Below are 922,746 nucleotides of genomic sequence, written 5' to 3' on the forward strand. Positions count from 1 at the left end.
TTCTACCACCGAGTTTTTGATTGTAGAGAATAAAGCTTTAGGCTATCGGCTAAAATACATGCTCGATCGTTTCGAATATAATTCCAGAACGCACATTATTTACTATTCTGGGCATCCCTTTTTTGAAGAGTTAAAAGCATCGGCAGCCAAAAAGAAAAAGTATATCGCCGCCAGGGAGGTGGCCTATTATGGTTCGTCGCAACATTTCTTCCGCTCGCTGTATGCCAACAAAACACAGGAAGAGGGATTTATCATTAATAAAATGGTTAAGGTGCCCAACCCTAACCGCTATCCGGAATATTTAATTAATGCCAATTTAGAAAAGATTAAGGCCGTACCTGAGAAAACGGGCATCAGGCAAAATAAAGGTAAAATAGATACTGCATTGCTTGCCTTCTGGACCAAACAAAAAGAAATGCCCCGAACCATTGATAAATTTTCGAGAGCGGAGGTACTTACCGATACCCTGGTGCACTACTTTAACCCGAATTTAAAATACCTGAGTTATACTGATGCGTTACTGATCCAGTACACCAAAGAAAAGGAATCTCTGGCTTATTCTAACACCGGATTTTGGATCTTCAGACCCCTAGATGTACCTGAAAATGAAATTTCTGTTGCCAACCTCACTGGTGAAGGTGTTCGTTTCTATGAAAATGGTGGCATTTACGATTCCCGATCGCTCCTATACGAAGGTTTCTGGGCTTACGAAAAAGTGGCCGATATGGTCCCGATGGATTATGTACCACTACCGAAGAGCAAGTAATGGAAAATGTGAGGTGGATGATAGATGAGGCGAATTGATCTAAAAAAAAATGTTGAAAAGTAGCCTTTTTTAGAAAGCCAAATTACTAAAAATATTAGTAATTTTAATCTATGATTGGCGAAGAAGAAAAACAATATTTTAAAGGACGGGGCGCTCAGGTTAATCCACATAACAAATTTTTAAAGGACGTTTATGTAAAGGAACATGATGAAGGCATAGACGATTGGGAGGAAAGCGATCGTAAAACCTCCTTTATTTTTGAAAATTCGAAAACCATTGTGAACAAAGTTGATAGCCCTGATGTAGGCATGGCTTATTCTTTAAACCCCTATCAAGGTTGCGAACATGGCTGTACCTATTGTTATGCCCGCAATTCACACCAATATTGGGGTTATAGCGCAGGGATAGAATTTGAGCGGAAAATAATTGTTAAAAAAGAAGCACCGGCGCTATTTAAAAAGTTTTTAGAAAAAAAAGGATGGGATGCCACCACCATTTCCCTTTCCGGCAATACCGACTGCTACCAACCTGCCGAAAGAAAGTTTAAACTTACCAGACAGCTGCTTGAAATTGCATTGGCCTACAAACAGCCTATTGGTATGATTACCAAAAATTCGCTTATTCTTCGCGACCGGGATATTCTGCAAGAAATGGCTAAGCTAAATCTCTGTATGGTTTATGTCTCCATCAATAGCTTAAACGAAGATTTGCGACAGGTAATGGAACCCCGCACCACAACAGCTAAACAACGCCTAAAGGTGGTAGAAGAACTGAGTAAAGACGGAATCCCTATGGGTGTAATGGTTGCCCCGCTTGTGCCCGGTTTAAGCGACCATGAAATTCCTAAAATTTTAAAAGCCGTAGCCAATGCCGGCGCCATTAAAGCCGGTTACACCGTGGTGAGGCTCAATGGAGCCATTGGACAGATATTTGAAGATTGGTTGCAGAAAAATTTTCCAGACCGTTTTGATAAGGTTTGGCACATGATTCAAAGTTGCCATGGAGGCAATGTAAATGATAGCAGATTCGGAGATAGGATGCGTGGTGATGGAAATATTTCTCAAATGATCAGGGATAATTTCAGACTGCATTGCCGCTTAAATGGTTTAAACGTAAAGGATATTATTTTAGACCACACTTTGTTCAAAATCCCGAGCAACCAGGTGAGTTTGTTTTAAAGTTTTTAAGTGCGCTGGCCCCGATTGAGAATACTACCGTGTTGACACATCTTTTTTAAGAATAGTTTAAGCACCATGCCAGGTCCTTAAAAGAAGTACAGGCTATACCGAAGAACTGGCTGTTGGTCCCGATTTGCAATCGGGAGCTGTGAGAGCTGGATTTGTAATCCACTATTATAAAACTTAGTTTTAACGTTATGAATATTGCATTAGTAACCTATCTGGATAAAGGCGCTTATGATAGCACCACAGTTGAAAGCGAGGATGATAAACTCTTACATTTCCTGAAAGAAAAGGGATTGGACATTGAAAAAGTAATCTGGAATGATCCGAATATTAACTGGGAAGATTATTCGCTTGCCATTTTAAAATCGCCATGGGATTATTTTGACCTGATTGAAGAATTTTACAGCTGGCTTAATCAACTGGAAGCAAAAAAAGTAAAATTGCTTAACCCTGTTGAGACAGTAAGGTGGAATGCAAATAAACTATATCTGCAGGAAATCGAAGCCGCAGGCTTAATGATTACACCCAGTTTTTTTATTCAAAATCAAAAAAGTGTAAGTCTTGAGGATTTCTTTGAAAAATTTAATACCGATAAGTTAATTGTAAAACCTTGTGTGAGTGGCGGGGCAAAAAACACATTCAAGGTAACTGTTGATGATGTGAAAGAGGTGAATCAAAAGTTAAATCAGCTTATTCAACATGAAGATTTTATCGTTCAGCCATTTCTACCTGAGATTCTGGAAAGCGGTGAATGGTCTTTCATTTTTTTTAATGGCGGGTATAGTCATTCCTTAATCAAACAGGCAAAACCTGGTGATTTTAGGGTACAACCTGCCCATGGCGGATCTGTTCATCCGCAAAAACCGAATGAAGAGCTGGTGGCTACTGCACAACAATATGTAACCTTATTTGCTAAAGATTGCCTTTATGCACGGGTTGACGGTACTTTTGTTAATGGCGAATTTTTACTGATGGAATTGGAGCTCATCGAACCTTTTTTATTCCTGAATACCGATCCTCAAAATTATGACAGGTATTATCAAGCGCTAAAGGAGTTGGTGTAAAAAAGAGCATTCCCATAAGAAAGTCGTCATCTCGACTGAAACGTAGTCCCGAATGTCTGGAAGAGAGATCTATTATAGATTTCTCGGCTGCGTTGCACTCCGCTCGAAATGACGAAATAATTTATTTAGCTGCAAAATCCTGAACCCAGTAATTATCTGTTTTAGCTGCTCCCATTTCTTTAAAGGCGGCATTCATGATATTTTTGCAGTGATCTTCACTTTTAATCCAGTCGTTAAAAACCTGCACTTCGGTGGTTTGGCCAACAGCAATATTTTCACCGACTGTTGTCCAGTTGTACCCTGTTGCTTTAACCCGGGCGCCTACATTATCACCATTGGCAGAGCTATGGGTTAAGCTTTTTATCGATGCGATATACTTACTGTGGCCAATAGCTGCAGCGCCTAAATTTATGTTCCAGGTGAGTGCAGCAACCGGAGGCATAACAGTTGTTCCACAATTACAACCAGCTAAACGGGTATCGTTTACTAATTTTAGCAAGGCTTCGTTATTAATATTAGTTGTTGTAGAAAGTACAGGCGGGTCATTTGTTCCGGCCGAATCATCAGCTCCTTTTTTACAGGATAATGCGCAACATAGCGCTAAACACACTAAGGGAAAGGCAATTAATTTCATTAATCAGGATAGTTTAAGGAAAGATACAAGGATTTTCTTTAAAAAAAAATAATTTATACCCTCTTTTTCACACTCCAGAAGCAAGAAATAGCAGGATAAACCTAAAACAAAAAACTCCCGATTTTCATCGGGAGTTTCCTATTTTATTTACTGGAAGAATCTTCTTCTTGTTTTGGCTCTTCTTTTTTCTTTTCACCTTTTTTATGGTTGATCGAAATCAGCTCGCTCGTTTTATCATAATCAATTTCTAAAACATCACCTTCAGCCAGTTCGCCTTTAAGAATTTCTTCTGCAATTGGATCCTCTAAATATTTCTGGATGGCCCTTTTTAACGGACGAGCACCAAAATTACTGTCAAAACCTTTCTCAGCAATGTATTCTTTAGCATTCTCGGTTAATGCAATTTCATAACCAAGGGTATGAACGCGACCGAATAAAGCTTTTAATTCGATATCGATAATTCTGAAGATTTCATCTTTACCTAAGCTATTAAATACCACTACATCATCAACACGGTTTAAGAACTCAGGAGCAAAAGCACGTTTTAATGCACTTTCTATTACACCACGACTGTGAGAATCGGCCTGGTTTGTTTTCGCTGCTGTAGAGAAACCAACGCCTTGTCCAAAATCTTTAAGTTGACGGGCACCAATATTCGAAGTCATGATGATGATTGTATTTCTAAAATCAACTTTACGACCCAAACTATCGGTTAACTGTCCTTCATCCAAAACCTGCAATAAGATATTGAATACATCAGGATGTGCTTTTTCAATCTCATCCAATAAGATTACAGCATAAGGTTTTCTTCTAACTTTTTCAGTTAATTGTCCACCTTCTTCGTAACCTACGTATCCCGGAGGCGCTCCCACTAAACGTGAAACCGCAAATTTCTCCATATACTCACTCATATCGATCTGAATCAGTGAATCATCACTATCGAACATGAAACGAGCGAGTTCTTTTGCCAGTTCTGTTTTACCTACGCCTGTTGGACCTAAGAAAATAAATGAACCAATTGGCTTTTTAGGATCTTTTAATCCAGCTCTTGTACGTTGGATAGCTTTGGTTAACTTTTTAATCGCATCATCCTGACCAATAATTTTCTCGGCCACTTTATCGTACATGTTCAACAGTTTGGCACTGTCTGTTTGTCCAACACGTTGTACCGGAATACCTGTCATCATCGAAACCACTTCGGCTACATTATCTTCTGATACTTCGTAACGTTTAGTTTTGGTTTCAGCTTCCCACTCCGCTTTAGCCTTATCTAATTCTTCAATTAAATTTTTCTCTGTATCGCGTAGTTTTGCCGCTTCTTCATATTTCTGGCTACGTACAACTTTGTTTTTCTCTAATTTGATATCTTCAATTTTAGCTTCGATATCAATAATATTCTGCGGAACGTGAATGTTGGTTAAGTGAACACGCGAACCTGCTTCATCTAAAGCATCAATAGCTTTGTCTGGTAAGAAACGATCAGAAATATAACGCGATGTTAAGGTAACGCAAGCTAAAATCGCTTCATCAGTATAAGTTACACCATGGTGTTCTTCGTACTTATCTTTAATACGGGTTAAAATCTCTACCGTTTCATCCGGCGTAGCAGGTTCTACCATCACTTTTTGGAAACGACGGTCTAAAGCACCATCTTTTTCAATGTACTGACGGTACTCATCTAAAGTTGTGGCACCAATACATTGAATTTCGCCCCTCGCCAAAGCAGGTTTGAACATATTGGATGCATCTAATGAACCTGATGCACCACCGGCACCAACAATGGTGTGGATCTCATCAATAAATAAAATTACATCAGTAGATTTTTCAAGCTCGTTCATCACGGCTTTCATACGTTCTTCGAACTGGCCACGGTATTTTGTACCGGCCACTAACGACGCCAAATCTAATGTCACTACACGCTTGCCAAAAAGCACACGCGAAACTTTACGTTGTACAATGCGTAAGGCCAAACCTTCTGCAATTGCCGACTTACCTACACCTGGCTCTCCAATTAAAATTGGATTGTTCTTTTTTCTACGTGATAAAATCTGCGATACACGTTCAATTTCTTTCTCGCGTCCTACGATTGGGTCTAAGCGACCTTCTTCTGCAGCTTTTGTTAAATCACGACCGAAATTATCCAAAACAGGGGTTTTAGATTTTATATCTGAAACCTTTTTAGGCGTACTAAAGCTTTCCTCTTCGCGATAATCATCATCACCTCCTGTGGAAGCACTATTTGAGATATCATCTCTGAAACCATTTTTATTCACTTCAACCTCCTGTTTAAAAACATCGTAAGTAACGCCATACTGTAATAAGATTTGTGAGGCGATGTTATCATCATCTCTCAAAACCGATAACAACAAATGTTCGGTGCCAATTAAATCGCTTTTAAATATTTTGGCCTCTAAGTAAGTGATTTTTAAAACTTTTTCTGCCTGTTTTGTTAATGGAATATTGCCTAAGTTTACTGTAACACTCGAAGTACCGCGAACGGCATCTTCAATTGAGCGGCGCAATTTACCGGTATCAACTCCTAACGATCGTAAAATTTTTATAGCCATGCCATCGCCTTCGCGGATGAGGCCCAATAATAAATGCTCGGTTCCAATGTAATCGTGCCCTAAGCGGAGCGCTTCCTCCCTACTAAAAGAGATTACATCTTTAACCTGTGGTGAAAATTTTGCTTCCATAATACCTTTCTTAACAGCTACGTCCCTAAACTATAAAATAACTTTATAAAAACGAACGTACTGTTTTCTTTATTTTATCAACAATTGCGCCATATGGGTGGATAAAGAGGCTTTTGAATGCCTGAGAACCCAAAATTCAATGTAAGATTATCGTTTAGATAAATATTATTTTATTTATATCTATCTACGTAATAAGTGTTATATAGGTTTTAAAGGGACATTTGCCAAAAACATCCGGTTACAGATATTTTATTGTCGGTTTATTGTAAGTATTTTTTCGCCATCAAAAACTGACAATTTGTATCTTTTTACTTAGGCAATTTACAAGTTTTGACAGAAAAATAAAAAGAACGTGACATCATTTAACAATTTCATTAGATAAAAATCAACAAACTAACTCAATTAGCCATACCTATTATAACGTTAATACGAAGTTAACTGTAATTAGGTTGTTTTTGTTTTTGAAGTCAGTAGTTTATTGTAATTCATTTATCATAAATAATAAGCTATCCTTCATTCAGAAATCAACATCAATTGCCTTAACCATTTTAACCATATAGTGCTTCGGTAAGCTGCTCTTTATGGTTTGAAGATAACTTCTGCAAAAACTGCAACGGAACATCGGTAACACCAAGTTTATCGCATTGTGAAACGACCTCATTCAAATCGAAATGGCCTGATAGCGATTGATAAAGCTCTCCTTCCGCCTGCTCAAATCCCATACTCCAATCTGTAAAACAGCGCCGCTCATATTTACCTATTTGCAGCAAAACAACTGATTCGTGACGTTCGTCATTTACGATTTTGTTAAAAAGCCTGCGGATAATGCGTTCATCTCCTTCAAGCAATTGCATAAACCTACCTTTACTCTTTGTGATTTGCAGACCTCTTACATATAATAATATCCCGGTAATATTATTCCGGTTATTAAATTCTCTACACTGATTAAGCAAGGCTCTAAGTTCTCCATTATTAAACAAGCTGCTCGCAATGCTTGTATAAATTAAATAAAAAACGGGGGTTAAAAGTTCATTTTCTAATTCCATAGGGTAATTAACGCTAAATTTTCTGTTTTTTCATAAAACGCGCTTATTATCTGATTATTCTCATAAAAAACAAACGAAACCCAACCACAACTGCTAAAATTCGATTAAAAAGCACCAACAAATCTATCATTTATCTGCATTCATGAGTAATCCAAAAGAATGATAAGCATATTTCATCCACATCAAAAAATTCATTTCTTCCTTTTTTTAATCTGCAATTAAGCCGGCAGAGGCAAACGTTTGCGTTTAATAATATCAGAAGTACCAAGCCGCATAGGCTTTATCCCACCCAAAAAAGGCTTAAATAACAATCCATCCCGCTTTACCAGGATATTTCAAGCAAACGTTTGCGCTGCATTCGCGATTTGATATTGCCTTTTATGGTTATAGTTTAGTAATAATCATTTTACAAAAAGTATATTATTAATGAACCTGAGAATAACTTTTAGCCCGCCGTAATCTGATTAATGCTCCTCAACAGAAAAACAATATAACAACAATCTAACCTAAAAAACATGAAGAGATTTCTTTTAATGATTTCCTTTATTGCGTGTATTTTGGCAGTAAAGGCACAAAACCGTACTATTTCAGGTACGGTAACTGACAGTAAAAAACTCCCGCTTCCCGGGATAACCGTAACCGTGCTGGGAACCAAAACGGCTGTACAAACAGATGCAAATGGAAAATATAACATTAGCGCTGACAATGAAAGTACCCTGGAGTTTAAAGCCCTGGGTTTTACCACCCAAACCATTAAAGTAGGCGCAAATACTTCCGTAAATGTTTCCTTAGTAGATCAAACTACAGAACTGGATGCTGTAACCGTTGTGGGTTATACAGCAAAGAAGAAATCAGAAATTTCGAGTGCCGTAACGACCGTAAGCGGCTCGAAGCTTAACGATGTAACCTCCGTAAACCTCGGTAACCTGTTACAGGGTAAAGCGCCTGGTGTGGTGGCAAGTTCTGCTTCTGGCGATCCAACAGCAGGCTCGAATGTAGTGGTACGTGGCGTAGGCAGTATTAATGCCGGTACAGGGCCATTAATTGTGGTTGACGGAAATATTGGTGGAACCTATAACCCTGCCGATGTGGATAACATTACCATATTGAGAGATGCCGCCGCTACAGGTTTATATGGATCGAGAGCGGCCAATGGCGTTATTATTGTAACCACCAAAAAAGGAAAGGCGGGGGAAACCAGATTTAGCCTAAATTCGACCATTGGTATTGCAAAAGCAACTACGGGTAACTTTAAGCTAATGGATGCCCAACAACTTTACGATTACCAGAAGTCTTTCTTTACCACCCCACCAGCTGCTTCGGTGTTAAATACCAATACCGATTGGTGGAATGAAGCGTTTAGAACAGCAATGGTAAATAACCATACCCTAACTGCATCTGGAGGGAGTGAGAAAACTCAATTTTATATTTCAGGCAACTATTTTAAGGAAGAAGGAACTTTAATCAATAACGATAAAACACAATATAGTTTAAGGGCTAACCTTACCTCACAGTTGACTAAAAAATTAAAATTAACAGCCTTGTTAAGTGGAATTGTAATCAATGATAATTATAATCCCGAAAGTGCCGTTTACCAGGCTTATTTAAATATGCCTTACGATCCGGCTTACAATACGGATGGCAGTCCAACTGACCCACGGAATATTCCTTCCTGGAAAGGTAGAGACCGCTCAAATTTTTTACAGAGTTTGCAGTATAACTACTCAAAAGCAAGAAGTTATACCACAACCGGTGATGTAAACCTCGATTATGATCTCATCAAAAACTTAACAATTTCTAGTTATAACAGGGCTACAATAGCTAACGGCAGGTCAAACAGCTATGCTGATAGAAGAAGTCAGAGTGGCGCTACAAACCTTGGAACAGTTTCTTTAGGAAATACCTTTTCTACTACCCTTTTGTCATCAAACAGGATTAAGTATAACGTAAATATTGGGAATCATAGCCTAAGCGTTTTAGGCGTTGCTGAGCTAGAAAGTTACAAATACGACGAAAGTGGCATTACTGCCAAAGGTTTGCCAGCTGGATTGGATGCCATAAACACAGCAACTGATATTACCAATAAACCTACAGGCCGGTATGATCAGTATCAGAATATAAAATACCTGGCACAGGCTGATTATAGCTTTCAGGGTAAATATTATTTAGTGGGCTCCATCGTTAATGAATACTCTTCTCGATTTGGAAAAAATAACCCTGCCGCAACTTTTTACCAAGCAGGTGCATCATGGATTTTATCTAACGAAGATTTCTTAAAAAGTAATACCACCCTTACGTTTCTAAAATTAAGGGCAAGTTTTGGTACTACCGGGAATCAACGTTTTACTACGAATGATAGCCCTGATGGTTTTTACCAATCGCTAGGCTTATATAATTTAAATGCCGGGGCATCATATAACGGCCAAACAGGCGCCTTCCCAACACAAATTGCGAATCCAGATTTGACATGGGAAAAATCGAGAGCGTACAATTTAGGTCTTGATTTTGGCCTGTTTAAACGCATCGACATTACTATTGATGCTTATGACAAACGTAACTCTGATCTACTATTTGCGGTACCACTTCCTGCAACCGTAGGTTATGGAAGCATTAGAAGAAATATTGGCGCAGTAAGAAACAGAGGTATTGAGTTAACGATCAATTCTAAAAACATCCAGCAGAAAGACTTTAACTGGGAAACCAGTTTTAACATGTCTTTTAACCGCAACAAAGTTATGGAACTAAACCAGGGCTTGTTGGTGGTAAATACCAGTACACAACCCATCGCTTTGGGCCACGATATGGATGAATGGTACATGCAAAAATGGGCTGGTGTAAATCCCGCTGATGGCAAACCCCTTTGGGAAAAATTAGATGATCCTACAGGTGTAACCAGCACTTATAATCAGGCGACCAGACAATATACAGGTAAATCATCTGCACCAAAATTTAGCGGTGGATTAACCAATACACTGGAATATAAAAACTTTACCCTTTCGGCCTTTTTAAATTTTGTATATGGCAACTGGGTATATAATGATAGCCGTTTCTATTTCGATAACGATGGCGTTTACGAAAGTTATAATCAGCAGGTATTACCTAAAGGTTCGGTAAGGTGGACAACCCCTGGCCAAACCGATGCCACCCATCCTCAGGCTAAATTTGGCGGCAATCTTCAATCGCATCAAAGCTCTACCCGCTTCTTAGAAGATGGAAGTTATTTAAGATTGAGGAATGTAACTGTAGGGTATAACTTACCCACAAACTGGTTAAAAAAGGCTTCGATAAATGCTGCCCGTTTATATGTGAGCGGCGACAACTTGTTTACGGCCACCAAATTTTCGGGCGTAGATCCTGAGGTTGACTTAACCGGAGGTATATCTTCTTTCAGATATCCAACCAGCAGAAGATTTGTTTTTGGCGTTAACCTAACATTCTAACCATTAATAAGATTACCATGAAAATATATCATAATCACATCATAAAAATCGCCATTGCAGCCAGTATTATTCTTACTACATCTGCATGTCGTAAAACCTATTTCCCATCTGATAAAGCTGAAGATAGTGGATTATTAACTACCATTGAGGGTAAACGTACGGCAACCTTGGGCAACTATGCTACCTTAAAATCATTAAACTACGAAAACAATTACCATTGGCTTGCCGAGCTCCCTTCTGATGAGGTGGCTCAAGGCCAGAACTCATCAAGCGATGTAACTAATTTATATAAGTATACGCACCTGGTAAACTCTGCTAACGCCACCGCTTATTTTCAGCAAGCCTATTATGTAGCCTCTGCAACAAACAAAATCATTAAGCTCATTCCCGATGGTTCATCGGCAGAGTTGCTACAGATTAAAGGAGAAAACCTGTTTCTCAGAGCGATGTTACATTTTAATTTAGTGCGCATGTTTGGAAGGCCTTATCAGCAAAATCCAACAACCAATCCTGGAGTTCCAATTTTGAACGAGACAGTAAGTGAAACCGATGCCGCCATAATTAAGAGAAGTACAGTTGCCCAGGTATACGATTTTGTAATCGCTGATTTATTAAAAGCTGCACAATGTATCACCGTAGAAAAAAGCAATAGCTTTGCCACAAAATTGGCTGCCTATGCACTCCTATCGAGGGTTTATCTGTACATGGATAACAATGCCAAAGCAATAGAATATGCCAATTTGGTTATTAGTTCAAACAAATATCAATTGATGCAGGATGCCGCTTATCAAACCTATTTTAGAGGAGATCCGGAAAAAAACACCGAAAATATTTTTGCCATTAAACACACCAAAACTGAAAACTACGATTATTCGGCCATTGGTTCGTTATACTATAGCGGCGATGCCAATGGTAATGCGCTGGGTCAGGGAGAAAGCGGATGGGGAGAGATATATGCCTCTGTAAAGTATTATAACTTCCTTAATAAATATCCTCAGGATAAAAGAAAAAGCTTTATTTCGCCGCTAATCGTAAATGGTGTACAACAGTTAAACACAAAATTAACACCGGCTGCGCCAATCTATTACGTAAATAAAAATAACCTGCAGGAAGGTGTGATCAATTTAACATCGCCGGTATACCTTCGTTTGGCAGAAATGTACCTGAACAGAGCAGAAGCTAATGCCAAACTGAACAACACACAATTGGCTTTAGATGATGTGAATGTAATTAGAACCCGTGCCGGAATTCCGACATATACGTTAGCTGATGTGACACCAGCACATGGTATTTTAGATATTGTATTGGAAGAAAGATGGCTAGAATTAGCTTTTGAATGTCAGCGGGCTTATGATCTGTTTAGGAATAACCGTCCGGTGGTGAGAGATTATCCTGGTACACATTCTACCATTAATGGCTCAGTTAATCAAACCATTAACCCAACTGATGCGCGGGTAATTTATTTTATTCCACAAACTGAAAGAGATAAAAATTCTAATTTATCTCAAAACCCTTAGCAAGGGCAAATCATATGATCAAAAAACAAAAGCCTTTCAATCCTGAAAGGCTTTTGTTTTAACTAATGTTTACGGTATCTACTAAGAATTAATCCGCTGGTTAAATGTAAAACTTTTGTATTTCGTTATATAACATGATTTATTTTATGAGCGAATAATGATAATTACATTAAAACGAGATTAGAATTGTTGTTTATTCGTTCATTAGGCACTGGTTTATTAGTTAGCATGATGGATAAAACCATTCCCCGTCTACCTGTACTTCTGTGGCTAAAAGTTTATTAAAGTATAATCATAAAGCACTTTGTAATGGGCTTGTTGTTCTTATCTTTGTAAGCAATTTTGGCTTTGCCATTATTGGGTTGGGTAAAATCAGTCTGTAAAAAAAACGGTTGACCTTCCTTTAATATCATAGCATTAAACTACTTTAAAAACAATACATTATAATGTCAGACGAGAAAATCATATTTTCAATGGCAGGTGTAAATAAAATTTACCCTCCACAAAAACAGGTTTTAAAAAATATTTACCTTTCTTTCTTTTACGGTGCCAAAATCGGGGTTATCGGCTTAAACGGTTCTGGTAAGTCATCACTTTTAAAAATTATTGCCGGTTTAGATAAGTCTTACCAGGGCGAGGTGGTTTTCTCACCAGGTTATTCGGTGGGTTACTTGGCTCAGGAGCCGATCTTAGATCCGGAAAAAACCGTTCGCGAAGTAGTTGAAGAAGGCGTTGCCGAAGTAACGGCTATTTTAAAAGAATACGAAGAGGTAAACGAAGCTTTCGGCTTAGAAGAAAACTACTCCGATCCTGATGCCATGGATAAACTGATGGCCAGACAAGGCGAACTTCAGGATAAAATTGATGCTTTAGGGGCCTGGGAAATCGATTCGAAATTAGAAAGAGCCATGGATGCCTTACGTTGTCCTGATCCTGACACTAAAATCGGTGTATTATCGGGTGGTGAGCGCCGTCGTGTGGCCATGTGCCGTTTATTGCTTCAACACCCTGATGTTTTACTATTGGATGAGCCTACCAACCACCTGGATGCTGAAAGTATCGATTGGTTAGAGCAGTTCTTACAAAATTACGAAGGAACTGTTATTGCCGTTACCCACGATAGGTATTTCTTAGATAACGTTGCCGGATGGATTTTAGAGTTAGACCGCGGTGAAGGTATTCCATGGAAAGGAAATTACAGCAGCTGGTTAGATCAAAAAGCGAAACGTTTATCACAAGAGGAGAAAACAGAGAGCAAACGCCAGAAAACTTTAGAGCGGGAATTGGAATGGGTACGTATGGCGCCCAAAGCACGTCATGCAAAATCTAAAGCACGTTTAGCCAACTACGATAAATTAGCTTCAGAAGACGGCAGAGAAAGAGAAGATAAATTAGAGCTTTTCATTCCTGCAGGTCCTCGTTTAGGTAATGTGGTGATTGAAGCAACAAACGTTACCAAAGCTTATGGTGACAAGGTATTATTTGATAATTTAAACTTCTCGCTACCTCCTGCAGGTATTGTGGGCATTATTGGCCCAAATGGAGCGGGTAAAACCACTTTATTCCGTTTAATTACCGGACAGGAAGAAGCTGATGCCGGTACTTTCCGTGTAGGTGAAACGGTAGAACTGGGTTATGTAGATCAGATGCACAACGATTTAGATGCCGATAAAACCGTTTACGAAAACATTACCGATGGTTTAGACAATATCCAGTTGGGAACGAAAGCCGTTAACGGACGTGCCTATGTTTCAAAGTTCAACTTTAATGGCGGCGATCAGCAGAAAAAAGTAGGCATTCTATCAGGTGGTGAGCGCAACCGCGTACACCTGGCCATTACCCTGAAAAAAGGAGCCAATGTATTGTTGCTGGATGAGCCAACCAACGATATCGACGTAAATACTTTACGTGCACTGGAAGAGGCTTTAGAAAACTTTGGTGGCTGTGCCGTTGTAATCAGTCACGACAGGTGGTTCTTAGATAGGATTTGTACACACATCCTGGCTTTCGAGGGTAACTCTGAAGTTTATTTCTTCGAAGGTAACTACTCAGATTACGAAGAAAACCGTAAAAAACGTTTGGGTGATGTTACCCCAAAACGCATCAGATATAAAAAACTTAACTAATGCAAAGTCCCGATGAAAATCGGGACTTTTTTGTTTGAGGCGCAATTTGGAAATGTATTTATCATTTCAAAGAAGTCAAGTTTTAATCGCCATTGCGCTATAAAAACTTGACTTTTTTTATAGCCATTACATAGATGGCTGAAAAGGCACAGGTCTTTGATTTTCCTTCGCTTTGCGTTTCCCTCTAAAAAAGAAGTAAAGGTTGATAAAGAGCATTATACCGAGATAAATTGCAAAGCCACCAATCTTAGAACTTAATGCTTCTATTAAGTTGCGGTAATCATTAGTGTAGATCGTAATCTTCATAATCATGAGTGCAAAACCTATATTCAACAGGTAAAAACCCGTTTCGAAAAGTTTGTTCGTTGCATTGGCAATCTCTTCTCTTCCTTTAAAAATATCTAACATATATACCTTACTGTTTTTGAACAGCGTTTTTGAAACATAAAAAGTCAAAAAAAGTGCAATTGGTAAATAAACTGCATAGCCGATTAAAATTTTGGTCGTTTCCATAATTGAAAATTTTAGATTGTTATTTTATTAATTTATGAATGGTATTGGTGAGCAAATAGATATTTAAATAGTGAAGAACAGATAGGATGCAAACAATAGTGGCTACTTTTACAGCCATCACTTCTATCAATTGCTGCAGGGAATTAATCGTCTCCCACCCCACCAATGTCATGGCACAGTACCCGATATTCACCAGGTAATAAGAAACCAGCAGTGATTTATTGATTTGCTGACAGAGATCCAAATGGTCGGGAATAAGTTCAGCCACAAAGATATTTCCGTTCCGGTAGCATATTTTGCCAACCACTACAATAATAAATACGATAACGGTAATAAAGATGCCATATCCGAGTATATTGTAATCCATAACCAGTAGTTTTTATTATTTAACTTTCAGGAAAAACTGAAAGAATAGAAGCAAAAAAAATAGCTCTAAAGCCCCTTCTTAACTGTTTTATCTTTCATGTTCCCTTTCACGATGTAAAGTTAAATAAACATTATTAAACTTTCAAATATTATTGAAAGTTTATAAACAAAAAAACGGGTGTTATAGAGCCTTCTATCTTGAACGATGATTTTATCGTATGGAACTATATTAATGACAAGGAAATTTGAAAAAGAACCGCCATTAATCATCGTCATCCGATGGCTTTTTCAGCCGACAGTCTGTCCCGACCTTTCCTATCGTATAGACACATCTCTAATTTACATTTGTTTTTAGTGTCGTTGCCTAGATCAATCAGCTTACTGATACCGAAACTTCTGTATCAGCACCTTTCCTGTTATTGAGAATTCCCTGATTCTAAAATAAATATTAAATATTGACATCAATATTTGTTTATTTTTCCGCTCTATGCCGCGGTGACATGGTACTTTGGAGCGCCAAAGTACCCAAAACGCTTTGTCAATCCAGCAATGAGCCTTTTTGCACAATCCCATTCACATCAAAAAAACAGCGGCACTTCGTTTTGTGTTCAATATTTTTTTTAAAAATTAAATCATCGTTATGAACACAAAACCACTGCGTTTCAGGTTTGTTAGTGCCAATTGACCTAGACAGCACCTGTTTTTTTGATTTTTCCGGCTCTTGGGATTGACGGCATACTTCGTTAAAATCAGTGCTTTTATTAAAGTTGGCTAGCATTATGCATAAACTATTCTTAAAAAAGATGTGCATTCAAGATAGGACCTTTCAGGGAAGCAATGACGAACTTTCTATGGAAGTTTATCAATGATAGCATGATTGAAGGGCTTATCGATCTAATGCCGATTCCTCAAAGCCTTTTTTATTGCATCATCAGTCACTTCTTCCATAATTTTATAACCTGCCAGGTTTGGATGAACGCCATCAACTGTGAGTTCGGCACGCTGCCCTCTCCTTTCGTCTACCAAAGGTGTCCAATAATCTAAAATGGTATAATTTCTTGCTTCAGCGTAGGCCACAATCTTTTCGTTTAAATTCACGATGCTATCAGCTGCTTTAACGCTTTTGTTCCATGGATATTCGTAAACAGGCAGGTATTTACAGAGTATCACTTTAATATGGTGCAACCTTGCCAGTTCGGCCATCGATTTAATGTTATTCATAATTTTATCGTTGGTAACATGGCCGGTATTACCCGCAATATCATTACTCCCGGCCAAAATAATCACCACTTTTGGTTTAAGGTTAATTACATCCTGCCGAAAACGGATAAGCAGTTGTGGCGAAATCTGTCCGCTTATTCCCCTATCCAGATAAGGTTTATCCTTAAAATACTCAGGATCTTTCTGTTTCCAGAATTCGAATATCGAACTCCCTAAAAAAACAACCCTTTTTTCTTTTCTGGTTGGTGGTGGTAAAAGTTCATTTTCTTTCTGGTACTTGCTTAGCGCAGCCCAGTCATCAGCAAAATTCTCTTTTTTAGGTTTATTACTTAACGAATCTGTCTTCAGCTGTGCAAACGAAACATTTACAAAGACCATTAAAAACAGAATCAGGATTTTACTTTTCATGGGATAATCGGTTTGAACGAAACGCTAAACTAATTAATTCCCGATTAATTAAATTCAACTCCACTTAAATTTACATTCGTTCTGTTTCTTTTGTTTCCAAACTGGCTCAGATTATAACCTAAGGTTGCCTGCACAAAGCGGCTGATAAAGCGTGTCCTGTTTTCAGATATGGAATTATTGCTAATACTGGTACTAAAGAGGGCTCCCTGGTTAAACAGATCGTTGGCCTGAATAGAAAAGAGGAGTTTATTATCCTTCAAAAAGGAGGTATTTAATCCCATGTTCACCAATAAAGGGTTACCGGAATATAGATTGTATCCAAAATTTAAACTTTTAGAGGCTGAGGCATTTACCCTAAAACGTTTATTAGGAATCCAGCTGGCACTGCCATTTAAAGCCAGCACCTGGATATTCTTAATATTCTGGTTCATTACAGAATAGGTATTTGAACTAAAGCTATACGAAACGCTGGTATTAAAAGAATATTTTTTCTCATTCAGGTTAAACCTAAAAGCGTTCGAAACGTTAATTCCACTACTCCGGTTTAATACATTTTCTGTATAAAAAACATTACGGCTATAGGCGATATTTCCATTGACAGAGAGCGATAGTTTATTGGTTAACAACCTTTTATTTAAGGAATAATTTCCACCCACATTATAAATACCATTTACATTCTCATAGGTCGTTTGCTGTTTTAAACTGTTGAGCGTATCTCTCAGAAAAACCGTATTACTCACAACGCTATTAAAAGCAAAAGTTCCTGATAAACCTGCCATAATACTCAATCCCGATTTAAGGCCAAATTGATTGTAGCTTAAATCGGCGGTATGGCTGGATGTTGCTTTCAAATCTGGATTACCGATAATCAGGTTCTGTACATCATTATTGTTTCTAACGGGTTGCAGTTTATTAAAGTCGGGCGAACTCGTGTAACCATTGTAGCCAAAACTCAAATTCCCGTTGTCTTTAATCTGATAACTTAAATTGGCAGAGGGTGAAAAATTTAACTGGTAGTTTTTTAGCTCCTGTCCCGTATTCTGGTATTTACCGATAATGATGCTGGGGGAAAAATTAAGGCCTAAATTATAACTGATCCGCTTTGCATTGGTATTAAAGCCAATACCGAAATTCTGATTAATAAAATTAGATACATAATCCTGCCCCAGCGAATCGACAACAAAATCGTTCCCCAGTGGATTAGTTACCGTTGTAGTTTGCAAATTCCGGCTCCTGCTTACCGAAAAACGGTAAGACAAATTAATAAAACTATATCCTGTACTGTCGTTTGGCTTTTTTAATGAATTGGAAAACTGGAAATTACCCCCAAAATTGGAGTTCGAAGTATTATTATCAACCAATCTGTTTAGTAACGAATCTTTAACCAGTATGTTAGTGGTTTCGTTATAGTACCTGATAATGTCGTTAATTCTACTGTTTGAATTTCCTTCGCTTGTGCCAAAATTAAATCCCATAGATAGCGACCGCTTATTATTAGCCAGCCGGCGAGACCAATTGATGCTTCCATTAACATTAGGATTGCTATTCCGTGAGCCTGAATTAGACAGAAGATCCTGTTTGATAAACCCTGTTTTATTGGAAGTTGAAAACGCATCATTGCGGGTATTGGCCAAAGCCCCACTAAGCGAAATATTGAAATAATTCTTCTTTGTGGCGCCATTTAAACCCAGGTTGATGTTATTGTTTAGCGATTTAGAATTATTGGCGCTTTCTCTCAAATCGAATATGGTTCCCTGCGGATTAAACGTTTCGAGGTAATTACTCTGAATGGATTTATTAATTCCATTACTAAAATGATAAGCACCGTTAAAGCTAAATTCCTTCGAAATTTTGTCCCTGATATTACCGTTTAAACCTCCGTTGTTCATTTTGGTAAACTCATTATTGGTAATCCCATAACGGCTTCCAAAACCAATTTGCTTCGTTTTTTTCCATATACTCCCGTTACCGCCGAGGTTATGTGCATTATTGGTAGCAGAACTCATATTTACGCCGCCAAAAACACCTTTATCCATGCCGGGTTTAGTAACCAGGTTTAACATTTTCTGTGGCGTACCTACTTTTATGCCGGTAAAATTAGCTTCGTCTCCATAATCATCAATGACCTGAAGTTTAGCAATAATATCGGCAGGTAACTGCCTGATGTAATCTTCTACGTTACTGGTAAAAAAATCTTCACCATTTACCCGCAGCTTGGTCATTTTTTTCCCCATTGCCGTAACAGCACCTTTTTCGTCGACCTCAACGCCTTGTAACTGTTTGAGCAGGTCTTCCACTTTATCATTTTCTCTGATGGTGTAGGCAGCAGCATTATATTCAATGGTATCTTTTTTGATTTTAATGGGATCTACCTTTACTTTAACCTCTACATCTTCGAGACGGATGGTTTCCATTTTGAGCATAATGGGTTCTAAAACGGCGTTTTTTTTCGAAGACTCAATTTCGTAGATCGAGGCAAATGGCTTGTAGCCCAATGCAGAAATGCTAAGATAGAACTTATTGCGGCTTACTTTCGCGAATGCAAAATTCCCTTTCCCGTCAGAATTTGAGCGGAGGGTATCTTTATCAGTAATCAATCGGATGCTTACACCTTCAATAGGCTTTTTCAAAGAATCGATTACGTTACCACTTATTTTAAACTGAGACTGAGCGAGAGCGTTAACAGAAAGCGTGATCAGTATAAAAAATAATAAAAAGCATAAATTATTGCTTTTTCTCATCCCTCGGACCTCTTTTGTAAATCACAAGACCATTTAAAAAATTACGTAGAATCTGATCGCCACAAGGTTTAAAATTTTCATGGTCTTCATTTCTGAAAATATCGCCTAGTTCTGCCTTGGTTACTTTAAATCCAACAAGGTCGCATATGGTGATAATATCTTCTGTTTTTAATGATAAGGCTACTCTTAGTTTTTTTAATATATCGTTGTTGCTCATTTTTAATGTTTGAATTAGAGATTGATTAAGTGATGATTGAGTGATTGATTTAGAGAATTAGCGCATGATTGAATTAAAGCATTAATGAATGACTGAGTTATTAAATAAACGGTTGAATAAATAAATTATTGAATGACAACAAAAATAAATCTAGAACTTTAGTTCCCATTTTATCAATGAACCAATGAACCAATGAACCAATGAACCAATGAACCAATGAACCAATGAACCAATGACCAATGAACTAATAAACCAACCTAACTGGCCACTTCTAATTTAAGTTTTTTCCCTTTAATTTTTTCGCCACTTAGTGTTTTCAATAGTTTCTCTACTTTGTTTCTTTTAACGGCTATATAACTGGTCGTATCTTTCACTTCAATCAGTCCAAGATCTTCTTTTGTTAAGGTACCTTTCTGCAAAAATAAACCTACAATATCAATTTTGTTAATTTTATCCTTCTTGCCATGTGCAAGATATAATGTTACCCAATCGCTGGCTTCTGGTAATTTATATTGCTCAGATAAAACTTCTTCTTCAATATCATCTGGTAAATATTTATAATGTTCTTCTGTCGTTAAAATGGCATAAGCCGTTCCTTTTGCGTGCATCCTTGCCGTTCTGCCATTGCGATGAATATAGGCATCTTCGGTATAAGGCAATTGATAATGTACAATATGTTCTACTTCGGGAATATCGAGACCGCGGGCTGCCAAATCTGTCGTGATTAAAATCCGATGGCTGCCATTTCTAAATTTAAGTAATGCCTTTTCACGATCGAACTGCTCCATCCCTCCGTGAAAAACATCATGTCCTAAACCATTTTCGAAAAGTAAATCACTTATCCGGTCTACCGTTTCCCTGTGGTTACAGAAAACCAGCGTGTTTTTACTCCCTATTTTACTGAGTAATCTGAAAAGGTAATCTAGCTTATCGGCTGCAGGCGCTGTTATTTTTTTGAGTTTCAGATCTGGTTTTGCTTCGATATTTTTTGAAAAATCGACTTCAACAGGCGAATTCAGCTTTACAAAGGCCGGAATTTCTTCCATTTTGGTTGCAGAAGTAAGTATACGCTGTTTTAACGAAAGTAGCGAACCAATGATGTATGACATGTCATTTTCAAAACCAAATTCCAGTGCTTTATCAAATTCATCTAAAACCAAGGTTTCGATAAAAGATTCGTCAAAGTTTTGATACTCTAAATGATAAGCGATCCTGCCAGGTGTTCCGATTAAGACTGCTGGAGGATGTGCAAGATTATTTTTTTCGATGCGTACAGCGTGGCCACCATAACAGCAGTTTACTTTAAACGAAGTACCCATTTGTTTAAAAACCTGCTCTATCTGTAGGGCAAGTTCTCTTGATGGAACCAAAACCAGGGCCTGCACTCCTTTTACGCCGGCTTTTAGGTTAGAAAGTAATGGCAATAAAAAGGCCAACGTTTTCCCTGAACCCGTTGGCGCAATCAATATTACATCTTTACCAGTCTTAGCTGCTTTTACAGAAGACTCCTGCATCTCGTTAAGTGCAGCGATGTTTAATTTTTTTAAGGCATTTTCTATCATTCGGCCATAAAGGTAATCATTTCTCTTTATGCCCGGAATACAGCCTTAGTTACGGTCTGAAAAATCTTTCCCTAAGTTTCCTAAGGGTAGAAAAGTTTAATCTTTTCTCGAGCAACATTAACATGTTACCGCGTTTAGACATTGATGATAGTACTTTTTCGTTAACAGCATCAACCGAAGATAAAATCTTGTCAGCCAGTTCATCTGCAAATTTATTCGCCCTGCTATTTTGTAATAACTGAAGCTCTTGAATTAATTCTGCTTTCATAATTAAGAATTTTTAATGAATGTACAAATATTAACGGAGCGGATAATAATTTGTTTCAATAAATAATAAGATCATCCAAACAATTATCACTAACTTGTTGATAACTAACTTTTTGTTAGCAAATAAACAATCTACGCTTAACACATATTTAATTTTTAGCGCTTATTTTTATAAAAACCTGATTGCCATTTGTACCAAAGGGGATTCCTTTGGAATTAACCTCAAAAAATACAATGTATGACGTGGAAAAAATTTAGTGGTGAAATTATTCAATCTTCGATCCTTGAAGAAGTAGAAAAAGCAATTATCAGAGAAAGCGAAAACGGTTTCAAGCTTAAAGTTTGTATTGGCACCGACTCGCAGGTAAAAGGTGCGGTAACGGATTTTGCAACCGTAATTGTGCTGTTACGAGAACATCATGGCGGTTTTATGTACATTCACCAGGAAAAAAGCACACAGCAGGTAAGCATTAAAGAAAGAATGTTGATGGAAGTGCAAAAATCTATCGAAACAGCTTATTCCATCTGCGATTTACTTGACATTTATGATGTAGCGCTCGAAGTACATGCCGATATCAACACCAGCCCATCATTTAAATCGAATAAAGCGCTTAATGATGCCATGGGTTATATTTTAAGTATGGGCTTTATTTTTAAGGCTAAACCAGAAGCATTTGCCAGTTCTACCTGTGCCGATAAAATGGTGCATTAGGTAGTTAGCCGGAAAGTCTTGGGTTAGAGGTTCGAAGCTGATTATCGTCGTTTCGAGCACCGCCGAGAAATCTATAGGTCACGTTGATGATCAATATCCCTCATAGATCCCTCCATTCCGCTGCACTTCAGTCGGGATGACGAAACTCGTTACGCTCCAACTTTGCGATCGCTGTGCCCTCATTCTGCGAACTTGCGGTTAAACCTAAACTATCTTCAACAAAACCCCAACTTCGTTGTTGTGCTTTTAAAACAAAAACTTGAAAACATATAGATTAGAATTTACCCAAAAACTACCTGTTGATCTGGATACAGCATGGGACTTTTTTTCTTCGCCCATGAACCTGGCCGAAATTACCCCACAGGATATGACCTTTGATGTTACTTCACCAAATATGGTCAATACTAAAATGTACCCTGGCCTGATCATCACCTACAAGGTTTCGCCCTTGCTTGGCATTAAATTAAACTGGGTGACGGAGATCACACACGTTAAGGACAAGGAATATTTTATCGACGAGCAGCGCTTTGGCCCTTTTGCATTCTGGCATCACCAGCATCATTTCGAAAAAGTAGATGGCGGTGTATTGATGCACGATATTTTGCATTACAGCATCGGCTGGGGACCTATTGGCTTAATGGCGAATGCCATCATCGTGAATAATAAAATCAACGAAATTTTTAAATTCCGCTCTCAGAAAGTGCAAGAATTATTTGGGAAATTTTAACGCAGGCCAGCTACCATTTTTTAGTTGAAATGGTTTCTGCCTTCTTTTTGGCTTTCTCTACCCTATTCGTGGCTAAATACTTCTTGAAGTCATCGCCAAATTTTTCGATTTTGTTATAAGCACTGTTTAAAATATCCTTCCATGCGCCTGCACCAAGTTTGCCTGGTGTACGCTCTAAAGGCACGCCAATTTTTGTAGTCGCTACAAAATTTCCATAACGATCCCTCTGGTATGGGATAAACAGCATATCGGTTAACCAGAATCTGTACTTTCCATTACGCGCCTCAAAAACGAAATGATAACTCACTTCACCACTCGGATGACCGGCAACTAAAATTGTCTTATCAATTACCATTGCTCCTTTAGCTAAAATAGAAGAATCGGTAATACTTTCCTGTGTCATCGATTTTTTATAAGCTACATTAATGAAAGATTTGGCCCTTTGCAGCAAAGTATCTTTGCTTACCAATTGCGAATCTACCACCTTATAATAGATAAATTTACCGTTATCATCTTTCGAAAACTGTTTTTGTTGTGCGGATAATTGAATTGAAAGAAGAGCAAATGTTATAAAAAGAAGGTGTTTCATTTTAAATCGGTTAATAGATAAATCTAACGCTTTAAAGATAAGAAAAAGCCGTCCCGATTTCATATCGGAACGGCCTGATAATAACATTTTTATTTCCTTAAAAAGCGTAAACAGCTGCTAAAGAGAACTGGCCACCATTTGGTGCTGCAGCGCCACCTTCTTTAAAGAAAGGTTTGTCGCTGTTATGGTCTAATCTCACCTCCGGGATAAAAGTTAAACCACCAGATTTAATGTTTGCGGTAAGTGTTACGGCTGTAAAAGCTGTAGCAGGAACTGCACCGGCTGCTTTAAATTTGAAGTATTCGCCTCTCAAACCTAAAGTTACCGCATCTAATATGGCGTACTGAGGATATAAAGCTGCGCCAGCATAACTTCCTGGTACCGAACTGTCTTTAATATCGTAATTAGCTGCATTTAAACCTAATTTAAACTTTTCAGTAACCTGATATGCAGTTGTTAAATCCACAATAGTTCCGTATCCACCAAAACCAGCTCCTGATAAAGCATTGATGTAAGCGGTCCAGCCTTCTACCGGTGCAACCATTAACTGGCCACCAATAGCTGAAACACCACGAGATGCACTGTACACATTCCAATCGTTAAATAAACCAGCCATTAAACTTACTTTATCGCTGAATTTATAAGTGGCTTTGATACCGGCATTCTGGAATGGACCATTGGTAAATAAATATGAAGTAGAGTAGTTGAAGTTTCCAACCGGAGAAATCACCTCATATCCGATAAAGGTACCCATGTAACCAGCAGTCATGCTAAATTCATCTGTAAACTCGTAGTTAACATATAAATTCTGGATATTAAATGAAGAACCAGCAGCAGCGGCATCAGGGATAGATTGCGATTGTCCTCTTGGGCCAAAAGAAAGCTCTCCAACAAATGAGGCCTTGCCAGTTTTTTTCTTCAAAGCAATATCGATCATCCCCAGCGATACTGAGTTATGATCAGTTACAAATGATGTTTTTGCATTTAGTGGGTTCTTGGCAAAATCATATTTAAAGTACGTATCTACCGATCCTGAAATTTCAAGTGGTGACGTCGTGGTTTCCTGGGCCAGGACACACGTAGTGCTGGCCATTGCGAAAATAGCGGTTAAAAGTTTCTTCATGTTTGAGCTTATTTTGAGTTTAGATATTATAAAATCCTTAAGAAATTGGTTCTGTTAACGGACTGTTTCTTTCGATATAGATCGCTCTTTCTTCTACTAACAAGGTACCTTGTGAGTATTTCTCATCGTGTTGAGAAGCATCAAGACCTAGTTCTTCTTCTTCTTCAGAAACCCTGATTGGATTGATAAGATTTACCAGTTTGAAAATAACGAATGATACCACGAAACTGAAAATGATTACGATTACAGCACCTTTTAATTGTGTAATAAAGAAAGCCGGGTTACCATAAAACAATCCATCAGCACCTGCAGCATTTACGGTTTTTGTAGCAAAAACACCAGTTAACAACATACCAACGATACCACCCACACCATGACAAGGGAAAACATCTAAAGTATCATCCAGGCTGGTTTTTTGTTTCCATGAAACCACAAGGTTAGAAATAACTGCGGCAATGGCACCAATGAATATACTTGCTGAAATACTTACAAAACCTGCACCCGGCGTAATGGCTACTAAACCAACTACCGCTCCGATACAAAAACCTAAAACTGAAGGTTTTTTACCTCTTGCCACATCAAAGAACATCCACGATAAACCTGCAGCACCTGCAGCTGTATTGGTTGTTAAAAATGCTGAAACAGCTAAGCTATTGGCACCTAATGCAGAACCTGCGTTAAAACCGAACCAACCGAACCATAATAAACCTGTACCAATTAATACATAAGGGATATTAGCTGGTGGAACTTCTTTATGCTCTAAGTGAGATTTTCTACGTTTTAAAACCAATGCACCGGCTAAAGCGGCCATACCTGCAGAAATGTGTACCACTGTACCCCCTGCAAAGTCTAATACACCCATTTTAAACAAGAAACCTTGTGGGTGCCATGTCCAGTGTGCTAACGGCGAATAAACGAATATTGCGAATAACACAATAAATAAAATGTATGAAGTAAAACGGATACGTTCTGCAACGGCACCAACTACTAAACCTGGTGTAATGATGGCGAACATTAACTGAAACACCGCAAATAAAGAAAGCGGAATGGTTAAGTCTGCTCCTCCCTGAAGGTGAGGTGCTCCAGAATTTACACCTTTAAAGAAAAGGAATGTTGAAGGGTTTCCAATAAAACCACCAATGGTATCACCGAAGGCCAAACTAAATCCAACTACTGTCCATAAAACTGTAATTACTCCTGCGGCTACAACACTTTTAATCATGGTAGACAATACATTTTTACGATGAACCATTCCACCATAAAAGAATGCAAGACCAGGAGTCATTAAAAATACTAAAGCTGCGGCGATTAATATGAATGCAATATCAGGTGCACTATACTTGCCTTCATCAAAATTAGGAAGAAGTGGAATAAATAGAGCGAAAATTGCGACAATCATCAATATCGCAAAAGGCGCGTACTGTTTAAAGGAGAATTTACTCATAGTTTTTAGTTTAATTTGTTTGTATTGTTTAAATATTTAAAATATGCTTGATTTATTTTGATAAAAATACGACATAATGTAGTTTTTACACTATTAAGTTGAAATATTTTAATAAAAACGAGTAATTTTTATAAAACATACCAAAAAATAACCTCAAAATTAAAAATAACAAAAAATCAGAGCAGTTTTAATGCGAGTTTTTGATAAAAACAAAACATACTAGAAATAGCATTTTATATGATTTTACCTAAAATTTATAAAAAATTAGCTAAAAAAATTCACTATTAACCAAAAAACCCATGAAATTTCATGGGTTTTTGTAAAAAATATTAAAAATTTTGTCTTTTTAAGAAAAATACGCAGATCCTTGAACAATACCTCTTTTTTCAATTTCTTTATCCATATAGGTTTGAATTGCCGATTTGTTAAGCCCCCAGTTAGGTGCAATTAACAAATCCCAGTCAGAAATCCCAAAAAGACGTTGAATAACAATATCCGGACGTAAAAGCGGGATTAGTTCGCAAAGTAGATCGGTATACTCCTCAAGTGAGAATAACTTAAATGGCTCTTTTTTGTATTTAGCCCCCATGATCGATCCTTCTACTACATGAAGGTGGTGGAATTTAACGAACTTAATCTGAGGAAAACGGTTAATTTCGTGAATATAACCATGCATTTGTTCTCTGGTTTCCCAGGGGAAGCCAAAAATGGTATGCACACACAGATCGAGCTTACTATCTTTTAACAATTCTACCGCAGCCACAAACTCGCCATGACTACAGCCCCTGTTAATCTGATCAAGGGTTTCATCATATATAGATTCCATCCCCATTTCCAAATCTACATCAAAGCGATCGGTATAACTTTCTAATAAAGCTACCTTTTCGGCATCGATACAATCAGGACGGGTACCCACGGCAAAACCCACAATATCTTCGGTATTAATCGATAAAGCCTCGTCGTACATCATCTTTAAATAATGTACCGGCGCATAAGTATTGGTGTTCGGCTGAAAATAAACAATATACTTATCTGCTTTATAAGAAGTTTTTGCCCTAAACATGCCCTCGGCAAGCTGATCTTTAATATTTGGATTTTTACGCGAAGGCTCAGGCGTGAAAGAATCTACATTACAATAAGTACATCCACCGTAACCTTTGCTGCCATCGCGATTGGGGCAGGTAAAACCACCATCTACAATTACTTTAAACACACGTTGCCCTTTATACTTTTCGCGCAAATGCGTACCGTAATTTTTATACCCCTTGATCCCTGAATCTACAAGTGTTCCCATTATTTGCAAAAATACGGTTTTTGTTCGAGACGCGAGGTTAGATTTGAGAGATTATACAATTAGGGTTTAGGGTTTAGGGTTTAGGGTTTAGGGTTTAGGGTTTAGGGTTTAGGTGAAACAATTCCTAATGGCTAATTTTAAAAAACATTAATTTCTTTTTAGAAAAGCAAATCCTGTGTTTCATGGCAGTGTTAGTCCCGCCACATGCTCATACCTGCCCGTTCGTTCAGGCGGGCGCCTGCAGGCCTTAGGCGCAAGGCCAGTATCCGCCATGCCGGGTTTAAATCAATGAGTTCCTTGCTCAAAACCAGGCAAATTAAACCAGATGGTAGCGGGCACGGAGTGCAACGAAGTAAAGCGGACAGCGGGGCTTTCGGAACCGATTGACACCGAACACTGATTTTCTAATGTAAAACGAGACTTTAGATATGAGATTTAATAGGTAGTTACGAAGAAAAACAAAAAAGCCAATGGCAATGCGATAATTTTTGGCGTAAAAAAACCTCGCAAGCTTTAAAACCTGCGAGGCTTCTGAGTAATTCTTCATTTCGCACCGTCATCCTGAACTTGTTTCAGGATCTATCCTATCATTATGATGTTGAATTAAATTCAGCAAGACAACCTTGCCTAATCCAGCTGTTCTTTTTTATTGATAAAAAAGTAGACCGGCACACCCAGCAAAACAATCACAAGTCCTGGCCAGGTATATTGTTGTTTATAAATTAAGAGTAAAATGCAAAATGCTGCCCCGATCAATAAGTAAATAATCGGTGTAATTGGATATAACCAGGTTTTATAGGGCCTCTCAAGCTTAGGTTGTTTTATCCTTAAATAAATCACGCCAAAAACAGTAATCATATAAAAAAGCACAATCACAAAGGAGATCATATCTAACAGGTTACCATATTGTCCGCTTAAACATAAAGCAGATGCCCAAATGCCCTGCATCCACAGCGACTTTTCAGGAACTCCATTTTTATTATTTTTAAGTGCTGCTTTAAAAAACATTCCATCTTTTGCCATGGTTTGAAAAACCCTTGCACCGGCTAACACGATTCCATTAACACAACCAAAAGTAGAAATCATCACCAGCAAGGCAATTACAATGGTACCAATTCCACTGCCAAAAATTTGCTCTGAAGCGGCAACAGCAACCCGATCGTTAAGGGCAAAAGCAATGCTATCTCTGTTTAGGGTATTGAGATAGATAAAATTAACCAATAAATAAAGAATCATAACTGCTGAGGTACCCAAAACCATAGAACGTACTACATTTTTTTTGGGGTTTTCGATTTCTCCTGAAACAAAAGTTACATTTTCCCAGGCCACGCTCGAGAATACCGAACCGACCATTGCTGCTGCAATCCCCCCCATTATTGTCATACCGGAAATGGATTCCCAGCCGGATTTCAGGAAATTCCCGCTTGCATCTGTTTTAAGATTATTAAAAGCACTCGATCCAAAACCCAAATTTTCAGCCCAAAAGCTGTTCTTTACCAGGAAGAAGCCTAAAATAATTAAACCAATTAAAGCCACAATTTTAGATCCTGTAAAAATATTCTGTAAGATTTTACCACTTTCAACACCTTTTGTGTTGATATAAGTTAAAAGCAGAATAACACCAATGGCCAAAATCTGTATCCAGGTAATTTTATAGCCGCCGCTTTGAAAAATTGGAGCTGCATCGTTTAACGCAGGGATTAGATAGGCTGTAAATTTACCAAAAGCTACAGCTACAGCTGCAATAGTTCCGGTTTGAATGACCGTAAACAAGCCCCAGCCATAAAGAAATCCCATCATTTTACCGAAAATCTCTTTCAGATAAGTATACTGCCCACCTGCTTTAGGAAACATAGAAGAAAGTTCGCCATAAGAAATTGCAGCTGCAACCGTCATTACTCCGGTTATCACCCATACCACAATCAACCAATAACCAGAACCTAAGTTCCGCATGATATCGGCACTAACAATAAAGATACCGCTTCCGATCATTGAGCCCATTACCAGCATTGTCGCATCAAAAAGGCTTAATTTTCTTTTAGAAGGCCCATCTTCTTTTTCAATTTTCATTTTTAGTTGAGTTTAGTTTGTGGCTAATTTATTTAAAAAAAAGAAATTAGGCGTGCTTACCCTGTATTATTTTAATGCTGCGAATTTTTATTTGCCCTGATCATGAAAATTTTAATCACAAGAAAAATATTTTATTATCTTGCTAGCTATAAGTACGTAGTTTGGGGAGAGACGTTTGGCGCTTAGTGTTTGAGATAAACTAAACAATTAACCGATTTATACAGTTCACCAATAAACAACATAATAACCAAATATAAAACCAATTATTAACTATGGATTTTTTACAAAACAATTTAATTTACTGTATCCCGGCCCTGGGCCTTGTCGGGATTATAGTTATGATGATTAAAAGCGCCTGGGTAAACAAGCAGGATGCAGGTGATAAAAACATGCAGGAACTTGCCGGCTATATAGCCGATGGCGCCATGGCCTTCTTAAAAGCCGAATGGAGAGTATTAAGCATTTTTGCTGTTTTTACGGCTGCGCTTCTGGCCTACTCGGGAACCATTACCGAAATTAAAGGTGTTCCGATGCATTCGAGCTGGATTATCTCTATCTCTTTTATTATAGGAGCGGTATTTTCTGCAACTGCAGGTTATATCGGAATGAAATCGGCCACTAAGGCGAATGTTAGAACCACACAGGCGGCCAGAACCAGTTTAAAACAAGCATTGAAAGTTTCGTTTACCGGCGGTACCGTAATGGGCTTAGGTGTAGCTGGCCTTGCTGTTTTAGGTTTGGGTGGCTTATTTATTGTGTTTTTAAAACATTTTAACGTTGTATCTGTAAACAGCGTTGAAATGAAAACGGCTATAGAAGTTTTAACTGGTTTTTCTTTAGGTGCAGAATCTATTGCTTTATTCGCCCGTGTTGGTGGTGGTATTTACACCAAAGCTGCCGATGTTGGTGCAGATTTAGTGGGTAAAGTTGAAGCCGGGATTCCTGAAGATGATGTACGCAACCCGGCAACTATTGCCGATAACGTGGGTGATAATGTGGGTGATGTTGCCGGTATGGGCGCCGATTTATTTGGCTCATATGTGGCAACCATATTGGCCACCATGGTTTTAGGACAGGAAATTGATGTAAAAGACAATTTTGGAGGCATGTCTCCTATCCTCTTGCCGATGGTCATCTGCGGATTGGGTATTATATTTTCGATTATCGGAACCTGGTTTGTAACCATAAAAGATGAAAAATCGAACGTACAAACCGCTTTAAATTTAGGTAACTGGTCATCAATCCTGATTACGGCAGTTGCTTCATTTTTTATTGTGAAATGGATGTTACCAGAAACCCTTAACCTACGTGGTTATGAGTTTTCGAGTATAAATGTATTCTATGCCATTATTGTGGGTTTGGTAGTGGGTACCATTATGAGTCTTGTTACCGAGTATTTTACGGCAATGGGCAAAGGACCTGTAAATTCTATTATCCAGCAATCGTCAACAGGGCATGCTACCAATATTATTGCAGGTTTAGCGGTTGGAATGAAATCGACCGTGATTCCGATTTTGGTATTGGCCGGAGGGATTATGTTATCTTATCATTTTGCAGGTTTATATGGCGTGGCAATTGCCGCAGCAGGGATGATGGCCACTACGGCGATGCAATTGGCGATTGATGCTTTCGGACCAATTGCAGATAATGCAGGCGGTATTGCCGAAATGAGTCAGTTGCCACCAGAAGTACGTGAGCGTACCGATAATTTAGACGCGGTTGGAAATACAACTGCTGCCACGGGTAAAGGATTTGCGATTGCATCTGCAGCATTAACCTCTCTGGCATTATTTGCCGCTTTTGTAGGTATTGCGGGCATTACAGCAATCGATATTTATAAAGCTCCGGTTCTTGCCGGTTTGTTTGTAGGTGGTATGATCCCTTTTATCTTTTCGGCGCTTTGTATCCAGGCAGTGGGTAAAGCGGCTATGGACATGGTACAGGAAGTTCGCCGCCAGTTTAGAGAAATTCCGGGCATTATGGAATATAAAGCCAAACCAGAGTATGAAAAATGTGTAGCCATTTCTACCAAAGCCTCTATCCGCGAAATGATGATGCCAGGCGCTATCGCCTTAATTACGCCGATTATTGTCGGTTTTACTTTCGGTCCTGAAGTTTTGGGTGGATTATTAGCCGGAGTAACGGTTACGGGTGTATTAATGGGTATCTTCCAAAGTAATGCAGGCGGCGCCTGGGATAATGCCAAAAAATCTTTTGAGCAGGGTGTAATGATTAATGGCGAAATGCACTACAAAAAATCAGAACCACATAAAGCTTCTGTAACTGGCGATACTGTTGGAGACCCTTTTAAAGATACTTCGGGCCCTTCAATGAACATTTTAATCAAATTAATGTCTATTGTTTCACTAGTTATTGCTCCATACATCGCAGTTAAGGCAATTGCAGGCGAACACAAGCTAGAAGTTCGAAAAGAAATCAGAATTGAGCAAAAAACGGATAGTTTAGGACATAATATTGCCGATACTTTAATAAACACTACCGATACCTTAAGCCGTTAGTTGTAAAATCATAGATATAATAAAAGTAAAAGGGATTTTTAACCAAAATCCCTTTTACTTTTCCGTAATTTTTAATTACGTTTGGGGCTGAATTAATCTAAACAAAAACTATAATATGGGTTTATTTACTAAAAAGCCAATGCATCTATTGCTTGAAGAAGCAGGTGATTCAGGCAAAGGCTTAAAGCGCACACTTAGTGCAGGTGCATTAGTTGCATTAGGTGTTGGGGCTATTATTGGTGCCGGACTATTTGTTCGTACGGCTGCTGCAGCCGCTCAAAATGCTGGTCCATCAGTTACAATCGGTTTTATAATAGCGGCAATAGGCTGTGCTTTGGCAGGCTTATGTTACGCTGAGCTCTCTTCTTCTATTCCAATCTCTGGTAGTGCATATACTTATACTTATGCCACCATGGGCGAGTTAATGGCCTGGGTTATTGGCTGGGATTTGGTGTTAGAATATGCTGTTGGTGCTGCTACTGTAGGTATTGCCTGGAGTGAATATTTGAATAAACTACTGGTCGAAGTATTACATACCTCACCCATACCCTACGAGTGGTGCCACTCACCTTTCCAATCGCATCCTGATGGTACCGTAAATGGAATCATGAACCTTCCTGCTTTGTTTATTGTAGGTTTGTTAAGTTTACTTTTAATTAAAGGAACATCAGAATCTGCTTTTGTAAACGGTTTAATCGTAATTACCAAAGTGGGTATCGTGATCTTAATTATTGTTTTAGGATGGGGTTTTATAAACGAATCTAATCACCATCCATATATTCCAGCTGCTACAACTTATGTAGATCATGCAGGTATTAGCCATAGCTTTGGAGGTTTCTGGGGTGTTATTGGCGCTGCCGGAACGGTGTTCTTCGCCTTTATCGGTTTTGATGCCGTAAGTACTGCCGCTCAGGAAACTAAAAACCCTAAAACTGCAATGCCAATTGGTATTTTAGGATCATTAGCCGTTTGTACGGTATTATATATCTTATTCGCACACGTTTTAACAGGAATTGCACCAGTTGAGTTTTTCAGAACCAAAGGTGGTGAAGCATCTGTAGTAGCTGCAATCAGCGAATACATGACCGGATATTCATGGTTATCTAAATTAGTAACCGTAGCTATTCTAGCAGGTTTCTCTTCTGTAATTCTGGTAATGTTATTGGGCCAAAGCCGTGTATTTTATTCAATGAGTAAAGATGGTTTATTGCCTAAAATGTTCAGTGATTTACACCCGAAATTTAAAACACCTTATAAAGCAAACTTAGTGATCCTGATTATTGTAGGTTTATTTGCTGCATTTATCCCTGGTGACGTTGTTGGTGATATGACCAGTATCGGTACGTTATTTGCATTTATGCTGGTTTGTGTGGCGGTAATTATCTTAAGAAAAACTGATCCGGATCTTCCTCGTCAGTTTAAAACACCTTGGGTACCTTTAATTCCAATTTTGGGTGTTGTTGCCTGTGGTTTAATGATCCTTGGTTTAGGCTGGACAAACTGGTTAAGGTTATTTGGCTGGTTAGCACTAGGATTTATCATTTACTTCGGATACAGTAAAAAGAATTCACATTTGAAAGACGTTAAATAAGTTATATTTTCAAAAAAATAAAAGCCCCGGCCAAAAGTCGGGGCTTTTTTATGTTAAATAATTGTTAATAAAGCTACCTTTGCAAAAAATTGATAACATGTGCCGCAATTCTGCCAAAATTAAAAGCGTTTATTTCTCCTTAACCATTGTTTTACTATTCATTTCCGCTACAGGATATGCTCAAAGAACAATTAATGATGTAATGGATTCTACCACGGTAAACCATTTGCTCATTATTTCGAAGAAATATGGATCCTTATCTTTTAGTGGCTATTTACAACCACAGTTTCAATTGGCGCAATCGAACGGCACTCAGGCAGAATATCAGGGTGGTAACTTTGGCGAGTATACCAATAATCGGTTTAGGTTAAGAAGAGGGCGTTTAAGAGCAGATTATATGATGTTAACCGATGATGGAAGTCCTTCTACCTATTTTGTGCTTCAGTTTGACGGAACAGAACAGGGCGTAGCCATTCGGGATTTCTGGGGACGTTACTATGAGAATAAATGGAAAATACTGGCAGTAACTTTAGGGCTTTCAGGACGCCCGTTTGGGAATGAATTGCAATTATCTTCTTCAGTAAGGGAAGCGCCAGAGCGTGGCCGGATGTCGCAGATTTTAATGAAAACAGAACGTGATCTGGGAGTTACCTTTACTTTAAATCCACGGTGGAAAAACGCCAGATTGAAAAATTTTGTTTTCGATTTTGGTATTTACAACGGACAGGGACTAGCCGGTAGCGGAGAATTTGATAACAGTAAAGATTTTATCTTCAGGTTAAGCCACAAAACCTATGCCTTTAAAAACTTTACTATAGCTGGTGGCATCAGTACTTTACAGGGTGGCTTAAATCACCGTTTGCCCGTAAGTTATAAAATGGATAGAATCAACGATCAATGGAAAATGGTTAAGGATTCGTCAACTTCAACGATCAATAAGGTTGCCCCACGGAGGTATTATGGTGCCGATATCCAGCTTGCTACCAAAACGAAGAGCTGGAAATCGGAGTTAAGGGCAGAAGTGGTATCAGGTTTGCAAACAGGCACTTCAACCACATCAACTACACCGGGCTCCTATCCTGTTGATAGTAAATCAATAGCGCTACCATATTATACCCGTACCTTTAATGGTGCCTATCTTACCTTTGTACAAACCTTAAATAGTACCGACAATCAGCTGATTTTAAAATACGACTGGTATGACCCGAATTCAAAGGTAAAAGGACTTGATATATCCAGCGCCCAGGGACTTTCTCCGGCCGATGTCCGTTTTGATACTTTTGGCTTTGGTTTCCTACATCACTTTAACCCACATTTTAAAGCGGTGCTTTATTACGATATCATTAAAAATGAATCGACCCAAATTCAGGGCTACACCACTGATAGAAAAGACAATGTACTCACCTTAAGAACACAATTCTATTTCTAATAAATAATTGCACAATTGAGGAATTGATACAAATTCCGCTACCTTTGCTTAAAATTGTCCCGCTATGAAATTCGATTTTATGACGTTCAACTTAAGCCAGATCCTGTCTACAACGATGGTGCTCTTTGCTATTATCGATATTTTGGGAGCCATTCCAGTTGTGATCGAGCTACGCAGAAAAGCCGGGCATATCGAATCAGAAAAAGCATCCCTTGTGGCTGCAGGTTTAATGATCCTCTTTTTGTTTGTTGGGGAGTCGCTGTTAAAAGTAATCGGACTAGATGTAGAATCTTTCGCCATTGCGGGTTCATTTGTGATCTTTTTTATTGCGATGGAAATGGTACTGGGATTAACCATTTTCAAGGAAGAAGCGCCTGAAACCGTATCTATTGTTCCATTGGCCTTTCCTTTAATTGCAGGAGCGGGTACAATGACCACTTTACTCTCCTTAAAAACAGAATACCATACCCAGAATATCTTAGTGGGCATTATACTCAATATGTTGTTTGTTTACTTTGTATTGAAAAACACCAACAGGCTGGAAAAACTTTTCGGAAAATCAGGCTTAAATATCTTACGCAAAGCCTTTGGCGTAATTTTATTGGCTATCGCGATTAAATTGTTCAGGAATAATACGGGGCTTTAAGGATGGAGGAGATGAGATGGAAAATGGAAGATGTAGCTTCGTTTTTTACATTAGCTGTAATGACGATCACGCTGTTAAATGACAATGCTTCAATCAATTTGTAACAATAATTGCGTATATTCATCTAACAATAAAGCTCAATATAATGAACAGCTTTGAAGAATATACCTTAATTATTGGAGCCATAGCCGTTTTAATCGAAGCGGTAAAATACTTCAAAAAGAATTTCAAATCCTGGTTTGAACATACGTAGCGTGGGTCGTCATCTCGACTGAAGCGCAGCGAAATGGAGAGATCTATCGGGTTAGATTTAGCTTCGCTGAGCCTTAGATTTCTCGACTGCGTTGCACTTCGCTCGAAATGACGGTATTTCGAAGAAAAATTAATCGAACTTAGTTTAAACACCCCGATCCTAAATCCTCTAATCCTGGCTAATCCTGGCTTTTCTTGATCAACCTCGCCACAAACATGGTATCAGCGTTATTTTCATAACCCTTTATTAACTCCATCTTTTCCAGCTCCAATGGCAGCTGATCAAGCATATGCTGAACAACGGCCTCATTTTCGGCTTCAAAAGCTGAGCAAGTGATATAAATCAGGGGTTTACCTGGCTTTAAATATTTTACAATGTTTTGTACAATACCTTTTTGAATGGTAGCAAACTGATTAATTTTCCTTTCCTCGAAAAACGTGAGCATTTCGGGTGTTCTTCCCCATGTTCCAGAACCCGTACAAGGGGCATCCAGAATGATTCCGTCAAAGGCATAGTGATGCAATATCTGGTCGTTATTCTGCAAAAGATCGATTTCTTTTTTATGGTATTTTTTGATCCCGGCTAAACGGAAACGTTCATCTAAGTTTAAGAGTACACTTTCTCTCAGGTCAGAGACCAAAAGCTCGATCACAGGCTCGAAACTATGCAACAGCAATGTCTTTCCTCCGGATGCCGCACAGCAATCCCACCATTTATCCCATTTGTTCGGTTTAAAATAATTGCCTGTATGTTGCGATGATAAATCCTGAACCTGATAACTGCCTTCCTTTAAAATGGTTTCGAGCTTGGTTCCATTGGGTAAGGCCAAAGCAGTTTCAGAAATGGCTTTAACCGTTATGTTTTCATCTGCTAATGTTGCCACAATAGCTGCAGATTCTTCGGCCGCTACCCTGATAAACAAATCTGGCTGTTTAAAAAACGAAGCAAAAAACGCCTCTTTATCAATATCGCCAGAAAGCGCTGCATGAAAAGGATATACCTCTTTTATATCAAAGTCAGGGTATTTGGCTTTAATCAGGTTTAATTTCTCCGCTAAAGGCAAAACAATACTTTCCACCAGATCAGGGAGATTTTTCTCTACAACAAGACTGAGCGTATCGTGGCACAGGAAATCGGCAATGCTCAAACGTTCTTCCAATGGAAGTGCCGGTAAAGTTTTACCTAACCTAAAAAAGCTATAAATATGTCGTGTAGCCCACCTCCTATCGGATGAACCCATTTGCTTATGTTGCTTAAAATAGCCGGGCAGAAAACGATGCAAGGGCAAACTTCCATCATAATTATTTAAAATCTGTTCAAAGGCTCTTAACTGATGATCTGCTCTCATGCAATAATTAAAATGGAAGAAAAAATGATAGAATTACTCAACTAGGTTTAACGCAAAGTTTTTAAACTTCAGCAACATTAAACTGGTGTTAATATAGCCTAATTTTTCATCATGGATAAATGAAAAGTTATTATGAAGGCCTTTATATTTATCTTTTACCAGGTATTCTCTATAATCCTCTCCGTAATTACTTAATAACTTACCAAAGTAGTAGCCAACATCAAATCCCTTAAATGCATATTCACCAGGTTCAAATCCGTATCTGTAGCGGTATTTTTTAATAAAGGCAATAACCGCGCTGCTTTTATAATCTATTTTATAAGAAGAGCTGATAATGGTATTTAGGTCTTGTAGTTTATCCGTCGGGTAGTTCTGTTTTACCCAGTTAGGATGACCGAATAGATTAATGCCATAACCACCCGTAGGAAGATGTTTTAGTTTATACAATTTTTCTACGGTTGGCAATACAAAAGTCCTGTCGGAGGAGGTAAGCACCACCACATATTCTTTACCTTTGATCATTCTCGTTTCAAAAGCATAAGCTGAAGCATACTCCTGTACCACAAACTTGGTATTGGCTTGAAAATAGCTCCTGATTGGTACAGCAAATTGCTCGTCTTCTGTTTTCTTAGGATTAATCAGCACCACTATCGTATTGGCAGGATTATAGTTTTTAGCGATGTATGTAGCAATCTTTTTTCCATGCAAACCAATATTATTTACAACAGAGATCAGATTTGGGTTATTAAACTCAGCCGGTTCGGAAGCAGCCAAAGGCGATACAATAACGGCATTATTTTCCTTGGCATAATTGGAGATAAATTTTAGTCCATCTGGAAAAACCGGTCCAATAATTAAATTGCTTTGTTTAAAACGTTCATTTTTATATAAGACAGAGATGTGTGCATTATCATCCTGGGTATCAAAAACGTTGAGTTTAAAATTTAAACCCTGAGTGGCAGCAGAATCCAATCCCAGTTTAAAGCCCTGATAAAAATCGATAGGCATGGCATATTTCTCAATATCGGCTTTTGTAGCTGTTTTTAAGTTCAGCTCATCCAATTTAAAGGGAACAAGCAATGATACACTGGCCTGCGAAAACTTTTTGATCGGCTTTTTCTCTGCCGGTTTCTCTTTTTCAACCGGTTTACTCGTTTCGGGTTTAGGTGTTCTAATTTTAGGCGAACAAGCACCCAAAATCAATGTAAACAAAACTGGCAACCAATAAACCTTCCTGAAATTCATACCTATCATTTTTAACAAAATATGCTAGCAAAGTTTATTCCACCTTGCTAGCATAATCATATTATTTGTATATCGACTCCTGACTAAAGACTCAGGACTCCGAACTAAACTATTCCCACTCAATAGTTGCAGGTGGTTTAGAACTGATATCATATACCACTCTATTGATTCCTTTAACTTTATTGATGATTTCGTTAGAAATTTTAGCCAATACCGGATAAGGTAAATGACACCAATCAGCAGTCATCCCATCAAGCGATTCAACCGCTCTTAAGGCAATTACATTTTCGTAAGTACGTTCATCGCCCATTACCCCAACAGATCTTACTGGTAAAAAGATCGCACCTGCCTGCCATACTTTATCGTAAAGGCCTGCTTCCTTAAGGTTATCGATATAAATTTTATCGGCATCCTGTAAGATAGCAACTTTTTCAGGGGTAACCTCTCCGATAATGCGGATACCTAAACCTGGCCCAGGGAATGGGTGACGACCTAAAATAAACGATTCTAATCCTAAAGTGGTACCCACTCTTCTTACTTCATCTTTAAACAAAGTTTTAAGTGGCTCTACTACTTTAAGTTTCATAAAATCTGGCAAACCACCCACATTGTGGTGCGATTTAATGGTTGCCGATGGACCTTTAACCGAAACGGATTCGATAATATCAGGGTAAATTGTACCTTGTGCCAACCACTTTACATCTTGAATAAGATGAGATTCTTCATCGAAAACTTCGATAAACACGCGGCCAATAATTTTACGTTTGGTTTCCGGATCTTCTACACCAGCCAGCTGACTTAAGAATTTATCCTTTGCATCAACGCCTTTAATGTTTAGTCCGAAATCTTTGTATTGCTCTAAAACACTTTCATATTCGTTTTTACGCAATAAACCATTATCAACAAAAATACAGTGAAGGTTTGTGCCAATGGCTTTATGCAAAAGCACTGCAGCAACACTACTATCAACACCGCCTGAAAGGGCCAGAACAACTTTATCGTTACCTACGGTGGCTTTAATATCAGCAATGGTGGTTTCAACAAAAGCAGCAGAAGTCCAGTCCTGGCTGCATCCGCAAATATCAACCAGGAAGTTTTCTAAAAGGATTTTTCCATCAATACTGTGCGTTACTTCAGGGTGGAACTGGATGGCGTAAGTATCAGAATCTTTAATGTGATAAGCGGCCACTTTTACGCTATCGGTACTGGCAATCAATTCAAAGTTTTCAGGAATATCGGTAATGGTATCGCCATGACTCATCCAAACTTGCGAATCGATGTTGATTCCTTTAAATAATTTATTCTCTTGGTTTACAAAATTCAAATTAGCGCGGCCATATTCGCGTGTGGAAGATGGCTGAACGGCACCACCCGAATGTTGGGCAATATATTGTGCACCATAACAAACAGCCAATAATGGATATTTTAAATGGTATTTCGATAAATCGATTTGAGGTGCATCTTCCTGACGGACAGAGTAAGGACTACCCGAAAAAATAACACCTTTTACATCAGGCGTAACCTCAGGAAGATTGTTATATGGATATATTTCACAGTAAATATTTAGTTCGCGAACCCTACGAGCGATGAGTTGTGTAAATTGCGAACCAAAATCGACGATAATGATTTTTTCTTGCATCCGCAAAGGTACCAATTAGATATGAGATTTAAAGCCGGAGATTTGAGATTTTTAGTAGTGTGCGGAGAGTTTTGAGCCGAGGGCATGGCGATAAGCGTTTAGCGCAAGGCGTTTGGAGTCGATTAACCGTATTACAGTCCGGAGTCGGTAGTCCGGAGTCCGAAGTCAATTAACCGATTAAATAATTCATTTCTATGTAATTGGTCGTTACCTATGAACTCATCACAAATGAACTATAATTACCAAACCACCTTTAAACCTGCCGATTGGTATTTATTAATGTTTTCGTCTTTGCTGATTAAGGTTATATCTTTTTGAATAGCTTGCCATATCAACATCCTGTCAAAAGGATCTTTATGCCAGGTAGCATTTAGCTTATAATGACTTGCTGCTAATTCGGGCGAAACGGGCATTAAGTCAAAACCCACATCTTTTGCCTGCCTCATCAATTCATTAGGTTCTAAACCAATGAGATTGAGTTTACCCAGTGCATATTTAAGCGATATTTCCCACAGACTAATGGCGCTAATAAAAATTTCATTTTCGTTATTTTCAATTACAGAAGTTGCCTTATCTGAAAGCCTTTTCGGATCAATTATTGTCCACAAAAACACATGTGTATCTAACAAGTAAATCATAGCCCTAGCAGCTCTTCATCTGTCATTGCAAAATCGTCATTAAAAATCACCTGAGCCTTACCTTCCAGGGGGCCCAATTTCCTTTTAGTTTTACTTTTACCCGATTCGGGAAGAAAGTAGCCAATAACCTCTTTTTTTCTACCATAAGTTACGGCAATACCAATACCCGCTTTAACATCTTCAAGCACCTCAGAAAAGTGAGCTTTAAATTCTCCAACTGACATTGTTTTCATAACTAAAAGTTTTATAATCAAATATAGACAAAACTTGTCAAGTTGTCAAGTTGAAATTGACTTATGTTTTTAGATTTAAACTTCGTTTGCTGATATGCGATTTGCAGTCACCAATGAACCAATGACGAAGGAACCAATGAACCTCTACGATTCAATCAAAACGACCTCAACACCAAACTTCCGTAAAAAATCTACCCCCTCGTCGCTAGGCAAACCTTTATAAGCCGCATACGATTTAGAATAATACACCAATTTAATTCCCGACGACAGAATCAAACGGGCACAGGCAATACAAGGCGATAAGGTGGTGTATAAGGTACAGCCTTCTATCTTCGATCCATTTTTAGAAGCATACAGGATCGCATTTTCCTCAGCATGTAAGGCCAAAGAGCAACTTCCCTTACTATCACGTGCACAGCCATGTTCTGGCCATTCCTCATCACAGTTATGCGTACCGGCTGGCGGACCATTATAACCAATAGAAATAATACGGGTATCTTTTGTGAGTACTGCACCTACATGGGCACGCACGCAATGCGAACGGGCTGCCAAATCGGTGGCAAGGTTCATAAATATCGAATCGAAACTTGGTTTGTCTGTCATTATCAAAATCAAAAAAGCCACAGAAAAATTAATCCCTGTGGCTGCAAAAATACTTTATTAAAAATTAATGTCCGCCTTCGGCAGTAATATTTTCAACGTCAATACCTTGTTTCTTAAGTTCGCCACTCACTTTCCATGCAAAGAAAATTAAATAAGCAAACCCTAAAACAGGAATGATATAAGAATTGTGAATACCAGCACTATCAGCTAATTCTCCCTGAATTGGAGGAATGATCGACCCTCCTAAGATCATCATAATTAAGAATGAAGACCCCTGAGAAGTATATTTCCCTAATCCGGTAATGGCTAATGAGAATATTGATGGCCACATGATAGAACAACATAAACCACCACTAACGAAAGCAAAGATGGCAACATGACCAGTGGTTAGTAAACCAATAATCATGGCTATAGCACCTAAGGTTCCAAAAATAGCCAATGTTTTGGCGGGCTTTTCCTGACCAATAAAAACTGCTAAAATCATTACAGCAATACACAGTGCATAAACATATAAATTACCCACATCCGTACCAGTTGCGTGGTTAACCCCTAAAATAATACCGAAAGCCACAAAAGGCACAATAACAGTTAAAACATTTTTGGTCATTTTAGTTAGATTGAAAGCACTGACCGCACCTGCCCATCTACCAATCATCATACTACCCCAGTATAAAGAGATGTAAGGTTTGATATCCGCATCGGCTAAACCTCCAAAATCTGGCAATTTAAGTAAAGCGCCCAAATTACTTTGAATAGTTACTTCTGTACCTACATACATAAAAATAGCTAACATACCCAAAACCAATTGAGGGTATTGCATTGCACCCCAACTAGCAGCATTTTCCTTTTTTACGAAGTAACCGAATAATAATGCACCTAGAATGATTACAAATGAAGAGTAAACAAAGATAGATGCGCTAATTCCTGTCAAGTTTGCTAGAGGACTCGCAGCTGCAACCATCAAGAAACCTAAAATCATTACAACCAATGGTCCTGTAGGTTTGCTACTTGCTTCAATTTTTTCTGTACTTGTCACATCAGGAAGCTTGGATACACCAAAGAATATTGCAACGCCTAAAAATAGTCCAGCTAAAATATAGTACAAATTATTGATAGAAGAAATTTCCACCACCTTGGCAACAGCATCGTTTGCCGTTCCAAACAAAACAACACTTACGATAACCGGGCCCATCAAACCTCCAAAATTATTAATACCGCCAGCCAGGTTTAAGCGATGCGCACCACTTTCCGGCTCTCCTAAAGCCACTACAAATGGGTTTGCAGCTGTTTGTTGTAACGAAAAGCCTAAAGCAATAACAAAAAATGCAAATAGGATAAATAAAAACGAACCAGAATGTACTGCAGGAATCATTAGAAGGGCACCACCTGCAGAAATAATTAAGCCGGCAATAATTCCTTTTTTATATCCTATTTTGTTTAAAATATCAACTTTTGAGGCCTGTGAAGCAAAATATAAGATTAATGATCCTATAAAATACCCGCCATAAAAGGTAAAATCTATTAATTGAGATTCGAATTGAGTTAATTTAAAATGAGTTTTACAAAAAGGAATAAAGATGCCATTTGAAGCGGCAACGAATCCCCAAAAAAAGAATACAGTTATAATTGTATATAGCGCTGTACCATAATTTTTAGTTGTGTCTTTTGTCATCGTTTGTTATTTGGTAAATTGTTTTAGTGGCTCTAAACATAAATAAAAAAAATGAAAACCCGCAAATTTTATGCAACCTGTGCAACAAAAATAAATGTTATATGTTTAGGTATAAAATTGCATATTCGCATATTATAAACAATACAATGCATGTTTGAAGCCATATTACTAGGTATAGGAGCAGGGATTATTTCGTCGTTTTTAACAGGGCCGGTATTTTTTGCAATGATCAAAACCAGCATAGAGAGGGGCTTCAAAGCTGGGTTTTCTTTAGCTGTTGGCGTAATCATTAGTGATGTGGTCCTAATTGGCCTGGTTCTTTTTGGCAGCCAGTTTTTCGATTATAAAGCAGAATTTGATAAATATGTAGGCACTATTGGGGGCCTGTTTTTGTTAGCCGTAGGTATATATTACCTGGTTTCTAAAATAACCGTGCATTACAATAGCTCGACTTTACAAAAAGTAAGCAAGCGGGGTTACGTCATAAAAGGATTTTTAATGTGTATCCTTACGCCATCTACCTTAATGTTCTGGATTATTGTAAGCGGAATAATCTCGGTTAAGCTGAACAACATGCTGAACGAAAAATTAGTCTGCTTTTTTATCGCCATGGCTACCCAATTGAGTATTGATGGTGCAAAAAGTTTCTATTCGAGTAAACTCCGTTATAAAATAAAGGAAGATGCACTTAAAAAACTAAATAAAATCGCAGGTGTAGTCATCATCTTCTTTGCCATTTGGCTCATTGTTAAAACTTACCTGAAGTTCTACGCCTAACACCCCTCTTCCTCCTGCTTAGTTGCACTCAGGTGGCTTAGGTGGTCAAAAATATAGTTTACCCAAAGCAATTTGTGTCTTAGTGGTAAAACAAACCCCCACGATTGTCACCCTGAGCAAAGACCAAAACAGTTTTTTATTTTTTGAAAAGCAGGTGCAGTACAACTATTATTGTTAGTCCTGCCAATGCTTCAAGTCCTCACCCGATTCTAATTTAGTGCCGATTCATCGGTAAAGGATCGGGCTCCGGGCTTTCCGCGAATGTTAGGTTTAGGTGGGAAAAAACAGTAGCAACTCCATCAATCTCAGAAGTATCGTCATTGTGAGAAGGCTTTTTTAACCGATAAAGCAATCTTTATGACAAGGATCACCAGCATGAAAGATTGCTTCCCCGAAAGGTCGGGACAGGCTGTCGTTCCTCCTCGCAATGACGATCTTCCTTTTGGAATCTGTCAATGGGGAGTCGAAGGGCACTTCTATAGTGTTGTCCGGGGCAAAAAATAAGCACAAAAAAATAGCCCATATAAATATGGGCTATTTTCTATTCATTCCCCTTTAGGGGATTTAGGGGCCTAATAAGCCCTTTGATTGTTTCCTTCTTTCCAATTAACAAAAGCTTTATTTACCACTTTGTTTCCACCAGGAGTTGGATAATTACCTGAGAAATACCAGTCTCCTTTGTTTTTCGGACAAGCTTCGTGCAAGTTCTCTAAACTTTGGTAAATTACTTCAACTTCAGCAACCGTACCTTTTGGAGTAATAATCTGTGCAATTTTAGCCGAAATTTCTTCAGGCGTAAATGGTTTGTAAATATCCTTAACGTGGTTTACAATTTCCTCTTTAGGTAAAAGTAACGAAGCTTTACATTTGGTATAAACATCTTCAATTACCTGCCACATGCCACGCTCCGTTAACAACTGAATAGCCGCATCGAAAGCAACAAACTGCCCCATCCTGCTCATATCAATACCATAACAATCAGGGTAACGAATCTGAGGTGCAGAAGAAACAATAATAATTTTCTTAGGGTGTAAACGGTCAACAATTTTAATGATACTTTGCTTCAACGTAGTACCGCGTACAATAGAATCATCGAGTGCAACTAAAGTATCCTGGTGATTATTGATAATACCATAAGTAGTATCATAAACGTGCGCCACCATTTCGCTACGGTCTGCATCCTGAGTAATAAATGTTCTCAGTTTTACATCCTTAACCGCAAGCTTCTCCACACGTGGTGCTAAAGACAACAGGTCTTCGAGCTGCTGATCGGTTAGCGTTTCTTTTTTATGTAAAAGTATATCTTTCTGGTGCCTGCGCACATATTGCTGAACACCATCAACCATTCCAAAGAAAGCAACTTCTGCCGTATTTGGAATAAAAGAGAATACCGTATTTTTTAAATCGTAATTAACCGCCTGAAGAATTTTATCACTCAGTAAACGACCTAACTGTTTACGCTCGCGGTAAATTTCTACATCACTTCCTTTTGAGAAATAAATGCGTTCGAATGAGCAAGATAATCTTTCGGTAGGCTCGCGGAATTGCTCCATGCTCACCTCTCCGTTTTTCTTGATAATTAAAGCATGACCTGGATCGATCTCTTTAACATCTTTGAACTGGATATTAAATGCAGTTTGTAAAGCTGGTCTTTCAGAAGCCGCTACAACAATCTCATCATCATAATAATAATACGCCGGACGGATACCTGCCGGATCGCGCATAATAAACGAATCGCCATTACCCACCATACCACAGATAGAATAACCTCCATCCCAGGTTTTGGCCGAGCGGCGAAGAATGTTCGCAATATCTAAGTTATCTGATATTTTGTGCGTAATGGCAACGTTATCATGCCCTTCCTTTTTATATTGATCGAAAAGCTCCTGGTTTTCATCATCTAAAAAGTGACCGATTTTTTCCAATACCGTTACGGTATCTGCTTTTTCTTTTGGATGCTGACCTAACTCGTACAATTGCTCCAATAACTCATCAACATTCGTCATGTTAAAGTTACCCGCAATCACCAGGTTACGTGTCATCCAGTTGTTTTGCCTTAAAAAAGGGTGGCAATTTTCGATACTGTTTTTACCATGCGTACCATAACGCAAATGGCCCATTAACACCTCGCCGATAAAGCTTACGTTGTTTTTGAGCCATTCTGTATCCTGCATTAATTCAGGAGTGTTTTCTTGGATATCAACAAATTTGTTCTGCACATATTCGAAGATATCAGCTACCGCATTAGATGCCATACTCCGGTATCGGCTAATGTACCTACTGCCCGGTTTCATATCCAGCTTAATGGTAGCAATACCTGCGCCATCCTGGCCCCGGTTATGCTGTTTTTCCATTAAAAGGTATAATTTGTTAAGGCCGTAAAGTGCTGTACCGTACTTTTGCTGGTAGTAAGAAAGTGGTTTTAACAGGCGAATAAAAGCGATTCCGCATTCGTGTTTTATCTGATCACTCATTGTGTGGGTTTGAAGCCGCAAAGTTATCCTTTTAACTTGTTACAACCTAAAGAAAAATGTTTTCTTTTATTATGATGAGTTTAATCTGACAGATACGCTAAATGTATTCCAATCTGCCTTACCTACTTAAAATCGTGTATTATTAATTAGAATCTTTCTAAATAATTTGCATAGTTAGTGTAAAATTCACAATTTCCAGTTAGCAGTTTACAATTGGCAGTTAATCATTAACCGATTTAAACGGTTAACCAATTAACCAACTTCACATTTTACTCGATTTCAATGGTTCTCCAAAGAATATCGAGGCATGTTCATCAAAAGCCAAAGGATCGCCACTGGTATAGAAATGCCTTTCGCCCTGTTTGGCTAGTTTTTGTTCGATCTCTGGATGTCTTTCTAAATAATCGATCAAACTATTGGCAACGATCTCGCCCTGCGTTAAAACGTTGATGTGATCAGGAAATACTTTTTTCAGCCTGGGCATCAACAATGGATAATGGGTACAGGCCAATAATACACAATCGATGTCTTTTGACTGGCTCAATAACTGATCACAATATTCATTGATAAAAAAATCTGCTCCTGGTTGCAGGTGTTCATTGTTTTCGATCAGCGGCACCCACATCGGGCAACTTTGCTGATAAACTTTGATCCTGGGAAAAAACTTATTGATCTCTAATAGATAGGATTGAGAATTAACTGTTCCCCTGGTTCCCATTACACCAACCTGTTTAGTGCTGGTATACGCGTCTATCACTTCTGCAGTGGGCCTTATAACGCCCAGCACCCTCCTATCTGGGTATTTAGCCGGAAGATCGATTTGCTGGATCGTTCTAAGCGCTTTTGCTGAAGCGGTGTTGCAGGCCAGGATGACCAAATGGCACCCTTTTGCAAAAAGCCATTCTACGCACTCTAAAGTATATTTATAAATGGTATCAAAAGAATGATCGCCATAGGGCGAACGGGCATTATCGCCTAAATAGATATAATTATAATCGGGTAATTTATCGGCAATAGAACGGAACACCGTTAATCCACCGTAACCTGAATCGAAAATACCTATGGGCGAAGAGTTTTGCATGGGTGCTGTTGAAAAATTGTAAAGATAGTTGGAAATATTAGAAAACTTAGTTGGAAGGTTGAAATGTTTTACTCAATAAAGTATCTGTATTTCAATTTCTAATTTGCCGTCATTTCGAGCGGAGTACAACGAAGTCGAGAACCCGAAGGCTCTGCAAAGCAAAATCTATCCCGAGGTAGATCTCTCCACTTCACTGCGTTCCGGTCGAGAAGACGATTTATCTTCCAACAAAAAAGCGGAACTAAGTTCAACTTAATTCCGCAATATCATATTTCCTGACTTGAGACTTAGGACTCAAGACTGGGGACTGACAAAAGACTATTTCTTAGGAGCAGCTGGTTTTGCAGCAGTTGCTGAAATACCTAATTTAGATTTAACTGCAGCAGTGATATCGTCACCACCTTCCCAGAATACTAAATTGTTACCACCTTGTCCGTTTGCGATATCGAAAACGTAAGCTAAACCTTTTTCTTTAGCTACAGCAGAAATTGCAGTTGCTACTTTAGTTTGAATAGGCTGAAACAATTCACCTTGTTTTGTACCTAGGTCCTGTGAAGCTTTAGTACGTGCATCAGTAATGCGTTTTTCCAAATCCTGTAATTCCTGACTCAACGCTTGTAATTCTTTACCCACTACTTCTTTGTTAGCTTCACTTAAAGATTTTTGCTTAGCATCTGCAGCAGTCATTTTACTTTGATATTCTTTGATCATTGCATCAATATCTGCCTGCTTTTGTTTACCTAAGGTTTCTAAAGTGGTTTGAGCTGTTTTAGCCTCTGGTAAATTTGCAAATACCTCCTCAGAATTAATGTGACCCAATTTTTGTTGTGCACTTGCCATATTCGCTGTAAACAATAACCCTGCTGCTACAAAGAATACGTTAATTAACTTTCTCATCGTTTTATTTTACTTTTTTATTTTTTTCTAATTGTTTTTCTTCAAAAATCAGGGGCGAATATACTAATTATTTACAGTCCCTGGTTTATAACCTAATTTTACAATTACGTCATTACTCACATCGTAACTGCTGCTTGCATAAATCATCATTGTTGCTTCACTGCTCTTGTCGAAAATGAAGTCTAAATATTTAGATTTTGCAATCTGTTTAATCGCCTCGGCTACTTTATCCTGAATAGGTTTAATCAATTTTGCCCTGCTTTGAAAAAGATCGCCATCAGGTCCAAACTTAGAACGTTGAAATTCTTTAGCCTGTTTTTCTTTTTCGATAATTTCATTTTCACGGCGCTTGCGCATATCATCGGTTAACAAAACCTGATCGGCCTGATAGGCCTTATACATTCTGTCGATTTCAGAAAAATTCTGATCCACTTGTTGCTGCCATTGTTTAGAGGCAACATCTAACTGACTTAATGCCGATTTATATTCTGGTAAATGCTTCAAAATATACTCCGTGTCTACATAAGCAAACTTCTGTGCAAAGGCACCAAAAGAAGTGCAAAGCAGGAATGCGATAAAAAGATACTTTTTCATTTGTGTGTGTGTTAATGATACAGTTAATAACCTAAGCTTTCTTTAAACTCCTATTGCAATGATTTATTGCATAATTAGTTAAATTTTTGTTCTTTATCAATTAAAATCCACCTAATTGTTGTGCGATACTAAAATGGAACTGACCTTTGTTCGCATCTGGTAATCCAGGGATAGCATCAAATCCGTATCCATAATCAATACCTAACAAACCAAATATAGGTAAGAATATTCTGGCACCCACACCCACTGATCTTCTAATATTGAAAGGGTTAAAATCACTAAACCTGTTCCAGGTGTTACCACCTTCAGCAAAGGCCAGAACGAAGGCTGTAGCTTGCTGACTTGCAATAACCGGGTAACGTGCCTCTAATACATATTTAGTGTAAATCGGGCTACCAGATTGTTGCGCCACATTTGGATCAGAACCTACCGGAATTACTGTATTATTAGAATAACCACGCATCGCAATTAACTCAGATCCTTGTAAGAAATCGAATCCCTGCATACCATCACCACCTAGTTTGAAACGCTCGAATGCTGATTGGCCAACTGCTTTATTGTATTGACCCAAGAAACCAAACTGTGCTTGCGCTTTAATTACCAGGTTACCTACCACACGCTGATACCATTGTGAATCGAATTTCCATTTATGATATTCTGTAAAACGGTATTTTTCTTTATCAGATGCAGTTGCATAATTCACCTTGTTAAATAGTGAATATGGTGGCGTTGCCTGAATAGTGAAACGTAAGAACGATCCTGATTTAGGGAAGATTGGCGAATCTCTTGAATCGCGGCTAATCTCTTGTGATAAGTTTAAGTTATAAGAAGTACCCGTGCTAAATAAATATCCTGAATAGTTATTTAAGATATATTGTTGCAGGTTAACGGCATGGCTTAACTGGAAATAGTTATCTGGCCAGTTTAATCTTCTACCTAAACTAACGGTTACACCATTTAAACGTATTTTTTGAAACTGAACATCTCCACTACTTAATCCATTAGATTGTAATGAAGTAAACGCACTTACACCAAAACTTACTGGTTTCTCGCCACCAAACCAAGGTTGCGAGAATGAGAAACTATATGATTGATAGAATTTACCATTTGTTTGCCCACGTAAGCTTAGTTTTTGTCCATCACCTTTTGGTAAAGGTTTGTAAGCTTTTAAATTAAATAAGTTACGTAACGAGAAGTTATTAAAGGTTAAACCTAATGTACCAATGATACGGCCACCACCAAAACCACCTGATAACTCAATCTGATCTGAAGGTTTCTCTTCTACGGCATATTCAATATCTACTGTACCATCTGCCGGGTTAGGGCGAGGCGTAGGAACCGTTTTAGACTCGTCGAAGTTACCCAACTGACCAATTTCGCGAATGGTACGGATTAAATCACTTTTGTTAAATTTCTGTCCTGGTTTAGTACGGATCTCACGTAAAACAACCTTATCGTTTGTGATGGTGTTACCTTTTAAAGTAATGCGGTTGTTGGTATACTGCGGACCTTCGTACATGCGTAATTCCACATCAACCGTATCGCCATAAATTTTGGTCTGTACCGGATCGATATTAAAAGTTAAATAGCCATTATCGGTATACATACTGTTAATGTCGCCACCGTTTTCGCCACCACCGTTTAATTTTTTATTTAATTTTTCTTCGCTAAAAACATCACCTTTTTCGATGGTTAATACTTTTTGCAAAATACTATCCGGATAAATGGCATTACCTGCCCAGGTAATATTACCAAAATAATACTTTTTACCTTCGTAAAGGTCCATTCTGATGTTCACCTTTTTCTTGTTGTACTGGTAAATGGTATCCTTTAATAATTCCGCATCACGATAACCTTTCTCGTGCATTTTGGCTATCATTTTTACCTTGTTCTCTTCGTATTTCTCTTTTGCGAATTTTCCAGAGCCCCAAAAGCGCCACCAGGCAAATTGTTTAGGGTTTTTAAGGTATTTTCTAAGTTTTGCCGATTTAAAATCTTTGTTTCCGGTAAAATCGATATGCTGTACTTTAACACGGTGACCTTTATCAATATTGGCTTCTAATACCACACTGTTTTCTGCATTCGGATCTTTACGTGTTTTGTAATCGATCTGGGTAAAGAAAAAGCCCTTATCCAATAAGTATTTTTTAACAATAGCTGAGGTCGTGTTGTACAGGTTATCGTTTACGATTTTACCTGTTTTATCATTTAGCTTTTCCTGAATGGCCGTTTTTTCAGATTTACGAATACCTTTTAAATCGATAGAACTTAAACGCGGGCGTTCAACTACTTCAATTTCAAAATAAACAGAATCCTGAACAAATTTTTCGATGTTAAGTTTAACATCATCAAACAAGCCCTGTGCCCACAATGTTTTAATGGCATCAGAAGTTGCCTCGCCGGGAAGAACGATTTTATCGCCTTTGGTTAATTTAGATAAAGTAATTAATACTTCTTTATCTAAATATTGGGTTCCGGTTACCGTGGTACCACCAATGATATATTCTTTTGGACTAAAATAATCGAGATCTAAGCCACCAACCTTTAAAGAGGGGGTTACCGGTGCCTGACCTTGTGGACGTACTTGAGCGAAGGCCGGAGCGGCTAAAACTAGTAGGATTAAAACTTGAAATATTCTTTTCATTAAAATTATTTGTTCAGTAATGGCCAAAAGGTAACGATATTTTATAAAGCAAAATGTCTTTATGTTGTTCCCTTATTATGGTTTCATTTATCGTATAAAAGTGGTGCTAAGTTAGTTTAAACGCTTGTTAAAAAGTGTTAAAAGAAAAATTAGTTTAATTGCTCGCTAATTTTGCCAAAACGGCGTTCGCGTTTTTGATAGTCTACAATAGCCTCGAAAAGATCTTCACGTCTGAAATCCGGCCATAAAACATCCGTAAAATAAAACTCGGTATAAGCCATTTGCCAAAGCAGATAATTGCTGATCCGGTGTTCGCCACTGGTCCTGATCATGAGTTCAGGATCGGGTATATTTACTGTTGTTAGTTTTGATGAAAACAGGTCTTCGTTAATATCATCCAACGAAATGGTATTGTCTTTTACAGCTGATGCAATTTTTTTGGCGGCCTCTAAAATCTCCCACTTGGCACTATAACTTAAGGCCAGTGTTAACGTACATTTTTCGTTATGGGCCGTTTTCTCCATGGCTTCTTTTAAATCATCAATACACTCCTGGGGTAAAGATGAAATATTGCCAATGGCATTTAGCTTAATATTGTTTTTATTAAGTGTTTCGGTTTCTTTGTTGATGGTCGAAATCAGAATCTGCATCAAAGCATCTACTTCTTCTTTGGGTCTGTTCCAGTTTTCAGTAGAAAAAGCATATAAAGTGAGGTACTCAATACCCACCTCAACACAACCTTCTACAATGTCTTTTACAGAAAGTACACCTTGTTCATGTCCGAAAACCCGCACTTTACCCTGGCCTTTTGCCCATCTTCCATTACCATCCATGATTACGGCAATGTGCTTTGGCAGGCGGCTATTGTCTATTTGTTCTTTAAATCCCATTAATTATGTCAAAATCAGCTTAAAAGGAATAGCATTTTGAGGATACAAAGGTAAAAGATATGCCAACACTAACAAATAGATAAGTGTCCCTTTTTCGAAAATCGCCTCTTTGGGTACCAGGCTGTCCGATTTGGTTGCGCGAAGGATCAGATAAATTAACCTGATTCTGGCCATTTCCAACAATCACCTGGCTAACCGGATAGCGGCCGCTCACATCATCAATATAATCTGTAGAAGGTGTTCTATAGCCCAATTCGGTAAAAACGCTCCAGGTATCTTTGTAATTATACCTAAGCCCCAAGCCGTACGGAATAGTTAAAACCGCATTTTTATATCCATTTTCCTGGCCTTCGGTGGCTAATCGGTCTAACCGGTATTTTTCATCGTCAACTTTTACGGTAGGTTTAAAAATAACCAAACCAGCCCCAACAAAAAGATATGGGGTAAACTGCCTGTTTCCTCCACCAAGATTAAAATTGAAAAAATTAAAATCGACCAGGCCGCTAAATTCGTTTAACGATGTTTTAAAACGCAGGTTTCTTTCGCGAAATTGTTCATTACTGGAGTTGGCATCATCTGCCTTGATCTGTCCGTAGGTATAATTTAAGCGAACGCCTACATATTGGTTAAAGTTACGCTTTACATAAGCGCCGCCCGAAAAACTGCTGATTTGTAAAGGATTGTTCTGATTGAGGTCGCCCATGTAACCTGCTCCCCCACCCATTAGCCCAACTTCCCATGTACCTTCCTGCGCACGAACAATTTGCCCGCTAAAGATAAATAAGAGGAGAATTAACAGAGGTTTGGCTGGCGTCATACTTAGTAGTTACGGGTATCAATGCCCCATAATAATTTATTCCTTAACGTGTTTAAGTAAGTTTCATTGTTAAGGCGGATAAGATTTACGCAAAAATCTGCCTTTTTTATGCTAATTTTTACTGATCGTTCTACAGTTACGGTTCGGCTATCGCACGAAACCAAAAATTTAGATTCCCTGGCTTCTACCTCAAAAGAGAGTTTATTGTCATCGGGCAAAATCACTGGTCGCACGTTTAGGTTATGAGGTGCAATAGGGGTAATTACAAAATTCTCAGAATCGGGATAAATAATCGGGCCACCGCAGCTTAATGAGTATGCCGTAGAACCCGTTGGGGTAGCAATAATTAATCCGTCGGCCCAATAAGAGTTGATAAATTCATCGTTCATTGACGCATGGATAATCATCATTGCCGAATTATCGCGACGGTGAATGGTAATATCGTTTAGTGCAAAATTTTCTTCGCCAAATAAACCATTATCAGATTCTAAAGTTAAAAGTGAACGCGAATCTAAGGTATATTCTTTATTGATCAGGGCTTTAAGTGCCGATGCGATTTCGTTTTTATTGATACTGGCCAGGAAACCGAGGCGACCAAAATTGATCCCGATTACCGGTATGCCCGAATTGCGGATTAATGATAAGGTATCGAGTAAGGTTCCGTCTCCGCCTAAACTCAGCAATACATCGGCAAGCTCCTTTAATTCGGTATGATTATGAAAAATAACGGTATTTGCCGGTAATTTAATTTTACCATGAAGCGATGTTTTAAATTTAGAATATAAAACCGGCTGAATATGATGTTCGGCTAAATGATTAAAAACCTCTTGTACATAGGGCAAGACCGTATCATTAAAATCTCTGCCGTAAATTGCAATCCTCATAAAGCAGGTTTATACATTTAAATAGTTCATGAAAGAATCGTAACGCTCCTGCGATCCATCATCAATCTGGGTGTTATTGTATACCTCTTTAACCAGATAATCATATCTTTCGAAAGAGGCTACCAATGAAGTAATTTCTGTTTTGTTTACTTTGAGCGTTACTTCTAAACGTGTAGAATCTTCGAAAGAATTTACATAAGAAGAGAGTACCTGTGCATTATCGGCTTCAACAATTTGTGCAATATGTGCGAGCGAATTATCGCGGTTACTAATCTCTAACACGATGATTCCGCCAGGTTCATTTACGGCATATTGTTCGGCCACAGCATTAACCATGTTATTGATCGAAATTAAACCCACATAATTTTTCTGTTGATCTAAAACAGGAACAGCTGTCAGTTTTAGCTGACTCAATAACCTGATTACATCATAAGTATGTACATTGCTCAACACGAAAACATTTAGCATGTTTACCGCGCTATCGCTTAAAAGGGTATCGTGATTATCAATACTTAGCAAATCATCTTCAGAAACCAAACCCAATAAGGTGACCTCGTTAACAACCGGCAAATGCTTTAGTTTAAAATCGTTCATACGATCTAAAGCTTTTTGCACCGTGTCAGCGGTCCTTAACGATGGGATTGCATCTGATATGATTTCTGCTGCAAACATTTATTTTAACAATATTCTATCTAAAAATTTCTCTAAAAATGCATTAAATATTTGTGGATGCTCCATCATCGGCGCATGTCCACATTTATCAACCCAGTTTAATTCCGAATTCGGCAACAACTCATGAAATTCCTCTGCCACTTCTGGTGGTGTAACCTTATCGTTTTTACCCCATATCAAAGAAACTGGTATGGTTATTTTTGATAACTCTTTAGCCATGTTGTGGCGGATGGCCGATTTTGCCATGGTTAAAATCCTGATCACCCTCGATCTGTCGTTCACGGTTTTAAAAACATCATCAACGAGTTCTTTGGTTGCCGTTGCCGGATCGTAAAAAGTAAATTCTACTTTTTCTTTAATGTAATCGTAACTCTCTCTGCGTGGGAAAGATCCTCCAAAAGCATTTTCATATAAACCAGAGCTACCGGTAAGTACCAGGGCTTTAACAAACTCCTGATGGGCAACTGTAAATACTAAACCTACATGGCCACCAAGCGAGTTGCCTACAAGCACCACCTGGTTTAAATTTTTATATTTTAAAAAGCGATGAAGATATCTCGACAATGCTTTTACGCCCAATGTTAAAATAGGCAAATCGTAAATGGGTAAAATTGGAATAATTACACGATAGCGATCTTTAAACTGTTCGATAACCAGTTCCCAATTGCTTAGTTCGCCCATTAGGCCATGTAGCAATACCAGTGTCTCGCCTGTTCCAGCTTCGATGTATTTAAATCCGTCTTCTTCTATTATCGGGTAAGTCATATATATTCTAGATGGTATTGTGCTACTAAGTTAATAGAGTAAAATTAAATTTATGCATTTATATGCCATTTTTCTGAAATAAAATCGAAAACGGTATAAAAACGTCATTTGCATTGCGTAGAGCGATAAGCGGCCTGCGATTATTAAGCTTCTGCCTTACGCCTATATGCCCTCTACCTCAATTAAGCCAGTTTTTCTTTAACAATCTCCGCAATTAATTTACCATCAGCTTTACCTGCAAGTTCTTTATTTGCCATGCCCATTACCTTCCCCATATCCTTAACCGATGTAGCACCGGATTGTTTGATTACAGCTTCGATAATTGCAGCAACTTCTGCCCTATCTAACTGTTTTGGCAAAAATTGGTTAATCACTTCAATTTCTTCTTCTTCCACCTGATACAAATCTTCGCGATTTTGTTGCTTGTAAATATCAGCAGATTCGCGGCGTTGTTTAATCAGTTTCTGAAGGATTTTAAGTTCAGTTTCTTCAGTAATTTCTTCTGAAGATCCTTTTTCTGTTTTAGCTAAAAGTAAAGCAGCTTTTATGGCTCTTAAACCTCTTAACTGTGCATTGTTTTTAGCCAACATGGCTTTTTTTATTTCCTGATCTATTGTGTTTGAAATCATTTTTTTATTGCTTAATCGGTTAATTGTTATCAGGTTAATCGGTTAACTGTTTTAATCGGTTAATGGCAGGATTGCTGAATGGTTAACTGCAAATTGCCAACCGAAAACTTTATACTCTATTTATAATCGTTGCGGTAGCCTGTGCAGTTGGCATAATCAACATATCGTTAATGTTAACATGTTTAGGCCTGCTTACTACATACCAAATGGCATCGGCAATATCATCGGCAATTAGGGGCTCCAGGTTTTCGTATACCTTTTTCGCCCGGTCTTCATCTCCTTTAAATCGCACCACCGAAAATTCGGTTTCTACCATACCCGGATTAATTTCGGTCACTTTTATGCCGTGGGGCAGTAAATCGATACGCATACCTTTGCTCAAAGCATCAACAGCATGTTTACTCGCACAATATACGTTTCCATTTGGATAAACTTCTTTTCCGGCAATAGAACCAATGTTAATAATATGACCAGATTGGTTTGGTATCATCCAGTTGGAAACAATTTTAGTTACATAAAGCAAACCTTTCACATTGGTATCAATCATGGTATCCCAATCGTTTGTATCGCCTTTATCAATTGGATCTAAACCCTGGCTCAGGCCTGCATTGTTAATCAAAACATCAACTTTTTTCCACTCGGCAGGTAAAACTTCCAGAGCAGCGGCAAGACTTTCTTTATCGCGAACATCGGCAAAAACCTGTTTAATGGTAATGGCGTATTTATCTTCTAAGTGATGGGCAATTTTAGCCAACCGATCTTCTCTGCGGGCCAATAATATGAGATTGTAACCTTGCTGGGCAAATGTTTGTGCACAAGCTTCGCCAATACCAGAAGTTGCGCCTGTAATTAATGCGATTTTAGACATTTTTATGAATTTTAAGTCTCGGTATATCCTTTAAGATAACATCTTTGATTTACCTACTCCAACAAAGGTAAGTTTTTTTGGATTGCAGGACTATTGAAAAATCAAACTGAATGTTAATTGACGTAATTTCAACTTATCTATCGGATTAGCGTAAACCGTATTATCGTGCTGAAGCAAATCGCTGGTTGAATACGACAGTTTTATTTCGGGCGACATTTTGAAATACTCGAAATAAATATCGAAACCAATACCTGTTTCGTACGACAGGTAATTTCTTTTATTTTTTAAAAACTTATTTACGGGTGTTTCTCCTTCATCGAAGGTTTTCTTTTTCGAAGCTATATCTATCGAATATTTAGCACCGCCTAACCAATAGGCCCTAAAATTGTTCATCCGGTTCGACTTTACTTTTAAACCTAAGGGAAATTCGAACATCGTGGCCTGCACTTTTCGTTCTACTACGGTTTGAAAGTTTTTCGTCTGGCCGTTCCCTACATTAATCGGCGCCATGGGTTCGTACTCGTAAGTGACTACCCTGTCACTAAAAATAAGAGAGGGCGTTGCCCTGATATCAAAGTTATCAGCAATCATTCTATTCATCACAAAACCCAGCCCAAAACCTTGAGACGGTGGACTAGAAATGGCATTTAAGGTTGACGTAACCGGAATACCCGAATTTGGATCGTAAGAAGGATCAAGCGAATTTGGCACCTCATAAAAAGGCGATCGCCAGTTTTGCTTTTTAAGGATTTTGTATTCGGCCGAGATATACTGGAAATTAAAACCAAAACTCCAATCTTCATCGTCTATTCCACCACCCCAATTTTGAGCAAAGGCGGTTGTAGAAACCATAAAAAGTGAAAGAATGAGGCTTAATTTTCTGATCATTTGGTTCCTACATATATCGAACTTATTCCAAACGTTAAAATTCTTTGTTTGGTACTTTTAAAGCCAACTTTTTCCATCAGGTTGGTAAAATCTTCTCCATCTGGAAAAGCAGCTACCGACTCTGGCAAATAGGTATAAGCCCTGTGGTCTTTAGAAAACAGTTTCCCAAAGAAAGGTGTTACCTGTTTAAAATAAAAACTATACAATTGTTTTACCGGAAAAACCTTCGGTTTCGAAAATTCCAGGATCACCATTTTTCCATTGGGTTTTAATACGCGGTACATATCCGTTAATCCTTTTTCGAGATTTTCGAAGTTACGCACACCATAGGCGCAGGTAATGGCATCAAAAGTATCATTTTCGAAGTGTAGGCCTTCAGAATCGCCTACCTGAACGGTAAAAACTTCGTTTAAACTACGTTCGTTAATTTTCTTTTTGGCTACTTCTAACATGCCTTCAGAAATATCAACACCAATTACCTTTTCGGGATGAAGCTTTTTAATGGCTTCGAAAGCAAAATCGCCAGTTCCTGTTGCTACATCAAGCAAGGTTCGCGGGTGGATGGAAACCAGTTCTTTAATCGCTTTCTTGCGCCATAATACATCAATGCCTAAAGAAAGAAAATGGTTTAAAAAATCGTAAGTGCCGGAAATGTTGTTAAACATGGTTGCAACCTGCTCTTTTTTAGTTGCATCTTCTACTTGGTATGGGGTGATATTCTGATTCATGATATGGAGCAAAGATAGAGAAAAGTCGGGAGTCTTTAGGCCGGAGTCCGAAGTCTTTGATGCAAAGTATTCACCATAGTGTCAAAAATCAGATTTAAAAAAAATTATCAAATTGTACTTCAGCCTTCCGACTTCGGACTTCGGACTCAAAACCCTACCTTTGCACTATGATTATCAAAACGGCAACATTTGTTTGCAGCAACACCCAGATTTCGGCACTACCGGTACCAACTATGCCCGAATATGCATTTATTGGCCGCTCTAACGTGGGTAAATCTTCATTAATCAATATGTTGGTTAATCAACATGGATTAGCTAAAACCTCTCAGCGTCCGGGGAAAACACAATTAATTAACCACTTTCTGATAAACGAGAAATGGTATATTGTCGATTTACCGGGTTATGGTTATGCCAAGGTTTCTAAAACCAGCAGAGAGAAATGGGAGAAATTTATCCGCGCCTATATCACCAAAAGAGAAAGTTTACAATGTGTTTTTGTTTTGATAGACAGCCGTTTGGAGCCGCAGGGAATTGATATTGAATTTTGTTATTGGTTAGGTGAAAAACAGATCCCGTTTTCGTTAATTTTTACCAAAGCTGATAAACAAGGTATGACCACCACCCAGAAAAATGTAGCCGCCTTTAAGAAAAAATTAGGTGAATTTTTCGAGGAGATCCCGGCCACCTTTATCACTTCTGCAGAAAAAGGCAACGGAAAAGATGATGTTTTAAATTTCATCTATGAGGTAAATAAAGATTTTGTTGTTCCGACAGATTATAAGAAGTTTTAACCAATTTTCAGTTCGCAGTACACAATTTTCAGTTTAACAATAAAAAAATCTGTGTAATCATCTTTTAAATAAATGAAAAAATACTTTTCACTCGTATTATTCGCCCACTCTGTTTTTGCGTTACCATTTGCCATGATTGGGTTCTTTTTGGGGGTAACCACAACAGAAAACCCATTTTCCTGGTATAAACTGATTTTGGTTCTGCTTTGTATGGTTTTTGCCAGAAACTCAGCTATGGCTTTTAACCGTTATCTCGATAGAAATATTGACGCCAAAAATCCACGTACTAAAATGCGCGATATCCCTGCAGGTAAAGTTTCGGCAAATGAGGCCTTGATTTTCGTTATTGCCAATTGTGTGCTTTTCGCCATTACCACCTATTTCATTAACCCGCTTTGTTTCTATTTATCGCCAGTTGCTTTATTTGTGGTTTTGTTTTATAGTTATACCAAGCGTTTCACGGCACTTTGTCATTTGGTATTAGGCCTGGGGTTGGCGCTCGCTCCTATTGGCGCATACATTGCCGTAACCGGACATTTTGCATTGGTTCCTGTATTATACTCTTTAACCGTATTGTTCTGGGTAAGTGGCTTCGATATTATTTACGCCCTGCAGGACGAAGCATTTGACCGTGAAGAAAAATTACATTCAATCCCATCGGCACTTGGCATTAAAAATGCTTTGAATGTTTCAGTGCTGTTGCATATACTCTCTGCCACCTGTGTTATTTTACCTGTGTTTTTTACATCCTTCAGCTGGGTTTATTACGTAGGTATTGTGTTTTTCTGTTCGATGTTGATTTATCAGCACTTACTGGTAAAACCAAATGATATCAGCAAAGTAAACAGGGCATTTCAAACCTTAAATGGTTATGCGTCGGTTGTATTTGCGATATGCTTTTTAATAGATGCGTATTTAAGACATAAATAAAAAATGAGTGAAGGCCAAATGCGTGAATGAGTAACATTCTCTCATTCTATCACTCAATAACGATAAAAACATGATTATAACTAAGAAACCCAGAACATATATCCCACAGGAACTAAGCATTACCTGGGAAAATTTAGAACCACTTTTTACCGAACTTCAAAACCGCGAAATAAACAGCACGGCTGACTTAGAACACTGGTTAAAAGACCGTTCGGAGCTTGAAGCGGCCTTAGAAGAAGATTTTGCCTGGAGATATATTAAAATGAGCTGTGATACCGCAAATGAAGAACTGGTTAAAAACTTTCAATATTTCGCGACTGAAATAGAGCCAAAAATTTCTCCCTTAGCCAACGAACTGAACAAAAAATTTGTCGAAAGTCCGTTTATGGATGATTTGGACAAAGAAAAATATTTCGTTTACAGTCGTGCGATTAAAAAAGCATTGGAGCTTTACCGCGACGAAAACATTGAGCTGTTTACCGAATTACAGGTGAAACAACAAAAATACCAAAGTACTACAGGTGCCATGAGCGTTGAGCTAAACGGCCAGGAATATACTTTGGAGCAAGCCTCGATCTTTATCAAAGATTTAAACCGAGAGGTACGCGAAAATGCCTGGAAAACCATCCAGCAACGCCGTTTAATTGATAAAGATGACTTAAACATCCTGTTTGATGAGTTAATTAAACTGCGTAATCAGGTTGCTTTAAATGCAGGTTTTGAGAACTACCGCGATTATATGTTCCAGGCATTGGGCCGTTTTGATTATACCCCACAAGACTGTTACGATTTTGCCAATGCCATCGAGAAAGAGATTGTTCCGATTTTAAAAGAGCAGGCCGAAAAACGCCGTGAAGCTTTAGGGCTGGACGTGTTAAAACCCTGGGATTTAGAAGTGAGCATTAGTGGCAAACCAGCTTTAAAACCTTTTAACAATGGTGAAGAACTGATTGATAAAAGTATTGCCTGTTTTAATGCCATTGATGAAAAATTAGGTTCAAAACTGGCCACCATGAAAGCCAATAAACTTTTTGATGTAGAAAGCAGAAAAGGTAAGGCACCGGGTGGTTACAATTATCCATTGGCCGAAACTGGGGCTCCATTTATCTTCATGAACTCAGCAAATTCGTTGCGCGATTTAACCACAATGGTTCACGAAGGAGGACATGCGATTCATACTTTTTTAACCGCAAATTTAGAGTTAAACGACTTTAAACACTGTCCATCTGAAGTAGCAGAGCTGGCATCGATGAGTATGGAATTGATCTCAATGGATAAGTGGGATGTTTATTTCGACAATGAAGAAGATTTAAACCGTGCTAAAAAAGAACAGTTGGCCGATGTTTTAAAAACATTGCCATGGGTTGCCGTAATTGATCAGTTTCAACACTGGATTTACACCAATCCTAACCATACTGCAGCTGATCGCGAGGAAACTTTTAAGCAGATTTTTAACCGTTTTGGTGCTGGTTTTGCCGATTGGACAGATTTAGAACAACAATTTGGAAATGGCTGGCAAAAACAACTGCATTTATTCGAAGTTCCTTTTTATTATATCGAATATGCAATTGCCCAGTTAGGTGCCATTGCCGTTTGGAAAAACTATAAAGAAAATCCAGAAAAAGCTTTAGAACAATATTTAGCAGCGCTTGCTTTAGGTTATACCAAACCGATGAACGAAATATATGAAACTGCCGGAATCAAATTTGATTTCAGTGCAGAATATGTGAAGGAGCTGGCCAATTTTGTGAAAACAGAACTGGAAAAACTGGGATAAGGAAAGGTAGAAGGATTGAAGGTGGAGGGTTGAAAGTTTTCCCCTCCTAGTAAAATATATCAGAGGTCGTGGTATTTTGCCACGACTTTTTTGTTCTTATCTGGTCTTAGCGTCTCGCTAAGACTCAACTGGCCTTAGTACTTTTTTTGCCGCGGAAACACTGAGGACACGGAAACTAAATAAAATGCACAGTCACCACTTACCTTACCTTTTCGGTAATCAAAACCTATGTTTTATCTGCAGTAACCCAACTGAATAGACCTGATGGAAGTGAAAATCCCTTTTGGGCACTGGATACCTTGTTTTTACCGAAAATCCCCAAAAGGATTGTAACGTACAGCAGGACAGAACCCGCCTATGAAATGCAGATACTGCTCTTCAAAAAACATACATCTCCAATTTCCACTACCTACGCTTCATCCTTTTTCCTAATCCTAAGAATAATAAACATCACCAGTACCGATAACAGGATCATGATCAGGTAACTGTAGCTGAGGTTTCGCTCATCTTTAGCCGGAATCAGATTTACAATGCCATAACTCAAAAAAGAAACAATTACGTAAGTAATTCCACCGGTTAATCCACCTGCAATGCCAGCGTTTTTCGGGAATTTGCTCAAACAAAAAGTAAAGTAGTTGTTGAAGGTAAAGCCTGCCCCTACGTGGATTAAAAAGGCGAAGAAAATTAACGACCAGAGGTTTGAAACAAAATTTAAGCTTATGATCATCAGCACAACAAAAGCAACCTGAAACAACGAGTTAATCATTAATCTTTTAAAAAAGGGCTTGTTAATGGTGGCCTTACCGATAAAGCCGCCAACCATCCAGGCAAAGCCTAAAAACAGCGAACTATAACCTGCAATAACCGGTGAGAAATTTAAATGATGCTCAATAATAAACGGACCGGTCATGTTGTAAACCATCACCATACAGTAGGCTAAACCCAGCATAACGATACCCAATGTAAAACTGGTGGTTTTAATCATTTCAACATAAATCCTTGTAATTTTTTTCAGTTGAAAATCGGTAAAGTGTTTTAAGGTTTCGCCACTGAACAACAGTTCTAACAGGGCAAAAACAAGCGCAAAACCAGCCAGAAAATAGAAATTAGATTCCCAGCCAAATACCGTTTGAAGGTAACCACCTATAAAAGGTGCAACAATTGGTCCGGTTGACCAGATGATGGAAAACAAACTCAGGTAATGTTTTAACTGATCGCCCTCGAAAAGATCGACAAAATATGCTCTTTTTGCCACCACAATTGCACCTACAGTAAGCCCATGGATGATGCGCATTAAATAAATAAGGTAAATGTTATGGGTTGTGGCAATAACGATACTTGCTGCTGCGAAAATCAATAAGGCATACAGGCAGATCTTGTACCTGCCAAAGCTATCGAGCACGCTCCCGATAAAAAGTTGCGAAACGCCATAGCTAATTAAAAAGATACTTAAGGTGAGCTGAACCTGAACACTGCTTACCTGCATTTCGCCAGCCATTGTTGGTAACGAAGGGATGTAAATATCGGTAGCAAAACCCGATAATGGAATTAAGGCAAAGGCCAGTAAAGTTGCCAAACCCTGGTGACGTTCTTTAATGTATTTTATTTGTGCGGTATCTGCAATCATATTGGTACTGTAATGGTATAAATATTCAAATCAAACATCCATTTAAGTGTTCTTATTTATCTGTTTGATTATTGACAGCAAAATTAGGGCTTTCACTTAGCGTAAAATTATGCGAATCAAACAAAGGATTATTCAAGCCAAATAATTACGAATTTTTACTTTAATCTAATAATTGACGCTTTATTCGACGGCATTTGCGCTCCAAAAAGCAGTGTATTGAAAATTATATCCTGCTTTAAACGTTTTTAACCAAACTTTTTATAAGTTTGAAGAAACAAGCAAACAAAAGATGTTCGAAAAGCTATTCAGAAAGAAATCCATTTCCAAGATATTACAAGATGCGGCAAAAGGCTATGGCGACCATGAAAACACATTACATAAAACACTAGGTGTACGCGATTTAACAGCTTTTGGAATTGCAGCGATTATTGGAGCAGGAATTTTTAGTACGATTGGTAAAGCAAGTGCTGATGGTGGCCCGGCAGTAATCTTTTTGTTTATTTTTACAGCAGTAGCCTGTAGTTTTGCGGCCTTTGCTTATGCAGAGTTTGCTTCGATGGTACCTGTTTCTGGTAGCGCTTACACCTATTCTTATGTAGCTTTCGGCGAATTGGTAGCCTGGATTATCGGTTGGTCGCTTATTATGGAATATTCAATCGGTAATATTACAGTAGCCATATCCTGGTCTGATTACTTTACCGGACTACTCTCCACCATCAAAATACCTCCCCTCGGCATCGAGGGCATCCATGTACCCGACTGGATGACAATGGATTACCTCAGTGCTTACAACGGACATAAACACGCGGAAGCCCTTTTGGCTGCTGGCAAAAACCTGGCAGACTTAGATTCGGCTACAGCCCTGGCCAATAATGCATGGCTTACGGCCCCAAAAATTGGCAGTTTTCACCTCGTTGCAGATATTCCTGCCTTAGGCATTATTATTTTAATTACCTGGTTAATTTACCGTGGCATGAAAGAAAGCCGCAATGCCAGCAACGCCATGGTAGTGGTTAAACTTGCGGTAATTCTTTTGGTATTAGCGGTAGGTATATTTTATGTAGACACCAAAAACTGGGATCCATTTGCTCCGAACGGTGTTTCCGGGGTTTTAAAAGGTGTTTCAGCAGTGTTTTTTGCCTATATCGGTTTCGATGCCATTTCTACAACAGCCGAAGAATGTAAAAATCCACAGCGCGATTTACCCCGCGGAATGATGTGGGCCATTATTATCTGTACCATCCTTTATGTGGCTATTGCACTGGTTTTAACCGGTATTGTTAAATCGGATACTTTAGCCGTTGGCGACCCGCTAGCATTCGTTTTTGATCAGATTAACTTAAAATTAATGAGTGGTATTATTGCAGTAAGTGCCGTATTTGCCATGGCCAGTGTACTTTTGGTTTTCCAAATGGGTCAACCCCGTATCTGGATGAGCATGAGCAGAGATGGCTTATTGCCAAAATCTTTTTCGAAAATCCATCCAAAATATAAAACACCCTCATTTGCAACTATTGTGGTTGGATTTGTAGTGGCTGTACCATCATTATTTATGAACCTGACCATCGTTACCGATCTGTGTTCTATCGGAACATTATTCGCTTTTGTACTGGTTTGTGCAGGGGTTTTGGTATTGCAGAACAGACCTGATGTTCAACGTGGAAAATTCAAAATACCTTATGTAAACAGTAAGTTTATTATTCCTGTTGTTTTAATTGCGACCATCATTTTTGCATTCACAAAATATGGGAAAGAAACCAAAGCCTTCTTTTTCAATTCGCCTAAAACAATCCAAACGGTAACTTTTGTTACTTCTTTAAGTGGCGATGAACTGAAAATTGTTAAAGAAGAAATTGTTAAAAATGCGGCTCCTCAAATTATTTTAGCAGAAAAAGTAGATGCAGAATCTTATTTAAGTGCATTACCGGCTGATCGTTACGAACAGTTTATTTCAGCATCAAAAGTACCTGTAGAAAAGAAATACGAAAGTGGCTGGGGTTTATTTAAACACAAAATCCCAATGTGGATTTTCCTGATCATCTGCGTAATCATTACCTACTACTGCATCACCAAAAACCTGTCGTTAATCCCTGTTCTAGGATTAATCAGCTGTTTGTACATGATGTGCGAGCTGGGCATTTCAAACTGGATCGGTTTCGGTATCTGGTTAGTGGTTGGGCTTGTGGTTTATTTTGCCTATGGTTACAGACATAGTAAATTGGCAAAAATTGAAAGTTAATATCTATCGGTCGGTGTCTCACCGACCGAAACAAATTTCATAGCAACTACTATCATTTTTTGTATCTTGTGTTTAAATTATCCCTGCAACTTAGATACTAAATAATGCATATCTTTCATAAAAGACAGGGACAAATGGATTATAACTATCCATATTTCTACACAGATACCATCTGCAATTTTGCACATTTATTAAATGATGATAACTTAAAAATGATCATCATAAATTCACTGAAATTTTTAGTTAATCAAAAACTTATTGAAGTATATGGTTATGTGATTATGCCCAACCACATCCATTTAATCTGGAATATGTTGAAATTAAACGGAAAGGAAGCTCCTGCAGCCAGCTTTACAAAATTTACAGCACACGAGTTCAGAAAGCACCTGTTAGTTAATAATCCTACAATATTGAAACAATACAGTTCTGAAAAGAATGATAGAGTTTTTCAATTCTGGAAAAGAGATCCATTGGCTATCCCTTTGAATAAGGAAAACATTTTGATACAGAAACTAGATTACATACATGATAATCCGATTAAAGAAAAATGGAATTTGTATACATATCCGGACGATTATAAATGGAGTAGCGCAAATTTTTACGAAACAGGGATTGATGAATTCGGGATTCTTACACATTTCAGAGATTAGATGTTTCGGTCGGTGAGACACCGACCGATAGCTTTCGGGTAAACCCCTGAAACAAGTCCAGAATGACGATTGAAGCCTGATGCATCAAGCTGATCTGATAGTTAGTATTCCATTTATAAAACAAAATTCCCTTTCTTTAACAGAAAGAGGAATTATTTATTTCTTCTTTATAAAAGCCAGTGCTGTAATCATCACCAGACCTAATCCAGAGGCAATCATATAATTATTGGCATGATCAAGATGGTATAGCTTAGCTACAGGCCCGGCTATAAATAAACTCATTGCCAATATTAGAATCGCGGTCCTCATTAATTAAACCGGTAATCTATTCAATTCAATATCATCTGGTGTAACGAAAATCAATGGAACTTTCTCTACATCAACATAACTGCTATCCAAACCAAAACTCCGCTCTTCTGATAAACTCAATTTTTTAAGGATAAAGTAGTAATCCATAATCTGTCTCTCGTAGAAACTGAGTTTAGTAAACTTAGATAAATGTTTTTCTAAAAGAACAAACCTGAAATCGCCTGCAATTTTATGCTTGTTTAACGAAGTATACTGACTGGTAATATCGATCTCTCCGTTTTTCACTAACTCTTCAACCACTTTACGGTACAATAAATTCACCCGTTGCTCAATCCTGAAACCTAATCTAAAATCAATTCTGATTAGTTTGCCAGGAATTAGGAATTCAACTTTATAATCTAAGGTATACGGCTCGTCCATTACGTCAACATGCACCAACCAGTATACATCAGCACGTTTTGGTTCCTTTTGTATAATAGAATAGATAATTTTCGATTCGATCTCCGTTTTAAAGTTCGCACTCGTTAAATAAACCAGTTGAGAAGAGTATTTCGGTACCGATTCGTCACCGCTGAGTTCGGTTAAAATCTCATAATAATCTTCAATTTCGACATATTTAACAAAGCGGTTTTTGATTTTACGGGCCACAAACCAACTCCACATTACGGTGAACAATAACGAACCGATTAATACTGTTACCCAACCACCGTGTAAGAATTTGGTTAAATTACTGATCAAAAATGTTCCTTCAATAATTACATAGGTAAAAAAGAATATGGCAACTAAATATTTCGGGAAACGTTTACTTCTCAAATAAAAACTCACCAGAATGGTCGTCATTAACATGGCTATGGTGATCGATAAACCATAGGCCGCATCCATTTTCTCTGCTTTTTGAAACAGCAGTACAATACCACAGCAACCAATCCACAACATCCAGTTAATCGAGGGAACATATAACTGGCCCTTAGAAACTGATGGATAAACGATTTTAATTTTAGGCCAAAGGTTTAAACGTACTGCCTCCGCAATTAAGGTAAAGGAGCCACTTATTAAAGCCTGACTGGCAATTACTGCCGCCATCGTCGCCAGTATAACCATTGGAATTTGAAACTGATCGGGAACGATCTGAAAAAATGGATTCATTTTAGCACCAGGAACATAATTCCCGCTGTTCTGCAAAATCCAGACACCTTGTCCTAAATAGTTTAGAATAAGGGTTAATTTCACAAAAATCCAGCTGGTTCTGATGTTGTTTCTACCGCAGTGACCCAAGTCAGAATATAAAGCCTCTGCCCCTGTTGTACATAAAAATACGCCACCCAGAATTAAAAACGCCAGTTTATTGGTAACCAGTAAATGAATGGCATAGTAAGGATTAAATGCCTTTAGGATAGTGAAATCTTTAATAATAAAAGATACACCTAAAACACCCAAAACCGCAAACCAAACAAACATTACCGGACCAAATAGCTTCCCAACCAGGTTGGTTCCGAACTGCTGGATAATAAATAAGATGGTTAAAATGGTTAACACAATCGGAATAACCGGCACCTCAAACTTACTGGTAAGTCCCTCAATGGCCGATGTTACGGTAATACTGGGGGTGATAATACCATCTGCAAGTAAGGCACAACCACCTACAACGGCCGGAACGACCAGCCATTTAGCCTTTTTGCGCACCAGCGAGAATAAAGAGAAAATACCACCCTCACCTTTATTATCGGCTCTTAGGGTAATAATAACATACTTAATGGTGGTTTGTAAGGTTAATGTCCAGATGATACATGATAAAACGCCCAGAACATTTGTTGGATTGATATCCTGCTTCCCCCCTAAAATAGTTGTAAAAATTGCATTTAAGGTATATAGAGGTGATGTACCAATGTCACCGAACACAATTCCTAAACTAATTAGAACACCGCCGGCGGTTAACGCGTTGACATTTTTATGATTTGACACTTCGTTGATTATTTTAGTGCGGCAAAAGTAAACTAACTATAACAATTTAACAACCAAATTATTGTGTATTTTCAACACTATGAAAATTAAATTTTATTGTTAAATTGTGTTAAATTATGGGTTTTAAACAAAATGTTTAATTTCTTTGTTTTAAATTAATACATTTGCTATACCAATTTGATGAAACTCTACACTAAGATAACGTTACTCACAAAACTTGCCTGCACATTGTGCATGGTTTTGCTGTGCAGCGTAAATTCTTGGTCGCAACAAACTGATAGCATTCGCATTAGCTTAAAAAACAGAACAAAAAAAGTAAGCCGGATTCCTGAAATTAAAGCGAATATTACGCCTTACAAACCACTTTATATGACAGTTGGTGGCTCCGGAATGTTCAATGCTTACTCTACAACGCCTAAAAATGCAACGGTTGTAACGAAAGATAAATTGTTAACCATCGTAAAAATATACCCAAATCCGGTAGAAGATCAGTTAAATATTATTTTATCGATCGGAAAAGATGGTACGCAAACCACAATTAAAATCATCGATTTATTAGGAAATGAAGTGGCAACACTTTCAAACGAGCGTTTAAATGCCGGTGAGCAAACCAAAAGCTTCGTCATCCCTAACCGAATTAACCCGGGTATTTACTTTTTAAGGGTTATTGCCGGTTCAGAAAGCCAGGTAAAACGGATCTCAGTTTTATAACACCATTTTCTTTTCTATTTTTGATTGATGTGGATTTAATTTCCCTCTATTTTATCATATTTCATATTCTTAAGAATGAAGATCATCGCCATTGGCCGAAATTATGCCGAACATGCAAAAGAACTGAATAACCCGGTTCCTACTACACCCGTAATTTTCCTGAAACCTGATACCGCTGTTTTAAAAGATAATAAACCTTTTTACCTGCCCGATTTTTCTGACGATGTTCACTACGAACTGGAAGTGGTGTTAAAAATCTGCAAGGAAGGAAAACATATTGCCGAAAAATTTGCTGCCAATTATTACGATGAAGTAGGCCTCGGAATCGATTTCACTGCACGCGATATCCAGAGCAAACACAAAGAAAAGGGATTACCCTGGGAGCTGGCCAAAGCTTTTGATAACTCTGCGCCAATCAGTATTTTTCACCCTAAAAGTGATTTCGAAGATCTTTACAACCTAAATTTCGAGTTAAAGATAAATGGTGAGCGCCGTCAGGTTGGCCATACTAAAGATTTGTTATTCTCGTTCGAGAAGATAATTAGCTTTGTTTCTCAATATATTACTTTAAAAAAAGGCGATTTAATTTTTACGGGAACACCACAGGGTGTCGGAAAAATAAATAAAGGCGACAAATTGGAAGCCTGGTTAGAAGGAAAGCAACTTTTAAATTTTGATGTAAAGTAACGAATGATTAAAAACCCGATCCAGTACAAGTTAAAATTTTCCGTTTCAATTTGCCTTTTATTTGTTTCAATCCTTGTTCAGGCACAACAGATTTTCAGTACGAATAAATACCCGATTACAGATTTCAGACAACCTTTAGACATAGCCCCTCCTGCCCTCGCAGGTTCTTTTGGAGAAATCAGGGGCAATCACTTCCATTCCGGAATTGATTTCAGGACCAATCAGCGAGAAGGTTATCCTGTTTACGCCGTTGCGGATGGATACATTTCGAGATTAAGGGTACAGAATAGTGGCTTCGGACAAGCGCTGTACATCAATCATCCTAATGGTTTTACCACAGTTTACGGCCACTTACAGCGTTTCGCCCCAAAAATTGCCACAATTGTTAAAAATCTCGAATACGAAAAGAAATCCTTTGAGATTGATGAGTTTCCTGATGCGACTTTAATTCCGGTACATAAAGGCGAAATTATTGCCTGGTCTGGTAACCGTGGTAGCTCAGGCGGTCCGCATTTACATTTTGAAATCAGAGATACCAAAACGGAAGAAACCATAAATCCACAGTTTTTCGGAATCATCATACCCGATAACATTCCGCCTGTTATTCATGGTATGTATGTGTACCGTTTAAACGGTAAAACCTTTAACGAATCGACACCTAAACAAGCCATTGGTATTAGCGGCACAAATGGTAGTTATAAAACCACAGCACCCATTAGCTTAACTGGCGAGGTGGGTTTCGGTATTGTGGTAACTGATCGGCATAATGGTTTATCCGGCACCAATGGTGTATATTCCATTCAGTTAGAAGTAGATGGCAAGAAAGTATACACTTCTGCCCTTGAACGATTTGCTTTCGAAGATAGTAAAGCCATTAATTCGCATATCGATTATCCTACCTACGTAAATACTAAAAGAAGTATCCAGAAAAGTTTTGTTGAGCCGGGTAATCCTTTGAAAATTTATAGTGGTTTAGTCAATAGTGGTAGAATTAATTTCAACGATGGTGCCACACATCAGCTCCGTTACATTATTACCGATTCGAAAGGAAATTCATCTGTTTTGCCTTTCACGGTAAATGCGGGTTTAGCACCGATAGCAAAAGCAAGTGTTCCTGCAGGCATCATTTACCCATATAATAAGGTGAATGAATTTAATACCGACGATATCAAGGTCGTTTTCCCTCAGGGAACATTGTACAGCGATTTAAACTTCACTTATAAAAAACTGCCTAAACCAGCTGGTAATGCCTGGTCGGCACTGCACCAGATCCATAATCGATATACGCCATTACACATTGGTTTCGATATTTCCATTAAGGCTGATGATCTTCCGGAGAACTTAAGAAGCAAAGCTTTGATTGTAAACTCAAATGGCTCATCGCAAGGCGGATTTTTCGAAAATGGCTTCGTTAAAGCTACACCAAAAAACTTTGGTAGCTTTTATATTGCCACCGATACCATTGCACCACGGATAGTACCCGTAAATATTGCTGAAGGAAAAAGCATGGCAGGTTTATCTAAAATATTTTTCAGGATCAGCGATAACCTGTCTGGAATAAAAAGTTTTAACGGATATATTGATGGCAAGTGGGCATTGATGGAATTCGATACCAAAACCGCAACACTGTGGCACAGTTTTGACGAAAGAACAGCTTCTGGAAAACATACACTGGAATTAGTTGTAGCAGACATGAAAGAGAATACCCGAAAATATACGGTAACATTTTTCAGATAGGGAAAGGATTGTGAATTTTACGAATTTCATGATCAAATTCCATGTTTTGAACCGAGAAATGTCATCTTTTAACATATATCCAACAGTATAATAGCTTAAACTGTTTAAATTGCACAGCGGTTAACAATAACGATTAACCGATTCAAACAGTTAACCGATTAACCAATAATTATGGCAGAGTTAAAAGAAGGTGATCAGGCACCGGCAATTACATCAAAAGATCAAAACGGCACTGAAGTTTCGTTAAGCGATTATAAAGGCAAAACAGTTGTGCTTTACTTTTATCCGAAAGACGATACACCTGGTTGTACCGCCGAAGCTTGCGATTTCAGGGATAACTATCAGGGTTTACAGGCCAAAGGCATTGTCGTTCTAGGCGTAAGTGTTGATGACGAAAAATCGCACCAGAAATTTGTAACCAAACACAATTTACCATTTACCCTCCTGGCCGATACCGATCAGAAAATTGTAAATGACTATGGCGTTTGGGCAGAAAAAAACATGTATGGCAAAAAATACATGGGCACGGTTCGCACCACTTTCATTATAGATGGTGATGGAAAAATTACGCATATCATCAAAAAGGTTGACACAAAAAATTCAACTCAACAAGTACTCGATTTAATCAATAACTAATTATGATATAGCGGGTAAAATATTACCTTTGCTATGTAACAACAACCTCTTATTTTAATGAAACATACAATTAAAGAGCTAGAAGATATTGCCTCTCAAATCAGAAGAGATATCGTAAGAATGGTTCACGGATGTCAATCTGGTCACCCAGGCGCTTCGCTTGGATGTGCAGATTTTTTTACCGCTTTATATTTTGAAGTATTGAACCACAAAACAGATTTCACGATGGAAGGCGCAGGCGAAGATTTATTCTTCCTTTCGAACGGACATATTTCTCCGGTTTGGTACAGTACATTGGCTCATGCCGGTTATTTCGATAAAAGCGAACTGGCAACTTTCCGTAAACTAGATTCCAGATTACAAGGTCACCCAACTACCCACGAACATCTACCAGGTATCCGTATTGCTTCGGGTTCACTAGGCCAGGGTTTATCAGTAGCCATTGGCGCTGCATTGGCTAAAAGGTTAAATGGCGATAAATCTTACATTTTTGCCTTATTGGGTGATGGAGAATTACAGGAAGGACAAAACTGGGAAGCAGCTATGTTTGCTCCTTTCAATAAAGTAGATCATTTAATTGCATCTGTTGATTATAACGGACAACAAATTGATGGTCCTACCAGTAAAGTTCTTGCCTTAGATGATTTACAAGCTAAATTCGAAGCTTTCGGATGGCACGTCATTAATACTGACGGTAACGATATGCAAGCCATTGTTGAAGGCTTACATTATGCTAAAACACTAACCGGAAAAGGTAAACCAATCTTAAATTTAATGAGTACGCAGATGGGTGCTGGTGTAGATTATATGATGGGTACACACAAATGGCATGGTACTGCGCCTAATGATGAACAGTTGGCTGCAGCTTTAGCACAATTACCAGAAACTTTAGGGGATTACTAGCCCCCCTTACCCCCTGAAGGGGGCGTAAATAACTTTTAATTTTAACTACAAATAAAGCCCCTTTAGGGGTTTGGGGTATGAAAACCTGCGAAGCAAGCTTGAACACCTTTAAATAAAAATATAAGCTCGTGAAAAAATATACATATACAGAAAAAAAAGATACACGTTCGGGTTTTGGCGCTGGCTTACATGAGGCTGGAAAGAAAAACGAAAATGTGGTTGCCTTATGTGCCGATTTAGTTGGATCGCTTAAAATGGATGCTTTTATTAAAGATTTTCCTGAGCGTTTTACACAGGTTGGTATTGCAGAGGCAAACATGATCGGTATTGCAGCAGGTATGACCATTGGTGGTAAAATCCCTTTTACAGGTACTTTTGCCAACTTTTCTACAGGCCGTGTTTACGATCAGATCCGTCAATCGGTAGCTTATTCTAACAAAAACGTTAAAATCTGCGCATCTCATGCTGGCTTAACCTTAGGTGAGGATGGTGCAACACACCAGATTTTAGAAGATATTGGCTTAATGAAAATGTTGCCAGGAATGGTGGTGATTAATCCTTGCGATTACAACCAAACCAAAGCCGCAACCATGGCTATTGCAGAATATGAAGGTCCGGTTTATTTACGTTTTGGCCGTCCGGTAATCCCTGTATTTACAGATCCTGATCAAAAATTCGAGATCGGTAAAGCATGGATGGTTAATGAAGGAACAGATGTAACCATTATTGCTACAGGCCATATGGTTTGGAAAGCAATCGAAGCTGGTGAGAAATTAGCTGAATTGGGTATCGATGCTGAAATTATTAATATTCACACCATTAAACCTTTGGATGACGAAGCCATCTTAAAATCAGTGAAGAAAACCGGTTGTGTAGTTACCTGCGAAGAGCATAATAAATTTGGTGGCTTAGGCGAAAGCGTAGCCCGTTTATTAACAACCGAATTGCCAACTCCACAAGAGTTTGTAGCCACTAACGATACTTTTGGCGAAAGCGGAACACCAGATCAATTGATGTCTAAATATGGCTTAGATGCTGTAAACATTGTTGAAGCTGTTCAAAAAGTAATTGGCAGAAAAAAATAGATTTGGGACATTAGATATGAGAAAATTAGATGTGAGATTTGAGACGTTGTGTCTAAGCGAATCTCACGTCTCATATCTCGCATCTCATCTAAAAAAATAATGAAACAAGTTGAAGATTCAGAAATTCTTGCCATGTTTGCGGTCGAGCGCACGCGTAATGAAGCCTTTAACCTGTTGTTGAAAAAATATCAGCAAAAAATATACTGGCACATCCGCAGGCTGGTTTTAAACCATGATGATTGTGACGATCTTTTGCAGGAGGTATTTGTTAAGGTTTGGAAAAACCTCGATAAATTTAGGAGCGATTCTCAACTTTATACCTGGATTTATCGTATCGCGACCAACGAATCCATCACTTTCTTAAACAAGCAAAAACAGCGGAACAATACACCTTTAGACGAAGTATCATCCGAGCTTGCCGATAACCTGGTTGCCTCATCTTATTTTAACGGTGATAAACTTGAGCTTAAACTGCAAAAAGCAATCCTTACCTTACCTGAAAAACAACGGATTATCTTCAACATGAAATATTTTGATGATATGAAATATGAAGAAATTTCGGAAGTTTTAGGCACCTCAGTAGGCGCTTTAAAAGCATCATTTCACATCGCGGCGAAAAAAATTGAAGCTTTTATTACAAATGATGAAATAGACTATTAAACCTTTTCACTTTAATTGTATCATATATCTGTGATGAACGAAAATATAGAAAATAACGATTGGATGAACGAAGCTCCTGCACTTGCGGCAATGGGGAAACGCAATCCATTCGCCGTTCCTGATGGATATTTCGAAAATTGTGATGAGGCTATTTTTTCTGCTGTCTTTTTAGATGGATTGAAACATAAAACCAACAACAATAATTTTGAAGTTCCGCAGCATTATTTTGAAGATTTAACGGAACGGATACAAACCAGAATTGCCCTGTCTGAAATACCTAAGGCAGAACAGGCCTTTGCTGTGCCCGAAAATTATTTCGATACCCTGCAGGGTAGAATTGCCGATAGGATTGCAGCAGCGGAGCCTAAAAAAGAAGCTAAAGTTATTCCTTTATGGAGACGCAACATTGTTAAATATGCAAGTGCTGCCTGTTTTTTACTAATGGCTTCATTTGGCGTTTATTTTTACCAGAATGGCTCAACTTCTACGGTTCAGCAGGTACAATCTGCAGAAGCAATAAATGAGCAACTATTGTACGATATTGATGAAAGTACAATTATCGATCATTTAGAAGCGCAAAATACCACATCATCTAATATAAAAACTACTTCTGCGTCAGATACAGAAATGGAAAACTACATCTTGAGTAATTTCTCGTCAAGTGATTTATCTCAGGAATTAAATAATTAATGAAAATGAAAAATTTACTTTTTGTTGCTTTAATGTTTCTATTGCCCACTACACTTTTGGCACAAAGGCCTAAGGGAGAAGAAATAGAATCACTTAAAATAGCTTTTTTCACTCAAAAATTAGACTTATCACCAGAGGAGGCTAAGATTTTCTGGCCGATTTATAACGATATGCAGGCAGAACAAAATGCCCTGCGTAAAGAACGCATGCAGAAAATGATCTCTTTCAGAAAAACGACTGAAATAGATAACCTTACGGATGCACAGGTGCAAAGTTTAATTACCAGAGAATTCGATTTTAAACAAAAGGACCTTAATCTCGATAAAAAATATTACAACAAACTTAAAGCGGTATTGCCGATAAAAGTGGTAGGCAAGTTTTACCGGGCACAGGAAGGTTTTAAACGCGAGTTACTCAATAGATTTAAAGGCGGCCAAAAGCAATAAAGAAAAAGACTTACAGCAATGTAGGTCTTTTTTGTTTTAAAGCACTCTTTCATTTCCGTACTTTTGTCCCATGCTTACCCAACGTCAGTTGTTTTTACAACACAATGCACAAACCTCTCCAGAGCCGCTTATGCTCGAATTTGTAAGGGCAAAAGGAATCTACATTTACGATGCCCAAAACAAAAAACACATCGATCTTATTGCTGGTATCGGCGTAAGTAATGTTGGCCATTGCCATCCCGCCGTAGTGAAGGCCATTCAGGAGCAGGCAGAAACCTATATGCACCTGATGGTTTATGGCGAATATGTGCAAACACCTCAGGTAAATTTCGCCAAGGCCCTAGCCGATATTTTGCCCGAAAGCTTAAGCTGCACCTATTTTTTAAATTCAGGAACTGAGGCTGTAGAAGGTGCCATGAAACTGGCCAAACGTTACACTGGCCGCAAAGGATTTATTGCCTGCAAAAATGCTTACCATGGTAGTACCCAGGGTGCTGAAAGTTTAATGGAAAGCGATTTTTATTCTTCTGGATACGGCCCTTTCCTGCCTCATGTAAGTTTTATTGAGCATAATAACCTTGCTGATCTCGAAAAAATAACCAACGAAATTGCTGCTGTTTTTATCGAACCTATACAAGGAGAAGCTGGAATAAGAGTTTCCGATTTAAGCTATATGCAAGCATTGCGGACTAAATGCACCGAAACCGGAACTTTGTTAATCTTCGACGAAATACAATCAGGCTTTGGCCGCAGCGGTAAAATGTTTGCTTTCGAGCATTACAATGTTGTACCAGATGTGCTGCTCCTGGCGAAAGGAATTGGTGGCGGAATGCCCATAGGGGCGTTTATCAGTTCGCTGGAGATCATGTCGGTATTATCGCATACACCAATTTTGGGTCACATGACAACTTTTGGGGGTCACCCGGTTTGTTGCGCTGCCGGATTGGCTACTTTACGTACCCTGGTTGATGATCACATTGTTGATGAAGTTGAAGAAAAAGGGCAATTGTTTAAACAGCTCCTTCAACATCCTGCTATTAAAGAAATCCGCGGCAAAGGCTTAATGCTGGCCGTTGAGTTTGAAAATTTCGAAATCAATAAAAAAATTATCGATGCCTGTATCTTAGACGGTGTATTGTCAGACTGGTTTTTACACTGCAGCAATTCAATGCGCATCGCTCCCCCTTTAATTATTACTAAAGAAGAAATTGCAGAAGCTTGCACAATCATTCTTAAAAATGTAAATTCAGTTTTCGGTTCACAGTGAGCAATTTTCAGTTTACAAAGAATTGAACAATAAAACACTTTAGCAAAATAAGATGAATGTACTAATCGTTGAAGATGAAAAAAGCCTGGCGCTTGAAATGGATGAATTCCTGAGTAAAGAAGGATTTATTGTAGAGCATGCCTGGAAAAAATCTTCTGCAGAAGAAAAGATATTTGTAAACAATTACGATTTCATTTTATTAGATCTGGGCTTGCCCGATGGCGATGGTTTCGATATTTTGAAACAATTAAAATCGACGAAAGACCGGGATGACGCCGTAATCATTTTAACTGCCCGTAGTGCCGTAGACGACCGGATTAAAGGCCTTGATGAAGGTGCAGACGATTATTTACCCAAACCATTTTCGCTAAATGAACTTTTAGCGCGTATGCACGCCATTACCCGTAGAAAACACAAGCTAGAAAAAAACGAAATCAACATTCATAACTTTCTGCTCAATATTCAGAACAGGACCGTTTCATTTGGTGATGAAAGATTAAACCTCACCAAAAAGGAATTTGAAATATTTAACTATTTGGTGCTGAATAAAAACCGCGTGGTATCGAGAATGAGTTTAACGGAACACGTTTGGGGAGATATTTTAGAAGTCAATTCTGATTCCAACTTTGTTGATGTTCATGTTAAAAACCTGCGAAAAAAACTTGCAGCGGTTAGCCCGATAGACTGGTTTGAAACGGTAAGAAGTATTGGCTACAGGATTAATTGCTAAAAAGTCGGGAAGTCGGAGGTCCGAAGTCGGAAGAATTAAGTTGGGAAACAGTTAACCGATTTAAACAATTAACCGATTAACCCTGGAGAACTATTGACCATCATCCATCTTACATTAAACATTTTCCATATAAAATGAAGTTACAGGTTAAGTTTTCTTTGTACAATGCAGTCACTAAAATCGCCATTATTCTGGTGTTGGGGGCTATCATTTTATTCTCGTTAGACAGACTTGCCTACAACCAGCTTGATAACCGTTTAATCAAAAAGAAGAACAAAATTATCGAGAATTTAAATGATGATGAGATCGACAGCCTTTTAAACAAAGAACAATCATTTACCGACTACAATATTTTAAAGGAAGAATTTATTGTGCTAACGGACATTCCCGATAAGCAAAAAGATTCTACCGCGAAGGTATTTACCGAAAAAAGAGAGATTGAGGGTGATATTGAAGTATACCGCATCTTAAACTATAAATTCTCCTACCATACAAACTGGTACAACCTGGAGATCGGAGAAACCATGACAGCACTCCAATCGATTAAAAATTCGATCCGCTTCTATATGCTGATTGTACTTGTTGCTGCGTTGCTCATTACCCTGGTGGCCGATTATACATTCTCTAATTTTTTACTCAAGCCATTTTATCGCATCATCGATAAAAAAATCAACCTGGTTGATGATCCTTCCCACTACAATTACCAGAATATACCCACCAGTACCAGCGATTTTAAAATCCTGGATAACAGCATCAACTCGCTAATGCGCAAAATAAATACACTTTTCGCTTTAGAAAAGCAGTTTATAGCCAACGTTTCACATGAGTTACTTACCCCCATTTCAATATTAAGTACACGCTTCGAAAATATGCTCAACACCCCAGATATTCCTGAAGAGCACGAAAACAAGATATACGCCTCTTTAAAAACACTAAACCGCTTAAAGGTGATTATCAACAGTTTGTTACTCATTTCGAAGGTTGAAAACAATCAGTACCTGAAAACAGAAGAAATTAGTCTTAAACAGGAAATCGAAGATATTTATGAAGATCTGGAAGATCGGATAGCAGATAAAAACATCAGTTATAGCGCCCATCTTTCAAAGGACTTTCATTTCACCGGAAATAAAGCATTGATCCATACCCTTTTAATCAACATCATCAATAATGCAATAAAGTATAATGTTGAAGGTGGTACCATTGCCATAACGGATAAAACGGAAGCCGAAAAATATATGCTCACCATTAGCGATAGCGGATCGGGCATGAGTGCAGCACTGGTAGAAAATGCTTTCGACCGGTTTAAGAGGGGGAATACAGAAGAAAACGGTTTTGGCTTGGGACTGGCTATTGTACAAAGTATTGCCCGGTTCCATAAAATAGACGTCGAAATTAAATCTGAAGAACAAAAAGGAACCAGCATTTCATTACTGTTTTAAAATAAAATTCAGCTGATCATGCAAACCGTATAGAGACAGGCTTGTATTGAGGCTTTCTCGTTTAAAATGATCTGCAAATAATCTTCTACATTCATTATAAAACCCAGATCGTAATGTAAACATCGGCACAGGATCATGTTTTTCTGGCAGGGGCTTTGCTTAATAATAAAAAAATCAATCCTAAAAGAACATATAATAATGAAAAACATCATCCCAATATTAGGAGCAGCCGCTTTGTTGATGGCATCCTGCCAGGGCGGCACAGCAAAAAAAACGCAGGCCAAAATAGATTCTACTATCGTAACCAATGCAGCGGCAACACCCGATTCTATTCAGTGTTACCAGTACATTAAAAACCGCGATACAGCTACCCTATCGTTAAAAACAGCCGAGAATAAGATAACAGGTACATTGGGTTATAACTTATATGAAAAAGATAAAAATGCAGGCACTATAGCGGGTGTTGTTAAAGGCGATACCATAATTGCCAGTTATACTTTTCAGTCTGAAGGCAAAACATCAGTTAGGGAAGTGGCTTTTTTGAAAAAGGGTACTCAGCTGGCAGAAGGATTTGGTGATGTACAGGAAGTAAAAGGAGAAACCAAGTTCAAAGACCAAAGCAAACTAAACTTTGATGGTTCAATGACTTTTGACAAAATTGTTTGTAAATAAATTTCGAAGAACCGTCATTCCCAACTTGATTGGGAATCTTAATGCCTAACAAAAATGTTTTAAGATTCCCGCATACGCAAGAATGACGATTTTTCTATAATTTGAGCTTTACTTAGTTACTGCTTCCTTCGCTGCTTTCGTCCATTCTTCGCTTAACTTAAGCACATAATCAGAATATTTTTGTATTTCATCCGGCTTTAGTTTGCTGGCCCAGCCAGTAGCTTGATTTGCCCAGGCGGTATATTTATCGTTAATAGCTTTAATCTCCGTTGCATTTTTACTTTTTACAGCTGCAACATATTCGTCTTTTAACTTGCTATATTCAGCAAGTCCCTTATTTACTTCTTCGCTTGAGAAAGTCGGAATTTTGGCAGGGATAGTCTCACTTCGGATTGTCGTTGTTGTCTCACTTGTTGATTTACTTGTAAAAGTTGTATCGCCATTGACAACCGTTGTGTCTTTAGTGGTTTCTGTTTTTGTAGTACTGTCGCAAGAAACTAGCGCAGAAGCCAACAGGCTTATTGAGGCGATAGATAAAAAGGTGTTTTTCATAATGGATTTGGTTTTTAGTCCTGAACAGACGAAATATGATGCCAAATCATAAAAAATCCGGTCAAATACTTAAATATTATAACCGGATATCTTAATGATATGAAATATTGTGATGCTATAAGTCTTCAAACCGCTCCCAAAAGCCGTCAACTGGCAATTTGGCGAATATATTTACGGGTTCTTTTTTTACCGGGTGTATAAACTGTAAGCGACGGGCATGCAGGCAAATACTTCCTTTTCTGCTTCCGCGTGGATAACCGTATTTATTATCGCCCATAATCGGGCACCCCATTGATGAAAGTTGAACCCTGATCTGATGCGAACGTCCGGTTAATGGATCTACCTCCAGGAGGTAATAATCGCCAACCTTGGCTTTTACTTTGTAAGAAAGCTCAGCCCGCTGGCTACCGGTAACTTCTGTATTATAATAAGAAACCACATTTTTCTGTGGGTTTTTAACCAGCCAATGCACCAAAGTAGCCGATTCTTTCTCTGGCTTATTCTTTACCACTGCCCAATAGGTTTTCTTTACTTCCCTATTTTTAAAAACAGCATTCATTCGCTCCAAAGCTTTACTCGTTTTGGCAAATAAGATGACACCACTCACTGGCCGGTCTAAACGATGCACCACCCCTAAAAACGCGCCATTGGGTTTATTATACTTCTTAGCGATATACTTTTTCACCTGCTCATCCAAAGGCTCATCTCCTGTTTCATCAACCTGCACAATATCACCTGCCCTTTTATTTATGGCGATTAAATGATTGTCTTCAAAAAGGATGTCGTTATCGGTAATTGGCATTTAACCCCTCCGCCCCTAAAAGGGGACATAATTTTAATTATATATTGATTTATTCTTTTAAATATTAACCTCATCTAATAAATGCCCCTTTAGGGGTTTGGGTTAATACTGTTCTTTCTCGTTCGGAAAATCGTTTGCTTTTACATCACGGATGTATGATTGTGCTGCGCCTAAAATTTCGTCGTATAGATTTATATACTGGCGCAAAAACCTAGGCTTAAAGCCTTTGGTTAAACCAATCATATCATTTACCACCAAAACCTGTCCGTCGCAATTTTGTCCTGCACCAATACCAATCGTTGGGATATGCAAACTTTCTGTAACTTCTTTACCTAGTGCAGCGGGAATTTTCTCCAATACGATTGCAAAGCAACCGGCAGCCTGTAAAGCTAAAACATCTGTTTTTAACTTATTGGCTTCTTCTTCTTCCTTCGCGCGAACTGTATAGGTTCCGAATTTATAAATAGACTGTGGTGTTAAGCCCAAGTGCCCCATTACCGGGATTCCTGCTGTAATGATCCGTTGAACGGATTCGATAATTTCTTCTCCGCCTTCCAGTTTAACACCGTGGGCACCCGATTCTTTCATAATCCTTATCGCCGAATTCAAAGCTTCTTTCGAATTCCCCTGATAAGAGCCGAAAGGTAAATCGACTACAACAAATGCACGTTTAACTGCCCTGATTACAGATGCAGCATGATAAATCATCTGGTCGAGGGTAATAGGCAAAGTGGTTTCATGACCAGCCATTACATTCGAAGCAGAATCGCCAACCAGTAAAACGTCTAATCCTGCATCATCCAGGATGGTTGCCATCGAATAATCGTAGGCCGTTAACATAGATATTTTTTCACCACGTTGTTTCATTTCCTGTAAAATGTGAGTGGTGATGCGTTTGATTTCTTTATGTACCGACATTGGATTTGTTTTGTGTTGCCAAAAGTATTGTTTTTTCTTTAAAAAGGCATAAGGTAAAAGGTTTAAGGTTTAGGGCCAACCAACCTTACACCTTTTACCTTCAAGCTTTACACCATTATTTAATTTTTCTCTTTACATTCCCAATCTAAAACTCTATCTTTGTACCCCGAAATGGAAGGGATATATTCATCTTTTTTTGCACCCAGCAAAAACGGCTTTAATGCCGAAAGCCATTCTTTTTTCAACTCTTTTTTAAATCAAAATCCATATTGTAATTACCATGACTAACTACACCAAGTTACCTGCGATTTTATTACTGGCCGATGGCACAGTTTTTTACGGCAAAGCGGCCGGAAAAATTGGAACCACTACTGGCGAAATTTGTTTTAATACCGGGATGACAGGTTACCAGGAAATTTTCACTGACCCAAGTTATTTTGGACAGATAATGGTTACCACCAATGCACATATTGGTAATTATGGTATCCACAAAGATGAAATCGAATCAGGTTCGATCAAAATCGCCGGTTTAGTCTGCAAAAATTACAACATCGTTTATAGCCGCAAGGAAGCAACTGAATCTATTCAGGATTATTTCCAGAATGATAACCTGGTTGCCATTTCTGATATCGATACCCGTGCATTGGTTCGTCACATTAGAGATAAAGGTGCAATGAATGCCATTATTTCTTCTGAGATTACTGATCTTGAAGAATTAAAACAAAAGCTGGCCGAAGTACCATCAATGGAAGGTTTAGAGCTTTCGTCTAAAGTAAGTACAACAGAACCATATTTTTACGGCAACCCTGAGGCAAGCTTAAAAGTTGCTGCTTTAGATTTAGGTATCAAGAAAAACATTTTGCGCAATTTCGAAAACCGCGATATCTATGTGCAGGTTTTCCCAGCTAAGACTAGCTTTGCCGAAATGGAAAAATTTAGTCCTGATGGTTACTTCATTTCAAACGGCCCTGGCGATCCATCGGTAATGCCATACGCTGTAGAAACGATTACAGCAATTTTAGCGGTTGATAAACCATTGTTTGGCATCTGTTTAGGTCACCAGTTATTGGCTGAAGCCAATGGTATTGGAACCATGAAAATGTTTAACGGTCACCGTGGATTAAACCACCCGGTTAAAAATATCATCAAAAACCACTGCGAGGTTACTTCACAAAACCATGGTTTCGGTGTAATTCCTGATGAGGTTAGAAACTCAGATAAAGTAGAGATTACCCACGTTAACTTAAACGATAAATCGATAGAAGGCATCCGTGTTAAAGGTAAAAAGGCATTCTCGGTTCAATATCACCCGGAGTCTTCTCCAGGTCCACACGATTCGCGTTACCTGTTCGACGATTTCGTTGACGTTATGAAAGGCGAGCTGGTTTGGTAGTATTAAGGTAGAAGGCTGGAAGGCGGAGGGCTTAAGGTAATAGACCGAAGTTTAAAGACCAAATACAATAAACGATCTGCGGATTTGCGGCAAAAATAAGCTGCCGATCCGCAGATTTCTTTTATAATCTATTTTCGCCCGTATAAAACATCATTTTACCGACATTTTCGACCAACTGTATTAAAATTCATTTTCTATTCATTTAAAGCTCCTTACATTCGCAACATGGAAACAAAAAAAGTCATTATCAGTGTTAAAGACCTGGTAAAAAAATATGATGATTTCGTGGCCGTTCAAGGACTTAGTTTTGAAGTTTACGAGCATGAGATTTTCGGCCTGCTTGGCCCAAATGGCGCCGGAAAAACCACTACGCTCGAAATTATCGAGACTTTGAGGGCTAAAACATCCGGCGAAATTATTGTTGATGGTTTTTCTGTTGACAAACAGCCACAGGATATTAAACAGATTATTGGTGTACAGCTACAGGCAGCTGGTTATTATCCAAATTTAAACCTGATCGAACTGATCGAACTTTTTGCCGGTTTATACGGCGCCAACATCAAACCGATGGAGATGCTGGAGAAAGTAAACCTTCAGGATAAGGCCAAAGCAAAATACAAAGCGCTTTCTGGTGGGCAAAAACAGCGCTTCTCCATTGCCACTACCCTGATTAATCAACCGAAGATTATTTTTTTAGATGAGCCGACAACAGGTTTGGATCCGCAGGCCAGAAGGAATCTTTGGGATCTGATTATCGAAATCCGCAATGCAGGCACAACAGTTGTAATTACAACACACTACATGGACGAAGCTGAGCAGCTTTGCGATCGCGTTGCTTTTGTAGAACGCGGGCAAATTATCGCTTTAGATACGCCTGACAACTTAATAGACAAACTGGTAAACAGCGGTTTTGAGCGTAAAAAAGAAGTTAAAAAAGCCAATCTGGAAGATGTTTTCATCAACCTTACCGGGCAGGAATGGAGAGAATAAGCCCCATAGCCCCAGAAAGGGGAACCTGAAATCTAGTGCATAATACATTTTTTAAAAAAATATAATCCAGCAGAACCAACATGCAAAAAGATATACACGAAAGAAACTCAAACTCCCCTTCAGGGGCTGTGGGTTACAGTAACACCACAGCAACCCTTGCCCTTGCCAAAGCGAGTTTCAGATCGATTATGCGAAGCCCTTCGGCAGTGGTATTCACCCTTGCTTTCCCTTTAATATTTATTCTGGTCTTTGGATTTTTAGGTGGTGGCGGAACACGCATTGATGTTGGTGTGACCCCAGGCGCTGATTTAAATAACCCGGTGATGGGCATGCTGGAAAAAACAGGGATGATTCGTCTGGTAAAAGATAAATCAAAAGCCGAGTTTGATAAACTACTTGAAAAGGGAAATGTTGATGCCATGATTGATGTGCATAGAAAAGTAAATTCTGCGGCTTATTCGGTTAATGTGGTATACACTTCTGCATCGAGGGATAAAGGCGGGATTTTAAAATCAGTTTTAAACAATGTTCTTTACGACAAAACTTTAAAACCTACAGTAGCAGAAATAAAAGAAAGTACCATTACAGGCCGCGAATACAAAACCATTGATTTTATCCTTCCGGGCCAGCTAGGCTTTTCACTATTGAGTACAGGCGTTTTCGGAACAGCATTCGTATTTTTAAGTCTGCGCCAAACCTTAGTCATTAAACGTTTCTTTGCGACCCCCGTAAAGCGTTCGAGCATTGTTATCGGCGAAGGTATTGCCCGAATTGGCTTTGCATTAATTGGCGCGTTGTTTATTATCTTAATTGGCCATTTCTTCTTTGGCTTTACACTTGTACATGGCGCACTTACGGTCGTCAATATGCTTATACTCGCTACGCTTGGTGTGATTGTTTTTATGGGCTTTGGTTTTATCATTTCGGGCATTGCCAAAAACGAAAGCATGGTGCCTCCAATATCAAACATTATTACCCTGCCCCAGTTTTTATTATCGGGAACCTTCTTTTCTATCGAAGCTTTTCCAAGCTGGCTACAGCCCATTAGCAGAGCATTGCCCCTCACCTATTTAAACGATGCCATGCGCAAAGTAGCTTTTGAAGGATTAGGTTTATGGGATGTTAAATTCCAGATTATGATCCTGTTACTATGGGGTATTGGTATTTATGCAGTTGCGGTAAAAGTGTTTAAATGGGAATAACTAAATAAGATTTTAAATGATAGCAAATCAGCTATCATTTTTTTTTGATAAAAATTTTTAATATCGGATAAGTAAATTTTTTAGTTTAACCGATAATTAGTAAATTTGGGTATGTGGGAATTCGATTTAAGTGATTTAGAAGAGCTACTACCTCAAATAGAAAGGCTGTACGAAAAAAAAGCCAGGCTAGAAACCTCGAGGCCCTTGCCCAATAGCGCGCTAAATCGCATCAAAGAAGACCTCACCTTAGAATGGACTTATAACTCCAATAGCATAGAAGGAAACACCTTAAGTTTGAAAGAAACCCAAATGGTTTTACAGGAAGGGATGACCGTTAAGGGCAAATCTTTAAGGGAGCATTTTGAAGCTTATAACCACGAAAAAGCCATCGATTACCTCTACAGCTTAGTCAACAAAAACTACAAGCTCAGAAGTATCGATATTTTATCACTTCATGGCTTAGTGCTCAGAAGTATTGAAGATGATTATGCAGGCCGCTTAAGAAATGGTGGTGTTCGTATTGTTGGTGCAAATTTTACACCACCCAATGCCAATAAAGTTTCTGATTTATTAGATGAATTAATTGGCTTTGTTAATAATAATCCACTAGGCTTAAATGATATTTTACTATCTGCTATTTTCCATCATAAATTAGTTTGGATACATCCTTTTTTTGATGGGAATGGCCGCACTGTAAGGCTTGCCATGAATTTACTACTCATGCGAAATGGCTTCCCTCCTGCTATTATCCTCAAAAACGATAGAAAGAAATACTACGAGGCCCTTAATCAAGCAAACAAAGGTAAATACCATAAACTTTGCCTATTGATGTTGCAGGCCTTAGAGCGTTCGTTAAATATTTATATAAATGCATTGCCAGGAAACGATTATGGAGATTATGAACCCATATCTAATATTGTTTCAGAACCCGACGTGCCATATGGGCAAGAGTATGTGAGCCTGCTGGCCCGACAGGGCAAAATAGATGCCTACAAAGAAGGGCGGGATTGGCTTACCACAAAATCTGCCGTACAAAGCTATATCAAAACGCGTAAAAGAAAACGTTAACCTTTTTTAACTTTTTAGCGGGTGATATTGATGTAATTTTAGCAAAAAATATTTAATGAAAAGTTTGATCATCTTTTGCAGTATTTTACTGATAACCCATACTTCGAAAGCGCAGTTTAAATTCCTGGCCAATAACAGTTCCAACCAATACAAAGCCAAAATTTTTGTCGATAAATGTGAAGGAAATGCTTGCAGCGGAAAAGCTACAATTATTATTTATGATAAGGTCTCAGACAGCGAAGTGAACACTTTCCATTCTGAAGATTTAGATTTCGGCTTAACTGAAACTCAAAATGCCAAACTTGGATGGCTGGAACTCGGAAAATACCAAACCCCTTTAATTTTTGGGGATTTTAATTTTGACGGCCTTGAAGATCTCGCCATTAGAAATGGTAATAATGGCGCTTATGCCAGCCCATCATATGAAGTCTATTTATCATCAAAAGAAAATAAATTCCTACTGAGTAAGGAACTTACCAAACTGGCGAGCGAAAATCTGGGCATGTTTGATATTGATAAAAAAACAAAGCAAATTGCCATCCATCAAAAAGATGGATGCTGTTTTGATAAAACCATCAACTACAAATTTGATACTAAAAACGTACCATATGAAGATTCATCAGTTATTGAAGATTCGAGCATCGCAGATAACGTGACGGTGATTACTCAAAAACTTGTAGATGGAAAAATAAAAAGAACTGTGCAAAAATTTAAAATCAAAGATTATTACAATCAGTAGCAGCGGCTGAACTGGTGATTGGATGCGAGTTATCGTCATTTCGAGTGAAGTGCAACGCAGCCGAGAAACACGATTGCTCAGCGTAGCTAAATCTATCTGGAGAGCACTTTTGATTTAGATCTCTCCACTCCGCCAGACTCCGGTCGAGATGACGAACCTGTCCTTAAAGACTTTTCTATTTAAAGTGCTGCTTTTACCAAAAAAGGCAATATTTCTTTCTGGAAACTTACAAAGTTTTTACGAACGTCAGAATCGCTAACGGAAGTAAATGCAAATGAAAACACAATGCTTTTACTTGCCTTGAGTAAAAAGGCTAATCCTTCTCTTCTTGCAGGATTATTTTTAAAATTATCCAATTGCAAATAAGCAGCCAATAACAAAGCTTCCAGCTGATCTGATAAATGTTTTAAAAATTCCTGTGAGTTAGCATTTTCACGAACAAAATCCCAACCGATAAATTCATTACATGCCGTAAATGATAATCGGCTTGTTTTCATTACCAGTGCTTTTAAGTGCTCTTCTTCTGAAGCGTAACTTACTTTATTGTGCAATATTTCATAAAGGTTTTGATCCAGGTAATCCATCAGGATACTATCTAAAACCTGCTCCTTACTTTCAAAATATTTGTAAATAGTTGCTTTAGCGATACGGGCCTTTTTTGCAATTTCGTTTACACTGGTTTTGTGATAACCGTATTTTCTAAAGAGTTCTTTGGCAGCCTTTTTTACTGTTTCTTTTATTTTTTCAGCTTCCATTTTAATTGCTTACGTGTATTAGTGTATTGCCTTGCAAAGAAACATTATATGCTTTTAAGCTTCTTTCTGCCGGTGCTTTTTGAGGGCTACCATCAAGCAGTGAAAATTTAGCACCCGAACAAGGGTCGGTTGCTGTTACTCCACTGTCATCAGGGGCCACCTTGCAGATTTTCTCCGGGTTTACGGTACTACAGCGATCGAAAGCAACATAGCCTCCAAGTGGTGTTTTTACAATCAGTAGTCCACCTACCCCGTTATTCGAAACGACCAATACGTTATTTACCGATTTCAGACTAAATTCGGTTATCGTTACATTATAATTTACAGGCACATCAGGAATGTAACCTTCATCTTTACCGCAACCTGTGGTAATGAGCAGTACAAACAATATGCCGTATAGGTATTTCATCATTAAATTAAAGCAGATTTAAATTGCTTTAAGAAACGCGCATCATTCTCAGAGAATAAGCGCAAATCTTTAATTACATATTTTAGATTGGCAATACGCTCTATTCCCATTCCAAATGCAAAACCACTGTATTTTTCTGAATCGATACCACAGTTTTCCAAAACATTTGGATCGACCATACCACAACCTAAAATTTCTACCCAACCACTGTATTTACAAAGCTGGCAGCCAGAACCTTTACAAATGGTGCAAGAAATATCCATCTCTGCAGATGGTTCGGTAAAAGGGAAATATGATGGACGGAAACGCACTTTGGTACCTTCTCCGTATAATTCCTGAACAAAATAAAATAAGGTTTGCTTTAAATCGGCAAATGAAACATTTTCATCAACATACAACCCTTCTACCTGATGGAAAAAGCAGTGTGCACGGGCAGAAATGGCTTCATTACGGTAAACACGGCCCGGCATAATTGCCCTGAATGGCGGCTGACCTTGTTCCATCATGCGCACCTGTACTGAGGAAGTATGCGTACGTAAAGCAATATCGCCTTTCTCACCACCTTTTTTTATGAAAAAAGTATCTTGCATATCTCTTGCAGGATGCTCTTCAGGGAAGTTTAGTGCGGAGAAATTATGCCAATCATCTTCAATTTCAGGACCTTCTGCTACTGTAAAACCAAGTTTTGCAAAAATCTCTACAATTTCTCTGCGTACCAGTGCTAAAGGGTGGCGCGAACCAATTTCGAAACCTTCGCCAGGTAAAGTTAAATCCTGTTGTATGCTTTCTGTTTTCGCTTCAGCATTTTCTGTAGATTCTTTTAAAGTGAGGTATTTAGATTCTGCCAGTTGTTTAAACTCGTTTAAAACTTTACCTAATGATCTTTTTTCCTCAACAGAAACCGATTTAAATTCGTCGAAAATTTCTTTGATTATACCTTTACTCCCTAAATATTTGATGCGGAATTGCTCTAACTCGTCTGCTTTTTCAGTTACGAAAGCATTAATTTTATCGGTATATTGTGTTATTTTATCCTGTAACATGGCTTCAAATATACAGCAAAATATCCAATAATTTTAGGGTTGATGAGTTCAAATAATCTGTTTACAATACCATTATAAAAGAAAATGAACCCATAAACTATAAAAGCCGCTTTAAGCGGCTTTTATAGTTATCGTAGATCAGCAGGTTTTAAATTACACCTAATTCTTTACCTACTTTGGTAAATGCTGCAATAGCCTTATCTAAATGATGTTGCTCGTGTCCGGCTGATAATTGTACACGAATCCTCGCTTTGCCCTGAGGTACAACCGGATAAAAGAACCCGATTACATAAATACCCTCTTCTAACATTTTTGCGGCGAATTGCTGTGCAATTTTTGCATCGTACAACATTACCGGAACAATTGGGTGGAAACCTGGTTTAATATCGAAACCAGCCTCCGTCATTTTCTCACGGAAATATTTTGTATTATTTTCTAATTTATCTCTTAATGAGGTGGTTTCGCTTAACATATCCAATACCGCAATAGATGCTCCTGCAATTGCCGGTGCTAAGGTATTAGAGAACAAATAAGGACGTGAGCGTTGGCGCAACATATCGATAATTTCTTTCTTACCAGAAGTAAAACCACCAGATGCACCACCTAATGCCTTACCTAATGTACCTGTAATGATATCGATACGGTCGATCACATTGAAATGCTCGTGCGTTCCGCGACCGTTTTTACCAATAAAACCAGTACAGTGCGATTCATCAATCATAATCAATGCCTCATATTTATCAGCTAAATCAGCAATTTTATCTAATGGAGCAACAGAGCCGTCCATAGAGAAAGCACCATCGGTAACAATAATTCTGTGTCTGCAATCTTTGGCTGCAATTAATTGTTTTTCCAAATCTTCCATATCGGCATTTTTATAACGGAAACGTTGTGCTTTACACAATCTCACCCCGTCGATAATTGATGCGTGATTTAATTCATCAGAAATAATCGCATCTTCTGCATTAAACAATGGCTCAAAAACGCCACCATTTGCATCAAATGCCGCAGCATATAAAATGGTATCCTCAGTACCTAAAAACTTAGAAATCTTAGCTTCCAGTTCTTTGTGCACGTCTTGTGTTCCACAGATAAAACGCACTGAAGACATTCCATAACCATGATCGTCGATTGCTTTTTTAGCCGCTTCTATCACTTTTGGATGAGAAGAAAGTCCTAAATAATTATTTGCACAAAAGTTGACTACTTCAGCACCACCGCTTACTTTAATGTCGGCACCCTGAGGTGTAATAATAATACGTTCGCGTTTAAATAATCCAGCGTTTTCGATTTCTTCAAGTTCTTTTTGAAGAACAGGTTGTAATGTTTTATACATGGCCTTTTTATATGGTTGATTTTACGTCCAAAGTTATAAAAAAAAGTCTTTTCTGACCTAAAAAGGCAATTTTATCCCTATATTTTGCAGACAAACGTTTGATCAATTCAGTAATCAATGCCAATCTGGTGTTATTTTTAAAAACCGTCTATCCAGATTATTTTTTTTCGATCTTAACAAACTTTAACACACACCTATATGTATAGTCTTAAAAGTTATTCGATATTTATAGCTTACTAATCTAACTTATGATAAGAATTTGCGCGCTCCTGTTTTTTTGTAGCCTTACCAATATTATTTTAGCACAACAGTTTACCATTACAGGTACAGTTAAAGATAATAGTGGACAACCTATTCCTTTTGCTTCGGTTTATTTAAAAAGTACAACCAGTGGAACATCGGCAAATGTTGATGGGAAATACGCTATGAAATTAAAAACCGGCCAATATACTTTAAGTTTTAGGGCCGTGGGGTATAAACAGCAAGATCATATTATTAATCTTTCAGCAGATCAGTCGCTTAATGTAACATTAACATCAGAGAGTTATACTTTAGAAAACGTAAACATCAGGGCAAATGCTGAAGATCCGGCTTACGCCATTATCCGTAAGGCCATTAAACAGAGAAAAACACATCTAAATGAGGTTAAAGCGTTTAGTTGCGATGTTTATATAAAAGGTGTACAACGTTTAAGGGGTGCTCCTAAAAAGTTCTTTGGCCAGGACATCCAAAAAGTGTTAGAGCTCGATACCAACAGAAAGGGCATCATTTATTTATCAGAATCTCAAAGCAAGTTTAATTTCAGAAATCCAAATGATGTGCATGAGGAAATGATCTCTTCAAAAGTTGCCGGGAGAAATAATTCTTTTAGTTTTAATAAGGCATCTGATCTAATTATTAATTTCTACGACAATTACCTGCTTGAAAACAAATTGAGTGCGAGGGGCTTCATCTCTCCAATTGCAGATAATGCCTTATTTTATTATAAATACAAATTACTCGGCGAAACCAAAGAAAACGGAGAGCTGATCCACAAAATCCAGGTGATTCCCCGTCGTGAAAACGACCCGGTATTCAGAGGGATTATCTATATTATCGACGACAGCTGGAGAATATACAATACCGATGTTTACCTAACCAAAAACGCAGGGATCAATTTTATTGATACCTTAAACATCAGTCAGCAATTTACCAAGGTTAAGGATGTTTATATGCCTACCGCCATTAATTTTCAGTTTGCCGGAAATGTGCTGGGATTTAAAATTGCGGGTTATTACGTGGGTATTTATAGCAACTACAATATCGATCCAAAGTTTCCTAAAAACTTCTTCAATGGTGAAATACTGAAAATAACGGAAATGGTTAATAAAAAAGATTCCGCTTACTGGACCAATAACAGACCTATTCCTTTAACGGAAGATGAAAAAATTAATTACGTTAAAAAAGACAGTATTGCAAAGTTAAAAGAGTCGAAAAAATACCTTGATTCAATAGAAAAAGACAATAATAAGTTCGGAATAGGCAAACTGTTGCTTAGAGGGGTAAGTATTAACGACCGGTACGATAAGGAATATTGGTATTTTGACCCGGTGCTTAAAGCTATATTTTACAATACGGTAGAAGGTTTTGCGGTAAAATATGGGATTACTTACAGAAAGGATTTCGAGAATAGAAGATCTTATTCCATTCGTCCTGAACTGAGATACGGTTTTGCCAACCAAAAACTTACGGGAAGTTTGACCGGGAGTTACTATTACAATCCCCTTAAAAGGGCAAGTGTAGGTGCATCATTCGGAAACGGCATTTTTGATCTGAACAACTTAGGCTCCATGACTGCATTGGGCAATACGATTAACTCGCTACTTTATGAAAAAAACTTCTCCAAATTTTATGAGAAAAGTTTTATTAACATTAATACCACCAGAGAACTGGCAACTGGCCTGCAGGGAAGCGTAAGTGTAGATTATAGCAAAAACAAAAGCTTAACCAATAATTCTACCTTTAAATTCTTCGATGCAAAAGATAGGGAGTTCACATCCAACAATCCTTTTAGTCCAGCTACTGAAACACTACTCTTTCCTACCTATAAATCATTAAGTGCCACCGCGAGTTTAACCTATACCATTGGTCAGAAATACATTACCCGTCCTGATGGTAAGTTTTATACCGAATCGCGATACCCTAGAATTACAGTTTTGTACAAAAAAGGATTTAACAATGTTTTAAACAGTGATGTTGATTATGATTTTGTAAAGGCAGAGGTATATCAGGATCGGATTGGATTAGGTTTATTAGGCTATACTTCATTTTTGGTTGGTGCAGGTAAATTCCTGAACAATAGCAAAATGTATTATCCTGATTTCAAACATTTTTCAGGTAACATCTCTACCATCTTCCCGCCTAACTTAAGAAAGTTTCAATATTTAGATTTTTACCAGTTTAGCACCAATCAACAATACTTCGAAGCGCATTTAGAACATAATTTTGCAGGCTTTTTTATGAATAAAGTTCCATTACTCCGTAAGGCCAAGTTGGAAGAATTTATTGGTGGAGGCTATCTTTCGTCGCCCGAAAAGCGGAATTATAAAGAATTTTATTTCGGCATTCAGCGTCTGGTGTTAAGGGCGAGTTATGGTTTTGCATATGATGGCGGACGTAAATTAACACAAGGATTTAGGATTTCTTACGGATTTTAATACGGCTGAAGGTGTAGGGTTTAAGGCGTAGGGTAATGCCTTCTACCGTAAGCCTTTTAGCCTTCAACCTTTTTTACTATCTTTGCCCCGCTTTAAACGCCGTTTGCAACGGTATCAATAGCGTTATGAAAAAATATCAGACACTACTTTACTATTGCTATAGTTACATAGCAGATGCAGAACAATTTGCTGCCGATCATCTTAAATTTTGTAAATCGTTAGACCTGGTTGGACGTATTATCGTTGCCGATGAAGGATTAAACGGAACGGTTTCCGGAACCGTTGAGTCTTGCGATGCTTATATGAAAGCGGTACACGCCGATGAAAGATTTGCAAAAACAGAATTTAAAATAGACCAGGTTGAAGAGCCTTCTTTCCTGAAGATGCATTGCCGTTATAAATCAGAAATTGTACATTCTGGTTTAAGGGATACCTCAATCATTAATCCGAATGAAAAAACAGGCAAACATTTAGAACCTGTAGATTTCATGAAAATGAAGGATGATGAGGATGTAATTATCCTTGATGTTCGTTCTAATTATGAGCATAATTTAGGTAAATTTAAAAATGCAGTAACGCTTGATATTGAAAATTTTCGCGATTTTCCTGAGCAGATTAATCAACTTGCCCAATACAAAGACAAGAAAATATTAACCTATTGTACCGGTGGTATTAAGTGCGAAAAGGCTTCTGCTTTGCTTTTACACCATGGTTTTAATGATGTTTATCAATTACACGGTGGCATTATTAAATACGGAAAAGAAGCTGGTGGTAAAGACTTTGAAGGCAAATGTTATGTTTTCGACAACCGCATTGCAGTTGATGTAAATGAGGTAAATCCTACTATTGTTTCGGTTTGCTATAACTGTGGTAAAACTACCCCAAAAATGATTAATTGCGCCAATCCGGAGTGTAATGAGCACATTACCCAATGCGACGAATGTGGCGATCAGCTTCAGGGTTGCTGCTCAACAGCATGCACCACTAACCCACGCAAGCGCCCGTATGATGGTACTGGTTATTATGTAAAGGTTCCGCAGCCTGTTGCTGTGAAGGCGTAAAGAAATTAAGTTACTATAAATATAATCCTCTTTTCAAGAGAATTTATCTTTCAACGGATCAAACTGACTGACAAGGGGTTATTATCAATGTGATAACCCCTTGAAATCGTGAAATTATGGTATCGTCACCCTGAATTCATTTCAGGGTCTACCTTGCAGGAAAGATGCTGAAATAAATTCAGCATGACGATCGCATTAGGCAATGAGTATTAGCCACACTTAGCTATGAACCATCAAACTATAAGCCATAAACTGTAACATGAACCACTTACCTAAGCAATTTGGCAATCAACCATGAACTAAAAAACCATTAACGCCAGGACAACGGTTAAACGCTCGCCCGTATTAAACAATTTTTCATTTACTTTGTGTAATAATGGCTTTACCCGGTTACCATTTTATGCTAAACTACTTCAGGCTGCTAATACTGCTATGCTGCTTCGCTATAAATACCTATGCATCAGAAATTAAAAGCATAGGCGTTCCCTATATAGAAAATTATCCAAAATCTGTTTATTCATCCGGTAACCAGAACTGGAGCATAGCAAAAGATAAAAATGGCGTAATGTACTTTGGCAATGCCGAAGGATTATTAACTTTCGATGGGCGTTACTGGCAGAAATACCAGATGCCGAACAGGCAGATCGTGCGATCAGTCGCTACAGACAAAGGCAGGATTTACACAGGAAGTTTTGGCGAGTTCGGCTACTGGTCCATTAAGAACAACAAACTAAGCTACAGCTCACTTACCAATTTACTACCAAAAGGCGTCAAAATCAATGATGAAGTTTGGAAAATTTATGTTGACCAGAATCGGGTAATTTTCCAATCTTTTTCGAAGATTTTTATCTACAAAAACAACAAAATCGAGGTCATAAAATCCCCGTCCTCATTTCTTTTCCTTCATAAGGTAAACAGCAGGTATATTATCGAGGTGCTCGAAAAAGGTTTATTTGAACTTATTGGTAACCAATTAATCCATATCCCAAACAGCGAAAAGCTGGGCAAAGAGGGCATATTGTCTATTCTCCCTTATAAAACCAATGGCCTGATCATCGGCACAAGTAAAAACGGGCTATTTACGTATGATGGAAAAGATTTCAGTCCCTTAAATACGAGCGCCAACAACTATCTTAAAACCTATCAGCTCAATAATGGTGTGAGTTTACTGGGCAAATATTTTGCATATGGTACCATCCTTAACGGTTTGATTATTATTGATGAAAATGGAAAAGTTGTTCAACGCATCAATAAATCCAGTGGTTTACAAAACAATACTGTTTTAAGTTTATATGCCGATAATGAGCAAAATCTTTGGGCAGGGCTGGATAACGGGATCGACCGGATAGAACTTAATTCACCCTTATATTTTTATTTCGATAAAACGGGTCAGTTTGGAACTGTGTATTCCAGTATTATCTTCAACAATAAAATTTATCTGGGTACCAATCAGGGCTTGTTTTATAGCCAATGGTCGCCAGATAACCTCCTACCCTTTAATTTTCAGTTAATCCCCAACTCACAAGGCCAGGTATGGGAACTAACCATTATCGATAATGAGTTAATATGTGGTCACAACAGCGGTACATTTAAAGTAAATGGCGATAAAATTGACTGGCTATCGAGATCTTCAGGTGGCTGGACCATTAAAAAGTTAAATTCAAATCCAAATTACCTTATTCAGGGCACCTATACAGGGCTTTCGCTATATACAGAATCTTCGGCTTCGGGATTAAAATTTGCTACTAAAATTGCAGGTTTTGATGCCCCATCAAGATATGTGGAACAAGACAACAAAGGAGACATCTGGGTGGCACATGCCTACAAAGGTTTATATAAGCTTAGCTTAAGTGCCAATTATGCGGGGGTAACCAGCACTAAATACTTCGACGAAAAAAACGGGCTTCCCGGCAATTACAACATTAATATATTCAACCTAGAGAACAAGATTGTTTTTTCTTCTGATGCCGGCTTTTATACCTACGATGAGCTAAGTGATAAATTCACCAAATACGAAGCCCTCAATAAAGAGCTTGGTTCTTTTGAGTCTTCCAATAAGATTATTAATGCAGGGGGTAAAAAATACTGGTTTATCAATCATGGCAAAACTGCTTTGGTTAATTTTAGCGAACCAGGCAAGGTAGAAATAGATTCAAATCAGTTTAGCATTTTAGATGGCCGGATGGTTCAATATTATGAGAATATAAGCCGCATCAGCAATTCTATTTACCTGATTAGTGTTGATGATGGTTTTGTGATCTATAACCCAACAGCCAGGCTCAATGCGCAAAAGCAAAAACTTCCTGCAGTCTTGATTAGGCGCGTAGAGGATATTACGGATAAGTTTTCACTCATCAGCGAAGCGGGTAATTGCGAGGAATCAACAGAGATCCAAAACAGCCGTAACAATATCCGTATTTCCTATGCACTCCCTTATTACCGGCAGGCTAAGGTTAAATATCAGTTTTACTTAGAAGGCTATTCGAGGGCATGGTCTGACTGGACTTATGCCACAGAGAAAGATTTCACCAACTTAAGTGCAGGCAATTATATTTTTAAAGTAAGGGCAAAAACAGACGACAGCTCAGTAAGTGAGGAAGCCGTTTACACATTTACCATTTTACGCCCCTGGTATTTAAACAACTGGGCCATTTTGTGCTATGCCATCTTATTTGTGGTTGTATTAATTCTGGGCAAGAAAATTTATGAAAGAAAACTCCGCAGGGATAGTCAAAAAATCAGCGACCGTTTACAGGCGGAGCAGGAAGAGATATTAAGACAGGAAACTGAAACCAACGAGAAACAGATCATCAAACTCCAAACGGAGAAATTACAGGCCGAATTAGCCTCGAAAAACAGAGAACTGGCCAATTCAGCCATGACCCTTGTTTATAAAAACGAACTACTCCAAAAACTGAGTGATGAGATCACTAAATTAAAAGATGAAAACGGGAAAAAGCTATCTGATGATCAGACACGCAAAATCCAGAAAGTGATCAATGATGGCATGAACGATGAACGTGACTGGCATTTGTTTGAAAACAGTTTTAACGAGGCGCACGAGAGTTTCTTTAAAAAGTTAAAAGCACAACATCCAGATCTTGTTCCGAACGATTTAAAACTCTGTGCCTACCTCAGGATGAACATGAGCAGTAAGGAAATGTCGTCACTGTTGAACATCAGTTTAAGGGGTGTAGAAATACGCCGGTATCGCCTGCGCAAAAAGCTCGAGGTACCTCACGACAAAAACTTAACTGAGTTTTTGATGGAGCTTTAATCTTCGCTATAATCAAATTCAGCGATCAAAATTACTTCGCTAAGCCTCGGGAACGTTTGCATAAAAAACAGTTTTTGAGTCTTTTTCTGGCTATCTTACCAAATCGGCACTACATCATTACCTCTCATGGCTGGTTTCTTAGCCCCACAAAACACTTAGTGTTAGTTATACACTTGTGCATGTGTTAATGTTATGTTAAAATCTAAAAAAACTGCGTTTTTAGCCTAAAATGGCATCTGGTTTATTTCGTTGAGATACCCCATCGCACCCTTTGATGTATTAATGTAGAGGTAAAAACACTTGCACATCAACAAAAACAACCTCACATTTAACTAACAATTAAACTAAATTAATAATAAAGCATGAAAAGAATCTTTACAAGAATTTCTGTTCTCGCTGCATTTTGTTTGCTAACAATTAACGTAGCACTAGCGCAAAACATTACTGTAAAAGGTAAGGTAATTGATGGAGGTGATAAGACACCTCTACCAGGCGTAACTATCTTAGTTAAAGGAACACAAAATGGCACGCAAACAGATGTGAACGGCAACTACTCTATAAGCGTGCCGGGTGACGCCACATTGGTATTTAACTTTGTAGGTTATACAGCACTTGAGCAAGCTGTAAACAATCAAACTACCCTGAATGTATCATTAGCTTCATCAACACAACAACTAGAGCAGGTTGTGGTTGTAGGTTATGGTACGCAACGTAAAATTGATGTCACAGGGGCTGTGGCTTCGGTAAAAGGGGAAGATATTTCAAAACAAGCTTCAGTAAATCCAGTTGGTGCACTGCAAGGTAAAGTTGCTGGTGTTTCAATTACCAATACGGGTACACCTGGTGGTTCTCCAACAATAACCATTAGGGGTACAGGAACAATTTATGGTAAAAGTGTCCCTTTATATGTGGTTGATGGTGTTTGGTACGATGATATCAACTTCTTAAATCCTGCAGACATTGCAAACATCAGTATTCTAAAAGACGCCTCTGCCCAATCTATTTATGGTATTAGAGCTGCAAACGGCGTGGTTTTGGTAACAACAAATAAAGGTAAGAAAGGCGATGCTGTAATTAATTATAATGGTACAGTTGGCTTCCAAAAAGTTACCAATCAGGTTGAAATGGCAAATGCTAGTGAATACGCTGCTGCAGTTAATGAGGCTTATGCACTTCAAGGTGCTCAGCCTTTATTTGCAAATACAAATTTAGGTGAAGGTACTAACTGGTATGATGTTGTTTTAAGAGAAGCGTTGGTTACGAACCACCAGCTTTCTATTAGTGGTGGAAGCGAGAAATCTACCTACAACTTATCATTAGGTTATTTAAACCAAGATGGTATCGTTAAAAACAACAATTATAAAAGATATACAGCAAGATTATCAAATGATTTTCAAATTTTCCAGCCATTAAAAATTGGATATAATGTTACGGCGACATCAAGCAAATCTAAAGATGCTCCTTCAACCATTTTCAGAGCATTGTACGCAGCTTCTCCAGTTGTTCCTGTATTTAATGCTGATGGAAGCTACGGAGATCCAAATGCCTTTAACTTAGGTAATGGTAGTAACATGAACCCACAGGCAACGCTGGATTTTTTCAATCAACAAACTACAAAATATAAAGTTACTGGTAATGTGTATGCAGAATTGAAATTTTTAAAAGATTTTACTTTCAAAACAAGTTTCGGTGGTGATTTTGGCCAGGAGGAAGTTCGAGGTTATATTCCTGTTTATAAAGCCAGTAATACTCAACAAAATACCAACAGTAGATTAGATATTGATCGCATCGAAAATAGAAACTGGATTATAGAAAACACTTTAACATATGATAAAAAATGGACAGACCATAGCTTAACAGTTCTTGTTGGACAAACAGCTCAGCGTAATAAAATGTATACCATTAATGCTGATGCATTAAATGTTCCTTACACATCAGAAGGCGACTTATATTTAGCCTTGGGAAACGCAGCAAGTCGAAATATTACAGATAGTGGAGAGTTGTCAACATTTGCATCTTATTTTGCTAGAGTAAATTATAGTTACAAAAACAGATATCTATTAAATGCTTCGATCAGGAGAGATGGAGCATCACAATTTTTCGGATCAGATAACTTATGGGGTAATTTCCCTTCAATCGGAGCTGGATGGGTAATTTCGAATGAAGAATTTATGAAAGATCAAAAGATCTTTAGTAACTTAAAACTTCGGGGTAGCTGGGGTAAAGTTGGAAACGCAGGTGTTCCTTTCAACCCATCAACTCAAACAGTTGATCAATCTGCTGGCTTAGTTGCAATCTTCGGAGGTCTTCCATACACAGGTGCAAGTATACGTTCAATCGTTCCTCCTTTCTTATTATGGGAAAGAAGTGCAGGAACAGATGTTGGTTTAGAGATGGGATTCTTAAACAACAGATTAACGGTTGAAGCCGATTATTACAGCAGAAAAACTGAACAAGCCATTTTCGATATTCCAGTATTTGGAAACTTAGGTACAGCAAACAGCACTTTAATTGCTAACCAGGCAGATATTCAGAATCGTGGTTTTGAGTTTTCTGCTACCTGGGCAGATAAAACCGAAGGAGGATTTTCTTACTCTGTTAGTGGAAACGTGGGGATTAATAATAATAAAGTATTAAATGTAACTTCAGGATCAAACCCTATCTACAGAGGTGGTGCTGGTATTACGAGTGGATACCTTTCTACCAGAACGGTGAATAACCGCCCAATAGGTGAGTTCTTCGGATACCAAGTAGAAGGTGTTTTCCAAACAGATGCTGAAGCTGCTGCATGGCCAGGTTTTAAAAGAGGTGATTTTAAATATGCAGACATTAATGGTGATGGAATTATCGACTTGAGAGATAGAGTTGTTCTTGGTAACCCGAATCCTAAATTTACCTACGGTGTTAACACCAACTTTGCTTACAAAAACTTCGACTTAACTTTAGACATTCAGGGTGTGGCAGATGTTGATGTATTTAATGCCAACTTAAGTAACCGTTTTGGTAATGAAAATTACACTAAAGATTTCATTAGTAACCGCTGGACGAGTGCCGGAACTTCAAACACTTATGCATCTGCAAGTTTGGCTAGTGGCTTAAATAATGCACCTAATTCATTCTATGTAGAGAAAGGTGATTATATCAGATTGAGAAACATTCAACTTGGATATACACTTCCACAAGTAATTAGCAACAAAATGAAAATGCAGCGTTTAAGGTTATTCGTAAATGCACAAAATGCTGTTAATATTTTTGGATACAAAGGTTTCAGCCCTGAGGTTGGCGGAGCTCCAACGAATGCAGGAATTGATACAAACGTTTATCCTTTATTCGCTACTTATAACTTCGGAGTTAACGTAACTTTCTAATCGACATCAAAATGAAAAAATATATAAACTTACCGTCTTGCATTTATGCCACCATTTTTGGCACAATGTTATTTACATCATCATGTAAAAAAGACTTCTTAAACGTTCCACCTCAAGGCCAGCAACCTTCTGTTACTTTTTGGAAAACACAAGATGATGCATTGAAGGGTGTGAATGCTATTTACGCTCAGCTTAGAAGTTGGGATAATGTTGCATTTAATGCAATTGCCATTGAAAGTACAGGATCTGACGAGGCTGATAAAGGTAGCACACCAACTGATGCTACATTCTTTAACTTGTTCGATCAATTTACTGTAACTTCTACTCAAGGTAGCTTACAAGGATTTTGGACTGGGCAGTATCAAAACATCAATCTTTGTAATCAAGTACTGGATAACGTACCTAATATTGGTATGGATGCATCACTAAAAGCAAGAATTTTAGCTGAGGCTAAATTTATTCGTGCATACTCTTATTTTAGATTGGTTAGGGCTTACGGCAATGTTCCATTAAGACTTACAGTACCTAAAGACAACTCGGAGTACAATATTCCACAAAGTGATAAAGCCGTAGTGTACGCTCAAATCGAGAAAGACTTAACAGACGCAGCGGCAGTATTACCTCAGTCCTATGCATCAACTGATTTGGGAAGAGCGACTAAAGGTGCCGCTTTAGGTATGAAAGCTAAAGTTGCGATGTATCAGAAGAAGTGGGCAGATGTATTGGCGCTCACGAATCAGGTTATGACTTTAGGTTATGATTTATTTCCTGATTTTGAAAAAGGATTTAGAGTAGCTAATGAAAACAGTGTTGAATCAATTTTCGAGGTTCAGGCTGAATTATTACCAAGCAACTCTGCTGCATCAAACTCTCAGTATAGCCAAGTTCAGGGTGTTGCAGGAGTAATGGGCTGGGGATTTAATACGCCTTCAGCAGAGTTAGAGGCTGCCTTTGAAACTGGTGACCCGCGAAAAGATGCAACAATATTATTCAGAGGAGAAACTACACCTCAGGGTGATCTTGTTCCTACAACCGTTCCTAATGCACGTTACAATCAAAAATCATATGTTCCTTTTAATACAAGGGTTTCAGGTTTCAATGAAGGTGCGCAACAAAACATTAGGGTATTAAGATTTTCTGACATCTTACTAATGAACGCAGAAGCAGCAAATGAACTAGGTAATAATGCCCAAGCCCTAACTTCTTTAAATAGAGTTAGAAAAAGAGCACGGGGTGCAAGTGTCACAATCTTACCTGATGTTACTACGACAGACCAAACAGCTTTAAGAAATGCAATCTGGAAAGAAAGACAGGTTGAGCTTGCTATGGAAAACGATCGTTATTTCGACGTAATCAGACAAGGTAGAGCACTTGCCATTTTTGGCCCAAAAGGATGGAAAGCCAATAAAAATGAAGTTTGGCCTGTTCCTCAAACTGAAATTGATTTAAGTGGGGGGTTACTTAAACAAAATCCCGGTTACTAAAATTATCATAAAGTAAAGGTTGCTAGTTAAATCTGGCAGCCTTTATTTCTTTATCCAAGCCCATGTTTAAAATAGACCTAAAGAAAATTACTCATTTACTTATAGCCGTAAGCTGTTCTTCTTTGTTTATTACAGCTTGTACGAAAAGTAAAAATACCAACTATAATCCTGACCTATCAATCAGGAAAAATCTTTCCGATATAGAACTATTAGATCTGGTTCAAAAACAAACCTTCCAGTATTTTTGGGATGGAGCCGAACCCACTTCAGGAGCGGGCAGAGAGCGTTTCCATGTGGATAATGTATATCCTGAAAATGACAAAAACACAGTGGCTACCGGAGCAACGGGCTTTGGACTAATGGCTATTTTAAGCGGGATTGACAGGGGTTATGTGACCAAAAAAGATGGATTAGACCGTTTAAATAAAATACTGGATTTTTTAACCAAAGCCGATCGCTTTCATGGGGCATGGCCGCATTGGATAAATGGCGAAACCGCTAAAGTACGTCCGTTTGGGCGAAAAGATAATGGAGGTGATCTTGTCGAAACTTCTTTCGTTGCACAGGCTTTAATCTGCATCAACGAATATTATAAAAATGGAACCGAACCCGAAAAAGCATTGGCAAAAAAAGCCGATGAGCTTTGGAAAGGTATCGATTTCAACTGGTACCGCAACGGACAAAATGTGTTGTATTGGCACTGGTCGCCAGAGTACAATTGGGAAATGAACTTTCCTGTTAAAGGCTATAACGAATGTTTAATCATGTACGTTATGGCCGCCTCATCTCCTACGCATGGCATCCCTGCCGAAGTTTATCATGAGGGTTGGGCAAGAGGAGGTGCAATTAAAGCTAATTTCGATCTCTATGGCCATCATATCCCATTAGATTATCAAGGTGCAAAAAATTCTGTAGGTCCTTTATTTTGGGCACATTATTCCTATTTAGGCTTAAACCCAAAAGGCTTAAAAGACCGCTATGCCGATTATTGGGAAAACAATGTCAATCAAACATTGGCCATTCACGATTACTGTGTAGCCAATCCAAAGAAATTTAAAGGTTATGGCGAAAATAACTGGGGCTTAACTGCCAGTTATTCGGTAAAAGGTTATGCCGCGCACAGCCTTCAGGAAGATTTCGGGGTAATCTCTCCCACTGCTGCCATATCATCTATCCCATACACCCCAAAAGAATCGATGAAGGTCATCAGACACCTTTACGAAAACCTGGGCGATAAAGTGTGGGGCAAATACGGTTTTTATGATGCCTTTTCAGCGCAGGACAATTGGTATCCAAAAAGATATTTGGGGATCGATCAGGGGCCGATGGTGGTGATGATCGAAAATTACAGATCAGGGCTGCTGTGGAAATTATTTATGGGAAATAAAGATGTTCAGAGCGGGTTAAACAAATTAGGTTTCGACCATCCAGCTTTAAAAAAATAAAATGAGAAAGTTAATTACATTAATATTTTTGGTCTGCACGATTTCCGCTTTTGCACAGAAACAAAAAACCTACTGCAATCCAATTAATGTTGATTATGGATACACACCCTTCGAATCTTTTACCGAATGGGGCAAACACCGGGCAACGGCCGATCCGGTGATTGTAAATTATAAGGGCGATTTCTACCTTTTCAGTACCAACCAGTGGGGTTATTGGCATAGTGCCGATATGCTGAACTGGAAATTCCACGAAAGAAAATTTCTTCGTCCATGGAACAAAACAAAAGATGAACTCTGTGCACCAGGAGTAGGCATTGTTGGCGATACCATGGTGGTTTTCGGCAGCACCTATACTAAAAACTTCACCTTATGGGGAAGTACCGACCCTAAAGGGAACAAATGGTTTCCATTGGTAGATTCGTTAGAAATTGGCGGCTGGGATCCATCCTTTTTTACCGATGATGATGGCAAATTTTACATGTACAATGGGAGCAGCAATAACTACCCCATGTACGGTGTAGAATTAGACCGCAAAACTTTTCAGCCTAAAGGTACGCGCACGCCTATGTACCTGCTTCAGAGCTGGCGTTATGGCTGGCAGCGTTTTGGCGAATATATGGACGATACTTTTCTCGATCCTTTTGCCGAAGGCGCATGGATGACCAAACATAATGGCAAATATTACTTTCAATACGGCGCACCGGGAACCGAATTTAGCGGTTATGCTGATGGTGTGGTGGTTGGAAGCAAGCCTTTATTTTACGATAGCCCATCTGTACCACAATCTGATCCTTTAAGTTATAAAGGCGGTGGATTTTCTCGCGGTGCAGGTCATGGTGCTACCTTTCAGGATAACAGCAAAAACTACTGGCACATTTCTACCAGCATTATTTGTGTAAAAAATACCTGGGAGCGCAGAATGGGTATCTGGCCAACAGGTTTTGATAAAGATGATGTGATGTGGACGAATACTGCCTTTGGCGATTATCCACTCTATTTACCTGCCGAAAGGAAAGAAGGTGGACCGGCGGGTCCGGGCTGGATGCTCATCAACTATAAAAAGCCGGTAACTGTTTCTTCTACATTAGGCAGCTTTAATGCCAATAATGCCGTTGATGAAAGCATTAAAACCTACTGGAGCGCCAAAACCGCAAATAACGGAGAATGGATCCAGACTGATCTGGGCAGCCTGGCTACCGTTAATGCCGTCCAGATTAATTATGCCGATCAGGATGCCGAATTTATTGGTAAACAAACGGGCATTTATCATCAATACAAAATCCTGTCTTCAACCGACGGAAAAAAATGGACTACCCTTGTTGATAAAAGCCAGAACAAAACCGATGTACCACATGATTATATCGAGCTCCAAAAGCCAGTTAAAACCAGGTTCATCAAAATGGTCAACATCCACATGCCTACAGGTAAATTCGCCATTAGCGGATTACGTGTTTTCGGAAACGGAAATGGTGAAAAACCAACAAAAGTTAATAACCTGATTGTACTGCGGACAGAAAAAGATAAACGCAGTGCCTACATCAAATGGCAACCCGTTGATCGTTCATTTGCCTATAATCTTTACTATGGTACAGCACCAGATAAATTGTACAACTGCATCATGATCCACGATTTTAACGAATATTGGTTCAAAGCAATGGACAGCCAAAAAGCGTACTATTTTGCTATTGAAGCAATAAATGAAAATGGCGTATCGGCAAAAACCGAAGTGAAGAAAGTTGATTAATAAAATAGCGCACGCTCGTTTGTAACGAATGTGAAAATAAACAATCGCTTAAAGCGATTAACATCTAACCCGATGAAATCGTAAAGTGATTAGGCACTCGCTGGAAACGAGCGCCAGCATTTAATAAAAGAATAAAATACACACATAATGAAGAGAGCGAATATCCTGGTTGTTTTTTTAACCCTGCTTGTACTGAACGGATCAGCACAAACCAAAAAACCTGTTTCGACAGAAGAGGCAAAGATGAATACTTTCATCAGCAACCTCATGGCGAAAATGACTGTTGATGAAAAAATTGGTCAGCTGAACCTGCCTAGTTCTGGCGATATCACGACCGGACAAGCCAACAGCAGCGACATTTCTAAAAAAATCAGAGAGGGACAGGTAGGTGGATTATTTAACATCAAAGGTGTAGATAAGATAAAGGCAGTTCAAAAAATTGCAGTAGAAAACAGCCGCATGAAAATTCCTTTACTTTTTGGAATGGATGTGATCCACGGTTACAATACGGTTTTCCCAATTCCATTGGGCATGAGCTGTGTATGGGACATGAATACCGTACAAAAATCGGCCAGGGTTGCCGCAATAGAAGCCAGTGCAAGTGGTATCAACTGGACCTTCTCTCCTATGGTTGATATTTCGAGAGATCCACGCTGGGGCCGCATTTCAGAAGGAAGTGGCGAAGATGCTTATTTAGGTTCGCAAATTGCTGCCGCCATGGTAAAAGGTTATCAAGGAAAACTCCAGGCCACTAACGAAATTTTAGCCTGCGTAAAACACTATGCGCTTTACGGTGCAGCCGAGGCCGGTAGAGATTACAATACCACCGACATGAGCAAAGTGCGCATGTACAACGAATATTTTCCACCTTACAAAGCCGCTGTTGATGCTGGTGCAGCCAGCATTATGGCCTCTTTCAATGAGGTTGATGGCATCCCTGCAACTGGTAGCAAATGGTTAATGACCGATGTTTTACGCAATCAATGGGGTTTTAAAGGCTTTGTGGTAACCGATTATACCGGTATTCCTGAAATGATTGCACACGGCATGGGCGATTTACAAACGGTTTCTGCCCTGGCTCTAAATGCAGGCATTGATATGGATATGGTAGGCGAAGGCTTTCTGGGTACGCTAAAAAAATCATTAGCAGAGAAAAAAGTTGGCATCACACAGATAGACAGGGCTTGCCGCTTGGTGCTTCAGGCCAAATATAAACTGGGTTTATTTGCTGATCCTTATAAATTCTGCAACACAGAAAGAGCAGAAAAAGAGGTTTTTAGTCCAGCCAATCGTCAGGTTGCACGCGAAATTGCAGCAGAAAGTTTTGTGTTATTAAAAAACAAAAATAATGTACTTCCGTTAAAAAAATCAGGTACAATCGGTTTAATTGGCCCATTGGCAGATAACACGGCCAACATGTATGGTACCTGGAGTGTTGCTGCGCTTTTTGATCAATCGGTAACAGTACTTCAAGGTTTAAAAAATGTGATTGGAGATAAGGCGAAGATTTTAACCGCACGCGGGGCTAATTTTTTAGCAGATTCTACCATGGAACACCGTTATGTAAACATCCACAACCCTACCTACAAACGCGACCCACGCACAGAAGCTGAAATGATTAAAGAAGCTTTAGAAGTGGCCAAAAAATCGGATGTGATTGTAGCTACCATTGGTGAGGGTTCTGAGTTTACAGGCGAAAGTAGCAGTGTTACCGACATCCAGATTCCCGAAACACAGAAAAACCTGTTAAAAGCTTTGGCTAAAACAGGCAAGCCAGTGGTATTGGTATTGTTTACGGGCCGTCCCTTAGCCTTGAACTGGGAACAGGAAAATATCCCGGCTATTTTAAATGTATGGTTCCCCGGTAGTGAAGCAGGAAATGCAATTGCTGATGTACTTTTTGGTGATGTAAATCCTTCTGGCAAATTGAGTACCACTTTCCCTCAAAACGTGGGTCAGGTACCATTATACTATGCACATAAAAACACCGGTCGACCTTTGGCTGAAGGCAAATGGTTCGAAAAATTCCGTTCCAACTATTTAGATGTAAGCAATGATCCTCTATATCCATTCGGTTTTGGTTTAAGCTATACCTCATTTACTTACAGTGATGTTAAACTGAGCGCAAATACATTAAGCAAAGGAAAATCGATCACCGCATCGGTTACGTTAAGTAATACTGGGAAATATGAGGGTAAAGAGGTTGTTCAATTATACATTCAGGATCTTGTTGGAAGCATTACCCGCCCGGTTAAAGAGCTAAAAGGTTTCCAGAAAATTAATTTAAAAGCCGGAGAAAGTAAAACCATCACTTTCAATATTTCCGAAAACGATCTTAAATTTTACAATGCTGATTTAAAATTCGTTGCAGAACCCGGCGATTTTAAAGTATTTATAGGAACAAATTCACGCGATGTAAAAGAAACATCTTTTACGCTGAAATAAAGACAATTAGGTTTGGTTATAAACCCTGTGCTATTGTAAAATAGCCAGGGTTTTCTATTTTTGTTAAATGAAACCATCATAATTTATCAAACAACACACGGTAATAACAAATGATGATCGCTTCATTACCATTAAAACAATCTTAAACAGATGAAAAAGATTATTCTAACTATCTGCATTCTTTTTTCTGTACTCTTTTTAAACGCTCAAGACTTAAAAAAATACGACAAGGGAAGCTACATCAAAGGAAAGGATTCTATTTACTACAGAATTCTGTTTCCCGAGAATTTTAATCCCGACCAAAAATATCCAATCATCTTCTTCCTCCATGGAAGTGGCGAAAGAGGGAATGATAATGCCAGTCAACTCGTACACGGTGGAAAATTGTTTTTAAAAAATGATCTACGCAAAAATTTCCCTGCTATTGTGGTTTTCCCACAATGCCCATCAAACGATTTTTGGGCAAATGCCAACTTTGAGAGAGATGCCAAAGGCAAAAGAAGAATCAGTTTTGTAGAGGGTGGCAAACCCACCAAAATTATGCATGCGCTGCAGGGAATGGTTAAAAACTTCCTTAATAAACCCTATGTTAATAAAAAACAGGTATATGTAGGCGGTTTATCAATGGGCGCAATGGGTACCTACGAATTGTTAAGAAGAGAACGCCGTAAATTTGCCGCAGCCATTGCCATTTGTGGTGGAGACAATACCAACAACATTAAAAAATACCAGAAAATACCCTTATGGATTTTTCATGGTGCAAAAGATGATGTTGTTGATCCGGCTTTTTCTATTGCCATTGCCGAACGTTTGAAAACGGTTGGCGATGAGGTGAAGTTTACCCTGTATCCAAACGCCAACCACAATAGCTGGGACAGCGCCTTTGCCGAACCGGAGTTGTTAAGCTGGTTGTTTTCGCACAAGAAATAGTAGATTAATTAAACCTCGCAGGTTTCCTTTCGATCGTCACCCTGAATTTATTTCAGGGTCTTTCTTAGATAGATGCTGAAACAAGTTCAGCATGACGATAATTGCACAAAAAAAGGGCTTAAAGAAAAATCTTTAAGCCCTTGTAAATTATTCAATTGATGTTACTCCGCCATATTATGGTAAACGGCCTGCACATCATCATCTTCCTCCAGCTTATCGATCAATTTCATAACATCAGCAGCTTGCTCTTCTGTAACCTCGTGATGAGATAAAGCAATACGCTCTAATTTTGAACTTTTTAACTCGATACCTTTCTCCTCTAATGCTTTTTGCAAAGAGCCAAAGTTTTCGAATGCGCCCTGCGCAACAGCAATATCATTGCCTTCTTCATCGGCCTCTACATAAAGTTCCTCTAAACCAGCATCAATTAATTCGAATTCTAATTCTTCCAGGTCTAAACCTTCTGCAGGTACGAAACGGAAAATAGATTTGCGGTTAAAAATAAAATCCAGTGATCCGGTTTTACCCAAAGAGCCATCAGTTTTATTAAAATAACTACGAACATTGGCAACCGTACGATTGGTATTGTCAGTAGCAGTTTCAATTAAAACGGCTACACCGTGTGGCGCATAACCTTCGTATACAATTTCTTCATAGTTGGCCATCGATTTATCAGATGCACGCTTAATTGCAGCTTCTACCCGATCTTTTGGCATGTTAACGGCTTTCGCATTTTGCATAGCCGTACGTAAACGGGAGTTGGTTTCCGGATGAGGTCCTGATTCCTTAACCGCCATTACGATATCTTTACCAATACGCGTAAACTGAACCGCCATTTTGGCCCAACGCTTAAATTTTCTCTCTTTTCTAAATTCGAATGCTCTTCCCATTTTGTAGTATTGAGATATAAGATTTGAGATATGAGACCTTATGCCTTCAACCTTCCAACCCTCTACCTTTATATTATTTTTTTAAATTTTTTAACATATCTGCTGTCAGTTTCGATAAATCGAATTCTGGTTTCCATCCCCAATCTTTTGCTGCATAGTTATCGTCGATAGAACGCGGCCAGCTATTTGCAATTTGCTGACGAGGATCGTTAGCGCCGTAAGTTAATGTAAATTCCGGAATATGTTTTCTGATTTCGGCAGCCAAAACCTCAGGTGTAAAACTTACTCCACCAAAATTATAGCTGCTGCGCACCGAAATCTGATCTGCCGGTGCATCCATCAGCTCAATTGTACCGCGGATGGCATCATCCATATACATCATTGGTAATTCTGTATCTGCACTTAAGAAACTCTGATAACTCCCTTTTTTCAATGCATCGTGGAAAATGTGGATCGCATAATCTGTAGTTCCACCACCTGGGGCAGCTTTCCAGCTGATTAATCCCGGATAACGGATACTACGAACATCCAATCCGTATTTTTGGTTATAATATTCGCACCAGCGCTCTCCTGCCAGTTTACTGATTCCGTAAACAGTATTCGGATCCATTACACAATATTGTGAGGTATTATCTTTTGGCGAATTCGGACCAAATACCGCAATAGAACTTGGCCAGTATACTTTTGCAGTTTTATATTCTAAAGCTAAATCTAAAACATTCAATAAGCCATTCATATTTAAATCCCAGGCTAGCTTTGGATTTTGCTCTCCTGTGGCCGATAATAAAGCCGCTAAAAGGTAAACCTGTGTTGGTCTGTATTTATGAAAAATACCATTGATCATTTCTTTATCAAGTACATTCACAAATTCAAACGGTGCAGAGTTTTTGATATCATAATCCGGCCTGCGTATATCGCATGCAACTACATGATCATCACCATATATTTTACGTAACATGGTTACCAACTCGGTACCAATTTGCCCGTTAGAGCCTAAAACAACAATTTTTTCTTGCATAATTTTTTTGAGATTGAGCAAAGGTAAAAAAATGAGATAAAAGGCAATAAAATATTTATACTTAGTGTATAACTTCAGTTATGAACATCCGGATAATCATAACTCATATCTATCATCCCAAACTTTCATCCTGCCATTTCTCCTGATATAAGTCCATAATTTCAGCGCCATCAAATGAGCTGAATTACACCATTACCGGTGTATAACCAAAAGCTATAATTACTTCAAAAAAAATCGGGTTTCGACTAATTTTTTCCCTAAAAAACGGGCGTTTTTAAATTTATTAGTAAATAATATGCTTACCTGTACTAAATGTACTTTTTACACCAAGTAAAATGACGACAAAAACCCGCTTTAAACAACAATAGAGCTATAAAAAACTACTTATTTAGAATAATTATTCGGAGTAACAATCACGTTGCGTATCAATAATTTAACTGTAAAAAATTAATCTTTCCGTTATATTTTTTCTAATATTACTAATTCAACACATAAGTAACCAATATATAAAATCATAAAGACGATGCACAGAAGAGAAGCACTCAAAAACGTTGCATTTTTGCTGGGAGGAGCAATCTCGGCAAGTACAATGGGCGTTTTATTTGAAAGTTTTACGCTCCCGGAAAACGAAAAGAACTTTGTCCTCTATTCATTGGAAGACGAAAAGATTTTTGCTGAATTTGCTGATATTATTGTCCCGACGACCAAATCATCTGCTGGTGCCAAAGCTGCAGGCTTAGGAAAATTTATTCCAATGATGATGAAAGATTGTTATCCTGCGGCAATGCAAACCTCATTTGCACAAGGTTTTAAAGATCTTCAGGCTAAATCAAAGAAAGATTTCGGAAAAAATTATATCACTTTAACACCAGCTGAGCGTAAAAAACTAATGATCGATTTAAGGGCCATTGCGCTTGCCCAAAAAGAGAGCAAATCAGAAGAGAATAAAGATTTAGCTTACTTTTTTATTACCGCAAGAGATTTAACCTTACTCGGTTATTATTCTTCAGAAATTGGTTGCACCAAAGCACGCGAATATGTGCTTATTCCAGGCCGGTATGATGGCAATGCACCATTAAAACCAGGTCAAAAATCCTGGGCAACCTAATTTCTAACTCCAACAACAAAACATCATGAATTTAAATACAAATTTAAAAGCAGAAAACACTTACGATGCTATTGTAATAGGATCGGGGATTAGTGGCGGCTGGGCTGCAAAAGAGCTTACTGAAAAGGGCTTACGCGTGTTAATGCTCGAAAGAGGAATGAACATCGAGCACATCACCGGTTACGAAACGGCCATGAAAAATCCTTGGGATTTTAAACATGCAGGTAAACTTACCGAAGAGCAAAAACGTACCCACCCTGTGCAAAAAAGAGATTATCCTTACCAGGAAGCAAACGAAAAATGGTGGGTAAACGATTTAGAATGTCCATATACTGAAGATAAACGTTTCGACTGGTACCGTGGTTTCCACGTGGGTGGAAAATCGTTAATGTGGGGTCGCCAAAGTTACCGTTTAAGTGATCATAACTTTGAAGATAACGCAAGAGACGGACATGGAAGCGACTGGCCGGTTCGATATGCAGAACTTTCGCCATGGTACGATTATGCTGAACGTTTTGCAGGGATCAGTGGTTCGAAAGAAAACTGGCCTACCTGCCCTGACGGACAGTTTTTACCTCCAATGGATTTAAACATTGTTGAAAAATCGGTAAAAGCACGTATCGAAGAACATTATAAAAGAGAACGGATTATGATGATTGGCCGTGTAGCCAATCTTACTGTGCCACATAAAGGACGTGGCAATTGCCAGTACAGAAATTTATGTAGCCGTGGTTGTCCGTTTGGTGCATATTTCAGTACTCAATCTTCTACCCTGCCTGCGGCTATGGCAACTAAACGTTTAACGTTAAGGCCGTACTCTATCGTAAATCATATTATTTATGATAAAGACACTAAAAAAGCTAAAGGTGTAATGGTTATTGATGCTGAAACCAACAAAACGATGGAATTTTATGCTAAAATCGTTTTTGTAAATGGTTCTACATTAGGTTCAACATTCGTTTTGTTAAACTCTACATCAGAAGCACATCCAAACGGGTTGGGCAATGGAAGTGGACAGTTAGGACACAATTTAATGGATCACCATTTCCGTTGCGGAGCATCTGGAGAAGCTGAAGGTTTTGACGATAAATACACTTACGGACGCCGTGCAAACGGAATTTATATCCCGAGGTATCAGAATATCGGAAACGACAAACGCGATTACCTGCGTGGTTTTGGATATCAGGGTGGTGCAAGCAGGGCAAACTGGCAAGGTGATGTGGCTGAATTATCTTTCGGTGCCGATTTAAAACAAAAAATGACTACCCCAGGCAAATGGTCTATGGGCTTGGGCGGTTTCGGAGAGATGTTACCTTATTACGAAAACAAGGTATACATCGATAAAACCAAAAAAGATAAATGGGGACAACCCGTATTGGCTATCGATTGCGAGTACAAAGAAAACGAGAAAAAAATGCGTGTGGATATGATGAATGATGCTGCCGAAATGTTAGAAAAGGCCGGTATGAAAAACATCAAAACATTCGATAATGGCTGTTATCCAGGTATGGCGATCCACGAAATGGGTACCGCAAGGATGGGTAACGATCCTAAAACTTCTGTATTGAATAAATGGAACCAGATGCATGAAGTAAATAACGTTTTTGTAACCGACGGATCGTGTATGCCATCAATCGCTTGCCAAAACCCATCGTTAACATTTATGGCTTTAACTGCCCGTGCCTGCGATTACGCTGTAAAAGAATTAAAGAAAAAGAATATCTAGAAAGGTTTAAGGTAAAAGGTTTAAGGTATAGGGTTTAATCTCCCTATGCCCTAAGCCTTTAGCCCTATACCCCATACCTCAAAAATGAAAAGAAAATTAAGAATGGGCATGATAGGCGGTGGAAAAGACGCTTTTATCGGTGCCGTACACCGTTTGGCTGCCAATATGGACGGCCTTATTGAATTATCTGCCGGAGCTTTAAGTGTAAATCCTGAAATTGGCTACGAATCTGGAAAACTCCTTTTTCTTCCGGATAACAGAATTTATACCAATTACGAAGAAATGCTGACGAAGGAAAGTGAATTGCCAGCAGATGAAAGAATCGATTTTGTAACCATCGTTACGCCAAATTTTGCTCACTTTGCCCCTGCAATGATGGCTTTGGATAAAGGTTTTAACGTAGTCATCGAAAAACCGATGACCTTAACTTTAGAAGAAGCAAAACAGCTGCAAGCTAAAGTAGAAGAAACTGGCTTAACATTATGTTTAACCCACACCTACTCGGGTTATCCAATGGTTAAACAAGCCAAACAAATGGTGAGTGAAGGTGCTTTGGGTGCGATCAGAAAAATCATGGTCGAATATCCTCAAGGCTGGTTAAGTACCCTATCTGAGCGTGAAGGAAATGCACAGGCAGCCTGGCGTACCGATCCATCTAAAACCGGAAAAAGTGGTAGCATGGGCGATATCGGTACACACGCCGCTCATTTGGCAGAATATATCACTGGTTTAAAAATCACTAAAATCTGTGCAGATTTAAATATTGTTGTTCCAGGTAGAGCGATTGACGATGATGGAAACGTATTGTTAAAATTCGATAATGGTGCTAACGGTGTTCTGGTAGCATCGCAAATTGCTGCCGGAGAAGAAAATGCTTTGAAAATTAAAGTTTATGGCGAAAAAGGTGGTATGGAATGGCACCAGATGGAACCAAACACCTTAATTGTGAAATGGTTAAATGCCCCTGCTCAAATCTACAGAACAGGCAATGGTTACATGGGCAGTTTCGCTCAGCACAATACCCGTACACCAGGTGGCCACCCGGAAGGTTACTTGGAAGCATTTGCAAATATTTATAGAAATTTCGCATTAACAGTAGATGCAAAGTTGAATAACGAACAACCTACGGCTGCAATGTTAGACTTTCCAGGTACTGAAGATGGTATTAGAGGTATGGCATTTATCGAAAATGTAGTGGCCTCCAGCCAATCAGACCAAAAGTGGTTAGATTATAAATTATAACAATCAAGCATGACAACGATAAAAGGACCAGCAGTATTTTTAGCACAGTTTATAAGCGACGAAGCCCCATTTAACTCCCTTGACAGCATTTGTGAATGGGCAGCAGGTTTAGGTTTTAAAGGCATTCAGATGCCAACCTTAGATGCAAGATTTATTGATCTGCAAAAGGCTGCTGAAAGCAAAACCTATGCTGATGAACTGAAAGGGAAAATCGCTTCTTATGGCTTAGAAATTACTGAACTTTCTACACACTTACAAGGTCAGCTGGTTGCGGTGCACCCTGCTTACGATGATCTGTTTGATGCCTTTGCACCAAAAGAAGTACACAAAAACCCAAAAGCAAGAACAGAGTGGGCTGTGCAACAAATGAAATATGCGGCTAAAGCCTCTCAAAACTTAGGTTTAAATGCCCATGCCACATTTAGTGGTTCATTATTGTGGCAATATTTCCACCCCTGGCCACAACGCCCGGCGGGATTGGTTGAAGAAGGTTTTGCAGAATTGGCAAAACGCTGGACGCCCATCTTAAACGAATTCGACCAATGTGGCGTTGATATTTGCTACGAGATACATCCTGGCGAAGATTTATTTGATGGCGAAACTTACGAAATGTTCCTCGCTGCAGTAAATAATCATCCTAGGGCATGCTTATTGTATGACCCATCTCACTTTGTGTTGCAACAATTGGATTACATTCAGTACATCGATTTTTACCACGAACGCATAAAAGCCTTCCATGTTAAAGATGCAGAATTTAACCCTACAGGCAAACAAGGCACTTTTGGTGGATACCAGAGTTGGGCAAACCGTGCTGGTCGTTACCGCTCACCAGGTGATGGTCAGGTTGATTTTAAAACCATTTTTAGTAAATTGGCGCAATATGATTTTAAAGGTTGGGCCGTTATGGAATGGGAATGCTGTATTAAAAACCAACAAGATGGTGCCCGCGAAGGCGCAGCATTTATCAAAAACAATATCATTAATGTAACCGATAAAGCATTTGACGATTTTGCAGCATCGGGTAGTGATAGCGCTTTCAATAAAAGAATATTAGGATTATAAGAATAACAAAACACACATGAAAAAAACATTTTTAATTTTAGGCGCCGTAGTCATTTTTATGGCGTCGTTTTCAAAGGCTGATTTATCGAGAGAGAAAACTGTAGTTGCAACAGCAACAATGACAAAGCATGCTGCTTTTCAATCCAATCCGGGAGAAAAACTGATCAATAAATCAGACTGTCTGGGTTGCCATAACAAGACCAACAAAATTATTGGTCCGGCTTACGTAGAAATTGCAAAAAAATATCCGGCTACCGAGAAAAACATCAACATGTTAGCCGATAAGATTATTAAAGGTGGAACAGGCGTTTGGGGCAACATGCCAATGACTGCTCATGCTACACTTAAAAAAGACGATGCAAAATTAATGGTAAAGTACATTTTATCCCTAAAAAAATAATTTTAACCAAATTAGCAAATCGATTTACTACAGATGAAAACAGAGCAAGAAAATAAAAACACGAGTAACCGCCGTGATTTTATTAAGACCACAGCTATTGCCGCTGCTGCGTTTATGATCGTGCCCCGCCATGTTTTAGGTGGACCCGGTTATTTAGCACCAAGCGATCGTTTATTGGTTGCCGGCATTGGTGTTGGCGGAAAAGGCCAAAGCGATTTAAATATGTTTTACAAAAGCGGAAAAGCAGACATTGCTTTTTTATGCGATGTAGACGATCGCCGTGCAGCAAATAGTGTTAAAGCTTTCCCTAAAGCAAAATACTATAAAGACTGGCGCGAAATGTTAGATAAGGAACATAAAAATTTCGATGCTGTGTCTGTTTCTACTCCTGATCATAACCATGCCATCCAGGCTTTAGCAGCGATGCAATTGGGTAAACACGTTTATGTGCAAAAACCTTTAACACATGATATTTATGAGGCGCGTATTCTAACCGCAGCCGCAAAAAAATATAAAGTGGTAACCCAAATGGGAAATCAAGGTGCATCAAATGATGGCCCGCGCCAAATGAAAGAGTGGTACGAAGCTGGTTTAATTGGCGATGTACACACCGTTTACGCGTGGACTGATAGACCCGTTTGGCCACAAGGCATTCCCCGCCCAACAAAAAAAGCCGAAATTCCTGCAGAATTAGATTGGAACCTATGGTTAGGTACTGCGCCTGAAAAAGATTTCATAGATAAATTGGTGCCTTTTAACTGGCGTGGCTGGTGGGATTATGGTACTGGTGCCCTGGGCGACATGGGCTGTCACTTGATCGAAGCGCCTTTCAGCGTATTAAACTTAAAATATGCAAAAGAGGTTGAGGCGAGTGTTGGCTCTGTTTATGTAGATGAATTTAAACGCGGTTATTTCCCTGAAAGCTGCCCGCCATCAAGCCATGTGACCTTAAAATTCCCGAAAACGAATAAAACCAAAGGTGATGTCACGCTACACTGGATGGACGGTGGTATCCAGCCCGAACGCCCTGAAGAATTAGAAGCAAACGAAACTTTTGGCGATGGTGGTAATGGTACCTTGTTTATCGGAACTAAAGGTAAAATGATGTCTGAAACTTATAGTGCAAACCCAAAATTATTGCCATTAAGTAAAAACAAAGACATTAAAGTGGCGCCAAAATACACGCGTGTACCAGATGGCGCAAATGGCCACTATAAACAATGGGTTGAAGCCGCAATTGCGGGTTATGGCAAACAGGAAGTAAGTTCGCCTTTCGAAATTGCAGGTCCCTTAACAGAAGCTTTACTGATGGCGAATCTGGCAATCAGAAGTTTCGATATCCAAAAAACGGTAAATGGTAAGACTACTTATCCAGGCCGGTATACTAAAATGCTTTGGGATAACGACAATATGAAAGTTACCAATTTTGACGAAGCAAACCAGTTTGTAAAACGCGAATACCGTAAAGGCTGGAACAATTTAACTCTTTAATTATCCTAACCTGATCGGTTTTAAATCCCATCAGGTTTTATTTAAAAAAAATGAAAAAAATCTTTCTTTCTGCTTGCATCTTGTTAGCGGTAACACAAATATCAAAAGCTCAAAAGGGCTTTAAGCCACTTTTTGATGGTAAAACAACAACAGGCTGGCATACTTACAACAAAACTACTGTTGGCAGCGCCTGGCAGGTTCAGGATGGTGCCCTGCATTTAGATTTAGCAACCAAAGGTAAAGATGGCGGCGGTGATTTGGTTACCGACAAAGAATATGGCGATTTCCATTTAAAATATGAGTGGAAAGTAGCTCCAAAAGCAAACAGCGGTTTAATTTTTTATGTTCATGAAGAACCTAAATACCACGCTACCTATTCTACAGGTTTAGAAATGCAGGTTATTGATAACGATGGCCACCCGGATGGAAAGATTACAAAACACCGCGCAGGCGATTTATACGACCTGGTAAAAAGTTCATCAGAGCCCGTTAAAGCTGTTGGCGAATGGAACAAAGCTGAAATCATTAGCAAAAAAGGCAAATTAACATTAATTTTAAACGGTGTTGAAATAGTAAAAACCACCCTTTGGGACGATAACTGGAAAAAAATTGTTGCAGGCAGCAAGTTTGCAACATGGGAAAACTGGGGAACTTTTAAAACCGGTAAAATTGCCTTACAGGATCACGGAGATGAAGTTTGGTACAAAAACATCTCTATTAAAGAACTATAAATCAGGTTGAAGGCGTAAGGTAGAAGGCTGAAGGTTTCTTTTCTTTAGCTTTAACCATATATTTGAGTTTGCGGGCGGGGAAGCATAAAGTTTACCCGCTTTCGCATTAACCTTACACCCTATACCTTTAACCTTAAAACCTTATATAAACCAAATGAATAACACTACTCGCTTTAAACTCTCTGCCATGATGTTCCTGGAATTTTTTATCTGGGGCGCCTGGTTTGTAACCATGGGAACTTACCTTGGTAAAAATCTATTAGCAAACGATGTACAAATTGGTTCAGCTTATAGTACACAATCATTAGGTGCTATAATTGCACCATTTATCATCGGATTAATCGCAGATAAATTTTTCTCTGCACAAAAAGTATTAGGTGTACTACACTTAGTTGGAGGTGCACTTTTATGGGTTGCAGGAACATCTTTAAATTTTGATAGTTTTTTCCCATTTATCCTAGGGTATATGATTGCTTACATGCCAACGTTGGCGTTAGTAAACTCAATCTCCTTTAAACAAATGAAAGATCCTGGAAAAGAATTTCCTTCAATCAGGGTATTCGGGACTATTGGATGGATTATTGCCGGATTGGTAATTGGGTGGTTAAACTGGGAACAGAGCGGCAATTTGGTGTTTACATTCAAAATGGCATCCGTTGCTTCAATCATTCTAGGATTGTTAAGTTTCTTTTTACCGAACACTCCCCCAGTTAAAAAAGGTGAAAAAACAACTTTTGGAGAAATCATTGGTTTAGATGCAATTGGCCTGTTAAAAAACAAATCATATCTTTTATTCTTCTTAGCATCTGTTGCTATCTGTATTCCACTGGCTTTCTACTACAATTTCACCAATCCGTTTCTTAATGAAGTTGGAATGAAAGGTGCAGCAGGAGTTCAATCATTAGGTCAGGTTTCGGAAACCCTATTTATGTTATTAATGCCTTTATTCTTTGCTCGTCTTGGCGTAAAAAAGATGCTGGCGATTGGTATGATTGCGTGGGTAGTTCGTTACCTTTTCTTTGCATTTGGAAATGCAGATTCAAACTATTGGATGCTGATCGGTGGAATTGTTCTTCATGGCATTTGCTATGACTTTTTCTTTGTTACCGGACAAATTTATACTGACAGATTAGCCGGAGAAAAATTCAAAAGTGCTGCTCAAGGTTTTATTACCTTGGCAACTTACGGTGTCGGTATGTTAATTGGTTCGATCATATCAGGTATGGTAGTTAATAAATATGTTGTAGAAGGTGGCCATATTTGGCAAAGCATATGGATTATTCCAGCAGGTATAGCAGGATTAGTTGCGCTGTTATTCTTATTATTCTTCAGCGATAAAAATAAACCTGTTACTGAAGCTAACACGATATAATTATGTCTTCAAAACTGGATAGAAGAAATGCTTTAAAGAACATCATCGCAGGAACCGCTGCGATTGGTGTTTCTTCAGGATTTTCAGCATTAGCAATGGATAAATCAGAATCAGATCAGCCATTAAGGCTAAAAGGAAATATTAATCATGCCGTTTGCCGCTGGTGTTTTAGCGGTTTAGATGTAGAAACACTTTGTGTTGAAGCTAAAAAAATCGGTATTACAGGCATAGATTTAGTTGGACCAAAAGATTGGCCGACTTTAAAAAAACATGGATTAGTATCGACCATGTGTAATGGTGCAGAGATTAATTTAGTGGATGGTTTTAACGACGAAAAATTCCACGAAAAGTTAATTCAAAACTATACGGCAATGATTCCGCTTGTTGCCGAAGCCGGATACAAAAACCTAATTTGTTTTAGCGGAAACCGTCGTGGTAAAGATGATGAAACCGGTTGGAACAATTGTGTAAAAGGATTGAAACAGTTAATCCCTTTGGCCGAAAAGCACAATGTTGTATTGGTAATGGAATTGTTAAACAGCAAAGTTAATCATAAAGATTACCAATGTGATAGAACTTCATGGGGCGCCGAGCTTTGCAAACGTTTAGGATCTGAAAACTTCAAATTGTTATACGATATCTATCATATGCAGATTGATGAAGGAGATGTAATCAGAAACATCAGAGATCACCATCAGTATATCGCCCACTACCACACCGCCGGTGTTCCGGGTAGAAATGAGATAGATGATACGCAGGAACTATATTATCCTGCAATCATGAAAGCCATTGCCGAAACTGGCTTTAAAGGTTTCGTTGCACAAGAATTTATACCTAAAAATGCTGACAAATTAGCCTCTTTAAAAAAGGCAGTTTCTATTTGCGACATCTAAAAAAATACACCTATGTTATCAAGAAGAAATTTTATTTTAAATACGAGTATGGCTGCAGCTGCAGCACTTTTGGTTCCATCCTTCGCTTGTGTAGCCAACGATAAAAAATTAGTGGGTTTGCAATTATACTCTTTAAGGGATGAGCTTCCGAAAGATGTAAAAGGAACATTGGCTAAAGTAGCTAAAGCTGGCTTTAAGGAGGTTGAAACTTATGGTTTTTCTATAAAAGATCAGTTTTGGGGCTTAACACCAGCCGAATTTAAAAAATTGCTTGATGACAACGGATTAACTGCGCCAAGCGGTCACTATGGCTTAGGCAGTTATTTAACCGATGGAAACACGGAGGAATTAAAGGCGGCAATTGCAGCAGCTAAAGTGCTGGGAAGTGAATATGTAACCATTCCATGGTTAGATGAAAGCATCAGAAAAAGTGCTGAGGACTACAAAAAAATTGCAGTTAAAATCAACGAAGCCGGAAAACTGGCGAAAGAAGCGGGTATCAGGTTAGCTTACCACAACCACAATTTCGAATTCGAGAAACAAGGTGATACCACTGGTTACGAAATCCTGTTAAAAGGAACCGATAAAAACCTTGTTGATTTTGAACTTGATTTATATTGGGTTGTACGCTCAGGTAACGATCCGATCAAATTATTTAAAGAAAATCCAGGCCGTTTTACCATGTGGCATGTTAAAGATATGGATAAAGCAGATCCGGCATTAAATGCAGAAGTAGGAACAGGTTCTATTAACTTCAAACCTATTTTTGCGGATGCAAAACTTTCGGGCATGAAACACTTCTTTGTAGAGCACGAAACCAATTACAAGCCAAACCCGATGGAATCTGTTGCAGCAAGCTGCGCATATATTAAAAAAGAAATTATTTAAATTTAAGAGATGAATTCAAGAAGAACATTCTTAAAACAGGCAGGATTAGCTGCCGGAGCGGCATTGTTAATTCCGTCGTTTGCTTTTGATAAAGTAAATAAAAATATTGGTCTACAATTGTACTCTTTACGTAATGAACTGCCAAAAGATGTAAAAGGCATCATCGAAAAAGTAGCACAAGCCGGCTATAAGGAAGTAGAAACTTATGGTTTTGCTAATGGAAAATTCTGGGGCTTAACGCCAAAAGAATTTAAAGCTTTATTAAATGCGAACGGTTTAAAAGCACCAAGCGGTCATTATGGAATGGATGAATTTTCAAGAACCGGAAAAACCGACAAGTTAAAAGCCGATATCGAATCTTCAGCAGCCATTGGTGGTAAATTCTTTACCATTGCTGGTGCACATGTAGATAAGAGCAAAGGTGTAGATGGTTTTAAGAAAACGGCTGATGATTTTAATAAGGTTGCTGAAATTGCAAAAGCATCAGGTTTAAAATTCGCTTACCACAACCACGATTTCGAATTTAAAAAATTAGGTGATACCACTGGTTACGATGTTTACTTAAGCGAAACTGATAAAAACCTGGTAAATTTCGAAATGGATTTATACTGGGTAGTACGCTCAGGTAACGATCCTTTAGCCTTGTTTAAAAAATACCCGGGCCGTTTCCCAATGTGGCATGTGAAAGATATGGACAAAGCCAAACCAGAATGGAATACTGAAGTTGGCAAAGGTGCTATTGATTTTAAAAGCATTTTTGCCCAGGCAAAATTATCTGGTATGCAACACTTTTTTGTAGAACACGAAACCAATTATCAACCTGATCCGGTTGGTTCGATCAAAACAAGCTGCGATTATATTAAAGCTAATTTGATTTAATTTACTAACCCTCGCAGTTTTTTAAACGGCATGGTCCTCATTAAGGCTATTACACCGAATTGAATCTGCGAGGGTTATAAAAAAAGAATTTCTAATGGCAAACTGATTTGGGCGTTACCCTTTCCCCTGAAATACGGAAAAGGGTCGGGCTTTTCAGGGCTAGGCTTTGCTCCGGTACCAATAAAAAATTGGCACTAAACCCTTACAATCCCTAACGCGGATTTACCGAATTAAAATTTCCTCTATTATTAGAAAGACTGCCCTCAGTTATTTAAACCTGATAGAACGGCAATACTTTTTAATTGCAACGATTATAAATTTTGACCGTTATTGTTTAAAAAGATTATAGTGATAGCAGGGCCTTCGCAACCGATAGGCACAGGAACCTGCTTTCCAAAACAAAGAACGACAATTTTTAATGTGGTTTTTTACTGCCCAAAACTTTATACTCCAAGCCTTATTTTCTATTGAAAAAGTAAGATTTTAAATATTAAAAGCAAATTTAATTGGTAACAATGGGGATATAAGCTTAATTTTTAGCATATTTGGACTTATATCAAATGTTTAATAATATATAATTAAAATTTAAAATGAAAGTAGCAGTAGTAGGTGCCACCGGATTGGTAGGCACTGTCATGTTAAAAGTATTGGAGGAAAGAAATTTCCCTTTAACAGAGTTGATTCCCGTAGCATCAGAAAAGAGTGTTGGTAAGGAAATTACTTTTAAGGGTAAGAAGTTCCCAATTGTTAGCATGGATACTGCAATCAGCATGAAACCAGATATCGCTTTGTTTTCTGCAGGTGGAAATACTTCATTAGAGCATGCTCCACGGTTTAAAGAAGCGGGAACCACGGTTATTGATAATTCTTCTGCCTGGAGAATGGATCCTGCAATTAAATTAATTGTACCGGAAGTTAATGCTCACGAGCTTTCTATCGATAACAAAATCATTGCTAACCCAAACTGTTCTACCATTCAAATGGTTGTGGTTTTAAAACCTTTGCACGATAAATACAAAATTAAACGTGTGGTGGTTTCTACTTACCAATCGGTTACCGGTACAGGTGTTAAAGCAGTTGAACAATTAATGAATGAGCGTAAAGGCGTTGATGGTCCTAAAGCTTATCCGTACGAAATTGATTTAAATGTTCTTCCTCATATTGATGTTTTCATGGAAAACGGATATACCAAAGAAGAAATGAAAATGGTGAAGGAAACCAACAAAATCATGAGCGACGATAGCATTAAAGTTACCGCGACTACGGTTCGTATCCCGGTAATGGGCGGTCACTCAGAATCGGTAAACATCGAGTTTGAAAATGATTTCGATTTAGCTGAAGTGCGTAGTATTTTAGAAAAATCACCTGGCATAATCGTTGTTGATGATGTTGCCAACCTAAAATATCCAATGCCAAAAGATGCGCATGAAAAAGATGAAGTTTTTGTAGGCCGTATCCGCAGAGATGAGTCGGCACCAAAAGCATTAAACCTTTGGATTGTTGCCGATAACTTACGCAAGGGTGCTGCAACCAATGCCGTTCAGATTGCCGAATACCTGATTCAAAAAGAATTGGTTTAATCAATAAATTTAAATAAAAGCCTCGATTTATCGGGGCTTTTTTATGCGCGCTCCAATCATGAAACATATCCCCATTGCTTTAATTTACGCCAGGTTATTAATTGGTTTCGGGATTATTTTACTTAGCCTTTTCCATGCCAATCACTATTCTTTTCTTGCGATTACATTATTATCGATCGGTTTATTAACCGATGTTTTCGACGGAATAATTGCCAGAAAGCTCAATATCTCTTCCGAAAAGTTACGCCGTTTAGATTCCGGCATAGACCAGGTATTTTTCATTTCGGTTGCAGTAGCGACTTATCTTCAATGCCCCGATTTCTTTAAGGCCAACCTGGTAAAACTGATTGTACTCGGTGCTTTTGAGGCCTCAACTTATGCTTTAAGCTACATCAAATTTAAAAAGGAAATTGCCACCCATTCTATCGGCGCCAAAATTTGGACCTTAATTTTATTTGCTACCCTGGTCGAAATTATGGTGCATTGCGAATCAGTGTTGTTATTTGAGCTTTGCCTTTGGATTGGTCTGGCCACCAGATTAGAAATACTTGCCATTGTTTTCACCCTGAAAAAATGGACAAATGATGTGCCTACTATTTATCACGCTGTAAAACTCAGACAGGGAAAAGAAATTAAACGCAATAAATTGTTTAATGGATAACTCAGCTAAACATATAAAACAGCGATCGTAATCACTAAATTATATATAAAAAAGAGATTGTAATCACTAAATTATATATAAAAAGGAGATTAGCTTTAAATTTGATTATATTTGTTATCGAAAATGATATCATGAAATGATCATTAGAAGTTTGCAAACCCATATTGAATCTAAGTTTTTTAAACAAAAGGCAATTATAGTTACAGGCGCAAGGCAGGTAGGTAAAACCACTATGCTAAAACAGCTGGTCGATAAAACAGGATTACCTTTTGTTTTCCTAAACTGCGACGAAGCTAACGTCCGCGCAACCCTAACAGATATCAGCATCGAACGGCTAAAATCAATTGTTGGATCGAATAAATTTATTTTTATCGACGAAGCACAACGTGTTACAAATATTGGTTTAACATTAAAATTAATAGTCGATAATTTTACCCATGTACAACTTTTGGTTACAGGTTCTTCATCTTTAGATCTGGCCGTTGGCATCAAAGAGTCATTAACCGGAAGAAAATTTGAATATCACCTCTTTCCATTTTCAGTAGCAGAGCTTGTTGAAGATACAAACCTGCTTGCAGAAGAACAGGCATTAGAAAAAAGATTGATTTATGGCTCTTATCCTGATGCCATCAATTATCCAGGGGAAGAAAAAGAGTTATTGCTGAACTTAACCAATAGTTATCTTTTTAAAGATATTTTATCGCTTACAGGCATTAGAAAACCTTTGCAACTCGAAAAATTGGTACAAGCCTTAGCGTTGCAGATTGGTAATGAGGTATCGTACACAGAGCTTGGCCAAATGATTGAAGCAGATAAACTAACCGTTGAGCGTTACATCGATCTATTAGAACAGTGTTTTGTTGTATTCAGGTTAGGTGCATACAGCAGTAACCTCCGGAACGAAATAAAGAAGAGCAAAAAAATATACTTCTACGATACGGGGATTCGCAATGCAGTAATTGAAAATTTCAGTATGCTCGGATTGCGACAGGATGCTGGTCAGCTTTTCGAAAACTATATCGTTTCAGAATATATAAAGGCCAGTAACAATAAAAGAAAGCATGCGAAATATTATTTTTGGCGTAGTTTTCAACAGCAGGAAATTGATTTAATAGAAGAAATTGATGGAAAAATTAATGCGATAGAAATCAAATGGAACGAAAATAAAAAAGTCAGGTTTCCATCAACCTTTTTAGATGCATACAACACCAATGAAACACACGTTATAAATAAATCTAATTATACCAGCTTTCTGATATAATCTTTGCCAATAAAAAATGAAATTTATCAAATTATTAATCCTATTCGTTTTCTCAGCAATTGCTACAATTGCTCAAAATAGAATTCAGAACCTCGAAAAAGCTTTCAATAGTTTATTAAATGATGAACAGGCCAAACATGCCATTGTCTCACTTTGTGTTTTAGATGCCAATAGCGGAAAAACATTATTTGCTAAAAATGAGCAAATTGGACTGGCTACCGCTTCTACCCTAAAAACCATTACTGCGGCCACTGCTTTCAGTATTTTAGGAAAGGATTTTCAATTTCAAACCACGCTGGCCTATACCGGAACAATTACTACAGATGGCATATTAAAAGGAAATCTGATCATTATTGGCAATGGCGACCCAACATTGGGATCATGGCGTTATCAAAACAAAGAAAATGCGGTTTTAACGCAATGGGTTGCTGCCATAAAATCGGCAGGGATTAAAAAAATTGAAGGTGCAGTAATTGGTGACGATCGCATTTTCGGTACCCAAACTACACCCGAAGGTTGGGTTTGGCAAGATATTGGCAATTATTATGGTGCCGGAACTTCTGGTTTAGCCTGGCGCGAAAATCAATTCGACATCCATTTAAAACCTGGAAGTAACACATCGGATGAAGTAAAAATTGTAAAAACAGTTCCCGCTACTCCTTATGTGCAGCTGGTAAATGAATTAAAAACGGGTAGCTCGGGATCTGGTGACCGCGCTTATGCTTTCTTGCCTCCTTATAGTAATACGGCTTATATCCGCGGCAGCTGGGGCATGGGCATTGCAAAATCGGGAATATCAGTTGCCCTACCCGACCCTGCTTTTGATTGCGCATACCGTTTGCAGGATACCCTGCAAAGATTGGGCATTTCAACAAACCAGCCAGCCACTACAGCCCGGTTAATGCTGTTAAACAATCAGGTAATTCCTTCAGTTACACAAAAGATAAACACCATAAGCTCTCCAAATTTAAGCGAAATCACTTATTGGTTTTTAAAGAAAAGCATTAACCTGTATGGCGAAACACTTTTAAAAACCATTGCAATAAAATCGGGCAAGGCAGCTACAACAAGTAAAGGTGCTGAAACCGAGATCAATTTCTGGGCGGATAAGGGCATCGATAAAACGGCCCTCAACATCATTGATGGCAGCGGACTCTCTCCAGGCGATAGAATAACAACTTCGGCAATGGCCAGTGTACTTTTCCAAATCCAAAAGGAAAACTGGTTTCCTGATTTCTATAAAGCTTTGCCAGAATACAATGGCATGAAAATTAAAAGCGGAACCATAAATGATGTTTCGGCATTTGCCGGTTACCATACCGATGCTGCAGGGAATAAATACGTTGTAGTGATCAACATCAATAATTATAGCGGAAGTGGAATTAATAAGAAGTTATTCAACGTATTAGACGCGCTAAAGTAGTATCAGCACAAAACTTGAGTATTTAAATTATTCCGTCAATTGCTTTCAGCAGCCTGCTTTTTCCTGATCCATTACTGCCTTTTATCCAGAAAATACCTTCAGGAATTTTAATATTATCTATCTTTAAAACAAGATGATTGAAATAAGATTTTTCAAACTGATTGAAGTATAACATAAAATCATTTTATTTCTGACTTTATTTTTAATCAAAAGTTACAGGCCTTATTTATCCCGATAAAATTAGATACGATGCAATTAGTTTTACGCCCTTACCAAGCCAGTGATCTTGAAAGTTTGGTTAAATACGCCAATAATTTTAATATTTCGAAAAACTTAACCAATAAATTCCCTTTCCCTTATGAAAAAAAAGATGGCGAAGCTTTTATTCAACTGGCCTTAAGTCACAAACCATTGCAAATCAAAGCCATTGTAGTCAATAATGAAGTAATTGGGTCGATAGGCGTACATCAACTGACTGATATCTATAGTAAAAGTGCAGAAATCGGCTACTGGATTGCTGAAGATTTTTGGGGCAAGGGCATCGTTCCACTTGCTGTTAAAGAAATGTTGAGGTATGGTTTCGAAACATTTGATATTGAAAGGATTTTTGCACGTACTTCTCATGTAAACTTAGCATCGCAACAGGTTTTAAAAAAAGCAGGTTTTATTTTCGAGGCGGAGTTGAAAGGAACCATTTTTAAAAACGGGGAATATTTTGATGAATTAATTTTTGGATTCAGGAAACATCAGCTCAGCTCAGAACAACATTAAAACATTTTGTTAAAGCCGAAGCTTATTGCGTAAATTAGTACAAACCAAAAACAACAAAGCAATGAAATTATTCAACAAAATTACAGCACTGTTTATCATGCTATTAGGTGTGGTAGATTTAGCAAACGCACAGGATTTAAAAATACCGCAACCCAGTAGCGGGCAAACCATTATCCAGGATTTTGGATTAGGCAAAATCACTTTAACCTACTCCCGTCCGAATGTAAAGGGCCGAAAAATATTTGGTGGCATGGAACCCATGGGCGTGGTTTGGCGTACAGGAGCAAACGCCGCTACACGTATTAAATTTACCGATGATGTTAAAATTGAAGGGAAAGACTTGCCAGCCGGCGAATATGCTTTATTCAGCATACCTGATAAAAATGAATGGACCGTTATTTTTAACAAAACCGCTAATCAATGGGGTGCCTACGAGTATAAAGAAAGTGGTGATGCACTACGTGTAAAAGTAAAAACAATAGCTTTAAAGGATAAAGTGGAAACTCTTACCATGCAATTTTCGGCTGTTAGCGAAACTTCTGCAACGTTAAATATGATGTGGGAGAACAATGCCTTTGCCATTAATATTACGACTTCTATTGATGAAAAAGTGATGGCCAATATTGCTGAAGCGATGAAAGGCGAAAAAAAGCCATACTATAATGCAGCAATGTACTATTACCAAAATGGAAAAGATTTAAAAACTGCATTAGAATGGATGAGTGAAGTAGAAAAATCGGATATGAAAGCCCCATGGTTTAAATACTGGAAAGGCCGCATTCAACTAAAAATGGGTGATAAAGCCGGTGCAGAAGCTAGCGCTAAAGCGGGCCTAGCTTTAGCAACTGAAGCAAAAGTAGATGAATATATACGCTTAAATTCTCAATTATTGGCTGAAGCTAAAAAATAAAGAATCGTCATTTCGACCGTAGCGGAGAAATCTATCTGCATGATATTGTACATAGATCTCTCTCCCGAAAATTCGGGACTGTGCTTCAGTCGAGATGACGACTTTCATCCGGCATTACAGATAGCCAATATTAACTTAAAATTAACCGTTGGTTAACTTGAACAACTATCATAACATTAACCCTCAAAAGGCTTTATTTATTTAAAAAATATACTAACTTTGATGTTGCGCTTAGTAATTGTACTTTGTACACTAAGCAGATTAAAAAATCAACAAAAAATTAAATAAAAATGAGCATAATCGTTAATGTCCATGCCAGACAAATTCTCGATTCGAGAGGCAATCCAACAGTAGAAGTAGAAGTTGTAACAGAAGCAGGCGCTTTTGGCCGTGCTGCTGTACCAAGCGGTGCATCTACTGGACAATATGAGGCTGTTGAATTACGTGATGGTGATAAATCTACATATTTAGGTAAAGGTGTTTTAAAAGCTGTAGAAAATGTAAATACTAAAATTGCGGATGCATTAAGAGGTATTGATGTTTTTGAGCAAAATACAATTGATAAAATCATGTTGGACCTAGATGGTACCGAAAACAAAGGTAACTTAGGTGCTAACGCAATTTTAGGCGTTTCTTTAGCGGTTGCTAAAGCTGCTGCTGATGAAATCGGCCAGCCATTATACCGTTACATTGGTGGTGTTAATGCAAACACTTTACCAATCCCGATGATGAATATCATTAACGGTGGTTCTCACTCTGATGCCCCTATCGCATTTCAGGAATTTATGATTATGCCAGTTGGTGCTCCTTCTTTCTCTGAGGCTTTACGTTGGGGAACTGAAGTTTTCCATAGCTTGAAAAAAATTCTTCACGATAGAGGTTTATCTACTGCAGTAGGTGATGAAGGTGGTTTTGCACCAACTTTCGATGGTACTGAAGATGCTATTGAAACAGTATTAAAAGCAATTGAAACCGCTGGTTACAAACCAGGCTCTCAAATCTGTTTAGCTTTAGACTGTGCTTCATCTGAGTTTTACAAAGATGGTAAATATGATTATACCAAATTTGAAGGCGCAACTGGCGTAATTCGTTCAAGCGAAGAGCAGGCACAATATTTAGCAGATCTTTCTGCAAAATATCCAATTATCTCTATTGAAGATGGTATGGATGAAAACGACTGGACTGGCTGGAAAAGCTTAACAGATAAAATTGGTGACCATGTTCAATTGGTTGGTGATGATTTATTTGTAACTAACGTTACGCGTTTACAACGTGGTATCGACGAAGATACCGCTAACTCAATCTTAGTAAAAGTTAACCAGATTGGTTCTTTAACTGAAACCATCAATGCAGTAACTTTAGCGCAAAACAGTGGTTATACTTCGGTAATGAGTCACCGTTCTGGCGAAACAGAAGATGTTACGATTGCTGATTTAGCTGTTGCATTAAACTGCGGACAGATTAAAACCGGTTCTGCATCACGTTCAGACAGGATTGCAAAATACAATCAATTATTACGTATTGAAGAAGAATTGGGTGAAAACGCTCGTTTCATCGGTTCAAAATTCAAATACGCTAAAAAATAACCCCTAAATCCCCTAAAGGGGACTAAGAATAATGCCAAAAGCCCCTTTAGGGGTTTGGGGTGTTAACAAGTTGAAAAACTTATTTGTAAAACATCCGGAGATTTTAAATCTTCGGATGTTTTTATTTACATTTACGTCATTGCGAGGCACGAAGCAATCTTACTACCTTGAGCTTGACTGATAAAAACTTATTGCTTTGAGATTGCTTCGTACCTCGCAATGACGATTTTTTGAGAAATATATGAAACGTTTAATAGATCTTTTCCGCAACAAATATTTCCTTGCTACTGTCGCTTTTGCGATGTGGATGCTATTTTTCGATAAAAACGATATGATGTCGCAGTACGAATACCGCAGCCAGGCGAATAAACTGCAGGAAGAGAAGGAATATTTCGAGAAAGAGACTGCCCAGGTTAAAAAAGATTTAAACGAGCTGAATACCAACCTCAATACCGCTGAAAAATTTGCCCGCGAAAAATACTTCATGAAAAAAGACAATGAAGATGTTTTCGTGATTATCCAGGAAGAGAAGAAGGATTAGCGTATGGCGCTGGGCGTTTAGCGTTTAAGTTATCTTCCTTTAGTCTCGTCCTCCTGAACTTGTTTCAGGATCTAAAGCAAAAGAATTTTGATTGGCTGTTTGCAGTCAGCAATTTAACCATTCAACAATTTATCAGTTAACCGATTAACCCATTCAAACAGTTAACCAATCGAATGCTCCACATCCTCTACATTATTGCTATAACAGCTGAAGCCATGACCGCAGCACTTTCTGCCGGCCGACGTGACATGGATTGGGTTGGTGTTTGTATTATCGCCTGGGTTACAGCATTGGGTGGCGGAACAGTTAGAAATGTATTGTTTGGCCATTACCCGATGAGCTGGGTAGAACATCCGGAATATTTGGTGATTACTGCAGTAGCGGCCTTACTCGCTGCATTTATTGCCTCCATTATGACCAAACTCAAAAAACTCTTTCTTTACCTTGATGCTTTAGGCTTGGTGGTTTTCACCATTATTGGCTGTCAGGTTGCGCAGCAAATTCACCTGCCTTATTTAATTGTACTTTTTAGCGGAATGATTACCGGTTGTGCAGGCGGCGTACTTCGTGATGTACTTTGTAATGAGGTTCCCTTTCTTTTCAGAAAAGAGATTTATGCCAGTGCAGCAATCGTTACCGGTGCGGTCTATATCGGCATAGAACATTTTCACGGAAGCGAAATGCTGGCTACCATTACAGCTGCTATTATTGGATTAACATTAAGGTTACTTTCTATCCGCTTCGAATGGCATATGCCGAAGTTTGTTTATAGGGATGAATGGCACTAAGGATGGAAAATGGATGAGGGATAATGGATAATGGAATGGACCAAAACATCATCCATCTTACCTCCCAACATTTTACATCAGCTAAAGTTCTAGCTATCGAAAATGAATAAGGGATGATGAACGATGGAAATAGACCAAACATCATCCATCTTACATCCTTACATTTTACATCACCTAAAGTTCTAGCTATCGGAAATGAATGACGGATGATGAACGATGGAAATAGACCAAAACATCACCCATCTTACCTCCCAACATTTTACATCAACTAAAGTTCCAGCTATCGAAAATGAATAAGGGATGATGAACGATGGAAATAGACCAAACATCATCCATCTTACATCCTTACATTTTACATCAGCTAAAGTTCTCCGTTTCGCTTTCTTAAGAACCACTCTACTCCCAGCAAAATCAAAATTAAACCGAACAGCCATTTCATGCTGATCAGTTCGTCATATTTACGGTCTTCGTAACTGATGGTTTTAATATTTTCGTTTTTAGCAATTTCATCAGCTATTTTGAGCAAATTTTCGGGCATAAACAGCTTACCATTGCTTTGTTTCGACATCGTATTTAAAAGCTGATGATTGGCTGTGGTTTGCTGAAATTCTGCAATCAGCGCATTTACATAGAAACTACCCGTAGCCGTGAATTTCTTTCCGCCCAGTTCGGTATTGGCTAAATAAGAATAATTACCTGCAGGCATGGTTCCGGCATCTAACTGATAACCATTTTCAGTTTTGGAGAAAATATAATTAAATACTTTACCCGCTTCATTTTTAACCTGAAGGTTAACTTCCGGTTCATTGACAGGCTGATAGCTATCGTTATAAAGCGTGCCGTTAAACTGAATGGTTTCATTTTCATCATAAGCTGATTTCGAGGTAAATACCTTAAACCTCCGTTTATCATCTTTAACAGATAGGTATTGAACGGTTTTCGAAATCAGGTCGTTTAAAACTGATTGATTACTTTCATTCTCAGCCTCCGAGAGTTTCCATCGCCAAAGCCCCTCTCCCATTAAATAGCCCGTCTTTAAACCATTTTCATTTGCAAAGAATAACAATGGCTGCTGTGTGCTGACTTTGCCGATACGCTGATTAAAAACAGGTGTGGCGCCTGCATTTACAGTTAACCTTCCAAACGGACTGAGCAGCGGATCGAAAGATGAAAACTGTTTTTTATCTTCTTCTGTGAGATTGAAACTGGTAAAACCATTGGCAAAATCGGCATATACTTCCTGGATCGAACCATTGGCAGAACCTAAGTTGACCTGGTTTTGCATTTGATTGAAAGCGTTTACATTACTTTGCGCACCTAAAATGTACCAGATCGGTTTTTTTAAACCGGTTAACTTCTTTAAAAACGCAGCTGAAATATTCTGCGCATCGGGTAACTGATACAATACGATTAAATCGAATTTAGATGGATCTGTTGCACTTAAATCATCGGCAAGGGCAAGTTTAGCTTCGTAATGTTTATTCAGCGAAACAGCCTCCTTTAAAACCCCTAAATCGGGATGTGGTGCAGCTGCTGCGAGCAATACTTTCTGTCTGCCATCAATCACTTCTACATAAAAAGTCTGGACATTATTTCTGGTTGTAATTTCATTTGCTAAAGCGCCCAGTTGAACGGTATATTTCTGAACACCGATTTTACCTGCGTGAATCTTAACCGGAACCGTTTTAACAAAGGAGCTTCCATTAATGGTTATATTCTGTTGCTCAATCTTTGCGCCGTTTTGGCTAACCGTTAGAGAAGTGCTTTCACTATTGCTTTGAAAAGCCTGAACCTGGACTTCGATCGTAAAATCGTCATCCAGATAAACAATATTGTTGTAATTTACATTCGAAATCAATACATCACGCTTTGGAATACTATCACCCAGGGCAATCGTATAAACCGGTGCATTGATCTGGTTTACGCTATACAGCGGATTTCCGCCATGATTAAAAATACCGTCGGTTGCTAAAATAATGGCACCAACATTTCGGTTGGTATATTCATCTCTAATTTTCTGAAAAAAAGCGGAGGCATCGGTTAATTTCCCCTGGTTTTTAAAATCGAAACCATCTGCCACCTGATCGCCAAAGTGAAATGTTTTCACCTCGTATTTGTCTGATAGTTTATCCTGTAAGGTTTTAAGGTGTTGTTCGTATAATTTTTGGTCGAAACCAGCTGCTTTAACCTGACCTACAGAGAGCGAATTATCCTGTCCGATAATAATAACAGGTTTATCTAAACTATAATTTAATGTTCTGATGAGGGGGGCAAATATTAGCCACGCAATGGTGGTTACCACAATAATCCTTAAGGTAGTTAAGCCATATTGCAGTTTTTTATCTAAATTTTTGTTGCCACGATAAAGCAACCAGGCATACAGCACACCTAACGCCAGGCAACCCAGAAAAAACAAAATAGAAGTACCCGAGAAAAAACCAGTCATAATTCATAAAGATGGTAATTTTGGGGAAATTTTCAAGGTTATTTGTCAATTGGTTCAATGGTTCATTAGCCATTAGCTCATTAGTAATGGCTTATCGAATGAATCAAGTGGCCTATCTGCTTCTAACACTATACGCCAAACGCTTTCCGCTATGCCATTCTATGTGTTGATAATTAAATATTAGTACTAAAAAAGATAATTCATTAGCTTTAGCCAAACCAAAATTTATGAAATTTATCTGTCTAACATTTCTGCTATCTCTAAGCCTTATGGTGAATGCCCAAAACAATTTTAAAGCCACACAAATTAAATTTGAAAGAGTAGAAAAGGCCTACAACGAAAAGTGGGAAACACTGAAAAAATTTGTTAGGGCTGGTGGATACGGTGATCAATTTTCCATGGTTATCAATGCTTACAAAACAGAAGGCAAACTTGAGGTATGGTTAAAGAATAATTCGGCTAAAACCTATTCATTGTTTAGGACTTACGATTTTTGTGCCCATTCTGGCACCATTGGCCCGAAAGTAATTGAAGGCGATGGACAAACGCCAGAAGGTTTCTACTACGTTAATGTTTTTAATCCGATGAGCAATTTCCATCTATCACTGGGTGTTAACTATCCAAATACAGTAGATTATGCAAGAACCGGAAAAGATAGAAAACCTGGAAGTGATATTTACATTCACGGCAATTGTGTAACCGTGGGTTGCATTCCCCTAACAGACGAAAAAATTAAAGAGGTTTATATTTTGGGTGTTGAAGCCAGAAATGCAGGTCAGGAGAAGATTCCGGTTAATATCTATCCCTTCAAAATGACTGATGGAAATATGAAGAAGTATATTGCTCAATTCCCTGCGCAGGCCAGCTTTTGGAAATCGCTGCAACCAGGTTATTTAGCTTTCGAGAAGAATAAAATGCCTGCTAATATTACTGAAGTTAAAGGCCGATATTTTATAAAGTAACAAAAGAAGTCAAGTTTTTCATAGCAAACTGGCCATCAAAACTTGACTTCTTAATATTTCTATGGCTTTGGAAAGAAAACCCTCCACCTTAAGCCTTCTAACCCTCTACCTTCCTTAAAGCATTCCGCCGCAAACCGATAAAGTTTGGCCAGTTACATAAGCACTCATATCTGAAGCTAAGAACACGCAAACATTGGCAATATCTTCCGTTTCTCCGGCACGTTTTAAAGGAATATCTTTTTCCCATCCTTCAACAACTTTCGGATCAAGGATATCTGTCATTTCGGTACGGATAAAGCCTGGTGCTACGACGTTGGCACGGATATTTCTCGAACCTAGTTCTTTAGCGATCGATTTGGTAAAACCGATGATGCCAGCTTTAGAAGCAGCATAATTTGCTTGTCCACCGTTACCTGTAGTACCCACAATAGAACCCATATTGATAAAAACACCTTTACGGGCTTTCATCATTACTTTAGAGGCGGCCTTGGTTACGTTGAAAATCGATTTTAAGTTAATGTTGATCACATCATCCCAGTTTTCTTCGCTCATACGCATCAATAAACCATCTTTCGTAATTCCAGCATTATTTACCACGATATCAATCGTACCAAACTCCGCTACAATATCGTTGATTAATTGCTCAGCTTCAGCAAATTTAGAAGCATCAGAACGATAACCTTTAACTTTTGTTCCGAAGCTTTGTAATTCCTGTTCTAAAGCTTCACCTTTTTCTACTGATGATAAATAGGTAAAAGCTACATTAGCGCCCTGCTCGGCAAATTTTTCAGCTATTTTACGGCCAATCCCTTTCGATGCGCCTGTAACTAATGCTGTTTTTCCTTCTAATAATTTCATAACCCCTAAATCCCCTAAAGGGGACTTTTATATAATTTATAAAAACTTAATTGTGGTAAAGTTAACAACTCTACCGAGATATTGTTAAATTGTTTCATTGCTAGATTGTTTAACAACTGGAAACTATCAACTGTTAATTGCAAACTAAACCGCAGGTTCCTGCTGACTCAAACAGTGAAAGCTTCCCAATCCCCAGATAATATCTACTGAATTGATACCGATCACTTTCCGGTCAGGGAAACAACCTTGAATAATAGCTAAAGCTTTCTGGTCGTTTACATCATCAAAAACCGGAACAATTACCGCTGCATTCGCAATGTAAAAGTTTGCATAAGAGGCAGGCAAACGGGTATCTTCATGAATAACCGGCGATGGCATAGGCAACTCTACAATATTCAATGCCCTGCCATCTTTTAGTTTCATCGCCTTTAAAGCCGCTAAGTTTTCTTGTAACAGCAGGTAATTTTCATCCAGCGGATTACTTTCAACAACTGTTAAAACCGTATCTTCATTTACAAAACGGGTAATATCATCAATGTGGCCATCGGTATCGTCGCCAACAATTCCATCGCCCAGCCATAACACTTGTTCTTGTCCGTAATACTCAAGCAAATATTGCTCAATTTGCGCTTTGGTTAAATGCGGATTACGGTTTTCGTTCAATAAACAAGCCGTGGTGGTTAAAACCGTCCCAGCGCCATTAAATTCTACCGAACCACCTTCCATCACAATATCTGGCGTAAATAAAGGCAGTTTAAAATGATTAGCAATTTTTGTCGGAACCACATCATCCAGGTCAAATGGCGGATATTTACCACCCCAGGCATTATATCCCCAATCGACAACAGCTTTTTCATTTCCTTTTAACAAAAATGCAGGTCCATGGTCGCGGCACCAGGCATCGTTGGTTTCATTGAAATAGAATTCTATCTGGCTTAAATCGGCGTCTACTTTCGTTAATTCAGAAACCGCAAAAGCTTTCATTTCTTCATCCTTAACATTGATGCGTACCTTTTCACCTTCAGCAACAGCTTTAATAAACTGGCAATATGGTTCGTATATCGTTTCGATTTTATCTGGCCAGGAAGCTTCTTTATGCGGCCAGCTCAACCAGGTTGCCTCATGTTTAGCCCATTCGGCAGGAAAAGCATAACCTTGCTGCTTTGGAGAATAATCGAACTGATTAATATTTAAATCTTTTCTTGGAGGAAAATTTGACATAATTTTTAAGTCCGAAAGTCGGGTGTCCGAAGTCGGATGATTTAGTGTTTTATTGTTTAGTCCGAAAGTCGGGTGTCCGAAGTCGGATGATTTAATGTTTTAGCTATAGACCGAATATCATCGGATCTCGGTCTTCCGACCCCTTACTAAATTAATTTAACGATTTGATTAATGCAGAAATCATGATCAAAATTTCTTCACAGGATTGATAGTGTTTCTGAAATATTTCTTCATTAATATAACCTCTTCTTATTGCAAGATGTAGGCAATTCACAACCTCAATATCTGACCTTAAGGCATAACCTAAAAATTTCTTGAACTCAGGATTACTTTGGCCTGTACTTCCTTCAGCAATATTCATTGATATTGAATCGGCTGCACGTTTCGCTTGCGATGTTAAAACATAAATCTCTTCTTTTGGAAAAGTTTTTGTCATTTTATCAATCTCATCAGCTAAATCTAAAGCTTTTTGCCAAACCTTGAGTTTTTCAAATTTGAATGCCATAATAAAGTCCGAAAGTCAGATCTCCGAAGTTATAATTTATTAGAATAGACTATACAAATTACAATTTCTTATAATACAATCCAAAACAATGATCTACTTTCCCAGAGTTGTTAATGAATTTCAAACTAGCCATCACGCCTGGTATGCTCTTTGACTTCCGTCTTCGGTCTCCCGACCTCCGACTTTTCTAATCCCCGTCAATATATCTTTTGGTAATCGGCTGATAAGAATCGATCCTTCTATCTCTTAAAAAAGGCCAGTGTTTACGGAAGAAATCAGATTCTGATAAATCTAATTCAACCACTTCTGTCTCCTCTAAATCGTGTGAAGCTAAATAAAGTAGTTTGCCTTGCCCGTTTGTAGCGAAACTTCCGCCCCAGAATTTCATGGCACCATCTTGTTCAAAACCCACACGATTTACACTGACTACGGGAACACCGTTTGCAACCGCATGCGAACGTTGGATGGTTTGCCATGCATTGTATTGATCCTGATTGGTTTCTTCATCCTGATCGGTAGCCCAGCCAATTGCAGTTGGATAGAACATAATATCGGCACCCATCAGAGCCGTAATGCGCGAAGCTTCAGGATACCATTGATCCCAGCAGATCAGGATACCGATTTTGGCAAATTTAGTTTCGAAAACCTTGTAACCTAAATCGCCTGGTGTGAAGTAAAATTTTTCGTAAAAAGCAGGATCATCAGGAATATGCATTTTGCGATATTTACCTAAATATGAACCATCAGCATCTAAAACGGCTGTAGTATTGTGGTATAATCCTTCCGCACGTTTCTCAAACAAAGAAGCAATAATGACCACGCCTAATTCTTTGGCTACCACTTGCAAAGCATCGGTAGATGGACCCGGAATAGCTTCTGCCAGATCAAAATTATCGTAATCTTCAACATCGCAGAAATACAGCGAAGTAAAAAGCTCTTGCAAACACACAATCTGCGCACCTTTTGCTGCCGCTTCCCTTACTTTCGCAATCGCTTTATCTAAATTTTCCTGCTTAACTTTAGTACAACTCATTTGCACTAAGCCAACTTTTACTTTCTTCATATTTTTGAAATGAGAGAATGAGAGAATGATAAAATGATTGAATGCTTAATGTAAGGCCATTCACTCACTCAAAATTCAGTCATTCAAAATTAGGCTGCAAAGTTACTAAAAAGGTTGAAGGTATAAAGGTTGAAGATGTAAGGTTTGTATAAAAATATGAGAAAAGAGTTGGTTGTATTTTGAATAGTTATTGGTTGGGCTATTATTAATAGATTAAGCAAAAAGTTCGTCATTGCGAGGAGGAACGACGAAGCAATCTTAATGCGGATGCCAGTAGCGATTGTTGTAAGGTTGCTTCCCCGAAAGGTCGGGACAGGCTGTCGGCTGAAAAAGCCTTCTCGCAATGACGATATTACGGTGTTTATTTAGTAATAAAACAAAAAGCCCCAACTTACGCTGAGGCTTTCCTTTTTAATTTAAAGACCAATTATGGATTAATGTTATCCTTTTTAGGTTTTGGTTTTGTCTCTACAATTTCTGCAACGGCTACCACTTCTTTACGTGTCTGAGGATCCATTAATTCCATCAGTTTTAAGCCCAGCAAGCCATCCATTGCCGAACCGCCATGGTTACCACCACTGCCACCAATTAACACATCAGGGATCAGTTTCACATTACCTTTTGATAACTCTTCGGTAATTTTGTAACGGGTAAAGTTTTCGCCGCCCAAAGCTTTCACCGCAAGTTCATATGCTTCTGCGGTTGACTTACCTACCGCTAAAATTTTACCCGCCTCGGCGCTACCGGTTAACGAAATCTGTTCGGCCTCTGCTGAAGCCCTTAATTTAATCGCTTCCGAATCGGCCTGCGCCCTTGCTTTGGTTGCTTCAGCCTCGGCATGGGCCCTCATTTTTGTGGCCTCAGCTTCTGCGCCCACAGCCAGTTTTACACCGGCAGCATCACCTTCTGATTTTTTCACGGTTGCACTTGCCGTACGTTCGGCAATCTCTACACTTTGTTGCGCTTTCACAATATCTTTCTGCATATCGGCAATGGCCGTTTCTTTCTCCATCCCCTGACGCGTTTCCTGCGCCTGTTTCTGGGTTTCGTAAGTAACCTTTTGTTCTTCCGCAATTTTACGGTCGGTTAAAGTTTTCATTAACGATTCTGGCGGAACAATGTCACCGATCAGCGTATCAACCGCATTTACGTTATATTCGTCAAGCACTTTGCGGATATGCTCTTTAGCTGACTCCTGACGCTCTTTACGGGTACTCAAGAAAGCAATCACATCACTTCCCTGCGCCGAGTTACGGAAATAGTTACCAATGGTGGGTTCTAAAACCTGCGAAACCAGGTTAACCATGTTACCAAAACGTGCAATTACCTTAGGCGCTTCTGTAGTGGGCACGTGGATAATCTGCGCCACATCTAAATTGAAGGGGAAACCATCTCTTGAACGTACGGTAATGGTTGACAGGTTTTTATCCAAATTGTGTGCTTCGCTACGTGCTGACGCCCAGTTTAACACTAAATTGGTTGTTGGTACCAGTTCTACTTTCATGATGTATTTGTTAATCGGGTATTTTCCGGGGCCAAGTGGTTCCAGCCAAACACCTTTAGAACCTTTACCCACGATATTACCGTGTTTAAAATCGGCACCGGTTAAATCATTTCCATCGGTACCAATAAACGAGATCACCACGCCTACATAACCGATTGCGATTTCGGTCATCGGAATTTCCTCCAGCTGAATAGCCCATGGGTTAAGGTTGTAAGATCCTGCTAAAATGACCTGGGGCTGTAAACCACGGTTACCACCTTGTTTAATAAAGGCATCGAAATCCTGAAAATTGTTGTGTCCATCAACCAGTTTACCGGCAATCTGGTTGGCCTCAATCGGCAATCCATCCAACGTGGTTACAATACCCACCATACTTTCCTGTATCCTGACCATATCGGTAACGGAAACCTGGAACAACATGGTATTGATACGATAAGAACCCGAAGTAATGTAAGAAGTCTGCCGGCCTCGCTGCCCGCCATTTTCGAGAAACTTCACTGCATCCTGGAAATTATCAGATTCTACTTTTTGCCCAAGGATATTCCCTGTCGGGATTTCCGAGCCGTCTTTGGCCATGATGAGTCCGATTTTACCTTCTGGAATAACGGTAAACTGTTCCATGGTTACACTATACTGCCAAAACCACATTCCGAAATACAATCCCGGGGCGAGCGTTTTTCCTTGAAAACCAGCCTCACCTTTGATGGCAATGATGCGCCCGTCGGGCAATTCGCGATCAGCACCAAAGAGCACGAATTTTTTGGTAATTAAGCCGATCCTGTCTTCGGGAACAATAACCATCCCGAATAAGAAACGTAAAATATATTTGTATAAAACTAAGCACAACAGTGCCACTAAAACCCACCAATAGTTAGAAATGAGCGATTCCATAATTTATATTATTTTTCTGTTTTTTTTAGCTTAATAAACCATTTATTAAGCATGATATGGACAGCAAACCGTATGCTTTGTTACTATTTTTAACACTTATTTTTAAACTATTTTTTATTGATTTTAAGGCCTCAAAGATGACTCAGGATTGATTTTAACCAAAATCCCAACTGCAGATGACATTTTTGCCAATAACCGAACTGAACGCTTATAAACACTAAAAACTAACCTTTTAGGTTCTCCTGAATACCTGGGGAAATTTTAAATGTATAAACTACAATTAAAAGGAAAAAGTCGTCCTTTTTTAGACCTATACAATTGACCGAATTGGAGTACAGTAATTGATCTGTTTTGGGTTTTACGCCAGAGAAAAATACCTTGATATAAATTTGCCCAGAAGAGCAGAACCCAGGTAACCTAAACCCGATTGCACGAATGCGCCCGATTTAAGCGTTTATCCTTGTTTTTTTATGGCGTGCTTGCCTGTTTCACAGGTTTGATCGGGGCAGAAGGGAAAGTGGGACTGGAACTAACCTAAGCACACAGAAACCTGCTTTTCAAATGATTTACGAACAGAGACACGAAAATCACAAGGTTTTATACACCAATCTCTTCACGGTATTCCTGTTGTAATTCGAATAAACATTTGGCACAAAGACAGCCATCGTACAATTCGGAGATGTATTGTACTTCATTTATACTCAGCTGTACCACACTACACTGGCATTTGGTATAAGAATTTGCCTTGCACTCAATAGCACCATTACACCGCTCGCAGGGAATGATTTCGTGTTTGGCGCTATGAATAGTTGAAGACATCTTTAAAGTTCAATTGTTTATGGGTTCATTTAGTCATTAACTAATGAAACCAATACAAAAGTATAAACAAAAAATAAGGTTTTGAGCGTTTGCCCAAAACCTTAAATAATACGAACGTAAAAATGTTAAAATGCAGATTCTATTTTAGCATTGATGTGGGTATTGCTGAGGTTATATTCTTCATTAATACCTGCAGCTAAGGGGGTGCTACTTTCTGCAACATGCTCATCTTGCCTTATTATTGGCCCATTTTTAGCCAATTCGCTGCCTACTACTTTAGATTTGAAGAACGGCCAGGCCAGTTGGGCATACCACTCATCACCTTCGTAATGTGAAATGCCATAAGCTTTAGGATACTTTCTGCTGATGAATGCGGTATCGAAAATGATATCCCACAGGAAAAACATGTTACCAAAATTACCTTTATAATAACCTATCCCATCATCTGTTGATGCCGCATGGTGCGCATGATGTGTGGCGGGGGTTGATATTACCCGCTCGAACACCCAGGCAATAGGATGTAATACTTTGTACTTATAAAAAGGTTTATCCCAGGGAATGCTCGAGTGTGCAAAGGTTACAATAGCTCCTTTTATACCTTTTACCACCACTGCCGGAATACCTAAGCCTAAATAAACCAGCGCAGTAGTTAAATAGGTTTGAGAAAAAAACAAACTATAAATTACATTTTGTCTGCTGGCCATAGCCATGCCCATGTATGGCGTCGAGTGGTGTGTACGATGGAAACGCCATAACCATGGAATTTCATGGTGTAAGCGGTGGTACCAATATTGCGTCAAATCATCGGCAACTGCGATAATTCCGCAGCCCCACCAAAATGGAACCCACTCAAATTCATTTTTTAAATTTGGTAATACCGCAGGCAAAAACTTTAATCCATAATAAGCTACTACTGGTCTAATGACTAATTTGGGCAAAATGAAACAGGCAATATCTGTATAGCGCTCGCCTTTTGGCCATTTGCCTTTGTAAAGCCCAAAAGAGAATTCGAGAACCCCGATTACAAAAACTAAAAACGGAAATCCGATTCCATTGAGGTTTTCTATTATTTTTTTGATAAAATCAATCGCTTCCATTTTCGCTATTTGTTTTTAAGGTTGAAGGTTTATTAACCGTAGCTTTTTTGTGCTCCCATGGTCTCTCTCCGGTAATGTAAAAAGTGGTGAACATAAGCGCTATGGGTAAAAAAAAGATAAACAGACTTAAGCCAGCGTTTCGCCATATTTTCTGTCTGGATTCTAATGACATTTTCATTTTTTATAATTTGTTTTTAAAGGTGATGAAGCCGTTATGATTTATTCCATGACCTGGTTTTGAAAATCATGACGGTTTCATCATCAAGGTTATTTTACAGGTGAAATAATGGTATTACTGGCGTTTGATTTAGATTTAGGGAGCAATTTTGGAGCAGCCCACAAGCTGCCAAAAATGATAGCAAATGGCACTAAGGTAACCACAATCCCTAAAAGGATTTTCTTGCCAAGAATTTTTACATCTGAAATAGTCATCTTAATTTTTTAAAGTGATCATTAATTATGAGGTCATTTATACTTATTTCTTTATGGTTTCGCTGCTGGTTGTTGTATTTGTAGCCTGCGTTTTTTTATGAATACGCTGATTGGTTACATCATCCCAGGTGATGTAAGGATACAAATTGTATTTTTGGGCCTGCACCTCAAACAGCGCTTTCAATTCTGCTAACTTTTTCGGGTCTTTTTTAGCCAGGTCAATTCGTTCATTAAAATCTTCGTTTAGATTGTACAGTTCCCACTCACCTTCTCCGTATTTCCTCGTAGCTGCGCCGCTCGCTTTTTCCGGACCGAAAATTCCATCGCGGTTAAAACTCAAAGCGGCCTTCCACCCATCTTTATAAATGGATCTTGCGCCGAAAATGTAGTAGTGCTGTACGGTGTGGCGTGAGGCAGCTTTGGCATTATCAAAACTGTAGGCCAATGAAGTACCTTGAAGCGTATCCTGCTTAATGCCGCGAATAAATTCTGGATTTTTAATACCAACATATTCCAGGGTAGTGGGAAGGATATCAATCACATGCCCGTATTGGGTACGTAATGTTCCTTTATCTTTAATCCCCTTAGGATAATAAACAATTAACGGATTACGCGTGCCGCCCTCGCTATTGGCGTCTTGTTTCCAGGCTTTAAAAGGTGTGTTTAATGCCTGTGCCCAGCCTAATGGATAATTGCCCACGGTATTTTCTGGCGTACCTACCTTAGCTAAATTGGCATAGTTATAATCAACAGATTCTTCTTCTGTTAATGGTTTTGGCGCTTTTGTACCTGCCGCCACATAACCTTTATCGATCACGCCATTTTGCGTACCTTCTTTACTTGCACCGTTATCGCCAATAATTACAAAAACTAAAGTATTTTCCAATTGCTGCGACGTTTTAAGGTAATCAATCAATCTTCCAACTTCGTAATCAGTGTAAGTTAAATAGGCTGCGTAAACTTCCATAAAACGGGCATACACCTTACGTTGCTTATCGGATAACTTATCCCAGGCCAAAATATTTGGGTTACGTTCTGGCAAAACGGTATTTTGTGGAATAATGCCCGATTTCTTTTCTTGTGCAAAAATTTCCTGCCGGAAATTATCCCATCCCTTATCGAATTTACCCTTGTATAAATCCCTAAACTCATCAGGCACCTGGTGTGGTGAATGTGTTGCACCCGGCGCATAGTATAAGAAAAATGGCTTACCAGACTTTACGGCTTGCTGGCGTTTCAAATAAGAAATGGCCTTGTCGGTAATCTGAGCAGTTAAATGGCGACCATCTGGCGTAACATGGGCGTTATCTTCAACTAAGTCTGGTTTGTATTGATCTGTAGCGGAGCCTAAAAACCCGAAGAAATGGTCAAACCCTTTCCCCAGTGGCCAACGATCGAATGGCCCTACATCTGTTGCATCCTCATCTGGTGTTAAACCATATTTTCCTACGGCAAAGGTATTGTATCCATTTTCTCTTAATATTTCGGCGGCTGTTCCTTTATCGGAAGGGATTCTTCCATCCCAACCCGGAAAACCGGCAGACATACGGGTATGTGCAAAACCGCCCATATGCACCGCATGAGAATTTCTTCCGGTTAATAAAGCAGATCTGGTAGGTGCGCAAATTGCGGTAGTATGAAAATTGGTGTAACGTAAGCCATCTTTGGCCAAAGCGTCAAAAGTTGGGGTATTGATTAAGCCTCCAAAAGTAGTGGTCGCACCAAATCCAACATCGTCAATTAAAATCCAAAGTACATTTGGCGCATTTGCCGGGGCCTTTATTGGGTCTGTCCAGTATTCTTTTGATTCTCCAAGCGTGCGACCGATTACTCCTTTAAAAGGTTCTTGTTGTTGCGTAATATTTTGTGCAGCAACCTGATTAGCTATAAAGCTAGCGGTGATTGCTGTTAAGATTAAAAATTTCTTCATGTTTTTTGAGTTAAGTTTTTAGCTATTATTTTGATGAAGCGATAGCGCCAGCAGGCTTGTTTTGACTAACCGCAGCAGAAATTTCTTGGGTTGAAGCCTGACCTACCTTTTGCCAAACCAGTTTTCCATCTTTGTAAAGCAGTAGCGTAGGCAAGCTTTTGATATTTTTTTCTTTAACTAATTTTGCCTGCTCATAAGATTCGATTTTAATGATTTTAGCGCCAAAACTTTTTTGGTTTTCCAGCGAATCCAAAACAGGAACCAGTTTTTTGCAAGAACCACAATATTTAGAACCAAAATCTATCAGCACTACCTTTGCAGATTGCGTTAGCTTGTTATAGGCCGCTGTTGTGATTGCTGCTTGTTTAGTATGATCTTCAATGGGATAACCCGAGCCTATCCATTTGCTAAAACCGCCATCAAGCACCCAAACATCTCTGAATCCCTTTTCATTTAATACTTTAGCTAAAGAATTGCTTCTTCCACTACCGATGGAATAAATAACAATAGGCTTTTGACCAGTTAATTGTTTTAAGTCTTTTTGGTAATCTGCACCTGCGGGATTGATGTTTACAGCGCCTTTGATGTGGCTTTGCTGAAATTCTTCTGCCGATCTGGCATCAATTACCAGAGCCTGTGCTTTATTGATCTTTTCTGCAATTTGGGCGAAAGATGGCGTAGTTTGCGCTTTTGCAACACCTATATACAGGATTATTGCCATTAAGTTTACGATTGTTTTTTTCATGGGTTTTAAGTTTTAATTTTTAGTAAATCCTTTGGTGACCAAACTATCCAGTCCACCAATATTATAAACCTTAGCATAACCCAGGTTCAGCAGCGAATCGGTCGCTAAGCCACTTCTATGGCCAGACCTGCAGTACAAATAAATTGGTTTTGTTTTATCGAGCTGGGCAATGTTTTTTAAAAAGTCAGGACTTTTTACATCGATGTTTTGGGCATGTTTTAAATGGGCTTTTTGGAATTCTTCAGTACTTCTAACATCTACCAGATAGGCACTGCCATTTGAAATCTCCTTTAAAATTTGTGGCGTAACCGGTTTGGTTGATGAAACAGCAGTTTTAGCCAGTTTCGGGTGATTTTTTACTGCTTTTTGCGCGAAAGTTGCTGTACTTAACAAAAGCAGTGTAAACAAAATCTGAATCTTTTTCATATCTATTTTTCTAGGAATTAAACTGTTAAAATCTTTAGCTTATTTAATTACCAACCTGGGTTTTGCTTTAACAATGGATTGTTCTCTATTTCTGCCTGTGGAATTGGATACAACCGGTTTTTTTCAGTGGCTATTGTTTTGCCAACTTTGTGCAGGCTTGATACGAAAATTGAATTACCAGCGGCATCTTTCTCTCTGATCAAATCGAACCAACGTTCATATTCATAAACTAACTCTAAGCGCCGATCCAGATACAAGGCATCTCTAAATGCGTTTTTGTCTGGTGTGTTAATTAAACTAAGTGCACCCAGCCCTGCTCTTCCTCTTACCCGGTTTAACGAACTGAAAGCTTTTGCGCTTGGCCCGTTCAGTTCATTCTCTGCCTCTGCATGAATTAATAATAGATCTGCATAGCGCAAAATATTTACATTAGCTGCTGCCTCTGCGGTTAAAGTAGTAGAATTGGGATCCCAAAATTTATTAAAGAATGGCGTCAGTTCTGCAGTAGGTACAGGGTCGGTAGTTTTGTAAACATAGGTTTTACCATCAATACCTAAGGAGTATAAATTGCCGTTTGTTGGGCTTTGGAAGGCTTTTACAAAAGTTGCATCTCTTCTTTTATCAGCGGGTGTGTATAACTTGTAGATACTGAAATATTTATCGGTACCTACGGTATAATACCTCACCATGTGTGCGTAATTGCCGCTTAAACCTGGTACGTTACTTAAAATTGCCCTCGAAGTTTCGTTATTGCCCTGCCCTTGAGAATTAGATTTAAATTGCACAGAAAATATATGTTCTTTACCGTTTTTTGTAGCTGGCAAGAAAGCATCTGCATAGTTATCAAACAAACCATAACCGTAATTTCCTGTTCCCCCATCCGCAGGCGAAAGCACTTCCTCAGCCAGGCGAACAGCATCAGCATATTTTGCCGTGATATTTAAAGGTTGCGATGCTTCTGTTAAATACACTTTAGCCAGCAAAGCTTTTGCAGCACCCTTTGTTGCTCTGCCCACATTTGGCGATACATAGGTTGCCGGCAAATCGATGGCGGCTTCGATTAAATCTTTTTCAATTTGACCATAAACTTGTTGGGGCGTAGATTTTGCAATTGCATAATCAGAAGCTTTGATAAATTCTTGTTGCGCAGTAATTAAAGGCACGCCGCCAAATAACCTGACCAGGTTGAAATAATATAATGCCCTTAAAAATTTAGCTTCTGCAATTAGTCTGCTTTTTAAAGTTGCATCGAATGTAATGGTTGGTATTCTGTCTATTGCAATATTTGCCCTTCGAATAGTGGCATAATGTTGTTGCCAGATTTCATATACCCTTAAATTGCCAGAAGAATGAGATAAAACCGATAACGAACGTACATCAGCATTGGTAGCACCCGGCCCTGGATCTTCATCATCATCGGCCATGTTCATTCCCGTATTAAATAGCGTGTTATAGGGTGTTTGCAATATGCCCGAAGCACCGGCAACACCCTGATTTAGTGAGAAATAAACGGCATTAACTGCATTTATCGCATCTGCCTGTGTTTTGTAATATTCGTTTTCCTGCAGCAATCCATCTGGATTTTCTGTCAGAAACTTCTTGCACGATACCGTTGAAAGTATCGCCAATGATAATGCTGTATATTTTAAAATTTTCATTTTTTTAATTCTTATAAACTTAGGGATAGACCAAACTGCACAGATTTACTATTCGGATATACACCGTTATCAACCCCGGCAGCTAATAAACTTTGTCCGTTTACACTTGCCTCAGGATCAAAACCAGTATATTTTGTCCAGGTAACCAAGTTGGCACCAGAAACATAAATCCTGATATTTTGGGTTTTAATTTTAGCAGCAATGTGCTTTGGCAACGTATAACCTAACGATACGTTTTTCAAACGCAAGTAACTTGAGCTCTCGATAAAACGATCAGAAATAGTGATAGCCGGATCTTGAAATGCTGCTTTTACATCGGTATTTGTATTGCCTGGTGTCCATCTATTAAGTAATTCCGTAGATCCGTTTACATAACCAGTAGCCAATTCCAGATTTGCTCTATTTTGGTTGTATAACTTTCCGCCTACATTAGCCTGTAGAAAAACATTTACATCGAAACCTTTATAGCTGAACGTATTGGTTAATCCGGCCAGAAAACCCGGCTGATTAGCAATAACGATACGATCATCGCCCTGGGTAATTTTCCCATCGCCGTTTAAGTCTTTATATTTTTGGCCTCCGGCCGATTTGTTTGCCTGCGGCGTAAGGGGCACATCGCCAGCTTGAATAACGCCATCGGTTTGATACACGATAAACGAGCCTAAGGGATAACCTACTTTAGCAATAGATGGCGCATTGTTGTTTGGGATATATTGGTTTACACCATCACCCAGGCTCAGTACTTTATTTCTGTTGACTGAGAAAAGTGCAGTGGTGCTCCATTTAAATTCATTGATAAAATTTCTTGTTGTTAACGAAAGCTCAATCCCCTTATTAGCTACTTCGCCAATATTTTGATAAACCACAGATGCCTGTGCATTATATGGATCAGACAAACCAGAAGTTCCGGGAACTGATCTGCTCAACAATAAATCGGTTGTTTTTTTGTAATAGTAATCGGCAGTTATCGCGATACGGTTATCAAATAAACCTAAATCGAAGCCTGCATCTACCTGCAAGGTTTTTTCCCATCCTAAGTTTGGATTACCCACGTTATTAGGAGCGAAACCAGCTACCGTTGTATTCGAGAAGTTATATCTGTAATAGCCAATTTGTCCTAACGATGAGTATGGAGGGATATTTTGGTTACCTGTATAACCCGCACTCAAGCGCACTTTCAGTTGGCTAATCTTTTTCCATTCTTTGGCAAAAGATTCGCTGGTTACGTTCCAGCCAAAAGCTGCCGATGGAAAATAACCCCATTTATTACCTTCACCAAAACGCGATGAACCATCTGCACGTAAAGTTAAGGTTGCTAAATAACGGCCATCAAATACATAATTTACACGACCTAAATAGGAGGCTAATGCCCATTGGATAGCAGTTGAAGATGCCGGGCGTTGCGTTACGCCAGTACCTATATTATTGTAGGTATAATCATCTGTTGCAAAGCCTGCGCCTTCTGCTACCGCACCTTTAGTATTGGATTTTTGAGCGGTAAAACCCACCACCGCATTTATTTTATGCTTCTCGGCAAATGTCTTATCGTAGCTTAGGGTATTTTCATTTAACCAGGATGATGTGAACAAACTACCTACAGTAGCAACGCCACTTAATGCCTGCCCCTCGCCAGTGGTAATTGGTAAATAACGATTTTGCTTATTGTCCGTTACATCAGCACCAAATAAAATTTTTGCTTTTAAGCCTTCCGCGATGGTATATTCAGCAGAAACGTTACCTAAAAAGCGATTGGTTTTTGTTTGATTAATTTGATTATACAAAGAGTTGATTGGATTTTGTAAAGCCGACTCAAAGGGGCTGATGACTACAAATGTGCCATCGTTTTTATAAATAGGTAAAGATGGTGGCGTAAGCAATAGGTTACCTACAATATTAGCTGGTGCCACATTTGCCGTGGTGCTACTTCCAATTACACTGGCAAAAATCCTCAGTCTTTTATTATACTCATGGTCTATGTTTAATCTACCCGCATACCTGGTAAAATTGGTATTCTGCAATACACCTTCCTGGTTAAAATAGTTACCAGACAATGCAAAACGCGTACGTTCAGAGCCCGAAAGGATTGAAATGTTATGGTTTTGTACAGGTGCATCTCTAAATGCAGCTGCCTGCCAATCGGTACCCACACCAGTAGTATCTAAACCATAACCACTTACCGACGGAATGACCAGATTTTTACCTGAGTTTTTAGCTGCATCTTTACGTAGTGCCCACCATTGCGCACCGTTTAACAAAGGCAACGTTCGGATTACGCTTTGACTGCCGTAATAACCATCGTAATTAATTGATGGGTTGCTGGGTTTACCCGTTTTCGTCGTAATAATAACTACACCATTGGCTCCCCTGGAGCCATAAATGGCCGTAGCTGAGGCATCCTTCAATACATCGATAGATTCGATATCTTCAGCACTCAAAAAAGACATTGGGTTTATTTTTGCGCCGTTGGTTACGCCTGCGTCTGCAGCAGTATTGTCGTTATTTATTGGAAAACCATCAATTACATAAAGCGGATCGCTTCCAGCAGTAATAGAGTTACTACCCCTGATTTGTACGCTAACACCCCCACCAGGTTGTCCGGAAGTTTGCGTTACCTGAATACCAGAAACCGTACCTTGCAACAGGCGCTCAGGCGAACTTACTGGTAAACTTTTCAGTTCATCTAATTTTACAGAAGCAATGGCTCCGGTTAAGTCCTTACGCTTTTGTGTACCGTAGCCCACCACAACAATTTCGTTCAGCTGTCCATTTTCCTCTTTTAATAAGATATTTACAGGACTTCCATCCACTATTAATTCTTGTTTTTGATAGCCTATATAGCTAACGACTAAAGTATATGGGAATTTTTGCCCGGTAATGAAACTAAATATTCCTTGTGCATTTGTTTGTGCAACGTGAGTTGTACCTTTAATTTGAACAGAGACACCAATTAAGGGGTCTTTAGTTTTCTCATCTAATACAGTACCTACTAATTTAGATTGTACTAATGGGATTGTCTGTTGCGCTTTAACGGTTACAGAAAGCCCCAGGTTTAATGCAATACCAGTTGCCAATAACATTAAAGTATAGCAAATTTGACTTCGGTAATTAGTTGTTAATGCGTTTCGTCTTTTATCGCAAAGGCTTGATGTCTCCCTTCGCTTTCGGTTATTATTCATGATTAGTTTTTATGGGGATTTAAGGGATTTCAATAACGAAACCCTTGTTTTTAAAAATTTTTGTTTGGAATTTATTACGCAATACGCGGCCACCACAGGCTTTAAATAGCATGAGTTAGCTTAACGAAACCGGCTGAAAGCTATCGGATTATTTGCATAAAATAATCTCAGCCCGGACTGGCGTACCTGATTTTATTGGAATAGAATGAACAGCCTAGTTAGGCATTCGACAATAGCCCCAACAACTTAGGGTACCTCTATTTTTAGAAAAGATTTTTTGCACCTGCAAAGTTAAAGCAAGGTGACATGATGAGGGTAAGGAAAATTTTTCCATATATTTGACTGTTTTTGTTAATGGTACAATTAATTAAAACAAAGAATTCTTAATCAGTAATGTGATTGGCGTTACGTACTGATTTCATTCTAATTAGCGGGGGTTAACTCCCCTGCTTTTTACACTTCAATTTTCTTTTTAAATCTTGTGCAAAGATAATAGTTATTTCCCTATAAGCAAGTAATTCTATAGATTTAGTAGTCTTTATTTTTTCATGCCATTATTTAATCCATTAAAAGTCTTTTTTTGCACTAAAAATATGATTGGTTGCTAAGTCTATTGCGATGGAGCCGACTAACAAGTACAAAAGTATGGTGGGACCAGTAGTTATTTTTTATTTCATCAAAAAGGTTTTGAGCGTTTGCCCAAACCTCTACATTATAATTGCTTTTAAGTACCTAAGCTACATTTAGCTTTCTTAAACTAGCTTAAGTTTTTCTTGCCAGGTACTGTTCATCTTTGTATAGCACAATTTATCCTAGCAAAGATTATGAAAATAGTAGTTATCGGCGGTACCGGCCTTATTGGTAACCAAATCGTAAATCAATTACAAAACAGCGGACATGAGGTGATCGCTGCCTCGCCCAATAAAGGAGTGAACACACTTACTGGCGAAGGTTTAAAAGAAGTATTGCAAGGGGCACAAGTAGTGATAGATGTATCTAACTCGCCATCTTTTGAAGATACTGCCGTAATGAACTTTTTCAAAACTTCCAATGAAAATCTGTTGCCTATGGCAAAGGCAGCTGGGGTACAGCATCATATTGCCTTATCTGTAGTGGGCACCCAAAAACTCCAGGCCAGCGGTTATTTTCGTGCCAAACAAGTGCAGGAAGACTTGATCAAAGCATCAGGCATCCCCTATACCCTTGTTCATGCTACCCAGTTTTTTGAATTTGCAGGAGGCATTGTTCAAATGAGCATCACTGATGGAAAAGTAATCCTACCTGCAGCCAACATTCAACCTATTGCCAGTAAAGATGTAGCTGCTTTTATGGCCAAAATAGCTTTGGAAAAGCCCGCTAACCAAATTCTTGAAATTGGCGGACCTGAAAAATATGATATGGCCATCTGGATAAGGCAATACTTGCAGGCCACTCACCAAAATGATGAGGTAACATCTGATGTTGAGGCGCCATATTCGGGGGCATTGTTAACTGCCGACACGTTAGTGCCCGAAGCGGCTGTTTTTCTTGGTGAAACCCATTACACTGATTGGATTGCGATTACTAAAAATCAGCGATAAAAAAAAGCCCGATACCATGTACCGGGCTTTTGTATTGGAGGGTGTTTTAGATGATCTCCTTTAAGATTCTATCTTGAGGAGACCTAAACAACCTTAGTATGATGATTGCTCGGGACTAGCCTGAGCAGCTGATACAGCCTTCTTCCATTGAACAAACTGGTCCGTCAACGATTTCTTCAGCAACCTGGTCTTGTGTCATTTCAGCTGGGATAACCGCTTCAATGGCTTTACCACCCTGGTTCTCTACCGTAAATTTAACGGCTTGAGAAGCTGCCTGAGTACGCAAGTAATACATACCGGTTTTTAAACCTTTCTCCCATGCGTAGAAGTGCATTGAAGTTAATTTTGAAGTATTTGGTGCGTTTACGAACAAGTTTAATGATTGCGATTGGCAGATATAGGCACCACGATCGGCCGCCATATCGATGATGTTACGCATCTTGATCTCCCAAACGGTTTTATACAATTCTTTAATGTAATCTGGAATTGAATCTATCGCCTGGATTGAACCGTTAGCCAATATGATCTGGTTTTTCATATCGTTATTCCATAAACCTAAGGCCACTAAATCTTTCAATAAGTGTTTGTTTACCACTACAAACTCTCCACTTAATACACGGCGGGTGTAAATGTTAGAAGTATATGGTTCGAAACATTCGTTGTTACCTAAAATCTGAGAAGTAGATGCAGTTGGCATTGGTGCAACCAATAAAGAGTTATACACCCCATCTTTAACTACTTTTTTGCGCAATGCATTCCAGTCCCAACGACCGCTATCTGGTGTAACATTCCATAAATCGAACTGGAATTTACCTTTTGATAGTGGAGAACCTTTAAATGTTTGGTAAGGACCATGTTTCACCGCTAAATCGTGTGAAGCCGTCATCGAAGCAAAATAAATTGTTTCGAAAATATCTTTATTTAAACGTTTAGCCTCATCACTTTCGAAAGGTAAACGCAATAAGATAAAGGCATCAGCCAAACCCTGCACACCTAAACCAACCGGACGGTGACGCATGTTTGAGTTTTCAGCTTCTGGTACCGGGTAATAGTTATGATCGATGATTTTGTTCAGGTTTAAAGTAGCCTGATAAGTTACATCGTATAATTTTTGGTGATCGAAAGCTCCGTTGATTACGAAACGAGGCAATGCCAATGAAGCTAAGTTACAAACTGCAACCTCATCTTTAGAAGTGTACTCAATAATTTCGGTACACAGGTTAGAACTTTTAATGGTACCTAAGTTCTGTTGGTTAGATTTGCTGTTCGCTGCATCTTTAAACAACATATATGGTGTACCGGTTTCGATTTGCGAATCTAAAATAGCAAACCAAAGCTCCTGTGCTTTAATGGTTTTACGGCCACGGCCTTCAGCTTCGTATTTAGTATATAAATCTTCGAATTCCTTGCCGAAACAATCTGCTAAACCTGGCGCTTCGTGCGGGCAGAATAATGTCCAATCGCCATTATCTTTAACACGTTGCATAAACAAATCGTTAATCCAAAGGGCATAGAACAAATCACGTGCACGCATTTCTTCTTTACCGTGGTTTTTACGTAAGTCTAAGAATTCGAAAACATCGGCATGCCACGGCTCTAAATAAATAGCAAAGGCGCCTTTACGTTTACCTCCACCCTGATCTACGTAACGGGCAGTATCGTTAAATACACGTAACATTGGGATAATACCGTTACTTGTACCGTTTGTACCACCAATGTACGAGCCAGTTGCACGGATATTGTGGATACTTAAACCAATACCACCAGCACTTTGTGAAATTTTAGCGGTTTGTTTTAATGTATCGTAAATACCTTCGATGCTATCATCCTGCATGGTTAACAGGAAGCATGATGACATTTGAGGTTTTGGTGTAGCGGCATTAAATAAAGTTGGCGTAGCATGTGTAAACCAACGCTCACTCATCAAGTTATAGGTTTTGATGGCACTTTCGATATCTTCTTTATGGATACCAACAGAAACACGCATAAATAAATGTTGCGGGCGTTCTACAATCTGTCCGTTAACTTTTAAAAGGTAAGATTTTTCTAAAGTTTTAAAACCGAAATAATCGAAACCGAAATCGCGGTCGTAAATGATAGAACTATCTAAAATGTCCTTGTTTTTTTCTATAATCTCATAAACATCATCAGCGATAAGAGGTGCCTCTTTCTGCGCTTTCGGGTCGAAATATTCGTACAACATTTTCATCGTACCCGAGAATGATTTAGTGGTGTTTTTATGCAAGTTCGAAACCGCAATACGCGATGCCAGCAAAGCATAATCAGGATGTTTGGTTGTTAACGATGCAGCTGTTTCTGCAGCAAGGTTATCCAACTCAGATGTAGTTACACCATCGTATAAACCTTCGATCACCTTTTTGGCTACATCGATTGGATCTACCAGATCTGAATTTAAACTATAGCACAACTTTTGAATACGAGCTGTGATTTTGTCAAATTGCACCGCTTCTTTGCGGCCATCTCTTTTTAGTACGAACATATTTTATGAGATTTAAGTTTTTTATTAAGTCGTGATTATCAAGCGTCAAGACTTAATCATCACTTTTGTATTTTTTATTATTTATTTAATCAGTATCAAGATTTAAGCGGCGGGTATTAAGATAATACCTTTCGCCCGCTACCTTAAAAGTCCTCGTCTAAAGAGAACGCCTGTTTGTTATTATCAGCAGAGGTTAACACACCACTTTTCTGATAATCGCCAACACGTTTTTCGAAGAAATTGGTTTTACCCTGCAATGAAATCATTTCCATAAAATCGAATGGATTGGTTGCATTATAGATTTTTTTGTAACCCAGCTCCTGTAACCATCTATCGGCCACAAACTCAATATATTGGCTCATTAATTTGGCATTCATACCAATTAGCGCTACTGGTAAGGCATCGGTAATAAATTCTTTTTCAATTTCTACCGCATCACTAATGATTCCGTGAACTGCTTCTTCGCTTAATTTATTGCTCAGCATGCTGTACAATAAACAGGCAAATTCGCAGTGCGAGCCTTCGTCTCTCGAGATCAACTCGTTACTGAAAGTTAAGCCTGGCATTAAGCCACGTTTTTTCAACCAGAAAATAGAGCAGAAACTTCCGCTGAAGAAAATACCTTCAACCGCAGCAAATGCCACTAAACGTTCGGCAAAAGTTCCGTTTTCAATCCAGCGTAAAGCCCATTCTGCTTTTCTTTTTACTGCAGGAACAGTATCAATCGCGTGGAACAAACGGTCTTTTTCTTCAGGATCTTTAATATAAGTATCGATTAACAGGGCGTAGGTTTCGGCATGGATGTTTTCCATCATAATCTGGAAACCATAAAAACAACGTGCTTCTGGCAATTGAACCTCACTCATGAAGTTTACTGCAAGATTTTCGTTCACGATACCATCACTAGCAGAAAAGAAAGCAAGGATGTGAGAAATGAAATGTCTTTCGCCATCATTTAAATTGTCCCAGTGTTTCTGATCGTCAGAAAGATCAATCTCTTCTGCAGTCCAAAAACTAGCTTCGGTCTTTTTATACATTTCCCAGATTGCCGGATACTTAATCGGCAAAAGCACAAATCTATCTTTGTTTTCTTGTAGTAATAATTCCTGTTCCATACGCTGATATTTTTAATTCTATTTTTTTAACAGAGCCGACAAAGGCACGCATCCATCAATTTTATATGATGATTGTAATGTCTTTTATCAAAACGCTGTTGTGAAAGTGCTAACCCTATTGCCTGGCAAACAACTGAGTTTTTAGTTAGGAAAATTTAAAATTGCAATCAGAGTGATATACGTATAAATTACTAAAAACTAAGCTTTTATATTTGTTTTCAAGCGCAAGAAGTTAAAGAACTTTGTTATAACAAATATATATACGGTGGCCCTTTTTTGTGAACCAAAGTTGTTAACACCCTACCCAATTGCTGGGGAAAAACGATCAGCCAAATATCATTTTCAAGCGAAAAAAAAGCTAATCGTTTCTTTTCAAGGGTTTAGCAAACCAAAATGAGTGTTAATAACTTAAATTTGAGGGGTATAATAAGCCCAGAATAGAGCTAAAAAGAGTATTACTCAACCGTGTAACTCAGGCTTACTTTAGCAATGCCTTTACGATAGATACCAATCTGTTTTGCAGCACGTTCAGACAAATCTATCGCTAATCTTTTAGAGAATGGACCACGGTCATTTACCTTTACAACGACCGATTTTCCGTTATCTGGATTGGTTACGGTAACGAGGGTGCCGAATGGCAGGGTACGGTGGGCGGCCGTTAATTTTTTTGCCCTGTATTTAGCGCCGCTGGTGGTTCGGCGGCCTTCGAATTTTCTGTGATAATAAGTGGCGAGAACTGTTTTTTTGATACTATCTGGTTCGTTTGATGAATCAGAATCTTGTGCTTTACCGAGTAAAAACAGGAAACAAAAACTTAATAACAGCAGATACTTCATAGGCTAAATTTTCTTTATCGAGCCTGCAAATATAAGCATTTAGTTTATAATCAACAATTTGTGGAAAAACAGCCCGATTTTGTGCATTAAAAAAGGCGTACAGCTTGTCGCCATACGCCTCTACCTAACCCTTCTACATCCACCTTATTTTTTATCCGGCACGAAATTCATGGAGATTGAATTTACACAATGACGGGTGTCTTTATTGGTAAATCCTTCGCCCAAAAATACGTGCCCTAAATGCGCACCACAGTTGGCGCAAACAATTTCTGTACGCGAACCATCGGCATCAGGAATACGCTTTACAGCGCCTTTAATTTCATCGTCGAAAGCAGGCCAGCCACAATGTGCATCGAACTTACTTTCCGAACGGTATAAGGCCGCATTACAACGTTTACAGGTATAAGTTCCTTTATCTGTTGTATGTTCATATTTACCTGTACCAGGATATTCTGTACCTTTATTTACAATTACTCTTTCTTCTTCGGGTGTTAATGGATTCCAGTTCATTTTCTTCTTTGGTATGATTTGTTCTGTTTCCTTCGATTGTTTTACGGCTTTCTTATCTTGCTTTTGCGCACAAGCTGAAACACCTGTTATTAAAACAACAGCAGAAAGCAAAAATAGTTTATTTAACATCGTTTTCATACCTCAATATACGTTATAGATGTGGTTTTGGTTTACTGGTTTAGTGCTTTGTATGAGTGTTTACAAAGGGATGATAATTTAGCTGGGAGTTGCGAGTTTTCAGTTAGGAGTTGACAGTTTTAGGTGCAGAACCTCACCCTGACAAAGTTTGGGCGATATGTTCATTTTCTGCATGTCCCTCTCCAGGAGGAGAGGGAGGTTAACAAACCTTAGCGCAATCGAGGTTAAAACCTATTACAATTTAAAACCTATTCTTTTCAGTGCTTCTATGTTTCCGTGGCAACTAATTTTTCTCCTATGTTTCTGCAGCGCCATGTAAAAACAAAAAGCGTCCCGAACTTAATCGAAACGCTTTTCTATAATGAGATTTTTAAATCTTATTTGGCTAATTCTTCTGCCATTGCAGCACCGATTTCAGCAGGACTTTCTACTACACGGATACCACACTCACGCATGATTTTCATTTTTGCAGCTGCAGTATCGTCAGCACCACCAACAATAGCACCAGCATGGCCCATTCTACGTCCCGGAGGCGCAGTTTGACCAGCGATGAAACCTACAACAGGTTTAGTACCGTTTTCTTTAATCCAACGGGCAGCTTCAGCTTCCATTCCACCACCAATTTCACCAATCATGATGATACCGTGAGTTTCAGGGTCGTTCATTAATAATTTAACTGCTTCTACAGTTGGTGTTCCGATAATCGGGTCACCACCGATACCGATAGCCGTTGTAATACCTAAACCCGCTTTAACCACCTGGTCTACTGCTTCGTAAGTTAAAGTTCCTGATTTAGAAACCACACCTACGTGACCTTTTTTGAAGATAAAACCTGGCATGATACCAATTTTAGCTTCATCAGCAGTGATTACACCCGGACAGTTAGGGCCGATAAGGGTAACATCGCGATCAGCAATATATTCTTTAACCTGAATCATATCCTTAGTCGGGATACCTTCAGTAATACAAACAATAACTTTAATACCACCTTCGGCAGCTTCCATAATTGCATCAGCAGCAAAAGCTGGTGGCACAAAAATGATAGATACATTTGCACCCGTTTTATCAACGGCATCTTTAACAGTATTAAAAACAGGCTTTTCTAAATGCAATTGCCCACCTTTGCCAGGCGTTACACCACCAACTACGTTTGTACCATAGGCCAGCATCTGCTCAGCGTGGTAAGTTCCTTCGTTTCCGGTAAAACCCTGAACGATAACCTTAGAATCTTTATTTACTAAAACGCTCATGTATCAATATTTTTTTTGTGCAAAGCTAATATTATTGAACTGGAATTCAAATCTAAAACCACATTATTTAGTCTGTTTTTTCAGTAAAATGTAAGGAAATGGTTTATGGCTGCTGTAGCCCGCTATATAGATTGTAATAGCAAAATGAATAGGAAACATTTAGACTAAAGGCCAAAGCGGAAAGACTAAAGCTACAGGCGTGCCTTAGGCGCTATAACAGCAGCAAACCTTTCGGTTATAAACCTGACCTAAGAACGGCAAACCATACGTTTTCAAATCAAAAACATTAATACTTAGGATTAGGAAATGAGCAGTTCAGCACTTTTGGAGAGCGGGTTTAGTAACAAAGTGCTGGTGCTTGTGGCAACATCCATGCAAAACGCCTAAATTTACTTTTCGAGCTGAAAGACTAAAGATAAAGACTACTTATAAAACCATATGATCAAAAAATTAATCCCTATCGCCGCTGTTTTCGCTGCTGCTTTCATTTCTATGAATGCACGTGCGCAGAATAGTGATACAACCAAATATATCCTACAAAACGATGTTGAAGTAGCCAAAGAAGAACCAGGAACACACAATGGCGGTGGTAAAACCATCGGTTTTAATTTTTTTAGTGAGGCCAAAAGCCTGAAAACCGTATTTAAAAAACGTACTTTAAAATCGGGTTCTGCTATAGGTTATCATTTGCAAAAAGAAGATGAAATTTATTATGTGCTCAGTGGAAACGGAACCATGCAGATGAACGGGAAAACGTTTGCAGTTAAACCTGGTGATGCCATTTTAACCCGTCCGGGCAGTTCGCACGGTATTGCCCCAAATGTAGGTAACGACCTGACTATTTTGATTGTTTACGAAAAGAAATGATGATATTCGGGAAATAAGGGGTTTTGACTCTGCAGACCGAAAAGAATAGCGCACACATCACCAGAAATGGAATTAGAAAAGCATTACACCAATAGAACGGGCTGGCTAAGGGCAGCGGTACTTGGTGCCAACGATGGCATAATTTCTACAACCAGTCTGGTTATTGGTATTGCCGCAGCCAGCGATACGAGAAGCCCAATTGTACTGGCGGCACTGGCCGGTCTGGTTGCGGGTGCGTTATCGATGGCTGCTGGTGAATATGTTTCGGTAAGTTCGCAGTCGGATATTGAAAAGGCTGATCTGGCACGCGAGAAAATAGAACTCGAAACCATGCCCGAATTGGAGCTGAAAGAGCTCGCCAAGATATATGTTGCACAGGGACTGGATGAAGATCTGGCCATGCAGGTAGCCATAAAACTGACGGAAAAGGATGCCTTGGCCACACATGCAAGAGATGAACTGGGCATTAACGAAATTACCCAACCCAAGCCACTTCAAGCCGCTTTTGCCTCGGGCGCATCTTTCATTAGCGGTGGCATCCTACCCTTTCTTGTTGCTTTTCTTGCTCCTATCAAATCGATGGTGTTTTATCAATATGGTTTCGCCATTGTGTTTTTGGCTTTATCAGGCGCAATTGCAGCAAAGGCAGGAGGCTCTGGTATGATTAAAGGAGTATTACGGATCTGTTTCTGGGGAACTGTTGCCATGGCAGTAACCGCTTTGGTTGGATACCTCTTTGACACTAAGATCAGTTAACAGTGCTCAGCTGGTATTTTACAGTTTTGAGCAAACAGTTCTATACTTGCAGCTCACCCTCTTCTTAAAAAGCTTGACGGTTTTGGCGGTTAATTACTACAACGCTCTAGAACCCATCTAAAGGATTGTAAATCCTTAGCTCTTGAATCGGGATTGCAAATCCCGACTAACGCATACAAACAAAAAGCCGTTCTGATGTAAAATCGGAACGGCTTTTTAATGATTTATATTTCCGACTAAAGACCTTTTGCTTCAGTCTTAGGACTATCTGCTTTAGGTTTTGGTTCCGTTTTCCAGGCTTTTACCCACTCGGCCTGGGCAGCTTCATCATGGAAGGTCCATGCAACGAAACGGCTGATTTTTTGTCCCTGGCTCATTTGAACGGTGGTTACCTCAAAAGCATTTGCTTTCACCAAAGCGCTATAAATACTTTTTAAATTGGCACTTTTTGATACCAATGAAGTAAACCATAACACCTGATTTTTGATCTGCTCGCTCTGGATAATCATCTGCTCTACGAAAGCACGCTCACCACCCGGACACCAAAGCTCGGCTTTATTACCCCCAAAGTTTAATACGTGTTTTACTTCTTTTTCGTTACCACCCAGGTTACGCCATTTCTGACGGGTACCCTGCTCGGCTTCTTTTAACGAAGCATGAAACGGCGGATTACAAACCACTGCATCGAATCTTTCTTTACCGCCTACAACACCTCTGAAAATGCCCATTTTTGAAGATTGCTGACGGATTTCTACCGCCCCTTGTAAGGGTTTGTTGGCTTCAATAATACGTTTTGCCGAATCAACTGAAAGTGGATCGATCTCAGAACCTACGAAACTCCAGCCATATTCCTGGTGACCGATAATGGGGTAAATACAGTTGGCCCCTACACCAATATCCAATACATTAATATTGGCTCCTTTAGGGTTTTTACCTTTATTGCTCGACCCCAAAAGATCAGCAACATAGTGGATATAATCGGCCCGGCCGGGAATTGGCGGACAAAGAAAATCGGCAGGGATATCCCATTGCGAAATGTTATAAAAATACTTCAACAACGCTCTGTTAAGTGCTTTAACGGCACTTTGATCTGCAAAATCGATAGAATCGTCATTATGTTCGTTTTTAAAAACGAAACGTTTTAATTCTTTTGAGGTTGCTGTAAGTTGTTTGAAATTGTAACGCGAACGGTGTTTGTTGCGTGGGTGTAACTCGCTTTTTTCTTTGCGGTTATTTTGTTCTTCTTGAGCCAATGTGCTATGGATTAATTAAACAAGCTGTGTGCATGTTTCTGCTGCAAAGGTACATAAAAAAGGTTGAAGGTGTGAAGGCGAAGGGTAGAAGGCTTTTGCTTGTGCTATAAAAACAAAGATTTACTATAACATAAATACAAGAAATTTTCCGTGATTTCTGTGCTTCCGTGGCTAAATTATCTGCACCCAGAACTGAAAACTCCAAACTGAAAACTCCAAACTACACTTCCTCTGCTTTTTCTATCATTGCGGGTTGAATAGCTTTTAAATACTTCTGCTCATCAAACTGTTTTTCGCTTTTAGCAATTACGATGGTAGCCACACCGTTTCCAATTACGTTGGTTATCGCTCTGGCTTCGCTCATAAAACGATCTACACCGATTAATATCGAAATATGTTCAATCGGCATAATTTTTAAGGCCGTTAAGGTTGATACCAAAACAATAAAACCACTACCAGTTACCCCTGCAGCACCTTTTGAAGTTATCATCAACACACCTAAGACGGTGATCTGCTGTCCAAGCGTTAAATCCACATGAAAAACCTGACAGAGAAATATAACGGCCATGGCCAGATAAATTGCTGTTCCATCCAGGTTGAATGAATAACCCGTAGGAATAACCAAACCAACAACCGATTTATCGCAACCGATGGCTTCCATTTTCTGCATCATACTCGGCAAGGCAGATTCTGATGAGGAGGTACCCAATACAATTAAAATTTCCTGACGGATATACTTCAGGTAAGCCCAGAGGCTAAAGTTATAGTAACGGCAAATTCCGTTTAAAATCACGAAAATAAACAGGAAGCAGGTTAAATAAACCGAACCCATGAGTTTGGCCATGCCCACTATACTTTCCAGACCATGAGTACCAATGCTGAAAGCCATTCCGCCGAAAGCACCAATTGGTGCTAAACGCATAATCAGCTTCATAATTTTAAATAACACCTTCGATATTTTATCAAAGGCATTCAAAACTGTGGTACCTTCGCCACCCAGTTTATTCAGTCCATAACCAAAAAGAATGGCAAACAATAAAATCTGTAAAATATTGCCTTCGGCAAATGAGGCTATAATATTATGCGGAATAATATGCAGGAAGAATTCGGCCCAATTCATGTCTTTTGCCTGTTCAGCATAACCTGCAATTTTGGTAGCATCGCCAGCCTTAGCAATCATTCCGGCACCGGGCTTTAAAACATTGGCTACCAATAAACCAATTGCAATGGCTACTGTGCTCACAATTTCGAAATATAACAGTGCCTTGCCGCCTACCCTGCCCACCTTTTTCATATCGCCCATATGCGCAATACCTAAAACAATGGTAAAGAAAATAATTGGTGCAATTAACATGCTAATCAGGTTAATAAAACCCTGACTGATTAATTTAGCGGTGGGTGCAAAACCAGGAAAGTAAGCACCAACGTAGATTCCAATGATGATGGCCAATAAAACCTGAAAGGTTAAATTGGAAAATACTTTCTTTATAAATTCTGTAACTGTCATTTACCTGGTGTGAGTAAGGAAAGATATGCGTATTTTTCTATTTAGTGGCACAATAGCTTAAAACCTAACTTAAAAAGCGATTTCGTTATTTATAAATGCTGACTTCAATTTTTCCGTCAGCTGTTATGGTACCTCTGTACATTCCCTCGGTATTAAAGGGCAGTGCTACGTTACCTTTTTTATCTAAAGCAATTAAGCCACCATCGCCCCCCATTTTTCCTACTTTATCTAAGGCTATTTTCGAAGCTTCGGCAACGGATAAACCCTTGTATTCCATTAAATCGGAAATGGTTTTGGCCACCACATTGCGGATGTAAAATTCGCCCCAACCGGTACAGGAAATACCTGCGGTTTCGTTATTGCAATAGGTACCGGCACCAATAATAGGCGCATCGCCTACCCGGCCATATTTTTTGTTGGTCATACCACCGGTTGAGGTTCCTGCAGCTAAGTTACCCGCTTGATCTAAGGCCACACAACCCACCGTACCAAATTTATAATCGTGATTTTTGCTTCCCAGTAATTCCGATTTCTTGTTTCCATGATCGAGTACTGCTTTTGTCGAATCTTCTTTAATGGCTTTTTGCAAACCATCCCAGCGCTCTTTAGTCCAGAAGTATTTTGGATCTACGATTTCCAGTCCTACTTCTTTAGCAAACTGCTCAGCACCCGCACCCACCATCATCACGTGTTCTGATTTTTCCATCACAGCCCTTGCTGCCGAAATTGGATTTTTAATGGTGGTTACTCCGGCAACCGATCCTGCCATTAAAGTTTTACCATCCATTATTGCCGCATCGAGTTCGTTTCTGCCATCATGCGTAAAAACGGCACCTTTTCCTGCATTAAAGTGAGGATCGTTTTCCATCACATGAATCGTGGCTTCTACGGCATCCATGCTGCTTTTTCCTGCTTTAATTTCGGCATAACCTGCCTGCAAAGCTTGTGTTAAAACAGCAATATAAGCGGCCTCCTTTTCGGCAGTCATATTCTTTTTGAGAATGGTGCCGGCACCGCCGTGAATAACCATTACATATTTTTTCTGCTGAGCAGAAACTTGCAGGGTTAAAGCCGAAAACAAGAATAAGGCAAGTAATTTTAACGGTTTCATCTTCCTATAGGATTTAAGAAGCTGTTAAATTAAGAAAATCCTCGGGAATAAAGCGTCTAAACTTTAGCTATATCTTTTGACGAGAATTGCAGATCGTAAAGCTTTTTATAGTAACCATTTAATTTTTAAGCTACTGGTAAAGCCAATTATATTCCTCCCATAAGTACAAACTTTATGAATGGCAAATTGTAAGGTTTTCAATGTTTATTCTATTTTTGCTTCACTAATCCAAATCAAGCCCTCAAAATGAAGTCTTACCCGATCCTGCTGAAATTATTATTACTCCTACTACCATTTTTATCAGTTGCACAAAGTGAAAAAACAGAGTTAGATATTTATCCCCATTGGGAAAAAGATGAGGTCCATAAAATTTCACTTAAAAGTACCACAACCGATATTGCTAACAAAATATCTATTCAATACATATCTAATTTTGATGCAAATTTCAGGGTAGTAGAAAAGAACGAAGATGAACTTTTAATTGAATGGACTTTTACAAATGCTAAACTGGCCAGCAAGGATAAGATTATAGAAAATGTTCTACTTGCCAGTCTGGTAAACAAGAAAATCAGCATAAAATTTTCGGGCTATGGGAAATTTATTTCTCTTGTTAATGAGGATGAATTAAGAACTGTTGCAGATAAAACTATCGATAAATTGATGGCTACAACCTCCGATCCAAACTACAAAATATTGCTTAATAGTGCTAAACGCCTGATTTCTACTCCACAAGGCATTGGATCAGCAATTTTAAAGCCCATAAAGTTTTACCACTATTGTTTCGATCACAGCTTTAAGCTTAATGAAGAAGTTGTAAATAATGTTCTTGTTCCTAATGCTTTAGGCGGAGCACCTTTTAATGCAATAGAAAGAGTTAAATGTACTGATATTGATCAGCAGAAATCCATCTGCAGAATTGAAAGCAGCAAAATCGCAGATGGTGTGGCTTTAACTAAAGCGGTAAAAGATTTTTTTATAAAAGGCAATAAAAACGATGCAAAAACAATAGAAAAGCAATTTAAAAATATTGATTATGAAGTTTCAGAATCTACGGCACATGAAATAAATTTCAAGACAGGAACTATTTTAAAAGCATCTTTTAAAAGAAAAGTAAACCTAGGTGTGTACAATAGGACATCGCTAAATGAAATACAGTCTATTGATTAGCATATAAATCAATAATTTGGAATAAATTAAACTTTAGCTATTCCTTTGGACGAGAATTGCAGATCGTAAAGCTTTTTATAGTAGCCATTTAGTTTTAACAACTGCTGATGTGTTCCTTTTTCTTTGATCTCTCCTTTATCGAGCACAATAATCTGATCGGCCTTTTGAATGGTGGATAAACGGTGAGCAATTACGATGGAGGTTCGGCCTTCCATTAAATTATCAATGGCTTTCTGGATCAGTAATTCGGTTTCGGTATCAACTGATGAGGTAGCTTCATCTAAAACCAAAATAGCCGGATTGTGCACCAGCGCACGGATAAACGAAATTAATTGTGCCTGTCCTGCCGAGAGCGTAGCGCCTCTTTCCATCACATTGTACTGATAAGCACCAGGTAAACGTTCGATAAAATCGTGTGCACCAACTTTTTTGGCCGCATTAACTACTTCTGCTATCGTAATTTCAGGATTATTAAGGGTAATATTGTTTAAAATGGTGTCTGAAAATAAGAAAACATCCTGCAGCACGGTAGCAATGTGACTTCTCAGGTAATCGAGGTCAAAATCTTCAATGCGGATACCATCAACCGTAATATCCCCTTTTTTCACTTCATAAAAGCGGTTCAGGATATTGATGGTAGAAGATTTACCTGCCCCGGTTGCTCCAACCAAAGCAACGGTTTCGCCAGCTTTTACTTCAAAGCTGAGGTCTTTCAGCACATAATTTTCATCATTGTAGGCAAACCATACCTTTTCGAATTTAATATTTCCTTCTAATTTTGCAGGCCTTTGTGTTCCCTCATTTGGTGTGGTCTCATCAGTATCTAAAACTTTAAAAACACGTTCGGCACCAACCATACCCATCTGCAGGGTATTAAACTTATCTGCCAGCTGGCGGATTGGCGTGAACACCATACCCAGGTACATGATAAACTGGGTGATGGTTCCGGGTGTTACATCCAGGGGTTTGGAAAGAATGCTTTTCGCGCCATACCATACCAATAAGCCCAGCGACATGGCCGAGATTAACTCTACTACCGGAAAAAAGATAGAATAATACCAGTTAGAACGGATATTGGCATCGCGATAACGTTTATTAATCGCGTAGAACTTTCTGTACTCCTGTTTCTCTCTTGCAAAGTATTGAACGATAGAAACACCTGTAATGTGTTCCTGTAAAAAGGTATTCAGGTTAGAAACCTCATTCCGAATTTCCTGAAAGGCCACTTTAATCGCCTGCTGAAATTTCCGGGTAGCCATAATCAACAAAGGAATGGGTAAAAGCACCACCAAACTCAATTGCCAATCGGTGTATAACATTACGCACACAATTACTACCACCTGCAAACTATCGCCAATCATGGAGATTAAACCTTCCGAAAAGATATCAGCAATGGTTTCCAGGTCTGAAACTGTTCTGGTTATTAATTGTCCGATGGGTGTTTTATCGAAAAATTTAAGGCGGAGTTTGGTAATGTGGTTAAAAACATTGATCCGCAGGTCGCGGATAACCGATTGCCCCAGGGTATTGGTTAAAAGCGTATGGTTATACTGGATCAGTGTCTGTAAAATCAACATAAAGACCATCAGCATGGTCATGTTGACCAGCCCGGAGTAATTCCCTGCTAAAATATAATGATCGAGTGTATACTTAATTAAAAACGGACGTACGGGAGAAATGGCCGCGAGCAGAATGGTTAAAATAACCGACCATACAAAAACAGCACGGTAAGGCTTTACGTATTGAAAAATACGTTTCAGTAATCCGGTGTTGTATACGTCGCCTGTAACTGCCATTTTTAAGGTTTAGGGTGTAAGGTTTAGGGTATAAGGCCTACACTGTTTTAAAATTTTAAATTATACTATCTTTTTGTTGTAATTCACTTTTTTTATGGCGGTTGCTGCACCTTCCACCTTAAACCCTTCTACCTTCTACCTTATATAAGGTTTAGGGTATAAGGCCTTACACTGTTTTAAAATTTTAAATTATACTATCTTTTTGTTGTAATTCACTTTTTTTATGGCGGTTGCTGCACCTTCCACCTTAAACCCTTCTACCTTCTACCTTATATAAGGTTTAGGGTATAAGGCCTTACACTGTTTTAAAATTTTAAATTATACTATCTTTTTGTTGTAATTCACTTTTTTTATGGCGGTTGCTGCACCTTCCACCTTAAACCCTTCTACCTTCTACCTTATATAAGGTTTAGGGTTTAAGGTCCTACGTATCTTACACAAATTTCAATAAAGGAAAAGTTTATCTTGTAAAGCGGTCGCCAAACCTTTTACCTCACACCTTTAACCTTCTACCTTATATAAGGGTATTCTATCTTCACTAAGTACAAACCGCAGGCTGGCACCGATTGTCCGGCGTTACTGCGGTTTTTACTTTCTATTATTGCTTTAAAATCCGTTAAATTTATTTCCTTTTTACCAATCTGCACCAGGGTACCCATAATAGCCCTTACCATGTTCCGTAAAAAGCGATCGGCCTGAATGGTAAAAACCAGTCCATCTTCCTGTTCTTCGAAAACGGCTTTGGTTACTTTGCAATTATTGGTAAAGGTTTGCGTATTTGACTTACTGAAGCACGAAAAATCGGTATAATTTAACAACAATGCTGCAGCGCTATTCATCGCTTCTCTATCCAGTTGATCTTTAACCAACCAAGATCGGTTAAGTTTAAAAGGATTTTTTTCGAAGTGAAGATAATATTTATAAGCACGGGCAGTTGCATCAAAGCGGGCATGGGCATCATCATGCACGGGTATTATTTTTTTTGCAGCAATTTGATAGGGCAACATGGCATTGATGCCCGTTACTGCGTTTAAAACTTTTGCCTCTTCTACACCTTCCACATCAAAATGCGCATAAAAATCAGTGGCATGTACGCCGGCATCCGTTCTGCCGCAGCCCAATGTTTCGATAGCTTGCCTAAAAAAAACAGACATAGCCTTATCTAACAATTCCTGAACGGTAATTGCATTAGGTTGTGTTTGCCAGCCATGGTATAAGCTGCCATCATAAGCCAGTTGGATGAAATACCTTTTTTTACTCAAAGCGATGCAAAAATACTTTTTTCCTTTTATTTAGAAGGAAAGCACTTCACATTTATTCGTAATAGCCCTCACTAAGGTTTAGCGGTATTTTTTTCGTCAAACTGCCATTTATTATTGTAAAAACCAGCCAGCTTAATGCCTTTACTTCCTTCTTTAGGTAACTCAGACGAAAATATCATAAAATCAGGGAAACCGCTGCCGCCGGCAAAATACTGGTTGGCATAAGCAGCTTTCATGCCGGTTACTCCGGTGCTGGCCACTACGCCGATTAATAATTTGTTATCCTGTTGTGGCCAAATGTAATATGCTGCTAAATCATCTCCTTTCCAGCTGCCTTGTCCTGTGGTTATTTGCGAATTGCTTACCTGTATCGGGCAATCTTTCAGTAAGGTTTTCCAGGCTGTATTATTTTCGGAATTTCCGTACAAAATAATATTACGCCCCTGGTATTTTGATGCCGAAAATTCTTTATCCATGATGATATCAATTGCGCCGTTACCACGGTAATACCAACTTTCAGCATCGTATTTGGCTTTATTTAAATTAGCCTGATTGGCTTCAGCACTGCCTTTTGTGCCCACTACAAAAACCATTTTATGATTAAATGCTTCTTTAAAAGTGCCATACCGCAACGGGTTTTTATCTCTTTTATCAATTTTGGTAATAATTTGCCATGCCTCGTTATTTTTCTCTAAAAACAGGGTATCATTAACACTTTGTGTGGTATAATTAATTACGGTTAAGCTATCTAAAGTAATTTTCACAGGTGTTTTTGCACCAAAATCGGTTAAAGCCAATTTTAAAAGGGCAACATTTTCAGTTTTACCCACAATGCTTGATAACTTCCTGTCTCGCGTTAACATGATGCGGCTATATTGTAAAGGCTGCGTTTGCTGATAAATAGTGGCCCAGCGATAAGTAGCCGAAATCCCAGGACTTGATGTTGTAAAATCAATGCGGTTTACCGCCGAATCGGTAGCAATAGTATGCCACTTAAAAAAATTAAAAATAGGTGGCCAATCTACACTTTGATCGCCAAACCAGTGTTCACCTCCGGGATATTCGTAATAACTAAAATCGGCATGGAAGCCTGAAAGCAATTTCTTCATTTGTCTGGCGTAACTAACAGGAACGACCTTATCGGCATCGCCATGCAAAATATAAACACCTAATGGGGTATAATTGGTTGCCAGTTTCGGAACATCGCTTTGATTACCCGCTCTTAACAGCATTCTTTCCACTATATTTTTACTGCTATCCGGAATTTTACCATCGGCAGAACCATAATCTTTTAGCGAAGCATAACCTGCAGCAGGTGCAATAGCCGCCCATTTATCGGGATAAGTGGCTCCTAAAAACCAGGTGCCGTGCCCACCCATAGAATGACCCGTGAGGTAAATCTGTTTATCACTTGGTTTAAACTGATCTTTAGCCAATGCCAACACTTCTAAAGCGTCCTGGCGACCCCAGTCTTCCCAATTAAAACCACGTGGCCTGCGGTTAGTGGCCGCCACTACTGTTCCCCAATCTTTAGATTTATAAGCTTTTGCCTGACCAATGGCTTCTACACCAGCGCCATGTACCGACAGAAATAATGCTGAATTTGGTTTCCAGCCGTTAAGTTGCGGGGTAACCGCGAAATACTGCAAGCTGCCATCAATTTTGCTGATAAAAGTCTGTTTATGGGTTGATGAATTGGCCAAAGCTTCAATTACAATCGTTTTCTGATCAACACTTGTTTTGTTCTGCAACAGTTGTATTTCGAGGTTATAATTACCTGGTGTGCTTATGGCGCTTGCATCTAATTCAAAAATTACTTTCCGCATGCTCAGTTTTGCAACGCGCGAAATGGCTATTTCCTGCTGTTTGCCATTTAAAACGGTTTTGATATGCAAATCGTTAAAATCTTTTAAAGAAGAATTACTTACCGTTAATGCCCCCTTCAGCACACCATTTGCCTGATTGAGCACAATGCTGGGCAAGGTCACATCATCTGTGTGGAGGAGTAATTTTTTAGCGTTGACAATAATCATGGGCAAGATACTGGCACCTCTTACAAAAAGTTCGTTTACCCCTTTTTTTAATTGAACCGGAATATTCATGTAACCTGATGCATAAGGGTCGCCCATGTGCGGTGTACCATTGAAAAACAAACTATTACCACCAATTACATTTAAAATGGCGGTTTGTTCTGTAGGAGAGGTATAAGTTATGTAGATATAATCAGAACCTCTATCTATACTGCCCGGATTGAGGAAAGGATTATTTGTTGTTTGAAAAGATCTCCTCGAAAATGCACTAAAACGCCCGTTAGCATCTGCTTTAATAGCTTTCCACAATACTTTTTGTCCATCTTTACCTGCTGAAAATGCTACGTTTTCGGTTGGCTTTTCTAATTTTCCATTAGCCATTTGCCAGGCCAGCAAATCGGTATAAGTGGCTTCACGGCCATAGCGGGTTCCGCTGGCTACCGTTAATGCATTTTCAAATTTAAGGGTATCTTGTGCAAAGGTGTTTGCTGCAGCAAGTAAGAACACTAGAAAAAGTAAGTTTTTTAGCATAAATCGTTTTATTAGTCTGGTTGATCAAAGTTAATCGATTTAAAAGACTGCCATCGTAGAACTGTTAGATGTAATACCTTTTTTACTCAAGGCGATATATAAATACTGATTATGGAGCCAAATGCTGAATCGCGCGTTGAGCGTTTGGCGTTCTGCGGAAAATATTGATCAAAATAGCAATTCATACTCCTTATTCATTCCTGCTCCTATCCGGAAACTTTAATCTTTCTTTCTTTTCTCAAAAAAGGCTAGATTTGTTCTCATACATTTTTCATTCATGATACAAAGAATACAATCGATCTGGCTTTTTTTAGCAGCATTAACCTTGGTTTTAATGTTGTTTTTACCCATTGCAACTAAAAATAGTGCCGGAACAACATCAGCGGTATACACTACCGGTTTATATCAAACTTTAACCATTAAAGCGGGTGTAAGTCTTAAAACCCAATCTTTTTTACCTCTAATCATTACCAATATCGCTGTTGCATTTATTTGTTTAATGAACATCTTTAATTACAAAAGAAGAAGTTTTCAGAAACGCATTGCGATTATATCAATTGTATTAATTGGTGGTTTTGCCTTTTGGTGCAGCGTTTATGCCAAAAAACTGCCAGGTGGTATTGAAGGTGCCAGTTTCGGTGTTGGCGCTTATTTGCCTGCATTAGCTATTTTATTTATTGTACTGGCTATTTTCGGCATTAATAAAGACGAAAGGTTAATCCGTTCGGCTGAAAGGTTAAGATAACTTGCTTATGGCTTACAGAAATACATTTGCTGTTCTTATTATTTGTCTCTGTTTTTCGTGCAAAAAAGGCGGAAGCAAAGCAGAGATAAATTTCCCCTTAATGCTGCAAACCGAAAATCTGGTCAAAAAATCGGATACACGTTTATTTACAGCAAACGGCGAAATAAAAGACCAGAATATCATTAAGCAATTTATTAAAAACGAAAGTAGCTTTATTATACCAGATCATTACGTTGCAGATGGAAGCAGTCTGTTTTTTTCAGCTAGCGATGCGGCAACAATTGACGGAAATGTAAATTATACGGTAGTAAAAGAAGGCGATTTAATACTGTTCTACTCGCCAAAAACCGTGTTAACCAATAATCTGCTCGTAGACCAGATTTTTAAATACCGCGCACCAATAAGTCCTATTCCAACTCAGAATGGATACAACTACATTACACAGGAAGTAAGGGTTGCCCGGGGAAATTATGATCAATTTTCATTTTCAAGAACGGTATTTTTGCTAAAACGCGGAACCATCTCAAAACAATCGGGAATTGCATTTAACGATATTGCCGATGACGTTGTGACCAAACTGAGTGCTCAGGATACGCTCGCGTATTTAGAAACCGCACTCATTATGGCTCGTTAAAGACCATCTAATAAAACCGTTTGATGATCCTGATGCGGTAAACTCAAATTTTTACCTCCAGCCCTGCCAACTAAACCCGGTTGGAGTGAAAATCCTTTTGAAACCTGAAAGGTTTAAAAAGATTGAAACGGAAAACGGGACTGATGCAACCTAAGCCCCACTGCAGCCGCTTTCCAAATAAAAAGCAACTGTCTCTATTACAATCACGACCTCAACTTAAACCAGCCCCATCCCACCTTTTCCATCATCCATCTTACATCCACTGTTACTTCCTTATTTTCAAATATTTAGCTTAAAAAACTATTTACTTGATTATCTGTGAAATACGGAATATTAACCGTACCTTTGCGGCTCAATTAAAAATAAAAAGACGAATGACAAACCCATTTCAATTATTGGGGATAAGTGATGACGTCGTTAATGCCGTAAAGGATCTTGGATTTGAAACTCCAACACCTATTCAGGAGCAAAGTATTCCTGTACTGTTAGAAGGCACTAATGATTTTGTTGGTTTGGCCCAAACAGGAACAGGAAAAACAGCCGCATTTGGTTTGCCGCTGTTAGAACTAATCGATTTTAAAGTTAATAAACCACAGGCATTGATTTTATGCCCTACCCGTGAGTTATGCTTGCAAATCGCTAACGACCTTAAAAACTTTTCTAAAAACGTTGCTAATGCCCACGTTGTTGCCGTTTACGGTGGCGCGAACATTATGCAACAACTACGCGAAATACGCCAAGGCGTTCAGATCGTAGTGGCCACGCCCGGCCGTATGTTGGATATCATAGGCCGTAAAGCCATTGACTTCACTAACGTTAAATATGTTGTGCTTGATGAAGCTGACGAAATGTTGAACATGGGTTTCCAGGACGACATTAACGACATTTTATCAACTACTCCTGATGACAAAAAAACCTGGTTATTCTCGGCTACCATGCCTGCAGAAGTTCGCCGTATAGCTAAAAACTACATGGATAACCCTGTTGAATTAACCATGGGCACAAAAAATACAGGTAACGTAAACATCGAACACGAATATTACATTGTTCGTGCACGTGATAAATATGCTGCCTTAAAACGTATTGTAGATTTTAACCCTGAAATTTTTGCCGTAGTATTTTGTAAAACCAAATTGGATACGCAGGATGTTGCCGAGCACTTAATTAAAGATGGTTACAATGCTGATGCTTTACACGGCGATTTATCGCAACAACAACGTGATAAAGTAATGCAACGTTTCCGTGAGCGTAACATGCAGTTGTTAATTGCTACTGATGTTGCGGCACGTGGTATCGATGTAAATAATGTAACACACGTAGTAAACTATTCTTTACCTGACGAAATTGAAAGTTATACCCACCGTTCTGGCCGTACTGGTCGTGCTGGTAAAACAGGTATTTCAATCTGTATCATCAACTCTAAAGAATTAGGTAAAATCCGCCAGTTAGAGCGCATTATTGGTAAACAATTTACCAAAGCTGAGCTACCTACAGGATTTGACGTTTGTGAAAAACAATTATTCTCTTTAGTACACAAAGTACATAACGTAGAAGTTAACAACGAACAGATTGATCAGTACATCCCTCGTATTATGGATGAATTTGCTGATTTAAGCAAAGAAGATGTAATTAAACGTTTTGCATCTTTAGAGTTTAACCGTTTCTTAGATTACTATTCTAAAGCGCCTGATTTAAACGCTGCAGTTGGCGATGATCGTGGTGCGGACAGAGGCGAAAGAGGTGGACGTGGACGTGGTAGCGAAGGTTACACCCGTTTGTTCATCAACTTAGGTTCTGTAGATGAGTTTACCCGTGGCGATATGTTATCATTTATCTGTAACAACGGTAAAATTGGTGGCAAAAGCGTTGGTAAAATCGATCTAAAAGGTGTTTTCTCTTTCTTTGAAGTAGAAGACGATGTAGCTGACAAAGTTTTTGAAGGCTTTAAATCTGTTGAGTTTAACGGACGTCAGGTACGTATCGAGAAAAGCGGAGACGGTGGTCGTGGTGAAGGTGCTGGCGAAAGACGCGGTGGCGGTGAAAGACGTAGCGGTGGTTTCGGCGGAGAACGCAGAAGCGGCGGTGGCGGTGGTTACCGTGGCGGAGGCGACAGAAGAAGTTCTGGCGGTGGTAGCGGAAGACGCGAAGGCGGAAACAGCGGTGGCGGTTTCAGAGATTTCTCTGGACGTAGCCGTGACGACAAAGGTGGTAACACCGGAGGCCCACGCAGAGAAGGCGGAAACCGTGAAGGCGGTGAACGCAGAAAAAAATGGTAAATCACTAAACCAAATATTTTACAGCCGTCCCGATTTTTCGGGGCGGCTTTTTTTTGTTTAAAGAATTTGTTGATTTATGGCATCGTCATTTCGAACGAAGTGCAACGTAGTTGAGAACCACGAAGTGCTCAGCGAAGCTAAATCTATAATAGATCTCTCTCCCGAACATTCGGGACTACGCTACAGTCGAGATGACGATCGTTCTATAAAAACTCATGATATAAAACCGCAGCTTTTCTACTTAAATCAGCCTGCAAAATATTATATTTATCGTTTATCTGTACAACAAAACAATATGCGTTTTTTAAAGTTTTTCTTCCTTTTATTACCACTATTTGTAGTTAATAATCTTTCTGCCCAGCAAAGCAGTTCAAGCCAAAAAATGCAATGGTTTGCCGATGCCAAACTGGGTATTTTCATCCATTGGGGTATTTATTCAGTTAATGGCATTTCCGAATCGTGGTCGTTTTTTAACAATTACATTAACCACGATGCTTACATGAAACAGCTTAATGGTTTTACGGCAGCAAAATATAAACCTGAAGAATGGGTAAACCTGATTAAAGAAAGCGGTGCCAAATACGCGGTAATTACTACCAAACACCATGATGGCGTGGCCCTTTGGGACAGTAAAGCTCCTTTAGCCACCACAACCTTAAAAAATAGTGCTGCAAAAAAAGATTTAATCACGCCGTTTGTAACTGAACTCAAAAAGTCTGGTTTGAAAACAGGTTTATATTTTTCATTACCTGATTGGAGTTATCCGGATTACGATGGTTTTACCCGCGACAGAAAACGTTACGATTATAAACAGGATGCACCACGTTTTACAAAGTTTCAGCATTATTTCCAGGGCCAGTTAAACGATCTGTCGGCCAAATACAATCCCGATTTATTATGGTTTGATGGCGATTGGGAGCATAGCGGCGAAGAATGGCAGGCCAAAAACATATTGACAAATTTACGCAAGGTAAACCAGAACATCATTATCAACTCCCGCCTCAACGGCCATGGCGATTACGATACACCAGAACAAGGTGTCCCGGTGGTAAAACCGAGTTCACCAGAGTGGGAACTTTGTTATACCATGAACGATTCATGGGGTTATCAACCTTACGACAATCACTATAAATCATCAAATATGATTATCCGCACCCTTGTTGATTGTATCAGCATGGGCGGCAACTTATTGCTTGATATTGGACCAAAAGCTGATGGAACTATTGCACCAGAGCAGGTTAAAATTTTAAAAGATTTAGGCCGCTGGACAAAAAAACATGGCGAAGCCATTTACGGAACACAAACCGGCATCACTAAAAAACATTTCAATGGAAAAACCGCACTTTCGAAAGATAAGAAAACCCTTTTCCTTTACCTCGATTATAAAACGAATGAAGGCATTGTGCTAACAGGTCTAAAATCAAAAGTAAAAAACATGCAATTAGTTGGCGGCGGTCAGGTAAAATTCGCCAACATTAGCGCTTCAGATTATGTTTTCAATATCCCTTCAACTGATTTTGATCAGGATGTAACCGTAGTAAAAGTAAATTTTGATGAGCCTGTTGCGCTTATTGAAACCGAAAATGAAGCCATTTCATTAAAATATTTATTTACAGCAAATAATAAACAGCATGCTGCTGCTTACAAGCTGAAACAGTTAGCGGCCACGTTGGATAAGGGTATCAATATTTTTAACGAAACCAATTTAGCGGCAGATGGGATGGATTTCAACGCGAATATTAAACCTCTTGACCAAACCGTGAACAATTGGGTAATCAAAAATGCGGAGGCCTTATACAAAACAACAGAAGGAATTCCGGCAGGACATTACCAGGGTAACACCGCACTTTCTGCCGATAAACAAACCCTTTATTTATTTGTAGAAGGTACACCAACCGGCCCAATTGCGATTAAAGGCTTAAAAAACAACATCAGCAGGATCAGGATTGTAGGTGAAGGCACTATGCTTCCGCACGAAATTTATAACAAACTGTACTGGAGCAAAATACCGGGGATTGTTTACATTCCGGTGCCTAAAGATAAACTAGATCCCGAATTAACAGTAATTGCGGTGCTTTTAGATAGCCCGATTGATTTGTACCGTGAAAAAGTTGGCGCGATTGAAAGCAATCTTTAATATTTTCTATCCTAAAGATCCCTCGACTCCGCTCAGGATGACGGCTATATGGAAATTCCGTGATTCTGTGCTTCCGTAGCAAAAAATTATTTAACAATTGTAAAATAGTGGCGCGACTTTACGATTATCCTTAAATTGCATTACTTTCGCACATCATGCAGGCAAAATATATCTCATATCAGGAAACCGGATCATTTTCAAAACTGGTTTTAGATTATATTAACGACGAAGAACAGCTTAAAGCTTTTTATAGTTATCGTCCTGATATGGAGGGCCTGGCCAAAGCAATTGAGCATCGAAATTTTTCAGGGAACAGAGAAACTTTAGTTAAGGTTTTACAAGATCAGTACCAGCATTTACAGCCCAACAAATCAGTTACCAAAAATATAGAACTTTTAGGCTCGGCAAATACCTTTACGGTTACAACCGGCCACCAGCTGAACCTTTTTACCGGGCCACTTTATTTTATTTACAAAATTGTAACCACCATTAATTTAGCCATCGAGTTAAAAATGGCCCATCCTGATCAAAACTTTGTCCCGGTTTATTGGATGGCAACAGAGGATCACGATTTTGATGAAATTAACCATGTAAGTGTTGATGAAAAGAACATCAGCTGGATACAACAAACCAACGGTGCCACCGGAAGATTAAGTACCCAAACCGTTGCCGCAGCAGTAACCGCATATAAGGGTTATCTTGGTATCTCTAAAAACGGGAAACGGATTGCCAAGTTAGTGGAACAGGCCTATTTGCAACACGATAATTTAGCCGATGCCACCCGGTTTTTGGTGAACAACCTGTTCGAGAAATATGGTTTGGTGATTGTAAATGCAGATGATGCCCAATTAAAAAAACAATTCACGCATATTATTACCGAAGATATTATTCAGCACAACAGTTCGAAAAATATTGAAAAGAGCTCGAAAAATCTGGAAGATTTAGGTTATAAAACGCAGGTGAATGGTCGTGATATTAACTTCTTTTACCTGATTGATAATCTCCGCGAACGCTTGATTTTTGAAAATGGCAAATATCTGGTGAATCATACCGATATCAGTTTTACCGAAGAAACACTAAAAGCAGAAATCGAGGCACATCCTGAGCGGTTTAGCCCAAACGTGGTGATGCGCCCCATGTACCAAGAAGTTATTTTACCCAACCTGGCTTATATTGGTGGTGGCGCAGAAGTAGCTTACTGGATGCAGTTAAAGGCAAATTTCGACTTTTACCAAGTTGATTTTCCGGTTTTACTCTTGCGTAATTCGGCTTTATTGATTGATAAACGCAGTGCCCAGAATTTATATCATTTAGGTTTCTCTCTGGAAGATATTTTCTTACCTGTTGAAGAACTAAAAAATATTTGGGTAAAGCGTAATACCACGGCATTGTTGAGTTTAGCCGATGAAACCAGAGCCATTAACAGCATTTTCGATCAGATTAAACTAAATGCCTATAAAATCGATAAAACGCTTTCTGTTTCTACTGATACGGCAAAACAACGAACCAATCATTTATTGGCGAACCTGGAAAAGAAACTATTCCGGGCCGAGAAAAGAAAACATGAAACTGCATTACTGCAGATAGACAATGTAAAGAAAAGGCTTTTCCCGAATGGAACACTGCAGGAAAGAATCTTGAATATTGCGCCCATGTATGTGAATTACGGCGAAGATTTTCTTTCTTCGTGTATAGAAAACTTCGAACCACTAGGTGGCGATTTTACTGTATTATTACCATAATATTAGTCCTAAGTCCCGAGTCGGAAGTCGATAGTCGACAATCCGAAGCTAAAACTCTTGATACCTGCTACTAAATACTATCAACTTGTTACCCAAACTTGATACTTAAAATGAACTTCATCACTTTTACCGAAACCAATCTCAGGGCTTTTACTTTTAACGTTTTTAAAAAAATGGGCTGCTCTGATGAACACGCCAATTTAGCAACCGATGTATTGATCCGCTCAGATTTACGTGGCATCGACTCTCATGGTGTTGCACGTTTAAGTGGCTATGTACGCCTTTGGGAAAAGAAAAGAATCAATGCCACACCTGATATTAAAATCGTACACGAAACGCCTACCACAGCCACAGTAGATGGTGATGCAGGTTTAGGGTTGGTTGTAGCGCCTTTCGCGATGAAAGTTGCCATCGAAAAAGCAGAAAAGTACGGTAGCGGATGGGTATCGGTTAAAAACTCCAATCACTTTGGAATTGCCGGTTACCATGCTTTAATGGCTGTAGAAAAAGATATGATCGGCATTAGTATGACCAATGCAAGCCCCCTGGTGGCGCCTACTTATGCCAACGAACGTTTACTGGGCACAAATCCGATGTGTTACGCTTTTCCGGCCGGAAAATATCCGCCTGTAATTGTAGATATGGCTACTGCCGCAGCAGCAAATGGCAAATTGGAAATTGCCCAACGTGCCAATAAAAGTATTCCTGATGGCTGGGTTCAGGATAAAAATGGTGAAAATTCTACCGATCCAAACGAATTAAAAAATGGCGGTTCACTTTTACCTTTGGGTAGCGATAAAGACCATGGCAGTCATAAGGGTTATGGACTGAGTGCTACGGTTGATATTTTATCAGCAGTACTGTCTGGCGCCAACTATGGTCCCTGGGTGCCTCCTTTTGTAGCTTTTTTAGAACCATCGGCAAATCCGGTTGGTGAAGGATTAGGCCATTTTTTAGGCGCCATGCGTGTTGATGGCTTCAGACCGGCTGCAGACTTTAAAGATCATCTGGACAATTGGGTAGAACGCTTTAAAAGTGCAAAAACGATAGATCCTGACAAAAAGGTAATCATCCCCGGCGAACCGGAGCATGAATTTGAGCAGGAAAGAAAAATTAGTGGCATTCCATTAATCGATGTGGTAGTAAAGGACCTGAATGAGCTTGCGGTGAAATTGGGTATTGAAGAATTAAAATAGCTTCATGTAACCGCAAAGTACGCTGAGAAGAAAGCAGTAAGTTCGCAAAATTATCATAGCGGCTGGATATGAAGGAGCCGAAGCAATCTTACCACAGTAAAAATAATTTTGCGCTTTAGATTGCTTCCCCGAAAGGTCGGGACAGGCTGTCGTTCCTCCTCGCAATGACGGAATAAAATAAAAAGCCGCAGATTTAACCAAGATCTGCGGCAACTATTACTTGATATGGTTTATACCCAACCATAGGGGGTGTTTTTTTAAGGCTTAACTGTCAAGTTATCTTTTAAATAAAGTGCCTTGCTTGATGATCCGATCATGATTCGATATTCACCTGGTGCTACTCCCCAAACATTATTCATATCGAGTGTTTGAAGTACCTCTTTATCCAGTTTGAATGAAATGACCTTTGCTTCGCCTGCTTTTAAATGTATCCGCTGGAAAGCTCTCAGTGCAAGAACCGGCTGTGCCAATTTGCTTAACAGTGGTCTCATGTACAACTGCACCACTTCTTCACCATCGTAACTGCCTGTATTTTTAAGTTCGAAACTAACTATAGCGGTTTCATTTTTAGCGATACTTTTGCGGTTAAACTTTAAATTGCTGTAAGAAAAGTTGGTATAACTTAACCCATATCCAAATGGAAAAAGTGGCTCGCCGCTTAAGTTATTATAATCATCGCCTCTTCCGGTAGGTTTGTGGTTGTAAACCAGGGGTAACTGCGATTCATCAATCGGGTAGGTTATTGGCAGTTTTCCTGATGGATTTATTTTTCCGAGTAATACGTCTGCAACGGCAGCCCCACCAGCTTCGCCCGGGTACCACACATTTAACACCGCGCTTACTTGATTTAGCCAGGGTTGCATATTGATGGCGCTTCCACCGGTTAATACCACTACAATTGGTTTCCCTGTTTTTGCAAGTTCTTCCAATAACAGTTCCTGGTTACCAGGCAGGTTTAACATCGCGCGATCTAGAAACTCGCCTTCTTTTATGCCTGCAACAAATACGATTACATCGTTATTTTTTGCGGCCTTTACTGCGTCGGTTATTTCGTTTGATTTCCTGATATCATAATCCCAGATCAGTTTGATTTTACCATTTCCTTTAGGTTCAAAAAACTCGACCTTAATTGCATACTCTTTATTTTTCTCGAAATGAAACGGAACTGTCTTTGTACTGAAAGACTTTTTGTCCCAGTTATCGATAATCAATTGGTTATCCAGGTATAATCGGTAACCGTCGTTACCTTCCAATCCGATATTAACCTCAGCATTTTGTGGTACTTTAATTTTACCGCTCCATCTTACAGAATAATCATCCAGCTGGAGTTGTTCATCAGGCGGATATAATGTCCAGCTGAAATTAACAGCCTTGTCATTTACTTCTTTAATGGGTTTCCCTGTGAATTGAAGCCCTTTGTAGTAACTTCCGGTTAATCCTGCTTTTTGATTAACAGATAAGAACTGGCTATCTATTGGAATATAAGATTGCAGCTCGCGGCTACTCCCTTTTAAATAAGTAATCTCCATATTTCCGGATGTTGCACTTTTAAGTCCATCCAAAATATTTACTTTATTATTTCCTGTTCCGCTGTAGCCACCTAACCTGGCTTCAATTGCATCTTCACCTAATAATAGAATGCGTTTGGTATTTTTTAGCGGAAGGGTGTTGTTATCATTTTTTAGGAGCACGAAAGATTTTAAGGCCGCTTCTTTGGCCAGATGATGGTTACTTTGATCGCTTAACATCTTTTCGGCAATACTTTCATCTACATACGGATGTTCGAACAGCCCGAGTTCGAATTTCGCTTTCAAAACCCTGGCAAGCGCATCATCTATTCTCGATTTAGGAATGCTGCCATCCAAAAATGCAGGTAGAAAAAGTTTGTAATGGTTATAATCTACCTGAAAAATTACATCAAGGCCCGCATTAATCGATTGCGCCGTTGCATCTTTATAATCTTTAGCGGTAAAATGTAATACATTCGCCCCGCCAACGGCACCCGCATCAGAAATGACAAAACCTTTAAAACCCCATTCAGTTTTTAATTTAGTGGTCAGTAACCACTTATTTGAAGTAGCCGGAGTACCAAAAACACTGTTATAGGAAGTCATTAACGAACGGATACCCACATTTTTAACCCCATCTTTAAAAGCTGGAAAGTGAATTTCTTCTAAAAAATGTTTATCCATTTCAATCGGATAACTATCGCGACCACCATCGCCAACATTGGCAATAAAATGTTTTGGGGTAACAATAATATTCTGCTTTTCTATGGCATTCATAAATGCATGCCCCAGAACGGTTGTTAGATAAGGATCTTCACCATAGGTTTCTTCTACCCTGCCCCATCTTACATCTGTAGCCATATTGATTACAGGCGCCAGAAGATCTCTCAAACCTCGAGCCCTTGCCTCATGGGCAATAGCCGTCCCGATTTTGGCCACTAAAGCCGTATCGAAACTTGCGGCCAAACCAATTGACTGCGGAAAAGCGGTAGCGCCTTGCCTAACCAAGCCGTGTAAAGCTTCATCAAATGGAATGATGGGGATGCCCAGGCGGGTTTCCTCCACAAAATATTTTTGAATTTTATTGACCTTTTTAGCCAGAGAAAGTCCATCTTCTGAGGTATTGTAGGTTAACATTTGCTGTGCATTACCACTTCCTTGCGCAGCTGCACTTACCTGCAGACCAAAAATCCCATGTTTAAACTGGTCTTTGTTCTTTTCGGTTACATCACCGGGAATCATAAATAACTGCCAGAATTTCTCTTCCGGAGTCATTCTCGAAATGAGGTCTTTTACCCTCAAATCGACACTTAATTTTGAATTTTTATAGGGTAAAGATTGTCCTTTTTTAACTTGCGCAAAAAGGCTGCTGCAAAAAAACAATGCAGGCAATAAGTATAGGTATCTTCTCAGTTTCGGCATTACTAATTAATTGGTTTCGGGCGTAAAAGAAAAAGTCAAGGCTATTTTCTCGTCAGTTTTTGGAAGATTGAAATGTACCTTGCCCTCTTTTAGTGTCCATTTTACCTTTTGACTGGTACTTAAAATGGTAATTGGACTTCCTTTTTTAGGCATACTTCCCTGCCAGGAAATTTCATTACCCGGTGTATTGCCAAGTAAACTAATGCCGTAAATGGTTTTACCATCTTTACTTTGCGTAAACCAGTTTTGCCCATCATGATAATTTTTGGTGATCCGTGTTCCGTATATGGCAGCACCATTTTTACTGGTCCATTTACCTATTTCATCCAGTTTTGTAATGACATCTTCAGGTAATGTTCCATCTGCCTTAGGGCCAATGCCTAAAAGTAAACTTCCACCTTTGGCAACTATTTCTACCAGTTTATGAACCACTTCGCCAGCTGATTTATATCGGTCGTTGGGTACGAAACCCCATGCACCGCCTAAAGTCATACAGCTTTCCCAAGGATAATCCAATTGGTTCTCAGGGATTTTCTGCTCCGGGGTTTGGTAGTTTTCAAACTGGCCGTGTACGGTACGATCTACCACAATTAAACCAGGCTGTACTTTTCTGGCATCAGCGGCAATTTTAGGCATATCAATGTCCTGACTCCAATCGGGAATAGGTGCTCCCCATGAAAGTACTTCTTTATTTACGCTATTGCGCGGACGTACCCATCCTCCATCGAGCCATAAAATATCAATGCTTCCGTAATTATTCATTAATTCACCAATCTGGTTCTGGGTATAGCTTTTAAACTTATTCCAGCGCCATTGGTTCTTTCTGATATCGTAATTGTTATTTCTATCGGCAGTGGCATATTTGTCCCACCAATAATATTGAGAATGCCAGTCGGGTTTAGAAAAATAAGCTCCAATCATAAAGTTTTCTTTGCGGAAAGCATCGAACACATATTTGGCTACGTCTTTTCTTGCATTGGTTGCAAAAGGACCTTTGGCTATGCTATAATCAGATTCTTTGGTATCGAACATGGCAAAACCATCGTGATGTTTGGTGGTAAACACCAGGTACTTCATTCCGGCACTTTTACCTGCCTTAGCCCATTGTTCGGGGTTGAACTTCGTAGGGTTAAATTTTTCGCTTAAACCCCAATACCATTTTTTATAATCTTCGTATTTAATGGTACTGTCTCTGCCAATCCAATCTTCAGAGCAAATGGACCAGGACTCGATAATCCCTGGAACGGCATAAATTCCCCAGTGGATAATCATTCCAAACTTTTTATCCTGCCAGGTATCGAGCTTCTTTTTAACTGCATCATCTTTTGGCCATTCGTAAATCTCCGATTGGGGCATAATGTCGTTCTGTTGAGCAGAAGCATTAAATGCAAATAGAATAAAACAGAAAAGGAAGCAAATTTTTATTTTCATAATTAAGTTGTAAAAATCCCGGCCAAAAATTGGCCGGGACATTGTGTTTAATCAAATCGTTGTGCAACTAAGGCATCCAATAAACTTTCTTTTGGATCTGAACTTCAGGTCCTACGTTGCCACCAATAGCAGCAAGGTTTGCCGCATTATTGGTTTTTTCATCATCAGGATATGGCAACCTGTTATAGGTAGTGGGTGTATAAGTGGCGTCCTTGGGTGTTAAGCCAGTACGGCGCACTGTACACCAGGTCTCCACAGCGTTAAACATGCTTGCTAACCACGATTGGGTAATTATTTTTTTATAATTTCCAGCTACATCACCTGCGGTAAATTTCACTGCAGGATTATTGGTAAATACATCAATTTGTGCCTGTGTAATTGGACCAGGTTTGGCGGATGTTGGCCAAATAGCTGTTGTATTACTGTTTACAGTAGTATACCAAAAATTTACTGAAGCTCTCATGCCTAAGTTATACTCTGTTTCTGCCAAAGCCTGATTTGCAGCCACACCTATCCCTTGATTGTAAATTTCTGCCTTTAAGAAATGTACATCAGCTTCAGAAATAATTACGTATGGAAAACTCTGATAATCACGAACCAGATAATAATTGAAAGAAGCGAACTTATTGTCAGGATCGCTACCTGGCGCCATTGGCGCATTAGCTGATGTATTTGGATACGGGGTACCGCCATCTGCAATAGTTCCGTTTTGAGGCTGAGGTACCCATTTACCTGCGTTGTTAGGCATAAACCAAACTTTATAACGCGGATCGAAGAAACCTGAACCATCATCTGCATTAGTTGATGACATCTTAGCAAATACATTAGAACTCATCCTGATATTAGAAACTGAAAGCTCACGAAATGCATACCAATACCGATCACCATAATCTGGACTATTTGGTACGATAACCAATGGAAAACTACCAAAATTGCTCTTGTATAGAGCCGTTAAATCCTGGTCATTCGGTAATGGATAAACTGATGGGTTACCCAGAATTTCAACAATTGTTTCTTTAGCTTTGGTTTGTAAATTGGTTTTACTTAAACGAACTGCATAGCGCAACCGAAGTGCATTGCCGAATTTTTTCCAGGCGACAAAATCATTCGCCAAAAAAGACTCGTAAGTACCAATAGAGCTCTGATTTGGACCTCCTATACCCGAGGTTGCAGCCTTTAAATCATCTAAAACGCTACTGTAAACAGACTCCTCTTTATCATATTTTGGCTGATAATTAGCTGCACCTTCTGTAGCAATACCCGCTTGACTATATGGTATATCTCCGTAACGATCTAACATTGATAACGTTTTTTGGGCCATTAGAATGTTGGCCATATATTTAACGTCGTTATATACACCCGGATTTGCTGAAGAACTGATCAGCTTTAACAGTTGTTTATAATCTGCCAAATCAGAATAATAATTACTCCAAAAAGAAGTGATATAATTTATATATGGCAGGTTTCGGTTTTGAACACCCTGTTGGTTTGTAATTGGCATAAACAAACCGGCATATATGGTATAATCTTCTTCTGTTGCACGTTTAGCCAGGTTATTAAAAAAGCCTGCAGGCGTTGCTGTAGCAACAGTTGCATCTTTATATGGCTTATTTAATTCTTCGAAACCCTTTTTACACGATACCATACCAGCCATTAGCGATATGCCAAGTACCGTGTGGATTATTTTATGTTGAATTTTCATGTCTTAATGTTTTAAATTATTAAAATGAAGAACGTATCGTGAAACCAAACGATCTTGTTTTTGGTAGAGAATCGTATTCAATTCCTTGCATATTACCTATACTGTTTACTCCTTCTGGGTTTAGCCCTTTAGGTATGGTGGTAAAAATATAGAAGAGATCTCTTCCGACTAATGAAAGCGACAGGTTTTGAATGAATTTGGTTTTTTGAATGAATTTTGCAGGAACCTGATAAGTTAGGGCAACCTCTCTTAATTTCATCCACGAGTTTTTAAATACCGATGCAGAACGCGGTGTTCCGATGTGATTCCAGGCAGAAAAAGTACCTTGATAATACCATTGGTAGTTCACAACATCGTTATTTGGAGTAGCACTTGTAACGTTGCCTTGGGCATCGCGGGTTACGAAAACGCCGCCAAAATTAACTCCGGTATTTGCCGTAGTTCCGTCAGGATAAACCAAAGGCAAACCTCCGCCATTACGTTCTTTTAAGGTTTCCTCTAAGTTTCCACTTCCCATACCCGCAGCATAAGAACCAAAAAAAGTATCGCCTCCAATTTTTGCATCAGCCAATACGTATAGTGAAAATGCTTTATACTTAAAGGTGTTGGTAATACCTCCTGTTAAAAATGGCTGAGAATTTCCAATAGGCACTTCACCAGCCGTTTTTACCCATTGCGTACCTGCGTAATAGGTTTTTCCGTTAACAGTATATTGCATTGGCTGTCCATCTGTTCCTTCGGCGCGCATTACTACTTTTTGGCCATTGTAATAGGTAAAATCTCTACCATAAAGCGTTCCATAGTAATCGCCAACTGTAACGCGCTGAGAAATACCATTACCACCAAAAAAGTTACCCAATGTTAAAGTATTTACGCCATCTTGTAAAGCCAAGACTTTGGTTCTGGCATGCGCACCGCTAACCGATACATCCCAGCTAAAATCTTTTGTTTTGATTGGAGAGCCACTAACGATGAACTCAAAACCTGTGTTACCTAATGAGCCTGTATTAATTTTAACAGTATTAAAACCAGACGATAAAGCCAATGGGTTATCCAAAATCTGGTTAAAGGTTTTCATCGAATATGCAGTTAAATCTACGTTCAACCTGTTTTTAAAGAAGCCTAATGATATACCACCTTCGTATGATCTGCTTCTTTGTGGTTGCACACCTTCGAATTTTAATGTTCCTGGTAAACTCTGAGCTTGTTGGCCATTATTTGTAGATACATCCAAAACGTTAAAAATGGTGTAAGGATCGGTATCTGAACCTGTTTCTGCATAAGAAAGTTTCAGTTTACCAAAGCTTAACCATGGCAAACTGTTCTGCATACCTTTAATGCCATCAGTAAACACATAACTTAAATTAGCTGCAGGGTAAAAATAGGAGTTTGAGCCATTTGCCAATGTACTCGACCAGTCATTACGTGCTGTAGCTTCTAAAAACAGATAATTTTTATAGGAAAGGTTTAGGAAACTGAATGCTGAGTTGATCTGTTTGGCATATTTGGTTTCTTGTGGTTGAGGAACCGGGTTTGCACCATTATTTAAAGCAAACACAAACGGTTTCACAAAATTACCAGCTGTAGAATTACTTGAAGTATAATCATTTCTGTAATACCTTTCCACACCTGCTGTTAAACTAGCATTAATCTCTTTGCCAAAAAGATTGTCTTTGTGCAAACGTGCAAAAGCTTGTAAATTGGTTGATAAATTTTTTGCCTGTGCCAATTTATAAGCGCCATTAGCTTGTCCCAATATATCCGTAGGTTGGTTTTTTACCGTAGTTACATCATTTGAATTATCTACACCACCTTGCGCAGTAATATTTAAGAAATCGGTTAAATCGGCCATTAACTTCATTCCACCTGTTAATCCGTTTCTGTTAAATACTGTATTGTTATTGTTTGCATTCCAATATTGATTACCTAAATAACCACCGCTGAAAGGGTAAGCTGGTGAACCTGCCGGAAAATTACTTTGGGTAAGTACATCTTTACGCGTATTGTTAGGACCATAGGTATTATCAAAATCCACGTAAGGATTATAATCTCTTGGCATAGAGTAGATTACTCCTCCAAGATAACCAGAACCAACAGAAGGCGCATTTAAGCGGGTGAAATTAACATAGCTTGCTGTAACCTCTGCAGTTAATTTTTTTGAAACTTTTAATGTAGAACCCAGATTAAAAGTGTTTGACTGCATATTACTGTTTAGTATGTTGGCTTTAGTGTCATTTCTGGTGTAAGAAAGTCGACCCGTAGCATTTTCACTTCCTCCGGAAATAGCCACATTATGACTCACTACAGAGCCATCAGGGAAGAAGGCCTTCCAGTTATCTGGCTGGGCAGAATAAGGTCTTAATACACCATCGTAATTTAAGATTGGCTGATTATCAAATCTTGGCCCCCACGACTGGCTTCCAGGATAACTGAAATAGGCGTCGGTTAATTTACCATTAGGATAAGGAACAGTACCAAAAGAATTGCTTAAATAGGTTCCTGTTGGGTTATATCCATTTCCAATCTGATAACGTTGTCCTGCACCATTAGTAGGAAACATTTTACTATTGTCGGCAGTAAGCATTGAAGCTACACCGCCTTGTCCGTATTCATTTTGAAAATTTTGTATTTCGTACGGATTGGTGTGTCGGTAAGAGTAATTATAATCAATACCAAGCCCTGGCCTGTTACTACCTTTTTTACGGGTAATTAAAATAACACCATTACCACCTCTTGCACCATACAATGCTGCAGCAGCCGGGCCTTTTAATACGGTAATATTTTCTATATCATCCTGATTGATGAAGTTCATGCCTGTACCCCAATCATTATTGGAGGAAACATCAGCACCCGTACTCCCGGCAACAGATGAAGTATTGTTACCATTCACATTGGCAGGATCATTATTAAGCGCAACACCGTCAACAATAATCAATGCCCTATTATCGCCCGTTAACGAGGTATTTCCACGGACAACAATTCTTGATGAGCCGCCTTCTACACCTCCACCCGATTGTGAGATTTGTAAACCAGCTACTTTACCCATCAAACCCTGCGCTATAGTTGGCGCCTGGCCAATGATTAAGTCTTTACCTGCAACCTCTTGCGTAGAGTAGCCTAAAGCTCTTTTTTCTCTCTTAATGCCAAAAGCTGTGGTTACCTGAACTTCATCCAAACTATTGGATGATGATTCTAACCTAACATTTACTGTTGAAGATGCGCCAACAGTAATTTCTTTTGAAACATAACCGACAGATCTAAAAACAAGGACATTTCCTTCTGCCGCAGAAATAGAGAATTTACCCCCAGCGTCTGTCTGGGTAGCTTTGGTTGTGCCTTTAATAGAGACACTTACACCTGGTATTGGTCCAGATGCTTCCACTACCGTACCGGTAATGGTTTTTTGCGCAAAAGCGGTTATTGTCAAAAAGGTTAACAAAAACACACTTAAGCACTTTAAGTACATTTTTTTCATAATTCGTTTAGGTTAGTATTTGTTAAAGTTGGTTCAAAATTTGGTTTAGTGGTTCTTTTTTACTCCCTCATAGTATTGGTTATTAGTTAAAAATTATTTTAATTATTTGCTTGGTTTTCTTTATTCAAACAGGCTATTTTCGACCATCAAACTGGCTGCAGCCAATAATTCAGCTTCATCGCTTAGGCTAGAACATTTAATTTCCGTTTGTTCAGCTACCCGCGGTATACAAAATTCGTTAATGGCCTGTTGTATCGGCGGCAGAAGCATTTTCCCTGCTTTTGCACCACGTCCACTTAATACAATACGCTCAGGATTCATAATATGGATTAAAGTGGCTAATCCTTTACCAATCTGAAATGCGGCATCAGCTAATATAGAAATGGCCACAGGATCCTGTTTTACAACTGCGTTTAAGAAATGATCGACATGGCTTTTACTTTTATCATTAAAAAGCGTTTTTAAACTTGTTTCTTCTCCGTTTTTTACGGCTTCTTCTGCTTTCTGAACCATCACCAAAAGCGATGTTTCCACTTCAAGGCAACCCCGTTTACCACAAGAGCATAAGGTATTTGAATTAGATAAAGGAATATGACTAAACTCACCCGCGTAGCCGCTACTACCCCGGTATAATTTGCCATTAATAATCATCCCTAAACCTGTACCCCAGCCAATATTCACAACGAGTACATCTTTTAAGTTTCTTGCTTCACCAAAGTTTAATTCAGCTAAGGCGATCAAACTCGAGTCGTTATCTATGTAAACTGGTAATCTTAGTTTTTTAGCGAGATAGTCTTGCAGACTTATATCGTTTTCAACCTGCATAAACGAATAGTTCATTCCTTTTTCTGCATTCACAAAACCCGGCATGCCAATACCAATCCCCAATAAATTTTCTTTATCGATTGTTGATTTTTTAATGCAATGATCAATGAATTCAATTAAAGTATCGGCACTTTTACTTTGGGTCATATCTAAATCGATCACCTGCGTTGGCAAAACCTGGTGATTGGACAAATCATATATGGTTAACTGACTCGTTAACTGATCCATGGCTACGGCTATTATATACCGCTTATAATCGGGGTTTAATAAAAAATTTAAAGGGCGGCGGCCTCCGGTAGATGGTGCCAATCCTTGCTCTATAATTAAGCCATCCTCTATTAATGCATTTACAGTCGATGTAATTAAAGGCAAACTCTTTTTAGTGCGTTTACTTAAATCGGTTAGAGAGGATTTCTTTTTATAATAAAGCAGTTTAATGATGTCGGCCCTTAATCGTTGTGCTTTCTTAATAGTTGCTGACATTTTTAATTTGGTTTATATAAATTTATAAAAAAAATAAAAGAAAAGCAATCTTTTTAAAAAAATTAAAAAGAAAGTTATTTTATGGCAAATTAACTAAACCATGATGCTGGTTTGTTATTTAAATGCAGGAAGACTTAGCGTATCAGATAATTTTAACTTTTCTGAAAAGCTGAGGTTAATTATGGTTCACTAACAGACAAGTGTTCATCATCATCTTTATATGGCAAATACAGGATGATCAAAGTCATCATTTCATCAATACTTTTCATTTCTCCTCCACCATAAATATTTCTGGGCGGGTTAAATAAATTTTTTGGATTATTTTTCGAATTGTCATATGTCCCTTCAATAACCAAATACGAATCTTTAGGTATGATTACGGGTTTCTGATATTTATAAAGTTCCTGCCAGTTAAAATCCCATTTTTGAATAGATATGAGTTTTATAGTATCTTTTTGCGGGCTTATTGCATAAGCTTTAAAATCTTTACCAAGCAAATGCATATGAGGCCAAACACCCAAAATCGATTGTTTTTCCGGATTGGTGATTTTTAACCTGAAAGAACGAATGCTATCTGCGGGAATCATAAAGTATGGGGTTATTTCCTCTTCTGCTATCCCACCAGAACCCAAGTTCACTACATCAATAACTCTTTCAACAGGTTGTTTTGTAAAAAAGAAGTTAATAGAAGAAAAATCTACTTCATCTTTACCTGTAGGTGCGTAATGCATCGTTAAAAGAATTACACCTCTTTTAGGCATTAACCAGCCAATATTCTTCGGATAAGATTCGTACTTTGTTCCCGGAATCCATCCGCCATAATAAATCATGTTACTTTTATAGACATTGTAGGCTGAAAAGCTATCTTCATTAGTTTCACCAACTGTTGTGTTGATAAACTCAGGAGATTTATCTAAGGGAATATTATCCGGCACATCATAAATAGCAAAATTAGCATGGTGAATTACTTTTCTGTTTTTAGAAACAAATTCGATGGCTTCAACATTTTGTGTCCTGGCAAATTGAAAAGGGATTTTAAAAACAATAAACCTTTCCTTATTATCTCCTTTAATAGCAAAAGGCTTGGTCATATTTAAAACGGCATCAGGCTTACGATGGTAGCTAGTACCTGAATGGTATTTTGTTAGAATAGCAGTTGCCAATTTATTAGGTGTACCAGCAGGCATTTTATCATCAATCCAATCAATGATGATTTTTTTCTCAGCATCTGTTAGTTTTCTATTTCCCTGGAAAGGGATTTCAGCATAATGATCATCTGCTTTCCATGGCGGCATATAGCCCGATTTTATGACTTTCTTAATAAACGATGCTCTCTTGGAAACATCTTCATAAGAAATCAAAGGAAATGGCCCTGCTTCTCCAGCCCGATGGCAGGAGGTACATTTATTATAGATAATTGGCGCTACATCTTCATAGAAAGTTTTTTTTTGAGCATAAACAAAATTTAAGTTTATCAAAAACAAGATTGGTAAAATTATTTTCCTCATTTATCTAAAGATCATTAATATAACAGCCAATTGGCTTTGTGGCACTAATTGTAATTTTTTTATTCATCTCAAGCTCTTCTATTGCATCAGCAAGGAAATGTTTTGATACCATTTGCCTTTGTTGACCCAATTCAATTATTTTATCATCCACCAGTCCGGAATAAGCGATATTCCCCTTGGCGCTTAACAAAACAACCTGGGGAGTTACCGTGCCATTCAATAACTGAGTTAAGTGTTTCTTGTCATCCAGAATAGTTGTAAATAACACTTTATAATCTTTAATAAAAGCTTTAATATCTTTTAGTGTATAAGATTTCCCTGGAAATACGCCTATAAACTCACAATTTTTATAGGTATTTTTTAGTCGGTTCAGCTCAGGTATATAATTTCTACTTAAGGGACACTCTGGTGAAAGAAAGATGAATACTGTATTTTTATAATTTTTTATCGCTTGTTTTGTGCTTACAGAAGTCGGGTTAATAATCTTCACCTGCGGCCATAATCCTGTTTCCTGAACATGAAAGCGCTGAGCCGACACTTCATTCAAAAAGATTATATAAAATAGAATTGATATGATAAATACAATGCGATTTCTCATTTTTAAAGCTAATTAAAATGGCCGGATATACCGGCCATTTTCACTTAATAAAGATAATAATAACTTATGGCATATCCCACCAAACTCGTCCTTTAACATCAGTTGGTTGTCCAAAATAAGACTCTTTAGCCATTTCTGCGATTGCACTTTGCTTATTTGCAAAATTAGCATCACCGGCCAAAGGGAAGTTGATTACAAACCTTCTAGGTATTGGTTGCACCTGACCTGAGAATGTAAAATCTTCTACCACTAAAGCCGTTTGCGCATTAGGCATGCCCGTTCTTTTAAGCAGTGCCCAACATTCGTTATAGTTTTTATAGAAGTTAAGGTACTGCTGAATTAAAATTTGTTCTAATCCTTTTGCCGGATTATAAACGATTTCTGGTTTAGCTTTGTAGGCTGTAGCCGCATTAGGATCCAGAGCAGCATAATCGGCTAAAGCTGCCGCTTTAGCTATTCTATCATAAGTGGTGATAGATGCATCAATTCCTTTATAATACCATTCAGAAGCGCTCTCGCTTGTTATATTTCTTGCGGCTAATTCAGCACGTAGAAAACAGATATCAGCATAGGTTAGTATTAAAAATGTTGCCGACCCTGTACCTGAGCTGAGTGCTGGCGTGAACATACGATATTGAATTGCAGATATCGTATCTAAATTACCGCTCTTGATTACAACAGGGCTAAAGAATTTTTGCTTAGCTGGGATTGTATTTGCATCCGGGCTTGTAAACTGACCATAATAGCGTCTTGAATCGAAAACCGAGTTTGCCGGTATTTTCCCTTCAGTTTTAGCTGCATCAAAGTTTTCTTGTGTCCATGAATTTTTTTGGTAAAACAATGGTAATCTTGGATCGTTGTTTCTCCACATAAAATCCACTGTTCCATTTGCTCCATAAGCACCCGAGGCACTAACATCCCAGTTACCTGCACCAATAAAATTACTTCCAGCTTTTAATGACCAATCGTCATCTGGTGAAGCCATTAAATCAGCTGCGCTGTTTGTTAATATATCAGTTGCTATTGCTTTAAGTTTTGCCGGATCTTTTTTAGATAAACGCATGGCAATTAATAAACGTAAGCTAGTTGCTGCCTTAATCCATTTAGGTATCGAACCTTGATAGTACAAATCATTATTACCCAAGCTAACCTGAGGTACCGCAGGCTGAGCTTTCAAAACTGCTACTGCATCTTTCAGCGTCTTTTCAAAATTATTGTACAGATTCTGTTGGGTATCGTAAACGGGTGTAAAAGTGCCATTATATCTGGCCTGAAAAGCTTCAGTATATGGGATACTTCCGTTGCCATCAGTTACAAACCAAGCCTCGTAAACCTTTAGTATTTCTGCAATGGTTTTCATTTGCACATACCTTGGTTTTTGATCATCAGCAAGCTTATCAATAGTTTTTTGAACATCAACCAGCAGGTTTCCAGAACTGTTGTAAAACCTTCCATACCGTTGGTTTATATTCCCTATTCCATCTGTAATTGTACTTGTATTACCTGTTAAGCCAACCATTTGTCTTGTCCACCTTGATACACCTCTATAGTTTTCATAGAAAGCTTCAAAGCTATCATCGTGCCAATTGGTTACCGCTTTGGTAAAAAGTGGTTCTGGTGCTATTGCAATAACCGCATCAGGATTAGTATTATATTCAGCAAATTTTTCTTTGCTGCAAGAATATATTAAAAGTGTTGAGCTTATAAACGCCGACACTATAACAACATTATATTTTGAATATTTCATAATATCAATTTTATAAAAAACAGTGATTAAAAACTACCATTAATACCTAAACCAAATGTTCTAACATAAGGGGTACCGCCACCTAAAAATGCTCCACCAGCTCCAGTACTTGTAAAGTCATTAACATTTAGGTTATCTGGTGCATTGTTGTATAGAAAACCAATATTTCTGGCACTAGCATAAACCTTAACCCCATTCATTTTTATTTTAGATACAAACGCTTTTGGCAGATCGTATGATAAAGTGATATCTCTTACGGCAACCCATGATGATTTGAAAGCACCACGTTCTCTGATACCATTACCCCATCCATTTGAGTTATTATAGTATCTCCAGGTTATGGTCGGAATTCTTAATCCCTTATCAATGGCTTGCTGATGACTCATGCCACCTACATTAACACCGTTTATTATTGTTCCATCGGCAAATACACCATCTAAAACTACGCCAATTTCCTGGTTTCCGGCCTCAGTATAAGCTGTACCGCCATTTTCAACAGTACGGCCAAACAATGTGTTTTTTAGATTACCAGTTTGACTACCGTAAAAATAAGTATCAGAAAATACATAACCACCAAATTTAGCATCAATCAATGCACTCAACGACAATGATTTGTAAGTAAATACATTTCTAATACTACCATAAAATTTAGGAAGGGTAGAACCAATAGTACTTTCAGATTCTAAGCCATTTGCATAGTTAGATGCTCTGGTATAAAAAGCACCTCCTGTACCTGCCGGAGAAATTACGCGTTTACCATTATTTGGATTGTCAATTGGATTTCCATTCGCATCTCTTGCCTGATATTTTGCATAACCATAGGCTGCTACCAATGTAGAATACTCTCCTCCTACTTTTGCTATGGTTCTAATACCATCACCACCTTCCAATTGTACTGTTGTTACACCTGGAGCCAATGATATTATTTTATTCCTATTTCTGGTGTAATTAAAGAATGCATCCCAAGAAAATGATTGTGTCTTAATAGGTGTCCCTGACAAAATAAATTCGATACCTTGATCCTGTACATCCCCACTATTAATCAATCTATTTTGCACACCTGATTCGGATGGAACCGAAAGATTAATAATTTGATTTTTAGTATTTTTTCTATAGGCTGTAAAATCTAAACCTAACCTATTTTTAAACATCTTAAGCTCTATACCTATTTCTTTACTAAAGGCTCTTAAAGGTTTAAGATCTGGATTGCCTAATGTCTGGCTATCGAAACCATACTGCTCGATATTTGCTGTATTACTATTCACCGCTTGATAGTTGCTACCTTTTAAGTAATAACCTGTATTTGACCGGTAAACAACAGTACCTCCACCGGTTACAACGTAAGAAGCACGTAATTTTCCATACGAGAAAACACTCGGCATTTTTAAAGCATCAGTAAAAATCCAGGCTAAATCGGCACCCGGATAAAAATAATTATAGTTACCGGTTCCATTTGAATATACCAATGTAGAGTTCCATTCTTTACGCGCGTATAAATTTAGTGTTAACCAATTTTTATACCCTATACTACCTTGTGCATATGATGCAAACACCTGACTGATATTCGGTGTTCCTTCACCCACAGTTGGCGTATTTATTGAATTTGAAAGTCTATATTGAGCAGGAACTTTTAAACCTCCGGATGTACCATAATTTGCACCTTTACTCTGGGAACGTACTACTTCAGAGCCTAATTGCAAAAACAAATCGAAATCGTTTACTTTATGATTTAAATTTAAACCTGCTCTATATCTACTATCAATAACATTCCGGATTCCAGAACCGTAGTACCCACCTTTAAAACCTGGGTCTTGTCCAAGTTCTCTATCTTCTTTGTTTGTATTGTACCAGTTTAGTGATGCACTAGTTTCAAGCTGTAACCATTTGGTAAAATTAGTTTTTGCATTTATGGTTCCCCTAAAGTTATTTTCATTCTGAATTTGACTAAATTTATTTAAACGGAAAAACAATTGATTCGTAGTAAAAGGATCTACAGTACTTCTTCCTCCATTAACAGGATCAATATAATTATCTTTCCAATAATCTAAATCAAAATTGGTAGGATAACCCCATGTTAATCCATAAATAAGACTATTATCTCCAGAAATTCTTTGTGGATTAAATCCTCTAACATTAGAATATGATGCAGTTGCATCAATCACTACTGCATCGCCTAAGCGTTGCGTACCTCTAAAATTAAAAGTATGACGATTTAATTTATTATACGGGCTTATTCCTTTTGTAAAATTATTTGCATAAGAAAAACGAAAAGTAGTTTTTTCATTTCCTCCCTGCATGGAAATATTACTATTCACATAACGTCCTGTTTCGTACAAACTTAACGGGTTGTTTAAAATGCTATTGCTAATTTGTCTTCCATCAATGTCTAAAATCGTCGATCCATCTAATTTAGGGCCAAAACTAAAACCATAAGAAGCTGAATTTATCTGGTTCATCCCATTCGCCCCTTTAATAAAATCTCTTGGAGTAAATCCTGATCCATATTCCTGCTGCATATCAGGTAGTGCATATGCATTATCGAATGTTTCATCATGGCTAAATGAAATACCCAATCCCTTTTGAGCAAAACCCTTTTTGGTTGTGATCAAAAGCACACCATTTATTGCTCTACTTCCATATAATGCAGTTACTGATCCGCCTTTTAAAACCGAAATACTTTCAATATCATCAGAATTAATACTCTTTAACACATTTCCAAAATCCTGATCACCTGCTCTAGCTGGACTCATTGCATCATCTGATAATATAACACCATCAACAACTATTAAAGGTGTATTTTCTGAGCCATATAAACTCGATGCCCCCCTTATTTGAAATTTTGGACTTGATTGTGGTCCCCCAGTACCTGGCTGCACCATCATCCCTGGTACCAATCCTTGTAACGCGGCGATGGGATTTATTGTATTGGCAGCACGTATCTGGTCTCCTTTGATATTATTCATGGCATACCCCAAATTTCTTGTATTCCTTTCTTCACCTAAACCAGTTACAACTACTTCACCCAATGCTTTCGCATCATCCAATAATGTAACATTGATTGTATTGTTATCTCCTACCGATACTTCCTTATTCAGGTAGCCTAAATATTTAAAAACAATGGTTGAATTTGATGGTACTGACAGTGTGTACTTTCCTTCTGTTGAGGTAGAAGTTCCTTTGGTCGTTCCCTTTAGGAAAACACTTACGCCCGCTAATGGCAGACCCTGGTTGTCCGTTACAGTACCAGAAACGGTTTTTTGCGCAAAAGCAGAAATTGTTGCCATACATAACAACAAAATACTTAAGCTAGTTAAGTAAATTTTTTTCATAATCTGTTTGGTAATGGTTAGTTAAATTGATTAGTTACTTTACTCAGTATTACTTCATTAATCTATGCTGCTACGCTCTAAATAGCAAAAAAATTAACTATAGGGCTACTGAAAACCCTGGTTTTTGTCAGAAGAAGTGAATATGAATATACGGTTAGATTTTTACATGTTTTTTACTAACTGCTGACATAACAAACTTATGAAAAAAAAACATAAACAATGAAAACTTTTTAATTTTTTTAAAAAGGTGATTTTGACACAAAAAAAGCCTGCATCATGCAAGCTTTTTTCTAAAAAATTATCGTATAAATTAGTGGATCCCCATAAACAACCTGCTCCACCTTATTTTATGTAGGAAGGATGCCGTACTATCCCAGCTCATCCAAACAAATAAAGCTTTACCTACGATATGGTCTTCAGGCACAAAACCCCAATAGCGCGAATCGGCCGAATTGTGGCGGTTATCACCCATCATCCAGTAATAGTCCATTTTAAAAGTATAAGTGGTAGCTACCTTGTCATTAATATACCAAACACCGGCTTTTTGCTCTACTTTGTTTCCTTCGTAGGTTCTAATGGCCCTGTAATACAGTGGCATGGTATTGCTATCGATTTTAACAGTCCATCCTTTTGAAGGGATTTTAATCGGTCCGAAGTTATCCCTGTTCCAAACCCTGTTTGGATCGTTAGGGAAAACACCACCTGGAACAGCTCCGGCAGGATCAGGACTTAAGGTTACTGATTTTACAAAATCGAAAGTTTTAAGTTTCTCTGCAATTTCGGGTGAGGCATCTAAAATATAAGTATTGGCAGCCACCGCTGGCGCACCTCCTAAATTTAAATTAAACTCATCAAGCGCTGCGTAATTAAAGTCCATGGTTTTAAACTCGATGCGGTATGGCATCATCCCGGTGTTTTTTAAAGGCTCATTTTTGCCATTTACATTGGCAATACCGTTGCTCATCGAAATGACATCGCCCGGAATACCAATACATCTTTTAATAAAGTTTTCACGTTTATCAACCGGACGGTCTATGATCGTAAATGTGCTTCTCACCTGCTGCCTGCCCATGCTCCGTTCTAAAGCATAGTAACTTTCTGCCTGGTTTTCTACAGCAACGGTATCGCCTTCGGGAAAGTTAAATACCACGACATCGTTTCTTTTAATTTTAGATAAACCTGGTAAACGGTGATATTTCCATTGTACGCCATCCCAGTAAGCTTTGGTTGAAGTGGTTAGCGGCATGGTATGATGCGCAAAAGGAAAAGCTACAGGTGTCATCGGAATACGTGCACCATAATTAACCTTACTTACAAAAAGGAAATCGCCAATCAGCAAAGATCTTTCCATCGAACCAGATGGTATGGTGTAAGCCTCGATAAAAAATACGCGGATGATGGTTGCGGCTACTACTGCAAAAACAATTGCATCGACCCACTCGCGGGTTTTAGTTTTTTTCTTCTTTGGGGCATCTTTTTTTCGCTGCCAGAATTTATAATTCATATATCTTATTTTTGGTTTGCGATTTATTAATCGGTTACCTGTTATCTTTCGTTGATTCCACAGATTTATTTTTGACTGGGTAAATCTGTTAACTGTTTAAATTGATTATCTAAAAATTGCCAATTGTTAACTGAAAACTATCTTCTATTCAAAAATATCAGTAATACTGAAAAATCCCTTTTTATCTTTTAACCACTCTGCTGCTACTACAGCACCTAAAGCAAATCCCGCTCTGTTGTGGGCCGTATGTTTAATTTCTATTTCATCAACCTCGCTACTGTAAATTACAGTATGTGTGCCTGGAATATTTTCTATCCTATGCGATTCTATCAGCAATTGTTCTGCTTTCGGAAACAATTCAACATCAGTTCCTACCACTTCATTTAACCACTCCTGTTTTCTGTCCAGGTTATCTACAATCCCTTCTGCAAGGGTAATGGCTGTACCGCTTGGTGCATCCAGTTTTTGTGTATGGTGAATTTCCTCTACCTGAACCTCGTAGGCAGGATAGTTATTCATCAGCTTGGCCAGCGTTTGATTCAGCTTAAAGAATAAATTTACGCCAATACTAAAGTTAGACCCATAAAGTAAAGTATTGTTACTGTTGTTGCAATCGTCTTTTACTTCCTGAAGTTTGCCGTACCAACCAGTTGTACCCACTACTATCGGCACATTGGCATCAAAACAGGCATCAATATTTTTTAAAACCGAATCAGGTGTACTAAAATCGATGGCTACATCAGCTGATTTTAAATTTTGTCTGGTTAAATCTTCCTGATTATCGATCGTTATTTTTAAAACAATTTCGTGGCCACGTTCTACAGCAAATTTTTCGATAATCTGCCCCATTTTACCGTATCCTAAAAGCGCAAGTTTCATCTGTTTATAGTTTAGTTTTAATTGTGATGAAGCGATCAGATTTTTCGAATGCAGTTGTTTTAATGGTGTTCAAGCAGGCTTGAGCCATTTAATCATCCCATTGTGGTTTGAAAAATCATGATGGTTTTATCTGTTTATATTTATTTCAGTTTTTATTCTTGTTTTTTTGTGCTTAACCTGAACTGGCAAAACCTCATAATTTCAAATATAGTATCCTATATGGCGTATCATGATGTTTTTGGTAATTAAAATGTTAGTGATAGTTTTAACGCTGGTGTTGCATTGAAACCATACATCGAATTGGTATTAATCATCGATGGCATTACCTTAAAAGAAAGGTTATCATCAATATTGAAGAAATGCAAACGGGCTGCAACATAAGCATCTACGATATTGGCGAAATAAACTAAACCGTAAGAAAACAATACAATCTGTTTATTTCTTCTATAGGTATCTTTACGCTGGGTGATGCCTGAAGTAGAATAACGGCTACCAAAAGGGCCGTTAGGATCAGGTTGATCACTATGCGAATCGCGATACTGTAATTCGGTTAGGGCTAAATTATATTGTTTGCTACTTTCGATGTACGACATGGTCAGCACGGTTATTCCACCGTAAATACCTGCAATTTTAGCACTTGTATACAATTTCTGCCATATCTGACTTTTACCCGCCCTTGGACCATAGCCGTCGCTAAGCAATTGCATATTGTACAATTGGCCCCAGCCCGGTATAATCATCGATCTGAAAACCGCCTTTCTACCGGCAACCTTACCCGGATTAACATACTTGGCTTTCATTGAGTCCTTTCGGGTCATTGGTTTTTTAGCCGCAGTATCTAACGATTTAGATAATTTAATTTTCGAAGTATCAGCAGGTTTTAATACCGTATCCTTAACCTGCGCTGAGGCTAAGTTTACAAGAAAAAATGTAAATGCAGTAACCAGTATTAAAAGCTTAGTCTTTTGCATTACCAGTCTAATAACTCTAAAATTCGGTTTAAGTCGTCATCACTCATAAAAGGAATTTCTATTGCCCCTTTACCATTCTGACTTACTTTTAACTTTACACGGGTGGCAAATTTAGAAGCCAGATCGTCCTGTAATTTTTGATATTGAAAAGAAACGGCTTTTTCTTTCGATTTTTCGCCGGCTTTTAAAGGCACATGTTGTAAATTACGTACAAGCTCTTCTACCTTACGTACCGATAATCCTTTTTCTAAAATTTCCTGGTGGATAAACAGTTGCTTGTCAACACCATCCACATTAATTAAGGCCCTTGCGTGCCCCATACTAATTTTCTGATCGCGGATGGAAGCCTGAATAGCCGGCGGAAGTTTTAATAAACGCAGGTAATTGGTAACTGTTGTACGGTTTTTACCTACACGTTCGCCTAATTGTTCTTGTTTTAAACCTACCTCATCAATCATCCTTTGGAAACTCAATGCGACTTCAATCGCATTTAAATTTTCACGCTGAATATTTTCGATCAGGGCCATTTCCAGCATCTGCTGATCGTTGGCACTGCGGATGTAAGCAGGAATCTGTGTTAAGCCAGCAAGCTTGGAAGCCCTGAACCTACGCTCACCAGAAATAAGCTGGTATTTGTTTGCGGCCAGTTTTCTAACCGTAATGGGTTGTATTAAACCTTGTACCTTAATCGAGTCGGCAAGCTCGTTTAAAGCTACCTGGTCAAATTCGGTACGGGGTTGGTATGGATTGGTTTCAACTTCAGTTAAACTTACGTGACTGATATTGCCAATCTGCTCGGTTTCGCTAACAGCATTTACCTGCTGTTTCGGCGGATGAGCAGATTCGCTATCATCTAAAAGCGCACTTAACCCTCTTCCTAAACCTGTTTTTCGCTGAAAAGATGTCATCTATAATTTATAAAGTTGCTGTTCCTATGTTTTCTTCTTCCTTTAAAAGGCCGTTTTTCTTTACAATTTCGCGTGCAAGGTTCAGGTAATTAATGGCGCCTTTGCAATTCGCATCGTGCATAATTACCGAAACGCCATAACTAGGCGCTTCACTTAAACGTGTATTACGCTGAATAATGGTATCGAAAACCAGTTCGTGGAAATGCGTTTTCACCTCTTCTACCACCTGGTTTGATAAACGTAAACGCACATCGTACATGGTCAATAAAATACCTTCGATTTCCAGATCAGGGTTTAGACGGTTCTGAACAATTTTGATGGTATTTAATAACTTACCCAAACCTTCCAATGCAAAATACTCACACTGAACCGGGATAATCACCGAATCGGCTGCTGTTAAAGCATTGATGGTAATTAAACCTAGGGATGGAGAACAATCGATAATAATAAAATCATACTGATCTTTGATTTTCTCCAACACCGCTTTCATTTTGTACTCGCGGTTATTCAGGTTAATCATCTCGATTTCCGCACCAACCAGATCGATGTGGGCAGGCAATAAATCTAAATTTGGTGTATCCGTTTTTTGGATGGCCTGTAAAGGATCGATATCATTAATGATACACTCATAAATACTATCTTTAATATTCCGGGGATCGAAACCGATACCTGAAGTCGAATTTGCCTGAGGATCAGCATCAACCAGTAAAGTTTTGTATTCTAGTACGGCCAAACTCGCAGCCAGGTTTATAGATGAAGTTGTTTTACCAACACCACCTTTTTGATTTGCTAATGCAATAATTTTGCTCATCTATGTATCCGAAATTTACTTAACGTTTATTTGGGCTGTGTTATTTATGCGTTTTAATTGGCAAAAAGTTCTATTTTTGCGTTGTTTACGGCCTTTTTCACAATCAGCTAAGATACAAACTATATGGCAATTTTAGCAAGAAGCGTGTTTGGGTTTTACACATCTTATTAACAATTATCCATGATCACAATTATAGCCGCTACCAACAGGCCCAATAGCAATACGCTAAAAGTTGCCAAATATTACCATAAGCAACTAAAAGAAAAAGGCGCTGATGCCAATTTGTTCAGCCTGGAGCACCTGCCTATAGATGTTTTGAATACGGATATGTACGGCAAACGATCGGAAGCTTTTCAGGAAATCCAGAACATGATTAATAACACCGAAAAGTTTTTGTTTATCATGCCAGAGTACAACGGAAGTTACCCTGGCGTACTAAAAGTGTTAATAGATGCCTGCAATTTTCCTGATAGTTTTTATGATAAAAAGGCCGCTTTAGTTGGTATTTCTTCCGGTAAATATGGCAATATCCGCGGGGTAGATCATTTTACAGGTGTTTGCCATTATATTCACCTGCATATCCTACCCTTACGTTTGCACATCCCGAATATTAAAACCGAATTAGACGCCGAGGGCAATTTAAGCCAACCCGATACCATTAAGTTCACCACCGAGCAGATCGAGAAGTTTATTAAATTCTAATCTTCATTCATTTTTCTGCAGCCTGCAATGCCAAATCTTAGTACAGAATTTGCCACCTAAACCCGATGGCAGCGGCACGAAGTAAAGCGTACAGCGGGAATGCTTCAACCTAAATGTTACTAAATCTGCTTTCCAAAAAAAATAAAGGGTTCATTTTTAATAAAGTTTTGTTTGTTAGGAAAAGCAGCACCTGTATTTCATATGAGCGTCACTCCTGCTTTCTGTTACAAGTCCTCGCTGCGCTGTGGGCTTTTCACGTCAATCAGGTTTAGGAAACAAAAAACAGTGCTTTAAACTTTCAGGAACAATAGTCTATTATAATGAAAAGATTTCTTTCACAATATTGCAACCCTAAATCTTAGTACAGACCGTGCCACCTAAACCCGTATTCTATGGTTTATGCAAATAAAAAGTTTTTTTTCTGAGAAGCATTACTTTAGATTTATGCAGCAGGCTCCAGGAGGTATGGCGTACCTCTTTTAACAGCAGCAAAAGCTCTGCTCAGTAGCTTATTTTTTATCACATTCAGTACACACATAGCGTTTTTTCCCTCAGCTTTTTTTCGATCATAGTATCGTTTGAATTCGTTATCTTTTTTTATCGTGTTTAGCGCACACATGGTCAGTAACGCCTTTAGTTTTTTATTGGCGAGGTTGCTTACCCGGTTTCTCCCTCGTATACTCGTCCCCGAGCTATGTGGAAATGGGACTATTCCACAATAGCTCGCAAACTTTCTGTAGTCTGAAAATGCAGCGAAGGCTTCAGTATGGATCAGGATAAACATAGCCGTCTGCTTTCCGATCCCATGCACGCTCTGCACAAGGCTGAACTGTTCGTTTAGTTCCTGGTCCTCTGTTATTAAGGCTGCCAACTCGATATCTACCTTTTTTATCCGTTCGGCGTAAAGGGCAAGCATTTCCTGGCTATCGGCTATGCAATAGCCAGCGTTCTCCCTATCAAATCCTTTAAGCTCTGAGCAAGTGCATTTAAAAGAGGTCTGGTGTCTTACCAACTGTTCGCGGTGTGCCAGCAGGTGTTTGAGTTTTGAGCTTGTTGCCGAAGGAAGGAGGTAAGGACGGGCTTTGTGCTGATTTGAAAAAGCATAGCTTGCGATTGCCTGTGCGTCAGCCTTATCAGATTTCCCCCGTTTAAGTCCAATGGAACGCTTAATGTGCAGCCCGTTTTCAACCCATATAGATAAATCATTTGCATGCATAAAGTTGGTTATGGGGCAGATATAAATACCTGTATGCTCGCAACAGAAAAGAACCTTCTTAGGCGCGATACCATGTATGGAAAGCCATTCCAGCATTAGGCCAAAGCCATCATAGCTGTTCTTAAAAACATGGTGAAGGGGCTTGTCGAAACAGGCCTGTGTAACAACAGCAACATCGATGGTTGATTTGGAAATATCTATTCCAACAAATAGTTCATAATTCATAACTTTACGGTTAAGTGAAATGGAAATCCTAAAGTTGAATAAAACTGAATCCCTTAATAGTCCGCTAGACTAAAATTCTATATGGTTCTTGTTCAACTAAAAAGCAGAGGTCTGTTACAGGTTCTAGATCGTAAGTCTGGATCGCAGCATAGTTCACCTCTGCTTTTAAGGTTTCCTTTGTCAAATTTAATTCTTTGATAATCTTTCTCAAACCTAAGGGATGGCAGCGGTGTTTCATGTGAGTGTCACTCCTGCTTTCTGTTACAAGTCCTCGCTGTGCTACGGGCTTTTCACGTCAATCAGGTTTAGGAACGTAAAACAGTGCATTATATCCTCCGATACAATACTTCAAAATGGTAAAAACCCTTCCAAAATGAAAAGGTTTTTTGCGGCATTTTTTTTCTGATAAATAGAAAAACACTTCTATCACGCTAAAAAACAACAAGTTAATGAAGCTGCTAAACCCATTGGCATCACAATTGACCCTACGCCATTTATATTAATCAGCTGTTGTATCATTTGATAAAGAAACAAATCCAATTAAACCATATTTTTACTACAAAACCGTATAGATAAATTTAGGAATACGCAAACCAAATAACTTTGCTTTCTTTTGCGAAAAACTTTCTACCCTTTGCGGTTAAACTAAAAAAAGCCATGAAACCATCAATGATTTACAAAACTTCACAATAAATAAGTAAATCATGATAGCTTCATCACCATTAAAAAAAATAAAAACAGATGAAAATCAAGACCAAACTCCGCCTCGGATTCGGGTTTCTCTTTATAATCGTTTTATCCTTCGGATTAATTGCGCTCTTTTACTTGAATGAGCTTTCCGACAAATCGAAGGTGATCCTTAAAGACAACTACAAATCGCTGAAATATGTTGCCGCCATGCGCAATGTAATCGATCAGCATCCTTTTCCATTAAACAGCACGCAACAGGCAATATTTACTGAAAACCTAAAAAATGAGGGTTTAAACATTACCGAACCCGGTGAAAAAGCGGCTTTCCAGAAATTAGAAATCGCTTTTAATGTGCTTAACGATTCGAAATCATCAGCCATTAAAGCAAACAGCATCAAAGATTTACGCGTAGCGCTCCAAAATATCGAGCAGGTAAATATGAAAGCCATTTACGACAAAAATGAGCTGGCCAACGAAGCTTCCTCAAGAGCCAACCTGTACATTATGATTGCGGCGACCTTGAGCTTTATTATACTCTTTACTTTTATTGTCAATTTCCCTGGTTTTGTGGCCAATCCATTGGCCGAATTTAGTGCTGCCATTAAACAGATCAGTCGTAAAAATTACAAACAACGTTTGCATTTCGAAAATGATGATGAGTTTACCGAACTGGCAGACTCCTTTAACGGAATGGTGGTTAAGTTAAACGAATGGGAAAACAGTAACTTATCTAAAATTAAATCAGAAAAATCGCGCATCGAGGCCATTATTGCTCAAATGCAGGATGCCATTATTGGCCTAAATGAAAAAGGTGAGGTGTTATTCTTAAATCACCTGGCTGCCAAGTTAATGAGTCTGGATGAAGATAAGGTTATTGGTCAGAATGTGGCCGAACTGATGCAAAAAAACGAGCTGCTTAAACGGATCATTAAACCCGAAACGAATGACAATACCTTAAAAATTTATGCCGATGATAAAGAATCTTATTTCCTGCTGGAAAACCGCGAAATTATCATCCCAAATTATGAAGAACAGGACGAAAATACATTAATTGCCTCATCTAAATCTGCCGGGAGTGTTTACACTTTAAAAAACATTACCCAGTTTAAAGAACTCGATGAAGCCAAAACAAATTTTATCGCTACGGTTTCACACGAGTTAAAAACACCGTTATCGTCTATCAAAATGAGTTTGAAATTGCTTAACGATGAGCGTGTAGGTGGGATGAATGACGAGCAGCACGAACTACTCAACCACATCCAAGAAGATAGTGACCGACTGCTCAAAATCACCAGCGAACTTCTAGATCTTTCGCAAGTAGAAACGGGTAATTTAAAACTTACTTTTGCCATCACCAAACCAGAAGAAATTGTTCAATATGCCATCGATGCGGTTAAGTTTCAGGCCGAGCAAAAATCAATTGAACTGGTACTCAACTGCGATCAGAATTTACCGAACGTGAATGCCGATATCCAGAAAACAGCCTGGGTAATGGTTAACTTTTTATCCAATGCCTTGCGTTATAGTTCCGAAAAATCGAAGGTAATCATCGATATTTTCCAAAAGGATAAATTTATAGAATTCTCGGTACGCGATTTTGGGAAAGGTATTGACGAAAAATACCAGAAACGACTATTCGACAGGTATTTTCAGGTGCCTACGGATGGTCAGAATAAATCAGGCTCCGGATTGGGACTGGCCATTTCTAAAGATTTTATTGAAGCCGAAAACGGAAAAATATGGGTGGTAAGCGCCATTGGCGAAGGCAGTAAATTTTGTTTTAGTTTGCCTGTTGTGGAGTAGATTCCGCGTTTTTAACCGCAAAGGACGCAAAGTTTAAGGCAGAGCATACAGGGAAAAGATGGATGATGGAAAATGGAAGATGGAAAACACACCGCCAACCGCTCAATGCCACGCGCTTACACAATATAAGGTTCCATTTCCTTATCAATGCTTTTACGTAGTTCCATTAATTTAACGGCATAACCATGCATGGCAATTTCTTTTTCGGTTTTGGGTTTAAAAGCTGGGATTGCCTTTGGTTGTCCATCATCGTCAACGGCTACAAAAACAATAATACAATGTGTATTCTTAACAAAATCGGTCTGCCCTACTGGTTTAGAAAAAGCATCAACAGCAATGTGCATACTGGTTTTGCCTGTATAAATAATACGTGCTTCCATTTTAACCAGGTGACCGATATGAACAGGGTGAAAAAACCTGATTCCACCAACATAAACCGTTACACAATAAGTCTGGCTCCATTGTAAAGCACAGGCAAAAGCAGCCTGATCAATCCATTTCATCATCATACCTCCATGTACCTTACCGCCATAATTAACGTCAGAAGGTTCGCTTAAAAATTGAAGTTCGATATGGTTTTTGGTTCTGGGCATGGTAATATTTTGTTAAAAATTGCTTGGTTTTAATGTCTTTGCTAAGATATTATAAAATAAGTTATTTTCCCGCAATCAGCTGTTATGATCTGTCAAGGTGACTCGACACAATTAACTGCCAATTACAAAAATAATCCCGCAGATTTAAGATGATTAACGCAAATTGATTATTTTTCTGCCGCTGTCAATGAGATCTGCGGGAAAGAACTCTCTTAGCTTTCGTCATTCTGAGTTCATCTCAGGATCTAACCAGCATGATAGATACTGAAATAAATTTTTAATCCGTGTTTATCTGTGTACATCCGTGGCTAAAACAATAAAAAAAGTCGTAGCGAGACGCTACGACTTGAAACAGTGTCAGTTGATAACAAATGACACCACTTACTTAATTTATTTCGCCATAATACTAATCGCATATCCTCCACCAGGTGCACAATACTGCGATAATTTCGTTTTATTGCTTACCTCCATTTTACGAATGGTATAGGCTTTAGGATTGGTTTCATAATGAGCATCTTTAGCATCGGCATAAATGGTTGCCGTGTATTTTTTACCTGGATCTAAAAAGCTAAAATCGATTTTAGAGGTTCGGGCTACCTCATCATTGGTGCGGCCAACAAACCAATTGTTTTTACCTTTCGCCTTACGCGCAAAAGTAATATAATCACCAGGTTCTGCTTCTAAAACTTTGGTATCGTCCCAATCTACTGCCACATCTTTAATAAACTGAAAAGCATCCATGTACTTATTATACGTTTCAGGCAAATCGGCAGCCATCTGCAATGGACTATACATGGTAACATAAAGCGCCAGCTGGCGGGCCAGTGTACTGTGTACAAATGAAATATTTTCAGGATTATAAACACTTACTTTGGTTTCGAAAATACCAGGGGTATAATCCATCGGTCCGCCAATTAAACGTGTAAAGGGCAAAATTGTAGTATGATCGGCATTGTTGCCACCAAAAGCTTCGTATTCTGTTCCTCTGGCCGATTCGTTTCCAATTAAGTTAGGGTAAGTACGTGCCAGGCCTGTCGGGCGAACCGCTTCGTGTGCATTCACCATAATTTTATACTCAGCAGCCTTTTGGATGGCATACAGGTAATGATTGTTTAGCCATTGCCCATAGTGATGCTCTCCTCTTGGGATCATGTTGCCTACATAACCACTTTTAACGGCATCATATCCATTGGCTTTCATAAATTTATAAGCCGTATCCAAATGGCGTTCGTAGTTCCTTACCGATGAAGAAGTTTCGTGGTGCATTATCATTTTAATGCCTTTGCTCGCCGCGTAACGGTGCAGTTCTTTTACATCGAAATCGGGATAGGGCGTTACAAAATCAAAAACATCATCCTTTGTTTTACCGAACCAATCTTCCCAGCCTTCGTTCCAGCCTTCAACCAACACCGCATCCAATCCGTTTTTAGCAGCAAAATCGATGTACTCTTTTACATGTGCGGTATTTGCAGCGTGTTTTCCATTAGGTTTAGTTTTTGCATAATCGGTTACACCTAATTGAACACTGGTTAAATCATTATAGGCCCAGGTACTTTTGCCAGTAATCATTTCCCACCAAACACCCACGTACTTGGTTGGTTTTATCCACGATACATCTTTAAATTTTGTTGCTTCGTTTAAGTTATAGGTTAATTTTGAGGTCAAAATATCACCTGCTTTATCGCTCACGATAATGGTTCTCCAGGGCGATAAACAAGGCGCCTGCATATAACCTTTATCGCCAATGGCATCAGGCGTTAACCACGATTCTAAAACCATATTTTTGTCATCAAGATTTAACGACATTAAAGAATAATTGATCAGTGCTGCCTCATGGATATTGATGTATAAACCATCTTTACTCTTCATCATCAAAGGCGTTTGTAAACCGGTTGGCGAAAAAGTGGTCTGCGATGCATTTGGTGTTACCGCGGCCTTCATTTTACCACGCACTTCTGATAAGTTTGACGTTACTGTACTGTATTCCTGTGTATCATAATCGCCCGGAAGCCAAAATGCTTTATGATCGCCAGCCAGGGCAAACTGCGTTTTCTCTTCTTTAATAACAAAGTAAGCTAAATTCTTTTGCTCAGGGAATTCATATCTAAAACCCAAACCATCGTTAAACAGGCGTAAACGCACAATAATATAACGATTAGTTTCTTTTTGTGTTAAAGTTACCGCCAGTTCGTTATAATGATTTACAATTTCTTTTACCTCTCCCCAAACTGGTTTCCAGGTTTCGTTAAATGCACTGGTTTTAGTATCAGTAATAGTGAAACCATCCAGTAACGATTTACCATCTTTAAGTTCAAGCCCCAGTTTGCTGGTTTTTATCACGTCTTTTCCTTTGTACTTTAAGCTATAGGTAGGTACTCCCCCTTCAGCCAAGGCAAAGCTGACCACCAGATTACCATCCGGCGACTTCAAATCCTCACCGGGAACGTTCCCGAAAGCATTCCCAAAAAAAAGCACAGTGCATATTAAAGTAAGGATTGCAAAGCGGTTAAAGAATTGGTTTAGTTTTTTATTCATATCATCATTTATTTATTATTACTACTTATATCACATTTGAACCTGCAGGTTCTGGTTTACTTAACACCGAAAAGATATTTATTGTCCATACCTCTCAGGTTTCGAAACCTGAGAGGCTTAAACAGCCTATAAATTACTCTAAAAGCAAAGTATCGTCATCTTCATCGGTTAAGCTCAGCTGCACACTATCGCTACCGGCAATGCCTTCTATCGAACCGCGGATATGGGTTGCATTTAACAATACTTTCTCCAGCTGTTTTTCACGTGCTTTCCATAAACGTTCCATGGCGTCACGCTCGCGTTGTATAGATAATTTCATGCTCATAAAACCTTCTCTAATGGCTTTCCATTGTTCTGAAAACTCTGCTCCCATTAAATAATCGTAAAGCATGTGCATTTTTTCGCCACGGTTTTCCTGCGATTTTACAGCGCCAGCGAGGCGCAAAATCCCCTCACGTAACACATAAGCCACGGCGTTTACTTCTTCGAAAGAACAAATCCAAACCCCGTCGCGCTGCCCGAAACAATCCATGCCTTTAGGGTAACATTGACTCACGATTACCGCTACATCAATGCCCATGCTGCGCATATCTTTCTTCAGTTTTTCGATCCAGTCGCCACCAAAATCTTTGGTACGCTTGCTTTCGTAAATTATTTTACCGCATTCCTGTCCGAATTGGTTGCGCACCACCTGCACGCAATCTGCGCCACGCACACCTTTACCAACTTCTTCAATTAAATCGAAAGGATAATTAGTGCGCAGCAATTCCTCCAAAATCAGTTCCTGTACTTCGCCCTGCAATTGCATACTGCCCTGCTCTGCCTTGCGTTTCATTTCTTCGGCCAGTTTTTTCTGATCGTCGAGCTGTTTTTCCAGTTCCTTTAAACGCAACTGGTGTTCGGTATCTTTAATACTATTTTTTTCTGCCTCTTGCTTACGAATCTGTTCTACCAACTCATTACGCTGCTCTTGCATTTTACGCTGAAAGGCAAGTTCCATTTCTTCTTCTTTTACTTTAAGGCTTTCCTCGCGGCGTAAAAACTCCAGTTCCTTTTCACGGGCTAGCTTCAGTTTTTCGGCATTATCTTTTGCATTACCTTCCAGCATTTGCAGTTTGGTTTCAAAATCTGCCGAAATACTTTTACGCAGATTTTCCTCCAAATCATCCTTAAGCCTGGTTTTCTCTTCAGCAAGTTTAGCATCAAAAGCTTTCAACTGCTGCTGTTTTTCTGATTCAAAAACCTGCAGCTTGCGTTGATATTCTTCATCTTTTTGCCTTGCATAAGCCGCCGCTTTCTCACGTAGCTCTTTCTTATAATCTTCGGCCATTGCTTCTTCCATCGGAAAAACATGGGCACAGTTAGGGCATTTTATCTCGGTAGGCATAAATTATTTTTTTACCACAGCGAACGCTTGGGTTTCGACAAAGATATTAAAGCTTTTTATGATTATATAAAGGAGTTTTGCACCGTCCACTTAAAGTACCTTAGATCTGATTTCGTGACCAGCGGCTAAAATTTTGCTCACCGGGCATTTCGCTGCGATTTCTTCCAATCTGATTTTCTGTTCTTCGGTAAGTACCCCTGTACAGGTAATTTCTTCAAAAAATATGGTTTCACCATTTTCGGTATCAATGTTTACTTCCACCTCAATTTTATCGATGGGCCATTCTTTTCTATCGGCATACATTCTTAAAGTAATGGCTACGCACGAAGCCAAAGAAGCCATTAATAATCCTTTTGGTGCAAATCCTTTATGTGTTCCACCCAATTCTAAAGGTTCGTCTACTATAATGTCATGAGAACCATTACTCACCGAACATGCATAGTGTTCCCTGTTTATTGTTGCTTTTACCATTTATGAGATATTTAAAATATTAAACTTACCAAATATTATGCTTTATTGCGATTTGGTTTAGATTTTACGAAACATTATATGATGGCATTTGTTCTTTTTAAAAATGCTACGTTATGAAATACAGAAAGTTAATCGGAAAATACTTAAAGCACGAATCAGATAACAGTGCAAAAATAGCACTTGCCTTAGTGGCTGGTTTAGCAGCAGGCGCAGTAATTAGTATTTTATTTGCCCCTGACAGTGGTGCAGGTACCCGTGGAAAAATTGCCGGCGGAGCCAGAAATCTTCGTTACGGATTTCAGGACAAGTACAATCTTTTAAAAGAGAAAGTTTTTGGTGTAGAAGCCATTGAAGATGATATTGTTGAGCATGAAGTGCCACATTTTAAACATACTGTTGCTAAGAAACGCAAATCGGATGTGAAAGAAATTTTAGAAAATGCGCACGAAAACGGTCAGGTACAGGAAGGTCAGGGATAAAAATATAAAGACATGAACTGGTTATTGGCATGCATTAATTAATACATGCCAAAACCTTTTACCGTTTAAACAATTTCTTAGTTTTACAGGATAATATCAGTATATGATTTTTATCCTCTCGAAGATTTTATCTTTTCTCATTAAACCAATAGTATGGGTTTTTGTGCTTTTGATTTTGGCAATAGCATCAAAACAGCCTAAACAAAGGAAAAGGTATCTAGTCTGTGCACTGATTGTTTTCTGCTTTTTTTCCAATTCATTTATTGTCGGGAGAATACTCAACAGTTACGAAGCTGGCTATCCGAAGGCTGAGCAATATGATGTCGGAATAGTACTGGGCGGTTTCTCAGGTTTAAATAAACGAAATAATGAAATTGCTTTTAACTGGGCAGGCGATCGGTTGTTTCAAGCCATTGCGCTGTATAAGAAAGGACAGATTAAGCAGATATTGCTTAGTGGTGGAAGTGCAAATTTAATAAACCGACAAGTAAAGGAAGCTGATTTAGCCGTTAAATACCTAAAACTGATTGGCCTTCCTGATTCTGCAATCCTGATTGAAAACCAGAGTAGAAATACGGTCGAAAATGCCAGATATAGTCTGGCACTCATCAGGAAAAAGAATCCTAAAGCTAAAATTCTGGTGATTACCAGTGCCTGGCACATCCCAAGGGCAAAACTGATTTTCGATAAACAAACTCAGTCCAAGATTGAATATTACCCAACCAATTTTTCCGGAAATCCAGATTTTGAATTAAGTGATTTCATTATCCCAAATGCCAGTGCATTAGGCGCATGGGAAATGTTATTTAAAGAATGGATTGGATTGGCTGTAGACAGGATAAGGGGTTAACTATTGAATTAATCTAATTGTTCATTAGCCATTGGTTCATTGGTTGAATTTCGCACCAAAAACAACTGACTAATGAACTGATGAACTTCTTATCCCTCAATTGCTTTCCAAAGCATATCTTTCAGCTCCAGAATATTTTTCTCAGCTACTGACGAAATAAATATAGATGGAATATTCGGCAGATCCTGTTTCATTTCTTCCATTAGTTCTTCATCTAACATATCCGATTTGGTAATGGCTAAAACATGAGGTTTCTGCATTAATTCAGGATTGTAAGATTCTAATTCACTTTTAAGAATTTCGTATTCTTCTTTGATCGAACGGCTTGTATCAGCCGGAACCATAAATAACAATACCGAATTACGTTCAATATGGCGTAAAAAACGATAACCTAAACCTTTACCCTTTGATGCACCTTCAATAATTCCTGGAATATCGGCCATTACAAAAGATTTTCCGCCTCTATAACTTACAATGCCCAGATTAGGCACAATAGTGGTAAAAGGATAATCAGCAATTTCTGGCTTAGCCGCCGAAACGACCGAGAGTAAAGTAGATTTACCGGCATTTGGGAAACCAACCAAACCAACATCAGCTAAAACTTTTAATTCTAAAATGTTCCAAACCTCTTGTCCCTGCTCACCTGGCTGTGCAAAACGGGGTGTCTGCTGAACGGAGTTTTTAAAATGTGCGTTACCCAAACCACCACGACCACCGGCTGTTAGAATTTTGGTTTCGCCATCTTTGGTAATTTCGAAGAGGATTTCTCCGGTTTCTGCATCTTTGGCAATGGTACCAAGTGGCACCTCCAGAATTTCATCCTTACCTTGTTTACCGAATTTATGGGAACTACCACCTGCTCCACCATCTTCAGCAATAATGTGCTTACGGTATTTAAGGTGTAATAATGTCCAGATATGGATACTGCCTTTAACGATAATATGGCCACCACGACCACCATCACCGCCATCGGGTCCACCCATTGACGTTAAAATATCACGATGCAAATGTGCCGAACCTGCCCCGCCCTTACCAGAACGGCAACAAATTTTTACATAATCTACGAAATTCGAACCCTGTGACATATTTTAATGTTGAAATGTTAATACCGGAACGTTGAAACAACAATTCCCTTAAAATTAAAGAGTTATAACGTTTTAACATTATAACTCCTTTTTATGTTTTTAATAATGGATCAGAGATTAATTAAAGCCTTTTCCTTTATACTTACTATATGAACTTTATACTTTATACTGATCAATTACCGCGCAAAGATCATTATATACGGTTTCTATTTCACCAATTCCGTTTACTTTATTCAACTTTCCCTGCTCTTCATAATAAGGTAATACATGGATGGTTTTATCAAAGTATTCTGAAATCCGTTTTTTCAATTTTTCAGCGTCATCATCCGGACGGCCGCTGGTTTTATGACGCTCAGCAATACGTTTAGTTAACTCGTCCTGATCAACATCTAAAGCAATCACACCAGCAATCTTACTGCCTTTACGCTCTAAAAATAAATCAAGCTCAATTGCTTGCGGAACGGTACGCGGAAATCCATCAAACACAAATCCTTTAGCATCAGGATTTTTATCTACCTCTTCTTCAAGCATGGCAATTGTAATGGCATCAGGAACCAATTCTCCATCAGCTAACAATTGACTCACTTTTTTTCCTAATTCTGTTTCTCCTTTAACGTGTGCTCTAAAAAGATCGCCTGTTGAAACGTGTACCAACTGATATTTTGTAATCAGTTTTTCAGATTGGGTGCCTTTACCCGCCCCTGGAGGGCCAAAGAGAACTAAATTAAGCATTCAAGTTGTTTAGGTTGTCTTCAAAAATTAAAAAAGCCTTATTCCTATGGCTCTGTTAAAAGTAATTTTCAAATCACTGATTAATAGGATTAGACATTGTTTACTTTCAAGGCTGCAAATATATAATTATTAATTTAGATGCCATTTAAAATTGAGAATTTATTTAAAAAAGGGCTATTTTAATGACATTTATTTTATTCTACAAAGAATCTTGTGCCATTTTTACATTTAACAGAATTTTCTCCAAATACCAGGCAAGCAGACCAAACAATCCTTTTACATTTTTATTAAATTTTATAAAAAATTTTAGTATTTGTGATATTTTATGCGGTCAGATGAAAAACCAGCAAACAAAAAAAGAGGATCTCAAAAAATGAAATCCTCTTTTTTCTGTGCACTTGTAGGGATTCGAACCCCAAACCTTCTCATCCGTAGTGAGATGCTCTATCCAATTGAGCTACAAATGCGTTTCCGTATCGTTAACGGACTGCAAAGGTATAATTTGATATTTTAATTTCCAATTAAATTTTAAAAAAAATCTTAAATTATTAATTATAAATATTGCTTTACACAATTAAAAAATCATTAATCACCTTAAAATCAAGCAACTCAAACAGATCTATAAACACTATTTTTCTTTTATTGTAAAATTCAAATTCACCTGCGTAATCTTCCTTGACGATATTTTTCTATCGGTAAGGCTATATACCTGTTTAAGAGATAAGCAAAAAAAATGGTGATTACCGCTACGCACCAGCCGGTTTTCAATATTGGAATATTGCTATTAATACACAATATGTATATTACCATATGTGAAATATAAATTGGGTAAGACAATTCACCAATTATTCTATCAAAAGATATTTTTTTAAAAAAGTTAAAAAAAAACGGAATGCAAAACGCCACACCTGAAAAATATAAGATCTCTTTAGTGGTAAATGGAAATTTTTTGAGTACCAGGAAATAAAAGTTTGAGGGAAAATAAAAATAAAAACAAGTAAAAGAAATCATTCCAAACAAAAGAACAAGAACAACGTATTTAGGAATCGAATACTTTTGAATTTTTAAATATAGCTGATATGATAAATAGCCTATTAGAAAAAAAATAATTTCTGTAGGAAAAAACCTATAGGACCATGGATCATTTTCTAAATGCAAAAAATTATAGATAAAAAGCCTTAGAAATAGTGACAAAAATATTAAAATAACTACAACGCCTACACCACGTCTTAATATGAATGGGGCTACCAAATAGAACGTAAGTTCCAGGCCCAGAGACCATGCTTGAGGAACAAATAGAAAAGTATGGAGTTGTGGGGTAGTTTCCCAAAACTTCGGTGTAAAGTAAAAACTACCATTACCGGGGCTTATCCCCATAAACATCATAATGTCCTGCCCAAAAATGACGAGATGTGTAAAAATAAGATAAGCAAAAGAAATAAAATTAGTCTTGACGGATAGATAGCTTTCGAAAACCGGAAATACCCTCCAATTGGTCGTAAAACCCAAAATAATATAGGCGAAAATAGTTACTAATAAAATCACCCAATAAACAGGGTAAAGCCGGATAAATCTATTCGAAATAAAAAGCCAAAAGGAATTGTTTACACCAGTATACTTTTCATTCAGTATCATTGACATATAAAAACCTGAAATGATAAAAAAGGACTGCACAGCTACTGGCCCGCCAACAAACTGAAATCCAAAAATAGAACCACAATGAGTAGCGACAACTGAAAGTGCTAACAAAAATCGAATTAACCCCATATTTAGATCTAAAAATAAAACTCAATATGCATCTTAATATTAGCAACAGCAACATTCCTAAATAAAAAAGCTCTAGCAAATCTAGAGCTTATATTTATTGGTTAATATCAAGTGCTATTTTTGATGAATGAATTTATATCATTCAGCGCTAAGTTATTTAGCTACAACTTCATTAATTGCTTTAAAATCAGGCAAATCATGGGCATCTTCTAAAACTTCTGCATAAGCTATTTTTCCTTCTTCATCGATTACAAAAGCTGCTCTTTTAGAAACTCCTTTCAATCCGAACACAAATTCATCATAAAATGCACCGTAAGCTGCTGATACTTCTTTGTTAAAATCAGACAGTAAAGGGAACTGGTAACTTTGCACTTCTTTAAACTTAGCCAAAGAGAACGGAGAATCAACTGAAATGCCGATTACCTGTGCATTTATTCCTTCATAATAACTGAAATTATCACGCATGGTGCATAATTGCTCGGTACACGTTCCGGTAAAAGCCATCGGGAAAAAATGAATAATTACTTTTTTTCCTTTGAAACCAGAAAGCGAAATTTCCGTCAAGTCAGAAGTGTATAATTTAAAATCAGGGGCGGTATCGCCAACTTGTAATGCCATTATGTCTTTTTTTATGGGTTAAATATATTGTTAAATTGTTTGATTGCTTTGACTCTTGACTCAAGACTTTAGACTTTAGACTCAAAACTAACCTTTCATCTGTTGGTCTAAAATTACCAATCCCTCTTCAAAACTATGCGGACGGTAATCTAAATCTCTAATCGTCTTATCCAAAACAAAACCTGTTCTAATGGGTCGTTTAGCCGCTTGGTTTAAACTTGCAGAACTGATTTCATTAATAAAAGATTGATCAAGGCCCCAATAATCGGCAACTTTTCGCACTAAATCTGCAATACTCATGTAATCTTTACCCGACACATGGTAAATTCCACTTACGTTTTTTTCTACAGCTAACAAGCAGGCTTCTGCTAAATCCTCAGCCAAAGTGGGCATACGCCATTGGTCGTTTACTACATTAATAGGCGATGCTTTTTCTAAAGCCCCTTTGGCCCAGAGTACAATATTGCTTCGGCTCATATCGCTGGTGATCCCATATACCAATATAGTTCTTAAGATTGCCCAATTTGCTTTTGAGTTTTTCAACAGCTCCTCTGCCAGTACTTTCGATTCGCCATAGTAACTTACCGGATTAACAGCATCTTCTTCTTTATAAGGCCCATCAGCACCATCAAAAACAAAATCAGTACTTAAATGAATCAACTGAATATTTTTTTCTTCACATATTGATATTAATGTTTGAACGGCGTCTACATTTAATTGGTGACAAAGTCCTTTATTAGCCTCGCAGGTATCAACATTGGTCATCGCAGCAGTGTGCACAATGGCGTCAGGGCTGTATCTTTCAATAACTTCACTAACCTGAGTAGCATTTAAAATATCCATTTCTGCATATTCATAGCCGTCCTTTACCGGATAGCGGTTTTCGCCTTTTGAAGTGGCTACCAGCTTCGCCCTGTTTTCGGCAAGTACTTTTTCAGTTAATTTCTGCCCTAAAAGACCGTTGCTGCCTGTTGTTAAAATGGTTTTCATATGCCTTATTTATGGCTCTAAATTATCTATAAAAACCATGTTGAAAAAATTTATAATATATATTTAAAATTAAGTAAGAATAACTTAACTTTGCCAACCGAATTGGAGCCCCTGTAAACAGCTTTAATTCATTGACTGTAATAAATTTACTCACAACAGATATGCCTAACTTAGGAAAAATAGCACAAATTATCGGCCCAGTGGTTGACGTTAGCTTTGCTAATGATGCCCATCTACCTAAAATTTTTGATGCGTTAGAGATAACGAAAGAAAATGGACAAAAAATTGTTTTAGAAGTTCAACAGCACTTAGGTGAAGACCGCGTACGTGCGATCTCAATGGACTCTACAGACGGTTTAGTTCGTGGAATGGACGTAGTTGATACTGGTGCTGCGATTAAAATGCCAGTTGGCGACCAAATTAAAGGTCGTTTATTTAATGTAGTTGGTGAAGCGATTGACGGTATCAACACAGTTGATAAAACAGACGGTCGCCCTATCCATGCAACTCCTCCTAAGTTTGAAGATTTATCTACTGAAACTGAGGTGCTTTTTACAGGTATCAAAGTAATCGATTTATTAGAGCCTTATGCAAAAGGTGGTAAAATCGGTTTATTCGGTGGTGCTGGAGTAGGTAAAACAGTATTAATTATGGAGTTGGTTAACAACATCGCTAAAGCTTATGCTGGTTTATCAGTATTCGCAGGTGTTGGTGAGCGTACTCGTGAGGGTAACGATTTACTTCGTGAGTTTATCGAGTCAGGTGTAATTAACTATGGTGACGAATTCTTACACTCAATGGAAAAAGGTGGATGGGATTTGAAAGCTGTTGATACTGAAAAATTAAAAGAATCTAAAGCAACATTGGTTTTCGGTCAAATGAACGAGCCTCCTGGTGCACGTGCACGTGTGGCATTATCAGGATTAACGGTTGCAGAATATTTCCGTGATGGTGATGGCGAAGGCGCTGGAAAAGACATCCTTTTCTTCGTTGATAACATCTTCCGTTTTACACAGGCAGGTTCTGAGGTATCGGCTCTATTAGGTCGTATGCCATCAGCCGTGGGTTACCAACCAACATTGGCAACTGAGATGGGTTTAATGCAAGAGCGTATTACTTCAACAAAACGTGGATCAATTACATCAGTACAAGCGGTATATGTACCAGCGGATGATTTAACTGACCCGGCTCCGGCAACAACTTTTGCCCACTTAGATGCAACTACCGTACTTTCACGTAAAATTGCCGAGTTAGGTATTTATCCTGCGGTAGATCCATTAGATTCTACTTCACGTATCCTTTCTCCTGCTGTATTAGGTGATGAGCACTATAACACTGCACAACGTGTTAAAGAAACTTTACAACGTTACAAAGAATTACAGGATATCATCGCGATCTTAGGTATGGACGAATTATCTGAAGAAGATAAATTAGTAGTATCAAGAGCACGTCGTGTTCAGCGTTTCTTATCTCAACCTTTCCACGTTGCGGAGCAATTTACCGGCTTAAAAGGCGTATTGGTTGACATTAAAGATACCATTAAAGGATTTAACATGATCATGGATGGTGAAGTTGATGAGTACCCAGAAGCTGCATTTAACTTGGTTGGTAGCATTGAAGATGCGATCGAAAAAGGTAAAAAATTATTAGCAGAAGCGAACTAAGAAACGCGTTAAGCATTAAGGGCTAAGCGTTTTAACGCGCTGCGCTCTACGCTCCACGCCAAACGAAAAAAAGAATGAATTTAGAAATATTAACTCCAGATAAAAAAGTTTTCGAAGGTGAAGTAACAGCAGTTACGGTTCCTGGTACTTTAGGTTCTTTCCAGATTTTAAAAGACCACGCCCCTATCATCTCTACTTTAGAAGATGGAGAAGTTATTATAAAAGCAAACAAAGCTGATGAGCAACGCTTTTTTATTAAAGGCGGTGTAGTTGAAGCGATCCACAACAAAATTGTGGTTTTAGCCGAAGGTATCGCTTAAGCAAAATAATTAAACATTTAGAAAGCCTCCCGATTTAAAAATCTGGGAGGCTTTTTGTTTATCTGCCTACTTAACAAACCCACAAACAGCAGCAGTAAACTCCTTATTCTTTTCATAATAAAGCATATGCGAACCATCTATCTGTACTACTGCCTGGTTCGGAAACCTGTAATTTTTATAATAATCCGGGCCAACCGCATGGTCGTCCTTACCCGTTATAATTAAGGTAGCGGTTTTAATCTCGCTGGTCAGTAAAGCATAATTTTTAAAATACTCGGGATATTTCTGAATTCTTGTATGATCCATTAATGGCATAAAAAGTGTCATTCCAAAATCTGATGTCCGCTTATATGAACTTTCAATGCTATCCATTTTAACAATGGTATTTACATCGTTGGCAATATATTTATATCCGAGATGTGCTGCACTCAATTTCTTTCTGACCAAAGCCGCTTGATCCATTAATTTTTTAAAATCAGTTTCACGAATAGTGGTATCTTTTTTCAATAATTTATAACCAAAAGCTATTTGCTCCTGCAGCTGCCACGGATTCATAAAATGGGCTATTGTATTCGCCATGATCATACCAGATAAATGTTCAGGATATTTAAGCGCGTAATTAATGGCCAGGATACCACCAAAAGAATGACTAAGCAGGTACACTTTTTCTACTCCCAATTTTAACCGCAGTTCTTCAACATCCTGAACAAGCCGGTCTAAACTATAATTCTTTGCATTTTGCGAGTGACCAGATCCTCTTTGATCGAGATAAACCATCGTTAAACATTTTTCGAGCTTGGCGCCACCCATTTTTTCAAAGGAAAGAAAATCCTGACCAGGGCCTCCATGCAAATAGATACAAACCGGCCCCTTGCCCGATACCTTAACAGATAACTTCACCGTATCAGAAGTTAAAATGGTTTGATTACCCCCCTTAAGATTGGGTGTCGAATCGGTCGAAGAACAACTAACGAATAATCCGATTAAAAGAACCGAAAAGATATAAATTATTTTCATCGCGATAGTTTATGCGATTAAATTACGTAACTATTTTCAATAAGTAGTAAATGGGTATAACGGTAACTGCGTGCCCATATAAAAGCTTGAATTTTTCCTTACATTTCTACGCCCAAATATTGTCTGAATTTTCAATTTTCAGCGCACTTTTGGTCATTTTAGGCAGAAAAATAGAAAATTTATAATGCAAGCATAACAAACAGACCGTATACCGTTTTGATATTTAGTCTAAGGCTATCGGCATTAAATAACTAATACAACCCTGATTAAGAATAATATTTCGATTATGACTAAATTACAAGAATAATATACTGATTTAACTTTTTTCTGATTTCTCTTGCATATTAATGAACCAAAAACTAAATTGGTTTTTATAAACAATAAGATAATAATGACCACTCAGCATAACATCTTTTCTACATATACTACTGCAAAAGCAGCTGGCAATGTAGTGCTGTTACCTGTCATTTTACTTAACCTCCTACTCCTAAACATTTTATGGGGTAACAAGCGGACGCAGTTTAAATAGATTTTAAAAAACTAAATATACCTAAAGCGTCCCGATACAAACGGGACGCTTTTTTTAAATAACAAAACACAGTATTATGAAATACTATAATTCTAATACGATTATTTACCTTGATGGACAGTTTGAAAAGGCTGTAAATAGCAGTACTGACCTTTACGGACAGTCGCTACACTACGGTTATGCTGCTTTCGAGGGTATTAGAGCCTATAAAACGCACAACGGCAACCGTATTTTCAAAGCTGCCGCACATTTCGACCGCTTAGAGCGTTCTTGCCAGCTGGCAAACATTCCTTTCCCATGGGATAAACAAGAATTAATTGCTGCAACCTATAAATTACTTCAGTTGAATAAACTGAAAGATGCTTATATCCGCCCTTTGGTATTTTGCCACCCGAACATGAAATTAAACGAACCGAGTGGAGTTTCGATCTTAATCTGTGCCTGGGAATGGGATGCATATTCAGGCAACAAATTATTAAAATTAACCGTTTCCGATTACGAAAGACCAAACCCAAAATCAATTCCAATGGAAGCGAAATTGAGTGGAAACTATGTTAATTCTATTTTAGCTACTACAGCCGCAAATATTAAAGGTTACGATGAAGCTTTGCTTTTAGATATGCATGGCTTTGTTGCTGAAGCATCCGGAGCCAATATCTTCCTCGAAAAAGACGGAAAATTATTTACACCATCTTTAGGAAACATTTTACCAGGTATTACCCGTGCAACAGTAAAAGAGCTTTGCACTGTTTTGGATATAGAGTGTATTGAAAAGAAACTAACCATAGAAGATCTTAAAAATGCCGACAGCGCTTTCTTATGCGGAACAGCAACAGAGATAGCTGGCATTGCCTCAATTGATGATATTGTTTATCGTCCAATATGGAGAGAATCTATCGGTTATACCATACAACGTGCCTATAAAAACCTGGTATTGGAAAAGGTAAATTATGAAGTGATTATTTAAAATTGGTTGACAGATTATAGTTAAATGGTTGATAGCCAATTCGGCCATAAACCATGAGTCAAAAAACCATCAACCAAAAATAAAAAGATCCAAAAAGCAGATGACTGAAGAAATTAATCAACACTTCCCGAAGGCCTACCAGCAAATTAATGGTGCAACAAAAGCATCAGGATTTGACATGGCATCTGATGTGTTGACCTGCTCTTTACTCAGAACACTTGCAGCCACTAAACCTTCAGGTAAATTTCTGGAGCTTGGAACCGGAACAGGTTTATCTACTTCGTGGATTTTAGATGGTTTAGATCAAGATAGTACACTTACCTCGATTGATAACGATGCTAAATTTTTAGCCATTGCCAAAACATTTCTTGGCAGTGACGATCGTTTAACATTGGTTGATACCGATGGTGCGGAGTGGATCGAAAAGAATAAAGACAAAAAGTTCGATTATATTTTTGCTGATACCTGGCATGGAAAATATTTGCTTTTAGATGAGGCGATATCCATGCTTAACACCGGTGGACTTTATATCATTGATGATATGCTGCCTCAATCCAATTGGCCTGATGGTCATCAGGATAAGGCAATTAAATTGATTAAAGATTTAGAATCCCGTGATGACCTGCAATTAACCAAGCAGGTTTGGGCAACAGGAATTGTAATCGGCGTAAAAAAATAAATAAGATTAAAATAGTTCTTTGCTTTTTTTAAATAGTTAGTATGTTTGTGATTCATCAAAGACATGAATATAAACACAAACATTATTAGCAACCTAATTATTGTCATTTCTCAAAAGAGAGGTGGAAATCGTTGCGTATAATATAAAAAATATACCAAATCGAAACCGCCTCCCAAAAAGAGGCGGTTTTTTTTTGCCTCGAAAAGAAATAATTGAAATACAACAGCATACATACACTTTTAAACAATGAGCGAATTAAACAAGTACAGTAAAACATTTACACAAGACCCAACACAACCGGCAGCGCAAGCTATGCTTTACGGAATCGGATTAACTGATGCTGATATGGCTAAAGCACAGGTCGGTATTGCAAGTATGGGTTACGATGGTAACACCTGCAATATGCACCTTAACGATCTTGCAAAAGATGTAAAAAAAGGGGTCTGGAAGAATGATTTAGTGGGCTTGGTTTTTAACACCATTGGAGTGAGTGATGGAATGAGCAACGGTACAGATGGTATGCGTTACTCGCTGGTAAGCCGCGATGTAATCGCCGATAGTATCGAAACCATTTGCGGTGGCCAATATTATGATGGCATTATCTCTATCCCTGGCTGTGATAAAAATATGCCTGGTGCCATTATGGCGATGGCACGCTTAGATCGTCCTTCAATTATGGTTTATGGTGGTACAATTGCTCCCGGACATTACAAAGGAGAAGAATTGAACATCGTTTCAGCTTTCGAGGCTTTGGGGCAGAAAATATGTGGCAACCTTTCTGAGGAAGATTATCAGGGCATCATAAAACATACTTGCCCTGGTGCAGGTGCTTGTGGAGGCATGTATACGGCAAACACCATGGCATCAGCAATTGAGGCTTTAGGTATGAGTTTGCCTTATTCGTCTTCAAATCCAGCAATCAGCGAGGAGAAAAAACAAGAATGTTTAGATGCGGGTAAATACATTAAAATTTTATTAGAGAAAGATATCAAACCATCTGATATCATGACGAGAAAAGCATTCGAAAATGCCATTCGTTCTATTATCATTTTAGGTGGCAGTACCAATGCAGTACTACATTTTATTGCAATGGGTAAAGCCATCGGCATCGAAATCACCCAGGATGATTTCCAGCGCATGAGCGATGTAACACCAGTACTTGCCGACTTTAAACCTAGCGGAAAATACTTAATGCAGGATTTGCATCAATATGGTGGTATCCCGGCAGTATTGAAATATTTATTAAACGAGGGTTTGTTGCATGGCGATTGCCTGACCGTAACCGGAAAAACTGTAGCTGAGAATTTGGCTGATGTAAAATCGATTATGGATTATGATCAAAAAATCATTCAGAAGCTAAGTGAGCCAATTAAGGCAACAGGTCACTTGCAGATTCTTTATGGAAACCTGGCAGAAAAAGGCTCAGTAGCAAAAATCAGTGGAAAAGAAGGTGAAAAATTCGAAGGTCCTGCACGTGTATTTGATGGTGAGCACGATTTAATCGCGGGAATTTCAAGCGGACGTGTTCAGCCTGGTGATGTAATTGTAATTAAAAATTCTGGTCCGGTAGGTGCACCAGGTATGCCGGAAATGTTAAAACCAACCTCAGCCATTATTGGTGCAGGTTTAGGTAAATCGGTGGCTTTAATTACTGATGGACGTTTCTCAGGTGGTACGCACGGTTTTGTGGTTGGACACATCACCCCTGAATCTTACAAAGGTGGTTTAATTGGCCTAGTAGAAGATGAAGACCGGATTTTGATTGATGCGGTAAACAACATCATCAACCTGCAAGTAAGTGATGAAGTGATTGCCGAGCGTAGAAAAAACTATGTGCAACCAGCATTAAAAGTAACAAAAGGTGTTTTATATAAATATGCTAAAACAGTTTCAGACGCAGCGAGTGGCTGTGTAACTGACGAATATTAAAATCAAAAAATCATCCCCCAGATTAATTGATTACTAAGAAAATAGATTATGCAAATAATTAAAAGTATTCAGAATAGGATTTATGAAATCCGGGGAGAAAGGGTAATGCTCGATTTTGATCTGGCATCACTTTATGAAGTGGAGACAAGAGTATTAAATCAGGCTGTAAAACGTAATATCAAACGTTTTCCGGAAGATTTCATGTTTCAGTTGACTTCTGCAGAATTTGAAAATATAAAATTTCAAATAGAAGCGATTAACCAGGGTGCATCATCACAAATTGTGATAAAGGATCACCCCAACTTGAAATCACAAATTGTGATTTCAAGTTGGGGTGGCACCAGAAAGTTACCTTATGCCTTTACCGAGCAAGGGGTAGCCATGTTAAGCGGTGTTGTAAATAGCGACAAAGCCATTAACATGAACATTGCCATTATGAGGGCTTTTGTTGATGTTCGTAAAATTTTGCTGAAACAAAGCAACCTTAACGAACAATTAACAGAAATTAAAGAACGGATTGGTGAACATGATGTTCAGCTAAACGAACTTTATGAGGCAATGGAAAACTTAATTGATGAAAAAATTGCACAAATAAAGTGGAAAGACAGACAAAGAATTGGGTTTAAAATTAAAGAATAGTAGAACCGCAAAAACATAACTATGGAAACTGCACAAGATACAATACAACAAAACGAGGCGAAAGCAGAAACCTCAAAAACCTTATTCAAAGGAACAGGCTCGCAGGTTTTGTTGAATGGATTAATTGAAGAAGGTGTAACCACCATTTTCGGTTATCCGGGAGGAGCAATCATGCCTATTTATGATGCTCTTTATGATTATGCCGATAAATTAGAACACATACTGGTTCGCCATGAGCAAGGTGGTATCCATGCTGCTCAGGGTTTTGCACGTGCAAGCGGCGAAGTGGGTGTTGTTTTCGCCACCAGCGGACCAGGTGCAACCAACCTGGTTACAGGTTTAGCAGATGCACAGATAGACAGTACGCCATTAGTTTGTATCACCGGACAGGTTTTCGCCCACTTATTGGGAACAGATGCCTTTCAGGAAACCGATGTGATTAACATTACCACTCCGGTTACCAAATGGAACTATCAGGTTACTGATGCTAAAGAAATCCAGGAGGTATTGGCTAAAGCTTTTTACATCGCTAAAAGCGGCAGACCAGGCCCGGTTTTAATCGACATAACCAAAAACGCACAATTACAGCTGGAGGAATTTCCTGAGTATGTAAAATGCAACCACATTCGCAGTTATCGCCCGAAACCAAAAGTTAGGATTGAATATATCGAGCAGGCAGCCGAATTAATCAACTCAGCTAAAAAACCATTCGTATTATTCGGTCAAGGGGTTATTTTAGGTAGTGCTGAAGAAGAATTTAAAGCTTTTATTAATAAAACCGGAATTCCTGCCGCATGGACCATTATGGGCGAAGGTGCTATTCCAACTTCGCATCCATTAAATGTAGGTATGTTGGGTATGCATGGTAATTACGGACCAAATGTGTTAACCAACGAAGCCGATGTAATTATTGCCATCGGTATGCGTTTTGATGACCGTGTAACCGGCCGTTTAGATAAATATGCCAAACAAGCTAGAGTAGTGCATTTGGATATCGATCCTGCGGAGATTGATAAAAATGTTAAAGCCGAAGTTGGTGTTTGGGGCGATTGTAAAGAAACCTTACCCCTGTTAACCAATTTAGTTAACGAAAATAAACACGAAGATTGGTTGGCTAAGTTCAGACAGTACAATCAGGAGGAAATTGATCAGGTCATTACTCCAGAACTTTACCCAACAGGTGATGAAATGACCATGGGCGAAGTATTGCGCAACATTAACGAAATTTGTGGTGGCGATGCCGTAATTGTTACTGACGTTGGTCAGCACCAGATGGTAGCCTGCCGTTATGCTAAATTTAACAATACCCGTAGCAACATCACATCAGGTGGTTTAGGCACAATGGGCTTTGGTTTACCAGCTGCAATTGGTGCTAAATATGGTGCACCTGACAAAACCGTTATCGCCATTATCGGTGATGGTGGTTTCCAGATGACGCCTCAGGAATTGGGTACCATTATGCAATTTGGTGCGGCAGTAAAAATCCTGATTTTGAACAACCGCTTTTTAGGTATGGTTCGCCAATGGCAACAGTTATTTCATGATAAACGCTATTCTTTTGTTAATATCACCAGTCCTGATTTTGTCGCTTTAGCAAAATCGTATTACATCGAAGCCAGCAAAGTTGATGAACGTGCAAACTTAAGACAGGCATTAGAAACCATGATCAACCATGAAGGTTCTTACTTATTAGAAGTAATGGTTGGTAGAGAAAACAACGTTTTCCCAATGGTTCCACAAGGAATGAGTGTAAGTGAAATCAGGCTGAAATAAGGTAGAAGGTTCAAAGGCCTAAGGTTTAAGGTAAAAAAGAAATTATCATGAGTACTGAAAATACAATAGAACATAAAATAGATAAAGCCGATTTAGACGGAAAGCAGGAATACACCATTACGGTTTATGCCGAAAACCGCATCGGTTTATTAAACAGGATTGCAATCATTTTCTCCAAAAGGAAAATCAACATCGAAAGCTTAAATACTTCTCCATCAGAAATTGATGGGATACACCGTTTCAATATCGTCATCCACGAAGGTTACGAAGTGGTGAGAAAGCTAGCCCGCCAGATTGAAAAACAGATTGAGGTATTGAAAGTTTATTTCAACACCAACGAAGAAATTATCTGGCAGGAACTGGCACTTTACAAAGTTTCTACTGATGAAATTGCAGAAAAAGTAACGGTAGAGCGTTTATTAAGACAGTACGGTGCCAGTGCGGTAGTGATCCGTAAAGATTATACTGTTTTTGCGGTAACGGGGCACAGGGAAGAAACGGATGCTTTGGTAAAAGCTTTGGAACCTTACGAACTGATTGAATTTGTGAGATCTGCCAGAGTAGCCATTATTAAAGACAGCGCAGGATTCCACGAAAAACTGAAAGAATTTGAAGCTTTCGAACCAGGTGAAGAATTGGTAGAAAACGAGTTTTTAGAAAAAGGACAGAAGATTTTCACTATGTAAGGTAGAAGGTTGAGGGTGTAAGGTTGAAGGCAAAGCAAAACGTTTAAGGATCTTTGCAAAAAATCTTTGCATGCTTTGCGGTTAAAAATCAAAGAATATGAAATGCAATAAAGCCATACCGATTTTAAGAATGTTCGATTACGATAAAGCAGTTGAATTTTACGTAAACTGGTTGGGCTTTAAAATAGACTGGGAACATACTTTTGAAGAAAACACTCCGGTTTATATGCAGATTTCGTTAAATGGTATTGAATTACATTTGAGCGAGCATCATGGAGACAGTTCTCCTGGTGCACATGTTTATGTTGACTGTGTAGGTTTAAAGGAATTCCATAAAGAAATAACAGCAAAGAATTACAAATACAACAGACCAGGTTTAGAAAAAACTTTTTACGGAACCTGGGCCGTAACCGTAAACGACCCGTTCTTTAACAAGATTACCTTTAACGAAGAATTAACCGAAGCTGAAAAACAAAACGATAATTAGATAGATACAGCATATAATATGATGAACCAGGTATTTGATTTTATAATCAACTCGCGCAAGGCATTTATTCAGCTAATAGATGGTTTAACAATCGAAGAATTGAATAAAATTCCTGATGGTTATAACAACAACATCATCTGGAATTTCGGGCACATTGTAGTGAGTACACAAACGCTTTGCTACGTGCGCACGGGTGTACTACAAGATGCTGCTTCGGTAAAATTTAACGAGTATTATAAAAAGGATACCAAGCCATCTTATACGGTAACTGAAGAAGAAGTAGCAGAATTGAAAGCCATCGCATTAGCGAGCATTGAAAAAATAAAAGAAGATTATGCAAATGGAAAATTTTCGAACATCACTCCTTTCACAACCGCTACCTATGGTGTACAAATGAATAGCATAGAAGAAATTCTGATCACAACTATTGGCCATGATAACGTACATTATGGTTACGCATGGGCGTTAAAGAAAGTATTGTAAGGGATGGAAGATGTGAGATGGAAAATGGATAAAAAAATCTGTGTAATCAAACCATCTGTGCAATCAACCCGAATGAAAAAACAAAATATAATTGATAATTAAATAGAAATTAACCAATAAAAAACAATGGCAAATTATTTTAACACATTACCTCTTAGAGAAAAATTAAACCAATTAGGTGTTTGCGACTTCATGGACAGTTCCGAATTTTTAGACGGCGTTAACGCACTAAAAGGCAAAAAACTGGTAATTGTAGGTTGTGGCGCTCAAGGCTTAAACCAAGGTTTAAATTTAAGAGATAGTGGTTTAGATGTAAGCTACACTTTACGTAAGGAAGCAATTGAAGGCAAACGCGATTCTTGGAAAAATGCAACTGAAAACAATTTTACAGTTGGCACTTACGAAGAACTGATTCCGAATGCAGATGTAGTAATTAACCTTACTCCTGATAAACAACACACTGCTGTTGTAAATGCAATTATGCCTTTAATGAAAGAAGGTGCTACTTTATTATATTCTCACGGTTTCAATATCGTAGAAGAAGGTATGCAGATCCGTAAAGATTTAACCGTGATTATGGTTGCGCCTAAATGCCCGGGTAGCGAGGTTAGAGCAGAATATGTTCGTGGTTTTGGTGTTCCTACCTTAATTGCAGTTCACCCTGAAAACGATCCTCAAGGTAAAGGATTGGCACAGGCAAAAGCATATTGCGCTGGTACAGGTGGTCACAGAGCTGGTGTGTTAAAATCATCTTTCGTAGCTGAAGTGAAATCTGATTTAATGGGCGAGCAAACCATCCTGTGTGGTTTGTTACAAACAGGTTCAATCCTATCATTCGATAAAATGGTAGAAAAAGGAATCGACGCCGGTTATGCTTCTAAATTGGTACAATATGGCGTTGAAGTAATTACAGAAGCCTTAAAACAAGGTGGTATTACTGCGATGATGGACAGATTAAGCAACGTGGCTAAAATCAAAGCTTTCGAAATTTCAGAAGAATTGAAAGACATTATGCGTCCGTTATTCCAAAAACACCAGGATGACATTATGAGTGGCGAATTTAGCCGTACCATGATGGAAGACTGGGCAAATGGCGATAAAAATTTATTAAAATGGAGAGCTGAAACTGGCGAAACCGCTTTCGAAAAAACACCAGCAGGTGATGTTAAAATCGGTGAGCAAGAATATTTTGATAACTACACTTTAATGGTTGCTTTCGTTCGTGCCGGTGTTGAATTGGCTTTCGAAACCATGGTACAGGCAGGTATTAAACCAGAGTCGGCTTACTACGAATCGTTACACGAAACACCACTTATTGCCAACACCATTGCACGTAAAAAATTATTCGAAATGAACCGCGTAATTTCTGATACTGCTGAATATGGTTGCTATTTATTCGATCAGGCTTGTAAACCACTTTTAGGTGATTTCATGAAAAAAGTAGATACTGATTTAGTGGGTAAAAATTTCAACGAAGGTAAAGATGGCGCAGTGGACAACAGAAAATTAATTGATATCAACGAGGCGATCCGTTCACACGAAGTAGAACAAATCGGAGCTACTTTGCGTAAAGCAATGACCGCGATGAAAGCGATTAAAACAGCATAACCTCACCCCTAAATCCCCTCTCCTAAAAGAGAGGGGACTTTGGACAGGTCTTATAAAAATAATAATTACAAACTTAAATTCCCCCTTTAGGGGGCTAGGGGGTTAAAATGTCAAAAACATTAGTAGAAAAAATTTGGGATGCTCACGTTGTAAAAAGTGAAGAAGGATTTCCTGATATTTTATACATTGATACACACTTAATACACGAGGTAACCTCTCCGCAGGCATTTGATGGCTTACGCAAAAGAGGCTTACCTGTTTTTCGTCCGAAGCAGACTGTAGCAACTGCCGATCATAATGTACCTACATTAAATCAATTGTTGCCGATTAAAGAGGAGCTTTCGCGCTATCAGGTTGATATGTTAACGAAAAACTGCGCAGAATTTGGAGTAGAGCTTTATGGTTTAGGACATCCTTTTCAAGGCATTGTGCATGTTATCGGTCCTGAATTGGGCATTACTTTACCTGGTAAAACAATGGTTTGCGGCGATAGCCATACCTCCACACATGGTGCTTTTGGTGCCATTGCATTTGGTATCGGTACTTCGCAGGTGGAGCAGGTTTTCGCAACGCAATGTTTATTGCAGTCGAAACCTAAAACCATGAAAATCGAGGTAAACGGCGAACTTGGAAAAGGTGTTGGGGCAAAAGATATTATCCTATACATTATTGCCAAAATTTCTGCCGCTGGCGGTACAGGTTATTTTATCGAATATGCAGGTTCGGCAATCGAGGCTTTAAGTATGGAAGCCCGTATGACGATCTGTAACATGAGTATCGAAATGGGTGCACGTGGTGGATTAATTGCACCAGACCAAACCACTTTCGATTACATTAAAGGAAGAGAATTTGCGCCTGCAGGCGAAGAGTGGGATAAAGCTTTAGCTTATTGGAAAACATTATACAGCGATGCTGATGCGAAATTCGATAGCGTTTTAACCTTCGATGCTGCAGATATTGCTCCAATGATTACCTATGGTACCAACCCTGGAATGGGAATGGGCATTCAGGAACATATTCCGGCAACTGGTGCACAACCAGAAAAAGAAAAACTTTCGTACCAGAAAGCATTGGATTATATGGGCTTTGATGACGATTCATCTTTGATCGGAAAACCGGTTGATTATGTGTTTATTGGAAGCTGTACCAACTCTCGCATTGAAGATTTACGAGAAGTTGCCGATTTTGTTAAAGATAAACGCAAAGCAGATAATGTGACCGTTTGGATTGTTCCGGGATCGAAACAGGTAGAACAACAGGCTAAAAACGAAGGTTTGGATAAAATTTTCGAGGCCGCTGGTTTCCAGTTACGCGAGCCGGGTTGCAGTGCCTGTTTAGGAATGAATGAAGATAAAATTCCTGCAGGTAAATATTGTGTATCTACATCGAACAGAAACTTTGAAGGCAGACAAGGACAAAATGCACGTACCTTATTGGCCAGTCCACTTACCGCAGCCGCAGCAGCCGTAACAGGAAAAATTACAGACGTAAGGGATTTGTTGGATAAAGTAGAAGGTTAACCCCTAAATCCCCTAAAGGGGACTTTAGCAAGATGAATAATAATATTACCAGCACTCAATTTAAAGCCCCCTTAAGGGGGTTGGGGGTTCTAGAAGTTGCCATATTAAATGTAAAAGCTGGATTATCAGCTGATTTTGAGCAAGCTTTTAACGAAGCGCAAAAAATCATTTCTTCGATGGAAGGTTACATTTCGCATCAGCTTCAAAAATGTATAGAGGTAGAAAATAAATATATCCTGCTGGTAAACTGGAAAACACTGGAGGCACATACCGAAGGTTTCCGAGGATCAGCAGAATACCAGGATTGGAAAAAGTTATTACATCACTTTTATGATCCTTTTCCAACAGTTGAACACTTTACACGAGTAGAAGACTGAGGGTTATTATAAATATTAAATCAATGAAATCGCCCCTCAATCGGTGAAATCATTTAAATCTGTGTAATCATCATTAAAAAATGAAAAAATTCACAAAATTAACATCGGCAGTAGTGCCTTTAAACATAGAGAACATCGATACCGACCAGATTATCCCTGCGCGGTTTCTAAAAGCGACTACCCGCGAAGGTTTTGGCGAAAATTTGTTCCGCGATTGGCGTTATGAGAACGATAACCAGCCTAAAGCTGATTTCGTGATGAATAATCCTACCTACAGCGGTCAGGTTTTAGTAGCCGGAAAAAACTTTGGTTGTGGCAGTAGTCGCGAGCATGCTGCATGGGCTATTCAAGATGCTGGTTTTGATGCCGTAATCAGCAGTTTCTTTGCAGACATCTTTAAAGGAAATGCTTTGAACAATGGCTTATTACCCATCCAGGTAAGTGATGAGTTCCTGGCGCAGATTTTCAAGGCGGTTGACAACAATCCAAAATCGGCCTTAGAGGTTGATTTAGAAAATCAAACCGTTACGATAGTGGAAACTGGTGCTCAGGAATCATTTGAGATCAATCCTTACAAAAAATCGTGTTTGATCAATGGTTATGATGATATCGATTTCATCTTAAACCAAAAACAATTAATTGAAGAATTTGAAGAAGGTAGAAGGTAAAAGCCTGAAGGCCTGAAAAAGGTATAAGACTAAAGCATAAAGACCAAAGTAAAAAAATCAGCGTATCATCCCGAAAGGAGAAAAATAATGTTTAAACCATTCCTTCACATACAGGATTTAAACTTAAGTTACAGCAATAAAGCGGTGCTAAAGGATTTGTATTGGGAAATGAATGTTGGCGAAAGTTATGTAATAGGTGGTAAAAGCGGAACCGGAAAAACATCGTTAGCAAAAGCAATTGCAGGCTTGATTCAAACTCAGGGAAACATAGAAATTGATTTCGATGAACTGAGCAAACTTCCAAAAGAAGTGCTTTATGTAGAAAGCTGGTATCAGTTTAAAAATTTAGAGGGCGTTGCCAATTTTTATTACCAACAACGTTACACCAGTCAGCAGGCCAAAGAAACGTTAACCGTTCATGCCGAATTGGTTTCTTATGGTAAAGAAAAAGGCTTGCACTTCGATCAGGTTGAACCCATTTTAGAAGCATTAGGATTTGCAACATTCGCCAGTTCACAATTAATCGAATTATCCAGTGGTGAACATAAAAAACTGCAACTGGTTAAAGCCTTATGGTTAAAACCACAATTGCTTGTTATAGACCAACCGTACACTGGTCTTGATGCTGCTTCGCGTAAAAACCTGAACATTTTATTGGATCAGGTTTCAGAAGAAGGTGTTCAATTGATCCTGATCTGTAATGAGACCGAATTACCAACCAGCATCAATTCTTTTGCTGAGATAAGAGATGGACAGCTTATTAAGGTGGAGACTCTGGAAAGTGTGGCAAACACCGAAATCCACTTGAGGAAAATTCCGGCTTTCCTAAAAGAATCGCCTGTTTACAGTTCTCAGGATATCGTAAAAATGGTTAATGTGAACATTAGCTATGGCGAGAAACAGGTTTTAAAAAATATCAACTGGGAAATTAAGGCTGGAGAAAAATGGCTTTTACAAGGCCATAACGGTTCAGGGAAGTCTACTTTACTGAGCCTGGTAAATGGCGACCACCCCCAATCTTATGCCAACGAACTTTATTTATTTGGCAACAGACGTGGAAGTGGCGAAAGTATATGGGATATTAAGCAGCATATCGGATTGATATCGCCCGAGTTTCACTGGTATTTCGATGCCACTGCTACCGTTTGGCAAAGTATTGCCTCGGGCTTTTACGATACGGTTGGCTTATTTCAGGTATTACCCTACACTAAAAGCACACAGGTTGATGAACTTGTTGCATATTTTGGATTAACCGAAAACAAAAATGAATTATTAACCGCACTTCCACTCGGTAAACAACGATTGGTATTGTTAGCGCGGACGATTATAAAAAATCCTGAACTATTAATTCTGGACGAACCTTGCCAGGGTTTAGACCAGCAGCAAACACGACATTTTAACCAGTTGGTTGATGAATTGTGCAGCAATGGGATGACCTTAATTTATGTTGGCCATTTTGAATCGCAGCTGCCAGCCTGCATAGAAAAAAGAATATTGTTAGAAAAAGGCGAAGTAAAAGTCGTCGAAACTATACTAGAAAACGTTTAGTACAATGAAGAAGAACATTTTAGTAATACCTGGAGATGGTATTGGACCCGAAGTGACCACTTGGGGAAAAGCAGCGTTAGAAAAAATTGCCGAGATTTTTGGCCATGAATTTGCGTTTGAAGAGGCCTTAATGGGCCATGCGGCTATTGAAGTTACTGGTGAACCTTTACCAGACGAAACTTTAGAAAAAGCAAGACAAAGTGATGCAATCCTCTTTGGGGCAATAGGCCACGCCAAATATGATAACGACCCTAGTTTAAAAGTTAGACCAGAACAAGGTTTGCTTAAAATCCGTAAAGAACTGGGTTTATTTGCCAATCTCCGCCCGATATTACTATTTGATGAACTTCTTCAGGCATCGAGCATCAAACCGGAAATTTTGAGAGGAACCGATATTTTGTTCTTCCGCGAATTAACCGGTGACGTATACTTTGGCGAAAAAACACGTTCTGAAGATCGCAATACGGCTTCAGATCTGATGATTTACCACCGTTACGAAGTAGAACGCATTGCACATAAAGCTTACCAGGCGGCACAACAACGTAACAAAAGATTATGTTCAGTAGATAAAGCAAATGTTTTAGAAAGTTCCCGCCTATGGCGCGAAACTGTTCAGGAAATTGCAAAACAATATCCTGATGTAGAAACCGAGCACATGTTTATCGACAATGCAGCCATGCAATTGATCAAAAACCCTAAAAAATTCGACGTGGTTTTAACGGCCAATTTATTTGGCGATATTTTGACAGATGAGGCTTCGCAAATTGCAGGTTCAATGGGTATGCTGGCTTCTGCATCTGTTGGCGAAAGCACAGGTTTCTTCGAGCCTATCCATGGCTCTGCACACGATATTGCTGGTAAAGATTTAGCCAATCCATTGGCTTCTATCCTATCGGCAGCATTAATGTTAGAAATTGGATTCGGACTAAAAGAAGAAGCCAAATTATTGGTTGATACCATCGACCAGGTATTGAAAGAAGGCTTTAGAACACATGATATTGCCGACCAAAGTACCAACCGATTTAAAGTTTTAGGCACAGCCGAAATGGGCAAATTGGTCCTTAAATTCTTATCTCAAAAATTAATCACTTCCTAAACTTAAGATTATGATTCACGACCCGAACAAAGTTTATATTTTCGACACGACATTGCGTGACGGTGAGCAGGTTCCAGGCTGCCAGTTAGATACAAACCAAAAAGTAGAAATCGCTAAATCACTTGAGCTTTTAGGTGTTGATGTGATTGAGGCTGGTTTCCCGGTATCTAGTCCTGGGGATTTTAACAGTGTAATTGAATTATCAAAAGCGGTAACCAACCCCATAATCTGTGCATTAACCCGTGCAAATAAAAACGATATTGATGTTGCTGCTGATGCTTTACGTTATGCAAAAAGACCGCGTATTCACACTGGGATTGGTTCATCTGATTTCCACATTAAACATAAATTTAACAGTACCCGCGAAGAAATTTTAGAACGTGCGGTTGAAGCCGTAAGGTATTCGAAAAAATTTGTGGAAGATGTTGAGTTTTATGCAGAAGATGCCGGTCGTGCTGATATTGAATTTTTAGCCAAAATGGTTGAAGCAGTTATTGCTGCCGGTGCAACTGTGGTTAATATTCCCGATACGAACGGTTATTGCTTGCCAGACCAATATGGTTCGAAAATCCTTTTCTTAAAAGAAAACGTAAAAAATATCGACAAAGCCATTATCTCTGTGCACTGCCACAACGATTTAGGCCTGGCTACAGCAAATTCTATCGCAGGTTTGCAAAATGGTGCACGCCAGGTAGAATGTACCATTAACGGTATCGGAGAGCGTGCAGGCAATACATCAATGGAAGAAGTCGTCATGATTTTGAAAACGCACAAGATTTTAGGTTTAAATACCCAGATTGATGCGACCCGTTTCTATGAAATGAGCCACATGGTGCGTAACCAGATGAATATGCCGGTGCAACCGAACAAAGCAATTGTGGGTGGCAATGCATTTTCACATAGTTCAGGTATCCACCAGGATGGTTTCTTGAAAAACCGCGAGAACTACGAAATTATTAAACCAGAAGATGTTGGTTTCCCTGATGCAACTATTGTGTTAACTGCAAGAAGCGGACGCCATGCTTTAAAACACCATTTAGACCGTTTAGGCCATAAATTGGAAAAAGATCATTTAGATATTGTTTATAAACAATTTTTGGTTTTGGCTGATAGCAAACAAGGTATAAACGACCAGGATTTAAACCAATTGGTTGCTTTGCATTTGGCTTAAAAAGCCAAAAGGTTAAAGACTAAAGCTAAAAGCGATTGGCGAATTGCCTTAAAAACTTTGAGGGGTGTCCCCCTTTGGAGGGGGCAGGGGGAGGATTTAAGTTTGAAACACAAGCTTGCTCCCTAAACCTGATTGGAATGGGCATGAAGCGCAGCGGAATAAAATGTAAAGCAGGACTTCAATAACCAATAGAACACCGAAGCCTGCTTTACAAAAAATATATAAGTGAAATTAAGTCTTGACTAAAATCTCACTTCTTGATACTAAATTATGAATACAACAACACCGAATACATTAGATTTTCAATCTGCATCGCAACGGTTAAAAGGCGTGGTAAAACGTACGCCTTTAGAGTTTAACGCCGGACTTTCTGCGCATTACAATGCCAATATTTACTTAAAAAGAGAAGACCTGCAGATTGTACGCTCATACAAATTACGTGGTGCCTACAATAAAATTAGCTCTTTGCCACAAGATGCATTAATTAACGGTGTAGTTTGTGCAAGTGCAGGTAACCACGCGCAAGGTGTAGCTTATTCATGCAAAAAACTTGGTATTAAGGGCGTTATTTTTATGCCAGAAATTACACCGAAACAAAAGGTTAAACAAACTTACATGTTTGGTGGCGACAATGTTGAAGTTGTTTTAGTGGGCGATACTTTTGACGATTGTTTAAAAGAAGCTTTGGCCTATAGTGCTGAAAAATCGGCTACTTTTATTCCACCTTTTGATGATGAAAAAGTAATTGAAGGACAGGCAACGGTTGGTGTAGAAATTTATGAAGATCTGCCTGATTTGGATATGATTGTAATGCCGGTTGGCGGAGGTGGTTTAGCATCAGGCGTAAGCGCTTATATGAAAACCGTTAAACCTGAAGTGAAACTGGTTGGTGTTGAGCCGCTGGGTGCACCATCAATGGTTACGGCAATGGAATATGGCGGCCCTTTTACCTTAGAAGAGATAGATCGTTTTGTGGATGGTGCCGCTGTAAAAAGAATTGGCCACATCACCTATGAATATTGTAAGGAGCTGCTGGATCAGATGCATTTAATTCCTGAAGGAAAGATTTGTACAACCATATTAAAGTTGTACAATGAAGATGCCATTGTAGTTGAACCTGCCGGAGCACTCTCTGTGGCTGCATTAGATCAGCTTAAAGACCAGATTACAGGTAAAACGGTGGTTTGTATTGTAAGCGGTGGAAATAACGACATTGAGCGCATGCAGGAGATTAAAGAGAAATCGTTACTTTTCGAAGGCTTGAAACATTATTTCATTGTACGTTTCCCGCAAAGACCAGGTGCTTTAAAATTATTTGTAAACGAGGTTTTAGGTCCACAGGATGATATTACCCGTTTCGAGTTTATTAAAAAAACGAACAAAGAAAATGGCCCCGCATTGGTTGGTATCGAACTTTCTAATAAAAACGATTATGCCAGTTTATTACAGCGCATGAAAGATTTTAAATTTGAAATTATCGAATTAAACCAGGACCAGACTTTGTTTGAATATTTGGTTTAAGGATTTTAACCACAGCGAACAAAGAGTTTTTTCGCAGCGTATACAAAGTAGGAGTCGTCATTCCCAACTTGATTGGGAATCGTAATGCAATAAGCTTTAAGATTCCCACTTTAGTAGGAATGATGATCAATTATTCTAATTTGTCATCCTGAGCCTGTCGAAGGACAATCCAGGTGTTTCGACAAGCTCAACATGACATAACTTATAAAAAATGAATTTCAAAGACTTAAGCAACAAAGCATTAATTTCTGACAATGATATCGATTGGGAAGATTTAGGCGGAGGCGTTAAACGCAAAATTATGGCTTATGATGATCAGCTGATGTTGGTTAAAGTAGACTTTGAAAAAGATGCCATTGGGACCATTCACAATCACCCTCATTTGCAAATGAGTTATGTAGCTAAAGGAAGTTTTGAGGTGAGCATGGGCGATGGTAAAAAAATCTTAAACGAAGGCGACGTTTTCTTTGCGCCATCAAATGTATTCCATGGCGTGGTTTGTTTAACAGCTGGATTACTAATCGATATTTTTAATCCACATAGGGAAGATTTTATAAAATAAGACGGAGGTCGGGAAGTTTGGGTATATATTAATAAATGCCGTCATTTCGAACGGAGTGCAACGCAGTCGAGAACCACGTAGTGCTCAGCTAAGCTAAACCTGTCTCGAGACATTTTTGATTTAGATCTCACCAGTTCACTGCGCTTCAGTCGAGATGACGTGATCTAGTGTGTCGATCGCTAGGAACCTTCCGCCTTAAACCTTTTACCTTCCACCTCATTCAAAGGTAAACCGCACATTCTTATAGCCCAATCCTTCAATAATCGGTTTAAGTACTGTTGTAGCATTGGTTTTGGTTTGCGTTAAAATGGTTGATTTTTTAACTTCAGCAGTAATTTGCCTTTCAGCTGCTTTATACGCTTCGTCTACTAAATCAGCTTCACGAAAGAAAGCCATCTTGGTATCGTAAACGCGGGAGTTTTTATGATCTATTTTTACATAACATATTTCAGGCTGTGGTAAATTTACTACAGCAGTGTCCGCCTCAATATCAATATCTTCGCGGGTAATTTTCGTTAAATCGATACAGCCTACGGCTTCGGCTTTAACAATCAGCAACACACTGGCTTCGGGCAAAAAATCTGTTTTATTTTTGTGTTCTAAAACATCGCTAATCTGGTACCTCACCAGCTCTAATTTGCCAATAGCTTCAATTTTATCGACCAAAAGCTGGTGTTTACTTTCTACAGAGGTATTGATACTAAACTTTTTAGAGATAAATAAATACCCTGCAACGACTAAAATTAACCAGGGTAAGAGGCGAAAGAAGAGCTTCATCATAAGAAAAATAGGGTGCTAATATTTGTGTATTTAATCTGTTGCACAATAATTAATCCATAAATCTCCGATTTATTTTTTTTGGCAGCAGATTTGTAATAGCCATATCACACACACAAATAAAAACTAATCACAATGAAAAAACTTACCATCTTAATGCTTTGCATAGCCACACTAGGTCTGGCTTCTTGCAAAAAAGACACTATTGTTCAACCGAGCAACGCAATTTTAACTGTAGTTAGAGATATTTCTGCTAATGCCTGGGTATTAAGTAGTGATGGAAAAACATTTTCCGCGAATATTGCCGTTCCAGAAATAGACCAGTTCCATATTGATAATGAAGGAACTTTAGTTTACATTTCTTACAATAGCGGCGCAAGTTACATCGCCCTACCATTTGTTTATAATGTAGATGCTTATAGCTATGAGGTATACAAAGGTGGCGTATCTATTGATGTACAAAGTTCAGATTACCAGGCCACAACTCCAATAAAACCAACGTCAACAGTAAGGGTTAAGATAGTCCTTGTTGGAAACGATTTATAGTTAATATTTTAAAACGCTAAAAAACGACTAATGTTCAATTGAACGTAGTCGTTTTTTTTGTGCGCTCCTCTGTTCAGTTGTATTGCACGGATGCTGACCCCATTTCTTTCTAAAAGCAGTTCGTCATAAAAACCTTTGTAGTACACATCTTTTACTTCAAACCGCCTGCTGCTCCAGCTATTGCTTATTTCGGCCCATTCAGGGTAAAATACCACCGAATTTCTTTCTGTTTTTAAACCAATTTTTTCAGCATCAGCTTGAGATAAAACCACAGCATTGCCCAAAATCTGGGCCGTATAAATATGTTTTGGATGCTGATAAATTTCGGAAGGTTTTCCTGTTTGCAACAGTTCTCCGTTTTTCAGGATCAGTAACTGGTCGGCCAGAAACAAACCATCAGCCGGATCGTGAGAAACCAAAATTACGGTAACACCGGTTTCTGAGGCTACTCGTTTAATATCTGCCCTGAGCTGGTTTTTAAGGAGGGCATCAACCTGGCTGAAAGGCTCATCTAAAAGTAAAACCTGTGTATCGGCCACCATAGCTTTTGCTATGGCCACACGCTGCTGCTCTCCCCCGCTCAGTTCAATAATTTTTTTATTTTGAAGTGGTAAAATCCGAAGGTGTTCCATAATCTGGAGCGTTTTCTCGGCTTTGGTTTTAAGGTCGGTATTCGATAACTGTGAGGCAATATTATCGTAAACCTTGGCATAAATATTTAATGAAAAATCCTGTGTAACCATTTTCATCTGCTTATGGCCCGGGATAAGTTGTTCATCAGGTCCCTTAACCCTTTTATCTTCGAAAAAGATTTCACCTTCATCGGTTTTCAACAGCCCGTAAATGGATTTCAGTAAGGTCGATTTTCCGCTTCCGCTCTCGCCAATAATGGCCACTACATCACCTTGTTTAATCTCGAAACTTACATTTTTAATTCCGCCGGCTTGTTCTGCCTGATATTGCTTGGTTAAATTTTTAACACTGATTATGGTATTGCTCACGTGGTAAAGATAAGAAAAAGGTAGAGGGTTTTGAGGAGGAGGGTTTAAGCGTAAACAAAATTACACGTGTGTTATATTTTATTTTTGCACGTATACAGACATCTATGTATCTTTACATCAATATATCTTGACATCAGTAATTATAGAGCCATGAACACTAAACTAACCTTAACCATAGATAAGTCTGTAATTAAACAAGCTAAAGCTTATGCAGAACAGCAAGGCAGAAGCCTGTCTGCGGTGGTAGAAAATTATTTAAAAGCTGTAACCAAAAGGGAAGAAGTCGCGAGCAAAGATGATGAGCTCCCGCCAATAGTGAAATCGTTAAAAGGTGCATTTAAAATGTCTCCAGATTTTAACTATAAAGAAGAATTAAATAAAATCAGAGAAGAGCGATATCAAAAATACCTGAATAATGAAAATCAGTAATGTATTAATAGATTCAGATATTATTCTTGACTATTTTCTTGATAGAAAACCTTTTTCTGACGATTCATCAAAAGTTTTAGCATTGTGTGAGATTGGAAAACTAAAAGGTTTTGTAACTGGGATCGCTATTGCTAACATCTATTATTTATTAAGAAAAGAACATAGCCCTAAATCGATATTACAAGGCATAAAGGATTTATTAAACTTTTTGGATGTAATAATTGTGAACAAAGAGGTTATCTTACAATCCATCGATTCCGAATTTTCTGATTTTGAAGATGCCCTCCAGAATTTTTCTGCTGAAAACCATGGATCAATTAATGTTATAGTTACGCGAAATACTAAAGACTACAAAAAAAGTAAACTAAGTGTGCTAACCCCTACGATGTTTCTAAAAACATTATAAAACAAAAAATCCTGTCTCGCCTAACCGAAACAGGATCTGTTTTATTTGTGCATTAATTTTCTCTGCCCATTGGGAGAATTTATTAGTCCCCTGTAGGGGATTTAGGGGTTAATTCAAGCCAAAGGTAACCCCGAAACTCATGTTCTTTAAACCAGCTTGCTGTGCGGTAGTAAACATATCGTTAAAGTAATATTTGGTAAATAAACCTATACCACCATAACCAAACCTAATGGTTCCGCCGTAACGAACCGATTGAAAGTGATAGCTATCATATTGTTTTTCTTTACCACGTTCCTCACTTATCTGTTTAATTTTTCCGTTTAACAAAAAGCTCACCTCCGGGCCTAAAACCAGGTAAAATCTTTTGCTGTTTTTGTTTTCGCTAGTACGGAATTCGAAGTTTAAGGGAATATGCACATAGCTACTCGAGAATCGGTTTTTTGAAAAATGTACAGGCGCCTGATCGGTGTATACAAATTCGTTAGAATTTTTAGCAATGGTAATATCTTTTCTTAAGCGAATTAATGTCCAGTCGAATCCACCTGCTACATAAATTTTAAAGTTAGAGTTGAAACGGTAGCCCAATTGTAACACATCGAAAGAGAATGTACTGGTTTTACCACCTTTATAATCCAAGAAATCGTTGTTTGGAGATAAGTTAAAGCTGCCATTGTCGATTAATCTGGAGAAGCCCAAATCAACCCTTGTAAAAGTAATTCCACCTACGAAACGTCCTTTTTTAACTGAATCTGCAGCTTTGGTTTTAATGATGATGCCATGTCCTTCACTATAATCCATTTTCTTTTTGGTACTATCCTGTTGAGCAAAAGCACCTGGAGCCATAACACCGGCAAGCCCGCTTACCAAAAGTGTTGTATAAATTAGACGTTTCATATCTGTGTGTTTGTTATGTTAATTGTTGTAAAACTTAAATGTTTAATGTTAGACACTGTTAACTGATCATTAAAAACTCTTTATTTCTTATTGCGTTTACCTATTTTAAATGGGCCAATATTTATCGATGCCAAAGAAGAATCATCATCATCAGTACGGAACTGGATCAGTTTGTCTTTTCTTTTATCCATTTTGTTAACAATCAGGTTTACCACGTCGCCAACATTACGAATGCCTTTATTGGTTTGCTCGTTATCGTTAACAGGCTCATCTGTTTTAACAGTTGTAGGATTAGCAACAATTAAGGTTTCCTCTTTTGGCTGCAAAATCGCCTCCTCAATTTTTGTTTTAATATCTTTTTTAGGTTCCTCAACTTTGGCTACTGCGGTTTCCTGTTTTTGCATATCAGGTGCAGTAATTATCGTTTGCTTTTCCTTTTCTATAACCGGTTTCACTTCTTGTTTCACTTTGGTTTTGGCAATGGCGCTCGCTGCCTTAGGTTGAACTGGTAAAACTGGTGCGATATTTTCAACTGGATCAACAATCTTTGCAGCATCTTTAACCATCGGTTCTTGCACTGTTGGCTTAGTTTTTTCAATGGTGTTACCTGCCAATTGCTTACCTCCCTTAGTGGTATCCTGTTGTTGATAAACCAAAATTCCAAGTGTAGCAATTAATAACACTGCTGCTGCCGATAACCAATAAACAGGTATGATCCTTTTTTTCTTAGGCGCTATTTCGCTTTCGATATTGCTCCATAAATCCCTCGAAGGTGTTACTTCAGCGTCAGCAAAAGCATCCTTAAATAACTGATCAAAATCCTTATCCCGTATAGGTTGCATAACCAAATCCCTCCATTTTTATAATTTCTTCTTTTAATATTGCTCTTGCCCTCGACAATTGCGATTTACTCGCGCCTTCTGAGATGCCAAGCGTTTCTCCAATTTCTTTGTGCGAATAACCTTCTATTACATACATGTTAAAAACCATGCGGTAACCATCTGCCAGTTTTTGTATCACCTTCATTAAATCCTGCATCCCTAAGGTGCCAAAATCAAATCCGGTTGATGGTTGCTCGTAAGCTTCATCTATTTCTACTACGTTTAAGCTGCGTAAATTTTTACGGTAACTCTCAATCGCAGTATTCACCATTACTCTCCTAATCCAGCCTTCAAAAGAACCATCACCTCTATACTCTTTTATTTTTTGAAAGATCTTGATGTAGCCCATCTGCAGCACATCTTCTGCCTCCATCCTGTCTTTGGCGTAGCGCATACAAACGGCCAACATTTTCGATGCCGTTTGCTTGTAAAGCAGCTCCTGCATCTTCCGGTCGCCAGCCTTGCAGCCTTCCATCAAATCGTTTATCGTATAGCTTCGCGTCAATTTCATTGTGTGTTTGTATATAGAAGATGGCAGATTACAAACAATGGTTGCATGAGGAGAGAAAAAAAAGTTAAATAAAGTTAAAATAAGAATCACATCTATTGATTATCAAATAGATATGATTAAAATATTTTTCAAGAAAGATATAGATTTTTGTTTTGGAAAGCAATGGCAGGTGCATTTTTGAAACGTTAGTCCTGCTATTCGTTACAATCTTTTTTATACTGCTGTCATGCTGAGGCACGAAGCATCTGTTTCATCAGTTGCGGATGCTTCGTACCTCAGCATGACACCATATTGAAGCTTGCTGCAGAAAAAAGGATTTTCACTGCTATCAGGTTTAGGAATTTGAGTTAGTGTTTAAAATTTATTATGAGTTTAATCACCCTCAACCTTTCTACCATCTACCTTCCCTCCTTTTTCACCTTAAACAATTTAAAATCCTGTTTGTAGGTTAAGAAAAATGAGTGATTAAACTGAAGTTGTTTATCGGTATGGTCTAAATCGATATGTGGTTCAAAACGCACATCAAGGTATAAATGCGGAATTAATTCTTTTTGGTAAGCATAACGCAACGAAACAATGTTTCTGGCGCTCTGCTTCAAACCTGGACTATATAGATTATCAGATACCGATTCGTATAATGGCATCCCTTTAATCGAAATAAAATTATTACCCTTCCAGTAAGAAGCTACCAGGCTTCCCCATTTACTTTCTACACCGGCATTTAACCATAAGCCAAAACCACCCTGGTAGGCTCTTCTTTTATCCGGCGAAAAATCTTTGTAAACCGCTATGTAGTTATCCGTATATACCTGTTTAATATTGCTGTTGATATCTTTATGCAATTTTATACCTGTTGCGCCATTAAACATGGTCGTAATCGGGATTTCTTTAAGTACATCAATCTGCCCACCCTGGTGGAAAGCTAAAAACTGCGCTGGAATACTCAATTTCCAGTCATCATTTTTAATTAAAAAGCTTTCAGTTGATAAACCTCCGATAATTTCTTCTTTTGCCGGATCGCCTTTATAAATCATTTTCTGCCAGGCTATCCAGGCATCTAAAGTAAATTTCTCACGTTCTACCAATAACTGTGTTCCGTATTCAATCGGTGTGGTTATGGTTCTTTCGAAATCGTACAGCGGCTCAATATATTTGTGTTGAATGTTGCCTTCTAAACTTCCAAAAATTAAGGTGAGGTTTCTTTTATGGTATTTTACGCTAAATAAAGGTTTCGCATCTGAGACCCCGTTCCTTCCAAAGTCCTTTCTGATAAATGCACCCGCGGTGATGGCCAGATTTGGATGCGCATAATAAACAATTTGTGGCTGCAACTGCGTACCGTACAAAGTATAACCATCATGAAAATCGTTGGTATACTCGTAATTACGAACGTAGTTTAAATTGTAAAAGTTGAAGTGAACCTCGTTGGTTAAGCTGCTATCGGGGCGGATTCTATTTTCAAAAGCCAATTGATTAAACTGAGCCGAAGCGAAATAAGTACTAAAAAGAAAAGATATGAAGAGTAAGGTCTTTTTCAGACCTGTAGATGTAAACATGCGCTTTGATTTTATCGCCCAAATTTAGAATAGTTTTTGGTTTATTTAACCGCAAAGAACGCGAAGTTTACGCAAAGGAAACAAAGTTAATAGGGGTTGATCGCTAAGGCACAAAGAGCACAAAGCTTTTTTAACACCATTAATTAAAAATAATATTCTTGGTGGCTTAGTGACTTTGTGGTACAAAGATTATTCTCCACGTTTCTTACGATAGTTCTTGTACAGTTTAACTGCAATCATAATGGCCATCGCTACCCCCATGATGCCAATTAAACCATAAATCCAGTTAATGGCACTTTTAAGAATCACCACAAATACAATAGCGATCATAAAGATGGTCGCCAGTTCACGCCACAACCTCAATTGAAAACTGCTTAGCTTATATTGATTGTTTTTAAGCTGTTTAACGATGTTTTGACAGATGAAATGATAGATGAGTAAGCCAACAACAAAAGCAAGCTTCACCCACATCCAATCGGCCTGCAGCAAGCCCTGATTTAAAGTTAACATAGATGCGCCTGCCAAAACAGAAATAATCATGGCCGGAGTGGCAATAATTTTCCATAAAGTTGCCTCCATTTTAACAAACTGCTTTTGAAGGATACTTTTTTCGGGTTCGGGTTTATCGTTCGCTTCTGTGTGGTAAATAAAAAGGCTCAGGATATAAAACAATCCAGCCATCCAGCTAATTACAAATACAATATGTACTGCTTTGAAATATTGGTAATATGGCAGTAAGGCTTCTATCATTTAATCTTATTCAAAATATAATTGTCCAACCAATTTGGAACATTAAGAACTTCCAGATTCAAAATTCCATCTTTAATGTTTCCAACAAAGTCATGTTTTATTCCTGAATTGTCCCAAAGATAAGTTTCATCTGCCTTTTTAAGCATATCGATTAATAAGTCCATTGTCAAAAAGTAACGCTTCTCAATCTTTTCTGCCTCAACTAAATGGCCGCCTTTCAAAATCCTATCCTTTACACGCTCTAAATTCATCTTTGGCGTTTCAGTACCTATAAAATAAAGATAGACCTTATAATTATTACGATGAGCAAAATCAATAAGCTCTAATTTTGAAGGATGTGAAAATACGGTTTCGAAGCTGAATGATTTTTTACTTCTGATTAATGAATATCGAATAAAATCTGCTATAATCGCAAAATGGTAAGAATTGTAAACCGTTGCAAATGTTATATTTTTAACAACAACATTTTCTCTAACAATTAAATTCCAACTGTCTTTACTGAAACCTGCTTTTGTAAAAAGTCCACTTTGAAAACAAAACGACTCAAAATCCTCGTTCGTAGCATCTATTTCAAAATCAGATAAGTTGAGAAAATTTTTCTTCTTAAACTCTTCTTCCAATAAATCTGCATTAACAAAAATTCTGGTAGAAAAATAGCTCGATTTTATAGAATCAAATAAAGTAGTTTTACCCGAGCCATTAGGACCGGCAAAAATTCTCAATTTAGGCTGTTGGGGCATTAAAAAAGTTTAATTCTCTTTGCAGAAACCCTTCTTCTATTAAATTTACCTTCTGCTACCTTAACTGTATCACCGTTATTGAATGTTCTATAAACACCATCCGCTTTAACTTCGGTTCTACCTAAATTTAAGGCATCAACAACCCTAAGAACATCTTCCATCTTCTTATTAACTGCTCTAATTAATTGTTTAATCGGCAGCTTATCCTCATCACTTAAAGATTTAACAGTCATATTATTGGAGTTACATAGCTAATATACAAAAATCAAATGATTCGTTTAATACCTAAACTCTTTTACCACCTCAATTGCATACTTCACATTATCGAAAGGAATATCTGGCATAATACCGTGACCTAAATTGAAGATAAAACCTTCCGTACCGCGCAGGCGTTCGAATAATTTATGAATCTGTGCTTTAATTACCGCTTTATCTGCGTATAAAATATGTGGGTCTAAATTTCCCTGAACGGCAATACCAGCTGGCAAAGCATTTTTAATGTTCAATAAATCAGCGTTCCAGTCAACTGAAATCACATCTGGTTTAGCTTCTGCCATAATCGGTGCAAAAACCGAACTTCCTTTACAGAAAGAAATCACCGGGATATCTTTTCTGTTCAAGTTAGCAATGATTTCCTGGATGTACCGGTGAGAAAACTCCTGGTAATCATTCCATGATAAAGCAAGCGCCCAACTGTCGAAAATCTGAACAGCGTTAACACCAGCAGCAATCTGAAGATTCAGGTAATCAGCCGTTACTTTGGCAATTTTAGCCAAAAGTTTATGGGCCAGCTCTGGTTGATTGTGAATAAAGAGTTTGGTTAATTTAAAATCTTTAGAAGAACCACCTTCAATTAAATAACTCATTACCGTAAATGGTGCACCTGCAAAACCGATTAATGGAATTCTGCTATCTAATCGTTGTTGAATTACTTTAATCGCATCAGCAACATATTGCAATTCGTCTAAACAATCAACATTTAAGTTTTCGATGTCATTAGCCGTACGTACAGGATTGGCAAACTTAGGTCCTACACCTTGGGTAAAACTCAAATCGCCACCCATGGCCTCGCCGGTTACCAAAATGTCACAGAATAAAATCGCAGCATCAATATCCAACAAATCAACAGGTAACATGGTCACATCTGCTGCAATTTCAGGGGTTTTACACATCTCTAAAAAAGAGTATTTGTTTTTAATTTCCCAATATTGTGGCATAAAACGACCTGCCTGACGCATCATCCATACTGGTGGGCGTTCGGTTTGTTTTGAAAATGCTGCGTCTAAAAATAAGTTATTCTTCATGATTTGTATTTGGTATCTCACTAATCGTCACCCTGAATTCAGTTCAGGGTCTTAATAATAAAAAAATGCTGAGCTAAATTTATTGCGTAGCTTTCGGCTTCGCTACAGGTCAGCATGACGAGTGGCCTAAAAATTTTAATTTTGCAAAGGTATAAATAAAAAAAAAACGAAGTACCTTTTTATCAAAAACTGGTGCTTCGTTTGTTCAAAATGACAATATTAATATTATAATTTGCTTATTTCTTTTTCAATTTTAACGATAATGTCTTTCGAGCGTTGCGTTTCAGCAAGTTCTTTGGCCAATTTGGTATATGCTTCAGCCCGCTCCTTATCTTCCTTTTGCAAGGCAATAGTGGCCAAATAGATTAACACATAAGATTTCTCGTTTTTTCCACCAAAGGGAAATCTACTCGCAAGCTGAAAATGATATTCTGCTTTATCAGAATCATGCTCCCTCAAAGCCATTTTACCTTGCATATATTCGTAATAACCTCTTCGGCTTTTGGCCAGGCGTTCTGGCTTAACCACCTCAGCCAATAAGGCTTTGGTTTTGCCGAATTCGTTATTCTTAAAATGCTTCGATGCCATCAAAACCGAACTGTGCTTAAAATGGCTCCAAACAACAAAGGCAAATAACAGCCCTGAAACAGCGGCCAGCTGGTATTGATGATAAAAAACACAAACCAACCCAGCAAGCACAAAAACGGCCATTAAAGCATATCTACCCTTATTATTGTACATTAATGACTATCAGTAAATTTATAGCCTACACCACGGATTGAGTGGAAATAAACTGGGTTTTTCTGGTCTGGTTCGAAATACTTACGGAACGTTAAAATAAAGTTATCAATCGTTCTGGTTGATGGATAAACATCATAATTCCAAACGGTTTCTAAAATTTGCTCTCTTGAAACCGCATCGTTTTTACGCTCGATTAACAGTTTCAATAACATCGTTTCCTTTTTGGTTAACGGTGTGATGGTACCATCATCATGTTTCAATTCGAAAGAGTTAAAATAGATTGTTTTATCACCGATTTTATAAGAATTCAATTCTTTTAAATCATCAGATTTTAAACTGCGTTTTACCAAAATACCTACACGAAGAATTAATTCCTCTAAGTTAAAAGGTTTAACCAAATAATCGTCAGCACCTTTTTTCAAACCTAAAACACGGTCTTCTGAAGTGTTTTTAGCTGTTAAAAACATAATTGGAACTTCTGCATTCTCTAAACGGATTGTTTCGCAAACCTGGAAACCATCCATTTCAGGCAACATTACATCTAAAATAATTAGATTGAAGCGTTCTTCTTTAAAAATTTTAAGAGCGGTTTTGCCATCTTTAACGGCGTGAACTTTATAACCCTCAAGTTCGAGGTTTAATTTGATAGCATCTAACAAGTGATCCTCGTCTTCTACCAATAGAATTCTTAATTTTTGTGACATAATTGAGATTAACTAAATGTTACTTCAAAAATACTTCCTTGAGGCAGATTGTCTTTTACTGTAATATCTGCATCATGGTATTGTAAAACCTCTTTCACAATAAACAAGCCTAAACCTGTTCCTTTCGCTTTTCTGACATTCTCGTTACCAACGCGGTAAAACTTATCAAATATCAACATTTTTTCGGCATCTGAAATACCCGGCCCCTGATCCATCACACTTAATTGAATATGCCCATCAACCTTGTTTAAATGCACATTTATCTCATCACATGGGTTAGAATACTTCACCGCATTCTCAATTAAATTGGTTACTACTGACGATAAGGCAAATTTGTCACCTACCACCTGCAAATTTGGCTGAATTTTGGCATTAATAATCTGTTCGCATCCACAAGAATGAACCTGTAACCTATCTGTAATTTTATACACCAATTCGGAGAAGTTAAATTCCTCTTTAGGAAAAGTATAGGACCGGTTTTCGATCTTGGTGGCCAGCAACATATTTTCCACCAGATCATCCAAGCGTTCAATATCTTTTAACGAATTGTTCAGCAATGAAGTTTGGCGCGCTTTATCCAAATCCCGTTTAACAATGGTTTGGATTGAGAGTTTTATTGCCGCCAAAGGCGATTTCAGCTCATGCGTAATCGACATCAGGAAGTTCTGCTGCTGTTCCCTTAATTTATCTTCACGTTTTAACGATTGGTGAAGAAAATAACCGCCAATACAGAGCAAAAATAAAAATACCGAACCTTCGCCCATAATCATGGTCATGCGGCTTGGCTGCAAACGCACCACCAATGTTCCCCAAGAAATGAGCTGAATCAGTGCATAAAGCAATAATGCGTAAAATATGATAATGGATTTCTTCATTCCCTTCGGTTGATTACACAGATTTTTGGATGACACAGATTATTTTCTCGTCCGTCATTGCGAGGAGGAATGACGATCTTTCAAATAAACTTATTTCTTAAACACCAGATCTAACGCTTCAAAAATAGCACGTTTCGCTTTCTCTAATTCGATCTTAGTGTGTGCTGAAGATACGAAACCAACTTCATATCCCGATGGCCCTAAATAAATTCCTCGATTTAATAACTCACGGTGCATAATTTTGAATTTCTCCATGCTGCCTGCATCAATATCATCAGCCGACTGGATTTTATCCTTATCCGTAAAAGCAAACCAGAAGATAGAACCAATGGTAAATACTTTAAATTTATAGTTACGTGCGGTTGCAAAACGCTGAATACTGGCCACAAATTCTTGCGCTTTGGTATTCAAATCTTTGTAAAAGCTTGATTTATTCAGTTCTGTTAAAGTGGCAATGCCCGCTGCCATAGCCACCGGATTTCCGGATAGGGTTCCGGCCTGATAAACCCCACCATCAGGAGAGATATGTGCCATAATTTCAGCACGTGCACCGTACATCCCAACAGGTAAGCCGCCACCTATAATTTTGCCATAAGTAACAATATCAGGTGTAACACCGTAATGGGCAGCTGCACCTTCAAAACCTACCCTGAAACCGGTAATCACTTCATCAAAAATCAGAAGGGAACCATTATCCGTACAGATTTTACGCAAGAAATGAATATATTCTTCATCCTGGATAATTAAACCATTATTTGCCGGAATACCTTCAATAATTACCGCAGCAATCTGATCTTTAAACTGGGCAAAAGCTTGCTCGATAGCCGTTTTATCATTTAAAGGAACAACAATAGTTTCCTCAGCAAAAGATTTTGGCACACCTGCAGAAGAAGTTTCGCCAAAAGTAACCAAACCTGAACCTGCTTTAACCAAAAGCGAATCGCTATGACCGTGGTAACAACCTTCGAATTTTAAAATTTTATCACGACTGGTAAAACCTCTTGCCAAACGTATCGCTGACATTACCGCTTCGGTACCAGAACTCGTAAAACGGATTTTCTCAACAAAACGGTTGTTTTTGATAATCAGCTCAGCCAATTCATTTTCTAAAGCTGTCGGTGCGCCGAAGCTCATTCCGTTCTGCATTACCTCGGTAACTTTCTCGCGGATTTTAGGATTGTTATGTCCCAAAATTAATGGTCCCCAGCTGCCACAGAAATCGATAAACTGATTGCCATCAGCATCCCATATATAACAGCCGTCACCTTTTTCGATAAAAAGAGGTGTACCGTAAACCGATTTAAAAGCTCTTACCGGTGAGTTTACCCCACCAGGGAAATACGTTTTTGATTTCTCGTATAACTCGGCAGATTTTACCCTCGAAATATCAGGTTTACTTCCTGTATTTACCGGAATATCGGCTTCGTTGCCTGAAAACATTTTTTTTAATGAATCTAACATCTTTTGTTAAGGTATGAGGCAAAAGGTTTAAGGTTTAAGACACAAAGCCTAAGCTTATAAAACACTAAATACCTATTTATTGTGTATGAAATGGAAATATCGGATTAGCAAGGAAAACCCTAAGCCTTAAACCCTCTACCTTCCACCTCTATAGCCAATTGTTATTTAAAATATCTTTAATGTGATATGTAGTTATAATACTTGCGCCAGCACGGGCAAAGGCATGCATGGTTTCCATCACTACTTTTTGTTCGTCTATCCAGCCACGTTCGGCAGCTGCTTTTACCATTGAGTATTCGCCCGAAACGTTGTAAACTGCAATTGGTAAATTGGTATCTTGTTTTAACCGTTGGATAATGTCCAAATAGGCTAAACCTGGTTTCACCATTAATACATCAGCACCTTCCTGTTCATCTAAAGCGGCTTCTCGCAGCGCCTCCAACGGGTTTCTGAAATCCATCTGATAAGCCTTTCTGTCGCCTTTACTTGGCGCACAGTCTGCAGCCTCCCTAAAAGGACCATAATAGGCAGAAGCAAATTTTGTAGCGTGGCTCATAATGGCTGCATTTACAAAACCGTTTTCATCTAAAAGATTACGCATCGCCTCAATCCTTCCGTCCATCATGTCCGACGGCGCAAACATATCCGCCCCAGCTTCGGCATGCGTTAAAGCCATTTTTGCAATTACTTCAACCGTTTTATCGTTTTGAACATAATCGTTCTCTAAAATACCGCAATGACCATGGGTGGTATAAGAACAAACGCAAACATCGGTAATGACATATAAATCATCTCCAAATTGTTTTTTGAGCTCACGAACCGCCGTTGGTACTAAAGAATGATCGTGATAAGCAGACTTTGCATCTTCCGATTTTTCATCACCAACACCAAAAAGCATAATTTTGTTAAGGCCTTTTTTCATTCCAGCCTCAACATCTTTTACCAGCGTATCAACCGAATAATGGTTTACCCCTGGCATGGCATCGATAGCGTGGGTTACATTATTGCCTGGCACCACAAAATAAGGGTACACAAACATATCTTTCGATAACCGTGTTTCGGCTACCATCTCTCTCACTAAAGGATTTTTCCTTAATCTGCGCGGACGATTTAACATTTTTTCAAGTATTTAGTATCAAGAGCTGAAGCATCGACATTTTAGTATCGAGTATCAAGACTTGAATATCCTATATTTTTTTCTTTCGGATTGATCAGATTAGATAATTACACAAATTTTGGATTTCATAAATGGTTTTCCGCTGATTTGTGCCTTTTACCTTACACCCTAAACCTTCTTCCTTCCTATCTCATCTCTATCCCAAAAACTGCTTCAGCCAATCCAATTTCATCAGGCGAATAAGGCAATGCATACTTCACGCCCATTTCATCAAATTTCTTACCGGTAGAATTTCCGATGGCGATTACCTGCTGGCCGGGTTCCAATAAATTATCAGCGAAATAAGCATCAACATTTGATGGGCTGGTAAAAATCAATACATCGGCATAACTTTGATCAATATCATCTTCTATTACCGTTTCGTAAATTGGCAGATCGATTATTTTAGCATCAGCCGGTAATGATTTTTGAATCGATTGTAAAGAATCCTGTGCTCTTGGAAACAATATTTGCTGACCGCCAACCAATTGCGCAAAATCTTCTGCAACTTCGGTAATATCGCCACTCTCGCCAACAAAATCGGCAAAATGACCAAACTTACGCAAAGCATCTTCCGAACCTCTTCCCACTACACCAAATTTCGTTTTCTTAGGCAATACTGGTTTTAAGTTGAAAAAATATTCTACACTATTGCGGCTACTGAAGAAAACCCAATCCACATGTCTTAAGATAAACTGATCTAAAACAGTTACGATCGGGAACGTACGGATTAACGAACGTCCTTCTATTTCAATATTATTATTTTCTAATGCCCTACGGAAATAACTGTGTTCGCCAATCTCGCGCGAGATGAAAACCTTTGCGGGTTTCTTTCTTTCTACATTAAATTTGGCTACAATTTTTTCTGCCAAACCTTCGGTACTTTCTGCACGTAAAAACAAACGCTCAGGAAAATGATCAGCAGTTTCGGCCTTTGAAGTCCAAATTTCGAATTTTCCGTTTTCCTTTTTACAATAACAACCTAAAGGCATGTGGCAACCACCTTCGAAAAGGTTTAAAACCTTACGTTCTACAGTTACAGTCTCTGCCGTTTCCGGATCATGCAGTTTTTGTAGTGCATCAAAAAGTTCGGTATCGTTTTCCCTGATCTGAATAGCCAAGGCTCCCTGTGCAGGTGCCGGTATAAACTCAGTGGTTTCCAATTCTTCCACATGTAAATCGCTCACATCAAGATTTAAGCGCTTCACACCAGCCTTAGCAATTAAGATGGCATCGTAATCTTCATCACGAAGTTTTTGGATACGGGTAGGCACATTTCCACGTAGGTCTTCAACCTCTAAATCGGGACGTAAGCCCAATAACTGCGCTTTACGTCGATTAGATGAAGTACCAACCATTGCTCCTTTTTTTAACGAAAGCTTTTGCGAAACATCTACACAATCTTTTAAAATCAAAAGATATTCACTTGCTTCTTCACGTGGTGGTAAGGCAGCAATAATCAATCCTTCGGGATGTGCAGTGGGTAAATCTTTAAGGCAATGTACAGCCAGGTCAATTGTTCCACCCAAAAGCTCTTCTTCCAGTTCTTTGGTAAAAAAGCCTTTGCCTTCCAGTTTATCTAATCTTAAATTCAGGATTTTATCGCCCTGCGTTTTAATGATTTTTATTTCTGCTTCTATTCCAATTGCAGCCAATTCATCTTTTATATGATTTGCTTGCCATAAAGCCAGGTCGCTACCGCGTGTTCCGATGGTTAATTTCTTCACTATAAAGGTTAAATGAGTTGCAAATTTAATTTAATTAGTGGTTTATACCATGAATTGTTTAAAAATGAGACAGTGAGGTTACAGAATAAGGAATTTAAAGGATTTCTATGACATTACGCAATCGGTTTGTCATTCTAATCGCTAAGCGACACACGTTCCCCATAAATAAAATTTAAATGTTATTTATGTTAGATGGCTGTTGAACCATATCAAGAATGTAAGATGATTGCAAGAAAGATGCTGAAAAAAGTTCAGCATGACGACAAGGGAATTGGTTTCAGGATTTAGCTAAAAGACAAAAGATGTTTGGACTTAGCGTTCTTTGCAGTAAACCTTAAGATTGATTGACCAGAATTTCTTTGGCCATCACCATCGGAACGCTGATGTATTTTTTCTCCATGTAGTTCATCACACGTTCTAAAACTTCGCGCGAGGCCTCATCCATCTGACTAATTTCATCGGCAAACACACCGTTTATGGCTGTATTCTTGATTTCTTTAATCTTTCTTGGCACTTCCTGCATCGCCAGTTCGATACGACGTTGTTTTAAAACAGAGAAAAATTCGGTAATGTTGTTGCTGATAATTTCTTCGGCATGTACCAGTTCGTTATAACGCTCCTGGATATTTTTGCGAGCCACCTCTTTCAACGATTCTACCTCAATATAATGTACCGGGTTGTTATGGATCACGGCTGGCGTAACATCATTCGGGATCGCCAAATCTACAATTACCTTTTTACCTTGATCGCCATTTAACAGTTTAGCGTATAACGCTTCGGTAATAATCGCCTCGGTAGAACCAGTACAGGTAATGATTACATCAAATCCCTCGTTAAAATCTTCAAGTGCGGCTAAAGGATAAGCCTTACCACCCAGCTCGCCTGCCAATGCTTCGGCCTTAGAAAATGTACGGTTGAAAATCGAGAAATTAGAGTATTTATGTTTGTTGAGGTATTTTGCAATATTTTGGTTGGTTTCGCCAGCACCAATAATCAAGATACGTGAGTTGCCACACATATTTAACTCTTTTAACTTACGGTACGCCAATGAAACAACAGAAACCGGATTTTTTGAAATATTGGTGTGTGTGTAAACTTCTTTTGCGGTTTTAACCACGCGGTCCATAATCATACGCATGTAATCGCCTGTAAACCCTGCATCACGACAGTTTTCGTAAGCTTTACGGATCTGAGCAAGAATTTCCTTTTCACCTACCACCAAACTCTCTAAAGAGCATGATGTCCTCAGTAAATGGTTAAAAGCCTCCTCATTTTCGTAAACAGAAACATTATCAAGAAAACGCTCCATAAATTCAGGAGGAAGTCCCATGTCTAAAACAGTCAGGAATCTGGTTACAAATTCCTTGTCGGTTTTCTCTTTGGTAAGGAAAACAAACTCTACACGGTTACATGTTCCAATATAAAAAATTTCGCTAACGGGAAGTTCTGCTTGAACATTCTTCAACCTGCTATCTAAACTCTGATCACAAATAACTAATTTCCCTAAAGATTTCAGGTCGATGTGGTGATGCGTAAAAGCTATTACTTTTAAATATTCCAAGTGCTTCCGTTATTAACTATTATCGGGATACAAAAGTAACATGGTGAAGGCATGTGACTGTCATTAACCTGTAATTTACATCAATTTAGAACGGTTTTAAATAAAGGACTTAAAGATTAATCAAAGCACATTGATTTACATGAACAAACCAATCCGTATCATTTTTCTTTGGATTTATGCCCTCTTCTACGTCCTGGCTGGATGTAACCACTTTTTATCCACTGCAGTATATTACGTAATTATGCCAAAATGGTTGCCTGCTCCTGGCTTTTTAATTTACTTTTCGGGGATATTGGAAATTGTTTTTGGGCTTTTATTGTTGATTAAGAAGACCAGAAAGCTAGCAGCACTGTTAATTATACTGATGTTGATTGCCTTTTTACCCGCGCATATCTACATGATCCGGATGGCACCATTCATATTGGGTAAAATACTGGTCACACCGCTTATTGCATGGGTAAGATTGCCTTTGCAGTTCCTGTTTATCGGATGGGCGTGGTATTATTACGCTAAAGAATAATTTATAAAGTATTCTTTTTTTGAAGCGCAATGTCAGTGAGAATAGGAAAGGCTTTGTCCTGCTGTACATTCCAATCCTTTTGGATAAACCTGGCGAAAAAACAATTTACCTATCCAAAAGGGATTTCCATTTCCATCAGGGCTATTATACTCACAGTTGTGGTCAATATGCTTCTGTTTTAAACACAAAAAATACACAACAAAATAAGATTTCGTAGGTTTATAATCTATACCAATTCCTTAAATTATGATTACGCAAAGCAATTTTAGCCTGAGTGGTGCTGACGGAAAATTAATTATCGGCGATATTACTTTCGATGAGAAAAACCCTAATACCCCCATTGTACTTTTTGTACATGGCTTTAAAGGCTTTAAAGATTGGGGGGCACACAATTTAGTGGCCCGGTATTTTGCCAGCAACGGTTATCGCTATGTTAAGTTCAATTTATCGCATAGTGGAGTTCCGGTTGATGATCCGAAAGATGTAACTGATATGGATGCTTTTGCCAGCAATACCGTATCGAAAGAACTATTTGACCTCAATGCGATGCTCGATTTTATCGAAAAAGCCTACGGTAAAGATACCAAAGTGAACCTGATAGGCCATAGTCGTGGTGGTGGATTATCAATCATCGAGGCTGCGAACGATTTAAGAATTAACAAACTGATTACCTGGAGTGCCATTGGCGATTTTAGCAGTCTGTGGAAAAAAGAGCAGGAAGCTGAGTGGAAAAAGAATGGCAAAATATTCGTAACCAATGCCCGTACCAAAGAGCAGATGCCGTTAAATGTTACCTTACTGCAAGATTTTAAAGAAAATGCAGCAGCATTGAATATTTTAGATGCAGCAAAACGCGTAAACATTCCCTGGTTAATTGTTCATGGCGATGATGATGTGAATGTGCCTTTTGAAACTGCACAAACTTTGGCAGAGGCCAACCCAAATAGCAGATTGGTTAAAATTGAAGGTGCCAATCACGTTTATGGTGCTACGCAGCCCTACACCAACGAAACTTTGCCACCACTTTTGTTTAAGGTTTGCGAAAAGGTAATCACTTTTATAAACGAAGAATAAATTAATTATCTTGGGCTATTATAAATTATGGCTCAAGATAAAATTAACCTCTCAGGCTTTAATCAAGCCATATTTAAGCAGATCTTAATTGGACTAACGTTATCTTTCTGTTTTATTATTTCTTTTGATAGTAATTTTTCACCTGTCAAATTAAAAGCCGAGTTTATTAATGATTCTGAAGGGCATCGCTCAAAAAACGGAAGAGCACATATTTTTACCGCACAAACCTCTAATAAAAAATACAAAATCCCAGCCCAGCTTTTTAATATCATAAATGAAAATGATTCACTGTTAATCTATAGGTCAAAAATAACCGGCATTATCTTATATTATGGTTTGCGGAAACCTGATGTAATTATTGTTTGTAAAGCTCGGTTTTTTAAGGATGATTTTTTTGGACTAATCACCAGTACTTTAGGCATTTTGCTTGCAATAATTCTTTATTTCAATAATAAATTAGCACAAAACGTTACACTTCAGGGAATTTTAGTCTTTTTGATTATCATTTCTTTGGTTTTCCTAAGAAACTACTTAGGTGGAAATTATTTATGGGAGTTCTAATTTTTTCAATGTTAATCATCCCCTCTTCTCACAAAATTACGCATATCACTTCCGCTTGGGCTTTGGAAGATTTCGAGATCAAAATAAGGCACCGCAGCCAGCAGGTGATCAAAGATATCGGCAGCAACTTCTTCAAAACGTTTTAAGCCTTTTTCTTTTGAGAATACATAAATCTCAATGGGAAGACCATTTTCTGTAGCCTGTAACTGACGCACCATGAAGGTTAAATCGGTATTAATATGCGGATTGCTCTCCAGGTATTTTTCTGCATACACCCTGAAAGTCCCGATATTGGTCATGTGGCGGCCGTTAACCAGGTTATTGGGATCTACCGTATTTTCCGCATTGTATCGTTCGATAAATTGCTGTGTTTCTTTCAGGTAATCTTTCAGAAAATCGATACTTTGCAGTCTACCAATCAATTCTTCATCGCAGAATTTAATGCTCGAAATTTTAATATTGATGTGCCGTTTAATCCTCCTCCCCTCACTTTCTTCCATCGCCCGCCAGTTTTTGAACGATTCACTTACAATGGCGTAACTCGGTACAATAGTTACTGTTTTATCCCAGTTTCTTACTTTAATGGTAGTTAAATTAATTTCGGTTACCTCGCCATCGGCACCATATTTCTCTACAGTAATCCAATCGCCTACCCTCACCAGATCGATGGCACTCATCTGTACTGAGGCCACAAAACCTAAAATCGGATCTCTGAAAATCAAAATAAAAACAGCAGTAACGGCTCCAAATCCGCCGAAAACATATAACGGCGATTCGCCCAGGATAATCGACAGGATGAGCACAAAACCAACAATGTAAAACACAATTTTGGCGACCTGTTTGTAACTCCGAACAGGTTTATCGGCATATTTCTTTGATGATTCCATAATGGAAACCAAAGCATTCAGAAATGCATTTACGGCAAACATCACCGCTAACACCATGTAGATTTTAGCAAATATTAAAGCATAAAACAGCCAGTTTTTAAAATCGATAAAAAGATAGGGAACAACATTATAAATGATGTAGGCACCAAATATTAAAGCAAAAGCTCTGAAAACCCTAAATTCGAACAAAGCTTTTTGCCAGTCTGACTTTGTTTTGGCACTTTTTACCACACCGATAAAAACCTGTCGGGTTAAAAATATGGTGATAAACAGAAATAAAACAACCCCAATAAGCCCTATAAAAAAATAAGAATAAATGAGTTCGCCACCGGCAAGGCCTTTGCCAGCGAGCCAGTTTCTAAGTTCGATAAAAAGGGATTGAAACTCCGGGATATTCATTAAGGCAATTTAGGATTTATTGGTCAGAAATTAAACGGCATAGCATTGATTGCTTTTCGAGTGTCATGTTGAGCTTATCTTAAGGTTCTTCGACAAGCTCAGAATGAGATTTAGTATCATTATACGAAACTCCTCGGTCTGTATCCTCACAGATCAAGGAATAAGTGTTTCAATCAAGATACAGATTCTTCGCTGCGCTCAGAATGACAATATTGTGGTTTGTGGGAACACAAACCACGGAGCGCATTTTAAACCTTTTCTACCCAATTGCCATCATCTTTGATAATGTCGATCAGTTCGTCTAAGGCATAGGCAGTCGTTACATTTTTCTTTACCACTTCTTTACCACGGTATAAAGTAATTTTATCAGGGCCAGTACCCACGTAACCGTAATCGGCATCAGCCATTTCGCCCGGACCATTGACTATACAGCCCATGATACCGATTTTTATTCCTTTTAAATGGTCGGTGCGGGAGCGGATTAACTGTGTGGTTTCCTGCAAATCGAAAAGTGTTCTACCACAACTTGGGCAAGAGATGTATTCCGTTTTACTAATGCGTGTGCGTGTAGCCTGCAAAATCCCAAAACTGGTTGAATTAATCAGCGAAAGGTTTTGACCTTGTGCATCAATCCACACCCCATCTCCAAAGCCATCGGTAAATAAAGCGCCGATATCAGTTGCAGCATAAAGCATTAAATGATCGGCATCTACATCCTGGTAAGTTCTTTTTACTATAACCGGGATCTGGATGTTTTTCTTCTGTAAAGCAACAAAAAATGATCTTTGCTCGGCCATGCCGTGTGCTGCTGATGTTTCGAGAATTAATACAACATTGCTTAACTGGTTAATTGTTAAATTGGTTAATTGCTTGGCATCAACTTGAACAAAGTTTAAAAATTCGTCTTTAACTTCTGCCTCTTTAAAAGCTTCAAAAGAAAATAAAGGGTGACAGTTATTTTTATCTTTAAGATGTAACCAGGTTTGGTAATTATAAACTTGCTTTAAATTTCCGGGGAAAGAGAACGATGGCAAATTATCACCTAAAAAGGCTAAATCGCAAGCCTGATCGGCTAAATTATATTTATCTAAACCTGCACTGTAGTTATAGCCAACAGCACTTAAAAAGTAAGGGTCTTTTAAATTTTCTTTCGAAACATCGATCATCACTACCGGATGATGATGGCCGCCAATGTGCTGAACAGGGCTAGTAATACGGCGGTTGTATTCGTAAGGATTGTAAGTTAAGCGTGGGGCGTGGAGCGTAGAGCGTAGATCATTCGACTCCGGACTTCCGACTTCATTCTTCGGACTCCTTAAAGCATAACGGTCTGCCAAAGCCTTAGCTACTGGTGCTTCAAATTCAGGATCTTCGGTTAACGAAACACGAATGGTATCGCCCAAGCCATCTTCTAATAGGGTTCCAATACCAACGGCTGATTTAATACGGCCATCTTCTCCATCACCGGCTTCAGTAACGCCTAAATGCAAAGGATAATTCATCCCCTCTTTAGCCATGGTTTCTACCAGCAAACGATAGGCCTGAACCATCACCTGGGTATTGCTGGCTTTCATCGAGATCACCAGGTTATAATAATTCTGGTCTTCGCACATGCGGATAAACTCCATTGCCGACTCAACCATTCCGCGGGGCGTATCGCCGTAATGGCTCATAATCCTGTCGGAAAGCGATCCGTGGTTGGTGCCGATGCGCATGGCCGTACCATACTCTTTACAAATTTTTACTAAAGGAATAAACTTTTTGTAAATCCGGCTTAACTCTGCATTATAGGCATCCTGCGTATATTCTATATTCTCGAATTTCTTTTTATCTGCATAATTGCCTGGGTTAACCCTTACCTTTTCTACTATACGCGCGGCCATTTCGGCTGCATTAGGCGTAAAATGGATATCGGCAATTAACGGCACATTATAACCTCGGAAGCGTAGTTCTTTTTTAATATTGGCCAGATTTTCAGCTTCTTTAATGCTTGGCGCAGTGATACGAACATATTCGCAGCCTGATTCTACCATGCGGATTGTCTGCTCTACGGTACCCAAAGTATCCATGGTATCGGTAGTTGTCATGGATTGGATCCGGATTGGATTATGCCCACCTAAGGCGATATCACCAATGTTCACTTCACGGGTTAAATACCTCGAATAAGCGGTTAAACTGTTGCAATATCCGCCAGCCAGATCATGTTTTGCCAATATATTTTCCATCTGTTTGCAAAGATAAGGATTGTTGGAATGTTTTAATGTTGGAATGTTGTAATTAAATCGACCTGATCTTATAACAAAAATTCAAAGCTTTTTTTTGGAAATGAAAGAGCCATATTGCCTGGCAATTGCAGTCCTGCTCCCGCTTTGATCGGGTTATTTTTTAACGGTGGGTAGGTTTGGCACCATTGCACCGGCCCAGGTTTAATAAACGGGATGACAGCGGCATCCTCCGATTTTTCATCGGAGATATAGCGTACAGCCCGGCTAACGAAAATAGTGGTATTGACTTTGCTTTTCTAACTTATATCAACCTGTCTTTGATCACCAAAGTATTAGCTGCAATATCGTGCCAGCACTGGTTTTTCTTATTCAAAAAGCTATACAGATAACCAAAAAAAACAGGAATTACAGATAATATTTTAGAAAAATTCCTGACCAGAGAAATACCAAATGAAACCCGGCTACCTTCTAAATCGGTTACTTTAATATTGAGGAGTTTTTTACCAATGGTGGCCTGACCGGCTGATGCTTCGGCAATACTGCCATAAATAAGTTTAATGATAAATATGGATGGGAACGGAATGAGAAAAGCCATAATCCGCTGATCTTTGCCTTCGATAAAAATATAGCTCGTTAAAATAATGATGCTATATATTCCAAAAATAATAAAGTGATCTATCACCGATGCCAGCAGCCTTTGATCGAAAGCGGCAAAATATTGAGGCGCAGTTTTTTGATAGCTAAAACCCAAAAGCTCACGCAATTCGGGAATTGCATGAGCTTCTTTATAATCGTCCATTCCGGGTTTACGTATAAAAGTATTCGCACTGATGTTTAAATCTTTCAGGTCGGTTAAATTATACGGGCCTTGTGGCTTTCCATTAATTACTACAATATATTGATCAGGATTCATTAGATTGGATCAGGATTATGAGATTCTAGGACGGTAAGATCAGCATTTTATAAAGATTCCGTTAATGAAGCCTTACGCCTTCTACCTTCTAACCTTCAACCTTTCTAGTATCTGCTTACTTCAAAGTTACTCAATCCACCATCTAAATTAATAAAGATTTTTTTGGTCGAGGCTTTATAATTTGAGGTTTCATAAACACCATCGCTCAATTTCTCGAAACCTTCGAAATCTTTAGCTGATAAACCGGTTTTGGTTTTAATCCGGCAACCTGAGTTGACAGGCACCTTAATTTTTACATCGGCCACACCAGATTTCACAATTACATCGGTTATGGGCAATAAATCTCCGAATTTAATATCCAAAGCTGCTGCTCCACCATCAAAACGGAAGGTGCGTACTTTGTAACTGGCAAAATCGAAGTTTGCTTCACCAGCGCCCAGTTTCATTAAAATATCCCAGTTGGCCTCTTTATTTAATTTAAAGTTAACATCGTTATCACCATCGCCAAAGTTCCATTTGTTCTTTTTATCATCCATCTGGAAAGTAAGCACGGTAGCGCTATCCGTAAGCAATTTCTTTAAAGAGAAGTTACCATGTTTTTTCTTTACATCGGCATTGATCAACTCAGTGGTTTCGCCATCCAGATTAAATGAGATGCCTCCTCCAGAAATATTTAATACCGTTTTTTTCGCATTATCTGCAGCTACAAAGGGCTCGGATAAACTTAAATGATTATACGAAGTGTCGTTATCATTATCGTCATCATCGTTGTCGCCATTATTGTGTTCGATATTAATGTCGACATCTTTTTTAAAATGACGTCCCCACCAATTGCCACGCTCCGGAACCTGCTGTCCTTTATAAAAAAGAAACGACAAGGCCACCACTAAAACACCAATAGAAATGATACTTCCTGTTTGCGAATTGTTTTTATTGAACAGGATATTTAAGCCTGCAATAATTAAGAATACCGGCCAAAAGCTCCAAACATTGCGCCAATAAAAATTGATTACGCCAAAGTTTTCGAGTAGAAGTACACCGCCAATAAAAAGCAGGATAATACCCCAAATTAATCTATCTAATTTCATTTTATTTATACTTGAGGGTTAGCGGATGTTGAATTATCATCTTTGTTAACTGGTGTTGCTGGCTCATTTTCTACAACAGTTTCGGTAAAATCGGCAGTTTTTTTCTGCTCAGCTTCCTGTTGGTTCTGAAAGGCCGCCCAATCGTTTTTTCTTTTTGATTTAGCAATAATACTTACACCCAGTGCAATAAAGATCAATGGCCACATGTACCTGAATAAATTGCGGATACTAAACCAATCGGGTATAAAATCCATTTCGCGCATCAGGAAGAAACAGCCTATTACTAACAATACTAATCCGCCTATCGTGCGGCCAGTATCACTAGATTTATTGAATTTGTCAAAATTGGGCTGGGTTTCGAAAGGTGTTTTCTGCCCGCCATCAACAGGTTGCGTCCAATTTTGATTTCCTGCATTTGCAGGCCCGGCAAAAGGATCGGCCGTTCCAAATGGTTGTGCATTTGGATTTTTATTACCGAAGTAATCGTTAAATTTCGAGAATCTTGCAGCCGGATCGTTATTAACCGGAACAATAATCCACATAATTATATAGGCTATTAAGCCGCCGCCAGCCATAAATATAGCCGATAATGCAAACAATAATCTAATTATGGTAACCTCCACCTGCATGTAATCTGCAAGTCCCGAAGCTACACCGGCAATCATCTTATCGTGTTCGTTTCTAAAAAGCTTCTTTTCCATAACGTTGTTCATTTTGTGTTTAAAAATCAAGCGGAGTAATCAAAACCTCATCTACATTTACCCCTTTACTTAAGTTTAAAATGGTAAACAAAGTTTCTGCAATATCTTCAGGCTGTACAAATTTTTCATCCGGAATTGTTGTTCCTTCCCACGATGAAGTTTTGGTAGAGCCTGGCAAAAAAGCAGTGACTTTAACATTGTGAGGTGCTAACTCTTGCCGCAATACATGATTAAGACTTAACATCGCTGCTTTTGTTACACTATAACTGCCTCCATTTTTTACAGGTGCTTTACTGGCCACCGAACAGATGTTGAATATATGGCCCCGCTTCGCTGAGCGCATTTTTCTGCCAAAAAATTTACTGATGTAATAACCGGCATTCGTATTTAAATGTTGTTGCTTTTCGAATGTTTCGTCATCCTCATCAAGCAGGCTGCCAGGTAAAAAGATCCCCACATTGTTTACTAAAACATCTACCTGATCTAAATTTATAGCTGTAGAATTTAAAAAAGCATACACTTCTTCTTTAACTGAACAATCGGCTGCCTGAGTAAAAACAGCATTCCCATAAGGGGTTAGTTCTTGTTTTAGCTTTTCAAGTTCGTTTAAACCCCTTGCTACCAAAACTAAATCGTATCCATTTTGGGCAAATTTAATCGCAATAGCTCTACCAATTCCTTTAGTTGCTCCGGTTATTACAGCTTTCATTATTTATGGTTTAATTTTTGTTAACAAAAAACCATATTTATATTCAAAACCACGAATATTTTTGCAATTAGCAAAGAGCGACAAATTTTTATCGTTTCTTTGTAGTAGTATAGAACGATCATTTAAATTAAGCAAATACATACGGAATGAATTTTACCAATTTCGGCAGATACATCCTGCTACTCAAGTCTGTATTCAGAAAGCCGGAAAAACTGAAAATATACCTGAAAGAAATCGCCAAACAAATGGATTATGTTGGTGTAGGCTCTTTAGGTTTAATTGCGATTATCTCTACTTTTATCGGTGCGGTAATGACTTTACAAATTGCTTTCCAGCTGGTTAGCGATTTTATTCCAAAAACAATTATTGGTTCTGTAAACCGCGACTCCAGTATATTGGAGTTAAGCCCAACCATTAGTGCAATTGTACTGGCAGGAAAAATCGGATCGGCCATTTCATCAGAAATTGGTTCAATGCGTGTTACGGAGCAGATTGATGCCTTAGAAATTATGGGTATAAATGCCCCTGGATACCTCATCCTCCCTAAAATTATTTCAGGCATAACCATGGTACCCATGTTGGTTATCATTTCTATGTTCTTAAGTATTACCGGTGGATATATTGGCGGTTCTATTTCTGGTGCTGTTACCCCGGCTGAATATATTCAAGGTATAACCACTGATTTTAACCCTTATACCATTACCGTGGCTTTGGTGAAGGCATTTGTATTTGGTTTCATTATTACCTCAGTTCCGGCTTACGAAGGTTTTTATGTTCGTGGTGGTGCTTTAGAAGTTTCGCAGGCCAGTACCAGAGCAGTTGTAATTAGCTGTATCTCTATTCTTGTTTGCGATTATTTAGTTACTCAACTTTTATTGTAATGATCGAAATTAAAGATATTTATAAATCGTTCTCCGGAAATGATGTATTACAAGGCATTTCCGGAAAGTTTGAAGAAGGTGTAACCAATTTAATTATCGGTGGTTCCGGATCAGGAAAAACAACTCTACTGAAATGTATGGTGGGTTTGCATCAGCCAGATTCGGGCTCGGTGTTATACGATGGCCGTGATTTTACACCCATGACCTACGAACAGCGTATTGAAGTGCGTAAAGAAATTGGCATGTTATTTCAAGGTTCTGCCTTGTTCGATAGTATGACAGTTGAAGAAAACATCATGTTTCCTCTAAATATGTTTACTGATCAAAGCAGAAAAGAAAAGCTTGAAAGAGTTGATTTTTGTTTAGAGCGCGTAAATCTTGCAGGTAAAAACAAATTGTTCCCGGCAGAATTATCGGGTGGAATGAAAAAACGTGTAGGTATTGCGCGTGCCATTTCGATGAACCCGAAGTATTTGTTCTGTGATGAGCCAAACTCGGGTTTAGATCCAAAAACTTCAATCGTAATTGATGAGTTGATCCAGGAAATTACAGAAGAATATAAAACCACAACTATCGTGGTAACGCATGATATGAACTCGGTAATGGGTATTGGCGATTATATTTTGTTCCTGCATGAAGGAAAGAAATTCTGGGAAGGCAGCAACAAGGAAATTGCACATACTGACATTAAAGAATTAAACGATTTCGTATTCGCCAGCCGCTTCATGAAAGCTGCAAAAGATAAATTTTAAGAAAATTCTTATATTTGTACATGACTACGGCCACAAAAAATATCATTCACAAATTGGAAACCTTACCAGAAAGCATGGTAAACGAGGTAGAAGATTTTATTGATTTTTTAAAAGCTAAACATTCGAAGAGTTTTCCAAAGTCAAAAAGCGAACAAAAAAACATTGTTGAAGAACCAAAAAGCTTATACGGCGCTGCAAAAGGCCTTTTTATTATCCCTAAAGATTTTAACGAGCCATTAGATGACTTAAAAGAGTATATGTAATGCGGCTTCTGCTAGATACTCATATTTTTATCTCCTTAATTAATGAAGATAATGGTCTTGAAGTATCAGTAATAAACAGCATTGAAGATACTAAGAATGATAAGTTCATAAGCATTGCCAGTTTATGGGAAATCATTATTAAACTTAATATAGGAAAGCTAATTGTTACCAGAGACTTGGATGAAATGTATGCAGTAATAGATCAATTTAACCTGTCTGTTTTAAACATACAAAAACACCACTTCGACAAATATTTAGCCTTACCGCTAATTCACAGGGACCCTTTTGACAGATTGATTATTTCACAAGCATTAGCAGATAAGCTAATCCTAATAACTGACGATCAATACATCAAAAATTATCCTAATTTAAAGCTATTTTAAATACATGATACAATTACTTGCCCCAACCCACTGGAAAGATTATGAACTGATAGATTGCGGGGATTTTGAAAAATTAGAACGTTTTGGAAATGTAACCCTTATCCGTCCTGAACCTCAGGCCGTATGGAAAAAAACATACTCCGAACAGGATTGGAAAAAAGCGGCCAATATTACTTTCAGGGGGCGTTCGGCTACTTCTGGTGAATGGGTTAAAAAAAATCAATCAATTCCAGATCGCTGGCATGTAGAATATAAAAACAACGAAGTGGGTATTAAACTCCGCTTAGGCTTAACCTCTTTCAAACATGTAGGCGTATTCCCTGAGCAGGCTGTAAACTGGGACTTTATTTCTGCTTCGATTAAAAAATTTAAAACGCCACAGCCTAAAGTTTTAAATCTATTTGCTTATACTGGTGCGGCATCACTAATTGCCAATGCGGCAGGTGCCGAAACTACTCACGTAGATTCGATTAAACAGGTGGTTACCTGGGCAAATGAAAACCAGGAACTTTCGGGATTGAAAGATACCCGGTGGATGGTAGAAGATGCTTTAAAATTTGTTAAAAAAGAGCTTAAAAGAGGCAAAAAATACAACGGAATCATATTAGACCCACCTGCTTACGGCCACGGGCCTAATGGCGAAAAGTGGAAACTCGAAGATCATATCCAGGAAATGATGCAGGATGTAGTACAACTGCTAGATGAAAAAGAACATTTCTTAATCTTAAATACTTACTCTTTAGGTTTTTCTTCGGTAATTGTAGAAAATTTAATCCGCACATCATTCCCATCTGTTAAAAACCTCGAAACAGGAGAACTGTTTCTACAGGCCACATCGGGCATTAAATTGCCTCTGGGTGTTTTTGGCAAATTCTGCAATGTGTAAATGTTGATTACTTTATTTTAAACTACCAGATTTCCACCCTACTTTCATCAAAACAGATTCGGAAAACTGTTTAAACTTTAATTACTTATAATATCTATGAAATTCCCTCAATTAGCAGGCACACTAATACTTGGTTTTGCCGCAATCAGCTTATTTGCCAACTGTAATTCAGACGGCAAGAGCAGTGGCGGTATCGGTAAAATCTTTTCATCTGATTCAACCAAAAAGAAAACAGACTCAACGGTTAACGTAATGAAACCGGTTGATCCAAAGCTTTACGATTCGCTGGTAAAGAAACTGGCAAACGGAGATACTACCGGAAGATGGCCGGTAAAAAAACAACCTTATCCTTTAGCCGGAGCGATTTTACCTTTTAAACGCATTGTTGTTTATTACGGAAACCTGCATTCGAAAAAAATGGGTGCACTTGGCGAATATGCACCTAAAGAAATGTGGCAGCGTTTAAATGCAGAGGTTAAACATTGGGAAAAAGCTGATCCTTCTACGCCGGTACAACCAGGCCTGCACTATATTGCTGCAGTAGCCAGCGGAACACCAGGTAAAGATGGAAAATACATTAACAGAATGGGTAATAAACAGATTGATTCTGTTTTAAAAATTGCCAAAATGCAACCTAACACCATTGTATTCCTGGATCTTCAGGTCGCTTTAAGTACGATTAAAGCAGAGCTGCCTCATATTGCAAAATACCTGGAACTGCCATATGTTCATTTAGGTATTGATCCTGAATTTTCAATGAAAGACGGATCATTACCAGGTAAAAAAATTGGCACCTACGATGCTGCCGATGTTAATTATGTAACCGGTTATTTAGCAGATATTGTTAAAAAATACAATTTGCCTCCAAAAGTTTTTGTATTGCACCGTTTTACAAAGAAGATGGTAACCAATTCGCCTAATATTAAATTACGTCCTGAGGTGCAGGTGGTAATGCATATGGATGGATGGGGCGAACCGGAATTAAAAAAAGGTACTTATCGCCACTTTATACAGAGCGAACCGGTACAGTTTACCGGCTTCAAGCTATTTTATAAAAATGATTTAAAGAAAGAGCCCAAGCGTTTGATGACTCCTGAAGAGCTATTAAAGCTTACACCAAAACCGATATATATTCAATATCAATAAATTTGAAAGCCTGTAATAACCATTACAGGCTTTTTATTTGCCTTCTGCATAGATACATTTCTTAATGTATTATCCTAAATGTTATCCAAACAGCTTCTACTTAAAACTTACAGGAATAATCGGTAAGCAACCAATCTTTAATATCAAAAAAATGTCTTTTTTTGATTGATTAAAAATTGGATTAGATTTTATATACGTAGGATATGCAAACAGCAACATTTGGCGGAGGCTGCTTTTGGTGCACCGAAGCCGTTTTTCAAACGTTAAATGGGGTAAGCCAGGTTACATCGGGCTACATGGGGGGAGATTTAAAGCATCCTACCTATATGGAAATTTGTAATGGCGATACCGGTCATGCAGAAGTGATTCAAATCGCATTTGATGAAAATGTCATTTCGTTCAATGAGCTTCTATTGGTATTCTTTAAAACCCATAACCCAACAACCTTAAACAGGCAGGGTAATGATGTTGGTACACAATATCGCTCCGTGGTGTTTTACGAAAATGAAGATCAGAAAAAGCAGACGGAAGAAATGATAGCAGATTTAACCCGCCAGCATATTTTCGACAAGCCTATTGCGACAGAAGTTTCGCCCGCAGTTGAATTTTATGAAGCTGAAGACTATCATCAGAACTATTTCAACCACAATCAGGGGAAACCTTATTGCGCATTTGTGATACAACCAAAACTGAATAAGTTCGCTACTGATTTTAAAGATAAAATTAAGCCGGAGCTTTTGGAATAGTTAAATTTCGAAGGTAAGTAAGGCATGCTGACTTGCAGTATGGATATCTCTCCAAACCCTATTAATTTCTGATTCTTTTTTTGCAGCGTCTAAACCACAGTACGGAAATAAAGTAGCTGCCGACTTCCAGCAGGCATGGGCCAATTTACGACTAATTGAACTCACCTCAATTAACTTGTCTTCAGCAATTTCGCCAGCATCTATTAACTGATCCCAGGATTCATCAAAGATATGGTAGAATTTTGTACGAAGATTTAACACTTCTTCTTTGCAACGGTTAAGCTCACCGTTAAAAAACAAAATTTGTGCCTCGCTATATCTCCCTAATCCAGAACGCGAATAAAAAGATTGTTCTACCAGTTTAATAAAATGATTGGTCATGCCTAAACTATTTACCGTTAACGTAGTTTCTGCCAGCTGTAAAAAGGGATAATCAAAGCCGGCATCTTTCACCTCGATGTGCTGGTTAATTTTAAAGGTCCTGTTTTCATCAACATTTAAATCGCAAACTTCAAAAGCATGACTTCCTGTGGCTATTAAACCGAAGTACGACCAACCCGGCAAAATATTTACTTCCTCTTTTTTAAGGATGAATGATGTAATTTCAGGTTCTCCATTTTCATCCAAAATATCATCACCAATTTCATTTTTAAGCGTGCAGTTGGCGGTAAATATGGTTGCATGCAATGCACCGCTGGCATAATTCCATTTTCCGTTAAGCAGATAACCTGCTTGTGTTTTAATGGCTACCCCACCCACAGCACCACTCCCGGCAAAACAAACTTCACGGTCGGCAAAAATCTCTTCAGCCAGTTCAGGATTTAAGAAGCCGGCAAACCAACCTGCACCTGCACAAAGTGTGATGGTCCAGCCTAAACTGCCATCGGCTTCAGCCAATTCTTCTTCCAATCTTAAAATTTCGGGCAGTTTTTTGTTTGGCCCTCCGTAAATTTCTGGCACAAAAAGTTTAAACCAATTTTCCTGATATGCCAGCTCCAGAATTTCGGGATGAAGTTTACCCATTTCTTCTGAACGTGCAGCATAAGTTTTTACTTTTTCCTGCCAGGTGGTGCTTAATGTTTCTTGCATGTTTTTTTTGTGCTTTGGGTAAGAAGATAATTAAGCCAGTTTGAGTTTGCTTTTGTTAATGATCTTCTTCCAGTCTAAAAATCCAAATATGGCTACGGTAAACAAAAACGTAGTTAAACAGGCCATAAGTGGAAGCTTTTTATGAAACAGCAACGGAATGGCCACAATATTAGAAATGTTCAGGAATATCCAGTTTTCGATTTTACGCTTGGCTAACAGCCACATGCCCGCCCAGGCTGTAGAAGATACAAAGGCATCAAAAACAGGCACATCTGAATCGGTATAATGCCTCAATACAAGATAAAGCACCCCGAAACCAATAACAGAAATTAAAACAGCAATGGTTAATTCGTTATTGCTCGACCACGAAACCTGGTTTTCTCCCTCCTGTTTTCTTTTTTTCCAGATTATCCAGCCGTATACGCTCATCACCAGATAATAAATACTGAGTAAGGTTTCTGCGTACAGCTTTACATTTAAGAGTAGAAACATCGATAACAGGATCGAAATTATTCCTGTTGGATAAAGCCAGATACTATTTTTCTTCGCCAATAAAACCTCAGATACCCCAAAACCCACAGCCAGCCATTCAATTAATGAGGTGTGTAAAATCTGCTCCTGAAAAAGCTTAAACCAATCTTGAAAATTCATTTACAATAATTTGCTTTGCAGCCGGTAAAATAATTAGATACCGTTTTCGGGGCGAAACAGTTTTGTAAATTTTAACCTCTTCCTACGGCGGCATTACCCGCATCAGGTTCATTAGAAGGTGTAAGGTTTGAGGCTTAGGGCCTAAGGTTAAACCCTATACCTTAAACCTTTTGGCTTAAACCTCTAAATGGGTATAATCTCAGCAAATTGATGGCAACAGACATTGCAACATCAAAAAGCACCCCTTTGAGCAAGGCAAATATAAGAAATAATAATCAGTGACCACCTATCTGTTCTTTTTCATCCGGATGATTAAATATTACGGGCTACATTTAAAAAATAACATTATCTAACCATAATTAATTAATTTCGAAGCAGCAAGTTTCAAAAAAAATCTTCTTTTTTGTTTTTACAACACAAAAGAAACACCAATAAACTATTTAAATCTTAAAACCATGATAAACCTTAATTTTAAAAAAGGTAAATTATTTAAACTTCCTATTTTATTATTTCCACTGGCTTTTTCTGCTTTTGCACAAGAAAAAAACGAAACTGCTAAAACCCTTCCTGTATTTAAAGATGGCGAGGCACAAATAGTAACCTTATTTGATACGCCCGACAAGTGGATCCGTACCGATTTATGGGTACAAACAACATTTGATACCGATGGAGATGGAAAACCTGACCGTATGCATGTTGATGTAACACGACCTTACCAGACCGAAACGGAGGGATTAAAACTCCCTGTTATTTACGAATCAAGCCCTTATTATGCCGGAACGGCCGGAAATGAGAAGGGGGTGTTTTGGGATGTAAAACACGAAATTGGCGAAAAATCATCTGTAACTCGTGTACACCCTGAGGTAATACGTACAGGTAAAAGACCAATTATCTCAAACTCTTTAATTAGGGAATGGGTAAAAAGGGGTTTTATTGTAGTACACTCTTCATCACCCGGCACCGGACTATCGCAAGGATCGCCAACAGTAGGTGGAATAAACGAATCGCTGGCTCCAAAAGCCGTTATCGAATGGCTGGGTGGAAAGGATAATGGTTATACCACTGCAGATGGGAACGAAAAAGTTAAAGCTTACTGGAGTACCGGAAATGTTGGAATGACAGGAACTTCGTATAACGGAACCATACCGCTAGCCGCAGCAACTACCGGAGTTAATGGGTTAAAAGCAATCATTCCCATTGCACCAAACACCTCCTATTACCATTACTACCGCTCAAATGGCCTAGTAAGAAGTCCGGGTGGATATTTAGGAGAAGATGTTGATGTGTTATACGATTACATACACAGTGGTGCAGAAGATAAAAGAGCCTATGGAAATAAAACGATAAGAGATGGCGAGATGGCCCAGGGAATGGATCGCATAACTGGCGATTATAATAAATTTTGGGCAGGTAGAGATTATTTAAATGCCATGAAACCGATGAAAGCAGCCTTACTGATGTCGCACGGTTTTAACGACTGGAATGTAATGCCTGAACATAGCTATCGGATTTATAAAGCAGCCGAGGCCAAAGGTTTACCTGTGCAGATTTTTTATCACCAGCAAGGACACGGTGGTCCGCCGCCCATGAAAATGATGAACAGGTGGTTTACCCGTTATTTGTTTGGAATCGAAAATGGTGTAGAGAAAGATCCCAAAGCCTGGATCGTGAGGGAAAACCAACCCAATTCGAACCCAACACCATATGTCGATTACCCAAACCCAGATGCCAGTAATGTAAAACTTTTCCTGGGATCCGGTGGAAATGGTAATGGAAGCCTATATACTGCTAAACCACAGAAACAAGCCGCTGAAACTTTAACAGATGATGTTTCTTTTTCAGGTAGCGACCTCGCAAAAGCCGAAAACTCAGAACACCGCTTGCTTTATGTAAGTCCTACATTAAAAGAAGCTGTTCACCTATCGGGCTTAACACAATTTACAGTTAAGCTGGCCAGCAATAAACTGGCCGCCAATTTCTCGGTTTGGTTGGTTGCTCTACCCTGGACGGAAGGAAACGGCGTAAAATTAATGGATAATGTAATTACACGTGGCTGGGCCGATCCTCAAAACAATAAGTCGCTAAGTGAAAGTGCGCCTTTAACACCCGGCAAATTTTACGAACTCAAATTTAACCTTCAGCCAGATGATCAGATTATACCTGCAGGTAAAAAAATTGCCCTGATGATTTTTTCGAGTGATAAAGAATTTACGCTTTGGCCAAAAGCCGGAACACAGCTAACCATTGATTTAAATGCAACCACACTTACTTTACCTATAGTGGGTGGAATTAGTGCATTTGAAAAAGCGATAAAATAGTATCGCTTCATTAAAATAAGTTAGCCAATATAGCACCATAAATCACATGATTTCGGATGCTATATTGGCTTTTTATTATCTCCTGATGGCCATCAAACGATGTTAAGCTTAAAAAAATCACCGCGAAGCAGTTCCTTTGGAACATACGGCCGGGATAACGATCTTGGTAAGATTTAAAATAATCCCAGCTGCCCTTTATCGTCAATATCGATATCATCCGGATTGGTGATCTCGAAATCGATCTTTTTAACAGGTTTTTCTTCTGCCTCGGGTTTATCTTCAGTTTTAACTTCTTCTTTTTTAACAGGCGCAGGTTCTGGCTTAGGTTTTTCCACCACTGGCTTTTCTACCGCAGCAGGTTTTTCTTTTACTTCTGGTTGATCGGCTTTAACTGCAGGCACTTCTGCACGTTCGAATTTTGGCTTTGGCTGCACCACAACAGGTTCATCCTTAATTATTGCTTCAGGCTGCTCGTTATCCGTTACCGTTTCTTCATTGCTCACTTCTTCATCAGCCGCTGGTTCCTCATCCTCACTTTCTTCAATCGTTGTTTCTTCTGGTTCTTCAATGGCTACCTCAGGCTCTTCTAACACCACTTTTTGTACATCATGAGGGGATAGCCGATTGCCATTTGCTTTTAAGCCTTTAACATCAATCAGTTCTGCCAGGGTTAAATCCAAAGTTTCAGGAATTTGGGTTTTGCCTTTTAAAACATCAACGATAATTTTCGCTGCCGGATTAGAGGTAAGGAACAATAACCTCGATTTCTGCTCCTCGCTGATGAAAATAGTTTTTCGGCCAACAGATTGCAGTTCAAATGCAAAACGTTTGATAAAATAGTTCTGCGCCTTGCCTTCGAAATGAACAGCAGCAAAAATCCGCTCCGGGTCAAATTTCTGAATCAAAATCAGTCCATCATCAAAGTGATTGCTGAGTTCGAAAGAACTTAATTCATAGTAACCATCTTTATGAACCTGTAAAATACGATCATCGCCATCAAATTCACCCAGGTATTTTCCACGGCCATCCACATTTAGGCGTTTTAATAAATCATCGTACCAGATTTTCAGACCTGATAAGGTAGAAACCCCTTTACTCTTCAGAATGATTTTTTTGACCGGATATTTCGAAATGATATTTCCCTGCGATCCACGCCCTTTAATGGCCACTTCTGCAAAATCCTGATCGAACTGAAGCTTGCGCAGTTTAGAATGCGGTTTCAGGGCAACGTTCACCACCTCAGCCTCACCATTTGGGTTAGCGGTAAAGTATAAAACCTTCGAACCTTTCGATCCCTTGGTTAAATCGTATTCCTTATCGCGTGTTACCCCAACTACGGCAAACCTTTTAATATATGATGTACCACTTGCACCATCTTTATAAATCATGTTGTAAATGGTACGCTCATCGTTTTTCTTAAATACCTGGGCGTGAATAATGCCTTTGCCCACAAAGGTTTTATCAGCTACCTTGGTGATGATGCATTTACCATCTTCACGGAAGACAATTATTTCATCGATATCCGAACAATCGGCCACAAATTCATCCTTACGTAAACCCGATCCGATAAATCCATCCTCCCGGTTCATGTATAGCTTCACGTTGGCCAGTGCCACCTTCGAAGCCTCTACCCGATCAAACAAACGGATTTCGGTTTTACGTTCTCTTCCCTTTCCGTATTTATCTTTCAGTTTCTGATACCAGGCAATGGCGTAATCGGTAAGGTGTTTTAAATGATTTTTAACCGCCTTAATCTCATCTTCCAGATTTTTCATCTGCTCATCGGCCTTTTTCACATCAAAACGGGTGATGCTACTCATGGGTTTATCAATCAGCTTCTTAAAATCCTCAGGCAAAATTTCGCGGTAAAGTGAAGGTTTAAACGGATCGAATAAAATGTGTAATACCTCAACTACGGTTTCAAAATTGGTTGAGTTTTCATATTCAGGATTTTTATACATCCCCTCCTGAATAAATATCTTAAGTAATGAACTAAAGAAAATTTTCTCCTGCAACTCGTGCAGACGAATCTCCAGCTCTCTTTTTAATAAATTTTTAGTGTGTTTTGTATTTTCAATCAGGATATCGTTTACACTCAAAAAGAGTGGCTTATCACCTTGAATAATACAGGTATTTGGCGAAATCGACACCTCACAGGCCGTAAAAGCATAAAGTGCATCAATGGTTACATCAGGTGAAATACCCGGTGCCAGGTGCACTACAATTTCTACATTGGCTGCCGTGTTATCCTCAATTTTTTTAATCTTGATTTTGCCTTTATCATTGGCCGATAAGATACTATCGATAACCGAACCGGTGGTGGTACTGAATGGCACTTCGCTAATCACCAATGTCTTTTTATCTTTCTCGGTTATTTTTGCACGCACGCGGATTTTACCTCCACGCTGTCCTTCATTATAATTAGAGAAATCGGCCATACCACCCGTAAAGAAATCGGGCAATATATTGGGGCGCACGCCTCTCAGCGCATCTATCGAAGCATCAAGCAATTCGATAAAATTGTGCGGCATTACCTTAGTCGCCAAACCCACCGCAATACCTTCAGCACCCTGCGCCAATAACAAAGGGAATTTTACCGGTAAAGTTATCGGTTCGTTGTTACGCCCGTCGTAACTGAGTTGCCATTCGGTAGTATCGGGGTTAAACACCACATCGTTGGCAAATTTCGATAAACGTGCTTCAATATAACGTGGTGCCGCAGCACTATCACCAGTAACCGGATCACCCCAGTTACCCTGCATATCAATCAATAAATCTTTCTGACCAATCTGCACCATGGCATCACCAATAGAAGCATCACCATGCGGGTGATATTTCATGGTGTTACCGATTACGTTGGCCGCCTTATTAAAACGCCCATCATCCATCTCCTTAAGCGAGTGCATAATGCGTCGTTGAACAGGCTTTAGTCCATCGTTAATGTGCGGGACGGCCCTATCGAGAATTACATAAGACGCATAATCGAGAAACCAGTTTTCGTATAAACCGTTGATTGGGGTTATGGTATGTTTGTGCTCTTCGTTTACGTTTTGATCTAATTCTTCACTCATTTATTTACAAAAATTGGCAGCCGTAAATATAATAAAAATGATTTCATAGAATGAAGAGAGGTTATTCACATTTCAAGATCGAAAATTTGTTAAAAAACAAGGGCAAGCTGCGTTTTCCTTAGCGCTTGCAGTCATTCCCGCGCAGGCGGAAACCACGCAGTGCTCAGCGAAGCTAATCTTAATGTTTGGATATTATAAAATGATTGCTCATCCTATCGACTGGTGTCTCACCTGCCGAAATCTAAACTTGTTTGTGTTGATTTGGAAAGCAAGGTTCTCCAGGTTTTGTGAATGTTTCCTCCGGCTTTCCGATGCGATCTTTTTTAGCCCCCCTGCTCTGCCCAGCACAGCAAAAAAGGATCTCCCCTTCAATCCGGTTTAGCAAAATCGTTTTGTGCTGCTATTGGGGGCTGCAGGATGTATAGAATGCCCCCAACTCCTCTTAAATATAAGGAGGAGCTGGATTGCGTGATAAATTTTAATGTTGGCGGCATTCCCGCGCAGGCCTATTGTGTGAATACATTTTTAGGGTTAGATTTTATAGGGCGTTGTGCTAAGCTAACCTTAATAGCCCATAGCTTTAACCGAAGAACGCCGTCAATCCCAAGTGGCAGGAGAATCAAAAAACAGGTGCACAAATAATATAGTCAGCATTACCAAACCTGAAACGCAGTGGTTTTGTGTTCAACAATCATGATTCCAAGGTTAAAAGGTATTGAACACAAAACGAAGTGCCGCTGTTTTTTTGATGAGCCTGGGGCAGTGAGAAGCCACCTTGCTGGATTGACAAAGCGCTTTGGGTACTTTGGCGCTCCAAAGTAGCATGCCCCTGCGGCATAGAGCAGAAAAAACTTTATATTATCTGTGTCACAACGGTAGGAAGCTGATCGGTAGTGTGATCTGCAAAATAACGCTTTAATTATAGATTTCTCGACTGCGTTGCACTCCGCTCGAAATGACGATTCGCATGAGGGTACTCATCTCCCGAAAAAATATTGCACTACTCCTCCCCCAATAACACACCCGAAACATTCCATGCGCTTGAGCTCGAACCTTCAGGCTTACCCATCGGAATGGTTACTTTTATGGTGTGTGGCCCGGCTTTTAAATCACCCAAACTGATCCATTCAGGATTCGTAACGGTTCCCGGGCACCAGTTCGAACGGCTTAAATCTGATGAAGAAAGACCAGTTTCGAAATTACCAGAGGCAGGGTTCGATAACCGGTACGAACCACAATCTTGTCGCCATGGCGTAAAAGCGAATGCTTCCTTTTCATCCAGCCAGATGGTATTTTTTCTAGGCACAAATTCGTCGCCATTTCCCCAGCCACCATGACCGGTTGTAATGTAACGCAATTTGGCATCTTTTAAGTCTTTTGCTAAGGTAAAGGAAACTTCTAAACCTTTATCGCTGCTAAACATGGTTGCATACTCCTGACCAGCCATTTCCATTACATTGGTTGAATTAAACAAAGGCAAAATCACTTCCTTGGCTTCTTTTTGTCTTCCACCATTATGCAGTGTAATATTTAAAGAAACTTTATGGCCGCCTTTATCATAATTACCAACAAAAACCGCTACCCAAACTTCCTTGCCATTTACCAGCGGAAACAATTCTGAGACATCCTGTCTGTAGTAAACTTTCTCCGCCCAGTTTTTATCTTTCAATTTTAAAGTATTGTACTTGCCCACACCAAAAGGAGTAAAAAAGCGCATCAATTCTATAACCGGGTTGTAATTTGCGGTGGCCACAACGCCCTGATATTTCTTTCCATTGCCATTATCGTAAACAGGCAGGTCTTTAACAGAATTTTTAAGCGCATCCATTAAACTGATCTGTTTATCTGTCGGGATGATAAAGACCGAGCCTGTTCTATCGTAAGCATCACCGTTTGATTGTTCAGTTAAATCGACAAAAACATTAGGTTTGGACTGCAGCTCAGGAAATTTAACTTTCCTCGCAATCACTGTTCCTCCCGCAAAACGGAATACAGAATCGTTAGATTGTGGTTTATCAATAAAATTAATGGTTTCGTTATTAAAAATACTTAGCGTGGTAAACCTGCTTTTCCAGAGTAAATCTTTATAGGTTAATCCATCAGTAAGCTTAGCACTTATTTGTTGCAAATCGATTGGTTTCGGATTTTTAACTGCTTCAATTTTTGTAGCCGTTACATAGCTGCTTCCATTACGCACCTGCTCTAAAACCAACCCTAGATTCTGGCCCAAACTGGTTGGCGCAGCTTTTATCCCCGCATCGGTGGTGTACCATAAGTCTATTCTATTGGAATTGACAACCGTTGTGGCCTTTTTACAGGTATAACCTAAAATCACTTTGGTTTCGTTGCTCAATTCAAAGGTTTGCTTGCCAATTGCTGTACTATCGGCGGTTGCAATCTGTTTATCCGTACTTAAATCGGCCACCTGAAACAAAATTTGAGCAGGTTTGGTTACAATGCTCTGTTCGTAAGGGTATTTTGCTTTATGATCAAGAATAGCGGCATTGCTGATTAAATTCTGATTTGCCGAAGCCAGTATCACTGTAGCATTCCGGTCTTCTTTCGGTTTGCCATCCGAAGATCGGAAATAAACTATTTTATAAACTACGTTACTTTTAAGTAAGGCCTGGGCGTTTGCACCAAAAGAAATAAAAAGGAAAAATGTAAGGATGTAGAGATGTTTCATTGTGGTTAAAAAACCAAATATAGAAAATAAGTCGGAGGTCCGGAGGTCAGAAGAAAGAAGTATGTCAATCCGGACTGAAGCAAAGTTCCGAATATTTAGGAGACAGATCTATCTGGAAATCTGATTTCAATTACTGGTTTGCTTTGTAACATTTGAACGACTTTTTTCTAAAAGGGTCGTCACCCTGAATTAATTTCAGGGTCTTTCATGCTAAAAAGATGCTGATCCCGAAGCTTCGGGACAGCATGACAAATTGCGTTACTCCGCTCAAAATAATAGCCTGTTCTACATTCGTGGTCTGTGATTCCCCACAATACTCTTAAGTTTATTTACTTCAGTGCAATACTCATATCTATAACAACTGAAAATTGTAAATACCAAATCGATTCTGCGTTGATCACCTTAAATCAGCGGGAATAAATGCAAAAAGTTGTCCCGCAGATCATACAGATTTCCGCAGATTTTAAAAATCTATTACACAGTTTATTCAACAGATGCTGGTACGCTCAAAACTCTCAGCCGCACGCATTAAATTCGAACTGCTGACTGAAAAGACTAACTATAAACTGATAACTGAAAACTGCCAACTGAACTAACTATCTTTCCAATCTATCCTCTACAAAAGCAAAAGGCAGTAAACTCTTTACACTGGGCACTTTTAGTATTTCTCCGTTTAAGCAATAAAAAATCACTTCAATCGGTGCATTTTGTTTACGTTCAAACTCTGCCATCACCTGCAAACAACCACCACAAGAGGTAACGGGTTTCAAAATCTCAAAGTTATCCGTCTGGGCGGTTATGGCCATACTTTCAATCACCGCATTTGGATAGGTAGCGCCAATGGTAAAAAGGGCAACACGCTCTGCACAAAGTCCTGAGGGATAGGCTAAATTTTCCTGATTGCTTCCCAGTACCGTTTCGCCAGAGGCCAGGCGGATTGCCGTACCCACCCTAAATTTAGAATAAGGAGAATATGAAGTATTTAAAGCCTGTTCGGCAAGTGCACAAAGCGTTCTATCAGCCAATGTTAATTCTGCAATACTTTCGTATTGTTCAAAAGATATATTTAGATTTATTGAATTCATTTGTAACTAATTATGAAACCGCCAATGTTAAATTTTTATAGCGGGCGAACAATTTAAGTTATTTTTTGTATTATTTAGTAAAAAGTGCCTTAAAATTAATTTTAGTGGCATGCTTTTGGCATTTATCAAACACCAAACACGCTTAGCTTTGAATAGATACGTACGTAAAAGTCTCAAAATTTTATTGTGGGTAATTGCTTCCATCATCATCCTGGTTGTTGGTTTAGCACTATCTTTAAATATTCCTGCCGTTCAGAATTTCGTTAAGGGTAAAGCCATAAACTATCTTAAAAACAAAACCAAAACAGAAGTCAGTTTGGAAAGCATTAAAATTGCCTTGCCAAAAGACGTAGTTTTAAATAAATTTTATATCGAAGACCGCAAAGGCGATACCTTGTTATATGCCGAAAAACTGGCCGTTGACATCAGCCTGTTTAAACTGTTAAAAAATACGGTCGAGGTCAATAACATCGAACTCAAAAATGTACGTGCAAATGTGAAACGTATCAGTCCTGATACCACCTTTAATTTTTCTTTCCTGGTTGATGCTTTTGCAAGCGACCAAAAAAAACCAGAAGAGAAAGTAAAAAAAGACACCACCTCTACCCTTAAATTCTCTGTTGATAAAGTTTCTTTCGAAGATATAGGCATCAACTATCGCGATGATGTGGCTGGTAACGACGTGAAATTATACCTTGGTGCATTTAAAACTAAAATCAAAGATTTCGATTTAGCCAATCAGCATTATGTAATTAAAGAGTTAAGCCTGGTGAATACCTCGTTACGTTATTTACAGCAAAAACCATTAGTCCATCTGGTACAACACATCACTAACAGTGTTGATAGCAGTGAGAAGGAACAGGGCAAATTACCATTAATTGAAGTGCAGAACTTCATTTTCAGTAAGGTAAAGGTAAATTACGACGACCAGCTATCCACAACCAAAGCTGTTGCCGATGTAAACGATCTGGGTTTGGTGAACCTGAAAGTAGATTTAACCAACAGTAAATATGCTGTTGATGATGCCCATTTAAACAAATCGAATATTCTCTTTGCTTTTAAACCTGTGCCGAGTAACGATTTAAAGAAAGTTAAGGATACCGTAGTGCCCGAAAAATCGCCTCTGGGTTTGATTATTAAAAATATCAGTCTGGCCGATAACAATGTTCAGTTCGATAATCTTGGGGCAAAACCTGCTGCCAAAGGCATGGACTTTAACCACCTCAAAATTACCCAGCTTAATTTAGGTGCTGGTGATGTAGCGTATAGTGCTGCAGGTATAAAAGCGAATGTTAAAAACGGATCGTTAAAAGAGAAAAGTGGTTTTGTATTGGATCAGTTGAGGGGTGATGCAGTGTATAACGATAAACAGATTAAACTGAGTAATTTCATTTTAAAGACGCCAAATACTTCAATCGAAAATGCGACGGAATTAAATTTTACCTCAATGGAGGATTTAACCAAACATCCCGAACGTGTGAAATTAAATCTGTCTTTTAAAAACACCAGCATTGGGTTAAAAGATGCCGGTTTTTTCAGCGATGCCATTCCAGCCAATTACCGTAATGAAAAAATAAAACTGAATGCCGATGTTAATGGCTACCTGAATAACCTGAACATTCCAAAATTGCAGATCAGCGGATTGAAAAATACCCAGATTGATATCAGTGGAAAAGCAAAAGGTTTGCCCGACATCAAAAAAACCTATCTCGATTTAAACATTAAAAAACTTCATGTTACCAAAGGGGATATTTTGGTGGCTGTACCTAAAAAATCTTTGCCTCCAACCATCGAATTGCCAAATGTAATTGATGCCAAAGGTAATTTTAAAGGTTCGATGACCGATTTTAATACCAATTTGAATATCCAGACTGATATGGGTGGCGCTATTTTGCTGGCCGGGATGAAAGGGCCTAAAGGTAAAGAAAGTTATAAGGCCGATATCAGTTTAAACAACTTTAATGTAGGCAGGCTTTTAAAAATGCAGCCTAAATTGGGCAGGGTTTCGGTTAAAGCAAATGTTGCAGGTACAGGGCTCGATCCTAAAAAGATTAATGCAAAATTTAACGCTAAGGTGATTAGTGCTTATTACAACAAATATACCTATCGTAATTTAAACCTTGCCGGCAATTACAGCAACCAGAACATCAGCATTAAAAGCAGCATGCCCGATAGCAATGCCAACTTTAATTTAGATGCGAAAGTGAATCTGGCAGGAAAATATCCAGCCGTAAAAGCCGATTTAAATTTGAAGCAGGTAAACTTGCAGGCTTTAAACTTTAGTCCAACGGTATTAAGTGCAGCAGGTCTGGTTAAAGTAGACCTGGCCACCGCCGATGCCGATTATTTGAACGGTTCAGTTGATATCACCAGCCTGCAACTGGTAAAAGACAAACAAAAGATTAATGTGGATACGATTTCGATTCGTGCAAAATCAACCGCTACCGAAAATGAACTGACCTTAAAATCTGAAATATTATCGGCAAAAATTGATGGCAAGTACCAACTGACCAAAGTAGGCGATGCCATCATCAACGAAATTAACAAATACTACGCTTTCGGTACGGTTGCTAAAGTTCCCGACCAAAGGCTAAGGTTTTTTGTACAGGTATACGATTCTAAATTACTAAAGGAATTTGTACCAGAATTAACGGTATTCAAACAATCGCAGTTTTACGGATTAATTGATACACAAAAAGACAGCTTGCAGATTAAGGGTAATTTCCCTCAGGTGGTATATGGTGATTTTAAAGTAGATACCACAGTTTTAAACATCAATAACGATAATAATAAATTAGCTTATAGCTTAACGGTTAAAAGTCTTCAAAGTCCATCTATTGCACTTTTCAATACAGAAGTAAGTGGCGATGCAGCCAACAACAACTTAGGGGTTAATATCTTCCTTCGCGATAGGCAACTTAAAAACAAATATGTAATTGGTGGTACTTTCCAATCGATTAACAAGGATTTTAAATTCACTTTAGATCCACAAAAACTATTGCTCGATTATCAGAAGTGGGTGGTTTCGCAGGATAATTACATTCAGTTTGGCGCATCAGGCATATTGGTTAATCAGTTCCAGATCAGCAACAGTGGTCAGTCGCTTTCCATCAACAGCAATCCTACTGAACCAAATGCACCGTTAGCCGTAGCGTTTAAAGACTTCCAGCTGGAAACCTTAACCAAATTTGCAGAAACTGATACCACTCTGGTTGGTGGTCGTTTAAACGGAACGGCAAATGTTAAAGACCTGGCCGGCACACCAAAATTTGAGGCGAACTTAACCATTGATCAATTGCGTTATCAAAAAGATCAATTGGGTACCTTACGCCTCGCCGTAAACAACAATACCGAAAATGCTTTCGAGGTAAATGTTGCCTTAACTGGCGTGCATGAGTTGAGGGTTAACGGCTTTTATTATACCGCACCAGAAAGTGCTTTAGATCTTACCGTAAATATCGATAAGATTGAAATGAAAAACATCGAAAGTTTATCTGCAGGCCAGCTTAAAAATGGCACAGGCACCTTAACCGGAGCGCTTACTGTTAAAGGTGCGTTAACAGCGCCAAAAATACTTGGCGATTTAACTTTCAATAATGCGGGCATCAAAGTGGCTTATGTAAACTCGTATTTCCGTATGCCAAATGAGAAAATATCATTTACAAATGAGGGCATCAGCTTTAACAACTTTACACTGATCGATTCCTTAAATCAAAAAGCAACCATAAACGGAAAGGTTTATACCACCGATTTTAAAAACTACCGCTTCGGTTTAGATATCAGAATGAACAATTTCAGGGCGATTAATTCTACCGCAGCCGATAATGATATGATTTATGGAACGGTATTTTTAACCAGCAACATCAAAGTACGCGGAGATTTAAACCAGCCGGATGTAAACATGAATATCAATGTGAACAAGGGTACTAAATTTTTCTTCGCTTTGCCTTCGAGTGATCCGGCGATTATTGATCAGGAAGGTATCGTGCAGTTTATTGATGCCGATGCACCTCCCTTTAACGGACAAAAAGCTTTAAAAGTTGACAGCATCAGTAAATCGCCAATTAAAGGCTTAAATCTTGTGGCCGATGTAAAAGTAGATCCTGAAGCAGAACTGAATGTGGTTGTAGATCCGTCTACTGGCGATAATTTAAAAGTGAGGGGCAACGCCGACTTAAATGTAACCATGGATCCTAGTGGTAAAATCAGCATGACCGGTCGCTACGAAATAGTTGACGGTTCATACAATTTAACGCTGGCTGTAGTAAAAAAAGAATTTAAACTGGTTAAAGGAAGTACCATTATCTGGACCGGTGAACCTACTTCAGCAACTGCCAATATTACGGCATTATACGAAGTTAACGCAGCGCCTATCGATCTGTTAAATCAACCGGATCTTTACGAGGCCAGAACAAAACTACCTTTCCAGGTTTATTTGATGATAAAAGGCGAATTATTAAAGCCGACCATTTCATTTAAACTCGACTTACCAGAAAACGAACGTGGTGCTTTAAATGGTCAGGTTTATACCAAATTGATTAATGTAAACCGCGATGAAAGTGAGTTGAACAAACAGGTTCTTTCTTTACTTGCCTTAAACAGGTTTATTGCAAATAATCCTTTCCAAAGTCTGGCCGGTGGTGGCGGTGGGGTTTCTACGCTTGCCCGTTCGAGTGTAAGTAAACTGTTAACCGAGCAATTGAATAATTTAACCTCCGATTTAATTCAAGGTGTTGATCTTAATTTTGGCGTAAATTCATCTGAAGATTATTCAACTGGGTCAATGCAGCAAAAAACCGATCTGGAGGTTGGCTTATCTAAAAAACTGCTAAACGACAGGTTAACCGTTAGCGTAGGAAGTTCATTTGCTTTAGAAGGACCACAGGCGCCAGGAGAAAAATCGACCAATATTGCCGGAAATGTGAACGTAGAATATGCGCTATCTGCCGATGGACGATACCGGTTAAGGGCTTACCGCCGTAACCAGAATGATATGATTGTACAAGGGCAAATTGTTGAAACAGGCCTGGGCTTTACGCTGGTGGTAGATTACAATAAATTCAGAGAAATTTTTCAGAAGAAAAGAATAAGAAGAATAAGAAACATTGAACAGAAAGCACAAGATGAGAAAACTAATTAGACCTCTTTTATTTTTATTGGCCTGTTTAGTTTGGGCGGCTTGCAGCAGTACCAAATCCTTAAAACCAGGACAAATTTTGTATACCGGTGCTGAGGTAAAAATCAATCCTGATTCATCAGGAAAAATTGATAATGAAAAACAGATTAAAACCGATCTGGAGGCTAAAACAAGACCACGTCCCAATAAGTCGATTTTGGGTATAAAATTTAAACTGGGCATTTACAATCTCGCAGGCGAGCCCAAAAAGCCTAAAGGTTTTAGAAACTGGCTGCGCCGTCAAGGGGAAGCGCCTGTATTATTGAATGATGTAAAGCTGAAATACAATAATGATGTATTATCCAGTTACCTTATTAGTGAAGGCTATTTACAGGCAAATGTTACCGGCGATACCGTGGTGAAAGAAAAAAAGGGTAAAGCCATTTATACTGCAGTTACCGGACAACGGTATAAAATTAACAAGATTAATTTCCCGCCCGATTCTGGGGTGCTTACCAAAATCATCAATGCCAACAAAAACAAAACTTTGCTAAAAGTTGGCGATTATTACGATATCGATACCTACAAAAATGAACGGATCAGGATTGATAACGACCTGAAAGAAAATGGCTACTTTTATTTCAGTCCCGATTATTTAATTATGCAGGTGGATAGCACCATTGGCAAAAACCTCGTTAACGTTTCGGTTAAGGTTAAAGATATTGCGCCTGATGCAGCATTAAAACCATACACCATCAAAAACATTAACATATACCCTAATTATTCGTTAAGGAGAGATACGACACTCAGAAAATTAAAGCCCTTACAGTATAACGATTTCAATATCTACGATGACCGGAATACGTTTAAACCAAAACTTTTCGACCGTTTGGTATTCTTTCAAAAAGGCGAACCTTATAACCGTAAAGATCATAACCAATCGTTAAACCGCATGGTAAATGTAGGCGCCTTTCAGGATGTAAGGGCTGAATTTTTACCGGTTGATAGTTTCAGAAATAATCAGCTCGACCTGAATATTTATTTAACGCCCTTAAAGAAAAACTCACTGACCTTTTCGGTGGTCGGAACGAGTAAATCGAACAATTTCGTGGGTTCGGAAGTGAAAGTAACCCAAACCACCAGAAACCTGTTTAGAAATGCCGAACAATTAGACTTGAGTGTTAGTGGTGGTTTCGAAACACAAACCAAAGGAACTTCTTTAGGCAAAAACTCCTTGTCGTTAACGGCTGAAGGAAAATTAACCTTCCCCAGGTTTATTGTACCTTTTTACAAACCGAATAGCACCAATGCTTTCATCCCGAAAACCATTGCTTCGCTGTCTTACCAGATGCTAAACCGTGGTTCTGAATATACTTTGCATGCAGTTAAAGGACAGTATGGTTACAACTTTAAAGAAAACCTGTACAAAGAGCATAATTTTAATCCGATCTCGATTAGTTATGTTTCTACTTCTTTCCCATCTGATACAACTGAAAAGAGAATATATGAACAAAACCCATTGTTGAGAACGACTTTAGAAAGCCAGTTTATTATTGGCAGTAACTATAATTTCACCTATACCAACCAAATGGAAGATAGTCGTAGAAATAATACCTATTTCTTTGGTGGGTTAGAAACGAGTGGTAATGTTTGGGGCCTGTTTACCCCAAAGGATGAAAATGGCCAGCGGTCTATCTTTAACAAAGCATTAACGCAGTTTATTAGGGTTGAAGCCGATTTAAGAGATTATTATAAAATTACCAGAAACTTAATCTGGGCAAACCGGTTAAACTTAGGTTATGGGTATGCCTATGGAAACTCAACTTCACTCCCGTTTGTAAAACAGTTTTTTGCCGGGGGTAGTAATGATATCAGGGCTTTTCCGGCCAGAACCTTAGGCCCGGGAACTTACAAAGTTCGAGATGATGCTCTTTTTGCCGATCAGGGTGGTGATATTAAGTTAATGCTCAACTCAGAACTGAGGTTTAAGATCGTGAGTGTACTCTATGGTGCCTTATTTGTAGATGCCGGAAATATCTGGCTAAGAAAAGAAGATCTTGGAGAACCTGGCAAACCTGAGACGGCAAGACTTGGATCTGGCTTTAAATTAAAAAACGCTTTTAACGAATTGGCGGTGGGTACTGGCGCAGGTTTACGGGTAGATGTCAGCATTTTTGTAGTCCGTTTAGATGTGGCCTTCCCGGTGCGTAAACCTTACTTACCAGAAGGACAAAGATGGGTGTTTGATGATATTGCCTTCGGTAATAAGGATTGGCGTAAGCAGAATTTAATTTTTAACATTGGGATAGGATATCCGTTTTAATTTTTCGATGAGAGTACTTCATAAGATCAAATATTTCTTCATTGCGTTATATCATCTTTTCGTTGCTGCCGGAAAAGGTTTTGTAGAAGATAGGGTAACTAAATTAAGTGCTTCGCTTGCTTATTACACTATTTTTTCACTTACACCGCTTATCATTATCATGTTATCCGCCGCTACCCTATTTTTTGGCGACAAAAGAAATGAGGAAACAAGAGTTCAGTTTTATGGACAGGTGACCGAAATGGTTGGCAAAGAGGCAGCTACACAAATTCAGGGTTTTGTAGAACATGCCAATAAATCAGGCCAGTCTACCCTTGGTTTAATTATTGGGATAGGCACATTGATTATTGGTTCAACTGCTATTTTTATTGAGATACAAGATAGCATCAACATGATTTGGAAAGTAAAGGCTGTGCCCAAAAAAGGCTGGATAAAAATGCTTTCTAACAGGTTATTGTCTTTCTCTTTAATTGTTTCAATGGGCTTTCTATTGCTGGTATCGCTGGTGGTTAACACCGTTGTAGTAGGTCTGGGTTCTAAATTGGGCAACCTACTCTCACAAAGCAAAATAGATGAAGTAATCCCCGTTGCAAACGATACCATGGCCATTCTGATTTACATTTTAAACAATGTAATTACGCTTGCTGCCGTTACCGCTGTATTTGCGGTTATATTTAAAGTATTACCCGATGTAATTATCCGTTGGAAATCGGCAATAATTGGTGCCTTATTTACAGCTGTTCTTTTCAGTTTAGGTAAATACCTAATCGGGATTTATATCGAAAAGGGGAACCCGGGCTCGGCCTTTGGAGCAGCCAGTTCGATCATCGTTATTTTATTGTGGATTTATTATACCTCGATTATACTCTACTTCGGCGCTGAATTTACACAGGCTTATGCCGAAAAATACGATAATGGCATCGCTCCAAGTAAATATGCGGTGTTTACCAAAATCACCATTGTTGAAAAAAAGGTAGATGTATTACCTCCGCAACACCCTGAAGATACAGTGAATGTACCAAAAGAATAATTAACCGTTAGTATGATCATGACAAGTTTTGGCAGATCGTCATTCCCAACTTGATTGGGAATCCTAATGCAATAAGCTTTAAGATTCCCGCCTGCGCGGGAATGACGACCAATCCTTTACAATCTGTCATTGGTAATTAAACTTGACTTCTTTTTTTATGCTACTTCGTCAGTAATCACTTTAGGTTCCTCCGTTACTTCATCCTTCTCTACCCTCAGGTTACGGATAATGTGCTGCTGCCTGTCGGGCGTATTTTTGCCCATATAATATTCAAGCAAACTTTTTATCGTTTGGTCTTTCAAAATAACCGGGTCTAACCTGATATCTTTTCCGATAAACAAGCCAAATTCATCAGGCGAAATTTCACCTAAACCTTTAAACCGGGTAATTTCTGGTTTATTGCCTAGTTTTTCGATCGCATTTTTGCGTTCTTCATCGCTATAGCAATAAATGGTTTCTTTTTTATTCCTAACCCTGAAAAGCGGTGTCTGTAAAATATAAACATGACCTGCTTTAACCAGATCGGGGAAAAACTGAAGAAAGAAAGTCATCATCAACAAACGGATGTGCATGCCATCCACATCGGCATCAGTTGCAATTACAATATTGTTATAATGTAAACCTTCTAAACCATCCTCGATATTTAAAGCGTGCTGGAGCAGGTTAAATTCTTCGTTTTCGTAAACTACTTTTTTTGTTAATTCATAACAGTTTAAGGGTTTACCCTTTAAACTAAATACCGCCTGGCAATCCACATCACGCGATTTTGTGATGGAACCCGATGCCGAATCTCCCTCGGTAATAAACAAAGTGGTTTCGTAACGTTTCTCGTGTGTGGTATTAAAATGCACCTTACAATCGCGCAGTTTTTTATTGTGTAACGAGGCCTTTTTTGCCCTGTCGTTTGCCAGTTTCTTAATACCTGCAATGTCTTTACGCTCCCGTTCCGATTGCATAATTCTTTTCAGCAGCGCATCGGCCACATCCGGATTTTTATGCAGGTAATCATCAAGCTCTTTTTTAACAAAATCGTTAATAAAAGTTGCTACCGATGGGCCTTCCGGTCCCATGTTTTGCGAACCCAGTTTTGTTTTGGTCTGCGATTCGAAAACCGGCTCCTGTACACGTACAGAAATTGCCGCGATAATTGATGAACGCACATCAGCCGCATCAAACTCTTTTTTGAAAAACTCCCTAACGGTTTTCACTACCGCCGCCCTAAAAGCTGCCTGGTGTGTTCCACCCTGTGTGGTGTGCTGTCCGTTTACAAAAGAATGGTAATCTTCGCCATATTGCTGCCCGTGGGTCATTGCAATTTCGATATCTGGCCCAATCATATGGATAATCGGGTAACGGATTTCCTCTGGCTTATTAAATTTAGAAAGCAGATCGTAAAGACCTCGCTCCGAAAAATATTTCTGGTTATTGAAATTTACCGTTAAACCGGTGTTTAAGAACACATAATTCCAAACCATACTTTCTACAAAATCAGGAATATAGTGGTAGTTCCTGAAAATGGTTTCATCCGGATAAAAAGTAATGGCTGTACCATTACGCTGAGTAGTATCGATAACAGGTTGCTCGGTTACAATTTCCCCTTTAGAAAACTCAACTTTCTTCGTTTTTCCATCACGATACGATTGTACGGTAAAGCTGGTAGAAAGCGCATTAACGGCCTTTGTACCCACCCCATTTAAACCTACCGATTTTTGAAAGGCATTACTATCGTATTTACCACCTGTATTAATTTTGCTTACACAATCTATCACTTTACCTAATGGAATACCACGGCCATAATCGCGTACATTTACTTTTTGCTCTGAAAGCGTAATCTCGATGGTTTTTCCAGTGCCCATCACAAACTCATCGATAGAGTTATCTACAATTTCTTTTAGCAAAACGTAAATACCGTCGTCCTGAGCAGAACCATCGCCAAGTTTACCAATGTACATCCCCGGACGAAGCCTGATGTGCTCTTTCCAATCTAATGAACGAATACTGTCGTCGTTATAAATTACTTCTGCCATACTGTGTTTATCTGTTCATCACTTGAAAACCCTGCATTTTTTTGACTTGCAAAGCGACAAAACCGAGCGATTTCGGTGCATGTCTTAAATCAACATGACAAATTTGTAGAAATAAATCCGATCTCAAAAACCCGAAAAGCTTAGAATAGCTAATTTCAAATCTCCTGTTCAGAAATATCATACAATAATAGATTTATTCCATGAGGCTAGCAAAAGAAAGTTTCCACAAAAATATGGAGGAGGTATAATGTAAGATGGATGATGGCGAGTCATGAATTCATTGGTTCATTTGGTTACCTGATTAATTCCTGTTGAGAACTGCTAATTGTCAATCGCCAACTGCTAATTGTTATTCATTTTCATCTTCCATGCTCCATCATCCCTTTTCCATCTCCCATCTTCCATTTTACTTCTCCCATCCCTCAAACATTCTCTCATTCAATCATTCAATTTTCCCTATCTTCATCCCATATTCAAAATCCTGTTTAATGCAACAAAAGAAGCAACTTTCACTATTCGATTTATCCATGATTGTGGTGAGTCTGGTTATTGGAATGGGTGTATTCCGTACGCCTGTAAACGTAGCGGCGAAAGCACAAATTCCGGAGTTATTTTACCTGGCCTGGTTTATTGGGGGCTTTGTGGCTTTTTGTGGTGCTTTAACCTATGCCGAAATTGGTTCGCGTTTTCCTGTAACTGGTGGATATTATAAAATATTTTCGGCGGCTTATCACCCTTCCATCGCTTTCGCTATTAATTGTATCGTTATTATTTCGAGTGCTGCATCCGTAGCGGCAATTTCAATTATTGGGGCAGAATACCTGAGTAAAATTATCTTACCTGTTGATAAACAAACTGAAACCTATCGTGTTGCTATAGCCATCACCACAATTTTGGCTTTCTATTTTATTAACCTGCTCGGCCTAAAAGCGAGTTCCAAGACACAAAACGTATTAACGGTAATTAAAATCGGAATGATTTTAACCTTAATCTGTGCTATATTTTTCGGCGGACAAACACAAACCGTTACGCCTGTTTTTAAAACAGTAAGTGGGGCAATGCCAACCTGGTCCGATTACGGGAAAGCATTAGGCTTGTGTTTAATTGCGGTTTCTTTCTCCTACGCGGGTTATGCACAAACCATCAACTTTGGGGGCGAGGTTAAGGAAGCAAAAAAAGTAATTCCCCGTTCGATTATTATTGGTTTAACCATAATAGTGATCCTTTATCTGGCCATCAATTATGTGTATGTAAAGGTTATTGGTTTCGAAGAATTAAAAACAGCAGAAAGTATAGCGGCGATACTGGCCTCGAAAATATTTGGCCCTGCCGGCTTTAATGCCCTTTCTGTCATTATCTTTTTCTCGGTAATGGGTTATGTAAACGTAAACCTGTTAAGTAACCCGAGGGCGATGTTTGCTATGGGCGAAGAAGGTGCGCTTCCCAAAATATTCAGCAGGATGAATAAAAAAACCGAGGTAATAACCATCAGCCTTAGCATTTTTACTTTAATCGCGGTGGTGATTATATTTTATGCCAAAACTTTCGATAAGATTTTAAATTATACCATTTTCTTAGAAAGCATCAGCATGGCCAGTTCTGCCGCAACAATTTTCATCCTCAGAAAAAGAACGGCACATCTTGATAAAAAAACCATCTACACTGTTCCTTTATATCCTATATTGCCTATTATTTTTATAGCTGCTTATACTTTCGTGGCCTTTAGCATTTATGCCGATGATCCGAATGCAGCGCTGAACGGATTATATATTTTTGCAGGCTTTCTGGCGATTTATTTTGTAAGCAGGTGGTTTAATAAAAAATAGTACCAGCGGACCGTCATTCCCAACTTGATTGGGAATCCTAATGCATAAGCTTTAAGATTCCCGCCTGCGCGGGAATGACGCCAGCGCTTTGGATTTGCCAAAGGCAGACCTAAGTAAAATAAACCTGATTGGAATGAACATCCCGATTTTTCATCGGGATAAAATGGAAAGCAGGACTGATCTAACCGATTGACACAGAAACCTGCTTTACAAAAAGCATAAAAAAATTTTAAATAATTAATGAACAAAACACTCTCCTTAAAACAAGAAATTGCTTACGCTGCCGGTATGATTGGTTGGAGCACGATGACAAACATTATCATCGTCATGCTTCCTTATTTCTATCTTCCGCCAAGTAATGCAGGTTTACCGCCCTTGGTTCCACAACTTGTTTTATTGGGTGCATTTAATATCCTTTCCATTATTGCCGCCTCTGGCAGATTGGTTGATGCCATTTACGATCCCTTCATTGCTTCTAAAAGCGATGCCAGCACCAACAAAAATGGTCGCAGGATGCCTTTTATGAAATGGGCTATTATTCCCGCCATGCTTTTCTGCGGACTTGTTTTTTATCCCATCCAAAAAGCAGAGAGCCTGCACAATGCCTGGTGGCTTACCATTACCCTTTGCTTATTTTTTGTATCGGTTACCACTTATATCATTCCATATAACGCTTTACTGGCCGAAGTAACCAATACGCCAAGGCAAAAAGTTAAACTGTCCAGCTATCAGCAGGTTGGTTTTGTAATTGGCATTATTTTATCGGCCTGCACCAACAACTTTGCCGACCTGGTTGAAGATAATTTCCATGTGGCCAACCGCAGCGAAGCTATTCAGATTGCCATATGGGGTTTATGTATTTTATCGGGCCTGGTGATGTTATTACCGGTTTTTTTCATCAACGAAAAAGAGTTTTCGGTGGCTAAACCTACCCATGTACCTTTATGGCCTGCCATTAGGAGTACTTTTAAAAACAGTAATTTTAAATATTACCTCATATCTGATTTTGCTTTTTATACTGCCTTAAGCATCATCTCGAGTGGTTTATTGTTTTTCTGCACGGTTTTACTAGGGCTTCCAGAATCGGAAGGTGGAAAATTTATGGGTGCCATGGTTTTGGCTTCCCTGCTGTTTTATCCCCTGGTTAATTTTGGCTCGGCTAAAATTGGCAAAAAACCTTTTGTGCTGCTTGCCTTCGCTGTACTTTGTTTGATCTTTGTTACCATTTTCTTTTTAGGGAAATTACCTTTTGGGCCACATACGCAGATTTATATTCTGGTATTATCAGCCTCGTTTCCCTTAGCTGCCCTCGGTATTTTACCCACGGCTATTTTGGCTGATATTGCCCAAAGAGATACTTTAGAAACAGGTGAAAACCACGAGGGCATGTTCTTCGCCGTGAAATACCTTTTTGTAAAACTCGGCCAAACCTTAGGTATTGCCATTTTCGCCATGCTTACCATTTATGGCAAAGACCCAGGTAACGATTTTGGACTACGCCTGAATGGAATTGTAGGCTTCGGACTTTGTTTAATTGCGCTGTTGTTTTTTAGCCGGTTTAAAGAGGAGAAGTAGTTTGGAGCTTGGTGTTTTGCGTTGAGCATTGCACCTAAACATCCCTCCAACATCTTCCATCTTACCTCACTCATCTTACATTTCGCCTATCTCACATATTTTACCTATCTTTGCCGCCGAAGCAGGAATAAGGGCTTGCCATTCTGAATGGCATATTCTCTCCGCAAGTTAGTCCTTCAACAAATGATTGTTCTAGCTTCTTCGATAAATATTACACAGAAACATACATGTTATTCAAAGAATTAAACCTCATTGAGCCGATTCTAAAGGCCCTTGAGACCGAAGGTTATACACAACCTACACCGATACAGGAGCAATCCATCCCAACAATATTAAAAGGCAAAGATTTATTAGGCTGTGCACAAACCGGAACCGGAAAAACAGCAGCTTTTGCCATCCCGATGTTGCAGTTACTGCACGAGAAACACATTAATACCAAAGCTACAAAAAACATAAAGGCATTAATTTTAACGCCAACACGTGAGCTTGCCATTCAGATTGAAGAAAGCTTTAAAGCTTATGGCCGTCATTTAAATTTACGCCATTTGGTAATTTTCGGTGGGGTAAATCAACACTCGCAGGTAGAAGCTTTAAGAAAAGGCGTTGATATTTTAGTCGCCACCCCAGGTCGTTTATTAGACTTAATGAACCAGGGTTTTATTAGCTTAAATACCATCGAACTTTTCGTATTGGATGAAGCCGACCGTATGCTGGATATGGGCTTTATTCACGATGTGAAAAGAGTAGTAGCTAAATTACCGGCTAAACGTCAGACTTTATTTTTCTCGGCAACCATGCCTGATGAAATCCAGAAGCTGGCAAATACCATTTTATCGAGTCCGACAAAGGTAGAAGTTACCCCTATTTCGTCGACGGCAGAAACGATTGTTCAGTCGGTTTATTTTGTTGATAAGCCAGATAAGAAAAAATTATTGATCCATCTGTTAGAAGATAAAAATATTCAAACGGCACTGGTTTTTACCCGTACCAAACATGGCGCAGACCGCATTGTTAAGGATTTAGCGCATGCCGGAATTAAAGCAGCCGCTATCCACGGTAACAAATCGCAAAATGCCAGACAAAGGGCATTAACTGATTTTAAAGACAGGAAAATCCGTGTTTTGGTTGCTACCGATATTGCAGCACGTGGTATTGATATCGATCAGCTATCGCACGTTTTCAATTTCGAATTACCGAACATTCCTGAATCATATGTACACAGAATTGGCCGTACCGGCCGTGCTGGTGCAAACGGTATTGCAATTTCTTTCTGTGATGCGGAAGAAAACGAATACTTACTGGATATTCAGAAACTGATTAAAATTACCTTACCTATTGTTGACGATCATCCTTACCCGTTAAGCTGGGAAAGTATGCTGGCCAAAAATCAGGTTAAACGCAAACCACAAGCACAGTCAAAAGGCGGAGGTGGCAAAAAAGGTGGTGATGGCAATATGAGCGGCAAACCACGTAACGCCAGCAACAACAGAAGATTTGGTGGGAACAGGAAAAGAGGCGAAAGATAATCGCGGTCGTCATTCTGAACTTGTTTCAGAATCTTACTTACAAAATAGATGCTGAAATAAATTCAGCATGACGTATCTTATAAGTGATAACAAAAAACCCGATTTGCAAAACGCAAATCGGGTTTTTCTGTTTTAAGGGAAGAGAAAGGAAAACCCTAAACCTTAGGCCTTATACCTTTCACCTTTAAACTACGACATTAATAATCTTTCCTTTAACGAAAATGATCTTTTTGGGTGCTTTTCCGTCTAAAAATTTCTGGAAATGCTCATCAGCCAATAAAATGCTTTCCACTTCTGGCTGGGCCAGGGTTAAACTCAAGTTCAGGTTCATTTTCATTTTACCGTTGATTGAAACCGGATAGGCAAACTCATCTTCTACCAGATATTCAGGCTTAAATGTAGGGAAGGCTGTATAGGATAAAGTTCCAGCTTCGTTACCTAATAATACCCAAAGTTCTTCGCAGATGTGTGGAGCATAAGGTGAAAGGATAATCACCATATCTTCCAAAATCTGACGGTTTTTGCATTTCAGATCAGTTAACTCATTTACTGCAATCATGAAACTCGATACAGAAGTATTGAACGAGAAACGCTCGATATCATCCTGTACTTTTTTGATGATTTTATGCAACGATTTCAATTCAGCTTTTGTAGGCACAGTATCGTTTACATGGAAAGTCCAGTCTTCGTTGTGGAACAACCGCCAGAATTTACGCAGGAACTTAAATACACCTTCAATACCATTCGTATTCCAGGGTTTACTCTGCTCTAACGGACCTAAAAACATTTCATACATCCTTAAAGTATCAGCTCCGTAACGCTCAATCAAATCATCTGGATTAACCACATTGAATTTTGATTTCGACATTTTCTCTACTTCAACACCACAAATGTATTTTCCGCCCTCGAGAATAAATTCTGCAGTAGCGTATTCTTCTCTCCAGGCTTTAAACTTAGCGATGTCTAAAGTATCATTTTCAACAATGTTCACATCAACGTGTAATGCTGAAGTTTTGTATTCTTTTCTTAATCCAGCTGAAACATAGGTATTAGTTGGTTTTCCGTTCTCATCGTTGATACGGTAAACGAAATTACTTCTACCCTGGATCATGCCCTGGTTAATCAGTTTTTTGAAAGGTTCTTCTTCTTTGGTATAACCCAAATCTTTCAAAAACTTATTCCAGAAGCGGCTGTACAACAGGTGACCTGTAGCATGCTCAGAACCACCGATGTATAAATCAACATCTTTCCAATATTCTACAGCTTCTTTTGAAGCAAAATCGTTGTTATTATTGGCATCCATATAACGATACCAGTACCAGCTGCTTCCTGCCCAACCTGGCATGGTGCTCAATTCATAGTGACCACCATCTTTAGGAACCCAATCTTCGGCCCTGGCCAAAGGCGGTTCGCCTGTTTCGGTTGGCAAATATTTATCAATTTCAGGAAGTAATAAAGGCAATTCTTCTTCATTAACCAGATAAGGCAATCCATCTTTAAAATAAACCGGAATCGGCTCACCCCAATAACGCTGGCGACCAAAAATCGCATCACGCTGACGAAAGTTTACTTTAGCTTTTCCTACTTTCTCTTCTTCCAACCAGTTATTCAAAAACGAAACGGCTTCCTTATATTCCATTCCGTTAATAAAACCCGAATTAATATATTTTCCTTCTTTTGTCGGGTCTGCCTGAACATCTATATCCTTTTGTCCGTCTAAAATCTGGATAATCGGCAAATTAAAGTGTGTAGCAAATAACCAATCGCGTTGATCGCCACTCGGAACACCCATTACCGCACCAGTTCCGTAACCTGCCAACACATAATCAGCAATCCACAACTGCACGCGTTCGCCGCTAACCGGATTAATCACATAGGTTCCCGTAAAAGCACCAGATACTGTTTTGGTATCGGCCATACGGTCTAATTCCGATTTCTTTTTAGTTAAAGCAATGTAATTTGCAATATCCTGTTTTTGTTCAGGAGTAGTCAGTTCTGCAACCCACTCATGCTCCGGCGCCAAAACCAGGTAAGAAACACCAAAAATAGTATCAACACGAGTGGTAAAAACTTCAATCTGTTTATCGTTTCCTTCTACCTGAAATTTAACTGATGCACCAACACTTTTACCGATCCAGTTGCGCTGCATTTCTTTAATCGGTTCTGGCCAGTCGATGGTATCTAAACCTTGTAAAAGCCGGTCAGAATAAGCCGTGATTCTCATGCTCCACTGCATCATTTTCTTTTGCTCCACAGGAAAACCGCCGCGCTCAGAGAAACCGTCTTTCACTTCATCATTAGCTAAAACCGTTCCTAATGCCGGGCACCAGTTTACGGTACTCTCGCGAAGATAAGTTAAACGGTATTTTAACAATTCAATCTGTTTCTCTTCATCAGTAAAGGTTGCCCAATCGCTCGGCATAAATTCTTTAGTATCTTCATCACAAACAGCTTTAACATCAGCCGTACCAGAAGCATTGAATTTTTCGATCAAAGTGGTAATATCTTCTGCCCTGTCGTTTTCGATGTTGTACCATGAATTAAACAACTGCATAAAAATCCACTGCGTCCATTTGTAATAGGAGGGCTCGCTGGTGCGCACTTCTCTACTCCAGTCGAAAGAAAAACCAATTTGGTCTAACTGCCTGCGGTAGGTTGCAATATTAGCTTCGGTAGTTATAGCAGGGTGCTGTCCGGTTTGTATGGCATATTGCTCTGCAGGTAATCCGAACGAATCGTATCCCATGGGGTGCAATACGTTGAAACCTTTAAGGCGTTTATATCTCGAAAAAATATCTGAGGCAATGTAACCCAGTGGGTGACCAACGTGCAGGCCTGCTCCTGATGGATAAGGAAACATATCTAACACATAATATTTTGGTTTTTCAGAATTGCTTTCGGCTTTAAACGTTTGATGATCTGCCCAAAATTTCTGCCACTTTTGTTCTATTTCTTTGAATTGGTAATCCATTGCCAGTTTTAAATTTTTAAAGGTGCGAAAATACGGAAATTAAGGGGCTTAAAAAAGCAGATTCGGGATAATATTTTGCCAACAGAAATGCAGAATCAGAAGAAGTTAGGGGTAAAACCTCAGCTTCTTTTGTGTAGTTAGATATCATCTGATGCTTTATGCCAAATAAACGTTTTGCTAAATATTTATCATAATAAACAATTTTAGCTCTATTACCTAACGAGATCGTCACCCTGAATTCATTTCAGGGTCTATCTTGTGGGAAAGATGCTGAAATGAATCAGCATGACGAACCTAAGATTCAAGATAAAAAAAATGCGCCATTGATGTAAAAAACCAATGGCGCAGCAAATAATCGGGGGATTAAGATCTTATCTGGTTAAATAATATACTTTAGTAACGTTTGTTTTATCAATTTTAGCAGTAAACTCTAATTTGTTTGGGGTAATGCTGTTGACTTTACAATAATTCATTCCATCATTTAGGTCCATTGTAAATTGATCAGAGTAAATAATCAGATATGTACCAATTGTTCTGTTACCAGACAAACTCAACTCTACCTGATCGTCATCATTTGATTTATAGTCTATATAATCGCTTGTAGTGCCATATTTCACATCCCCATTTACTTTTTTAGGATCTTTTAGGGTGTCTTCTGCTGTATAACCTGTAGTTACAATTCTATTTAAAGTCCATCTGCCCATCATTTGAGCTTTTAAAGAAGTATCATCTTTCTTGCAAGAAACCATTGTAGAGGCGATAAGTAAGAATAGGCTCAGAATAGTAATTTGTCTTTTCATAGTTAAATTTAGTTTTAAGATATCCATAATTAACGCCGTTTCAACAAATTTCGTACCGCATTTCGAAAAAAATCAAATTTTGTTTAAGAACTTAATCCTCAAACTAAAAGCTAATCGTGTACGTTAGTATTCATTTAGCAATCATTAATTGGTGTTTATCAGGTATAATTTATATTTTCGCAGAAACAAAAATGAAATACATGGAAGAATTCGAAGTAAGTGATGCATCTAAGAAAACCAAAACCGTTTATATCTCTACTATAATCAGTATTGCCTTGGTTTTACTAATGCTGGGGCTACTTGGTTTGGTACTTGTACATGCCAAAAACCTCTCTAACTACGTTAAAGAAAACATCGTTTTAAACATTATTGTTGATGAAGGTGCTAAAGAAGCTGATGTTTTAGCCTTCCAGAAAGAATTAAATGCAAATCCTGCAGTAAAACAAACTCAATATGTAAATAAAGAGCTTGCTGCAAGAAATTTAACGCAGGATTTAGGGGAAGATTTTGTTAACTTTTTAGGATACAATCCACTAACTTCTACCTTCGATGTGTATTTAAAAGCAGAATATGCGAACAATAGAAGCATCGATGCCTTAAAAGCCAGTATTTCTAAAAACCCTGTAGTGAAAGAGGTGGTTTACCAAAGTTCTTTAATTGACATGGTAAATAAAAATATCAGCACCATTGGTTTAATTATTTTAGCCTTTGCAGCGCTACTACTGATCATTTCTATTGCCCTGATTAACAACACCATACGATTAGCAATTTACTCGCAACGCTTTTTAATTAAAAGTATGCAGCTGGTTGGTGCAACGAAAAACTTTATTCGACGTCCTTTCTTATTGTATGCTGCTTTGCATGGCTTAATTGCTGCATTTATTGCTATCATTATTTTATTGGCAACTTTAATTTATGCACGTAAAGAAGTGCCGGAAATTATTATTTTAAATAACTACCAGGAATTCGGCTTCGTATTTATAGGCCTTTTAATAGTGGGTATTTTTATAACAGGTATTAGTACATGGTTTGCAGTAAGCAGGTATTTACGTTTAAAATCTTATCATCTTTATAGATAATGGCAGAAAAAAAAACAGGTCCGGTTGTAAAGGACGTTAAAAGCGAATTGGTTTTTACCAAAAAAAACTACCAGTTATTATTGATCAGCATTGCAATTGTTGCGGTTGGCTTTATCCTGATGATGGGCACCACTGGTGATATTTATGACTTCAGAAGAACTTTACTGGCACCGATAGTAGTGTTAGCAGGTTTTGCTTTTGGCATTTATGCGATTTTAAAGAAATAATTGTTTGTATTAGCTAAGGTGTTTTTTTAACTTTATAATATGACCACAACAAATTTGCATATCGAAATAAATTCGCTTCCCCTAAACCTTAGACAGGAAGTGGCAGATTTTGTTGAATTCTTAAAAGCAAAGCACAAAAATAAGCCGAAGTTAAAAGCGCGCGAATTCGGATACGCAAAAGGCAAAATCAAATTGGCTGACGATTTTGATGAGCCTTTAGAAATGTTTTCTGATTATATTTAATGGCCTACTTATTAGATACGCATACCTTTTTGTGGTTTGTGGCTGGAGATGATCAACTTCCGGTTTCAGTAAAGGAAAAGCTATCTGATATAAACGAGTCTTGTTTCTTAAGCATTGCTTCTCTTTGGGAAATTGCCATCAAAAAACAAATTGGAAAACTCGATTTAAAAATTGGCTTTGATGAATTGTTTCGTTTTGCAGAAAGAAATCAGATCGAGATCATCTCTATTAATGAAACTCATCTTACAACATTATTAAGCCTCGAATTTCATTAATAATGATCCTTTTGACCGCATTATTGTATCACAGGCAATTTCAGAAGATTTAATCCTGATCTCGAGAGACAAAAAATTAAAAAACTACAAAGTAAAATTACAATGGGACTAGCCCATTAATCAAAACATATGAACTCTTTTGAAGCCATTGTCCTTGCTATTGTTGAAGGATTAACTGAATTTTTGCCTGTATCGAGCACCGGACACATGATTATTGCCTCATCGTTTATGGGCATTGCATCAGAACCATTTGTAAAACTATTTACCATTGCCATCCAATTGGGTGCAATACTATCAGTGCTTGTACTCTATTTCAAGAGATTCTTCAAATCAATAAACTTCTACATTAAATTAATAGTGGCATTTATTCCAGCGGCAATATTTGGTTTACTATTAAGTAAAAAAATAGATGAATTATTGGAAAGTCCGATGGCTGTTGGCATCTCACTCTTAGTTGGTGGCATTATCTTATTATTTGTTGATAAATGGTTTAACAAACCCACTATCAATGAAGAAGAGGAAGTAACCTATTTAACAGCATTGAAAATCGGTTTCTTCCAGTGTATTGCCATGATACCGGGCGTATCGCGTTCAGGCGCAACTATTGTTGGTGGCATGAGCCAGAAATTAAGCAGAAAAGTTGCCGCAGAATTTTCATTCTTCCTCGCAGTACCTACTATGTTTGCTGCAACAGCAAAAAAACTATATGATTTTTACAAAGAAGGACACACCATTACCCATGAGCAGACTAACCTTTTAATTATTGGTAATGTGGTTGCTTTTATAGTGGCACTTTTGGCGATAAAAAGCTTTATCGGGTACTTAAACAAAAATGGGTTTAAAGTTTTTGGATGGTATAGAATTGCTGCCGGCTTAATTATTATTATCTTGTTACTGAGTGGCCACAACTTACAAATTATATAATCTGCAGGCATATTAACCACATATTTGCACAGATGAAGTTGTATCATAAAACAATTTCCTCGAAGATGATGCCATGCTGAGCCTGTCGAAACACTTTGAGAGGTATTTAAATAAGTCCTTTGACAAGCTCAGTATGACAAACCCGTAATGATGACAGAATCTTATGCTTTTATCTGTGGTTAAAAAAACTTAAGCAAACGACATTGAATCTGTATCTTTGCGCAAAAAAGATTTGTGAGTACCGAAAATTCAAAATTTAAAGACTTCAATTTTGCTGAAGGCGAATTGCTCTTAATTAACAAACCATACAAATGGACATCATTTGATGTGGTGGGCAAAATCCGTAATTCTTTAAAGCCGTTAAAGCTAAAGGTTGGTCATGCCGGCACTTTAGATCCTCTTGCAACAGGACTTTTAATTATCTGTACCGGCAAATTAACCAAGCAGATAGACACTTTTCAAGCGGAAGAGAAAGAATATACTGGAACCATGATTCTGGGTGCTACTACTCCATCATTCGATATGGAAACGGAAGTGGACCAAACGTTCGACATCAGCAATATTAGTGAAGACGAAATTTATGCCGCCTGCAAACCTTTTATTGGCGATATAGAACAATATCCACCTGCACACTCTGCAGTAAAAGTAAATGGCGAACGTTTATACGTAAAAGCAAGATTGGGTGAGGAAGTTGAACTGCGTAAACGTTTTGTGAGTGTTCTGGAATTTGAAATTACACGGATCGAGCTACCCGAAATTGATTTTAGAATCGTTTGTAGCAAAGGCACCTATATCCGCTCTTTGATATCTGATTTTGGCAAAACTTTAAACAGAGGAGCCTACCTTTCTAAACTTACCCGTACCCGAAGCGGAAACTTTTTGCTTAAAGATGCGTTTGAGGTATTAGAACTTGTTAATTATATTCGTAGCAAGAAAGAAGAAGCTAAAACTGAAGCAGAGGCATGAACCGCATCAAAAACAGGAACATCAGATTTATAAAAGAGATTCTTTTAATTATTGCAGGTGTAACCTCGGCATGTTTTGGCCTAAAAAGCTTTTTAATGCCCAGTCATTTTATTGATGGTGGTGTTACCGGTATTTCCCTTTTGTTAAGCACCTTAACAGGCTGGAATTTATCTTACCTTATTGCCATCATTAACATTCCATTCGTTATTTTAGGTTACAGACAAATTGGTAAAGGTTTCGCGCTTAAAACGGCCATCGCTATTGGGGCGCTCTCTCTGGCTTTAATTTTCCTGCCTTTTCAGCCCATTACGCACGACAAATTGCTTATTGCATTTTTTGGTGGTTTATTTTTGGGTGGAGGAATTGGATTGGCCATGCGCGGCGGCTGTGTAATCGATGGAACAGAGGTTTTAGCCCTTTATATTAGTAAAAACAGCATTTTAACTGTTGGAAATATTATCCTCATTCTAAATATCATTATTTTCTTTTTCGCTGCTTATTTCTTAAACATCGAAACGGCTTTATATGCTATTTTAACCTATCTATCAGCATCAAGCACTATCGATTTCATTGTAAACGGCATAGAACAATACACCGGTGTTACCATTATTTCAGAACACCAGGAAGCCATAAAGGGATTCATCATTAACGAAATGAAACGCGGCGTTACCATTTATAAAGGTGAAGGTGGTTACGGAGAACAAAAAGATATCGATATTATTTTCACCGTTGTTACCAAACTAGAAATGAGCAAATTGCAAACCGCTATCAGACAGATCGATTCGGATGCCTTTGTCATACAACAACAAATTGCCGATTTAAAAGGCGGGGTAGTAAAACGCCATGCCTTACATTAATTTCCATCCCATTGAAGATATATCATAACCTTTCGGATTTTAAAAAATTAGATAATGCCATTGTAACCATTGGCACTTTTGATGGTGTACATTTCGGGCACCAAAAAATTATTAAACAACTGGTAGAAAAAGCAAAATCCGATAAAGGAGAAAGCGTAATATTAACTTTTTTCCCACACCCGAGAATGATCATCGATCCTGAAAACCAGGATTTAAAAATGATTAATACTATTAATGAAAAAGCCAAAATTTTAAAAGGTTTAGGTGTAGATCATTTGATTATTACCCCGTTTACCAGAGATTTCTCTAATCAGCTGCCTGAAGATTATATAAAAAACACGTTGGTGAACAATATCGGCACCAAACACATTATTATTGGTTATGACCATCGTTTTGGGAAAGACCGTTCGGGCAATCTAAACGATTTGAAAGCCGCTGGTTTACATTATGGCTTTAGTGTGGAGGAAATTATGGAACAGGATATTCACGACGTTGCGGTAAGCTCGACCAAAATCCGTCAGGCACTTTTAGCAGGAGACGTTAGTTTAGCGAACGATTACCTCGGGTATCCTTTTTCTATTTTCGGAAGGGTAATTAAAGGTGATAAAATTGGCAGAACCATTGGTTTCCCAACAGCCAACATTTTTGTAGAAGAAACGTACAAACTGATTCCGGGCGATGGCATTTATGCAGTAACTGTAGAAATGGAGTCCGAAGTCCGAAGTCCGGAGTCCGAAGATATAGCCCCTAAACCCTCAACCTTAAACCTTAAACCTTACAAAGGTATGGCCTATATCGGGCAGCGTCCAACCATTAACGGAATGACCAGAAATATCGAGGTTAATATTTTCGATTTTAACCAGGAAATTTATGGGCAGGATATCAAGATGAATTTCTTAAAATTCCTGCGTCATGATGTAAAATTTACCGGATTAGAAGCTTTAACCGTTCAACTACAAAAAGACAAGGAGGCAACACTAGCTTATTTTAATGAGTAATATGTTAACTCCCATTACAGAATGTAAATAAACGAGGTCGTCACCCTGAATTTATTTCAGGGTCTAATAGATGCTGAAATAAATTCAGCATGACGAGACTATTGAATAATAGTACAATTTAGAAATTAAGGTTAAAACAGCAAGATCAGATCAATTTAAATCCAATTTTCCTTTCAAAAAAGCCTCATTTTCGTTATATTAGCGGCAATGAGGCTTTTTTACGTCATCTTCTTTTTGTGTATCTCCATAAATTTTGCGGCCTTCGCATCGCAGGATAAAAGAAATGATGTCCCGTTTAAAAACACCAAAATAAGTTTCATTACAGGCAAAAAAATCATCAAACTCCATTCCGATTTCAATCAAGATAACGAAAGCCTGCAAAAAGACTTCATCAACAGTTCTATTGTAAAAATATCTTCGGTTGTTTGTATTCTCCTGTCTTTTTTGCTACTCCTTTTTTTCAAGAACAAAACAATCAATGCCAAAGTTGTCATCAAAAGATTAAAGTATAATTATTGGTGTTTGTTTAAGATGCTCTATCCAAAACATGTTTTTTGGTAAGTAATTTCATTTTTCAACCCCTTCAATGTGGGTTTTTCAATAAAATGCCAGGTGTTAAATGATATCTGGGAATAAATTATTTAAACATCATTACCATTTTTTATAGATGCATTTACCCGATTTAATCGCCGATTTAGGATTAATCCTTGCCGCTGCAGGAATAACCACACTCATATTTAAAAAAATTAAACAGCCCCTGGTTTTGGGTTACATATTGGCTGGGCTGCTCGTTGGCTCACATCTAGATTTTTTTCCATCTGTTACCGATACCAAGAGTATTAACATTTGGGGCGAAATTGGTGTGATTTTCCTTCTATTTAGCCTTGGTTTAGAATTCAGTTTCAAAAAACTGGTTAAAGTTGGTGGTTCGGCTTCCATCACCGCCATCGTAAAAGTTTTATTTATTATTCTGGCTGGTTATCTTGTTGGTAAAGGTATGGGCTGGAAAGATATGGACAGTCTGTTTTTAGGTGGAATCTTATCCATATCATCAACCATGATTACGATTAAAGCCTTCGAAGAACTGGGCTTAAAGCATAAAAAGTTTGCAGGACTGGTTTTTGGGGTTTTAATTGTTGAAGACCTGGTTGCCATCTTGTTACTGGTATTGTTTTCTACTTTAGCGGTAAGTCAGCAATCGGCGGGCACAGAAATGCTCTATTCCATCTTAAAACTGGCGTTCTTCCTGGTACTTTGGTTCCTGGGTGGAATATTTTTGATTCCTTCATTTCTTAAAGCAACCAAGAAATTAATGAATGATGAAACCATGCTGGTGGTATCGTTAGGTTTATGTTTGGTAATGGTATTATTGGCCGATAAGGTGGGCTTCTCTCCTGCTTTAGGTGCATTTATTATGGGATCTATTTTAGCCGAAACCACGCAGGCCGAAAGAATAGAGCATTTAACCAAATCGGTTAAAGATTTATTTGCTGCTGTTTTCTTTGTTTCAGTTGGTATGCTGATTGATCCGGCCATGCTGGTTAAATACGCAGTGCCTATTATCGTGGCTACGTTAGTGATTATTTTAGGGAAAATTATATTTACCATTTTAGGCGCGTTATTATCCGGCCAGCCGCTAAAAACTTCAGTACAATCGGGTATGAGTTTGGCGCAAATTGGTGAGTTTTCATTCATCATTGCCTCATTAGGCTTAACCCTTAAAGTAACCAGCGATTTTCTTTACCCCATCGCAGTTGCAGCAGCGGCGATTACCACATTTACCACGCCATATCTGATTAAACTATCTGAACCTTTTTACCAGTATCTGAACCGTGCTTTACCCAAAAAATGGCTTGATGGTATAGAAAGATATAGCTCCAGTACCGAAGGAATTACCACTTTGAGCGATTGGAAGGTTTTGTTAAGGTCATATATTTTTAATACCATTATCCATTCGGTAATTATCATCGCGATCATCTTTTTGGCCTACAGGTACGTCCAGCCATTTATTGTGAGCAGTATTGCCAATAGTTTAACTTCTATTATCATCAGCGTAGTGGTTTCTTTTATTTTAATGTCGCCGTTTTTATGGGCATTATCTTTACGAAGAATCCAGCGGACTGCCTATTCCCATCTTTGGCTGAACAAAAAATATACGCGCGGCCCGTTAATTGCAATTGAATTTTTCAGAATTGCCTTAGGAATTTTCTTTGTAGGTTTTTTAATGTATGAGTTTTTTGATACCTGGGTTGCCGCTGTGATTGCATTGGGCCTAATCATCATCGGTATGTTCATCTTCTCACGGAAACTGCAGTCATTTTATGATAAACTGGAAAGGCGTTTCATGTTGAATTTAAATGCACGTGAAAGCCAGAAACCGAATATTTTACCCTGGGATACCCACTTAACAGAACTCACGGTTTCTCCTGAATCGGAAGTGGTTGGAAAAACGCTTACCGAATTAATGATCAGGGAAAAATATGGGGTAAACATTGCTTTAATAGAGCGTGGAAGAAATAACATTCCAACACCGGGCCGGGATGAACGGCTTTATCCAAACGATAAACTGTTATTGATTGGTGCTGATGATCAATTGGCTGCGGTTAAAGCATTGTTAGAAGTTGATGCACCGGAAACAGCCGAAGAAAATAATTTCCCAAATAAAGAAATGACCCTGCAAAAGGTTGTTGTTCATGCCGAATCGGCTGTTTATGGGCTTAGTATCAGAAACGCAGGTATCCGCGAAAAGGCTCAGGCTTTAATTGTTGGTATAGAAAGGGGTACCGACCGGATATTGAATCCTTCATCAGACTTTATATTCGATAACGGCGATGTCATTTGGATTGTTGGGAACAATAAGAAGATTAAAGAGGTTATATAGATAGTCCGGAGTCTTTAGTCTGGAGTCTTTAGTCAATTTAGACTTCGGACTAAGGACTTTTGACTAAGGACTAAAAAACCTATCTTCGTGTATAACCTAACCTATGAAAGTTGACAGAGAAAAGAGTGAATTTCTTGATGATATGATTGAGCAATGGCAAAGTGACGGCTTAATTAATGATGAAACAGGTGATAAACTTCGCAAAAGTTATGAGGCTAAAAATTTTGATTGGCTCCGTTTAGCCCAATATGCATTTTGGGTAGCTTTGGCCTGTGGCTTTATTGCACTTGGATCATTACTGATTGATAATTCGATTTTAGACTATCTCAAACGCGTTTACAATACACCAAACATTGTAATTGCCCTGGTTTCTGGTGGATTGGCAGCATGGCTTTATATTCTGGGTTTCAGACGGAAGAAGAAACTGGCGCATTTAAAGTTTAGCAATGAAGCCATTGTGTTTTCTGCAATTTTACTCACCGCTAATGCCGTTGCTTATTTTGGAAAGGCAATGGATAACGGTTCAGGCAATTTCTCTATTCTAATTCTCATATCAGTTTTTATTTACGGTGCGCTAGGTTATATCTTCAATTCGCGTTTAATCTGGATTTTTGCTTTGATATCCTTAGGGGCCTGGTTTGGTACGGAAACGGGGTATTTAAGCCGGTGGAATTATTATTTCCTTGGCATGAATTATCCTTTGCGTTTTGTGGCATTTGGTGCCGCATTAACTGCAGCATCGTTTATCATGAAAGCTTTTCCGAAAACACAAAACTTTTTCCAAGTTACTTATATCGCCGGGATGGTTTATTTGTTTGTGTCGCTCTGGGCTTTATCAGTATTCGGCAACTTTGCCAGTTTAGAAGAATGGTACAAAGTGAGGCAGCTAAGCTTGTTTTATTGGGCTTTAATTTCAGGGGCGATTTGTGTGGCGAGTACTTTATTTGGTTTAAAATACCGTGATGATATCGCCCGAGAATTCGGGATTACTTTTCTCTTTATTAACCTGTATACCCGTTATTTTGAGTATTTCTGGGACAGCTGGCATAAAGCCTTGTTTTTTTCTGTATTAGCTGCGTCTTTTTGGTTAATTGGCAGAAAAGCAGAAAAGATATGGAATGTAGAGTTTTTGAAGTAAAATCCAGGAATTAATTAAATTACAGTAGTCATCATCTCGACCGTAGTAGAAAAATCTATAATTAATATTTCAATCTTAAAACATATCAATTTCCGAGGCAATGTTTCAGAAATTGATAAGGAATTAAAATCAAATGAAAATATATCAGCAGGCTTTAGCACTTAGAGAACGGAGAAGAGGTTTTCATATCATTACCGATGAAGTTGAAGATGCCCTGCCTCAAATAAATGAGATTAATATCGGCATCTGTCAGGTTTTCATACAGCATACTTCAGCTTCGCTTACGATCAATGAAAATGCCGATCCTACAGTAAGGGCAGATTTTGAAATGTTCTTTAATAAAACCGTAAAGGAAAACGATCCTGATTACGAGCACGACTATGAAGGATCGGACGATATGCCTGCCCATTTAAAATCGGCACTTTTAGGCAGTTCTGTAACTATTCCGATTAGAAATGGCAGACTGGCGCTGGGAACCTGGCAGGGCATTTATCTTTGCGAACACCGCAACCGTGGCGGGCAAAGAAGATTAGTTATTACAGCCTGGGGAGAATAATTAAGCCTTCTTAACCTCTTTTTTAATTTCGGGATGGTTATCCTGAATAGATTTACCCTCTGTTTCTATCTCAATTTCTTTTGTGGTAACCGCATAATGAGAAGGATAAATTTCAGATCCAAAAGCAACGGCATAGGCCTTGGTAAATTCGGCGCCAAAATATAAAATGATAGAAGAGTAATAAGTCCATAAAAGCACAACGACTAATGAGCCTGTTGCGCCATATGTTCCACCAACATTGCTTTGCCCAATGTATATTGAAATGGCAAATTTGCCGATCATAAATAATACAGCGGTAACTATCGCACCGGCAATTACATCACGCCATTTTATAATTGCATCGGGTAAAACCTTAAATATTACGCCAAATATTAATGAAATAACGGCTAAGGTTACAACTTGATTAAGGATATAAAACACGATAACAGATATTTCGGCAAACCTGGCCTGCAAACGGTTACTAAAGGCATCGAGTACAGAGGTAACGGCCAATGATACCAGCAGTACAAAACCTAAACTGATAATTACAGAAAATGACAGGAAGCGGTTTTGCAACAGTTTCACCCATCCTCTTTTCGGTTTAGGTTTTAGCCCCCAAATGGTATTGATAGAATCCTGGATATCGCCAAAAACGGTAGTAGCTCCAATTAACAGCGTTATGATCCCCACAATTAAAGCTATGGTACTTTTTCCATCCAAATAGGCATTTTTGATAAGTTGCTGAAGTGAGATGGCTGATTCTCTGCCTAAAAATCCTTCAAGCTGGGCATAAACCTGACCTTCGGCTATTTCCCGCCCTAAAAATATGCCACATAAAGAAATAATAACCACCAGCAGTGGGGCCATAGAAAACACGGTATAATAAGCCAATGAGCCACTAAGCTTGGTTACTTTATGATTGTTAAATCCTGTAAACGAAGCTTTTAAAATGCCCCAGATTCCCTTTAAAGTGACTTTACTCTTTGCCATAAATAAATGATTTAAGATGAGATGCTTTAAACTTAAACCGCTTATTTTTTGAATTGTTTGTTAATTAATGAACGATTGCCCGGTGTAAAGAAATTAAACGCACAAAAAAAAGCCCCGATTTCTGGTCGGAGCTTTGTGCTTTAAATGATGTGATTTTATCTTATTTGGCCTTAATCCATGTTGCAATATCGTTAACTAAAGTTTCGGATACGCTTACGGCAGCCTGATATTGGGCCATTGTTCCTTTTTCGGTTTGAGAACTTAACAGGTGGTTTAAATCCGGGTAAAATTTCAGAACCACATTTTTCTTTTTACTCAAAGCAGTATTCCATAAATCGAAGTCAACCTTACTTACCTGAAAATCATTACCACCCTGCAATACATATATTTTAGGTTTCGAAAGGCTTTTTGCTACAGCAACCTGATTATAGGTATTTAAATCTGTCCAATATTTTGCAGGCAGACCTAAAATTAAAGAATCAGGTTTTATCGTTGTTCCCAACTGTGAAATTCTACTTTTATCAATTTCTACATAAGCATCTGCAAGTTGTTTTTTAAAGGCAGCCGTTGTATCGTTAGCCTGACCGAACATATACTTATTTTGATCTACAATAATATCTGTTAGTTTTCTTGCAGGTGCTGCCGCTAAAATAATCCCTGCTAAATCTGGCGTCAGTGTTGCCATTTTTGGTGCTAACATCCCGCCTAAACTGTGGCCGAATACATAAACAGCTTTAGGATTAGCACCAACAACTGTTTTGGCAAGCGCAATAGCTGCAGTTGCATCATCCAATACCTCTTCTTTTACTGTAAAAGCCTTGTTAAATTCGTTCGGGTAAATTAAAGTTCGTTTTACATAACGGATAGAAGCAATTCCTTTAGAAGCAAAACCGCCAGCTAAATCTTTAAAGGGTTTATTGGCACTAACTGTTTCATCCATATCGGCAGGACCAGAGCCGTGCACAAAAACCACTACCGGGAAATTTTTAGCATTTTTGGGGGTGGTGATAATGGCTGCCAGCTGTTTTCCTGCCGGGCCAATGTATACCGAAGTTTCTTTGTATAAACTGGTATCCACATAAGTAGGTTTTAAATAAGCGGCCGCCTTTCGTGAAGGTGCGAGGAAAATTCCAACTATTTTCTGTTGTTTATTAAAACCTAAAATAAAATTCTGATCGCCGTTGGCAAATTTACCTTCTACGGTTACTGCGAAAAATTCGCCCTGTGCTTTACTCTGAATAGCGTCTAATGATTCTGCCTTCCCATATTTTGTCCCAATATCTCCCCAAAGTTTTTTTAAATTCTCTTCTGTTAATTTAGTTTTTAAAGTATCGTCAAAGAAAGCATGTGCATCTTTAAATTTGTCCTCCTGTAATAACTTAAAAAAATCGTTTGCACCGTTGAACAGCTGGATCACATTTTGAGAAAATGCTGAGGTCGTAAATAATAAAGCGATTATGAATAAAAGGCTCTTTTTCATTCGTGTGTTTTTGTTTTAATGGTAATGAGCGATCATGATTTATCCTTGTGGGGATCTGAAAACCATGAAGGTTTCATGTATTGTGTTTGGTTGTTTACAATACCCAAAGTTAACAATATTTGGTTCTGAAAAGCCTTTAACTAAACTAGCCGTTTAGTTTTAACTAATTTTAACATTTGATGTCAGTTTCTTCCATAAAATGTAGGGAATAAACATAATGACCAGCGCAACCAGTGGAGGGATTAAAAGGGATATACCATCGCCAACAAATGCCCGGGAGGCAAAAGCACCAATAAAATTAATGGCAAAACCAGCGTATGCCCATTCTTTAATGGCTGCGAATTTATTTTGTAAGATGGATGCTGCTCCCAGCAGTTTTGCAATCCCCACAATGATGAGCAGATACATCGGATAACCGAGGTGTTTAAGCACTTCTTTACCTGCTTCCTGTTGGGTAATTCCTCCAATGCCATCCATTATCATCATTAATGCAAAAATAATGGTGGCAATCCAATACCATGTTTTTAGCTTCTTCATATTTATCTGTTTTTATCGTAATTAATTAACCAGTTATTCCCAAAACGATCTGTTAAATCGCCAAAAAGCGCGCCCCAAAATGTTTCCTGCAGCGGATGCGAGGCCTTCCCTCCCGCTGAAAGTTTATGGTAAAAAGAGTGGGCCTCTTCTTCCGAATTGCAATTCAGCATCATCGAAATCGAATTTCCTTTAATTAATCCACGTTCTTCTACCATATCTGTTGCCATAATTACCAAATCATCTTTGGCCAAAACAGCATGTATAATACTCAGCCTCATATTATTGGGCATTTTATCAACAATAGCCGATTCTCCAATGGTTTCGAGGGTCAGTTCTCCCCCCAAACAATTCTGATAAAAAGTCATTGCTTCCCGGCAGTTGCCATTAAAAGTGAGATATGAATTTATACTTGCCAATTGATTTTATTTTTTGATGCCCACCATTAAGCGCACATCGGTTTCATTAATATACATTTCGAGGCAATAGCCCTGTGGATCGATGTTGGGTTGATCAAGCAATTTTTCGAAAGTTTTTCCTATCTGGCTAACGTCTTTCATAAAATCGACAATCAGCTCACTGATAAAGGTTCCCTTCTTTATTATAAAAGTTTCGACACCAAATTTCTCTGCTTCGCCAGTTGTTATTTCTTCAACGGCTGCTTTATAAATAACCTCCCGTTTTTCGTTAGGCCTGCTGATCCCAAAGTACCTGCGTTGCTTATCGGGCGGAAACAAGGCATGTAGTTTTTGGTGCGCAGCTAAAACCCCGCTGGGGAAAGATTCGGCCGTAATGCACATCACCTTAATATCTTCATTTAAAATATATTCTTCCATAACATGATCGGCATTGCCACTTTAAAAATTTAACGGTGAGCGATTAACAACACAAACATACGGGCAGAAATTAAGAAGCTAAATATGTAGAAACGACAATTGCGGGGGTTGTTTACGACAAATAGCCTCGTTATATTTGAATTATGAAACATGTATCTATCTTAATTCCAGAGACTGCCGTGATTGAAGCCATTGCAGATCCCCGCTATCTATTTACCGCTGTTAACGAATTTTTACAGGCATCAGGAAAGCTTCCGCTTTTTAAAGTTGAGCTGATAGGCATGACGAAAGAGGTTAGGTTAAATAACAGCCTTTTCTCTGTACACGCCGATAAACTGCTGCATGAGGTTGATCATACCGACCTTATTTTTGTACCAGCCATTAGCGGCAATATAGGTTATGCGATGGAAGCAAATCAGGATTTATTACCATGGATTATAAAACATCATGCCAGGGGTGCAGAAGTAGCTTCGCTTTGTATGGGTGCATTTTTACTGGCTGCAACGGGATTATTAGATGGACGGAAATGTTCTACGCATTGGTTGTTTGCCAATCAGTTTAGAGAAATGTTCCCTGAAGTAGAGCTGGTTGATGGCAGCATTATTACCGATGCCCAGGGTTTATACTCCAGCGGTGGTGCAAACTCTTACTGGAACTTACTTTTATACCTGGTGGAGAAACATACCGATAGAGATACCGCCATTTTAGCGGCAAAATACTTCGCCATTGATATCGATCGCGAGAGCCAACTGGCTTTTATGATGTTTCAGGGACAAAAAGGACATGAAGATGCGAAGATTAAAAAAGCGCAGGAATTTATTGACGGCAATTATCAAGACCGGATTACAGTAGATCAACTGGCCGATATGCTGGCATTGGGAAGAAGAAGTTTCGAGCGGAGATTTAAAAGTGCGACCAAAAATACCGTGATCGAGTATATTCAGAGGGTTAAAATTGAAGCGGCCAAACGAAGTTTCGAATCGAGCAGAAAAAATATAACTGAGGTGATGTTTGATGTAGGTTATACCGATACAAAATCGTTTAGGGATGTTTTCAAAAAAATTACCGGTTTAACCCCCATTGAGTACCGGAACAAATACCACAAAGCTATACCTGTTTTACAGGTTTAATAGCACTTGTAGAAAAAAAATAAAAAAAATTAAGCTGCACACAATATATTCTATTTACAGCGTTTATGTATGTGAGAGCGTTAATTTAGATGACGGGGATACTGCCTTAGGGTGGAATCCCCGTTTCTTTTTTAGCAGTGGTCAAAGTGTATGGAGCAGAGCCCATATCGATCAAGCTCCAGGCTTCGTCCCCTCTGCCAATATTTATCCTCTGGAGTCGTCACCCTGTCCCGATTGTAACATCGGGATCAAGGTCAATCATATCTGAAAGATGCTGAAATAAATTCAGCATGACGATCACAAGGAAGTAAAGGAACTAAATAATCGAACTCAAATGATTAAGCAATTGCACTTCAATTATTTCAAATAAAAAAAGGGGCATTGTTAAAAAATGTCCCTTTTTAAGATATATGATGGAGTTAAGAATTTTAGCTTTCTTTATCAGTAAAATCAGCTGGTTTCTTTTCAAAATACTGATCGAAGTTTTGCACTTTTTTAGGTTTTAGAATTACGTACAGTCCTAATCCGATTAATACTAAAGCAGTGCTGATTCGTGAAAGGTCGAAATCAAAGATGGTTATCGCTTTAAGGGTAAATAAACCACCTATTATCGTTAAGGCTAACCAGCTACTACCCTGGAAGTTTTTACGGTAACCCATCCACAAACCAATACCTAACATAATGGTATGCCATTTCAATATCCAATGTGGAACATCTATTCCAGAGTTTCTTAACAAGAACACTGAACCGATTACGATGATTAAAACACCTAAACCAAATTGTTTATCTGCGTGATTTTTTTTGATTAAATTTTCCATGACCGTTTGTTTTTATGATTCAAATGTATCACGAATACCAACGCTGGAGAATGGCTTTTCCCTTAGTTGGGATGTTTTATCGGTAAGTGAAATAAAACTGTCGGTAAAAAATTTATAGGAATATAAGAGCATATGAAATTGTCGGTGAAATTGTTGATTAGTCAACAGTCCGGAGTCGGGAGTCCGAAGTCCGAAGTCGATTAATCAATTAACCATAACAATGAACCGCAAAGATTGCTTCGCAAGATGCAAATCCCAGCCCTTCAGTTCGCAATGACGTATAGGGATTATGAGCTAATCACAAATAAACCAATGACTAATGAACCAATTATCATTCAAAAAGATTAATCAACAGTCGGGAGTCCGGAGTCCGAAGTCGATTAATCAATTACCCATAACAATGAACCGTAGAGATTGCTTCACACGACGCAATCCCAGCCCTTCAGTTCGCAATGAATATAGGGATATGAGCTAATAACAAATAAACCAATGACTCATGAACCAGTGAACCAATTATCATTCAAAAATGATAATATCTGTCCCCTCGCTCATGATTACTTTTGAAGTGATGTTAATGAACAAGCCGTGAGCTAATAATCCGTTAATCTGATTGAGATCAGCAGCTAGTTTTGCAGGATCATCAATAAGACCGAAATCAGCATCAATAATCAGGTTTCCATTGTCGGTAATAAATGTTTTGCCTTCTACTAACCTTAATATCCCCTTTCCTCCGAGCGCATTAATCTGATCGGACACATATTGATAAGCCAAAGGTATCACTTCGACAGGAACCGTAAAAGCACCCAATTTTTTAACTTTCTTAGAAGCATCAGTAATGATGATGGCATTTTTACTAACAGAAGCTATAATTTTTTCCCTGAATAATGCCCCACCTCCGCCTTTAATCAGATCGAGCGACTCCGTGAATTCGTCGGCTCCATCAATGCTGATGTCAATTTTACTTAAACGCCCAAGATCAAGAATTTCGATACCCAAAGATTTTGCGAGTTCTTCTGTTCGGATGGAACTGGCAGCTGCCTTTATCTTCAGTCCGTCTTTTACAAGTTTGCCCAATTCCTTAATGGCAAAGGCTGTGGTAGATCCGGTCCCCAGTCCTACTACATCACCATCTTTAACAAATTTTACTGCAGCCAGGGCAGCCGCCAGTTTCTCTGCATCTTGTTGGGTTTTATTTGTAGTAGCCATAAGGTAAAAATAGGTTTTAATGATAAACATCCCAAAAACGAAAAAAAAATTTACAGCTGATGCAATAAATCGTTTTTACAGCGTTTATGTATATGAGAGCGTTAATTTAGATGATGGGGATTCTGCAATAGTGGAATCCCCATTTCTTTTTCCCATACATTATATCATCCTGAGCGGAGTCGAAGGATCTTTTCATTAATAGACCCTGAAATAAATTAAGGGTGACGGGCTAACTTGAAGATTTCTCCATTTCGCTATGCTTCAGTCGAAATGACGAAGACCCGCAACAGCTGAACTACCCTACACAAATCAAAGCGAAAAAAATTTACAGCCAAGACAATAAATCGTTTTTACAGCGTTTATGTATATGAGAGCGTTAATTTAGATGATGGGGATTCTGCAATAGTGTAATCCCCATTTCTTTTTTCCCATACATTATGTCATCCTGAGCGGAGTCGAAGGATCTTTTCATTAATAGACCCTGAAATAAATTCAGGGTGACGGGCTAACTTGTAGATTTCTCCATTTCGCTACGCTTCAGTCGAAATGACGAAGCCCCGCAACAGCTGAACTACCCTACACAAATCAAAGTGAAAAAATTTCAATCACAATACAATAAATCGTTTTTATAGCGTTTATGTATATGAGAGCGTTAATTTAGATGATGGGGATTCTGCAATAGTGGAATCCCCATTTCTTTTTTCCCATACATTATGTCATCCTGAGCGGAGTCGAAGGATCTTTTCATTTAATAGACCCTGAAATAAATTCAGGGTGACGGGCTAACTTGAAGATTTCTCCATTTCGCTACGCTTCAGTCGAAATGACGAAGCCCGCAACAGCTGAACTACCCTTACACAAATCAAAGCGAAAAAATTTCAATCACAATACAATAAATCGTTTTTATAGCGTTTATGTATATGAGAGCGTTAATTTAGATGATGGGGATTCTGCAATAGTGGAATCCCCATTCTTTTTTTTTGTAAAACAAAAAACGGCTGGTATTTCTACCAACCGTTCCATAACAATTAAACTATCTTTATTTATTCAAGGAATTTATCCAGCCTGCAATTTTTAAAGCTTCTGCTTTCGTAACCTGCGGCATTGGAGGCATTTCTGTTGAGTAACCCGGCCAGTTTTGAGGCTGTGGGTTGTGGATCAACTGAAATATTTTCTCCGCTGAATATTTACGCTTTGCAATTTCTACGAATGGCGGGCCAATTTGTCTTTTAGTTTGATTATGGCAAGCCAGGCAGGTATTTTTAGTTAACAAACCTTCAACTTCTTTAAAGGTAGGTGCCTTAGCTGTAGCAGCAGGCTTAGCCGGAGTAGTTGTTCCTTTTGCTTCAGGCGTTTTGCCAGTTGCTTTTGGGGCAGCAGTTTTCTTAGCAGGAACATTTACCGGTGCCGCTGAGTTTTTGGTACTCACTTCGCTGGCAGAAAGTTTATTTCCGTCAGGAATCTGGTTTAGGGTGTAATAAGCTACCGGATGCACTAAAGAATAAAAACCATCCTGCGATCTTAAACCATCTAATGTTAAGGTATGGATGTAATATTGACGAAGGTTTTGTACAATAATCCTGGCTTTTAAACCATCTGCCGAAACTTTAACCCCGGAGATTTTTAATTTCTCCGTATTTACAGGAGGTGAACCATACACCGGGTGATATTTGTAAATGAAGCTCTCTGCATCATACGAAGCTAAATCCTCAGCCGATTTACGGTCTACAGGCATGGTAAATTCCACTTCAAAACCATCAGGCATTGCCCTAACGGCTTTCATTTCGAAAGGGGTTTTATTGTTATACACCAATCTTTCTAAACCTTCGTTGGCATCACCTGCCGATCCCCAACCACGGTTGGTTTCTCCAACAAATAATGAACCATCAGTACCCCATTCTAACCTCAATACGCCAGAACGGAAACCTTTACGGAAAAGGAAGGCTGCACCTTGTTCTTCACCTTTAACCGTTTCCATAAAAATCCTCGAAATGATACTCATTCCCTGATCGCCAACTAAAATCTGACCAGCAAAAGGCCCAAATGTGTTTGCAGGAATTTTAACAGGTTCTGCAGAAGAGATTCCTAAAATACCATAAGGTAACCAAACCGATGGCAAACGTAATTCAGGGAATACTTTCTTCATGTCGAATAAAGTTTTAAACGTTTCGTTTACCCTATTCTCTGGTTTGATGTATCTTCCTTGTTCGTTTTTCGTTCTACGCTCATCTATTTGTGAGTAAAAGAAATCTGATTGCAGTTTAACCGGAGAGTTTGGCAAGTTGGTCCATCTTAAACTGGCAGGATGGCCCATAAAATCGCCTTTGTTTACTTTCCATAAACCACCTGAACCTACCCAGTCGCCCTGGTTTTCGGTATAATAGAACTGGCCATCAATACTGCCAATCCCTGCCGGCGAACGGAAACCCGCAGCATAAGGACTCATTTTACCATCTTCGGTAATATTCATAGCCCAGCCACGCATTGGTACACGGCTTTCGGCACGCCACCATTCCTCATCACCAAAGGCCACATTTGCGGTAACCATAAATGTACCATCGGGCATTAACTTCGGACCGAAACTATATTCGTGGTAATGTCCGCTTAACGGCCATGCATAAATGGTTTCGTATACATCGGCTTTGCCATCCTGATCTTTATCAACCAGTTTGGTCAACTCACCACGTTGCGCTACGTAGATCGCACCATTTTTATAGGCAATGCCTAAAATTTCGTGCAGGCCATAGGCAAACCTGCGCCAGTACGGCTTGGCACTGGTTGGATTTTCAACAATATATACTTCTCCCCTACGGGTAGAAATGCCCAAATCGCCATTTGGCAAGGTAATTAAACCACCAACTTCTAAAATAGGGCCTTCGGGTACGCGTACTTTATTTATTTTGAAAAAATCTTCTTCTTTCGGTGTTTCTTGTGCAAAAACTGTAGTAAAGCTAAAACTTAATGCCAGTATTGCTAATTTTTTAAATGTATTTCTCATTGTCATTCCAATTAAAACAAAATGGTATAATTTAACTTAGTTCCAATAGCTACGATAACTTCTTTCTTGCCATCAACTTCTCTGATTACGGGTTTAGCAGATCCTTCAGCAAGCTGGATATAGTAAGATTTATCATCAATCAGGTATAAACCTTTGGCCACTTCTTCGATATTGGAAGCGGTTGCCAAAAGGAAATATAAATCTTTTGATGGTTTATCAACAGCAATTTCTCTGGTTAAACCCTGTCCATTTTCCATCACCTTAACGGCATCGGTAACATTTGTTCCATTAATGATATACTTAAACTCCGGACGGTCTTGTTTATCCATTACATAACCTTTGGTTTTGAAACCTGTACCGGCGGTATCGGCAATCCATTTAGCCTGATCGTCGGCTAATTTTGCAACGGCCAGAACAGGTTTTTTAGTGAAACGGGTAACACTGCCCAAAGCACGCGAAGTTCCGTTTCCGCGGCCATCCCACATCGGCGTTGCATCGATAAAATCACCGTGCCATCCCTGTAACAGGGTACCATTATCTAAATCGTAACTATAGGCAACTTTTTCTGGTCCGCCTACCGAAATAGCGTGTACCGAACGTACCCTTGGTGCCACATCAACAAAACTTCTGATCATGTTGTTGCTTGCTGCTTCAATATAAATTGGATCAGCGCCACCGTTTTGATTTGGTTTTGGAATTTCTGATAGTTCGTTGATTTGGATATTTCTGAACGCTACCGAACCATGATCGCCTTGTAAACGTAAAGGTCCTTTTGCTTTTTCAGCGCCAGCAGCTCCTCTGGTTGCACCAAATAATTCAACATTTTCATGGATCAGCACACCGTTTAGTTCTGCACTGATGATTTTAGCATTTTGTGTTTTCTTTCCTGATGCATCAAATTTTGGTGCCTGGAAGATAATTTTAATGTGCTGCCATAAACCCGGCGCTTTACTTGCATTTTGACGGGGAGCAACACCACCAAATCCTTTTTCGGCTTCTGGTTTGCTATCGTCCCAACGTTGGTAAATACCACCATTGTTTGATGAACTTGGATTTTTAAGGCCCCAGGCATCGTCAATCTGGATTTCATAATTACCTTGAAGATAAATGCCTGAATTTGTTCCTTTTGCTGTTAAATAATCTAATTCTACTGCTACATCGCCATATTCATTTACGGTGTATAAATCGGAACCCGCTTTTTTCGCGGTAGATTGATTAATCAATATCCCTTCGCCTTTGGTTGTTTTTAAAACATTTTCGGCATTTAGGTCGGCCACCACATTTTGGGCCAATGACCATGAATTTGAAGGGTTTTTAAAGGCTGAAAGATCTTTGAGATCAATACGCTGGCCAAATGCCAACAGGGTTCCGCAAAGCCAGAAAATGGCTGTAAAACCCGTCTTTGAGATGTTCATATACTTGGTTTGTTAGTTTTAGCCTAAAGCTAGATATTTCATTTAAAATCCATCGGATAAATTACTTTACCCGATGGATAATTATTTTTCTATTTTTCTGTTGATAATGAATAAGGGAAATCAGCTGGATTTGAACCTCTGGTTTTATTCGGTGTTGCTGTCATGTTGAAATTTAACACCGCACCTTTTTGCAAACCACTGTGGCTGATCCAATTTTTAGAATAGGCTTTACCATTCATCTGTAATGATTGGACATAACGATTGTTATCGCTATTGGCCGCCGCATTAACCACAACAGTCTTACCATTTTCTAAAGTAATTGTTACCTTTTTGAACAGAGGCGCACCTAAAACATACTGATCAACCGCTGGTGTTACCGGGTAGAAACCCATTGCCGAGAAAACATACCAGGCAGAAGTTTGTCCGTTATCTTCATCACCGCAATATCCATCAGGAGTAGCTTTGTACATTCTGTTCATGGTTTCTCTCACCCAATATTGGGTTTTATAAGGCGCACCACCGTAGTTGTACAGGTAAATCATGTGTTGGATCGGTTGATTGCCATGTGCATACTGGCCCATGTTTGCAATCTGCATTTCGCGGATTTCGTGAATTACACCACCGTAAGCGCTCTCATCAAATACCGGAGGCATAGCGAAAACTGAATCCAGTTTGGTTACAAATTTACTATGGCCTCCCATTAATCTGGCTAAACCGTCAACATCCTGAAAAACCGACCAGGTATAGTGCCAGCTGTTACCTTCGGTAAATGCACCACCCCATTTAAACGGACTGAAAGGGCTTTGGAAAGTTCCATCCTGGTTTTTGCCACGCATTAAACCCGAAGCCGGATCGAAAAGATTCTTATAGTTCATGGCTCTTTTCTTATAGATATCGATCTCTGATGCTGGTTTACCTAAAGCTCTTCCTAATTGATAAATGGTAAAATCATCATAAGAATACTCTAAAGTTTTAGCTGCATTTTCGTTCTTTTTCACATCGAAAGGTACATAACCCAATTCATTGTAATATTTAACACCATCGCGGCCAACAGCTTCCATCGGACCTTCGTTGTTTGCACCATGTTTTACAGCCTGCCATAAGGTTTCAATGTCGTAACCCCGCATACCTTTAATATAAGCATCAGAAACTACCGAAGCAGAGTTGTTACCCACCATAATGTTTGCATAACCCGGGCTGCTCCACTCTGGCAACCAGCCACCTTCTTTATAATCGTTGATTAAGCCCTGTTGCATTTCCTTGTTAATTGAAGGATAAACCAGGTTTAAGAAAGGATATAATGCCCTGAATGTATCCCAGAAACCAGTACCAGCGAACATATAACCTGGTAAAACCTGTCCGTTGTAAGGACTCCAGTGTACGATCTGGTTTTGTGCATCAATTTCATATAATTTATTTGGGAAGAACAACGTGCGGTACATTGCAGAATAGAATGTACGGGTTTGATCAATCGTGCCCCCTTCAACTGCAATTTTACTTAATGTTTTGTTCCAGGTTGCTCTACCTTTTGCTTTTGTGGCATCGAAACCATCATTAGCCAGTTCTCTTTTTAGGTTTAAATCAGCCTGCTCAAAACTGATAAACGAAGAGGCAACTTTTGCAATTACCTGCTCGCCTTTTTGTGTAGCGAAACCAATAACAGCGCCAGCATGATCTACCGTTAATTCTAAATCTTTATCGTTAAGTTTTTTATCATCCCAGGTTTTGGCCAATTTGAAATCTTTGTTGAAATAGATGACAAAGTAATTTTTGAAGTTTTTAGGCAGCGGACCACGGGCATATTTAGTGGTATAACCAATAATTTTTCTTTCGGCCGGAATAATTTTAATGTACGAGCCTTTATTCTGCGCATCTACGACCACATAAGCACTATCCGTTTTAGGGAAAGTAAACCTGAACTGGGCAGCACGTTCTGTTGGCGTAATTTCGGTTGTTACATCAGCGTCTGCTAAGTACACACTGTAATAATATGGCTTAGAAACCTCTGCTTTATGGCTGAACCAGCTGGCACGCTCATCATCTGTGAATTTTAATTTACCCGTAACTGGCATAAGCGCAAAAGCGCCGTAATCGTTCATCCAGGGCGAAGGCTGATGTGTTTGTTTAAAGCCACGGATTTTGTCGGCATCGTAAACATAAGCCCATCCATCGCCATTTTTACCAGTTTGTGGCGTCCACATGTTCATTCCCCAGGGCAAACCAATTGCCGGGTAGGTGTTTCCGTTAGATAGTGATGGTTTGGATGCTGTTCCCATTAACGGGTTTATCCAATCTACCGGATCTGTAATTTTGCCTATTGTTTGCGCGAAGCTGGTTGACGCCGCAACACTCAATAAAGCGATAAATAATCTTTTCATTTGTTGTGTTTGTGTTTTTTATATGCTTGTATTTATTTTAAACTCCTGAATTTTTAACATAATCTGCCCAAAGTGCATCTAAATCTTTACCCGTTAATTTTGTCCAGATATCTTTGGTGTAGGTATGGTCTCTTAAAGAAGCATCAACGGTTTTAATAATACCTGGTTTTACACTTTTCTCCATCCAGGCAAAAAAACCTGCAGTGATGCGATAACTGTTTTTATAGCTATGATCGGGCTTTAATGCTGGTAACGACCATTTAGCGCCGGCATTATCGACACCGAATTTATAGCGGGCATAATCAGCAATCCCTTCTGTTAACCAGCCCGGGCCAACGCTTCGGCCATAGTCTTGCACAATGTGCATTACCTCGTGGGTTACGACATCAATATCTTCAGGATGTTTCACCATCCAGATCGAACTGAAGGTTACTTTACCATCAGCAGTTGCCGCTACCCCTTTGTAAGCCGTATCTACAAAAAATTTCACTTCTTTTATGGTGGCTGGATTATACTCTTTTGCTAGTTTTGGGTAAACTTCGAAAAATGTTTTGATTAACCGCTTTTTCAACTGAGGATCTAATTCCTTAAAATTGCTCTCGAACGATAAGGTATAACCACTCTTCTTTGTTATGTCTTGTGCTTTTAAAGCTGAAAAAGCCGTAACCAGCATTACGAAAATCGAAAAAGTAAATATTTTTTTCATCTGTTTATATTGGTATTGGTGAATGGATTTTACTTTGGTTAGCATGTTTAGTTCTGCAAAATAAATATAATATGTAAAACGATTTAGTAAATGTTCAAAAATTTTACTTTAGTGATTATTATTTTTACAAAACAGCGTGTCATCATTTCGGGGGAAGTGCACCAGGGTTGAAAAATTTTGCTGGATGGATCGCTCCATTTCACTGCGTTTTAGTCGAGATGACGACCGTTCTGTGTAAATAAATTTCTTATTTTTTGCTGCTATAAGTAAGGCTTACCTTTTGCGGTTCTTTACTGTAATCTTCCCAAAGCTGGTCGACAGTTTTTCCGGTCAGGGCTGCCCAGGATTGTTCATTATATTGATGCGCTCTTAACTGCTGATCTAAAGTAGCAATTAAGCCTGGTTTAACATTTTGCTCTAACCAGGCAAAAAACCTGGCGGTAATGCGGTAACTGTTTTTATAATTCTGCTTTGCATTATACTCCGGCAAACTCCATTTAGAACCTACATTATCAACACCATATTTATAGCGTACATAATCGGCAATACCTTCGGTGAGCCAAACCGGGCCTGCACTATAGCCATAACCCTGTACAATATGCATGGTTTCGTGTGTTACCACATCAATATCGGTTGGATGTGCTTTCATGTAACCGGCACTGAACAAAATTCTGTTTCCACTTGCCTCTGCCACTGCTTTATAGGCGGTATCTACTACAAATAACACATCATGTGTCGATTTATCGTTAAATGTTTTAACTAAGGTTGGATAGATTTCGAAATAAGTAGCGATCAACTTTTTTCTTAACGCCGGATCTAAGTCCGGATCTTTGCTGATAAATGTTAATTCATAACCTTTGTGTTTTTCTTTACTGTAAGAAACCCAGTTTTTTGAGAGTGCGGAAAACAGTTCCTTTTGGATTTTCTTTTGTGATTTATTTTTAACCCACTGGCTGTTTACTTTAATTTCTCCAGCTTTGGCTTTTATTGTTGGCGTTTCTGCTGTTACCAGATCTAACACTACGCTTCTTTTGGTACGGTATCCATCTGCCTGGGCAAATTTTGGATAGACCTGAAAAAAAGCCGCCTTAAGTTTGGCATCTACTATCGCATTGGTAGCACTGTCTTTATCGTTAATGGTAATTTTGTATTCTCTTTCTCTATTCTGAGCAAAAGTATTTGCACCTATAAAAGATATAAACGCGAGAAATAATAACTTCTTAATCATGATTTTTTTGTGTGGGTTTTGAAAAGCAGAAATGATCTTGCTGTTGGCAAAATCATTTCTGTGGGTTTATTATATTGTAATTTAATAGGTAATAGCTGGAAAATCGATTTTAGCTTTGGCCAGCATTGGCGCCCAGTCTGCTCCTTTTTCGTCTTTCGATCCAAAAGCTGTTAATGCAAGCGGTGCCAAATCTGCTTTCGCTGCCCCGCTCCAAAAGTGAATAAATTCTCCAAAATTCATTTTTCTGGTATATTGCTGATAGCTTTTACCTTGTACAGTGATTTGTTGTTTAGGAAATTGTTGAGACAACAAGGTAAAGAAACCATTTAAAACCTTTGCTTTACCGTAGTTTTCATAAATTGGAAGAAACCAATTCTTGAACCACTGTGTGCCTGCCTTAGGATAACTGTCGGTAACGGTCATCATTTTATTGTACCAACGTTGTGCATCAGCGGTTCTGTTTAAGCCTAAATACACATCGTATTGATAAATCTCCATCCACTTACTATCATGCCAGATATCGAAAGCCGGCGATTCTTTTACCCCTTTTGATGCGCCTTCTACAATATGGCCGATTTCGTGCGTAGATAAATCAATGTCATTATCAATGCCAGTGGTCCAGGCATCAAGGCTACTGGCGCCGCAATCGGTTACGTTTCTATAATCGTGCCCTGCATCCAGATAAGTACCCGGGTGCCCCCCGCTATATTTACCTGCATGATAAATTACAAATAAGCGGCTATCATCTCCGAATTTACCATAAGTTTTTTTGGTATAGTTCCAGGCTTCGGCCATATATGTTTTTGGCCAGGCAACAGTGGGTTTAACATCGCCGTCGTAATAAACCACTACGCTGGTATCGTAATAAACACGGTTTAGCAACTGAACATGTTCAAACCAATGCTCCTTCCATGTTTTAGGTGGTGCATCTGGCGGATCTACGCTTTCTACGAACGGTGGCGCTGGCTTTACGGTTTCTAATGGTGCATTTTTACTGTTGCAGGCTAATACAGCAAACAGCAAAATTGCCGATAACGATAACATGTTTTTCATAGCGGTAGTATTAATGGGTTAAAAAAGCACCAGGTGAAACACCCGGTGCTATATGGATTTTACCAGCCTGTATTCTGAACGACTAATGGTACTTTTTGAACCTCACCGTTTGGTATAGGCCATAAATAATGTTTCTTATCAAATACACGAGATTCAGTAGTTACCACATTGTAAAAGCCATCGGCAGCATTCTTTTGAATATTTAAACCTAAAATTACTTTATCTGTAGTTTCAGCAATTTTCCACCTTCTTGTATCAAAATAACGATGAGATTCAAAAGCAAGCTCAACCCTTCTCTCTCTTCTGATCGCATCACGCATATCAGCGGGGATAGGCAATGCATTAGCTCCAGCTCCATATTGAGGAACACCTGCACGCTCACGGATTTTATTTAAATAGATTAAAATATCTGGATTACCTGGATCAGATTCATTTAATGCTTCTACATAATCTAAATAGATCTCTGCAAGGCGGATAAAAATATTTGTTCTACCACCAGTACTCCAACCACTTAAAGAAAGATTTTTTCTTTGTGTATAGCCTGTTCCTGAGTAATCGGTATTACTGATGCTTCCTTTACCTGCATTTCCGTTAAATTCGAAACTGGTTATCAAGCTAGAATTTGGGTTAATCCATTTTCTATTGGTATAGGTTATCCCCACATAAAAACGTGGCTCTCTCCCCACATACATGTTGCTAACCTGTCTTGTAACATTGTCGTCAGGCGCCTGAAAGCTGGTAAATCCACCTGTTTCACTATAACCCGAAAGCGGATCATCAGTTGATCTTCCATTAGCCATGAAATACGCTCTTACCAGTTGCTGAGAAACTGACAGGAACGACCCTCCTTTATCACCACCAGTTCCATTGTTATGGTTAGGTGCCATGTTATATTGTAAATTGGTGATATCGGCGTTACCTTTAGCAAAGATCACCTCCGAATTCCAATCGGTTAACATTACATCTCTACAAGAAAGGAATGCAGTAAGAAAAGGAGTGGTACCTGTTTTAACATACAGCGTGAAACTAGGAAAGGTTGTAATGAAAGATTTAGCCGCATCAGCTGCTCTTTTCCATTTTGCAGCACTAGCCGTTTGACTAATTAATTGTTTACCATCTTTATTCTTAAGATTTGCATAGTCTGTATTTCCGTTAAATAAGGGGCTGGCTGCTGTTAATAAAACCTGTACTTTATAGGCTTGTGCAACTGCTTTGTTAACATGACCATAATCATCGTTCGATACCGGAATAGCAGGCAAATTTGCAGTTACAGCATCAAGCTCACTTACAATATAATCTACACACTCATCGAATGAATTACGAGGCTTACTTATCGTTTCAATCGGTGCATCTGCAGCTATCGGCTCATTACCCAATAAAATTACCGGACCGTATTGACGCAGCAAATAATAATAATAAATGGCTCTGATTGCTCTAGCTTCATTGTAATACCTGGAAATAAAATCAACCCCATTTAAATTACAGTCTGTACATTTGCTAACGTTCGCCATAAAATTACTCGATGCCTGTATACCTCTGTAATATAACTGCCACATCGTATTTACCTGTCCTGTTGTTGCATCCCAGTTACCACTATTAAGGTTATTTGAAAAACTACTTGGCAAGGTGTAATCTGCTTCATCCGAAGCGCCTGTCCATGGACCCGCTGTATAACCATTTGCAGGAAAACGTTGCTGCATTTCATCTGGTAAGGTAGAGTAAACGTTTGCAAGTAACTGATCTACGGTAGCTTTGGTGGCAAACGATTCGTCAAATGTTAACCTGTCGTTAGGTACCTGATCCAGGAATTTTTTGCAACCTGCATTACTTAAAACCAGCAAGGTTGCTATTGTGAATATATATATCTTCTTCATGATGATTAAAAATTAGCTGTAAAACCTAAGGTATAAGTGGTCGTTAGCGGATATTTGGTTCCATTACTAGAGGCTAATTCCGGATCCCACAGTTTAAACTTGCTGATCGTAAACACATTGTAACCTGTTGCATAAATTCTTAAACGATTGATACCAATTTTTTTGATTCCATTTTTTATTGTGTAACCCAAATCAAGATTTTTCAATCTTAAATAACTGATATCACGTTTCCACCAGGTACTCGTTTGAAAATTGTTGTTATTTACACCATAGGATAATCTTGGATAAAAGGCATCCTGACGTGGATTATCAACCGTCCAGCGGTCTGTAGCAATAGCATGTAAATTGCCTAAGCCACCTGATGCCGTAAATGGCTGAATGGCATCACCACTTAAAATGATATCAGCATTATCCTGACCCTGGAAAAAAGCGCCTAAATCGAAACCTTTATACCTCAAAGAGAATCCAAATCCATACATTGTTGATGGAACGTCGCCTCTGCCAATAATAGTTCGGTCAAATGCGTCGATAATACCATCACCATTTAAATCTTTGTATTTAATATCTCCAGGGAGCAAAGTTCCAAACTGTTTAGGACTTGCATTAATTTCGGCTTGACTTGTAAATAAACCTTCAGCAATATATCCTGTACGTGCCAAAATATTACTTCCCCTTAGTTCTTGCCAAGGATATTTGGTTGGGGCCTGATCATTTTCTACAATCTGATCTTTGTTAAAGGTATAATTCCCTCTAAAGGTAATGTCAAAATCATCACTGAATTTTGCATTGTATTCAATTGTTCCATCAATACCTTTGTTTCTGGTTTCACCTAGATTTCCTGAAGGGTTTGATACTAAACCAATATAGTTTGGCACCAAGCCTCTACCTAAGAAAATACCTGTTCTGTGTTCTTTAAATAAATCGACAATAACAGATAAGTTGTTATTTAAGGTTTTTACCTCAAAGCCCAAATCCTGTTTACGACTTTCAGCCCAGGTAATATCAACACCGTATGCAGTTACATTTAAACCTCCTGGTGAAATGTTTCTTGTTTGTCCGAAAGTATAGCCATTAGCAGAACCTACCTTAGTTAGGTAATAAAAACGATCGCCTTCATTGGTAACATATCCATTTGAGCTACCTCCACTTCCAACAATACCATCAGAATAACGGAATTTAACCATCTGGAAAGTATTTTTTAGGCCTTCAAAAAATTTCTCGTTCGATAAGATCCATCCCACACCAAAAGCCGGGAAAAAACCATAGCGTTTATTTGGTGCAAAATTTTCTGATCCATTATAACCCACGTTTGCTTCTGCAAAATAACGGTCGTTATAGGCGTAAGTTACACGAGATGCAATACCCTGACTTCTGTAAGGAATAGCCAATGTAAAATTATCGGCAAAAGCATTTAAATTATCGTTTTGATTATAAAGGACTAAACCAGACACCGCATGTTTGCCAAATGTACGGCTATAATTAAATGCAAGTTCTGCGTACATTTTCTTGTCACCACCATTGGCTCTGGTATAACCCAAAAAGTTTTGGCCATTAAATGTTAATCCGTATTTGTACGATCCATCAGCGTTGTATGGATCGTTTGGATTGATATAATATGTACTTTCACGCTTATTACGATTAATATTATTCGTATTATTTACATCAAAAGAGAACATACCTGTTACCGATAATCCAGGTGTAATCGCTTTTAGATCCTGCGTTAAACGCAAATTCGAGAACAACTGATTCGTGAAAGTAGTTCTGTAACCTCTTCTGGTAATATCGGCGTAGGGATTGCGCTGATCAGATTGAGCGCTAATGCCTGGGATGGAACCATTTGGATAAGAAACAGGAAAAGAAGTAGGGTTTAACTGGAAAGCCTGATTGAAAACGCCTTGAGCATTATCAACACCAGGATAATTCCCAGAGCTTAAAATCCCCTTAATACCCAAATCCATTTTGGTAGTACCGGTAATGTCCCAGTTTAAATTTGCGCTTACATTATATCTTGCAAAACTTTGGGTTGCATCATAGGTTTGGTTTTTATCTGTTTTAAATAAGCCATTTTCATCATAGTAGCCTAATGATACGTAGTAACGCGCATTGTTAACACCTCCTGATAAATTGGCTGTTGCAGTACGATTTTGACCCCAGTTTTTAAAAATGGCATCCAACCAATCAACATTAGGATAAAGTACAGGGTTTTCTCCCGAAGCCGTTCTATTGATCGTTGTTTGGCTATATTGAGGTGTAAATGTTCCGGCGCTACCACCTCTTACAAACTCTGTAAGCTTAGCCTCGTTTGCTAAGTTCATATAATCAACACCATCAATCAATTTAGGGCTCTTTGTAAATTGACTAATTCCCTGGAAATAATCAACATTAATTCGTGGTGGCCCAACTTTACCTTGTTTGGTCGTCACTAAAATTACACCGTTTGCACCCCTAATACCATAAACGGCAGTAGCGGCCGCGTCTTTTAAAATCGTAAAAGATTCGATATCATATGAGCTTAACCCATCAATTGGTCTGTTTGGAACGCCATCCACTACAATTAGCGGACTTCTATCTCCACCAATATTGGAAATACCACGGATCCAGATATCAGCATTCGTAGATCCGGGCTCACCGTTTCTATTTACGGCCACAACTCCCGGAAGTCGGCCTGCTAACATAGAACTGATGTTGGCTACGGGTTGTCGTAAGTCAGATGCCTTAACTGATGACTGTGCGCCAACTAAACTTTCTTTCTTTTGCGTACCGAAAGCAACAATTGCTACCTCCTGTAAGTCATTTCCTGTTGGTTTTAAGTTAACAATAATGCTTGTCTGGGTGCCAACAGGTATTTCTAATAGTTCGTAACCAACATAAGAGAAAATTAATACGGAGTTCTGATCAGGAACGGTAATGCTAAAAGCACCATTTACATCAGCTGAAGCCGATATTGATGTGCCTTTAACTTTTACACCAGCACCTGGAAGTGCGGCACCTGTTTCATCTTTAACTATACCTCTGATTACAATGTCTTTCTGCACGCCAGAAACGACACTACTATTTTCTGAATATTCGTTTGAATGGAGGGTAATTGCTGAAGCAGATGCATCATAGCAGCTGCCCACCATCAATAATGCTGTGGTCATTTTAAGCGCACAGCCTTTCAATAAAAGCTTTCGCTTAATTAAATTGGTAAATTTTTTGTTCATCGTTTGAGTTTTTGTTTGGTTTGTTATCCGCTGGGAACGGAATGGTATTTTTGAATAGGTGTAAATTTTTAGTTCATATTGATCTCTTTGGGTTTATGATTAGTGAATAGTTATTTTTTTATCAAACTAAAACGTTTTAGTAATTTGTTTCAAAAAAAAGCCTCAATCATTAGATTAAAACTTTTCCTGATATATTAAAAAATGGGATGTGGCTAAAGTTAGTTTATTAATTAGCTAAAACGTTTTATTAAACAATTATAAGAATATTATTGCAAACGAAAAATTTATTTCGATTTTTTTGAAGAAATAAACCAAAATAAAGCTAATTACACTAAAAACAAATGAGATACACACAAAAAAGGAGACATAAAATAGTGTCGCCTTGTGTTAAGGAGCAAAAAACTGCAGAATTAATTGATTAAATTACAGTTCTGCAGTTTTTTCTTAAATAATCCATTCCAAACAATGAGATTAGGGCTGTTAAAGCCTAATTTTAGGTCAAACTTAAATCACAACAGCTAGCCGCACCAATTAATGCAGCATGTTCTTTCAGTTCTGAGATTTTAATTTCTGTTTCAACCCCATTACCTTTAAGTGTTGCAATTAATTCAGGTGCAAAAGCACTAAACGATTGCGCAATATTACCGCCAACTATCACCGTATCAATTTTATGCTGCTTAATAACCGGGATTAAAAACTGCGCCAGGTTATAACCGAATTCCATAAAAACCATGGTTGCATGATGATCGGTATCTACAATTTCTACCAGCTCTTTAACGCCTGCAACTACTTTTCCGCTAAGTTGGTTAAAACGTTTTACGAACCAGCGCGTAGACAAGTAATCTTCAGCAATTCCGTCTAAAAATTCGGAGTTCCAGAGGTCAGCATCAAAGGCTTTATAATTGAGGCAAAGCGATGAACCAAGCCCGGTACCAAGCGTGAGGCCCAACACACTGGCATTTCCTTTGGCAGCGCCGGCAAAAACCTCACCTTGTAAAAAACCTGCGGCATCATTTATAAAGTGAATATTTTCTGCCGGGATATCCAATCTTTCAGACAATTCTTCTTTTACATTGATCTGGTAAAGTGATTTAAACTTTTCCTGATCTTTAATTAATGAAATACCTTCGCTATAATTAAAAGGACCTGGCATGGCAATCCCAACGTTCCGGGCACCATTTTTAATATTTTTAAAAGCCTTATTGATGATATCGCACCATGCCGATAAAATCACTTCCTTACTCTCCTGCGAATTCACAGGGCTACGTTTGATAGAATCTTTCACCAAAGTTCTTGTTTCTAAATCCACCAATGCGGCCGTAATATGCGAGCCACCAATATCTACACCTAATGCAACAGGCTTTTCCATTCTATATATATTTCTGTTATCTATTCTTTATTAATCTGAATTAATTCGCCAAAAGTAGCAATTCAATCTTTATTTACTGATTGAAAATGGCTTATCTTCTTCTAATAACCCTCTATTTAACGAAGGTTTAACATTCATCTCTAATTTTAACACCCCACCTCTTAATAAATCGCTATGGTTTATAAAATTTTTGGTATAATTTTTACCATTTAAGCTTGCCGATTTGATATAAACATTGGCAACATTATTGGCAGGCGCCTCTATGACGAATTTTTTGCCATTTTCTAAATTAATGGTCGTTTTTTTAAACATGGGGCTTCCTAAAACGTACTCCCCTGTTCCTGGTGTTACGCTATAAAACCCTAATGCACTTAACACATACCACGAAGAGGTTTGTCCCTGGTCTTCATCTCCCGGATAACCATTTTCTGTCGCATCGTACAGTTTATGCATCACCTCCCGGGCATAAAACTGTGCTTTCCAGGGTTGGTTGGCATAATTATATAAATAAACCATATGTTGTATGGGTTGATTTCCATGTGCATATTGCCCCATGTTGGCCATTACCATTTCGGTCATTTCGTGAATCATGCCACCATACGAACCTACATTTACTTTATTGGGTTCACTAAAAACAGAATCGAGTTTGGCGATGAAATTGTTGTTCCCTCCCATCAAATTAATTAAACCCCTGGTATCTTGAAAAACCGACCATTGCCAGTGCCATGCATTTCCTTCGGTAAAGGGGCCACCCCACTCGGTTGGGTCGAAATTTGGCGACCATTTTCCTGCGGCGTTCCTCCCTCTCATAAAACGTGTAGAAGCATCGTAAACATTTTTATAATTGAACATCGGTTTCTCAAAAACCTCCATATAATGTTTATCGCCGATCATTTTAGCCAAATAGTAAGCGCAAAAATCATCATAAGCATATTCTAATGTTTTAGCAGTAGCTTCCCTGTATTTTGGATAGGGAACATAACCCAATTGATTGTACTCGGTTACGCCATCCCTACCATTTGCCGGCCCCCAGGGTCCTTTGTTCATCGCCTCATGATAATAAGCGTCCAGCGCCTTTTTCGGATCGAATGTTCTGATTCCTTTTGCCCAGGCATCAGTTAGCAACGAAATGGCATGGTTACCAATCATGCTTCCTGCTTCGCTCGGGAAAGACCAGGACGGCAACCAGCCACATTGCTCATAAGCATCGAGCATGGCTTGCATATAACGACCGTGCATTTCTGGCTGCACCAGTGTGTTTAGTGGAAATTGCGCCCGGAAAGTATCCCAGAAACCTGTATCAGTAAACATATACCCATCATGAACTTTACCATCATACGGACTAAAATAATATGGTTTTCCGGCTTCATTTATTTCATAAAACTTTCTGGAGAACAGGCTTGCCCTAAAAAAGCAAGAATAAAAAGTTTCTATATCTGCTTTCGATCCGCCTTCTACTTCTATCTTACCAAGCGATTTATTCCATACCGCAGCAGCATTGGCTTTAGTATCTTCTAAAGTCTGATCATTGCCGAGTTCTCTTTTTAAATTCAGTTCGGCCTGTTGTAAACTGATATAAGATGAAGCGGTTTTCACCTGCACTTTTGCACCAGATTCGAACTGTACAAATGCACCTTTACCCAATCCTTCAGCTGAAATGGAATCTTTTGTAATGGTATTACCTTTGTTCTCCCAGGTGCCGTAAGATTTAATCGGTTGATCGAACCGGATTACGAAATAACTTTTCCAACCTCTTTTAAAACCTTCGCCATTGTTTACCCAGCCAGTGATTTTATTTTCTTTAGGATAGATCTGTACCCCACTTAACCTATTATACCCGTCTAAAATTAAAAAGCTCCTTTTGCCTTTTGGATAACTGAACCTGAGGTGCGCGCCACGTTCTGATGGTGAAATCTCGGTGGTGATATCATTTTCGAATGTTACTTTATAATAGTTTGGTTTAGCAATCTCATCCTGATGGCTAAATTTAGCCTCGCGTTTATCTTCATTTACAATCAGTTCGTCAACCATCGGCATTAAAGAAAATACCGCATAATCTCTCGTCCACGAACTGCATTGGTGCGCTTGCTGAAAGCCCCTGATTTTGTCTTTAAAGTATTGATATTTCCAGCCATCACCGTTTCTACCCGTTTGGGGTGTCCAGGTGTGCATGCCAAATGGCAGCGCAGTTGTTGGGTAAGTATTCCCTCGGGTGAGTTCGTGTTTGGAATTTGTGCCCTGAAGGGTGTTAACGTAGTGAACCCAATCTTTCTGCTGCGCCCGTAAGTTTTGGGTAACCAGGCAGCATAAAACGGATGCGATTAATTTAAGTTTCATTTGTTTGTGTTTATTCTTTCCAGCTGATATAACCAAAACCAGACTGTATATTATAAAAAACCGGCATTTGTTGGCGCAGTTACAGGCCTGCAAATGCTGATTTATATGATTATTTAATATTCCATTTATCGGCTAACATTTTGATGAAATAACCGCCAACAACACTTCTCGCCTGAAAGCCAGTCATTTTCCCATTGGTGGTTTCATGCCAGTCGCTCAGTGGCACTTTACTTTCTGTTTCAGTAGCAAAACGATAAATCGGAGTTATAAATTTTTGAAAATCTGCATCATTATCGGCCAAAGTAGCGGTCCACATAATCCAGTCAGACTTGGTATAGGTTCTGCGGCTATCCAATGGTAATCCGAAATCTTTTTGTTTGGTTAAATAAAAATTAATCTCCTTTTTATAAAGCGCTTTCGGAAACAGATCGAGTTTTAAAAGTTTATCCCAAACCAAATTATATTTCTGGCTCCAGGTATTTTTATTGTTAAAAGTTAGGGCATAATGATCGCCATCATCAGCAAGTTTCATCCAGTTTTGGACCATTTGTAAAGCAGCTGTGCGGTATTTTGTAGCCACATCGGCCTTGCCTAACGATTGCGCCATTTGCGCATATGCACCTAAAGCTACGATAGCTTTGACCGATAAATTCGAATTTCTGGCTAAATGTCCGGCAAAATCGTCGGTACACAATTGATTGGCCGGATCGAAACCTTCTCTTAGCAGGTAGTTTGCCCATACCGACATTACTTCCCAATGTTTCGCGGCATATTTTGCATTTCCTTCTGCCCTGGCAATGGCCGCGGTTAAGATGATCATATTGCCAGCCTCTTCTACAGGCATGTCTTCGCCATAGGTTTGGCCGTTTGCTAAAGGATAAGTACCTAAATCGTGTGCAGCGAAAGGTTTCTTCCATTTTCCACTTTCTGAATAGTAGAAAATACCATTTAACATGCCTTTTAACAATTCGGGATTGTAAACTAAAAATTGTGGTGCTGAAGGATAAGTTACATCCACTGTATTGATTGAGCCATTGCTAAAATTTTCTTTCGATAAGAACAGGATATCACCATTTGGGGCATACACGATTTTGTGCGCCGCGATAGCTTGTCTATAAGCCAGTTTACACATATCAGCATATTCTTTTCCTCCAGCATTTTCTGCGTCGGCATATAGTTTGGCATCAAAAGTGGCACAGCTGGTTTTTAACGAAGGATATTGGGCATTGGCCTCTGCCAGTTGATCTTCAAACTGCTGACTACCCGAAAGCCTCCAAACGGGTTGCAGCTTTTCGCCAAAATATTCAACCGATTTTAGGTCATCATAACCCAACATCATATATTTATCTACCGGGGTTGAAGAAACCGAACCAAAAGGAATGATACTGCTTAGGTTTAGGTTTTTCGAATTTAAAACCTGTGTTGGTGTTGGATATTTGGAACCAACAAAACTTTTTAAGCTTTCGTTCTGCGTAGCTATAAACTGAGTCGCATTAAACCTGGCAGGAACGGCCACGTATAAATAACCCCAATCGATACGCAGATCATCTCCCCTTTTCTTTAACACCGACTGCTCTACTGTCCCTGTTTTTAAGATAGAGAGGTTGTTTTTCGTACTCTTCCAGGCCGATACACTTTGGTTTGGTGTATTTACTGCCAGGCTTGATGATGCCCCAAAGAAAAGATCTACACTGTGCGCCCTGGTATCAGTAGATTTTACGGTATAATTGATATAACTGATTGGCCTTGCGGTTAATTTAATATCGTTGAGTAATAGCGGAGAGGTGAAACTTACCTGAAGTTCTACACTGCCACAGCTAAAAGTATATTTGGTCGTAGTAGTCTCGATGGACACATTGGTTTGGGTTGCGGGCGGAATTTTAACAAGATCTATATCTTCTTCTACAATCCCGGCATCTAAATGCCTGCCACCAGCAGTATTTTTGCAATGGATGGCCAATACATTTTTCCCTGTTTTTAAGATACCATCTTCAATGGGTAAGTATATATAATCAGAAACCCATCCATTTTTTTTGTAAATGACTTTACCATTTAAATAAACAATTACATTGTCATCGTGATTGAGTTTAAGGTATTTTTTTGTGGCCGATACATGGGTGATATCGAAGGTTCTTCTGAAATACAGGTCATCGCTATTCCATTTAGTTTTGGCAGAATGATCATCGCCAAAAGGGGCATCGGCTTTTTTCCAAGCGTTATCGTTGTAACTATTATTTTCCCAACCTGCTTCAGGTTTATCGAAATTGTAACTGGCCTGATATTTTAAAACATCAGCAGCTGGGAGTATTTCTGTAAAGGTTTTGCTTTCTTCGCCTAAAAACCGGTAAAACTTCCCGTCTACTTTAATAACACCCAGTAACGATTGCTCTTTGCCTGTCCAATGTTTAGTTACCGATTGGTTAAGCCCATCGCCAAAAGACCAAATACTGAAATAAGCATCATGTGTAATTAATGGATAAGCGGGTGCTTTATCTTGAGCTTTTACAATTAAATTAAAAAAAAGACAAAGTGCTGCTAAGGAAAGTTTTCTCATAAATTAATATTTGGTTTCATTGTAGTTGATAAAACGTTTTACCAATTTATCTGCCAAATACCTTATGCCAGGGCTGAATAAGCTGCGAAAGATAATGCTGGTTTAAATTGGATTTTTGTTTGTAAAAGGCTGAACAAAGTAAAACGTTTTACTAGTATCAATATTAGTAAAAAAATATACATTTTTCATCTCCCCAAATCGTAACATATAGGTTACAAAGAGTTGATTTAAAAATGGATAAAAAACAACTACTTTCAATAAATAAAAAAAGATCAAGAACTCCTTTAATTAAAAATTGGGGATATAAATTAGAACTATCATCAGTTTAATTCATATAATTATAGTTGTATTATTGAGCAAAAAAGCCGTATCACAATTATTATGATACGGCTTTTTATGTTTACCTAATTAATTATAACCGGGATTTTGTGCTAAGTTTTCATTAAGTGTTCGTTGAACTTGTGGAATTGGAAACAAGTTCCTAAATGTTGCAGAAGGTGCATGATCCCACCAGCTTCCGGTAGTAAACTTACCAAAACGAATTAAATCATCTCGGCGGAAACCTTCAAAAACAAATTCTCTACCTCTCTCGTTCAATAACTCATCAAGTGTTAAAGTTGCAGTTGTGTATTCATTTGCAGGCCAGGTTGCAGACGTAAATGCACGTTTTTTGCAATCGTTAACCAACTGAACTGCTTGAGCATTTGCTGTACCACTATTTTTACGCATTAATGCTTCGGCTTTTGCAAAATAAACCCAAGTTAAGCGATATAGATTCCAGTCTGTACAATTATAGTTAAGATCAATTGCAACAGGCAAGCCACCTACTGTACCAGCAACGTTGTTTCCTAATTTATATTTATTAAAACGAACACCACTGTTTTCTTCTCCTTCACTCATGTTAGAAACTGTAGAGCCTACTTTGGCACGACGAATTTCATCAACAAAATTAATTTGTTGACCATCGTACTCATTACCACCAGAAGCAAGTGCTTGCTGCCCATTGTCAAATCTAACTTGAGGGCCTTGTAATAACCAAGTTGTTTTTCTCAAATCATCAGTATTATACTTTGTGTAGTTACCTGGAACCATTACCACTCCATTATTTCCATTTCTAGAACCACCATAGATTCTGTCTTGTTGGAAATGGAAGAATTCACCTGTCCATGATGGCTGTGAATTAGCTATTCTAAATTCATAAGCAATAGCAAAAATCACTTCTTTAGACAAATCATTTGTGCTTTTAAATTGGTCGGTAATATTTGCATCAAGTGCCATATTTCCATTTTGTCCACCAGCTTCATTGTTAATTAATTTATCAGCAGCAGCTATACAATCATCCCAACGAGCAGTTCCTGTCCAAATTTCAGCATTTAGGTAAAGTTCAACTAACATAGCATAACCACCAGCTTTAGTCATTCGGCCAATCATATTTCTTGATAAGTTTGGTGCCTTATCAATATTATCTTTGATTTCTTTTTCGATAAAAGCAAAAACTTCAGCACGCGGTCTAGTCTCTGGTTTTGCAGGAGTACCCACTTTGGTTACTATCGGAATGTTTCCAAAAAGATCCATCAATTTTAGATAGTGATATGCTCTTAAAAGCTTTAATTCAGCAATATAACCGTCTTTTTCTATTTGGGTTATGCCCATTTGCTCTAAGTTACGCTTTTCTAAGTTTTCGATTGGATCGTTACAGTATCCAATACCTCCGTACATTAAAGACCAAGCGTTATTCAATGGCCCGTCATCACTTAACCAGGTATGGTAGTGTAACCGTTTCCATTTACCACCATCTTCTCCATGTCTTCCTTTTGTTGGCCATGCCAACTGATCGCCAGAAAGTTCTGATGGTCTCCACCATCCATCTTGACCTGATGGTGTTGCCCAAGCATTTGCATGAGTATATGGTCTTAATACCGCAGATAAAACTTCGTTTTTGTTATTGTAATAATTATCAGTGATTAGCTGACTATATATCTTCTCGTCTAAGTTAGTACATGCATTAAATAATACAGGTGAAACTAAGAGTACAGACAGAATAATTTTTTTATATGTTTTCATTTTTCTTATTATTAAAATCCAAAATTAACACCGAACACAAAACTTCTGGTTGTTGGATAAGGACTTCTGGTATCAATACCTAAACTGCGTCCATTAATTTCTTGCCCCAAGCCCGTGTCTTGAATCAAATCAGGATCGTTACCTGTATAACCCGTTAATAATGCCAGGTTTTGACCAACGGCATATAAGCGTAAGCTTCTGATTGCCTTATCTTTAAATTTGAATGTATAACCTAAAGTTACCTCATCAACTTTTAAGAAGCTTCCGTTTTCCAGATAATAATCAGAATACATATACGTATCGTTGATTTCCGCATATTTAGTAAAGGCACTGTTTAATAAGTTACCCTGTGTTCCGAATTTGTTTCCATAAGATAAAGCAACAGTATTTAATACATCAAAGTCTAATTTACTTCTTAAGAAAATTCTCAAATCAAATTGCTTGTAGGTAAAAGTATTTCCTAGTGACAAGTAATATTTAGGAATTGCATTTCCAATAACCTGCAAATCGGTTTGATCACGGAAAGGAGACGTATTAATTTGTGCATTTGGCACCGCTTGACCAGCACGATTAGTAAATAACCATTTACCATCTGGTGTGAAGCTGTTAAAACGTTTACCCCAGAATTCGCCAATGTTACGACCTTCGTATGTACGGAACGCGTTACCGAGATCGCCTGCGCCACCGATACCTCCAAATTGTTCCATATCTCTTCTGAATTCGTCATTTGAAAAAGTTACCAGCTTGTTATCAATTGTGCTTCCTGCAAAATCAACATTCCATGAAAAATCTTTATTCTTTATTGCGGCATAACTCAACGTTAATTCAATACCTTTTGCAGAAATTGTACCTACGTTAGTGTAAATAGTACTTGCAACATAAGGAGGTTGTGGAGAAGTATAAGTATAAAGTAAATCTTCAATATCACGTTTGAAAACATCTACCGAGCCACTCAATTTGTTGTTGAACATGGCAAAGTCCAAACCTAAGTTATATTCCTTTTTACGTTCCCATCTTAAATTTGGATTTGGATTACGTGATGGGCCATAAGTTTGTAGCCACTGGCCTCCAGGAAAAGGATAGAGATTACCTGTACTTAAGGTTACTAAAGATGCATAGTTTGCAAAGCCAGAGTTACCAGTTTCGCCGTATCCTGCTCTAATTTTTAAGAAATTAAGCCATTTGGCATTTTCCATAAATTTCTCGCGGGTAATTTCCCATGATGCAGAAACTGCTGGGAAACTTGCCCACTTATTGTTCGCTCCAAATTTTGATGATCCTTCTCTTCTTAATACAGCCTCGAAGTTAACTTTACCATCGAAAGTATAGTGCACACGACCAAATAAAGCTATTAAAGTGTTATCGTTTTTATTACTGGCAATACCGATTCTATTGACTGCAACCGGCACACTTCCCAAGTTGTTTTCCTCGAAAATATCGTTTGTATAGCCGCGGTTGTTTGCGCTGAAAGATTCGTTTACTTCATAACGGTAAGAATAACCAATCATACCAGTTAAACGATGTTTATCTTTAATCGTTTTACTGTACTCAATTGTTGGCTCAAAGTTAAAGTTTTCGTTTAATTCAGTCCCTTTATAAGCATAACCACCACCTGGTGCATCACCATTTTCTACAGAATTTTGACTTCCAAGTAAACGATATTGATTATCAACAAACTGATTTCTCTGATAAGCAACAAATGCTGATGCTTTCAGATCTTTCATAATGTCTATGTCTATTTTACCATCAACAGAATAAGTTTGCTGATTTCTTTTACTTGTCTCTTGTGCTAAACGAGCAATCTCATTGGTAATATTTCTGGTAAATAAATAAGAACCATTAGGATTATAATACGATTCAGTAGGATTTTTGGTTAAAACAGCTTCCCAGCCACCCCCACCTAATAAATTGGCCCTATTGATGTTCGAAGCAACATTAAACATGGCAGTAACTTTATCTTTAAAGCCCTTTTGTGTTAAGCTCATTCTAAATTGATATTGTTCTCTGCTGTTTTCTCTTGCAAAACCATCTAACTTATTATATGTAAATGATCCACGATAGTTTGATTTATCGCTACCACCAGAAACCGATAAATTCTGATAGTTCGTTAAATTATCTTTATTAATAAGATCGTCGAAATAATTAAAGTCGCCGCCATAATCTTTAGCTGTATATTGTCCAGCTGCAATTTTTTCTCTGAATTGAGTTGCATTCATGAAATCAGGACGCTCGTACAATGTTTCGTGTTTTGCGTAACCATTGTAACTGAATTGAGCAGCTCCTTTACGGCCTTTTTTAGTGGTAACCAAAATAACACCCGCATTGGCCCTGGTACCGTAAATTGCTGCCGCAGAACCGTCTTTTAATACAGTGAAAGATTCGATATCATCTTGTTGTAATAAATCTAAATTACCACCTGGAATTCCATCAATTACAATAAGCGGGCTCGCTGTACCTGAAATTGAAGTAACACCACGAAGCTGAATAGCTACGCCGGTGTTGGGGTTAGAGCTACTTCTGGTAATTTGTAAACCAGCTACTTTACCTTGTAATAAATCCAGCGCGTTTCTAGCACCACTTTGCCTGAATTGGCTGGTGTCTACTTTAGTGATAGCAGATGTTAACTCTCTTTGACTACGGCTGCCATAACCTACTACTACCACATCATCCAATTTAGTATCAGCAGATACCACTAATTTAATGTTTAATGTGTTTTGATTTGTTATGGTAATGTTTTGCGTTAAATAGCCTACATAGCTGATCCTGATCACATCACCTGTACTGGCTTCGATAGTAAACTTGCCGGCAACATCTGTTACAGCGCCTTTGCCCGAAGTTATATTCTTAATACCAACACCCGGTACTGGCTGGCCATTTTCATCGACAACGGTTCCTGCCACATTTTTTTGCGTCTGGACGTACCCGGTAAATGAATTTGCATACAAGCCTCCCCCTGTACCTTCCCACTCCGGATTCATTGAAAATGCCGGGCTATTTAGCAACACAATTGCAGCAGACAGCCCCGTAATTTTAAGTAAATTAATTTTCATTAACGGTTTTGTTAAATTATAAATGATTAGTTATTTGTTTTCCTGGTAATATTTTATCTGTGATGGAAATGACCAGACTGGATTACTTGCCTGACATTTTCGAGTGCTTTATTGATTTAAAATTTTGATTGGCAATAGCAGAAACGAACTTCAAGCATCAAGTCTATCTCTGCAGTCTCATGGAGCTGTTAAATTTCAGAAGGGGATGCTGTAATTCTCATAAAAACGACTTGGTTATGCTAAAACGTTTTAGCAAATCAATTATAGGTATTTTAAATTATAATAAAACGTTTTAGTAAGTAAAAAAAATATTACAATTGAACGAAGGTCAATTTTTTTTAGTCTCTAATGACTAAGCGGGCGGGGATAATGACCTCTTCTGCAGGCAGTTTACCTTTTGAAGAAAGCCGGCTTAAAATGAGTTTGATGATGGTTTCGGCTATTTCCTCCAGGGGTTGCTGGATAGCCGAAATACGTGGGGTATGCAGTTCGAATGCTTCATGATCATCATATGCAATCACTCCGAAATCATCCCCTACTTTTTTATTGATTTGTTTAAGCGCCTTTAAGCCGCTAATGGCCAGATAATTGGTCGCAAAAAGCACGGCATCTATTTGTTTTTGCTGAAGTAACTCTTGAATCTGCGCAATGGTTTCGCTTTCTTCCTGATTAAAATGGATCTTTAAAACCAGCTTGTCGTCATATTTGATTCCATTATCTTCCAAGGCTTTTTTATAACCATCGTATCGCTCTATAATTTGTTGCACATTGATATCAGTGGTAACCAGGGCGATGTTCTTTTTACCCTGATCGATAAAACTCTGGATGGATTGATATGAGGCATTAAAATGATCTGCTCCAACATAACTGGTATTAATATCCTGCAAATTCCTGTCGAAGAGTATTACCGGATTTCCATCGTCCAGCAGCATTTGTATATCTTCTTCTATTCCCTTAATTGGAGAGATGATATAGGCATCAACTTTTCGCGATTTGAACATGTTGATCAGCTCTTTCGCTTTATCGATACTGTTTTCTGTACTGGAATAAATAATTTTATAGCCTTTTTTATAGGCTTTATCTTCGATTAACCTGGCAATCCTGGAAAAGAATGAATTGGAAATATCTTCGATAATTAAACCGATGATATTGGAGTTACCGGTTCTTAAACTTCTGGCAATCTGATTAGGCTTATAACCGCTTTCTTCGATAATTTTCTCCACCTTCTCTATTACTGCTTCGCTTATCGATTTCTCTTTTGCTTTACCGTTAATAATGAACGAAACTGTGGTAATGGATACATTTGCTTTTACGGCTATATCTTTGATAGAAAGCGATTTCATTTGGTTGGATTCTTTTAAGTTAATCGATTCAAAGCTAAATAAAAATTGCAGCTTTTAAATTTTTGTCCGTTATAAAGACGCAATTTAACATTTTTTATGTTAATCGTTTTAGAAACGCTTGTTAAAGGATGTCACAATGTAAACAGGAAAGCTTAAAACAACAAAAGACGCCGATAAGGCACCTTTTTGTATCAAAATTAATATCCTGCATGTAACAGTAAGTTCATCATTAAACCACTTTACCCTATCGAATTATTTAGTGTAAATACGTCGTAATTAACCTGGCCGTTTTTGCCGAAGCACCTGGTTTCCCCATCAGTAAAAGCAGCTCGTCGTAATGTTTTAACATCTCGTTCCGGCCAGCCCCTTCCAGGATCATTTTAAGTTCTCCGTTTACTTTTTGGGTGTTACAATCTTCCTGGATAAGTTCGGTTACAATTTTCTTGTTTACAATCAGGTTAACGAGCGAAATGAATTTAATTTTTACTAACATTCTGGCAATGGCAATTGAAATGGTCCCGCCCTTATAAACCACCACCTGTGGAACTTTAAACAAAGCGGTTTCTAAGGTAGCCGTTCCGGAAGCGACAATTGCAGCATGGGCATGGTGCAACAAATTATAGGTATTGTTAAAAAGCAGGTGAACTTTTTTGTCTCCTGTAAACTGATGATAGTAACTTTCGGTAAAGGTTGGTGCAGCAGCAATGGCAAATACAAAATCGGGATAACTTTCCGTAATGCTTAACATCACCGGCAGTAAACGCTCAATTTCCTGTTTCCGACTACCGGGTAATAAGGCAATAATTTTTCCATCTCCCAACTGATGGTTTTCACGAAAATCTGGATCTGGTGTAAACTGCGCGATTTCGTCTAATAGCGGGTTACCAACATAATCCACCTTCATGCCCCACTCTTGGTAGAAATCCACTTCAAAAGGCAATATACAGAACATATGATCGACCACCTTTTTGATTTTCAGCACCCGCTTCTGGTTCCAGGCCCAAACTTTAGGCGAAATATAATAACATACTTTTATACCGTTGGCTTTTGCAAACTCCGCAATTTTTAAATTAAAACCCGGAAAATCAATCAGGATCAGCACATTAGGCTTCCATTTTAAAATATCATCCTTACAGGCCTTAAGATTTCTGAAAATGGTTCGTAAATTTAAGATCACCTCGGTAAAACCCATAAAAGCCATATCGGCATAGTGTTTAACAAGCATTCCACCTTCGGCTTCCATTTTATCGCCCCCGAAATACCTGAACACAGCTTCGCCATCCTCCGCTTTTAAGGCTTTCATTAAGTTGGCGCCATGTAAATCGCCTGAGGCTTCTCCGGCTACGAGGTAGTATTTCATGTTGTGGATGATGTATGAGGTAAAATGGAAGATGGACAATGGCAGATGCAGGTAAAATCCCCGTCATCCTTATTACATGTTCCATTTTCCATCTTTAAAAAACTTTATAAGCAAAAAATACAAAAGCGCACAAAAACGTTGCAGCCAATATACCTCTGCCGATATTTTCTTTATTGTATTTAAAAAAGTATTGCATGGTATAAGCATTTATAGCAATACCACCAATGTATAACAGATCTGCTTTAGCAAGCGAAGCCACATGGTGAATGATATACCAGGCCATAGAACAAAATATTGCCGGCACAAGTAAACCAATGCCCAAACCCATCCATACCGAATTATTTAATCTTTTTAACTGATCAATCATAAGGGTATTGCTTAACCTAAATTAATGCCATCGGGCGCTGAAATTTTAGCACCAGCAGGCTTCGAATCCTTGTTCCCTATAAAATCCCAGCTGTTTAAGGTTTGTATAGCGTGATGCGCGGTTAAGTCAAACTGAACCGGAACGATCGAAACATAATGGTGTTCCAAAGCCCAAACATCGGTATCTTCTCCTTTATCGAAATTTTCGAAAACACCCGTTAACCAATAGTAAGGACGTTTGTAAGGATCTGTCCTTTCATCAAATTCTTCCATCCACTTGGCATTAGCCTGGCGGCAAACCTTAACGCCTTTCAGCTGATCGCCCTTCGGGAAATTAACATTTAAAAGGGTTCCCTCAGGTAAACCATTGGCTAAAACCTGCTCACAAATGTTTTTAATGTATTTTTTGGTATGACTAAAATCGGCATCGGCTGCAAAATCGTCTAAAGAGAAACCAATAGATGGAATTTTTTCTATGGCGCCTTCTACTGCGGCCGACATGGTACCTGAATAGAGTACATTAATCGAGTTATTTAGTCCGTGATTAATACCCGACACGCACAAATCAGGTTTTTTACCTTTAAAAATTTTATTTACAGCAATTTTAACGCAATCAACCGGGGTTCCGCTGCATTTATACATTTCTACACCTGCATAAAGATCAACCTTATCAAAACGGATTGGTTTACCTATGGTAATGGCATGTCCCATTCCGCTTTGCGGGCTATCTGGTGCAACCACCACCACATTGCCCAGCTCCTGCATTACCTCCATTAAATTTTTAATGCCTGTAGCTGTAATGCCATCATCATTTACAACTAAAATATTTGGTTTTGTGCCCTGCTTTGTCATGCCGGTAAAAATACAGATTATAAATTCAAGGCACAATAAAGCATGGTTTATATGCAAAAATCATTTATTCCTAGATTTTTAGTTTTGAAATCAAAATTATTTCATTCCCTGCAAGAAAGCATATATATTTGAATAAATAACTTATTAAAAATGAAGGCTGTATTTGAGATCACACTTAAACCAACAGGTACGCATTCATGATCATAAACCAAAACCAATTCAATGAAATTCAAACTATTTACTTTGGCTTGTTTTCTAATTACGGGTTCTTTAGCGAAGGCGCAAACAACCTACCAATGGAAAACAGGAACATCTGGTGGCTTTGCCTACAAGTATGTAACCAACGATCCGACCAAAACACGTTTTTATACTTTAAAAAACGGTTTGACAGTAATTTTATCTCAAAATAACAAAGAGCCTAATATTACCTACAAAATGGCGGTAAGAGCGGGCAGTAATACCGATCCGCGTACCAATACCGGTTTGGCACATTACTTAGAGCACCTTCTGTTTAAAGGAACGGATAAATTCGGAACGCTGAATTATGCCAAAGAAAAACCACTTTTAGATAAGATTGAAGCCCTTTACGAAACCTACAACAAAACTACCGATCCGGCTAAACGTAAAGAGATTTATAAGGAAATTGATAAAACTTCGGGCGAAGCTTCTAGTTATTCTATCGCAAATGAGTACGATAAAATGATGAAATCGATCGGAAGTAATTCTACCAACGCCCACACTTCGGTAGAAGAAACGGTTTATGAAGAAGACCTGCCATCAAATGCCATTGATAAATTTTTGGCTGTACAGGCAGAACGTTTCCGTGCCCCTGTTTTCCGCATCTTCCATACCGAGTTAGAAGCGGTTTATGAAGAGAAAAACATTGGTATGGACAACGATGGCCGTAAAATGTACGAGAAAATGTTGTATGCTTTGTTTCCAACACATAACTACGGACAACAAACCACCATTGGTACGATCGAGCATTTAAAAAATCCGTCGTTAATCGAAATCAGAAAATATTACAACAAATATTATGTGCCTAATAATATGGCCTTAATTATGAGTGGCGATATTAATTATGATGATTTAATAAAAAAAATCGACAAAGATTTTGCCTACATGGTTCCAAAACCATTTTCACTTTACAATCCGGCACCAGAAAAACCATTAACACAGGTTCAAACGGTTGACATTTACGGTCCAAGTGCTGAAAACTTATATGTTGCTTACAGGGGTTTCGCCCAAAATACCCACCAAAGTTTATTACTAGATTTAATCGGTAGCATTTTGGCAAACGGTAAAGCGGGTTTAATGGATATCAACATCAATAAACAACAAAAAATGTTGAGGGCCAGTGCTGGTTATAACTCGATGAAAGATTACGGAATTTTCATTTTATCAGGCTCACCTAAAGCCGGACAAAGTTTAGAAGATGCCCAAAAATTATTATTGGAGCAGGTAGAATTGCTTAAAAAAGGTGAGTTCGACGAAAGCCTGATTAAAGCAACAGTTTCTAACATTAAACTGGCCGAACTTCAAAGCTTCGACAATAATGATGTTCGTGCAGATTTCGCCATGAACGCCTTTATCCAAAATCGCGGTACCGAATGGGATAAAACCCTGGCCTCAACCGATGCAATGGCCAAAGTAACCAAAAAGGAAATTGTAGACTTTGCCAACAAGTTTTTCATCAATAATTATGTTTCTATCTTAAAACATAAAGGCGAAGACAAGAGCATTATTAAAGTAGAAAAACCAGCCATTACCGCGGTAAAAACTAATGTTAATGAGGTTTCTCCATTCACCAAAAATATTATAGCTGCTCCGGTAAAACCTATAGCACCTAAATTTTTAGATTATACCAAAGACCTTAATTTTGGTAAAGCAGGTATTGCTGATGTAATTGCCGTTCAAAACACCGAAAACGGAATTTTCCGTATGAGTTACCGTTTTGATATGGGTTCTTACAACTATAAGTTATTGCCTTATGCTGCTCAATATTTAGCTTTCTTAAGTACCGATAAATATTCGGCTGAGGATATTAGTAAAGCATTTTACAACATTGCCTGTAGCTATAGCATAAATGTTGGCACCGATGTAACTACCGTTTCAATTAGCGGTTTACAAGAAAATTTTGATAAAGCAGTAGCCCTGGTAGAAGATGTACTGGCTCACTGCAAACCAAACGAAAAAGCCTTGGAAGATTTAAAAGGTCGTTTGTTAAAATCGAGAGATAACGCAAAACTGAATAAATCGTCAATTCTTGGCGGCTTAATGAGTTATGCACAATATGGCGCAGATAATCCTTTCAATTATGGATTAACTAACGATGAGATCAAAAATATGAAATCTGCAGATTTGATCTACATCTTACACAACCTGACCAATTACAAACACACCATTACTTACTATGGGCCTAAAACTTTAACAGCCTTCTCTGCTGATATTGTAAAAGCACATCCATTGGCAAAAGAATTTAATGATGCTGCGCCAATTAAGAAGTTTGTGTACACCAAAACCGATTCGAACAAAGTTTACTTTGCCGATTACGATATGGTACAGGCCGAAATCCGTTGGGTACGTAATGCCGGCCTTTACGATCCAGCCAATGCTGCAAAAATTGCCTTATTTAACAACTATTTTGGAGGCGGTATGGGTTCTGTGGTATTCCAAACCATTCGCGAATCTAAAGCACTGGCTTATTCTACTTTCGCGGTATATTCTTCTCCTAACACTAAAGAGAAAGAGAATACCATTATCGCTTATGTAGGTACGCAAGCCGACAAAATGAACGAAGCAGTTGCAGGTATGAATGAGTTATTAACCACTTTACCTGAGTCGGATAAGTCATTTGCACTATCTAAAACAAATTCATTAAACGGTATGGAAACCAGCCGTATTACCAAAGATGGAATTATCTATACCTATTTGGCAGATAAAAAATTAGGTTTTGATCACGACTCGAGAGTTGATGAATATGCGAATTTAAAACCATTAACTTTTAATGATGTAAAATCATTCCACCAGACTAATCTTTCGGGCAAACCTTACAGTTACTGTATTGTGGCTTCCGAAAAGAAAATCAACATGGCTGATTTAGCAAAATTCGGTCCGGTAACTAAATTAAGTCTGGAGCAGATTTTTGGATATTAAAAAGGTAGAGGGTAGGAAGGCGGAAGGTTTAAGGTAGAACCTGATGCTTCAATATCAAAATGACCAGCGATTCCCGGAAACGGGGATCGCTTTTTTGTTTAGTTCGATAGTTCATTAGTCATTGGTTTACTAGTTCATTGGTTGCATGATGCAAAAAAATCCCTGTTAATCCGTGCCTCGGTGGCTAAAAAGTTCATTAGTCATTGGTTCACTAGTTCATTGGTTGCATGATGAAAAAAAACAAATTGTATTTCGTGTCTTGGTGGTCAAAAGCAGTAACATCTTCCGTGTTAATCTGTGCTTCCGTGGCTAAAAAGTTCATTAGTCATTGGTTCACTAGTTCATTGGTTGCATGATGCAAAAACAAATTGTGTCTTCGTGTCTTGGTGGTCAAAAGCAGTAACATCTTTCGTGTTAATCCGTGCCTCCGTGGCTAAAAAGCTCATTAGTCATTGGTTCACTAGTTCATTGGTTACATGATGCAAAAAAAACAAATTGTGTCTTCGTGTCTTGGTGGTCAAAAGCAGTAACATCTTCCGTGTTAATCCGTGCTTCCGTGGCTAAAAAGTTCATTCGTTATTGGTTCACTGGTTCATTGGTTGTGTGATCCAGAAAAACAAGTTGTGTATTCGTGCCTTAGCGGTAAAAAACCAGTGCATCCAAAATATCCTTCACCGAAAATTTAGCCCCGCAAACAAACTCATCAGCGGCACCATAATAAATCGTTAATTCATCTCCGTTAACGATATGCCCGTTTGTAAATACCACCTCACCAAAGAAACCATGTAATTCATAATTGGCAGTTGGCACCATAATCGGTTCTTCGGTTCTGGCCAGTACTTCAGATGGATCGTCGAGCGCCATTAAAAATGCACCTAAACAATACTGATGTTTTTCGTTAGCACCATGATATATTTCGAGCCACCCTGCTGTGGTTTTTATGGGTGCGGCACCTGCGCCCACGCGGGCATTATCCCACAGGTTAGCTCTGGTTTTGATAATACATTTGTGTTTGCCCCAATACACGCCATCGGGAGATTCGGCCAGCCAGATATAATTACCACCCAAAGCTACACTGCTGGGGCGGTGTAAAGCATAAAATTTACCGTTAATGCGTTCTTCAAATATGGCGCAGTCTTTATTATGTGGTGGGATAATCATGCCGTGATTTTGGAAAGTTTTCCAATCTTTCGTGCTACGCATCCCCACACCTACTCCATGCTCCGAAACAGCGGTAAAAGTTAAATAATAAGTATCGCCAATTAAGGATACACGGCAATCCTCAATTCCAAATGTTTCATCCTCCCCCTCTCCCTGCAGTAAAGGGTAACCCGCTGGCTGATAAAAATGAATACCATCATCGCTGCAAACCAATCTTAAATGAGAAAGCGTGGTTAAGTAATCAGCACCTTTGTAATTAATTACCCTTGGATCCCTGGCATTGAGTTCCGGATCATTTTCTTCAATAGCTATAATTTCTATACCACCTGCTTTCAATACCGGAAAAGAGATTATACCCTCCTTTTGTTTTGGTCTTTCGGCAACACGGATCAGCAGCCATATTTTCCCTTCAAATGTAAAAACGCCGGGATTGAGCAGACATACAATCTCCAGACCTTCCCTGCTGGGTACGAGATCTTTTGGAGATAATATTGGATTTTGAGGAAACCGCTGGGCTATATCGGCCATAAAAATGTTTTTAAAGCAAACAGGCGACCAAAATTTGACCGCCTGTTCCGCTATTGAATTGATATTATAAGGAGTTTATCCATTTCACAAGTTCATCTCTTCCTTTTCCTGTCTTTTGTTGCAGTTTCCCCAACAATTCATCGTCCTGACCTTCTTCGTGTTTTAAATCATCGTCAGTTAAATCAGCATAAGCTTGTTTAACCTTTCCTTTTATTTCATTCCACTTTCCTTTTAATTCTAACTTATCCATGCTCGTATTTTTTTTGATTTAAACAATGTAATTTCTAAATCTAATAACAGTTTTCGCCACTATTTGTTTTGATTTAAGCATATTAAACCAAACAATGGGCTGATTTTGTCCTGACACACATGGTTTTTTACATATTTTTAGTTACATTAAGAGTATCATTTCTATGAATGAATAAACATTATTAACTAAACTAACAATTTGATGAAAAAACTACTCTTATGTATGATTTTATCTCTCGGTGTAATTTCATTTGCTTTCGCACAAGGCAAGGTAATTAGCGGGAAAGTAACGTCGGCCTCAGGACCCATTCCTGGGGTTAGCGTATTTGTAAAAGGCTCACCATCAACCGGTACGCAGAGCGATGCCACGGGAGCTTTTAAATTAACAGTTTCGGAAGATGCCAAAACAATCGTTTTTAGCTTCATCGGTTTTAAGACCAAAGAAGTACCCATTAGCGGACAAACGGTCAATGTAAATCTGGAAGAGGAAAATAATACCTTATCTGATGTGGTTGTGGTGGGTTATGGTACTCAGAATAAACGGGATGTAACAGGTTCTGTAGCTTCTGTTAAATCGAAAGACCTGGAGAACCTGCCCGTAACAAGCTTCGAGCAGGCCCTTCAGGGAAAGGCAGCTGGTGTACAGATTGCCGCACAAAATGGAAAACTGGGGCAAGGCATAACGGTTAGAGTAAGGGGGGCTGCATCGGTAACGGCTGGAAGTGAACCACTCTATATTGTTGATGGAATCCCGATTACTTCAGGTGATTTTTCCAGCACCACGGCGCCAACCAGTGCCTTGGCAGATTTAAACACCAATGATATTGAATCTATTGAAGTATTAAAAGATGCCTCTGCTTCTGCAATTTATGGTGCAAGAGCTTCAAACGGAGTTGTTTTGATTACCACGAAACAAGGTAAGGTGGGCAAAACGCTTATCCAGTTTAATGCACTGGGCGGCATCAGTACACCTTCCAATCACAGAGAATTTCTAACTGCTGAACAATATGTTAAAATAGAACGCAGAGCAGGCCAGGGTGCAGCAAATCAGGATTTCCTTAACGGAGATTATGCAACATTACAAGAAGCACTTGACGATTACAGTGCAAGTGTTGAAGCACGTTTAAACCGTTATTCGGCAGGCAATAACGATTATCAGACTTACAAGGTCAATACCAATTGGGAAGCTGCATCTTTTCAAGACAATCCGGTTACCCAGCAATACGATCTGAATTTAACAGGCGGAAATGAAAAGACAAAATTTTATATCGGTGGCCAGGCGCTAGATCAAAACGGAATTGTGATTGGGAACAGCTACAAACGTTATAGCGGCAGATTAAACCTGACCAATAAAGTAACTGACTTTTTAGAAGTTGGCGTTAACCTTAATTTCTCAAATAGCATTAATAACAGGTTATCAAATGATAATGCTTTTTCAAGTCCGTTACAATCTGTTGCACTCTCACCGATCACACCGTTTATCGATCCCCGATCGGGTTTAATTAGCGGAACCTTACCAGGAGCAGCTTCAAATTATCCGGTCTATTATAATCCATTTATCAGTGTCGACAATGCTTTTTACAAAGCAACCGTATACAGAACCATTGGTAAAGCTTTTGCGAACATCAACATTGCCAAAGGACTAAAGTTTAGTACTGATTTCTCTATCGATAACTTAAATCAAAACGAAGAAAGTTATTATGGATCATTAACCTTTAGAAACACTGGTACCTCAAATGGATATGGGCAAAATATTTCAACTTTTGTAATTAATGCCAATACCAATAACTTTTTCAGTTATAATGCATCAATCGGAAAAAGTGCTTTTGATTTTGTTTTGGGTACGAGTTATCAAAAATCAACCACCAAATACAGCACCATTGAAGGGCAGGATTTCCCAAGCGATTCTTACATTAAATTGGGATCTGCTGCAACCAAGGTGATCGCAACCAGCAACGAAGGTGCATTTAGCTTTTTATCGTATTTCTTTAGGGCTAATTACAAATATAACGAACGTTATTTACTTGGCTTTAGCGTAAGGGCTGATGGTTCATCCCGTTTTGGAACTAATAATAGGTACGGATATTTCCCTGCAGGTTCATTGGCCTGGATTGCTTCTGAAGAAGATTTCTTAAAACAAAGCGAAACCATCAGTTTATTAAAATTTAGAGTGAGTTATGGTTTAACAGGTAATGCCGAAATCGGCAATTATTCTGCCCGTGGTTTATTTAGCGGAACAGGCGCATACGGAGGTTTACCCGGACAAATACCTTCGCGGATTGCCAATCCCGATTTAACCTGGGAAAAAACCAAACAACTTGATATTGGCTTCGACTTTGGGATCTTAAAGAATAGAATTACAGGCGTTTTTGATTTCTATCAAAAAAACACAACCGATTTATTGTTGGATGTACCTATTCCGCAAACAACGGGTTTCTCTACCAAAACTCAAAATTTAGGCTCCTTAAAAAATACAGGTTTTGAATTGGGCATTAACACCGAAAATTTTGTAGGTGCCTTCAAATGGTCAACTGCCATAACAGGCGCCATTAACAACAACAAGATTACCAATTTAGGTGGGCAGATTTTAAACAGTAATGAAATAAATGCGGCCATTTCAGGTCAACCAATCGGAGTATTTTACATACCGGAATACGCAGGTGTAAATTCTGCAAATGGAGATGCGCTTTATTACCTCAACACTACTGATGCTTCGGGCAATGTAAACAGATCAACCACTACAGATATTAATCAAGCACAAAGAATATTTGCAGGCAACCCCAACCCTAAATATACATTCGGCTTAAACAATACTTTTTCGTACAAGAATTTTGATTTAGGTATATTTTTCCAGGGTGTAAAAGGCAATAAAATTTTCAATGCAGGTGGCCAGTACATGAGTGCAAATGCATCAAACGGTTATGATAACCAAACGGCTGATCAAATGAATTATTGGGATAAACCAGGTGATGTAACACTTGTTCCCGAGCCTCGCTTATTTGCAGGTAACGGCATTGGAAACTCCACCAGATACCTTTCTGATGGTTCATACGTCCGCTTAAAAACATTAACCCTTGGTTATACCTTCCCGGCTTCGGTATTAACAAAAATTAAATTGAGCAAATTAAGATTATATGCTACAGCACAAAATTTAGCGACAATTACAGGTTACAAAGGGTGGGATCCAGAGGTAAATGCCGATTATCAATCGACAAATATTAATCAGGGTGTAGACTTTTATTCTGCACCACAACCACGTGTAATTTCATTTGGTATTAACATTGGCCTATAATTAAAAAAGAATCAAAATGAAAAAGACATATATAAATAATATCATATTTACTTGCATGCTTTTGATGGCGATATCATCGTGCAAAAAACCGCTTGATATAAATCCTGTTGATACCATTGAGCAAAAAAATGCTTTACTCACTTCAAAAGATGTTGAAGGTGCCTTAGTTGGTGCGTACTCAGATCTTGGCAGCCGTAATTTCTTTGGTGGCCGTCCGTTTTTAATAACGGATTTTTTAGCAAATACTGATGCCATTGAATGGTTTGGCACCTACGAGGAATTAACTCAAGCCATTAATAAATCACTTTTAAAAACCAATACCTTTGTCGATAATGTTTGGGCTGCAGGTTACACATCAATTAATGATGCCAATAATGTTATAGCAGCCATTGATAAAGTAGAAGCGGCCAAAAAAAGCAGGGTTGAAGGTGAAGCGAAATTTATTAGAGGAGCCGCATATTTTGAACTGGTAAGGTTATTTGGAAAAGCCTATAATGATGGTTCGCCAGCTACAAACCTGGGGGTTCCGATAGTATTAACACCAACTAACCTCATCAGCGAAGCAAATTATGTAAGCAGGGCTACTGTAGCGGCTGTTTATAATCAGGCTATAGTTGATTTAACCGATGCAGAAGCTAAATTGCCTGCAACCAACAGTTTCTTTGCGACTAAATCTTCAGCAGCTGCAATGTTAGCCAGGTTATATTTACAAATGGGCAATTATAGTGCTGCCGCCGCTGCTGCAAATCGGGTAATTACTTCAGGAAATTACCAGTTAACAGGAACTTACCTGGATGCTTTCCCTAAAATGCCTGAAAGCGGAAAACCGGCAAAACCAGGCGACAATACTACTGAAGATGTTTTTGCCATGCAGGTAACAACTTTAACCGGATTTAACGGTTTTAATGAGTTTTATGGTTCATCAACATTTGGTGGCCGTGGAGATGCCGTAATTTCACAAGATTGGATTGATGCAACTTATACCGCAGGCGATGATAGGGCTAATGCTTTTTACGATGATGATGATATTTTCACGTCGAAATTCGGAAATCAATTTGGAAATATACCTGTAATCAGACTCGCGGAAATGTATTTAATCAGGGCAGAATGTAATGTCCGCTTAGCTCCGGCTGCTCCTATTGGAGGCGTTACACCGCTACAAGATTTAGCCACCGTTAGAAGCAGGGCTGGCTTAACAACCCTAACCGCAACCCTGGCAAATATCCTTAATGAAAGAAAGCTGGAGTTTGCTTTTGAAGGCTTTGCATTACATGATGCAAAAAGAACACAAACCAATATTGGTAGCTTACCCTGGAACTCTAACAAATTAGTTTTCCCAATTCCACAAAGGGAAATTGATGCAAATACAAAACTGGTTCAAAACCCAGGTTACTAGAAATAGCAGATAACAAAAATGGCCCCGAAAAACCGGGGCCATTTGTTTATTTAAAATTATTGTTAAAGCTTTTTCGCAGCAGCTATAATTTCTTCAACCACTCCCGGATCAAGCAGTGTAGAGGTATCGCCTAAATTACTGGTATCCCCTTCAGCAATCTTGCGTAGAATTCTACGCATAATTTTGCCTGAACGTGTTTTTGGCAAACCAGAAACAAACAATATTTTATCAGGTTTTGCTATCGCACCAATTACACGGGTAACCGTTTGTAAAATATCTTTTTTAGATAATTCGGCTTCTCCGTGCATTTCCGGATAAATTACAAAAGCATAAATACCCTGACCTTTTACATCGTGCGGATAACCTACCACCGCACTTTCTACCACACCAGCGTGCATATTAATCGCATTTTCTACTTCAGCGGTACCAATTCTATGCCCTGAAACATTTAATACGTCATCCACACGACCGGTAATACGGTAATAACCATCCTCATCGCGCAAACAACCATCACCGGTAAAATATAAATTATCGTAAGTAGAGAAATAAGTTTGTTTGCAACGCTCATGATCGCCATAAGTGGTACGCAACATACCTGGCCAAGGGAATTTGATACAAAGATTTCCCATTACGCCGTTTCCTTCAATTTCATTACCATTTTCATCAACCAAAATTGGCTGGATACCCGGCAATGGCAGGGTAGCAAAACTAGGTTTGGTTGGGGTTACCGTAGCAATAGGTGAAATCATGATCCCCCCGGTTTCGGTTTGCCACCAGGTATCGACAATAGGCGCTTTACCGTGGCCGATTTTTTCGTCGAACCAATGCCAGGCCTCTTCGTTAATTGGTTCTCCTACAGAACCTAAAACACGGATTGAACTTAAATCTTTACCGTTAAGCGGATCATCACCATAACTCATTAAAGAGCGAATAGCGGTAGGCGCTGTATATAAGGTATTTACTTTATGTTTTTCTACAATATCCCAAAAGCGAGAAGGCGTTGGGTAGGTTGGGATTCCTTCGAACAATACAGATGTTGCCCCTTGCGAAAGCGGCCCATAAACAATATACGAGTGGCCTGTAATCCAGCCAATATCGGCTGTACAAAAATAAACTTCTCCAGGCTGGTAATTAAACACATTCGAAAAGGTATAACCTGCATAAACCATATAACCGCCGCAGGTATGCACCACACCTTTAGGTTTACCGGTAGAGCCAGAAGTATAGAGAATGAACAGCATATCCTCTGCATCCATTTCTTCGGCTTCACAAATATCGTTTACGTGTTTAACCTCATCTTCCCACCACACATCTCTGCCTTTCAGCATCGAAACAGGGGTACGGATATGGGTTAATACGATACATTTTTCTACCGTTGGGCAACCAATTAATGCATCATCAATTACATCTTTTAAAGGAATCTGTTTATTACCGCGATAAGAACCGTCGGCAGTAATCACCACTTTACATTTCGAATCATTAATCCGGTCAGCAATAGATTTAGCCGAAAATCCGCCAAAAATAACCGAATGTACTGCACCAATTCTGGCGCAGGCCAATACAGCAATAGCCAGTTCGGGCACCATTGGCATATAAATACAAATACGATCGCCTTTTTTAGCACCGTTACGTTTTAAAACATTGGCAAAACGACAAACGCGTTCGTGCAACATTTTATAAGTATAAGTCACACTTTCTTCTTCAGGATTATTAGGTTCCCAAACAATAGCAGGTTTATCTCCATTGGTAGCTAAGTGGCGGTCTAAACAGTTTTCGGTGATGTTAAGTTTTGCCCCTTCAAACCATTTGATATTTGGTTCGTTAAAATTCCACGATAATACCTTAAACCAGGGTTTACGCCATTGAAAGTTTTGCGCTACTTCGCCCCAAAACTGCTCTGGGTTTTCTACGCTTTTCTTATAATCTTCTTCGTACTGCTTAAAAGATGTAATTTGCATTGCTCGTTCTTATATTTTGGATTAGTGGGGGCTAATTTAAATAAATAATCATAAGGAGAAATAGCTTAATCGTATCAAAATGAATATCAAACGTTTGATCAGAAATATTTATTTTTAATATAGCTTAATATAAGAAGAAATTCATATTCGGCATTAATAAACATTACATAACCTTTACCGCGGGTAAATAATAATTATAAAAAATAATTAGCTAGGCTATTGCCGTTTACAATTATTATTCAGATATTTGCACACTCTTAAAAAAATTAAGCGGACGATATTAACAACTATATTTACAAGTCATGTCAAGAGTTTGTGATTTAACAGGAAAAAAAGCAATGGTAGGTAACAACGTTTCTCACTCAAACGTTAAAACCAAACGCAAATTTTACCCAAACCTACAACTTCAGAAATTTTATATTCCTGAAGAAAACCGTTGGATTACGTTGAAAGTTTCTACTTCAGCGATTAAAACCATCAATAAAGTGGGCATTAGCGAAGCAATTAACCGTTTCGTAAAAAAAGGATTTTTGTAAAAAACATTAACTGTTGAGATTAACAGTTTTCAATTTATATTAAAATGGCAAAAAAAGGTAACAGAGTTCAGGTTATTTTAGAATGTACTGAACATAAAGAAAGTGGCATGCCAGGTATGTCTAGATATATTTCTACCAAAAACCGTAAAAACACTACTGAAAGATTAGAATTAAAAAAATTCAATCCAGTATTGAGAAAAGTAACCGTACATAAAGAGATTAAATAAGATTGATGGTGTAAAGGTAGAAGGTTAGGGTATACATCCCCCCCATTCTATCCATCTATCATTCAATCATTAAATTTTATAAGAACATGGCAAAGAAAGTAGTTGCAACCCTTAAAACAGGTACAGGTAAAGAATATTCGAAAGTAATTACAATGGTAAAATCACCAAAAACCGGTGCTTACTCATTCAAAGAACTTATCGTACATAACGACCACGTAAAAGATGCTATTGCATCTAAATAAGGTTAATATTTTTTAATATTAAAAGATATTAAAGGCCGTTCCGTTTTAACCGGAAGGGCTTTTTTTGTTATATAAAAATTTAGATATGGGTTTATTCGATTTTTTCAAAAAGAAAGAAACTGCACCTGAAGCTCAGGAAGCACTGGATAAAGGTTTAGAGAAAACCAAAGACGGTTTCTTTAATAAAATTACCAAAGCTGTAGCAGGAAAATCTTCTGTTGATGATGAAGTGCTCGATAATCTCGAAGAAGTTTTGGTCACTTCTGATGTTGGCGTAAGTACGACATTAAAAATTATCAAACGTATTGAAGAACGTGTTGCCAAAGATAAATACTTAAACACTTCTGAGCTTAACTTTATTCTCCGCGACGAGATCCAGTTGCTGTTATCTGAAAACAATAGTAACGATTTCCGCCAGTTTGAGTATGGCGACCATAAACCTTATGTAATTATGGTGGTTGGCGTAAATGGTGTTGGTAAAACAACCACTATTGGAAAACTGGCACATAAACTTAAAGAATCGGGACTTAAAGTTGTACTAGGCGCTGCCGATACTTTTAGAGCTGCAGCTGTTGATCAGATTAAGCTTTGGGGTGAACGCGTTGGCGTGAGGGTTGTAGCACAAGCCATGGGTTCTGATCCTGCTTCAGTTGCTTTTGATACCTTACAGTCTGCTGTTGCTAATGGTGAAGATGTAGTGATTATCGATACAGCCGGACGTTTACACAACAAAATCGGCTTAATGAACGAGTTGGGTAAAATTAAACAGGTGATGCAAAAGGTTGTACCAGGCGCACCGCACGAAATTTTATTGGTATTGGATGCCTCAACCGGACAAAACGCCTTTGAACAGTGCAAACAGTTTACCGAAGCGACAGATGTGAATGCACTGGCCATTACCAAATTAGATGGTACAGCTAAAGGTGGTGTCGTAATCGGCATATCAGATCAATTCAGGATTCCTGTTAAATATATTGGTGTAGGAGAAAAAATTGGCGACTTACAGCTTTTCGATAAGAAAGAGTTTGTGAATAGTTTGTTTAAATAGGCGTAATTATTTTAATGCCATCGTCATGCTGAATTTATTTCAGCATCTATTTAGAAAGAAGACCCTGAAATAAATTCAGGGTGACGGCTATATTAACACAGTAAAGATCAAGTGTAAAAGATGAATACCAAAATAGTAAGAAGTAAAAGCGCAATTAAGCAACCTAAAATTAATGTAATTACATTGGGTTGTTCAAAGAACATATACGATTCGGAAGTATTGATGGGGCAGTTGCGTGGCAACAATTTAAATGTTGTGCACGAATCAGACAAGATGGGTAAAGATGATATCGTTGTAATTAATACCTGCGGTTTTATCGATAATGCCAAACAAGAATCAATTGACACTATTCTTCAGTTCAGCGAACTGAAAGAAGCCGGTAAAATTGGCAAAGTAGTCGTTACAGGTTGTTTATCTGAACGCTACAAACCCGAACTGGAATCAGAAATCACAAACGTTGATGCCTTTTTCGGCACCAACGATCTGCAAAATATATTACATGAGTTAGGCGCCAATTACAAACATGAGCTCATCGGCGAGCGTTTGCTAACCACCCCTTCTCATTTTGCCTATTTCAAAATTGCTGAAGGCTGTAACCGTCCTTGCTCTTTCTGTGCCATTCCCTTAATGCGTGGTAAACACTTGAGTAAACCAATGGAAGAATTGGTTAACGAAGCAAAAATATTGGCCAAAAACGGCACAAAAGAACTGATTTTAATTGCTCAGGATCTTACTTATTACGGCTTAGACCTTTATGGTGTACGTAAGTTAGATGAGTTGATGCGTCGTTTATCGGATGTTCCCGGAATCGAATGGATCCGTTTGCAATACGCCTACCCTTCTGGTTTCCCGATGGAAATTTTGGATGCCATGAACGAACGCGACAATATCTGCAAATACCTGGACATGCCCTTACAGCACATTACAGATAATATGCTAAAATCGATGCGCCGTGGTACGACCAAACAAAAAACCATCGATTTAGTCAATCAGATTAGGGATAAGGTACCAAACATTGCCATGCGTACCACTTTAATTTGTGGCTACCCTGGCGAAACCGAACGCGATTTTGAAGAAATGAAGGAATGGGTTGCCGAAACAAAATTCGACCGCCTAGGTTGCTTTACCTACTCGCACGAGGAAAAAACACACGCACATACTTTAGTGGATGATATCCCTGACGAAGTAAAACAACAACGTGTAGATGATATTATGGAAATTCAGCAGGGTATTTCCTTCGATATTAACCAGGAAAAAGTAGGCAAAACCTTTAAAGTACTGGTAGATAAAAAAGAAGGTGATTTCTTTGTTGGAAGAACCGAATTTGATTCGCCCGAGGTTGATAACGAAGTTTTAATCGATGCCGCAACCGGTTATGCAGCTAACGGAAGTTTTGTAAATGTAAAAATAGACCGGGCTGAAGATTTCGATTTGTACGGAACCATAGTTTAGAAAAATATATAAAATTCTGCATAAAAAAATCCGATGAGTTATTCATCGGATTTTTTTTATGTTGTTATTTTTTAGGTTCAGGTCTGTTTTTAATCTGACTAGCTTTTAACCAGATTTTAGCACCTTTCGAGTTCACATAATATTTTTCATTTTTTGCATTGATATAAACATCAGATCCATCTGGTGCCATTTTGCCTTTCCAGGTTTTATCAGCAACTTTCGAACTGCCTTTTACCGCTACTTCTGCAGTTTTATTACCTACAGATTTAGCACCTTTGCTAATTGCTTTTCCGGTATGATCTAATGCTTTACCTACTTCAGTTTTTTTCTTTTCTTGAGCATTTACGTTTAAAGCTACACCTCCAAACAAGGCCAGCGTTAATAAACCCATTACTAATTTCTTTTTCATGACAGCTATATTTTTATTTAAATGATAACAGGTAATCTGCTGGTTTTGTTTTATAGCTACATCATATTAAAGAAATCTTATTCCTAAAAAGCGAGAGCAGGATTGAGATAAGAAAATATTTTTTGAAGCGCAAGGTCAGTAACAGCTATTAAGGTTTGTTCCCGTGCTCCGCTGTATCCTTTCGCTGCGCTTCCGGGATGCCGCTGCGCCCGGGGCTAGTTACCAGGGTACTGTAAAAAACGAGGGCAAAATTTCCTTTCGAAGAATATTTGTGCTTTTAATGCACAGGCCTTTGTTTAATAAACCTTGTTGAAGTGATTATCCTTTTTGTTGCACAACCCCAAAAAACCTCCACTAACCAACACAAAAAGATAAAAGCGGAAAGAAGGACTGCCCGAACCGAAAAGCAATGAACCTGCTTTTCAATAAAAAATAAAGATTGCTTTATAAGACACGGCAAATGTGAATATACCTACTGCCTTTAGTGTGAATTTCCCGCTGATCACACAGATTAACGCAAATTAAAATTACAAATCAGCACTTTTCTGCGAAATTTTCGGGAGATTATATGCGCCTTAAATGCTGAACATCACCTTAGTTTAATTTCTCGGCCAGCAATTTCATTTCGATATGCGGCGAATGGTTTTCGTAGATAATGCTATGTACCGCCTTACAAATTGGCATATCTACATGGTATGCCTGGTTTTTAATATGCATGCATTTCACCGCATAATAACCCTCGGCAATCATATTCATTTCCAGCTGAGCAGATTTAACGGTATAGCCCTTCCCTATCATATTACCAAAGGTACGGTTACGGCTAAATTGCGAATAAGCGGTTACCAGTAAATCGCCCAGATAGGCTGATTCTTTAATATCGCGGTCGATGGGGTGAACCGCATCTACAAAACGTTTAATTTCACGGATCGCATTACTGATCAATACCGCCTGAAAGTTATCGCCATAACCTATGCCGTGGCAAATGCCGCTGGCAACAGCATATATATTTTTTAAAACTGCTGCATATTCTGTCCCAAAGATATCATCCGACACGTTTGTTTTAATATAACGGGTATTTAAAAATGAAGCAAATGTAGCGGCTTTTTCTACATCGGTACAGGCGATGGTTAAGTATGATAATTTTTCCAACGCCACCTCTTCGGCATGGCACGGACCACTTACCACCAGAATATCATGATAAGGAATACCATAATTTTTATGCAGAAATTCGCCTATAATCAGGTTATCTTCAGGAACAATTCCTTTAATGGCAGAAACAATCTTCTTCCCCTTTAAATCTTCTGCGGTGATGGTAGATAAAGTTTCTTTGAGAAATGCTGCCGGAACATTTAAAATTACAAATTCAGCTGAATTGATAATGGCATTGATATCAGAGGATATATTGTTCTCTTGCGTAAGTTTAATTTCAACAGAACTAATATAATTTGGATTGTGCTTAAATTTTTTAATATGCGCTATAGCAGCTTCATTACGCATCCACCAAAAAATTTCCTTTTCGGCTAAATTATCTGCAAGCATTTTTACAATGGCAGTCGCCCAGCTCCCGCCCCCTATCATTGCTATTTTAGGTACCATATTTTAAAGAGGTATAAGGCTTAAGGTAAAAGGCATAAGGTTATTATGGCCTACGTACTAAAGCTTAAGGTAAAAGGTGTAATATTTAGACTCGAGTAACATATCTCATACCTAAAATCTTACGTCTCAAGCCCGCAAGTTACTATTTCTTATAGATATTTACACTAAAAAGTGTGAGGCGGATAGGCAATACCCTACACCTCACACCTTTAACCTTATACCTCAAGAGGCTACTTCTTAGCGTCTTTGTTAAACAACTGGTCTTTAGATGTTTTTTCTACAATCATTCCGTCCTTTAATTTGTTTTGGATCGCAGAGTAAGGACCTGTTACAATTTCTTCGCCAGTTTTAACACCAGATTTTACGATAATGAACTGATCGTTTTGGATACCTGTGGTTACCTCTGTTTTTTTAACTTTTTTGGTTTTAGCATCGTAAGCATAAATATACTGCTTCACCTTTTTATCGGTTAATTTAGATTTTTGCTTATCAGTGTTTGCCTGGTTACCCTGGTTTTGGCTGGCATCGGCAGATTTTGCATTATCAGTAAATACCGCCTGGATTGGAATGGCCAAACCAGTTAAAGATTCGCTTTCGATATCAACAGTAGCCGACATTCCCGGACGGAAAATCGATTGTTGTTTGCCAGCTAATTCTTCAGTAATTCTAATTTTTACCGAGAAATTGGTTACCTGATCTACTGAGGTAGATACGGCGGTACCCACTGCTGTTGATGAACTTGCAATTTCAGTTACCTCGCCTCTAAATTTTTTATCAGAAAAAGCATCAACCTCTATCGAAGCTTTATCGCCAACTTTAACACGGGTAATATCATTTTCGTTAACATCAACGTTAACTTCCATTGATGATAGGTTAGAAATACGCATAATTTCTGTACCTGCCATTTGCGAAGTTCCTAAAATACGATCGCCCAATTCGATTGATAGTTTCGACACTACACCATCAACTGGTGCGTAAATAGTCGTTTTAGCCAGGTTTGCCCCTGCTTCTTTAACGTTTGCGCCGGTTTGTTCTAAAGTAAATTTAGCGCCTATTACGCTTTCTTTCGCGCTGGCTAAATTTGCTTTAGCTGTTAAATATGCGGCTTTAGCTGCGTCGAATTCGGATGCCGAGATCACTTTTTTATTAAACAGTTCAACATTACGTTTATAAGTAGCATCTGCGTTTACAAAGTTAGCCTGGTTTTGTACCAGTTGTTGTTGAGCGGAAGCCACACTTGCTTTTTGAGCATTGAAACTAGCTACCGTTCTTTCATATCCTGATTGTAAAACATCCGGACGCACTTTACAAAGCAATTGACCGGCTTTAACAATATCGCCCTCTTTTACTTTTAACTCTACTACCTCTCCCGATACCTCAGAACTTAATTTAACTTCTGTTTCCGGCTGTATTTTACCACTTGCGGTTACGGTTTCAACCACAGTTTTATCTGACGCTTTTTCTGTAGTTACTTTTTCGGTCTTATCACCACCAATAACTCCGGCTAGTTTTAATATCACTAGAAGGGCTACGATAGCAACTACGGTAATAATAATATGCTTCAGTTTCATAATTTATTGTATTTCGTTTGTTTGTATTAAAGTTTGTAATGTTTTAAACTTGAAAGCTTTTAATACTTTTCGCTTTAGTTTTTAGTTTTAAAAAACAATCTGTTTGCCCAGGTAATAATCAATTACTTTTGCCCTGAATAAAAGATCATATTTAGCCTGTATAAAATCTATCTCCGCTTTATTTCTATTGGTTTGAGCGGTGCTATAATCTAAAGAATTTACTAAACCAACATTATAACGCTGCTCAATTACATAAAAGGCATCTTTTTGCGCCTGAAATGCATTCTGAGTTGATGAATAACGACTTTCTGCGGCCTTTAGATCATACACAGCCTGAGAGATTACCTTGCTTAAATTATTCTTGGTAAGTTGTTCCTGTACCTGAGTATTCTGATAGTTAATTTTTGCTTTTCTAACATTTGTTCTCGCCTGGAAACCATTAAAAATAGGAATAGAAAGATTTAATCCAACATATTGGTTAAAGTTATCTTCTATCTGCGAGCCGAAAGCTTGTTTCCCTAAAACAGTTACAAAGTCTGGTGCAACAACAGATTCGTTAGTGGTTAAGGTTCTTCCAATTTCAGAAAATCCGTTTGGGGTAATTGAAACAACCTTACTTCTGCCACTTGAAAAATTAGATCCTAAACCAGCTCCGATTGAAAGTCTTGGGTAATAAGACGATTTTGCAACACTAATTCCTCTTAAGGCAGCTTCTGTTCTTAACGATGCTAATTTAACATCCGGGAAACTGGTTACCGCACTGGTGAAAATGGTATTGATATCATAACTGTTCTGTAAAGAATAGTTTTCTGCAATAACCGGTGCCTTTACCTCAAATCTGTTTTCTGGTTGCATTTCCATCAATTGATTTAAAGTTAAGTAAGATACCGATAATGTATTTTGAGCATTTGTAGTATTCAACTCTGCAGTTGCCACCTGTGATTTTGCCTGCGAAATATCGGCTAAGGTTTTATTACCGGCATCTAACAAAGCTTGTTCCCTTTTTAAGGTCTGTTTAGCCACATCTAACTGTTGTTGCGAAGCCGCCAGTAAGTCTTTATTATACAGGATCTGCATATATGAGGTTACCACTTGCAAAATTAAATCGTTTTTGATTTTCTCTACATTGGTTTGATCGGCAGCAAGCAAAAGTTTGTTCTGTTTGATCTGGTTTATTTTCTGAAAGCCCTGAAAAAGATCGGCACTTGCACTTAAGCTACCATTGGCTGACGAGAATTGCTGTGAAATAAACTGATTGGTTGATGGATCGATGCTACGACCGAAGTTTTTATTATAACTTGCTGATCCGTTAAGCGTTGGTAAAAGCGCATTTTTAGATTGACTTAGCGTTTCATTGCTTAAAGCTGCACTAAATGCAGCCTGTTTGATCTGTAAATTATTTCTAAGGGTATTATCTACTGCCTGTTGGATGGTTAAAACTTGCTGTGCATTAGCCTTATTGGCAAAACTGAGCGCGATAACAAAAGTAAAACCGGTAACTAACTTCTTCTTGGTAAACATCTTCATAATTTGTTTCAAATCTATATAAACAACTTTAATAATTTCAATCTGTACAGGCATTTAGTAACTTTACCGCTAAAATGTACCTGATCAAATCACCGCTTCTGCTAAAATGGTATTATCCATCACTATTATGGAATAAATCCCGCACCGAAAAAGTTATTTATTTGACCTTTGACGATGGACCTATACCCAATGTTACAGATTTTGTATTAAAAACTTTAAAAGTCTTTAATGCTAAAGCTACATTTTTTTGCATCGGCGATAATATTGTAAAACACCCCGAAGTTTTTGAACGTGTAAAAAACGACGGACATGCCATTGGCAACCATACTTTCAATCATTTAAAAGGCTGGAAAACCGATAATGAAACCTACCTTCAAAATACGCTAAAATGCCAGGAACTCACGCAAACCAATCTTTTCCGCCCACCTTATGGCAGAATCAGGAAAAGCCAGATTAAAAGTCTGAAGTCCGTAGTCCGTAGCCCGAAGACCGTATTCCAAAATCAAAAATCTGACTTAGGACTAAGGACCATCGACTCAGGACTGAACATCGTAATGTGGGATGTACTCAGCGGCGATTTCGACACTAAGCTTTCGCCCGAAAAATGTTATCAAAACGTGATTAAACATACCGAAAATGGTTCTATAATTGTATTTCACGATAGTTTAAAAGCATTCGATCGTTTATCTTACGCCCTTCCCAAAGTATTGGCTTATTTTACTGAAAAAGGTTTTACATTTTCAACGTTGTAGTCCTTAGCCAATCCTATGCCAAGGCTCTTATCAACAAGTAAAAACCTGACAATCAAAATATTAAGATAAATAAAAATAGACAACTGTTCAAAACCGCACAAATTTGTCCGATAACGAACGGTTATGGAAAAGCCTGTTATTATCCATCATCAGTTAAAAGCGTAACATGTTCCAAAAACTGTCAGCAAGATATTATCTTTTTATTCTTACTTTACTATTGTTATCATGCAATGGAAACGTTGAACAAGGTTTTGAAAAAATCCCGCCCGGACTGAATGTAACCGAAGATCTTATTAGGGCGATACGACCGGATAAAGATTATCAATATTGGGCGTGTATTCGGCAGGGATATTTCCATAATCCAAATACCAATACGGAAATCATCACCGGAAAGGGCGACATTTCTTACCTGATGAACAATAAATTTGACGACCCTAAATTAGGCTTCTTATACAAAATGTGGCAAGGCTATTTTTATATTGCTTATGTAGATCATAATCACTTAAAATTGGTTACCGAAGAAGCACAATTGATCAAATTTATAGGCAAGATTGATAGCATAGAAGAAGCTTTGCTCATTGCAGATATCCATAATTTATCGGTCGATTATACAAGAGCTATTGGCAGTTCGTATAAAAAAGTTAAAAATGGTTATGAATTCTATCTGGTAAAATTCCATAAGTGCACCGTGAGAACAGAACCCTTTAAGGTTAGCATTGATACTTTAGGTAATTACAAAGCTAAAAGCCTGGGTTTTTTCTATGATGTTGATGACTATACCTGTTATGATTAAAAGTACAAATAAGCTTAAATTGAAAATAAGCTTTTCCGCTCGCAAGACCTTGAAATAATTAGCGCCTACACACATTTATCAGCATAAATCCAGCCGATATTTTTTTCATCATTTATACTTTTTTATGACCTTCAATTCACATCTTTTTTCGTAGTTTAGAACAATTCCAAATTACGCAATCGCCTGCCTAAATTGCATTTAAGGGTTGTTTTTTGCTATTTTTGTTTTAACCAAAAAATTGAGCCTTATGGGTTCAATAAACGCAAATTAATATACAAAACAGTATTCTTTTTTGTAAAAAGCGGGTGTTTGTAGCACAATCTTATAGCAAAAAGAATAAAATATCTAAGATGAGTATTTATAACGATTATATCCAGGAGATTGAAGACAGAAAAGCTCAAGGTCTTCACCCTAAACCTATTGATGGAGCAGAATTATTGAGTGAAATTATTACTCAAATCAAAAATGTAAACAACATAAACAGAGAAGAAGCTGTTAACTTTTTCATATACAACACTTTGCCGGGCACCACTGCCGCAGCTGCTGTTAAAGCACAGTTCTTAAAAGAAATTATTCTGGCTGAAGTTATTGTTGCAGAAATCACACCTGATTTTGCTTTCGAATTGTTATCCCACATGAAGGGCGGTCCATCTATCAAAGTTTTGTTAGACATCGCTTTGGCAGATAATGGCGATAAGGCTAAAAAAGCAGCAGATGTTCTCAAAACACAAGTTTACTTGTACGATGCAGATACAGATCGTTTAAAAGATGCTTATAACAACGGTAATGAAATTGCTAAAGAAATATTGGAGAGTTATGCTAAGGCCGAATTCTTCACCAAACTTCCTGAAGTAGCAGAAGAAATCAAAGTGGTAACTTTTATCGCTGGTATTGGCGATATTTCTACAGATTTATTGTCGCCAGGTAACCAGGCACACTCCCGTTCTGACCGTGAATTACATGGTAAATGTATGATTACGCCAGAGGCTCAGGAAGAAATTAAAGCATTGCAGGCTCAACACCCTGATAAAAGCGTAATGTTGGTAGCTGAAAAAGGCACCATGGGTGTAGGTTCTTCTCGTATGTCGGGCGTTAACAATGTGGCACTTTGGACGGGCAAACGATCTAGTCCATATGTTCCGTTTGTAAATATCGCTCCAATTGTAGGTGGTACCAATGGCATTTCGCCAATTTTCTTAACCACAGTTGATGTTACTGGTGGTATAGGTATCGATCTTCAAAACTGGGTAAAGAAAACGGATGAAAACGGGAATGTTATTCGTAACGAAAAAGACGAGCCCATTTTAGAGCAAAGATTTTCTGTAGAAACGGGAACAGTGCTCACCATCAATACAAAAACTAAAAAATTATACAATGGCGAACAAGAGCTGATCGATATTTCAAAAGCCCTAACGCCGCAAAAAATGGAATTTATGAAAGCGGGTGGTTCTTACGCCATCATTTTTGGTAAAAAAATCCAAACTTTTGCAGCAAAAACTTTAGGTATCGAAGCTTCTTCAGTATTCGCTCCAGCTAAAGAGGTATCTTATGAAGGTCAGGGCTTAACGGCGGTAGAAAAAATCTTCAACAGAAATGCTGTAGGTTTAACACAAGGCAAAGTTTTACACGCCGGTTCTGACGTTCGTGTTGAAGTGAACATTGTTGGCTCTCAAGATACAACAGGTTTAATGACCGCTCAGGAATTAGAGGCAATGGCTGCTACAGTTATTTCTCCAATTGTTGATGGTGCCTATCAATCAGGCTGCCATACCGCATCTGTGTGGGATAAAAAAGCACAGGCAAATATCCCTAAACTGATGAAGTTTATGAATGACTTCGGCGTGATTACTGCCCGCGACCCTAAAGGCGAATATCATTCCATGACCGATGTTATTCACAAAGTATTGAACGACATTACGATTGATGAATGGGCAATCATCATCGGTGGCGACTCGCATACACGTATGTCTAAAGGGGTAGCTTTTGGTGCAGATTCGGGTACAGTGGCACTAGCACTGGCAACTGGCGAGGCCTCTATGCCAATTCCGGAGTCAGTAAAAGTAACCTTCAAAGGGCTGATGAAAGAACACATGGATTTCCGTGATGTGGTACACGCGACACAATTGCAAATGTTACAGCAGTTTGATGGTGAAAACGTATTCCAGGGTCGCATTATCGAGGTGCATATCGGTACTTTATTAGCCGATCAGGCCTTTACCTTTACCGACTGGACAGCAGAGATGAAAGCAAAAGCATCTATCTGTATTTCTCAGGACGATACTTTAATCCAATCGTTAGAAATTGCTAAAAATCGTATTCAAATCATGATAGACAAAGGTATGGATAACCATAACCAGGTTCTACAAGGTTTAATCAATAAAGCAAACAAACGTATTGAGGAAATTAAAACCGGTATTAAACCAGCTTTAATGCCAGATGATAATGCCAAATATTATGCTGAAGTTGTAATCGATTTGGATCTAATTGAAGAACCAATGATTGCCGACCCGGATGTAAATAACGCAGATGTTTCTAAACGTTATACCCATGACACCATCAGAGACTTAACTTTTTATGGTGGCGATAAAAAAGTAGATCTTGGCTTTGTAGGTTCTTGTATGGTGCATAAAGACGATTTAAAAATCGTTTCACAGATGTTGAAAAACGTAGAAACTCAAACCGGTAAAGTAGAGTTTAAAGCGCCGTTGGTAGTTGCAGCCCCTACTTACAATATCATCGATGAGTTGAAAGCAGAAGGCGACTGGGAATATTTACAGAAATACTCTGGGTTTGAATTCAGCGATGCCTTACCAAAAAGCGCAGCACGTACAGAATATGAGAATATCATGTACTTAGAACGTCCGGGTTGTAACCTTTGCATGGGTAACCAGGAGAAAGCGGCAAAAGGCGACACCGTAATGGCTACATCTACACGTTTATTCCAGGGTCGTGTGGTAGAAGATAAAGATGGTAAAAAAGGAGAGTCTTTACTGGCATCTACACCAGTAGTCGTTCTTTCTGCTATTTTAGGACGTATTCCAAGTATTGAAGAATATAAAGTAGCGGTAGAAGGTATTAACTTAACCAAGTTTACCCCTATTTCTACAAAACAATAAGAAACAAATAAACATATTTTATTGTTAATAAAGCATGAAGGCTATCCGATAATCAGATAGCCTTTTTATTTACACTAACAATTGGATAGAATGGTTTTAAATAACATAATTTGACAAATCTTAAAAATAAGTCTATTAAAAATTGTTTAATTTAGTTAGTGTTGTTATTGACAATAATTTTAAAAAAATAAAGTATGGCTTTTGATATAGACATGATTAAAAAGGTTTATGCAAACTTTGGCAGCCGCGTTGAGGCTGCGCGTAAAGTAGTTGGCAGACCTTTAACATTATCTGAAAAAATATTGTATGCGCACCTTTGGGATGGAGATCCTAAAACGGCATTTAAACGTGGTTCTGACTACGTAGATTTTGCACCAGATCGTGTTGCGATGCAGGATGCAACTGCGCAAATGGCATTATTGCAATTTATGCAGGCTGGCCGTCCACAAGTGGCTGTGCCTTCTACGGTTCATTGCGATCACTTAATTACGGCTAAAGAAGGTGCTGCTATAGATTTACCTCATGCCAAAACCGAAAGTGCTGAAGTTTTTGATTTCTTATCTTCTGTTTCGAATAAATACGGTATCGGTTTCTGGAAACCAGGAGCAGGTATTATTCACCAGGTCGTTTTAGAGAATTATGCTTTCCCGGGTGGAATGATGATCGGAACTGACTCGCATACTGTAAATGCAGGTGGTTTGGGTATGGTTGCCATTGGTGTTGGTGGTGCTGACGCCTGTGATGTAATGGCCGGTTTACCCTGGGAGCTTAAATTCCCTAAATTAATCGGTGTAAAATTAACAGGAAAATTAAACGGCTGGACCGCTGCCAAAGATGTTATTCTTAAAGTTGCGGGTATCCTTACCGTAAAAGGTGGTACCGGTGCAATTGTAGAATATTTTGGCGATGGCGCAACTTCAATGAGCTGTACCGGTAAAGGCACCATTTGTAACATGGGTGCCGAAATTGGTGCCACCACTTCTACTTTCGGATATGATGAAAGCATGGAACGTTATTTACGTGCTACCGGCAGAAATGAAGTTGCTGATGAAGCCAACAAAATTGCCGCATATTTAACAGGTGATGCAGAAGTTTATGCTGACCCTGAAAACTATTTCGATCAGGTCATTGAGATCGATTTAGATACTTTAGAGCCTTATTTAAATGGTCCTTTTACGCCGGATTTAGCTACTCCGGTTTCACAAATGAAAGTGGAGGCAGAGAAAAACGGCTGGCCTTTAAAGGTAGAATGGGGCTTAATTGGTTCTTGTACCAACTCTTCTTACGAGGATTTATCAAGAGCGGCTTCTATCGCAAACCAGGCCATTGCAAAAGGATTAGTAACTAAAGCTGACTTTGGCATTAATCCAGGTTCTGAGCAAGTACGTTATACTGCAGATCGCGATGGTTTCTTAAAAACTTTCGAAGATTTAAATGCAACCATCTTCACAAACGCCTGCGGACCATGTATTGGTATGTGGGACCGTACAGGTGCAGAAAAAGCAGAAAAAAATACCATTGTACACTCATTTAACAGAAACTTTGCTAAACGTGCGGATGGTAACCCTAATACTTTCGCTTTCGTGGCTTCACCAGAAATGGTTGCCGCAATTGCCATTTCAGGTAATTTAGGCTTTAATCCATTAACTGATACATTAACCAACGATAAAGGCGAACAGGTTAAATTAGATCCACCTACTGGTTTTGAATTGCCAACAAAAGGTTTCGCGGTAGAAGATGCAGGTTATCAGGCACCGGCAGCAGATGGTTCGTCCGTTCAGGTTTTGGTTTCTCCAACGTCACACCGTTTACAATTATTAGATCCATTTACGCCTTGGGAAGGTACTGACCTACAAGGTTTGAAACTTTTAATCAAAGCTAAAGGTAAATGTACAACAGATCATATCTCGATGGCTGGTCCATGGTTAAAATTCCGTGGTCACTTAGATAACATTTCTAACAACATGCTTATTGGTGCAGTAAATTACTTCAACGATAAAACCGATAACGTTAAAAATGAATTAACTGGCGAGTATGGCCCGGTTCCAGCAACCCAACGCGATTACAAAGCGGCAGGTTTGGGTTCTATCGTTGTTGGTGACGAAAACTATGGTGAAGGTTCATCTCGTGAACATGCTGCTATGGAACCTCGCCATTTAGGTGTTCGTGCTGTATTGGTAAAATCTTTTGCCCGTATCCACGAAACCAACCTGAAGAAACAAGGCATGTTAGGTTTAACTTTTGCTGATAAAGATGATTATGATAAAATTTTAGAAGATGATACCATCGATATCTTAGGCTTAACAGAATTTACGCCAGACCAGCCATTAACCTTAGTGTTACACCATGCAGATGGTACACAAGAGTCGTTCCCGGTTAACCATAGTTATAACGCACAACAAATTGATTGGTTTAAAGCGGGTGGTGCACTCAATATTATTCGGGCTGAGGCTGCTGCGAAAGCTGCGCTTTAATGGTCTTGAAAGTACATAGTCTTTAGTCCTAAGTCTAAAGCCAAAATATCAATCCCGTTCTGTTAAATCAGAACGGGATTTTTTTATTTGGAAACTACCATATTAGTTCTATTTTTGCCAGTAAAATAAACTAATCAAATTAATGAAAAAGCTCTTTCTTTGTGCCATTACGGCCATGACTTTCTTTTGTGCAAAAGCACAGGATGCCCAAAACACAATCAAAATCAACCCTTTAAGTGCATTACTAAAAACAGGTTCTGTATTTTATGAACGTAAATTGAACGATGGCGTTTCTTTACAACTGGGTGTAGCCTATACCGGTTTAAAACTGGATGATGTTAAATTTACTGGTGTTGCCATTACGCCAGAAGTTCGCTTCTACTTGAAACAAAAAGCAATTAGCGGCTTATATGCAGCCCCTTTTCTGAGATACCAGGATTATACGGTTACCGATGGTACTGATAAAGGAAATTACAATTCATTTGGTGGCGGTGCATTAATCGGACGCCAATGGGTATATGGAAGCGGTTTTGTATTGGATATTTTCTTTGGTCCAAGTTATAACAATGGAAATTATAAAGCTACACAAGGCAACAATGAACCTGATATTAAAGGTGGTATTGAAGGTTTCGGACTTCGTACTGGTATTGCTTTAGGTTTCGGCTTTTAATTAGATATTCTTTTAAAAAAATAATCCCGTACTGTTAAGTCAGGACGGGATTATTTTATCATACCCATAATTACTTAACATGAAAAAACTTTTATTATCATTTGCCATCCTGGCGATATTTAATTTAACAGCGTGCAAAAAAACGGAGTCTGAAAATAATTCTATTGTCGGTAAATGGCAAGTTGAATCATATGTAATCACTAATTTCGAAAATACAGGAAAAGATCAGGACGATACCAAAGGCGAAAGCCCGAGGCCAACTTTAGACTTTAAAGAAGACGGTAGTTTACATGCTATTTTTTATTTCAAAGATGTGCAAGGAAACAACCAGAATACAATAGAAGATGTGCAGGTAAAATATACTGTTGCTGGTGACAAATTAAACCTCAGTGGGAATTTAGCCTTTAACCACAATAGTTTTAACTTTTCTATCTCAAACAATATCTTGATTTTGAAGAGAACCGATAAATCAAGCATTGGAAGTAAGAACGGGGAGACATATACCGAAAATACAACGATTACTGCTCGTAAATTATAAGGTTACAATATTTTTTGTGAGATAGCACACCAATCCCGTACTGTTAAGTCAGGACGGGATTTTTTATTTTAGAAGGGACAAAGTCTGGATAGAGAGGTTTATCCCTTTCAGTACATGAACTCTATAGCCCCGGGCACAGCGGCATCCCTGAAGCACAGCGAAAGGATATAGTGGAGCACGGGAACAGACTTTAATAGCTGCTACTGGTCTTGCGCTTCAAACGAAAATCTTTATTTTTTGTTGAAAATCGGCTTCATTGCCTGTCCGTTTGGGTAGTCCTTCTTTCCGCTTTTATCTTTTTGTGCTGCTAAGTGGATTGTTTTTGGTTGTGCAACAAAAAGTATAAGCGCTTCAATAAGGTTTATTAAACAAAGGCCTGTGCATTAAAAGCACAAATACACTATTGAAGAAAATTTTGCCTAATTTTTGCAGTCATCGGGTAACTAGCCCCCGGGCATAGCGGCATCCCTGAAGCGCAGCGAAAGGATATAGCGGAGCACGGGAACAGACTTTGATAGCTGCTACTGGCCTTGCGCTTCAAATGATGTTGTAAATAATTGCATTATGCTTTTGGAATTATTCAAACTCATAACCACAATCATAACAGTGGTGGCATTTATTGGCCTTAATCGGCGTCGTTAAAGTTAAAAAAGCAAGTACAGTTGCCCAAATGCTATATTTTTTATCGGTAGCCATCCCATAACCCACATTGGTTGAACCACATTTCTCACAAACCGTTTTATTATCTCCTGGTTCATCTTCATCAATAATGTCCTCCGATGAATCAAAGCCCAAACTATGGTCTTCGGCCAATAAAGCATTAATGGCCGCCACATCTCTTTCAAAAACAATAAGTTTTACACCACCAATAGCCTGATTGTAAAGTGGATTTAACGTGGCAACATTTTCATCGGCAAGGAAACAAGCAAATCCGCTGTCTTCCAATTTAGCCTTAATAATATTGGCCTCCATTGGATTATAATAGGTGCTGTAAACTACTGTTCTATCGTTCATAAATCAAACTTAAGAATTTGTTTAATAATGAAGAAGGAAACAGCGAAATATCAACTAACTTTTTAGGAAGTTCTGCCACCAATATCCGGAATCTTTAATGCTGCGTTCCTGAGTTTTAAAATCATTATAGATCAGTCCAAACCTTGCTGTAAAGCCCTCTGCCCATTCAAAATTATCCATTAATGTCCAGGCCATGTAACCGGTTACATTTATGCCTTCTTTTTTAAGTTTTAGCAGTGCTTTTAAATAAAGTTTAAAATATTCAATGCGTTCAGGGTCTTCTACCTTGCCATTGATTAATTTATCGTGATAAGCGGCGCCGTTCTCGGTGATCAGGATATTTTTGATATTTGGATAGGCAGCAAACTGTTTAACGATATTATAAAAACTATCTGCATTTACCTCCCACCCCATTGCAGTATGGGGCTTTTTTCTACTTTTGGCTTTAACCTCCCAGGCCTGAATAACCGGAATAAAGGCATTATACTTAACCACCAGCGGGAAATAATTTTGAAGACCAATAAAGTCAAAATCGAATTTCATGCGTTCGTGAAGTCGCCAGGTACCATATTCGATCTGAAATTTCTCTAACGCATCCCAATTGGCAGTTGGAAAACCCATGCCCTGCGTAGGTTCTACAAAAAGCCGGTTCATTAAACAATCAACCCGCCTGGCAACAAGCACATCACTATCACTTTGGGTACTGGGAATTATTTCTGAGCAAGAAAAAGTAGTTCCGATATTGGCTTTGCTAATTTCAGCACGTAAAATTTTACCGCCATCGGCCTGGGCGAGTGCCGTATGTAACACTGCTGAAAAGAAATTGCCTAAGCCCGTTTTTCCCGGCGCATGAACCCCAAGCATGTATCCCAAAGAGGTATAACCGAAAGGCTCATTCAATACAATCCAGTTTTTTACCTTATCGCCATATTCTATAGCACAAATACTCACAAAAGCATTAAAAGCCGCGTTAATGCTAAAACTTGTCCAGCCGCCCTCATCTTCTAAAGCCTGCGGTAAATCCCAGTGATAAAGGGTTACGTAGGGAGTAATCCCCTGGGTTAAACATTCATCAATAAGATTGTGATAAAAACGGATACCTTCCTGGTTAATCTCTCCCCTGCCTGCAGGCAAAATCCGCGACCAGGCAATGGAAAATCTAAAAACTTTAAAGCCCAGCAGTTTAACTAAAGCGAGGTCTTCGGCATAGCGGTGATAAAAATCGCAGGCGGGATCTAATTTATGGTTCTTCTTTATTTTTCCATTTTTCGCCGTAAATGTATCCCAAATGGATGGGCCTTTACCATACTGGGTAGCAGTGCCTTCTATCTGGGCTGCTGCGGTAGCCACACCCCATAAAAAATTTTGACCAAAATCACTTGCGTTAATCATTCGTTATCAATTAATTGCCATAAGTTGCGAGTTTAATATTAACAAATCATTAACAATCGAAATGATTCGAAATGAAAACATTTTTTAATATTTTTACCTAATGCGCTACTTCTCATTAATTTCTTTTCTATTGGTAATATTAAACCTCGCTGCCTTTGGAAAATTTACGCCCCCCATTAATGATGAACTGATAAATGCCATAAATATTACCAATACCAGTGCATATTGCAGCGGTGATGCCGAATTTAACAATTTAGAAGCTAGCCCGAGCAATTATAATAAAGCTTTAAACTGGCAGACTGTTGGAAAGGATGTTTGGTTTAAGTTTACCGCATCTAAATTTGATGTAAATATTTCTGTTAGCGGAAAAATTAACGCCAATAGCACAAACACTTTAATTAATCCATTGGTTGCCTTATATTCATTTGACGCCGCAACTGGTTTTATAAGCGAGCTACCTGGCACGCAAGCCACATCAAACAATGTTATTTCTTTATACAAAGGGGCTTTAACGGTAGGCCAGGTTTACTATGTTAGGATAAGCGCAGCAAATGATGCTACCGGTACTTTTAAACTTTGTATCGATAATTATTTCCCGCCCGTAAAACCAGGGCAAGATTGCGGGACATTTTCCGTGTTATGTACAAAAGAAACCTTTACCCAGTTAAATGTTACAGGCTCAGGAGCTAACAACCACGAATCGGCAGGTACCTGCCTGGGTACCGAATCGAACTCTGCCTGGTATATGTTTAAAGCCTCTGCACCCGGCGACTTTACTTTTGTGATCACACCTACAGTAACCACAAACGACATTGACTGGATTTTTTACGATTTAGGTGTAAACGGCGACTGTAGTAAAATAGATGCAGCAAATGCTATCCGATGTGCCTCGGGAAGTGGCGTTACCTGTAGTCCCACTTATTATAAAACCGGCTTAAGTATGACGGAAACTGATTTGACAGAAGCGCCAAATTGTCCCGCTGGTCAAAATGGTTTTGTGAAATATGTAGAGCTGCAACAAGACCATGTTTATGCCTTACTAATCGATAATTTTTCTGGCGGAAATAATGGCTTTACATTAGAATTTGGAGGTACTGCCGATTTTGCTGGCCCTACAGCGGAGATTGATGTTCAGAAACTAAATCCCTGTACCGATAGCCAGGCGTATATTTTCGAAAGCAAAGCATCAAATTTCGCCTCATTAAAATGGTCGTTTGGAGAAGGCGCAAGTTTGGCATCAGCTACCACCGCCGGGCCATTTACCGTAACATACAGCACCCCTGGAGAGAAAGTTGTGGTTTTAGAAGCCAAAGGCACTAACGGATGTAACGTAGTGACCACGCAAACTTTTATTGTTGCAAATACGCCCGAAAAACCTCCTATAACGGCTTCGAATGTTAATTTATGCCAGGGAGATGTATTAAAATTATCAACTCCTTTTATAAATTTAGCCACTTACCACTGGTCGGGGCCAAATTTTAGTTCAACACAACAAAATCCTGAAATCCCGGTAAGCGGACCAGAAATAGTTGGAACATACAAACTTTATGTTCAGGTTGGAGATTGTGTGAGTGAAGTAAATTCGATCGATATTTTATCGGTCGATTTAAAACCTGAAGCGATGTTTTCGATTGAGGTTAATAACAGATGCGAAACAAACCAATCTTATTCGTTGATTAATACTTCTAAAAATTATACAAAGCTCACCTGGGATTTTGGCACCGGCGTAAAAAGTCAGGTTGACACCGGTAACGATAGCAAAGTATTAACCTTTACTGATCCGGGGCCTAAAACCATCACCTTAACGGTTGAAACCGACAATGGCTGCATTTCTACTTTTAAAAAAGATATTCTGGTGGAATTGAAGCCCGAAAAACCAGAAATCAGTATCAATCAGGCTTTGTTTTGTTTAAAAGATGTGATAAAATTATCTGTGCCGGCACAAGAAGGTATTTCTTATGCCTGGAGCGGACCAAACCATTATACCGCCAGCACAAATGCTATTGAAATTCCGGTAACAGATCTTAATCTGGCAGGTACGTATCAGGTTGTATTAACATCGGGCACCTGTAATTCCGAAGCTGCAACCATCGTTATTCCGGCCATTGCCAGGGTTCCGGTTGCTCAGTTTTATACTGAACCCACATTTAACACCAAGTTTTCTGCTCCTGTACCTATAACATTTACCAATACTTCGCTTTATGGTGATTTTTATGAATGGAATTTTGGCGATGGTTTTACCACTGCAGAACAAAACCCTACCCATATTTATCAAACCGATGGATTATTCAGGATCACTTTAACTGCATTCTCTAAAAACGGCTGTGCAAATGCTATTACCCAGGGCGACCTGATCATCAAAAAAAATGCCTCTACATTTGTTCCAAATGCATTTTCGCCAAATGGCGATGGAATTAATGATGAACTGGTTATTGGTGTAACCAACCTCAAGAAATATAGCATTCAGATTTACAACCGCCTGGGCAGTCAGGTTTTCTTTACCAATAATATATTCGAAAACTGGAACGGTACTTTTAAAGGCAACCAGCTCCCTGTTGGCGTATATTATTATATCATATTGGGCACCAACATATCGAATAATACGGTTAAATATTCTGGTTCAATAACGCTCCTCAGGTAATTTAACAATGTATTCAGGTTAGCAGTTAAGGTGCTTTAAATACGGTAGTATCCTGGGCAATTTTAGGCACCGTGTAATTTCCGGTATCTAAACTTACTTTAGGCAATAGTTTTTTTATACTGGCTAAATCGGCTTTACCGATACCGGTTTGATATACATACAGAAATTTTAAATTTTTAAGTTTCTGTAACTGATTAAGCCCTTTTACCGTAATTTTTGTCCCAACCAAACTCAACGATTGTAACTGATCTAAGTCTTTAAGCGATGCTAAACCCGCATCTGTTACCTGCGTATTGTTTAAGTTTAACCTGGTTAAGTTTTTGCAATCCTTTATTGCCGTTAAGGTTTGATCATTTACCTTGTTGTTTTCCAGCTTAAGCCAAAGGAGTTGTTTTTCGATCGATTTTATCAAGTCTAAAACATCTTTCCCCATCGATTGCGCATTAATAAAATTGGCTGAAAGATAGTTGGTATTCTGGGCAACGGGAAATACCGTAATCCCTGCATCAGTAAATTTTTTCAATACTTTATTGTCGACAGCTGAAACCTCTTGAGCTGGAATATCACTGACTTTGATTTGCTCAGCACCACTTTCGCCTTTTTGCAGGCTGGCTAAAATTGTTTTTATATTTTCTGGCTGGGGGAGATCTTTAAATTTCTTTTTGAAATCAGCACCATTATCAATCCACCATTTTACCAAGGCAATCTCGTTGGTGGTAAGTTGGGGTTTTTCTTTTGGCGCCATATGGTCTTCATCATTCAATGGCAATAAAATCCGTTTCATCAGCTCACTATCGTCAGCTTTACCCTTTACAATGGTATGCCCATCTTCTCCACCCTTTAAAATATATTCCTCCTGGTCTAACCTCAGCTTACCTTTCTGCTTTTCGCTGCCATGGCAGCTATAACATCTATTTTGAAAGAGCGGTTGAATCGCATTTTGGTAAATGAAGGCTTCCTGAACATTGGGAATTGGCGGAATAGCTGCACCCCCTTTAGTACTGCCCGATTTTAACGGGGCAGTTAAATAATCAGAACCATGGGTTAAAGAACCACCCAAATGTCCAGTAATCGAAATGAGGACGATAAGAACCGCAGCAATTGTGCCCAATATGGCATTCGATTTAACTTTCTGATAGATGATCCACAAGATAAAAGACAAAACAGCAACACTAATGCCCATCCATTGGTGATTGCTCACCAGCTTACCATCATAATCCCCTCCATTGGCCAATAAATAACCTGTAATGCAAGATACTACAGCACTTAACGCACCCAGAAGCAGCATAATAGGAATGGCTGGTTTTAGGTTCATAAATTTTGCAGTAAATGATAAGAGCATACAAATACAGCCAAGTAACAAAATCCCGATAGGAAGGTGGACAAAAACCGGGTGAAAGCGCCCAAAAAATTCTAGCATCTTATTGATATCTCTTTCTTAATAAATTCATCATGTAAACATTTATTGCCCATTGATCGGCAACGGGTTGGCGTGTATAAGGCAAGGTAGGCATATAATCAGCCGGGCCAAACTCAGTAAGAATGGTCATACGTTCGCCGTTTTTCTTTTTCCGTGCGATAATTTTGTCCCACCAGGCCAGGTGTGCTTCTACCACTTTTGCCCATTCTGGTGCCCTTGGATCGTTTACCTGTGGCCCTTCCGGGTGCCCAACACGCGAGTGGATATGTTCTGCCTTTTCTAAAATGAAATCGATGGTTTGTTTCTGATCAGACAATAAACTTTCGTGCACATTGCACCAATGCGAAATATCTAAAGTAAATCTCAGTTCCGGATTTTTCTCCGCAAAGTTTTTGGCAACATGTGCTGCAAACATCATACGGCTACGATGCGTTTCGTGATAAATTGGTATACCCGACGATTTGCTTTTCGCTGTTGCGTAATCGATAATCTTTTTGTTTTCTTCGTAAGTGAAATAATCTTTTCCCGAATGGCAATTGATGTAAACTGGTTTTTGATAAGTATTGGCACAAATGGCATCTACATTTTGTTTAAAAGTGGCTAAATGCTCCGTTATATTCGCCTGATATCCGGCACATAAAAATCCTACTTCTAATTTATATTTCTTTAACGCATCAAAAAGTTCTTTTATCGCTTTTTCTTCGCCTGGCCACCATACTTCAATGCCTTCATAGCCTTCTTTTTTTGCTGCTGCGCAAAATTCATCTCTTGTACCGCCAAAACCCCAATCGGTTTGCATAAATAATAATTCGTAGCCGGCTTTTGCTTTTATATTTTTAAGTTCATTAGCACTCATGTTTTGGATAGGGGCTAAAATTGAAGCTGCCGTTACAACAGCTGTATTTTGTAAGAATTTTCTTCTGGTTTGGCTCATTCGTTTACTTGTTATTAGTTCATTGGTTCACTTGTCATTAGTTCATTGGTCATTAGTTTATTGGTAACTCATTGGGTTAATCGACTGTGGACTCCGGACTTCCGACTCCTGACTTCCGACTCCCGACTCCCGACTTAAGCCACAATCTCTGATATTACCTTACCTGCCACATCGGTTAACCTAAACGGCCGACCCTGGAAAGGATAGGTAAATTGTTCATGATCGAATCCCAACTGGTTTAAAATGGTCGCCTGAATATCGAAGGCATCTACTTTTCCACTTACCGCACTGTAACCAATTTCATCTGTTTCTCCGTGTGTAAATCCTTTTTTCACACCTCCGCCGGCCATCCATATAGTAAATGCTTCTGTATGGTGATCTCTACCTTTAAATGGGTTTTGTATACCATTTCGGTTTTCCATCATTGGGGTACGGCCAAATTCTCCTCCCCAAACGACCAGGGTTTCTTCTAATAAACCACGTTGTTTTAAATCGAGCAATAAAGCGGTAATTGGCCTGTCAATGGTTCTGCATTTATTCTTTAGTCCGATATTAAGTGAGTTGTTTGGGCTATCTCCATGTGCATCCCAGCCCCAGTCGAATAACTGGATGTAACGTACGCCTTTTTCTACCAGTTTACGGGCAAGCAGTACATTATTGGCAAAACAGGCTTTACCGGGCTGTGTGCCATACATTTCGTGAATGTAAGCAGGTTCATCATTGATATTCATCACCTCTGGTGCCGAAATCTGCATGCGGTAAGCCATTTCATATTGTGCGATCCTCGATAAAATTTCGGGATCGTTATACTCCTGATATTGTTGTTCGTTGGCTTTATTAATGGCTTCGATAGAGGCTTTTCTCAAATCGCGGTTCATTCCATCCGGATCTTTAATAAACAGTACCGGATCTCCTTCACTCCGGCATTGTACACCCTGATAAACGGATGGTAAAAAACCACTTCCCCAAACACTTTTTCCGGCATCGGGGAAACTACCTCCACTGGTCAATACTACATATCCGGGTAAATTCTGGTTTTCTGATCCTAAACCATAGGTTACCCAACTTCCCATACTCGGCCTGCCCAATCGCGGTGAACCGGTATGCACCAGCAACTGCGCCGGAGCATGATTAAACTGATCCGTTTTTACCGCTTTCAAAAAGCTTACTTCATCTACCATGGTAGAAAAGTGTGGTAAATTATCACTAACCAAAGCACCCGATTGGCCATATTTGGCAAAAATAGCCTGTGGCCCTAACATTTTAGGCACCCCGGTTATAAAAGCAAATTTTTTCCCGGCGAGTAATGAAGGAGGACAATCCTGGCCATCCATTTTCATCAATTCTGGTTTAAAATCAAATAATTCCAATTGAGATGGAGCGCCTGCCATGTGCAAATAAATTACACTTCGTGCCTTACCTACAAGTGGTGGCGATTTTGGCAATAACGGATGCGCAGGATCGTAAGCAATTTTGGTTTGCGGACTTGAAAAAAGATTACCACAGCTACCCAGTAATGAACCCATTGCCAAAGCACCCAAACCCATTGCACTTTCTTTTAAAAAATGACGTCGCGAGTGCAGGCGTGCATTTGCTTCATGCGCTTCTTTAATTAACCTATGTGCGTTTAATTCGTCTCTTGTCATAACCGGTCAAATCAATTTTTGGTAACCACTTCATCCAGATTAAGCATGGCATTGGCCACGAGTACCATTGCCGCATCTTCTGGCTTATATTTCTTTTGCTTATCGCCCATAAATGCCGATACACTTGCCGAATTTTTTCTAAACTCGCCAAAGGCTTTGGCATACAGGTCTTCAAATACTTTCAATCTGTTTTGAGGGATCGTTTTGTATAAGATCAATTCATAACCCTTTGCAATTTTCGATTTGCTGGTGCTTCCACCCACTTTTTCCATGCGCACGGCCAGTTTTCTAGCTAAATCGATATACACACTGTCATTTAAGGTTACCAGGGCTTGTAAAGGTGTATTGGTGCGAATACGGCGCGGACTACAAACCACCCGCGATGCACCATCGAAAGCAATAGCAGATGGATATGGTGCTGTTCTTTTCCAATAGGTATAAATTCCCCTGCGGTATTGTTCTTCTCCGCCACTTAACACCCATTTGGCACCACTATAAGGCGAGAACCAGATGCCTTCAGGCTGCCAGGGCATTACCGGTGGTCCGTACATTTTATTACTTAATACTCCACAAACCGCAAGACTTTGATCTCTTATTTGCTCGGCACTTAACCTGATGCGGGAGCCCCTGGCGTAAAACTTATTAAACAGATCTTTTTCTTTCAGTTCTTCTGTTACCTTACTGTCTTGCCTGTAAGTGGCCATCATCACCAGTTCCTTCAACATTTTTTTAACACTCCAGTTATATTTGTACATAAACTGATAAGCCATAAAATCTAAAAGTTCCTGGTGGGTTGGCGCCATTCCCTGGGTACCCATATCTTCTAAAGTTTCTACCAAACCTGCACCATACAACTGCTCCCACAATCTGTTTACCATGGTTCTGGATACGAGCGGATTTCTTTTATCGGTAAGCCACATGGCTAAACCCATCCTGTTATCTGGTGCATTTTTAGGCATGGCAAATGCCAGAGAATTAGGCACACCAACTTTAACTTCTTTGCCTTTCGAAGTCCACGCACCACGCTCAAACACATAATTTTTACGTTGCATGCTCAGTGGATTTTCAACCATGATTGGTGTAGTGGGCACATTTGCATTCATTAAACCAGTAAACCTTTTTTTGTTGACCAAATAATCAGGTTTACCTTTTCCTGGAAACTGTCTGGTAAAATAAAACCAATCGAAGTACAACATAAATTCGTCAGGATTTTTTACCGAAGGATTGTTATACTTTAAATACACATCTTGTACCCCACTTTGTTTTGCAAAATCAACTTCTACATTTTCATAGCCCTTGGTTTGGCCCACTTTCCACGATTTTACAACAGGACCATTTGGCGAACCTAAATGCAGGCTCATTGTACCATCTGGTTTGCTACAATTGTAGCGTAAGATTAACTGATCAACATTATTAAGATCGACTGATTTTAGTCTTGCCGAAGAGCTATTTTTAAAAAATAATGCAATGTTATTATTACCGATTACCGAATTAACCAGTTGATCGGCCGTAGTAGAATTTATTGCTGGCTGACCGGTTTTTAAGAATAAATCAACTTCGGCAGCTCTTTCCTTACCTGCAACAGTTTTAACCCAGCTGGTTAAATGATTCAGCTCATTTTTAAGGCTATCATTAAAATCTTTAAGCAAAGGGTACTCTGCTGAAACGTCTTCATCTCTTGTATTGTTAAAATACGACATGAATTTATAGTACTCATCATGTTTAAAGGGATCGTACGGGTGGCTATGGCATTGTACGCAAGAAAAAGTGGTACTCATTAAGCCTTCCCAGGTGGCATTTACACGATCTAATACCGCCGCTGTTCTAAACTCTTCATTATTGGTTCCGCCTTCATCATTGGTTGGAGTATTTCTACTAAATGCAGTAGCAATATATTGGGCATCTGTTGGATTTGGGAATAAATCACCGGCGATCTGATCAGTAATAAAACGATCGTAGGGCATATCACGGTTAAAGGCTTTAATCACCCAGTCGCGATAGCTCCAGATATTTCGGTTAGGATCGCTCTCATAACCTTTGGTATCGGCATAACGCGCTATATCCAGCCACATCGATGCCCATCGCTCGCCAAATTTAGGCGAAGCCAGTAAACTATCAACCAGCACCTTGTAGGCTGCCTGCTCATCTTTGCTATTCAAATAAAATTTGGCCAGTTTGTCTGAAGGATAAGTACCAATCAAATCTAAACTTACTCTCCTCAATAAGGTGGCCTTATCAGCAGTTTTAGATGGTTCCAGTTTATTTTCTTCTAGTTTCGCAAAAATAAATTTATCCAGATCGTTGCGGATCCAACTGTTATCTACATCTGGTAATTCAGTAGGTTTTACACTAACATAAGCCCAATGGTTACCCCATTTTGCACCTTGCTTTATCCAGCCACTCAGGATATCGATCTCCTCATTATTTAGCGCCGGGTGCTTATATGGCATCCTTTCTTCAGGATCGTTAGATTTTAACCGTTTAATAAATTCGCTATCCTCCGGATGACCTGGAATGATTGCCGGTTTGCCGCTTTTGGTTTTAGCCAAAGCTTCTTCACGAAACAATACACTAAAACCGCCCTGCTGCTTAACGCCGCCATGGCAAGAAATACATTTTTTATTTAAAATGGGCTTAACCTGCGAGTTAAAATCGATCTCTTCCTCAGAAGAAAAGAGTGAAAAAGCAATTAAACCTATAGCGACTAAGGTAAAGCCGGATGCAAATAATATTTTCCTTTTTAATAACATTTGGTCAGTATTCAATTCAGAGGTAATTCCGGCAGTTCTTAGTGTTAAAGATCCAGCAGAACCCTGAAAATGAAATTATTTATTTTGTGCTTAATATTTTTAGGCGTGATCTAATCAAATGTCCTTATAAAAGCTATAAACAAAAATGTATTAAGTTGCGAAAAAGATGGACTATATTACTTTTAAAATATGTAATTTAGTGAAAAACACAAGTGATGACCGAAAAGTCCAATGCAAAAAAAGATGGGTTCGAATATGAAAGAACCATTATCATTCCACGAAATGTAATTAGCAAGCAATGCATTGGAAATGAAATCATAAGCAATTTATACCTCACCAATATTGGCCTTTACCCTAAAGCCCTAAACCATTATCGAAAAAGGGCAAACGGATCAGAACAGCATATTTTAATTTACTGTTCCGACGGAAAAGGTAGTGTAACATTAGAAAATACTACTTATCATATTGAGGCTGGCAACTACATTATTATCCCAAAAAAAACAGCTCATGTTTATCAGGCTGATTTAATTTTACCATGGACAATTTACTGGTTCCATTTTTCGGGTACCGGTGCTGATGCTTTGGTAGCACAATTACAAAATTATAAGGGATATGCCGGATTTAGTGAAGAACGAAACACCATTTTTAATACGATATATAGCCGCCTTGAGCGGGGTTTTAGCCGAGAGAATATTGTTTATGCCAATTTGTGCTTCCACCAGTACATTGCCGAGGTGGTTTATACCGACAAACATCTTGTGAATGATAAAATTATGGAACCCGATAAGGTTGAAGAGCTTATAGATTTTATGCGAAATAACATCGAAAAAATACTTACATTAAAAGAAATGGCGCTGGCTGTTTACCTATCGCCATCATATTTATCGGCTATATTTAAAAAGAAAACAGGTACTTCTCCTATCGATTACTTTAACCAGCTTAAAATTCAGAAAACCACACAGTATCTACTCTTTACCAACCTCCGAATTAACGAAATTGCACTAAAAATAGGCATCAGCGATCCTTATTATTTTAGCCGCCTGTTTTCGAGCATCATGGGTATTTCGCCAAAACAGTATAGGGATAACAGGTTTAACTGAGACATTTTTGGATAATAATCAGATGTTCATCTTATAAGATTTAATACTTCAAACCATTCTTGATGAAATATGATGATCAATATCAAAATTTGCCCAAACAATTTCCCGATCCACCATAGTGAAACGTTGATAGTGATTATATATTGATGCCACCTTAAAATCCGGCTCCATAACCAGCCACCAAGTTTTATTATCTGGCTTTAAATCTACACTGATTAAATAGTACATCTCTTTTATCTCATCCAATGATTTTTCAAAGTTGGTATTCTTAAATCTTTTGAAGATTAAATATTGCAAACTGGCAATTATAGCGTCATAATCAGAAGCTAGTTTTTTAACGAGCTCTACTTTATCGTCTATTTGCTGATCCTGGCTTTCTGTACCGATTGATAGTTCAATATTATGATCAGGATGAAGATTTGGCACTACCCCAAACCATTTTTTATCTTTTCTGTTGTAGATTAATCGACCAAAAGGTTCAACAATAATGCTTTTTGAATCATTATATACACTCTCCTCTTCTTTCCGAAGCGGGAAAACCCTCATACAAATAAACATAATCAAAAAAGATGGCCCGTAGGTAACCAAAAACTCATCAACACCAAGAGGCATTAACTTTCCAAATGCCCATAAATAAAGCATAAACAATGCTATTGAGGTCATAAGCGCATTGCCTGCAATCCTCTTTTTATTATAAACTGATTGGGCATTGCCATTAATTTTACGCATATTAAATAAAAGTGCGCAAAAAGTTAAAGCAATAAATATAGCGGCGTCTTTTAGATCCAAATAAACATTAACGCTATAATTTGAAGTAATAATTGGCAACATCTTGAGGTATGCCATCATGATTGCAAAGGTGACCGGAAGACAAAGTAACAGTGTAGTTAATGTTACTTTTAAGGAGTAAATAATGGCCTGTTTCATTGAGATATCGAAATTTAGATAGTTATGGCATTTTTTCAAAAAAATTGAAATCAAAAATTTAATCAATTAAGTAGCAGAGCAAAATATCCAATAATGTTAATATTAATCCAACGTTAAACCAATTTCCTTTAATAAAATTGCCGCATTAAAGGTTTTACAAGGCCCTTGCTTCAATAGATAATCAAACTTCATTTCGCCTTCGGTAATCTGGATATCGAAGTGAAAATTACGGACGGTTTCTGGGTAATCCACAATCAGATCGGCTAATTGTAAATCGTGGGTAGCAAAAAGTGCAGGTGTTTTTTCGGCAATCAACTTCTGTACAAAAACCTTCGAGCCTAAATATTTATCACGACTGTTTGTACCGCGCAGCATTTCGTCAATCAATACAAAAGTATCTTTGTCTTTCACCACATGATCCAAGATCATTTTCAGGCGGTTTAGCTCTGCTTTAAAAGTAGAGGTACTTTCGTTCAGCGAATCTTTAATCCGCATATAGGTATTGATCGAAAAAACAGATAATTGCATTTCTTTGGCACAAACCGGCGCACCAGCATAAGCCAATACCATATTAATGCCTAAAGTCCGTAGAAAAGTACTTTTACCCGCCATGTTAGAACCTGTTACAATATCTACTGTTGGTTTTGCTTCCAAATGAAAATCGTTATTCACCCTTATTTGCGCTGGAATAAGCGGATGCCCAATATGTGTGGTGGCTAATGCAAACTGATCGCTAAGTACTGGGAAAACCCAATCAGGCTGATTATAGGCCGTTGTAGCCAGCGAAATCAGCTCTTCAAAATCGCCTAAGTGGTCAAGGGCCGAAACCACATCCCTTGATGAAGATGTATACCAAATATCTAAACTGATGCAGCATTTTAAATCCCAGAGCAAAAGCGCATTTAATACACCACCGACCAGGAGATTCAGCCTGGCATCAAAATTCTGGATAATTTTAGACAATGCTTTAATTTCTTTGCTAACCGGGATTTTTGAGTCCAGTAAACTTAAGGTATAAACGCTTTTCCAGCTTTGATTCTCTGTCCATAAAATAGCACTGGCATAACCATTTAACAAACCCGAACTTCCACCGAAACAATAAAAAACTTTATTAATCTTCGCACCTAACCATACGTTCCATCCCGTGTGTATGACAAATAGAAGTGCCAGCACTTTCCAAAAAACACCGCTGACAAAAACAGCGGCCAATATCAATGTAATAGAAATATAAGGCACGAGTTTAACATAAAACCTCATCAACCTGCTCTTTACAAATTCCAATTGTGCACCCAACTGGTGTTTAAGCTGCATTTTAATCTGCTCTATTTTATTGGGATCGTAGCCATGCAGGTTAGCCCTGAAACTATAGGTCTCTGCTATCTTTTCCCTTATTTCATTTACAGCTCCCTGGCGGAGTAATATCCGGTCTCTGGTCGATTTTTCTGCGAAATTTTTAGCCAGTAAGTTATTCCCGTTTTTGGTACTACAACGGTTAATCAGGGCAAACAATGATGCGTTACCAAAAATATCAAGATCAGCAGTATAAGGATGCAGTTCAGATTCGAAAACCTGACCATGGTCGTATCCGTTAGCCGCACCATTTAAAACATTCCATTCATTCTGATAAACCCATAAGAGTTGCTTTTTATAATCGATTTCGCGGTCGAGCTGACTTTGTCTGCGGACAATAAAAACGAAGGCAATTACAGGCAGCAGCAAACAAATCTGAATTAATGTCCGCAGGCTGTCGTCTGCCGAGCGCAGCAGCAAAACGAAAAATAAAATTTCAGCGAGGAATACACCTATGCGCATTAAAGAAAGCTGATCGATCCGTTTCCTGGTTTGATCTATATCTGCTGTAACCTGTTTAATTTTCTGATCGTAATCGGCTATTATTTCTGCTTGTTGTTTTAACATGGTATCGCTTCGGTGTATCTATTTTCGAAGGTATAAGATCGATAGATTGTATTTTTTGTTACAATTTTCTCTAAGTTTGAATCTCGAAATTCTAAAGATAGGCAAAATATTAAATGAAGATTACATTGATCGCCATTGGCAAAACAGAAGATAAATACCTGATTGAAGGAATTGATAAATACATCAACCGCTTAAAACATTATATTAACTTTAGTTTTGTGGCTTTGCCAGATGTAAAAAATGTTAAAAACCTAAGTGAAGCGCAGCAAAAGGCCAAGGAGGCCGAACTGTTGCACAAACAAATTAATAATGGCGATGTTGTTATTTTGCTGGATGAAAAAGGGAAAAAATATTCATCAGTAGAATTTTCGAACTACTTAAATAAACAGATGATTGGTAGTGTGCAGCATTTAATTTTTATTATTGGCGGCCCGTATGGATTTGATGAAAGCATTTACAAAAGAGCAAACGGTTTAATTTCCTTATCCGACATGACCTTTTCGCACCAAATGATCAGGTTGTTTTTTGTAGAGCAGCTATACCGTGGATTTAGCATTTTAAAAGGCGAACCATATCACCACGCTTAACATTATATTTTGGCATTAAAAACTCTATACCATTAAATCCCATCTTATTATTCATGAAAAGAATTTTATTAATACTCTCGATCTTATTCATTACAAATTTTAAAACCTTCCCTCAAAAGGCAAAGGATTATTATGAAAAAGGGCTAAACGCCTTCCAAAAGAAATTAGATAACCAGGCTGTGCTTTACCTTGATTCATCTATAAATCTTAAAAATGATGAATATGTCACCTATCAACTTAGAGGCTTTATCAAATCTTATCAGGGTAAATTTGTTGATGCTATTTCAGATTTTGATAAAGCCATAAGGCTCAATCCGAATGATGCCGATAACTTTGGTTATAGAGCTTCTGCAAAAGGTTCAAATACAGATATTAAAGGTGCTGTGCAAGATTTAACCCAAGCCATTAAAATTGCGCCAAGAAAAGGTGAATATTATAGAGATAGAGCGAAGTTTTATGCAAAATTACAAGATACCGTTTCGGCACAGCTGGACCTCAATAAAGCAATAACAATCGATCCTGAAGATGCTTATAATTTTACTGAAAGAGCTGTTATTAAAGATTCTGCTCATGATCTGCCTGGCGCCTTACAAGATTTAAACCAGGCAATTCTCATCGACCCTAATCAATCTACGTTCTATAGGCAGAGGGCAGAATTGCACCTCAAACTTCGCGATACAATATCGGCATTATCAGATTTTGATCATGATATCAGACTTGTAAAAAAAGATAATCCTATGTTTTATTGGGATCATTACGATAGAGCTAAAACAAGATTTTTAACTGGCAACTACACAGGTTGCGTTGAAGATTGCAAGGTAATCATTACAGATTTTAACATCCAACCTGATACATCTTTGATAAAACTCGCATATGAATATAGCGCACAGGCCAATCTTAAGAACGGCAATTATTTGGCGACTATTTCAGATTGTAATGATCTTTTGAAACTTTACCCAAAAGATTATACGGTGTACCTGGCAAAAGGAGAAGCACATTTTAGGCTTAACGAATTTAACGATTGTCTGAAAGCAGTAAACGAAGCTATTGCAATCCATCCTACAGCTGAGGCTTATTTTTATAGATCGCTAGCGAATGCCAAACTGAACCACCTAAAGGAAGTTGAAAATGATTTAACGAAAGCTATTAATTTAAATTCCAATTATTTTTTAGCGTACAGGAATCGGGCACTGGTTAGAGGGGTACTCGCAAATTATAAAGGAACCATTGCTGATGCAAATATTGTTCTCAAAAACGATCCAACAGACGTTAAGGTACTCACTACAAAAGGAATGGCACTATATTTTCTTAATAATAAAAAAGAAGGTTGCCCAATCGTAAAAAGAGCGGCGAGTCTGGGTGATCAGAATGCAAAACAATTTGCAAAAGAAAAATGTAAATAAAAAACCTTATGGAATAATTATGCTATAATCATCATTAAATAAAAGAAATTATGCTATTAGATAAATATAAAAGGGAATACAGATATAAAAGCAATCAGAATGGCAACAATAAATACCTATGGATCAGCATTATTGCCTCTTTGGTTATTGTAGCTTTGCTTTACTATTTCTTCGATTAAACCCACAAAAAAACACCAGACAAATTGCCTGGTGTTCCCTATCATTTCGGTAAATAAAGCTTAAACGCCTTTTTTACTGGTCATACTTGCTTTTTTAGCTGGAGCTGAAGTTTTAGTAGTTGCTTTAGCACTAGCTGATGCTTTAGATCCTGTGGCTTTTTGCTTTTTATCTGAAGCTGCTTTTTCTTCTGACAACTTAACCTCTGCTGATGTACCCGGAGTTTCAGGAGTTTCTTCCGTAAACAAAGGCAGATCTTTTAATAAGTTATACCAGGTGATAATTTTCTTCATATCAGAAGCATACACTTTCTCCTGATCGTGACCTGGAGCTACTTCAAGGAAATAAGCACGTAAGTCGCCTTTCAAATCTGGAGTAGATCCTTTTGCAGAAATTTTAGCAAAAATATCGGCCAATTTAATTTCTTCATCTTCACCATACACGGTAATATCTTCTAAAGAAGCTAATTTTGTGTTGGTGATGTTCGCTACAATTTTAGTTTTTTGAGCATCTAAGCCTTCTAAAATGTAACCTACTTTATTTTGTCCAACCAGTTTAAACAAACCTGGTCTGCCAGATACGGCAACAATTCCTCTTAAATTCATATTATGTGTGTTTAGCGGTTAGTGTTTGGTGTTTAGCGTTATAACACGCTCGCCCCCAAACGCATCGCGTTTTTTAATGTTTTAAAAACCTCAATATTCAGCAATTGGTATCAGCGCTCTAAACGCTTATCGCCAAACGCATGGCGCACTAATCTTCTAAAACTTCAATGTTTAAAATTTTATCACCCTGACGGATATCGTCTACAAGGTCTACATTCTCCACAACTTTACCAAAACAAGTATGGTTACGGTCTAAATGAGCAGTATTGGTTCTGCTGTGACAGATAAAAAACTGTGAACCACCAGTATTGCGGCCAGCATGAGCCATAGATAAAACACCACGGTCGTGATACTGATTTTCGCCATCTAATTCGCAATCAATTTTATAACCTGGGCCACCAGTACCTGCCAAATGCGCTTTAGCCGGATCTTTTGAATTCGGACATCCGCCCTGAACCATAAAGTTAGGAATTACACGGTGAAAAGTTACACCATCATAAAAGCCTTCTTTAGCTAATTTTTTAAAGTTTGCAACGGCTTTCGGCGCATCATTTTCGTAGAACTCTACGGTCATATCGCCTTTTTCTGTTTTTATTATTGCTTTACTCATATCAATATCGGTACTAATTTTAAATTTTGTTCAGCTAAAAAAAATTCATATTTTTTTAGTAAAGGGCAAAAATAACAAAATTGTATAAATAGAACATCTTTAAATTATAAATCTACCTAATATTAAGAGTAATTATAGGTAAATGAACAGTAATTCGTACTTGGCGGCCTGTAGCCCCGCCATTCGCTGTAGCCCTCGTAAAAAACTCGGGGCTGCCGCTGCTGTCGGGTTTAGGTACAATTTGGTGCAAGCCGTAAAATCGAAAAAAATTAAGCACTTTATATTTTAGTTAACACGCTAAATAAGTTATTTTAGTGTTTTAAGCATACCGATTTGATAAAGAAATATTATATCCTGCTCATTTGCCTGCTTTGCTCTTTGGGCTTAAGGGCCTCATCATTGTTAATTTACATGGATGAAGACCAAAAAAACCACCTCAAAGCATACGGAATTGCCTATTGGACAATCAGCAAACAGCTGGAGGTAGATTGGCTTTTAAATTACCGCGGCGGCAGCTTTTTAATTAAGTACAATAAAACCGTAGAAGATGAACTTAAAATCCGCGGCGTATCATACGAAGTAATGGCCGATGGAAAAGTAACCAATCTTTTAAACGAAATCAGCGATCCATCGGTAAACATGGAGATGGTTAAACTGGAGAAAACACCAAAAATTGCGGTATACTCACCAAAAAGCAAATTGCCCTGGGATGATGCCGTTACACTCGTTTTAACCTATGCTGAAATTCCGTATGATGTAATTTATGATGATGATATTTTACAGGATAAATTAAGCAAATACGATTGGTTACACCTGCACCATGAAGATTTTACCGGGCAATACGGACGTTTCTGGGCCAACTTCAGGTATGCAACCTGGTACCAGGAAGATGTTAAAAACCAGGAAACCTTAGCAAAACGCATGGGTTATAAAAAGGTTTCGGAGATGAAATTAGCCGTTGCCAAACACATTAAAGAATACTGTGCGGGTGGAGGTTTCTTATTTGCCATGTGCTCTGGTACGGATAGTTTCGACATTGCGCTTGCCGCCGATGGCGTAGATATTTGTGCGCAAATGTTTGATGGCGATGGCGCAGATCCAAATGCACAAAGTAAACTGGATTTCAATAAAACACTCGCCTTCCAGAATTTCAAGTTAGATAACAACCCGATGAATTATGAATTTTCGGATATCGATGCGACTCAAACCCGTACACTGAACCAAACCAACGATTATTTTACTTTATTCGATTTTTCGGCCAAATGGGATCTTGTTCCAACCATGCTTACCCAGGATCATGATAAGGTGATTAAAGGTTTTATGGGGCAAACCACAGCCTTCAGAAAGAGTTTAGTGAAAACAAGTGTAACTGTTTTGGGCGAAAATAAAGGCGCTGCAGAAGTAAGGTATTTACATGGAGAAATTGGCAAAGGTCAGTTTACATTTTATGGCGGGCACGATCCGGAAGATTATCAGCACGCCGTAGGCGATCCGCCAACAGATTTAAATCTGCATCCAAATTCGCCAGGCTATCGCTTAATCTTAAATAATGTGCTTTTTCCAGCGGCAAAAAAGAAACCTCAAAAAACATAATTTGCCAGAATTTAGCTTTTGGCATTACCGATTTCAGGTTAAAAAAAATGTTAATTTTTCACTATATTCCTGTTATGTATACAGTAAATTGTGCTTGATATGATTTCTGATTCCTATCATCGCTTCACTTAAATGCTGCAAAAAGCATACTGAAAACCAATACATTAGCTACTCAATTGTAACACACTTGATACTTTGGCACAGCTTTTGGAATTGAGACTTGTAATTAACAACAGGTTAAAGCCTGAAATTTTTAAACAAGATTCTTCTAAAAGAAAAATATTATGAAAAAGTTACTATTAAGTGCATCAGTTATTTTATTAGCCACGGGTGCTTTCGCTCAATCTACTACAGGTACTACTTCAAGGTTCGGTATCAAAGCTGGAGTTAACTTAGCTAAAATCCATTCGAGTGGCGACAATGAAGCATTGTACAACGATAATGCGAAAAATAATTTAGGTTACAATGTTACTGCATTTGGAGACTTCGGAATAGCCAACAACTTTTTTATCCAACCAGGAATTTCATTACAGAACAAAGGTGTTAAATTTGAAGGCACCAATTCAGCAACAGTTGGCGCAGTAACAACTACTACAACAACTTCGTTGAAAACAAATGTAATGGCTATAGAGGTACCAATTAATGCGGTATTTAATATCCCTACTGGTGAAAGTGGTGCAGTACAGATTAGTGCTGGTCCGTATGTTGGATTTAACATTTCTGGTAAAAACAAAGGAAATACTACAACTACAACAGTAAATAACAACACCAACTCAAGCGTTACTTCTACCAACAGCAATGATAAAGATTTAAGTTTTGGTAGTGCAACCGATAAGGATGCAAGTGGTACAGATTTCGGTGCAAACTTTGGTTTAGCTTACCGTACATCTTCAGGTTTCTTAGTAGGTGCTAATTATGGTTTAGGTTTAAGTGATTTAACTCCAAAAGATTCGAGAGCTAATTCAAATAAATATACTAACCGTGTATTAGGATTTACAGTAGGTTATTCATTCTAAGAAAAGCCTTAAAAACAAAAGCCTCTCGGTTTAAAAATCGGGAGGCTTTTTTATGCTTGATTATTTAGTCGTAAAAGTTCCAGCTAACCCCAAATTTTAATAGTGCATCTTGCATGGGGTATCTGTTCACAGTGTAATAACCTGGCTGGAATAAGCCTTGATTTACAAAATCGTATTTAACAAAAATATTAGCCCTTTTTAAGTTTGCTTTAAAAAAGACATCAATTACTGGTTTTGAAGCTAAATTGGTTGGATTGCTTTCATCGATATAAAACTGCGCCGTTGCAGGTGAATATAAATAGTTTGCATATTCAGCGTTATACCGCACATCAAATCCCACATTAGCTTTTAATACTTTGAAAAAAGTATTATCAAAATAAATGCTGTTATAAGTATAAAGTTCTGGCGTTCTTAATACTGAATTTTTATCTGTTTTTTGATAAGCAACATAATTTTCCATAACAAACTTACCAAATCTCGATTTCTTTGATACATCCAGCCTGATTAAGCTAATATCAGCAGTAGCTTGTTTTGGCAAAATGGCATTTGTTCCATTGCTATGGTCGGCAGCAAAATAAACGTAATTACTGGTTAAGAAATATTTGGCCCCTGCAGTAAAACCATACTTATCATTGATATAGTTAAATGATAAATTGGCAATTTTAGTGTTTTTAAAATCACTGTTTGTCCACTGGTAATGATTACCATGATAGTAATTAAAAATAGCCGCTGGTGTTTGGTTTTGTGCATAGGCACCCAATTCGATTCTACCTATGTTTTTACCTAAAAGAATTTTACTTTTTGCCTCGTATAAATAATCACCTGCGTTCTCACCTTGCAAAATTTGCTGTACATCTAAATTAAAATCGATATTGTTAGAGAACCGGTAACCTGCTGCCCCTAAAATGGTAATGTTTTGATAAGCAAATCTGCTGCGCTCGTAATTGGTTGCATCTTGTTTTATGCCCAGATATTCATGCTTGTAATAATCGTGCCTAACCCCAGCATCAACCTTTAGTTCGTTTTTAATAACCGAACTGTTTTTAGGCCTTAAGAAGAAACTATAAATAAACTCATTTTTAATATGTTTTACATGGGTTGAGTCATTCGTAAATAGGGTACTCGCAATTCCAGGAGGCAGTACGTTATTAACATCCGCTCCATTTTTGTAAAAATCGAAACTGTCGTTATTGTACTCAAACGTGTACGAAACCTTGTTCGTTGGTAAAACAGCATTGTTCACATTTGCAGAGGTATCTATCCGGCCTACATAATAGGTTTGCTTTAAGAAAACCGTATTTTTCCGGTACATATTTCTTGAGTCTGATAAATTTACGGGCTCCGCTTCTCTCGCAATTTTAGAATAATCTTTATCAAATAAACCTGTAGCTACCGTTGAACCATTCTCGTAGGCACGCATGGTATTAAAGATTGCCGATGCCCACATATTATAACGTTTGCTTGGCGACTGGTACCATGAAAATACGGCAACATTCAAATTATCGCCACGCTGCCGGGCGTAAAAGCCTTTAGAATCGCCACGGTTAAAATTAACACCTACGTTCCAGTTTTTTTTAATATTTTGTGTATGTATGGCCCTGAAAAGTTGTTCTTTTTGTCCGGCACTAACAAAATATAAGCTGGTAAAGGGAGTTCTGGCCTGGTAGTAAATAATATCTTCAGGCGTTAAAGCATAATAGTCAAGCGAATGAAATCCGGCATCAAAGCCAATCCTTTTACTAGGCTCATACAATAATGGCCTCGCGGCCAAACCCATGTTACCATTGCTTATGGTGGGGTGCAGGGGTTGTAAAAGCGGACTATAATTCTGAATATTGGTGGTGGAGGTATCTAAAGGCAGCAGTACAATACTATCTTTAGTCAACGATAACTTGGTAAACCTGATATATTTTGCGGTAAAAACAACAGAATCCTTTCCCGAATCTAATTTCTTTCGAACAGAATCAAGTTCCTTATTGGTACCAACACTTGTTTTTAAATCTTGCGCAAAGACTTTGTTAATGCCCAACAGCAGGAAGAGAAAAAAACAGATTTTAACGACTTTATACATCTTATAGTTCAGAAATTAAGCGGGTTAAAATCTCAGTCATTTTAGGCTCAGCTTTGGCTGCTGCTGCTAAAATTTCATCTAAATTAAAAGGCTGCAGATCTTCAGGAAAACCTTCATCCGTTAATACGGAGATAGCGAAAACAGGCAAACCAGCGTGGTTGGCCACAATCACCTCAGGTACAGTACTCATGCCAACGGCATCGGCGCCAATTAAACGCAGGTATTTATACTCGGCTTTGGTTTCTAAATTCGGACCAGAAACCGCAACATATACCCCTTTATGACAGTTAATATCAACATTTTTAGCTATTTCAAGTGCTTTGGCAATGATATCCCGCTTATAAGGCTGACTCATATCCGGAAAACGCGGACCTAATTCGCTTTCGATTAAACCCCTCAATGGGTTATCTGGCTGCAGATTAATATGATCAGCGATAATCATTAAATCACCTTTTTTAAACTCAGGATTTAGCGAGCCCGCAGCGTTAGATACAATTAAGTTTTCGATACCCAAACCTTTCATTACCCTAACCGGGAATGTGATCTGTTGCATGCTGTAACCTTCGTAATAATGTAAGCGCCCTTGCATGGCAATAATTTTCTTCCCGTTTAATGTTCCAAAAATTAGTTTCCCGCTATGAAATTCTAAAGTAGAAATTGGAAAATTCGGAATATTAGAATACATCAATTGATGCTCAACTTCGATTTCTTTTACCAAGCCACCCAAGCCAGTACCTAAAATAATACCTATTTCTGGCTTAAAGTTCTCTGTTTTACGTTTTATATATTCAACGGTTTCTTCTATTGCTCTTAACATAGTTTAAAATGAGTTCGTCAAAGGTAATCTTATCTTCTTCAAATAATTCAACCTCAATGGGTAAATAATATACAGGTAAATCTACCAGTAAATCTTCAAATCCGGTAGCTCTTAAACGCTTGCTATCCTTTTCTGTTGTGATAATGATTTTATCTTTTTTAGTACTGGCCATAAAAACCGATTTAAGCTTCTTAATATCATCATTTTTAAAAGCATAATGATCAGGAAATTCTTCGTGTTTTATGGTTTCAGCATATTTTTCAAGCTCTTCTATTAACGGGGCTGGATTTGCAATTCCGCTGAGCAGGAAAATTTCGAAATCTTTAATCGATTCGAGTGTGCGGCTTTCATTATGGTATAAATGGATAAGATCGCCGTACTTTAAATAGGAATGTAATACAGGTTGATTTGCATTTGGCTGCAGCTCGTTTACCGAGGCCTGCTGCGCTACATGTAACAATGGAACCGGCGATTTTGTGACCAGCAATACATCGGCCCTTTTGCGTGAGGAGAAAACATCCCTTAAATTTCCGGCAGGTAACAAAAACTGTAAAGTACCCAGCTTTCTAAACTCGAAAAGCAAAATATTAAAACCCGCCCTTACCGCGCGGTGTTGAAAGGCATCGTCAAGGATAATCAGATCATGGTTGTCTTTCAATTGCTTAATCCCATTCACACGGTCTTCGCAAACAGCAACGGTAACAGCTGCAAATTTTTGATGATACTGTAAAGGCTCATCCCCAATTGTTTCAGCAGTTGCAGTGCTATCGGCAACAATAAAACCTTTCGTTTTCCGTCCGTAGCCCCTGCTTAATATGGCTATTTTATAATCGGCCAGCAACCTCACCAAATATTCTGTGGTTGGTGTTTTACCCGATCCGCCAACGGATAAATTGCCTACACAAATTACCGGTAAACCGAACTTTACAGATCGCATCAATCCCCAATCATAAAGTTTTTTACGGAGGACAATAGCCATTCCATAAATGAGTGAAAAAGGAAGCAGCAAAAGGCGTAGATAGTTAAGTAGCATATCGTGGTTTCAAAAATACTGATTATTTAAAAAAGAATGGCATGGCTTAGGTCAATGCCCGATAAAGCAACCGTTGAGCGAATGAAATGGTTTGCAGGAAGAGGATTTAGTCCGAAGTCGGTAGTCTGGAGTCCAAAGTCAATTAACCTGTTTGAAGTTTCGAATCACTTATTCGACTATATTTTATCTTTTTTTATTATCATTGTTATCTACCAAAACATATTTTAATGTCTCCGAACAAAAGATTAGTAGTGGGCCAGGGCCAGATTAGTGGGTATATTTCTATTTTTTTAGCTGTGCTGGCGCTTTTAGGTATCCTGTGTTTTCATTATCCTGAAAAGCTTACCACACCCGAATTCCGCGAAATTTACACGAAAAACAGCATGGAAGCACTAATGCTTGGCGGTGTTATTGCAGCATTCTTTTTTTCTTTATTGAGTTTAATCCTCAGTAAAAAACTCAAATGGGCCTGGCCAGGCTTTGTACTTGGTGCTTTGGCCGTAATATTGGGCGCTTTGAGTGTTGAAGGGAGAGATGTAGCCAAATCGAGCTGGCATTTTGGCTTAGACTGGATGATTTTAGATCTGCTTTTAATGGTCGCTATTTTTGTTCCTTTAGAATTATTCTTCCCCAAAAACAATGAGCAGACTAAATTCCACGAAGAGTGGCGCACCGATTTAACTTATTTTGTAATCAGCCATCTGTTTATTCAGTTTTTCGGTATTGTAACCCAAAAACCTGCCGTATTATTTTTTGGCTGGATCGGTTTAGATAAATTGCACACCTGGGTACAGGGACTCCCTTTTATAGTAGCTTTGTTTCTGGCTTTTTTTAGTACCGATTTGTTTCAATATTGGGCACATCGTTTTTTTCATACCCGGGTAGCCCTTTGGCGTTTCCATTCCATACACCACTCTACACAAAATATGGATTGGCTGGCAGGAAGCCGCACACATTTTATCGATATCTTTTTCACCCGCGCAATGACTTTCATTCCGCTTTATGTTTTAGGCTTTTCATCAACCGTGTTCAATGTGTACATTATATTTATTGCCATCCATGCAGTACTCATCCATGCCAACACCAGGATTAATTTTGGCCCTTTAAAATACATTTTTACGACACCACAATATCACCACTGGCATCATTGCGAAGATCCTAAATACTATGGACATAATTTCGCTTCCATATTTCCTTTTATTGATATGATGTTTGGTACTTATTATTTACCAGGCAAAGAATGGCCCGCCGGAACGGGCGTACATGAAGCTTCGTATCCGAAAGGTTTTGTTAAACAATCCATTTATCCCTTTACCAAAAGTCCTTTTGATACCGATTTGAATATGGAAGAAAGAAGCGACAGATAGATGTCAACGCCCGCTTCTAATAATGAAATGGTACAGCTATTTATGTAACCTTTTGACGGCAGCTAGCCAATTAATATAGCCTGAAGATTGTTTAGCAAAGCAGTGTTGGTAAACATTGTTAATGTTCGTCGGGCTTTACGCTAGATTCCCGATGAAGAATCGGGAGATGCCGCTGCAATCCCGTTTATTCAAAACAGACACTGCTGCTATTAAAGTTTTTTGAAGCTCCCGGAAAAGACAATCAATTGTTACAAACGATAAAATCGTAAAGCATTTCTGCACTCATTTGGAAACGGGCACTAACGAAATTGAGAGGCATTTAAACAGGCCCTTCAACAGGCTCAGGATGACAATTTATAACTATATAGCCTCCATTGTACACCCAACCCGGTGCCCTCTGTGCTCTTTTTTCGATTATCTCTGTGGTTAAAAATTCGGAGATGGAACAAACAAATGGTTAAAACGTTATATTAGTATTCCATCTCATCTTATGCGGTCCGAAACAGAAATTTTAATTATTGGTGGTGGATTGGCAGGTTTAACGGCCGCACTTCACCTGAATAAGTTGGGTTTAAATGTTACGCTGATCGAAAAAGATACCTATCCCCACCATAAAGTTTGCGGCGAATACATTTCGAATGAGGTGCTCCCCTATTTTGAATGGCTCGGCCTGGATATTGAAAATCTTGCGCCCACATCAATCAGCGATCTGCTTTTCACCTCCCTTTCGGGCAAAAGTATACAAACTAAATTGCCGCTGGGTGGTTTTGGTTTAAGCAGGTATACCATGGATCATTACCTGTATACCGAACTGATCAGGAGGAAGGTAAATGTAATTCATGATCGCGTGGTAGAAATAAACTTTGCCCAAAATAAATTTACAATAGTAACGGCAAACCATTCTTTTGTTGCCGCTTATGTTATTGGTGCTTATGGAAAAAGATCGGCTATTGATATTAAGCTAAACCGGAGTTTCATTAATAAACGATCGCCTTATCTGGCAGTTAAAGCACATTATAAGGCTGATTTTCCGAACAACCTGGTTAGTCTGCATAATTTTCAAGGTGGTTATTGTGGGGTTTCAAAGGTTGAAAATGACCGGTTAAACATCTGTTATCTGGCGAACTATGAGCGTTTTAAAAAACACAAAAACCTGCAGGCCTTCCAGGAAAATGTGCTTTATAAAAACAGGTATTTGAAGGCTGTTTTCGAAAATGCCAGCAGTTTATTTGATGTTCCCTTAACCATCAGTCAGATTTCTTTTGAGGGCAAAGAACCTGTATATAACCATATGTTAATGATTGGCGATACTGCCGGATTAATTCATCCACTTTGTGGAAACGGTATGGCCATGGCCATTCACAGTGCCAAAATTGTTTCAGAACTTTTGCATCAAAGAATCGGCGGACAAATCAATTCACGTGTGGCACTGGAGGAAAATTATACTCTACACTGGAACAGGGAATTTAAAAGCCGCTTAAAAACGGGAAGAATATTATCTGCTTTGCTCAGGAACCATAATTTCGAAAGTCTGGCGATGAATGCCTTGACTAAAATGCCCTTTTTACTCCATAAAATAATTAAACAGACTCATGGTAAACCCATCAAGATTTCATCATAAATGCCAGTAGATACCACATATAGAAGCACAGCACCCGAGATTATGGATGATTTCGCCATGGAAGGTGAGGTATTACGCGATGCACTCGACAAAATAGCCAGTATTAATCAGCTCCTTGGGGGTAATAAAGTTACACTCGATGGGGTGAAAACCTTAATCAACGGCAAACCATTAGATCAAGTTATACGTATTACTGATATCGGCTGTGGAAATGGAGATATGTTACGCACCTTGGCCGATTATGCTAATAAACAAGGTTTACATTTTATTTTAAAAGGGATAGATGCCAATAAATTCACCATCAGTCATGCGCAAAGTTTATCTGAAAACTACCCGAATATCACCTATGCCTGTAGCGATATATTTGATGATTTAAGTAAAACAGAACCTTGCGACATTATGCTGTGTACCTTAACCTTACATCATTTTAAAGATGAAGAAATTATTGATCTGCTAGAAAATTTTAAAAGATCGGCAGCCATAGGCATTGTGATCAACGATCTGCAACGGAGTGCAGTAGCCTATTACCTGTTTAAAGCTTTGTGTTATGTTTTCCGTTTAAATGATATGTCGCGGGAGGACGGTTTAATATCCATTCTACGCGGGTTTAAAAGTGCAGATTTGCTCAAATACAGCAAACAATTAAACTTAAAATCGAGTTCAATAAAATGGAAATGGGCTTTCCGCTACCAATGGATAATTAAAACGATATGAGCGTAACCGTAAAAGCAGTAAGTAAAGCCTTGCCCGAATTTTCGCGGTCAACCACCGAGATTCTACCATTTCTGGATATTTGGTTAAAAGACCAGGATGATCGCTTGATCAGGAAGGTAAAAAAGATTTTTGAAAGCGCCGCGGTAGATAAAAGATACTCGATCATGTCGCCTGAAGAAGTTTTTAGTGATTTAAGTTTTGAGGAACGAAACAACATTTATGTAAGGGAAGGAATAAAACTAGGTGCTAAATGTTTGGAAACCGCACTCCAGAAAGCCAATTGGCAGGCACAGGATTTAGACTACATCATTACGGTAAGCTGCACCGGCATTATGATCCCTTCTTTAGATGCTTATCTGATTAATCTCCTCAAACTGCGTCAGGATATTGTTCGCTTACCCGTAACCGAAATGGGTTGTGCTGCCGGGGTATCGGGCATGATTTACGCTAAGAATTTTCTGCAAGCCAATCCGGGCAAACGCGCCGCGGTTGTTGCAGTAGAATCGCCAACGGCAACTTTTCAATTAAACGATTTTTCGATGGCCAACATTGTAAGTGCCGCGATATTTGGCGATGGTGCCGCTTGTGTACTGTTAAGTTCGAATGAAGAAGATAGCGGGCCAGAAATTTTAGCCGAAGAAATGTACCATTTTTACGATGCTGAAGAGATGATGGGATTTAAGCTCACCAATACCGGATTGCAAATGGTACTGGATGTGGCTGTTCCGGAAACCATTGCCAGTCATTTTCCGGATATCATTCACCCTTTTCTGACCAAACACGGCTTTGGAATTAACGATATCGACCATTTGATCTTCCATCCGGGCGGAAAAAAGATTATCCAGATTGTTGAAGAGCTATTTAGTCAGTTAAACAAAAATATAGATGAAACAAAAGAAGTTTTAAGGCTTTACGGAAACATGAGCAGCGCAACAGTTCTCTATGTTTTAGAACGGATGATGGAGAAAAAGCCAATGCCTGGAGAAAAAGGACTGATGTTAAGCTTCGGCCCGGGTTTTTCAGCACAGCGCATACTTTTACAATGGTAACCATTCATTCAATCATGCTATTATTCAAGAACTCCATCCTTCAGCCATGACTACACAAGAAATAATAGATCAACTGCCTTACGGTAAATCTTTTCTTTTCGTTGATGAATTGTTGCACATTGATGAAAATGGAGCGAAGGGCACTTATACTTATGCCAAAGATTTACCCTTTTACGAAAGTCATTTTAAAAACCATCCCCTAACCCCTGCAGTCATACTTACCGAAACCATGGCACAAATCGGATTGGTTTGTTTAGGTATTTACCTGTTAAAAGATATTGATCAAAATGTATCGATCGCCATGACGTCAAACGCTATTGATTTTTTAAAACCAGTTTACCCTGGTGAACAGGTTACCGTAACGAGTGAGAAAGTATATTTCAGGTTTAATAAACTGAGTTGTAAGGTAAAAATGGAAAATGCAGTTGGCGAAACGGTTTGCAAAGGAAATATTTCCGGGATGTTAATTTCGAAAGAAAATGGGTAACAGAGTTGTAATTACAGGTTTAGGCATATGCGCACCCAATGCCACAACCATTAATGAGTTTTCGGAGGCCATAAAAAAAGGGCTTTCCGGAATCCGCCATCAACCCGATTTGGAAGCCTTAAACTTCTCTTGCCAGATTGCAGGCAAACCAGCACTTAGCGAAGCGCGGATCAGCCAATATTTTACACCACTTGAATTACGAAACCTAAATAGTACAGGAATTATTTATGGTGTTATTGCTGGCCTGGATGCCTGGAAGGATGCGGGTTTAACAATTGAGAATAATGACGAACCCTACTGGGATAGCGGAACCATTTTCGGTGCGGGCACTTCTGGTATCGATAAATTTAGATGGGCCATTAATAAAATAGATGCACTTGAAATCAAAAAGCTGGGAAGTTCGGTCGTGATACAAACCATGGCCAGCGGCGTAAGTGCTTTTATCAGCGGAAAATTAGGCTTGGGGAATCAGGTAAGCACCAATTCATCGGCCTGCGCCACAGGAGCTGAAAGTATATTGCTGGCTTACGAAAGAATTAAAACAGGTCAGGCCACAAAAATGTTAGCGGGGAGTACCAGCGACAGTGGCCCTTACATTTGGGGTGGTTTTGATGCCATGAAAGTTTGCACCTTTAAACATAACCACGAACCCGAAAAAGGCAGCCGCCCAATGAGTGCAAGCGCAAGTGGTTTTGTACCTGGCAGTGGCGCCGGCGCCCTGGTATTAGAATCGCTCGAAAACGCAATGGCAAGGAAAGCCAAAATTTATGGCGAGGTGCTTGGCGGTCATATCAACTCAGGTGGTCAGCGGGGTTTAGGCACCATGACTGCCCCAAACCCTACCGCTGTACAGCGGTGTATCCAGGCAGCATTAAAAAATGCGGGTATTGAAGCCCGTGAAATAGATGTAATTAATGGTCACCTTACCGCAACAACGAAAGATGCACTCGAAATAGAAAACTGGAAAGCAGCATTACAATTATCGTCTGACGATTTCCCGTATATCAATTCATTAAAAGGTATGATTGGCCATTGCATTGCAGCATCAGGGAGCATAGAATGTGTGGCTTCGATACTTGAACTTTCGGAAGGATTTATTTTCCCGAATATTAACTGCGAAGACTTAAACCCCGAGATCAGCACTTTAATAAATGCGAAATGCATTCCACAAACTTTAATTCAAAAACCAATTAATATCTTAGCTAAAGCCAGTTTTGGTTTTGGCGATATTAATGCCTGTATTATTTTTAAAAAATACCCTCATGAATAAAGAAGAGATTATCGCAGCCTTAAAAACAATTGTCGAACCTTACAGCGAAGAGGTAACAGCCCTGGCACATATTGACGAAAACACTGATTTTATAACCGATTTAAAAATAAATTCGGCCAACCTGGTTGATATTGTTTTAGATATTGAAGAGAAGTTCAACATCGAAATAGACAACGATTCGATGGCGAAAATGCTCAACGTAAAAGCCACGACCGAAATTATAGCTCAAAAGCTGGAAGCACATGCTGGGTAACGATATCGTTGACCTGGATCTGGCAAAAATCCAAAGTAACTGGAGGCGTAAAAACTACCTGAATAAGATTTTCACAACCGACGAACAGCTACTCATTTCATCAGCAAAAAATTCGGATGAAATGGTATGGCTGTTATGGAGTATGAAAGAATCGGCCTATAAAATCCATAACCGTACAACAGGCATCCGAAATTTTGCGCCTAAAAGTTTAAAGTGTTCAATTTATACCAGCATCAGGCAGGTAGAAGGTCTGGTAAACATTGATGAGCATACATATTTCACTAAAAGCGATTTACATCTGAGCTACCTTCATACGATAGCCTCAGCAGTTTATAATGAATTAGCTGAAATCAATATAAATATTTACCAATCTCCGGAAAACCTTTTTGATTATAAAAGCACTAAACCAGGCTGCGTAAGCCACCATGGACGGTATCTAGCGTTAATATATTGAAGAAAAGCAGTTAACTATAACCTGATGACAGGCGACATAGAGCATAAAGTATTATATGCAACAAATCCTTTAATGAATTATTAAAGGATTTGCTCTGTTTAAACTGAATAATAAGATTTAAAAAAATCGTATGTCACTCTTTATTTTTTAAAGAAAGTAGCCCAAACGATAAGTGCTTTGCCAACCCAATGACCAACTTCATAGCCTAGATCTTCAGGGGTTATCTCTTTAGCACTACCACCATTCGTGATGAGTAGTTCATTTTTAGTTAATTCTTGTATCATAATAAATTTTAGTTAAAAATAGCATCGTATACACCTTTAAAAAAACCTTTGTAAAATGCGCCGTCTCCTTTTGCACGATCATATACCAGTCCATAACCACCAGCATCATATCCCATTCCACCGTTTTCTTCAAGCATTTCGATAGCATTCATTTCCTGAACACTAAGGTTTTCTAAATTTAAATTTTTCATGATTTAATTCTTTTTAATGATGTACCTACTCTTTAAAGGCTTTTCGGTAACCGCCTATTGTTGCAACACTACTAAATTACTTTTGCCCACTCTACAAAAAAAGGAGTGGGTAATTTTGCTGATAAAAAAATCCAGCATTTACATTCATTAACTCCTGAGGCTTTAAAACCGTAAAATCAGCCCTAATATTTACTTCAAATGCCTGGGTATAATAATATGTTTGTAACTGTCTCGAGTATTCTATCGGAGCACCCATTAGTTTCAACTCATCTAATACCACGTATAATCGCGAGGTTGAAATTGATAATCTTCTGGCTAAATTTTCTGGTGCACCTGTACGGCTTTCTTTTATCAGTTTGTGGATAATTTTAATGCGATCGATGTATTCTAATAATTTCATAATAAAACTGATGTGGCTTTAGTGTATTAAATTCAAGAGCTGGCAACTTTTCTTGCCAACTTGCTAGTAAAGTTCAACTCTTAGAGAAATGAAGGCATCATCAAACTTGTTAAATCCTCATCACCAAATTGTTGTTTCCATAAATTGGCGTAGTGGCCATTTGCAATCATCATTTCAGCATGGCTTCCTTCTTCTACAACCTTTCCTTTATCCAACACAATAATCTGATCAGCTTTTCTAATCGTAGGTAAGCGGTGCGCAATGATGATGATTGTTTTCTTTTGCATCCTTAACAGATCTATTGTCCGCTGTACATACTGCTCCGAAGCTGAATCTAAAGAGGAAGTCGCTTCATCCAGAATTAAAATCTCAGGATTACGGTACAATGCCCTTGCTATTGCAATCCTTTGTTTCTGTCCGCCCGATAAAGAAGCTCCGTTTTCGCCTAAATAAGTCTGGAAACCTTCTGGCAAAGCTTCAATAAAATCGATAATCCCTAACTGTGTACAAATACTAATAATCTGTTGCATGTTGGGTTCATAATCGCCAATGGCAATATTCTCGATTACATTTCCTGCAAAAAGATCAATTTTCTGGGGTACAACGCTGAGTAAATTTCTTAAAGAAGCATTGTTCAAATACTTAAGTGCATGATTACCAATAAAAATATTGCCCGATTGTATGGGATAAATATTTTGAAGTAACGACATTAGGGTAGATTTACCAGATCCACTCTCCCCTACAATCGCAGTAAAACTCCCGGCCTTAATCTTGAGGTTTAAATCTTCAAACACATTAACGCGACTGCCATACCTAAAGGCTACATGTTCGAAACGGATATCGCCCATTAATTCTTTGGTCAGGAAAACACTCGATGAATTTTGTTCAATTTCCAGATCCATAATTTCAAACAAACGATCGGAAGCGATCATGGCATCCTGGATAGATTTATTTGCACCAATTAACGAGGTAGCCGGACCCGTAAAATAACCAATAAGGGTATAGAAAGAAAATAATTCACCTGGCGTGATTTCTCCGTCCAAAACATAACCTGCACCCACCCAAAGCAATATGATCGTGAGCATACGGGCAATAACCTCGGTTGCTGTTCCGGAGAAAACAGAGTTTAAGCCTGATTTATAAATTGTTCTTAGCAGGCCAATAAAGTGCGTTTCAGTTTTTTCGTTGGTAAACCTTTCAAGGCCAAATCTTTTAATGGTGGCCACATTATTTAAGCCCTCAACCAGCTGCGATTCTAACTCGGCCGACTCCTCCATCAGCTTCCGCTGCATTTTCTTGTTTAGTTTATTGCTGATGAAATAAATCAGCAGATACAATGGAATAACCGCCAGCATCAATAAGGCCAGTTTCCAATAGTAACTGAACATTAAAATAAAAGAGAATACCACAATAAAGCCATTTACCACCAGATTAATAGAAACATCGTTTATGAAAGCCCTTATTTTAACGGCATCATTTACCCTCGAAATAATTTCGCCTACCCGCATGGTATCAAAAAATTGCTGAGGTAGCTTTAAGAGGTGTTTATAGTATCCCAATATCAAACCGGCATCTATCTGTTGCCCGGTGCGGATAGTAAAAATAGTTTTAGCGGTACCGATAAACAATTGCAGCGCTAAAATGGCTACCATCATTAAGCTCATTAAATTAAGCAGGTTCCGGTTACCCTCTACCAAAACGTGGTCGGTTATTTTCTGAACAAAAACCGAGGTAGATAGTCCCAGTATGGTATAAATTAAAGCACCAAAAAGCGCCTGTATGACAATACTTTTATGCGGTTTAATCAGGTTCCAAAAGCGGCTTCCAGTATCAACCTTTTCATTGCCCTGTTTAAAACCTTCATCAGGTAATAACAACACCAATACGCCCGTCCATTCGCCTGTAAATTCTTCAATAGTTTTGCGGTGCATTTTCCCATCGCCCGGGTCCATTACTTCAATGTATTTATCCGTTACTTTATAAATAACTACATAATGTTGCAATTGCTTCTTCACTATCACATGGGCAATGGCCGGTAATGGAATTTTAGAAAGACTGTCTAAATTGCCCTTTACACCTTTTGCTTCAAAACCCAGTTTATTTGCCGCTTCTATCAAACCCAAAACATTGGTTCCTTTTTGGTCGGTGCTGGCCAGTTGACGGATGCGCGCAACAGGCATTTTCAGTTTATAAAATGCAGATATAGATGCTAAACAAGCAGCACCACAATCGGTAATATCGCGTTGTTTTATTCGTGTAGACATGGGTTTTAGATGTGAGATTTGAGACTGGCGAACTGAGATGTGGGTTTGAGAAATTTGAAATTTTCTGCTTTGGTTTTTTAGCTTTTGGTTCCATTTGGATTTAACCAATCATCAACCTTGTCATATAGTAATTGATACAGGTTTCGTTTTGCAATAGTAAAGTGTGCATTAAAAGTCATCCCCTTTTTTACCTGTCCTTTGTAACCGTTTTTTAGCTTTAAATAATCCTTGTCCAGCTTACACTTCACTTTAAAATAAGGGCTTTGGTTAATCAGTATGATATCATCTGAAATGTCGGTTACTACACCATCCAGTAACCCCCATTGGTTATAGTTGAAAGCATCGATCTGAAACCGCACAATTTGACCAGCTTTAATTAAACCGATATCAGCAGGCTTGATGTAACTGATGGCCAGCAAAGCGCTATCAGGCGATATCTCGCCAATTTTCTGATTGGCCGTAATAAAAGAACCCAATTGTAAACCTGATAGATTTTGTACCGTTCCGGAAACCCCTGCGTTTAAATGGTATAATTTCTCCTGTTCGGTGAACTGGATTTTCTGACCAGCGAGATCTTTTAATTCTTTTCTATACTGATTTGATTCCGTTTGCCACTGTGTTTTGTATTTTTTAGCCACCAGATTGAAATCGGAAAGCGCCTGATCGTAATTGAACTTATATTGCTCATACTCTGCTTCAGTAACTACTTTCTTGCTATAAAGAATCTCATACCTTTTATAAATCTTGTAAGCCTGCTCGCGGGCATTTAAAGCATTTTGAATTTGCTCTGCATATTGCTGCCAGCTTGCGGCATACAGGCCGGTTTGCAATGCAGGTTGCCCGGCATTGCTTAAATCGACCAGTTTTAAGAGGAGGAGCGCATCATTTAATAAATCTTTTAATTCACTTGAGCGATTATTCAAAATCACGTTTTGCGTTTCAGGTAGAGTAGGGTCTATATTTAAAAGAAGTTGTCCTTTTTTTATTTTTTTATTATCTGTTAAATTAATCAGCGTAATTTTCCCACCTACTGGTGCCAATAACTCTGTTCTTTCGATATTACTCTGCAAAGAACCATTCCCCTTAACGCTTACTGTGGTGTAAATAAATGGTAAGGTAGCAAAAGCAGCAAGAATGGACAATATTGTGGCAGAATAAATAATTTGCGTACGTACCCTGGTATGGTGTAAAAAAATGATGGAATTATCTTCGAAATTGGCGTCTTCTGTTAAAGGCATAATCATCAACTGGCTTGGTTAAGGCCAAGTTTGTGATTATTAATTTATGCTGAAAAAAAGATACACGAAAAGGGAGATTGTAGGGATGAAAAGGTTGAATATTAAACAGAATGTAGTTCTTTCAAACATTAAACGATTCTAGAATGGTAAGGCAACTAAACAATAAACAGATAGCCGAATAGATTGTAAAGCGAGTGAAAAAGAATGGTTAAAAGTAGATAAAAGATAGTTTTTTCTTTCGCTTTCAGGAAAAAAAAATTCAAGAATGACCCTCCTATAAAAGTCATAGCGATATATATATAACTATAAAAATGCATCGATGAGAAGATTATTACAGGAATAATTAGTAGGACGTAAAAGTTTTTAACGTTAAATAATGTTAAAATTTTATTGGGTAAATACTGAAAAATAAAAGTTTCAATTATTGGCGCTAAAATCATAATGAATATGAATTTTGCACTACCAGATAAGTTTTCTAATCCGTTCTTTTGATTAGAATTTAACGGAAATAATTTATCTAAATAGTTAAAGATAATTCCGTTGATAATAGAGAAAATATAACAAATTAGAAAAAGCAAATAAATATTCCCGCTTACTTTTTTAAAATACAATTTCATTCTTTTTTTTGCATCAAAGTTTAAGAAAAAAGTTTAATTTCCATTTTTTAAATTATAACAGGTAATTTTTGCTCCATAAAAAATGAGGGCATCGATATCTCGTATGCCCCCTTTTAAACTACAATTTATCCTGCACTATGCATATGTGAACTTTTACCTTGTTCGTTTGCATAGATAAGAAATTCGTGAGTGTAGAATGCCACCCAATACCATGCAGATTCTCCTCCATCGATATTTAACAACTCTTCTAAACTCAACTCATCTACCCTTAATTCTTGTAAATTCTTCATAATATTATATTAAAAAATTAGACGGAATAGATCTGGTGCGTATTGAATAAATACATATATTCCAAGACCTATAATTACGTTAATGAAAAAATTCAATATTTTTTCTTTTTTTATATTAAATATTTTAATGACGAGCTTTCCCAGTTCCACCATCATGCCATCCTTCTCTAATATCTCCCCAATTATTTATTGCTGATATAGCTATAGCTATGCCCAAAGCTGCCCATGGAAATCCTTCTCCACCGGTGTTAATCATTTCCTTAGCATCCATTTCCTGAACGCCAAAATTTTCTAATTTTAAATTTTTCATAATTAGTTTTTCACTTAAGTTTTCTTACTCATTTAAGGCTTTTCAGATTCCGCCTATGTTGGCCTAACATGAAACAAGTATTGGATATTAAATTTCAACCAAAAAAAAGATACACTAAAAGGCTTTTTATAAGTACAAAAAGGGATAATACGATCAAACACTACCAAAAATTACAACATTGAATGAAACTGGCGCTAATCCAAATCTCTGTCTACATAGAAAATAAGACAAATATGTATTTTAAAATAGTTCACCATTTAAATATAAATATCGACTATAATTGTAATTGAAAACGATGGAAAAAAATTATCTTCTACTTATTATGCTTATGTCCATTCTATAATTTATAAGCGCAGAAGTGAAACTGTAGTGATGATTTCAATGCTTAACAGAAAGAATTTTAAAAATTATGTTGGCTCTTTACGTCTCATCCATAAAATGGCAGACCATGTTACCGATTGGATTGATTATGTAAAGATGTATAAAACTAAAAAGATTTACTAGTTAAATTACACAATATATTGGTTTGGTACAGTTAAACAGCCGTTTGGTGTATATTTTTTGGCTGTTACATCCAGAAATAACACTTTTAAACACATTTATTTAACTATCCATTATTTTAATTATGAAAAACAAAAAATTAGAAAAAAAGACTTTATTTGTTTTTAAGAGAAACGACTTTACCCATTTGACGAAAGAGCAAATGAAGAAAATTATCGGAGGTAATAGTCCAACTACTAACCTATCAGGAGAGCCTGATTGTGAAAATAAAACAATACATAATCAAACCTTAAGTGGTTAGTATTTATGCATCAAATCAGTTTAAAATTAAAACATTTGCAAACACTATCCCATTATTGATGAAATATATATTTCTCTTTTTTTTCTTATTTATCTTTTCATTTGCCTTAAAAGCTCAAAATTGTAACTGTAATGATAATTTTCTATTCCTGGTAGAAAAAATCAAAAAAAACTACATTGGTTATCCTGATAAAGTAAATCCTTCAAACCAGTTTCAATTTAAAAAATTTACGGATAGTTTACAGCACGTTGCCTCTACTTCCAATTCTTACAAGTGTTTAAGCTTAATGAGAGAATGGCTCAGTTTTTTCAAAGACAAGCACATTGATGTCGGGATGGATTTTAGCAAACTTTCTCCTGATTCAGTGAAGATGTTTTTTGCTAATGAAGAGAAAACAACCTGGACAGAAAAACGTTTTAAATCTTATCTACAGGAAAATAAGAAAACGCTAGATAGTATAGAAGGAATTTGGAATTATGGGATGTATGAAATTGGAATTGTTAAAGATCACACCAAAAAAAATATTGAATTTATTGGTTTTGTGATAAAAGCCGATAGTGTACGATGGATGCCACAACAAATAAAATTTAAAATCGGGAAGACTGACAATCAGTATAAAACTATTTACTATAGCGGCGGTGATCATTCGGTTAATTACCCCGCTTTAATTAAACAGAATGACGTACTAGATTTTGGTTTTTTGGGAAAATGGATAAGAGGTGAAAGAAAAGCGAAAACGATACCTCCTCCTGTATACACCGAACCTAACTTAATGTCTAGTTTTAAAAAATTAGATAATCAAACATCCCTTCTTTTACTTCCTTCTTTCAATTCGAAGTATAAAACAAGAATAGATGGTTTAATTGAAAAAAATAAGGATAATTTAGCTAATACTAAGCATCTTATTATTGATGTCCGTGATAATTCAGGAGGTACAACCGGTTGTTTTGAAAAAATAATTCCTTATTTATATACGAACCCCATACATATTGATGGTGGTATTGTATTAGCCACAGATGACAATATTCGTGATTGTTACGAAAAAGATTATCCATATGCATCAGCAGCTTCAAGAAAAGAATTAAAAAAGAACGCGAAAAAATTGAGAGCTAATTTAAATGAATTTTACCCACTCTATAAATCCAGTACCCTGAAGCTATCGAAAGTATTAAAAAACCCTGAACGTATTTCTATCCTAATTAACGGGAATACGGCAAGTAGTGGCGAATTTTTTATTTTAAGAGCTGAACAAAGTAAAAAAGTAACTTTATACGGACAAAATACTGCTGGAAGTGTTGATTACGGAGAAATGGTAATTACTCATCCTCCTTGCAAATTTTTCACTCTTGTTTATCCAGTAGCAAAATCGCTACACGCCATAAAACGGCCATTAGATAATATAGGAATCGCTCCAAATGTAATTATCCCTGATCAAGAGGTTGATTGGGTAAACTATGTAAAAAACTACAAAAGTAACTAATGATAAAACATAAATATAGACTAGTTACCTACCACATAATATTTTGGGTGATTTATGTGCTACTAAATAATATTTTGACTTACGCTCAAAATCCTAAAAGCTATATTTTTAATATTGGGGACATTTTTCTATTTCAAATTCCGAATATCTGTACCGTATATTTATGCATTTTAGCATGTAGAAAATATACCAACCCATTAAAACCATTTTCCTTATTCTTAGGAATTACGATTGCTTTCGCTTGCTCTTACCTCCTTTGGTATGCTACAACTTATCATATTAGGCCTTATGTTAATGCAAATGGATCAACTCCAGCCCCATTCAATTTTATAAATTATGGGGCAGCCGTACTTTTGGTTTTTATTCGGTATTCAATTATAGGTATTGGCTACCATTTTGCCTCTGAAGGAATTAAACGTGAACGAAAACTACGCCTTATCGAAAAAGAAAAACATGAGGCAGAATATGCTTTTCTCCGTGCACAGATTAATCCTCACTTTTTAAATAACACCCTTAATTTCTTTTTTGCAAAATCCTTACCCTTATCAGAAGAACTGGCCAATGGCATCATGACGCTTAGTGAAATCATGCGCTATTCGTTAGAAATAGATAAAGACGACCGGATGACCTTAATAGACGAGGAAATTGATCACATTAAAAACGTAATTAAAATTAATCAGCTTCGTTTCAACAACAAGTTGCAGATCGATTTTAAAGTGAATGGAAATACCGATCATGTAAGACTGATTCCGTTAATTCTAATTACCATTGTAGAGAATATTTTAAAACATGGTAACTGTACAGAAAATATGCATCCAGTTAAAATATTGCTAAGTATTAATGAAATCGACCATAATATCCATCTCAGCACCTGGAACAAAAAGAAAAACGGGCCTAAAGAACTCTCGAGTGGAATAGGTATGGAAAACATAAAAAAACGCCTTACCAATCATTACAACAAAGGCTTTGCCTTAAATATTAACGAAACCGAATTTGATTATAGTCTTGAATTAACTTTACCATACAATAAGATTACCGATCATCAGGAAAAACCAAGTTCATTTGATAATTTGGGCTTTTTAGAACATTTCAAGTTACCGCCGATTAAACCTCAACCATATACCTCATGATTAACTGCATTATTGTTGATGACGAAGACCATGCCATTGAAGTAATACAACATTACCTGAAATCTGTTGCAGCAATACAGATTACTGCAACATTTACCAATCCGATTGATGCATTGAGCTTTTTAAGCAGCAACCCGGTAGAACTCATTTTTTTGGATATCCATATGCCGGAGATCTCGGGAATTGATTTCATCCAAACAATGAACAACAAAGATGTGCAGGTGATCCTGACTACCGCCTATAAGGAGTTTGCTACCGCTGGTTTTGACCTCGATGTGGTTGATTATTTAGTTAAACCTATCCCGCTGCCTCGTTTTTTACAAGCCATAAATAAAGCACAAAAGATAATCAACAGCAAAAAAGCCAACATACCGGTTAACCAGCAGGATGATGATTATTTTATGGTTAAAACGGAAGCTAAAGGTAAAATGCTTAAAATTAATATTGCCGAAATCGATTTTGTTGAAGGCATGAAAAACTATATCGCTTTTCACCATAACGGGATTAGAACGCTTGCACTCTTAACCATGAAGGATGTAGAGGAAAGATTGCCCAAAGCGCAATTTATCCGGGTGCAGAAATCGTTCATCGTAGCACTGAACAAAATCACTTCAATAGATGGAAACAGGATCATTTTAAAAGGTATTTCAGCAGAGATATTAATTGGTGAAACCTATCGAAAAGATTTTCTGGACATGATGAAACAAAAACTGCTGCTGTAAATGAGTATGCTGTTTAAGCCAGCAAACCCGTTAACTCATATTTAGGTTAGGCGAATTTTAACCGAAATCCCCCTTTAATTAACCCGGCTAATCATTCAGTTGCACAGTCAAACGTTTGCCCTATTTTCTTTACAGAATAATAGAATTGGCTATTCCAAAAAGCGTTATCTTTGCCCAAATCATAAAAAATAAAATATGCTTAAAGGATTTTTTAACGTACCTACCCCGGTTAACGAGCCCATTAATAGCTATGCGCCAGGCACAAAAGAACGGTCGCTTTTAAAAGAGGCTATTGCTGATGCGCGTTCTAAACAATTGGATATTCCGATGTTTATTGGCGGACAAGAGGTACATACTAAAAATAAAAAGAAAGTAGTCGCTCCACACGATCATCAACATGTATTGGCTACCTTTAGTTATGGCGATAAAAGCCATGTAAAACAAGCCATAGATGCTGCTTTGGCCGCCAAGGCTGATTGGGAAGCTTTAGCCTGGGAACATAGAGCTGCCATTTTTATGAAAGCTGCTGATTTGATTGCCACAAAATACCGCTACCAAATTAATGCAGCAACCATGCTTGGGCAAAGTAAAAATGCCTATCAGGCTGAAATTGATGCCGCTTGCGAGCTGGTTGATTTCTTGCGTTTTAATGTAAGTTATATGCAGGATATTTATGGCCAACAACCACCGGTATCGCCTAATGGCATGTGGAACAGAACAGAACAACGTCCTTTAGAGGGTTTTATATTTGCTTTAACACCTTTCAACTTTACCGCAATTGCTGGTAATTTACCTGCTTGTGTAGCCATGATGGGTAATGTAGTGGTGTGGAAACCTGCAGATACCCAGGTTTATGCAGCCAATGTAATTATGCAGATCTTCCGCGAAGCGGGTTTACCAGACGGTGTAATTAACCTTATCTTTGCCGATGGCCCTGAAGTTGGCGATGTAGTTTTCAATCATGCTGATTTTGCCGGTATTCACTTTACAGGCTCAACGAAAGTTTTTCAGGAAATTTGGAAAACCATCGGAACAAACATCCATAAATACAAATCATATCCACGCATAGTTGGTGAAACTGGTGGTAAAGATTTTATCCTGGTTCACCCTAGTGCAGACGTGGCTGCTTCAGCTACTGCAATTGTTAGGGGCGCGTTCGAATATCAGGGACAAAAATGTTCTGCAGCTAGCCGCACCTATATCCCGAAAAGTCTGTGGCCTGAGATTAAAAAATTAATGATCAGGGATTTAGCTTCATTTAAAATGGGCGGAACCGAAGATTTCAGCAACTTTATTAATGCGGTAATTGACGAGCGTTCTTTCGACAAATTGGCTAAATATATCGATCAGGCTAAAAAAGATAAAGGCGTAGAAGTAATCGCCGGTGGCAACTACGATAAGAGCAAAGGTTATTTTATCGAACCTACTATCCTGGTAGTAGACGATCCGAAATATACCACCATGTGTGAGGAGCTTTTTGGTCCGGTGTTATCTGTATACGTATACGAAGATCAAGAGTTTGACCAGGTTTTAGAAATAATTGACACCACTTCACCTTATGCATTAACGGGGGCTATTTTATCACAAGACAGATATGCGATTGAAAAAGCCAGTTACGCTTTGCGCAACTCAGCCGGTAATTTTTACATTAACGATAAATGTACAGGTGCTGTAGTTGGACAACAACCATTTGGCGGGGCAAGAGGATCAGGCACGAATGATAAAGCCGGAGCAATGATCAATTTATTGCGTTGGGTTTCTCCACGTACCATTAAAGAAACTTTTAATCCACCAACTGATTACCGTTATCCGTTCTTAGCAGAAGATTAATATTTACATACAAGGCCAGGCATTATTGTTTGGCCTTTTTTATACGCATAATCCTCGTGTGTAACGGGGATTGAAGAGAGCAGCGATTGTATCGCTTAAATTTATCTAACACTATCCTTTTTCTAACCATGAACCACAAATTTTTATTATCCCTGCTTGTCGTAATGGCCAGCTTCAACTTTTACGCTGCCGCACAGAAGAAACCTAACGTAATTATCATCTACGCCGACGATTTGGGTTATGGCGACCTCAGCTGTTATGGCGCAACAAAAATAAACACCCCAAATATAGATGCACTGGCAAAGCAAGGACTACGGTTTACCAATGGTCATGCTACCGCATCTACCTGTACACCTTCGCGCTATTCCTTAATGACGGGAAGATATGCATGGCGTAAAAAAGGAACAGGTGTTTTGCCGGGCGATGCCGCACTAATTATTCCGACAGACAATACCGCTCTTCCTTCAATTTTTCAGCAAGCCGGCTATAAAACAGGACTTGTTGGTAAATGGCACCTGGGTTTGGGCAACGCAGTAGAGAAGGATTGGAATAAAGAAGTAAAACCCGGACCAAAAGAAGTAGGTTTTGATTATTCGTTTATTTTCCCGGCTACAGCCGACAGGGTGCCAACTGTTTTTATGGAAAATCAATTGGTGGTGGGTTTAGATCCAAAAGATCCGATTGCAGTTGATTATAAAAATCCAATTGGTACAGATCCAACAGGAAAAGACCATCCTGAACTGTTAAAAATGCCTGCTGAAGCTAATCACGGGCACAACCAGACCATTGTAAACGGCATTGGCCGCATTGGTTATATGCAGGGGGGCAAGCTTGCCCGCTGGACGGATGAGGAACTTCCGTTTACCTTTTTAACCAAAGCGAAAAATTTTATCGAAGATCATAAACAAGAGCCATTTTTCCTGTACTATGCCTTAACCGAACCGCATGTACCACGTCTGGCTGCCACCATGTTTAAAGGTAAAAGCGAGCTGGGCAATCGCGGCGATGTAATTTTACAACTCGATTGGGCAGTTGGCGAAATCACCAAACAACTGAAATACCTTGGTCTTGATAAAAATACGATGATCATATTTAGCAGCGATAACGGTCCTGTAATTATGGATGGTTACGAAGACCAGGGTTTCGAAAAATTAAACGGCCATACACCTGCAGGTAGTTTACGCGGAGGAAAATACAGCATTTTAGAAGGTGGTACACGCGAACCTTTTATTATTTCGTGGCCAGCGAAAATTAAACCTGGTGTTTCCGGAGCCTTGGTTTCACAAATTGATTTCTTGGCCTCATTTGCCGGTTTTTTCAACTTGGAAAGCAAAAATGCAATTGATAGTAAAAATGTATGGGACGCCTTTATCGGGAAAGACCAAAAAGGTCGTGACTTCTTTATTGAACAGAGTAATCAACTGGCAATTGTTAAGGATAACTGGAAATACATCAGGCCATCAAAAGGAGAAGCTTTTTATAAGCTTACCCATACCGATAGCGGAAACCTGCCTACGGTGCAACTGTACAACCTGACAGATGATTTGGGTGAAAAAAACAATCTTGCCCTAAAATATCCTGAAAAGGTAAAAGAACTGGAAGCCTTATTAAGTACAGAAGAAGCTAAAACCAAATAAAGCAGGTGGATTGGTTGGATCTCAATCTTCCAGTTTAAAGATGTAAAACCAATCTTCTTTTCTGCTGTTTTATATAAGCAGTTTAAAAGAAGATCATGGAAAATACAAAAGATAATAACAAAAACCTGGGTAATAAAAAAGCAGATAACACTGCTGATAAAAGCAATATGCCCGATCAATTGGTGCCCCGCCACCGGAGTAACGATAAAGAAAAGAAAAACACAGTAGAAACAGATGCAGGCAACCTTGGCCGAAATTTTGGCAGAGGCGATTTTGGATCTGAAGAAGCCAGAACGGATGCCGAAAAAGGCAATCAGGGCGAAGCGGGAAACATGCCCAATACCACAAAAAAATAAAAGCCCCCGATTAAAATCGTGGGGCTTTTCCTAACAACTAAAAAATAACACCTGTTGTGGTGTTTTTATCCTACTTTAAATGCAGGGGCAACATCATCAAGACCAGTACAAGTTACTTTAAGGTCTTTAATGATTCCTGTTTTTAAACTATAAACCCAGGCATGCACAGCTAGCTCCTGACCATTGGCCCAGGCGCTTTGTACAATTGAGGTATTGGTTACATTTGCAGCACCCTCAATGGCGTTTAATTCAACTAAGCGGTCAAAACGTTGATCAGGATCATTGATTGCCGCCATTTCACTTTCGTGAGTACGGTATACATCGCGGATGTTTCTCAACCAGTTATCAATAATTCCTACCTGTTTATTGCCTAATGCAGCTTTCACGCCGCCACAGCCATAATGGCCACAAACAATAACGTGTTTAACTTTTAATACATTAATTGAATAATCCAGTACTGAAAGTAAATTCATATCGGTGTGCACCACCACATTCGCAATGTTTCTATGCACAAAAATATCGCCTGGTTTTGTATTGGTTATCTGGTTGGCAGGCACACGGCTATCAGAACAGCCAATCCACAATACCGGTGGACTTTGACCTTCAGAAAGTTTATCAAAAAAGGTAGGATCGCTGTCGATTGTATCTTTAACCCAATCCTTATTCCCTTGTAACAGACTATCGTATGTTATATCTTTCGTATCTATTGTTTTTGCGCACATATTTATGACTTGTTTATATCTTCTTCTACTTTTATATTTAATTTTGGTACTGTATAATGTTTTTGGATGTTCTCCAGCATTACAATAATACCTTTTGTATAGGCATTATGTTTGTAATTATAAATGGTTTCCAATACATCAGGATCTATATACCTTGCATTTGATCCATCAATAATTACGTTTGTTTCTTTAGGAATATTCGTTAAAACTACTTGTATCGCTGCTTTATTTAAGAAAGAAACTTCCTCTGCCAGTTTAATCCTGATGTGTTTTTTGTCGCCTTCGTTGGTAATTCTGTAAAAGAAGGGGTTACGCATATTGGTACGCAATAAATAGAAAATCGAAACCAACATACCAACGGCTACACCTTTTAACAGATCGGTAAATAAAACCGCTAATACCGTAACCACAAAAGGAATAAACTGATCCCAGCCTTTGTGGTACATGTGTTTGAATAAACTAATCCGCGTTAACTTATATCCGGTTACCAAAAGAATTGCGGCTAAACACGATAATGGAATCATGTTAATTAATCCCGGGATAAATAACAACGATAATAGTAACCAACCACCATGAAAAATAGCCGACATTTTGGTTCTGGCACCAGCATTTACATTGGCCGAACTCCGCACAATTACCGATGTCATTGGTAAACCACCCACCATACCGCTGGCAATATTACCTAAACCCTGAGCCATTAGCTCTCGGTTTGTTGGCGATACACGTTTAATCGGATCTATTTTATCAATGGCCTCAATACTGAGTAAAGTTTCTAAACTCGCTACAACAGCAATGGTTAAAGCTATTATATATACATTCTTATTGGCCAGCTGCGAAAAATCAGGCATCGTAAATAGACCCAAAAATTCGCCGAAACCATTTACTACCGGGATTTTCACCATCTGGTCGGGACGTAAAGGGTGATCGGTACCCGCAAACAGTATAGTTCCGAGCACACCTAAAGTTACCACCAATAATGGTGCAGGTACAACTGCTAATTTTGGAAACTTAGGCCAAACGATCAGAATAGCTATGGATAATAAACTGATAACCACCGCAGCCAAACTAAAATGGCTTATTGCTGCTGTAATCGCAGAAAAAGTATTTTCGTGATCTTGTTGAAAGAACCCTTCATCGCCACTAAAATCGGTATCAACACCTAAAGCATGTGGCAACTGTTTTAAAATCAAAATCAGTCCGATTGCTGCAAGCATCCCCTCAATTACACTCGATGGGAAGTAATTACCAATAGTTCCGGCTTTAACCAGACCTAAAATCAACTGGAATACCCCCGCTAATACCACGGCCAGTAAAAAGGTCTGGTAACTACCCAATGAGGTGATGGCACCTAATACAATAACGGTTAAACCCGCTGCAGGGCCACTCACGCTTAATTGTGAGCCACTAAAAGAGGCAACCACTACCCCTCCAATAATACCTGTGATTAAACCAGCAAATAATGGCGCACCTGAGGCTAGTGCAATACCTAAACATAATGGCAATGCCACTAAAAACACTACAATACTTGCAGGTAAATCTTTCTTTAAATTCTTTTTAAGAATATATTTCTTCACGTCCGAGCCTGAAAAGGCCGGGTTAAACTTTTGCATAACGATATAATTATCTGGTAAATTTTAACGAATAAATCGCGGGGGAAATCCTGAGGCCTGTTCAGAATGGCATAACCATACGGTGTAAAAAATTTTAAACACAGCAGATATGCTCAATTCAATTGAGCAGGCACAATAATTACCCCAAATAATAAAATACTAGATAAAGTTAGGCGGCGGTGTTGGAACAGTAGGATGATATGGATCTACATATCTTTTAAAATGTTCTATAAAACTGCTCTTCAAAAAGAAATGGCTTGAAGAGAACTCGTAAGAAAAGATCGGGTGATTAAGCTCGATGAGTTTGAAATCGGTAAACTTTGCGGTGTCTTTGGCGGTATCTTTTCCGCCTTCATGCTCTAACTCGATTTGCATGATTACGGCGTTCATGATTTCCTTGTCAATACTCGTACAAAATACCGGCGCACCAGATATACCCATCTTCGCCATGAAGATGAACATGAATGAGGCAACGATTAAATACTTGTATTTCCTTAAAAACATCTAAAATTCTAATGTTGTTTTAATACTTATCGTTACAAAAATAAACGGATTATTGGTTTTTCAATGCTTTAAGCTGTAAAAAAAATGTAATATAACAGATAGGCGATTGCATTCCGCATGAAAAACTCAACGTTTAAAGGTTTTGGAAAGACTTGATTCCGGTTATAAAAAGCCGTGGTTTCCTGCAACAGCCTCAGTTAAATAAACCTGATTGCCGGGAAGAGCTTCCGATCCTTTACCGATAAATCGGCACTAAATTAGCATCGGAACTCGTACCAAAAAGCAGGACTACAATGGCCAAAAGCACAGAACCAACCGTTTCCTAATTATATTATTTTTTTCTTTTTTTGGAAATGAAAGGGCAGCCTTGCATAGCGACTGTAGTCCCGCCATCCGCTTTATCCCGATGAAACCTGTGAAACAAGCAAGCACACGATCAAAGACAAAACAGACAGTGCTTTAATCGGGATGTTCGCTCCTGTCGGGTTTAGTTAACAAAAGCCTGTTGCTAGGGTTTCCTGCACCACCTCAGTTAAATAAACCTGATTGCCGGGAACAGCTTCCGATCCTTTACCGATAAATCGGCACTAAATTAGCATCGGAACTCGTACCAAAAAGCAGGACTACAATGGCCAAAAGCACAGAACCAACCGTTTCCTAATCATCTTAAAAACTTTTATTTTAGGAAAATTGCCATCAGTATTTTCACTGCTGCTATGGTCACGCCATTTGCTTTACTTAACATCCTGTTTAGTTCTGAGAGAAATAACATTCCCCTGACCTTGCATTACCGTTAGTAATTTTTAAATTTAAAATCTCATAGCTTCAGCAATGGATAAAAAAATAGCATTACTTAAAGATAAAATCAACCAGGCAAACCTTGGTGGCGGACAGGCCCGGATCGACAGTCAGCATAAAAAAGGTAAACTCACTGCCCGCGAACGCATTCATTTTTTAATGGATGAAGGAAGCTTTGAGGAAATTGGCATGATGGTTACCCACCGCAGTACCGATTTTGGTATGGAACGCGAAAAATATCTGGGCGATGGTGTAGTAACGGGCTATGGAACAGTTAGTGGCAGGTTAACTTATGTGTTTTCTCAGGATTTCACTGTATTCGGTGGCTCGCTCTCTGAAACCCATGCAGAGAAAATTTGCAAGCTGATGGATATGGCAATGAAAAATGGTGCGCCGTTAATCGGTTTAAATGATAGTGGTGGTGCCCGCATTCAGGAAGGTGTGGTTTCATTGGGTGGTTATGCCGATATTTTTTATAAAAATGTACAGGCTTCGGGCGTAATTCCGCAGCTATCGGCCATAATGGGACCCTGTGCAGGTGGAGCCGTTTATTCGCCAGCCATTACCGATTTTATTTTAATGGTAGAAAACACTTCTTATATGTTCGTGACTGGCCCAAACGTAGTTAAAACGGTAACACACGAAGAAGTAACTTCAGAAGAGTTAGGAGGTGCCAGTACACATGCTACAAAGTCGGGCGTTACCCATTTTGCCTGTGCCAATGAAATCGAAGCGATTAACCACTTAAAAAAGCTTCTGAGTTATATGCCACAAAACTGTGAGGAAATAGCTGATCATTTACCTTACGAAACCGCTGATGAAAGCCGGCCGGAACTCAATACTTTTATGCCTGAAAATGCTTCACAGCCTTATGATATACGTGAAGTAATTTCTGCTGTGGCTGATACAGATAGTTTTTTAGAAGTACACGCGGCTTATGCTGAAAATATTGTGGTAGGTTTTGCACGCCTGGCGGGAAGAAGTATTGGTATTGTAGCCAACCAACCAGCCTATTTAGCAGGCGTTTTAGATAGTAATTCTTCTACCAAAGCTGCCCGTTTTGTCCGTTTTTGCGATTGTTTTAACATTCCATTACTCGTATTTGAAGATGTTCCGGGATTTTTACCTGGTACAGATCAGGAATGGAATGGCATTATCACCAATGGTGCAAAATTATTGTACGCTTTTAGCGAAGCCACCGTACCACGCATTACCGTAATTACCAGAAAAGCTTATGGTGGTGCTTACGATGTGATGAACAGCAAACATATTGGCGCAGATATGAATTACGCCTGGCCAAGTGCAGAAATTGCTGTAATGGGCGCTAAAGGAGCAGCCGAAATCATTTTTAAAAGAGAAATTACTTCAGCAGAAAAGCCTGAAGAAAAATGGCTGGAAAAAGAAAAATTATATTCAGATATCTTCGCGAATCCTTACCGTGCGGCCGAGCGTGGTTTTGTTGATGAAGTGATTGAACCGGCCCAAACCCGTATAAAGTTGATAAAAGCTTTTAAGATGTTGGAAAATAAGGTGGTGAATAATCCAAGAAAAAAACATGGAAATATACCTTTGTAAAGATGAAAGATGGATGAGGTAAGATGGATAATGGACTAATTTCCCATCACCCGTTTTACATGATACATATTACATTCACTATTTACATTTTACATTTCGTTACATGTTAAAACGCGCCGATATCCTCCTCATGGCTTTTTGCACAGGCCTGATTGTTGCAAATATTTACTACTGCCAACCTTTGGTAATCTTAATTGCGAAAGATTTTAATCTTACTGAAACCGATGCGGGAAGGATAACCTACCTCACACAAATCGGTTACGCTTTAGGTCTTTTCCTTTTGGTGCCATTGGGTGATATGTTTGAGCGTAAAAAACAGATCCTCGTAATTACCGGTCTCGCTATTCTGGCATTATTAGTCGCTGCGCTTTCGCATACTTTTTTTATACTAGAAGTTGCCTCTGTTTTAATAGGAGGCTGCTCTATCGTACCTCAACTCATTTTGCCCTTAGCGGCTAATTTAAGTAGCGATGAAAACCGTGGGGCCAATATTGGCATGATTATGAGTGGTTTGCTGGTTGGAATTCTAGCCTCCCGGGCCGTAAGCGGAAGTATTGGTTTTTGGTTAGGCTGGAGGGCCGTTTATTATATCGCCGCCGGAATTTGTAGCTTGCTTATTCTGTTAATGGCCAAACGTTTTCCACAAAGCTACCCCGCTTTTAAAGGAACCTACAAAGAGCTTATGCGCTCGATGTTTAGTTATATCAAAACCCAGCCGGCTTTAAGGGAGACATCGATTATCAACTTCCTGGCTTTCGCCATTATCAGCGCATTCTGGACGACTATGGTATTGTTTCTGGCTAACCCTCCTTTTAATTTCCAGACTTTACAGATTGGCTTATTTGGAATTGCAGGAGCTGCAGGCGCATTGGCTGCTCCATTGGTTGGTAAATTAAGCGATGGCAACAATCCACGTAAAAATTTAATGATTGGTTTTATATTACAAATTGTGAGTATCGCCTTGTTTTATTTTACAGGAAGCCATTTGTACCTGTTTGTAATCGGCATTGTGCTTATCGACATCGGTCAGCAAGCCATACACGTAACCAACCAGACCCGGATTTATACCCTAATACCAGAGGCCAGAAACAGACTTAACACCATTTTTATGTCGGTTAGTTTTATTGGTGCCAGCTGCGGCTCTGCCTTGGGTTTATGGCTTTGGGACCAAGGCGGATGGGCATTGTTCTGTTACGGAATGACGGGCATAATCGTCCTGAATATTTTAATTTATCAGTTTTACGGAAGAAAAAACAAATAACCAATCAATAAATTTCATGAAATCTAAAAACGCAATCAAAACACTTTCGGCCTTACTTGTTTGTCTGGCCATTTTCAGTAAAGCAAAGGCTCAGGACAGTACAAAAGTTGAACAACCCACAGAAGTAAAATCGTTAAATAAAATCAGGTTGACCTTATTAGGACTCAGTTACGAAAGAGAGCAAAAAGTGGGTAAAACAACTTCAGTTTATTTTGGTGCGGGAGCCGAAGGAGCTTTTATTTATAAAACCGAGATTACTATTGATAACAATTATAATTTTAGTGCGAACACAGAAACAGATTTCAAAGTTTATCCTGCGCTTAATGCCGGATTTAGGCATTATTATAATTTTAACAGCAGGATTAAAAAGGGTAAAAAAACCATAAATAACAGTGCAGGTTATGTAGGACTTGATGTATTAGCCATCATCCCGACGCAAAGCGACAATGTATATGGTTACCAGATTAATATTATGCCACAATGGGGATTTCAAACCAGTGTTGGCCGAAAAGTTAACTTCGAGTTGGCTTTAGGTCCTCTTGCTGCAGTTAACAAAGTCGATATCTATTATGGAGTCGGTGGAAAAATTGGCTTTAGCTTTTTATTATAATTATGGTTCAAATTGAGCAAATATTCCCTTCTTTAACCTGGCGGATCAGGCACGAGGCCATGTATCCTGAATTACCTTTTGATAGTGTAAAGCTTCCGGATGATTTTGACGGCATCCATTTTGGACTATACCTCGATCATAAATTAGCGGGAGTAGTTTCTCTATTTCATAATGGGGATGTTTATCAGTTCCGTAAACTTGCCATTCTGCCCGATACTCAAAAAGCAGGTTATGGCTCACAACTCATGGCCTATATACTCGATTTTTGTAAAATTCAAAAAGCGACAAAACTATGGTGCAATGCACGTGTAAATGCTAAGGAATTTTATTTTAAATTTGGCTTCCACGAAACCGATAAAACCTTTTTTAAAGATGGTTACGATTTTGTGGTAATGGAAAAAGAATTATAAATTACTCATCGTCATGCTGTCCCCAAGCTTCGGGATCAGCATCTTATTAGTAAGATCCTGAATCAAGTTCAGGATGACGAATAATTATAGAATAATCATATGGCTAAGAAAAAAGACGACGAAAAGAAAAAACATGTTGCTGTAGTTACTAAAAAATCGCTGCAGTTTCTTGAAGAATACATCAATAACCCTGCCCCTACCGGTTACGAATGGGAAGGGCAAAAACTTTGGTTAAACTATTTAAAACCATATATCGACGAACATTTCATCGATAACTACGGTACCGCTGTGGGTGTTATTAACCCTAAAGCTGCTTTTAAAGTAGTTATTGAAGCGCATGCAGATGAAATTTCGTGGTATGTAAATTACATCACTGCAGATGGTTTAATCTATGTGATCCGCAATGGTGGTTCAGATCACCAGATTGCCCCTTCAAAACGCGTAAACATCCATACCGAAAAAGGATTGGTTAAAGCGGTATTCGGCTGGCCGGCCATTCACACCCGCCATGGCGAAAAAGAACAGGCACCAGAATTAAAAAACATCTTTTTAGACTGTGGCTGCACCACAAAAGAAGAAGTAGAAAAATTAGGCATTCACGTAGGCTGTGTAATTACTTACGAAGATGAGTTTATGGTTTTAAACGACCGCTATTATGTTGGCCGTGCTTTAGATAACCGTGTTGGTGGCTTTATGATTGCCGAAGTGGCACGTTTATTAAAAGAGAACAAGAAAAAACTTCCTTTCGGCTTATACATCGTAAATTCAGTACAGGAAGAAATCGGTTTACGCGGCGCTGAGATGATTGCCCAGCGTATTAAACCAGACGTGGCCATTATTACCGACGTAACGCACGATACGACTACGCCAATGATTAACAAGAATATTCAGGGCGATTTATCAGCCGGTAAAGGTCCTGTAGTTTCATATGCGCCAGCTGTTCAAACCAATTTAAATAAATTATTAATTAAAACCGCCGAGAAAAACCATATTCCATTCCAACGTCAGGCCTCTTCGCGTTCTACCGGAACCGATACCGATGCATTTGCCTATTCGAATGGTGGGGTACCGTCAGCATTAATTTCGCTGCCGCTACGCTATATGCACACTACAGTAGAAATGGTACACAAAGAGGATGTTGACAATGTAATCAGCCTGATTTATGAAAGCTTGTTGAACATAAGCAACGGACAGGATTTCAGGGAGTTTAAATAATGGAAAAGGTAAACCACCAAAAAATCATCATCAGCACCTTGCTAAAGGTTTTGCTGATGGTCGTTATTATTTTTATTCTTAACTCCTGGCCAAGCATTAAACAGAGTTTTAGCGGTCATGTACCACCATTTAATTATTGGCTTGATCATAGTTTTAAAATAAGTAATATCATCCTCATCTTAGGATTTGGTGGTTATTTCTATTACAAAGATTTAACAGATCAAAAAGAGGCCATTGAAAAGGCAAAAAAAGTAAACGAGAAGTGGGATAATATCGAGGTTTGAGAATTGATCTCCTGATCGACAAACGAAATAGATTAATTCAGAATTAAATTCCAAAAAGTCAAGTTTTTTCAAACTTGACTTTTTTTTGTCCTAATCCAGCAGTCACTGTAGCACAGGTTACCTCTTGCCCAACATTCGCTTAACTCCCTGAGCACTACGTTTATTTTTATTAATACTCAAAATATCTTTACATTGTTTGTGTAATTTACCCTAATAGTTTATCCTTTATTTATGAGTATGAATAAAAAAAATATTGATCTATCCATTATCTGCGATGATCATTGGGATGTGGTATTCGACCACCTTGGCCTTGGTTTTTGGGAGCTGAGCATAGCAACAGGCATACTCCGTTCCACCCGGTCGTTTAAAAAAAACTTAGGCTGCCCGCCAGATAAGGTTTTAAGTTATGACAAAGTTTTAAGTTTAATCTTACCTGAAGATCTTGATCACGTTCAGGATGAGATTGAACTTACGGTTTCGAGAGAAAAAAACAGTTACCACTCGGTATATAGAATTTGCCGGCCTGATGGGGAGATTAGATGGATTAAAGCTGATGGAATACTATCCCAGCAGGATGGTGAAAGCTTAAAATTAATAGGAACAATTTTAGATGTAACCGATTTAAAAAATAAACCCCTGTAATTTTACGCCTCATTTAGTTCAATCCACACCGGACCGTGATCGCTTGTTTTTTCCCAGCCCCTCACTTGTTTATCTACTCCGGCAGCTTTTAAGCGATCACTAACCTGAGGACTTAGTAAAAAATGGTCAATTCTTAATCCCGCATCTCTACCATATGCATTCCTGAAATAATCCCAAAAAGTGTATATCGTTTCAGTAGGGTATAATTTTCTGATTGCATCTGTCCAGCCTTGCGCCATTAAATTTTGAAATGCCAGCCGGGTTTCAGGCCGAAATAAAGCATCGTCAACCCAGCGTTCCGGTTTATATGCATCCAGCTCTGTAGGTATTACATTATAGTCACCGCATAAAATTACCGGCAACTTATATTCCAATAGTTTTGCTGCATGCGCTGTAAAACGCTCAAACCATCGTAACTTATATTCGAATTTAGGTCCTGGTGCCGGGTTTCCGTTCGGAAGGTAAAGACAACCAATGATCACATTATTTACCATTGCTTCAATGTACCGGCTATGCAAATCTTCAGGGTCACCATCCAGGTTTCGTTTCAGCTCTTTTATTTCCAGATTTCGGGCTAATATAGCAACGCCATTCCAGCTTTTCTGGCCATGCCAAATCGCATTATAACCAGCATCCTTAATAGCCTGCTCCGGAAATTTTTCCTGCGGGGCTTTTAATTCCTGTAAACACACTACATCGGGTTGGGTTTCTTCCAGCCAACGTAACAGAACAGGTAAACGCCCGTTTATTCCATTTACATTATAAGTTGCTATTTTCATCTGTATAAATATGCTTTATGGTGATGAAACCCTACCTGCAATGGCAGTTATCATGAATAATCCGAAATAGGATGTTTGAAAATCATGATGGTTTCATTTTATAAATCTCCGCAATAAAACTCAAAAATGAAACTAAGTATTTCACATCGTAAAGCTAAATTGGCTTAGCATGAATATAAGGCATCATATTTAACTATTTACCCTATTTTTTTAAAACTAATAATAAACTAAAATGTTTAATTTTGGAGATTCATTCATGTTTGAGCGCATGTTTGAGTTTAGATATAGGGATGAGCTATTTAGCTTATCCCTTTTTTTATCTTCAAACATTACCAGTTTCTATTAGCCATTGGCTTTGCAGCCAGGTCGGAGAAATGATATTATGAAGCCAAACCAGATTTATAATTTTTAAGCATCTTTTTTAGAAGACCTCTTGCTACATGTATTTTGGTTTTTACAGTGCCCAGGGGGATATCGAGCTCAGCAGCAATTTCATGATATTTATAACCTTCAAAATAACGACAAAAACAAAAACGGCAATCCTCTGGCAAGGCATTTAACGATTTCTGGATATCCTCCATCATAAACTTTGCGGCACCCCCGTTAGACGAAGCGCTTGGAGCCAGTTGAACGGAAGTTAAATCGTCTTCCTGCTGGATCATTTCGTTTTTGCGTTTTACTTTATAATAATGATTAAGAAAGGTATTTTTTAGGATCGTAAAAAGCCAGGCCCGCACATTACTTCCCATTTCAAACTTAGCCGAAAACCTGAAGGCCTTCATAAAGGTGTCTTGAACTAAATCAGCCGCATCGTCTTCATCATGCGTATATGCTAGTGCACGATCGAAAAGTGGTTGTCTGTATTGGTATATGTCACAATTGAAATTTAATGAATCCATGATCGTTTTAAGGCTGATTGTAGATATTCAACAAACAGGACCATCCAATGTTATTTGTAGAAATACCCGATTTTTTACGGTTTATTTAAAACAGCCAAAAAAGCACCCTAAAACGATCAAAAATACTAGGCTACATAACCATTTCGCATGGCAAAACGAACTAAAGAAGCCGAGTTTTTGGTGCCTGTTTTACTAATTAAAGCTTCTCTCTGGCTCTCTACGGTTCTCCTGCTTAAGTATAATTTATCGGCTATTTCCTGATTCGTTAAGCCATCAGCAATAAGTTTTAACACATTAATTTCGCGTTCAGAAAAGTTAATTTCGGTATTCATTTTTTGCGAAAGCATATTTAACTGGGTATTAAAACGCTCTAAAATGGAGATGCATAAATTAGAAGAAAGGTACCTTTTCCCCTTCATTACATGCTGCAGGCAAAACAGTAATTCATCTTCTTCAATATCCTTTGACAGGTAAGCAAAAGCTCCTGAAATAAAGGCATTTGACGCATACTTTTCATCGTCTAAAATAGACAGAACAACTACTTTTGTGGTATACCCTCGCTCCTTTATGGTGCTGGCCAAAGCTATTCCATCAAGCCTTGGCATTACAATATCTGATAATATGATATCAGCATTTATTCCTTTTTCCAGGAGTTCCAAAACCGCTAAACCGTCTGATACTTCTGCAACAACCTTGATGCCTTCGTGTTTTTCTATAAGTGCTTTAAGTGAGGTCCGGATAATATGGTGATCATCCGCAAGAATAATGTTAATCATAATTCAAATATAACTTACGCCATTTTAAAATTAAAAACGGCTACTTAGGTAGCTCGATATAGAAGGTGGTTCCAACACCGGTTTTGCTCTCAAACCAGATTTTTCCCTGATGTAAGTCAACAATTGCCTTAATAATGCCCATACCAAATCCACCAGATTCTTCACCTTTAAGTCCTGGCCTTAAGGTTTCGGGTAAGTGGTCAAAAAGTCCGGCCTGCAGTTCTTCCGGAATTCCAATTCCATCATCAGCTACGGTAATTAAAACGGTACTTTCATATTCTTCGGCATGTAACGAAATATTTCCATAATCGGCAGTAAATTTTATTGAGTTGGAGATGAGGTTATTGATCACCTGCAAAAACTTCATGCTATCAAGGCGCAGATAAATCTGTTCAGCAGAACTGGTAAGCTTAATGTTCTTCATTTTACCCAGTTTCGATCGTTTATAAAAACGGACTACATCTCTAAGTTCCCAAACCAAATCATTTCGTTCCTTACCAATTTCTATGACAGATGACTTTAAAAACTCCCGGTTAATCATGCTCCGTACCAAAAGCAGGTTACGTTCACACATATCCTGAATAAAAGATAACGCATCTATCATCTGTTCATCGCCTGTTTGTTCAATACCGGCTAACATGGATGAAGCTGTTAATTTCATCATACCCAGTGGTTCTTTTAAATCATGCGCCAATACTTCTAAGGTGATATTTTTTCGGGCATTTATTTGTTCGATATGGATTTTATTATGGCGCATTACAGTGGTATCTTCTACTGTACCGACTAAGCGCTTTATCTCTCCATCTGCAATTGCAAACACAATTACCCGTAAATATTTTTCTCTGTCGGGAAACAACAAACGGAATTCATATTTTTTCTCTTTACCATCTTCAAGGCATTCCTGGTAGCAGGATATTACATGCGCTATATCTTCGGGGTGTATGCGGTTAAGCAGTACAGTTGGATTGGCTATAATTTCATCAATGCTGAGTTCCCAAATTTTACTTATCGATTTATTGAGGTATGAAAAATTTTGTGCCGTATCATCGAAAATAAAATATCCGTCAGCAGAACGATCCCCCAGATTACAAAAAAGTTCGTTATTTAATTCGGTCATGATTTAGTGCTTGATAACTTGTACACAAGGATAATTAAGAAGCTCCTGAGCAGTCAAATCACAAACACCATACACCGTAAAATGTTTTATATAAAAAAATAACGTAAACCTACTTTACATATAGTGGTATTTTGTCCTGTTATGTAAATATCATATACCATTCTGTAGAGATATTAACATTTTCCACACGATGTGCAAAATTATTATGCGAATAAAAACCAACTATTGCCTAAATTGTTAAGCATAAAGGAAAGATAAAAAAGTCCTGTGAGCGGGAGATCCGCGGAGGGCAGGCACACCATAAAGAAGATACCATTCTTCTTCGCAATAGCCATCGCACAGGTGGCTATTTTTGTTAGGGATCAGGCTATTTTAAAACCACCTTTTTACCGGTTTGAGCCGACTTCTTCGCAGCCGCTAAAATTTTCACCACAATTAAATTATTCTGTAGCGACGATAAATCATTTGCCGAATTAATTTCTCCATTTAAAACGGCAGACAGATAACTTAAATGATTTGAATAAATTGGTTTTAAAGGCTTTGCCTGGTAAATTTTATAATCACCCATCCCTTTATTCTTTAGTCTCAAAGTTTTATCGTTAATGGCCTGGATGTATCCGGTTGCGCCAAACACTTCCATATCTTTTATGCTAAAGGGCCAGTTCCACGACGCTTCGATAATTCCTGTAGCCGATGGGTATTCCAATAAAATTGTTGCATCGTCATCAACATTTGGATAAACATCTTTTTTAATCTGGTGGGTAATTGCAGTAACCGAAATTGGCGCTTTTCCATCCATTAGCCAAGTCATTAAATTAGCACCGTAACAGCCAAAATCTACCAATGCGCCTGCCCCGTTTTGATTGGGATCGGTTAACCAGCTTAAAAATGCTGCACTCACGCCAATTTCCTTCGGCCCCTGATGGCCATCGTGCACAATTATTTTGCGTAAGGCACCAATGGTATTGGTTTCCTTTACATCCTGATAAAGTTCCTGATTGCTCGGATACCAGGTAGTTTCGTAATTGGTAAGCACATGCACTTTATATGTTGTAGCCAATGCAGCCATTCTTTCTGCCTGCTTAACGGTTATGGCCAGCGGTTTTTCTACCATTACCGATATGCCAAGAGGAGCTGCTGCTTCTACTACTGCCAAATGTTCGCTTATGGCATTGTAAGCTAAAACCACATCAGGTTTCTTTTTCTTTAATAAATCTGTAAGATTATGATAAAACAGGCTATCAGGAATTTTATAACGGCTTTTGAACCGGTTAACCAACTCAGGATTACTTTCGGCAATACCAATAATGTTAACTTCAGCCTTCTGGTAGCTGTTCATGATGAGATAAACGTGATCGTGACTGAGCCCTGCTATGGCCACATTTAATTTTTGCTGTGCTTTAACAGCGAAAGAAATAAGTAAAAAGCAAATAAGAAAGCCATTGGCTCTAAAAAAACACCTGATCAGATAAGTAGTTATCATATGCTTATTTTCTAAAATTTGATGATTACCAAATTAGAAATTTAAAAAGCGCTTGATACTAATACCCAAAAATATTACAATGTTGAAGACAGGAAAATGGGATGACGAAATTTAAGGCCTAAATAAAAATAAAAAATCTAACGGGATGATTTAGTGTATTCTTATTGTGTAAAAAGTTGTTTATTGATATAAAAATGTTTCAGATCTTTTATTTCTAAGCGAAAATTCCTTATTAATCGGATCAAGCTCTTGTGGCTCCTCTGTAATTAACAGGTCGTTGTATTTTTCAAGCAGATGAATGTATTTGTTCATCCAGAAATATACTGAATTATTATCCGAACCAATTTGTTTACCAGGGTCTGCCGTTTGATTGGTGGATTCGGGGTTGTACTTGGGGAAAGCTTCTGGAAATGCCGAAGAAAGATCCTGACCTAATAATTTGCCTACCTGCCAAATTACTTCATGCCCAATTCTGTCTTGACCAAACCAGTTGTAAATTGTTCTGCGGCTCACATTAAGCTTTCTGGACAGCTCGCTGATGCCCATGCGATCTCTGCGCACTAAGCGCTCAAGAATTTCACCTTGTTTTAATTGTGTTGTCATTGAGATAATTAATTTTTAAAAAATGAAAAAATAATTAAATCAGTTATCGGGGACGATTGACAATTCAAATGTAAGAATAAGTGTAAAAGGTTGTATAAAAGGTGTTAATTTTTTGACATATATCAAACTACTATAGCAAATAATTGTAAAACCCCTCAAAAAACGCCGTTTTTTAAACCTATTTTTTTCAAGAGATGACGTATTACTTCAAATACAATCACCTCAAAAATTGAAATTATTTGGTTAAAGCCTTATATTCATCTTAAAAAAAGATATGGCACAGAATAAAACCACCGAAAACGATTTAAGCGTTCCAGATTTTTTAAATACCGTTCCCGACGAAAATAAGAGAGCTGATTGTTTTAAACTATCGGATATTATCAACCAGGTTACTGGTTTTAAAGCTAAAATGTGGGGCAATGCCATTGTTGGTTTTGGCAGTTATCATTATAAATATGAAAGTGGCCGCGAAGGTGATGCGCCATTAGCCGGCTTTTCGCCAAGGAAAGAGGCTATCGTTTTATATCTGTCTTCTCAATTTAAAGACCGGGAACAATTGCTTTCCAAATTCGGTAAACATAAAACATCTAAAGCCTGTATTTACCTAAAAAAAATGAGTGATATCGATATTGCTGTTTTAAAAGAAATGATTACCAATTCTGTAGCGCATACAAAAAGTTTCTATCCTTAAATATGGAAGGTGTAAAATGTATGATGGAAAGTAACCGTGCTTTCTGTTGTCACAGGCGAGCACAGATTTAACCCCTTAATGGTTGAAATAGGATTATCATTTAGAAATTTATAAGGGTCATTTATTCTTCAGCGATCGGATCAGCATGACAGAAGCACTATCCGCTTATAGATGTAAATAAGAAGTTACGCGATAATAAGTTAAATTTTACAATATTTGATTATTCCTTATATCGAACAAAAAACCGGAAATGATTAAAAAACTACACCTCTATTTATTGATAGCGAGCGCTTCTATTTCGCTTAATTCAGCTGCACAAGATGCCGTAAGCTACCAAACCCCACCAAAAGAAATTGCCGATTTATTACTTGCCAAACCAACACCCGGCGTAAGTATAGATGGCAAGGCAGAATGGATCTTGTTTAGCGAGCGCAATTCTTATCCTTCGGTAGAAGAGCTGGCCATGCCCGAATACAGAATTGCAGGCTTGAGGTTGAACCCCAATAATTACTCGCCAAGCAGGCAAACCTACATCAACAATTTTAGTTTAAAAAACATCAAATCCAACCAAACGTTTCAGGTTACAGGATTACCAACGCCTTTATATGCCAGCAACATCAGCTGGAATCCATCAGAAAATAAAATTGCCTTTACCCACACTACTCAAAAAGGGGTAGATCTTTACATTATTGATCTGGCTACAAAAAAAGCGGTAAAAACCAATAAAGCTTTTTTAAACGTAGTTTTAGGTAGTGGCCTTACCTGGTTAAATGATAACACCATTATCTACCGCACGGTAACTAAACCCGCCAGTGCCGCCCCAGCAAAACCATTAATGCCTAAAGGGCCAACTATTCAGCAAAATTTAGGCAAAGCTGCGCCCAGCGCCACTTTTCAGGATTTAATTAAATCACCTTTTGATGAGCAATTGTTTGAGTTTTTCGCAACCTCGCAATTGGTGAAAAATACAGCAGGCGTAGAAACGCCCATTGGTAAACCCGCTATTTATGGCTCAACAAGTTTATCGCCCGATAAAAACTACATGATGATCGAAACCATACGTAAACCTTTTTCTTACCTGGTTACGGCATATGGTTTTCCATCCACAGTAAGTATTACCGATTTAACCGGAAAAACCATTAAAGTGATAGCGGAACTGCCTTCATCTGAAGGTACCCCATCTGGCTATGATAATACACAAAATGTACCTCACGGTTTCGATTGGAGAGATGATGAAGCTGCAACATTGGTTTGGAGCAAGCCATTGGATAGTGGTTTAATTAAAAAGGATGTTCCCTTTCATGATGCAGTTTATGCGTTAAGTGCACCTTTTACCGGAACAGAAAAAGAATTATTTAAAACACAAACCCGTTACCGCGGTGTACAATGGGGCGATGCCAACCTTGCCCTGATTATGGAAGGCTTACGCAGCAAACAAACCAGTAAAGTGAGCCGCTATAACCCCACAACCGGTGCAGTAGAAGAATTATACAGCCGCAACCAGACAGATGCCTATGGCAATCCAGGTTCTCCGGTTACTACTAAAAACAAATATGGCCGGCAGGTCATTAAAACGGTTGACAATGGCACCAAACTGTTAATGAACAATACGGTAGGTTCATCAGAAAAAGGAGATTTACCTTTCTTAGCTAAATTCGACTTAACCACCAAAAAGAATGAAATAATCTGGCGCAGTGCCGAAGGAACCTTCGAATATGTAAGCGATGTAATTAATCCTGATAAACTGGTTTTGCTGACCCGCAAAGAGAGTCAGAAATTGGTACCGAACTACTTTATTAAAAACCTGATGCTCCGCATCGCCGATCAGCCAATTACCAATTTCACTAATCCATACCCATCATTAGAAGGCATTACCAAACAGAAAATTTCTTACAAACGTGCCGATGGTGTAGATTTAACAGGCGACCTGTATTTACCTAAAGGTTATAATAAAGATAAGGATGGGCCACTACCTTCATTAATTTGGGCTTATCCACGTGAGTTTAACTCCGCAGCAGATGCCGCACAGATCCGTGGATCAAAAGATAAATTTACAACCATTAGCTGGGCCTCACCTATATTCTGGGTAACCCGTGGTTATGCTGTGCTGGATAATGCTGAAATGCCAATTGTTGCCATAGATGGCAAAAAACCTAACGATACCTTTGTAGATCAATTACAGTTAAATGCTGAGGCTGCCATTAATAAACTGGCAGAGTTAGGTGTTGGCGATAAAAAACGTATGGCTGTTGGAGGACATAGTTATGGTGCATTTATGACCGCAAACTTATTGGCCCATACCAACCTTTTTGCTGCAGGTATTGCCCGTAGCGGAGCTTATAACCGTACCCTTACGCCATTTGGTTTTCAGAATGAAGAACGTACCTACTGGCAGGTACCACAGTTGTATTACGAAATGAGTCCGTTTAGTTATGCCGATAAAATTAAAACCCCGATATTGTTAATCCATGGCGATTCTGACGATAACCCAGGTACCTTCCCTATTAATAGCGAACGTTTGTTTAATGCCATTAAAGGTGCTGGTGGTACTACCCGTTTTGTATTTTTACCTTATGAAGCACACAGCTACCGTGGCAAAGAAAACCTGTTGCATATGCTTTGGGAGCAAGACCAATGGTTAGAAAAATACGTTAAAAACAAAAAATAATCTCTCTCTACCTTTATCGATTAAAGTGCCTCCATTTGGGGCACTTTTTTTATTTAATTATGTTTCCTTTTCGTGTGTCAGATATTCTATCTGAAACTGTAAACCAATTGTTAGTTGAATGACTTAGTATCTACCGCTTTTGAAAAGCAAACCTACTTTACACTGACCAATCCTCATTGAAATCTACCATTATAAAGCCTACATTTATGCAATAAAACTGAACATTACCTTTACTTATTTGTTAAGCCATTATGGACTACATAGACTATTATAAAATCCTCGATTTAAAGAAAGATGCAACAACTGAGGATATTAAAAAAGCTTATAGAAAATTAGCCCGAAAACATCACCCCGATCTTAATCCAAACAATGAAGAAGCCAATAAAAAATTTCAGCAAATTAATGAGGCTAACGAGGTTTTGAGTGATCCTGAGAAGCGGAAAAAATATGACAAGTATGGTAAAGATTGGCAGCATGCCGATCAGTTAGATGCCCAGCAACAGCAGCAAAGGCAGTACCAATCGCAAGGCGGAGGTTATGGAGGCAATAGCTATTCAGGAGGTTTTGGCGGCGATGATTTTTCTGATTTCTTTTCTTCCATGTTTGGTGGTGGAGGCAGAAGCAGCAGAAATTCTCCTTTTAAAGGTCAGGATTACAATGCCGATCTTCAGCTAAACCTGCTCGATGCTTATACTACTCACAAACAAACTTTAACTGTAAATGGGAAACAAGTGCGTATTACCATCCCGGCAGGTGTAGAGAACGGACAGAAAATTAAACTACCAGGTTACGGTGCACCAGGTGTAAACAATGGCCCTCCCGGAGATTTGTACATCAAATTTAATATTACAGATAACCCTAAGTTTAAACGAAAGGGAAACGACATCTATATCCAGGAAGAAATAGATGTATATACCGCTGTTTTAGGAGGCGAAAAAATTGTAGAAACCTTAAATGGCAAGGTTAAACTTAAGGTGCCCGAAGGTACACAACCCGATGCCACTTTACGTTTAAAAGGAAAAGGGTTTCCGCTTTATAAAAAGGAAAATCAGTTTGGCGATTTATATATCAAGTGGCTGGTAAAATTACCGACCAACCTCAATGCAGAACAAAAAGAACTATTCGAAAAACTTTCCAAATTCTAACCATTATGGAAACCAATCTAATACCTGTAGAAGAAATATGTGCCTACCACCATGTAGAGATTAACTTTATCCAGTCGCTGGAAGATTTTGGCCTCATCCACACGACGGTTAAAAAACAGTCGATCTTTTTACCTGTTGATGAATTGACCAAACTGGAGCGATATCTTCGTTTAGCACAAGATTTGGAGATTAATTTAGAAGGCATCCATGCGGTTTCCCATCTGCTTAATCAGGTACAGCAAATGCAGGAAGAAATAACGGCATTACAGAACGAACTTAATTATTATAAGCAATTTAACCAACATAACTAAACAACCGTTTGTGCATAATTTTGCATCAAAACTGGAAACAAAAAAACAACCTTTTTAAGATTTGTTTCTTAAATTGGCAATCTAATCTTAAAATATGAGCGATATTTCTTCAAAATTCATCGAAAAAATAAAATCATCCTATGCCCCTACAGGCTCATACATTTATTTAGGCGCCGGAATTTTAGACGGTCAGGTTTACAGCGAAGCTGAAGTTAATTTGTCGCTAAAAATGATGAACAGACACGGCTTAATTGCCGGAGCGACCGGAACAGGTAAAACGCGAACCCTGCAATTATTGGCAGAACAACTGTCAGATGCCAGCGTTCCTGTTTTCATGCTGGATGTGAAAGGTGATTTATCAGGTTTAAATCAACCTGGTTCGGTGAATCCAAAAATAGAAGAAAGAGCACAACAACTCAACAAACCTTTTTCACCATCCGGCTTTCCCATCGAAATTTATTCGCTTTCGGGCAAAATGGGGTCTCAGATGCGGGCAACGGTATTAGAATTTGGCCCAACGCTTTTATCCAAAATATTAGATTTAAACGATACGCAGGCGGGTGTTATGGCTGTAATTTTCAAATATGCCGACGATAACAAAATGCCGATTATTGATTTAAATGATTTAAAGAAGCTGGTTTCTTATTTATCAGAAGGTGCAGGTGCCGCCGAAATAAAAAGTAGTTATGGCACCATCTCAACCGCCACTTCTGGTACCATATTAAGAAAAATTGTCGCCATAGAGCAACAAGGACTAGCAGGTATGTTCGGTGAAAAATCTTTTGATATTGAAGATCTTTTCGAGCGTGTTGATGGCAAAGGAACCATAAGTTTGTTAAATATTGCCGACGTTCAAAATCAGCCCGTATTATACTCTACATTTTTGTTAAGCTTATTGGCTGAGTTATTTAACACCATGCCCGAAGTTGGCGATTTAGATAAGCCAAAACTGATCTTCTTTTTTGATGAAGCGCATTTATTGTTCAAAAATTCTTCGAAAGCATTTTTAGAGCAGATTGAAACCATCATCAGGTTAATCCGTTCAAAAGGAATTGGTGTTTTCTTCTGTACGCAAGCTCCCACAGATGTTCCGGAAAGTGTTTTAGGACAATTGGGTAACCGTGTACAACATGCATTAAGGGCATTTACGCCTAATGATGTAGATGCTTTGAAAAAAACAGTTAATACCTACCCAAAATCAGATTTTTACGAGATCGATAAAATATTAACCTCACTGGGAACAGGTCAGGCATTGGTTACTGTCTTGAACGAAAAAGGTATTCCAACGGAAGTATCTGCTACCATGCTTACCCCACCAAGGGCCGTAATGGGACCACTTACAGCTGCAGATTTCGATCAGCTTGTTCATGCCAGCTCGAAGTATACTAAATACAAAGACCCTATCGATCCTGAAAGTGCTTATGATATTCTAACTAAACGCATTAATGAGCAAACTGCAGCAGCAGAACAGGAAAAACAGGAAGCCGAAGCTCAAAAACAGGCCGAACAAGAAAGCAAACCTAAACCAGGTGAAAAGAGTCTTGTTGAACAGGTAATGGGGGCAACAATAACCCGTCAAATAGGTAAAGAAATTGTCAGGGGCATTTTTGGTATGCTTACAGGAAAGAAAACACGTTCAAAAACCGGTGGCGGACTTTTTGGATTTTAAATAAATTAACTATGAAATATCTATTTTTAGTGCTCTCGCTTATTTCGTTAAAATCCTACAGTCAATATGCACTTACGCCATTTGCAGAAGTTCAGGGCACCCAATTAAGAGAAATAAAATACGAAGATGTAACAGGATCTCCTTATTTATTTGATTACTGGGTTAATGGAAAAGTAACCACCAAATCTGGTAAACATTATGAAAACATGCCCTTAAAGTATAATGTAATGGATGATAAGCTGATTTTCAAACAAGACAAGGATTTAAAAAAGTTATTTGAATATCTAACTAAAATATAAAATAAAACACCTGGTTATTTATAATTAAAATTTAAATAGCTATTACTATTTTCGCATTATGAATACAATATGATTAAAGTAACAATCTTAATCATATAAAATTCTCAAAATAAAATAACAATAGATGAAACCCACCCTATTAATATTGGCTGCAGGTATGGCAAGCCGTTATGGAAGTATGAAACAAATTGATGGTTTTGGTCCGAATGGCGAAACCATTATCGATTATTCAATATATGATGCAATTAATGCCGGCTTTGGCAAAGTTGTATTTATTATTAAAGAAGAGTTTGTAAAAGAGTTCAAAGCTATTTTCGAACCTAAACTTGAGGGAAGAATTGAAACTGCGTATGTTTTTCAAAATTTCGACTTAAAACAGTTTGGTATTGAAGAAGAAATATACAGAGAAAAACCATGGGGTACCGCACATGCAATCCTTTCGGGCAGAAACGAAATTAAAGAACCATTCTGCGTCATTAACGCTGATGATTACTACGGTTTTGATGCCTTTAAAAAAATGGTCGATTTCTTAACTACAGAGGTAACAGACAGCAATTATGCTATTATCGGTTACGAAGTTGGCAAAACCTTATCAGAATTTGGTGCGGTTTCGCGTGGCGTTTGCAAAGTTGATGCATCAGGTAATCTGGAAGAGATTGTAGAACGTACAAAAGTTTATCCTAAAGACGGTAGTATTTTTTATGAAGAAGATGGTGAAGAGTTTCCTTTAGCTTACGAAACTCCGGTTTCGATGAATTTCTGGGGATTTACGCCAGCGGTTTTTAAAATTACCGAAGATTTGTTCAGAACATTTGCTGAGGCAAATAAAGATAAACCAAAAGCAGAATTCTTTATCCCGTTAATAGGTGAAAACCTGGTAAAAAGTAATACAGCAAGCTTTAAAGTTGTACCAACCTCAAACAAATGGTTTGGTGTAACCTATAAAGAAGATAAACCGTATGTTCAGGATTGTATTGACCAATTGGTTAAAAACGGAACATATCCAGAAAAACTATGGAACTAAATTTAGATACCGAAGTTTTAAAAGCCTACGGATACACTAAAGAAAATACAAAAATTACACAAATAGGTACGGGCTTAATTAACCGTACTTATTTGCTTTCGCCCCTGGCAGAAGAAAAAAAATATATTCTTCAAAACATCAACACCTCAGTTTTCAAATCGCCGCAAGCTATTGCAAATAATCTTCGCGCCATTGCCGACTACCTTAACTTTGCTTATCCTGAGTATCTTTTTATAAAACCAGTTTCTACCGCTAATGGCGAAGAAATGGCACATATTCATCATGAATATTGGCGGATGCTTCCTTTTGTAACCGGTACCGTTTCATTAGATGTACTGGCTGCCCCAAAACAGGCATATGAAGCAGCTAAACAATTTGGAAAACTCAGCAGGCTGTTAGATAACTTTGACGCGAAAACCCTTCAGCCTACTATTCCGGGTTTCCATGATTTAGGCTTAAGGTACGAACAGTTTGCACTGACGCTAAACCAGGCAGCAGGAGCATTAAAAGATGAGGCAAAATCAGAAATTGAAGACGCTTTAACACATCGGTATATTCTGGATTATTATACTTCTTATTCGCACAGAAAAGATTTCCCAGACCGGGTAATGCACCACGATACCAAGATCAGTAATGTGCTGTTAGATGATGAAACCAATGAAGGGATTTGTGTAATTGATCTGGATACGATTATGCCTGGAAAATTTATTTCCGATCTGGGCGATATGATGCGTACCTACCTATGTGCCTTCTCAGAGAATGAAACCGATATGGATAAGGTAAAGATACGTTTACCCTATTTCGAAGCGATGATAAGAGGTTATTTATCGGAAATGAAAAGCATTTTAACTGAAACCGAAAAAGAGCTTATCCTATTTTCGGGCAAGTATATTATTTATATGCAGGCTTTACGCTTTTTAACCGATTTTTTAAGTGGCAATAATTATTATCCTACAAGCTATCCTGCACAAAATTTAGACCGGGCAAAAAATCAGTTTAAACTATTACACGAATTATCGGTAAACGAAAAAGAATTACAGGATATTATTGAAGAAAATTTGGTTTAGTTCTTTCGTCACCCTGATATTCAGAACATCAAATGAGCAGCATGAAAATAAATAATTTTAAAGTTTGGCTTTTTATTTCCGCATCTCTTCTTTTTCTCACTTTCACCATTATAACATTTATTGCATACGGAGCTGTTGAAGAGGGTACGGATGGGAATAACCCTATAACACGCGCAATAGCCAGGCTATATTATATTTTCCGTTTTCCTACACACACTTTGTTTTTTAGTATTATGAATAGTCCTCTATTCTTTTTGGGGCTGGTATATAACTGTCTATTTTATGGTTTTCTAACAGAAAGGATCGTCTTTCTATTTAATCAAAAAAAATCAAATTGATGCACTTTAACAATATAAGACAATTGAAAGCTAATGTAAGTTAGGCCAGTTGCTAATTAAAAATCTGGATAAAAAGCACTAGACCCTTCTCCATAAACCCGACAGCAGCGAAAATACTTTTTTAAAATAGTTGCGCTAATACGAGGCAAAGTAACCAATAGAAAAGATGCTTCGTTTCTCAGCATGACAGTAGTGGTTTAAAAAGATTGAAGCGAATGGCGGGGCTGCCGTCACCAATGTGCACCAAACCCTTCATTTCCAAATCCTTTCTTTAACCATATAAGGTATTTAAGAGACATATAAGCTAAGCGCCCACCGCTATTAAAGCACAGACGTGCCTTACTAAACCCGACAGCAGCAATTCCGGTCCTTCATCGGATTAGCGAATGGCGGGACTGTTGTTTGCGAAGAGTACTAAACCGTTCGTTTTCAATAAAAACAAAAGATATATTTAAAACCTGCGAGGTTTGAATAGCGCACAAAAAAAAGCGCTCCTGTATTTAATCAGGAACGCTTTTTATATTTAAATCTTCGGACTTTACGTACCTCAGACTTTCCGACTATAAGACTATTTCTTATCGTCTTCTTTTACTTCTTCAAAATCAACGTCAGTCACGTTATCGCCACCTTGAGGCTGACCATCAGCTTGTGGTTGTTCGCCACCTTGAGGCTGACCGCCATCTTTGTACATTTCCTCTGATGCTGCGTTCCATGCATTTTGCAATTCAGCTTGTGCTGCATCGATATCTGCAAAGTTACGAGAACCGTGTGCTGCTTTCAATTTCTCTAAACCAGCTTCGATTGGCGCTTTTTTATCAGCAGATAATTTATCACCAAACTCTTTTAATTGTTTCTCAGTTGAGAAAATTAAAGCATCAGCACCGTTGATTTTATCAGCTTCTTCTTTCTGCTTAGCATCATCTGCTGCATTAGCTTCAGCTTCTTCTTTCATTTTTTTGATCTCAGCATCAGTTAAACCTGAAGATGCTTCGATACGGATTTTTTGCTCTTTACCAGTAGCTTTATCTTTAGCACTTACGTGTAAGATACCGTTAGCATCAATATCAAACGATACTTCTACCTGAGGCACACCACGAGGTGCTGGTGGAATACCATCTAAAATGAAACGGCCAATTGTACGGTTCTGACCAGCCATTGGGCGTTCACCTTGTAAAATATGGATTTCTACTGAAGGCTGGTTATCAGCTGCAGTTGAGAAAGTCTCTGATTTTTTAGTTGGAATTGTAGTGTTAGACTCGATTAATTTAGTCATTACACCACCCATAGTTTCGATACCTAATGATAAAGGTGTAACGTCTAATAACAATACATCTTTCACATCACCAGTTAACACACCACCTTGAATAGCAGCACCGATAGCTACAACCTCATCAGGGTTAACACCTTTACTTGGCTCTTTACCGAAGAAAGCTTTAACTGCTTCCTGGATAGCAGGAATACGGGTTGAACCACCTACCAGGATAATTTCGTCGATATCACTTGTGCTTAAACCAGCATTTTTCAAAGCAGATTTACAAGGATCGATCGTGCGTTTAATCAAACTATCAGCCAATTGCTCAAATTTAGCACGAGATAATGTACGTACTAAGTGTTTAGGGCCGCTGGCATCAGCAGTAATGTATGGTAAGTTAATTTCAGTTGAAGTTGTGCTCGATAACTCAATTTTAGCTTTCTCAGCAGCTTCTTTTAAACGTTGTAAAGCCATTGGGTCTTTAGCTAAATCCATGCTGTTTTCAGCTTTGAATTCGCTTGTTAACCAATCAATAATAATGTGGTCAAAGTCATCACCACCTAAGTGTGTATCACCATCAGTAGATTTTACTTCAAAAACACCGTCACCTAATTCTAAAACAGAAACGTCATGTGTACCACCACCACAGTCAAACACCACAATTTTCATGTCTTTGTGTGCTTTATCTAAACCATAAGCTAAAGCAGCTGCAGTTGGCTCGTTAATGATACGTTTTACAGTTAAACCTGCAATTTCGCCAGCTTCTTTAGTTGCCTGACGTTGTGCATCGTTAAAATAAGCAGGTACCGTAATTACCGCTTCAGTTACTTCCTGACCCAGGAAATCTTCAGCAGTTTTTTTCATTTTCTGCAAAATCATTGCAGAAATTTCCTGTGGAGTATATTTTCTGTCATCGATTTCAACACGTGGCGTGTTATTATCACCTTTAATCACTTTATAAGGTACACGTCCAGCTTCTTTCGCACTTTCGTCGTAGCTGTTACCCATAAAGCGTTTAATCGAATATATCGTTTTTGTTGGGTTGGTTATAGCCTGACGTTTAGCAGGCTCGCCAACCTTACGCTCACCGTTTTCTGCAAAAGCAACAATAGACGGTGTAGTACGTTTACCCTCACTGTTTGCGATAACTACAGGCTCGTTGCCCTCCATTACGCTTACGCAAGAGTTTGTTGTTCCTAAGTCTATTCCAATAATTTTTCCCATTGTATTTTTAATTTCTCTTTTTAAAGTATTATAATTTCTACTGCTATTAAACAATGCTTGTGCCAATTGGTTTTTGGCAGATAATATGCGCAAAAGACTGATAAAATGTAAAAAAAGAGGCTATGGTTTACTGACAGCATGACAGAATTGATGGAAGATGTGGTAGGAAAGATGGATAATGGAAGTAGAAAGGGTTAAGCTTAAAGACTAAAGCAAAGTATAAATTGTCTGTTTTTTGAAAATGTGCGTAAGTAATCCTTCGGGGGGCAGCAGCCCCGCTATCCGCTTTACTTCGTTGCACTCGTGTTCGCTATTATCGGGTTTATTCTACAGCGGCAGTGCAAACCAACAACTGGCAAGCTAAAACACAATTACAAAATAATCCTCAAAGTTTCATATCTTTAATATACAGAACCTAATCTTTGCAATCATTTAAATCTGTGTAATCCCTTATAAAATGCAATTAGCAGCTCAAATCGCAGTCGGCTTCGTCGCCTTGATTCACCTTTACATTCTTTGGTTAGAAATGTTCGCATGGACCACCAAAGCACCGAAAGTATTCAAAACTATACCTAAGGACTTATTTGTACCAACAAAAACATTGGCCGCAAACCAGGGATTATACAATGGTTTTTTAGCTGCAGGTTTAATCTGGTCCTTATGTATAAGCGATCATCACTGGAGGTTTTATGTGGCCATATTCTTTTTAACCTGTATAATTATTGCCGGCATTTATGGTGCCGCAACTGCCAGTAAAAAAATTCTTTATGTACAATCAATACCGGCTTTAATCGCATTGATTTTATTACACCTATAAGCTCGGTACTATCGGTTGGTGCCACACCGACCGAAACGCGATTCATTTGTTTTTTCATTAATTCTTACCTTTTTGGTTATGGAAATTAGCTTATCTCTACATCATTCCTTAAACCATTAAACAAATGAAGAAATATTTTATCGCAATAGCGCTCATGGGTATCATCTATACCGCGAAATCTCAAAATGTTAAACCTCTAGAAAGTTTTGAAAAAACAATTGAGAATAATAGCTTAATGCTGGATCAACCAGTAGGTTTTGTAAAAACAGAACCAATTAAAAATACAGGTATGATGTATGAATATGCGGTTATCGATACTACAAAACATATTGAGATCAGATATGCTGTTCGCTCCTTGATAGAACGGGTAAAAGAATACAAAAAGTGGCAAGAGACGAAAAAAGAAGGAGAAATTAGAACAGACCCCAATAGGATGGTTCGCGCCTCAATTATGGCAATAGGGATGAACATCGCTAATGAATTCACTAAACCACCAGCTATACAACAATTCCCTCTTGAGTCGGTAAAAAAAGATTTCAATGCCGACGCCGGATTTTTTACCACTATTACGCCAACAAAAAATTTCGGCAAAAACTACAAGTTTTGCATGATGGTTGCCATACACAAACAAGATATTGCAGACGCTTATACTTTTATATTAAGTGATGATATGGAAAACATTAAAAAATATATAACACCAGTTATTTTTAACGCTTTAAGGTTTAAAAAATAACAAGCATGCTGTAGCTCATACTAAAAAACATGTTATTTCTTTTTGTTGGTGTCACACCAACAAAAATAGTGTTCTTCTTGTCATTAATTCTATATGCAAAAATTATCTACGCTCCTCATCTTATTTACACTGTTAAGCTTTAAACCTATTGCAAATAATAAAATAAGTGAGGATAAAATTGATGAAGCCCTAGCTTTCTGCAAGAAAAATAATATGGATACCTCAATCACCATCATGGTTGATATGAGTATCCACTCAGGCAAAAACAGAATTTTTGTTTACGATTTTAAGAAAAAACAAATCGCCATCGAAGGGCTTTGTGCCCATGGTGTTGGCGGTGGTAGTACGCCAAACAAACCTGTTTTCAGCAACAAAGAAGGGAGTTATTGCACCTCTTTAGGCAAATACAAAGTTAAAGGACGCTCATATAGCAATTGGGGGATCAATATCCACTATAAAATGTATGGATTAGAAAAAACGAACAGTAATGCTTTTAAACGGATTGTGGTTTTACATTCTTATACCCCTATTCCAAACGAAGAAATTTATCCGCAAACTTTATTCGGACAAAGTGCCGGCTGCCCTGTTTTATCAGACGGTACCATGAGAAAAATTGATGCGCTGCTCAAAACCAAAAAAAAACCGGTACTGCTTTGGATTTATGAATAAATGTTAAATTAATAAAAGCGGTCGTCGCCATGAACTTGCTTCAGGACCTGGTTAATAAGGAGAATCGATACAAACGGTCGGTGTCTCACCCAACGAAAATGCCCCATCTGTTTTATAGTACATAATAGATGCTGAAATAAATTCAGCATGACGACAGTATTAGAAATTTACAACTCCAACAATCTTTCTAAGTGATGGTAACCAATTCCAAAATATTCCTTACTTGCTTTAATTTTTTGTAAAATTTCTGCTTTCCGCTCTACGCCAAGCCCTTTGCCTTTCACGCCAACAACCAGAACATTCTTAGGCGTATGCGCATCTGAAATAAATTCGAACACTTTGGTTTTATACCCGAAGTACTCTAAAATCAGCGCCCGGATTCCATCGGTAACCATTTCTGCCTGGCGTTCTAAAAAGATGCCATATTTAGTTAAAAATGAAACATCGTTCTTTACTTTATTTTGCTCAATTTCCCTGCGGATCTGCTTATGGCAGCATGGCGCAACCACAATCAGTTCGGCATTGGCTTTAATTCCCTTAAAAATGGCGTCGTCGGTAGCGGTATCACAGGCATGCAAGGCAATTAACAAGTTTACATCTTCAGCCTTGTAATCCTCAATCGTTCCCTGAAGAAAATTCAATTGAGCGAATGAAGATTTTTCGGCAACCTGATTACACAAATCAACCATATCCTGGCGATACTCCACGCCTACCACTTCAGTTTCCAATTTTAAAACCGAGTGCAGGTAATCGTACAAGGCAAAAGTTAAATAACCTTTACCTGAGCCCATATCGGCTACCTTTTTAATGCTACCTTCAGGCAATTCTTTAATTAAAGAACTTAAAATTTCAATGTAATGGTTAATCTGGCGGAATTTATCCTGCGCATTTTTGAATACCTTACCTTCTACATCGGTGATTTTCAGCTCCGTTAAATAAGACTTTGCTTCGGGTTTAATTAACCTTACTTTCTCTTTGTCGTGACTGGCAGAGGGGGCTGCTGCACTTGATGCTTTGCTTTCTCTAAAAACAACCTTACCATTGTTCAGTTCTTCCAAAATCAGGTCTTTTTCAGTGCTAAACAAGGTGGCAATCTTAAATCCATTAGCCAGATAACCGGAAATTAGGTCAACAGCATCATCAATCGCATAGTTTTTAACCACATCGCGTGTTTTGTAACGATAGGTAAAAGCTAGTTTAGTTTCGCGTTTAATGATCACTTTACGAATCAGCAATTGTTTTAATGCTTCCTCCTCTCCTTTGTAATTTCCCAAAGAAATTTTGACAAAAGTTTCGGCATCCAGGCTTTCTTTTAAAGCAGTAGTAAATTGGTTGTTGTATTCTGACACTGACATTGATTTGAACTGCAAAGATAATCAAGTTTATCCGGAGCTGAACATTCAGGAAATAATGTAACAATAGAGCGACTATACAGCGAATGATGGAAGATGTAAAAGGGAAAATGAAATGAATTTCTGCTAGAAAACCTTTATCAGAGCTCTAAATAAATGAATGACGTAATACGATTTAGAAATACGCATGGGCTATATTATCTATATTGATTCCAAAGTAGCTGAACACTTTTTTTTCAAAAAATTAAGTTTTAGATTAGAGTATATAAAAACATCTAACCACAATTCATGAGTGACTTTCAGATAAAAAAATCGCCTACCGTTTATGATGCCATTATTGTTGGCTCAGGTGCAGGTGGCGGAATGGCCGCATACGTTCTGGCACATGCAGGTCAAAAGGTTCTATTGCTAGAGGCTGGTCAAAATTTCGATCCACGACTAGATTCACATCAATTAAAATGGCCCTGGGAATCTCCCCGTCGTGGCGCCAGTACAACACGTCCATTTGGAGATTTTGATGCTTCTTATGGAGGATGGGAATTAGAAGGCGAACCTTATACCCAGAAAAATAAAAGCGAATTCGAATGGTTCCGTTCGCGTATGCTCGGTGGCCGTACCAATCACTGGGGAAGGATTTCTTTGCGAATGGGGCCTGAAGATTTTAAACCTAAAGATGGCTTAACTGATGCCTGGCCTATTACCTACGCTGATGTAAAACCCTTCTACGATAAAGTCGACCGCATGATTGGTATTTATGGAACTGCAGAAGGTTTGGAAAATGAGCCAGACGGCATTTTTATGAAACCGCCAAAACCACGATTAAACGAACTTTTTATAAAAAAAGGTGCAGAAAAGGCAGGGGTAAAAGTAATTACCGGCCGTGGATCGGTACTTACCGAAGCCTTGCCCAATAACAACGACCGTGCACCTTGTTTCTATTGCGGCCAATGCGGTAGAAGCTGTAAAGTTTATGGCGATTTTTCATCGTCATCATGTTTGGTCAACCCTGCTGTAAAAACAGGAAACCTGACTGTAATTACCGATGCCATGGTGCGCGAAGTTATTACCGATAAAGATGGTTCTGCAAAAGGCGTTTCATACGTAAACCGAAAAGACCTGCAAGAATACCAGGTAAATGGCAAACTGGTTATTTTAGGAGCCAGCGCCTGCGAATCAGCGCGTATTTTATTGAATTCAAAATCAACATCTCACCCGAATGGTTTGGCCAATAGCAGTGGTGTAGTTGGAAAATACCTGCATGACTCTACCGGAGCAAGTGTTTCGGGTTTTCTTCCACAATTAATGGATAGAAAACGTTATAATGAAGATGGCTTGGGCAGTGTGCATATCTATTCGCCATGGTGGTTAGATAACCGTAAACTAAACTTTCCACGTGGTTACCACATCGAATATTGGGGTGGTATGGGCATGCCTGCATATGGCTTTGGCGGCGGCGTAGCGCAGATGAACGGAATGGTACCTGGCAGGGATGGCAAAATGAAAGAAGCCGGAGGTTATGGAAAATCGTTGAAGGATGATTACCGTCGTTTCTATGGAACTGGTGTTGGAATGGCTGGCCGTGGTACGGCAATCGCCAGAGAAGATAACTATTGTGAAATTGACCCCAATACGGTAGATAAATACGGTATCCCGGTTTTAAGATTTAACTATAAATGGGCTAAAGATGAAATTCTGCAGGCTAAACATATGCAGGAAACCTTCCTTTCCATCATGAAAGAAATGGGTGCGGTGGTTACTTCTGAAATTCAGGGCGCAGATACCAATTACGGTTTACTCAACCCCGGAAAAATTATCCACGAAGTTGGAACCATTCGCATGGGCGACGACCCTAAAAAATCAGCGTTAAACAAATACTGCCAGGCACACGACTGTAAAAACCTGTTTGTAGTAGATGCTGGTCCATTTGTTCAACAAGGTGATAAAAATGCCACCTGGACAATTTTGGCACTTTCTATGCGTACCGCCGAATATATTTTAGCTCAAAAGAAAAAACAAAACATTTAAAGAATTACCATATGAACAGACGTGATTCGCTAAAAGCATTAGGTTTAACAGCCATAAGTACAACTGTGCTGCTTGATGCCTGTAAGCAGCCCGAAACCAAAACCGAAGTTGCCGCACCAGAAGAAAGCGCAAAAGAAGCTGGAAGAGAGCAATGGGAATTAGACCGGGATAAGAAATTAAAGGCCGAGACATTTTTTACTAAACATGAAATGGCCACCATTACCGTTCTGGCTGATATTATTATTCCTAAAGATGATGTATCAGGCAGCGCATCTGATGCTAAAGTGCCAGAGTTTATCGAATTTATTGTAAAAGATATCCCTGAACATCAAGTACCCATGCGTGGTGGCCTAAAATGGCTGGATGTATATAGCTTTAATAAATTCCAAAAATCATTTGTGGAAGCATCAGCAGACCAACAGATTTCGATTGTGGATGAAATTGCTTATCCTAAAAAAGCCAGACCCGAAATGCAGGCAGGTGTAACTTTTTTCAATAGAATGAGAGATTTAACTGCATCAGGTTTTTACACTACAGAAATTGGCGTAAAAGATATTGGTTATGTCGGTAATGCACCAAACCAATGGGCCGGTGTTCCTGAAGATGTGCTGAAACAGTACGGAATGGAGAACGTGAAGGTATAGCTTCTCAAAAAAAATCGTCATCTCGACTGGAGCATAGCGAAATGGAGAGATCTATAATAGATTTCTCGACTGCGCTGCACTCCGCTCGAAATGACGATATAATATTATTTGCATTATCGGTACGTCGTTTCTGTTACAAAGTTCCCGAAACAAGTTCAGGGTGACGACGATATTTTATTCTACTATCAATATCAAACCTTTTCCTTTTTCAATAGGAATAGATTTTCCATCGGGATAACTTCCAGCTGTTTGGAATTTATCAATTGCAGGAGCGGCTATTTTTACTTTACCGGCATCTAAACCTAACTTGGCCCAATCGATGGTTAAATTAACCTTTACATCACCCTCTGCCCAGCTGGCTAATGCAATCATGGTTTTACCCTTTTGTTTGTAAACAGTTGCCAATACTTTAGCGTTATCGGTTTTAACCGGAGAATTTTCACTCCAGTAACCGATCATCTCAGATCCTTTTATGCCAAAGTTATCCCAGGCCTTCCATAAAGGTTTTGGATCACTTTTGTCAGACCAGCCTAAACGACTTGTCATACCGTAAATCATACCGCGCCAAGGGTTTCCATCATCTTGCAGCATCTCTCCCATTAATCCAAAAGGAATTCCACTTACTTCTGTTAAAAAGAAATCGGGATTGTTTTTTTGGTAATCGAAATACTCACCAAACCATAAACGGTTCAGGTAAGGAAAATGTTCCAAATATAGGATGGCACTATTGTTAAAGCCGTCGCTTTTGTTGTATTGATTGGCCGAGTGTAAGTCGATAATACCAGGGTGGTTATCCTGTGTCAATACACGTTTAATACGTTTCATCGTTACCCGATCGAAAGCCACATCATCTAAGTATACCCCATCAATCCCGACATTGTTGACCAACCAGTTCATACCTTCTACATAATAGTTGTGCCAACGGTTCATACCGCTGTTAATTACGGCAGCATCTTTAATTTCAGGCACAAACCAGGCAGCAATATAATTAGAATCTAAATGTTCCTGTAACCAGCTAAAGCCACCGCCCTTACCCGGAGAGTACACCTCAGTACCTAAACTTCTTAAAGCGGGCCACTCATATGCATGGTTAGATAACTCGCGAACCGTATTGTAAATTTTAACTTTTAAACCTTTCGAATGTGCATTACCAATATAATCTTTCATCTTTTTCCATTCGATAAACGGGTAGTTGATCCAGGGATTGATCGGTGTGGCATGGTGGATGTTCACTACGGTTGCACCTTTAGCTTTAATCGTATCTAAATCGCCATATTTATGATAGAAGCGGTTATCCCATTGAAAATCGGTGTTTAGCAAGTGGAAGGGCGTGATTAATAAATTGAAATTATAATAAAGCACATCGCCTTTTTTCATGTTTCTTGCACCGGTAAAGTTATCAGCAAGCATCGAACTGCCTTTAACATTGATCTGGATTCCCCCTTTATCTCCATTACCCCACGATTTAGGCAATAATAAAGGCTTCTGAAGATAGAAATTGGTATTAAGCGGGCGAACATAGTTCTCATCTCTTAAATTATAGTAGAGCCCGGCATTTACATTCCCAATCCAAACGGCATCCTGGTTTTTATTGGCCACATCCCATTTCCATTTTACGGTATCTGGTCTAACACCACCCTTTTCACCTAAGCCCATCAAATATTTTGTTGAATTTTTATCAAATGGGATATGAAAATCAACATTGCTAAACTCCACATCTTTTAAAGCGGTAACCTTAACTACGTAATGTACGTAACCATCAAACTCCAAAGCACCTTCCAAATCCATTTTCAGGTTTTCTGAAGTATTCGTGGCCGTCCACTTTACCGTTCCAGCTTCCTTACTGGTGATCCGGAAATTACTAGGAACCAATTTCTCTTGTGTTTTTGGTGTATTAAAAAAATGAAAGTGAATAGGCTCGGCCAGGATATTATTTGGTTTTTCGCTATAAGCCGTCATTTCGGCATTAAAGAAGGTTTGAATCTGCTTAGGGAAACCATCTGTATTAATTTCGAACTTTCTTCCTAATAGCGAGATCACATTGCCATCAACCGTTAGTGGCGTATAAGGAGCAACAACTGTATTCGATTGTGCTAAAGTAGAATTTAACCAGGTTAAGCGGGTCTGTTTATCTGGAGTGCCTACACCGGCATCGGCTAAAACTTCATTACTTACCGTGATTTTGGCATCGATTACTTTAGATTTCCCATTGGCTTTCACTGTAAACTTTCCAGCATAAATACCAGCAGCGGTATTTTTAGGGACGTTCACCGTAATCCACATGGGCTGAATCTTACCAGAAGCTACATTTACGGTTTCAACTAAAGGTTTGTTATCGTAACTGGTTCCATTGGTATTCAAACAATTAATGTATTTTGAAGAAATCACTTTTCCTGTTGCGGTTTTTAAATCGCCGAAGCTAACCACTACATTTTTCAGTTCTCTCAATGCGAATACACCCAGTTGAAAAGCATAGTTTTCGCCTTTAGCAGCTGACCCTGTAAAAGTATTTGTAGCGCCTTTTTGTACCCAACGATAAGGTAAGTCATTTTGCATCTTAATCGGATACATCCTGTCCTCCGGAAAAACAATAAAAGCTTCTGCTGCATATTTAGCTTTAATGGCTGCTGTTTCTTTACCTGTGGCAATAACCTCCATCGGATAAAAAGCGTTAAAAGCATCGATAGATTGAATCTCTAAAACAGATGTATTTACTTTTACTAGTTTAGCCTGGTTTAACCAGCTTTGATCTACTTGTTTAGGTTTTAAATAAACGCCTTTAGGATAATTGTCCCTGCCTTCATTTTTATATGCAAGATAATAGATATAATATTTTCCAGCTCCTGCTGCTTCAAAATAAATATCAGCACTTTCCCTGGTCAGTTTATCTGTACCTGCAACTGAAACAGTTTTACCATTTGCATCTTTTATGATGATTCCTTTTAGCTCCGGATGTTCATCCCTTCTGCGCCAATCGATTTTTGCATGGGCAATTTTGCCTGTACCGGCAAACTGTACAACAACCCTATGGTTACCTAACGAATCGGGATTCCAGGCATTATTACCATTGGTGTATTTTAGTGTTTGAGCATTAAGAGATAACTGTCCGAAAAGACAGAGTAAGAGAAAAAGCCTAAATTTCATTTCAAATTTGTTTTTGGCTAATTTATAGATACCTGACTGAAATAAAGCTATGTAATGAAAAAATGAGACAAACGTTTGCTCATTTCGTTCATGAGTTCATTAGTCAATGGTTTATTAGCAGGTAGCCGGTTGCCTAGTGGAATTTATGCCATGGATCATGCGGTGTCTGATGTTACGATATAACGGCACAAAAACAAAAAAGTCCTGCTCTTTCGAACAGGACTTTCTTATGCTTAAGGTGAATAAAATTATTCTCCTTTAGGTTCTTCTGTAGCAGGCGCTTCTTCAGCAGGAGCAACTTCTTCGGCAACTTCAGCTTTCGCTTCAGCAGCTTTAGGTGCAGCAGTAGCTTTACTTCTACCACGACGAGTTGTTTTCTTCTCTTCTTTAACCTCTGCATCTTTACCGTAAACTGTATTGTAGTCTACCAATTCAATTAAAGCCATTTCAGCGTTATCACCTAAACGGTTGTTTAATTTAATGATACGAGTGTAACCACCTGGACGGTTTGCAACTTTCTCAGCAACTTCGCGGAATAAAATAGTTACTACTTCTTTATCTTGTAAGTAAGCAAATACTGTACGACGTGAGTGAGTAGTATCATTTTTTGATTTAGTGATAATTGGCTCAACATAAGTACGTAAAGCTTTAGCTTTAGCTAAAGTTGTTGTAATTCTTTTGTGCAAAATAAGTGATGAAGCCATGTTAGCTAACATCGCCTTTCTGTGGCTTGCGGTTCTACCTAAGTGGTTTACTTTTTTACCGTGTCTCATTGTTTTTTAATTGAGTGTATACCGTCTCGTTGCAATTAAGCTGAGGGAATTATACACTGTGAAAAATTATTTATTTTTCTAAGTCCCCTTTAGGGGATTTAGGGGCTACTCTTCGTCTAATTTAAATTTAGACAGGTTCATACCAAATGATAAACCTTTTGATTTTACTAATTCCTGGATCTCTGTTAAAGATTTTTTACCGAAGTTTCTGAATTTTAACATATCAGCCACATCGTAAGAAACTAAATCAGCTAAAGTACGGATATCAGCAGCTTTTAAGCAGTTTAATGCCCTAACTGAAAGATCCATATCCACTAATTCAGTTTTAAGGATTTTACGCATATGTAAAATTTCCTCATCAACTTCTTTAGTTTCTTCTTTAGCTTGAGATTCTAATACCAAATTCTCATCAGAGAATAACATAAAGTGTTGGATAAGGATCTTAGCCGCTTCTTTTAATGCTTCTTCAGGATGAATTGAACCGTCAGTAGAGATATCTAAAACCAATTTTTCATAATCCGTTTTTTGCTCAACACGAAAGTTTTCGATCGTGTATTTTACATTTTTCATTGGAGTATAAATCGAATCGATTGCGATTACACCTACAACAGCATCAGCAACTTTATTTTCTTCAGCAGGTACATAACCACGTCCTTTATTGATGGTTAATTCCACTTCCAAAGTAACAGATTTATCCATGTTGCAAATTACATGCTCAGGGTTTAAAACTGTAAAGTTGTTAGAGAATTTAGTGATATCACCAGCTTTAAACTGATCTTGACCATTAACGATGATGAAAACTTTTTCAGAATCACCTGAATCACCTGTTTTCTTAAAACGCACTTGTTTTAAGTTTAAGATAATATCAGTTAAATCTTCTACAACACCTTTCATGGTAGAAAATTCGTGAGAAACGCCTGAAAAACGAATAGTAGTAATAGCATAACCTTCTAATGAAGAAAGTAAGATTCTTCTTAAGGCATTACCAATTGTTACACCGAAACCGGGCTCTAAAGGACGAAATTCAAATGTGCCATCGAAATCAGTTGATTTCTGCATGATCACTTTGTCTGGTTTCTGAAATGCTAAAATTGCCATTTATAATTTTTTAAATTCGTTATTGAATATATAGTAACATGAAAAAAGTTAATTACCCTTTTGAGGTAATTAACCAGATCATTTATTACTTTGAGTACAACTCGATGATTAAGTTTTCCTTAATGTTTTCAGGAATCTCATCACGTTGAGGGTAGGTTAAGAATTTACCAGTTAATTCACTAGCGTTCCATTCTAACCAGGCAAACTTATTAATTGTTCTACCTGCAACTGAGTTACTAATTGATTCTAAAGATTTAGATTTTTCACGAACAGCAACCACATCACCAGCTTTTAACTGATAAGAAGGGATATTTACAACTTCACCATTCACGGTTACGTGTTTATGGCTAACTAACTGGCGTGCACCAGAACGGGTTGTTGAAATACCTAAACGGTAAACTGTGTTATCTAAACGTGCTTCTAATAACTGAAGTAAGTTATCACCGGTAATACCAGCACGAGAAGATGCTTTTTTAAACAAGTTACTGAATTGTTTTTCTAATACACCATAAGTATATTTTACTTTTTGTTTCTCCATTAACTGGATCGCATATTCAGATTGTTTTCCTCTTCTTTTTGATGAGCCATGTTGCCCAGGAGGATAATTTTTTCTGTCTAACACCTTATCAGGACCGAAGATTGGTTCTCTGAATTTACGGGCGATTTTTGATTTTGGGCCTGTATATCTTGCCATTTTTTTTCTGTTTTAAAGTATCATCCAACCTGAAGCTGGAGATTCTTAGCTTTAAAATTAATTAAACTCTTCTCTTTTTAGGAGGACGACATCCGTTGTGAGGAAGTGGAGTAATATCTTTAATAGATGTTACTTCGATACCTGCTACTTGCAAAGTTCTGATTGCAGACTCACGACCTGAACCCGGACCTTTTACAAATACTTCAACTTTACGTAAACCTAAATCAAACGCAACTTTACCACAATCTGAAGCTGCTTGACCAGCTGCATAAGGTGTGTTCTTTTTAGAACCTTTAAAGCCCATTTTACCAGCAGATGACCATGAAATAGTCTGTCCGTTGTTGTTTGTTAAGGTAACGATAATGTTGTTGAAGGTAGCATTGATATGCGCCTGACCAACAGGCTCAATTACAACGATACGTTTTTTTGTTACTTTTTTACTCTTAGCCATTTTATCTTTTAGATTTTAGATATGAGACTTGAGATATGAGACTTTCTCTACCCCGATACTCAGTATCCTACTATTTATCTTTTATTCCAGATCTGAGTAGATTTTAAAGATATGGTTCGCACATCTAAAATCTCACACCTCATACCTATCTATTACTTAGTAGCTTTTTTCTTGTTAGCAACTGTTTTTCTCTTACCCTTACGAGTACGTGAGTTGTTTTTAGTACGCTGACCACGAGAAGGTAAACCTTTTCTGTGACGTAAACCACGGTAACAACCAATATCCATTAAACGTTTGATGTTTAACTGAACCTCTGAGCGTAAAGCACCTTCCACTTTAATCTCATCGTTAATCATTGTACGGATTGCTGATAACTCATCATCAGACCAGTCTTGTACTTTTTTGTTTAAATCGATACCTGCCGTAGTTAAAATACGTTGAGCAGTTGTTCTACCAATTCCGTAGATATAGGTTAAACCGATCTCACCTCTTTTGTTTCTTGGTAAATCAATACCTGAAATCCTTGCCATATTTATTTATGTTTTAAGTAATTCCGAACGGCGGGCCACCGTTGTGCGGTTAATTACAATATTTTTTAATTACCCTTGACGTTGTTTGTATTTAGGATTTTTCTTGTTGATTACGTAAAGTTTACCTTTACGGCGAATAATCTTACAATCAGCGCTACGTTTTTTAATTGATGATCTAACTTTCATTTTATTTGTATCTATAAGTAATGCGTCCTTTTGTTAAATCATAAGGAGACATTTCCAATTTAACTTTATCCCCAGGAAGAATCTTGATGTAGTGCATCCTCATCTTTCCTGAAATGTGCGCAATAATCTCATGCCCGTTCTCGAGTTCAACTCTGAACATCGCATTGGATAATGCTTCTCTTATTACTCCGTCTTGTTCAATTGAGGCTTGTTTAGCCATATTTTATTGATTGTTACTTAATTAGCTGCTTCTAAACAGGGTTGCAAAATTAAATAAAAAATTTTAATTATTTATTTTTTTTGTTGTAAAACTTCTTCTATTATAGAAAACGTTGATAAAACATCTGCTTTGCCCTTTTTTACAGCTACTGTGTGTTCAAAATGTGCCGATGGTTTATTGTCTTTACTGGTTACCGTCCATCCATCGTTATGGAATTTAACACCGGCTACGCCTGCATTGATCATGGGTTCTATCGCAATGACCATTCCTTCTTCAAGTTTTGGCCCTGCACCACGTTTCCCATAATTCGGAACTTCTGGTTTCTCGTGAAGTTTTACACCAACACCATGTCCTACAAGCTCTCTTACTACCCCAAATCCATTAGCTTCTGCATATTGTTGAACTGCGAAACCGATATCACCGATACGCATACCCACAACCGCTTTTTCTATACCCAGTTCCAGGCAACGTTTGGTAACCTCAACCAATTTCTGTTTTTCGGCATCAATTTCCCCGATGGAGAAAGTATAGGCCGAATCGCCAAAATAATTGTTTTTAATTACGCCACAATCAACTGAAATCAAGTCGCCTTCCTTGATGATGTATTCGCTTGGAAAACCATGAACAACCTGCTCATTTGGCGAAATACATAAAGAATTTGGGAAACCATTATAGTTTAAAAATGCCGGAATCGCTCCGTGGTCACTTATAAACTCATAGGCTAGTTTATCTAACTGGATAGTAGTCATGCCTGCTTTTATCACCTTAGCCACTTCGGCCAAAGTTTTAGAAACAAGCATGGAACTTTCTCTTATTAACTCGATCTCCTCAAGAGATTTGTAATAAATTTTAGACATCCGTTACACTACAACGCTGCGTTGCTACTTGCAGCAGGAACACCTGTTCTGCCAGTAACTCTACCCGTTTTCATCAAACCATCATAATGGCGCATCAATAAATAACTTTCGATCTGCTGTAAAGTATCCAATACAACACCAACCAAAATCAATAAAGAAGTACCACCGAAGAAGTGCGCAAACTCTTGTTTAATGCCGAACTTAACCGCTAACGAAGGTAAAATAGCAATGATCGCTAAAAATACCGCACCTGGGAAAGTGATTTTAGAAATTACATCATCAATAAAAGTTGATGTTGCAAAACCCGGTTTAACACCTGGGATAAAACCACCATTTTTCTTCATATCGTCACTCATTTGAGTTGGATTAACTGTAATTGCAGTATAGAAGAAAGTAAATGCGATAATTAAAAATGCGAACGTTAAGCTATAAGCCAACGAAGTTGTGTTACTGAACTGGATTAACCAAGAACCTTGTAATGAAGGAACAAACTGCATTAAAGCACCTGGGATGAACATTAACGCCTGAGCAAAAATGATTGGCATTACACCAGCAGCATTTACCTTTAACGGAATGTACTGACGAACACCACCAAACTGGCGGTTACCAACAATTTTCTTTGCGTATTGTACAGGTACTTTACGTACACCTTGAACAATTAAAATGGTAAACATTACCACTGCAAATAATGCAACGATCTCTAAAACCAATGCCACGGGACCTCCACCTTCACTAGATGAACCTACGCGTGCACTAAATTCCTGAGAAATTGCAACTGGTAAACGGGCAATAATACCAACCATAATGATTAGTGATGTACCGTTACCAATACCTTTATCAGTAATTTTTTCGCCTAACCACATTACAAATAATGTACCTGCTGTTAATACAAACGTAGACAACACTAAGAATAAAGTATTTGGCAATAAAATAGCTTCTGCAGGAACTTGCGTTTTAACGTAACCAACAGATTGAACGATTGTGATCGCTACCGTTAGGTAACGGGTAATCTGGTTCATTTTCTTTCTACCACTTTCGCCTTCTTTCTGCATTTTTTGGAAAGAAGGAACAGCAATACCCAATAGTTGCACCACAATCGATGCAGAGATATAAGGCATTACCCCCAATGCTAAAATAGACACACGAGAGAAAGAACCTCCGGCAAACATATCTAGTAAGCCTAAGATTCCTGATTTTTCGTTATTGCCTAAAGCAGTTGGATCTACACCTGGTAAAACCACGTGAGATACGAAACGGTATACCAAAAGAATTAAGAGCGTAAACAATATACGCTCTTTTAATTCCTGAATTTTCCAGATATTACTTAAAGTAGTAAATAGCTTCTTCATTTAATAATTACAATTTTACAATAGAACCACCTGCAGCTTCAATAGCTTTTTGTGCGGTTGCAGAGAACGCATGTGCTGTAATTTCTAGCTTTGCTTTAACTTCACCACGACCTAAAATTTTAACTAAGTCGTTTTTAGAAGCTAAACCATGTGCTTGTAAAGCAGCGAAATCGATAGTTGTTAAGCTGTGTTTTTCAGCTAATGCTTGTAAAACATCTAAGTTTACACCAACATATTCTGTACGGTTGATTGGTTTGAAACCAACTTTAGGCACACGACGTTGTAAAGGCATTTGACCACCTTCGAAACCGATTTTGGTTTTGTGACCTGAACGAGAACCCGCACCTTTGTGACCACGAGTTGAAGTACCGCCACGACCAGAACCTGTACCACGACCAATTCTTTTGCTGTTTTTTGTAGAACCTACTGCAGGTTTTAAATTACTTAAATTCATTTTTTTGAATTTGTGTTGCCCTTCGCTTTCACTAAACAGGTACAACGATTAAACATATATAAAGGTAGTACAGGTTTTAGCCCATACTACCTTTAAAACTTTTACTAGATTGCTTCGATTGCTACCAGGTGGTTCACTTTGCGAACCATACCGATAATTTGCGGTGTAGCTTCAACCTCAACACTTTGGTTCATTTTAGATAAACCCAAAGCCTGAACGGTTCTTTTTTGGCGCTCGCTTCTGTCGATAACGCTTTTTACTTGTGTTATTTTGATCTTAGCCATGATATTATCCGTTAAATACTTTGTTTAAATCTATACCACGGGTTTGGGCTACTGTATAAGCATCACGCATTTTAGTTAATGCATCAACAGTTGCTTTTACCACGTTGTGTGGGTTAGATGATCCTTTAGATTTTGCCAATACGTTATGCACGCCAGCACTCTCTAATACAGCACGCATCGCACCACCAGCAATTACTCCGGTACCTACTGCAGCTGGTTTGATTAAAACGAAACCACCTGAGAATTTACCGATTTGCTCGTGAGGAACAGTACCGTTTAAAATTGGAACTTTTACCAAGTTCTTTTTAGCATCATCCACACCTTTAGCGATTGCTTCAGTTACCTCTTTCGCTTTACCTAAACCGAAACCAACAACACCGTTTTCATCACCTACAACAACAATTGCTGAGAAGCTGAAAGTACGGCCACCTTTGGTTACTTTGGCAACACGTTGTATACTAACCAAACGATCCTTTAATTCGATATCGGTGGTTTTTACTCTTTTTATATTAATAGTTGACATCTTACTTTTTCTTCAGATTAAAATACTAAACCAGCTTCGCGGGCACCCTCTGCCAACGATTTTACACGACCGTGGTATAAATAGCCATTTCTATCGAAAACAACTTCTTTAACACCTGCAGCGATTGCTTTTTCGGCAACTAATTTGCCTACTGCAACCGACTGATCGCTTTTGTTTCCAGTACCAGTAAAATCTTTCGATAATGATGATGCTGATGCTATTGTTTTACCGGTTACATCGTTAATTACCTGCGCATAAATCCCTTTATTGCTTCTATATACAGATAACCTTGGACGTTCTTCCGAACCGGTAAGTCTTTTTCTGATCCCTTTTTTAATACGATCTCTTCTTGATAATTTTTTACCTGCCATGATTACTATTTTTTAGATGCTGATTTACCTGCTTTTCTTCTTAACACTTCACCTACAAACTTGATACCTTTACCTTTATATGGCTCTGGTGCACGTAACGAACGGATTTTCGCTGCTACCTGACCGATCAATTGTTTGTCAATACTTTCTAAAATGATTTTAGGCGTCTGACCTTTTTCTGAAGATGTAGTTACTTTAATCTCTTCTGGTAACTGGAATACATAGTGGTGAGAATAACCTAAAACCAGATCTAGTGTGTTACCTTGGTTTGTAGCACGGTAACCAACACCTACTAATTCTTGAGTTAATTTATAACCTTCTGTAACACCAACAACCATGTTGTTAAGCAATGAGCGATATAAACCGTGTAATGCTTTGTGTTTCTTTTGTTCTGAAGGACGTTGAACTGTTAAAATTCCGTCTTCCTGACTTACAGTGATATCTGAATCTACTGCTTGTGTTAATTCACCTTTAGGACCTTTTACAGTTACTACGTTATCTTTTGATACGGTAATTGTAACACCTGCAGGGATTGTAATTGGGGCTTTTCCTATTCTTGACATTGTGCTGTTCTCCTAATATTAATAAACGTGACACAATACCTCACCACCAATGTTTAATTTGGCTGCTTCTTTATCGGTCATTACACCTTTAGAAGTAGATAAGATTGCGATACCTAAACCGTTTAATACTCTTGGCATATTTTCAACACCAGCATAGTTTCTCAAACCTGGTTTACTTACTCGCACTAATGTACGAATAGCAGGAACTTTAGTAATTGGATTGTATTTCAAAGCAATTTTAATGGTGCCTTGAACTGTAGTATCTTCAAACTTGTAGTTCGCGATGTAACCTTTGTCAAAAAGAACTTTAGTAATTTCTTTTTTAAGGTTTGATGCAGGAATTTCTACAACACGGTGGTTGGCCTTAATGGCATTCCTTACTCTTGTTAAATAATCTGCTATTGGATCTGTATTCATTTTTTATTATTTGTGGTAGTGGTTTCCTGTCACCACCCGGCGATGGGACCTGCTACCGGTTAAAATTCTTTTTTAGTATAGAAATAAGTATCAAGTAATAAGATACAAGTATCAAGTCCCATATGGTCCTGATACTTGCTACTCTATACTTGATACTCAGTACTAGTACTTTATATTACCAAGATGCTTTTTTAACACCTGGTATTTTACCGTCTAGTGCCATCTGGCGGAACGTTACCCTTGAAATACCAAAGGTACGCATATATCCACGAGGGCGACCAGTTAATTTACAACGGTTGTGTAAACGTACCGGAGATGAGTTTTTAGGTAATTTATCTAAACCCTCGAAATCTCCTGCAGCTTTTAATACTGCACGTTTTTCAGCGTATCTAGCTACCAATTTTTGGCGCTTAACTTCGCGTGCTTTTACACCTTCTTTTGCCATTATTCTGCTGTTTTTTGATTTTTAAATGGTAATCCGAATTGTTTCAATAACTCAAGCGCTTCAACGTCAGATTTTGCCGAAGTTACGAAAGTTATATCCATACCTAAAATTTTATTGATTTTATCGATATTAATCTCAGGGAAGATGATTTGCTCAGTAACACCTAATGTATAGTTACCTTTTCCATCAAATCCTTTATCATTGATACCTTTGAAATCGCGGATACGAGGCAAAGCTACAGAGATCAAACGATCTAAGAACTCGTACATGTTGTTATCGCGTAAAGTAACACGTACACCTACCGGCATACCTTTACGTAATTTAAAGTTAGAGATATCTTTCTTTGAATTAGCCGGAACCGCTTGCTGACCAGTAATGGTAGTCAACTCAACGATCGTGGTATCCATAATCTTTTTATCTGTAACAGAAAAACGACCAACACCCTGATTGATACAGATTTTTTCCAATTTAGGAACCTGCATTACAGTTTTGTACTGAAATTTTTCTTTTAGTGCATTTACAACTTCTTCTTTGTATTTGCTTTTTAATCTAGGTGTAGCCATTATTTAATCTCCTCTCCTGAAATTTTAGCAACTCTAACTAATTTACCATCTGCGTTAAGTTTACGACCTACGCGGGTAGCTTTACCAGATTTTGGATCAACCAACATCAAGTTAGAAATGTGAAGAGCAGCTTCTTTTTTAATAATACCACCGTTTGGATTAGCAGCATTTGGTTTAGTATGTTTAGATACTAAGTTAATGCCTTCCACAATGGCTCTGTTTTTATCTATAAGTACTGAAAGTACTTTTCCTTGTTGACCTTTTGAATCGCCAGCAATGACTTTAACTAAATCTCCTGTGCGGATTTTAAGTTTTGATGGTGTATTTACTTTGTTTCCCATTTTATAATACCTCCGGTGCTAATGATACAATTTTCATGAATTGTTTTTCACGTAGTTCTCTCGCAACCGGGCCAAAGATACGTGTACCTCTTGGCTCATCCTGTGCGTTCAATAATACAGCAGCATTATCGTCAAAACGGATATAAGAACCATCTTTACGACGGATTTCTTTTTTAGTTCTTACAACAACTGCTTTAGAAACTGTACCTTTTTTAATGTTACCTGAAGGTAACGCGCTTTTTACGGTAACAACTACTTTATCACCAATTGAAGCATAACGTTTGCCGGTTCCACCTAGCACGCGAATTACTAATACTTCTTTTGCGCCGCTGTTATCAGCAACGTTTAATCTCGATTCCTGTTGTACCATCTTATTTAGCTCTTTCTAAAATTTGTACCAATCTCCAGTTCTTGTTTTTACTCAAAGGACGAGTTTCCATAATTAATACTGTATCACCGATACCGCATTCGTTTTTCTCGTCGTGAGCCATAAATTTGGTAGTTTTCTTTACGAACTTACCATAAATCGGGTGTTTTACTTTACGTTCCACGCTCACTACAACAGATTTATCCATCTTGTTGCTTACCACTAACCCGGTTCTTGTTTTTCTTAATTGTCTTTCCATGTCGACTCTCAAATTATTTAGTTTCAGTAGCTGACTCAGTGTTTTTCACTTTAGTCAACTCAGTGTTTAAACGGGCTATGTCTTTCCTTACTTTTGCAATGCGTGAAGGATTTTCGATAGCTGAAATAGTGTGAGCGAACTTCAATTTTGATAAGTTCTCTTTTTCTTCCGCAATCTTAGCTACTAATTCTTCTTTTGAAAGCCCTGTGATTTCTGAATTTTTCATTTTTCTTTTTCTTTTACGTTGAGTGTAGCGGTTATAATAAACAAGTATTTACAACATTCACCTCAACACTTTACTATGCTTCTACGTAATCTCTACGTACTACGAATTTGGTTTGGATCGGTAATTTCTGAGCTGCTAAACGCAATGCTTCTTTAGCAACTTCTAAAGGCACACCTTCAGCTTCGAAAATTACACGTCCTGGTCTTACAACTGCTACCCAATATTCAGGAGCACCTTTACCTTTACCCATACGTACCTCAGCAGGTTTCTTAGTTACTGGTTTGTCCGGGAATATCCTGATCCATACTTGACCTTCACGTTTCATGAAACGTGTTACGGCAATACGGGCAGCCTCTATCTGGCGACTTGTGATCCAAGTAGCTTCTAAAGATTTGATACCGAAAGATCCGAATGCTAATTCAGCTCCACGAGAAGCTAAACCCTTCATTCTGCCTTTTTGCATCTTCCTGAACTTCGTTCTTTTTGGCTGTAACATTTTATTTTGTTCTAATCGTTAAACGATGTTAATAAATCAATTATTTACGAGGACCTCTGTTAGCGCCTGCGCCACCACCTCTGTTTGCACCACCCTGGCCTGGACCACGACCACCGCCTTGGTTTCCACCACGTCTGTCGTTACCACCGCCACGGTTATCTCTTCCACCACCACGGTTGTCTCTTCCACCGAAAGCTGGTTTATCTGACTGGCCTTTTGGACCGTTGTTTGCTGCACCAATGTTTGGAGACAAATCACGTTTTCCATAAACCTCACCTTTACAGATCCACACTTTAACACCTATTTTACCATAAGTAGTTAAGGCTTCAGCTAAAGCGTAGTCGATATCAGCACGGAAGGTATGCAAAGGCACTCTTCCTTCTTTGTACTGCTCAGTACGTGCCATCTCAGCACCACCTAAACGACCAGAAGTCATGATTTTGATACCTTCAGCACCCATACGCATGGTTGATGCGATAGAAGATTTCATTGCTCTACGGAATGAGATCCTTGCTTCTAATTGTTTTGCAACACCTTCTGCAACTAATTGTGCATCAAGTTCCGGGCGTTTAATTTCGAAGATGTTAATTTGAATTTCCTTTTTAGTTAATTTCTTTAACTCTTCTTTAATTTTATCAACCTCAGCACCTGCTTTACCGATTACGATACCTGGACGAGCTGTGTGGATAGTTACCGTGATACGTTTTAACGTACGCTCGATTACTACTTTTGCAACACCGCCTTTAGCGATACGGGCAGAAAGGTATTTTCTTATTTTCTCATCTTCAACTAATTTATCGGAGTAGTTGTTGCCACCGAACCAGTTAGAATCCCATCCTTTGATGATACCTAACCTGTTACCTATTGGATTTGCTTTTTGTCCCATTTCCTAAAATTAGTTTTGAGTTGTTTCTGTACTTTTACTATCTACAATCAGCGTTACGTGGTTAGAACGTTTACGAATTCTATATCCACGGCCTTGAGGAGCTGGACGTAAGCGTTTTAACTGACGGCCACCATCAACCATAACTGTTTTTACAAAAAGTTGGTTTTCTTCAGGGCGAGCACCTTCATTTTTAGATTCCCAGTTTTTGATAGCAGATAATAATAATTTCTCAACTCTTATTGCTGCTTCTTTATTGGTAAACTTTAAAATGCTTAATGCTTTTTCTACACGTTCACCTCTGATAAGATCTACAACCAAACGCATCTTACGCGGTGAGGTTGGACAATTGTTTAATTTTGCTATTGCTTCCATTGTCTAATTATTTTTTCTTTTCAGCGTGTCCTCTGAATGTTCTGGTTGGAGCAAATTCTCCCAACTTGTGACCAACCATGTTTTCTGTTACGTACACAGGGATAAATTTATTTCCGTTGTGTACAGCAAATGTATGATTCACGAAATCTGGTGATATCATTGATCTGCGAGACCAAGTTTTGATTACAGACTTTTTGCCTGAATCATTCATAGAGTTTACTTTTTTCTCTACGTTATGGTCAATATAAGGTCCTTTTTTTATCGAACGAGCCATTATTTCTTCCTTCTCTCTATGATGTAACGATTAGAATATTTTTTAAGTTCTCTGGTTTTGTAGCCTTTAGCTAAAATACCATTTCTTGAACGTGGGTGACCACCTGATGATCTACCTTCACCACCACCCATTGGGTGATCTACCGGGTTCATCGCTACCGGTCTAGTTCTCGGACGACGGCCCAACCAACGTTTACGACCAGCTTTACCTAATACTTCGTTTGCGTGATCTGAGTTAGATACTGCACCGATAGTAGCCAGACAAGTAGTCAGGATTAAACGGGTTTCGCCTGAAGGCATTTTCAAAGTAGCATATTTACCATCGCGGGCAGCTAATTGTGCGTAAGCACCTGCACTACGAGCTAATTGTGCTCCTTTTCCAGGGTGAATCTCCACGTTGTGGATGATAGAACCTAATGGAATGTTCGATAATTTTAAAGTGTTACCTACTTCTGGTGCTGCTTTGTCGCCGGATAATAATACCGAACCAACTTGCAATCCTTCAGGAGCGATGATATAACGCTTCTCGCCATCTGCATAATGTAATAATGCGATGCGGGCAGTACGGTTTGGATCGTATTCAACAGTAGCTACTGTTGCAGGAATATCGAATTTATCGCGTTTGAAGTCGATTAAACGATATGATTTTTTGTGACCACCGCCCATGTAGCGCATAGTCATTTTTCCTGTGTTGTTACGTCCACCAGACTTTTTTGATGATACAACCAATGATTTTTCGGGCTTGGTTGCTGTAATCTCCGTAAAACTAGCACCAACTCTGAAGCGGGTACCTGGAGTAACTGGTTTAAATTTTCTTAAGCCCATAGTTATAATGAATTATTAAATTAAAGGGTTGCGTAATAATCTATTGTTTCGCCGTCTTTTAACGTTACGATTGCTTTTTTGTATTTCGGGCTACGGCCAGATACAAAACCTGCTTTAGTGTAACGAGATTTAGCTTTTCCATCAACAACCATAGTGTTCACTGCAACGATGGTTACACCGTACAATTTCTCAATGGCTTGTTTAATCTGGATTTTGTTAGCCTTGTGGTTAACGCTAAACGTGAAACGGTTAGATTTCTCAGTTAAAGCTGAAGCTTTTTCGGTTAATATTGGTTTTTTTAAAATGTCCATATTATTTGGCAAATGCCTCCTCCAAAGTTTTAACAGAATCAGCAGTTAACACAAGTACACCAGCGTTTAATACATCATAAGTATTCAAATCTGCTGCAGCAATCACTTTAGTTTTCTGAACGTTTCTGCTTGATAAATAGATATTATTATTTTGTGCAGGTAAAACCAATAAAGTTTTTTGAGTACCTACGTTTAACGCAGCCAATAAACTTGTATAGTTTTTAGTTTTAATTGTATCGAAGTTGAAATCTTCTAAAACTACCACGTTGTTATCTTTTGCTTTATATGCTAAAGCAGATTTACGTGCTAATGATTTTAATTTCTTGTTCAATTTAAAACTGTAATCACGTGGCTGAGGACCGAAAACACGACCACCACCGTTAAATAACGGAGATTTAATGCTACCAGCACGGGCACCACCTGTACCTTTTTGTTTGTATAGTTTGCGAGTTGAACCAGCAATCTCATTACGTTGTTTAGATTTGTGAGTACCTTGACGTTGGTTAGCCAAATACTGTTTTACATCTAAATAAATCGCGTGGTCGTTAGGCTCGATACCAAATACCGATTCAGGAAGTTGCACCTTGGCACCTGTTTCTTTACCTGAAATGTTTAATACTTTAACTTCCATCTGATTACTTGTCTAAGATTACGTAAGAACCTTTAGCTCCTGGAATGGAACCACTAACTACTAATAAGTTTTGCTCAGCATAAACTTTCAAAACCTGTAAGTTCTGAACTTTTACCCTGTCTCCACCTGTTCTTCCTGCCATGCGCATTCCTTTGAATACACGTGAAGGGAATGATGATGCTCCCAATGAACCTGGGGCACGTAAACGGTTATGCTGACCGTGAGTCTGCATACCAACACCGGCAAATCCGTGGCGTTTTACAACACCTTGAAAACCTTTACCTTTTGAGGTACCTACAACATCAACAAAATCGCCTTCTGCGAATGCGTCAACGGTTACTACATCACCTAAATTAAGTGAAGTTGTAAACGAATCGAATTCTACCAGCTTGCGTTTCGGAGTTGTGTTTGCTTTCGCGAAATGGCCTTTTAACGGTTGAGTTGTGTTTTTCTCTTTTTTCTCATCGTAACCCAATTGGATTGATGAATACCCGTCTTTTTCTTCGGTCTTTACTTGTGTAACTACACAAGGCCCAGCCTCGATTACCGTACAAGGAATGTTTCTTCCTTCGGCATCAAAGATACTGGTCATTCCTACTTTTTTTCCAATAATTCCTGACATTTTATCTTTTCTTTTTAACACCCATCGAAGCAGTAGGGCTTCGTTCAAGGTGGTTGTACATCCCCCGAAAGGGACGGCAAAGATAGACAAGAATTATTAATTTTCAAATAGTTAGCCAAATATTTTTTCAAATAAATTGCTGATATGATGGGATTTAACTAAAAAAGAGATGTTAATGTGCCAAACCACCATTTAAACTGATGGTTATGATGGTTAAAATGATAAATCCAATCAGTACATATAGGTAATCGCGCTCAATTAAAAAGCTAAAAATAGCGAAAACAATGCGGGCAACTGGCGTAAAAATTAACATCAGGATCCCAAACTGCACAATGGCATCGCCCTGAAATGTAGATAGCCCCTTAAATATGGCCACTATAGAAGAAAACTTGCTGAGCTCGGGTTTAAAAACTTTATAGTCGGTAATGGCTCCATTATGATGGATCAGGAAAATGGCACCACCTATTAATACGATGCTCATCGAAATAATTACCCCTGCACGCAAAAGCGTACCCAAAATTACCTGGATATCTTTATCGTTTAGGTTTTCTTTTCCTGCTTTACTCATTATAATCCGCTTATTCCTTTATATATCATCTGCAGTGCCAAAAAAGCAACCACCACCGCAAATACAATTTTAAGTCTACCGGTTTTAGCCTTTAACAAAACTTTCGAGCCAACGGTTGCGCCGGTTAAAACGCCAATACACACCGGCATGGCAATGCCCGGATCAATCTGGCCACGGTGCAAATAAACCACTGCACTGGCCGCCGCCGTAACACCCATCATAAAATTACTGGTCGTGGTTGATACCTTAAAGGGCAAACGCATAATATTATCCATTGCGATTACTTTTAGTGCTCCACTTCCAATACCCAGCAAACCCGATAATGTTCCGGCAAAAAGCATCATTAAAAACCCGCCCGGAACATGTTTTACTGCATAAGCATGATCTACACCTTTATCAGGATAAGATCCGTTAAGTTTAAAAAAATTGGCCCATTTATCGGAATTATCTAAAGTAGTATGATCTACTTTTTTCTTTAAGGTCATGATGGCCGAAAAAATCAGGATACAGCCAAATAGAATGGCGATATAGTTGGCATTAAGGTAAACGGCTACAATTGCCCCACAAACGGCTCCTATTGTCGTAGCGATCTCTAAAAACATACCGATACGAATATTGGTAATCCCTTCTTTTACGTAAGCAGCCGCAGACCCCGAAGAAGTAGCGATAACAGAAACAATGGATGCACCAATGGCATAATGAATATCGACCCCCAAAGCCAGCGTGAGTAAGGGTATAATAATTACCCCACCACCCAAGCCTGTTAGCGAGCCCAATAAGCCGGCTAAAAAAGCACCTAATAAAACGATAATGGTAAACAGCAATACCGACATGCGGACAAATATAATGCACTGTTTTTGGCTAAACGAAGGATTGAGGGAATAAAATAAAGTCTATATGTTATATGGATGATGTAAGATGGGTGATGGAAAATGGCAACAGATGAGAAAAATTTATTTATAGAAGGAGATTTACTTGTGTGGCGTAAACGCACTACCCGTATTTGGTGAGCAGTAATTTTATACGATATTCTATAATGATATTTTTCAAAGGCCCTCCAACTGCCATCATTATTGATTTTATATTTATCTAGAGCGTATTTTTCGGGATGCTCACTAAGTGCTATAGTCTAATCAATAAGTTCATCGCGAACCAATATTGCGTGCTTTAAAGAATCTAATGCGATATAATGATAAATTTTTTCCAGTTCTAGCCTTGCTCCTTTACTCCAAACAACTACCATTTACTAGCCTCAGTTTTTAATTGAGCTGCAGAAATAAAATCACCTTGTTCTATTTCAGAATCCCCATCTTCAAGCTCTGCATTATACTGTTCCAATGTTTGAGGTTTCTCAAGTATTCCTTCAGATTTATCTATATTATAATTTAGACCCAATGCATCCAAAACAGCCTTAACAGCTTTCTCTGATTTCTTATTGTCTATATTTACAGTTAGCGTGATCATAATTATAAAGTTAAAAAATAATATGCAGAATTGTTAAACCGTTCTACCTTTAAAATTGCATTGTTGTCAAATTTGATAGGCCATTTAACTAAAACTTGTAATGAAGCTTACTTTCCTTGTTCAAATCCACATGCCGGAAACTTTCCAGCAATTCGAAAGCAATTTGCCTAACCGTTTCGGGTATTGGGTTAATGGTGGATTGGTTACCCCCGGCATCTTTTATCGTCCAGCCCGAAGTGTTTAACACAATACTACCGGTAGCCGCTGATTTAATTAACTTGCCTCTTGTATACGCAATCCCGTCCGAATCAATGATCACCTTTTTATTATTCCACCAGTTTTCCTGGGATACTTTTTTTAATTCGGAACGATCTAATTTAGCAGCATAACCCCACCCTTTCCCTGTTTGATGGGTCAGTTTCAATAAACCGATAAAATTGGTCAGGCTTTTAGGATTATAGATTTCAGCACTACAATACATTTCATAGTGATTCACTTTGAGTTGCCCCAGCAATGCTTTTGCGTGATCGGAATTATGAAAAATTAAAGCGATTTTCTCCGCAATTGAAGAAATAACAGCATCGGTTCCGCTATCATACTCACTACAAAACACTTCTATATCCTTTAATTGTTGTTGCAACAGCGAAACCAGTTCAGCTTTGTTGAGATTGGTTTTCATCCCTAACCGTTACTTGCCTAAGCGCTTAATCATTTCCGCACTTAAATCCCTACCATCATTTAAGCGGTTGGCAAAAAATGATTTGGCAGCTTCGAAATGTTCTTTGTAACCTTTTAAATCGCCATAACCGATAATCGATGCCCATTCGTGCACCGCGGTGTGGAATTCCAAATCGTCGCCACGGATAGATTTATCATATAAAGCCGTATTGATTGATTCTTCCAACATCGCTTCGTTTTTGAAAAGGTATTCGGCAATGCCCAACCTTAGTTTAAAGGGCGGGGTTTGGCAGATCAGGTTATCGTAAGGGTTTACGCCCATTTTATACCAGGCATATACCATGCTTAACAAACTTAAATGCGAATTGGGTTTCTGTTTATGGCTCGCATCCGATAAGCTGAATTCTTTCATGATGTTATCGTCCAGCAGTAAAAGTGCCCGGCTCTCGTGAAAAACGAAATCGCGTGCAGCGTAAATCTTTTCCCTAAACTCAGTTTCATTTTCACAGATCATCAGCTTAAACAATTCAGATTCTGCCTGCGCATAATATTTTACCTGTTTCTGTGCATAAGGATTTAAAATGGCCAAACCAGCGTAAATGTGCGATTTGTAGCTAAAAATTCTCAGTGTAGTTAAAATTTTCACATTATCGATCCCTCCTGCATAAGCCGGATTATCCCAGGGGAAAAACCCTGCATTTTTCCAGGCGGAACCCATGCTTTCGAAACCCATGTGTGTTACCGCCTGCGTATCGGCCACAATGCGGTCGTGCTCCCTATAATCGTCCATTTCAATAATGTTCGATTTTAAAGATTTATAGATTTCCAGCGCTTTGGCATACACCGCATCGGTAGCACGGTGGCGCACCACTACCAGCGTTTGCCCTTCCGGACTAAATGCAGGACCATGTAAAGAATGACAGGTTACAATCTGGGTATCTTCTGGAAGGTGTTTTTCGAAAGCTGCAATTTCGGGATGTTTAACCGAGGTTTGTCCGGCAACTATGGCGCCATATTTAGTAGAGCGGGCAAAAGTAGCCACTACCTCATCAATTTTTTCGGCCTCCACACAATAGATAATAAAGTCTGATTTACGCGCTACCTCATGTCCATCGATTAAAACTTCAATTCCTTTAGGTTCCAGCTCATTTTTTAAATCTGTAAAACGCAAGGGCATATCTGCCCCACATACCTTATAACCAGCGTTTATAAACGATAGCGCATACAATTTGCCCATATCGCCTAAACCAATAATTCCTATTTGCATGAAACAAATGTAACCTATCGCAAATAAATTTATAATAAAACTTAGATAAAATTGTTATTTAGAATGTTAAACCAGAACAATTTTATCGATTTGCCAAAACCTTAAACAAATTTTATTAACCGGAAAATAGATAAAAATGTAGTTTTACATTCTAACACCTATATTTAAACTATGCAGAAAATTAAACACACCCTATTGTTTTTAGGCGCTATGCTATTTATAAACGTTGCGTTTGGGCAAACTTTACCTGACACCACGAAAAATACCGATCCATCATTAAATGGCCAGTATCAGTTCATGTTAAAGAAATCTAAAAGCTTCAACGGCGCAAGGCTGATCAATCCGTCACGCTTATCATCGCTTTGGAAAAGTGTTAGTGATACGCTCAGAAAAGAACGCAAGCAGCTGCAAGAGGCACGTCAGGAAATTAAAGCACAGGCCGATAACATTTCGAGCTTAAAAGGCGAAGTAAATGGAAAAGAAAGTTCGCTGGCCAATGCCAATGCAGCCGTTAACGAAATTAAATTTTTAGGCATATCTTTTAATAAAGGTACTTACAATACCATTGTTTGGGCCATTATTATTGTCCTTGGAGTAGGTTTGGCCTTTGTCATTTTTCAATCCGGCAAATTAAGGCACGAAGCGAAATACAGAACGGAGCTTTATCAGGAAGTGGCCGATGAGTTTCAGGCACACAAGGTAAAAGCAAAAGATAAAGAAATGAAACTTGCACGTGAGCTGCAGGATGAACGTAATAAATGGGACGACGGAAGGGGAAGATAACTTAATCCTTCGACAGGCCACCATTGACAGACTTCAATAGAAAAATCGTCATCTCGACCGAAGGAACGCGGAGCGGAGAGATCTTTAAACTATTGATTTATGTAATCAATTAAAACTCAGGATGACCATACTTTTTCATAAGTAAAGCAGGGCTTGTGGTACTTCGGTTCCGCTAGCCCCGCCATTCGCTTTACCTCACTACGTTCAGTGTTCGCTACTGTCGGGTTTATTTGAATGTAGGCTTGTGCTTGATAGAAAATACCACACGCCTAAAACACGAAACGTTCCTACGGAACGAAAAAAAAATAAACATTTTTTTTCTACCTACGAGTCGTCCCTACGGGACGAATAATCCTTATACGAAACAAAAGGCTGGATGGTAGTTAAACACTAAACATACCTGTTTTCTTCTTAGCTTGATGACAGTGCATGGTGAGATCGAAGGAAAGGGCAAATTATCATCACTAATCGTCCCATCATAACGAATAATCTCTATACGCAATAAAAAGCCTGGATGGTGGCTAAACACTAAACATACTTGTTTTCTTAGCTTGGTGACAGTTCACTGTGAGACAGAAGGCAAGGGCAAATTATCATCACTAATCGTCCGATCGTGACGATTAATATCTATACGTAATATCTATACGCAACAAAAAGCCTGGATGGTAGTTAAACACTAAACATACCTGTTTTCTTCTCAGCTTGATGACAAATACACAATGAGACCGGATGCAAGGGCAAATTATCATCACAAATCGTTCAGTCATGACGAATAATCTTTATCCGCAACAAAAAGCCTGGATGGTAGCTAAACACTAAACATACCCGTTTTCATCTTAGCATGATGACAGTAGACGATGAGACCGAAAGCAAGGACAAATTATCATCACAAATCGTCCTATTGGGACGAATAATCCTTATACGAAACAAAAGGCTGAATGGTAGCTAAAGACTAAACATACCTGCTTTCTTCTTAGCTTGATGATAGTATACGATGAGACAGAATGCATGGGCAAATTATCATCGCAAATCGTCCTATTGGGACGAATAATCCTTATACGAAACAAAAGGCTGGATGGTAGCTAAACATACGTGTTTTCTTCTTAGCTTGATGACAGTGCACGGTGAGACCGAAGGCAAGGGCAACCTTATCATCACAAATCGTCCTGATGGGACGAATAATCCTTATACAAAACAAAAGGTTGGATGGTAGCTAAACACTAAAAGTACCTGTTTTCTTCTTAGCTTGATGACAGTACACGATGAGACAGAATGCATGGGCAACCTTATCATCACAAATCGTCCCGTCGGGACGCCTGCCTGGTAGCCAATTGATATCATGGGCATTTTTCGTTCCGTAGGAACGTTTGGTGATAGACCCATTAATAGACCACACCATTTGGCCACCTAAATCCGATTGAAGCGGTTCCGATCCTTCATCGGAATTAGCGGACAGCGGGACTGCTTTTCGCCAAAGCTAATGGAACTGCTTTCCAAAAAGATAACGGTTAAAAAAACAATTAAATTATTGGATAAATCTGTGTGTACACTTAACAATAGATTTCTCCATTCCGTTACACTTCAGTCGAAATGACGATAACATATTTAATTCTTAATGCTATATTTCAAGCCAACTTCAAATTCGCCGTTGCTATAACTCTGCATTTTTGAGGTATTGGTAGTGTACTGAAACAAAACCGAAAACTGATTTTTATAATTTGCGCCAAAACCTGCAGTAAAGCTGTTGGTACTATGATATATGCCGTTCAGCATGAGTTTGTTTTCTAAAAATTGGAGGTTTACACCTGCATCGAAAATACCATCATAATTCTGCACCCCTCTGTACACCAATTTTGGTTCGATACTGTTTATGACCTTATCGGTATTAAATTTATAACCTGCGGCAATAAAATAAATCGATCGGTCTACCACGTTGCGCAGTACATCTCTTTTAAAAAACCGTTTAAGATTAGGCAAAGCACCCTGAAGCGTCAATCTATCGGTGCGGTAAGCTACCCCAAAATCGCCATCCAGATATAACCTGCGATCATTAAAACTATTGAGTACATCATCGTCTAAATCGCCTTTGGCTTTACCAAGGTCAACCCATTCGTTCATGATACCAGCCGATAAACCAAAATCCAGGAAGCTGGCCTCGCCGTTTAAAGGTAAATGGTAAGAATAGGTTACGGTTGCCCTCGTCCGGTTAATGGCTCCGGCACCTTCATTGTAAAAAAGCACCCCCAAACCTACTTTATTACCGGCCAAACCATAATCGCCAGTTAAATATTGAATTTTTGGCGCACCATCTACTCCTGTCCACTGCGTTTTAAATGCGGCATTTAAATTTAATCCGGTTTCTAAACCCGCCATTGCCGGATTGGCCAGAAACTGGTTCTGATAGTAGATGCTCCCCATTGGGTTAAGCTGTGCAAGTGCCGGCATCGCAAACAAAAACAACAGCCCCGCTATATAACATTTCATTTCTCTCACGCTGTTATTTTTTATATAAGATTGATATAAAACCTTTAATAGAGCCATCAGCCCCCAAATCGAGCATATAATAATAGGTATCCTCCGTAAGTGGCTTCCCATTAAAGTAGCCATCCCAGTTGTTCTGGTAGCTTTGGGTAGCATAAATCAGCCTTCCTCCCCTATCAAAAATGGATAATTTGTTGTTCGGATATTTTTCTAAGCCCTTAATTACAAAAAAATCGTTTTTCCCATCTCCGTTTGGGCTAAGAATATTATTTACAATAGCTACTTCGGCAGTAGTTTGTATAATGAGAAAGGGCTGTAAAAAACCCTGGGTTAAGGTTGTGTTGGTGACCTGAAAAGTTTGTACCAGGGCCATTTCACCGATACTAAAATCGTATAATTGATTATTAATCTTACCGCTGCCACTGGCCGAATTAACCACATAGGGCAAACTTTGCGCATTTACCTTTCTCCCGAAAAACATCAACAGCAGGAGAACAAACAAATAGGATATTTTTCTCATCGTGTTTAGTTTAAAGAAATCCAGGCTGCGCCGTCACTTTGAATGGTGAAGGTTTTTGCTCCGGTAATGGTGGTGATATTAGAATCATCATTCAACAAAACAGGACTATTTAACGTAACATCACCAGATGATAAAGCCTTCACAATGACATAAATCCTTCCTTTACAGCTCGATGCGGTTGGAAGATTAACATTTACCGCCGTACCTGCATTTTTTATCCGGACCGCATAATGACTCGCATCGAGTGTTAATGCGCCTGTGGCCGTATAGGTTAAAATACTTGCTGCAACAGAACCATTAATGTTTAAAGTACTGGCATTGGCCGGGGCATAAGCCGTAGAAGTAGCAGCCGCAGTTCCGTTAAGGGTTAATGTACCGCCATTCGCTGCAAAATCGCCGGTTATTAATGGGTATGAAGTACTGGAGTTAGCTACAACCAGGGTATTACTTACGTTTGTACTGTTAGCTGCAGCATTGCTTCCAATAAAAACATTCCCGGCACCATTGTTTTTCGAACCAGCTGCATAACCCACTGCGGTATTATTGTCGCCATTACTGGCTTCGAGCGCCAGGCTTCCTATAGCCGTGTTTGAAATGCCTGTTCCATTAGCCATTAGTGTATGAGTACCCACAGCTGTATTGTTTGATCCTACCGTATTAATGGCCAGGGCCTGCGAACCAAAACCACTGTTGTTGATCGCACTAAAACTGCGCTGTAAAACCTGGTAACCAAAAGCACTGTTTTCGTAACCTGAAATGTTTACAGATAATGCTTCGCGCCCGAATGCACTGTTGTAAAAGCCCGATACATTGGCGGTAAGTGTTTTATAACCGTAAGAAATATTGTTTTCGGATGAGTTGCCTAAACGGCCAGATTTTAAACCGTTAACCAAAAAGTTAATGGCTACATCATCTGTATTGCCTAAAAAATTATTGACTTGATCGGTATTACCCGTATTCCCTTTTAATGCCCATGCATTAGCATTTGCAAATAATGTCCTGCTGATTAATTCGGGTTTACCTGTTGTTGCGTTGGTGATGTACACTTTGTTGGCATCGCTCAGGCCATCGGTAGTTAGTTTAGCTAGGGTAACCGAAGCATCCGCCAGCTTTGGGCTGGTTACCGATCCATCGGCTAGTTGAAGCGTATTGACGGCCAAATCGTCGATATTAATATTTTTAACTTCTTTATTCCCGATTTTTATAGAGGTTACAGCAGCATCAGCCAGTTTTGGCGTGCTTACCGAAGCATCTGCAAGCTGCAGTGTGTTAACAGCTGCATCGTTTATATTGATATTTTTAACTTCTTTGTTTCCAATTTTTACCGAGGTTACGGCAGCATCGGCTAATTTTGGCGTTGTTACTGATCCATCTGCCAGTTTAAGGGTATTAACCGCTCCGGCATTGATATCAATGACCACATCTTTCAATAAAGCCGTAGCGCCATTAGCGCTAATGCTTAAATCGGTTGAGCTTAATGCCTTAGCACCTGATAATTGACTCACATCCAATGTTACGGGTTTCCAGGCTGCCCCATCAAATAGCAACACCTGATTATTAACTGGTGAAGCGGCATTTAATGTTTTTCCCTGAAGATTAGCTAATGTAGGGTTTGGGTAATTGCCTGTTAAGTCGCCTCCGGCTACGCCTGTAGATGGACCAACCGGGCCGATGTCCCCCTTATCTCCCTTATCGCCTTTTATTCCGGGTATCCCCTGCAAACCTTGTAATCCCGTAGCTCCAGTTGCCCCTGTATCTCCTTTTGCTCCCTGCGAGCCTGTTGCACCTACTGCCCCCTGTGCTCCCGCCGCTCCAGTTAAACCAATTGGCCCCTGAACACCAGCGGCGCCAGCAATACCGGCAGGCCCCTGTGGACCAGCAATACCTTGTGCACCGGCAGGGCCAGCTACACCCGGATCTCCTTTGGGTCCGACAGGCCCGTTGGCAGCATAAAGTGCATACGGAACACTTAGCAATTGTGCGGTTCCGGCCAGGCTAAAATTTGTACCATTATCCGGATCGATTTCAACCTTAACAAACTTTAATCCGCTTGCCCAGGTTACCCCAGCTATTGTACCATTAACCGAACTTGCACCCGAAGCGCCAATTACTAAGGTATATAAACCTAAAGCATTGGTCGTTATATTTCTTACTTCCGAATATTGAACGGTCCCTGTTGAAGAGGCATCCAAAATACTAATCCGCAAGGCTATATTTTTATTGGCCAATGGAGTACCGTTGGCATTTCTTGCCGCTCCCTGATAGTTAAATTGTTGTGGTGCCTGCGCTTTAACAGCCAAGGTCAAGCCCATGCTTAACAAAGCAATTAGTAAAAGTTTTTTCATGAATCGGGATGAGATCTAAAGTATCAGGCCTAAAAAATAAGGAGCCCAACGATCAAATCTAACAATTAGTACAAGTTACTGCATTCGCTTTACACGAAAGGCGAATTACAAATACTAAAACGATTTTAAACAACTACAAATCAACAACTTAAATAAAATTTAATTTTATAATTTTACACAAACACCGAATTTAAGGCTTGCTTAAGCCTCGAAATCAGAAGAAAAACAGCGCCTGACTGCGATTAATCGTAGGTAAAAAGCAAAATCAGATTTCTTAGGTTTCTGAAGGAAAGGATATCCCTTTAATATTGCGGTATAAATCAACTGCATACAAATCTGTCATACCCGAAACAAAATCCAGTACACTCTGTATGATCGAATAAATATCGGTCAAATCAGTATGGTATTGTTTGGGTATAAGTTTAACCAGTTTTTTGTAATAGTGTGTATTGTTATGAATAAGTGCTGGGACAAACTCTTCCAATAAACCAGCCATAATTTTATAACCGGCAACCTCTTTTTGTATCACTGATGAGAAATTGTAGATCCGCTCGACTGAAATTTTTTCAACAGCTTTCCAGGCCGAGATATAGGGTTCGGGCAGTAAATCGGTTAAACTATGGTTCAGCTCTCCCTTTAATAATTTTTCTTGCTCTCTAAAAAATATGGCCGCGCATTGGTTTGTTAAAGTATTAATCGCTTTGGCCCGCAACAAACCAATTTTAGCATCATCGTCTTCATAGTCGTGCTTTAACCGGTCTTCTATGGTGGTAGAATTGGCAAATGGTAACAGATAACTTTTTACTTCTTCGTAGGAAAGGATCTTTAAGCGGTGTGCATCTTCCAAATCAATGATGCTGTAACAGATATCATCGGCAGCTTCGACCAGATAAACCAAAGGATGGCGTTTATAAATGAGGTATTCGCCTTCTTCTTTCTCCAGCTGAAGTTCGGCTGCGATCTTTTTAAAAGTTTCTTCTTCAGACTGAAAGAAACCGTATTTTTTGCGATGCAACAATCCTTTTTGTTTACCAGCAATGGAGGCGCAGGGATATTTTGCAATCGAAGCTAAGGTTGAATAGGTTAAGGCATAAGCATCATTCCCTTTTCCTTTTAAAGGGTGGGTAAGAATCCGGATGGCATTGGCATTACCTTCAAAATTAATTAAATCATGCCACTGCGATTTGTTCATTTCTTTCTGATAAACCTTTCCGTCACCATCGGTAAAATATCTTGAAATGGCGGCTTCACCAGAATGCCCAAAGGCTGGGTTTCCCAAATCGTGCGCCAGTGCAGCGGCAGCTACAATATTACCCACTTCATTAATTAATGGAACATCTTTAATCAGTTGGGGCTGGTGTTCTTCCACGCTTTTTAAAAATATATTGGCCATGGAGCGGGCTACACTGGCCACCTCTAAACTATGCGTTAAACGGTTATGTACAAAAACACTTCCCGGTAATGGAAAAACCTGGGTTTTATTCTGCAACCTTCTGAAAGGAGACGAAAAAATCAACCGGTCGTAATCGCGCTGAAAATCTGAACGTGCCCGATCTGTGCTGGCACCGTATTGCTCTTGTCCGTATCTCTTATTCGAAAGTAAATATTTCCACTCCATTATCGCGTTGGCATTTAAAATTTGGCGCAAGTTAAACAAAACGCGAAAATGGTTAAGCATAAAAACATAGGTAAATTTTACCATTAAAATTGTGCTTCAAACTATTTCTAAGCTCATCTGTTTAATGTAAATAGACAATACTATGAAAACGAACATATATAACAAGGAAGAGCATATTGAAGGTTATGTAGGATCAGGCGATGAGCAATCAGAAAAGTCTGATGTACAAAAGGCTTATGAAGCTGCTAATGATACCGATGTCGTAACCAGTTATGGTAAAGAACCTAGCGAATTGATTAAGGGAAATCCTTTAGCAAAAGATGGCCTGGATAATTCAGGTACACAAGGTAAAGATTCCCTTAGTGACGATGCCTACAACAGTTCAGATAAGAACCCAAGCATCCAGAGTGCCGCAAGCCATACCGGAAGTTCATCTGACGATTTCAAAACGAATAACGGCATTAACGAAGCTGATGAAAATCATGCCTTAAATACAGGAATATAAACAAATAATTATGGGACTATTAAAATATGCCATTTTAGGCGCAGCAGCCGTATATGGTTTTAAATATGCTACAAAAAAGCGGGCAACTGACGGAAAATCGTTAATTGATGACTTTAAGGAAAAAGCTCCAGGGTATGTGGATAAGGTTAAAAATTATTCTGAACAAATAAGGCAGGACTATCGCCAGACAAGCGATTTATACTGACAATTAATCGGGTACAGAAAGACATCCGTAATTGACATATATCAATATGTTAATGCCCTACGGTTTGTAAATTGACAATAAGTTCTTGAAATTTGCAGGGCTGTAGGATTCGCGACAAAGATTAATAAAATCAGAGACTAAACTATTTAAGGGCATTTGCTACTTGATTAACGCATTTCAGTTGTGGAATCCTAATTAATTTCCATCTACCGGAAAATGCATAGATCTTATAAAGGGATTATTCTACATGAATAGTCTCTTTATAAATAGATCATAAATCTTTCCCACTCAAACCTTTTTCATTATTCTTGTTTCTATTCCCAATGTCTTCACCCTGGCTTAAATTCGAATTATTTAAATTTTCATTTACGGCATGTTTAGGATCATTTTCTGTTTTCAATAAGTGCGACTCTTCAGGTTGATCTTTGCGTTTAAAATCGGCGCGTTTATGTCCATAAGTAGCCTCTCCATTATCCCATTCAATATCTTCCTCATTCCGGTTAATCTCCGAATTAGGGTCTATATTTTTATTCTCATTCATTTCCATAGCCATCATTTTTTGTAGATACTATAACAACAATTTGTACGATAAAAAAGTTTACTTCAAGTATTAATAACCTGAGTTAGATTGGATAATGTCCTTTTATTTAACCCTGTATGAACATTTTGTATGAACAGGCGTCACCTTACAATCCATTCTCAGCTACTTTACACCTTTACTCTGCTCTAGCTGCGTTCCACTATCTAAATCGTCTTTAGACGATCCATTTTCATCGCGGTGTTTTGGTGGATTTTCCATTCTACTTTCTTCCAGTTCAGAAAAATCACCATCTTTTTGATTGCCCACTTCGCCATGTGAAGAGGGTTTTTCTTTCCGTTCTTCTTTAGGATCAGCAAAATCCTGACCTTCAACCGGTAATCCTTCGTGCTTTTTATCTTCCTTAGTCATATCAGTACAACCAGCCAGGCCTGCTTTTGTTTTGGAATTTAGGTGCATAAAAAAAAGGCCCCGATTTGCATCGAGACCTTTTCTGTTCTTTTAAAATCAATTAAACTTTGATTTCAACTTCCACACCACTAGGTAATTCAAGTTTCATTAAAGCATCAACTGTTTTAGAGTTAGAGCTATAAATATCCAATAAACGTTTGTAAGCGCACAATTGGAACTGCTCTCTAGCTTTTTTGTTTACGTGTGGAGAACGTAAAACAGTAAAGATTTTTTTCTCTGTAGGAAGTGGAATTGGTCCACTTACAACTGCACCCGTAGGTTTAACAGTTTTTACGATTTTCTCAGCAGATTTATCTACCAAGTTGTAATCGTAAGATTTTAATTTAATTCTGATTCTTTGGCTCATCTTATTTTTAATTATGGTTTCCTGTTAGAGCTATTAACAACAGAAACCGGATTTATTTTTAAAAAGGTGGAGGGTTTAGGGTGTAAGGCTTAGGGTTTAAAACCTTTAACCTTACGCCTTTTACCTCATTCCTTATTTAGTCTTCAGATTTTACTCTTCCTTTAGATTTAGCAACTACTTCATCCTGTACGTTTTTAGGCGCAGCTTCATAGTGGTCAAATTCCATTGTAGAAGTTGCACGACCTGAAGTGATTGTACGTAACTGCGTTACATAACCAAACATTTCAGAAAGTGGCACAGTAGCTTTAATTACCTGAGATCCGTTACGGGTATCCATACCTAATAATTGACCACGACGACGGTTCATGTCACCGATTACATCACCCATGTTTTCTTCAGGGGTTAAGATTTCGATTTTCATGATTGGCTCCATCAAAGTAGGTTTACATTTCGGTAAAGCCTCACGATATGCCATACGGGCAGCAAGCTCGAATGATAAAGCATCTGAATCGACTGCGTGGAATGAACCATCAATCAAACGTACTTTCATATCAGGAAGCGGATAACCAGCTAATACACCGTTAGCCATTGCAGCAGCAAATCCTTTTTCTACTGAAGGGATAAACTCACGTGGAATAGAACCACCTGTAATTTCGTTTACGAACTGTAAACCACCTTTTTCGAAATCAGCATCAATTGGTGAAATAACCACCTGGATATCGGCAAATTTACCACGACCACCAGATTGTTTTTTATAAGTTTCACGGTGTTGAGTACTACCAAAAATTGCTTCTTTGTAAGCTACTTGTGGCGCACCCTGGTTAACCTCAACTTTAAATTCGCGTTTTAAACGGTCAATTAAAATATCTAAGTGTAACTCACCCATACCAGAGATAACGGTTTGGCCAGTTTCCTGATCAGTTTGCACTCTGAATGTAGGATCTTCTTCAGCTAATTTAGCCAAGCCCATACCTAATTTATCAACGTCAGCTTGAGTTTTAGGCTCAATAGCTAAACCGATAACCGGCTCAGGGAAGTTCATAGACTCAAGAACGATTGGGTTTTTCTCTTCACAAAGGGTATCACCAGTTTTGATATCTTTAAATCCTACTACTGCAGCAATATCACCAGCAGCCACATTAGGCACAGGGTTTTGCTTGTTAGCGTGCATTTGGAAGATACGGGAAATACGCTCTTTACTTTCTGAACGGGTGTTGTACACGTAAGAACCAGCTTCTAAGTTACCCGAGTAAACACGGATAAAACATAAACGGCCTACGAATGGGTCAGTTGCAATTTTAAATGCTAAAGCTGCAAATGGCTCATTGATACTTGGTTTTAATAAAACTTCAGCACCTGTATCTGGATTAGTACCAGTTACACCTTCTGAATCAAGAGGTGAAGGCAATAATTCCATCACATAATCCAACATGGTTTGAACACCTTTGTTTTTGAAAGATGAACCACAAACCATAGGAACGATTTTAGCATCTAAAACAGCTGCACGTAAAGCATCTAAAATTTCGCGCTCAGTGATTGAGTTTGGATCTTCAAAGAATTTCTCCATTAAAGACTCATCATAATCAGCAACTGATTCTAGTAATTTCTCTCTCCACTCCGCAACCTCATCTAACATATCTTCAGGGATTGGCACTTCAGTAAAGGTCATACCTTTATCATGCTCATTCCAAACGATACCACGGTTGTTGATCAAATCAACCACACCTTTAAAGTTATCTTCAGAACCGATAGGTAATTGTAATGGAACTGCATTACTACCTAACATATCTTTAACTTGTTTAACAACTTTTAAGAAGTCAGCTCCAGAACGGTCCATTTTGTTAACGAAACCGATACGGGCAACATTGTAGTTGTTAGCCAAACGCCAGTTGGTTTCTGATTGAGGCTCAACACCATCAACTGCAGAAAACAAGAACACTAAACCATCTAATACACGTAACGAACGGTTTACCTCTACGGTAAAATCCACGTGTCCTGGTGTATCGATAATGTTCATGTGGTAAGCCTGACCTCTGTATTTCCACTCAACCGTAGTTGCAGCAGAAGTGATCGTGATACCACGCTCTTGCTCTTGTGCCATCCAGTCCATTGTTGCAGCACCTTCGTGCACTTCACCAATTTTATGACTTACACCAGCATAATAAAGAATACGCTCAGTTGTTGTAGTTTTACCCGCATCAATGTGAGCCGCGATTCCAATATTTCTTGTAAATTTTAAATCTCTTGCCATTATGTTTTTAGTATTGATTTCACCGATTTAAAAGATTTCACCGATCATTTTACATAATCGGTGAAATCAATTTTATCTGTGTAATCCTATAATATCTGTGTAATCTTACTAATCTGTTAATCCTAAATTAGAATCTGAAGTGAGAGAACGCTTTGTTAGCCTCAGCCATTTTGTGCGTATCTTCTTTCTTCTTAACAGCAGCACCTTCACCTTTAGCAGCAGCTACGATTTCACCAGCTAATTTCTCTTTCATGGTTTTTTCGCCACGTTTACGAGCATATAAAATTAACCATTTCATACCTAAAGCTGTTTTACGCTCTGGTCTAACCTCAGTTGGAACCTGGAAGTTAGCACCACCAACACGACGAGATTTAACCTCTACAGCTGGCATAATGTTAGTTAAAGCACGTTTAAAGATCTCTAAACCGTTTTCGCCTGCTTTTTTCTCAGCAATTTCAACAGCATCGTAAAAAATTGAATAAGCGATAGATTTTTTTCCATCGTACATCATATTGTTTACAAAACGAGTTACCTGAACATCATTAAATTTTGGATCAGGAAGAATAATTCTCTTTTTTGGTTTTGACTTTCTCATTTCTTATTTCCTCCCGATTATTTCTTTTTACCTTTTGTTGGTGCCGCAACTACCTGTCCTGGTTTAGGACGTTTAGTACCATATTTAGAACGACGTTGGTTACGACCAGCTACACCTGATGTATCTAATGCACCACGGATGATGTGGTAACGTACACCTGGTAAATCTTTAACACGACCACCACGGATCAATACGATTGAGTGCTCCTGTAAGTTGTGACCTTCTCCAGGAATGTAAGCATTCACCTCTTTACCGTTCGTTAAACGAACACGGGCTACTTTACGCATTGCTGAGTTTGGTTTTTTAGGGGTAGTGGTGTACACACGTGTACATACACCTCTTCGCTGTGGACAGCTGTCCAACGCTGGAGACTTACTCTTGAACTCCAGTGCTACTCTACCTTTTCTAACTAATTGTTGAATGGTTGGCATTGTGCTTTTTTATGTTTTTTATTTAAAAAATTTACCGCTCCCCCGGCATCCTTGCAGATAGCCCATAAAACGGACTGCAAAAGTAGAACAATTCTTTTTAAAAATCAAGGGGTTAGCGTAAAAAGTTTTGAGTTTGCAATTATCAGTTTTCAGTTGAAGATTAAGGCGTTGCAGTTCCGTTTTCAGTTTTGAGTTTTCAGTCAACGGTTCTCGCTCTAAATCCCCTGGCGTGATCGTCATGCTGAACTTGTTTCAGCATCTGATTGAGCTGTTCAAATAATTTTTGGAAAGCAGTTTCAGTCATCCTTAGGCTGGCTTCGGCCCTGCTAATGTTACAAGCTCGCGAAAAACTCGCTTTCCACGTATATCAGGTTTAGTTAGCAAGGTAAACCGAGCGTGTTAACGGACTGATTTTCCGAAGCTAATTTCCATATACTCAAAACCACACCTGCCTTAATTCATAAAAGATTGTAGTAAATACTTTATCTTTAATAAAAATCTAAATTATATGTTCTTAAGTATTGTTGGAATTATTATCATTTTTATCGGCTTTGCCGTATCAAGCCAAAATAACCTTATTGGTCGTTATAGCAGTATCACTAAAATTATTGGTGTAGTGTTCGTGATCATTGGCTTATCATTTTCTATGTTTAAAGTTATCGATGCAGGCGAGGTTGGGGTTAAAACCGTTTTCGGAAAGGTTGATAACGAAGTTTTATATAGCGGCTTAAACGTAATTAATCCCATTGCCGTAATTACCCCTTTTGATGTTAAAACCCAAAACTACACCATGTCTGGCGTGCATGATGAGGGCAATAAGCAAACTGATGATGCTTTACGTGTTTTATCGGCAGATGGCCTGGAGGTGATCATCGATCTCTCCGTACTCTTCAGGGTAAAGGGAAGTGCTGCTCCAAATATCTTAAGGGAAATAGGCACCGATTATCTGGAAAAGATTGTTCGCCCGGTTTCCCGTACCGCCATACGCGATAACGCCGTTGCTTATGATGCCGTTGCATTGTACTCGAGTAAACGGGATGAATTTCAATCTAAAATATTTAACACCATAGAAAAGAGTTTTGCGAAAAGAGGTTTAGAGCTAGAACAACTTCTGGTGCGTAACATTACCTTGCCAGCATCAGTAAAAGCCAGTATCGAATCTAAGATAAATGCCGAACAGGATGCACAAAAGATGACGTTTGTGCTTCAAAAGGAACGCCAGGAAGCAGAACGGAAAAGAGTAGAAGCACAAGGTATTGCTGATTATCAGCGCATCCTTTCTACCGGATTAAGCGATCGCCAGCTCCAGTACGAATCGATTCTGGCTCAAAAAGAAATTGCGAAATCGGCCAATACCAAAGTGATTATTATGGGTAATGGCAAAACCGCACCGATTATTTTAGGTGGCAATTAATTCATGAAAATTCAAAAAAAAATCGACTATAGACTAAAAGTCCATAGGTTTAATGATGAATGAAATTAGTTGTTAAAAAAAGCCACAGATTCGCAGATTGTAGTTAATCTGTGTCAAAAAAATAAAATTTGCAGAAAAGAAAGTCTTGCACTAAGAGTGCATAGTTTCAACTAATGGATAAGACCAATGAAAACAAAAATCATCACCATCATATTTTGTAGCATCGCATATCTGTGTAATGCGCAAACATCATCAGCTACCAAAAGAAAGGCCAATGTAGATTTTGATGCTTACGAGAAACTCATCCCCGAGGTTAAAGCCCATCGCAAAAGTAAGCTCATTGATTTACCAACGTTTTTAAAAATGGCGCAAGAGAAAGGCACTGTTATTTTAGATACCCGTTCTGACAGTCTATTTAAACGGAAACATGTTAAAGGCGCCATTCATTTAAATTTTGCTGATTTCACGCAACAAAATCTGTTAAGGATTATCCCCAATGCGGATACCAAAATATTAATTTATTGCAATAATAATTTTATTGATGACCAGGTAAATTTCGCCAGTAAAGTAGTTATGCCTGTTTTAATAAAGAAAAAAATAGCCCCTATTTCGTTGGCCTTAAATATCCCTACTTACATTAACCTATATGGCTATGGATATAGAAATGTATATGAACTTTCTGAATTAGTAAGTACACAGGATAAACGAATAACCTTTGAAGGAACCATCGTTAAAGCTGTTATTAATTACAATCCTTAAAGTTATCCTTAAGTACTTTTAACCGCGCTACTGCTGCCTCTAGTTCTTTAGGTGCTTTACCATACTCGTAGGTAATTTTGTATTGTTTACCATCGGCATTGATGGCAATCCATTCTGCTCCTCCGTCTGCGCAATCAGGGCAGCCAATTACTTCTGGCAAAGCTGAAATCTTCTCCAGATTTAATTCGTTTTTAATGGCATTTACATCAGCCTCAGAAATTGTTTTGCTGCAAGTTTTGGTATCAGCTGTCTGCCCGTTTTTCGATTTAGAAAAAGTAAGTTTCAAATCGCTGATAAGTAAATTATTGGAACAATAGCCCACACACATCCCAAACGACGATCCATAACCAATGCTGTTTAAGTTTTTAATTTCGCCTTTTTTACATGCCGAAAAAGACAGGGTTATTAAAATTGCAAAAATGAGTGGTAAAGTTTTATTCATATGGTTAAGGTTTTAAATAAGGGCTTAATTGCTCCGAAGTTACAAATATCCCCCTATATGCAGGCACAGATGCTTCCATTGTCCATAACAATATACCTTTTCTATCCGTGAGTACAACAATGTGTCTTTTTGAGCTGCAGCACAATATATTGTCCTTATTAATCATGTAAGCGCTTCCCATGCGATCGTTATAGATTTGTGGGGGCAGCTGAATATGCATATCTAAACTTGCGCTTTGCGTCTGCTCGTTTAATTTAAAAGCATAAGCTCCTGATCGGTGTTTTTCTATTCCATTATCAAAAAACATTAAATTACCTTCAGCATTAATATGCACTGCATGGGCCTGGGAGAAATCTGTATGAGCTGGCATTTTAATGTTACCACCTTTGCCAAATTTCCAGATTACTTTGCCTGTTTTGGCATCAACTTTCCAAATTTGCCCATTATTGTAAAAGGAAATGATGTAGTTCCCGTCTTTATCATAGTTTAAGCTATTGGCATGCATCCAGTCTTTTTTGGTTTTAAGTAAAGACTTGTCACTAAAAGGATCAAGGCTATCAAACACACTCCATTTCCAGATCTGTTTACCTTTTTTATCCATCACTAAGATACCATCACCATTTATTGTATCCTGTTTGCTACCGCCGATATGGCTTAAATCGGTTATTTTCTGATCAACAAAAAGTGTAACCAACTCTCCCTTTTGATTTTTTAAAATCTCGTGGTGGATGGTCTGCTTAAAATCGCCCTGGCCTTTTTTTAAGTTTAAAACCGTATCTCCATCTAAGTTAATTTCCAATATCTGGCTACCGTAGCTTGTTGGTTCATCATTGCCGCCCAAAATAGAAAGCAAGGTTTTATCTTTTGTAAAATTAATTACTTTGAAACCTACATTATCAATCATATGGTACCACCGCAGCCTCCCTTTATAATCGACCAGATAGGCCATCCCAGGCGAATATCGTTTGTTAACCAGGATTAATCCGTTCTTAAGTTCTTTGGGAATTAGTTTATCATCGGCACTTTTTGCTTTAAACTGGTCTTTAAGCCATTCAGGCAAATCGTTAGAAACGAAAGTGTAAGTCTTACTTGTTTTTTTTGCCCCGTTTTTTACGGTAATAATCTGATAAGCATAACTTGTTTTGGGAATAATATTGCATAGCACAAATTTGTGACTGCTTTTATCTTTAGATAGCGCAGTACTTTCCTTTTGTGCGTTTGCAATTTTATCTGGCCAATATTCTACATAGGCATCTACGGCAGTATTGGCCGTTACATCAATCTGTATTTTTAATACATTGTTATTATGTAGTCCTACCTTTATTTCTTCGATGCCATCGCTCGTGTAACATCCATAAAAAGCAAATATTAACAGTAAAGCAACAAGTTTTAAAAAGTATCTCATAAATTGAAAATATTAAAATGCAGGAGCGTTTGTAAATAAAAAAGAATATGCAGTAAAAACTACATATTCTTTTTCATTAATAATAATTTCTGTCTTAATTTCTTCGGCCAGCATTATTCAAATTAGGGTTAATGCTAACCTGACTCGTAGGATAAGGGAAAAATTGATCTCTTGGCATTTGTATAGACGGGCTTTTACCTATTCTAGCCAGATAGGCATTAACGACTTGCTCGTATTTGCCCATTCTTACTAAATCAGCCCTGCGTTTACCTTCATAAAATAGTTCCCAGCCTCTTTCCTGTAAAATTGCATCTCTAAATGTGCTTTGATTCAAGTTAGCTAAAACCAGTTCAGTTGCATGAGAACGGCGTTTAACTTTATTCACCAACTCTATACTTTCAGTTGAAGGGCCTCCATTAATTTCATTTAATGCTTCTGCTCTACTCAACAAAATGTCTGCATAACGAAGGATATTAACACTGTGACCATCGTAATATGTGTTGGCTCCGTTCGGATCAGCATATTTTGATGTAGCAACATTAGGCATATATAACACTCCAGCCGGAGCAATAGCGCCTAAAGTAGGGGCTTGTTTGTGAATCAAATTATCGGTACCCGTATATTCTGCAAAAAACATTTTTTTCCTATCGTCGGCATTATTGAAACTATTATAGAAATCCCATGTAACGGCATAATATTGCCACCTTTCGGTAAGCACTGGGTGCTCTAATGGCCCAAAGTGATTTAATAGCTCTGTTCCGTTTACATTTGCATCGCTTAATACAGAAAAAATATTTTCTACGCACCAGGTATTGCTTTCCGCGAATAATCCAGCGTAGGTTGGGTATAAATCATACACTTTTAAATCAATCACCTGCTGGCAATAATCTGCTGCTTTTTGCCATTGATGATCGCGTAAATATAATTTTGCCAACATTCCAAGAGCCGCTCCTTTGGTTGCCCTTCCCACATCATTATTTGGATAAATAGGATTATTTACATAGTTCAATGGTAAATTGGCAGCTGCATATTCTAACTCGCCGATTAAATACTTGTTCATGTCGGCTAAGGAAGTTAGCTGTGGTTTGGCGCTATAATCTTTAGCAGCCATTTCTTTTTCAGTTATTAATACAGAAGGACCCCATATATCTGTTATATCCATGTAAGCAATAGCCCTTAAAAACCTAATTTCCGCTAAAAATTTACTTTTTTCAGCATCCGTAATGCTTTTCATAGGTGTAATATTTGAAATTGCCACATTTGCATTTGCAATTAACTTATAAATCTGCCTCCAATCTTCTAAAATTAACCCATTTGATGAGTTCCATTGGATGTTTGAAAGTTGACCTGGATCACCCCCATAATCGCAATGACCAAGATCTGTGGTTAAATCTGTTAAGGCAAAATGACGAACCGTCCAATAGTCATAATTATCGCCAACTGAAGGTCCTTTTAATCTCGCATAAACCGCATTTACACCAGCAATGGCATCCGATTTCGTGACGAAAGCATTTTTTTCAGTTAGAATACTGTACACTTTTGGCTCTAAACTCTTTTTACAAGAAAATTGTATAACAAGTGCAATTGTCAGTAAAAGAATGATATTATATTTTTTCATGATGTTAAATTTAAGGTGTTCCTGTACAAAATACATTAATTAAAAGAGGCTTTAATTCCAAATGTTACTGTTTTAAAGGCAGGGAAAGCATTAAAATCCAATCCACCACCAGTGTTCGAGCCAGAATGCGTATTTACTTCAGGGTCTGTTCCAGTATATTTTGTAATGGTAAACAAGTTTTGAGCCTGCACATATACATTTAATCCGCTGATTAACTTAGTTTTTGAAAATAAAGATGCCGGTATTGAATATCCCAGCGAGACAGATTTCAATCTTACATATGCGGCATTTTCTACAAACCGGGAGTTTACATAACCGCCATACTGACTTAGAAAGTAACCTTCTCTGGGAATATCGGTATTTTCATTTTTACCTGCTACAAATCTATTTAACGCATCAGCACCGGTTGTTGATTCTAATACCAAACGATTCATATTATATAAGTAATACCCAAATGCGCCCTGAAAAAAAACATTAAGGTTAAAACCTTTAAAGCTGAAATCATTTGCCAAACCTGTACTAAAACGAGGAGTGGTATTTCCTAGATATTGTTGGTCATCAGGAGTAATTGCACCATCGCCATTAATATCAGCATATTTCGGGTCTCCAGGTTTTGCTGCTGGTTGTGGTGCATAAACTTCGCCCGATTTAATTACACCTGCATATACATATCCTCGTAATTCACCCAATTCTCTGCCCGGCAATACCCGGGTAAACTCTCTTCCGGAAACCGTACCACTTGGATTGGCTGTATTTACCGGGATATTATCGATTTGATCGCCTAAAGAAAGTACTTTCTGTCTGTTGTAAGAAATATTGAATGTAGAGTTCCAGTTAAATGCCGGGCTGGCAATGTTTGTTGTATTTACAGCTAACTCAATACCTTGATTTCGTAACGAACCGGCATTTGCCAATTGAATCGTTTGGCCATAATAGTTTCCAACAGGTACATTCAAAAGCAGGTCGGTTGTTTTTTTATTATAATAATCAATCGAAACATTCAATCGGCCATTAAAAAAGCCCATATCTACACCAGCATTCAGTTGTGCAGTGCTTTCCCATTTCAAATCAGGATTGGCTAAATTTTTAGCTTCAATTCCTGAGACTAAGCCGCCATCGGCATCTATTGCGGTATTATAACTACCAAATTGAGCTAAGTAGGCATAATCTAGAATCCTGTCATTACCAGTTACACCATAACTAACCCTTGCTTTTAAATTAGAAAAAGTATTAAGATTTTTAATGAAATCCTCATCAGTAAACTTATAGGCTAAAGACCCTGAAGGAAAATAACCCCGGCGGTTATTCTCTCCAAATTTAGAGGAAGCATCGCCCCTGAAAGTAAATGCAGCTAACAACTTATCTTTAAAAGCATAGTTTAACCTTGCAAAGTAAGAATTAAAACTGGTTTGGGTTTTATTACTACCATATCCATTTGGCAATGCACCAGCAGTTAGGTTATAATACAGAAATTGATCCGTTGAAAAACCTTTTGAACCCACGTTTACCGACTGTGCAACATCTTTTTGGGCAGAAACCCCGCCTAATAACGTAAAATCATGATCATTAAATTTATATTTATAGGTTAAATAGTTCTCGATTAACCATCTAAAAGTTGATGAGCTCGTAATACTAGCTAAACCCTTATTGGCAACGCCAGCAGGTATGGTTTGTGGAGTATAAGTTCCTAAATCAGTCTGCGAAAACTCACCTCCTGCACCTAAATGATAAGTTAGATTTTTTATTACCTCATAATCAAGTCCAACATTAGCGTTAGCCAATTTATTGTCTCTATTATTAGTTGGCTCCAATAAGTTCGCTATTGCATTACTCTTACCGAGATAATTGTAATATGAACCATCTGCATTATAAACCGGTAAATTAGGTAATGAAGTTATAATACCAAAAAGTGGTGGTGTAATCCCGTCGCCATACGATTGTTGCTTTGACTTGGAACTGGCACCATAAAAATTGGCATTCAACCTTACCCTTTCGTTTAGTTTTTTATCAGCCCCGATTCTCGCCGTGTATCGGGTAAATCCAGTGCTTTTTAATACACCAACCTGATCAATATAATTACCAGATACATAGAGCTTTGAATTTGCATCTCCACTGCTAATACTTACATTCATATTATCAACTATCGAATTTTGGGTAGCCTCGCTTAACCAATTGGTGTTTGTAGGTATAAAGCTGGCAGGGAAAAGTGGCGATTTGCCATTTTCAGCATAAGTTGCATTCTGTATATCTGTATATTGCTGACCTGTTAGAAGCTCCGGTTTGTAGGTCAAAAATTGACGACCAGTTGAGTAATCGGCATCAATACTTACTTTACCCATCTTTCCTTTTTTGGTCGTGATTAATACCACACCGTTCCCCCCTCTGGCACCATAAATGGCTGCCGAAGAGGCATCTTTTAAGATTTGAATATCTTCAATGTCATTTGGATTAATGGTACTTCCGTTTTCAGAAATAAAACCATCGACTACATATAGTGGGCTGTTGCTGGATTGAATGGAATTCCCACCTCTGATGGTAATTTGAATCCCGGCACCTGGAGCAAAACTGGTTTGCTGCACCTGTACACCCGCAGCCTTACCTTGTATGGCCTGGCCAATGTTACTTGTACTTCCGCCAAGGTTCATTTCGCTTGCCTTAACTGTACTTATGGAGGCAGAAATGTCGCCTCTTCGTTGTGTACCATAGCCCACAACCACAACTTCATTCAGTTTATTTAGGTCTTCTTCTAAGTTTACATTTACCACATTTGAAGCACCTACGGTAACCCGCTGGGTTTTATAACCTACAAGTGTAAAGTTTAAAACCTTTAAATTACCTTTCAAGGTGATGGTAAACTTACCGTTAGCATCAACCGATGTTCCGTTTTTCACATCAGTTTCTGTTACTGATGTTCCAACAGCCGGCAGTCCTTTTTCATCTTTCACCGTCCCGGTTACAACCGTCTGCGCACTGGCTGCAATAGGGATTAAAATAAATAAAGAACAATAAAAAAATTTAAAAAGAGCATTAAAAAATGAGCGGTTTAGTATAGGAACAGTTGTCCTACAATCCCCATTTGTTGGTTTGTAAATTGTAATCATAGCGGTTTTGGTTATAGCTGATTGTTGCTAAAAGGATAAAATGACTTTTAATTCTTAGTAGTATAATATTAGGAATTAAAAGGTGCATTTATATATAAAAACACTGCGCAATCGATTGACTAAACCTCTTAAATGCGATAAACTGGATAAATTAGAATTAAACCGATATAAATTAAGCCAATACTGCTTAATAATTAGGTAATTAAGCCTGGGTTTTGATTTTAGAAATGATCTCCAGAAATAGCTTATCCCTACTCTGAACAGGGCTTTCTGTATTGGTTTTGATAATGAGATGGGCGTTTAAGGCAGGCTCGAACCTGGCACTCACGCCTGTAAAATTTGAGATCAGGTTTCGGTCTGCGTCTTTGTATAAACCTTTTACATCTCTTTCTTTGCATACAGCCAGCGGGCAATCTAAAAAGACTTCAAAATACTGTTCTCCAATAATCTGAGCAGCCAATGCCCGATGTTCTTCAAGAGGGGTGATAAATGAACATATGGTAATCACATTGTTCATCATCATCAGTCTGGCTATTTCTGCAGCCCTTCTGATATTTTCTGCCCGATCGGCTTCGCTAAAGCCCAAATCTTTATTGATACCTTCCCGAAGTACATCTCCGTCTAATGTTATCGCGAAAAACCCTTCTTCTTCGAGCTTTTCCTTTAATAAAGTCGAAATGGTGGTTTTTCCGGAACCCGACAATCCAAATAGCCAAACCACTATTCCCTTTTGATCTGGAATAACAAAACCATTTTTAGCTGTAGTTTGAAGCGACATAATTTATTGTTATGATCATTAATCTACCTTACACAAAAAGCCTTCGTTTAGCAACGATTCTTTATTGTATAACATTTCGCGACCAGTTAATGTACGGATATTACAGCCGCTAAATAAAATAATGGCATGACCGGCAGCGGTATCCCATTCCATGGTTGGTCCGGTGCGTAAATAAATCTGAGCCTTACCTTCTGCTAACAAACAGAATTTAAGCGAACTCCCTACCGAAATAAAATTTACTATCGGATATTTGCTAAGAATGGCTTTTTCTTCACCATCCGCATGCGATCTGCTTACTGCTGCTGTCCATTCGTCGTTCTTCTTAATGGCTTTAATTTGAATAGGATCTTCTCCAGGGATTTGTTTCCAGCTTCCAGAATGCTCATCACCAAAATATAACAGGTTTTGTACCGGAATGTAAATGACGCCCAGCACCGGCACCCCATTACGGATTAAAGCAATATTTACCGTAAATTCACCATTTCGCTTGATAAACTCTTTGGTTCCATCCAGCGGGTCGACGCACCAGTATAGCGCCCAGTTTTTCCGCTCTTCATAAGGAATATTTTTCCCTTCTTCAGATATAATTGGAATGGCCGGGTATAACTGTTTTAAATCGCGACAAATAATATCATTTGCTATTTTATCTGCCTTAGTTAAAGGAGAAGAATCGCTTTTGGTTGATACCTCAAAATCATCCCCATCATAAACGGTTAAAATTGCTTTCCCCGCCTCAACAGCTGTTTGCAGTATGGCATTTATATCAATGGTATCTATCATTTCATTCTATACTTTTGTGGCTAAATGCCTGGCCTTTATTTCTTTTAATATCTCCAGCTGAGGGCCCCGGTTGTCGAGGTCAGATTGACGGGCACTTAACAGGATATTTTTCTTGAGCAAATCGTTTTCAAGGTTATATTCTTCTATATCCTGGGCAGAAATTAATTTATCCTTATTCTCCGGGCGATCTAAAGCATAACCCAAATCAGTTAAGGTCTGGTGGTTAATACATTCGAAGATATCAATTTCTGCTGCGCTCAATTCTTTACGGAATTTACCGCTATTGTCTTTAATGATTGGCTTGGCCAGATTTTCCCACATTTCGCCTGCATTGGCCGTAGCCAGCGATTCTTTTGAGTTATGAAAATCGAGCATGGTTTCAGCATAATCAATGGCCAGAAACCTGCATAAACTTTGAATAAGCTTTGCCGGATCTGCAATTAATTCCTCATAATTTAAAGAGAAAAAACGATCACTACCGATTCTTTTCGACAGTTCGATACAGGCACTTTGATCTTTATACCACTGTTTAGCTAAATGATAAATATGCTTTTCGCCAACAATTGCTTTTTTAAAAGAGAGCGCAACATCTCTCCCGTCACGGTATAAATAAATATATTTCAGATTGGGCGAATGCGCTTCCAAATCAGCAGCATAATGCACATTAGCCATACTCTTGCAGCACCAGTATTTAGCTTTTTTTGCTATTGCTGCAGTTTCGTATACCAATCGGTTAATTTCGAAAAGGCTGTAGCTTTTTGAGTTTTCATAAATCCAGGCCTCATCCAGCTCAACGCCATCCCATGGTACAGGGTTAGCCCTTAAATAATTTACAACATCGCTAATTAAGGTTTTATATTTTGCTTCTGTTAAAAAACCATACAAACCCAACAATGGCACAAAAGTGACCAAAATATGAGGTGGGTGCGGAGAGGCAATCTGATTAGATTGATCTAATATTACCCTTAGCAGATTGGAACCAGATCTTTGCGTTCCGATAATCTGAATACCGTCTGGTTTAAAAAAACTTTCCATTATAAAAAATTGATACTGTTCCCAAAAAAATAGCACCGAGGATTAAATATACCGGGCTGAGTTTATACTTATAGCTTAATATTAAAGAAACAACACATATAGCACCTACCAAAAGTGTTCTTGGTTGCAATAATAATATTTTTAAGGCTGATGATATAATTAACCCGACAACGACCACCTTAATTCCTGATATCATGCTTTTGATAAGGGGATGATCTTTTGTTTTATTGAAGATTTTAGAAACAACAATCATTAAAATAGCCGATGGTATAAACATACTGCAGGTAGCAACCAAAGCGCCTAAAAAACCAGCTAACTTAAAACCAATAAAGGTTGAACTCACTAGAATCGGCCCGGGTGTAACCTGACTAAAAGCAATCGCATCTATCAATTCTTTCGCACTCAACCATTGCATATCTTTGACCAGTAGCGACTGCATAATGGGGATAACGAGGTACCCACCACCAAATAAGGAAATACTAATGCCCGAAAAAACGGTTCCGATCTTAAAAAAGATGTTCTGATAAGACTTAAATGCTCCCGTAATAAATAAAATCTGATTGATGAATAAAATGGCAACCGCAATAAACGAAAATGAATTTAACCTAAGTTTAAACTTCTGCTTAAAACTAGTTACCACTTCAGCATAATTATTTTTTTTCTGGTCAAACATCAGCCCGGCAATGGCTCCTATGGCAATAAGAATGATTGTTATCAGGTAGTTCCCTTTAATCAGATCGAGTGTGATGGCGATCAAAAAAACAAAGATTTTGCCATAATGAAGCGAAATTTCTTTTTTAAACAACTGTAATCCTGTCGATAAAATGATCATACTTACAATTGCGCCTACATATTGCATCATTAAGCTCCAGGATATATTGAGCCCGTTTGAAAAATAAACATAAGCCAGGCAAAGCATTAAAATACTTGCCGGCAGTAAAACGGCGAACATACTCACCGCAGCACCTAATTTACCCTTTAAAGCATAACCTATATTGGCAACAACATTTACCGCCATGGGGCCAGGCATAAAAGAAGCTACAGTTACACTATTTAATACATCCTCATTATCAATGGTTTTATCCTGCTCAACCATAATGCGCTGAATCAGCGAAACCAAAGCCATATGTCCACCAAAGCTTACACAGCCAATTTTAAGGAAGGTGAAGAAAAGATATTTTATTGACACCTTTTCTTTGGCTATATCGCTTGGTACTGATAACTCCATTTGTTACGCTTAAAGATCAATTTGAATAATAAAAACAATATAACACTAATTTTCGCTGCTTATCAAGAAATATTGCCTGTTGTTTGCGGTTTAAAAAAGACCTGGTTTAAAAACCTAATTTATGCCATTTAACAGGCATAAACATGGCAAACACTACGCAAACGTTTGTTTAAATCCATCAATCATCTAATTTCATATACGCTAGCCAACGGAGATATAATCTATATATACATCCAGATTATTAATTTGATTAATTAAAAAATTAGTCCATTAATTGGAAAGTGTTTACTTAGACAAAACCTTAACAACGTTTCTGTTAAAATTTTTGGTAATCAGGAAAAGAAAATTCCTTAACATTTACTGCTAAGAAACAAATGCCAAGGACTTGATTAAAATTTTAAACATTTTTTTAATTAACCGTACTGCGGGGATTGCTTCTCTCGTTGTTCGCTCCTACTTTGGTTAATTTGTAATTTAGGGATAGGTAAAAATAACGGGTAATGTTATTGTACCGCACATCTTCAATCCGGCTGCTGTTTACAATCCTATCGATATTGGTATTTTGATTCAAAATATCAAATCCTTTTAAACTTAAAGTTACCCTGCGTTTCATTAAATATTTATTTATCCCGGCATTAAGCAAGAAATAATTGTTATTAAATCCATCCGCACGGCCCGCTGAGCCGATATGATCCAAATCAGCTTCCACCCTTAAATCTTTAATGAATTCGTAACTCAGATTTAAAGAATTGTTTAGCGTAAAATATTTATTGTCAATCGCCGATTCATCTGTATTATTTACTTTGGTATAAGCTACATAAGCATAAATCCCTGCGTTAAATTTATCATCAATATCGTAGCTCCAATTGATGTTTGGCCCAATTTCGAACCTGTTGGTGATGTTTTTATTGCTGCTGATAAAATTTGTTCTATGCTCGGTAAAAAAGTTCATCCCATAATTCATCCTCAAACCTTTAAGTTTTGAGGGCATTCCAAAAAATGTTCCGGCACGCAGGTAATAGTTGCCGTTTACATTAATGGGTTTAACGGTCTGGATCCCGTTATTATAGGTAATATCATTTCCGGTATCATCAAAAGACAAGTTATATAAGAAATAACCATTCCAATACCGGTTATTATCCGGGCTAAACGTATTGAAATTTACCGATAACCGGTGGTTTTTTCTAGCCTCGAGATCTGGATTTCCGATTCGTTGATATAACGGGTTGGTATTGTTCTGCACAGGCTGTAAATCGGTTACCGACGGCAGGTTAACGCTCGCCCTATAGTTTATAGCGATGGTTTGATTGGCCTTATTCTTAAAATTGACCGTTAACCGGGGTAATAAATTGTAGTATGATTTTTCAATATTGCCGATGTTAGCCCCCACATTATTAAATACTTGTGCATTTAATAAACTTTGCTGTCCATTCAGTCCGAAATTATAGGTCCAATCTTTTCCAGTGTAGATAAAACCCAATCCGGCTGTTTGCAAACTGTTACGGTTATCGAAAGTATTGGTTAACGATGGAACAACGGTCTCGTAACGGTCGGTAGTTGGGTTATAATCAAAAGTGATCTGCTGCGCATCAACCAAGCTCCGTGTAAAACCATAAGCAATATTGGCGCTCCATTTTTGATTTAATGGGCGGGCATAATTTCCATTGATGGTGTATGTTGTCGAGGCATTTTCCTGATTGGCCTGTTGGTTGATTTTGGTAACAGTATTACTCCCGTTTGCATATTGGTTGAGCAATGATTGATTTAGCCAGTCAGAATTATAGGTATTTTGCGTACCATTTAAACGGAGCGAAACCGAACCTTTCTTATTTGGTAATCTTCTGAGCACAGTAAACTCTCCAAATAAAGAAGGCGTAAAATTATGCTGATTGTAATACTGGTTTCCATCATTGGCCTTTCCTGTGGCATCAAAATTAGCATTGAAAGTGCGGTTATTAATATTGGTGGTATTGTTCAGGATCACATTCGGGCGCAGTACAATATCGGTTAACGAATCGGGATGATATTCTGCCTTGAAGTTAAAACGATGTGCCTGATTATTGCTGTTTCGATCGGTATTGTCTAAAGTGCGCAAAATATCACCTGAGCTTAAATCCTGGATATTGGATAGTTTATTACCTAAACCAGAAGAGAAATAGGTAAAATAACTTCCACTAATGGCCAGTTTATTGTTTTTGCCCCAGGAGTTACTGTAGTTTACCCCTCCACTATGTGTAGTATAAAGTCCTATGGCACTATTATCAAAAACACCGCTCCCACCTATCGTTGTTTTGCCATTATTGCTATTGATAGAGAAACTTCCTCCGGCAGGCGGGGCAAAAATATTCCCGATGTTTCCGCCACTGAAGCTGCTCAGGTCATCATAGCCAAAACTGGCATCGTTGGTATTATTGCTCATGCCCAAAACTGCAAATTGCAGGTTTTTATTAAAGTGGTTAGCACTTAAATAACTTCCGTATTTATCGGTTGTTCCGCCCGCGAGGTTGGCATTTCCGAACCAACCTTTTTTCTTGTCTTCTTTAATCGTTAGGTTTAAAACCTTCTCCCTCTGCCCGTCATCAATTCCGGTGGCTTTAGCTTCCTGTGTTTTACTATCAATTAACTGCACTTTTGCAATGGCATCAGCGGGCAGGTTTTTGGTTGCCGTTTTTGGATCAGTGCCAAAAAAGTCTTTACCATCAACCGTTAACCGGGTCACTTTCTGCCCCTGCACCAAAATACTTCCATCCTTATCAACCGTAACACCAGGTAGTTTTTTCAAAAGATCTTCTACTGCTGCATTAGGCCTGGTTTTATAAGCATCGGCATTAAATTCTACGGTATCTTTTTTAACCATTGCGGTAGCATAACGGCCACTCACGGCAACATCTTTAAGTGCAATGGCATCTTCTTCTATTTTTAATGTCCCCAGGTTAATGGCCTTTCCGTTTACATTTATATTTTTAGTGATGGAATGATAACCCATTGCGGAAATCCTGATTTTATAATTGCCGATGGCCACAACATTAAAAGAAAATTCTCCGGCTTTATTGGTTACTACACCTACTTTTTTGGTCGAATCAGACTTACCTGACAAAACGATACCCACATATTCAATTGGCTGGTTTGTTTTACCATCGATAATTTTTCCATTAATACTACCGCTCTGTTGTGCGAAGACTTTCGTAGATAATATGAACAGCAACATCAATAAGTAAGTTTTCATAGCTGAAATTTTGATTTTTAGTTTGGTTTTTATTCAACCTTTTCTTCAAAGGATTCAGCTATAAGACACAAAAAGAACCAAAGTGTGACAGAAAAAGATATTTTTTTTTAATAAGCCTAGTCGAAGACCGACTTATGAAATCTCAAAGGCAAGTGCAGGGGCAAACTTCGGAAGTCTGAGTACTTTGATGATCAACAAAAAAGTCTTTCAGTTTTACCTGAAAGACTTTCTATTTTTAAGCTTTAGCAACTTTTTTGTGCTTTTTATGATGTTTTTTATGACCTTTTTTAGTCTGAGATTTTTCTGTACCTGTTTTTGCCGGAACAGTGGTTTGAGCGCTTACGGTATTAATGGTAAAAGCGGCTACTAATGCGATTACTAAAACTTTAATTGCTTTCATTTTCAAATTGATTAATGATGAATAAACCTGGTTATTTTGTTTATTAAATCTCAAAAATCAAGATGAAGATTTTATGAATTTAAGGCAAGTCGAAAGCGTAAGTATACTTTAACTTTTTTCCGCTCAGCACATACTCAGAAACGACCTTTCCGTCAACCCATATCTTATATTCACCTTTAGATTTTGTCTTAGCAATGGCAAAAGTTGTAAACTGAACGTGGGTTCCTGATTTTAAGGTAACGCTTTTTTCCCAGGCGCCATTTACTTCTTTTAGCTCAGTTTCTTTTCCACTTTCATTGGAGTAAGTTACATCTGCTTTTAAACCATCGCCAAAGCTGGCCTGATAAACAACCTCGTAACTTTCTTTTTTAGGAACATTTAATTTGCCTTTCGACATGGAATAGAATGTCGTCATGGTCTGAATCGAACAACTGCCCAGCATAAGCATGAACAAAAAACAAAAGGAAATATTTTTCATTTGATAGGGTTTAGATCGAGATGACGACTGCGCTTAGATAAAGGTTGCAAGGAGGCTGGAAATTATTGAATAAGCGAATTAGAGAATGGTTAAATCCTGGAATTGATTGCTAGGATATTCACTCATTCAAAACTCACTCATTCTCATTTATGAAAGGTATCCAGGTATAATTCCTCTACTTTTTTACGTGCCCAGGGCATTCTTCTTAAAAACTTCAAGCTCGATTTTATCGTCTGGTTATTATTAAAGCAATCGATCCTGATGAGTGATCCCAGTTTTTCCCAACCATAGTGCACCTGCAGATCGGTTACAATTTTCTCTAAGGTAATACCGTGTAAAGGGTTATTTTTTTGCTGTTCGGCCATGCCGCAAAGTTAAGGCAAAATTATCGGGGTTTATATTGTGCCATCCAAACATTTGCGCCACCACAAACAGGATCGTTTATTTTATGGACAAGCACTTCAAAATGATTAGATTTAAGCAATGACAGATATTCATCAATACCTAAAGAAGCATGAAATAAGTTTTCACCATTGTTCAGTCCCCAAACCTCTCCTCTACCGGTTCCTGAGGTAAACAACAAAACGCCGTTTGGTTTAAGATGGCGACTAAAAATACCGAACATACCAGGCTGATCGGCTGCCGGGAGGTGAAAAAAACTATGCCAGGCAATGATCGCATCGAATTTTTCATCCAGGTCTAGTTTACGCATATCTTTCAGCATAAACGGCGTACCGGGAAAATTTAGTCTGGCCATTTCGAGCATCTGCTCACTGGCATCAACCCCCAGCACTTTTACATTTTGACTGATCAGATATTCGAGTATGGGTTTTCCACTACCGCAGCCCAAATCTAAAACACTTGCATTTGGAGGCAGTTGCTTAAGTAAATCGTCCAGATAGGTTTTCTCCCCTAAAAAAGAATAGCGGTTTTCGGCGAACCACTTTCCGATTTTATTGTAAACTTTATATACGTTTTTGCGTTCTCCTTTTTCCATATTAGAGTCTTTTAATTAGCCGATAGCTGTGGCATCAATTTCAATCAGCATGCCGTTTAAAGCTAATCGCTGTACAGGAATGAGTGTATTCACCGGAAATTTCAGATCCGGCCATATTTTCGTAGATTCTTCTATTAAGATATGGTGTTTCTCCTCATCATAATCTACCACCAGGGTCGTGAGCTTAGCTATACTGGCCATGGTTAAACCTTTGCTTTTTAAAGCCAAAGCTATATTTTCGAATACAATACTTACCTGTGTCCGAAAATCGGCACTGAGTACACCATCCATCCTGCTACCACCCTGGCCGGCAACAAATACCAGCAGGCTTTCGGCCGGAACAGAGGCTAAATGAGAATAACCATGCGGACGGGGATCGTATATACCTTCGGGATTAGTGATTTCTAAATTTGGTTTTTCCATCTGCTGTAAATTTAACAGGTGCTAAATTATTCGATAAGAAATAGTAAACCGTCGGTTGTTTGCAATAAAAAACCTCCTGATCTTTTAAAATCAGGAGGCTATAATTATGGTGCCCAGGCTAAACTAATTACCTGTAGCGGTCCAGGTATTATTATCTGTATTCGAATCTGGTAATACTTTATTTGGATCTAAAGTAACTGATTCGATCTCTTCGCTAGTTGGATAACGTACCAACCAGGTTGCGTTTTTCATCCAAACATCAACCGGAACTTTTACGATCTCTGTTTTACCGCTTTTGGTTTTAACCTGCAGGATGATTGGCATTGGCATTTTTTCCAGGTTTACTACTTTAATCGCGTAACCCACCAATTTATCATCTTGCTTAACAGCTTCAACACCAGCAATACCCTGGTCCATTTTCCAGTTGTTTAACCACCAGCTTCTCCAAAACCAGGCTAAATCTTCACCCGCACCATTCTCCATCGAACGGAAGAAATCGAAAGGTGTTGGATGTTTAAATGCCCAGTTTTTAATGTATTGACGGAAAGCATAATCAAAACGGTCTTCACCTAAAATCTGATTTCTCAAGATGTCTAAGCCCCATCCTGGTTTATAGTATAAATTCACACCAATATTACGCTCTGCCATACCATCGGGCATTAACATCATGTTTTCATAAACCGGGTTTCCAATATTCGTTTTACCAACTTTATTCATATCGGTTGGCGCTGCAGCATACTCGCCTTTATTAAAACTACTTTTAGAAATACCATTGATAAAGGTATTAAAGCCCTCATCCATCCAGCCATATTTACGTTCATTAGAACCTACAATCATAGGAAACCAGGTATGGCCAAATTCGTGATCGATTACGCCCCATGCACTTCCTTTTTTAGCTTTCCAGCCACAAAATACAATGCCAGGATATTCCATACCACCAACATTGGTAGCCACGTTAACAGCCATGGGATATGGATATTCGAACCATTTTGTAGAATAATGCTCAATGGTTGATTTTACATATTCTACTCCACGGCCATAGGCATCTTCACCATTGCTTTCTACTGGTTGTGCAGAAACGGCTAAAGCTTTTTTACCACTTGGCAAATTAATTTTTGCGGCATCTAACACAAAAGATTTAGATGAGGCCCAGGCCGCATCGCGTGCATTTAGGATTTTAAATTTCCATGTTAGCTTGTCTTTAGCCGGACGTGACTGAGGGTTGGTAACCTCTGCTTCGGTCCGGATATGAACAGTAGCATCGCTGGTTTTAGCTGCATTCCATCTTTGTAACTGCTCTGGTGTAAAGACTTCGGCCGGATTTAATAATTCACCTGAACCCATTACGATGTGGCTTGCCGGTGCAGTGATGGCAAAGTTAATATCGCCATACTCGCAATAAAACTCACCACCGCCCCAGTATGGCAAAGTATTCCATCCTATCACATCATCATACACACACATGCGTGGAAACCACTGTGCCACGGCAAAAATTTCACCGTTTTTTGTAGTTAAATGTCCGGTTCTGTCTGATCCTTCTTTTGGTAAAACAAAAGAATAATCCATTTTAACTGTTACAATATCGCCATTAGCGGCCAGTGGCTGGTCTAAACGGATCTGCATACGTGTATCTTCTACCAGAGAAGTAAATTTTACTGCTGCAGCTTTTTGCGAAACACTGATGTTCTGGATTTTATAACCACCATCAAATTTTTCGCCCTGGGCACCATAACGGCTTTTCGACGGCGTAATGGCATAACCCCGTGAAGTTTCTTTAAAGGTATTCTGATCTAATTGCAGCCATAAATACGGCAATTTATCGGGACTGTTATTTTTGTAAGTAATGGTAACGGTACCAGTAACCGTATTTTTGGTTTCGTCGAGACTAGCTGTAATGTTATAATCAACGCGGTTTTGCCAATATTTTGGTCCTGGTGCACCAATGGCAGAACGGAATTCATTCCCGTTTTGCGTATAAAATAGTGGTCCAAAGGCTTCAGCAGGGTTATAATTGTTAGCTGGTGCCGGTGTTGTAGCTTGTTGAGCCGATGCAGAAAAGGCAAAAGCGCAACCAACCAAACAAAAAGTGATTAGTTTAGTCAATTTCATGATAATAATAAGGTTGTAATCAGGCGGTAAAGATAAAAAATAACCACATATGGATTTATATGTGGTTAGAATGTTACCAATAATGGTTATAATACAGTTAAAAATGCTTTTTTAAAATTTAATTCGATCAATACATATTCTTATTTATCAATATAATTGACTTTCCTAACGCGAGCCGTCATGCTGGCCTGTAACGAAGTGGAAAGCTTCGAAGTAAACCGAGCTTTAAGCGAGCTCACCGAAGGTAATTTATTTTACAGTAGAAATAGTATTTGTAATTATCTAGTAGCTACTATGTGGTCGGCATCTTTCCTGTAATAGACCTTGATCCAGAAGTTTCGGGACAGGGTGACGAGTCTTTGTTAATTCGCTTTCAATTTGGGTAAATCCTGCAGTTTTCTTTCCTGTGGCGTTAGTTTTTTCCAGGCTACAAAGGCGCGTGAAATATAATAAGCATAACGGTATGGCCTTTCTGCCTTTACTGCCTCTACCGAAGGGCGATATATAATCATGAAGTTTTTAAGTTCTTCACCCTCTAGTTTGGTCATATCTGTAATGGCCTTTGCGGTAAAGTTCTCATCAATTTCTTCGAGATACATTTCCTTTTCCTCTAAATCGGCCTCTTTTCGCTGTTGTCTTCTGTATTTACCATAGCCAAGGTTTAAGTTTAAGCCGCCAACCTTATCGGTCATGCGTTTACGGTTTAGATTTCCGCCCGTACTCAATAGCGTATATTTTTCGGCCAGTGGATCCTTCGCATCTGTAACCTGACTATTCATTCTTACAGCTGTAATATCGACATCTTTTAAACTATTCGTTTTAACCGGAAGATAAATTGTTCTATTTAATAAATTGGTTAGATACAAAGTATCGGTATGATAACCAATGGCTGAGAATTCAATCAGATCACCAATATTGGCGCCTATAGTGTACTTGCCTTCTTTGTTTGTACTGGTTGTTTTTTTACTGTTCAGATTTCTGATGGTAACACCAGGCAGAGAAAGCGTTTTTTTCGAATAATCGAAAACTGTACCTGTAGTTACCGTTTGTGCAAAAACGCCAATAGGTAAGGCAAGCAATAGAAAAATGATCAGTTTGTACATACTCAAAAGTAACTTAGTTCGACATTTAAAAGCTGCATTTAACAAACTTTAACATTAGAACAATCGAATCAGGCGAGTGTTTTTAAATAATTGTCATCATCAAACCCAATTAATATGGCTTTGCTGTTTTGCTCGATAATCGGGCGTTTTATGGCACTGGTATTTTCTTTTAAGTAAGCAATTGCCGAATCCTGGTTATCAATTTTAGCCTGCTCCTCTTTAGTTAGTTTTTTCCAGGTTAAACCTTTTCGGTTTAATACGGTTTCCCAACCGAAGGTATTACACCATTCATTTAGCTTTTCTGTGGTAATGCCTTTTTTCTTGAAATCGTGAAATTCAAAATCAACCTGATGTGCTTTTAACCAATCGAGCGATTTTTTAACTGTATTGCAATTTGGAATTCCGTAAACGGTCATATAAATTATTGAATTTTGAATGAGTGTTGAACGCAAGAAGCAAAGTTAATAAACTGTTTAGCTTTATACTTAATATTTTGAAGATCGTTGTTTTTATTGTGGAGCGTATCAAAAAGGCGATTTCAACTGAGATGCTGTCTTGTTGAGCCTGCCGAAACACCTTATAGCGTATTTAAATGAAATGAAACCTTCAACAGGCTCAGGATGACAAATCTATATTTATGATACAACCTCTAATAGTAATCATTAACTCCAGTGATGAGAACACCTGTACACATTATCCAAGCGTTGTCAACATTTTAGCGAGGGGGCTATGAAAGTTGACAACTCTAAAATCCCACAATTCTAAAAATCTTATTCGTTCGTCACATTTTTAAGCTCATCCATCACATTTTAATTACCGATGTAAATTCTCTTCGTAAAATTGTGGCATAAACAAAACACTATGGTAATTCTTTCAGGTAACCCATCCGCAACAAAAACCAAAAACATCAACCAGCTTGAGTTTTGGATCTCCACAACGCTATATATCCTGGCATTGATCAGTATTTGTTCCTCTACCGTTTACAGCAGGGGTAATTCTTATCGTTTTGAAGAAAGCCAAATTGTTTATAGTGTAATATCAAATTTCTTTGTACCCGAAGTATTTAAGATCAGCATATTATATGTCAGCTTTTTATTGTTCAATTTTTGCTTCATGCCTCAGCTGGCAAACAGAAAAAATATCGCACTCAATCTTATTCTTACCATTTTAGTTACATCGTTTTCTGTTGTAGCATGGATGGTTTTTAATACTTATTCTCAAGCTTACCGATTGTTAGAATATGATAACATGGATAACGCTTATGGTATCTTTTTTGGAGAGGCCTTTACCTATATCTTTTTTCTCTATCTGCTTTTTAATGCCTACGCATATTTTAATGAGCGGGGTTTAGAATTACTCAAAAGAATTCCCTTTTTAAAGCATTATAATAACAACATCATTCCAGAAATTTTTATTTCAACTAGAGTCTGGTTGATTTCGCTCATGGTATTTGCCGCAATACTTTCATTAAAGATCGATCACGAAATATTAATTATCTGGCTCATTGTACCACCCGTAAATATTTTCTTTGCCTTTTGTGCTATTTATTACATCATTCCAAATCTCAGAAAGAATTTTAAAGGTTTTGGCCGGTATTTTTGGGGAAATGTAGGTTTAACCATTATCATTTCACTGCTGCTGATGATGATACTCATTCCTTTTATGCGCAACGGCGAAGCTGTACCCATTGCCTTAATTTTAAATGCCATATGTTTAATGTGCATTACCACGCCGTCTGCCTGGTACATTTACAAGCATAAATTTGAAAAACTCAGCGAAATCCAGATGCTTAAAACGGAGTTGGGTAAATCGGATGCGAACCTCAATTTCTTAAAATCGCAAATCAACCCGCACTTCCTGTTCAATGCTTTAAATACATTATTTGGAACAGCTTTGCAGGAAAATGCAGAAAGAACAGGCGAAGGCATCCAAAAACTGGGCGATATGATGCGTTTTATGCTCCACGAAAATACACAGGACAAAATTTCGTTAACCCGCGAGGTAGAATACCTGAATAATTATATCGATTTACAAAAGCTCCGCACCTCCCGCTCTGCAGAAATCAGGATTGATACCCATATCGAAGAACAGCTAAATAACCTGCAGATTACGCCGATGTTGCTGATTCCATTTATCGAAAATGCATTTAAACACGGTATCAGCTTGCAACAACCTTCGTACATCAAGATTACCTTGCAAACCAAAGAAAAAACCTTATATTTTGATGTAAGCAATAGCATTTACATTAAGGCAGATAACGACCCTGAGAAATTAAAAAGTGGTATCGGACTTGAAAATGTTAAACAACGCTTATCATTGCTGTATTACGGAAAACACGAATTAATTATCCGCGAAAGTGCTAACGAGTTTTTTGTTCATTTAACTTTGCAGTTGGATTAAGGCGATAAGTTCCCCAAGAGAACAATTGATAAACGAATATTGGCCTAACCAGAAATTTGTTTGTAAAAATCCCTATTATTGATCTTGAGATGTCGTCATTCGAGCGCAGTGCAACGAAGCGGAGAAATCTATATTAGCAGATCTCTCCATTTCATTTCACTTCAGTCGAGATGACGATTGCATGTTACTTTGGAAATGCTTCCTTTGTTAGCATCACAAAAAGAAAAAAACGTAAAGAAAAGAACAAACTCAAAATGATTGCCATTGCTATAGATGATGAACCGATTGCATTAGAGATTATAAAGTCGCATGCCTCAAAAGTTCCATTTGTAACCTTACAGCAAACTTTTACGGATGCTTTTGCGGCCATCAGTTACCTCCAGCATAACAAGGTTGACCTCATTTTTCTGGATATCAAAATGCCAGATATCAGCGGTATCGATTTTTTAAAAAGTTTGAGCAAACCGCCCATGGTTATTTTTACCACTGCTTATACGGAACATGCAGTACAAAGTTTTGAACTCGATGCTGTCGACTACCTGTTAAAACCCTTTTCTCTTTCGCGTTTCTTAAAAGCCTGCAATAAAGCACAAGAGTTGTTTAACCTGCGCAACCAGAAGCAGGAAACAAAAACGGAATACATTTTTATAAAAGATGGCTACGAACAAATTAAGGTGGAGTTAGGTGAAATTCTTTACGTGGAGGCCTCTGGCAACTATACCCAGATACAACTCAAAGACAAACTTTTAAGCTCGAGGATTACCATTAACGATTTGGCTGAACTGTTGCCAAAAGCAGATTTCATCCGCTGTCACCGGGCATTTATTGTCGCTAAAAATAAAATATCCAAATTCGACCGCAGCCAAATTTGGATCGGAGAAAAAATTATTCCTATTGGTGCAACGTATATCAATATTAAACTTACTTAATTCGATTTAAAAAGTTACATCATAAAGGCGATTCAGCTCAGATGATGTCATGATGAGCCTGCCGAAACACCTTAAAGATTTGGGCAGGTTCTTCGACAAGCTCAGGGTGACAAATCTATTTTATGATATAACCACTTGCACTTTGTTCATTTAGACCCTGAAATAAATTACCTTCGGTGAGCTCGCTTAAAGCTCGGGCCACTGCGTAGCTTTCCACTGCGCTACAGGTCAGGGTGATGGCAATATACTAGGGTTTTACATTTACCCTTATTCCTGCGGAGTGGGTGGTAAACTCTGGCGCATACATACTTTGCAAGCTGGTAATTCCATTCGAAAAATTCCCGGCATGTGTAACCCGCAACGGATACTCGAATACATAGGTTCCTTTTGGCATATAACTGATGAAGAAATTAGTGGAAGCATCTTTTGTACTTTCATAATAACCCAATCCATCCTGATATTTGTAGCGTGAGATGACATTTACAGGTTCAAAACCCGATGACCGCATATCTTTCAAATGAAGATATTCCATATTTCGATCACAATAAATCTCTATGCGCACCTTTAATAAATCGCCCGGCGCTAAAATATTTGTTGCTGTTAATGGCGTTAAAACATCTCCTTTAGTGCTGGTTTTTTGAATAAACAACTGCTTTTTGATCTTAATACCAGTACTGGCCGTGGTTATTTTATCCAATTGCTCAAAATACTGCCAGTAAAGTGCTCCCCAGGCAATTGTTTGGTTGTTATTTTTAACCTGTACTTTACCCATCTCTGGTTTTACGTCAGTACCTGCAATGCTTACCTTTTGATAACCTGTTCCGGCTTCTTTTGTGGCGTTTGGCTCCTGTAAATCGGCTAGTTTTTGATTTCCGATCATAATTTCAGGCGCATTACTTTCACTTAACAGATCGGTACCTTTCATTAACAATGCATAACAGGCGGCGGCAGTAGCTTTGGTTGTTTGCCAATCATTGGTTTGTTTGTTTTTCAGCAGCCAGATTTTCATTTCTTCTACCGCTTTGGTATCATTAGCCACTTCGTCAAATGCCTCAATCAATAAGGCTTGTGTTTCAACCGGACTTTGGTACCACCACCAGCCGGCTCTATTCGTAGCCCAGTACATACCCATTTCATCATTCTGCTGGGCAGTTTGATTTAACAATGTAATGATCTTCTTTGCTTCCCCATGATTACCATTTCTATTTAAAACCAGGGCAGCCTGAGCCAACTGATAGGTATCAAGGGTTTTCCAGGTGGCAGCTAATTTTTTAAGGTAAAAATCTTTGGCTTTGGTAAAATCGGCAGTTGTATTCTTTTGATTGGTATAACTTCTGGCAAAAAGGTAGTGGAGCGGCAAGTATCCAAAACGTTTGCCTTCAACTTCATCCTTATAGTCTTTTACCAATCGCCCGTCAGAATAAATAATGGCTTTATTTAACATGGCATTAAAATTTGGATAAGCTTTTTCGTCGATCAGTTTTAGTTTTTTTAGCTGCCCCATCCCCAAAACGATGTGTTGGGTAATGTATCGATCTTCCTGCATACCATTAAACCATGGAAAAGCCCCGTTATTAAATTGCATTTTCTCCAGCTTTTCGAAATTGTCCTTCAATTCGTAAGTCATTCTGTTTAAATCGAAAAGCACAGCCAAACGTTTTTTACGTTCGTTTTCGTTATCCGCTTGGCGTACCCATGGTGTTTCTTCTAACAAAATTGATTTAAACGCTTGATTTTTTTCCAGGTTAGATAAAAGTGCCTCGCCGTTATTGGTATTTTGCCATTGCTCAAAAACAGTTTTAATTTTTGGTGATGAATTAATGATACCCGTTGCAAAACTATTGGCGTAAAACCGGCTAAACGTTTGTTCAGCACACTCATAAGGGTATTCCATTAAATAGGGTAAGGCCTGTACGGCATACCAAATTGGATTTGAAGTAAACTCGAAAGTTAAACTTTGGTTCCGTAAGGTTTTTGATGCTCCTGATTTCTCCAGTTTCTCAAAATCGAAAGTTTTACTCGTGTTACCACGCACATTTATAGGCATACTTTCTGTAACCAGCATGGCATTTGCCAAAACCGGAATGGTATTTTCCTCCCCATCGCTAAATTTGCCGCTTTGGGCTAAAACTTTATAAGTAATGGCACTAAGGCCTGATGGGATAATTAATGTCCATTTTAAAACGGTATTGCCTGCATCATCAACTTCGAAAGTTTTTTCTGTTTTTTCGTTTGCTCCAAAAATCCGGATGGGTTTTGCCGTTAAGGCATCAGTAAGTTCTAAACTGGCATTGCCAATGAGTTTTTTGCCTGCCAGATTATTCAGTTTGGCACTTAATAGAATAGTATCTCCTTCCCTAAAAAAACGTGGGGCATTGATGGCAATGGCTAACTGTTTTTGCGTAACCAATTCATTGGTGATGTAGGCGGTTTTTAAATCTTTGGTGTGTGCAAAGCCCATCATCTTATATCGGGTTAAACTTTGCGGTATGGTAAATTCAATTTTAATTTCGCCTTTGGCATTGGTTAACAATTGTGGATAGAAAAACGCCAGTTCATTAAAATTGGTACGGGCTGTGATGTTACTGGTTTTTATTTTTCCGCCAACCAACACTTCGCTTAAATTATTACCCTGGTTAGTCGTTCCTGAAACATTAATGTTGCTTATTCCTCTAATCATGACACTACCTCTTGCACCTGGTACACCAGTATTGTTTTGGATATTTAAACCTGCTACTTTACCCTCTAAAGGCGCACTAGCAAGTTGAGTAACAGATCCCGCCAACATTTTCTTTTGCTGTACGGCAGAACCTACAACAACCACTTCATTCAAAGCATTTCCATCTTCTTTCAGGGTTACATCAATCCGCTTTTTATCGCCTATTTTTATAGAATGGCCCTTAAAACCTAAATAAGCAAAACTCAATGTCTCTCCTGCTTTAGCATCAATAGTATAAATCCCCAAAACATTGGTAGTGCTTACCTTTTTGCCAGATTTTACCTGTACACCCGGCAATATTTCACCATAACTGTCGAATACCACACCATAGGTTAATTTGCCATTGGCCAACTCCGCTAATTTCTCAACAGCCTCAGGAGACAGACCTCTTTTTTTGGGTCTTTTCAAATTGTTTATGTAATTGTGGTAACTATAGTTGTAGCCGCCATAATAATTGTAACCGAATAAATTAAGGTTCTCATAAGCCCGTGTAACCACTGCATAATTCCGGTTAGGTCTTAAAAACCATAAATAACTTTGATTTGTGATATCGTTGGCATTATAATTCCAGTTGTAATAATAGTAGTTAAAACCTGTTTGTAAATGCGTATTCCAATCCATTCTTTTCAGATCATCTAAACTTGCATCGTAAAGCGTAGCCACCATTTCGGCCATCTGCTTTTCACCATTTTTATTACTGATCTGCAGTTTCCAGCTTTCTTTTTCGCCAGGTTGCAGTTTATCTCTAAAAGTTAAAAACTTAATATTCAATTCTTTTTCAGGGTCAATAATTTTAACCTGCTGCATCGAATTGTAAACCATACCCTGATGTATCATGGTAAACTGTACCGCGAAACCATCTTCGTAATTTGTCTTTGGCTTAATTTTAACGATGTTTTGTTTAGGAGATAAATCGACCCACACCTTTTCGGCAATGCTGTCCCGGTAATAAACTTCATAATAAGCTTTACTGTTATTGGCCAAACCAGCCAGGCGAAAAACAGCACTTTCAGTTGGTTTAATTACATTTAATTCAGGCGAAATCCATTCGACATTCGATTGTATTACAGCAGGCTGGTCGTTATAAACCACTAAATACTTGTCGACTTTAATGGTATCCTTCTGCTCATTTACAGCCAGCAGGCTTATTTTATAGTAACCTGGTTTTAGGTTCTTTTGACTAAAGGTTAAGTTCCCACGACCATCAATAATCGATAGGTTTTGTTTCAGTTCTACCGATTTTACCGGCCACTTAGCCACTTCGAGTTCGTTGTTATAATCTTCATCAGGAAAATTTTTGATAAACTCATCTTTATTCATGGTATAACCCTCCGCATAAAAAGGGCTTTTATTCATCAACCTGGATGGCGACTGCAATAAACTCCATTTTGCCTGGATGTTGGCTTTTATAGGTTCGTTATTTAAATTGCTTACCCAAAACGCGATGCTATCTGTTTTATTGCTGGTATAAATAACCTGTTCGGTACTGATATTAAGGTTAATATCTTTTTGTCCGACATTAATGCTGGTACTTTTTGTTCGGGTTTCGCCGTTCAAATCCGTTACCTCAATTTCAATATCGTAGCTATAATTTTGTTTGGTATCAGTCGCTTTTGCAAAAAAGGTGATATCAAACTTACCACCTGCTTTGGTACTTGTTTTACCAATGGCAATTTGCTTCCTATCGAAACTACCTGAACCATAAACAGCAATACGCTGTGCATAGTTTAACCGATAATCGTAGATTGCCTTGCGGAAAACCTTATAATTTATTTTCGCATTGTTTATTGAATATCCCGAAAAAGCACTGGCCCTACCTTCTACTTTAATACTATCGTTTAACTTGTATTTTTGAATAGGTTTATCAAAAACAACCTCAAAAGTCGGGCGTTTATATTCCTCAACCTGTACATAAATACTTCCATAATCAGTTTCGATCTGCATATTGCCGTTAAGCTTTCCCATTGGGATACTAAACGAGCCCTGGAAAGTCCCGTAATCGTTACTGGTAACCTTAGCTGTTGCTATTTCTTTTCCATTCGTATCATTTAAAATAACCTCCAGTTCCTTATTTACCTCAATTTTATTTTTGCCCTTTTCAAATTTCATATAGAGGCCTTTGTAATAAATGGTTTGGCCAGGGCGATATATCGGCCTGTCGGTAAAAAGAATCACGCGCTCTTTATCCTCATCATCCTGATAGCCATTGTAATTATTGATGTTGAGTTTCAATTCATCTTTTCCGTGGGTAACCACTACGGAAGACACATTCCTGTCCGTTTCGTTTGTACTCGCATAACCTTTGTCGTTCGTCGTAATTAAATCACCCTCAATAAATTTCCGTGTATTGTAATCGTATCTCCGTTGTTGAATTTTAACATTTTTTAGAGGGGCTCCATCGCTAAGCTGATTCACAAAATATTCTTGTTTTTCAATATTTCGCCTGTTAATCACCGCTATTCCCGTAACCTTAAAGTTAACGTTGCTATAAACGCTATCTTTTTGTTTCCGGTTAATGGTTTGGGCAATTAAGGTATAAGCACCAAATGGCAAACCCTCTATTTTATCAATTAAAGTATGGCCTTGGTAGTCGCCTGTTTTTGGCGTAATTACAGTCCATTGTTTGATTATTTTATTTTTATTGAAAAAAGTCAAAAAATCTGCCTTGTTTTTAAATTGCTCGTACTCAAATTGAGACTCAGGGGTTTTAAATAACCTAAACTGTATGGTATCTGCATTTTTATACGATAGGTGCAGCTGGATTGGTTTATCAGGCAAAACATATCCTTTGGTTTTAGTTGATAATTCACTGCTCTCTATTTGCTGTATTAAATTTCTGGCGTTTTGTGCACCGATACTTTTTGGGTAAGCCTTAACGGCTTTTTCAGCTAAGGCTATCGCTTTAATCAGGTGCTGTTTATTGGTATCAATTGGTAAACCTGCATTTTTCCGCATATTGGCCTGTTCATATAAAATGTCAGCATAAACTTCCGTTTGAATGCTTTGTTCTGCTAACGCGCTTAATGCATTGTAATACAATTCCTGGTTATCGCCTCCGAAATTTTGCTGTACAAACTTTAAACGTTTTAAATCAACATCGGCCAATGCCGATAAATTATTGTTGCCCTGATGAAATGTGATCAGGTTTCTAAACAACAACAGATTCTGCAGTTTAAACGAAGTGCTGTCTGAGGGCAATTCAGCGGTAAGAAAATGCTGTCTATCGCCAAACCAAGTTATATTGTCCGCATCAAACAGTTCATCATCATGTTGAGTGATGTTAATTTGTGAGTTGCTAAAAACTTCGATGGCCCGGTGTGCCAATAGATCGTATAAGGTAGGCCTGAAAACCCGGTTGTTTTGATCACCTGCTAAAACAGCGTCCAAAACATCAACTTTAGTTTGTTGCAAAAGTTGAACTTCCTTTAACGATAAGAGATAGTATTTTACGGTTTCATCGCTCAGTTTTTTAATATTCCAGGTTTTAATATCATCACCAATATCGCCCTGCACCGATGTACGCTGGCTAATTTGCCACCTGTTTTGCTGCAAATAATTCCAATAGGTTTCGGCTAAAAGAGATTGTAAAATACTTTTTTCGGGCTGTTTGGCCGTGCTAATGTCTTCACGAAGATTAATCAGGATTTTATCAAAGGCATTCTCTACCAAATAACCCTGAAACATCATCCTATAAATAACCGATTTAATCAGCAATGGGGTATTACGCTCCTGGCGTGCCTGTTGATTTATTTTTTCAATCAAAGCCAGCGCATCCTTGGGTTTGCCCTGGTTGGCGATAGAATCAATCCGATAAAAATCTGCCTGGGTATACTGGTGCTGTGCTGCCGCCTCGAATGAAAACCAAATGATAAAAAGCAATAAAGCGGAAAAGCGTAAAGATGGGTTCATAAAATAACGTTGAGTTTTAATAGAGATGGGGCAAATACTAAAATTCCATAAAAGATTAATATTTTAAGTGATTATTTACGAATCTAATTATTAATACATTAAATGTTACAAGCCGCAAACATTAACGTTTTTAACATTCGCAGCATAACATTATCTTTGCCCCATGTCAACACAATTAAAAAATCTATCTGATTTCTCTCATACCACCGTTCCGAGTGGAGCAAAGTATAAATTCGGGATTATTGTAGCCGAGTGGAATGCCGAAATTACCGGCGCTTTATACAATGGTGCATTAAAAACGCTTTTAGCCAATGGGGTTAAGGAGGAAAATATAATTTCTTTACCCGTGCCAGGAAGTTTCGAATTAACAGGTGGTGCAGAAATTTTATTGAGCAAAAGAAATGATATCGATGCGGTAATCTGTTTAGGTTGCGTAATTCAGGGCGACACCAAACATTTCGATTTTATTTGCGATGCAGTAGCTCAAGGGGTAACCAATGTTGGCATTAAATACAGTAAACCGGTTATTTTCGGGGTTTTAACCACCAATAACCTGGAGCAGGCGCAAGATCGTGCTGGCGGCAAACATGGCAACAAAGGCGATGAAGCAGCCATTACGGCCATTAAAATGGCTGATTTTTCAGCTCAAATTTAAACTTGCGTTTTAATAATTATTTGTAACTTAGAAGTTTAAAAATTATCAGATCCGATGAAACCATCATGACTAACATGATCGCTTCATCACCATTGAAATAACAAATATATACGGATGAAAAAAGTAGCCATCTTACTATTGGCGGTGTTTTGCACCATTACCATATTAGAATCTTGTTCTTCTAAACTTTGTCCTGCTTATGGATCTTACCCGGAAGGAAAACGCAGAAGGAATTAATCTACCTTATTTGTAATCTCATATTCAGGTCATTTGCAGAACTTTATTTAACTGCAATTGTTGTCCTGTAAACAATACTTATAATAGCATGACTTGGGTTAACTTAACTTCAATGGAACAGCTTGATGAAATCAAAAATGCAAGCGGTTTTAGTCTTATTTTTAAACACAGCACACGTTGCTCCATTAGTTTAATGGCTAAAAAGAATTTCGAATTTGACTGGGACATTATTCCGGCAGATACAAAACTTTACTTTTTAGATTTAATTAGCTACCGTGATATTTCGAACCAGATTGCCGAAGTTTTTCAGGTAGCACATCAATCGCCACAGATTTTATTGATTAAAGATGGCGATTGTGTATTGGAAGCCTCACATAGTGATATTTCCGCTGATGAAGTTGCAGAAGTGATTGCTGCTTAATTAAATACAATAAGAGAAATCATCCTGATCTGATAGCAATCGGATTTATTTCAGGGTTTAAAGCGCTTAAAAACATTTTTAGGCGCTTTTTTTTATTTTAAGGGCTCAAGTTTAAAAATAATTTTATTTCTTTTTGAAAAGCAATGTCCAGTTTGCTATCGGCTACTGTAGTCCTGCTGTGCACTATAGTCCCGGTTGAAAAAACCGGGAGCTGCCGTTCCCATCAGGTTTATTAAGGTAAAGCCTGTGAAGAGAAAAACACCAAACGTTCCTACGGAACGAAAAAAAACATTTTACCACCTTGTTACCCATGAAACGTTCCTAACGGAACGGGATTATTATTAACTTTCGATCTCTTGGCTCAGCGCAAGGATGGCAGGTTTATGAAAACAATGCCTTCGAACAAAGCATCAAACATTCCGGTGGAACGAGAAAACTCGTTTCCACATCTTATCCATCAGCCGTCCATAATGCAACGGGAAGTGATTATTATTGACTTTCGATCTCTTGGCTCAGCGCAAGGATGCAGGTTTATGAAAACAATGCCTTCGAACAAAGCATCAAACATTCCGGTGGAACGAGAAAACTCGTTTTCACACCTTATCCATCAGCCGTCCCTTCGGGACGAATGGTAGGTAGCAAATAACATTTGTTATTTGTGTTCGTTCCGTAGGAACGTTTGGTGATGTAAATGATTAATACCCGATCCCATTACGGTCTGTAAGAACACATACCATGGAAATGCCAAAACAAAAAAGGTCCCGATTTATGTCGGGACCTTGTATATTCTTATTGTGGTTGCAATTAAGCAACTACAACATTTTCTATTTTTAACACTTTTGAGGTTCTGTTTCTGGTTTCTTTGCAAAGATCTGCATCCTGCGCAAGCGATTTTCCATAAGTAGGAATCATCTCCTTAATTTTGGCCTGCCATTCTTCAGTAGCCAAATCATCAGCAAAACAACGGTTTAATAAATCGAGCATAATAGAAACGGCTGTTGAAGCTCCGGGAGATGCACCCAGCAAAGCTGCAATAGAACCATCGGCGGCACTTACCACCTCTGTTCCAAATTCTAAAATACCACCTTGTTTTTCGTCTTTTTTAATTACCTGCACACGCTGACCTGCATATTCCAGTTCCCAATCTTTAAGCTCGGCAGTTGGTAAATATTCTTTCAATGCTTCCAATCTGTCTTCCGGCGACTGCCTAACCTGCTCAATCAGATACTTTGTTAAATCAAGGTTATGCAATCCTGCCGACAGCATCGGGCGGATATTATTAAATTTTATCGATTTTGGTAAATCTAAGAATGAACCATTTTTAAGGAATTTGGTAGAGAAACCAGCATAAGGGCCAAACAATAGCGCCTGCTTACCATTAATCATTCTGGTATCCAGGTGTGGAACCGACATTGGTGGGGCACCAACAGCCGCTTTTCCATACACCTTAGCATGGTGTTTTTTAATAATTTCTTCGTTGGTACATTTTAACCATTGTCCGCTTACAGGGAAACCGCCAAAACCTTTTCCTTCAGGAATGTCTGATTTTTCCAGTAGTGGCAAAGAACCACCACCTGCACCGATAAATACAAACTTAGCTACACGTTTGCGTTTGTCTCCGCTTTCTAAATCCTTAACTTTTACAATCCAGTTGCCGTCTTTATTCTTTTTAAGGTCGCGGATTTCGTGGTTGAAATACAGATTAACGTTACTTTGTTCCTTTAAGTTGTTAAACATGTCGCGGGTTAACGTACCAAAGTTAACATCGGTACCTAAATCCATTTTAGTAGCCGCAACTTTTTCGCTTTTTTTACGGCCATCCATAATCAAAGGTGCCCAGTTTTTGACCAACTCGGTATCTTCGGTATATTGCATATCGCTAAACAAATCGCATTGGGTTAATGCGTCGTAGCGTTTTTTAAGATATTCTACATTCTTTTTTCCCCAAACAAAACTCATGTGAGGAATATTGCGAATAAAATTACAAGGATCTGAAACCAATCCCTTGTTCACTAAATATGACCAGAACTGCTTAGAAACCTCAAAATGTTCTGCAATCTGAACCGCTTTTTTTATTTCAACTGTACCATCCTTCTTTTCGGGTGTATAGTTTAATTCGCAAAAAGCAGAGTGTCCCGTTCCGGCATTATTCCAGGCATCAGAGCTTTCTGCCGCCGCAATATCTAAACGTTCGTAAATTTCTATGCTTAAATTGGGTTCTAATTGTTTTAACAAAACACCCAGGGTTGCACTCATGATGCCAGCCCCTATTAAAATTACATCAGCGTCAGTTTTACCAACTGTCTTTTTCTTTTTTGTCATCTTAGCTTAAAGGAGTTACAAATTTAGGATGATTTTAAACATCCCACGAATTTTAAGGCATTAATTCTGAAAAAATTGCCAAAAAATTAGAAATACTTTCTGTTTTTTGACAACTTCTAATCAAATTTTAATCCAAAAAACTGTCCGGCCAGGAACAAACATCAAAAGACATGAACGCACTATTAAAAGCTCATTATTAATTTGCTAATCACGCTACCTAATTTTTTAAAATATTTGTCATTTTAGATTCAAATGGCTTAAAAAAATTAAATTTTAATAAACAGCCCTGCCTTTTCACAGGTTAAATGCAGAAGATGTTTACAGTTCTTGTTTTTTTTCTCTCCTAAAATGTTTTTTTATACCTCTATTTGTTTAAAAAATTACCTCATGAAGAATTTAGTTTTATTTTGCACTGTACTTTTTTTAGCTGCCTGCTCTGGTGATAAAACAGATCAGGTGCTGCTCGATCTTGACAAGAAGAAATTGACAGCAAACATTAACTATGATAAAATCATCTTTTATAAGTTCGCTAAAATAGCTGTCCGTTCAACTGCAGTTCAAGATACAACTCAACCCGAATATCAAAAATTCAGTAAACAGGCACAAAGTGTTGTTCGTACCTTAAATAAGGTGAACGGAAATGGCGACGAAAATATTTCAGTAATAGACGCCTTAAGGCTGTATAAAGAATACCGCTCGGTTAAACAATTTGTGAAAGAAACCGACGAAGATGTTTTCCCGCTTTTAACAGCTGGATTTATTGCAATGAAGACTGGCGTTAAAACACCGGATCCTTTTTTTAAAGACCTAAAAAAGGTTTACTATCAAAACATTGAACATGCCATTTTAAGTATGGCAGTTTTAACCACCAGAGATTTAGGGCAGCCTTTTGCATTATATGAATGCGCTAAAACTCAGCCAGAGTTGCTGGATGATTGCGAAGTTAAAACCTTGCTCGAATTTGTCCGTGGCTTTCTGTTTTTTGGCAATAATCTTTTTTACCTGTCAGAAGATGGTCTCTCGCGAAATATTAAATGGCTTGATAAAAATGAGAAAATTCCACTCCCCTACACGAAAGCCTTTTTTGGCTGGAGCCGCTTAAATGATGAACAAACCCATGTTGCCTTTCATGGCATGAACTACCTTTTCAGAGGTTTTGACCGGATGAGAATGGAGCGCAAAATTGATGAGGAGCGATCGCTTGAAGATTTTGAGGCTTTTTTAAACGACATGAATAAACTCGGCGTCCAAAATGAACTGGTTTGGGGGATAACCGCTTACCTGAATTTAAAAAAAGAAAGACCAGAGCAGTCGCTTCCGGCATTAGAAAAGCTAAGCAAAAGCCCATTATTTTCTAACAGTGAACGTGAAGCCCTGCAGCAAACCATTGTCTATGTAAAAGATCGTAAATCAGATAAGGCACTAACAGGAGTATACGACAAAGCATTTATAGGCAAAATTGCCACCAAATATATGATCGCACTGCTATCGAAGGTTGATTGGGAAAAACTGATGAAGCAACAGGGAGTTCCTTATACTAAAGAAGTATTTGCCGGCATCGGCAAATTTAAAGCGCTTTCCAATTCGGTGAGTGAGTACACACAACCTTCAACCATCGAAAAGGGTAAAAAAGAGATTGGCAAGAAAGGCAGCGAGCTGCTCGAAAAAGCTAAAGGGTTTTTGAACTAAAAGGTAGTTTTTCATTTAGATTGGAGCGCAGTCCTGAACTTAGGGCGAGAGCTTTTTAACTTTCTTTGGAAAGTTAAAGATTTTACTTCGCAGTGTCTTCGGGTTCTCGCCTACGCCATTACTAACAGATTCCAATAAAGCGGTCGTCCTTCCCGCGCATGCGGGAAGGACGACCGCTTTATTGTATTAAGATTCCCAATCGAGTTGGGAATGACGATATCCAGAGAGGTATCACCTACTTAAAATTACCTATGCATTTATTGACCTTTAGGCAATAAATTAGATCTCAGTAGTGACTTAAAATATTAACCAATTTACCAAATGGATCTCGGGTATAGAATCGCCTGACGCCCCATGGCTCATCAGCCGGACCGTATTCGACAGGAAACCCGGCGGCCTTAACCTTCTTCAAGATATCATCAACATTTTCAACTTCAATGGATAGATCTGGTGTTGGGGTACCTGATCCACCTTCAGCGGCAAAACTGATCTGTACATCCATTTTTTGGCCAGCAGCGCCATAGGTTGCAATCCAGCCGTGATCCATCATTAAATCCAGCCCCAATACATCCTTGTAAAAACTTGCTGCTTCTGCAATTTTTTGAGTATCGATATTAAGCACTATTCTTTTTACCATAAACAGAAGTTTAAATTCCTAAGATAACAAAAAGCCCTGCAATGTTTATTGCAGGGCTAGTCAACCACGCTTATCAGTTTTTAAGCTTCGCTTTAAATATCTTTTCCAGTTTCTCTATTTTTGGCTGGATCACCAACCTGCAATACGGTTCACTTCCATTTTTATTGAAATAATTCTGGTGATAATTTTCGGCGACATAAAAAGGTTTGGCCGCTTCTATAGCGGTTACCACTTTCTTGCCATAGGCATTGGTTTTATTCAATTCTGCCTTGTATTTTTCGGCCAAAGCTTTTTGTTCTGCTGAATGGTAAAAAACTACCGAGCGATATTGTGTACCACTATCTGCCCCCTGGCGGTTTAATGTAGTTGGGTCATGGCTTTTCCAAAAAACTTCTAACAAGTCATCATAAGAAATCACCAGTGGATTGTAGGTTATTTCTAAAACTTCTGCATGACCGGTAGCACCGGTGCATACTTCTTCGTAAGTTGGATTGGTTAATGTACCGCCTTCGTAACCCGATTTTACCGACACGACACCTTTTAACCGCTGAAATATAGCTTCGGTGCACCAAAAGCAGCCCATACCGAAAGTAGCCTTTTCCGTCTTTTTCCCTTGTGCATTAGCCTGGTTAAGGGCCAGTACTGCTAACAGAACTAAAATTATTTTTCTCATTTTGTGTTTATTTATTTTTACCTGTAATGAGGCTATCATGATTTTTTTGCTCTATTACTTGCAAAATGCAAATCATGATGGTTTCATGTGTGTTTTTATTTTATTAGTCGCAAATACCCCATTTACCTTACAGCTTGTTTATGTTATTTCCATTTAATTATACGAAATTAAATAAACTGTAGTTTGCATTTAAATTATAATGGATTTAGTGTGACAATCGAATATCACCTGGATTTTGCAATTTTGTTAATAACTTAAAAACCTGTATATTAATTCATTAAATACTTAAGATCCAGCCGAAATGCAGTTATTAACAATTCTTTTTAAATTCGTATAACATTAAATATAAAATTATGTCTACACCGTATATTCCTTGTTTAGATTTAGGCTCTTACATCAATGGTTCAGCAGAAGACCGCAAAAAGTTTTCGGATGAATTGGGCCGTGCATTTAACGATTCGGGTTTTGTTACCATCACCAACCATGGTTTAAGTCAGGAATTAATTGATAAACTTTACGAAAACATTAAAGCGGCCTTTTCGTTACCTGTTGAAACCAAAAGGAAATACGAGAAACCAGAATTGGCAGGCCAGCGCGGTTATACCAGTGCCGGTAAAGAAACCGCTAAAGGCGCTAAAACTCCAGATTTAAAAGAATTCTGGCAAATCGGACAGGAAGTAACTGATGGCGATCCGGTTAAAAATGAATACCCTGATAACGAAATTTTGGAGGAATTACCTGAATTTAACCAGGTAACCGGCGACATTTATAAAAAACTGGAAGAAAACGGAACACATTTATTACGTGCCATTGCAACCTATTTAGAATTACCCATCAATTATTTCGACAAACATGTTCATAACGGAAATTCGATTTTGAGAGGCATCCACTACTTCCCGATCGAAAATCCTGAAACCATTCCTGATGATGCAGTTCGTGCAGGCGCACATGAAGACATTAACCTAATCACCTTGTTAATCGGTGCCAGTGCAGATGGTTTAGAAGTATTAACCCGCAGTAATGAGTGGTTACCAATTAAAGCACACCATACCGATATTGTAGTGAATGTGGGCGATATGTTACAGCGTTTAACCAACAATAAATTAAAATCGACGACACACAGGGTGGTAAACCCTCCTCGTGAACTAATGAAAACTTCACGCTTTTCGGTTCCATTTTTCTTACATCCACGTAGCGATATGGACTTAACCAGTTTACCATCAACCATTGATGCTGAACATCCTAAAGCTTATAGCGATATGACCGCAGGAGAATATTTAGATGAAAGATTAAGAGAAATTGGATTGAAAAAGTAGTTGGGCTTGGGAGTTCTCAGTTTGGAGTTCTGGCAAATCACAAATAGAAAATTTAAAGGCATCGGTTAAAAAACCGGTGCTTTTTTGTTATTTAGATTTATACGTAACAAATCTTTATTCCCTACCAATATTGATTAAGGTTCATAATCGTCAGGTAACAAAGTTGAAATCCCATAAATAGATGAAAAAAAACCAGTGAGCCTAAGCCCTTTTGAAATCCCGTTAACTTTAGGGTTAATGATTACTTCTTTACGTTTTAATTCAACAATCGATTTATTAACTTCATATATATTTTTATCCCTATGGTCCTGAAATTTGTTAGGATACAGGTTATTTTTCACAGAACGATATATGTCAGCATCTATCGGTTTTGTGAAAGTTACTGACAGTAGTGTATCTTTTGTTTTAAATATGGTATTTCCGCTGCTATTTACCGTTTTAAAATCATCGGAATTAAGCAAATTAATTGATAGCGTTTCAAAGTTATCAGGCTCATTGAAAATTTTTTTATAATAGGCAGAAGAATCGCCAAGCGCTGTGCTGTTTTTATTAACAATAAATTCGCTTTTCCTTGCATAATCTAATTGCGCTATAATTTTCAATACCCTTGCTTTCTCAGTATTCTTGCTTCGAGTAATACTACGCACTTCAAAACCTTCCGTACTGATGGTGTTACTATAAACCGATCTAAGAAAATGAATCATAGAGCCATAGTAAGATGCATTTCTTAATTTCGTCTTCTTATCTGACAATTCTTTATCGTTTAATTCCCTAAAAAAAGATTTTCCGACAAGGCTCCTTCCTAAGGATGAAAGTTCAAAATTTTGCAAATCATATTCGACAATATATCCTAAGGCTTTATTTAAAATAACGATCGGTCTCTTAGCAACGGCCTTCATCCCACGAGTTTCCTTGATATACCTCAACTCAATATCTTCTTTATTCTGTATGACACATTGATCTGAATATGGTGTTACCCCTAAAAAACCGTCTTTAAATTTCTGCCAGTTTTTTGGATTTCTTGAATCCAGAACAATATAATCAGCACCTATTTTAACTTCATCAAGCTCTTGTGTTTTCTGTTTTAACTTAAAATCGAGTTTTAATGGCAATTGAGATGAAGAAAATGAATAAGATATTGTTTCATATCCAACAAATGTAATCACAAGTTCCTGCGTGCCTAAAGGGATATTATCAAACGAAAAAAAACCTTCCTCATTTGACATACGACCAATTGTGGTATTGTTAATATAGATATTTGCTCCCGCAACTGCCTTACCGCTATCATTATCAATTATTTTTCCAGAAAGCATATTTTGCGCCAACAAAACTTGGGGTAGAAAAATTAATAAAAATAAAATAGTCTTTTTAGGCAAAATCATATGTAATATTATTTGTGTAATCTTACACATTTTTCGCTTAATTTACCCCAAATAATTTGGCTTTCTGGTCATATGCTTTCAGAAATCTCTAACAGAACCTAACGAAAGTTTAGGGGTTAAAATGGGTTGAGAAGAGCTAATTTGCTTTTTTTATTTATCATAATATGTATACAACACGATTAGATATCTTCGCCAAAATTGAGGGAATTGGCTCTGCCTCAGGGTTATTCGCAAGTGGAAATTTGCTTTACATTATAGGCGATAACAGTGCTTATTTAAATGCATACAACATTAAAACCAAACAGCTTCGCAAGATCCAGGTATTATTTAACACAGGACTAAAGCAGCTGGAAAACATTCCTAAATCATTAAAACCCGATTTCGAAATCCTTTGTCAGCACGATGATAAATTATACCTTTTAGGTTCTGGTTCAACTCCAAAAAGAAACCTGATGATCGAATTCGACCTGAAAACTCAAAAAGTTATTCAGAAAGACCTGACCGAAACCTACACCAGACTTAAAGCTATTGCTGAAATAGATGATCAGAATTTGAACCTCGAAGGGGCAATTTTTACGGGTAAGGAGTGGCTGCTTTTTAACCGTGGCAACGGGATCAATGCAAAGAATGGCATATTTAAAATCCCTGGAGCAGATTTAACCGACACCAACCAAATTAAATTTAACAGTTTTAAACTCCCCAATATTGATCATGTGGAATCATCTTTTACGGATGCAACACGGGTTAAAAATGAAATATTTTTCATTGCTACTGCTGAAGACACCAAATCGACTTATGCCGATGGCGAAATTCTGGGCAGTTTTGTTGGCAGTATTAACCTGCCAACCTTAAAGTTAAACTTTAGCAATAAAATCTCTGATCAACATAAATTCGAAGGCATTACTTTATTAAGCCAGGACGAGCATAACACCACTTTTCTCTTATGTGAAGACCGTGATACGGAGGAGCTTAAAACAGTAATTTATAAGTTGGTAATCAATTTTTAGGTGAAAGAGTTGTCAACTTTCTGGCAGATTGGCTATTAAAGTTAACACCTCTTTCATTTGTTTATAAACATAGAAAAAACACCTGACTACCATGAAACGTACAGCTCTCAGCATTTTTCTAATTCTCATCTCTTTACTTTTTGCTTGTCATACTGATCAACCAGTTGCACAAAAAAACACAGTAAACGATGTTACACAACTAAATCCTATAAAAGTTGCTAAAATAATTACGCCACAAACTTCCGCTGAAATTATTAAAGCAGTTAAAACCCAGAATGGACCGATCTGCATAGGGGGAGGCCAATTTAGTCAAGGTGGGCAAACGGCCACAGAAAATGCTTTGCAAATTGATATGAGAAAGTTAAATCGAATATTAAGTTTCTCAAAAGAAAGAAAGGAAATTACAGTTCAGGCAGGAATAAGATGGCGTGAAATAATTCAGTTTATAGATCACTATGATTTATCGGTTAAAATTATGCAGACTTACGCAAATTTCACGGTTGGCGGTTCGCTCAGTGTTAATGTTCATGGCCGTTATGTTGGACAGGGACCAGTAATTTTATCAGTTAAAAGTTTTAAGATTGTTTTAGCTGACGGAAGTTTCATCACCGCAAGTCCAACGGTTAATAGCAAGGTTTTTTATGCAGCTATAGGTGGCTACGGCGGAATTGGCGTAATCACCGAAGTAACCTTATTACTAACAGAGAATTATAAAATTCAGCGAAAAGACACTTTGATGGATATCGCTGCTTACAAGCAGTTTTTCTTTTCTACCATTAGAAATAAGCCTCAATTTGTATTTCATAATGCAGATATATATCCCAATAATTACACCAAAGTTAGGGCGGTTACTTATACCAAAACCGAAAAGAAATTAACTGTAACCGAGCGCTTAAAACCAAACGACAAAAACTTTGGGCTGAAAAGATTTGCAATGAAAGTTGTAGCCAGTTCTGATTTTGGAAAGTGGCTAAGACAACACCTGATAGACCCCATACATTATACAGGTAAAGTTGTTGAGTGGAGAAATTATGAAGCTACCTACGATGTAAAGGATCTAGAACCCAATTCAAGAAAAAAAGCAACCTATGTTTTACAAGAATATTTTACACCAATAAATCATTTTGAGTCCTTTTATCCAAAGATGGTCAAAGTGCTAAAAGATAATGATGTAAATGTAATCAATATTTCAGTAAGGCATGCGAATAAGGATTCTGGATCGTACCTCGCCTGGGCTAAGGAAGAAGTTTTTGCATTCGTAATTTATTATAAGCAGGAAGTATCTGATGCAGAAAAAGTAAAAGTAACCAAATGGACAAGAGCTTTGATTGATGCATCTTTATCTGAAAAGGGCACCTACTATCTTCCCTACCAAATACAGGCTACTCAATCACAGTTTTCAAAAGGCTATCCGAATGCAGAAGCATTTTTTAAACTAAAGAAAAAATACGACCCAGACTATAAATTTAGAAATAAACTTTTTGATGCTTATTATAGACCTAAAGATTAACGATTTAAAAAGGGCGGGCCATTTGAATCAGCTAAATTGTTATGACCTCTCAATTAAACCCTGAAATCTATCTTTATGCCCTCCATTTCTTAATGGTCAATTTTTAAAATCAATTGCTTTATTGTTTGACCACCTAAGTCACCTGAGAACATTAAAGTTGACAAACCCTATTAATTTTTCAGCAAACTCCGTACAGAAACCTGTGGTGTTTCACCCGCAGGTACTATAAAAATGGCGTCATTTTCTATCGCTTGCCCTTCATCGAAATAATAACCTGCGGTAACCGGCATTATCGCGCTGATCATTTTTCCGTCTTTATCTTTGGTATAATAGGTAACGTTTATTAAATGGCTTTTCATACCAACCTGAACCTTTTTAGAAGTTAACCTTGCTCCTGTTGCGTTAATGCAATCCAGCTCAATAATTTTTGAATTGCCGATGGCTGATAAATCCAGCGAACTGGCCAAACGGATGTTAAAAGATTTGCCTGTATTGTTTTTCACAGAAGCCAAAACTTTATAGCGGTCGAAATCCTGATCTTTTATGGTTAACTTTTCCTTATTTACAACGGTATAGGTTACCGCAATTCCATTTAAATTTACAGTTTCTCCGTCTTTAATCTGCTGTGCATTTACGGTTGTTTTAAGTCCCAAAAAAAGCAGCAAAAAAGCTATAGTTTTGATACATTTTATCATCAGTATTCTGTTTTAGGTTTAGGTACTGAAATTACAAATAATAATTAAATCTGCTCCATCCTTACTATAACATTCTATTTCTTCGACTCGTCAATAGCTTTGTTTACTACATCCTCAATCCTGCCTCTAATTTTTAAGTTCGATAACTTATCGGTAACGGTGGGATTAACACGGTTTGATAAAAACACATATACCAAACCTCTTGATGGATCGACCCAAACGCAGGTTCCGGTATAACCTGTATGACCATAAGTTTGAGGAGAAGCCAGCTCTGAAGGATAATGTTTGGTCGTATCCGGATCCCAGCGATCGAAACCTAAACCCCTGCGGCTTACATTCGATTGTTTCGACGTAAACATATCTACCGTTGAATTTTTGAAATATGTTACACCACCATAAGTACCGCGGTTTAAAAGCATCTGATAAATAATAGCCAGATCGTTAGCACTGGCAAATAAACCGGCATGACCAGATACACCACCGGCCAAAGCTGCGCCCTGATCATGAACATAACCCACTAGCAAAGTTTTTCTGAAATACTTATCATCTTCTGTCGGTATGATCTGCTCCGGTTTAAAACGGTTACGTGGTAAAAAACCTGCGGTTTGCATACCCAATGGCTTATAAAAGTTTTCGTAGGTATATTGGTTTAAAGGTTCTTCGCTAATGTGTTCAACAATATCTTTCATCACATACATGCTGATATCGCTGTACACATATTTACCACGGGTTTTAATCGGCGAATTGAGCATCTTTGGCCACATAAAGTCTTTGAAAAAGCCTTTTTTGATATAATAGTTATCGGCCACTTTGGTTGGATAAGCCGCAGATGAATCCCTGCTGTAATCGCCTGTTTTTACATAATCATGAAAAGGAATGTAAGGGATAAAACCTGCCTGGTGCAACATCACTTCACGCACCTGAATATTGTTCATGGGTGTAGTACGCGCTTTCGGGATATAAGCGCCAATATTGGTATCCAGTTTCAGCTTTCCTTCTTCAAACAAACGCATTACCGCAGGGGTAGTTGCGGTTACCTTGGTTACCGAAGCCAGATCGAAAATATCGGTTACCTGATCAGGCACATGGGTATCGTAGGTATGGGTACCGTAAGCTTTATTAAAGATGACTTTACCATCTTTGGCAACCAAGACCACCAGTCCGGGTGTTGCTTTTTGCGCTATCGCTTCGGCAGCAATAGCATCAATCTCTTTTAAGTTATTCGAATTTAAACCCGCATCTTCAGGCACGGTGTATTTTAAGCGGGTGGCGGTTGTTGTAAAACCCAAGCCCATGGTATAACGCGCCGAGTAAGCTGTAGTTAATTTATTTGAAGCGGCAATTCCACCAAAAATATACTGCGGAACAATGGCTGCAGCATCCATATTGTTTTGACCTGTCCATACAATTGGCGATTTTAATAAATCGAATGATTTTAAACCAGGTCCGTTACCAAAAAAAGAAATGATTACCTGTTTATTTTTGCTGATACTGTTGATGAAATTGATGTATTTCGCTTTGCTTACATTTTGATCATCAATGGTAATTAGAATGGTATTAAAATATTTAAGATCATCTTCTAAATCGTTCAGGTTCACACTATCTTTATAAGAATCGGCAGAAAATGAAGTGATTTTACCATATTTATTGGCCAAACTATCGAACACGGTACTATAAGCAAAGCTCAGACTAACCGAAGCAATATTCTTTTTCTCCAATGATTTTAAAGGAATAATGCCCTCCTGATTGTTTAACAACACGGTTGTATTGGCTATGGCATTAGCAATAGCCAGTTTTTTCTCATTCGCTGTATGCTCCTGTGCGCAAGCCATTAAACATAAAATATTGCAGCAAAATGCTACAGCCAGGATACACAATCTATTTCGCTTCATATACTTTTTCTCCGTTCAGGTAGGTTTTTAAAACTTTGGTTTTTAATATGTTTTGTGGTGTTGATTTCAAAATATCGTGGTCGAGTATTACAAAATCGGCTAATTTGCCTTTCTCCAAACTGCCCTTTTCATGTTCTTCAAAATTGGCTTTTGCTGCCCAGATGGTCATTCCACGTAAAGCTTCTTCGGGTGTTAAGGCATTTTCCATCTGGAAGCCTCCTTTAGGGAAACCTTTTGCATCTTCTCTCACTGTTGCTGCATAAAACGTTAATAATGGATTAATGTTTTCGACCGGAAAATCGGTACCTAAAGGAATCCAACCATTTTGTTTTAATAATTGTTTGTACGCATAAGCACTTTTTAATCTTTCAGTACCTAAACGCTGTCCGGCCCAGTACATATCAGAAGTGGCATGCGTAGGCTGTACCGAAGGCACAATACTCGCCTTTCCAAAAAGATCAAAATCGTTCGCATTCACAACCTGGGCATGTTCAATCCGCCAGCGCTGATCGTTTTTGCCTTTTAAAATTTTATTGTAAATATTCAGGATTACCCGATTCGCCGAATCGCCAATGGCATGGGTGCACATCTGGAAATGATTGGCAGCAATTTTTGTGGCTACTTCTTCGAAATGTTTTTGATTGCTCAGCAAAAAACCCGTTTTATTGGGCATATCGCTATATGGATGCAACAGGCAAGCCCCGCGCGAACCTAAAGCACCGTCGGCATAAACTTTAAATGCCCGAACATTCAATCGGTCGGTTTTAATCGGCCCGCGGCTAAACAGGTATTTATAATTATCGGGTTCATCCGAAAGCATTACATAGAGCCGCATTTTGAGTTTATTCTCTTTCTGCAGTTTTTCGATAAAGTCGACCGCCAGATAACTTAAGCCGCAATCGTCAATGGTGGTTAAACCAGCAGCAAAGCAGTTTTTCTGCGCATCTATAAATATTTTTTCGGCTAGTTTAGCGTCTGGTGAAGGAATTTTACGTTCTACTAAAGCTACGGCATTATCAATTAAAACACCGGTGAGCTTTCCATTTTGGGTAAACATATCGCCACCTTCCAATTTCTGCTCGCCTTTAATACCGGCATCATCCAAGGCTTTTTGGTTGGCAATGGCCGCATGCCCATCGATACGGTTTAAGAATACCGGGCGATCTGGAAAAAGTGCCGTTAGTTTTTCATTTGTCGGGAAGGCTTTATTGTCCCAATCGTTTTGGTCCCAGCCATTACCGATTAACCAGCCATCGGGGTGCGTTTTAGCAAAATCAGTTAAGCGGGCAAGCACTTCATCCCAGGATTTTGTTTCCCTTAAATCGGCTGTTTGCAAACTTTGTCCATAGCCATAAAAATGGGCATGTGCATCTATAAAACCGGGATAAATAGCCTTACCGTCTGCATTAATTTCTTCTTTGCCCGCAAATCTGGCCCTGATATCCTCACTTTTACCCAACGCCAAAATTTTGCCCTCTTTTATAGCGAAAGCTTCAACCGTATCAAATGTATTGTTAACGGTATACACTTTTGCGTGATAGACAATTACATCAACTTTTTCCTTTTGGTTACAGGAGCTGAGCAGCAGAACAAAAAAAAGGCTGTATAAAATGGATTTCATATCGATAAAGATAGAAAATTGAAAGCATTTGGATTTGTAAATTCGGTTTTACAGAGGGTAGAATTTTTTGGCTCGGAAACACAGAATGCATGGATTTTATTTTCTTGGTTTCTTGCCACAGAAGCACCGAAAGTACAGCTTTCGTTCTCTTATTTTTTTTGCCACGGAAACACGGAAAGCATGGATTTTTAATTTACGCCTTGGCCTGTGCTTCACAGACAACCTCAATAACAACATTTTTGCGTAATAGATCCTGAAACAAGTTCAGGAGGACGACTCTTCGTAACCTGGATGATTGATTACTGCGTTTGTAATGACTGGCTCAAGTGAAATAAACCCGATGGAAGCGGTTCCGATCCTTCATCGGAATTAGCGGACAGCGGGACTACCCGAACCGACTGGCACCGGAACCTGCTTTTCAAAAAAAGAAAATAAGAAACTGAAGTATAAGCAATTAATTCGTTCTCAAACAGATTCTTTACGGCACTCCGCATGACAACTCAAGAAAAACAAGCCTGCCAGGCAATTAATTCTATTTAGCTACAGTCATTTACATGTTGAGTTTTAAACAAATCGGGTTCTTTAAGCTTATTTTGCATAATTTAGCGAATTCACTTTGCCATAATACATGACTGATATTATTCACTTATTGCCTGATGCTGTTGCCAATCAAATTGCTGCCGGAGAAGTTGTTCAACGACCTGCCTCAGCGGTAAAGGAATTGCTCGAAAATTCGATAGATGCCGGCGCAGATAAAATTCAACTGGTAGTAAAAGATGCCGGTAAGGCACTGATTCAGATTATAGATAACGGCTGTGGAATGAGCGTTACCGATGCCAGAATGTGTTTCGAACGCCACGCCACCTCGAAAGTAAAAAAAGCAGAAGATTTATTTGCCATCCGCACTATGGGTTTCCGTGGTGAGGCCATGGCTTCTATTGCGGCCATTTCGCAGGTAGAAATGAAAACCCGCAGGCATGAAGACGAAATTGGTACCTGCATTTCAATAGAAGGTGCACAGGTAACCAATCAGGAACCCGTAGCTACTTCCCCGGGAACACAGATTTCGATTAAAAACCTATTTTTTAATACGCCAGCCAGAAGAAACTTTCTTAAAAGTAATCCGGTTGAAATGCGCCATATTCTGGATGAATTTCAACGGGTAGCCCTGGCACATCCGGGGGTGTTTTTTAGTCTGCACCATGATGGAACCGAGATTTTTAACCTGCCAAAAGGCAATTTAAAACAGCGCATTGTCCACCTTTTTGGCAATAATTATAACGAACGTTTGGTTCCTGTTGAAGAGGAAACGACCATTATTAACCTAAAAGGATATATTGGCAAGCCTGCTTTTGCAAAGAAAACCAGGGGCGAACAGTTCTTTTTTGTGAATAACCGCTTCATTAAAGATCCTTATTTGAACCATGCGGTAAGCTCTGCTTTTGAAGAGTTACTGCCTGATGATAGTTATCCACTCTATGTACTGTTTATTGAGATCGATCCGTCGAAAATCGATGTAAACGTACATCCTACTAAAACAGAGATTAAATATCTGGACGAAAAGTCGATTTATGCCATCATGAAATCGGCCGTAAAACGTTCCATTGGCCGGTATAACATTGCACCAACCTTAGATTTTGATCAGGAAACTGGCTTTAGCAATATGATTACCCATAAAGCGGTTGAAGATATTGTACCACCGAGCATTAATTTTAATCCAGATTTTAATCCTTTTGCCAGCGATAGCAGTTCTACATCTGGTTATGCTACTTCACCGAGAAATTATGAAGCCAAACCAAGTGCTAAAAACTGGGGCTCGCTTTACGAAATAACAGAACAGCCTATTGTAGAGCAAACCTCTATTTATGCGGATGAAACTGTTTTAGAAACCAAGCAAAAGCAGTACATGCAATTGCACAACCGTTATATTGTTTCGCAGATTAAGTCGGGATTAATGGTAATTGACCAGCAAATGGCACATGAGCGGATCCTTTACGAACGTTTTCTCGTACATCTGGATGACCGCAAAGGTGCATCGCAGCAGAGTTTATTTCCTCAAACCATTACACTTAATGCCAACGATTTTGAACTGGCTAAAAGTTTACTGGATGATATAAAAAGTTTAGGCTTTGATGTACGGGAATTTGGGAAAAATACGTTGGTAGTAGAAGGTGTTCCTGTTGACCTGGGCAGCAGTAACATTAACGAAACACAGTTATTTGAACAATTGATTGAGGGCTTTAAAAACTCACAACAAGAATTAAAACTAAGCAAACGCGACAGCCTTGCCAGGAGTTTAGCAAAAAACAGTGCCATTAAAGCAGGAACGAGCCTTGGCCAGGAAGAAATGAATACCTTGATTGATGAACTTTTTGCCTGTAAAACGCCTAACTTTAGCGTGAGTGGTAAACCGATTATCCAAACCATTACTTTGGCAGAACTGGATAAAAAGTTTGAGAAAGGTTAGAAAGGTCGGAGGTCCGGAGTCGGAGGTCGGAAGACTAAGAGAAAAAGTCGGAGGTCAGGGGTCCGAAGACCGAAGATTGATTGGCATAGCAGAAGTTGAAGCCAACTAAACAGTTAACCAGCTTAAACAATTAACCAGGTTAAGCGTTTGGAGTTGGGCGTTTGGAGTATTAAGCTGGAATTCAGGAGAAGTCTGGTGATTAACGGTCATACAAAACTTAGATGCCCTTAGGTTTCTGAGGTGGTAAAAAAATTTGGAGTTAGGCGTTTAGCGTCGATTAACCCTTTTAAAAAATAACCGATTTTTAAAATTAAATGAATAACATATATATTCCACCAGTAGTAAAAAACCTACTGATTATTAACATCTTATTTTTCGTGGCTAGCTACCTGCTAACAACGCTCCACCTTGATGATCGGTTAGCAGTATATTATTTTGATTCTCCGAAGTTTGAGTTATGGCAGCCGATTAGCTATATGTTTATGCACGGTGGCATAGCACACATCTTTTTTAACATGTTTGCATTGTATTCCTTTGGAAGTTTGTTAGAATCGAGATGGGGAGGCAAAAAATTTATTATCTTTTATTTTATTACCGGATTAGGAGCACTTGCATTACAATGGGCCGTACAAGCTTACGAAGTACACCAGATTATCGGTAGTGCCACTAATAACGGAAAGATAAATCTTACCGCATTATTTCAGGGAGAGTTTAATACACAACAACTTTCAATGGCACAGGCGGTTACGTTACGCAGCATTTATTTCGGCGGCATGGTTGGTGCCTCTGGTGCTATTTTTGGTTTACTGGTGGCCTTTGGCATGCTTTATCCAAATGCCGAGCTGCTAATTATGTTTATTCCGGTTCCGGTAAAAGCAAAATATATTATACCAATTTATATTTTAGTAGAGTTATCTTTGGGTGTTGCCCAGTTTGAGGGCGATTCTATTGCCCATTATGCCCACCTTGGGGGCGCTTTAATTGGCTTTATACTGGTTAAAATATGGAAAGACAAAAACGATACATTTTATACACTCTATGAATAATACTTTCAAAGATTTAAAATACAAGGTTTTTCAATCGGGCAACCCATTGTTCTTTTACATTGGGATTAATGTAATGTTGTTTTTAATTATCGCTGTTTTTGGTGTATTTAGCAAGCTAAGTGGCCAAGGTAACACAGTTGATTTATTTGTAAGCGATTATTTAGGTTTACCTGCCAGTATTTCAAAATTACCTGAGCGATTTTATACCATATTTACCTATATGTTTATTCATGACGGGATTCTTCATATCCTGTTCAATATGCTTGGTTTATTCTGGTTCGGTAACATCTTCATGAATTTCTTAAAAAGCCGTCAGTTTCATTTTGTTTACCTGGCGGGTGGTTTATTTGGAGGTTTATTTGCTGTTGCCGCATTAAATATATTTCCGCTTTATGCCAGCGGATTAGCAGGCGTAACCATTGTAGGGGCATCTGCCGCAGTAATGGCCATTATTTTTGCCGCAGCAACGCTGGTACCGAATTACACCATCATGTTGCTTTTCTTTGGTGAGGTTAAAATTAAGTGGATTGCCATTGTCTATTTCATCCTCGATTTTATTGCCATCGGATCAGTAAATGCAGGTGGAAGTTTAGCCCATATTGGTGGTGCACTTTTAGGATTCACCTTTATTAAAAGTTTGCAAAGCGGAAGAGACTGGAGCAAAATTTTTGAGCGCAAACCAAAACTAAAAGTAGTTCGGAATGAGAAACCGGTTAAAAAACCTGAATTTAAAGGCGGTGTTTCTCAGCAGGAAATAGATGCCATTTTAGATAAAATATCAACCTCAGGATACGATAAATTAACAGCGGTAGAAAAAGAAAAACTATTTAAGGCAAGTAAAGATTAATGGCCACAAAAAAGAAGAAATATAGTTTTATGGATAAACTCCTTTTGCCCATTGCTGTTGCATTGGCAATTGCGATGCTTTTGGGGGTTCTCGCCGGTAATATGGATCCAAGAGCGCACACCATTATTGCTTTTTTCGGACTGGCCTACCCTTTTGTTTTATTCGCTAATATTATCTTTCTGGTTTGGTGGCTTTTAAGCAAAAAATGGGTTTTCGCAATCGCCACCATTTTGATTATTGCGCTTGGTGCTAAAACGTTAAAGGCCACCTTTGCCATTGGAGGTGATGAAGGTGGCGCGGAAAAGGCAGAAAACAGCATCAGAATGATGACTTATAACGTGCATAGTTTTAAATTATATGGCCAGGACAATACCGAATCGGTAAAAGAAAAAATGCTTCAGGTGGTAAAAGATCAAAATCCAGATATTATCTGTTTTCAGGAATTTTTTACCCGTTATAAAGGCGCATTTGACACGGTTGACAGCTTAAAAGCACTTTTGAATACAAAATACTACTACTTCGTACCAACCAATAAAAATGATTACGAAGCCACTGGCTTAGCCATATTCTCTAAATTCCCGATTAAAGATTCTGGTAAAATCCCTTTTGTTGAAGGTTTGGCTGGTAACATGAGTATTTATACCGATTTAAACATTAAAGGAAAAACCCTGAGGGTTTATAATGTACATTTTCAGTCGATATCTTTCGAAAAACAGGATTACGAATACCTGGACAAAGTGAAGGAAATGAATACCGAACTCCAGCCATCTAAACGGATTTTAAGAATGCTGAAAAGTGCTTTTTTAAAACGTAGCGGTCAGGTAGATATTATGAAGAAGGAGATGGCCACCTGTAAAACGCCTTACCTCATTGCAGGCGATTTTAACGATACGCCAGCATCTTACGTGGTTACTCAAATTACTGCCGGATTAAACAACAGCTTTATTAAAAAGGGAAACGGGTTTGGCAAAACCTATAATGGCAAATTCCCTAATTTTCAGATCGATTATATTGCCACCTCTAAAGAACTGGAGGTATTAAATTACAAAATTACCCAGGCCAAATTATCCGACCACTTCCCGGTACGCAGCGATTTGAGGTTTGTACCTTAATTTCTATTAAATATTCCCGTTGACTGAAGTCAACGGCTAAGAAAAATCCCTCTTAGCCAACCGAGACCAGGCAAAAAATTTTCTTACCATACATCAACATTAGACTTACCGCTTATCTGCATATTTGCCCTATAAAATTTAAAAAAAACATTCAAAAATATGAGCTTAATAGATGCCCTAAACTGGCGTTATGCCGTTAAGAAAATGAACGGTCAACCTGTTGAACAAGAAAAGGTTGATAAAATTATTGCTGCAGCACATTTGGCACCAACATCATCAGGTTTACAGCCGTTTAAAGTTATCGTGGTAACCAACCAGGAGTTGAAAGAGAAAATTGCGCCGATTGCTTTTAACCAGTCGCAGGTGATCGATTCTTCTCACCTATTGATTTTTGCCGCTAACGAAAACTACACAGAAGAAGGTATTGATGCCGTTTTCAGCAGAATGAATGCGGAGCGTGGCTTACCAGAAAGCGGAACTGATGCATACAAAGCGCAGTTAAAAGGTATGATCTTATCCAGAACTGCAGAAGAAAACTTTAACCACGCAGCCCGTCAGGCTTATATCGGTTTCGGTATTGCTATTGCAGAAGCCGCTTTGTTAAAAGTTGATGCTACTCCAATGGAGGGCTTTAATGGTCCGGCTTTAGATGAACTTTTAGGTTTAGATAAAAAAGGATTAAAAAGTGTTACCCTATTGCCTTTAGGGAACAGAGACGAAGCCGGCGACTGGCTGGTAAACCTTAAAAAGGTACGTTCACCTAAAGAAGAATTCTTAATCGAATTTAAATAACAGGCAAACAACATCATAATTTGAAACCAGCCGCTAAAATAGCGGCCGGTTTTGTTTTAGAACATATTTTGATGACGGCTTCCAATGTATCGTCCTGCTGAACTTATTTCAGCATCCTTATCGGTTGTTTCAAGATCCTGAAACGAGTTCAGGACGACGGTATGCAGAGTATTAAAGAGACCCGCATTTGTAATGTGGCTATCAACTATTTTCGTGGCGATAAAATCGCCCTTCTCCTCCCATCCTCGTTACAAGCGAGGACGATGATAGCGAGAACCACATCTGTAATGTGGCTATCAACCATTTCGTGGTAGTAAAATCGCTCTTCCTCCTCATCTTCGTTACAAACGAGAACAATGAACATTGGAATTTTTGTAAAAAAATGTTAAACATCATCACATTTTATGTGCTCTATTTATAATTGGATATATTTACGGGCTTAGCATTTAATATCCAATCCATGAAGATTTTTAGATTATCGTTTATAATACTTTCACTTTTATCAGCACTAAGTTTTTCTTCTTCGGCCCAAACCGATACCATCAGCATAAACAGCATCATTACCAAAACGAATAAGGTATTGAGCGATTATCCTGCTGAAAAGATTTATCTTCATTTTGACAAACCATATTACGCGGTAGCCGATACCGTTTGGTTTAAAGCCTACGTTACCGAAAACCAGAATTTCTTATCTGCAATTAGTAAAATCATTTATGTGGATGTGATTAACCAGAAAGATTCGCTTATCCAAACCTTAAAATTACCCATTACAGGTGGTTTTGCCTATGGCAGTTTCCCTTTAGATCAGATCAACTATAAACAAGGAAATTACCACATCAGGGCGTATACCTTATGGATGCTTAACACTGAAGATCCGGCTTATTTTAACAAGACTTTTTATGTGGGAGAAGCAATAGACAAGGAAGTAAAAACCCATATCACTTATAAAAACACCTCTACCGATAAGTTAGAAAAAATTGATGCACGCGTACAATTTAAAGATGCCAACAATAAACCTTATGCCAATAAAAATGTAAGCTGGCAAGTGGTAACGAGTTATACGGTTATTGCCAAAGGAAGGGGCACCACAGATGCCAGCGGTTATTTAACAATAGCCATGAGCAATGCACAAAAGGCAGAATATCAATTACAAAAAGGCGAACTGATTACCAGCATTAATACCACCGATAAAGATGTGGCCAACAGTAGCTTTCAGCTTAAAAACGCGATTGTAAGCAAAGATTTTCAATTTTTTCCCGAAGGGGGAAGTTTAATTGCCGGCCTAAGCAACAAAGTAGCCTTTAAAGCCATTAAAAGTGATGGTTTAGGCATTAACTCAAAAGGCACGGTAACTGATAATGATGGCAAAACTGTAGCTACTTTTACTGCGCAGCATTTAGGAATGGGCAGTTTCAGCTTATTGGCGGAAGCCGGAAAAACCTACAAAGCGGCAGTTACCTATGCCGACGGTACCACTCAAAATTATAATTTGCCTGCAGTTGCTGCAAATGGCGTTGCGGTAAATATAGATAACAGCAGTGCAGATAATATAGCCATAAAAATTGCAGCAAATGATGCTTTCTTTGAGCAAAATCAAGGTAAAAAGCTTTATTTAATTGCGCAGAGTAAAGGTGTTATCTGCTATGGGGCACAAACCGCATTATCAAATAAAGAATACAATACCACCGTACTTAAATCTAAATTCCCAAATGGAATTGCCCAATTTACCCTGTTTAATGAATTTGGTAAACCACTAAGTGAGCGATTGGTGTTTGTTCAGCATAAAAACACAATGGCAGTAGCCTTAACCAGTGCTGCCACCACCTACGGAATTAAGAAAAAGGTTAAAATAAATGTGGCGGCTAAAAAAGATGGCGCCCCGGTAGAAGGTAGCTTCTCGGTAGCTGTTGTAGATGAGTCGAAGGTTCCATCAAACGAAGATGCTACCAGTACCATATTAACAGGACTATTATTAAGCAGCGATGTTAAAGGTTATATCGAAAAAGCAAATTATTACTTTAATGCACCCGATGCGAAGAAAAATGCAGATTTAGATGTATTGTTGCTTACCCAGGGCTATCGCAGTTTTAAATACACTGATATTATTGCCAATAAATTACCTAAAATAGATTTCTTACCCGAACAAGGCATCGAAATTTCGGGTATTTTAAGACAGAATAACGGCATTCCGGTTAGAAAAGGAGCATTGTTATTATCCATTCCCGACAAACGTTTTAATTTAGAAGCGACCACAGATCCTGTAGGGAATTTTAAATTCCAAAACCTGATGTTTAATGACTCATCTAAAGTTACCATTACGGCTAAGTATAATGTAAACTATAAAAACATGACCTTAAGCTTAAATGGTGCGCCAGTGCCTACACTAACCAGAAACTTTAGTGCAGCTGAGGAGGTTTTAAATATTGATAGTGCGCTAACCAGTTATTTAGATAACAGCAAAAGACAATACGCTTATTTACATACTTTGAAAGACGTAAATATTAAAGCGGCAGTAATTCCGAAAGTCAGCCATAAAGATTACCCGGCCTTAAGCGGACTGAGCCAAATGGCCGACCATGAAGTGAGCGGCGATAGACTAAAAGGTTGTGGCTTACTGATTAACTGTTTACAGGGCATGTTACCGGGTGTAACCTTTGTAGATAATAATTTTTATGTGACGAGAGATTATAACCAGGGTAAAAAGATCCCCATGGGAATTTTTATTAACGGAATGAATGTTGACGTAAACCAGATTAATACTTTAGATGCTAACCAGCTCGAATCTGTTGAAGTGTTCTTAAGAGATGATTTAGGCCTGGTTAACCGTGCAAATAATGTAAACGGGGTAATTGTATTCAATCAAAAGAAAGCGCCTAAAGGCACTAAAATATCTAAAGCACAGCTGATGGATATGTTACCAAAATACTATGAGCTAACCTTTTCACCACAGGGTTACAACAAAGAAAAACAATTCTATTCTCCAAAATATGATGTGCCTGCCAGCACGAACCGCAACGATTTAAGAACCACCATTTATTGGAATCCAAAAGTTGTTACTGATGCAACCGGTAATGCTTCGTTCGAATATTATAACGCAGATGGTAAAGGCCAGTATAAAGTAATTATTGAAGGTATAGATGCCAACGGAAACTTAGGAAGATCGGTATTTAAGTATCTGGTTAAGTAGAGGGGTAATGGGAAATGTAAGATGGATGATGGAGTAAAACATGATGCCAATGGCTGAAATGGAAAATGTAAGATGGATAATGGAGTAAAAAGATGATGCTTATGGCTTAATAATGGAAAATGTAAGATGGATGATGGAATTTTAGCTATCGATTAGCCCCTCATCCACCTTACATTCTTACCTCTTACATTTTACATCATCCATCTTACATTTTTACATCTTACATCCTAAACCACCTCAAATGGAAGCTTCTCGCCATTCAATCCTGCTATTATATTCTTAACAATAATCTGGGCCATGGCTGCTCTGGTTTCTTCGGTAGCTGAGCCAATGTGTGGTAAAACAGCAACATTTTCCATTGACAGCAAAGGATTATTTTTATCCATCGGTTCGGGGTTCGTTACATCCAAACCTGCTCCCCATATTATTTTCTTTTCCAAAGCTTTGATCAAATCCTTTTCGTTATGGATAGCACCTCTGGCCGTATTAATGAAAATTGAATTGGCTTTCATCTGCTTAAAAACATCAAGTGTAAATTTATCCTTGGTTTCGGGTGTTAGTGCGGTATGGACAGAGAGTACATCACTTTGCGCCAAAAGCGTTTCGAAGGATACATACTTTGCACCGATTTCTTTTTCAGCTTCTTCATTACGCGATCTGTTGTGATAAATTACGGGCATTTGATAAGCACCGATGCATTTTTTGGCCATCTCCAGTCCAATTTTACCCAGGCCAAAAATCCCAAGGGTTTTGCCGTTCACCTCAATCCCAAGTTCGGGTGTGGGCTCATAGTTTTTCCACTCGCCTTTAATGATTTTTTTGTGTGCGAAAAAGGCCTTCCGCGATACCGCAAGCATTAATAAAAAAGCAGTATCGGCAGTTGCCTTGCTCAAAACCCCAGGGGTATTCCCAATCGGGATATTCAATTTTTTGGCTGCAGCTACATCTACCTGATCGTATCCTACAGAGTGTAGCGCAATCACCTTTAAATGGCTACAGGCTTTTAAAAATGCAGCATTAATTTTATTCGGACCCACGCTGATTAAGGCATCCTGATCCTGACAGGCCGCTATCAGTTCTTCTGCTGTAATCTGCCGGTTTTCTTTCCATTGGGTGATGGTTATATTGTTTTCTTCCAGTTCTTTTATTCCAACTGAAGCGATGTTGCCACTTATAAATACTTTCATGTTTTATTTAACACTAAAAATTATCAGGTGTTTTTAATCATTTAAACTACCACCAAATCACTTTATTTAACGGTGGCCGTAATTACCTGATAAGTATTTGCACTAAAGTAGCCCAAAGCCTGATTGGAGATGTTTGAAGTTGGATTGGCCGGAGTGGTTCCCTGGTTTGGCCCACGGTTGGATTGCTGACTCAAAGCATACCAATAATCGAAAATATTCGAATCGATACACTCCATTTCTATTTTAATCTTATCGTTCGAATTCAACTCATCACTGTCGTGATCGTTGGTAGGTGGTTTAAAAAATAACTGGATCCTTAAGTCGTTTCCATTTGTTAAACGATCGTTATTTACATAAAAACGCTCTGATAAAATATCATTAACATACAGGTTGAAATGATAAAAATTGGTTTCGTTGGCCGGATCTTTAAAGAATACGGCAGCGGTTTTACGCTCTCTCCCAAAGAAAAAGTTTTTAATCACGCCTATCGAATCCATTTTAACCACATTGGGCATTTTCGAACTGGCCGTGTAAGTTTGCCCTTCGGCAGTAACATTTAAATTATAGGTAACACCAGGTACGCCCTTCATCTTGTTGATATAAGTACCAGGGGTGCCAGCTTCTTTAAATACAAAAGTATTTCCCTTATTATCGGTAACCGTAACTGAAGCACCCGAAACTTTCGGAAAAATATTGGTTTCGGTGTAACCGATGGTTTTGCTGATCTTAATCTGTTGATCGATCAGCGAATCGTTAATTCTACCTTCAATTACCAGCTGAGGATCGGCATTTTCCGTATCAATTTCAATAATTTTCTTACAACCTGTTAAACAGAAAGCAAACAGCGAAAAGTATATAATCAGTTTTTTCATCCTTTTAAAATTTAAAGTTCCAGGTAATTGATGGAATAAGACCGAATAGCGAAGTTTGCTGGGCAGCAGTTTTACCCGGATGATCCGGGTCGGTAATAAACTCAATGGCGTAAGGATTTTTGCGGGCAAGTAGATTGTAGATACCAAAATTCCAGCTCGACTGGTATTTCTTCCTCACCTTTCCTTCAAGGGTTGCACTCACATCTAAGCGCATGTTGTAAGGCATACGACCCGCATTTCTTTGCGTATAATAGTAGGCCATTTGTCCACCAACACTATATTTTCCTGCCGGATAGGTTACGGCATTACCTGTGCTGTAAATAAAGCTTGAAGAGAAAGTCCACCGTTTGGTCATGTTGTAAATACCAACCACTGAGATATCATGTGTACGATCCTGCCTTGCCGGAAAATATTTACCATCATTAAGTTCTGTAAACTTACGCTCCGTGCGCGATAAGGTATAACCCACCCAACCATTCAGCTTGCCAAATTTTTTCTTAAAAAACAACTCCATTCCATAAGCCCTGCCTATTCCATATAAAAGTTCTGATTCTACATTGGAGTTGGCCAATAATTCGGCTGCATTTTTATAATCGATCTGGTTCTGAAGCCACTTATAATAAATCTCACCTGAGAGTTCATAATTATTATCCTGGATATTTTTAAAATAACCCAAAGCCACCTGATCGGCTATTTCGGGCTTGATATTATTGCTGCTCAACACATACTGATCGGTTGGCGAACTAGAGGTGGCATTGGTTAAAATATGTACATTTTGTGTATTGCGGTTGTAAGAAGCCTTAATCGAATTTTCTTCATTAAACAGATAACTTACCGAAAAACGTGGCTCGAGGTTAAAGTAATTTTTATGGAATTTACCCTTAGCTACATTTTCAGTCGATATGATATTTCCATCAGCATCATAGGTGCTAAAATTACCAGGCCCCATTAAAGAAAAAGCCGCCAAACGCACGCCATATAAAAAGTTTAAATGTTCGTTTACCGCCCACTCATCAGAAATATAAGCAGCCGATTCGATCCCGTAACGCCTTTCCTGTGTCAGCGAATTCACCTGCGATGCTTCATCGCTGTCGATATCGATCGGAGAGATGCGGTGCTGAGTGGCGTTTACCCCAAAACGAAGGGTATGTTTATTGCTGAAATACTGAAAATCTTCTTTAAAGTTAAAATCGCGTACCAATGAGGTGGCCTTAAAATTGGTGGCATCATTTAGCAAGCGAACGGTATAATTATAGTTATTGTAAATTAACGAGGTATTGGAAAACAAACGGTCGTTAAAAATATGGTTTAAACGGATGGTGGTGGTTACATTCCCCCAGTTGTTCTCAAACAGGTCTTTAACACCAATATTATCTTTACCGAAATAGCCGGAAATGTAAATGGTATTTTTATCATTGATTTTATAATTCGCCTTGGCATTAATATCGTAAAAATTTAAAGTACTGCCGTTAACGGATGAATCTGGCGAAGCCCTTAAAAACAGATCGATATAAGTCCTGCGGAAACTCACCATAAAGGAGCCCCTGTCCTTTACAATCGGCCCTTCTGCTTTTAAACGCGAAGCAATTAAACCAATACCGCCCTGAAATTTAAACTCTTTATTATTCCCATCATCCATTTTAACATCTAAAACCGACGATAAACGACCTCCATATTGTGCAGGCATACCACCTTTATATAAGCTTACATCTTTTATGGCATCGGCATTAAAAGTAGAGAAAAAGCCAAGTAAGTGTGATGAGTTATACACGACAGCCTCATCCAGAATAATTAAATTCTGATCGGCAGCTCCACCGCGAACATAAAAACCTGTATTCCCTTCACCGCCAGATTTTACGCCGGGCAACAGCTGGATGGTTTTTAAGATATCCTTTTCGCCAAGCAACACCGGGATAGAATTAAGCGATTTCATATCAATCCTTTCCAGGCCCATCTGCGCACTTTTAACGTTGTCGTTTTTACGGTTGTTGGCACTTACCGTCACTTCGTCTAAATCGTTTGCACTCTTTAATTCCTCATTTAACTTGGTATCTTTTGTTAAATTGATGGTTTTAACAACGGATGTGTAACCCGTATAACTTATCGCCACGGTATAGGTACCTTCGGTTTGTGTTAATGCAAAATAACCATAATTATTGGTTAGGGTTGCAGCTGTAGAAGCGCCGGAAATCCTTACCGTTGCACCAATCAAGGTTTCGCCTGTGCCTGCATCGCGAATGGTGCCGCTAAGGGTAATTTTTTTTTGAGCAAAAATAGTTGTGGAGAGAAAAAGAAGGGAGAATAAAGCTAAGTAGTATTTTATGAGCATATCGGCTACTATCTAATTTTTAAGGTGGAAACCAAATGTACGAAATCCCAGCCCTATTAATGGGTAACGGTGAATTTCTTAATACAAGTTTGGTTTTTACTTATTAATAACGGGATAAATGGCAATATGGTGTGAGCGTAACCGGTATGGACTTAAATGATCTTTACCCGCCTGCTGAAAGCTGATCAATTTTGAAGATTCTTTAGGCATATGACAGTCGATACAATTGCTACTGAGCGCTCCTTTTGCTAAAGTGATTTTGCTGTGATTGGTGCTTTTGTGGCAATTAATACAACGCTGCGAGTAAAGGCTTAAATTCCCTTTAATATTTTCGTGTGAATTGTGGCACGATTGGCAAGTCATGTTTTCGCTTTTCCGATAACAATTACTTCCCTGTAACATGGCGCTTTGATTACCGTGAACATCAATATTACCTCCACCAAAACCTGTAAAATCCTGCGAATAATAGGCATCCAGATCGTCGCCGGGCTGGAAACCGAATACAGATCGCTGTGCCACCAAAGTATTGCCCGAATGACAAACGGCGCAAACATCCATTTTCTGTTTACGCGTAAGTGTTTTAAACAGGGTGATAAATTTCGCAGTCTTTTCTTCAGGATTTTCCATATGGAACACCACGTGCTGTTTGCCCGGCCCGTGACAGCGCTCGCAATCTATCCCATAAATGATAGAACCTTTCTCCATTTCCTCATCTTTTGAAAAAGTAGATGTTTGAGTGAGCTTAATATCTACATAGGAAGCATGACACTCCAGGCAGCGGCTGGTTATTGCCCGGTCATAATAAAAACTTTCTTTCGGAAAACCAGGACTGATGGCCCAATTCTGAATGGCAGTAAAGTACGACAAAGGCAATTCATACAATTTCTTTCCCTGCCAATAAGCATAAGTAAAAGCCTTTTCGCCCGAGCCGAATTCGATATCGAATTTTTGGGAACGAACTGCTTGGCCATCCTGATAAGCCACCTGAAAAATACCACTATCTCTTTTTTCGATCACCACTTTTTGGTGTGCGCTGAACAAAAAACTGTTCGAATCGGGTGCAAAAACCTTTAACAATTGTGCATCTACCACAGGTTTAGAGGTAAGTCCGTGCGCACTATGCGCATAAGACTGTGATAAATCTTTATGGCATTTCACACAGGTCGCCGCTCCGGTATAGGCCTCACCTCTTACATCTACGGGTAATTGATCAGCCACATTCATACATCTCGACAGCACGATGATTGCAACGGCAATTGCCCCTAAAATAAACAGGATACGTTTTGCGCCTTTCAAGATGATGTTTTGTTTTTATTTTACAAATTGAATATAACCAAAATTATAACCGCCTGCAGCGGTTAAAATCTTAATTTTTTGTTTGCCTGCTTTTAAAGCTACCTTTTTAACTTCAAAAGTGCTAAACTTTTTAGGGTCTCCGGTATTAGGGATCACAACATTCTGAGCAACTTGTTTACCATCAACAATAATGTTAATCCTGCCTGCGGCATTATCGGCTGCAGCATTTATTTTTAACGTGTACGTTCCTTTTTGCGACACATTTACGGTGTACTGTAACCACTCTCCTTTTTCGATATGGTTTACATAATACTTTTCGTACTGTGTAGAATCTTTTGCAATATCTACACCATCATTCCGGTAAATCCGGCCGCGGTTACCTGCACTTCGTTTTCCGGTTGAGGTATGGTAATCGGCTGTATCTGTATCAAAGTAAGCTTTGCCATTTTTACCTAAATCGTAATCTACAGCATACACTATACTTTTATTTTTGATTAAACTGGTCTTGAAAGGTTTGGTTCCATTGCTAAAGGGCTGGCGGATCATGGCATCGATCACATCGTGGTGGATGATGGTGTTTTCTAATCTCGAATAAATAGCCAGCTCCATTAAACCGCTGTACACATTGCTATCTTTAGGCTTATTTCCACCGTTATTCAGGTACTTCACCAGTGCATCATAATTAGGATTGGATTTAATTTCCATCGGATTATTGCCGCCGATTTTTTTCAATGGCCACCAGGACCAGCCGATATTATTTTTTTCTAATAGATGGATGGCATCCGTAAACCAAACATTCGAATTTTCGCCCGTTTCGCCCAGCCAAACCGGAACGTTCTGTTCATCTCTGGCTTTAATAATATGGGCTATTGAAGCCTGATCATTATAATTCCAGTATTTGTGGTAGCTCAGTACCATGTTTTTGTCCCAAAGCGGGAAAATGCCGTTGTAATTATTCCCCCAGCCATTTCCTTCGATAATAATGATGTGTTTTTGATCAACTTCACGGATGGCTTTGGTAATCTCGACCATTAACTTACGCAAAGGCGCATTCACTTTTTCTTTCGTTCCGTTTTTATCTTCTTCAGGATTGGTGAAACCATAATTAGGCTCATTCAAAATGTCGTATGCACCAATGTAAGGTTCATCTTTATATCGTTCGGCCAGTTTTTTCCAAAGTGCTATGGTTTTTTCCTGGTTAGCCTCACTATCCCATAAATACGGTTTGGAGGGATCACGGTCGGCGATGTTTAGATCGTTCCCTTGTCCGCCGGGTGCAGCGTGTAAATCTAAAATGAGGTACATGTTATTGGCCTTACACCACGACAACAAACTATCGGTTAAAGCAAAGCCTTTTTCCAGCCAGGTATTTTTACCGGCAACAGGTTCTTTATCTACCGGCAAGGTATACAGATTGTAATGCATAGGGAGGCGGATGGAATTAAAGCCCCAGCGTTTCATGGAGTCCACATCGATTTTGCGCATGTGATTGGCCAGCCAGGCATCGTAAAACTCCTGGGTTTGTTTTGGGCCCATCAATTCTTCTATGCGCTCGCGAATCCGATACTGTTGTGCCTCTTTATTGATTTTGAGCATATAACCCTCTTGCAACATCCAGCCACCTAAACCAAAACCACGGAGTAAAACATTCTCCCCTTTTTGGTTCACTATTCTTTTACCATCGGCTTTTAAAAAACCCTGACTAAACCCTGTAAACGAAACGGTACTGAGCAGAAAAATATATAATATCGATTTTGTGAAAGACATAAAAATAAGATTAGGTTTTAGAGAATTACCAGATATAAGTGGCTACAGATCCTTTATCGAGTGTTGCAACGAGCATTTTGCCATTAAAACCAATGTTAAAGGTATTGGCGTTTTTTCCACTATTGGCTACAATTAAAACATGTTTACCATCTGGGGTTTTAAAGGCAACATTGGGCAGATCGGTCAAATCATTTGTAGCTACCCGAACAGCACCCGGTCGTACAAATTTAGAAGCATGCGCAATGGAATAATAAGCCAGGTTCCTGCTATAGGTATCTTGATCAATCGTTACTGCACCCTGGCACATCGAACAACCGCCCCTGTCGGTATAAGGTTTATTTTCAGGATCGGCAGCTAAATTCCATTCAAGCACATTTTTGCTCCAGTTACGGGTAGCCCCGATAATTAAGCGCCTAACGGGATTCACAATTTTAATATCTGTAGCATCTGGCTGTTCAACGACCATTTGCTCCGAGAAGTAAATATTCTTATCAGGATGGGCATTGTGCACATCACTTAAAGCTTCGATCTTTCCCCCATACAAATGAAAGGCAGATCCATCGATATATTTTTTGGCTTCAGGATCATCTAAAATGCTAATCGGGTAATCGGGCCGGTCGGCATTATGGTCGTAAACAATAATTTTGGTTTTGATATTGGCTTTGGCAAATGCAGGGCCTAAGAATTTTTTTACAAAAAGTGCCTGATCTGGTGCAACCATCAGCAAGCTAGGGTTATTGCCCGGATGCAAAGGTTCATTTTGAACGGTAACCGCATCAACAGGGATTCCTTCTTTTTGCATTTCCTTTACATACCGCACAAAATATCTGGCGTAAGCATTGTAGTATTCGGGTTTTAACATCCCGCCACGGGCATCGTAAGTGGTTTTCATCCATAAGGGGGGAGACCATGGCGAACCCATAATTTTTAACTTTGGGTTTATAGCCAGGATTTCCTTCATTACCGGAATCACATCCACTTTATCGGGGCCCAGGTCAAATTTAGCCTGCGTTAAATCGGTTTGACCTTCTGGAAGGTCGTTGTAAGAAAATACTTTTTCATTTAAATCGGAAGCGCCAATGCTTAGCCTGATGTAACTTACCCCAATGTTGTTTCCATCGGTAGCAAATAATTCTTTGAGTAAGGCAGCCCTGGCTTGTGCCGACATTTTAATGATATGTTGTGCACTTCCACCGGTTAAGGCATAACCAAAACCATCGATAGTTTGATAGGTTTCTTTATCGTTTACGGTAATGCTTGGCCAATTGTTTTTTGTAGCCGTAAAACTTAAAGCGGCTGCCTGCCTGGCGAATAAAACAGACCGATCTGCTTTGGTCAGCCAAACTTCAGGCTGGTTTTGGGCAATAACAGCAAAGGAAGGAAAGGTAAAAACAGCAACAATAAAAAGGCGAAAAGCTTTGGTAGAAAGCATAGATAAATGATGATCAGATTAAAAAAAACAGGAAGAAAGATTTCGCTTTCTCCCTGTTAACAATTAAACATTAAGCGTGCATAGATGAGATTTTATTTGGTACCACCCCATTCTTTATTCTGCTCGATTTTGGTGTTATTCAGTTCGCCTTGCGGAATAGGAAAAACTTCGTGACGTCCAGCAATGAAACCTTTCGAAGCCAATGTTGCAGCAGCTTTGCCCCAACGTACAAGATCAGGAAAACGCTGGCCTTCGCCTGCTAGTTCCAATCTTCTTTCTTTTTCAATGTTGGCCTGTGTTACGGCAACGGGATTTAATCCTACCCTTGCACGAACGGCATTAAGCAAAGCATAAGCCCTTGAGCCTGCGCCTACTGCCGCACCGGCATTCATCAAAGCTTCAGCCTCCATTAAATAAGTATCGGCCAAACGGATTTCGTATTCATCTATTCCGAAATTTAACTCTGGTGTATTTGCGGCTGCCTGGGTAGTTAAGCCCATGTACTTAGCAAAGAAATACCCTGTGTTATTGTACCCGGCAGTGTACTTGGCAATACCATTAGTTTGCAAACTATCTAAGTTGGCTACCGTGGCCGCATTTCTCGGATCGAAATGGATGAAATCAAAAAAGGCTTTTGTAAATACAAGGAAACTATAGCCGCTAAAATAATCAGGAGCAGTAGAAACCGTTTTGCTATATCCACGTGGACCCGTTGTGATGGATAATAAATTACCTTCGCTATTACCGGCTGCAGACCAGTTACCGTTAGATTTATTGCTGTGCACAAACTCTATGATGGCTTCTGAATTGAATTTATTGCTTGGTTTCCACAAATCACCAAAATTAGGAATAAGCTTGTAGCCATAAACCGAAGGTGAAACACCAGGTGCAGTGCCGTTTACCACAGCAAACTGATCTGCAGCTGCCTGCCATTTTTTCTGGTACAATAAAACCTTGCCCAGTAAGGCCTGTGCAGCACCTTTAGTTAAGCGACCACCTTCTGTAGCAGCCGGAACTGTATTTGGCAATCCTGGTATAGCATCAGCTAGATCTTTTTCTACATAAGCATACACTGCAGCTGGTGCAGCCTGAACAACATTGTATAAATCTTTTGGATCAACAGTGCCTTCTATAATTGGCACATTTTTAAAGAAGGTAACCAGATCGAAATAAAATGCTGCACGCATGGTTTTGGCTTCGGCAATATACCTCGCTTTTAAGGTCGCATCCATCGGGATATCTACAATTTTTTGCAGCAGAACATTCACTCTATAAATTCCGCTATATCCTCTGCTCCAAAGGTAACCCTGAGGACCTGTGCTGGCATTAAGTGTATAGGTTTGCATCACCTGCAAATCATTAATATCACTTGGGCCGCCCCCACCTGCAAGCTGATCATCGCCTGCAACACTCATGACAGCCGATTTATCGTACAAGCCACCCGATTGGTAAGCAAACCTATCGTATATGGCCACCAAACCCGTAAAGGCATCGGCTTGTGTTTTATAATAATTATCTAAAGTTATACGGTCTTGCGGATTTACTTCCAAATCCTTTTTGCACGAACCCAACGATACAGAAAGTACAACTGCTGTAAAGTATAAAAAATTCTTTTTCATCATGATTTAAATTATATTAAAATCCAACATTTAAGCCAAACAAAAATGCCCTTGCCTGTGGATAAGCACCACGATCGATACCGTATTGTGCACCACCACCAGAATCGGCAGTTACGCCCAATTCAGGATCGTAACCCGTGTATTTGGTTATCGTAAATAAGTTTTCTGCAAGCACATAAACCCGAAGTTTTTTCATGCCCCATTTGCTAATGATGTTTTTAGGCAATGAGTAACCCAGTTGCATGGTTCTTAACCTGAAGAAATTACCACTTTCCAGGTACAGGTTAGTAAATTTAGAGTAGTTACCATTTGGATCGCCATCAACAATACGTGGAAGGGATGCTCCGGTATTACTTGGGGTCCATGCATCTAAATATTTGCTTTGGTAATTTGCTGTAGCAATATCTAACCTTCTTAAGCCCTGAAAAATTTGATTGCCGCCCGAACCACTGCCGAAAGCAGTAAAATCGAAGTTTTTGTAACCTAGATTAATCGTGATACCATAACTTACAGTGGGGTTTGGATTACCTAAATAGGTACGGTCATCAGGATTGATGATGTTATCGTTAGTTAAGTTGGCAAATTTTAAATCACCAGGTTTTGCATTGGGTTGTAATTTGGTTACACCATCAGCTCCAAAATAACTGTCTACTTCGGCCTGACTTTGGAAAATACCCAAAGACTGGTAGCCATAATATTGCTGGTAAGGCAGATTTAAACCTGTTCTGGTAATGTTTCCAAAATTCTGGAAGGTTGCGCTATTATCTTCTAAGAAAAGGTTGCCGGGAAGTAACTGCGTAACTTTGTTTTTGTAAAACGAAATGTTTCCGTTTACACCAAAATCTAACTGACCGATTTTATTTCTATAGCCCAACTCAATCTCTAAACCCCTGTTTTGGATATCTGCCACGTTTTGCGCAAAACTTCCGTAACCAGCATACCCCGGTATTGGTGGGTTTTGTAAAATACCCGTGGTTTTCTTATCATAAATATCAACAGTTAAGGTTAAGTTCTTGAATAGTGTTGCATCGATACCAATATCTGCCTGACGGGTTTCTTCCCACTTCAGATCAGGATTGGCCGGAGCACCTGGGCTATACCCTACATAAACGGTTTCATTTGTAGAACCAAATACGTAATTACGATCTCCTCCTGCCCCTACAATTGGGATATAAGGAAAATCGCCAATACCATCATTTCCGGTAATACCGTAACTTCCACGAATTTTCAGGAAGGTAAGCACATCATTTTTAGGGAAAAAGTTTTCTAAAGTAGGTACCCATCCTATCGAACCTGAAGGGAAGTAACCAAATTTATTATTACCTCCAAACCTTGATGATCCATCACGTCTGATCAAGGCAGAAAACAGATATTTCTCACCATAGTTATACTGGATCCTTGAAAAAAGTGAGTTGATTCTGTGATCGGTACCATCGCCACCGCTACTGTTTGTTCTATCGGCAGGCAAGGCATTGTACCTGAAAGATGCTTCATCGAAAGTTTTTGCAGGTACATTGTTGTACACTACAGTCGCCCTGCGCTGGTTGCCATCTTTATACTCCCCATGACCCAATAGGAAGGTGAAATTATGTTTATCTATCACCTTATTGTACGAGATCGTATTCTCCAGGTTCCAGTTAATTACATAGGTATTCTCTCTTGATAACGAAGATTGGTTAATAGGTGTTGAAGTATTGTAATAGGCTATCGGGGTAAATGAGTTACTTCCATAAAAAGCCATTTTTGTACCCAACGATGAACGAATGTGCAGACCTTTTATAGGTTCGAGATCGGCAAAAACATTACCTACAATGTTATGGTCATAGCCATAGTTCCCTAATCGGTTCTGGATCATTGCCAGCGGGTTCTTCATTTCCTGTAGTACATAAGGTGAGATCCCAAAAAGCTGCCCATCACCATTTCTGGTTGCTGCAGCATTTTGTACCGGATTGCCTGTAGCCGAAGGGAAAAAAGCCGATTGTGAAGCCGGATCTGTAATAATTGAAGGCGTAATCGGATCTAAATTAATTGCCGAACTTAATACGCCACCAAACTCACGGTTAGTCTCACCAATACCACTGTTAACCCCATGGCTATAACCTAAATTTTCGCCAAATGTTACACCTTTAATGGGCTTAAATGAGGTATTGATACGCACATTTGCCCTGTTAAATTTAGAAATAGGTGTTGCTACAATCCCCTTAATATCGGTATAACCAAAAGAGGTAAAATAAGTTGCTTTCTCACTTCCTCCAGATACGCTAAACTCATGGCTTTGCTTTGGAGCACTATTGTTAAAAATCAAATCCTGCCAATCTGTACCCGCACCTAATGCTGCAGGATTGGCAAATGCCGGGGCTTTACCTGCACTAACAAGTGCCTGGTTACGCAAAGTTGCATATTGTGTAGCATCCAACAAGTCTAATCTTTTAGCTGGCGCCTGTGTGCCGTAGTAACCGCTGTAGTTAATGTTCAGCGTACCTGCTTTACCTTTTTTGGTGGTTACCAAAATAACACCCGCAGCAGCACGTGTTCCGTAAATGGCGGCAGAAGCACCATCTTTAAGCACCTCGATTGATTCGATATCATCCTGGTTTAAATAGCCAATACCACCTGCATCAATCACCACACCATCAATTACCCAAAGCGGATCGTTTTTGCTATTACCAAAAGAAGTAAAACCTCTTAAACGTACGGTTGAGCTTGAACCTGGCTGGCCAGAAGTTGCCGCAATGGTTAAACCTGAGGTTCTGCCCTGTAATGATTGCTCGATACGAACCACAGGTTGATTTTCTAAATCTGAAGCCTTAACACTTGAGATTGCCCCCGTTACCACACTTTTCTTTTGGGTACCATAACCCACCACCACTACTTCTGTTAAATCTTTCGAATCGGCTGTAAGCGATACATTAATACGGCCGCCTGCCGGAATAGTTACCGTTTGTGGCGCCATACCAATTAAACTGATGGTTAATTTGCCTCCTACAGGTGCCTGAATGCTAAAAACACCATTGGCATCAGTAGATGCCGCCCTGGTAGTTCCATCGAGCTTAACTGTTACACCCGGTAAAGGGCTACCATTTTGTTCTGTTACTTTTCCTGTAACCGGAATATCTTGTGCCAGTAAGGCCAGCGGAAATGCCATGATACAGTAAATGAAGAATACGAATGTAAATCTTCCTCTCATAGAAATTAGTTTTAAGTTAATATTTGGTTAGTTAATGACCGGGGCTCTTGGTAGCCCGTTTCATAAATCAAATCTATAGCGGTGCAGTGCAATAGAACAATTTGGCGCTACTACACAAACCATACAGAAGCCCTCAATTCACCTAAAAAACAGATTTTTAGGCCTACATAAGCCCTACAAGGAAAACACAAGTAAACTGAATATCAGACACTTAATTGGTTTTAACAAAAAATGTTTTTTATTGTAACAAAAACATTGGTTTAAGGTGTTTTTTGACGGGCAATATCAATCAGAAACTCATATAAATTAGTTTCAGGCTTAAGCTGAAGCTTCTTTCTTAAGCGATATCGGCCTACTTCGATGGCTTTTATGGTTACATTCATTAGCTGCGCCATTTCTTTTGATGAAAGATTCATGGAAAGGTAGGCACAAAACTTTAAATCGTTCTGACTTAAATCCGGATAGAGGTCTTTGAGTTTATTAAAAAATTCGGTGTTTACATGATTGAAGTGAACGCTTAAATGGTCCAGTTCCTGGTCCTTCTTTTCTACATCCCTGATCAGCCTGATCAGGTGCCTGAAACTTGGCGAGCTCTCATTTATATCGTGGTTTTTAATAACAGCCGATATCACTTCTTTAATTTTCGCCAATACCTTGCCCCGCTGTACCAGGTGCATGGTCATACTGGAAAGTTCTTTATTCTTGTAGTTTACATCAGCTTCTAACTTTTCGTTCTGCAACCTAACAATTTCCTTTTCATTCCGGTCCAGCTCCAGCTGATGCAGGTAACTCATCCGCTCCTGCTCTTTAATGTGTTTCCGCTTTTGCCACCTGATAATCAACCTGATCAACAACACGATCAAAATCAGGTAAAAAATCCTCATCCATATGGTATTGTACCAGGCCGGCAGCACAACAAAAGTATAAGCCACCACTTCCGACTCATTGCCTATATCTGTTCTTCCTTTAATATTGAAAGTATATTTCCCGGCAGGTAAATTGGTATAATCCTTTTCACTTTTTGTAGTCCATGCCGACCACTCCTTATCGAAACCAACCAGCTGATAACTGAATTTAATATTTTTATCATGCTCGAACAGTGTAGAGGAATATTCGAAATGCATGGAATTTAAGTTATTGGTGTATTCTGGTATTTCGTGCTGGTCCTGTCTAGGCGAAATTACTCCCTTAGTTACAAAATAGCCGCCAAAAACCAAACTATCTTTTTTACCAAGCAGTTTAATCTGCCCCAGCACTACAATGGGTTTAGTTATATTTTCGATGTACTTTTCATAATTGATATGATAGGCACCTTTATTGGCACCAATAAATATATTTTTACTATCTAAGGGGTAAATCGATTCGAAGCCACCCACTATTTTCCCATCTAATTCGGGCAGATAAAAAATACTAAAAGGATTCGAGCCTGATGGCCGGTTAAAATCAATAACACCCACTTTCTTATTGCTTACAAACCAGATATTTCCGTCGTTATCCTCCTTCATATACTGCACCGAAATCCCTTTTATGGCGTTGGCCAATAATTTTAGGCGTACAAATTTTTTCTTTGCAGTATCATATTCATAAACGCCGTTTATCGTGGCAATAACCACCCTGTTTTTAATGTGATATACATAATTGTACAATTTAGAGGGTAGTCCATCACGGTCGGTATACATGGTGGTGCGCAGTACACGTTTATGATCGGGCTGCAATTCTATTTTATACACTCCATGGTAAGGATGCGATGCCCAGATATGATCAGGGTTGTTATTATCGGCTACAATAAACCGCAGCGGTTCGTTTATCCCATCTATTCTTCCGCCATTGCTAAATAGCCCATCCTTATAACTTAGTCGTTGTAAACCCCAATAGGTCCCCGCAATAACCTCGCTGCTTGGATAAACCCGGTCTAAAGTTTGGTACAACCAGGTACCGGGTAAATTGTAAAGCGGCTTAGCTACATTATGCTGCACCAAAAGTGTGCCCTCCTCGTGTGCCAGCAACAATTGGTTATTAATCTCATCAAGCCCCCAAACCTGCCCTTTGGTATTTTTTACCTCTTCAAAATTCGCGGTGGCATAACTTAAGTCTTTGGCAGCAGGATTAACATTTGTTCGATATAAACCGTTCGATGTACCGATGTAAACCGATTGCTCAAATTTTCTGAAAGCATAACTCGTAATCTGTTTATTTCGGTCAGGAAAAATACTTTTAATGGCACTATTGATGGCCACATAAGCAATCCCGTCATCTAAAGCCAGCCACATGTTCTTATCCCTATCCTGCAGAATTCCCCTTACATTATTGTTCTGCAAACCTTCCCTGTAATTGTATTTCTGAATCAGTTCTCCACTTTTGTTCATAATGTATACTCCACCAGAGGTAGTACCCACTGCATACAGGTTTTGATTGATCCGATCGGCAAAATAAATCCGGTCGTTAAAAAACACATGATCGAGACTGGTTTTTAGCGGTTTAAGCTGGTGGTTAATCAACAGAAAAAAACCACCTTTTAAAGTAGAAACCATTAAAGTATCGCCATTATAAGGTAAAATAGCCGTAACAGACGATTTTTTGAAAACCGGATCAGCACAAAAAGGTTTCCACATTTCCTGCTCATAAACCATTAATACCGATTCTTCCGATTGGGCAAACACCTTATTATTGGCTATACCCATAAAAAGCCAGGCATTACTGGGTTTATAGTTCTTAACCACACCGTCCTTATAGTGCAGAATGGCATTGTTCGATCTGAAAAAAACTTCGTCATGAATAATCGAAATGTCCCATATATCGGCCAGCTTGCGCAGGTTTTCGGGCAGCAGGCCTAAAAGCGAAGTATATTTTAAAATCCCCTTCTCATTGGGGTAGTAAAAACCAAATTCATCCTGACCGCCAACATAAATCCGGTTTTTAGAATCGATCCCGATGGAGCGTACAGAAGTATAATTAGGTAAGCGAAACAGGTTCCAGTAGCGGCCGTTAAAAGTAAGCAGCCCCTCATTATTCCCAAAATAAAGCACCCCGTTTTTATCCTGCTTTACATCCCAGTTCTGCATCCCCGCATTATACTGCTCGTTATTGTAATTTACAATCTGCGGAATCCCCAAAAGGTCCTGAGCATGTACATGGTAACCGAAAAAAAATAAGATAACAACTAGAAATTTATTCATCTGGCTAAAGGAGGACGATTTGAACGCAATAATAAATATATAATTTTAATTCCGATTAACCTTACATACAACTATGCGCTGTTGTTAAACCAGGTCGCCCATTTTTAGAGAGTAGAATAAAAATCTAATCCTTAGGTGTCCTCAGGTGACTAAGGTGGTAAAACAATGATGCTTATTTTTTGAAGCGCAATACCCGTGGTGCTTCGGTGTGTTCCGGTCCCGCTTTCACTACAAGTCCTCACTCGTACCTCGCTCCGGGCTTACCGTTCAATCGGGGCTAGTTTATTGGAGGCAGTAGAATAAAAATCTAATCCTTAGGTGTACTCAGGTGACTAAGGTGGTAAATAATGATGCTTATTTTTTGAAGCGCAATACCCGTGGTGCTTCGGTGTGTTCCGGTCCCGCTTTCACTACAAGTCCTCACTCGTACCTCGCTCCGGACTTACCGTTCAATCGGGGCTAGTTTTTTGGGGGCAGTGTAATAAAAATATAATTCTTAGGTGCCCTCAGGTGACTAAGGTGGTCAGAAAAAATACAACGCTTTTCGAAGAAGTGGCGCTTTTTTTTACCCCATAATAAATTTAATTCACATAAGCTTATGTGCTCTTATATAACTGATATGTTAAATAATCCTTTGGTTCCTTAAGTGCTGAGAAGAAAAATAATTACTTCAGTAGATGCCGTTCAACTGCTTTTCGCCAGATCGCATAACCCGCCGCATTCATATGCAGCATATCATCCACAAAAAGTTCTGGTCTAAGCTGTCCGTCTTTGGTGAGCATCAGCGGATATATATTAACAAATTTAGTGTTGGCCTCTCCCGCTAAAAATTTCTCGATCAATGCATTCGATGCTACTGCCTTTGCTTTAAATTTATCCCTGCTCGGGCTTGGTTTAATAGAAATATAAACAATAGGCACCGTGGGTAATTTGGCCCTAATGGCCTGGTACAAACGGATGGTACGGTTCAAAACGGTATCTGGTGTAACCGTTTCATTTGGTAAATCGTTCTCTCCCACATACAATACAATCTGTTTTGGCTGGTAAGGAAAAACAACATCATTTAAATAATAAGTAATGTCGTTAATTACAGCACCGCCTATTCCACGGTTCAATGCGTTGTATTTAGCAAAAATCTGTGTACAGTCGTCCCATTTCCGAATAGAGGAACTTCCTACAAACAACACCGGATGAACCGGCGGTTTATACATCTGATCGTACTTTTTAATGGTTTGCACATCATCCCAAAAATTGGGCTTCTTTTGGGCGAAGGCCGTTACAGTTAAAAAAGCAATCAAAAAGAGGCTTAAAAATGATTTTTTCATACGCATCAGGAGCTGAGGCTCACAATATACCAATATCCTGTTTTTTACAATCGATTCAATCAAATTTATTACGCCCGATTAACCAAAACCTTGCTTCAAAGAGGCAGTGTGCCGATCAAGAAATTTGAGGAATATTCTTGTGGAATAGTGCCTGATTCGCCTGCATTGAGTAATGCAGGCAAACAGGTCTTGCTATCATCAACTAACCAAACATATAATGATAAACAAATATAGCTCTTTATTTAGAACTATTCTAAATAATTAAAATTTATTAACTAAAAGAATAGTAACACATTAATAATCAATTAATTTAATTTCGAAGAATTGCTACACAACAAAACCTAATCAGTTTAAATGGCAAACGATGAGCTTCATCAGGCTGCGTTTCTTTAGGAGTATTAACGAATAATCTGTGATCATTAGTACAATATCATCTTTTCTTTAACCATTTAAGGCATATAAGTTTCATATAAGCTCAAACAGCTAATGTATCGCTTGAAAATTGATCAACTTGATTTTCTGCGCCGATCATCTTAATCTGCGGGAGCAAATAAGAATAGGGGTTTCCCGCTGATATCGCAAATCACAATGCGTTCATCATCCTGAGGGTTAACTTATTGTATAAAAGTCAATATAAATGACATTTTTTTTGCTAATCGTAGGCTGCGGGAGATCGTCATTCCCAACTCGATTGGGAACCACGGAGTGCTCATGAATGCCTCTGAAAAAAGGAAAGCATATGAATAATCGTAATGCCTTGGTAGGTTTTGTAGGTTGCATTAAGATTCCGCCTACGCGGGAATGACGATCATTCTATTGGTGCCTGTCAAAGATAGCGGAGTAGATGAAATTTATCCCCGGAAACCAGCACTAAACCTCCTGAAATCGAATGATAACATCGCAATATGCGCCAGTTTCTGCCTGGTAGAATGGTCATCATGATTGACATCCATCACATCCACAGGTGCTATCGCATCATTTGTTAATACCGCTTCATTACTGAGGTTACTCACAATCTGCTTAACCAGCAACGGATCGGCCTGTTCGGGTTTATGGTTTAGCGAAAGGTATATAGAAGTAATAATCGCATTGATCTGGTAAATGGTCGACTGTACGCCATACAAACCGTTAAAATCGATATGTTTCCGCATCGGCTCCTGGCTGGCCGACTCAATCGCCTCGCTTAAGGCCGATAAGCTCAGGTTGGCATTTTTCCTGGCCATGCGCGAAATGTTCTCGCCCAGGTTTTCCTTCCTTTCAATCGCTACCTGCAGATAATGTAAACTATCATTGGTTGCTTTGCTTATTTTCGCTTTCAACTGGCGGCTATCCCATATCGGAAAAAGATAGGTGGCAAAAATGGCAATTACACAGCCCAGCACGGTGAACATAATCCGGTCGTGTACAATATGATCGAAATGCCCCTGGTAACTGCCTAAAGTTAAAATTACTGCAGGGGTGATAAATAACACGCTTACGGTATAATTTAAACGGTTAAAAGCATAAAAGCCCAGTAGAAAAATAACCGAAAAAGAAAGCAGCACCGCCTGACTCTTCACAAAATAGATGATGATCAATCCGATGACCACCCCGCCAAGGCTTCCTTTTAAGCGCTGTAAATTCCGTTTCCAGGTAATCGAAAACTTCGGCCGGGCCACAATCACCAGGGTGAGGAAAAGCCAGTAACTGTATTTACTCGGCTCCAACTGCCAGATCAGCAAAAAACCAAACAGGAAACAGATGGCCAGCCGCAGCGAGAACCTGAAAATGGGCGATTTTAAGGTCAGGTGCTCTTTAATCGAAAAACGATCGCCGGTAATAAATAAGGGATATGAAATCGATCCTCTCAATTCTTGTAAGTGTTTCTCGGGCGTGCGCTCATTGCCCCTGATCATTTCGATAATGCGCACAATATCATTCATGTTCGAAACCACCTTCAGCACAATTTTACGCTGGCTTTCGTTTAAACGTTCCATCTCCTGTAATAACATGACGCGCTTCTGGTAATATTCAATATTGGTTGCCACCTCACCTTTATACGCCTTGGCCGACCGCACGTGCCTGCCCAGTTGCTCGAGTTCTTTGGCCAGCAATTCAATTAAGCTGGCAATCAGTTTCAGGCTCGGGCCCGTTGCCAAAGTTTTGCGTACCAAAGCATAATCGTAATGTACGGCATTCAACTGTTCATATAAATCAATCAGTAACCTCGCCCTTTCCAGCAACAGCTGTCCTTTGGGGTTATCAGGGTTCATGGCGTATTTATCGGTAAGCAACAGGTTGCGGATCAGCTCGTGTTTCTGGTTTACCTCAATGTGCAGTTTTATGGCTTCTTTTTGCTGCAGATCGAGTGGAACATCCACATCGTAATTCCTGGCCTTGGCATTTAAAAACACCGCACTGCTCATCAGGCACTCGAAAATGGCATGGTGAAGCGAACGGTAAGGGCGGATTAAAATCTGGATCAAACTGATCACATAATACCAAACGCCGCCAAGCAAAATATAACTGCTAAAATACAGCGGTCGCGCCGGGTGAAGGCCCATTACAAATGTACACACAATCAGCGCCATGGTACCAATCAGCGAGAGTTTCTGCCCGTATACCGCAAACATCGAAAAGCTGAAAGCCGCGATAACCACTACAATTGCAGTAAGGTAAACATGATCTAAAACCGATGATACCACGAGCGTAGTGCCAAAAAAGACGATGATGCTCCAGAGGGCTGTTTTCAGTTTGTTCAGGCGGTTATCGGGCAAATCGGTCAGACTGATTAACAAAGCCCCAACCCCTATTCCCTTCGCCGCCTCCGGATTGCCCAGGTAAAAGAATAAAATAATGGGCAATACCACAGTAATGGTGGTGCGCAGGGCATCAGAAAAGTACTCGCCTAAAAAGAAATACGAAATGGTAGAGCCGATGCTGTTTTTGCCCATGTATAGGTTAATGAATGCTGATCAAACGATAAAAGCTGCAAAGATAATAGATTTATAATGCATGCATAGCAAATACCACACAAAACCAGATACCGATCTGTTCTTTGGGTTTAGAAGCGTAATTGCGTGTTCGTATTACTCCGTAGTGACGCGGCGCTGAATACTACGGAGAGAAGTTTTGAAAACGGACCAAAAAGATTGCTTCACGCCACCACAACAGCTCTACCCTTTCGTTCGCAATGACGTATCTTTTTCAACTAATCCCCCCGCTGTCACTTCTCCACGTCCTTTGCACGCTCTTCTTCCCGACCTTTGCGGTTAAAAAAATCGACGTATGCTAGATTTGATTCACCCAGACTTCCGACCTCGGTCACCCGACTTCCGACTAATCAAATTCCCTCTTTTAACAATTAACAAAACAATTGCCCTTTAAAAAGAATTATATAAGCACACCTATAACAATTTGATATGAAAACGAAAATAATAATCTTAGTGGCCGCCTTTGGCCTGGCCTTATCAGCCTGTAGCGGTAAAAAAGCTGATCAGGAAAATGCAGATAGCCTATACAAATACACGGACACCGGCAAGGTGATTGACAGTACCCATACCGATTCTACAGCAGATTCGACCACCAACGCCCCAGCTGATGTAAAAAATTAAAGAAAATAAACAAACAAACGCGCTCATGCCGAAAGGTATGGGCGTTTTTTTATGCCCAAACGTAATGTTTTGTGAATTGATTCTCTAGCCATTTAATGCTTTAATAAATGGTGACCCCTCAGGGGTTCGAACCCTGGACCCACAGATTAAGAGTCTGTTGCTCTACCAACTGAGCTAAGAAGTCTGATTGAATAAATATAGGATAAAAAAGGGGAGAGTTAGTAATATTCGCCATCAGATTAATATGATTTAAGAACTATAGCAATGCAGCCCTTTTTTTATTATACTTGAAGTATAAATTAACGCTCAATGGACGCATACATTATAACCAAATTATTAACGAAAGCTTTAATGACTGCTCTCATAGATAGCACACTATTATTCTTCATGATTAAAGGGTTTGTAAATCCAATATTTAGGTGGATATATATCTTTATACCGGTGTTAGTGCTTTTGGCGTTATTTACATTTTTAATCTATCCTTTGGATATATTTCAGCATCCAGTTTTCCCGCTGTTTCAAGCCTTTTGCTTTCTTGGCGGTATATCTGGAGCAGCTAGATATTACTGGCAGCGATGGAACAGAAAGAAACAACCGCAATCCTAAGCCAAGCCTTTATTATTTCCCAATCTTATTCCTACTATGCTTCTAATATTCGGGACTTCTGAGGTCCTTCTTAACTTCTACGAAGCCGACCAAAAACATTAAATATGTTAAATAAAAAATTAGCGTTTAAACAGTTAAGGAATGGCAAGGAAATAAGATTGTCTTGGAAGTCGCTGGATGAAATTATATATACTATTTTCTTAAAATTGCATGATGGCATATACTCTTTCCATTACTACTATTTTGACGGAAATGATGTATTCGATGAGGAAAGCTATAAAGATGAGCATAAGCATAATTACAGTGACTTCAATAACCTATACGAAACGCTAGTGACTATATTTCCTGAGGTTGATCAGTAATTAGATTAACTATATTCCTAGCTAACCCTTTTCTCTTTCTTGCCTATCTCGCGCAAGTCTTTGCGCCTTAGCCTAAACAAGACCTGAATGTACTTTTAATAAATTAACATACTTGCGCCAGTTATCTAAATACAAATATCAATAGTTGCCTATATTTGCTTATAAACGAAGCATTCGGATTAACTATGGTTGAGAACCCTTGGAATAAAATCCCGCTAGAAGACTATGAACTTCAAATGCAACACGATATTGTTAGGCAAGCATAGTTACTCAATAATTTAACACGGAAATATCTTGTAGTGCTTAGAAGTAAAAACATTTCAAATTTCACTCCTTTCCAAGGGGTATCAATAAATGGGCAGTAATTAATGAGGCGATTCTTCAGTATATTAATTTTAATTGTCTTGACTTCGTGTCAAGGGAACAACTCAAACTTTGTTTTTGATCCTTCAGTTCCATACCCCCTCTTAAACCCAGGTGATTTTTGGGTGGACAAGTTTGATCAAAGAGGATTGCAGAATGCAATTATTTATCGAGATAAAATATACTGCAATACAATTGACATTGGAGGCGACAATTTTCTTTATTGCTTAAATCCAAAGAATGGACTCGTTGAATGGCGTGGACATATTGACGCTTTTGCAAGCCAATCAGCATCATTTAAAAATGATACAGTGATTTACTGTTCGTATCTAGGCAATATTTCTACTTTTGATAAAGAAGGAAAAGTTATTTGGAAAGCTAAGTTCAATCATCCTTATTCGGGTCATTGGCTTGATACAATCAATTCAAAAGTATTGGTGAAGACTGTTTATTGGAAGAGGGTTTCTGAATACGATATTAAGTCGGGAAAACTAATTTCAGATAATGAAAACGACTCTTTAAAAAAACTTATTGAGAAGAATATGAAAGATAAAAGACTTTTTGAAAAACATACATATCGGTTTAAAAGAAATGGCAAAACATACACCATTAAATCCAGACCATCAAGTTCTGATGAAGTCATAATCAAAATAGAATGTAATTAATTAAAGCATAGATCGAATCCCGTTGTTTTGCGACTGTCGATTCTCACCCCATCTAGCGCAAGTCTTAGCGCCCTAGCCTATGCAAAGGCCTGACTTGTGCTTTCATAAAATACAGAATAACTTCACTCCGTTTCGCACGCCTTCCGTGTGTGCAGTTTAACCACTAAAATTAAATGACAGGCTTAATCATGTTTTCTCACACGCGGCACGCGTGCGCCAGCGGTGACTTGTGCTTTAAAAATTTAAAGCTTTAATAAAAACCGTTTTTAATAGATGCTGAAACAAGTTCAGCATGACGATCGCGTTAGGCAAGAAACAAAAAAGCGTATGCCTCGCCATCCTCCCCTTCCGTTCGCCATGAAGAATTGGCTCATTTTTATAAGCACAGACTTCCGACCCCGGTCCTCCGACTCCGGACTAACTTATCAAACAGATTACTTCGTCTAATTCTTGCATTTTCGGGCTACAGTCTATTGTTAAATAGCCCTGATGGAAGTGTAACGGACAGCAGGACCGAAGCCATCCGAAGAACTACAGACCCTGCGCTCCAAAACCTTCTCCAACTCCAAACCTTAACATCCCCATTATGGAAGATTATAGGCTTCAAACAGATTGCCTGCCTGCAACAGACAGGCTTCACGCTCCCTCGCCATCCTCCCCTTCCGTTCGCAATGACGAATGGGTTCATTTTTAAAATCAAAGCTTATATTTAGGCATTACAAACAATAAATGACAGACGAACAAGCCATAGAACTGATTGAAAAAGAGTTTCAGGATAAAACATTTGGAGCAACCGAACAATATCTTGAAATCCATTCGCCAATCTACATCAACAATAAATTACAGATCACGCGGATCGACCGCGATTGCGACAAACTCATTATAACCTATCTGCCTGTGCTGAATGAACGGTTTTACTTTGCGATATACATCGATAGTGATTCAGGCGAAATGATCAATATCGGTACGGAGCCTGATCACCATGTCTATTTTATTGCCACATCTGAAAATCTGTCGGCAACTGAGCTCAAATCCATGTGCATCCTATCAGTATACGAAAGCTGGAATAAGGGAGATTTAAAGAAAAACGGAAAGGTAACGCATCAATTTAGTGCTTTAAAAATAATGCCCAACAGCGAGCCAGATGAATTTGAAGATAAACTCGATAAGTTATTAACCTATCTGGAAACAGACAAGAAAGGCATTAGTGAACTTGTAGAAAAGGCTGAAGGCTACATTCAGGTTGCCATGGATATTCATAATGGAAATGGAATGATTGGCGGCCCACATATCAGCAGGGAAAACATAACCAGAATGCAGGACCTTGGGCTCGCAATAAACTTCGACCTCTATGTTGGTGGCAATAGTTTCAGGTAGAAAAATTAATTGGCTTAGCGCCTTAGCCAGTGCAAAGGCCCGACTTGTGCCTTGAAAACTTAATGCTTTAATAAAAACCGTTTTTAATAGATGCTGAAACAAGTTCAGCATGACGATCGCGTTAGGAAAAGAAGCAAAAAAGCGTATACCTCGCCATCCTACCCTTCCGTTCGCCATGACGAATGACTTCACTTTTAGAAACCCAAACTTCCGACCCCAGTCCTCCGACTCCGGACTAACTTATCAAACATCTAGCGCAAGTCTTAGCGCCCTGGCCCATGCAAAGGCCCGACTTGTGCCTTGAAAACTTAAAGCTTTAATAAAAACCGTTTTTAATAGATGCTCAAACAAGTTCAGCATGACGATCGCGTTAGGCAAAGAAACAAAAAAGCGTATACCTCGCCATCCTGCCCTTCCGTTCGTCATGACGAATGGCTTCACTTTTAGAAACCCAAACTTCGGACCTCCGTCTCCTGACTTCTGACTAACCCGAAAATATACCCAGTAAATGGTATTGCTTCCAAGTGGGTTGATTGGGAAATTTGCCTGCAACAAACAAACAATCAGGGCATGAAATTAAACAAACTCCTCCCAATGGCATCAGGGCTTATGCTATTGGTAATGGCATCAAGTGTATTCGCGCAGGTAAAGAAATCGCCAAGTAAAGCAGCTGTTCCCGTTAAAACCAAATACGGCGCGTTGGCTGTAGACCGATCAAATGGTTTTTATTATGGTTTTTCATTCGATCAGCCAAACCTGGCCGAAGCCGAAAAAAGAGCAGTTGCCGAATGCAATAAACGCGGTGGCGCCTGCAGTATTGTACTCACCTATTCGGGTACAGGTTGTGCCGCCTACCGCACCATAAACGGCAATGTGGGTACGGCATTTGGCTGGGGTATTGCGAAAACGAAAGAAGAAGCTGATGCAATAGCGACCAAAGAATGTTTAAAAAGAAGCGGCGGCATACAACCGACCAACTTTGTCTGGAGTTGTAATGCAGCACAAGCGGCGCAGTTAAAAGAAATATATAATGCTTCGCCAGAAATTACCGGTCCGGTAAAAATTGGCAACCAGGTATGGACAAGCACCAATTTAAACGTGAGTACCTATAGAAACGGCGAGCAGATTTATTATGCGGCCAATCAAAAAGAATGGGAAAAAGTAAGCAGGGAAAAGATTCCGGCTTATTGTTACCTTAATTTCGATAGCAGTAATGAAAAGAAATACGGAAAGCTGTACAACTTTTATGCGGTTACCGATCGCCGTGGATTGGCGCCGGCCGGCTGGCATGTGCCCAGCAGTAATGAATTTTTAACCCTTATTTCGGCTTTAGGTGGAGAAAAGGTAGCTGGTAAAAAAATGCGTGGTACGACCGGCTGGGACATCAAAGATTCGTACAAATTTGCACATGGCAATGGCGATAACTCATCAGGTCTTAATTTACTGACCAATGGCAGTGCAGGCGGCGATGAATATGGCGGTGGCCAGTCTTTCAAGTATGGAATATGGTTAAGCTACTGGTGGTCGAGCAGTACCAAATCGAGTGGCGACAGCTTTGCCTACTACCTCGATTTTAACAAATACAGCGAACCGCGCGTAACCGATTATAGTAAAACCACAGGCGCTGCAGTAAGGTTAGTGAAAGATTAATTGCCCGTATCGCAATAATGCTCATATTTCGAAACCTAAGGTTACAAATCGCTTAATCAACCGGAAAAGTTCAATATTTCCGGTTGATTTTGTTTAAGGGGATAACAAACCAAATACATTTAAGCATATCAGGAATTGAAGAAAATATAAGCTGACCGGCTTCCGTTCGCAATGATGAATCGCTTCGTTTTTAGAATCCCAGACTCCGGACTTCCGACTTCCGACTCCGGACTTTAAACTAACCCTTCCCCAGCTCCCCTACATACCGATAAGTGTTCACCTGCACACCTGTAGGTGTAACCTTCGAGCTTACAAAAGCCAGTACGCGCGGATCGGCAGTAGCTGAAAAGAAGCGTTTGCCTGTGCCCAGCAATACCGGGTATACTATTAGTACAAGCTCGTCTACCAGCCCCTGCTCCAATAACACCGCAACTACCGTTGAACTTCCATACAAAACAAGATCAGGTCCATCTGTTGCTTTGAGTTCGCGAATACGCGTAATAATATCACTGCCTAAATCCTCAACTGGCCCCCATTCAAGGCTTTCTGGTCTATGGGTGGCTACATATTTTTTGCCTTTATTTAAACTATTCGCCATCGGATTATCACCGGCCTTCGGCCAAAACTGCGTCCAGCTATCGTAGGTACGGCGGCCCAGCAGCAGATCGATGTGAGTGCCCTGTGCCTCCAGTACGGCTGCCATACCTTCTGCACTGCGATAAGGTGTTGTCCATCCGCCATGTGCGAAATCCTCGCTGTTTTCGTGCTGCATTACGCCATCAAGCGAGATATGTTCCATTATTTTGATCTTTCTCATGTTATTTTCTATTTATTTGATGATGATAAAGTTACAATGTAAGAGCCACACACATGCGGGGCAATCGTGACAATAAGAAGGCGTTTTCATGACCATTTGTATTTGATATAATAGTTGACGTAAAGTTTCCACATCTAATCACATTTCCATTTTACCGCTTATATTATCATTTGAGGGTTTTAACTTATACGGCCTTATATTTCTTATATGGTTAAGTGCTTAGTTGTTTAACTGAAAAGCCAACCGGAAATAGTGAAGGATTAGGAAACGAAGGGTTCCGTGTTCTTCGGATAGCGCAGCCCCGCCATTCGCTACAATCTTTTTTGTTGCTATTATCGTGAGCTTGTCGAAGAAGCAACAAAAAGGATTTTCGCTACTGTCGGGTTTAGTGAGGAGGACCTGTAACTTTTGCCAAGGTTGAATAACGATTGTTTTAAATATGTTCCATACATTTCTGATATGGTTAACTATGTTTAACCGGTCAACTGAAATCTGCCAAAAACCCTTATCTTGTATAAATTTGATCCCGTACACTAGACTGGCTTATCGATATCGTTGAAAGCATATATAACAAAGTTCAAGAATGCCAGACTTAGCAGTAATTAGTCAGAAATCATTTAGTTAATGCAAAAAGAAGAACAAACCGAAGCAAGTGAACGCTATTTATTGGGTACGGAATATTTTACAGACAGTGCTATAGCGATTTGGCAAACTGAATGCATAAAAAGATGTAAGAATAAACCCAAGGATGACGTTTATCACAAATATGTGAATTGGGTGAAAAGAGAAAATGAAATTGCTGTGTTTACATTATACGCATATGCCGACTTCAAAATCCCTAAAAAATTCGATATTATTTTCCAAATAGACGAACCAGAAAATTATGTTAAAGAAGAATATGAATTGACACAAATTGTTTATGAGGCATGGTATCCTATGGAGGGTGCAGAACATGGACATAAACATCTTTGCATTTTTAAATTCAAGAACAGAATACCGGCAATTTTGGAGCTCTTGCATAAACAAGATGAAAAATTTTCTACAATTACAGATGAACAAAAGCAACTTGGCTTCTGCAGCTCAGCTGATTTTGAAGAAATAAAACAAAGAGAAAAGAAAAACAATGAATCAAATTACTAAAGCAAAAAATCTCTACGAATTTATTGATTTAACAAAGGTCCGCACAGCGATGTATATTGGAGATGAATCGTTATCTGCATTATATTTTTGTATTGGTGGCTATTACTGGGCCTGCGGCATAAATGGAACTGATGAAAAATTGCAGCCTGATTTTAGTTTATTTCACGATTTTGTTGCTAATTATTATTTGTATCGTGATTCTACAGCGGGTTGGAAAAATATTATTTTGGCTGAAAATTTTGGTGATGAGAAACGAGCGCTGAAAGAATTTTATAAGTTGTTTGACATGTTTAGAACAATGCCAAAGATTATCAATGCAAAGAAAATTTTATTTAAAATACTTGACCAACTAATCAATGGAACAATTCTAACGAAAATATCAAATGAGCAATTATCAATCAGTTTAAAAGATTTAGCACATAGGCTTGAGGAGTCTAAATTTTATTCAAATTATAAGGAAATTCTTAGTGACTTAGAAGAGCTCGCTAAGTCAGATAAAACTTTTGATTTCTTTTTGAATGATATTAAAAACACCTAGCTTAATGAAAACGGCATTATTAAGCAAATGAACAAAGTTATTGAAGCTTTAAAAGAACCAAACATGGAAATCCGATTACTGGTACTGCGAACTAGAGATACAAAACTTCTGGCTGATTTTTACAGTTTACTTGGAATTCAATTTGAATATCACAAACATGGTAACTCTCCATATCATTATTCGGCTACAATTGGGTTAACTGTTCTAGAAATTTATCCATTGGTAAAAAACCAAATCGAAGCAGACAAAAACTTGAGGTTAGGCTTTGGTATAGAGAACTTTGAACAGGTGATGGATAAATTAAATATATTACAAGTTGATTTTGCACAAGAACCAACCCAAACAGAATTTGGTTTTATGGCCATTATAATTGATCCCGATGGCAGAAAAATTGAATTGTATAAAAACAGCTAATTGGTTTTGTTTAAAAGAAAGGTTTAACTTAATATATAACATATTTTTAATTTGTCTGAGACAAAGTTTAAAAACATAAAATTCAATCTTAATGACCTCTCCTACACAAATATTAAATTGGTTAGCCATTGGCTTCGAACAACCGAATGGTAGTTTGACTGAGCATTTTTACTACGATAAACAAGATGCCGAATTTTTCTCAATCCTATTTACAGACTATTTTATACTTGATGAAGAGCTAAATTTAGCCAATAATGTAACTACCAATTACTCAAAACAACAAGAAGATTATATAGTTAACAGAATAAAAAAAATTGAAGAAAATGACCATACTATAGTTTCAATTCCAAGGGTTACAGTAGAAGACAGGAAAAATTTTATGCAACAATTTGTTGATACCTTATCTGACCAAAAATTAATTGAGGTTCTAAATCAAAGAATTAAAAATCATGATTACAATAATAAGTTCGACTTTTACTTTGGCAAGGAAGCAGATGAACTAACAAAAGTGAAATGGGAAGAGACAAAAAATATGTTTTTACTGCAACAGGTAGAAACTTTCTTAAATCTTAACAACATAAATCTTGATAAAACATCCTTGTGGCTTCCAGATGTTGATGGTTCTGTTTCAATAGATCTGACAAATGAAAACATCAAAAATTTTAAAGAGATAAAGTCAAAAAAGTCATGGTGGAAACTTTGGTAGTCGTGTGAACACTAAGTACATCCTGAATTTATAAACATGAAAATAACTATCGATAGCCTATCCATTCAAGAATTGAAGCTATACAACTATACAGATTCTTTAAAAGGAACTATGGATCAGATGGAAAAGCAACTTCAAGCGCGTGGCATCTTCGATCAATATCGAGAGATCCACAAAAGCTATCTTGATTTATTTTTCAATACAGAAAACGAGGAAACAAAACTTGAAATCCTGAAACGCCTTGTGTTTTTGAACTGGTACGGCATAATTGAACCGAGTTGTTTCACCGGTATTCAAGATCTCGACAGTTCAATCATTTTCGAGTCGTATTCAATTTTAAATGAATATCTCATCGACAATAAAATCGACAAAGAATTTAAATGGATGTTATCCTATTATTCGAGTTGGGATTTCGCCATACTTCCTTTTTCAGAAAACAATTTGAGTGCATTAACAAAATTTGTCAAAGAAGTAGATACGACCATTTTGGCTTGTCCAAAAAAACAATTGCCTAAAGGAACAATGGATAACAGAGGGCAAATGGGTCTGTATTGGATCAGCTGTTCGGTTGAAAAAGAGGAATAAATACGAGGTTAGAAGTAAAACTATTGACTGGTAAGAAATAATATGATGACCGACCTCCAAATAAAAGATTTTATAGCGGTATATGATATACAGCAAAAGTTCATCAAATCTTTCAGATCATTAATGGAGCAAAATACTTGTGCAGATTTAGACATTAGCCATAAGAATATTTCAATAGAGACCATAAACCTCGATTTCGAACTGCTTGATGGGGATTCGATTGCCTTCAAAAGCCAAATGGATCAAGGTGGCAATAAAATAGGCTATTACAGATTGGTTTTCGGCTTGAATGGGGAATTAATAGATGATTTTTTAGTGATTTACTGATATAATTAAACACGCAGATTGCACGGACTTACGCATATTAAATTAACATTCAAGCTTCCTACGCGATGAAACACCCAAAAATTGTTTTTGCCTTTTTTATCCTTTGGCTATTACTTATTTTTATCTGGTATAAAACTGGTAGAAGCCGAAAAACTGAAAATGACAAGCTATTAAAGAACAACATTGAATTTACAGGCATCCTAAAATCTGTAAAGGTGTCACGAAATCATTGTTTTGCAATAATCTTAATTGACAATGTAAAAAGTAATGTTGCATCTTTTAATCCTGACTTAAAAGACCGGTATTTCCCATATGCCATAAAGAATGGCCGGGCAGAAATTTATACTTCAATATGTGAAGGAAAAATTAAAGAAATTGGGAGCGATGTAAAATTAAACTCCAATCAAAGAAAATTAATCCTTGAGATAAGCCATAAACCTTATGAATTTGAAATTTGGATTACCTCAGAAAGACCAGATATCCAATTCATTAAGAAAAACACAATGCTTTGAATAGATTGTACATAAAGCACTTTTAGTTTTTAGCTTCAATAAAAAATAAATATGGATATTCGATTACTGGTACTACGAACTGGAGATACAAAACTTCTAGCCGATTTTTACAATTTACTTGGAATTCAATTTGAATATCACAAACATGGTAATTCACCGTATCATTATTCGGCTACAATTGGGGTAACTGTTCTTGAAATCTATCCATTAACTAAAAACCAAGATAAACCAGACAAAAACTTAAGGTTAGGCTTTGGTATTGAAAACTTTGATCAGGTGATAAAGGTATTAAATACAGCAGGGATTACTTTTACGCAGAAACCAAATGAAACAGATTTTGGTCTTATGACAATAATCATTGATCCCGATGGACGGAAAATAGAATTGTATAAAAACAGTTAATCGCTCCCTTCTCTTCGTTTACTTTGCGGTTAAAAAGCCACGGAAACACAGAAAACACGGAAGCATTAACATTAGCCTGCTGAGCAAGCATGGTTCCTCCTGCACGGGAATGAGGATCGCCTTTAAATTCTGTGCTAATCACCTTAAATCTGCGGGAGAAAGAGATGGTTAGGGTTGCCCGCTGATCACATTGATTTTTCTTTATAAATTGTCAGTCTGAGCGTAGTCGAAGACCATCCAACTTTGCATCCTCTGCGCTTTCTCTCTGTGATCTTTGCAGTTAAAAAGCCACGGAAACACAGAAAACACGGAAGCATTAAGATTAGCCTCGCTGAACAAGCGTGGTTCCCGTCTGCGTGAGTGAGGATCACTTTAAGCGCTGCGCTAATCACCTTAAATCTGCGGGAGAAAGAGATGGTTAGGGTTGCCCGCTGATCACACGGATTTACGCAGACAAAAAATTTCTTTACGCGCCACACATCCAAAGGCTTCGGTTCGCAACACGTATAAAACCATTGCTTTGTGTCTTTGCCTTCGTGGTCGCCTCTTTAATTTAATGCCGCACTCTGCGCTTTCTCTCTGTGATCTTTGCAGTTAAAAAGCCACGGAAACACAGAAAACACGGAAGCATTAAGATTAGCCTCACTGAACAAGCGTGGTTCCCGCCTGCATGTGAATGAGGATCACTTTAAACTCTGCGCTAATCACCTTAAATCTGCGGGAGAAAAAGGCGGTAAGGTTGCCCGCTGATCACACTGATTTACGCAGACAATCCCTCCTTATGCCTAATGCACCTTCTTTTTGCGGTTAAACACATTACTCCGTTAATTGCTGTTTAATGCCTTCAGTAAGTTTTTTCACTTTCATATAACCTGCCAAAGAATTGTTCCGTTTATCGAAGTCGATTACTAACCAGCCCTTTTTGGCTTTAAGGTTAAACTTATCGCTGCCATTTAAATTCACGAACAGATCGATATTCTGATCTAACGGAAGTTCATTATTCAAGGCACTATCCAGGTATTTTTCCAGCTTACCGGTTTTATGCTCGGCATACTTTGCTTCAAATTTAAAATCGGTATTGTTATCCATTGTGCTTAGCGATAAATGTCCACCACTGTTACGACATCCATAACCTAAGCCGGTCAATAAAATTGCGATACTATAGATTATATTTTTCATGTTTTGTTGGTTAATTGGTTAACTGTTTAAATTGGTTAATCGGGGATTTAACACATACCCCGAAGGGGACTGGGTTTTTCGCCCAGACTTCGGTCTCCCGACTCCGGACCTCCGACTCCAGACTGAGGACTCTAGACTTAGGACTAAAAACCTAACCTCCCGCCCTTCCTTTAATATCATCTGCCGCCGTTTTCCGGTCCTGGTTTGATTTTAAATTCTGGTTACCAAAACTATAACTGATATTGAATGATACCCTTCTGCTGATGTAATTATTCTGCACCCTTAAATTCACATTCTGGTAATCGAGTGTTCCTTTCCAGTAGTTGGTTTGGAAGATATCATCAACATTTAGCTTCAGCTTTAAAGCTTTGTTTAAGAAACTTTTCTGCATCCCTATATTTAAAGCATACTGATAAATAGTGGTTCGTTCTAAGCCCCTAACTTTAGGTGAGTTTAACCAGAAATTGGTTTCTAATGCCCAGTTATTTCCTAAAATAATCGAATTAACAGTATTGAAGTTGTAAAACACTTTACTTAAAGCAAATGGGGCGCCTTCTAAATTATCATCGTTAAATTTATTATAGGAAACCCTAAAATTGTTCTGCAAATTCCACCATTTGGCAATGGTTACTGGAACAGATAACCCGGCCGAATAGTATTGCCCGCTGCCAATATTGCCTTGCCCTACGGTAACTATCCTGGTGCTATCGTTTTGTGCGGTTTTACTATCTAAAATTAAATCTTTTGTTTTAGCATAACTCAATGAAAAAAACAATCCGCTTTTGTAATTGTAACTCACCTCAAAATTATTGGTAAACTGGGGTTTTAAGTATGGGTTTCCCTGTGCTATGGTATAAGGATCCATATAAAAATTAAATGGGTTTAACTGCTGGTAATTTGGCCGATCTATCCTTCGGCCATAAGTGTAACGCAGATTACTGCTTTCAGAAATTTTCTGGTTCACAAAAACCGTTGGGAATAACGATAAATAATGTTGTTTTACCGATGTATTATTGGTTACCGATGTTCCGGTTGATTGTGTAAACTCTGCCCGTAAGCCAGCCTGAACCTGCCACTTACCCAAATCTTTCGATAAATTTGCATAGGCCGCATTTACGTTTTCTTTGTAAATAAAATTATTGCTCTGCCCTACAACATTTTGCCATTCGTTATTAACCAGCGCTGAGGAAAGAAAATCGTTATTGGTTTTAACATAAGCACTCTTCAGCCCTGTTTCAAGCTTTGTAGTTTTTGATATTGGCCAGGTAAAATCTGTTTTTGCTGCATAAATATCAATAGCGGTTTTACTATTATTTCTAATCACTGTATTTTTAAAAACAGCACCCTTATCATCGTAAAAATTGGTGTTAAAATTTTCCAGTCCTGAGTAATCAAAGCCAGAGTAATCGGCATCAAAGTTTAAACTTGCACCCTCCTTTTTAAATTCATGCCTGATATTAAAGTTTGCGCTATAGTTTTTGTTTGGGGTATTTGCATCAGAATATTGGATCAGCGAATTATTGCCGGCAACTCCATCCTTAATTTCGTTTATAAAGGTTTGGGAGAAATTATCCAATTTACGTGTACTGGTACTGCCATCAAACATCACACCTATTGTTGTTTTTTCAGTTGCATAATAATCTGCACCTAATTTTGCAGCCAACCGCGATCCAGTATATATTTTCTGGAAATTCTGGTTAAACATACTCTGTAAGCCATTCGCATAGGTGCTCCGCTCTAAAAATAAATTCGAAAAATTATTATTTTTTGACGCATTTGCATTGGTAAAAAAATTCCACTTTTCTACCCTGTGATTTAAATTGAAGTTAAGTTCCGATCCGTAAATATTGGTGGGTAAATTAGCCCTTATTGCATTGCGATAGGTTGACGAGACATTTCCATTAGTACCAAATGCTTTGTTCTTTTTTAATTTGATGTTGATGATACCTGCATTGCCGGCAGCATCGTATTTAGCCGATGGGTTAGTAATAATTTCGATGGTAGCAATCTGACTGCTGCTTAAGCCATTTAAATAAACCGTTAAATCAGCACTCGATAAAAAGTTGTTCTTCCCATCAATCATCACCATAACACCCGATTTATTGTTCAGTAAAATCTGGTCATTTTGGCGGTCGATCTGCACGCCGGGTGCCTTCTCCAAAATTTCGAGCGCCGTGCCACCGGTTGCAATAATGCTGTTTTCTACATTCAATACCATTTTATCAATCTGATGTTCAATAAAAGGTTTCTTGCCCTGCACACTCACTTCTTTTAATTGTTTGCTTAAATTTTCGATCGTGATGGCAGGTAATTTCAAATCTTCGTTAAGCGAAAAATGGCTGGTCTTTTTACTTTTAAAACCGACGATAGAAACCGATAACACATATTCACCGCTTTTTAGCTGATCAATTGCAAACTCGCCTTCAATATTGGTCGATACGCTTTTAACCACGGTGGTATCAGGATAATTTAGCACCCGAACAACCGCAAACGATACCGGAACAGTCTTTTCATCAACAATTTTCCCCGTAAGTTTATTTAATTTTTGGGCAAAAGAAGTCCCACATGCAATAAAGCATGCCAGCAGCGTAAATAATGTTTTCATGTTTTTCTTTTAGGCGTTATGTTTTTAGTGTTGAGATAAATCCGTCATTGCGAGGCACGAAGCAATCCTACAACTATGGGTTTGTAATTATTGAATAGCTAAAAGTGAGCTATTGCATTAAGATTGCTTCGTGCCTCGCAATGACGAACCAGCCTAGGCCCCCTCGAAATGACGCAACAATTATTCAGGCGTTATACCCAACTCTTCTTTAACTTCTTTAATTCGGTTTGATACGGAATCCTGGTAAAGGGTATCATTAGGTTTATCTTGACGCAAATGGTCTAAATCACGTAGCTCCTGCTCTAACTTTTCCTTTTTTAACGCCTCTTCTTTTAATTTCGCCACGCATTTCAAACCATCATCAGTCATAATCCATATGCTGGAATCGTTGTGATCATTTTCGCTGTCGTTACATTCCCAAGTCCAGTAATTATTAACATAGCGGTAAGCATCCTGCTTTAAAATTAATTTTGTACCCACCGGAATTTCAAGATTTAACCTTACTTCCTGGTTTCTCCAAATGGTTCCCTTTCTCAATTGAAACCGCGGACTAAAAATCAGTTCAGCATCTTTCACAACATAATTGTAGCTAATGTTCTGCGCATTTTGCAAGGCACTTTGAAAAGTTTTACCCTGCGATTCGTACTTCTGTGTTAAACGGGTAACACCAGTTTCACTCTTGTTAATATCAATGCGGATATGGTTCGGTGAAACAAAAGGTCCGTCTTCAAAATCATCAACTACAATCTGATGGCGATTATTCGCATCAATATGGTAAGCCACGCTATCTTCTTTGCTGAAATATTTACTTTTATCGATATTGATGGTATATACCGGATAAGCTTTCAGGTCGGTTGTTTGCGTTAACTCCGCATGTTGCTTAAATTCTGATGATATTTTAGCCGCCTGATAACCTGTAATGGCTACACCCGCCAGCCAGATAATTAACAGCGCAAAAGAAAGTGTTTTGTTAATGGCCTGTTTGTTAAAAGCTACCCTGATCGAGAATAACACCAGGGCTAAAACCGGTACAAAGCAAACAATAAATGCACCAAATAAAATTGCCCCCCTATTGCCTTCATTAATAATAGAGAAGGGAAAATATTCATAAATACTGGCATCCCAAAATCCCTGAAAAGCGGCCGTACCTATAATTAAAGTAATTAAAAAGAGTACACCAAACACAACGATGAAACCCGCAATGATCTTAAAAATCACTTTTCCGGTACCCGAAATAAACCGGCCAAGCCACTCGAAAAACTCTCCGATAAAATTCCCTAAACGGGCAAATATAGGCTGGGCATGTTTATTTACTTCACCTAAACGCTCCTTAACGGCTTGTAATTCTTCATCCAGGTTTTTCTGAAATCCCTGAAGATTCGCAGGTTCACCTTTCATTTCCATTCTTTCGATACGCGATTTAGCCTTTGGCATAATGATCCAAAGGATGGCATACACCAATAGTCCAAATCCACCTGCTATGCTGATCAGCAATGTTGCCAGTCTAATCCACTTAGGATCGGCGTTTACATAATGCGCAATACCTGCACAAACCCCTGCTACCACGCGGTCGTCCATATCGCGGTACAATTTTTTCTCTACATACTGGTGCTGGTAACCGCTGTTCATTACAGGTTCCTCTTCACCTTCTTCTACGGTATCAAAATCCTGCACCTTACCCATTTGCGCAATCACCGAATTTACGTTGGTCGAATCTACCACTTGTTTTTTCTGCTCTTCTAATTGCTCGGTTAACAGTTCCGCAATCCGGTTTTCAATATCCGTTACAATTTCAAGGTCATCTGCATGGTTGGCAAAATATTGTTTTACTTCGTTCAGGTAGGCCTTTAAGAGTTCGTAAGCACTTTCTTCAATATGAATAATCGTGTTCCCTATATTGATGATGATGGTCTTTTCCATTTCCTTTTTAATATTTATGAATTGGCTCCTTTTTGTGAAATACCTACAGCATAAGCCAGCTCCTGCCAGGTTTGATCTAATTGTGATAAAATACCCCGGCCATCTTCGGTTAAGGTATAATATTTACGCGGTGGGCCTGAGGTAGATTCTACCCAGTTGTAGCTTAACAAACCGTTGTTTTTAAGCCTGGTTAATAATGGATATAATGTACCCTCAACCACCAATAGCTTTGCCGTCCTTAATTCGGCAATAATATCCGAAGCATATATTTCGCCCCGGGAGATGATTGATAAAACACAGTACTCCAGAATTCCCTTCCGCATTTGTGTTTGCGTATTTTCTGCTATCATATAACAAAGATATATGTTTTATATACTACCATGCAATACATAGTACTAAAATAAATCAAATTAAATTCACAAATAACTGATTATCAGCATAATAATTTTAAATTAAATTTTGTGTTTCGGAAATAATTCTGTAAAAGTTGAAAATTTTTAATACTTTTTAGAAAAGCAAGGTCCTGTAATCCTTCGGTTTTTGTAGTCCTGCTATCACCTATAGTCCCGATTTAGATAGGCTTTTAAATATAAAATATTCGATAAAATCGGGAGCTATTTGGTTCTATCAGGTTTAAGGTGGATAGGGCTATTGTTACGATTAATGATTTTTGAGATAATGCCAGAACAGCCCCCTGTAAATAAACCCGACAGAGCGGGTAGGCCGCAGCCCGATTTTTCATCGGGAGAGGACTACAAGCGATGGCGGGACTACAGCTCCCATGAAAAGCGGCACGCAAATTTTCCAAAAGAAGAAATTCATTCTAACTGCTTTAGCGTTCCAAAGTCTGCCCGTATACCTACCCTTTTAAACCTCGTAGGCCACACACGAATAATATATATAAATACTATAGAATTAATATATTTTAATAATTTTGCAGCGTCTTAACTTATTTTCATGAAAAAATCTATTGCCAGCATAGTTGCTGAGGCAAACGAGAGTGGCGAAGGAAGCCTAAAAAGAACCTTAGGCCCCATTAACCTTATTTTAATTGGCGTAGGTTTAACGCTTGGTGCAGGTTTATTTTCGATTACAGGTTTGGCCGCGGCCAACCACTCTGGGCCAGCAGTTACACTATCTTTTGTTATTGCAGCATTGGGCTGTGGTTTTGCAGCTTTATGTTATGCTGAATTTGCATCCATGATTCCGGTTGCGGGTAGTGCCTATACCTATTCTTATGCCACCATGGGCGAGCTTTTCGCCTGGATTATAGGCTGGGATCTGGTGTTGGAATATTCTGTGGGTTGTGCTACCGTAGCCATCAGCTGGTCGCAGTATTTAACCAAATTTTTGGCCAGCCTGCATATTTATCTCCCTCCGCAGTTAACCTTATCTCCTTTCGAAACCGCTAAACTGGCCGATGGTTCTACCGTTAATGGCATCATTAACATCCCCGCAGCATTGGTGGTGGTATTAATGACAGCCATATTAATCCGCGGTACCAAAGGCTCGGCCATTGTAAACGGGATAATTGTGTTTCTTAAAGTTGGCGTGGTATTGGTTTTCATCGCATTGGGCTGGCAATATATCGATCCGGCCAACTACCATCCCTACATCCCCGAAAATACCGGGACCTTTGGTCAGTTTGGCTGGAGCGGCGTTTTACGTGGCGCTGGTTTAGTCTTTTTCGTATTTATAGGTTTCGATGCTGTTGCCGCTTCGGCGCAGGAAACGAAGAACCCTGCCCGCGATTTACCTATCGGTATCATTGGATCGTTGCTGGTTTGCACGGTTTTATTCGGTTTATTTGGGCACGTGATGACTGGCCTGGCCAATTATAAAGAATTTGCCAACAGCGGTGCCCCTGTAGCCATTGCCATCGAAAAAACACCTTATGCATGGTTAAGTCAGGCGATTATTCTGGCCATTTTGATCGGTTATACTTCGGTAATCTTGATCGATTTAATGGCGCAATCGCGGATGTTCTATTCCATTAGTAAGGATGGCTTATTGCCAAAAATGTTTTCTGATGTTCATGCAAAATTTAAAACACCTTACAAATCGAACATTATCCTTTGTGTATTTATTGGACTTTTTGCAGCATTTGTCCCCATGAATGTAGTAGGCGAAATGACTAGCATTGGTACCTTACTGGCATTTTTAATGGTTTGTGTGGGCATCCTGATCTTAAGAAAAACAAATCCTGAAGCTAAACGCCCATTTAAAGTTCCATTTGTACCCTTAATTCCCATTTTAGGCATTTTAACCTGTATTGCCATGATGGTATTTTTACCCTGGGAAACCTGGCTGAGGCTGGCGGTTTGGTTAATTATTGGCTTAGCCATTTACTTCTGGTACGGCAAAAAGAATAGCAAACTAAAAGCCCAGGAAGAGCAGACAAAACTATAGGTAATAAACTCATTACTATACATCTGGCACGATTAAGCTGTTTCATTTTCTATACAGCTTAATCGGCTATTTATTCGCCTTATGGGATTGATAAACGTATAAATATCAGTTGAATAACAAAAAAATATAAGTTATTAACAATTCCACATTTTTCTTAATTTTTGGCTTGGGATTTGTCTTAAGGAAATTAACCCTATTAAACTCATCCCTATGCTTATTAAATTAGACACATCCGTTTTCAGGCTTTCGAGGCATAAAGCAGAAACCGTAAAAAAAAGCGTTACACCACTCACAAGAGCGCAATGGATTACTGCCGATAGAATTGTGATCGCAGCGATATTTATTGCCACCATTGTTGGTGCAATTTTATTTTAATTTCCGATGATTGATCAAAAATCTTCAGAAATCATTTCCTTATTCATCACCACTGCGGCCATTGTTCCTGCAGCTGTAATGATAGATAGCGACCTAAACAGGGTTGCACAATCTCCTGCGGCATAAACGCCTTTGGCCGTGCTTTGCTGTTGCTCATCGACTTTTATTGTTTTTAAATCTGTGAGTTCAAATCCGAGCTGCTCGTTGAAATTGAAATGTTGTTCCACATCGGGTTTTATGTATATCGCTTTCAAAGTCAATTTCTCACCGTTTTTAAAAACAACCTCTTCAAGATAGCCATTATTGTGCAGCAGTTCAACAACTTCATCTTCTATGATGGTCATTGATTTAGCTTTTAATTTTTCAGTCTGCTCGGCGCTTAGCTGCGATTTACCGTTAGTTAATATCGTTAAATCTTTATTCCAATGGTTCAGGGTTTTGGCCATCTCAAATGCATGTTCGCCATTCATTAACAGCCCTATTTTTTCACCCTTCACCTCGTAGCCGTGGCAATAAGGGCAATGTATAGCAGAAATGGCCCAACACTCGGACAAACCTTTAATGTTAGGTAGTACATCTTTTAAACCTGTAGCCAATAATATTTTCCGTGCCGTAAAATTTTCACCCTTCGCTATCTCAACGCTAAAACCTCCATCTATTTTCCTGGCCGAAATAACTTTCCCTTCTAAAAATCTGAATGTTGGGTATTTCAGCACTTCTGTCTTCGCAGCTTTAGCAATATCAGCAGGTTTATCACCATCGTGCGTTAAAAAATTATGCGAATGCGGGGTTTGCCTGTTACACGATTTGCCCGCATCGATGACCAAAACATTTCTCGTGGCCCTGCCCAAAGTTAAAGCAGCAGATAAGCCTGCATAGCTTCCGCCAATAATGATTACATCAAAATCCATATCTAAATCTTTTATTACAAAGATCCAAAACGAATACACAAATGCAACATTATTGCATTAAATTAATGTCATTTTATTTTCTGAAGATGGTTGCCTTGATAAAACCGCCATAATAGAGTCGTTCTTCCACAATCAGATAACTGGCTTTGAAAAAATATGGATTCATATTGATAAGCTCATCCGCTTCTACAATACCTAACAATCTAAAAAAGCTGTACATGGATTTGAGCAGCAGCCATTTCCACCAGTTTCCATTGATTTTGTTGAATGAAAAATCGACCAGAAACCATAATCCCTCTTTCTTTAAATAGTCATGTAACTGCCTGAATACTTTTACAGCCCGTTGCTCCGCAAAATTATCAAATAAAAAAGGTGTTAAAATTACATCAAATAAGACATCAGTTTTAAAATCCTCGATACCAAGGTTTACGAATGTGACCTGATTGTCTTTATAGTTTCGTTTTTGAGAAAGCGCAATCATTTTGGCAGATATTTCTACGTAAACAATCTTTAACCCGTTGGTGTAAACCTTCGCCAGTTCCTCCAAAATCCACCCGGTACCACCGCCTACAATTAATACATGGCTATTCTCCTGAATATATTGAAGTTGATTGATCTGCGAATTCACCTGCGATTTAAAAAACACCAAACGACTTAAAGTATCGTAATGGTTTGCTAATTTATCGTAGTTGTTGTTCATTGGTTAACTGTTTAATTGTTGAAATTGGTTAATTGACATAACACCGATTAACCCCTTAACCGATTTAAACCATTAACCCCTATCGTACAAACTGCATTCCGATTATTCCGCATATCGCTTTAAACAAAATGAGTCCATCAATTACCATCAAATAATAAAGAATATTTTTTCTTCTGTGCATGGAATAGGCCACGTAAATCGTGAGGATAAAAGGCAGCACATTAAATAAAACCTGCGGCAATCCGAAACCTTTGTAACGCGCAAATATGCCCAAAGAAATTAAGCCAATAATCAGCAATGGAATCAGGATACTGAAAATTGTTCTGCGCAGACCGTAACGCACTACAAATGTTCTTAAATGTTTATTGGCATCGGTTGGGTAATCTTTAATGTCAAAAATGATTGCATTTACCGTGCAAAACATCCAATTTTTAATAAATAACCAGGTCCAAAGTACAGAATCATGGTAACCAACCCCTGTTTCAATTTTAAGCATAATTAACGGCAATACATTGGCACAGCAGGCCCACACAAAACCGATTACAAAAGCTTTTAACCAGCCAGTATTACGCAGGTTAAATTGGAGAAAAGATCTGGGCAACAAACCATAGTATAATCCTCCTGCGGTGATGATGATCAATATGGCCACCCAATAACTAAATGGCAAAGCCAGGATATGCTGAAAGTTTTGGTAGAGCAGGTTGATGGCCAGCAGCATGCAAATAATAAAAAGCACAGCCTGACTCCAGTTGATAAACCGCTTATGCTTGAAATACCACTGATTGCGGGGATTGGTTGTAGATGGTTTGGTAGAAACCTTATTGTAAGCGTAGGTATAATAGATAGTTGGTGCCAGAAAAAGCAACAGGTAGTAATTTAATGAATTAAGCGGCAGCCTTAATTGGAAGGTTGCTTCGAGCGTGAGCGCAACAGCCAGAATGCCCACGAAGTAGTTTCCATAAAAAATGAACCTGATAATTTTACCGAACATTTGCCACTGTTTATCGGCAGGCAATTTCGGATATATAATTGAATAAGGTAAATAATTATAAAGATTAATAAAGCACAAAGCAGTATACATCAACCTACTTTGTGCTTAAGGTATTTATTGGAAGCTATGGAAGCGTGGTTAAGTTAACCGTTGGCGCTGTACCTGTAGCTGTTCTGGTAAATGACTGGTTCGGCGTAACGTAATTGGCAAAAAACCCACCATTTCGCAAATAAAATTTACCGCCCGATACACCACCTGCAAAATCCATCCTTTGTTGATTGGTACCTGTGGCATCAACTGTAAAATTGGCTGTAGTAATCTCTGTCCAGGTACCAGCAGTATTGCGGATCCATTGGTTATTGTAATCGGCTCTTCTGCCCAGATAACCGTTTTTATCATTAAAGTTTTCTAAGAAAGAATATAATCCTGTTAAATAGCTATTGGTATTTGGTTTTTTCCATGAAGCCATGAACGACCAGGTACCTAGTTCTGGTGCATAAAACCACGAAGAATAAATGGTATTTCCCAATCCATCTGGCTTGGCCTGTGTTAAAAACTTATAGGTATTTCCAGCAACCCAATTATAAATCAGGTAAGACTGCCCGCCTTCACCCTCTCCTGTAAAATTAGTCGCCACAACATTAGTGCCTTTTCTGGTCCAGGTTGTGGTTCCACCAGTAGGGTTCCATACCGAAAAAAGCATCCTGCGTTCTGTTGCCGAGTTAACCTGCATTCCGAAATAGCCACCACTAAAACCATTGGCCATGTAATAACTTCCAATTTTATCTTCTCCGGTTGGAACAGTAATTTCACTATAAAACCACTCTGTATTGGCCGGCGTTGAAAAACCCAGGTGAACTGAAGGGCCTCTTCTAGACCAATAATAATTAGCAGGATCGTTCGCATAATACACATTCGATGCCACGGCTGCTCCACTGATCACAAGATCTGAAACATCAGCAAAATACGAACCTGTTTTACTTACGCCCTGAAACTGAACAGTTACATAACCGGGAGTAGTAATGTTTACTGTACCAACGGTATAAGTGGTATTTGCTGTACCTGTTGCCGTTACATTAAACGGCGTTCCATTTATGGTAATTTTTAAAACACTTGTACCACTCGGTACTGATGCTTTTACGGCTACCGTTAATGCACCTGTATTTCCGATCCTGAAATAAGAGCTAAAAATACTGTTGGCATTCGTCCAGTTTGCCAGTTTTGTTGAAGTTACCGTTTCTACTCCTCCAGATGCCAATGTGGTTACATAAGCATTTCCCCCCATCGAAACCGTTAATGATGTACCGCCTAGCGACTGGGTACCTACAAGACCAAGCTTTTCATTTTGATTTAAAGATGCATCATCTGCACCCGCTAAATTTTCCTGCTTTTTGCAAGAACTGGTAAATAATACAAACCCTAATATTGCCAGGCTTGAAATTGATTTGATAGACTTTTTCATTGATTTGGTTGAGATTTATGGTTAGTAATGATGTATCAAACAGGGACTTATAGCAGCGGCTTGCTTTCTCTAATTTAATGTAGCAATTGAGCATTTCAACCATAATCTTCGACAAAACATTACGCAAACGTTTGTGTTTAAAGCACTTACATTCCCCGTAAAATCAACTAAATAACTGAAGTAAAGAAGTATTAATACTACAAGTAGCGCATAACCTGAATCGGGTTATTCTGCAGGGTTGTTAGCCTGATTTAAACGGTTCAATAAGTCGAATTAAAACATGAATTACGTTCCGCTTGAACTTATAATCAATCGTTTGTGTGGAGAAAAATATACTTGGGAAGAATTGATTTTCTGCTATCTTGAAATCAATAAAAAACACCAGCAATAATGATATCGGTTGCAACAGTACTTGCAATCAGCCAACTAGAAAAAAAATAATATGGAAGAACAAAAAGACAACTTAACTTCAGCTGCTGATACCACACCAAAGGTGACAGGTATTGGCGGCATTTTCTTTTTTTCCGATAATCCGCAGGAAACGAAAGATTGGTATGCTAAAAATTTAGGATTTGAAATGAGTGCCTGGGGTACCACGAGTTTTGAGTCCAGAAGTCTCAATAATCCTGAGGAGATCGAATCACTTCAATGGAGCCCTTTCAAAAAAGGAGATGAATATTTTTCGCCGTCTAAAAAGGATTTCATGATTAACTATCGCGTACAGCATATTGAAGGCCTTGTTGAGAAACTTAAAGAAAACGGCGTAACCATACTTGATGAGATTACCACTTACGATTATGGGAAATTTATCCATATTATGGATGGAGAAGGCAATAAGATTGAGTTATGGGAGCCTAGCTAAATCTCTAGTTGACATCATTCTCGCTTATGCGGTAACCATGTAATGCTCAATGAAGCTAATCTTAAAACAAAAAAAGTCCTTCAGTAAAACTGAAGGACTTAAGTGGGAAATGAGGGGTTCGAACCCCCGACCCCCTCGGTGTAAACGAGGTGCTCTGAACCAGCTGAGCTAATTTCCCTTTAGGGTATTTCAAATTTTTATAAAAAAGCCTTCCAGTTGTACTGAAAGGCTTGGTGGGAAATGAGGGGTTCGAACCCCCGACCCCCTCGGTGTAAACGAGGTGCTCTGAACCAGCTGAGCTAATTTCCCTTTTTATATTTTCAAACTTAATGCCCCATCCTCCGTTTGGGAATGCAAATATAGCGCTATAAAACTGTTCTGCAAATCTTTTTTTCTTTTTTTTCAACTTAACAAAGTTTCGAGGATTTTATGCGATTGTACCACCCCGAACGACGCTGTATGTAAGGTATAGAAAACCAATATCTTATCTAACAAAAAACGCCGCTGTGCATTGCTCATTTTTATTTCAGAAATTTTTTCGAGCGGTGTATGAAAAAGGGAAATAAATCCAAGGGCATCTTCCAACTGGAGGTAATTGGAGTGAATAGGTAACCTGGAAGTAAATTCACCTTCCTGTAAATCGAAATAAATCTGGTCGTTTCTTCTTTTCTCGTTGGGCGAAAAACCTAAAAAACGGGTGAGTTTTAACAAAAATGACAAGTGGAAATTGGGATTAATCTCTTCAATTTCATCAAACCAGGCAATCGAATTAAAAATATAATCGAATAAACTCTCATCGGCCGATTGTTGCCTGATGCTTTTATACAATACCTCATTTAAAAAAATAACGATACTTGTTTTAATCATATCGTAAGGAATGCTTTTAAAAACCGGTGTTTGCCGAACTTCCGATACCCTTTGAATATTGGTATTTGTTTTATGATAAACCACCATATCCAGCAAATGGAGCGATTGCAGCATGTTCATTTTAATCTTTGCTTTTGGTTTTTTAACACCATTAATGAGGTAAGACTGCATGCCAAATTTATCGGTAAGCACCTGCACCACCACACTACTTTCGCTGTAGTTTGTCGTCTTTAAAACAATGCCTCTAACTTTGTGCAACATGCGATTAAAACAATTTTTTCAAAAGTATGTTATTTGTGCAAATTTAATTGTGCAAAAAGTAATCACGTTTTACAAATAAGATTAGTTTTGCCGTTATATTATTATTAAAAACTAAGCTACACATGTGGGTTAAGCTATCGAGATTTATTCTTCAGAACCGTATCGCAATCATCGTATTTTTCGTATTAGGAACAATTTTTATGGCTTATCAGGCCAAAAATGTAAAACTCTCCTACACCGGGAGCAAAATCCTGCCTGTTACCGATAGCGCATTCGTAAAATATAATGCTTTTAAAAAGACCTTCGGCGAAGACGGAAGTGTGATGGTGGTAGGTATACAATCGCCTGATATTTTTAAAAAAGAAGTGTACAACCAATGGGTTCAGCTTTCTAACGATATCCAGAAATTAAAAGGTATTAAGCAGGTTTTATCATCAGGAAGGATTTTTCAACTGGAAAAGGATACGGTGAACCAAAAATTTGTTTTAAAGCCGCTACCTGGTGGTTTGATTAAAACCGATGCCGAGATGGATTCGATCAAGAATACCATTTATAGCAATCCTTTTTTCGAAGGACTGGTTTACAACCGTCAGAATGCAACTTTAATGGCCATCACTTTCGACACGAAAATATTAAACACTGCCGAACGTAATCCTATCTTAAAAGAAATTGAGGCTAAGGCAAAAGCTTTTCAAACAGCAACAAAAATTCAGGTGCATATTTCAGGCCTGCCTTATATTCGCACCGCGGTAAGTAAACTGGTCAGTAACGAATTTGTACTGTTTTTAGGTTTATCGATCCTGGTTTCTGCACTAATTTTATTGTTTTTCTTCAAGAAATTCTACGCGGTGTTCTTCCCTATTTTAGTAGTGGTGATGGGTGTAATCTGGAGTATCGGCACATTGGTGTTATTTGGTTTTGAACTGACCATTTTAACAGGGCTAATTCCACCGCTTATTGTAATTATTGGTATCCCTAACAGTATTTTATTGTTGAATAAATACCAAAATGAACTTAGAAAAGACGGCGATAAACAGCGTGCCTTAAGCGTAACCATAGAAAGAATTGCCATTACCACGCTAATTGCGAATATTACTGCAGCTATCGGATTTGGCGTGTTGTACTTTACCGGAAGTGAACTTTTGATGCAATTTGGCAGCGTGGCCTCCATTAATGTAATGGTTACCTGGTTAATGTGTTTATGTTTAATCCCGATTATCTTTAGCTACTTACCAGCACCAAAACTTAAAGCACAAACACATGTTGAGGAAGGATTTTTACACAAGTTACTGGTTAAAACCGATACGCTTGTTCAACACAAAAGTGGCTTGATTTATATCGGAACAATTATTATCTCCATCATTGCCTTTATTGGGGTAATGAAAATTAATGTGAATGGCTACGTGGTTGATGACCTGCCTAAAAATTCAGAGATTTTAACAGATTTAAAATTCTTTGAGAAAAATTTTGAAGGCATTTTACCGCTGGAAGTTAGTGTTGATACCAAGAAAAAGAATGGTGTTTTCAATTTAACCAACCTGAAAAGAATGGAGAAACTGGAAAAAATGATTTCTTCCTATCCTGAATTTTCGCGTTCTATTTCGGTAAATATGGGTCTGAAATATGCTACACAGGCCTTCTACAATAATGACTCTACCTTTTTCCGTTTACCGGATAATTTAGAAAAGAATTTTATTCTGGCATACATTGCCAACGGCGGCAAGGGAAATGCAAGTCTGTTAACCAACTTCATCAGCAAGGGAAACCAGAGTACAAGGATCAGTTTTCAAATGGCTGACGTTGGCTCCAAACGTTTGGATGCAATTATGCTCGAGTTAAAACCGCGTATCGATAGTATTTTGCCTCCATCTAAGTTTGATGTAGAACTGACCGGATCGAGCATTATTTTTTCTAAAGGAACCGATTATATGTTAAGGCATTTGGTTGAAAGTATTGCACTTGCCATCGTATTGATTTCTCTTTTAAGGCTTGCCCAATTTAAGAGTTTGGGTATTATGTTTATTTCGCTGTTGCCCAACATTGTTCCTTTAATTATTACCGCGGGGATTATGGGTTATTTTGGAATTTCCCTAAAACCTTCTACCATATTAATTTTCACCATTGCCTTTGGTTTAGCTTCCGATCAGACCATTTATTTCTTAACGCGTTATCAGCAGGAATTAAACCTGACCAATTTCAGCGTACCGAAAGTGATTACCGATACCATTACCGAAACAGGTGTGAGCATGACCCACATTGCTTTAATTTTATTCTTTGGCTTCGGAATTTTTACGGCTTCTACTTTCGGAGGAACGGTAGTACTAGGCTTACTCCTATCCATCACCTTATTGGTCGCCTTAATTTTCAATTTAACTTTATTGCCAGCACTGGTATTGTGGTTAGATAAAAAGAAAGTAAGGAAACTGGTATCTGATGAAGAATCAGCCAGGAATGCAGGTGAGTTTGACCATTAAGCAGTTAGGGGTTGGCAGTATAGATTAAATCCTATAAGATTTTAAAAGCCTTATAGGATTCTTATATTTATAAAAAAATTGCCATGAAATATTTCGACAAATTTCATCCCGACAATTTTTACCATATCTATAATCACGCTGTAGGAGATGAGAATCTTTTTAGAAAGCATGATAATTTTATCTTTTTCTTAAGTAGATATGATAAATACATATCTCCTATCGCTAAAACATTTAGCTACTGTTTAATGCCTAATCATTTTCATGTATTAATACAGGTGAGGGATGAAAAGGCAATCAGACTGCTGTCAAAAAATGATGATGGTGAATTTGATTTCCATAAATTTATTATGCAACAACTCAGCAATTTTTTAAATAGTTATGCCAAAGCATTCAACAAACAACATAATAGAAAAGGCGCTTTATTTTTAGACTTCACGCGAAGAAAAGAAATCAAGGATGAATTTTATTTCTCTAGGTTAATTAAGTACATACACCAAAACCCAGTGCATCATGGCTTTTGCAAATCAGCATCGGAATGGGATTATTCTTCTTACAACACAATAATTTCGATCAATAAAAATTCAAAACTTGAGCGAAATGCTGTTTTTGATTGGTTCGGCGGAATTGAAGAGTTTATAGCCTTTCATCAAAAAGAGGGGTTCATAGATTTAGACCTATAAGGTTTTAAAAACCTTATAGGTCTTTTCAAGGCTATTTTTATAAAATGACCAACCCTACATTCCACCCCAACCAACCGGTATATCTCGAATTGTTAAAAGAGAAATCTTGATGTTTTTCCTGCAATAAACCAAATCCACCGATCCTGGTGTTTTGTTTAGTGTAATAAATATTAACCGATGGACCGCCTTGTATGGCCAGCCATTTATTTAACCAGATGTTTATCGGCAGCTCAAATTTATTCAGCAGGTTGAGGTAATCCCAACTGCCTTGATATACATACTGAGAACTTATTTCAGGATTTAGGGAAACACTTCCAAACAATCTGATTTCCTTGCCAAAACCCAAGCCGCCGGTATATGCTTTTTCAGAAGATTTTTTGTTCATACCAAAGATCAGCATATTGTATAAACGATTACTTCCACCTTTATATGCCACATTATAAGTTGTACTTTCATTGGTGCTGAAACTAAATTTATGATAACCTTTTAATGCAACATTGATGAGTCCGATTGAATAGCCGTCATTTTCATTCGAAACATTTAGTATCCCAAGTTGAATGCCTTTTAAGTTTTTGGCATAATTAATCGCTCCAACCTGAAATCCGCTCGCAGTTTGTGAAGTAAAATTGGCGAGTACAGCAAGATTTAATCCACTGGTTTCATGGTTGATATTGGCAATACCGCCAATCTGTATCCCACTGGTTCTACCGTTCACAATGTTCCCGCCAACTCCTATTTGCACACCTTTTGTCTCTTTGTCAACCAGGTTAAAAGCACCAACCTGTATACCTTTTAAAGTATCGCCTATTACATTAATACCAGCAGAAAACTGTGCGCCATTAAAATTGTTTTTAATCGAGTTGCCAATGCCACCAACTTGAACCCCTCTAAAGTTTTTGCCAATACGATTAAATCCAGTTGCAACTTGTAGCGCTTCGGCACCGCCCTTTACATCGTTAAATAAACCTGCAATCTGAACACCCTTAACGTTTCCACCAACTAAATTAAATGCTCCTCCAAACTGAAAATACCGTACATTACTTTTATTAATATTAAAAATAAAACCAATTTCACCTCCATCTACTCCTGCGCTATAAGCCCCTATAACATTAAGCGAAAATTTGTTCACCACCTGCCCACTCAACGAACCATGAGAGTTTAAACCCGGAATAATTGAAAATTGAAAGGGAGCCTTTGAAATAAAACCACCGATATTAATCGACTGGATTTTTTGTTGCGCCGTAACCAGTGTATTCCCCAGCCAGGTTTTTTCTACATCATCTAAATTTCCGCTGATAAATCTTTCTGCTGGATTCTCCTTTCTATTGGTAATGTTCACCTCTGCCAGGAAATGGGTAACTGTAGATTTATAGTTCTCCTTGCTTACGGTTAATGATATGGGTTGCGTGATATTTTTTAACCGCATGGAAAAATAACCATTTCCATCCGATATTTCGGAAACCAACAGGTTTCGTTCATAAATACTGGCGTCTTGAATAGGTTTATTGGTCCGTTTGTCTACTATCTGGCCTGTAATGGTATAAAGCTCGGGGCTACCCACTGATTCATTCACCAATAAAAGCAATTCGAGCGGTGCATACCTGATAATTACAAAATTACCCGATTGACGATATTCGAACCTATGGTTTAATATTTTATCCAGTGTTTCGGCAATATTCAGGTTATTTTCGTGGATACTAATCAAGCTGTCAACCGGCAATATATTGCTGTTATAAGAAAACCTAAAACCGCCTTTCTTTTCTATCATCGCCAATACAGAACTTAATTTTTGTTGATCGATATTGAGACTGATGTTTCTGGATAAATTCGACTGGGCACGTACTAATGAACAGAAAATAAAGAGAAAAAGAACAGTAATTTTGAGCGTACGCATTGGTTCTTATTTAAGTTTGATCACATCCTGCCCATACTCTACCCTTATTTTAAAAGTTTCAGCGATTACATTCAGGATTTCTTTAAGCGATTCGTTTTTAAAGGTTGTGCTGATTGGGAGTGCCTTTAATGCGGGATTTACGATAACAATATTGGATTTAAATTTTTCATTAAGCACTTCGACTAGATCGCGAAGCGGTGTTCCATCGCAAACCAGTTCGTTTGTATAATAGTAATTGTACAACTTGCCCTGATTTTCTCCCTTTGATAAATGGCCTTGATTTTGACTCACTTCTACTTTTTCGCCGGCAGTTAAACGCACACTATCATTTCGGTTGTTTACCTTAACGATCCCACTTTCTACAATTACCACAACGGCTGCCCCATCACTTTTCACATTAAATGCCGTGCCTACAACTGTGACCAGCACATCATTAACACTAATAATAAATGGTTTCGACTTATTGGCGCTGACTTTAAAAAAGGCTTCACCCTTTAGTTTAACATTACGGGTTTTATTAAAAAATCCCCCTACAAAAGAAAGTTCAGATTGTTTATTCAGGATTGCTGTAGAACCATCAGGAAGTGTTTGTGTTAAAGTGCTTTCGCCGCTATTTACATTTATTTTATGGCCAATTAAATTATTGTAAAAGAATAAACCCGCACTCAAAACAATTGCGACAATGGCTACCCAACGTAAAACGAATTTATAGCTGAACGTTTTTTTCTCACGCTGTAAACGGATATTCAACCTTTCTAAAGCCTGGTGTTCATCAATTTCGGGATCAATCTGCAGTTTACTTTTCTCCAGTATTGTCCTGAAATCTTCTAATTGTTTAAGGTGATCAGGATTTGATGCCGCCCATGCTTCAACCTGCTCACTTTCGGGCACAGTAGCCTCTCCAAGCAAGTATTTTGCCAGCAAATCATCGTTAATATGTGTATAGTTTTTATCCATAAGCTTATTTCAATAAAATAAAAATGAGGATCAGGAAATCGACCACCCTAAGGCGTAAAATTTTTAGCGCCTTTCCCATCTGGTTTTCTACCGTTTTGATCGAAATATTTAGTGCATCGGCAATTTCCTGATATTTCATCTGGTCGAACCTGCTCAACTGAAACACATTTCTGCATTTTTCGGGCAGCTCGTTTATTGCCGAATGGATATTCTTTTCCAGTTCTGTTGCCATGATCTCTGTATTTAAATTCCCTGTATCGTTTTTCACTGCATCGGCATAATGAATGTTAAAATTCGATCTCACTTTTTGATGTTTCAGGTAATTCAGACTTTCGTTGTGTACTGAACGATAGAGAAATGATTTCAAAAACCCATCTGTTTTAAGTTGCTCTCTTTTTGTCCAGATGCGTACAAACACATTCTGAACAATTTCTTCGGCATCATCTTTTTCTTTAATTATGGTAAAAGCATAGGCATGCAAACTCTTGAAATGTTTTAAAAACACTTCGTCGAAAGCCTGCTTATTGCCGCTTTTAATTAATCCGATCAGATGGGTATCGTTACTTTCCATAAAGCTAAATCTGCAAAGTTTTAAAAACCTCACAGATTCGGTTTAAAATCTAAGTTGTTAAAATCGATTTCAATTTACGCCTAATTATAATTTCTTTTAAAAAGCCTGGCATAATTTTATCCAACATCATTAAAAAGCGGTTGGCAAAACCTGGTATGATTTCTTTCTTCCCTTTCAACATCCCATCTATTGCTGTTTTGGCAACATAATCGGCCTCTAAAATAGTGGCTTTTGCAAAACCTTTCAGCTCATTGTTCATCACCAATAATTCTGGTTTAGTGTTTATGCCGCCCGGACTAAGTAAACTGATATGCACATTTGTACCGCTCAATTCGAGTTGCAAACAACGGGTAAAATAACCGATAAAAGATTTGGTTGCGCCGTACACCTGCTTTTTCGGAACAATAAAATGCCCTCCTAAACTGCCCACATTTAAAATATAGCTGGCCCTACTTTTATCAATATGATTTAAAAATAACCGTGTAAGTAACACCGTATTGGTAATGTTAAGGTCGATCTGTGTTCTATAAAAATCGACATTTTTATCTTCAAACCAACTCCAGTTCCCTAAACCCGCATTATTGATCAAAACATTAACCTCGATTTTATGCGCTTTTAGCTTCTCAAATATTTCGCTGGCGGAAGTACTTTTGGTTAAATCTATTTCAATACAGCATACCTTGCTGTTAAAGTTTACTCGAAGGTAATTCGCTAAATGTTCCAATCCACTATTCGGCAGCGAAACCAACACCAAACCTAGCCCGCGTTTGGCCGATTCGATGGCAAAAGATTTACCCAAACCTTCACTTGCACCCGTAATCAATACTGTTAAATGTTTCATTTTATATCCGTTTATAGCGGTTATCTTTTTATTTTATATATCGTCCTCGTTTGTAACGAGGACGTACGTGAATGTCGATTGCATCGACTTTCGAGCCTTAGCACTATATTACAAATGTGAACCTCAATCGTCCTCGTTGCAAACGAGGACGATGGTTTAATTAATTACTTTGAAAATGGTTCACAGTTTTCCATAGTCCTACAGCAAAAGGTGTTATCCTATAATTCAGTTCGGCAATGGCTTTATTGCTCGAATATTGCTGGTTGCATTTCAACCTATCGGCAAACTCAGGCAGGAAAAACGGGCTAAGATTAAAAAGCCGCGATTTTAAAGATTCCAGCACACTGTAAGCTTTAATGATATTCACCGGAATTTTATACAGACTTCTTTTTTTGCCCGTGATTTGTCTTAAGGTACTGAAGAACCCGTTAAATGACACGTCAACGCCACCCAAAATATACCGTTCACCATTCCTGCCATGCTGCATGGCTGCAATATGCCCATCTACTACGTCATCTACAAAAGCATAGTTGGCAATTGCTTTTCCATCGCCTGGAATAAAATGCCAGGTACCCTTTAGATAACCAGTGACCATTTTACTCACCGTATTGCTATCGGTAATCGGCCCATCGCCATATACCCTTGATGGGTTTACAATCACCACTTCCAGCCCTTTTTTTACAAATTCCTTAACTTCTAATTCAGCCAGGTATTTTGTGCGTTCGTAACTGATCGGAAAGCCAACAGCCCTTGGGTCGTTCTCCGAAACCGGCAAATTTAATGTCGGTCCCCATACGCCGCAGGTTGAAGTATGCACAACCTTTTCTACACCCAGTTTTAATGCGCAATTGAGTACATTTCTAGTCCCGGTTACATTAACATCATAAAAATCCTGTTCGTTCCTGCACCACATTTTGGCCATCGCAGCAGTATGGTAAACCTGGTAACAATCTTTCATGGCATTTTCTAAACTTTCAGGATCTAACACATCACCTCTAACAAACTGAATATTGCGGTGCCGGATAAGAAAGGGATGATTCACATCTCTACAGAGGGCCACTACATCGTAACCCATCTCTGCCAATGCAAAACTTAATTTCCGGCCGATAAAGCCTGATGCCCCTGTAACCAAAACCCTCAGGTATTTATTTGCTACTGTTTCCATGTTAAACCCTTTCCATCCTAATGGTGTACAATGAATGATTTACCACAACCAGTTTACATATTCCATTTTCGAAGTGGTAATCATTATAATTTCCATCGGGAAGATTAATCCTGTACTGATGTGCCCCACTTTTTTGAATGGGGATAAAACATTGAAAATTATCAGAATATATTTCGGGAATATTTACGGGCTCTTTGATGTATAAAAGCATCATATTATAACTGATTGGCTGGTTTATCGTGCTGATTTTATCACCTGTTCTGAGCTGATAAACATTATTGATCCAGCTTGTTTTCTTAGCCTCTTTGGCATTACCATTTACTACTCTGTTTACATTTGAAGTGAGCAACTTTCCATTTTTAAAATGCGCTACATCTTCCGTTTCTACATCGATTTTAAAAACGAAACGGGTTTGTACTTTCGAAGTTATTTTTAGATAAACATTATCACCCTCATCTTTTTGCTGTAAATACAGCTGACCAATTACTTCACCATTGCGCTTGATATTAAATTTGCTTTGCTGTGCAAACGCCGATGAAAACGAACAGATGAGAAAAAGTAGCGAAGCAACGCTTTTCGGATTGATCGGACTTTTGGATGAGAAGGTTTTGTAGGTTTTTGGAGCAAGATATTTCTTGCAGAGCCAAATAATTAATGCAGGAATCATAGTATCTCTATTTGTTAATTTAGAGCTAATACAACTCATAAGAGATTTACCCCTACGTGGATTTTTATTTTTTTATTGCCTTGGGTTTAAACCCAAGGCAATAAGGGTGAGGTTTTATTCAGTTGCAGGTTTTTTCTCCTCCTCATCTACCGGAACCTCAACCGTTGGGTCGGTAATGATTTCGGCATTGCCATCGTTATCTTTTTTGGCAAATAAAATTGGATATAACAGCCACAACGCACCAATAATGATGAGTACGCCCGCCAACATTTGAAAATAGATACTTCCTTTTACTTCGTAAGCATCTAAAATTTTATAGGCGACAAAAGAAAGTACGCCAGCGATGAGTACGAAAACGGCCTTCTGCAATTTTAAGAGCTTGATCATGGGTTCTTTCTTTTTAGTGTTACAATATGGATTAAAACAAAAATAAGCCCAATTAGTTCGAGCAAGCCACAGAAATAAAAAGCATAAAGTACAAAATCCCGGTCTGACGGATTTATTACCGCAACAATTGGCAAGGCAATTACGGCAACAATCATCAGTGTAAGCCCGATATTAAATAATTTCACGTTAAAAGTATTTACATCAAAACTACCAAAATTCAGTCAATTCTGTTAACTTTGCAACCTTAATTTTTTGAGGTACTTGATTGATGTATAGCGAATTTAAACAATTGGAACTTGCCAAAATAGGGCAAGAAATACTGGATTTTTGGAAAAAGGAAAATATCTTTGAAAAAAGTATTTCTTCCCGCCCTAAATCTAATCCGTTTACTTTTTACGAAGGACCACCGTCTGCCAATGGCATGCCGGGAATCCACCACGTAATGGCGCGTGCAATTAAGGATATTTTTTGCCGCTATAAAACTTTAAAGGGCTACCAGGTTAAACGTAAAGGTGGTTGGGATACGCATGGTCTTCCGATTGAGCTTGCTGTTGAGAAAAAACTGGGTATTACCAAAGAAGATATCGGCAAGAAAATCAGTGTTGATGAATATAATGCGGCCTGCCGTACTGAAGTGATGCGCTATACGGATGTTTGGAACGACCTTACCGAGAAAATGGGTTATTGGGTTGATCTGGAAAATCCTTACATCACTTACGAAAACGAATACATCGAAACGCTGTGGTGGATCTTAAAACAACTTTACGACAAAGGATTTTTATATAAAGGTTATACGGTTCAACCCTATTCTCCTGCTGCAGGAACAGGTTTAAGCTCGCACGAGTTAAACCAGCCGGGCACCTATAAAGATGTAAGCGATACCACGATTGTTGCGCAGTTTAAAGCCATTAATGAAACTTTACCTGATGCCTTAAAAATATTTGGTACAGTTCACTTTTTAGCCTGGACAACTACCCCCTGGACTTTGCCAAGTAATACGGCATTAACCGTAGGACCAAAAATAGATTACGTATTGGTTAAAACTTTTAATCAATATACTTTTGAGCCGATCCAGGTTATTTTAGCCAAAGCACTTGTAGGCAAACAGTTTGCAGGCAAATACTTTTTAGCGGAAAGTGACGAAGATTTAAACAATTTTAAAGCGGAAGACAAGAAAATCCCTTATACCATTTTAGGGGAGTTTGTTGGTGCAGACCTGGTTGGCATTAAGTATGAACAATTATTACCTTATGCGCTTCCTTACCAAAATCCGGAAAATGCCTTTAGGGTAATATCGGGAGACTTTGTAACTACCGAAGATGGTACAGGTATCGTACACACTGCGCCAACATTTGGTGCCGATGATGCAAGAGTCGCCAAATTGGCTACACCAGAAGTACCACCAATGCTGGTTTTGGATGATAAAGGGAATGCAGTTCCTTTGGTTGATTTACAGGGGAAATTTATCGCTTCTTTAGGTGGTAATTATGGTGGCAAATACGTTAAAAACGAATATTATAAAGATGGCGAAGCACCAGATAAATCTGTTGATGTTGAATTGGCCATCCAGTTAAAAGAAGAGAACAAGGCCTTTAAGGTTGAAAAATACGTACACACCTATCCACATTGCTGGAGAACAGACAAACCGGTTTTATATTATCCGTTAGACAGCTGGTTTATCAAAACTACTGCGGTTAAAAATAAAATGGTGGAATTGAATAAAACCATCAACTGGAAACCTGAATCGACAGGAATAGGCCGTTTTGGCAACTGGTTAGAGAACCTGGTGGATTGGAATTTATCGCGTTCACGTTATTGGGGAACTCCATTACCGATCTGGCGTACTGCCGATGGAACGGAAGAAAAATGTATCGGCTCTATCGCTGACCTGAATGCAGAGATTGCAAAATCGATCGAAGCGGGGTTTATGCCTGCAGGTTTCGAATTGAAAGATATGCATCGCCCTTATGTTGATGACGTGATTTTAACTTCATCAAAAGGTGAAAAAATGACCCGCGAAACCGATCTGATTGATGTTTGGTTCGATAGCGGTGCCATGCCTTATGCACAATGGCACTTCCCTTTTGAGAATAAAGAGGAGTTTGAAAATGCTTATGCTGCCGATTTTATTGCAGAGGGTGTTGATCAGACCCGTGGCTGGTTCTTTACCCTGCACGCTATTGCCGTAATGCTTAGCGAGGCCAGTGATGAAATTAAAGCCGTAAATGCTAAAGTGGGCAACCCTGGTGTAGCTTTTAAAAACGTCGTTTCGAACGGATTGGTATTGGATAAAAACGGCAACAAAATGTCTAAACGTTTAGGCAATGCAGTTGATCCTTTCAGCACCATCGAAACTTACAGTGCCGACGCTACCCGTTGGTACATGATCAGCAATGCATCGCCATGGGATAACCTTAAATTTAGTTTAGAGGGCTTAGATGAGGTGCGCCGTAAATTCTTCGGAACACTTTACAACACTTATGCTTTCTTTGCCCTATATGCAAATATCGATAAATTTGAGATCGACAAAAATAATTTAAGCAAAGTTGAAGACAGAACGGAATTAGACCGCTGGATTTTATCGTTGTTGCAGAATTTAATCAGCGAAGTTGATGAAAGCTACAATACTTATGAGCCAACTAAAGCTACACGTGCCATCCAAACCTTTGTTGATGAGCATTTGAGTAACTGGTACATCAGGTTAAGTCGTCGCCGTTTCTGGAAAGGCGAAATGACTGATGATAAACGTGCCGCTTACGAAACACTTTATACCTGTTTAGAAACCTTGGCGCAGTTGATGAGTCCGGTTGCACCATTCTTTGCCGATTGGTTGTACAGAAACTTAACCGTAACGGATGCTTATGCAGAAGAATCGGTTCACTTAACCTTGTGGAAAGAAGCTGATCAAAGTTTAATCGACAATGCACTAAACGAAAGAATGGTTTATGCCCAGGATATCTCTTCAATGGTTTTATCGTTGCGTAAAAAATCGAGCATTAATGTACGTCAGCCTTTAGAAAAAATCTTAATCCCTTCTTTAAATCGCGATTTCGAACAAAAAATCTCAAAGGTTGCCGATTATATCCTTTCTGAAACGAATGTAAAACATATCGAATTCATTACCGATACACATGGCATCGTAAAGAAAAAACTGAAGCCTAACTTTAAATCGTTGGGTAAAAAAGTGGGCAAGGATATGAGTATTGTGAAAGAAGCTTTAGAGAACATGAATCAGGATGATATCCAGCGTTTAGAACTTGATGGTTACATTAACGTTTTCGGCAGCAACAACATTCAGCATGCGATCGATTTAAATGATGATGTAGAAGTTTTTGCTGAAGATATTCCGGGATGGCAGGTAACCAACCTGGGTAACTTAACCGTGGCTTTGGATGTTACCATCTCTGAAGAGTTAAAGCAAGAAGGGATTTCGCGCGAACTGGTTAACCGCATCCAAAATTTACGAAAAGAATTAAACTTTGAGGTAACCGATAGGATTAAAGTTTCGTTACAAAATGATAACTTGGTGGCCAGCGCAGTTGCTAAAAACAAGGATTACATTTGCGCGGAAATATTAGCCGACGAATTTGAATTAACAGATACTGTAAATAATGCAAACAAAATCGTTATCGACGATGTTGAGTTAAGCATTTCAGTAACTAAAATATAAATCCATATATTAGAAAATTAGAAAACGAACATGGAAAACAGCAACAAAACACGCTACTCAGACAGTGAATTACAAGAATTTAAAGAATTAATTCAAGATAAATTACGCATGGCTAAAGAGGAACTTAACTCTTTAACCACTTCTTTGAGTAATCCAAACGCAAACGGAACAGAAGATACTTCAGGTGCTTACAAAACATTAGAAGACGGTTCTGCAACAATGGAAAAAGAGCAGATCAATCAATTGGCTGCCCGTCAGAAAAAATTTATTGATAACCTGGAGAATGCATTGGTGCGTATCGAGAACAAAACTTATGGTATTTGCCGCGAAACCGGAAAATTAATCCAAAAAGAACGTTTACGTGCGGTACCGCATGCAACATTAAGCATGGAAGCTAAATTAAAGCAGAGTTAATGAAAGGCTATACCAAACCTCTAATTGTTATCTTTTTAGTTTTACTGGCCGACCAGGCACTTAAAATCTGGGTCAAAACCCATATGCAGATTGGCGATGAAATTCTGTTTTTTGGAAAATCTGGCCTGCATTTCACAGAAAACCCTGGAATGGCATTTGGAATGGAATTTGGCGGTGAGTTTGGTAAGCTGGCATTGTCCTTATTTAGAATTATCGCCGTCGGTGGAATTGGTTATGGCTTACATTATCTGATCAAGAAAAAGTACCACAGGGGATTAATACTAAACGTATCGCTGATTTTTGTTGGCGCATTGGGAAATATTATCGATTGTGTATTTTATGGTGCAATCTTCGATAAAGGGATGACTTATAATGCCTCATTTAATGATTATACCCGATATGATGGTCTTGCCAAATTCTCCTCAAAAGGTTATGCTTCCTTTCTTCATGGAAATGTAGTAGATATGTTCTATTTTCCATTGGCGCAGGGGCATTTCCCTAGCTGGATTCCGATTTGGGGAGGCGAGGAATTTATTTTCTTCAGACCTGTTTTTAACCTCGCAGATGCAGCCATTTCAATCGGAGTGATCCTGATCCTCATCTTTCAGAAAAACTACTTTAAAGAAGATGTAAAAGATGAAGTGAGCATTAACAGTGAGATTGTAGAAGATTAATGAGTAACTCGTCCTGCTGAACCTGATTCAGCATCTTAAAACATTGAAATAATGTCTAGTCCTTGAAAAAGTTGACTATTTATTTTACTAAATTATAAAAATAAAAGAACCATTAAAATCTATTTTGATGGTTCTTTTTTCTTCCACCGTTTTACAAATATCTTAGGTTTTGAGTGCGCTTGCCTCGGCGTTAACATATTTACTGAAGAGTGTAATCTCATCTGGTTATATAATTCAATCGCCTGGTGCACTTGTTTATATAATTGGGCTTTCCCCTTAAAGACTGCATCCAATCCAAATTCGTCCTTTAAAATCCCATTGACTCTTTCTGCGACTGCATTTTCATATGGATCACCATTTTCAGTCATACTGATTGTGATGTTGTTATGCGATAAAAGCCTGATATAATCATAGCTGCAATACTGTAGTCCCCTGTCAGAATGGTGGATGAGCTGATGCTCATACTCCCTCTTGCTTATGGCCATCTCCAATGCCTTTTTCGTAGACACAGCCTTCATATCGCCACAGACTTCATACCCCATTATTAGCTTCGAGCCTGCGTCGGTAACCAGATGCAGATATTCATTTCCTGCAACCGTTTGTAGGTATGTTATATCTGAAACCCATAGCTGTTCAGGCATGGTTAGTTCCAGGTCCTTAGTTAGGTTGGGGTATTTCCTCATCCAGTGCTTCGAATCAGTTGTTCTGGTATACTTGCGTTTCCGTTGGACCAGCAGATGCTGTGATCTTAATATCCCAAAAAGTTTGTCGCGTCCAACCCACATGTTCTTGCGGGACATGCTTTCCCGTAACATCACATGCAGCTTACGGACCCCGGTCCGCGGTAGCTTATGTCGAATGTTCAGGACCATCTCTTTGATCTCCTGCTCTGCAACAGTCTTTTTTGAGCTATTGGATCTTGCCTTATAGAAAGCCTGTTTCGTGTAGCCAAACAGCTTGCACAACTTAGTAATAGTGTTCTTACTGGATAAAAGTGCTATTTCTTGAACTGCTTGGCGCCAGACTTTTTTCGGATCTCGATGTTCAGTTCCCGCTCCGCGATCTCAACAAATTTCTTGTACATGGAAAGCTGATGTTCTGCTTCCCTTAACTTCTTTTCCAATGCCTTGTTCTCTTGCTTTAACTCGAACTCAAGCTCTTTGAGTCGCTGTTGATCGTTGTCCTTCATAGGCCTGCCAATGCTTTTATATCTTGGATAGGCTAATTTACTATATTTTCGTAACCAATTCTGAATACACTGATTTCCGCGGATATCGTATTTACGTTGCAACTGGTCTTTATTCAAATGACCGTTCTCGTACTCCTCTACCACTAATCGCTTGAAACTTTCACTGTAACTCCGGGGTGAACGTTGCAATTTTTTTAAATTATTATTGACCATTTTGTTAAGATTTGGTCAACCTTTTTTAGGACTCCACATAAATACTAAAAGCCCATTTCTTAACTGAGATGGGCTTTTTTTAGGAAGAATCGTCATTAAATCCTATTGGTTGGTGTCGCACCGACCAATAAGACAATACGTTAGATCCTTTTGGAAAGCAAGTACAGAAGTAGCTATTTAAGTTCAGTCCCGCTATCCTTGCTGCCAATGCAGCCTGTGCTTTAACTCCCTTTCAGCAGATAATTAAGGCCGTACTAAAATGCATTGGCATTCATACTATCGGGTTTATTAACTTTGGATACTGCACGAAACAAAGGTTAAAATTACAACCAAAAACAAATGATCAACTTCCTTGATATATCTTATTTGCAATCAGGTAACGAAAGGCAACAGAAGGCCTATCAGGTTTTAACTGATAAGCAGGTTTTAGAAAAACTTTCGCCCTATCATCCTATAGTAGTTGGTACCATTCCAATCAATATCGATATCGAAAACAGCGATCTGGATGTTATTTGCCAGGTTTCCAATAAAGATGAATTTATTGTTCATGTAAATACGCTGTTTGGCAATGAAAAAGATTTTTCCATTTCCGAAAGCACTAATTTTGAAGCCGTTAAAGCAAATTTTATCATCGATGGATTAGAGATAGAGTTATTCGGGCAAAACACGCCTACAAAGCAGCAAAATGCCTACTGCCACATGCTTATCGAACACAAATTACTCTTAGAAAAAGGCGAAGAATTTAGGCAGGAAATTATTGCTTTAAAAAAACAAGGTTATAAAACCGAACCAGCTTTTGCAAAATTACTGGAGATTGAGGGAGATGCTTATGAGGCATTACTGAAACTGGATTCTTAGCGAGATGTTAGGTCTAGCCGTGAGAAAATCAGTCGTCATCTCGACCGGAGCAACGCGGAGTGGAGAGATCTTTGGGCCAGGTTAAAAGACCGCTCCACTGCGGTTGAGATGACGATTTATCTTAACCTATTACCCAGCTCCTTTGTTTTTTTAAAACTGATCGTTCAGCAAGACAACCATCACTACGGTTTTCCAATTTTTTAAAATATATTTGGAATACAAAAACCAAATATATCATGAAACTCTACTCCGCCTTTTTACTGCTCCTGATCATGAGCAACTCCGCATTTGCACAAAAAAGCCTTTTTAACGGAAAAAATCTAAGTGGCTGGCATGTAGATGTACCTGCAATGGACAAAAAGCCTGATACCGTTAATCCGTTTATTGTACGCAATGGGATGCTGGTAAGTTTAGGCACACCAGGCGGACATTTAATAACCGATAAAATTTATAAAAATTATCAATTAACCGTACAATACCGTTTTGCCGGAAAACCAGGTAATTGTGGCGTTTTAGTCCATGCTTCAACGCCAAGGGCGCTATATGGTATGTTTCCAAAATCGCTGGAAGTACAGATGCAACATACAGATGCCGGCGATTTCTGGTGTATTGAAGAAGATATTACCGTACCCGATATGGTTACCAGGCGCGGACCTCAGGAAAACTGGGGCGTAAACGGCGATAAACTCCGCCGGATTAAAAATTTAACCGATGGCAGCGAAAAACCGCTTGGCGAATGGAATACCATGGTTATTCAATGTTTAAATAACGAAGTTAAAGTGTGGGTAAACGACACTTTGGTAAACTATGGCACAAACTGCACGGTTAACAGCGGCCAGATTGCATTACAGGCAGAAGGTAGCGAAGTAGAATTTAAACAATTGGATTTAAAACCAATTAAAGCGCTGTCTAAATAAAAAGAAACTGTTAGTCGGGATTTGCAATCCCGACTATCGGGCTAAGGATTTTTAATCCTTGGGAAATGGATTTCTTAACATAACAGTAAAACAGGTTGTAAATCTAAAGAACGGTTGATCCAGGTTACAAATCCTGAACCACAAATGAACTCAATCTTTAAACAACAGACAGATCAAATAACCGACAAAATAGGCTAGTAAATCATAATAACTAAAAGAAGTTCCTAAAACAATACGCATCAACTTATTATGCTCCAGGCCCAGCCAGGTAACATAATTTGCCTTTTGCAAAAACTCAATTGCGAAAGAAAAAATTAAGACGCCTAATGCCAACAACTTGTTATTGGTTTTCAGAAAAACCCTAAAAAAGGCATAAATCAAAACCACAACCAATACGTCGCCGCCAAAAGGGCGTATAATGGCATCATCAAGGTATTTGCCAATTAAGATTTCCGTAATAAAAATCGCCATGAAAATCAGGAGAAACTTTAAGCTAAACGTTAATTTCATTTTTGAGTATAAAAAAAGAAGTCAAGTTTTTTATAGCACACCGGCCATTAAAACTTGACTTCTTTATCTTGACTTTCTATAAAGATCTAAGTCCCCTTTAGGGGATTTAGGGGTTAAATGCCTAATAACAATCTAGCCGGATCTTCTAACAATTGTTTCACACGTACCAGGAAACCAACCGACTCACGTCCATCGATAATTCTGTGATCGTAAGATAAAGCAACATACATCATCGGACGGATTACCACCTCACCTTTTTCAGCTACCGGGCGCTCAACAATATTGTGCATGCCTAAAATAGCCGATTGTGGCGCATTAATAATTGGAGTCGACATCATTGAACCAAATACACCACCATTAGTGATGGTAAAGGTTCCACCAGTCATTTCTTCGATGGTTAATTTGCTATCACGTGCTTTTAAAGCCAGTTCTAACACCGATTTTTCAATCTGCGCTAAAGTCATGCTTTCTGCATTACGGATTACCGGAACCACCAAACCTTTTGGAGCTGAAACCGCAATCGAAATATCAGCGAAATCGTTGTAAACCAACTCTTCACCTTCAATACGGCCATTAACCGCAGGGAAGTCTTTTAAAGCTTCGGTAACTGCTTTAGTGAAAAAGCTCATGAAACCTAAACCAACACCAAATTTTTCTTTAAACTGATCTTTATATTTTCCGCGTAAATCCATAATTGGTTTCATGTTAACCTCGTTAAAAGTGGTTAACATTGCGGTTTCATTTTTCACAGCAACTAAACGTTTTGCAACGGTTCTACGCAGTGGAGACATTTTCTCACGACGCTCGCCGCGGCTACCTGCAGGGGCAGCAGCTACAACAGGAGCACTTGCTTTAGGCGCTTCAGGTTTTTTACCAGCTTCTGCTTTAACCGCATCATCTTTGGTAATACGACCATCAACACCAGTACCTTTTACAGCGCTGGCTTCGATTCCTTTTTCTGCCAGAATTTTACCAGCCGCAGGAGAAGGAGTTCCTGTAGCGTAAGAGTCTTTAGTCGCAAGTCCTGAGTCTTGAGTCTTAGGTGCTTCAGCTACCGCAGCCGGAGCTTGTGCATCAGACTTCGGACTTTCGGCTTCGGGCTTCGGACTAGCAGCTGCACCACCATCTTCAATTTTACAAACTACTGCACCAATGGCTAGGGTATCGCCTTCGGCTGCTATGGTTTTTAAAGTTCCAGCTTGTTCTGCCGTTAATTCGAATGTAGCTTTATCCGATTCTAATTCGGCAATAACTTCATCCATTTCAACAACATCGCCATCGTTTTTTATCCATCTTGATAAAACAACTTCGGTTATCGATTCACCAACAGGTGGAACTTTTATCTCTAAACTCATAATGTAATATATATCTTATTATCTTCTAATGATCAAATTTCAATAATCAATTATCAAACGCTATGCTTCAAACGCTTAGCGCAATGCACCTAATCGATCTGCACTAATTTTTTGGTTGCTTTTTTGGCGATATCCTTTACATCTTCCGTTACCGAAATCTCTAAAGCTTTTGCTAAAATATAAGCCTGCTGGTTGGAATGTTGTTTTGCAAAACCTGTTGCAGTACTGCTACTCTCTCTTCTCGAAATTACATCAATACCTTTCAATGCTGTTTTGTATAACCTGCGGAATAAATATGGCCATGCGCCCATGTTTTCTGGCTCTTCTTGTACCCAGAAAATTTCTTTAGCATTTTTATATTTCTTCTGGATGGCTTCCATCTGATCAACCGGAGTTGGATACAATTGCTCCACACGAACCAGGGCTACGTGTTTCAATTTATCAGCCTGTTGTTTCTCCAATAATTCGTAGTAAATTTTACCGCTACAGAAAACAATACGCGTTACATCTGCAACTTTAACATTTACATCGTCAATTACTTCTTTAAAACCACCTTCGGTAAATTCTTCTAATTTAGAAACACAAGCCGGGTGGCGCAATAAACTTTTTGGTGTAAATACAACCAATGGTTTACGGAAATCGCGTTTAAACTGACGGCGTAATACGTGGAAAAAGTTAGCCGGAGTGGTACAGTTGGTTACCTGCATGTTATAATCGGCACAAAGCTCCATAAAACGCTCAATACGTGCTGATGAGTGTTCTGGTCCCTGACCTTCGTAACCGTGAGGCAATAACATCACCAAACCGTTTTCGCGTTGCCATTTGGTTTCAGCACTTGCGATATATTGATCGACAACAATTTGCGCGCCGTTAAAGAAATCGCCAAACTGTGCTTCCCAGATGGTTAATGCATTTGGATTTGCCATGGCATAACCATATTCAAAACCTAAAACACCATACTCTGATAAGTGCGAATTGTAAATATCAAAAGCAGCCTGTTGATCTGAAATGTTTGCCAACGGTACATATTCTTCCTCACTATCCTCCAGGGTTAATACCGCATGACGGTGAGAGAATGTTCCTCTTTCTACATCCTGACCGCTTAAACGAACACGTTTACCTTCTGACAACAAAGTACCATAAGCCAGCTGCTCGCCCATTGCCCAGTCGAAAACATTGGTTTCGTTAACCATTTTGCCGCGTTCAGCAAATAGTTTTTCGATTTTTTTGAAGAACTTTTTATTTGATGGTAAAGCCGTAATGCGTTTACCAATTTCCAGTAAAGTCGATTTTTTAACTGCAGTAACCGGAGAAGATTCGAAATCTTTAGGTGTAGCCATACGCAAATCTGCCCATGCACCACCAAATTTAACTTCGGCATTACCCGCCACAAATTCTTTAGCTTCGTTTAAACGCTCCTGCAAAATACCACGGAAATCCTTTTCCATTTCTTTTGCCAAACCCGCTTCCAGCTTACCTTCTTTGGTTAACTGATCGATATAAATTTCCCTTGGATTAGGGTGTTTTTCGATTGTTTTGTATAATAATGGCTGCGTGAATTTAGGCTCATCAGACTCATTGTGACCGAAACGACGGTAGCAAAGAATATCAATAAAAACATCGTTTTTATATTTCTGACGGTATTCCATGGCCAGGTTAATGGCATAAACCAAAGCCTCAGGATCATCACCATTGACGTGGAAAACCGGAGATAAGGTTACTTTAGCAATATCGGTACAATAGGTACTGGTACGGGCATCTTTATAATTAGTCGTAAAACCAATCTGGTTATTAATCACCAAATGGATCGTTCCACCGGTTTTATAACCTTCAAGACCTGCCATCTGAATTACTTCGTAAACGATACCTTGTCCGGCAACTGATGCATCACCATGAATCAAAATCGGTGCTAAACGACTGTTATCGCCACCGTATTTGAAATCGATTTTCGAGCGGCTCATGCCTTCTACCACACCATCAACCGTTTCTAAGTGTGATGGGTTAGGACATAAACTTAAGTGAACACTTTTGCCCGAAACGGTAGTTACATCTGTTGAATAACCTAAGTGGTATTTTACATCACCACCAAATGGGGTATCCGGATTGTAGCTTTTACCTTCGAACTCAGCAAAAATATCTTTATATGTTTTTTGCATGATATTGGCCAGCACGTTCAAACGACCGCGGTGTGCCATACCAATTACAAATTCTTCGATACCCAGTTCAGCACCTTTTTCGATTACTGAATCTAAAGCCGGGATTAAAGCTTCTGCACCTTCTAATGAAAAACGTTTCTGGCCCAAGAATTTTGTGCCTAAGAAATTTTCGAAACTTACCGCTTCGTTTAATTTCCGGAGAATACGTTTTTTCTCATCGATGGAGAAATTAGGGGTATTACGTGCACTTTCCATTTTTTGCTGAATCCAGTTCAGCACTTCAGGTGTACGTAAAAATTTATATTCTGCACCGATTGAGTGTGCGTAGGTTTGTTTTAAAAAGGCTACAATATCTTTCAATTTTGCTGCACCGATACCAATCTCCACACCAGAGTTGAAAACGGTTTCTAAATCGGCATCCGACAATCCAAAATTTGCAAGATCTAATGTTGGCAAATGTTTACGTCTTTCGCGAACCGGATTGGTGTGCGTAAACAAGTGACCGCGGCTACGATAGCCATCAATCAGGTTTAAAACATTAACCTCTTTTAGAAATTGTTCAGGAGTTTCTGCGGTTACCGTAGGGGCTTCCGATCCTCTTCCAAAATCGAAACCTTCGAAAAATTTTTGCCAGCCAAATTCAACAGACTCAGGATCTTGTTGATATGATTGATATAAAGATTCTATATATTCGGCGTTTGCGCCATTAAGATAAGATAATTTATCCATTATTAACTGTTTACTATAAGCATTACAAAATTAGAATTTTACCTTATATAAATGGCAAAAATCTCGATTAAAATAAATGAGCAGATTTTAAATTGAAGAATGAGAGAATGGCACAACTTAACAGACAAAAAATGGGCAAACTTCGTTAAAATTTAATTACTTAAAACGGCGTCATCCAATCCTTCCAAACCAGCTCACTCAACACTCCATCATTCTACCATTCGATCCTTACAATTATGATGCCCAGGTTAGGGAATAATTGCCTTTCGGATCGAGGTTTTTGATATTTTTATCCAGGTCGAAAACACTTTTTGATTTCTGATCATTTCCTACACCAGCTACATTTGCCCAGTTCCCCCAATTACTTGCAGGGTTGTAATCAATCAGTTTTTCTTCAAAATATGCTGCACCAAAAATCCAGCTTACTTCCAAATTATTAATCAGGTATAAAGCGGCAGTTTGTCTGGCGATATTCGAGATGAAACCGGTTTGATTTAACTCCGTCATCACCGCATCTACAACAGCAAAACCTGTCTGCGCATTTTTCCATTTATTAAAATTATCTTGCTCATTCACTATGTCAATCAGTCCCTGGCTGCCAAATCCATCCGGACTAAAAAATGTATTGCCGTATTTCTTAAACATGAAACGGAAATAATCTCTCCAAAGCAATCCCAATAAAATGTGATTAAACATGGCTTTGGTATTGGGCACACCTTCCATCTTTTTGATTTCCCAGTATACTTTTCGTGGTGACAAACTGCCCATGGCCAACCAGGCCGATAATTTTGAAGCCAGAATTAAATTCTTGGTTGTTGCAGCCTGTTGCATGGCTACAATCACTTTTTGGAGATGGGCCAAACCTTCGGCTTCGCCACCCACAAATTCAAAATCAGCACGCTGGTCTTTTTGCTGTGGCAAAAGATCAAGATCTGCTAACGATGGTAATATACCCCAATCAATCACCTCGGCAACGTTAATGCGGTCGGGCGCCAGGAAACAGGGCTTGATTATCGAATCGCGCTCAATTTTCTTTTTAAACTGGTTAAAAGCATCAGGAATATCCTTAATGGGAAAAGGTAAATCTTCCTTATTATATAGGGTATGACCGATAAAATGTTTAAGGTTGATGCGTAATTTCCAAAGCGCATTTTCTACCAAAGTTGAAACATGCGTTTCTTCCCTTGCCACTTCACGGTGATGGTAAACTTCGGTAATTTCATATTCCTGGGCAAGCTGAGGAATAATATCTTCGGGATTGCCTTCGGCGATAAGCAAATTACCACCAATTTGTTTTAAAGAATTGCGTAAACCTAAAACACTTTCTAAAATAAACTGTGCTCTAATATTACCTGTTTTTAACGTACCGTATTTGGTTTCGCCAAAAGAACGGCGATCGAGAATGTAAACAGGCAAAATCGAATCAGATTTAGCAATCGCCTCGACCAGCATTTCGTTATCATGCAAGCGAAGATCATTTCTAAACCAGACTAAAATTTTTTTGGACATCTTTTATCGAAAAGGGTGTAAGAACGCGTTTACAAATTTATCTTATTTTTCCTCTTCATCAAACCCCTAAATAATTCTTTACAAATAGGTAACAAAAGAATTAGAACGGAATTAATATCGTTTTAAATGATACCATAAAAACCCTTTTGTATCTTTAGTGTTTTAAAAAGATGGCAAAGAAGATTCTGATTACCGGGGCTACAGGACTTGTGGGTACTGAGCTGAAAAAACATTTGCTAAGTAAAGGTTACGAGGTGAATACACTTTCGCGAAAGAAAGACAACAATCCGAATAATTTTGTGTGGGATGTTTACAAAGGAACTATTGATGCGGATTGTTTGAATGGTGTAGATGCCATTATCCATTTAGCCGGAGAACCCGTTGCCGATAAAAAATGGACCGATGAGCGCAAAAAACAGATCATTGATAGCCGCGTAAAATCGACAGAATTACTCTTTAAAACCATTAAATCTAAACCTGATCATCAGCTAAAATCTTTCATTTCTGCTTCGGCAGTTGGTTTTTATGGTGATTGTGGCGATGAAATTTTAACTGAAGAAAGTCCAAATGGTTACGGGTTTTTAGCTGAGTGCTGTAAACTTTGGGAAGATGCCGTAGACCAGGGCAAAAAACTCAGCCTCCGGATTGTAAAACTCCGCACCGGGATTGTTTTAAGTAATCATGGCGGGGCTTTACCACAGTTAGATAAACCGGTAAAGTTATTTACCGGAGCTGCTTTAGGTACAGGCAAACAATGGACGCCCTGGCTGCACATTGATGATATGGTAGAAATGTACATCGAGGCACTGGAGAATCTTAAAATGGAGAATTGTTATAATGCCTGTGCCCCTTTTCCGGTAACCAATAAAGCCTTAACCAAAGCTATTGCCAAACGGCTGCACCGCCCTTTTTGGCCAATCAAAGTTCCGAAAAAGGCATTGGAATTGTTATTGGGCGAGCGCGTTGAAGCTGTTTTAATGAGCAACAATACCTCCGCACAAAAAATTCTGGATGCAGGATTCAAATTCAAATTCACGCATCTGGGCCATGCCTTAAAAGATTTGTACAAGTAGGTAAATATCGTCATCTTGAATTTATTTCAGGATCTTTCCAGGATAGATGCTGAAACAAGTTCTGCATGACGTAATTAATTAATTTCTAATTCCCATCAATGACTTCAATCTCAATCCTTTGGTTTCGCCGCGATTTACGTTTAACAGACAATGCTGCTTTGTATCATGCCCTTAAAAGCGACTATCCTGTTCTTCCGCTTTTCATTTTTGACCAGCATATCTTAGATAAACTTCCAAAAGACGATGCCCGTGTAACCTTTATTCACCAAACCATTGAGGATCTAAAAGAAGCGCTTCGGCTGCATGGATCAGATTTATTGGTGAAATATGGAAAGCCCGAAAAAATATGGCCTGAAATTTTAAAGGAATACGATGTTAAGGGCGTATACACTAATCATGATTACGAGCCTTATGCCCGCGAACGTGATGATAACATGTCCGAATTTTTAACCAGCGAAAAAATAGCCTTCAAGACATATAAGGACCAGGTTATCTTTGAAAAAAACGAAATCCTAAAAGCTGACCACACCCCTTATACCGTTTTTACACCTTTCTACAAACAATGGCATGCAAAGCTGAACGATTTTTATGTGAAAGCCTACCCCACTAAAAAATACTTCAAAAACTTATTGCAAAGCAAACACTTGCCTTGTCCAGGTTTAAACGAAATGGGCTTTGAAAAGAGTAAGCTGGATTTTCCGAAAATCAGTTATAAAAGCAAACTCGATGATTATGCAAAAGAACGCGATTTCCCTGCTCTTGATGGCACCACACATATCGGCCTACATTTACGTTTCGGAACCTTAAGCATTCGTAAAGCAGTTAAAGATGCTTTGGAAGCAAAATCGAATGTCTGGCTTTCTGAATTGGCCTGGCGAGAATTTTATATGACCATACTTTGGCATTTTCCCTACTCGGCTTTCGATTCGTTTAAAAAACAGTATGATAAAATTAAATGGCGCAATAATGAAGATGAGTTTAAGGCCTGGTGCGAGGGCAATACTGGTTATCCTATTGTAGATGCCGGCATGAGGCAGCTTAACCAAACCGGCTGGATGCACAACCGCGTACGCATGATTGTGGGTAGTTTTTTAACCAAGCATTTACTCATCGATTGGCGCTGGGGAGAAACCTATTTTGCCGAAAAATTACTGGATTACGAAATGGCAAGCAATGTGGGCGGCTGGCAATGGGCCGCAGGATCGGGAAATGATGCGGCGCCTTACTTCAGGGTATTTAATCCAGAACTTCAAACTAAAAAATTCGACCCAAAATTCGAATACATTAAAAAGTGGGTGCCAGAATTTGGGACAAAAAAATATGCCCAACCAATAGTTGAGCATACATTTGCAAGGGAAAGAGTTTTAAAAGTTTTTAAAGAAGCATTAAGTTAAATTTATTAATTAGGTACGTTAAATGAAGGGGCGTTAGGTACTCCGCCAGAATAAAAACGACCAGTACCGTAAATCCCCATCGCAACACCTTCCTGCGTTCCTATATCAATAATAATTGTGCCTGTTGCATTACCAACGCTATAATTTGGCAAATTAAAGTTGTATGATGTTGGAGTTGTGCTTACGAAACTCTTAAAGGTATAAGTATAATTTAAATTGCTGAAATAATAATCCGTCTCATTTGTTCTCCATCCACCAAAGGTTTTTTTTAACTCTTGTCGAGAAGTAAAATAATAATGAACTATTGATGGCGTTTCTGAGGGTGTCCAAGAGCCGTCAGTTCTTGGAGTATTTTCTTTCCATAAGTCCACAAATAATCTTCTTTTACCATCTTCATTATAATACAATTCAGACTTTATGGCAGCGGTTGTAGTGGGTCCGTAAGTATTTTCTGTAGTTGCAACAGAAACGCTTTTCAAAATATCAGATACAAATACCCCCGCTTTAGCGTCTGTAGTTTTAATATTATTAACTTGTTCTTCACTCTTATGATTTCCTTTATAAGAAACCATTCTCTGATCTTTTGTATAAACCGTCGTAAAATCACCAATTTTTACTTCCCCATACCCATTAGTAAATAAAGCAGAAAGCGGTGTTCCAAATTTATATATTAGCGAACTATCGGACCTAACAGTTACAAGATCGACATATTTATCCTTAAAATCATCAAATGATTTGCTGCTGTTTACAGCCTCATATTGCTTTTCTATTTCTAGAAAGATATCTTTATAAGACTTAAAATATCGTAGTTCTTTTGGTTTCGAATTAAGATTTTCTGGTTTTACCAGAATACTGAGTAATGAATCAAAAGCTTTTTGATCTCTGAATTTTAGATATCCGTTTTCTATTACAACGGCATTTGATAGGTTTTTTTCTTCTGGATTTCCAACATTGAATTCCTTTTTACACGAAGTAATTGAGATAACACCTAATACAAGTAGTATTAAGCAGCGTAAATTAGTTTTATTTTTCATATAGTATAAGTATGTTTTCCCTTACAAAACCAAACATACAACTAAAAATTAAGTTTTAAAAAATAATTATAATTTATTCTAATTTCTGGCAAATTTTTTAGTACAAAAAAAATGCTTAACTATTAGTTAAGCATTTTTTGAATATTTTCATATTGTCTAATTCGTAACGCTTACAATTTCAATATCAAAATCTAATATTGAATTGGGTAGGACTGCGCCACGGCCACCTGTTCCATAAGCGAGATCCGAAGGAATAAAAAGCCTAACCTTTGTTCCTGCTTTAAACTTAGTAAGTAATCCCCATCCCGCTATTACACCATCCAATGTTGTTGAAAAAGTTCCGTCTGTTGAAGAATCAAAACTAGTACCATCCAAAAATCTACCAGTATATTTAATTATAAGTGTACTTTCATTAGTGATTACCTCAGTTCCTGTTCCTTCAGTTCCGACAATATAATAAACCCTACTTTGATCTTTAGTTGCTGATAAATTTTTTGCAGTTAAATAACTTTGGATCTTTGCATCATCAAATAACCACTGTTTGCGGTATGGATAAGTTTTGATTATAAAATCAAGATTTTCATTCGATGGGATTGGTCCCGCACCATTTCTACCAAATCCTAAATATGATGGCAACAAAATCCTAGCTGTACCTCCTGGTTTTAATCCTAACACAGCTGTTCTTAATGCGGGAATATTATAGGTAACAGTTGTTGATAATGATGATTGGAAAAAGCCATTTAAGTATCCAACATATGTACCCAGATTACTGTTCGATGGAGACTGAAGATAAGTTGTTCCATTCGTCATAGATTTAACTGTAACATCGTACAATACTGAATCTTTATTTAAGAAAAATGTACCATCAGTAGGGTTTGTAACCTGATAGTAAAATCCAGTTTTATCGGGATCAGGCTTCATTTCTGTTAAATTATTCTTTGATATATATGATTTTATAGCCGCATCATCTACAGTTTGCGCTGACTCATATTCTTTTTTACATGAGCTGAAGATTGTAGTAGCCAGTAAAAGTGCGAATAGGCTAAGTTTAGTAAATTTGTTCATTTATTATTGTACGTCAGTAAGTGTTATAGTAAAATCGAGTATTGAGTTTGACGGAACCAAAGATGATGGAGATTGTGTTCCATAAGCGTAATAAGAAGGTATAATCAATCTGATTTTACCACCTTTTTGTATTTTTTGAATTCCAAATTGCCATCCTACAATAACATTTCCGAGTAGAAACGAGGCTGGGGTTCCCTTGGTACCATCGAAAACAGTTCCGTTTAACAACTTACCTTCATATTCAGAGGTAATTCTTGTAGATGCTGTGTATACTACACTTCCCGTTCCAGGCTCTATTACCTGATAAAATATACCACTGGCATCTTTTGTCGCCTGGATATTATTTGTCTTAACAAAAGCGCTTATTGCAGCAGTGTCTGCCTTAAACTGTGGCGTAGGATCGTAATCGTCTAACGGCACATTTTTTTTACAGGCCGCTAAGCATCCTGCAAGGCATATCATGAGTATAAAATATTTAAACTTAACCATCATTCGCAAAAATAAGCTTTTAATACGGATGCTACAATTTTTAACCTATTTTAACAATTTAAAGACGCTTAAAGATAAAAGCAGAAAGACTAAAGAAGCATCGAAAAGTCTTGCTCTTTCAGCTTTAGTCTTTACAGTTATTGTGCATTTGAAAGCTGAATGGTAAAATCCAACACAGAGTTGCCAGGAATAGGGCCTACCGCTCCACTTCCATAACCCAAAGCCGGCGGGACAATTAATCTTATTTCTCCACCCTTTTGAATTTTGGGGATACCAATTCTCCAACCCGATATAAGTTCGGCAAGGTTAAAGGTCTGCTCCTTAGCCCCACCGTTATCAAATACATTTCCGTTTAATAACCTTCCTTCGTATTTAATGGTTATTTTGGTGTTATTTGGATAAGTAAACGAACCTGAACCCGGTTTAATCACTTGATAATATAAACCAGAGTCGTCTCTAACGGCATTAATATTATTTTTTTTAATAAAATCTGTAATCTGTTTTTCAGCATCCTCATCTTTTTTACAAGATGAAACCACAGCCACACATAAAAGAAGTATCGTAAGAAATCTAAATTTAAACATGCGCGAAAATAGGATTTTAATGGCACAAGCCTAAAAACTAAGCTAATTTTTCAAAGGTGATGAAGCAATCTTAATGCAGTCGCTATACCCCATAGTTGTAAGATTGCTTCCCCGAAAGGTCAGGACAGGCTGTCGTTCCTCCTCGCAATGACGAACTTTCTTTTGGAAGCCATAAATGTTAGGAACGAGCATTTGTTAAAATTCAGACTAAGGTGTTTCGAAAGGCTCAACATGACAAAATAAGATGAAAAATAACTCATACGATAATACACTATGTATCACAAACCAAAAAAGGTTTAGCGCCTGAGTTAATGCACCCAAACCCTAAACCTTAAGCCTTACACCTTAAACCTTAAACCTACCTTAAAAAATATATTTATTCGCCTCAATAAGCTGTTGTGCAACTCTTTGGCGGGCATCTTTAACGTTAAATGGCTCTACTTTTGTAAAGCGGCGTAAACCAACCAGCATCATCCGTTGCTCATCACCCTCGGCAAAAGCCCAAAGTGCTTCTTTACCTGCTTTGGCTATTCCATCAACCGCTTCTACCAGATAAATTCTTAACAGATCTAATTGGCCGGCAATGGCTTCTTCACCACGCGTACTTGCTAATTTTTCTGTTCTCAACAATGCCGATTCGAGCACATAAACATAACTTGCCATATCGGCAATATTCATTAAAATTTCCTGCTCTTTACTTAAAGTCATCATCAATTTTTGAACGGCAGCACCAGCCACCATTAAAGTTGCCTTCTTCAAATTCGATAATACCTTTTTCTCTGCAGCAAACAGGGTGGTATCTTCTTCACCAAAATCAGGAATGCTCATCAGTTCGGCTGCAACTGCTGTAGCTGGCGTCATTAAATCCAGTTCACCTTTCATGGCGCGTTTCAGCATCATATCAACCGTTAACAAACGGTTAATTTCGTTTGTACCTTCAAAAATCCGGTTAATCCGTGCATCACGGTACGCCCTGTCCATTGGTGCATCGGCACTAAAGCCCATACCACCATAAATCTGCACCCCTTCATCTACGGTATAATCTAATGCCTCTGAGCCCCATACTTTTAAAATGGCACACTCTACTGCAAATTGCTCAACAGATTTCAGTCTTGCTTTACCAGATTCCATTCCACCGGCAACCAGCTGATCGTAAGTATCATCGATATTCTGTCCCGCACGATAATTCGCAGCATCAACAGCATATAACTTTGAAGCAATTTCTGCAATTTTAAAACGGATAGCCCCGTATTTAGAAATCGGGCGGCCAAACTGGATCCTTTCATTCGAATAATTAATTGCTGTATTTAATGTTGCTTTTGAAGCCCCAATAGCTGCCGCTGATAATTTGATACGGCCGATATTTAAAATGTTAACCGCGATTTTGAAACCGTTTTCTCTATCGCTCAACATATTCTCAACCGGCACAGGGCAATCGTTAAAGAAAACCTGGCGGGTTGAAGAACCTTTAATACCCATTTTATGCTCTTCGGGATTCATGGTGATGCCACCAAAATCTTTCTCCACAATAAATGCAGTTAAGTTTTTATCATCGTCAATTTTAGCGAAAACAATAAAAATATCGGCAAAACCACCATTGGTAATCCACATTTTCTGTCCGGTGATGATATAGTGTTTACCATCTTCGCTTAACGTGGCTTTAGTTTTACCAGAGTTTGCATCCGAACCTGAGTTTGGTTCGGTTAAGCAATAAGCAGCCTTCCATTCGCCCGAGCCTAGCTTAGGAATATATTTTGCTTTTTGTGCTTCATTACCATAATACAAAATCGGTAGTGTACCAATTCCGGTATGTGCAGAAAGTGCAACAGCAAAAGAGTGCCCCGCACCTACCACATCTGCAACCAGCATGGAAGTATTAAAGTTTTTGCCGAAACCGCCGTATTCTTCTGGTACCGAAACACCTAAAATACCCAGTTCACCAGCTTTGGTTAAAAGCGTTGGCATAAGCTCAGGATCTTCCTGTTTGTCAATTTTATCTAAATTGGGATAAACCTCAGCAGCCAAAAAATCGCGACAGGTTTGCGCAATCATCTGCTGCTCTTCATCAAATTCTTCAGGGATAAATACTTCCTGATAAGTGGTATCCTTAATTAAGAATTCACCACCTTTAATTGTCTTTTTTTCAGTTGTTTCCATTTTAATAGTATCTAGTAGCGAGTTTCAAGTATCGAGACTAAGCTCACACCGTAAATCGCCATTGTTTCTTGTTTGTATTAAGTAGCGGATATCAAGTATCAAGAGAGCTCAGACCAGAATCGCTATTTTTTTTCATTGGATAATCGATCCTGACACCCATATCTTAGTTCTAACCATCTAACTTTTGATTAATCTTCTTTCAAGCGCATAAATCATTTTTTGTACTTCAGTAGTTTTCTCAATCAGTCTTGCGGCGAGGGTGTTATCCAACAATCCAAGTTGATTCGAAATAATTAACTGTGTTTCCAATTCAAAAGCTGAACCTTGACTAATAGTTAAAAAATACTTGAACTGGGCACTACTTCCTCTCCCAGAGCCCTCAGCAATATTTGAGGGAATTGAAACTGAACATCTTTTCATTTGCGAAATCAGCCCGAACTTTTCATCACTAGGCAAAAACGATGTAGCTTTGTATACTTCAACCGCTAGTTCAATAGATTTCTGCCAAACCTTTAATTCTTTAAAATTGTGCATATGCTTTAGTATTAAATTATGAATACAAATATGTTTGGGATGATTTTACTGGTTTATGTCCTGCTATCAATCTCGATACTTGATACTCATATCTTGATACTATATCCTACAGCAACTCAAATATCCCCGCAGCACCTTGCCCGGTTCCTACGCACATGGTTACCATTCCGTATTTTTTGTTCTGCCTTTTTAACTCGTTCATTATTTGCACGGTAAGTTTTGCACCGGTACAGCCTAGCGGATGTCCTAATGCAATTGCACCGCCGTTAACGTTAATCACATCGGGATTTAAATCTAATGTTCTGATTACAGCCAAAGATTGGGAGGCAAAAGCTTCGTTCAGTTCAATTAAATCGATATCTTCTTTTTTCAAACCTGCTTGTTTCAGTGCTTTTGGAATTGCTTCAATTGGCCCGATACCCATAATACGTGGCGGAACACCAGCAATGCCATAACTCACTAATCTGGCAATCGGCTCGGCATTCAATTCTTTCATTTTCTTTTCAGATACCACCAAAACAAAAGCAGCACCATCTGATGTTTGCGAAGAATTACCTGCAGTTACACTTCCAACAGCATCGAAAACCGGTTTCAGTTTCGCCAGCTTATCTAAAGTCGTATCTGCACGTGGACCTTCATCGGTATCAACCACGTAAGAACGTGTTTTCTTTTTCAGGTTGGCGTCCAGGTAATTTTCGTTTACGGTGATTGGCAGAATACCATCTTTTAAATGACCGTTTTTAATCGCGTGAATAGCTTTTTCATGAGATTTTAAAGAAAAGGCATCCTGATCTTCACGGCTAACATTATATTCTTTAGCTACCGCTTCGGCCGTTAAACCCATACCCCAATACCAGTCTGGATTATTTTTTGCAACTTCTGCATTCGGCACTAGTTTCCATCCACCAAAAGGCATTCCACTCATTACCTCTACACCACCGGCGATGATACAATCGGCCATGCCTGCTTTAATTTTGGCAACTGCTGTGGCAATGGTATCTAAACCCGATGCACAATAACGGTTTACGGTAACCCCCGGAACTTTATCGGTATCCAAACCCATAAGCGAAATCATACGGCCAATATTTAAGCCTTGCTCTGCTTCTGGTGTAGCGTTACCTACAATTACATCATCAATCTGTTCGTTATCTAAATTCGGAACCGATGCCACCAAAGCCCTGATTACTTCTGCGGCTAAATCATCAGCTCTTGTAAAACGGAATACGCCACGGGGTGCTTTACCCACTGCTGTACGATATCCGGCTATAATATATGCTTCCATTGTTTAAGATTTGAGATCTGAGATTTGAGATTTGAGACCTGCCCAAATTCAAACTCAAACCGATTATTGTTTTTTTAGATATGAGATTTGAGACGCTAGATGTGAGACCAATTACTTTCTCAAATCTAATGTCTCACATCTCCAGTGTCAACTTAATTCCTCAACGGTTTTCCCTTTGTAATAATTGATTGAATCCGTTCTAACGATTTACGCTCACCAGCAAGTGATAAAAATGCTTCTCTTTCCAGATCCAATAAATATTGTTCGGTTACTTCTGTCGGAGCGGATAAATCGCCGCCACACATTACATAACCTAATTTTTCGGAGATTTTTTTATCATGTTCGGAAATGAAATGCCCCGCATACATGCTATTCGCACCTGCATAAACAATTCCTAAACCTTGTTTGCCCAGTACCTTAATATCGTTTCGTTGCACGGGTTTGGTATAGCCCGCATCAGCCAGTTCTATTGCTTTCGCTTTGGCATCGGCCAATAAACGGTTCCGGTTCATCGAGATCGAGAATTTATCCTTTTGCAGATAACCCAGTTCGTAAGCCTCATAACCCGAAGTCGAAACTTTTGCCATTCCAATCGTTAAGAAACGGTCTTTCAATGCATTCTGAACAATCTGATCATCTTTATATTCATCCGATGCACGCAAAGCAAATTCTTTAGTTCCGCCGCCACCAGGGATTACGCCAACACCAAACTCAACCAAACCCATATACGTTTCAGCAGAAAGCTGAACGTGATCGGCATGTAAACTAAACTCGCAGCCACCGCCCAGGGTTAAATTATGCGGGGCAACCACAACCGGAATAGAAGAATAACGGATGCGCATCGAAGTATTCTGGAACATCCTAATCGCCATGTTCAATTCATCCCACTCCTGCTCTACCGCCATCATAAAAATCATACCCACATTTGCACCGGCAGAGAAGTTTGCACCATCATTACCGATAACTAAACCGCGGTAATCTTTCTCGGCCATATCAATCGCTTTGTTGATTCCCGAAATGACATCACCGCCGATGGTATTCATTTTGGTGTGGAATTCTACATTCAAAATGCCATCACCCAGATCGATAATCGAAACACCTGAATTTTTCCACAGCGTTTTATTTTCGCGAAGGTTATCTAAAATGATAAACTCATCTGTTCCTGGTAAAGCTTTATAACTTTTAGAAGGGATATCGTAATATTTTTTAACGCCGTTTTCTACTTTATAAAATGAAGTATTTCCGGCATCGAGCATTTCATGCACCCAGGCCGCAGCTTTATTGCCATATTGCTCCATCCCCTCAATGGCTTCTTTTACGCCAACGGCATCCCAAAGTTCGAAGGGACCAAGTTCCCAACCAAAACCTGCACGCATGGCATCGTCAATACGGTACAATTCGTCAGAAATTTCAGGAATTCTATCCGATACATATTCGAATAAACCAAAAGAAGAATGGCGGAATAATTCGCCGGCTTTATCTTTTCCTTTCGCAAAAATCTTCATGCGCTCACGCAGATTTTCAATCGGTTTGGTCATTTCTAAGGTAGCCGATTTTACTTTTTGCTGAGGCTTATATTCCAGGGTTTTTAAATCCAGTGCAAGGATTTCGGTTTTACCATCGGCAGATTTCGTTTTTTTATAGAAACCTTGCTGGGTTTTATCACCAAGCCATTTGTTCTCTTCCATTTTTTGCACATATGCAGGAAGTTTAAACAAATCATGCGCTTTATCATCCGGACAGTTATCGTAAAGCCCTTTCGCCACTTTGATCATGGTATCTAAACCAACCACATCCGAAGTACGGAAAGTAGCCGATTTTGGTCGGCCCAATGCCGGCCCCGTAAATTTATCAACCTCTTCTACCGTTAAATCTAATTTTTCGACCAAATGCAAAAGCGCCATAATCGAATAAACACCTACCCGGTTAGCAATAAAAGCCGGAGTATCTTTACATAAAACGGTTGTTTTTCCTAAAAATTTATCACCATAATGCATCAGGAAATCAACAATTTCTGGTTGTGTATGTGGCGTTGGAATAATCTCCAATAATTTTAAATAACGCGGTGGATTAAAAAAGTGTGTTCCACAGAAATGCGCTTTAAAATCTTCGCTTCTTCCCTCAGCCATTAAATGGATCGGAATACCGGAAGTGTTCGAGGTAATTAATGTACCTGGCTTGCGGAACTGTTCTACCTGCTCGAAAACTTTTTTCTTGATATCAAGATTTTCGACTACAACCTCAATTACCCAATCGTAACCGGCAATTTTCGACATGTCATCAGCGAAATTCCCAGTTTTGATCTTATTTAATGCTTTTTTGGTATAAACTGGCGATGGATTTGTTTTTACAGCCGTTTGCAAGGCTGTATTTACAATCCGGTTTTTTACAGCCGGGTTATCCAGTGTTAAGCCTTTTGCCTGCTCTTCGGGACTTAGCTCTTTAGGGGCGATATCCAACAACAAAACCTCTACCCCAATATTGGCGAAGTGGCATGCAATACGGGACCCCATAATACCCGAACCTAAAACTGCAACTTTATTAATGCTTCGTTTCATTATCTATTTGCTTTTCATTAGTTTGATAGCACCATTTTATGTAGCAACCTACCAAACAGATTTGATTATTATATTCGTTAATCAACAGTATAGGCTACTGTGATATCATTTAGTTTGATCAACAGATTAATAAAAGTCTCCTTCTCCTTTTTAGAGAAATGCTCATCGAGATATTCATTAAATTTTCGAACAACACCTTTGGCCAGTTGTTTTTTCTCTTTACCAAAATCGGTCAGAAAAACCTTTACCGAACGTTTATCGCCTGCAGATGTTTCACGATAAATGAGATTGGCCTCTTCCATATTGTTTAACATGCGGGATAAACTAGTTGCTTTAACCCCAAGCAAGCCAGCTAAATTTGAAACGGCTGTGCCCTCTACGTCGTCTATATTAATAAGCATGTAGCCAATAGCCTGGGTAATCCCAAAGCTGGATGCCATTTGATTGTACTTATTAAACATATTTTGCCAGGCAAACTTAACGTGGTAATCTATGGTTTGTTGTTGTTTCATTTTGTTAATTTATTATGCTTGCATAACAAAGCTAGCGAATGTATTTTGTTAATGCAAGTAGAAAATTGAAAATAATTGTCAAAATTTTCCTATTATAGATGCACACAAAATGAAAATGTCTATGATGTTGAAAGCAAAGAGCATCCTCCTCTTCAGCCTGTTTATTTTATGGGCTGTAGTTGGTAAAAGTCAGGTCTCTTATTTCGGTGAAAACCTGTTAAACAGTGAAAAATTAGCTGCCTTTAAAAAAACAACAACCTTGTTTACTTTACAGTATGCTGATTATGCGGAGCTGGAAAAATTTGATCAGGCCATTAAAAAAAACTGGACCATTACCCCTTACAAAATTATTAAACCCGAAGAGCTTGCCCGTTATGATACACTTTCCAACTATTCGTTCTTCTATTTTGATGGATATGCCGATAAGCTGGATAGTACCACAAATGTAAACGTCGTTTATGCATTAAAGCTGGTTAGCCCATCTAAAAAACCTAAATCAAAGGAAGAAAGTGTACTTGCAACAGTTACACTTTTTGCTGATCGGGCGACCAATCTTCAAATAGAAATCCAGGACCGCTATACCGGTTCAAAAAGAACCATCAGAAATAGCCTGATATCAACCCTTTACAACAAGTCGAATTTCCTCAACTGGTCGCCAGGATTTTTAACCGGTTATTTAAAACAGATTAATGATGGATTGCTCGCAAACGAGAATTGTAATTTGGATTTTCAGTTTTACAATAAAGTACGTTTACCAGCATTAGCCAAAGAAACGCTTTACCTCCCTGAATATATTAAGCAGGTATTTTCATCCAAATTGACCCTTTTGCCAACATCAGGGATAATAGCAGAACCTTATAATTACAAACTCAAATTTGTAACCTACAAGGAGTTAGATAATTTAATATTGGGCAATGAATTCAACGTTAAGTATTTAATTTACACGCAACGTTCTAACGATAAAATCATCAGTGTTTACGATAGCAAAGATGATAAAATCATTTATCAGCGCTTCTATCCTCAATCGCCTAATTTTGAAATGAATGATTTAAGTGAGATTAAAAAAGTAATTACGTCGATAAAATAAAATCTTTAAAACAAAAAAGTCCCGATTTGCATCGGGACTTTTTTAATGTTAGTTAAAAACAGACTAGTAAAGTGTAAACTCTACACGACGGTTTTGTTGACGACCAGCTGCTGTTTTATTGGTAGCAATTGGTTGGCCCATGCCATAACCTGTAGCCTCAATACGTGATGCATTTGCACCTTGAGAAACTAAATAAGCTTTTACCGATTCTGCTCTATCTTTTGATAAACGCAAGTTTAATTCTTTTGAACCAGTATTATCTGTATGACCAGCTAATTTTAAACTGAAGTTTTTCTGAATCAACAATGCTGCAACTCTGTTTAGTGAAGCATAAGATTTAGAACGAATAGTGGCTTTACCTAAATCGAACTCTAAGTTTTTAATCGCTTCATTAACAACTTTACGATCTTCTTCGGTTACGATTACTTTTTCTACTACTTTTTCAGGAGTTTTTAACGGGCAACCAGCACCATCAACCACAGTACCTGCTGGAGTATCAGGACATTTATCTAATTTATCGGCAACACCATCACCATCTGTATCTTTTAAGATGTCGCTCATTTCTGAACGTAGTTTTGCATTTTCAGCTTTTTGAGCATTTAAATCAGATTTTAAACCTTCAGCAGTTTGTTTTGCTTTTAAAGCTTCATCATAAGTTAAAGCTACCGGATTGTGGAAAGCCAATTGTTTTCCGCTACCTAAAGCAAACTCTAAACCAGCATAAGCGTAGTTATATTTATCGTTTCCGTTTCTGTAATAACCATCAAGGTTATCACCATCAACAAAGTTGATTGTCCAGCCTAAATCTAAATTCACAGCATCAGAAATTTTAAATTTAGCACCTAAACCTACCGGAATAATTAATTCGTTGATGTTATCGCCACCATTAAGTGTCGAAGTTCCAGCTGCCGTAGTAATAGTGGGCTTGTAAGCCGCAATACCCGCACCAGCAGAAGCATAAAGCTGCAAAGTATTCTCTTTTTTAAACATATCGATATTAAACATGTTTACCACAGCATTTAAACTTCCTGAATAAGATAATTCCGTATCGAAAGCTTTTACCGGTGAGTTGTTTACCAAACCACTTTCATAAGGTTCAGTATTATCGCCTTTTAATTTACCACGAACTCCATCTAAACGAAGAGAGAAATAAGGTGTAAATTGTTTTTTAATGTATAGGCCATAACCTAAACTTGATTTGTTATTACTGAAATCATTTTTCCCACCCAATGGCGATAATGGCGTAAGTACACCAGCGTTTACACCGATAGACCATGTTCTAAATGTTGTTGTCGAAGTTGCAGGGCTTTCCTGAGCTGAAGCAGCTGATCCGATGAGTAAACCAGCAAGTGCAACCGGTAGTGATTTAAATAGTTGTAATTTCATAAATTTTCTATTAACGTTGAATAAGCGTTTGCACTTGTATTACAATAGCCATACCAAAAATACAGGCATGTAAAAATACTTATCAACTTTTTAACACTTATCACCTGTGCCATAGACCTGGAAGAACTAAAAAGTGCGTTATAACATAAGAGCTTCAGGCACTTTTAATTTCCTTAAAGCTTAGACGTCATCTAAAATCAAAATGTTCGCTTTCGAGCTTTAATGTCCTGTTTTCGTGTCGATAATTCCCAAATGGCTGTTAAGGGCAATATCCACTTGTTAAACTATTTAATATCGCCGGCAAATTTCCATTGGGTACTGAAATTTTCGGGTAATTGCTGATTGGTTAATAAGGCCCTTACCATTTCGACCGGCATATTATTTTCATGCAATATGCGATTATGAAACTGGATATTGGTCATTTTCCCACTTTGTACCAGTTCCTTATGTAATGCCCTAAACTGTAATCCACCTAACATATACCCAATCTGGTATAACGGTCCGTATCCCCCGGTAAATGATCTACGTACCTCGGCTTCTGCATTGGCACGCTCAAAACCTACCCGATCTACCAAAAAGTCGATACACTGCTTAGGTGTCCATTTACCCAAATGGTAGTTCATCGAAAAAATAATACGTGCACAGCGGTGCATGCGCCAAAAAAGCATTCCAATTTTATCTTCCGGAGACTTCGCGAAATTCTGGTCCCACAGCAACATCTCCCAGTACAACGACCATCCTTCCGTCCAGAAAGGCGTACCAAATACCTTACGATAAGGTTTGTAGCGGCTTTGCATAAAATATTGAAGATTGTGTCCCGGAATAAGTTCATGAAAAACTACGGCTCTTGAAAAGTGCCGGCTGTTGCCCCGCAGGGTCATCATTTTGGCATCTTCACTCATATCTTCGGTCGGATAGGCAATTAATACCGATTCTCCACCGAGAAAAAACGGCGCAAACAATTGTTCCTGCGGACTTAACATGCGCATGCGCCAGCCTTCTTTGGCCAGGGTCGGAATAGTGATGAGTTTATTTTTCTCTACAAAGTTTATGGCTTCATTAGCCAGTTCATAAACCAGTTCGGGTTGTTTTCCCAGTTCAGGATAATCGGTTTTCACTTTTTCCAGTGCTTTCTTCCAATCATTACCAAAGCCCATTTGCTGCGAAGCTTTGAGCATTTCGGCGTCACACCAGGCAAATTCCCTCATCGCAATGGCCTCAATCTGCTCAGGCGTATAGGCAATCATCTCATCTTTTAGGCTACTCAACAATGCTGTTCTCCCTATCGGATTGCCAATAATGCCACTTCCATCATCTTTGGCATCTGATGGTTTGGCTATTTTACCCAATACAGCGGCATAATCCTTTAATACCTCTACTACTTTGGGATAAACTGCTTTGGTGGCTTTGGTAAACTGCGGATCGTAACCATCGTAAAATTTATAGGCTTCGGTAAATACGGTTAGGTATTGATTAATGGTTTGCTGTGCCCAGGATGCCTGAACTGGTGTAACGGCCAGGTCTTTGTTTTCTACAGCTTTTGAAGTTTTCCCGATATCTTCTTTCAGTTGTTCGAATTGCGCTTGTGTGGTTTTACCATCTTGTTGCTGGCCAATCCTTCGTTTTGCCTCAAAATCCAATATTGCTTTGGCAAAAGGCAAAGTAAAAATATTGCTTTTAAACTCGACATAGTGCTGTTGCAAATTTGCCGAGTCTGATCGGATATCGCGTTTAAGTAAAATATAATCTACCCTTTCATTTACACTTAGTTTGTTAAAGGGCAATGCTTTTAGTTGTTTTTGCCAGGCTGTATAAAAGCGCTGCATCCGCGTAAAGTACTCCTCAGATTGTTTGAGCGTATATTTACGGTTAAGCATGGTCTCGTCTGACTGGTATTGATTAATCAGCGGACTGACCAGACTGGCTTCATTGGTTTGAGCTTGTAATTGTAGGGAAACTGTTAAAAACAAAAACAGAGCGAATAGTTTAGGCATGGCGATTGGTGCAATTTTGATTAGCTGACGCAATATAAGTAAAACGAGATTATTCGCTGTAAGGTGAGCGTGTAACTTATTCGTTTGTTGTGTCCCCACCAACAGGCTTTCACAGTCTGCTGGCGAAAGTGCCAATGCGCGTTATCATTACCTATTCATTATTTTTTTGAAGCGCAGTGTCTGTGCTAAAATTCAGGTCAGTCCAGCTTTTCGCTGTATCTTTTTTGCCTTTGGCAGGCAAAAAAGGATGTCGCTTCAATCTGGGCTAGTTTACTTAAGCCTTTAGCAGAAAGCGGGACTAACCATCAAATGAAATATGGTCTTTGCTTTTCAAGAAGCCGCGATATCGTTATAAGCCAAATCGGGAACTGCTACAATGTTCGGCAATTTGTTAACTGGATGCCCACAACTGAAATTTATAAAATAGTTAGGCGCAATGCCTTTAATCCGCTTAGTCCCTGTAAATCTTCCAGATCAAGATCTTCCGTTTCGGGCTTCAATACCCCGGTTTCCTGCAGGTATTTTACAAAAGGCAGGTAATCTTCAATATCTCTCTTGTTGAAATAAATCAATGCCAGCTTATCGGGCTGGGTAAGGCGTTCCTGCGAATTGCGAATGAGTATCTTGTCAATCCTTTTTTTGATCATCTGATACCTGATGTTGTAAGCACCTTCTACATCAAACTTCCGCTCGTCGATCCTAAAACTAATGTCTATAGGATGATTATGAATAAAGATGAGTTGCGTGGTGGTCAGTTTAACGGGCATATCGGGCTGGAGCAGTTGCACCATTCTGGCAATCTCAGCCATTGATGATAGTTGCCATAACCTTAGGTTTTTAAGGTGGAAATGATTAAAAATCCTATCGGGCGCAATTGACTGCCCGATATAAATGTCGTATTCAACCCCATCTGTCCTGAACTTTTCGAAATAGCAGGGATAAGAATCTTGCAATTTTTCGCGTTCGGTTTCAAAATAATTGTTAATGGCCGTATTGATCAGCTGCATGGATGTTTCCAAAGCATGGCGGTGTTTGTATACCTCACCATGAGGCGCAGAAATGCGATCAAGATATTTACCGATTACCTTTTGGGTATCTGGGTGCGACTGGGAAATGAGCTTAAGGTAATCGCTGGTTTCTTCTTTAAGGAAAATGTTGAGGCTGTTCTCATCGGTTGTATTCAGCTCATCGCCCTGCAAAATATCACTCCACTTATTGCAGTTAAAAATGATTTCGACCAGCAAAGCATCGCTGTAAGTTTTGCTCAGCTGATCGAGCGTTTCACGAAACAGACTGAGGTGCAGGCTCAGATCGGCTTTACTGGCTGCATTGCGTTCGGTCGTAGAATTTCTAATATCTATTGCACCATAAAAAGGGTAAACGTCTGCAAAACTAATATCCTCATTATGCTGGGGCAAGTTCTTTTTCTTATTGTAGAGGTGATGCCAGGCCGCTTCATTAAACTTCCACTGCACAGCTGGCTGGATAGAGGTATATTTTTCTTTGATGATGTTTTCAATCTCGAGGTTAAACTCGTCTATATAAACCTGTAAGAGTTGGGCAATAGGTGCTAAAACGGGGTCCAATAAGGTAATTTTCTTTTCATCGAAAGTTTCTCCCACCCAGGTATGCATACCCAATACCCCTACCAGAATCTGGTTGTGAAATACGGGGATGAGCGCCATCGATTTTACATTCAGTTCTCTAAACCTGTCTAACCAGGGAAACATCTCTTTGCTTTCTGCCCAAATATCGGGTGAGTAAAAAGAATTCGGATTTGCAGCATAACCTTCGGCAATCTGTCGAAAAGCTTCAGGACTTAAAGTTTCCTCACCCCATACCGAAAACAACAAACCACTCCCTCCTTTTACCCACCCATAAACCATTTTGTTGTTTACTCTAACGAAAGGGAAAAGATCGAATTGAATATTGGCATTTTGCACCAGTACTTTAAGCGATTGTATCACTTCTCCGTAAGCAACGCTTTCGCTGCCGGGCACACGACTCAACCTTACACTTTTAATATTTTCTACAGCCTGTTTGGCCGTAACATCTGAAATGGTAAGCACAGAAATGCCTCTAAGCTCAAAAAGGTCTAAAGGCAAAACTTGTTGCAATTTATCCAATCCAGCTTCTTCACTCAAATATTGTTGCAGTTCACGGTAGCTGAGATCGGGCAAAGGTTGTTTGGCCTTAACTTCAATAAAACTGGCATTCAGGCCAATATGAAAATAACCTGGCAAACCGGTATCAGCGTTGATAGCCGAATGGTATTTTTCCTTTATCGGCGAATGGAATGCGTAGAGCTCGCCAAAGATGAAGGAATAGATGTAATGCAGCCGATCATGTTGATGCTGTTCGAGTGTTTTTGATCCCGCAAAACTGTTTTGGTCTTTCTTCTGGTGTTCGAGCAATTCGTACATCAGCTCTGTTCCATAAAAAGTAATGGGCTGCATGGGTGCACAAAGCCCCCAGGCTTGATGGTCTTCTGTTAAAAGTGCCGGTGAAAGACAGGCATACATGTGTTCCAGTAACAGTTCATGTTGATCAATATCTTCAAGAGCGATCACCTGATCATCAACCCCCTGTTTTTTAAATTCTTTCAGGGCATTGCTATAAAGGACGGACTTTACCGTCTGCTCTTCCTCAATTTTCCGTTTCAGGTATTTGATAAAAGGGCCAAAAGAGATCGACGAATCTACCTCAGGCAAATCGGCATAGTTTTGAACAATGTTAAATATGCGCTTCCTCATCTCTTTAAACTTTAAATCAGCAACTATTTGACTTGCAAAAAATTGACCAATGCTAAGATAAAAAATAGATGTGAGAAATTGCTACCAGCCGATGGCCTTATCATCTCCCCTCGGGTCGGCACCACCCTGATAATTGCCCCATTTGGTTTTTAAGATGGCATCAACCCTGCCAATCGGACCTCTAGGGACAATTTTATAGCCTTTTGCTTTTAATTTTTCTACTGACAAACTATCGATAGCATCTTTTTCTACATACACCTCATCTGGTAACCATTGGTGATGAAACTTTTTAGCCGCTACAGCCGACTGCATAGACATATCAAAATCGATGACATTTATAATGGTTTGAAACACAGATGTGATGATGGTTGAACCGCCTGGTGTACCTACCACCATAAATAATTTCCCGTCTTTCTCTACAACACTCGGTGTCATAGAGCTTAACATGCGTTTATTTGGGGCAATTGCATTGGCTTCGCCACCAACTAAGCCATACATATTAGGCGCTCCGGGTTTAACAGAAAAGTCGTCCATTTCGTTATTTAATAGAAATCCAGCGCCTTTTACCGCCACTAACGAACCGTAAGAGCCATTTAAGGTCGTGGTGATCGAAACGGCATTTCCATCTCGGTCTACAATAGAGAAATGTGTCGTTTCTTCGTGCTCTGCACCTTTAATCTCCCCAGCCAAAACAGCACTGCTTGGCGTTGCTGCTGCCCAGCTAAAGTTTGCCATGCGGTTTTTATTATATTCGGCACTTAACATTTGCTGCTGTGGAACCGCATAAAAATCTGGGTCGCCTAAATGTGTTGCCCGGTCGGCATATACCCTTCTTTCGGCTTCTACAATAACCTGAACTGTGGAATCTGCATTATGACCCCACTTTTTTAGGGGAAAATTTTCTACACTTTGTAGCAATTGAATCAGCGCAATACCCCCACTCGAAGTTGGCGGCATGGTAATAATTTTGTAACCTCTGTAATTACCCGTTATTGGTTTGCGCCAGGTTGCGTGATAGTTTTTTAAATCTTCTTTGGTAATAAGTCCTTTGCCACGCTTCATTTCGGCCACAACCGAATCGGCCACAGCACCTTCATAAAAACCGGCCCTGCCTTTTTCCTGGATGAGTTTTAGGGTATTGGCCAGTTCTTTTTGAACCAAAAGGTCATTTTCCTGCCAGGTACTTTCTAAATTTACGAAGGCCGTTCCATCCGGATTAAAATCCATAAACTTTCTATGCAAACCATTCAATTCACCAGCTTGTCGCTTGGTAATTTTGAAACCATTTTGAGCCAAATTTATCGCTGGTTCTAATACCTGCGCCCAGGAAAGCTTTCCATATTTTTTGTGTGCCTCTACCATTCCATCTACTGATCCTGGTACGCCTGCCGCTAAATGGCCGTAAAGGCTTTTATCCACAATCGGATTCCCCGATGAATCGAGGTACATATCTCTGCTGGCTGCCGCAGCTGCCTTTTCTCTAAAATCTAAGGCATTTATTTCTCCGTTTGCCCCGCGGTATACCATAAAACCACCCCCACCAATATTTCCCGCGTTTGGATAAACCACGGCAAGTGCAAACTGAACTGCAACGGCCGCATCAACGGCATTCCCACCTTTTTTTAAAATAGCTATACCCACCTGCGATGCTTCCGGATGGGCAGAAACCACCATTCCATTTTTATATTCGCCACTGTTATTTTTACCCAGCTGACCAGTTACGCAACCAGTTAATAACACCACCACACTGAGGTATATTAACGATTTTTTAATATTATTGAGGGGCCTTATAGTTTTCTGCATCTTTATATATTTTTTTCGATTACCGCATTATTTTTTCCCGGTAATTACTTTTCTTTTAAGCTTAATTTTCAGATAGAAAATACTTGTTTCTAAGGATTATAAATATTTACTAATCTGCGCATATAATTTTTCTTTATCACTTGGCCTTAAAGCATCGGCAACAACTAATTTACCGTTTTTAATGATTAAATAACGCGGTATTCCATAACTCCCGTCCTTTCCTAATTTATCACTCAAATCTTTTCTCAAGGCTTGATTAGTCCGAACATGATTGCCAGAAAGTTTAAAATATTTTATCATCTCTTTCCATTGCTGCGCTGCATCATCTTTATCTATGGAGATAAAAAGCATCTCAACCTGTTTTGCTTTGAGAAATTGCTCCAGGTCTTTACTATATTCAAATTCTTGTTTACATGGCCCACACCAGGTTGCCCAAATATCAACAAATACCGTTTTGTCTTTAAATTGGCCAATTAAACTATCCAGGGTGTTAAATTTATCGTAGTTGGCCAACATTTTTTGCCCGGGTTCAAAATCGTTTTTTACCTTATTATGGTAGGTTATAATTTCATTGACCGTTGGTTGCAAATATGGCGCAAAATTACTTTTAGGATAACTGGCTTTAAATGAATCGAACAAATCGACCAATACTTTCTGATACCTGGTCTGTAACATTTCCTCATATAGAAAAGTAGCCAGCAAAAATTCTTTCATTTTGCCTGTATAATTATCTTCGAAGGTTTTATATATACTCTTAAGCCAAATATCCTCATCTCTTTTAGGCAATTGCGTTCCGTTTTTTAGCGGGAGATAATAATTGAGGTAAGTACTTACGTAATATTTGGCATGGTAATAAAAATCCGGGTAAAAAGCATCCCTAAGATTGTTCATGGAATACTTTTTATAGGCATCTGCCCACATTTTATCCAAATCGTTATTTATCTTTTGCTTTGCACTAAAAACGACCATGGGGATGGCGGCTTGCAAAATGATCTGTTCGGTTGAAAAGTATCTTTTTATTTCGTTATAAAAGTTTGCCGAAATCTTGTGTTTCGAGAACAGTTCTGTATAAGGTTTTAGTGCTTCATTCTGATCATTTTCGAGCAATTGATACAAACCGGCTGCAGTGCTATCCTTTTTATAATAATTTCTAGCCCTGTATTGATAAAACTCCACATTCCTTTTATTAAAAAGCAACATTCCTTCCTTATTTTTATCGCTCTGCACCAAAAGCCCCTTATCAAAAACTAAATGTGTAGTACCTGGCTCTATCAATACGGTATTATTGTTAATTCTTAACCAGGCCAGTTTATTAATCTTTAAAGCATAGTTTACCGTGCTATCATCGCCAAATTTAAGCTCTTTTTTGGCTGGATAAAACCATGTATCATCTACAGGGATTTGGATAATTACCGTATTATTTTTAGCACGTAAATTTTTGATACTAAGTTTCGCTTCTTGTGCAAAAGAATTTATTGCCGCAGTAAACAATAAAATGAAGAGGGTTATTTTTTTCATAGTGTTTTAAGCTGAAACACAAATATTGAAGATATTTTAGAAACTGTTTAAAAATGAATTATTTTTTTACTCATTGAAAAAGGCGGGTGAAGACACCCGCCTCTGATTAATATTAATTAGTATGCCACCAATAAAGATGTAGTGCATTTAAAATCAGGAAATTTAATCCGCTTCTTATTGCTTATAACCTTCTGCATCTTTATATATTTTTTCGATTACCGCATTATTTTTCTCGGTAATTACTTTTCGCTTCAAACTTAATTTCGGTGTAAGTTCGCCACCATCAATACTCCACTCTTTAGGCAACAAGGCAAATCTTTTTACCTGCTCCCATTTACCAAAACCTCCATTTGCTGCTTCGATAACCTCATTATATTTAGTGAGTACCTGTTCGTTTTTAATCATCTCTTCGTTCGAAGTAAAAGTAATGCCTTTTCTTCCTGCCCATGTTTTTAGGGTTTCGAAATTCGGAACGATCAAGGCAGATGGAAATTTTCTATTTTCACCCAAAACCATAATCTGTTCGATAAAAATCGATTCCTTATATTTGTTTTCCAGCATTTGCGGGGCAACGTATTTACCACCAGCTGTTTTAAACATCTCTTTTTTACGGTCGGTAATTTTTAAAAAGCGACCATCAACCAGTTCTCCTATATCCCCGGTATGGAACCATCCCTCTTTATCTACTGCCTCATCGGTTAAATCAGGTCGGTTGTAATAACCTTTCATTACCTGGTGTCCGCGGGTTAATACTTCGCCATCTGCTGCTATTTTAACTTCCACACCTTTAATTACTTCACCAACGGTACCGAACATGGTTCCACCGAAATGATTAACGGTAATTACCGGCGAGGTTTCAGTTAATCCATACCCCTCAAAAACAGGCATACCCGCTGCCCAAAAGATCCTGGCCAAACGCGGATTTAAGGCCGCTCCACCCGATACAATCACGACGATTTCACCGCCTAAAGCTTCCTGCCACTTTTTGAAAACCAGTTTACGGGCAATCCCCAGTTGAAAGTTATACCACGCACCCGCATCAATTGTGTATTTTTCGGCCAAAGCTACCGACCAGAAGAAAATCCCTTTTTTAATGCCTGTTAATGCTTTCCCTTTTTCCATGATCTTATCGTACACTTTTTCAAGAAGTCTTGGAACGGTAGAAAATACATTGGGTTTTACATGCTGAATATCGGCTACAATGGTTTCCATACTTTCGGCATAATAAATTCCGGTATAATTAAACAGGTATAAATAAATGATCATCCGCTCGAAAATATGCGAAAGTGGCAAAAAGCTTAACCCTTTTTTTACACCTTCGGGTATCACCACAGCCGAGTTAACAAAATTTGCAACCAGGTTATGATGCGTTAACATTACACCTTTTGGTGTACCCGTTGTGCCCGATGTGTAAATCAGGGTTAATACATCTTCGGGTGCAACTTTAGCGCGGTATTCTTCCAAATCAATATCTGTGCTTGCTTTGCCCAGTTCAATCAGCGTATTCCAGTTTTCGGCTTCTTTAATTTCATTAAAACTATAAATTTTGATAGCTGGGTTTATGGCATCGGCACAAGGCTTAATTTTTTTATACAAATCTTCATCGGCTACAAAAATAATGGCGATTTCTGCGTCTTTTAAGATAAACTGAATGTCGTGCTCGGCCAAAGTTGGGTATAAGGGAATTTGATAGGCACCAATCTGGTTGGCTGCAAAATCGGCAATGTTCCACTCCGGTCGGTTATGCGACATCACAGCAACCCTGCCCCCTTTGCCAATACCTTGTTTAATTAATCCGCGACTTAGGTTATCTACAGCAGTACAAAAATCGGCTGTACTATAATTTATCCATTTTCCATTAATTTTTCCGCTGATGAATTCTTGCTTAGGATTTTCGAGGCTATATTTCAAAAGATCAAAAACCCGTTTAATTTCTGCCGCCATATGAATTGTATATTATTTGGTTAAGTTAAAAAATCAAACATAAAGATTAACATCTATATGCCTTTTTAATAAAAATAATACCTCGTAGTTGATAAAACGCTGTATTTACTTTTTCTAAAAAATATTTAAATAAACTTAGTGATTACAAAATTACTATGCAAGCATTGTTTTTTATCCTGATGGATTTTTACCCAAAAAACAGAAACGGCATTAAAGTTGTTAGGCTGATAATTATTTACAAAACATTTAAATTATGAAAAAGTTATTTACAATTTTAGGATGCATTGCATTGTTTGCCCTTACTACAACAAACGTTAAAGCCCAAAACTATAAAACCGGACTTGGTTTAGGTATCGACTTTGGAGATGGCGCTACATTGGTTGGCCCCTCAGTTAGGCATCATTTCAGTCCTAAAGCTGCACTTCAAGGTGAAGTTTTATTTGGTGGAAACTCGACTATTATCCAGGGTTTTCTTCAATACAATTCATCTATCCCAGGTGCTAAAGGTTTAGACTGGTATTTAGGTGGTGGTCCGTCTATTCAATTGTATGACGGAGGTTCTAGTTTTTATCTGGTTCCGATGGTTGGTTTAGATTATAAATTCTCTGGCGCACCATTGGCATTAGCTTTAGACTGGAGACCAAGACTTTACATAGGCGATAACGATAGCGATTTTAACGCTGGAAGATTCGGCTTAGGTTTTAGATATACCTTCTAGGCAAAGCGCATGGCGCTGAGCGAGAAGCGTAAATTAAAACCCATAAAAAATCCCGTAAGAAATTAATCTTACGGGATTTTTTATGGGTTTTTAAGTTAACTGCAAATTGAAAACTTTTAACTGCAAACTGACTAAATTCCTGTCCATTTTTTTAACACTGCTTTTTGCGCTGGTGTTGCATTTTCATTTACAGTTGCTTTTAAGCGTACACTTGGATTTTCTTTTAAGCTTAAAGAAATTTCCTTTTCAAGTCCATCGCGGATTACTTTAACCGTTAACAGATCGCCTGTTTTTTTATCCGTAATGATGGGTAAAATATCTAAGGAAAATTTTGGCTCCTTTAATTTCACATTTTTCAACACATCGCTCAATGAGGAGCCACCAATCTCGATAATAATATCGTTTACATTTAAGCCACTTATCCATGCTGCCGTGTTTCTGGTAACCGAGGTTACTTCTAAACCTTTAGTAGCCAATTGAACAGCTGCACCAGTAACTGGTTTACCAGGCGTTGCATTTTCTGTAGAGACATCAACCCCTGCATAACCCAGGTATTTTACATATTCTACATCATCTACCCCGTTAACATATTTTGCCCAAAAACTGGTAAAACTTATTCCGGAGATTTTTTCAACCATGGCTTTAAATTCTGCATCTGTATAACCACGTTTTAAAGTTTTGCATTGCAAATACATGGCTTTCATTACATCATCCAAACTTTTGGCACCTTTAGTGGCATTAATGATTTCGAGATCCATTAAAATACCGATCACTTCTCCTTTATTGTAGTAAGAGATGGAATTGTTTTTTGAGTTTTCATTCGGACGGTAACCGATAATCCACGCATCATAACTGGATGAAGCAGCCGACTGGTATTTAGCGCCAGGTGTATTTAACACCGTACCTATACCACTTGCCAAATCTTTCAAAAATTCATTTACATCAGTAAAACCAGCTCTGTGTAAGTATTTATTTTCGTAATACGAGGTAAATCCTTCAGCTACCCAAAGGTTGGTCGTGTAATTTTCGTTATCATAATCAAAAGGGCCTAACGCTACCGGACGTAGACGCTTAACATTCCAAAGGTGATGGTACTCGTGGGCAACCAGACCTAAAAAGCCTTTATAACCTTCGGCCGTATTGTAAGCATTTCTGGTCGCGCCTAAAGTGGTAGAGTTTAAGTGCTCTAAACCGCCACCACCTTTTAAGAAATTATGAACAATGAAAAGGTAGTATTTATTAGGGTTTTCGCCATAAACTGCAGTTTCTTTTTCTACAATTTTAGCCATATCTACTTTTAGTTTCTCTTTATCGTAATTACCACCGCCGTACATGGCTACTTCGTGGCGAACGCCAGCAGCTGTAAATTCGAAAATATCCTGATTACCCACTTCAATAGGGCTATCGTAAAGAATATCAAAATCAGTAGCTTTATAGGTAAACTGCTCACCCGCAACAGGAGTTAAACCAGTAGAAACTTTACTCCAGGTATTAAAAGGAACAATTTTTACCGTACTTGGCGATTTGATCATACCATCAGGATGCATAAAAATCCCTGTTGGAGATAAGAAAGCGTGAGATTCGTCGATAAAAGGGGTACGCACAGAAATTTCAAATGCATAAACACGGTAACTGATCTGGATATTGGCAGCCTTCGCTGAAAAAATTCTCCAGGTGTTTTTTCTTACTTTTTCGACTTTTACAGCTTTACCCCCTGCAGAAGCCTTAAATTCTTCTACACTTTTTTCAAACTCGCGAACCAAATAAGAACCTGGTGTCCAAACGGGCATTTTTACATCTACATAATCTTTTGCCAAGCCAGAAATATTCATCTGAACTTCAGCATAGTGTGCCTGTGGCTCTTTAAAAGAAACCTCAAAGCCTATTTTTACCCGCGCCTTCGCTGCCATAATACACGTTAGTAGTAAAACTAAACTTAAAATTGATTTTTTGTTAAACATATTGATATTGACTGTGTTTTGTTGCAAATTTAGATTTATTGATGGGGTTTTGGAACAAAATAGCTAAATGTGGTGTAAAATAGTTGTTTCGGTCGTCCAGCGTTTGGCGATTAGCAGTTTGCGGGAAGTAAAGCGCGCTTTAGGCACTGGAGCCCTATCAAACATCAATTTGTTGATTATTGTAGCGATAATAATTGGTTTAGACTTGTTATTTTGCATCCAGACTTTAGACTTCCGACTCCAGACTTCGGGCTAAAATCGGTAACATCCTTAATACAACAAATTTAGGACTAAACTATTTGAATATTTTTACGCTCTAATTCTAAACATTAATTTCATTTTAATGTTGGAATACGCACAACACAAATAAAAAACATGAAGAAAAGGTATATCATCTATGCTGTTTTAGCTATAGGCTTAGCTTATTTAGTCTATTACAGAATTAATGCAAATAAAAAACTCGAAGGGAAAGGCGGCGCATCTGCAGGGGCAGGAAAAGGCAAAGAAGGCGGTAAAGGAGGCTCTTCTGCACCATTGGTAGTTGATGGAATTGTGGTAAAACCGGTATCGTTTGATAATGATTTAGAGGTAACCGGTGCTATTGATGCAAACGAATCGGTTGTATTAAAAAGTGAAGTTTCGGGCCTCGTAACCGGAATTTACTTTCAGGAAGGTACAACAGTATCGAAAGGAAGTGTACTGGTAAAAGTAAACGACAGAGATATACAGGCACAATTACAGGATGCCCTAACCAAGCAAAAACTTTCGGGAACTAATGAAAACCGTGCAAAACAGCTTTTGGCGAAAGGGGCAATTAGCCAGGAAGAATACGATACCGCTTTAGCAGATTTAAAATCGCTACAGGCACAAGCACAATTAATCAGGGCACAACTGGCAAAAACCACTATCCGTGCACCTTTTACAGGTAGAGTGGGTTTGCGTAGCATTTCTGCTGGAACCTATTTAACACCCGCAACGGTAATTGCCAACCTGGTCAGCACCAATCCGGTTAAAGTTACTTTTTCCGTTCCGGAGAAATATGCAGGGCAGATTAAAATGAATTCAGAAATCATATTCACTACTGATGGTTCATCTAAAGAAAATAAAGGAAAAGTTTATGCCATAGAACCCGGGATTAATGCCGCAACCCGAACATTACAAATTCGGGCTTTAGCGCCTAATGCAGATAATGCCCTACTACCAGGCTCTTTTGCCAAAATTAAACTGGCTTTAAATACGGTACAAAACGCCATACTAATTCCTAATGAAGCTGTAATACCCGTGTTGAAAGGTAAAATTGTTTACATACAGAAAGACGGAAAAGCACAGGAAGTTAAAGTGGAGGCGGGTACACGCACCGATGAAAACATTGTAATTACTTCGGGATTAAAAGCCGGCGACACGGTGTTAACCACCGGATCGATGGCCTTAAAAAAAGATGCTCCAGTAAAAGTTCATTTGGTTAAACAATAATTATGAGTATCTCCACCACGAGTATAAAACGGCCGGTTCTGGCTATTGTGATGAACTTACTGATTGTCTTATTCGGGATAATCGGTTATACCTTTTTGGGTGTTCGCGAGTATCCATCTATTGATCCAACCGTCGTTTCAGTAAGAACCTCTTATCCGGGGGCCAACTCCGATATTATTGAATCGCAGATTACCGAACCTTTAGAAAAATCGATCAACTCTATTGATGGGATCAGGAATATTTCTTCATCAAGTAATCAGGGAACAAGTAACATCACCATCGAGTTTAACCTCGATAAAAATATCGAAGAGGCCGCAAACGATGTGCGTGATAAAGTATCGCAGGCCGCCAGAACTTTACCTAAAGATATCGACGGTTTACCCGTTGTTAGTAAGGCTGATGCCAACTCTGATCCGATTTTATCGATGACCATCCAGAGTGACAAACGCAATACACTGGAATTAAGCGATTTCGCCGAAAATGTAATTGCCGACCGTATCCAAACCATTCCGGGCGTAAGTAGCGTCCAAATCCAGGGGCAAAGAAAATATGCCATGCGCATCTGGATGGATCCGAATAAACTGAGCGCTTACGGTTTAACTTCGCAGGATATTGTTACTGCCTTAGACAATGAAAACGTAGAGCTTCCATCAGGAAAAATTACCGGAGCGACTACTGAACTCACCGTTAAAACCTTAGGAAAACTAACCAACGAAAGTCAGTTTAACAACTTAATCTTAAAAGCCGACAGCAATCAGGTAGTTAAATTAAAAGATGTAGGTTATGCCGTTTTAGGGCCAGAAAATGAAGAAACCGTTCTACGCGAATCGGGCCGGCCGATGGTGGCCATTGCCATTATCCCTCAGCCGGGCGCCAATTATCTCGATATCAGTAAAGAGTTTTACAATCGTTTCGATAAGTTAAAAGCCGATATCCCAAAAGACATTAAACTGAAGGTTGCATTAGATAATACACTTTTCATCAAACGTTCGGTAACCGAAGTGGCAGAAACCATTGGTTTATCGCTGGTACTGGTAATTTTGATTATTTACCTTTTCTTTAGGGATTGGGCAATCGCTTTCAGACCATTAATCGATATCCCGGTATCGCTGGTTTTCACTTTCTTTATTATGTATGCCTTTGGCTTCTCCATTAACGTGTTGAGCTTACTGGCTATTGTACTGGCTACGGGATTGGTGGTAGATGATGGTATTGTGGTTACCGAAAATATCTTTAAAAAGGTTGAAGAAGGTATGTCGCCATTCGAGGCAGCCATTAAAGGGTCAAATGAAATCTTTTTTGCTGTAATTTCGATTTCCATTACTCTTGCAGCCGTATTCTTACCGGTAATTTTCTTACAGGGATTTGTTGGCCGCTTATTTAGGGAATTCGGTGTGGTAATCGGTGCAGCGGTACTGGTTTCCGCCTTTGTATCACTAACCTTAACGCCGATGTTAAATGCCTACCTGATGAAAAAAGGTGGACATAAACCATCCAGATTTTACAACTGGACAGAGCCCTATTTTGTGAAGTTAAATGATGCCTACGAATCGAACCTGAATAAGTTTTTGGATAAAAGGTGGCTTTCCGTTCCGATTATTTTGGTGTGTATGGGTTTAATTTTCTTATTCTGGAAGATTTTACCAAAAGAAACCGCTCCTTATGATGATCGAAGTGCGATAAACATTAATGCAACTACGCCTGAAGGTGCATCATTTACCTATACCGATCAGTTTATTATGAAACTGAACCAACTGGTTCTTGATTCTGTGCCCGAAAAAAATGTAAACATTACCATTACCTCACCAGGTTTTGGTGGATCAGGCTCGGTAAACTCGGGTTTTGTAAGAATGGGCCTGGTAGATCCTGAAGATCGTAAACGTTCGCAAAAAGACATTGCGGATATGCTTACCCGCGTCACAAAGAAATATACAGAAGGTAAAACCATTGTGAATCAACAGCCCACTATTTCCGTTGGCCGTCGAGGTGGTTTGCCCATCAGTTATATCATCCAGGCACAAAATTTCGAAAAACTAAGAGAGAAAATCCCTTTGTTTATGGATGCGGTATCGAAAGATCCAACATTCACCGTTTCGGATGTCAACCTGAAATTTAATAAACCTGAAATCAACTTAACCATCGACAGAGATAAGGCAAAAAACTTAGGTGTTTCTATATCTGCTATTGCCCAAACCTTAAATTTAGGTTTAAGCGGTCAAAGGTTTTCGTATTTCTTCATGAATGGAAAACAATACCAGGTAATTGGTCAGTTCGATCGCGGCGACCGGAAAGACCCACTAGATTTGAGTTCGGTTTATGTGCGTAATGATAAGGGCGAATTGGTTCAGCTCGATAACGTAGTTACGGCGAAAGAAGAAAGTAGTCCGCCACAGCTCTACAGGAACAACCGTTTTATCGCGGCAACTGTTTCGGCAGGTTTAGCACCTGGTAAAAGCATTGGTGAAGGTATAGATGCCATGGATGCCATTTCTAAAAAAGTGTTGGATGAAACTTTCTCTACTGATTTAAGTGGAGAATCGCGTGATTTTAAAGAAAGTTCTTCAAATACCTTCTTTGCGTTCGGCCTGGCCCTTCTGTTGGTTTATTTAATTCTTTCGGCGCAGTTTGAGAGTTTTAAAGACCCGATCATTATCATTTTAACTGTACCGATGGCCGTTGCAGGTGCGTTTTTATCGCTTTGGTTATGCGGTCAAAGCTGGAATATCTTCAGCCAGATTGGTACCATCATGCTTATTGGTCTGGTAACTAAAAATGGTATTTTAATTGTTGAATTTGCCAACCAGCTAAAAGAAAAAGGCATTCCAATCCCCGAAGCCATACGCGAAGCGGCTGTTTCGCGCTTGCGCCCGATTTTAATGACCAGTTTGGCCATTGCCATTGGCGCACTACCCATTGCACTGGCTTTAGGTGCCGCGGCAAAAAGCAGAATGAGTATGGGAACCGTAATTGTTGGTGGTACGTTATTCTCATTGGTTTTAACCTTATTTGTAATACCAGCCATTTACTCTTACTGGGCTAAACCATACAAACCGAATAAAGAATTAAAAGAAGCCCATCGTTTTGAACAAGAAGCTTTACATACAGAAGAATAAGATGAGCAAGAAATTAAAAATATTTATCCTACTGTTAAGCTTATCCCTTTCGGGTTTTGCACAAGAACAGCTGAGCTTGCAGGAAGCCATTACCATTGCTTTACAGAACAATTACGACATCAAAATCAGTAAAAACCAGATCGATATAGCAAAGAACAATGCCAATATCGGCAATGCGGGTATGTTACCTAACTTAACCGGAAGTTATACCAATGGCGGAAGTATCCAGAACACCAGGCAAACGCCTGCCACTGGCCCTGACCGGGTAATTACAGGCGCAAAAAGTACCAATAACAGTTATGGTGCCGATTTAAACTGGACTATTTTTGATGGTTTTAGCATGTTCGCCAATTACGATCGCTTAAAAGAATTGCAAAAGCAGGGCGAGTTAAACGCCCGCTTAACCATTTTAACTACTGTTGCAGATGTAATTACGGCCTATTATGATATTGTAAGGCAGCAACAATTGGTGATAGCAGCAGATAGTGCGATGGATGTTTCGGTATTACGTACCAGTATTGCCAAAACAAAATTACAGCTTGGCCGTGGTTCAAAACTGGATGTATTAACCGCACAGGTTGATTATAATACCGATACCTCAAATTACCTGCAAACCAAAAATGCCCTACAGGTAGCTAAAGTCCGTTTAAATCAATTAATGGTTAGAGATATTGGCACCTCCTTTTCTGTTGCAAATAATATTGATGTAGATAAAGGCATTTTATTTAGCAAAATGGCCGAGATGGCCGAACAACAGAATCCGAATGTGCAGAATGCTTTTATTAATCAGCGTATTGCCTCGTTAAATCTAAAATCTATCCGTGGCGCACGTTATCCATCCGTTAGCCTAAACTCTGGTTATAGCCGGGCAAACAGTACCAGCCCTACTGGCTTTAACCAAAAATTTGCTGCAAATGGATTTACCTATGGCGTTACTGCGAGTATAAATTTATTTAATGGTTTTTTACAGCGCCAGCAAGAACGTAATGCGAAGATTGAGATCGATAATTCGGCCTTAACCTTAAACAAAACCAAACTCGATGTAAATTCGCAGTTGCTTACCGCATATGAAAATTATAGCACTTATCTCGATTTGATTAAGTTAGAACAACGAAATGTAGATATTGCAAAAGAAAACTTAGATATTACCCTGGCAAAATACCGTTTAGGCAGTATTGCGCCTTTAGAATTAAGAGAAGCACAGCGTAATGCTATTGATGCCAAAAACCGTTTCATTGAAATGCAATATCAAGCTAAAATAGCCGAAACTACACTGAAAGAAATCAGTGGAAATATAAATTTATCTAATTAATCTTTATATTTAAACCCATGATATTTTATATTTAGTCCCATGATACTTGTTGCAGATAGTGGCTCATCAAAAACCGATTGGATGGGCTATCATAATGGCGAGACCATTAAGTTTAGCACTCCTGGAATAAACCCTTATTTCTTAAGTGAGCAAGAAATTACCAAGCTGATTTCTAAAAATGAATCCTTATTACAATATGCTGATGAGGTAAAAGAAATCTACTTCTTTGGAGCCGGTTGTTCTTCACCCGACAAACATGAAGTAGTCTCAAATGGCTTGTCGGCCGTTTTTGGTAATGCCTTTATTTCAGTAGACCACGATCTTTTGGGTTCGGTATATGCGACCTGCGGAAATGCTGAAGGTTTAAACTGTATTTTAGGTACCGGATCGAATATCTGTTATTTCGATGGAAAGAAAATCCACGATGGCCACCACGGCTTAGGTTATGTGCTTGGCGATGAAGGTTCTGGTACTTTCTTTGGGAAAAAAGTACTTTTAAGCTATTTATACAATAAAATGCCCTCCAACTTAGCGGCAGAATTTAAAAAATCTTTCCCTTCAGAAAAGGAACAGATTATTACCAATGTATATCAAAAACCTTTCCCTAACATCTATTTAGCAGGTTTTAGCCGCTTTATGGCCAGCCATAAAGACCATCCCTTTATTCAGGATATTTTAAGAACCGGCTTTCAGGAGTTTGTAGATACGAACGTTAAAGATTATCCTAAACATAAAAATGTTCCCTGCCATTTTGTAGGTTCAATCGCCTATTATTATCAGGAAACATTAATTTCGGTGTTATTAGAAAATGGCATTGAACCTGGGAAAATACTACAGAAACCCATTGAAGAGCTGTTTAATTTTATTTTAAATAAAGAAGGAATAGTACAACAGGCAAGTTAAAATCGAAGTCTTATTTTTAGCTATTATAAATTTATTGTTAAAATATTCTTAAGATTGTAAACATAACAACATAAACTTTTGTTATATTTTTAACGGCATATAAATGCTAACACATATGAAGAGAATACTGGTAGTAGACGATGATATTGAGGTTTTAGAAACCATACAATTAATACTGGAAATCGGGGGATTTAAAGTTTCGGCACTAAATGATGGCGAAGAAATTTTTAACAGAATTGAAAAATTTAGTCCCGATTTAATCTTACTGGATATTTCTCTAGGGCATATCGATGGGCGTGTGTTGTGCGAGCAGCTAAAATCCATTGAAAGCACCTCTAAAATTCCAATTTTACTGATTTCAGGTTTATACGATCCAAAAGATTTTACAACCTTAAACTACGGTCAGGACGATTTCTTATCAAAACCATTCCAAATGGATGTACTGCTTAAAAAGATCTCTAAAATTCTTTCACTGGAAGAAGATAAACCAAGTTTTCTGTTAAATTAAGTTAGTGCAGCCTTAAAATATTTAGCCAAGAGGATCTTAAGTTTCTCTTGGCTTTTTTATTTTTATAAAAAAAACACTTTCCTATAAATTTAATGACATGATACCAAGCAATGAATGGTTAACAACCTGGAACGAGAAACGCTCTTTATTAGCCTGTCCTAACAATTTGAATGATTATTTTGAAGAAACAGCAGTTGCTGGCAAAAAAATAGATCACCTTGAACTGGGAAGCGTTTCTATTCCAACAGGAGAAATTCTGGTGCGTGATCCACTGGTTTATATCCAGAAAGATGCTGAACCATATTTAATTAAAGTACCAAAAGGCGAATTCCCGGTAACGGCAGCCGTAGTGGTTCCCGATGATGAAGATTGTGCCAGATATGCTGCCGTTAAAGTGCAGTTTACAGCTTATGATGCGATACGCTTTGAAGAGGCATTAATCGGAACAGAAGACCTTGTTAATTTTAATGAAGGAGAATTTTTTGGTTTTAATGTAGATGCAGGCTTAGCTTGTGTGCTGGATAAAGAAACATTAAAACATTTCTGTGCCTTTCAAGACAAGTTTAACAGAGAGAATCCTGGTAAAAATCTGTACGATGATTACTTCGCGGCACTTTTTGCAGGTAATTATGCCGAAAACCCTATTCATCAGCGTGAAGGTGGCGATTGGATCAACTGGAAAATCCCAGGGACGGATTACCATATTCCATTTTTTCAAAGTGGTTTTGGCGATGGCACCTACCCCGTTTATTATGGTTTTGATATTGAAGGTAATATTTGCGCACTGATTATTCAGTTTATTGATATTGAACTGGCTTACGGTGAAGAGGCGTAAATTTCAATTTATAATAATGAGGCTTTGCTTTGCAAATCATGATTAAACTGTAATAATAAAAGCAACTGGTGGTCTCTGAGACACAGACCATGGAACCAGCAATGATGGATTTATGGATGCTGTCATTTTGGCAAATAAATTCTTTTGGAACAAGCCTTGTTATGCAGGATGTAGATTAAACAATTTATTTACATATGAGCATACAGGAAAAAGGAAATATCTCGATACACACTGAGAATATTTTCCCGATAATTAAGAAGTTTTTATACTCTGATAACGAAATTTTTCTTCGTGAGTTGGTTTCTAACGCAGTAGATGCGGTTCAGAAAATTAAAAGACTAGGTTCATTAGGTCAGTTTAATGGCGAAGTTGGTCAGCCATTGGTGCAAGTTGCAGTTGATAAGGATGCAAAAACCATTACCATTAGCGATAACGGTTTGGGAATGACTGCCGAAGAGATTAAAAAATACATTAACCAGGTTGCATTTTCTGGCGCAAGTGAGTTTGTAGAGAAATTTAAGGATGCTAAAGATGCCAATGAAATCATCGGTAAATTCGGTTTAGGTTTCTACTCGGCCTTTATGGTTGCAGATTTAGTTGAGATTCAAACTTTATCATACCAGGATGGCGCAGAACCTGCACGTTGGGTTTGCGATGGCAGTACAGAATTTGAAATTACTGAAGGAACTAAAACCACTCGCGGTACCGATATTATCCTGCATGTAAACAAAGATTCGGAAGAATTTTTAGCAGAAAGTAAACTGCAGGAAATCCTGGATAAATACGCTAAATTTTTACCTGTGCCTATTAAGTTTGGCACTAAAACAGAATCGGTTGAAGATGGCGTAGATGAGGAAGGTAAAGCCAAGTATAACGACGTTGAAGTTGATAACATAATCAACACCACCAACCCGATCTGGACAAAAGCTCCTGCAGATTTGTCAGACGAGGATTATTTAAACTTTTACCGCGAATTATATCCATTTAGTGAAGAACCATTATTCTGGATCCACTTAAATGTTGATTACCCTTTTAATTTAACCGGCGTATTGTATTTCCCTAAGTTGAAAAACGATTTCGAAATGCAGCGCAACAAAATCAAATTATATTCACGTCAGGTATTTATTACCGATGAGGTTAAAGATATTGTTCCTGAGTTTTTGATGTTATTACACGGTGTAATCGATTCTCCTGATATTCCGTTAAATGTATCACGCAGTTTCTTACAGGCCGACAGCAACGTTAAAAAGATCAATAACTACATTACTAAAAAGGTTGCTGATAAATTAGGTGAGTTATTTGCCAAAGACCGTAAAGCTTATGAAGATAAATGGAAAGACATCGGTCTTTTTGTAAAATACGGTATGATCAGTGAAGAGAAGTTTTACGATAAAGCTAAAGATTTTGCTTTAGTTGGAAACACTAAAAATGAGCTTTTCACACTTCCTGAGTATAAAGAGAAGGTAAGCGCCTTACAAACGGATAAAAATGGCACTGTGGTTTATTTATACACCAACGATGCGGCTAAACAAGATGCTTTTATCCAATCGGCGAACAAAAAAGATTACGATGTTTTATTATTAGACTCACCAATCGACAATCACTTTATCAATCAATTGGAGCAAAAATTAGAGAAAACATCAATTAAACGTGTTGACTCCAGCGTTGCGGATAAATTAATTGAGAAAGACGAACAAAATGAGCATGTTTTAACTGAAGATCAGGTAAAAGAAGTAACCACTATTTTTGAAAAAGCCATTACCAAACCAGGTATGCATGTAGAAATTGTGGCTTTACATCCTGAAGAATTACCAGTTACCATTACCATGGATGAATTTATGCGCCGGATGAAAGATATGGCTGCTATGGGTGGCGGAATGGGCTTTTACGGCCAAATGCCCGACAATTACAAAGTTGCCATTAACGGAAACCATAAATTGGTCAGTAAAATTTTAAAGGCTGAGGGAGAAGAGCAAAGCAACCTGGCTAAACAAGCGGTAGATTTAGCGCTTTTAGCACAAGGTATGTTAACTGGTGCAGAATTAACTGCTTTTGTAAGCAGAAGTGTAGAATTAATTTAATCAGGAAAACCTGTTAAAGTTTAAAGGGAGAAACCGAATCGGTTTCTCCCTTTTTCTTTGGTGAATGGGCATAAAAAAAGTCCTGATCAGATCAAGACTTTTAGGCAAGAATTTTCGGGAACTCTTAGATTAAAATTAATATTGTTTAGCTTGCAACGTTCGCTTTTTGATCTACATTGAAGTAATCTTTATGATCTTCGATCATTTTAGCAATGGTAGCGGCTTTAGTATCGGTTATTTTAAATTCGAATAATGGCTCTTGATTTTTCTTAGATCTCACCATTTTTTCTGTGTAAAAGCGGTACACTAAACCATTGGTTAATAAACCATATTTAGCTTTTGTTTTACGGAAATATTTAGATAGGCGTGAATCGTGAATATCTAAATTATCGTTGTGGTGTTTACATTCAACCAGAATGGTTGGTTCGCCATCTTTCATAATGGTGTAATCCACTTTTTTACTTTTTTTAACCCCGAAGTCTAGAACAGCTTCAGATTGAACCTCTGAGGGATCAAATCCTAAGATTTGGATAAAAGGCATAACTAACGCGTTCCTTGTTAAATCCTCAGATTGAACTTGTGGAAGCATTTTCTTAATTCTTACGGCAAACTGCCCGATTTCGTCTTTCAATTCCATGTTGTTATCTATTATAGGTAGTTAGTTTTTTAAATTGTATTGATTAAATACCGAATTTGCAGTGATAATAATTTGATCTAAACTTTGTTTATCAAAAAAGTTTCTGTTCAACATATCAACCATATAAGTTAATTTATTGATATCAGTTGCCCGCATGGTAAACTGAAAACTTTTCATACCATCTTTTATGGCTTGCTGAACGTAATTACGTACAACTAAAAAAGATTTTCTGAATGCGTATTCGCCATCTAACTTGCCTTTAACAGGCTTCTGTCCGTCAAGATTGCTATACTCATTTTGCATTCTCTGGTACATGTCTGCGTTGATTCCTTGATTTTTTAGAATCCCCTTGTAGTAGATTTTATTAAGTAAATACTCGTATTCGTTGTGTTTCATGTGGAGGCTTGGTAGATGTAGGGGGAATATTTCTTTGCTTTTCGGTAATTTTATCTTTTTTAGTTTTTAATAATCTTTAACCCAGTATTGTATGGCCTGTTTTTAATTTTATTATCTACAGGCTACACAAGATTGGGCAGGCAGATGTTTTTCACAACTAGTAGTTTTCACTGCTAACTGTTTTTGTTTTTGGCAAACAGTATAAAGATTATAAAAAGAAGGGATTCGGATAATTTTTTTACATCAACTACCCAGAATATTACACGAAACCCAGGTTTTTTTTAGACGAAACCCTGGATAAGTTTTTTAGTGCTATTGTTAATTCAATTCATTTTTATTTAACTTGCATTCAAATCAAATAAAACAAACATATTTATACTCATGAATCTAAAATGCGTTGTTATAGACGACGAGCAACATGCAATTGAAGTATTAACTGACCACATTGCGGAAATGCCTGGTTTAACAGTTTTTAAAACCTTTACCAGCCCTGTCCAGGCACTTACAGAGATAAGTATCGAGGACGAAATTGATTTATTGTTTATGGATATTGATATGCCAGGGATCAATGGATTGGAGCTGGCTAAAAATATCAGAGAAAAAGCAAAATATTTGATTTTTACTACTGCGCATCCTGATTATGCCTTGCAAGCATTTGATGTACAATCAGATCAGTACTTATTAAAACCTATTTCCTTTGCAAAATTTGCATTAGGTATTGACAGGATTTTAAAAAAGGAAGCAAATAATACCAAAGTGAGCACGAAAGAAGCTGATCAGGTAGCGGCACTTTATATTAAAGGCGACCATAAATATGCTTTTTCTAACATCGCTATTGATGAAATACTTTACATCAAAGCGCTACAGAATTATATACAGATTATTACTAAATCTGAAACCCACACTACCTACCTTACCCTGAAGGAAATTGAAAAGGCCTTAGAAAACCACGCATTTATCCGTGTTAATAAATCGAACATTGTTGCTAAAGCGGCAATTAAAAAAGTAGATGGAAATATAATCCGTTTGGTAAATAACGAGATGATCCAAATTGGCGAAGGTTATAAAGAAGCTTTCTTCGCCTATGTACAGAGCAGTTTGTTAAAATCTAATCGAAATCAATAAACTACTAAAGGTCTACGATCCAGCTAGTCATTACTACTGTGTGGCTTTGGTCACCTGTAGGTGTAGTTGAATAATTATTTTGAGCTTTGATGTTTTTATAAACGAAAACAGTTTTTTTAGCTAGTTTAGTTGTGTTTTGAGCTTTCATGATATTTATATTTTAATGTGATTATTTATTGTTGTTATTAATTTCTGTAAAGATGCGGCGCAAAATTAACCTCAACTACTTTTTTACACAAAACCCCAATTTTAGGAGATAAAAACCCTATTTCAATAGATTTAAAGCGAAAAAATGACTTTTTCAATCCTCAAAACATTATATAAAAAATACAAACTCCACCTACTTATCTGGAGTATTTACATCATATATGAAGTATTTATTTTAGGTTATGCATCTAAACAGTTCAAACCACCAGGCATTTATCTTCTTATATATTTAACTAATATTTCTACTTTTTATCTTCATACATTTTTGCTCAAGAAAGTATTAAGTAAAAAAAATACCACACTCAGAATTGTAAACATTCTATTACTGATTGCTGCTATGTTAGTAACCTACATCGCAGCAAGTTATGTACTCCTTTTATTATTTCAAAAAATCGGGGTCATAGAATTCAACATGGCGAATTTTGTCCCTCGTGATTTCATACTTTCCTGCATGTATAGATCCTTATACTTTATCGGCTTTGCAACGGGTTATGTTTATCTAATCAAATCATTTCAAGATCAGAAGAAAGTAGAAGCCTTAGAACGACAAAACCTGGTTACCCAGATAGAGAAACAGGCTTTAGAGAATGATCTGGTTCAATCGCAAAACAATTATCTCCGCAGTCAGATCAACCCACACTTTCTTTTTAATACTTTAAACTTTATTTATAACGACGCCCGCAAAAAGGCACCCATGGCGGCAGATGCAATTATGAATCTGGCCGAAATGATGCGTTATGCACTAAAACGTCCTGAAGCATCAGAGATGGTTCCACTAAGTGAAGAAATTGAGCAAATTGAACACCTGATCAATCTCCATAAACTCCGAACGGCAAACACCATTAACCTGGAACTTGAAGTAACGGGCGATATGTTCGGATTAAGGTTTCCACCACTGATCTTATTAACTTTGGTAGAAAACATCTTTAAGCACGGAAATGTTTCGCACTCTACTCAACCTGCCCTGATTAAAATTGCTTACGAAAAAGATAGTCTAAATATCAGCACCATCAACATGATTAATGATAATAAAGGCAAACAGACCGAAAGCCATCATGTTGGAATTGACAATATTGGCAAGCGACTGAGTAATTTTTATGGCAATGATTATATCTTCAGGTATTACAAAGATCCCCTTAACCGTTATATTACCGAAATAGAGGTAACTGTAGTCAACCCGCTGGCCAGGTTAAACCGTTAAACTTTCATTGCATTTTGACGCTGAATATCTTTTAGCAGAAAATAGTACATGACCATTTCATGTGTTCGCTGGTCTTTGCTGAAAAGTCTGTTGACGTGCATATGCATTAAATCGGTTAATAGCTTTAGTGCATTTTCGGGCGCACATTGTTTAAGAATGCTGATAAACGAATCTGAAAATATGCCAAAGCCCTGCTCCTGCTCTGCTGTTAATGCTGTCCATTCTGTTTTACGAAACTCCTGATAGTGGTTGTTTAACTGCTTAAAATCAGCGGCATCTAACCGGTGTTCCTCATTAAAGTTATCAGACATTAACTTCACTATTTTATGGATAGCCAGCTTATCCAGAATGTTGGATTCGATAATCTTTGAGACCAAAAGGCTACACCCTTTATATTTGTTAAAATCATCAGCCTGGGTTGCTACAAGTGATAATACAAATTCGCTGTCCAGCTCAAAATGCTGCTCAACATCTTCAATCATATTATGACCATAACGCTCTAACTCACGCTTATAGGTTTTAATCTGCACATCGGATACCAGTCCTGAATTTATGAACAATTCCAGATCATCCATAAATTTTGAGGTTAACAGCTGCCCATCCATAGGATCGTTTAGCTGAACCCTAAACCTGATGTGGTTTCCATTTTCATTGTAGCGGATAAAAAACCATGATTTGATCTGACCTGTATGATGGCTGAGGAAGGGTGCAATTACTTCTGTCAAAATCTGATCACTGCGCTGCTGGTGGCAATAAATTTCGAAATACAGCCATTCTTTGCCTGGCAGGAAAAATCGCGTTACCCCTGCGTTTGCAGCAGTTTTAGTTAAACCACGATAAACCTGTTCGCCATGCCCTATACTTAAAACAAACTGAGCAAAATAGGGTTTGGCTGCTTCATCAACCACGATACTGTTTTGAGGCAGCAATGTTTCTTCAATGTAAGTACCGCCATGTTTTTGCACATATTGCAGAAAAGCATTTAAATCATCGTCGTTTTGCAAAGCAAAGCATAGAGTTTGATCGGATATACCTGCTTTGAAATATTCACTAACACCTAAACTGCTCAGGTATGCTCTACAATCGGTAATGGATAGCCACTTTTGATCTGGTCCTAAGAGGGCTTCTTTTTTAATTTTCCATTTATTACTGCTTAAAACTATATTTTGATATTGTAACCTTGGATAATAATCCAGATCAGGGAAAACAGTATCAAGTGAAAAGGAAAGATTTGTTTGTAAACCCTGATGTTGCAAATCGCACAGTAACCTAAATACAGAAAGATCTGAACGGGTATAGTTATAGGCTGAAGCCATTCTCGGCACCAACCGTTTATTGAAATGTTTAGATCGAAGAATAATCTCTGTGCCCCGAACTGAAATCTGTATATCATTTAAGGCAAGTGGCGATGCTGAGGTATCGAAATTTAAGATTGATAATTGATGTCCATAAATCAGTTTGCGCCGGTTTACATTATCTACATTGGCTTCTACAATGTAGGCCACATCAAAAAATAACACCTCGGGGTTTGCCTGTTGTTCTGCAGCTGCAATATTTTGGGCGTACTGTGCTACCTCATCGGCAGCCATTGTAAACCTTCCGCTTAAGGCATTCGATGTTGCTCCCCCAATCTGTTCGATAAAAATCAAATCGTCGTGAACAGCCATTACCATGCTGAATGAATTGGGTAGCGATACTAATTTATCATTGGGCTTTAAGGCCAGTTTGTTCAGATAAACAGTTTTATCTTTTTCGAAGTTTTGCGCGGTCAGGTATGTTCTTAATGCCGTTTTAATATTTTCGCTTTCCGCTTTTTTCGGCGGCTTATTATTGAAACGCGTGATAAACTCGCTGTTTTCACCGGCCTGTTCCAGCTCATCATAACCTACCCCCATTTCGGGATCTAGTGCCAATAAAAGCGGTACTTCCTGATCTTCGAATTTCTTTTTAAACCTGAGCTGAAACTGACTCAGCGCATCACGATCTTTAGCAGGCATTATACCATGGAGCATATTGATCAGACCTGGAATAGCCTGAAACAACCGTTCATTAATGCCACCCGACAAAACATTACGCTGCGCGATAAGATATTTTGGCAACTCGGCTGTAGCAGTGAGGCCTAAACGTTCAAAATAATCATCACCTATAATATTAGGATCGTAGTTGGTAAAAACAAGCTGTAAATCGTGCATATCCTGCAGCAAAGCGAATAGGTTTTCGGTTTCAGCCTCATTTAAATTTATGTGTTTTACCAGATCGTTAAGCCTAACCGGTGTTAAGCAGGCCGCTAATATTTGTATTACAAAGTCATCCTGATCTAACTCGGCCAGTTCGAAAACACCATCTGTACAGGCGATATAACGAATACTGTTGGGCGTTAAATAATAACTAGTATTACTAAACAGGAGACAGTTTTTTTGCAGCAGTTCTGCAAATGGCAATTGAATATTATTCTTATATGGCCAATCAACCAGTTCGCGGAGCTTTTGGGTTTCTTCTATTACTATTCTGCTTTCAGATGGCTTAATGGCATCGTTTAATAAACTAAAACCTGCAAAAGTGCCGTAAGGGGTTGACCGGAATTTCGCACGGTTAAAATATTTCCAGATGGTAAAATAAACCTTAGGTGGAAGATCTTTAAGTTCGTTTGCTTTTACTTCTTTTATGGTTTCGTAAAAAGCTGCCGAAGATACGGATATGGCCAGTTTTAATTCCTCCCAACAATCTACCAGTTCGGATTGATATGAAAATTTAGGTGTTCTAAAAATTACAGTTGGTTGGATATTAAGCTTCATTGAATTTAAATGTCAGGGGAAAATTACAAAGATTAATTTAGATTATCAGTTTTCAGTGGGCAGTTTTCCGTTCACAAATTAGTTTCCGGTTCTGCGTTTATCACCTAAAATCAGCGGGATTACAAATCCGGAACTGCAATGATTAATTTAGATTATCAGTTTTCAGTTGGCAGTTTTCAGTTCACAAATCAGTTTCCGGTTCTGCGTTTATCATCTAAAATCAGCGGGAATACAAATCCGGACCAGCAATGATTAATTTAGATTATCAGTTTTCAGTTGGCAGTTTTCAGTTTACAAATCAGCGGGAATACAAATCCGGACCAGCAATGATTAATTTAGATTATCAGTTTTCAGTTGGCAGTTTTCAGTTTACAAATCAGCGGGAATACAAATCCGGACCAGCTTAATTAAAACAAAAAAGCCATCTTCTTTTTAGGAAGATGGCTCACCGGGATGTGATTATATTTTATTTTTTGGTTACTTTAAATTCAGTTCTTCTGTTTTTTGCTCTTCCTTCCGGATTATCTTTTTTCTTGCGTTTCACTACGATTTCGTTAGGCGCAATCGGCATCGATTCTCCATAACCTTTTGAGGTCATTCTGGCCGCAGCAATTCCTTTACTTTCTAAATAATCAGTACAAGATTTTGCTCTTCTGTTCGATAGATCTAAATTATACTCATCTGTTCCGATGTTATCGGTATGAGAACCTAATTCAATTTCCATTTCAGGGTTATCTTCCATAATCGGGATCAGGAAGTCTAATACTTTTTTAGAAGGCTCGGTCAGTTCGGCACTGTTAAATTCGTAATAAACATTATCCAAAGCCATCGGAATACCCAATTTGAAAGGGCTTAAGCAGTAATCTTTATAAATCAAGGTATCTGCTTTTGCTAGTTCTTCGTAAGGATAGTTTTTAGTTACTGCGAAATAATTATCTTTTGCAAAAAGCAATTTAATTGGTCTTTTTGAATCTACTTTAAACCTGTAAATACCATCGCTACCAGTCGTTATTTTCTGTGGTCCTTCGGCATTGGTTAAAGTGACATCGGCACCTGCTAAAGGCAATTTAGTTTTACAATCGGTTAAAAGGCCTGCGATTGAAAGGAATTCTTTTTTCACTTCAAACAATTCTAAACAGCAGGATGATTCGCGATCGGAACTGATATAACCTTTTGTTCCTTTATCATCAGTTGCGGTAAAGTAAAGATCATCTTTTGATGAGTTGAATGGATAACCCAGGTTTTTAGGATTAGACCAGTTTACCAGATCGCCTTCTGATTCAAAGAAATCAAGACCACCGAAACCAACCCGTCCATCGGTACTAAACAATAACTTTTTGGTTAGGGGGTTATAGTATGGTGCACGTTCGTCATCTTCGGTATTAATGGTTGGGCCAAAATTTACCGCCTGACCTAATGAACCGTCTTCGCGCACGGCACAATACCAAAGATCGAATTTACCATAACCACCACTTCTATCTGATGAGAAAAGAAGGAACTTACCATCGCTGGTTACAAAAGGTTGTGATGAATTAAAATCTTTACTGTTTACCTGTAAACCAACCGGTAGCGGATCTGACCACTTATCGCCCGTTTTTTTAGCGCTATAAATTGCATATTTTTCCTTTTCTCTCCAGGTGGTAAAATACACGGTATTTCCGTCTGGTGTAAAGCTGGCCGCTGCAATCTCTACATTTTTAGGAAAATTAATATCGATCTTTTTTACAGCCACATCAGCAGCAGTTAATTCGCCTTTAGCTGAATAAAGGTTGTTAATAAAAGGATTGGTTTTAGTGGATACCTGAACTTCTCCGGCATCAGTTTTAACCATGTCTTTTTTACTTCCTACGGCAACAGGGCGCGATGAGGTGAAATAAAATTCGTTATTAATTTTAACAGGCGCATAATTAGATCCTAAACCATTTACGTTAGCTGGCATTTTTTTGACTTGAACCATACGTGGAAAACGCATTTCTTCGATCGCAAATTTGCAGGATTCGATTTCTTTTTGGGCATCTTTTACCAAAACATCACCAGGATTTTTTTGGATAAACTGCTGAAAGGCATCAATAGCCAGGTTAAATTTTTTGTTTGCCCTTAAGCTTTCGGCATAATAAAACAAGGCTTTTCTAAAACGTGTATTGGTAAAGGTTATCGCTACCCCATAATATTTTTCGGCCTCGTTAAATTCTCTGTACAGCCTGCTAGATTCGGCCAGGTTAAAGATCGATCCTTCATAATCTTCTATCACTTTATCATCAGTTGCCGATTTTCTTTCCTTACCATATGGCAAAATAACCTGGCTGCTATCGCCGGTAATTTTTAAGGCTTTTTTATAAAAAGTAGATGCAGCATAATAATCCTTATTTTCAAAATAAGTATCTGCAACCTTTTTATAATTTACCACATACTGAGCGTTTGCAAAACTGCCAAATGCCACTAACAAAAAGAGTAATATTTTTTTCATTTGGATTTCTATTATAAACGTGGACAAAAGAAGTTTGGACCAATAATTCCGTTACGGCCAATAAGTGATATGGAAAGCTCTAAACCACCGTTACTGTTTGATGCCCGGTTGAAAGTAGAGGTATTAACATCATAACTTAATCCGAACACCATGTTTTTTAACTGAAGGCCTACAAAGGCAATTGCAGCATCTTTATTACGGTAGTTGCCACCAAACAAAATGTTTGCTGATGGATTAACGTTAAGTTGTGCATAAGCCCCTAACGAAACTTCGTTTGTATTACCCTGATACATAAACAATGCGTTGGGTACGATATCCAATAACTCCGAAGCCTTGATCCGCGCGCCACCATGTGCAGTAAAACGAACAGGGATACGTGAGTTTGAACCAGAGAAACGATCGGTTGGGCGTGTTAAATGTGCTGCACTTGCGCCTAAGAAAACGTTAACACTTTTATTCGGGTTACCATCAAAGAACATGATCCCTGCATTAACATCCGGAACCAATGAAGACTGTGATGAAAGTGTTTCACCACTCATCATTCCACCATCATAACCCGAAATCGGATTAAACTGGTTGCCGAACCTGGCTTGAGAGAAATCGAAGCTACGGTTAATAATCCCCGCCTGTAATCCAAAACTAATCATCTGTAAACCTTCGGCCCCAAACCTCAAACGGTACGAACCGGATACCAATGCCGACAGGTAGTTAAAATCTAACTCCCCTGCCCTTTGGTTTAAAATGGTTGCACCAAATGCAAAGTTCTTTTTTGGTGCCATGTCGAAGGAGGCACCACCTGTTAAGAAAGAACTGTTAAGTGCACTCCATTGTTGTTTAAAGTTTACCGTTGCACGGTAATCGCCGTCTATCACCCCGGTTAAGGCCGGGTTAAGGTATAACGGATTTGCATAATATTGTGAAAAATGCGGATCAGTTTGTGCAAAGGATTTAGCTGTACACAGCAGCAATCCTAGCACTGCAACATATATTTTTAAAGCCGATAGTATTTTCATGGTCTTTGATTTTATCTGTTTATTATTAATCCTCTTCTTATCTAATCAGCGTTACTGTACCTTTTCTCAATGATGTTGTTCCATTGGTGAAGGTGATATCAACCATATACACATACACACCAATTGGTTGATTTACACCTTTAAAAGTTCCATCCCATCCATTTGCTACATTGTCTGACTGGAATATCAATTGACCCCATTGTGTGTAAATACTCATTTTGGCGCTTGATATGGTATTACCGTAGATTAAGAAGGTATCGTTCTTACCGTCGTTATTCGGCGTAAATGCATTTGGTATGTAAACCTGATCTCCAAAAGGATTAGCAGCTTTACCAGTTACCGGAGTTGAATTTGCGCTGGTTTGGCACTCAAGCTGACCTCTGGCCCTTACAATAATGGTTACACTTTGATCTGGTTTCAAGCCTGTAGCTAAATAGGTTGTTCCGGTTGATCCACTTGTTGGATTGATCCAGGTTAAACCATTATCCAGCGAAACTTCGTATGCCGTAGCACCTGCAACCGCAGCCCATGCAAAGGTTACACTATTTGGTGTTGTGCTTTGTACCACTACTACTGGTTTTTCTAATACCGGCAATACATTCACCGTAACACCCGTTCTTGTTGGACTTGCACAACCACCCACTGCTACTGCTTCTACGTAATAGATTGTGGTAGCCGTTAAGTTTGGTGTAGTAAAGGTTATACCTTCTGCTAATACGGGTCCGCCAGAGCTTGCTGCATACCATCTGTAAACTAATCCTGTTACCGGATTATTAACCGTTAATATGGTTGAACTACCTGCGCAAAGTGTTCCGTTTGCTGCTGTTACCGATGCTGGTGCAACTGGTACTGGTAGCGCAATTACATTTACTGGCGTTCTAGATGATGAAATACAAGTTCCGTTTGCACCTTCAACATAATAAGTGATGTTTGCGTTAACTGCAGGTGTTGTAAAGTTTACGCCTGTGCCTGCTAACGTTCCGCCTATTGCTGCGGTGTACCAATTGTAGGTTACCCCAGTTTGAGGGTTGGTAACCGTTAATACAGCCGGACTTCCTGTACAAACACTAACAGATGTTGCGGCAACTGTTGGTACCGTAGGTTTCGCATTTACAGTTACCGTTACTTTAACACGCCCACCGTTGTTGTTACAACCTCCCGTACCGATTGCTAAAATGTAGTAATCTGTGGTGGCACTTAAAGCGGTAGTATTAAATGTTGTACCGGTGAATAATAAATTACCGGCAACTGCTGCATTGTACCATTCGTAGGTCACTCCTGCTTGTGCATTCGTTACGGTTAGTGTTGCTCCATCGCCTGCACAAACACCACCATTCGGACCAGATACTACTGGATTGTTAGGTAATGCATTTACGGTAATGGCTACAGCCCTTGCTGTTGCAGCGGTATTTTCACATTTGTTATCACCTTTAACGGTTACATAGTATGTGGCGTTTGCCGTTAATACCGGAGTAGTAAACACTGGACCAGTAAATACCACTGTATTTAAGGTCGCATCGCTATACCAGGTAAATATTGGATTAGTCACCGTTGTGCTGCTTGCTGCTAATGTTGCTGCTGTGCTTGCACAAACTGAAGTTGATCCGTTTACGGTAATATCTGTTGCCACCGCATTTGGATTAACAGTAACAGTTACTGTTTTCGCGTTCGCCGCAGTGTTTTCACATTTATTGCTTCCTTTAACCGTTACATAATAAGTTTTAGTAGCTGTTAATACAGGAGTGGTAAATATTGGTCCGGTAAAGGCCACACTGGTTAACGAAGCATCGTTGTACCAGGTAAATACCGGATTGGTTACAGTTGTTGAACTTGCATTGATTACCGCTGTTCCTGAACCACATATTCTAGCTGGGGTTGATAAGGTAATATCCGCAGCTGTTGCGCCTTGATTAACATTAACCGTTACCACTTTAGCCGTGATACCTGAGTTTTCACACTTGTTATCACCTTTAACTGTAACATAATATTTAGTTGTTGCAGTTAATACAGGGGTAACGAATGATGTTCCTACGTAAGCTACCGAAGTTAAGGCCGCATCGTTGTACCAGGTAAATGTTGGATTGGTTACGGTAGTTGTACTGGCTACTAACGTCGTTCCAGATCCTGAGCAGATTGTGGCATCAGTTGCTGTTATATCTGCAGCAGTAGCAACCGGATTAACGGTTATTGTAATTACCCTGGCTGTACCCGGTGCATTTTCACATTTATTATCGCCTTTAACCGTTACATAATAAGTGGTGGTGCTGTTTAAAGCAGGTGTAGTATAGGTTGCGCCAATGAAACTTACATTGGTTAAAGCGGCATCACTATACCAGGTAAATACCGGATTAGTTACTGTTGGTGATGTTGCACTTAATACGGCCGATGATCCTGCGCAAGCAGATGTGCTTCCGTTTAGAATAATATCGGTAGTTGTTGCCAATGGATTAACCGTCACGGTTACTGCTTTAGCATCAGCTGCAGTGTTTTCACATTTATTGGCACCTTTAACGCTTACATAATAAGTAGTGGTGGCCGTTAATCCGGTTACGGTAAACGTTGGACCCGTAAATACTACACTGGTTAATGAAGCATCGCTATACCATGTAAATACTGGCTGGGTTACTGTTGTACTCGAAGCCATTAACATTACAGTAGAACCTGAACAGATTTTAGCATTGCTTACTGCAATATCTGCAGCTGTTGCAAATTCTTTAACGGTTACGGTAACTACCTTAGCATTTGCCGCTAAATTCTCACATTTATTATCACCTCTTACGGTTACATAGTAAGTAGTGGTGGCACTAAGTGCAGGTGTAGTAAAGCTGGCACCTACATGAGCTACAGTGGTTAATGCTGCATTGCTATACCAGGTAAATACCGGATTAATTACTGTTGTTGTTGAAGCAGACAGTGCGGCTGTTGATCCTTTACAGATCGTTGTTATACCATTGATGGCAATATCTGAATCAGTAGCTGCCGGATTAACAGTGATGGTAATCGATTTTGCAGTAGCTGCTGTATTCTCACATTTATTATCGCCTTTAACCGTTACATAATAAGTGGTGGTTGCATTAAGTGCAGGTGTAATAAAGTTAGCACCTGTAAACGCTACCGTAGTTAAAGCCGCATCACTGTACCAGGTAAATACCGGGTTGGTTACTGTGGTGCTGGTTGCATTTAAAGTAACAGAAGAGCCACCGCAAATGGTGCTTGTTCCTGCTAAGTTAATATCAGTAGGGCCGGCAACTGGGTTAACCGTTACGGTTACCTCTTTTGCATTACCTGCTGTATTTGCACATTTATTTGTGCCGCTAACGGTAACATAATATTTAGTTGTTACGGTAATGGCTGGTGTATTAAATACGGCACCTACAAAAGCTACCTGTGTTAAGGCGGCATCGCTGTACCAGGTAAACACGGGACTGGTCACTGTTGTACTACTTGCAGTAAGTACTGCTGTTCCAGAAGCACATAATGATGTTGTTCCGGTTACTGTTACATCGGCAGCAACTGCTGATGGATTAACTGTAATGGAAACCTTGGTACGTGTTGAGTTTGAACAACCCGCTCCACTTACGGCTTCCACATAGTAATCATGTGGTCCTACTGCAAGCGATGCAGGTGTAGTAAAGCTACTGTTGTTGGTTACCAACATGTTGCCGCCTGTAGCAGCATCGTACCAGTTATAAGTAATACCTGCCACTGCCTGTACACTTAAGGTAGCAGATGAGCCGATACAAGTTGTGGCTGGGTTGGTAGTAGACGGAATCGGTGCTACTGCCGGAGGTAAGATAGTTACCACTACTTTGGTTCCTAAAGTCTCGCAACCATTAGCTGTTGCCGTTACCGAATAGGTATAAGTACCTGCAGTTAAAGCTGGATCTGTTGTGAAAGTTGTTCCGTCTTTTCCTGCCTGATAAGTTGAGCCTAAGTACCATTTGTATACCACTCCTGCTTGTGGGTTCTGCACGCTCAATGTTGCAGATGAACCTTGACAAGCACTTGCTGTAGCAGCGCTAACGGTTGGTGTGGTGATTACACGCTGTGCATAATCTAAATTAACAGATGTTAATGCGCCCAATAAGCCCGAGCTTAACCTCAATTCTGCTCCATCAAATTTACTGGTTGGAACGAAGGTTAATATAGCAGATGTACCGCCTGATAATAATTTTAAACTGATTAATGGGTTAGATATTGAAACCGCATCGTTATTGCTGGTTGTACCCTGGAAAGTAGTTACCGTTAAGTTGTTTAACACCCCTACTGAAAGCAATGCACCCGGAGTGGTAATTTTCACTCTTAAAGTATCGCCTACATTTGATAATCCGGTAAAGCCAACCTGGTGATAAACAGATGCACCAAGTAATCCCACTGGGATAACTAAACTAGATCCGGTATTGATATCGTTATCAACCGCAAAAGTTGGATTGAAAACACCGGCCAGTAAAGCTACGCCCGTTACACCGCTTGCAACTGTTGTGGTAGCCGCTCCACAAGGTGTGGTTACCGGTGTACCATTAGGAATTACGGTAACCGTTACCGTTGCCCTGCTTGTTGCAGTACATCCACCCGGAACTGTAGCTTCTACATAATACGTTGTAGTTGCGGTTAATTGTGGTGTTACATAAGTTTCACCAGTATATACCGGAACTAGTCCGTTTGCAGTAGTGTACCAGTTAATGGTTGCACCTGCTGTGCTCGAAGTTGCTTTTAATACGGCAACAGAACCTTCACTGATGGTAATTGATGGCGGCGTAATTACCGGAACATCTATAGTACCCAATATAATTTTAGCCTCAGTTCTTGTTGACGAGCTACCGCAGCCATTTACCGCTGCCACGAAATAACTTCTGTTGGCTGCAATTAATGGTGTTGTAAAGTTATCACCTGTAAACAATACGGTTGTAGATACTGCTGTATCGTACCAGTTATAGGTTGTGCCTACAATTGGATTTTTAACCTGGAAAGTAACCGATGTATTCGGACAAGTATTAACAGATGCTGATAATAGATCTGGTGTTACCGGTGCCGGGTTGGTGGTTACATTAACTACTGTTTTATAACTTACGCAACCTGTTGCAGAAACTGCGGCAACATAGAATTTCGTATCGCCTGTTAATACTGGTGTGGTAAATATGATACCATCTTTACCAGTTAAGTAAGTGCCTGTGGCATCGTACCACCTGTAAGTTAAACTTGCTGATGGGTTGCTTACCTCAAGCTGAGCGGTTTGGCCCACACAAGCCGTAACATTTGCTGATGCTACAGTTGGTGCCACTAAAATACGTTGTGCGTAATTTAAGTTGATTGATGTTAAAGCACCTAATAAACCAGAGTTTAACCTTACTTCTACCCCATCGAAAACATTCGTTGGTACAAAAGTGATCAAAGCCTGGGTATTGCCGCTTAGCAATTGAATATTGATTAAGTTATCATTTAACAATCTCGAATCACCATTGCTGTTGGTTCCAACATAAGTGGTAATAGAGGCGTTTCCTAATAACGAAAGTGATAATAGTTTTCCTGGTGATGATACCAGAACACGTACGGTATCACCAACTTTAGATAACGAACCGAAACCAACTCTTTGATAAACAGATGCACCAAGTGCTCCAACTGGCATAACCAGTGAAGATGCAGTTTGTGTATCGTTATCAATCGCTAATGTTGGATTAAACACGCCTGATAATAAAGCTACACCTGTAACGCCACCAACTTGTGTGGTTGCCGCCTCGCATGGTACCGGATTTGGAGATCCGTTTCCATCAACGGTGATGGTTACCTGAACGCGACTTGCAGAAGTACAACCATTGGTAGAAACAGATTCTACATAATAGGTTGTAGTAGCCAATAATGGAGGAGTAACATAAGTAGCGCCTACATAAACTGGTGTAGTTGAAGTATTAGAAGTATACCAATTGAAAGTATTGGTTGGATCTGCCGAGCTGGCTGTTAAAATTGCAGTTTGCCCTGCGCTCACTGTTGATGAACTTGCAGTTACTACAGGTAAAACCGGACGAGGATTTACGGATACAGCCGCCGCAGCACGTGCAGCACTTGTACAGTTTCCTTGAGCGGCTTCAACATAATAGGTCGTAGCTGCCGTTAATGCTGGTGTTGGGAACACTGCACCTGTGAAAACCAGGTTTCCACCTACTGCAGCATCGTACCATTTATAAGTTACCGCAGCATCTGGATTAGCAACCGATAAAGTTGCTGATGATCCTTCACAAACATTAGCAATTGTAGCCAATACTGGTGTTGGTAATGCTGGTGTAACCGTTACCGTTACCGGAACTCTTGTTACGTTCGGACAACCACCTTTGCTTACTTGGATATAATAAGTGGTAGTAGCAGTTAAAGCTGGTGTAGTGAATGTTTCGCCAGTGGCCAATTGTGTACCACCGGTTGCAGCATCGTACCAGGCTAATGTTGTACCACCGTTTGCTGTTGCAGTTAAAGTTGCAGTGCTTCCGGCACAGATGGTTTGAGCACCTGCAGTTACCGTTGGATTAGGATAAATTACCGTTGCACCATAAACATCTAAACTGGTTAAAGCTGTAACTAATGCGCCGAAGCTCACCTGTACCCTATCATAAGCACCGCCTGCTAATATGGTTGCAGCGAAACGGTTACCTGATAACAGCTGGAGATTTAATAATCCGCCGTTTAATTGTACTGTTTTTACAACGGTAGTACCATTTAATACGGTAACCGTTACGTTGTTTAATAAACCAACATCAGCTAAACCGGTTGGTAATGCTAAGTCTAAACGAAGACTATCTGTAGCTGTTCCAGCGTTAGGGAAAATTAATTGTTGGTAACCTGAGCCACCTACACCTACAGAAAGAGATATTCTGGTAAAGTTAGCAGGATCAGCATCAGTAGAATTTCCTGCGCCGGTTATACCGCACAATAAACAAATTCCGTTTATACCTGAGTTTTGTGAATTAGCAGCGTTACATGCAGTACCACCACCGTTATTTAATACGGTAACGGTTACTGGTACGCGGCTTGCACTTTTACAACCACTGGCATTGGTCGTTTCTACATAATAAGTAGTCGTAGCCGATAATGTTGGTGTAGTAAATGAAGTTCCTGCGCCTACCTGTGTTCCACCTGTAGCAGCATCGTACCATTGAATGGTATTTCCGGCATCAGCCGTTGCCAATAAAGTAGTCGACTGTCCGGCGTTAATTACCTGGCTGTTGGTGGTTACTGTTGCCGCAGTTGCTGGTGGGTTAACCGAAACATTAACTGCAGTTCTTGAACTTACAGCTGTTCCTGATACCGCCTCTACATAAAATACTGTTGGAGCAGTTACTGCAGGTGTTACAAAAACACCTGTATTATTGGTCACCAAAGGTGTACTTCCGGTAGAAGCATACCAGTTATAGGTAACACCAGCTTGCAAATTGCTAACGCTTAAGGTAGCAGGGCTTCCGGCACACACTGTAGCTGCTGCAACCACTGGTGCATCGACCGTTACGGTTAAGCTATAGGCTGTTGTTGCTTTGTTTCCGTTGGCATCTGTTGCGGTTAAAGAGATGATAAACGTTCCACCTAAAGTTGGTGTTCCTGTAATTTCTCTTGTTGCCGTATTAAAACTTAATCCCGGAGGAAGGTTTGTTGCTAAATAAGTATATGGTGCTGTTCCACCGGTTACCGCTGGCAAAGTTTGCGTTGGATATGGTGTACCTACAATACCATTTGGTAAAGTTGCACCAGGTAATGATAATACCCCAATTACTTTAAGTGCATAAGTATTACTTGCGGTTCTGCCTTCACTATCGGTAGCCGTTACGCCAATTGAATAATTTCCGGCTTGTGTAGGTGTACCCGAAACTTCTCTTGTTGCAGGGTTAAAAGTTAATCCCGCTGGAAGATTAGTTGCTACATAAGTATATGGACCAACACCACCAGTTGCCGAAGGCAGGGTTTGTGTAGCATATACTGTTCCTTCAGTTCCATCAGGCAAAGTTGCTGCTGGTAAGACTAAAGGATTAACAACCGTAATGCTATAATTATTGCTTGCTGTTTTTCCGTCAGCATCGGTCACCGTTACCGGTACAGTGAATGTACCTGCTTGTGTTGGCGTTCCTGAAATTGCTCTTGTAGCCGGATCAAAAGTTAATCCCGGAGGAAGACCAGTTGCCGCATAAGTATAAGGTGTTGTTCCACCCGTTGCAGATGGAATAGTTTGTGTAGGGTAAACAGTTCCTGTGGTTCCATTGGCTAAAGTTGCCGCAGGTAACACCAAAGGATCGGTTACTTTAAGCGTATAGTTAGATGTAATGGTATTGCCATTGGCATCTGTTACGGTTACCGGAATCGTAAATGTTCCGATTTGAGTTGGCGTACCTGTAATTTCTCTTGTTGCCGGATTAAAGGTTAATCCTGGAGGAACACCAGTAGCCGAATAAGTATAAGGACCTGTTCCGCCTGTTGCAGCTGGAATTCCATTTGTAGTATATGGCGTACCGGTTACGCCGTTAGGCAATGCTCCCGGAGCCAACGCTAATGCTGGTGTTACCGTTAAGGTAAAAGTAGCAGTTGTGCTACAGCCTTTGGTATCGGTGGCCACAACATCGAATGTTGGGTTACCCGTTGCAGTTGGTGTTCCACTTACCAAACCACTTGGCGATAAGGTTAAACCAGCTGGTAAAGTACTGCCGGCAGCTAAGGTATAAGTATAACCTGGTGTACCGCCGGTAGCAACCGGAAGTTGTTTGCTGTAAGGAGATGCAATGGTTGCATTGGTTAAAGTAGTACCTGCGAATACAATTGCCGGATTAACCGTAATTGTTACCGGAACCCTTGTTGTATTTGAACAGGTTCCTTTAGTTACCTGAACATAATAAGTAGTAGTGGTGGTTAAAGCAGGAGTAGTGAAGTTGGCTCCTGTTCCCACTTGCGTTCCACCTGTTGGTGCGTCGAACCAGGTTAAGGTTGTACCACCATTTGCAGTTGCACTTAAGGTTGCTGTACTGCCCGAACAAATAGATTGTGCACCAGCAATAAATGTTGGATTAGGATAAACTACGGTTGCACCATAAATATCTAAGCTGGTTAAAGCCGAAACTAATGCGCCGAAGCTTACCTGAACCCTATCATACGCACCACCTGCCAAAACAGTTGCTGCAAAACGATTGCCCGATAAAAGTTGAAGGTTTAATAATCCTCCGTTTAATTGTACTGTTCTTACTACGGTAGCACCGTTTAATACAGTTACGGTTACATTGTTTAAAAGACCCACATCAGCTAAACCGGTTGGTAAAGCTAAATCTAAACGGATGCTATCAGTAGCCACACCTGTAGATGGGAAAATTAATTGCTGGTAACCTGTAGCGGCAACACCTACAGCAAGAGAAATCCTGGTGAAGTTGTTGGCATCAGCATCAGTTGAATTACCTGCGCCATTTACCGCACATAACAGACAGATCCCATTAATACCTGTATTCTGACCATTAGCGGCATTACAAGCTGTAGCACCACCGCCGTTAATTACGGTTACTGTTACCGGAACGCGGCTTGCGCTTTTACAGCCATTGCTGCTTGTGGTTTCTATATAATAAATTTTAGTTGCAGTTAAAGCTGGGGTAGTGAACGAAGTTCCTGTTCCAACCTGTGTTCCTGCTGATGGTGCATCAAACCAGGCGATGGTATTTCCAGCGTCGGCAGTTGCCGTTAACGTTGTAGTTTGTCCGGAGTTGATCACCTGGTTATTCGTCGTAACCGTCGCTAAAGTTGCAGGCGGATTAACGGAAACACTAACCGATGTTCTTGAACTGATTGCTGTTCCGGAAACGGCCTCAGCATAAAACACGGTTGCCGAATTTACAACAGGTGTTACAAAAGTACCGTTGTTACCAGTTACCAATGGGGTGCTTCCGGTAGATGCATACCAGTTATAAGTTACACCTGGTTGCAGGTTACTAACCGTTAAAGTTGCAGTACTACCTAAACATACCGTAGCAGAAGCTACAACCGGAGCATTTACTGTTACGGTTATGGCATAAGTGGTTGTTGCTTTATTGTTATTTGCATCAGTTGCTGTTAAAGAAATATTATAGTTACCTCCTTGTGTTGGCGTTCCGGTAATTTCTCTTGTAGCTGGGTTGAACGATAATCCCGGAGGAAGGTTCGTAGCTACATAAGTATATGGCGAAGTACCACCTGTTACCGCAGGTAAAGTTTGTGGTAAGTATGAAGTACCTACAATTCCGTTAGGTAAAGTTTTAGTCGGCAAGGTTAACGTTCCAATTACTTTAACTGGATAGGTGTTGCTTGCTGTTTTACCTTGACTGTCAGTAACGGTAACATTTATTGCATAATTACCGGCCTGGGTTGGCGTACCTGTAACTTCTCTTGTTGCCGGATTAAACGTTAAGCCTGCAGGAAGATCAGTAGCGATATAAGTATAAGGGCCAACACCACCTGTTGCAGCTGGAAGAACCTGTGTAGCATAAGCCACATTTTCTGTTCCATCTGGTAAAGTTGCCGATGGTAATACCAATGGACTGTTTATCGTAATGCTGTAATTTGTAGTCGCCGTTTTTCCGTCAGCATCTGTTACCGTAACGGGTACGGTATAAGCTCCCGGTGTTGTTGGTGTACCGGTAATGGCTTTAGTTGACGGGTTAAAAGTTAATCCCGGAGGAAGGCCTGTTGCCGAATAAGTATAAGGTGTTGATCCACCAGTTGCACTCGGAATAATCTGCGTAGGATAAACTGTTCCTGTTGTACCGTCAGCTAAAGTGGCCGCAGGTAGTAACAATGGATCAGTAATTTTGATCGTATAGTTCGAAATAATGGTGTTTCCATTCGCATCAACAACGGTAACCGGAATCGAATATGTTCCAGGTTGCGTTGGTGTTCCGGTAATTTCTCTGGTTGCCGGATTAAATGTTAAGCCCGGAGGCACACCTGTTGCACTATAAGTATATGGTCCTGTTCCGCCAGTAGCTGCCGGAAGAGTTTGTGTTGGATAAACCGTTCCGGTCACACCATCAGGCAAGGTACCTGGTGCAAATACCAACGAAGCTGTTACTGTTAAACTGTAAGTTGCAGTTGCTTTACAGCCTTTACTATCTGTTGCAACCACATCGAAAGTTGAATTACCCGCTACAGTTGGTGTTCCTGTAATTGCACCAGTTGGCGACAGGGTTAAGCCAGCTGGCAAGGCACTGCCCGCAGCCAAAGCATAAGTATAACCTGCTGTTCCACCTGTAGCTGCTGTTAATTGTTTAGAATAAGCAAAGCCCGGTGTCGCATTGGTTAATGTTGCCCCATTAAAAATAATTTGTGGGTTTACTGTAATTACGACAGGAATCCTTGTCGATTCTGCTGTACAGCCTATTCTTCTGGCGGCAACATAATAAGTTTTAGAAGCAGTTAATGCAGGTGTTGTGAAAGTACCATTAAAAGCAACTGTTTGTAAAGCTGTTCCACCTTCAATGGCATCATACCATCTCAATTCATTGGTATTTGGCGTAGTGGCGTTTAAATCTACTGTACTGTTGTAACATGCAGCAATGGCCGTGCTCGCCGGCGTTGGTCTGCCTGCAGAGCGAATTACACCATAAACATTAAGGGTTTGCGTCAGGTTTAAGGTAACTACTGAGCCCAGTGTTACTTTCACCCTGTCGTATACCACATTTGCACCTGGAGAAAACGGTATCGACACCGGTTGACCACTATTTAATAAACCCAGTAAATCCAGATTTAAGGTAGTCGGAACTGATCCGGTATATACCTGGGTACCGCCGTTATATGCTGTAATTGAAATATTTTGCAAAAGCCCTGCTGTTAATAAAGCAGGAGTAGAACTAAACCGAAGGTTAATATCGTCGCCAGGATTTGATGGCGTTGCAAAATAAAAATTTTGGCTAATGGATGAGCCCACGCCAAGTATACCTAAACTAAGTTGAGAAAAATTATTTGGGTCGGTATCAATGGCCCTTTCGCTATTGGTTACCCCTGAGCTGCCCAATTGCAAGGCATCGAGTGTAATACCGGTACCTTCATAACCTGTAGTAAATGCCTGCGCACAAGGATCATTTCCTGAAGTATAAAATGAGTAATAAACCTTTGTATTATTAGCTACTGAAAGCAAAAGTGCATTGGTTACATCTTTTATAAACACCCTATCATAAGCCTGTGTAGGAGTTACTGCAATATAAAAGAAACCATTTGCATCTTTTACCAGTCGTAAATTATCTGAAGAAAATCCGTCTACACTATTCCCTGCCGGGGGTACTGCCGAAGCACCGTTTCTGGCTCCTACCTGGAATGAATGGTTTCCAAGAACTACGGTTCCACCCACATTGGCCAGTAAGGTACCTAAACTACCACCTAATAACCTGTTCAGGATGTCGCCATCAAAATCTATTCTGATATAAGATGTAACTCCTGCAGCTACCAAAGCCGGATATTTTAATTCCAGTTCGCCACTATACGACCCTATACCAACAGCAATTCCGCCATACGAATTTACCGTAGCGAAGTTATTGTTGTTTAATGTTGCATTTGTTGCATTATCTACATGATCTGATTTGGTAACCGTATTTGCAAAAATTTTAGTTTGCGAATACGATTTCGAGGAAAAGAGCGTTAATAGAATGATGATTGCAACACAAGTATTGCGAATTATCCCTGTTCGGGACGAGAAAGTATAAGTTTTCATCATGTCAGGCGTTATTTTAGGAGACTTACTATGTGCTAATGCTGCTGTTTGGTAAATGATTTTCAGGCATTATATAATTATGACAAATCTAAATCTAGAATAGCATCCTATCCTATCCATTGCTATTCATTTTTATGCAATCCATTTCATTCATTTTATTCATACAGGACTTTCTTCATGAATAGATTTCCTCAATTGTGAAATTATGATGACATTAGCGGTAGTCATCCCATCTGTTAATTAATGAATGCTAACGATCTCCTTATCGAACTCAGGAAGTTTGTCCTTATAAAATCTGGTTTGAGAAATATCGACCCAGCTCATTGTAAGATTATTTCTGAGTATGTATTTCAAGAAACCAAAAATTATGTAAGTGAAACAACGATCAAGCGATTCTTTGGCTTCGCAAACACCTTACATAAATTCTCTTTATTTACTTTAAATAGCTTATCACAATATATTGGCTATAACGATTGGGATTCGTTTTGTAAAGACAAGGAAAATCAAACCACCTCTGTTCAAAGTATCTGGCAGGATTTAAAGCTAAAAGCACATGCCATTACAGAGATCTCGTTAATTGCGAATAAAAATAATTCAGGCGTTCCGTTTAATGCTACCGCCAACAGAAGTTTTTTTTATCCTGATTTTGATTACTTCTTAAAAAACAACTACCAGTTTACCACAGTAAGTGCTCAGCCGGGTCAGGGGAAATCGATATTGCTTGCACACATGGTAGAATATTTTTTCTTATCAGAAAATGCCCTCTACAAAAACGATATCGTATTATTGGTTAACTCTACCAGTATTAATACCATTATCCAAAATGGAAATACTTTAAAAGACTGGTTTTTAAAAGAGTTTAAATTCGGGAGCCTGACGGAGTTAATCAGTTTTTTCAAAAAAAATCCCGAGAAGAGAGAAGGCCGTTTCATTATTATTGTTGATGGTATTGATGAACATTTAGCCAGAAGCAATTATTTTAAAACGTTTATCGACTTTTTATATAGTATAGAAGAAAACAACTTTGTTAAACTCATATTTGGCCTGCGAACAAATAGCTGGATTAATCTTCAACCCGCTATTTACGGTTCTGCATCTTTAACTAAAGCCTGGTATACGGGCTTATTTTATGATGAGGATACCTTAAGCAATGTACCATCGCTAAATGTTGATGAGGTACTCTATACCCTAAGCCATATAGAAAATAAAATTATCAATCGGGCAGATGTAAGCGCTCCCCTATTAGCACAGTTTAAAACGCCATTCTGGTTACAGGTTTATTTCAAGCTCAAAGATGAGAACCACCATCTGGAGTTGAATAACCCTTTGTTATGTTATGAATTAATTAATTATTTTCTAGAAAAACGCGTATTTCTTGCAAAAAAAAGCACTGAAAAAATATTTCTCCTCAAAAAAATAAGCGATTGCATTTCAGAAGGAAATAAAAAATTAAGGGTTGCTAAAGAAAAAATCCTGAGTTATATCAATTGTTACCCTGATGCATATGAAGAACTTTTACATGCCGGGATTATCATTGAAGAAAAAAGATTAAGTACAACCATTCCGACAGAAATTGTCCGTTTTTTAAACGACGATATTTATACCTATTTCCTTTTTATACAGATCACCGATAAATTTGAATATAAACCTTGTAAATCATTTTTCGAGCATATCTTAAACAGTTTCCCTGGTCAAACCTCCCGAAGAGATCATATACTGAACTGGGCCATCAGATTCTGTATCAACCGGAACGAAATTGCCGCTTTAAAAAGCATTTTCAGACTGCCATTTACCAACAGCGAAAAAAACAGTGCTTTCGATTTTATCTGTTATGTATCTAAATACGAACTCGGTAAACCCAATTCTAACTTCAATAAGTTAAGCATTGGCATCGATTTTATCGACATTATGGCTACCGGGCGAACCATGAGTAACCTGTATAAGGAAACCATCAAAACCATTTCGGAGAATGTACTGAATGAAGATGTTCAGATTATGCTGCATGTAATAGAATGTAACGTTAACCTTATCGATGTAGATAAAGTGGCTCTAGCCAATACCATGCAGTTGTTAAAGCGAAATTATAAAAGGTTAAACGAACTTTTCCCGATTAACCCTTATGATTTAATTCTTTATTTCTACAATAATCTTGTTAACAAACCCAATGAGAGCAAAACGCTCGAAGATAAAATCATAAAACTTTGCCAGGAGATAGATCAGAGTAAACCGCTTAAAAATGAAGAAATTACCTCTGCCGAAATACTTTCTTACCGGCTGGTATTGATTACCTTATTCTCTCAAAAAAGTTATGCAGAATGCCACCGTTTTATTATGGCCATACTGAGTAAGTATCCCAATATATTTTATGTAAGACATTCGGTTTTCTCCCCTTTTTTATTGCTTCATTTGGGTCAAACCTATATCAAGCTCAACTATTTTAAAAAGGCGCAGCGCATTATACAGTTCGTTGATAAAATCATCAGCAGCGATTATACCTATTATACCAATTTTATATCGGCCAGCTTTAGTGTTTTTAAAGCCAATTTTTACAGCGCCACACATAATTACGAGCAAGCACTTATTGAAACGAATATTGGCCTGGAGATTACCAGGAAGAATGATTTTAAGATGTTCGAGATTGCCCTGTTATTAAGCAAAATCGATACCCTAAAACATACGGAAGAATCGGAAGAAGTATCGAACGTAATTAAAGAACTGCTAAACTTTTTAACGGTACATAAACTCTCCATGCCCGATTATTCTAACTTGAGCAGTCATGAATTCGAACATACCTTTAAGATTTTAAAATCTTACCGCCGGCACCAAAACCTATAGAAAAAAGCCCGGCGAATGGCAAGACTTTCATTTTCGGGGTTGCCGGGTGCAAAAACCTTTGTTCCTAAACCCGATAAAGCGTCATAGCCCGGAGCGTAGCGAGGACTATAAGCGATAGCGGGGCTGTAGTTGCCAAGAACCACAAGCCATCCATTTCCTAATCATAAAAAACATGATGATACTAATGGGCGCTCCTTCATTTCGGTCGGTGACACCAACCGATAGGATTATTCGTTAAGGTTTATTTGGAGCGCAAAGCCTGTACACTACAAAAAGTTTCTTCCCGTTTTCCGCTTTTACGCTTCGCTTCCTCGTACCTCGTCGCTGCAGGGTAACGCTGCAACCGCCCGCCTGCTTCGGGCAGGGGGCTGGGGAGCAAAACCAGTTTTTCATTTTTGGGGTTGCCGGGTGCAAAAAACCTTGTTCCTAAACCCGATAAAGCGAACATCCCGATTGTTCATCGGGATAAAGCGATAGCGGGGCTGTAGTTGCCAAGAAATACAAGCCGCCCATTCCCTAATCATAAAAAACATGATGATGCTTATGGGCGCTCCTTGATTTCGGTCGGTGAGACACCAACCGATAGAATTATTCGTTAAGATTTATTTAACGCAGGGCCTGTACAAACAACAGACCCTCCCTTAAGTATTGTGATTTTATTTAATCAAATTATAAAGCTCATCCAGCTTAGGCGAAAGCACAATCTCTATCCTTCTGTTTTTGCTTCTTCCATCGGCATTGGCGTTGGTACCCAGCGGCTGAAATTCGCCTTTACCTGTAGCCGTCATCCTCACGCTTTCTACCTTTCCGTTCTCCGTTAAATAACGTACCACAGAGGTAGCCCTCAACACGCTTAAATCCCAGTTATCTTTAATCTGCCCCAGGTTGTTTATTTTCTGATTATCGGTATGGCCTTCTACCGCAATGTTGATTTCAGGTTGTTGTTTTAATACATTGGCCAATTGGGTAAGGGCCTGCTTTCCTTTTTCATCAATAATAATACTTCCCGAAGGGAACAACAGTTTATCGGTTAGCGAAACATAAACTTTACCATTTTTAATCTCTACGGTTAAACCACTTTTGGTGAAACCCAATAAAGCCTGTTGAAGTTTTTCTTTCAGGGCATTGGTTGCCTCATCGCGTTTACGCAAAACTTCTTCAACTTCTTTTAACCGTTTTTCGCGGGCAGCTAAATCGCCAGATAGTTTGGTGATTTCTGATGAGGAATTATTTTTTAGCTTTTTATAGCTCGCATCCATTGCATTGTAGTTGTTCTGCAAATCGCGAAGTTCTTCAGCCATTAAAGTTGTATCCTTTTTAAGCTTGCTTACTTCTTTTTCTAAGTTTCCGATCTTAACTAAGCCCTCGTTAAAAGCAGTATACAATGAATCTTTAGTACCCAATAAAGCTTTATACTTTTTAGGCGATAAAATAACACACGAGCTTATGGAAGAGATAAACAAGAGAAGCGCAAATGCAAGAAAGGTATTTTTCATTATTTTATTTGGGGGTTAACTGGTTAATCGGTTAACTGTTTAATCGTGGTGGTTAACCAACTTATACGATTTATACAATTAACCATCTATTGCATTCCGTAAAAATGCAACTAAAGGTTGTACTATTTTAAAAGAACTTATCAACTTATTAACGAGGTTTGGTTGTAAAAATTCTGCATCATCGATTTTTGTGGTGGCCTCGAAGCTTTTCAACTTTAAAAATTCGATGTTTGGATCTGCGGGATCATAACCTTTAGGTGCATTTTTAAGGGCATTATCAACACCCAGTTTAAAGTTTTTCTTAAAGGCTGCGTTATTTATAATTTCTTTAAAATCGCCAATATTATAATCGATCTCTTGCCTGATCAATTTTAAATGCGGCGCATCAGGCATCCAGTATCCACCGGCTATAAAACTTTTCCCAGGTTGAATGTGCAGGTAATAACCTGGGTCATTACCTCCTTTTTTGGTAGAGAACCATACGCCGAAGTTATTTTTATATGGGTCTTTGTTTTTGCTGAAGCGGACATCACGATAAATGCGTAAAAGGCACTTCTTTGGGTCCATCTCTGCAGGAAGCATGGGGTCTGCTTTGGCCAGCTCTGGAATAATACTCGCTACAAGTTCGAGTACATCAGCCTTTGCATTTTCATAAACTTCTTTATTATCGGCAAACCATTCGCGGTTGTTATTTTCCGCTACATCTTTTATAAAACTAAGGGTCTCTTTTTTTAACATACAGCATTGGGTTAACTGGTTAATCGGTTAATTGTTTAATCGCTAAATGTCACAATTAACCAGTCTAAACGATTTAAACGATTAACCAATAATTACTTATCGTAATACGGTTTGTATTTTATATTTGGCGATAAAACATGGAGCAGTATCATTCTAGAATAGCGATAGTTAAACGGATACAGGGTAAAACAACCTGCAAAAATAACAATCAGATAAGGCCAGAAGGTTTCATCGGTAAGCGGGCCAAAAATTAGATAGGTGATCAAACTGGCAAAAAGCATCTCTATTACGTTCATGGCATAACTTACATACATGGCGGCATAGAAATAACCGGGTTCAATTTCTATACGTTGTGCACAATGCCCGCAGATTTCTTTGGTATGCTGAATGTTCCAGCCATACATACTGCCGGTAAAAATATCTCCCCTGCGGCAATGCGGACACTTACAATGTACAATGGCGTAAAGCTTTGAGGTTGTTTGATCAGACATGCTTTTAATTTAAATTAAAAGGTTCCTTTTTCATATTAAGGTGCACATTCTTTTTTCGGTATTTTTTATACCACACTACACCAACAATAACAGCCATTAAATAGGGAAGAGATAAAAGATACAATACACCTGTGTTTAAACCTGCGGTTTGTGTATTCCCGTTTTTAACACCTTGTTCGGCATTAATGGTACACATAGAGCATTGGGCATTAACATTGGGACTTACCGCAAATGTACATACCAGTACAAACAGGATAAAAATTACTTTCTTCTTCATTCGGTACAAATATAAGCATAAACGCTTGGAGGGGTTTAAAAATTATGTCATAAAAAAACCCTTGCTTTTTAGGGCAAGGGTTACGGGAGAGATAGATTAAAATTAGATTTTAATTATTTATAGCGTTCCGTACATAAAAGAACTTAAATCTGCTGTACGGTATAAGCCTCCCAACAAAGGACTATTTACATTGGTACTGCTTACCCAATCAATTTTAAACGGACCGGTTAAAAAATAATTTTGAATATCAATTAACTGGGTTGTCCTTGCAACCCAGTTACTATCGTAAATGGGATTACTTAGTGTAATAACTCCATCATTCATTGTATAATTGTATGTCGCTACTGCTGTAAGTGTAGTAGTACCATTGTTATTTTGGGTTGTCACCGTTGCAGTATTATTACTAGTCAATGCAAAACGAACGGCTACAAGAGTCCGAGATGGAGTAAGAGTTGTTGCAAATTTAGTTACACTTGCCTGATATATTGCGTTGAATCCTGACGTTACTCCTAATGGCAAACTTGTACCAATGTTAATACTCCTATAAGCAAAAGCAGATGGGAAACCAAATTGCAATGATAGTGGTACAATTGGAACGTTAGAGTTTTGTACATTAATCCTGGTCGTACCAACCATAATATAATAAGTCTTGCTTGCCGAATCGTAAAACAGTTCATTAAAATAAACACTTCCGTAATTTAAATAAGCACTTAGTGAGAGTTTATTGATGCCATATGCAAAAGTTACGCTTTTGGATTGGACAACTCCTTTGCTATCTAAATAGGTTAGCTTTAAAGTTTTTGAAGTTGGATCAATAGATAAAGCTCCTTTTGTTCCATCCGCAAATTGCAAATACGGGTTTTTATTCGCTGCAATATATGCTGTATTGGCGTCGGTCATGGTTTTTAAACCGCCGGCCAATATACTTTGGCTTTCTGCAGCAGATAAAGTTACTATCGACATCTTATTTCCGTAAAACGTTCCCTCAAATTTAAGGGTATCGCCTGCAACGCCTGCGAAAGCAAATTCAAAGTCAGATTTTAAACCACTCGCATTTGCGCCACCACTGATACTTGCATCAGGATCGGCTATTAAATGGATGTAGTTATACGTATCAAAAATTAAAGTTGGTCTTTGCAAAGCTTTTAACCGGTAAGTGCTAGTTTGTGGTGCTGTAGACGACGCGTTGTTCACATCGCCCATCATATCAACCTTTCCGTCAGCCAAAAACTTAAAGTAAAAAGAAAAACCTTTTCCTCCCGAAGGGTAAATGGTGGCTTTCCATCCATTTGGTGCAGCTATTAATTTAGCTTGGTTAGCAGCCAGCTCAGCTGTTAATCTAGTATCAGGATCGTCCAAAATAGGATCTGAATCCTTTTTACAACTCGCCATTAACAAGACAACAAGTGCTATATATAAAATTTTATTTTTCATGTTTTATAAAATTAATTTCCTAAAACGCCATAAGTGAATGATGCAGCATTGGTAGTTTTTCTAAAGCCACCATATTCTATCCTCATATCTGGAGTATAAAAATAATTTAACAATAAAGGACTTTGAACAAAATAGCCCGTTAGCGGGGCAACAGCTGTAGCAATTACATTTGCATTTGCATCTCTGGTGGTAGCCGTAAAGGTAACCTGGTTTCCAGTCGCAGCGTAAGTATGGGTAAATAAGCCAGTATAAGCTGTTCCAATCGCTGTTCCTGCAGTAGCATGAAAATTAACCTTCATCTGCATCTCTGTTGCACTGGTAAATGTGATGGTCATATTATCCAGTTCATATTTTGCAGTGGTATTTAAAGCTAAAAGTGCAGTTTTAGCATTATTATAAGCTGTAGTAAACTCATCCGATAAACCTGTAGTGGTTGCGGGATTAATATTCACGGAGCTAAATGCTTTACCAAAACCTAAATAGCCTGATAAACTTATCGGCGATAAATCATTGAAAGATTTTTGAACCCGTGTTTGTAATCCATAAAAATCTATTCCCCAGGTTTGCTTAAAGTATGCTACAACCAGTGCTTCTTTTGCCCTGATGGAGGCTACAGCAGTAGCAGAAGTATTGGCTTTTAGCAATGCTTCGTAACCCGACTTCCCTTCGGTTAACATAATGGAAACCATTTCTGCATAATCTTCGCCTGGTGCAGCCTGTGCATACTGACTAATGAAGCCATTAGCTGCAAAACCTGTACTATTGTTCCAATCGGCAGTATAACCAGCCGGCGTAATCAGCGGAAATTCTTTTTGATAAGTAATCGTCTGGTTTAAAATGTGGGTAAATTCATGGTGAATGGTTTTTAAAACTCTTTTCGCTACTGAGCGTTCAGATTTATCGAAGTTGTTAACGTTAAACAAAGTTACCTTAACTCCACCTTCAGCTTCGCCCAGCGTAACAGTACCGCCAGAGTTATATTGAAGACTTCCAACTAAAACATATTGTTTAGGAGAGTATTTCTTTATAAAATCTGAACCAGCCTCAGCAGTGTAAGGATCAATCCATGAACCTTTTACCACTTCCATTAATGGTTGTACCTTATCGTATTTTACAGGGGTAAGGGTTTTACTATTGTCGTACTCTGTACCATCCCATCTGTATTTTACATACAGATTGTAGGGTTGGGTAAAGTTGGTGAATAGCCATTTATCAAGGGTAGTTTCTTCCCATTTATCGCCACCCAGCCCAACAATTTCGCGGTTAAGGTTTTCGTCTTCTTTTTTACAACCAGAACCCGCAACTAAGAGCGCCAGCATTAAAATATATAATTTTTTCATGTTGATAAATTTTAGGTTATCTAGGATTTTGTTGCATTCCTGCTAAGGTTACTTCACTTGGCAACTGCCAAACTTTTCTCAAATCATCAGCAGCTAACTCTACGGTATTTCCATCTGGATCAAGATGGCTAACAGGTAACTTATACCTTAAAATATCCATCCAACGCATTCCTTCTTCTACAAACTCTGCCCTTTTCAAATCCAATAAAGCGAAAATATAGGCCTGTTTGGCATCAGAGGTTCTTGAAGTGTAAAAGCTCTTAATTTTTGCATCGGTAAAATTGTGGGTAGATGCTACATAACCAGCAACTCTTTGACTAATTAATGTATTCATATCCACCAAAGCATCACTAAGCCTGTCTCTCATAATATAGGCTTCCGCTCTATTTAACAATACCTCTTCTGATGTTAATAATGTTTGCATTACATACCCAACCCCTGTACTTGCGTTTATACTGGTACGTACAAAATGTTCATAATGTTTAGGAATAAAGTAAAAGGTTGAAGAGCTTGAATATCGTTGATATGCCGTTAAACTTATACCTAGTGGAGCAATAATGGTATTCAGTCTATTCTGACTTAAAGAATAGACCGTAGTTTTATAATTCCTGGCACACCAAGATGCGGTTTCTGCTAACAATAAATTACCAGGATTTGCCGCACTCGACATGTTTTGAGCAATTTCAGTTGAACCACCTGTCGGTGCTGAATAAGCAAACCACGGTCTTACATTTGTAGCAAAGTTGTTGGAAGGAAAAGCTAAATTAGCATAGGTAATTACCTTCTCATAATCTTTCTTAAATAAATAAAAACGTGTGGCAAAAGCATATGATGCTTTACGTGTAAAGTGATAAGCCGGTACTCTGTAAAGCTCATCTTTTATTAATGGAATACCTTCAAGCAAATCTTTTTCTATCTGATCGTAAACATAAGCCACTGTTTTGCGGTCGTAGTTTCTCAGTACCACTGTTTCCGGTGTGGTAACATATGGGATACCTAAATCAGAAGCTGCTGTTGCACTATCGTAACATTTCGAAAAGAAAGTAACCAACATAAAGTGCGCATAGGCTCTAGCCACTAGTGCTTCTCCTCTTTGATGTGTATAATTCTGTGGATCCGGTGCTTTATCAATGGCATCTAATGCCTGGTTTGCAGCAGCAATCGCTTCGTAACAGTTATTCCAATAGTTATTTGGCGTATCCTGACCAGTACCCTGCACATCTTTCCAATAATAAGCATCTCTGTTTTCAGGTTTATCAAGTCCTGTTAAACTTACAAAAGATGGGTTATCAGACATGGCTTCTGCTACCATCACATAACTTCCGCCAGGATAAGCAGTAACTAATAATTCTGAAACTTTCTCAGGCGTGTTTAATTTGGTACGCTGATCTGGCGATACCTCTAAATATTTCTTACAGCCAGAACCAAATGCTGCAAGCGTGATGAACGAATAAATTATATATTTCTTCATTTTAATTCTTATTAAATACCAACTTTTAGGGATAAAGTAATTTGTCTAGGTATTGGTAATGCTACACCACCAGATCCAAAGAACTCAGGATCCTGCCCTTTCAGTTTTTTATCGGCATAGATTAACCAAATGTTATTTCCTTGCAGTTTTAACGATAACGAGTTTAAACCGATCGATTTCGCATATTTTGTAGACAGATTGTATGCTAACGAAACTTGTTTCAATCGTACAAAAGAACCATCAGCAACGCGATCTGAAGAATAGTTGTATGCCGTATAAGGATAAGTTCCGGTTAAAGACTTTCTTAATAAATAATCGGCAATTGATGGTACATTGGTAATGGTCTCATCACCAGGTAAAGTCCATCTATCTAAAAATTCTCTTGGCATTGCATCACTATCATCGTAGTTAGTTGCAAAAACATTTGTTAACCTGATTTTATTTCCAGCTTGATAAGAAACAAATACGTTTAGGGCGAAATTTTTATAATTGAAAGTATTGTTTAAACCACCAGTGTAAAGCGGATCAACGGAACCTTCGTATTTAAGGTAATCTGTGGTTGTACTTTGTACGTATACGTTACTGCTGGCTACACCACTTTCGTTTGTAAATACCGGTACGCCCAGGTTATTTAGTTTTTGAAAGTCGATAGAATATAATCCTCTTACCGCACCACCCTCTTTAGGGCCACCTTCCGGGATAATTAAATCGTAAATACGTGGTTTACTTTTTAAATTGGTAATGGTGTTTTTATTGTATCCAAATGTAAAGGTGGTATTCCATTTAAAATCAGTCGTTTTAACAGGCATACCGCTCAGGTTTACTTCAAATCCATGTGAATTCATATCAGCATAATTGGCCGATTTTGTAAACTCACCACCAATACCAGAAGTTCTAAAGTTGCCGATCAGGTCGAAACCTTTTCTATTGTAATAATCTAATGATACATTTAAGCGGCTTTGGAACAAACCTAAGTCTACCCCAATGTTAGCCTCATATTGTTTTTCCCAGGTAAGTTCCGAATTCTCTAATCCATTTAAAGTAATTCGTGGCTCTACTTCAGATAACCTTGGTCTTAATGTGGTGCTATTGGCTAAAACTACAGATGAGTTAGTGGCACTACCCATACTTGCTGTTAAACCGTAACCACCTCTTAACTTTAAGTAACTGATTTGCGAAATATTTTTAATAAATTCTTCCTGATCTACATTCCAGGCTGCACTTAAAGTCCAGGTTGGAAGCCATCTTGCCACAGCACTTTCGCCCAAACGGTTACTTCCGTCGTACCTGAATGTTCCGTTAAATACATATTTAGAATCGTAAGAATAACTACCGTTTAAGAAAAAGGCCGCATATCTATCAAAAAATCTATCCATGCCATAGTAATTGTAATTACCTTCCAATAGCATTTTAATAATTCTGTAATCGATAAATGGCTCACCTCCTTTGTCGTATTGATAACCATAACCATTATTGAAACTGTTTTGACGGTTTGCAAATTTGATCTCCTGTCCGATAAAAGCGCCGAGTGCATGTTTACCAAAGTCCTGTTTCCAATCAATTTGATTTCTTACATTGAAATTTAACAGATAATCGTCGTTTCTATTGTAAAATCCACCTTGAGGGAGTACACTTTCCTTATCGATAATTTCCGGACGGTCCGGATCATCGTATAAGAAAATATTAGCATTGGCAATAGTAGAATTTGGTGCATAACGATAGGCAGTTGCCATATTCGAATATTCTGTAATTTTATGCTCGCGGGTTGTTTTTACATAACGCATTGCACCTACAGATCTGAATTCAAAGTTTTTAATAAACTTATAGTTAAACTCCCCCTGCATTTTCATATCCAACATATCTAAATCGATGTAGTTGTTTTGCGTTTCGTTAAGGATATTAAATGGCGCATAATTTCTGGTAAAATATTCCAGATTACCATTGTCATCATATGCCCTTATTGTACGGCTAGTATTTAATGCATAGCTAAAAGGGTTAATATCAAAATCGCGTGTATAGGTTCCTTCTACCACATTACTGGTTCTGCCCAATGTACCCGGAGCCCTTTGTTGCCTGTATGCTCCTGTAGCCAATAAGCCAATATTGATTTTAGGAGAAAGGGTATAATTTCCGCGAAGGTTCATGGTATATCGCTTCACATTATCTGCAATAGACCATCCGTTATCGTTATAATAACCAACTGAGAAATAGTGCTGTGATTTTTCAGATCCCGAAGAAATACTGATTGAATGTTCCTGCACAAAAGAATTTTTGAAAAGCACATCAAACCAATCGGTATTAGCGGTTGCGTATTTTTGCAAAAATGCCGCTCTTCCTTCTGGTGTATTCACAACACCAAATTGACCGGTGCTGCTATTATACTTATTAATTTCCTGGTACATTTTTGCAAATACACCTCCATTCATTCCATTTACAATATTTGGCGATAATCCACCTTTACGATAAACCTCTGCATATAACGACATCTGATCTGCAGAATTCATGATATTATAGGAATCGTAATTTGGTTTTAAGAAAGAAGAAAAGTTACCGCTATAATTAATAGTTGTATTTCCGATCTTTCCTTTTTTGGTTGTAATTACGACTACCCCGTTCATGGCTCTTGCACCATAAAGTGCAGTTGCCGAAGCATCCTTTAAAATGTTAAAGCTTTCTATGTCATCGGCATTTATTCCTGCTACCGATGATCCGATTAGCGTTAAAGCATCTCCGCTGGATAACTGATCATTAGAAATGTTAACGATATCTTCTAATACAATTCCATCAACTACCCAAAGTGGTTTATTCTCTCCCGAAATAGACGTAGCACCACGAACGCGGATTTTTGGTGCAGTACCAAAAGTACCCGAAACATTCTGTACCGAAACCCCTGCAACACGGCCTTCTAACATCCGGCTAACATCTACAACACCATCTTGTTTTACATCACTACCTTTAACGGTTGTTGCGGATCCTGTAAATAATTTTTTCTGTATATTTTGATATCCTGTTGATACTACATCAACTGTTTTTAGATCATTAACATTTTCTTTGAGACTTACGTTAATTCTCGTGCGGTTGTTAACCTCCAATTCAATCGTGTTGTAACCTACATAACTAAAAACAAGTGTACCGGCATCACTTACCCTAATTGTATATTCACCATTAGCGTTGGTTGTGGTAGAATTAGTGGTTCCTTTTTCACGGATACTGGCACCCGGGATTCCACTTCCATTATCATCCGATACTTTCCCTTTTACCTCAATAACAGCAAAATAGTTAACAATTTTATCGAAAATACTCTTTTCTTTAGGTTTAATTAAGATGGTTTTATCTTCAATAGTATAGGTTAAATCCCGTCCTGAAATAATTTTAGCCATTACTTCTTCAATGGTAGCATTATTAAAGTTCGCATTTAAAGTAGTTGTACTTTTAATGGTATTGGTTGATAACAATACATCATAACCAGATTGCTGTCTGATTTCCCTAAACATTTTCTCTAATGTTACATTCTTTTCCTTTAATGTAACCAGCTGGCCAAATGAAGCTGCACTTACCTGCATTAACGAGGCAAGCAATATGACCGTAACTAACTTCATAATTAATAGCAATTTAGGTATGTAGCGTTGATGCGTACATAAAATTCTAATATAAATTTTGTACATTTAATAGTCTGTTTTGTGCGAAGCGCAATAAAGTTTAGACGCCAAAAAGCGTTTCGCGGTTATCCAAGAAATAATTGATTTTTAATCGATTCCGGCTTACGGAATAGCTAAACAGATAATAAAGGGGGGTGTTGCAAGCACTCCTTTTTTATTTATTCAACATTTGAATCGTCAGGAGTTTTGTCGAAGTTTATTCATCATTTGTTAGGTTAAGGGTTGATTAATTAGTTTATTTTTAGAGATAAAGGTTAGTTACTCCTTCATCTTTTCTCGTTTATTCTTTATAGACAATTACTTTATTGCCTTTAATATCGAAACGCACTTCTCCGGTCTGCTCAAATTTTCTTAATACTTTCGAAATTTTCTCAAAGCGACTTACTGTTCCGTAGTACATCACCTCTTTTGCAGCAGGATCGGCATATTCTATTTCTACATTATACCAGCGCGCAACTTTGCGTAAAATGCTTTCCTGCCTCTCGTTATTAAACATGAAATAGCCATTTTTCCAGGCTATTGCTTCATCAACATCTACTTCTTTCACATCCATGCCAGAAACGGATACCAAAGATTGCTCTCCAGGTTTAAGCACTTCGCTCTCATTAGTCGTCTTGTGCGAAACACGTACGCTTCCTTCCAATAAGGTGGTTTTAGTTAGCCTTTCATCTCTATAGCTGTTAATATTGAAGTGTGTACCCAATACTTCAACAGCTTGTTTATCAGTTTCCACAATAAAAGGATGTGCAGCGTTTTTAGCTACTTCAAAATAAGCTTCACCATCCAGTTTCACTCTACGCTGTTTCGCTGTTCCGATATTTAACGAATATTGAATAGAAGATGCTGCATTTAGCCAAACCGTAGAACCATCAGGTAACTGGATTTGCCATTCGCCACCATTTGGGGTCGAAATGGTGTTCAATCTGGTATCGTTTACATTTTCTGATCCTGCTACATTATACACCAACCGGCCATCAGCAGTTTTAGTGATCGAGAAACCAGCCTCTTTGGCAATATCACCTTTCATCGCGTCTGAAAGTGAAATTTTCTTACCATCAGCCAGGGTGAGAATAGCTTTATTTTTTCCCGGTGCTACATCAGTAGCAAAAATATGTTCCTTCTTTTTCTGTAGAGAAATGTAAGCGGTTAACGAAAACACAATAAAAACAACTGCTGCTGCAGCCCATTTTAAGCTATTCATTAAAATCCGTTTAGGCGAACGGCCTGGTTTGTCTACCGCCAGAATTTTATTTAAAACCGGATTCCATTTTTCTTCAACAACATCAACTGCATGTTCTTCTTCTGCGATAATCATTTTCACGATTTCGTCAGAAAGCAATGAGGTGCTGTTTTCTGCTAAAACTAAAAGTTCTTCCCTTTCGGACTCGCTTAAGGTCTTAGCTGTAAACTGTTGTAAGAGATAATGTATACGTTCTTCCATAAAGATTCTGATACTAAGAAGCAGCAAAAGAAGATTAGGACTATCGGGATATTAATTTTTTTCTATTTTATTTTCAAAAAGAAAAAAACAATCGGGAAAATGAACACAATGCCATGCTGATCGAGTTGTATCCGTATCGATTTTAAGGCAGTTACAAGGGCGTTTTTTACCGTATTGGGCGAGATATTGAGTATTTCTGCGATTTCAGGTATGGTTTTACCATCGCGCCTACTCAATTGGTATATATTTTTGCGTTGATCGGGTAATTTTTCGACGGCAATAGCAATAATTTTAGTTACCTCGTTTAAATTAATTGTTTCAACTGTACTATTATGGCTATTTTGTTGCTTGGCAGTAAAGGCATCAACAACCCTATCCTCTTTTAATTTTTTTCGCAGGTAGCTTAAACATTCGTTAGAAACATATTTATACAGATAGGCCTTTACATTATCTACTTCTGCTAATTTATCGCGATTTAGCCAAACCCTTAAAAATGAATCCTGGATAATCTCTTCTGCCGCATCATCAGATTTGGTAAACTTTGTGGCAAAAATCTGGAGTACAGGAAGGTATTTGAAGAAAAGAACAGAAAAAGCCTGCTCATCTCCTCCGACGATTTTTTCTATAAGCTTACGTTCATCTTCTATCCTTCCTGGAGCCATAAATTAGTCGATCTGCCTGCTCACTTACAAATTTATAAGTGTTCTGTTGTGTGATGTAATATACATAAAAGTGAAAAAAAATTTGGGTTAAAACAAATATCATGTACCGCTTTAAATCACATTAACTAAAAAAGCCTTACTTGTTAGGTAAGGCTTCAGTCTTTTTTTAAAAGCGAAAAACGCTAATATTGATAATATGGTGAAATCATCAGGTAAACCACTACACCTGTTATGGCTACATAAAGCCATAGTGGATAAGTAATCCTGGCGATTTTTCTATGACGATCGAAACGCTCCGCTAAGGCCCTTACATAAGTAACCAATACCAAAGGAATAATGGCTATCGACAATAGGATATGCGTTAACAAGATAAAGAAGTATACATACTTAATAGCGCCCTCGCCTCCAAATTTGGTCGATGGCGTAGTCATATGATAGGCGATATACATGACCAAAAATAATAGCGAACAGCCAATAGCGGTTTTCATCAGGTTTTGGTGTAATTGTATTTTACCATTTTTTATCGCCCATACTGCAACAACCAGCAGTACAGCTGTTATCCCGTTAATGGTAGCGTAAATTGGTGGTAAGAAAGGTAAAGCTGGCGCATCAATTCCCAGATCCTTTAACTTCACTACGAATAAAAAGGCTACAGCTACGGGTATAAAAATGGAAAGAATAATGATCCACTTGCTATATTTTTTCTCGATCGGACTATTTTCCATGAGTTTTTAAATCTCTTTTATATTATTATTTTTTGTATCGACTTCAGACTAACTACCTGCCGTCTTTAACGTTCCTTAAATACTCAGCGATAAGTACTTTAATTTCATCTTCTAACCTGGCATTTGCGCCCGCATCGTCGGCCTCATAAATACCGCGTATACGGTGCAGGTTATCGATAAGTACAATTTTATTACTAAAAATAAAATTGGTTTTCTCTTTCGTTTCATCCGCAATTACGTCGAGTAATAAACCCTTTCTAATGAGTGGATAGGTTTGAATGGTATCGCCAACCAGAAAATCCCATTTTCCAGCCTTCGCTTTAAACTGCTCAGCAAAATCTTTTATCCTGGTTCCATCCAGCGGATCGACAGACAAGCTTAAAAATTTAACCAAAGGTTTCTGCGCATAACCATCAGCTAATTCTTTAATGTACTTACTCGTTCCCTGATTGTTTGCGCTGGTATAAAACATATTCAACACCACAATCTTATTCTCTAGCGACTTCCAGGTAACCGTATCATTATGCTGGTTTACGAGTTTAAAATCAGGAACAAGATGGTAAATGGTATCTGGTATTTTTTTCCCTTTTACACTGTGAAAGGTTGATGCAACAACCTTCTCACCAAAAATGGGTAAGCTCTTATACCTGTTCTTGGCAAACTGTGGCAATAAGTAAAAAAACAAAAATCCCGGTATAGCTAAAATGCTTACCAGGATTATTACCTTTTTTATAGGACTTCTTTTCATTAATGGTTCATCATGTGGATGTTTAAAAACCCACCTTCTATTAGCATTAAAACAATAAAGTAAATAATGAAAATGAATGAAACCGTTAATGATAGTTGTAAGCCAAGCTTTTCATATTTTAAGTGCATAAAATAAGCTACAATATAAAATGCTTTTAACAGCGTTAATGCAATATAAATGTAATTACCAATGTGCTGGGTCATATATCCTTTGGGAATAAAAACCAACGCGATAATAAACTCGATAACTGTAATTAATAAAAGGATACCAAAAACTTTCCAGATTTTACCTTTTGATAAACCTGCATGTTCTTCGTGGCCGTGGCCTTCTGTACTATGTGCGTGCTCTGACATAAAAATATTTTTATAATATGATAAATTAAACCAAATAGAAGAATGTAAATACGAACACCCAAACTAAATCAACAAAGTGCCAGTATAAACCCACTTTCTCCACCATTAAATAATGTCCTCTCTTCTCGAAAGTTCCATTAATCGTCATGATTAAGATGATGATGTTAATGATTACCCCACTAAATACGTGGAAACCGTGGAAACCGGTAATGGTAAAAAATAAGTTTGCAAACTGTTGTGAAGCCACAAGTGATACATCTTCTGGTTTAAGGAAGAAGTGTTTTAATTCTTCTGCAGAAGGAATATGTCCCCACCAGAAACCATCGTGGTGTAAGTGAGTCCACTCAATTGCCTGACAGCCTAAGAACATGAAACCACCAATGATGGTTGCAATCATCCAGCCGATAACTTCTTTTTTAGAACGTCTGTGACCTGCCTCTACAGCTAAAACCATGGTTACCGAACTCATGATCAGGATAAAGGTCATGATACCTACGAAAACTAATGGAGCGCCATGTTCTGCAATACCTGGGATAGATTGGAAAACCTTATCTGGAGCTGGCCATGTTAATTTAGAAAAACGCTGAGCGCCGTAGTAGATCAATAAAGATGAAAAGGTAAAAGCATCTGACAAAAGGAAAAACCACATCATGATTTTACCATATTCTACCGACCACGGAGAACGACCACCATTCCATGGTCCGGTTTTAACTTGATCTAATTGTGATACTGCATTCATTTGGAAATAGTATAATAGTTTGTTAACAAATTTAACGGTTCAAAAGTAAAAAAACATACAGATATATCCATAATATATCTATAAAATGCCAAAAAATAGAAGCAATTTCCATTCTGTACTGGACTTTGGCAATAGGAAGGCTTTTATAACTTCCTGCTAAAGCATTAATAATAAGGCCAACACCTGCAATAATGTGTAATAAGTGCATGCCCGATACCACATATATAAATGATATGGCGGCATTATTTCCTACCAGGGTTGCTCCGGTTCTAACCATGCTTCCCCATGCATTAAACTGCATTACACCAAAAGCGATGGCTAATATTACCGTAATCCACAGCATATTGCGCTGTAAGCTAAAGTTTAGTTTCTTTAAAGCTTTTGAGGCAAGCACCAAAGTGATACTGCTGGCAATAATTACCAAACTTGAGTAAATAAAAGCATCAGGTAAAACTAAACCATGCCCCTTACCCTTCGAAGCAGCAAATACCAGGTAATAACTGGTAAAACCACCAAACATAATCGTTGATGATACGACAAATAACCAAACAATAAATTTCCTTGGTTTAGGGTCAAACGTATCCTGCATCTTTTCCATTGTTAGCACCATAAATTATTTTGCTATAAAATTTAATAATAAGCCCAGCTGTACTGCCGGGATGTAAAAAAACGAACAGAACATTACTTTCTTGGCATCAGCCAATTCCCTGTTCATTAAAAGTTTAAAAGCTAACCAGCTAAATATGAGCCCGGCAATTAAAGATAAACCTGCAATGTAATAACCGCCAAACCCATAAATGGTTGGCAACAAACTTACCGGAATTAAAACCAGTGTGCTTAAAAAGGTCAGCAATGCTGAAGTTTTGTCTCTTTTCTTGGTTGGTAATAACCTAAAACCAGCTTTCTTATAATCATCGTCCAAAACCCAGGCAATTGCCCAGAAATGTGGAAACTGCCATACAAACTGAATTAAAAACAAAATGCCAGCAATGTAATAATCAATTTCATGAAACATTTCGGCTTTTAAACTACCAAATGCGGCTAAATACCCAATAAGCGGAGGTAAAGCGCCTGGAATGGCACCCACGAAAACAGCAATTGGCGATTTTCTTTTCAACGGTGTATAAGCAAAAGCATATAACAGGATTGAAAATACAGAAAGCAGGCCTGTTTCCAGGTTTAATTTACCGAGTAACCAGGTCCCTAAAAAGGCCATGAAAACCCCTAAAATCAATCCTTGTCCGGTAGTCATTCTACCCGCAGGCATAGGGCGGTCTTTAGTTCTCGACATTAATTTATCGAGGTCCTTCTCAATAATTTCGTTAAAGCAGTTTGCAGCAGCGGTAACTAAAAAACCACCAGCAATCAGTATCAACCAGTTGCCCCAATCAATACTAGGGATATGGCCTCTACCCACCTGCATTTTCTGTCCGATCAAAAAAGAGATCGATGCCGAAAACACCACCGTAAACGATAGCCTGAATTTGATAAGCTTAGAAAAATCTGAAAGATATTGCTTCAATTTTCTTAAATATTATTGTTTATATGTACTTGTTCGGTAAACCAATAAGTACAGGTAAAACTGTAAACTAAATAACAGCGTAGAGAATAAAATATGCAATGCCTGCGCTGCCGGTGGGAAAGCTATATATGCTAATGCAAAACCACTTAATAACTGTACGAGAAGCGTGATTAACATAAACCTTGCCGTTAACAGCGGGGCAGCCTTACCACTAAAACGGTCGATCACCATTTTATACACTACAGCATTGGCAATTACCACCAGAATAGCTAAATCGCGGTGATAGGAAAATACTTCACCTACCTTCGAAATCCAGGTATTTTTGCTTCCATAAGAGAGCGATTTTGCAATCACATCTACGGCCTCTCTAACCTCGGTTCCTAAAACAATCTGAACGATACTAATGACCAGGGTAAAGAACAAAAATCCTTTTAACCAGGCTATGCGGTACATAATTACAGAAGGCGCTTTATTCAATTGCTTCGCGTAATTGTAGGTATAAATAGATATCGCCAAAATAACCAATGCCAGTAACATGTGCACGGTTACCACCCATTGTGTCAGATTGGTAGAAACCACTATCGAACCTAACCAGCCCTGGTATCCAACCACAAAAAGATTCAGGATACTGAGTACAATAATACGTTTAGCAGTTTTGCGGTAGGTAAAAGAATAAACCACTGTTAAAAACAGGAATATCCCTGCAGCTACCCCTGCCAATCTGTTTAAGTATTCTGTCCAAGTTTTAGTTGGGTTAAACTCCTCTGGTATCGTTATACTCTTATCATGCCTGATACTATCAGCTAAGGCTACTTTGCCCATGCTTTCCAGATATTTGGCAAATTTCTCATTCTTCTTTAACCTACCTGCTACATACTTTTCTTTATAGTTGGCAGGTAGTTGCGATACATCAGTTGGCGGAATATAACGATCGAAACATTTTGGCCAATCCGGACAGCCCATGCCCGATCCGGTACTGCGTACAATACCTCCGGCAAGTATAACCAATAGCGTAACTATAATGGTTATAAGATTAATGCTAATGAAACGTTGTTCTGATCTGCTGACCATATATCTATTAAGATGAAAAGGGTATCCGGATAAGCAGAAACTTAATCAGATACCCCTTTTAAAATTTTATTTGAAGCTTAAACTAGCCCTTGTTTTCTGCAACAGGGTTAGCTAATTCCCAATCTTGCTGTATTTTTTCTGCTTCTGCATTTCCTTCAAAATCGTGAGGCAAGTTAGAGCTCATGGTTTGAGAGAAAGGAACAGTTTGAGGAATAAAATCTGCATCATGTCCTGGTTTACTATAATCATATGGCCATCTGTAAACCGTAGGAATTTCTCCTGGCCAGTTACCATGTAAGTGTTCTACCGGAGCAGTCCACTCTAATGTATTAGATTCCCAAGGGTTTTGAGGAGATACTTTTCCTTTAAAGATAGAGTAGAAGAAGTTAAACAAAAACGCTACCTGAGCCAGTGCTGCCATAATAGCTGCCCATGTTACAAATACGTTAACAGTTAACCATTTCTTCATAAATTCAAACTCGGTAAATGCATAGTAACGACGAGGTACACCATCTAAACCTAAGAAGTGAAGTGGGAAGAATACCAGGTAAGCTGCAATGAAAGTTAACCAGAAGTGTAAATATCCTAATTTGGCATTCATCATTTTACCGAACATTTTAGGGAACCAGTGATACACACCTGCAAGCATACCAAAGATTGCTGCAGATCCCATTACCAGGTGGAAGTGGGCAACAACAAAATAAGTATCGTGTAAGTTAATATCTAATGAAGCATTTCCTAAGAAGATACCGGTTAAACCACCAGAGATAAAAAACGAAACTAAACCAATAGCAAATAACATTGCCGGTGTAAAACGGATGTTACCACGCCATAATGTAGCTAAGTAGTTGAATGTTTTTACTGCCGATGGTACTGCAATGATCAACGTGGTAATCATAAACACACCACCCAATAATGGGTTCATACCGGTTACAAACATATGGTGACCCCATACGATGAATGACAATACAGTAATACCAATTAACGAGTAAACCATTGCATGGTAACCAAAGATTGGTTTACGTGAGTTTACCGAGATTACTTCAGATGAAATACCTAAAGCCGGCATAATTACGATATATACCTCAGGGTGACCTAAGAACCAGAATAAGTGTTGCCATAAAATTGGAGAACCACCTTCATTTGGTAAAATATCGGTACCCATTACGATATCAGACAGGTAGAAACTTGTTCCGAAACTACGGTCGAATACCATTAACACTACCCCGGCTACAAGAACAGGGAATGATAAGATACCTAAAATAGCGGTTAAGAAGAAAGCCCAGATGGTTAATGGCATTTTCCAAAGGTCCATACCTTTAGTACGCATGTTTAAGATTGTACTTACATAGTTAATACCACCCATTAAAGATGATGCCACGAAAAGTACCATACTGATTAACCATAAAGTCATACCTAAACCAGAACCCGGCATTGCTTTAGCAACAACCGATAATGGCGGATAAACTGTCCAACCACCAGATGCAGGACCTGTTTGAATAAAGAATGATGACATCATGATCACACAGGCCATAAAGAAGAACCAGTATGAAAGCATGTTTAAAAATGGCGAAGCCATATCTCTTGCTCCAAGTTGAAGCGGAATAAGTAAGTTACTAAATGTACCACTCAATCCGGCAGTTAGTACAAAGAATACCATGATGGTACCGTGAATGGTTACCAAAGCCAGATAAAAGTCGGACTTAATACGACCACCTTCAGCCCATTTACCTAAAAATGTTTCTAAGAAAGGGAAGTTTTGATCTGGCCATGCCAATTGAATACGGAATAAAATGGATAAGCCCATTGCTATTACCGCCATAATAATACCGGTAATTAAAAACTGCTTAGCAATCATTTTATGATCCATACTAAAGATGTACTTTGAAATCAAAGTCTCTTTATGATGCCCATGATCAGCGTGATCGTGATTGTGTTCGTCGTGTAATGCTATTGTTGACATAATTCGTTCGCTCCTGCTTAATATTATTTATTTAAAGCCATTTGGTTAGTTTTCACAGCTGCTGAATCTTTAGCTGCTGAATCTGCTACTGATTTAACAGGTGCAGGTGCCACTGGCAAATTAAATTGTTTTCTTAAATCGTCGTTTAAGTATGTTTTCTGTTCTGCAATCCAGGTTTTGTATTCAGCCTCAGAAACTACACGTACCACTTTTTGCATGTTGTAGTGACCTGATCCACAAATTTTAGCACATAGGAAAAGGTACTTAAAGTTAGGATCGTTGGTTTCTTGCTGCATTTCTGCAGTTGTTTTTGTAGGCGTAAACTCAAATATCGTTCTCATACCCGGTACGGTATTTAACTGTACTCTGAAGTGTGGCATATAAAAACTGTGAATTACGTCTTTACTGGTTAAAATCAGTTTAACTGGTTTGCCCACAGGAAGCACCATCTCATCAGCCATTTCATCATCGCGGGAGTTGATATCTTTAAAATCGATACCCAACGCGTTAGTAGCAGTAGTTAGCTTATAATTTTTGTTACCTACTATTCCATCAGCTCCAGGATAACGGATAGACCATTTAAACTGCTCAGAAGTAACTTCGATCTGTAATGGTTTGTTATTTGGATCTTCAACTTTGAAGAAAATAGATCTCCAGGTTAAGAAACCCATTAATACCAAAACGGTTAATACTAAAGCCGGAACGATTGTCCAGATTTTTTCGATGGTATTATTGTGTGGGTAGTAGTAAGCTTTTCTTTTAGCTGAGTATTTATAGATGTAAGAAAATCCGAATAATAAGATGTGTGTAACTACAAATACAATAGTGGTAATGATTAATGTTAAATTAAACATTTCATCAATTTTCTTTCCGTGCTCAGATGCCGCATCAGGAAGTAACATTGCCCCATGTACTGTATATTCCCAATATACACCATATAAACCGATCACTAAAAACAGCGCAAATAAACTTGCGTGTACCCTGTTCCAGTTAATACCAACAGGTTTACCTTGTGCTTCGCGGCTTAATTCATATACTTTTATGGCTTTACCAATAATTGCAATGAATAAGCATACGGCAAGGAAAACCAGAATATAAAATATTACCGATTTATAAACCTCGCCCATATCAACCTTCGGTGCCGCGGCAGCACCTGCTGCTGCATCTTGCGCAAATACGCTAGTGTTTGCAAAAACAGTAATCAATACTGCTAAAGCTGCGGTCGTTTTATTCGTTATAAACTTTCTTAAACTCATTTTCTTAAAAGTAGTACGCTGTACTGCTAATTATAATAATAATTAAATATTTGCTTTATCTTATCACCACTACAATTGATGATGCAAACTTTCTTGTAATAATGGGTGATTCTTTGCAATTAAAGGTTTCTTGCTTAATGATGTTAAAACCGTAAAGGTAAACAATCCTACGAAACCAATTGCAGTACCAATTTCAATGATACCGAAACCATTATGTCCTTCTTCTACCGCTCCTGGCATAATCATTTGGTAGTAATCTACCCAGTGACCTAAAAGTACCACGATAGAAACGAATAATAATTTCGCATCTGTTCTTTTGTTATCTCTATCCATTAATAATAATACTGGCGCTAAGAAGTTCATGGCCAGGTTTAAGAAAAACCAGAACTTGTAATACTCAAAGCGTTTGTAGAAATATACAGTCTCTTCAGGCATGTTTGCATAGTAGATCAATAAGAACTGAGCAAACCATACATAAGTCCAGAAGATAGAGAAACCGAAAATAAACTGACCTAAATTATGCAAGTGACTATTGTTAACCCATTGCATATAACCCGCTCTTCTTAATAAGATAAGAATAATGGCGATAGTAGCTAAACTGCTTACCCACATAGCGGCGAAGTTATACCAGCCGAACATGGTTGAGAACCAGTGTGCTTCTAATGACATTACCGTATCGAAAGCAAAAATCGGTGTTGTAAAACCGTAAATTACCAGAAAGATACAAGCATTTTTAAAGCTTTTTCTGTAAGAATTTAAACCACCTGCTAAATCTTCATTATAAGAAAACTTAACAAACATGATCGAAAATATACTATAGATACCTAAGAACACCACCTGGCGACCTAAGAAAAAAGGTACATTTAAGAATACCGATTTACCAGCAATGATAGAATCATAATTAGCACTGTTTGGATCCGTTAATCCATCTGCATGCCAGTGGTGGTATAAGTTGTGTGTGTACAAACCTGCCGAAATTACGACAACCAGTATTACAGCTGCAATAGGCAATGTTTTTGCCATAGCCTGCGGTACACGTAAAATTGATGCAGACCAACCTGCCTGAGCTACATATTGAACAGCCAGGAAAAATGTACCCGACATACAAACGCATGCAAAGTAATATGCCATAAGCAACAGGTTAGCAAAAGTACGCTCGTGCATTACTTTATCGCCGGCTAAGAAACCGAACAATACAGCTGCAATACCGATAACGATACCAACGATGCTTAATGTTTTTACTTTACCTGTAAACTCAAACTGTTCACTAAAATTAATATTGTGAGTTCCCATTTATATTTGCTTTACTATTGTCCTTTTTGTAATTGTTGAACATACATCACCACTTTCCAACGATCTGTTGGTGAGATTTGCGAAGCATGCGAGCCCATGTTATTTACACCGTAAGTAATGGTGTGGTAAATTTTACCTGCGGTAAGATCAACCATATTACCACCTCTAGATGATGCGCCTGTTTGATAAGCAGGTACACCACTAAATTTCTCAATTTTAACTAAGTGTCCTTGTCCATCGCCTTTTTCACCATGGCAAGGGCTACAGAAAACGGTAAATAAATGTTTACCCTGAGCTAAATTAACAGTATCTACTGGTAAAGGGTTAACCATGCTCACACCTGCTGCTTCGTATCCTTCTTTTGTATTAGGATACTCATCATATTCAGTAAAACCTACTGGTTTAGTATGTGCAGGTGGCAACTGGGCTGTTTTACCATCTTTAAAATTTTTGTTTGGCTGATCCGGATTGTAAGCAATCGGATCATACATGTTTCTGGCATATTCTAAGCCAGTACTGCGTTTATCTTTACAAGCAGAAAAGGTAGCTGCAAAAGCGATAGCTAAAAACGCCGTGTAAACAAATTTATTCTTATTCATAGCTAATGTACTTTCTTTCATTATACTTTATTTCTAAAGCACCTGCATCTTTTAATAATCCATCAATTACAGTATGTTCCACATTGTCTTTTGCATCAACTGCAATAACAAAACGATCATCAGTAGCACGTAAATCCATCACTCTTGGTGCTCTTCCTGGGAATAAGTGAGTAGATGCATAATAAGTTAACACCATACCGAAAGCACAGAATAATACTGTAAGCTCGAACATTATCGGAATAAAATCCGGCAATGCGAATGATGGTTTACCACCTATGTTTACTCTCCAATCGATTACTGCGCAGAAATAAATCAAAGCGAACGCACAGCAAGTACCGGTAATACCAAAGCAAAATGCTGCGATATCGATTCTAGATCTTTTAATTCCTAATTTGGCTTCTATTCCGTGTATAGGCATCGGTGTATATACATCATGAATGCTGATGTTATTTTCCTGAAGCTTTTCGATGCCGTGCATCATTTCGTCAGGATCGCCAAAGCTGCCTAAAATATATTTGATATCACTCATTGTTATATTTTTGCGTAATCTTCTTGTTTAACACTATCAAATTTCTCTAAAGACTCTACGTATTCTGCAACGTATTCTTTATTCTCATGCCCTTCTTTAATCTGTTTCATTTTAGCTTGCTCACTTGCAGTTTTTAATAATAATTTAACCTCTGCTATAGCGATTGATGGCAATACTCTTAAGAATAATAAGAATAAAGTAAAGAACAAACCGATTGAACCTACGAATACACTGATATCAACCCATGTTGGATAAAACATTGCCCAACTTGACGGAATATAATCACGGTGTAATGAAGTAACGATAATTACGAAACGCTCGAACCACATACCCACGTTTACTACGATTGATAAAATCCAGGTCGCTTTAATGCTTAAACGGATCTTTTTGAACCATAACAACTGCGGAGAGATTACGTTACAGGTCATCATCATCCAGTACGACCACCAGTAAGGACCAGTAGACCTGTTGATAAATGCATACTGCTCGTATTCCGAACCTGAATACCATGCGATGAAGAACTCAGTTAAATAAGCCACACCTACGATTGATCCGGTTAAGATGATGATTTTATTCATCGACTCGATGTGGAACATGGTGATGTAGTTTTCTAAGCCCAATACTTTACGTGCAACCAATAATAAGGTTAATACCATCGCAAATCCTGAGAAGATCGCCCCTGCCACGAAGTATGGAGGGAAGATGGTGGTGTGCCATCCCGGAATTACCGATGTTGCAAAGTCCATTGATACAATGGTGTGTACCGAAAGTACAAGTGGTGTAGAGATACCTGCTAAGATTAAAGACACCGCTTCGAAACGTTGCCAGGTTTTAACACTTCCACTCCATCCAAAAGAGAAGATAGAATAGATTTTTCTACGTGTACCCACTGCACGGTCGCGGATGGTAGCGATATCTGGTAATAAACCTGTGTACCAGAATAATAATGATACAGAGAAGTAAGTCGAGATCGCAAACATATCCCACACCAATGGTGAGTTAAAGTTTACCCAAAGTGATCCGAACTGATTCGGTAAAGGTAAAACCCAATAAGCTAACCAAGGACGGCCCATGTGCGATACAACGTAAGTTGCGGCACAGATTACGGCGAAAATGGTCATCGCCTCTGCCGAACGGTTGATGGAGTTACGCCAGTTCTGACGGAAGAGTAATAGTACTGCTGAAATTAGTGTTCCAGCGTGACCGATACCTACCCACCATACGAAACCGGTGATATCCCAAGCCCAACCAACTGTTTTATTTAAACCCCATGCACCGATACCATTCCAGAAAGTGTAGCTTACTGCTACTACCCAAAGTAAAGCACCTAATGAGGCAACGATGAAACCAATCCACCAAGCCTTGTTCGGCTTGTTCTCTACCGGGCTTAAAATATCATCCGTAATTTTTGCATACGTGATGTTATCTCCGGTAATTAATGGTTCTCTAAGTATTGATTCGTTATGTCCTGACATAATTTGTATTTTCTTTATACTAAAGCTTACGCTTGTACTGTTGTATCTGTATTTCTAATTTTTGTCATGTAGCCGATACCCGGTTTCACATTGATCTCTTCCAATACGTAGTAAATACGCTCAGAACGTAATGCTTTTGAAACCTCTGAATTTGGATCGTTTGCATCACCAAATACAATCGCATTTGCTGAACAAGCTTCCTGACAAGCCATTTTAATATCGCCATCTTTTAATGGACGTTTCTCCAGTTTAGCTTGTAATTTGCCACCTTGTATACGTTGAATACACATAGAGCATTTTTCCATTACCCCTCTCGAACGTGTAGTTACATCAGGGTTTAAAACTAATTGGGTAAACTCGTTATTTAAATAGTTATCGAAACGTGAATCGTTCCAGTAGTTAAACCAGTTGAAACGACGTACTTTGTACGGACAGTTATTTGCACAGTAACGTGTACCTACGCAACGGTTATAAGCCATGTGGTTTAAACCATCACTTGAGTGTACCGTTGCCAATACCGGACAAACGGTTTCGCAAGGTGCGTGATCACAGTGCTGACATAACATTGGCTGGTGAACCACAGAAACGTGATCTAAGTCTTCTAACTTAGCAATTTCTTTTTCTCTGGTTACGTCACCGTCTTTAGTTTCGTAGCTGTAATAACGATCGATACGGATCCAGTGCATTTCACGACGACGGCGAACCTCATCACGGCCTACAACAGGAATGTTATTTTCAACGTTACAAGCAACAATACAAGAACCACAACCTGTACAGGCATTCAAATCGATTGCCATAACCCAGTTGTTACCTGGTTTTTCGTATTGATCCCAAAGATCGTAATCTTTATGCTCGCCTTTTTCGTTGCCCGCACCAGGATTTTTTAAGTACTCTTTAAAAGTAGCTTCTTTAATCACTGCACGACCTTCGAAAGAGTGGTGAGTTTGTGTTTGAGCTAACTCATAGTAACCGCCTGTTGGGGTAATGGTTACTGTAGTGGCATATTGGAAGGTTCCATTTATAAAAGAAACAAAAGGGAAAGCATTTTTACCCACATCGTTACCGGCTTTACCCACTTTGGTACGGCCATAACCTAATGCAATAGATGCAGTTTGTTGTGCTTGTCCTGGCTGAATCAATACCGGAAGGTCTACTGAATATCCGTTGCTGGCTTTCACCGTTACCACATCAAATTCTTTAACCTTTAATTTCTCAGCAAATTTTGGTGCAAGGGCAACATAGTTATCCCAGGTTACTTTAGAAACCGGATCAGGTAATTCCTGTAAGAATGCATTGTTTGCATTTTTACCATCACGCATCGGGATGTTTTCGTAAACCTGTAACTGAATATCTTTATCTAAAGCTTTGCTGCTGCTAACAATTGAAGTAGCAACTTGCGCTAAAGATTGTGTGAATGAATAAGCTCCGGCAGTTTTTGCTGTTGCCGTAACCACTCCTTTTTCTAAAACTTCTTCCCATTTCAAACCAACAGCTGGTAACATTTTAGCTTCCCAGTTGCTGCGTACAAACTGATAGTAATCTTTAACCGGAGCATCAGCCCAGGTTAATAAACTCTCTTCAGCCTGGCGGCTATTGAAAACCGGGTTGATGGTTGGCTGAACGATAGAATAATATCCTTCGTAAGCATTTGCATCACCCCACGATTCTAAATAGTTATGGTTAATTGCAATGGCATCACAAGCAGTTGCAGTTTCATCAGCACGATCAGAGAATGAAATTTTAGCCGGAACCTTAGCCAATGCATCAGTAAACGCTTTTGCATTTGCTGCATCGTAAACCGGGTTACTGTTTAAGAATAAAACAGCACCAACTTCGCCACGGCTCATTTCAGCAACTAAGCCATTAAATTCGGCATCGTTACCTGCATATAAATAACAAGGGTTATCTAAATCGATCGTAGTGCCATAACTTCCGATAGCGGCGTTAATGGCATTTACTAAAATCTGCGTAGAAACATCGTTCGAACCACAAACTACAAGGCCTTTACCTTTAGCTTGTACCAATTCTTTCGCTACCAGTTTAATTACTTTATCGGCAGTGGTGTTATTACCTAATGTTCCACCAGGTAAAGCGCTACCGGTAATGGCATTGTATAAAGCAATTAAAGCAGGTCCTTCTTCCGATAATTTAACCGGAACACGGGTATCTGCATTGGTACCTGTTAAGCTCATTCCACTTTCGAACTGAATGTGGCGGCTCATTTTTTTATTTTCTAACGATTTGTAGTTACGGTTAGCGGTATATTGAGCGGTAAACTCTTCTCCGCTAATCCAGGTACCTAAGAAATCGGCACTGAAACTTACAATTAAATCGGCTTTATCAAAGTTGTATTTTGGTAAAACGGCTTTACCAAAACTGTTTTGGTTGGCCTGGATAATACCAGTATAAGAAACCGCATCGTACTGAACCAATTTAGCAGCAGGATATTTTGCAATAAACTGTGCAATAACCGCATTAGTTGATGGGCTGTTTACTGTTGATGATACAATACGGATTTTCTTTCCACCTGCCTGTGCTTTTGCCAACTCGCCTTTTACAAAGCTGTCGATTTTTGCCCAGGTGGTTTCTTCCACTTTTCCGTCTTTTACTAAAGCTGGTGCTTTTAGTTTAGATACATCATATAAATCTAAAACCGAAGCTTGGGCTCTCGCATCTGTACCACAGTTAAATTGACCCGCATTTGGATTTGGTTCAATTTTAATCGGGCGTCCCTCTCTTGTTTTAACTAAAATACTCTGGCCATTAAAGCTCGAAGTATAATAGTTAGGAATACCCGGAGTAACCTCTTCAGGTTTTACCAGGTAAGGAATAGATTTATGAACAGGGGCAGTTTGACAGGCTGCCAAAGTTACTGCACCTAAACCAAAACCTAACGCCTTTAAAAAGTCGCGGCGTGGGGTAACGGTACTTAACCCTGCTTCATTTAAAACATCTTCTATTGGAAGTGGCTCGGCGAATTCGTTTTTGTTATTCTTAACAAAATCGGGTGTATTGTTATACTCCTCTAAGCCTTTCCAGTATTTTTTGTTGCTTTCCATTTAAGCTATATTACTGTTTATTCGAACGTTCTTACTAAACTCTATCTATTAATAGTGGCATTTACCACACTCTAAACCACCCAATAACGCTGGTGTAATTTTCTCGCCTTTTTTAATCTTTTCGTGCGCTTCGATAACCTTAGCGTAGAAAGCATTATTTTTCTGACCAGAAATATCTGTTTCCTTATGGCAGTTAATACACCATTTCATGGTTAATGGAGAATATTGATAAATTTCTTCCATGGTATTAACCGGACCGTGACAAGCGAAACATACAGGTTCTGTTGGTTGTAATCCTTTTGCTTTACGGATTGCATCTTCTGCAACAACTACGTGTTGAGAGTGATTGAAGTAAGCAAAATCAGGAAGGTTGTGTACACGTACCCACTCCATTGGTTTAGCTTTACTTTCATCGTATTTCTGTGTTTCAGGATCGTAACCTAAAGCATTATAGATTTTTTTGATCTCAGGAGAAATCTCACCATCATATTTATCTCTTGCCTGAACCGCTTTGTGGCAGTTCATACAAACGTTTAATGATGGGATAGTTGCATTTTTAGATTTAAATGCACCGTTGTGGCAATACTGACAATCGATCTGATTGATACCCGCGTGCAACTCGTGAGAGAATTTAATTGGCTGTACTGGCTGGTAACCGGTATGAACACCCGTATTCCACATGCCCATCCAACCGAACGAACCTAAACAGATGATTAAACACAAGATAAAGAACATCACAAATTTCTTGTTTTTGAACATCTTGCGCACACCAACCTTTAATGGCACATCTTCCTCAATCTCGATACCTTGTTTTTGTAAAATCAGGCGCTCTAACAATTTAGAAGCACGACCTAAGATTACTAAAATCACAATTGCCAATACTACGATAGCAACGATACCTGCAATTGATAAACCTGAAGTAGATTCGTCTTTTACTGCAACACCACCTGCTGGAGTAGCTGCTTTTGGCTCACCTTCTTTAATGTATTGTAAGATGTCTTTGATTTTAGTCTCATCCAATTCAGGAAAAGAAGTCATCGCCACCTTATTGTTCTCATTAAAAACTTTAACAGCAGCAGCATCGCCAGAAGCGATTAATGCAGCACTGTTAGGGATCCATTTCAAAAGCCATGCTTCATCATGACGATCGCTTACACCAGTTAAGGCCGGACCAACCAATTTAGCATCTAACGCATGGCACGAAGAACATTTTGCTTTGAAAAGCGCTCTTCCCTCTTTAGCATCCTGCGCACTTACGGTAGAAACCGCTATTACGGAAATTGCTGAAAATACGAATAACGACTTCCAAACGCTTTTTAAAATCATCGAGATATCTCTCATAATGAACACTTTATACTTATTTAATTTACTTTTTGTTGTGAAATTGATGCTGAACTAGGGGTAGCCCCACCAAAACTTGAACAAAAGTATAACTTATTAATAAATCCCATGACATAATAGTGACTGGAAATACAATTTATAATCATTCTAAACAAATGTCGTTTCAGGCCATTCAGGCAATAAAAATGCCCATTTTCGATATGTTATCTCGAATGGGCATACTAGAAACCAATTTGGTTTATTTATTTTTTCTGATTATTGTTTTAATATCCAGGCAAACATTAATGGTGCTACAATTGTTGCATCACTTTCTACAATAAACTTAGGGGTGTGAATATCTAATTTACCCCAGGTAATCTTTTCGTTCGGTACAGCACCAGAATATGAGCCATAAGAAGTAGTCGAATCCGAGATCTGGCAGAAATAACTCCAGAAAGGAATATTTTCCATTTCCATATCCTGATAAAGCATTGGCACTACACAAATAGGAAAATCGCCGGCTATACCACCACCAATCTGGAAGAAACCAATTCCTTTGCCACCACTGTTTGCAATATACCAGTCGGCTAACCAGCCCATATATTCAATACCGCTTTTCATTGTAGTTGCTTTCAATTCACCTTTCATCACATATGAGGCAAAAATGTTACCCATAGTAGAATCTTCCCATCCCGGTACTACAATTGGCAAATTCTTTTCTGCCGCAGCAAGCATCCACGAGTTTTTAGGGTCTATTTCATAATATTGCTCTAAATCGCCACTTAAAAGCATTTTGTACATGAACTCATGCGGAAAATATCTTTCACCGGCCGTATCTGCATCTTTCCATATTTTATGAATGTGTTTCTGTAAACGACGGAAAGCCTCTTCTTCCGGGATACAGGTATCGGTAACACGGTTGTAATGGTTCTCTAAAAGATCCCACTCGTCCTGCGGACTTAAATCGCGGTAGTTTGGTACACGTTTATAATGTGAATGTGCTACCAGGTTCATAATATCTTCTTCAAGGTTCGCACCCGTACAAGAAATAATCGCCACTTTATCCTGGCGAATCATCTCTGCAAGTGAAATTCCCAATTCTGCAGTACTCATTGCACCAGCAAGTGTGATCATCATTTTACCACCTTCGTCTAAATGCGTTTCGTATCCTTTAGCCGCATCCATCATTGCCGCAGCATTAAAATGGAGGTAATTACGCTCCATAAACTGAGATATTGGTCCTCTTGTATTGCTCATTTCGTTTTGTATTGTTTGCCGCAAAAATAGGTATTTAGGCCGAAAGGTTAAAACGTAAAAGCGTTTAGCGCTTGGAGCATCGCGTTTGGCGCATGGCGATTAGGGCATGGCGCCAATTAACTTACATAAAATTATCTGATCATTCCCTCCCGGTTCGTCATCCTAAACTTGTTTCAGGATCTTTAATGGAAATAGTTTGCAATTAACAGTTATCAATAAACAATTAACTGATTCCCTCCCCGATTCGTCATCCTGAACTTGTTTCAGGATCTTTAATGGAAATAGTTGGCAATTAATGGTTATCAATAAACAATTAACCAATTCTCCCCTCGTGGTTCGTCATCCTGAACTTGTTTCAGGATCTCTATGAAAATTAAGCTAGTATCCTTTATTTGAAAAGCAATTGCAGCAATCCTTTTAACGTCAGTCCGGCTTTTCGGTAAAAGTCCTCGGCTCGTACCTCGCCTGTGGGCTTTCCCCTTCAATCCGGTTTAGGTGTCAACGGGCAGCAGAAATAGTACAGTTTGCAATTAACAGTTATCAATAAACAGTTAACCGATTCCCCTCATGGTTCGTCATCCTGAACTTGTTTCAGGATCTTTTATTGAAATAGTTGGCAATTAACAGTTATCAATAAACAATTATCCGATTCCCCCTCGTGGTTCGTCATCCTGAACTTGTTTCAGGATCTTTAATGGAAATAGTTGGCAATTAACAGTTATCAATAAACAATTAACTGATTGCCCCGCGATTCGTTATCCTGAACTTGTTTCAAGATCTTTCATGGAAATAGTTGGCAATTGACAGTTATTAATTAACAGTTAACCAATTCCTCTCGTGCTTCGTCATCCTGAACTTGTTTCAGGATCTTTTATGGAAATAGTTGGCAATTAACAATTAACCAATTCACACCGCGATTCGTCATCCTGAACTTGTTTCAGGATCTTTCATGGAAATAGTTGGCAATTGACAGTTATTAATTAACAGTTAACCAATTCCCCTCGTGCTTCGTCATCCTGAACTTGTTTCAGGATCTTTCGTGGAAATTAAGCTAATCTCATTTACCTATTATTAAGGCTGGTATTCAAATGGCAACCTATCCCCTATTCTTTTGCCGCCCCAAAAATCACGCACGTAAAAACTTTTATAATCTACATAACTACCTTTGCTATCAACCAGTGTATGCTTAAGGTAAGGGCGTAAAAGTGATCCAGCATTATAATCCAAACGCGTAGCAATTTTATGATTATACAACACATACACCGATCTGGGGAGTTCAAGTTTTATAAAATTACTATCTACTACACTCGTAAACATACTGGGATTTGTAGGTTGAGTACTTATTTTCATCGGTCCCGTTTCATTTATAGCGGCATAGGTAAAAAACCATTTTGCTCTGCATTGTTTGCAAACACAGTTCTTAAATAATGCATAAAAGAACCAAAGTAAGCAACTTTCCGGTTCTCCATCCACTCGCTTCGCTCCTCCTGATTACCTGTTAGTTCTTCAAAAACACAATCACCATCAAAACTGGTCAAACGGCTAGCCCTGGTAAAAGTAAAGTCCTTTAGCAGATATTTTATCCGATAACCAAGCATATGATTTGTAATGATTAAAAAATCGCTGGATGTGGCATTTAAATAATCAGTTTTAGATTTAAACTTTAAAACATCTGTATTCTCTATTTCACAACTGGCTGCATTTGGCGACGTTCCTAAAAAGGCATCTCTAAATATCCTTAAATATTCTTCTCTTTTCTTGTCAAATTTTATGGTTACACTATTTAATTCTACAACTGCATCTGCTAATTTTATATCCAGCACCAACGATTTGCCATTAATGCTCATATTTCTTTTCTCAGAAACATAACCAATCATTTTTACGACTAATTCGTAATTACCACTCGCCAATCCACCAATAAAATACGCTCCTTTCTCATCCGTTAAGGTAATACTTTTCGAATCGGCTATAAACACAGTAGCAGCCTCAATGGGTTTTCCATCCTTAGCTTTAATTACCCCACTAATGGCAAAATTATTCTGAGCCATAGTCACAAAATTGCCAAAACAGAATACCAATACTAGGAGCGCGAATTTATACATCGTTATTTAGAGCGTTTTACTTTTGTTTTCAATTTATAAAATTAATTTAATCAGACAATTGTTAAACCATAATTTAAAATTCCTTTTCTTTGCGCCATGAAAAGAATCTACATTTTCTTTTTCCTTTTAACAATTACGCTGCCTGGTATGGCGCAGATGAAATTGATTAAAAAGATGCTCTCGAACGAAAAAGATACCACCCGCAAAGCCAGCTTTTTACCTTTACCCGCCTTCGGCTATAGTCAGGAAACCGGTTTTGAATTTGGGCTTGGCGCGATTTACTCCTTTTATGTCGATAGAAAAGATACTTTGAACAGGAGTTCGAATTTCGCTTTGAACACGACCTATTCTACAAAAAAAACTGCCAATTTTATGCTTAAGGGCGATTCCTGGACCAAAGGGAATAAATACCATTTTATCGGCGATGTCCGTTTTAAAAATCAGCCTTTCAATTTTTACGGCATTGGCAATAAGGCACAAAAAGCAGATGAAGATAAATTAGACCAACGGGTTTTTAAAACGCTGTTCGATGCCGAGATGAACACTTTACCCAAAGCATATACAGGAGTATCATTGGGTTTCGAGAATTACCGCTTTATAGATAAGGAAATTGGTGGCATTTATACAACGAATCCACAAATTTTAGATAAAGATGGAGGCTCAGTAGCGTGGATAGGTGCATCGCAGAGTTACGACACACGTAACAGCAACAATTACCCAACAAAGGGTTTTTTTGGCAGGGCAACCTACCAGTATGCACCCGATTTTTTTGGTGGCGATAGTTTTACCGGCTCACAGATGAAGCTAGATCTTCGCGGTTTCTTCAGTCTGGCGCCAAAAGTAGTTTTAGGGGTACAGGGTATTTTTTACACCATACAAAGTAAAGCTACGACATTTTACCTTTTACAACAGTTAGGCAACGACCAAATGATGCGCGGTTATTACAGCGGTCGCTACCGTGATGAAAACCTGATGGCCACACAAGCCGAAATCCGTTACCGTTTTATGAACCGTTTTGGTATTGTAGCTTTTGCGGGTACCGGTAAGGTATTTGCAAACGGCCAGTTTAATGCCGATGGATTAAAACCAAACTTTGGCCTTGGAGGGCGCTACTTTTTCGATCCGGCAAAAGGTTTAAGTGTGCGGGTAGATTACGGCATTGGCGAAAAACTGCCAAACGAAAAACGCCAATCGGGATTTTATATCAGTTTAGCAGAAGCGTTTTAAAGGATGTAAGATGTATAATGGAAAAGGGATAACGGAATATATACTCTGCTTTTTGCCATTTTGGGCGCAGTGAAGGACCTACAATTCCAAATGCTCCAATTACTTTTCCTAAAAGACAGATCTTCAGTTCTTTTTATCTTGAATATCAAACTTTACATGTAGACTATCAAATCTTTTGACGCCAGCACGAGACTTGGTTAATAGTGAGCCATTTATAGCTTTTGCATCACCGTTTTGCTTATTAAAAATAATTTTATCCGCTTCTAACATTAAATCATCATTATAAACTCTAGCCCTTCCATACAGATTTATTAGTTTTTGATCTTTAGATGTTTTAACTGAATCTATAGCGCCATATTTTATAGTCCCTAGTAAACTCCCTTTTGCCGGACCATCCTCAATGTAAGTAATTAGATATTTTGCATTTCCGCTAGAAGAAAAATCTTTTGATTTTGATTTATTAAGGTCCAGAACAATTTGTGCAGAAATGAATCCATCCCCCATTTTATCATCTAATCTTGCCTTTTTTGCAGTTATTAAACCTTTTTCTTTATCCCAAATTAATTCTTCCGCGATCAACTTACTATTCCCGATTATTAAGTCAGCAAATGAGAAATAAGATATATTTCCTTTAACATCTCCACGAAGCGTCCTGAAAGAAATAATTTTTGGCACTAACGCAGCATAATCATTCGATTTCAAAACAGCAATCTTTTGCTTCCCATCCTGATGATAAAAACGGTCATAGAGCGCCTCATTTTTAATTATATATTTTTTAGGCTCAGAATACAAAATGATCAGCTTATCAGTCGTATAGGTATTCTTTGAAACCAACTTTTCGCCAATAAATTTCACCAGTACCTTATCGCCCCTTTTAAAATTGTCATCTTTTATATTTTGAGCGGTAAGATTTAAATTGATAGTAAAAAGGCCATCATTTAAAACAATTTTTTCAAGTTTATTATTCGCACCTTTTTTTATCGACTTAATTTTAGAGGTGGCAAAACGGGCCTTATTGGCTTCATACAGAAAAGCATATTTTTCAGGTTTATACTCGTAAATCAAATTGCCCTTTAAATCCTTTATGGTTTGTGGCACGTAAGTAATGTCGACATCTTTAAATCGGTTGGGCTCTCCAATTGGTGCAGGCGGCAATATACTTGCGCTAATTAGTACAACTATTTTGTCGCCTATTTTAAGTTTATTGTTAACATTGTTATATTCTATTGAATAAGTACCAGTTGCCGTTTTTAAGCCAAATGTTTTATGGTTCCTTTTCTTACCAAATTCAATCACCACGCCTTCTATCGGTTTTCCAAGTAAAGAATCGGTTTGCAATGTTTTAATCTCGGTTTGTACCGTAGGGGCAACATCAACATATGCTACTGTAAAACTATACACCAGTCCCAATAATATCGGCAATGCCAATACATACACTAACTTTTTCATGTTCGTTGATTTTTGGTTAAACAACATTTTAATACGGTCCTTAATCGGGCTTTTAACAAAATTGTGGATCAATGGCATCTCGCTCTTGGTTATGGCCAGTTTTAGTAAAAGATTGGCATATGCCCTACTGCCATAACCTGTTGAGGTGACTTCATCTGCCTCATATTCATGTACCTGCTCTAAAGCTTTATCGTATAGGTAAACCACAGGGTTAAACCATAAAACAGCTTTAAAAACCATGAGCACTAGCTTATCTATAGAATGGTATTGCCTGGCATGAACCTGCTCGTGTTTCAGCAAAACTGATAGATCAGCAGCACTTAAATCCTCATCATTTATAAAAACATAGTTAAAAAAGGAGCAGTTGGTAAAACCTTGTGTTTTGCTTATTAGCTTTAATCCGTCGTAATTTTGGGTGTAACTACCGGTGTGTTTAAGCAAACCAAACAGCCGCCATAGGCAAACCAACAATAAAAGTGCAGCCGTAGCACCGTAAACAGTATACATCAGCAGCATCCAGTCGACTTGAGTTCTTACCTCTGGCTGGTACTTCAGCATAATGGGCTGAATAAGCTGCACTGGTGCCTCATCAGCAGGTTTTATTTCAGGTATATTAACCGGGGCCTCAGTTTCTACCGTTGTTATTTCGCGTTTAATTTCAAAATGTAAAGCCGGAATAATAAAACTCAGCAACAGCGTAGCCAGCAAATAAAAGCGATTGATCTTAAAGAAAGTGAGTTTTCTTAAAACCACCAGGTAAAATCCGAAGAACAGTACCGTACAGGCGGTAACTTTAAGCAGATAGGTTAACCATTCCATAGCTATCATTAATTAACAACCACGTTTCGAAAAGGCAACAAAGCCATCTAAAATCAGATTGCTGATTTTTCGGATATTTTTCTCCTTATTAATGTAATCAAGGGTCTTACTGTTGGATATATTGCCAAGCTCGATTAAAACTGCAGGCACTTTAGATTCACGGAGTAATAAAAGGTTTGCATTTTTTAACGAATCTCTTACTTCCATTCCTTTAAGCTGCTTTAAATTGCTTAAAATTCCGGCACCCAGGTCTTCCGCTGTTTTAATATTGCTGTTCAGTTTAGAAACATAAACCTCAATACCACCGAAAGGCACTGCTTCATTTGCAACTGCTGCATTATGATGGATGGAAATAAATGCCATAGCCTCTTGTTTAGGCAAACGATCGCGAAGTGAGATAAATTCATCAGAAGTTCTCGTCAATACAACTTTAATCCCTCTTTTTTCTGCTTCTTCTTTAATGATTTTTACTGCCCTTAGATTCAGGTCTTTTTCCTTTTGACCATCCAGGGCGCTTACAGCTCCATCTTTCCCACCATGGCCGGCATCAATAACCAATATAGGTTCTACTTCATTAAAAGCAGGGTTTGGATTAACCTTAATCGTGCTGTTTAAGTAATTCATGGCATAAACATTTGGCTTTATCGGTGCATCTGCCGAGGCCTGTTTCCCATCCAATGTTTTCTCAACAATAATTTCTTTGCGGTTTATAAATGCCATGCAGCAAATCATTAAAACCGGAATAATGCCTAAATAAACAAGCTTTTGCAGCTTTGCGTTTGGTTCTTTGTACAACATCATGATTCTATTTTTTAGTGGAAGTTTACTAAAACTATTAATGGCTAATTTTTTAGCTGGCATAGCCAGATTTAAAAGTAAAGAAGCATAAACCTTCTTATCTGCAACTTTAGAAGTTTCACGGTCGGCCAGAAATTCGTGGTTATGATCAATGGCATTCCGCCAAAAATAAATAATGGGGTTAAACCAGAGGACTGCAGTTACGAGGTTAACTAAAAGTTTATCGAAAGCATGCCACTGTTTTACGTGGATCGATTCGTGTTTAATCACCAGGTTCTTCTCTTCCAACTGTAACGAGTCGTCGACAATAATCTGGTTAAAAAAAGAGCAGTTTTTTATGGTTGATTTACCATCGACCAAGATTACAGCTCCATTTCTATCTATCGCATGTTTGCGCAATTGAATCTGGATGCGTACCATCATCAAAAGCATTCTAAAAACAAGGGCGGCCAGAATTAAACAATAACCATACATCACTAGCTGGTTCCAGTTTATGTTAGTGTTAGTAGCATTGCCTTCATCTGCAAAATCCTGCTCTACAAAACCATCATTACTATACGCTATTTTTGAGGGAATCTCCTGACTGGCTACTGTTACTTCGTGGCGATTTTCGATGGTCACTGCCGGGATGCTAAAACTCAATACCAGCATCATTAATAAATAAGCACGGTTCAGGTTAAAAAACGTGAGTTTAGCCAGCAAGAACTGATAGGCCGCAAAGAAGATTACGGTACAGGCCGAAACCTTTAATAAGTAAATTAAAATCATGACTTCGAATCCTGGTTAATGATTTTTTTAATTTCTTCTATATCTTTTTCACTTAGTTTTTCTTCTTTTACCATAAAAGATAAAAGACTGGTTGGAGAATTATCAAAATAACCTGAAAATAATTTTGAAAAGGTAGTTTTGGCATATTCATCTTTGGTAATCGACGGAAAGTATTCGTAGGTTTTTCCATAAGCCTTATAATTAACATAACCTTTCTTTTCTAAAAGCCTCACAATTGATGAGATGGTATTATAAGGTGGTTTAGGTTCTTCTTCCAGCTCATCAATAATATCTTTCACAAATGCTTTTTGCAGTTTCCATAAAATCTGCATAATACGCTCTTCTGCTTTAGTTAATTCTTCCATACCCAAATCTATAACTTACTTTTCAGTTTTACAACTAAAAAACAAGTTGTATTACTGAAAAATCAGTTTAAAAAATTAATTAACTGATTTACAGATAAATAAAATACAAATTTCTTTTAATTAGCAAACGAAAAGATTGTAGTGATTGGCAACTGTAGCCCCGCCATTCGCTATAGCCCTCATAAAAAAATCGGGGCTACCGCTGCTGTCCCTTAGGTTTGAGAAAGATTATCAAAGAATTAAATTTGATAAAGGAAACCTTAAAAGCAGAGGTGAACTATGCTGCGATCCAGACTTACGATCTAGAACCTGTAACAGACCTCTGCTTTTTAGTTGAACAAGAACCATATAGAATTTTAGTCTAGCGGACTATTAAGGGATTCAGTTTTATTCAACTTTAGGATTTCCATTTCACTTAACCGTAAAGTTATGAATTATGAACTATTTGTTGGAATAGATATTTCCAAATCAACCATCGATGTTGCTGTTGTTACACAGGCCTGTTTCGACAAACCCCTTCACCATGTTTTTAAGAACAGCTATGATGGCTTTGGCCTAATGCTGGAATGGCTTTCCATACATGGTATCGCGCCCAAGAAGGTTCTTTTCTGTTGCGAGCATACAGGTATTTATATCTGCCCCATAACCAACTTTATGCATGCAAATGATTTATCTATATGGGTTGAAAACGGGCTGCACATTAAGCGTTCCATTGGACTTAAACGGGGGAAATCTGATAAGGCTGACGCACTGGCAATCGCAAGCTATGCTTTTTCAAATCAGCACAAAGCCCGTCCTTACCTCCTTCCTTCGGCAACAAGCTCAAAACTCAAACACCTGCTGGCACACCGCGAACAGTTGGTAAGACACCAGACCTCTTTTAAATGCACTTGCTCAGAGCTTAAAGGATTTGATAGGGAGAACGCTGGCTATTGCATAGCCGATAGCCAGGAAATGCTTGCCCTTTACGCCGAACGGATAAAAAAGGTAGATATCGAGTTGGCAGCCTTAATAACAGAGGACCAGGAACTAAACGAACAGTTCAGCCTTGTGCAGAGCGTGCATGGGATCGGAAAGCAGACGGCTATGTTTATCCTGATCCATACTGAAGCCTTCGCTGCATTTTCAGACTACAGAAAGTTTGCGAGCTATTGTGGAATAGTCCCATTTCCACATAGCTCGGGGACGAGTATACGAGGGAGAAACCGGGTAAGCAACCTCGCCAATAAAAAACTAAAGGCGTTACTGACCATGTGTGCGCTAAACACGATAAAAAAAGATAACGAATTCAAACGATACTATGATCGAAAAAAAGCTGAAGGAAAAAACGCTATGTGTGTACTGAATGTGATAAAAAATAAGCTACTGAGCAGAGCTTTTGCTGCTGTTAAAAGAGGTACGCCATACCTCCTGGAGCCTGCTGCATAAATCTAAAGTAATGCTTCTCAGAAAAAAAACTTTTTATTTGTATAAACCATAGAATACAGGTTTATTGAACAACGGTCTCTCACCATGGTGCAAAACACCAAACGTTCCTAACGGAACGAAAAAAAAACATAATTTTTTTTCTACCCAAGAGCCGTCCCGATGGGACGTATATTCGCAGACCGTCCCATCGGGACGATTCCTGGGTAGCCAATTGTACGATTGGCGTTTCGTTCCCTAGGAACGTTTGGTGATTAATCTAATATTTTTTACCGGATGGGATTTAAAATTCTAACTCCAAAGGTCAGGATTCTGACATGGGGTCAAAAGGCATCCATCCTTGCTACCCCAAACCCGGCAGCAGCGGGAGCGGGACTGATGCCCGCCACAAAAACGGAACTGCTCATTTCCTAAAAACTGTTGTAATTGTTGAGCATAAATCTTTCCACGCCCCACTATGGCTAAAATATTGAATTTTAAAGATCCTTCACTACGCTCAGGATGACAAAAAATAGCGGTATGATAGATTTCTTCTAGTTAGTCGGAATTTGAAATCCTTATTTGCTTAAGCCTGCCAATGCATTAATGGTTAAGGCTACAATAACCGTATTGAAGATAAAGGCGATTAAACTGTGCAGCAGTGATAGTCTTCTAATCTTTCGATCAGAAATTTCAACATCCGAAACCTGGAAAGTCATGCCCAGCACGAAAGAGAAATAAGCAAAATCGATAAAATCGGGTTCGTCATCACCAGGAAATTCCAGTCCGGCTCCTTTTTTATCAGTAGATTTCTTCTTATCGCCATAATAAAGGTGCGCATAACGCATGCTAAAGGTAGTGTGCACCAAAAACCACGACAAAAACATGCCTGCAATAGCCACGACCAGATCGAGCGGCTCGATATCTTTATTAATTAACAGCAGAATTACAGCGAGTAAACCTGCAAAGGTAGATACCACCACAATGGCAAAAATTTCGCCACGGGTTTCGTCCTGCATTTTGGCCTTCAGGTGTGTTTCAGCAGCAGAGGTATGAAAAAACATGTACCAATGGAGGGTAATCAGCATCAAACAAAACGCATCCCAACCCAACATGATGTGCGTAAGCACACTCATTTCAATAAAAAGCGAAACCAAATAAAAAGCAATACCCGAAAATAAGCTAATCAACAAAATAAACATGGCTGATCGTTTCTGGATACCTGCTAACTTGGGTTCTACATTCATTTTTTAAAATTTAAGCTTAAAGTGTTCCTTGGCCTGCCCTTTTTTAAAGTAAACCAAACCGATCCAGAACAAATCGACGGTTACGGTAACGTCAGGATGGTTTTTAATTTCTGCCCAGGCTTCTTTCATGCCATCGCTCCAATAAATATCGTCAAAAATCAGGAGCGAATCTTCATTAATTTTAGGCAAACACCATTTAAAGTAATTCAGGGTAGCATCTTTGCGGTGGTTACCATCAATGTAAACGAAATCTAAACTGGGCTGTTTGGCAATAATATCAGGCAGGATTAAATCAAAATTACCCACATGAAGTTCGATATTCTCTAAATTAAGTTCCTGGAAATTTTTCTTCGCCACTTCTGCCGTTTGCGGACAACCCTCTATCGTAATTACTTCGGTTTGCGGATCTGTCTTAGCCAGATAGGCCGTGGTAATACCCAAACAGGTACCCAATTCGATTGCACTTTTTGGATGTGTATTTTTTGCCAGGCGATAAATAAGCTTGGCCAGCCTCGGACTTTTTAACGCATTCTTGGCAATCTGACTTACTTTCTTTGTGCGGTTTTTATTGAGGTGAGAACCCGCTCCAAGGTCTGTAACCGTGATTATCGAATCGTCATTAAAAAGTTTTTTTCGCTGTTCTTCTATGTTTTTGTATTCAGATTTGTCTGTAAAATCGTAAATTACCTCATCAGCGAGCTTGTACACGAATGGTGAGTGCGTTCCATGTCGGCTTTTTGCTGTTAAACGGTGTTTAAGGTAATCTGTAATAAATTGAAATAGCATAATATTGCAAAAGTAATTAAACACTGCAAACGTAGGTATGTTTTATGGAAAATAACGCAGAGATAAGTGCTTTAGTAAAACTGTTGGATGATCCTGACGAGGAAGTGTTCCATCATGTAGAGAAGAAACTGCTTGAATATGGCGGTGAGGTAGTACATTTTTTAGAAAATGCCTGGGAACAGTCTTTTGATGGCCTGTTGCAGGAGCGGATTGAAAATATTGTTCATCAGATCCAGTTTAAAACGGTTAAAGAAGATTTAAACTTATGGTATTTAAGTGGTGCTTTTGATTTATTGCAAGGTGCATTAATTATTAACCGGTACCAATACCCAGATTTAGATGAGCAAAAGGTAATTAACCAGCTGGAAGAAATTAAAAGAGATATCTGGCTGGGGCTTCAATACGAAATGAGTTCGGTTGAAAAAGTAAAACTGATCAATCACGTTTTGTATCAACAATATGGTTTTGGGGGTAATACCAAAAATCACCACGATCCCCAAAATTCTTATTTAAACCAGGTGCTGGAAAGTAAAAAAGGCAACCAGATTTCGCTGGCCATCATCTATTCTACCCTGGCACAGAAATTAGATTTGCCTGTTTATGGGATCAATTTGCCGCAACACTTTATTTTGGGTTATATAGACGATAGCAAACAGGAAGGAAGCGAATATGGTGTGCTTTTTTACATCAATGCCTTTAACCGCGGTAACATCTTCGGCAAACATGATGTTGATCAGTTTCTGCGCCAGCTTAATTTAGAAGCCCTGCCCGAATATTACAGGCCATGTAGCAATACCGATATTATCCGCCGTGTAATCAGAAACCTGATTTCGGCATACGAAAACGCTGGTGCAACAGAAAAAGTTGCCGAACTAAACGAATTACAAAATATTATTGCCGAAAAATAACCCTTTAATTTTAGCCCGTGCAGAAAAGAAACGCCAATTACCACACCATCACATTCAGAATGACTGCCTTGGTGATGTTGACACTACTGTTTAGTTTCCATGTAAAAGCGCAAAAAACAGTAAAACCTAATGTAATTGCATACTACACCGGGCAAAATACAGTAATAGATAGTTTCCCCATTGAAAAACTAAGTCACTTAATTTACAGTTTTGGACACTTAAAAGGCGATAGTTTAAACATTCGATCGGCAAAAGATTCTGCGCTGATTTCGAAGATGATCAGTTTAAAAAAGCGTAATCCCGATTTAAAGGTGATGATTGCCATGGGCGGCTGGAGTGCTTGTAAAAACTGCTCTGAAGTATTTAGCAGGGCCGATGGGCGAAAAACATTTGCTAAAACCACCAAAGAAATACTCGACTTTTTTCATGCTGATGGGATAGACATTGATTGGGAATACCCCGCTGTAGTGGGCTTCCCCGGGCATCGTTACACGGTAGAGGATAAACATAACTTCACCTTACTGATTAAAGAATTGCGCAAAAAACTAGGCAAAAAGGCCGAAATTAGTTTTGCTGCAGGCGGCACAAAAAACTGCATCGATTCTTGTTTCGAATGGGATAAAGTCATGCCACTGGTAAACCGGGTTAATGTAATGAGTTACGATCTGGTAAGCGGATATGCCACCCAAAGCGGCCATCATACCCCATTGTACGCTACCGCCCAACAAGCTTTATCAGGCGATTATGCGGTAAAAGCGCTGATCGATTTAGGTGTACCCGCACAAAAAATTGCATTAGGAGCAGCATTTTACGCCCGTATTTTCGAAAATACTACCGATGCAAACCAGGGTTTATACCAGCCGACCAAATTTTTAAGAGGTGTTTCTTTTAAAAACTTTACGAAACAATTTTCTGCTGAAAATGGCTATACCTACTATTGGGATGAGACAGCCAAAGCACCTTATTACTATAACCAACAAACAAGGTATCTCGCCACTTTTGATGATCCTAAATCAATTTCATTAAAAACCAAATATGTTATCGACCAAAAATTAAATGGCATCATGTTTTGGGAGTTGACTGATGATGCTTATAGCAATGGACTACTGGATGTGATTGACAAAACGATAAAAGAATTATAAGGGACTACCGAAGGTAGCCACCCAGTAATTTTGTGCCATACCAGCTCCAGCTTCTTTACTTTTAGCATCCATCATGGCTTTACAATGGCTTACACTATTTTTCCATGCGGTAATTACCAGATCGACCTCGTTATACCCTTTTGCTAAATTTTCTGCCTTAAAATCGCCTTTATAACCAGCATTTAATGCCCGCTCGGCGGGAGTACCGCCATCTGGGGATAAGTGATCAAAATAGTTTTGCTGAGCCATATCTTTGGCATGAAGTATTGCCGCATTTTGCAATTGTTTATTCAAAGATAACTCAGGTACTGGAGGCATGTATTCCGTACCACAATTACATCCGCTTTGTCTGAGTAGGTTAATCTTGCCAATCAATAAATCAACATTGCTTTCCGGCAAGGTTATTTCTTCCTTTTTGCACTGCACCAATAAAATGCAGAGCAAGACACCAGTCAGCACAATTAGGTATTTTTTCATATTCTATTTTATATGGCAAATGGAGGCAGCCATAAGGCTACCTCCAAATTAAAAGTTTGATTTTCCAGATTAGAAGGCTCTTTCTCTGCCCAGGTAAATATTTTTACCAGTGTAAAAAGTATTACCAGACGGGCCTGGAGAGCCACTATCACCTTCCATTTGCATGTTAATGATGAGCCACATGGGTTTGTTCACCGAGTTGCTCATGGTGTGCTTAGCTACCCAAACGTTATCGATATAATAATGGCAGTCTACATCTGTTGCGCTTACTTTATTGTACCAGCACTTGTAATTATGGTACGAGCCAGCATTAGAAACTGCTGTGAGTTTATTCTCCCAGCCACCATCATAAGTATTCTGCCAATTGGTGTTACTGCCTTTAAACTCCATAATATCGCTTTCAGGTGGCCATGAGTTTACTCCTGTAATCCAGAAAGCAGGCCAGGTACCTTTGCCTGTTGGTACAGCGAAATCGCCAGAAATGGTATAACTGGGAAACTGATCGTTAATTAGCACCTGCTGTTTGGCATGGCAGGCACCAGAGTTATACCATATCGCCACATTAGTAAAACCGTTAGCCGTACTGTTTCCCGGAGATGAAGCTAAGCGCGTAGCTTTAATCGTTAACACACCTCCACTTAACGAAATTTGATTATGGTTAGAAGCGCTGCCCACCATACGTGCAGATCCATTATGATCGGTGCCCCAGGGATAATTATAATTCCATTGCGCCTCAAAATTAGTGTAATTGGCAAAAGAGTTCCCGTCAATCAATGTTTCCCATGCTTTAACCTGGCCTTTTTCTGTTTTAATTTCTTCTTTATCTTTTTTACAAGATAAAATTGATACAAACATGCATACAAATAGCATGCATAATTTCATTTTTTCATTTCTCATTTTTTTTGATTTAGGTAAATATTTGGTTAGATAAAAGGCATATCTAAACTTACAACCGACATGCCTGTAAACAAAGGTAGACGACGTATCACTAGAAAATGAGGGTCTAAATGGTAAAAATGAAGTGGTAAAATGGGCGTTTTACTTGCCTTTTCTAATTTGGCAGGTTATTCTGATTTACAATCATTGTAGGTATCTGACTTTATTGACGAAAAAGTTATCAAAAACAAAAGCCTGATCATGGCTCATGATCAGGCTCTTATGCATTTCTTTACGTTACTTGCAGATGTATTAAGGTATATCGTTTATTTACAGTTGTATACCAGATTATAGGAAGTTGATACTTCGTCAAATATGGCACCAGAGCTTGATTTCTGGGTATTTTTTACGATGATAGATGTTGCATTTCCTTTGGCATCGAACTTATAACTGTAATCTGAAATTACTGCATTGGCATCTCCGGAAGATTGGGTTGTAGATTTGATCACTACATTCTTGGAATGTTTCCCAAAGTAATTTCCAGGCATGTAGTCTATAACCAGCGAAATAGGATCAGATGTTTCGTAAGTATTTACAGCAAGTTGATTTGAATATTCATAAATAGTGGTTTCCACTACCCCATCAAAATAAATAACCTTTACCTGTGTTAAGTTACCATTGGTGTATGTAAGTTCGGCAGTAGAGTTAAGTTGGGTATCGAGATAACTTTTTACCACACTTAAATAGCCATCTGCATTGTAGGCATAGGTCCGGGTAACTGGAGTCTTTGAACCATTTATACTAAAAAAATCTGAATTATAGCTGGAAACCGCCCTTCCATCAGCTATAGTAAGTTCTGTAATTTCGCCATCAGGCAATACACCTGTAATTTTTGTAGCAGAATAAGTATAAACCCTAGATTCACCATCACTTGTAGCCTTAGTGAGTTTACCTGAAGCATCGTAAGTATAGCTAATTGAATATTGACCAAACATACCTAAATCGGTATTTACTGTCGTTAACTGGCAACCATTGCTGTTCGGATCCAGGCGTGCATTCCAATTAATTTCTTTCTTACAACCTGCAATTGCAATAATCGCCACCAGGGCCACCATTGCATATTTAATTGTTTTTTGCATTAAAATTTCTGGTTAAGAGGTTAAAATATCGGCAAAGATATTAAAATTTCTCTTTTTTCATCCAGGTAGCCAACAAGTTAAACCAATCTACATCAGAAGTTTTGTTGATCAAACCGAAACCATGACCGCCTTTTTCGTACAGGTAAATATCGGTTGCTACCTGATGCTGCTTTAGCGCCTCATTCATCAACACACTGTTTTGGTAAGGCACGGTCTTATCATCTTTAGCATGTACAAAAAAGACAGGAGGCGTTTTTTTGTTAACATTTTTATTGGCAGAGAAATAATGTTTTAAACTATCAGCAGGATTTGGTCCCAATAAATTCTTCATGGTACCGGTATGCACCGATTCTTCAAAACTAATTACAGGGTAAATTAATGCAGCAAAATTAGGCTTTAGCGTTATCTTTTCCGGATTGGCAATTTTAAGATCATTATAATGTGCAACAAGGGTAGAGGCAAAATGACCACCAGCCGAAAAGCCCATAATCCCGATTTTGTTGGTTTTAATTCCATATTTTTTGGCATTCTTCCTGATCAGATATATGGCTTGCTGTGCATCCTGTAAAGGCCCACAGGTTTTATCAACCATAATCTGATCGCTTGGTAACCGATATTTCAATACAAAAGCGGTAACGCCAATGGCATTAAATCTTTTGGCCACATCGGTTCCTTCGTGGCTAAACGCCAAAGCACCATAACCTCCACCCGGGCAAATGATTATTGCAGTTCCGTTGGCGATATTTTTAGGTGCTTCAAAAACCGTAAATGTTGGTACCGATACTTTAGTAATACTCAAAGTACCATTTGCGCGAACCTCGGTGTTTTCTATATAATCTGCAGGAGTAGTTTTGGCACCAGGAATTGCACCTGAATACAACGGCACAATTTCCTGGGCATTCGCTGTAATGAAATAAAGAACCATTATTGGTATTAAAAAAAGTTTGTTCATAACTATAAGTGACTCGGATTAATACATTTTAAAGATTTAACTTTAGCAAAATCTTTATCATTATCCCCTATAAGAGTAAGGTTATTTAATAAGCAAGTTGCCGCTATTAATGCATCAGGTAGTTTTAAGTTGTACGTTTTTCTAACGCTTATCGTTTCAGCAATAATTCCATCTCCCAAACCTAAAATAATTGAATTTGATACGAATTTTTGATATATGATAATATCATCTGGATTAGTTGGCTTCCATACCTGGAGTTCTATTTCTGAAATAAACGACAACACAGATTCCGCATCCACAATCTGATCCATGTATTTCAAACCTTTCAGAGAAAAAGTTCCATTTAGATATTTTATAGCTGCCGATGTATCAATTAAATATCTCTCTGCCATTCTCCACGCAAATCATTTAATTGTGCATCTATGGCTTCTGCATTCATCTGACTTTTAATTTGATTACGAAGTTCAGAAGTTTTAACGGTTTTTTTAATCACTCTAATAAGATGCAATTCTTCCAATTCCTTTAAAAGCTTATAAGCTTTTTGGTTGGTTAGTTCTATGATCAATGTATCCATAAAGATTAAGATTGGTAAGGCCGTGTTTCAATCAAATATACAAAATTTAGAATTAACTGAGCTGAAGGTTTAGTTTAAAACTCCATAAGATAAGCCTTCAGGAAATCGTTTATATCGCCATTTAAAACGGCATCAGGGTTTGAGGTTTGATAATTGGTACGGTGATCTTTTACACGCCTGTCATCGAGCACATAACTCCTGATTTGTGAGCCCCATTCTATTTTCTTTTTCGATCCCTCCACCGCAGCAATTGCTTCATTACGTTTCCGTTCTTCAATTTCATATAACTGAGATTTTAATAAACGGATCGCATTCTCTTTATTCTGCAACTGCGATCGCGATTCCTGGTTTTTAATAATAATGCCTGAAGGTTTGTGGTATAAACGCACAGCTGTTTCAACTTTGTTTACATTTTGTCCGCCTGCTCCACCAGCCCTGAATGTTTCAAATTCTATATCAGCAGGATTAATATCAATCTGTATGGTATCGTCAACCAGGGGATAAACATACACAGAGGCAAAAGACGTATGCCTGCGGGCATTCGAATCGAATGGAGAAATCCGTACCAAACGGTGTACACCATTTTCGCCTTTAAGATAACCGTAAGAGAAATCGCCATCAAATTGAAGCGTTACCGATTTTATACCGGCAACCTCCCCTTCCTGACTATCCTGCTCGGTAATTTTATAACCGTTTTTTTCTCCCCACATCATATACATCCGCATCAACATATAAGCCCAATCGCAGCTTTCTGTTCCACCGGCCCCGGCAGTAATTTGTAAAACGGCAGAAAGCTGGTCTTCTTTGCTACGGAGCATATTTTTAAGTTCCAGCTCTTCTACGGCAGTTTTACTAATGTCGAACTGGTCTTGTAATTCCTTTTCAGAAGCATCGCCCGATTGAAAAAATTCGAACATCACAACTGCATCTTCAACCGCATTATTGGTTTGGTTAAAGCCATCCGTCCATTTTTTCTTTGAACTAATTTCGGCAAGAATTTTTTCTGCTTTTTTAGGGTCGTCCCAGAAATCGGGCGCCATTGTTAATTTTTCTTCTTCGCGTATGGCGTAAAGTAGCTCATCAACGTCAAAGATACCTCCTCAGCGACGTTACTCTGTCCCTTAAATCTTGAATATTTTCTTTGGTCATGGTAGCAAATATAGTAAATATGAGATACTATTAAGGAGACGCTAACCAAAACCTTAACGATCATCCCTTATTAATGGTGGAGAAAACAGCCATAATACTTTTACCATTGAGAAATTAAAGACATTAAGAGGGTCTGACCAAAACCTTAATTATCTTAACTTCTTAATGGTTTATAATTTAGATCCTTTTACCATTGAGAAATTAAGGACATTAAGAGGATCTGACCAAAACCTTAATTATCTTCACTTCTTAATGGTTTACAATAATTTAGATCCTTTTACCATTGAGAAATTAAGGACATTAAGAGGATCTGACCAAAACCTTAATTATCTTCACTTCTTAATGGTTTACAATAATTTAGATCCTTTTACCATTGAGAAATTAAGGACATTAAGAGGATCTGACTAAAACCTTAATTATCTTCACTTCTTAATGGTTTACAATAATTTAGATCCTTTTACTATTGAGAAATTAAGGACATTAATAAGGATCTAACCAAAACCTTAATTATCTTCACTTCTTAATGGTCTACAATAATTTAGATCCTTTTACCATTGAGAAATTAAGGATATTAAGAGGGTCGGACCAAAACCTTAATTATCTTCACTTCTTAATGGTCTACAATAATTTAGATCCTTTTACCATTGAGAAATTAAGGATATCGAAAAAGCATTTGACTAAATTAAATGACTTATATTTTAACCACGGGTAACCGTAAATTAACACTTCCAGTAACTTGGCTGTTAAAACTTGTTAAAATCAAAAAATGAACAATCAACTAACTATTTAATTGATTAATTTTCGGGAATATTTATCAGATCGACCGGAATTCAAATACACGCCATTATATAAAGTGGCGAAGTTCAAATCAGTCTGTTAGTACCAAACAAATATTAACATCTTAACCAACACAAATGAAAATGCTCTTTTTTATTTTAGGGTATTTATTTTTCTGTACGGCAACATTTGCGCAAACAGGTAAAATAGATAGCTCTGAAATGGCCACACTGCGTATCGACCCTCAAACTGCGCGTGGCGCAGCTGTTTCTCAGGTTTTTAGCGAAGTAGAATTTATCCCCCTCGAAACGACTAAAGAAAGTCTTTTTGGCAATATACATAAATTGAAGATTATTGACAGCCATTATGTAATTTTTGATTACGACACCAAAACTATTCTTATTTTTACAAAAGATGGTAAGTTCAGGTCAAAAATTAACGCAAGTAAAATAGAGCAAGAAAAAAACGACAAAGACAAGGCACAATTTTATGGCTTTACCACCAGGAAGGAAAACAATACTGAATTTATAATTCTCTCTTCCCAATCCAATGCCTTTTATTTTGATCTAAATGGCAAGCAGATCAAAAAAATACCCCTCAAAGAGCATAATAAACAGGGCAACAATCGCGACTTTAAACTGGCTAACCAAGCGCTGGTGAGGCCCGATTTCATCCTAAAAGCCGGTAAGGATAGTACCTTTTATGAATTGGGTATAATTAATAATAAGGATTCGGTTGGTTATTTCCCTTATAACAAAAAAAGGTATCAAACAGATGAATTTATTAGCGCGGGTTCACACTTTTATCAATATGGATCGGAAAATGAAATGTTTTTTTTAAATTACTATTCAAATGACATCTTCAAGGTAAGTCCTACTAAACTTTCGCTTGCCTATCATATTATATTTCCTGCAACAAATTCTTTACCTAACGATTTTTTAACTAACCCTGTTTATACTAAAAAGCGCATAGAGTACTTTAGAAACAATCCTAAGATTTTTTACGGTTTAAGCAATACTTATTTAGTAGGCAATAATCTTTACCTCCAAATGAATAATTTTGGCTGGGATCCAAGCATTAAAAGCGCAATTATTTACAACCTGAAAACCGGTGAGCTGACCTCTGTGCAGGATTTGGAGCCTGATTCACTTTCGTCTTTTTTACCCGTTACTGATGCCAGCAGTGATTTTTATGATTTTAAAAGTCGTGGCTTTCATATGTACGAAAACGGTTATTTCTACACCAATTACTCTTCTTTAGCCATGTTTACTTTTAAAGAGCAAAGCGAAGGAAAAACAACAAAATACCCGCCAAATCTGGAAGCTTATTTTAAAACGCAGAATAAAAAGAGCAACCCCATCATTATTAAACTTAAACCTAAACAAAATTAATTTCCCCATCTAAATGCGCCATACCTTACGCTACCTCATCTTATTTTTAATCTTATTCAGTTCTTACAATGCTAAAGCCCAACAAGCTAACCCCACACAAATTGGGGCAGTAAAGGGTGTGATCAGAGATACTACACACAACTACAATTTAAAATCGGCAACAGTATCGTTGTTTAAAGGTGATAGCACCTTAATCAGCTATCAGCTGAGCAATAACTACGGTGAGTTTAGCTTCAAAAACTTACCACTCAATGCTAAAATGTATGTAGAAATAAGCCATATCGGCTACCAGCTGCTCCGTAAAAACTTCACCATTATTGACGGGAAAGCCGCACTGGATTTAAAAACATTAATTATCGCGATAAAAGACAACAATTTACAGGATGTAGAGATTAGGGTAGCCCCCATTACCATGAATGGTGATACTTTAGAATTTAATGCCGCAGCTTTTAAATTGGATAGTAATGCGGTTGTAGAAGACCTTTTGCGCAAAATACCCAATGTAACCCTTTGGGGTGATGGGCAGATTACCGTTAACGGTCGTAAAGTAGAGAGCTTATTGGTAAACGGAAAACAGTTTTTTGGTGGTGACATTAAAATGGCTACCCAAAACATTGCAAAAAATGCATTAGAAAAGGTACAGGTATATCGACAACGGAAAGAGGACAACCCGCTTGACAGTACTTTAACGGTTAATTTAAAGCTTAAAAAAGGCAAAGACATTGGTTATTTTGGCAAAATTGGTGCGGGTTATGGCACTACTAAGAAGTACGAAACTGATGCAAGTTTTAATGTGTTTTCTCCCAAAATGCAACTCGGTATTATTGGTGCAAGCAACAACATTAATAAAACCGCCAGTAGCATCAGATCGCTAACCGCTAACAGTACTTTTAAGGGCCTAACGACCAATGTAGAGTATCAGCCCGATTTCAGACAATCAGGTATCAATCAACCGAATATTGGCGGCGTAACTTTTACTTATAATTTCATTGAAAAGCCCGCTTACGATAAAAGAAGTACCATAAATGCCAACTATTTTGTACAGAATAGAAATAATGAAAATAGATATGATGCGCAAACAACCACATCTATAAATGCTACCGATAAAATATTCGACACCAACACCACCACGGGGAATAGCACCTCAACCAATCAAAACTTTACTTCCAGTCTCGATTTTGTTAAAAAAAACCACCGTTTAAATATTAACCAATCGATGTCTTTAAACAATGGCAACTCGAGTAACGACACGCAAAGAAGTGCTTTTAATGGCCAAAATGTGTTAACAAGCACCAATAATACAAAAGGTCAAAATGATTTTAATAACAAGGGCTTTAATCTTGGTATAAGGTACGGTATGTCTCCCAATTATATCACCAGAAGAGAACATACTTTTGGTGGGCTTAACGCAAATTATCAGTTATCAGTAAATGACAATGATAGCCAAAGATCGAATTTAACTTCCTTCAGGTCCTTTGTAAATGCGTCCACTAACAGAGATTATGACAGGCGGTATGATACACAGCGGAAATCTTTTAACCAGACCTTATCATTAGAACTGCCGAATTTAAAATCATTGTTGTTCGGCTATAAAAATCTTGCAGGCTTCGATTTATCCTTAAACAATAATTTAGCACTTAATAACAGTACCGATCATAACCTGGTAGAAGATTTAACGGCTGGTACCTATGCTACAAATACCTATTTAAGCAATAACACCAAAACCAGTACCGCTGACGAAACCCCTGGCTTAACTTTAAGTAAATCTTTCCACAAGAGTTTATCAAACAGATTCAGCAAAAGTTTAAATATTGGGATTTCTGCGAAACAGCGGTTTATTTTTCAGGATAACAGATCGGATAAGGCGCAGCAAAATATTAACCGAACTTACAACAGATTTGTGCCAGAGGTAAATATCAATTATAGCAATTATCAGTATGGCGAATCTTATAATTCAATATCATTAACCTATAAAACAGATATCACCATACCCAATTTACAACAACTGGCCCCTTTAACCGATAGTACCAATTTGTACAATTTGCAGCGGGGGAATATTAAACTGCGGGAAGCCACCAACAGATCCATTAACTTTAGCTTAGACCGGTCGGATCAGAAAAGCAAAAACACCTTAAATTATAACTTTAGTATTTCGGCGGGTATGATTGATGATGCTATAGTAGATAGTATTTTTATCGACAGCCAAAATAAGCGTACAGCTTATTTAACCAATGCCAATGGAAATAAGTATTTAAATGTTGATGGTTATTTAAGAAAAGCTTTAAAACTAAAAACTTCTGAACTGCAGCTAGGCTTAAATGGAGGTATAGATATTGCCAAAAACCCAGGTTATTTAAATGATGTATTCAGTTTTTCGAATACTTTAAATACAGAAGCAAAATTAAGTTTAAACTATACCTACAAGGATAAATTTGCTACTGAAGTAGCACAGGGTTTTAATACTTATCGATCGGAGCAGGAAGCTTTTAACACCAAATACAGTGGATTAAATATAACGACTTCGTTAAGCAGCATTTACAATGTGACCAAAAAATTTACCTTAAGCAGTAACATCAGCTTTAACTCCAGCAAATCGAACAGTGCTGCCAGTATTAATTTTGCCATCTGGAATGCCAGTGCGGTTTATCGCTTTCTGAAAGGGAATAATGCGGAGTTTAAATTCTCAGCAATGGACTTACTTCATCAAAACACCAACATCATTAATTACGGTGGCGCCAACAGTTTTACCCTGGGCACTCAAAATGTATTACAACAATACTTTATGACGACCTTTTCGTATTACCCTAGGCAGTTTGGCAAAAAGCCAGTAAAGAAATAAGATGATTTAACCATCATCTTATTTCTTCATCGACATATAATCTAAAGTAAGGTTTGAAAGCAGTTTAACACCCAATACGAAGCCGCTTTCATCAAGATAAAAATCGGGGGTATGGTGCGATGGGGCCTTTAAGGGGTCTTTACCTTTTGGCATTCCGCCTAAAAACACAAATAAGCCTGGTATCTTTTCCTGAAAGAAAGAGAAGTCTTCTGCGCCTGTAACGGGTGGTTTTAATTTCACATGATCCTTACCTGCTGTATTTTGCATACTTGGTAGCATTTTTTCGGTTAGGGCAATATGATTAAAAGTAACCGGATAATGGTTGCTGTAGGGGATTTTAACCTCGGCGGTAGCCCCACCTGCTTCGGCCGTTTTGGTTACGATGGTTTTAATCCTTTCGATAAACATGGCCTCATCTTCTTTGCTAAAGTTACGTACCGTGCCCAGCATCTCTACCTTTTCGGGAATAATATTCGACCGAACACCACCATTAATGGCTCCTATGGTAACCACGCCTGGATTTTCGGTCACATTTAAATTCCGGCTCACAATAGTTTGCAAACTGTTAATAATCTGAGCCGAAACCACCACCGGATCGATACTGTTCCATGGATAAGCCCCATGTGCCTGGCGGCCGGTAACGGTAATCTTCATATCGTTTACAGCAGCCATTGTTCCACCCGGGCGGTAAGTTACATCGCCAACTTCAGTTTGAGAGTTAATATGCAAACCGAAAATCACATCGACCTTAGGGTTTTCGAGCACACCCTCCTTAATCATTAAAGCTGCACCACCTTCATCTCCGGCAGGTACACCTTCTTCGGCAGGTTGAAAAATGAATTTCACTGTCCCTTGAATATCTTTTTGCATAGAAGCCAGCACTTCTGCTACGCCCATTAAAATAGCCACATGGCTATCATGTCCACAGGCATGCATTACACCTACTTCTTGTCCGTTATATTGTGTTTTTACCTTTGAGGCAAATGGAACATCTACCCGCTCGGTAACCGGCAAGCCGTCCATATCGGCACGCAAGGCCACTACTGGGCCGGGTTTGCCGCCTTTTAGCACACCCACCACGCCTGTTTTGGCTACACCTGTTTTTACCTGTATACCTAAAGATTCCAGGTGTTTTGCAATAATGCCGGCTGTTCGTACTTCAGTATTTCCCAATTCAGGATGTTCGTGAAAATCGCGCCTCCAGGCAATTACTTTTTGTTCGATGGCATCCGCTTTTTTCGAAACCAATGGTCTTAAATCTGATTTTTGGGCAAAAGAATTTAATGCCAGTAACGAAAAACCGATCAGGAATATTTTCTTCATATATGAACTATTTAGTTTAGGTGCCCTAAGCTAAACAATTTTGGGGAGAGATGGAATTGTGCCTTGTGTTAGGTGTAAATTTATAGTTGTCAACTTTAATGGCTGGTTTGCTATTAAAGTTGACAACTCTTTTTAAGAAAGATTTGTGTTTTTTAATTGTAGAATGAGCAAGAGAAATTTTTACCCAAACATCCCCTTCAGTTTATCCATAATACCGCCACCACCGGTTTGGCCGGGTTGCTGTGCCTGCCCGCCACCATTAAACATCCCGATTACATCACTAACATCAAATTTACCATCATCACCTCCCAAACTTCCCAACACATCTTTAATGTTAAAAGCGCTATCGTTCGGATCATTTGTTTTTTGGGTAAACTTGGCTATTAGGCCCGGAATAATACTTGCCGCCAAAGACTTTGCGGTATCGGCATTAATGCCCAGACCACTTAATTTATCTATAAAACTCCCCGAAGCCTGCGCGGCAACCTGAGTACCTTCTGCCTTGTTACCATTAAATATATCCGTTAATGCGCCAATATTACCTGATGATACCTGGTCTTTCAGTGTATCGAAAATCGAACCCGACGCAGCCTGAATTACGGCTTCATTGTGTTCGTTCGGAATAGCAGTATTGTTTACAACACTCTCCTGTACGTTTTCACGCACCATTTCATTTAAATTTTCTAACATAACGTAGAATTAAAGGTTAAAATAATTGATGAACTAACAGGGACGGTGTATTAAAGTTAAGTGGTTTAATCGACATTAAAAATTCTTATTGATTTAGAACATTAAAAAGACCATTTTAAATTTTTGCTTTATTACTTTTACAAAAAAACAAAGATTATGTTACCTAAAGTAAATTTCACAGAAACAGAGGCCTACAAGTATTTAGCCGATCATTTTATAGATATTAATCAAAAAAGCATTAAAGATCTTTTTGCTGAAGATGCAGATCGTTTCAATAAGTTTTCTGTTTTTTTTGAGGATATTCTGCTGGATTACAGCAAAAACCGCATCAGCGATGAAACATTGGCATTATTGATTCAATTGGCACGCGAGTGTAAATTGGACGATGCGATAAAATCGATGTATAACGGCGATAAGATTAATGAAACCGAAGACCGCTCGGTGCTTCATATTGCCCTCCGTAATTTAAGCAATACCCCAGTTTTAGTTGATGGCAAAGATGTGATGCCTGAAGTAAATGCAGTACTGACTAAAATGGAGAAATTTAGCAATAGCATCATCAGCGGCGAATGGAAAGGTTATACTGGTAAAGCCATTACTGATGTGGTTAATATCGGTATCGGTGGATCAGACTTAGGCCCCGTAATGGTTACCGAAGCTTTAAAGCATTATAAAAACCACTTAAACATTCACTTCGTTTCGAACATTGATGGCACACACATTGCCGAAACCTTAGCCGATTTAAATGCCGAGACCACATTATTCTTAGTCGCATCAAAAACTTTTACAACACAGGAAACCATGACGAATGCACACTCTGCCCGTACATGGTTTTTAGATAAAGGTGGAAAAGAAAATGATATTGCTAAACACTTTGCAGCTTTATCTACCAATGCCAAAGATGTTTCGGCTTTTGGTATCGATACCGAAAATATGTTTGAGTTTTGGGATTGGGTTGGCGGTCGTTACTCATTATGGAGCGCTATCGGCTTATCCATCTCCTTAAGTATAGGTTTTGATAATTTTAAACAATTGCTGGCTGGTGCACACGCAACCGACGAGCATTTTAAAACTGCTGAATTTGAAAGCAATTTACCGGTAATTTTAGGTTTATTAGGGGTTTGGTACATTAATTTCTACAATGCAGAAACACAGGTTATTTTACCATACGACCAGTATATGCACCGTTTTGCGGCTTATTTCCAACAGGGAGATATGGAAAGCAACGGTAAACATGTTGATAGAAACGGGAATGAGGTTGATTATGAAACCGGACCGATTATCTGGGGCGAACCTGGAACAAATGGCCAACATGCCTTTTACCAGTTAATTCACCAGGGTACCAGAATTATCCCTGCCGATTTTATTGCTCCGGCACAGAGTTTAAATCCACTGGGCGATCATCACCCGATCTTACTATCGAATTTCTTTGCTCAAACTGAAGCTTTAATGAACGGCAAAACCGAAGAAGAAGTAACCGCCGAGTTAAAGAAAGAAGGTAAATCAGCTGCAGAGATTGAAAAAATTGCGCCGTTTAAAGTATTTGAAGGCAATCGCCCAACAAACTCTATATTATTGAAAAAAGTAACGCCATATACCTTAGGTAGCTTAGTAGCCATTTACGAGCATAAAATATTTGTTCAGGGAATTATCTGGAACATCTTTAGTTTCGATCAGTGGGGCGTAGAGCTTGGCAAGCAACTGGCCAAAAAGATTCTTCCTGAGCTGGCCGGCAGCGAAAAAGTTTCGAGCCACGATAGTTCTACCAACGGCTTAATTAACCAATACAAGGTCTGGAGATAAAATATATTAAAAAAAGCGAGTGTAAATACTCGCTTTTTTTGTTTAAATCCATAATTTAGGCCCATCCTTGTTATTCTTCACGCTAGTGAAAAATCCAAATTAACTTATTTAATGAAATAGTTGCTCGCTTTCGCTTTTGATTATTTCTAATCATTAAAAACAAATTATCTATGAAAAAAAGAATTCTTTTTGCTTTGGCCATTTCCGGTCTGTGCTTAAGTGCTTCTGCCCAAAAAGTACAGTTTACGGAATTCGACCTGGACAATGGTCTCCATGTCATCCTACACCAAGACAAAACCGCTCCCGTTGTTGCCGTTTCAGTAATGTACCATGTTGGCTCTAAAGATGAAGAAACCCAACGTACAGGCTTTGCTCACTTTTTCGAACATTTATTATTTGAAGGTTCGAATAATATCAAAAAAGGTGAATTTATGAAATTAGTGAGTAGTAATGGCGGACAGAACAATGCCAATACTTCTCAGGACCGTACTTTTTATTACGAACTTTTTCCATCAAACCAACTGGAACTCGGTTTATGGTTAGAAAGTGAAAGAATGTTGCACCCGGTAATTAACGAAGGCGGGGTAAAAACACAAAACGAAGTAGTAAAAGAAGAAAAACGTCTACGCATAGACAATTCACCATATGGAAAATTTACAGAGAAAATTTTCGGCCATTTGTTTGCTGGTCACCCTTACCGCTGGCAACCAATTGGCTCAATGGAGCATTTAGATGCTGCAAAACTGAGTGAGTTTATTGCCTTCTTTAAAAAGTATTATGTGCCAAACAATGCGGTTTTAACCATTGCCGGCGATTTAGATATAGAGAAGACTAAAGCTTTAGTAAAATCATACTTCGCCGAAGTACCTAAAGGTGCACCAATTGTACGTCAGGAATTCAAGTTACCAGAAATTACCAAAGAGATTATCGATACCGCTTACGATGCTAATATCCAGATCCCAGCCATCTTCGCGGCTTATCGTGTACCAGGCATGAAGAGCAGAGAGAGCAAGGTATTAGGTATGATCAGCTCTGTTTTATCAGAAGGCGGAAGCTCGAGATTAAGCACTAAAATGGTCGATCAAAAGAAAACAGCCTTACAGGTTGCTGCTTTTAACTATTCGCTTGAAGATTACGGTGCTTACATCACCCTGGCATTACCCAATAAAAATACACCGCTTAACGATTTATTAAAAGATATCGATGAAGAAGTTTTACGCCTTCAAACCGATTTAATTAGCGAAAGCGACTATAAAAAACTGCAGAATAAATTCGAAAACAACTATGTAAGTGCAAACAGTAAAATGTTAGGCGTTGCCGAAAATCTTGCAGATGGTTATACTTTCCATGATAAGGATACAAACGATATCAACAAGGAACTTGAGGTCATCAGATCCATTACCCGCGAGGAGATCAGAGACGTTGCTAAAAAGTACCTGAACAAAAACCAAAGAGTTGTATTGTATTACTTACCTAAGAAATAAGCTGACCGCTTTTTCATTTTAATTATTAAAAACATGAAGAAATTATTCATTATAGCTGCAGTTTCCTTATTGGCTCAAGGTATTTCAGCACAAACTATAGATCGAAGTCACAAACCAAAACCAGGTCCGGCGCCTGTTATTACTGTTGGCGATCCTGTTATTTATAAATTAGCAAATGGTATCACTGTTTTGGTGGTAGAAAACCATAAACTGCCAAAAGTATCAGCCAGTTACAGTATCGATGCAGGTCCTATTACTGAAGGCGCAAAAGCCGGCGTGGTTGGTTTAATGGGCAATATGCTGAATGAAGGAACCACCACCAAAACAAAAGCACAGTTTGATGAGGCAGTAGATCAGCTGGGTGCCGATGTAAGTGCTGGTGCTTATGGCGGTAGTGTTTCGGCTTTAACCCGTTATTTCCCTCAGGCATTTGCTTTAATGGCAGAGAGCATCCGTAAACCTGCTTTTCCTGCAGAATCTTTCGAAAAACTAAAATCGCAAACCATCACTGGATTAAAATCGAATGAGAAAAGTGCAAAAGCCATTTCAGCACGTGTTGTAAATGCATTGGCTTATGGCAAAAACCATCCTTACGGAGAGTTTGAAACCGAAGCTTCAATCACAGGCATTACTTTAGATGATGTAAAAGCAGCTTATAAGAAATACATTACCCCATCAAGAGGTTACTTAACCTTTGTAGGCGATATTAAACTGGAAGCAGCAAAAGCTTTAGCAGAGAAGGCCTTTGGCGATTGGAAAGGAACGGCATTAACTTTACCAGTACTGACTAAAGTTGCTAATCCTGCCAAAACCGAAGTTGATATCATTAATGTGAGCAACGCCGTTCAATCGGAAATTACGGTTGTAAACTTAATCGACTTGCCAATGAGCAGCCCTGATTATTTCCCGATTTTATTGGCCAACCAGATTTTAGGTGGTGGTAGTGAATCGAGATTATTTGACAACCTTCGTGAGAAGCATGGCTTTACTTATGGTGCGTATTCGAGCACAGGTTCAGGTCGTTTCCAGTCTAAATTTTCGGCCAATGCTGCGGTTAGAAATGAGAAAGTCGACAGTGCAGTGGTAGAATTTTTAAGAGAAATTAACACCATTCGTACCACAAAGGTAACTGCTGACGAATTACAGAATGCGAAAAATCTTTTCAACGGATCGTTTGCACTGGGTTTAGAAAATCCGGCCCGTACTGCAGGTTTTGCGAGCAATATCTTGATTAATAACTTACCGAAGGATTTTTACCGTACTTATTTACAAAAGATTAATGCGGTAACTACCGATGATATTTTAAGGGTAACTAAAAAATACTTTAACCACGACAATACACGTATTGTTATTGTAGGCAAAACCGATGCATTTGCAGCAGGCTTAACTAAAGCAGGTTTTAAAACACAGGTTTATGATAACTATGCAAATTCGGTTAAAGCAACCGAAACTGCTGCTGTACCAACAGCTGCACCTGCAGAAATTATCAAAAACTACATTAAAGCCATTGGTGGCGAAGAAGCCATTAAAAAAATCACGTCATTACAGCAAAATGGTGAAATGGAAATGCAAGGTCAAAAACTTACAGTTACCATCAAAAATATGGCCCCTAACTTGAGCAGCATGGAAATTTCTATGGGAGGCCAAACGGCGATGAAACAAGTTTACAATGGTAAAACTGGTTATGCAATGCAAATGGGTCAAAAAGCCGAATTAACTGGCGATGACCTGGCTGAAAAGAAAGATGATAGAGGTTATGGTGGTCAGCTGTATTATGCCACTGATGGAACTAAAATTGAATCTGCAGGTACTGCCAAAGTGGGTACTGCTGATGCATTTAAATTAAATATTACCTCTCCTTCAGGCAAAAAGAAAACTGAATATTACGACACCAAATCGGGCCTGCTTTTAAAAGATGAGAGCACCACTACCAAAGGTGGAGCTGAAATTAGCCAGGCAACGGAATATTCAAACTACAAGAAAGTTGGTGATGTATTATTTCCGTTTACTTTAACCCAATCGGTGGCAACCCCACAAGGTTCACAGGAGTTTTCAGTTGTAATTAAAGATATTAAAGTTAATCCGCCATTAAAGGCTGAAGATTTTAACTAGTTTTTAGATATAATTTATCTTAAAAGCCGTCCCGATGTAAAATTGGGACGGCTTTTTTTTGTGTTTTTTTTATTGCAGGCAACCAATTCATAAAAGTGTACGTAACGATTAAGATTTCAATAGAAATTACTTAAAAACCTTTGATTGCTGTAAAAACAGTTATGGTTTTTAAATAAACAAAACATAAATCTTTAAAAAATCGGATATGGCTGCAAAAAAACAAGTTATCGCAATTCTATTTGCTGTATTTCTGATCATGTTATGCATATCGGTAAAAGCAAAAGCTAATTCAGACGTGAAGGCAAAAATTTCAATTGCGCCACATACCAATCGAACATGATATAGAATGAATCTACCACCAATTTTAATCTTAACTAAATACCTATGAAAAAACAAAATTCTATCTTTTTACTGGCCACCATTACCGCCTTGCTTTTTGCCTGCTCAAAAAAACAGGCAGAGGAATTAAAGCCCGAAACACCAACACCCAATGGTCCAACACCTGTAACCACGGCGAATGTAACCTACACTAATTTTAGCGGGGCACTGTTTCAAACCAAATGCAATAGTTGCCATGGGCCAAATGGGGCCATGAAAAGTGTATGGGCATTAAATGGATTAGCCTCCATAAAAAATGATGCCCGCGTAGCTAATGCGGTTTTGGTTACTAAAACGATGCCCAAAGGCGGCTCTTTAACCACGAACGAGAGAGCATTACTACAAGCCTGGGTTGATAAAGGTATGCCAGAATAATAAATAAAGATTAACGCTAAAATCAAGATGGTTTCATTAAAAATTTAAACAAATACAGCCATGCAAAAACTACTTTTCACCTTAATAACCTTGTTATTATGTACCGGTATAAAAGCGCAGATATGGACAAGTAAAAATGTAACTTCTTCATTTTTCTCTTCAACACCTCTTGAAGATATCGATGCATTGAGCAAAACAGGTGCTTCGGCCATTAATATCAAAACCAACGAGATCATTTTCAAGATCAACAATACTTCTTTTCAATTTAAAAAGAAGTTGATGCAGGAACATTTTAACGAAAACTATATCGAAAGCGATAAATACCCCACTTCAGATTTTAAAGGAAAAATTATAGAACAAATTGATTTTTCAAAACCGGGCACTTATCCAATCACCATCAAAGGGAACCTGCAAATTCATGGCGTTACCAAAGAATATCAGGTTAAAGGTTCGCTGGTGATTACAGCTGATGAGGTGAGGGCAACTTCAGCATTTAATGTGAAACTTGCTGATCACGCCATCAAAATCCCAACAATTGTTTTCAATAAAATTGCAGAAACAGTGCTGGTAAAAATGACCGCAACTTATCAACCTAAAAAATAAAACCTTATGAAATATCATCTGAAATCTCTTACATGCCTATTTATTTTTGGCTTGCCAACTTTGGCTTTCGCCCAGGATTCGCTTGAAAATGCACTGAAGATGCCCATTGAAAAGAAAAATGTAAGCGCAACTTTTAAGGCCACTAAACTCATTAACATCCAAACCAATGAAACCATTTTTAAAAACGAATTGGATTTTAGGGTAGACCACCGGTTTGGGGATATAGCTGGCCATGGGGGTGGAATTAAAAACTTTTTTGGTCTGGACCAATCAACGGATATCCGCATCGGTTTTGAATATGGAATCAGCGATAAACTTTCTGTAGGCTTAGCCAGGGCAAAAGGCGCTGGAATAGTAACTCAGTTATACGAAGGAAATTTAAAATATCGCCTGCTGGAACAAACATCTGATGAAAAAGTACCCGTATCGGTCACATTATTTGGCAGTACCACCATTGCGGCGGTAAAAGCCTCAACCGATCCAACTGCCGTGAATGCCTACAGCGAATTTCAAGACCGTTTAACCTATGTAGTACAAGCCATAATTGCCCGTAAATTCAATTCGAACTTCTCGATGCTGATCATGCCCTCCTACATCCATCGTAATTTTACTGTTTTTGGCGATCAGAACGATATGCTTGCCTTATCGGTTGGTGGCCGTATCAAAATCACCAAACGCATGGCTTTTGTTGCCGATTATACCATTCCGTTCAGGGATAAAGATAAAAAGACTTATCTGGAAAGCACATTGGGCACACAATATTACAAAACGCTTGGCGCCGGACTAGAGTTCGAAACTGGCGGACATATTTTCCACCTTAATTTTACCAACGCCACTGCTATACAGGAATCGCAATTTATTACCGATACCAATACTTCCTGGCTTAAAGGACAATACCGTTGGGGTTTTAGTATTGCCCGAAGGTTTTCCTTCGATAAGAAGAAAGCAAAGTAGATCAAATTCAACCAAATATAAATTAACTAAACAATTATGGAACGTAACGAATTTATCAAATCATTGGGACTGGGTGTTGCCATGGTTTGTACCGGAGCTTGCTTTTCGGCTTGCGGTAAAAAAAGTGATTCACCAGAACCAGACAAACCTAATGGCGGGGGTGTTCCTTCAGGTACTACCGCAAGTGTAGATCTGAGTACGCAGTTACTTACTGTTGGCGCATCTATCACTGTAAACAGCATATTGTTTATCCGTACTGCAACAGGAAATGCAAGTACCTCATTTGTGGCTACACAAGCCGTTTGTCCACACCAGGGTGGCGCTTTAAGTTTTATCCAGGCCAGCAATTACATTCAATGTGGCCTGCATAGTTCGAGGTATACCACTTCGGGAAGCATTTTAGCCCAACCGAATGATGGTGGCACCACGAGTGCACTAAAAGTTTATCCGATTACGGTTTCAGGAAATACACTGACTGCCACAGCGTAAATTTTTGTTTTTGAGGGTAAAGCAGTATCGCAGTTGGTACTGCTTTTTTTATGATTAAACGGTTACGTTCTGTCCTTTTACATCAAAGGCATCGCGTAAGCCTATGGCCAGCACATTAAAAGCATAAACCGTAAACATAATGGCTAAACCGGGCAAAACAGCCAGGTAAGCGGCATCCATAATGATATAACCATAATGCTCCTTGATCATACTCCCCCAACTGGGCATCGGTGGCTGGGCACCAAAACCTAAAAAGCTCAGGCCGGTTTCTAATAATATAGCTGAAGCGAAATTAGAGGAGGCTACCACTAAAATCGGGCCTGCAATGTTCGGTAAGATATGTTTGATAATGGTTCTGCTCGTGCTGAAGCCCAAGGCCCTTGCTGCCTCCACAAATTCTACCTCTTTTAATGCCATTACCTGCCCGCGTACCAATCTGGCTACATCTACCCAGGTGGATAAGCCCACCGCAATAAAAATCTGCCAGAAACCTTTACCCAAAGCAAATGATATCGCAATAACCAGCAATAATGATGGCAGCGACCAAACAACATTCATAAACCAGCTAATCGCAGCATCTACACGGCCACCGAAATAACCTGCAATAGCACCTAAACTCACGCCAATAAAAAGGGAGATCAGCACAGCCATTAAACCCACCGATAGTGAAACACGGATACCTAAAATTAACCGGCTCAATAAATCACGTCCGTAAATATCTGTTCCTAAAATATAAGTTTGTTTGTAGATGTTATTTTTTTCGAAAAGCGCTTGAGGTGTACCCATTTTCGACGGCAATACACAAGAGGGGCACAAGTCCTTGAGTTCGTACCTGGTTTCTTTGGCTTTTTCATCGTCGCCGATATATTCCTGTACAAAAACGGCTTGATCTTTTATCTGATATGAAGTAATCGGGATGCTTTTAAAAGTTGGTGTCTGCCCGTTTAACATTCTTTCGAAAAAGTTAAGCTTTTCTACTTTCGGGTTTCTGCTGAAAATTAAAAAAGTGAATGTACTGCCGGGTTTCTTTTTGTTTAACTGAAGCGTCTGAACATTGGCATTTGGAGAATCATCAGGCATAATGAGGTAGCCCAGAATGCCCATCACCATTAAAAGTAAAATAAAAACCAATCCGCCGAAAGCAAATTTATTCCGTTTAAACTTTAACCATACTTTTTTTGATGGGCTATTATCCATTATCTAACCATTCTGCCTTTCCAATTGTATTTGCCGCTGTTTCCTGCAATGCCGATGTAAACCATATAAATTACATGCAGCACATTTAAAACCGGTATTAAAATGAGTAAACTACGTCTTTTTGCAAAGCCGGTTACATCCCATAAAAATAATGTTTCTAAAACCATTTTAACCAATAATTGATAAAATGTGATCGCTAAAAAGCCCGGAACAAAAAGCCCGGTAATAAAATTTGCGAGAATAGAAAGATTAAAAATCCAAATCAGTACGCCCAATACGATAATGGCTTTGTTTTTATAACGGGTGCTTTTCGAGGCCCACCGCTTGCGCTGCTGTATAAACGAACCTAAGGTTTCTTTGGCATGGGTATATACAATGGCTTCCCTGTTTTTGAGGAAACCGATCTGATCTGGATATTTGGCTGCAATTTTATGCAATAGCAGCTCATCATCGCCCGATGCCAGATCATCTATTCCCTGGAAGCCACCAACCTCATAAAAAGTTGCTTTTTCGTAGGCCAAATTTGCACCATTACAGGTAGAGGGTTCCTTATTGCCAATGGTAGAGGCCCCTAAACCAATCAGATATAGAAATTCTAAAGATTGCAATCGCTCAAAGAAACTTTTCTCCTGAAAGTAAGCTACAGGAGAAGAAATCATTTTATAATTTTTCTGCTCGTACAGGTTTACAATGGTCGCCAGCCAATCGGCTCCCATCCTGCAATCGGCATCTGTAGTAATAATCAGATCGCCAGAGCAGGTACCTACTGCAGTTTGAATGGCCTTCTTTTTATATGAATTTAAGGCCCTGTCTTCATTTAGCCTGATCAGTTTCACATTCCTGTCTGCATAACTCAATACAATTTCGCCGGTACGATCGGTAGAGTGATCATCAATAATAATAATCTCTGTTAAAACTTTAGGATATTGCTGTGCAATCAGGTCATCAATGGTTTTGGTGATGTTCGCTTCCTCATCCCTTGCAGCAACGATAATAGAAACTTTAGTTTGCGGATCTGATTTTTGAGGCGTAAAATAGATCAGGTTATGCCATCCTCTAATAAAATTAAACACCAGAAAACCATAAATTAAGGTTAAAGCTGCGGATATAAGACTAATTAGATTTAAGATTTCCAAAAAAATTGAGTTTAAAAACGAAATAAGTGCCTAAGATAGCAGGAATTATAATATTTATGAGCCATATACTTGCAGTACATGCAATAACAGCTACATGTTGATCGGTTACATGTTTAAATAATTCAACCGCCGTAACACTTCTGATGCCTACATCAAAAAGATCTAAAGATGGTAATGCCGATTGAACCAAAAAGAGCAAACAGGTCATCATTATAATATCGGCATAATGCAAACCCGGGATCAACCAGATAAACAAAATGAAATATTGCGAACTAAATACCAGGTAGCGGGCACAACAGTATGTAATGATTTTAAACAGTTCTCTTTTTCGGTAGCGGCCCAAAATGCTGTAAAATTTCTTGTATTTCCTGGTGAATTTAATGGAGAGCAAAATCGCGTTTAACCAGCGGATATTAAAGTAAAAGACCAGGAAAAACAGACAGAAAAATACAGCCAGAAATACCACTGCAATAAACAGCACACGATCGATCGGGATAAACCGGTAAACAAAAAAACAGGCTGCAATAGCGCCAAAAACATTGGTTAGTACCAATTGACCGATACTGCCAACACTCATGGCTACAATGCCCACAATCCTTCTTTTAGGCGATAGGAAAAATACCCTCCCGCCATATTCCCCTAGCCTGTTGGGTGTAAAAATGGCCAGTGTTAATCCGCAAAATACCGATTCGATGGCACGGTAAAAGCTAATGGGCTCAATGTGGCTCATGAGGTATTTCCATTTTCCGGCCTCTAAAAACCAGTTTACAAACATCAATAACACCACGATACCGATTACCGTAATAATTTCTGTTTGCGGAATATCTTTTAACAGTGTACTGAAATCGTGAAGATTTTTATTCGCCACCAGCTTATGGTAAATAAACCAAAAAGCAAATATGACGATTGCAGCTTTGATGAGAAATGATAATATTTTTTTGTTCTTGCCTGTCAAGATTATCTTTTTAGTTTGCAAATATGCTTAATATTGCTGTAATGTTGAACGAAAAAAAGGAACGGGTTATTATGGGCATTGATCCAGGCACGGCGGTGATGGGTTATGGCGTAATTTTAGAGAAGGGAAATAAAACAGAACTGATCAGTTTAGGGGTGGTAAAGATGACCCATTTAGATGATCCATTCCTTAAGCTTCAACGGATATTCGAAAAAACAGTGGTTTTAATCGATCAGTATAAGCCTGATGTTCTGGCCATCGAAGCCCCGTTTTACGGTAAAAATATTCAGGTATTATTAAAACTTGGCCGTGCGCAAGGCATTGCTATTGCAGCCGCCCTGTCGAGAAATATCTCAGTTACCGAATATTCACCACGAAAGATCAAACAATCGATTACTGGTAGCGGCAATGCCACGAAAGAGCAGGTGGCGGCCATGTTGCAGCGCTTGTTGAATTTCAAGGAAACACCAGAGTTTTTAGATGCAACCGATGGTTTAGCCGTAGCGGTTTGCCATTCCTTTCAGAAAATTACCACAGGTGGTAAATCTAAAAACTATTCGGGTTGGGAATCCTTTGTAAGCGATAACAAAACCAAGGTTAAAGGTTTAGCGGTTAAGGTGAAGAAATAGTTCCAAAAGTTCCCGTCACCCTTACCTGAGTTAACGAAAGTTACGAAGTAAATTTATTTCGGGGTCTATTGTTAAATGTATATTTTAAAATGGCCCGTGCGAACACGGGCCATGGAGCGATAATGAAATAACTGTTTATTGCCTGGCCTGATCGATCATGTTTTGGTGGCCTCTTCCATCGCTAATTTATTTTTACGGATAAAATATTTTATAGTAAAGAAGATTGCAATACCCACCAGTATTAACATCCATAAATTAGAAATAGCAATTATAATCTCTTTAAATATGGTCCAGCCGTTTACAATACCTAACCAAAGCCTGTTTATAAATGCCGGACGGTAATCGTACAGATTGTCATTGGCAACAATCATCGTTTTAACCGTATTGTCCTGATAAAAATTAAGGGTAATGGTACTGAATTTTACGCGGCTATCGATTTGCATATTCTCGATTTTCTTATCCACATAATCATCTTTAATGTAAAGAGAAGATTCTACATTGGCACTTTTCTTCGTGGCTACTTTATTAATTTTTTCAATCGCATCAATCCTGTTCTGTGCCTTTAGTTTATTGGCGAGATAAGCGATACTCTGGTCATCCATTTTCATCGATTGGTTATCGACAAAGACAGCCATTTTTGCAATGGTATTGGTAAATTCGTCTAGTTTATCGGATGGAACCTTAGCCACCAGGTATCCCTGCGTACGATAGGAGGTAATTTCTTTTAGCGAGTCGGTAGATTGTTTAACCTTATCGGTTTCCTGGATAGAGCTTTCGATAGAAAACTCAGCCACCGTTCCGCCTTCTGCTTTGATGGTTTTACTCAGCTGTTCTTTGGTCTTCTGCACATCCTTAACCCGAAACCGCATATCAGCAGTTTTGACAATTTTCTCTACAGCGGTACTATCTGAGCTTTCTCGGTTGAGCTCTCCATTGCTTACAACATCGGCGCCGGCGTAGTCTTTTTTTTCAGCGTTACAGCCAAACAGAGCCAAAATTATGGCTATAGCAATAATATTCCTTTTCATGATTGTGTGTTTTTAAATAAATAATCATTTAAATATTTGCTTCAAATGGCCATAAGAAGTACAGCGTTTTGGTTAGCTTTTAACGCTGTGTTTTCCCTTAATACCAGAATTATATTTAGGTAACCCAATGTTGGGTTTGAAGTAGCGGGAAAGGAGTTTAAGGGGCAATTATGATAATCCTCACCGTTTTTTTGAAAAGCAGGTTACTGTGTGCATCGGTTCCGAAAGCCCTGCCATCCTCTTTACCTCTCTGCGTTCGGTGCCCGCTCCTGCCAGGTTTAAGTTACCCGGGCAGCCCTTTCTATCCTAAATCCCGATAGGAGCGAACACGTAGTGCAACGAAGTAAAGCGTATAGCGGGACTGTTTTAACCAAACTGCTTCTGAATTTGCTTTTCAAAAAAAAGACACACTAATTTTAATTTGAATGATAAAACAAAAAAGCCGGTCATGAATGAACATGACCGGCTTTATATTTTGATAGTAGAACGCTTATGCATCTAATATTTTGAATACACCTTTAATGGCAATAATTGCACCGATGAACAAAACAATCCAGGATGCTAAAGATACTTGCCACGAATCGTAAGCGAAACGTGCGTAAGTACCCACCATGCAAACCAGTACACCAAAAATCATTAATTTATAAATTCCTGGCTGGTTAGCCGTTTTCATACTTTCTGTATTGTGCTTTAATTCGTTGTTCTCCATAATGTTTATTTTTATGATGCTGCAAAAGTAATACTTATTGCTGAATAATTATAAAACTTAGTAACTTTTTAATCGTTCTAATCTTTGTTTCGCTTTATCCTGATCATTCAGTTTTTCTCCCTGATACAAAGGCTTTTCCCAATCGCCGTACATTGGGTTTGGTAATACGATATACTTTGTTCCAAACAGGTTCTGATTTGCGTTTACCTGGGCAAAGGTATTTTTATTTTCGCGATAAAAAATATTGCTGAAATCGCTTAAATTATCGCCACATAACAGGAGAATATCATGTGTTTCTTTAATTTTCTGACGGCGTGGTTCTTTATTTGAAGTTCCTTTCGAGACGATTAAATGTGCATCATCTGCATAGGGAAAGCCAAAGTGCTGTAGGTTTTTCAGTGTTGCATTATAATCCTTTTCATCGCGGTTACTCACATAAAAAGTTTCGATATGCTTTGATGCGGCAAACTTTAAAAAAGCCAAAGCACCCGGAACGGTATCGGCCTGCGCCAGATTGGTCCATTCGGTCCAGTCTTCGGGTGCATAACTTAGTCCTTTTTTAATTTCATGCCCCTGAAAAGCAGAATTGTCCAAAACGGTTTCGTCAATATCAACAATCACACAATTTGGTTTTTTACTGGTATCGGCCCATAATGCTTCTTTTAGCGATAAACGGGAAAAGTTATAAGCCTGAAAGCATAACGCCCTATACTCGCCCGACGTTTGCTGCCAAAGCACCGCATTGGTATAATCGCGGGCAGGGTTTTGGGCCATTACAAAAAATGGGGCAAGCAATAAGGCAATTAGGATATATTTTCTCATCATGTAAAATAAAGGACAAAGATAAGATTTAACCATTCAAAAAGCTTCCCCGATCGGTTTTTGATAAGATTAGCGTTTCTGCTTCCGGATAAGCTTGTGTAAAAGTTGTAGGAATTTTATTTTTACCTCTTTCGTTCCATTTAAACTCAACAGCTAATAATTTATCTTTCGTTTTTTCAATATAATCGATTTCCTGCTGCTGTGTAGTGCGCCAAAAAAAGCAATCTGCTTCCATTTGATGCTGATGTAAAAACTTCATCCGCTCTGCAATCATATAATTCTCAAACAATGCACCTACATCATTTCTGTTTGCGATTGAATTAAAATTACGCGTAATGGCATTCACAATGCCGGTATCATAAAAATAGATTTTCTTATTCTTTTTGATTTCATTACGCACATTGCCTGCAAAGGCTGGTAAAGTAAAAATCACAAAAGATTTTTCAAGTAAATTGATGTATTTGTCTACCGTTTTCTGATCAGCTTTTACCAATTGAGCCAACTCGGAAAAATTTACTTCGCTCCCGATCTGCAAAGCCAAAGCTTTTACTATTTTCTCGAACAGTAAAGGCTTTTTCACTTCTTCCAGGGCAAATAAGTCTTTATATAAATAACTGTCGGCAAGCAACTTTAAATGTTCTTCAGCATTTTGAGGATCATTAATGATTTCGGGATAAGAACCGTAAATTAAACGTTGTTCTAGGGATCTTTCTTCCGTAAGAAAATCGGTATTGTTTATCAATTCCGCATACGAAAAAGGCAATAACATCATTTCGTATTTTCTGCCCGTTAAAGGCTCGTTAATCTTTCCTGACAACTCAAAAGCCGACGAGCCTGTAGCAATTACCTGAACGTTTTTGAAACGATCTACAATAATTTTAATTAATAAGCCAACATCATTTATGCGTTGGGCTTCATCTATAAAAAGCATTTCATAATTACCAAGCAGCTGCGCAATTTGTGTGGCATTGGGCCTGGCTAAAGCTTCCCTCACATCTGCATCATCTCCGTTCAGGTACAATGTCCTTTTATCTACTTTGGCTAACAACTGCTCTACGAAAGTAGTTTTACCGGTTTGCCTTGGGCCAAATATAATAAACGCCTTGCCCTTAAAGAGCCTTGCAGAGGCATAATCCAATTGTTTCCTAATGATCATAGCAAATCTTTACCATACAAAAGTATAATAATTTTGGATTACAATCCGCAAAAACCATAATAATTTTGGATTACAATCCGCAAAAACCATAATAATTTTGGATTTACTTTAACATGGGTCATAAAAAAGCCCATTTCAATTCAGAAATGGGCTTTGGTAATTTTGACTGTTGACTAAAGGCTTCCGACTCTAGACTTGATCTTATCCGTTTAATGCTGCTGCACCACTTACAATCTCAGTTAACTCAGTTGTAATTGCTGCCTGACGTGCCTGGTTGTATGAAAGTTTTAAAGCTTTCAATAATTCTCCGGCATTTTCAGTTGCTTTATCCATTGATGTCATACGGGCACCGTGCTCAGAAGCATGAGAATCTAATACGGCTTTGTATAACTGAATTTTAATTGATTTAGGAATTAACTGCTCTACAATTTCTTCTTGAGAAGGCTCTAAGATATAGTCAACATTTGTTGTTTTCTTATCTGTTTTTAGATCAGCTGGGGCTTCTTCTGCTTTAGGTAAAGGCAACAACTGCTCCGTAGTAATAAATTGTACTGCTGCGTTTCTAAAACGGTTATAAACTACTTCTACTTTATCAAACTCACCTTTAATAAAACCAGCCATAATCGCATCCGAAATTTTAGTTACGTTTTCGAAAGTTAACGCCGAGTATACCTCGTTATTATTGCCAATAACATTGTATTTACGTTTTTCGTAAAAGTCTTGAGTTTTCTTACCGATAGAAATAATGCTCACATTACCGTTTTTCAACTGTTCGCTATATTTTTCAGCAATTAAATTGTTGGCCGCTTTAATTACGTTCATGTTAAAAGCACCAGCCAAACCACGGTTTGATGATACCGTAACAATTAAAACCTTATTGGGCTCACGCTCTTGGATAAAAGGTGATGAAGACCCTTCTAAACTTGCAGATAGATTACCTAAAATCTCTTTCAGTTTAGTTGCATAAGGACGTAAAGCGATAATTGCATTAGTAGCACGTTTCAACTTTGCTGCCGAAACCATTTTCATAGCCTTGGTAATCTGCTGTGTTGATTGTACCGATGCAATCCGGTTTCTTACTTCTTTTAAATTAGCCATTCTTTATTTGTGCGAAGAGCGTAGGGCGTAGCGCGCTTGGGTTACAAACGCTTTACGCCCTGCGCTTAGCTTTTTAATATTTACTTGAAATCTCTTTTGCTACTGTATCTAGAACACCAGTAATGCTATCATCAAATTTACCAGCTTTTAATGCAGCTAAAGTTTCTGGATGACGTAATTCCAATTGAGTTAAGAATTCAGTTTCAAATTCTTTAACCTTGTTAACCGGAACACTACGCATTAAGTTTTTAGTACCTGCGTAAACAATTGCAACTTGTTTCTCTACTGTAAATGGAGAGAACTGTGCTTGTTTCAACATTTCTACGTTACGTGCACCTTTATCTAATACCGATTTTGTTGCCGCATCTAAATCAGAACCGAATTTAGAGAAAGCCTCTAACTCGCGGTATTGAGCCTGATCTAACTTTAAAGTACCTGCTACTTTTTTCATCGATTTGATCTGCGCATTACCACCTACACGTGATACCGAGATACCTACGTTAATTGCCGGACGGATACCTGAGTTGAATAAGTTCGACTCTAAGAAGATCTGGCCATCAGTAATCGAAATTACGTTGGTTGGGATATAAGCTGATACGTCACCTGCCTGAGTTTCGATAATTGGTAAAGCTGTTAATGAACCACCACCTTTAACGATATGCTTAATCGATTCTGGTAAATCGTTCATTGCTTTTGCGATATCATCGTTAGCATTGATTTTTGCAGCTCTTTCTAACAAACGACTGTGTAAGTAGAAAACGTCACCTGGATAAGCTTCACGGCCCGGTGGACGACGAAGTAATAAAGATACCTCACGGTAAGCTACAGCTTGTTTAGATAAATCATCATAAACAATTAAAGCTGGTCTACCTGTATCACGGAAAAACTCACCAATTGCAGCACCTGCAAACGGAGCATAAAACTGCATAGGCGCAGGATCTGCAGCCGAAGCAGCAACAACAACTGTATATGGTAAAGCGCCGTTTTCTTCTAATGTACGTACAATATTAGCTACAGTAGAGTTTTTCTGACCGATAGCAACATAAATACAGAACACAGGCTGGCCTGCTTCATAAAATTCTTTTTGGTTGATAATGGTATCGATACAAACGGCAGTTTTACCAATCTGACGATCGCCAATAACCAACTCACGCTGACCACGACCGATTGGAATCATGGCATCGATTGCTTTAATACCAGTTTGTAAAGGCTCATTTACCGGCTGACGATAAATTACACCTGGTGCTTTACGCTCTAAAGGCATTTCGTAAGTTTCACCTAAGATTGGACCTTTACCATCTAAAGGCTCACCTAAAGTGTTCACTACGCGGCCAAGCATACCTTCACCAACTTTAATAGAGGCAATTTTTTTGGTACGTTTAATCGTATCACCTTCTTTGATCTCGTCTGAAGCACCCAAAAGTACCACACCAACGTTATCTTCTTCAAGGTTTAATACAATACCTTGTAGGCCGTTTGCAAATTCAACTAATTCTCCCGATTGAACTTTAGTTAAACCGTAAACACGGGCAATACCGTCGCCCACTTGCAACACGGTACCAACTTCTTCCAGTTCGGTTTCTGATTTGAAGCCCGCCAATTGCTGTCTGATAATTGCCGATACTTCGTCTGGTCTTACCTCTACCATAATTTTACTTTATATCTTTTTGTAAATGTTTAGTGCTTAGCGCATGGCGCTTGGCATTTATTCGCCATCCGCTTATCGCAATTCTTTTATTTGGCGTTTGGCGCACGGCGTTTTCCGCTATACGTTTATCGCCACGCGCTTACTGCGCAAATTCTTTTTTTAGTTTACTTAAACCGCTGGCAATACTTGCATCAAATTGCTTATCACCAACTTTCAATATAAAACCACCAATTAATTTTTCGTTAATTTTTTCGTTAACAATAACCTGGTTGGCGTTTAATTCTCTTTTTACAATCGCAACAATCTGCTCTTTAGCTGCAGGGCTTAATGCACTTGCAGTAGTTACATCAGCAGTAACAATACCTTTAATTAAGTTATATTGTTGAACGAACTGTTTTGCAGTGGCAAATAAAATTGCCGAACGGCCTTTATTAACTACGATCTTGAAAAATGAGATGGTTAGTTTACTTACTTTATCAGCAAAAATACCATTCAAAATACCTGTTTTTTTATCTAAAGGTACAATCGGGTTTTTTAATATTGCTTCTAGTTCAGGAGTTTCATCAACCACTTTTTCAAACAAAACCATATCATTATAAGATGCTTCCAGCGCATTGTTTTCAACGGCTAGGTCTATTAATGATTTGGCGTATCTGCTTGCAACTTTAATTTCTGACATATTCTTAGGTGTGAGATGTGAGATGTGAGATGGAAGATGTGAGAACGAATCTCCTATCTAATATCTAGTATCTCAAATCTATTTTCTCAAACTAGTTTAATTCAACGTCTTTTAACAAGTTAGCTACTAAAGTTTCTTGTTTAGCTTTATCATCTAACTGCGTACGTAAAACACGTTCTGCAATTTCTAATGATAATGAAGAAACCTGGTCTTTAACTTCAGCTAAAGCTGCTTTCTTTTGGTTCTCGATTTCGATTTTAGCTTTCTCGATCAATTTAGCACCTTCAACCTGAGCTTGTTTTTTAGCTTCGTTTAAGATACCATCTTTTAAGGTTTTAGCTTCCTTCAAAATTTCGTCACGTTCTGCACGAGCTTGTTGCATCAAATCTTGATTCTGACTGGTTAAACGAGCCATTTCTTGTTTGGCCAATTCAGCTTTGTTAAGTGCCTCATCAATGCTTTGCTCACGTTCGTGAATTGCACCTAAAATAGGTTTCCATGCAAATTTTCTAAGTAAGATCAATAAGCAAATGAATGCTAACGACGTCCAAAAAACCAATCCTATGCTTGGGGTTACTAATTCCATTTTATCTAATTTTTAAAAACAATCTTTTTAATAGGGCTGGGTAAATAACCAATCGTTAAATACCCAACCTAATTTCTTCAGTGATTATTAACCGTTTAAGCCTAATAATGCAACTACCACACCGAATAAAGCAGCACCCTCAATAAGGGCAGCAGCGATAATCATTGCAGTCTGAATTTTTGATGCAGCTTCTGGTTGACGAGCAATACCTTCCATTGCTTTACCACCTACTTGACCGATACCGATACCTGCACCGATTACTGCTAAACCGGCACCAATTGCCGCGATTGAACCTACCATAACTAATTTAATTTATATTAATTTGTAAAAAATAGTTTTCTATTAATGATGCTCTTCTACTGCCATACCAATAAATAAGGCAGTTAATAATGTAAAAATAAAGGCCTGTAAAAACGCCACCAGTAATTCTAACACATCCATAAACAATACGAATGCAACAGAAACCGGAGCAATAGCCAATGTTTCGAAAATAAAAATTAAGGATATTAAACTTAATACGATAATGTGACCAGCCGTAATGTTTGCGAACAAACGAACCATTAAAGCGAATGGTTTAGAAATGATACCAATTAACTCTACCGGAATCATAATCGGATACAACCAAAAGGGAACATCTGGTTTAAAGATGTGTTTCCAGTAATATTTGTTACCATTAATATTAACGATGATTAAAGTTCCCAATGCCATTACAAAAGTCAGGGCAATGTTACCGGTAACGTTAGCGCCACCCGGGAAAATTGGAATCAAACCAAATAAGTTGTTGAATAAAATAAAGAAAAACGTCGTCAATAAATAAGGCATAAACTTAGCGTATTTATGACCGATGTTTGGTTTAGCAATATCGTCTCTCACGAAAATGATAATTGGCTCCATAAAAGATTGTAAACCTTTAGGTGCTTTACCTACACGTTTACGATAAGAAGCTGCCACCGAAATAAATATTACCAGTATGACAAAAATCGCAACGAACATTGCAGCAACGTTTTTAGTAATTGAGAAATCTAAAACAGATTTACTCGCTTCCTCATCGATTTTTCCATCAGCACCAACCACTTTAATGTGGTCTTCTTCTAAACGATAGTTATTGTATTTACCGTTATAATCATGTTCACCATGATGAAAGTGACCAGAAGAGAAAAACTCTAAACCGTTAGCTGTATATAAAATTACCGGAAGAGGCAATGAAGTATGTCCCCAAAGGTGCCACATATGTGAATCAGCAATGTGCTCCATGATCACTTTAGTTGGCTCGAATTTTTCTTTACCATGGTTAGCAGCGCCATGCTCACCAGAAACTGCTTCGGCAGATCCGGCTACAACGCTATCAACAGGAACAACAGCGCTATCAACCTGAGCGAAAGTATCAATTTTGATAGATAAAAACGCGATTAAAAGCGTAAAAACAATAGTTAGCCTTTTAACTTTAGACACAAAAACTCGGTTACAATCCATTTATTGGCAGTTTTTTACTTTAAATTTTGGTGGCGCAAGTTACGTAACAAACAGTAAATTTCAAAGGCCGTAAACAATAAATATAAAGAAAAAAAATTAAGCATAAATATTAGCCCAATTCCCTTCGCTTTTATACTGTAAATCAATACAAAAGCCATACAAAAAATCATCTTCACTGCAATTGATCCCATAATAGCCATCACACCTACTTCAGGATCACGTTTTATACCGATATCAACAAGCATATAAGCCACGTAAGTTATGCCGGCCAAAAAGCCAAACATCACCCAAAAGTTATTCACGAACAATTGTTGATTAGGAAATACGACAGGTAAAACGGCAATTACACCTATTAATAGGCCAACGAAAATGAAATAGATACTGGTAAATTTGGCTAGAGTCAATGTATAATTTCTTAGCAGATAAAAACTCCGGCAAAGATAAGCTTTTTAGTATCATTAAGTAGTGCAAAGCAGAATTATTATGAGGTTGATTAATTGGTTAACTGTTGAATTGGTTAACTGGTTAACTGAAGCAAGGGCTGAACCGTAAACTGCCAACTGAAAATTGCCAACTGTAAACTGCCAACTGTTAACTGCCAACTGCCAATTGAAAACTGCCAACTGAAAACTTACGGTTTAGTCGCCTGCCTGATGGCCTGATATAATGCAATCCCCACCCCTGCCAAAGCAAAAGCAGCAGTAATTAAATTAGTTTTGCTGTTTCTGTGCTCATCGATCTTGTAACCTATAAAAGTAAGAAGGCTAATGGTGGCAATCATTTGGAAGCCAATAGCAGAATATTTGGCGGCTGCATTTACCTTTTTCTTTGTATCTTCTTCTTTCGGATTTTCCATTTTTTAATGCAATAATTAAATTAACTTTGAATAATTAAAATTTGTTGCCAAATAAAATATTTTTCTACATATATTGTTTATTGTATATCCACCTAAGAGATTTATCATACTTGAAAAATTACGCTAACAAAAACTTAAATCCCTTCCTCATCCTTATAAGTGTCCTCCTTATTTATGGCTGTGTCGCAAATAAAGATACAGCAGTAGATCGCAGGTTTCAAAACTTAACGGCAAGGTATAACTATATCTATAACTCCAACGTTTTACTAACCGAGTATAATGAGAGCCTGTTACAAAGTTATGCAGATAATTACGAAAAAACCCTGCCTGTTTACCTTGATCCCGAGCCTCAGGTAAATCTGGTACTTACACCAGGTGTAGCCAATAAACAGCTCGATGATGTTATTACCAAAGGACAAACTGTTATAAACGATAAAAGTTTTAGTAATTATATTGATGATGCCTACATGCTTTTAGGCAAGGCGAATTACTTAAAAGGCAACTATTTTATTGCGTCAGAATACTTTGATTATACGGCTAAAACCTATAACAACGATTTAAAAACATTTATTATGGCTATGAACTGGAAAGTACGTAGCCAAATGCAATTAAACAATATGGTGCTGGCCGATAAAATTCTCGACACCATGTTGCGTGCTTCTGATGAGCTAAAAAAAGATCTGGCAGAACCTTTGGCTACTGCCGCACAGATGCGCATTTACCAGAAACGCAATAAGGAAGCAATCCTGTTTTTAGAGTCGGCAATTGCACTTCCAGCCGAAAAACAGCTCCGTATACGCTGGCGCTTTATCCTTGCGCAGTTGCAGGAAAAAGAAAAAAATCTTCAGGATGCTTATGCCAACTTCACCAAAGTTGAAAAAAGCAACGCCCCTTTTGAAATGTATTTTCATGCCAATTTAAACCGGATTAAATTAAAAGCATTATTAAGCGGCGTAAACCTGAACAAAGAGGAACAGCTTTTAGCATTACTTAAAGACGATAAAAACTTCGATTATACCGACCAGATTTACTACCAGGTTGGCGAACTTTTTTCGGCAGAAGGAAACTTTGTAAAAGCGGAAGAAAATTACCAAAAATCGGTTGCAAAAAGTACCAGAAACCAAAATCAAAAAGCCTTGTCGTACTTAAGAATTGCTGATTTAAACTTTAAAGAATTTAACAACTACATTAAAGCAAAGTTGTATTACGATAGTACGGTAATGATTTTGCCTAAAAACTTTCCTGATTACGACAACATTGTTAAAAAAGCCGATAATCTGAAATATTTGACCGACAGGTATACCATTATTGCAAAGGAAGATACCGCCCAGGCCATAGCTAAACTTCCTGCTGGAGAGCGTGAAGCAAAGGTTAAAGCTTATTTAACACCAAAAGTTGAGGTGAGCAATACCGGAGGAGTAATCAGTAACCAGTATTTAAACGACCCCGATTTTCCTAATCAATCGTTAAACGCCTCGAACAAAATTGGCGGAAATACTTTTTATTTTAATAATAATGCAGCGATTAGCAATGGCTTTGGCGATTTTAAGAAACGTTGGGGCAACAGGCAACTGGAAGATAACTGGAGACAAAGCACCCGGTCTTCTGCTCAGGAAACCAATCAGGTTTTGGCAGGCGGAAATGTAGCCACCGGAGTAAAACCCGCAAATGGAGAAACCAATCAGGCTGCACAGGACCAAACTTCATTAGAAAAACAGTTTTTAGATGGCCTTCCTACTACTCCGGCATTATTGGCCACATCTGATCAGAAAATTATCGATGCTTATTTCGAAATCGCCAGCTTTTATCAGCAGGAACTGAACGATAAACCAGAAGCAAACAAAATATACCTGGAACTGATTAAAAGATATCCGGATAACAATCATTTAGTTGCCATTTATTACAGTTTGTACCTTAATTATAAAGGTACAGATGAGATAAAATCAGATCAGTACAAGCAGTTGGTGCTTACGAAATTCCCTGAATCTAACTTTGCCAAAAACATTTTAGATCCATCCTATTCGGCCAAACAAACTGAAATGGAGAACATTGCCATCAACAATTATAATGTGACTTTTGATGCCTATGCGAAAAAAGATTATGCAAGTGTGGTAAAACAGGCTAACGATAACATCACTGCTTTTCCAAACAATGATCTTGCACCGCAGTACGCTTATTTAAAAGCAATTGCCATTGGCCGTACAGCAAAAGTTGATCCCCTGCTTACCGAATTTAACCAGATTACCACGCTTTATCCAAACGATAAAATTATAACGCCTTTGGTGCGCGATCATTTAAAATATATTGAAGCGAACCTGGAGGAATTTAAACAAAGGCCACTTGCCCTGGTTGATTTCGATGCCAACGCACCACGTTTTGTAAGCCAGGCTACCCCAATTGCCGTTCCAACAAAACCTTTGGTAACCGATAATGCAACCGTAAAAACGGCAGAGCCTGCTCCTGTAGCCAAACCTGTTGATGTTAAACCTGCTGATCTTGCCAAACCGGCCAGCATTTTTAGTGCAGCTAAATCAGAAGAATACTATTATGTAATCGACGTAGCGGATGCCACTTTAACCTTAAGTTCATCGCGTTTTGGAATAGGACAATTTAACCGTGGCAATTATCCTGATAATGATTTGGAACATAAATTGGTAGAGTTAGATAATGATCAGCTGATTTACATTACAAGTTTTATCGATTTGGAAGATGCTAAACTTTACGAATCGAGTATTACAGGCCAATTAAAGAACATTATGAAAGTTCCGGCTAACTTATATAAAGGTTTTATCATCAGTAAAGAAAACTTCGAAAAACTAACAGATCGCTCACATATTAATGCGTATCTGGAGTTTTTAAAAGACAATTACAAATAAGGAGCATGATTTGAGCCGGTGGTGAAAAACCTGTTCTATAAAAAATTAATAAATTTGCATCCAAAATCTTCTATTCTGGAGATTAATGGAAAATAACAATACAAAATGAATAAGTCCCTTTCTGCACAAGAAACAAAAAGATATAGTTTAATCATCTGGAAAATATTAATCGGGGGAATTGCCCTGTTTGCGATTTTCATTTCGATGATCGGTTTGGGGCTTTTTGGTGCATTACCTTCCTTCAGAGATATCGAACACCCTAAAAGTAATCAGGCTTCAGAAATTATTGCTGAGGATGGTCGTCCCTTAGGTACTTATTTTGTTCAGAACAGATCGAATGTGACTTATAAGGAAATTTCTGAAAATGTAATTAATGGATTAATCGCAACAGAAGATACCCGTTTTAAAGAACACTCGGGCATCGATTTTAAACGTACTTTTACCATCATCGGTTACAATTTAATTGGCAAAAAACAAGGTGCGAGTACCATTACACAGCAATTGGCTAAAAACCTTTTCCCAAGAGAATCGAACCTGAATTTTTTCTCCCTGGTATTAACCAAGTTTAAAGAGTGGATAGTTGCCGTTAAATTAGAACGGAACTATACCAAAGAAGAAATTATTACCATGTATTTAAATACAGTCGATTTTGGTAACCAGGCTTATGGCATTAAATCGGCCGCAAGGGTTTATTTCAATACCACGCCCGATAAATTAACCTTAACACAGGCAGCAACTTTAGTGGGCATGCAAAAAGGGATTACCATGTATTCGCCAACACGTCATCCTGAGCGCTCGAGAGACCGTAGAAATACCGTAATGGCGATGATGGTTAAATCTGAGCTCTTAACCCAACAGGAATTCGATGAGCAAAAAGAGAAACCTTTAAACCTGCATTTTAATGCCGCAACCGTTAACGATGGTATTGCACCTTACTTCCGTTCTGTATTGAAGAATGATATCAAAACCATTTTTCAGGAGCAGTCGATTACCAAACCTGATGGCACACCTTACGATTTAGATCGCGATGGTTTGAAAATTTATACCACATTGAATTATGATATGCAGGTATACGCCGAAGAAGCGCAAAAAGAATATATGAAGATTCTACAGGCGCAGTTTATCGCCAGCTGGAAAGGCAGAAACCCTTTTAAAGATAAAGCTTTACAGATTGAACAGGGTATTAAACGCTCTGATCGTTACAAATCGTTAAAACTGGAAGGTAAATCGGACGATGAAATTAAAGACGATTTTAACACCAAAACAGAAATGACCATTTTTACCTGGAAAGGTAATATTGATACGGTAATGAAACCGATCGACTCTGTGCGTTATTATAAAATGTTGTTGCGCAATGCGATGATGACGATGGATCCAACCAATGGCCATGTAAAAGCATGGGTTGGCGGGATTAACTATGAGCATTTTAAATACGATCAGGTTAAAATGGGCACCAGACAAGTGGGCTCAACTGCAAAACCATTTACTTACGCCGTAGCTATTGAAAATGGATATTCGCCATGTTACACCGTACCCAACGTGCCAGTAACGATTGATGGCTATGGAGAACCATGGACGCCAAGAAACTCAGGCAAACCTTTACCTGGTAATATCACTTTACAGAAGGCATTGGCCTACTCACAAAACTTTGTTACCGCTTATTTAATGAAACAGGTTGGTCCGGTTGCGGTATCTACCTTAGCGACCAAAATGGGAATTCCTAACGTTCCGGCGTTTCCATCCATTTGTTTGGGAACATTCGATTCGTCGATTTATAATATGGTTGGCGCATATGGTGCTTTTGCAAACAAGGGAACCTATACCAAACCCATTTATTTATTAAGAATTGAAGATAAAAACGGGGTGGTATTGTTTTCTCAAAAGGAGATACCAAAGCCGATTATGAGCGAGGAAGTTGCCTATATAATGACCAGAATGCTTAAAGGTGTAGTCACCAACGGAACCGGTTCGAGATTAAATTATAAATACCATGTAAATGCACCAGTAGGTGCCAAAACAGGAACGACGCAGAATAACTCTGACGGCTGGTTTATGGCCATTACCCCTCAATTGGTAACTGGCATCTGGACGGGCTGCGAAGATAGGGCATTCCACTTTATCAGTACCAATCAGGGTGAAGGTGCCAATACCGCGCTACCAATTTTTGCAGGTTTTATCAAAAGAGTATACGCCAATCCTGCTTTAAAAATTAGTCATGCTGATTTTGAGGCACCAAAATCAGGTGTTTCCATCACCTACGATTGCAATCAATACCAGCAACAGGAAGAAGGCGCAACCGAATTGGATGAGAAGTTGGGATTCTAGGTACTATAGTCATTCCAAAAGTTTTCAGGTAAACTATTCGAGATAAATATTAAATTTGTAATAGAAAATTGAAATATATGAGAGTTACACTAGAAATATCAAATTTTGATGAGATGGAAAAACTCCTTTCTTTATTTCAGACTATGAAATTAGAAAATATTAAAATAATTTCTTCACAGCAGGATAGTAAGCCCAATATATTAAAAGGGGATAAAGCACTTAATCCTAAAGAACTTTTTGGTATATGGAAGGACTCACCAAGAAATTTAGAAGATATAAGGGATAAAGCATGGGATCGTAAAAAATAATTATGATTTTGTGTGACACTAATATTTTAATACATGCTTTCAATGGTAATACCTCAACCATCGAAATATTGGAAGAAATAGGTTTCAAAAACATTCTGCTCTCATCAATTACGACCATGGAACTTTTGCAGGGCATGGGAAATAAAGTAGAGCTAGCGCAGATGAAGAAAAAGATCAAGTATTACGATATTATCCATTTTGACAACTATATATCTCAGAAATCCGTAGAACTTATCGAAAACTTCAAACTAAGTCATCATCTTCAAATACCAGATGCAATCATTGGGGCAACAGCTATTGTAAATAAAATTGAATTGTTTACTTATAACAAAAAAGATTTCGATTTTATGCCTAACATTATTCTTTATTAAAAATTACCTAATTTTTGCTCCTTTAATTTCCCATGAGCAGTTTCGACCATAAAACAGCATTAACCGCAATTCCGCATAAACCCGGTGTTTACCAATATTGGGATGCTGATGGAAAGCTGATGTATATTGGAAAGGCTAAAGACCTGCGCAACCGTGTGGGCTCTTATTTTAATAGTGACAGAAACCAGTTTAATGGCAAAACAAGGGTACTGGTATCCAAAATACGTAAAATTACTTTCACTATTGTTGATACGGAGATTGATGCCTGGTTACTTGAAAACAGCTTAATTAAAAAACATCAGCCAAAATTTAACATCAACCTAAAGGATGATAAAACTTATCCATGGATTATTGTTAAAAACGAGAATTATCCCCGAATCTACTGGACAAGGAAAGTGATTAAAGATGGCTCTACCTATTTTGGCCCTTATGGCTCGATAGGTATGATGCATACTATTTTGGATCTGATTAAGGAAACGTATCCGTTACGTACCTGCACTTTGCCCTTAACAGAGAAAAATATCGCTGAAGGAAAATTTAAAGTTTGTTTGGAGTATCAAATCGGCAATTGTAAGGGCCCTTGTCAAAACTACCAGACCGAAACCGACTACGATAAAAACATAGGGGAGATCAAAGAAATCCTGAATGGCAAAATCGGAAATGTTATCCGTGACGTTAAAGGAATCATCAAATCAGCTTCAGAAAACCTGAACTTCGAACTGGCGCATCAGTATGCAAGGAGATTAGAAGTACTGGAGAAATACCAGAGCAAATCAACCGTGGTAAATAGCGCCATCACCAATGTAGATGTAGTCAGTATTGCATCAGATGAACGTTATGCTTTTGTGAACTACCTGAAGGTGATGAACGGAACGATTATTCAGACGCAGACCATCGAGGTTAAAAAACAGCTCGACGAAAGTGATGATGAGATTTTAACCCTGGCCATGTTAGAGTTCAGAACGAAATTCAAAAGTACCTCTAAAGAAATTATTGTTCCTTTTGAGCCTTCGTTAGAAGATGAAAGTTTAAAATTTACCGTTCCTAAACTGGGCGAAAAGAAAAAACTCTTAGAACTTTCGCAGAAGAATGTATTGTTTTTCAAAAAAGAGAAACTCAATCAATACGAAAAGTTAAACCCCGATTTACGCACCGATCGTATTTTAACGACCATGCAGAAAGATCTGCGCTTAACGCAGCTTCCAAAACATATAGAATGCTTTGATAACTCCAACTTTCAGGGAAAATATCCGGTTTCGGCGATCGTTGTTTTTAAAGATGCAAAACCATCAAAGAAAGACTACCGCCATTTTAATGTGAAAACGGTAGAGGGTCCTAACGATTTCGCGACTATGGAAGAAGCTGTTTTCCGTCGCTACAGGAGAATGTTAGATGAAAACCAGACTTTGCCTCAGCTCATCATCATTGATGGCGGTAAAGGGCAGCTTTCGTCGGCCGTGAAGAGTTTAAAGTTATTGGGTATAGAAAACAAAGTTACCGTAATTGGTATTGCCAAACGTTTGGAAGAACTGTTCTATCCTGGCGATTCCTATCCATTGTATCTTGATAAAAAATCAGAAACCTTAAAAGTGATCCAACAGCTCCGTGATGAGGCCCACCGCTTTGGGATTACCTTCCACCGCAAGAAACGGGATCAGGGGACACTTAAAACAGAACTCGAACAGATTGAAGGTATCGGTAAAACTACTGCGGATAAATTGCTCACCCATTTTAAATCGGTTAAAAAAATCAAAGAAGCTACCGAGAAAGAGCTGGCCGAAATACTGAACAAAAAGCAGGTCATCACCCTTCAGGCTTATTTTAATCAGGAATAACGCTTTTAATCCTCATTCTTTTTGAAAAGCAATCTCAATTTCTATCATATAGTCGAAACGATATAAACAAAAAAAGCTCCGACTTTCATCGGAGCTTTTTCGTAATATTTAGTATTCCCAAAGGCCTTGTTCGTAATCAAGAACAGATTTTTTAATCCTTTCTGATTCGTACAACCTTTCTCGGGGATCGGTAATAATATCTCTGATCTTATTGTCGCCAGGATTTGACTCTTTTACAATGTAGCTGCTGAATAAGCGGCGGATAAAGAAATCATCGAAACTCAATGAAGAAGCATCGTTATTGGTATTGATCAAACGTTTCTTCGTTAAAATCTCCCTCGCCTCCGGATAGTACACCCAAAATACCGGTTGCCATTGTTTAGAAACCTCATTGTATTTTAATGGTGCTATACCTACAATACGCGGTTCGAAAACAGAACGTTTGGTATCAAAAATCCAGTCTTCTTTAATTCTGAATTTTAAGAATAACTCCGGGTTAAAATCATTAACTACCGTAGTAACCGTTCCGGTTTTATTGTTCGAAACCTCTGCTGTTCCTAAAGCCGATTTGGCTGCAGAATCTGCCGACATTGGATTAAGAAACGCATCATCTTCGTTCAACGCACTGTCAATTGGCGAGTATGCTGTTAGTTCATCTTTCTTAATTGCGGCAATTAATACATCAATCAGGCGAGATTTAGGCGATTTTAAGGCCGAGTTAACCGTATCACGTAAATCGATTTCTCTCCAGATCCGTTTTGCATAAAAAACATCCTCTTCTCTCACATCTGCCAAAGGAACCATTTCAGTACTGTCAATGTCCTTACGGGCATAAAAACCATCTTTAGGTGGTACCTTAAGTTTCTTTTTAGCTGTTTTAACTGGAGCTTTCACCGTGTCTGCCACAGGAGGTGCGGCAACTACTGGTGCAGCTTTCTTCGGTGCTAACCTGGTAGGCTTTTTTTGTGCAAAAGCAAACGTGGTTAACAACACTAAAATAGCAATACTTAAAATCCTTTTCATCTTCTTTTTATTTTACGCTAAACGCTAATGAAGGCAAAATTTTCTGACGGCCATCTGGGCCTATCGAAACAATATCTTCAAAAAACACTCTTGTACCTGGTGTAATCGAGTTTATTGCACCTTTAACCGCACCTGCGAAACTTCCACCGCTACCTGGAATGGTAACAGCATCAGAACGCGGTTTGATAATTGTTAACTTATAACGTTGTATCTTAAACTTCACATCGAAAGGAAAATCGTCAAGATCTGCCTCAATTTCAGTTTCACTTTTTAATTGTACTGAAGCTACATCGCCTCCAGCGCGGCCACCAACTTTAGCTACCGGAGTAGGAATCCCTTTAACCCTGAATTTTTGTGAGCCTAAGCTAACGGTTTTACCGGCATTGTTTGCTGATACATTGATAGAAACATCTTGTCCAACCAGGCTTCCCGGAACTTTAACATTGTAGTTCCCGTTGCTACCAGACATTGAACCGCCAGAAATGGAAGCACGAATACTTTCTAATGGAAAACCTGCTGCCGATACCGTAAATGGATTCGGAATACCGGCATAAATTACATTCAGTTTTGTTGAAGAAACCGATGCAGATGGTTTCGCTACCTGATAAGTTTGTGGTTGGGTTTTGTATTCCTTTACCTGACCATCGGTTTGGCGAACACGAACCGTACCTACCCAGGTAAACTGACCAACACTGCTGGTACCACCGCTATAAGTTCCCTTACCATCTTTAACCGATAATTTACTTCCGTTAACGGTAATATCAGGAGTAGATCTCGAATCACTAGCGGTTAAAAATACTTCAGCAGTATAAGGTTGTCCTTGAATTACATAAGAAGTAGGTGCTACTGCAACTGCCGCAAACTGATCCAAATTAACCTGTGCTTTATCCATATTTCCGAATAATTTTTTAACCACCTCTGCTTCAGCATTTTTAGTATCAGTTTGCAGTTTGGTTAAAATAGTCATTGCAGCAGTTAAAGGCGTTCCCTCACCAAAATAAGTTTCCTGCCAGTTTCCTTTTCTTTTTCTTGCCGGATCTTTAGCTTCAAGAGAGAATGATACGTTTGCCCTATCAGCCGGATCTAATAAAGAGATTAATTTTTCGCGCGTGGCGTTAATTCTCTTTTTCAACTCATCCGCTTTCTTTTGATTGATCATGATATTCTGTGCAATATCCTGATTTGATCTATTTACCAAATCCTCGGTTTCCGGATCTATTCCATCACCTGCCTGGGTAAATTCTTTTTTAATGCTTTCAATATAATTATTTAAGTCATCAGCTGCCTTCTGCGCCTGTTTTGCCTTATCGTAAATTGGCTGGGCACGGGCTGGCTCTTCTTTCAACTTCGAATTTTCGAAGGCAGAAAATAACTGATTAATACTTGTATTTACATTGTTTTTAGAGGTATCCAAACTATCGTTGATATTTTTGAATGCATCTAAAATGGTATCTGATACGTTTAAGGCGAGCATAGCCAACAATACCAAATACATGATATTGATCATCCGCTGCCTTGTTGTTTCTTTTCCGCCTGCCATGTTTGATGTAGCTTTTCCTTTAAAAATTAAAAACTAAACAAATTATACACGTGGGCCGTTCATAGCCGATAACATATTGCCATAAATTGCATTAAGCGATGATAGGTTTTTAGCCAACTTATTCACCTCTTCTTTAAACTGTTTCGAATCTTCCATCGATTCGTTAAAGTTTTGCATGGTTAATGATAAGTTTGAATAGAACTTATTCATCGATTTTAGATGCGCGCTTGAATCTTGCAATTCTAATTCATATACTGCATTTAAAGCTGATAAATTCTTAGCTAAATTGTTCACCTGATCATGGTAAGCCTGAGAATCTACACTGCTCTCGCCCATTGCTTTCAAATTAGCTGTAGCTTTATCAAAAGATGCACTTAAGTTATCAAAACCAGCTGAAGCTGTTTTAATTTTGCCAGTAAATTCGTTGGTTGCGGTAGATGCATCTGCAACATTAGAAATCGTTGCCACTTTATCACCAAAAGTACGTAAACCAGATCCTAAGCTTTCAATCAATTCAGGACCGATTTTAGCATCTGATAACATTTTATCTAAAGCTGCTGTATTCGATGCAGTTGCTGCCACTGGTCTGGCTGATGCAGTTGGTAACTCGCCTTTAAAATCTGCTTTTAATTCAGGGTAAACTCTTTCCCAAGCTGGTTCTGGCTCTGGCGGGAAAAATCCTGTTAAAAAGAATAAAAATGCTTCTACACCAAGACCAAGACCGATCATGTAGTTACCCAAAATTCCACCAATGTGTAGAATTTTAAATAACGCTCCGATAATTACAATACTTGCTCCCCATGAAATCGCTACGTGTAACCAGCCTGGTTGTTTCTTTGCTGCCATAAAATTTTGATGTTTTTCTTTAGTTTTTAGTTTGTTTGGTTTAATGTCTTAAGTCGGTACCAGGGTAAGATGAAACGCATCTGAAACCAATATATGATCTTTGTGTATCCTGATATTCGTATGTTGCTACAGCGTTTTGTAGAAAATAACCGGTGTCTTTCCACGAACCGCCTTTTACAACTTTACGTTTTTTGTATTTACTGTCGGTTGCGCCGGCATCATAAGTAAAATTCGGGTTCAAATCGTGTAATAACGGGCTTGCACCTTTATTGTAAGCGGTTAATGTCCATTCAGAAACATTACCTGCCATGTTGTACAAACCATAATCATTAGGGAAATACGACCTAACACCTACCGTATAAATACCACCATCGCTCGAATAATCGCCACGGCCTGGTTTAAAGTTAGCTTGTAAGCATCCCTTTGTATTTCTGATATAAGGACCGCCCCAAGGGTATTTGGTTTTGGTATTACCACCTCTTGCTGCATATTCAAATTCAGTTTCAGCTGGTAATCTGTAATCTGATCTAGATCCTACAGGTAATTTTCTTGCTGTAGCAACGCCATCATATAACCTGGTTCTCCAGTGAGAGAATGCTTTTGCCTGTTCCCAGCTTACACCAACCACAGGATAATCATCATATGAAGGGTGGTTGTAATAACCCCGCACCATCGGATCGTTTTGTGAATAAGAATAATCTGTTTTCCAAACCATTGTATCTGGATAAATGGCAACGGTATAACGATCGATATAATCCTGGCGTTTGCTGTTTGGATCTTTATGTCCGATAGCGGCTTTCTCCATATTTAATTCGGCATAAGAATATTCGAATTTACGAACATCTAATTCCTTTTTTCCCGGAAGCGCATCTAAACCTGAATAATACATCCCATCTAACTGGCTCACCTGAGCAGCGGCTGCGCCTCTACCTTTATTACGCCAAATGTTGGCTCCGTTTGGCCCAACTTTTTTCCAGTCGATGTATTTCTCCCCACCAACAGCAGCTGCGGCATTTCCTCTCGGGGTAATCATAAATTGTTGAGGGTTACCCATCATCGCAATCGCAATCGAATCGCGTACCCAATTGGTAAACTGGCGATATTCTGCATTGGAAATCTCCGTTTGGTCCATAAAGAACGCACTAATGGTTACCATTTTACTTGGCCCATTCTGAGAGAAAGTGATATCTTCATCCGAACCTCCCAGAGGCGTATGCCCTGGTGGCACGTAAACCATTCCTAGTGGGATTCTATCGTTTTTGAATTTTCGGTTATAAGCACCAACCAGCTCGCCTTGGCCGCCATGACCACAGCTTGCTAGCATTACAGTTATACCTACAATAGCTAGAAGGTAGATTTTCTTCATATTTTTTATAGTGTGCACAGCACGATTAGGAGCAATTTTATCAAAAATCACTGAAATTATCAACAAAAGCAAATATTTTACGTTAAATCATCACTCAAAGGCAATTAAAGTTAGATTAACTTTTTTCCAACAACCTTATATTTTGTGCAATAAAATGCGTAACTCTCTTATTAACAGTAAAGTTACGCATTTATTGTATTGACTTAAAATAAATTATTAATCGTATTATTTATTAGATATTTTGATGTAATTTTCAATAGCCATCGTCATAGATGGAACGCCCGGGGTTGGCGCAGCAATATCCACGATCAGATCCATATCGGTACAAGCCTTACTTGTGTTGGTTCCAAAAGCGGCAATCCGGGTATTATTCTGTTTAAAATCGGGGAAATTTTTAAACAAGGACTGAATACTTGAGGGACTAAAAAACGCAATAACATCGTAGAACACTTCGGCTAAATCAGATAAATCGCTCACCACTGTTTTAAACAAAACAGCAGGGGTAAAATTATACCCGCTTTTTTCCAAAAACTTCATCGTGTCTTCGGTAGCCATATCAGAGCAAGGGTATAAAAACTTCTCGTTGGCATGCTTTTTTAGTACCTCTGCTAAATCTGCTGCAGTTTGTTTACCAAAAAAGATTTTGCGCTTACGATATTGAATGTACTTCTGTAGATACAAAGCAATGGTCTCAGAAAGACAGAAATATTTCAATTCTGCCGGCACTTCATAACGCATTTCTTCACAGATTCTGAAAAAATGATCGGCTGCATTACGGCTGGTAAAAATTACCGCTGTAAAATCGGCCAGGTTAATTTTATCCTTTCTAAAGTCTCTTGCGGGTACACCTTCAACGTGAATAAAGGACCTAAAATCAACTTTTAAGTTGTGTTTTTTGGCCAAATCGTAGTAAGGAGATTTTTCTGTTTCAGGTTTTGGTAAAGTAACCAAAATACTTTTTACTTTGCGGATTCTAGAGTCGTTCTTTTCTTGCATTTTCCTTTTTCCTGCTACAGTCCTATCGTTTTAATTAGTATTAGGATAGGACATATTTCGAGGGCGCAAAAGTACAAAAATAAATGCATTCTAGAAAACTTATTATTAGAAAGTATCGTTATACCTGCCCGTAATAGTTGAAAAGCAAAAATAATGCCTAACAGCAAGAATGCCAACACGATATAAACCGCACCGTATTTAAGTGGTGATAGGGCAAAAGCAACAACTAAAGGGATAAACAGCAGCGATGCATTGAAGTAGCTGAGGTACAAAATGGAGATGTATTCGCCCACTGGCTTCTGCACATTAAACAGGTAACCCAAAAAGCGTAAAAGAACCAGTTTAAGGGCATAAAAAACAATGATAGTAATCGATATACTAAAGAAAAACTTAAATCCGTCTTTAGCCTGATACATGTCATTCCACTGGGCAACCAGAAAAAAGAACATCCCAAAAACGAAACCAAACTGCACAAACAGCAACAAAAACGGCCACGAACTAAACAGGTTATCTTCTTTATTGATATTGTTTAGAATCCGGTTACTAAAAAACGATTGCACAATGGCCGATAATTGTTTAGAAAAAGCATTTTTTAGAATCGCAAAAATAATGAGCATACCAAAAATAAATCCAAGCAAACCAACATTACCTTTTGGAATTTTTGTACCCAATTGATAAGGATTTGCCTTTTTCTTTAAGTGCTGGTATTTCTTCTGCCAGGCCAGTAAATCGAGTTTAGGGAAAAGATATTCCTTTTCGATGGTATCGAGCAGTGCCCCTTTATTGATTAAACTATCTGGCAGCACCCAGGTATGACGAACAAGCGAATCCGTTGAAAATTTCTGCCTGGCCAGTGTTGCCGAATCGGGACGATACCTTCTATACTGGTACTGATTTACCGTTACGCTATCTGTTTGAACAGGAATTTCTTGTGCTGCTACAAAATGGGTAGAACATAAAAACGCGAACAAAATGAAAATGAATTTCGGCATGCTGTAAATCAAAACTTAAGGATGCAAAAGTAGCTGAATAATCATTGTTTACCTAAAGAAAATAAGTTGATTAATTAATAACTTTAGCAATAATGGAAAAACAGTACGATATTTAATTTTAATAATGTCCAATTCAAAGAAGAAAACGCCAATAATCGGAATAACAACTGCAACTTCAGAAAAGTTAGATAAAAGACGATGGAACAAAACCTTTAGAAGAATCTCAAAAATCCTGATTATTAAACAGAAAGGGCTACCGCATAAAATTTCAGCTGTTACAAATGTTTGGAATGGAGATAAAGATGGAAAAAGATATATAAAAACTTACAGCAGCAAAGAAATGCGGAAGTAATTTCAATCAAGCATTACCATAAGTAAAGCTATTACTTGACAAAAACAACAATAAAGTAAAGCTATATCTTTACTTTTTAACATGAGTTCGATTAATAAATATGGCTTAAAATTTAAGTATCTAAACGCATAACCGTCCTTAGGAAATAAAATTTATAGATTATTTACCTGATCAATTTTCGCCACGATACTATTAAATGAATCAGTGTAGCTTTTCAAATCGGGGCTTATCCATTCCAGAATATCATGAATATCGTCTAAAACCTTGCGTGCCAAACTAAATTCTACAGTATTCCCCGAAAAACATATTGGCTCATTATGATAAATACGGTTTCTTAAAGTTCTTATTCGCAAAAGCTTTGCAGCAAGCGCAGAACGATTAATATTCTGAGGTTTATGTATAAAAGCATTGAGTGGGGCACCGCCGACAAGTATATAATGGTGATTATCAAAAAAAGCTGTCCAAAAACCGAATGTTTGTTCAGCAATTAATCGACTTGCTGTAACCACATTTCTTTTTCTTCTAATTTCAACCTCCCCCTTATCTACCTGGCCTTTTAGATAATATCTTGACGGGGCTAGAGAAAGGTGGCTCATAAAGCCGCTTTTTTGATTAATTATCCAATCATTATCCGCAAAATGTGCTGCAATTGTATTATAAACGGCATTTCTAAGAAAGGTTTCAAACAGATTCATTATGGGATAAAAAGCTTGGCAAACACGAAGATTTATCCTGTATAATTTTTGTGCCTTAACTTTCGAATTACCTGTAGCTCGAAGAAAACGATTTAATCTAGGTTGTGAAAGGTAGGATTCTAATTGAGCGTAATTCATTAAAAAATTTTGGTTTAATTATAAATATTTTTAACTTTGTCATGTTATGCTTAGTCAAGCCTCCTTTTCTTCGGAAAAGCGTAACTAAGTGAAGTTTTAAAGCCTCGGTCGCATCCGGGGCTTTCTTGTTTACAAATATACCTCAATTTTTTAGCGTATTTTGACAGGGGTTATATACATGCTTAGAAATTCATAATTGCACTTACCTTTGCCTGCGGTATTAAGATAAATATCTAGACAGGCATGTGTTTACCATTTTTAAGTTCTTTATATCTTACGCTTACTATTTGTTATTCTTGTTACTTGAAAAATGAACGATTAGCTTTATCAGTAACAAAAGTAGGTTAATTAAAATTTGCACAAAATAAGCTAGCCAAAAAACAGAAACACAACTAATTAAAAAAACAAAAACTTAACTACATCATTCTATGGTGCTTTATACCCTTATTATAAGAAATCATTAAATGTCCGGTATCTACATCCATATCCCCTTCTGTAAAAAGGCCTGTCACTATTGCGATTTTCATTTTAGCACTTCTCTAAAATATGCTGACGAAATGGTTGATGCGATCTGCAAGGAGATTAAAATGAAAAAAGATCGGATTAGCGGACAAATTGGAAGTATTTATCTGGGCGGAGGAACACCTTCTATCCTGTCTCAGGAAGCACTGCAAAAGATTTTCGATACGATTAATCATACCTTTTCAGTCGATTCAAATGCCGAAATTACGATCGAAACCAATCCGGATGATTTAACCGCGCAAAAATTAAAAGAACTGAAACAATTACCCGTTAACCGCTTTAGCGTGGGTATTCAATCTTTCTACGATGAAGATCTGACCTGGATGAACAGGGCGCACCAGGCAAAGGAAGCTGAAGGTTGTATCAGAAGAAGTCAGGATGCCGGTTTTGAAAACCTAAGCCTTGATTTAATTTATGGTTATCCTTTGCTTACAGACCAAAAATGGCTGAACAATATCCAGAAAGCAATTGAGCTGGAGGTGCCACATATTTCGGCGTACGCGCTAACGGTAGAACCCCGTACAGCTTTAGCCCACGCCATCAAAAACAAAAAACAGACACCAGTAAGCGATAACCAAAGTGCTGCTCAGTTTGTAATTTTGATGGATAAACTGGTCGATGCCGGATTTGAACACTATGAAATTTCGAATTTTGCCAAACCAGATCATTATGCCGTGCATAACACCAATTACTGGAAGGGAATAGATTACATTGGTGTCGGCCCATCGGCACACGGCTTTAACGGCCAAAACCGTTATATGAATCCTGCCAATAATGCCTTGTACATGGAAACCTTAGGCCACAACAAGCTCCCTGAAATTGTTGAAGAATTGAGTTTAAACGATAGATTTAACGAATACATCATGACTTCGTTAAGAACTATGTGGGGAACTGATTTACAAAAAATAAATACCGATTTCGGGAAAGACTTTTTAGCAGAAACAAAACATAACCTTAAAAATTTTGAGGATAAAGATTGGCTGGTGATTGACGGAGATAAAATTTGTTTAAGTCAGAACGGAAAATTATTTGCCGATCATATTGCTTCAGAATTGTTTATTGTAGGAGACGAATGAGTGAATTGAAAATGATTGAATTAGAGCATGAAGGATTTAAAAACAACATTCACTGATTCAAAACCCAATCATTCAGTATTTAATTAAAAAATTATGTCAAAAATTGTATGGATTACAGGCGCATCATCAGGTATTGGCGAGGCCCTGGTATATGAATATTTTAAAGGGGGTAACAAACTGATTATCTCAGGGAGAAATCGCGATGAGTTGTTCCGTGTAAAAGGAAACTGCCAAAACTCTTTTAATGTACATGTTCTCCCATTCGATTTGAGCGAAACGGCTACACTCGAAAACAAAGCGGCCGATGCCATCCGCATTTTTGGAAAAATAGATTTACTGATCAACAGCGGTGGCGTAAGTCAGCGGAGTTTATCACTCGAAACCAACCTGCAAACCGAACAGCAAATTATGGACACCAATTTCTGGGGAACGGTTGTTTTGAGCAAAGCGGTTTTGCCCTCGATGATAAGCAATGGTGGCGGACAACTGGTTATCATCAGTAGCCTTGTTGGGAAATTCGGCACGAAATTCCGCTCTACCTATGCGGCGTCAAAACATGCATTACATGGTTATTTCGATTCGCTCCGATCGGAAGTTTACGACAAAAACATCGATATCACGATTATCTGTCCGGGCTTTATCAAAACAAACGTTACCTACAATGCACTTACCGGAGATGGCAACCCACTTAATATGATGGGCGATGCACATGAAAATGCCATGACACCTGCTGAATGTGCCAAACAAATCGTGCTGGCTGTTAGCAACAAAAAAGAAGAGGTTTATATTGGTGGAAAAGAAACCAGAGCCGTGTTATTAAAACGCTTTTTTCCGAAGATTTTTTCTAAAAAGGTAAGAACAGCGAAGGTGAATTAGACTGGCGTTTTGCGGTGAGCGTTAAGCGTGACCAGCGATTTCCTGATGGCTTGTGGATCTGTCAAATCGTGAGTCTTGGCAAGAGCCCCCTGTTAAATAAACCCGTATTCTATGGTTTATGCAAATAAAAAGTTTTTTTTCTGAGAAGCATTACTTTAGATTTATGCAGCAGGCTCCAGGAGGTATGGCGTACCTCTTTTAACAGCAGCAAAAGCTCTGCTCAGTAGCTTATTTTTTATCACATTCAGTACACACATAGCGTTTTTTCCCTCAGCTTTTTTTCGATCATAGTATCGTTTGAATTCGTTATCTTTTTTTATCGTGTTTAGCGCACACATGGTCAGTAACGCCTTTAGTTTTTTATTGGCGAGGTTGCTTACCCGGTTTCTCCCTCGTATACTCGTCCCCGAGCTATGTGGAAATGGGACTATTCCACAATAGCTCGCAAACTTTCTGTAGTCTGAAAATGCAGCGAAGGCTTCAGTATGGATCAGGATAAACATAGCCGTCTGCTTTCCGATCCCATGCACGCTCTGCACAAGGCTGAACTGTTCGTTTAGTTCCTGGTCCTCTGTTATTAAGGCTGCCAACTCGATATCTACCTTTTTTATCCGTTCGGCGTAAAGGGCAAGCATTTCCTGGCTATCGGCTATGCAATAGCCAGCGTTCTCCCTATCAAATCCTTTAAGCTCTGAGCAAGTGCATTTAAAAGAGGTCTGGTGTCTTACCAACTGTTCGCGGTGTGCCAGCAGGTGTTTGAGTTTTGAGCTTGTTGCCGAAGGAAGGAGGTAAGGACGGGCTTTGTGCTGATTTGAAAAAGCATAGCTTGCGATTGCCTGTGCGTCAGCCTTATCAGATTTCCCCCGTTTAAGTCCAATGGAACGCTTAATGTGCAGCCCGTTTTCAACCCATATAGATAAATCATTTGCATGCATAAAGTTGGTTATGGGGCAGATATAAATACCTGTATGCTCGCAACAGAAAAGAACCTTCTTAGGCGCGATACCATGTATGGAAAGCCATTCCAGCATTAGGCCAAAGCCATCATAGCTGTTCTTAAAAACATGGTGAAGGGGCTTGTCGAAACAGGCCTGTGTAACAACAGCAACATCGATGGTTGATTTGGAAATATCTATTCCAACAAATAGTTCATAATTCATAACTTTACGGTTAAGTGAAATGGAAATCCTAAAGTTGAATAAAACTGAATCCCTTAATAGTCCGCTAGACTAAAATTCTATATGGTTCTTGTTCAACTAAAAAGCAGAGGTCTGTTACAGGTTCTAGATCGTAAGTCTGGATCGCAGCATAGTTCACCTCTGCTTTTAAGGTTTCCTTTGTCAAATTTAATTCTTTGATAATCTTTCTCAAACCTAAGGGATGGCAGCGGTTTCGATTCTTCATCGAAGGTAGCAAAAAGCGGGAATGTAATTTCCGAAGAACCACTGCAGCACCTTTTCAAAATCAAAAAACAAAAATTAATCATTTAATAATCAATCCATTAAACAATAAATTTTATTTCTAAAAACCAAGTATCTGTAAGCCGTCGTAAATGGAATCAAATAACAGAAACTTAAAAATTAGAAATAATGAAAAATTTAATCTTAACCGTATTTGCTGTAATTACCATGGCATTTACCACACAAGTTTACGCTCAAAAAAATCCAATGGTTGGCGGTGCAGCCATGTACCCGACTAAAGACATTGTAGATAATGCCGTAAACTCAAAAGACCATACCACACTGGTAGCAGCAGTAAAAGCAGCAGGTTTAGTTGAAACTTTAAAAAGTGCTGGTCCGTTTACTGTTTTTGCACCAACAAACGCTGCATTTGATAAACTTCCTGCCGGAACGGTAGACAATCTGGTTAAACCAGAAAACAAAGCAACCTTAACTACGATTTTAACTTACCATGTTGTTGCCGGCAAAATGGACAGCAAAGCCATTGCAAAAGCAATTAAAGCTGGTGGTGGCAAAGCTGAACTTACAACCGTACAAGGCGGCAAACTTTGGGCCTGGATGGAAGGTAAAAAATTAGTTTTAAAAGATGAAAAAGGTGGAATGAGTACCGTAACCATTGCAGATGTTTATCAAAAAAATGGTGTGATCCACGTAGTGGATACCGTTTTAATGCCGAAGTAAAATTGATATATCCTTTTAATCAGTATAAAACGCCCTGGCTTTGGTCTGGGCGTTTTTGCTTTTATAAAAAATCATCTTTTAAAATCCGTCGTTATTTTTTCATCGTACATATATACACAACACTGGAAGATATCCTTATTAAAAACATACGTCACGTCCCGTGTGATTATAAAACTAACGTCCTTTCTTAAACGTAGGGGCGTTTTTTATTTATCACCAATATACTTTCTGACTTTTTTTGATGAATTGTCAGTTTTTTTTCAAGTTTTTCCATTTGTAATGTTTAGTGTTTTTTAACTATTTAATTTTGCTGTATTAATAGTTTTTTAACATGAAATTCAATTTATCTCCGATAGATGTAGTTGAAGACATATCTAAATCAGATTTCGAGCTGAACTACCTTAAACCACGTAAACCTTTGGTTATAAAAAATATGGCCAAAAAGTGGCCGGCATACCAAAAATGGACGATGGAATACATGAAAGAGGTGGTGGGCGATAAAACTGTTCCACTTTACGACAGTGCTAAAGCCGACCCTTCTAAACCTATAAATGCATCTGCTGCCGAAATGAAATTTGGCGATTATATAGACCTGATTAAAGAAACACCGACCGATCTGCGCATCTTTTTGTTCGATCCCATAAAGTTTGCGCCAAAACTACTCGAAGATTATATCGCTCCAAAAGATTTGATGGGTGGTTTTTTAGATAGCTATCCCAATATGTTCTTTGGCGGTAAAGGTTCGGTAACCTTTTTGCACTATGATATCGATTTAGCGCACATTTTTCACACACACTTTAATGGACGAAAACATGTCATCTTATTCGATTACAAATGGAAAGAACGTTTATATCAGATTCCATATGCCACTTATGCCCTGGAGGATTATGATGTAGAAAATCCCGATTTTGATAAATTCCCCGCATTAAAAGGTGTTCAGGGCGTTGAAGCGTTTTTAGAACATGGCGATACCTTATTTATGCCAACCGGTTACTGGCACTGGATGAAATACCTGGACGGATCTTTTTCAATTAGTTTAAGGGCATGGGATAAAAGCTGGGCCGTAAAAGCAAAAAGCTTGTATAACTTAACTTTACAGCGTAAATTTGACGACTTTATGAAAGCAAACTACCGCGAAAAGTACATGCAATGGAAAGAGGAACTTGCCATTAAAAGAGCGAGCAGGGCACTGGAAAAGAATTTGCCAAAATAAGCGAAAGAATAAAGACAACGATTAAATAGGATGATGAGGTTTGGACGCCAAACCCTTAACTCCCAACACAAAACTCAAACATGCATCCTAACATTATAAAAATCCAGGAAAAAATAGAGCCACTTAGGCAGGAAATTATTAACCATAAAGTTTATTCGGCCATTAGTGAAATAGAAGATCTCCGGATTTTTATGGAACACCACATTTTTGCCGTGTGGGATTTTATGTCGCTACTTAAAGCTTTACAAATTAATTTAACCTGCACTACCCTACCTTGGTTCCCGGTGGGCGATCCGGTTACCCGTCAACTGATTAATGAAATAGTTGCAGGTGAAGAATCGGATGTGGATGCCAACGGGGCGATTAAGAGCCATTTTGAACTCTACCTGGATGCCATGGAGCAATGTGGTGCCAATACAAAACCCATCAATATCTTTTTACAGGAACTAAAAAACGGAAAAAGCTTTAATGAGGCTTTCGAAATTGCTGAGGTACCTGCTACAGCAAAAGATTTTGTTAATGCGACATTCGATACCATTAACAGCGGAAAAACACATTTACAGGCAGCAAGTTTTACTTTTGGCCGCGAGGATTTAATTCCAAACATGTTTTTCAGTATGGTAAACGACCTGAACAGTACCCAGGCTGATAAAGTTTCGATCTTTAAATACTATTTAGAGCGCCATATCGAAGTAGATGGCGATCACCATAGCCATTTGGCACTCTCGATGACAGAGAAGCTTTGTGAAAAAGATGAAGCCTTTTGGGCAGAGGCAGAAGAGACCACAAAACAAGCCTTACAGAAAAGGATCGACCTGTGGGACGCTGCCTATGCTGAAATTGTTCAAAATAAAGTTGAGGCGTAATTATTAAATTGTTAAGTATTTACTAATTTTAGATTACGTGATTTTAGTCACATTTACCTGTTAACATCAATTTTGTAAAATAAAATTTACACATTTGTTGTTCGGCACAAATAACCGATTTTAAGCGCATGAGTTTCATTTTAAAACCTGTTGATATCGTTGAGAGCATCACTCCCGAAGATTTTAAGAAAAATTATCTGAAAACTAAACGTCCGTTAGTAATCAGGGGCCTAACTAAAGACTGGCCTGCCAGAGAAAAATGGACGACTGAATATTTAAAAGAAATTGGCGGTGAGCTTGAAGTTCCGCTTTACGACAACTCTAAAGCCGATCCATCAAAACCGATTAATGCGGCTACAGCACACATGAAGTTCGGCGATTACCTTGACCTGATTAAACGTGAGCCAACGGAACTGCGTATATTCTTTTTTAACCTGTTTAAAAAAGTACCTAGTTTAATTAATGATGTAAAAATCCCTAAAGATTTAATGGGTGGTTTTATCGAAAGTATGCCTGCTATGTTTTTTGGTGGTTCTAACTCGGTAACCTTTTTACATTACGACATCGATTTACCACATATTTTCCATACGCATTTTGGCGGCAGAAAACACATTGTTCTTTTCGATAATAAATGGAAAGACAGGTTGTATTGCTTACCAAATGCAACTTATGCATTAGAAGATTACGATGTGGCCAATCCTGATTTCGAAAAATTCCCGGCACTGAATGGTGTAGAAGGTTACGAGGTTTTCTTAGAACATGGTGATACTTTATTTATGCCTACCGGAATGTGGCACTGGATGAAATATCTGGATGGTTCGTTCTCGTTAAGTTTAAGGGCCTGGGATCAATCGATTACCCGAAAAGTGGCGAGCGTTTGGAGTTTATTTACCCATGGCGCCATCGACAGTTTAATCAAAATGACTTTCAAAGAAAAATATGCCCACTGGAGAGAGAAAAAAGCAGTTAAAATTGCTGAAAGAGCTTTAGCCAAAGGCAGACCATAAAAAAGTATTGAAAAAGTAAAATACAGCGGGGCATCGGTTACGATAGCCCCGTTTTTGTTATTATTGCTTTCTGAATGCTTAAGATTAGCATAATTTAAAAAGACCAGATACCAAAATGGATACGAACATACTTAGCGAAAAAGAAAAAATGCTGGCTGGCAAAGCTTATCAGGCTGGCGGCGAAGAACTATCAAAAGAAAGATTAAAAGCACGTGAAATTGTGTTTGAATTTAATAACCTGGCACCGAAATTTATCAAACAACGGAAAGAATTATTAAAAAGGTTATTCGGAAAAACAGAAAGGATGTTTTATGTAGAACCGCCATTTAGATGCGATTATGGCTACAACATCGAAATCGGCGATAACTTTTACGCAAATTTTAACCTGGTGATTCTGGATTGCGCTAAGGTACGCATCGGCAATAGTGTTTTTATTGCGCCAAACGTAGCCATTTATACTGCAGGGCATCCGATACATGCACATTTACGCGATCAGGAATATGAATGGGCGCAGGAAGTTAGCATTGGCAACAGCGTTTGGATTGGTGGAAACGTGGTGATTAATCCGGGTGTTACCATTGGCTCAAACGTAGTCATCGGATCAGGCAGTGTGGTTACCAGAGATATTCCGGATAATGTTTTCGCTGCAGGAAACCCGTGTCGGGTAATCCGCCAGTTAACAGATGCGGATAAGGATTATTATTACAAAGATTTTAAGTTGGGGGAATAAATAATCGTCCCGATTTCCAATCGGGATGTATGAGAAGGGCGATTTTATTGCCATTAAATTTATTCTAGAGGCTGTATTATAAATCTAGTTTCATTAGAATTGTCACGTTGAGCCTGTCGAAACGCCTTATACAGGTTTGGCAGATCCTTCGACAAGCTCAGGATGACAATTCTATAAGCTTATTGTACTATGATTCCCAATCAAGCTAGGAATGAGAACCCGTTTATATTAGCTGCTATGATCAGCAACTACTTTCCACTCGCCTTTAATTTTTTTAATCAGAAGTGTAAAATATCCTTTAAGCTCGTCTTTTTCGCGTTTAACATTCCAGCTGCCTAATACAAAAGCCAAATCAGGTTTTAAAAATTCGACCTTTTTAATGCCAAACACCAAAAATCCCATGGCCGATTTATCCGGATAGCCTTTTTTATAATTATCCAGCGTTTTTTGCCAGCCATAAGTTGGTCCGTTTTTACCTACAAAAAGTAAACTGTCTGATTTTTCATAACCTTGCATAAAGGCTTCAACATCGCCCTTGTTCCAATCTGTACGTTGCTTTTCGAGTAAATTAAGTATGGCCTGTTTATCTTTCGCATTTTGCGCAAAAGCACTAAAAGAAGCTAAAAACAATGCAATTACAAGTATTCTTTTCATGTTATCTGAGTTGAGGTAAAAATTAAAGATATGAAACAAATTATTTTGTTCCATGCGTAAAAATTCTTTATTTACACATCTATAAATCTTCTATGCAAAATAAAGTAATCACAATTGGCGAAATACTCTGGGATGTTTTCCCAGAGGGTAAAAAAGCTGGCGGCTCGAGCATGAATGTTGCCCTTAATTTACATAAACAAAGTATAGAGAGCAGTTTTATTAGTGCGGTTGGCGATGATGAAAATGGCAAGGAATTATTTAATTTTTTAGCCAGCAATCATTTTGCAACTGATTTGATTCAGGTAAATAGCGAATTGCCGACCAGTACGGTTGTGGTACAGCTTGACGAAAACCATCAGGCTACTTATACCATTAAACAACCCGTGGCATGGGATGATATCAAAATTACCGACGAAAATATTGCTGCTGTTAAACAGGCAGATGCTTTAGTATATTGCAGCTTAACTTGTAGATCGGAACAATCTAAAAAAGCCATTCTGAAACTTTTAGAAAATGCCAAAACTAAAATATTCGACATCAACCTCCGCGCTCCGTTTTATACCAGGGAATTAATTGCTGAGCTTCTGACTAAGGCAGATATCTTAAAAATAAATGAAGATGAAATTTTATGGGTGAAAGAATCTTTTGGCTTGAGCGGTAATACAGACGAACAACTTTTAAAGCAGCTTTCCAGTCAGTTTAATATTGAAATCATCTGCCTTACACTTGGTGATAAAGGTGCCTGTGTTTTAAAAGACGGCAAACTGTTTAAACATGCAGGTTACAAAGTACAGGTAGCCGATACAGTGGGTGCAGGCGATGCCTTTTTAGCTACGTTTATTGCTTGCTATTTGCAAGGATACCCAATGGAAACTACATTAGATAATGCCTGCAAAGTTGGCGCCTTTGTAGCCTCGCAAGCTGGCGCTAATCCTGAGTACAATAAAAAGATTTATCATATGGCGTTGGGTTAGCTTTAGTTTTTAGCCACGGAAACACGACTTTTACCTTTCTGCTTGTCTCTAAAAATGACACCGCGCTTAAATTAATGCAAAGCGAAACTTTTATCTTCGATAAATCGTTAATACAAGCACATGAGAGGTTTTCGTTTTTCTGATTATAAGCCGGGCGATGCGCCAAAGGGTGGGTTTGATGAGTTGCTGAAATTATTTAGCGAACTGCTGAATTATACAGCCGGAGATGCCGCAGAGGCTTTAAGCTGGTTGAACGAACTCGACAAGCAATATAAACTCACCAATAACGATTATGGTATTGGCAATTTTATCGACGACCTGAAAGACAAGGGTTATCTGACAGAAGACAATCAATCTGGCGAGTTTAAAATTACGGCTAAAACCGAGCAGACAATCCGCAAGTCGGCACTGGATGAAATTTTCGGGAAACTCAAAAAATCAGGCCGGGGAAATCACAACAGTAATCAATCAGGCGTTGGTGAAGAGAAAAATGCCGATAGACGCGAATATAGTTTTGGGGATAGTTTAGATCAGATTGATATGACGGCTTCTATCCACAATGCACAGATTAACCATGGCATTGGCGATTTCACTTTAACCGACCGTGATCTGGAAGTAGAGGAAAAGGATTTTAAAACTTTAACTTCTACCGTATTGATGATTGATATTTCGCACTCCATGATTTTATATGGCGAAGACAGGATTACGCCTGCCAAAAAAGTAGCCATGGCTTTGGCCGAGCTGATTAAAACGAAATACCCTAAAGATACTTTAGACATTGTGGTTTTCGGAAATGATGCCTGGCCAATTAGCGTGAAAGACCTGCCTTATTTACAGGTTGGCCCTTACCATACCAATACCTATGCAGGCTTAGAACTGGCTGCAGATTTACTCCGCCGCAGGAAAACGCATAATAAACAGATTTTCATGATTACCGACGGAAAACCAACCTGCTTAAAAGAAAATGGCAAATATTATAAAAACAGTATGGGTTTGGATAGGAAGGTAATTAATAAAACCTTAAACATGGCAGCTCAATGTAAGCGCCTGAAGATCCCGATTACGACATTTATGATTGCCAAAGACCCTTATCTGCAACAGTTTGTGCGCCAGTTTACCGAAATTAACGGCGGCAGGGCTTTTTATAGCTCCTTAAATGGTTTGGGCGAATACATTTTTGAAGATTACATTAAAAACAGACGTAAGACAGTTAAATAAGGTAGAGGGCAAAAAGGTGGAAGGTTTAAGGCAAAACCCAATGCCGTAAATACCTACCTAACGAGTCTAAGAAAACATTTTAAACAGGCGAAGATTTAATGGTTGAATGCTGTGCGCTGCAACCCTAAACCCTAAACCTTAAAACCGATTTTAAAAAGATGCAAAACACCACATTAGGCGAATTAAAAACAACAGGATATAAATCGAGATCTGTAAAAGAAGAGCTTAGGGAAAATCTGATTAAAGTGCTCCGCGATAAAAAAACCGAATTTGAAGGCATTATAGGCTATGATGAAACGGTGATTCCTGAATTGCAAACCGCCATTTTATCGCGCCATAATATTTTACTTTTAGGTTTACGTGGGCAGGCAAAAACACGTATTGCCCGTTTAATGGTAAACCTATTAGACGAATATGTACCATATGTTGCCGGAAGTGAGATTTTTGATGATCCATTGAACCCAATTTCATGGTATGCGAAAAACGAAATTGCCATAAAAGGCGATGATACCGAAATTGCCTGGTTGCACCGCAGCGAAAGATATACCGAGAAACTGGCCACACCGGATGTTACTGTTGCCGATTTAATTGGCGATGTTGACCCGATTAAAGCTGCTACATTAAAATTAACTTATAATGATGAACGTGTAATCCACTTTGGTTTAATTCCGCGTGCACACCGCAGCATTTTCGTGATTAATGAACTGCCCGATTTACAGGCGCGTATCCAGGTGGCCTTATTTAACATGCTACAGGAAAAAGATATCCAGATCCGTGGTTTCAAATTGCGTTTACCATTGGATATCCAGTTTGTGTTTACCGCAAACCCTGAAGATTATACCAACCGTGGAAGTATCGTTACCCCTTTGAAAGATAGGATTGAAAGTCAGATTTTAACCCACTACCCTAAAACCATCGAAATTTCTCGTAAAATCACTTTTCAGGAGGCAAAACTAACCGCCGATCAAAAAGCCAATATTGAAGCTGATGGTCTGGTGAAAGACCTGATTGAACAGATTGCTTTCGAGGCGCGTAAAAGCGAATATATCGATCAAAAATCGGGTGTATCGGCAAGATTAACCATTTCGGCTTATGAAAATCTAATCAGCACAGCAGAAAGAAGAATGCTGATTGCTGGTGAGAAAAATACTTTTATCCGCTTATCTGACCTGGCAGGAATTATCCCGGCAATAACCGGTAAAATTGAACTGGTTTACGAAGGTGAACTGGAGGGCCCAGCACATGTTGCCACCACCTTAATTGGCAAAGCAGTTAAAACTTTATTTGCACGTTACTTCCCTGATCCTGAAAAAGCGAAAAAAAGCAAAACGGCCAACCCTTATACCGAAGTAACTGAATGGTTTACCGAAGGTAATAATGTTGATGTTACCGATACTTTAACCAATGCACAGTATAAAAAAGCGTTGATGCTGGTGCCTGGTTTATATGATCTGGTCAAGAAATTTCATCCTAAATTAAGCGAAAACCAGACTTTATTGTTAATGGAATTCGTGTTGCATGGTTTAGCCGAGTACTCACAATTGAGCAAAAACTTTTTAAATGGCGGCTTCGGTTTCGCTGATATGTTTGGCAGTTTATTTAACGCCGAATTTGATGAAGAAGAGGACGAAGACGATTTCAGATAATATTGAATTTCTCTAATTTGATTAGCTTTGACAAATTCTTTCTCTAGGAAGAATCTGTCGAAGCTTTTTATTTACAAACCCTAAACATAATGGGAAGATTACCTTTTATCATTGCCGCCTGCATTTTTATTATTGCATTTGATATTTATTGCTATAAAGCCATTATTGCTGTTTTTAAAAAATGGAAACCGACTACTAAAAAAATATTTGGTATTGTTTACTGGACTTATAGCGCATTATTGATTATTGGTGTTTTCTGTGGCATTTACCTCAACCTTTTCCTTACGTTAAGGGCCATTATTTTGGTGGCTTTCTTTTTAACAGTGGCCTGTAAACTGGCGATGTTGCCTTTTCTGGTACTGGATGATTTACGCAGGTTATTCATTAAAATTTTTAGAAGGAACAGAAAAAGTGAAGTTTCAACTGCACAAAGTGCAGCAACTGTGGCAGAACCCATCTCACGTTCTGAATTTTTAGTTAAAGCCGGATTGGTGGCCGCGGCAGTGCCCTTAACTTCGCTAAGCTGGGGCATTATTTCCGGCGCATACGATTATCAGGTACGACGGGTAAATTTAATCCTCCCTAACTTACCGAAGGCTTTTGACGGGATCACCATGGGACAGATTTCCGACATCCACTCCGGAAGTTTTTACAATAAAACAGCCGTAAAAGGCGGTGTAGAAATGCTGTTGGGCGAGAAACCAGATTTCGTCTTTTTTACCGGCGATTTGGTGAACAACCTGACCAATGAAGTAAGAGATTATCAGGATATATTTTCGAAAGTAAAAGCACCCCTCGGTGTATATTCATCATTAGGCAACCACGACTACGGTGATTATTATTTTGGCAAAGAATCTTCTCCTGCCAAGGTAAAAAACCTGAAAGATATGGTTGACGTACATAAAGTAATGGGTTACGACCTGCTCATGAACGAAAACCGCAGGTTAAAAGTAGACGGAGAAGAAATCGGGATTTTAGGGATCGAAAACTGGGGAATGGGCCGTTTCCCAAAATATGGGAAAATGGAGCAGGCGGTTCAAAATACGGATGATTTACCCATTAAACTATTACTGAGTCACGATCCTTCACACTGGCGCGGAGAGGTTTTGAAAAAATACCCGCAAATAGATGCCATGTTCAGCGGACATACCCACGGCATGCAGTTTGGTGTTCGTTTAAAGGAAGTTCAATGGAGCCCGGTGCAATACATTTACAAAGAATGGGCAGGTTTATACCAGGAGCAAAAGCAACAGCTTTACGTTAATGTAGGCTACGGCTTTTTAGGTTATCCGGGTAGGGTTGGCATTTTACCGGAGATCACGATATTTACCTTAAAGCGGGCATAGATATTAAAATTCGTCATTTCGATTGATTGCAAAGAAATGGAGAAATCTATAAAAGATAAATAAGTGAATCATTCATTAGATTCCTCCACTGTGGTCGAAATGACGACTATTATACAAGTATATAACCGTCAGATGGTAACATCTGACGTCATAATATAATTATCCCGCGTTAAAGCGATACCCTACACCCCTTACTGTCTGTAACAACTGCGGATTATCGGGATTCAATTCTATCTTCTTGCGTAAGCGCACAATATGCATATCGAGCGTACGGGTATTTACATCAGAGTTGTAACCCCACACCACCAGCATTAATTCATCACGGTTGATTACCTTACCAGGATTACGCAGGAAATAAAGCAGGATACGGTTTTCCAATATCGTTAACTCAATTTTCTTTCCATCCCTGAACAACGTGTGGATGTTTGGATGATGTTCCATATTACCAAAACGGTGAATTTCAGCGGTATCTTTATTCACGATAAATTTCACTTTGCTCTCCAACATCGCCACTAAAACATCCATGTTAAATGGTTTGGTGATATAATCAGATGCACCAAAGTTATAAGCGTCGATTTTATCTACATCCTGTGCTTTGGCAGTCATCATAATAATAAGGTTTTCGAAACCCTGCTTGCGCACATTCTCGCAAACTTCGGCGCCCTGTTTGCCCGGCATCATCCAATCTAATAAAACAATATCAGGCTGATCGGCCAAAATCATTCTTTCACCAGCTTCGCCATCATTTGCTTCAAGCACAGTATAACCTTCAGCCTTTAAACGGTGGGCCACAAGAAAGCGAAGATTTTCATCATCTTCTACGATTAATATTTTTACTTCTTTAGACATTTGTATGTGTTTTATACGGTTGTAATGTTGAAACGTTATAATGTTTGAAGATTAAGTCCAACTTTTAACTTTCCAATTTTAACTATTATAAGGCAGTACAATTTTAAATTCGGTACCACTTCCTACTTTACTTTTTACCGAGATTTCTCCCTCCATAAAGTTAACCAGTTCTTTGCAGAATGCCAAACCCAGGCCTACACTGCCCATCTGGTTATATTCATTCTGAATCCTGAAAAACTTCTTAAATATATTGTTTAATTCTGATGCTGCGATACCGATCCCTTTATCGGCAAAGCGGAAAACCAGTACCCCTTTAATCAGCTTTGCGCTAATGTGTAATTTTTTCTGTTCTGGTTTCGAATATTTATAGGCATTCTCTGCCAGATTATCGAATAAACTCCCCAATAACACCGGATCGGTAATAAAGGTTTTAAAGCCCACCACCTCATAGGTCATCTTAAAATCGGGATGCTTCAATGTATGCGATTCGATGGTGCTCTCTATAAAGTCAACAATATTAACCTCTTCCTGGTTCAGCTTAATTGCCTTATTTTCGATCTGCGTAAAGGCCAGTAATTTGTTCATTAAACCATTCAGTTTATCGGCTTCTTCATCCAGTATCTTGCCATAAAGCTGCTGTTCCCTTTGGCTCAGTGCAGTAGCACTTTTAATATTGTTCCCTGCAATCTTGATCACACTGACGGGCGTTTTAAACTCGTGCGTAAGGTTATTCACAAAATCGTACTGCAACTTAAACATTTTACTATTGATGTTCAGGTTACGGTAAATTAAAAAAGCAACCAATAAAAGCACCCCATATACCAGCAAGAGCACCAGGGCAATTGGCATGAAGTAAATAAAAATTTCTTTCTTGATGTAAGATTTTGATGAAATGAGGTACAGCTTAAAATCAGAAAATGCACCAGGCAAGGCTATTTCAGTAGTAATATTTTCATCAGAAGTATCAATCGGATCGTAAGTTAAAGGTTCAATCCTGATGGTTTGGTACAACAAAGGTCTTGTATTAACGATCTTTATTTTATGCGCATCCAATTTAAAAACCATTACATCCTGTGGATAAACGGGAGCCGGGTTAAGCTTGCGCCTGATCATATCCTTATAAATCCTTAAATCCTCGCGACGGGGAATATTAAGGTAGGTGATTTTATTTTCGTTCGAGTTAACGATAGAAAAATTGGTAAACAGCTCTTCTTGTGTAGGTACCGATGCAGTATCAAGATCCTCAACAAAAGTGGCCAGTTTAATGGCAATTGCATTAAAATCGCTCCCTACATTAAAAGACCTGGTATCATCTTCTGAATACAATTTTACCGAATCGGGCTTTACGCCCTTACCAAACTGGAAAATAGATTTCGGCCCAATGCCCAGGTGGTTGGCATTGATCCCATCTTTTACAGGAACATTTTTCACCTCCGTATCGTAAAAAGTAACCTTCGAGATAAAAGGGTATTTTAACATCACGGTATCTACAAACTTCGCTGCTGTAGAAGAATCTAAAAAGCCACTGTAATAAGAAACTTCGGGCATTTTATTCTGAAAGAAATCGTTGTAAGGTTTAATACTTTGCTCGAGCACATTGACTTTTTCAGATACAAAATCGTTCTCAATCGATTTTTTGCTATAGTTAAACGCTAAAAAAAGCGATAGGATAAAAAGAATGGAAATGAGTACAATGAAGGTTACACCGAGGGAGAAATTTTTACGATAACCACTTTTTTTATCTAAGGCCATACCCTATTTCTTACCTAGATTTTCCTGTAAAAATTCTTCCAAAGCTTTATACAAAGCCGTTCTACTCTGCTGGCGGACAATCGGGTTTGGTCCCTCTTCCTTTTCGATATAGGTAACCTGAACATTTCGTTTTTTCAGTTCTTTAATAAACTGAACGCCTTCTGCTACATTAACACGCGGATCTTTAGGATTTTGTGCGATAAAAACAGGAGATTTAAAGCGATCGGCATGAAAAACAGGCGATGCAAACCGCATATAATCGGTATCGGTTACCGGATTGCCAACAATTTCATAATACATCTGCAGATTCGCTTTTAAAAACGGCGGAATGGTTTTCAGGTAACTAAACAAATTGATTACACCTGAATTTGATCCACCACATTTATAAAGATCGGGATTTTTATACAAACAATTTAATGCGATATAACCACCAAAACCATTGCCATAAATGGCGATTTTTTTAGGGTTGGCAATTTTTTTGGCAATTAACCATTTTACGCCATCATTAACATCTTCCTGGATTTTATCGCTCCACTGCTTGAAACCAGCCGCATAAAAAGATTTTCCATAACCGGTAGATCCACGATAGTTTACCTGCAAAACAGCATAACCGCGGTTAGCCAGGAACTGAACTTCTGCATTATAACCCCAGCTGTTTCTTCCTGCAGGGCCATTATGTGGCAAAACCACAACAGGTAAATTAACAGCCTTTTTATTTTTGGGTAAGGTTAAATAGCCGTTAATGGTTAAATGATCAGAACTTTTAAAACAGATGGGTTTCATGGCACTCATATCGCCCTGTTTAATAGATGGGCTAATATCAGTTAGTTTTTTAAGTTTATTCTCGCTAACCGTATATAGATAATAAGAGCCTGGATTTTTATCGGTAAATGTTCTTACTACAAAAACCTTGTCCATTTTATCTTTATCCATAATCTTCCATTCGGTGCCTGGCAAAAGCCGGTCTATTTTCGAATAGGTAATTTTGGTACTATCGTCAAGGTAATATTTTTCCTTTTTCCAGGTTTCGCAGGTTACAAAAAGCATTTTCTTTTGTGGTCGCGAGTATTTGGCATCAACTACGTTTAAGGTATCGTTTGCAAAAAGCACCTGTTTTTCTTTACCACTTTTTAAATCGAGTGCCACAAGTGCATTCTTATCCCTATTTACATTAGAAATAACATAGAGTATATTCGGTTGGTCTTCTGAAAAAGCAATTGGCTGTAAAGTGGTTTCGAAATTATTGGTAATTACCGGAGCAAAGGCTTGATTTTCGTTTTCGCGGTACATTAAGGTTTCATTCACCCCGTCGCTCGCTACTGCAATTTTCAATACCCCTCTGTTATCCGTCATCCATTCGGTAATGTTACCAGGGTTTTTGGCCGCAATATCCATCTTACCATTCCGAACATTTAAGCGATAAACATCGAAAACCGTCGAATCGCGTTTGTTGGATGCAACAATAATATATTTATCATCAATTAACTGATCTTCTATTACCCTCAGCCTATTTTTCTCGTTGGCACTCAGCTGAACCTGCTTACTTCCATCTTTATTGATGACGAAAATATCCGATTTACGCTCTTTAGATTCGTCTTCAGTATAATAAATCAACTCATTATTGCTGGTCCAGAAATGAAAACTGATATTCTTTCCATTCAAATGGGTTAACTGAACACTATTTCCAGTGGCCAGATCTTCCACAAAAAGATCAAGTTTTTTATCATGGAGTTTTAAATAAGAAAGACTTTTCCCGTCCGGAGAAATGCGATAATAGGCTTTATCCTGCGTTTTAAAAAAATCGTCCACAGGAATAGTATCATTGTCCGTGCCTTTACAAGCCCAAATCAATGCAACCATTAACAATAGAAAAATCTTTTTTAGCATAAATAAATCCTTTACGGGATGACAAAAATAAGTATCACAACAACTTAACCGCGATTTACACCAACAATGTTACTTATGCAATCAATAATAAGTCGTGGTTCAATTTAGTATTTATAAAATACCTACAAAATAAAATACAGGTAACATTTAAAATACGTTTAATATCAATTGGCGGTTTAGCTAAAGATGTATTAAAATGTTACATTTAAAACTTATAATTTAGGGTTTATGAACCGCTTGTTTTTCATCATATTCTTATTGCTATCGCTTGGGGCCAATGCACAGATTTTTCGTCCCAACCAACAGATTGCCCCTGATGAAAGTAGTCTGGCTATACAATACTACCAGGATGGAGATTATGAAAAGGCAGTTGTGCTACTGGAAAAACTCTATGCCATTCCCAATAACGAAGCCTATTTCGATATTTACTTTAATACATTGTTAAAACTGAAGCGTTATGATGTGGCAGAAAAAGTGGTTAAACGGGAAATCAAAAAAAATCCGCAGAACGATATTTATCCCATAGCATTAGGCAAACTTTATCAGGAGAAAGGCGATACGCAAAATTCAAATAAAATTTTCAGCGATGTGATCAGCAAACTTCCCAAAGATGAGTTTAAGATCAGAAATTTAGCCAATAGCTTTTACCGTTTTGAAAATTATGAGTTTGCGGTTCAAACCTTTAAACAGGGCCGAAAACTGTTGGGCAACGATCAGCTATTTGCCTTTGAGTTATTAAACATCTACCGTTTTAAAAAGGATAAACCCATGCTCATGCAGGAGTATCTTGATGCGCTTGGAACAATGCCGCAGCTTTTACCGCAGGCTGAAGCGGTACTGGCTTCTATTTTTGAAGATAAAAACGATTACCAAACCTTTCAGGCGGCCATTTTAAGAAAAGTGCAGAAAGAGCCCGACGCCGAAATTTATATCCAGTTACTTACCTGGAACTATATTCAGCAACAGGAATTTGACATGGCCCTGCGCCAGCTTATTGCCTACGATAAACGAACCAAAGCTGATGGCGGCACTTTATTTAATGCCATTTATACCTTTGTGGATAATGGTGCCTACGAAACCGCAATTAAAGCCTACGATTACTTGCTAACCAAAGGAAAGGATAACCAGTATTATCTTCCTTCGAAAATAGAAATGCTGAATACGAAGTATAACCTGCGTACCAACGGGAAATATACGGTAGCTGATCTTGATTTGTTAGCGAAAGATTATCAGGCCTTATTGGGCGAAAATGGCAAAAATAGGAACACCCTGTTCGCGATAAAAAAACTGGCAAATTTGCAGGCTTATTATTTAAATCAACCCGGCAATGCAGAAAAAGAACTGGAAGAAGCGATAAAAATGCCTGGCATTAGCGATCAGGACTTAGGCCAGCTAAAACTCGATTTAGGCGACATTTATATTTTAACCAACCAGCCCTGGGAAGCTTTTTTGGTATACGAACAGGTGAGCAAACAGTTTGAAGGACAACCTGTGGGAAATGAAGCACGTTTCAGGAGTGCTAAACTTTCCTTTTATCAGGGTAATTTTGACTACAGCAATGGCCAATGCCTGGTTTTAAAGGCTGCAACCTCACAACTCATTGCAAACGATGCCCTGAACCTGAGTTTACTGATTAACGATAATATTCAAACCCCTGCAGATAGTAATGCGCTAAAAATGTATGCTGATGCCGAGATGCTTTTATTCAGGAACCTGCCCGAACGCGCCGTTAAAAAAATGGATAGTATTGCGATAGCCTTTCCACAAAATAGTTTGACAGATGCGATAATGATGAGCAAAGCAAAAATTTTCATCAAAGCCAACGATTTCCAAAAAGCCGCCGATATACTGAAAAAAGTAACTGAGGACTTTAAAGATGGTATCTGGACAGACGATGCCCTTTTTACCTTAGGTGATCTTTATGAAAAGAAATTGAACGATATCGCGCAGGCCAAAATTTATTTCCAGAAGTTAATTACCGATTACCCGGGCAGCATGTTCAGTGCCGAAGCCAGAAAAAGGTTTAGGAACTTACGCGGAGATGGTGTTTGATTGGTTCAATGGTTCATTAGTCATTAGTTCATTCGTAATTGTTAATCGGTTAATTGTTTTAATCGGTTAACTGTTTAAACTGGTTAATTGTTACTCACCTAATCTTTCCATTCGTCGTTATGAAACCGATGAGCAGGATGACAAAAGTGGTCGTCATCTCGACTGGAACGCAGTGGAATGGAGAGATCTATCTTGAGATGATAAAATAAACTGCAGTATTGGTTAATCGTATTGCGCTAATTGTTTTATTGTTATGATTGCTACCGGCGAAACGTCAGCCAGCAAGCGATTTACTCCCCTCAATTATTCATTAATAAATGACTCATAAAAATCATTAAAACCTTAATTTTCTTAACTTCTTAATGGTCAATAAAAGATTAATTAACGCCGAACACTAAACCAGATTAAATATACTTCATAAACTGGTACCCAGCAGAAAGTATTAACGCTAAAATACCTATAATCAAAATCCTTTCGCCATGTGCCCGGTCTGCCGGAGCGTAATTAAATACACATTCTCCGTTAGGCAATGTTCTTTTATGCGTTCGTAAATAAGCTCCGATGATGATGGCTATTAATCCTCCAACAACAGCCAAAATATAGCCCGCTACAATCAGCACCTTCGGACTTTCTTCAGGCTCAGCTAACGCTTCTAACCTTTTTTCTTTTAGTGTTTGGATCTGACTAACATCGGCTTCTGCTAGGCCTGGCTCTTTAGATTTTTTTGCTGGCTCTAATCCATCTAAATCCACATATTGTATAGGCATATATTAAAGCCAGGCTCATCAAACTCGAAATGCTGGAAAAGTAAAAAGCCCGGCACAATCGCCAGGCTAAGATTATTTTAAAAGCACAAGTCATCTGGCCCACTAAGACTTGCGCTAGTGAGGTTTTTTATTGGTACGAGTTAAAAACTCGCACCAGCACCATTTGTCTAATTGCAATCCGCTCGGACTAGCAGGGAGGAGGATAAGCCACTATTCGATATTCTCTTTCAGCAATGCTCATTATTTTTTTTACCGAAGTCCTCTCAGAGTTATGATAAAATCCAATGCTACCAGTATGATGAAAATAAAAGAAAAAATCTTCTTCAGTATTAAAAAATAGCGGACTATATGGAGCCTGATGAGTTAAGATACAGGTTAGAACTAATGGTAAGAATTTGTTCCAATCATTACATGTACATATACCAGAATAGTCTTTCTCAATAAAGGAACTTTGCAGCATTTTTAAATAAGCTTTCGATTCATTAGACTTACCTGTTAATTCGTAATTGTAGTCATCATTTTCTATATCCCAAGTATCTAAGCAAAAGTCCCACCAAGAATAGTTATATATTTTAATATTATTGTCTACACTTTGAAATAAAGAACGGAACATCTGCAATAAATCTTCTAAAAGATTATTGTTTTTATTTAGATATATCTCATATCTACTTCCCTTGCTATCTGGGAAAAAATCAAGATTGACCCACTCAAATGGAAAATCTTGATTATTAGTTGAGTTTAGTATTGTCATTTTTATTGAACCGATTTTAATTTGCTCCACGGAATAAATTTCCCAGTCTCTCCCTTGTATTTATCTTGTATAAAATTTCCAAATCCATCAGCATCTTTATACCATTCCAGTCCTTTTGGTGTTTCTGTAAAAACTTCAAATTTACTTCCTCCATGCCCTGTTTTGTCAACAGACCACCAAAGTCCATCAAATTTACTTTTGTACATGCGTCCCCAAGTTGTACTATTTTTAATCTTCGACGACCCTTCTTTCTACTTCTACACCGCGTTCTTTTAATATTTTTTTTGCCAGTAAAAAATCCAGGCTGCCCCATTCATCCTGTTTTTCAATAATTTCTTTCAGTTCTTCGTCACTGAAATCAAAAATATAGTATCCCGGATCGATATCTGCTAAACCTTTCTCCGCCAGTTGAAGCAGCAGAGTGTCGGCCCGTTCAAAATCTGCAGGCTTCAACTTTATTCTAAAATCTTTATTGATTTCATTATTGGCAAACGAGACATCAAAATTTTCAGAAACATCTTCCAACCCGCACTCAATCCTATTTTCTCTAAATGTTTCGGCCAGTGCCAAAGCTGCTGCTTTATCATTAAATCGCTGGAAGGTTAAAAAATCAGGCATATAGCAGATTAATTAGTTCATTTGTCATTGGTTCATTGGTAACTGCAAATTGCTAACTGAGAACTGTATTCTTGGTTAATCGGTTAATGGTATACCCTTCGGCTACGCTCAGGGGGTTAATTGTACCCAACCGCCAAACGCTTGTCGCCTAACGCTCAACGCTAAGCATCCAGTGCAATAATAGTCAGCGTTAATAATAAAATGAAACAGATACCGGCTAAGATCAGAATTCTTGCTCCATGCTGCCGGTCGGTTAACGAATAAGAGAACACTTTTTCACCTGTAATCAGTGTTTTCCGCTTTTTCATTAAATCCCAACCAATAACCAGCCCTAGAATGCCGCCGAAAATTGCAGTTAGGTAACCTGTATAAATGTAATTGCGTGTCGAGTTGTCTATTTTTTGAGAGCTGTTAGTTCGTATCATGCTTAAAAACAATGGGAATTGGCAAATTTAAACGATTCACATCACTTTAAAGAATAAAATCCATCTTCATCAATTTTTTAGCATTTATATATTATCTACCTTTGTGCCATGTTTTTATATAATGTTACGCTCATCTTAGATGATGCAGCAGCTGAAGAATGGTTACAGTGGATGCAGGAAATCCATATCCCACAGGTTATGGCTACGGGAATGTTTGTTTCTAACCGTTTATTAAAGGTGGTAGATTCGCCGAATGAAGGCGTAACCTACTGTGCACAATATGTTGCTGAAACATTAGAGAACTATAATAAATACCAGGAAGTATTTGCACCTGCTTTACAGGCTGAGCTAAACGAAAGATACAAAAACCGCTTTGTGGCGTACAGAACTTTGATGGAGTTTGTACCCCCAACCCCCTAGAGGGGGCTTACAGCCTTAGAAATATAAAGTCCCCTTTAGGGGATTTAGGGGTTAAGCTTCTCGTTATTTTTATGTCTGTCTGCATCGCGGATGCTCTTTTTCTCCAGATTTTTCTCTAAAGCATCGGTAAGATTTATGCCCGTTTGATTAGCCAGACAGATTAAAACAAACATTACATCAGCCATTTCATCGGCGAGGTTTACCTCTTCATCGCTTTTTTTAAACGACTGTTCACCGTATTTACGGGCCATGATACGGGCAACTTCTCCAACTTCTTCCATCAGAATGGCGGTATTGGTCAGTTCGTTAAAATAACGGATGCCTGTAGTTTTAATCCAACGGTCTACGGTTTCCTGTGCTTCGTTAATGGTCATGTTTTTCTTCTTCTATTTCTGAATTGATTCTACTGTTAATATCGATATGGGCATCTTCGAGTAAAAAGACACTTGCGCCTTTTTCTCTGGCATATGGCGTAGTTACTTCACCAATTTTGGTAATCTTCCCAAAAAACGGCTGTTCTTTTTTACGCTGAGGATCTTCTTCACCTAGCTCTCTAATTAAAATTAAATGTTTAATCGGTTTATCCATTTTAAACCAGTACAAATAATCGGCGTTGTAAGCTACAGCGTTGATATTTTTAAACTTCGAGTAGTAATTGATGGCCCCAGCCTCTCCGTAATTATCAGCCCGAACCAGCAAAGCAGATTTATCTTTAACCTTTGCATAGGCTAGATCAGTTAAGGCAGCCATTTCTTTCCAGCCCTGCATATCGGCAAAATCCTGCGGCAAATCGTGCTGTAAACCGTCTTCCCAACGCAACATACCTATTTTACCAAACTTATCGTGTTTGGCTATAATCTGCTCCGGACTTAAAACCGGATAGGCAAACTTCATGGTAATGCTAAATAGTGCAATGGGCAAAACAATCATCAATACTTTCAGATATTTTTTCCAACCCTTATGAAGAACAAGGCTAAAATATGCACATCCTGCTGCAATAATAACAGGGTACAAACCAGCAGCATAATATCCTTTTGCCCTAAACCAGGTAAACAAACCTAGGGAAATTATAAAGCCAAAAATTACCCAACGGAAAGCTGCAAAAGGTTTATAAAACAGCAATGCGATAATCCCAGCCAAAACAATAAAAATAACATTAAAGTAGTAGAGCAACTGATCTTTCAGGAAATCGATCCGGTTAATTTTATCCAACTGTGTTGCGGCCAATTCTTTCATATGGCCAACTACCGGAAAATGATGCGTGTATTGCCAGATGAGGTTAGGCAGCATGATGAACAAGGCCAGCAAGGCCGCAAAATAAAGATGTTTATTCCTGAAAACCGCTCGTTGCTTCGAGATCAGCAAAGCTGGAATTAAACCCGCAGCCAAAAACACAATACTGTATTTGTTTAAAAACCCCAGCCCTAGTGCAATGGCTAGGAAATAAAGAAATCTATTTTCTTTCGTATCAAAAAACCTGATCAGGATGAAATAAACAGCTGTCCAGCTTAAAATATCGAATGCATTCGGTTGAAAAAGTAAGTCTAAGCGCCCAATAGCACAACAGATTAAGGCAATGGCCGACAAGGCTTTAGCGTATAAATTGCCTTTTAAGGCTTCCACAATTTTCCAGGTAAATACCAGGGTTGCCCCGCCGATGCTGGCTGATACCAAACGGACTACCGCCTCGCTACTACCCAATAATTTAATAATCAGCGCAAATATGGAAGTTACCGGTGGTACAGACTGAAAGCCCCAGGCCAAATGATTGGCCTGATCTAAGTGCAAAAACTCATCACGGTGTAAGCTATAAGCCGCATTGACCAATAAGAAAGGTAAAATCAGTTTTAAAATAACGAAAAAAACAAGAATCCCTAAATCTACCAGAGCAGACTTCGACTTTTTATGATTCATCTTATTTTCCATACCTGGGCGAATTTGGCCTATTCTTTATTCTTCGTATCAATCAATATCGTAACCGGACCGTCGTTTAATAAAGCGATTTTCATATCGGCCCCAAAAATCCCTGTTTTTACTTTTTTGTCTAACAATCCGGATAATTTCTCGATCATTTTCTCGTACAGCGGAATGGCGATGTCTGGTCGTGCAGCCCTCGTAAAACCCGGACGGTTCCCTTTCTTTGTTGAGGCGAATAATGTAAACTGACTGATCAACAGGATGTCGCCACCAACATCAGCGAGTGCTTTATTCATCAATCCGTTTTCATCTCCAAAAACACGCATACCGATAATTTTCTGCGCCAGCCAATCCAAATCCTCTAAAGTATCGGCATCTTCTATACCCAACAACACTAAAAATCCGGTTTCAATTGCTCCTGTTACCACTTCATCAACCGTGCAACTTGCCTGTGTAACTCTTTGTAAAACTGCTCGCATTTTATACTACTTTTGCTCAATAAAATTGATATGCGCAAGATAAGTATTTTAGTGGTTTCTGTATTTCTCTTCTTTGGTTGCAGGCAAAAATCAATTGTTCATCCAACTTTTTATTATTGGAAAACTGATTATAAAAACAAAAAAGCAGAAACCGGTTATCTCGATCAATTTAAGTCGAAATCTTTATACGTACGGATTATGGATGTAGATTTTAATCCTGATCTGCAACTCCCAGTGCCTGTTTCGCCGATTAAATTTTCAGATCCTTTACCTAAACAGGTTCATATTATTCCTGTTGTATTTATCGTAAACCAGGTTTTTGACAAGATTGACACCATGCAAACAGCGGTGATGGCCAATCGCATTGCTAAATTTGTGGAGGCTAAGGTAAAACAGTCTGGACAACAAAACTACCAAGAGCTTCAGATAGATTGCGATTGGACCAAAGGCACCAGAAACAGGTATTTTAAATTTTTAGCGCAATTAATGGATAACCCACTTTTAAAGGGCAAAACCATTTCGGTAACCTTGCGATTGCACCAAATCAAAAATATGGTGTCGAGCGGGGTTCCCCCGGTAGAGAAAGGCATGTTAATGTGTTACAACATGGGTAACCTGCGTAAATACGGCGAACAGAATTCGATATTGGATCAGCACGAAATGGATGTTTACCTTAAGGATTATCTGGAGCAATATCCCTTAGCACTTGATGTTGCCTTACCCATTTTCGAATGGGCAGTGGTATTCAGGAACGAACAATACGGAGGTATTTCAAAGCGGATTGGCAAAGTCCAGATCGAGGATAAAAAACTTTTTAAGCAGAGGGGAAATTCCATTCTCTACGACTTGCTGGCTGATTATCCCGCAGCTGGATTAAAACAGGGCGATGTGGTAAGATGGGAACAGATTTCTCCTGAAGATTTACTACATACCTCTAAATTTTTATCACGATATTTAGCCCCCAGAGACCGGAATCTTGTTTTCTACCATTTAGACACCGACCTATTAAAACATTTTACCCATGAAGACCTTCAAAAAGTTATCGCTAATTTTTAGTGTATTCCTGATTACTTTTTTCGGCGAAATTGCCGTAAATCTTGCCTGTGGCGGTGAGATAGATCCCTACGATTATTACATTTCTTATTTCCACAACAATATTGAAGGAGATGAATATTCTCCCTTCGCCTATAACCAGATGGTGTACCTGAACAGTGAAACGGATATAGAAAGCGAGCCTGATATCAACAGCCGTGAATGGGCAAAATACCTCAACGTAAAAAAGGAGGATGTGCTAAAAGTAATGTACAAAACCGACAGTGCCACTGATGTAAAACTGGTGAATTTTGATGGAAATCTTTCTCAATTACCGGATAGCTTACAACAGAACAGTTTTATCCAGGCCTTAAGCAAACGCAAAGAACCTTTAAAGTATTATCAATTCGCCAAAAGCTGCGAACCGCTGGCCAATGTAGATTTTAGTCTTTGGGACCCAAAACCACGCGATACCACAACGATGGGCTCAAAAGCCAAAGAAGCTTTGAAATTAACAGAAGCTGAAAAAGACGATTTCCTGAAACTACGTTATGCTTACCAATCGCAACGTATGTTCCATTTTGCCGGTTATCACAGCGAAAGTAAATCAACTTACGAGAAATATATTAAAACAAGCAAGCTCAACAGTTCGGTTAAGGGCTGGGCATTGGCATTGTATGCCGGATCGACGCGCAGGTTGGGCAATCCTGAAGAATCGGCCTTTTTATTCTCGAAGGTTTTTGCGAGTAATCCCGAACGACGAGTCCAGGCCTATAAAAATTATTATTATACCAGTTCGCCCGTTAATGGGGCATTGAAATATGCCAAAACCAATAACGAGAAAGCCAATATTTGGGCAATAAATGGATTTGGTGATGCTGATTCGGGTATAGAAAGCCTGAATAAAGTTTATCAGTACGAACCGAAAAGCCAGCTTAACGGCACGCTGCTGGTGCGCGAAGTAAACAAATTAGAGCAAGATCTTATCGAGGCAAACGATATTGCCAAAATTGGCTATAATTATTATTTTTCTGATAATGGCAATCCGAAATATAAAGACAGTTTAAAAAATATTAACCTAAAACACCTGAATGAAATCAGGAATTTTGCTGTAAAACTGGCCACGGAGAAGAAATATCCTCAGCCTGAACTGGGTACCTTAACCGCCGCTTATTTATCATGGATGGAGAATAAAGATTTCTTAGCCTCAAATTACCTGGCCATATTAAAACCAGATAAATTACCGGAAAGATTACGCGATCAATATCGAATCACCGATTTATTGATCAAGGCCAAAAACATCAAAAAAGGAAATCCTTTTAATGAGAACGATTTATTGCCGACCTTAAAATGGCTTGATGAAAAACGTTTTGCAGAAAACAGTGAGCAACCAAAAGGGCCATATTATTATGATACTGATCGCGCCAGCAAACGCTTTAGCAGAACGACCAGAAACTTTTATCAGCAGTTATTGGCTCCAGCTTATTTGAGTATGGGCGATACCGCAAAAGCAGCATTAGCCATGGTTAAAGGCGACCTGGAATACAAAACCTTAAAAGAGAATTCGCTTTTCCAGAATATGAGTTATCAAAGCATTGCTTTTTGGCAGAAAAATTTGAGCCCGAAAAGTATGCAGGGGCTGGCCGTTTACAAAACAAAAGCAGCTGGTAATGATGTTACTGCTTTATTGGCCTCAGCCTTAAACCAACTTAAAAATGATGACTTTTATGAATTGTACGGTACTACTTATTTACGTACACATCAATACGATAAGGCTGTTCAAATGTTTGCAAAGGTTTCTCCAAACTATAAATATTTTAATCCAGAAAACTGGTATGGAGATGAATCTAATGCAAAACTTTATGCTAATCCTTTCATCGAAACGATAAACGATTATCCGAAAAAGTATGTAACGGCGAAAGCATCCATTACCAAAAAAGCTTTTGCGGCCGAAATGCTCCGCTTACAGAAATTAAGCATTAGCGATAAAAAGAACGCTGCGCTTTATTATTACAAAATGGCGAATGCTGTTTATCAAACTGGTTATTATGGCAACAGCTGGTTTTTAATCAGCTACGACTGGTCATCATATGACAACAGCAACCCGGCAAAATATGTATATGATGGCGATTATAAAAAAGCGCAAACAGCAAAAGCCTGGTATTTAAAAGCCAGGGCATTAAGTACCAATGCCGATTTTAAGGCAAAATGTACTTTTATGTTGGCTAAATGTTTGCAAAAGCAGATTATCATGAATGCCAATCCGCTATCATTTTATTATTACGATAAAAAAGATGTGAAATGGAGAAATTTTATCAAGGCAAATTATAACAACCCTTATCTTAAAGAATTAAGGTTTAGTTATGCAAAAACGCCTTTTTATGCTGTCGCAGCTGGCGAATGCAGTTATCTGGGAGATTTTATCAGGCCAAAAACGCAATAGTCACGTTTGACCATTAAGAAGTTAAGTTAGTTAATAAAAATGCAGTCGTCATCTCGACCGAAGCAACGCGGAGTGGAGAGATCTTTAGCTATAGATTTAGCTTCGCTGAGCACTACGTGGTTCTCGACTTCGTTGCACTCCGCTCGAAATGACGAATTTATATTGATGAGACAATTACTTATTTTATCCTAACTTGCCTGACTATTTTACCTAAACCCTAAACCCTAAACCCTAAACCCTAAACCCTAAACCCTAAACCCTAAACCCTAAACCCTAAACCTTAAAACTACCACCTAATCAGCGCACTGGCCCAGGTAAAGCCTGAACCGAATGCCGCGAGGCAAACCAGATCGCCATCTTTAATTTTGCCAGCTTCCCAGGCTTCACATAAAGCTATCGGAACAGAAGCAGCCGTGGTATTGCCATATTTTTGAATATTATTAAAAACCTGATCATCATTTAGGCCTAACAACTGTTGCACATACTGACTGATACGCAAATTGGCCTGATGTGGCACCAACATATCAATATCTTTCTCCGTTAGGTTATTTGCCGCAAGGGCCTCTTTAATTACTTCAGGAAATTTCACCACTGCTTTTTTGAAAACCGACGGACCATCCATATATGGCAAAGCTGCGCCACTGTCTAAAATTTCCTGCGTCATAAATAACCCACCTAATTCTTGCTCAGGATAGGCAGGTTTATCTTTCAACCATTTATTGGCATGAGCGCCTGGATAATACATGGCCAGGATTTCGGCATCGGCACCATCGCTGTGTAAATGTGTACTTAAAATTCCTTTCCCCGGCTCGTCTGTAGGTTGCAGTACCACAGCACCAGCACCATCACCAAAAATAACCGATACATTACGGCTTCGTGTTTCAAAATCCATGGCAAACGAATGTTTCTCGCTCCCCACTACCAGCACATTTTTATACATGCCTGTTTTTACAAACTGATCGGCCACCGAAAGTGCATATACAAAACCAGAACATTGATTTCTGATGTCCAAAGCACCGATCTCGCCCATGCCCATTTCTCGCTGCAGCAGCACACCACATCCCGGAAAATAATAATCGGGGCTCAAGGTAGCAAAAACAATAAAATCGACATCTTTAGCGGTAATCCCGGCTCTTTCTATAGCAATTTTGGCCGCCTCGATGCCCATGGTGGTAGTGGTTTCCTCATTGCGATCGGCAAAACGACGTTCTTTAATACCCGTACGTTCCTGAATCCAGGCGTCGTTGGTATCCATAAAACGGCTTAGATCATCGTTGGTATATACATTTTTCGGAACGTAGTAACCTATTCCGGCTATTTTAGACTGGTGCATACTCGTATATTATTTGGTTAACAAATGTATTAAAAGGGACGGAAGAATATGTAAAATGTACGATGTAAGATGTTGTATGGACTTATGTTACTGCACCTCATCCATTTTACCTATTCCATCTTACATTAAAACTATTACATCTTCCATAAAAATAGTTATTTTTGCACCATGTCTACAGAAACCAAAGAAGAGACCTTTACGCTCGAAGAAATTTTAACTTCCCTAAAAACCGTACATCGCCTTATTTTGTGGAATGATGATATCAATACTTTCGATCATGTGATTTATTGTATGATGAAATACCTGGATTATAACGAATCGCAGGCCGAAAAAATTGCATGGAAAGTGCATAATGATGGAAAATGCCCGGTTTTGGAAGGCTCATTTACCGAAATGGAAGTTTACCGTAAAATTTTACAGCAAGAAGGATTAACGGTTTCTGTTGATTAAGGCTATTTTCCGGCGAATCGTCATGCTGAACTTGGTTCAGCATCTTTCCTGCAAAATAGACCCTGAAATAAATTACCTGCGGTGAGCTCGCCAAGGCTCGGTTCAGGGTGACGAGCTACAAAAAACGCAGCCAGGTATTACCCTTCCAAGCCCTTCAAAAGTTCATTTAATCCAGCCTGTGTAGTCTGCGTTTTATCTTTAGCGTACCAGCCATGAAGTTTTTCGGCTAAAATTGGCATATCAGTACTTTCTTTTTTCCACTCTTTTAAAAGCTCCTGCAAAATTTGTGGTCTTGGACCCCAGGTTCCTAAAACTTGGTCTGTTGATTCATTTAACACAATTAAAACCGGAATAGCTCTTCCTCCATTGGTTAAATGCGCATCAATTAATGGCAGATTTTTATCTCTAAGCACAAATTTCAGGTCAATTTTACCTAATGAGGCCGTCGCGATTTTATTAAATACCGGAACAATCTGAGCAGCATCGCCACACCACCCTTCAGTAATCACCAAAAATTTATAATTCCCCTTAAGGTGATCAATGGTTGAAATCAACTCATCAGTTAAGCTGATCGTTTTATCCACACGACTCATCCTTTGCACATTCATTTTAGTATAGTGCAAATCGTAAGTTACATCACCAGTAGCCTTTCCCTCTAACAGAAGTTGGTCAATCAATGCGCGGTAGGTTAAATAGTCTATGCCTTGTTCCTCAAAAATTTCGCGATAATTTATCATAAGATTTCCTAAAATTACAGCGCAAAGGAAAGGAGAAATTCAATGAAAATAATCACGGATTTGCAAGAAAACGCAGGCGATTAATTGCACAGATTTTGGGATTACACAGCTGTTTCAGCTGGCAAGAAAAAGAATTCTATGATCGTATAAATGCTGATTTTTGTAGTGTCCCATTTTTGATTAAACCCGATAGGAGCGAAAAACACGAAGGTGAGGAACGAACCAAGGCTTTGAAGCGGATAGCGGGACCGCTGCAACCGAAATGAACAGAAACCTGCTTTTCGTATTTATAACATTCGCGTTTAAAAAAGATCTCGAAATAAATTACCTTCGGTGAGCCCGCTTAAAGCTCGGTTTACTGCGTGGCTTTTCGCAGCGCTACAGGTCAGGGTGACGATTGCATCACTAAGCTTCCATCAACTTAGTTACATGTTGTGTTAAGGCTACAAAATCTGCAACGGTTAACTGCTCTGCACGTTTCTCAAAATAAATATGATCGTCCATTTTATCTTTAGGCATTACCGCAGAAACCGCATTACGCAAAGTTTTTCTCCGCTGGTTAAAACCAGCCTTAACCACCCGCCAGAATAATTTTTCATCGCAGTCTAAAGTCTCCACTTCATTTCTGGTCAAGCGGATCACTGCCGAGTGCACTTTTGGCGGTGGATTAAATGTACCCGGTTTAACCGTAAACAGATACTCAATCTTATAATAAGCCTGAAGAAACACACTTAAAATCCCGTACTCTTTGTTACCCGCAGGCGCCGCACAACGTTGGGCAACTTCTTTCTGGAACATGCCAACCATTTCTACAACCTTGTTGCGGTTATCTAAAATCTTAAATAAAATCTGAGAAGAGATGTTGTATGGAAAATTGCCGATAATGGCAAACTGACCTGGGAAAATAGCATCGAAATCGAGTTTCAGAAAATCGCCATTAATCAACCGGTCGCCAAGCTGAGGGTATTTTTCATTCAAAAAATGGAAAGATTCGGTATCGATATCAATCAGATAAGTTTCTAAGTCTGTACGTTGCAACAAAAAATCAGATAAGATCCCCATTCCAGGCCCTACCTCTAAAACCTGTTTATATTTATCGGTATTCACCAAAGCCTCCACAATGCGGTTGGCAATGCCTTTATCGGTTAAAAAATGTTGACCTAAATGTTTTTTCGCTTTTACTAAACTCATACCCCAAACCCCTGAAGGGGCTTTAAAAATTAAAATTCTTTGCAAAGATAGGCTTATTATTTCTTTGCAAATCACTTTGCGTACTTTGCGGTTTCATTTTTTTTAAAGGGTTTAAACGAAAATCAGTAATTTGCGCTAAAATTTTCCAGTAATTATGAGCAATAAACTTAAAATTGGCATCAGTATAGGCGACGTGAACGGTATAGGTTTAGAGGTAATCATTAAAACATTATCCAATCCTGCCATTTTAAATTATTGTACTCCAATTGTTTATGGCCACACCAAGGTTTCATCTTTTCATAGAAAGGCAAATAACCTGGGCGATTTTAGTTTTAATGTTGTTAGCCATGCCAACCAGGCACAGCCAAAAAAGGCAAACATGATTAATTGCTGGGAAGAAGATGTAAAAATCGAATTGGGTCAGGTTACGGCAACCGGCGGAAAATATGCCCTCTTATCATTAGAGCGTGCCACAGCCGATCTGGTAAATGGCGATATTGATGCGCTGGTTACGGCCCCGATCAATAAACATAACATTCAGTCAGAAACTTTTGCTTTTCCCGGCCATACCGAATACCTGCAGGAAAAAAGCGGCAGTAAAGATGTGCTGATGTTTTTGATCAGCGAAAATTTACGCGTGGGTGTGGTAACTGGTCACATCCCGGTGAAAGATGTTCCGACCTCAATCACAAAAGAAAAAATTATCAGCAAATTAAAGCTGATTAACGAAAGTTTAAAAAAAGACTTCTGGATCGAAAAACCAAAAATTGCGGTTCTGGGCTTAAATCCTCATGCCAGCGATAATGGCTTGTTAGGCACCGAAGAAGCAGAAATTATTACACCAGCTATTCAGGAAGCTTACGATAAAGGTATCGTTTGTTTTGGTCCATACCCGGCTGATGGCTTTTTTGGCAATGGCAGCTACAAACAGTTTGATGCAGTTTTGGCCATGTACCACGATCAGGGTTTAATTCCTTTTAAAACACTGGCTTTCCATAATGGTGTAAACTATACCGCTGGTTTAAATTTCGTTCGTACTTCTCCCGATCACGGAACAGGTTACGATATTGCAGGTAAAGATTTAGCGGATTCGACTTCATTTACCGAAGCTTTATTCTCAGCTATCCACATTGTAAAAAACCGTAGAGAACAAGAAGAAATGTTGGGCAATCAATTACGCACAGGCGGTAAAGTGGTTGAAACACAGTTTGACATTAAGGATGATGCTTCTTAAGGTAGAAGGCTGAGGGTAGAAAGGTGGAAGGTTTGCAAATCGCGCACCTGTCTTCCGAATTCGGACACCCGACACCTGACTTATTGAAAACTTAGGTGTATTAAGGTGTCTTAGGTGGTCAATTTTTTTTGCAAAGCAAGGCCTGTTTTTCATCGGTTCCGAAAGCCCTGCTATGCGTTACAATCTTTTTTGTAATTGCCAGGCTGTGCTGTTAAATTACTGCAACAAAAAAGGATTTCCACTTCTATCAGGTTTATTTTAGTTAAAATTGTGCATCAAATTTAAAATGAGCGGCACTAAAAAACCTAGTTACATTCTCCCCACAATTGTTATTGCGCAGTTTCTATGTACTTCTTTGTGGTTTGCAGGCAATGCGGTATTACCCGATATTGTTAAAAACTTCCCTACCGAAACCAATCTGCTGGCCAATCTGACCAGCATGGTGCAGTTTGGCTTCATCAGTGGAACATTAGTTTTCGCTTTTTTTGCCATTTCCGATATTTTTTCACCTTCAAAAGTGTTCTTTATCTGCGGCATAGCAGCTGCGTTATTTAACCTGGGCATCTGTGTGGAATTACCCAATGTTCACTTATTATTGCTTTTTCGCTTTTTAACTGGTTTTATGTTGGCTGGAATCTACCCCGTTGGTATGAAAATAGCATCCGACTACTTTAAAGATGGACTGGGAAAATCCTTAGGTTTTTTAGTTGGTGCATTGGTACTTGGCACTGCATTTCCGCATTTGTTAAAAACATTTACAGCAAATTTTGCCTGGCAATATGTAATCTTTGCTACATCTGCTTTATCTGCAACTGGCGCTTTGGCGATCTTGTTGTTTGTACCCAATGGTCCGTTTAGAACTGTCGGGCAAAAATTTAATTTCCATTCTTGTTTTAATGGCTTCAAAAATCCGCATTTTCGATCTGCTGCTTTCGGTTATTTCGGGCACATGTGGGAACTTTATACCTTTTGGGCATTTTTACCCGGCATGTTGCTGCTTTTCAATACTACACATCCTCATGTTACGCTAAATATCCCACTGTTTTCCTTCTTAATTATCGCATCAGGAGGCCTATCCTGCATGATTGGCGGTTTGCTCTCCCAAAAATTTGGGGCAAAACGGATTGCCACCATTGCCTTAAGCCTATCTGGCCTATGCTGCTTGCTCTCTCCTGTTTTTCTATTCAGCGGTTCGGTTTATCCTTTTATGATATTTTTATTTTGCTGGGGTCTGTCTGGCACGGCAGATTCGCCATTGTTCTCTTCTTTAATTGCCAAACATGCACCCGAAAACCTTCGGGGAACTTCGTTAACCCTGGTAAATTGTATCGGTTTTGCCATCACAATTGTCAGTATCCAGGCGATTAATCTGTTAGCTAAAGAAATAAATTCCCATTATCTTTATATGGTTTTGGCTATTGGTCCAGTTTTGGGTATTGTGGCACTATTAAAAAAGCATAATGATGTAAAATGAAGAAATTCCAACTCATAATTGCTTTGTTATGCCTAATCAATATACAGGCATTTGCTTGTACATGCTATGAAATCACAACAAAGCAGGCTATTAACGGTGCGCAGATTGTAATGAAGGGGAAAGTTATTTCAAAAATTTTAACACATAACCTTTCTGATATAAGCACAATAAAAACCAGCGATACCACAAATATTCATTATGTAATGGCTCATAGGATTTTAATGGCAGTGGTGAAAATCAAAATAAACAAGCTTTACAAAGGAAAAATTTCCTCAGACACTATCACAATGATCACTCCGAAAATGAGCGCAAGTTGTGACTTTAACTTTCAAATCGGCGACGAATATATTGTATATGCAACCAACCACGACACGACATTTATGTCAAGCAAATTTGAGCGAAAATCAAAAGACATCAATACCTATTGGACGGATCAGTGTAGCAGAACCATGCTGTCTAACCAATCAGAAGAAGATCAGATAAAAAAGATATTAAAAGGAAAAAAATCAAAATGAATTCACAATCACCTATCATAAAACCAGCAGAATTAACCTGGTTAAACCAAGACGATGAAATCGTAATTATCGATGCAAGTGCCGGGTCAAAAGCCAGATACGACGAACAACACCTGGCCGGCGCCCTCTTTGCCGATGTAAATAACGATTTAGCTAACATCGTAGATTTTGCGGTGGGCGGAAGACATCCTTTACCTACTTTCGGGCAATTTTCAGCTGTTTTACAGCGGCTCGGCATTACCAAAAACAGCCATGTGATTGTTTACGATGATAAAAACGGTGGTAACGCAGCTGCAAGGCTCTGGTGGATGCTTAAAGCTATCGGCCATAAAAAGGTACAGGTAATTGACGGAGGCTTTCAGGCAGCCGTTAAAGCGGGCTTCCCAACAACTGATAAAATAGAAATCCCAAAATCTGTTGAGCAATATGAAATCACAGCCTGGAACCTGCCACTATCAGATATCAACGAAGTTGAAAAAGTAGCCAAAACCGACGATCACATCGTGATTGATGTGCGCGATGCCAACCGTTTTGCAGGCCTTACTGAACCGATCGATTTAATTGCAGGCCATATCCCAGGTGCGGCAAATATTCCCTATACCGAAAATTTAGATGCTTCAGGTGCTTTCCTCGCTCCCGAAATATTGAAAGAAAAATATGCTGAAGCCCTGGCACATGTTAAACCCGAAAATGTAATTGTACACTGCGGCTCGGGCATTACCGCCTGCCACACGCTATTAGCAATGGATTATGCAGGCTTACCAATTCCTAAACTTTATGTTGGCTCGTGGAGCGAATGGAGCAGGAATAACAAAGAAATGATTTTGGCAGATTAGCCTTCTTACAGACCTTACAGGTTTCTGAAACCTGTAAGGTCTTACAGTATTTCAATTAACATTCTGAAAACCTGTTCGATTAACATCAACAATTTTTAAAAAACATTTTTAATCTAATTATTTTATCCCTACATTTGCAGGCTAAAATTTTACAGTACTTTGAACCCACTAAAACAATTTTCATTACCGTTTACCGGATTAAAATTGGGAACTCATCAGTTTGATTATGAGCTTGATGACCGCTTTTTTAATGCATTTGAGTATTCGTTAATTAAAAGCGGAAATTTAAAAGTAGACCTGGAACTTGAGAAACAAGAGACCATGTTGCTTCTAAAATTCAAAGTTATTGGTACCGTAAATTTAGATTGCGATAAATGTTTATCTGAGTTTTCGTTACCGGTAAATCTTTATGAAAGGCAGATTGTAAAGTTTGCTGAAGATGAACTGGAGAGTGACGACGAAGAAATTATTTCGCTAAGCCGTAAAGATACCGAGATTGATATATCTGGTCCTTTATACGAGATGATTAACGTAGCGGTACCTTATATCAAAAACTGCGAGCAGGCAGATAAAGATTGTGATCAGGAAATGATTGATCGTTTAAATCAATTATCGATCGAGAAGCAGGCTGAAGAAAATGAACAAACAAGCGACCCACGTTGGGAAGCCCTTAATAAGTTAAAAAAATAATTAGATTATACACCAATGGCACATCCAAAACGGAAAATCTCGAAACAGAGAAAAAATAAAAGAAGAACACACTATAAAGCTGTTACTCCTTCTTTAGCAACATGCTCGGCAACAGGTGCTATTCACGTACCTCACCGTGCTTACAACGTTGATGGTAACTTATACTACAACGGCAAACTGGTTATCGAAAATACTCAGATAGGGTAATTTTCTTAAAAAATTGTTTGTGTTTTCAGCGGCTTTAGTCATACCTTAGTCAACTGAAAAATTCAGGATTACACCTGACTTAACACAAACAGATTTTTTCTATGAAAATAGGCCTCGACATAATGGGCGGAGACTATGCTCCCAAAGCAATTGTTTTGGGAGCAATAGCTGCTCATCAATCGCTTAACGCTGGAGAGCATTTAGTTCTTATTGGCGATACCGAACAGATTAAACCCATTCTTGCAGAAGAAGGTTTTAATCCAGATCATTTTGAATACGTTCATACTGATGAAGTAATTGGTATGGGCGAACATCCCACCAAAGCAATCGTTCAGAAACCAAATTCGAGCATAGCAGTTGGTTTTAACCTTTTAAAAGAAGGTAAAATCGATTCTTTCGCAAGTGCTGGTAACTCTGGAGCCATGTTGGTTGGCGCAGTTTTTAGCGTTAAAACCATCCCGGGCATTATCCGCCCTTGTTTATGTACCATTCTTCCGAAAATTAAAGGCGGCACGGGCTTACTGTTAGATGTAGGTGCAAATGCCGACTGCAAACCCGATATTTTATTACAATTTGGCGTTTTAGGCAGTTTATATGCAGAAAATCTTTTGCAGATAAACGATCCGAAAGTAGCCCTGATGAATATTGGCGAAGAAGATGAGAAAGGAAACATGTTAAGCATGGCTACTTTTCCGTTAATGAAAGACACCAACCTCTTCAACTTTGTTGGTAATGTGGAAGGAAGAGATTTATTTAACGATAAAGCCGATGTAATTGTATGTGATGGTTTTACCGGAAATGTAATGCTAAAATTAGCAGAATCGTTTTATGTACTGACCATTAAAAAGGGACTTAAAGATGAATTCTTCGATCGTTTTAATTATGAACAATACGGTGGAAGTCCGGTTTTAGGTGTTAACGCTCCCGTTGTTATCGGACATGGAATTTCTAGTCCGTTAGCTGTTAAAAATATGGTTCTGCAATCCAGGGAAATGATCACCACAGGATTAGTAGAAAAAATTAGAATGGCATTTAAATAATTTATTAAAATTCTTAAAATGAGTAAAATTCACGCTGCTATTACAGCAGTAAATGGTTACGTTCCCGACTATGTGCTTACAAACGCAGAGTTAGAAACCATTGTTGACACTTCGGATGAATGGATTACCAGCAGAACGGGAATTAAAGAACGTAGAATTTTAAAGGGAGAAGGTTTAGGTACTTCCGATATGGCTGTTCACGCTGTAAACGGTTTACTTAAAAAGAGAGGAATTGATGCAAAAGAAATTGAACTGATTATCTTTTGCACCACTACTCCTGATTTTACTTTCCCTGCAACAGCAAACGTTTTAGCTGATAAAATCGGTGCTACCAATGCCTGGGGTTACGATTTACAGGCCGCTTGTTCTGGCTTTATTTTCGGGCTTTCTACAGGTGCATCGTTCATCGAATCGGGAAGACATAAGAAAGTTTTAGTGGTTGGTGGCGATAAAATGTCGTCAATCATCAACTACGAAGACCGTACAACCTGTATCATTTTTGGTGATGGTTGTGGTTGTGCTTTATTAGAGCCAAATGAAGAGGGTTTTGGTATTCAGGATTCTATCCTGAGAACAGATGGTGCAGGAAGAGATTTCTTAGGCATGAAAGCAGGTGGTTCGGTTATGCCGGCAACACACGAAACTGTTGATGCCAGATTACATTTTGCACACCAGGAAGGCCCAACAGTATTTAAATTTGCGGTAACCAATATGGCCGATGTTGCTGCCGAAATTATGGAACGCAACAGCTTAACTGCTGATGATGTGGCATGGTTAGTACCTCACCAGGCGAACAAACGCATTATCGATGCTACTGCCAACCGCATGGGCGTTACTACCGATAAAGTAATGATCAACATCGAACGTTACGGAAATACAACCAACGGCACAATTCCTTTATGTTTATGGGAATGGGAAAGCAGACTGAAAAAAGGCGATAACATCGTTTTGGCTGCATTCGGTGGTGGTTTTACCTGGGGTTCGGTATACCTTAAATGGGCTTACGACACTAACTAGTCAGAAGTCCTTAGTCCGGAGTCCGATTAATGGCCTTCAGCAATAAAAAAATAAAACAAAAAAAGTATAACTTAGTTAATTCAATAAACACTATTTTTTACATAACTAGCCTAAAAAATGGATATCAAACAAATACAGGAACTGATTAAATTTGTTTCTCGTTCTGGAGTAAATGAAGTTGCTATTGAGCAGGAAAACTTCAAAATCACGATCAAAACAAACCAAGCACCAACAGTTGTGCATGCTACCGTACCACAGGCTCCGCTTGTACAGGCTGCTGCCCCTGTTGCTACAGCTCCTACTGCTCCGGTTGCAGCTACACCTGCTGTACCAGCTGCAGAAGACACTTCAAAATACTTAACCATCAAATCTCCGATGATCGGTACTTTCTACCGTTCGGCTAGCCCAGACAAACCAATGTTTGTTAATGTTGGCGACGAAATTAGCACAGGTAAAGTAGTTTGTATTATCGAGGCAATGAAACTTTTTAACGAAATCGAAAGTGAAATTTCTGGTCGTATCGTTAAAATCTTGGTTGATAATGCTTCACCAGTAGAATACGATCAACCGTTATTTTTAGTAGAACCTATTTAAAGATTGACGTCACCCTGAATTTATTTCAGGGTCTTCTTTTTAAATGGATGCTGAAATAAATTCAGCATGACGATTATTTTAAAACAGAGACGAAACGTAAAAAATTATGTTTAAAAAAATACTAATTGCCAACAGGGGTGAAATCGCTTTGCGTATTATCCGTACCTGTAAGGAAATGGGCATCAAAACGGTTGCTGTTTACTCTACCGCAGATCGCGAAAGTTTACACGTACGTTTTGCTGATGAGGCTGTTTGTATTGGCCCCCCTCCTAGTAAAGATTCTTATTTAAATATTCCAAATATTATCTCGGCTGCAGAATTAACTAACGCCGATGCCATACACCCAGGTTATGGTTTCTTATCAGAAAATGCTAAATTTTCTAACATTTGCCGCGAGTACAACATCAAATTTATTGGTGCAACACCAGAGCAGATCAATGGCATGGGCGATAAAGCCTCTGCAAAAGAAACCATGAAAATTGCCGGTGTACCAACCATTCCAGGATCAGAAGGTTTGCTTACCAGCGTTAAAGAAGGTATTGCAATTGCAAATGAAATGGGCTATCCGGTGATCCTAAAAGCAACTGCCGGTGGTGGTGGCCGTGGGATGCGTGTGGTTTGGAAAGACGAAGATTTCGAAAATGCATGGGATAGTGCCCGTCAGGAATCTGGTGCCGCCTTTGGTAACGATGGTTTATATTTAGAGAAATACATTGAAGATCCACGCCACATCGAAATCCAGATTATCGGAGATCAGTTTGGTAAAGCCTGTCACTTATCAGAACGCGATTGTTCAATCCAACGCCGTCACCAGAAATTGGTAGAAGAATCTCCTTCTCCTTTCATGACCGATGAACTTCGCGTAAGAATGGGCGAAGCCGCTATTAAAGGTGCAATGGCCGTAAATTACGAAGGTGCTGGTACAATCGAGTTTTTGGTTGATAAACACCGTAACTTCTACTTCATGGAAATGAATACCCGTATTCAGGTAGAGCACCCGGTTACTGAAGAAGTGATTAACTTCGATTTAATTAAAGAACAGATTAAAGTTGCTGCCGGAATTCCGATTTCGGGTAAAAACTACTTCCCTGATATGCACGCGATTGAGTGCCGTATCAACGCCGAAGATCCAGCAAACAACTTCCGTCCTTCACCAGGTAAAATCACCAATTTCCACTCTCCGGGTGGCCATGGTGTTCGTGTTGATACACACGTTTATGCTGGCTATTCAATTCCTTCTAACTACGATTCGATGATTGCTAAATTAATCTGCGTTGCACAAACGCGCGAAGAGGCAATCTGTACAATGGAGCGTGCTTTAGGCGAATTTGTAATTGAAGGGGTGAAAACAACCATTCCTTTCCACCTGCAGTTGATGAAAGATCCAAACTTCAGAGCAGGAAATTTCACTACGAAATTCATGGAAACGTTCGAATTTTCAGAATAATAAAAGTATTTCTATACTTAATCATACAAGGAGGCTATTCAAATCATTTGGATAGCCTTTTTTATTGCTTTAGATTTCAACTATTGCCGGATAAACGCCTGATAATTAATATTTAACGCCAATGCTGTAGCGTTTAATTAATTCGCTACGTTTAATAACAAAACACTCCAAATATGAAAAAAAATCTAATTAACGCGTTACTCCTCCTACTTGTTTTCGCTGTATTTACAGGATGCAAAAAAGACGAGTATGAAATGATACAGATCGCAAAAATGATTTCTGTTCAGCAAATGAGGGCATTGCCTGTAGGGATGACCAAAGCTATTCCTGCCAAAAGAACCGGAAAAATATACATTTACAACGATTATCTTTTCATTAATGAGCCCAACGAAGGTATTCATATCTACAACAATGCTAATCCGAGTGCTCCTGTAAATATGGGCTTTCTAAAAATTCCAGGAAATGTAGATTTAGCAATCCGTAACAATATCCTTTATGCCGACAATTTTATTGATTTGCTCGCTTTTGATCTCTCCAACATGGGCAATATCAAACAAGTTAAGCGAGTAACTGATGTTTTCAATCAATTGGGTACCACCGGCGCTCAAAAGTATATTTACATCTATAAAGACACGTTGGTAAAGAAAGAGACAAGTAAAGTATATTATAATGACGTGGTCGCTAACAGCAGTAGCTCTTCCGGTCAAGGGGGATCGATGGCCAGGTTTACCTTGATGGATGATTATTTATATACTGTTGGTATCAATAATTTAAGTTTATTTGACGTTAAAACAGCATCAAATCCAACTTTTCTGAAGGTAATTAATTTAGGTTGGGGTGTCGAAACCATTTTTCCTTACGAAAATAAATTATTTATAGGCACCAATAGAGGTATGCATATTTTTAGTGCTACCGATCCGGCCAATCCTGTTCAACTCTCTACCTATAGCCATGTTTTTGCCTGCGATCCCGTGGTTGTTCAAGGAAAATATGCTTACGTTACTTTACGTACAGGCAATACGTGCAGGCAGGCCAGCAATCAATTGGAAGTGGTAGATATAGAAGATCCCACCAAGCCTAAACAGATTGCGGTTTACCCTATGCAAAATCCTCATGGCCTAAGCACCAGTGGTAATTATTTATTTCTATGCGAAGGTAACTATGGAATAAAGAGCTTTAATATTACCGATAAAACCAAAATTGGCGACAACATGTTGCAGCATTTAAGTACTATTAAAAGTTTTGATGTGATTGCTGGTCCTAAATCCTTAATCGTTACAGGAGAAGATGGCGTATATCAATTTAATTATAACGATGCGGCAAAATTAAGGCAACTCAGCTTAATTAAAGACCAACTTTAAAACTACTGCCATAGCTGGGTTCAATTTTTGCAGTCATTTCTCATAATAATATAAACTATTTCTATATTTAACACGTAAATACCATTCTATTCAAATAGAATGGTATTTTTGTTTTCAACATGAGCGACACTAAAAAAACTTCACTTACAAAAGCTATCGGGCAAAAGAGCACCACCTTAGAGGCAGAAATGTCTTTTTTCGATCACCTGGATGTTCTCCGTAAACATTTAATCAGAGCCGTAATTGCCATTGCCGTTTTTACGGGTATCGCTTTTTACTTCAATGAAGAAATTCTGGATAAAATAATCTTCGGACCTAAAAAACCAGATTTCTGGACCTACCGCATGATGTGTAAACTGGTGGAGCATTTTCCATCATTGGGTAAGGATATGTGTATCACCAAAATTAATGGTGAAATTATTAATACCGAGATGGCTGGACAATTTAACCTCCAGCTTAATGTTTGTGTAATGTGCGGTATTGTGGTTGGTTTTCCTTATTTATTATGGGAAATCTGGCGTTTTATTAAACCAGCCTTACACGAAAATGAACGCAAATCGGCCAGTGGTTTTGTATTCTTCGCATCGGTACTTTTCATTGTTGGTATCTTTTTCGGATACTTTGTGGTATGCCCATTGTCAGTTAACTTTTTAACGGGTTATACGGTAAGTGCCGAAATCAAAAATACATTCACAGTAGATTCCTATCTATCATCTGTTGCCACTTTAACTTTAGGTACAGGGATTATCTTCGAACTTCCGGTTATTATTTTCGTTTTGTCGAAACTTGGGTTGATGACACCAAAGCTGATGAGATCAAGCAGAAGATATGCCGCGGTAATTATTCTGATTATTGCTGCTATCGTTACGCCAACACCTGATATTATGACGATGCTGATTGTAGCTACGCCATTGTTCTTACTTTATGAGCTGAGTATTTTTGTTTCGGCCTATATAGAAAAAAAGAAGAAAAAGGCTGATGCTGCTTTCTATGCTAACTAACAAAAACATTACGAATAGATTTTATAATTCTCTATAAATTTGACAATGTCTGATACAAAAATTAAAATTGCTATTGGAGCGGATCACGCCGGGTTTGAATACAAAGAAATATTAAAAGATTTTTTACAGGATTACGAAGTAAAAGATTTTGGTACATACTCAGAGAATTCTGTTGATTATCCGGATTTTGCCCATCCGGTGGCCTCTGCAGTAGAAAACGGAGAATTTACTTACGGAATTTTACTTTGTGGATCAGCCAACGGTGTAGCCATTACGGCTAACAAACATCAGCAGATCAGGGCAGGTTTATGCTGGGAAAATGAAGTTGCTTCATTAGTGCGTAAGCACAATAACGCAAACATTTTATGTATCCCGGCAAGATTTGTTTCAGCAGAACAAGCCAAAGAGATTACCACAACTTTTTTAAGCACTGAATTTGAGGGCGGCCGTCACCAGAACAGGGTTGAAAAAATTTCGTGTTAACCAGAAACTTAACTAACTATTATCATAATGAACAAAAAATTTTTAACCCTTGGCCTGGTATCGCTTGTTACCGCAAGTTGCTTTAGCCAGGTAAAGCCCCTTATACCGAATAAGGATGCTATAAAATTCAGTAAGGCCATTAGTCCTGAAAATGCATACAAACATCTTTCAGTACTGGCTTCAGATGAATACGAAGGCCGTGAAACGGGAACAAAAGGCGCCTGGATGGCTGCTGATTATATCCGCGATTATTTCAAATCTTTGGGTTTAAAAGCACCAGTAAATGGCAGTTATTTCCAAAAAATTGATTTGGTTAACGTTACATTGAAAGAAAGTCAGGTAACAGTAAATGGTCAGCCTAAAGAATACCAGAAAGATTATTTAGTATCACCCAGCTTAATCAGCGATCAAGGTTTTACTTTCTCGGCCAACGAACTTGTATTTATTGGTTATGGTTTAAAAAAAGACAACTATAACGATTTTTCAGGCACCGATATTAAAGGGAAAGTGGTTATCATGTTCAATGGTGGAGACCCAACCATAAAACCGGGTACAAGAATTGATAGAGCAGCTTACCGTGCAACACTTGAGGCAAGGGCAAAATATTTTGCAGAAAACAATGTTAAAGCCATTATTCTGATCGATCCGGCAGTGGATAGAATAACCGAAAACACGAAACAAACCCTTAAAAATGGTAAGGTAATGGTGAAAACCAATGCCGCTATCGAAGCGCAAAAGCAAAACGACATTCCACGAATCTCGATATCGGTTGCTTTAGCCAACGAATTGTTAAAGGCATCGAATACTACCGTTGCAGACCTACAAAAGAAAATAGTAGATAGCCAGGCTCCTGCCTCACAGGTATTGAATGTACCTTTCTCTGCTAGTGCAGCCAAAACAGAAACACCAGTTAGATGTGAAAACGTACTGGGTTATTTAGAAGGTTCTGATCCGGTACTTAAAAAAGAAGTATTGATCTTAACCGGCCATTACGACCACATTGGACTAGAAACAGATCCGAATGCTAAAGATAAAGTAAACAACGGAGCGGATGATGATGGATCAGGAACTACCGGCGTTTTATTAATGGCAAAAGCATTTACAGATGCTAAAAAAGCTGGAAAAGGTTCTAAACGCAGCATCCTTTTCATGACGGTTGTTGGTGAAGAAAAAGGTCTTTGGGGCTCTGAATGGTATTCGGAGCATCCGGTTTTCCCTGTCGAAAATACTATTGCTGATTTAAATACCGATATGATTGGCCGTACAGGTGAAGAATATTTAGGCAAAGCAGATTCAGCAAACTACATTTATTCGGTAGGTTCGAAAATGTTGAGCAGCGATTTAGCCAACATCAGCGAGCAGGTTAACGCAACCTATACCAAAATGAAACTGGATTATAAATACGATGATCCAAAAGATCCTGAGCAAATTTATTACCGTTCAGATCATTACAACTTCGCGAAATTAGGCATTCCGATCATCTTCTATTACGATGGAATGTTGCAACAAGATTACCACAAACCTGGTGATGAAGTAAGTAAAATCAACTTCCCGCTTCTGGCGAAAAGAGCAAAATTAACTTACTTTACCGCATGGGAATTAGCCAACAGAGCTAAACGTCCCGCAGTAGATATGGATGGAAAAGGTAATCCAAAGAAATAATAATTCTAAATTTAAGTCCCGATCTAACATCGGGACTTTTTTATGCTTAATGATGTAGCTTTCTATTTCAAGATTAAAATGTTATTTTTGATAAAACCGAGTTATGGATCAGTTGCATATTTTAGAAAAAATTAAAATGATCCCTGTTGCCTATCAGCAAGAGGTAGAAGACTTCATTGATTTTATTTTACAAAAGAAAGTAAAGAAAAAAGATGAAGAAAAAACCAAAAGGAAACTTGGCCTACTGAAAGGAAAAATGAAAATGAGTGATGATTTCAATGCACCATTGGATGATTTCAAAGATTATATGTAGTGAAAAAGTATTTGCTTGATACCCATGTTTTGCTTTGGATGTTGGATGACAATATTGCATTATCTAAAACGGCAAGGAAAATCTTAGAAGATTCAACTACCCAAATCTATTTAAGCATAGTTAGTTTATGGGAAATCACAATAAAACAGTCTCTGGGCAAGCTACAATTAGAATATTCATTAGACGAACTTATCAATTCTTGCTACGCAAGTAATATTACCATTCTTCCTATAGATTACGGAACATTAAAGATACTTAAGGCTTTGCCGTTCCTACATCGCGATCCATTTGACAGGATTATTATCGCGACGAGTATGGAATTAGGTTTAGACCTTATTTCCAGTGATGAAATAGCTAAAAAATATACCACCAGAATTATCTGGGAATAGTCTATTCAAAAAATAACAATTTTCGTTGTATTACTTTTCTAAAATAAAATCGACATGGTTTCCTATCTTTGATGTGATAACGAAATGGTTAAAAACTAAAATCAGTTAATATTCGTTACCCTATTACAAAATAACTATTGATGAATATTGCCGAGGAATTTTTAGAGAAATCTGACGAGAAAGCTTTCGATCTACCGCATCGTAAAACCATAAATTATAATATTGGTAAATATAATGCAGCTGTTGAACGCGGTTTATCAAAATTCGAAAATTTAGAGGCATCTAAAAAAAAGGCACACGTAATTAAATGGCGTGTAATGGAAAACCTCGATAAATTCCTGCCAGAGTTCGAATCAAATTTCCAACGGCGTGGCGGTAAGGTAATCTGGGCAAATGATGCCGAAGAAGCTCAGCAGGAAATCCTCAATATCATCAAAAGAAACAACGGTAAAACGGTTATCAAATCAAAATCGATGACTACCGAGGAAATCCACTTAAACGATTTTCTGGAAAAGAACAACATCGAATCTTTAGAAAGTGATCTGGGCGAGTACATTGTTCAATTGCTTGGTCAGGCGCCATATCATATTGTTACCCCGGCCATGCACCTGAGTGCAACAGATATCGCCCAATTGTTTCACGATAAATTTGGCACACCTATCGATGCTACGCCTCCGCAGCTGGTACAAAAAGCAAGAGAATTACTCCGCGATAAATACCTGAATGCCGATATCGGTATTAGCGGCGGGAATTTTTTAATTGCTGATACGGGAAGTATTGCCTTAACCGAAAATGAAGGCAATGCACGTTTAAGCACCACATTTCCTAAAATCCATATTGCGATAGTAGGCATCGAAAAGGTAATTCCTTCTATTGCCGACCTGGATCTGTTCTGGCCTTTACTGGCATCGCACGGCACCGGGCAAAACTTAACGGTTTACAACACCATTTTAAGTGGTCCTCGCCAGCCCAATGAAACCGATGGGCCGGAAGAAATGTATGTGATTTTACTGGATAATGGGCGTACCAATTTATTAGCCCAAAAAGACCAGCGCCAAGGCTTATACTGTATTCGTTGTGGTGCATGTTTAAATGCTTGTCCGGTTTATAAAAATATTGGTGGCCATACTTATAATACAACCTATAGTGGGCCAATCGGTTCGGTTATCACCCCGCATTTAAAGGGTATGGAGGAGTTTAAACATTTAAGCTATGCATCCAGCCTTTGTGGCAAATGCTCGGAAGTATGCCCGGTAAAAATCGATATTCATAAAATGCTCTTACTTAACCGTAGAGATGCTGCTGCAGGGCACGAAAATGGCAAAAAGGAGGAAATTGGCTGGAGCATGTTCAGCAGAATGATGCAAAAACGCAAATGGATGGATTTCTTTGGTGGGAAGTTTAAAAACTTTATGCTCAAAAGGTTCTTCAAGAAGAGCTGGGGTAAATACCGGGAGATGCCTAAAGTTGCCGATAAATCTTTTGCTAAACAATGGGAAGAAATGAAAAAAAGTAAGGAATCTTAAGTTAAGGCTCATTAGTCAAAATAACCAGATATGCAATTTAAAAGAGGTGATAAAGACGACAAGTTCTTACTGAACTTATACAGAAGATTACTTTACCCTCGGATGGTTGAAGATAAAATGCTCAAGCTTTTGCGTCAGGGCAGAATTGGTAAATGGTTTTCGGGCATTGGCCAGGAAGCCATTGCAGTGGGCAGCACTTTAGCCATGCAAAGTGATGAGTACATTTTACCCATGCACCGCAATTTGGGTGTTTTCACTTCACGTGATATTCCTTTAAAAAAATTAATGGCTCAATGGCAAGGCAAAATTACCGGTTTTAGCAAAGGCCGCGACCGCTCCTTTCATTTCGGTACGCAAGAATATAAAATCATCGGGATGATATCCCACCTGGGTCCGCAGATGGCCTTAGCCGATGGCATCGCGCTGGCGGATGTTTTACGCAACCAGCCCCACGCTACTTTGGTTTATACCGGAGAAGGCGCAACCAGCGAAGGCGATTTTCATGAGGCGGTAAATGTTGCCGCAGTTTGGAATCTTCCCGTTATTTTTCTAATTGAGAATAACGGATACGGCCTTTCCACTCCAAAATCAGAGCAGTTCAGATGCAAAAACCTGGTGGATAAAGCCATTGGTTATGGCGTAGAGGGCATACAGATCGACGGGAATAATATTTTAGAAGTTTACGATACCATCAACCAACTGGCTATGGAAATCAGAAAAGATCCAAGGCCGGTTTTGGTAGAATGCCTTACTTTTCGAATGCGTGGACATGAAGAAGCATCAGGTACTAAATATGTTCCGCAAGAATTATTTGATGAATGGGAAAAGAAGGATCCGTTGAATAATTATGAAGCGTATTTAATTGAGCAGGGTGTTTTAACACCGGATACCGTTATCGACATCAAAATCCAAGTAAAAAGAGATATAGAGCTGGAAATTGAAGAAGCTTTTAACGAGGATGAGCCGATAGCTAATGCTGATCAGGAAGAGACCGATATGTATTTCCCATACAGGCAGCAGGTTATTCAGCCCGATGAATCTTCAACTGAAAAAAGATACCTGGATGCGATAACAGATGGACTGGACCTGGCCATGCAAAAGTATCCTAATCTGGTTTTAATGGGACAAGACATTGCTGATTATGGTGGGGCTTTTAAAATTACAGATGGTTTTACAGCCAAATATGGCAGAGGCAGAGTGCGCAATACCCCAATTTGCGAATCGGCCATTGTCGGTGCAGGTTTAGGCCTGTCTATAAATGGTTATAAAGCAGTTGTAGAAATGCAATTCGCCGATTTTGTAACTGTAGGCTTTAATCAGATTGTGAATAACCTGGCCAAAACACATTACCGCTGGGGCGAAAAAGCTGATGTGGTGGTGCGTATGCCTACAGGTGCCGGAACAGGTGCTGGTCCATTCCACTCACAAAGCAATGAAGCCTGGTTTACCAAAACACCAGGGTTGAAAATCGTTTATCCAGCTTTCCCCGAAGATGCGAAAGGTTTACTGCTTGCTGCAATCGAAGATCCAAATCCAGTGCTCTACTTTGAGCATAAATACCTTTACAGAAGTTTAAGCGCTCCTGTTCCTGATGGTTATTATACGACAGAAATTGGTAAAGCCGTTAGGCTTGCTGAAGGAGATAAATTCACGATTATTACTTACGGACTGGGCGTACACTGGGCTTTAGATTATATGGAGCAATATCCGGAAAGTGGTGCTACATTAATTGACCTACGTACATTACAGCCCTGGGATAAGGAAACTGTAAGCGCAGCAGTTAAAGCAACCGGAAGGGTTTTAATTTTGCATGAGGATACCTTAACAAATGGTTTTGGGGCCGAGCTATCTGCCTGGATTGGCGAACACTGTTTCGCTTATCTGGATGCTCCTGTAATGCGCTGTGCGAGCTTAGATACCGCCATTCCAATGAGTAAAATATTAGAAGAAGATTTTCTAGCTAAAGCAAGACTAGCCGAAACGATTGATAAATTATTGAAATATTGAGAAGGTTAATTGTATAAACTGTTCAAATCGGTTAATTGCTAAGGTAAATCTACAGTTAACCAATTTATACAATTAACCAGTTAAACATAAAGAATATATGGGCAATTTCAAAGTCGAAGGGAATATCATCAACATCACCAAGCGGAATATTTTCTTTGGCGAAGTAGCCGTTGAAGATGGAAAAATAAAATCAATCACCAAAATTTCTGAACAGAAAGAAGGAGCGCATTTTATCTCCCCAGGCTTTATCGATAGCCATGTGCATATCGAAAGCAGCATGTTAATTCCAAGTGAATTTGCGCGGTTGGCGGTTGTTCATGGAATAGTATCAACCATTAGCGATCCGCACGAAATTGCCAATGTTTGTGGGATGGAAGGTGTGGAATTTATGATTGAAAATGGCAATACCGTTCCTTTTAAATTTAATTTTGGGGCGCCAAGCTGCGTTCCGGCTACGGTTTTCGAAACGGCTGGCGCTGAATTAAATCACGATGATGTAAAGGCACTTTTAGAACGTCCGGAAATAAAATACCTCAGCGAAATGATGAATTTCCCAGGTGTGCTTTATAAAGATGAAGAAGTTTTAAAAAAGATTGCCGCTGCGCACCAGTTGGGAAAACCTGTTGACGGACATGCCCCAGGCTTACGCGGTGATGCGGTTCAACAATACATTAATGCCGGAATTTCTACCGATCACGAATGTTTTACTGCAGAAGAGGCACTGGATAAATTGCAACGTGGCATGAAAATCCTGATCCGCGAAGGAAGCGCCGCCAAAAATTTCGAAGCACTGATCGATCTGCTGAACGACTGGCCAGAAATGATGATGTTCTGCAGCGATGATAAACATCCTGATAGTTTAGTTGAAAATCATATTAATCAGCTTTGCGCAAGGGCAGTAGAAAAAGGAATCGACATATTCCATATCCTTAAAGCAGCCTGCATTAACCCTATCCTACACTATAAATTGGATGTTGGTTCACTCCAGATCAATGATGATGCTGATTTTATTGTACTTGAAGATTTAAAAAACTTCAAGGTAAAACAAACCTATATCAATGGGTTATTGCTTGCCGAAAATGGAAAAACAATAGGTAATTGGGTAAAACATGTCGAGGATCGCGAGTCGGTAAACCACTTCGACTGCAGTTTGAAAAAGGTAGAAGATTTTACATATCCATTTACCGGACAAAAAGAAATCCCTGTTATTGAAGCATTAGACGGGCAATTGATTACCAACAGGTTATCGGCCAAACCAAAAGTTTTAAATCAAAATATCATTAGTGATCTGGAAAACGATGTCTTGAAAATGGTAGTGGTAAACCGTTATCACGATGCACCTATTGCAATATCCTTTGTAAAAAACTTTGGCTTAAAACAGGGTGCCATTGCATCAAGTGTTGCCCATGATAGTCATAACATTATTGCCCTTGGTGCCGATGATAAAAGTATCTGCGAAGCCGTAAATCTGGTAATTGCAGCAACTGGTGGTGTAGTGGCATTGGGCAATGGGAAAAAAGAAGTTCTGGCCTTACCGGTAGCAGGCTTGATGAGCAATCATAATGGCTACGAGGTTGCAAAAAGTTATACCTCCATAGATCAGTTTGCAAAGGACCTGGGTTCTACCCTACTTGCACCTTTCATGACGCTTTCTTTTATGGCTTTATTGGTGATCCCTCACTTAAAATTGAGTGATAAGGGCTTATTTGATGGGGATGAGTTTAAGTTTGTTTAAATTATTTTACCCCCTCAATCCGATCAATAAAGACGTTAATCAATTTAAAATCTTTGTTAAGTTCAATTATCTGAGGCCAAAGGTTAGTAAGAACATCATGAAACCGGTTCATTTTCATGTTTCCTAACTTAATATGAATAACTTTTGGGGGAGGATTGTGTAGCAAAATACGTGAGGAAAAATCACTGTCTTTAGTAATGATGGTTAAGTTTTCTAATTGAGCATATTTCCAGATTTCGGTATCCGACCATTCATCGCCAAGCTCATATTGATGGACATATTCTTCAGAATTCCACAAAGAAAAGAATCTTGGCAAATTTACATCAATAAGAAAAACTTTTTGCATTAAGCTACAGCTTGCTTAATTATAAAACTATGGTTCATTAATTCAGTTGCATATAGCATACAAGCAGTAATATCCTCAGCTTCCAAAGATGGGTATTGCTTCAAGATTTCCTCCGAAGTCTCACCTGCTGCTAAAAATTCCATTATCGTTTGCACAGTAATTCTTTTACCTCTTATAATTGGCTTACCACTACAAATATTTGCATCAATGTATATACGGTCAAAAATCTTTTCCATAACTTAAAGTTAATCAATTAGTTTAATATCAGCTAATCTTATTCCACCACAAGAACCTCGGCTAAAGGGTTAAACAAATACAATCGTTTATCATCCAAACAAATACAACGATACCGTTTCCTGATTCTTTCGCCTTTGGTAAAGCGCCGGCCATCTTTGATTTTAAAAGTGGTATTAATGGGCAATTGTTCTAAATGTAAAGTCTCGGTTTTATTGCTATCGTATTTTTTTAAAGCACGCGATAAATGCAGATCGGAACAACTTGAAGCCGCCGGGTTAGACATATAGTTATCAATCGCTCTATGGATATCATCAGGAAAGATATTCATGTCAAAAAAAGGAACCATCATGCGCTGGAAATTCTTCTTCCACTCTGAGCCATGTGGTTTTACTTTATTCTTGAAATCGTTCCAGGTGAGTAAATGGGCAAACTCATGTACGGTAGTAACCAGAAAAGCGTAATGGTTGAGGTTAAAATTCACCGAAATGCGATGGCCTTTACCTTGATAAGGATGACGGTAATCGCCTAGTTTTGTAGAACGGGTTTTGGCAATTTTAAATTCACACTGAAAATAATCTATCCACTTTGCAATTAGCGGTGCCGCTGGCTCGGGCATGTACTGCGCTAAAACTTTAACCTTTTCCACGAATGCTAAGATAAATAATTTTAAGGTTTAACCACAAAAGAGACAAAGTTTTACACAAGAAAACAGAATCTTCTTGTAGCTTAAAACCACAGAGTGGGCTAAGTTTGCCCCAGAGAAAACGGAGATGTTTTAGTACCCATTAACAATAAAGTTTATAAGCTCAATAGATAAATAATCTATTTTGGGAAAAATGTGCTGTAATTCTTAAACATACAGTCGTCACCCTGAACCGAGCCTTAGCGAGCTCACCGAAGGTAATTCATTTCAGGGTCTATCTGGCAGAAAAGATGCTGAAACAAGTTCAGCATGACGATCAGATTTATAGAACAATCATTCTTTATAAACGCGCGCTAGCAAATCTGGTCCGAGACCAGTATAAATATCTATAGCAAGCCCGATCATATTCTAGTTAATAAATCCTCTTCCATGATCCTTTGTGTTCTCCGTGCCTCACGCTGTTCTCTCTGTGGTTAAAACTCGTCCTATTCTTCTGATGGAAACAACGATGCCAGCACCAGTTTAATCTCTCCGAAAGAATAATCTTTCCCCAAAAACTCCCTTATTGTAGCCATTGATTTTGTTTTCTGGCTCTCCACCGCATCACTGATATTTCTGATCTTATTTGCCTTTACCAGTTTGGTTACATCCAATTGTTGGGTTGAAACATAATAAGCCAGGTGGCCCTCAATAGTACCGGCAGAAAAACCACGTTCTTTTGCAATTTCATCAATGGTTTTGCCCTGCTCGTAAAGCTCAAAGCTGACCAGCTTGGTGTCGGTTTTTGGCTCTTTTTTCTTTTTCTCAGCTGCTGACTTTACTTTAAGTGTTTCGCCTTTTAACTGGATTGCCTTTTGGAGCTGATTATTTCTTTCAACTGTATTTAACAATGCATCGGTATCGGCTTTGCTAAACTCTTTCCCTGCAATGAGTGCCTGCAACAAGGCTTTGCTTTTATGCATTTTTTTCAATTGCTCATATACCAGAATTTCGAGTTCTAACAGTTCGGTAACATAAGTTTTAATTTGCTTTTCTTCCTTTATCACTTCAATTTGAGCCAAAAAACGATCTGAAATCTCCTTAACCAGCGGATTAAAATATTTTAAAGCAGCCTCTACCCTTTTCGATACATTAAATAAAGTATGTTCGGTTTGCTGTGCGAAGAGATTTTTCAGCTGATTCACAAATGTATCCGCTGTTGCCGTTATTTTTTGAAAGTCGGTATAAATAGTATCGGTCCAATCTTCATGTTTCTGCTTGGCCGATTTTTCACTTTTATCAAACGTCTGACGGTGCTCTTTTAAATAGTAGCGGATCAGATTCAGATCAAATGCAGCAAGCAGGTAACTGCGGATAAAAGTATAACTTTCTATACTGATCTGTTCGTTCAGTACTTCTGATGGCTGCTTCGTTTTAGAAAAATAATGCACATTCTGATCTTGTTGTAAACCACTATCGCGCAGGTGAGAAGTTAAAACCAAACCTTTTAATGAGCGTAAGCGCGATAAGGCCACATAAGCCTGACCTGGCGCAAAAGCATCACCAACATCTATAATGGCTTTATCAAAGGTTAAACCCTGGCTTTTATGTACGGTTATCGCCCAGGCTAGTTTAATAGGATATTGAATAAATGAACCAGCTACATTTTCCTTAATCTCGTTGCTTGCTTCATCCAGCTTATATTTTACGTTTTCCCAGGTATAACGGGAAATCTCTATGACTGTCCTATCCTCAGGGAGTTCAATTTCAATGATATCTTTCTCGATATGATGTACCACGCCGATTTTGCCATTGTAGTACCTTTTCTCGGCTGTCATATCATTTTTAATGAACATCACTTGTGCACCAACCTTTAGCTCTAAACTTTTATCATTCGGGTAAGCGTATTCATTAAATTCGCCCTGAATTTTTGCTTCAAAAAAGTAAGATTTACTTTTCAGCTGGGCTAGTCTTTCGCGGTTAATGCTATCTGCCTTATTGTTGTGCGTGGTTAATGTGATGTAGTTTTCATCGGCCGCAGGTTTAAAATCTTGCTTAAAATGCTGTCTCAGTAAAGCGGTATCTTCAGTCGTAATTTTATTGTTCCGAAGGTTGTTCAGCAGATCGATAAATACCGAATCATCCTGACGGTAAATTTTATCCAGTTCGATATAAACTGGTGGATTGTCCTGCAGGGCCAGGGCATCGAAAAAATAAATGCTCTTATAAAATTTGGCCATGATGCGCCACTCATCGTTTTTGACTACAGGCGGTAACTGGTGCAAATCGCCGATAAACAACAACTGTACCCCGCCGAACGGAAGATTTCTGTTCCGGCGTACATAACGTAAAGCAAAATCGATGGCATCGAGCATATCGGCCCGCAACATACTCACCTCGTCGATGACCAGCAACTCCAGTTCCTGCAACATGCGGCGTTTATTGCCCTGCATGTTTAAATGTTTTACTAAAGTTTTTGGCGTATTGAAGTTGAAATTGATATTTTCATTGATCAAGCCTCCGGCAGCATCTGGGAAGAAAGAACCGAATGGAAGTTGGAAAAGCGAATGGATCGTTACCCCCGATGCATTGATTGCAGCGATACCGGTTGGTGCCACAATTAAGGCTTTTTTATGTGTAAGTTTAATCAGTTTCCGTAAGAAAGTTGTTTTACCTGTACCTGCTTTTCCAGTCAAAAAAACGTGTTTCGAGGTATAATTAACAAATTTAGCCGCAATTTCTGCAGGCATAGAAGTTTCTTCTAAAGTGGGCATCGGCAGTAAAATTTTAGTTTACAATAAACGGAGGGATGAATAAAGCTAAACATTTTAGCACAAAACTAAACAATGATTGATGAGAAAATTAAATTTTCGGAGGATAATTTTTGATTTAAGCATTTGTTTAATCAACACAGTCTTAGTTAGCCAGAATAAAAAATCTTAATAGAATTACTGCAAAAGCAACCTAAACCTGACAGAAACGACAGCTCCCGTCCCGATTTTACATCGGGATTCGTCGGGACTATAGTGTATGGCAGGACTGTAATAACAAAAAAACCACTGTCCCTGCTTTTCTAAATCTATTCAACCACACTATAAAACAATACAACAACCTAACAATTAATGATAAAGCTTTTTCTTATCTTTGCGGCCTGATGAAGCAACAATATTCAAATCTTATCGCTGTTAAATTCCTTTAACAAGGTTTCATCAATCTTTACACCCAAAATTTTATTATGCTTAACCCTGAAATAGAAAAACGTAAAACCTTTGCCATTATTAGTCACCCCGATGCGGGCAAAACCACACTGACAGAAAAGTTTCTGCTTTTTGGTGGCGCCATTAATACTGCCGGGGCGGTAAAAAGGAACAAAGCGAACCAAAGTAATACCTCCGATTTTATGGAGATCGAAAAGCAGCGTGGTATCTCGGTGGCCACTTCGGTAATGGGTTTCGAATACAGTGGTAAACGTATTAATATTCTGGATACACCTGGTCACAAGGATTTTGCTGAAGATACCTACAGAACGTTATCAGCAGTGGATAGTGTGATTTTAGTGGTCGACTGTGTGAAAGGTGTGGAGGAACAGACGGAAAAACTGATGTCGGTTTGCCGTATGCGTAATACTCCGGTAATCATTTTCATCAACAAAATGGACCGCGAGGGTAAAGAGGCTTACGATTTACTAGATGAAATTGAAGAAAAACTAAACATCAGCCTTTGCCCGCTTTCCTGGCCTATTGGCCAGGGACACACTTTTAAAGGTGTTTACAGCATTTACAACAAACATTTAAATTTATTCAATTCGGATAAAACCAAAGTAACTGATTCGGTTGTGGCGGCAAGTGATTTAAATGATCCATCTTTATTAAATTACCTGAAAGAAAACGAAATCAATACCTTAAAAGATGATGTTGAATTGGTTGACGGCATTTATGGTAAGATAGATAAGGATTTATATACCGATGGTCTGGTTGCTCCTGTGTTTTTTGGTAGTGCGATCAATAATTTTGGGATAAAAGAGCTTTTAGATACGTTTATTGATATCGCTCCAAGTCCCAGACACAGGGAAGCTGAAGAACGTGATGTATTGGTGGAAGAGAAAAATTTCAGCGGATTTGTGTTTAAAATCCACGCGAACTTAGATCCGAAACACCGCGACAGAATTGCCTTTTTAAGAATCTGTTCAGGTAAATTTGAACGCAATAAATTCTATTACCATACCCGTCAGGATAAGAAATTAAAGTTCTCTAACCCGATGGATTTTATGGCGAACGAAAAAAGTATTGTGGAAGAGGCCTGGCCGGGCGACGTAGTGGGCTTATACGATAGCGGTAACTTTAAAATCGGTGATACTTTAACCGAAGGCGAAAAACTGCAGTTTAAGGGAATTCCTAGTTTCTCTCCTTCAATTTTTAAAGAGGTGGAAAACATGGACCCCATGCGTACTAAACAGCTGGAAAAAGGTATTGAACAATTAACCGATGAAGGTGTGGCACAGTTATTCGTGATGCAACCCGGAAACAGAAAAGTGATTGGTGCCGTTGGTGAACTTCAGTTCGAGGTAATTAATTTCAGGTTAGAGCATGAGTATGGTGCAAAATGTCGTTTCCGTACGCTGAGTTATACCCGATCGAGCTGGGTAACTTCTACCGACAGAAAGAAACTGGATGAATTTGTAAAACGTAAACAACAGCACATCGGCTTCGATAAAGAAGCTAATCCGGTTTATCTGGCAGATAGTGAATACATGATTAATTTAACGAAACAGGATTATCCTGATATTGAGTTCCATAAAACCAGTGAGTTTAAGAGTTAAATTGAATAAGAGAATGATTGAATGAGAGATTCAATCATTCCCTTATTCAATCCTTATTTCCTCCCGCTCATATCCCAAACTTTAAGCTTATTTAATACCGCTTTACCACCGTTGGAAAAAGCAGCTAAACCCGTGGCTTTTTCATCGGGAAAAATCATCGTGCTAATTACCTTTTCGCCAGCATTTCCGAAAACTTCTAACGAAGATTTATCAAACAGCACCTGAAGTTTAATTTTACCATTTACCGAATTTACGGCTGCAGTTTGAATGATGTTCTTATCATTTTTAATCCCTTTCTCTGAACGTGTGCAATCAACATAAAGTTGTTTTTTAATAGCATCATAGCCAACTTCTACTTCCTTAACAACATTTCCTTTCTCATCTTTTAGCTGAGCAAGTTTAAAACCTATTTTTTCAGCATCGCTGACAGAAAATTCGGCATCAATCCAATAGGAATTTTGGCTGGTGCCTAAGTCGATATGCTGATCGATAATAAGGTTTTGCCTGGTGATTACTTTACCACCTGAATGTTTTTTCATGTTATCACCAATTAAGCTAGCAGGCTGCTGAAACAAGCGAATTCCTTCGGGTGTAGTTTTTAAGGCTAAATCTCTCGGGATAGACATCTGTCCTTTCCATGGGAATGTTTCTTTACCGCCGGGCTGTAACCAGCCCAATAAAATTCTTTGGCGTTTTGGTGCATCGTTCCAGGGAATGGCCGCATAAAAAGAATCACCCTCATCCACCAACAAGGTTAATTTTCCATCATTATCGTTTTTAAAGGTCTTGCCATCAAAATCGCCGACAAAATATTGCATTGTTGGTCCTTTTGGCCCGAACAATGAAATGGCCAACACCCATTTAGTATTGTCTTTATTTCCATCAACAGCCAGAGGAATAATAAAAGGACATTCCCAGCCACTCCCCTGATTACCTTGTTTCCCAAAATCGCTCAGCATGGTCCAGTCTTTTAAGTTTTTTGAGCCATAAAACCTTGCCTGATGCTCATCTACCATCGCAACAGTCATGATCCATTGCTGAGTGCTTTCATGCCACCAGACATTAGGATCCCTGAAATCTTTTTTGTTTAAATCGATGATGGGATTTTTCGCATAATTGGTAAAGCTTAATCCGCCATCGTTGCTATAGGCCATGTACTGCGATTCGTTGCGCTGCTTCGGAAGATCTGCGGTATAAAAAGCGACAACCGGCGCTTTTCCCTTTCCCAATCCGCTTACATTGCGCTTATCCAGCACAGCCGAACCCGAAAAAATCATGGTAGTCGTATCTTTTGTTATTTTTTCGGGAATAGCAACCGGAAGATGTTTCCAGTTCACCAGATCTTTACTGGTGGCATGGCCCCAGCTCATGTGCCCCCATTTATTTTCGAATGGGTTGTACTGATAATAAAGATGAAATTCACCATTCAGATAAATTAACCCGTTTGGGTCATTTAACCAATTTGATGGTGCTGTAAAATGATAAGTCGGCCTCCATTGAGGCGTAGGCTGTTGAGCGAAAGTACTTATCGAACAGCACATTAAAAAAGCGAGAATATATTTGGTCTTGAACATAATTGAATTCAAATTACAAATAAGAATTCAATTACTAAAACGTTTAACTAGTTTCCTGAGCGCTTTACAAAATTTTCTTCATCAACGCTATTGTATTGCTGATGCGTTTGTGCTAAACGCCTTTTAATTTTTGAGATTAGCAATCGTGGCGAAAGTACTTTAACACACTCTCCAAAGCCTAAAATTTCGCGTTCCAGTTCATAATTCAACACCACATCGATCCTGAAAGTGGTAGTTTTCTCATTTTTGCTCAATACCACTTGTGATTGATGCATAGGTTTCGTTAGCACATAAGGCGCATGATCGTTGGTAAACTCGAGGATTACTTTTTGCGCACGATCGCGTTCGTTTTTCGTTACACCAATCAGATCTTCATAATACCGATCGAAATCTACCCCTTGGTAGGCAACAAACGTTTCGTTGGGCAATTCCTGAAATTCTATAATCCGATCTAATGCCAGGTTTAATATTCCTGGCCGTTTTTTAGCCTTGCAGATTAAAAACCACCTGTTGCGATATTCTTTTAACAGATAGGGATAATAAATCCCTTGCTGCGATTGTTGCGCTTTGAAAGATTTATATTCAATCAATAGCGATTGTTTGTTCAAAACAGCCTGGTACAATGGTGGGATACACTCTAAACCTTTAACCAGCTTATTGCTTTCCAATTGGATATTATTGCCACTCTGTTTGGTCGATTTGTAAAGGTTATTTTCTAAGCGGGCAATCATATCGCTCATTTCGTCGAAATAATTAAAGGCATTAAACTGCTTGAGTACGCCAACAATTTCCTTCATTTTATCTACATCGGCATTATTAATCGGGGCTTTTGTAATACTGAAAGCTGGGTCTTCGTAAGCATAAAAGCGTTTATCTTTTACCACAATTGGCGCATTGTAGCCCAATTTGTCGCTCCGCATCAGTTGGATGTCTGCCTGAATGGTCCGCTTGCTTACACCCGTGGTAATTCCTTCCAGTTCGTACAGCGTTGCCGATACCTTTTCGATAATATCCTCTAATGTCCATTTACGGAAACGATTCTTCAAACAATCGTCGATGGTTTTGTACCGGATGAGCGCTAATTTATTTACGGCCATTTTTAATCAATTTGAGTTTCAGGGTAAATTCTGATCATTAAAGCTGAACTAAATATAAGAAAGTGTTTATCATCTACGCAATACAATTGCGCAATTGGAGAATAAAAACGAGTATTTAAACGGAAAACAAAATTTAATAAACTAACAATCAACACATTAATGATATTACATGAAAATAATTTATACTGCGCAAATTGGTCGCGTAGTGGTAGTGGCATCTTTGTAATGTCGCCAGTCGATAATGTTCTTTGATAAATATTAATAATAGCAATCTGATTTGTAAAAGGCAGTTCTCTGTTTTAAAATAATACGCGCTCTCCGTTAGCTTGTGCCAATTTACTGGCCTAGCCAGAAGCCCCTGTTCCCGATTGGTGGAACAGGGTAATGTAAGTGCAAATCAGACCAAATAAAGAAATTCTGATGAATAATCGGAATGGCAATACTAAATAAAACTGATCCAATGTTGTGGGTTTCGGAATAGCCCCAAAGTATTCGGGCAATATGCGTAGAATATGCTGATCAGGATTATGATAGACTGTCTAAACACGTTGTGTGTCGTGGGTTCGAATCCCACTTCCGAGCAATCGGAATAATTCAGGGGTAGAATAACAACAAATCATGCAGGTTCGAATCCTGCTTCCAACCATCACTTGGAATAGCAAAATGGTAATGCAATGGATTAGGGTTCCATCTTAAAAGAAGGGCAACTTTTCAAACCGCCCACCAAAACCAGCGTTGCGCAACCGCATTTGGCTTCAGGATTTTTCGAAATCCAACAAGCAAATCTGTGTTTTGTTCAGCAAGGATCAGTGCAGCAAGAAAAGATTTAAAAATCAAATGAGTTAAAACGAAAAGGCAAAATGCTTCATGAGCTTAGGCCTGAGTAGAAAAACAAAGTTTCATTTTTAAACAAACTTGACAAACTTTTACTTCCGCAGAAAACAGGTAAATGTTCTTCCGCAACGCTTTTAAAAGAATAAAATAAATTAACAATACTCATTTAAGTCCTTCCATTAGGGGAGGATTTAGGTGGGCTAACTCCAGAAAACATGAAAAGAGTAACCATTAACACCAATTATGTTGGATTGGTGTTTAAAAAAGGAAAATTAAAAAACGTTTTAACCGCAGGAACTTATTGGTTAGGTTTCGGTGAAAACATTACTTTGTACGACATGGCCAAAGAGTATTATTACTCGGTAGCTGAATTAGATATCTTGTTGGAAAACATAGATTTTGTGAATTTGATTCACTTGGTAAGTGTGGCCGATAATGAATTGGCTTTGGTTTATCAAAACAAAAACTTCAAGAATGTTTTAACCGCTGGCAGACATGCCATCTGGAAAGGTTTATCGACTTATGATTTTATTAAAGTAAATATCAGCAATATCAAAATCGATGAAACCATTGACAAAAATTTGTTGGAGAAAGCACCATTAGTGAATTACATCAGGGCTTACAAAGTAGAGTCATTCGAAAAAGCCTTGTTATTTATCGATGGTAAATTTGAAAACGTATTGGAAGCTGGAAACTACGTTTACTGGAAAAACAGTACCACCGTTCAGGTTTTAAAAACCGATATGAGGCAATTGAATATGGAGATTATCGGACAAGAAATCTTAACTAAAGATAAAGCACAATTGAGGGTAAACTTCAGTATTCAATATAAAGTTGATGACATCATCAAAGCCTTATTGGAGAACAAGGAATTTGAAAAACAATTATACATCACCATGCAATTGGCATTAAGAGAATCTATTGGCTTAATGACTTTTGACGAATTGATGGAAAGCAAGGAAAAAATTGCTGAAATGGTAATGGCCATCACTTTAGATAAGGTTGAAAATTTGGGTGTAAAATTAACCAACTGTGGTGTTAAAGACATCGTTTTACCAGGTGACGTTAAGGAAATTATGAACCAGGTTTTAGTTGCCGAAAAAAGAGCGCAAGCCAATATCATTACCCGAAGAGAAGAAACGGCCTCGACCAGAAGTTTGTTGAATACCGCCAAATTAATGGAAGATAACAGCATGTTGTATAAGTTGAAAGAGATGGAATACGTAGAGAAAATCGCTGAGAAAATCAACAACATCAGCTTATCGGGCAGTGGACAAATTGTAGATCAATTGAAGCAGATCTTCGTAAAATAAATTAAATTTAGAAACCCCTCGGTTAGGTGAGTATTACCTACCGGGGATTAATGAAGAATAAAATGAAAACCACAATAATAAACAGACTTACAGAAATAGAAAGATCAAATGATATCAAAATATTATTTGCATGTGAATCAGGTAGCAGGGGGTGGGAATTTCCCTCACCGGATAGTGATTTCGATGTCCGCTTTATTTATGTGCGCCCGCTCAATTTTTATCTTTCTGTTCAGGATAAGGATGATCAATTGGGTTTTCCTATTAATTATGAGCTGGATATTTACGGATGGGACATCAGGAAGGTGCTTAAATTGATACGGAAATCTAATACTACTCCTTTCGAATGGTTACAATCGCCAATCATTTATAGTGAACTGGGTAATTTTAGAAATGATTTATGGACACTCTGTCAATCATACTTTTACAGAAAAACAAATATCAATCATTATTTAGGAATAGCACACAGCGCACTAGAAACGGTGGTAAATGAAGACGAAATTAAAATAAAGAAGCTTTTTTATGTACTTCGTCCTTTACTTTCGGCTAAATGGTGCTTGGAGAAAAACACGATAGCGCCGATGACCATCGGGCCGCTTTTAACATTAATGCCCGAGCATCTTCAAACATTGGTAAGGGATTTAATCATATTAAAATCGACCTCAGCAGAAGGTTTTATCATCAAGATAGCTCCTGAGTTGAGCAGATACATTGATGCTGAATTTAAAAACTGTACTGAAGGAGCCAAAGATTTACCAAAAGAAAGTTTTAATGCAGAAATGCTTGATACATTTTTTAGAGATACAATAACCCGTTATGACGATTAAAGATTTAAAGGATAAAAATTTACTGTTGTTTGAATGTTTAAGCGGGAGTAAGGCTTATGGGTTAGATACTCCACAATCTGATACTGATATTAAAGGAATATATTATATGCCAAAAGAAATGTTTTTTGGTTTGAAGTATATCCCACAGATAAGCAATGAAAGTAATGATGAAGTTTACTATGAAATTGGCCGTTTTATTGAATTATTGATTAAGAACAATCCAAATATTGTAGAAATCCTGGCAACACCAGAAGAATGTATATTATATAAGCATCCCATAATGGATAAACTAAATATTGACATGATTTTATCAAAGCTGTGCAAAGATACCTTTGGCGGATATGCTTTAACACAGATTAGAAAAGCAAAAGGTTTGAACAAGAAGATTTTAAATCCAATGCCGAAGACCAGAAAAACAGTATTGGATTTTTGTTTCATCACAGAAAATTATTCATCTGTAAAAGCGAAAAGCTGGCTTGCAAAAAATGCTATTTCGAAAGCTGATTGTGGATTGTCGAAAATTCCAAATGCTAAAGATCTGTATGCCTTGTTTTATGATGCGGAGAAGAAATTGAATTATAAGGGGATTGCAAATAAGGAAGCGGCAAATGAAGTATCAGTCTCATCAATACCTATAGGAGAACAAGAAATCGCCTATTTGTTTTTCAACAAGGATAGCTATTCATCTTATTGCAAAGAGTACAATGAATATTGGGATTGGGTAGAAAAACGAAATGAAAATAGGTACAGCTTAAATAAAAGCCATGGCAAAGATTACGATGCCAAAAATATGATGCATACCATTAGACTTTTGCAGGTAGCGCTTGAGATTGTACGCGATGGAGAACTAAATGTAAAAAGACAAAATCGGGATGAGTTACTTTTAATAAAAAGAGGGGAACTTGATTATGACGAAGTATTAAAAATGGCAGAAAAACTAATGCTACAAACAGAACAAGAAACAACAAAAAGTAAGCTTCAGGAAAAACCAGATGCTCAACTAATCGAATCGATACTTGTTGAGATCAGAGCAGAACTTTATGCCGATTAAAAGATTAAACAATGAACAACAACATAACAGGAAAAAACCTTATAGCATTAGGTTATTCCGAAGGAAAAATAGTAGGTCTGGCTTTAGCTATCCTGAATGAAAATTTCAGGGATATTGAAGAAAAAGAATTACTGGCCTTATTTAAAAAAGTAAAAGATTATCCGGAAAGTTTTTTGGATGATGAAGTATTAAGTGTACTGGCAGCGGCTGTGATTGAGGAAGCCAATCCAAAATCAGACGAGACCATTGCACTGATCAACAACGCAAAAGAATATTCGATTTTCGGTGCTGATTATATCGAAGAAGGGGCCAGGAATCAAATGAATATTGCGATGAAACTGCCTGTTTCGGTAGCTGGTGCATTAATGCCCGATGCCCACCAAGGATATGGTTTGCCAATTGGTGGTGTTTTAGCAACCAGAAATGCAATTATTCCTTATGGTGTAGGTGTAGATATTGGCTGCCGAATGGCGTTGAGCATTTTCGATATTCCAGAGAAACATTATTTCGGGAAAGATGCCATGTACAAACGAGAGTTAATTGCTTTTACCAAATTTGGTGCAGGTCAGAATTTTAATGGCCGTGAAAAAGCCGACCACGATGTTTTAGAAAATGAGGCTTTCAACTCCACAGCTTTTCTCAAAAATTTACATGGAAAGGCCTGGGCACAATTGGGATCTTCGGGTGGTGGAAATCACTTTGTAGAATGGGGGATTATTGATTTTGCAGAACGCGATGAAATTTTAAATATCGATAAAGGGCGTTATGTAGCATTACTTACGCACTCAGGTTCCCGTGGATTGGGTGCAACCATTGCTGGTCATTATACCAAACTGGCAAAAGATATCTGTAAACTCCCGAAAGAGGCTACAAATCTGGCTTATTTGGATTTAAATTCTGCAGAAGGGCAAGAATATTGGATTGCCATGAACTTAGCCGGCGATTATGCTTCGGCCTGTCATGAGGTGATCCATAAAAGATTAACCAAAGCCATTGGCGCTAAAGTTTTAGCTAAAGTAGAAAACCATCATAATTTTGCCTGGAAAGAAATGCTTGATGGCGAGGAAGTGATTGTTCATCGCAAAGGGGCTACGCCAGCAGGTAAAGGGGTGATGGGGATTATCCCCGGAAGTATGACAGCACCCGGATTTTTAGTGCGCGGTAAAGGTGAAATGAGTGCTATCAATTCGGCTTCACATGGTGCAGGGCGATTAATGAGCAGAACAAAAGCCATTCAATCGATTACCAAATCGGATATGAAAGCCATTTTAAAAGATCACAACGTTACTTTAATTGGCGCAGGTTTAGATGAAGCACCAATGGCCTATAAAGACATTAACAAAGTAATGGCAGCACAAACCGAACTGGTTGATGTAGTTGCCAAATTTGAGCCTAAAATGGTGAGAATGGCTGATGATGGAAGTCGTGAAGATTAGTTTGGAGTTTTAGTCCAAAGTCCTTAGTCTGGAGTCTATAGTAAAATCGTCACCCTGAACCGAGCCTTAGCGAGCTCACCGAAGGTAATTTATTTCAGGGTCTATCTTGCAAGAAAGATGCTGATTCCCAAGCTTCGGGACAGTATGACGGTCGGGGTTAAGAGACAAATCAATGTACTTCTCAGGATAACTCAAAAAACCCTCTTCAAAATTAATTGAAGAGGGTTTCTATATATTTTATTAAAACCGACTTGCTCAGCTCCAGGTTAAATAAACCTGATTGAAGTGGAAACAAAAAGCTTTTTCAGCTTTTGTTGGAACAAAAAGCAGGGCTGCAGTAACCAGTTAGTACAACAATTGCGTTCCAAAAAAACGCTTATATTGTCCTATACCTACAGATAATTATTTCAACTTACTCAAAGCCGTTTTAATCCTTGGTAACATGTCTTTAATATCCTGCAGGGTACAAGCACCAACAGATGCCCTGAACCATGGCATGCTGTCTTCATTTCCGAAAGCAGAAAATGGCACTAATGCTGCTCCGGCTTCTTTGATCAGATAGAAGTTTACATCTGCACTGTCTTTTAAAATTTGACCATCTTCAGTTGTTTTTCCGATGTAATCGATTTTTATGGTTAAATAAATGGCACCCATTGGCTCCACGGCATCAACATTAAAGCCTTCATTTTTCAGTTCATTAAAACCATTGTAAAGGGCATTTAAACTATCCTGTATCTGGCCTTTAAAACTGGTCAAAAAAGTATCTACCTGTGTTTTATCATTAAAATAGTTAGACATCGCCACTTGCTCAGCTTTCGGTGCCCAGGCACCCATATGACCAACCAATGCTTTCATTCTATTAATAATATCTTCCGGACCAAAACCCCATCCTACACGTACACCAGTTGCAGCCAAACATTTCGAGCTACCATCAACAAAAACGGTAAACGGTCTCATCGCCGGACGTAAAGAAACCGGATTTACATGCTCTTTTCCGAAAGTTAAAAGCGAATAAATCTGATCGTACATCATGTACAGTGGTTTTTCATCAGCACCACGTGAAGCATTTTCTTCTAAAACGGCATCACAGATTTCAGCTAACGAATCCGCATCGAACATGGTTCCGGTTGGGTTTAATGGCGAGCACAAAGCCAATAAAGTTGCGCCTTTTAAATGCGGTTTTAATTGCGCAGCTGTTGGCATAAAGTTATGTGCAGCATCGGTTTCTACCGCAATTGTTTTTGCTGAAGTTAAATGTGAGTAGTGGTTATTGTTCCAGGATGGTGCAGGGAAAACCACGGTATCTCCCGGATCGATCAAAGCCAGGTAAGTAGCATAAATTAATGGACGGGAGCCACCAGAAACTAAAATACTATTCGTGTTGTATTCCAGTCCAAATCTATCTTTTAATAATTCAGAAACGGTTTCTCTCAAAGGCAGAACACCATCAGCAGGAGGGTAATTGGTTTGATTAGCATTGTACGCCTCCACAATTCCGGCTTTTAGTTCAGTTGGGATTGGGTAAATGTTTGCATCAAAATCGCCTATGGTTAAGTTAGCAATTGAAGCGCCTTTGCGTTTCATTTCATTAACCTCGTTACCAATTTTTATAATTTCTGAGCCAATTAATGAACTGGCTAATACTGAAACTTTCATACTTATATATTGAATGCTAATGTTAGCAGATTTATAATGCTTTAATTATTTTTTGAAGTTCTTTCTTATCAATACTACTTTCTTCTGATTTATCGTAGAGGGTTAACATATTGATAATTGTACCATCGGGGGTAGTTGAAACTAAATAAGTTACTATCCTAAATCCTCCACTTTTACCTTTTCCCTTGCTTTTTACAGCAAGTCTAATTTTGTATAAACCTGCACCTAGATCAGTACCTTGCTGCGGATTTTCAAGAAGTTTTTCTTCGAGTTCGTAGAGATCTTCTACTAAAGAAAGATATTTCTTTTTATAGACTTTGGCTTTTTTTATAAAAACGTTTGAATAAATAACCTCATTAGCCATTAAATATCTCTTAAACTTAAAGGCTTCCGTTTTCCTTGCTGCATTTCCTTAATTTCTTTTAAAGCCTGAGCAATTTCAGAAGTTATCTGGCTTGTTGGTTCTGTTTTAACTTTAGCACCAATTTTGCTAAGGAATTCTTTTACAAAACCTGCGTCTTTATCCTTAATTTCTATTGTTAAAGTTGTCATAATTACAAATTTAGCAAAATTTATTTAACCAAATCTTCAATTGCTTTATTCACTTTTCCGAAACCAAATTGCGACAAAACAGCTTGCATTGCTGCAGAAATCTGCTCATTACACAGGTTGCCAATGCTTCCTTCATGTGTATGGTGTATTTGGCCAGAAGGTGCAAAACTGCCATTTTCTATCTGCTCGCCAACAATTTTATAAGCCTCTCTAAATGGGACACCTTGTAAAGCCAGATCGTTTACTACTTCAACGCTAAACAGGTAATCATATTTTTTATCTTTCAAAATATCATCCTTTATCGTGATATTCTGGAACATGAAAGTAGCGATCTCCAGACATTCGTTTAATGAAGTGATTGCCGGGAAAAGGTTTTCTTTTAGCAACTGTAAATCGCGGTGATAACCTGATGGCAAATTGGTAATCATCATGGCTATTTCATTCGGCAAAGCCTGAATTTTATTGCAGCGCGAGCGGATCAGCTCAAAAACATCAGGATTTTTTTTGTGCGGCATAATACTCGACCCTGTAGTCAGTTCTGCCGGAAAACTGATGAATCCGAAATTCTGATTGATGAACAAACAAACATCCATGGCCATTTTAGCTAAAGTTGCTGCAACCGCGCTCATGGCCTGTGCTAAAATCCTTTCGGTTTTGCCACGTCCCATTTGCGCGTAAACCACATTATAGTTTAAAGTTTCAAACCCAAGCAAATGGGTTGTTAAAGTTCTGTTTAAAGGGAATGAAGAACCATAACCAGCAGCGGAACCCAGTGGGTTTTTATTGCAGATTTTCCATGCAGCCAGCATCAGCTCCATATCATCTGCCAGACTTTCGGCATAAGCACCAAACCACAAGCCAAAAGATGATGGCATGGCAATCTGTAAATGTGTATAACCTGGAACTAATTTATCTTTGTGTGTATTGCTCAGTTCAATTAACTGGTTAAATAAGGTTGAAGTTTGGCCAACCATATCTTCAATGCAGGCCCTAAAGAAAAGTTTTAAGTCAACCAAAACCTGATCGTTACGCGAACGGCCACTGTGGATTTTTTTACCTGCTTCGCCAATGCGTTGAGTAAGCAACCACTCTACCTGCGAGTGCACATCTTCTACACTGTCTTCGATGGTGAAATTTCCAGCTTCAATTTCTGCATAAATATTTTTCAACTCGTGCTGAACGGTTTTTAGTTCTTCGGCGGTTAGCAAATTAATGGTTTCTAACATTTGAGTATGCGCCAAAGAGCCCAATACGTCAAACTTTGCCATTTGCAGATCCAGTTCACGGTCTTTTCCAACCGTAAAACTTTCTACAAACTGATTTACATCTATATTTTTTTGCCAGATTTTCATTGGGCGTTTATTATTATCCAGGGTTAAGATTTATTTAAGTTCCAAACAAGAAAACTCATTCTGCTTAATAAAATCAGTTATTAGATCTATTTTATTTATTAATGCTTGTGCAATTCCTATTGTTGTGTTATTACCAAACCGCAACCAGATTATTTTTGGCGGATGACTGTATAGATTTGAAAATTCATAAAAATCTGCATCGAAAGTAACAATAACATAATTGTTTCGACCTGCATACTCCCAGATTTCTTTATCTGATTTATTTTCCAGATTTAAACGCCGGATTTGGTCACAGTCTGGAAAATCATGCGCTAAAAGCTTTATAATTCTATGAGAAATATTTTGATCGAACAGCAACTTCACTAGGCCACTCTAATATTGTGTTCTCTATCAGCCGAATATGCCAGGCACGCAAATATTTCTTCTTCGCTAATTTCAGGAAAATCTTCAAGAATACCCTTAATCGTCATGCCATTGGCCAGCCAGCCCAACACATCATAAACTGCAATTCTTGTTCCTTTTATACAAGGCTTGCCGAAACGTTTATTTGCATCGATCTCTATGAAATTAGGATATGTTTTCATCACGTAAAGATAAACAATATTATAAGAATTTTGATTTAGCTTAGCCAATAACTACAGGTCGCAACATATTAACATATCCTTCAACACCCTCAGCTACTTCTCTAACATATAAAAATTCATCGGCCATATGCGAGCGGCCGGAAAAACCCGGACCACATTTTACTGATGGAATATCTAACAGCGCCTGATCAGAAGTAGTAGGCGAACCATAAGTCGTTTTGCCAAGTGCTACTCCGGCCTGAACAACCGGGTGATTTTTATCAATCGACGATGGTTTTAAACGGATCGAACGCGGGGTAACATCACAATCAACATTTGCCCTGATAATCTCTAATACTTCTTCATTGGTATAGGCATCGGTTACGCGTACATCAACCGTAAAGGTACAATTTGCCGGTACAACATTATGCTGCGAACCTGCATTGATAATAGTCACCGTCATTTTCAACGGACCGAAAACCTCCGATACTTTCGGGAACTGGTAATTTCTAAACCATTCAATATCTTTCAAGGCCTTATAAATGGCATTTTCTCCCTCTTCACGGGCAGCGTGCCCGGCTTTACCATGCGATACACAATCCAAAACTAACAAACCCCGTTCTGCAATGGCTAAATTCATTTCTGTAGGTTCGCCAACAATACCAAATTCAAGTTCACCTAAATCTGGCAAAACCAATTCCAAGCCATTGTTTCCGGAAATTTCTTCTTCTGCAGTGGCCGCCAAACAAATGTTATATTTTAAACCTTCCTGTTCGTAGTAGTATAAAAATGTGCCAATTAATGAGACTAAACAACCGCCGGCATCATTACTTCCCAAACCAAACAGTTTATCACCTTCAATTGCTGCATCATAAGGATCGCGGGTATAACCAGAATTTGGCTTAACGGTATCGTGATGTGAGTTTAAAAGCAATGTTGGTTTAGTGGCATCGAAGTGTTTGTTGTAAGCCCAAACGTTGTTCATTTTGCGTTGAGTCTTAATCCCTCTCTCCTCCAAAAACTGGGCGATTAAATTCGCAGTCCGATCTTCTTCTTTACTAAAAGACTGGATGCGGATCAACTGTCGCAATAAATCCAGACTTTCTTTTTGTATATTTTCTAATGACATATTATCAAGTAATTAGTATTAAGTATCAAGACTAAACCCGTCTTTAAACTTTCTACCTTTTATTTTGGCTTTCAGTTTTATGTTTGCAATTAAGACCTTATGCCCTAAACCCCTACACCTCTAACCCTCTTTAGTATACAAATTTCCCGCTTTTAAGGCCGAAAGTTTAATACCTTTTATCAACGAAGAGCTATAACCGTTGTGTTCCATTTCATTTAAACCTGCGATGGTACAACCTTTGGGCGAAGTTACCTTATCTATTTCTGATTCTGGGTGTGTTCCATGTAATAAAAGCAAATCGGCCGCTCCTTTAGCCGTTTGAACAGCCATTTTTAAAGCTTCATCCGCATGAAAACCAATTTCTACCCCACCTTGACTTGCAGCCCTAATTCCCCTTAAAAAGAAGGCAATACCACAGGCGCAAAGTGCCGTTGCCGAAGTCATTAAATCTTCGTTTATTTTAACTACCGAACCTACCGTTTCAAACATGCGGGTTACGTCTTCCAAATTTTGTGGCGAAGCGTTGTCGCTTGCAATGCAAGTCATCGATTGCCCTATTGCAATAGCCGTATTCGGCATTGCCCTGATAATTTGAACATTGCTATCCAGTTTTTCCCTAACCGCTGCGCAGCTTACACCTGAGATTACCGAAATAACCAAATGTTTGGCAGGATTTATGGCCGATTGGATTTCCTCTAAAACCACATTTAATTGCTGAGGCAAAACAGCTAAAATGATCACATCTGCATCAGCTGCTGCATCGGCATTATTCGCTGTAACCTTGTAGCGCTCTTGTGCAAACTTATATAAATTGGCTGTGTTGCGTCTGGTTAAGATAATGTTTTTGGTTGTGGTGTAATTGGCTTTAACCAATCCTTTTGCTAAAGATAAACCGATATTTCCGCTACCGATTATGGCTATTTTCTTCATGTGGTTCGTTTTATTTTATTTCAGTGGTTTAAACTGATTTATATTTCCTTTTGAAAAGCAATTCCAGCATTGCTATTAATGTTCAGTCCTGCTATTCGTTACAAGTCCCGCCTAAAACCCTCCGCCTTCAACCTTTATACCTTCAATCCTTACTTCAGCATTTTTGTACCAAAAGTTCCCTCAGCAAGCTCAGCCAGTTCATCGGCTTTACCGATATACACTGCCGAAACTCCTTTTTTAATCGCTTCGAAAGCATTATGCAATTTAGGAATCATTCCACCTTGCACCGTTCCATCTGCTTTTAGCCCTTCAAATTCATCAGCTTTGATTTCTCTCACTACTGAACCATCATCATTTACATTTTTAAGCACCCCTTTTTTCTCGAAGCAATATACCAAACGTGTTTCGTATAAAGCCGACATGGCTACCGCAACCGAAGAGGCGATGGTATCGGCATTCGTATTTAAAAGTTGTGTATCACCATCATGTGTAATCGCACATAAAACCGGAACTAAGCCAGCTTTCAACAGACTTTCTAAAGTTGTTGAAGACACAGCGTTTTCGTCCAGATCACCAACAAAACCATAATCGATTACAGCTCCTGCCATTGGTCCGCTTTCAGCTCCGTAAGTTTTGGTAATAACCGGTCTCTTTTTTGCTCTAATTACATTACCATCAGCTCCACTTAAACCGATCGCATTACTCCCTTTGGCCTGTAGCTGGGCAACCATATTTTTATTGATCAGTCCGGCATAAACCATCGTTACAATACGCAAGGTTTCGATATCGGTAATTCTTCTACCATCAATCATTTTGGCTTCAATGCCTAGCGATTCGCCCAGCTCCGTTGCAATTTTACCCCCGCCGTGCACCAGGATTTTATCTCCTGGCAGTGCTGTAAAATCCAATAAAAACTGGTGTAGATTTTCTGAATTATCGATTACGTTTCCGCCGATTTTTATGATAGTGAGTTGTTTATTCTTCATTTCTATAAAAAATTTCTGAAAGCTGATGTAGTTTTTCTACTAGTAGCTTTTTGTCAATGAGTTTCGTTTCATAATCTGCAATTAAAGCTGGTGATAAATTCCGGGCCAAAGCATATTCTACAACTTCAATGTCTTTACCTTTGCACAATAAAACGCCAATACTCGGATTTTCATGTGGTCGTTTTACATCCCTATCTAAAGCTTCAAGATAGAAATTTAGTTTCCCTAAAAATTCAGGTTGAAATTCTTCAATCTTCAACTCGAACAAAACCATGCATTGCAAATCACGATGGTAAAACAGCAAATCTGTATAATAATCTTTATTTCCAACCTGTAACCTATACTCACTACCCATATAAGTAAAAGCCTTACCCATTTCCAATATGAAATTTTGGAGATTTTTAATTAATGCTTGTTGTAGATCGTCTTCCGAATGAATTTCTGGTAAAGCTAAAAACTCAAAGATATAAGGATCTTTAAAAATTCCTTGGGGAAGTTGTTTGATGATTGTCGAATTAAACTTATTACCAAGCATAATTCGTTCAAAAGTAGCAGAATTTAATTGCCTCTCGAGTTCACGTGAAGATAATTTTTCATTTATACTCTGATAGAGGTAAAATAATTTCTCCTCACTTGTTTTTGTTTTAGCTAAAATCAACAAATGGTTGGTCCAGCTAATTTGTGTCAGCAGTGCTGACACAAATTTATCCAAGTCGATATCAGCACCTTGAAATTGTGTCGGCAGTGATGACACAATTTCTTTATCACTGTAAACTTCATAAAACTGTTTCATTCTATAAAGTCCGCGGCGGTTAAATCCTTTCAATAATGGCTGTTTCTCCGCAATATAATCTGCTAAATCATTTACAGTCCCCTCACCCCATTTGCCATTCGCAACCTTTTCAGAAACAATTTGACCAACATTAAAATATAACATTACCAGCTCTGCATTTGCTTTACTGTAAACCCGGTTCCGGGCTTCAGTAATGATCAAAATAATCTGTTCGAAATCTGTTGTTATATTTTTCATCGGCGCTCCCACACAGCTAATGTTATTTCAATTCTTCCAGCATCGCTTTAATTACTGCCTGTGCAGCCCATAAACGATTCCCTGCTTCGTGGATAACCAGTGAGTTTGGTCCGTCCAAAATTTCCGATGATAATTCCAGATCACGACGAACAGGCAGGCAGTGCATCACTTTAGCATCGTTTGTGAATTTTAATTTCTCATTATTCATCATCCAGCCGTCAGGATAAGTCAATACTTTTCCGTACTCTTTATAACTACTCCAGTTCTTCACATACACATAATCGGCACCAGCCAAAGCTTCCTCTAAATTATACTGAATATTGGCATCAGGTGTAAAATCTTCCGAAAGTTCGTAACCTTCCGGCTGCGCGATTGTAAAATCGATCATCCCTTCCGCCTGAGCTTTGCACATCCACTCTGCAAAAGAATTTGGTACTGCCTGAGGCAATGCTTTAACATGAGGCGCCCATGCTAAAACTACTTTAGGTTTGCGACCATCAGGTTTCTTTGTCCAGGTTTCGTGAATGGTAATAATATCGGCAAAGCTTTGTAAAGGGTGGCGTGTTGCACTCTCCAAACTCACTACAGGTACCGCGCAATATTTCACAAATTTATTGAAGAAATCTTCGCTATAATCTTCCTCACGGTTATTCAGTTTCGGAAAAGAACGCAAGCCTAAAATGTCGCAGTATTGGCCCATCACCGCAGCAGCTTCGCGAATATGTTCAACGGTTGAACCATTCATTACCACGCCATCCTGTGTTTCTAAAGCCCATCCTTCTTTATCCAGGTTCATCACCATTACATTCATACCTAAGTTTAAGGCCGCTTTTTGCGTACTTAACCGGGTACGTAAACTCGGATTCATAAAAACCAAACCTAAGGTTTTGTTCTTACCCAAATCCTGGTGGGCATAAGGGTTTGCCTTTAACGCAAGCGCATCATTTACAAACTGTTTGATGCTTGGAACATCGTGTACGGAAGTGAAAAGTTTCATATTAAGGTATAAGGTTTAAGGTGTAGGGTTTAAGGTTTTTCCCCTCCACCTGCTCTTAAAAATTTCAAAAAAGAAATTAGCATTGCCCTAACTTCATTAATTGCTTGGTTAACTTTTAAATATTCTTCTTCGCTTATGTATTTTAATTCTGAAGCACATAAACAACAATAATCAATTTCATTGGTTGAGCCCAACGCTGTATCTAAAAAATGAGCAAAATCTTTATCGGTAAATCTTCCACATCCTTCAACAATATTTAAAGGTATAGATAGTGCTGCTCTAGTTAATTGAGACGTTAATTCAAACCTTTCTTCTTTTGGAAACCTAATTGCAATATCTTTCTTGATGAACATATTTAATTCATGAGCTTTTTTCCAAACGTCAAGTTTTTTATAGTCTCTCATCACCTTAAGCCTTTTGCCCTACACCTTTTACCGCTTTTTCAAAAGCGGCTAAAAACTCATCAGCATGTGCTTTCGTTAAATTTAAGGCTGGCAACAAACGGATTACATTCGGTTTTGCCTCGCCGGTAAAAATATGGTGTGTAAATAATAATTCTTTTTTAACATGCGCCAGTTCTGCAGGTAGCTCGATACCGATCATTAACCCACGGCCACGCACTTCTACCACCTGCTCAAATTTCTTCAATTCAGCAATTAAATAATTTCCAACTTCTTCCGCATTTTTGATGAGGTTATCTTTTTCCATCACTTCCAAAACGGCTAAAGCCGCAGCGCAAGCTAAATGGTTACCGCCGAAAGTGGTACCCAACTCTCCATGCCAAGGTTTAAATTTGGACGCAATAGAGATTCCCGCTACCGGAAATCCATTACCCATTCCTTTCGCCATGGTATAAACATCGGCCTCAACACCTGAGTAATCGTGCGAGTAAAATGAACCTGTACGTCCGTAACCGCATTGTACACTATCAGCAATGTAAACGGCATTATATTCATCACAAAGTGAACGGATTTTCTGCAAGAAACTTTTCGAGGCTTCTTTAATCCCGCCAACACCTTGAATACCTTCAATAATAACAGCCGAAATTTCATTACCCTGTGCTTTAAAGGTTTCTTCTAAAGCAATTTCATTATTGAAAGGTAAAAAGATTACATTTTCGGTCTGGTTAACTGGTGCTACAATTTTAGGATTATCGGTTACGGCAACCGCTAAAGAGGTACGTCCGTGGAAAGCACCCGTAAAAGCAATTACTTTCTTTCTTCCGTTATAAAATGAAGCCAGTTTTAAAGCATTTTCATTGGCCTCGGCTCCCGAGTTGCACAAGAACAATTGGAAATCCTTTTTACCGGAAACTTCACCAAGTTTCTCTGCCAGTTGAACCTGTAAAGGAATTTTCACCGAGTTAGAGTAAAAACCAACTTTATTTAACTGATCAGTTAAGCGATTTACGTAATGTGGGTTAGTATGTCCGATTGAAATTACCGCATGACCGCCGTATAAATCTAAATATTGTTGATCATTAGCATCCCAAACATTACTGCCTGCTGCTTTGGTTATTTCTATATCGTTAAGTGGGTAAACGTCGAATAGTTGCATTTTTTTTGAGGTATAAGGTTTGAGGTGTAGGGTTTAAGGCTTTTTCCCTCCACTTCTCAAAAATTTTAAAAATGAAATTAGCATTGCCCTAACTTCGTTAATTGATTGGTTTACTTTTAAATAATCATCTTCGCTTATATACTTTAATTCAGAAGCACATAAACAGCAATAATCTATCTCGTTAGCAGAGCCTAAAGCATTATCAAGGAAGTGTGCAAAATCTTTATCTGTAAATTTCCCACATCCTTCAACTATGTTCAAGGGGATAGATAAAGAAGCCCTGGTAAGTTGTGAGGTTAATTCAAATCGCTCTTCTTTTGGAAATTGAGTTGCAATATTCTGTTTGATAAACATATTTAGCTCATGTGCCTTTTTCCAAACGTCAAGTTTTTTATAATCTCTCATGCTTTACCTTACGCCTTAAACCTTACACCCTCCACCATAATTAAAAATAGGCGGCTTTTAATTTAAGTCCTGCTGTTTCATCCAGACCGAACATTAAGTTCATATTCTGAACTGCTTGTCCGCTGGCACCTTTTAACAGGTTATCAATAATACTGATGATAAATAATTTACCACCATGTTTTTCTAGGTGTACCAATGCCTTATTGGTGTTCACAACCTGTTTTAGATCGATGTTTTTCCTGCTTACATGCGTAAAAGGATGCGCACTATAATAGGCTTCGTAAATATTTTGTGCTTCTTCTAAACTCAAATCACTTTCCAGGTACATTGCCGCTAAAATACCTCTGGTAAATGCTCCACGCTGTGGGATAAAATTTAAAGCTTCAGAAATGGATGGTTGCAACTGCAATAAACTCTCGCTAATCTCATTCAAATGCTGGTGCTCAAATGCCTTGTAGATGGAAAGATTATTGTTTCTCCAGCTGAAATGCGAAGTGGTTGATAAACTCTGTCCCGCACCTGTTGATCCCGTAGTTGCATTAATATGAACCTCATTTTGAATCAATCCTTTAGCAGCCAATGGTAATAAACCCAATTGAATACAAGTCGCAAAACAGCCAGGGTTAGCAATATTTTTAGCTGCTTTAATTTTATCGCGATTCAGCTCAGGTAATCCGTAAACAAAGTCTTTGGTCGAAAAGCTAGCATTTGCATGCAACCTGAAATCCTGAGAAAGATCGATGATTTTAATGTTATCTTTAATTGGATTTGCAGTCAAAAACTTTTTGGCATCACCATGGCCAACGCATAAAAACAATACATCGATATCTTGCGGGATATCACTTACGAATTTTAAATCCGTATCGCCGATTAAATCAGTATGTACATCGGAAATTAAGTTTCCGGCGTTACTTGTGCTATTTACGAAAGCAATTTCAACATTGGGGTGGTTAACCAAAATACGTAGCATTTCGCCACCTGTGTAACCCGCACCACCAATTATTCCTGCTTTAATTTTCATATTTAAAAAGGTTTAGGGTTTGAAACTCGAGGTTTAAGGTTTGGGCGCTTTAATTTACGCCTTTAACCTTATACCTCAAATCTCCGAGGTTATGCCTCGTTATTTACTTTATGCCAGATCATTACCTGGTTACCAAATATTTTTGAGAAACCTTTAACATCTTCTCCGCTCCAGGCATTGTTCATTTCGCCATAGCTACCAAATTTATTGCTCATTAAATCATGGTTAGATTCAATTCCGATAATCTGGAAACGATATGGCAACAACTCTACAAACACCTTACCGCTCACAAATTTTTGTGTATCGGCTAAAAAGGCCTCGATATTCCGCATAATCGGATCATGGAACTGACCTTCATGCAACCAGTTGCCATAAAAAGATGATAGTTGCTCTTTCCAGCTTAACTGCCACTTGGTTAAGGTGTGTTTTTCTAAAGTGTGGTGTGCTTTAATAATGAGAATGGGACCAGCCGCCTCAAAACCCACACGGCCTTTAATACCAATAATGGTATCACCTACGTGGATATCTCTACCGATACCAAAAGGCTGAGCAATGGCCTGTAATTTTTGAATGGCCCTAACAGGTGCCAATTTTTCGCCATCAATGGCAACCAGTTCACCTTTTTCGAAGGTTAATTCTACCTTACGCGATTCTGTTTCTGAAACCTGGGTTGGCCAGGCGCTTTCCGGCAAGGTTTCGTGTGAGGTTAAAGTTTCCTTTCCTCCTACCGAAGTTCCCCATAAACCTTTATTGATCGAATATCTTGCTTTTTCGGCACTATATTCTACACCATGTTGTGCTAAATATTCTATTTCCGCTTCGCGGGATAATTTTAAATCTCTAATTGGCGTAATGATTTCAACCTCAGGAATAAGAATATTAAAGATCATATCAAAACGTACCTGATCGTTACCTGCACCAGTACTTCCATGAGCCACGTAATCTGCACCGATTTTTTTAACATAATTGGCAATAGCAGTTGCCTGACTAACGCGTTCTGCACTTACTGATAATGGATAAGTGGCATTTTTTAATACATTACCAAATACCAGGTATTTAATACAACCTTCATAGTAACTTTCAGTTTCATCTACAACAGCATGCGATTTTACGCCTAAAGCATATGCTCTTTTCTCAATTTCCTGTAATTCTTCATCAGAAAAACCGCCAGTATTTACGATTACTGAATGAACTTCTAATCCACGATCTTGTGCCAGGTAAATACAACAAAATGAGGTATCTAAGCCTCCGCTAAATGCTAAAACAACTTTTTTCATGCTATTTAAATAAAAAGGTAAATAAAAATAAAAGGGCTTTTAAGCCATTTTTTGGCTTAGGTTTAACAACTAAGCGCTGTTTAATGCGCATAAAGCGCTCGTATAATTTGGGTTTCTTTTGCAGTTCTTCGGCAAATTGCTTGGCTACTTCGTGCTTTTTCTCAGCCGGATCGTAAAGCATAGCTGTACACATACAGTTTTTGCGTTCCTTCATTTTTAAGATTTCGAAGTTTACGCAGCTCTGGCAGCCTTTCCAAAATTCTTCATCCTGGGTAAGTTCGCTGTAGGTTACAGGTTCATAGCCTAAATCAGAATTGATTTTCATGACGGCCAAGCCAGTGGTTAGACCAAATATTTTCGCTTTTGGGTACAACTTTCTCGACAAACCGAAAATTTCATTTTTAATGGCCTTTGCTAATCCCGCTTTGCGGTATTTAGGGCTTACCACCAAACCACTATTGGCCACAAACTGTCCGTGGCTCCAGGTTTCTATATAGCAAAATCCCGCCCAGGAACCATCCTTGTGGAAAGCAATAACCGATTTGCCCTCCTGCATTTTATTAGAAATATATTCCGGCGAACGCTTAGCAATGCCTGTTCCACGAGCTTTTGCCGATTCAGCCATCTCTGTTACTATTTCTTCGGCAAATACACGATGTTCAGGAAGTGCAACCTGCACTATAAATTCGTTAATATCCATTCGTTTTCTAACGAAAAATTATAAGTATTCTTGTTAATTGGGTTTTTAGAGAGGATCAATTCCTCGTTACGTTTAGTGTGGGTACTAAATACGTGGAGTGAAATTTTGCCGGCTTGTGGGATAATAAAATACGGGCTGAAAATGATTAATAAACAAACCTTTCCCAGACACATTTTGTGCTGAGGAAACAGAAAGCTTATATAAAATTTGTTTAATCATTTCTTGCGTATTAAAACGGCTTTAACTCTATTGAGGTGCAAAGGTTTAAATAAAAATCGAGTTACACAATAATATCGTCATTTTTTTATGTTAAGCTTTCCATTTTATTGAATTAATCTGACTTAAACGAGGATTTGGGCAGCTAATGGCTTTTAAAAATTTTCGGGTAATGTATCGTTCGGCTATTGGTACAGTTACCAATTTTAACATTGTTAAAAAAACGCGACAAACTTTAACATCTGCTTAACATCATTTAACATCCTGCAATACGGTTTAACCCCAATATTTGTACGTCTGTAGCGAATGCGATCTGGCTATCGTTTTATGGATACTTCTTAAATATTAAATCAAAATTTTAACTGTATGAAGAATTTTACGCCATTTCATTTCAAATCGATCACTTTATTTGTTCTAATCGCTTTTACAGCATTAACTTCCTGTAAAAAAACCGAAACTGCCGATCCTACCATATCTTATTTAAGGGTAATCAATGCATCACCTTCTTTGGCAACCTACAATGCTTACTTTAACGGGAGCATAGTTAATTCGGCAGCTTTACCATTCGGTGGCTCCGCTGCCTATCTTTCTTATCCCGCAGGCAGCTACAGTCTAAAATTTACTACTGCCAGCAGTACAGAGAGTTTGTTAACCAAAACCCTTACCTTAAGTCCGGGCACTTATTATTCTTCTTATTTAATTAACAAACCTGCTGCATTAGATACTTATACCATTGGGGATGATCTTTCTATTCCATCAACGGATAAAGCTTATATCCGTTTTATCAACTTATCACCTGATGCACCGGCTTTAGACCTGGCAAAAACCAGCGCTACCACCATGCTGGCTACTAATAAAGCCTATAAAAGTGCAAGTGGTTTTATTGCTGTAGATGCAGGAACTTATACATTGGATGCAAAAGAAACTTCATCGGGAACTGTTAAAGCTACTTCTGCCAGCACTACTTTTACAGCGGGTTATCATTATGACATTATTTGTGGCGGTTTGGTAACACCAGCAAATGAAACTGAACGTCCTTTAAGTTTGCAGGCCATATTGATTAAATAATCGCATAAAAATATTGATCCATAAAAAAGGGCAACTTTCGATATGAAAATTGCCCTTTTTATATTTACAATTCAGGAAGAGACCATTAATGACATAGCCCTCTTCTTGAATTATTTTTTGACCACATCAGTAAATTTCACCTGGATGACATAAGTTCCCTCTAATTTTAACTGCCACGACCATCTTGGATTTACAGAAAAACCTGGTGATGCCGGAAAGCCATCTATTGACTTTACAAAGGTGCTCGGTATCCTGTAATACATTAAGAAACCCCAATCGGTAGTTGGTGTAACATATTTTGTTAAAGGAAACGGTGCTACCTCAAAATCGCAGATCATGGCGGTATCAGTTTGAATAACCGGGTTGAATTTAGCATAGTTTTCAAAAATTGGCCTATCTCCCCTTGCTATAATTTCTCCTGCTTTAGGATTAAAAACTTTACCATTTTTATCAACCATCTTTAAAATGGCCCTTGCTCCCTGGTTAGATATTTTGGTACAGGTAATGATTGGATTTTTCATCGGCGTGGCTACACCCGTAACATCATTAAAACCGTTAGAAACATTATCTGTGATCACGAATAAATCTTCTCCAATTGGATCTACAACATTTATGGTGGCCATTTTAGGAAAAAGTTTTGTGCCTGTACGATTGGTCATTTCAACATCAAACACATATCTGCCCAACGGTAAATTAGCCGATGCCCTGTTAAAAGTTAGCTGCCCGCTATTTTCGTTAAAATACATTGGTAATTTTTTCACCAATTCTCTTTTCTTGTTCAGCAGCTCAACAGTTACGTCAGTTTCGGCATTAAAACTTGTACCTTCCTTGAACACCAGGATCTCGTATTCTTTAGAAAACTCAGCCGGCGCCGGAGAGCCATCTTCTTTTCTCAGGTTTAACATTTTAAAGGTATAAGGTGGTGTTGAACCATCTGCGTTAATCCTGTCAGACTGGAAAAGTATCAAGCCTCTTTTAGCAAAAATATCGTTGTCTTTATAGCGAATGGAGTCACTTTGGAAACCATTCTCAATTTTTGAACAGGCATAAATACTCAACAAGAATAGTATGCCCAAAATATATTTAATTTTCATAATTTAAATAATTTATGATTTAATTCCCTAGTGGCTGCCCATTAAAGAACAACCTATGATTTCCACTTAAAACATGAACAATCCCTGTTTTTGTGATAATGCCAGAAGTCTGGACGTCTACCGCTTTGTCTTTTTGATCTTCAGGTATTGCATCCTGATTAGGTTCTTTATCATCACGTGTACCAATTACCTTGGTATAGGTAACATAATCTACGTAATTTACATACTGCCCATATTCAAAAGAACGTCTGAATTTGATTAAATACTGAACATTGGGAATTACACCGAGTGCGCTGTTGTATAGTTTGCCTCCCAGCGTAATCTGATCTCTATCAATTTTTCCGGCAAAAAGATAGGTCTTCAACGAATCACTAAGCTCCTGAGCAGGAATATCCTTTATTCCGAAATTAATATTTTCATTTCCGGTTTCAATAGCCTTTTGGTTTTTCTTTGCCTTTACATAATCGGCAACACTATAATTAGTGGTGGCAAAGAAAGTTACATTTCCATTTACAGCATCTTTTAAACCAGCTTTATCGATTACTTTAACCAAAGAATCAAAATTCCGGTTAGATTTTAAGTAATCGTAGGTAGTCATATCCACGTAGGCGTTGCTGGGCCCTCCATCGCGCTTATAGTCGTCTTTTTTACATGCCGAGAAAGCGACTACGACTATAGCTATATATATTAGAATATTATTTTTCATGATTTTTAATCTAAAGATTAATTTATTTACACTTTACCCAACCAATAGGTGGTTTGTTTTAAATATGGATTATTCCTAAACAGAGCAGGATCTACCGGCCAATAAAAGCCCTCTTTTCTAAATCTTTCTACCGGAAGCCAGTCTACAAGGAATCCATACCTTCTGGTTCTCAATAAATCATAAAACAGGTGTCCTTCTAAAAACATTTCTCTTCCACGCTCTATAATGTATTCATCCATCACCTCATCTACCGTTAAGCCAGGATCTACCAAAACAGGATTAGGGTCGTTTCTTGTTCTAAACGTGTTAATAATAGTTGTTGCGGTAGCCGCATCTCCTTTATACAGTGCAATTTCGGCTTTTAACAACCTCATATCAGCTAAACGGAATATGATGATGTTATTGCTTAAATAAGGATTTAATTTTTGTCCTGGGTTTCGATAGGTTACATTACTGTATTTTAAAGACGCTGGTTTTTCTGGTATGGTTAAATCAAATCCTTTTTTATACCTGATATCGGTAGTCGTGTAAAAATGATCATCTAAATACCTCGGCACTACAAAATACCTTGGGTTGTTGCCATTTCCAACAATATAAGATTCGTTTAAGAAAAATCCACCCACCGAACTATTTGAGCCTTCAAGGGTATTCTCACTGATGTTGATCTCAAAAATACCTTCTGAAGAACGGCCTATAAAGGTGTTTTTATAATTTGCAGTATCTGTTAATGTATAACCTCCACGACTAATTAAGGTGTTAATGGTGGTATCGGCACTATTCACGTCAACCATATTTGGTGCATCTGAGGCTACATTGGACATAGTAGCGCGCCACAAAAATAAATGAGCTAAAAGCGCATAACCAGACCCTTTATTGGCTGTCACTTTTGCATCGCCACTGTTGGCATAATTCCAGCTTAACAAATTAATGGCTTTATGGCAATCGCTCTCAATCAGTTTCATCACTTCTGCTTTCGATGTTCTAGGCAATTGAGGTGCATTAATCGGATCTTCATAGGCTTCGGTAACAACAGGTACATCGCCCCAAACCCTAACCATCATAAAATAACTCAATGCTCTTAGAAAGTAGGCCTGTCCCATAATATTATTTCTAAATTCGGCAGGATCATCTTCAGAAGACAATTGAGAATTGCTCATGCCAGCTGCTTTTTGCAAAATGAGATTAGACATGGCAATGCTTTTATAATATAAGGTATAATTTGCCAGGCTATTTAAGTTGTACTGAAAGGTAAAATCGCCATTCTGTATACCTTCCAGGCCATCTCCTGTATATTGGATGGTAAAGTAATTTTTGGCGATTGCATCTCCATACATGAAATACCGGTTACTTTTATTGGTAATAGCGCTACGGAACATCGCATAATTACCAGCCATGGCACTCCTTACATCTTTGGCTGTTTTCCAAAATGTTTGCTCATATGGCGCATCTTTGGGTTCTTCGTAAAGTAATTTTTTACAGGCACTGGTGGTAACTATAATGATTACAGTACTTAATATGCTGAGTTTTGTAATTATATTTTTCATTATTGATGATATTAAAATTGAACTTGAACACCTAAAGTATATTTTTTCGGAATCGGATATCCGTTTCCATTATACTCGCCATACCCATTTACAGCCTCTGCATCTGGTAGTTTTTTAGATTGCTGGAACATCCATACATTATCTACTACGGCAAATATTTTAAATTGACCTAAGCCCAGTTTCTTTAATGTGCTTGCATTAAGATCGTAGCCAAGGTTTATACTTTTTATTCTTAAATAACCACCTTTTTCTAAGAAGAAAGTTTGTGCTCCTGTATAATAATATCTGTAAGTACCTAAATCGTACTTGGCATATTCTGCATTATCGCCTGCACTTCTCCAGATATTCAACCGATCCAGATCTGGCGTAGAAAAATTAGCAAAATTAGCTACAGCATTTCCATCCTGAGAGTTTGCAAAACGATCGGAATCGAATAAATTGAGTACATCTCTTTTAAAGGTAAAGGTGGTAAAAATACCAAGTGTGAAATTTTTATAACTCAGGTTATTGGTAAAACCACCTGTAAAACGAGGATTTGGATCTCCAATTGGCATCTTATCCGGGTTAATACCATCATTAAAAATATCAACGAAATAATCGCCATCTAAATCCGCCAGGTAAAAATCCCCCTCGTTAAAGGTTCCGTTGCTATTCCTATATCGCTCGCCGGTGAAAGGGTTCTGCGGAATATCTGAAGTTCTCGAAAACACACCCCTGGTTTGATAAAGATAGAATGCATTAATAGGGCTACCCACCGATAAAATATGTGTTTTATCAAACCTGTCGCCACTCAAAATGATATCTCTACCGCCGTTTGGCAAACTCATGATCTGGTTCTTGTTGTAGGAGATATTAAATGAGGTATACCATTTAATCTTTTTGTTGATTGGGTTTGCGGTAAAAGTAAGTTCCATACCTGCATTACGTACCGAAAAGGCATTGGTATAAGCAACATCGTAACCTGAAGTAACTGGTAGGTCTACGTTAAATAGTTTCTCCTTAACCTCTTTATTATACACATCAAATGAGAATGCATATTTTCCATTTTGTATTTCGACATCGGTACCAATGTTCCATTGGGTAGATTTCTCCCAGCTTAGGTCTTTTTGGGCTACACCGTTAACAAAGTTTGGTGTTATTGCAGTAACGCCGTTGTAAGAAGTGGCGCCACCATCGCCAGCAATAAAACCATTGCCTTCAAAAACACCATTATTAACAACATACTTATTATACTGTACGTAAGCATTTCTTAAATCTTCATTACCTGTTGCACCATAACTACCCCTGATTTTTACCAGTGTAAATGGGTTATTGGTGATGTTTTTCATGAAATTTTCTTCAGACAAGATCCAGCCTAAAGATAGCGATGGAAACACGCCCCATTTGTTATTCTCACCAAAACCTGATGAACCATCGGTTCTTATGGTTGCAGATAATAAATATTTCTCCGCATAATCGTAATTAAAACGTCCGTAATAGGCAATTAAACCATGGGCTCTATATTGCGATAATGCTCTGATATTGGCTTGTTGAAATCCGGTGACCACCTCAATATTATCAGAAGCACCACCAAATCCGGCAGCCTGTGTATTTTGATACTGACTGTACTCTATATCCTGTCCAACAACAGCCGTGAATGAGTGTTTTTGTATCGAACCATTATAATTTAAATAATTAGAGGTTCTCAAACCCATTGCACTTGAAGAGAAGCTGGTAGAGGCGTTACCGAAACCATTGTTTAATAAACTGCTCACACTCGCATCCCTACGTGCATTATCTGCGGTGTAAGATGACTGAGAGTTTAGTGTAAAGTGTTTATTAAACTCATAAGATAAATTTAGGTTTACCCCAAACTGGTTACTGATATTTTTATCCAGGTTTTCGCTATTGGGATTTACAAAAAAGTCGAGTTTCTCTGGCGACAAATTAAGCAGAGAAGAAGGTAAATTACCCGAGCCTATTTTGGTAGGTTTCGAAGGATCGTCAGGATCCTCATTTCCCCTGGCCCGATCAGCCCTTGAATAATAAAACTGTGGATTGATCATCAATTTTTTGTTCAATGCCCTTGATGACAAGTTAAGTCTGCTGCTATAACGTTTAAATCCGGTCCCTTTGATAATACCCTGTTCGTTATAATAGCCTCCGCTAAAACGATAGGTCATCCCATTTTCTCCGCCACCGGTTAAACTTAAATTGTTGTCATTAATCTTACCTACCTGATAAAACAGATCCTGCCAATCGGTATTTCCGTTAAAAGCCGGGTTTAAACTATCCGTAAGTATATAAGGTAGCTGTCTTCTTTGGTCGTAGGTAAGCTGCCTTTGCAAAACTTCCATCTTTTGTCTGCGTTCTGTAGCACCGATGGTTGCCTCTCTTAAATCCGGCCTTTGCACAAAACCTACATAAGAACTCAGGCTAACTTTAGTTTCGCCGCCTGTTCCTTTTTTTGTGGTGATTAAGATTACACCATTAGCTGCCCTGGAGCCATAAATAGCTGCAGCAGATGCATCTTTCAGTACATCTATCGATTCAATATCATTCGGATTGATACCCGCTAAATAGTTAGTACCGGTTCCTGTTCCAGGCGGCACAAAATCATCTGACGACTGCGGTATTCCATCAACCACATATAAAGGTGATCGTATCGTATTATACTGATCGTAGCTGGTGCTCGCTGTAGAGTTACCCCTCACCGATACAGATGGAGATACGCCGGGCTGACCCGTAAAATTTTGAACATTTACCCCCGAAAGCCTACCCTGTAACAACTGATCGAAACTTGATGCAGGTAAATTGGCCAGTTCTTTTCCCGAAATACTGGAAATCGAAGCAGTTGTTTTCTTCCTTGTAATTTTCTGATAGCCAATAAGTACCACCTCATCCAGCATCTTATTGTCATCAGCCAGCGTGAAGTTTAAAGTACTGTTTCCATTAAGCGGTTTTTCTACCGGCAGGAAACCTACTATTCTGGCGACAATAACGGCCTTCTCGTTTTGTATGGTCAGTACATATTTACCTTCGGCATTTGTTGATGTACCATTTTTTGTCCCTTTTTCTAAAATAGATACCCCGGGGATGGGGCTTTGATTCTGATCTAAAACGGTTCCTTTGATTGTTTTCTGCGCAAAAGCGAGCCAGGGAATGAGCAAATAAAAAAAAGTTGCCGCTAAAAATTTCACATAGCAATGTCTTGTAGAAGTTTTTTCCATTGATGGTTGGGATAGGATGATTAGTTAGGTTTGATTATAAACTAAAAGTATCAATATTTTTACTCAAATTTTAATTTTTTTTTAATCAAAATGAACCATATTTTAACCTAAAAATTGGTCGATATACCATATTTTGTTTCATAAAAAATGACATTTGTAATTAATAATCTACCGCTAACTGCTCAAAACGCCTCATTTCACTAAATAAGCTCATATTCTCACCCATCACCAAATTAAAATTGGAGAAATTCTACCAAAAGTTTAGTTGTAAAAAATTGCGCTTAAATACGGATAAAATATCGACTAAAACGTTAAAGTAATTCGTTTCTTTTTGCCCAAAAAGAGAAATATAACACCGAAATACAGGCCTCAAATTCATCTATTTAGAATAATTCAAAATAATTTGGATAATACGTTTTTCTACCGTTATTTTGCAGCTGTTTAGAATTAATCCAAATAAATATTATCATGCTTAAAATCAGACTTTTCAGTATAACGTTTCTTTTAACTTTTACCAGTCTACTCTCCTTTGCTCAGCAGTTTGCGACCATAAGTGGTACCGTTACCACTTCCGACGGTAAACCAGCAGCTTATATTTCAGTAGGTTTAAAAGGAAAAGGTCTGGGAAATGTAACTAACGAAAAGGGTATTTTCGAAATCCAGCGGGTTAAACCAGGATCATATATATTAAGGGTATCGGCTGTTGGTATCCAAAACATAGAAAAACCAGTGACGATTACCGCTGGTGAGCACAAAACCGTTGATTTTGTAATCAACCAAAATTCAAACCAGCTTAATGAAGTAAATATTAACCAGGGCGTAAATAAGTATATCGCTAAGAAAAGTGAATTTGTTTCGAAAATGCCACTTAATAACTTAGAAAACCCGCAGGTATATACCACAATTACGAAAGAAACAATGGCCGATCAGCTTGTGTTTTCGGTTGATGATGCAGCCCGTAATGCCACTGGTGTTCAAAAAATGTGGGAATCAACTTCGCGGGGTGGCGATGGTGGTGCTTATTACGCATCAAGAGGTTTTATTGTACAGGCGAAACTGAGAAACGGAATTGCTGGTAACGTAACCGGCCGTAACGATGCTGCTAACTTAGAAAATGTAGAGTTTATTAAAGGTCCATCTGCTACTTTATTTGGTAGTACATTAACCTCATATGGTGGTTTAATTAACCGTATTACCAAAAAACCTTTTGAAGGAACCGGAGGCGCGGTAAGTTTTTCGACAGGCAGCTACGATTTTAACAGGGTTAGTACCGATTTCAATTTTCCTGTTGATAAAGATAACCACATTTATGCCCGATTAAATACTTCTTATAATTACAAAGGTTCTTTTCAGGAGAATGTGTTTGACAAAGGTTTCTTCATTGCGCCGAGCTTATCATATAAAGTAAACGATAAATTAGACTTTGTTTTCGACGCCGAAATTGCGAATGGTACAAGCACCCTAAAACCTTTTGTTTTCTTCTATTTCCCGGTTGCACAACTGGGTTTTGACAGGGCAGACCAAGCTGGAATAGCTTACGACAAATCCTTTACGGGCGACGCGATGAAGCAGAAATACAATAGTTCTAACTTCTTCTCACAGGCTAATTATAAGTTTAACGATAATTGGTCTTCGCACACCAGTTTTTCAAGCAATTATAGTTTCTCTAATGGGCGTGGCACATATTTGTTCCTGGTACCAAACAGCTATTTTAACCCTGCTGCCGCACCAGGCGCCGAAGTTTTATCCAGAGCAGATCAATCAACTGATAATAGTAAGGTTTTTACCTACGAGGTTCAACAAAATTTCAATGGCACTTTCAACTTAGGTTCGGTAAAAAACAGAATGGTTTTAGGTCTGGATTATTTAAGCCAAAACTCCGATCAGCTATTTTATTCGATCGATACTTTTGATATAACCAATAAAAACGGAACCGGTGCAAATTACAATGATTTTACGGAACATAATCTGGCTGCATTTTATGCGGCACTTCCTAATGTTCCTAAATATCCGTATAACTTTAAAACCAATACCTACAGTGCTTATGTTTCTGATGTAATTAACTTAACAGACAGGTTAATTGCCCTGGCCGCTTTAAGAGTAGACCGGTTTGATAACAAAGGTAACTCTGACCGTGCAGGTTCATCTCCAAAAGGTGCTTACAAGCAAACTGTTTTTTCTCCAAAATTCGGTTTGGTATTTCAGCCGATTAAAGATCAGTTATCATTATTTGCCAATTACCAGAATGGTTTTAACAATGTTAATGGTATCGATTATAAAGGTGATACTTTTAAAGCCGAGCAGGCAAACCAAATTGAAGGTGGTGTTAAAACGAACATCTTTAATGGAAAATTAACAGGCGCTGTATCTTACTACTATATTAAAGTTAAAGATATTGTTAGGGGTTATAACCAAGATGCCAGTAATCCTAATGCACAAATTCAGGATGGTAATAAAATTAGCAAAGGTATAGAAGCTGAAGTTATTGCAAACCCTGTTGACGGTTTAAATATTATTGCAGGTTTCGCTTATAACGATAACCATTTAGAAAATGCATCGCCAGATGTAGAGGGCAGAAGAGATGCTTATTCAGCGGCACCCTACTCAGCAAACTTATGGATCAGTTATAAATTCAATGCCGGCTCGCTTAAGGGTTTTGGATTAGGCGCAGGCGGTAATTATGCAAGCGACAACAAAATTGTAAATAGTGTAAGCCAGGGGGTATTTATATTACCTGCTTATAAGGTTTTCAATGCCTCGGTATTTTACGACCATTCAAGATTCAGGATCGGAGCCAAAGTAGACAACTTCACCAACCAAAAATACTGGACAGGTTACAGCACCATGAATCCTCAAGACCTAAGAACTGTTACCGGCAGCGTTACCTACAAATTCTAATTAAAAACAACAATAAATATTAAAAAATGAATAAAATTAAACCCATTAGCTTAACGTTCTTATGCTCTCTCTTTAGCTTATTCTCATTTGCGCAACAATTTGGAACAATAAAGGGAAAGATTAGCACTTCTAATGGAAAACCAGCGGCCTTTATTTCAATTGGATTAAAGGGCAAGGGTCAAGGCACTACATCAGATGATAATGGCTTATACACCATAAACCGTGTTAAAGCCGGAACTTATACAATTAAAGCTTCTGCAGTTGGTATCGACGCCTCAGAAAAAAGCATTACGATTGTTGCAGGTGAGACTAAAATTATCGATTTCGTATTTAAAGAAAATGACCAGGCGCTGGAGGAAATTACAATAGCGGGGATTAATCAAAAATACAAAGTAAGCTTACCTTCTGCTACACTCAGGTTAAACGAACCATTGTTAGAGGCACCACAAAACATTCAAATCGTAAGTAGTGGAATCCTTAAAGACCAGCAGATCATTAGCATGAGCGATGGCTTGATTAGAAATGTAAGTGGTGCAGTTCGTCTTGAACACTGGGGAGATATGTACACCAATATTTTAATGCGCGGATCGCAAATTCAGGCCATGCGTAATGGTTTCAATGTGGTTTCATCTTACTGGGGGCCATTAACCGAAGACATGAGCTTTGTTGACCATATTGAGTTTGTTAAAGGTCCTGCCGGATTTATGCTGGGCAATGGCGATCCAAGCGGCATGTATAACGTGGTGACTAAAAAACCTACCGGTTTAAACCAGGGCGAGGTTTCGTTTACTGCCGGAAGCTTCGATTTATACCGTACAACAATTGATCTTGACCACAAACTAACTGCTGATGGTAAATTCTTATTCAGGTTAAACGCAGCTGCACAAAATAAGGGATCGTTCAGACCATTCGAACAAAATGACCGCTACAGTTTTGCACCCGTATTAAGTTATCAAATAACACCAAGCACCAAGCTAACAGCAGAGTATACCTTGCAAAATGCAAAAATGACTGAGGTAGGTTCTTATTATATTTTTAATACTGCCGGGTATGCCAGCTTACCAAGGGAGTTTACTTTAACACAACCTGGCGTACAGCCTACCCGAATCAACGACCATAGTGTAACATTGAACTTAACACAACAACTAGGTCAGAATTGGAAATTAACTGCACAGGCAGCTTATTATAAATATTTACAAAATGGCACAAGCTCATGGCCATCAGCAGTATATCCAAATGGTACCATTATTCGTAATGTTGGGATATGGGATGCTGAAAGCAGCATGAAATTAGCTCAGTTATTTGTGAACGGAACGGTTAAAACAGGTGGCATTGTACACCGCATTTTAGCTGGTTTTGATGGTGGCAAGAAAAATTATATGGCCGATTGGGGTCAGTCTCACGATTTAGATCTCGCCAGTTCTCCATTTAATTTATACAATCCGAATTATGGCTTCCCGTCAAACGGTTATCCAAACTTTGACCGTGTTACTCCATTAGAACAAAGGGCTGTTGCAGCAGGAGGTTTAATGGATCAAAAATACTTAAGCGGTTACGTTCAGGATGAATTAGGCTTTTTCGATAATATTGTTCGTTTAACCCTTGCAGGTCGTTACACTTATGTAAGTCAATCGGCCTGGGGTGGTTCACCTGATAAAGCCAAACATGTAACCCCAAGGGTTGGCTTAAGCGTATCGGTTGATAAAAACACTTCTGTTTATGCAGTTTATGATGAAGCTTTTACCCCACAGACCGGCTTTTTCCGGGATGGTGGCACCGCAAAACCCATTACCGGTAACAACAAAGAATTGGGTATCAAAAAAGACTGGTTTGACGGCCGTTGGAACACCACCCTATCCGTTTATAGAATTACCAAACAGAATGAGATTACCGGAGATCCACTTAACAAGGCCGGAGAAACTTTCAGTATTGTAATTGGCGAAAAAAGAGCACAAGGTATAGAGTTTGATATCCGTGGTGAATTGGCCAAAGGATTAAACTTAATTGCAAACTATGCCTATACTGATGCGAAGGTAACAAAGGTAGCAGATGGAGTTGAAGGCGTTTTTGTAGGTCAGGTTGTACCAGGTTTTTCAAAACATACCACGAATGCATGGTTAACCTATTCATTACAGAATGGCCTGCTCAAAGGTGCAGGGATTTCTGGAGGTTTTACATACCTGGCCGGCAGAGCAGTAGGAACATACAGCGGAGAAAACGCTAACGAAAATCTTCCTGATTATTTTAAACTGGATGGAGGCTTATTCTGGTCGCATAAAAAAATAAAAATAACCGCCAATGTATTTAACATTTTAGACAAGTATTTGTATAGTGGTGCGTATTACACCAATTACTGGAATGCTCCAACCTACGATCTACCAGTCTACTCATGGCAAGCCGAAGCACCAAGAAACTACAGAGTAAGTGTAGCCTATAAATTTTAATTAAATCAATCAGGAGCAATTGAATCAGATCAATTTCTCCTGGTTTTAAAACCCAACCCAGAAAACATGAAAACTAAAATCTCATTATTATTTTTCTTTCTAGCCTTTAGCATTTCGAGTGCATTTGCACATGCTTTATGGATAGAAACAGCCTCAACAGGTAAAAAAGGACAAGCACAGGAAGTGAAAGTTTTCTTCGGAGAATACGAGAGCAACGAACCTGACTCAGCCGCAAAATGGTTTAGCAATTTAAAACAATTCAGCCTGGTGTTAACCGCTCCAAACGGAACAACTAAGGTGTTAACCACAGCTCCGGATGTACGTTTTTTTAAAGCAAGTTTCACTCCTGATCAGGATGGCACCTATAAACTTTCTGTAGTTCATGAAGTTGCTGACATTTATGAAAAAGCTAAAATTGAATATTATGCCTTTGCAGATGTGGCAGTAGGAAATGCTAAAGTAAACACGGCTTTCCCTGCAACTGCAGCATTAACCATCAGACCGGATAAACATGCTTTAAAAGTGGGTGAAACTTCAGTTCATCAGGTAATTTACAACAAAGCTCCTTTTGCAAAACAAAAGTTAACGGTTGTAAATGCTGAAAGAAAAGCACAACCTACTGAAACCGATGCAGAAGGAAAATTCACTTTCAAACCAGAACAAAAAGGAAATTATTTTCTGGAAGCCTTTACAGAAGATAAAACGCCCGGAAAATTAAATGGAAAAGATTACGATAAAGTTTGGCATTTAGTCACTTATACTACTGCAGTTAAGTAGTCGTAAATTTTTATAAAAATTTAAAGCCAATTAGTCTTAAAAAAGGCTAATTGGTTCTTTTATTCATACCACTTTGCTAATGGCACTAACAAAAACATCAACCAAATCAAAAAACAAGAAATCGCGACTAAGACGGATCAGCGACTGGCTGCACCTGTGGCTGGGCATTGCATCAGGATTAATTGTATTGATGTTAGGCGTTACAGGATGCATGTACGTTTTTCAAAAAGAAATTACTGAACTGATTCACCGCAAAGCCTATTTTGTTGATGTTCCTTCAAATCCTAAAACCTTACCATTAAGTTTACTACAAACCAATGCCGAAAAAGCATTAGGGAATAAAAAGAAAATCAGCTTTATTTCTACATACAAAACACCGGAAAGGGCATGGGAATTTGGCACTTATAAGGCCGGCGACCCTAAAGCCTTCTGGTATTTCGATTCAGTTGATTATTACGATCTCGTATTGGTAAACCCATATACAGGAAAAGTAACCCTGGTTGCCGACCATAAATATGAGTTTTTTGCCGTCGTTAAAATGATCCACTGGAGTTTACTGATCAATCATCCCATTGGTCAGCAGATCATCGGTTGGTCGACTTTCATTTTTGTTTTCCTGCTCATTTCAGGCATGGTCATGTGGTGGCCGAAAAACCTCAAAAAATCGAACTTCGATAAGAGTTTTAAAGTAAAATGGAAGGCCAAATTTAAACGCATTAACTACGACATGCACAATGTACTGGGTTTTTATGTTATGCTGATCTGTTTAATGCTGGCGTTAACAGGTTTGGTTTGGGCATTCCAATGGTTTCAGGGGGCAGTTTATGTGGTGGCATCAGGAAGCACTACGCCACCCAAAGTGGTAGAAGTAAAATCAGATTCAACAAAAAGCATTAAAGCCGTTCCATTCGATATTGTTTTTGATCAGGCCAAAAAGATCTTTAAAAATGAAGACCGCATTGGGATGTCGCCGGCAGCACCTGGTACAGCAACCATTTATGCCACAGGTTATCGTGGTGAAGAAACCTATTGGAATTATGATGTGATCCAGTTCGATCAATACTCGGGCAAGTTATTGCATAGAACAAACCAATCAGAAAAAAATGGTGGTGAAACGGTAATTGGCATGAACTACGATATCCATGTTGGGGCCATTTTAGGATTAACCGGAAAAATAATGGCCTTTTTTGCCAGTTTAATCGCAGCAAGTTTACCCATAACCGGATTTATTATCTGGTGGGGAAAAGGAAAAAAGAAAAAAAATACCGCAGTGGCGGAAAACTAAATACACCCTAATTAATCATAAAAATGAAATTTTTAAACCTAATTTTAGTATTAAGCGGTTTAATCACCCTTAATGCTCATGCACAAACAAAAGCAGACACTCCCGAAGAAAAACTAGAAAAGGATAGAAAAGCAATAAAATCTTTAGCTGGCTTTTATGAAGTGAACTTCAACTATGGTGAAGTTACTGCTCCAGATCCAAACTACAAATTCAGTAAACCTTACGAAAGCCATGGCAACGAATGGGCAGAAATTATTGTAGATGAACCTAAAAGAATTGTGATTCAACACATGCTGGCCATTAACGACACCACGGTTATTAAACACTGGCGCCAGGACTGGACGTATGAAGATACCAACATCATGCTTTATACCGAAGGTAATGCGTGGAAAAAGGGCAATTTAACTCCGGCTGATGTGAAAGGAAAATGGACGCAAAAAGTTTATCAGGTTGATGATAGTCCACGTTACCAGGGCTACGGAACCTGGAGCCATGTTGGCGGTCACGATTCATGGTCGAGCGAAACCGACTCTCCACTACCAAGAAGAGAATCTACTGTGCGTAAAGATTACAATGTATTAAACCGTGGCAGCAGAATCACCATCACTAAAAATGGCTGGATGTTTGAGCAGGATAATAAAAAAATTGTGCGTTCGGCCAGTGGCGATAAACTTTTAGCTGTTGAAAAAGGTTATGAGGAATTTACGAAAATAGATCCTAAAACTTTTGCATATGCACAAAAATGGTGGGCCAGCCAGCAAACTTATTGGGCAGATGTACGCGGTGTTTGGGCTGATATTATTGGCTCGCAAAATACATTTAAAGTACAAACCATGGCGAACGGCAAATTGCTTTACGAAACCCTTTTTAACCTGGGCGATCAATCTATTAAAGAAAAATGGTCAGCAAACCAGAACAAAGAAAAAATTAAAACTGCTTTACAGCCTTATCTGGTAAAGTAAAATAATTGTTTTTATAACGAATGGTTGATGGTTAATAGCAATGGTCTGTTAACTATCAACCATTTTTTACTTAAACCTTACAAGCGATAAGCAAGAGCCATTTTAACCTTTTACTTATTAGTTACATAATGATATGGGCGTTCCCCAATCCCGTGAAATACGGGAAAGGGTCGGGCTTTTCAGGGCTGCGCTGCGTTCCGGTACCGGTGAAAACCGGCACAGAACCCTTACAATCCCTAACGCAGATTTACAATAATAAAATACCCTTACGGCTTTGACTAGCTTCATCTTTAAACTTAAGAACTACAGGCCCAAGTTAAATAAACCTGATAAAGCGGAAAGCCCGGAACGAGGCACGAGTGAGGACTTGAAGCGATAGCAGGACTTTCGTAAACGAAGCACACCGAACCTTTATTTACAAAAAATTGACTATCTAAATTGTAGGTGTATCAAGGTTATACCGTTTAAAAACCGTAAGGTTGTTGTCCAATTTAATTTATTAAATTTCGGGATGAAAAAATTTGGCTTCATCATCTTCCTTTTTTTAGCAATCAATACTTTCGCACAAGATTCTACTTATACCAGAAATATCATTAACACCCTGACATCAAAAGAATTTTGGGGCAGGGGTTATACCCGAGATGGGATGAAAAAATCTGCGACATACCTTGCAGAAACTTATCAGAAAATCGGTCTATTACCGATGGGAGCAAATTATAAACAGGTTTTTAATTTCCCTGTAAATACTTTTCCAGGAAAAATGATGGTGGCCATTAACGGCCAAAAACTCATTCCCGGTAAAGATTTCATTGTGAATAACGAAAGTCCTGGTATTAAACAAAAAGCAATTTTAAACAAGATAGATAGCCTCCATTATCAGGCTTCGTCATCATTAAATATTTTGTTAAAAGATAAATTAACCTGGTCTGTAGCAACAGAAGTTGGCGATTTAACAACGATTCAGATCAATAAAAAGCGTTTAACAGCAATACCGAAAACAATTAGCGTCGACATCGAAAATAAATTCATTCCCGATTTTCAGGCTGCCAATGTTTGCGGTTTAGTTAAGGGCACTAAATTTCCTGATTCTCTTTTAATCATTACTGCACATTACGATCATTTGGGCGGAATGGGTGCCGACACTTATTTCCCTGGTGCAAATGATAATGCTGCCGGCGTAGCCACTTTATTGAGCCTCGCCAAATATTATGCCGCACATCCCCAGGCCTATTCTATTGGTTTTATCTGTTTTGCCGCCGAAGAAGCCGGATTATTGGGATCGAGATATCTCGTAGAAAACCCTTTGGTTCCTTTAAGCAAAATAAAATTTCTGATCAACCTGGATTTAGTTGGCACCGGCGAGGCTGGAATGACGGTAGTTAACGCATCTGTTTATCCTAAAGCATTTGCCATGCTCAACGCCATCAACAATGAAAATCAATATATCTCCAAAATAAACCAGAGGGGTAAAGCCGCCAACAGCGATCATTATTTCTTTACCGAAAAAGGTGTCCCTGCATTCTTCATTTACACACAGGGCGGTCCCACTGCCTATCACGATGTGTTCGATAAGCCAGAAACGTTACCACTTACCGAATATCAGGATCTGTTTAAATTAATTGTTGCGTTCAATCAAAAAATGATGGAGTAGCCTCTTTTCGATTCAAACCTTTAATGTCGAACACCCAACGATTGGATTCCTTTTTCACCGGTTGGGATAATATTACAGGCCTTTGGGATAATTAAATATAGCAATCAAGCCTGTATAATCATCTTTGAATCAACAAAAACGATTCATTATGAAAACCATCCCAAAACTTAGTCTTGCATTTTTATTGTTAATCGCAACTGCAGTTAAATCGAATGCCCAGAACCTCATTGAGATTGTTATAGTAGGCTCTTCGCACGACAACTCCAAATCGGCACAAAACTTTCAGGCGATCATTGATAAACTTAAAAACTTTAAACCTGATATGGTTTTTGGCGAATACCTGCCCCAGAGCGATTATGCCAAACTGGAAGAAAGCAACTGGGCTAAAAAATCGTTTAGAAAAGGACATGATTATTTAGAAAAATTAAATCCGGCATCACCGAAAAATATTGATGTACAAATTAAAAAACACCAAAAAGCACTCGCCTCATTCCCTTATTACCATAAAACCAGAATGAATTTAGCTGTTCACTATGCTAAAAACTGGGACAGGGGAAATGCCGATTACCAGATTTTTGTACTCGAGAATTATATGAAAGAAAGCTTTGGCAAAGAAGAACAGGCTGAATACACCAAAATGTTCGGCAGCATAGATTCACTAAAAAAAGTTGGTTTTTATAGAACCGGGAGTGAATATACTAAAATCTATTTCCCACTTATTTATCAGTTGAAGCAAGATCAGATCTACAATATGGACTGTCAGACTTACGATAAATCGTGGAGCGAAGCCTGGGCCAGGACTGATTCGTTATACAAAATCCTGATCAATACAGCCAAGGCCGATACCACTTCACCAGAGGCCCTTACCGTTAAAGCACTGGAAAAATACTGGAGCTATAGTGATGAAGAATCAAAGGTTTTTAACGCCGATCCATATGCTGGCATGAATACCGTAAGATACGGTGTACTGGATGAATCTATTAATTTTTATGGTGGCCGTCACTTTTATGGTTATGCGGGTTTCCCTACCGAGACGGTTAAAGAGATGATTGTGCAATGGACTTTAAGAAACGAAGGGATGTGTAAAAATATTATCGATCAGGCAAAGGCAAAAAAAGCCAAAAGGATTGTGGTCGGTGTTGGCGCATCACACCGCAAGTGGATGGAAGAAATTTTAGCCAAAAACCCAGCTGTTAAAATTATCAACTATAACGATTTACATTAATATATTATACGCTCCTATTATTAAGCCTCATTGCATTAGCTTGAGGCTTTTTTATTTTAGTCCATGTAATTTTTTCGTTTTGTATTTGCAAAAATATGGTAAGCGGGCTATTTTTACCTAAAAGATTAGTTGTTTTCGGTTGAAATGCAACGTTTAGTTAGCCCGTACGTCTATTAATGAAATTAAGCCAGACATTTAGTCTGTCACATTTTTTATATCGTTCATCACATTTATCTATACCGTAAAAACATAGCGCCTAATTTTAGTTTGCTTATTTAAACCTGTACATGAAGAAACTCCTGCTTTCAATCGGCCTTATCCTAACTATTTTTAATTTATTTGCACAAAAAAACGGAAGCATTACCGGAATTTTAGCCGATAGTGCCAATCGCAAAATCACCTTAAATTACGCCACAGTTTCAGTGTATAAAGTTGGCGATAGTGTATTAAACACTTATAAATTATCGGATGATAAAGGTATTTTCAAAATCAACGGACTAATCATAGGCGTAAAATACCGTTTAGTGGTAACCGCATGGCAATATGGAACATACCGGAAAGAAGTAGAACTAACTGCAGCCAACCCCGCCTTAAATCTGGGCACCCTTTATCTTTCTGTTAAGGCGAATGACTTAAATGAAGTGGTAATTTCGGGAGAAAGACCACCTGTAATTGTACGTAAAGATACCATTGAGTTTAATGCCGAGTCTTTTAAAACACTGCCATCGGCGGTGGTAGAAGATCTGCTAAAAAAGCTACCTGGGGTTGCAATCGCTGCCGATGGGTCTATACAGGTTAATGGCAAAGCAGTGAGTAAAATTTTAGTAGACGGAAAGGAGTTTTTTGGTGGCGACCAGCAGATTGCAACGAAAAACCTGCCCGCAAACATCATCGATAAGGTGCAGGTGGTTGATGATAAGCAGGCTAAAAGACGCGATCCGGATTTAACCGCAGCAGAAATTCCGCAGATTATCAATTTAAAACTAAAAAAAGCCATTAAAAAGGGTGCTTTCGGTAAATTATATGCTGGTGGAGGGTTAAAAGAGCTGTATCAGGCCGGTGGATTAATGAACTTTTTTAGGGATACCACACAGGTGAGTATATTGGCATATGGCAACAACATTAACCAGCCAGGCTTTAACCCTAACGATGTACAGCGGATAGGTGGTTTTAACCGCAGTGGCATCAATTCCATGATGATGAATTCTACCGGTTATTTCGAGTTTAATGGCATTAATTTCGGCGGCAGTTATAATGGTGTCCAAACTTCTTCGGGTGGTGGTTTTAACTTTAACACCCTAACCAAAAAGGGGATCAAAATTAACACACAATATTTCTTTGGCCGATCGGACAATCTTTTAGAAAAACTCACCAATACCAACCAGACATTAGGTACCGACAGGTTGATTACCAATGCCAGCGAAAACACCAATGCACTGATATTGAAACATAATATAGGCGGAAAATTAGACTGGCAAATCGATTCTTTAACACAGCTCACTATCGAGCCGGCAATTGTACTAAGTGCTAACAATTCGGTAAGCAAGGTCTCTTCGCGTAATAACAATGCGAACAACCAACTCATTAACACGCTCCAAAATTTAAATGACCTGAATACTTCGAGCAACAAATATCAGCTTAGAGCCGATTTTAGCAAGGACTTTAAAAAGGCAGGAAGATCTTTAAACCTGGGCACCGATATTTCGGCAACACCAAATCCAATTCTTAATTACAACAGAAGCATTAGTGTTTTTTACCTCACACCTTCCACCTCAGAAATAGATCAGTTGAGGAACAATACCATTGATAATTTCAGGTCTTACCTATATGGCAATTATACCGAACCGATTAGTAAAAAATTTTATTTTAAAGCCGATATAAGTGGAAACATCATTAATAACGAAAATGCACTCAGCACTTTTTATCGCAATCCGGCCAACCAGCTGTACGATATTGCAATCCCCAATTTATCGCAAACCGTTAAACAAGCCGGTTTCAAAACCAATACCAATATTAGCCTCGGATACAAGGTAACTAAAGACCTCTTCCTTCAGCCAGGATTGGTACATAACTATATTTCGTTAAACAACCGCTTTACCAATAGCGCAGATATCGATCAGCGTTATAATTTTATGTGGCCGACATTCCAGTTGAAGTACAAAATATTCCGTTTTAACTATTCAGCCCGCTTTGCAGAGCCGAATGTAAGTTATCTTCAGCCCGTGGCAGATAATACCAATGCATTTTACATCAGAAACGGCAATCCGAACTTATTGCCCGCCCGTACGCAGAATTTAAGCATGAATATGTACAAATACGATCCTAAAAGTCTCATCAATTATAATTTATACGGCTACGGTAGTTTCACAAAAAATGGTGTGGTTAACACGATTACCATAAATAATGGCGTCCAAACAATCAATCCGGTTAACAAGAGCGGTATATACAATTTTAGTGGCGGGGCCAATATTTCGAAAGATTTCAAAAAAGATAAAACCAGTTTAAAAGTAGGTTTAGGTTTCTGGGCCAATTTTGATCATACTCCGGTGATAGTGAATAATATCCAAAGTGATGCGAATGTATTTTACGTAGGGCCAAATGGAAGTGTGAGGTTAAACCTGAATGATAAGGTAGAAATTAACCAATCGTATTCCGTTAACCTGAACAGGAGTAGATACGACGACAGTTTTTACACCAATATCAGTTACAATACCCATCAAAGCACTTCCGAACTAATTATCCGTTATCCCAAAAAACTGGTTTTCGAAACCAGCTATTCTCTAACCATCAACGATCAAAACATTGCCGGATATAACAATAACATCAAATTCTGGAATGCTGCCCTTACTTACCTGTTCATGAAAAACGACAGGGCGCAATTAAAATTCTCGGTGAATGATATTTTACAGAGCAATGTACGAAGGAATATCCAGATTACAGGCAATAGCATTATCGACACACAGAGTAATAACCTGGGTAGATATGGCATGCTTACGCTTACTTATAATATCCAAAACTTTGGACAAAAAGTTGGTGGCCGGCAAACGTTTTTTAGTTTTTAAAGCGCCCGTTCCTGATGCAGGGGGCTGTGTCCACACAGCGCTCCGCAAAAATTACTCGTTTCAAACTTTTCATAATGGCCGGATAAGTGCGAGCCGAAGCAATCTTTTTGTCAATTCATCAAATAGATTGCTTCACTCCTTCGCAAATCCCTTTCTTCAGTTCGCAATGACGATTTTATCACGACAAAAACATCTCGGCAAGCAACTCATACGATTTTATACGGTCTTCAAAATGCTCAGTAATGGTAACGGCCATCAGTTCATCAACATCATAATCGGCAGCCAGTTTGGTCAGTCGTTCTTTAATTACCTCCGGGGTACCATAAATCATTCTTGGTTTATTGGCCTTAATGCGTTCCTGCTCTGCAGCATTATAATTGATATCTTTAATGTCGTTCCAGCCGACCGAAGTTAAACCTCCTCCTTTTTCCAGCTGGAGAAAACGATAAGCCATTAAGGCCTCCTGCTGTTTAACTTTTTCTTCATCTGCTGAGCAGAAAATAAAAAGGGCCACATTTTCTACTGGTTTTGCCAGGTCAACGGAAGGTTTAAAATGTTCCCGGTAGTATTGAACAGCCTGCGGCCCTCCATGTGGGTTAATAAAATGGGCAAAAGAAAAGCCCATTCCAAAGTGTGCCGAAAATAAAGCACTTTGTCCGCTACTGCTCAAAAGCCACTGTTGCGGAATGGTTTCAGCAATCGGAATAGCCTTTATTTTTGCCTGAATTCCGCCATCTGAAGTATCGTGTAAGTAATGCTGCAGCTCTCGCAGTTGTTCTACAAAATCCTGCTCGCTCCAATTGTTTGAGGGGTTAAGCAACGAAGCGGTAATGCGGTCGGTACCCGGAGCACGCCCCATACCCAGATCGATACGGTTAGGGTGCATCACCTCCAGCAAACGAAAACTTTCTGCAACCTTTAACGCGCTATGGTTAGGCAGCATAATACCACCCGAACCTATTCTTAACGTTTTGGTATGATTGGCCAAATGCGCAATTAGGATCTCGGGCGTTGAACCTGCTAAACTGGTGGTATTGTGATGTTCTGAAACCCAGAAACGGTGGTACCCTAACCTTTCGGTTTCTTGTGCAAGTATAGTGGTTTCTTCAATGGCACGACGGGCAGTAACACCCTTGCGAACCGGTGACTGATCTAACACACTTAGTTTTATTTTTGTATTGCTCATATTCGTATCTAACAAATTTATGAGCCTGCTCATTTAAAACAGGAGTACGAAAAGCTTTATGACTTTTAAATTACCCCCTAGCCCCCTCGAGGGGGAACTTAGAGCGAAAACACAAAAACACCTTTTTTATTTTTAAAACAAGTAAAGCCCCTTTAGGGGTTTGGGGTTAGTTTGACTAAATACTGATCTTCGCCATCATCAAAAATCAATTCAGCATCCCATCCCGTTTCTTTCGCAATCTGCTTAATGGTTTCTTCATCGATGTAAATCCAGTTAAACCAATTGCCTTTCTCGCCTTTATATTCGTACTGATAAGATACCTCTCCATAATATTGGTTTTGTGGTTTTGGCATATCTTCATATAAATAAGCAATATCAGAAGAATCGAAAATTACCTGTCCGTTAGGGTTAATGAGGTCTTTTAATTTGATGAGAAAATCCTTAAAACCAGGTAAAGTTCCGGTTAAACCAATACCATTCATGAGCATGATAATGGTATCGAATTTCTCCTGATAGGTAAAAATATCCTGCACGAATGCTTTTTTTACACCGCGGTCTTTCATAATATTCACCGCTGCTTCCGAAATATCAATAGCCGTTACATCAATATTAAAAGCCTGTAAAAGTAAAGCATGACTGCCCACACCGGCGCCAATATCCAATACCTTGCCGCTGCACATGTGTAAGGCCTGAAGTTCTAAAACGGGCATATCTTCATCATCACGGAAGAAGAATTCTAAAGGCATTTCTTCTGGCTCCCCATACGAATTGTGCAACCAAAGGGTATCAGCCTCGCCTGTTCTGTAAATATCTGTTAACGCTTTACCAAAAACATCCATGCGGGCAAAGATAGGGAAATTGAATATGATGTAAGATGGAAGATGGATGAAGTGAGATGGAAAATGGAAATTTATAATTACGCTGTTAGTTGGGATTTAAGTTAGTCGGGATTTGTAATCCCGTCTTAGGAGCCAGGGACTTCCAATCCTCAAAAGACAAGTGAAAACCAGACTATAAATTTGAAGAATGAAAGTAAAATGGAAAATGGATGAGGTGAGATGGAAAATGGAAGAGGTATGAAAAGGAGCCGATGAAACAAACTCTTCTTAACTACCTTTGAGGATGTAAAAAGAAAAATCGTCATCTCGACTGAAGCACAGCGGAATGGAGAGATCTATATTTTAGATTTCTCCATTCCGCTCGAAATGACGGCGCCCTACAAATCCGGACCAACTTAATCATTATTCGATCTCAAATACCTGATGGTAGTCGGGGATAGCCACATGTTTAAAACCTGCATCTTTCAATTTGCTGGCGAAATTTTGCTGCACTTCGTATTCGCCATGTACCAAAAAGAGTTGTTTAACTTTAGCGGGATCCTGACCTGATAAAAAATGTAATAAATCTTCATAATCGCCATGTGCACTCATCGATTTTATCGATCGTACTTCGGCTTTAACTTCATATTCATCGCGGAAAATCTCCACAACTTTTTGTCCGGCAATTAACCTACCACCAAGCGATTTAGGTTCGCAATATCCCACCATCAAAATGGTATTTTTCTGATTACCAATATTATTCCTGATGTGGTGTTTTACACGGCCAGCCTCTGCCATACCTGATGCAGAAATAATCACACATGGTCTGGGATCGGCGTTTAAAGCTTTCGATTCTTCTACACTTTCGATAAAACGCAGGCCTTTAAAACCAAATATATCATGATCTACTTTTAAAGTTTCCTTAACGCCATTATTGTATACTTCAGGGTGGTTTTTAAGAATTTCAGTTGCTTTTGATGATAAAGGACTATCTACATAGTACGGAACATCAGGCAATTTACCTTTTAACTCCAGCCCATTTAAAGCGTAAAGCAGCTCCTGCGTACGGCCAACGGCAAAAGCCGGGATAATCACTTTCCCCTTTTTCACTTTGCAGGTATTGTTAATGATTTCTAAAAGCATGTTTTCGATCGGATCAAGATCTTTATGCAGCGAATCGCCGTAGGTAGATTCCATTAAGATATAATCGGCCTGATCAAACTGTTGCGGGCTCTTTAAAAGCAAGTCGCCATAACGGCCCACATCTCCTGAAAAGGTAATTCGTATCGGTTTTCCGTCTTCTGTAATGGTAAGGTGAACCGCAGCACTGCCTAAAATATGGCCGGCATCAGTAAACTTTAAGCGAATGCCTGCCTCAATCTCGAAATCCTCTTCATACTCCACAATCTTCATCTGACTAACCGTTTTAGTCACGTCTTCATCGGTGTAAAGTGGCTCTTCCATTTCCTCGCCTTCGCGCAGATGGCGGTTAGAAAATTCGGCATCCTGCATCTGTATTTTGGCAGAATCCATCATTAAAATACGGGCCAGATCCATAGTTGCCGAGGTACAGAAAATCTTACCTTCAAAACCTTCTGCAACCAGTTTGGGCAATAAACCACAATGATCTATATGTGCGTGTGATAAAACCAGGTAGGTAACCTTTTTGGCATCAAAGCCGAAAAAATCGTTTAATTTATCGGTAATACGGCCCATCCCCTGGAATAAGCCACAATCTAATAAAATCTGGGTGCCGTTTTTTAAGGTAATAAGGTGCTTACTCCCCGTAACAGTACGGGCGGCACCATGAAAAGCAATGTTCATCTAAATGGTGGTTAGAAAATATATATAGAATAAAAATGCCGGATATTTCCGGCACTTCCAATTCTTTATGCATTTATTTCTGCTATTTTATCTTTCACCTTATCAGCTACACCAGTTGCTTTATCTGCTAAACCTGCAAGTTTATCTTTCGAACTATCTAAAATATCCGCTAACCAGTCTGATACTTTACCCTTTAAATCGCTGGTAGAATCAGAAGATAATGCCAATGCGATTGTTGCACCAAGTGCTGCTCCAGCTAATACGCCTACTATAATTTTTGTTTCCTTTGTCATAACTTTATTATTTAATAATTAAACATTAATTGGCACTTGTTGTTTTGGTTTTATTCTAACATAAATCATTCCATTTACATGAAGCATATTTTTTTTATCGATCTGGACAATACCATCTATTTTACCAAACCTAACGAAGAGCAGTTGATGAGTGGTTTATACCAGCTTTTAGACCAGGAAGATTTAGGAGTTTCTGATGAGGTATATCAAACATCGAAAAAAGATATGTTAAGGACCCCTTTCCAGAAAGTAGCCAAAAAATATGGCTTTAAACAATTAGCCGTTGATCGTGCGGTTGATTATTTAAAAAACCGCGAAGTAACCAGCCCCTTAAAACCGAGCAATGATTACCATTACATTAAAAGCCTTAAAGGACGTAAATTTATTGTAACGGCGGGTTTTCCGAAACAGCAAACCTCAAAGGTGAAGATGTTGGGTATCGCTGATGATTTTGAGGAAATACATGTTGTGGATGTTTCGACCACCAACAAAAAGGAAGCTTTCAAACTGCTGATTGATAAATACAATCTTAAAACAGATGATATCTTAATTATAGGTGATGATGCCGAATCGGAAATTAAATTCGGACTGGAACTGGGGATTGAAACATTTTTACTCGATCCCGAAAACCTGCATCCAGGTGCCAAAAGCACTTTTAGGGGAATTGATTTAAGTAATTTGCATAAGGCAGCAGGGCAGTAAGGTGCCGTCATTGTGAAGCCAGTTTTTCATTGGCTGAAGCAATCTTTATTGCAACACCCCCATTGCATGAAGATGGCCTGTCTGTTGTTCCCGAAGCAGTACTGCATTTACATTTTCAGATAAATATTATAAAGTTAATAGGAGAGCAGTTTTCTACAATTATTTAAGTATCTCCCCGCTTTCCGTTTTACTTATCCCGATGAAGATCGGGATTGCGTGCTCACTCCAATCGGGTCTAGATAGCTCGTGGGGTGGTGTTATTTTTGGCTGGGTGCTCAGCTGCATAAGCCTTTGTTTTTAAACCCCTACCAGCAGCAAGCAGTAATTTCTTTAACTAACCCACTTGCTCCTAATTCAAAATTAAATACTTTTGAATTTTATTTCGTCCCAGATCAATATGGATTACCTAAGTTATAAGCTCAAATTAATTTATTCCCGTTATCTTATCATTACATTAGGCTCAATTGTTGGTTTTTCAATAGTAAATATATGCCTCTTTCAAACACAGCTTATACCCATTGAAGACTTTTTTTATGAGTTTTTAATACCCATGCTCCTTCCTATACTTCCAGTAATTTTTTGGTTGAGGCCACGACTAAAGCTTTTAAGGCTGGAAAGAAAAAATGGAAAAGATTTATTTGAATTTTACCTGATCATTGCATGGTTTGCCATTATATGCCCTTCTATTTTTGCACAGAAATATATCACCAGCGCAGTTGGCCAACTCACCGAATTAAAAACAATTAGCAGCATCGACCAAAGTTACCTCACCAAATTTTATAAGGTTCAAAATCTGTATCTTGATAAGACACATAGTGCTGTACAGGTTGAAGCCAAAGCCACTGGCAAACACAACGAAAATTTAAAATTTACAGTTTATACGGCCATTCCAATTTACAATGAACCAACACCGCCGCTAATGAGATCTCCATCAAAAGCAAGATCGCTTCAATATGGAGTAAAATCTTCAGGTAAGATGGAGCTAGATGATTTACGGCCAAAAGCCTGGCTTGGCTGGCAAATGACAAAACAAATAAACAACAGACTAACGAAAGAAACAAAAGATAATATGTTTAGGACGTTCCTTAAAGATTCACATCTGAGTTTCCTGCACGACAAAATTTATAATTTTGATTATCTGCAGAAAATAGGCAACAGTAAGGATTATAAAAATTTCAAAAAAGGTATTGCCCATGCTGATCCCGGTTCACCAATAAATCCTGTTTTGTTAATACCTAAATATACTCCATTTGAAAAAAGGGGTAGCCATCAATTATTTCTGACACTTTTATCATTTTTTATAGGTTCAACAATATGGTTAATCATGTTAATCCCTCCGAAATTTAAAAAAGAAAAACTGCAAATGCCAGTGGGATCTATTTAAAATAAAACAAAAAAAGTCCCGATTTTCATCGGGACTTATCAATCTATCCTCTACCACCTCTTGATGGTCTTCCTCCTTCAGAGCCGCTTCTTTCACCACCCCTTTGTTGTTGTTGTTGCGGTGGTGCTTCTGTTCTTCTTTGTTCTTGTCTTTGTTGCATTTGCTGCTGCTGTTGCTGTGCTCTTTGTTGTTGAGCCTGCGCATCACGCTGTGCACGTTCTTGTTGCTGCGCCTGGGCACGTTGTTGCTGTGCCTGAGCATCGCGTTGCGCTCTTTCTTGTTGCTGAGCCTGAGCTTGCTGCGCACGTTGTTGTTGCATTTGCTCATTTCTTTGCTGTTGCATCTGCGCATCTCGCTGAGTCCTTTCCTGTTGCTGGGCCTGGGCTTGCTGTGCACGTTGCTGTTGCAACTGCTCATTACGTTGTTGCTGTACCTGGGCATCACGTTGCGTACGTTGTTGCTGAAATTGCTCATTACGCTGTGCTCTTTGCTGCTCCATTTGGGCCGCGCGTTGTTGTTGGTCTATCTGACCACGTTGCTGTGTTTGAACATCGCGCTGTGTACGTTGCTGATCCTGGCTCATACGGTCTTGTTGCGTACGTTGTTGCCTCATCTGCTCTAAACGCTGCTGATCCTGACCGCGGTTTACGTTTTCTTGTCCGTTTCTTCCGTCTACACCATTGGCATTTCCACGGCTGGCACGACCATTAGCATCTCTATTGTAAACTTCACCTCTGTTATTAGGCTGATTGTTATTGTCTCTGCTTATGGTACCATTGTTCCGGTCAGGTTGTGCGGTACGGTTATCTCCTCTTGATCCAAAACGGTTATCATTATTATTGTTACTACCACCTCTTTGATCGCGATTGCTATAACCTTCATTTCTACCACCCCTGCTAATACCAGCATTACCTTGCTCAAATTTTCTTGGTGCTGCACTACGGTTGTCGGCATTACGCTCTGGTCTAGGTCTGTAAATAGATACTTCCCTGCTATTAATCCTGCTTGCACCTGGTCTTGAACCTTGTGAATACCTATAAACGGTTACATCCCTGTTGGTTGCACGTCTGATATCTTCAACCCTTGGGCCACCATAATAGGTTCTTCTGTTATACACATAGGTATTATTGATAATGGTGGTGTTTCGGATATATACATTGTTGCGACCATAATCATATCTTGGAAATACATTGATATAGATATTGCGTTGCGGGATAAAGTTCCAGCAGAAATCTGGCACAGCATAACGACGGCCAAAGCTCAGATTAATATTAATGCTTGGTGCCATTGGTGCCCATCCGTAGTATCCATCGCCGCTTCTCCAATCTACCCAGGCTGGTCCCCAATTGGTATCTGGTAACCAGATCCATTGCCTGTAACTGTTAATCACCCAACGGCCATAGTGGAAAGGTGCCCAGCCCCAATCGTAATTAGAAACCCAGGTATTACCATATTCGGTCATGGCCCAGCGTCCGTTGGTATAATATGGACGAAATTCGCTTTGATCTACATCCGGGCGCCAAACATAGCCATATTGAGGATCTTGTATCCAGGTGCCATAAGGCGAAAGTTCATCGTAAAAAGTCTGTAAAGAAACATTGCCAGTGCTATAACCATCGTCCTGGTAATCGTTTTGATAGTCTTGTGCCCTGACAAGGGTTGTGGTTCCGGCAAGGAGCGCAAATAGCCCCAGCACAAGTGCCGTAGATTTCAGTGTTTTCATTTGTGTGTTTTATTTTAATAACCTAATGTGTGTGTATCAATTAGAGAACCAAAAATATAGAAGGTTTAATATGCATGCATAGTTTCTGCGTTTTCCTTCAAATATTGCCCTACAAGGCATATTTAACTAATATTTAACGTTTTAAGCCGAGTTTAATTGTGCAGAAAATAAGTCAGTTAGAAATAAAATTTGCTACACCTTTGCTTACAAAAGAGATTATATTGCCGGTACCGCAAATTTTAGAACTTAAATTCTATTTATTGTAAGTATTTTTGTAGCATGCAAAAAGGCACTTTATACCTTATTCCCGTACCATTGGCTGAAGAGGTAGCACACAAAACTTTTACCCCTTATTTGGTTGATACCATTAACCAGATTGATACCTACATTGTAGAAAATAGTAAAACAGCCCGCCGGTTTTTAAAAGAGGCTGGTTTAAAAACACCTCAAAAAGATTTAATCGTGCACGATTATGGCAAACATAACCGGACAGATTTAGGTCAGTTTTTTGTTGAGCTTGCCGCCGGAAAAGATGTAGGTTTAATGAGCGAAGCGGGTTGTCCGGGCATTGCCGATCCCGGGGCTGATATTGTCGCCGAAGCACATAAACGCGGCATTAAAGTGGTACCATTAGTAGGGCCAAGCTCGATTTTACTGGCCTTAATGGCCTCAGGTTTTAACGGACAGAGTTTCGCATTTTGGGGCTATTTACCAATTGATAAAGAACAGCGGACCAAACGCATTAAAGATTTAGATTTATCGGCGAGCCGTTACAAACAAACCCAGATCTTCATCGAAACCCCTTTCCGCAACAACCAGCTTTTTGAAGAAGTGCTGAAAAGCTGCAAACCCAATACGCAGGTTTGTGTAGCCAGTAACCTCACGGCAGAAGATGAGTTTATTAAAACCCAAAGTGTTTACAATTGGCGCAAAGAGGAAATAGATCTTCATAAACAACCTACTATATTTTTGTTGTACTAAGATAAAATCGTCATCTCGACTGAAGCGTAGTCCCGAATTATCGGGAGAGAGATCTTTTTATATAGATTTCCCGACTCCGTTGCACTTTGCTCGAAATGACGAACAATTTCAAAAAATCAAAACATATCCGATAACATATTGGTTGTTATTATAGCGCGCTGCAATTTATTTACTAAATCTTAGCATGATGAAAAACACGATCACACCAAAAAACAATCCAACCGTTCAGGGCAGTTCAATAGCCGATCGGGCGAACCACGATGTTAAAACGGATAAAAAAATCCAGGGAATAACCAATGGCGGTGGCCAGCGGTCAGATCAAACTTCTAACAAGGATAATCAACGGAAGTACGATAATAAAAAATAATCGAAGGTCGTTTAATATGACCAAAAGAAAAGGCTTGTCGGAAAATCTTTATTGAATGAGATTTCCTGACAAGCCTTTTTTAATAAATGGCATTTTATTTCGCCATTACATTATAGAAGTTATAATCCGTCATGGGTGCACCTGTTATGCCTAAATTATGGCAAATCGTAATGATCTGGCCACGGTGGTAAGTACTGTGGTTGAAAACATGTAACACATATTCGAAATTCTGAAAGTCGGAAGTGAACCAGGGGCTTTGGATTTCCGTTTTCTGATTAAATCTATCTTCACTAATTGCGGTAATATAAACGGCTAAATTTTCTGACTGTTTCAACAGCGCATCAAAAATATCATTCAAACTTCCATATTCGCGAAATTCGAATTCGGTTTTAGTGAGGATTGAATACCAATACTCCTGCGCCTGTAAAATATGGGCGAGCGTTAACTTTACACTTTTAAAACTCGATAATACTTCCTGCTCCAATAATTGTTCCGGATGATTTTTTAACCAGTTTACCAAGGTTAAATTTGCCCAGAAATTATAGTTTGCATAATTTTTCATTAAATACACAAGGGAAGTTTCTTCCATTGTTTCTGCGAATAATTGTTCCTGTACCATGTCTTTTTTGCTTTAGTTACACAAAGAAAACACAGGCCACTGACAACCCTATGGCAGTGTAAAAATCAGCATGAAAATATTTTTAAAATAAACATTTCCCCATCCATTTTCCATCATCCATCTCCCATCTTACATCATCCATCTTTGCCTCCTACCTGATCACCCTATCAGGAGAATAGGCGATAAAATACTCCGATCCGGTTTGGATACTGACATTCCGATCGGGCACATTAACTTTAGGTTGCTCTTTAAGCTGCAATAATACGCTCGCTGCAAAATCATGTATCTTTTTTGGATCTACCCGGTAAGAAACCGTCGGAAAGAAATCATGTTCTATTTCGGCCTTTCCCTGCTCACTTACCTGGCTAAACTTCCAAGATTCTTTGGCCCGAAAACCATTTTCGTTGTTGGCATTGTTTAAATGGTATAAAAACACCTTCGCCTGTAAGGCTATACTCTCATTTTGCATACTATAAAATTTGGGCCTTCCGGCCATAATTTGGTAAGGTAAGAAGAATTAACTGGTAGTCTGTTTTTTTTCGACCTGCAAGCGGTGCCGCCCGCACGTTATTTTCGGTTTACCAATCAATCCCATTAAAAAAAATCCATAAAAACAGACTGTTTGTGTAAATTTTTAAATACAAATATAGCTTTACAACATTACATCATATGCTAATTAAGTTTTCGTGTAAAATAATAAAATGGGCGGATATTAATGTAACACCTTCTGTTACATTTGTTTATCAGCTCCGAAAGGACTTAACTAACTTAAACTTCATGAAAAATAATCTAAAAAAGATTGCCATCGTTGCCATGGTGGCATTGGTAATTGCCGCCTGTAAAAAAAATCAGGAATCGACCACTGCGCCACAAGAAACGGTAAAAAATGCTGACAAAGTTTTACAGTACATTAAAGACCTTGGTTTCCCTGCATCAAGTATTGTTGATAATGGCAATGAATTTATCGTAGAAGAGGATATTTCATTTCCGAAAAACATGGAAATCCCGGCTAATGGTGCTGGCGCAATAACAGAGCAATACTACACCGGAAGCATTGTAAACAGCACTAAAAAACTGAATATTAGAATTTTTGTAGATCCATCTATGACTTCTATGAGCAGCGAGATCAATAGTGCAATTGCGCAATGGAATGGTGTATCAGGTTCAACCTTAAGGTTTAGTATCGTAACTACAGCGCCATACGATATCTTAATCAAAGACGAAGCCTTAACAGCGCCTCCGGGATATGTTACCTGTGGTATGGCACAATTCCCTTCGGGCGGAAGTGCTGGTGCGCTGGTTAGAATTAACAAAGCAGGCATTGCAGGTAATTCCTTTGCACAACGTGCAAGAACAATATGCCATGAGTTTGGACACTGTATTTCTTTCAGACATACGAACTGGTCAGCTCAGGGCGAATCTACGGCTACAAACGTTCCTGGTGTTACCGGAACAGATGCTTTATCACTGATGAATGGTGGCCAATGTGGATCGGGCGCAACAGTATTATCACAAAAAGATAAAGATGCCACTGCTGCATTGTATTAAAATTTGCTAAAAACAACTAAACAAACCTAAACTGGTCTATAAGGAGCTGATAAAATGATTAAGCCCGGGCACTCATTGTAGTACCTGGGCTTATTCTTTTGACAAGGCAATAATGTCTTTCCCTTCTAAAATCCGTCGCTCGTCATTATGGCTTAAAGTATTAATCATGGCATTGCCCAGCTCGGCCATGGTGCAAAATCCACCAGGATAAATGGCCCTTCCAACAGGAAATAACCAATTGATATAAGTATAAAATTTGTGTGCGTATTTTTGTCCTGGCAATGGTTTAATAAAACCCGGGCGAAAATTAAATACCTGTTTGAAAGGTAATTTCATTAAATCGTTCTCCGTTTTACCCTTTACCTGCGCCCATTTCAACCGGCCATTCGCATTAGTTCCCCCTCCTGAAACATAACAAAAAGTCATTCCATCGTTCAGCTTGCTTAAGGTTTCGGCAACATGCATGGTTAGGGTATAAGTCATTTTGTAATAAGTATCGCTATCAACACCTACTGAGGTAATGCCTAAACAAAAGAAACAGGCATTATAACCCGAAAGCTGATTTTCAATTGGCGAAAAATCGAAAAAATCAGCATGGATAATTTCTTTTAGCTTAGGATGCGTATACCCACAAGGCTTGCGGTTGATGACTAAAACACCATCAATTTCCGGACTGTTTAAACATTGCATCAATACGCCCTCGCCAACCATTCCTGTAGCACCGGTGATGATTATGTTATTCTGACCTCTGGTTTTTCCCATGATTATTGTTTACGAACTAAAACGATCCAAAAGAAGCTTTGTTTAGCACAATATACAAAAAGAGCAACCGGTTAAAGTTGCTCTTAAAAAATTATCTTGCTGAGGGGCCTCTCATCTGGTAATCTTTAGGTGGTTCTGCTCCTAAAAGATGTTGTACAAAGTAATCCCAGCGTCGTCGGGTCATATATGGCGAGTAATCGCCATAACCGTGTGCACTATTTGGAAAAATAACCAGATCAAAAGATTTGTTTGCTTTTTCTAATGCCTCAACTACGAGTAATGTATTGTAAGGTGGTACATTATCATCCATCATACCATGTACCAGCATCAGTTTTCCTTTCAGGTTTTTAGCGTAGTTCTGGTTGGCCTGTGCTTCGTAATCTGAATTTTCTACCAAACCATTGTAACGCTCGCCCCAATCGTCCTCATAATTTCTGTTATCGTGATTTCCTGATTCTGAAATTCCCACTTTAAAGAAATCCGGATAACGGAACATGGCCGCAGCGGTGGCAAAACCACCACCCGAGTGCCCCCAGATCCCTACTTTTGTCGTATCAATAGGGTATTTAGCAGAAAGCTGTCTGATGGCTGCAATCTGATCAGGCAGGGTATTCTCGGCCATATTGCCATAACTCATGTCATGGAAACTTTTAGAGCGGTCGGGATTACTGGTTCCTTCTATTACCACTACAATAAAGCCCAGTTCGGCCAAAGCCTGATTATCGCCACGCGAAGCCGCAAAAGACCAGCTGCCTACACTACCACCCTGCGGACCTGGGTAAATATAATCGATCACCGGGTATTTCTGCCCTGCATCCATTTTGGTTGGTGTAAAAACCAGTCCGTAAATATCGGTTTTGCCATCTTTGGCTTTAACTGTAACCGGAACAGGGGCTTTCCAGCCGGTAGCGCTTAACCTCGATACATCTGTTTTCTCTAAAGTATTGATCAGTTTCCCATCGATACTTCTTAAAACAGTAACCGCTGGTACATCTGGTTGCGAATAAGTATCTACAAAATATGCAAACGAAGGAGAAAATACCACCTGGTGGTTGCCTTCTTCAGGGGTTAACGATGCCAGGTTTTTCCCGTCGAAACCGATTTTGTATAAATGGCTGAAATAAGGATTGCCTTTTTCGCGGCCATTGGCCATGAAATAAAGTGTGCGTGTTTTTTCGTCAACTTTAATTAAACGGGTCACTACGAAATCGCCTTTGGTAATCTGGTTTTTCAATTTTCCGCTGGTCGCATCGTACAAGTACAAGTGGCCCCAGTTATCTCTTTCCGAATACCAGATAATTTCTTTTGATGCCGGAAGGTAGCGCCAGTTGATGGCTCCCTGACCAGATTCGTATTGTGTTTTTACCGTTTCTTCAAAAACTTCGCGAACCGCGCCTGTTGTAGTATTGGCAATGCGGAATTTTTCATTTTTATGATCGCGGGAAGTAGAGAGGAAGGCCACTTCAGTACCATCGGCTTTCCAGTCGATATCATCAAAAGTACCGCTGCTCGAAATATCATCGCTTAAGGTTGCACGATGTTGATCTGCCGGGATGTTTAGCGAAACCATCTTCGCATTTTCTACATCAATAACTACTCTTCTAATCGTTGCAATCTGTTTATCACCAGGCAGAGGGTATTTCCATGCTTTTAATTCTGGCGCGCCTACATTAGTGGTTACCAGATACATGTCTTTCGAATTTCGCTGATCCTGCTGAAAAGTGGCTATCTTTTTCGAATCAGGCGACCAGCGCAAAATCGGTGCATCGCTATGTTTCCATCCCGCATTGTCGGTAGCATAACCATAATCTTTAATGCCATCAGTGGTTAACTGTGTTAATTTTCCTGTGGCTACATCCTTAACAAACAGGTTGTAATCTTGAATTAAAACGGCTTTTTTCCCATCAGGAGACAAAACTTCATTGCGGCCAGCGCCCCGGCGTGATGGCGTTGCACTGCTTTTATAGTCGGTAGTTAACGTTTTGGTTTTCTTTACCGGATCTACCAAAAAAGTTTGTTCGGCACCATTGGTTTTAGTGGTGTACCAGAATTTATCGCCATCCAGCCAGTTTGGTTGCACACTGGCATGGTCGATGTACTTTGCGGTGTTGTAGCTCATAAAACTTTCCGCTCTTTCGTAATCTTTAACGGTTAAAGCTTTCTGCTGAGCATTTGCTGTAATGGCTAAAGCACAAGCCGTTACGGTAAGCCAATATTTATTTATCATGTTAGTTAATCTTGCGATAAAAATAAGACTGTTTTAGGAAATGATTGGTATTAATCTTGATATAATTTCCCCAAGCATCATAATCTTTCTTTTTTTTGGAAAAGCAGGTTCCTGTGTGCATTGGCCCCGAAAGTCCTGCTCATTCGCGCTACTGCGTGCCGCTGCGATCAAGGTTTATTTAACCTGGTTAGGTGGTTCTTGGGGAACATCAATCCCGCACAGCTATATAAACTGAATAGAAAGCTTTTTCAGATAATAGAACTAGTGATTTTACCTGGCCAAACTTTGCTCCAATTACAGGATCTCAACAAATCCATCCGTTCCGTTTAACCTAATGCGCTGCCCGTCTTTGATCAGTTTGGTCGCATTTTCTACACCCACAACTGCGGGCAGGCCATATTCTCTTGCAATCACAGCGCCATGCGTCATTAATCCGCCAACTTCGGTAATCAGGCCTTTTATGGAGACGAACAAGGGTGTCCAGCTGGGGTCGGTAAATGGGGTAACGAGAATATCTCCATCTTCCAGATCGGCATCTTCCATGTTTAGGATGATGCGTGCCCGTCCTTCAATCACTCCTGAAGAAACCGCCAAACCTACAATGGCTTCGGCCGGAAGATTTTCGCGTTTGTATTTACCCCTTATAACTTCTCCATCGGATGTAATTACCCTTGGTGGAATTAGTTTTTCGTACTGTTTAAAGGTTTCTTTTCTTTGGTGTACAAGCTGAATATCTAATGTATTGGTGCTTACCACTTCACGCAATTCCTGAAAGGTGAGGTCATAAATATCTGCGCTCTCGCTGATCACTTTGGCTTTTAAAAGCTTTTCGGCTTCTTTCAGTAAGGCCTGTTTATAAATAAAGAAGCGGTTAACGATTCCGTATTTTGGATATTCGCGGTAACCTGCAAAATTCCGTAGCAGGTTGATCATCTGTTTGGTTTCCTTTACTTTTTGTTCGCCTTCTGGCAGAGATGCCAATTTATCCAATAATTCATTTTCCTTTTTTAAAGCTTCCCTTTGCCCCTGCTCAAATTTTCGCTTGCCGGCATTGGGTTCAAAATTTTTAATATTGCTAAGCAGCAGGGGAATGAGTATGGATGGTTTTTCGCTCCAGCGTGTATTGGTAATATCAATTTCTCCGGCACAGCGCATGCCGTATTTTTCGAGATATGCGTTAATTGCGGCGCGGGTTTCTTTACCTCCATCAAACTGCATCAGGCCATCTAAAAAATGATCCTCCTTTGCCTCCTGTAAATAGTTAACTACCTCTGGATAAGGGCGAATCACATCTGCCACATCCAATAGTGCCAAACCCATTTCTGAGGTGATGTTATTGGGTGCCGACTGAGACAGTGCATCTGCCGGATTTTTTTCACCTAACCATTCGTCCATCTTTTCGTTGATCCAGGCTGCAGCATTCATTGCGGCGATGATCACACCCATGTGCTGCGAATCAAATATCATCTTCTTCGATTGCCCGATATCTTCCAGAATAAAATCAAATAGATCAGGTCCTGATTTCGTTTGGATAGCTTGCTTTAGTGCTGCTACTGATGCCTCATCTTTTTTAATCAGATCAGCAACAATAGCCGGGTCGTTTCCTACTTGTGCTAAAATCGCCGAAGCCGACATGCCTTTAGTACTTTTGGCCAGCAGGGTTACCTTTCCATCATCTGGTAGCAATCTGATAAAATCACCTCGCCCGGTAATGGTGATTAATGCATCTTTGATGAGCGGATCGTGTTGCCCCATTGCATCTAATAAATTCTCCCTTCCAGATGGCGTAATCAAACTATCGGTAACATCAACAAACAATCTTCCACCCGCGCTAAACATCGGCCTGGCCGCTCTTAATTGCCATAGCGATAATCCCAGTGGTTTCATCGGGTCCGTCATCATTTGCTGATGGCCAACAGATATATACACATGATTTTCAGCGTCATTTGTTTCCGGAATGGGATATAAAGTAGTAATTGGCCGGCTCTGTACCATGTAAAATACATCATCAGCCAAACACCATTCTATATCCTGGGGCTGGCCGAAATGTGCTTCGATTTTTCGGCCCATTTGCTCAAGTTGTAAAATCTGTTCGTCAGTGAGCACTTGCCTGTTTTGCGCTTCTGCAGAAAGTTCCTGAGTTATTGTACCTCCATCCTTTAAGGCATAAATAGCCAGTTTCTTGGTCGATATCTTTTTATCTGTAATCCTGCCATTGCACACCTGATAATTATCGGCATTCACCAGGCCTGAAACCATGGCTTCACCCAGGCCAAAACTGGCATCGATGGATAAGATTTTCCGATTTCCGGAAACCGGATTGGCCGTAAATAAGATTCCTGCAGCCTGCGGAAAAACCATTTGCTGCACCACCACGGCTAACTGCACTTTATGGTGATCAAAGTCATGCTGGATGCGATAAATTATAGCCCTGTTCGTAAATAAGGATGCCCAGCACTTGCTGATGTGTTTTAGGACAGCTGTTTTTCCAATAATGTTCAGGTAGGTATCCTGCTGACCTGCAAAAGATGCGGTTGGAAGGTCTTCGGCGGTAGCACTCGATCGGACAGCAAAGGCTGTATGTTGATCAAAACGGGCAAGATAATTTTCAATCTCTTCGCTTATGTCATCAGGAATGGATATGTTTTCGATAATTGCACGGATTTTTGCACTGGTTTTGCTAACCGCAGACCGATCTTCCGTTTTAAGCTGACTCAATTCATCCATTAAGCCATTTAGTTCCTTATTGTTCGACGTTATTTTTTTGTACGCTTCGGTGTTGATGCAAAAACCATCGGGCACATGGATACCCTCAATTTTAGATAGCTCGCCAAGATTGGCACCCTTACCTCCAACGCTCAAAAGGTCAGCCTTGTCGATTTCCCGAAAACCAGTTACGTATGTGCTCATATCATTTCCTTTTTTTGGTAGAAATTGTCTCTTCACCCTACAAAAAACAATTTAAACTTTGTTTATCAACGCTTTAACAGCAATTTTCACAGAGACGAAAAGTCAAAAGTATAAGGTATAAAAGACGAAAACAACGTTTTTTGACTATATTTTTCCAGGCGCAATAATGGGTGAAGTATTGGCGTTATCCTTACAACAAAGGGGTAATAATTTATATAGATTTCCTTCTGCTCCGGGGTTTTCCCTGTCAGGAAAGCCAATAAACCGGTGCTCATATGTATACAAACACGAGAGCTGAAAAGATGGATTGTGGAAGCTTATCCAGTGGAACATACGCCTTTGCCCCACCTCATGGCAGAAAATAAAAAAAGCCTGCTATCCATACGACTTGCAGGCTTTTGAAAGCATTTTGGCAGATTTATTTATATCCACTAAAATATTTAAAACTGTATTTTAATCGAAATAAGGGCTGTATTTGAGCATCAGTAACTGGCTTTTCTGAAAACTATTGCCAACAGGTGAACTGTTAAAAGCCTTGTGCTCATTTACCCATTGGTCTTCAAATTTGTATGTTTTCTGTTTAAAGGCCTTTTCATCGAATTTAGTTCCTTCTTTAACGCTGAGTAAAACATCATTCAAAAACATTTCCCATCTTTTTTTGTAGAAATCGCCGGTTAAGCCTGCCCAGCTGCGGTTGCCATAATCGTTTAACGAACGCTGTTTGCCGCCCCAAACCGTGATCAGCATTTTAGCATCTTTTTCATAATAATCCTTTTCCCGGGCATTTTTACCTAATTTTCTGGCATCAGCTATCCATTTTCCCAAAAGCATACTCGGTTGTGTAGCCAACAGTTCATCCAGGTCGTCAATCAGGCTTAACATCTCCGCTTTCTTTTTGGTCATTCCTACAATATCCTTTCTCTCGTAAGCAGCCGCGAAATCGTCTCTCAACGTAATGAAATGATTACCCAAAACCTGTCTGCCGATGTTAACCAGATCATAACTAAAGGATTGGTGAGCCGGATTTTGAATCGCAAGCATTTTCTGCCATATTCCAAAAAGTGTTTTGTTGTTATAGTTAAACTTTGGATTCGGAGTCCAATGTGCGGTACCCTTTAAAGTGGGTTTTGCATTTACTAAAATCCCCTGCCCCAGTTGCGAAGGCCTGTTATACACTTCTTTTATCAGCTCATTCCATGCCGCCTGATTGTTGGTATCTACACTGCCCAATCTTCTGTTGGCCCAATTGTTCGTCCAGCTGTTTACATCTGTTTTGCCGGTGCTCCATGCTTTTTCAAAAACATAATCATACATCACCGGATTAACATCAAAACCTTCGAGCGTTGAGCCTACTCCGGTTAAATTCGCACCCCCGTTTTTAAATGCATTTTCCATTCTGTCTTCAACGGTTTGCAAATTTCCCACCAGCATGCTGTTGCCACCAAAGTTGCCCAGGTAACACCAGATATAAGGCTGGTTAAAATACGACTCAGTGAGTTTCCATACTTCGGTACTTTCGGCATAGTAATCTAAGAGTGTCATTTTATCTTGCGGTACGGCCCTAACAAAGGCTTTGATGCGTTCGTTGTTCCATTCTTTGCGCATATAGTAAAATACCCAGGTCATTTGCAGCCACTCGGCCGACGGGTCTACTGATTTCATGGAGCTATAAATCACATCCGCAGCACTGGCCAGGTATTTAGGCTCCCAGCTCGGTGGGGTTACCTCGTTAAAAGGGTCAGCACCGTAAATATGGTCCGTTCCAAATGCCGCAGTCTGCTCTGCTAAAAAGGCGGTCTGTATCTGTTTAAATAATGGATCGAACGGATCGATGAAGTGGCTGTAATATTCTTCGCTAAAACCTCCCCAGGTACCCAAATCAGTAATTTTTGCATTCGGAAACTTAGTTTTAATGGCCTGTGGAACGTGTCCGGCAAAAGCAGGTAAAATGGGTTTCATGTTTAACTCGCGTTCGCGCTTAACGATTTTCTTTTGTAAGGCGAGCTGGTCATCCAGCCATGATTTTGGCAATGGGCCATCCCAGTGGTCGATGTTCGACATCCTGTGCCAGGGCAAAAATGCTGGTCCGGTAAAATAACTGCGGATCTGCTCATCACTTAAACCCATTTTCGACCACACTTTGTACCAGATGGCTTCCTGCCCGGTAATGGAAAGCGGCATGTTGATGCCGTTAAGGGCCATCCAGTCAATTAAATGCTCCCAATCTTTCCATCCCCACCAGGGCATCGTATAACCGAAAGTGCAATAGTTTAAAAAGAAACGGTTTTTAACCCTTGCCTCCTGGTTAATTTTACTTGTTAACACGGGCATTAATTTGGGAAGATCGATCTGATCATCCTTGTACCAGGAAACGGAGGTGTTGCAATAATATTTAAGGTAGTGGTTTAGGCCATAAGCCATCGAGTTGTAACTATTCCCTTTTACAATCAGCTTACCTTCTTTACTTTCCAGTTCAAAATAGTCTTTTCCTGAAGCGGTTTGGCTTTGCTCAAATATGATGTTTTTAGCATAAGGTTTAACAATCCTTTTTGCCAGATCTTCTATAGGTGTTGCTGCTTTTGAAAATAATGAGGGGAGAAAGAAAACAAGAAATAAGTAGGAAAAGGTTTTGATGGACTTGGTCATTTGTGTTATTGTTATTAAAATTATATTATTAAAAAAGGGGCCGCCATGAAAAAGCATACCCCTTTATACTTTCTGTTAATTATTGGAGCGTAGGGTCGAAAGTGCCTCCCCAATCTTTGTTTTGCTGTAATTTATTAGCATTTGCAATGATGTTTTGTGCTATAGGTGCAAAATAATATTTGTCAGGAACAATATTGAGTTTGTTACCGGTTTGTGGTACACTTAACGGAACATATTTGAAGTTCTCTTCTAACAATTGGTTAGCCTGGCCGAGCGACCTCGCTTTTGCCAGTGCCATTTCTGTACCATTGGCTTCTATGGCAATGGCTTCTAAGCCCGTTTTGCCTTTGTTATCTAACAAACTAAACATACGCCATCTTCTCAAATCGTTAAACCTAAAACCTTCAAAACAAAGCTCAATATTCCTTTCGTCCATAATGGCTTTACGCATTTGCTCACGGGAGGTGGCAACTATACCGTAGTTTCCGTCTGCACCGGGTTCAATACCCGCACGGGTTCTAATTTGTTTCAATATATCCAATGCATCTGCTAAATGATTCGTTTCGTTCGCAGCTTCTGCATAGTTTAACATGACTTCTGCATAACGCATCAATACATAATCTACGCCGGATTGTAATACAGTAGCTTGCGTTAAGGTTAAATCGCAACCTTTTAACACAAAGAATCCTGCATTTACATTATTATTGGTAGAGCGGTCTGGAGAATTTGGATTAATCCCGTTATTATCCAAAGCATTGGCAATGCCCAATGCAGTATATTGCCGATAGCCGGCAGCCGTACCTGCAACAGGATAGGTTTTTGCATTCCAAACGATAGATTTTTCAAACCTTGGGTCTCTATTCTTCCAATACGATTTTAGCATATCAGCATCAGATACAAAATAGGCACTGGTTGGGTCATTATAAAGTTTTCCATCTTTCATGGGGAAGGCCTTTACAAATTCGTAAGTTGGGGTTACAGCAGTGTTGCCTCTAGCTAAAGATAAGGGGCGAAGTCCGTTGTCCCAGCTTGCCGTTTTATCCGGAAACTGATTAATTACAGAAAAAACTACTTCGGTATTACGCTCAGCAAGTGCTATCGTCGAATAGTCACTTACCAGTTTGTAACCCTGTGTTTTTAAATCATCATAAGCTTTTTTATTTACGGTATAAGCATCGGCCCAATAGGCATTATCCCATGGATTGCCTGGGTTAAATTGTGGTGAAGCCTTATAAAGTGACATTCTTGCTTTAAAAGCCAGGGCGAAGTTACCATCAATTCTGCCCCAGCTGGCAGAACTCGGCAAATTACGTTTTGGCAGCAAGGCAATAGCCTGATCTAAATCGGCATTCATGAAATCAAAACACTCTTTGGTTGAGTTTCTAGGCACATTAAGTTCATCCTTATCTTTATCCTGTGGGATTTTGATATAAGGGACACCACCATAAGTACGGACCATTCCAAAATAAAAGTAGGCCCTGAGAAAATAGGCTTCTCCTAAAATTCTATTTTTGGTGGCATCGGGTAAAGTTCCTTTAGGTATATCCAAAATAGCTTGATTAACCAACCTAACCGGAGCGTAATTCCAGTTACCCAAACCGCCATTGGTGATGGTTACAGCATCTTGCGGAAAAGCAATACCCGATAGCTGATCGCTGTTGCGATCGGCACTTGCATTCCAGTTGCCGAAGGCAGTAGGATAAATATTGGTTAAATAAGCATCAGCTAATAATTGATCGTTCCAAATTTGATTGGGATCATATGCCGTTAAATTGTCAACATCTAATGCTTTTTTACATGCCGAAAACAGCGTTACGGCGATGAGGAATATGAATATTTTTTTCATAAAAATTTGTTTTTTATCGGCCATGAAGCTAGCATGAGCATCATCACTGCGCTTTTTAAGCAGTATGCCCATGCCGGTTTCATTTTTTTATAACAACCGGTTTAAAATTTAACATTTAAGCCCAAAGTGAAGGTTTTCATAATAGGGAAAGAATCGTAGTTGTTCTGCTCAGGGTCCTGAAATTCTTTCATAGCCGAGAAGGTTAACAGATTGGTTCCGTTGAAGAAAATCTGCGTACCAGCTAAGCCAGCTTTATTCATCCATTTTTGTGGTAAATCGTAAGCGACATTAATGTTTCTTAAGCGTAAGTAAGCACCATTAACCATCCAAAAGCTAGAGGCGCCTGTACCAGATTCCTGCCAGTTCTGACCGACCGGCCTAGGGTATTTAGCGTTAGGGTTTTCAGCAGTCCAAACGTCGCCAGCCCATATTGGATAATAGGTACGGAAGTTACCACCATGCTGGCGCATACCACCACCCTCCTGGTTACTGATCATCCTGTCATAAGCACCTACACCCTGCAGCAATGCATCAATAGTAATGCCTTTCCAGTTGACCCTAAAACCAAAACCAAAGTTTATTCTTGGTATTGCATTGTTACTCAATACCTGAAGGTCATTGTCGTCAATTTTATTATTTGCCCCGGGTTTAAATGCATCGCCGCGTACATCTTCATAAAGAATAGCACCTAAATATGGTTTTCTGCCATATTGCAAAAATCCTTTAGCATTTAAGGCATCTAACTGTTCCTGTGTACGGATCAAATCAATTGCTTTTAAACCAATAATTCTATTGGCGGGCTGGCCGATGGCGGAGCGCCATTCGTTAACACCACCTGGTAAATAATCAGCACTTTGATCCAATACATCCCAACGGTCTTTGGCATAACCCAAATTACCGAACAATGAATAATTTATCTGGCCAATTTTATCTTGCCACTCCAGGTTAAAATCTAGTCCTCTGAAGCTTCTGGCGGCATAATTTTCTGGCGCTATCGTTGCTCCATAAGATGCCGGCACGATAATATCCCGTGGTCCGAGGATATCTTTCATGTTATTCAAAAAGGCATCAACAGAACCGGTTAGTTTATTTTTTAACAATCCAAAATCCAAACCGATGTTGTAGTTATAAATGGTTGCCCAGGTTTGGTTAGGGGTAGGTGTGCTACCTGGTGCAACACCACGGAAAAGCGTATTGCCAAAAATATATGAGTTCCCGTTTCCGTAGGTTTGTTCAAATCCGAAAGCGCCAATAGTATTATTACTCGTATTTACCAGATTCCCTGTTGTACCATATGAGGCACGCAGTTTTAAATCACTCAACCATTTAGCGTTATCCTTAATAAAGCCTTCTTGTGATATTCTCCATCCTGCAGAAACTGACGGGAAGAAACCCCATCTTTTGGTCTCAGCAACTAAGGGTGTTCCATCATATCTGAATGAAAAATCAACAAGGTATTTTTCGTCAAAATTATAACCCAATTTACCAACCCATGCAATATTCGAAATCCATGAATTAAATGCATTTCCTCCGTTAACACCAATGGCTTCTGTAGCATTACCCGTTCTGTTACCCGCTGATGCAGAGTAGGCAAACATCTGATCTATACTGGCTGTAGGCGCAAAACCCGTAGTGGTGATATAGGTCGTTTTAAACTCCGACTGTTCGAATATCGCTTGTGCCGTTACTTTATGTTTATCAAAAGTTCTATCGTAGTTTAAGAAACCATTAACCTGGTACCTCCAGGCATTATTCATCTCATAACCTAAGCTTGGCTGGGCTTGCCCGAAAGTGTAGGTATTTGTTTTTGCAGGATCTGGTGCTGCAGGAATGAACCGGTTACCCGATGGATCTTTAGGAGAATAAACATAATTTTTCTGATAAGTGATAAACGTTTTACGCATGTAATCCACCGCTTCATAATTTCCTGCGATTTTAGCAGAAAGACCTTTGGTAATGGCGTCTAACTTAACGTTAAAGGTTAAAATAGGATTAAATTGCCTGTTTTTTGTATCAACATACCGATCGCCATTAACCTGATCGATTACGCTCCAGGCTTGAAAACTGCCCAATGGGGTTTGTACCGGAAAAGCTGTAACCTGATTAGCCGGAGTGCCATCAGCCTCAGTATAAAAAGGATATAATTTAGTCCAGTTGAAGGTTACACGATAAAAATCGCCCACGTTAAAATCATCAGCAGAATCGCCCTGCCAAAAAAAACGGTGGTTATTTTGCTGAGATGCCGATAAATTTAAATTCATAGAAATGGCATTGCTCAATTGTGCCGTAATGTCCGATCGCAGGTTGAATTTACCAAAATCTACATTTTTGTAAGTACCCTGCTCATCGGTATAACCTGCCATGGCATAATAGGTAATTCTTTCGCTACCGCCATTCACACTAAGGAGGTACTTTTGTGAATTTGGATTGCGCCAAACCCAATCGTTTACATTGTAAACCTTATCATTAAAATAATCGAATTCTCTCTGGTTATTGGGTTGCACATAGGGCGTGGTTCTGGCACCTTGCTCCCATTCAAATCTCGTTACCCTGTTTTGATAGGTGAGCTCATCGGCGGCGGTGGTAATATCGCCCAAGGGCGTTTTAGTCGTGGTGGCTAAGGTATTTGATGCCTGAAAGTTAAACTGTGCTTTTTGTACCTTACCGGTTTTGGTTGTCACAACGATTACCCCATTACCTGCCTGTGCACCGTAAACAGATGCCGAAGCTGCATCTTTTAAAACGCTCATTTGGTCAACTTCATTTGGATCCAGTGCATCGAAAGAGGCTTTGTTTTTAATCACACCATTAATCACATACAAAGGTTCTCTAAAACTTCCCCTTACACGTATGGTTGAGGTAGCACCAGCAAGCCCAGAGCTATTGGTAACAGTAATACCAGGTGCCCTGCCCGCTAAGGCATTAGATAAGTTAGAAACCGGAATAGAACCAATTTTGTCCATTTTAATAGAGGAGACAGAACCCGTAATATTGCCTTTCTTCTGCGTTCCATAACCCACCACCACAACCTCTTCAAGGTTAGATTGAGGTATCATTTTGATCGTCATACCTGATGACGCTTTTACTTCAAGCGGCTTGTATCCTACATAAGAAACAATAATAACGGCACCATCTTCAATGTTTTTGAGCTGAAATACGCCATTGGCATCAGCCTGGGTAACAATTTTTGTTCCTTTAACGCTTACTGTTGCTGCAGGAATGGGCTGTCCATTTTCATCAACTATTTTTCCACTAACATCAAGATACCTGCTCCCTGGAAATGAGTATCCGGTTGACAAATGAGTATTTCCGACGTTTGCATCACTATCCGAAACTTCGAATAGTACGTTTTTTGCATTGGATTGAAATGCAAGCATTGCGAAAGCAAGTGCCAAAATCAACTTTCGATTTTGAGATCGCTTTTTAATCGATAACCACTCCACACCATTGCGTGGAGCATTCTGTTGTTTAATTAAAGACATAATTTTGTTGGTTGTATTGGTTGCTTTGTTTTTAAACGATTTCAGGGATGATGATTTAAAATTTTGTAGTTGTTTTAGTGCTAATAATGAATACAAATTCCCACTTGTATTTAATTCGATTATGTTATGTTTGCGACGTGATCGCAAGGGTTTAGTAAAACTATTGGAAATATAATTTTGTAGTTAATGATTAAGGCTACAAAGTTTTTGAATTGTTTTGTATGTTTAACTATTTGATTTATAGCTGATTATTTTTTATGAAATCGAATTCTGGAAATAAGGAAACTCACGCTTTTTTCGAATTGCTGGATTATTGCGTGGCCGAGATCATAAAAAAAATGGGGGACCTGCCTGTTGCCGAATGGCGTTCGACAGATTATACGGCCCTGAGTAGCCATTTAGGAAAACAGACCAAGGTTTATTTAAGCGAAAATACACTCAGGCGGATACTGGGCAAATTGAAAACCTCAGAACGCTACTATCCACAGAAGGCAACAAGGGATGCTTTGGCACAATTTATAGGTTACCGCGACTGGCAGGAGCTTGAGCTGGTTTATAAAACCACGAAAAAAAATAGCCAGGCGACAGCGGAGAATCTGGCAGACCAGAAAATGCTACCTGTAAGCGCCGTCAAAAGAGCACGCAAATCTTACCGCTTTGTAGCAATTCTAAGTATCCTGTTGGTTTTGGGTTGTGCAGCTGCGATAATTTTGTTTAAACATGGGGAGCAGATGCATGTAAAACTGGTGTGTACCAATCCCTTCGGAGCAGTCCCTCACTCAGCAACGTTCAGGCTGGAAGCAATGAAAGGTTATAGTCAGGACGAGAAATTTCAGCTTGATTTTTTAGAAGAAGCGATGCGGTCGGAAATTAGCGGAAAGAAAGAAGTAACCAAGTTTTTTAAAAATCCGGGCGTGGTTTATGCCACCTTGCTTCACAATGGCAAGGCCATCGATACCGTTAGCGTCTTTATGCAGACCAAAGGATGGGTGGCCAATTCGGGGAATGATACATCACGCGCTTTTCCGGTAATCGGGCTTAAAACACTCCATCCGGCAAATATTTATGTCTCTCCCCAACAACTCGATTCGGCAGGTCTCGATACTGCAAAACCTTTTATGGTTGGCTTCAGTTATGTTAAGCCTTCTCACATCAGTGGCGATAATTTTTCTTTTAACTGTAAGATTTTCTCCGAAAAAGACAGGCCAGGCACACAATGCGTAGGAACCGCTATCCTCATCCTGGGCTCGAAAGATAAACATGTGATCAATCTGTTCAGGCCAAGTTGTTCGGCCTTTTGCGATTATAAATTTTCAGAACTGCGTGTGCTGGGTTCAGATAAAAACCTCAGTAATCTGGCCTTTAATCCCGAACATGGTGGGGATGTAACCATCAGGGTAGCAAATAAAGTGGTTTCTATTTACCTTGATGGAAAAAAAGTGCTCACTACGCAATATAAACAATCCATAGGCGAAGTAATGGGGATTAAATTTGTATTTAATGGAATAGGCAAGGTGGTTTCGCCCCAACTGCAGGATTTAAAAACTAAAGAAATTTTTTAAGGCATTAGCGGTTGATCAACGGCCACATCTCTGGGCAATAGCAGATGATTAAGTCTTACCGGTAAACAGAAAGACCACATATAGTCCGCATTCAAAAAATGCGGACTATATGCAAAACAGGATATTAATTAGTTTTCTTTCCGGATGAAAATTGCGCCGTTAGTGTCATTACTGGTATCGCCCCTTACATAGGCTTTAATGGTAAATGCGGCACCGGTTTCATACTCATTGATTTCGAATTTATAACTGTTTTCTTTTTGTTCTGTAGTGTTCTGTTGCACGCCTCCATTAAGCTTGGTGCCATTTTTATAAATTTCGATGGATTGTATTTCAAGCTTGCTCCTGCCTCCGGTAGCTTGAAAACTTAATACATATTTTCCATTTGAATTAATTTTACCTGTGGCATTGATTTCCATTAGCGCAAAATCTTTTGCCTTAATATTTGATGGATTCCATTCTGATAATAAGGTGCCATATTTTTTGTAACGTTCATACTTTTCCGGAAAATAAAGCGGAAGGGAATATTGCTGACGGTTGAGCACAGTGATGGCTAAGAAATTATTAAGTCTACCTACTTTAACCGGCTGCGTGTAAACAGGAGAGTAAGCATTCGGGAAAGAGCCATCTGTGGTATAGCGTATTTCCGCATGGTCGACAATATTTTTTAAGGTGATGGTTTCGGTACTGTCTGTCTTAGTTTTACTCATCAGCTTCGGTTGAGGCAAGCGAAAACCATAACCCGCATTTTGATAACGGCTGTAATGTGAAGCCATCCGGTTTTCAAAATCTGTCCAGCTTTGCCGGGCGAAGGGAGTCCAGCAAACCTCTGCCAGCGCGCTCAGTCTTGGCAGGGCCAGGTAATCAAAATATTTTTCTGAACGGTTTTCATTTAGCGGAGCAAATTCTGGCAACTTGTTTCCGTGGATAAACTGATCTGCCCACAATGTTCCTGAAGCACCGAGGATTTGCCCCTTATATTTTTCGTCTAAACCTTTCACCATCGGGTTTAGGGAATACACCCGTTCTAAAGAAACTGGTCCTACCCAGGTTGCAGTTTGCACTTCGCCCGGAATGTTTGCTTCGGACATATCAAAATAACAATAAGAAGTAAGGGATTGAACGATACTGTGGCCGGCCTCAACTGCTTTGAGTATTTTTTTCGGATCGTTCCAGATCATCCCTACCATCGGCTCTTTTAGGCCTTCTTCTATGGCTTCATCCCAGCCTACAATGGTTTTACCATATTTTTTCAGTATCGTTTGTACACGGTTATTAAAATAGGTTTGCAGCTCGGCCTCTGATTTTAGTCCCAATTCTTTCTTCTTCCGCTGGCAATCTGCACATTCTTTCCATCTACTGTAATTGGCTTCATCTCCGCCAATATGAAGATATTTGGATGGAAAAAGTGAAACGGTTTCTTTAAAAACATCCTCTAAAAAACTAAAGGTACTTTCTTTGCCCACGCAATAGATTTCTTTACTGATTGAATGCTGGGTAGGCATTACGAATTGCTGCCCTGTACAACCCAGGTAAGGATAAGCAACAATTGCGGCGAGGGTATGTGCAGGTAGCTCTATTTCGGGCACCACCTCTACATTTCGCTTTGCCGCATAGGCTACTATTTCTTTGATATCTTCCTGGGTATAATAACCTCCGGTTGTTTCTGCACCAACACCACGCCAGCCACCAATTGAGGTTAATTTCGGGTATTTTTTAATTTCTAATCTCCATCCGGCATCATCAATAAGGTGAAAGTGTAAAACGTTCATTTTATACATGGCCATCATATCAATAAATTTCAACACATATTCCTTACTGAAAAAATAGCGCGAAACATCGAGCATCATGCCACGCCACGGGTATTCCGGGCTATCGTTAATCACCGCGCCCTTGATATTCCAAACTATATTTTTTTGACGCTCTTTATTATATATTTCGGCGGGCAACAGCTGTAGCAAACTTTGAATGCCATAGAATACGCCTGCGCTGTTAGCGCCAGTAATTTTAATTTGTTTGTTATCGACCAATAAATGATAGGCTTCCTTATTGGTGTCTCCTTTAGCAGTAGCTAATATAATTCCGTTAAGTGGTACAGTTTTAAATTCCTGTAACGCAAAATCATAACCCGTAGCCGGGCTTAAAGCCGATGCCAGGAGCAGTGCCTGGTCCTTGAGTCCTTTTTGATAATAAATTTTTGTCTGGGCATTCAGCTTAAAAACTTTTCCGTTTGCTTTGAAATCCCTGGGTTGGGGTATAATACTGGTTTGCGCCAATACTTGGCTCCGGAATGCCAACATCAGCATCAGTACCGTAAAAATATTTTTCATGATTGGTTATATCAGGTTTTGATACAGCAATTTGTAGAAATATCATTGGTTTTTAAAGTTTATTACTGCACAAACGTTTGTTTAAAAGCAAAGCGCTTTATAATGAATTAGATGAGTCATTTGGATTTAATACTGGCGCGAATGCCCCTTTATTTGTCATAACGGTACAGCACCTAAAGTAATTTTTACACCTAAATTTAAACATCAAAAAAACTGAATGATGTTATTAGAAGGTAAAATCGCGATTATTTATGGCGCTGGCGGATCTCTTGGCGCTGCGGTAGCCAGTGCGCTCGCCTCTGCCGGTGCTCAGGTATTTCTTACAGGCCATCATATACACAGTGTGGAAAAAACAGCAAATAAGATTGCATCTGCCGGAGGGAAGGTTTCATTCCATGAGGTAAATGCGAGGAATGAGAAATCTGTAAATGACCATGTACAAACAGTGATGCAGGCCGTTGGATCGGTTGATATCTCTTTCAATGCAATCGGCTGGCAGGATACACAAGACATGCCTTTAGTTGATATGGCGCTTGATGATTTTCTCCGTCCGATAAATATTGCCATGGAAAGCCAATTCATCACTGCAACCGCTGCAGGAAGGGTGATGAAACAAAATAAATCCGGGGTGATCCTTTCGCTCACCGCTACACCCGGAGGTATCGGTTATGCCAACGTGGGCGGATTTGGTCCTGCCTGTAATGCGGTAGAGGCATTCTCCCGAAACCTGGCTTCAGAACTGGGTCCATATGGAATTCGTGTGATAAACATCCGTTCGGCCGGATCTCCGGACTCAAGGGTTTTTAAGGAAGCAATAGATGCCGGTGGCGATGAAGTGAAAGCATTCGTTAAGAAAATGGAAAGCGACACCATGTTAAAACAGTTACCGCTCATGGAAGATATAGCCAATACAGCCGTATTTCTTGCGTCGGCTATGGCTGGTAAAATAACAGGGGTTACCATCGATGTAACAGCAGGTACCACAAGCGCACTGAATTATAAAGTAACAAACATCGCATTTCTGAAAAAAGATGCCAGTAAACCATAGGTGCAACTGCAGTTTTCCTTTCAGGTTAAATACCCACCGGCGAAAACAAATAAAGCCTGAAATCTCTCAATTTCAGGCTTTACTCAATCCCGGGTATTTTATGAATTTATAAACTGCGACAAGAGATCGTGTTCACTTATTCATGTATCGGTATAACTGTTAAAAATTTACCAAACTCGCAGCATCGTATCGTGCTGGAATGGGTACATTTAAAAACTTAAGGACGGTTGGGGCAACGCCATAAATAAACGGCGGATTTCCACTTACATAATTGCCAGCGCTCGCACTTGACCATGATGGTGCACTTGTGCCACTTCCGATTAAATTAACATTACCTCCAATAATACCTGTATAAACCGAGCCTGATCCATCATTTCCTTTTGCATAATATTTTAAACTCGCATAATCAGGATGGTTGGTTGAAGTAAGGTTACTATTCTGATACTGTTTAGCAATTGTGGCGGGGCTTAATGCGGTATTGAAAATCCGCAGGTGTGTGATGTTTCCGTTAAAGAGGTTTGGCCCATAAAGTCCCCTGCCGTCCTGACCGATATTAAGGTTTAAAGCAGGATCCTGTATCGACCCTGTAACTGCAGAAATATCTCCGTTTAGCTTCATCAATCCAGCTTCATATACCATTGCCCTGTTGGTTGTACGGTTAATTACCAGGGTAATGTAATGCCAGTTCTGGTCAGTAAGGTCTATACCAGGATCAAAATCTTTACGGGTAGTGCCATTGCTGATATTAAACCTTAATTTCCCCATCTGATCGTGCATTTCGAAACCAACATTAATACCGGATACCCAATTTTTATTGCTGATTACAGGTGGGTAGTTTGTACTTAATGTATTGTTTTTTCGTACGCGGTATTCGATAGTGAAATTGCCGGTTGCAAAATCTACATTAGATAAGGCGGGCAGTTTTCCATAAGCCCCATTACCAAAACCCACAACATTTTCGCTATGCGAACCACTTACACCAGGGAGCGTATTTACCACCGCAGGCGTTATCGCGCTGTTGTTTAATATGATAAATGGATTTCTTTCTAAATAACTTGCTCCACCATGCCCGGTTCCGGTACCACCATGATCGGTTACCATGACAATAAGCCAATCCTCGCTGCTATAGGTTGCCCTGTTTTTTAATGCAGTAAGAATATTTCCGACATGAACATCTGCCGCTGCAATTGCATTGGTATAGTTAACATTGCTGGTCGAAAAGCCGCTTCCGTGGCCATTGTGGTCAATGTTGTCAAAGTGGCAAAAAAGTACATCAGGATTGTTGTTCGAGAGTTCATTAATTACGGCCGTGGCCACTTTACTATCTCTTAATACATAATCACTATCGCCGTAGGCTGTGCGAAAAGCAACATCGTTAGCATTCACGATATAGGTTGTAATCGGGCTCCATGCTACAATTGCACCTGTTCTTAGGTTGGGTAGTGCTGTTTTTATTTCCCTGAAGAACGATGGGTTATTGGCGATATCGTTTCCTGTAAAAGAGTTGTCAGTTGCTTTGTGTTTTGAAATGGAGGTGCCGGTTAATATCCCGCTCCATCCGCCTGCACTCCAGGTTGGTGGTTCTGCCTGGGCATTTGTACTTACCCACGATGAATCCATAAGTGCTTTTATATGCGGGGCATTTTGTTGGGTAAGTGCAGTCCACAATGTGCCGTCTAAGCCAATAATAAGGACTTTTTTGGTTTTTACTACTGCTTCTGTTTTTCCGGCACCAAGAGTTTTAAAACTTTCGAGCTTGCTACAACCAAACAGGATGGAGGAAATTAAACAAGCGGCAACTAGTTTCATCTTTGCGCTTTGGTTCGACTTTAGGAAGCTGCCTGTTTGCGGCGCCCAAAGTAGAAGTCGTAAGGTGTTGTTTTTCATGGTTTGTTTTTTAGGACGTTTAAATTGGTTAGATTTATTATTGTTTTTCGGGATTGATTTCCGGTTATTACATGAAAACCATTTCTATAAGAATAAGATTTTCGGGTGTTTAGCTTTGGTATGCCATTGTTAAGTCTGTTTTTCGATATCAATATTTTAGCAGACAATTTACTGCAATCAAAGCAAATTATTGTAAACAATGTTTATTAATACTATACAAACATAAAAATATTTATCAATAATGAACCATTAGGTTTAAGAAAGATGGATGGATAATAAGCGTGTTTACCGGAAACGAAAAAAGGCCTGCTATCATGCGATTTGCAGGCCTTTTTAGATATTAGAAATCCTTTTGCGGAGAGAGCGGGATTCGAACCCGCGGTACCTTGCAGTACACACGCTTTCCAAGCGTGCTCGATCGACCACTCTGACACCTCTCCGGGTGGATTGCAAAAGTATATTTTTTATTGGTAAAAAAAATGCTCCCGGTTAAAATCGGGAGCATTTTTAAATATGATATTAGAAATTAATCTATAACCGTAATTTTTAACATGTTGGTTTTACCTTTTGCTTCCATTGGGATAGCAGCCGTATTGATCACGATATCACCTTGTTTAACCAATTTTTTGCTTTTTAAGAATTCGTTCACCTCTATAATAGTGTTATCGGTACTTTCCCACTTATCGTAGTAAAAACCTCTTACGCCCCAAAGTAAACTTACCGCGTTTAATAAGGCCCTGTTGCTGGTAAAAATAAAGGTTAAAGCTTCCGGACGGTGACTTGAAATTTCAAAAGCAGTATAACCACTTAAAGTCATCGATACAATACCTACCGCGTTGGTTTGTTTCGCTAAGAAACAAGCAGAATCGCAAATGGCATCGCTTAAAAAAGATGGCGATTTTGGTTTTAAAAACTTATCAGGATTGAAAGGATAGTTGTTTTGCTCAATGTTCTGGATAATTTTTTGCATCGTTTCGATCACGATCAATGGAAATTCTCCAACTGAAGTTTCGCCACTTAACATCACTGCATCAGCACCATCTAAAACAGAGTTGGCCACGTCATTTACCTCTGCACGTGTTGGGCGAGGTGTAGTGATCATGCTCTCTAACATTTGGGTAGCCACAATTACAGGTTTAGAAGCTGCTCTACATTTAGCAACAATCATTTTTTGTAACAATGGAACTTCTTCCATCGGACATTCAACACCTAAATCACCACGGGCAACCATAATACCATCCGTTGCCGCAATAATTTCGTCGATATTGGCAATGGCTTCCGGTTTTTCGATTTTTGCAATTACACGGGCAGTTTTACCACGTTCTGCAATAATTTTTTTAAGTTCGATAATATCTTCTGCTTTACGCACGAAAGATAAACCGATCCATTCTACATCATTTTCTAAAACAAATTCTAAGTTTTCGCGGTCTTCTGGTGTTAAAGAAGGGATAGAAACTTTAGTATTTGGAAGGTTTACACCTTTTCTGGAAGTTAAAATACCACCGTGAACTACCTCACAAACTACTTCATCTTTTAAATTGGTAGAAATCACTTTCATTTGAAGCTTTCCATCATCCAAAAGGATAATTTCGCCCGCCTGAACATCCTGAGGGAAGTTTTGGTAAGTGATGTAAATACGTTCCTCGTTACCAATACATTCGGTTGTTGTAATTACGGTAGTTTTACCATTAATCAGGTTAATGCCACCTTCTTTTACTAAACCAATGCGGATTTTAGGGCCTTGTAAATCGGCAAGGATACCTACATTATAATCGTATTTTTTATTTAAATCGCGGATGGTATCCAAAACCGCCTGATGATCTGCTTGTGATCCGTGTGAAAAGTTTAAGCGGCAAACATCTAAACCTGCGTTAAACATACTATATAATACATCTGGTTTTGCTGATGCAGGCCCAAGCGTGGCAACAATTTTAGTTCTCGAATGAAAAGGTTTCATTTAATTAATTGATTTTAGCAATGCAGTTTAAGAAAGCATAATTATTTATCTAAAATAATCAAACTGCATTAAATTTTATATATTTTGTTCTTTTGTTCTTTGTTTGTAACCGTCAAATATAGTGTATTTAATACACCAAGTATATAATTTTTATATTACCAAATTCTCACGGCTCTTTAACTTGGCTGGATCAATCTTTGCAGCCACCTGTATATCAGGCAGTTTATTCAAACCATTGATTAAATAATCCAAATCTTCCTTATCAATAAATTCTTTAATAATAATAAAGAAATCTACTTTGTTCATCTCCGGAATTAGAAAACCATCGCTACTTTTGTTGCAAATTAAGTAGTATTCTACCTCACCTTGCTCTACAAAAAAGTAATATTTAGAGAAAGACCAGGCTGGTTCGTCAATATTAAAAAATATTTCATGGTCTTCTATTTTTTCAAATTGTGTATTTAATCGGGTATTAATTTTGTGGCAAAGCACATAGTCTTTTAGGGGTGCTGTGATCGCAATTAGTATAAAATCAAGGTCTAAGGTAAGTTTTAGGTAAGTCTTATTCAAAGCGAAATAAATTATTTACAGAACGAAATTAAAAAACTAATTCTATATTCGCTGTGTTATTGAGATACCAAAATTACGTATCGAAATAAAAACATTTGAAAATTGTAAGAATTTATTTTTCTTTGCACAGAATTATTTAACCATTAAATTATAAAATTATGTCTGATATTGCTTCAAGAGTTAAGGCTATTATCGTAGAAAAACTAGGTGTTGACGAAAGCGAAGTTACGCCAGAGGCTTCATTCACCAACGATTTAGGTGCAGATTCTTTAGATACCGTAGAGTTGATTATGGAATTTGAAAAAGAATTCAATGTAGCTATTCCTGATGATCAGGCTGAAACCATCGGTACAGTTGGTCAAGCGATTGCTTATTTGGAAAAAAACGTTAAATAGAATTACGCTTTTTCAGTATAAATGGAATTAAAAAGAGTAGTAGTAACAGGGTTGGGTGCGCTCACTCCTATAGGCAATAATGTTCCCGATTTTTGGGAAGGATTGACTAACGGGGTGAGTGGCGCTGCTCCTATTAAGGGTTTTGATACTGAAAAGTTCAAGACCAAATTCGCATGCGAGGTTAAAAATTTTAATCCGGAAGACTTTCTGGAGAAAAAAGAAGCCCGCAAGCTAGATCCGTTTGTACAATATGCTCTTGTGGCAACAGATGAGGCTGTGAAGGATGGTGGTTTTGATTTTGAAAAATTAGATACCAACCGGATCGGTGTAATCTGGGGTGCAGGCATAGGTGGATTGAAAACTTTCCTGGATGAAATTTCGAATTTCGCCAAGGGAGATGGTACGCCAAGATACAATCCATTTTTTATCCCTAAAATGATTATTGATATTGCTCCTGGGCATATCTCGATCAAATACGGCTTACGTGGGCCAAATTTTGCAACTGTTTCGGCATGTGCCTCTTCAACCAATGCCATGATTGATGCATTTAACTATATCCGTTTGGGTATGGCTGATGTAATTATCAGTGGCGGTTCTGAAGCCATCATTAACGAAGCAGGTATGGGTGGTTTTAATGCCATGCATGCATTATCAACGCGTAACGAAGATCCGGCAACGGCGTCACGCCCTTTTGATAAAGACCGTGATGGTTTCGTAGCTGGTGAAGGTGCTGGGACGATTATTTTAGAAGAACTTGAACATGCAAAAGCAAGAGGTGCAAAAATTTATGCAGAGCTTGTTGGCGGTGGAATGAGTGCCGATGCTAATCACATCACAGCACCACATCCTGAAGGTTTGGGCGCTAGAATGGTAATGACCAATGCACTAAAAGATGCTGGTTTAACAACTGCTGATATAGATTATATCAATGTACACGGTACTTCTACCCCACTGGGTGATATTAGTGAAACCAAAGCCATTGGTACATTATTTGGTGAAGATGCTTATCGTTTAAACATCAGCTCAACCAAATCGATGACTGGCCACCTTTTGGGTGCAGCCGGAGCTATTGAGGCTATTGCAGCCATTCTTTCTGTTAAAAATGATATTGTTCCTCCAACGATCAATCACTTTACAGACGATCCTGCATTTGACCCTAAATTGAATTTTACTTTTAACAAAGCACAAAAACGTACCGTTAGAGCTGCTTTAAGTAATACATTCGGTTTTGGCGGCCATAACGCTTCCGTTATTTTTAAGAAATACGAAGATTAATTTAAAACAGCCCTGCTATATAATTTTGTATGCTAATTAAAAATAGATAACTTAGTTAAATATGCTAATTAGCCGTTAATTGTGTTATTTATTTAATGCCGATATTAAAATTATATAAACTTTATCTCTCTCCTGAAAAGGAGTTTGTTAAAAAGCTGAAAAACATTTTAGGCTTTGTTCCAGGCAATGTTACGCTCTATAAAATGGCGTTCAGACATCGTTCTGTAGCGAAAGTTTTAAAAAATGGAAGCAGGAGCAGCAATGAACGCTTAGAATTTTTAGGCGATGCTGTTTTAGGTTCGGTGATAGCAGAGCTGCTTTTTAAACATTACCCCTACAAAGAAGAAGGTTTTTTAACCGAAATGCGCTCGAAAATTGTGAACCGGGCTAATTTAAACCAGTTGGCAAAGAAAATTGGTTTTGATAAGCTCATTCAGTTTGACCAGCGTTCGGTTAGCATACAAACCAAACACAATTCGATGCTCGGCGATGCTTTTGAGGCTATTGTAGGCGCCATTTATATGGATAAGGGGTACAATTTTACCAAAGAGTTTTTATTGCGCAGAATTGTAAAACCACATATCGATATTCATACCCTGGAACTTACTGAAACCAATTTCAAAAGTAAATTGATTGAGTGGTGCCAGCGCCACGGCAAAGATGTTATGTTCGAACTGGCCGAAAACAGTGAAGGTGAAAGTGCCAAGTTATTTACCATTAGCGCAATTGTTGAAGGTGAAAAATATGGTACCGGCAGAGATTACAACAAGAAAAACGCAGAAAAATTAGCAGCAGAAAAAGCTTGCGAAGCGTTGAGTATATAGAAGATTGGTTAACTGTATAATTGGTTAATTGTACAGGTGGGTTAAAACTACTAACGCTAAATGCTCAACTCGGGGCTAAACCCTTCAGACCTCCGACTTCGGACTTATTTTATACCCCCAAAACCCATCACTTCAAACTGACTCCGGACTCAAACCTATTTCCCCTTTCCCAGTGTATCCGTAAATTTCTTTGAAGATTCTTTAATGTATTTAATGTAATCGTAGCTGTTCCAGTATTGCGCTTTATCAAATTCAGGGCGACAGTTTAACATGTATTTTTCTAAGGTATCGCCTCTTAATTCGGTATTGTTTTTAATGATGCTTTGGTTGAAGTAGACATCGATTTGCGATTGTTTAATTTCATTATCAGCATACCGGCCAAACCGCCTTGCATTTTTAGGATCTTTGCCAAATAGGTTATACAACGCATTTAACGGACTGAATACCGCTGATAGAAATGAAGTTTTACCTCCATTGTATACGCCCTTGTTTTTAAACTCTCTTTTAATATCGTCGAGGTCTTGTTGTTTCGTATTTCCCCTAATGGTTACATCGGCTAATGTAGTACTTCCGCGAACAAGATAAACAACCAGATCCTTCTCACTGGTAACCACTATGCGCTGATCGACCAGGTCTCTTTTAATGACCAGAAGTGTATCGCCAAGTCTGGCTTTTAACTGAAACATACCAATATCATTACTCCCCACCCCTATACCGGTACGCAGGTTGGTAATTTGTGATAATGCAATCCTAACGTTTGAGCCTTTCTCGATGACCACGCCTTTAATAATAAAATCCTGTGCTTTAGCGACAAAGCCAATTGCGGTGAGAACGAAGAGTATGAAGGTAAATTTAAAGTTTTTCATTTATGTTTTAATTTGTGTGTTT

773 protein-coding genes, 5 tRNA genes, 3 pseudogenes and 1 riboswitch (2 of these 782 running past the window's edge) are annotated in these 922,746 nt (G+C 38.6%); of the genes and pseudogenes, 327 read left to right on the top strand and 454 right to left on the bottom strand.

The genetic code is table 11. From position 1 onward, the window contains the following. From CA265_14870 to CA265_14880, 3 genes are all read left to right on the top strand, one after another. Window positions 1–766, top strand: partial view of a hypothetical protein gene (locus tag CA265_14870; protein ARS40866.1) — the 3' portion only. Its footprint begins 473 nt before the window's first position; only the last 766 of its 1,239 coding nucleotides appear in the window; its start codon lies beyond the left edge, outside the window; it ends in the stop codon at window positions 764–766. A gap of 110 nt (window positions 767–876) precedes the next feature. Continuing rightward, a complete protein-coding gene (locus CA265_14875; protein ID ARS40867.1) occupies window positions 877–1,944 on the top strand; it encodes a radical SAM protein in 1,068 nt (355 codons plus the stop codon). A gap of 197 nt (window positions 1,945–2,141) precedes the next feature. Beyond that, window positions 2,142–3,014: a hypothetical protein gene (locus tag CA265_14880; GenBank protein ARS40868.1), complete on the top strand. Its 873-nt coding sequence runs from the start codon at window positions 2,142–2,144 to the stop codon at window positions 3,012–3,014. A gap of 121 nt (window positions 3,015–3,135) precedes the next feature. On the opposite strand, the gene CA265_14885 is transcribed toward CA265_14880, so the two are convergent. The 3 genes from CA265_14885 to CA265_14895 all read right to left on the bottom strand — a co-directional run bounded on the left by CA265_14885 (window position 3,136) and on the right by CA265_14895 (window position 7,390). Continuing rightward, window positions 3,136–3,513 carry a hypothetical protein gene (locus CA265_14885; GenBank protein ARS43005.1) on the bottom strand — a complete coding sequence of 126 codons (378 nt, stop codon included), beginning with the start codon at window positions 3,511–3,513 and terminating at the stop codon, window positions 3,136–3,138. A gap of 278 nt (window positions 3,514–3,791) precedes the next feature. Beyond that, a complete protein-coding gene (locus CA265_14890) occupies window positions 3,792–6,344 on the bottom strand; it encodes a Clp protease ClpC (protein ARS40869.1) in 2,553 nt (850 codons plus the stop codon). A 548-nt stretch (window positions 6,345–6,892) separates the two neighbouring features. Beyond that, window positions 6,893–7,390, bottom strand: a complete 498-nt coding sequence (locus CA265_14895; protein ID ARS40870.1) for a hypothetical protein — start codon at window positions 7,388–7,390, stop codon at window positions 6,893–6,895. Window positions 7,391–7,905: 515 nt separating this feature from the next. On the opposite strand from CA265_14895, the gene CA265_14900 reads away from it, so the two are divergent. The 3 genes from CA265_14900 to CA265_14910 all read left to right on the top strand — a co-directional run bounded on the left by CA265_14900 (window position 7,906) and on the right by CA265_14910 (window position 14,473). Next, the gene (locus tag CA265_14900; protein ID ARS40871.1) at window positions 7,906–10,830 is read left to right on the top strand and encodes a hypothetical protein; all 2,925 of its coding nucleotides are present in this window, start codon (window positions 7,906–7,908) and stop codon (window positions 10,828–10,830) included. Window positions 10,831–10,847: 17 nt separating this feature from the next. Then, window positions 10,848–12,347 carry a hypothetical protein gene (locus CA265_14905; GenBank protein ARS40872.1) on the top strand — a complete coding sequence of 500 codons (1,500 nt, stop codon included), beginning with the start codon at window positions 10,848–10,850 and terminating at the stop codon, window positions 12,345–12,347. Between the two features lie 446 nt (window positions 12,348–12,793). Then, a complete protein-coding gene (locus CA265_14910) occupies window positions 12,794–14,473 on the top strand; it encodes an energy-dependent translational throttle protein EttA (protein ARS40873.1) in 1,680 nt (559 codons plus the stop codon). A 126-nt stretch (window positions 14,474–14,599) separates the two neighbouring features. Here the strand turns inward: CA265_14910 and CA265_14915 are convergent, their stop codons facing one another. The 8 genes from CA265_14915 to CA265_14950 all read right to left on the bottom strand — a co-directional run bounded on the left by CA265_14915 (window position 14,600) and on the right by CA265_14950 (window position 21,769). Further along, window positions 14,600–14,986: a hypothetical protein gene (locus CA265_14915; GenBank protein ID ARS40874.1), complete on the bottom strand. Its 387-nt coding sequence runs from the start codon at window positions 14,984–14,986 to the stop codon at window positions 14,600–14,602. Between the two features lie 19 nt (window positions 14,987–15,005). Beyond that, on the bottom strand, window positions 15,006–15,353 hold the full coding sequence (locus tag CA265_14920; protein ID ARS40875.1) for a hypothetical protein: 348 nt from the start codon (window positions 15,351–15,353) through the stop codon (window positions 15,006–15,008). A gap of 537 nt (window positions 15,354–15,890) precedes the next feature. Next, on the bottom strand, window positions 15,891–16,130 hold the full coding sequence (locus CA265_14925) for a hypothetical protein (GenBank protein ARS40876.1): 240 nt from the start codon (window positions 16,128–16,130) through the stop codon (window positions 15,891–15,893). Between the two features lie 116 nt (window positions 16,131–16,246). Further along, entirely contained in the window at window positions 16,247–16,981 is a 735-nt protein-coding gene (locus tag CA265_14930; GenBank protein ARS40877.1) for an acylhydrolase, read from the bottom strand. A 44-nt stretch (window positions 16,982–17,025) separates the two neighbouring features. Further along, window positions 17,026–19,722, bottom strand: a complete 2,697-nt coding sequence (locus tag CA265_14935) for a hypothetical protein (protein ARS40878.1) — start codon at window positions 19,720–19,722, stop codon at window positions 17,026–17,028. Next, on the bottom strand, window positions 19,706–19,939 hold the full coding sequence (locus CA265_14940; protein ARS40879.1) for a hypothetical protein: 234 nt from the start codon (window positions 19,937–19,939) through the stop codon (window positions 19,706–19,708). Before CA265_14940 ends, CA265_14935 begins: the two co-directional genes overlap by 17 nt. 257 nt (window positions 19,940–20,196) lie before the next feature. Then, window positions 20,197–21,501 carry a helicase gene (locus CA265_14945; GenBank protein ARS40880.1) on the bottom strand — a complete coding sequence of 435 codons (1,305 nt, stop codon included), beginning with the start codon at window positions 21,499–21,501 and terminating at the stop codon, window positions 20,197–20,199. Between the two features lie 49 nt (window positions 21,502–21,550). Next, entirely contained in the window at window positions 21,551–21,769 is a 219-nt protein-coding gene (locus CA265_14950; protein ID ARS40881.1) for a hypothetical protein, read from the bottom strand. Window positions 21,770–22,006: 237 nt separating this feature from the next. Between CA265_14950 and CA265_14955 the strand changes: the two genes are divergently transcribed. Together CA265_14955 and CA265_14960 are read left to right on the top strand one after the other, a co-directional pair. After that, a complete protein-coding gene (locus tag CA265_14955; GenBank protein ID ARS40882.1) occupies window positions 22,007–22,480 on the top strand; it encodes a hypothetical protein in 474 nt (157 codons plus the stop codon). Between the two features lie 304 nt (window positions 22,481–22,784). Next, complete coding sequence (locus CA265_14960) at window positions 22,785–23,207, top strand: hypothetical protein (protein ARS43006.1); 423 nt, start codon at window positions 22,785–22,787, stop codon at window positions 23,205–23,207. 10 nt (window positions 23,208–23,217) lie between these two features. On the opposite strand, the gene CA265_14965 is transcribed toward CA265_14960, so the two are convergent. The 4 genes from CA265_14965 to CA265_14980 form a co-directional block, all read right to left on the bottom strand. Continuing rightward, window positions 23,218–23,883 (bottom strand): hypothetical protein, encoded by a 666-nt coding sequence (locus CA265_14965; protein ID ARS40883.1) that lies wholly within the window; start codon window positions 23,881–23,883, stop codon window positions 23,218–23,220. 10 nt (window positions 23,884–23,893) lie between these two features. After that, window positions 23,894–24,919 (bottom strand): hypothetical protein, encoded by a 1,026-nt coding sequence (locus CA265_14970; GenBank protein ARS40884.1) that lies wholly within the window; start codon window positions 24,917–24,919, stop codon window positions 23,894–23,896. A 37-nt stretch (window positions 24,920–24,956) separates the two neighbouring features. Next, window positions 24,957–26,363 carry an ammonia channel protein gene (locus CA265_14975; protein ID ARS40885.1) on the bottom strand — a complete coding sequence of 469 codons (1,407 nt, stop codon included), beginning with the start codon at window positions 26,361–26,363 and terminating at the stop codon, window positions 24,957–24,959. Between the two features lie 346 nt (window positions 26,364–26,709). Beyond that, window positions 26,710–27,657, bottom strand: a complete 948-nt coding sequence (locus tag CA265_14980) for a TIGR01212 family radical SAM protein (protein ARS40886.1) — start codon at window positions 27,655–27,657, stop codon at window positions 26,710–26,712. Between the two features lie 204 nt (window positions 27,658–27,861). On the opposite strand from CA265_14980, the gene CA265_14985 reads away from it, so the two are divergent. Further along, window positions 27,862–28,044, top strand: a complete 183-nt coding sequence (locus tag CA265_14985; protein ID ARS40887.1) for a hypothetical protein — start codon at window positions 27,862–27,864, stop codon at window positions 28,042–28,044. 240 nt (window positions 28,045–28,284) lie between these two features. Here CA265_14985 and CA265_14990 read toward each other — a convergent pair whose 3' ends face one another. Further along, window positions 28,285–29,727 carry an amino acid transporter gene (locus CA265_14990; GenBank protein ID ARS40888.1) on the bottom strand — a complete coding sequence of 481 codons (1,443 nt, stop codon included), beginning with the start codon at window positions 29,725–29,727 and terminating at the stop codon, window positions 28,285–28,287. A gap of 272 nt (window positions 29,728–29,999) precedes the next feature. On the opposite strand from CA265_14990, the gene CA265_14995 reads away from it, so the two are divergent. From CA265_14995 to CA265_15010, 4 genes are all read left to right on the top strand, one after another. After that, window positions 30,000–32,246: a sodium-translocating pyrophosphatase gene (locus tag CA265_14995; GenBank protein ID ARS40889.1), complete on the top strand. Its 2,247-nt coding sequence runs from the start codon at window positions 30,000–30,002 to the stop codon at window positions 32,244–32,246. 115 nt (window positions 32,247–32,361) lie between these two features. After that, window positions 32,362–33,837, top strand: coding sequence for an amino acid permease (locus CA265_15000; protein ID ARS40890.1), 1,476 nt, complete (start codon window positions 32,362–32,364; stop codon window positions 33,835–33,837). Between the two features lie 97 nt (window positions 33,838–33,934). Beyond that, window positions 33,935–35,266 (top strand): porin, encoded by a 1,332-nt coding sequence (locus CA265_15005; GenBank protein ID ARS40891.1) that lies wholly within the window; start codon window positions 33,935–33,937, stop codon window positions 35,264–35,266. Between the two features lie 79 nt (window positions 35,267–35,345). Then, a complete protein-coding gene (locus tag CA265_15010; GenBank protein ARS43007.1) occupies window positions 35,346–35,912 on the top strand; it encodes a hypothetical protein in 567 nt (188 codons plus the stop codon). Window positions 35,913–36,343: 431 nt separating this feature from the next. Here CA265_15010 and CA265_15015 read toward each other — a convergent pair whose 3' ends face one another. From CA265_15015 to CA265_15045, 7 genes are all read right to left on the bottom strand, one after another. Continuing rightward, a complete protein-coding gene (locus tag CA265_15015; GenBank protein ARS40892.1) occupies window positions 36,344–37,513 on the bottom strand; it encodes an RNA methyltransferase in 1,170 nt (389 codons plus the stop codon). 33 nt (window positions 37,514–37,546) lie between these two features. Then, entirely contained in the window at window positions 37,547–38,758 is a 1,212-nt protein-coding gene (locus CA265_15020; GenBank protein ARS40893.1) for a hypothetical protein, read from the bottom strand. Window positions 38,759–38,867: 109 nt separating this feature from the next. Next, window positions 38,868–40,397: a GMP synthase (glutamine-hydrolyzing) gene (locus tag CA265_15025; protein ID ARS40894.1), complete on the bottom strand. Its 1,530-nt coding sequence runs from the start codon at window positions 40,395–40,397 to the stop codon at window positions 38,868–38,870. 239 nt (window positions 40,398–40,636) lie between these two features. Then, window positions 40,637–41,035 (bottom strand): PIN domain nuclease, encoded by a 399-nt coding sequence (locus CA265_15030; GenBank protein ID ARS40895.1) that lies wholly within the window; start codon window positions 41,033–41,035, stop codon window positions 40,637–40,639. Next, window positions 41,032–41,259 carry a prevent-host-death protein gene (locus CA265_15035; protein ARS43008.1) on the bottom strand — a complete coding sequence of 76 codons (228 nt, stop codon included), beginning with the start codon at window positions 41,257–41,259 and terminating at the stop codon, window positions 41,032–41,034. The genes CA265_15030 and CA265_15035 overlap by 4 nt, the downstream gene beginning before the upstream one ends. A gap of 153 nt (window positions 41,260–41,412) precedes the next feature. Then, window positions 41,413–41,871, bottom strand: coding sequence for a cytidine deaminase (locus tag CA265_15040; GenBank protein ID ARS40896.1), 459 nt, complete (start codon window positions 41,869–41,871; stop codon window positions 41,413–41,415). A 64-nt stretch (window positions 41,872–41,935) separates the two neighbouring features. After that, the gene (locus CA265_15045; GenBank protein ID ARS40897.1) at window positions 41,936–43,543 is read right to left on the bottom strand and encodes an MFS transporter; all 1,608 of its coding nucleotides are present in this window, start codon (window positions 43,541–43,543) and stop codon (window positions 41,936–41,938) included. Between the two features lie 150 nt (window positions 43,544–43,693). Between CA265_15045 and CA265_15050 the strand changes: the two genes are divergently transcribed. Next, a complete protein-coding gene (locus CA265_15050; GenBank protein ARS40898.1) occupies window positions 43,694–44,320 on the top strand; it encodes a lysine transporter LysE in 627 nt (208 codons plus the stop codon). A gap of 572 nt (window positions 44,321–44,892) precedes the next feature. Here CA265_15050 and CA265_15055 read toward each other — a convergent pair. The 14 genes from CA265_15055 to CA265_15120 form a co-directional block, all read right to left on the bottom strand. Beyond that, window positions 44,893–46,794, bottom strand: a complete 1,902-nt coding sequence (locus CA265_15055; GenBank protein ARS40899.1) for an amidophosphoribosyltransferase — start codon at window positions 46,792–46,794, stop codon at window positions 44,893–44,895. Window positions 46,795–47,056: 262 nt separating this feature from the next. Beyond that, complete coding sequence (locus CA265_15060) at window positions 47,057–47,875, bottom strand: glutamate racemase (GenBank protein ARS40900.1); 819 nt, start codon at window positions 47,873–47,875, stop codon at window positions 47,057–47,059. Window positions 47,876–48,193: 318 nt separating this feature from the next. Further along, complete coding sequence (locus CA265_15065; GenBank protein ID ARS40901.1) at window positions 48,194–48,772, bottom strand: hypothetical protein; 579 nt, start codon at window positions 48,770–48,772, stop codon at window positions 48,194–48,196. Between the two features lie 63 nt (window positions 48,773–48,835). Then, the gene (locus CA265_15070; GenBank protein ID ARS40902.1) at window positions 48,836–49,366 is read right to left on the bottom strand and encodes a hypothetical protein; all 531 of its coding nucleotides are present in this window, start codon (window positions 49,364–49,366) and stop codon (window positions 48,836–48,838) included. Window positions 49,367–49,466: 100 nt separating this feature from the next. Then, entirely contained in the window at window positions 49,467–52,010 is a 2,544-nt protein-coding gene (locus CA265_15075; GenBank protein ARS40903.1) for an outer membrane protein assembly factor BamA, read from the bottom strand. Window positions 52,011–52,159: 149 nt separating this feature from the next. Beyond that, window positions 52,160–52,900, bottom strand: a complete 741-nt coding sequence (locus tag CA265_15080; GenBank protein ARS40904.1) for an isoprenyl transferase — start codon at window positions 52,898–52,900, stop codon at window positions 52,160–52,162. Window positions 52,901–52,919: 19 nt separating this feature from the next. Next, window positions 52,920–53,717, bottom strand: coding sequence for a hypothetical protein (locus CA265_15085; protein ID ARS40905.1), 798 nt, complete (start codon window positions 53,715–53,717; stop codon window positions 52,920–52,922). A gap of 2 nt (window positions 53,718–53,719) precedes the next feature. Next, window positions 53,720–54,601, bottom strand: coding sequence for an NAD kinase (locus tag CA265_15090; GenBank protein ARS40906.1), 882 nt, complete (start codon window positions 54,599–54,601; stop codon window positions 53,720–53,722). A 9-nt stretch (window positions 54,602–54,610) separates the two neighbouring features. Then, the gene (locus CA265_15095) at window positions 54,611–55,273 is read right to left on the bottom strand and encodes a CBS domain-containing protein (protein ARS40907.1); all 663 of its coding nucleotides are present in this window, start codon (window positions 55,271–55,273) and stop codon (window positions 54,611–54,613) included. Further along, complete coding sequence (locus CA265_15100) at window positions 55,274–56,038, bottom strand: alpha/beta hydrolase (protein ARS40908.1); 765 nt, start codon at window positions 56,036–56,038, stop codon at window positions 55,274–55,276. A gap of 182 nt (window positions 56,039–56,220) precedes the next feature. Beyond that, window positions 56,221–56,667 (bottom strand): glutamyl-tRNA amidotransferase, encoded by a 447-nt coding sequence (locus CA265_15105; protein ID ARS40909.1) that lies wholly within the window; start codon window positions 56,665–56,667, stop codon window positions 56,221–56,223. 109 nt (window positions 56,668–56,776) lie between these two features. Continuing rightward, on the bottom strand, window positions 56,777–57,535 hold the full coding sequence (locus CA265_15110) for an NAD(P)-dependent oxidoreductase (protein ID ARS40910.1): 759 nt from the start codon (window positions 57,533–57,535) through the stop codon (window positions 56,777–56,779). 90 nt (window positions 57,536–57,625) lie between these two features. Beyond that, entirely contained in the window at window positions 57,626–58,423 is a 798-nt protein-coding gene (locus CA265_15115) for a porin (GenBank protein ARS40911.1), read from the bottom strand. After that, on the bottom strand, window positions 58,420–59,154 hold the full coding sequence (locus tag CA265_15120) for a bifunctional demethylmenaquinone methyltransferase/2-methoxy-6-polyprenyl-1,4-benzoquinol methylase (protein ID ARS43009.1): 735 nt from the start codon (window positions 59,152–59,154) through the stop codon (window positions 58,420–58,422). Before CA265_15120 ends, CA265_15115 begins: the two co-directional genes overlap by 4 nt. Before the next feature lie 164 nt (window positions 59,155–59,318). Here CA265_15120 and CA265_15125 point away from each other — a divergent pair, with 164 nt between their 5' ends. The 3 genes from CA265_15125 to CA265_15135 all read left to right on the top strand — a co-directional run bounded on the left by CA265_15125 (window position 59,319) and on the right by CA265_15135 (window position 62,649). Next, the gene (locus CA265_15125) at window positions 59,319–59,942 is read left to right on the top strand and encodes a YihA family ribosome biogenesis GTP-binding protein (GenBank protein ID ARS40912.1); all 624 of its coding nucleotides are present in this window, start codon (window positions 59,319–59,321) and stop codon (window positions 59,940–59,942) included. A gap of 72 nt (window positions 59,943–60,014) precedes the next feature. After that, the gene (locus CA265_15130; protein ARS40913.1) at window positions 60,015–60,872 is read left to right on the top strand and encodes a 4-hydroxybenzoate octaprenyltransferase; all 858 of its coding nucleotides are present in this window, start codon (window positions 60,015–60,017) and stop codon (window positions 60,870–60,872) included. Between the two features lie 70 nt (window positions 60,873–60,942). Beyond that, a complete protein-coding gene (locus tag CA265_15135; protein ID ARS40914.1) occupies window positions 60,943–62,649 on the top strand; it encodes an oligoendopeptidase F in 1,707 nt (568 codons plus the stop codon). 409 nt (window positions 62,650–63,058) lie between these two features. Here CA265_15135 and CA265_15140 read toward each other — a convergent pair whose 3' ends face one another. Continuing rightward, window positions 63,059–64,276: an MFS transporter gene (locus CA265_15140; GenBank protein ID ARS40915.1), complete on the bottom strand. Its 1,218-nt coding sequence runs from the start codon at window positions 64,274–64,276 to the stop codon at window positions 63,059–63,061. 289 nt (window positions 64,277–64,565) lie between these two features. Between CA265_15140 and CA265_15145 the strand changes: the two genes are divergently transcribed. Beyond that, window positions 64,566–66,515 carry an amino acid permease gene (locus tag CA265_15145; protein ARS40916.1) on the top strand — a complete coding sequence of 650 codons (1,950 nt, stop codon included), beginning with the start codon at window positions 64,566–64,568 and terminating at the stop codon, window positions 66,513–66,515. A gap of 134 nt (window positions 66,516–66,649) precedes the next feature. Further along, window positions 66,650–67,165, top strand: a complete 516-nt coding sequence (locus CA265_15150; GenBank protein ARS43010.1) for a hypothetical protein — start codon at window positions 66,650–66,652, stop codon at window positions 67,163–67,165. Between the two features lie 312 nt (window positions 67,166–67,477). Here CA265_15150 and CA265_15155 read toward each other — a convergent pair whose 3' ends face one another. Beyond that, window positions 67,478–69,436, bottom strand: a complete 1,959-nt coding sequence (locus tag CA265_15155) for a potassium transporter Kup (protein ARS40917.1) — start codon at window positions 69,434–69,436, stop codon at window positions 67,478–67,480. 234 nt (window positions 69,437–69,670) lie between these two features. On the opposite strand from CA265_15155, the gene CA265_15160 reads away from it, so the two are divergent. The 13 genes from CA265_15160 (at window position 69,671) to CA265_15220 (ending at window position 81,099) form a co-directional block, all read left to right on the top strand. Continuing rightward, window positions 69,671–70,147 (top strand): hypothetical protein, encoded by a 477-nt coding sequence (locus tag CA265_15160; protein ID ARS40918.1) that lies wholly within the window; start codon window positions 69,671–69,673, stop codon window positions 70,145–70,147. Window positions 70,148–70,222: 75 nt separating this feature from the next. Beyond that, window positions 70,223–70,834: a 2-hydroxyhepta-2,4-diene-1,7-dioate isomerase gene (locus CA265_15165; GenBank protein ARS40919.1), complete on the top strand. Its 612-nt coding sequence runs from the start codon at window positions 70,223–70,225 to the stop codon at window positions 70,832–70,834. A gap of 3 nt (window positions 70,835–70,837) precedes the next feature. Further along, entirely contained in the window at window positions 70,838–72,571 is a 1,734-nt protein-coding gene (locus CA265_15170) for a peptidase M23 (GenBank protein ID ARS40920.1), read from the top strand. Between the two features lie 171 nt (window positions 72,572–72,742). Continuing rightward, window positions 72,743–73,207, top strand: a complete 465-nt coding sequence (locus tag CA265_15175) for a thioredoxin-dependent thiol peroxidase (GenBank protein ARS40921.1) — start codon at window positions 72,743–72,745, stop codon at window positions 73,205–73,207. A gap of 57 nt (window positions 73,208–73,264) precedes the next feature. Beyond that, entirely contained in the window at window positions 73,265–74,110 is an 846-nt protein-coding gene (locus CA265_15180) for a transketolase (protein ARS40922.1), read from the top strand. 128 nt (window positions 74,111–74,238) lie between these two features. Beyond that, window positions 74,239–75,195: a transketolase gene (locus CA265_15185; protein ARS40923.1), complete on the top strand. Its 957-nt coding sequence runs from the start codon at window positions 74,239–74,241 to the stop codon at window positions 75,193–75,195. A gap of 99 nt (window positions 75,196–75,294) precedes the next feature. Beyond that, entirely contained in the window at window positions 75,295–75,855 is a 561-nt protein-coding gene (locus CA265_15190) for an RNA polymerase subunit sigma (protein ARS40924.1), read from the top strand. A gap of 33 nt (window positions 75,856–75,888) precedes the next feature. Beyond that, complete coding sequence (locus CA265_15195; GenBank protein ID ARS40925.1) at window positions 75,889–76,545, top strand: hypothetical protein; 657 nt, start codon at window positions 75,889–75,891, stop codon at window positions 76,543–76,545. Between the two features lie 5 nt (window positions 76,546–76,550). Beyond that, entirely contained in the window at window positions 76,551–76,991 is a 441-nt protein-coding gene (locus tag CA265_15200) for a hypothetical protein (protein ARS43011.1), read from the top strand. Window positions 76,992–77,121: 130 nt separating this feature from the next. Continuing rightward, window positions 77,122–78,258: an aspartate aminotransferase family protein gene (locus CA265_15205; GenBank protein ID ARS43012.1), complete on the top strand. Its 1,137-nt coding sequence runs from the start codon at window positions 77,122–77,124 to the stop codon at window positions 78,256–78,258. Window positions 78,259–78,310: 52 nt separating this feature from the next. Further along, window positions 78,311–78,988 carry a DNA-binding response regulator gene (locus CA265_15210; protein ID ARS40926.1) on the top strand — a complete coding sequence of 226 codons (678 nt, stop codon included), beginning with the start codon at window positions 78,311–78,313 and terminating at the stop codon, window positions 78,986–78,988. Between the two features lie 134 nt (window positions 78,989–79,122). Beyond that, window positions 79,123–80,427 carry a two-component sensor histidine kinase gene (locus CA265_15215; protein ID ARS40927.1) on the top strand — a complete coding sequence of 435 codons (1,305 nt, stop codon included), beginning with the start codon at window positions 79,123–79,125 and terminating at the stop codon, window positions 80,425–80,427. 234 nt (window positions 80,428–80,661) lie between these two features. Beyond that, window positions 80,662–81,099, top strand: coding sequence for a hypothetical protein (locus CA265_15220; protein ARS43013.1), 438 nt, complete (start codon window positions 80,662–80,664; stop codon window positions 81,097–81,099). Window positions 81,100–81,207: 108 nt separating this feature from the next. Here the strand turns inward: CA265_15220 and CA265_15225 are convergent, their stop codons facing one another. The 3 genes from CA265_15225 to CA265_15235 all read right to left on the bottom strand — a co-directional run bounded on the left by CA265_15225 (window position 81,208) and on the right by CA265_15235 (window position 83,371). Further along, window positions 81,208–81,651, bottom strand: a complete 444-nt coding sequence (locus tag CA265_15225) for a hypothetical protein (protein ARS40928.1) — start codon at window positions 81,649–81,651, stop codon at window positions 81,208–81,210. A 115-nt stretch (window positions 81,652–81,766) separates the two neighbouring features. Next, window positions 81,767–82,453, bottom strand: a complete 687-nt coding sequence (locus CA265_15230) for an RNA pseudouridine synthase (GenBank protein ARS40929.1) — start codon at window positions 82,451–82,453, stop codon at window positions 81,767–81,769. Between the two features lie 102 nt (window positions 82,454–82,555). Continuing rightward, window positions 82,556–83,371: a 3-methyl-2-oxobutanoate hydroxymethyltransferase gene (locus CA265_15235; protein ARS40930.1), complete on the bottom strand. Its 816-nt coding sequence runs from the start codon at window positions 83,369–83,371 to the stop codon at window positions 82,556–82,558. 280 nt (window positions 83,372–83,651) lie between these two features. Here CA265_15235 and CA265_15240 point away from each other — a divergent pair, with 280 nt between their 5' ends. The 5 genes from CA265_15240 to CA265_15260 all read left to right on the top strand — a co-directional run bounded on the left by CA265_15240 (window position 83,652) and on the right by CA265_15260 (window position 88,763). Beyond that, window positions 83,652–84,764, top strand: coding sequence for a carbamoyl phosphate synthase small subunit (locus tag CA265_15240; protein ID ARS40931.1), 1,113 nt, complete (start codon window positions 83,652–83,654; stop codon window positions 84,762–84,764). Window positions 84,765–84,989: 225 nt separating this feature from the next. Then, complete coding sequence (locus CA265_15245) at window positions 84,990–85,754, top strand: ABC transporter ATP-binding protein (GenBank protein ID ARS40932.1); 765 nt, start codon at window positions 84,990–84,992, stop codon at window positions 85,752–85,754. Between the two features lie 92 nt (window positions 85,755–85,846). Continuing rightward, window positions 85,847–86,956, top strand: coding sequence for an ABC transporter permease (locus CA265_15250; protein ID ARS43014.1), 1,110 nt, complete (start codon window positions 85,847–85,849; stop codon window positions 86,954–86,956). A 111-nt stretch (window positions 86,957–87,067) separates the two neighbouring features. Next, window positions 87,068–88,024: a restriction endonuclease subunit S gene (locus tag CA265_15255; GenBank protein ARS40933.1), complete on the top strand. Its 957-nt coding sequence runs from the start codon at window positions 87,068–87,070 to the stop codon at window positions 88,022–88,024. A gap of 55 nt (window positions 88,025–88,079) precedes the next feature. Next, entirely contained in the window at window positions 88,080–88,763 is a 684-nt protein-coding gene (locus tag CA265_15260; GenBank protein ARS40934.1) for a hypothetical protein, read from the top strand. A gap of 179 nt (window positions 88,764–88,942) precedes the next feature. Here the strand turns inward: CA265_15260 and CA265_15265 are convergent, their stop codons facing one another. From CA265_15265 to CA265_15280, 4 genes are all read right to left on the bottom strand, one after another. Further along, the gene (locus CA265_15265) at window positions 88,943–89,518 is read right to left on the bottom strand and encodes a TetR family transcriptional regulator (GenBank protein ARS40935.1); all 576 of its coding nucleotides are present in this window, start codon (window positions 89,516–89,518) and stop codon (window positions 88,943–88,945) included. Window position 89,519: 1 nt separating this feature from the next. Next, window positions 89,520–89,930, bottom strand: coding sequence for a hypothetical protein (locus CA265_15270; GenBank protein ARS40936.1), 411 nt, complete (start codon window positions 89,928–89,930; stop codon window positions 89,520–89,522). Further along, entirely contained in the window at window positions 89,930–90,970 is a 1,041-nt protein-coding gene (locus tag CA265_15275; GenBank protein ID ARS40937.1) for a phenylalanine--tRNA ligase subunit alpha, read from the bottom strand. The genes CA265_15270 and CA265_15275 overlap by 1 nt, the downstream gene beginning before the upstream one ends. 148 nt (window positions 90,971–91,118) lie before the next feature. Then, the gene (locus CA265_15280; protein ID ARS40938.1) at window positions 91,119–92,306 is read right to left on the bottom strand and encodes a glycine C-acetyltransferase; all 1,188 of its coding nucleotides are present in this window, start codon (window positions 92,304–92,306) and stop codon (window positions 91,119–91,121) included. A gap of 248 nt (window positions 92,307–92,554) precedes the next feature. Here CA265_15280 and CA265_15285 point away from each other — a divergent pair, with 248 nt between their 5' ends. The 9 genes from CA265_15285 (at window position 92,555) to CA265_15325 (ending at window position 110,756) form a co-directional block, all read left to right on the top strand. After that, a complete protein-coding gene (locus CA265_15285) occupies window positions 92,555–95,002 on the top strand; it encodes a hypothetical protein (GenBank protein ID ARS40939.1) in 2,448 nt (815 codons plus the stop codon). Between the two features lie 125 nt (window positions 95,003–95,127). Next, entirely contained in the window at window positions 95,128–96,063 is a 936-nt protein-coding gene (locus tag CA265_15290) for a hypothetical protein (GenBank protein ARS40940.1), read from the top strand. Between the two features lie 376 nt (window positions 96,064–96,439). Beyond that, window positions 96,440–99,340 (top strand): transcriptional regulator, encoded by a 2,901-nt coding sequence (locus CA265_15295; GenBank protein ARS40941.1) that lies wholly within the window; start codon window positions 96,440–96,442, stop codon window positions 99,338–99,340. 362 nt (window positions 99,341–99,702) lie between these two features. After that, window positions 99,703–102,708 (top strand): SusC/RagA family TonB-linked outer membrane protein, encoded by a 3,006-nt coding sequence (locus CA265_15300; GenBank protein ARS40942.1) that lies wholly within the window; start codon window positions 99,703–99,705, stop codon window positions 102,706–102,708. A 65-nt stretch (window positions 102,709–102,773) separates the two neighbouring features. After that, entirely contained in the window at window positions 102,774–104,192 is a 1,419-nt protein-coding gene (locus tag CA265_15305) for a RagB/SusD family nutrient uptake outer membrane protein (protein ARS40943.1), read from the top strand. A 62-nt stretch (window positions 104,193–104,254) separates the two neighbouring features. Further along, window positions 104,255–105,637 carry a beta-glucosidase gene (locus CA265_15310; protein ARS40944.1) on the top strand — a complete coding sequence of 461 codons (1,383 nt, stop codon included), beginning with the start codon at window positions 104,255–104,257 and terminating at the stop codon, window positions 105,635–105,637. Window position 105,638: 1 nt separating this feature from the next. Then, window positions 105,639–107,381: a xylosidase gene (locus tag CA265_15315; protein ARS40945.1), complete on the top strand. Its 1,743-nt coding sequence runs from the start codon at window positions 105,639–105,641 to the stop codon at window positions 107,379–107,381. A gap of 147 nt (window positions 107,382–107,528) precedes the next feature. After that, window positions 107,529–109,826 (top strand): beta-glucosidase, encoded by a 2,298-nt coding sequence (locus tag CA265_15320; protein ARS40946.1) that lies wholly within the window; start codon window positions 107,529–107,531, stop codon window positions 109,824–109,826. 150 nt (window positions 109,827–109,976) lie between these two features. Then, window positions 109,977–110,756 carry a phospholipase gene (locus tag CA265_15325; protein ID ARS40947.1) on the top strand — a complete coding sequence of 260 codons (780 nt, stop codon included), beginning with the start codon at window positions 109,977–109,979 and terminating at the stop codon, window positions 110,754–110,756. 161 nt (window positions 110,757–110,917) lie between these two features. Here CA265_15325 and CA265_15330 read toward each other — a convergent pair whose 3' ends face one another. Together CA265_15330 and CA265_15335 are read right to left on the bottom strand one after the other, a co-directional pair. Continuing rightward, entirely contained in the window at window positions 110,918–111,646 is a 729-nt protein-coding gene (locus CA265_15330) for a YebC/PmpR family DNA-binding transcriptional regulator (protein ID ARS40948.1), read from the bottom strand. A gap of 73 nt (window positions 111,647–111,719) precedes the next feature. Further along, complete coding sequence (locus CA265_15335; GenBank protein ARS40949.1) at window positions 111,720–112,664, bottom strand: NAD-dependent epimerase; 945 nt, start codon at window positions 112,662–112,664, stop codon at window positions 111,720–111,722. A 523-nt stretch (window positions 112,665–113,187) separates the two neighbouring features. Between CA265_15335 and CA265_15340 the strand changes: the two genes are divergently transcribed. The 20 genes from CA265_15340 (at window position 113,188) to CA265_15435 (ending at window position 133,977) form a co-directional block, all read left to right on the top strand. Next, window positions 113,188–113,772, top strand: a complete 585-nt coding sequence (locus tag CA265_15340; protein ID ARS40950.1) for a twin-arginine translocation pathway signal protein — start codon at window positions 113,188–113,190, stop codon at window positions 113,770–113,772. A gap of 22 nt (window positions 113,773–113,794) precedes the next feature. After that, complete coding sequence (locus tag CA265_15345; protein ARS40951.1) at window positions 113,795–115,498, top strand: GMC family oxidoreductase; 1,704 nt, start codon at window positions 113,795–113,797, stop codon at window positions 115,496–115,498. Between the two features lie 84 nt (window positions 115,499–115,582). Continuing rightward, window positions 115,583–116,740, top strand: a complete 1,158-nt coding sequence (locus tag CA265_15350; GenBank protein ARS40952.1) for an oxidoreductase — start codon at window positions 115,583–115,585, stop codon at window positions 116,738–116,740. Window positions 116,741–116,749: 9 nt separating this feature from the next. Then, window positions 116,750–117,802 (top strand): AP endonuclease, encoded by a 1,053-nt coding sequence (locus tag CA265_15355; GenBank protein ID ARS40953.1) that lies wholly within the window; start codon window positions 116,750–116,752, stop codon window positions 117,800–117,802. Between the two features lie 16 nt (window positions 117,803–117,818). Beyond that, on the top strand, window positions 117,819–118,202 hold the full coding sequence (locus tag CA265_15360) for a cytochrome C552 (GenBank protein ID ARS40954.1): 384 nt from the start codon (window positions 117,819–117,821) through the stop codon (window positions 118,200–118,202). Between the two features lie 33 nt (window positions 118,203–118,235). Further along, entirely contained in the window at window positions 118,236–119,693 is a 1,458-nt protein-coding gene (locus CA265_15365; GenBank protein ID ARS40955.1) for an oxidoreductase, read from the top strand. A 50-nt stretch (window positions 119,694–119,743) separates the two neighbouring features. Continuing rightward, window positions 119,744–120,424 carry a glycosyl hydrolase gene (locus CA265_15370; protein ARS40956.1) on the top strand — a complete coding sequence of 227 codons (681 nt, stop codon included), beginning with the start codon at window positions 119,744–119,746 and terminating at the stop codon, window positions 120,422–120,424. 154 nt (window positions 120,425–120,578) lie between these two features. Further along, window positions 120,579–121,796 (top strand): MFS transporter, encoded by a 1,218-nt coding sequence (locus CA265_15375; protein ARS40957.1) that lies wholly within the window; start codon window positions 120,579–120,581, stop codon window positions 121,794–121,796. A gap of 2 nt (window positions 121,797–121,798) precedes the next feature. Beyond that, window positions 121,799–122,689 (top strand): hydroxypyruvate isomerase, encoded by an 891-nt coding sequence (locus tag CA265_15380; protein ARS40958.1) that lies wholly within the window; start codon window positions 121,799–121,801, stop codon window positions 122,687–122,689. 12 nt (window positions 122,690–122,701) lie between these two features. After that, on the top strand, window positions 122,702–123,577 hold the full coding sequence (locus tag CA265_15385; GenBank protein ARS40959.1) for a xylose isomerase: 876 nt from the start codon (window positions 122,702–122,704) through the stop codon (window positions 123,575–123,577). Between the two features lie 9 nt (window positions 123,578–123,586). After that, window positions 123,587–124,456 (top strand): xylose isomerase, encoded by an 870-nt coding sequence (locus tag CA265_15390; GenBank protein ARS40960.1) that lies wholly within the window; start codon window positions 123,587–123,589, stop codon window positions 124,454–124,456. A gap of 590 nt (window positions 124,457–125,046) precedes the next feature. Then, window positions 125,047–126,036: an aspartate-semialdehyde dehydrogenase gene (locus tag CA265_15395; GenBank protein ID ARS40961.1), complete on the top strand. Its 990-nt coding sequence runs from the start codon at window positions 125,047–125,049 to the stop codon at window positions 126,034–126,036. Window positions 126,037–126,094: 58 nt separating this feature from the next. After that, on the top strand, window positions 126,095–126,697 hold the full coding sequence (locus CA265_15400) for a CDP-alcohol phosphatidyltransferase (protein ARS40962.1): 603 nt from the start codon (window positions 126,095–126,097) through the stop codon (window positions 126,695–126,697). Window positions 126,698–126,833: 136 nt separating this feature from the next. Beyond that, on the top strand, window positions 126,834–127,958 hold the full coding sequence (locus CA265_15405; GenBank protein ARS40963.1) for an ATPase: 1,125 nt from the start codon (window positions 126,834–126,836) through the stop codon (window positions 127,956–127,958). A gap of 16 nt (window positions 127,959–127,974) precedes the next feature. After that, window positions 127,975–129,381, top strand: coding sequence for a D-alanyl-D-alanine carboxypeptidase/D-alanyl-D-alanine-endopeptidase (locus CA265_15410; GenBank protein ARS40964.1), 1,407 nt, complete (start codon window positions 127,975–127,977; stop codon window positions 129,379–129,381). 249 nt (window positions 129,382–129,630) lie between these two features. Continuing rightward, complete coding sequence (locus tag CA265_15415) at window positions 129,631–130,152, top strand: GNAT family N-acetyltransferase (protein ID ARS40965.1); 522 nt, start codon at window positions 129,631–129,633, stop codon at window positions 130,150–130,152. Between the two features lie 61 nt (window positions 130,153–130,213). Further along, a complete protein-coding gene (locus tag CA265_15420) occupies window positions 130,214–131,062 on the top strand; it encodes a hypothetical protein (protein ID ARS43015.1) in 849 nt (282 codons plus the stop codon). Window positions 131,063–131,352: 290 nt separating this feature from the next. Then, window positions 131,353–132,648, top strand: a complete 1,296-nt coding sequence (locus CA265_15425; GenBank protein ID ARS40966.1) for a phosphopyruvate hydratase — start codon at window positions 131,353–131,355, stop codon at window positions 132,646–132,648. Window positions 132,649–132,889: 241 nt separating this feature from the next. Next, complete coding sequence (locus tag CA265_15430; protein ID ARS40967.1) at window positions 132,890–133,189, top strand: septum formation initiator; 300 nt, start codon at window positions 132,890–132,892, stop codon at window positions 133,187–133,189. Between the two features lie 173 nt (window positions 133,190–133,362). Continuing rightward, window positions 133,363–133,977 (top strand): hypothetical protein, encoded by a 615-nt coding sequence (locus CA265_15435; protein ARS40968.1) that lies wholly within the window; start codon window positions 133,363–133,365, stop codon window positions 133,975–133,977. Window positions 133,978–134,338: 361 nt separating this feature from the next. On the opposite strand, the gene CA265_15440 is transcribed toward CA265_15435, so the two are convergent. Then, window positions 134,339–136,423, bottom strand: coding sequence for a hypothetical protein (locus CA265_15440; GenBank protein ARS40969.1), 2,085 nt, complete (start codon window positions 136,421–136,423; stop codon window positions 134,339–134,341). A gap of 227 nt (window positions 136,424–136,650) precedes the next feature. Here CA265_15440 and CA265_15445 point away from each other — a divergent pair, with 227 nt between their 5' ends. Further along, window positions 136,651–137,385 carry a hypothetical protein gene (locus tag CA265_15445; protein ID ARS40970.1) on the top strand — a complete coding sequence of 245 codons (735 nt, stop codon included), beginning with the start codon at window positions 136,651–136,653 and terminating at the stop codon, window positions 137,383–137,385. A gap of 114 nt (window positions 137,386–137,499) precedes the next feature. On the opposite strand, the gene CA265_15450 is transcribed toward CA265_15445, so the two are convergent. From CA265_15450 to CA265_15510, 13 genes are all read right to left on the bottom strand, one after another. Beyond that, window positions 137,500–138,243 carry a 3-oxoacyl-[acyl-carrier-protein] reductase gene (locus CA265_15450; GenBank protein ID ARS40971.1) on the bottom strand — a complete coding sequence of 248 codons (744 nt, stop codon included), beginning with the start codon at window positions 138,241–138,243 and terminating at the stop codon, window positions 137,500–137,502. Window positions 138,244–138,387: 144 nt separating this feature from the next. Next, a complete protein-coding gene (locus CA265_15455) occupies window positions 138,388–139,464 on the bottom strand; it encodes an agmatine deiminase (GenBank protein ID ARS40972.1) in 1,077 nt (358 codons plus the stop codon). A gap of 151 nt (window positions 139,465–139,615) precedes the next feature. Then, window positions 139,616–139,969, bottom strand: coding sequence for a four helix bundle protein (locus CA265_15460; protein ID ARS40973.1), 354 nt, complete (start codon window positions 139,967–139,969; stop codon window positions 139,616–139,618). 187 nt (window positions 139,970–140,156) lie between these two features. Further along, a complete protein-coding gene (locus CA265_15465) occupies window positions 140,157–141,032 on the bottom strand; it encodes an acyltransferase (GenBank protein ARS40974.1) in 876 nt (291 codons plus the stop codon). 427 nt (window positions 141,033–141,459) lie between these two features. After that, window positions 141,460–143,427: a band 7 protein gene (locus CA265_15470; GenBank protein ID ARS40975.1), complete on the bottom strand. Its 1,968-nt coding sequence runs from the start codon at window positions 143,425–143,427 to the stop codon at window positions 141,460–141,462. Between the two features lie 597 nt (window positions 143,428–144,024). Further along, window positions 144,025–144,246 carry a hypothetical protein gene (locus CA265_15475; GenBank protein ARS40976.1) on the bottom strand — a complete coding sequence of 74 codons (222 nt, stop codon included), beginning with the start codon at window positions 144,244–144,246 and terminating at the stop codon, window positions 144,025–144,027. A gap of 125 nt (window positions 144,247–144,371) precedes the next feature. Further along, on the bottom strand, window positions 144,372–145,343 hold the full coding sequence (locus CA265_15480; protein ID ARS40977.1) for a sterol desaturase: 972 nt from the start codon (window positions 145,341–145,343) through the stop codon (window positions 144,372–144,374). Continuing rightward, complete coding sequence (locus tag CA265_15485) at window positions 145,330–145,521, bottom strand: hypothetical protein (protein ARS40978.1); 192 nt, start codon at window positions 145,519–145,521, stop codon at window positions 145,330–145,332. Before CA265_15485 ends, CA265_15480 begins: the two co-directional genes overlap by 14 nt. 297 nt (window positions 145,522–145,818) lie before the next feature. Continuing rightward, window positions 145,819–147,705 (bottom strand): sulfatase, encoded by a 1,887-nt coding sequence (locus tag CA265_15490; protein ID ARS40979.1) that lies wholly within the window; start codon window positions 147,703–147,705, stop codon window positions 145,819–145,821. Window positions 147,706–147,730: 25 nt separating this feature from the next. Continuing rightward, entirely contained in the window at window positions 147,731–148,450 is a 720-nt protein-coding gene (locus CA265_15495) for a hypothetical protein (protein ID ARS40980.1), read from the bottom strand. A 12-nt stretch (window positions 148,451–148,462) separates the two neighbouring features. Next, window positions 148,463–148,876, bottom strand: a complete 414-nt coding sequence (locus CA265_15500) for a hypothetical protein (GenBank protein ID ARS40981.1) — start codon at window positions 148,874–148,876, stop codon at window positions 148,463–148,465. A gap of 47 nt (window positions 148,877–148,923) precedes the next feature. Next, a complete protein-coding gene (locus tag CA265_15505; protein ARS40982.1) occupies window positions 148,924–150,534 on the bottom strand; it encodes a RagB/SusD family nutrient uptake outer membrane protein in 1,611 nt (536 codons plus the stop codon). Window positions 150,535–150,545: 11 nt separating this feature from the next. Continuing rightward, the gene (locus CA265_15510; protein ARS40983.1) at window positions 150,546–153,611 is read right to left on the bottom strand and encodes a SusC/RagA family protein; all 3,066 of its coding nucleotides are present in this window, start codon (window positions 153,609–153,611) and stop codon (window positions 150,546–150,548) included. Between the two features lie 923 nt (window positions 153,612–154,534). Here CA265_15510 and CA265_15515 point away from each other — a divergent pair. Then, window positions 154,535–155,290 carry an NmrA family transcriptional regulator gene (locus CA265_15515; protein ARS40984.1) on the top strand — a complete coding sequence of 252 codons (756 nt, stop codon included), beginning with the start codon at window positions 154,535–154,537 and terminating at the stop codon, window positions 155,288–155,290. Between the two features lie 115 nt (window positions 155,291–155,405). Here the strand turns inward: CA265_15515 and CA265_15520 are convergent, their stop codons facing one another. From CA265_15520 to CA265_15540, 5 genes are all read right to left on the bottom strand, one after another. Continuing rightward, window positions 155,406–157,790, bottom strand: a complete 2,385-nt coding sequence (locus CA265_15520; protein ARS40985.1) for a ribonucleoside-diphosphate reductase subunit alpha — start codon at window positions 157,788–157,790, stop codon at window positions 155,406–155,408. Window positions 157,791–157,933: 143 nt separating this feature from the next. Then, a complete protein-coding gene (locus tag CA265_15525; GenBank protein ID ARS40986.1) occupies window positions 157,934–158,905 on the bottom strand; it encodes a ribonucleoside-diphosphate reductase in 972 nt (323 codons plus the stop codon). A 455-nt stretch (window positions 158,906–159,360) separates the two neighbouring features. Continuing rightward, a complete protein-coding gene (locus tag CA265_15530) occupies window positions 159,361–159,741 on the bottom strand; it encodes a septal ring lytic transglycosylase RlpA family lipoprotein (protein ID ARS40987.1) in 381 nt (126 codons plus the stop codon). Between the two features lie 144 nt (window positions 159,742–159,885). After that, a complete protein-coding gene (locus tag CA265_15535; GenBank protein ARS40988.1) occupies window positions 159,886–160,389 on the bottom strand; it encodes a methionine sulfoxide reductase B in 504 nt (167 codons plus the stop codon). Window positions 160,390–160,766: 377 nt separating this feature from the next. Continuing rightward, window positions 160,767–161,639, bottom strand: a complete 873-nt coding sequence (locus tag CA265_15540; protein ARS40989.1) for a succinate--CoA ligase subunit alpha — start codon at window positions 161,637–161,639, stop codon at window positions 160,767–160,769. Window positions 161,640–162,077: 438 nt separating this feature from the next. Here CA265_15540 and CA265_15545 point away from each other — a divergent pair, with 438 nt between their 5' ends. Together CA265_15545 and CA265_15550 are read left to right on the top strand one after the other, a co-directional pair. Continuing rightward, window positions 162,078–162,506 (top strand): cupin, encoded by a 429-nt coding sequence (locus CA265_15545; protein ID ARS40990.1) that lies wholly within the window; start codon window positions 162,078–162,080, stop codon window positions 162,504–162,506. Window positions 162,507–162,572: 66 nt separating this feature from the next. Further along, window positions 162,573–163,262, top strand: a complete 690-nt coding sequence (locus tag CA265_15550) for a hypothetical protein (protein ARS40991.1) — start codon at window positions 162,573–162,575, stop codon at window positions 163,260–163,262. 236 nt (window positions 163,263–163,498) lie between these two features. On the opposite strand, the gene CA265_15555 is transcribed toward CA265_15550, so the two are convergent. The 3 genes from CA265_15555 to CA265_15565 form a co-directional block, all read right to left on the bottom strand. Then, window positions 163,499–164,515, bottom strand: a complete 1,017-nt coding sequence (locus CA265_15555; protein ID ARS40992.1) for a 23S rRNA (adenine(1618)-N(6))-methyltransferase — start codon at window positions 164,513–164,515, stop codon at window positions 163,499–163,501. 220 nt (window positions 164,516–164,735) lie between these two features. Then, window positions 164,736–166,022, bottom strand: a complete 1,287-nt coding sequence (locus CA265_15560) for a glutamate/aspartate:proton symporter GltP (GenBank protein ARS40993.1) — start codon at window positions 166,020–166,022, stop codon at window positions 164,736–164,738. Window positions 166,023–166,107: 85 nt separating this feature from the next. Further along, a complete protein-coding gene (locus tag CA265_15565; protein ARS40994.1) occupies window positions 166,108–167,133 on the bottom strand; it encodes a beta-aspartyl-peptidase in 1,026 nt (341 codons plus the stop codon). A 246-nt stretch (window positions 167,134–167,379) separates the two neighbouring features. On the opposite strand from CA265_15565, the gene CA265_15570 reads away from it, so the two are divergent. Further along, complete coding sequence (locus CA265_15570; protein ID ARS40995.1) at window positions 167,380–168,300, top strand: hypothetical protein; 921 nt, start codon at window positions 167,380–167,382, stop codon at window positions 168,298–168,300. A gap of 26 nt (window positions 168,301–168,326) precedes the next feature. Here the strand turns inward: CA265_15570 and CA265_15575 are convergent, their stop codons facing one another. The 3 genes from CA265_15575 to CA265_15585 form a co-directional block, all read right to left on the bottom strand. After that, on the bottom strand, window positions 168,327–170,096 hold the full coding sequence (locus tag CA265_15575; protein ARS40996.1) for an antibiotic ABC transporter ATP-binding protein: 1,770 nt from the start codon (window positions 170,094–170,096) through the stop codon (window positions 168,327–168,329). A gap of 509 nt (window positions 170,097–170,605) precedes the next feature. Next, the gene (locus CA265_15580) at window positions 170,606–171,358 is read right to left on the bottom strand and encodes a tRNA pseudouridine(38-40) synthase TruA (protein ARS40997.1); all 753 of its coding nucleotides are present in this window, start codon (window positions 171,356–171,358) and stop codon (window positions 170,606–170,608) included. Window positions 171,359–171,429: 71 nt separating this feature from the next. Continuing rightward, window positions 171,430–173,919: an alpha/beta hydrolase gene (locus tag CA265_15585; GenBank protein ID ARS40998.1), complete on the bottom strand. Its 2,490-nt coding sequence runs from the start codon at window positions 173,917–173,919 to the stop codon at window positions 171,430–171,432. A gap of 277 nt (window positions 173,920–174,196) precedes the next feature. Between CA265_15585 and CA265_15590 the strand changes: the two genes are divergently transcribed. The 6 genes from CA265_15590 to CA265_15615 all read left to right on the top strand — a co-directional run bounded on the left by CA265_15590 (window position 174,197) and on the right by CA265_15615 (window position 182,649). After that, entirely contained in the window at window positions 174,197–174,664 is a 468-nt protein-coding gene (locus tag CA265_15590; protein ARS40999.1) for a hypothetical protein, read from the top strand. 7 nt (window positions 174,665–174,671) lie between these two features. Next, on the top strand, window positions 174,672–175,298 hold the full coding sequence (locus CA265_15595) for a hypothetical protein (protein ID ARS41000.1): 627 nt from the start codon (window positions 174,672–174,674) through the stop codon (window positions 175,296–175,298). 374 nt (window positions 175,299–175,672) lie between these two features. After that, the gene (locus tag CA265_15600) at window positions 175,673–177,574 is read left to right on the top strand and encodes an ATP-dependent RNA helicase (protein ID ARS41001.1); all 1,902 of its coding nucleotides are present in this window, start codon (window positions 175,673–175,675) and stop codon (window positions 177,572–177,574) included. Between the two features lie 295 nt (window positions 177,575–177,869). Further along, window positions 177,870–179,711 carry an alpha-L-fucosidase gene (locus CA265_15605; protein ID ARS41002.1) on the top strand — a complete coding sequence of 614 codons (1,842 nt, stop codon included), beginning with the start codon at window positions 177,870–177,872 and terminating at the stop codon, window positions 179,709–179,711. Between the two features lie 155 nt (window positions 179,712–179,866). Continuing rightward, window positions 179,867–181,453: a bacillithiol biosynthesis cysteine-adding enzyme BshC gene (locus tag CA265_15610; GenBank protein ARS41003.1), complete on the top strand. Its 1,587-nt coding sequence runs from the start codon at window positions 179,867–179,869 to the stop codon at window positions 181,451–181,453. Window positions 181,454–181,563: 110 nt separating this feature from the next. Then, on the top strand, window positions 181,564–182,649 hold the full coding sequence (locus CA265_15615; GenBank protein ARS41004.1) for a malate dehydrogenase: 1,086 nt from the start codon (window positions 181,564–181,566) through the stop codon (window positions 182,647–182,649). Window positions 182,650–182,906: 257 nt separating this feature from the next. Here the strand turns inward: CA265_15615 and CA265_15620 are convergent, their stop codons facing one another. The 14 genes and pseudogenes from CA265_15620 to CA265_15685 all read right to left on the bottom strand — a co-directional run bounded on the left by CA265_15620 (window position 182,907) and on the right by CA265_15685 (window position 205,750). After that, window positions 182,907–185,579: a beta-1,3-glucosyltransferase gene (locus tag CA265_15620; protein ARS41005.1), complete on the bottom strand. Its 2,673-nt coding sequence runs from the start codon at window positions 185,577–185,579 to the stop codon at window positions 182,907–182,909. 6 nt (window positions 185,580–185,585) lie between these two features. After that, window positions 185,586–187,010 carry an alpha-L-fucosidase gene (locus CA265_15625; GenBank protein ID ARS43016.1) on the bottom strand — a complete coding sequence of 475 codons (1,425 nt, stop codon included), beginning with the start codon at window positions 187,008–187,010 and terminating at the stop codon, window positions 185,586–185,588. Window positions 187,011–187,077: 67 nt separating this feature from the next. Next, window positions 187,078–188,712, bottom strand: coding sequence for a hypothetical protein (locus tag CA265_15630; protein ID ARS41006.1), 1,635 nt, complete (start codon window positions 188,710–188,712; stop codon window positions 187,078–187,080). A gap of 19 nt (window positions 188,713–188,731) precedes the next feature. Next, window positions 188,732–192,187 (bottom strand): hypothetical protein, encoded by a 3,456-nt coding sequence (locus tag CA265_15635; GenBank protein ARS41007.1) that lies wholly within the window; start codon window positions 192,185–192,187, stop codon window positions 188,732–188,734. Between the two features lie 120 nt (window positions 192,188–192,307). Next, window positions 192,308–193,495: a sugar kinase gene (locus tag CA265_15640; GenBank protein ARS41008.1), complete on the bottom strand. Its 1,188-nt coding sequence runs from the start codon at window positions 193,493–193,495 to the stop codon at window positions 192,308–192,310. A gap of 179 nt (window positions 193,496–193,674) precedes the next feature. After that, window positions 193,675–195,018, bottom strand: a pseudogene (locus CA265_15645) (calcium-binding protein). After that, window positions 195,008–195,601 (bottom strand): hypothetical protein, encoded by a 594-nt coding sequence (locus tag CA265_15650; protein ARS41009.1) that lies wholly within the window; start codon window positions 195,599–195,601, stop codon window positions 195,008–195,010. The pseudogene CA265_15645 and the gene CA265_15650 overlap by 11 nt, the downstream one beginning before the upstream one ends. A 64-nt stretch (window positions 195,602–195,665) precedes the next feature. Then, the gene (locus CA265_15655) at window positions 195,666–197,348 is read right to left on the bottom strand and encodes a hypothetical protein (GenBank protein ARS41010.1); all 1,683 of its coding nucleotides are present in this window, start codon (window positions 197,346–197,348) and stop codon (window positions 195,666–195,668) included. Between the two features lie 26 nt (window positions 197,349–197,374). Beyond that, on the bottom strand, window positions 197,375–200,677 hold the full coding sequence (locus CA265_15660; GenBank protein ID ARS41011.1) for a hypothetical protein: 3,303 nt from the start codon (window positions 200,675–200,677) through the stop codon (window positions 197,375–197,377). Between the two features lie 310 nt (window positions 200,678–200,987). Next, window positions 200,988–202,181 (bottom strand): S26 family signal peptidase, encoded by a 1,194-nt coding sequence (locus tag CA265_15665; protein ARS41012.1) that lies wholly within the window; start codon window positions 202,179–202,181, stop codon window positions 200,988–200,990. Between the two features lie 144 nt (window positions 202,182–202,325). Beyond that, the gene (locus CA265_15670; GenBank protein ARS41013.1) at window positions 202,326–203,060 is read right to left on the bottom strand and encodes a 4-hydroxy-tetrahydrodipicolinate reductase; all 735 of its coding nucleotides are present in this window, start codon (window positions 203,058–203,060) and stop codon (window positions 202,326–202,328) included. 245 nt (window positions 203,061–203,305) lie between these two features. Then, window positions 203,306–204,031, bottom strand: coding sequence for a hypothetical protein (locus tag CA265_15675; protein ARS41014.1), 726 nt, complete (start codon window positions 204,029–204,031; stop codon window positions 203,306–203,308). After that, a complete protein-coding gene (locus CA265_15680) occupies window positions 204,031–204,939 on the bottom strand; it encodes a chromosome partitioning protein ParB (GenBank protein ARS41015.1) in 909 nt (302 codons plus the stop codon). The genes CA265_15675 and CA265_15680 overlap by 1 nt, the downstream gene beginning before the upstream one ends. A 7-nt stretch (window positions 204,940–204,946) precedes the next feature. Continuing rightward, the gene (locus CA265_15685; protein ID ARS41016.1) at window positions 204,947–205,750 is read right to left on the bottom strand and encodes a chromosome partitioning protein ParA; all 804 of its coding nucleotides are present in this window, start codon (window positions 205,748–205,750) and stop codon (window positions 204,947–204,949) included. A gap of 180 nt (window positions 205,751–205,930) precedes the next feature. On the opposite strand from CA265_15685, the gene CA265_15690 reads away from it, so the two are divergent. Further along, window positions 205,931–206,452, top strand: a complete 522-nt coding sequence (locus CA265_15690; GenBank protein ID ARS41017.1) for an NADPH-dependent FMN reductase — start codon at window positions 205,931–205,933, stop codon at window positions 206,450–206,452. 442 nt (window positions 206,453–206,894) lie between these two features. On the opposite strand, the gene CA265_15695 is transcribed toward CA265_15690, so the two are convergent. Then, entirely contained in the window at window positions 206,895–207,893 is a 999-nt protein-coding gene (locus CA265_15695; protein ID ARS41018.1) for a hypothetical protein, read from the bottom strand. 741 nt (window positions 207,894–208,634) lie between these two features. Here CA265_15695 and CA265_15700 point away from each other — a divergent pair. Next, on the top strand, window positions 208,635–210,386 hold the full coding sequence (locus CA265_15700) for a PAS domain-containing sensor histidine kinase (protein ARS41019.1): 1,752 nt from the start codon (window positions 208,635–208,637) through the stop codon (window positions 210,384–210,386). Between the two features lie 116 nt (window positions 210,387–210,502). Here the strand turns inward: CA265_15700 and CA265_15705 are convergent, their stop codons facing one another. The 4 genes from CA265_15705 to CA265_15720 form a co-directional block, all read right to left on the bottom strand. Continuing rightward, window positions 210,503–210,979, bottom strand: coding sequence for an acyl-CoA thioesterase (locus CA265_15705; protein ID ARS41020.1), 477 nt, complete (start codon window positions 210,977–210,979; stop codon window positions 210,503–210,505). Window positions 210,980–211,369: 390 nt separating this feature from the next. Continuing rightward, the gene (locus tag CA265_15710; GenBank protein ARS41021.1) at window positions 211,370–213,514 is read right to left on the bottom strand and encodes an alpha-glucosidase; all 2,145 of its coding nucleotides are present in this window, start codon (window positions 213,512–213,514) and stop codon (window positions 211,370–211,372) included. A gap of 133 nt (window positions 213,515–213,647) precedes the next feature. Beyond that, the gene (locus tag CA265_15715) at window positions 213,648–214,901 is read right to left on the bottom strand and encodes a hypothetical protein (GenBank protein ARS41022.1); all 1,254 of its coding nucleotides are present in this window, start codon (window positions 214,899–214,901) and stop codon (window positions 213,648–213,650) included. Window positions 214,902–214,991: 90 nt separating this feature from the next. After that, window positions 214,992–215,372 carry a hypothetical protein gene (locus CA265_15720; protein ID ARS41023.1) on the bottom strand — a complete coding sequence of 127 codons (381 nt, stop codon included), beginning with the start codon at window positions 215,370–215,372 and terminating at the stop codon, window positions 214,992–214,994. Between the two features lie 113 nt (window positions 215,373–215,485). On the opposite strand from CA265_15720, the gene CA265_15725 reads away from it, so the two are divergent. Both CA265_15725 and CA265_15730 read left to right on the top strand, forming a co-directional pair. Then, window positions 215,486–215,851 carry a hypothetical protein gene (locus CA265_15725; GenBank protein ID ARS41024.1) on the top strand — a complete coding sequence of 122 codons (366 nt, stop codon included), beginning with the start codon at window positions 215,486–215,488 and terminating at the stop codon, window positions 215,849–215,851. Window positions 215,852–215,954: 103 nt separating this feature from the next. Continuing rightward, on the top strand, window positions 215,955–216,701 hold the full coding sequence (locus CA265_15730) for a hypothetical protein (GenBank protein ID ARS41025.1): 747 nt from the start codon (window positions 215,955–215,957) through the stop codon (window positions 216,699–216,701). Between the two features lie 89 nt (window positions 216,702–216,790). On the opposite strand, the gene CA265_15735 is transcribed toward CA265_15730, so the two are convergent. Together CA265_15735 and CA265_15740 are read right to left on the bottom strand one after the other, a co-directional pair. Continuing rightward, window positions 216,791–217,786 carry a GTPase Obg gene (locus CA265_15735; GenBank protein ID ARS41026.1) on the bottom strand — a complete coding sequence of 332 codons (996 nt, stop codon included), beginning with the start codon at window positions 217,784–217,786 and terminating at the stop codon, window positions 216,791–216,793. Window positions 217,787–217,942: 156 nt separating this feature from the next. Further along, entirely contained in the window at window positions 217,943–218,518 is a 576-nt protein-coding gene (locus CA265_15740) for an adenylate kinase (protein ARS41027.1), read from the bottom strand. 182 nt (window positions 218,519–218,700) lie between these two features. Here CA265_15740 and CA265_15745 point away from each other — a divergent pair, with 182 nt between their 5' ends. After that, complete coding sequence (locus CA265_15745; protein ARS41028.1) at window positions 218,701–218,895, top strand: hypothetical protein; 195 nt, start codon at window positions 218,701–218,703, stop codon at window positions 218,893–218,895. 16 nt (window positions 218,896–218,911) lie between these two features. Here CA265_15745 and CA265_15750 read toward each other — a convergent pair. The 4 genes from CA265_15750 to CA265_15765 all read right to left on the bottom strand — a co-directional run bounded on the left by CA265_15750 (window position 218,912) and on the right by CA265_15765 (window position 221,893). After that, window positions 218,912–218,985: transfer RNA gene (locus tag CA265_15750), tRNA-Arg, on the bottom strand. Between the two features lie 190 nt (window positions 218,986–219,175). Further along, window positions 219,176–220,285, bottom strand: a complete 1,110-nt coding sequence (locus CA265_15755) for a hypothetical protein (protein ID ARS41029.1) — start codon at window positions 220,283–220,285, stop codon at window positions 219,176–219,178. Between the two features lie 153 nt (window positions 220,286–220,438). Then, a complete protein-coding gene (locus CA265_15760) occupies window positions 220,439–220,903 on the bottom strand; it encodes a peroxiredoxin (GenBank protein ARS41030.1) in 465 nt (154 codons plus the stop codon). 87 nt (window positions 220,904–220,990) lie between these two features. Continuing rightward, on the bottom strand, window positions 220,991–221,893 hold the full coding sequence (locus CA265_15765) for an NAD(P)-dependent oxidoreductase (GenBank protein ID ARS41031.1): 903 nt from the start codon (window positions 221,891–221,893) through the stop codon (window positions 220,991–220,993). 161 nt (window positions 221,894–222,054) lie between these two features. Here CA265_15765 and CA265_15770 point away from each other — a divergent pair, with 161 nt between their 5' ends. Together CA265_15770 and CA265_15775 are read left to right on the top strand one after the other, a co-directional pair. After that, the gene (locus CA265_15770; GenBank protein ID ARS41032.1) at window positions 222,055–223,557 is read left to right on the top strand and encodes a F0F1 ATP synthase subunit beta; all 1,503 of its coding nucleotides are present in this window, start codon (window positions 222,055–222,057) and stop codon (window positions 223,555–223,557) included. Window positions 223,558–223,631: 74 nt separating this feature from the next. Next, window positions 223,632–223,877, top strand: a complete 246-nt coding sequence (locus tag CA265_15775; protein ARS41033.1) for an ATP synthase F1 subunit epsilon — start codon at window positions 223,632–223,634, stop codon at window positions 223,875–223,877. 66 nt (window positions 223,878–223,943) lie between these two features. On the opposite strand, the gene CA265_15780 is transcribed toward CA265_15775, so the two are convergent. Continuing rightward, the gene (locus CA265_15780; GenBank protein ID ARS41034.1) at window positions 223,944–224,894 is read right to left on the bottom strand and encodes a hypothetical protein; all 951 of its coding nucleotides are present in this window, start codon (window positions 224,892–224,894) and stop codon (window positions 223,944–223,946) included. Window positions 224,895–225,499: 605 nt separating this feature from the next. Here CA265_15780 and CA265_15785 point away from each other — a divergent pair. The 17 genes from CA265_15785 (at window position 225,500) to CA265_15865 (ending at window position 243,137) form a co-directional block, all read left to right on the top strand. Then, complete coding sequence (locus CA265_15785; protein ID ARS41035.1) at window positions 225,500–226,390, top strand: branched-chain-amino-acid transaminase; 891 nt, start codon at window positions 225,500–225,502, stop codon at window positions 226,388–226,390. A gap of 100 nt (window positions 226,391–226,490) precedes the next feature. Beyond that, window positions 226,491–227,069 carry an SAM-dependent methyltransferase gene (locus CA265_15790; GenBank protein ID ARS43017.1) on the top strand — a complete coding sequence of 193 codons (579 nt, stop codon included), beginning with the start codon at window positions 226,491–226,493 and terminating at the stop codon, window positions 227,067–227,069. Window positions 227,070–227,315: 246 nt separating this feature from the next. Further along, the gene (locus tag CA265_15795) at window positions 227,316–228,998 is read left to right on the top strand and encodes a dihydroxy-acid dehydratase (GenBank protein ID ARS41036.1); all 1,683 of its coding nucleotides are present in this window, start codon (window positions 227,316–227,318) and stop codon (window positions 228,996–228,998) included. Between the two features lie 48 nt (window positions 228,999–229,046). Beyond that, window positions 229,047–229,637, top strand: coding sequence for a DNA-binding protein (locus tag CA265_15800; GenBank protein ARS41037.1), 591 nt, complete (start codon window positions 229,047–229,049; stop codon window positions 229,635–229,637). A 21-nt stretch (window positions 229,638–229,658) separates the two neighbouring features. Beyond that, window positions 229,659–231,410 (top strand): acetolactate synthase, large subunit, biosynthetic type, encoded by a 1,752-nt coding sequence (locus CA265_15805; protein ARS41038.1) that lies wholly within the window; start codon window positions 229,659–229,661, stop codon window positions 231,408–231,410. A gap of 47 nt (window positions 231,411–231,457) precedes the next feature. Beyond that, a complete protein-coding gene (locus CA265_15810) occupies window positions 231,458–232,096 on the top strand; it encodes an acetolactate synthase small subunit (GenBank protein ID ARS41039.1) in 639 nt (212 codons plus the stop codon). 97 nt (window positions 232,097–232,193) lie between these two features. Next, on the top strand, window positions 232,194–232,583 hold the full coding sequence (locus CA265_15815; GenBank protein ID ARS41040.1) for a glyoxalase/bleomycin resistance/extradiol dioxygenase family protein: 390 nt from the start codon (window positions 232,194–232,196) through the stop codon (window positions 232,581–232,583). Between the two features lie 18 nt (window positions 232,584–232,601). Continuing rightward, window positions 232,602–233,066 carry a hypothetical protein gene (locus tag CA265_15820; GenBank protein ARS41041.1) on the top strand — a complete coding sequence of 155 codons (465 nt, stop codon included), beginning with the start codon at window positions 232,602–232,604 and terminating at the stop codon, window positions 233,064–233,066. A gap of 126 nt (window positions 233,067–233,192) precedes the next feature. Beyond that, a complete protein-coding gene (locus CA265_15825; protein ARS41042.1) occupies window positions 233,193–234,674 on the top strand; it encodes a ketol-acid reductoisomerase in 1,482 nt (493 codons plus the stop codon). Between the two features lie 107 nt (window positions 234,675–234,781). Beyond that, complete coding sequence (locus tag CA265_15830) at window positions 234,782–236,194, top strand: 3-isopropylmalate dehydratase large subunit (GenBank protein ARS41043.1); 1,413 nt, start codon at window positions 234,782–234,784, stop codon at window positions 236,192–236,194. Between the two features lie 32 nt (window positions 236,195–236,226). Continuing rightward, window positions 236,227–236,571 (top strand): antibiotic biosynthesis monooxygenase, encoded by a 345-nt coding sequence (locus CA265_15835; protein ID ARS41044.1) that lies wholly within the window; start codon window positions 236,227–236,229, stop codon window positions 236,569–236,571. Window positions 236,572–236,651: 80 nt separating this feature from the next. Further along, entirely contained in the window at window positions 236,652–237,239 is a 588-nt protein-coding gene (locus tag CA265_15840) for a 3-isopropylmalate dehydratase small subunit (GenBank protein ID ARS41045.1), read from the top strand. Window positions 237,240–237,323: 84 nt separating this feature from the next. Further along, a complete protein-coding gene (locus CA265_15845) occupies window positions 237,324–238,787 on the top strand; it encodes a molybdenum ABC transporter ATP-binding protein (GenBank protein ID ARS41046.1) in 1,464 nt (487 codons plus the stop codon). 4 nt (window positions 238,788–238,791) lie between these two features. Beyond that, window positions 238,792–239,883: a 3-isopropylmalate dehydrogenase gene (locus tag CA265_15850; GenBank protein ID ARS41047.1), complete on the top strand. Its 1,092-nt coding sequence runs from the start codon at window positions 238,792–238,794 to the stop codon at window positions 239,881–239,883. A 10-nt stretch (window positions 239,884–239,893) separates the two neighbouring features. Next, window positions 239,894–241,054, top strand: a complete 1,161-nt coding sequence (locus CA265_15855; GenBank protein ARS41048.1) for a 2-isopropylmalate synthase — start codon at window positions 239,894–239,896, stop codon at window positions 241,052–241,054. A gap of 270 nt (window positions 241,055–241,324) precedes the next feature. Next, window positions 241,325–242,575 carry a threonine dehydratase gene (locus CA265_15860; protein ARS41049.1) on the top strand — a complete coding sequence of 417 codons (1,251 nt, stop codon included), beginning with the start codon at window positions 241,325–241,327 and terminating at the stop codon, window positions 242,573–242,575. A gap of 211 nt (window positions 242,576–242,786) precedes the next feature. After that, a complete protein-coding gene (locus tag CA265_15865) occupies window positions 242,787–243,137 on the top strand; it encodes a cupin (GenBank protein ARS41050.1) in 351 nt (116 codons plus the stop codon). A 216-nt stretch (window positions 243,138–243,353) separates the two neighbouring features. Here CA265_15865 and CA265_15870 read toward each other — a convergent pair whose 3' ends face one another. Continuing rightward, a complete protein-coding gene (locus CA265_15870) occupies window positions 243,354–243,914 on the bottom strand; it encodes a hypothetical protein (protein ARS41051.1) in 561 nt (186 codons plus the stop codon). Between the two features lie 135 nt (window positions 243,915–244,049). Between CA265_15870 and CA265_15875 the strand changes: the two genes are divergently transcribed. Next, window positions 244,050–244,460, top strand: coding sequence for a hypothetical protein (locus CA265_15875; GenBank protein ARS41052.1), 411 nt, complete (start codon window positions 244,050–244,052; stop codon window positions 244,458–244,460). An 8-nt stretch (window positions 244,461–244,468) separates the two neighbouring features. Here the strand turns inward: CA265_15875 and CA265_15880 are convergent, their stop codons facing one another. Beyond that, the gene (locus CA265_15880; GenBank protein ID ARS41053.1) at window positions 244,469–245,461 is read right to left on the bottom strand and encodes a sugar ABC transporter ATP-binding protein; all 993 of its coding nucleotides are present in this window, start codon (window positions 245,459–245,461) and stop codon (window positions 244,469–244,471) included. Between the two features lie 150 nt (window positions 245,462–245,611). Here CA265_15880 and CA265_15885 point away from each other — a divergent pair, with 150 nt between their 5' ends. Both CA265_15885 and CA265_15890 read left to right on the top strand, forming a co-directional pair. Further along, complete coding sequence (locus CA265_15885; protein ARS41054.1) at window positions 245,612–245,890, top strand: hypothetical protein; 279 nt, start codon at window positions 245,612–245,614, stop codon at window positions 245,888–245,890. Continuing rightward, complete coding sequence (locus CA265_15890) at window positions 245,883–246,296, top strand: DNA-binding protein (protein ARS43018.1); 414 nt, start codon at window positions 245,883–245,885, stop codon at window positions 246,294–246,296. The genes CA265_15885 and CA265_15890 overlap by 8 nt, the downstream gene beginning before the upstream one ends. A 108-nt stretch (window positions 246,297–246,404) precedes the next feature. On the opposite strand, the gene CA265_15895 is transcribed toward CA265_15890, so the two are convergent. The 15 genes from CA265_15895 to CA265_15965 form a co-directional block, all read right to left on the bottom strand. Continuing rightward, a complete protein-coding gene (locus CA265_15895; GenBank protein ARS41055.1) occupies window positions 246,405–247,190 on the bottom strand; it encodes a hypothetical protein in 786 nt (261 codons plus the stop codon). Between the two features lie 80 nt (window positions 247,191–247,270). Continuing rightward, window positions 247,271–248,032 carry a hypothetical protein gene (locus CA265_15900; GenBank protein ID ARS41056.1) on the bottom strand — a complete coding sequence of 254 codons (762 nt, stop codon included), beginning with the start codon at window positions 248,030–248,032 and terminating at the stop codon, window positions 247,271–247,273. Then, the gene (locus tag CA265_15905; GenBank protein ID ARS41057.1) at window positions 248,013–248,582 is read right to left on the bottom strand and encodes an RNA polymerase subunit sigma-70; all 570 of its coding nucleotides are present in this window, start codon (window positions 248,580–248,582) and stop codon (window positions 248,013–248,015) included. Before CA265_15905 ends, CA265_15900 begins: the two co-directional genes overlap by 20 nt. Window positions 248,583–248,980: 398 nt before the next feature. Further along, window positions 248,981–250,138: a hypothetical protein gene (locus CA265_15910; protein ARS41058.1), complete on the bottom strand. Its 1,158-nt coding sequence runs from the start codon at window positions 250,136–250,138 to the stop codon at window positions 248,981–248,983. Window positions 250,139–250,327: 189 nt separating this feature from the next. Further along, window positions 250,328–250,888, bottom strand: coding sequence for a protoporphyrinogen IX oxidase (locus CA265_15915; protein ARS41059.1), 561 nt, complete (start codon window positions 250,886–250,888; stop codon window positions 250,328–250,330). Next, window positions 250,885–251,628 (bottom strand): hypothetical protein, encoded by a 744-nt coding sequence (locus tag CA265_15920; protein ID ARS41060.1) that lies wholly within the window; start codon window positions 251,626–251,628, stop codon window positions 250,885–250,887. Before CA265_15920 ends, CA265_15915 begins: the two co-directional genes overlap by 4 nt. Further along, window positions 251,628–251,861 (bottom strand): hypothetical protein, encoded by a 234-nt coding sequence (locus CA265_15925; protein ARS41061.1) that lies wholly within the window; start codon window positions 251,859–251,861, stop codon window positions 251,628–251,630. The genes CA265_15920 and CA265_15925 overlap by 1 nt, the downstream gene beginning before the upstream one ends. Window positions 251,862–251,906: 45 nt before the next feature. After that, window positions 251,907–252,932, bottom strand: a complete 1,026-nt coding sequence (locus CA265_15930) for a uroporphyrinogen decarboxylase (GenBank protein ID ARS41062.1) — start codon at window positions 252,930–252,932, stop codon at window positions 251,907–251,909. Window positions 252,933–253,157: 225 nt separating this feature from the next. Further along, window positions 253,158–253,673: a hypothetical protein gene (locus CA265_15935; GenBank protein ID ARS41063.1), complete on the bottom strand. Its 516-nt coding sequence runs from the start codon at window positions 253,671–253,673 to the stop codon at window positions 253,158–253,160. After that, window positions 253,673–254,377 (bottom strand): DNA-binding response regulator, encoded by a 705-nt coding sequence (locus CA265_15940; protein ARS41064.1) that lies wholly within the window; start codon window positions 254,375–254,377, stop codon window positions 253,673–253,675. The genes CA265_15935 and CA265_15940 overlap by 1 nt, the downstream gene beginning before the upstream one ends. 8 nt (window positions 254,378–254,385) lie before the next feature. Further along, entirely contained in the window at window positions 254,386–255,252 is an 867-nt protein-coding gene (locus CA265_15945) for a two-component sensor histidine kinase (protein ID ARS41065.1), read from the bottom strand. A 90-nt stretch (window positions 255,253–255,342) separates the two neighbouring features. Then, window positions 255,343–256,713: a glutamate-1-semialdehyde-2,1-aminomutase gene (locus tag CA265_15950; GenBank protein ARS41066.1), complete on the bottom strand. Its 1,371-nt coding sequence runs from the start codon at window positions 256,711–256,713 to the stop codon at window positions 255,343–255,345. A gap of 148 nt (window positions 256,714–256,861) precedes the next feature. Then, a complete protein-coding gene (locus CA265_15955; GenBank protein ARS41067.1) occupies window positions 256,862–257,830 on the bottom strand; it encodes a delta-aminolevulinic acid dehydratase in 969 nt (322 codons plus the stop codon). 185 nt (window positions 257,831–258,015) lie between these two features. After that, complete coding sequence (locus CA265_15960) at window positions 258,016–259,599, bottom strand: hydroxymethylbilane synthase (protein ARS41068.1); 1,584 nt, start codon at window positions 259,597–259,599, stop codon at window positions 258,016–258,018. A gap of 331 nt (window positions 259,600–259,930) precedes the next feature. Next, the gene (locus tag CA265_15965; protein ARS41069.1) at window positions 259,931–261,157 is read right to left on the bottom strand and encodes a glutamyl-tRNA reductase; all 1,227 of its coding nucleotides are present in this window, start codon (window positions 261,155–261,157) and stop codon (window positions 259,931–259,933) included. Between the two features lie 139 nt (window positions 261,158–261,296). Here CA265_15965 and CA265_15970 point away from each other — a divergent pair, with 139 nt between their 5' ends. From CA265_15970 to CA265_15980, 3 genes are all read left to right on the top strand, one after another. After that, complete coding sequence (locus tag CA265_15970) at window positions 261,297–261,677, top strand: DoxX family protein (GenBank protein ARS41070.1); 381 nt, start codon at window positions 261,297–261,299, stop codon at window positions 261,675–261,677. A gap of 246 nt (window positions 261,678–261,923) precedes the next feature. Then, window positions 261,924–262,751, top strand: a complete 828-nt coding sequence (locus tag CA265_15975) for an alpha/beta hydrolase (protein ID ARS41071.1) — start codon at window positions 261,924–261,926, stop codon at window positions 262,749–262,751. Between the two features lie 27 nt (window positions 262,752–262,778). Continuing rightward, window positions 262,779–263,312, top strand: coding sequence for a hypothetical protein (locus CA265_15980; GenBank protein ARS41072.1), 534 nt, complete (start codon window positions 262,779–262,781; stop codon window positions 263,310–263,312). Between the two features lie 11 nt (window positions 263,313–263,323). Here the strand turns inward: CA265_15980 and CA265_15985 are convergent, their stop codons facing one another. The 6 genes from CA265_15985 to CA265_16010 all read right to left on the bottom strand — a co-directional run bounded on the left by CA265_15985 (window position 263,324) and on the right by CA265_16010 (window position 270,234). Next, window positions 263,324–264,598, bottom strand: coding sequence for a mechanosensitive ion channel protein MscS (locus CA265_15985; protein ID ARS41073.1), 1,275 nt, complete (start codon window positions 264,596–264,598; stop codon window positions 263,324–263,326). A 248-nt stretch (window positions 264,599–264,846) separates the two neighbouring features. Next, window positions 264,847–266,823 (bottom strand): 4-hydroxy-3-methylbut-2-en-1-yl diphosphate synthase, encoded by a 1,977-nt coding sequence (locus CA265_15990; protein ARS41074.1) that lies wholly within the window; start codon window positions 266,821–266,823, stop codon window positions 264,847–264,849. A 301-nt stretch (window positions 266,824–267,124) separates the two neighbouring features. Further along, window positions 267,125–267,736: a hypothetical protein gene (locus tag CA265_15995; protein ID ARS41075.1), complete on the bottom strand. Its 612-nt coding sequence runs from the start codon at window positions 267,734–267,736 to the stop codon at window positions 267,125–267,127. A 104-nt stretch (window positions 267,737–267,840) separates the two neighbouring features. Continuing rightward, entirely contained in the window at window positions 267,841–268,824 is a 984-nt protein-coding gene (locus CA265_16000) for a hypothetical protein (protein ID ARS41076.1), read from the bottom strand. 5 nt (window positions 268,825–268,829) lie between these two features. Next, window positions 268,830–269,555 (bottom strand): hypothetical protein, encoded by a 726-nt coding sequence (locus CA265_16005; GenBank protein ID ARS41077.1) that lies wholly within the window; start codon window positions 269,553–269,555, stop codon window positions 268,830–268,832. Then, window positions 269,545–270,234, bottom strand: coding sequence for a short-chain dehydrogenase (locus CA265_16010; GenBank protein ARS41078.1), 690 nt, complete (start codon window positions 270,232–270,234; stop codon window positions 269,545–269,547). Before CA265_16010 ends, CA265_16005 begins: the two co-directional genes overlap by 11 nt. A gap of 146 nt (window positions 270,235–270,380) precedes the next feature. Here CA265_16010 and CA265_16015 point away from each other — a divergent pair, with 146 nt between their 5' ends. From CA265_16015 to CA265_16045, 7 genes are all read left to right on the top strand, one after another. Next, a complete protein-coding gene (locus CA265_16015; protein ID ARS41079.1) occupies window positions 270,381–271,115 on the top strand; it encodes an ABC transporter permease in 735 nt (244 codons plus the stop codon). After that, window positions 271,115–271,867: an ABC transporter ATP-binding protein gene (locus CA265_16020; protein ARS41080.1), complete on the top strand. Its 753-nt coding sequence runs from the start codon at window positions 271,115–271,117 to the stop codon at window positions 271,865–271,867. The genes CA265_16015 and CA265_16020 overlap by 1 nt, the downstream gene beginning before the upstream one ends. 20 nt (window positions 271,868–271,887) lie before the next feature. Then, window positions 271,888–272,130: a hypothetical protein gene (locus tag CA265_16025; protein ARS41081.1), complete on the top strand. Its 243-nt coding sequence runs from the start codon at window positions 271,888–271,890 to the stop codon at window positions 272,128–272,130. Beyond that, on the top strand, window positions 272,130–272,513 hold the full coding sequence (locus CA265_16030) for a hypothetical protein (GenBank protein ID ARS41082.1): 384 nt from the start codon (window positions 272,130–272,132) through the stop codon (window positions 272,511–272,513). Before CA265_16025 ends, CA265_16030 begins: the two co-directional genes overlap by 1 nt. A gap of 4 nt (window positions 272,514–272,517) precedes the next feature. Beyond that, window positions 272,518–273,399 carry an oxidoreductase gene (locus tag CA265_16035; protein ID ARS41083.1) on the top strand — a complete coding sequence of 294 codons (882 nt, stop codon included), beginning with the start codon at window positions 272,518–272,520 and terminating at the stop codon, window positions 273,397–273,399. A 96-nt stretch (window positions 273,400–273,495) separates the two neighbouring features. After that, window positions 273,496–274,545, top strand: a complete 1,050-nt coding sequence (locus CA265_16040; protein ID ARS41084.1) for a hypothetical protein — start codon at window positions 273,496–273,498, stop codon at window positions 274,543–274,545. A 203-nt stretch (window positions 274,546–274,748) separates the two neighbouring features. Then, window positions 274,749–275,291: a peptide-methionine (S)-S-oxide reductase gene (locus CA265_16045; GenBank protein ARS41085.1), complete on the top strand. Its 543-nt coding sequence runs from the start codon at window positions 274,749–274,751 to the stop codon at window positions 275,289–275,291. Here CA265_16045 and CA265_16050 read toward each other — a convergent pair whose 3' ends face one another. Together CA265_16050 and CA265_16055 are read right to left on the bottom strand one after the other, a co-directional pair. Further along, a complete protein-coding gene (locus CA265_16050) occupies window positions 275,292–276,380 on the bottom strand; it encodes an acyl-CoA dehydrogenase (GenBank protein ID ARS41086.1) in 1,089 nt (362 codons plus the stop codon). A 30-nt stretch (window positions 276,381–276,410) separates the two neighbouring features. Next, on the bottom strand, window positions 276,411–277,031 hold the full coding sequence (locus CA265_16055) for a hypothetical protein (protein ARS41087.1): 621 nt from the start codon (window positions 277,029–277,031) through the stop codon (window positions 276,411–276,413). Window positions 277,032–277,092: 61 nt separating this feature from the next. Then, a riboswitch (TPP riboswitch) is annotated at window positions 277,093–277,185 on the bottom strand. A 301-nt stretch (window positions 277,186–277,486) separates the two neighbouring features. On the opposite strand from CA265_16055, the gene CA265_16060 reads away from it, so the two are divergent. Beyond that, complete coding sequence (locus CA265_16060) at window positions 277,487–279,349, top strand: Xaa-Pro dipeptidyl-peptidase (GenBank protein ID ARS41088.1); 1,863 nt, start codon at window positions 277,487–277,489, stop codon at window positions 279,347–279,349. Between the two features lie 173 nt (window positions 279,350–279,522). Here the strand turns inward: CA265_16060 and CA265_16065 are convergent, their stop codons facing one another. From CA265_16065 to CA265_16075, 3 genes are all read right to left on the bottom strand, one after another. Beyond that, the gene (locus CA265_16065) at window positions 279,523–282,420 is read right to left on the bottom strand and encodes a DNA topoisomerase IV (protein ARS41089.1); all 2,898 of its coding nucleotides are present in this window, start codon (window positions 282,418–282,420) and stop codon (window positions 279,523–279,525) included. Window positions 282,421–283,420: 1,000 nt separating this feature from the next. Next, window positions 283,421–285,106, bottom strand: coding sequence for a peptide-N-glycosidase (locus CA265_16070; GenBank protein ID ARS41090.1), 1,686 nt, complete (start codon window positions 285,104–285,106; stop codon window positions 283,421–283,423). Between the two features lie 596 nt (window positions 285,107–285,702). Next, complete coding sequence (locus CA265_16075) at window positions 285,703–286,191, bottom strand: cytidine deaminase (protein ID ARS41091.1); 489 nt, start codon at window positions 286,189–286,191, stop codon at window positions 285,703–285,705. A 148-nt stretch (window positions 286,192–286,339) separates the two neighbouring features. Between CA265_16075 and CA265_16080 the strand changes: the two genes are divergently transcribed. Genes CA265_16080 through CA265_16090 form a run of 3 tightly spaced genes read left to right on the top strand, consistent with a single transcriptional unit; the run spans window position 286,340 to window position 294,660 of the window. Beyond that, window positions 286,340–291,331 carry a DUF490 domain-containing protein gene (locus CA265_16080; protein ID ARS43019.1) on the top strand — a complete coding sequence of 1,664 codons (4,992 nt, stop codon included), beginning with the start codon at window positions 286,340–286,342 and terminating at the stop codon, window positions 291,329–291,331. Continuing rightward, a complete protein-coding gene (locus CA265_16085; protein ID ARS41092.1) occupies window positions 291,315–293,630 on the top strand; it encodes a hypothetical protein in 2,316 nt (771 codons plus the stop codon). The genes CA265_16080 and CA265_16085 overlap by 17 nt, the downstream gene beginning before the upstream one ends. 7 nt (window positions 293,631–293,637) lie before the next feature. Next, window positions 293,638–294,660: a ribonuclease BN gene (locus CA265_16090; protein ID ARS41093.1), complete on the top strand. Its 1,023-nt coding sequence runs from the start codon at window positions 293,638–293,640 to the stop codon at window positions 294,658–294,660. Window positions 294,661–294,815: 155 nt separating this feature from the next. On the opposite strand, the gene CA265_16095 is transcribed toward CA265_16090, so the two are convergent. After that, window positions 294,816–296,687: a DNA topoisomerase IV gene (locus CA265_16095; GenBank protein ARS41094.1), complete on the bottom strand. Its 1,872-nt coding sequence runs from the start codon at window positions 296,685–296,687 to the stop codon at window positions 294,816–294,818. Between the two features lie 488 nt (window positions 296,688–297,175). Here CA265_16095 and CA265_16100 point away from each other — a divergent pair, with 488 nt between their 5' ends. Continuing rightward, entirely contained in the window at window positions 297,176–298,513 is a 1,338-nt protein-coding gene (locus tag CA265_16100; GenBank protein ARS41095.1) for a serine/threonine protein kinase, read from the top strand. Here the strand turns inward: CA265_16100 and CA265_16105 are convergent. Continuing rightward, window positions 298,480–298,761 carry a hypothetical protein gene (locus CA265_16105; protein ID ARS41096.1) on the bottom strand — a complete coding sequence of 94 codons (282 nt, stop codon included), beginning with the start codon at window positions 298,759–298,761 and terminating at the stop codon, window positions 298,480–298,482. The two genes, CA265_16100 and CA265_16105, sit on opposite strands and share 34 nt — an antisense overlap. Here CA265_16105 and CA265_16110 point away from each other — a divergent pair. Both CA265_16110 and CA265_16115 read left to right on the top strand, forming a co-directional pair. Beyond that, window positions 298,754–300,088 carry an MFS transporter gene (locus CA265_16110; protein ARS41097.1) on the top strand — a complete coding sequence of 445 codons (1,335 nt, stop codon included), beginning with the start codon at window positions 298,754–298,756 and terminating at the stop codon, window positions 300,086–300,088. The two genes, CA265_16105 and CA265_16110, sit on opposite strands and share 8 nt — an antisense overlap. 227 nt (window positions 300,089–300,315) lie before the next feature. Then, entirely contained in the window at window positions 300,316–301,614 is a 1,299-nt protein-coding gene (locus CA265_16115; protein ARS41098.1) for a DEAD/DEAH box helicase, read from the top strand. Between the two features lie 184 nt (window positions 301,615–301,798). Here the strand turns inward: CA265_16115 and CA265_16120 are convergent, their stop codons facing one another. Together CA265_16120 and CA265_16125 are read right to left on the bottom strand one after the other, a co-directional pair. Beyond that, window positions 301,799–304,585, bottom strand: a complete 2,787-nt coding sequence (locus CA265_16120) for a leucine--tRNA ligase (GenBank protein ARS41099.1) — start codon at window positions 304,583–304,585, stop codon at window positions 301,799–301,801. Between the two features lie 371 nt (window positions 304,586–304,956). Beyond that, window positions 304,957–305,412 carry a hypothetical protein gene (locus CA265_16125; protein ID ARS41100.1) on the bottom strand — a complete coding sequence of 152 codons (456 nt, stop codon included), beginning with the start codon at window positions 305,410–305,412 and terminating at the stop codon, window positions 304,957–304,959. A gap of 173 nt (window positions 305,413–305,585) precedes the next feature. On the opposite strand from CA265_16125, the gene CA265_16130 reads away from it, so the two are divergent. From CA265_16130 to CA265_16180, 11 genes and pseudogenes are all read left to right on the top strand, one after another. Further along, complete coding sequence (locus tag CA265_16130) at window positions 305,586–306,464, top strand: cell division protein FtsX (protein ARS43020.1); 879 nt, start codon at window positions 305,586–305,588, stop codon at window positions 306,462–306,464. After that, window positions 306,464–306,691, top strand: coding sequence for a hypothetical protein (locus tag CA265_16135; protein ARS41101.1), 228 nt, complete (start codon window positions 306,464–306,466; stop codon window positions 306,689–306,691). Before CA265_16130 ends, CA265_16135 begins: the two co-directional genes overlap by 1 nt. 39 nt (window positions 306,692–306,730) lie before the next feature. After that, window positions 306,731–306,934 carry a hypothetical protein gene (locus CA265_16140; protein ARS41102.1) on the top strand — a complete coding sequence of 68 codons (204 nt, stop codon included), beginning with the start codon at window positions 306,731–306,733 and terminating at the stop codon, window positions 306,932–306,934. Beyond that, window positions 306,934–307,122 (top strand): annotated as a pseudogene (locus tag CA265_16145) (PIN domain nuclease). Before CA265_16140 ends, CA265_16145 begins: the two are co-directional and overlap by 1 nt. A gap of 216 nt (window positions 307,123–307,338) precedes the next feature. Next, on the top strand, window positions 307,339–308,133 hold the full coding sequence (locus CA265_16150; protein ARS41103.1) for a UDP-diphosphatase: 795 nt from the start codon (window positions 307,339–307,341) through the stop codon (window positions 308,131–308,133). 234 nt (window positions 308,134–308,367) lie between these two features. Beyond that, window positions 308,368–309,099 (top strand): tRNA pseudouridine(55) synthase TruB, encoded by a 732-nt coding sequence (locus tag CA265_16155; GenBank protein ID ARS41104.1) that lies wholly within the window; start codon window positions 308,368–308,370, stop codon window positions 309,097–309,099. Continuing rightward, a complete protein-coding gene (locus CA265_16160; GenBank protein ARS41105.1) occupies window positions 309,096–309,956 on the top strand; it encodes a hypothetical protein in 861 nt (286 codons plus the stop codon). The genes CA265_16155 and CA265_16160 overlap by 4 nt, the downstream gene beginning before the upstream one ends. An 11-nt stretch (window positions 309,957–309,967) precedes the next feature. Then, the gene (locus CA265_16165; GenBank protein ARS41106.1) at window positions 309,968–310,954 is read left to right on the top strand and encodes a riboflavin biosynthesis protein RibF; all 987 of its coding nucleotides are present in this window, start codon (window positions 309,968–309,970) and stop codon (window positions 310,952–310,954) included. A 667-nt stretch (window positions 310,955–311,621) separates the two neighbouring features. Further along, window positions 311,622–313,835, top strand: coding sequence for a sodium:proton antiporter (locus tag CA265_16170; GenBank protein ARS41107.1), 2,214 nt, complete (start codon window positions 311,622–311,624; stop codon window positions 313,833–313,835). 103 nt (window positions 313,836–313,938) lie between these two features. Further along, window positions 313,939–314,973 (top strand): DUF2157 domain-containing protein, encoded by a 1,035-nt coding sequence (locus CA265_16175; protein ARS41108.1) that lies wholly within the window; start codon window positions 313,939–313,941, stop codon window positions 314,971–314,973. A 133-nt stretch (window positions 314,974–315,106) separates the two neighbouring features. Continuing rightward, window positions 315,107–315,529: a secondary thiamine-phosphate synthase gene (locus CA265_16180; GenBank protein ID ARS41109.1), complete on the top strand. Its 423-nt coding sequence runs from the start codon at window positions 315,107–315,109 to the stop codon at window positions 315,527–315,529. Here CA265_16180 and CA265_16185 read toward each other — a convergent pair whose 3' ends face one another. From CA265_16185 to CA265_16205, 5 genes are all read right to left on the bottom strand, one after another. Then, window positions 315,530–316,498, bottom strand: a complete 969-nt coding sequence (locus tag CA265_16185; GenBank protein ARS41110.1) for a ribonuclease BN — start codon at window positions 316,496–316,498, stop codon at window positions 315,530–315,532. Window positions 316,499–316,658: 160 nt separating this feature from the next. Continuing rightward, window positions 316,659–317,978, bottom strand: a complete 1,320-nt coding sequence (locus CA265_16190) for a dienelactone hydrolase (GenBank protein ID ARS41111.1) — start codon at window positions 317,976–317,978, stop codon at window positions 316,659–316,661. Window positions 317,979–318,137: 159 nt separating this feature from the next. Then, window positions 318,138–318,515 (bottom strand): hypothetical protein, encoded by a 378-nt coding sequence (locus CA265_16195; GenBank protein ID ARS41112.1) that lies wholly within the window; start codon window positions 318,513–318,515, stop codon window positions 318,138–318,140. A 2-nt stretch (window positions 318,516–318,517) separates the two neighbouring features. After that, a complete protein-coding gene (locus tag CA265_16200; GenBank protein ARS41113.1) occupies window positions 318,518–318,931 on the bottom strand; it encodes a VOC family protein in 414 nt (137 codons plus the stop codon). Between the two features lie 6 nt (window positions 318,932–318,937). Continuing rightward, on the bottom strand, window positions 318,938–319,348 hold the full coding sequence (locus CA265_16205; protein ARS41114.1) for a transcriptional regulator: 411 nt from the start codon (window positions 319,346–319,348) through the stop codon (window positions 318,938–318,940). 143 nt (window positions 319,349–319,491) lie between these two features. Here CA265_16205 and CA265_16210 point away from each other — a divergent pair, with 143 nt between their 5' ends. Beyond that, window positions 319,492–320,478, top strand: a complete 987-nt coding sequence (locus CA265_16210) for an AraC family transcriptional regulator (protein ARS41115.1) — start codon at window positions 319,492–319,494, stop codon at window positions 320,476–320,478. A gap of 428 nt (window positions 320,479–320,906) precedes the next feature. Here CA265_16210 and CA265_16215 read toward each other — a convergent pair whose 3' ends face one another. Together CA265_16215 and CA265_16220 are read right to left on the bottom strand one after the other, a co-directional pair. Further along, window positions 320,907–321,296 carry a hypothetical protein gene (locus tag CA265_16215; GenBank protein ARS41116.1) on the bottom strand — a complete coding sequence of 130 codons (390 nt, stop codon included), beginning with the start codon at window positions 321,294–321,296 and terminating at the stop codon, window positions 320,907–320,909. 516 nt (window positions 321,297–321,812) lie between these two features. Then, complete coding sequence (locus CA265_16220) at window positions 321,813–322,502, bottom strand: ribose 5-phosphate isomerase A (protein ARS43021.1); 690 nt, start codon at window positions 322,500–322,502, stop codon at window positions 321,813–321,815. A gap of 823 nt (window positions 322,503–323,325) precedes the next feature. Here CA265_16220 and CA265_16225 point away from each other — a divergent pair. Further along, a complete protein-coding gene (locus CA265_16225) occupies window positions 323,326–323,580 on the top strand; it encodes a hypothetical protein (protein ID ARS41117.1) in 255 nt (84 codons plus the stop codon). On the opposite strand, the gene CA265_16230 is transcribed toward CA265_16225, so the two are convergent. From CA265_16230 to CA265_16310, 17 genes are all read right to left on the bottom strand, one after another. After that, window positions 323,542–325,500: a hypothetical protein gene (locus tag CA265_16230; GenBank protein ID ARS41118.1), complete on the bottom strand. Its 1,959-nt coding sequence runs from the start codon at window positions 325,498–325,500 to the stop codon at window positions 323,542–323,544. The two genes, CA265_16225 and CA265_16230, sit on opposite strands and share 39 nt — an antisense overlap. 11 nt (window positions 325,501–325,511) lie before the next feature. Next, the gene (locus tag CA265_16235; GenBank protein ARS41119.1) at window positions 325,512–326,915 is read right to left on the bottom strand and encodes a hypothetical protein; all 1,404 of its coding nucleotides are present in this window, start codon (window positions 326,913–326,915) and stop codon (window positions 325,512–325,514) included. A gap of 89 nt (window positions 326,916–327,004) precedes the next feature. Further along, window positions 327,005–329,293 (bottom strand): alpha-mannosidase, encoded by a 2,289-nt coding sequence (locus CA265_16240; protein ID ARS41120.1) that lies wholly within the window; start codon window positions 329,291–329,293, stop codon window positions 327,005–327,007. Between the two features lie 37 nt (window positions 329,294–329,330). Next, window positions 329,331–329,999, bottom strand: a complete 669-nt coding sequence (locus tag CA265_16245) for a secretory protein (GenBank protein ARS43022.1) — start codon at window positions 329,997–329,999, stop codon at window positions 329,331–329,333. 247 nt (window positions 330,000–330,246) lie between these two features. Next, the gene (locus CA265_16250; GenBank protein ID ARS41121.1) at window positions 330,247–331,227 is read right to left on the bottom strand and encodes a secretory protein; all 981 of its coding nucleotides are present in this window, start codon (window positions 331,225–331,227) and stop codon (window positions 330,247–330,249) included. A gap of 81 nt (window positions 331,228–331,308) precedes the next feature. Continuing rightward, window positions 331,309–332,280 carry a hypothetical protein gene (locus CA265_16255; GenBank protein ID ARS41122.1) on the bottom strand — a complete coding sequence of 324 codons (972 nt, stop codon included), beginning with the start codon at window positions 332,278–332,280 and terminating at the stop codon, window positions 331,309–331,311. Window positions 332,281–332,339: 59 nt separating this feature from the next. Beyond that, a complete protein-coding gene (locus CA265_16260; protein ARS41123.1) occupies window positions 332,340–334,154 on the bottom strand; it encodes a RagB/SusD family nutrient uptake outer membrane protein in 1,815 nt (604 codons plus the stop codon). A gap of 5 nt (window positions 334,155–334,159) precedes the next feature. Next, window positions 334,160–337,357 carry a SusC/RagA family TonB-linked outer membrane protein gene (locus CA265_16265; protein ARS41124.1) on the bottom strand — a complete coding sequence of 1,066 codons (3,198 nt, stop codon included), beginning with the start codon at window positions 337,355–337,357 and terminating at the stop codon, window positions 334,160–334,162. A 493-nt stretch (window positions 337,358–337,850) separates the two neighbouring features. Next, window positions 337,851–338,726, bottom strand: a complete 876-nt coding sequence (locus CA265_16270; GenBank protein ARS41125.1) for a hypothetical protein — start codon at window positions 338,724–338,726, stop codon at window positions 337,851–337,853. Window positions 338,727–338,795: 69 nt separating this feature from the next. After that, complete coding sequence (locus tag CA265_16275; GenBank protein ARS41126.1) at window positions 338,796–341,063, bottom strand: alpha-mannosidase; 2,268 nt, start codon at window positions 341,061–341,063, stop codon at window positions 338,796–338,798. Window positions 341,064–341,172: 109 nt separating this feature from the next. Then, on the bottom strand, window positions 341,173–343,617 hold the full coding sequence (locus CA265_16280) for a glutaminase (GenBank protein ARS41127.1): 2,445 nt from the start codon (window positions 343,615–343,617) through the stop codon (window positions 341,173–341,175). A 408-nt stretch (window positions 343,618–344,025) separates the two neighbouring features. Then, entirely contained in the window at window positions 344,026–345,681 is a 1,656-nt protein-coding gene (locus tag CA265_16285; protein ID ARS41128.1) for a RagB/SusD family nutrient uptake outer membrane protein, read from the bottom strand. Window positions 345,682–345,692: 11 nt separating this feature from the next. Next, on the bottom strand, window positions 345,693–348,731 hold the full coding sequence (locus CA265_16290) for a SusC/RagA family TonB-linked outer membrane protein (protein ARS41129.1): 3,039 nt from the start codon (window positions 348,729–348,731) through the stop codon (window positions 345,693–345,695). Window positions 348,732–349,069: 338 nt separating this feature from the next. Beyond that, complete coding sequence (locus tag CA265_16295) at window positions 349,070–350,074, bottom strand: LacI family transcriptional regulator (GenBank protein ARS41130.1); 1,005 nt, start codon at window positions 350,072–350,074, stop codon at window positions 349,070–349,072. A gap of 256 nt (window positions 350,075–350,330) precedes the next feature. After that, window positions 350,331–351,434, bottom strand: a complete 1,104-nt coding sequence (locus CA265_16300) for a lipid-A-disaccharide synthase (protein ID ARS41131.1) — start codon at window positions 351,432–351,434, stop codon at window positions 350,331–350,333. A 94-nt stretch (window positions 351,435–351,528) separates the two neighbouring features. Beyond that, the gene (locus CA265_16305) at window positions 351,529–351,801 is read right to left on the bottom strand and encodes a stationary phase survival protein SurE (GenBank protein ARS41132.1); all 273 of its coding nucleotides are present in this window, start codon (window positions 351,799–351,801) and stop codon (window positions 351,529–351,531) included. Between the two features lie 11 nt (window positions 351,802–351,812). Beyond that, complete coding sequence (locus CA265_16310; protein ID ARS41133.1) at window positions 351,813–352,652, bottom strand: 5'/3'-nucleotidase SurE; 840 nt, start codon at window positions 352,650–352,652, stop codon at window positions 351,813–351,815. A gap of 222 nt (window positions 352,653–352,874) precedes the next feature. Between CA265_16310 and CA265_16315 the strand changes: the two genes are divergently transcribed. Further along, a complete protein-coding gene (locus CA265_16315) occupies window positions 352,875–355,808 on the top strand; it encodes a peptidase M16 (protein ARS41134.1) in 2,934 nt (977 codons plus the stop codon). 636 nt (window positions 355,809–356,444) lie between these two features. On the opposite strand, the gene CA265_16320 is transcribed toward CA265_16315, so the two are convergent. Beyond that, on the bottom strand, window positions 356,445–357,497 hold the full coding sequence (locus tag CA265_16320) for a glycosidase (GenBank protein ARS41135.1): 1,053 nt from the start codon (window positions 357,495–357,497) through the stop codon (window positions 356,445–356,447). 64 nt (window positions 357,498–357,561) lie between these two features. Further along, complete coding sequence (locus CA265_16325) at window positions 357,562–357,747, bottom strand: general stress protein CsbD (protein ARS41136.1); 186 nt, start codon at window positions 357,745–357,747, stop codon at window positions 357,562–357,564. Between the two features lie 201 nt (window positions 357,748–357,948). Here CA265_16325 and CA265_16330 point away from each other — a divergent pair, with 201 nt between their 5' ends. Together CA265_16330 and CA265_16335 are read left to right on the top strand one after the other, a co-directional pair. Next, on the top strand, window positions 357,949–361,038 hold the full coding sequence (locus CA265_16330; protein ID ARS41137.1) for a SusC/RagA family TonB-linked outer membrane protein: 3,090 nt from the start codon (window positions 357,949–357,951) through the stop codon (window positions 361,036–361,038). A 16-nt stretch (window positions 361,039–361,054) separates the two neighbouring features. Then, window positions 361,055–362,434: a hypothetical protein gene (locus CA265_16335; GenBank protein ID ARS41138.1), complete on the top strand. Its 1,380-nt coding sequence runs from the start codon at window positions 361,055–361,057 to the stop codon at window positions 362,432–362,434. A gap of 62 nt (window positions 362,435–362,496) precedes the next feature. Here the strand turns inward: CA265_16335 and CA265_16340 are convergent, their stop codons facing one another. After that, complete coding sequence (locus CA265_16340) at window positions 362,497–364,392, bottom strand: acetate--CoA ligase (protein ID ARS41139.1); 1,896 nt, start codon at window positions 364,390–364,392, stop codon at window positions 362,497–362,499. A gap of 302 nt (window positions 364,393–364,694) precedes the next feature. Between CA265_16340 and CA265_16345 the strand changes: the two genes are divergently transcribed. The 5 genes from CA265_16345 (at window position 364,695) to CA265_16365 (ending at window position 367,897) form a co-directional block, all read left to right on the top strand. Then, entirely contained in the window at window positions 364,695–364,928 is a 234-nt protein-coding gene (locus CA265_16345; GenBank protein ID ARS41140.1) for a 50S ribosomal protein L28, read from the top strand. Window positions 364,929–364,972: 44 nt separating this feature from the next. Next, window positions 364,973–365,155: a 50S ribosomal protein L33 gene (locus tag CA265_16350; protein ID ARS41141.1), complete on the top strand. Its 183-nt coding sequence runs from the start codon at window positions 364,973–364,975 to the stop codon at window positions 365,153–365,155. Window positions 365,156–365,241: 86 nt separating this feature from the next. Then, complete coding sequence (locus CA265_16355) at window positions 365,242–365,397, top strand: DUF4295 domain-containing protein (GenBank protein ID ARS41142.1); 156 nt, start codon at window positions 365,242–365,244, stop codon at window positions 365,395–365,397. A gap of 85 nt (window positions 365,398–365,482) precedes the next feature. Then, on the top strand, window positions 365,483–366,445 hold the full coding sequence (locus CA265_16360; protein ID ARS41143.1) for a signal recognition particle-docking protein FtsY: 963 nt from the start codon (window positions 365,483–365,485) through the stop codon (window positions 366,443–366,445). Between the two features lie 120 nt (window positions 366,446–366,565). Next, window positions 366,566–367,897, top strand: a complete 1,332-nt coding sequence (locus CA265_16365) for a 30S ribosomal protein S12 methylthiotransferase RimO (protein ID ARS41144.1) — start codon at window positions 366,566–366,568, stop codon at window positions 367,895–367,897. A 64-nt stretch (window positions 367,898–367,961) separates the two neighbouring features. On the opposite strand, the gene CA265_16370 is transcribed toward CA265_16365, so the two are convergent. From CA265_16370 to CA265_16385, 4 genes are all read right to left on the bottom strand, one after another. Continuing rightward, a complete protein-coding gene (locus CA265_16370; GenBank protein ID ARS41145.1) occupies window positions 367,962–368,306 on the bottom strand; it encodes a hypothetical protein in 345 nt (114 codons plus the stop codon). Between the two features lie 594 nt (window positions 368,307–368,900). Continuing rightward, window positions 368,901–369,884 (bottom strand): glycerol-3-phosphate dehydrogenase, encoded by a 984-nt coding sequence (locus CA265_16375; protein ARS43023.1) that lies wholly within the window; start codon window positions 369,882–369,884, stop codon window positions 368,901–368,903. A 248-nt stretch (window positions 369,885–370,132) separates the two neighbouring features. Next, the gene (locus CA265_16380; protein ARS41146.1) at window positions 370,133–371,473 is read right to left on the bottom strand and encodes an efflux transporter periplasmic adaptor subunit; all 1,341 of its coding nucleotides are present in this window, start codon (window positions 371,471–371,473) and stop codon (window positions 370,133–370,135) included. 87 nt (window positions 371,474–371,560) lie between these two features. Beyond that, entirely contained in the window at window positions 371,561–373,000 is a 1,440-nt protein-coding gene (locus CA265_16385; GenBank protein ARS43024.1) for a transporter, read from the bottom strand. A 74-nt stretch (window positions 373,001–373,074) separates the two neighbouring features. On the opposite strand from CA265_16385, the gene CA265_16390 reads away from it, so the two are divergent. The 6 genes from CA265_16390 to CA265_16415 all read left to right on the top strand — a co-directional run bounded on the left by CA265_16390 (window position 373,075) and on the right by CA265_16415 (window position 381,343). Beyond that, window positions 373,075–373,752: a polysaccharide deacetylase family protein gene (locus CA265_16390; GenBank protein ID ARS41147.1), complete on the top strand. Its 678-nt coding sequence runs from the start codon at window positions 373,075–373,077 to the stop codon at window positions 373,750–373,752. 217 nt (window positions 373,753–373,969) lie between these two features. Further along, window positions 373,970–374,545 carry a hypothetical protein gene (locus CA265_16395; protein ID ARS41148.1) on the top strand — a complete coding sequence of 192 codons (576 nt, stop codon included), beginning with the start codon at window positions 373,970–373,972 and terminating at the stop codon, window positions 374,543–374,545. A gap of 350 nt (window positions 374,546–374,895) precedes the next feature. Beyond that, window positions 374,896–377,661, top strand: a complete 2,766-nt coding sequence (locus CA265_16400; GenBank protein ID ARS41149.1) for a bifunctional aconitate hydratase 2/2-methylisocitrate dehydratase — start codon at window positions 374,896–374,898, stop codon at window positions 377,659–377,661. Between the two features lie 194 nt (window positions 377,662–377,855). Next, entirely contained in the window at window positions 377,856–380,135 is a 2,280-nt protein-coding gene (locus tag CA265_16405; protein ID ARS41150.1) for an aconitate hydratase, read from the top strand. Window positions 380,136–380,277: 142 nt separating this feature from the next. Then, window positions 380,278–380,805, top strand: a complete 528-nt coding sequence (locus CA265_16410; protein ID ARS41151.1) for a hypothetical protein — start codon at window positions 380,278–380,280, stop codon at window positions 380,803–380,805. A gap of 79 nt (window positions 380,806–380,884) precedes the next feature. Beyond that, window positions 380,885–381,343: a hypothetical protein gene (locus tag CA265_16415; GenBank protein ARS41152.1), complete on the top strand. Its 459-nt coding sequence runs from the start codon at window positions 380,885–380,887 to the stop codon at window positions 381,341–381,343. A 576-nt stretch (window positions 381,344–381,919) separates the two neighbouring features. Here CA265_16415 and CA265_16420 read toward each other — a convergent pair. Both CA265_16420 and CA265_16425 read right to left on the bottom strand, forming a co-directional pair. After that, window positions 381,920–382,357: a hypothetical protein gene (locus tag CA265_16420; protein ARS41153.1), complete on the bottom strand. Its 438-nt coding sequence runs from the start codon at window positions 382,355–382,357 to the stop codon at window positions 381,920–381,922. 54 nt (window positions 382,358–382,411) lie between these two features. Continuing rightward, a complete protein-coding gene (locus tag CA265_16425; GenBank protein ARS41154.1) occupies window positions 382,412–383,749 on the bottom strand; it encodes a beta-glucosidase in 1,338 nt (445 codons plus the stop codon). A gap of 100 nt (window positions 383,750–383,849) precedes the next feature. On the opposite strand from CA265_16425, the gene CA265_16430 reads away from it, so the two are divergent. Beyond that, a complete protein-coding gene (locus CA265_16430) occupies window positions 383,850–386,390 on the top strand; it encodes a hypothetical protein (protein ID ARS41155.1) in 2,541 nt (846 codons plus the stop codon). Between the two features lie 25 nt (window positions 386,391–386,415). Here the strand turns inward: CA265_16430 and CA265_16435 are convergent, their stop codons facing one another. The 4 genes from CA265_16435 to CA265_16450 form a co-directional block, all read right to left on the bottom strand. Next, window positions 386,416–387,810, bottom strand: a complete 1,395-nt coding sequence (locus tag CA265_16435; protein ID ARS41156.1) for a hypothetical protein — start codon at window positions 387,808–387,810, stop codon at window positions 386,416–386,418. A gap of 1 nt (window position 387,811) precedes the next feature. Continuing rightward, window positions 387,812–388,666: a xylose isomerase gene (locus CA265_16440; protein ID ARS43025.1), complete on the bottom strand. Its 855-nt coding sequence runs from the start codon at window positions 388,664–388,666 to the stop codon at window positions 387,812–387,814. A gap of 212 nt (window positions 388,667–388,878) precedes the next feature. Then, complete coding sequence (locus tag CA265_16445) at window positions 388,879–390,390, bottom strand: sulfatase (protein ARS41157.1); 1,512 nt, start codon at window positions 390,388–390,390, stop codon at window positions 388,879–388,881. 11 nt (window positions 390,391–390,401) lie between these two features. After that, window positions 390,402–393,140, bottom strand: coding sequence for a hypothetical protein (locus CA265_16450; GenBank protein ARS41158.1), 2,739 nt, complete (start codon window positions 393,138–393,140; stop codon window positions 390,402–390,404). Between the two features lie 215 nt (window positions 393,141–393,355). Here CA265_16450 and CA265_16455 point away from each other — a divergent pair, with 215 nt between their 5' ends. Beyond that, a complete protein-coding gene (locus CA265_16455) occupies window positions 393,356–394,240 on the top strand; it encodes an AraC family transcriptional regulator (protein ID ARS41159.1) in 885 nt (294 codons plus the stop codon). 48 nt (window positions 394,241–394,288) lie between these two features. Here the strand turns inward: CA265_16455 and CA265_16460 are convergent, their stop codons facing one another. Both CA265_16460 and CA265_16465 read right to left on the bottom strand, forming a co-directional pair. Beyond that, entirely contained in the window at window positions 394,289–395,089 is an 801-nt protein-coding gene (locus CA265_16460) for a hypothetical protein (GenBank protein ID ARS41160.1), read from the bottom strand. 180 nt (window positions 395,090–395,269) lie between these two features. Further along, window positions 395,270–397,084 carry a DNA mismatch repair protein MutS gene (locus CA265_16465; GenBank protein ID ARS41161.1) on the bottom strand — a complete coding sequence of 605 codons (1,815 nt, stop codon included), beginning with the start codon at window positions 397,082–397,084 and terminating at the stop codon, window positions 395,270–395,272. Between the two features lie 113 nt (window positions 397,085–397,197). Between CA265_16465 and CA265_16470 the strand changes: the two genes are divergently transcribed. Together CA265_16470 and CA265_16475 are read left to right on the top strand one after the other, a co-directional pair. Then, window positions 397,198–397,671, top strand: coding sequence for a 23S rRNA (pseudouridine(1915)-N(3))-methyltransferase RlmH (locus CA265_16470; GenBank protein ID ARS41162.1), 474 nt, complete (start codon window positions 397,198–397,200; stop codon window positions 397,669–397,671). A gap of 53 nt (window positions 397,672–397,724) precedes the next feature. Then, the gene (locus CA265_16475; GenBank protein ARS41163.1) at window positions 397,725–399,074 is read left to right on the top strand and encodes a hypothetical protein; all 1,350 of its coding nucleotides are present in this window, start codon (window positions 397,725–397,727) and stop codon (window positions 399,072–399,074) included. Between the two features lie 239 nt (window positions 399,075–399,313). Here the strand turns inward: CA265_16475 and CA265_16480 are convergent, their stop codons facing one another. Both CA265_16480 and CA265_16485 read right to left on the bottom strand, forming a co-directional pair. Then, entirely contained in the window at window positions 399,314–399,856 is a 543-nt protein-coding gene (locus CA265_16480; GenBank protein ARS41164.1) for a hypothetical protein, read from the bottom strand. A gap of 148 nt (window positions 399,857–400,004) precedes the next feature. After that, complete coding sequence (locus CA265_16485) at window positions 400,005–400,466, bottom strand: peptidyl-prolyl cis-trans isomerase (GenBank protein ID ARS41165.1); 462 nt, start codon at window positions 400,464–400,466, stop codon at window positions 400,005–400,007. Between the two features lie 411 nt (window positions 400,467–400,877). On the opposite strand from CA265_16485, the gene CA265_16490 reads away from it, so the two are divergent. Both CA265_16490 and CA265_16495 read left to right on the top strand, forming a co-directional pair. Beyond that, window positions 400,878–402,059: an asparagine synthetase B gene (locus CA265_16490; protein ID ARS41166.1), complete on the top strand. Its 1,182-nt coding sequence runs from the start codon at window positions 400,878–400,880 to the stop codon at window positions 402,057–402,059. A 284-nt stretch (window positions 402,060–402,343) separates the two neighbouring features. Continuing rightward, on the top strand, window positions 402,344–403,075 hold the full coding sequence (locus tag CA265_16495) for a hypothetical protein (GenBank protein ARS41167.1): 732 nt from the start codon (window positions 402,344–402,346) through the stop codon (window positions 403,073–403,075). A 64-nt stretch (window positions 403,076–403,139) separates the two neighbouring features. On the opposite strand, the gene CA265_16500 is transcribed toward CA265_16495, so the two are convergent. The 3 genes from CA265_16500 to CA265_16510 are packed head-to-tail and all read right to left on the bottom strand — an operon-like array spanning window position 403,140 to window position 406,996. Next, window positions 403,140–405,110 (bottom strand): hypothetical protein, encoded by a 1,971-nt coding sequence (locus tag CA265_16500; protein ID ARS43026.1) that lies wholly within the window; start codon window positions 405,108–405,110, stop codon window positions 403,140–403,142. 37 nt (window positions 405,111–405,147) lie between these two features. Beyond that, on the bottom strand, window positions 405,148–405,963 hold the full coding sequence (locus tag CA265_16505; protein ID ARS41168.1) for a purine-nucleoside phosphorylase: 816 nt from the start codon (window positions 405,961–405,963) through the stop codon (window positions 405,148–405,150). Next, window positions 405,935–406,996, bottom strand: coding sequence for a tetraacyldisaccharide 4'-kinase (locus tag CA265_16510; GenBank protein ID ARS41169.1), 1,062 nt, complete (start codon window positions 406,994–406,996; stop codon window positions 405,935–405,937). Before CA265_16510 ends, CA265_16505 begins: the two co-directional genes overlap by 29 nt. Window positions 406,997–407,032: 36 nt before the next feature. Here CA265_16510 and CA265_16515 point away from each other — a divergent pair, with 36 nt between their 5' ends. The 9 genes from CA265_16515 to CA265_16555 all read left to right on the top strand — a co-directional run bounded on the left by CA265_16515 (window position 407,033) and on the right by CA265_16555 (window position 414,211). Beyond that, on the top strand, window positions 407,033–407,224 hold the full coding sequence (locus CA265_16515; GenBank protein ID ARS41170.1) for a hypothetical protein: 192 nt from the start codon (window positions 407,033–407,035) through the stop codon (window positions 407,222–407,224). Beyond that, window positions 407,224–408,363, top strand: a complete 1,140-nt coding sequence (locus tag CA265_16520) for a sterol desaturase (protein ARS41171.1) — start codon at window positions 407,224–407,226, stop codon at window positions 408,361–408,363. Before CA265_16515 ends, CA265_16520 begins: the two co-directional genes overlap by 1 nt. Before the next feature lie 490 nt (window positions 408,364–408,853). Then, the gene (locus CA265_16525) at window positions 408,854–409,984 is read left to right on the top strand and encodes an FAD-dependent oxidoreductase (GenBank protein ID ARS41172.1); all 1,131 of its coding nucleotides are present in this window, start codon (window positions 408,854–408,856) and stop codon (window positions 409,982–409,984) included. Continuing rightward, the gene (locus tag CA265_16530; GenBank protein ARS41173.1) at window positions 409,985–410,698 is read left to right on the top strand and encodes a methyltransferase; all 714 of its coding nucleotides are present in this window, start codon (window positions 409,985–409,987) and stop codon (window positions 410,696–410,698) included. It abuts the gene before it with no gap. Further along, the gene (locus tag CA265_16535) at window positions 410,695–411,747 is read left to right on the top strand and encodes a type III polyketide synthase (protein ID ARS41174.1); all 1,053 of its coding nucleotides are present in this window, start codon (window positions 410,695–410,697) and stop codon (window positions 411,745–411,747) included. Before CA265_16530 ends, CA265_16535 begins: the two co-directional genes overlap by 4 nt. 46 nt (window positions 411,748–411,793) lie before the next feature. Beyond that, complete coding sequence (locus CA265_16540) at window positions 411,794–412,234, top strand: hydroxymyristoyl-ACP dehydratase (protein ID ARS41175.1); 441 nt, start codon at window positions 411,794–411,796, stop codon at window positions 412,232–412,234. Continuing rightward, window positions 412,227–413,504 carry a beta-ketoacyl-ACP synthase gene (locus CA265_16545; GenBank protein ARS41176.1) on the top strand — a complete coding sequence of 426 codons (1,278 nt, stop codon included), beginning with the start codon at window positions 412,227–412,229 and terminating at the stop codon, window positions 413,502–413,504. The genes CA265_16540 and CA265_16545 overlap by 8 nt, the downstream gene beginning before the upstream one ends. After that, window positions 413,497–413,757: an acyl carrier protein gene (locus CA265_16550; protein ID ARS43027.1), complete on the top strand. Its 261-nt coding sequence runs from the start codon at window positions 413,497–413,499 to the stop codon at window positions 413,755–413,757. Before CA265_16545 ends, CA265_16550 begins: the two co-directional genes overlap by 8 nt. Further along, window positions 413,747–414,211: a hypothetical protein gene (locus tag CA265_16555; protein ID ARS41177.1), complete on the top strand. Its 465-nt coding sequence runs from the start codon at window positions 413,747–413,749 to the stop codon at window positions 414,209–414,211. The genes CA265_16550 and CA265_16555 overlap by 11 nt, the downstream gene beginning before the upstream one ends. Before the next feature lie 292 nt (window positions 414,212–414,503). On the opposite strand, the gene CA265_16560 is transcribed toward CA265_16555, so the two are convergent. From CA265_16560 to CA265_16585, 6 genes are all read right to left on the bottom strand, one after another. Then, entirely contained in the window at window positions 414,504–414,686 is a 183-nt protein-coding gene (locus tag CA265_16560) for a hypothetical protein (protein ID ARS41178.1), read from the bottom strand. A gap of 91 nt (window positions 414,687–414,777) precedes the next feature. After that, complete coding sequence (locus CA265_16565) at window positions 414,778–415,086, bottom strand: hypothetical protein (protein ARS41179.1); 309 nt, start codon at window positions 415,084–415,086, stop codon at window positions 414,778–414,780. Window positions 415,087–415,166: 80 nt separating this feature from the next. Next, a complete protein-coding gene (locus CA265_16570) occupies window positions 415,167–417,350 on the bottom strand; it encodes a peptidase C39 (protein ARS41180.1) in 2,184 nt (727 codons plus the stop codon). A 77-nt stretch (window positions 417,351–417,427) separates the two neighbouring features. Further along, window positions 417,428–418,594: a secretion protein HlyD gene (locus CA265_16575; protein ID ARS41181.1), complete on the bottom strand. Its 1,167-nt coding sequence runs from the start codon at window positions 418,592–418,594 to the stop codon at window positions 417,428–417,430. Window positions 418,595–418,743: 149 nt separating this feature from the next. Continuing rightward, the gene (locus CA265_16580; protein ARS41182.1) at window positions 418,744–419,205 is read right to left on the bottom strand and encodes a hypothetical protein; all 462 of its coding nucleotides are present in this window, start codon (window positions 419,203–419,205) and stop codon (window positions 418,744–418,746) included. Window positions 419,206–419,619: 414 nt separating this feature from the next. Then, window positions 419,620–419,805: a hypothetical protein gene (locus CA265_16585; GenBank protein ARS41183.1), complete on the bottom strand. Its 186-nt coding sequence runs from the start codon at window positions 419,803–419,805 to the stop codon at window positions 419,620–419,622. 860 nt (window positions 419,806–420,665) lie between these two features. Here CA265_16585 and CA265_16590 point away from each other — a divergent pair. The 6 genes from CA265_16590 to CA265_16615 all read left to right on the top strand — a co-directional run bounded on the left by CA265_16590 (window position 420,666) and on the right by CA265_16615 (window position 427,762). Next, window positions 420,666–422,087, top strand: a complete 1,422-nt coding sequence (locus CA265_16590) for a hypothetical protein (protein ARS41184.1) — start codon at window positions 420,666–420,668, stop codon at window positions 422,085–422,087. After that, the gene (locus tag CA265_16595) at window positions 422,087–423,217 is read left to right on the top strand and encodes a hypothetical protein (protein ARS41185.1); all 1,131 of its coding nucleotides are present in this window, start codon (window positions 422,087–422,089) and stop codon (window positions 423,215–423,217) included. Before CA265_16590 ends, CA265_16595 begins: the two co-directional genes overlap by 1 nt. Next, window positions 423,214–423,939, top strand: coding sequence for a hypothetical protein (locus CA265_16600; GenBank protein ARS41186.1), 726 nt, complete (start codon window positions 423,214–423,216; stop codon window positions 423,937–423,939). Before CA265_16595 ends, CA265_16600 begins: the two co-directional genes overlap by 4 nt. Window positions 423,940–424,134: 195 nt before the next feature. Further along, window positions 424,135–425,769, top strand: a complete 1,635-nt coding sequence (locus CA265_16605) for a 1-pyrroline-5-carboxylate dehydrogenase (GenBank protein ARS41187.1) — start codon at window positions 424,135–424,137, stop codon at window positions 425,767–425,769. A 128-nt stretch (window positions 425,770–425,897) separates the two neighbouring features. Further along, on the top strand, window positions 425,898–427,406 hold the full coding sequence (locus CA265_16610) for an arylsulfatase (GenBank protein ARS41188.1): 1,509 nt from the start codon (window positions 425,898–425,900) through the stop codon (window positions 427,404–427,406). Between the two features lie 95 nt (window positions 427,407–427,501). Continuing rightward, complete coding sequence (locus CA265_16615; protein ARS41189.1) at window positions 427,502–427,762, top strand: hypothetical protein; 261 nt, start codon at window positions 427,502–427,504, stop codon at window positions 427,760–427,762. Window positions 427,763–427,827: 65 nt separating this feature from the next. Here CA265_16615 and CA265_16620 read toward each other — a convergent pair whose 3' ends face one another. The 3 genes from CA265_16620 to CA265_16630 form a co-directional block, all read right to left on the bottom strand. Beyond that, window positions 427,828–428,484 carry a carbonate dehydratase gene (locus CA265_16620; protein ID ARS41190.1) on the bottom strand — a complete coding sequence of 219 codons (657 nt, stop codon included), beginning with the start codon at window positions 428,482–428,484 and terminating at the stop codon, window positions 427,828–427,830. 2 nt (window positions 428,485–428,486) lie between these two features. Continuing rightward, entirely contained in the window at window positions 428,487–430,094 is a 1,608-nt protein-coding gene (locus CA265_16625; protein ARS41191.1) for a hypothetical protein, read from the bottom strand. Window positions 430,095–430,253: 159 nt separating this feature from the next. Then, window positions 430,254–430,598 carry a hypothetical protein gene (locus CA265_16630; protein ID ARS41192.1) on the bottom strand — a complete coding sequence of 115 codons (345 nt, stop codon included), beginning with the start codon at window positions 430,596–430,598 and terminating at the stop codon, window positions 430,254–430,256. An 831-nt stretch (window positions 430,599–431,429) separates the two neighbouring features. On the opposite strand from CA265_16630, the gene CA265_16635 reads away from it, so the two are divergent. From CA265_16635 to CA265_16665, 7 genes are all read left to right on the top strand, one after another. Continuing rightward, window positions 431,430–432,971, top strand: coding sequence for a methylmalonyl-CoA carboxyltransferase (locus CA265_16635; protein ID ARS41193.1), 1,542 nt, complete (start codon window positions 431,430–431,432; stop codon window positions 432,969–432,971). 130 nt (window positions 432,972–433,101) lie between these two features. Further along, window positions 433,102–434,232: an MFS transporter gene (locus tag CA265_16640; protein ID ARS43028.1), complete on the top strand. Its 1,131-nt coding sequence runs from the start codon at window positions 433,102–433,104 to the stop codon at window positions 434,230–434,232. Between the two features lie 16 nt (window positions 434,233–434,248). Next, window positions 434,249–434,842 (top strand): hypothetical protein, encoded by a 594-nt coding sequence (locus CA265_16645; GenBank protein ARS41194.1) that lies wholly within the window; start codon window positions 434,249–434,251, stop codon window positions 434,840–434,842. Beyond that, window positions 434,839–435,252, top strand: coding sequence for a GNAT family N-acetyltransferase (locus CA265_16650; protein ARS41195.1), 414 nt, complete (start codon window positions 434,839–434,841; stop codon window positions 435,250–435,252). Before CA265_16645 ends, CA265_16650 begins: the two co-directional genes overlap by 4 nt. Before the next feature lie 99 nt (window positions 435,253–435,351). Beyond that, a complete protein-coding gene (locus CA265_16655; protein ARS41196.1) occupies window positions 435,352–436,467 on the top strand; it encodes a peptidase M42 in 1,116 nt (371 codons plus the stop codon). Further along, window positions 436,467–436,751 carry a hypothetical protein gene (locus CA265_16660; GenBank protein ARS41197.1) on the top strand — a complete coding sequence of 95 codons (285 nt, stop codon included), beginning with the start codon at window positions 436,467–436,469 and terminating at the stop codon, window positions 436,749–436,751. The genes CA265_16655 and CA265_16660 overlap by 1 nt, the downstream gene beginning before the upstream one ends. A gap of 231 nt (window positions 436,752–436,982) precedes the next feature. Beyond that, window positions 436,983–437,393 (top strand): hypothetical protein, encoded by a 411-nt coding sequence (locus tag CA265_16665; GenBank protein ARS41198.1) that lies wholly within the window; start codon window positions 436,983–436,985, stop codon window positions 437,391–437,393. 2 nt (window positions 437,394–437,395) lie between these two features. Here CA265_16665 and CA265_16670 read toward each other — a convergent pair whose 3' ends face one another. From CA265_16670 to CA265_16695, 6 genes are all read right to left on the bottom strand, one after another. Continuing rightward, window positions 437,396–438,172 carry an exodeoxyribonuclease III gene (locus CA265_16670; protein ID ARS41199.1) on the bottom strand — a complete coding sequence of 259 codons (777 nt, stop codon included), beginning with the start codon at window positions 438,170–438,172 and terminating at the stop codon, window positions 437,396–437,398. Window positions 438,173–438,552: 380 nt separating this feature from the next. Then, window positions 438,553–439,071, bottom strand: a complete 519-nt coding sequence (locus tag CA265_16675; protein ARS41200.1) for a hypothetical protein — start codon at window positions 439,069–439,071, stop codon at window positions 438,553–438,555. Window positions 439,072–439,196: 125 nt separating this feature from the next. Beyond that, window positions 439,197–439,847: a hypothetical protein gene (locus CA265_16680; protein ID ARS41201.1), complete on the bottom strand. Its 651-nt coding sequence runs from the start codon at window positions 439,845–439,847 to the stop codon at window positions 439,197–439,199. A 40-nt stretch (window positions 439,848–439,887) separates the two neighbouring features. After that, a complete protein-coding gene (locus tag CA265_16685) occupies window positions 439,888–440,964 on the bottom strand; it encodes an ATPase (protein ARS41202.1) in 1,077 nt (358 codons plus the stop codon). A 367-nt stretch (window positions 440,965–441,331) separates the two neighbouring features. Further along, entirely contained in the window at window positions 441,332–442,447 is a 1,116-nt protein-coding gene (locus CA265_16690; protein ID ARS41203.1) for an oxidoreductase, read from the bottom strand. A gap of 180 nt (window positions 442,448–442,627) precedes the next feature. Further along, window positions 442,628–443,050 (bottom strand): hypothetical protein, encoded by a 423-nt coding sequence (locus CA265_16695; protein ID ARS41204.1) that lies wholly within the window; start codon window positions 443,048–443,050, stop codon window positions 442,628–442,630. Between the two features lie 274 nt (window positions 443,051–443,324). On the opposite strand from CA265_16695, the gene CA265_16700 reads away from it, so the two are divergent. The 9 genes from CA265_16700 (at window position 443,325) to CA265_16740 (ending at window position 452,262) form a co-directional block, all read left to right on the top strand. Beyond that, window positions 443,325–443,741: a hypothetical protein gene (locus CA265_16700; GenBank protein ARS41205.1), complete on the top strand. Its 417-nt coding sequence runs from the start codon at window positions 443,325–443,327 to the stop codon at window positions 443,739–443,741. 250 nt (window positions 443,742–443,991) lie between these two features. Continuing rightward, entirely contained in the window at window positions 443,992–446,409 is a 2,418-nt protein-coding gene (locus tag CA265_16705; GenBank protein ID ARS41206.1) for a peptidase S9, read from the top strand. 251 nt (window positions 446,410–446,660) lie between these two features. Continuing rightward, window positions 446,661–447,554, top strand: a complete 894-nt coding sequence (locus CA265_16710) for a molecular chaperone DnaJ (GenBank protein ID ARS41207.1) — start codon at window positions 446,661–446,663, stop codon at window positions 447,552–447,554. Window positions 447,555–447,559: 5 nt separating this feature from the next. Beyond that, complete coding sequence (locus CA265_16715) at window positions 447,560–447,865, top strand: hypothetical protein (GenBank protein ARS41208.1); 306 nt, start codon at window positions 447,560–447,562, stop codon at window positions 447,863–447,865. Window positions 447,866–447,959: 94 nt separating this feature from the next. Next, a complete protein-coding gene (locus CA265_16720) occupies window positions 447,960–449,534 on the top strand; it encodes an ATPase (protein ID ARS41209.1) in 1,575 nt (524 codons plus the stop codon). Between the two features lie 11 nt (window positions 449,535–449,545). Next, complete coding sequence (locus tag CA265_16725; GenBank protein ARS41210.1) at window positions 449,546–449,833, top strand: hypothetical protein; 288 nt, start codon at window positions 449,546–449,548, stop codon at window positions 449,831–449,833. Window positions 449,834–449,957: 124 nt separating this feature from the next. Beyond that, a complete protein-coding gene (locus CA265_16730) occupies window positions 449,958–450,857 on the top strand; it encodes a nucleotidyltransferase (GenBank protein ARS41211.1) in 900 nt (299 codons plus the stop codon). Continuing rightward, window positions 450,848–451,924 carry a hypothetical protein gene (locus CA265_16735; GenBank protein ARS41212.1) on the top strand — a complete coding sequence of 359 codons (1,077 nt, stop codon included), beginning with the start codon at window positions 450,848–450,850 and terminating at the stop codon, window positions 451,922–451,924. Before CA265_16730 ends, CA265_16735 begins: the two co-directional genes overlap by 10 nt. Window positions 451,925–451,965: 41 nt before the next feature. Next, window positions 451,966–452,262 carry a hypothetical protein gene (locus CA265_16740; GenBank protein ID ARS41213.1) on the top strand — a complete coding sequence of 99 codons (297 nt, stop codon included), beginning with the start codon at window positions 451,966–451,968 and terminating at the stop codon, window positions 452,260–452,262. Between the two features lie 568 nt (window positions 452,263–452,830). Here the strand turns inward: CA265_16740 and CA265_16745 are convergent. Further along, window positions 452,831–454,738, bottom strand: a complete 1,908-nt coding sequence (locus CA265_16745; GenBank protein ARS43029.1) for a molecular chaperone DnaK — start codon at window positions 454,736–454,738, stop codon at window positions 452,831–452,833. Window positions 454,739–455,195: 457 nt separating this feature from the next. On the opposite strand from CA265_16745, the gene CA265_16750 reads away from it, so the two are divergent. From CA265_16750 to CA265_16760, 3 genes are all read left to right on the top strand, one after another. After that, entirely contained in the window at window positions 455,196–455,555 is a 360-nt protein-coding gene (locus CA265_16750) for a hypothetical protein (GenBank protein ID ARS41214.1), read from the top strand. 124 nt (window positions 455,556–455,679) lie between these two features. Next, a complete protein-coding gene (locus tag CA265_16755; GenBank protein ID ARS41215.1) occupies window positions 455,680–456,288 on the top strand; it encodes a hypothetical protein in 609 nt (202 codons plus the stop codon). 93 nt (window positions 456,289–456,381) lie between these two features. After that, window positions 456,382–456,957 carry a hypothetical protein gene (locus CA265_16760; protein ID ARS41216.1) on the top strand — a complete coding sequence of 192 codons (576 nt, stop codon included), beginning with the start codon at window positions 456,382–456,384 and terminating at the stop codon, window positions 456,955–456,957. A gap of 167 nt (window positions 456,958–457,124) precedes the next feature. On the opposite strand, the gene CA265_16765 is transcribed toward CA265_16760, so the two are convergent. After that, window positions 457,125–458,312 carry an SAM-dependent methyltransferase gene (locus tag CA265_16765; protein ARS41217.1) on the bottom strand — a complete coding sequence of 396 codons (1,188 nt, stop codon included), beginning with the start codon at window positions 458,310–458,312 and terminating at the stop codon, window positions 457,125–457,127. 285 nt (window positions 458,313–458,597) lie between these two features. Between CA265_16765 and CA265_16770 the strand changes: the two genes are divergently transcribed. Further along, window positions 458,598–460,334, top strand: coding sequence for a GMC family oxidoreductase (locus CA265_16770; protein ID ARS41218.1), 1,737 nt, complete (start codon window positions 458,598–458,600; stop codon window positions 460,332–460,334). Window positions 460,335–460,345: 11 nt separating this feature from the next. Next, window positions 460,346–460,978 carry a transcriptional initiation protein Tat gene (locus CA265_16775; GenBank protein ID ARS41219.1) on the top strand — a complete coding sequence of 211 codons (633 nt, stop codon included), beginning with the start codon at window positions 460,346–460,348 and terminating at the stop codon, window positions 460,976–460,978. Between the two features lie 174 nt (window positions 460,979–461,152). Here CA265_16775 and CA265_16780 read toward each other — a convergent pair whose 3' ends face one another. The 36 genes and pseudogenes from CA265_16780 to CA265_16955 form a co-directional block, all read right to left on the bottom strand. Continuing rightward, window positions 461,153–464,122 (bottom strand): hypothetical protein, encoded by a 2,970-nt coding sequence (locus tag CA265_16780; protein ARS41220.1) that lies wholly within the window; start codon window positions 464,120–464,122, stop codon window positions 461,153–461,155. A 248-nt stretch (window positions 464,123–464,370) separates the two neighbouring features. After that, a complete protein-coding gene (locus tag CA265_16785; GenBank protein ARS41221.1) occupies window positions 464,371–464,895 on the bottom strand; it encodes a 50S ribosomal protein L17 in 525 nt (174 codons plus the stop codon). Between the two features lie 105 nt (window positions 464,896–465,000). Continuing rightward, on the bottom strand, window positions 465,001–465,993 hold the full coding sequence (locus CA265_16790; protein ID ARS41222.1) for a DNA-directed RNA polymerase subunit alpha: 993 nt from the start codon (window positions 465,991–465,993) through the stop codon (window positions 465,001–465,003). An 85-nt stretch (window positions 465,994–466,078) separates the two neighbouring features. Further along, window positions 466,079–466,687, bottom strand: coding sequence for a 30S ribosomal protein S4 (locus CA265_16795; protein ARS41223.1), 609 nt, complete (start codon window positions 466,685–466,687; stop codon window positions 466,079–466,081). A gap of 61 nt (window positions 466,688–466,748) precedes the next feature. Then, window positions 466,749–467,138 carry a 30S ribosomal protein S11 gene (locus CA265_16800; GenBank protein ID ARS41224.1) on the bottom strand — a complete coding sequence of 130 codons (390 nt, stop codon included), beginning with the start codon at window positions 467,136–467,138 and terminating at the stop codon, window positions 466,749–466,751. Between the two features lie 152 nt (window positions 467,139–467,290). Continuing rightward, window positions 467,291–467,668 carry a 30S ribosomal protein S13 gene (locus CA265_16805; GenBank protein ARS41225.1) on the bottom strand — a complete coding sequence of 126 codons (378 nt, stop codon included), beginning with the start codon at window positions 467,666–467,668 and terminating at the stop codon, window positions 467,291–467,293. A gap of 69 nt (window positions 467,669–467,737) precedes the next feature. Then, a complete protein-coding gene (locus CA265_16810) occupies window positions 467,738–467,854 on the bottom strand; it encodes a 50S ribosomal protein L36 (protein ID ARS41226.1) in 117 nt (38 codons plus the stop codon). Window position 467,855: 1 nt separating this feature from the next. Beyond that, the gene (locus CA265_16815; GenBank protein ID ARS41227.1) at window positions 467,856–468,074 is read right to left on the bottom strand and encodes a translation initiation factor IF-1; all 219 of its coding nucleotides are present in this window, start codon (window positions 468,072–468,074) and stop codon (window positions 467,856–467,858) included. Window positions 468,075–468,145: 71 nt separating this feature from the next. Further along, on the bottom strand, window positions 468,146–468,931 hold the full coding sequence (locus CA265_16820) for a type I methionyl aminopeptidase (GenBank protein ARS41228.1): 786 nt from the start codon (window positions 468,929–468,931) through the stop codon (window positions 468,146–468,148). Window positions 468,932–468,939: 8 nt separating this feature from the next. After that, a complete protein-coding gene (locus CA265_16825) occupies window positions 468,940–470,280 on the bottom strand; it encodes a preprotein translocase subunit SecY (GenBank protein ID ARS41229.1) in 1,341 nt (446 codons plus the stop codon). Window positions 470,281–470,287: 7 nt separating this feature from the next. Continuing rightward, complete coding sequence (locus tag CA265_16830; GenBank protein ID ARS43030.1) at window positions 470,288–470,734, bottom strand: 50S ribosomal protein L15; 447 nt, start codon at window positions 470,732–470,734, stop codon at window positions 470,288–470,290. A gap of 104 nt (window positions 470,735–470,838) precedes the next feature. After that, window positions 470,839–471,018, bottom strand: coding sequence for a 50S ribosomal protein L30 (locus CA265_16835; GenBank protein ID ARS41230.1), 180 nt, complete (start codon window positions 471,016–471,018; stop codon window positions 470,839–470,841). A 4-nt stretch (window positions 471,019–471,022) separates the two neighbouring features. Beyond that, a complete protein-coding gene (locus CA265_16840; GenBank protein ID ARS41231.1) occupies window positions 471,023–471,541 on the bottom strand; it encodes a 30S ribosomal protein S5 in 519 nt (172 codons plus the stop codon). Between the two features lie 17 nt (window positions 471,542–471,558). Continuing rightward, on the bottom strand, window positions 471,559–471,912 hold the full coding sequence (locus CA265_16845) for a 50S ribosomal protein L18 (GenBank protein ARS41232.1): 354 nt from the start codon (window positions 471,910–471,912) through the stop codon (window positions 471,559–471,561). Window positions 471,913–471,917: 5 nt separating this feature from the next. Next, window positions 471,918–472,475, bottom strand: a complete 558-nt coding sequence (locus tag CA265_16850) for a 50S ribosomal protein L6 (protein ARS41233.1) — start codon at window positions 472,473–472,475, stop codon at window positions 471,918–471,920. 18 nt (window positions 472,476–472,493) lie between these two features. Then, entirely contained in the window at window positions 472,494–472,892 is a 399-nt protein-coding gene (locus CA265_16855; protein ARS41234.1) for a 30S ribosomal protein S8, read from the bottom strand. 175 nt (window positions 472,893–473,067) lie between these two features. Then, on the bottom strand, window positions 473,068–473,337 hold the full coding sequence (locus CA265_16860) for a 30S ribosomal protein S14 (protein ARS41235.1): 270 nt from the start codon (window positions 473,335–473,337) through the stop codon (window positions 473,068–473,070). Continuing rightward, on the bottom strand, window positions 473,337–473,900 hold the full coding sequence (locus CA265_16865) for a 50S ribosomal protein L5 (protein ID ARS41236.1): 564 nt from the start codon (window positions 473,898–473,900) through the stop codon (window positions 473,337–473,339). The genes CA265_16860 and CA265_16865 overlap by 1 nt, the downstream gene beginning before the upstream one ends. Beyond that, complete coding sequence (locus CA265_16870) at window positions 473,900–474,241, bottom strand: 50S ribosomal protein L24 (protein ARS41237.1); 342 nt, start codon at window positions 474,239–474,241, stop codon at window positions 473,900–473,902. The genes CA265_16865 and CA265_16870 overlap by 1 nt, the downstream gene beginning before the upstream one ends. A gap of 1 nt (window position 474,242) precedes the next feature. After that, window positions 474,243–474,611 carry a 50S ribosomal protein L14 gene (locus CA265_16875; GenBank protein ARS41238.1) on the bottom strand — a complete coding sequence of 123 codons (369 nt, stop codon included), beginning with the start codon at window positions 474,609–474,611 and terminating at the stop codon, window positions 474,243–474,245. A gap of 1 nt (window position 474,612) precedes the next feature. Beyond that, window positions 474,613–474,867 carry a 30S ribosomal protein S17 gene (locus CA265_16880; GenBank protein ID ARS41239.1) on the bottom strand — a complete coding sequence of 85 codons (255 nt, stop codon included), beginning with the start codon at window positions 474,865–474,867 and terminating at the stop codon, window positions 474,613–474,615. Window positions 474,868–474,880: 13 nt separating this feature from the next. Further along, a complete protein-coding gene (locus CA265_16885; GenBank protein ID ARS41240.1) occupies window positions 474,881–475,093 on the bottom strand; it encodes a 50S ribosomal protein L29 in 213 nt (70 codons plus the stop codon). A gap of 73 nt (window positions 475,094–475,166) precedes the next feature. After that, complete coding sequence (locus CA265_16890) at window positions 475,167–475,589, bottom strand: 50S ribosomal protein L16 (protein ID ARS41241.1); 423 nt, start codon at window positions 475,587–475,589, stop codon at window positions 475,167–475,169. Window positions 475,590–475,629: 40 nt separating this feature from the next. After that, window positions 475,630–476,475: a 30S ribosomal protein S3 gene (locus CA265_16895; GenBank protein ARS41242.1), complete on the bottom strand. Its 846-nt coding sequence runs from the start codon at window positions 476,473–476,475 to the stop codon at window positions 475,630–475,632. Window positions 476,476–476,484: 9 nt separating this feature from the next. Next, a complete protein-coding gene (locus tag CA265_16900; protein ID ARS41243.1) occupies window positions 476,485–476,847 on the bottom strand; it encodes a 50S ribosomal protein L22 in 363 nt (120 codons plus the stop codon). 7 nt (window positions 476,848–476,854) lie between these two features. Further along, on the bottom strand, window positions 476,855–477,121 hold the full coding sequence (locus CA265_16905) for a 30S ribosomal protein S19 (GenBank protein ID ARS41244.1): 267 nt from the start codon (window positions 477,119–477,121) through the stop codon (window positions 476,855–476,857). Beyond that, on the bottom strand, window positions 477,121–477,945 hold the full coding sequence (locus tag CA265_16910) for a 50S ribosomal protein L2 (protein ID ARS41245.1): 825 nt from the start codon (window positions 477,943–477,945) through the stop codon (window positions 477,121–477,123). Before CA265_16910 ends, CA265_16905 begins: the two co-directional genes overlap by 1 nt. A 20-nt stretch (window positions 477,946–477,965) precedes the next feature. Then, the gene (locus CA265_16915) at window positions 477,966–478,256 is read right to left on the bottom strand and encodes a 50S ribosomal protein L23 (protein ID ARS41246.1); all 291 of its coding nucleotides are present in this window, start codon (window positions 478,254–478,256) and stop codon (window positions 477,966–477,968) included. A 1-nt stretch (window position 478,257) separates the two neighbouring features. Next, complete coding sequence (locus tag CA265_16920; GenBank protein ID ARS41247.1) at window positions 478,258–478,887, bottom strand: 50S ribosomal protein L4; 630 nt, start codon at window positions 478,885–478,887, stop codon at window positions 478,258–478,260. 4 nt (window positions 478,888–478,891) lie between these two features. Further along, the gene (locus tag CA265_16925) at window positions 478,892–479,509 is read right to left on the bottom strand and encodes a 50S ribosomal protein L3 (protein ARS43031.1); all 618 of its coding nucleotides are present in this window, start codon (window positions 479,507–479,509) and stop codon (window positions 478,892–478,894) included. Between the two features lie 172 nt (window positions 479,510–479,681). Continuing rightward, complete coding sequence (locus CA265_16930; GenBank protein ARS41248.1) at window positions 479,682–480,077, bottom strand: hypothetical protein; 396 nt, start codon at window positions 480,075–480,077, stop codon at window positions 479,682–479,684. Further along, on the bottom strand, window positions 480,077–480,910 hold the full coding sequence (locus tag CA265_16935) for a permease (GenBank protein ARS41249.1): 834 nt from the start codon (window positions 480,908–480,910) through the stop codon (window positions 480,077–480,079). The genes CA265_16930 and CA265_16935 overlap by 1 nt, the downstream gene beginning before the upstream one ends. A 131-nt stretch (window positions 480,911–481,041) precedes the next feature. Continuing rightward, window positions 481,042–481,320 (bottom strand): annotated as a pseudogene (locus tag CA265_16940) (plasmid stabilization system protein). Continuing rightward, complete coding sequence (locus CA265_16945; GenBank protein ID ARS41250.1) at window positions 481,314–481,541, bottom strand: hypothetical protein; 228 nt, start codon at window positions 481,539–481,541, stop codon at window positions 481,314–481,316. The pseudogene CA265_16940 and the gene CA265_16945 overlap by 7 nt, the downstream one beginning before the upstream one ends. An 88-nt stretch (window positions 481,542–481,629) precedes the next feature. Beyond that, the gene (locus CA265_16950) at window positions 481,630–482,220 is read right to left on the bottom strand and encodes a hypothetical protein (protein ID ARS41251.1); all 591 of its coding nucleotides are present in this window, start codon (window positions 482,218–482,220) and stop codon (window positions 481,630–481,632) included. Window positions 482,221–482,229: 9 nt separating this feature from the next. Continuing rightward, window positions 482,230–483,486 carry a prephenate dehydrogenase gene (locus CA265_16955; protein ARS41252.1) on the bottom strand — a complete coding sequence of 419 codons (1,257 nt, stop codon included), beginning with the start codon at window positions 483,484–483,486 and terminating at the stop codon, window positions 482,230–482,232. A gap of 171 nt (window positions 483,487–483,657) precedes the next feature. On the opposite strand from CA265_16955, the gene CA265_16960 reads away from it, so the two are divergent. After that, on the top strand, window positions 483,658–484,269 hold the full coding sequence (locus CA265_16960) for a hypothetical protein (GenBank protein ID ARS41253.1): 612 nt from the start codon (window positions 483,658–483,660) through the stop codon (window positions 484,267–484,269). Between the two features lie 1,605 nt (window positions 484,270–485,874). Here the strand turns inward: CA265_16960 and CA265_16965 are convergent. The 4 genes from CA265_16965 to CA265_16980 form a co-directional block, all read right to left on the bottom strand. Then, window positions 485,875–486,753 (bottom strand): hypothetical protein, encoded by an 879-nt coding sequence (locus tag CA265_16965; protein ID ARS43032.1) that lies wholly within the window; start codon window positions 486,751–486,753, stop codon window positions 485,875–485,877. A gap of 13 nt (window positions 486,754–486,766) precedes the next feature. Continuing rightward, complete coding sequence (locus CA265_16970; GenBank protein ARS41254.1) at window positions 486,767–487,270, bottom strand: hypothetical protein; 504 nt, start codon at window positions 487,268–487,270, stop codon at window positions 486,767–486,769. Window positions 487,271–487,275: 5 nt separating this feature from the next. After that, window positions 487,276–489,615, bottom strand: coding sequence for a hypothetical protein (locus tag CA265_16975; GenBank protein ID ARS41255.1), 2,340 nt, complete (start codon window positions 489,613–489,615; stop codon window positions 487,276–487,278). Between the two features lie 274 nt (window positions 489,616–489,889). Next, on the bottom strand, window positions 489,890–491,236 hold the full coding sequence (locus tag CA265_16980; protein ARS43033.1) for a deoxyguanosinetriphosphate triphosphohydrolase: 1,347 nt from the start codon (window positions 491,234–491,236) through the stop codon (window positions 489,890–489,892). A 139-nt stretch (window positions 491,237–491,375) separates the two neighbouring features. On the opposite strand from CA265_16980, the gene CA265_16985 reads away from it, so the two are divergent. Both CA265_16985 and CA265_16990 read left to right on the top strand, forming a co-directional pair. Next, window positions 491,376–491,738, top strand: a complete 363-nt coding sequence (locus tag CA265_16985; GenBank protein ID ARS41256.1) for a hypothetical protein — start codon at window positions 491,376–491,378, stop codon at window positions 491,736–491,738. A 10-nt stretch (window positions 491,739–491,748) separates the two neighbouring features. Continuing rightward, window positions 491,749–491,943, top strand: coding sequence for a hypothetical protein (locus CA265_16990; GenBank protein ID ARS41257.1), 195 nt, complete (start codon window positions 491,749–491,751; stop codon window positions 491,941–491,943). 271 nt (window positions 491,944–492,214) lie between these two features. Here CA265_16990 and CA265_16995 read toward each other — a convergent pair whose 3' ends face one another. The 7 genes from CA265_16995 to CA265_17025 all read right to left on the bottom strand — a co-directional run bounded on the left by CA265_16995 (window position 492,215) and on the right by CA265_17025 (window position 496,815). Beyond that, complete coding sequence (locus tag CA265_16995) at window positions 492,215–492,499, bottom strand: hypothetical protein (protein ARS41258.1); 285 nt, start codon at window positions 492,497–492,499, stop codon at window positions 492,215–492,217. A 147-nt stretch (window positions 492,500–492,646) separates the two neighbouring features. Continuing rightward, window positions 492,647–492,940, bottom strand: a complete 294-nt coding sequence (locus CA265_17000; protein ARS41259.1) for a hypothetical protein — start codon at window positions 492,938–492,940, stop codon at window positions 492,647–492,649. Between the two features lie 52 nt (window positions 492,941–492,992). Then, window positions 492,993–493,298: a 30S ribosomal protein S10 gene (locus CA265_17005; protein ARS41260.1), complete on the bottom strand. Its 306-nt coding sequence runs from the start codon at window positions 493,296–493,298 to the stop codon at window positions 492,993–492,995. 136 nt (window positions 493,299–493,434) lie between these two features. Next, a complete protein-coding gene (locus CA265_17010; GenBank protein ARS41261.1) occupies window positions 493,435–495,549 on the bottom strand; it encodes an elongation factor G in 2,115 nt (704 codons plus the stop codon). A gap of 127 nt (window positions 495,550–495,676) precedes the next feature. Further along, window positions 495,677–496,144 carry a 30S ribosomal protein S7 gene (locus CA265_17015; GenBank protein ID ARS41262.1) on the bottom strand — a complete coding sequence of 156 codons (468 nt, stop codon included), beginning with the start codon at window positions 496,142–496,144 and terminating at the stop codon, window positions 495,677–495,679. A gap of 17 nt (window positions 496,145–496,161) precedes the next feature. After that, on the bottom strand, window positions 496,162–496,575 hold the full coding sequence (locus CA265_17020; protein ID ARS41263.1) for a 30S ribosomal protein S12: 414 nt from the start codon (window positions 496,573–496,575) through the stop codon (window positions 496,162–496,164). Between the two features lie 18 nt (window positions 496,576–496,593). Then, entirely contained in the window at window positions 496,594–496,815 is a 222-nt protein-coding gene (locus tag CA265_17025; protein ARS41264.1) for a hypothetical protein, read from the bottom strand. A gap of 268 nt (window positions 496,816–497,083) precedes the next feature. Here CA265_17025 and CA265_17030 point away from each other — a divergent pair, with 268 nt between their 5' ends. Both CA265_17030 and CA265_17035 read left to right on the top strand, forming a co-directional pair. Beyond that, window positions 497,084–497,989, top strand: a complete 906-nt coding sequence (locus tag CA265_17030; GenBank protein ARS41265.1) for a band 7 protein — start codon at window positions 497,084–497,086, stop codon at window positions 497,987–497,989. Window positions 497,990–498,175: 186 nt separating this feature from the next. Continuing rightward, the gene (locus CA265_17035; GenBank protein ARS41266.1) at window positions 498,176–498,748 is read left to right on the top strand and encodes a hypothetical protein; all 573 of its coding nucleotides are present in this window, start codon (window positions 498,176–498,178) and stop codon (window positions 498,746–498,748) included. Here CA265_17035 and CA265_17040 read toward each other — a convergent pair. The 16 genes from CA265_17040 to CA265_17115 form a co-directional block, all read right to left on the bottom strand. After that, a complete protein-coding gene (locus CA265_17040; GenBank protein ARS41267.1) occupies window positions 498,732–499,190 on the bottom strand; it encodes a hypothetical protein in 459 nt (152 codons plus the stop codon). The genes CA265_17035 and CA265_17040 overlap by 17 nt on opposite strands. 4 nt (window positions 499,191–499,194) lie before the next feature. Beyond that, window positions 499,195–500,595: a hypothetical protein gene (locus tag CA265_17045; GenBank protein ARS41268.1), complete on the bottom strand. Its 1,401-nt coding sequence runs from the start codon at window positions 500,593–500,595 to the stop codon at window positions 499,195–499,197. A 94-nt stretch (window positions 500,596–500,689) separates the two neighbouring features. Beyond that, window positions 500,690–502,213 (bottom strand): RagB/SusD family nutrient uptake outer membrane protein, encoded by a 1,524-nt coding sequence (locus tag CA265_17050; GenBank protein ARS43034.1) that lies wholly within the window; start codon window positions 502,211–502,213, stop codon window positions 500,690–500,692. 35 nt (window positions 502,214–502,248) lie between these two features. Continuing rightward, window positions 502,249–505,314, bottom strand: coding sequence for a SusC/RagA family TonB-linked outer membrane protein (locus CA265_17055; GenBank protein ARS41269.1), 3,066 nt, complete (start codon window positions 505,312–505,314; stop codon window positions 502,249–502,251). Between the two features lie 202 nt (window positions 505,315–505,516). Continuing rightward, the gene (locus CA265_17060; protein ID ARS41270.1) at window positions 505,517–506,092 is read right to left on the bottom strand and encodes an adenylyl-sulfate kinase; all 576 of its coding nucleotides are present in this window, start codon (window positions 506,090–506,092) and stop codon (window positions 505,517–505,519) included. An 18-nt stretch (window positions 506,093–506,110) separates the two neighbouring features. Then, window positions 506,111–506,872: a 3'(2'),5'-bisphosphate nucleotidase gene (locus tag CA265_17065; protein ARS41271.1), complete on the bottom strand. Its 762-nt coding sequence runs from the start codon at window positions 506,870–506,872 to the stop codon at window positions 506,111–506,113. A 6-nt stretch (window positions 506,873–506,878) separates the two neighbouring features. Then, on the bottom strand, window positions 506,879–507,907 hold the full coding sequence (locus CA265_17070) for a hypothetical protein (protein ID ARS41272.1): 1,029 nt from the start codon (window positions 507,905–507,907) through the stop codon (window positions 506,879–506,881). After that, complete coding sequence (locus CA265_17075; GenBank protein ARS41273.1) at window positions 507,891–509,135, bottom strand: hypothetical protein; 1,245 nt, start codon at window positions 509,133–509,135, stop codon at window positions 507,891–507,893. Before CA265_17075 ends, CA265_17070 begins: the two co-directional genes overlap by 17 nt. Window positions 509,136–509,544: 409 nt before the next feature. Beyond that, on the bottom strand, window positions 509,545–512,361 hold the full coding sequence (locus tag CA265_17080) for a hypothetical protein (protein ARS41274.1): 2,817 nt from the start codon (window positions 512,359–512,361) through the stop codon (window positions 509,545–509,547). A gap of 479 nt (window positions 512,362–512,840) precedes the next feature. Further along, the gene (locus CA265_17085; GenBank protein ID ARS41275.1) at window positions 512,841–513,158 is read right to left on the bottom strand and encodes a hypothetical protein; all 318 of its coding nucleotides are present in this window, start codon (window positions 513,156–513,158) and stop codon (window positions 512,841–512,843) included. A gap of 224 nt (window positions 513,159–513,382) precedes the next feature. Then, window positions 513,383–513,604: a transporter gene (locus CA265_17090; GenBank protein ID ARS41276.1), complete on the bottom strand. Its 222-nt coding sequence runs from the start codon at window positions 513,602–513,604 to the stop codon at window positions 513,383–513,385. Window positions 513,605–513,624: 20 nt separating this feature from the next. Beyond that, window positions 513,625–514,236: an SAM-dependent methyltransferase gene (locus CA265_17095; protein ARS41277.1), complete on the bottom strand. Its 612-nt coding sequence runs from the start codon at window positions 514,234–514,236 to the stop codon at window positions 513,625–513,627. 15 nt (window positions 514,237–514,251) lie between these two features. Then, window positions 514,252–514,659 (bottom strand): hypothetical protein, encoded by a 408-nt coding sequence (locus tag CA265_17100; GenBank protein ID ARS41278.1) that lies wholly within the window; start codon window positions 514,657–514,659, stop codon window positions 514,252–514,254. Between the two features lie 123 nt (window positions 514,660–514,782). Next, entirely contained in the window at window positions 514,783–516,768 is a 1,986-nt protein-coding gene (locus CA265_17105; protein ARS41279.1) for a peptidase M1, read from the bottom strand. Between the two features lie 362 nt (window positions 516,769–517,130). Next, complete coding sequence (locus CA265_17110; GenBank protein ARS41280.1) at window positions 517,131–517,871, bottom strand: hypothetical protein; 741 nt, start codon at window positions 517,869–517,871, stop codon at window positions 517,131–517,133. A gap of 68 nt (window positions 517,872–517,939) precedes the next feature. Beyond that, a complete protein-coding gene (locus CA265_17115) occupies window positions 517,940–518,287 on the bottom strand; it encodes an arsenate reductase (protein ID ARS41281.1) in 348 nt (115 codons plus the stop codon). 445 nt (window positions 518,288–518,732) lie between these two features. Between CA265_17115 and CA265_17120 the strand changes: the two genes are divergently transcribed. Further along, on the top strand, window positions 518,733–520,271 hold the full coding sequence (locus tag CA265_17120; protein ARS41282.1) for a hypothetical protein: 1,539 nt from the start codon (window positions 518,733–518,735) through the stop codon (window positions 520,269–520,271). Between the two features lie 254 nt (window positions 520,272–520,525). Then, window positions 520,526–521,200, top strand: coding sequence for a DNA-binding response regulator (locus CA265_17125; GenBank protein ID ARS43035.1), 675 nt, complete (start codon window positions 520,526–520,528; stop codon window positions 521,198–521,200). A 247-nt stretch (window positions 521,201–521,447) separates the two neighbouring features. On the opposite strand, the gene CA265_17130 is transcribed toward CA265_17125, so the two are convergent. Then, a complete protein-coding gene (locus CA265_17130; GenBank protein ARS41283.1) occupies window positions 521,448–527,828 on the bottom strand; it encodes a hypothetical protein in 6,381 nt (2,126 codons plus the stop codon). Between the two features lie 163 nt (window positions 527,829–527,991). Between CA265_17130 and CA265_17135 the strand changes: the two genes are divergently transcribed. Both CA265_17135 and CA265_17140 read left to right on the top strand, forming a co-directional pair. Further along, entirely contained in the window at window positions 527,992–528,483 is a 492-nt protein-coding gene (locus tag CA265_17135; protein ID ARS41284.1) for a 6,7-dimethyl-8-ribityllumazine synthase, read from the top strand. Between the two features lie 325 nt (window positions 528,484–528,808). Continuing rightward, a complete protein-coding gene (locus tag CA265_17140) occupies window positions 528,809–529,141 on the top strand; it encodes a thioredoxin family protein (GenBank protein ARS41285.1) in 333 nt (110 codons plus the stop codon). Between the two features lie 804 nt (window positions 529,142–529,945). Here the strand turns inward: CA265_17140 and CA265_17145 are convergent. Continuing rightward, window positions 529,946–531,463 (bottom strand): malate:quinone oxidoreductase, encoded by a 1,518-nt coding sequence (locus CA265_17145; GenBank protein ARS41286.1) that lies wholly within the window; start codon window positions 531,461–531,463, stop codon window positions 529,946–529,948. Between the two features lie 348 nt (window positions 531,464–531,811). Here CA265_17145 and CA265_17150 point away from each other — a divergent pair, with 348 nt between their 5' ends. After that, window positions 531,812–533,152, top strand: a complete 1,341-nt coding sequence (locus tag CA265_17150; GenBank protein ARS41287.1) for a hypothetical protein — start codon at window positions 531,812–531,814, stop codon at window positions 533,150–533,152. 286 nt (window positions 533,153–533,438) lie between these two features. Here the strand turns inward: CA265_17150 and CA265_17155 are convergent, their stop codons facing one another. Beyond that, on the bottom strand, window positions 533,439–533,789 hold the full coding sequence (locus CA265_17155) for a glyoxalase (protein ARS41288.1): 351 nt from the start codon (window positions 533,787–533,789) through the stop codon (window positions 533,439–533,441). Between the two features lie 73 nt (window positions 533,790–533,862). Further along, window positions 533,863–534,501 (bottom strand): peptide-methionine (S)-S-oxide reductase, encoded by a 639-nt coding sequence (locus CA265_17160; GenBank protein ID ARS41289.1) that lies wholly within the window; start codon window positions 534,499–534,501, stop codon window positions 533,863–533,865. A gap of 314 nt (window positions 534,502–534,815) precedes the next feature. On the opposite strand from CA265_17160, the gene CA265_17165 reads away from it, so the two are divergent. Continuing rightward, a complete protein-coding gene (locus tag CA265_17165; protein ARS41290.1) occupies window positions 534,816–535,778 on the top strand; it encodes a flavonol synthase in 963 nt (320 codons plus the stop codon). 134 nt (window positions 535,779–535,912) lie between these two features. On the opposite strand, the gene CA265_17170 is transcribed toward CA265_17165, so the two are convergent. Further along, on the bottom strand, window positions 535,913–537,190 hold the full coding sequence (locus CA265_17170) for a hypothetical protein (protein ARS41291.1): 1,278 nt from the start codon (window positions 537,188–537,190) through the stop codon (window positions 535,913–535,915). A 134-nt stretch (window positions 537,191–537,324) separates the two neighbouring features. On the opposite strand from CA265_17170, the gene CA265_17175 reads away from it, so the two are divergent. Continuing rightward, entirely contained in the window at window positions 537,325–538,167 is an 843-nt protein-coding gene (locus CA265_17175) for a hypothetical protein (GenBank protein ARS41292.1), read from the top strand. A gap of 91 nt (window positions 538,168–538,258) precedes the next feature. Continuing rightward, window positions 538,259–539,677: an FAD-binding protein gene (locus tag CA265_17180; protein ID ARS41293.1), complete on the top strand. Its 1,419-nt coding sequence runs from the start codon at window positions 538,259–538,261 to the stop codon at window positions 539,675–539,677. Window positions 539,678–539,847: 170 nt separating this feature from the next. Here CA265_17180 and CA265_17185 read toward each other — a convergent pair whose 3' ends face one another. The 3 genes from CA265_17185 to CA265_17195 form a co-directional block, all read right to left on the bottom strand. Next, a complete protein-coding gene (locus CA265_17185; GenBank protein ID ARS41294.1) occupies window positions 539,848–540,372 on the bottom strand; it encodes a hypothetical protein in 525 nt (174 codons plus the stop codon). A 74-nt stretch (window positions 540,373–540,446) separates the two neighbouring features. Beyond that, window positions 540,447–542,264 carry a beta-N-acetylglucosaminidase gene (locus tag CA265_17190; GenBank protein ARS41295.1) on the bottom strand — a complete coding sequence of 606 codons (1,818 nt, stop codon included), beginning with the start codon at window positions 542,262–542,264 and terminating at the stop codon, window positions 540,447–540,449. Further along, window positions 542,251–543,885, bottom strand: coding sequence for an amidohydrolase (locus CA265_17195; GenBank protein ARS41296.1), 1,635 nt, complete (start codon window positions 543,883–543,885; stop codon window positions 542,251–542,253). Before CA265_17195 ends, CA265_17190 begins: the two co-directional genes overlap by 14 nt. Window positions 543,886–544,513: 628 nt before the next feature. Between CA265_17195 and CA265_17200 the strand changes: the two genes are divergently transcribed. The 6 genes from CA265_17200 (at window position 544,514) to CA265_17225 (ending at window position 553,336) form a co-directional block, all read left to right on the top strand. Then, the gene (locus tag CA265_17200) at window positions 544,514–546,352 is read left to right on the top strand and encodes a DNA mismatch repair protein MutL (protein ARS41297.1); all 1,839 of its coding nucleotides are present in this window, start codon (window positions 544,514–544,516) and stop codon (window positions 546,350–546,352) included. 314 nt (window positions 546,353–546,666) lie between these two features. Next, window positions 546,667–547,398: a rhomboid family intramembrane serine protease gene (locus CA265_17205; protein ARS41298.1), complete on the top strand. Its 732-nt coding sequence runs from the start codon at window positions 546,667–546,669 to the stop codon at window positions 547,396–547,398. After that, window positions 547,391–548,245 (top strand): rhomboid family intramembrane serine protease, encoded by an 855-nt coding sequence (locus CA265_17210; protein ID ARS41299.1) that lies wholly within the window; start codon window positions 547,391–547,393, stop codon window positions 548,243–548,245. Before CA265_17205 ends, CA265_17210 begins: the two co-directional genes overlap by 8 nt. Beyond that, complete coding sequence (locus tag CA265_17215) at window positions 548,245–549,357, top strand: endonuclease (GenBank protein ARS41300.1); 1,113 nt, start codon at window positions 548,245–548,247, stop codon at window positions 549,355–549,357. The genes CA265_17210 and CA265_17215 overlap by 1 nt, the downstream gene beginning before the upstream one ends. A 159-nt stretch (window positions 549,358–549,516) precedes the next feature. Beyond that, the gene (locus CA265_17220; protein ID ARS41301.1) at window positions 549,517–550,149 is read left to right on the top strand and encodes an NAD(P)H-dependent oxidoreductase; all 633 of its coding nucleotides are present in this window, start codon (window positions 549,517–549,519) and stop codon (window positions 550,147–550,149) included. 541 nt (window positions 550,150–550,690) lie between these two features. Next, window positions 550,691–553,336, top strand: coding sequence for a hypothetical protein (locus tag CA265_17225; GenBank protein ID ARS43036.1), 2,646 nt, complete (start codon window positions 550,691–550,693; stop codon window positions 553,334–553,336). Between the two features lie 227 nt (window positions 553,337–553,563). Here CA265_17225 and CA265_17230 read toward each other — a convergent pair whose 3' ends face one another. From CA265_17230 to CA265_17280, 11 genes are all read right to left on the bottom strand, one after another. Next, window positions 553,564–554,523, bottom strand: a complete 960-nt coding sequence (locus CA265_17230) for a D-glycerate dehydrogenase (GenBank protein ARS41302.1) — start codon at window positions 554,521–554,523, stop codon at window positions 553,564–553,566. 62 nt (window positions 554,524–554,585) lie between these two features. Beyond that, window positions 554,586–555,395, bottom strand: a complete 810-nt coding sequence (locus CA265_17235; GenBank protein ID ARS41303.1) for a hypothetical protein — start codon at window positions 555,393–555,395, stop codon at window positions 554,586–554,588. Between the two features lie 4 nt (window positions 555,396–555,399). After that, on the bottom strand, window positions 555,400–557,724 hold the full coding sequence (locus CA265_17240; protein ID ARS41304.1) for a collagen-binding protein: 2,325 nt from the start codon (window positions 557,722–557,724) through the stop codon (window positions 555,400–555,402). 96 nt (window positions 557,725–557,820) lie between these two features. After that, complete coding sequence (locus CA265_17245; protein ID ARS41305.1) at window positions 557,821–559,020, bottom strand: hypothetical protein; 1,200 nt, start codon at window positions 559,018–559,020, stop codon at window positions 557,821–557,823. Between the two features lie 15 nt (window positions 559,021–559,035). Then, window positions 559,036–560,787 (bottom strand): glycosyl hydrolase family 5, encoded by a 1,752-nt coding sequence (locus tag CA265_17250; GenBank protein ARS41306.1) that lies wholly within the window; start codon window positions 560,785–560,787, stop codon window positions 559,036–559,038. A gap of 25 nt (window positions 560,788–560,812) precedes the next feature. Further along, window positions 560,813–562,219, bottom strand: a complete 1,407-nt coding sequence (locus tag CA265_17255; GenBank protein ID ARS41307.1) for a glucosylceramidase — start codon at window positions 562,217–562,219, stop codon at window positions 560,813–560,815. Window positions 562,220–562,311: 92 nt separating this feature from the next. Further along, window positions 562,312–563,841 carry a RagB/SusD family nutrient uptake outer membrane protein gene (locus tag CA265_17260; GenBank protein ARS41308.1) on the bottom strand — a complete coding sequence of 510 codons (1,530 nt, stop codon included), beginning with the start codon at window positions 563,839–563,841 and terminating at the stop codon, window positions 562,312–562,314. 13 nt (window positions 563,842–563,854) lie between these two features. Further along, a complete protein-coding gene (locus CA265_17265; GenBank protein ID ARS41309.1) occupies window positions 563,855–567,025 on the bottom strand; it encodes a SusC/RagA family TonB-linked outer membrane protein in 3,171 nt (1,056 codons plus the stop codon). A 260-nt stretch (window positions 567,026–567,285) separates the two neighbouring features. Then, window positions 567,286–570,201, bottom strand: a complete 2,916-nt coding sequence (locus CA265_17270) for a transcriptional regulator (protein ID ARS41310.1) — start codon at window positions 570,199–570,201, stop codon at window positions 567,286–567,288. Window positions 570,202–570,866: 665 nt separating this feature from the next. Further along, complete coding sequence (locus CA265_17275) at window positions 570,867–571,526, bottom strand: GDSL family lipase (GenBank protein ARS43037.1); 660 nt, start codon at window positions 571,524–571,526, stop codon at window positions 570,867–570,869. Between the two features lie 851 nt (window positions 571,527–572,377). After that, window positions 572,378–574,459 (bottom strand): hypothetical protein, encoded by a 2,082-nt coding sequence (locus CA265_17280; protein ARS41311.1) that lies wholly within the window; start codon window positions 574,457–574,459, stop codon window positions 572,378–572,380. Window positions 574,460–574,927: 468 nt separating this feature from the next. Between CA265_17280 and CA265_17285 the strand changes: the two genes are divergently transcribed. Continuing rightward, on the top strand, window positions 574,928–575,119 hold the full coding sequence (locus CA265_17285; GenBank protein ID ARS41312.1) for a hypothetical protein: 192 nt from the start codon (window positions 574,928–574,930) through the stop codon (window positions 575,117–575,119). Window positions 575,120–575,227: 108 nt separating this feature from the next. On the opposite strand, the gene CA265_17290 is transcribed toward CA265_17285, so the two are convergent. After that, window positions 575,228–575,303, bottom strand: a tRNA-Lys gene (locus CA265_17290). 125 nt (window positions 575,304–575,428) lie between these two features. Here CA265_17290 and CA265_17295 point away from each other — a divergent pair. From CA265_17295 to CA265_17310, 4 genes are all read left to right on the top strand, one after another. After that, window positions 575,429–575,725, top strand: a complete 297-nt coding sequence (locus CA265_17295; protein ID ARS41313.1) for a hypothetical protein — start codon at window positions 575,429–575,431, stop codon at window positions 575,723–575,725. Window positions 575,726–575,829: 104 nt separating this feature from the next. After that, window positions 575,830–576,087, top strand: a complete 258-nt coding sequence (locus CA265_17300) for a hypothetical protein (GenBank protein ARS41314.1) — start codon at window positions 575,830–575,832, stop codon at window positions 576,085–576,087. 404 nt (window positions 576,088–576,491) lie between these two features. Continuing rightward, window positions 576,492–577,115, top strand: a complete 624-nt coding sequence (locus CA265_17305) for a hypothetical protein (GenBank protein ID ARS41315.1) — start codon at window positions 576,492–576,494, stop codon at window positions 577,113–577,115. Window positions 577,116–577,844: 729 nt separating this feature from the next. Continuing rightward, window positions 577,845–578,492 (top strand): hypothetical protein, encoded by a 648-nt coding sequence (locus CA265_17310; protein ID ARS41316.1) that lies wholly within the window; start codon window positions 577,845–577,847, stop codon window positions 578,490–578,492. Between the two features lie 243 nt (window positions 578,493–578,735). On the opposite strand, the gene CA265_17315 is transcribed toward CA265_17310, so the two are convergent. Further along, complete coding sequence (locus tag CA265_17315; GenBank protein ID ARS41317.1) at window positions 578,736–579,044, bottom strand: hypothetical protein; 309 nt, start codon at window positions 579,042–579,044, stop codon at window positions 578,736–578,738. A gap of 18 nt (window positions 579,045–579,062) precedes the next feature. Between CA265_17315 and CA265_17320 the strand changes: the two genes are divergently transcribed. Then, window positions 579,063–580,142 carry a hypothetical protein gene (locus tag CA265_17320; protein ID ARS41318.1) on the top strand — a complete coding sequence of 360 codons (1,080 nt, stop codon included), beginning with the start codon at window positions 579,063–579,065 and terminating at the stop codon, window positions 580,140–580,142. Window positions 580,143–580,380: 238 nt separating this feature from the next. Here the strand turns inward: CA265_17320 and CA265_17325 are convergent, their stop codons facing one another. Further along, window positions 580,381–580,959 (bottom strand): deaminase, encoded by a 579-nt coding sequence (locus CA265_17325; GenBank protein ARS41319.1) that lies wholly within the window; start codon window positions 580,957–580,959, stop codon window positions 580,381–580,383. 219 nt (window positions 580,960–581,178) lie between these two features. Next, window positions 581,179–581,493 carry a hypothetical protein gene (locus CA265_17330; GenBank protein ARS41320.1) on the bottom strand — a complete coding sequence of 105 codons (315 nt, stop codon included), beginning with the start codon at window positions 581,491–581,493 and terminating at the stop codon, window positions 581,179–581,181. Between the two features lie 90 nt (window positions 581,494–581,583). On the opposite strand from CA265_17330, the gene CA265_17335 reads away from it, so the two are divergent. The 8 genes from CA265_17335 (at window position 581,584) to CA265_17370 (ending at window position 585,583) form a co-directional block, all read left to right on the top strand. Then, a complete protein-coding gene (locus tag CA265_17335) occupies window positions 581,584–582,099 on the top strand; it encodes a hypothetical protein (protein ARS41321.1) in 516 nt (171 codons plus the stop codon). After that, window positions 582,083–582,637, top strand: coding sequence for a hypothetical protein (locus CA265_17340; GenBank protein ID ARS41322.1), 555 nt, complete (start codon window positions 582,083–582,085; stop codon window positions 582,635–582,637). The genes CA265_17335 and CA265_17340 overlap by 17 nt, the downstream gene beginning before the upstream one ends. Before the next feature lie 63 nt (window positions 582,638–582,700). Then, the gene (locus tag CA265_17345) at window positions 582,701–583,051 is read left to right on the top strand and encodes a glyoxalase/bleomycin resistance/extradiol dioxygenase family protein (protein ID ARS43038.1); all 351 of its coding nucleotides are present in this window, start codon (window positions 582,701–582,703) and stop codon (window positions 583,049–583,051) included. Window positions 583,052–583,142: 91 nt separating this feature from the next. Then, window positions 583,143–583,757, top strand: a complete 615-nt coding sequence (locus CA265_17350; protein ARS41323.1) for a hypothetical protein — start codon at window positions 583,143–583,145, stop codon at window positions 583,755–583,757. A 36-nt stretch (window positions 583,758–583,793) separates the two neighbouring features. Beyond that, window positions 583,794–584,342, top strand: coding sequence for a hypothetical protein (locus CA265_17355; GenBank protein ARS41324.1), 549 nt, complete (start codon window positions 583,794–583,796; stop codon window positions 584,340–584,342). Window positions 584,343–584,387: 45 nt separating this feature from the next. Further along, window positions 584,388–584,669 carry a hypothetical protein gene (locus CA265_17360; GenBank protein ID ARS41325.1) on the top strand — a complete coding sequence of 94 codons (282 nt, stop codon included), beginning with the start codon at window positions 584,388–584,390 and terminating at the stop codon, window positions 584,667–584,669. Window positions 584,670–584,734: 65 nt separating this feature from the next. Continuing rightward, window positions 584,735–585,181 (top strand): hypothetical protein, encoded by a 447-nt coding sequence (locus tag CA265_17365; protein ID ARS41326.1) that lies wholly within the window; start codon window positions 584,735–584,737, stop codon window positions 585,179–585,181. A 51-nt stretch (window positions 585,182–585,232) separates the two neighbouring features. Further along, window positions 585,233–585,583, top strand: coding sequence for a glyoxalase/bleomycin resistance/extradiol dioxygenase family protein (locus tag CA265_17370; protein ID ARS41327.1), 351 nt, complete (start codon window positions 585,233–585,235; stop codon window positions 585,581–585,583). A gap of 816 nt (window positions 585,584–586,399) precedes the next feature. Here CA265_17370 and CA265_17375 read toward each other — a convergent pair. From CA265_17375 to CA265_17390, 4 genes are all read right to left on the bottom strand, one after another. Next, complete coding sequence (locus CA265_17375) at window positions 586,400–586,762, bottom strand: hypothetical protein (GenBank protein ARS41328.1); 363 nt, start codon at window positions 586,760–586,762, stop codon at window positions 586,400–586,402. Between the two features lie 151 nt (window positions 586,763–586,913). Beyond that, complete coding sequence (locus CA265_17380) at window positions 586,914–589,367, bottom strand: hypothetical protein (protein ID ARS41329.1); 2,454 nt, start codon at window positions 589,365–589,367, stop codon at window positions 586,914–586,916. A 180-nt stretch (window positions 589,368–589,547) separates the two neighbouring features. Then, window positions 589,548–591,287, bottom strand: a complete 1,740-nt coding sequence (locus tag CA265_17385) for a hypothetical protein (GenBank protein ID ARS41330.1) — start codon at window positions 591,285–591,287, stop codon at window positions 589,548–589,550. A gap of 14 nt (window positions 591,288–591,301) precedes the next feature. Next, a complete protein-coding gene (locus CA265_17390) occupies window positions 591,302–591,637 on the bottom strand; it encodes a PadR family transcriptional regulator (GenBank protein ARS41331.1) in 336 nt (111 codons plus the stop codon). A gap of 607 nt (window positions 591,638–592,244) precedes the next feature. Between CA265_17390 and CA265_17395 the strand changes: the two genes are divergently transcribed. Then, window positions 592,245–593,696 carry an amino acid transporter gene (locus CA265_17395; GenBank protein ARS41332.1) on the top strand — a complete coding sequence of 484 codons (1,452 nt, stop codon included), beginning with the start codon at window positions 592,245–592,247 and terminating at the stop codon, window positions 593,694–593,696. Window positions 593,697–594,085: 389 nt separating this feature from the next. Here CA265_17395 and CA265_17400 read toward each other — a convergent pair whose 3' ends face one another. The 4 genes from CA265_17400 to CA265_17415 all read right to left on the bottom strand — a co-directional run bounded on the left by CA265_17400 (window position 594,086) and on the right by CA265_17415 (window position 598,135). Beyond that, complete coding sequence (locus tag CA265_17400) at window positions 594,086–594,982, bottom strand: pyridine nucleotide-disulfide oxidoreductase (protein ARS41333.1); 897 nt, start codon at window positions 594,980–594,982, stop codon at window positions 594,086–594,088. Window positions 594,983–595,055: 73 nt separating this feature from the next. Next, complete coding sequence (locus CA265_17405; GenBank protein ARS41334.1) at window positions 595,056–595,682, bottom strand: hypothetical protein; 627 nt, start codon at window positions 595,680–595,682, stop codon at window positions 595,056–595,058. Window positions 595,683–595,761: 79 nt separating this feature from the next. After that, complete coding sequence (locus CA265_17410; protein ARS43039.1) at window positions 595,762–596,673, bottom strand: hypothetical protein; 912 nt, start codon at window positions 596,671–596,673, stop codon at window positions 595,762–595,764. A gap of 124 nt (window positions 596,674–596,797) precedes the next feature. Continuing rightward, entirely contained in the window at window positions 596,798–598,135 is a 1,338-nt protein-coding gene (locus CA265_17415; GenBank protein ID ARS41335.1) for a hypothetical protein, read from the bottom strand. Between the two features lie 442 nt (window positions 598,136–598,577). Between CA265_17415 and CA265_17420 the strand changes: the two genes are divergently transcribed. After that, window positions 598,578–598,997: a glyoxalase gene (locus CA265_17420; protein ARS41336.1), complete on the top strand. Its 420-nt coding sequence runs from the start codon at window positions 598,578–598,580 to the stop codon at window positions 598,995–598,997. Window positions 598,998–599,100: 103 nt separating this feature from the next. On the opposite strand, the gene CA265_17425 is transcribed toward CA265_17420, so the two are convergent. The 3 genes from CA265_17425 to CA265_17435 all read right to left on the bottom strand — a co-directional run bounded on the left by CA265_17425 (window position 599,101) and on the right by CA265_17435 (window position 600,125). After that, window positions 599,101–599,175: transfer RNA gene (locus tag CA265_17425), tRNA-Val, on the bottom strand. A gap of 53 nt (window positions 599,176–599,228) precedes the next feature. After that, window positions 599,229–599,306, bottom strand: a tRNA-Val gene (locus CA265_17430). 93 nt (window positions 599,307–599,399) lie between these two features. Next, window positions 599,400–600,125, bottom strand: coding sequence for a DNA repair protein RecO (locus CA265_17435; protein ID ARS41337.1), 726 nt, complete (start codon window positions 600,123–600,125; stop codon window positions 599,400–599,402). A gap of 323 nt (window positions 600,126–600,448) precedes the next feature. Here CA265_17435 and CA265_17440 point away from each other — a divergent pair, with 323 nt between their 5' ends. Both CA265_17440 and CA265_17445 read left to right on the top strand, forming a co-directional pair. Continuing rightward, window positions 600,449–602,599 (top strand): Fis family transcriptional regulator, encoded by a 2,151-nt coding sequence (locus CA265_17440; protein ID ARS43040.1) that lies wholly within the window; start codon window positions 600,449–600,451, stop codon window positions 602,597–602,599. Between the two features lie 83 nt (window positions 602,600–602,682). Continuing rightward, complete coding sequence (locus CA265_17445; protein ARS41338.1) at window positions 602,683–603,279, top strand: hypothetical protein; 597 nt, start codon at window positions 602,683–602,685, stop codon at window positions 603,277–603,279. Between the two features lie 37 nt (window positions 603,280–603,316). On the opposite strand, the gene CA265_17450 is transcribed toward CA265_17445, so the two are convergent. From CA265_17450 to CA265_17480, 7 genes are all read right to left on the bottom strand, one after another. Beyond that, window positions 603,317–605,173, bottom strand: a complete 1,857-nt coding sequence (locus CA265_17450; protein ARS41339.1) for a hypothetical protein — start codon at window positions 605,171–605,173, stop codon at window positions 603,317–603,319. Window positions 605,174–605,179: 6 nt separating this feature from the next. Continuing rightward, window positions 605,180–606,130 (bottom strand): hypothetical protein, encoded by a 951-nt coding sequence (locus CA265_17455; protein ID ARS41340.1) that lies wholly within the window; start codon window positions 606,128–606,130, stop codon window positions 605,180–605,182. Window positions 606,131–606,134: 4 nt separating this feature from the next. Further along, on the bottom strand, window positions 606,135–606,701 hold the full coding sequence (locus CA265_17460; protein ID ARS41341.1) for an RNA polymerase sigma-70 factor: 567 nt from the start codon (window positions 606,699–606,701) through the stop codon (window positions 606,135–606,137). 49 nt (window positions 606,702–606,750) lie between these two features. Beyond that, window positions 606,751–607,542, bottom strand: coding sequence for a hypothetical protein (locus tag CA265_17465; GenBank protein ID ARS41342.1), 792 nt, complete (start codon window positions 607,540–607,542; stop codon window positions 606,751–606,753). Between the two features lie 160 nt (window positions 607,543–607,702). Beyond that, window positions 607,703–608,707 carry a hypothetical protein gene (locus tag CA265_17470; GenBank protein ARS41343.1) on the bottom strand — a complete coding sequence of 335 codons (1,005 nt, stop codon included), beginning with the start codon at window positions 608,705–608,707 and terminating at the stop codon, window positions 607,703–607,705. 1 nt (window position 608,708) lies between these two features. After that, window positions 608,709–609,374, bottom strand: coding sequence for a hypothetical protein (locus tag CA265_17475; GenBank protein ID ARS41344.1), 666 nt, complete (start codon window positions 609,372–609,374; stop codon window positions 608,709–608,711). Window positions 609,375–609,488: 114 nt separating this feature from the next. Next, complete coding sequence (locus CA265_17480; protein ID ARS41345.1) at window positions 609,489–609,761, bottom strand: hypothetical protein; 273 nt, start codon at window positions 609,759–609,761, stop codon at window positions 609,489–609,491. 268 nt (window positions 609,762–610,029) lie between these two features. Between CA265_17480 and CA265_17485 the strand changes: the two genes are divergently transcribed. Genes CA265_17485 through CA265_17495 form a run of 3 tightly spaced genes read left to right on the top strand, consistent with a single transcriptional unit; the run spans window position 610,030 to window position 614,519 of the window. After that, window positions 610,030–613,431, top strand: coding sequence for an isoleucine--tRNA ligase (locus CA265_17485; GenBank protein ARS41346.1), 3,402 nt, complete (start codon window positions 610,030–610,032; stop codon window positions 613,429–613,431). Window positions 613,432–613,461: 30 nt separating this feature from the next. Next, window positions 613,462–613,845 (top strand): molecular chaperone DnaK, encoded by a 384-nt coding sequence (locus CA265_17490; GenBank protein ARS41347.1) that lies wholly within the window; start codon window positions 613,462–613,464, stop codon window positions 613,843–613,845. After that, complete coding sequence (locus tag CA265_17495) at window positions 613,845–614,519, top strand: lipoprotein signal peptidase (protein ID ARS41348.1); 675 nt, start codon at window positions 613,845–613,847, stop codon at window positions 614,517–614,519. Before CA265_17490 ends, CA265_17495 begins: the two co-directional genes overlap by 1 nt. Window positions 614,520–614,638: 119 nt before the next feature. On the opposite strand, the gene CA265_17500 is transcribed toward CA265_17495, so the two are convergent. Both CA265_17500 and CA265_17505 read right to left on the bottom strand, forming a co-directional pair. After that, window positions 614,639–615,484, bottom strand: a complete 846-nt coding sequence (locus CA265_17500; protein ID ARS41349.1) for a hypothetical protein — start codon at window positions 615,482–615,484, stop codon at window positions 614,639–614,641. Window positions 615,485–615,516: 32 nt separating this feature from the next. Beyond that, entirely contained in the window at window positions 615,517–615,921 is a 405-nt protein-coding gene (locus CA265_17505; protein ID ARS41350.1) for a hypothetical protein, read from the bottom strand. Between the two features lie 339 nt (window positions 615,922–616,260). On the opposite strand from CA265_17505, the gene CA265_17510 reads away from it, so the two are divergent. After that, the gene (locus tag CA265_17510; GenBank protein ARS41351.1) at window positions 616,261–616,779 is read left to right on the top strand and encodes a diadenosine tetraphosphate hydrolase; all 519 of its coding nucleotides are present in this window, start codon (window positions 616,261–616,263) and stop codon (window positions 616,777–616,779) included. 233 nt (window positions 616,780–617,012) lie between these two features. After that, window positions 617,013–617,696 carry a hypothetical protein gene (locus tag CA265_17515; protein ID ARS41352.1) on the top strand — a complete coding sequence of 228 codons (684 nt, stop codon included), beginning with the start codon at window positions 617,013–617,015 and terminating at the stop codon, window positions 617,694–617,696. A gap of 150 nt (window positions 617,697–617,846) precedes the next feature. Here the strand turns inward: CA265_17515 and CA265_17520 are convergent, their stop codons facing one another. From CA265_17520 to CA265_17535, 4 genes are all read right to left on the bottom strand, one after another. Next, a complete protein-coding gene (locus tag CA265_17520) occupies window positions 617,847–618,206 on the bottom strand; it encodes a hypothetical protein (protein ARS41353.1) in 360 nt (119 codons plus the stop codon). A 113-nt stretch (window positions 618,207–618,319) separates the two neighbouring features. Continuing rightward, window positions 618,320–619,561 carry a dihydrolipoamide succinyltransferase gene (locus CA265_17525; GenBank protein ARS41354.1) on the bottom strand — a complete coding sequence of 414 codons (1,242 nt, stop codon included), beginning with the start codon at window positions 619,559–619,561 and terminating at the stop codon, window positions 618,320–618,322. Window positions 619,562–619,650: 89 nt separating this feature from the next. Further along, window positions 619,651–622,446: a 2-oxoglutarate dehydrogenase E1 component gene (locus CA265_17530; GenBank protein ID ARS41355.1), complete on the bottom strand. Its 2,796-nt coding sequence runs from the start codon at window positions 622,444–622,446 to the stop codon at window positions 619,651–619,653. 234 nt (window positions 622,447–622,680) lie between these two features. Beyond that, a complete protein-coding gene (locus CA265_17535) occupies window positions 622,681–623,955 on the bottom strand; it encodes a deoxyribodipyrimidine photolyase (GenBank protein ARS41356.1) in 1,275 nt (424 codons plus the stop codon). A gap of 170 nt (window positions 623,956–624,125) precedes the next feature. On the opposite strand from CA265_17535, the gene CA265_17540 reads away from it, so the two are divergent. After that, window positions 624,126–625,028, top strand: a complete 903-nt coding sequence (locus tag CA265_17540) for a TIGR01777 family protein (protein ID ARS41357.1) — start codon at window positions 624,126–624,128, stop codon at window positions 625,026–625,028. Window positions 625,029–625,126: 98 nt separating this feature from the next. Continuing rightward, window positions 625,127–626,422, top strand: coding sequence for a deoxyribodipyrimidine photolyase (locus CA265_17545; protein ARS41358.1), 1,296 nt, complete (start codon window positions 625,127–625,129; stop codon window positions 626,420–626,422). A gap of 5 nt (window positions 626,423–626,427) precedes the next feature. Here CA265_17545 and CA265_17550 read toward each other — a convergent pair whose 3' ends face one another. The 3 genes from CA265_17550 to CA265_17560 form a co-directional block, all read right to left on the bottom strand. Beyond that, complete coding sequence (locus tag CA265_17550) at window positions 626,428–627,456, bottom strand: hypothetical protein (protein ID ARS41359.1); 1,029 nt, start codon at window positions 627,454–627,456, stop codon at window positions 626,428–626,430. A 156-nt stretch (window positions 627,457–627,612) separates the two neighbouring features. Continuing rightward, window positions 627,613–628,521: a hypothetical protein gene (locus CA265_17555; protein ARS41360.1), complete on the bottom strand. Its 909-nt coding sequence runs from the start codon at window positions 628,519–628,521 to the stop codon at window positions 627,613–627,615. Between the two features lie 3 nt (window positions 628,522–628,524). Further along, window positions 628,525–629,010, bottom strand: a complete 486-nt coding sequence (locus CA265_17560) for a peptidylprolyl isomerase (GenBank protein ARS41361.1) — start codon at window positions 629,008–629,010, stop codon at window positions 628,525–628,527. Between CA265_17560 and CA265_17565 the strand changes: the two genes are divergently transcribed. Continuing rightward, on the top strand, window positions 628,982–629,176 hold the full coding sequence (locus CA265_17565; protein ID ARS41362.1) for a hypothetical protein: 195 nt from the start codon (window positions 628,982–628,984) through the stop codon (window positions 629,174–629,176). The two genes, CA265_17560 and CA265_17565, sit on opposite strands and share 29 nt — an antisense overlap. Here CA265_17565 and CA265_17570 read toward each other — a convergent pair. From CA265_17570 to CA265_17595, 6 genes are all read right to left on the bottom strand, one after another. Beyond that, window positions 629,148–629,594: a peptidylprolyl isomerase gene (locus CA265_17570; protein ARS41363.1), complete on the bottom strand. Its 447-nt coding sequence runs from the start codon at window positions 629,592–629,594 to the stop codon at window positions 629,148–629,150. The genes CA265_17565 and CA265_17570 overlap by 29 nt on opposite strands. 363 nt (window positions 629,595–629,957) lie before the next feature. Then, a complete protein-coding gene (locus tag CA265_17575; GenBank protein ARS41364.1) occupies window positions 629,958–631,751 on the bottom strand; it encodes an acyl-CoA dehydrogenase in 1,794 nt (597 codons plus the stop codon). 177 nt (window positions 631,752–631,928) lie between these two features. Then, window positions 631,929–632,285: a four helix bundle protein gene (locus CA265_17580; protein ARS41365.1), complete on the bottom strand. Its 357-nt coding sequence runs from the start codon at window positions 632,283–632,285 to the stop codon at window positions 631,929–631,931. A 106-nt stretch (window positions 632,286–632,391) separates the two neighbouring features. Continuing rightward, window positions 632,392–633,567, bottom strand: a complete 1,176-nt coding sequence (locus CA265_17585; GenBank protein ID ARS41366.1) for an acetyl-CoA acetyltransferase — start codon at window positions 633,565–633,567, stop codon at window positions 632,392–632,394. A gap of 152 nt (window positions 633,568–633,719) precedes the next feature. After that, window positions 633,720–636,125, bottom strand: coding sequence for a 3-hydroxyacyl-CoA dehydrogenase (locus tag CA265_17590; GenBank protein ID ARS41367.1), 2,406 nt, complete (start codon window positions 636,123–636,125; stop codon window positions 633,720–633,722). A gap of 77 nt (window positions 636,126–636,202) precedes the next feature. Then, entirely contained in the window at window positions 636,203–636,637 is a 435-nt protein-coding gene (locus CA265_17595; protein ID ARS41368.1) for a MarR family transcriptional regulator, read from the bottom strand. A gap of 121 nt (window positions 636,638–636,758) precedes the next feature. Here CA265_17595 and CA265_17600 point away from each other — a divergent pair, with 121 nt between their 5' ends. Beyond that, window positions 636,759–637,724: a hypothetical protein gene (locus CA265_17600; GenBank protein ARS41369.1), complete on the top strand. Its 966-nt coding sequence runs from the start codon at window positions 636,759–636,761 to the stop codon at window positions 637,722–637,724. Window positions 637,725–637,787: 63 nt separating this feature from the next. Here the strand turns inward: CA265_17600 and CA265_17605 are convergent, their stop codons facing one another. The 6 genes from CA265_17605 to CA265_17630 all read right to left on the bottom strand — a co-directional run bounded on the left by CA265_17605 (window position 637,788) and on the right by CA265_17630 (window position 649,122). Beyond that, window positions 637,788–639,110 (bottom strand): hypothetical protein, encoded by a 1,323-nt coding sequence (locus CA265_17605; protein ARS41370.1) that lies wholly within the window; start codon window positions 639,108–639,110, stop codon window positions 637,788–637,790. Window positions 639,111–639,394: 284 nt separating this feature from the next. Beyond that, window positions 639,395–641,104, bottom strand: a complete 1,710-nt coding sequence (locus CA265_17610) for a hypothetical protein (GenBank protein ID ARS43041.1) — start codon at window positions 641,102–641,104, stop codon at window positions 639,395–639,397. A gap of 416 nt (window positions 641,105–641,520) precedes the next feature. Beyond that, complete coding sequence (locus tag CA265_17615) at window positions 641,521–643,857, bottom strand: GAF domain-containing protein (GenBank protein ARS41371.1); 2,337 nt, start codon at window positions 643,855–643,857, stop codon at window positions 641,521–641,523. A gap of 81 nt (window positions 643,858–643,938) precedes the next feature. Next, window positions 643,939–645,630: a gamma-glutamyltransferase gene (locus CA265_17620; protein ARS43042.1), complete on the bottom strand. Its 1,692-nt coding sequence runs from the start codon at window positions 645,628–645,630 to the stop codon at window positions 643,939–643,941. A gap of 126 nt (window positions 645,631–645,756) precedes the next feature. Continuing rightward, on the bottom strand, window positions 645,757–647,178 hold the full coding sequence (locus CA265_17625) for a hypothetical protein (protein ARS41372.1): 1,422 nt from the start codon (window positions 647,176–647,178) through the stop codon (window positions 645,757–645,759). 174 nt (window positions 647,179–647,352) lie between these two features. Further along, window positions 647,353–649,122: a long-chain fatty acid--CoA ligase gene (locus CA265_17630; protein ARS41373.1), complete on the bottom strand. Its 1,770-nt coding sequence runs from the start codon at window positions 649,120–649,122 to the stop codon at window positions 647,353–647,355. Window positions 649,123–649,375: 253 nt separating this feature from the next. On the opposite strand from CA265_17630, the gene CA265_17635 reads away from it, so the two are divergent. Next, entirely contained in the window at window positions 649,376–649,840 is a 465-nt protein-coding gene (locus CA265_17635; protein ARS41374.1) for a hypothetical protein, read from the top strand. Window positions 649,841–649,971: 131 nt separating this feature from the next. Here the strand turns inward: CA265_17635 and CA265_17640 are convergent, their stop codons facing one another. Then, window positions 649,972–651,801, bottom strand: coding sequence for a peptidase M61 (locus CA265_17640; protein ARS41375.1), 1,830 nt, complete (start codon window positions 651,799–651,801; stop codon window positions 649,972–649,974). A gap of 375 nt (window positions 651,802–652,176) precedes the next feature. Between CA265_17640 and CA265_17645 the strand changes: the two genes are divergently transcribed. The 7 genes from CA265_17645 to CA265_17675 all read left to right on the top strand — a co-directional run bounded on the left by CA265_17645 (window position 652,177) and on the right by CA265_17675 (window position 662,026). Beyond that, complete coding sequence (locus tag CA265_17645; protein ARS41376.1) at window positions 652,177–653,274, top strand: efflux transporter periplasmic adaptor subunit; 1,098 nt, start codon at window positions 652,177–652,179, stop codon at window positions 653,272–653,274. 2 nt (window positions 653,275–653,276) lie between these two features. Next, window positions 653,277–656,387, top strand: a complete 3,111-nt coding sequence (locus CA265_17650) for an acriflavin resistance protein (GenBank protein ID ARS41377.1) — start codon at window positions 653,277–653,279, stop codon at window positions 656,385–656,387. 1 nt (window position 656,388) lies between these two features. Further along, window positions 656,389–657,699, top strand: a complete 1,311-nt coding sequence (locus tag CA265_17655) for a transporter (protein ARS41378.1) — start codon at window positions 656,389–656,391, stop codon at window positions 657,697–657,699. A gap of 81 nt (window positions 657,700–657,780) precedes the next feature. Continuing rightward, on the top strand, window positions 657,781–658,602 hold the full coding sequence (locus tag CA265_17660; protein ARS43043.1) for an N-acetylglucosamine kinase: 822 nt from the start codon (window positions 657,781–657,783) through the stop codon (window positions 658,600–658,602). A gap of 103 nt (window positions 658,603–658,705) precedes the next feature. Continuing rightward, complete coding sequence (locus tag CA265_17665) at window positions 658,706–659,110, top strand: hypothetical protein (GenBank protein ID ARS41379.1); 405 nt, start codon at window positions 658,706–658,708, stop codon at window positions 659,108–659,110. A gap of 97 nt (window positions 659,111–659,207) precedes the next feature. Then, window positions 659,208–659,945, top strand: coding sequence for a hypothetical protein (locus tag CA265_17670; GenBank protein ID ARS41380.1), 738 nt, complete (start codon window positions 659,208–659,210; stop codon window positions 659,943–659,945). 200 nt (window positions 659,946–660,145) lie between these two features. Further along, window positions 660,146–662,026, top strand: a complete 1,881-nt coding sequence (locus CA265_17675; GenBank protein ARS43044.1) for a molecular chaperone HtpG — start codon at window positions 660,146–660,148, stop codon at window positions 662,024–662,026. Between the two features lie 145 nt (window positions 662,027–662,171). Here the strand turns inward: CA265_17675 and CA265_17680 are convergent, their stop codons facing one another. Further along, entirely contained in the window at window positions 662,172–662,663 is a 492-nt protein-coding gene (locus tag CA265_17680) for a hypothetical protein (protein ID ARS41381.1), read from the bottom strand. 21 nt (window positions 662,664–662,684) lie between these two features. Next, window positions 662,685–663,059, bottom strand: a complete 375-nt coding sequence (locus CA265_17685; protein ARS41382.1) for a hypothetical protein — start codon at window positions 663,057–663,059, stop codon at window positions 662,685–662,687. A gap of 381 nt (window positions 663,060–663,440) precedes the next feature. Here CA265_17685 and CA265_17690 point away from each other — a divergent pair, with 381 nt between their 5' ends. Next, window positions 663,441–664,184, top strand: a complete 744-nt coding sequence (locus CA265_17690; protein ID ARS41383.1) for a DNA-binding response regulator — start codon at window positions 663,441–663,443, stop codon at window positions 664,182–664,184. 292 nt (window positions 664,185–664,476) lie between these two features. After that, entirely contained in the window at window positions 664,477–665,592 is a 1,116-nt protein-coding gene (locus CA265_17695; protein ARS41384.1) for a hypothetical protein, read from the top strand. On the opposite strand, the gene CA265_17700 is transcribed toward CA265_17695, so the two are convergent. From CA265_17700 to CA265_17715, 4 genes are all read right to left on the bottom strand, one after another. Further along, window positions 665,589–668,387, bottom strand: a complete 2,799-nt coding sequence (locus CA265_17700) for a hypothetical protein (GenBank protein ARS41385.1) — start codon at window positions 668,385–668,387, stop codon at window positions 665,589–665,591. The two genes, CA265_17695 and CA265_17700, sit on opposite strands and share 4 nt — an antisense overlap. 466 nt (window positions 668,388–668,853) lie before the next feature. Beyond that, window positions 668,854–670,854: a hypothetical protein gene (locus CA265_17705; protein ID ARS41386.1), complete on the bottom strand. Its 2,001-nt coding sequence runs from the start codon at window positions 670,852–670,854 to the stop codon at window positions 668,854–668,856. Window positions 670,855–670,865: 11 nt separating this feature from the next. Further along, window positions 670,866–671,867 carry a hypothetical protein gene (locus CA265_17710; GenBank protein ARS41387.1) on the bottom strand — a complete coding sequence of 334 codons (1,002 nt, stop codon included), beginning with the start codon at window positions 671,865–671,867 and terminating at the stop codon, window positions 670,866–670,868. Between the two features lie 37 nt (window positions 671,868–671,904). After that, window positions 671,905–684,558: a hypothetical protein gene (locus tag CA265_17715; protein ARS41388.1), complete on the bottom strand. Its 12,654-nt coding sequence runs from the start codon at window positions 684,556–684,558 to the stop codon at window positions 671,905–671,907. Between the two features lie 240 nt (window positions 684,559–684,798). On the opposite strand from CA265_17715, the gene CA265_17720 reads away from it, so the two are divergent. Then, window positions 684,799–687,390 carry a hypothetical protein gene (locus tag CA265_17720; protein ARS41389.1) on the top strand — a complete coding sequence of 864 codons (2,592 nt, stop codon included), beginning with the start codon at window positions 684,799–684,801 and terminating at the stop codon, window positions 687,388–687,390. Window positions 687,391–687,631: 241 nt separating this feature from the next. On the opposite strand, the gene CA265_17725 is transcribed toward CA265_17720, so the two are convergent. The 29 genes from CA265_17725 to CA265_17865 all read right to left on the bottom strand — a co-directional run bounded on the left by CA265_17725 (window position 687,632) and on the right by CA265_17865 (window position 720,410). Then, window positions 687,632–687,838 (bottom strand): hypothetical protein, encoded by a 207-nt coding sequence (locus tag CA265_17725; protein ARS41390.1) that lies wholly within the window; start codon window positions 687,836–687,838, stop codon window positions 687,632–687,634. 208 nt (window positions 687,839–688,046) lie between these two features. Next, the gene (locus CA265_17730) at window positions 688,047–688,886 is read right to left on the bottom strand and encodes a hypothetical protein (GenBank protein ID ARS41391.1); all 840 of its coding nucleotides are present in this window, start codon (window positions 688,884–688,886) and stop codon (window positions 688,047–688,049) included. A gap of 78 nt (window positions 688,887–688,964) precedes the next feature. Next, window positions 688,965–689,624 carry a TIGR02453 family protein gene (locus CA265_17735; protein ID ARS41392.1) on the bottom strand — a complete coding sequence of 220 codons (660 nt, stop codon included), beginning with the start codon at window positions 689,622–689,624 and terminating at the stop codon, window positions 688,965–688,967. 92 nt (window positions 689,625–689,716) lie between these two features. Next, window positions 689,717–690,115: a DUF983 domain-containing protein gene (locus tag CA265_17740; GenBank protein ARS41393.1), complete on the bottom strand. Its 399-nt coding sequence runs from the start codon at window positions 690,113–690,115 to the stop codon at window positions 689,717–689,719. 4 nt (window positions 690,116–690,119) lie between these two features. Beyond that, window positions 690,120–690,392 (bottom strand): hypothetical protein, encoded by a 273-nt coding sequence (locus CA265_17745; protein ARS41394.1) that lies wholly within the window; start codon window positions 690,390–690,392, stop codon window positions 690,120–690,122. A 117-nt stretch (window positions 690,393–690,509) separates the two neighbouring features. Then, window positions 690,510–691,826 (bottom strand): hypothetical protein, encoded by a 1,317-nt coding sequence (locus CA265_17750; GenBank protein ID ARS41395.1) that lies wholly within the window; start codon window positions 691,824–691,826, stop codon window positions 690,510–690,512. Window positions 691,827–691,837: 11 nt separating this feature from the next. Next, entirely contained in the window at window positions 691,838–693,166 is a 1,329-nt protein-coding gene (locus CA265_17755; protein ARS41396.1) for a hypothetical protein, read from the bottom strand. A 16-nt stretch (window positions 693,167–693,182) separates the two neighbouring features. Beyond that, window positions 693,183–694,637, bottom strand: a complete 1,455-nt coding sequence (locus tag CA265_17760) for a hypothetical protein (protein ARS41397.1) — start codon at window positions 694,635–694,637, stop codon at window positions 693,183–693,185. A gap of 11 nt (window positions 694,638–694,648) precedes the next feature. Next, complete coding sequence (locus CA265_17765) at window positions 694,649–698,302, bottom strand: SusC/RagA family protein (GenBank protein ID ARS41398.1); 3,654 nt, start codon at window positions 698,300–698,302, stop codon at window positions 694,649–694,651. 274 nt (window positions 698,303–698,576) lie between these two features. Beyond that, window positions 698,577–699,737: a hypothetical protein gene (locus CA265_17770; protein ID ARS41399.1), complete on the bottom strand. Its 1,161-nt coding sequence runs from the start codon at window positions 699,735–699,737 to the stop codon at window positions 698,577–698,579. Window positions 699,738–699,799: 62 nt separating this feature from the next. After that, the gene (locus tag CA265_17775; protein ID ARS41400.1) at window positions 699,800–700,399 is read right to left on the bottom strand and encodes a hypothetical protein; all 600 of its coding nucleotides are present in this window, start codon (window positions 700,397–700,399) and stop codon (window positions 699,800–699,802) included. A gap of 182 nt (window positions 700,400–700,581) precedes the next feature. Then, window positions 700,582–701,124, bottom strand: coding sequence for a hypothetical protein (locus CA265_17780; protein ID ARS41401.1), 543 nt, complete (start codon window positions 701,122–701,124; stop codon window positions 700,582–700,584). A gap of 52 nt (window positions 701,125–701,176) precedes the next feature. Then, on the bottom strand, window positions 701,177–701,872 hold the full coding sequence (locus CA265_17785; GenBank protein ID ARS41402.1) for a hypothetical protein: 696 nt from the start codon (window positions 701,870–701,872) through the stop codon (window positions 701,177–701,179). Further along, a complete protein-coding gene (locus CA265_17790; protein ID ARS41403.1) occupies window positions 701,872–702,225 on the bottom strand; it encodes a caa(3)-type oxidase in 354 nt (117 codons plus the stop codon). Before CA265_17790 ends, CA265_17785 begins: the two co-directional genes overlap by 1 nt. 25 nt (window positions 702,226–702,250) lie before the next feature. After that, window positions 702,251–702,964 carry a cytochrome oxidase subunit III gene (locus tag CA265_17795; protein ARS41404.1) on the bottom strand — a complete coding sequence of 238 codons (714 nt, stop codon included), beginning with the start codon at window positions 702,962–702,964 and terminating at the stop codon, window positions 702,251–702,253. 31 nt (window positions 702,965–702,995) lie between these two features. Then, window positions 702,996–703,562, bottom strand: a complete 567-nt coding sequence (locus tag CA265_17800; protein ARS41405.1) for a heme-copper oxidase subunit III — start codon at window positions 703,560–703,562, stop codon at window positions 702,996–702,998. Window positions 703,563–703,577: 15 nt separating this feature from the next. Then, window positions 703,578–704,486 carry a protoheme IX farnesyltransferase gene (locus CA265_17805; protein ARS41406.1) on the bottom strand — a complete coding sequence of 303 codons (909 nt, stop codon included), beginning with the start codon at window positions 704,484–704,486 and terminating at the stop codon, window positions 703,578–703,580. Between the two features lie 12 nt (window positions 704,487–704,498). Beyond that, on the bottom strand, window positions 704,499–705,557 hold the full coding sequence (locus CA265_17810) for a heme A synthase (GenBank protein ARS41407.1): 1,059 nt from the start codon (window positions 705,555–705,557) through the stop codon (window positions 704,499–704,501). Between the two features lie 82 nt (window positions 705,558–705,639). Continuing rightward, the gene (locus CA265_17815; GenBank protein ID ARS41408.1) at window positions 705,640–707,427 is read right to left on the bottom strand and encodes a cytochrome c oxidase subunit I; all 1,788 of its coding nucleotides are present in this window, start codon (window positions 707,425–707,427) and stop codon (window positions 705,640–705,642) included. A gap of 116 nt (window positions 707,428–707,543) precedes the next feature. After that, window positions 707,544–708,776, bottom strand: coding sequence for a hypothetical protein (locus CA265_17820; protein ID ARS41409.1), 1,233 nt, complete (start codon window positions 708,774–708,776; stop codon window positions 707,544–707,546). A gap of 69 nt (window positions 708,777–708,845) precedes the next feature. Then, window positions 708,846–710,069 (bottom strand): quinol:cytochrome C oxidoreductase, encoded by a 1,224-nt coding sequence (locus tag CA265_17825; protein ARS41410.1) that lies wholly within the window; start codon window positions 710,067–710,069, stop codon window positions 708,846–708,848. Window positions 710,070–710,083: 14 nt separating this feature from the next. Next, a complete protein-coding gene (locus CA265_17830; GenBank protein ID ARS41411.1) occupies window positions 710,084–710,689 on the bottom strand; it encodes a cytochrome C in 606 nt (201 codons plus the stop codon). Continuing rightward, window positions 710,661–711,197 (bottom strand): quinol:cytochrome C oxidoreductase, encoded by a 537-nt coding sequence (locus tag CA265_17835; GenBank protein ID ARS41412.1) that lies wholly within the window; start codon window positions 711,195–711,197, stop codon window positions 710,661–710,663. Before CA265_17835 ends, CA265_17830 begins: the two co-directional genes overlap by 29 nt. A 2-nt stretch (window positions 711,198–711,199) precedes the next feature. Further along, window positions 711,200–712,672, bottom strand: coding sequence for a hydrogenase (locus CA265_17840; protein ID ARS41413.1), 1,473 nt, complete (start codon window positions 712,670–712,672; stop codon window positions 711,200–711,202). 26 nt (window positions 712,673–712,698) lie between these two features. Further along, window positions 712,699–715,731 (bottom strand): molybdopterin oxidoreductase, encoded by a 3,033-nt coding sequence (locus tag CA265_17845; protein ID ARS41414.1) that lies wholly within the window; start codon window positions 715,729–715,731, stop codon window positions 712,699–712,701. A 48-nt stretch (window positions 715,732–715,779) separates the two neighbouring features. After that, window positions 715,780–717,072, bottom strand: coding sequence for a cytochrome C (locus tag CA265_17850; GenBank protein ARS41415.1), 1,293 nt, complete (start codon window positions 717,070–717,072; stop codon window positions 715,780–715,782). 255 nt (window positions 717,073–717,327) lie between these two features. Further along, window positions 717,328–718,308, bottom strand: coding sequence for a deoxyhypusine synthase (locus tag CA265_17855; protein ARS41416.1), 981 nt, complete (start codon window positions 718,306–718,308; stop codon window positions 717,328–717,330). A 1,071-nt stretch (window positions 718,309–719,379) separates the two neighbouring features. Continuing rightward, window positions 719,380–719,658 (bottom strand): hypothetical protein, encoded by a 279-nt coding sequence (locus CA265_17860; protein ID ARS41417.1) that lies wholly within the window; start codon window positions 719,656–719,658, stop codon window positions 719,380–719,382. Window positions 719,659–719,672: 14 nt separating this feature from the next. Next, complete coding sequence (locus tag CA265_17865; protein ARS41418.1) at window positions 719,673–720,410, bottom strand: hypothetical protein; 738 nt, start codon at window positions 720,408–720,410, stop codon at window positions 719,673–719,675. 96 nt (window positions 720,411–720,506) lie between these two features. Here CA265_17865 and CA265_17870 point away from each other — a divergent pair, with 96 nt between their 5' ends. Further along, window positions 720,507–721,637, top strand: a complete 1,131-nt coding sequence (locus tag CA265_17870; protein ARS41419.1) for a polymerase — start codon at window positions 720,507–720,509, stop codon at window positions 721,635–721,637. A gap of 123 nt (window positions 721,638–721,760) precedes the next feature. Here the strand turns inward: CA265_17870 and CA265_17875 are convergent, their stop codons facing one another. From CA265_17875 to CA265_17885, 3 genes are read right to left on the bottom strand one after another with little or no spacing between them, the layout of a single operon-like run. Continuing rightward, window positions 721,761–723,914: a hypothetical protein gene (locus tag CA265_17875; GenBank protein ARS41420.1), complete on the bottom strand. Its 2,154-nt coding sequence runs from the start codon at window positions 723,912–723,914 to the stop codon at window positions 721,761–721,763. A 3-nt stretch (window positions 723,915–723,917) separates the two neighbouring features. After that, window positions 723,918–725,471, bottom strand: coding sequence for a hypothetical protein (locus CA265_17880; GenBank protein ARS41421.1), 1,554 nt, complete (start codon window positions 725,469–725,471; stop codon window positions 723,918–723,920). Continuing rightward, window positions 725,468–725,836 (bottom strand): CopY family transcriptional repressor, encoded by a 369-nt coding sequence (locus tag CA265_17885; GenBank protein ARS41422.1) that lies wholly within the window; start codon window positions 725,834–725,836, stop codon window positions 725,468–725,470. Before CA265_17885 ends, CA265_17880 begins: the two co-directional genes overlap by 4 nt. A 429-nt stretch (window positions 725,837–726,265) precedes the next feature. Here CA265_17885 and CA265_17890 point away from each other — a divergent pair, with 429 nt between their 5' ends. Then, the gene (locus CA265_17890; protein ARS41423.1) at window positions 726,266–727,264 is read left to right on the top strand and encodes a hypothetical protein; all 999 of its coding nucleotides are present in this window, start codon (window positions 726,266–726,268) and stop codon (window positions 727,262–727,264) included. Between the two features lie 554 nt (window positions 727,265–727,818). Here the strand turns inward: CA265_17890 and CA265_17895 are convergent. Together CA265_17895 and CA265_17900 are read right to left on the bottom strand one after the other, a co-directional pair. After that, window positions 727,819–728,487, bottom strand: a complete 669-nt coding sequence (locus CA265_17895) for a hypothetical protein (protein ARS41424.1) — start codon at window positions 728,485–728,487, stop codon at window positions 727,819–727,821. A gap of 3 nt (window positions 728,488–728,490) precedes the next feature. Beyond that, the gene (locus CA265_17900) at window positions 728,491–729,273 is read right to left on the bottom strand and encodes an SAM-dependent methyltransferase (protein ARS41425.1); all 783 of its coding nucleotides are present in this window, start codon (window positions 729,271–729,273) and stop codon (window positions 728,491–728,493) included. Window positions 729,274–729,317: 44 nt separating this feature from the next. Here CA265_17900 and CA265_17905 point away from each other — a divergent pair, with 44 nt between their 5' ends. Together CA265_17905 and CA265_17910 are read left to right on the top strand one after the other, a co-directional pair. Beyond that, the gene (locus CA265_17905; GenBank protein ARS41426.1) at window positions 729,318–730,181 is read left to right on the top strand and encodes a hypothetical protein; all 864 of its coding nucleotides are present in this window, start codon (window positions 729,318–729,320) and stop codon (window positions 730,179–730,181) included. A 59-nt stretch (window positions 730,182–730,240) separates the two neighbouring features. Then, window positions 730,241–731,323 (top strand): glycoside hydrolase, encoded by a 1,083-nt coding sequence (locus CA265_17910; GenBank protein ARS41427.1) that lies wholly within the window; start codon window positions 730,241–730,243, stop codon window positions 731,321–731,323. Here the strand turns inward: CA265_17910 and CA265_17915 are convergent. From CA265_17915 to CA265_17945, 7 genes are all read right to left on the bottom strand, one after another. Continuing rightward, window positions 731,318–731,800: a hypothetical protein gene (locus CA265_17915; protein ID ARS41428.1), complete on the bottom strand. Its 483-nt coding sequence runs from the start codon at window positions 731,798–731,800 to the stop codon at window positions 731,318–731,320. The two genes, CA265_17910 and CA265_17915, sit on opposite strands and share 6 nt — an antisense overlap. Window positions 731,801–731,869: 69 nt before the next feature. Beyond that, window positions 731,870–732,697 carry a glycoside hydrolase gene (locus CA265_17920; protein ID ARS41429.1) on the bottom strand — a complete coding sequence of 276 codons (828 nt, stop codon included), beginning with the start codon at window positions 732,695–732,697 and terminating at the stop codon, window positions 731,870–731,872. A gap of 305 nt (window positions 732,698–733,002) precedes the next feature. After that, window positions 733,003–733,815: a hypothetical protein gene (locus CA265_17925; GenBank protein ARS41430.1), complete on the bottom strand. Its 813-nt coding sequence runs from the start codon at window positions 733,813–733,815 to the stop codon at window positions 733,003–733,005. A gap of 40 nt (window positions 733,816–733,855) precedes the next feature. Further along, window positions 733,856–734,767, bottom strand: a complete 912-nt coding sequence (locus tag CA265_17930; protein ARS41431.1) for an alpha/beta hydrolase — start codon at window positions 734,765–734,767, stop codon at window positions 733,856–733,858. Window positions 734,768–734,769: 2 nt separating this feature from the next. Further along, window positions 734,770–735,159, bottom strand: a complete 390-nt coding sequence (locus CA265_17935; GenBank protein ID ARS41432.1) for a hypothetical protein — start codon at window positions 735,157–735,159, stop codon at window positions 734,770–734,772. After that, the gene (locus tag CA265_17940; GenBank protein ARS41433.1) at window positions 735,141–735,341 is read right to left on the bottom strand and encodes a hypothetical protein; all 201 of its coding nucleotides are present in this window, start codon (window positions 735,339–735,341) and stop codon (window positions 735,141–735,143) included. The genes CA265_17935 and CA265_17940 overlap by 19 nt, the downstream gene beginning before the upstream one ends. A gap of 74 nt (window positions 735,342–735,415) precedes the next feature. Further along, complete coding sequence (locus tag CA265_17945) at window positions 735,416–736,435, bottom strand: peptide chain release factor 2 (GenBank protein ID ARS41434.1); 1,020 nt, start codon at window positions 736,433–736,435, stop codon at window positions 735,416–735,418. Window positions 736,436–736,655: 220 nt separating this feature from the next. Between CA265_17945 and CA265_17950 the strand changes: the two genes are divergently transcribed. The 3 genes from CA265_17950 to CA265_17960 all read left to right on the top strand — a co-directional run bounded on the left by CA265_17950 (window position 736,656) and on the right by CA265_17960 (window position 741,497). Then, window positions 736,656–736,898, top strand: coding sequence for a hypothetical protein (locus CA265_17950; protein ARS41435.1), 243 nt, complete (start codon window positions 736,656–736,658; stop codon window positions 736,896–736,898). Between the two features lie 506 nt (window positions 736,899–737,404). Next, the gene (locus tag CA265_17955; GenBank protein ARS41436.1) at window positions 737,405–738,658 is read left to right on the top strand and encodes a hypothetical protein; all 1,254 of its coding nucleotides are present in this window, start codon (window positions 737,405–737,407) and stop codon (window positions 738,656–738,658) included. A 13-nt stretch (window positions 738,659–738,671) separates the two neighbouring features. Next, window positions 738,672–741,497 carry a hypothetical protein gene (locus tag CA265_17960; protein ARS41437.1) on the top strand — a complete coding sequence of 942 codons (2,826 nt, stop codon included), beginning with the start codon at window positions 738,672–738,674 and terminating at the stop codon, window positions 741,495–741,497. An 18-nt stretch (window positions 741,498–741,515) separates the two neighbouring features. Here CA265_17960 and CA265_17965 read toward each other — a convergent pair whose 3' ends face one another. Next, on the bottom strand, window positions 741,516–742,820 hold the full coding sequence (locus CA265_17965; GenBank protein ID ARS41438.1) for an N-acyl-L-amino acid amidohydrolase: 1,305 nt from the start codon (window positions 742,818–742,820) through the stop codon (window positions 741,516–741,518). 180 nt (window positions 742,821–743,000) lie between these two features. Next, window positions 743,001–743,510 carry a hypothetical protein gene (locus tag CA265_17970; GenBank protein ID ARS41439.1) on the bottom strand — a complete coding sequence of 170 codons (510 nt, stop codon included), beginning with the start codon at window positions 743,508–743,510 and terminating at the stop codon, window positions 743,001–743,003. Window positions 743,511–743,666: 156 nt separating this feature from the next. Between CA265_17970 and CA265_17975 the strand changes: the two genes are divergently transcribed. The 7 genes from CA265_17975 (at window position 743,667) to CA265_18005 (ending at window position 751,708) form a co-directional block, all read left to right on the top strand. Next, window positions 743,667–745,313 carry a glucose-6-phosphate isomerase gene (locus CA265_17975; protein ARS41440.1) on the top strand — a complete coding sequence of 549 codons (1,647 nt, stop codon included), beginning with the start codon at window positions 743,667–743,669 and terminating at the stop codon, window positions 745,311–745,313. A gap of 170 nt (window positions 745,314–745,483) precedes the next feature. Further along, window positions 745,484–746,797 (top strand): peptidase M16, encoded by a 1,314-nt coding sequence (locus tag CA265_17980; protein ARS41441.1) that lies wholly within the window; start codon window positions 745,484–745,486, stop codon window positions 746,795–746,797. A gap of 33 nt (window positions 746,798–746,830) precedes the next feature. Next, window positions 746,831–748,909 carry a hypothetical protein gene (locus CA265_17985; GenBank protein ID ARS41442.1) on the top strand — a complete coding sequence of 693 codons (2,079 nt, stop codon included), beginning with the start codon at window positions 746,831–746,833 and terminating at the stop codon, window positions 748,907–748,909. 384 nt (window positions 748,910–749,293) lie between these two features. After that, window positions 749,294–749,662: a hypothetical protein gene (locus tag CA265_17990; protein ID ARS41443.1), complete on the top strand. Its 369-nt coding sequence runs from the start codon at window positions 749,294–749,296 to the stop codon at window positions 749,660–749,662. A gap of 60 nt (window positions 749,663–749,722) precedes the next feature. Then, window positions 749,723–750,265 (top strand): hypothetical protein, encoded by a 543-nt coding sequence (locus CA265_17995; GenBank protein ID ARS41444.1) that lies wholly within the window; start codon window positions 749,723–749,725, stop codon window positions 750,263–750,265. An 18-nt stretch (window positions 750,266–750,283) separates the two neighbouring features. Continuing rightward, entirely contained in the window at window positions 750,284–751,219 is a 936-nt protein-coding gene (locus CA265_18000) for a hypothetical protein (GenBank protein ARS43045.1), read from the top strand. Between the two features lie 36 nt (window positions 751,220–751,255). Then, on the top strand, window positions 751,256–751,708 hold the full coding sequence (locus tag CA265_18005) for a Rieske (protein ARS41445.1): 453 nt from the start codon (window positions 751,256–751,258) through the stop codon (window positions 751,706–751,708). Between the two features lie 54 nt (window positions 751,709–751,762). On the opposite strand, the gene CA265_18010 is transcribed toward CA265_18005, so the two are convergent. The 3 genes from CA265_18010 to CA265_18020 are packed head-to-tail and all read right to left on the bottom strand — an operon-like array spanning window position 751,763 to window position 754,996. After that, window positions 751,763–752,905, bottom strand: coding sequence for a peptide transporter (locus CA265_18010; GenBank protein ID ARS41446.1), 1,143 nt, complete (start codon window positions 752,903–752,905; stop codon window positions 751,763–751,765). Further along, window positions 752,905–754,041 carry a glycosyl transferase gene (locus CA265_18015; GenBank protein ARS41447.1) on the bottom strand — a complete coding sequence of 379 codons (1,137 nt, stop codon included), beginning with the start codon at window positions 754,039–754,041 and terminating at the stop codon, window positions 752,905–752,907. Before CA265_18015 ends, CA265_18010 begins: the two co-directional genes overlap by 1 nt. Then, window positions 754,019–754,996 carry a hypothetical protein gene (locus CA265_18020; protein ID ARS41448.1) on the bottom strand — a complete coding sequence of 326 codons (978 nt, stop codon included), beginning with the start codon at window positions 754,994–754,996 and terminating at the stop codon, window positions 754,019–754,021. Before CA265_18020 ends, CA265_18015 begins: the two co-directional genes overlap by 23 nt. A gap of 41 nt (window positions 754,997–755,037) precedes the next feature. Here CA265_18020 and CA265_18025 point away from each other — a divergent pair, with 41 nt between their 5' ends. Then, window positions 755,038–755,625: a crossover junction endodeoxyribonuclease RuvC gene (locus CA265_18025; GenBank protein ID ARS43046.1), complete on the top strand. Its 588-nt coding sequence runs from the start codon at window positions 755,038–755,040 to the stop codon at window positions 755,623–755,625. Between the two features lie 155 nt (window positions 755,626–755,780). Here the strand turns inward: CA265_18025 and CA265_18030 are convergent, their stop codons facing one another. The 12 genes from CA265_18030 to CA265_18085 form a co-directional block, all read right to left on the bottom strand. Then, a complete protein-coding gene (locus tag CA265_18030; protein ID ARS41449.1) occupies window positions 755,781–756,653 on the bottom strand; it encodes a hypothetical protein in 873 nt (290 codons plus the stop codon). Window positions 756,654–757,143: 490 nt separating this feature from the next. Beyond that, window positions 757,144–757,362 (bottom strand): hypothetical protein, encoded by a 219-nt coding sequence (locus CA265_18035; GenBank protein ID ARS41450.1) that lies wholly within the window; start codon window positions 757,360–757,362, stop codon window positions 757,144–757,146. 57 nt (window positions 757,363–757,419) lie between these two features. Next, complete coding sequence (locus CA265_18040; protein ARS43047.1) at window positions 757,420–758,184, bottom strand: 5'-nucleotidase, lipoprotein e(P4) family; 765 nt, start codon at window positions 758,182–758,184, stop codon at window positions 757,420–757,422. 28 nt (window positions 758,185–758,212) lie between these two features. After that, window positions 758,213–759,340, bottom strand: a complete 1,128-nt coding sequence (locus CA265_18045) for an ATPase (protein ID ARS41451.1) — start codon at window positions 759,338–759,340, stop codon at window positions 758,213–758,215. Window positions 759,341–759,541: 201 nt separating this feature from the next. Beyond that, on the bottom strand, window positions 759,542–760,438 hold the full coding sequence (locus tag CA265_18050) for an ATP synthase F1 subunit gamma (GenBank protein ARS41452.1): 897 nt from the start codon (window positions 760,436–760,438) through the stop codon (window positions 759,542–759,544). Between the two features lie 73 nt (window positions 760,439–760,511). Further along, window positions 760,512–762,086 (bottom strand): F0F1 ATP synthase subunit alpha, encoded by a 1,575-nt coding sequence (locus CA265_18055; GenBank protein ARS41453.1) that lies wholly within the window; start codon window positions 762,084–762,086, stop codon window positions 760,512–760,514. A gap of 139 nt (window positions 762,087–762,225) precedes the next feature. Beyond that, window positions 762,226–762,765 (bottom strand): ATP synthase F1 subunit delta, encoded by a 540-nt coding sequence (locus CA265_18060; GenBank protein ARS41454.1) that lies wholly within the window; start codon window positions 762,763–762,765, stop codon window positions 762,226–762,228. 91 nt (window positions 762,766–762,856) lie between these two features. After that, entirely contained in the window at window positions 762,857–763,351 is a 495-nt protein-coding gene (locus tag CA265_18065) for an ATP synthase F0 subunit B (protein ARS41455.1), read from the bottom strand. A gap of 87 nt (window positions 763,352–763,438) precedes the next feature. Continuing rightward, window positions 763,439–763,651, bottom strand: a complete 213-nt coding sequence (locus tag CA265_18070) for an ATP synthase F0 subunit C (GenBank protein ID ARS41456.1) — start codon at window positions 763,649–763,651, stop codon at window positions 763,439–763,441. Window positions 763,652–763,693: 42 nt separating this feature from the next. Then, window positions 763,694–764,824, bottom strand: coding sequence for an ATP synthase F0 subunit A (locus CA265_18075; protein ID ARS41457.1), 1,131 nt, complete (start codon window positions 764,822–764,824; stop codon window positions 763,694–763,696). A 14-nt stretch (window positions 764,825–764,838) separates the two neighbouring features. Continuing rightward, the gene (locus tag CA265_18080) at window positions 764,839–765,195 is read right to left on the bottom strand and encodes a hypothetical protein (protein ID ARS43048.1); all 357 of its coding nucleotides are present in this window, start codon (window positions 765,193–765,195) and stop codon (window positions 764,839–764,841) included. Between the two features lie 260 nt (window positions 765,196–765,455). After that, the gene (locus CA265_18085; GenBank protein ID ARS41458.1) at window positions 765,456–765,680 is read right to left on the bottom strand and encodes a hypothetical protein; all 225 of its coding nucleotides are present in this window, start codon (window positions 765,678–765,680) and stop codon (window positions 765,456–765,458) included. 110 nt (window positions 765,681–765,790) lie between these two features. On the opposite strand from CA265_18085, the gene CA265_18090 reads away from it, so the two are divergent. The 5 genes from CA265_18090 (at window position 765,791) to CA265_18110 (ending at window position 773,395) form a co-directional block, all read left to right on the top strand. Continuing rightward, window positions 765,791–768,556, top strand: a complete 2,766-nt coding sequence (locus tag CA265_18090; protein ARS41459.1) for a gliding motility protein — start codon at window positions 765,791–765,793, stop codon at window positions 768,554–768,556. A 105-nt stretch (window positions 768,557–768,661) separates the two neighbouring features. Then, window positions 768,662–770,881: a peptidase gene (locus tag CA265_18095; protein ARS41460.1), complete on the top strand. Its 2,220-nt coding sequence runs from the start codon at window positions 768,662–768,664 to the stop codon at window positions 770,879–770,881. 77 nt (window positions 770,882–770,958) lie between these two features. Continuing rightward, window positions 770,959–771,189, top strand: coding sequence for a hypothetical protein (locus CA265_18100; GenBank protein ID ARS41461.1), 231 nt, complete (start codon window positions 770,959–770,961; stop codon window positions 771,187–771,189). A gap of 2 nt (window positions 771,190–771,191) precedes the next feature. Beyond that, on the top strand, window positions 771,192–771,560 hold the full coding sequence (locus CA265_18105; protein ARS41462.1) for a hypothetical protein: 369 nt from the start codon (window positions 771,192–771,194) through the stop codon (window positions 771,558–771,560). Between the two features lie 32 nt (window positions 771,561–771,592). Beyond that, on the top strand, window positions 771,593–773,395 hold the full coding sequence (locus tag CA265_18110; GenBank protein ID ARS41463.1) for an excinuclease ABC subunit C: 1,803 nt from the start codon (window positions 771,593–771,595) through the stop codon (window positions 773,393–773,395). 108 nt (window positions 773,396–773,503) lie between these two features. Here the strand turns inward: CA265_18110 and CA265_18115 are convergent, their stop codons facing one another. The 6 genes from CA265_18115 to CA265_18140 form a co-directional block, all read right to left on the bottom strand. After that, window positions 773,504–774,418 (bottom strand): gliding motility protein GldN, encoded by a 915-nt coding sequence (locus CA265_18115; protein ID ARS41464.1) that lies wholly within the window; start codon window positions 774,416–774,418, stop codon window positions 773,504–773,506. Window positions 774,419–774,425: 7 nt separating this feature from the next. Then, window positions 774,426–775,958, bottom strand: coding sequence for a gliding motility protein GldM (locus tag CA265_18120; GenBank protein ARS41465.1), 1,533 nt, complete (start codon window positions 775,956–775,958; stop codon window positions 774,426–774,428). Window positions 775,959–776,000: 42 nt separating this feature from the next. Then, on the bottom strand, window positions 776,001–776,804 hold the full coding sequence (locus CA265_18125; protein ID ARS41466.1) for a gliding motility protein GldL: 804 nt from the start codon (window positions 776,802–776,804) through the stop codon (window positions 776,001–776,003). 40 nt (window positions 776,805–776,844) lie between these two features. After that, window positions 776,845–778,170, bottom strand: coding sequence for a gliding motility-associated lipoprotein (locus CA265_18130; protein ARS43049.1), 1,326 nt, complete (start codon window positions 778,168–778,170; stop codon window positions 776,845–776,847). Window positions 778,171–778,395: 225 nt separating this feature from the next. Further along, entirely contained in the window at window positions 778,396–779,166 is a 771-nt protein-coding gene (locus CA265_18135) for a uroporphyrinogen-III synthase (protein ID ARS41467.1), read from the bottom strand. 14 nt (window positions 779,167–779,180) lie between these two features. Beyond that, on the bottom strand, window positions 779,181–780,158 hold the full coding sequence (locus CA265_18140; GenBank protein ARS41468.1) for a DUF4271 domain-containing protein: 978 nt from the start codon (window positions 780,156–780,158) through the stop codon (window positions 779,181–779,183). Window positions 780,159–780,282: 124 nt separating this feature from the next. On the opposite strand from CA265_18140, the gene CA265_18145 reads away from it, so the two are divergent. After that, the gene (locus CA265_18145; protein ARS41469.1) at window positions 780,283–780,510 is read left to right on the top strand and encodes a hypothetical protein; all 228 of its coding nucleotides are present in this window, start codon (window positions 780,283–780,285) and stop codon (window positions 780,508–780,510) included. Window positions 780,511–780,662: 152 nt separating this feature from the next. Here the strand turns inward: CA265_18145 and CA265_18150 are convergent, their stop codons facing one another. Beyond that, window positions 780,663–781,343: a hypothetical protein gene (locus tag CA265_18150; protein ID ARS41470.1), complete on the bottom strand. Its 681-nt coding sequence runs from the start codon at window positions 781,341–781,343 to the stop codon at window positions 780,663–780,665. A gap of 464 nt (window positions 781,344–781,807) precedes the next feature. Here CA265_18150 and CA265_18155 point away from each other — a divergent pair, with 464 nt between their 5' ends. Next, the gene (locus tag CA265_18155) at window positions 781,808–782,941 is read left to right on the top strand and encodes a coproporphyrinogen III oxidase (protein ID ARS41471.1); all 1,134 of its coding nucleotides are present in this window, start codon (window positions 781,808–781,810) and stop codon (window positions 782,939–782,941) included. A 93-nt stretch (window positions 782,942–783,034) separates the two neighbouring features. Next, window positions 783,035–783,817 (top strand): short chain dehydrogenase, encoded by a 783-nt coding sequence (locus tag CA265_18160; protein ARS41472.1) that lies wholly within the window; start codon window positions 783,035–783,037, stop codon window positions 783,815–783,817. A gap of 161 nt (window positions 783,818–783,978) precedes the next feature. Here CA265_18160 and CA265_18165 read toward each other — a convergent pair whose 3' ends face one another. Next, a complete protein-coding gene (locus CA265_18165) occupies window positions 783,979–784,977 on the bottom strand; it encodes a hypothetical protein (GenBank protein ARS41473.1) in 999 nt (332 codons plus the stop codon). A gap of 92 nt (window positions 784,978–785,069) precedes the next feature. Beyond that, window positions 785,070–785,303 (bottom strand): hypothetical protein, encoded by a 234-nt coding sequence (locus tag CA265_18170; protein ID ARS41474.1) that lies wholly within the window; start codon window positions 785,301–785,303, stop codon window positions 785,070–785,072. Window positions 785,304–785,406: 103 nt separating this feature from the next. On the opposite strand from CA265_18170, the gene CA265_18175 reads away from it, so the two are divergent. The 5 genes from CA265_18175 to CA265_18195 all read left to right on the top strand — a co-directional run bounded on the left by CA265_18175 (window position 785,407) and on the right by CA265_18195 (window position 789,774). Next, entirely contained in the window at window positions 785,407–785,958 is a 552-nt protein-coding gene (locus CA265_18175; protein ID ARS41475.1) for a fasciclin, read from the top strand. A gap of 331 nt (window positions 785,959–786,289) precedes the next feature. Then, window positions 786,290–787,171, top strand: coding sequence for a cupin (locus CA265_18180; protein ID ARS41476.1), 882 nt, complete (start codon window positions 786,290–786,292; stop codon window positions 787,169–787,171). Between the two features lie 80 nt (window positions 787,172–787,251). Further along, window positions 787,252–788,037: a heme oxygenase gene (locus CA265_18185; GenBank protein ARS41477.1), complete on the top strand. Its 786-nt coding sequence runs from the start codon at window positions 787,252–787,254 to the stop codon at window positions 788,035–788,037. A gap of 128 nt (window positions 788,038–788,165) precedes the next feature. Continuing rightward, a complete protein-coding gene (locus CA265_18190; GenBank protein ARS41478.1) occupies window positions 788,166–789,044 on the top strand; it encodes a cupin in 879 nt (292 codons plus the stop codon). Window positions 789,045–789,171: 127 nt separating this feature from the next. After that, entirely contained in the window at window positions 789,172–789,774 is a 603-nt protein-coding gene (locus CA265_18195) for a maltose O-acetyltransferase (protein ARS43050.1), read from the top strand. A 228-nt stretch (window positions 789,775–790,002) separates the two neighbouring features. Here CA265_18195 and CA265_18200 read toward each other — a convergent pair whose 3' ends face one another. After that, window positions 790,003–790,428 carry a DUF4440 domain-containing protein gene (locus CA265_18200; GenBank protein ID ARS43051.1) on the bottom strand — a complete coding sequence of 142 codons (426 nt, stop codon included), beginning with the start codon at window positions 790,426–790,428 and terminating at the stop codon, window positions 790,003–790,005. A gap of 92 nt (window positions 790,429–790,520) precedes the next feature. On the opposite strand from CA265_18200, the gene CA265_18205 reads away from it, so the two are divergent. The 4 genes from CA265_18205 to CA265_18220 all read left to right on the top strand — a co-directional run bounded on the left by CA265_18205 (window position 790,521) and on the right by CA265_18220 (window position 795,612). Next, window positions 790,521–791,402, top strand: a complete 882-nt coding sequence (locus CA265_18205; protein ID ARS41479.1) for a hypothetical protein — start codon at window positions 790,521–790,523, stop codon at window positions 791,400–791,402. A 120-nt stretch (window positions 791,403–791,522) separates the two neighbouring features. Next, the gene (locus tag CA265_18210; GenBank protein ID ARS41480.1) at window positions 791,523–792,620 is read left to right on the top strand and encodes a VWA domain-containing protein; all 1,098 of its coding nucleotides are present in this window, start codon (window positions 791,523–791,525) and stop codon (window positions 792,618–792,620) included. A gap of 158 nt (window positions 792,621–792,778) precedes the next feature. Beyond that, on the top strand, window positions 792,779–794,266 hold the full coding sequence (locus tag CA265_18215) for a magnesium chelatase (GenBank protein ARS41481.1): 1,488 nt from the start codon (window positions 792,779–792,781) through the stop codon (window positions 794,264–794,266). A gap of 89 nt (window positions 794,267–794,355) precedes the next feature. After that, window positions 794,356–795,612 (top strand): metallophosphatase, encoded by a 1,257-nt coding sequence (locus CA265_18220; GenBank protein ID ARS41482.1) that lies wholly within the window; start codon window positions 794,356–794,358, stop codon window positions 795,610–795,612. Window positions 795,613–795,771: 159 nt separating this feature from the next. Here CA265_18220 and CA265_18225 read toward each other — a convergent pair whose 3' ends face one another. From CA265_18225 to CA265_18235, 3 genes are all read right to left on the bottom strand, one after another. Next, window positions 795,772–796,461, bottom strand: a complete 690-nt coding sequence (locus CA265_18225; GenBank protein ARS41483.1) for a DNA-binding response regulator — start codon at window positions 796,459–796,461, stop codon at window positions 795,772–795,774. Window positions 796,462–796,539: 78 nt separating this feature from the next. Continuing rightward, a complete protein-coding gene (locus CA265_18230) occupies window positions 796,540–798,213 on the bottom strand; it encodes a two-component sensor histidine kinase (protein ARS41484.1) in 1,674 nt (557 codons plus the stop codon). A gap of 3 nt (window positions 798,214–798,216) precedes the next feature. Then, the gene (locus CA265_18235; GenBank protein ID ARS41485.1) at window positions 798,217–800,100 is read right to left on the bottom strand and encodes a peptidase; all 1,884 of its coding nucleotides are present in this window, start codon (window positions 800,098–800,100) and stop codon (window positions 798,217–798,219) included. Window positions 800,101–800,328: 228 nt separating this feature from the next. On the opposite strand from CA265_18235, the gene CA265_18240 reads away from it, so the two are divergent. Beyond that, window positions 800,329–802,152: a hypothetical protein gene (locus CA265_18240; GenBank protein ID ARS41486.1), complete on the top strand. Its 1,824-nt coding sequence runs from the start codon at window positions 800,329–800,331 to the stop codon at window positions 802,150–802,152. Between the two features lie 404 nt (window positions 802,153–802,556). On the opposite strand, the gene CA265_18245 is transcribed toward CA265_18240, so the two are convergent. From CA265_18245 to CA265_18265, 5 genes are all read right to left on the bottom strand, one after another. Continuing rightward, window positions 802,557–802,919 carry a hypothetical protein gene (locus CA265_18245; protein ID ARS41487.1) on the bottom strand — a complete coding sequence of 121 codons (363 nt, stop codon included), beginning with the start codon at window positions 802,917–802,919 and terminating at the stop codon, window positions 802,557–802,559. Window positions 802,920–803,106: 187 nt separating this feature from the next. After that, window positions 803,107–803,670, bottom strand: coding sequence for a hypothetical protein (locus CA265_18250; protein ID ARS41488.1), 564 nt, complete (start codon window positions 803,668–803,670; stop codon window positions 803,107–803,109). 2 nt (window positions 803,671–803,672) lie between these two features. Continuing rightward, complete coding sequence (locus CA265_18255; protein ARS41489.1) at window positions 803,673–803,876, bottom strand: hypothetical protein; 204 nt, start codon at window positions 803,874–803,876, stop codon at window positions 803,673–803,675. Between the two features lie 22 nt (window positions 803,877–803,898). Next, a complete protein-coding gene (locus CA265_18260; GenBank protein ARS41490.1) occupies window positions 803,899–804,288 on the bottom strand; it encodes a hypothetical protein in 390 nt (129 codons plus the stop codon). A gap of 161 nt (window positions 804,289–804,449) precedes the next feature. Beyond that, on the bottom strand, window positions 804,450–804,713 hold the full coding sequence (locus tag CA265_18265; GenBank protein ARS41491.1) for a hypothetical protein: 264 nt from the start codon (window positions 804,711–804,713) through the stop codon (window positions 804,450–804,452). 108 nt (window positions 804,714–804,821) lie between these two features. Here CA265_18265 and CA265_18270 point away from each other — a divergent pair, with 108 nt between their 5' ends. Further along, a complete protein-coding gene (locus CA265_18270) occupies window positions 804,822–805,133 on the top strand; it encodes a hypothetical protein (protein ARS41492.1) in 312 nt (103 codons plus the stop codon). A gap of 44 nt (window positions 805,134–805,177) precedes the next feature. Here the strand turns inward: CA265_18270 and CA265_18275 are convergent, their stop codons facing one another. From CA265_18275 to CA265_18285, 3 genes are read right to left on the bottom strand one after another with little or no spacing between them, the layout of a single operon-like run. Next, window positions 805,178–805,507 (bottom strand): pyrophosphatase, encoded by a 330-nt coding sequence (locus CA265_18275; GenBank protein ID ARS41493.1) that lies wholly within the window; start codon window positions 805,505–805,507, stop codon window positions 805,178–805,180. Then, complete coding sequence (locus CA265_18280) at window positions 805,497–807,059, bottom strand: hypothetical protein (GenBank protein ARS41494.1); 1,563 nt, start codon at window positions 807,057–807,059, stop codon at window positions 805,497–805,499. Before CA265_18280 ends, CA265_18275 begins: the two co-directional genes overlap by 11 nt. Before the next feature lie 17 nt (window positions 807,060–807,076). After that, window positions 807,077–807,529, bottom strand: coding sequence for a D-tyrosyl-tRNA(Tyr) deacylase (locus CA265_18285; GenBank protein ID ARS41495.1), 453 nt, complete (start codon window positions 807,527–807,529; stop codon window positions 807,077–807,079). A 12-nt stretch (window positions 807,530–807,541) separates the two neighbouring features. Between CA265_18285 and CA265_18290 the strand changes: the two genes are divergently transcribed. Both CA265_18290 and CA265_18295 read left to right on the top strand, forming a co-directional pair. Further along, complete coding sequence (locus tag CA265_18290; GenBank protein ID ARS41496.1) at window positions 807,542–808,585, top strand: hypothetical protein; 1,044 nt, start codon at window positions 807,542–807,544, stop codon at window positions 808,583–808,585. Further along, window positions 808,551–811,004 carry a hypothetical protein gene (locus tag CA265_18295; protein ARS41497.1) on the top strand — a complete coding sequence of 818 codons (2,454 nt, stop codon included), beginning with the start codon at window positions 808,551–808,553 and terminating at the stop codon, window positions 811,002–811,004. The genes CA265_18290 and CA265_18295 overlap by 35 nt, the downstream gene beginning before the upstream one ends. A gap of 286 nt (window positions 811,005–811,290) precedes the next feature. On the opposite strand, the gene CA265_18300 is transcribed toward CA265_18295, so the two are convergent. Further along, window positions 811,291–812,337, bottom strand: a complete 1,047-nt coding sequence (locus CA265_18300) for a 3-oxoacyl-ACP synthase (protein ID ARS41498.1) — start codon at window positions 812,335–812,337, stop codon at window positions 811,291–811,293. Between the two features lie 168 nt (window positions 812,338–812,505). Between CA265_18300 and CA265_18305 the strand changes: the two genes are divergently transcribed. Next, window positions 812,506–812,787: a Clp protease ClpS gene (locus CA265_18305; GenBank protein ARS41499.1), complete on the top strand. Its 282-nt coding sequence runs from the start codon at window positions 812,506–812,508 to the stop codon at window positions 812,785–812,787. A gap of 137 nt (window positions 812,788–812,924) precedes the next feature. On the opposite strand, the gene CA265_18310 is transcribed toward CA265_18305, so the two are convergent. Both CA265_18310 and CA265_18315 read right to left on the bottom strand, forming a co-directional pair. Then, window positions 812,925–813,524, bottom strand: coding sequence for a thioredoxin family protein (locus CA265_18310; protein ID ARS41500.1), 600 nt, complete (start codon window positions 813,522–813,524; stop codon window positions 812,925–812,927). Between the two features lie 405 nt (window positions 813,525–813,929). Continuing rightward, on the bottom strand, window positions 813,930–814,715 hold the full coding sequence (locus CA265_18315) for a 16S rRNA (adenine(1518)-N(6)/adenine(1519)-N(6))-dimethyltransferase (protein ID ARS43052.1): 786 nt from the start codon (window positions 814,713–814,715) through the stop codon (window positions 813,930–813,932). 154 nt (window positions 814,716–814,869) lie between these two features. On the opposite strand from CA265_18315, the gene CA265_18320 reads away from it, so the two are divergent. The 19 genes from CA265_18320 (at window position 814,870) to CA265_18410 (ending at window position 834,246) form a co-directional block, all read left to right on the top strand. Continuing rightward, the gene (locus tag CA265_18320) at window positions 814,870–815,949 is read left to right on the top strand and encodes a 4-hydroxythreonine-4-phosphate dehydrogenase PdxA (protein ARS41501.1); all 1,080 of its coding nucleotides are present in this window, start codon (window positions 814,870–814,872) and stop codon (window positions 815,947–815,949) included. 286 nt (window positions 815,950–816,235) lie between these two features. After that, a complete protein-coding gene (locus CA265_18325; GenBank protein ID ARS41502.1) occupies window positions 816,236–817,423 on the top strand; it encodes an MFS transporter in 1,188 nt (395 codons plus the stop codon). Then, window positions 817,420–817,938: a hypothetical protein gene (locus tag CA265_18330; GenBank protein ID ARS41503.1), complete on the top strand. Its 519-nt coding sequence runs from the start codon at window positions 817,420–817,422 to the stop codon at window positions 817,936–817,938. The genes CA265_18325 and CA265_18330 overlap by 4 nt, the downstream gene beginning before the upstream one ends. Continuing rightward, complete coding sequence (locus tag CA265_18335; GenBank protein ID ARS41504.1) at window positions 817,935–818,774, top strand: sulfurtransferase; 840 nt, start codon at window positions 817,935–817,937, stop codon at window positions 818,772–818,774. The genes CA265_18330 and CA265_18335 overlap by 4 nt, the downstream gene beginning before the upstream one ends. A gap of 159 nt (window positions 818,775–818,933) precedes the next feature. Continuing rightward, on the top strand, window positions 818,934–819,464 hold the full coding sequence (locus tag CA265_18340) for a hypothetical protein (GenBank protein ARS41505.1): 531 nt from the start codon (window positions 818,934–818,936) through the stop codon (window positions 819,462–819,464). Between the two features lie 15 nt (window positions 819,465–819,479). After that, the gene (locus CA265_18345) at window positions 819,480–819,671 is read left to right on the top strand and encodes a 50S ribosomal protein L32 (GenBank protein ARS41506.1); all 192 of its coding nucleotides are present in this window, start codon (window positions 819,480–819,482) and stop codon (window positions 819,669–819,671) included. A gap of 101 nt (window positions 819,672–819,772) precedes the next feature. After that, window positions 819,773–820,711 carry a phosphate acyltransferase PlsX gene (locus CA265_18350; GenBank protein ID ARS41507.1) on the top strand — a complete coding sequence of 313 codons (939 nt, stop codon included), beginning with the start codon at window positions 819,773–819,775 and terminating at the stop codon, window positions 820,709–820,711. A gap of 18 nt (window positions 820,712–820,729) precedes the next feature. Continuing rightward, window positions 820,730–821,728, top strand: a complete 999-nt coding sequence (locus tag CA265_18355) for a 3-oxoacyl-ACP synthase (protein ID ARS41508.1) — start codon at window positions 820,730–820,732, stop codon at window positions 821,726–821,728. Window positions 821,729–821,845: 117 nt separating this feature from the next. Then, window positions 821,846–822,322 (top strand): acetyl-CoA carboxylase, biotin carboxyl carrier protein, encoded by a 477-nt coding sequence (locus CA265_18360; GenBank protein ID ARS41509.1) that lies wholly within the window; start codon window positions 821,846–821,848, stop codon window positions 822,320–822,322. Between the two features lie 106 nt (window positions 822,323–822,428). Next, entirely contained in the window at window positions 822,429–823,769 is a 1,341-nt protein-coding gene (locus tag CA265_18365; protein ID ARS41510.1) for an acetyl-CoA carboxylase biotin carboxylase subunit, read from the top strand. Window positions 823,770–823,942: 173 nt separating this feature from the next. Beyond that, window positions 823,943–825,130 (top strand): hypothetical protein, encoded by a 1,188-nt coding sequence (locus CA265_18370; GenBank protein ID ARS41511.1) that lies wholly within the window; start codon window positions 823,943–823,945, stop codon window positions 825,128–825,130. A 119-nt stretch (window positions 825,131–825,249) separates the two neighbouring features. Then, window positions 825,250–826,131, top strand: a complete 882-nt coding sequence (locus tag CA265_18375; GenBank protein ID ARS41512.1) for a twin-arginine translocase subunit TatC — start codon at window positions 825,250–825,252, stop codon at window positions 826,129–826,131. A 45-nt stretch (window positions 826,132–826,176) separates the two neighbouring features. Beyond that, window positions 826,177–826,614, top strand: coding sequence for a ribose 5-phosphate isomerase B (locus CA265_18380; protein ID ARS41513.1), 438 nt, complete (start codon window positions 826,177–826,179; stop codon window positions 826,612–826,614). A 27-nt stretch (window positions 826,615–826,641) separates the two neighbouring features. Then, window positions 826,642–828,276, top strand: coding sequence for a peptidase (locus CA265_18385; GenBank protein ID ARS41514.1), 1,635 nt, complete (start codon window positions 826,642–826,644; stop codon window positions 828,274–828,276). A gap of 103 nt (window positions 828,277–828,379) precedes the next feature. Continuing rightward, window positions 828,380–828,589 (top strand): hypothetical protein, encoded by a 210-nt coding sequence (locus CA265_18390; protein ID ARS41515.1) that lies wholly within the window; start codon window positions 828,380–828,382, stop codon window positions 828,587–828,589. 38 nt (window positions 828,590–828,627) lie between these two features. Further along, complete coding sequence (locus CA265_18395; GenBank protein ARS41516.1) at window positions 828,628–828,978, top strand: hypothetical protein; 351 nt, start codon at window positions 828,628–828,630, stop codon at window positions 828,976–828,978. A gap of 140 nt (window positions 828,979–829,118) precedes the next feature. Further along, entirely contained in the window at window positions 829,119–830,504 is a 1,386-nt protein-coding gene (locus tag CA265_18400; protein ARS41517.1) for an iron-sulfur cluster-binding protein, read from the top strand. 30 nt (window positions 830,505–830,534) lie between these two features. Beyond that, window positions 830,535–832,511, top strand: coding sequence for a dehydrogenase (locus CA265_18405; GenBank protein ID ARS41518.1), 1,977 nt, complete (start codon window positions 830,535–830,537; stop codon window positions 832,509–832,511). A gap of 97 nt (window positions 832,512–832,608) precedes the next feature. Then, the gene (locus tag CA265_18410; protein ID ARS41519.1) at window positions 832,609–834,246 is read left to right on the top strand and encodes an adenine deaminase; all 1,638 of its coding nucleotides are present in this window, start codon (window positions 832,609–832,611) and stop codon (window positions 834,244–834,246) included. 1 nt (window position 834,247) lies between these two features. Here CA265_18410 and CA265_18415 read toward each other — a convergent pair whose 3' ends face one another. The 4 genes from CA265_18415 to CA265_18430 form a co-directional block, all read right to left on the bottom strand. Beyond that, complete coding sequence (locus tag CA265_18415; GenBank protein ID ARS41520.1) at window positions 834,248–834,592, bottom strand: hypothetical protein; 345 nt, start codon at window positions 834,590–834,592, stop codon at window positions 834,248–834,250. Then, window positions 834,592–834,828, bottom strand: a complete 237-nt coding sequence (locus CA265_18420; GenBank protein ARS41521.1) for a hypothetical protein — start codon at window positions 834,826–834,828, stop codon at window positions 834,592–834,594. The genes CA265_18415 and CA265_18420 overlap by 1 nt, the downstream gene beginning before the upstream one ends. Window positions 834,829–834,866: 38 nt before the next feature. Then, window positions 834,867–835,445 carry a sprT domain-containing protein gene (locus CA265_18425; protein ID ARS43053.1) on the bottom strand — a complete coding sequence of 193 codons (579 nt, stop codon included), beginning with the start codon at window positions 835,443–835,445 and terminating at the stop codon, window positions 834,867–834,869. A 512-nt stretch (window positions 835,446–835,957) separates the two neighbouring features. Next, the gene (locus tag CA265_18430) at window positions 835,958–838,225 is read right to left on the bottom strand and encodes a helicase (GenBank protein ARS41522.1); all 2,268 of its coding nucleotides are present in this window, start codon (window positions 838,223–838,225) and stop codon (window positions 835,958–835,960) included. 461 nt (window positions 838,226–838,686) lie between these two features. Between CA265_18430 and CA265_18435 the strand changes: the two genes are divergently transcribed. Next, window positions 838,687–840,270 (top strand): peptide chain release factor 3, encoded by a 1,584-nt coding sequence (locus CA265_18435; GenBank protein ARS41523.1) that lies wholly within the window; start codon window positions 838,687–838,689, stop codon window positions 840,268–840,270. A 53-nt stretch (window positions 840,271–840,323) separates the two neighbouring features. On the opposite strand, the gene CA265_18440 is transcribed toward CA265_18435, so the two are convergent. Together CA265_18440 and CA265_18445 are read right to left on the bottom strand one after the other, a co-directional pair. Then, the gene (locus tag CA265_18440) at window positions 840,324–841,844 is read right to left on the bottom strand and encodes a glycoside hydrolase (GenBank protein ARS41524.1); all 1,521 of its coding nucleotides are present in this window, start codon (window positions 841,842–841,844) and stop codon (window positions 840,324–840,326) included. Window positions 841,845–841,891: 47 nt separating this feature from the next. Continuing rightward, window positions 841,892–842,941, bottom strand: a complete 1,050-nt coding sequence (locus tag CA265_18445; protein ARS41525.1) for a WYL domain-containing protein — start codon at window positions 842,939–842,941, stop codon at window positions 841,892–841,894. A 1,049-nt stretch (window positions 842,942–843,990) separates the two neighbouring features. Here CA265_18445 and CA265_18450 point away from each other — a divergent pair. The 4 genes from CA265_18450 (at window position 843,991) to CA265_18465 (ending at window position 848,399) form a co-directional block, all read left to right on the top strand. Next, window positions 843,991–845,088, top strand: coding sequence for a peptidase (locus tag CA265_18450; protein ARS41526.1), 1,098 nt, complete (start codon window positions 843,991–843,993; stop codon window positions 845,086–845,088). Window positions 845,089–845,150: 62 nt separating this feature from the next. Beyond that, complete coding sequence (locus CA265_18455; GenBank protein ARS41527.1) at window positions 845,151–845,912, top strand: nucleotidyltransferase; 762 nt, start codon at window positions 845,151–845,153, stop codon at window positions 845,910–845,912. Beyond that, complete coding sequence (locus CA265_18460) at window positions 845,902–846,963, top strand: nucleotidyltransferase (GenBank protein ID ARS41528.1); 1,062 nt, start codon at window positions 845,902–845,904, stop codon at window positions 846,961–846,963. Before CA265_18455 ends, CA265_18460 begins: the two co-directional genes overlap by 11 nt. Before the next feature lie 11 nt (window positions 846,964–846,974). Next, complete coding sequence (locus CA265_18465) at window positions 846,975–848,399, top strand: RNA-splicing ligase RtcB (GenBank protein ARS41529.1); 1,425 nt, start codon at window positions 846,975–846,977, stop codon at window positions 848,397–848,399. A gap of 402 nt (window positions 848,400–848,801) precedes the next feature. On the opposite strand, the gene CA265_18470 is transcribed toward CA265_18465, so the two are convergent. The 18 genes from CA265_18470 to CA265_18555 all read right to left on the bottom strand — a co-directional run bounded on the left by CA265_18470 (window position 848,802) and on the right by CA265_18555 (window position 862,727). Continuing rightward, entirely contained in the window at window positions 848,802–850,055 is a 1,254-nt protein-coding gene (locus CA265_18470; GenBank protein ID ARS41530.1) for an aminotransferase, read from the bottom strand. 31 nt (window positions 850,056–850,086) lie between these two features. Next, the gene (locus CA265_18475; GenBank protein ARS41531.1) at window positions 850,087–850,419 is read right to left on the bottom strand and encodes a hypothetical protein; all 333 of its coding nucleotides are present in this window, start codon (window positions 850,417–850,419) and stop codon (window positions 850,087–850,089) included. After that, window positions 850,419–850,607 carry a hypothetical protein gene (locus tag CA265_18480; GenBank protein ARS41532.1) on the bottom strand — a complete coding sequence of 63 codons (189 nt, stop codon included), beginning with the start codon at window positions 850,605–850,607 and terminating at the stop codon, window positions 850,419–850,421. Before CA265_18480 ends, CA265_18475 begins: the two co-directional genes overlap by 1 nt. A 20-nt stretch (window positions 850,608–850,627) precedes the next feature. Beyond that, the gene (locus CA265_18485) at window positions 850,628–851,959 is read right to left on the bottom strand and encodes an argininosuccinate lyase (GenBank protein ID ARS41533.1); all 1,332 of its coding nucleotides are present in this window, start codon (window positions 851,957–851,959) and stop codon (window positions 850,628–850,630) included. Window positions 851,960–851,989: 30 nt separating this feature from the next. Beyond that, complete coding sequence (locus CA265_18490; protein ARS41534.1) at window positions 851,990–852,322, bottom strand: hypothetical protein; 333 nt, start codon at window positions 852,320–852,322, stop codon at window positions 851,990–851,992. After that, window positions 852,322–852,543 carry a hypothetical protein gene (locus CA265_18495; GenBank protein ID ARS41535.1) on the bottom strand — a complete coding sequence of 74 codons (222 nt, stop codon included), beginning with the start codon at window positions 852,541–852,543 and terminating at the stop codon, window positions 852,322–852,324. Before CA265_18495 ends, CA265_18490 begins: the two co-directional genes overlap by 1 nt. Window positions 852,544–852,583: 40 nt before the next feature. Then, on the bottom strand, window positions 852,584–853,651 hold the full coding sequence (locus tag CA265_18500; GenBank protein ID ARS41536.1) for an acetylornithine deacetylase: 1,068 nt from the start codon (window positions 853,649–853,651) through the stop codon (window positions 852,584–852,586). A 120-nt stretch (window positions 853,652–853,771) separates the two neighbouring features. After that, the gene (locus CA265_18505; protein ARS41537.1) at window positions 853,772–854,581 is read right to left on the bottom strand and encodes a pyrroline-5-carboxylate reductase; all 810 of its coding nucleotides are present in this window, start codon (window positions 854,579–854,581) and stop codon (window positions 853,772–853,774) included. Between the two features lie 149 nt (window positions 854,582–854,730). After that, window positions 854,731–855,567, bottom strand: coding sequence for an acetylglutamate kinase (locus CA265_18510; protein ID ARS41538.1), 837 nt, complete (start codon window positions 855,565–855,567; stop codon window positions 854,731–854,733). Further along, window positions 855,557–856,597 carry a hypothetical protein gene (locus CA265_18515; GenBank protein ARS41539.1) on the bottom strand — a complete coding sequence of 347 codons (1,041 nt, stop codon included), beginning with the start codon at window positions 856,595–856,597 and terminating at the stop codon, window positions 855,557–855,559. Before CA265_18515 ends, CA265_18510 begins: the two co-directional genes overlap by 11 nt. Window positions 856,598–856,619: 22 nt before the next feature. After that, entirely contained in the window at window positions 856,620–857,594 is a 975-nt protein-coding gene (locus CA265_18520) for an acetylornithine carbamoyltransferase (GenBank protein ARS41540.1), read from the bottom strand. A 29-nt stretch (window positions 857,595–857,623) separates the two neighbouring features. Beyond that, on the bottom strand, window positions 857,624–857,998 hold the full coding sequence (locus CA265_18525) for a four helix bundle protein (protein ARS41541.1): 375 nt from the start codon (window positions 857,996–857,998) through the stop codon (window positions 857,624–857,626). 4 nt (window positions 857,999–858,002) lie between these two features. After that, entirely contained in the window at window positions 858,003–859,151 is a 1,149-nt protein-coding gene (locus CA265_18530; GenBank protein ARS41542.1) for an aspartate aminotransferase family protein, read from the bottom strand. 33 nt (window positions 859,152–859,184) lie between these two features. After that, window positions 859,185–859,556 (bottom strand): four helix bundle protein, encoded by a 372-nt coding sequence (locus CA265_18535; protein ID ARS41543.1) that lies wholly within the window; start codon window positions 859,554–859,556, stop codon window positions 859,185–859,187. A gap of 40 nt (window positions 859,557–859,596) precedes the next feature. After that, window positions 859,597–860,577 carry an N-acetyl-gamma-glutamyl-phosphate reductase gene (locus CA265_18540; protein ARS41544.1) on the bottom strand — a complete coding sequence of 327 codons (981 nt, stop codon included), beginning with the start codon at window positions 860,575–860,577 and terminating at the stop codon, window positions 859,597–859,599. Window positions 860,578–860,666: 89 nt separating this feature from the next. Further along, entirely contained in the window at window positions 860,667–861,854 is a 1,188-nt protein-coding gene (locus tag CA265_18545) for an argininosuccinate synthase (protein ID ARS41545.1), read from the bottom strand. Window position 861,855: 1 nt separating this feature from the next. Then, window positions 861,856–862,554 (bottom strand): N-acetyltransferase, encoded by a 699-nt coding sequence (locus tag CA265_18550; protein ARS41546.1) that lies wholly within the window; start codon window positions 862,552–862,554, stop codon window positions 861,856–861,858. Continuing rightward, a complete protein-coding gene (locus tag CA265_18555) occupies window positions 862,533–862,727 on the bottom strand; it encodes a hypothetical protein (protein ID ARS41547.1) in 195 nt (64 codons plus the stop codon). Before CA265_18555 ends, CA265_18550 begins: the two co-directional genes overlap by 22 nt. Before the next feature lie 409 nt (window positions 862,728–863,136). On the opposite strand from CA265_18555, the gene CA265_18560 reads away from it, so the two are divergent. Next, window positions 863,137–863,838, top strand: a complete 702-nt coding sequence (locus CA265_18560; protein ID ARS41548.1) for a hypothetical protein — start codon at window positions 863,137–863,139, stop codon at window positions 863,836–863,838. Between the two features lie 110 nt (window positions 863,839–863,948). Here the strand turns inward: CA265_18560 and CA265_18565 are convergent, their stop codons facing one another. From CA265_18565 to CA265_18580, 4 genes are all read right to left on the bottom strand, one after another. Continuing rightward, complete coding sequence (locus CA265_18565) at window positions 863,949–864,932, bottom strand: hypothetical protein (GenBank protein ARS41549.1); 984 nt, start codon at window positions 864,930–864,932, stop codon at window positions 863,949–863,951. 19 nt (window positions 864,933–864,951) lie between these two features. After that, the gene (locus CA265_18570; protein ID ARS41550.1) at window positions 864,952–865,530 is read right to left on the bottom strand and encodes a hypothetical protein; all 579 of its coding nucleotides are present in this window, start codon (window positions 865,528–865,530) and stop codon (window positions 864,952–864,954) included. A 134-nt stretch (window positions 865,531–865,664) separates the two neighbouring features. After that, window positions 865,665–867,182 (bottom strand): hypothetical protein, encoded by a 1,518-nt coding sequence (locus tag CA265_18575; protein ID ARS41551.1) that lies wholly within the window; start codon window positions 867,180–867,182, stop codon window positions 865,665–865,667. Between the two features lie 11 nt (window positions 867,183–867,193). Beyond that, a complete protein-coding gene (locus CA265_18580) occupies window positions 867,194–870,391 on the bottom strand; it encodes a hypothetical protein (protein ARS41552.1) in 3,198 nt (1,065 codons plus the stop codon). A 468-nt stretch (window positions 870,392–870,859) separates the two neighbouring features. Here CA265_18580 and CA265_18585 point away from each other — a divergent pair, with 468 nt between their 5' ends. The 8 genes from CA265_18585 to CA265_18620 all read left to right on the top strand — a co-directional run bounded on the left by CA265_18585 (window position 870,860) and on the right by CA265_18620 (window position 884,695). Continuing rightward, the gene (locus tag CA265_18585; protein ID ARS41553.1) at window positions 870,860–873,289 is read left to right on the top strand and encodes a TonB-dependent siderophore receptor; all 2,430 of its coding nucleotides are present in this window, start codon (window positions 870,860–870,862) and stop codon (window positions 873,287–873,289) included. Between the two features lie 26 nt (window positions 873,290–873,315). Further along, complete coding sequence (locus CA265_18590; protein ID ARS41554.1) at window positions 873,316–875,733, top strand: TonB-dependent siderophore receptor; 2,418 nt, start codon at window positions 873,316–873,318, stop codon at window positions 875,731–875,733. A gap of 66 nt (window positions 875,734–875,799) precedes the next feature. After that, entirely contained in the window at window positions 875,800–876,510 is a 711-nt protein-coding gene (locus CA265_18595) for a hypothetical protein (protein ID ARS41555.1), read from the top strand. A 79-nt stretch (window positions 876,511–876,589) separates the two neighbouring features. Beyond that, window positions 876,590–877,795, top strand: coding sequence for a hypothetical protein (locus tag CA265_18600; protein ID ARS41556.1), 1,206 nt, complete (start codon window positions 876,590–876,592; stop codon window positions 877,793–877,795). 23 nt (window positions 877,796–877,818) lie between these two features. After that, window positions 877,819–878,757, top strand: coding sequence for a hypothetical protein (locus CA265_18605; GenBank protein ARS41557.1), 939 nt, complete (start codon window positions 877,819–877,821; stop codon window positions 878,755–878,757). A gap of 511 nt (window positions 878,758–879,268) precedes the next feature. Beyond that, a complete protein-coding gene (locus CA265_18610; protein ID ARS41558.1) occupies window positions 879,269–880,408 on the top strand; it encodes an aminopeptidase in 1,140 nt (379 codons plus the stop codon). Window positions 880,409–880,556: 148 nt separating this feature from the next. Further along, the gene (locus CA265_18615) at window positions 880,557–881,633 is read left to right on the top strand and encodes a hypothetical protein (GenBank protein ARS41559.1); all 1,077 of its coding nucleotides are present in this window, start codon (window positions 880,557–880,559) and stop codon (window positions 881,631–881,633) included. A gap of 287 nt (window positions 881,634–881,920) precedes the next feature. After that, window positions 881,921–884,695 (top strand): hypothetical protein, encoded by a 2,775-nt coding sequence (locus tag CA265_18620; GenBank protein ARS41560.1) that lies wholly within the window; start codon window positions 881,921–881,923, stop codon window positions 884,693–884,695. Between the two features lie 178 nt (window positions 884,696–884,873). Here the strand turns inward: CA265_18620 and CA265_18625 are convergent, their stop codons facing one another. The 4 genes from CA265_18625 to CA265_18640 form a co-directional block, all read right to left on the bottom strand. Continuing rightward, on the bottom strand, window positions 884,874–885,881 hold the full coding sequence (locus CA265_18625; protein ARS41561.1) for an LLM class flavin-dependent oxidoreductase: 1,008 nt from the start codon (window positions 885,879–885,881) through the stop codon (window positions 884,874–884,876). Window positions 885,882–886,033: 152 nt separating this feature from the next. Beyond that, window positions 886,034–886,720, bottom strand: coding sequence for an SAM-dependent methyltransferase (locus CA265_18630; GenBank protein ID ARS41562.1), 687 nt, complete (start codon window positions 886,718–886,720; stop codon window positions 886,034–886,036). Window positions 886,721–887,122: 402 nt separating this feature from the next. Continuing rightward, window positions 887,123–888,523 carry an MBL fold metallo-hydrolase gene (locus CA265_18635; GenBank protein ARS41563.1) on the bottom strand — a complete coding sequence of 467 codons (1,401 nt, stop codon included), beginning with the start codon at window positions 888,521–888,523 and terminating at the stop codon, window positions 887,123–887,125. A gap of 65 nt (window positions 888,524–888,588) precedes the next feature. Next, window positions 888,589–888,816 (bottom strand): hypothetical protein, encoded by a 228-nt coding sequence (locus CA265_18640; GenBank protein ARS41564.1) that lies wholly within the window; start codon window positions 888,814–888,816, stop codon window positions 888,589–888,591. A gap of 78 nt (window positions 888,817–888,894) precedes the next feature. On the opposite strand from CA265_18640, the gene CA265_18645 reads away from it, so the two are divergent. Both CA265_18645 and CA265_18650 read left to right on the top strand, forming a co-directional pair. Then, the gene (locus CA265_18645) at window positions 888,895–889,518 is read left to right on the top strand and encodes a hypothetical protein (protein ARS41565.1); all 624 of its coding nucleotides are present in this window, start codon (window positions 888,895–888,897) and stop codon (window positions 889,516–889,518) included. A gap of 397 nt (window positions 889,519–889,915) precedes the next feature. Further along, window positions 889,916–890,902, top strand: coding sequence for a hypothetical protein (locus tag CA265_18650; GenBank protein ARS41566.1), 987 nt, complete (start codon window positions 889,916–889,918; stop codon window positions 890,900–890,902). Window positions 890,903–890,945: 43 nt separating this feature from the next. Here CA265_18650 and CA265_18655 read toward each other — a convergent pair whose 3' ends face one another. Next, a complete protein-coding gene (locus CA265_18655; GenBank protein ARS41567.1) occupies window positions 890,946–892,625 on the bottom strand; it encodes a hypothetical protein in 1,680 nt (559 codons plus the stop codon). A gap of 279 nt (window positions 892,626–892,904) precedes the next feature. On the opposite strand from CA265_18655, the gene CA265_18660 reads away from it, so the two are divergent. Together CA265_18660 and CA265_18665 are read left to right on the top strand one after the other, a co-directional pair. Next, on the top strand, window positions 892,905–893,606 hold the full coding sequence (locus CA265_18660; protein ARS41568.1) for an SAM-dependent methyltransferase: 702 nt from the start codon (window positions 892,905–892,907) through the stop codon (window positions 893,604–893,606). Window positions 893,607–893,793: 187 nt separating this feature from the next. Further along, window positions 893,794–893,973, top strand: coding sequence for a hypothetical protein (locus CA265_18665; protein ID ARS41569.1), 180 nt, complete (start codon window positions 893,794–893,796; stop codon window positions 893,971–893,973). A 94-nt stretch (window positions 893,974–894,067) separates the two neighbouring features. Here the strand turns inward: CA265_18665 and CA265_18670 are convergent, their stop codons facing one another. Together CA265_18670 and CA265_18675 are read right to left on the bottom strand one after the other, a co-directional pair. Continuing rightward, entirely contained in the window at window positions 894,068–894,592 is a 525-nt protein-coding gene (locus CA265_18670; protein ID ARS41570.1) for a damage-inducible protein DinB, read from the bottom strand. A gap of 151 nt (window positions 894,593–894,743) precedes the next feature. Beyond that, window positions 894,744–895,088 (bottom strand): hypothetical protein, encoded by a 345-nt coding sequence (locus CA265_18675; GenBank protein ID ARS41571.1) that lies wholly within the window; start codon window positions 895,086–895,088, stop codon window positions 894,744–894,746. Window positions 895,089–895,261: 173 nt separating this feature from the next. Here CA265_18675 and CA265_18680 point away from each other — a divergent pair, with 173 nt between their 5' ends. After that, window positions 895,262–896,140, top strand: a complete 879-nt coding sequence (locus CA265_18680) for a hypothetical protein (GenBank protein ID ARS41572.1) — start codon at window positions 895,262–895,264, stop codon at window positions 896,138–896,140. Window positions 896,141–896,230: 90 nt separating this feature from the next. Here CA265_18680 and CA265_18685 read toward each other — a convergent pair whose 3' ends face one another. The 6 genes from CA265_18685 to CA265_18710 all read right to left on the bottom strand — a co-directional run bounded on the left by CA265_18685 (window position 896,231) and on the right by CA265_18710 (window position 910,109). Further along, window positions 896,231–896,902 (bottom strand): epimerase, encoded by a 672-nt coding sequence (locus CA265_18685; GenBank protein ID ARS41573.1) that lies wholly within the window; start codon window positions 896,900–896,902, stop codon window positions 896,231–896,233. Between the two features lie 91 nt (window positions 896,903–896,993). After that, a complete protein-coding gene (locus CA265_18690) occupies window positions 896,994–899,129 on the bottom strand; it encodes a S9 family peptidase (protein ID ARS41574.1) in 2,136 nt (711 codons plus the stop codon). A gap of 294 nt (window positions 899,130–899,423) precedes the next feature. After that, window positions 899,424–902,039 (bottom strand): phosphoenolpyruvate synthase, encoded by a 2,616-nt coding sequence (locus CA265_18695; protein ID ARS41575.1) that lies wholly within the window; start codon window positions 902,037–902,039, stop codon window positions 899,424–899,426. Window positions 902,040–902,492: 453 nt separating this feature from the next. Further along, window positions 902,493–904,685 carry an alpha-N-acetylglucosaminidase gene (locus CA265_18700; protein ID ARS41576.1) on the bottom strand — a complete coding sequence of 731 codons (2,193 nt, stop codon included), beginning with the start codon at window positions 904,683–904,685 and terminating at the stop codon, window positions 902,493–902,495. 79 nt (window positions 904,686–904,764) lie between these two features. Continuing rightward, entirely contained in the window at window positions 904,765–906,531 is a 1,767-nt protein-coding gene (locus CA265_18705; protein ID ARS43054.1) for a RagB/SusD family nutrient uptake outer membrane protein, read from the bottom strand. Window positions 906,532–906,632: 101 nt separating this feature from the next. Further along, the gene (locus CA265_18710) at window positions 906,633–910,109 is read right to left on the bottom strand and encodes a SusC/RagA family TonB-linked outer membrane protein (GenBank protein ID ARS41577.1); all 3,477 of its coding nucleotides are present in this window, start codon (window positions 910,107–910,109) and stop codon (window positions 906,633–906,635) included. Window positions 910,110–910,270: 161 nt separating this feature from the next. Between CA265_18710 and CA265_18715 the strand changes: the two genes are divergently transcribed. Beyond that, entirely contained in the window at window positions 910,271–911,575 is a 1,305-nt protein-coding gene (locus tag CA265_18715; GenBank protein ARS41578.1) for a hypothetical protein, read from the top strand. Window positions 911,576–911,703: 128 nt separating this feature from the next. On the opposite strand, the gene CA265_18720 is transcribed toward CA265_18715, so the two are convergent. After that, entirely contained in the window at window positions 911,704–913,902 is a 2,199-nt protein-coding gene (locus tag CA265_18720) for a hypothetical protein (GenBank protein ARS41579.1), read from the bottom strand. Between the two features lie 220 nt (window positions 913,903–914,122). Between CA265_18720 and CA265_18725 the strand changes: the two genes are divergently transcribed. Further along, the gene (locus CA265_18725) at window positions 914,123–914,950 is read left to right on the top strand and encodes a short-chain dehydrogenase (GenBank protein ID ARS41580.1); all 828 of its coding nucleotides are present in this window, start codon (window positions 914,123–914,125) and stop codon (window positions 914,948–914,950) included. A 159-nt stretch (window positions 914,951–915,109) separates the two neighbouring features. On the opposite strand, the gene CA265_18730 is transcribed toward CA265_18725, so the two are convergent. The 4 genes from CA265_18730 to CA265_18745 all read right to left on the bottom strand — a co-directional run bounded on the left by CA265_18730 (window position 915,110) and on the right by CA265_18745 (window position 919,364). Next, entirely contained in the window at window positions 915,110–916,837 is a 1,728-nt protein-coding gene (locus tag CA265_18730; protein ID ARS41581.1) for a hypothetical protein, read from the bottom strand. 352 nt (window positions 916,838–917,189) lie between these two features. Beyond that, window positions 917,190–917,277: transfer RNA gene (locus CA265_18735), tRNA-Ser, on the bottom strand. Window positions 917,278–917,363: 86 nt separating this feature from the next. Beyond that, the gene (locus CA265_18740) at window positions 917,364–918,794 is read right to left on the bottom strand and encodes a pyruvate kinase (GenBank protein ARS41582.1); all 1,431 of its coding nucleotides are present in this window, start codon (window positions 918,792–918,794) and stop codon (window positions 917,364–917,366) included. Window positions 918,795–918,944: 150 nt separating this feature from the next. After that, window positions 918,945–919,364 carry a hypothetical protein gene (locus CA265_18745; protein ARS41583.1) on the bottom strand — a complete coding sequence of 140 codons (420 nt, stop codon included), beginning with the start codon at window positions 919,362–919,364 and terminating at the stop codon, window positions 918,945–918,947. A gap of 158 nt (window positions 919,365–919,522) precedes the next feature. Between CA265_18745 and CA265_18750 the strand changes: the two genes are divergently transcribed. From CA265_18750 to CA265_18760, 3 genes are all read left to right on the top strand, one after another. After that, on the top strand, window positions 919,523–919,759 hold the full coding sequence (locus CA265_18750) for an acyl carrier protein (protein ID ARS41584.1): 237 nt from the start codon (window positions 919,523–919,525) through the stop codon (window positions 919,757–919,759). A 21-nt stretch (window positions 919,760–919,780) separates the two neighbouring features. After that, window positions 919,781–921,034: a beta-ketoacyl-[acyl-carrier-protein] synthase II gene (locus CA265_18755; GenBank protein ARS41585.1), complete on the top strand. Its 1,254-nt coding sequence runs from the start codon at window positions 919,781–919,783 to the stop codon at window positions 921,032–921,034. Between the two features lie 95 nt (window positions 921,035–921,129). Then, window positions 921,130–921,858: a ribonuclease III gene (locus CA265_18760; GenBank protein ID ARS41586.1), complete on the top strand. Its 729-nt coding sequence runs from the start codon at window positions 921,130–921,132 to the stop codon at window positions 921,856–921,858. 155 nt (window positions 921,859–922,013) lie between these two features. Here CA265_18760 and CA265_18765 read toward each other — a convergent pair whose 3' ends face one another. Continuing rightward, window positions 922,014–922,724 (bottom strand): hypothetical protein, encoded by a 711-nt coding sequence (locus CA265_18765; GenBank protein ARS41587.1) that lies wholly within the window; start codon window positions 922,722–922,724, stop codon window positions 922,014–922,016. A 7-nt stretch (window positions 922,725–922,731) separates the two neighbouring features. Continuing rightward, window positions 922,732–922,746 carry the 3' portion of a hypothetical protein gene (locus CA265_18770; protein ID ARS41588.1) on the bottom strand. It continues 663 nt past the right edge of the window, so the window shows 15 of its 678 coding nt (coding positions 664–678); its start codon lies beyond the right edge, outside the window — the gene reads right to left on this strand; the stop codon is at window positions 922,732–922,734.

The sequence above is a fragment of the Sphingobacteriaceae bacterium GW460-11-11-14-LB5 genome, from assembly GCA_002151545.1.
Lineage (GTDB): Bacteria > Bacteroidota > Bacteroidia > Sphingobacteriales > Sphingobacteriaceae > Pedobacter.

Excerpts from the sequence above, each read along its gene's own strand:
- CA265_16740 (ARS41213.1), top strand. The coding sequence starts at position 451,966 with ATGAAAATAAATAATTTTAAAGTTTGGCTTTTTATTTCCGCATCTCTT.
- CA265_16370 (ARS41145.1), bottom strand. The coding sequence starts at position 368,306 with ATGAAAAAGAAATTAGTAATGGGTTTATTAACGCTGGCCTTGTTTGGA.
- CA265_18235 (ARS41485.1), bottom strand. The coding sequence starts at position 800,100 with ATGCTAAAAAAGATTTTTCTATTGTTAATGGTTGCATTGATTTGGGCT.
- CA265_16495 (ARS41167.1), top strand. The coding sequence starts at position 402,344 with ATGAAAAAGTTACTATTAAGTGCATCAGTTATTTTATTAGCCACGGGT.
- CA265_17485 (ARS41346.1), top strand. The coding sequence starts at position 610,030 with ATGTATAGCGAATTTAAACAATTGGAACTTGCCAAAATAGGGCAAGAA.
- CA265_17325 (ARS41319.1), bottom strand. The coding sequence starts at position 580,959 with ATGAGAAAGATCAAAATAATGGAACATATCTCGCTTGATGGCGTAATG.
- CA265_16810 (ARS41226.1), bottom strand. The coding sequence starts at position 467,854 with ATGAAAGTTAGATCATCAATTAAAAAACGTAGCGCTGATTGTAAGATT.
- CA265_18640 (ARS41564.1), bottom strand. The coding sequence starts at position 888,816 with ATGACAAAGGAAACAAAAATTATAGTAGGCGTATTAGCTGGAGCAGCA.
- CA265_17700 (ARS41385.1), bottom strand. The coding sequence starts at position 668,387 with ATGAAGCTTAATATCCAACCAACTGTAATTTTTAGAACACCTAAATTT.
- CA265_16220 (ARS43021.1), bottom strand. The coding sequence starts at position 322,502 with ATGGCTACTACAAATAAAACCCAACAAGATGCAGAGAAACTGGCGGCT.
- CA265_15355 (ARS40953.1), top strand. The coding sequence starts at position 116,750 with ATGACAACGATAAAAGGACCAGCAGTATTTTTAGCACAGTTTATAAGC.
- CA265_18040 (ARS43047.1), bottom strand. The coding sequence starts at position 758,184 with ATGAGAAAATATATCCTAATTGCCTTATTGCTTGCCCCATTTTTTGTA.
- CA265_18210 (ARS41480.1), top strand. The coding sequence starts at position 791,523 with ATGAGAGGTTTTCGTTTTTCTGATTATAAGCCGGGCGATGCGCCAAAG.
- CA265_15405 (ARS40963.1), top strand. The coding sequence starts at position 126,834 with ATGATCATTAGAAGTTTGCAAACCCATATTGAATCTAAGTTTTTTAAA.
- CA265_15385 (ARS40959.1), top strand. The coding sequence starts at position 122,702 with ATGTTATCAAGAAGAAATTTTATTTTAAATACGAGTATGGCTGCAGCT.
- CA265_16120 (ARS41099.1), bottom strand. The coding sequence starts at position 304,585 with ATGGATTACCAATTCAAAGAAATAGAACAAAAGTGGCAGAAATTTTGG.
- CA265_16715 (ARS41208.1), top strand. The coding sequence starts at position 447,560 with ATGGAAACCAATCTAATACCTGTAGAAGAAATATGTGCCTACCACCAT.
- CA265_17635 (ARS41374.1), top strand. The coding sequence starts at position 649,376 with ATGAAAAAGTTATTTACAATTTTAGGATGCATTGCATTGTTTGCCCTT.
- CA265_16255 (ARS41122.1), bottom strand. The coding sequence starts at position 332,280 with ATGAAAAACATGTTATCGTTATCGGCAATTTTGCTGTTTGCTGTATTA.
- CA265_15435 (ARS40968.1), top strand. The coding sequence starts at position 133,363 with ATGCTCCACATCCTCTACATTATTGCTATAACAGCTGAAGCCATGACC.
- CA265_16360 (ARS41143.1), top strand. The coding sequence starts at position 365,483 with ATGGGTTTATTCGATTTTTTCAAAAAGAAAGAAACTGCACCTGAAGCT.
- CA265_16430 (ARS41155.1), top strand. The coding sequence starts at position 383,850 with ATGCGCTACTTCTCATTAATTTCTTTTCTATTGGTAATATTAAACCTC.
- CA265_17005 (ARS41260.1), bottom strand. The coding sequence starts at position 493,298 with ATGAGCCAAAGAATCAGAATTAAATTAAAATCTTACGATTACAACTTG.
- CA265_18160 (ARS41472.1), top strand. The coding sequence starts at position 783,035 with ATGTCAAAAATTGTATGGATTACAGGCGCATCATCAGGTATTGGCGAG.
- CA265_18705 (ARS43054.1), bottom strand. The coding sequence starts at position 906,531 with ATGAAAAAAATATTCATATTCCTCATCGCCGTAACGCTGTTTTCGGCA.
- CA265_16085 (ARS41092.1), top strand. The coding sequence starts at position 291,315 with ATGAGAAAACTAATTAGACCTCTTTTATTTTTATTGGCCTGTTTAGTT.
- CA265_16590 (ARS41184.1), top strand. The coding sequence starts at position 420,666 with ATGAAATATATATTTCTCTTTTTTTTCTTATTTATCTTTTCATTTGCC.
- CA265_16630 (ARS41192.1), bottom strand. The coding sequence starts at position 430,598 with ATGTTTTTAAGGAAATACAAGTATTTAATCGTTGCCTCATTCATGTTC.
- CA265_18435 (ARS41523.1), top strand. The coding sequence starts at position 838,687 with ATGCTTAACCCTGAAATAGAAAAACGTAAAACCTTTGCCATTATTAGT.
- CA265_17490 (ARS41347.1), top strand. The coding sequence starts at position 613,462 with ATGGAAAACAGCAACAAAACACGCTACTCAGACAGTGAATTACAAGAA.
- CA265_15035 (ARS43008.1), bottom strand. The coding sequence starts at position 41,259 with ATGTCAGTTGGAGAATTTAAAGCTCACTTTTCTGAGGTGCTTGAAGAT.
- CA265_18595 (ARS41555.1), top strand. The coding sequence starts at position 875,800 with ATGAAAACTAAAATCTCATTATTATTTTTCTTTCTAGCCTTTAGCATT.
- CA265_16175 (ARS41108.1), top strand. The coding sequence starts at position 313,939 with ATGAAAGTTGACAGAGAAAAGAGTGAATTTCTTGATGATATGATTGAG.
- CA265_17200 (ARS41297.1), top strand. The coding sequence starts at position 544,514 with ATGACTGATATTATTCACTTATTGCCTGATGCTGTTGCCAATCAAATT.
- CA265_16570 (ARS41180.1), bottom strand. The coding sequence starts at position 417,350 with ATGTCTACACGAATAAAACAACGCGATATTACCGATTGTGGTGCTGCT.
- CA265_15745 (ARS41028.1), top strand. The coding sequence starts at position 218,701 with ATGACATTTATTTTATTCTACAAAGAATCTTGTGCCATTTTTACATTT.
- CA265_15755 (ARS41029.1), bottom strand. The coding sequence starts at position 220,285 with ATGGGGTTAATTCGATTTTTGTTAGCACTTTCAGTTGTCGCTACTCAT.
- CA265_17765 (ARS41398.1), bottom strand. The coding sequence starts at position 698,302 with ATGTACAAAATTTATATTAGAATTTTATGTACGCATCAACGCTACATA.
- CA265_18380 (ARS41513.1), top strand. The coding sequence starts at position 826,177 with ATGTCTGATACAAAAATTAAAATTGCTATTGGAGCGGATCACGCCGGG.
- CA265_17875 (ARS41420.1), bottom strand. The coding sequence starts at position 723,914 with ATGATAGCTATGGAATGGTTAACCTATCTGCTTAAAGTTACCGCCTGT.
- CA265_16860 (ARS41235.1), bottom strand. The coding sequence starts at position 473,337 with ATGGCAAAAGAAGGTGTAAAAGCACGCGAAGTTAAGCGCCAAAAATTG.
- CA265_15925 (ARS41061.1), bottom strand. The coding sequence starts at position 251,861 with ATGACTGTTAAATCTTTAAGTGATGAGGATAAGCTGCCGATTAAACAA.
- CA265_15835 (ARS41044.1), top strand. The coding sequence starts at position 236,227 with ATGAATAATAATATTACCAGCACTCAATTTAAAGCCCCCTTAAGGGGG.
- CA265_16245 (ARS43022.1), bottom strand. The coding sequence starts at position 329,999 with ATGAAAAAAATATTTACTTTTTCGATTTTCGTAATGCTGGTTACGGCT.
- CA265_15400 (ARS40962.1), top strand. The coding sequence starts at position 126,095 with ATGAAACATATCCCCATTGCTTTAATTTACGCCAGGTTATTAATTGGT.
- CA265_18145 (ARS41469.1), top strand. The coding sequence starts at position 780,283 with ATGTCCAATTCAAAGAAGAAAACGCCAATAATCGGAATAACAACTGCA.
- CA265_15945 (ARS41065.1), bottom strand. The coding sequence starts at position 255,252 with ATGAAGAAATCCATTATCATATTTTACGCATTATTGCTTTATGCACTG.
- CA265_16325 (ARS41136.1), bottom strand. The coding sequence starts at position 357,747 with ATGGATAAGTTAGAATTAAAAGGAAAGTGGAATGAAATAAAAGGAAAG.
- CA265_17470 (ARS41343.1), bottom strand. The coding sequence starts at position 608,707 with ATGGAAACAGTAGCAAATAAATACCTGAGGGTTTTGGTTACAGGGGCA.
- CA265_15785 (ARS41035.1), top strand. The coding sequence starts at position 225,500 with ATGAAATACTATAATTCTAATACGATTATTTACCTTGATGGACAGTTT.
- CA265_15040 (ARS40896.1), bottom strand. The coding sequence starts at position 41,871 with ATGACAGACAAACCAAGTTTCGATTCGATATTTATGAACCTTGCCACC.
- CA265_16270 (ARS41125.1), bottom strand. The coding sequence starts at position 338,726 with ATGGAAAAGCCTGTTGCATTAGGTGTAGATATTGGTGGCTCGCATATT.
- CA265_18310 (ARS41500.1), bottom strand. The coding sequence starts at position 813,524 with ATGATAAATTATCGCGAAATTTTTGAGGAACAAGGCATAGACTATTTA.
- CA265_17105 (ARS41279.1), bottom strand. The coding sequence starts at position 516,768 with ATGAAATTGACTAAACTAATCACTTTTTGTTTGGTTGGTTGCGCTTTT.
- CA265_15905 (ARS41057.1), bottom strand. The coding sequence starts at position 248,582 with ATGAAATTGACGCGAAGCTATACGATAAACGATTTGATGGAAGGCTGC.
- CA265_17135 (ARS41284.1), top strand. The coding sequence starts at position 527,992 with ATGTCAACACAATTAAAAAATCTATCTGATTTCTCTCATACCACCGTT.
- CA265_16615 (ARS41189.1), top strand. The coding sequence starts at position 427,502 with ATGGAAAATACAAAAGATAATAACAAAAACCTGGGTAATAAAAAAGCA.
- CA265_15130 (ARS40913.1), top strand. The coding sequence starts at position 60,015 with ATGAAAAAATACTTTTCACTCGTATTATTCGCCCACTCTGTTTTTGCG.
- CA265_15980 (ARS41072.1), top strand. The coding sequence starts at position 262,779 with ATGGCTCAAGATAAAATTAACCTCTCAGGCTTTAATCAAGCCATATTT.
- CA265_17800 (ARS41405.1), bottom strand. The coding sequence starts at position 703,562 with ATGGAAAAGATGCAGGATACGTTTGACCCTAAACCAAGGAAATTTATT.
- CA265_17815 (ARS41408.1), bottom strand. The coding sequence starts at position 707,427 with ATGGATCATAAAATGATTGCTAAGCAGTTTTTAATTACCGGTATTATT.
- CA265_16775 (ARS41219.1), top strand. The coding sequence starts at position 460,346 with ATGAACAGACGTGATTCGCTAAAAGCATTAGGTTTAACAGCCATAAGT.
- CA265_18575 (ARS41551.1), bottom strand. The coding sequence starts at position 867,182 with ATGAAAAATATAATTACAAAACTCAGCATATTAAGTACTGTAATCATT.
- CA265_18375 (ARS41512.1), top strand. The coding sequence starts at position 825,250 with ATGAGCGACACTAAAAAAACTTCACTTACAAAAGCTATCGGGCAAAAG.
- CA265_16640 (ARS43028.1), top strand. The coding sequence starts at position 433,102 with ATGGCTTTTTGCACAGGCCTGATTGTTGCAAATATTTACTACTGCCAA.
- CA265_17985 (ARS41442.1), top strand. The coding sequence starts at position 746,831 with ATGAAGAAATTATTCATTATAGCTGCAGTTTCCTTATTGGCTCAAGGT.
- CA265_18425 (ARS43053.1), bottom strand. The coding sequence starts at position 835,445 with ATGCCCGAGCCAGCGGCACCGCTAATTGCAAAGTGGATAGATTATTTT.
- CA265_15885 (ARS41054.1), top strand. The coding sequence starts at position 245,612 with ATGAACACTAAACTAACCTTAACCATAGATAAGTCTGTAATTAAACAA.
- CA265_18600 (ARS41556.1), top strand. The coding sequence starts at position 876,590 with ATGGCACTAACAAAAACATCAACCAAATCAAAAAACAAGAAATCGCGA.
- CA265_15285 (ARS40939.1), top strand. The coding sequence starts at position 92,555 with ATGATAAGAATTTGCGCGCTCCTGTTTTTTTGTAGCCTTACCAATATT.
- CA265_18335 (ARS41504.1), top strand. The coding sequence starts at position 817,935 with ATGAATTCACAATCACCTATCATAAAACCAGCAGAATTAACCTGGTTA.
- CA265_17510 (ARS41351.1), top strand. The coding sequence starts at position 616,261 with ATGATCAACTTCCTTGATATATCTTATTTGCAATCAGGTAACGAAAGG.
- CA265_16365 (ARS41144.1), top strand. The coding sequence starts at position 366,566 with ATGAATACCAAAATAGTAAGAAGTAAAAGCGCAATTAAGCAACCTAAA.
- CA265_18715 (ARS41578.1), top strand. The coding sequence starts at position 910,271 with ATGAAATCGAATTCTGGAAATAAGGAAACTCACGCTTTTTTCGAATTG.
- CA265_18120 (ARS41465.1), bottom strand. The coding sequence starts at position 775,958 with ATGGCAGGCGGAAAAGAAACAACAAGGCAGCGGATGATCAATATCATG.
- CA265_18520 (ARS41540.1), bottom strand. The coding sequence starts at position 857,594 with ATGAAACTTTTCACTTCCGTACACGATGTTCCAAGCATCAAACAGTTT.
- CA265_16435 (ARS41156.1), bottom strand. The coding sequence starts at position 387,810 with ATGCTAGAATTTTTTGGGCGCTTTCACCCGGTTTTTGTCCACCTTCCT.
- CA265_17915 (ARS41428.1), bottom strand. The coding sequence starts at position 731,800 with ATGAAAAAATACCTAATTGTGCTGACTGGTGTCTTGCTCTGCATTTTA.
- CA265_16475 (ARS41163.1), top strand. The coding sequence starts at position 397,725 with ATGAAAAGAATTTTATTAATACTCTCGATCTTATTCATTACAAATTTT.
- CA265_16610 (ARS41188.1), top strand. The coding sequence starts at position 425,898 with ATGAACCACAAATTTTTATTATCCCTGCTTGTCGTAATGGCCAGCTTC.
- CA265_16660 (ARS41197.1), top strand. The coding sequence starts at position 436,467 with ATGGAAAAGGTAAACCACCAAAAAATCATCATCAGCACCTTGCTAAAG.
- CA265_15630 (ARS41006.1), bottom strand. The coding sequence starts at position 188,712 with ATGAAAATTCAACATAAAATAATCCACACGGTACTTGGCATATCGCTA.
- CA265_18190 (ARS41478.1), top strand. The coding sequence starts at position 788,166 with ATGAGTTTCATTTTAAAACCTGTTGATATCGTTGAGAGCATCACTCCC.
- CA265_14970 (ARS40884.1), bottom strand. The coding sequence starts at position 24,919 with ATGAAGAAACTTTTAACCGCTATTTTCGCAATGGCCAGCACTACGTGT.
- CA265_15215 (ARS40927.1), top strand. The coding sequence starts at position 79,123 with ATGAAGTTACAGGTTAAGTTTTCTTTGTACAATGCAGTCACTAAAATC.
- CA265_17265 (ARS41309.1), bottom strand. The coding sequence starts at position 567,025 with ATGAGAGGAAGATTTACATTCGTATTCTTCATTTACTGTATCATGGCA.
- CA265_18180 (ARS41476.1), top strand. The coding sequence starts at position 786,290 with ATGAAATTCAATTTATCTCCGATAGATGTAGTTGAAGACATATCTAAA.
- CA265_15465 (ARS40974.1), bottom strand. The coding sequence starts at position 141,032 with ATGAAGAAAGTAAAAGTTGGCTTAGTGCAAATGAGTTGTACTAAAGTT.
- CA265_15895 (ARS41055.1), bottom strand. The coding sequence starts at position 247,190 with ATGAAACGTCTAATTTATACAACACTTTTGGTAAGCGGGCTTGCCGGT.
- CA265_16805 (ARS41225.1), bottom strand. The coding sequence starts at position 467,668 with ATGGCAAGGATTTCAGGTATTGATTTACCAAGAAACAAAAGAGGTGAG.
- CA265_18135 (ARS41467.1), bottom strand. The coding sequence starts at position 779,166 with ATGCAAGAAAAGAACGACTCTAGAATCCGCAAAGTAAAAAGTATTTTG.
- CA265_15350 (ARS40952.1), top strand. The coding sequence starts at position 115,583 with ATGAAAAGAAAATTAAGAATGGGCATGATAGGCGGTGGAAAAGACGCT.
- CA265_16300 (ARS41131.1), bottom strand. The coding sequence starts at position 351,434 with ATGAAATACTACCTCGTAGCCGGAGAAGCCTCAGGCGATTTACATGGC.
- CA265_18525 (ARS41541.1), bottom strand. The coding sequence starts at position 857,998 with ATGAGAGACTATAAAAAACTTGACGTTTGGAAAAAAGCTCATGAATTA.
- CA265_16050 (ARS41086.1), bottom strand. The coding sequence starts at position 276,380 with ATGCAAGAAACATTAAGCACCACCTGGCAGGAAAAAGTAAAAACTTAT.
- CA265_18445 (ARS41525.1), bottom strand. The coding sequence starts at position 842,941 with ATGGCCGTAAATAAATTAGCGCTCATCCGGTACAAAACCATCGACGAT.
- CA265_17740 (ARS41393.1), bottom strand. The coding sequence starts at position 690,115 with ATGTCTGATCAAACAACCTCAAAGCTTTACGCCATTGTACATTGTAAG.
- CA265_18070 (ARS41456.1), bottom strand. The coding sequence starts at position 763,651 with ATGGTAGGTTCAATCGCGGCAATTGGTGCCGGTTTAGCAGTAATCGGT.
- CA265_17185 (ARS41294.1), bottom strand. The coding sequence starts at position 540,372 with ATGATAAAATGTATCAAAACTATAGCTTTTTTGCTGCTTTTTTTGGGA.
- CA265_16890 (ARS41241.1), bottom strand. The coding sequence starts at position 475,589 with ATGTTACAGCCAAAAAGAACGAAGTTCAGGAAGATGCAAAAAGGCAGA.
- CA265_17650 (ARS41377.1), top strand. The coding sequence starts at position 653,277 with ATGAGTATCTCCACCACGAGTATAAAACGGCCGGTTCTGGCTATTGTG.
- CA265_14935 (ARS40878.1), bottom strand. The coding sequence starts at position 19,722 with ATGAGAAAAAGCAATAATTTATGCTTTTTATTATTTTTTATACTGATC.
- CA265_17215 (ARS41300.1), top strand. The coding sequence starts at position 548,245 with ATGGCCACAAAAAAGAAGAAATATAGTTTTATGGATAAACTCCTTTTG.
- CA265_17690 (ARS41383.1), top strand. The coding sequence starts at position 663,441 with ATGAATCTAAAATGCGTTGTTATAGACGACGAGCAACATGCAATTGAA.
- CA265_18045 (ARS41451.1), bottom strand. The coding sequence starts at position 759,340 with ATGATCATTAGGAAACAATTGGATTATGCCTCTGCAAGGCTCTTTAAG.
- CA265_18590 (ARS41554.1), top strand. The coding sequence starts at position 873,316 with ATGAATAAAATTAAACCCATTAGCTTAACGTTCTTATGCTCTCTCTTT.
- CA265_17580 (ARS41365.1), bottom strand. The coding sequence starts at position 632,285 with ATGCACAATTTTAAAGAATTAAAGGTTTGGCAGAAATCTATTGAACTA.
- CA265_16515 (ARS41170.1), top strand. The coding sequence starts at position 407,033 with ATGGCATGGCTTAGGTCAATGCCCGATAAAGCAACCGTTGAGCGAATG.
- CA265_15275 (ARS40937.1), bottom strand. The coding sequence starts at position 90,970 with ATGTTACAGGATAAAATAACACAATATACCGATAAAATTAATGCTTTC.
- CA265_18270 (ARS41492.1), top strand. The coding sequence starts at position 804,822 with ATGTTTTTATATAATGTTACGCTCATCTTAGATGATGCAGCAGCTGAA.
- CA265_17210 (ARS41299.1), top strand. The coding sequence starts at position 547,391 with ATGAATAATACTTTCAAAGATTTAAAATACAAGGTTTTTCAATCGGGC.
- CA265_18280 (ARS41494.1), bottom strand. The coding sequence starts at position 807,059 with ATGGAAAATAAGATGAATCATAAAAAGTCGAAGTCTGCTCTGGTAGAT.
- CA265_16840 (ARS41231.1), bottom strand. The coding sequence starts at position 471,541 with ATGTCAACTATTAATATAAAAAGAGTAAAAACCACCGATATCGAATTA.
- CA265_17390 (ARS41331.1), bottom strand. The coding sequence starts at position 591,637 with ATGATAGCAGAAAATACGCAAACACAAATGCGGAAGGGAATTCTGGAG.
- CA265_17180 (ARS41293.1), top strand. The coding sequence starts at position 538,259 with ATGAAACGTACAGCTCTCAGCATTTTTCTAATTCTCATCTCTTTACTT.
- CA265_18205 (ARS41479.1), top strand. The coding sequence starts at position 790,521 with ATGCAAAATAAAGTAATCACAATTGGCGAAATACTCTGGGATGTTTTC.
- CA265_16975 (ARS41255.1), bottom strand. The coding sequence starts at position 489,615 with ATGAAAAAACTTTTACTAATTGCTTTGTTAAGCATGGGCTTGACCTTG.
- CA265_17665 (ARS41379.1), top strand. The coding sequence starts at position 658,706 with ATGCTAACACATATGAAGAGAATACTGGTAGTAGACGATGATATTGAG.
- CA265_17775 (ARS41400.1), bottom strand. The coding sequence starts at position 700,399 with ATGGCTCCAGGAAGGATAGAAGATGAACGTAAGCTTATAGAAAAAATC.
- CA265_17750 (ARS41395.1), bottom strand. The coding sequence starts at position 691,826 with ATGAAAAATAAAATTTTATATATAGCACTTGTTGTCTTGTTAATGGCG.
- CA265_16025 (ARS41081.1), top strand. The coding sequence starts at position 271,888 with ATGACTACGGCCACAAAAAATATCATTCACAAATTGGAAACCTTACCA.
- CA265_16455 (ARS41159.1), top strand. The coding sequence starts at position 393,356 with ATGACCGAAAAGTCCAATGCAAAAAAAGATGGGTTCGAATATGAAAGA.
- CA265_16450 (ARS41158.1), bottom strand. The coding sequence starts at position 393,140 with ATGTTATTAAAAAGGAAAATATTATTTGCATCCGGCTTTACCTTAGTC.
- CA265_17125 (ARS43035.1), top strand. The coding sequence starts at position 520,526 with ATGATTGCCATTGCTATAGATGATGAACCGATTGCATTAGAGATTATA.
- CA265_17785 (ARS41402.1), bottom strand. The coding sequence starts at position 701,872 with ATGAAAAGAAGTCCTATAAAAAAGGTAATAATCCTGGTAAGCATTTTA.
- CA265_15725 (ARS41024.1), top strand. The coding sequence starts at position 215,486 with ATGAAATACAGAAAGTTAATCGGAAAATACTTAAAGCACGAATCAGAT.
- CA265_18565 (ARS41549.1), bottom strand. The coding sequence starts at position 864,932 with ATGAAAATTAAATATATTTTGGGCATACTATTCTTGTTGAGTATTTAT.
- CA265_17055 (ARS41269.1), bottom strand. The coding sequence starts at position 505,314 with ATGATTACAATTTACAAACCAACAAATGGGGATTGTAGGACAACTGTT.
- CA265_15535 (ARS40988.1), bottom strand. The coding sequence starts at position 160,389 with ATGAAAACGATGTTAAATAAACTATTTTTGCTTTCTGCTGTTGTTTTA.
- CA265_17060 (ARS41270.1), bottom strand. The coding sequence starts at position 506,092 with ATGTCGCTTCAAACTACAGCTAAAAATGGTTTTGTTATTCCAGATCAA.
- CA265_14990 (ARS40888.1), bottom strand. The coding sequence starts at position 29,727 with ATGAAAATTGAAAAAGAAGATGGGCCTTCTAAAAGAAAATTAAGCCTT.
- CA265_15060 (ARS40900.1), bottom strand. The coding sequence starts at position 47,875 with ATGCAAAACTCTTCGCCCATAGGTATTTTCGATTCAGGTTACGGTGGA.
- CA265_15025 (ARS40894.1), bottom strand. The coding sequence starts at position 40,397 with ATGCAAGAAAAAATCATTATCGTCGATTTTGGTTCGCAATTTACACAA.
- CA265_16680 (ARS41201.1), bottom strand. The coding sequence starts at position 439,847 with ATGATTAACATTATTCTTGCGGATGATCACCATATTATCCGGACCTCA.
- CA265_16320 (ARS41135.1), bottom strand. The coding sequence starts at position 357,497 with ATGGCCGATATAGCCCAGCGGTTTCCTCAAAATCCAATATTATCTCCA.
- CA265_17465 (ARS41342.1), bottom strand. The coding sequence starts at position 607,542 with ATGAAACATTTAACAGTATTGATTACGGGTGCAAGTGAAGGTTTGGGT.
- CA265_15085 (ARS40905.1), bottom strand. The coding sequence starts at position 53,717 with ATGACGCCAGCCAAACCTCTGTTAATTCTCCTCTTATTTATCTTTAGC.
- CA265_18050 (ARS41452.1), bottom strand. The coding sequence starts at position 760,438 with ATGGCTAATTTAAAAGAAGTAAGAAACCGGATTGCATCGGTACAATCA.
- CA265_17630 (ARS41373.1), bottom strand. The coding sequence starts at position 649,122 with ATGGCGGCAGAAATTAAACGGGTTTTTGATCTTTTGAAATATAGCCTC.
- CA265_17900 (ARS41425.1), bottom strand. The coding sequence starts at position 729,273 with ATGCTATTTCAATTTATTACAGATTACCTTAAACACCGTTTAACAGCA.
- CA265_16490 (ARS41166.1), top strand. The coding sequence starts at position 400,878 with ATGGATGAAGACCAAAAAAACCACCTCAAAGCATACGGAATTGCCTAT.
- CA265_18390 (ARS41515.1), top strand. The coding sequence starts at position 828,380 with ATGGATCAGTTGCATATTTTAGAAAAAATTAAAATGATCCCTGTTGCC.
- CA265_17725 (ARS41390.1), bottom strand. The coding sequence starts at position 687,838 with ATGTTCGCTTTATCGGGTTTAGGAACAAGGTTTTTTGCACCCGGCAAC.
- CA265_18105 (ARS41462.1), top strand. The coding sequence starts at position 771,192 with ATGATTTTGTGTGACACTAATATTTTAATACATGCTTTCAATGGTAAT.
- CA265_17820 (ARS41409.1), bottom strand. The coding sequence starts at position 708,776 with ATGAGTTTAAGAAAGTTTATAACGAATAAAACGACCGCAGCTTTAGCA.
- CA265_15255 (ARS40933.1), top strand. The coding sequence starts at position 87,068 with ATGTGGGAATTCGATTTAAGTGATTTAGAAGAGCTACTACCTCAAATA.
- CA265_16585 (ARS41183.1), bottom strand. The coding sequence starts at position 419,805 with ATGAAAAATTTAAAATTAGAAAATTTTGGCGTTCAGGAAATGGATGCT.
- CA265_16875 (ARS41238.1), bottom strand. The coding sequence starts at position 474,611 with ATGGTACAACAGGAATCGAGATTAAACGTTGCTGATAACAGCGGCGCA.
- CA265_18690 (ARS41574.1), bottom strand. The coding sequence starts at position 899,129 with ATGATAAATAAATATTGGCTTACCGTAACGGCTTGTGCTTTAGCCATT.
- CA265_17235 (ARS41303.1), bottom strand. The coding sequence starts at position 555,395 with ATGAAAAAACTGATTATATACTTTTCGCTGTTTGCTTTCTGTTTAACA.
- CA265_17960 (ARS41437.1), top strand. The coding sequence starts at position 738,672 with ATGCGCCATACCTTACGCTACCTCATCTTATTTTTAATCTTATTCAGT.
- CA265_15020 (ARS40893.1), bottom strand. The coding sequence starts at position 38,758 with ATGAATTTCAGGAAGGTTTATTGGTTGCCAGTTTTGTTTACATTGATT.
- CA265_16125 (ARS41100.1), bottom strand. The coding sequence starts at position 305,412 with ATGGATATCTTAAAACTAAATTTAACTATGAAAAGACAAATTACTATT.
- CA265_17870 (ARS41419.1), top strand. The coding sequence starts at position 720,507 with ATGAAAAGAATCTACATTTTCTTTTTCCTTTTAACAATTACGCTGCCT.
- CA265_15095 (ARS40907.1), bottom strand. The coding sequence starts at position 55,273 with ATGTTTGCAGCAGAAATCATATCAGATGCAATCCCATCGTTAAGGACC.
- CA265_15685 (ARS41016.1), bottom strand. The coding sequence starts at position 205,750 with ATGAGCAAAATTATTGCATTAGCAAATCAAAAAGGTGGTGTTGGTAAA.
- CA265_17320 (ARS41318.1), top strand. The coding sequence starts at position 579,063 with ATGAAATTAAACAAACTCCTCCCAATGGCATCAGGGCTTATGCTATTG.
- CA265_15740 (ARS41027.1), bottom strand. The coding sequence starts at position 218,518 with ATGCTTAATTTAGTTCTCTTTGGCCCTCCAGGGGCGGGTAAAGGCACC.
- CA265_17980 (ARS41441.1), top strand. The coding sequence starts at position 745,484 with ATGAAAAAAAGAATTCTTTTTGCTTTGGCCATTTCCGGTCTGTGCTTA.
- CA265_16180 (ARS41109.1), top strand. The coding sequence starts at position 315,107 with ATGAAAATATATCAGCAGGCTTTAGCACTTAGAGAACGGAGAAGAGGT.
- CA265_17790 (ARS41403.1), bottom strand. The coding sequence starts at position 702,225 with ATGTCAGAGCACGCACATAGTACAGAAGGCCACGGCCACGAAGAACAT.
- CA265_17030 (ARS41265.1), top strand. The coding sequence starts at position 497,084 with ATGTTCTTAAGTATTGTTGGAATTATTATCATTTTTATCGGCTTTGCC.
- CA265_18085 (ARS41458.1), bottom strand. The coding sequence starts at position 765,680 with ATGGAAAATCCGAAAGAAGAAGATACAAAGAAAAAGGTAAATGCAGCC.
- CA265_16800 (ARS41224.1), bottom strand. The coding sequence starts at position 467,138 with ATGGCTAAGAGTAAAAAAGTAACAAAAAAACGTATCGTTGTAATTGAG.
- CA265_15330 (ARS40948.1), bottom strand. The coding sequence starts at position 111,646 with ATGGGAAGAGCATTCGAATTTAGAAAAGAGAGAAAATTTAAGCGTTGG.
- CA265_14955 (ARS40882.1), top strand. The coding sequence starts at position 22,007 with ATGACGTGGAAAAAATTTAGTGGTGAAATTATTCAATCTTCGATCCTT.
- CA265_17380 (ARS41329.1), bottom strand. The coding sequence starts at position 589,367 with ATGAAAACATTATTTACGCTGCTGGCATGCTTTATTGCATGTGGGACT.
- CA265_16900 (ARS41243.1), bottom strand. The coding sequence starts at position 476,847 with ATGGAAGCAATAGCAAAATTAAACAATTGTCCAACCTCACCGCGTAAG.
- CA265_18570 (ARS41550.1), bottom strand. The coding sequence starts at position 865,530 with ATGACTACCTACGATTACTTAAAATCTAACCGGAATTTTGATTCTTTG.
- CA265_15610 (ARS41003.1), top strand. The coding sequence starts at position 179,867 with ATGCAGGCAAAATATATCTCATATCAGGAAACCGGATCATTTTCAAAA.
- CA265_16340 (ARS41139.1), bottom strand. The coding sequence starts at position 364,392 with ATGCAAATTACATCTTTTAAGCAGTACGAAGAAGATTATAAGAAAAGC.
- CA265_17585 (ARS41366.1), bottom strand. The coding sequence starts at position 633,567 with ATGGAAGCATATATTATAGCCGGATATCGTACAGCAGTGGGTAAAGCA.
- CA265_17440 (ARS43040.1), top strand. The coding sequence starts at position 600,449 with ATGGTGGTAGGTATACAATCGCCTGATATTTTTAAAAAAGAAGTGTAC.
- CA265_15320 (ARS40946.1), top strand. The coding sequence starts at position 107,529 with ATGAAGAGAGCGAATATCCTGGTTGTTTTTTTAACCCTGCTTGTACTG.
- CA265_17220 (ARS41301.1), top strand. The coding sequence starts at position 549,517 with ATGAGCTTAATAGATGCCCTAAACTGGCGTTATGCCGTTAAGAAAATG.
- CA265_15440 (ARS40969.1), bottom strand. The coding sequence starts at position 136,423 with ATGACTGGTTTTTTCTCGGGTACTTCTATTTTGTTTTTTCTGGGTTGC.
- CA265_16040 (ARS41084.1), top strand. The coding sequence starts at position 273,496 with ATGAAATTCCCTCAATTAGCAGGCACACTAATACTTGGTTTTGCCGCA.
- CA265_15550 (ARS40991.1), top strand. The coding sequence starts at position 162,573 with ATGGAATTAGAAAAGCATTACACCAATAGAACGGGCTGGCTAAGGGCA.
- CA265_17460 (ARS41341.1), bottom strand. The coding sequence starts at position 606,701 with ATGGAAAGTAACGATACCCATCTGATCGGATTAATTAAAAGCGGCAAT.
- CA265_17505 (ARS41350.1), bottom strand. The coding sequence starts at position 615,921 with ATGGTCAATAATAATTTAAAAAAATTGCAACGTTCACCCCGGAGTTAC.
- CA265_18130 (ARS43049.1), bottom strand. The coding sequence starts at position 778,170 with ATGAAGAAAATCTACCTTCTAGCTATTGTAGGTATAACTGTAATGCTA.
- CA265_18220 (ARS41482.1), top strand. The coding sequence starts at position 794,356 with ATGGGAAGATTACCTTTTATCATTGCCGCCTGCATTTTTATTATTGCA.
- CA265_15860 (ARS41049.1), top strand. The coding sequence starts at position 241,325 with ATGAATACAACAACACCGAATACATTAGATTTTCAATCTGCATCGCAA.
- CA265_17230 (ARS41302.1), bottom strand. The coding sequence starts at position 554,523 with ATGAAAGTATTTATAAGTGGCAACATCGCTTCAGTTGGAATAAAAGAA.
- CA265_17720 (ARS41389.1), top strand. The coding sequence starts at position 684,799 with ATGAATGCTAACGATCTCCTTATCGAACTCAGGAAGTTTGTCCTTATA.
- CA265_17250 (ARS41306.1), bottom strand. The coding sequence starts at position 560,787 with ATGTCTTTCACAAAATCGATATTATATATTTTTCTGCTCAGTACCGTT.
- CA265_18475 (ARS41531.1), bottom strand. The coding sequence starts at position 850,419 with ATGGCTAATGAGGTTATTTATTCAAACGTTTTTATAAAAAAAGCCAAA.
- CA265_17355 (ARS41324.1), top strand. The coding sequence starts at position 583,794 with ATGAAAATAACTATCGATAGCCTATCCATTCAAGAATTGAAGCTATAC.
- CA265_15410 (ARS40964.1), top strand. The coding sequence starts at position 127,975 with ATGAAATTTATCAAATTATTAATCCTATTCGTTTTCTCAGCAATTGCT.
- CA265_16065 (ARS41089.1), bottom strand. The coding sequence starts at position 282,420 with ATGAGTGAAGAATTAGATCAAAACGTAAACGAAGAGCACAAACATACC.
- CA265_15700 (ARS41019.1), top strand. The coding sequence starts at position 208,635 with ATGAAAATCAAGACCAAACTCCGCCTCGGATTCGGGTTTCTCTTTATA.
- CA265_18560 (ARS41548.1), top strand. The coding sequence starts at position 863,137 with ATGAAGAATTTTACGCCATTTCATTTCAAATCGATCACTTTATTTGTT.
- CA265_16905 (ARS41244.1), bottom strand. The coding sequence starts at position 477,121 with ATGGCTCGTTCGATAAAAAAAGGACCTTATATTGACCATAACGTAGAG.
- CA265_16185 (ARS41110.1), bottom strand. The coding sequence starts at position 316,498 with ATGGCAAAGAGTAAAGTCACTTTAAAGGGAATCTGGGGCATTTTAAAA.
- CA265_15915 (ARS41059.1), bottom strand. The coding sequence starts at position 250,888 with ATGATAGAAGCCTTACTGCCATATTACCAATATTTCAAAGCAGTACAT.
- CA265_15715 (ARS41022.1), bottom strand. The coding sequence starts at position 214,901 with ATGCCTACCGAGATAAAATGCCCTAACTGTGCCCATGTTTTTCCGATG.
- CA265_17205 (ARS41298.1), top strand. The coding sequence starts at position 546,667 with ATGAATAACATATATATTCCACCAGTAGTAAAAAACCTACTGATTATT.
- CA265_15650 (ARS41009.1), bottom strand. The coding sequence starts at position 195,601 with ATGAGAAATCGCATTGTATTTATCATATCAATTCTATTTTATATAATC.
- CA265_16825 (ARS41229.1), bottom strand. The coding sequence starts at position 470,280 with ATGAAGAAGCTATTTACTACTTTAAGTAATATCTGGAAAATTCAGGAA.
- CA265_18275 (ARS41493.1), bottom strand. The coding sequence starts at position 805,507 with ATGACCATTAACGAAGCACAGGAAACCGTAGACCGTTGGATTAAAACT.
- CA265_15075 (ARS40903.1), bottom strand. The coding sequence starts at position 52,010 with ATGAAAAGAATATTTCAAGTTTTAATCCTACTAGTTTTAGCCGCTCCG.
- CA265_17040 (ARS41267.1), bottom strand. The coding sequence starts at position 499,190 with ATGAATAAAACTTTACCACTCATTTTTGCAATTTTAATAACCCTGTCT.
- CA265_17995 (ARS41444.1), top strand. The coding sequence starts at position 749,723 with ATGCAAAAACTACTTTTCACCTTAATAACCTTGTTATTATGTACCGGT.
- CA265_15525 (ARS40986.1), bottom strand. The coding sequence starts at position 158,905 with ATGGAACAGGAATTATTACTACAAGAAAACAAAGATAGATTTGTGCTT.
- CA265_16235 (ARS41119.1), bottom strand. The coding sequence starts at position 326,915 with ATGAACATCTCAAAGACGGGTTTTACAGCCATTTTCTGGCTTTGCGGA.
- CA265_17855 (ARS41416.1), bottom strand. The coding sequence starts at position 718,308 with ATGAGCAATACAAGAGGACCAATATCTCAGTTTATGGAGCGTAATTAC.
- CA265_18430 (ARS41522.1), bottom strand. The coding sequence starts at position 838,225 with ATGCCCACTTTAGAAGAAACTTCTATGCCTGCAGAAATTGCGGCTAAA.
- CA265_15935 (ARS41063.1), bottom strand. The coding sequence starts at position 253,673 with ATGTACAATAATAAGGGTAGATATGCTTTAATGGCCGTTTTTGTGCTT.
- CA265_16305 (ARS41132.1), bottom strand. The coding sequence starts at position 351,801 with ATGATTGATCAGTTAAAAAGATTAAATAATTCGGTATGGATGGGTTTG.
- CA265_16315 (ARS41134.1), top strand. The coding sequence starts at position 352,875 with ATGAAATTCAAACTATTTACTTTGGCTTGTTTTCTAATTACGGGTTCT.
- CA265_16055 (ARS41087.1), bottom strand. The coding sequence starts at position 277,031 with ATGAATTTTCAAGATTGGTTTAAGCTTTTTCAGGAGCAGATTTTACAC.
- CA265_15235 (ARS40930.1), bottom strand. The coding sequence starts at position 83,371 with ATGTCGGTACATAAAGAAATCAAACGCATCACCACTCACATTTTACAG.
- CA265_18540 (ARS41544.1), bottom strand. The coding sequence starts at position 860,577 with ATGAAAATTAAAGCAGGAATAATTGGTGGTGCGGGTTACACAGGTGGC.
- CA265_16665 (ARS41198.1), top strand. The coding sequence starts at position 436,983 with ATGAGTATGAATAAAAAAAATATTGATCTATCCATTATCTGCGATGAT.
- CA265_16830 (ARS43030.1), bottom strand. The coding sequence starts at position 470,734 with ATGAATTTAAGTAATTTAAAACCTGCAGTAGGTTCTACAAAAAACAGC.
- CA265_16530 (ARS41173.1), top strand. The coding sequence starts at position 409,985 with ATGCCAGTAGATACCACATATAGAAGCACAGCACCCGAGATTATGGAT.
- CA265_18125 (ARS41466.1), bottom strand. The coding sequence starts at position 776,804 with ATGGCAGCAAAGAAACAACCAGGCTGGTTACACGTAGCGATTTCATGG.
- CA265_15485 (ARS40978.1), bottom strand. The coding sequence starts at position 145,521 with ATGAAAATGTCATTAGAATCCAGACAGAAAATATGGCGAAACGCTGGC.
- CA265_15145 (ARS40916.1), top strand. The coding sequence starts at position 64,566 with ATGTTCGAAAAGCTATTCAGAAAGAAATCCATTTCCAAGATATTACAA.
- CA265_16460 (ARS41160.1), bottom strand. The coding sequence starts at position 395,089 with ATGATGGCATACCTCAAGATGTTGCCAATTATTACTTCAAATTATAGC.
- CA265_15805 (ARS41038.1), top strand. The coding sequence starts at position 229,659 with ATGGAAACTGCACAAGATACAATACAACAAAACGAGGCGAAAGCAGAA.
- CA265_17560 (ARS41361.1), bottom strand. The coding sequence starts at position 629,010 with ATGGTTAAGTTTAAATATTTTATACTCATGATATGCCTTGCAGGATGC.
- CA265_16795 (ARS41223.1), bottom strand. The coding sequence starts at position 466,687 with ATGGCAAGATATACAGGCCCAAAATCAAAAATCGCCCGTAAATTCAGA.
- CA265_15510 (ARS40983.1), bottom strand. The coding sequence starts at position 153,611 with ATGTTATTGGCAACTGGTATTGCATTAAACCTGGGGCTTTCTGTAACC.
- CA265_15660 (ARS41011.1), bottom strand. The coding sequence starts at position 200,677 with ATGAAAAAAATTTACTTAACTAGCTTAAGTATTTTGTTGTTATGTATG.
- CA265_16950 (ARS41251.1), bottom strand. The coding sequence starts at position 482,220 with ATGAAAACCAATCTCAACAAAGCTGAACTGGTTTCGCTGTTGCAACAA.
- CA265_17590 (ARS41367.1), bottom strand. The coding sequence starts at position 636,125 with ATGAAACGAAGCATTAATAAAGTTGCAGTTTTAGGTTCGGGTATTATG.
- CA265_16945 (ARS41250.1), bottom strand. The coding sequence starts at position 481,541 with ATGATCACGCTAACTGTAAATATAGACAATAAGAAATCAGAGAAAGCT.
- CA265_17755 (ARS41396.1), bottom strand. The coding sequence starts at position 693,166 with ATGAAAAAATTATATATTTTAATGCTGGCGCTCTTAGTTGCGGGTTCT.
- CA265_18620 (ARS41560.1), top strand. The coding sequence starts at position 881,921 with ATGAAGAAACTCCTGCTTTCAATCGGCCTTATCCTAACTATTTTTAAT.
- CA265_16750 (ARS41214.1), top strand. The coding sequence starts at position 455,196 with ATGCAATTAGCAGCTCAAATCGCAGTCGGCTTCGTCGCCTTGATTCAC.
- CA265_18510 (ARS41538.1), bottom strand. The coding sequence starts at position 855,567 with ATGAAGAATAAACAACTCACTATCATAAAAATCGGCGGAAACGTAATC.
- CA265_17110 (ARS41280.1), bottom strand. The coding sequence starts at position 517,871 with ATGTACAAACTGATCATTTTTCTATTGCTTGCCTTACCTATTGGCGTT.
- CA265_16480 (ARS41164.1), bottom strand. The coding sequence starts at position 399,856 with ATGAATTTAAGAGGAATTGTTGCCGTATCTGGCAGACCAGGTTTGTTT.
- CA265_15665 (ARS41012.1), bottom strand. The coding sequence starts at position 202,181 with ATGAATTATAAATTCTGGCAGCGAAAAAAAGATGCCCCAAAGAAGAAA.
- CA265_18730 (ARS41581.1), bottom strand. The coding sequence starts at position 916,837 with ATGAAAAACAACACCTTACGACTTCTACTTTGGGCGCCGCAAACAGGC.
- CA265_17710 (ARS41387.1), bottom strand. The coding sequence starts at position 671,867 with ATGAAAATACTATCGGCTTTAAAAATATATGTTGCAGTGCTAGGATTG.
- CA265_15540 (ARS40989.1), bottom strand. The coding sequence starts at position 161,639 with ATGAGCGTTTTAGTAAATAAAGATTCTAAGGTTATCGTTCAGGGTTTT.
- CA265_16070 (ARS41090.1), bottom strand. The coding sequence starts at position 285,106 with ATGAAACATCTCTACATCCTTACATTTTTCCTTTTTATTTCTTTTGGT.
- CA265_14905 (ARS40872.1), top strand. The coding sequence starts at position 10,848 with ATGAAAATATATCATAATCACATCATAAAAATCGCCATTGCAGCCAGT.
- CA265_16020 (ARS41080.1), top strand. The coding sequence starts at position 271,115 with ATGATCGAAATTAAAGATATTTATAAATCGTTCTCCGGAAATGATGTA.
- CA265_17070 (ARS41272.1), bottom strand. The coding sequence starts at position 507,907 with ATGGAAAGTTTTTTTAAACCAGACGGTATTCAGATTATCGGAACGCAA.
- CA265_16625 (ARS41191.1), bottom strand. The coding sequence starts at position 430,094 with ATGCAAAAGTTTAACCCGGCCTTTTCAGGCTCGGACGTGAAGAAATAT.
- CA265_16600 (ARS41186.1), top strand. The coding sequence starts at position 423,214 with ATGATTAACTGCATTATTGTTGATGACGAAGACCATGCCATTGAAGTA.
- CA265_14940 (ARS40879.1), bottom strand. The coding sequence starts at position 19,939 with ATGAGCAACAACGATATATTAAAAAAACTAAGAGTAGCCTTATCATTA.
- CA265_15780 (ARS41034.1), bottom strand. The coding sequence starts at position 224,894 with ATGAAAATAATTTATATCTTTTCGGTTCTTTTAATCGGATTATTCGTT.
- CA265_18760 (ARS41586.1), top strand. The coding sequence starts at position 921,130 with ATGCCGATATTAAAATTATATAAACTTTATCTCTCTCCTGAAAAGGAG.
- CA265_17365 (ARS41326.1), top strand. The coding sequence starts at position 584,735 with ATGAAACACCCAAAAATTGTTTTTGCCTTTTTTATCCTTTGGCTATTA.
- CA265_18530 (ARS41542.1), bottom strand. The coding sequence starts at position 859,151 with ATGCAACTATTCGACGTTTACCCACTTAACGATATAGAAATAACCAAA.
- CA265_17640 (ARS41375.1), bottom strand. The coding sequence starts at position 651,801 with ATGTTTAACAAAAAATCAATTTTAAGTTTAGTTTTACTACTAACGTGT.
- CA265_16345 (ARS41140.1), top strand. The coding sequence starts at position 364,695 with ATGTCAAGAGTTTGTGATTTAACAGGAAAAAAAGCAATGGTAGGTAAC.
- CA265_17075 (ARS41273.1), bottom strand. The coding sequence starts at position 509,135 with ATGGAGTTATCAGTACCAAGCGATATAGCCAAAGAAAAGGTGTCAATA.
- CA265_16380 (ARS41146.1), bottom strand. The coding sequence starts at position 371,473 with ATGAAACTGAAGCATATTATTATTACCGTAGTTGCTATCGTAGCCCTT.
- CA265_17025 (ARS41264.1), bottom strand. The coding sequence starts at position 496,815 with ATGACGATCACGCCAGGGGATTTAGAGCGAGAACCGTTGACTGAAAAC.
- CA265_17405 (ARS41334.1), bottom strand. The coding sequence starts at position 595,682 with ATGAACAACAACTACGATAAATTAGCAAACCATTACGATACTTTAAGT.
- CA265_18485 (ARS41533.1), bottom strand. The coding sequence starts at position 851,959 with ATGAAAATCTGGCAAAAAAATATAGATGTAAATCAGTTTGTAGAAAGT.
- CA265_18110 (ARS41463.1), top strand. The coding sequence starts at position 771,593 with ATGAGCAGTTTCGACCATAAAACAGCATTAACCGCAATTCCGCATAAA.
- CA265_15620 (ARS41005.1), bottom strand. The coding sequence starts at position 185,579 with ATGCCGAAACTGAGAAGATACCTATACTTATTGCCTGCATTGTTTTTT.
- CA265_15615 (ARS41004.1), top strand. The coding sequence starts at position 181,564 with ATGAACTTCATCACTTTTACCGAAACCAATCTCAGGGCTTTTACTTTT.
- CA265_14975 (ARS40885.1), bottom strand. The coding sequence starts at position 26,363 with ATGAGTAAATTCTCCTTTAAACAGTACGCGCCTTTTGCGATATTGATG.
- CA265_15370 (ARS40956.1), top strand. The coding sequence starts at position 119,744 with ATGAAAAAAATCTTTCTTTCTGCTTGCATCTTGTTAGCGGTAACACAA.
- CA265_17480 (ARS41345.1), bottom strand. The coding sequence starts at position 609,761 with ATGATCAAGCTCTTAAAATTGCAGAAGGCCGTTTTCGTACTCATCGCT.
- CA265_17645 (ARS41376.1), top strand. The coding sequence starts at position 652,177 with ATGAAGAAAAGGTATATCATCTATGCTGTTTTAGCTATAGGCTTAGCT.
- CA265_18495 (ARS41535.1), bottom strand. The coding sequence starts at position 852,543 with ATGAAAACATATCCTAATTTCATAGAGATCGATGCAAATAAACGTTTC.
- CA265_16705 (ARS41206.1), top strand. The coding sequence starts at position 443,992 with ATGATTAAAAAACTACACCTCTATTTATTGATAGCGAGCGCTTCTATT.
- CA265_15280 (ARS40938.1), bottom strand. The coding sequence starts at position 92,306 with ATGTATAAAACATTACAACCTGTTCTTCAAAAAGAACTTGAAGAAATC.
- CA265_16770 (ARS41218.1), top strand. The coding sequence starts at position 458,598 with ATGAGTGACTTTCAGATAAAAAAATCGCCTACCGTTTATGATGCCATT.
- CA265_17845 (ARS41414.1), bottom strand. The coding sequence starts at position 715,731 with ATGGAAAGCAACAAAAAATACTGGAAAGGCTTAGAGGAGTATAACAAT.
- CA265_18035 (ARS41450.1), bottom strand. The coding sequence starts at position 757,362 with ATGGAGAACAACGAATTAAAGCACAATACAGAAAGTATGAAAACGGCT.
- CA265_18440 (ARS41524.1), bottom strand. The coding sequence starts at position 841,844 with ATGTTCAAGACCAAATATATTCTCGCTTTTTTAATGTGCTGTTCGATA.
- CA265_16470 (ARS41162.1), top strand. The coding sequence starts at position 397,198 with ATGAAGATTACATTGATCGCCATTGGCAAAACAGAAGATAAATACCTG.
- CA265_15950 (ARS41066.1), bottom strand. The coding sequence starts at position 256,713 with ATGTTAGATTCATTAAAAAAAATGTTTTCAGGCAACGAAGCCGATATT.
- CA265_16580 (ARS41182.1), bottom strand. The coding sequence starts at position 419,205 with ATGAAATTGTATTTTAAAAAAGTAAGCGGGAATATTTATTTGCTTTTT.
- CA265_17475 (ARS41344.1), bottom strand. The coding sequence starts at position 609,374 with ATGATTCCTGCATTAATTATTTGGCTCTGCAAGAAATATCTTGCTCCA.
- CA265_16110 (ARS41097.1), top strand. The coding sequence starts at position 298,754 with ATGAACAAAACACTCTCCTTAAAACAAGAAATTGCTTACGCTGCCGGT.
- CA265_17190 (ARS41295.1), bottom strand. The coding sequence starts at position 542,264 with ATGAAGCGAAATAGATTGTGTATCCTGGCTGTAGCATTTTGCTGCAAT.
- CA265_17860 (ARS41417.1), bottom strand. The coding sequence starts at position 719,658 with ATGAAAATAAGTACTCAACCTACAAATCCCAGTATGTTTACGAGTGTA.
- CA265_15975 (ARS41071.1), top strand. The coding sequence starts at position 261,924 with ATGATTACGCAAAGCAATTTTAGCCTGAGTGGTGCTGACGGAAAATTA.
- CA265_18615 (ARS41559.1), top strand. The coding sequence starts at position 880,557 with ATGAAAACCATCCCAAAACTTAGTCTTGCATTTTTATTGTTAATCGCA.
- CA265_15180 (ARS40922.1), top strand. The coding sequence starts at position 73,265 with ATGAAACATACAATTAAAGAGCTAGAAGATATTGCCTCTCAAATCAGA.
- CA265_18065 (ARS41455.1), bottom strand. The coding sequence starts at position 763,351 with ATGGAATTAGTAACCCCAAGCATAGGATTGGTTTTTTGGACGTCGTTA.
- CA265_15415 (ARS40965.1), top strand. The coding sequence starts at position 129,631 with ATGCAATTAGTTTTACGCCCTTACCAAGCCAGTGATCTTGAAAGTTTG.
- CA265_15565 (ARS40994.1), bottom strand. The coding sequence starts at position 167,133 with ATGAAACCGTTAAAATTACTTGCCTTATTCTTGTTTTCGGCTTTAACC.
- CA265_15910 (ARS41058.1), bottom strand. The coding sequence starts at position 250,138 with ATGTTTACATCTACAGGTCTGAAAAAGACCTTACTCTTCATATCTTTT.
- CA265_18645 (ARS41565.1), top strand. The coding sequence starts at position 888,895 with ATGAAGCATATTTTTTTTATCGATCTGGACAATACCATCTATTTTACC.
- CA265_15190 (ARS40924.1), top strand. The coding sequence starts at position 75,295 with ATGAAACAAGTTGAAGATTCAGAAATTCTTGCCATGTTTGCGGTCGAG.
- CA265_15770 (ARS41032.1), top strand. The coding sequence starts at position 222,055 with ATGCCTAACTTAGGAAAAATAGCACAAATTATCGGCCCAGTGGTTGAC.
- CA265_17780 (ARS41401.1), bottom strand. The coding sequence starts at position 701,124 with ATGGAAAATAGTCCGATCGAGAAAAAATATAGCAAGTGGATCATTATT.
- CA265_16190 (ARS41111.1), bottom strand. The coding sequence starts at position 317,978 with ATGAAAAAGAGCCTTTTATTCATAATCGCTTTATTATTTACGACCTCA.
- CA265_16205 (ARS41114.1), bottom strand. The coding sequence starts at position 319,348 with ATGGAAGAATATATTTTAAATGAAGATATTAAGGTGATGTGCATTACG.
- CA265_17810 (ARS41407.1), bottom strand. The coding sequence starts at position 705,557 with ATGGTCAGCAGATCAGAACAACGTTTCATTAGCATTAATCTTATAACC.
- CA265_18055 (ARS41453.1), bottom strand. The coding sequence starts at position 762,086 with ATGGTAGAGGTAAGACCAGACGAAGTATCGGCAATTATCAGACAGCAA.
- CA265_15365 (ARS40955.1), top strand. The coding sequence starts at position 118,236 with ATGAAAACAGAGCAAGAAAATAAAAACACGAGTAACCGCCGTGATTTT.
- CA265_17925 (ARS41430.1), bottom strand. The coding sequence starts at position 733,815 with ATGCAAAAAACAATTAAATATGCAATGGTGGCCCTGGTGGCGATTATT.
- CA265_15270 (ARS40936.1), bottom strand. The coding sequence starts at position 89,930 with ATGATGAAATACCTATACGGCATATTGTTTGTACTGCTCATTACCACA.
- CA265_16700 (ARS41205.1), top strand. The coding sequence starts at position 443,325 with ATGGCACAGAATAAAACCACCGAAAACGATTTAAGCGTTCCAGATTTT.
- CA265_16575 (ARS41181.1), bottom strand. The coding sequence starts at position 418,594 with ATGATTATGCCTTTAACAGAAGACGCCAATTTCGAAGATAATTCCATC.
- CA265_15105 (ARS40909.1), bottom strand. The coding sequence starts at position 56,667 with ATGATTTCAAACACAATAGATCAGGAAATAAAAAAAGCCATGTTGGCT.
- CA265_15560 (ARS40993.1), bottom strand. The coding sequence starts at position 166,022 with ATGACAGTTACAGAATTTATAAAGAAAGTATTTTCCAATTTAACCTTT.
- CA265_18185 (ARS41477.1), top strand. The coding sequence starts at position 787,252 with ATGCATCCTAACATTATAAAAATCCAGGAAAAAATAGAGCCACTTAGG.
- CA265_15720 (ARS41023.1), bottom strand. The coding sequence starts at position 215,372 with ATGGTAAAAGCAACAATAAACAGGGAACACTATGCATGTTCGGTGAGT.
- CA265_15390 (ARS40960.1), top strand. The coding sequence starts at position 123,587 with ATGAATTCAAGAAGAACATTCTTAAAACAGGCAGGATTAGCTGCCGGA.
- CA265_17410 (ARS43039.1), bottom strand. The coding sequence starts at position 596,673 with ATGTTCGGTAAAATTATCAGGTTCATTTTTTATGGAAACTACTTCGTG.
- CA265_16260 (ARS41123.1), bottom strand. The coding sequence starts at position 334,154 with ATGAAGAAGATATATATATTCACAATAGCAACCTTGCTGGTTTTAAGT.
- CA265_17715 (ARS41388.1), bottom strand. The coding sequence starts at position 684,558 with ATGATGAAAACTTATACTTTCTCGTCCCGAACAGGGATAATTCGCAAT.
- CA265_17905 (ARS41426.1), top strand. The coding sequence starts at position 729,318 with ATGGAAAATAACGCAGAGATAAGTGCTTTAGTAAAACTGTTGGATGAT.
- CA265_14890 (ARS40869.1), bottom strand. The coding sequence starts at position 6,344 with ATGGAAGCAAAATTTTCACCACAGGTTAAAGATGTAATCTCTTTTAGT.
- CA265_16935 (ARS41249.1), bottom strand. The coding sequence starts at position 480,910 with ATGTCGGTATTGCTGTTTACCATTATCGTTTTATTAGGTGCTTTTTTA.
- CA265_15585 (ARS40998.1), bottom strand. The coding sequence starts at position 173,919 with ATGCTAAAAAACTTACTTTTTCTAGTGTTCTTACTTGCTGCAGCAAAC.
- CA265_18030 (ARS41449.1), bottom strand. The coding sequence starts at position 756,653 with ATGAAAAGGAATATTATTGCTATAGCCATAATTTTGGCTCTGTTTGGC.
- CA265_15705 (ARS41020.1), bottom strand. The coding sequence starts at position 210,979 with ATGCCCAGAACCAAAAACCATATCGAACTTCAATTTTTAAGCGAACCT.
- CA265_16385 (ARS43024.1), bottom strand. The coding sequence starts at position 373,000 with ATGAAGATGTTTACCAAGAAGAAGTTAGTTACCGGTTTTACTTTTGTT.
- CA265_14925 (ARS40876.1), bottom strand. The coding sequence starts at position 16,130 with ATGCTAGCCAACTTTAATAAAAGCACTGATTTTAACGAAGTATGCCGT.
- CA265_17935 (ARS41432.1), bottom strand. The coding sequence starts at position 735,159 with ATGGCAGAGAGATATTTAATTGATACATCGGCAGCTATAAAATATCTA.
- CA265_16730 (ARS41211.1), top strand. The coding sequence starts at position 449,958 with ATGAAACCCACCCTATTAATATTGGCTGCAGGTATGGCAAGCCGTTAT.
- CA265_17825 (ARS41410.1), bottom strand. The coding sequence starts at position 710,069 with ATGGGAACTCACAATATTAATTTTAGTGAACAGTTTGAGTTTACAGGT.
- CA265_16965 (ARS43032.1), bottom strand. The coding sequence starts at position 486,753 with ATGAAATGTTATATAGCGGGGCTGTTGTTTTTGTTTGCGATGCCGGCA.
- CA265_15590 (ARS40999.1), top strand. The coding sequence starts at position 174,197 with ATGATACAAAGAATACAATCGATCTGGCTTTTTTTAGCAGCATTAACC.
- CA265_16000 (ARS41076.1), bottom strand. The coding sequence starts at position 268,824 with ATGAAATTAGATAGATTAATTTGGGGTATTATCCTGCTTTTTATTGGC.
- CA265_18405 (ARS41518.1), top strand. The coding sequence starts at position 830,535 with ATGCAATTTAAAAGAGGTGATAAAGACGACAAGTTCTTACTGAACTTA.
- CA265_15210 (ARS40926.1), top strand. The coding sequence starts at position 78,311 with ATGAATGTACTAATCGTTGAAGATGAAAAAAGCCTGGCGCTTGAAATG.
- CA265_16645 (ARS41194.1), top strand. The coding sequence starts at position 434,249 with ATGAAATCTAAAAACGCAATCAAAACACTTTCGGCCTTACTTGTTTGT.
- CA265_16275 (ARS41126.1), bottom strand. The coding sequence starts at position 341,063 with ATGAAACTTAAATTAATCGCATCCGTTTTATGCTGCCTGGTTACCCAA.
- CA265_18010 (ARS41446.1), bottom strand. The coding sequence starts at position 752,905 with ATGGATAATAGCCCATCAAAAAAAGTATGGTTAAAGTTTAAACGGAAT.
- CA265_15305 (ARS40943.1), top strand. The coding sequence starts at position 102,774 with ATGTTATTTACATCATCATGTAAAAAAGACTTCTTAAACGTTCCACCT.
- CA265_16505 (ARS41168.1), bottom strand. The coding sequence starts at position 405,963 with ATGTTAAGAGCAATAGAAGAAACCGTTGAATATATAAAACGTAAAACA.
- CA265_18700 (ARS41576.1), bottom strand. The coding sequence starts at position 904,685 with ATGACCAAGTCCATCAAAACCTTTTCCTACTTATTTCTTGTTTTCTTT.
- CA265_18365 (ARS41510.1), top strand. The coding sequence starts at position 822,429 with ATGTTTAAAAAAATACTAATTGCCAACAGGGGTGAAATCGCTTTGCGT.
- CA265_17600 (ARS41369.1), top strand. The coding sequence starts at position 636,759 with ATGATGTTGAAAGCAAAGAGCATCCTCCTCTTCAGCCTGTTTATTTTA.
- CA265_16265 (ARS41124.1), bottom strand. The coding sequence starts at position 337,357 with ATGAACAAAAAATTTACCAATTTAATTAAGCGAAAGCTTTTATTGAAA.
- CA265_15830 (ARS41043.1), top strand. The coding sequence starts at position 234,782 with ATGTCAAAAACATTAGTAGAAAAAATTTGGGATGCTCACGTTGTAAAA.
- CA265_15290 (ARS40940.1), top strand. The coding sequence starts at position 95,128 with ATGAAAAAATATCAGACACTACTTTACTATTGCTATAGTTACATAGCA.
- CA265_18755 (ARS41585.1), top strand. The coding sequence starts at position 919,781 with ATGGAATTAAAAAGAGTAGTAGTAACAGGGTTGGGTGCGCTCACTCCT.
- CA265_15110 (ARS40910.1), bottom strand. The coding sequence starts at position 57,535 with ATGTCTAAAATCGCATTAATTACAGGCGCAACTTCTGGTATTGGCGAA.
- CA265_16915 (ARS41246.1), bottom strand. The coding sequence starts at position 478,256 with ATGGACATTTTAAAAAAACCAATATTAACCGAAAAAGCTTCAGCTTTA.
- CA265_17455 (ARS41340.1), bottom strand. The coding sequence starts at position 606,130 with ATGGATAAAAACTATACACATATTAACGATGATTTGCTGGCAAAATAC.
- CA265_15850 (ARS41047.1), top strand. The coding sequence starts at position 238,792 with ATGAAGAAGAACATTTTAGTAATACCTGGAGATGGTATTGGACCCGAA.
- CA265_16285 (ARS41128.1), bottom strand. The coding sequence starts at position 345,681 with ATGAAAACATATAAAAAAATTATTCTGTCTGTACTCTTAGTTTCACCT.
- CA265_15900 (ARS41056.1), bottom strand. The coding sequence starts at position 248,032 with ATGCAACCTATACGGGATAAGGATTTTGATCAGTTATTTAAGGATGCT.
- CA265_18450 (ARS41526.1), top strand. The coding sequence starts at position 843,991 with ATGAAAAGAGTAACCATTAACACCAATTATGTTGGATTGGTGTTTAAA.
- CA265_16280 (ARS41127.1), bottom strand. The coding sequence starts at position 343,617 with ATGAGAAAACTTTCCTTAGCAGCACTTTGTCTTTTTTTTAATTTAATT.
- CA265_16210 (ARS41115.1), top strand. The coding sequence starts at position 319,492 with ATGAAACATGTATCTATCTTAATTCCAGAGACTGCCGTGATTGAAGCC.
- CA265_16520 (ARS41171.1), top strand. The coding sequence starts at position 407,224 with ATGTCTCCGAACAAAAGATTAGTAGTGGGCCAGGGCCAGATTAGTGGG.
- CA265_17450 (ARS41339.1), bottom strand. The coding sequence starts at position 605,173 with ATGCGTACGCTCAAAATTACTGTTCTTTTTCTCTTTATTTTCTGTTCA.
- CA265_15325 (ARS40947.1), top strand. The coding sequence starts at position 109,977 with ATGAAAAAGATTATTCTAACTATCTGCATTCTTTTTTCTGTACTCTTT.
- CA265_16150 (ARS41103.1), top strand. The coding sequence starts at position 307,339 with ATGAACTCTTTTGAAGCCATTGTCCTTGCTATTGTTGAAGGATTAACT.
- CA265_15675 (ARS41014.1), bottom strand. The coding sequence starts at position 204,031 with ATGCAAAAGACTAAGCTTTTAATACTGGTTACTGCATTTACATTTTTT.
- CA265_15315 (ARS40945.1), top strand. The coding sequence starts at position 105,639 with ATGAGAAAGTTAATTACATTAATATTTTTGGTCTGCACGATTTCCGCT.
- CA265_18635 (ARS41563.1), bottom strand. The coding sequence starts at position 888,523 with ATGAACATTGCTTTTCATGGTGCCGCCCGTACTGTTACGGGGAGTAAG.
- CA265_16160 (ARS41105.1), top strand. The coding sequence starts at position 309,096 with ATGAACCGCATCAAAAACAGGAACATCAGATTTATAAAAGAGATTCTT.
- CA265_18505 (ARS41537.1), bottom strand. The coding sequence starts at position 854,581 with ATGAAGAAAATAGCCATAATCGGTAGCGGAAATATCGGTTTATCTTTA.
- CA265_17275 (ARS43037.1), bottom strand. The coding sequence starts at position 571,526 with ATGAAAAAATCATTTTTAAGCCTCTTTTTGATTGCTTTTTTAACTGTA.
- CA265_16485 (ARS41165.1), bottom strand. The coding sequence starts at position 400,466 with ATGAGTAAAGCAATAATAAAAACAGAAAAAGGCGATATGACCGTAGAG.
- CA265_17615 (ARS41371.1), bottom strand. The coding sequence starts at position 643,857 with ATGAGGAAGCGCATATTTAACATTGTTCAAAACTATGCCGATTTGCCT.
- CA265_18580 (ARS41552.1), bottom strand. The coding sequence starts at position 870,391 with ATGGAAAAAACTTCTACAAGACATTGCTATGTGAAATTTTTAGCGGCA.
- CA265_14920 (ARS40875.1), bottom strand. The coding sequence starts at position 15,353 with ATGGATTACAATATACTCGGATATGGCATCTTTATTACCGTTATCGTA.
- CA265_17395 (ARS41332.1), top strand. The coding sequence starts at position 592,245 with ATGAAAAAATCTATTGCCAGCATAGTTGCTGAGGCAAACGAGAGTGGC.
- CA265_16620 (ARS41190.1), bottom strand. The coding sequence starts at position 428,484 with ATGTGCGCAAAAACAATAGATACGAAAGATATAACATACGATAGTCTG.
- CA265_16870 (ARS41237.1), bottom strand. The coding sequence starts at position 474,241 with ATGGGAAACAAAGTAAATACACCATCAAAACTTAAAATCCGCACAGGA.
- CA265_17045 (ARS41268.1), bottom strand. The coding sequence starts at position 500,595 with ATGAGATACTTTTTAAAACTTGTTGCTTTACTGTTAATATTTGCTTTT.
- CA265_15460 (ARS40973.1), bottom strand. The coding sequence starts at position 139,969 with ATGGCATTCAAATTTGAAAAACTCAAGGTTTGGCAAAAAGCTTTAGAT.
- CA265_17345 (ARS43038.1), top strand. The coding sequence starts at position 582,701 with ATGGAAATCCGATTACTGGTACTGCGAACTAGAGATACAAAACTTCTG.
- CA265_16910 (ARS41245.1), bottom strand. The coding sequence starts at position 477,945 with ATGGGCTTAAGAAAATTTAAACCAGTTACTCCAGGTACCCGCTTCAGA.
- CA265_16725 (ARS41210.1), top strand. The coding sequence starts at position 449,546 with ATGAAATATCTATTTTTAGTGCTCTCGCTTATTTCGTTAAAATCCTAC.
- CA265_18420 (ARS41521.1), bottom strand. The coding sequence starts at position 834,828 with ATGGAAAAGATTTTTGACCGTATATACATTGATGCAAATATTTGTAGT.
- CA265_15200 (ARS43011.1), top strand. The coding sequence starts at position 76,551 with ATGAAAAATTTACTTTTTGTTGCTTTAATGTTTCTATTGCCCACTACA.
- CA265_18360 (ARS41509.1), top strand. The coding sequence starts at position 821,846 with ATGGATATCAAACAAATACAGGAACTGATTAAATTTGTTTCTCGTTCT.
- CA265_17300 (ARS41314.1), top strand. The coding sequence starts at position 575,830 with ATGTTAAATAAAAAATTAGCGTTTAAACAGTTAAGGAATGGCAAGGAA.
- CA265_14930 (ARS40877.1), bottom strand. The coding sequence starts at position 16,981 with ATGAAAAGTAAAATCCTGATTCTGTTTTTAATGGTCTTTGTAAATGTT.
- CA265_17570 (ARS41363.1), bottom strand. The coding sequence starts at position 629,594 with ATGTTTAAATTTAGATTTCTTACGATACTTCTTTTATGTGTGGCTGTG.
- CA265_18060 (ARS41454.1), bottom strand. The coding sequence starts at position 762,765 with ATGTCAGAAATTAAAGTTGCAAGCAGATACGCCAAATCATTAATAGAC.
- CA265_18330 (ARS41503.1), top strand. The coding sequence starts at position 817,420 with ATGAAGAAATTCCAACTCATAATTGCTTTGTTATGCCTAATCAATATA.
- CA265_15995 (ARS41075.1), bottom strand. The coding sequence starts at position 267,736 with ATGAATCCTGATCAATATATTGTAGTAATTAATGGAAAGCCACAAGGC.
- CA265_16925 (ARS43031.1), bottom strand. The coding sequence starts at position 479,509 with ATGTCAGGAATTATTGGAAAAAAAGTAGGAATGACCAGTATCTTTGAT.
- CA265_15500 (ARS40981.1), bottom strand. The coding sequence starts at position 148,876 with ATGAAAAAGATTCAGATTTTGTTTACACTGCTTTTGTTAAGTACAGCA.
- CA265_18200 (ARS43051.1), bottom strand. The coding sequence starts at position 790,428 with ATGAAAAGAATACTTGTAATTGCATTGTTTTTAGCTTCTTTTAGTGCT.
- CA265_16290 (ARS41129.1), bottom strand. The coding sequence starts at position 348,731 with ATGAAAATTAATTTACTTAAAATTACGGGGCTGTCTGCTGCAATTGTG.
- CA265_17240 (ARS41304.1), bottom strand. The coding sequence starts at position 557,724 with ATGCTCATAAAATACTACTTAGCTTTATTCTCCCTTCTTTTTCTCTCC.
- CA265_15790 (ARS43017.1), top strand. The coding sequence starts at position 226,491 with ATGACTGAAGAAATTAATCAACACTTCCCGAAGGCCTACCAGCAAATT.
- CA265_16790 (ARS41222.1), bottom strand. The coding sequence starts at position 465,993 with ATGGCAATTTTAGCATTTCAGAAACCAGACAAAGTGATCATGCAGAAA.
- CA265_16760 (ARS41216.1), top strand. The coding sequence starts at position 456,382 with ATGCAAAAATTATCTACGCTCCTCATCTTATTTACACTGTTAAGCTTT.
- CA265_15175 (ARS40921.1), top strand. The coding sequence starts at position 72,743 with ATGGCAGAGTTAAAAGAAGGTGATCAGGCACCGGCAATTACATCAAAA.
- CA265_16895 (ARS41242.1), bottom strand. The coding sequence starts at position 476,475 with ATGGGACAAAAAGCAAATCCAATAGGTAACAGGTTAGGTATCATCAAA.
- CA265_15855 (ARS41048.1), top strand. The coding sequence starts at position 239,894 with ATGATTCACGACCCGAACAAAGTTTATATTTTCGACACGACATTGCGT.
- CA265_16115 (ARS41098.1), top strand. The coding sequence starts at position 300,316 with ATGTTATTCAAAGAATTAAACCTCATTGAGCCGATTCTAAAGGCCCTT.
- CA265_15450 (ARS40971.1), bottom strand. The coding sequence starts at position 138,243 with ATGAAATTATTAGAAGGAAAAACAGCATTAGTTACAGGCGCATCGAAA.
- CA265_15030 (ARS40895.1), bottom strand. The coding sequence starts at position 41,035 with ATGATTTACTTGTTAGATACACATGTGTTTTTGTGGACAATAATTGAT.
- CA265_17145 (ARS41286.1), bottom strand. The coding sequence starts at position 531,463 with ATGACAAAAAAGAAAAAGACAGTTGGTAAAACTGACGCTGATGTAATT.
- CA265_15985 (ARS41073.1), bottom strand. The coding sequence starts at position 264,598 with ATGAATATCCCGGAGTTTCAATCCCTTTTTATCGAACTTAGAAACTGG.
- CA265_15515 (ARS40984.1), top strand. The coding sequence starts at position 154,535 with ATGAAAATAGTAGTTATCGGCGGTACCGGCCTTATTGGTAACCAAATC.
- CA265_14945 (ARS40880.1), bottom strand. The coding sequence starts at position 21,501 with ATGATAGAAAATGCCTTAAAAAAATTAAACATCGCTGCACTTAACGAG.
- CA265_16545 (ARS41176.1), top strand. The coding sequence starts at position 412,227 with ATGGGTAACAGAGTTGTAATTACAGGTTTAGGCATATGCGCACCCAAT.
- CA265_17375 (ARS41328.1), bottom strand. The coding sequence starts at position 586,762 with ATGAAAAATATAATCTATAGTATCGCAATTTTATTGACCGGCTTAGGT.
- CA265_17400 (ARS41333.1), bottom strand. The coding sequence starts at position 594,982 with ATGGATTTTGATGTAATCATTATTGGCGGAAGCTATGCAGGCTTATCT.
- CA265_18370 (ARS41511.1), top strand. The coding sequence starts at position 823,943 with ATGAAAAAAAATCTAATTAACGCGTTACTCCTCCTACTTGTTTTCGCT.
- CA265_18630 (ARS41562.1), bottom strand. The coding sequence starts at position 886,720 with ATGGATGTTTTTGGTAAAGCGTTAACAGATATTTACAGAACAGGCGAG.
- CA265_15495 (ARS40980.1), bottom strand. The coding sequence starts at position 148,450 with ATGAAAAAAACAATCGTAAACTTAATGGCAATAATCCTGTATATAGGT.
- CA265_15475 (ARS40976.1), bottom strand. The coding sequence starts at position 144,246 with ATGTCTTCAACTATTCATAGCGCCAAACACGAAATCATTCCCTGCGAG.
- CA265_15735 (ARS41026.1), bottom strand. The coding sequence starts at position 217,786 with ATGTCACAGGGTTCGAATTTCGTAGATTATGTAAAAATTTGTTGCCGT.
- CA265_17555 (ARS41360.1), bottom strand. The coding sequence starts at position 628,521 with ATGAACAAATTTACTAAACTTAGCCTATTCGCACTTTTACTGGCTACT.
- CA265_15760 (ARS41030.1), bottom strand. The coding sequence starts at position 220,903 with ATGGCATTACAAGTTGGCGATACCGCCCCTGATTTTAAATTATACACT.
- CA265_15135 (ARS40914.1), top strand. The coding sequence starts at position 60,943 with ATGATTATAACTAAGAAACCCAGAACATATATCCCACAGGAACTAAGC.
- CA265_17545 (ARS41358.1), top strand. The coding sequence starts at position 625,127 with ATGACTTCAATCTCAATCCTTTGGTTTCGCCGCGATTTACGTTTAACA.
- CA265_15530 (ARS40987.1), bottom strand. The coding sequence starts at position 159,741 with ATGAAGTATCTGCTGTTATTAAGTTTTTGTTTCCTGTTTTTACTCGGT.
- CA265_15820 (ARS41041.1), top strand. The coding sequence starts at position 232,602 with ATGATGAACCAGGTATTTGATTTTATAATCAACTCGCGCAAGGCATTT.
- CA265_15795 (ARS41036.1), top strand. The coding sequence starts at position 227,316 with ATGAGCGAATTAAACAAGTACAGTAAAACATTTACACAAGACCCAACA.
- CA265_16845 (ARS41232.1), bottom strand. The coding sequence starts at position 471,912 with ATGGCAGGTAAAAAATTATCAAGAAGAGATCGTATTAAAAAAGGGATC.
- CA265_15375 (ARS40957.1), top strand. The coding sequence starts at position 120,579 with ATGAATAACACTACTCGCTTTAAACTCTCTGCCATGATGTTCCTGGAA.
- CA265_17340 (ARS41322.1), top strand. The coding sequence starts at position 582,083 with ATGAATCAAATTACTAAAGCAAAAAATCTCTACGAATTTATTGATTTA.
- CA265_18155 (ARS41471.1), top strand. The coding sequence starts at position 781,808 with ATGTCCGGTATCTACATCCATATCCCCTTCTGTAAAAAGGCCTGTCAC.
- CA265_15865 (ARS41050.1), top strand. The coding sequence starts at position 242,787 with ATGAATTTCAAAGACTTAAGCAACAAAGCATTAATTTCTGACAATGAT.
- CA265_17730 (ARS41391.1), bottom strand. The coding sequence starts at position 688,886 with ATGAAAAATACCTTTCTTGCATTTGCGCTTCTCTTGTTTATCTCTTCC.
- CA265_15010 (ARS43007.1), top strand. The coding sequence starts at position 35,346 with ATGACGTTCAACTTAAGCCAGATCCTGTCTACAACGATGGTGCTCTTT.
- CA265_16815 (ARS41227.1), bottom strand. The coding sequence starts at position 468,074 with ATGGCTAAACAAGCCTCAATTGAACAAGACGGAGTAATAAGAGAAGCA.
- CA265_15420 (ARS43015.1), top strand. The coding sequence starts at position 130,214 with ATGAAATTATTCAACAAAATTACAGCACTGTTTATCATGCTATTAGGT.
- CA265_15730 (ARS41025.1), top strand. The coding sequence starts at position 215,955 with ATGATTTTTATCCTCTCGAAGATTTTATCTTTTCTCATTAAACCAATA.
- CA265_15125 (ARS40912.1), top strand. The coding sequence starts at position 59,319 with ATGATTATCAAAACGGCAACATTTGTTTGCAGCAACACCCAGATTTCG.
- CA265_16855 (ARS41234.1), bottom strand. The coding sequence starts at position 472,892 with ATGAATACAGATCCAATAGCAGATTATTTAACAAGAGTAAGGAATGCC.
- CA265_17255 (ARS41307.1), bottom strand. The coding sequence starts at position 562,219 with ATGCTTTCTACCAAAGCTTTTCGCCTTTTTATTGTTGCTGTTTTTACC.
- CA265_15690 (ARS41017.1), top strand. The coding sequence starts at position 205,931 with ATGATCACAATTATAGCCGCTACCAACAGGCCCAATAGCAATACGCTA.
- CA265_16885 (ARS41240.1), bottom strand. The coding sequence starts at position 475,093 with ATGAAAAATTCAGAAATCACAGGGCTTTCAAAAGAAGAATTAGTAGCT.
- CA265_17170 (ARS41291.1), bottom strand. The coding sequence starts at position 537,190 with ATGTGTAAGATTACACAAATAATATTACATATGATTTTGCCTAAAAAG.
- CA265_15710 (ARS41021.1), bottom strand. The coding sequence starts at position 213,514 with ATGAATAAAAAACTAAACCAATTCTTTAACCGCTTTGCAATCCTTACT.
- CA265_15140 (ARS40915.1), bottom strand. The coding sequence starts at position 64,276 with ATGATTGCAGATACCGCACAAATAAAATACATTAAAGAACGTCACCAG.
- CA265_16785 (ARS41221.1), bottom strand. The coding sequence starts at position 464,895 with ATGAGACACGGTAAAAAAGTAAACCACTTAGGTAGAACCGCAAGCCAC.
- CA265_18165 (ARS41473.1), bottom strand. The coding sequence starts at position 784,977 with ATGAATTATGAACTATTTGTTGGAATAGATATTTCCAAATCAACCATC.
- CA265_17140 (ARS41285.1), top strand. The coding sequence starts at position 528,809 with ATGACTTGGGTTAACTTAACTTCAATGGAACAGCTTGATGAAATCAAA.
- CA265_17130 (ARS41283.1), bottom strand. The coding sequence starts at position 527,828 with ATGAACCCATCTTTACGCTTTTCCGCTTTATTGCTTTTTATCATTTGG.
- CA265_16990 (ARS41257.1), top strand. The coding sequence starts at position 491,749 with ATGGGACTATTAAAATATGCCATTTTAGGCGCAGCAGCCGTATATGGT.
- CA265_15170 (ARS40920.1), top strand. The coding sequence starts at position 70,838 with ATGATTAAAAACCCGATCCAGTACAAGTTAAAATTTTCCGTTTCAATT.
- CA265_16695 (ARS41204.1), bottom strand. The coding sequence starts at position 443,050 with ATGACAACACAATTAAAACAAGGTGAAATTCTTGAGCGCTTAGTGCGC.
- CA265_18400 (ARS41517.1), top strand. The coding sequence starts at position 829,119 with ATGAATATTGCCGAGGAATTTTTAGAGAAATCTGACGAGAAAGCTTTC.
- CA265_14985 (ARS40887.1), top strand. The coding sequence starts at position 27,862 with ATGCTCATACCTGCCCGTTCGTTCAGGCGGGCGCCTGCAGGCCTTAGG.
- CA265_15425 (ARS40966.1), top strand. The coding sequence starts at position 131,353 with ATGAGCATAATCGTTAATGTCCATGCCAGACAAATTCTCGATTCGAGA.
- CA265_15545 (ARS40990.1), top strand. The coding sequence starts at position 162,078 with ATGATCAAAAAATTAATCCCTATCGCCGCTGTTTTCGCTGCTGCTTTC.
- CA265_18095 (ARS41460.1), top strand. The coding sequence starts at position 768,662 with ATGAATAAGTCCCTTTCTGCACAAGAAACAAAAAGATATAGTTTAATC.
- CA265_17625 (ARS41372.1), bottom strand. The coding sequence starts at position 647,178 with ATGAAAAAAATAACCCTCTTCATTTTATTGTTTACTGCGGCAATAAAT.
- CA265_15205 (ARS43012.1), top strand. The coding sequence starts at position 77,122 with ATGCTCGAATTTGTAAGGGCAAAAGGAATCTACATTTACGATGCCCAA.
- CA265_16250 (ARS41121.1), bottom strand. The coding sequence starts at position 331,227 with ATGATTAAGAAGTTATTATTTCTCGCGTTTATATCTTTTATAGGTGCA.
- CA265_16195 (ARS41112.1), bottom strand. The coding sequence starts at position 318,515 with ATGAAGAAGCTAAAAACATGGTATTGGATTGCCACCATTATTTTTGCA.
- CA265_16465 (ARS41161.1), bottom strand. The coding sequence starts at position 397,084 with ATGTTAAAACAACAAGCAGAAATAATAGCCGATTACGATCAGAAAATT.
- CA265_15300 (ARS40942.1), top strand. The coding sequence starts at position 99,703 with ATGAAAAGAATCTTTACAAGAATTTCTGTTCTCGCTGCATTTTGTTTG.
- CA265_15810 (ARS41039.1), top strand. The coding sequence starts at position 231,458 with ATGAGTACTGAAAATACAATAGAACATAAAATAGATAAAGCCGATTTA.
- CA265_15920 (ARS41060.1), bottom strand. The coding sequence starts at position 251,628 with ATGCCCCAACAGCCTAAATTGAGAATTTTTGCCGGTCCTAATGGCTCG.
- CA265_15505 (ARS40982.1), bottom strand. The coding sequence starts at position 150,534 with ATGAAAATTTTAAAATATACAGCATTATCATTGGCGATACTTTCAACG.
- CA265_18605 (ARS41557.1), top strand. The coding sequence starts at position 877,819 with ATGAAATTTTTAAACCTAATTTTAGTATTAAGCGGTTTAATCACCCTT.
- CA265_18245 (ARS41487.1), bottom strand. The coding sequence starts at position 802,919 with ATGCCTATACAATATGTGGATTTAGATGGATTAGAGCCAGCAAAAAAA.
- CA265_17195 (ARS41296.1), bottom strand. The coding sequence starts at position 543,885 with ATGAAATCCATTTTATACAGCCTTTTTTTTGTTCTGCTGCTCAGCTCC.
- CA265_17975 (ARS41440.1), top strand. The coding sequence starts at position 743,667 with ATGTTACCTAAAGTAAATTTCACAGAAACAGAGGCCTACAAGTATTTA.
- CA265_15490 (ARS40979.1), bottom strand. The coding sequence starts at position 147,705 with ATGAAGAAATTTTTAATCTTAACAGCAATCACCGCTAGCTTTATAGCT.
- CA265_16100 (ARS41095.1), top strand. The coding sequence starts at position 297,176 with ATGCAACAAAAGAAGCAACTTTCACTATTCGATTTATCCATGATTGTG.
- CA265_16310 (ARS41133.1), bottom strand. The coding sequence starts at position 352,652 with ATGACAAAGCAGGGCACAAAACCAAATATTTTAGTTGTAAATGATGAT.
- CA265_16635 (ARS41193.1), top strand. The coding sequence starts at position 431,430 with ATGGATAAAAAAATAGCATTACTTAAAGATAAAATCAACCAGGCAAAC.
- CA265_17540 (ARS41357.1), top strand. The coding sequence starts at position 624,126 with ATGGCAAAGAAGATTCTGATTACCGGGGCTACAGGACTTGTGGGTACT.
- CA265_14950 (ARS40881.1), bottom strand. The coding sequence starts at position 21,769 with ATGAAAGCAGAATTAATTCAAGAGCTTCAGTTATTACAAAATAGCAGG.
- CA265_18695 (ARS41575.1), bottom strand. The coding sequence starts at position 902,039 with ATGAGCACATACGTAACTGGTTTTCGGGAAATCGACAAGGCTGACCTT.
- CA265_15430 (ARS40967.1), top strand. The coding sequence starts at position 132,890 with ATGAAACGTTTAATAGATCTTTTCCGCAACAAATATTTCCTTGCTACT.
- CA265_18470 (ARS41530.1), bottom strand. The coding sequence starts at position 850,055 with ATGAAAGTTTCAGTATTAGCCAGTTCATTAATTGGCTCAGAAATTATA.
- CA265_17950 (ARS41435.1), top strand. The coding sequence starts at position 736,656 with ATGGTTTATAATTTAGATCCTTTTACCATTGAGAAATTAAGGACATTA.
- CA265_18075 (ARS41457.1), bottom strand. The coding sequence starts at position 764,824 with ATGGATTGTAACCGAGTTTTTGTGTCTAAAGTTAAAAGGCTAACTATT.
- CA265_15090 (ARS40906.1), bottom strand. The coding sequence starts at position 54,601 with ATGAGGATTGCAATTTACGGCAGAGATTTTAATGATACGGTCTTGCCC.
- CA265_16820 (ARS41228.1), bottom strand. The coding sequence starts at position 468,931 with ATGTCTAAAATTTATTACAAATCTCTTGAGGAGATCGAGTTAATAAGA.
- CA265_17705 (ARS41386.1), bottom strand. The coding sequence starts at position 670,854 with ATGAAAAAAATATTACTCTTTTTGTTAGTGGCATTTGGCAGTTTTGCA.
- CA265_17575 (ARS41364.1), bottom strand. The coding sequence starts at position 631,751 with ATGGAAACAACTGAAAAAAAGACAATTAAAGGTGGTGAATTCTTAATT.
- CA265_15310 (ARS40944.1), top strand. The coding sequence starts at position 104,255 with ATGTTTAAAATAGACCTAAAGAAAATTACTCATTTACTTATAGCCGTA.
- CA265_18285 (ARS41495.1), bottom strand. The coding sequence starts at position 807,529 with ATGCGAGCAGTTTTACAAAGAGTTACACAGGCAAGTTGCACGGTTGAT.
- CA265_18395 (ARS41516.1), top strand. The coding sequence starts at position 828,628 with ATGTTGGATGACAATATTGCATTATCTAAAACGGCAAGGAAAATCTTA.
- CA265_15360 (ARS40954.1), top strand. The coding sequence starts at position 117,819 with ATGAAAAAAACATTTTTAATTTTAGGCGCCGTAGTCATTTTTATGGCG.
- CA265_15815 (ARS41040.1), top strand. The coding sequence starts at position 232,194 with ATGAAATGCAATAAAGCCATACCGATTTTAAGAATGTTCGATTACGAT.
- CA265_15070 (ARS40902.1), bottom strand. The coding sequence starts at position 49,366 with ATGAAAAAGTATCTTTTTATCGCATTCCTGCTTTGCACTTCTTTTGGT.
- CA265_15575 (ARS40996.1), bottom strand. The coding sequence starts at position 170,096 with ATGGCAGTTACAGGCGACGTATACAACACCGGATTACTGAAACGTATT.
- CA265_17435 (ARS41337.1), bottom strand. The coding sequence starts at position 600,125 with ATGTTGCACAAAGTTAGAGGCATTGTTTTAAAGACGACAAACTACAGC.
- CA265_18385 (ARS41514.1), top strand. The coding sequence starts at position 826,642 with ATGAACAAAAAATTTTTAACCCTTGGCCTGGTATCGCTTGTTACCGCA.
- CA265_18260 (ARS41490.1), bottom strand. The coding sequence starts at position 804,288 with ATGCCTGATTTTTTAACCTTCCAGCGATTTAATGATAAAGCAGCAGCT.
- CA265_15230 (ARS40929.1), bottom strand. The coding sequence starts at position 82,453 with ATGCCAATTACCGATAACGACATCCTTTTTGAAGACAATCATTTAATC.
- CA265_17840 (ARS41413.1), bottom strand. The coding sequence starts at position 712,672 with ATGTCAGGACATAACGAATCAATACTTAGAGAACCATTAATTACCGGA.
- CA265_16765 (ARS41217.1), bottom strand. The coding sequence starts at position 458,312 with ATGTCAGTGTCAGAATACAACAACCAATTTACTACTGCTTTAAAAGAA.
- CA265_15600 (ARS41001.1), top strand. The coding sequence starts at position 175,673 with ATGACAAACCCATTTCAATTATTGGGGATAAGTGATGACGTCGTTAAT.
- CA265_16130 (ARS43020.1), top strand. The coding sequence starts at position 305,586 with ATGGAAGAATTCGAAGTAAGTGATGCATCTAAGAAAACCAAAACCGTT.
- CA265_17670 (ARS41380.1), top strand. The coding sequence starts at position 659,208 with ATGATACCAAGCAATGAATGGTTAACAACCTGGAACGAGAAACGCTCT.
- CA265_17360 (ARS41325.1), top strand. The coding sequence starts at position 584,388 with ATGACCGACCTCCAAATAAAAGATTTTATAGCGGTATATGATATACAG.
- CA265_17970 (ARS41439.1), bottom strand. The coding sequence starts at position 743,510 with ATGTTAGAAAATTTAAATGAAATGGTGCGTGAAAACGTACAGGAGAGT.
- CA265_17685 (ARS41382.1), bottom strand. The coding sequence starts at position 663,059 with ATGAAACACAACGAATACGAGTATTTACTTAATAAAATCTACTACAAG.
- CA265_16420 (ARS41153.1), bottom strand. The coding sequence starts at position 382,357 with ATGAACGATAGAACAGTAGTTTACAGCACCTATTATAATCCAATGGAG.
- CA265_15005 (ARS40891.1), top strand. The coding sequence starts at position 33,935 with ATGTGCCGCAATTCTGCCAAAATTAAAAGCGTTTATTTCTCCTTAACC.
- CA265_15655 (ARS41010.1), bottom strand. The coding sequence starts at position 197,348 with ATGAAATATTCAAAATATAATGTTGTTATAGTGTCGGCGTTTATAAGC.
- CA265_18300 (ARS41498.1), bottom strand. The coding sequence starts at position 812,337 with ATGCACCAGTCTAAAATAGCCGGAATAGGTTACTACGTTCCGAAAAAT.
- CA265_16675 (ARS41200.1), bottom strand. The coding sequence starts at position 439,071 with ATGGATTCATTAAATTTCAATTGTGACATATACCAATACAGACAACCA.
- CA265_18305 (ARS41499.1), top strand. The coding sequence starts at position 812,506 with ATGTCTACAGAAACCAAAGAAGAGACCTTTACGCTCGAAGAAATTTTA.
- CA265_17285 (ARS41312.1), top strand. The coding sequence starts at position 574,928 with ATGAAAACGAAAATAATAATCTTAGTGGCCGCCTTTGGCCTGGCCTTA.
- CA265_15380 (ARS40958.1), top strand. The coding sequence starts at position 121,799 with ATGTCTTCAAAACTGGATAGAAGAAATGCTTTAAAGAACATCATCGCA.
- CA265_16655 (ARS41196.1), top strand. The coding sequence starts at position 435,352 with ATGGCTAAGAAAAAAGACGACGAAAAGAAAAAACATGTTGCTGTAGTT.
- CA265_17940 (ARS41433.1), bottom strand. The coding sequence starts at position 735,341 with ATGGATACATTGATCATAGAACTAACCAACCAAAAAGCTTATAAGCTT.
- CA265_15605 (ARS41002.1), top strand. The coding sequence starts at position 177,870 with ATGCGTTTTTTAAAGTTTTTCTTCCTTTTATTACCACTATTTGTAGTT.
- CA265_17010 (ARS41261.1), bottom strand. The coding sequence starts at position 495,549 with ATGGCAAGAGATTTAAAATTTACAAGAAATATTGGAATCGCGGCTCAC.
- CA265_17280 (ARS41311.1), bottom strand. The coding sequence starts at position 574,459 with ATGGGCAAAAACAGCATCGGCTCTACCATTTCGTATTTCTTTTTAGGC.
- CA265_15680 (ARS41015.1), bottom strand. The coding sequence starts at position 204,939 with ATGACATCTTTTCAGCGAAAAACAGGTTTAGGAAGAGGGTTAAGTGCG.
- CA265_15000 (ARS40890.1), top strand. The coding sequence starts at position 32,362 with ATGGGTTTATTTACTAAAAAGCCAATGCATCTATTGCTTGAAGAAGCA.
- CA265_16690 (ARS41203.1), bottom strand. The coding sequence starts at position 442,447 with ATGATAACTACTTATCTGATCAGGTGTTTTTTTAGAGCCAATGGCTTT.
- CA265_16835 (ARS41230.1), bottom strand. The coding sequence starts at position 471,018 with ATGGCTAAGATCAAAATAACACAAGTAAAAAGCGTTATCGACAGAAGC.
- CA265_18670 (ARS41570.1), bottom strand. The coding sequence starts at position 894,592 with ATGGTACAGGAACAATTATTCGCAGAAACAATGGAAGAAACTTCCCTT.
- CA265_18115 (ARS41464.1), bottom strand. The coding sequence starts at position 774,418 with ATGAAAAGGATTTTAAGTATTGCTATTTTAGTGTTGTTAACCACGTTT.
- CA265_18500 (ARS41536.1), bottom strand. The coding sequence starts at position 853,651 with ATGTCATTAGAAAATATACAAAAAGAAAGTCTGGATTTATTGCGACAG.
- CA265_16595 (ARS41185.1), top strand. The coding sequence starts at position 422,087 with ATGATAAAACATAAATATAGACTAGTTACCTACCACATAATATTTTGG.
- CA265_16960 (ARS41253.1), top strand. The coding sequence starts at position 483,658 with ATGCAGAAAATTAAACACACCCTATTGTTTTTAGGCGCTATGCTATTT.
- CA265_16240 (ARS41120.1), bottom strand. The coding sequence starts at position 329,293 with ATGAAAAGATTATTTATCGCTTTATTGAGTGTTGCGGCGTCAACCAGC.
- CA265_17955 (ARS41436.1), top strand. The coding sequence starts at position 737,405 with ATGAAAATGCTCTTTTTTATTTTAGGGTATTTATTTTTCTGTACGGCA.
- CA265_14980 (ARS40886.1), bottom strand. The coding sequence starts at position 27,657 with ATGGGAACACTTGTAGATTCAGGGATCAAGGGGTATAAAAATTACGGT.
- CA265_17550 (ARS41359.1), bottom strand. The coding sequence starts at position 627,456 with ATGAAAAATAAAACTAATTTACGCTGCTTAATACTACTTGTATTAGGT.
- CA265_16850 (ARS41233.1), bottom strand. The coding sequence starts at position 472,475 with ATGTCAAGAATAGGAAAAGCCCCAATTACAATCCCTGCAGGTGTTACA.
- CA265_18325 (ARS41502.1), top strand. The coding sequence starts at position 816,236 with ATGAGCGGCACTAAAAAACCTAGTTACATTCTCCCCACAATTGTTATT.
- CA265_17020 (ARS41263.1), bottom strand. The coding sequence starts at position 496,575 with ATGCCAACCATTCAACAATTAGTTAGAAAAGGTAGAGTAGCACTGGAG.
- CA265_18650 (ARS41566.1), top strand. The coding sequence starts at position 889,916 with ATGGATTACCTAAGTTATAAGCTCAAATTAATTTATTCCCGTTATCTT.
- CA265_18545 (ARS41545.1), bottom strand. The coding sequence starts at position 861,854 with ATGAAAAAAGTTGTTTTAGCATTTAGCGGAGGCTTAGATACCTCATTT.
- CA265_17990 (ARS41443.1), top strand. The coding sequence starts at position 749,294 with ATGAAAAAACAAAATTCTATCTTTTTACTGGCCACCATTACCGCCTTG.
- CA265_15055 (ARS40899.1), bottom strand. The coding sequence starts at position 46,794 with ATGAGTGATCAGATAAAACACGAATGCGGAATCGCTTTTATTCGCCTG.
- CA265_18355 (ARS41508.1), top strand. The coding sequence starts at position 820,730 with ATGAGTAAAATTCACGCTGCTATTACAGCAGTAAATGGTTACGTTCCC.
- CA265_17965 (ARS41438.1), bottom strand. The coding sequence starts at position 742,820 with ATGAAGAAAATATTCCTGATCGGTTTTTCGTTACTGGCATTAAATTCT.
- CA265_18720 (ARS41579.1), bottom strand. The coding sequence starts at position 913,902 with ATGAAAAATATTTTTACGGTACTGATGCTGATGTTGGCATTCCGGAGC.
- CA265_18320 (ARS41501.1), top strand. The coding sequence starts at position 814,870 with ATGAGCAATAAACTTAAAATTGGCATCAGTATAGGCGACGTGAACGGT.
- CA265_16735 (ARS41212.1), top strand. The coding sequence starts at position 450,848 with ATGGAACTAAATTTAGATACCGAAGTTTTAAAAGCCTACGGATACACT.
- CA265_17595 (ARS41368.1), bottom strand. The coding sequence starts at position 636,637 with ATGAAACAACAACAAACCATAGATTACCACGTTAAGTTTGCCTGGCAA.
- CA265_15165 (ARS40919.1), top strand. The coding sequence starts at position 70,223 with ATGAAGATCATCGCCATTGGCCGAAATTATGCCGAACATGCAAAAGAA.
- CA265_18660 (ARS41568.1), top strand. The coding sequence starts at position 892,905 with ATGCAAAAAGGCACTTTATACCTTATTCCCGTACCATTGGCTGAAGAG.
- CA265_18465 (ARS41529.1), top strand. The coding sequence starts at position 846,975 with ATGAACAACAACATAACAGGAAAAAACCTTATAGCATTAGGTTATTCC.
- CA265_15065 (ARS40901.1), bottom strand. The coding sequence starts at position 48,772 with ATGAGAAAGTTAATTAACGTATTCTTTGTAGCAGCAGGGTTATTGTTT.
- CA265_18265 (ARS41491.1), bottom strand. The coding sequence starts at position 804,713 with ATGATACGAACTAACAGCTCTCAAAAAATAGACAACTCGACACGCAAT.
- CA265_17295 (ARS41313.1), top strand. The coding sequence starts at position 575,429 with ATGGACGCATACATTATAACCAAATTATTAACGAAAGCTTTAATGACT.
- CA265_16330 (ARS41137.1), top strand. The coding sequence starts at position 357,949 with ATGAAAAAACTACTCTTATGTATGATTTTATCTCTCGGTGTAATTTCA.
- CA265_18750 (ARS41584.1), top strand. The coding sequence starts at position 919,523 with ATGTCTGATATTGCTTCAAGAGTTAAGGCTATTATCGTAGAAAAACTA.
- CA265_17930 (ARS41431.1), bottom strand. The coding sequence starts at position 734,767 with ATGAACAAACTTTTTTTAATACCAATAATGGTTCTTTATTTCATTACA.
- CA265_16605 (ARS41187.1), top strand. The coding sequence starts at position 424,135 with ATGCTTAAAGGATTTTTTAACGTACCTACCCCGGTTAACGAGCCCATT.
- CA265_17015 (ARS41262.1), bottom strand. The coding sequence starts at position 496,144 with ATGAGAAAGTCAAAACCAAAAAAGAGAATTATTCTTCCTGATCCAAAA.
- CA265_15595 (ARS41000.1), top strand. The coding sequence starts at position 174,672 with ATGGCTTACAGAAATACATTTGCTGTTCTTATTATTTGTCTCTGTTTT.
- CA265_18410 (ARS41519.1), top strand. The coding sequence starts at position 832,609 with ATGGGCAATTTCAAAGTCGAAGGGAATATCATCAACATCACCAAGCGG.
- CA265_17445 (ARS41338.1), top strand. The coding sequence starts at position 602,683 with ATGAAATATTTCGACAAATTTCATCCCGACAATTTTTACCATATCTAT.
- CA265_15470 (ARS40975.1), bottom strand. The coding sequence starts at position 143,427 with ATGGAATCGCTCATTTCTAACTATTGGTGGGTTTTAGTGGCACTGTTG.
- CA265_16015 (ARS41079.1), top strand. The coding sequence starts at position 270,381 with ATGAATTTTACCAATTTCGGCAGATACATCCTGCTACTCAAGTCTGTA.
- CA265_17175 (ARS41292.1), top strand. The coding sequence starts at position 537,325 with ATGTATACAACACGATTAGATATCTTCGCCAAAATTGAGGGAATTGGC.
- CA265_15640 (ARS41008.1), bottom strand. The coding sequence starts at position 193,495 with ATGTCAGCAACTATTAAGAAAGCACAACGATTAAGGGCCGACATCATT.
- CA265_15225 (ARS40928.1), bottom strand. The coding sequence starts at position 81,651 with ATGAAAAACACCTTTTTATCTATCGCCTCAATAAGCCTGTTGGCTTCT.
- CA265_15245 (ARS40932.1), top strand. The coding sequence starts at position 84,990 with ATGGAAACAAAAAAAGTCATTATCAGTGTTAAAGACCTGGTAAAAAAA.
- CA265_18685 (ARS41573.1), bottom strand. The coding sequence starts at position 896,902 with ATGGGAAAAACCAGAGGTCAGAATAACATAATCATCACCGGTGCTACA.
- CA265_17000 (ARS41259.1), bottom strand. The coding sequence starts at position 492,940 with ATGCACCTAAATTCCAAAACAAAAGCAGGCCTGGCTGGTTGTACTGAT.
- CA265_18555 (ARS41547.1), bottom strand. The coding sequence starts at position 862,727 with ATGTGTCTGGGAAAGGTTTGTTTATTAATCATTTTCAGCCCGTATTTT.
- CA265_16030 (ARS41082.1), top strand. The coding sequence starts at position 272,130 with ATGCGGCTTCTGCTAGATACTCATATTTTTATCTCCTTAATTAATGAA.
- CA265_14900 (ARS40871.1), top strand. The coding sequence starts at position 7,906 with ATGAAGAGATTTCTTTTAATGATTTCCTTTATTGCGTGTATTTTGGCA.
- CA265_15955 (ARS41067.1), bottom strand. The coding sequence starts at position 257,830 with ATGTTAAATCGTCCGCGCAGATTAAGGAAAAATCCTTTAGTGAGAGAG.
- CA265_16995 (ARS41258.1), bottom strand. The coding sequence starts at position 492,499 with ATGATGGCTATGGAAATGAATGAGAATAAAAATATAGACCCTAATTCG.
- CA265_16550 (ARS43027.1), top strand. The coding sequence starts at position 413,497 with ATGAATAAAGAAGAGATTATCGCAGCCTTAAAAACAATTGTCGAACCT.
- CA265_17605 (ARS41370.1), bottom strand. The coding sequence starts at position 639,110 with ATGAAATTACAACTATTTAAATCACTACCGGTTGCACTTGCTGGTTTA.
- CA265_18170 (ARS41474.1), bottom strand. The coding sequence starts at position 785,303 with ATGATTAATTTTTGTTTTTTGATTTTGAAAAGGTGCTGCAGTGGTTCT.
- CA265_18665 (ARS41569.1), top strand. The coding sequence starts at position 893,794 with ATGAAAAACACGATCACACCAAAAAACAATCCAACCGTTCAGGGCAGT.
- CA265_16865 (ARS41236.1), bottom strand. The coding sequence starts at position 473,900 with ATGGCTACACCTAGATTAAAAAGCAAATACAAAGAAGAAGTTGTAAAT.
- CA265_15160 (ARS40918.1), top strand. The coding sequence starts at position 69,671 with ATGGTTTTGCTGTGCAGCGTAAATTCTTGGTCGCAACAAACTGATAGC.
- CA265_17260 (ARS41308.1), bottom strand. The coding sequence starts at position 563,841 with ATGATGAAAAAGAATTTTTTATACTTTACAGCAGTTGTACTTTCTGTA.
- CA265_17050 (ARS43034.1), bottom strand. The coding sequence starts at position 502,213 with ATGAAAAAATATAATATCATTCTTTTACTGACAATTGCACTTGTTATA.
- CA265_16970 (ARS41254.1), bottom strand. The coding sequence starts at position 487,270 with ATGAGAAAAATATCCTATTTGTTTGTTCTCCTGCTGTTGATGTTTTTC.
- CA265_16930 (ARS41248.1), bottom strand. The coding sequence starts at position 480,077 with ATGAGTAAAGCAGGAAAAGAAAACCTAAACGATAAAGATATCCAGGTA.
- CA265_15260 (ARS40934.1), top strand. The coding sequence starts at position 88,080 with ATGAAAAGTTTGATCATCTTTTGCAGTATTTTACTGATAACCCATACT.
- CA265_16535 (ARS41174.1), top strand. The coding sequence starts at position 410,695 with ATGAGCGTAACCGTAAAAGCAGTAAGTAAAGCCTTGCCCGAATTTTCG.
- CA265_18230 (ARS41484.1), bottom strand. The coding sequence starts at position 798,213 with ATGGCCTTAGATAAAAAAAGTGGTTATCGTAAAAATTTCTCCCTCGGT.
- CA265_17085 (ARS41275.1), bottom strand. The coding sequence starts at position 513,158 with ATGTCGAAAGGCAAATTAAATGTTCCTAAAAAAGAAAGTTACGAGGTT.
- CA265_15455 (ARS40972.1), bottom strand. The coding sequence starts at position 139,464 with ATGTCAAATTTTCCTCCAAGAAAAGATTTAAATATTAATCAGTTCGAT.
- CA265_17890 (ARS41423.1), top strand. The coding sequence starts at position 726,266 with ATGAATTATGAACTATTTGTTGGAATAGATATTTCCAAATCAACCATC.
- CA265_16390 (ARS41147.1), top strand. The coding sequence starts at position 373,075 with ATGTACCTGATCAAATCACCGCTTCTGCTAAAATGGTATTATCCATCA.
- CA265_15100 (ARS40908.1), bottom strand. The coding sequence starts at position 56,038 with ATGACTTACCCGATAATAGAAGAAGACGGATTTAAATACATCGAAGCT.
- CA265_16440 (ARS43025.1), bottom strand. The coding sequence starts at position 388,666 with ATGAGTGCTAATGAACTTAAAAATATAAAAGCAAAAGCCGGCTACGAA.
- CA265_18625 (ARS41561.1), bottom strand. The coding sequence starts at position 885,881 with ATGAGCAATACAAAAATAAAACTAAGTGTGTTAGATCAGTCACCGGTT.
- CA265_17155 (ARS41288.1), bottom strand. The coding sequence starts at position 533,789 with ATGGTAAAAAGAATAGTGCTTAATATCGATACTCAAAAAATTGCAGAA.
- CA265_17420 (ARS41336.1), top strand. The coding sequence starts at position 598,578 with ATGGAAGAACAAAAAGACAACTTAACTTCAGCTGCTGATACCACACCA.
- CA265_17160 (ARS41289.1), bottom strand. The coding sequence starts at position 534,501 with ATGATAGCCTCATTACAGGTAAAAATAAATAAACACAAAATGAGAAAA.
- CA265_17415 (ARS41335.1), bottom strand. The coding sequence starts at position 598,135 with ATGAAAAAGTCTATCAAATCAATTTCAAGCCTGGCAATATTAGGGTTT.
- CA265_16880 (ARS41239.1), bottom strand. The coding sequence starts at position 474,867 with ATGGAAAGACAATTAAGAAAAACAAGAACCGGGTTAGTGGTAAGCAAC.
- CA265_18415 (ARS41520.1), bottom strand. The coding sequence starts at position 834,592 with ATGCAAAAAGTTTTTCTTATTGATGTAAATTTGCCAAGATTCTTTTCT.
- CA265_15115 (ARS40911.1), bottom strand. The coding sequence starts at position 58,423 with ATGATCAGAAAATTAAGCCTCATTCTTTCACTTTTTATGGTTTCTACA.
- CA265_15015 (ARS40892.1), bottom strand. The coding sequence starts at position 37,513 with ATGAGAGCAGATCATCAGTTAAGAGCCTTTGAACAGATTTTAAATAAT.
- CA265_16685 (ARS41202.1), bottom strand. The coding sequence starts at position 440,964 with ATGACCGAATTAAATAACGAACTTTTTTGTAATCTGGGGGATCGTTCT.
- CA265_17090 (ARS41276.1), bottom strand. The coding sequence starts at position 513,604 with ATGGCCGAACAGCAAAAAAATAACCCTTTACACGGTATTACCTTAGAG.
- CA265_16425 (ARS41154.1), bottom strand. The coding sequence starts at position 383,749 with ATGATTAACGCAAGTGATTTTGGTCAAAATTTTTTATGGGGTGTGGCT.
- CA265_16670 (ARS41199.1), bottom strand. The coding sequence starts at position 438,172 with ATGAAAATAGCAACTTATAATGTAAATGGAATAAACGGGCGTTTACCT.
- CA265_17065 (ARS41271.1), bottom strand. The coding sequence starts at position 506,872 with ATGATAGATACCATTGATATAAATGCCATACTGCAAACAGCTGTTGAG.
- CA265_18315 (ARS43052.1), bottom strand. The coding sequence starts at position 814,715 with ATGAGTTTAGTAAAAGCGAAAAAACATTTAGGTCAACATTTTTTAACC.
- CA265_17610 (ARS43041.1), bottom strand. The coding sequence starts at position 641,104 with ATGCCTAAACTATTCGCTCTGTTTTTGTTTTTAACAGTTTCCCTACAA.
- CA265_17370 (ARS41327.1), top strand. The coding sequence starts at position 585,233 with ATGGATATTCGATTACTGGTACTACGAACTGGAGATACAAAACTTCTA.
- CA265_16755 (ARS41215.1), top strand. The coding sequence starts at position 455,680 with ATGAAGAAATATTTTATCGCAATAGCGCTCATGGGTATCATCTATACC.
- CA265_16415 (ARS41152.1), top strand. The coding sequence starts at position 380,885 with ATGAAAAAACTTTTATTATCATTTGCCATCCTGGCGATATTTAATTTA.
- CA265_15930 (ARS41062.1), bottom strand. The coding sequence starts at position 252,932 with ATGAAGAATAACTTATTTTTAGACGCAGCATTTTCAAAACAAACCGAA.
- CA265_17655 (ARS41378.1), top strand. The coding sequence starts at position 656,389 with ATGAGCAAGAAATTAAAAATATTTATCCTACTGTTAAGCTTATCCCTT.
- CA265_16355 (ARS41142.1), top strand. The coding sequence starts at position 365,242 with ATGGCAAAGAAAGTAGTTGCAACCCTTAAAACAGGTACAGGTAAAGAA.
- CA265_18680 (ARS41572.1), top strand. The coding sequence starts at position 895,262 with ATGCTAATTAAGTTTTCGTGTAAAATAATAAAATGGGCGGATATTAAT.
- CA265_18175 (ARS41475.1), top strand. The coding sequence starts at position 785,407 with ATGAAAAATTTAATCTTAACCGTATTTGCTGTAATTACCATGGCATTT.
- CA265_17535 (ARS41356.1), bottom strand. The coding sequence starts at position 623,955 with ATGTCCAAAAAAATTTTAGTCTGGTTTAGAAATGATCTTCGCTTGCAT.
- CA265_16350 (ARS41141.1), top strand. The coding sequence starts at position 364,973 with ATGGCAAAAAAAGGTAACAGAGTTCAGGTTATTTTAGAATGTACTGAA.
- CA265_17495 (ARS41348.1), top strand. The coding sequence starts at position 613,845 with ATGAAAGGCTATACCAAACCTCTAATTGTTATCTTTTTAGTTTTACTG.
- CA265_18005 (ARS41445.1), top strand. The coding sequence starts at position 751,256 with ATGGAACGTAACGAATTTATCAAATCATTGGGACTGGGTGTTGCCATG.
- CA265_16565 (ARS41179.1), bottom strand. The coding sequence starts at position 415,086 with ATGAAATTATTAGAATACATCGATCGCATTAAAATTATCCACAAACTG.
- CA265_17910 (ARS41427.1), top strand. The coding sequence starts at position 730,241 with ATGACTGCCTTGGTGATGTTGACACTACTGTTTAGTTTCCATGTAAAA.
- CA265_18025 (ARS43046.1), top strand. The coding sequence starts at position 755,038 with ATGTTGAACGAAAAAAAGGAACGGGTTATTATGGGCATTGATCCAGGC.
- CA265_18480 (ARS41532.1), bottom strand. The coding sequence starts at position 850,607 with ATGACAACTTTAACAATAGAAATTAAGGATAAAGACGCAGGTTTTGTA.
- CA265_17770 (ARS41399.1), bottom strand. The coding sequence starts at position 699,737 with ATGGAAGAACGTATACATTATCTCTTACAACAGTTTACAGCTAAGACC.
- CA265_17350 (ARS41323.1), top strand. The coding sequence starts at position 583,143 with ATGACCTCTCCTACACAAATATTAAATTGGTTAGCCATTGGCTTCGAA.
- CA265_15080 (ARS40904.1), bottom strand. The coding sequence starts at position 52,900 with ATGGGATTTAAAGAACAAATAGACAATAGCCGCCTGCCAAAGCACATT.
- CA265_17310 (ARS41316.1), top strand. The coding sequence starts at position 577,845 with ATGACAGACGAACAAGCCATAGAACTGATTGAAAAAGAGTTTCAGGAT.
- CA265_15840 (ARS41045.1), top strand. The coding sequence starts at position 236,652 with ATGAAAAAATTCACAAAATTAACATCGGCAGTAGTGCCTTTAAACATA.
- CA265_17745 (ARS41394.1), bottom strand. The coding sequence starts at position 690,392 with ATGAAGAAGAAAGTAATTTTTATCCTGTTTGTACTGGTATGTACATTT.
- CA265_15875 (ARS41052.1), top strand. The coding sequence starts at position 244,050 with ATGAAAAAACTTACCATCTTAATGCTTTGCATAGCCACACTAGGTCTG.
- CA265_17525 (ARS41354.1), bottom strand. The coding sequence starts at position 619,561 with ATGAGTTTAGAGATAAAAGTTCCACCTGTTGGTGAATCGATAACCGAA.
- CA265_17880 (ARS41421.1), bottom strand. The coding sequence starts at position 725,471 with ATGATTTTAATTTACTTATTAAAGGTTTCGGCCTGTACCGTAATCTTC.
- CA265_17335 (ARS41321.1), top strand. The coding sequence starts at position 581,584 with ATGCAAAAAGAAGAACAAACCGAAGCAAGTGAACGCTATTTATTGGGT.
- CA265_15480 (ARS40977.1), bottom strand. The coding sequence starts at position 145,343 with ATGGAAGCGATTGATTTTATCAAAAAAATAATAGAAAACCTCAATGGA.
- CA265_15800 (ARS41037.1), top strand. The coding sequence starts at position 229,047 with ATGCAAATAATTAAAAGTATTCAGAATAGGATTTATGAAATCCGGGGA.
- CA265_18675 (ARS41571.1), bottom strand. The coding sequence starts at position 895,088 with ATGGCCGGAAGGCCCAAATTTTATAGTATGCAAAATGAGAGTATAGCC.
- CA265_16985 (ARS41256.1), top strand. The coding sequence starts at position 491,376 with ATGAAAACGAACATATATAACAAGGAAGAGCATATTGAAGGTTATGTA.
- CA265_15340 (ARS40950.1), top strand. The coding sequence starts at position 113,188 with ATGCACAGAAGAGAAGCACTCAAAAACGTTGCATTTTTGCTGGGAGGA.
- CA265_17695 (ARS41384.1), top strand. The coding sequence starts at position 664,477 with ATGACTTTTTCAATCCTCAAAACATTATATAAAAAATACAAACTCCAC.
- CA265_17680 (ARS41381.1), bottom strand. The coding sequence starts at position 662,663 with ATGGAATTGAAAGACGAAATCGGGCAGTTTGCCGTAAGAATTAAGAAA.
- CA265_16010 (ARS41078.1), bottom strand. The coding sequence starts at position 270,234 with ATGAAAGCTGTAATAACCGGAGCAACTAAAGGAATTGGTAGAGCTATT.
- CA265_17835 (ARS41412.1), bottom strand. The coding sequence starts at position 711,197 with ATGAGTGATATCAAATATATTTTAGGCAGCTTTGGCGATCCTGACGAA.
- CA265_17795 (ARS41404.1), bottom strand. The coding sequence starts at position 702,964 with ATGAATGCAGTATCACAATTAGATCAAGTTAAAACCGGACCATGGAAT.
- CA265_15940 (ARS41064.1), bottom strand. The coding sequence starts at position 254,377 with ATGTCACAAAAATTAAGAATTCTATTGGTAGAAGACGAGGATCACTTG.
- CA265_17895 (ARS41424.1), bottom strand. The coding sequence starts at position 728,487 with ATGAATGTAGAACCCAAGTTAGCAGGTATCCAGAAACGATCAGCCATG.
- CA265_17165 (ARS41290.1), top strand. The coding sequence starts at position 534,816 with ATGTCTACACCGTATATTCCTTGTTTAGATTTAGGCTCTTACATCAAT.
- CA265_18725 (ARS41580.1), top strand. The coding sequence starts at position 914,123 with ATGTTATTAGAAGGTAAAATCGCGATTATTTATGGCGCTGGCGGATCT.
- CA265_16135 (ARS41101.1), top strand. The coding sequence starts at position 306,464 with ATGGCAGAAAAAAAAACAGGTCCGGTTGTAAAGGACGTTAAAAGCGAA.
- CA265_16410 (ARS41151.1), top strand. The coding sequence starts at position 380,278 with ATGAAAAAGCTCTTTCTTTGTGCCATTACGGCCATGACTTTCTTTTGT.
- CA265_17035 (ARS41266.1), top strand. The coding sequence starts at position 498,176 with ATGAAAACAAAAATCATCACCATCATATTTTGTAGCATCGCATATCTG.
- CA265_17885 (ARS41422.1), bottom strand. The coding sequence starts at position 725,836 with ATGGAAGAATTAACTAAAGCAGAAGAGCGTATTATGCAGATTTTATGG.
- CA265_18515 (ARS41539.1), bottom strand. The coding sequence starts at position 856,597 with ATGAAAAATATAACAACAGATTTCGAACAGATTATTTTGATCATTACT.
- CA265_16560 (ARS41178.1), bottom strand. The coding sequence starts at position 414,686 with ATGAAAAATTTAAATTTAGAAAACCTTAGTGTTCAGGAAATGAATGCT.
- CA265_15825 (ARS41042.1), top strand. The coding sequence starts at position 233,193 with ATGGCAAATTATTTTAACACATTACCTCTTAGAGAAAAATTAAACCAA.
- CA265_16780 (ARS41220.1), bottom strand. The coding sequence starts at position 464,122 with ATGAAATTTAGGCTTTTTCTCTTACTCTGTCTTTTCGGACAGTTATCT.
- CA265_16060 (ARS41088.1), top strand. The coding sequence starts at position 277,487 with ATGATAAACCTTAATTTTAAAAAAGGTAAATTATTTAAACTTCCTATT.
- CA265_15520 (ARS40985.1), bottom strand. The coding sequence starts at position 157,790 with ATGTTCGTACTAAAAAGAGATGGCCGCAAAGAAGCGGTGCAATTTGAC.
- CA265_16090 (ARS41093.1), top strand. The coding sequence starts at position 293,638 with ATGAGAGTACTTCATAAGATCAAATATTTCTTCATTGCGTTATATCAT.
- CA265_18585 (ARS41553.1), top strand. The coding sequence starts at position 870,860 with ATGCTTAAAATCAGACTTTTCAGTATAACGTTTCTTTTAACTTTTACC.
- CA265_16140 (ARS41102.1), top strand. The coding sequence starts at position 306,731 with ATGACCACAACAAATTTGCATATCGAAATAAATTCGCTTCCCCTAAAC.
- CA265_15335 (ARS40949.1), bottom strand. The coding sequence starts at position 112,664 with ATGCAAGAAAAAATTGTTGTTTTAGGCTCTAACGGGCAAATTGGTACC.
- CA265_16555 (ARS41177.1), top strand. The coding sequence starts at position 413,747 with ATGCTGGGTAACGATATCGTTGACCTGGATCTGGCAAAAATCCAAAGT.
- CA265_18350 (ARS41507.1), top strand. The coding sequence starts at position 819,773 with ATGAAAATAGGCCTCGACATAATGGGCGGAGACTATGCTCCCAAAGCA.
- CA265_16540 (ARS41175.1), top strand. The coding sequence starts at position 411,794 with ATGACTACACAAGAAATAATAGATCAACTGCCTTACGGTAAATCTTTT.
- CA265_16230 (ARS41118.1), bottom strand. The coding sequence starts at position 325,500 with ATGAGAAATACATTTAAAAAATTAGCAATACTGGCATTAAGTTTTAGC.
- CA265_17530 (ARS41355.1), bottom strand. The coding sequence starts at position 622,446 with ATGGATAAATTATCTTATCTTAATGGCGCAAACGCCGAATATATAGAA.
- CA265_16375 (ARS43023.1), bottom strand. The coding sequence starts at position 369,884 with ATGATAGGGGGCGGGAGCTGGGCGACTGCCATTGTAAAAATGCTTGCA.
- CA265_18240 (ARS41486.1), top strand. The coding sequence starts at position 800,329 with ATGAACCGCTTGTTTTTCATCATATTCTTATTGCTATCGCTTGGGGCC.
- CA265_18345 (ARS41506.1), top strand. The coding sequence starts at position 819,480 with ATGGCACATCCAAAACGGAAAATCTCGAAACAGAGAAAAAATAAAAGA.
- CA265_16095 (ARS41094.1), bottom strand. The coding sequence starts at position 296,687 with ATGGCAGAAGTAATTTATAACGACGACAGTATTCGTTCATTAGATTGG.
- CA265_17120 (ARS41282.1), top strand. The coding sequence starts at position 518,733 with ATGGTAATTCTTTCAGGTAACCCATCCGCAACAAAAACCAAAAACATC.
- CA265_17520 (ARS41353.1), bottom strand. The coding sequence starts at position 618,206 with ATGAAATTAACGTTTAGCTTAAAGTTTCTCCTGATTTTCATGGCGATT.
- CA265_16745 (ARS43029.1), bottom strand. The coding sequence starts at position 454,738 with ATGGGAAAAATTATTGGAATAGACTTAGGAACAACAAACTCTTGCGTA.
- CA265_15775 (ARS41033.1), top strand. The coding sequence starts at position 223,632 with ATGAATTTAGAAATATTAACTCCAGATAAAAAAGTTTTCGAAGGTGAA.
- CA265_17850 (ARS41415.1), bottom strand. The coding sequence starts at position 717,072 with ATGAGAGATATCTCGATGATTTTAAAAAGCGTTTGGAAGTCGTTATTC.
- CA265_15570 (ARS40995.1), top strand. The coding sequence starts at position 167,380 with ATGAAGTCTTACCCGATCCTGCTGAAATTATTATTACTCCTACTACCA.
- CA265_15295 (ARS40941.1), top strand. The coding sequence starts at position 96,440 with ATGGCTTTACCCGGTTACCATTTTATGCTAAACTACTTCAGGCTGCTA.
- CA265_14880 (ARS40868.1), top strand. The coding sequence starts at position 2,142 with ATGAATATTGCATTAGTAACCTATCTGGATAAAGGCGCTTATGATAGC.
- CA265_18535 (ARS41543.1), bottom strand. The coding sequence starts at position 859,556 with ATGAGAGATTATAAAAAACTTGACGTTTGGAAAAAGGCACATGAGCTA.
- CA265_16170 (ARS41107.1), top strand. The coding sequence starts at position 311,622 with ATGCATTTACCCGATTTAATCGCCGATTTAGGATTAATCCTTGCCGCT.
- CA265_16215 (ARS41116.1), bottom strand. The coding sequence starts at position 321,296 with ATGGAAAATTTAATCAAAAAAAATCACGCAGATAAACAATTTGGTTTA.
- CA265_14995 (ARS40889.1), top strand. The coding sequence starts at position 30,000 with ATGGATTTTTTACAAAACAATTTAATTTACTGTATCCCGGCCCTGGGC.
- CA265_15445 (ARS40970.1), top strand. The coding sequence starts at position 136,651 with ATGAAATTTATCTGTCTAACATTTCTGCTATCTCTAAGCCTTATGGTG.
- CA265_18215 (ARS41481.1), top strand. The coding sequence starts at position 792,779 with ATGCAAAACACCACATTAGGCGAATTAAAAACAACAGGATATAAATCG.
- CA265_17080 (ARS41274.1), bottom strand. The coding sequence starts at position 512,361 with ATGAAAACTTACTTATTGATGTTGCTGTTCATATTATCTACGAAAGTC.
- CA265_16405 (ARS41150.1), top strand. The coding sequence starts at position 377,856 with ATGGCTTTTGATATAGACATGATTAAAAAGGTTTATGCAAACTTTGGC.
- CA265_15045 (ARS40897.1), bottom strand. The coding sequence starts at position 43,543 with ATGACAAAAGACACAACTAAAAATTATGGTACAGCGCTATATACAATT.
- CA265_17830 (ARS41411.1), bottom strand. The coding sequence starts at position 710,689 with ATGAAAGAAAGTACATTAGCTATGAATAAGAATAAATTTGTTTACACG.
- CA265_14910 (ARS40873.1), top strand. The coding sequence starts at position 12,794 with ATGTCAGACGAGAAAATCATATTTTCAATGGCAGGTGTAAATAAAATT.
- CA265_16295 (ARS41130.1), bottom strand. The coding sequence starts at position 350,074 with ATGAAATCGCTTTCTATCAAAGATATAGCCGTAAAAGCAAATGTATCC.
- CA265_16045 (ARS41085.1), top strand. The coding sequence starts at position 274,749 with ATGCAAACAGCAACATTTGGCGGAGGCTGCTTTTGGTGCACCGAAGCC.
- CA265_18295 (ARS41497.1), top strand. The coding sequence starts at position 808,551 with ATGAAGACCTTCAAAAAGTTATCGCTAATTTTTAGTGTATTCCTGATT.
- CA265_17115 (ARS41281.1), bottom strand. The coding sequence starts at position 518,287 with ATGACCGTTTACGGAATTCCAAATTGCAATACAGTTAAAAAATCGCTC.
- CA265_18100 (ARS41461.1), top strand. The coding sequence starts at position 770,959 with ATGAGAGTTACACTAGAAATATCAAATTTTGATGAGATGGAAAAACTC.
- CA265_16400 (ARS41149.1), top strand. The coding sequence starts at position 374,896 with ATGAGTATTTATAACGATTATATCCAGGAGATTGAAGACAGAAAAGCT.
- CA265_17385 (ARS41330.1), bottom strand. The coding sequence starts at position 591,287 with ATGGAAAAGACCATCATCATCAATATAGGGAACACGATTATTCATATT.
- CA265_18740 (ARS41582.1), bottom strand. The coding sequence starts at position 918,794 with ATGAAACCTTTTCATTCGAGAACTAAAATTGTTGCCACGCTTGGGCCT.
- CA265_15625 (ARS43016.1), bottom strand. The coding sequence starts at position 187,010 with ATGAAAATAAAAATTTGCTTCCTTTTCTGTTTTATTCTATTTGCATTT.
- CA265_15990 (ARS41074.1), bottom strand. The coding sequence starts at position 266,823 with ATGGAAAATATATTGGCAAAACATGATCTGGCTGGCGGATATTGCAAC.
- CA265_18460 (ARS41528.1), top strand. The coding sequence starts at position 845,902 with ATGACGATTAAAGATTTAAAGGATAAAAATTTACTGTTGTTTGAATGT.
- CA265_17865 (ARS41418.1), bottom strand. The coding sequence starts at position 720,410 with ATGTATAAATTCGCGCTCCTAGTATTGGTATTCTGTTTTGGCAATTTT.
- CA265_18455 (ARS41527.1), top strand. The coding sequence starts at position 845,151 with ATGAAAACCACAATAATAAACAGACTTACAGAAATAGAAAGATCAAAT.
- CA265_15970 (ARS41070.1), top strand. The coding sequence starts at position 261,297 with ATGAACAAACCAATCCGTATCATTTTTCTTTGGATTTATGCCCTCTTC.
- CA265_17735 (ARS41392.1), bottom strand. The coding sequence starts at position 689,624 with ATGTTAAAAAAAGAGACCCTTAGTTTTATAAAAGATGTAGCGGAAAAT.
- CA265_18255 (ARS41489.1), bottom strand. The coding sequence starts at position 803,876 with ATGTACAAAAGTAAATTTGATGGACTTTGGTGGTCTGTTGACAAAACA.
- CA265_17660 (ARS43043.1), top strand. The coding sequence starts at position 657,781 with ATGGGCTATCATAATGGCGAGACCATTAAGTTTAGCACTCCTGGAATA.
- CA265_15635 (ARS41007.1), bottom strand. The coding sequence starts at position 192,187 with ATGAAAAAAATGTACTTAAAGTGCTTAAGTGTGTTTTTGTTAACCTTT.
- CA265_14875 (ARS40867.1), top strand. The coding sequence starts at position 877 with ATGATTGGCGAAGAAGAAAAACAATATTTTAAAGGACGGGGCGCTCAG.
- CA265_15695 (ARS41018.1), bottom strand. The coding sequence starts at position 207,893 with ATGAATTATGAACTATTTGTTGGAATAGATATTTCCAAATCAACCATC.
- CA265_15050 (ARS40898.1), top strand. The coding sequence starts at position 43,694 with ATGTTTGAAGCCATATTACTAGGTATAGGAGCAGGGATTATTTCGTCG.
- CA265_18150 (ARS41470.1), bottom strand. The coding sequence starts at position 781,343 with ATGAATTACGCTCAATTAGAATCCTACCTTTCACAACCTAGATTAAAT.
- CA265_17100 (ARS41278.1), bottom strand. The coding sequence starts at position 514,659 with ATGGAAAAACCAAATTTAGAAATCACTAATCCCGAAGGTATATACGAT.
- CA265_18655 (ARS41567.1), bottom strand. The coding sequence starts at position 892,625 with ATGAAAACACTGAAATCTACGGCACTTGTGCTGGGGCTATTTGCGCTC.
- CA265_16525 (ARS41172.1), top strand. The coding sequence starts at position 408,854 with ATGCGGTCCGAAACAGAAATTTTAATTATTGGTGGTGGATTGGCAGGT.
- CA265_16335 (ARS41138.1), top strand. The coding sequence starts at position 361,055 with ATGAAAAAGACATATATAAATAATATCATATTTACTTGCATGCTTTTG.
- CA265_15240 (ARS40931.1), top strand. The coding sequence starts at position 83,652 with ATGACTAACTACACCAAGTTACCTGCGATTTTATTACTGGCCGATGGC.
- CA265_16955 (ARS41252.1), bottom strand. The coding sequence starts at position 483,486 with ATGCAAATAGGAATTATTGGTTTAGGCGATATGGGCAAATTGTATGCG.
- CA265_16225 (ARS41117.1), top strand. The coding sequence starts at position 323,326 with ATGACGAAGCCCGCAACAGCTGAACTACCCTTACACAAATCAAAGCGA.
- CA265_17095 (ARS41277.1), bottom strand. The coding sequence starts at position 514,236 with ATGGAAAAAGGAGAACGCAAAAACGTATATAAAGTTTACAATAAAATC.
- CA265_14915 (ARS40874.1), bottom strand. The coding sequence starts at position 14,986 with ATGGAAACGACCAAAATTTTAATCGGCTATGCAGTTTATTTACCAATT.
- CA265_16035 (ARS41083.1), top strand. The coding sequence starts at position 272,518 with ATGATACAATTACTTGCCCCAACCCACTGGAAAGATTATGAACTGATA.
- CA265_17760 (ARS41397.1), bottom strand. The coding sequence starts at position 694,637 with ATGAAGAAATATATAATTTATTCGTTCATCACGCTTGCAGCATTTGGT.
- CA265_16510 (ARS41169.1), bottom strand. The coding sequence starts at position 406,996 with ATGCTACTTAACTATCTACGCCTTTTGCTGCTTCCTTTTTCACTCATT.
- CA265_18610 (ARS41558.1), top strand. The coding sequence starts at position 879,269 with ATGAAAAAATTTGGCTTCATCATCTTCCTTTTTTTAGCAATCAATACT.
- CA265_17565 (ARS41362.1), top strand. The coding sequence starts at position 628,982 with ATGAGTATAAAATATTTAAACTTAACCATCATTCGCAAAAATAAGCTT.
- CA265_15150 (ARS43010.1), top strand. The coding sequence starts at position 66,650 with ATGGATTATAACTATCCATATTTCTACACAGATACCATCTGCAATTTT.
- CA265_16920 (ARS41247.1), bottom strand. The coding sequence starts at position 478,887 with ATGGAAGTTAAAGTATTAAACATTTCAGGTAAAGAAACAGGTGCCAAG.
- CA265_18140 (ARS41468.1), bottom strand. The coding sequence starts at position 780,158 with ATGCCGAAATTCATTTTCATTTTGTTCGCGTTTTTATGTTCTACCCAT.
- CA265_17270 (ARS41310.1), bottom strand. The coding sequence starts at position 570,201 with ATGAATAAATTTCTAGTTGTTATCTTATTTTTTTTCGGTTACCATGTA.
- CA265_15765 (ARS41031.1), bottom strand. The coding sequence starts at position 221,893 with ATGAAAACCATTTTAACAACAGGCAGCAACGGTCTTTTAGGGCAGAAA.
- CA265_15195 (ARS40925.1), top strand. The coding sequence starts at position 75,889 with ATGAACGAAAATATAGAAAATAACGATTGGATGAACGAAGCTCCTGCA.
- CA265_16075 (ARS41091.1), bottom strand. The coding sequence starts at position 286,191 with ATGAATTCAATAAATCTAAATATATCTTTTGAACAATACGAAAGTATT.
- CA265_18765 (ARS41587.1), bottom strand. The coding sequence starts at position 922,724 with ATGAAAAACTTTAAATTTACCTTCATACTCTTCGTTCTCACCGCAATT.
- CA265_18550 (ARS41546.1), bottom strand. The coding sequence starts at position 862,554 with ATGGATATTAACGAATTTATAGTGCAGGTTGCACTTCCTGAACATCGT.
- CA265_14965 (ARS40883.1), bottom strand. The coding sequence starts at position 23,883 with ATGTTATTATCAGGCCGTTCCGATATGAAATCGGGACGGCTTTTTCTT.
- CA265_15395 (ARS40961.1), top strand. The coding sequence starts at position 125,047 with ATGAAAGTAGCAGTAGTAGGTGCCACCGGATTGGTAGGCACTGTCATG.
- CA265_17150 (ARS41287.1), top strand. The coding sequence starts at position 531,812 with ATGTTTTTTTATACCTCTATTTGTTTAAAAAATTACCTCATGAAGAAT.
- CA265_18250 (ARS41488.1), bottom strand. The coding sequence starts at position 803,670 with ATGACAATACTAAACTCAACTAATAATCAAGATTTTCCATTTGAGTGG.
- CA265_16720 (ARS41209.1), top strand. The coding sequence starts at position 447,960 with ATGAGCGATATTTCTTCAAAATTCATCGAAAAAATAAAATCATCCTAT.
- CA265_14895 (ARS40870.1), bottom strand. The coding sequence starts at position 7,390 with ATGGAATTAGAAAATGAACTTTTAACCCCCGTTTTTTATTTAATTTAT.
- CA265_16445 (ARS41157.1), bottom strand. The coding sequence starts at position 390,390 with ATGACAAGAGACGAATTAAACGCACATAGGTTAATTAAAGAAGCGCAT.
- CA265_15670 (ARS41013.1), bottom strand. The coding sequence starts at position 203,060 with ATGAAACTTGCGCTTTTAGGATACGGTAAAATGGGGCAGATTATCGAA.
- CA265_17920 (ARS41429.1), bottom strand. The coding sequence starts at position 732,697 with ATGAGAAATGAAAAAATGAAATTATGCATGCTATTTGTATGCATGTTT.
- CA265_16710 (ARS41207.1), top strand. The coding sequence starts at position 446,661 with ATGGACTACATAGACTATTATAAAATCCTCGATTTAAAGAAAGATGCA.
- CA265_15265 (ARS40935.1), bottom strand. The coding sequence starts at position 89,518 with ATGGAAGCTGAAAAAATAAAAGAAACAGTAAAAAAGGCTGCCAAAGAA.
- CA265_15870 (ARS41051.1), bottom strand. The coding sequence starts at position 243,914 with ATGAAGCTCTTCTTTCGCCTCTTACCCTGGTTAATTTTAGTCGTTGCA.
- CA265_18225 (ARS41483.1), bottom strand. The coding sequence starts at position 796,461 with ATGTCTAAAGAAGTAAAAATATTAATCGTAGAAGATGATGAAAATCTT.